The following is an 812,356-nucleotide window of genomic DNA, read 5'->3' as shown; positions in this document are numbered from 1 at the left end:
TCCGCGCGAGGCGCGCGAGGCCGTGCTCGGCGCCTTCCGTGACCATGCCGCCGGCCGCAACCGGAGCCTGCCCAAGACTGCATTGTCACTCGGACCCGGCCACGCCTTCCAGGCGATGACGGCAGCCTCGCAAGCGCAAGCGATCGCCACGGTGAAGTGGGTCGCCTCCGCTCCGACACAGGCGGGCAGCACCGTACCGAGCGTGAGCGCTCTGATCTGCGTCAGCGACTATGCCACCGGCGCGCCGCTCGCCGTCCTCGACGGCGACGAGATCACGCTGGTGCGGACCGCGGCGATGTCGGCAGCCACCGCCTCGCTGCTCGCGCCGCCGGATGCACGCACGATCGGCTTCGTCGGCTGCGGCCTGCAGGCCCATGCCCATCTCGCCGCCTTCCACGATCTCTTTCCCAGCCTCGACAACGCCCTGATGCTGAGCCGCAGCCGGAGCTCGGCCGAACGCCTGGCGGAAGCTGCCGCAGCGCGGGGCCTCGCCACAGAGATCGTCGACGATGCCGACATGCTGCTCGCCCGCAGCGACATCGTCATCTCCATGATTCCGGCGACGCCGGGCCTGCGCGCCTTCCTCGATCCCAGGCGGATGAAGCCTGCTTCCTTTGCTGCGGCGGTCGACACAGGCCGCAGTTGGCTGCCCGAGGCGCTGCCTGCCTTCGACATCCTGGCAACCGACAGCCTCGCCCAATCGCAGGCGCCCTATGATGTCGAGGGGCAGCCGGTGACGAGCGTCCGCTTCGGCCATGACCTTGCCGGACTCTCGCAGACACCGTTGGCCGATGCCGGGACTAAGCGCTCGCTGTTCTGCTTCCGCGGTTTTGCACTGGCCGATCTCGCGCTCGCGCATCTCGTCCTGGAGAAGGCGCGCGCCGCCGGTATCGGAACCTCCCTGCCCAGATAGCAACCCTGCCATGCGCCGGCTTTCCCTTCGCCTGCAGGAAGCCTACCTTTCCGGGCATCGAGGCGTTCCGGATAGGCGATGGCAATGACGAAGGGTTCCGATCTCCTGGTGGCCGCGCTCGAGAACGAGGGCGTCGACCGCATCTTCGGCGTTCCCGGTGAGGAAAACCTCGACGTGGTCGAGTCGCTCCGGACCTCGAAGATTGAGCTCGTCCTGACCCGGCACGAGCAGGCCGCCGCCTTCATGGCGGCGACGCATGGCCGGCTGACCGGGCGTCCCGGCGTCTGCATCGCGACGCTCGGCCCCGGCGCGCTCAATTTCTCGACCGGTGCGGCCTATGCCCATCTTGGCGCCATGCCGATGATCCTGATCACCGGACAGAAGGCGATCATGAGCGCCAAGCAGGCGCGCTTCCAGATCGTCGACGTCGTCGCCTCGATGAAGCCCCTGACCAAGATGACCCGGCAGATCGTCAGCGCCGCCAGCATCCCGTCGGTGGTGCGTGACGCCTTCCGCGTCGCGATGGAGGAGCGGCCCGGCCCGGTCCATCTCGAACTGCCGGAGGACATCGCCGGCGAGGAGGTCGCCGACGTGCCGATCATCCCGGTGCATCCGCTGGAGCTGCCGGTGGCGGATCCGAGGGCGATCGCACGCGCCGCCGAGATGATCCTCGCCGCCAAGCGGCCGCTGATCATGATCGGCGCCGCCGGCAACCGGCCGCGGCTGGTCGAGCCGCTCTCCGATTTCGTGCGGCGGGTGAAGCTGCCCTTCTTCAACACCCAGATGGGCAAGGGCGCCGTCACCGGCGGCTCCAACCTCTACGTCGGCACGGCCGCCCTGTCAGAGGGCGACTATGTCCACCAGGCGGTCGACCGGGCCGACCTGATCATCGCGATCGGCCACGACACGATCGAGAAGCCGCCCTTCCTGATGAAGAGCGCCGGCGGGCCGAAAGTGATCCATGTCGCCTACCAGTCGGCGACAGTCGAGCAGGTCTACCACCCCGATGCCGAGGTCATCGGCGATATCGGCGCGACCGTCACGGCGCTGGCGGAGCTGTTAGGCGGCCGGGTCGAAGCCGATCCGGTCATGCTGGAGCTGCGCCAGAAGATCCTCGCGCATCTCAACGACCGCTCGGAAGAAGACCGCTTCCCGATCACGCCGCAGCGCATCGTCCACGACATCCGCGCGGTGATGCCGGAGGACGGCATGGTCTGTCTCGACAACGGCATGTACAAGATCTGGTTCGCGCGGAACTACCGCACCCATGTCGCCAACACGCTGCTGCTCGACAATGCGCTGGCGACGATGGGCGCCGGCCTGCCCTCGGCGATGATGGCGGCGATGCTGCATCCCAAGCGCCGGGTCATGGCGGTCTGCGGCGATGGCGGCTTCATGATGAACAGCCAGGAGATGGAGACCGCCGTCCGCCTCGGCCTCAACCTCGTCGTCGTCGTCCTCAACGACAGCGCCTATGGCATGATCCGCTGGAAGCAGGCGGTCGACGGTTTCCAGGATTACGGCATGAGCTTCGGCAATCCCGATTTCGTCGCCTATGCCAAGGCCTATGGCGCCAAGGGCTCGCGCGTCGGTTCGGCGGCCGAGCTGGTGCCGACGCTGGAAACTGCGTTCAAGGGCGGCGGCGTCCATCTCGTCGAGGTTCCCATCGACTATTCGGAGAACACGCGCGTGCTCGTCGAGGAGCTGCGCAACAAGACGCCGGATATCGAGCTGGCCTGACCCCGAGACCCGTTACACTCAGCCGGACAGACCCTGTCATCCCGGACGGAGCGAAGCGAAGATCCGGGATCCATTCCGGAGCCTTTCCGATAGAGGTTCCGGAATGGGTCCCGGGTCTCCCTCCGGTCGCCCGGGACGACTCGCGCTCATGTTTCGCGGCGAACGCCCTCATCCAAGCCGTTAGTAAGAAAACCGCCAAGGAGACCAAGATGCTGACAGTGGTCCAGGCCTATGATCGCGCGCCGATCGAGGAGATCGCCACCGACGATGCGGCGGCGCTCGAAGCCAAACTGCAGGCGGCCGACAAGGTCTTCCGCGACCGCGGCAACTGGCTCAAAACCCATGAGCGGATTGCGATCCTGCGCAGGCTCGCCGGCCTGCTCGACGCCAAGCGCGACCATTTCGCCCGGCTGATCGCGCGCGAGGGCGGCAAGCCGCTGCCCGACGCCATCGTCGAGGCGACGCGCGCCGTCGACGGCATCTACAATGCCGCCGACGAACTCCGGAATTTCGGCGGGCGCGAGATCCCGATGGGATTGACGCCGGCGGCCGTGAACCGCTGGGCCTTCACCACCAAGGAGCCGATCGGCATCGTCGCGGCGATCTCGGCCTTCAACCACCCGCTCAACCTGATCGTCCACCAGGTCGCGCCGGCGATCGCGGTCGGCTGTCCGGTCATCATCAAGCCGGCGAGCACGACGCCGCTGTGCTGCCGCGACTTCGTCGCGCTGGTGCACGAGGCCGGCCTGCCGGAAGCCTGGTGCCAGACCTTCCTGCCGGAGACCAACGAGCTCGCCGAGGCGCTCGCCACCGACCGGCGCGTCGCCTTCCTCAGCTTCATCGGCTCGGCCAAGGTCGGCTGGTACCTGCATTCCAAGCTGGCGCACGGCGCGCGCTCGGCGCTGGAGCATGGCGGGGCGGCGCCGGCGATCGTCGACCGCAGCGCCGATCTCGACCGGATCATCGAGCCTGTCGTCAAGGGCGGCTTCTACCATGCCGGCCAGGTCTGCGTGTCGACGCAGCGCATCTATGTGCATGAAGAGATCGCCGACGCCTTCACCGAGCGGCTGGTGGCGCGTGTCGCCAAATTGCGCACCGGCGATCCCACGCTGAAGGAGACCGAGGTCGGCCCGCTGATCCTGCCCAAGGAAGCGGATAGGGTGGCAAGCTGGATCGACGAAGCCGTGAAGGGCGGGGCCAAGCTCGCGCTCGGCGGCAAGCGGCTGTCGGAGACGACGCTGGAGCCGGCTGTGCTGCTCGACCCCGCCGTCGACGCCAAGGTCTCGCAGCTCGAGGTCTTCGGCCCACTGGTCTGCGTCTACCGCTACAGCAAGCTCGACGAGGCCATCGCCCGGGCCAATTCGCTCAACGTCGCCTTCCAGGGCAGCGTTTTTGCGCAGGACATCGACGTTGCCCTGCACGTCGCCGAGCGGCTCGATGCCTCGGCGGTGATGGTCAACGACCCCACCGCCTTCCGCACCGACTGGATGCCCTTCGCCGGCCGCAAGGAATCCGGCTACGGCACCGGCGGCATCCCCTACACCATGCGCGACATGACGCAGGAGAAGATGATCCTGATGAACCGGCGCTGAGGCGATCTTAGCTTCGGAACCTCGCCGTCATTCCGGGGCGCTGCACAGCAGCGAGCCCGGAAACCAGAGCCGATGCCGGCTCAGGATTGGCTCCCTCATCTTCGCGCCTTCACAATAAAGCGCATCGGTTCTGGGTTCCGGGCTCTTCGCTCCGCGAAGCCCCGGAAAGACAGTGCTCAGCGCTTCAGCAGCAGCTTGACCTTCGCCAGCGCCGAGTCCTGCTCCTCGTGATAGTCGATCAGGCTGCGGAAGCGACCCTCCGCGTCCATCAGATAGACCGAGGCGGTGTGGTCCATGGTGTAGCCGTCCTGCGTCGGGATGCGCTTGGCATAGGCCTTGAAGGCCTTCAGCGCCGCGTCGAGCTCGGCCTGCGTGCCGGAGAGCCCGACAATGCGCGGATCGAAGGATTGCAGGTAGAGCGCAAGCTGCGCCGGCGTGTCGCGCTCGGGATCGACGGAGACGAAGAGCACGTTGAGCTTGTCGGCCTCGGGGCCGAGCTTGCCGAGCAGGGTGGTGAGCTCGAACAGCGTGGTCGGGCAGACCTCCGGGCAATGGGTGAAGCCGAAGAAAACCAGCGTCGGCTTGCCGAGATAATCGGCCTGCGAGACCTTGCGGCCGGTATGGTCGGTCGAGGTGAACGGACCGCCGACATCGGCCAGCGGCGTCGATACGGCCACGCCCGAGCTCGGCCGGCCGGGTCCGTCGACGCGCCACCAGCCGAGCGTGATCGCGGCGGCGGCGAAGGCGACGAGGACAACGGCAGCCCAGGCGCCGTAACGGATGATCTTGAGGATCGGCATGCGCTTTTGTCTGGCGGCCGGCTTGCCCGGCGTCAACGCGACAAGATCGACCCGGTCGCCGATGCCTGCTGCGGCTCATCGTCGCCGCCGGCGCCATAGGGGTCGGCCAGAGCCGCCTGCGGCTGGCTGATCTCGACCTTGCCGGCGACCATGGTCTGCATCCGCTCCGGCCCGATATTGCGCAGGATCTTGCGGAAGCTCTGGTGCATGCCGCCATCCATCAGCGCATAGCTCATCGCCGGCGTACTGCCGGAGAGCTCGGCGAGCCGCGCATCGTCGCGGGCGCTGCGCGCGGAGACCAGCGAGGCGACCTCCGGATCGGTCTCATAGGCCGGGCACGGCGCGCCAGGAACGAAAGCCGAGGCATCGCCGGCCGGGTTGAAGACATAGCGGCCGCCGCAGGTCGCCAGCTTCGGCGGCTGGCGGGTCGCCTCGAAATGATCCGAGCCTTCCTTGAGATTGCGCCAGAAGGCGATGTTCGGATTGCTGCGATGGCGCGCCATGTTCTCGGGCGTCATCCGGAAGGGGAAGGCCTGGACCTGGAAGCTGCGCTGACCGCCCGCGAACGCCTCGCGCGCCAGCCCGTAGATCTCGGTGACGCCGTCATCGGTCATCGCATAGCAGCCGGCCGAGGTGCAGGCGCCATGGATCATCAGAGCCGAGCCGGTATAACCCTGCGCCTTCTCCAGCGCATTGGGATAGCCGAGATTATAGGAGAGGTAGAACTGCGACCTCGGATTCATCAGCTCCGGCGTCACCGTATAGAAGCCCTCCGGCGCTTGCCGGTCGCCCTCGCGCTTCTTGGGACCGAGCTGGCCGGACCAGCGGCACATCGGATAGGTCTTGAGCAGGGCGTATTGGCCGGAGCGGTCGCGCTTCCAGACCTCGAGCTCGCTCTCCTTCTTGTAGAGGCGCACGACGATCGGGTCGGCCTGGCTCATGCCCTTGTTCGACATCTGCGAGACGAGCGCAGCCGGCAAAGGCTGGTTGCCCCGGCCGTCGCCCTCCATCCCGACACAGGACGACAGGGCAACGGCGGCGACGCCGAGCAGAGCGAAGCGCCGGAGACGCTGGAAGAGAGAGCGATCGGACATGGCTAAAATTATCGGCGTCTGGCGCTAACGACTCGTGAACGGGTTTGAACCCGCGCGACCCTGCAACCTCAGGCCGGTCGAGGTTCAATTGACGTTTTCGTGAACAACGCCTGCCGCCGCCCCGATGCTCAGTACTTGAAGCTCTAGTGGCTTCAGGTCGCAGAACGGCGGCGAAAGGGGAATCACGCCATGCTCGACCGCCGCCTCATTTTGCAGTCCCTCGCCTTCGGCCTTGCCGGCTCGCTCTCCTTGCCCGCGCTCGCCCAGGCACCAACCGCCCTGCTCGACCCCGGACCGCTGCCGGAAAAGGTCTTCGGTGCGGCGGAGGCGCCGGTGACGGTGATCGAATACGCCTCGCTCACCTGCCATCACTGCATGAATTTCCACATGAAGACCTGGCCGGAGTTCAAGGGGAAGTATGTCGACAGCGGCAAGGTGCGCTTCATCATCCGCGAATTCCCGCTCGATCCGCTGGCGATGGCCGGGTTCATGCTCGCCCGCTGCGCCGGCGAGGATAAATGGTACCCGGTCGTCGACATGCTCTACCGCACGCAGGAAAGCTGGGCCCACTCCGACAATCCGCTGGACGGGCTGACCCAGGCGATGCGCCAGACCGGCATGGGCAAGGACGGCGTCGAGGCCTGCCTGAAGCGCGAGGACATCTATCAGGGCATCAAGCAGGTCTCCGAGCGCGGCAAGGGCTTCGGCGTCGAGTCGACACCGACCTTCTTCGTCAACGGCAAGAAGGAGGTCGGCGCACTCTCGCTCGAGCAGTTCGACGCGATCCTGGCGCCGCTGCTAGCCGGGCGCTGACCTCGCCATGGTGAGGTCAAGAAACCTTGCGCTCGCGGCATCACTGACGGCGCTGGCGATCCTGTTCTACGCTGTCACCGTCGTGCGGATGCGCGAGACCGAGGATCGGCGGCACTTGAATGATCCCCAGGCGCACGCGGTACCGACAGAACCGGCCAGTCCCAGGCCCTGAGACATCAGGCCGAGCGGCCAATGGCGCGCTTGGCGGTCTCGACAGCGCCGGCGCATTGCGGCGCGATCTCGACGAGCACGGCGTCCGGGGTCGCCGCCCCCGTCCAGAAGCGGACGACCTGGACCACCGCCCAGCCCGGATTCTCGCCAACACGTGTCACGATCGTCGGCGCCGCAGCGCGGGCGCACGTCGCGACCTTCTCGGCGCGGTCGCGCGGAATCCCGAGGGCCGAGAGCTGGCTGGTGATGGCGCCCTGGATCGGATTGAGGATCAGGAGCGAGACCAAGGCGGCGATGAACGATTCCATGGTGCGGCTTTCAGCTTTGCCTGTGTCGGAATTGCGGTGTTCAATCTTGAAGTCAGAGACGGATTCACCGATCAGATTGATCCAATCCGATCGGACCCGGCTCTAGAGGCGCTGCTCGTGACCATCGGTCCGGCGGATCGCCTCGTCCTCGATCTGGATGGTGGTGTGCCTGAGCCCGAACTCCTCGGCGAGGAGCCGATTGGCCTGAACGAGCGTCTCACGCCCCTGCGCCATGTCGGCGACGACGATATGCGCGCTCATCGCATCGAGGCCCGAGGTCAGCGTCCAGACGTGCAGGTCGTGGACGGCGGCGACGCCCGGCAACGCCAGCAGCGACTTTTCCAAGAAGGCGATATCGACCTCCGGCGGCGTGCCTTCCATCAGGATGTGGACCGCCTGCTTCAGCAGGATCCAGGTTCGCGGCACGATGAACAGGCCGATGCCGGCGCCGACGATCGGGTCGGCGAGCGTCCAGCCGGTCGCCATCACGATCACGGCCGCGATGATGACGCCGAGCGAGCCGAGCATGTCGCTCAGCACCTCGAAATAGGCTCCCTTGACGTTGAGGCTTTCGGAGGAGCCGCCGGCGAGCAGCTTCATGCTGATCAGATTGACGATCAGCCCGACCACCGCGACGGCGAGCATCGGCCCGCCGAGGATCGGCGGCGGATCAAGGAAGCGCTGATAGGCCTCGTAGAGGATGTAGACCGTCAGCAGCAGCAGGACGACGGCGTTGGCGAGCGCCGACAGGATCTCCATCCGGACATAGCCATAGGTCCGCTGCGGCGTCGCCGGCTTCTCGGCGAAGCGGATCGCGACCAGCGCCAGGGCAAGCCCGCCGGCATCGGTCAGCATATGCGCGGCATCGGCCAGCAGCGCGAGGCTGCCGGTCCACAGGCCGCCGATCACCTCGGCGAGCATGAAGGAGAAGGTCAGGCCGAAGGCCATGGCGAGCCGCGACTTGTGCCGCCCCGCCGCCGTGCCGGCGCTGCCGCCATGCGAATGTCCGGCTCCCATCAGGATGCTCCGTTCGTGCGCTGGGCCGGCGCCCGGTTCATCACCGGCAGCGCGGCCAGCAGCATCAGCGCTACGCCGCAGCTCAGTGCGATGTCGGCGCCGTTGAAGGTCGGCCAGTGCCAGTCGCCCCAATGCAGGTCGAGGAAATCGGTGACCGCGCCCTGGCGCCAACGGTCGATCGCATTGCCGAAGGCCCCGCCCGCCATCAGCGCCAAGCCGATGCGTTCGAGCCGGTGCCCTGCGAACGCCGCCCAGGCCAGCAGGCCGAGGCCGGCCGCGAACTTGAACAGCCCGAGCAGGCCGGGCCAGGCTTCGAGCGTGTCGCGGAACAGGCCGAAGCTGACGCCGGTGTTGAACCCGAGGCGCAAATTGAGGAAGGGCGTGAGCTCGATCAGCTCGGGCGGGTTCAGCACGATCTCCAGCATCAGCCATTTGCTGGCCTGATCGAGACCGGCGGCCGCGAGCGCGACGGCAACGGCAAAGCTTAGCCTGCGCGACCAGCTCATGCGGCCTCTCCCGCAGTGCCGCCACTGACGCCGAGCCAACGCCGGACGCGGGCCTTGTAGACGAGATAGGGCTGACCGAGCGAAGCGCTGAGCACGCGCTCCTCGATCGCCACCTGCAGCCTGATCGCGATCAGCAGCGCCAGAGTCAGCGCCGCCTGGACGAGGCTCGGCAGAACGATGAAGAGGCCGATGAACAGCAGGGCCTGACCGACGAAGACCGGGTTGCGCGAGATCGCGAAGGGGCCGCTGTCGACGATCGCGCCCTGCTCGCCCTCGGCCGCACCGATACGCCAGGAGGAGCCCATGGCGCGTTGCGACAACAGCGCGACACCGGCGCCGATGACGACGAGGAGATGGCCGAGCACGTCGAACCAGGGCCCGTCCAGCGCCGCCGCCAGCGGATCGTCCTTTACCGGATTGCCGAAGGCGGCGAGCCAGAGCGGCCAAAGCACGGCACCGGCGAAGGCGAGGCGGAAAAGCAGCGCCGGCAGCGTCTGCTTCTCCTTGCCCCTGCCGAAGAGCCAGACCGGGCGACCGGCCTCCTCCGCCAGTAGCGTCGACAGGACGAAGAAGCTGATGACGTAGACGACGGCCATCAGATAGCTGGCGATCTCCATGCCGGACATCGGCCGCCTCCTCAGCCGGCCTTGCCGGCGTTGAAGCGCAGCAGGCGCAGCGCGTTGGCGGTGACCAGCACGGTCGCGCCGGTATCGGCGAGGATCGCGACCCAGAGGCCGGTATAGCCGAGCACGCTGGTGACCAGGAACACCGCCTTCAGGCCAAGCGCGAGCGCGATATTGGTGCGGATATTGCCCATCGCCGCCCGTGCCAGCCGGATCATGGCGGCGATATCGCGCACCCGGCTCTTCAGCACGGCGCCATCGGCGGTCTCGAGCGCGACATCGGTGCCGGAGCCCATGGCGACGCCGATATTGGCGGCGGCCAGCGCCGGGGCGTCGTTGATGCCGTCACCGACCATCATCACCGGCGCCTCGCGCGACAGAGCCTTGATCGCCGTGACCTTGTCGTCCGGCATCAATTCGGCCTTGTGCTCCAGGCCAAGCGAGCCGGCGATGGCCGCGCCGGTGCGGGCATTGTCGCCGGTCAGCATCACCGAGCGGATGCCGAGCGCCTTGAGCTCGGCGATGGCGGCGGCAGCGTCCTCGCGCGGCTCGTCGCGCAGGGCGATCAGGCCGGCGAGCTGGCCGTCGGCGATGACGGCGGCGACGGTCTTGCCGGCCGTTTCGAGCCGCTCGACCGCTTCCAGTGCACTTGCGTCGAAGCTGGCGCGATCCTTGGCGTGGCGCGGCGCGCCAACGAAGATGGCGACGCCGTCGAGCTCGCCGGTGACGCCCTTGCCGGCGATCGCGGCCGCATTGGCAGCGGCACGCACCGGGACACCATCCGCCTTGGCGCGAGCGAGGATGGCGAGCGCCAGCGGATGGCTGGAACCGGTCTCGACCGCAGCGGCGAGCTCGATGAGCTTGCGCTCGTCATGGCCGAGCGCAACGATTTCGGTGACGCGTGGCTCGCCCGCGGTCAGCGTTCCCGTCTTATCGAAGGCGACGACGCCGGTGCGCGCCGCAGCCTCGATCACCACGCCGCCCTTGAGCAGCAGGCCCTGGCGCGCGCCGGTCGAGAGCGCCGCCGCGATCGAGGCCGGCACCGAGATGACCAGCGCACAGGGGCAGCCGATCAGCAGCAGCGCCAGCGCCCGGTAGATCCAGACCGACCACTCGCCGCCGAAGGCGAGCGGCGGCACCAGCGCGACCAGGATGGCGAGCCCTACGATCGCCGGCATGTAGATGCGCGAGAAGCGGTCGATGAAGCGTTCGGTCGGTGCCCTCGCCTCCTGGGCTTCCTCGACCAGGCGGATGATGCGGGCGATGGTGTTGTCCTCAGCCGCCTTCTCGACGCGCACGCGCAGCGCCGCCTCGCGATTGACCGAGCCGGCATAGACCTGTTCGCCGATGCCCTTGGTCTTCGGCACGGATTCGCCAGTGACCGGGCTCTCGTCGATGCCGGAGACGCCGTCGGTAATCGCACCATCGGCCGGGATGCGGTCGCCCGGGCGCACCAGCACGATCTGGCCGACCCTCAGCCCGGCAGCGTCGACCTGGCGAGTCTCGCCGTTCTCCTCGACAATTGCTGTCTTGGGCACGAGATCGCCCAGCGCCCGGATCGAGGCGCGGGCACGGTCGGCGGCGACACCTTCCAGTACCTCGCCGACGGCGAAGAGGAAGACGACCAACGCCGCCTCCTCGGCCGCACCGATGACGAGCGCGCCGGTCGCGGCGATCGTCATCAGCATCTCGATGGTGAATGGCTGGCCGACCGCCGCCGCCGCAAAAGCGCGCCGGGCCACCGGCACGACGCCGATCACGCAGGCGACGACGAAGGCCCAATAGGCGGCGGTCTCGGAGATCGTGAATTTGGCGAGCCAGGCGCCGGCGAGCAGCGCGCCGGTCAGGAGGACGAGCCTGCCCTTGCCGGTCTGGTACCAGGAGACGCCGTCCGGCGTCGGCTCGTGGACATGGCCGGGCAGGCTGTGGCCATGGTCGGCACCCTTGCCGTGGGCATGGTCATGGCCGTGATCGTGCTTGTGGTCGTGCTTGTGCGCGTGGCCCTGCGCCTTCTCTGCCGGGCCGTGGTCATGGCCGCAGCCACAAGCCGCGCTCGGCTCGGAGGCGGCCACGCGCGGCGCACTCGCCGGCGTCGTCTTGTAGCCGAGGCTGGCGACGCGCTTCTCGATGACGTCGCGCCGGGTCCGGCTCTCGTCGAGGGCGAGCGTCAGTGTCTCGGACATCACCGAGAGACGCACATCGGAAACGCCGGGCAAGCGCTCGACCGCGCCGCGAATCTTCGCCGCGCAGCTGGCGCAATCCATGCCGCCGACCTTCCAGGACAGCGTTTCCGTTTCGGTTTTTGCGGCGGTGGCCATGCTCTCGTCTCCGCTTGACAGCGTTGCGGGACCACCTACCTACAACCTGTAGCCACTACAGCTTCAAGAGGGAAAATCATGCAGCCAGCGAAATCTCTCGAGCGCGTGGTGCCGATCGGGACGCTGGCCGAGCGGACCGGGGTCAAGGTCGAGACGATCCGCTATTACGAGCAGGTCGGCCTGCTGCCGGAGCCGGAGCGCTCCGAGGGCAACCAGCGCCGCTACGGCCGTGCCCATGTCGAGCGGCTCGCCTTCATCAAGCATGCGCGCGATCTCGGCTTCGCGGTCGAGAGCATCCGCACCCTGCTGCGGCTTTCGGACACACCCGGCATGGCCTGCGACGAAGCGCATGCGATCGCGGCCGAGCATCTCGAGGAAGTGCGCGACAAGATCGCGCGTTTGCGCTCGCTCGAAGCCGAACTTGCCCGGATCGCAACGGTTTGCTCGGGCGGGGTCGCCGCCAGCGACTGCGCCGTGATCGAAGCGCTGGCCGACCACAGCCGTTGCGAGCACCACGGCCACTGAGACATCAACGCAAATTGACCCTGCCGGCAGCCATGCTATCGAAATCGCAGGAGGGTTGGTTTTGTCCGCAGGGCGCAGCAAGACAGGGATGAGACGCTGGGTTGCGCTGGTCGCGGCCTATCTCGTCGTGCTGCAGGCGATCTTCGCGGGCCTTGCCTCCGGCGCCAATGCGGCAAGCTTCAGCCTCGACCGTTCGCTGGCGATGACGCTCTGCGCCGGCGGCGATCAGCCGATGAGCCAAGGCGACGGCGCTGCGGCGCATGAGCTGATGAGCTGCTGCATGCTCGGCTGCGCCTTCACCGGCGCCGGCGCACCAGCCGCCCCGACCAACTCGCTACCGGTTGTGCATCGCGCCGTCGACCTCGTCGCCTTCCAGCGCCGGCTCGACCTGCCATCCGGCTTCGTCGCCGGCCGCTCCCCGGCCAATCCACGCGCACCGCCCGCCGGCCTCTGAACAGGACAGGCCTGCGCGCAAGGTCGCGCCGCCTCCCCTTGCTGACGGTCGCCAACGGCCTTTCCTCGCCCCATTCGCTCGCGACGGCACCCTGCCGACTCGCGCGCTCCTTCCAAATTCATGCCGCCGAACGCGGCTGCGCCGGCCGTGCCGGCGTCCTTTCCGCAGGGATTCCTGACGATGAAATCGCTTTCGCTCGCCGCCCTCGTCGCGGCTTTCACTGCCGGCCCGGCCTTCGCCCATGTCACGCTGGAAACCCAGCAGGCCCCGGTCGGCTCGACCTACAAGGCGGTGCTGCGCGTGCCGCATGGTTGCAAGGGCGCGGCCACGACCAAGGTCCGCGTCCGCATTCCCGAGGGCGTCATCGCGGTCAAGCCGATGCCCAAGCCCGGCTGGACGCTGGAGACGACCAAGGGCAAGTACGAGAAGTCCTACGATTATTACGGCACACCGACGGCTGAGGGCGTCACCGAGGTCAGCTGGAGCGGCGGCAAGCTGCTCGACGAGCATTATGACGAGTTCGTCCTGCGCGCTTATCTCGCCGCCGACCTCAAGCCGGAGACGACGCTCTACGTACCAGTGGTACAGGAATGCGAGGGCGGTGCGGTCGAGCGCTGGATCGAGATCCCGGCGGCCGGCAAGTCGGCTGACGATTACAAGTTCCCGGCGCCCGGCGTGAAGCTGACGCCGAAGAAGTGAGCGAGCGCGGCCGGGTTTTCCGCCCGGCCGCCTTCCCGCCATGACCCGGCAACTTCACCTCCTTCTCATCCTGCTCGGCCTCGCCGTCGCCTCGCTCGCGACGGCGGGACAGGCGATGGCGCATGCCGCCTTGACGAAGACTGTTCCGGCCGACGGCTCGGTCGTCGCCAGCGCGCCCGCCGAGTTCAGCCTGAGCTTCAGCGAGCCGGTCTCGCCGCTGGTGCTGAAGCTGATCGGCCCGGACGGGACGAGCCGCGCGCTGACGCGCTTCACGCTCACGGATCGGACGCTCGCGATCACGGCACCGTCCGATCTCGCCACTGGCACGCATGTGCTGAGTTGGCGTGTCGTTTCCGAGGACGGCCATCCCGTCGGTGGCTCGGTGCTGTTCTCGGTGGGTGCACCGAGCGCAGCGCCTGCCATCACCGCAAGCCAGACCGAGCCGGCCGTCCGCATCGCGCTCTGGCTCGGCAAGTTCGGGCTCTATCTCGGGCTCGCTTTCGGCATCGGCGGCGTGGCCTTCATGGCCTGGGCCGCCCCCCTGCCCGCACCCGTGCGCCGGCCGATAGCGGGCTTCCTCGCGCTCGGGCTGCTGTCGCTGCCGATCGCCTTCGCGGCACAGGGGCTCGACGCTCTGACACTGCCGCTTTCCGGTGCGCTTCAGCCAGCGGCCTGGCAGGCGGCCGCCGCGAGCAGTTTCGGCCGCACCGCGTTGATCGCGACGCTCGGTTTGCTCGTCGCACTGATCGCGCTCGGCGTGCCCGGTCGGAGTGGACGCTTGCTCGCAATCATTGCCTGGCTCGGCACCGGCGCGGCGCTTGCCGCCAGCGGCCACGCCAGCGCCGCTGAACCGCAATTCCTGACCCGCCCGGCCGTGTTCCTGCACGCGATCGGCATGGCCGGCTGGGCCGGCGCGCTGCTGCCTCTCGCTCTCGCCTTGCGACAGCCCGACGGGGCGCAGACGCTGCAGCGTTTCTCGCGACGCATTCCGGTGCTGCTGCTCTTCATCCTGCTCAGCGGCCTCGCTCTGGCCATCGTCCAAGTCGAGCGCCCGCAGGCGTTGCTGACCACTCCCTACGGCCTCGTACTCACCGGCAAGCTCGCGCTGGTCGCGGCGCTGATCGGCCTCGGCGCTTTCAACCGCTACCGGCTGACGGACGCGGCCGTATCCGGGCGGGCGAACACCCGCTCGCGGCTGACCCGGATCATCGCGGCTGAGATCGCGATCATCGTCGCCATCCTCGCCGTCGTCGCGCTCTGGCGTTTTACGCCGCCGCCGCGCGCCCTCTTCGCTGCGGCTGCCCAGCCAGCCAGCGTCCATATCCATACCGAAAAGGCGATGGCCGACATCAGCCTGACACCTGGCCGCGCTGGCCCGGTGACGATCACCGTCTCGCTGCTCGACGGCGAGTTCGGCCCGCTTGCGGCGAAGGAATTGCGGCTTGCCTTGTCACGGCCGGAAGCCGGCATCGAGCCGATCGAGCGGCAGGCCACCAAGCAAGCAGACGGCAGCTGGCGAGTCGGCGATCTGACGCTTCCCGTCGCCGGACGCTGGACCATCGAGCTCGAGATCCTGGTCTCGGATTTCGAGATGACCCGTCTCAAGGAGACCGTGGAGATCAGGCCATGACAGGTGACATGACACGACGCGACTGGACGGGCCTGGCAGCGGCCGGCGCGCTCTCCGGATTGCTCGCCGGGCTGCCGCAAGCCGCGCTGGCCCAGCCTGCCGGCGCGAGCACACCGCGGATCGCGATGCTGGTGCACCCCGATATGGTCATGCTCGACCTGGTCGGTCCGCTGACCGTGTTCTCACTGCTGCGGGCGGAGCTGCACCTGGTCTGGAAGGACCGGCAGCCGGTCGCGAATGATCTTAGCCTGCCGGTCACGCCGACGACGAGCTATGCCGACTGCCCGGCCGATCTCGATGTCCTGTTCATCCCCGGCGGGCTGAAGGGGAGCGTCGCGCTGATGGAGGATGCGCAGACACTCGCTTTCCTCGCCGATCGCGGCGCCCGGGCCCGCTATGTCACCGCGGTCTGCACAGGCTCGCTGCTGCTCGGCGCCGCCGGACTGCTGAAGGGCTATCGCGCCACTGGCCACTGGTACATTCGCGACCTTCTGGCAGCGATGGGAGCGAGCGTCGAGCACAGCCGCGTCGTCACCGACCGCAACCGCATCACCGGCGGTGGCGTCACGGCCGGAATCGATTTCGGCCTGACGGTCGCCGCCAAATTGCGTGATGAGGAGACGGCGCGCCTGATCCAGCTCGTGCTGGAATATGATCCGCAACCGCCTTTCGACGCCGGCTCGCCCGAGCGCGCCGGTGCCAAGCTCACCGGCGATGTGCTGGCGCGGCGCAAGCCCCTGATCGATGCCGCCCGGCGCAATGCCGACCTCGCCAAGTCCCGACTCTCGCTTTGATCACCCAAGGAGCCTCAAGATGACCAAGTTCCGCTTCGCCCTCGCCGCCACAGCCCTCGCGCTGAACTGCGGCACCGCCCTCGCGCAGGACTACACGGCCGGCCCGCTCAAGATCGAGCAGCCCTGGACGCGCGCCACCCCCGGTGGCGCCAAGGTCGCTGGCGGCTATGTCGCGGTCACCAACACCGGCAGTGCCCCCGACCGCCTGCTCGGCGGCAGCAGCGAGATCGCCGGCAAGGTCGAGATCCACGAGATGTCGATGAACAACGGCGTGATGACCATGCGCGGCCTGCCCGAGGGCGTCGAGCTCAAGCCCGGCGCCAAGCTCGAGCTGAAGCCCGGCGGCTACCACATCATGTTCATGGATCTGAAGCGCCAGCTCAAGGAAGGCGAGACGATCAAGGGCACCCTGACCTTCGAGAAGGCCGGAGCGGTCCCGGTCGAGTTCTCCGTGCAGTCGGTCGGCGCCCGTGCCCCGGCCGAAGCGCACAAGCACTGACCGTCGCCAAAGGCTGCGAAATCGCGGAGGCCGCCGGGTGCAAGCCCGGCGGCTTTTTTCATGCGCGCTTGACCATTCCTGCCCTGAGAAGTACGGTCCATATTAGAAAACAAATGATCCACAATATGGATCAATAGGAGGAACGCAGTGCTGCAGGGCATGCTCCCGGTGTTGCCGACGCCGTTCACCGAGGCTGGAGCCGTCGATCCCGAGGCGATGGCGGGGATCGTCGACTTCGCCGTCGCCAGCGGCGTCGACGGCGTCGTGTTCCCGGGCTTCGCCAGCGAGGTCGACGAGCTCACTGCGGCCGAACGGACGACACTGCTGAAGGTGGTGGTCACCGGGGTCGGCGGACGCTTGCCGATCGTCGCCGGCGCGAGCGCTCCGACCGCCCTCGAGGCCATCTCGCATTGCCGCGAGGCCCTCGCCAACGGCATCCGCCATGCGATGATCCAGGCGCCGAAGAGCGTCGGCACCACGACAGAGGCCGTCTCGGCCTTCTATGGCGAGATTGCTGCGGCAGTGCCCGGCATCGAGATCGTGCTGCAGAACGCGCCGGCGCCGCGCGGCTCCGACCTCAAGCCCGAGGCGATCCTCCAAATCGTCCGCGACAATCCGGCGATCACCTATGTCAAGGAGGAGACGCTGCCGTCCGGCCTCGCCATCTCGGCGATCGCGGCCGGCATGCCGGCGCATCTGAAGGGCGTGATCGGCGGCGGCGGGGCGCGCTACCTGATCGACGAATACAATCGCGGTGCCTGCGGCGCGATGCCGGCGGTCGAGCTCGCCGATGTCCATGTCGCGATGGACCGGGCCTATCGCAGTGGCGACATCGAGCGCGCGCGCGAACTCTATATGCGCACGCTGCCGCTGCTGGTGATTCAGTTCAATTTCCGCATGGCCTTCACCAAGCATGTGCTGACGCGGCGCGGCGTGCTGACCAACCAGGTCGTGCGGGCCAAGGTGCCGCCGATGGATGCGCTTGATGTCGCCGAGATCGACGCCTGGCTCGACGCCTGCGCCGACCTCATGACGGTCGAGCCGCGCGAGCCCAAGCTCGGCGGAGGCGCGTGATGGCCGAGCGTGTCGCCCGCGTCGAGGTGTTCTCGATCACCATCCCGCGCGAGACGCCCTATCTCGGCGCCCTGCGCGAGGGCGAGCGCATCAACGATCACGGCTATATCGTCCGCAAGGGCAACCGCACGGTTTATCCGACGGTCGACCGTACCGTGGTCGTCCGGATCGAGACGGCAAGCGGCGCGGTCGGCTGGGGCGAGACCTATGGCATCGTCGCGCCCGGCGCGGCGATGGCGATCATTGACGACCTGCTCGGCCCTTTCGTCGTCGGGCGCGATCCGCGCGACGTCAGCGTCATCCATGACGATCTCTACGATCTGATGCGGGTGCGCGGCTATACCGGCGGCTTCTATCTCGACGCGCTCGCCGCGATCGACATCGCGCTGTGGGACCTGTGCGGCAAGCTCTCCGGCCTGCCTTTGGTCAAGCTGCTCGGCGGGCAAAAGTATGAGCGTTTGCCGGCTTACATCTCCGGCCTGCCGAAGCCGACGCTGGTGGAACGGGCCGAGTTCGCGGCGGAATGGCAGGCAAAGGGCTTCGACAGCTTCAAGTTCGCCGCCCCCGTCGCCGATGACGGCAATGTCGCGGAAATCAGGACGCTGCGCGAGCGGCTCGGGCCGCAGGCGCGCATCGCCTGCGACCTGCACTGGGTCCATACCGGCGAAGAAGCCGTCGCGGCGATCCGAGCGATGGAGCCGCACGGTCTTTGGTTCGCCGAGGCGCCGGTGAAACCGGAGGATCTCGACGGCCTCGCCCATGTCGCTGCGAAGGTCTCGACGCCGGTCGCGGCCGGCGAGGAATGGCGCACCGTCTATGATCTCGTGCCGCGCGCCGCCCGGCGTGCCTGCGCGATCGTGCAGCCGGAAATGGGCCATAAGGGCGTGACCGAGTTCATGCGCATCGGCCTCTATGCCCAGGCGCATCACCTCCGGGTCATCCCGCACGCCACCATCGGCATCGGCCTGTTCCTGGCGGCGAGCCTGCATGCGTCCTCGGCGCTTGCGGCGGTCGAGTGCCACGAGTTCCAGCATTCGATCTTCGAGCCTAACCGGCGGCTGCTCCAGGGCGACATGGATTGCAGCGAAGGCTTCTACCGTTTGCCGAGCGGGCCCGGCCTCGGCGTCGAGCCGTCGAAGGAAGCGCTCAAGCTGCTGAAACGGCTTTAGCAACGACAACAAAGGAAGGAGGAGACCATGACGAGGACAAGGCTTGCATTCTCCGCGGCTGCGCTCGCGCTCGCCGCCGGCTTTCTCCCCGGCGCCGCGCTGGCGCAGGGCAAGGTGCTGAAATTCGTCTCCTGGCAGAAGGACGAGCGCGGCGTCGGTGACTGGTGGGGCTCGGTGATCAAGGAGTTCGAGGCGACCCATCCCGGCGTCAAGATCGAATGGACCAAGGTCGAGCGCGGTGCCTATGCCGACACGATGACGACCCTGTTCGCCGGCGGCAAGCCGCCGGATATCGTCCACCTCGCCTCCTTCGAGTTCCAGAAATTCGCCGATAATGGCTGGCTGGAGCCGCTCGACGCTTACATCAAGGAGTCGAAACTCGACCTCAAGGGCTGGGCCGGGCAGGACACCTGCAGCTGGAACAAGCAGACCGTCTGCACGATGATGCTCTATTTCGGCTACATCTTCGCTTACAATGAAGAGTTGCTGAAGAAGGAAGGTCTTTCCGTCCCCAAGACCTATGCCGAGTTCCTCGCCGCCGCGCAGAAACTGACCAAGGACCTCAACGGCGACGGCATCACCGACCAGTTCGGCACCGGCCACGAGACCAAGGGCGGCGGCGGCCAGTACATGAGCGAGATGATGAACTACACGCTCGATGCCGGCGGGCGCTGGACCAATGATGCCGGCAAGGTGACGATCAACACGCCCGAGATGATCGAGGGCCTGTCGCGCTGGAAGACCATCGTCAAGAACAGCCTGACCCCGCGCGATCTGGCGGCCGGCGAGGTCCGCCAGATGTTCGCCGACGGCAAGATCGCGATGAAGACGGACGGGCCCTGGCTCTACCCGATCATCCAGAAGGGCAAGGCCAAGGACCAGATCAAGCTCGGCATGGTGCCGTTCAAGCCGCCGGTCGGCGGCTCCTCCAACGTGCTCGGCATCGCCGCCGATGCGCCGAAGGAGAACAAGAAGCTGGTCTGGGACTTCATCGCGATCGCGACCTCGGACAAGTTCCAGTCGAGCTATGCGACGCTCGGCGCCTCGCCGCCGCCCAGCCCACGCGCCGACACCTCGGCCGCGACCAAGGACACGCCGCATTTCGACCTCTTGGTGCAGGCGACCAAGGCGGCGGCCGAGGCCAAGGTCGACCGCATCCCGAAGGGACTTGAGCTGCAGTTCAACGAGTTCGCCAAGATGGTCATGGAAGAGTCGCAGCGCATGATCATCCAGGACCTCGACCCGAAGACCGTCGCGGCGACGATGCAGGCCAAGGCCGAGGCACTGCAGAAGCAGTGACCGGAGTGCCGTCATGGCCGGGCTTGACCCGGCCATCTCGGAAACCAGCGCTCTCTCGTCATGAGATTCTCGGGTCTGCGCTTCGCTCCGCCCGAGAATGACGAGCTTCGGCCAGGAGGCACCATGCCCCGATCAGCCTTCCTCGACCTCGCCCGCCCGAGCCGGCGGCACTGGCTCGGCTATCTCCTGCTGGCGCCGGCGGTGCTGCTGATCGCGCTGATCATCGTCTATCCGCTGTTCGTCTCGGTCGATCTCTCCTTCCAGAACGTCAACATCGCCCGGCTGGACCAGCCGCGCCGGCCGTTCACGACCGCCAATTACGAGCGGCTCTTCGCCTCCGAGGATTTCTGGAACGCCTGCTGGGTGACGTTCAAGCTCGTCACCATCGTCTCCTTCTTCTGCTTCCTGCTCGGCCTCGGCACGGCGCTGCTGGTCAACAACCGCTTCAAGGGCCAGGCGCTGGCGCGGCTGCTGGTCGCCCTGCCCTGGGCGATCCCGGAAGTGATCGCGGTCGTGATCTTCGCCTGGCTGTTCGATTCCTCCTTCGGCCTGATGAACTGGCTCTTCATCAAGCTCGGCCTCGTCGACCAGACGATCAACTGGTTCTCCTCGCCCGATGCCGCCTTCGCCGTGGTCTGCACGGTGATGGTCTGGAAGGGCTATCCCTTCGTCTCGATCATGATGCTGGCCGGTTTGCAGTCGATCCCCGAGGACTTCTACAACGCCGCCAAGGTCGACGGCGCCCGCGCCTGGCAGCGGCTCCTCCACATCACCATCCCCTCGTTGATGCCGGTGATCGGCGTCACGCTGGTGCTGGTGATGCTCTGGGTCTTCCGCGACTTCTCGATCATCTACGTGCTGACCGGCGGCGGGCCGCTGAAGGCGACGCAATCGCTCTCGATCATGACCTACGAGCAGGCCTTCGGCTTCTTCAAGATGGGCTACGCCTCGGCCATCGGCGTCATCACCCTGATCGTCTGCGTGATCGCGAGCCGGCTGATGATCGCCCGCGCGCCGGACAATATCTGAGGAGGCGGCGATGAGACGGAAAACCCCGCAGCGCGTCCTGCTCTATGCCGGCGTTGCCCTGACCTGCGCCATCCTGGTCTTCCCGATCTACTGGCTCGTCGTCACCGCGCTCTCCGAGCCGAGCCTGCTCAGGCAATTGCCGCCGAGCTTCTGGCCGAGCGAGCCGCGCTGGGGCGTGTTCGGCCAGATCATGGCGGAGAAGCCGATCCTGCTCTGGCTCGGCAACTCGGCGCTGGCGGCGATCGGGGCGGTCAGCCTGTCCATGGTCGTCTCGGTGCTCGCCGGCTACAGCCTGTCACGCTTTCGCGTGCGTGGCGGCCAGTCGCTCGGGCTCTTCATCCTGACCGCCAAGATGCTGCCGGCGACGCTGCTGGTGATCCCGCTCTTCGGCATCTTCCGCAATCTCGAACTGATCGGCAGCCTGTGGTCGATCATCCTCGCCCACGCCACGCTGATCATCCCGTTCACCACCTGGATGCTGAAGGGCTATTTCGACACGATCCCGCGCGAGCTCGAACAGGCGGCGATGGTCGATGGCTGCTCGCCGCTCGGCGCCATGGTCCGGGTGATCCTGCCGGTCTCGGCGCCGGGACTGGCGGCAACCGCGCTCTACGGCTTCGTCCTGTCCTGGTCGGACTATGCCTATGCCCGCACCTTCCTGACCAACGCCCAGGGCAACTGGACCGCCAATCTCGGCATTACCACGATGAAGGGCGAGTACATCTCGAACTGGAGCGACATCTCCGCCGCATCCATCCTCGTCGCCCTGCCCATCCTCGCGATCTACCTCTTCCTCGAACGTTATCTCGTCGGCGGCCTGACGGCCGGGGCCGAGAAGTAGAGAGTCTCATGGCCGGAATCCGCATCGACAGCGTCACCAAATCCTATGGCGGGCTCACCGTCCTCAAGGCGTTCTCGCTCGACATCGCCGATGGCGAGTTCGTCGTCCTCGTCGGCCCGTCAGGCTGCGGCAAGTCGACGATGCTGAAGATCCTCGCCGGGCTGGAGGAAGCCTCCTCCGGCACGATCAGCATCGGCGAGCGAGATGTCACCGACCTCGCCCCCGGCGATCGCGACATCGCCATGGTCTTCCAGAACTACGCGCTCTACCCGCATCTCACGGTCGCCAAGAACATGGGCTTCGGCCTGAAGATGCGCGGCACCGACGCGGCCGAGATCGAGCGGCGGGTCGCCGAGGCCGCAAAAATCCTCGGCATCGACCATCTCCTCGAACGCCGGCCGCGCGCCCTCTCCGGCGGCCAGCGCCAGCGCGTCGCGCTCGGCCGGGCGATCGTGCGCGAGCCGCAGGCCTTCCTGATGGACGAGCCGCTCTCCAACCTCGACGCCAAGCTGCGTGTCCACACACGGGCCGAGATCAGCGCCCTGCACAAGAGGCTGCGGGTGACGACGATCTACGTCACCCACGACCAGACCGAGGCGATGACGATGGCCGACCGTATCGTCATCATGAAGGACGGCGTCATCCAGCAGATCGCCTCGCCCGATGTGATGTTCCGCGAGCCGGCCAATCTCTTCGTCGCCGGCTTCATCGGCTCGCCCGGCATGAACTTCCTCAAGGCAAAGGCCGAAGCCAAAGGCGGCGGCGTGACAGCGAACCTGTTCGGTCACGCCGTGACGCTGCCGGTCCCGAACGCCGCTGCGCTCGCCGGCAAGGAGATCGTCGTCGGGCTCAGGCCTGAGCACATCGCCGCGGGACCAGGGCAGGTCTCCTTCGCGGTCAGCCCGCGGCTGATCGAGAGCCTCGGCAGCGAGCAATATGTCTATGTCGATCTGCCCGACGAGCACCGTCGCGAGGCGAGTTCCGGCGGCGAGGACGAGGCACGGCGGACTTCGCTGATCGCACGCCTGATCAATCCCGATCCAAGGCCGCCGGAGGCGACATTGACGCTTTCGTTCGACCCGGCGCGACTGCATGTCTTCGATGCCGCCAGCGGCGAGGCGATCCGATGAGCACGATCCTGGTCACCGGCAGCGCCGGGCGTGTCGGCTCGCGCGTTGCCCGCCAATTGCTCGAAGCGGGCCACCGCGTCACGGGATTCGATCTGCGCGCCAGCGGGATCGATCATGCGGCCTATCGCGAAGTGCTCGGCGGCTTCGATGATCGCGCCGCCGCAAGGGAGGCCGTGCGCGATAGCGCCGCGATCCTGCATCTCGGCGCCTTCATGTCCTGGCTGCCGGCCGATCGCGACAGGCTGTTCTCCGCCAATGTCGAGGGCACGCGCGTGCTGCTCGAAGAAGCGGCGGCTGTGAAGCCAAAGCGCCTCGTCTTCGCCTCCTCTGGCGAGGTCTACCCGGAGAACGTGCCGGATTACCAACCGATCGACGAGGATCACCCGCTGAAGCCGCGCTCGCCCTACGGACTGAGTAAGCTTCTCGGCGAAGAGATCGTGCGCTTCTTCGAGCGGACCAGCGGCGTCCCTGCGACGATCCTGCGCTTCTCGCATACGCAGGATGCCAGCGAATTGCTCGATCCCGGCAGCTTCTTCTCCGGCCCGCGCTTCTTCCTGCAGCCGAAGATCCGCCAGCAGGAAGGTTTCGGAAATGCGGCGGCTGTCGCAGCGCTGCGGGCCATCGACGATGGGCGCGAGGCGCTGGTGCTGTCACGCAGCGAAGCCGGCCGGCCCTTCCGCATGCACATCACTGACACGCGCGACATGGTCGCCGGCATCCTGCTCGCGCTCACCGACGAGCGCGCCGCCGGGCGCACCTATAATCTCGGCGCGACCGAGCCGGTCGACTTCGCCGCCGCACTGTCGATGATGGCGGAGTTGACGGGACTGCCGTTGAAGACCATCGACCTGCCGGGCGCCGGCGTCTTCTACGAGACGTCGAACGCCAGGATCCGGACCGAACTGGGATTTGAGCCGCAATGGACCTTCGAGCGCATGATCGGCGAGGCGGCGCAGGCGCGGGTGAAGCGCGCGTCCTGACGCCGGACGAGCGCGATGTCCCGACCGGCGCAGCCGCCCTCGCCAAGGGCCTCTATCTGCTCGACGTGATCGGCGAGGCGCCGGCACCGCCGCGCTTCCGCGACCTGCAGGCCGCGACCGGCCTGCCCAAGGGCACGCTGGCGCGCATGCTCAACACGCTCCTGACCTTCCGCCTGATCCGGCACGAGGAGAGCGACAACACCTACCGGCTCGGCCACCGCCTGTTCGAGCTCGCCCACCGCGTCTGGGAATCCTTCGACCTGCGCGGCGCCGGCGCGCCGGCGCTCGACCGGCTCGCCGAGGAGACGCGCGAGACCGCCGCCCTTTGCGCCATCGACAATGGCGAGGTGCTCTATATCGACCAGCGCAGCCGCGGCGGCCCTTATGGCTTCCGCATCGAGATCGGCCGGCGCGCACCGCTGCACTGCACCGCCGGCGGCAAGGCCCTGCTCGCCTTCGTCCAGCCGCATGAGCAGCGCGCCCTCGTCGACCGGCTGAAGTTCGAGCGCTTCACCGAGACGACGATCACCGAAGAGGAAGCGCTCGCGGCCGACCTCGCTCTGACCCGGGCCCGCGGCTATGCCGTCTCGCAGGAGGAGCATGTCGCCGGCGTCGCCTCGGTCGCAGCGCCGATCTTCGACCATACCGGCCGGGCCGTCGCCGCGATCGGCGTGTTCGGCCCGTCCTCGCGCCTGACGCGCGAGCGCCTGCACACCACCGGCCGCGACCTGATGGCGGCTGCCAGGCAGATCTCCGGCAATGTCGGCGCGACGCAGATGAACATCAGCCCAGCGCCGCGCTCGGCGCGTCCCGTCGATCCCAACGTCCAATGCGTGCTGCCCTGGGGCGCGCATCTCGCCGAGGGACCCTATTGGTCGGCCGGCGAGCAGCGGCTCTACTGGGTCGACATCCTCGCGCCCTCGGTCAACCGCTTCGATCCGGCGACCGGGAACAATGAGGAGGTGACGCTGCCGCGCCTGGTCAGCGCCGTGCTCGGCCGCCGCGGCGGTGGGCTCGTCGTGCTGACGCAGGAAGGGCTGGAGGCCTTCGATTTCGCCAGCGGCCGGCTGACGCCGCTCGCCGACCCCGAGGCCGACATCCCTGACAACCGCTTCAACGATGGCAAATGCGACCGGCAGGGCCGGCTCTGGGCCGGCACGATGCGGCTCGACGCCAGCCGCGCCTCAGGCGCGCTCTACGCGATCGCACCGGACCTCTCCTGGCAGCGCCAGGAGAGCGGACTGACCGTCGCCAACGGCCTCGACTGGAGTCCCGATGGCCGTATGTTCTACTTCGTCGATTCCGCTCATAGCCGCATCTATGCCTACGAGTTCGAGGCCAAGGCCGGGACGCTCGCCAATCGCCGCGTCTTCGCCGAGGTCGCCGGCCGCCCCGACGGGCTCGCGGTCGATGCCGAGGGCTTCGTCTGGTGCGCGATCTGGGATGGCTGGTGCTTGCACCGCTATGCGCCGGACGGCAGGCTGGATCGTGAGGTCTGGCTGCCGGTGCCACGCCCGACCAGCCTCGCCTTCGGCGGACCCGACCTGAAGACGCTGTTCATTACCACGGCGCGCATCCGCTTGCCCTCGCGGGTGCTGGCCGAGGCGCCGTTCTCGGGCGGGCTCTTCACCTTGCCGGTCGACGTGCCCGGATTGCCGGCAGCGGAGTTCGGCGGGTGAGGATCGAAGCCAGCTATCCCGATCTCGCCGGCAAGGCGGCCCTCGTCACCGGCGGCGCCGACGGCATCGGCCGCGCCATCGTCGAGGCACTGGTGCGGCAGGGCGCCAAGGTCGCCTTCCTCGACATCGATGCCGAGCGCGGCGAGCGCTTGACCGCCGAGCTCACGGCTGCCGGTCGCAGGGTCTCGTTCCACCACACCGATCTGCGCGACGTCCGGGCCACACAAGCGGCTATCGCAGCGGCGCGGGCCATTCACGGCCCTTTCGCCATCGGCGTCAACAATGCCGGCCATGACGAGCGGCATGATTTCGAGGCGGTGACGGAGGCCTATTGGGACGATCGCCTCGCCGTGAACCTCAGGCCGATGATGTTCGTGGCGCAGGCGCTGACGTCGGATATGCGCGACCTCGGCGGCGGGGCGCTGGTCAATCTGTCCTCGACCTCGTGGATGAAGGGCTCGCCGCATATGATCGCCTACACCACGGCGAAATCGGCGGTGATCGGCTTCACCCGCTCGCTGGCGCGGGCGCTGGGGCCTGATGGCATCAGGGTCAACTGCGTCACGCCGGGCTGGGTGATGACCGAGCGCCAGCGCAGCCATTGGTGGACGCCGGAGAAGGGCGCGGCCAACCAGGCTGCGCAGGCGCTGAAGGGCGAGATCCTGCCGGAGGACATCGCGCAGATGGTGCTGTTCCTCTGCTCCGACGTCTCGCGCATGTGCGCCGGCCAGAACTTCATCGTCGACGCCGGCACGGTCTAGCGCGATGAGCCCACTCGACGACCTGCGCACCGCGCTCGACCCGGCCGCCATCGTCACGGATCCGCAGGCGATGGCGCCGCATCTCAGCGACTGGCGCGGCAAGCATCGCGGTGCGGCGCTCGCCCTGCTCCGCCCGCGCAGCGTCGAGGAGGTCTCGGCTATCCTACGCTGGGCGAGTGCGACACGCACGCCGGTCGTGCCGCAGGGCGGTAACACCGGCCTGTCGGGCGGGGCGACGCCGGACGGCTCCGGCGAAGCCGTCGTCCTCTCACTGGCGCGCCTCAATCGGATCAGGGCAATCGACCTAGAAGGCGACACGCTCACCGCCGAGGCCGGCTGCATCCTCGCCGATGTCCAGCAGGCGGCCGCGGGGGAGGAGCGGCTCTTCCCGCTCAGCCTCGGCAGCGAAGGCTCGTGCCAGATCGGCGGGGTGGTTTCGACCAATGCCGGCGGCATCAACGTCATCCGTTACGGCACGGTGCGTGATCTCGTGCTCGGCCTCGAATACGTTCGCGCCGATGGCGCCGTGATCCACGGCCTCAAACCACTGCGGAAAGATAATGCCGGCTATGCGCTCAAGGAGCTGGTGATCGGCTCGGAAGGCACGCTCGCGATCGTGACCGCGGCGACCTTCAGGCTGTTTCCAAGGCCGCGGGCGAGCGTGACGGCGCTGTGCGGCCTGGCGAGTCCGGTAGATGCATTGCGGCTGCTCGCCCTGCTGAGGCAGAGCGCAGGCGAGCGCATCTCCAGCTTCGAGCTGATGTGCGACGGCGAGATGGGCCTCACCCTCGACCTCGTGCCCGGAACGACCCTGCCGCTCGACGGACGCCATGCCTGGTACGTCTTCGTCGAGCTCGGGGACAGCGATCCGAGCAGCCCCATCGGCGAGATGCTGACGCAAGTTCTCGCCATAGCGCTGGAACAGGGGATGCTCCAGGACGCAACCATCGCGCAAAGCGAGGCGCAGGCCAGGGCGATCTGGCATCTGCGCTTCGCCGTCGCGGAAGCGAACCGCCGCGCAGGCCCGATCGTCTCGCACGACACCAGCGTCGCGGTCGCCGATGTCCCGGCCTTCATCTCGGCAATCGAAGCGATGGCTGCCGAGCGCTTCCCCGAAGCGCGCCCCCTCTTCGTCGGCCATGTCGGCGACGGCAACATCCATGTCATCCTGCTCCTTCCCGGACAGACGCCGGCGGAGCAGCTTGCGGATATCGGCCATGCCGTGAATGCAGAGGTCTTCGCGATCGTCGGGGATTTCGGCGGCAGCATCACCGCCGAACATGGCATCGGGCGTAGCCTAGTCGGCATGCTGGCAGGGCATGCACAGCCGGAGGCGCTGGAGCTGATGAGAGCGGTCAAACAGGCCTTCGACCCGCTCGACATCCTCAATCCCGGCACGGTCCTCGCGCAGAGGTGACCACGCTCGCGGCCGAGCGAAGCACCCGGAATACTTGAACTGTTCCGGACCAAGAGCAGCGGGCGCGTTACTTTAGAATACGTGTAAACTATTGTATTTGCTAACCAATTCGCTCTGGTTTAACTGCTGGGGACGATCGCGCAGACGATGTGCTCAGCCAGCCTCGTCGTGCGGTCGACCGGAGCTGCTTCAGCGGACGTGGCTCTGGTCGGAAAGCGCTCCCGTCAAGGAGGAGCGCCGCAAGACCACGGACCCAATTCGATGCAGCGTTTGATCGGCACAGTTCTGCTCGCGACAGCCATCGTCGCCACGCCCGTGGCAAGCTTCGTCGCCCTGGCCCAGACCGCCCCGGCCGAGACCGCGCCGGCGCAGCAGCAGAGCCCATCCGGCGCCCATGGCGGCGGGCTGCCGGCTCCCGCAACCTCGAACCCCGCGCCAGCAGCCGGGGCGCCGACTGGCCAGGTCGCGCCGGCTCCCGCGCCGGGAGCCTCGCAGGCTGCCGTGCCTGCGCCGACCCCCGCCCCCCTCCCGGCCCNCTCTTCAGGCCGCCGAACTCCTTGCGCCAACGGTAATATGTGAACGCCGTCACACTGATGGCCCGGATCGCCTCCGCGACCGGGCGCCCCTGGGACAACAGCACGTCGACCTGGCGCAGCTTCGCGACGATCTCTTCAGGCTTGTGCTTCTTCTGCGGCATCGCGGCATCCTCCAAAGGCTCAAAAAGCCTACTTCAGCGAGGGCCACTTTTCAGGGGGCAGGCCAGTTCTGCATCATCGTTCACATGCTCCCGCAATTGATCTATGGTGACCCTAATGCCTGTAGTAACTACAGGGTCAAGCGGGAAAGTTTCACGGTGTTGTGCGAGCTATGTGATGAAACAGGCTGATGAATTTTCGATCGGCGTCCTGTCCGAACGCAGCGGCGTCAACATCGAGACGATTCGCTATTACGAGAAGATCGGCGTCATGCCGAAACCAGCGCGCAGCGCGGGCGGGTATCGCGTCTACGGCAACGATCACGCAAGGCGGTTGCATTTCGTGCGGCGCGGCCGTGAGCTCGGCTTCAGCCTCGACGAACTGCGTGGACTGCTTCGCCTGGTCGACGGGCATAGCTACACCTGCCGTGAGGTTCATGACCTCACCATCGAACACCTGAAAGATATCCGTCAGAAAATCGCCGATCTACGACGTCTGGAGCGGGCAATGTCGGATATGGCCGCGCAATGCACCGGCAACCAGGTTCCGGAATGCCCGATCATTGATGCTCTATTCGAGATGCGCCCAGTGGGCCGTTCCCGCTCCGTTCGACCTTAGCGCAGGATTTTGAACTGCTCTTGTTCCGACCCCTTGTTCGATCACGCAATCAGCGGCCGGATCTCGTGGAAGATCGACTACTACAATGCCGATCTGACGGGAGGCAGTCCCAATCCGGCGGACCCCACTGTGACCTGCCGCAGCCTGACGATTATGCTCGCACAGGAATACTCAGAACGCGGCGAGCCGGGTGTTCCGGCTCGCCGCCAACTGACAAACCCGCACACGTCCGATCGTTCAACTCGCATTCGCTGTAAGGACGACGATCGACTTTTGAAGCGCCTTCACCGGATAAAACAGAATGATGACGTTGCGCGTCGTGTCGAAGGCTTCGCCGACGCATTCATGCGCATCGCCATTCCTATCTGTCAGCGAGAAGCCAGTCGGGCGCGTCATTTTGCGGCCGATAGGCAGGATCGGTCCCAGAAAATGATCTGGCGTTACCACGGTGCATGTGGGTTGGCCGAACTGCGTCACAAACGATGGGGAAGGTTCGATGCGGCGAACCATCGCTCGGGCTCCAGCACCAGCGACGTACTCGATCGGCTCCAGGACATAGACGGCGCAGGCGCGGTGATTGGTTCGGGCGAACTCTCTGGCCGACGCATAGACTGACGCGCCAAAATGCGTGGCCAGTTTCATCGGCGTTTTGATGCTGAAGGCGTTGTCGGCGGCGTGCTTGGCGTATGCGTCGCCCTTGAACAGAAGGAAGCGCGCGAAATTATTGGCTTCGCGCTCGAACTGGTCGGATATGTCCGGCGCCAGCGTCTTTTCGCAATCCTGGAAGAAGCGAAACATCTTGCGATGCACCGGCAGATCGTGGTGCGCCGTTTCGTGCAGCGTCAGGAAAGTCTGCTTCGGCTTTCCGACGGTGCTGTCGACATGGATCAGGCTTTCGGCCGAGTCATAGATGCCAAACACCTTGGCGATCGCCGACTTGATTGTCAGGCCCACTTCGGTCGCCTTGCCCTTGAGATAGGCAAGGATAGCGGCGGGATCGAAAGCGCTGGTCGGCGCAAGCTTAACTTTCGCGGCGGACAGAATATCGTCGAGGGGGACGGGAAATCGATTCCATCCGCCAGCGCGATCCATTAGCTGTCGCGCGCGCTCCTCGACGATGCGAAGGTCCGCCGGCGTTAACGTGCTATCGTCAGGTTTTGTCACCCGGCTTTTTCCTGTTTCTCATAAATTGAAGGTACTGCAGCATCTCGGTTTCTTCATCAGCAGTTAAATTATGCTCAGCAAATGTCGCGACACGGCCGTGCCTTTCAGTGTCCGATCGTCCAGACGTACCCATTAAATATCCAGCCATCTCCATCAAATTCTCAAAGCTTATCGCATATAGCTCTGCAAGAGCATGCAATATATTTGGCGACGGCTGCTGAATCTTATCGTTCTCGATCTGACTTAGGTAGGCATTTGAAACTTGTTTGTTGGTGGCCTCCTCCACTGCACGCAGACTCATCTTCCGGTCCAGACGGATGCCCGCGAGATACTGACCCAGCGTCCTTTTGGTCGTTGCGCGTTCGTCATGGGAAGTGTGCATGGCAGCTACCCTCCTGCAAGCTGTTGTTTCTGCTTCGATTCTAACGCGTTTTGCTAAGTCGATCAAGCGCGCATTCGATATGCTTGATATTCTTAGCGCGCTATGCCATATTGGATTTGTGGCGGGGCGCTGGTGCTCCAAGACGTGAAAGCGGAGCACGCAATGACTGACAATTTTGATGAGAAGGGCGCCGGTCCCGGCGTCGAAGAGATCTACGACGGTATCGTGGATCTGGAAGAATACGCCAAGGCGGGCAAGCGACCGCCGCTTTCCAAAGGCTACCGCATCCGTGTCAACGGCGACCCGTTCGTCGTGGACGAGCCCACGCCGACCGGTCGCGCGATCCTGACACTTGCGGGCCTGCTCCCTGCGGAAAACTACACGCTGCGGGTCAAGATGGCCGGGGAAAGGCCGAAGAAGGTTGGCCTTGACGAAAGGGTCGATCTCCGCAGCGCGGGCGTCGAAAAGTTCAAGGCGCTGCCGCGCGATCAGACGGAGGGCTAAGGCCGTGAATCTGCGCCGCCAGTTCGACCTGCTGCCGATGGATCACGAGTTCCTCGAGGAGTTCGGGTTGCCTTGGGAAACGATCGTGGATGGTTCCCAATGGGTTCTCATCCACGATTTCCCGATGCCGCGCGGCTACAACCACGCGACAGCAACGGCGGCGATCCGCATCGAAACCGGCTATCCCAATACCGGTCTCGACATGGTGTATTTCTCGCCCTTCCTGACGCGCAGCGATGGCAAGCCGATCGGCTGTGCCAACGTGCTACAGCCGCTTGATGGCAAAAACTACCAGCGCTGGTCGCGGCACCGGACCGGGGAAAACCCCTGGAAGATCGGTCGCGATCATATCGGCACGCATGTCATCCTGATCGAGGATTGGCTGGACAGGGAGTTTGAGAAATGCCCCTCCCTGTAACGCTGGCCATGTCTGGCGATCAGCATGAACACCTGAAAAGCTTCCTGTTTCCCGGCGACGGCAACGAGGCCGTCGCTTTCCTGCTCTGCACGCGTCGCGATGGCGATCGACGCCATCGTCTGGTCGTGCGCGAAATCCACGGCGTGCCGTACGAAGACTGCGAGGTGCGTTCCCCCGTCCGCGTCACATGGTCGACCGACTACATCGCGCCGATTTTGGATCGGGCGGCGGCAGAAGGCCTTTCAGTCGTAAAGGTCCATAGCCACCCCGGCGGCTTGGCTGCCTTCTCGATGACCGACGACAAAAGCGATCAGCAGCTGCTGCCCATGATCCGCGGTTGGGTTGAAGCGGATGTCCCGCACGGCAGCGTCGTCATGCTGCCCGGCGGTCAGATGTTCGGCCGCTTCCTGAATGCCGCGAAAGAGCTTGTTCCGATCGACTGCATCAGCGTTGCGGCGGATGACCTTCATTTCTGGTATGCGGACGCAGGCAGCAAGGCGCTCCCCAGCTTTGTTGCGTCGCATGCCCAGGCTTTCGACAAAGGCACGATCGAACGCTTTGGGCGATTGTCCTTCGCCGTGGTCGGCGCGTCGGGCACCGGCAGCCCAACGATCGAACAGCTTGTTCGCCTCGGCGCAGCGGAGATCGTAGTCGTTGACGACGACCATATCGAAGATCGCAACGTCAATCGTATCATCAACTCCACAATGGACGACGCCGCTCAGGGCCGCGCCAAGGTCGATGTGATCGGCGACGCTATCGAACGCATGGGGCTCGGCACCCGCGTGATACGCGTGGCCAGGAACCTGTGGGATGCCGAAACGATCCGGCAGGTCGCGCAATGCGATGTCATTTTTGGCTGCATGGACACCGTCGATGGTCGCTATCTGCTGAACGCGATCGCGACCTACTATTGCATTCCTTATTTCGATATAGGCGTTCGGCTTGATGCTGTTCCCAACCCGCACGGTGCTGCGCGCATTCGCGAAGTCTGCGGCACAGTCAATTATCTGCGGCCTGGCCGGTCCAGCCTAGTCAGCCGGGAGCTGTTCTCGATGAAGGACGTCGCCGCCGCAGGACTGCGCCGCAACGACCCTGCAACACATGACCGTCAGGTCGAGGATGGCTATATTCGCGGCGTTGTCGGACACCGTCCGGCGGTGATCAGCGTCAACATGTACGCCTCTGCCCTTGCGGTGAATGAGCTACTGGCCCGCTTGCATCCCTTTCGGGAACAGCCAAACAGCGCTTACGCCGCCGTCACGTTCAGTCTCGCCAGCATGGAGTTGATCTACGATCCCGATGAGGGGATTTGCGACATTCTGGGCGGCAAGGTCGGGCATGGCGACACGAAGCCGCTGCTTGGATTGATGGAACTTGCCGAGAGGCACTTCGCATGAATTGGCTGCGCAAGTTTCTTCGCGGGACGTATCAGCGCGTCCATGACTGGCTGGTTCCGCCTTACTCGACCGTCATCGTGCAGGACACCTTGCCCAAGACACTGAAGCGCAAGGTACTCTATATTGTGCAGGAGGACGGCTTCGAGGAGCAGGCCGCGATGATCTGCCCTTGCGGGTGCAAAGCGACCCTGCAGATGAACTTGCTGACCGATGAGCGTCCATGCTGGCGGGTCGCGCGGCATGATGACGAGACGGCGAGTCTTCATCCCTCAGTCTGGCGGAAAAAAGACTGCAAATCGCATTTCTGGTTCAGGCGAGGGCGAGTGGTGTGGTGCCGGTGATCTGTCAAGATACGTGGCTTATCTGCGAAACGATCAGACTCGGCTATTATATACCGCAATCCAAGAGTGATGTTCTGCTTTGAGGTTTTCGACGAGCTCATTTACGAGCTCGTCGTTGATGGCCTGCGGTTTTCCATGAGAAAATTCATTTCTGCACTTATGGGTCTTTTCAAGTAGATTTGCGATTTCATGAAACCCCTGGTTGCGTAGGTCATCGAAATAGCTGACACCGAAGAATATTTTGTAGAGTTCATAGAGGCGACTGTGAATTCCTTGGTGACGCCGAAGCGCATCATCCAAAACGCGCTGTGGAAGCGCGCGCATCGCTGTTCGGTGAAGCCGTTCGATACGGGTCTCGAAGTAACTCCAGAATAGCAGCACCAAAGCTACCCGTGCTGAAGGACGTTTCGCATCGGCAAAATGCGAGAAGCGCTGAAACTCAACGGCCGGACGTTCCCATTCGCGCTGGAGCATCTCAAGATAGACGTAGTCTTCATAACGCCCCTCAGCGCCAGGGAAAGCGCGACCGATCACCATCGTCCTGCCGTCGATGGTCATGGTCTCGGGCGAAGTATCAAAGGGGTCAGCACCGCACGCCGGACATGACGCATCAATCTCGCGAATGCCGTGGCAGACTCCGGTGCACAAGACGTAACCCGACCACAGGCTTCCCCACGATTTGCCGGGTACTTGGTCGAACCACATCAGGCGCCCTTGTCTCTCGTTCGTAAGACTAGAGGGCAGAGCCGCCCGCGGCCAGCACAAGTTCCCGGCTCCAACCGGCAAATCCGGTTCCGAAAACTTATTCTTGTAACATTGAATCCGAAAACGTAGGGTAGTGAACGTTTTTAGGATTCTCATGTTCATCGGATATGCTCGCGTTTCGACGCTCGACCAGGACCCCGCGCTTCAGCTCGATGCGCTGAAGAAGGCCGGGTGCGAACGGCTATTCGTCGAAAATGCCTCCGGCGCGCAGCGCGATCGGCCTGAGCTGACAGCGGCAACAACGATCCTGCGCGACGGCGACACGCTCGTCGTCTGGAAGCTCGACCGCCTGGCCCGTTCACTGCATCAACTTGTCGAGACCGTCGAACTGCTGAGCGAAAAGGGCATCGGGTTGCGCTCGCTTACGGAGGCCATCGACACCACGACAGCCGGCGGGAAACTGGTATTCCATATTTTCGGCGCCATGGCGGAATTCGAGCGCTCCATCATCCGAGAGCGGACCTGCGCAGGCCTGGCGGCCGCGCGCGCACGCGGTCGGCGTGGCGGTCGGCCGAAGGCGCTGAAGGACGAAGATCGCCTCGTTGCGGCAGCGCTTTTGCGCGATCCGAGCATTTCTATCAAAGAAGTGGCGAGCCGTGTCGGCTGTTCGCCCTCGACGCTCTATCAGCATTTTCCTGGTGGTCGTTCTGCAATGGCAGAGGCATCAGGATGAAAGGTAATAGTGACATTTTACGTGCATTTCCGTGCATGTTCCTGTTATGTTCTCGTAGCGCGGAAAAATGCCCCGCACAAAGGTCGGTGTAATGGTGCAGCTATCCCTAACCCCCACGGATTTTGCGAGTCGCGCCATCTCGCCCTTCGTCGAACTCGGTGCATACGAGGCGATGTGGGATCGCGAGAACGCGAGTTTCAAGACGATCGCAGAGCAGTTCGCGAAGCTGCCCGAAGCGGTGCCGTCATATTTTGTCGATCGCAAGACCGCCGATCGCTATGCCTCTGACGTGCACCGGCTACTGCGCGACGCTGGCGTGAAGCAATACGGCGTGCGCGTGCACGGTGCTGGAGAATATCCCGATCGCCTGCGCGATGCCGAGTACCCCATCGAACTTCTCTATTATCAGGGGTGGTGGGAGCTGGTGAATTCGCCGCGCTCGATCGCCGTCGTCGGAACGCGCAACCCCTCCGAAGAAGGCCTGCGCCGCACACGCAAGCTCGTGCGCTCCCTGCTCGATGACGATTTCACAATTGTCTCTGGGCTTGCGAAGGGCGTCGATGCGGAAGCGCATCGCACCGCCATAAAGGAGGGCGGCTACACGATAGGCATCCTCGGCACACCGCTGTCGCACAACTATCCGAAAGAGAATGCCTCGCTGCAAAAGGAGATTGCCGAGAAGCACCTGCTCATCAGTCAGGTGCCGGTGAAACGCTACGGGCAGACGCCGAATCCGACGGCGAACCGACACTTCTTCCCCGAGCGCAACGTGACCATGTCGGCACTCACCGATGCGACGGTCATCATTGAAGCCGGCGATACTTCGGGCACGCTTGTGCAGGCTCGCGCAGCGCTGAAACAAGGCCGCAAGCTCTTCATTCTGGAGAGCTGCTTCCATAATCCGCGTCTCACTTGGCCGAAAAAATACGAGGAGCAGGGCGCCATCCGGGTCAGGGAATACGATGACATCCGCAAGCACCTCATTCCCGCGACTGCTCACTGAAATCGACGAGCTGACGCGGCCCGATCATTCGTTCCTGACGAACGAGGTCCGCTGCTTTTTCATGGGCGAGTACACGGCACGGGCAGGCTTCAGCCACAGCCCGACGAACAATCTCATCCAGAATTTCAAGAAGCCGATGGATCGGCGCGGCACAGCACAGTGGCGCTGGAAGGAAAAGGCTGTTCAGGACGCATCAGCGGCACTCAATGCCGCGTTTGGCAATGCCTCGCTTGCCGGCATGACGTTCGTTCCGATTCCGCCGTCGAAGGTGAAGACGGACCCGATGTATGATGATCGTATGGCCCGGATGCTGCGCGGGGTGCGGCAAGGCCTCGACATCAGAGAACTGGTCGTCCAGCGCGCGAACCGTGCGGCCGCTCACGACACCGAAGACCGACCACGGCCGGAAACCATGGCGGCGCAATACATGATCGACGAAGCGTTGACGGCGCCAGCCCCAGCAACGATCCTCGTCTGCGACGACATGCTGACGACGGGCTGCCAGTTCATGGCAATGCGCTCGGTACTGAGCGCACGCTTCCCGCAGGCACAGATCTTCGGCGTGTTCCTCGCGCGGCGAGCACCGCAAGCCATCGAATTCGACGATCTCGATATCGATCTGTAGCACTTGGTGAACGCTCACGCCGGCTCCGGGCAAGAAACCTTGCGTCGCTGGTGAATCCAAGCGACTCGCCGAACCGAGCGTTCGGCATGGGTCAATGTTTTTCCCGAATCGGGTGTTCTGGCTCTCGAAACCGCTCGAACGGCTCGCCGAGCTCGAAAATGCAGCCATCCAATCCATAGGGAACGGCACCATCGCCAGCTCGATGATCGCGTCCTTGGAAGGGGCGAGGCCCGTCGTTTCGACGTCCACGAAGAGTGCTGTTCGCGTGGCGCTTCCATCCGCGACTAAGAAGGTACGCCGGGGCTCGAGGCGACGCTGCACGCGATAGCGACCACTTGCTCTCAAGATCTCAGCCATCGCCGCGAGATCGGGCTCGCCGCTCATCGCCTCCATATCTGGGGAGCCGGACGTCGCGGAGAGCGGGATGTCACTCATGGCCGATCGATGATCCAGATCCGGTGTCTATGACAATATTCCCGCTATCGCTTGGCGTTGCTCGGCGTGCTTCACGGGGTTCTGCTCCTTCAACTTCGTGAGATTGAGCAGCTTCCAGCGAACCGCCGGCAGATCTGCCGCTTGCGGCAATCCGATTACCTCGAAGTCAGGTTCAGCATCATGCAGCGAAAGCAGGAAGCGCATCGCCCTGTCATCGAGCCGTGCGAGCAGGTCTTTCGTCAGCCGCGCGCGCGCGTCCTTCAACTCACTCAGGCTCACAGGCCGGACCGTCATACCCTCGAACTCCTTGGCAAAGGCGTCGTCGATCTCGGAAAGGGACGGCTTGATAAGCTCATGCGGCGGCCGGCCAGAACTTGCAACATAGATCAGGAAGGTCCGAAACAGCGCGTCGGTCAGCCCCTCATTCTCATAGAGAAGCTTCACATCGAACAGATCGCGCGGGTGCTGGCGATCGACCGCCGCATGGAGCTTGCCGCCGAACAGATCCTCGAAGGCGACGACCTGCAGCTCGGCAAAGCCGAATGTGTCGGCGACCGCGTCGGTGACCGGCCGCAGTTCTGGAGGATGCACCGTCCCGCGCGCGACTGGTGAAGTCTCGATCTTGACCTCGGTACTTCCCTGGCGGACCAGCACGCGTGTGTCATTGTTGCCGCCGCCGGCGATCCGCTGGACCGTCACGCCCCGGAGGTTTCGCAAAAGGTCCTCGCGGATGCGATCAAGCGCCGCGTCGATGCCGGCAAGTGTCGCGTCACGACCCTCGACCGGAAGATAGGTGAGGTCGATGTCGACCGAGAGTCGGGGCATGTCGCGGTAGAAGAGATTAATGGCGGTGCCGCCCTTGAGCGCGAACACGTCCTGGCGCGCTATGAAGGGCAGTGTCCGGACCAGGAGTTCGACCTGCCGCATATATTGCTCACGCGCCACGGGCAGCCTCCTTCGGCAAGAGGTCGGCCGGCACGGTGATCCGATAGGTCGGGTGCAGCCGCCCGCGTGCTGCGAGAGCTCGATCGCCTCGCCCCATGTCGATTCCCGACGTGTCTATATGCTTGCGCCAGGCGTGAGCGTGTTTGTCGGCATAGACGAAGAACAGGCGTTTGACCTTCACGCTCTGGCATTGGGCGAGCAGCATCGTCAGCAATTTCGGGCGCAGATTGACCAAGCTCTCAAACGCCATGTCCAGGGTGTGAAAGCTCTCGTTGTTTGGCAGTTCATCAAGTGCCTCGAGGATCGCTCGCTCCGCCGACGACATCCGTATCGGCCAACGCCAGGGACTGAGGGTAAGCTCCGCATCCGGGCCGTCGGACAGGCTGAATTCGCCATCTTCAACACCGGTCGGCTGCTCACCGAACAGCGCATCGTTTCGCCGGACGAACCGTGCATCGGTTTGCAGCTCGACCAGCCATGTCGGTATGTCCGAGCCGTAGAGATAGATCCCTGCGTCACCGCCCAGCTGCAGATAGTGCGAGTGACCGTGAAGGCTGAGGGCGCTCGTCCCTCCGACATGGAAGCGATGTCCCATGATCCATTGCGCGGAGAGCAATGGGATTTTCCATCCCGTCGCGGCTTCTCGACTTGCGCCGGTGGTAAAGGGGCGGCGGTAGAGGCCTTGTCTCAGCCGCTCCAGCCAGCCTTGCTTCACATAGCCGGAAACCGACTGTCGCGAGATGGCGTGGCGCGTCATCCAGGCCATATCCACCAGAAACCCCGGCGGGATGGTCTGGAGGAGTTGCTTCAGCTTCGACGCGCCTTGTCCATCCATGATGGACATTATGGCATACATTCAAAGTGATGGCGAGAACCGCTTTTGGCCATCGCCCTGATGTCAAACCAAAATTGACAAACAGATTCACTTTTAAAGTAGGCGGGCGGCTTCCCGCTGAATTGAGTAGCTCACCAGGCGTCTCCCTGCGGGCCGGGCTGTCGGCGAAGCTGAAGCCCCTGCGGGTCTTCACCCATCCGGGCGTCCATCCCTGACGCAGGGTGGAGCCATCGCCGGACCATCGAACGAACAGCGCGGTGAATCGCGCACTCGGACTATGGTCTGAGCGGCGGCGCGCTACGTGAATCTGGCGAGCGTCCAGGCGATCGTCCACAACGAACTGCGACGCCCCACGGCAAGCAGTAGGCGGCGCTTGCTGAGGCGAACCGCGTCACCCCGACCAACAGCACGCGGCCGGGTTGTTCTCGCCGAAATGCGTCGTTGCCATGAAGCCAGGTCCATCGAGAGCAGCGCAATCCCGCTCTGATGCGATGGCGTTCTGGTCCGGTTCCGGATCTTCCACGATCAACCCGCAAGGGGTCGGCTACGCGAGCGTGCCGCCGCTGCGGCTTTGCCTTCGCGGTGATCGCGACCGGCCCCGGCCCTTCGAGGAGCCATCGAGCGGGAATTCCCCCGCTCCCGGTTGGAGCCTCACAATGTCGAACGATCTTGTCCTTGCCCAGAGCCACGCCTTCGCGCTCGCCCGCACGCTGATGGTACCGGTGACGGTCTTCCAGATCGACGGCGCTTTTGGGGTGCTGCCGAGCGACGAGATCGACGCTGCCGACGAGCTCCGCGTCATCCATGAGTTCGACCCTCATGATTGCCGGCCGCCTCATTGAGCTGACCTCGTGTGCCGCTGGCGAGCAGTCGCCCGCAAGGGAGGCTGCGCCGCGGACGATCGATCTCATCTTCCGTCGACGGTCGATCCGCGCCCTTGCAGGCGCCGCTCTTCGCGGTGGTTGGGCTTGGACCCGCGAGATATGCGGGAGGGACAACGCAGTAGGAAAGGCCGGACGTAAAGCGCCCGGAGAGATGATGGAGCAACGAGAACTCGAAGAACTGAAGCGGCGCGTGCTGTGCGCGGCGGTGCTGGAGAAAGCCGGCTTTGCCATCGATCTGAAGGAGAGCACGCGCCGCGCCGTCAAGCACCGGCGCGGCAGCGACATCATCATCGTGATCCACGAAGGCCGGGGCTGGTTCGATCCGCTGTCGGACGCCAAGGGCGATGTCTTTTCGCTGATCCAGCATCTGGACGGCGTCGCCTTCACCGAAGTGCTTGTGCGTGCGGCCGGAATGGTCGGGTTCCGACCGGCGGAACTTGCGTGGCAGACACCGCGCGCGCAGAGGCCGGATGTCTCTCTTGCCGAACGCTGGCGCGCCCGGCGAGCCCTTCGACCGGGCTCCCCCACCTGGCGCTACCTGCGTCACGAACGCCATCTGCCTGAAAGCGTGCTGCGCGCCGCGATCCGTCAGGCACGGCTGCGAGAGGGCCCGCATGGCAGCGTGTGGGCCGCCCATGTCGACGACGGCGGCACTGTCAGCGGATGGGAAGAGCGCGGTCCGCAATGGCGTGGGTTTTCGACCGGCGGGGCAAAGATGCTGTTCCGGCTCGGCGCGCACGACGCCTTGAGGCTTTGCATCACCGAGGCGGCGATCGACGCAATGAGCCTTGCAGCGCTCGAGGGGCTGCGGGATGGCAGCCTCTACCTCAGCACCGGCGGCGGCTGGTCGCCTGCGACAGATACGGCGGTGCGAACGCTGGCCGCCCGTCCCGGCGCCCAGCTCGTCGCGGCGACGGACGCCAACAGTCAGGGCGAGGCGTTTGCCGGAAGGTTGCGCGAGATCGCCGAGACGACGGACTGCGACTGGATCCGCCTGACGCCGCCAGCCGACGATTGGAACGACGCTTTGAAGGAGAAGGCGGGGGCGGAGAGGGAAAGGAGGAATGGGAGGAGACATCTGCCGCATGCCCGCCGGCCGCATCAAGGGTGACGCTTCGCCCGGCTGCGCCGGCCCTTGACCCGGCCGGACGGCGAGGCGGCCGCGGGGGAGGGGTCAGGAAGAGCCGGATTGATGATGGCGATGTCGCGAGGATGAGCCGCGCTCCGGTCTGACGACACCTCGAAGGAGTGAGCCAATGACCGTCTCCCCGATCCGCAAAGTGTTTCAGGGTATCGCCGACCGGCGGCAGATGTTTGCGATGTTCGACCGCCATGCGCAGAGGCCCGATCGCCGACCGGACGACGGCAGCTCGCTCTATGCCGGCGAATGGTTCGAGATCGGCCAGGCGGCGCACGACTATATGTTCGAGGCCCTGCCGCCAGTCATCTTGGCGGTCGATATGTTCGCGCTGCGCGAGTTTCTGACCGGTTCGATCACCAGCGTCTTCTTCAGATTGTGGATCGACGGCCGGGCTCGGTACTTTCACGGTTACTGCGATCTCGCCGATATCGGTTACGGCAGGCGCATGCGCGAGGCGATTGTCGAGCGCGAAACCCGGCCCGTGCGGGCGATGACGCGGCAGGAGCGTCTCGAGCACATCTGGTCGAGCACCCATGACAACTATCGCGGCTATGCCGGCGAGCGCTGGCCCGCCCCCGACCGGGGCAAGCGCACGATTACCGTCTATGGCGGCCGGCATGGGACGACGTTGAAGCTGCTTGACGACCTCACGGACTCGGAAGTCAGCGAAAAGCTCCCCGTACATCTGCGCTATCTGCCCGACGCGATCGCGGCGTGATGGGCGCCGGTGATTTTCAGCTTTTCCGTCACGGATGTCCGCGCCGTCATCACGCGCGGACGGATCGACGCCGTCCTCTACGGCGGCTTTCGCAATCCCCATGGCCTCACCCCCGGCCAGAACGAGCGGCCCGGACTCTGGCTGGTCGGCGATGAGGGCGTGTACATCATGTCCAACGGCAAGCTCGCCGAGGATCAGCGTCCGCTCGTCGTCTACGCGCAGGAGTGCGATCCCAAGACCAATCCCGACTACTGGCACTACAAGCGCCAACACTTTGGCGGCGATGACGGCGTCGAGTTTCTCGATGCCATCATGCTCGGGAAGCTGATCGCCGCCGCGCCGACCGCGACGCATCTCACCATCGCGATGACCGACAACGCCCTGTCGCTCGCCCTCGTCCGGCGCTGATCCGCCGGGCTGACCAAGCCGTCCCATCCAACGTCTCGCGACCATCGCAACTCTCGTCGGACCTGATCTGGCGGGAGCGACGGCGCGCGCCCGAACTCAGGAGAATTCGCCATGGCGCAAGATCACCGCCTGAATCTCGATCCCTTCACCATCGACCTCTTCAACGACACGGCTCTGTTATCGGGCCTGAGCCTCGGCGTGACGGCCTTCGCCGGCGATGTCGCAGCCAATGATGACGATGACCCGGAGCCCACCCCGCCGTCGCCGGCGCCGCGGATCACTCCGTCAGCGCCGCGTCCCTCAACGCTTGGTCGGAGCGTCAATTTCGGCCTCGACGGCGACCGCGGCCTCGCCGCGAGCTGGAAAAATCGTGCCCGCGACAGCATCGCCGCGATCCGGCTCGCCGAAAAGATTGAAGCCGAAGAGCGGCCGGCGACGCTGGACGAGCAGCGCAGGCTGATCCGCTTCACCGGCTTCGGCGCATCCGACCTCGCCAATGGCGTCTTCCTGCGGCCGGGCGAGACGGTGTTCCGAAAAGGCTGGGAGACGATCGGCGGCGCGCTGCAGGACGCGGTCAGCGACGCCGACTACGCCTCGCTGGCGCGCTGCACGCAGTACGCTCATTTCACGCCGGAGTTCATCGTTCGTGCGATCTGGGCCGGACTACAGCGGCTCGGCTGGCGCGGCGGCCGCGTGCTCGAACCCGGTATCGGCACCGGGCTGTTCGCAGCGCTCATGCCGGAAGCATACCGCGATCATGTGCATGTCACCGGCGTCGAGCTCGATCCGACCACGGCGCGAATCGCCCGGTTGCTGCAGCCGAGCGCCCGCATCCTCACCGGCGACTTTGCGCGCACGGAGCTGCCTGCGAGCTTCGACCTCGCCATCGGCAACCCGCCGTTTTCCGATCGCATCGTCCGCTCCGACCGCGCCTATCGTTCGCTGGGCTTGCGGCTGCACGACTACTTCATCGCGCGCGCGATCGACCTGTTGAAGCCTGGCGGGCTCGCAGCCTTCGTCACCTCGCATGGCACGATGGACAAGGCGGACGCCGCGGCGCGCGAGCACATCGCCTGTTCGGCCGATCTGATCGCCGCCATCCGCCTGCCGGCAGGCAGCTTCCGCGCAGATGCCGGCACGGACGTCGGCGTCGACATCCTGTTCTTCCGGAAGCGGAAGCCGGGCGAGCCGCAAGGAGATCTGGCCTGGCTCGATCTCGATGAGCTACGAGCCGCGACAGCCGACGAGAGTTCGATCCGCGTCAATCGCTGGTTCGTGCGCAATCCCGGCTTCGTGCTCGGCACGCATGCCCTCACCTCAGGTCCGTTCGGCGAAACCTACACCTGCCTGCCGCACGCTGACGTCGCTCTCGATGCCGCGTTGGACACCGCCATCCGCCTCCTCCCGGAAATCCTCTATGACGGCGAGCCGGAAGCGGTCGATCTTGACGACGGCGAAGCGTCGGACGCGAATATTTTGCTCTCCCCGGAGACGCGTATCCGCGAGGGCAGCTACTTCGTCGATACGCGTCGCGGGCTGATGCAGCTCATCGACGGCCAGCCGGTCGCAGTGAAGGTTCGGAAAGGGCGGAGCGCCGAGGGCGTCCCGGAAAAGCACGTCCGGATCATCCAGAAGCTGATCCCGATCCGCGACGCCGTGCGCGAGGTCCTCAGCTGCCAGGAACAGGACCGACCATGGAAGGACGCGCAGGTTCGCATGCGAATCGCCTGGTCGAGTTTTTTGCGCGAATTCGGCCCGATCAATCATACGACGGTCTCGATCTCGGATGATGAGACGACCGGCGAGGTCCGCGAATCTCACCGCCGGCCAAACCTGCAGCCATTCCTTGACGATCCCGATTGCTGGCTCGTCGCCTCGATCGAGGACTACGATCTCGACACCGACACGGCGAAGCCCGGTCCTCTCTTCAGCGAGCGCGTCATTGCGCCGCCTGCAGCGCCGGTCATCACTTGCGCCACGGACGCCCTTGCCGTCGTCCTGAACGAGCGCGGCCGGGTCGATCGCGAGCACATCGCCGAGCTGCTGCATCGGGATGTCATCGACGCCGTCGCCGAGCTGGGCGACGCGATCTTCCAGAACCCAGCCGACGGCGCTTGGCTGATGGCGGACGCCTATCTGTCGGGGGCAGTGCGCGACAAGCTGAAGGTTGCCGAAGCCGCGGCAGAGCTCGACCCGGTCTTTGAGCGAAATGTCCGGGCGCTGGCCGCAGTCCAGCCGGCCGATCTCGGGCCGTCCGACATCACCGCGCGTCTCGGCGCGCCCTGGATACCGGCAGCCGACGTCGTCGCCTTCGTCAAGGAGACGATGGGCGCCGAGATCACGATCCGCCACATGCCGGAGCTGGCGTCGTGGACAGTGGATGCGCGCCAGCTCGCCTGGCTGGCGGCGGGAACATCCGACTGGGGCACGGGCCGCCGCCATGCCGGCGAATTGCTGACCGACGCGCTGAACAGCCGCATCCCGCAAATCTTTGACACGGTGAAGGAGGGCGGCAGCGAGCGGCGCGTGCTCAACGTCGTCGATACCGAAGCCGCCAAGGAGAAGCTGCACAAGATCAAGACCGCGTTCCAGAATTGGATCTGGTCCGACCCCGACCGCACCGACCGGCTGGCGCGGATCTACAATGACCGCTTCAACAACATCGCGCCGCGCGCTTTTGATGGCTCGCATCTGAAGCTGCCCGGCGCGAGCGGCGCTTTCACCCTCTACCCCCATCAGAAGCGTGGCATCTGGCGGATCATCGCGACTGGGTCGACCTATCTCGCCCACGCGGTCGGCGCCGGAAAGACCATGACCTTTGCTGCCGCCGTGATGGAGCAGCGCCGTCTCGGGCTGATCGCCAAGGCGATGCTAGTCGTGCCGGGCCATTGCCTGGCGCAGGCCGCGCGGGAATTCCTAGCGCTCTACCCGAACGCCCGCATCCTCGTCGCCGACGAGAGCAATTTCACGAAGGAGAAGCGCCACCGCTTTCTGTCGCGCGCTGCGACCGCGACCTGGGACGCGATCATCATTACCCATTCGGCGTTCCGCTTCATCGACGTGCCGTCCGCCTTCGAGCAGCAGATGATTCAGGAGGAACTCGAACTCTATGAAAACCTGCTGACCAAGGTCGAGACCGACGACCGCGTCTCGCGCAAGCGCCTCGAACGCCTGAAGGAGGGGTTGAAGGAGCGGCTGGAAGCGCTCTCGACCCGCAAGGACGATCTTCTGACCATCTCCGAGCTCGGCATCGATCAGATCATTGTCGACGAGGCGCAGGAGTTCCGGAAGTTGTCCTTCGCCACCAACATGTCGACACTGAAGGGCGTCGACCCCAACGGCTCGCAGCGCGCCTGGGATCTCTATGTGAAGTCGCGCTTCGTCGAGACGAAGAACCCGGGCCGGGCGCTCGTGCTCGCCTCGGGCACGCCGATCACCAACACGCTCGGCGAGATGTTTTCGGTGCAGCGCCTGATGGATCATTCCGCGCTTCGGCAGCGCGGACTGCACGAGTTCGACGCCTGGGCCTCGACTTTTGGCGACACCACGACCGAACTCGAGCTGCAGCCATCGGGCAAATACAAGCCGGTCTCGCGCTTCGCCAGCTTCGTCAATGTGCCCGAGCTGATCGCCATGTTCCGCTCCTTCGCGGATGTCGTGCTTCCCGACGATTTGCGGCGTTATGTGAAGGTGCCGGCGATCTCGACCGGCCGCCGTCAGATACTGACCGCTAAACCGACGTCGGACTTCAAGTCGTATCAGCGCCTGCTTGACGAACGCATCAAGGCGATCGAGATGCGCGACCGGCCGCCGGAGCCCGGCGACGACATCCTGCTCTCGGTCATCACCGATGGCCGCCATGCCGCGATCGATCTGCGCTTGGTCGATCCCGACAACGACAACGAGGCGGAGAACAAGCTCAACCTCCTGATCGGGAACGCGCTACGCATCTGGCGGGAAACCACGGACGCAACCTATGTCCGGCCCGATGGCAAGCCCTTCGAGGCGACGGGCGCCGCGCAGATGATTTTCTCCGATCTCGGCACGATCAGCGTCGAAAAGAGCCGGGGCTTCTCGGCCTATCGCTGGATCCGCGACGAGTTGGTCCGGCGCGGCGTGCCGGCCTCCGAGATCGCCTTCATGCAGGATTTCAAGAAGTCGGAGGCCAAACAGCGGCTGTTCGGCGATGTCCGGGCCGGCCGGGTGCGCTTTCTGATCGGCTCGTCGGAGACGATGGGCACCGGCGTCAACGCCCAACTCCGCCTGAAAGCGTTGCATCATCTTGACGTGCCGTGGCTGCCCTCGCAGATCGAGCAGCGAGAGGGGAGGATCGTGCGGCAGGGCAACCAGCATGACGAGGTCGACATCTTCGCCTATGCGACGCAAGGCTCGCTCGACGCCACGATGTGGCAGAACAATGAGCGCAAGGCCCGCTTCATCGCGGCGGCACTCTCAGGCGACACCTCGATCCGCCGTTTGGAGGATCTGGGCGAGGGGCAGGCCAACCAGTTCGCGATGGCGAAAGCGATCGCGTCGGGCGATCAGCAGCTGATGCAAAAGGCCGGGTTGGAGGCTGAAGTTGCCCGGCTCGAGCGCCTGCGCGCCGCCCATCAGGACGATCAGTTCGCCGTGCGTCGGCAGCTCCGCGATGCCGAACGGGATAGCGCGGTCTCGACCCGTCGAATCGACGAGATCGGAAGCGACATCGAGCGCCGCGTCCCGACCGCCGGGGACGCCTTTGCAATGACCGTGACGGGGAAGGCTTATGTGGAGCGCAAGGAGGCCGGCCGTGCCTTGCTCAAGGAAATCCTGACCCTCGTGCAGATGCGCCATGAGGGGGAGGTGGTGATCGCCATGATCGGCGGGTTTGAGCTGGAGTTCAGCGGCGATCGCGGGGGCCGCGATGGCTATCGCTATGAGACGATGCTGCTTCGCACCGGCGACGGGCACGAGATCGATCTGCAGGTCACGGTGACGCCGCTTGGCGCGGTGTCGCGGCTCGAACACGCGCTCGGGGATTTTGAGGGCGAGCGGGAGCGGTATCGTCAGCGTCTCGCTGAGGCCCAGCGCCGGCTCGCATCGTATCGGTCGCGCGAGGGTGGCGAGTTCGCCTTTGGCGAGGAGCTTGCGGAGAAGCGCCGACAGTTGATTGAGATCGAGACAGCGCTGGCGAGCGATACGGACGGACCTGATGCGATGTCGGCTGTCGCGGCTTGATCTGAGCAGAAGGGTGGAAGGCGGGGCGAGCGAGAAAAAATGAACCTTGCTCGCCGACCGGCCATTCCGGTGACGCTGACGCTCAACCGCCGCCGTCGCGATCCCGGTCCGTTGTCCCGCGCAGGGCTTTGCCCCGCTTGGCCATCCGGACCGAGATGCTCGGCTGCAGTTGCACCGGCCTGTCCGCTCCGCGGGCTGGAAATGGTCTTCGGGAAGAAGACTGAACCGGACAGGTCGAGGCCTTGCGTCCGGCATCCTCGGATAGGAGCACTCACATGCATCTCATGAAAGTCGATCCGCGCGCGCTGAAGGAGAATTCAGATCGTTCGCGCCAGACCAAATCCTCACCCCAGGCCGATGCGTTGCTGCTGGCGACGATCAAGGCGGTCGGCCTCGTCCAGCCGCCGGTGATCGCGCCGGAGACCGATGGCGGCAATGGATACAACATCGATTCCGGGCATCGCCGCGTGAAGCAGGCGATCGCGGCCGGGCTGGAGGAAATCGACGTCCTGGTCGTCGATGCCGCTAATGATAACGGCGCGATGCGCAGCATCGTCGAGAACATTGCCCGGGAGCCGCTGAACCCGGTCGATCAGTGGCGGGCGATCGAGCGTCTCGTCGCGCTCGGCTGGACAGAAGAAGCGATCGGCATCGCGCTCGCCTTGCCGGTGCGCCAGATCAGGAAACTCAGGTTGCTGGCGAATGTGCTGCCTGCGATGCTGGACCACATGGCGAAGGGCGATATGCCGGGCGAGCAGCAACTGCGCGCGATCGCGGCCGCCAATCTCGACGAACAGCGCGAGGTCTGGAAGGCGCAGAAGCCGAAGAAGGGCGACCCGCAGGTGTCCTGGTGGAGCGTGGCGAACGCTCTGTCGAAGAAGCGCATGTACGCGCGCGACGCGAGTTTTGGCGACGATCTGGCCCAGGCCTATGGGATCGCATGGGTCGAGGATCTCTTCGCGCCGGCCGACGAGGACAGCCGCTACACCACCAATGTCGAGGCGTTCCTCGGCGCCCAGCAGGAATGGATGACCATCCACCTGCCCAAGCGCGGCGTCATCACCGACGTCAGCAATTTTGGCCAAGTCGTGCTGCCGCCCAAGGCCGAACGTGTCTACGGAAAGCCGGGCAAAAGCGATCGGACGGCGATGTATCTCGACCGTGAGGGCAAGGTGCAGACGGCTCACTTCCGCCTGCCGGAGCCGAAGAAGGCCAAGGGCGCCGACGACGCTGAGGGCGGCGACGACACGATCGTGATGGCCAAGCCACGACCCGACGTGACGCGCAAGGGCGTCGAGATGATCGGCGACCTGCGCACCGATGCGCTGCACGAGGCACTGGCGCGGGCGCCGATCGAGGACGACACGCTGATGGCGCTGCTCGTGCTGGCGCTCGCCGGTCGCAACATCTCGGTCCAGTCCGGCGCGTCCGGCGATGTCTACGGGTTTGCCCGGATGGAGCGGCATGCCGTTGGCCTCGTCGGCGAGGACGGCAAGCTCACCTTCGACATGGACACGCTGCGGGTCGCAGCGCGCTCGGCCCTAATCGACGTCCTCTCGGCCCGCGAAAACCGGACCAACAGCGGCATCGTCGCGCGCCTTGCCGGCGACGCGATCGGCGCGGACGGTTTTCTGCCGACCATGGGCACGGACGAGTTCCTGTCGTGCCTGTCACGCCAGGCGCTGGAGTGCTCCTGCAAGGACACGTCGGTGCTTCCACGCGCCCGGGTGAAGGACACGCGCGCCGCGCTCGTCGAGCATTTTGGGGAGACGCGCTTCGTTCATCCGTTGGCGTTGTTCGCGCCGGCGACGGCTGAGGTCGCGACCTGGCGCTCGAAGATCGCGGTCGTCGCCGATGAGGACGAGGACTCCACCGCAGACGCCGCCGATAGCGAGTCTGGCGATGCAGATGCGCTCGCCGACGTCGATCTCGACGCCATCGACGAGGCTTACCGGGTCGCGGCGGAATAGCTCCGACCTCCTGACTCATGTCCGATCGCGATCCCGCCGCTGGCCTCGTGCCGGCGGCGGTTTCGTTTTCCATACAACGGCATCACGGAGGACAATATGTCCGCGCACGCAATATTCGATCATGCACCCATCGGCTCGATCATCGCCTGGTCGGACGGAACGCCGCGGCCACTGGCGCGCTTCACCAAGAAACTCGCGGCCTGGCTGACCAGCAATGGCAAGGGCCGCCTGATCCGGAAGCAGCCCAGCAGGAGCATGGGCACTCTCAGCCTGTCCGCCAGCTTCACCCTGCATGAGGCCGATTTTGGCACTGGGGGGGTCGTCGCGATCCGGGTCCATCGCATTTTTTCCCTGGGCTCGAGCCTGCACTTCAGCGTAGTCGAGCGCCCGGCGATCGGGTCGGTGCGTGTCTTCGATCGGCCCGGCGAGGATGCCGAGCTTGTCCATCTCGCGTCAAACCTCGTGGCGGCGGAGGAATGGCTCTCTCGTCATGGCTATCCGCGCGCCGTGCTCCAGGAGGTCACGGCCGATGAGTTCGGGGCCACTGTCGTCGAGGGGAGGGCGGCATGACAAGCGCATTGGCTTGCGACCCCGCGACCGGCGCGGATCCCGAAGCGTTGGAGGTCGAGTTCGGGCGATCAACCGAGCGGTTTCCGGTCGCCCGGGTCGGCGACAGTGCCTTCGCCATGCTGCCGACGCGCGATGGGCGTCATTATCTCGCGACGGGCTCGAAGATCGCGCGGCCACTCGCGACATGGCGTCGATCCGACTTTTACGGCCATTCCGGCAGCCTGGAGAATGAAGCCGCGTTCCGCGCCAAGGTGCTGGAGCATGCTGAGCATCTTCGCGAGAAGCGGGCTCTTGGTCGAATGGAGATCAGCAGCAGGTCGCAGACGCCATGGGGCCTCTCTCAGGGCGCGACAGCCTACGCCGAGGGCGTCGAATCGCATTCCACCGCCGGCCATGGCGGCTTCAAACTCTCGGCTGAGCGCAATCGCAGGGTTCATCCCCTGCTGCGCGCGAAGGGCGGCTGGTACGAGGAGGACTGCGCCTGGGCGATCGTCGCCATCAGCTTCCCCGAGCTTTTCACCAGCTTCGAGCGGCGCTGCGCTGAGCGCTCGACCAAGGATAGCTGGCCAGATGCGTGGGAGGCGATCTTCGGGACCGTTCTTAGACCGGGTGAATCTCATGAGAAGGACCGGCGGGCTTTTCATGAGGCGCATGCCGGCGACTGGATCGTGGTCTCGGCCATTGCGTCCGGTCATCGGAAGGGTTTTGTCGAATGCGTCGCCACGCCAGGCGGCCAACGCGGGGCCGGAACCGAGGAGCGCCGTTTTCTCGTTCCAGCGGACGAGTATGCCGTCGGCCGGTTCGGATTCGTCATCGATCCATCCCGTCACGCTGTCTACGCCGGGCCCTCCAGCTTCATCGGCTGGCAGCGCGGGACGTCGTCATGACGATCGCCCCCGAGACGTTGGCGCAGCTTTCCCGCATGGAGGAAGCGCGCCGGCAGATCCAGCGCCAACTCAAGCTGATCGACCGGCAGATCACGCGCCGCGCGACCGCGCTGGTCCCGCGAACGCGGCAGAGGCGGCAAGCTGATCGGCGAGGCGACGCGCCCGGCGGACGCTTGGTTTTGGAGCGCTATCGCTCGATGCTTACTGCACTGACGGCCGAACGTCAGCCGGAGATCGACGCACTCTCTCGCAAGCTCGCGCGGCAGGACCGGGCCATCGCCGCCCATTGCGAGCGGCATCGGACACCGTCTTCGCGCGCGGCGTGACCGGGAGACGCGATCTGTCGTCTTGCTAGGTCCTCAAACCTAACCAGTCAGCTGCGTGACGGCGTGGCCTGGGCTGTCCGTTTCGGTGGCGTGACTGAGGCTAGGCCGGGCTGGCCCTCGTCCTCTCGGGTTTGCTGCGGTCTGAACCGTCGGCCAGGCGCTTCAAGGCCGCGTGCCGCGCCGCGTGGCGGCCGGCCTTCACCGATCTCGCAGACGAAACTCGCGTCCGGCGCGAGGGCTTAAGCCCTGCTTGGCCGCAAGCCTCGTCCGCTCGCCTGGCATAGGCCGGACCTGTGAAGCGCCAGGGCTTTCGACGGTTCGGGTCGACCGCACCCGAGGGGACGACGGCCAAGCGCCGATCCGGCTCCGAGGGCGCAACCGAAGAAAGGACCATCCCATGGCCAAGACCGCACATTCACCCCGCGAGAGCGCCCGCGTCGTCCCGCTCCGCAAGGGCACGACCATCGAAATGACCCGGCTCGCCTGTCCCGACCAGCAACAGGCGCTCCTCATCGCCGAGAGCTTCGGGCTCCCGGTCCTCGACGGCGACGGTATCCGCGACATGCACGAGCGGCTGATCGTGGAGACGGCGGCCAGCCTGCAGGACGGGCTCGGCGAGCGGGCGATGCAGATCCACCTGCAGCGCATCGTCGGCGCTTATGTCGGCTCGGCCCATGGCGCCGGGCAGTTCTACTCCCGCGCGGTCACCGAGGCGCGCGACGCCACGGCCAAGTCGGCCTGTGATGCGCGCGACGAGGATGTCGATGGTCCGGTCGGCTTTGACGGTCCAGCCCAGCGCAAGCGAGAATTCGCAGCCGACATGGGCCTCCAGGCGCATGCACTGCTGATGGCGGCGGAGGGCGCTGTGACAGCTTACGAGCAAGTCATCGGCGAGCGGTGGAAGCCCTTTGAGCGAGCCGTCGAGACCACAGGTCCATCCGTCGATCGCAAGGCGGCGGCAGCTCAGATGGCGGCGTTCGGCTGAGCCTCGGCGAGCGGGGCGCCAGCCCCGCTCGTAATCTCCACCGTCCGTGAGATCGGACCACCATTCACCGCAATCTTTTTCCGGCAGGCCGAACCCGAAACCGTTCCGGATCATCAGTCCACGGATCGAACACCACCGCGCCGGTCGCGCCGACATCCCTGGTGTTGCGAGTCACGAGATAGAGATCGTGCTCGATCGCGGTCGCCGCCAGCATCGTGTCGATCACCGGCGGTGGATGTCCGCTTGCCCGCCTGCTCTCCCCCGACATCCGCCCCCAGGCCAGCACGACCGGGTTGCTGACGCCGAGCATTCGATCCTGGAATCGTTGCGCCAGGGCGTCGCGGGCGGCCTTGTATCTCGGCCGGTCGGGATGATCGGGCGCTAGGTTGAAAATCCCCTTGTCGTATTCGGCCAGCGTCAGGATGCTGATGAAGAAGCTGTCCTCGCGCTGGTCGCGCGCCCATCCCTTGACGGACGGCGCACCATTGGGATTGATCAGCGCGGCGACGACGTTGGTGTCGAGAAGCCAGCCTTTCAAAGTTCGACGTCCCGCCCGAAATCCGCTTCGCGGGCTAAGTCGAGCCCGTCCAGATGCAGGCTCTCCATGAACTCGACGAAGGGCGCCTGCTGCTCTTGCGGAACCAGACGCTCGAATTCCTCGACGCTCATGACGACAACCGCATCATGACCGCGGACGCTGACGCGCTGGGGACCTTCGGTCCGCGCGTGACGCACGACTTCGCTGAAGCGCGCTTTTGCGTCTTCGAGCTTCCATCGTCCTTGAGGTATTGCCTTGGCCATTCACGCAGCTCTTTTCGTCATGATATTCGAGCTAGTCAGCTAGTCAGAAGATAGCGGCTCTCGGCCGTCGGCGCCAGCCCCGTCGAAGTGCGATTATTGTGAGCGGTTGGCAGGCGCTTCGATCGCGACCCGTCCCGATCCACGGTCTTAGCCGGGACGGCAGGCTGCAACGGCTTTGCCGTCTTCCACTTCGTTCCAGCCCTTCAGGTGCAGCCATCGCCTGGGCTCCCGGCTTTTCGACCTTTCGTGACGGGGTCGCGATCGGCGCGACCTCCCGATGGAGGTTGGATCATGAGCAAGTCAGAAGAAAAACCGCGCGCGGACATCTATGCGCGGATCACCGACAGGATCGTCGCGGAACTTGAAAGGGGCGTGCGTCCCTGGATGCAGCCGTGGCGTTTAGGCAGTGGCAACGGAAGCGTGACACGGCCGCTGCGGCATAACGGGTTGCCCTATAGCGGGATGAACGTGCTCTTGCTCTGGTCTGAGGCTGCGGCGCGCGGCTTTTCCTCCCCGGTCTGGATGACATTCAAGCAGGCGCTTGAACTCGGCGGCGCGGTCCGCAAGGGCGAGAGCGGATCGATGGTTGTCTTCGCCAGCCGCTTCAAGAAAACCGAAACCGATGCCGCTGGCGACGCGATCGATCGCGAAATTCCATTCCTCAAATCCTACACGGTCTTCAACGCCGAGCAGATCGACGGCGTGCCCGCCAACGATCGCGATCAATCCGAACCGACTTGCGATCCGATCGAGCGGATCGATCATGCCGATCGCTTCTTCGCCCAAACCGGCGCCGTCATCCGACATGGTGGCGAACGTGCGTACTATTCGCCGCTGACCGACCACATTCAGATGCCGCCCTTTGCAACCTTTCGCGATGGAGCGTCGTATGTCGCGACGCTGAGTCATGAGGCGGCGCATTGGACGGCGGCCCCGCATCGCGCCAATCGCGATCTCAGCCGCTATGGCAAGGACCGCAGCGAGCGGGCGCGCGAGGAGTTGATCGCGGAACTCGGAAGCTGCTTCCTCTGCGCCGATCTTGGCATCGTACCGGAGCTGGAGCCGCGTCCAGATCACGCCAGCTATCTCGCCTCCTGGCTCGAGGTTCTGTCCAGCGACAAGCGCTTCATCTTTGGAGCCGCGGCGCATGCACAGCGGGCCGTTGCTTATCTTCACAGGCTTCAGCCGCAGGCTGGCTCGATCGCGAAGGCTGCATGAGTGGTTGAGCTCGATGATGCCGGAGCTAGTTCGAAATCATTGATGGGCGCTACCACCATGTGTTCCTCAGCTGTTTCCAAGGGCCGTGCGTCCCACTGCGTCCTCGATGGGCATGTCTGACCGAATGCCGTCGTCGCTGGCGCGCCGTCTCGCTCTCACACCTGCAACGGCCAGGAGCGGCTTTCTTCCCCTGGGCCCTGCGGTCCCATTCCTCGCGGGACAAGAAAGCCGTCCCCGGCCGTCCTTCACTGCGTTGCGGTCCCTTCGGGATGCAGGTCGAGCGCCTCCGGTCTTTCGACTGCCATCGAGGCCGCGATGGGCGATAGCCTCGAGCAACCAGAAGGAATTACGACATGGCGATCATCGGCAGCTTCACTTCGAACGGCGACGGCTTCAACGGCACGATCAAGACCCTCAACCTCAACGTCAAAGCCAAGATGGTGCGTCCGGAGCGGTCGTCTGAGAAGGGTCCGGCCTTCCGAATCCTCGCGGGCAACGTAGAGTTCGGCGCGGCATGGCAGAAGACCTCGACCGAAGGCCGGGACTATCTCTCGGTCAAGCTCGACGATCCGAGCTTCCCGGCCGCCATCTACGCCACATTGATTGAGGTCGAGGGCAGCGACGGCCTCCAGCTCATCTGGTCCCGGCCAACCCGCGACTGAGCCTCCAGTCCAAGATGGCCCCGCCGTGAGGCGGGGCCAATCCTCGAGCCCCCCGGCCGGGCCGGCGAAACCACCTCGCCTTTTCCCTCGTCAGTCCTCTTGTTGGTTCAAACCAAAGCCGACACCTAGGAGCCGTCAGCGCACGGATGGTTTGAACCGCATCCGACTCGCTGAAACTGCGATCCGGTGATTTGTGGTTCAAACCATATCTCGGCATTTGTTGGTTCAAACCACACATGGTTCATCGTGCGATCTTCGCCGTGTCAGCGGCCCTGGTGCTTCCCGCGTGAACTGGAGGGGCTCTCTGGTCGTGCCATGGTACGGCCGGCGGAGCCCGCCTCAAGGACGCGAGGTACCCCCAAAATGCTTCGCATTTCGGCTCCCCCACGCGCCGCCTCCGGCGGTCGGCTTCGCCGATCCTTGACCCGGTCTCCACCGACGCGTGGCGCGCCTTCGTCCATTCGAGACGAAGGAGGTTCTCATGACCATGCCGATCGATCAGCAGATTGCCGAACTCAAGGCGGAACTGGCCAATGCCTGCCTTACGCCGCGCGAGCGGCGCGAAGCGCAGCGGGAGCTGGAATTCCTGACCGAGCAGGACCGCAGCGATGCGGAGACGGTGTACTTCACAGAGGTCGAAGGCTGGGCTGCTGCGGTCCACGCCGCCGAGCTTGCCGCACTGCCATTCTGAGCATCACTATCCGAGACGGCAGGTCTGACGCCACGCGCGTCGGGCCGGCTTTTCGCATGTCGCATGCGCCTGCGCTTGCTTCGCTGCGCGCAGGCGCGAGTTGTCCATCGCGCCTCGCCCGCGATGTGGTTTGAACCACACCGTCACGTCATCGCCGCGATCGGCCGTCAGAAGGCGTCCCGCATCGGAGTTGTCGGGACCAGCGTCATGTCGCGTTCGCCATGAAGACCATCGTGATCAACAACCAGAAGGGCGGCGTGGGCAAGACGACGCTCGCCGTCCACCTTGCATGGCACCTCGCCGAGACCGGCGGTCGCGTGCTGCTGATCGACGCGGATGCCCAGGGCAACGCCACCGACACGATGAAGCGGCATCGCGGCGACGTCACCGCCGCCGAGCTGTTTCGACAGGGTAGGTCGCCAGTCATTGGTGGACTAGACGGGATCACGCTTGCAGCCTCGGACAGCTCCCTCACCGATGTCGATCGCGGCGACGCCGCCGGCATCCAGCAATTCCGCGACAACCTCCGCTCGGTGAGCGCGGTGTTCGATGTCTGCGTCATCGACACGCCGCCATCGCTGGGCTTGCGCAGCGTGGCCGCGCTGGTGTCCGCGAGCCATGTGCTGTCGCCGATCTACCTCGAGGACTATTCGGTGAAGGGTGTGAAGGGGCTACTCCAGACCGTGATCGGCGTGCAGCAGCGCTATGGTCGCTCCGATATGAAATTCCTGGGTCTGCTGCCGTCGAACTTCAACACGAAGTCGCCGCGCCAGCGGGCGCATCTCGATCAGCTCCTTCGCGATGCCGGCAAGTATGTCTTTCCAGGCCATATCGTCGCGCGCGACGGCTATGCGGAGGCGGTGGCGGAGGGGGTGCCGGTCTGGACATTGAAGAAGCGCTCGGCGCAGGAGGCCGGCCGCGAAATCCGCACCGTGCTGTCGCGCATCGTCGAGCAGATGGGGTGATTGCATGGCGCTGGATCTGAGCTTCAAGGATCTTGCGGACGTTGCTGTCGGCAATGCGTCCGACGGTCGGCCGCTCAAGGTCGCGCTGGATCTGATCGACGAGGATCCTGATCAGCCGCGGCGCGAGTTTCCCGAGGAAGAGCTTCAGAATCTGGCGGCCTCGATCCGGATCGAGGGCATTCTCCAGCCGATCGTGGTCCGGCGCGCGCAACAGGCCGGGCGCTTCATCATCGTGATGGGAGCGCGGAGATACCGGGCGGCAAAGCTCGCCAAGCTCGATGAGGCAGCCATCTTTATTCAGGATGCGGATGAAGCGAAACCCTACGCCCAGATGGTTGAGAACATTCAGCGTGATGATCTGAAGGCAAACGAGATCGCACGCTTCATTACGGCGCGGATTGAGGCCGGCGAGAAGCAGACGGAGATTGCTCGGCGTCTGGGCAAACCACGCGACTGGGTTTCACGCTATGGCGCGGTGCCGAAGATGCCGCCCTTCCTGCAGGAGATGCTGGCGACGAGTTCGATACGCGCCGTCTACGAACTCTATCAGGCCTGGCGACAGGAGCCGGGAGAGGTCGAGCGCGCGGTCGAGCACGGCACGGCGTTCAACGATGCCCAAGCGAGAGAGTTTGCGGCGACGGTCCGATCATCCGGCACGCCGCCAGCAGCGATCGATGCGAGGGCTGAGGAGCCGGTTGGATTGAACGAGAGCACCGAGCCCAGTCGTCGATCTGACCGGAGTGCGCGCGCTTCTGTAGCGATGGCACCGCGGTCGCGCCCGGCGGCAAAGGGCTTGGCTGTCGTGCGAGTCCGTGTCGGCAAGCGACACGGTGCTTTGGTGCTCGATGACACGACGGCGAGCAGCCAAGGGTTCGCGCGCGTCTCGTTCGATGACGGGTCGGTCGAGGATGCTGTCGTGACCGCGCTTCGGATCGAAGCGGTTCTCATCGGCTGACGCTGCAAGCACAGCGCTTCGCCCAGAGTGTGGTTTGAACCACGCTGCGTCGTTTCAAGGGCGGTCTCATTTCCTGAATCAGCGTCAGCATCGTCAGTTTCCTTTGGGCTGCCATCGGCGCTGCTGAATCGCTCTTCACGAATCGTTAACCGAGGTGGATGGTTGAGAGTCTTGTGGTGCGTTCTAGTGCAGGATAGGCTTGCCGCCAGCAAATTATTACGCCAGTTTGGCGTGGCCGCGCGCTTCGGCGCGTCGGTGGTTCTCGTTGCGGTGAGAGGGCGCCCTGATGCCGACGCTGACGTTGCGGGTTTCGGACGAGTTGGCGCTTCAGTTCGCCGCGCTGGCGGCGACGGAAGGCGGGAAGTCTGCACTCATCCGCCGGCTGATCGAGGGCGCTGTCGGCGCACCGGAATCAAAGCGCGCACCCATTGGAGTCGGCGCGCCGCAGAAGGTGACGGTGCGCTTTCGGGAGAGCGAGCTGCGTCAGCTTGGCGAGCTGGCGTCGACGCGCGGGATGACGCGGACGCAGTGGATCGCGTCGCTGGTCCGGTCCCGTCTTGGCGCGCCGGCGCAGCAATCTGACGGCGAGCGGGAGGCGCTGCGGGCGATCGCGCGCGAGCTCAATCGGATCGGCGGCAACATCAACCAGATCGCGCGGGCTGCGAACGCTGGTGAGGGAGGCTCGGCGGAAGGGGCCAAATCCGGTCTCGACGACGCACGCGCCGCGTTGGAAGCGCTGCAGGGCGAGTTGAAATCCGTCCTCGAACGGACCAGCACCTACTGGGAGGGCCGCTGATGAGCGGGAAGGGCGCCAAGGAGCTTCTCGATGACCTGCCGCCCATCTCCTATGTCTGGCGGACGCCGGTGCGACGGCCGCGCGTGTCCGAGGCCGACATTCCCGATCCTGTCGCTCCGCAGCGTGTCACGCCTGCAATGCGGGCGCGGCTGGAGCGGATCGTGGGCCGTGCGCCGGAGGTGATGGTCAAGATCACCGGGCGCACGAAAGATGCCGGGCATCTCAAATCCCATCTCGAATACATCATGCGCAATGGCGAGCTGACGGCGGAGACTGAGCAGGGTTCGCTCATGCAGGGCAGAGAGGGTCTCAAGGATCTTCAGTCGCGCTGGACCGATGATACTGTGCTCGACGACAAGCGCCGGCGCGACGGCAGCGTGTCGGTCAACATCATCCTGTCGATGCCGCCTGGCACCGATCCGATCGCGGTGAAGGATGCCGTGCGCGCGTTCGCGATCGAGACCTTTGGACCGAACCACGACTATGTCTTCGTCCAGCATCTCGATGACAAGCACCCGCATGTCCATCTAACGGTTCGTTCGCAGGGCTACAATGGAAAGCGTCTCAACCCGCGGAAGGCCGATCTGGCAGCCTGGCGCGAGCGGTTTGCCGGCGAGCTTCGCTTGCGAGGCGTCGCGGCCGAAGCAACGCCGCGGCGGACGCGGGGGAAGGTGCGGAAGTACGACAAGGGCACGGTGGTGGCGCTGCGTCGACGTGGAGTCGTTCCGGACACCGACAAGGGGGCTCGGCACGATGTCGTTCGAGCGGCAAAGGCGGGAGTTGTTGGTGCGCGTCCCTGGGAGCAAAAGGCTCGCGACCGGCAGGTCAAGATACGGGCTCAGTATCTGGCTCATGCCAAGGAGCTTGAGCGGACCGGGAAGGGGAGCGATCGGGCTCTCGCGATGAAGGTCCGGGAATTCGTGGCGAAGATGCCGGACCCGGAAACGAGGCGCGAGCAGTTGGTGCGGGAACTAGCCTCCGCAGCTCAGCGCACTCGACCTGTTAGGGACCAAGCTCCTGATCGCAAAGGCCGGGATACAGATAGGCAAGAACGATGAGATCAGTTTGGCGAAATTTAGTCTACAATTCGCGTACGAATTTTGTGACGAGAACGCGCCATCTATTTTGAGACGCGACCCACGATCGCATGGGCGCGCGCACTATAAATAACGCGCCCTTGAGCATCCGCAGGCAGGCGCAGACGCACGCGCTCCTTGAGGAGTTCTGCGTCGATGTTAGTCAAGCTTGCGATTTGCTCGCCAATGCTGGCGCCGGTTAACCCTATCGTCCAGAATTCTTCGAAACTGGCGAACTCTCGTTGCACGACGATTTCTCGAGAATCGAGCTGCTCAAGTCCTGCACTTTCCCAAAGCTCAAGCAGGGCATCCATCCGAGAGACCTCAGGATGTGGTGGGCGCATAGGAACGATCCCGAAAGGCAGCATCTCGTCCTGGATAGCTGCCAGCGGAAAGCCGCGGCCGGGGATGTCCCAGGCATATGCCGAGACCCAGCCGCCAGGGCGCACGACGCGCACCATTTCCGCGACACCTTTGGCCGGCTCGGGAACGAAGAATATCACTAGCGCCATCACGGCGGCATCAAACCGATCATCATCGAAAGGCAACGCCATCGCGTCGCCTTGCTGAAATTTTGCCAGCCGCGCCGCAGATCGCTTACGCGCAAAAACAAGCTGTCCAGAAGAGGGGTCGACCCCTTGAACCTCAGCTGGCGCAGATCGATCAACGACGAGTTGAGTAAAGGCGCCATTGCCGCAGCCGACGTCGATCCAGCGCAGACCGCTTGGCAGCGATAGCCAATCCAGCGATAGCCAATCCAGGAAAACGTCACCAACAAGCTGGCTCCATTTTCCCATCAATAGCTCGTACGCAGCCCCGTCGTCGAAGCTGATTTTTTGTTCGGCCATCGTCGGGCGCTTTCTGACCATCGACGCCGTTGCATGACGTGAGGCGCGGGATGCCCTGACCAGCAAGGTGAAATCGCCGGGCGTCAATCCTCGCTCTGTTACAGATTGTTGCAAGCCGAGGATGTGGCGATGGAAAGCGCCGACATCAGCGGCAATGGCGGAATGAAGTGGGCGATTGGCGGCGTCGCCATCTTCCTCCTCGCTGCGTTGTTGCTCGGGTTGAGCACTCTGGTGAAGACCGTGTTCCTTCACTGCCCGGCGATCACCCGCCAGTGTACTTGCTCACGTTTACCGGGCCTTCGCCTGTAGATCGGCGATCAGCTGCTTCATCTCCGCGATTTCCCTGACCTGGGCAGCGATGATATCGTCCGCCAGCTTGCGCACGCGCGGATCGACGATACGGGCTCGGCCACTGGTCATGATCGCGATGGAGTGGTGCGGGATCATCGCCTTCATGTATGAGACGTCATCGACCGTCGTCTGGCTGCGCACTAGCCAGAGCGACACGGCGAAGACCGCGACGCTCCCTGCGAAGATCGCGATATTGGCCGCCTTGTTCGCGTACATTTTCAGCATGAATCCAAGCATCAGAACGGCCATCGTCGCGCCCATGAGCAGCGCCATCCAGGCTCGGGTCTGGCTGAAGAAAACGTGATCGAGTTCGAAGGTGTTGAGATACATCAGGCCAAACATGACGATGGTCGACACGGCAATCATAACGCCGAAGCGGGCGTAGCTCATCGGGAACCTCCTTGGTTGAGTGATAGCGCGGCAGAGCCGCCAGGTTGTCAGCGGGCCAGCATCCAGATCGCCATGGCAACCATCATCAGGTTCTCGGTCAGCGATACAAAGCCGAGGGGAACCTTGCTGTCGCCGCCGACGCAGGCGCATTTGATCTCGCGCTTGTCGATGTAGACCGCCTTGACGACGGAGACCGCGCCGACGAGGCCGATCACGAGCGCGACCGGGATCGCGAGCCAGAGCAGCGCTCCGGCGATCATCAGGACGCCGGCCAGCGCCTCGGCGAACGGATAGAAATAGGCGTAGCGCACGACGCGCTGCGCAAGCAGGTCGTAGCCCAGGAACATGTTGGAGAACCGCTCGACATCCTGCAGCTTCAGGAGCGCCAGGATGCACATGCTGAAGGCGGTGAACCATTCGACCGTGCGGACGGAAACGATGGTCCCCGACGAGGCCCAATTGGCGGCGACCGCCATTAGCGCGGCCATGACGAAGACGGCCACGACCGGCCTGTAGCTCACCTGTTCAGGGTCCGCGACCGGCTTGCCGAGATGCCTGCGCAGATCGTCATACCCGCCGATCCGCTCGCCTGCGATGAAGGTCTGCGGCGTGGTCTTCACATCATGCTCGGCCTTAAAGGCATCGATCTCCGGCCGCGACCTCAGAAGATGATCGTCGACCGCGAAGCCTTCCCGGGAAAGCAGATCGAGCGACTTCAGTCCGAACGGACAGATGTGCTCATTGGTCACCATGCGATAGAGCGTTGCATGTTCTCCTCTTGCCTGCACCATCTGACGTCCCCGATCTCAAACGGGCAGGTAATTGAGTGCCTGCCTCTGGGACGAACGTCGTTGAGTAGCAGAAGTTCAGCGGTGTTACAGATTGTAACATTTCCCGCGAGATGGCGCCGGATCGCGATGAATTCCGCAACGTGGCCCTTTGAACTCCGGGAAGCAGATCGTTTTAGAGCAAAGTTGCCCGGGGAGAGTTGCCGTATCAGCAACTGGCGCGCGGCTCAGGACCAATTGAGCCCCCTCCCCGGCGCATCCAAACCGGCGGCTCGGCTGTACCCGATTCATCCAGCGACGTAAGTCCGCCCTTGGACAACCAGAGAACTACGGGAGACTGTTATGCAAAAGACCCTTATCGCCGCGGCCGGTATGGCCATCGCCGTCACGGTCTTCAGCGTCGCCGCCAAGGCCGATCATCTCAACATCGACGTCAAGGCCGCCTCGGTGAAGGACGGAGCGATTATGTTCCCCTCAGTCCGCATCGACAAGGACGGCTACGTCGTCATCCATGCGGTCGCGGACGGCAAGCCGGTCCTGCCGGAATCGATCGGCCACACCGCCGTCAAGACCGGGACGACCAGCAACGTCACCGTCAAGGTTCCCGGCGCCAATGCGGGCACCGACTACGTCGCGATGATCCATTACGAAACCAATGGCAACGCGACCTACGACTTCGGCAAGGCATCGACGACAGTAGACACTCCCGGCATGAAGCCCGACAACACCCCCTACGCCCTGAGCTTCAAGGCTAACTGATCCGCGAATCATCAATCCGAGGTCGCGCTCCGTGCGGCCTCGGACAAAGCAGCACGCGGCCGCGTCCAGATGGTTGCGTCGCCCAACATAGCTGCAGCCAATCCTCGACAGAACTCGACTTCGAGGCCTTTCCAGTTACCCTGATTGTCCAACGTCGAAATCCCCGTCGAGACGCCGGTCGAGACGCCACATAGCAGTTCGCCGCGCGCCTTGATGGCCTTGACGGTGTCGCCATCGGCGGCGCGGGCGGTGGAATTGGCCGCGCCTGCCAGAGCAAGCGCAGCCAGAATAATCGCCGTCTTCGTCATGATAGATCCCCTCTGTTGCCCGAACGAGCGATCTTTCGGGAACAGGTCTCGCCTGCCCCGTGCCGCCTTCGCCCGCGTGAAAGTCGCTTATGCGGATGCAGGCGCGGCGCTCGGCTTATAGCCGGCGCCGATCACGATCGACTTGATCGCGGCGTAGTCGCCAAACCCCTGCACAGTGACGAGCTTCGAGGCAGGATCGGCATTCACGGTCGTGCCCGGCAAGGTGGTTTCGATCGCCTTCTTGATCGTGCCGGCGCAGTGGCCGCAGGTCATGTCGTCGACCCGGAAATTCAGGCCGGATTGCGGCTCAACAGTAGTCGTCTCGGCTGAAGAATTGGAATGCTGCTGGCACGAGCACATGGCTGCGGCCTCCTGTTCGGTTGATGGTGAGCGGAGGCTGCGGCTTTCCACAGTGGTAAGGTCAAGCCCTTTTTTCTTGATCGCGTAGATGGTCCGTGAGCCGGCTTCATCCGCCGCAATTTTTCCGGCGAATCGAGACGAAAGCCCTTGACCTTACCATTATGGGAAGGACCATATCCTATGCCATCAATGTTCGGAGAGACATCATGTCGACTGCAACGATGGCAAGACGCACCGCGTCGCCTGCAAGCCAATTCGATATTCCAATAGCCGGAATGAGCTGCGCATCCTGCGTGGGACGCGTCGAACGCGCCGTCGCGACGGTCGAGGGAGTCGATGCCGTCGCAGTCAATCTGGCAACTGAGCGCGCCGTAGTCACCGTCCCGTCGGGAAAGGTCGACGCCGGCGCCATAGCCGCCGCGATCCGCAAGGCCGGTTATGAGCCAGCCGAGAGTACGATCGAATTGAACGTCGCCGGCATGACCTGCGCGTCCTGCGTCGGCCGGGTTGAACGCGCCCTAAAGACAGTGCCTGGCGTACTCGGTGCAAACGTCAATCTGGCGACGCAGCGGGCCACGGTGCGGGTGTTGGGCGGCGCGGAGGCGGCGTCACGCCTTGTCGCAGCCGTGGTCGGCGTCGGCTACGAGGCCGAGTTCGTTCACGATGGGGTCGATACGACCGATCGTGAGAGGCAGGCCCGCGAGGAGGAGCAGGCCAGCCTACGCCAGGCCGTGATCATCGCGGCGATCGCGACCGCGCCGCTGCTCGTCTTCGAAATGGGCATGCACATGTCGGAGACGCTGCACCATTTCCTCGCCGGCCGCATCGGCGAGTTTAACATCAAGCTGCTCTCGTTCCTGCTCGCAGGCTTCGTCATGCTCGTGCCCGGCATGCGCTTCATCCAGAAAGGCTGGCCAGCACTGCTACGCGGCGCGCCCGACATGAACTCTCTTGTGGTTCTCGGCACCAGCGCCGCCTTTCTCTACTCGACCGTCGCGACATTCGCGCCCTCCGTGCTTCCGGAGGGGACGGACTACACCTATTTCGAGGCCGGCGCGGTCATCATCACACTGATCCTGCTCGGACGTTGGTTCGAGGCCCGCGCCAAGGGCAGCACGAGCGAGGCCATCCGCCGGCTGATGTCGCTGCAGGCCAAGTCGGCGCGCGTTCTGCGTGACGGCATCGAAGTCGATGTCGGCATCGCGACCGTGATTCCCGGCGACATCGTCATCATGCGCCCTGGTGAGCGCATTCCCGTCGATGGCGAGGTTGTCGACGGTGTCTCCTACGTCGACGAGGCGATGATCACGGGTGAGCCCATCCCCGCACGCAAGGAGCCGGGCTCAGGCGTCACCGGCGGCACGATCAACGGCACGGGCGCCTTCCGCTTCACGGTGCAAAAGGTCGGCGCCGACACGTTGCTCGCGCAGATCGTGCGCACGGTTGAGGCGGCGCAAGGCTCGAAATTGCCGATCCAGGCGCTCGTCGACAAGGTCACCATGTGGTTCGTGCCGGTCGTGATCGGACTCGCGCTACTGACCTTCGCCGCTTGGCTCGCCTTCGGCCCGAGCCCCGCGCTCTCCTACGCACTGGTCAATGCGGTCGCGGTCCTGATCATCGCCTGCCCCTGCGCCATGGGGCTGGCGACGCCGACCTCGATCATGGTCGGAACCGGCAAGGGGGCTGAACTCGGCATCCTGTTCCGGAAGGGCGAGGCGCTTCAGTCGTTGAAAGATGCGAAGACGGTGGCGCTGGACAAGACCGGCACCCTGACCAAGGGCCGGCCCGAACTGACCGACATCGCGGTCGCTGCCGGATTTGCGGAAGCAGACGTGCTGCAGCTGGTCGCCTCCGTCGAGACGCGCTCCGAGCATCCCGTCGCCGAAGCCATCGTCGCGGCGGCGCGCCAGCGCGGTCTGGCGCTTGTCGAGCCCGCGGACTTCGCAGGCGAGCCAGGCTTCGGCGTCAAGGCCATGGTCGAAGGCCGGCTTATCGAGGTCGGCGCGGACCGGCTGATGGTGCGTCTAGGGCTCGATCTCTCAGCCTTCGCCGAGCAGGCCGCGCAACTCGGCGACGCCGGCAAGACGCCGCTCTACGCCGCGATCGACGGCAAGCTCGCCGCCATCATTGCCGTCGCGGATCCGATCAAGGAGACGACGCCCGCAGCCATCGCTGCCCTGCATGGGCTGGGACTGCGCGTCGTCATGATCACCGGCGACAACAGGCGCACGGCCGACGCCATCGCAAGGCGGCTCGGCATCGATGAGGTCGTAGCCGAGGTGCTGCCGACCGGCAAGGCCGAGGTCGTCAAGTCGCTGCAGGCCGGCGGCGTCAAGGTCGCCTTCGTCGGCGACGGTATTAATGACGCACCTGCTCTGGCTCAAGCGGATGTCGGTATCGCTATCGGCACCGGCACTGACATCGCGATCGAGAGCGCCGATGTCGTCCTGATGTCGGGCGATCTCGAAGGCGTCGCCAAGGCCATCGCCCTCTCGAAGGCTACGATCGCCAACATCCGCCAGAATCTGGTCTGGGCCTTCGGCTACAATGTCGTGCTGATCCCGGTCGCGGCGGGCGCGCTCTATCCAGCGTTCGGCATCCTGATGTCGCCGATGTTCGCGGGCCTTGCCATGGCACTCTCCAGCGTCAGCGTGCTGGCCAACGCGCTGCGCCTGAAGCGCTTCGGCGGCTCGGCTCGCATGACGCAAGGGTTACATCCACGAGCGCGCCTCGCAGCGGCTGAATGAATCGACGCTCGAGCCGCAAGGAGACATCCATGAACATCGGGCAAGCTGCCACCGCCTCGGGCGTCAGCGCAAAGATGATCCGTTACTATGAGAGCATCGGCCTGATCGAACCCCCTGTTCGCACCGAGGCCGGATATCGGATCTACACGGCGGAAGAGATCCACGAGCTGCGCTTCATCAAGCGGGCTCGCACGCTCGGATTCTCGATCGAAGAGGCACGCGAACTTCTTGCTCTCTGGCGTGACAAGAGCCGGGCCAGCGCCGACGTGAAGACGTTCGCCATGAAACATGTCCGCGATCTCGAAACCAAGATCGCCGAACTCGAGGCGATGTCGCGCACGCTCAGGCATCTGGCTCAGACCTGTCATGGCGACGCGCGGCCCGATTGCCCGATCCTCGCAGACTTGGCCGACGTCGACGCGGCGCGCGCGCCGACGGCCAGCAGGCGGCCCCGCAAGAAGCAGGCGCACGCGGACTGCACCTGCGATGACGCGGATGCTGCCCCGACCGGTCGCCATTGAGGAACAGGTCGATGCCAGATGCACCGACGATCCAGCCGCTCGACGTCGAGGCCCTGCGCGCAGACACGCCAGGCACCGCTCATCGCATCCATCTCAACAACGCGGGGGCTGCCCTGATGCCCTTGCCGGTCATCGCCGCCATGAAACATCATCTTGATCGCGAGGCGATGATGGGCGGCTATGAGGCAGCGGATGCCTCGCACGAGGCGGTCTCAGCGGTCTATCGATCGGTTGCCCGGTTGATCAATGCCGACGTCGACGAGATCGCCTTGACCGAAAATGCCACTGTCGCCTGGCAGATGGCATTCTACGCCCAGAGCTTCCGGCCGGGCGACCGCATCCTGACCGCGCGAGCGGAGTATGCGGCCAACTATGTGGCCTTCCTCCAGATGGCACGACGGACAGGCGTCGTCATCGAGGTCATTCCGGACGACGCGACTGGAGCATTGGACCCTGTAGCCCTCGATGCGATGATTGATGAACGGGTGAAACTCATCGCCATCACCTGGATCCCGACCAATGGGGGCCTGATCAACCCCGCAGCCGCCGTCGGCAAGATCGCGCGCCGCCATGGCGTGACCTACCTTCTCGACGCTTGCCAGGCTATTGGGCAGATGCCAATCGACGTCGCTGAACTTGGGTGCGACCTGCTGGCTGCAACGGGGCGGAAATTCCTGCGCGGCCCCCGTGGCACGGGCTTCCTGTATGTCCGGCGCGCGCTCCTCGATCAGCTCGAACCTGCCATGATCGACCATTTCGGCGCCCCTTGAGTCGCGCCTGATCGCTATGCGCTACGGCCGGACGCGCGCCGTTTCGAAACCTGGGAGAATAACTATGCTTCGAGGCTCGGACTGGGAGCGGCCATCGACTATGCTCTCGATCTCGGGGTGGTACGGATCGAGGCTCGCTGCCGCCTTCTGGCAGATCGCCTTCGCGCCGAACTCGGAACCATTTCGCGCGTGACGCTCCACGATCTCGGCCGAGACCGCGCAGCGATCGTCAGCTTCTCGGTTCACGATCTCAACGCCGAAGGCATTCGATCGGAGCTGGCAAGCAAGGCGATCAATATCAGCGTTTCTCGTCCGAGCAGCACTCTCCTGGATGCCAGCGCAAGAAGCCTTCCGACCGTCATTCGCGTCTCGCCGCACTATTACAATTCTGAGGACAAACTGGATCGGTTTGTTGGGGCTGTCCATGATCTGATTGGTAGTCAACGAGCACCCAGACGCCGCTCAATAGGTCCGCAGGCCTGCCGTTATCTGCTAATCGCATTGCGGTTCTCACCGCTGGCGGGCCTTATGCTTGGATCATAATAAATTCTTTAGGCGAACGCTTTGGCCCTATTGATACCATTGTCGAAGAAGGCGTGAATCGGGTCACCTTCTTAAAGCGCCGTGCCCGAAAAATAGGTTGGCTACTTACGGATGGTCAGTTGGCGACCATGGTCTTCCTGCGCCTCTGGAAGACGATCGCAGCTTCGCGATCGAAGGAGATTGTTAACCAATACCGCGTGCGCCCAAATCCCGATGCGCATCACCGGACTTTGAGAATTTCATCAATTAATTCGTGCGAATGCCATGAACTGCTCGGCCGCCTGCAGCCGAAGGTGGTCCTACTTGTGGGCTGCAGGCTTCTCACCAAGCAAACCCTCGCTACGATCTCTTGCCCGGTGATGAACTACCATGCTGGCATTACGCCAACATATCGCGGCATGAATGGGGGTTACTTCGCACTCGCGTCGGGCGATATCGGAAATTTTGGCGCCACGGTTCACCTCGTCGATGACGGCGTCGATACTGGCGCAGTACTTTATCAAGTACGGACCGAGCCCAACGCGACCGACAACATCTCAACCTACCCGATGTTGTTGGCGGCGGTGTCACGTGAGATTTGCATCGCTGCGGTTGGCGACGCCTTGAACCAATGCCTGCGTCCCGTCACCGTCGATCTACCCTCTCGGCAATGGTTCCATCCGCCAATTTGGAGTTAACTCTGGGTCGGCCTGACGAGGAGGGTTTGGTGAGTTGGCAGCGAAATCGTTGCGGCAAATCTTGGGCGACTCAGTGTTTGTCGTGGTCGCCGGAAGGCGTTTTCACTGGAGCGCCGGCATAGCCACGCATGAGATCGTATTGAACAATCTGTTCAGTAAATAGCACGGTGGCTGTCTCCAGATGCGCGGCGAGATGGACCGCCCTCAGCGCTCCATTCTGGATCCCGATCCGCTCCGTCAGCGCCTTTACGCGCTGGGTGTCGATCATTCTCGTGGCGAAGCCTGCGTCCAACTCACGCTCGAGTCCGAGAACCTCGGCGCCGACCGCCTTCGCCTCGGCGCTCATCCGCGTCATGATCGCCTTAAGCGCCTCCCGCTGCTGTTTTGAGAGCTTGAGCGATTCCGCCAGTTCGAGGCCGTTCATCGGTCCAGGATAGCGGTTGAGTTCGGCCGCCTTCGCCAGGCTCATGCCTCGCCCCTGCGCCAAATCGAAGATCTCCTTGGCCGACCGCGCTTTGATCTCGCGAGTCTGCTCGCCGGCATAGGGACTGGGAGCCTGCGCTTCCGCCATGCCGGTCGGCGCTATCGCAGTCGAGATCAGGACCAATGCGGCTGAAAATGACATGCGGTTCATCGATGGCTTTCCTTCACGGCGACCATGCCCGGATGGGAGGCGGATCAGGATCACGCCAGGACGATGCGGCTTGCCTCCCGCCTGCGCCTCGGGCGAGAGCCGATCGCGCTGGCGATCTCCCGCCGCAGTCCGTCGAGGACGATCGTGCTGCCGTCGTCGCCGGCTTGCGCAATAAGGAAGGCAAGCACCCGCTCGCGCGCGGAGCGGATGTAGTGCAGCGTCAAGCTCGCGCGAAACGTCATCACCTGTCGGGCGAGATCGGTTGTCAGGCCGAGCCGAGCCGACGCATCGGCGTTCAGCCGGGCGAGGCATGCGGCCTTGGGAAAGCACGCGACCACCGTGTCGCTGAGAGCGATGGCGTCACAATGGTAGCGCCCGGCGAAAAGCGAGGCCTCGGCGAGACGCTCGCGGTGTTTTGGCCGCGTCTGAATCAGTTCAGGATGAGCGTTTTCATGAAATGATCGCCGGCTTAGTATTTATCAGTGACGATACAAAACTGCGAAATATTAAGGCCACCTTGGCACAAACGCAGCAAAAAATTTGGGTATGACGCAACGGGCTCCGTCCAAGGATGTATATTCAGTGGCGATGATTTTGACTTTGGCTGTGGTCTGCCAGCTGGCGCATCTGCTTCCTCACCATTTCAGCATGAGCAAAGCCAAACGCTGAATCGGAGAAAGTAGTCAACTCACCCGAAATCGCGACGCGTAACGTTATTGACGCGGCACGCGGCCCGAAATACGCGACGGTTGATTCGGAACGAATCCGGGCTGATGTCGGACGTCGAAAGGGCTTAACCTGCGATTGCGAGAAGTCTCGGACATGCAATGGGTCCGCAGGGGTCGCAAGCCGCGAGATAGCTTGAATGGACGTCCCGTCTTATTCTTTTGGCCCAAATGTTGAGTCGCTGGATCATATCGCGTTTGCAGCCTAGCTAGTGGATTGAGGTTGACGGAAGAGTCCCGATAGGGATTCCGCTGGGCCTGTAGGCGTGCGAGTCTGGGCGATGCGTCCAGGGATCATCATCACGGTTACCGCCGCGGACCGCGCCCGGCTTGACCCGGCCCCTGTCCCCGTCGCAGGGCAGGCCACGCTGCCGCACGACCTGTCGCCCTGGGGCATGTTCATGGCCGCCGACATCGTCGTGAAGGCGGTGATGCTCGGCCTTGCCTTCGCCTCGCTGGTGACCTGGACGATCTGGCTGGCCAAGGCGCTCGAGCTCGCCGCCGCCAAGACGCGCGCACAGCGGGCGGTGCGCCGACTAGAAGAGGCTATCAGCCTCGACGAAGCCGCGCGCGCGATCGCCGGCCGCAAGGGTCAGGCGCGGGGCACGGTCGCGGAGCTGGTCGGCGCCGCCCAGAGCGAGCGCCAGCGCTCCGACGATCTCGGCGAGGACGGCATCAAGGAGCGTGCCGCGATCGCGCTGTCGCGGATCGAGGCGAGGGCCGGCCGCTCGATGGCGCGCGGCGCCGGCCTGCTCGCCACCATCGGCTCGACCGCCCCCTTTGTCGGCCTGTTCGGCACGGTCTGGGGCATCATGAATTCCTTCATTGGCATCAGCCAGTCGAAGACGACCAATCTCGCCGTCGTCGCCCCCGGCATCGCCGAGGCATTGCTGGCGACTGCGATCGGTCTCGTCGCGGCTATTCCCGCCGTGATCATCTACAATGTCTTCGCCCGCGCCATTTCCGGCTACCGCGCCACCCTCGCGGACGCCTCGGGCGAAGTTCTGCGCCATCTCTCGCGCGATCTCGAGCGGGCGCGCCGGCTGGCGACGCAGCAGGTCCGCGCCAATCTGCATGCGGTTTCACCCCAGCCGGCCGCCATGCCGCGCGTCCCGGCGGAGTGAGCCATGGCGGTTTCGCTCAAGGAGTCCCAAGACGGCGATCTCGGCGAGGTCAGCGAGATCAACGTCACGCCGTTCATCGACGTGATCCTGGTGCTGCTGATCATCTTCATGGTCGCAGCCCCGCTCTCGACCGTCGACGTCGCGGTTGACCTGCCGGTCTCGAACGCCCAGCCGCAACCGCGGCCCGACAAGCCGGTGTTCCTGACCGTGAAGCAGGACCTCTCGCTCGCGCTTGGCAATGACACCGTGCCGCGCGAACTGCTGCAGGCCACGCTCGACCGCCAGACCAACAATGACCGCGAGCAGCGCGTTTTCCTGCGCGCCGACGGGGCAGTGGCCTATCGCGAGCTGATGGAGGTCATGAACCGGCTGCGCCAGGCGGGCTATCTCAAGATCGCGCTGGTCGGGCTGGAGGATACCGGTCAGGCCGCTGCGCCAGGGGCGGGCAAGCCATGATAGTCTCCGCGCCGGATCGCCGCTGGCTCGCCGCGCTGCGCTGGGGCGCTGCGGCGCTGACTGTCGCCGCGGTCCATGGCGGCGCAGCCTGGGTCGGGGTGAACTGGCGCCCGACGGAAGCGGCAGCCGGCGCTCCCGAACCGGCAGTGATGATCGAGCTCGCCGCGCTGTCGGTCGCGCCCGAGGCACCGCCGGAGGACCTGCCGGTCGCGGAACAGCGAGCCGAGCCGGAACCGCCGCCGCCCGAGCCGGTCAAGGAGACGCCGCCCCCGGAGCCCGAACCGGAGCCGCTCCCCGAGCCGACGCCGGTCGAGCAACCGGAGATCAAGCTGCCGGAGCTGCCGCAGATCCCGAAGCTCGACGCCGTGCTGCTGCCGCCTCCGCCCGAACTGAAGCCGGTGGAGAAGAAGCCCGAGCCTAAGCCCAAGATCGTCGAGAAGAAGGAAAAGCCGAAGCCGAAGCCCAAGGTCGTCGAGCGCAAGCCGGTCGAGCAGCGGGCCAAGGAGGCGGTGGCACCGAAGCCCTCCGAGCAGCGCGCCGCCGCCCCGAGCAGCGCCGCTCAAGGCACCGCCAGCCAGCCGACGGTCTCGACGGCGTCATGGCGCGGCTCGCTGATCGCCCATCTCAACCGCTACAAGCGCTTCCCGGGCGGCGCGAGCCCCGGCACGGTCCAGGTCGCCTTCGCGATCGACCGCAGCGGTAATGTTTTGTCCTCGCGCGTCGTCGGCTCTTCCGGCGATTCCGCACTGGATGCCGAGGCGGCGGCGATGATCCGCCGCGCCAGCCCGGTTCCGGCTCCGCCTGCGGGCGTCGGTGGTGGCGGGGCGATCTCGCTCTCGGTGCCGGTGCGCTTCAACCGGTAAGGCTTCGGCTCAGCGCAGGGCGCCTGGATTCTGGATGGGCGTGGTCACGGTATCACCCACCGCCGCACCGGTGTCCTGAATATTGTTCCCGAGATGCTCGAACCTGTCGCCGAGATTGCGACGAGCCTGTGAATCGATCACCGCGACCGGGGCGGAGACGACGATGCCGGCGGCGGTACCGACCGCCGCGGCCGCACTGCCGGTCACCTCGATCAGCCGGTCGCCGAGCCCGATGCGGGAATCGGTGATGGGCTGGCCGTCGACGAGGCGCGTGCCGATCAGCTTCACCACTTCCGGGCTCTCGGCGAACTTGCCGTGGTTGAGCTTGTCGCCGGTGCGCAGCTTGGTCAGGTTCAGGACCGTGATCTTGTCCTGCTCGAACTCGGTCTTGTAGGGCTCGACATCGGGGTCGACGGCGCCGAGGCGATCCTTGCCACCCCAGACCCGACGCGAGACCGCGAGCGCGCGATCGTCCTGCGAGACGAAGAGGGTGAATTTTGGCCGCCGCCCCGTCATTTCCGCGATCTGCGTGCGGAAGACGTCGGCATCGACATCGGGCGAGGCGAGCATGACATTGGCGATCTTCGGCGGAATGCCGCGATTGCGCACAGCCATCTGTGTCAGTGATTCCAGCGCGACCCAGTTGCCCATGGAGTGGGCGAGCAGCGAGACCTCGCCGACGGCCGGATCTCGTGCGAGGTTCTGCAGCAGGCTCTCGAGCGCGTTACGCGAATAGGTCGCGCTCTCGCGATCATAGCCATAGGCAAAGAGCGAGCCGCGCGAAGGCCAGGTGAACAGCACCGGCACGACATCAGCGTCGGAATCGTGGACGATCTGGGCGAAGCGGTAGACTGCATCCTCGAAGCGGTTGTTGAAGCCGTGGACGAAGACCATCACCCGGCGCTTCGGCACGCGCGAGACACGCTCGTGCAGGCGCGCCAGGCCGGTCCTGGCGTCGAGCTTGTCGACCTTGAGGGTGACGAAATCGGTCTCGGGATTGCCAGGCAGCCGGCTCGGCCACTGCACTTCACCGACCTTGCGGCGACTGTCGGGCGGCAGCGAGATCGTCATCTCGACATAAGACGGCTTGCCGCGTTCGCCGGAGAACAACACCCCGGCATCCGGATCGGCCGCGCGCGTGGTCGCAACCAGCATGGTGACCTTGCTGGTGCCGGGCACGGTCGAGGCGACCGGTGTCAGCACGCCCTTCACGTCGCCGGCGCAGCCGGCGAGGAAAACTGTCGCGGCTGCAGCCATGAAGACCCGCCCGGCGGCCGGCATCGGCAGGTCCTTGCGGCGGATCGGCATCATCGACTACCCAGCTTCAGAGCGGCGCCCAGACCATGCTGGCGCGCCACCCGTGACGTCAAGGACGCCGAAGCCACAGTGACGATCAGACCATGTACTGGCCGCCATTGACCTCGATGGTCTGGCCGGTGATGTAGCCGCTCATCGCCGGACTGGCGAGGAAGAGGAAGACGCCGACATTGTCCTGCGGCGTGCCGACACGCTCCATCGGCACGGTCTTGCGCATCGCCTCGATCTGCTCGGCCGTCGAATAGCGCTCGTGGAACGGCGTCATGATCACGCCGGGCGAAACGCCGTTGACGCGGATGCCGAAGGGCACGAACTCCTTGGCCATGCCGCGGGTCAGGTTGAGCACGAAGGCTTTCGAGCTGGCATAGAGCGAGGAGCCGGGCCCGCCGCCATTGCGTGCCGCGATCGAGCTCAGGTTGATCACGCTCGCCCTGCCGCCGGACTTCTTCAGGTAGGGCAGCGCCGCCTTCGAGGCCATCACCACCGAGCGGACATTCAGATCGACGACGCTGTCGAAGAACTCATCCTCGATCTCGGCGATCGGCGTACGCTTAACCAGAGCTCCGGCATTGTTGACCAGCACGTCGAGCCCACCGAGCTTGTCGGCTGCCTTGTTGACGAGATCGACCGCCTGGGCGCTGTCGGCGACATCGGCCTGCAGCACATGCGCCTCGCCGCCCGCCGCTCTGATCTGCGCCGCCACAGCGTTCGCTTCGGCCTCGCTCGACTTGTAGTGCACCACGACGCGCATGCCGTTGGCGGCATAGGCCTTGGCGACGGCAGCCCCGATGCCGGTGCTGGAGCCGGTGACCAGGGCACGCAGCCCCTTGAGATCGTCGAGCATCATTCCTCCCTTGGGATGCAACTTAAATCGTTTCAGGAACGATCTTGCGCGAGCCGGCGCCGAACCGCCAGCGCCGCTTCGGCAACCCGGCCATTCCCGAACGGCCGTTCAAAGGAACTTGGTCATCGCCTTGAACTCGGCGAGCAGCCCGCGCGCCTCATCCGGAAGGCTGCCAGCCGCTTCCTCCAGGCAATGGCCAATATGCTCCTGGATCAGGATCTTGCGGGCATTGGCGATCGCGCCTTCGACAGCCTGCAATTGCTGGGCGATCTCCAGGCAGGAGCGGACATTGGCGACCATCTCGATGGTCGAGCGCAGATGCCCCTCCGCCCGCTTCAGCCGCGTGATGATCTCCGGATGCCGATGATGGTGGATCCGGGCATGCTCTTCGTCCTGCATTCCCTACCCTTCCGTCTTGATCCTATCCTCCCGGGGAGGTTATAGGTCGACGCATCCGCTGAGCAAGCGGCACCCGATCAGGCAGGCGCCGGCGCGAGACCGGGCGCATCCCGATGATCGGGCGGGCGAGGACGAGACGGGCGCCCCCGACCAGTTCCGGCAAGGCCGGACGGCACGGCAGCGCCCGGCCCGTTCCGGATCCGGAGCACCATGTCGTGCCGAGCTTCACCGAATTGCTGGCGCAGGGCGCCGGCCATGCCTGGCTGTTCATTCCGAGCGCGATCCTGCTCGGCGCGCTGCATGGGCTCGAACCCGGCCATTCCAAGACGATGATGGCGGCCTTCATCGTCGCCATCCGCGGCTCGGTGCTGCAGGCGCTGCTGCTTGGCCTCGCCGCGACGCTCTCGCACACGCTCGTCGTCTGGGGGGTGGTCCTCGGCGGCCTCTATCTGACGCGCGACTTCAATGCCGAGGCGACCGAGCCCTGGTTCCAGCTCGCCTCGGGCCTCATGATCATCGCGATCGCGCTCTGGATGCTATGGCGGACATGGGCGGAGCAGCGTGCGCTGCACCCGGCCAGCCGTGGTCTCGAGCATAGTCACGGCCACTCTCACGGTCATGGCCACAGCCACGGACATTCCCACGGGCAGAGCCACGCTCACGACAGGACGGCCGACGACGAGCCGATGGACGCACATCAGCGCGCCCATGCGCAGGACATCCGCAAGCGCTTCGCCGACCGGCCGGTGACGACCGGACAGATCGTCCTGTTCGGGCTGACCGGTGGGCTGATCCCCTGTCCGGCTGCGATCACCGTGCTGCTGATCTGCATGCAGCTGCGCGAGATCGCACTCGGCGCCGTGCTCGTGCTGTGCTTCTCGATCGGCCTCGCGATCACGCTGGTCGCGGTCGGCGTCGCCGCCTCGCTCAGCCTGCGTGCCGCCGAGAAGCGTTCGAGCTGGTTCTCGACCGCCGCGGCGCGAGTGCCATATTTTTCCGGCGCGCTGATCGTCCTCGTCGGGCTCTACACGGTCTGGCACGGCTGGAGCGGGCTGCAGGCGATAAGCCCGCATGCCGCGGCAATGCTGGTCAGCCCATCGCCTGGTTGACCAGCGCAAAACGATGCGCCGGCCCGGGTGCGACCGGCGCAGCCCCGCGCTCCATCACCACGCCGGAGGCGACGAGCGGCAGGCCGCATTCGCCCAGCCAGGCACCGAGGCCGGTCCGAGCCGGCACGTCGATGCGGACGAAATCGCCACGGCGCGCGGCCAGCAGCGCCGCGATCAGATTGCAAGCGGCGGCGTCATCGACCGCGGCGATCGGGCCGATCAGCCAGCCGCGGCCATGCCGGCGCAGGAAGCCAAAGCCGGCCGGAGCGCCGCCGCGCTCGATCAGGATGGCATGGCCGCGCGCCAGCAGAGCCTCGAGGACGGACGCGCGCGGCAGGCCCGTCGCCTCCCCATCGAGCTGTGCCAGCAGCGGCAGGTCTGATGCGGCGGCCGGGCGCATGATCTCGTTCGCCGCGAGAACAGGCGCTGCCAGTTCCGGCCAGTCGCCCTGATGCTGGCGAACCTCGTCGATAGCGATGAAGCCATAGCGGGCATAGAGCGGCTCGCCCTGCGGGGTGGCGACGAGGCCGAGCGTGCGCCCTTCCGTCGCTGCGATCAGCCGCTCGGTCAGCAGCTTGCCGATGCCCTGTCCCTGGCGATCCGGCGCAACGATGATGGTGCCGAGCGTGGCGTGGGTTGCGCCAAAGCCCCACCAGAGCCCGACAGCGACGACCTCGTCCTCGATCGACAAAATGAAGCCCTGGCCGAGCGACAGCGCGAACTCCCAATCCTCGCGGCGATGCGGCCAGCCGATCGCGGCCGAGAGCTTTTGGCAAGCATCGGCATCGGAAAGGCCTGCCGGGCGGAGCGTCAGCTGGAGCGGCTGCATCGGCCGGCCCTCAGCGGCAGAATTCGGCGCAGCCGGACTGCCAGAACGGCGCCTGCCCATCGAGCGCCGGCACCGAGGGGCGTGGCTCGGCGCCGCGCAGGTCCGCGGGCACCGGCACGACCAGCTCCCACCAGCGATGGGCGCATTGCGAGCGGAAGGCCATCTGGTCGCTGATCGACGTGCTCTCGCGTGCCAGCACCGCATCGAGCGCATCACAGGCGCGGCGGAGCGCCGCGTCGTTCGCATCGCCGGGCTCGTTCGCATAGTCATGGAAGGCGGCGGTAAAAGCCTCCATCTCGCGGGCGATATGCGGCCAGTCCTGGCGGCCGAGATTCCAGGCGTCCATCCACTCGCGCACCACAGTCTCGACCGCCTCGGCCTTGGGCTTGCCGGCGACCTTGCGGGCGGTGGTCAGCATATGACGCATCAGTTCGGCGCGGGCATGGAGCTGGCGGGCGGCGAGCGCAGCCGTCTGCATCGCCAGAATTGCGCGCTCGGCCTCGAGCTGCAGCTCCTCGACGAAATGGGCCATCGCTTCCTCCGTAAAATTCTTCGGAGCGGGATTACTGCGAAAAACCGGTTCCCACTTTTCGCATCCCGCTCAAGGCAACGTCGCGAGCCGGTCGAACAGGCGCTGAAACAGCGCCTCCGCCTCGACGCTCGCGACGACATGGGCATTGGCCGGTCGTTTGAGCCGGCCGTTCCAGTCGATCGTGGTGCGGCCCCGCAAGGGGCCGTCGCCGGTCTCGACCTCGACACAACAGTCACGCCCCGAAAAGAGTTCCGGCCAGAGCAGGAAGGCGATCACACAGGGGTCGTGCATGGGATGACCGCCGGTGCCGAGCCCGCCGGGACGCGGACGAGTCAGCATGCCATGCACCGCCCGGCCTGCCGCATTGCCGAAGGTGAGAAGGCGCGCGACCTGCTCGTGCGAGGCGATCGCCTGATGGGTGACGCCGAGCCCGAACATCACGATCGGCCGGCCGCAACCGAAGACGATCGCGGCGGCATGCGGATCGACATGGACGTTGAACTCGGCCGCAGGCGTGATGTTGCCGAGCGCCAGTGCCCCGCCCATCAGCACGATGCGTTTCACTTTCGGCAGCACGTCCGGAGCCAGCCGGAACGCCAGTGCGAGATTGGTCAGCGGCCCGAGCGGGCAGAGCGTGACGCTGTCGTCCGGCGCAGCACGCAGCATGACGATCAGTGCCTCGACCGCGTGAGCAAGCGAAGGCTTACCTCGAGCCGGCGGCAGGTCGGCGCCGGCGAGGCCATCGGGCCCGCAGACGAATTCGGCGGTCGAGAGCGGGAAGAGCAAGGGCCGGTCGGCGCCGGCATGGACGGGCACGTCCTCGCGTCCGGCGAGCTCGCGGATGCGCAGCGCGTTGGCAGTGGTCAGAGCCAGCGGGACATTGCCGGCAACCGTGGTGATCGCCTTGAGGTCGAGTTCCGGGCTGGCGAAAGCGAGCAGCAGGGCGACGGCGTCGTCCTGACCGGGATCGGTGTCGATGACGATGGTTTCGCTGGTCATCTCAGGCCGCCCTGGCGTTGCCGGCCATGATCATGTGGCTGAGATCGTCGGCGCTGAGATCGCCGAGCGGCTGGTCGACGTATTTGCGGCCGGCGCCCATGATGACGACGCGATCGGCGAGCGCGACCACGTCGCGCATATTGTGGCTGATCAGCAGCACCGTCCTGCCGTCGGCCTTGAGCTTACGGATCAGGTCGAGCACGAGAGCGGTCTCCTTGACGCCAAGCGCCGCCGTCGGCTCGTCCATGATGATGATCTCGGCCTTCCAGCGCAGCGCCCGCGAGATCGCCACCGCCTGGCGCTGGCCACCCGAGAGCCGCTCGACCGGCCGGTCCATGTCCTCGACCGTCACCGAGAGCTGCTTGAGGAAGCCGCGCGCCTCCAGCGCCATCCGCTTCTTGTCGAGCACGCGCAGGAAGGGCAGCAGCAACGGTCGCGTCAGCTCCGAGCCCATGAAGACGTTCTGAGCGATCGAGAGCCGCGGAGCTAGGGCTAGATCCTGGTAAATCGTCGCGACGCCATGGCTGAGCGCATCATGCGGCGAGGCGAAGATGACCTCCTTGCCGCGCATCTGAAGCGTGCCCGAGGTCGCCTCCTCGGCGCCGGAAATCACCTTGATCAGGCTCGACTTGCCGGCGCCGTTGTCACCACAGATGGCGACGACTTCGCCGGAATAAATGTCGAGATCGACCTCGCGCACCGCCACGACCGGGCCGTAAGCCTTGCCGATGCCGCGGAGCGACAGGAGGGGTGTGGCGGTCATCGCAGCTGGCTCCGGAAGCACTGCCCGTCATGCTCGCCCTTGTGGCGAGCATCCACGTCTTGAACACGGCCTTCGACCAACGAAGACGTGGATGGTCGGGACAAGCCCGACCATGACGCAACGGTGGCCGGTTCGCCCCTCACTTCAGGAACTGCTGGACGTTATTCTTGTCGACCAGCACGGCATCGGTGAAGAGATAGGGACCGGAGGTGATCGTCTCCTTCGGCTTCTTGTCAACGACGATCGTCTGGATCGCGTCGACCGCCTGCTTGCCCATCTCCTCGAACGGGATCGAGACGGTGGCGGTGAAGGTCGAGGCCGGGTCGGCGATACGGGCATAGGTCTCCTTGCCGCCATCGACCGAGACCAGCGGGATCTGACCCTTCTTCACACCCTGAGCCTGCAGCAGGTCGTCGATGATGTAGGCCTGGCCGTCGAACGAGGCCCAGATGCCGTTGATCTTGCCCTGGTTCTGCAGCAGCAGCGCCTGCATGCCGGCGCGGACATCGTCGCGCCAGCTCTGGGTGCGGGCCATCGAGAACTTGCCGAGCTCCTTCACCGCCTGGTTCTCGGAGAGCACATTGTCGAGCAGCTTGCCGCGGATACGCGAGGCGACGTTGAGGTCGAAGCGGGCGGTGACGATATTGCCCTGATAGCCGAGCTGGCCGAGCAGATAGAGCGCGGCCTCGGCGCCGACCTTGTACTCATTGGTCTGGATGTCGAAGAGCGCGTGCGGGCTCGCACCCGACTGCACGGTGATCACCGGGATCTTGGCGTCCTTGGCAGCCTTGAACTGGGCGTCGGCCTCGACCGGCTTGCCCATGGCGATGATGATCGCATCGACCTTCTTGGCGATCAGCGCGTCGAACTGCTCGGCATGCTTGGGCAGCGCCCCTTCCGAGTTCAGCAGCGTTACGTTCCAGCCTTTGGCCTTGGCCGCCGCGGCGGCGGCGTTGGCGACGCGGGCATGCGTCTCTGACGAGAACTGGAAGCCGATGACGCCGAGCTCGAAGGCCTGCGCCCCCTGAGCCATCGCGACGACGGCGGCGGCCGCCAGCAGAACCTTCCTCAAACCGACCATGACGACCTCTCCCCTCGTTGTCGTTGTGAACTGTCAGACCTTGAACGCCGCCTTCTTCAACGCGCTGGCCGAGAAGGCGACCGAGCCGATGATGATGACGCCGAGAACGATGTCCTGAACGTAATAGGCTGCGCCCATCAGCACCAAGCCGTTGCCAAGCACCTTCAGGACCAGCGCGGCGAAGACGGTGCCGGGGATATTGGGCTTGCCGGGCTCGAACATGGTCATCCCCAGCAGCACGGCAGCGATGGCATAGAGCAGGTAGTCGCCCGCCATGTTCGGCGCTGCCGAGGACAGGTTGGCGGCGAGCAGCACGGCGGCGATGCCGGCACAGAGCCCGGTCAGCAACAGGCCGATGCGCTTCATCCTGCTGGTGGCGATGCCGGAGAGCCGAGCCGCCTCGTCGGCCTCGCCGGTCGCGACCATATGGGCGCCGGTGCGGGTCCATTTGATCAGGCCATAGGTCACGAGCGTGACGGCGGTGAGCCAGAGCACGAGATTGGGGATGTCGAAGCTCGTGCCACGCGCAAGCCCGGTGAACGAGACCGGCCAGCGCCCGACGAAGGCGACGCCCTGCGTGATCATGAACGCGAAGCCCCGCGCTATCGCGGCCGTGCCGAGCGTCATGATCAGCGAAGGCACGCGCAGCACCGTGACGCCATAACCATTGGCCGCGCCGCAGAGGAGGCCGACCAGCAGCCCTGCAGTGACAGCGAGCGCCGGGTGCTGCTGGCCCTGGATCAGCCAGCCGGTGACGACGGCCGACAGGCTCGCGACCTCGGCGATCGAGAGGTCAAGCTCGGAGACGATCAGGGCGAGCGTGAAGCCGAGCGCCAGGATGGCGAGAAAGCTGGTATCCTTCAGCACGTTGACGATGTTCATCGTCGTCGCGAAATTCGGCGCGAAGGCGACGAAGAAGGCGATCAGGACGAGGCCGGCGAGCGCGGTGCCGTAGCGGCCGATGATCTCGCGCATCGTCAGGCAGTTCCCTTGGCGATCGCCGAGATCGGCGAGAGGATCTCGATGCCGCCGGTGACCGGGAGCAGCGCGCCGGTGACGAAGGCGGCAGCCGGCGAGAGCAGGAAGGCGATGACCCCCGCGACATCCTCGGGACGGCCGAGGCGACCGAGCGGAGTGCGCAGCGAGGCGCCCTCGACCAGCGCGTTGAACTGACTGGCGAAGCCGCCACGCACCATCGGCGTGTCGATGATCCCCGGCGCGACCGCGTTGACGCGGATGGCATGACGCCCGAGCTGCTGGGCCATGCCATAGGTCAGCGTCGCGACGCCACCCTTCGCCGAGCCATAGGCGAGGTTCGCCCCGCCATTGCTATGGGCGATCGAGGAAATGTGGACGATGGCGCCGCCCTCGCTTTGCTCGATCATCCGCCTGGCGGCGGCCTTGGAGACGCGGAAGACAGCCGAGAGGTTGATGTCGACGAGCTTGTCCCACTCCTCGTCCTCCATCTCGACCATCGGCACCGGGCGCGAAGCCCCGGCACCTGTGACCAGATTGTCGAGGCGACCGAAGCGCTCCACGGCCAGCTCGACCAGCGCGCCGGCAAGGTCGCGGTCGCGGACATCGCCGGTCATGGCGGCGACATCGGCACCATCAGCTTGCAAGCGGTCCGCGAGTTCGAGCAGCGGGCCTCCCTCCAGCCCGGAGAGAACGAGCCTATGCGCCGGGGCCAGCGTCATCGCGAGCGCGCCGCCGATGCCGCCGGAAGCACCGGTGATGAGGGTGACGGGCTTCGGCATCAGCCGGCCCTGCCGACGACCGGAGAGAAACGAAACGCTACAGCGCGACAGGGACGCGGCATGGACCTCTCTCTGGAGATTGGTTCCATCTGGGTAAGGCGCAAGCTCCTCAGCCGCAACGTCAATCGGCGTGCAGGCTCGTGGCCGCAGACGCATGGCGCGCGAGATCGGCAAGCGCCCCGCTCTCATGAGCGCCAGCGACGAGATCGCGCGAGATCGGCGCCAGCGCAGCCTCGGCCCGGCGAAACAAGGAGAAGAGCACGTCATAGACCGGTTTGCGCGCGGGATCGGGCTCGAAGCGGCGGGCAACGGTGACGAGCGCCTGCTGCGCGTCGGCAAGGGAGGCGAAACGGCCGAGCCCCGCGAAGGCAATGATCGCCGCACCGAGCAGGCCCGGCTCCCGGGAGGCCGCGACGACGACGGGCCGGCCGCAGAGATCGGCCTTGATCTGGCTCCAGACCGGATTGGCCGCTGCCCCGCCGCCGAAGCGGATCTCGCTCGCTTCCCGCCCGAGCGCGGTTTCGGCCCGCTCCAGTACGATCCGGTTGAGGCAGGCGACGCCCTCCAGCACGGCATAGGCGAGATCGGTCGGCTCATGCCGACGGTTCAGGCCGATGAGGGCACCACGCAAGGACGGGTCCCAATAGGGCACGCGCTCGCCCTGGAGATAGGGCAGGAAGAGCAGCGGCTGCGAGTCGCGTTGCCGCGAAAGCAGGGCATCGATCTCCTGCCCCACCGCCGCCCCATCGCGCCCGAGCAGCGCCAGCAGCCAGGAGACGGTGTCAGCGCCGGTCTGGCTGGGGCCGCCGAGCTGGAACAGGCCGCGCCAATCGACGGTGAGCAGGCCTTCCGCCCGTGCCGGTTCGCGGCCGACCACACCGAGCACCTCGGTGGTGCCGGAAATGTTGTAGGCGAAACCCTCGCGCATCGCGCCGAGGCCGACAACCGCCGCCCAGGTATCGTTAGAGGCGCAGAACACCGGTTTGCCGGCGAGGCGACCAAGCGGCGCAGGCAGGCCGGACTCGACCGGGGCAACCTCATCCCAAGGCTCCAGCATCTCCGGCAGGATCGAAGCGGGAATGCCGGCTGCCGCCAGCAGACCGCGGCCGTCATGCGAGGCGGCCGCAGCCAGCAAGCGCGCCATCGAGACGGGATCGCTGGCCCGTCGGCCAGTCAGGCGGAAATTCAGATAGTCCTTCGGCTCGAGCAGGCAGGCGAGCTTGCCAAAAGCCTCCTGCTCTTGCTCGCGCAGCCAGGCGAGGCGGGCGAGTGGATGGAAGGCATTCACCGCGGCGTTCTCGGGATGGGCAGGATCGAGCCGCTCGCGCAGACGCACCGCGAGCGCGTCGGCACGCGTATCCTTCCAGGTCATCGTCGGGCGCAGCGACCGGCCATCCCCGCCGAGGAAAACTTGCGTGCGGGTGACGCCGCAGATCGCGACGGCCTCGATTGCATCGAACAGTGCCGGTGCCTCGGCTGCCAGTCTGGCACAAGCCTCGACCAGCAGGGTCCACCAGGCATCCGGCTCGATCTCGGAAGCACCCAAGCGATCGTCACGGCTCACCGGCCCGGCAATGGCGTGCTGGGCGCGGATGGCGCCGGTGTCATCGACAAGGGCAGCGCGGAAGGAGGTGCCGCCGAGATCGCAGGCGAGGACGATGCTCATGCCCTCGCCGTGCGTCAGGAACAGGCGCCGGTCAAGCGGCGCGGTCCTTCATGCCGCCATCGGTCAGGCGGTACCAGGCGATGATGGCGGAGACATAGAGCTCGTTCAGCGCGTGCAGCGGCAGCGGCGTGATCGACGTCACCGGGAAAGGCAGGCTCGCTCTGTCGCCGGTCGAGATATACTGCGCCATCGCTCTGCCCATCGCGGTCTGCAGGCCGACGCCGCGGCCCATGCAGCCGATGTCGACAAGCAGGCCGGGTTCCGGCTCGTGCAGATGCGGCAGGAAATCGCGGGTGAGCGCGACGCGGCCGCACCAGCGATACTCGAAGCGCAGCCCCTTCGCCTGCGGGTACATCTTGCCGACGACCCGCTCGAGATGGGCCCAGTCGGCGACGCCCTGCGGCTCGCGGAAGGGCCCGCGCCCACCCATCAGCAGGCGATTGGTGTGGTCCTTGCGGAAATAGAGCAACAACTGGCGGGTGTCGGAGGTGACCTGCCCCTCCGGCAGGATCGTGCCGGCGAGATTGTCGGAGAGCGGCTCGGTCGCGACGATGAAGGAGTTCGGCCGGATCACCGTCTGGCGCAGCTTCGGGATCAGGTCGCCGGTATAGCCGTTGGTCGCGATCACCACGCGCGGTGCGGTGACGCTGCCCCCCTGGGCGGTGCGCACGACCCAGTTGCCGCCATCGCGACGAAGGCCGGTCACCGGGCTCTGGCCGTGGATCACAGCGCCCGCCTTCTGCGCGGCGCGGGCAATGCCGCGGGCATAGGCGAGCGGCTGGACGCCGCCGCCGCGCGGGTCGAGCCAGCCACCGAGATAGCGGTCCGTGCCGAGGAGGCGGCCGACGTCATCGGCATCGAGGAAGCGGGCCGCGACGCCGCGCATCGTCCACTGCTCGGCCCGGCGCTTGACCGTCTCGACCATGGCGGGCGTATGGGCGCCCTGGATCCAGCCGGCGCGGCGATACGGCACGTCCATGCCGTGCTTCTCGATCAGCCCGAAGACGAGATCGGCGGTCGAGCCGACGAAGGAGACCAGCGCAGCGCCCGCTTCGGCCCCGAATTTGGAGACGATCTCGCTGGGATCATATTTGATGCCGGGGATGACCTGACCGCCATTGCGGCCCGACGCGCCCCAGCCCGGTTCGCGCGCTTCCAGCACGACGACCGAGACGCCGGCCTCGGCGAGATGCAGCGCGGTCGAGAGGCCGGCATAGCCGGCACCGACGATGCAGACATCGGCCCGAGCATCCGCATCGAGCGGCGGTGTCAGCGGCGCGGCCGGAGCGGTCGCGTGCCAGAGCGCGGGCTGCAGCGGGAAAGGCTCTGCCATCTCGATATCCTTCAGATCGGCTTGAGCACGCGACGCAGGAAGTCCTGCGTGCGCGGATTGCGTGGCGCGCTCAGCACCTCGCGGGCTGCGCCTTCCTCGACGATGACGCCACCATCGAGGAAGAGCACGCGGTCGGCGACCTCGCGCGCGAAGCCCATCTCATGGGTCACGACCAGCATGGTCATGCCCTCCTCGGCAAGGCTCTTCATCACGCCGAGCACCTCGCCGACCAGCTCGGGATCAAGCGCCGAGGTCGGCTCGTCGAACAGGATCGCCTTGGGCTGCATGGCGAGCGCGCGGGCGATGGCGACGCGCTGCATCTGGCCACCGGAAAGCTGGGCCGGATAGGCACCGAACTTGTCCGCGAGGCCGACGCGGGCGAGCAGGTCGCGCCCACGCTCCAGGGCCTGCGCGGCCGGCTCCTTCTTCACATGGATCGGCCCCTCGACGACGTTCTCGAGCGCGGTCCGGTGCGGGAACAGGTTGAAGCGCTGGAACACCATCGCCATGGCGGTGCGGATGCCGACGATCGAGCGATCGGCGCGGTCGACCTTCGCTCCATCGACCGTGATCGAGCCGCCATCATAGGATTCAAGCCCGTTGATGCAGCGCAGGATAGTCGACTTGCCCGAGCCGGAGGGGCCGATCAGGCAGACGACCTCGCCACGCTGGACGCTACCGGTGATGCCCTTCAGCACCTGATGGGTGCCGAAGCTCTTGGTGACGCTGGAGAGCTCGATCATCGCCTGGCTCCCTTGCCGAAGCGGCGTTCGAGCCAGCCGACGAAGGCGATCAGCGGCAGGCTCATCGAGAGATAGAGCAGCGCGACCAGCGTGTAGACCGTCATGTTCTTGAAGGTCGAGGACGCCAGCAGCGAACCCTGCAGCGTCAGCTCCGCGACAGTGATGGTCGAGGCCTGCGAGGAATCCTTCAGCATCATGATCATGATGTTGCCATAGGGCGGCAGCACGACCTTGACCGCCTGCGGCAGGATCACCCGGCGCATCATCAGGAACCAGCCCATGCCGATCGACTGGGCCGCTTCGACCTGGCCATGGTCGATCGCCTCGATGCCGGCGCGGAAATTCTCGGATTGATAGGCGGAATAGGCGATGCCGAGGCCCAGGATCGCCGCCTGCAGCGCGGTCAGCGCAAGACCGAACTCCGGGAAGACGAAGTAGATGTAGAAGAGCTGCACCAGGATCGGGATGCCGCGCAGCGTGTTGACGACGAGCTTGGCGACCAGCACCAGCGGCGCCACGCCCGAGACGCGCATCAGCGCCCAGACCAGGCCGAGCACGGTGGAGAGCGCCAGCGAGCCGAGCGTCACGAGGATGGTGAACTTCAGCCCCTGCAGCAGCAGCGGCAGGAACTGGGCGGCATCGCGCAGAAAGGATTGCATCGGAGGTCGGTTTCGACGGTGTGATCGCGGAAGCGCCGCCGGCCTCGCCTCGTCGATCAGACCGCGAGGCGAAGCCGGAATGCCACGGGAGCGCTTATTCCAGGCCCCATTTCGCCAGGATCTTGTCGAGCGTGCCGTCGGCCTTGACCTTGGCGAGACCGGCATTGACCTTCTTCAGCAGTTCGCCGTCGCTCTTGCGCACGCCGATGCCGACCGACCCGGTGATGATCGGCTTGTAGGACTTGACGAGCCGGACGTTCGGAAACTGTCCCTGCTTCAACGTGTAGGCCATGATCGGCGCGTCGGCGAAAGCGGCCTGGACGCGGCCGGCGTTGACGTCTGCAAGGATGTCCGGCGAGGTCTTGTAGAGCTTCACCTCAGGGAAGAGCCCGGTCTTCTGCAGCGCCTCGACATAGGCGGTGCCGATCTGAGCGCCGACCGTGTAGCCCTTCATGTCGGCGAGCTCGACATAGTCCTTCTTGTCGGAGGCGGGGACCAGCAGGCCCTCGCCATAGGTGTAGATCGGGTCGGAGAAGTCGATCACCTCCTTGCGGGCCGGGGTGATGTACATCGCCGCCGAGATCAGATCGATCTTGTTCGCGGTGAGCGAGGCGACCAGCGTCGAGAACTGCATGCCCTCGACCTCGACCTTGAGGTCCGAGGCCGCGGCGATCGCCTTGACCAGGTCGACCATCACGCCTTCGATCGTGTTCGTCTTGGTGTCGAGAAAAGTGAACGGCATGCCGGTCGGCGTCGAGCCGACCTTGAGGACGGACTGGGCTGCGGCCGGCGATACGGACGCAGCGACGGCGCCTCCGGCCAGCAGGGTCAGGAAGGTCCGGCGTTCCATGGCAATGTCCCCTCATTTGTCCGTACGCCCGGTGAGGCGTCGGCTCATATTTTCATGAGTATGAAGATACGAGCATAGGACGATCTTGCCGGCAAGCGATTTTCATGCACATGAAATAGGCCAAGAAGGAATCGCGATGAGCCTGCCTGCCGCCGACCTGCCGCATCTGCATGTCGATCGTGAGATCGGGGCGCGGCTGCGCCAGCTCCGGCGTGCGCGCCGGCTGTCGCTGGAAGAGCTTGCGAGCCGCACCGGACTGTCGATCGGCTTCCTCAGCCAGATCGAGCGCGGCCTGTCCTCGCCGACGCTGCGCGTGCTCGCCGCTGTCGCCGACGCGCTCGGCACCGCAATCTCCGAGCTCTTCCCGACCGATCAGCGGCAGGTCGACCCGACCGCCACCATCGTGCGCCAGTCGGACCGCGGCGAATTGCAGCTCTGGCGCTCCGGCATCCGCAAGCAGCTGCTGACCCCGCAAGCGGAAGGCGCCAAGCTCAACCTCTTCATCGTCGAGATGGAGCCTGGTGCCAGCACCGGCGACGAGCACTACATCCATCATGGCGAGGAAGCCGGCCTCGTGCTCAGCGGCGCCATGCTGCTCAATGTCGAGAACGAGAACTGGGTCATGCGCGAGGGCGACAGCTTCCGCTTCCTCTCCTCGCGGCCGCATCGCTTCGCCAATCAGCACGACGGCATCACCCGCGTGCTCTGGGTCAACTGCCTGTAGCCCGCACCGCCATGCACATGGCGCATAACAACGCTCTTTTCCAATAGGCCGATCTGCGTCTAAGCCAATGCTGCCATGAACAAAGGCGGCTGGACAACACCGCCTCAGCGGCACGATCAGTCGCATGGGGAAACGCAAGGGAGGTCGGCATGGCAGGGCAAGCCGCCAGCAGGACCGTCCCGTTCGGCACCGTATCCGGGCCGCAGCGGCGGACGACATCGATGATCCAGATCAAGGCGCCGTTTGCATGCGCGCCGAATGATCCCGCTTTCATCCCCCGACAATCAGCCAGCCTTCCGGCAGCCGGCCTTCCCGCGCAAGAGGACAGATAGCCATGACACCAGCGCGACGGCACCAGAACGATCCTTCCAATGCGGCTCCGACCAACGCAGCCGATGGAGTCGCGGTCAGCGGCGAATTCAAGGTGAGGCTGCCTGATGGCGCCGTGCTGCGTGCGTTGTCGCAGGGCCAGGGCCGCCCCGTACTGCTGGTCAGCGGGCTCGCTGGTAGCGCCGCGTTCTGGGACGACAATGCAGCGACGCTCGCGCGCTCCTTCCAGGTCGTGCGCTTCGATCAGCGTGGCATCGGCGCCAGCGATCGCGGCAGCGCGCCCTGCACGATTGACCAACTGGCGAGAGATTGCCTCGCCGTGCTCGATGCGGCCGGCGTCGAACGCGCCACCGTGCTCGGACACTCGACCGGTGGCTGTATCGGCCTTGCGCTGGCGCATCAGGCGCCGGAGCGGCTCGACGGGCTGATCCTCAGCGGCAGCTGGCTGAAGCAGAACCGCTACATGACCGCGCTGTTCGAGACCCGCCTTGCCATCCTCGATCAGCACCCGCGCGCCTATGCGGCGACCGCAGCGCTAATGGCCTATCCGCCGACATGGCTCGAGGCGCATTGGAGCGTCTATGAGGCCGCCGTCGCGACCGCGCCCGACACCCCCGAAGCGAAGCAGGTGGTGCGCGAACGCATCGACGCGCTGCGTGCCTTCGACGCCTCGGCCTGGGCCGGGGAGCTTGCCCCGCCGACCCTGATCCTCGGCACGCGCGACGACATGATCGTGCCCGCCTTCCTGCAGGAGGAGCTCGCCGCCGCCATGCCCGGAGCGCGCAAGACGCTGCTCGATACCGGCGGACACTTCTTCCCGATCTCCCGCCCCGACGCCTTCACTGCCAACGTCGCCGAGTGGATCGGGGCGCTGTAGCGCCACCGCGACGAACTGCCCCTGTATCCAAAGGAGCGGGCTGCGCTATCTCAGAAGGAGTCTAAGCTAGGAGAGACGCCCGATGAGACTGATTGCCAGCGCTACCCTGCTCGCCCTTGCCGCGATGGCTGCCTCCCCCGCCCGGGCGCAGGACGTCTCGGCCGGCGAGCGTTCGTGGAACAAGTGCCGGGCCTGCCACCAGATCGGCGAAGGCGCCAAGAACCTGGTCGGCCCGCAGCTCAACGGGCTGTTCGGGCGCCATACCGGCGAGGTCGAGGGCTACAGCTATTCGACCGCCAACAAAGGCGCCAACATCACCTGGGACGAGGCGGTCTTCGCCGAATACATCAAGGATCCGAAGGCCAAGATCCCCGGCACCAAGATGATCTTCGCCGGCATCAAGAACGACAAGGAAATCGCCGATCTCACCGCCTTCCTCAAGCAGTTCGGCAAGGACGGCAAGAAGCTCTGAGAGACCATCAAGGCCCGCCGCTCCGGTTTGTGATGGGCGGTGCCGGCTCAAGGACGCCGGCGCCGCCCGTTATGGCGCCGGTATCACCGCTTCCAGGACAGGAAAATGCCGGCCCGGAAGAAGCCTCCGCACCGGCTCGCTGCCGGCGAGGCATGCTCGAAAGCATTGCCGGCTACAAATTTGACTGGCGAGCAGCCCCCCGAATCACCATATGGTGCCGCCGGAGGGCGCATGGGGAAGTCGGCAAGGACAGCGAAGGCGACCGTCGGAAAGAAGGCGGGCGAGCCAAAAGTTCAGATCGGCGCGATACCGTATCGGCACCGGCCGGACGGTGCTGTCGAGATCATGCTGGTGACGACGCGCGAGACGCAGCGCTGGATCGTGCCGAAAGGCTGGCCGATCCGCGGGCTGAAAGGCTATGAAGCCGCCGCGCGCGAAGCCATGGAAGAAGCCGGGCTCCTCGGCGAAGTCGGCAAGAAGCCCGTCGGCCGTTATACCTACTGGAAGCGGCGCACCCGCGATTTCGTATTGTGCAAGGTCAGGCTTTATCTGCTCGCGGTGAAGGAGCAGCTTCCGACCTGGCCCGAGCAGGACCAGCGTCGCTGCCAATGGTTCACCCAGGCCGATGCGGCCGATCTCGTCGACGAACCTGCGCTCGGCGCGATCCTCCGCGATCTGAGATTCACGGCGCCCTGACCGCCTGGTTCAGCGCGCATCGTGGAAGATCAGCCCGGTCGTATAGCGCTCGCCCGAGCGCACCCGGCTGACGCCGTGGCGCAGATTGACGCGATAAGTTCCGCGCGTTCCCTGCACCGGCCGGTGCTGCACGGCAAAGATCGCAGCCTCGCCCTGCCGCAGCGGCACCACCTCGGGCCGGGACTGCATGCGCGGGCGCTGCTCGACCAGAGTGAACTCTCCACCGGCGAAATCCTTCCCCGGCTCGGAGAGCAGGATCACCATCTGGAAGGGGAAGAACAGGTCGCCATAAAGGTCCTGGTGCAGGCAGTTGTAGTCACCCGCGCCATATTTCAGCAGCAGCGGCGTCGGCCGCTGCTGGCCTTGCGCATGACAGAGCGCGAGGAAGTCGTCGAGCGCGTCCGGATAGCGCTGGGCGATGCCCAGCGCCGCATTCCAGCGATTGGCGATCGGTGCGAGGCGGGCATAGATCAACGGGCGCAGCGCCGCGATCACATCGGGAAGCGGGTGGGCGAAGTACTGATATTCGCCGCGACCGAAGCCATGGCGGGCCATGACGATACGGCTGCGGAAATGGCTGGGCTCATCATAGAGCGCGCGTAGCGCAGCGCAGGCGCCGGCGTCGAGCAGCGGCCCGGTCAGGCCGACACCGTGCTCGTCGAGCTCGCTCCCGATCCGCGGCCAGTCGAGCGCCGCCACGCGCCCGTCCATCGTCTGCATTCTCGAGCCCGAAGCCGCCGTCGCCGCCATGATCTACGTCCTTCGCTGGCCTTGTCGACGGCGATGGAACGCGCAAGCCTCGGCTCGCGACACCCGGTTTCTGCCTCGCGGGCCGCCGATCGAACCAGGACGGGCACCTAAAAAACAACCGCTTGACCTTCCCATGATGGGAAGGTGTAGCCATCTTCCAACGAGACAAGGAAGGTGATGCGTCATGACGATGCATGTGAAGCATGAAGGGCCCGAGACCGGGCATAGCGTGATCGATATCCCGGTCGACGGGATGACCTGCGCGTCCTGTGTCGGGCGCGTGGAAAAGGCGATCTCAGCCGTTCCCGGCGTGAACGGAGCCGCGGTCAACCTTGCGACCGGCAAGGCTCGGGTGACGCTGGCCGGCGGCAGCGCCGAAGCGGTGGCCGATGCGATCCGCGGCGCAGGCTACGAGCCGGGCGCAACGACGATCGCACTGGCGATCACCGGCATGACCTGCGCCTCCTGCGTCGGCCGGGTCGAGAAGGCCTTGCACACGGTGCCGGGCGTCTTGAGCGCCGAGGTCAATCTCGCGACCGAACGGGCGACCGTCCGGGCCGCAGATGCCGGCATTGTGCCGGCGCTCGTCGCCGCCGTCGCGGCCGCGGGCTACGAGGCCAAGCCCCTCGACGAGGGACGCAGCGACGAGAGCGATGCCGCCGCCCGCCGCGAGGCCGAGCAGACCGCCCTCTTCCGCGCCGTCGTCGTCGCGGCACTGGGGACGCTGCCGCTACTGGTGCTCGAGATGGGGCCGCATCTGAGCGAGGTCTTCCATCACTGGCTCTATGCCCGCATCGACGCCTTCGTGCTGAAACTGATCGCCTTCGGCCTCACCACCATCGTGCTGTTCGGGCCGGGCCTGCGCTTCTTCCTGAAGGGCTGGCCGGCTCTGCTGCGCGGCGCCCCCGACATGAACGCGCTGGTCATGCTCGGCGCCGGCGCGGCCTATGCCTATTCGGTCGTCGCGACCTTCACGCCGGACTGGCTGCCAGCGGGCACGGACTACACCTATTTCGAGACGGGAGCGGTGATCGTCACCCTGATCCTGCTCGGGCGCTGGTTCGAGGCCCGCGCCAAGGGCCGGACCAGTGAGGCCATCAAGCGGCTGGTGCAATTGCAGGCGCGTTCGGCCCGCGTGCTGCGCGACGGCGTCGAGAGCGAGATCGCGATCGAGCATGTCCGGGTCGGCGACCTCGTGCTGGTGCGACCTGGCGAGAAGATCCCGGTCGACGGCGAGGTCGTCGAAGGCGCGTCCTATGTCGACGAAGCCATGGTGACCGGCGAACCCGCCCCCGCCCACAAGAGCGTCGGCGCCAGCGTGATCGGCGGCACCATCAACCGCAACGGCGCGCTGCGCTTCCGGGCGGAGAAAGTCGGCGCGGACACCCTGCTCGCCCAGATCCTGCGCATGGTCGAGCAGGCGCAGGGCGCCAAGCTGCCGATCCAGGCGTTGGTCGACCGCGTCACCAACTGGTTCGTGCCGGCGGTGATCGCCGTCGCCTTGCTGACCTTCGCGGCCTGGCTCGTCTTCGGCCCCTCGCCCGCTTTGACCTATGCCCTGGTCAACGCCGTCGCAGTGCTGATCGTCGCCTGCCCCTGCGCCATGGGCCTGGCGACGCCAACCTCGATCATGGTCGGCACCGGCCGCGCCGCCGAGCTCGGCATCCTGTTCCGCCAGGGCGCAGCGCTGCAGGGTCTGAGCGAGGTTTCGACCATCGCCTTCGACAAGACGGGAACATTGACCAAGGGCCGGCCCGAGGTGACGCGCTTCGTCGCGGCCGAAGGCTTGGCCGAGGAGGATGCCCTGCGCCTCGCCGCATCGGCGGAAAGCGCCTCCGAGCACCCCTCCGCCGAGGCGATCGTCGCCGAGGCGAAGCGGCGCGGCCTCAAGCTCGCCCCGGCCGTCGACTTCACGGCCGAGCCCGGTCTCGGTATCTCGGCCCGGGTCGAGGGGCACGAGGTCCTGGTCGGCTCGGCCCGGCTGATGGCGGAGCGCGGCGTCCCCACAGGGATTTTCGCAGAGAAGGCTGCGGCCTCGGCTCGCGACGGCGAAAGCCCGCTTTATGTTGCGGTCGACGGCAGCATCGCCGGCCTTGTCGCCGTGGCCGATCAGGTCAAGCCGGGGAGTTCGGCCGCGATCGCCGCCCTGAAGGCGCTCGGCCTGCGCATCGTCATGGTGACCGGCGACAACCGCGCCACCGCCGAGGCGATCGCAGCCCGGCTCGGCATCGACGCGGTCGAGGCCGAGGTGCTGCCGACCGACAAGGCGGCGATCGTTGGGCGGCTTCAAGGCGGCGGCAACAAGGTCGCCTTCGTCGGCGACGGCATCAACGACGCGCCGGCCCTGGCCCAGGCCGATATCGGCATCGCCATGGGCGCCGGCACCGACATCGCCATCGAGAGCGCCGACATCGTTCTGATCTCGGGCGATCTGCGTCACGTGCCGGAAGCGATCAGCCTGTCCAAGGCGACGATGACCAATATCCGCCAGAACCTCGGCTGGGCCTTCGGCTATAATGTGCTGCTGATCCCGGTCGCGGCCGGCGCGCTCTATCCGCTCTGGGGCGTATTGATGTCGCCGGTCTTCGCCAGCTTCGCCATGGCCTTCTCCAGCGTCAGCGTGCTGGCAAATGCATTAAGGCTGCGCCGCTTTGCGGCGCGGCAGGACATCACCACGGCGCCGAACTCGGCCCCGGCCTTCGGGAGGATGGGATGAACATCGGACAAGCAGCCGAAGCCTCCGGCGTCAGCGCCAAGATGATCCGCTATTACGAGCAGATCGGACTGATCGAGCCGCCGGCGCGCTCGCAATCAGGCTACCGGGTCTATGCCGAGCCGAACATCCATACGCTGCGCTTCGTGCGCCGCGCCCGCAGCCTCGGCTTCTCGGTCGAGGAGACCGGGGCGCTGCTAGCGCTCTGGCGCGACCGCTCGCGCGCCAGCGCCGACGTCAAGACGCTGGCGCTGAAGCATGTCGCGGAGCTGGAAGAGAAGGCCGCGGCGCTGCAGGCGATGGCGGCTACGCTGCGCCATCTCGCCAGCCATTGCCATGGCGACAAGCGGCCGGACTGCCCGATCCTCGACAAGATCGGCTCGCCGAACTGAGACGCCGCAAAGCAAAATGCCGGAGGCCTTTCCAGGCCCCCGGCATTCGCCGATACGAAAAGAATGTGTCGTCGGCAGCGCCGTTCAGCGCCGCATCGCCTCGGCGAGGCGCGGCGAGAAGGTGCGGGTCGGTCGGCGGACGACCACGACGGACCGGTTCGGCGTCATCACCGTGGTGCGATGCGCGGCCTTGCGGATCAGCGGCACGACCTCGGCGACGGTAACGCCCATCAGCTGGGCGGCGAGCTCGGCCTGCTGCTCCGGCGAATCGCTCATGCACTGCGCCGCCGTCACCGCCTCTTCGAGGGTCGGCAGCTCTTTGCGCGGGCGCAGGATCCGCGGCGGGGGATTCTTGTATTCGGGCATCTCGATGGCTCCTTGGATGCCTAAAATAGCACTTATTGTGCACTGCACAAGATTGCCTGGATTATTCTCTGCAATGCAACAATTGCAGATCGGACTGGCACGGGGCTTGCGCCTTTGGAAAGCCTGAAACCGGCAGGAGATTGTCTGCCTCAGAGCCGGTTCCGACCGGCCGGCTCTCATCGTCTCCATAAGGAGAGATCTCATGAGCGCAGCGGATGCGGCCATGCCGGCCGCGCAGACCCGTCGACGCCGCCCGCCCGCCCCCGTGCCGGAAGAACGCGAGTTCGGCCGGCTCGAATTGCTGCTGCGCCTGCGCCGCAACCCGCTGACGATCTGGCGCACCCGCCATTTCCGCGAGCCTATCGTCGCCGGCGAGGGCCTCTTCGGCTATGGCGTCGTCGTCTCCGACCCGGATGCCGTCCGGCATGTCCTGGTCGAGAACGCGGCGAATTACCGCAAGGACGACCTGCAGCGCACCGTCCTCGCGCCTGGTCTCGGCGAAGGCCTGCTGACGGCAGAGGGCGAGGCCTGGAAGCGGGTGCGGCGGACGCTGGCGCCGCTGTTCACACCGCGCAGGGTCGCGGCGCTCGCCGAGCGCATGACGGCTCCGACCGAACGGACCGTCATGCGCATGGCGCGCCGGCGCAGCGGGCGCATCGTCGACATATCGGCCGACATGACCCGCGTGACCTACGACATCCTGGCCGAGACGATGTTCTCGAACGCGATCGCCGGCGGCGCCGAGGCCTTCGGCAAGGCCCTGACCCGCTATTTCGAGACGCAAGGGCGGATCGACCCGCTCGACGTACTCGGCGCGCCCTCATGGCTGCCGCGGATCGGCCGCTGGATGGCGCGCCCGGCGATCTCGTTCTTCGAGGCGCAGGTCAAGGCGATCATCGCGGAACGGCAGGCGCTGCATGCCGGCGGGACCTGGCATCCGGAGAAGCCCGACCTCCTCGACGCCCTCCTCGCCGCACGCGATCCCGAGACCGGGACGGGCCTCAGCGACGCAGAAGTCGGAGCCAACATCGTCACCTTCATCGGCGCCGGCCATGAGACGACCGCCAACGCCCTGACCTGGTCGCTCTATCTCACATCGCTCGCGCCGGATGTGCGCGATGCAGTGGAGGCCGAGATCGACGCCGCCGGCGAGGATCTCGCCGCTGCCGCCCTGTCGGGCGAGCGCCTGGCGCTCACCCGCGCCGTGATCGAGGAGGCGATGCGGCTCTATCCACCGGTGCCGTCACTGTCGCGCACGGCACTCGCCGACGACATGGCGGGCGCGTGCGTTATCCCCAAGGGTGCGCTGGTGGTGATCTCGCCCTATCTGCTGCACCGACACGAGACGCTCTGGCAGGCACCGGAGCAGTTCCGGCCAGAGCGCTTCCTGCCCGGCGCCCGCGAAGCCATCTCGCGCTATGCCTATCTGCCTTTCGGGGCCGGCCCGAGAATCTGCATCGGCCAGCAATTCGCCATGGTCGAGGCGGTGATCGTTCTGGCCTCGCTGCTGCGGCGGCTGCGCTTCGACTATGCTGGCGAAGAGGCGCCGATGCCGGTCCAGCGCATCACGCTGCGCCCAGGGCGCGGCATGCCGATGCGCATCACCATGCGGCAGACAGAACAACCGCCGCAGCCGACCGCGGCGAATTAACCACAGGCGCCGGAAAAGCGTTAAAGATGAACCCGATGTTTTTAAAGATATCGCGGCGGTGGTGTTCGGTGCGGCGCAACAGCCGCAACGCGAAGCACCGCGGAGCCCTGTCGTTCTTGGCTCTTCGACCCATGATTGGGTCGCGAACAATTTAAAACTTGGCAGAATCGTGACAAAGGCCGGCGGCTCTTGCCCAAAAAAGGCCAATATGGAACAGATGCCAGGTGTGGTGCTGTGTGGTCCTGCCCGGTTCTGCGAAACCGGCTCTGCCGGGGGCAAGGGCTACCAGATTGCTGGCACCATCAATTTTGGAAGCAACTTTTTACTGGGGTGACGTTATGCATGCCAAGACCTTGAAGGCCGGAACCATCCTCGTCGCGGGCGCGCTCGCGCTCGGCGGCTGCACGGGATCCCAGGAACGCGTCGCGACCGGTGGCGCTCTCGGCGCCGGCGCCGGCGCCCTGATCGGCGGCGCGGCCGGTGGCTGGCGCGGCGCCGCGATCGGCGCCCTGATCGGCGGTGTCGCCGGTCTCGTCATCGCCGACGCGATCGAGAAGGAGCGTGCCCGCGAGGCCGCCTATATCGCTGCGCGCTCGGGCGGCTCGAACACCCAGAGCTTCCGCAACTCGAGCGGCCAGGCCGTGACGGTCCGCGCCCGCACCGTGCGCACCTACAACAACAGCCAGGGCCAGCGCATCCGCGTCGTCGAGCGCAGCGTGACCCGCGAGGGCAAGGCCGCCGGCACCGACCAGGTCGAGGTCAATCTGGCGACGAACGAAGCGTCCGGCATCTGAGCCGCGGCGAAACGAGAACCGGTCCTCCCTCGCTTGCGAGGGGGGACCCCATGAGTATCGAACCGAGATGACTGCGCGAGCGCTGACGAAACGAGCCCTTTGCCTGACGGTTGCCTGCCTCATGGCGGCACCGCCGATGGGGGCTACGGCGCAGACGCAGATGATGGCGGGCTTCGATCCGTACAACCCGTTCGGCTCGGCCGCCCAGATCCTCTGGCAGCGCATCCAGCAGCAATGCCCGCAGCTCAAGCTGCCGGTCACCATAGGTATCGCCTCGCGTCCCGCGACGCGCGATGCTTTCACGACCGACCAGGGCAACAACATCATGCAGCAGATCCGGGCTGCATTCTCGAACATCCCCGGCATCACGATGGCGCCCTGGCTCGACATCGATCCGATCAAGGGCATCGTCGATACCGGCGTCCTCGACAATCCGCTGGCCGGCGACAACAAGGAACAGCTCAGCAAGATACAGCTCGAGGTCCGGGCTTCCGGCTACAAGGCCGGCGCGGCGACGCGCTTCAACCTGTCGGCGCATGGCTGGAACGGCTATGAGAGCTGCTCGCCGAGCCTCGACCCGTTCCCGGTCTCCCAGGATTTCATCGGCGAGGAATACAGCTCGACCGACGAGCTCTTCAACAAGGTCGCCGCCGGTGTCTGGGCGGCCTCGGTCGACACCGGCAATCCGATGACCTTGTCGGTCAGGATGCTGAGTGGGCTGCCGGTCAGCCCCGGCTGGCAGGAATTCTTCTCCGACAAGCTGCGGCGCGCGCTGAGCAAGCAGAACGCCGAGGAGAAGGAGACCAAGATCCGGGCCGAGCGCCATGTCCAGCTGGTCATCGCACACGACCCCGCAAGTGCAGAGGACAAGCGCTGGGACGGCATGGTCACCGTCGATCCGCGCCCGCTCGGCTATCGCATCTCGGTCAGCGTCAACCGCCGGAACACGACACCGGTCTCGGAAGACGGCCTGGTCACGCTCGACGAGTTGCCGACGATGCAGCAATGGGCGGCGCTCGGTCCGGAGGCCCATACGCCCCGGCTCGACCAGACGCCGATGCGGATCAATGCGCGGATCGAGGGCGGCCGGGCCCTGCAGCAATATCCCTTCCTGGTCGCGCAGGAATCCTATGTCGAGGTCGACATCCCGACCGCCAGCGTCCGCGGCCCGCACCCGGCCGTACCCGTCGACGTGCTTGGCCGCAACAACGCCCAGATGAAGACGATCCACATCGTCAATCCGAGCCGGCCGAACCTGCGGCGCTACAAGCTCGGTCCCGGCGAATACACGATCCGCGTCGCCAGCGCCGGCCCGGTCGCGCAGGACTTCCAGCTGCGGGCGCGCGCCGTCGACACCAAGGACATGCTGATGCCGGAGGCGCCGGGCCGGCTGCTGCGCCGCTTCCAGGACTGGTATGCCAGCGTCTCCGAGGATCCGCGCACCGGACAGCGCACCTGCTATGCCTATACCGCGGCGCAGGAAGCCGGGCCGCGCTACTGGCGCGAGCAGGCGCCGTTCATCCTGCTGCAGGCGAGCAGCGCCGGCGTCGGAAACGGCGACCTCCAGCACCTGATCGAAGACAAGCGCTACTACAAGCCCAATACGCCCTTCGAGGCCGTGATCCGCGAAGGCGGCGGCATGGTGCGCCGGCTCAACGCGGCGCCGACCGCCGCGGGCAATTTCATCCGCCCGACGAAGCAGGGCTCGAACGGCCAGCCTATCCTCGATATGGATGCCGTCGCCGGCTACAACAGGGGCACCACGCTTGAGATCCAGGGTACGGCGACCGATGGCCGGCCGGCCCATGTGATCTACTCGCTGCAGGGCTACCGCGCCGCCGTCAACGCCATGTCGCTGGAATGCGGCCGCCGCGACCTCGCCAACGCGCTGGTCTGGAAGTAGTCGCCAGCCTATGCGCTCAGGCCAGCGCCAGCGCGGCCCGCGCCGGTCCCGCATCCTGCGCCGGCTCAAACCGGATCAGGCCACGACGGACATTGGCGGCCCTGTCGAGCACCGCCGGGAGCGAGCGCGCGGACCGCTCGAGCACACCGAGCATGGCCGGTACAAGCCGGGGATCGTTCCAGACCTCCTGCGCCCGGCGACCGAACGGCGCCAGGAAAGGCTCAACCCCGCTCCAGGCCAGGATGATCTCGCGCGGGCGCGCCGCCGCAGCCTCCAGCCCCGACAGGATGCGCTCGATGATCGGGGCCCAGACACCGTCGTCATAACGCCCCACCGGCAGGAGGACGACCAGCCGCGCGGCATCCAGCAGGGTCGCCTGGGCCTGCGAAGCCACTTGGCCCGGATCGCGGAACAGGCGCGGCAGCAGGCGCGGCGCCAGGAAGCTCGCATCGACCTCGCGCGCGTCCACGCCGGACGCGTCGGAGAGCGCCAGGCGACGCTGCGTGACGTCCTCGCCGGCACTCGCTTGAGCGAGCGCAGCCGGCAGCGCGGCGGGCAAGGCGGCGAAGCAAACCGATTCTGCCGTCATCACATCCCGCTCCGCCTCGGCTCCCGACCGACCTGCGCCGAGAGCCCGGCGCGGCAGGTTTCCGCAAGTGCAGCCAGCCGGCCGCAAGATCAGGCCCGCACCGACAAGGTCGAGCCGAGCGCATGTCTTGCAAGACGGCGGGCCATCGCGCAAGGTCCGCTCACGTTGCCCCGCCCAATTCGTCTTCCCCGGAGCCTGTTTCCGTGACTCTTTCCGTGGCGCCGGTCGCCATCATCTGGGACGGCTCACGTCATGTCGCCGCGATCTGGCGGGACAGCGCACCGGCCCGTTTCCTCGCAGCCGAAGAGGCGAGCGGCCGTATCAGCCTGATCGCCGCCGCCGATGCCGGGACGGCGCCGCTGTTCGCGACCCTGCCTCCCGGCAGCCATGTGCTCCATGCCGTGACTGTCGAGCCCGATGGCAGGCTGACCGCGATCCCGGTGCAGCTCGACGACAAGCTGTCCTTGGCCGAGGCCGATCGAAGCGCCGCCGGCCTGGCACTGGTGCAGGCCTATCTCGACGATGAAGGCCGGCTGGCCCAGCAGACTGGCCCCGCCGGCTCGGTCCCACCGGCGCTGGCGGCAATGCTGGCCTCCGGGCTCAACCGGGCCAGCGGCTCGGACAGCGAGGGTTATCGGCTGCTGGCCGGCCCCTTCCTGCATCCGGACGACGAACGCGCCGCCACGACCATGCTTACAGCAAGCCGCGGTGAGACCGGCGGCTTGACGCTCGCCTTCGCCGGCGACGAGGCCGAAACCGCGGCAGAAGGGCTGCTGGTGGCGCATCTGCCGGCAGCGATGCGCGAGGCGCGGCAGAGCCTGGCGCAAATCGACCAGGACCTGCGGCTCGCCATCGAGGCCGAGCTCGACACGCTGGCAGCTTCGCCGGCCGATCAGCGCGACGTTGATGCGACCGGCCTCGGCCGCGTCGCTGCACTACGCCGTGGCTTTCGCCTGCTCCGGCCCCACGCCGAGGCCGGAGGTGGCGTGCTCCCGCTCCCCGACTGGGTCGAGGCGGACGAGATCATCGTCTTCGCCGAACCGCGGCGCCAGCTCGTCTGGGCGGGCGATGGCGAAGCAGTCAGCGGCAGCCCGTTGACGCTGCGCTGGCAGGAGGGCGCCTTTGCGGTGCTCTCGCCTGGCGCGCGCTACGCGGCCTCGGCCGCAACCGGACTGACGCTCGGCCAGGGCGGCGGCAACGCGCTCGTCGTCGCGGCCGCGGGAGGCAGTGCGCCTTTGCACGACGACCTCGCCCTCGCGGCAGCACGACTGGCCGAAGGGCTGTGGCGCGCGACGAACGCCGCCAGGCCGGCACGCCTCGGCACCATCCTCGGCGAGATCGCGCTGCGCCTCGCCCGGACGCCGAGCGGCGCCCTCGCCCTGCTCGATGCGCGCAGCAAGGCTCCCGCGACCCCGGTCAGCCTGCTGGAGGCGCTGGTCACGACGACCGGGATCGACCCGGACCGGATCGAAGAACTCGGCGAGCGCACGCTTACCGAGCAGGTCGCCATGCTCCAGCGTGCATTGACGCAGCCGCAGTTCGCAGCGCGTGCCTGTGCCGCGCGCCTCATCCTGCCCTTGCCAGGATCGACACAGGACGAAGCTGGGCTGGAGCAATTGCTCGCCTGGTACGAGGATCCCAATCTCCCGCAGGCGCTCGCCCGCGAGGCGATGGCGCTGGCCGGGCAGGATCGGCGCGCCATGCGGCTGCTGCACGATGTCGCCGCCAGCGTCCATCAGAGCTGGATCGAGACCGGGCTCGCCATCGAGGTCGAGCAGGCGATGGCTGCGGCCGCTACGCAACGTGGGCAGCGCCGGCTCTCCCCGCTCGATGCCCTGCTGCTGGAATTGCGCCGGCAGCCGCAGCGGCAGCCGACACCAGGCCTCGAGGCGATCGCCCGCATGCGCAGCGAGCTCGCCGAGGCCGCCCGGCAGGCGAGCCAGCCGGCTGCGATCACGGACGAACTCGGGCGGCGGCTCGGCGAATTGACCCCGGGCGAGATCGTCCTGCTGCACGGTCATTTCGCGTCCCTGCGACGCGAGGTCGAGCAGGCGGCGGCGGCGGCCGAGCTCATCCGCAGCTGGGAAGAGGTGGCCGGCTGTCCCGGCCTCGCCGCTCGTGCACATCGATCAGGCGATCCCGTGCGCGGTGCGCAGCGGCTCGCGGCAGCCAGCCGCAATTTCGCCGGCTCGCTGTCGCGGATCGAAAGCCTCGCCCCGGCCCTGGCCGAACTCGCGGGCGCGATCGACGGGCTGCTCGGCCCCGCCGGCGAAGGCACGGCGCGCAACAAGGCCTTGCGCGAGACGCTCGACGGCTATGGACGCCTTTTGCTGGCGCAGCTGGTACGGCACGAGGCCGATGCCGCCTTCGCCACCGTGCCCTTTGCCGGAAAAGCGCTCGCCGACCCGCAGGATACCGGCTTCGGCGCCGCCTATCGCAGGCTGAGAGCCGGGAGCGGCGACATGCTGCCGCGCTATCTCGCCGCCGCCGCCGCGCTGACCGGGCTCGATCATCACTGGGGAAGCACGCTTGGCGGCAACTCCGGGTCCGCCGCTTCGAGGCAGGACGCATGACCACTCTGCCCTGCTACAATCTCGAAACCCGGCTCGGCAGCTTCGCGGCGACCATCGCGCTCGACCGCAGCGGCGAGCTGATCGACCTCCTTGCCTTCGAGGCGCCCGAGGACATGGTCAAGGCGGTGACGGTCTCGCTGGTCTCGCATGCGCCGAGCCTTGCGAGCGGCATCGATATCGGCTGGCTGCAGGGCAATGCCCTGCTCGACAAGGCCGCAGTCCGGGCCGGCGAGCGGCTCGTGCTGGGACTCAAGCGCGAAGCGGTGATGCGCGCGGTGGCGAACCATCGCGCCCAGGCCGATGTCGACAGCGACGCCAGCCTCGAAATCGCCTTCTCCACCATCGTCGAAACCGCGGGCGGCACCCGTGCCTCGCCACGGCGCCTGCTCAAGATCGCCGCGCTCGCCGGCGCGTCCCAACCTGAATGGCGGATCGAGCCGGTCGAAATCGACCTGGACTCGCTGCAGGCCGGCAAGCAGCTGGCGATCGGCCAGATCGCGATCGACATCCCCAGGGACATCGTGCTCGAAGGCCGGCGCGGGCTGACCATCGAGGCGAGCTGCTTCGGCATCAAGGCGCAGCATCTTTCGCTCGGCGTCGCCGCGCCGATGGATCATTCGGTCTCGCTCAGGCGCTTCCCGGACGCCGGCACATCGACCAGCCGGCACCTGATCTGGCTCGCCGACGCGCCAGCGCTGGCCGGCCAGGAGGTGCGCCTCGACGTGACGCTGACGCGCGATGCCGTGCTCGACTTCGTCGACGAGACCAGCCAGGCCAATCCAAGGGCGCCGCTGCAGGTCAGGCTCACCGCCAAGCTCGGCGGCTGGGTCGGCCAGGACGGCGCCGGCCATGATCCGGACGGTCCGGCCAAGCCCTGGTCGAGCGCGCTCGAATCCCGCTCGGTGCCGATCCTTAGCCAGAACCGCGGCGAGGTCGCGCTGACCATCGCCGGGCAGCATTTCACCTGCCCGCTCGGGGGAACCGCCCAGTTCGAGATCACGGGCGGGCTCAATGCCGAGGTCGACCCGGACGACGAGACCTCGATCGTGCGCTGCGACGGGCTGGTGATCGACCTGCGCCGCTGGCCGCTGACCCGGACCGCGCCGCTGACCGTCGAAGTCAGCAGCAGGATGGGCGAGAGCGAGATCGCCGAGCCGCCGACGCCGTTCCCGCTCGAAATCGTGCGCGAGGGCGATTTCGGCCGGCGCGGCCGCGCCGTCGTGCCGATGCAGAACCTGACGACGACGCTGTCGCGCGCCGTGCGCACCAGCGGCGCCAATGTGCTGCGCGGCGAGATCACGATCTCGCTGGCGATCAAGGCCGGCGACGAGGGCGGCCGGGCCTTTGCGCAGGCGAGCCTGCCGCTGCGCTATAGCCGCCGCGTCCACCGCCTGCCGATCTGCATCGACCTCGGGGCGTCCGCGACCTCGATCTGGTCTGGCGCACCACGCGCCGCCGGCCGGGCGACCGAGATCAAGCCGCTGGCGCTCGGCACCTGGCTTTCCGCCCATGTCGACCCGCGCCATGGCGAGGCAGCCCTGCAGGATGCCGGCGCCGCGCCGCTGATCCCGAGCCATGTCGGCCTCGATTCCAGCAATAATCTGCGCGCCGATCATGCACCGCACAGCCTGCCCGACCTCGCCTTGATCGGCTCCGACCGCGCCAGCGTGGCGCGCCGTCTCAAGGCGTTCGCGCGACGCTACGATGTTTCGGCCCCCGCCCCGCCGCCACAGTCAGGCCTGCCCGAAAGCGGCCGGCGGATCGACTCGCTCAAGCACGCACTGACCTCCGGCGCGGTATCGCTGACGCTGAACGAGCAGGTGCATCGCTACGACGCCGCCACCGACCGCGTCGTCGCCACCAACACCGTCGAGATCGCTCCGCTGGTCGCCGACGTGCTCGACGAACTCGTCGATCTCTATGTGTTGCGGCTCGGCGAGGACCGACTGCGCGTCGAGGACCATGCCCCGCCACCGGTGGTGCCGCGCATCCTGGTCTCCTGCCCGAGCGGCATCGGCGACGAGATCGCCTCGCGCTATCGCGCTGCGCTCGAACTCTTCGCCCAGCGTCTTGAACGCCTCTTCCCCGGCGCAACCAGCTTCCCGGATGCAGCCGTCACCGTGCCCGAAGCGGTCGCCGCGGCGCGCTATGTCGCCAGCCTGCCGGAGGTGCGCGCCGCCGTGCCGGATCAGAGCGAGGCCCTGCTGGTCACGCTCGACATCGGCGGCGGCACCAGCGACGTCGCGCTCGCCTCGCTGCGGCGCGACGGCGACCGGCTGAACCATCAGACGCTCGCCACCTTCGGTCTGCCCGTCGGCGGCGACCTGATCGACGAGGCGCTGACCGGCATCGCCGCGACGCTGGTCGACCGGGCGATGGACGGCCAGGACGCGCATTGGCAGCCGGCCTTCGCCGAAGCCTCGCTCGCCCGCGCCATTCAGCGCGAGGACGCGGCCGCGCTGGCGGCGCGCAGCTGGCTGCGCAACGCGGTAAAGCAGGCCAAGGCCGGTCTCGCCACCCGCCTCAGCGAAAAGGCCCAAGGTTCCGGCACGCGCTATCGCTGGGATGCGGACGCTGCCGACGAGACCTTCGACATCGTCCTTGCCGAGCTGAAGCCGGATGCCGATCCGACTGGCCTCTATGTCGCTCAGAACGAGCCGGCATTGGCGGACACGACGCGGCGGCCTGGCCTGCAGCTCGCCGTCGACGGGCCCGACAAGGCCGGGACGCGCCGGCTGGTGCTGAAGCTCTCGCGTGGTGCCCTGGAGAAAGGCGCAGGCGAGGGCTCGCAGCACCTTGCCGAGATCGGTGCTGTGCTTGGCGGCCTGCTGCCACGCCTCGCTCGCGCCGCCGGGCCCAATCCGGTCAAGCGCCCCACCGTGATCATGGTTCCGACCGGGCGCGCCGCGCTCTGGCCGCCGATCTTCGAGGCGATCGCGGCCGAAGCCGACGCCAGCCGCGCCGCCTTCCCGTTCCAGCGTCCGTTCTCGCCGGCGGCGATGAAGAAGGCGGTGATCGCGGGGGCTGCCATCCTCGGCATCGAAGGCGACATGGCCGGGAGCGCGGTGCAGCACAAGAACCCGCTCGGCATCGCCGCCATGGCGGTGCAGATGCGCGATCTCGGCGCCACCGGCCTGCGCACCGAGTTCGCGGCCGAGCGCATCCATTATCTCGGCTACGACATCGGCTCGGGTGCGCGCGTCCATGCCGAGCATGACGAGGCGGCGCCGAGCCTCGGCGGGCGCGCCAATCTCGGCCGCCGCTTCCAGTTCGTGCGCACGATCCCGGGCCTCGACCCGCAGGGCAAGTCTCTCGCGCGCCTGCGTCCGCTGCTCGACGGCCAGGATCCGATGGTGCTGCTCGAGGGCGATTCGATCGTCGAGGCCCATCGCGAAGGGCTCGACGGCTTCGGTGTCTGCGAGATCATCAGCGAGGTGCTGTCGCCGACGAGCCGCAAGGTCACGGTCGTCGCCGCCAATGAAGGCTGGGAAGCCTGCTGGCGGATCGAGCACGACCGCGTCTCGCGCATCTACTAGGGATCGCAGGATCGTCATGGCCCGCACGCGAAAACGGCTCTGGCGTTCACAAGGGCGGCCTTGGCCCGCGCCGCCGCGACCGCAATCCCATCACCCCGCCTTCTCCGCCCAAGTGAGCTGACGCCATGGCCCTGCCCGATCTCATGGACCTGGTGATGCACGACCCGCGGCGGCTGACCAGCCTGCGCGCCGTCGCCGGCGAGCCGGGCGAGGCCATGCCCGGCATCGAGAACCTCTGGCGCAAGCCCGTCTTCAGCCTGACCGCCGGCGGCCAGCCGACCAAGGACGGCAAGGCCTCGCTGGAGGACCTGATCGACCGCTATCGCAGCATCGCGCTCACCGATGGCGGCAGCGGCCCGCAGCCGATCGACGTGCCCTTCACCTCGCTGGTGGTGCTGACCGCCGAGGCATTGCCCGGCGCGCAGGAGCTCGGCCGTTTTCTCGCGGACCGGATTGAGCAGCGCTATCGCGACGTGATCGACCCCGATATCGGCGTCACCGTCCATGTCGAGCAGAGCCTGCATGCGACCGCACCGGTCGCGGTCTATCTCGGTCATGGCGTCTACGCCCCGCCGGCAGACAACCGGCTGCCGCATGGCGAGGTGGTGATCCGGCAGGATGCGCAGACCGCGATCGGCCAGCCGATCATCGGCGTCAACACGCCGGGCGGGCTCTATTCCGGCCAGGCGCGCTTTTCCTTCTCGCGCAGCGAGATGCTGACACCGGCGGTGCATCCCGATCTGCCGGGCGGCACGATCTTCTTCCTCGGCCGCTATCCGGTCGACGCCTCCGCCCGCGATGCCGGCGGCCTGCCATTGCTCACCGCCCTGCCGCAGACGCCGGAGGCGCGCGCCCAGGCGATCCAGGTCGAGACGCTGGCTTTGCCCGGCGGCAATGTCGATGCCCGCTTCGAGATACTCGGCGTGCGCCCGCAGGTCGGACGGGTATCGCTCGGGCTCGTCGACGTCACGCTCGACCGCAGGCCCAGCCGCCTGCAGGCGCAGCCACCCAAGGGTCCGCATCTTGCCGTCACCGGCCTCGCCATCCCCGAGAATTTCGGCGGCCGGCGCATGGCGCGCTATTGGGTCGAGCGCAGCTATGGCGGGCGTTTGATGTCCTCGGCGATGCTGGCCCAGCGCGACAGCATCGTCGTGCAGGGCCGCGACGCCCGCCGCTACGACCGGCGCGAATTGCGCTACAGCCGGGTCGGCGGCGAATTCCGCGCCGAGAGCATGAGCTTCGACGGCCGCCGCCGTTCGCTGCTGATGCTGGAGGATGGCGAGTTCGGCTATATCGGCCTGCCGCGCGAGCAGACCGCGATCGCCTTCGGCCCGGACCAGTCCTCGCGCGGCTACGGCACCTTCGATTGGCTCGGCGAAGCCGTGCGCATCCAGTTCGGCTCAGGCATCGTCGAGCGGCTCGACGATCTCTATGATCACAACCCAGTCGGCTTCATCGCGGCCGCGCAAGGCGGTGTCGCGGTGCAGTCGGCCGGCGACATCTGGCTCCTCGGCGGGCGCAAGCCGCAGGCGGCCGGAACCTGCACCATCCCGCCGAACGGCCCCTTCGTGCTCGGGCCGCTGGTGGTCGAGCTCCGGGAGGCGACGCCATGAGCCATCCGCTCTTCCGCGGCCTGAAGCGCAGCGTCACCGCCGTCACGGTCGGCGCCGTCACCATCGCCGGCTTCCTCTGGCTTTCGGGCGGGCTGATCGGCGAGCTCGCCGCCAGCCGCGCCTGGATCAAACAACCCGACTTCACCGAGACCAGCCGTTCGAACGAGGAGCTGTTCGAGCAGGGCGTCGCGACCGGGCTGATCTGGCTCGATGCCGCCGGCCCGGTCATCCGCTCGCAGCCTTGCGAAGCGCTCTACGACGCCTCGCTGACCGTGCCGACGCCGCAGGGCACCAAGGAGTTCTCGCGGACCCTGCTCGACCGGCTCTGCAACCTGCCAGCCGGCGCGCAGATCCGCTCGGAGATGCTGGCCTGGAACAACTCGTTCCTGATCGCCGGCGCCCGCGATGACCGCGCCCCCGACCGGCGCTGCGCCGACGGCACGCCGCTGACGCTGCCGGTGGTGCCGGCCGGCTGCCGCCCGGCGAGCTGGACCGCGCGCGTCGCCCAGACCACCGACCTCGCCGCGCCGCTCAACGTGATGCCGAATGCGGTGCCGCCGCCGCGCGACTTCGCCGACTTCGCCAAGCGCCGCGGCAACCAGCTCTCGGACTGGGCCCTGTTCGGCCCCTTGCGCGCGCCGGAGGACAGGCTCGTGCTCTCGACGCGGCTGCCCGCCGGCAATCGCCGCGTCACCGTCGACATGATCCTCGAGCCGGCGCGCATCGTCGTCGGCAATGAGCGGGTCAACCTCGACCCCAAGCGTGACGAGCAGACCGTGCGCCTCGCCGGCCTCGCCATCGCGGCCGAGCGCGTCTGTTCCGACAGCGACGAGTTCGCCAGCTGCACCGAAGAAGCGCAGCAGGGCCTGCCGCATGGCTGGCGCTTCACCATCACCGGCGCGCGCCGGCGCGATGTCGAGATCGGCTTCGAAGGCCAGCCGGTCCGGGCCGTGCCGCCCCGCGCCCGCGAGATCCTCGGCGGCTCCGGCATCCAGAGCGAGGATGGCAAGGTCAAGCTCTGGCGCTCCTCGCATATCGAGGCCGATTGCGAGCGGGCCAAGACCAAGCTGGTCTGCGAACTCGGCTGGCGCGGCGCGGTCACGCAGCGGCGCAGCGGCGCGGCGCGCGCACTCTACTTCTCCGACGGCACGCCGGCGCTCGACAACAGCGGCATCCCCTTGCCGATCGTCGACGAGCTCGGCCTGACCGCGATGATCGGCTATGGCGCCGGCGATGTCGGTTCGCTCTCGGCCGCGCTCGGCCGGGCCCGCACCCGCGAGAACCTGACGCTCACCATCGAGCCGCGCCTGCAGAAGCTGGTGCAGGAAGCGGTCTACGGCCATATGGGCGAGCGTCTCGGCCGCGGCAAGCGCCCGCGCAAGCCGGGTCCGCTGCCGGTCAACCTCACCCCCGAGCAGGAGCCGCCGGACCAGGGCGACGGCCGCGCCGTCGTGCTGCTGATGGATGCCGGCGACGAGCCGGGCTCGCTGCTCGCTTTGGCGAGCTGGCCCGATTTCGTGCCAGGCATGCACAGCTGGGACATCCAGGCGCTCTCGACCGGGCGCGACAGCGACTCGCCGCTCGCCGGACATGGCTGGCGCGCCGGCGACGTCCACACCATGCCGGGCTCGACCTTCAAGCTGGTGACGGGCCTCGCCAGCATCCTCGGCATCCGCGAGCAGCCTCGCTTCCCCGACATGATCCTCGGCCGCACCCCGCCGGGCAGCCAAGCGCAGATCTTCGGCATCGGCGGGGGCGGCGGCCTCAATGTCGATGGCGTCGGCATCGCCAACTATGGCGGTGCCGGCTTCAACTACGGCATCCTGTCTCCGGCACAGAGCGGCTGCCCCGATGCCGGCCGCGGTGCGCAGATCGGCTTCTGCGAGGCGTTGATCAAGTCGTCGAACCTGTGGTTCGCCGGCATGGCGCTGACCATGGACGGGCGCAAGGTCGGCGGAAAACCGACGACGGTGCCCGGCCGCACCGGCACGATCCTGGCGGAGCTGACCGAGCACCTCTACCCGATCACCCAGCCGGGAGCGCTCGCCCAGCCTGGCGTCGACCTGACCCGCGGCATCGTGCCGGGCGCACAGCGCCTGACCGGCGAGGCGCTCGACCTCGCGGTCGAGGACAAGCGCAACGCCCGCCGCATCGACCTCGCCACCAACTCCTACGGCCAGGGTGTGCGCGCGACGCCGATCGCGATGGCTTCGATCTACGGCTCGGTCGGCGCCCGCAAGGTGATCCGCCCGCGCGTGCTGAAGCCCGTCTCCGACGTCGCCGAGACGCCGCAGCCGAACGAGGGCAAGCCGGTCATCCCCGGCATGGACCCGCGCCAGGCCGAGCCCTTCCTCGACGGCGCCCAGCGCGGTCTCCACGGCGTCGTCAACTCGCCGGGCGGCACTGCGGCCGGCGTGATGGCCTCGCTGCCGCCGGATATCCGCAAGCGCATCTTCGGCAAGACCGGCACGGCCGATACCACCGACGGCATGAACTCGGCCTGGTTCACCGGCTGGATGGACAATGTCGCGGGCAGGAAACGCGTCGCCTTCAGCTGCCTGGTCTCGCATACGCGGGAAACCGGCGGACGCGCCTGTGGCCGGCTGATGGCCGGCCTGCTCGGCAAGGTCGCCGCGCTCGGAGACAAGAAGTGAACGAGACCACCGCGCTGCGCCAGCTGATGGGGCGCTGGCTGACCTTGCGGCCGTTCCGCCTGCCGCGCATCCGCATCGGCGGCGCCGGCGGGGCCGTGACCGGCCTCGTCCTGCTGGCGCTCTGCCTCGGCGTGCTCGGCTTCTGGTGGCACAACACCACCCATCTGATCGAGAGCGCCCGGCCCGTGGTCAGCCTGGAGCGGCTCGACCTTGCCCTCGCCCGCGGCGAGACCGTGACGATCGGCCGGCGCGAGCTCCTGCAGCCGCAGCGCTTCGACGCGGCCGAAACGCGCCATGTCACCTTCACCCGCCAGCCGGATGGCCGCGTCACCATCCGCAACGTCGCCAATAACCGCCGGCTCTGGCTCGACTATCTCAACGGCGCCGGCAGCTTCTCGGCGCGCTGGCGCTTCCAGCCCGGCGACCGCATCGCCGCCGGAGCCCTGTCGATCGCGGTCGACGAGGCCAGGCCTGGGCGGCTCGCGCTCTCCCTGACAGAAGCCGGCAAGCAGGGCGCTCGCAAGCTCACCATCGACCAGGCCGGCCCGCTCTCGACGCTCAGGCTCGACGGCAACACGCTACCGATCTGTCAGCCGCGCAAGGCCACCGACCGCGTGCGCGAGGTCGTCACCGGCATGATCGCCGCGGACGAACGCGGCGAGGACCGCATCGTCTCGATCGGCGGCCGCCTGACCTGCTCGGTCAGGGAGGAAGCGCATGTCGCGGCAACCGCTCTGCCCTTCAAGGCGCTCAGCATCATGGCCCGCGGCGGCAGCTATTTCCTGGCGCCGGGCGACGCCGTCGATGCGCCGCGCCCGCCGGTCGTGTTCGCGCGCGGCAACCAGCGCATCACCGACTTCACCGACATCGCCTGGGAGCTCGATCCCGAAGGGCCGTCGCGGCTGAGCCACATGATCATCGGCCGCACGCGCTATGCCGTCGACATCGGCGCCGAATCCAATGGCCGCCTGCCGCTGCGGCTGACGCCGCTGAGCAAGACCCACCGCTTCGCTCCCGACGAAGCCGAGGCGCTGCGCGCCAGCGCGACGACCGAGAGCGTCCGGCCCGTGGTGACGCCGCCGCGCCAGCCGATGTCGGCCGCCGAGATCGGCAACCCGCTTTCTTCGCTCAACGGCGCCGAGCGCGCCGTGCGGCTGGTGCTGACACTGGCCATCGCCGGCTTCGGCGTGCTCTCGGCCATGCATCACGCCACCTTGTTCCGGCGCAGCGCCATTCTGGTCAGGCTGGCCGGCGCGCTCGGTTCCACCGCCCTGATCGGCGCGACGACGATGCTGGCGCTGTCCCCGGAGCTGTCGCGGCTCGGCGGCGCCTCGATCTCCTATGAGTCGGCGCTGCACGCCACCATCCTCGGCTATGCGATCGCCTGCGTCGCGATCATGATCGGGCCGCGCTTCACCACGCCGTTCAGGCTGACCTGGCTCGGCCTCGTCATGCTCTGCTGCCTGGGCAGCCTGACCCTGCTCGCGCTCGGCGTCGATGCGGAGAAGACCGACTTCACCATCCATGCCGAGAAGAACAAGCTGCTGTTCTTCGACCTCGTGCCGGTCGTCGCGGTGATGATCGCCTGCCAGCCGCAACGGGCGATCGCGGCGCTGCCGCGCTCCTTCTTCATGGGCGTCGGCTTCAAGGACCAGTTGCTGCGTGCCGTGCCGGCGATCGTGATCCTGACCGGCTTCGTCGTCTGGGCCGTGATCGGCACCGAGACCGGCGTTGCCGGCTTCCAGCCGGTCGAGGTCGGCAAGATCGCGCTCGTCCTGGTGCTGGCGCACATCTTCCTCGGCTTCTCGCGGATCGATTACTTCTACAACCAGCGCCACTACGTCTCCTGGCTGAGCGTCAGCCTCGCGACCGTCTTCGTCTTCATCCTGTTCCAGACCGCGGTGCCGTTCCTGAAGAGCGACTATTCGCCGGTGCTGATCATGATGGCGACCACCGTGGTGCTCGCCTTCGCCTTCCTGCTGCCGAGCACGCTGAAGCGCCTGGTCGCGATCATGCGCGTCTTCTTGCGCCGGGCCGATGCGCCGCAGCGCAAGGTTCGTCGGCTCGGCTGGCCGCGTGGCGGCGTGCTGGCGCTCGTCCTCGTCACCCTGCTCGGCATCAACGCGGCGCTGATCTACATCTTCCCGCATCTCGTCAGCTATGGGATCTCCGGCCTCTGGACCCTGCCCAAGGACCGGCTCGCGGCGATCGAGGTGCTCGAGAAGGCACGCGCCGGCTCGCTGAACAAGCCGGCCGAGCGCCTGATCACTTGGTATGACCTCGACCACGCCAACAAGCGCACCGCCCAGGCGAACGCGCAGGAGCACGGCCCGGACGTGATCCATCGCGATCTCGGCTTCCAGCTGCTGCAGTCCAAGGTCGCTCTCGCCGAGATGCCGTGCACGCTGGCCAGGCTCGACCTCGGCCTCGACAAGACGCCGGTCGAGATCCGCCGCGCGCTCGACGAGCTGCCGCCCTCCCCGGTCTCGCTCTGCGCGATGATGCCGGGGGCGCGGACGACGCCGATCGCCGAGCGCAAGAGCGAGGTCGCGGACGATGCGGTGAGCCGCTTCACCGTCAGCGACCTGGTGCGCCTGCCGGTGGTGCAGAACGACTTCATCGCCACTTTCCTGGCGGTGCGCTTCGGCCTACCGGCCGTGCTGGCACTGCTCGCCGCCGAGGTGATCACCATCTTCGGCCTGCTTTGCCTCGCGGTCAGCCTGTTGCGCGAGCGCGCCATGGGCTCGGCCCAGGAAGGCGCCAACAAGGGCACGGCGATCATCCTCGTCGGCATCGCGACGATCTTCTCGCTGCACTGGAGCATTTCCTGGGGCAATGCGATCGGCCTCTTGCCGGTGATGGGCCAGCCGATGACCTTCATCGCCGCCGCGACCTCGCATCACATGCTGATGGCGCTGCCCTCGATCGCGATCGCCCTGATCGCCGGCCGGCTCGCGGCGATCCGCCAGCTCTCCCCGACCAGCGACCCGCCGCCCTGGGGCCTGTGGCGCGGGCTGACGCGCGGGGGGCTGTGAACGATCAGCCCACTGTCATTCTCGGCCGGAGCGAAGCGCAGAGCCGAGAATGACATGACGAGAAGGCGCTGACCGGCGCGTCATCCGGCCTGAGTGCTCGGGTCAAGCCCGAGCCTGACGGCTTGCAACCGGCTCAGCGCCGCTTGATCTCGACCGAGAGCGCCCTCGGCTCCTCGAACTGGATCACCGGGAAGGCGGCGATGCCGCCGCGGGTTGCCGTCGGATTGAAGACCAGGCGGGTCGGCGTCGATTTCGAGGCGACGACTGCAGGCCCGGTACCGCCCTGGAACTTGACCTTGGCGGACGCGACCGGATCGAGCGCCATTCCGCAGATGTCCTGGCCATCGATCAGGACATTCGGCGCCTCGCCGACATCGACCGAGGCTTCGCTGTAGCGAGGGCGCACCTCGTAGACCTGCGCCTCGCAGCTGCTGCCCGCTGGCGCCGACAACAGCACCAGCCGGGCAAGGCCGGAGCCGGACGCGACCGCAGCCCCGCTTTGGGGCGTAGCGCCCTGCTGTTCGAGGGACGGTGCGGGCTTGCCCTGCTGGGTTCCTGCCGATGGCTGCGTCGTCGTCGGGCCGGGGCCGGACAGGGTCAGCGTCGGCGGCGCCTGATAGGGATCCTCGGTCGCGGTGCCCCGGGTCAGGTACCAGCCCGCTCCCGCCGCACCGGCGACGAGCACCAGGCCCGCAGCCGCGATCAACGGGAGGCGTGACGAGGAAGAGGTCGATGCCGGCTTGTCACCCAGGACCTGGCGACGTGAGCGCGAGGCCTGGGGGCTCTTCAGCACGTCGGCGATCGAGGGTTCATCCCCGGCAGGACGCGGCTGGACGAGGGTATGCTCCGGCTGCGCTGCTGCCGTTTGCGCGGGCTGCTCGGCGCTCCTGGATTCGAACGGTCTCAGGGCCATCGAAGACGATCCCGGTGCTGCCGGCCGTTCCGGCGCGGACGCCACGGCCTGCGGTTCGAAAGCACCGCTGCGGAGGAAGAGGTCGATCGGCGCAGCGATGTCCGCGAGAGAAGAGACCACCACGATATGATGCGGCTGGCCACCGAGAATCTTGCCGAGGATCGCGACGGCGCGCTCGGCCTCCTCCCCACGCGGCACCAGCGCCAGCACCGGGGTGGCGCCATGCTCGGCATCGGCGAAGAGATGGCGGCAGCGGTCGATCTTGGTGGTGAGGTGATATTCCTGCTGGGTGACACGCGCCTCGCCCGCCGTATCGGCGACCGAGAGGTCGATCGCGCCGGTGCCCCAGATCACGAGCTTGGCCTCGGAGGCCTTGTGCGTCACCGCCTCGCCATGTGTGAGCGCGCAATGGGCGGCGAGCGTCGGCACCATCCAGCTCTTGCCCTGGTCGATCGAGCCAGAGGCGGCGAGACGATAGCTGCCGCCTTCGGGCAGGCCGAGTATCTGGCGCAAGGGTTCGCCGGGGCGCAACAGGTTGCTGTACTGCGTGCTCCAGGGCTCGCAAACCTCGGAACTCTCGGTCGCAAGCACGACGCGCGAGACCGGCACGCGGGCCGACCAGGCGAGCTTCTTCAGGATGATCGGCTGGTCGGTCGTCGGCACGACGACGAAGATGCCGGAGCGTCTGACGTTCTGATCTGCCGCCATCATCCTCTCTCGCAGGCCCTGCCGTTCCCTTGCGCCAGTAAAGCGCTGCTTGTGGCAGCGCTTCCGGCGTTACAGCAGATAAACGCCTGCGAGCGGGTTGGCGAGCATCAATCGCAGCAGATCGCGCTCGGCGTCCTGACGCGGCAGGTCGATGACGATGTGCTTGTCGACCGGCGCCGGCAGCGGCAGACGAACCACGCCCTCGATCGAGACGACCTCGATCATGGTCGGGGCGGGGTCGGTCTCCGACAGGCACTGGATGACCAGGGCCGGCGGCGCATCGTCCTCCTCGATCACGTCGAGCTCGAAGGAGCCGATGCGGCGGTGGGTCGCGCTGCTGTCATAGGCCGCGGCAGCGAGTTCGCTACGCGCCACCGCCTGGAAGGAAAGCAAGCGACGGTAGAGCCGTGCAGCCTCCGGGTCGGTGCGGATCGCACGCTCGGCGGCGAAGTTGACGGGCTCGCCACGGACGCGGCGGGCATGCGCCCAAAGATCGGCGCGGCTGATGCTCGTGGCGACGACCTCTTCCGGCTCGGTGCTCGCAAGCGCCGCCAGAACCAGCCTGGCCGTGGCGCGGCCGGCGCGGAGGTCGTCTTCGAGCGGACCCTGGTTGAGGAAGTCTGTCATGGCCGTTTCGATCGCCCTTGATAGCGCTGCGAGAAGACGTCGGTGAACCGCGCCTCGTCGCTGGCGGCCTGGGCGACCAGGTCCGTCGTTTCTCCGAAGCGCTTTTGTTGCCTGTTGATCCGGTGCAGGGCTGCTGCGACCGTTCTCAGTGCTCCCCCATGCCTTGCGAAGGTCAGCGCCAGTTTCGCATCGTCGATCCGGAAGCTCGCACGATCATGGCGCCAGCGCCGCAGAAGCTTCTGCCCCTCGGCCGTCGCTGCTTCACTTTCCGGCCCCTCGATCGCCTCGAGCGCAGTGCCGATCAGCAGCAATTCGTCGAGCCGCCTGCCCAGGACGGCGAGACTCGCGGCGATGCCGGCATAATCGAACGGCTCCGGGCTCTGGTCGACCTGGCCACGATTGGAACCGGCGATGCGGCGGCTGGCCTCGACCAGCCGATTCTCCCAGGGCGCGACAGCGCGCGAGCGCGCCAGCGTCAGCGGCTGCTCATGGGCGAGCGGCAGGATGGCGAGCGCCCGGCCGATCGCCTCGCGCTCCTCCTTGTTGAGGAATTTCGGCTCGGCCGGCAGGCGCATCAGCGCGGCGTAGACGCGCTCGCGCACGACGCCGTCCTCATCCTCCTCTTCCGGCTCGTCATCCTCGTCCGGTTCGTCGACCTCGAGCTCGCCGAGGATCGCCTGATGGTCGAGCCAGGCGATCAGCGCCTCCTCGGGATTCTCCGAAGGCTGGCGCGCCATCAGCGTCTCCATCGAGGCCGGTGCCATGAAGTCGCGGCGGCCGACGCTGGAACGCTCCTCGCGCATCAGGGCACTGAAACGCTCGGCGAAGCGGGCGAAGCTCCAGGTCTCGCCATGCAGCAAAGCGAAGCTCCAGAGCGCGATCAGATCGTCCGGATCGAATTCGCGCTGGCGCTCACGCCGGCCGGAGGCGTTGAGGAAGGCCTCGCGCTGGCGGATCAGATCGGCGAAGGCGAGCAGCGGCAGATGGCGCCGGCGCCAGGCCCGCATGAAACGGGCCGGCTCCTGCACCGCACGCTTCATGCCGTCCTCGTCGAAAGAGGACAGCGCGAAGACGGCGTCGAGCGCGGTGCGCAGCGCGACGAGCCCACCTTCCGAGCGCTCATCGGCTTCGGCGGCGAAGAGAAAGTCGGCGAGGCCGAGGGCGCGCCTGATCCGGCTCCAGGAGAAGGAGCGGGTCTTCGCTTCGCCCTTGTCGCCATAGGAGAGCACGATCTCGGCCGCGGAGGCTTCGATCGTCGCCCCGGCGAAGCTCGTTCGCACCGGCCCGTCCTGGCGCAGCGGCCGCAACAGGATGCCGCTCTCGTCGAGCATGCAGCCGATGGCGGCGTCACGGGCCGGCATGCGCGGATTTGCGGTCAGCGCTCCCAGCGAGAACAAGACCTGCAGCATGTCCCAGAGCGGCAGGTCGGCATTCTCCGAACCGCCGCCCGTGATCGCGAGAACGAACTTCTCGGTGTCCCGGGCGGAAAACCGCCGCGAAGACGCGATCGTGCTGATCTCCGCGACCCGTGCCGGGTCAATACCCCAATCCATGTGTCAAATATCCGCATCGTACACCGGCTCGGTCACGACGAGCGGAACCCCTCCCTGCCCCGCTCGCGCCCAGCCGGCACATATTGCTGCCATAATTAAAGTAACAAGCCGCCCGGTCGATGTCGACCGGGCGGCATTTTTGCAAGAACGGGCTGAGGTTTATGGTTACCCGCAAGCCCTCTCGGTCAGCGGGTTGCGACCTTGCTGACCACCAGCCGGTTGCCGGAGAAGGTGACCTGACCGTTCAGACCGACCAGTTCCAGCATCAGGCGGAAGTTGCGGGTCAGGCGGGCCGAGTCGGCCGAGGTCGAGTAGAAGAAGTCGGCCGAGGTCGAGGTCATCTGCGTGGCGCGGTGAGCGCGGTAGCAACCCCAGCGAACGAACTCGCTCTCGACCCGGTCGACTTCCGTGGCGGTGAAGTCGCGCAGCTGGATCACGAAGTCGGTCGGCAGGCTGTTGCAGCCGTCGCCGCCGGCCGCGACCGGAGCAGCACCGCCGCCAGCAGCTCCACCGCCGAGGACGATGCCGTCCTTGCCGACAGCGGCTGCACCACCGCTCGGGCGGGCAAAGCCTTCGAGCTTCTGGGCGATCGCGGCGCCGAGATCGGCGGCGAGAAGCCGCGACTGGGTGCCGACGGTCTCGAGCAGACACTCGGCGCTGCAGGGGTTCGGCAGGGCCGGCAGCTGGAAGCCGCCGACCTCGAAGGCCGCGATGAACTGGCCGGAGCGGACATTGAGCACACGGCCGGCGATGCGGATCTCGGGGAAGCGGATGTCGGCAGCGACGGCGCGGCGCGCCGAGGCGTAGATCTGGTAGACGACCATGGCGTCGACCGGGGTCGAGACGGCACGGGCGATCTCGATCAGCTCGGCGTCACGGCGGCGGACCCGGGCGGTCTGGGTGATGCCCAGCGCCAGGCTGGTCTCGTCATAGACCTGGAAGCCGCGGGTGTTGAGATACTCCGAAAGCTGGAGCTGAACCCGGTTGAAGATGCGGTTGTTGCGCGGAACCGTGTCCGGATCGGCGTCGTCCGACATCACCAGGAGGTTGATGCGGGAATTCGGCGATTGGGCGCTGGCAACGACGCTGAAGGACATCAGCAGCGCGAGACCGAGCATGAGGCGCTTGAACAAAGCCATGACGATGCCCCCTGAGGCAAATGGTTGTTTCGGGAAGACGGTAGAAAACTCAGCCGGTGATGGCGATGACTTCAACGCGGCGATTGACGGGTGAATAGGGGCTGCGCGGATTGCGCAGCATATCAGGGCCGAAGCCGTGGGCGACGAGGCGGCCAGGGCTGATCTCGCCATAGGAGACCAGCCAGTCGCGGACCGCGGCAGCCCGCTCCTGCGAGAGCTCGACATTGTAGTCGTAGCCGCCTTCGGCGCTGGTGTGGCCGGCGATCAGGAAGCGCTGATCGAGCAGGATCGGATCGCGCAGCGCCAATGCAAGCCGCATCAGCGTGGCTTCCGCGCCGCGGCGTAGCGTCGCCGAGTCGTTGTCGAAGAAGACGGTGACTTCGACGCGGCGGGTCAGATCGATCACGACATCCGAACCGTAACCGCGCGGATGGACCCGGCGGGGCACTGGCGCGACGCGGCGCACCACGACCCTGCCGCCACCACTTGCGCCACCACCTGAGCGACCCGGCACGCGATCATGCGGCGCCAGCGAGCGCAGGATATTGGTCGCACCCTGGTCGGTCTGTGCCAGCGCAGGAAGAGCGCTCAGCAGCGGCAGCGAAAGGACGAATCCACCGAGCGCACGGCGGGACATCATCTGGGGAAGCTCGACGTTGTCCTTGCGCTCATCTGCGTTCTTCATAGCCAAACCCCCTGTTTATCCTCTCTTCGCATAGTCCTGTAGCCTCGACAATGCGACGGCCGGCTCGACCGAGGCGGGACGCGGCAATGGCGTTGTCCGAGCTTTGCCACTGTTTGCCGCTTTTTCGCTGCGAACTGGATTTTTTCCTGAACAGCCGATGAACGTGCCCACTTGGGCGCGGCCCTTACGCGCGCGCGTTCATCATTCAGGCCTCACCTTTGCGCCGGCGTTCGCGAAACCGGCTCAGGGATCGCCAAGGGTCTGGCAACGTGCCCAGCGCACACCCGTTCATGAGGAGACCCGCCATGGGCTTCCAGCTCGACCAGACCGCCCGCCTGCGCACCAGCCGCCTGCGCCTCGCCGTCACCGCCCTCGCCGTCATCGTCTCGGCCGGCGCCGGTTTCGCGCAGGCCGAAGGTGGTAACCCGGATGCACCCAAGGTCGCCGAGCGGCCACAGTCGCTGAAGCTGGAATTCTCCTCGCGCACCGTCTCGCTCGGCGTCGCCCAGTCGGCCCGCGAGATCATGACGACGCGCCAGATCGCCTTCGCGCCCGGCAGCTGGGAGGTCTCCTCCGATGCGCGCCGCGCCATCACCCAGTTGCGCGACATCTTCCGCGGCAATGCCCCCAAGGGCGCGCCCTTCGCCATCCTGGTCTCGGGCGGCGACGAGGTCGTCAATTACCGCCGGGCCCGCGCGCTCCGAACCCAGCTGATCGAGATGCAGCTCGAGGATGCCGGCAAGGTGGTGATCGCCGCCCGCGCCACCGGCGAAGGCCAGGCCACTGACGACGGCAAGGCGCGCGTCGATCTCGTCCCGCTCGACCCGGCCCGTTGCGGCGGCTGCGGCGATGCTCCCTTCCGCACGCTCGTCCTCGACACCGGCGTCCAGAAGCTGGTGCGCGCCAGCGCCGAGGACATGGTCGTTCCGGCCTCGCAGGTCGCCGGCAAGGACGGCAAGGACACCGACGTCGCCGCAGCGCCGCTGCCGCCTGTGCGCCAGCAGGCCACCGAGAAGACGGCCGAACGCACCCAGGCTCCGCGCCCGGCCCCGAAATTGGCGACCGCCCGGCAGGCGGAGCCGCGCTATGACGGCCGCACCGTCATGGTCGAGCCCGATGATTACGGGCAGCAGCGCCGCCGCATCAGCCGCAGCACCAACCGCGGCTGCGCCATGCCGGACATCGTCATCGACGACTACTATCCGGGTGGCCCGCTCGTCGGCTGCGACGGCAGCTACGGCCCGCGCCCGCGCTGGTGAGTTCGGACCGGACCAGAGCCTCCCAGGCGAGCGCAGCTTCGCCGGGGAGGCTTTGTCTTTTTGGTTCCGCGCAACTGCGGAGGCAAAGCCGCTTAGCACGCGTGCTGGCGCTGCTCAGACGATCTGGTTCTGGAGCGTGGCCTCGCCGCGCTCCAGCGCGCCGAGATTGTCGAGCAGGATGTCGATGACGTTGCTCTCATAGGCGCGGGTCTCGCCGGCGCTGTGTGGCGTCAGCAGCACCTGCGGCATCGCCCAGAGCGGCGAAGTCGCCGGCAAAGGCTCCTCATAGACGCAATCGATGCCGGCGCCGGCGATACGGCCGGCTTCGAGCGCCGCGATCAAAGCCGGCTCCTCGACCACCCGGCCGCGCGCGACATTGATCAGATAGGCCGACGGCTTCATCGCCGCGAGCGCGGCGGCATCAATCAGCCCCTCCGTCTCCGGCGTCAGCGGACAGGTCAGCGCGACGAAGTCGGCCTGCACCAGCGCCGCATGCAGCTCCGCCGGCGGCACGATTTTCTCGACATTCGGCTCCGAACCCGGCCGGCGGCGCACGCCGATGATACGCATGCCGAAAGCCGAGGCGATCGCCGCAAGCCTGAGGCCAATGCGGCCGAGGCCGACGATCACCAGCGTGCGGCCACCGAGCTCGTCCTCGCGGCGAGAGCGATCGCCGATCATCGGCCGCCAGAACTGCTTCGCCTGGTTGTCGCGGGCAAGATGAAGCTGGCGCGCCAGCGCCAGGATCAGCGAGATCGCGTGCTCGGCGACGGCTCGCTCATTGCCGCCCTGGGCGCTGGCGAGGCGGACACCGGCTGCCGCCAGCTTCGGCTTGTCGAACTGGTCGGTGCCGGCACTGATCGACTGGATGAAGCGCAGCTTGCCGAGGCCCTCCAGCATGTCGTTGCGCCAGAGACCGGAGACGACCAGCACATCGGCTTCCGGCGCGCGCGCCCTGAGATCGTCGAGGCTGCGGACCTCGAAGCTCGTCGCCTGGCCATTGCGGGCGAGATATTCGTCGCGCATCTGATAGGCCGGATGGGCGAAGCCGATGGTGAGGGCGGACTGCTTCGGCCAAGGCTGCATTGCGTATTATCTCCGGATCGCTGGAATCACCTGACGATAGCGTCGAGGCGCAGCTTCGTCCCACTCTCACCCGCATGCGCCGGCTGCGATGACCGCACAGCGAGGCTCAAGCCGGCGTGAGCGCCTGCGCCAGACGCGACCAGCCCGCTTCATCCCCCGGCAGGCCGAAGCGCAGGCGCGAGGGATTGTGCTGGAAGCGGCGGACATAGATGCCGGCGCGGCCGAGGCGGTCGAACAGGGCCGGCGCCTGCAGCGTCTCGAGCAGGCGATAGAGCACGGTACCGCCGACGACCCGGCCTAGCGGCGCAAGCAGCGCATCGAGCCGCCTGCTGTCGGCATCTCGCGCTTCGCCCGCGGCGGACAGCCACTCCGCATCGCCAAGCGCGACGGCTCCGACATGCAGCGCCGGCCCGGCCACCGCCCAGGGGCCGAGCATCGCCTGAAGGGCGTCGGTGAAGCGCACTTCGCCAGCGGCGAAGCCGAGTCTCAGACCGGCAAGCCCGTAGGCCTTGCCGAAGGAGCGCAGAACGAGAGCCCCCTCCGGCAGGATCGGCAACAGGCTCATCGCGGGTGCAAAGTCGGCAAAGGCCTCGTCGACCACCAGCAGGCCGCCTCGCGCGCCGAGCAATCCGGCCAGCGCGACCAGCCTCTCCTGGGCGACGACGCGCCCGTCCGGATTGTTCGGATTGACCAGCACGACGACATTGGCATCGCCGGCTTCGGCGAGATCGGCGATCTCGCGCACCGTCGCTCCCGCCTTGCGCCAGGCCGACGCATGCTCGCCATAGGTCGGGCCGAGCACGGCGACAGTCGCGGCCGGGACCAGGCGCGGCAGCAATTCGATCAGGATCTGCGTGCCGGGGGCGGCGACGAGGCCGCTTTGCGGACGAATGCGGTAGGCCTTGCGGGCTGCGGCGAGCAGCCTCGCCTCGTCCGCCTTGCCTGGCAGGCGGTGCCACAGGCTTAACGGCAGCTCCGGAAGCGGATAGGGGATCGGGTTGATACCGGTCGAGAGATCGATCCAGGGTTCTGGCACCTGTGGAAACAGCGCCTTAACCGTGGCGAGGTCGCCGCCATGCCAGATCGTCTCCTTCATCTCCCCGGCCGCCATGTCGCTCTCCACAAGCCTGCCGCTCCTCCTCGCCGCCCTCCTGATCGAGGCGGCGATCGGCTATCCGGCGCGCCTGTTCGCATGGATCGGCCATCCCGTCACCTGGATCGGCGCGCTGATCGGCTGGCTGGATCGCCACCTCAATCGCGAGACCATGAGTTTCGCGATGCGGCGAGTGGCCGGCGTCGTTGCGCTCGTGATCCTGCTTGGGGTGGCGCTCGTCGTCTCATTTGTCCTTGCCGCACTCTGCCGTCTTGCCGGGCCGCTCGCTCTGCTGCCGCTAGCGCTGCTGGCCTCGAGCCTGCTGGCACAGCGCAGCCTGCATGAGCATGTCGCCCGCGTCGCCGAGGGGTTGGAGCAGGGCGGGCTCATCGGGGGACGCAAGGCTGTCTCGATGATCGTCGGTCGCGATCCGGAGAGCCTCGATGAAGCCGGTGTCGCACGCGCCGCGATCGAGAGTCTCTCCGAGAATTTTTCCGATGGCATCGTCGCGCCAGCCTTCTGGCTCGGTGTGGGCGGCCTGCCGGGCGGGGTGCTCTACAAGGCGATCAACACCGCCGATTCGATGATCGGCCACAAATCGCCACGCCATCTCGCCTTCGGCTGGGCGGCGGCCCGGCTCGACGATCTCGTCAACCTGCCGGCTTCGCGGCTGACCGCGCTGCTGCTGACCGTCGCCGCGGCGCTCGACCGGCAGGCCGATGCCGGCGCCGCCTGGCGCGCCGTGCGCCGCGATGCCCGCCGCCACCGCTCGCCCAATGCCGGCTGGCCGGAGGCTGCAATGGCAGGTGCGCTCGGGCTCCGCCTGGCCGGCCCGCGCGTCTATGGCGCGGTCAGGGTCGAGGATGGCTGGATGGGCGATGGAAGGGCGGAGGCAACGGCTGCGGATATCCGGCGGGCTCTTGCCCTCTATCGCCGCGCCTGCCTGCTGCTCTGGGGGTTGGCGGGAATTGGAATTCTGTTCGCGCTAGCCCTCTAGAACTCGATCCCCTCCTGTGCCTTTACCCCGGCGGCGAAGTGGTGCTTCACCAGCGTCATTTCCGTCACGAGGTCAGCCGCTTCGATCAGCTCCGGCTTGGCATTGCGGCCGGTGACGACGACGTGGAGATCAGGGCGGCGCGCCTGCAGCACCGCCACGACCTCGGGGAGCGGCAGGTAGTCGTAGCGCAGGGCGATATTGAGCTCGTCGAGCACCAGCAGCCGGATGCCTTCGTCGGCCATCAACTCCCTGGCTTTCTCGAAGGCGCGCGTCGCGGCAGCGATGTCGCGGGCCTTGTCCTGCGTCTCCCAGGTGAAGCCCTCGCCCATCGAATGCCAGGAGACCTGGTCGCCGAAAGCCTCCAGCGCCTTGCGCTCGCCGGTCGACCAGGCGCCCTTGATGAACTGGACGACGCCGATGCGCCAGCCATGGCCGAGCGCGCGCAGGATCAGGCCGAAAGCGGCAGTCGACTTGCCCTTGCCCGGGCCGGTATTGACGATCAGCAGGCCCTTCTCCAGCGTCTTGCCAGCGACCTCGGCGTCCTGCACCGCCTTGCGCTTTTCCATCTTCGCCTTATGGCGGGCAGCGTCCTCGACCTCGTTCGTCATCTCGTCACTTCGCTCTACGACTTCACCTGCATCGGCAATCCGGCGACCATGAAGACCACGCGCCCGGCCTGCGCCGCAAGCCGCTGATGCAGGCGGCCGGCCTCGTCGCGGAAGCGGCGGGCGAGCGCATTGTCCGGCACGATGCCGAGGCCGACCTCGTTCGAGACCAGCACCACCGGCGCGCTCGCCTCGCGGCAAGCTGCCACGAGCTCACCGGTGGCGATCGCGATGTCGCGCTCGGCGAGCAGCAGATTGGTCAACCAGAGCGTCAGGCAGTCGACGAGGATCGGTTGCCCGGGCCTGGCGTTGCGAATCGCCTCGGGCAGAGCCACCGGCGCATCGACCGTCTGCCAATCGCGCGAGCGCCTGGCGCGATGCTCGGCGATGCGGGCGCGCATCTCGTCGTCATAGGCCTGGGCAGTCGCAATATAGGTCCAAGGCGCCGGCAGCGCCTCGATCAGCGCCTCGGCGTGACGGCTCTTGCCGGAGCGGGCGCCGCCAAGGACGAGGGTGAGCGGAGGAAGGGTCATATCTGGCATTCGTTTCCAAGGATACGTCGTGCATTGCACAGCACCGCGCCTGTGGCTAATGATCATCCGTGACGGTGCCTCGACGACGAGGTGAAAAGGGAACGCGGTGAAGGACCGCGGCTGCCCCCGCAACTGTAAGCGGCGCGTCCTGCGCCATCGGCCACTGGGTTTCCCGGGAAGGCGGAGCAGGACACCAAGCCGTGAGCCAGGAGACCTGCCGTCTTTCGATGTCGTCCAGCAGGCTGCCGGTGGGGTGGCCAAGGAGAACCAGATGAATACGGCTACCGTCACCAGCCAGGCCAGCGTTTCGGAACGGGCGAAAGCCGTCGCCGCCGCGCTGATCCTCGGCTTCGTGCTGATCTACACCGTCGGCTTCGCCGCCTCGTCCACTGTCCACAACGCGGCGCACGACACCCGTCACGGCCTCGCTTTTCCCTGTCATTGAGGGGAAGCACATGGTCACGCGTGTTCTCACGGTCAGCATCCTGGCCGGGCTTTTGGCTGGGCTGCTGATCTCGGCGCTCCAGCACGTCACCACCACCCCGCTGATCCTCAAGGCCGAGACTTATGAGGCGGCGTTGCGCGCGCAGGGCGCACCGATGCAAGCCGCCTTCTCTGACGGTGCCCGCATCGTTCTCGCCCATAACGACCCGAAAGCCGGCGCCGAGCACACCGGCGAGCATGAATGGAAGCCGCAGGACGGCTTGCAGCGCACCGCCTTCACCAGCCTGGTGACGATCGGCACCGCGATCGGCTTCGCCGCATTGTTGCTCGGCGGGATGATCGCCGCGAACGAACAGATCGACCAGCGCCGGGCGCTCGCCTGGGCCGTCTGCGGCTTCCTTGCCTTCGGCCTTGCTCCAGCCATGGGGCTGGCGCCGGAATTGCCGGGCTCCGCGGCGGCCGAGCTGCAGCAGCGACAGCTCTGGTGGCTGCTGACGGCCGTGGTCACCGCCGGCGCGCTCTTCGTCTTCCTGCGCGTCGAGGCTTCCTGGGCTCGGGCACTCGCCGTACTCGCCTTGCTGCTGCCGCATCTGATCGGTGCGCCGCATCCGGCCGCGCCGGAAAGCAAGGTGCCGGCCGAGATCGCCGCGCATTTCGCCGCGCTTTCGCTCGCCATCCAGGCCGCGCTCTGGCTCGTCACCGGCTTCGCCGTCGGCGTGCTCTGGCCCTGGCTCGCGCGCCGCAGCGCCGTGACCGCGGTCGCCTGACGCCTCGCGCGGCCGGCGACGGCCACGCCAATCCAAGGAGGCGTTTCGATGCTCGGAGGCGATCTCGCCCTCGCGACGGAAGCCCGGCTGGAGCTGGGCTGCACCATCCATGTTTGCACCGTCTGCCGGCGCCAGCGCGAAGACCTGCCGGAGGGCTATGACCAGCCCGGCATTGGCCTCGCGGCGGCGCTTTCCGAACGCATGGCCGGCAGCGGCATCGCCGTCATCCCGGTCGAATGCCTTTCCGTCTGCAAGCGGCCCTGCACGATCGCGCTCGCGGCCGAGGGCAAGTGGACCTATCTGATCGGCGATCTCGACGCCGGTCTTCATCTCGACGAGATCGTCAGCGGGGCGGAAAAATTCGCCGCCAGCGCCAACGGCATCGTTCCCTGGAAGGAAAGACCCGCCTCGTTCCGCAAGGGCGTGGTCGCGCGCGTGCCCCCTCTGCCGCGCCAGCAAGGATCTGATCAATGAACGCTCCGCAGAACCCCGTGCTCGGCAAGGTGCCGTGCACGATCATCACCGGCTTCCTCGGCGCCGGTAAGACCACCCTCGTCCGCCATCTGCTTGAGAATGCCGGCGGCAAGCGCCTCGCCGTTCTCGTCAACGAATTCGGCGATCTCGGCTTCGACGGCTCCTTCATCGCCGGCTGCGGGATCGAGGGCTGCACGCAGGACGACATCGTCGAACTGCCGAATGGCTGCATCTGCTGCACGGTCGCCGACGATTTCGTGCCGGCGCTGGAAAAGCTGCTGAACCGGGAAACCCCGCCGCAGCACATCCTGATCGAGACCTCGGGCCTGGCTCTGCCGAAGCCGCTGGTCAAGGCCTTTAACTGGCCGGCGATCCGTTCGCGCGTCACCGTCGACGGCGTCATCGCCGTGGTCGACGGGCCGGCGGTGGCCGAAGGCCAGTTCGCCGACGATCCCGAGGCTCTGAAGGCGCAGGCCGCACAGGACCAGGCTGTCGACCACGACAACCCGCTGGAGGAGGTGTTCGAGGATCAGATCCTCTGCGCCGACCTGATCCTGCTCAACAAGAGCGATATCCTCGATGCCGCCGGGCGCGAACGGGTCAAGGCCGAGATCGCCCAGCATCTGCCCAAGGCGATCAAGGTGGTCGAGACCGCCCATGGCAAGGTCGAGCCGGCCCTGATCATCGGGCTCGGTGCCGCCGCCGAGACCGACCTCGCCGCCCGTCCCTCGCATCATGGCGAGGGCGAGGATCATGACCATGACGACTTCGACAGCGTTGCGCTGCCATTGCCGCAGGCCGGCTCACCGGAAGAGCTCGTCGCCCGCGTCGCCAGGGCGGCCGAGGCCGAGGGCGTGCTGCGCCTCAAGGGCTTTGCCGGCATCCCCGGTAAGCCGATGCGGCTCGTCGTGCAGGGCGTCGGCCGGCGCGTCGGCCACCATTACGACCGGGCCTGGGGGGCGGATGAGGCTCGCGACGGCCGGCTCGTGGTGATCGGTCTCAAGGGCTTCGACCGCGCCGCTGTGGAAGCAGCGCTCGCCGGCTGATGCGATGCATCTTCTCTCGACCAGCGAGGTGAGGCTCGACGACGGCGAAGACGCCGTCGACCTTGCTCTGCCGCCGGGAGACCTCGTCGTCCTCTCCTTCAGCGACAGTGACCTGTCGGCGCTGGCGGCTGCCGCGCCCGATAGCGGGCTTGACCTGCGTTTGGTCCCACTCCGGCGCTTCAAGCATCCGCTCTCGATCGACCTGCTGATCGAGAAGACGCTCGCCGGCTCACGCTTCGTCCTGCTGCGCTGCCTCGGCGGGCTCGACTATCTCCGCTACGGCGTCGAGCAGATCGCCGCCGCCTGCCGGCAGAATGGCATCGCTCTGGCGGTTTTGCCGGGCGATGACCGTGAGGATGAGCGGCTCGCCGGATACGGCACGGTGCCGCCGGAGTTCGCGGCGGAGCTGCTGGGCTATTTCCATGCAGGTGGCGGTGCCGAGAACATGCGGCGGTTGCTGGCGCGCATCGATGACTATCTCGCTGCGCTGCCCTCATCCGACCCGGCTTCGCCGGGCCACCTTCTCCCCCGAGGGGAGAAGGGTCAGCTAACGAAAAGCGCGACAACCCTGGCAGCTTCCTTCTCCCCTCGGGGGAGAAGGTCCCGGCAGGGGGATGAGGGCCGGCGCGACCTTGCCCCTATCCCGCTTCCCACGCTCTTCGGTCTCGGCCCGAACGCGGCTCCCCTCCCCTGGCGCGAAGCCCTAGCGATCCTGCCGGCGAACGCCCCGCTCATTCCCATTCTCGTCTACCGCTCCGGCGTCGCCGCCGGCGATACGGCGATGGTCGAGGCGATTGCGGCGGCTCTCGCCGGGCGCGGCCTCGCGGCGCTCCCACTTGCCCTGACCAGCCTCAAGGACGCGAGCGTCACCAGCGAACTTGCCGCGCTGATCGCTACCCGCAAGCCGGCGCTGATCGTCACCACCACCGCCTTCTCCGCCCGCGACGGCGAAGGCTTCGTACTCGACGCCGCCGATTGCCCGATCCTGCAGGCCGTGCCGGTCGGCAGCGCCCGCGAAGCCTGGGAGGCCTCGCCACGCGGGCTCTCCGCCGCCGACCTCGCGATGCAGGCGGCGCTGCCGGAGTTCGACGGACGACTCGGTGCCATGCCCGTCGCCTTCAAGCAGGAGATCAACGACCCGGCGACCGGCCTGACATTGCGGCGGCTCACACCAGATGCCGACGGCATCGCCGACCTCGCCGACCTCGCGGCGAACTGGGTCGCTCTCGGCCGCAAGCCGCGTAGCGAACGGCAAGTCGCGCTGGTGATGTCGGACTATCCCGCCCGCGGCGGCCGCGCCGGCTTCGCTGTCGGACTGGATACGCCGGCGAGTGCGCTGGCGATCCGGGAGTTGCTGAATGAGGCCGGATATGAGGTCGGGCCAGCTCCGTCCGACACGGGCGGCGCGGACCTCATGCAGGCCCTCACTGAGGGCCCAGTCGACTTCGCCGTCCCGCTCGCCGCCTATCGCTCTTGGGTCGCGACCATCCCGGCCGCCGCGCGCGAAACCCTGCTCGCCAGCCACGGCTCGCCAGAAACCAACCCAGCCTGCGACGGCGCGTCCTTCCGCTTCCGGCTCGTCCGCTTCGGTAAGCTCGCCATCGCCTTGCAGCCCCCGCGCGACGCCTCGCCCGACCGCAAGGTGCGCTATCACGACCCCGATGCGCCGCCGGGCCACGCCTATCTCGCTTTCTATCTCGGCCTGCGCGAGATCCTCGGCACCGACGCGCTGATCCATCTCGGCACCCATGGCACGACCGAGTGGCTGCCCGGCAAGGCCGTGGCGCTGTCGGCCGCCTGCTGGCCGCGGCTCGCGGTCGGCGCCCTGCCGGTGATCTACCCCTATGTCGTCGACGATCCCGGCGAGGCGGCGCCGGCCAAGCGCCGGCTGTCGGCACTGACGCTCGGCCATCTGCCACCGCCTCTGGCAGCGCACGACACGGCCGGCGAAGCGGCACTGCTGCGCGATCTCGTCGAGGAGTATTCGCAGGCGCAGGTGCTCGATCCGCGCCGGGCCGAGCTGGTCGCGCGCGAGATCCTCGACCGGGCCAAGCACTCCGGCCTCGCCGCGGCGAGCGGCGTAACGCCCGATCAGGACATGCCGAGCGCGCTCGCGGCGCTCGACGCCCATCTCTGCGATCTCGCCGAGACTGCCTTCCGCGACGGCCTGCATGTCTTCGGTTCTTCGGACGCCGATCCAGCCTCCGCCGGCAACGAGCGCCGCAACCTGCTGAAGGCGCTCGATGCCGGCTTCGTGCCGCCCGGCCCGGCCGGCGCGCCGCATCGCGGCCGGCCCGACGTGCTGCCGAGCGGGCGCAACCTCTCGACACTCGACCCGCGCGCCCTGCCGACCCGCTCGGCCGCCAGGCTCGGCGCCAGAGCGGCCGAGGCCGTCATCGCTAGGCATCTCCAGGACGAAGGCGACTATCCGCGCCGGATCGTCATGGACCTCTGGGCCTCGCCGACCTTGCGCTCAGGCGGCGAGGACATCGCCCATGCCTTGCACCTGATGGGGGTCGAACCGCTCTGGGACCATGGCTCGACCCGCGTCACCGGCTTCTCGATCATCCCGCAAGCCAAGTTCGCCGCGCCCCGTGCCGATGTCACCATTCGCATCTCCGGCGCCTTCCGCGACACCTTTCCGGCGCAGATCGCGTTGCTCGACGCGGCAGCGCGTGCCGTCGCCGCGCTCGACGAGCCGGATGAGTGGAACGAGCCCGCGGCCGCCCACCGCCGCGGCAAGGCAGGCGCGCGCATCTTCGGCGCCGCGCCCGGTCGCTATGGGGCCGCCATGGCCGACCGGGCGCTCGACGGCGACTGGCAGGCGCGGGGCGAGCTCGGCGAGGCCTATCTTGCTGCCACCAGCCATGCCTATGGCGGGCCGGACGGCGCCGCTGCGGCCGATGCCGGCTTCGCGAACCGGGTCGCCGAGGCGCAGGCCTTCGTCCATGTCAGCGACACGGCCGGGCGCGACATCCTGGAAGCGACCAGCGCCGCCGACGTGATCGGCGGCTTCGTCGCCGCGATGCAGGCGCAAGGCGGCAAGGCCGCGCTTTACAGCCTCGACACCTCCGATCCTGACAAGCCCAAGGCGAGAACGCTGGCCGAGGACGTCTCGCGCATCGTTCATGGCCGCCTCTGCCATCCCCGCTGGATCGCGAGCCATCTCGCCCATGGCTGGCGCGGTGCGGCCGAGCTCGCGGAAGCCGTCGATGCGCTCTTCGTCTATGCGGCTGCGACAGATGCCGTCTCGGACGGCCTGTTCGATGCGGTGTTCCAGGCCTACTGCGGCGATCCCGCCATCTGGCAGGCGCTGGAGCGGGCGAATGCGCCGGCCGCGGCCTCGATCCGCGCGCGCCTCGCCGAGGCGCAGGAGCGTGGGCTCTGGACAAGCCGATCGAACTCGGCGGCGATGCTCTCAGGCCGGGAGGCGGCGGAATGAGCGCCCCCGCCCGCGAGACGATGCGGCGCGGCTGGTGCCCCGGCACCTTGCGGCCGATGCTGACCGGCGATGGCTTGCTGGTACGCCTGCATCCGCCGCGCAATGTCCTGACGCCGGACCAGCTCGCTTATGTCGCCGAGTTGGCGAGCCGGCACGGCAATGGCCAGATCGAGATTTCCGGGCGTGGCAATCTGCAGCTACGCGGCATTCGCGAGGAGGCGCATCCGGCGCTGGTCGACGACCTGCTGACAGCGGGCCTCGTCGACGAAGCCGAGGGCGATGGCCCGAGCCGGCTGGTGCTGACCTCGCCGCTCGCCGGCCGGGCGGCTGGCGAACTGCTCGACGCGGCCGCGCTGGCGGAGGCGGTCGAGCGTGCCGGGCGCGGCATCGTCGGCCTGACGGCGAAATTCTCGATCGTCGTGGATGGCGGCGGTGCGCTGGCACTCGATGGTTTTGCCGCCGATCTCAGGCTGCTTGCGATCTCGGGAGGCGTGGTCACGCTGGGTCTGCCGGGTGAGCTCTGGTTCGGCCCGGTTGCGCCGCATGAAGCGGCGGCGTTGGCGGTTCACTTGCTCGACGGCTTCGTTGCCGCGAGCAGGGCGAGCTTCGGAAAGGTCCGCCGCATGCGCGATCTTTCGTCTGATGACCTGACACTGCTGGCGACATCGTCCGGGCTCGGATCGATGCCTGCCCCGGCCTCCCGACCGAGGCCAGCATGCGCCGGCCTCGTCGCCGAGCGGGACAATAGGGTCGCCATACTCGCGGGATTGCCCTTCGGCCGAACGGGTGCCGCTGGCTTGCGCCATCTGAGCAAACTCGCCGGTGATGCCGGCATTCATGAAATCAGAGTGTCGCCTTGGCGTGGTTTCGCCTTCTGCGGCCTCTCGGCTGATGGAGCGAACTCCCTAACCGGAGCGCTTCGGAACGAAGGCCTTATCATCGAAGCGGACGATCCGCGCCTTGCGGTCTCGGCCTGCACCGGGGCCCCTGCTTGCGCGCGCGGCGAAGTGCCGACGCTGGCCGATGCTATGTTGCTAGCAAGCACGCTTTCCCCACTTCTTGCCGATGGCCTCAGCCTCCACGTCTCCGGCTGCGCCAAGTCCTGTGCCCACCCCGGTCGCGCCGATCTCACTCTGGTCGGCCGCGACGGGCGCTATGACGTGATCATCGATGGCGGCACCAGCGACACCGCCATCGCCCATCTTTCGCTGACGGAACTTGTGCGCCGGCTCGAACCGGGTCAGGACATCCGCGCGCGCCTGGAAACGGTGCGCCATCAGAAACAGGTCTTTTGAGTTTGAGCACGCGTCACGCCTATATCCGCGACGGGGCCGCGATCTACGAGCGCTCCTTCGCCATCATCCGGGTCGAATCCGACCTGTCGCGCTTTTCCGGCACGGCCGAGCGCGTTGTCGTCCGCATGATCCATGCCTGCGGCATGACCGACCTGCCCAAAGACGTGGCGATGTCGCCTGATTTCGCCGAGGCCGCCGAGACGGCGTTGGCGAAGGGCGCGCCGATCCTCTGCGACGCCCGCATGGTCGCCGACGGCGTCACCCGTGCGCGCCTGCCCGCGAAGAACGAAGTGATCTGCACGCTGCCTGACGCTTCCGTGCCGAAGCTCGCTGAGGAGATGGGCACGACGCGCTCGGCCGCGGCGATGGAGCTGTGGCGTCCGCATCTCGAAGGCTCCGTCGTCGTCATCGGCAACGCGCCGACCTCGCTGTTCCGCCTGCTCGACATGCTCGACGAAGGCGCACCGATGCCGGCGGCGGTGATCGGCATCCCCGTCGGCTTCGTCGGCGCGGCGGAATCGAAGGAAGCGCTGGCGCAGGACGGGCGCGTCCCCTTCCTCGTCGTGCACGGCCGGCGTGGCGGCTCGGCCATGGCGGCGGCGGCCGTCAACGCGCTGGCGCAGGTGAAGGAATGAGCGGCGTGAGCGTTGAGGCACCCCGCACTCTGCTCTACGGCGTCGGCCTCGGCCCCGGCGACCCCGACTACATGACGGTGCGCGCCCGCGACATCATCCTGAAGGCCGACCGGCTCGTGCACTTCTGCAAGCGCGGCCGGCGCGGCAATGCCCGCATCACCGCCGATGCCATCATCGCACCGGATCCGGCCCGCGAGATCGAGCTCGCCTTCCCGGTGACGATCGAGGTGCCGGTCGAGGACGAGGGTTATATCGGCCCGATCGCCGCCTTCTATGACGAGGCGGCCGAGCAGCTTGCCGGCGAGATGGCTGAAGGCCGCAGCATCGCCGTGCTCTGCGATGGCGACCCGTTCTTCTACGGCTCCTTCATGCATCTGTGGCGCCGCCTCGCCCAGCGCTTCCCGACCGAGGTCGTGCCGGGCGTCACCGGCATGGCCGGGGCCTGGGCTCGCGCCGACGCCCCGATCAGCTGGGGCGACGATGTGATGACGGTGGTGCCGGGCACGCTCGCCGAGGGCGAACTGACGCGCCGCCTCGCCGACACCGACGCGGCCGTGATCATGAAGCTCGGCCGCAACCTGCCCAAGGTGCGCCGCGCACTCCAGGCAGCCGGGCTGATCAACCGCGCCATCTATGTCGAGCGCGCCACCATGGCCGGGCAGGTGGTGACGCGGCTCACCGAGAAGCCTGACGACGAGGCGCCCTATTTCTCGATGATCCTCGTTCCCGGCGAGGGGCGGCGGCTGTGAGCGGTTCGCTCGCCATCATCGGCCTTGGCCCGGGCGAGGCGCGCTATCTCACGCCGTCGGCGCTGGCCGCGCTCGAGGCTGCCAGCGATCTCGTCGGCTACGGCCCCTATCTCGACCGTGTGCCGGCTCACGCCGGCCAGACCAAGCACGCCTCGGACAATCGCGTCGAGGTCGAGCGCGCCCGGCACGCGCTGATGCTGGCCGCCGAGGGCAAGGCCGTCGCGGTCGTCTCCGGCGGCGATCCCGGCGTCTTCGCCATGGCCGCGGCGGTGTTCGAGGCTCTGGAAGCGGGCGAGCCGGACTGGCGCAAACTTCAGATCAATGTCGAGCCGGGAATCACCGCCATGCTTGCCGCAGCGGCCAAGGCCGGTGCACCGCTCGGCGGCGATTTCTGCGCGATCTCGCTCTCCGACAACCTCAAGCCCTGGGACGTCGTCACGGCGCGGCTCACCGCGGCGCTATCGGCTGATTTCGTGATCTGCCTCTACAATCCGATCTCGAAGGCGCGGCCCTGGCAGCTCGGCAAGGCGCTGGAGCTGGCGGCGACGATCCGCGCGGCCGAGACGCCGGTGATCTTCGCCCGGGCTGTCGGGCGGCCAGACGAGAGCTTGCGCATCCTGACGCTGGCAGGGGCCATTGCGGCAGCAGAGACCGCGGACATGGCGACCTTGGTGATGATCGGCGCCAGCGCGACGCGGCTGATCGCCCGCGAAGGCGAGAGCCCGATCGTCTATACGCCGCGCTCGGTGACGAAGAGCCCTTGCGTCACCAGCCAGGGCAGGACCTGATCGATATGCTCGACGGTCTCGACATCGGGCTTGGGCGGCCGCTCGACCATCACCACCGGAAGTCCGAGCCGTCGCGCCGCGACAAGCTTGCCGAGGGTCATCGGCCCGCCAGCATTCTTGCTGACGAGGATCTCGATGCCCTCTTCCCGCATCAGTCTCTCCTCGGCCTCCGCCTCGAAGGGCCCGCGCTGCTGCAGCACCTTGGCGTGCGGCAACGGCAGGTCGCTGACGGGCTCGATCACGCGGATCAGGTAATGGTGCTGCGGGGCGGCGAAGACATGCGGCAATTCGAGCCGGCCGATGGTCAGGAAGACCCGGCGCGGCTCGTCGCCGAGCGCCTCGACGGCAGCATCGATGTCGGGCACGCACTTCCAGCGATCGCCGTCCTGCGGCTTCCAGCTTTCACGCCGGATCGCCAGCAGTGGCACGCCTTCCGCCTTGCAGGCAGCTTGCGCATGATAGGGCATGATCGCGGCGAAGGGGTGGGTCGCGTCGATGACGGCGACGACGCCCTCGTCGAGGAGATATTGCCGGAGGCCGGCAATGCCACCGAAACCGCCGGTGCGGGTTGGCAAGGACAGAGGGCGCGGGTCGGAGGTATGGCCTGCGAGCGAGATCACGGCGCGAATTTCGGGTGCCTGTTCAGCCAGGAGCTGATCGAGCGCAGCCGCTTCGCTGGTGCCGCCGAGGATGAGGACCGTCATGGAACAGTTTTCGCCTGAAACCGCCACGCTGTCGAGCACGCCGCCCGGCCCCTGGCTTTCGCTGGTCGGGCTCGGCGAGGATGGCCGCGCCGGCCTCTGCGCCGAGGCGCTGGCTGCGCTGGAGAGCGCCGAGATCGTCTTCGGCGGCGAGCGACATCTCAAATTGATCGGCGACGTGCCCGGTGAAGCCAGGCCCTGGCCGCAGCCTTTCCGCAATGCGCTGCCGGCGATTCTGGCCGAAAAGGGCCGCAATGTCTGCGTGCTCGCGACCAGCGATCCGTTCCATTACGGCATCGGCGCCGGGCTGACCAAGGCGGTGCCGGCGGCGGAGATGCGCGTCATTCCGCAGCTCTCCTCCTTCTCGATGGCCTGCACGCGCATGCGCTGGCCGCAGGAGGAATGCGGGCTGGTCTCGCTGCATGGCCGTGCCCTTCAGAGGATCATCCCTTTTCTCCAGCCGGGCGCGCGGGTTCTGGCGCTGTCCTGGGACGATTCGACGCCGCTCGCCGTGGCCCAATTGATGAGCGCCCGCGGCTTCGGCGAAAGCACGATCACCGTACTGGAAACGATCGGCGGCCCGAACGAGCGTATCCGTGAGACCCGCGCCGACAGCTTCGCGCTCGACGGCATCGTGCCGCTCAATTTGCTGGCGATCGAGGTGGTCGCCAGCCGTGACGCCCGCATATTGCCGCTGGCGACGGGGCTCTCGGACGACTGGTTCGAGCATGACGGCCAGCTCACCAAGGCCGATATCCGGGCGATCACGCTGTCGGCGCTGGCACCGCGCGCCGGCGAATTGCTCTGGGATATCGGCGCCGGCTCGGGCTCGATCGGCATCGAATGGAGCCTGCGCCACCGCCACAACCGCGCCATCGCCTTCGAGGAGCGGCCGGAGCGCGCCGCCCGCATCGCCCGCAACCGGCTCGCCCTCGGCGCGCCGCCGCTCGAGGTGGTCGAGGGCAAGGCGCCCGAGAGCTTCGCCGGAAAAGCCTCGCCGGACGCCGTCTTCATCGGCGGTGGGCTGACCGATCCCGGCGTCTTCGAAGCCGCCTTCGCGGCGCTGAAGCCGCGCGGGCGGCTGGTGGCGAACGCGGTGACGATCGAAGGCGAAGCCAGGCTCGCCGCGCTGTTCTCGGTCCATGGTGGGAATCTGCGCCGCATCGGCGTTTCGCATCTCGACCCGATCGGGACGATGCATGGCTGGCGCGCCGCGATGGCGGTGACGCAATGGCGCGTGGTGAAGCCGTGAGCGGCATCACCGCCGGCATTGGCCTGCGCCCCGGAACATCGGAGGCTGATATCGAGGCCTGCCTGACGCAGACGCTGGCCGCAGCCAACCTGCCAGTGGATGCGATCAAGCGCCTCGCCACCCTTGCCTCGCGCCACGACGAGCCGGGGCTAACCGCCGTCGCGCAGGCGCACAACCTCACGCTCATCGCCATCCCGGACGAAGCGCTCGCCGGCTTCGAAGCCGCTTGCGCCACGCGCTCGACCCGGATTTCCGGGCTCTACGGCGTTGGCTCGGTGGCGGAGGCCGCCGCGCTGGCCGCAGCCGGCCCCGGCGCCATCCTGATCCAGCCGCGCATCGCCACCGCCCGCGTCACCTGCGCGCTCGCCAGGAGCGCCGCGTGACCGTCCATTTCATCGGTGCCGGGCCCGGCGCGGTCGATCTCATCACCTTGCGCGGACGCAACTTGATCGGCGCCTGCCCGGTCTGCCTCTATGCGGGCTCGCTGATCCCCAGGGCGATGCTCGGCTGGTGCCCGCCCGGCGCGCGCATCGTCGACACCGCTCCGCTCGACCTCGACGCGATCATTGCGGAAATCGAGGCGGCCCATGCCGAGGGCAAGGACATTGCCCGGCTGCATTCCGGCGACATCTCGATCTGGAGCGCGACCGGCGAGCAGATGCGCCGGCTCGAAGCACTCGGCATCCCCTACGAGATCACACCAGGCGTGCCGGCCTTCGCCGCTGCTGCCGCCGCGCTCAAGCGGGAACTGACCCTGCCCGGCGTCGCACAGTCGCTGGTGCTGACGCGGACCTCCGGCCGCGCCTCGGCCATGCCGGACACCGAGAAGCTCGCGACTTTCGCGGCATCAGGTGCGACGCTCGCCATCCATCTCTCGATCCACGTGATCGAGCAGGTGGTGGACGAGCTGACGCCCTTCTATGGCGCGGACTGCCCGGTCGCGATCGTCTTCCGCGCCTCCTGGCCCGAGGAACGCATCCTGCGCGGGCGGCTTGCCGATATCGCTGGTCAGGTCAGGGCGGCGGAACTCGAGCGCACCGCGCTGATCCTGGTCGGCCCGGCGCTGGCGGCCGAGGATTTTTCCGAGAGCGCGCTCTATTCCACCGGCTATGATCGCCGCTTCCGGCCGCGTGGAGGCCAGGAATGACGGCCAAGGGCCTGCTCATCGCCGCGCCACGTTCCGGCTCCGGCAAGACCACGATCACGCTCGGCCTGCAGCGGGCACTGTCCCAGCGCGGCCTCAAGGTGCGTGGGCTGAAATGCGGGCCGGATTATATCGATCCCGCCTTCCACGCCGCCGCGACCGGCGCTCCCAGCGCCAATCTCGACAGCTATGCGATGCCGAATGCGCTGCTCGGCCAGATCGCCAATGAGGCGGCCGGAGCGGCAGACATTATTGTCGCCGAAGGCTCGATGGGGCTGTTCGACGGCGTGCCCGGCCCCGATGGCCATACCGGCACGGGCGCCGACATCGCAGCGTTGCTCGGCTGGCCGGTGGTGCTGGTCATCGACGTCTCCGGCCAGGCGCAATCGGCGGGAGCGGTCGCGCTCGGCTGCATGCTCTACGACAAGCGCATCCGGGTCGCCGGCGTGATCCTCAACAAGGTCGCGAGCGAGCGCCATCGGCGGCTTGCCGCTGCCGGCATGGAGAAGATCGGCCTGCCTGTGTTCGGCGCGCTGCCGCGCGAGGCGAGCCTGATCCTGCCCGAGCGCCATCTCGGCCTCGTCCAGGCCGGTGAGACCGAGGACCTGCGCCAGCGGCTCGATGCGCTCGCCGAGGCCGTCGCGGCAGCTGTCGATCTCGACGCAGTCATCGCTGTTGCCGGCGCGACCGCTTTGCCGGCTTCCACGCGTCATACCGCGCCATTGCCGGCACCGGCCAAGCGCCTCGCCATCGCCCGCGACCCCGCCTTCAGCTTCGTCTACCCGCATGTCGAGGCCGGCTGGCGCTCGCAAGGAACCGAGCTCATTCCCTTCTCACCGCTCGCGAACGAGCCGCCACCGGAAGGTTGCGACGCCTGCTGGCTGCCGGGCGGCTATCCCGAGCTGCATGCCGGCCGGCTCGCTGGCGCCTCGCGCTTTCTCGACGGCTTACGCGATTTCGCCCGCACCCGCCCGGTCCATGGCGAGTGCGGCGGCTACATGGTGCTGGGCAAGAGCCTGATCGACGCCGATGGGGTCAGCCACGCCATGGCCGGTCTGCTCTCGGTCGAGACCAGCTTCGCCAGGCGCAAGATGAATCTCGGCTATCGCAATGCGGTGCTCGCCACTAACGGGCCGCTCGGCCGCGCCGGCGATCGCCTCAGCGGCCACGAATTCCACTATGCGACCGTGATCTCGCAAGGCGAGGACCCGGCCTTCGCGGTGGTCACCGACCCACATGGCTCGCCGCCAGCACCCGCCGGCAGCCGTCGCGGCCTCGTCTCGGGCTCCTTCTTCCACGCCATCGCGGTGCGGGAGGGGGCGTGAGTTCGCCGCCCGTCTTCGATGACGACTTCCGCGACAAGCTCGGCGAGCTCATCGCCTGGCGCCGCGATATCAGGCGCTTCCGGCGCGAGCCGGTGTCGGAGGAGCTGCTGGCGAAGCTGCTCGATCTGATGCAGCTCGCGCCCTCAGTCGGCCATTCGCAGCCCTGGCGCTGGCTGCGGGTGGACGATCCCGAGCAGCGCGCCGCGGTCCAGGCGAGCTTTTCCCGCTGCAATGCCGATGCGCTGGCCGAGTATGAGGGCGAGCGCGCAGCGCTCTATGCCCGCCTCAAGCTCGAAGGCCTGCGCGAGGCGCCGGTGCAGTTCGCGGTATTCTGCGACCATGGCACCGCGCAGGGTCATGGCCTCGGCCGCCGGACCATGCCGGAGATGCTGGATTATTCGGTTGTAGCGGCGATCACGCAGTTCTGGCTCGCCGCCCGCGCCCATGGGCTCGGCCTCGGCTGGGTCTCGATCCTCGCTCCCGCCGAGATCACCGCCATCACCGGCGCCCCGCCGGAGTGGAAACTGATCGGCTATCTCTGCCTCGGTTACCCCGAGGAGGAGAACGACGTGCCGGAGCTCGTCCGCGCCGGCTGGGAACGCGACCAGCGACTCACGGAACGCGATTAGACCTTCCGCCCAGGCGCACCGCGCAGGCCGAGCGCGGTCAGGATGGCGATCACGGCCGCACCGCCGACGAGCCCGGCCGCCGAAGGCCAACCGAACGCTTCGATGACGCTACCGATGGCGACGGGCCCGACAACCTGGCCAAGATTGCTCCCCTGCATCAGCAGGCCGATGACGACAGGCGTCAACCCGGCCGCCGGCGCCAGCACCGGCGCAGACGACAGCAGGGTCGCAGGAATGATCCCGCCGACCATCGAAAACAGGACGCAAAGCAGGAAGGTGGCGGAATCCGGCAAGAGGCCGAGGAAGATGCCGATGGCCGACAGCCCCATGACGAGGCTCGCGGACACGATCAGGCCGACGCGCGAGGCGCCGCGCGCGAGCAACAGGCCCGCAGTGAGATTGCCGATGATGTTCACCGCACTGGCGAGGGCGCCGAGCAGGCCGGCCGTCGCGAGCGAGACCTCCATGCGCTGCATCAGCAGCACCGGCAGGAAATTGAACAGGGCGAAGAACATCAGCGCGTAGAGCGCGAAGGTAAAGCCCAGCAGCACTGGCCCGCGCGCGCTCAGGACCGCGCAGGCATCGCCGGCAAGAGCCGCCCAGGATGGCCGCGTACCGCCGCTGGTGTTCGGCACCGTCAGCACGGTCAGGACGATCGCGACGACCGCGAGCGCACCGGTGACCTGCCAGATCATGCGCCAGTCGCTGAGCCAGAGGCCCGCGAGCATGGCGAGCGCGATGCCGGTCGGCATGAAGCAGCTCCACAGCGCCATGACGATATCGCGCTGGGCGGGGCTGGCGACCCGCTGGAGGATTGCCGGGGCGGCAATGGTGATCAGCAGGAAGCCGAGCCCCTCGACGACGCGCGAGGCGAGCAGCATCGGGAAGCGCGGCACCGCCGCACCCAGAAGCGCGCCGGCAGCCACCGCCAGCAGGCCGAGCAGCAGAACGCGCCGCGCGCCGAGGGCGATGGCGAGCGTGCCGACGGGGATGCCGCCGACCATGCCGAGCACAGCGAAGATCGAGGCGAGCCAGCCGAGCGTGCCGAGATCGAGCCCGAACTCGGCACGCACCAGCGGCATCGCGATCGCCGCCTTGCCGACCTGCAGCGCCGCGACGATACCGCTGGCGACCACGACCGTTACAGCGAGCCAGTCGGTCCTGCTCGCGGGCGTTGCGACGGCGGCCGTCATGAGCGCGACCTCGCGACGATGATCTCAGCGGGATGGTCGGCCATGCTCTGTTCCTTGGGCGGCGCTACGGCGTCGCCCGGAGATGCGGTTTCCCGTCGATCTCGAAAAGTGAGATAATTGGCATCGAGTCGATCAAGGAAATCGATCATGCTCGATGCGCTCACCCTCGACCAGATGCGGACCTTCGTTACCGTCGCCGAAGCCGGCAGCTTCCGCTCGGCAGCGACGCGGCTATCGCGGGCCCAGTCCGCCATCAGCCATGCCATCGCCAATCTGGAGGGGCAGCTCGGCCTCCAGCTGTTCGACCGCTCGGGCCATCGCCCGGCCCTGACGGCGGAAGGCAAGGCTTTGCTCGCCGACATCAGAGAGGTGTTGCTGCGGGTCGGCGCCTTGAAGGCCCGCGCCCATGGCCTGAGCCGGGGCGTCGAGATCGAGCTGTCGCTGACGATCGACGTGCTGTTTCCCTCCCCGCTGATCGGCGCGGCGCTCGCCGACCTGCGCGAGCGCTACCCGTCTGTCTCGATCCGGCTCGCCATCGAGCCGCTGGGCGGACCGATCGCGGCGCTATTGGAGCGGCGCAGTGCCCTCGCTATCACGGTCGGCGAGAATTTCCGTGATTCACGCATCGCGATCGAGGCCCTGACGAGCATCGAGGCCATTGCGGTCGTCGCGGCGACACATCCGCTCGCCCGGGCAGGTGACGGGCGCGTCCTGTCGCGCTCCGAACTCGCCGGACATCTCCAGATCGTGCAGATCGACCCGACGCCGATCTCGGGCGCGCAGGATTTCGGCGTGCTCTCGCCGCAGACCTGCCGCGTCACCGGGCAGGACACCAAGCATGCGATGATCCTGGCCGGGCTCGGCTGGGGCCGGCTGCCGAACTGGCTGATCGCGCGCGATCTCGCCGAGGGCAGGCTGGTCAGGGTCGCGACGAGGGCGCTCGGCCGGAACGCGCAGCTCCCGGCCGAAGCCTATCTCGCCCACCGCCTCGACGAGGCGATGGGCCCGGCCGCCCGCGCCTTCGCGGAGACGCTGGCGCGGCTCTGCGAGGTCAGAGCGCGACCTTGAAGGGCGCTTCGGTCTTGGCCTTGATCTCGTCGAGGGAAACGCCCTCGGCGAGCTCGAGCAAGGTCATGCCGCCGCCATTCTCGTCGATGGAGAAGACACCGAGGTCGGTGATCACCATGTCGACAACGCCGGCGCCGGTCAGCGGCAGGTCGCAGGCCTTGAGCAGCTTCGGCGATTCCGAGCCGTCCTTGTTCTTGGCGACGTGCTCCATCACCACGACGACCTTCTTGACTCCGGCGACGAGGTCCATGGCGCCGCCCATGCCCTTCACCATCTTGCCGGGGATCATCCAGTTGGCGAGGTCGCCATTCTCGGCGACCTGCATGGCGCCAAGGATGGAGAGATCGATATGGCCGCCGCGGATCATGCCGAAGGAGTCAGATGACGAGAAATAGCTCGTCGTCGGCAGTTCGGTGATGGTCTGCTTGCCGGCATTGATCAGGTCCGGATCCTCCTCGCCCTCATAGGGGAAGGGGCCCATGCCGAGCATGCCGTTCTCCGACTGGAGCTGCACGCTCATGCCGTCGGGGATGTAGTTCGAGACGAGCGTCGGGATGCCGATGCCGAGATTGACGTAGAAGCCGTCCTTGAGCTCCTTGGCGGCGCGAGCGGCGATCTGTTCACGGGTCCAGGCCATGTGCGTGATCTCCTCTTCAGGCCGTTTCGCGCTTGCGCACGGTGCGCTGCTCGATGCGCTTCACCGGATTGGCGACGTGCACGATGCGCTTCACAAAGATGCCGGGCGTGTGCATGTGATCGGGATCGATCTCGCCGGCCGGGACGAGATGCTCGACCTGGGCGATCGTCATGCGCGAGGCCGAGGCCATCATCGGATTGAAGTTGCGCGCCGTCTTCCGGTAGACGAGGTTACCCTCGGTATCGCCCTTCCAGGCGTGGACGATCGAGATATCGGCGAAGAGGCCGCGCTCCATGATGTAGCGCTCGCCGTCGAACTCGCGCTCTTCCTTGCCCTCGGCGATCAGCGTGCCGACACCGGTCTTGGTGAAGAAGGCCGGGATGCCGGCGCCGCCGGCGCGGATGCGCTCGGCCAGCGTGCCCTGCGGGTTGAATTCGAGCTCGAGCTGGCCGGAGAGGTACTGCTCGGCGAAGAGCTTGTTCTCACCGACGTAAGAACTGATCATCTTCTTGATCTGCTTGGTCTCGAGCAGGATGCCGAGGCCGGCGCCGTCAACGCCGGCATTGTTGGAGATGAAGGTCAGGTTTTTGGCACCGGAGTCGCGGATCGCCTCGATCAGCGTATCGGGAATGCCGCAGAGGCCGAAACCGCCGGCCATGATGGTCATGCCGTCCTTGACGACGCCGGCGAGCGCCGCCTTGGCGTCAGGAAAAACCTTCTTCATCGGGATGCCTTCGTCGCTGGGTGATCGTAAGGGAGCCTTGAAAACAACTAGCCGAGCGCATGGTGCGGTTGCAACATCAGTCGCTGACGCGCCCGTCGTGTGACGATGCGCAGCCACGGGCCTCGAATGGCGAGACATGACAGCCCGGCCCGGCCGATGCTACCAAACGGCGCGCCCTGCCTTCCGGAGCCACGCCCTTGTCCGCTTCCCGCTCCATCCTGCTGATCATCGGCGGCGGCATCGCCGCCTATAAGTGCCTCGAGCTGATCCGGCGCCTGAAGGATCACGGCATCGCCTGTCGCTGCATCCTGACCAAGGCCGGCGAGCAGTTCGTCACGCCACTCGCGGTCTCCTCGCTCGCGGGCGAAAAGTGTTTCACCGACCTGTTCTCGCTGACGGACGAGGCCGATATCGGGCATATCGCCCTGTCGCGCTCGACCGACCTCCTGGTCGTTGCGCCCGCCACCGCCGACCTGATCGCCAAGATGGCGAACGGCCATGCCGACGACCTCGCGTCCACCGCGTTGCTTGCAACGGATAAACGCATCCTGATCGCCCCGGCGATGAATCCGCGGATGTGGGAACATCCGGCGACGCGTCGCAACATGGCGACGCTGCAGAAGGACGGCGTCCTCGTCGTCGGCCCCAATTCCGGCGCCATGGCCGAGCGCGGCGAGAGCGGTCCCGGCCGCATGGCCGAGCCGCATGAGCTGCTGGCGGCGATCGAACTGGCCCTCGCCGGCGATAACAGGCAGACGCCCTCGATCGGCTTTCTCGGCCGCCTGCCCGGCGGCGCGCCTTCGGGGCCGAAGCCGCTCGCGGGGAAACGTGTGCTCGTCACCTCCGGTCCGACCCATGAGCCGATCGACCCGGTGCGCTACATCGCCAATCGCTCCTCGGGCAAGCAGGGCCATGCCATCGCCGCAGCCGCAGCCGCAGCAGGCGCTCAGGTGACACTGATCTCGGGGCCGGTGACCATCGCCGACCCCGCCGGCGTCAATACCGTCCATGTCGAAAGCGCCCGCGACATGCTGGAAGCGACGGAGGCGGCGCTGCCGGCCGATATCGCGATCTTCGCCGCCGCCGTCGCCGACTGGCGCACCGCCGGTGCCGCCGGCCAGAAGATGAAGAAAGACGGCAAGGCTCCGCCCAGCCTCGCTCTGGTCGAGAACCCCGACATCCTCGCCACCATCGCGGCGCGCGAGATCGACCGGCCTGCCCTCGTCGTCGGCTTTGCGGCGGAGACGCAGAACGTCGTCGATTATGCCCGCGCCAAGCTGGCAAAGAAGGGCTGCGACCTGATCGTGGCCAATGATGTCGGCGGCACCGGCGTGATGGGAGGCGACGTCAACACCGTCCACCTCGTCACCGCCGACAGTGTCGAGACCTGGCCGACCTTGCCCAAGGCGGATGTGGCGACGCGTCTCGTCGCGCATTTCGCCGATCTGCTGGCGCAGAAGGGCTGAGATCGATGGCGACGCTCTGCATCCAGCGCCTGCCGCACGCCCATGACCTGCCGCTGCCGGCCTATGAGACGGCCGGTGCCGCCGGGCTCGACCTGCGCGCCGCCTTGCCGGGCGGGCCGCTGAGGCTAGAGCCGGGCGCGCGGCTGCTCGTGCCGACGGGGCTCGTGCTCGAATTGCCCGTGGGGACGGAGGGGCAGGTCCGGCCGCGCTCGGGTCTCGCGCTGCGCCATGGCGTCACCCTGCTCAACACGCCCGGCACGATCGACGCGGACTATCGCGGCGAGGTCGGGGTCATCCTGATCAATCACGGCGGGGAGGCCTTCACCATCAGGCATGGCGACCGCATCGCCCAGCTTGTCGTTGCGGCCGTGCTGCAGGCGGGAATCGTCGAGGTCGAGGAGCTCTCCAAGACCACGCGCGGCGCAGGCGGCTTCGGCTCGACCGGGGTGAGCAATGCTACGCCGCGGCAGGCAGGCGGAGACAAGGCATGATCCAGCTCTCGCGTCGTAGCCTGCTCGCCGTCACCGCAGTGGTCGACATCGCCCTGCACGCCCGCCCGACCCCGGTCGCGGCCAAGGCGCTGGCGGCCCGGCACGAACTGCCGCCGCGCCATCTCGAGACCGTGCTGCAGGCGCTGGTCAGGGTCGGCATCCTCAAGGGCGTGCGCGGCCCGCGCGGCGGCTATGAGCTCGCCAAGGAGCGCCGCCGCATCACCGCCGGCGAGATCGTGCGCGCCGCCATGCAGGCCAATGCCGACGAAACCCTGCCTCCGCTGCCACAATCCGCGCTGGTGGATGTGGTAATCGACCCGATGATGCAGCAGGCGATGGAGGCCTGGCTCGCCAGGCTCGACGCCGTCTCCGTCGCCGATCTCTGCCGCGAGGCGGAAGAGCACGCAGCGACGGGTAAATCGGCGATCGACACAGATTTCACGATCTGATTTGTTTAATTTGTCATTCCTCGACAGATTCTGTGATTTGATGCTAGCGTGAGACCCGGTTCATACGCTCAAACAGCCAAGCCCAGACCAGCAAGGAGGCCGCCATGGCCGATTCAGCGCAGAAGCCCGCCCACGTCCCCGGCCGCGGCCGCGTCTACGAGTCGATCACCGACACGATCGGCGATACCCCGCTGGTGCGCCTGAACCGCCTGCCGGCCGAGCGCGGCGTCAAGGCGACGATCCTGGCCAAGCTCGAATTCTTCAACCCGATCTCCAGCGTCAAGGACCGCATCGGCGTCGCCATGATCGACGCGCTGGAGGCCTCGGGTGCGCTCAAGCCCGGCGGCACGCTGATCGAGCCGACCTCCGGCAACACCGGCATCGCGCTCGCCTTCGCCGCCGCCGCGCGCGGCTACCGCCTGATCCTGGTGATGCCCGAGACGATGTCGCTGGAGCGCCGCAAGATGCTGGCCTTCCTCGGCGCCGAGCTGGTGCTGACCCCCGGTCCCGGCGGCATGCGCGGCGCGATCGCCAAGGCCGAGGAGCTCAAGAACGAGATTCCCGGTGCGATCATCCCGCAGCAGTTCGAGAACCCGGCCAATCCGGCGATTCACCGCAAGACCACGGCCGAGGAGATCTGGAACGACACCAATGGCGCGGTCGACATCGTCATCTCCGGCGTCGGCACCGGCGGCACCATCACCGGCGTCGGCCAGGTGCTGAAGGCCAGGAAGCCTTCGGTGAAGATGGTCGCGGTCGAGCCGGAGGATTCACCGGTCCTGTCGGGCGGCCAGGCCGGCCCGCACAAGATCCAGGGCATCGGCGCCGGCTTCGTGCCGGGCATCCTCGATCGCAGTGTCATCGACGAGGTCGTCACCGTCGGCAACCAGACGTCGTTCGAGACCTCGCGGGCGCTCGCCAAGGCCGAGGGCATCCCGGCCGGCATCTCTTCGGGCGCGGCCGTCGCGGCGGCGCTGGAGGTCGGCGCCCGGCCGGAGAACGCCGGCAAGACGATCGTGGTGATCATCCCGTCCTTCGCCGAGCGCTACATCTCCAGCGCGCTGTTCGAGGGCCTGTGATCCCAGCAAGCTTGCAGATCGTCCGGGTCGGCGATGCGCTGCCGGACGACCTGCCTGCCTTGCAGGACGAGGCGGCGGCGGAAGGCTACCGCTTCGTCGAGGGCATCCTGGAGGAATGGGATGCCGGCCGCTACGCAGGCGAAGACGAGCGCAACACGCTGCTCGTGGTCTATCGCGAGGGCGTTCTGGCGGCGATCGGCGCGGTGACGCCAGATCCCTATGACCCGGCGCCCGACCTCCTGCGCCTGCGCCATGTCTACGTCCGGCCGAGGAACCGGCGCGAGGGCGTCGGCCGTGTCCTCGCAAGCGCCTTGATCCAGCAGGGCTTCGCGCTGGCGCCGCGGCTTTCGCTCAACGCCGCCGATGCCGGCGCCTCCGCCTTCTGGGAGGCGATGGGCTTTCGGCCCGATGCCGGCGGGACGCGCCGGACCCATCTACTGACGCGCTGAGTCTCTCACGGCCGGAGCGTGATCCGGTTACCCCAGGGATCGACGACCGAGCCATCATCGCCACCAGCGGCCGCCATGCGCCGGCCCAGCGCGGCATGAGTTTCCGCATCGCGCGCGACCAGCTCGAAGCTCGACAAGCCCGCCTCGTTGTCCCGGCGAGGGCCGGCGCCGCGGCTGTGCCAGGTATTGGTCGCGATGTGGTGGTGATAGCCGCCCGTCGCCATGAAGCTCGCGCCCGGATAGTGCACCATCACCTCGAAGCCGAGCGCATCGCGATAGAAGCCCTCGGCCTGCTCGACATCGCCGACACGCAGATGGATATGGCCCATCACCGTGCCCTCAGGCATGCCGGCATAGGCGCGCCCATCGGCGTCACGCAGCAACGCGTCGAGATCGAGCCGCTCGGTCGCCATCTTGATCCGGCCGCCATCGAGCCGCGGCCATTCGGAGCGGCCCCGGTCGCGATAGATCTCGATGCCATTGCCTTCGGGATCGGACAGATAGAGCGCCTCGCTGACGAGATGGTTCGAGGCGCCTTCCAGCCCGGTGCGCGTCTCAGCGGCATGCTGCAGCCAGTTGCCGAGATCGCGGCGCGACGGCAGCAGGATCGCCATATGGAACAGGCCGGCAGCCGAGGAGGGATGCTGCGCGCCCGCTTCCAGCTTCACCAGCGGCTCGCCGCCGGCACCGAGCACGGCGTGCTCCGCATCCTGCTCGAGGACCGAAAGCCCGATCGTATCGCGATAGAACGCCGTCAGCCCGGCGAGATCGCGCACGCGCAAGCTCACCGCGCCGATATGGACGGGCGCGTCGAGTGCCTCGTTGCGGGGCTGGGCCAGAGTGTCAGTGGCTGCGGACATGAGATCGCTCCGAACTTGCTGGCGGCAACGCCGCCTCGCCACAAGATGGGGCTTTCAGCCCTGCTTGTCGCCCCTGGGGAGGGCAAGTCCGAGATTGCATCTGCGCAATAAGCACGCGGTCAGAAACGATGTGAAACGGCTTTCGCGACCGGCTGGGTCAGCGCTGCTGCCTGAGCGCATCAACGAACTCCGCCACCGGATGGACGCTCGGAGTCTCCGCCGCCAAGGCATTGAGCGCAGTGGCGATATCCGTGCAGTCCACCGGCGTGAGCGCGCGCAAATTGGACGACACCTTTTTGTAGGAGGCCGTTCCACGGCTTGCGATCGAGCGGTTGATCACAAAGATCTCGACCATTCCGTCCGAGCGCTCGACGAACAGGGCGAGCGAGCCGCCATCGGCCGCCGCGGCGCTGTCTGACACCGCCTTGAACATATCGCCTTCCGGGAATCGCAGCGTGCTACGCCCGCTCCGCCAGCGCCCGTGCGATCGCCGCCCGGAACTCGGGGATGCCGAGTCCCTTTTCGCTGGAGGTCAGCAGCACCTCGGGAAAGGCGGCTGGGCGGCGCTTGATCTCGTCATAGGTCGCCTCGGCCATGAAGGTCTGGTCGGCCTGCTTCAACGCATCGCCCTTGGTCAGCACGACCTGATAGCTGACGGCTGCCTTGTCGAGCGTCTCCAGCACGGCGCCATCGACATCCTTGATGCCGTGACGGGCGTCGATCAGCACATAGACCCGCATCAGATTGGCGCGGCCGCGCAGATAATCATGGATCAGCCGCGTCCAGGCCGCGACCTTCTCCTTGCCGACCGCGGCGTAGCCATAGCCCGGCATGTCGACGATGGTCAGGCGCTCGTCATGACCGACCTGCCGGAAGAAATTGAGCTGCTGGGTGCGGCCCGGCGTATGCGAGGTGCGCGCCAGGGCGTTGCGGCGGGTCAGCGCGTTGATCAGGCTCGACTTGCCGACATTGGAGCGGCCGGCGAAGGCGATCTCCTGCCCGACCATGGGCGGCAGGTCGTCGATCTTGGTCGAGGCCCAGACGAAGTCCCAAGGCCCCTCGAACAATTTCCGGGCGGATTCGAGCTCGTCGGCGGTGAAGGGCGTGGTCTGATCTGAGGTCATAGCCCCTGCCTACACGGCAGAGCGCAGCGCGTCGATGTCCGCGCCGGCGATCAATGGCAGGTTGCGCGCGATCTTTTCCGGCTCCCAATCCCACCAGCAGATCTCGAGCAGCGCCGCGACCACCTCCGGCGAAAAGCGATGCTTCACGACGCGGCCGGGATTGCCGACCACGACGGCGTAGGGTGGTACGTCGCGGGAGACCTGGGCACGCGTGCCGATGATCGCACCGTCGCCGACCGTGACGCCTGGCATCACCACCGCCTCGCGGCCGATCCAGACATCGTTGCCGATTACGGTGTCGCCTCGCAGGCCAAGCCCGTCGCGGGTGAAGTCGGGCACGTTCTCGAAGCCGAACATGCCGAACGGATAGGTCGAGAAGCCGCCCATCGGGTGGTTGGCGCCGTTCATGATGAACTGCGCTGCCTGGGCGATCGCGACGAATTTGCCGATGATCAGCCGGTCGCCGATGAAGTCGAAATGATAGCGCACGCAGCGGGCGAGGAAATGCTCGGGCCCGCGCGAGTCGTCGTAATAGGAGTAGTCGCCGACCTCGACGAGCGGATGATCGACGATCGCCTTGAGGAAGGCGGTGCCCTTCCAGCCGGCGATCGGGTGGCGGGTTTTCGGATCGGGCAGAGGCATGGCGCGGCACTAAGCACATCGCCATCATCGGGGACAAGCCGCGAAGCGGCGCAAAAAGAAAAACGCCGGAGCCCCAGGAGGCGTCCGGCGTTCGATGTCTCTCACGGGCGAGGCTCTCGCCCCGCTACTTCACTTCTTGTTGCTGTTTGCCGGCTTGCCGGGAGCGGGCACAGCCGGGGTCGCAGTCGCGGCAGCCGGCTTCTTGCCGAACATGCCCTTGATGTTGTCCCAAAGCTCGATCTTCACGCCGTGCTTCCTCATGATGAAGCCTTGCTGCGTCACCGAGAGCAGGTTGTTCCAGGTCCAGTAGATCACCAGGCCGGCCGGGAACGAGCCGAGCAGGAAGGTGAAGAACACCGGCATCCAGGTGAACATCATCTTCTGGACCGGATCCGGCGGCTCCGGATTCATCTTCATCTGCACGAACATCGTCACGCCCATCAGAATCGGCCAGATGCCGAGATGCAGCATCGCCGGCGGCGTGAACGGCAGGGCGCCGAACAGGTTGAAGAGATTGGTCGGATCGGGCGCGGCGAGGTCCCTGATCCAGCCATAGAACGGCGCGTGCCGCATCTCGATGGTGATGAACAGGATCTTGTAGAGCGCGAAGAAGACCGGGATCTGCACCAGCACCGGCCAGCAGCCGGCGAGCGGATTGATCTTCTGCGTCTTGTACAGCTCCATCAGCGCCTGCTGCTGCTTCATCTTGTCGTCAGCATAGCGCTCGCGGATCGCCACCATCTCGGGCTGAACCGCCTTCATCTTCGCCATCGAGGCGTAGGACTTGCTGGCGAGCGGGAAGAACAGGCCCTTCAGCAGAACGGTCACGACCAGGATGGCGATGCCGAAATTGCCGACATGCTTGTAGACCCAGTCCATCACGTAGAACATCGGCTTCGTGATGAAATAGAACCAGCCCCAGTCGATCATCAGCTCGAAGCGCTTGATGCCGAGGTTCTTCTCGTAGCCATCGACCGCAGCGACTTCCTTGGCGCCGGCGAACAGGCGCGAGGAGGCGCTGGCCGAGGCACCGGGCGCGACATTGACGACCTCGCCGAGGAAGTCGGCCTGGTAGGTTCGCACCGAACCGGTCTGCACCGAGGAGTAGCGGCCCTCGTATTTCTTGCCCTGGTCCGGGATCGCGGCCGCAGCCCAGTACTTGTCGGTGATGCCGACGAAGCCGCCGAGCACGTCCTTCCAGGCCTTGCCATGCGTCGCCGAGCCGAGCGCCGGCTCCTTGTCGATCGCGTCGTAGGTGAACTCCTGCAGGCCCTGCTCGCCGAGCGAGCCGATCATACCCTCGTGCAGCACGTAGTAGCCGAGCGTATGCGGCTTGCCGACGCGCACGACCTGGCCATAGGGGTAGAGCGAGACCGCGTTCGCACCCTTGTTCTCGACCTCGTCGCGGATCGAGAACATCGCGTTGTCGTCGACCGAGACGGTGCGCTTGAACAGCAGGCCCTGGCCGTTGTCCCAGGTCAGCGTCACCGGCTTGGCCGAGGTCAGGACCTGGCTGTCGGCGCTCCAGACCGTATTTGCGTTGGGCAGCGGGACATTGGCACCAGGCCCGGCGACCCAGCCGAAATCGGAATAATAGGCGTCCGGCCCACCGGCCGGCGAGAGCAGCACGATGATCGGGCTCTTCGGGTCGACCGTCTCGTGATAGGCCTTGAGCGAGACGTCGTCGATGCGCGCGCCGGTCAGCGAGAGCGAGCCGGCGATCTTCCCGGTGTCGATCCTGAGGCGCGGGCCGGCGGCGAGCGCCGCCTCGCGGGTCGCGGCAGGAGCGGCCGTGACCGGAGCCTGACCGGGCTGCGCCGGGGCGCTACCCTGGGCCGGAGCCGGAGCAGTGCCGGAGGCGGTCGGCGCACCGGAAGGCTGCGTCGCCGGCTGGCTCTGCGTCTGCTGGTTCTGCTGGGCGATCTGCTTCTGCTTCTCGGCCTGCGGCAGGCCGTAGAAATATTGCCAGCCGAGCAGCACGACCACTGAGAGCGTGATCGCCAGCAACAGATTGCGGTTGTCTTCTTTCATCATCCGTCTCGGAGGCAGTCTCGCGGGCCCTGAGGGGCCCTAAGAGGCTTTGCGGGGGGCGGAGCGGCGCTTGCCGCCACTGGCTGGGCGGGCGCGGTCGAACGCGACCGAAAGGTCGGCGATCATCGCGGTAAAATCGGCCTGGACGGTCTCGGGCCGGGCGACGATCACGAGATCGCAGGGCTTGCCGGCCTGCTCGGCCAGAGCGAGCGCTGCAGCAGCGCGCAGGCGGCGGCGGATGCGGTTACGCACCACGGCGTTGCCGGTCTTGCGTGAAGCGGTCAACCCGAGACGCAGATCGTCCTGGCCCGGCTTGTCGAGCACCTGCACGGTGAAGGCGGACGAACGAAAACGGCGGCCATGCTCGGCCGCCGCGAGAAAGTCCTTGCGTTGCGTCAGACGGGCGAGGCGCATGGCGGTTGGCCAGTCTTCCGGAACAGACGCGCCTGCAACGCGCGCCTCTAGATCACGCTGCATTTGGATGGCCCCATCCAAATGCAGGAAACGTGATCGACTCTAAGATAGAGCATGTTTTCAGCGAAAAACCGGTTCCCACTTTTTCGCAGCATGCTCTAGGCTCATCAGGCCGACAGGCGCTTGCGGCCGTGGGCGCGACGAGCGGCAATGACCTTGCGGCCACCCGTGGTCGCCATGCGGGCGCGGTAGCCGTGACGGCGCTTACGCACCAGCTTGCTGGGTTGATAGGTTCTCTTCACGGTCCGTCTCCGGGGCCTTGTTCGGCAGGGCAAGCGCAGCTTTCATGGGAAAGCCGATGCCCGCCAGGCCTGTCATGCAAAAAGGGCCGCGCCGCCCGGTAGGCAGCGCAGGTCGCGGGCTTATGGCGGATGGGGGGACCTGAGTCAATGCCGAAGACGCATCCCGCGACGAAGCCGCGCGCTCGCCGTGCGAGATCCGGACCGAGCGCTCAGCGCTCGCGCGCCCGCAGCGCGCTCGCCACCAGGACCGCGATGCAGCCGACCAGCAGAACGGCGCCTGTCACGAGCGTCGGCAGCACCAACCAGAAAGCCAAGAGCGCCGCGAGACCGACGACGCCGAGCACGGCGAGCGCCAGAAACTCGTCATCGACGAAGAGGCCGACGACTTCACGGCAGATCGATTGGACCAGGTTCATCTGGCGGGCTCCATGACGAGGCGGCGCAGCAGCGCGGCGGTGGTGATCCCGACGGCGAGGAACAACGCGACGAAGGCCAGGATGGCGAGGTCGTGCCCCGGCCACGGCACACCGAGCCCTTCGCCCGTCCAATAGACGCCGAAGGCCGAGAGCATGACCCCGACACCGAATTTCAGCGTGTTCTCCGGTACCCGCGCGAGCGGCTTGTGGACGACGACGCCGATCGCGAGCACGAGCAAGCAGGCGGCGAGCGCCCCCAAGCTCGCCGGCCAGACGAGGCCGCGACCGGCACCGACCGCGATGACGATGAACACGACCTCGATGCCCTCCAGCACCACTGCCTTGAACGCGGTCAGCCCGGCGATCCAGTCATGGTGCCGGCCCGACGGCCCGGTCCGGGCGAGTGCGGTGGCCTGCTTCGAGAAGGCCGCGTCCTCGTCATGCAGCGGGACGATTCCAGCCGACCGCAGGATTGCCTTGCGCAGCCAGCGCAATCCGAACAACAGCAGCAACACCCCGATGACCAGTTGCAACGCCTGCAGGGGAACCCGTTCGAGAAGCGGGCCGAGGCCAAGCACCAGCGCAGCCAGCACCGCAAGCGCCGCCGCCGCTCCGGTCAGAGCCGGCCGCCAGCCGCGCACCGTCCCGACCGCAAGCACGATAGTGAAGGCTTCGACTACCTCGACCAAGGACGCAAGGAAAGCGGCGGAGATCGCGGGAAAGGCTGTAGCCCATGTCATGTCGATTGCCTCCCGAGGCAGCGGGAGGCTGGTCAACAGCTCCCATAACCGTCACAATGGAACCTAGGAAACATAACGGCCAGTCACATATCTGTGTAACTATCGTAACATTCATTAGGTTCACTCATGCCCTTGGAATGGTTTCTCCTCACCTACAAGCTCCCTGCCGAGCCGGCGCGGCGGCGTGTCTCGGTCTGGCGCAAGCTGAAGGGCATGGGCGCGATCTACCTGCAGGGCGGCGTCTGCCTGCTGCCGAAGACCGACGACCATCTGCGCCGCCTCAAGGTGCTGGAGAACGAGATCACCGAGGCGGAGGGGGAGGCCCTGCTGCTCGCGACCACCGGGCTCGACCAGAAGCAGCAGGAGAAGATAATCGCCCGCTTCAACGCCGACCGCAACGACGAGTACAAGGAGTTCATCGAGAAATGCATCGCCTTCGAGGCTGAGATCGCCGAGGAAACCCGCGTCCGGCACTTCACCTTCGCGGAACTGGGGGAGAACGAGCAGGAACTGCTCAAGTTCAAGACCTGGATCGAGAAGATCCGGAAGCTCGATTTCTACAAGGCGCCGCGCGGCGGCGAGGCCACCGAACGGCTGGCGCGCTCGGAGACGATTCTCGACGCCTACGCCCAGAACGTCTTCGCGGCCCAGGAGGAGAATCGCCCGGCCGGACACCCCGCGCAGGATTGAAGCGCAGAGCCGGGTTGCGCTGCGGCTCGACATGCACGATATAGCGCCCGGGAGGTTGGCGAGGGACGTCTCACTCGCCAACCCGGTCAGATCCGGAAGGAAGCAGCCGTAACGAGACCGAACGGGTCTTCGTCCAACCTCCTACTTTCGCGCAAGTCCTTCAGCGCAAATCTTGTCGCGCGCGGATGCGCGGGCCTTGGCTTCCCTCACATTCCTGACGCGTTCGCGCCCTCCTATGACAGAGCGGCGTTGACCGGGGCGCCGCGATTGGCGAAAGCAGGGGTATGACCGACGAGACCGTCCCCGCCGACGAGCCGGGTTTCCCCGGCATGGCCCCGGTGCCAGCCCCGGCCGCCGCAACGCCGGCGGGCTATCGCGTTCTGGCGCGCAAGTACCGGCCGGCGCATTTCGGCGACCTGATCGGCCAGGACGCCATGGTCCGGACGCTGACCAACGCCTTCGCCGCGGGCCGCATCCCGCAGGCCTGGATGCTGACCGGCGTGCGCGGCGTTGGCAAGACCACGACGGCGCGCATCCTGGCGCGCGCCCTGAACTACCAGAACGCCGATGGCAGCGGCGCCCCGACCACCGACCTCTCGCAGTTCGGCGTGCATTGCCAGGCGATCGTCGAGGGCCGGCATATCGACGTGATGGAGATCGACGCCGCCTCGAACAACGGCGTCGACAATGTCCGCCAGATCAACGACGCGGTGCGCTACGCCCCGGTCTCGGCGCGCTACAAGGTCTACATCATCGACGAGGTCCACATGCTCTCGGGAGGCGCCTTCAACGCCTTCCTGAAGACGCTGGAGGAGCCGCCGCCGCACGCAAAATTCATCTTCGCCACCACCGAGATCCGGAAGGTTCCGGTGACGGTGCTGTCGCGCTGCCAGCGCTTCGACCTGCGCCGCGTCGATGCGGCGCTCCTCGTCGGGCACCTCGACAAGATCTGCCGGGCGGAGGGCACCGAGGCTGAAGAAGAGGCGCTCGCCGCCGTGGCACGCGCCGCCGAAGGCTCGGTGCGTGATTCGCTCTCGATCCTCGACCAGGCGATCGCCCATGCCGGCGGCAAGATCACGCTGGAGGAGGTCCGCAGCATGCTCGGCCTCTCCGACCGGGCACGCGTCATCGACCTGTTCGAACTGGTGATGAAGGGCGACATCGCCGGCGCCCTGACCGAGCTCAGGGCACAATACGACGCCGGCGCCGATCCGGCGGTGGTGCTCTCCGACCTCGCCGAGTTCAGCCATCTCGTCACCCGCCTCAAGCTCGTGCCGGAGGCGGCCAAGGACAACAGCCTGTCCCAGGCCGAGCGGGTGCGCGGCGCCGATTTCGCCCAGCGCCTGTCGATCCGCGTGCTGGCGCGGGCCTGGCAGATGCTGCTGAAGGCCGTCAGCGAGGTCCGCCAGGCCGACCGCCCGGTGATGGCCGCCGAGATGGCGCTGGTGCGCCTCGCCCATGCCGCCGACCTGCCGACGCCGGACGAAGCGCTGAGAATGCTGCGTGACGGCAGCGGAGCCGTCGGCGGCAACGGCGCGCCCGCTCCGCGCCCTCCTTCCGGCGGCGGCGCGACCGCGCTCGCGGCCCGGCCGGTGCTGGCCAGCGCCAATCCGATGCCCGCCGCGGCGCCGGTGGCCCAAATACGGGCCAGCGCCCTGCCGCAACCGCAGAGCTTCGAGGAGGTCGTCGCGCTCGCCTCGCGCCATCGCGACATCACCATGAAGCTGGCGCTGGAGCGCGATGTCCGCCTGGTGCGCTTCGAGCAAGGGCGGATCGAGTTCGCACTGGCCGAGCACGGCAACCGCCTGCTCGCCAACGATCTGTCGAAGCGGCTGAAGGAATGGACCGGCCAAACCTGGCTGGTCGCCATCGTCAATGCCGAGGGCTCGGCGACCATGCGCGAGCAGGCGGTCGCTGCCCGCGACAAGCGCGAGAGCGACGCGGCGAGCCATCCTGCCGTCCGCGCCGTGATGGAGCGCTTCCCGGGCGCACGTATCGTCGATGTCCGCGATCCCCGTGCGGCTGAAGCCGAGGCGTCCGCCACCGCCACGGGCGGCGACGAGGACCTGCCCGAATTCGAGCCGCTCTTCGACGACAGCGAGCCCGATTTCGACGGGGTCGAATTCTTGACCGACAACTGACCACAAAGGGAGCGCCGCCATGCGCGACATGATGGGCCTGATGAAGCAGGCGCAGGACATGCAGAAGAAGATGGCCGAGATGCAGGCCCAGCTCGACACCCTCGAATTCGAGGGTTCGGCCGGCGGCGGCCTGGTCAAACTGGTGATGACCGCCAAAAACGTGCTGAAATCGGTAAAGATCGACCCGAGCCTGATGGTGCAGGGCGAAGAGGAGATCCTGGAGGATCTCGTCATCTCCGCCAGCAACGACGCCCGCAACAAGGCCGAGCGGGCCGTGCAGGAGCGGATGGCCGAGATGACCAAAGGCCTGCCGCTTCCCCCCGGCATGCCTAAGCTGTTCTGAAGCAGGCTCAGCGTCATGCTCGGGCTTGGCCCGAGCATCTCTCGCAGAAGAGCCCTCCTGTCCTGAGATGGTCGGCTCAAGGCCGACCATGCCGCCTTAGAGACCCATGTCCCGCACCATCGCCGGCCCCGAGATCGAGCGTCTGATCCAGCTCCTGGCCAAGCTGCCGGGCTTGGGCCCCCGCTCGGCCCGGCGCGCGGCGCTTCACCTCGTCAAGAAGCGCGAGCAATTGCTCGGCCCGCTCTCGGAGGCGATGGCGGTGGCGCGCGAGCGCATCGTCGTCTGCTCGCGCTGCGGCAATGTCGACACCAGCGATCCCTGCGGGCTCTGCCGCGATCCGCGCCGCGACGACAGTCTGATCGTCGTCGTCGCCGATATCGCCGATCTCTGGGCGCTGGAGCGCTCGGGTGCGGTCGGCGGGCGCTATCATGTGCTCGGCGGCGTGCTCTCGGCGCTCGACGGCATTCGGCCCGAGAACCTCTCGCTCGACGCGCTGGTGGCACGCGCCTCGGAACCTGCGGTGAAGGAAGTGATCCTGGCGCTCAACGCCACGGTCGAGGGCCAGACCACGGCGCATTTCATCACCGACCTCCTGGCACACCTCGAGATCAAGGTGACCAAGCTCGCCCATGGCGTGCCGGTCGGAGGCGAACTCGACTATCTCGATGACGGCACCCTGGCGGCAGCGATCCGCCAGCGCACCGGCTTCTGAGGTTGCCTCAATCGTCCCAGGGCGAGGCGTTCTTGCAGCGGTAGCCAACAAAGCATTGCGGCGTATCGCGAGCGGGTACCCAAGCCGGATAGGTGATCTCGTCGAACTGACAGAAGCTGCGGTCGCGCACGAAGCGATCATAGGTATAGCCGCCGGTGCCGAGCACGATCGCGCCATTGGCGAGGACGCTCTGGCGGTTGGCAGCGCAACTCAGCGTCGGCGATTGCGGCCGGCCCTGCGCCTGCACCGCACCAGCGAGACCGAAGACGAAAAGAGCAATCAGGATCCGGGTCATCGTTCGACTCCGCCGCGTTAAGCCTGTTCGCATTGTAACATGGATGGCCTGCCCGCAATCCCGCTTTGCCTTGACGGCGCCGCGGGCTTCCGCCATCGCTCACCCCGTCAAGCTCGGGTCCGTCCCGAGCCGCCACGTCTTCCCCTTTTCATCCACGTCCACAAGGCGTGGATGGTCGGCACGAGGCCGACCATGACGAGAGAGAGCCGCTCCATGTCCCTGACCGATCTCGCCGCCACCATCGACGCCGCCTGGGAGAACCGGGCCGAGATCGGCCTCGGCACCAAGGGCGCCGTGCGCGAGGCGGTCGAACAAGCAATCGAGCTGCTCGATTCCGGCCAGGCACGCGTTGCCGAGAAGGTCGGCGGCGACTGGGTCACGAATCAGTGGCTGAAGAAGGCGGTGCTGCTGTCCTTCCGCCTCGCCGACAACGAGATCATGGCGCATGGCCCGGGCGAGGGCGTGTTCTGGGACAAGGTGCCCTCGAAGTTCGCCGGCTGGGGCGAGAACCGTTTCCGCGCCGCGGGCTTCCGCGTCGTGCCGCCAGCGGCGGCACGCAAGGGCTCCTATCTTGCGCCCAACGTCATCCTGATGCCGTCCTTCGTTAACATCGGCGCCTATGTCGATTCCGGCACCATGGTCGATACCTGGGCGACCGTCGGCTCCTGCGCCCAGATCGGCAAGAACGTCCACCTCTCGGGCGGTGTCGGCATCGGCGGCGTGCTCGAGCCGCTGCAGGCCAACCCGACGATCATCGAGGACAACTGCTTCATCGGCGCCCGTTCCGAGGTGGTCGAGGGCGTGGTGGTCGGCGAGGGTTCGGTGCTGGCCATGGGCGTCTTCATCTCGGCGACGACCAAGATCGTCGATCGCGCCACCGGCCAGGTCCATGTCGGCAAGGTGCCGCCCTATTCGGTCGTGGTCGCCGGCTCGCTGCCGGGCAAGCCTCTGAACGACGGCACGCCCGGTCCCTCGCTCTACTGCGCCGTAATCGTCAAGACGGTCGACGCCCAGACCCGCGCCAAGACCGGTATCAACGAACTGCTGCGCGACTGAGGATAGCGGAGGCGGAGCCGATGAAGACGCTTCTGAGCGCCGCTTTCCTCTCCCTGTTCTCCCTGGCGTCGACGACGGTGCAGGCCGAACCGGTCGCGCTGACCCTGAAGCTCGTCGACGAAGCCGGCAAGCCGCTGGCCGGCCGAGATGTCCGGGTCGCGATCGGCTCGGATGCCGAGATCAGCGCGCCCGGCACCGGGCAGCAGCTCTCCACCGATGCAGGCGGCGTCATCCGCATGCAGGGCGAGGCGACGATCGATCGCCGCAGCGTCTCCTCGACCAGCATCTACACGCGTCACCCGGCCGAGCATCTCGTCATCGGGGTCGAGCTCGACCTGATCGGCCGGCGCGCGCTCTACCGGGTCAGGCTCGACCAGACCAAGGCCGGCACGGTCGGCCAGATCAATGCCTTCCTGGCCGGTGCCGGCGGCCGCTTCGACCAGCCGCTCGCCTTCCATGCCGACACGCAGAGCTGGAGCCTGCCCGACGAGCCCGCAGGCCTGCGCCTCACCGGCATCGGCGCCGAACTCGTGGCTCAGAGCATGACAGGCACGGCCGAGACTGGCCGCACCATCATCCTCACCATCGCCAAGCAGAGCTTCAAACGGCGGTAGCGGAAGCCAAACTTCGACTTAGGCGCCGGGGATCGGATTGGGCGTCGGCTCCACCGAGGCCGGCACTGGCTCCTGCCGCTGTGCGGCCGGCGAAGCCGCGAGCGCGTCGCGCAGCGCCTGCTCCTGCGAATGATCGAGCGAGGTCTTCAGCACGACGCCGCCGGTGCCCTTGATCGCCTCGAGTACCTTGTCGCCCGTCATCTTCTGGATCAGCACGAAGAGCGCGGCATTGCCGGGCTGCAGATTGGCGGCGAGCTCCTTCATGAAGCCGTCGTTCACGCCATAATCCGTCAGTGCACCGCCGAGCGCGCCCGAGGCCGCGCCGATCGCCGCGCCGAAGACCGGCATCAGGAAGATCGCACCGATCAGCAAGCCCCAGAAGCCACCCGACGCCGCACCGAGCGCGGTGGTGTTGAGCAACTGGTTGAGCTTGACCTTGCCGTCCTCGTGCATCACCGCGATTGCGGCGTCGCTGATCTGGATCAGGTATTCCTTCTGCAGGCCGAAGAGCTTCTGCCGCATTTCCTCGGCCCGGGCTTCGGTCGGATAGACGATGACGACGAGATCGGACATGGCGTACTCCTCTGACGCGACAACTCAAGCTGCAACCGCTCTGTGACGGGCTAGCGGCAAACGCGCGACGAAGCGGCACGTTCCGCTAGTCTCCAGCCACCTCTTTCGCAGCCGCGAGAGCCGAACCGCGCAGCGGCAGCTCCTTCATGCGTAGCAGGAAGAGCAGCGCCAAGGCGAATCCCGCGAAGCTTGCAGCGAAGACATGGCGGAACAGCCCGACCATGGTGGCGCGATCGACGCCGCCGGCCTTGAGGGTCTCGGCCGAGAGCCCGGCGCCGCTGGCGCCGAGGCCGCCGAGCACGATCGCACCGAAGATGGCGACGATCAGCGCCCCGCCGATCTGGCGGAAGAAGTTGGCCGTGCCGGTGACCGTGCCGAGCTGGTGCATCGGCACGGCGTTCTGGATCGAGACGGTCGCGACCGGCAGGAGCATGCCGAAGCCGACGCTGATCAGAGCCAGGACGAGCCCGAAGGCCCAGAGCGGCAGCTGGTCGCCATAAGCGATCAGCACGGCCGTGCCGACGAGCGCGAGACTCAACCCCGCGACCGGCACGCGCTTGTAATGCGTCAGCTTGCCCATCGCCCGGCCCGAGGAGGTCGCGCCGAAAACGGTGCCGCAGGTCAGCGGGATCAGGCCGAGCCCGGAATTGGCGGCGGACAGACCCGCCACGGTCTCGAAATAGAGCGGTAGGTAGATGGTGAGGCCGATGAACGTGCCCATGCCGAAGCCGGCGGCGACGGTGGCGTTGCGGACCACCGGATTGGCCAGGACCGTCAGCGGGATCAGAGGCTCGGCCGCCGTGCGAAGGCGCCAGGCGAAGCAGAGCCAGAGCAGGACCGAACCAGCGACCAGCCCGAGGATCTGCGGCGAGCCCCAGGGATAATGCGTGCCGCCCCAGGACAGCGCCAGCAGCAGCGTCATGGTCGCGCCGGTCATCAGCAGCGCGCCGAGCACGTCGAGCTTGTGCGGCCGCTCATGCCGCGGCAGGCGCTGCAGGGCCTTGTCGGTCATCCAATAGGCGCCGAGCCCGAGCGGCAGGTTGATCCAGAAGATCACCGACCAGTGCAGCGCCTCGGCGATCATGCCGCCAAGCACCGGCCCGAGCAGCGAGGAGGTGAAGAAGACGCTGGCGAAATAGACCTGGTACTTGCCGCGCTCCTTGGGCGGGACCATGTCGCCGACGATGGTCTGCGCCATGGCCATCAAGCCGCCGCCGCCGAGCCCCTGCACGAAGCGGGCGGCGACCAGCAGCCAGAGCGACGGCGCCAGCGCGCAGGCGACCGAACCGATCACGAAGATCACGATGCCGCCGAGCATGGTGACGCGCCGGCCATGGATGTCGGCGAACTTGCCGTAGAGCGGGGTCACCGCGGTCGCGGCGAGCAGATAGGCGGTGACGACCCAGGGCAGGTGGGCGACGTCGCCGAGTTCGCGGCCGATCGTCGGCATCGCGGTCGCGACGATGGTCTGGTCGAGCGCCGCCAGGAACATGGCGAGCATGGTCCCGATCAGGATCGACCGGATATCGGCATGGGAAAGCGCCGCCTGCGCCGGCGGCGTCTCAACCCGCTTGTCCATCGGCACCTGTCCGTCCTGTGCTTGGGGAATAGCGGAGGATAGAGCCCGGGCCCGCCATGCGCCAGAGTCAGGGATGCAAGGCCGCCGCGAAGTGGGTGCAGCCCTGGATTCGCGCGAGCCGCACGCCGCGGCTAGCATGATGCATTCTGCTGCGAGGAATCATGCGCGCGCATCTGCTACTTGCCCTGCTGCCGATGATGCCGATCGCCGCCGAGGCGCTCGAGCTGACCGGCCGCTATGGCTATGCCGGCGAATGGGCGGTGACGGCGACACTCGCCGAGGCGGAGCCTGCCGCCTCCAAGCGCAAGCGCGATTTCGCCGGACCGGTGACCTTGAAGCATCTCGCCTTGTGCGGGCCGGGCGAGGTCGCCGAGAAATCCGGCACGCTCAACCTGCGGCGCGACGGGCAGCGCTATGCCGCGATGCTGGTGGTCGGTGAGGAGAGCTGCGCGGTGACCGGCACCCTGGCCGAGGACGGCGTCGCCTTCGCCGATTGCGGCAAGGCTGGAAAGATCCCGCTCAGACTCTGGCTGAAATGACGAAGCTGCGCTGCCTGGCTGCACTCGTAGCCGCCCTTGTCTGCAACACCGCATCGGCCGACACGCGTCCCTCGCTGTGCGGGGCCGGGGAGGCAGCGATCTTTTCCTGTGCGATCGGCGGCAAGACAGCCTCGCTCTGCGCCTCCCGCGATATCGGTCCAGGCCAGGGCAGCCTGAGCTATCGCTTCGGCCGCAAGGACGCGATCGAGCTGACCCATCCGGACAAGCCCGTGCCGCCGGACCAGGCTTTCAGCACTGCCGTCGTCGGCGATGCCGGCTTCGCCGGCGACATCGTCCGCTTCAGCCGCGGCGAGACCCGCTACACGCTGTACTCGATCATCGTGCGAGGACAGGGTGAGCGCGACGGCATTCGCATCGCCCGAGGCGGCCGCCGGATCGCCGACCTCAGATGCAAGGATTTCGCGCTCGGCAGCGATGCCTGGAAGCTGCTCTATCGCGCCAAGCTGCCAAAAGCCGAGCCGGCCTCCCTCGACTAGCGCTGCTTCTCCGACTCCGGAACCTTCAGGATCATCGCGCCCTCGGCATCGATCGGGCGGCCATCCTCGGTCTGCACGATCAACGTGACCTTGCGGCCGCTTTCGCGCTCGATCAGCGAGGAATGCTGCTCGCCTGGCCCGAACAGGTGCTGCTCGCCCCATTGCCTGAGCGCCACCATCACCGGGAAAAGATCACGGCCTTTGGCGGTCAGCCGATATTCCTGCCTGGCGCTACCGGCCGCTGCCGGGACGGCTTCGAGGATGCCGCGCGCGGTCAGCGTGCGCAGCCGCTCGGAGAGGATGTTGCGGGCGATGCCGAGGCTCTTCTGGAACTCGCTGAAGCGGGTCATGCCGTCGAAGGCGTCGCGCACGATCAGCATCGACCACCAGTCGCCGATCGCGTCGAGCGCGCGGGCGCTCGGGCAATAATCGCTAACCAGGCTGCGGCGTTTCACCATCGCTGCGGCGTTCTCCTCAAGGCTCCGTGATCGCTCTTCGGTTGCAAGATAAAACTGACATCGCTACACCGCAATGAGTTTCATTATGAAACTTATCTAGCGGAGACTCTTCCATGCGACTGGACATCGAGGCGGCGCCAGCCGGCGCCGCGAGCGCCGACGCACGCCCATCACCTTCTCCGACAGTGCGGCTCTCGGCCGGCATGATCCTGCTCTTCGCGGTGGCGAGCGGGCTCGCCGTCGCCAACGCCTATTTCGCCCACCCGCTGCTCGACATCATCGCCGACGATCTCAAGCTCTCGCGCGCCACGGTCGGCCTCGTCGTCGGCGCGACGCAGATCGGCTACGGGCTCGGGCTGATCCTGCTGGTGCCGCTCGGCGACCTCGTCGATCGTCGCAAGCTCGTCGTGCTGCAATCGCTGCTCTCGGTGGCGGCGCTGGTCTGCGTCGCCTTTTCCGTTTCGGGAGCGATGCTGCTCGCGGCGATGGCGGCGATGGGTTTCCTCGCCGTGGTGACGCAGGCCTTCGTCGCCTATGCCGCGAGCCTCGCAAAGCCGGAGGAGCGCGGGCAGGTCGTCGGCTCGGTCACGAGCGGGATCGTGCTCGGCATCCTGCTCGCCCGCGCCATCGCCGGCGCGATGGCCGATCTCTCGGGCTGGCGCGCGGTCTATCTGCTCTCGGCAGGAGCGACACTCATCATCGCCATTGTCCTGTTCAAGGCCTTGCCAGCGGAGCGAAAGGCGCCGGCGCGGCTCTCCTATCCGCAACTCATCGGCTCGCTCTTCACCCTGTTCCGCGACGAGAAGGTGCTGCGTATCCGGGCGGTGATCGCCATGCTGATCTTCGCCGACGTCACCACGCTGCTGACGCCGCTGGTGCTGCCGCTCGCCGCCCCGCCCTTCTCGCTGTCGCATACGGCGATCGGGCTGTTCGGCCTCGCTGGCGCAGCGGGCGCGCTCGGTGCGGCGCGGGCCGGGGCCTGGACCGATCGCGGCCACGGCCAGCGCCTCACCGGCATCGCGCTGGCGCTGATGCTGTTCGCCTGGCTGCCGATCGGACTCCTGCCGCAGTCGATCCTCTTCCTGATCGCCGGCGTGCTGATCCTCGATTTCGGTCTGCAGGCCGTGCACGTCACCAATCAGGCGATGATCTACCGCGTCCGGCCGGAGGCGCAGAGCCGGCTGACGGCCGGATACATGGTGTTCTATTCGATCGGCAGCGCGCTGGGCTCGTCGAGTTCGACGCTGGTCTATGCGCAAGCCGGCTGGACCGGCGTCCGCCTGCTCGGTGCGGCGATCGCCGCGATCGCGCTGGTGTTCTGGGCGGCGACGCTGAAGGCGATGCCCAATGAGGCGACGCGCGCCATGACAGCGAAGCCTGCTCCCTAACACGATCAGGGCCGCTGCCTTGCGGCAACGGCCCTGACGCCCCCCTCACTGAAGACCGGTCACTTCAGCTTGGCGGCGATCGCCTGCAGGCCGGCATTGGCGCATTCTTCGTCGAGGTGGCCGCCCGGAGCGCCGCCGACGCCGACCGCGGCGATGACCTCGTCACCGACCTTCACCGGTACGCCGCCGCCGAGCAGCAGGAAGCCGGGGATGTAGACGAGGTTGCGGGCGCCGGCATTGTTGGCGGCAGCCTCGGCCATGGCACCGGTGTTGTTCTTGGCGGACACCGAAGTGAAGGCCTTGGCGCGGCTGGCGTCGATGGTGTGCGGGCCGGCACGATCGGCGCGGATGGTGGCGAGCACGATGCCGCCACGGTCGACCACGGTCGCCGCGACGTTGAAGTTCTTGGCGGAGCAGGCGGCGACGGTCGCCTGGGCGAGCTCGACGGCGAGCGCCGTCGGCAAAGCGCGAATCTGCGCGACCTGGGCCTGGGCGAGCGTCGGCAGGGCGATGGCGGCAGACATGATGGCGAGACGGGCGAACGACATGACGATCCCTCTGGTGACCACCGTTTTGGTGTGAGGGGACAATGCCGAAGCCGGCGTCGCGCTTGCATCCGGGCGATAAGCGCAAAGCCTACGTAGTTCTACCGACGAGATGCAGCCGGACCATCTCGGCGACCGAGGTCGTCTCCAGCTTCTCGGCGAGATGGGCGCGGTGCGTGTCGACAGTCCGCGGCGAGATCGACAGCGCCCGCGCGATCTCCTTGGTCGAGCGTCCCTCGGCGATCAGGGCGAGAATCTCGGCCTCGCGCTGCGACAGGCGGCCGAGCCTCTCCCGCGACGAAGCGCTGCCGCTCTCGGCCGCGAGCATGCCGTCGAGCGTCGCCAGCGCCGCCTGGACGGTGTCGATCAATACCTGCTCGTCGACCGGCTTGGTCAGGAAATCGGCGGCGCCGTTGCGGAAGGCGGCGCGGCAGGCCTCGACATCGCCATGGCCGGTGATGACGACGACCGGCCAGCGGCAGCGCGCGGCGGCGAGCCGCTCCTGCAGCTTCAGCCCGGTCAGGCGCGGCATGCGGATATCGGTGACGATGCAACCCGGCCGCAGACCGGGCAGCGCCTCCAGGAAGGCGGCGCCGTCGGCATGCGGCTGGACCTCGAGCCCGACGGTCCGCAGCAGGAAGCTCAGCGCCTCGCGCACCTCCCAGTCATCGTCGATCAGATGGACGAGCTGCCGGCTCATTCAGTCGCCTCCCGCGAAGCCTCGCTCGCGACGCGCGGCAGGCGGACGCTGAAGACCGCACCGCCCTCGGCGGCATTCTCCGCGGCGAGTGTTCCGTCGAAGCGCTCGACGAGCCGGACGCAGAGGGCAAGACCGAGACCCAGGCCCGCCGGCTTGGTCGTGAAGAACGGCTCGAACAGGCGCGCCTGCGCTTCCGATGACAGGCCTGGACCGCTGTCGTGGACCGCGAGCACCGCCTCGCCCCCTTGCGTGCCGACCTCGATCGTCACGCGACGCTCGCCATCGAGCCCCTCCACCGCCTCCAGCCCGTTGCGGGCAAGGTTGAAGACGACCTGTTCGAGTTGGACCCGGTCGGCGCGCACCAGCGGCCGGCTGCCATCACCGGTGACGCACAGCGTTGCGCCCACGGCCTGCGCGTTGGCCGCGAGGAGATCGACGACCTCGCCGGCCAGCTCGGTCAGGTCGACGCTCTCGACCTGGGGCTCGGATTTGCTGATCCAGGCGCGCAAACGCCCGAGGATGTCGCCGGCACGGCGGGCATTGCGCGCGATCGCCTCGAAGGCGCCCGCCAGCACCGCCTGATCCGCATCGGGCTGAGCCAGCAGGCGTCGGCCGGCCTGGGCCTGGCCGAGGATCGCGGTCAGAGGCTGGGTCAGCTCATGAGCGATACCGGAAGCAAGCTCGCCCATGGCGTTGACCCGCCCGGCATGGGCGAGGCGGGCATCTTGCTCGGCGATTACGGCCTTTCGCGCCGCCTCGCGCGCGGCGCTGCGTGCTTCGAGCAAGCGGTCGACCAGGAAGGTGGCGAGGCCGATGAGGAGGCCGGCCAGCATCAGGACGGCCGGAGGCGGCAGCGGCCAGCCCGGCGCGCTCGTCGTCAGCGTCAGACGTAAGGGCTGGGTCCGGCTGGCGATATCGGCACTGAAGGCGCCTGCCGGCTCGTCGAGCGCACGACCTTGCTCGATCAGTTGCAACTGGACCCGTGTCCCCTCCGGCAGCGGCGTATCGCTGGCAGAAAGCCTGTTCATGTCGATAATGAGGGCGAGTGCGTAGTGGCCGACGCCGTCGGTGAGCGCCCGCTTGACGATGAGCAGCTTGTCGCCGCCGAGAGCGCGCAGCCGCAGGCTCGACCCGATTGCTTGCCGCGCCTCCTCCGCAACAACAGCGGGATCGGCGGCGTCGAGCAGCGAGCGCGGCGGAGTCAGCGCGAGATCGACGACATCGATGCCGACGATGCGCGGATAGAAGCGGACGATGCTGGCCGCGACCTGCTCGACGGTCGCGACCGGCGCCGGTTCGGCCGCCTGCACCAGGGCCGACAGGCTGGTCAGATGGGCATCGTGCTGGTCGACCCGCTGCGAGATCAGGCGATGCAGGGTGCGCCCGGCTTCCTCCAGCGCGGCGGCGTCATGGCTGCGCCGGTTCAGCGAATAGGCGGCGCAGGCGAGCCCGAACGCGACGAGGCCCGCGATGAGGATGGCGGCGCGGCGCGACCTCCTCAGCATCAGCGTGGCGACCTCCTGCCGGAACCTGCCGGCAAGACTAGCCGGTTTCGCGCCGCCATACAGTGGGCGACGATCGGCGGCTAGCCCTCGGCCAGCGCCGCGGTCGGCGCGTCGAGCGAAAGCGCGATGCCCTCAGGCGCAAAATCGATCTTCGCGGTGCCGCCGAGATAGCTGCCGAGCACTTTCTCGATCATCTGCGAGCCGAAGCCGCGCCGCTGCGGCGCCGTCACATGCGGCCCGCCGCTTTCCCGCCAGTGGAAGTGGAACGCGCCGCCCTCGTTGCGCCAGGAAACGTCGACATGGCCGCCATCTTGTGAGAGTGCGCCGTATTTCACCGCGTTGGTCCCAAGCTCGTGCAGAGCGAGCGCCATCGCCAGCGCGCATTTCGAGGAGAGCGTCACCGAGGGACCGTCGACGGTGAGGCGCTCGGCGGAGCGGTGCGGCGACAACACGACCTCGACCAGTTGCCTGAGATCAGCGCCGTGGCGGCTCGCCATCATCAGCACATCCTGCGCCGCGGCCAGTGCCTGCAAGCGGTCGGACAGACGGCGCTTGACCATATCGAGCGGCTCGTTGGAGCTGCGCAGCGACTGGTTGACGATGCCGGAGACCATGGCGAGCAGATTCTTGATGCGATGGTTCAATTCGCCGGCGAGCAGGCGGTAGCGCTCCTCGCCGGCATGCATCTGCGTGATGTCGCGCGAGACCGAGAGGATCGCCTCGGGCTTGCCGTCCGAAGCGACGATCGGCGAAACCTGCACATCCCAATAGCGCGGATTGCCAGCGGCAGTGTCGGCCTGGCCTTGGAATCGGTAGCTGTGACCAGCCCGCGCCGCCGCGAGCGCGGCCTCGACCTCGGCCTTCCCCTGCCCCTCCCAGAACTGCGTCCAGGGACAGCCGCGGATCGCCTCGAAATCGGCGACCTCCATCACGCGCTGACCGCCCTCGCTCATGAACTCGAGCGAACCGTCGAGGCCGATCACCTTGATGCAGTCGTCCGACGCCGCCAGCACGGCGCGCAGGAAACGAGCATCCTTGTCGAGCTGTGTCGGCACAGGTGGGCCTTCGAGTCGGGGTGAAGACGATACAGTTCGACCGCTAGCGCAGTGTCTGTCAAACGCGCATGTCTTTTGACAGGGTTGCGCATCGCGAGTGCGTTCGGCAGCTCCCGCGATCGTTAGCCGCCGAACTTGACACGGTTGACGCTGCCAGCCGGCGCGGTCAGCTTGGCGCCACGTCACGAGGAGCCGGACATGGAGAGCATCACGCCACGCCAGCGCGAGATCGTGGCGCTGGCCAGGGCGCAGGGACGCGTCAATGTCGAGGATCTCGCGGCGCGCTACGAGGTCAGCGCCCAGACCATCCGCAAGGACCTGAACCAGCTCTGCGACCAGCGCATCATGTCGCGCGTGCATGGCGGTGCCGTGGTCGCGTCCGGGGTCGAGAACCTAGCCTATGAGGCGCGCCGCTTCATCGCCCGCGACGAGAAGGCGGCGATTGGCCGGGCGGCGGCTGCGCTGATCCCCAACGACGCCTCGCTCTTCATCAATATCGGCACCACCACAGAAGAGGTGGCGCGCGCGCTGTCGGACCATCACGGCCTGCTGGTCATCACCAACAACCTGCATGTCGCGACGCTGCTTTACCCGCATCAGAATATCGAGGTGATCGTCGCCGGCGGGCCAGTTCGACGCTCCGATGGCGGCGTAATCGGCGCTGCCGCCGTCGACCTGATCCGCCAGTTCAAGGTCGACTATGCCGTGATCGGCACCTCCGCCATCGACGAGGAGGGGGCGCTGCTCGATTTCGACTATCGCGAGGTGCGCGTCTCGCAGGCGATCATCGAGAATGCCCGGCAATGCCTGCTCGTCGCCGACAGCACCAAGTTCGAGCGCTCCGCCCCTGTGCGCATTGGCCATCTGCGCGATGTCGACGTCTTCGTCACCGATCGGCTCGGCCCGCCGCCCTTGCGCGAGCTCTGCCGCAGCGAGGGCATCAGCGTGGTCGAAACCGAAACGCTGGCTGAGTCGGCCCTATACACCGAAAGTGAAAGCTAGAATTTTCGCTTTCACTTTCGTTTTCCCGTTGCACGCAAGAAAATCACGCTCTACCGTGCGTTGAAGAGGCACTCGCAGGAGTGCCTGCGGGAGGGATCGCGTGACGGCTCCGGTGTTCGACATCGCCATCATCGGCGGCGGCGTGAACGGCTGCGGCATCGCACGCGACGCGGCGGGGCGCGGAGCCTCGGTCGTGCTGTTCGAGCAAGGCGATCTTGCCAGCGCGACCTCCTCGGCTTCGACCAAGCTGATCCATGGCGGCTTGCGCTATCTCGAGCACTACGAGTTCCGGCTGGTGCGCGAGGCGCTGACCGAGCGTGAGGTGATGTGGCGCGCCGCGCCGCACATCATCCGGCCCCTGCGCTTCGTGCTGCCGCATCATGCGGGCCTCAGGCCCTGGTGGATGCTGCGGCTCGGCCTCTTCCTCTACGACCATCTCGGCGGCCGCAAGCTGCTGCCGGCGACGCGCTCGCTCGATCTCAAGCGCGACGCGGCCGGCGAGCCGCTGCAGCCGCGCTTCGGCCGCGCCTTCGAATATTCCGATTGCTGGGTCGAGGATGCCCGCCTCGTCGTGCTCAATGCTCGCGATGCGGCCGAGCACGGCGCCCGAATCCTGCCGCGGACCAAGGTGATCGGGGCCCGGCGCCAGGGCGATCTCTGGGTGGTCACGACCGAAGGCCCCGACGGCGTCCGGGCCGAGACCAGCGCCCGCGTGCTCGTCAACGCCGCCGGTCCCTGGGTCGCGGATGTGCTGAACGGCATCGTCGCCAGCAACCGTCCGGCCTCGGTGCGGCTGGTCCAGGGCAGCCATATCGTGGTGCCGCGCCTGTTCGAGCACGATCGCTGCTACATCTTCCAGAACGCCGATGGTCGCATCATCTTCGCCATCCCCTATGAGGGCGACCTGACCCTGATCGGCACCACCGACAAGGACTATGACGGTGATCCGGCCAAGGTCGCCGCCAGCGAGGACGAGATCGCCTATCTCTGCGCCGCGGCGAGCGAGTATTTCCGCAAGCCGATCAAGCGCGAGGACGTGGTCTGGACCTATTCCGGCGTGCGCCCGCTCTATGACGACGGCGCCAGCAAGGCGCAGGAAGCGACCCGCGACTATGTGCTGACGCTGGACGAGCCCGCCGGCTCGGCACCGCTTCTCTCGGTCTTCGGCGGCAAGATCACCACGGCGCGCCGGCTGGCGGAAGCGGCGGTCGAGAAGCTGTCGGCCGCCGTGCCGGCCCTGCGGGCGCCGACCTGGACGGCAAAGGCGCATCTGCCCGGCGGCGACTTCCCGGTCGAGGGCTTCGAAGGGCTGGTCGAGCGCATCTCTGCCCCCCGCCCCTGGCTCGACCGCAAGCTGGCGCGCCGGCTCGCCCGCGCCTACGGCACTCGCGCGGAAACCCTGCTCGAAGGCGCCAAGGCGATGGCCGATCTCGGCCGCGTCTTCGGCGCCGACCTGACCGAGCGCGAGGTCGCCTGGCTGATGAGCCAGGAATGGGCCGTGAGCGCCGACGACATCCTGTTCCGGCGCAGCAAGCTCGGCCTGCGCTTCTCGCCCGAGCAGCGCCGCGCGCTCGACGACTACATGGCGGCAAAGGCTTCGCCACCCGCTTCCGCCAAGGTGGAGGCGCGAGGATGAGCCTGACCCTCGACCGTCTCAGCCTGACCCGTGGCGCGCAAACCCTGCTCGCCGACATCTCGCTGACACTGGAGAGGGGATCGCTCAACGTGCTGCTCGGCGCCACGCTCGCCGGCAAGACCTCGCTGATGCGCCTGATGGCCGGGCTCGACGCACCGAGCAGCGGTAAGGTCCTGGTCGAGGGCCGCGACGTCACCGGACTGCCGGTGCAGAAGCGCAATGTCGCGATGGTCTACCAGCAATTCATCAACTACCCCGCGCTCTCGGTCTACGAGAACATCGCCTCGCCCTTGCGCGTCGCCGGCCTGCCGGCGAGCGAGATTGACGCCCGGGTGAAGAGCGCGGCGGCGCTATTGCGGCTCGAACCCTATCTCCAGCGCAAGCCGCTCGAACTCTCCGGCGGCCAACAGCAGCGCACCGCGATCGCCCGCGCGCTGGTGAAGCGGGCCGAGCTGGTGCTGCTCGACGAGCCGCTCGCCAATCTCGATTACAAATTGCGCGAGGAACTGCGCGAGGAATTGCCGCGCATCTTCGCCGAATCCGGCGCGATCTTCGTCTATGCCACCACCGAGCCGAGCGAGGCGCTGCTGCTCGGCGGCAATACCGCGACGCTGTTCCAGGGACGGGTGACGCAGTTCGGGCCGACCGCGCAGGTCTATCGCCAGCCTGACGATCTCGTCACCGCGCAGGTCTTCTCCGACCCGCCGCTCAACACGCTGTCCGGAACCAGGCAGGGCGGCGAGGTCAGGCTTTCGACCGGCCAGAGCATTCCTGCCACTGGCGCCTTCGCCAGCGTCCCCGATGGCGCCTACACGATCGGCTTCCGCGCCCATCATCTCGCGCTTGACGCGCTGCCGGCCCCGGCGATCGAGCTGCCGGCGACCGTCTCCGTCTCCGAGATCACCGGCTCGGAATCCTACGTCCATCTCGATGTCGGCGAGCATCGCCTGGTCGCGCTAGTGCCGGGCGTGCGCCGCCTGGAGCCAGGTGCCGCCGTCACGGCCTGGCTCGATCCCACCCGCATCTTCCTGTTCGACGCTGCCGGCAGGCTGACGGCGGCAGCTCCGGCAAAGGCGGCGTGACATGGCCAGGATCACGCTCGACAAGCTGGCCCATTCCTACAAGCCCGATCCGCAGGGGCCGCAGGACTATGCCCTGCGTGAGGTCGACCATGTCTGGCGCCAGGGCGGCGCCTATGCCCTGCTCGGCCCCTCAGGCTGCGGCAAGACCACGCTGCTCAACATCATCTCCGGCCTGGTGGTGCCGACGCGCGGGCGCATCCTGTTCGACGACAAGGACGTGACGCAATTGCCGACCGAGGCGCGCAACATCGCCCAGGTCTTCCAGTTCCCGGTCGTCTACGACACGATGACGGTGCGCGAAAACCTCGCCTTCCCCCTGAAGAATCGCGGCGTCGCGCGAGCGGAGATCGAGGCCCGTGTCGCCGAGATCGCCGGCCTGCTCGATCTGACCGCGGCGCTCGATCGCAAGGCGAGCCGGCTCGGGGCCGACGCCAAGCAAAAGATCTCGCTCGGGCGCGGGCTGGTGCGGCCCGACGTCGCCGCGATCCTGTTCGACGAGCCGCTGACCGTCATCGACCCGCACCTGAAATGGCAATTGCGCTCGATGCTGAAGGAGCTGCACCGCAAGCTCGATCTCACCATGATCTACGTTACCCACGACCAGACGGAGGCGCTGACCTTCGCCGATACGGTGGTGGTGATGCATGATGGCGGCGTGGTGCAGACCGGCACGCCGGAGGAGCTGTTCCAGCACCCGGCCCACACCTTCGTCGGCCATTTCATCGGCTCGCCCGGCATGAACGTGCTGCCCTGCAAGATCGAGGGCGCGCAGGCGAGCCTCGCCGGTCAGGAGATCGCGCTGACCAGGCACTATCCAGCACTCACCGGCAAGGTCGAGCTCGGCATCCGGCCGGAATACGCGACGCTCGCTCCGCGCGGCGCCGGGCTGCCGGTCAGGATCGCCAGGATCGACGACATCGGTCGCGCCCGCATCGCCCGCGTCGAACTCGATGGACTCAAGCTCGCCGCAAGCGTGCCGGAGGGCGCGAGCTTCGATAGCGATCTGGCCGCGCTCTCGCTGCAGAGCGGCCAGATCCACATCTACAGCGACGGCCATCTGGTCAAAGGCGAAGCGCTCGCGGGAGGCCAGCCATGAAGCCGGTCAACCAGAAAGCCTGGCTGCTCGTCCTGCCGGTGCTGCTGATCGTCGCCTTCTCGGCGGTGATCCCGCTGATGACGGTGGTGAACTACTCCGTCCAGGATTCCTTCGGCAACAACCAGTTCTTCTGGAACGGCGTCGGCTGGTTCACCGAACTGCTCGATCCCAAGAGCGATCTCGGCTCGCGCTTCTACGACTCGCTCTGGCGCAACCTCGCCTTCTCGGGAATCATCCTCGCCATCGAGATTCCGCTCGGCATCCTCGTCGCACTGTCGATGCCGCGCGAGGGCTGGACGGTCTCGGCGACGCTTGTCCTGATGGCGCTGCCGCTGCTGATCCCGTGGAACGTCGTCGGCACGATCTGGCAGATCTTCGCGCGCGGCGACATCGGCCTGTTCGGGGCCGCGATCAACGGGCTCGGCATCCGCTACAACTACGTCTCCGACCCGGTGGCGGCCTGGATCACCATCGTCGTGATGGATGTCTGGCACTGGACCTCGCTGGTCGCGCTGCTCTGCTATGCCGGCCTGAAATCGATCCCGGACGCCTATTACCAGGCGGCGCGCATCGACGGCGCCTCGCGCTGGGCCGTGTTCCGCACCATTCAATTGCCGAAGATGAGCCGCGTGCTGCTGATCGCCGTGCTGCTGCGCTTCATGGACTCGTTCATGATCTACACCGAGCCCTTCGTCGTCACCGGCGGTGGCCCCGGCAATTCGACGACCTTCCTGTCGATCGAATTGGTGAAACTCGCGCTCGGCCAGTTCGACCTCGGCAAGGCGGCGGCGCTCTCGATCGTCTACAACCTGATCATCCTCGCGGTCTGCTGGGTGTTCTACACGGTGATGACCGCGGCCGATGCGCGGGCCGATTCCGAAGCGGGGAGGGGCTGATGCGCGGCGGCCGGCTGATCCTTGCCCTCTACCTGATCGCGCTGATGTTGCCGATCTACTGGCTCGTCAACATGAGCTTCAAGACCAACACCGAGATCACCAACGCGCTGACGCTCTGGCCGCGGGCCTTCACCTTCGACAACTACACCAAGATTTTCACCGACCCGAGCTGGTACAACGGCTACATCAACTCGCTGCAATATGTGGCGCTGAACACCCTGCTCTCGCTCGCCTTCGCGCTGCCGGCGGCCTACGCCTTCTCGCGCTACCGCTTCCTCGGCGACAAGCATTTGTTCTTCTGGCTGCTCTCGAACCGGATGGCGCCGCCCGCGGTGTTCGCGCTGCCCTTCTTCAACCTCTATTCGGCGATCGGGCTGTTCGACACGCCGCTCGCCGTCGCCCTCGCCCACTGCCTGTTCAATGTGCCGCTGGCGGTCTGGATCCTCGAAGGCTTCATGTCGGGCGTGCCGCGCGAGATCGACGAGACCGCGGCCATCGATGGCTATTCCTTCCCGCGCTTCTTTACGAAGATCTTCATGCCGCTGATCGCGTCCGGCATCGGCGTCGCCGCCTTCTTCTGCTTCATGTTCTCCTGGGTCGAACTGCTCTTGGCGCGCACGCTGACCAGCGTCAGTGCCAAGCCGATCGCGGCGACCATGACCCGCACCGTCTCGGCCGCAGGCATGGACTGGGGGGTGCTCGCAGCGGCGGGCGTACTGACGCTGATCCCCGGCGCGCTCGTGATCTGGTTCGTCCGCAACTACATCGCCAAGGGCTTTGCCCTGGGGAGGGTGTGATGGAACTCAACTGGATGGCATGGACCTGGCAGACCGGCCTCTTCTTCGCCGGGATCGCCAGCCTGCTCCTGATCCTGACCCTGCTCGCGGTGTTCCGGCCCGAGACCGAGCGGGTCGGCGTGCTCGGCATCGCCACCACGCGCGGCGACCGGCTCTTCATCTCGCTGCTCGGCAGCGCCTTCATTCACCTCGCCTGGCTCGGGATCGTCGGCCAGCCGCTGTGGTGGGCATCCGGCCTCGCGCTCCTCTATGCCGCAGCGGTGTTCCGCTTCGTCTGAAGAGCCAGAGCAGGACGCGAAAAAGTGGGAACCGGTTTTTCGCATCGGCTCCTGCTCTGACTTCTAGGTGGGAGACGGATTCAGCTTTCAGGAAAAATCGCAGAGCGATCTTTCCTGAAAGCATCCGGCTCCGGCCCAAGAACAAGAAACGACCGGCCCGGAAGAACGGGCGGCACCCCAAGGGAAACGTCGGAGGACAACGATGACGACGCTCAGCAGGACCCTTATCAGCCTTTCCGGTGCGAGCTTGTTCGCGCTTGCGCTCGCCGCCGGACCGGCTCTCGCCGGCCCCGAGGAGGCGCGCAAATGGATCGACAGCGAGTTCCAGCCCTCGACGCTCTCCAAGGAGGAGCAGCAGAAGGAGATGGAATGGTTCATCAATGCGGCGAAGCCCTTCGCCGGCATGGAGATCAACATCGTCTCGGAGACGATCACCACGCATGAATACGAGTCCAAGGTTCTGGCCAAGGCCTTCACCGAGATCACCGGCATCAAGCTGACGCACGACATCATCCAGGAAGGTGACGTCGTCGAGAAGATCCAGACGCAGATGCAGTCCGGCAAGAACATCTACGATGGCTGGATCAACGATTCCGACCTGATCGGCACGCATTTCCGTTACAAGCAGGCGACCAACCTGACCGACTGGATGGCGGGCCCGGGCAAGGACGTCACCAACCCCGGTCTCGACGTCGACGACTTCATCGGCAAGTCCTTCGGCACTGGGCCGGACGGCAAGCTCTACCAGCTGCCGGTGCAGCAGTTCGCGAACCTCTACTGGTTCCGCTACGACTGGTTCCAGCGCGCCGACCTGAAGGAGAAGTTCAAGGCCAAATACGGCTACGATCTCGGCGTGCCCGTGAACTGGTCGGCCTATGAGGACATCGCCGAGTTCTTCACCAACGACGTCAAGGAAATCGACGGCACCAAGGTCTTCGGCCATATGGACTATGGCAAGAAGGATCCCTCGCTCGGCTGGCGCTTCACCGACGCCTGGCTTTCAATGGCGGGGAATGGCGACAAGGGTATCCCGAACGGCCTGCCGGTCGACGAATGGGGCATCCGCATGGAAGGCTGCCGCCCGGTCGGCTCCTCGGTTGAGCGCGGCGGCGACACCAACGGCCCGGCGGCGGTCTACTCGATCGTGAAATATGTCGACTGGCTGAAGAAATATGCCCCGCCGCAGGCGCAGGGCATGACCTTTGGCGAGTCCGGCCCGGTGCCGGCGCAGGGCACCATCGCCCAGCAGATCTTCTGGTACACCGCCTTCACCGCCGACATGGTCAAGCCCGGCCTGCCGGTGATGAACTCGGACGGCAAGCCGAAATGGCGCATGGCTCCCTCACCCAAGGGTGCCTACTGGAAGGACGGGATGAAGCTCGGCTACCAGGACGCCGGCTCCGCCACGCTGCTCAACTCGACCCCGGTCGACCGGCGCAAGGCGGCCTGGCTCTATCTGCAGTTCATCGTCTCCAAGTCGGTCAGCCTGAAGAAGAGCCATGTCGGCCTGACCTTCATCCGCGAGAGCGACATCTGGGACAAGAGCTTCACCGAGCGCGCCCCGCAGCTCGGCGGGCTGATCGAGTTCTACCGCTCGCCGGCGCGTGTGCAGTGGACCCCGACCGGCAACAACGTCCCGGACTATCCACGCCTCGCCCAGCTCTGGTGGCAGAACATCGGCGACGCCTCCTCGGGCGCCAAGACGCCGCAGGCGGCGATGGATGCCCTCGCCGCGGCCCAGGATTCGGTGATGGAGCGCCTGGAGCGCTCCGGCGTGCAGGGCGATTGCGGACCGAAGCTCAACCCGAAGACCTCGGCCGAGGAGTGGTTCGCCAAGGCGGAAAAGGCCGGCACGATCGCGCCGCAGCGCAAGCTCGCCAACGAGAAGCCGAAGGGCGAGACGATCGACTACGACACGCTGATCAAGAGCTGGCCAGCGTCTCCCCCCAAGCGCGGCTGAGCCCCCTCCTCCCGGCTCGGATGCGCAAAAGGGGCGCGGCAGCAATGCCGCGCCCCCGATTTTTGATACCTTCGGCAACAGGCAGAAGAACAACTCGTATTTGATTCATATTCCTAGCACGACCTTCTATCTAAATTAAGCTTTAATAATAATTTCGATATTATCAACTGAAATTCCAAGCGAATTGGCTAGAGCGATTTTTGCTTCTGGTATTGTTATTCTCCTTGAGCCAAAATCTTCAGTATCTCCAATCTCATAAAGCTCAATTGCATCATCTTCTGCTTCAGAAATTGGGTTCTTTGTCTCTTCGATATTCGAAGATTCTCCGGCCGCAGCCTGCCCAAGGCTAATGCAACTATAAAACCAGCAAAATCGAGATTTTTGACCGCGGCGACCGACAATAAATTCTCCACATTTTGTGCCTTCTAGACGGCGGGCAAGTGCAACGGCATCTCCACGCGAAATTCCGAGCTGTTTGCAGATTCGATTGATACTCGTCGACGCTGCATCTCTCTCGCGCTGTGCAGTCCAGTCGAACAAGGCTTCCGCCGCCTCGTCCGATTGATAGAGGCTGCGGATCGCATCAATAATCTCCTGCGTAAAATCCTTCGTCATAATCATTATCTCCTTTAATATCATTAAATAGCGGCTTATCGCAAGACGCACGGTCATTATGGACCTTATAAGGCCATATGTCAATATATAAAGTCATAAACCTTATTTAAGAATTATAACGACCGCCAGACACATTGATCTCCCTCGCAATGCCGCCCCCGGCCCCATTTTCGATCTGGCAGGAGAGAGCAGTATGCCGATCTGGCCTATTGCGCAGCGCTCGGATCCATCCACATCACGCCCCAGGCGTGGCCGTCGAGATCCAGAAAGCTGTGGTCGTACATGAAGCCGTAATCCGTCGGCTCGTCGGTGGTCGTCCCGCCGGCGGCAAGCGCCGCCGCGACGATCGCGTCGACCGCCTCGCGACTGTCGCGCGAGAGCGTGAGCAGGACCTGCAGAGCCTGGCTGGTGTCGGCGATCGGCTTCGGCGAGAAGCTTTTGAACTTCTCATGGGTCAGCAGCATCACGAAGATGGTGTCGCTGATCACCATGCAGGCGGCGGTCTCGTCTGTGAATTGCAGGTTGAAGGAAAAGCCGAGCGCCGCGAAGAAGGCCCTCGACCTATCGAGGTCCTTCACCGGCAGGTTGACGAAAATCATCTGTGGCATCTGGTGCTCCTCGGGTCGGTACTGCCCTGGTGGATGCAATGGCCGGTGGGCCGGGGCGATGCGGCGGCGCTATGACATGGCCTGAAGCGCCTGCCTGAGCTTGGCCGGTTCGAAGTCGCCGAGACGGGCATCGACCTCATCATGCGTGCGCTGCCAGATCGGCAGGGCGCGCGCGAGCAGGGCAACTCCCTCCGGCGTAATTGCCAGGAGCCGGCTGCGGCGGTCCTTCTCGCCGGCGGTCACGACGACGAGACCGCGGCGCTCCAGCGGCTTCAGCGCCGCGGTCAGCGTCGTCCGATCCATGCCGAGCAGGTTCGCCACCGGGCCGATCGGCGGGGGTTCCGGCCGGTTCAGCGACATCAGGAGGGAGAATTGCTGATTGGTCAGGTCGACCGGGCGCAGCGCCTCGTCGAACAATCGCGCCAGCGTCCGCGCCGCGCGCTGGACGTGCAGGCACAGGCAATGGTCGCGCACATGCAGCGTCGTGGCGAAGGGGACGAGGGATTCGAGGGGTGCTTCCAGTGATTTTGACATCGTTCAGATATGTTGATATCAACGCATCAAGAATAGGCTGAAGGGCTGGGTGCTGCAAGGAGGCGATAATGGAGCATCAGGTGGTTTCCCGTTCCGACTGGCTGGATGCGCGCAAGGCCCTGCTCGCCCGCGAGAAGGAGTTCACCCGGCTGCGCGACGAGATCAATGCGGAGCGGCTGGCCCTGCCCTGGGTCAAGGTCGACAAGACTTACGTGTTCGATACGCCTGCGGGCAAGAAGACACTGGCCGAGCTGTTCGACGGCCGCAGCCAGCTGGTGGTCTACCACTTCATGTTCGGGTCGGACTGGGAGGCGGGCTGCCCCGGCTGCTCCTTCATAGCCGATCATCTCGGCGGCACGCTGGCGCATCTCAACAACCATGACGTTACGCTCACCATGGTCTCGCGAGCGCCGCTCGCCAAGATCGAGGGCTACAAGGCGCGGATGGGCTGGAGCGTGCCCTGGGTCTCGTCCTTCGGCAGCGACTTCAACTTCGACCACCACGTCTCCTTTAGCCCGGAGGAGCTGGCTGAGGGTGCGGTGCTCTACAACTTCACGCGCACGCCGTCGGAGCAGGCCCATGACGAATTGCCCGGGCTCAGCTCCTTTATCTGCAACGAGGCGGGCGAAGTGTTCCACACCTACTCGTCCTACGCCCGCGGCGGCGAGGAGATGCTGACGACGCTGATGATCCTCGACCGCGCACCGAAGGGCCGCAACGAGACCTCGACGCTGAGCTTCGTCAAGCGCCACGACGAATACGAGGACGGGCCAAAAGCTCACGCCTGCTGCGCCGCCTGAGGGCACAGCGAGCCAGACCACGCGCATAGGGTCGGTGGGATGCCCGCTTCCGCGAGGAGCCGGGCTTGGGGCGCGTGTTTTTCGATGATCGCTGCGGGCGGCGTACGAGCTGCCGGCCCGCAGCGAGGGGCTTCAACCAGCGCCGAGCCGCTCGCCGCGATAGACGCCAGAGCGGATCCGGCCCCACCACTCGCGGTTCTCCAGATACCAGGCGACCGTCTTGCGCAGGCCGCTCTCGAAGCTCTCCCGCGGCCGCCAGCCGAGCTCGCGCTCGATCTTGGACGCGTCGATCGCATAGCGCTGGTCGTGGCCCGGCCGATCGGCGACGAAGCGGATCAGGTTTTCGCGCGAGCCGAGCGCGGCATCGGGCGCCAGTTCGTCCATCAGCACGCAGATCGCCTTGACCACCTCGAGGTTGCTGCGCTCGGCCGAGCCGCCGACATTGTAGCTCTCGCCGACCCGCCCGCTTTCGGCGATCAAAGCGAGCGCGCGAGCGTGGTCCTCGACATGCAGCCAGTCTCTGATCTGGGCGCCGGAGCCGTAGACCGGCAGGTCCTTGACCTCGAGTGCGTTGAGGATCATCAGCGGGATCAGCTTCTCGGGGAAGTGATAGGGCCCGTAATTGTTCGAGCAGTTCGAGAGCACCACCGGCAGGCCGTAGGTGTGGTGCCAGGCGCGCACCAGATGGTCGGATGCCGCCTTCGAGGCCGAATAGGGCGAGTTCGGCTGATAGGGCGAGGTCTCGCTGAACAGCCCGTCCTGGCCGAGCGAGCCGAAGACCTCGTCGGTCGAGATCTGATGGAAGCGGAAGCCGGCCTGCTCGGCCGGCGGCAGCGCGCGCCAGTGCCGCAGCGCCTCCTGCAGCAGCACGAAGGAGCCGACGATATTGGTCTCGATGAAGGCGGCCGGCCCATCGATCGAGCGGTCGACATGGCTCTCGGCGGCCAGGTGCATGACGATGTCGGGGCGGAACTCGGCAAAGGCCTGCCGCATCGCCGCCACGTCGCCGATATCGGCCTGGAGGAACGCCAGTCGCGGATCGTTCGAGACGGAGCTGAGATTGTCGCGGTTACCGGCATAGGTCAGCTTGTCGACGACCAGCACCTGATGCGGCGTCTGCCGGATCAGGTGGCGCACCACGGCCGAGCCAATGAAGCCGGCCCCGCCGGTGACGAGATAGCGCTTCATGGCTGGGCCTCGTAGCGGAACGGGCTGGCGAAACCGGCAAAGCCGGGCAGGACGGCATCCTTGCCGGAGAGCTGCGCCTCGGCGGCTGCGACCGGCCAGTCGATCGCAAGCTCAGGGTCGTTCCAGGCGATGCCGCCCTCGGTCTCCGGCGCATAGGGTCCATCGACCTTGTAGACGACCTCGGTATCGGCCTCGAGCGTGCAGAAACCATGGGCGAAGCCACGCGGCACGAAGAGCTGCTCGGCGCCCTCGGCAGTGAGCGTCGTCGCGCACCATCTGCCATAGCTCGGCGATCCCACGCGGATATCGACAGTGACGTCGAAGATCGCGCCCTTCAGCACCCGGATCAGCTTGGCCTGCGCCGCTGGTGGTCCCTGGAAATGCAGGCCACGTACCACGCCGCGCGTTGCCGAGAGCGACTGATTGTCCTGGACGAAGGCGGCATCGATGCCGGCGGCCGCGAAGGCCTCGGCGCTATAGGTTTCCATGAAGTAGCCGCGTGCATCGCCGAATTTCTTCGGCTTGATCAGCACGACGGCCGGAATGGCGAGGGGCTCGAAGACGAACTTGCTCATGCCGCCCTTGAACCCTCGCCGGCGCGCGACGTCAACGCCCGCCACGGATTCACCGATCAGATTGATCCAATCTGATCGGATCCAGCTCTCGCGATCCGCCCGCCCGTCATCGGCTCGGCAACGCCGGTGGTGAGCGGGAAGGAGATCGGCAGGCCGGCCTTGCGACGCATGGCCAAGAAGGCGAAGCACTCCGCCTCGATCGCATCGCCGCGCCAGCCGACCGCCTCGGCCGGAACCGCCTCAGTGCCCGTGCGGGCATTGAGCGCCGCCATGATCGCCGGGTTGCGTCGCCCGCCGCCGCAGACGATCAGCCTCCGTGGTCTGACCGGCAGCAGGTCGAGCCCGCGCCCGACAGCACCGGCGGTGAAGGCGGTCAGCGTCGCCGCTCCGTCCTCGAAGGAGAGTCCGTCTGCCATGGCCGCCGTGAAATCGTAGCGGTCGAGCGATTTCGGATAGGGCGCGAAGAGATAGCGGTGCTCGAGCAGGCGCGCGAGCCTGGCTTCGTCGACAGTGCCCGCGAGCGAGAAGGCGCCGTCGCGGTCCATCTCGCCCTTGCCGTGCTGCTTGATCCAGTCGTTGAGCGGCGCATTGCCCGGGCCAGTGTCGAAGGCAAGGACACGCTCAGCATCGGCGAAGGCGCTGAGATTGCCGACGCCACCGAGATTGAGCACCGCGGTCTCCTGCCCGGCCCCGATGCTGCGCAACAGCGCGGCGTGATAGCTTGCGACCAGCGGCGCACCCTGACCACCGGCGCGGACATCGGCGGTGCGGAAATCGTAGACGACGTCGATACCGAGCTGCCACGCCATGAGCGCCCCGTCGCCGAGCTGGCGTGTGTCGCCCTTGCGCTCTTTGGTCGGGGCGCGGTGCAGCACGGTCTGACCATGGAAGCCGATGGCCGCGACTTCGCTCGAAGCGATGCCCTCGGCCGCGAGGAACTCGGCGACCGCTTCGCTCTGCGCCAATGTCAAAGCGCGCTCGGCCTGCGCAAAGATCGCCGGCTCCGGCCCCTCGAAACGCCAGGCCAGCGCCGCCTGAACCGCTTCAGCCAGAAGATCACGGACCTCCTGGCGATAGGGCGAAAGCCGCCACGGCCCGAACTCGGCGACAGCAGTGCCATCGGTGCGGATCGCGGCGATGTCGATATTGCCGTCGAGGACCGTTCCGGTCATCAGGCCGATCGCCCAGGCAGGCTGCATGCGCCGCATCTCCATCTCGTCCCGCCATCTCACGCTATTCCGGACGCAAAACCGCTGCGCACTTTTGCTGGAATAGCTGTGGCGATGCCTGTCACAGGCCAGCTTCGCCCGCAATCCCGTCCAGATTCCGACCCAATCGCTGCTTACGCAAGGCAAGCCTCTTCTGGAGATCGGCTATGCTGACCCGTCGCTTCGTCCTCACCGCCTGCCTCGGCCTCGTTCCGACGGGATCGGTCATGGCTCAGGCCCTGAGTGGCGGCCTGAGCGCACCACCGGGAGCCGCTCCCCCGCCTGTCCCCCTGCCCGCTCCGGCGCCCAATATCGCTCCGCCGCCACCGCGCGCGCCCAGGCCGCCGGCCCCGGCCTATGAGGAAGACGATCGGGACTACGGCATCAGCCAGCGTGAAGCAGTGCGCATCGCCCGCCGCCGCGGCGTGGTCGATGTCGAGAACGTCAGCCGCCGTCGCGGCGTCTGGATCGTCACGGGCACCGACGACGAAGGCGACGACATCCGCGTCGTCGTCAACGACGAGGGCTATGTCGTCGACGTCAGGCGAAACTGAGTTCAGCCGGCCTGCAGCGCCGCGTCGAAGGCATCCTGCAGCATCTGCCGGCATTGCCGCGCCTGCTCGCGGCTCGGCTCATGCAGGATATGCGGGGTGATGTCGGCGAGGTCGCGCAAGGCGAAGTCGATCGCCGACATCAGGTCGAGCGCATCGCCATCGCCTATGACGGCGGGCGGCTTCAAGCGGAACTGCAAAACCTGACCCATCAGGACCTGACCCATTACGCGTCTCACGAGACTAAGAAGGCGAATCGTTCTCCCGAGTCTCGCCCGCAATCGGTCAGGAACCGGTTAACGCCGCGGCAGCCTCATTTCTTCTCGATATTCCAGAACAGCATGACCGGAGCCGCCAGCACACCCGAAACGTTGATGCGCCTGGCATAAGGCTGGTCGAACTGGCCGAGCACGCGATAGGGCTGCATCTCGGCCAGGCGCTTGTGCAGGGCCTCGACCGCCGCCTTGCGAGCGGCATCATCTGGCGCGTCGACCACGGCGCCCCGAAGCTTTTCGGCTTCGGCGTCGCAGGGCCAGCCGGCCCAGGCCTTCTCGCAGGCCATGTTGGTGCCGATATTGGTCATCGGCGACTGCATGGTCGCGCCCGAGGCATAGGTGACGAACAGGTTCCAACCGCCCTGATCCGGCGGGCTCTTGTTCTGCTGGCGGGTGGTGACGGTGCCCCAGTCCGAGAACTGGACGTCGACGGTGACGCCGACCTTCTTGAGCTGGGAGGCGGCGACCTCGGCCATCCGGCCGATCGCGGCGATGTCGTTGCTGGTGGTCAGCACCAGCTTCTCGCCCTTGTAGCCGGCCTCCGCCAGCAACCGCTTCGCCTTCTCCAGATCGGGCTTGGCATAGCCTTCCGTACCTGCCTGCGTGCCGTTGGGCGCACCGCAGATGAAGTAGGCGGCGCAGCGCTTCCACCATTCCTCGTCACCGAAGCCGCCGGCCAAGAACTCAGCCTGGTCGGTGGCATAGGCCAAAGCGAGCCGCGCCTTCGGGTTGTCGAAGGGCGGATGCAGGCTGTTCGGCCGCAGCATCACCTGGTTGGCGAGGTTGGAATAGCGCTCGACCTTGACGTCCTTGGCCGTGGCGACCACCGGGATCAGGTCCTGGCTCGGCTGCTCCCAGATGTCGATCTCGCCGGTCTGCAGGGCGGCGGCAGCGGTCGCCGCATCCGGCATGATCAGCCATTCTACGCGATCGACCTTGACGACGCGCCCGCCAGCGAGCCCGTCGGCCGGCTCCGGGCGCGGCACATAGTCGGGATTCCTGTCGTAGACGACCTTGGCGCCGCTGCGCCATTCCGCCCGGTTGAACCTGAACGGGCCCGAGCCGATCGTCTCGGCCACCGGCTTCATCGGGTCGGTCGCGGCATCAGCCTCGCGCATGATCACCGGGATCTGGCCGACAGCCGAGCCGAGCGCGAACGGGACCAGCGCCATCGGCTTCTTCAGCTTGAGCACGAAAGTCCTGTCGTCCTTTGCCTCCATGCCCTCGGTGTACTCGCCGAGCTTGCCGCCAATCGTGTCGCGCTTCATCCAGCGCGCCAGCGAGGCGATGACGTCGCGCGTGGTCACAGGCTGGCCGTCGTGGAATTTGAGGCCCGACCGCAGGGTGAAGGTCCAGCTCAGCTTGTCGTCCGCGGTCGAGAAGCTCTCGACCATCTGCGGCCTGGGCTGGAGGTTGGCGTCCCAGGCGAACAGGGTCTCGTAGATCATCAGCCCGTGCATGCGGGTGATGACGATCGAGGCGGCGACGGGATCAAGCGTCTTGAGATCGGCATGCGGCGCGACACGCAGCACGTTCTTCGGCGCCGGCTGTGCCTGCACACCAGCGGCGAGCAGCAGCGCGGTCGTGCCGAACAGAGCGGCGACAAGGCGGGATCGGATCATGGCTGGCCTCCCTCGATATTATTGAAATGCAGGGTATACGGCGCCGAGGGCGCCCTCATTGCTTCTCGATGTTCCAGAACAGCATGACCGGCGCGGCGAGCACGCCGGCGACATTGGCGCGCCGAGCATAGGGCTGAACGAACTGGCCGAGCACGCGATAGGGCTGAACCTCGGCAAGGTGCCTGTGCAAGGTCTCGACCGCCGCCTTGCGGCCGGCTTCGTCGGGCGCATCGACGACAGCGCCGCGCAGCGTCTCGGTCTGCGCATCGCAGGCCCAGCCGGCCCAGGCCTTCTCGCAAGCCATGTTGGTGCCGACATTGGTCAGCGGCGACTGCATGGTCGCGCCGGGAATGGTGGTGACGAAGAGGTTCCAGCCGGCGCGTCCGGGCGCGCTGCGGTTCTGCTGGCGCGTCGCCACCGTGCCCCAATCGGAGAACTGCAGATCGATGTTGAATCCTGCCTTGCGCAGGCTGTCGGCCGCGACCTCGGCCATGCGGCCGATCGAGGGGATGTCCATGCTCGACATCAGCGCCAGCGGCTCGCCCTTGTAGCCGCTCTCGGCTAGCAGCTGCTTGGCCTTAGCGAGGTCGGGCTTGGCGAAGCCCTCGGCGCCGGCTTCCGTGCCGTTCGGCCCACCGCAGATGAAATAGGAATTGCAGCGCTGCCACCACTCCTCGTCGCCGAAGCCGCCGGCCAAAAATTCGGCCTGGTCGGTGGCATAGGCGAGAGCGAGCCGCGCCTTCGGGTTGTCGAAGGGCGGGTAGAGATGATTGGGCCGCAGCAGCGCCTGGTCCGGCAGGCTGGCATAGCGCTCGACCTTGATCTCCTTCGTCGCCGCGATCATCGGCACGAGGTCCTGGCTCGGCTGCTCCCAGATGTCGATCTCACCGGTCTGCAGCGCGGCTGCGGCCGTCGCCGGATCGGGCATGATCAGCCACTCGACCCGGTCGACCTTGACGATGCGCCCGCCGGCGAGACCGTCGGGCGGCTCGGAGCGTGGCACATAATCGGGGTTCCTGTCGTAGACGACCTTGGCACCGCTGCGCCATTCTGCGCGGTTGAACCTGAACGGGCCGGAGCCGACCGCCTCGGTGATCGGCTTCAGCGGATCGCTCGCCGCATCGGCCTCGCGCATGATCGCCGGGATGTTGCCGACCGCCGAGCCAAGCGCGAACGGCACCAGCGCCATCGGCTTCTTCAGCTTGAGCAGGAAGGTCCGGTCATCGACCACCGTCATGCCCTCGGTGTACTCGCCGAGCTTGCCGCCGATCGTGTCGCGCGCCATCCAGCGCTTCAGCGAGGCGATGACGTCGCGCGTCGTCACCGGCTGGCCGTCATGGAATTTGAGGCCCGGCCGCAGCGTGAAGCTCCAGCTGAGCTTGTCGTCCGAGGTCGAGAAGCTCTCGACCATCTGCGGCCTAGGCTGGAGCTTGGCATCCCAGGCGAACAAGGTCTCATAGATCATCAGCCCGTGCATACGGGTGATCAGCACCGAGGCGGCGACGGGATCGAGCGTCTTGAGGTCGGCGTGCGGAGCGACACGCAACACGTTTTTCGGTGCGGACTGCGCCTGCGCCCCAGTGGCAAGGGCGAGGCCGGCCGCTGCGATGAGTGCGGCAGCGAGGCGGGAGCGGATCATGGCCGGCGTTCCTGGTCGATGCGGGTGAAATGCAGGATGCGCGAACGATGGCTTGCAAGGCGCAGGCTCCCGTCCGCCTGCAGCCACAAGCAAGGCCGGTGCCGCCAGGGGCCATGCTTCAGATCGGCCAGCGCCCGCCCACCGGGAAGTGGCGTCAGCGGGGTTGTGAGGCCGATCGTCCCGGCCCAGGGCCAGGATGCCGTGCCATCGGCCCGGATCGTGATCTCGACGCCGAGCCGCTCGTCGCGCCAGCGCCCGACGAGGCGCTCGTCCAGCGTCGTCTCAGCCGGCACCGGCAGCAGCCGGCGCGACACGCCGCCGATCCGGCCGCTGAAGGCGCCGTCGGTTTCGGCCTTCAGGGCGATGTCGAGATAGGCCGGCAGGCTGCGCAGCCCGCCATCGCCATCCGAGACCAGTTTCTCATAGCCACCCATGACGCTGATGGCGCCGCCCGCGAACTCGGCCCAGAACGGTCCGTCCTCGGCCGCATAGAGCCCAGTCGGAACACTCACCGGATCATCAGGCAAGGCTTCGCCGGTAAGCACCGCCAGCACGCGCAAAGCAGGCCAGAGCGCATCCTCCTCGCGATTGGTCAGCACGACGACGCCGGCGCCCTGCTCCGGCGCCATCAGCATGTGGTTGCGGTAGCCGGTCAGCGAGCCGCCATGGCCAATGACCTTGACGCCGCCGAGCCGGCTCGCGACCAGGCCGAGGCGATAGCCGCTCTCGCTGCCATCGGCGAACTGGCGCGGGGCGGCGAGTTGGTCGAGCAGCCCGGCCTGAGAACCACGCCCGGCGATCAGGCCCGCCGCCCAGCGCGCCAAGCCCGCAGCGCTGCCGGCCATGCCACCCGAAGCCGAGAAGTTGAAGCCGTAGAAGCCGCGGCGCCAAGCCTGGCCGTCATGCCAGTAGCCGGTGGCGAGGCCGGGAACGACCTCGCTCTCGTCGGAAACGAAGCGGATCGGCAGCGCAGCCGGTGCCATCATCTCCTCGACCAGTTGCGCAGCGCCCTTGCCGGTTCGACGTTCGAGGACCGCCTGCGCCAGGCGCCAGCCGGTGTTCGAGTAGGCCATCTCGCTGCCGGGCTCGCCATTGAGTCCGGGCAGGCGGCAGGCGGCGGCGAAGATTTCGCCAGCGGAAAGGCTCGCGGTGAACGGCGTGCCCTGCTGCCAGAGCGCTTCCATCATGTCCGGCAGCCCGCCGGTCATGTCGAGCGCCCGGCCGAGCGGCACCGCGCCCAGCGCCCCCGGTAGTTCGGGGATGAAGCTGCCGAGCGTCGCGTCGAGCGATACGCCCTCGCGCAACAGCAGGGCGGCGCAGATGTGCTTGCTGATCGAGGCCAGCCGGTTCTGCGTATCGGGGGTGAAGGGCAGGCGATGCTCGATCACGGCGAAGCCGCCACTGGCGCTCTCGCGCACGCCGTCACGATCGAACAGCACGATAGCGCCACCCGGTCCGCCTTGCCGCGTCCAGAGCTCGGCGAGCGCCTGCGCCTCGCTGCGTCCCTTCGTCCAGTCGACCATGCGCTCTTCTTCTCCGCCGTTCCGTCCCGGATGGAACTGTCGCGGATATCCGGGGGGCTAGGCAATCCTTCCGGCCATGCGCCAGCGTCTGACCTGCTCGTCATGAAAGCGGCACAATCACTGGTCGATCCTGCCGCCGCGCGCGGCGGCGCGCTGGACCGCGGCCCGGCCTTGCTGGAGACTGCGGATTTGATGAAGGCATATTGAGGAGGCGGATTGGGATGAGACGCGTATTCTTCGTGGCCGGGGCGATCGGTCTCGCCGGTATCACGGCTGGTTGTTCGCAGCCGCAGCGCTTCGGCGCCCCGCCTCCCGGCCTGGCGCCCAGCCCCGCGCCGGGCCCCACCGCGATGACCAAGCGTATTGTCAGTGATGGCGCCGGTGGCCTGCAATTGCCTGATGGAACGCGTGTTCAGACCGACCAGAGCGGCGGCTTCAGCCTGCCCAATGGCGCCTATGTCCGGCGTGACCGCTCCGGCGCGCTCAACCTGCCGAACGGCGCGCGCTGCGTGCCCGACAATCAGGGTGGCTTCGTCTGCCCGTAAGATGAGGCCGGCTCAAGCCGTCTCGGCGACACGGTTGAAGAAGTCGGGCGTGCCCATCTGGCCGCCCTTCAGCACGATATCGAGGCCATCCAGCCCGGCATCATCGCTATGGGCGCGGCAGAGCGGCGCGCCCGGCGTACAGGGCGAGCGATAGGACAGGCCCCACAGATCAAGCGAGCGGATCGCCAGCGTGGAGGTATCCCCACCGGCGACGACCAGCCGCGCGATCCGCGCCTCGGCCATGATTGCGCGCAGCAAAGCACCGGTCGCAGCGGCGACCTTGCCGGTCTCGGCCGGCGCACCAGCCGGCTTGTCGGTGATCAGCATGACATTGCGCTTCGTCAGGCGAGCGAGCGTCTCGCGGCGTAGCGCTTCGAGGTAGGCAGGCTCGCCGGTCAGCCGCGCCGGATCGATGGCGATCGTCCCATAACCCTGGGCGAGCTCGACCTGCGCGCGGGTCACAGGCGACAGGCTGCCGACCAGAGCAAGCAGGTTGCCACCCGACTCGCTGCGCGCGAGCTTCGGCATCGCGGGTTGGGCAGCCTTCGGGAAACCGGCGAAAGCCTGCGCCACCGAGCTCGCGCCGATCGCGATCATCGGGCCCGCGCTCATCTGCTCGCGCAGCAAGGCGCCGATCGCTGTGAGATCGGAGGGGCGCGAGACGTCGAAGAGCACGGCATCGGGCTGCGACGCCAGCGCGATATCGAGGGCCTGTCCGGCTTCGGCGACCTCATGGCTGCGGTAATCGACGAGCGCGACGCGCTCCAGCCCCTGCGCCTGGAGATGCCGCCGCAAATCCGCCTCGCCCATCGGCGTGACCGGATGGACGCTCATGGTCGGATGGCGGTCGATGCGGTGAACCGTACCGCCCGCTCCGGCCGCGGCAAAGAGATTGCCGAATACGCAGTAGCGCCCGAGATTGGGCTGGCCGCCGATCACCGGCAGCAATGGATTGCGGAAATGCGGCCGCAAGGCACGCGCCGCCGCGCCAAGGCTGCCGACCTCGGGCGCGCTGTCGAAAGTCGAGCAGCATTTGTAGTGCAGCAGGCCGATACCAAGCGCGGCGAAGAAGCGTCCTGCCCCGTCCAGCTCCTGCGCCATGGCGTCAGGTGCCATCGCCCGCGTCGCCCCGGCGATGCCGACCGCGTCCAGCGCTCCGGCACTGGCGAATTGCTCAGGCGTCGGGATGCGCAGGAAGAGCAGAGCGCGCTGTCCGGCTTCCGCCAGCGCGGCGAGCGTGTCGGTGGCGCCAGTGAAGTCGTCGCCATACCAGCCGTAGCGCGGGCCTGCCTCAGCCATGCTCAGCCGCCGCCCTTGCCGAAGAAGGCGAGCGCCTGCGCGAGCTCGTTATGGCTCTTCGCCGCTTCGCTCAGCGGTATGCCGGCCGCGACTGCCTGCCAGGCCTGGCGGATGCTGGCGACGCCGGCTGCCGGTCCGGCGGGATGGGCGAGGATGCCGCCACCGGCCATGAACAAGAGGTCGTCATGGCCAATCGCATCCCAGGTCGGTTGCGCCGTGCCGGCCCATTGCCCGGAGGAGAAGGCCGGCAGCACGCGGTCGTCGATGCCCTCGGTCAGCGGCGTAACGCAGTCCTTGGCCGAGGTCACGACCTCCTCGTCCTCCTGCGCGAATTTGCCCTGCAAGCCATGCACATGCATGTGGTCGACGCCGGTGAGTCGCCACAGCGTCTGGTAGGCCTGGAAGCCGATGCCGAGCAGCGGGTGGCGCGAGAGCGCGCCGAAGCCGTTGCGATGGCCATGGAGAGCGAGGCTGGTCGAGCGGCGCAGGGTCTCGACCGCCGAGAAGCCGCACCAGTTCAGGCTGACCATAACGCAGGTGCCGCCCTCGCGCTCGACCAACTCGGCATGGCGGCGCATCTGGTCGGTTTCGGCGGTGATGTTGAAGGCGACCATCACCGCCTTGCCGGTACGGTCCTGATGGCGGCGCACCGCGGCCATCACCGCAGGGACGCGCTGGGCCAGCGGCGCATGCACCGGATCGGCCGAGATCTCGTCATCCTTGATGAAGTCGAGGCCGGCGGCGCAGAGCTTGCCGACCAATTCTGCGGTCTCATAGGGGCGCAGGCCGACATTGGGCTTGATGATCGAGCCGATCATCGGACCATCCATGACACCGGTCGCCCGGCGGGTGCCGGCGATGCCGCGCGTCGGCAACGGGAAGAGCCGGCGATAGGCAGCCGGCAGGGCCATGCTCTCCAGCCTGAGGCCCGTGACCTCGCCGAGATCGAACAGGTTGCCGGCGACGATCGAGGCCAGCGTCGGCAGGTTGGCGCCGACATTGTCGACCGGGAAGGACAGCGTGATCCGGGCACGGCGCCATGGGCCGCTGACACCCTTCCGTGCCAGCCAGGCATTGGGCAGGCTCGGCTCGGCTGCGCTATCGAGCTCCTCGACCGCGATGACGACGGCGCGGGTGCGGTCACGCAGTTCGTCGGTCTCGCCGGCGACGCGGGTGAAGGTGCCGCTCGACTGCTCGCCGGCCATGACGTCCGCGACTTTGCGGGGATCGAGCGGCGTCTCGATCAGATAGGTGGCCGTGAAACGCTCGGTCGCCATGATCGCTCAGAGCTTGCTGAGATCGGGGAAGGGACGGACCGGGGCCTTGCCGTCCCAGCTCTCGCCCGCCTCGCGGATCAGCCGGAACATCTCGCCCTTGGGACCGGCAACCTCGGAGAGTTCGATCACCGTGCCCGGATGATAGTGCGTGTCGAAATAGATGAAGCGGCCGCGCTCGCCAACCTCGCCCGACATCACCGGCTTGAAGCCCTCGGCCAACAGCCGCGCCAGGTCGGCATCGTAGTCCGAGGTCCAGTAGGCGACATGCTGCAGGCCGCTATGGCCGGCGTCGGTGAAGTCCTTGTACATGGAGGGCACCGCGTTGCGGCACTGGATCAATTCGATCTGCAGCGGCCCGGAATTGGCGAGCGCCACCGAGTTATGCGGCTCATAGGCTTCGCCCCTGTAGCGGTAGTTCCTGATCGGGACTTTTGGATTGTAGAAGAACGGCCCGACGCCGAGCACCCGGCTCCAATAGTCCATCGCCGCCTCGATATCGGGGACGACATAGCCGGCCTGACGGATCTGGCCAAAATGACGGCTCATGGCGGGTGCTTTCCTGCGAAGATGTCTAGAGGAAGCCGATGGAGAACCACGGCACGGCGGCTACGATGACGAGGCCGACCAAAAGGGCTGCGACATAGGCCCAGATGTATTTCAGCCCCTCGTCGGGATTGATCTTCGAGATCGCGCAGGCACCGTAATAGCCGACGCCGAAGGGCGGGGCGAAAAGCCCGATGCCCATCGCGAAGATCACGACCATCGAATAGTGCACCTCGTGCACGCCGATCTGCTTGGCGATCGGGAAGAGCAGCGGGCCGAACAGCACGATCGCCGGGATGCCCTCGAGCACGCTGCCGAGGATGACGAAGGCGATGATCGAGATGGCGAGGAAGCCCCAGGTTCCGCCGGGCACCGCGGCCATGACCTTGGCGAGGTCCTGCGAGAAGCCCGACTGCGTCAGCCCCCAGGCCATGGCGGTGGCGCAGCCGATGATGAAGATGATCGCGCCGGTGAGCGACGCCGTGTCGACCAGCATGCGCTTGAGCCGGCGCCAGTCGAACTGGCGATAGATCAAGATGCCGGCCAGCACCGCATAGGCGATGCCGATCGTCGAGACCTCGGTCGCGGTGGCGACGCCCTCGACGACGGCGGCGCGGATGACGAAGGGCAGCGCGATCGCCGGCGCTGCGATCAGGCAGAGTTTGCCGATCTCACGCTTCGAATACTTCGTGACGTGGCTGAGGTCCTCGCCCCGGTTGCGCCACCAGACGACGAAGCAGAGGGCGATGCCGAGCACGACCGCCGGCAGCATGCCGCCGGTGAACAGCGCCGCGATCGAGACGCCGGTAACCGAGCCGATGGTGATCAGCACGATCGAAGGCGGAATCGTCTCGGTCTGCGCGCCCGTCGCCGAAAGCAGCGCGACGAGGTCGCCGGGCTTGGCGCCGCGCTTTTGCATCTCCGGGAACAACACCGGCGCGATCGCGGCCATGTCGGCGATCTTCGAGCCGGAGATGCCGGAGACCAGATACATCGCGCCGACCAGCACATAGGACAGGCCGCCGCGGACATGGCCGAGCAGCGAGGCCAGGAACTGGATCATGGCGCGCGCCATGCCGGTCATCTCGATCAGCGCGCCGAGGAAGATGAACAATGGCACGGCGAGCAGGATGAGATGGCTCATGCCCTCGTCGAGCCGGCCGACCATCACGACCATCGGCGTCGAGGTCGTCAGCGAGAGATAGCCGAAGGTGGCGAGCGCGAAGGAAAAGGCGATCGGTACCCCGGCGAAGACGTTCGCCGCGACGACGCCGACGAAGAAGATCACCAAATTGAGCTTGCCGAGCGGCTTCAGCACCGGCCCGGCGACATAGAACAGCGCGATCAGCCCCACGGTGACTGCGACCGCGAGCACGACGGTCTTCCACGAGCCGAAGCGCAGCAGCCGGCAAAAGGCGGCGAACAGCATCAGCACGATGCCGATCGGCAGTGCCGCCGCGCGCCAGGAATTGGCGATCTCCAGCGCCGGCGTGACGATGAAGCGCTCATCCTCGGCATAATCCAGCGCATCCGGCAGGATCATCACCAGGAAGGCGATCGCCGCGGTGATGGCGAGCGCTTCGAGCAGGAGGCGCGCCTGCGGGCCGACGCGAGTGACGAGCCCGGTCATGCGCATATGCTCGCCGCGGCGCAGCGCCACCACCGCTCCGAGCATGGAAAGCCAGAGGAACAGGATCGAGGCGAGCTCGTCCGACCAGACCAGCGGCGCATGGAAGGCGTAGCGGGCGGTGACGCCCGCACCCAGGATGACGATCTCGGCGAGGACGAGCACGGCTGCGACAAGCTCGACCACCGTGCCGACGGCGCGGTCGAGCCTGTCCGCGAGGCGACCTAAACCGGTCGCCGGCGCGGCCGGCGGCGGCAAAGTGGCGGCGTGAGCGTCCATGGCGTTTCCCCGAGATGTCGGTCCCGGCAAGCCTCAGGCGAGCTTGCCGACCGCTCCCTCGAGCAGGCTCCAGGCCTCGGCGCCGAAGCGCTCCTGCCATTCCTTGTAGAACCCGCCGTCGCGGAGCTTGGCCCGGAAGCTGTCGGGGTTGGTCTTGTTGAAGGCAAGCCCCTTCGACTGCAGATCAGCCTGCACGGTATCGTTGAGGCTCTTGATGTCGCCGCGCTGGGCAACGCCGGCATCGTTGATGGCCGACGCCACGATCTTCTGGATGTCCGCCGGCAGGCCCTTCCAGGCGCGGCCATTGGCGATGAACCAGAAGCCGTCCCAGATATGGTTCGAGACCGCGCAGCTCTTCTGGACTTCGTAGAGCTTGGCGACCTGGATGATCGGCAGCGGGTTCTCCTGGGCATCGACCACCTTGGTCTGCAGGGCCGAATAGACCTCGGAGAACTGCAGGCTGGCGGGGGCGGCGCCGAGCGCCTTGAACATCGAGATCGAGAGCGGCGAGACCGGCACGCGAATCTTGAGCGAGGCCATGTCGGCCGCCTGCTCGATCGCCTTGCCCGAGGTGGTCATCTGGCGGAAGCCATTGTCCCACATCTTCTCGAAGGCGTAGAGATTGACCTTCTCGATGGCGGCGCGGACATGCGCGCCGACCGGCCCGTCCATCGCCTTCCAGACCTGGTCGTAATCGGCGAAGGCGAAGCCGACCGCGTTGATCGCCGCGACCGGCACCAGGGTCGCGATCACCAGCGCCGACGGAGTGAAGAAGGTGATGCCGCCATTGCGGACCTGGCTCAGCATGTCGGTGTCGCCGCCGAGCTGATTGTTCGGGAAGATCTTGATCTCGACCCGCCCGTTGGTCTCCTTGGCGACGCGCTCGGCCGCCTGCTGGGCGCGGATGTTGAGCGGGTGGCTGAGCGGCAGGTTGTTGCCGTATTTCAGCTCGATCTCGGCGGCCCGCGCGATCATCGGCATGCCGATCAGCGATGCGGCGGGGGCGGCGGCGAGGCCCTTGATGAGCGTGCGGCGGCTCGGTCCGGTCATGATGTCCTCCCTGGACGTGCTGATGCGATTTGATCGCTCTTGAGTGCTTGACGCTCAGCATAGAAATCGCGTCTGATGGTCTTCAAGCTCATTTTCTGATGGTTTTTGATTGAATGAACGCGCCGATCCCCAAGCTTGCCGAGGAGTCCGAGCCGTCCGGGCCACGCCGCCGCCAGATGGCGCGGGTCGAGGACGTCGCGCGCCTCGCTGGCGTCTCGACCGCGACGGTCGACCGGGTGCTGAACCAGCGCCCGGGCGTCCGGCCGGCGACGGTGCAGCGCGTGCTGAAAGCGGCGGGCGAACTCGGCTATGTCATGGAGGGTGCGCTGCCGGCGAGCGCGCTTCGCCCCTTGCGCCTCGGCTTCCTGCTGCCGGCCGGGAACAATCGCTTCCTCGGCCTGCTCGGCCGGCTGATCGCCGGATCGCAGGATCAGCTCGCTTCCTTCAACATGCGCGCCCGGGTCGAGCATATCGAGAGCTTCAAGCCGGAGCTGCTGGCCCATGAGCTCCGGCGCATCGGCCGCGAGGTCGATGGCATCGCCTTCATGGCGCTGGAGCATCCGACGGTGCGCGAGGCGGTCGACGCCCTCGCCGAGCGCGGCGTGCCGAGCGTGACGCTGATCTCCGACATCGCCAACACCGCCCGCGCCGCCTATGTCGGCCTCGACAACCGTGCTGCCGGGCGCACCGCCGGCCAGCTCATCGCCCGCTTCATCGGGCCGCGCCGGGCCAAAGTCGCCAAAGTGGCGATGATCGCCGGCAGCCTGAGCTACCGCGCCCATGAGGAGCGCGAGATGGGCTTCCTGCACCTGTTCGAGGAGCTCTATCCGGACATCAAGGTCGTCGGCCTGCGCGAGGGTCATGACGACGAGGCCAAGAACTATCGCCAGACCAAGACCCTGCTGGGCCAGCATCCGGACCTCGCCGGCATCTACAATATCGGCGGCGGGCCGGAGGGTATCGCCCGGGCGCTGAAGGAGGCCGGGCGGCAGGACGTCGTCTTCGTCGGCCACGGCCTGACGCCGGAGACGCGCGGCCTCCTCGTCGACGGCACAATGGACGCGGTCATCACCCAGCAGCCTCTGGCGACGCTGATGAGCTGCGTCGCGATCTTCGCCAATCTGCGCGCCGGCCGGCCGGCGGCCGAGGGCACGGCGCGGCCCGGCATCGAGATCGTGCTGCGCGAGAACCTGCCTTGAGGGCGCGCGGCCGGCCTCAGCCTTGCGCCACAGTCGCACGCCGCACGATCCCCGCCAGCTCCGGCGACGGATCGAGTGTGCCGAAGACATAGCCCCAGTCGGCGTCGAGCCGCGAGCGGCAGAAGCTCTCGAACACCGCCTCGTCGGCATGCTTCCTCAACTCCGAAGCCTGCAGCGCATAGGCCATCAGATTAGCGAGACGGCGGCCATGGCCGTCATCGTTGCGGGGTTTGGCAGCCTCGTCGCCGAGCCGGTCGAGCCAGCGGTCGAGGGCGCGATTGGCGCCGCGCGCCGCGCCGACCTCGATCATGAAGGCTTCCTTGGTGCGCGGCTCGCGATTGAAGGCGCGCAGCACGTCCATGCACATCATGTTCGAGGTGCCCTCCCAGATCGCGTTGAGCGGTGCCTCGCGATAGAGCCGCGCCATCGGGTTCTCCTCGATGAAGCCGTTGCCGCCATGACACTCCAGCGCCTCGACGACGAAGGCGGCGGCGCGCTTGCAGTTCCAGAACTTCGCGAGCGGGGTGGTGACGCGGGCGAGATGACGCTCCTGCTCGGTCGTCTCCATCGCATCGGTCGCGGCGGCGACACGGAAGGCCATCAAGGTCGAGGCTTCCGAGTCGATCGCGAGATCGGCGAGAATATTGGTCATCATCGGCTGCTCGGCGAGCGAAGAGCCAAAGCCCCGGCGGGACTGGGTGTGGTTCAATGCCAGCGTCAGCGCCTGCCGCATCAGACCGGCCGAGCCGACGGCGAAGTCGAGCCGCGTCAGATGGGCATGGCTGAGGATTTCCTTGATGCCCGCGCCTTCCTCGCCGACGAGCCAGCCGAGGCACTCGCGGAACTCGACCTCGGAAGAGGCATTGGAGCGGTTGCCGGCCTTGTCCTTGAGGCGCTGGATTTGCAGGCGGTTGCGGCTGCCATCGGGCAGGAAGCCTGGGCAGAACAGGCAGGAGACGCCACTTTGCGTCTGCGCCAGGGTGAAGAACCCGTCGGATTGCGGCACCGAGAAGAACCATTTGTGCCCGGTGATCAGATAGACCCTGCCCTCCGGCGTATCTTCGAGGAAGCGGGCCGTGGTCTGGGTCTGGCGCAGGTCGGAACCGCCCTGCTTCTCGGTCATCGCATAGCCGATGCTGGCGCCCTCTTTAAGCGCCACCGGCAGCGGGCGCTTGTCATAGCGGCCCGAGGTGATCTTCTGCCGCCAGAGCGCAAATTCCGGCTGGGCGAGGCCGGGAAAGGCGGCATAGGTCATGCCGGTCGGGCACCCCGTCCCGTGCTCGACCTGGTTCCAGAGATAGGACAGCACGGCGCGGCCGAGATGGCCGTTCGGCTCCGTCGTCGTCCAGGCGAGCGAAGGCACCTCATGAGCAAAGGCTAGCGCCATCAGCTCGTGCCAGGCCGGGTGGAACTCGATCCAGTCGATGCGGTTGCCGTAGCGGTCATGGCTCCGAAGCTCGGGCCCATGGCGGTTGGCGAGGCGGGCGAGCTCCTGCACGTCGGTATCGCCGGCCTGGGCGCCGAGCGCCGCAGCCTTCTCGGCAACCCAAGGTGCACCGCGTGCGACAATGCCCTGCAGCACCGCATCGCCGGAAAAGGCGTTCCAGCCGGTCGCGGGACGAGCCTGGTTGAGGACCTGATGGGTGGCGTGAGCGTGCATGGTCATTCCGCCGCCTCCGGTGTCGTCATGCGCTCGGGCACCTCGCAGCCGGTGACGCAGCAGCGGCCGGGCTGCTTCGAGACGCGCGAGCCGTCAGCGAGCACGCCGCGATCGAGCAGGCTCTCGACCAGCGCGACCTTCTCCATGACCGGGTAATTGCGCCAGATCTCGCGCTTCATCGCCTCGGGCGAGCCGCCGCCATGCAGCGAGATCACCGAATACCAGCCGGCCTCCTTGGACACCGTGAGGTCCTCGATGAAGCGGGCAACCTCGGCGCGCTGCTCATAGGGGATGTCCGGCCGCCCGGTCAGCACGGCCGAGAGCGAGGCGGAGGTCTCAGGGTTGTGGTCCTCGTCCGGGCCGGGCAGCGCCACGATCAAGCCTCCCGAAACATAATGGGCAATCCTGTGCATGTCGTAGATCTTGGTAGCGAGCAGCAGCTTGCCGATATTGGCGAAAACTGCGTCGGGCATCGCCACGCTAGAGCCGTCCTTGCTGCAATAGACCGAGGCCGCGACGCCGCAGGCGAAGAAGCTCTCGGTGATGGTGATCAGCTCGACCAATTGCTCGCGGACATGGGAATGCCTGTCGGCATCGAGCCCGTTGGCTTCGACCATCAGCGCGCCGGCGCCGATCAGGAGGTCACCGAAGCCGGCCCGGGCGGCGATGCAGCTATGGCGGTGATGGGTGGCGTAGCTGGTGGTGAGATAGCCGGCCTCCTCGATCTCGCCAGCCATGAACACACGCTCCCACGGCACGAAGACGTCGTCGAACATCACCGCGCCGGTCGACTGGCCGTATTTCGCCGAGAATTTCGCTGCCGGATCGCCCGGCCGCCCGGCCGGGCGCGCCACGATGGTGATGCCCTCCGCATCGCAGGGCACGGCGCAGCACACCGCGAAATCCTCGTCACCCTTGGCGTGAGTGCGGCAAGGCATAACCAGGAATTCGTGGACATAGGGCGCGCCGGTGACGATCGCCTTGGTGCCGCGGATGACGATGCCATCCACCCGGCGTTCCTTGATGTGAACGTAGGAATCGCGATTGGCCTGCAGGCCCGGCCGCAACGAGCGGTCGCCCTTGGCGTCGGTCATGGCGACGCCGCAGGTCAGGTCCTCGTCCTGGATGCGGTGCATATAGGCGAAGAAGCGCTCGGTGTAGTCGGTGTCGTGATTGGCGTCGGCCCTGACCGTCGCCTGCAGGATGCCGTTGAAGGCGTCATGCGTCAGATAGCGCTGGGCGCAGCCGGAGATCTTGCAGACGAGGCGGACCGCTTCGAGCTTGGCGAGAAGATCGCTGGACGAGGCGTCGATATGGAGCATGCGGTTGACGGTCTTGCCGGAAGCCCCCTGCACCACGGTCATGATCGGCCGGCAGGCCGCGTCATGAGCAAGGTCGTAGGTGACACCGATGCCGTTGATCCCCGGCAGCAGTAATTTCTCGTCGGCGACGCTCTCGACCCGCTGCCCTCCGACGAAGACGCGCGGGTGATAAGCACGCAGGGATTCGCGATAGCCGGCGGCATCCATCAGCATGCTAGCCTCCTCCCGAAAGGTTGTTGCCGTTAAAATTGAACGGCGTTAGATTTTCGTCAAGAGGGTTGAAGGCGTTCCAGGGTGAGTGAAGAAGCAGCGGGCCGGAAGCGCGGTCGCTATGCCGCGACAGACGCAAAGCGCGAGGGCATCGTCGCCGCCGCGCGCGCCGTGTTCGAGCGCGAGGGACTGGACGGCGCCTCGCTGCGGGCGATCGCCGCCGAGGCCGGCTATACGCCGGCAGCGCTCTACTTCCATTTCGACTCGAAGGAAGCGCTCTATGCCGAGGTGCTCGGCCGTTCGATCGCGACCCTGCAGGCCGCCGTCGATGCGGCAGTCGCAGTCGCCGAGACGCCCGCAGACCATTTCCGCACCGCCGCCCTCGCCTTCTTCGACTTCTATGCGGAGAATCCGCGCGATCTCGACCTCGGCTTCTACCTGTTCCGTGGCGGCATGCGCCCGCACGGCCTCGGCCGCGAGCGTGACCGGGCGCTGAACGAGGCGCTGGAAGCGACCCTCGCGCCGATCCGCGAGGCGGCGCTCGTGCTCGGTGCCGATGCCGCGCAGGCCGACTTGATCATGACCGACGCCTTCGCCCATGCTTCCGGCGTGCTGCTCCTGGCGCATACACGGCGCATCCGCATGTTCGGCGCATCGCCGCGCAGGCTGATGGAACGCCATGTCGAAACCGAGCTCGACCGGCTCCTGCGGAGATGACGCCGATGCACCTGATGAGCGCCAAGCGATCCCGCCTCGTCATCATCGATTTCCAGGCACGCCTGATGCCGGTGATCCATGACGGGCCGCGCCTCGTCGCCAATGCGACAAGGCTGGTGGCTGCGGCGAGGCTGCTGGAGGTGCCTATCGTGATGACCGAGCAGAACCCGGCCGGACTCGGCGCGACAGTGCCGGAGCTGGCGGAGGCCGCACCCGCGATCGCCAAGATGAGCTTCGATTCGTGCGGCGCGCCTGAGTTCATCGACGCCATCGCCGGCGACGAGGACCTGATCCTCTGTGGCTGCGAGGCGCATGTCTGCGTCGGCCAGACCGCGCTCTCGCTGCTGGAGAACAAGCGCCGCGTCTTCGTGGTGCAGGATGCCGTCGGCTCGCGCGTCCCGGAGAGCAAGGAGGTGGCGCTGCGGCGGCTGGAGCGGAACGGCGCCGAGATCGTCATCACCGAGATGGTAGTGTTCGAATGGCTGCGCACGGCCGAGCACCCGCAATTCCGCGCCGGCGCCAAGCTGATCAAGTGAGCCTGCCTATGCCTCAGCCCGCCCTCTGGTATTTCGACATCATCTCGCCCTTCGCGCATCTGGCGCTTACGCGGCTGGGTGCGATCCGGGCGCACCGGCCGGTCGTGCTGAAGCCGATCGTCTTCGGCGGCGTGCTCAAGGCCTGGGGCCAGCTCGGGCCGGCGGAGGTCGCGCCCAAGCGCGTCCATACCTACCGGCTCTCGACGCATCTGGCGCAGGCGATGGGCGTGCCATTCCGCTTCCCGCCGGCCCACCCCTTCAATCCGCTGGCCATGCTGCGTCTTCTGACCGCGCTCGACGGCAACGAGGCAGCGGTCACGGCCGCCTTCCGCCTCGTCTGGGGAGAAGGGCGTGACGCCAATGACGCGCAGGTGTTGCAGGAGGTCGCCGATGCCGCCGGCCACCCCGAAGCGCTGGCGCAGATCGGCGAGCAGGAGGTCAAGGATCGCTTGCGCCAGACCACGGAGGGCGCCGTCGCCGCCGGGATCTTCGGCGTGCCCAGCCTGGTGATCGATGGCGAGGTCTTCTGGGGCGTCGATGCCATGCCGATGGCGCTGGATTATCTTGCCGATCCCGCAAGCCTCCGTAGCGGCGAGATGGCGCGCGTCTCGACGCTGCCGGAAGGCATCCAGCGTCAACGCTGAACACGAGCGAAGGGAACCACCCGGCCACAGCCACAGTTTCACGATGTTGTCGGTTTACGCTTCTCGCCGGGAGGCGGATGATCCGCCGCCGACGACGAAAGGAGACGCCGATGCTGCGCCGTTCGTTCCTGAAATTCGGTATCGCCGGCCTCGCCGCGCCGAACCTGATCCTGCGCAGCGCCGAGGCGACCGGACAGCCTCAGCCCGGTAGCCCGTTCATCGTCACCTATTTCGAGGTGCCGGAGATCAAGGGCTCGCGTGACGTCACCGATGCCGGCGACGGCACGATCTGGGTCTGCGGCCAGCGCAACGGCGTGCTCGGCCGCTTCGATCCGCGCACCAGCCAGACCAGAGTGATCCCACTCGGCGACGGCGCCGCCCCGCATGGCGTGGTGCGCGGGCCGGACGGCGCCGCCTGGGTCACCGAGGGCGGCCAGAACGCCATCGCCCGCATCGACGACAAGACCCACAAGGTCGACCTGTTCAAGCTGCCGGCCGGGCGCGAGCGCGCCAATCTCAATACGCCGGTCTTCGACAAGGCCGGCATGCTCTGGTTCAGCGGCCAGAACGGCATCGTTGGCCGATTCGATCCGAAATCGAGCAAGATGGACATTTTCGACGCCCCGCGCGGCGCCGGCCCCTATGGCATGACGCGCACGCCCTCGGGCGAGATCTGGTTCGCCTCGCTCGCCGGCAACTACATCGCCCGGATCAACACCCAGAGCGGCAGCTTCACCGTGGTCGACCCGCCGACCGAAGGCCAGGGCGCACGCCGAGTCTGGTCGGATTCGAAGAACCGGATCTGGGTCAGCGAGTGGAATTCGGGCCAGGTCTCGGCCTACGACACTGAGAGCGGCAGCTGGAAGGGCTGGAAGCTGCCCGGCCACAAGCCGCGGACCTACTCGGTCTATGTCGATGACGCCGACAAGGTCTGGCTCACCGACTTCGCCCTCAACAGCATCGTCCGCTTCGACCCGCTGACCGAGGAGTTCAACAGCTTCCCGAGCGACAAGCCCGGCGCCAATGTCCGCCAGATGGACGGGCGCAGCGGCGAGGCCTGGGGCGGCGAGAGCGGCACCAACCGGCTGGTGCGCATCCAGACGGTGAAGCCGGCGTGAGGGCGGCCTCCGCTGCGCTCATCGCGTTCGGACTGATCGCCGGCGGTGCGGTGCGGGCGCAAGAGCCAGCTGGAGCCGCCATCTTCAAGGCCTGTCAGTCCTGCCACAGCCTCGACCCCGCCAAGACCGGCATGGCGGGGCCGCATCTTGCCGGGTTGAACGGGCGGGTGCTCGGCTCGGCCGAAGAATTCGACTATTCGCCAGCGTTCAAGGCCGCCAAGGCGCAAGGCCTCAAGTGGGATCGTGAGCGGCTGCTCGGCTATCTCGCCGATCCCGATGCGGTGGTGCAAGGCGGCTGGATGAGCCCGCCCGCCGGCCTCAGCACGGCGGATCGGGCGGCGGTTGCGGATTACCTGCTCAAGCAGTAGCCGCGCTCACAGCGGCTTCTTGATCCATTTGGCGATGACGCCGACGATGCCTTCGCGGAAGAGCAGGACACAGGCGACGAAGATCACGCCCTGGACGACGAGCACCCAGGAGCCGAGGCCGGCGAGATAGTTCTGCATTGCGACGATGACGGCCGCGCCGACGATGGGTCCGAAGACGGTGCCGAGGCCGCCGACCAGCGTCATCAGCACCACTTCGCCGGACATCGTCCAGTAGACGTCGGTGAGCGATGCCAGCTGGAAGACGATCGCCTTGGTCGCGCCGGCAAGGCCCGCGAGTCCGGCCGAGAGCACGAAGACGGCGAGCTTGTACTGGCTGGCGCGGTAGCCGAGCGAGATGGCGCGCGGCTCGTTGTCACGGATCGCCTTGCAGACCTGGCCAAAGGGCGAGTGGATGATCCGGTAGATCAGCAGGAGCCCACCCATGAAGATCGCGGCAACCAGCCAATAGAGCGCGCGGTCGTCAGCGAGGCTGACGAGGCCGAAGAGCTTGCCGCGCGGTACCGCTTGGATGCCGTCCTCGCCGCCGGTGAAGCGCGGCGTCTGCAGCGAGAAGAAGAAGGCCATCTGCGCCAGCGCCAGGGTGATCATGGCGAAATAGATGCCCTGACGGCGGATGGCGAGCGCCCCGAAGACGAGGCCGAGCAAGGCGGCAACGGCGGTGCCGAGCAGGATCGCCAGCTCCGGCGTCAGGCCCCAGTGCTTGGCCGTATAGGCACTGACATAGCTCGCCATGCCGAAATAGGCGGCGTGGCCGAAGGAAAGCAGGCCGCCATAGCCGAGCAGGAGATTGAAGGCGAGCGCGAACAGCGCAAAGCACAGCACCTTCATCACGAAGACGGGATAGGCGACGAAGGGCGCGATCGCGAGCAAGACGGCGATCGCGACGAAGAGGTTGCGATGCAGGCGCGCGGCGCTGTCGTCGGTCTCGGCGACGACGGCGGCGGTGGGAGTATCGCTGGAGGCAAGGTCGGTCATGTCTTTGGTCCTTGCATCCTCAGGCGGTGCGGCCGAACAGGCCGGCGGGCTTCACCAGCAGCACCAGCACCATGATGATGAAGATCACGGTCGAGGACGCCTCGGGGTAGAACACCTTGGTCAGGCCCTCGATCAGGCCCAGCGAGAAACCGGTGACGATCGCACCCATGATCGAGCCCATGCCGCCGATGACGACGACGGCGAAGACGACGATGATCAGGTCGGCGCCCATGTTCGGGTTGACCGCGTAGATCGGGGCGGCGAGCACGCCGGCGAAGGCGGCGAGCGCGACGCCGAAGCCATAGGTTAGCGTCACTAGGAGCGGCACGTTGATGCCAAAAGCCTGGGTCAGGGTCGGATTCTCGGTGGCCGCCCGCAGATAGGCGCCGAGCTTGGTCTTCTCGATCATGAACCAGGTGGCGAGGCAGATCACCAGCGAGGCGACGACGACCCAGCCGCGATAGGTCGGCAGGAACATGAAGCCGAGATTCTGGCCGCCGGTCAGCTGCGGCGGGATGCCGTAGGGCAGGCCGGAGGAGCCGTAATAATTGCGGAACAGGCCCTGGATGATCAGCGCCAGGCCGAAGGTCAGCAGCAGCCCGTAGAGATGGTCGTACTTGGCGATGCGGGCGAGGAAGACCCGCTCGATGACGATACCGGTGGCGCCGACCACGATCGGCGCGATCAGCAGCGCGGCCCAATAGTTCAGGCCGAGATAGTTCAGGCACATCCAGGCGACGAAGGCGCCCATCATGTACTGCGCCCCATGGGCGAAGTTGATGATGTTGAGCAGGCCGAAGATCACCGCCAGCCCGAGCGACAGGATCGCGTAGAACGAGCCGTTGATCAGACCCAGAAGGACCTGGCCGAACAGCGCCTGCGGCGGTACGCCTAGAAGTTCGAACATCGGATCGACCGTTTCGTGAAAACTGGTCCGGGGCCGGCTTCGGCCCCGGAAAGAGACGTCGTGCGGACCTTGTCAGCCCGTCATCACTTGACGAGCGAGCAGCCGGTCTCGGCGAGCGGCTGGAAGGCTTCCTCGGCCGGGATCACCGCGATCTGCTTGTAGTAGTCCCACGGGCCCTTCGACTCCGAGGGCTTCTTGACCTCGTAGAGATACATCGGGTGCATCTTGCGGCCGTTGACGCGGATCGAGCCCTTGCCGAACAGCGGATCGTCGGTCGGCATCTCCTTCATCTTGGCCATGACCACGGCAGCGTCCTTGCTCTTGGCCGCCTCGACCGCCTTCAGATAGTGCAGCAGGCCGGAATAGACGCCCGCCTGCACCATGGTCGGCTTCTTGCCGCCATTGAGCTTGGCGAAGCGCTCCGACCAGGCGCGGGTGCCGTCATCGCGATCCCAGTAGAAGGATTCGGTCAGCACCAGGCCCTGCGCCGCCTGCAGACCGAGCGCATGCACGTCGCTGGCGAAGGTCAAGAGGCCGGCGAGCTTCTGGCCGCCCTGGGTTATGCCGAACTCGCTCGCCTGCTTGACCGAGTTGGTCAGGTCGCCGCCGGCATTGGCGAGGCCGATGACCTTGGCCTTGGAGGCCTGCGCCTGCAGCAGGAAGGACGAGAAGTCCGTGCCCGGGAACGGGGTGCGCACCGCGCCCACGACCTTGCCGCCAGCCTTGGTGACGACGGCCGTGGCGTCGCGCTCCAGCGCATGACCGAAGGCGTAGTCGGCGGTGAGGAAGAACCAGCTGTCGCCACCGGCCTTCACCATCGCGCCGCCGGTGCCCTGGGCGAGGGCATAGGTGTCATAGGTCCAGTGGACGGTATTCGGCGAGCAGGCTTTGCCGGTGAGGTCCGAGGTGCCGGCGCCGGAATTGATGTGGATCTTGTTCTTGTCCTTGGTGATCTGGCTCACCGCCAGCGCCACCGAGGACGTCGGCACGTCGAGGATCAGGTCGACGCCGTCCTGGTCGTACCATTGCCGGGCGATGGTCGAGCCGACGTCGGGCTTGTTCTGGTGGTCGGCCGAGACGATGTCGACTTTGATGCCCTTCTCGGCCGCCTTGAAGTCCTCGACCGCCAGGCGCGCGGCGATCACCGAGCCCTCGCCGGAGAGGTCGGCATAGATGCCGGAGCGGTCGTTGAGCACGCCGGCCTTGACGGTGATCTGCTGCGCGAGCGCCGGCGCGGCCATCAGCGCGCCGAGCGCCGTGGCCGCAAGCAATGTCTTGAGGTTCATGTTGGTCTCCCTGGGGATGTCTGAATTGCGACGGTTCTTGTTGGACGCCCTGCGTCAGACTCCGAGATAGCTGTGGAGCTTGTCGATATTGGCGTCGAGTTCTGCATTCGGGATCATGTCGATGACCTTGCCCTGCTCGACGACGTAGTGGCGGTCGGCGACGGTCTGGGCGAAGCGGAAGTTCTGCTCGACCAGGACGATGGTGAAACCCTGGCTCTTGAGCATGCGGATGGTGGCGCCGATCTGGTCGATGATGACAGGCGCCAACCCTTCGGTCGGCTCGTCGAGCAGCAGCAGGTTGGCGCCGGTGCGCAGGATGCGCCCGATCGCCAGCATCTGCTGCTCGCCGCCCGAGAGCTTGGTGCCCTGGCTCTTCAGCCGCTCCTTGAGGTTGGGGAAGAGCGTGAAGATCTGCTCGACCGGCAGGCCGCCCGGCTTCACCTGCGGCGGCAGCATCAGGTTCTCCTCGACCGAGAGGGTCGAGTAGATGCCGCGTTCCTCCGGGACATAGCCGATGCCGAGCCGGGCGATGGCGCGCGAGGGCAGCCCGATCGTCTCCTGCCCGGCGAAGGTGACCGAACCCTTGCGCTTGCCGATCACGCCCATGATCGACTTCAGCGTCGTGGTCTTGCCGGCGCCGTTGCGGCCGAGCAGCGTCACCACCTCGCCCTCGCCGACGTCGAGCTCGACACCATGCAGGACATGGCTCTCGCCATACCAGGCCTCGAGCCCGCGCACGGCGAGCAAGGGCTTGCCGCCGGCCACCGCCGGGCGCTCCCGCACGGCTTCAGTGACCATGGCCGACCCCCGATCCGATATAGGCTTCGACCACGCGCGGATCCTTCGAGACGGATGCATAATCGCCCTCGGCCAAAACCTGGCCACGGGCGAGCACGGTGATGCGGTCGCAGAGCGCGGCGACAACCGAGAGATTGTGCTCGACCATCAGAATGGTGCGATTGGCCGAGACCTTGCGGATCAGCGCCTCGATCCGGTCGATGTCCTCGCGGCCCATGCCGGCCATCGGCTCGTCGAGCAGCAGCATCTCGGGATCGAGCGCCAATGTCGTCGCGATCTCCAGCGCGCGCTTGCGGCCATAGGAGAGCTCTCCCGCCGGCAGCTCGGCGAAGGCCGAGAGTCCGACCGCGTCGACCAGGCGCAGCGCCTCCGCATCGAGCGGGGACAGCGCCCGCTCGGAGCGCCAGAAGTCGAAATTGTCGCCGCGCTTGCGCTGCAAGGCGACGCGGACATTGGTCTTGACCGAGAGCTGCGGGAACACCGCCGAAATCTGGAAGGAGCGCACCAGCCCGAGCCTGGCGATCTCCGCCGGCTTCTCGCGAGTGATATCGCGGCCGTTATAGACGATCTGCCCGCGCGTCGGCGGCAGGAACTTGGTCAACAGGTTGAAGCAAGTGGTCTTGCCTGCCCCGTTCGGTCCGATCAAAGCGTGAATCGAGCCACGACGAACCTTCAGATCAACGCCGTTGACAGCTGTGAAGCCGGCAAATTCTTTCGTCAGGCCTGAGGTCGAGAGAATAGTATCCTCAGACATCCCTGGATAACCTTGCCCATTGTTCGATTGTTCGTTTCCCGGGCGGCATGCTGCACCGCGCATATCGCCCATGTCAACGGCGCGGGCGTGCGCAGAACCCCATACAGAGCCCGCGAAGCAACCGCCGCTAGACGAAAGGCTTAAGCACAAGAGCCGGCTTGCGCTGCAATCAGCTTCGTGCCGGCGCGTCCAGCGCAACCGCAGCCGCAAACACCGCCGCGACCTCGCGCAGCCGGACGAGATAATGCTCGCAGGAAGGCTGCTCGCCATATTTCGCACCGGCGGCGGCGCGGACCAGCGTGGCGATCAAGGTCTCCAGTGGAAGGCCGCTGCGCGCGATCGCGATCTCGCCGCGGGCCGCCGCATCCTCGAAGAGCTGCCGGGCGAAGCTGACGAAGATCGTCTCGAAGGCGGCGAGCTCGGCTCCGGCGATGGCGAGCATCACCGCCTTGAGCTCGCCGAGATGCTCGCCGGCGCTGAAGGCACTGAAGGCGGTCCCGTGATGAGCTTCCATCAGCGCAGCCAGCCGATGGGCGAACGGGCCGGGCGTCGCCAGGGCCTCGCGGCAACGTGTCTCGACACGGCCGCCGAGGCCCGCGAGCATGGCCCGGAAGACGTCGTCCTTGCCCTTGAAGTGGAGGTAGAGCGTGGCGCGGGCGACCCCGGTCTCGCGCGCGATGTCGTCCATCGAGGTGCGCTTGTAGCCATAGCGGGCGAACAGGCGCAGCGCCGCCTCCGCGATCTGCTCGATGCGGCCCTTGCCGTCCTCTGCGGACGCTACGGAACTTTCGCTGCGGTCGCTCATTTGCAGTCTTGACAGAATCCAAACTGTCGGCGACCATTCTAGTTAGACGCAAAACGTCTAACTCGTCTAGTCGCGCGACCCAGACGACGGATCACCGCCCGCCTTCTGATATGTCAGAACGGGCCTTCGAGCGAGCCTCGATCCGGCAGCCCTGGTGCCGCGCTGTGTCATGCCCAGCGAGCCAGAGAGGCAGCCATGGCCCATACCATCACAGTCAACGGAACGCGCCACAGCGTCGATGTCGACGACGACACCCCATTGCTCTGGGTGCTGCGCGACACTCTGCAGCTGACCGGCACCAAGTTTGGCTGCGGCGTCGCGCAATGCGGCGCCTGCACCGTCTATATGGACGGCCAACCGCTGCGCTCCTGCTCCATGCCCGTCTCCGCCATCGGCGAAGCGAAGATCACCACGATCGAAGCGCTTTCCGGCAAGGAGGCAGAAGCCGTGCAGGCCGCCTGGGTCAAGCACGACGTGCCGCAATGCGGCTACTGCCAGTCCGGCCAGGTGATGAGTGCGATCGCGCTGCTCAAGGAGATCCGCAAGCCGACCGACCGCGACATCGACCTCGCGATGAACGGCAATCTCTGCCGCTGCGCGACCTATGTCCGCATCCGCGCCGCGATCCACGACGCCGCGCGCACGCTGGAGGGCTGACCATGACCGTGCACGACATCTCCCTTTCGCGCCGCAACCTCCTGAAGGGCGCCGGCGCGCTCGTCATCGGCATGAGCCTGCCGCAGGCCGGCCGGGCGCAATCGGGCGCGGCCCAGGTGTTCAAGCCGGGCGGCACGGCTGCCTTCGCGCCGAACGCCTTCGTCCGCATCGCTGCCGACGACACCGTGACGGTGCTGGTCAAGCATATCGAGTTCGGCCAGGGCCCGTTCACCGGCCTCGCCACGCTCGTCGCCGAGGAGCTCGACGCCGACTGGGCCCAGATGCGGGCCGAGCACGCGGTCTCCGATCCCAAGCTCTATGCCAACCTCGCCTTCGGCATCCAGGGCACCGGCGGCTCGACCGCGATCGCCAATTCCTATGAGCAGATGCGCAAGGCCGGCGCGACCGCCCGCGCCATGCTGGTGCAGGCGGCAGCAGAGGCCTGGAAGGTCCCTGCGGCCGAGATCAGCGTCGAGAAGGGCGTGCTGAAGCATGCCTCCGGCAAGCAAGGGCGCTTCGGCGAATTCGCCGAGGCGGCGTCGAAGCTGCAGGCGCCCGCCGAGGTCAAGCTCAAGGATCCCGCGCAGTTCAGGCTGATCGGCAAGGAGGGCGCGACGCCTCGTCTCGACAGCAAGGGCAAGTCGACCGGCACGGCGCAGTTCACCATCGACATCCATACGCCGGAGATGCTGACGGTCGTCGTCGCCAGGCCGCCGCGCTTCGGCGGCAAGGTCGCGTCCTTCGACGCGACCGAGGCCAAGAAGGTCAAGGGCGTCGTCGACATCAAGCAGATTCCGTCGGGCGTCGCCGTCTATGCGACCGGGACCTGGCCGGCGCTGAAGGGGCGCGAGGCGCTGAAGGTCACCTGGGACGAAAGCGGCGCCGAGAAGCGCGGCAGCCGCGAGCTCTTCGCCGAATATCGCAAGCTCGCGCGGACGGAAGGGACCATCGCCGGCAAGCACGGCGATGCCGAAGCGGTGCTCGCCAAGGCCGAGAAGGTGATCGAGGCGGAATACGCCTTCCCCTATCTGGCGCATGCGCCGATGGAGCCGCTCGACGGTTATCTCGAATGGAATGCGCAAGGAGCGCTCGCCCGCCTCGGCAGCCAACTCCAGACCATCGACCATCAGGTCATCGCCAAGGTGCTCGGCCTCGGACCGGAGAAGGTCACGGTCGAGACCATGCTGGGCGGCGGCAGCTTCGGCCGGCGCGCGCAGCCGAGTTCCGAGCTTGCGGTCGAACTTGCCGAAGTCGCCAAGGCGATCGGCCCGAACCGGCCGGTCAAGCTGGTACGCACCCGCGAGGACGATCTCTCCGGCGGCTATTACCGCCCGCTCTTCCTGCATCGCCTGCGCGGCGCGGTGAAGGACGGCAAGATCACCGCCTGGAGCGCCTCGCTCGTCGGCCAGTCCTTCCTGAAGGGCTCGCCTTTCGAGGCGATGATCAAGGACGGCATCGACCCGGTGATGGTCGAGGGCGCCAACGAGCTGCCCTATGAGATCGCCGATTTCCGCTGCGGCCTGCACACCGTCGATGTCGGCGTGCCGACCCTGTGGTGGCGCTCGGTCGGCCACACCCATACCGGCTATGCGGTCGAATGCTTCATCGATCAGTTGTTGCAGGCGGCGGGTCAGGACCCGGTCGCCGGGCGGCTCGCCCTGATGGGCAAGCAGCAGCGCCTCGCCAATGTGCTGAAAGCCGTCGCTGACCTCGCCAAATGGAACGGACCCGGCCCGGTCAACGGACGCGCCCGCGGCGTCGGCGTGGTCGAGAGCTTCGGATCCTATGTGGCGCAGATCGCCGAGGTCTCGCTCGGCGAGGGCGGCGAGCCCCGGGTGCACAAGGTCTGGTGCGCGGTCGATTGCGGCGTCGCGGTCAATCCCGACATCATCCGCGCCCAGATGGAGGGCGGCATCGGCTTCGGCCTCGGCCATGCCCTCTATGGCGAGCTGACGCTCGACCAGGGCAAGCCGGTCCAGGGCAATTTCGACAGCTACCGCTCGCTGCGGATCAACGAGATGCCGGAGGTCGAGGTCAGGATCGTGCCCTCGACCGAGAAGCCGACCGGCGTCGGCGAGCCCGGCGTGCCGCCGATCGGCCCTGCTGTCGCCAATGCGCTGGCGCGGCTCGGGCGCGAGCGGCCGCTGTCGCTGCCGATGGTCGGAGGGACCGTGTGATGCGATCGATCGCTCTCGCCACGGCGGCTGCCGCCGTCACCCTGCTGCTCGGCAGCGCCTTGACGCTGGCGCAGACCGCGCCGGCACCGGGTGGGGCGGCCTTACGCCCCGCCGCCAGCTTCGCTGGCGTCGCCAATCAGCGCGACCGCTCGGTCGCGCTGTTCACCGAGATCGGCAAGGTGCTGCAGCATCCGCGCTGCATGAACTGCCATCCGGCGACGGAGCGGCCGCGCCAGAGCGATGCGAGGCGGCTGCACCAGCCGATGGTGGTGCGCGGCAAGGACGGGCATGGCGCGCCCGGCCTCGCCTGCACCACCTGCCACGGCAAGCAGAACTTCGACCCGGCCGGCATCCCCGGCGATGGCCATTGGGCGCTGGCTCCGGCCTCGATGGCCTGGGAAGGCAAGACGCTCGGCCAGATCTGCGAGCAGCTCAAGGACCAGAACCGCAATGGCAGCCGCGACCTCGCCGCGATCGTCAAGCACGTCACCTCGGACACGCTGGTGCTCTGGGCCTGGAACCCCGGCAAGGGCCGCCAGCCGGCTCCGGGGACCAATGCGCAGTTCGGCGAATTGATGCAGGCCTGGGCCGATAGCGGAGCGGCCTGCCCGGCGGGGTAGGCTCCTAGCGGAACGGCGGCTCGTCGAAGCTCCTGAGCTTGCGCGAATGGATCGACGAGCCGGCTTTCTTGAGCTTCTCGAGCGCGGCGAGGCCGATCTTGAGGTGCTCGCCGACGGCGCGCTCGTAGAAGGCGTTGGCGGCGCCGGGCAGCTTGATCTCACCGTGCAGCGGCTTGTCGGAGACGCAGAGCAAGGTGCCGTAGGGCACGCGCAGGCGATAGCCCTGTGCCGCGATCGTGCCGGACTCCATGTCAACCGCAATGGCGCGCGACAGGTTGATGCGCTTGCGCTCCTTGCTCCAGCGCAGCTCCCAATTGCGATCGTCCTGCGTCACGACGGTGCCGGTGCGCAGGCGCTGCTTCAGCCGGTCGCCCTTCTCACCGGTGACTTCGGCCGCCGCCTCTTGCAACGCAACCTGGACCTCCGCCAGCGCCGGGACCGGCACATCGGGCGGCACCAACTCGTCCAGAATGCCGTCCTGGCGGAGATAGGCGTGGGCGAGGACGTAATCGCCGATGATCTGCGTCTGGCGCAGGCCACCGCAATGGCCGACCATCAGCCAGCAATTGGGCCTGAGCACCGCGAGATGGTCAGTGATATTCTTGGCATTGGAGGGGCCGACGCCGATATTGACCAAAGTGACGCCCTCGCCGCTCGAACGGATCAGGTGATAGGCCGGCATCTGGAAGCGGTGCCAGGGCGCCGACATCACCCGTTCGGCGGCGCTGACGTCGATACCGTCGCGATCGATGCGGATACCGCCCGGCGCGACGAGCGCCTCTGCGGTCCCCGCCTCGATCTCGGCCAGGGCCAGCCGGACGAACTGGTCGACATAGCGATGGTAGTTGGTCAGCAGCACCCAGGGCTGCACGGCGCGCCAGTCGGTGCCGGTGTAGTGAACCAGCCGGCGCAGTGAGTAATCCACCCGGACCGCATCGAAGAGCGAGAGCGGGCGCGGCTCGCCCTCGACGATCTCGAAGGTGCCGTCGGCGATCTCGTCGCCGACCAACGCCAGCAGCGGCGTCGGGAAGTGCCGGGCGAGCTCAGCGGCCGTGACCGTGCCGCGGCCGAGCTCGTCGCCGCCGTCGAGCGCGTAGGGGTAGGGAATCTCCTGGCTGCTGATTCCGGTCTCGATTGTCGCTCCGTACTCGTCGACCAGCGGCTGGAGCTGATCGAGCAGATAGGCGCGGAACTCGGCGGGCTGCGTCACCGTCGTCGAATAGATGCCCGGCGTGGCGAATTTCGCATAACCGCGCCGCGTCGCCGCCGGCAGCTTCGAGGGCTCGTAGGTGACGCGCAGCATCGGGTAGCGATAGAGCGCCCGCTCATCCGGCGTCGGCGGCTCGGCGGTGGTGAAGAAGCGCTGCAAATCGTCGCGCAGCGCCGTCCGGGCCTGCTCGTAGAGCAGCTCCAGCCGGTCGACGGCCTCCTGCGGGGTGGCGGCGATCTCGAATGTCATGCCCGAACGATCCTCTCGTTCGGGGTGCTTGTAACTGCGCCAGTGAGCCTCTGACAACAGCGCCGAAACGGGGCGCTTGCGGTCATGCAAGTTTTGGATACAATTATCCTATGATAACCTCCCAACTCGCCGCTGCCACGACCGCATCCGCCTTGGCCCAGCGCCTGCGCGAGGCGATCGATGCCGGCCGGTGGCGGCCGGGCGAACTGTTGCGGCAGGAGCAGATCGCAGCCGAATACGGCGTCAGCCGCATACCGGTGCGCGAAGCGTTGGCGCAGTTGCAGAGCGAGGGCCTGCTCGAGATCGCACATTATCGCGGCGCCCGCGTGAGCCGGCCGCAAGCACAGGAGATCGACGAACTGTTCGATCTCAGGCTGCTGGTCGAGGGCGACCTCCTGGCGCGGGCGCTCGGCCGGCACGACCAGCGCTCGCTGCGTGAACTGACGCGGCTGCAGGACAGGCTTGAGGACGCCGAGGACCGGCTTGGCTGGATTTCCGGCGACATCGCTTTCCACGAGGCGCTCTATGCGCCGGCCGAGCGCCCGCGCAGCCTTGCCCTGTTCCGGCAGCTGCGCGCGCCGATCGACCGCTTCAGCGCACAGGCGCTCGGCCCCGGGGCGCGCAAGCAGGGCTGGGCCGACGAACATCGCCGGCTGATCGCCGCGGTCGCGGCGGGCGATGCGGCCGCCGCCCAGACGATCCTCGAACAGCATTTGCAGGGGACGCGGGCGGTCGTGCTCGCGGCCTGCTCCGGAGAAGGAGAGAGTTGATGGCGACGCATGGCGCGACGATCACCTGGCAGCGCGGCGATGAGGCCTTTCTCGACAACCGCTACAGCCGCGCCCATCTCTGGCGCTTCGATGGCGGGCTGGAAGTGCCGGCTTCGAGCTCGCCGCATGTGGTGCGCGTGCCCTTCTCCAACCCGGCCAATGTCGATCCGGAGGAGGCCTACGTCGCGGCCCTATCGAGCTGCCACATGCTCTGGTTCCTCAATCTGGCGGCCCTGCGCGGCTACCGGGTGGACAGCTATGCCGATGCCGCCGAAGGCAAGATGCTGAAGAATGCCGACGGCAAGGAGTGGGTCGCAACGGTGACGCTGAAGCCGCATATCGTCTTCAGCGGACAGAAGGTGCCGGACGAGGCCGCCGTCGAAGCGCTGCATCACGACGCCCATGCCAACTGCTTCCTGGCCAATTCGGTACGCTCGGCTTTGGAGACGCATGGCAGCTGGGCCTATCAGAGCGCAGCCTGAGATCGGCACTGCATAGAAGGGATCGGCCATGTCGATCGAGGCGATCATCGACCGTTATTGCGAAGCCTGGTCCGATCCTGAGCCGGCAGCGCGCGCCGCCGCGCTAGCTGAAGTCTGGGCTGACGGCGGACGCTACACCGACCCGAGGGCCGATGCCCACGGCGCCGAGGCCCTGCTCGAACACATCGCCGGGGTGCTGGCGCAGCGCCCTGGCGCCCGCGTGGTCAGGACCAGCGCGGTCCAGCATCATCATGGCTTTGCCCGCTTCGCCTGGCGGGCGATCGAGGCCGACGGCACGACGCTGCCGGAAGGGCTCGACATCGCCGTTATCGGGGATGATGGCCGGATCACCCAGATCATCGGCTTCTTCGGACCATTGCCGTTGGACACGTCCACCGCCGGCTGAGCCAGCCGGCTACTGCGCCGCCAAGAGGTCGTCTTCGGCGACCAGCCGGCCGATGAAGCCGAGCTGGCGATCGACGCAAGCCTCGCGCTCATAGCGCGCAATCACCGTCTGGCGCGCCGCAGCGCGCAGCGGTGCGAGCTCGGCCTGCCTGTCGAGCACAGCGATGACTGTCTTCGCCAATCGCGCCTCGTCGAAGAAGGGGGCGAGCAGGCCGTTGGCGCCGTGGCGGATCACCTCCTGCACCGGCGGCGTCGCCGAGCCGACGACCAGCGCACCGCAGGCCATCGCTTCCAGCATCGACCAGGACAGCACGAAGGGGACGCTCAGATAGACATGGGCGGCCGAGACCTGGAACAGCCTGATCAGGTCGGCATGGGCAAGCCAGGGAATATGGACGATGCGATCGCCGAGGCCGGTCTCCTCCAGCATGACCTCGCGCCAGAGCTGCCCGTCCGGGCGCGGCCGGCCATAGCCCGGCCCGTCGCCGCCGACCGCGACGAAGACCACCTCGGGCCGTTCCTGCGCGATCCGGGCCGCGGCGCGCATGAATTGCGGATAGCCCCGATAGGGGTCGAGGTCGCGAGCGGCGAAGGTGACAACGGGATCGCCGGGACGAAGCACGCGCCCATCGGGCAGGGTGAACGCCGCCTGCGCGTCAGGCCGACAAAAATGGATGTCGATGCCGTCATGGCAGACGGCGATGCGCTGCTGCAGAGCCCGCGGGTATTGCAGCTGCTGCCAGCGCGTCGGCGCATAAGCGAAGTCGAGCGCCTGCAGCGTCACCAGCTGGGCGGCGTTGCGCATGCGGATGCGTCGCCGCTCGGCGTCCGGCACGGGGATGCCTATGTCGAAGTCGAGGTCGGAGCCGGCCGCGTTGTAGAAATACTCGCAATAGCCGATCAGCGGCACGCCCGGCATCGCGTCCTTGGCGAAGAGCATGCCACCCCAGCCGACATGGCCGAGGATCGCATCCGGCCGGTCGTGCCGGTGCAATCTGCTCAACTCGGCGGCAACCGCCTCGCCAGTGCGCACATGGTAGTCGGTGGCGGCCAGCGTCGCATGCGCGGTCGCCGGCTCGCCGACGGAATAAGCGATCTGCCTCACGCCCGGGCGATCCGGTTCAGGCTTCTCCGTCACCAGCGTGACCTCGCCACCCTCGGCGACGAGGCGCTGGATCAGGTGAGCGAACTGACCAGATCCTGAACGATGAACGAATAGGACGTGCATGAAGCCAGCAGGATCCCGCCATAACGCAGCGCATCGCCCCACCATTGTTCGAGGCGGCGCAGCGTATCGTGAGTGGTCTGGAGGTCGCCCTCGGTGTCGATATCCTGGCCCTGGCCGAACTGGCTGGTCTCATCGAGGAGCTTCAACCGCTCGACGAGAAGTTGCCCTTTCGGCGAGAGCGAGATCCGGGCGAGACGGCGGTCGCGCGGCGAGGCCCCCCGCTCCAGATAGCCGCTCTCGACCAGCTGCTTGAGGTTGTAGGAGGCGTTCGAGCCGACATAGTGGCCGCGGTCGAGCAGATCGCGCACCGCGATCTCGCCGGAGCCGATGGTGAACAGCACCATCACCTGCGAGGGCGAGATGTCGTCGACGCCGAGCTTGGTCAGCTCGAGCCTGAGATAGTCGAGGAAACGCCGGCTGACCCGCTCGACCATGCGGGCGAGGTCGAGCTGCGACACCGGCGCCCGCGCCGGTGCTGATTCGGCTTCGAGACGGCGGATGCCGTCGGGGGGATCTCCGTTGAAACCATTGCCTAGGAATCGAGCGCCATCATGGGGTTTTAGATGCATTCCCTACTCCGCCTGATCTCGAAATGAGCAGTCAGCCCTCCGAGCCCCTTCGGCTGACGAATAGCCTATACGCAAAGCACATGCCACCCCGAACCGAATGAGATTAAGATTTTATCGAACTGAACATAGTCATGAACTGTTTCAAAATTTGAAATTTAGCACGCTTCTGCCATATTCTCGGTAAATGCCGTTATTTCACAAGGCCTCATCTGTCATATTATAGACATGACTTATGTGGCACGCTTTTATAACGTTCAGAACCTGCCGTATCGGCATAGGCGTCGACGGCGCCATCTGATGGCCAGCCCCATTCGGAGACCTGCATGAAGGTTGCGACCCAGCCTGCCGACGTCCTGATTCGTGGTCTGCAGCGCGGCTTTGCCGGGGGGCTGGCCTATGCCGCCTTCCTCAGCTTCTGCGTCAACATCCTGCTGCTGACCGTGCCGATGTTCATGCTGCAGGTTCAGGACCGTGTCATCGTCAGCCGCAGCTATGACACGCTGACCATGCTGCTGGTGATCGCGGCCGGGGCGCTGGCGCTCTACGGTACGATCGAGTTCATCCGCTCGCTGACCTTCCAGGCGATGGCAAGCATCCTCGCCCGCCGGCTCAACCTGCCGGCGCTGCAGGCCGCCGTCTCGACCTCGCTGGAGAAGGGCTCCGGCCAGGCGACGCAGGCGATCCGCGATCTCAACGAGCTCCGCTACTTCATCGCGAGCTCGGCGATCGCGACGCCGCTGGAGGCGATGTGGTCGCCGATCTTCCTCGCCGTGCTCTTCGCCTTCCACTGGATCTACGGCCTCGTCGGTCTCGCCTCGCTGCTGATCCTGCTGCTGCTCGGCGTCGTCTCGGACATGCTGACGCGGCGGGCGCTGAAGGAGGCGAACGAGGAGGGCGTCGCCTCGATCAACGAGATCAGCGCCACCTTGCGCCATGCCGAGACGATCGAGGCGATGGGCATGCTGCCGGCCCTGTCCAGCCGCTGGCGGGCCAAGCAGATCGCCATGCTGGAGCATCTCGATCTCGGCACGCGCCGCGGCAAGTTCATCGCCGCCATCACCCGCGCCAGCCGCATGACCATGCAGCTCGCGATCTACGCGACCGGCGCCGTGCTGATCATCCGGCACGAGGTCACCGCCGGCACGCTGATGGCCGGCAGCATCCTGCTCGGCCGCCTGCTGGCACCGTTCGACTCGATGATCACCGACTGGCGGCAATGGGTGCTCGCCGCCGCGGCCTGGAAGCGCGTGCGCGACCTTCTGCAGTCGCAGAGTTCGCAGCGCCAGAGCGTGCCGACCCCGGCGACGCAGGGCGACCTCGTCATCGACCGGCTGGTCTACGCGCCCAGGGGCGGCGAGCAGACGGTGATCAAGGGCGTCTCCTTCACGCTCGAGCCGGGCGAGGTGCTCGGCCTGGTCGGGCCATCGGGAGCCGGCAAATCGACGCTGGCGCGCCTGATCGTCGGCGTGCTCAAGCCGAATGTCGGCGGCGTCTATCTCGACGGCCACAACACCTATCTGTGGGAGCGCGGCTCCTTCGGCGACATGGTCGGCTATCTCCCGCAATCGGTCTCGCTGCTCGACGGCACCATCGCCGAGAACATCGCCCGCATGCGCAAACCCGATCCGCATGCCATCCTGGAGGCGGCGCGGATCGCCGGCGTGCACGAGCTGATCGGCCGCCTGCCGCTCGGCTACGACACCAATGTCGCCGACAGCGATTTCAAATTGTCCGGCGGCCAGCGCCAGCGCATCGGCCTGGCGCGGGCGCTCTACGGCATGCCGCGCCTCGTCGTGCTCGACGAGCCCAACGCCAATCTCGACACCGAGGGCGAGCAGAGCCTGATCCGGGCGATCAACGCCGCCCGCGAGAGCGGCGCGATCGTGATCCTGATCGCGCACCGCCCCTCGGTGATGCAGATCGTCGACAAGATCCTGGTGCTGCGCGAGGGCCGCGTCGCCCAGTTCGGCCCACGCTCGGCGATCTCCGGCATGATCACGCCCGGCGGCGTGGTCGAGATCGAACAGGCAAAACCGGTCCCCACCCGCGAGGTGAGCGCATGAGCGAGCTTCCGATGCTGCGCCGGCCAGACCGTGCGCTCGTGCCGATGAAGATCGAGGCGGAGCCCGAGGAGCGCATGCCCTCGCTGCGCAACCTCGTCCTTGCCGGCGTCGCCGCGGTGGCGATCGGCTTCGGCGGCTTCGGCGCCTGGGCGGTGACGGCGCGGCTCGACAATGCCGCTGTCGCGCAGGCGACCGTGATCGTCGACAGCCGGCGCAAGACTGTCAGCCATCTCGAAGGCGGCATCCTCAAGACCCTGCTCAAGGCGGAAGGCGAGCGCGTCTCGCAGAATGAGCCGCTGCTCAGGCTGGAGGACGCCCGTGCCCGCGCCGAGCTGCAGCAGCTCGAAGGCAAGCGCGTCGGCCTCGACGCCAGGCTCGCCCGTCTGCGCGCCGAGCAGAGCGATGCGACGCAGATCGACTTCCCGGATGACATCGAGAATGCGCGGACGCCGATCGCACGCGAGGTGGTCAATGCCGAGCGCGCTCTCTTCCGCGCCCGCGCCCAAGTCTACGACGGCAAGACCCGCATCCAGCAGCGCGTGATCGAGCAGCACCAGGCCGAATCCGAGGCGCTGCAAGCGCAGATCGACGCCGTGCGCAACCAGCGCACGCTGATCGACGACGAGGTGAAGACGATCGCCGAGCTCTATGAGAAGCGCTATGCCAAGCGCTCCCAGCTCGTCGAGCTGCAGACCCGGCAGAGCGAGCTCACCGGCCGCGCCGGCGAGATGAAGGCACGCAAGGCCAAGGCCGAGCAGGCCGTCGCCGGCGCCGAGCTCGAGATCAAGGCGATCAGCCTCGATCGCCAGAGCGAGATCGCCAAGGATTTGCAGGACAGCCAGCTCCAGCTCTCGGAGGTGGTCGAGCGTATCGTCCAGGCGCAGGACGTGCTGCGCCGGCTGGTGGTGACCGCGCCGCAGGAAGGCATCGTCGCCAATATCCGTATGCGCACGGCCGGCAGCGTCGTCGCCGCGGGCGAGGCTATCCTCGACATCGTGCCCGAGCAGGAGCCGCTGGTCGTCGAGGCCAAGGTCGATCCGCGCGACATCGATTCGGTCCGGGTCGGCGCCGACACGCAGGTCAGACTCACCGCCTTCAACGCCCGGATCATGCCCCCGCTTCTGGCGAAGGTCAGCTATGTCGCAGCCGACCAGCTGATCGACGACAAGACCGGCAATGCCTTCTTCATCGTCCGCGCCGAGATCACGCCGCAGAGCCTGAAGGAGAACAAGGTGACGCTGCATGCCGGCATGGCGGCCGAGGTGCTGATCGTCAACGGCCGGCGTTTTGCGGCCGATTACCTGCTCTCGCCCATCCGCGACAGCTTCAACCGCGCCTTCAGGGAGGATTGAGCCCGGCCTGTCTGGCCGCCGGGATCGGACCGCATCGCCGGTCGATTCCAACTCGAAACAATATACTTCGAAATCCGTATCAAGTTCTTAGTATAATGCTCGTTTGAACAATATATAAAATGACATAAACTTTGCTGCATCGCAAAAAGGTCATAATATATTGCTTGATACGACACTCTTCTTGGCTACTCTCGCGAGCGTCGTACGATGGCGAACCTTTGGGTCGCCGTCGAAATCGCACCGTGACCCAGAACGAGCGGCGGACGTTCTCCGCATATCTGGTGGTGCTCTCTGATCACCGAGGAGGTGACGAATGGCCACGATCGAAGGCAGTGCATTCGATGATTTCTTGATTGGGACACGCTTCAGTGACGTGATCCTCGCCGGCGCCGGGGACGACATCGTCCATGGTGGCAACCAGGTGGACTCTCTCTTCGGCGAAGAGGGCGACGACCTGCTCTATGGCGACGGCGGCAACGACTTCCTGTCCGGCGGCGAGGGCAATGATGCGCTCTTCGGCGGCCAGGGTGACGACGTGCTCACCGGCGGCGAAGGCAATGACAGCCTGTTCGGCGGCGAGGGCGAGGACGTTCTCGACGGCGGCGCCGGCGACGACATCCTGCGCGGCAATGCCGGCGACGACGTGCTGCGTGGCGGCGACGGCGACGATCTGCTCCAGGGCGGGCCGGGCGACGACATCCTGCTCGGCGGCACGGGCAACGACGTCCTGCAGGGCGGCGCCGGCAGCGACGTGCTCGAAGGCGGCGCCGGCAACGACGTCCTTCAGGGCGGCGCGGGCGACGATCTGCTCTTCGCCGGCGCGGGTGACGACATCCTCTCCGGCGGCGCCGGCGACGACATCTTCATCTTCAATGGCGGCGGCGGCAACGACGTCGTGCTCGACTTCGATGCCGGCCACGACCTGCTGCAGATCTCGAGCGGCATCAACGGCACCGACATCGGCTCGGCCGAGGACGTGGCGGCGCGCGCCACCACCGTCGGCGGCAACGCCGTCATCGATCTCGGCAATGGCGACACCGTGACCATCGTCGGCGTCTCCGCCGAAGACATCCAGGCCGATCCGAACTCCTACTTCTCGGTCGCCTGACGAAAGCTGGCGCCGGCCGGATCACGGTCCGGCCGGCGCCTCCCCCTGCCCTTCCGGAACAGGTTCCTCATGCTCTCTCTTGCGCCCGCGCCGGCCACGGACGGCCTGAGCCCACAGCTGCATCTCTCCAGGCTGAGCGGCTCGGTTTTCCTGCTGAGCTGGACCATCGACGCTCCCGTGCTGTCGCGGCCGCGCATCGCGCTCGCTGCAGGGGAGAAGCGCCTCGCCTCGGGCTCGGTCGTCCTGCCTCTCGGCGATGGACGCCTGCGCGTCGTCGTCGTCTTCCGCCATGGCGGATCCGGTGAAGTCGTCGCGGCTCTGTCCGACGATCATCCGGGCGGCGACACCACTGCGCGTTTCGATCCCGATCTCGTCCATGGCATGGCCGATGCGGAGGATCTCGTCCGCGACGCGACGCCCGATGCGCGTCGCATGCTCGCCAACGCCCTGGTCGGCCATTGGCCGACGCTGTTCGGGCTCAGCCAGGCTGCCGGCTATCTCGGCTTCCTGCGCCAGTTCCTGCTGATCCTCGCCCGCAAGCCGTTAGCGGCGTCCCCGGTCGCCCGGCTCACCGAAGGCAAGGTCCTGCTGGAAACGACGGTTCCCGGCCGGCTCTCCGGCGTCCGCACCGCCTATCGACTTGATTCAGGTGGCCTCTCCCGCTTGCCCGGCCGGCCGCGGCTCGGCCGCGCCGATCGCGCCGGCAACCGGCCGCTGCACCTGATCATCGATGAATTCCCGCCGCAGGCCGGCGGCCTCCTGATCCTGCAGGCCGAATCCGGCCTGATCGTTCGGACCGTCGCCGCCCGCCAGGACATCCCTTCGCTCGGACGCTGGTGGGCCGGCAAGGCCAGCCAGCGCGACGGGTTGCGCAGCTGGCTCGTCGAGCAGCTTTCCGGCCTCTCCGAGCAGGGCCGCCTGCTGGCGATCGAGATGCAGAGGCGGCTGCCACTCGCGGCCCAGACCGTGCGCCGCAATGACGACCTGCCTTCGGCCGAGCTCGACCTCGCCGTCACCACCCCGGCCGGTTTGTTGCTGGGTGGCTGGTATCGCGATGCCGAGGGGCTGCTCGACGAGGTGCTGCTGCATCGCTCCGAGGGTGAGCCGACGCCGGTGCTCGAACGGCTGGACCATTTCCCCGCGCTGCTGCCCGCTGGCACCAATGGCGACGTCAAGCGCGCCATCGGCTTTGCAGCCCTGATCCCCGGCTATGCCGGTGGCGCGCCGGTGCTGCAGCCACGGGTCGAGCTCAAGCTGAAATCCGGCACCGTTCTGTCGCTGCGCCCCAATGCGCAGCCGGCAGACACCCTCGCCATCCGCGCCCGGGCGCTGGCCGCGATCCCGCCGCAGCATCTCACCGCGCAGATGCTGGAGCGGACGATCGCGCCGGTGCTGGCCGACTGCCAGGCGGCCTTGCGCCAGAGCCTGCCGGAGCCCCGCATCAAGAGCTTCGGCAAGGGGCCGGCGAGCCCGGCCGTCTCGGTGGTGATCCCGCTCTACCGCGTCTACGATTTCCTGCGCATTCAGGTCTGCGCCTTCGCCGCCGATCGCTGGTTCGTCGAGAAGGCCGAGCTGATCTATGTGCTCGATTCACCCGAGCATGAGGGCGAGGTCGCCCACCTCCTCGGCGGGCTCTTCCTCGCCTATGGGCTGCCGATGCAGCTCGTGGTGATGGGCCGCAATGGCGGCTTCTCGGCCGCCTGCAATGCCGGTGCGGCTGCCTCGCGCGGACAGGCTCTGGCGCTCGTCAATTCCGATGTCATCCCCGACAGCGAGGGCTGGCTGCCGGCGCTGTTGCAGCGGCTCGAGCCGCACCGGCGCACCGGCGCGGTCGGCCCCAAGCTGCTCTATGACGATGGCTCGCTGCAGCATGCCGGGCTCTACTTCAAGCGCGACAGTAAAGGCACCTGGCTCAACCATCATTACTTCAAGGGCATGCCGAGCGGCTATGCGCCGGCCAATGTCGAGCGGTCTGTGCCCGGCGTCACCGGCGCCTGCATCGTCATGACGCGGGCGCTGTTCATGGAGGTCGGCGGCTTCGACGACGCTTACGTGATCGGCGACTACGAGGACAGTGATCTCTGCCTCAAGATCGCCCGGGCCGGGCTCGGCATCGTCTATGTCCCGAGCGTGTCGCTCTATCACCTCGAGCGCCAGTCGATCTCGAAGAGCCTCGACTACACCCGCGGCGTCGCCTCGCAGCATAATTCCTGGCTCCAGACCAAGCGCTGGGACGGTGAGATCGGGGCGCTGATGGCGGCGATCGACAAGCCGGCGCCCCAGCAGCAATCCGCGCCGGCGCCGTCCTTGAGCCTCGATCCGGAATTCCTCCTCTCCCGCGCCAACCTCAGAAGGGCGACTGCGGCATGACGGCGACCCTCGCCCTGCGACAGACCACTTCAGAAGCAGCGCCCGCGATCTTGCCGGCGACGCCCGAACTCGCCTGGCTGTTGGCGCATGTCCAGACGAACCGGTTCCTGCCGCATCCGCCGCCGGATTCGATCTTCGTCGGCGACGGCGACTATCGCGCCATCGGCGCCGAGTTCCTCGGCCATTTCGTCCGGATCGGCCGGCTGCAGCCGCATGAGCGCGTCTTCGACATCGGTTGCGGCATCGGCCGCATGGCGGTGCCGCTGACGCAATATCTCGACCCCGAGCGCGGCAGCTATGACGGCGTCGATCCGGTGATGGACGGCATCCTCTGGTGCGCCCAGACGATCTCTCCGGCTTATCCGCGCTTCCGCTTCCAGCGCCTCGACATCGCCCACCCGCTCTACAACCCGCAGGGCTCGCTGCCGGGCAACGAGGTGCGCTTCGGCTTCGCCAACCAGAGCTTCGACTTCATCACCATGACCTCGGTGGCGACGCACCTGCCGCCGGACGAGCTGGTGGTCTACCTCAACGAAGTCGCGCGCCTGCTCGCCCCGGGCGGGCGGCTCTTCCTCACCGCCTTCGCGCTCGACGGCCAGAGCACCGGCCAGGAGCGCCTGAAGTTCCGGCGCTGGGGTGAGGGTCCCGGCTGGTATGCGATCGAGGAGGCGCCGCTGGCCGCCGCCGGCATCGACGCCGGCTTCCTGCTCGAACACGCGACGCAGGCCGGCCTCGCCGTCGAGCGGCTCGACCCCGGCCATTGGCGCGGCCACAGCGCGGCCCACTACCAGGATCTGCTGGTCGCGGTGAAATCGGGGGTTCAGCGATGAGCCGGCGCATCCTCGTCGTCGCCCATAACCACCCGGACCTGCATCCGGGCGGCACCGAGATCTTCGCGCATGACCTGGCGAGCGCCTATCGCGGCGAGGGCTGCGAGGTGCTCTTCCTCGGCGCGACCAATGCGATCCACCGCCAGCCGCATCCCGGCACCGCCTTCCAGGCAACCGGCCCGGATGGCGACCTGTTGCTGTGGAGCGGGCATTTCGATCGCTTCCATCTCAGCCAGATCGACCATTACGGCACCTTGCAGGATCTCGGTTCGCTGCTGATCGAATTCCGGCCGGACGTGATCCACATCCATCATCTCGTGCTGATCGGCGCCGAGTTCCTGGCGCTGGCGCGACGTCTGCTGCCGCAGGCGTCGATCGTGATGACGCTGCACGACTATTATTCGATCTGCCACCATGACGGGCTGATGGTGCGCACCGGCGACAAGCAGCGCTGCACCGGAGCTTCGCCAGCAAAATGCCATGGCTGTTTCCCGGAGATCGGCCCCGACCGCTTCCTGCTGCGCGAGCGCTTCCTGAAGACGCATCTCTCTGCCGTCGATCGCTTCGTTTCGCCGAGCCGCTTCCTGCGCCAGCGCTACATCGACTGGGGCCTGCCAAGCGAGAAGATCGAGGTGATCGCCAATGCGCGGCCGGCGCAGATGCCGGTGCCGCACCGGCACACCCATGGGGCGCGCAATCGTTTCGGCTATTTCGGCAATCTCAACCCGTGGAAAGGCGCGCTGCCGTTGCTGCAAGCGGCCAAGCTTCTGCGCGACGAGGGCGTTGACGGCTTCGAACTGCGCATCCATGGCGACGCGCCGTTCCAGAGCGAGGTCTTCACCACCGCACTCGACAAGGCGCTCGCAGAGGCAGGCGCCGAGGTCGTGCATTGCGGCCCCTATCGCCGCGACGAGATGTCAGCGCTGATGGCCGAGGTCGACTGGGTGGTGATGCCCTCGATCTGGTACGAGAACGCGCCCCTCGTCATCCAGGAAGCTTTCCAGCATCTGCGGCCCGTGATCGCCAGCAGTATCGGCGGCATGGCCGAGATGGTGCGCGACGGCATCGACGGGCTGCACGCCCGCCCGGGCGATCCGCGCCAGCTCGCGCAGGTCATGGCGCGCGCCGCGAGCGAGGATGGGCTCTGGCACCGCCTCGTCGACCGCATCGCGCCGCAACCCGGCATGGACGACTGCGCGCAGGCGCACCTTGCCCTGTTCGATCAACTCAAACTGGCGGAGGCGGCATGACCAGCATGACGACGATGCACAGTCCGGACAGTACCGTGAGCGAAGCGAGCGCGACCCCGGCAAAGCTCAACGGGCGCGTCGACGCGCTCGACGGCAACCGGCTGCATGGCTGGATCTGGGACGAGGCCCGTCCCGAGGAGCGGCTGACCGTGCGCCTGATGCGCAATGGCCTCAAGGTGCAGGAGGCTGTCGCCGACCAGGGCCGCATCGACCTGCGCCGCAACGGCATCGGCGACGGCCGGCACGCTTTCGCCATGGAGCTCGACGACCGCACCGCGGCGGCGCGCGAGGCGCTGACCATCGTCGGTATCTCACCGAGCACCGGCGCCGAGCTCGAATTGCGCCTGCCGCCGCCGGCGGAGCTCGCGGCGGAGGCGGCGATCGCCGTGCCGCTCGCCCGCTTCTTCGACCGGGTCGAGGCGCTGATCGCGCTGCAGCGACGCTCGCAGCTGGCCCAGAAGGAACTGCTCGACAAGGTCGGCGAGCTCGGCGTGCAGCTGGCGCAGCATCGCCAGCGCGAGGCCGAGGTGAGGCAATCCGAAGAGGTCGAGGGCAATGGTGCGATCGCGTCCCGTCTCGGCGAGATCGACGTCTTCCAGATGCGCTTCGACCAGACGCTGCGTGCCTTCGACGACCGGCTGGTCGCGATCCGCAAAGAGGCGAAAGCGCCGCTCCGGCAGGTCACCGTCGTGCTCGGCTTCCTCTCGGGGCTATCGGCAGTGCTCTCCTTCGTCACCCTCACCGTCATGCTGATGGGCAGGTGACGCGATGAACGAGGTCATCATCCCCGAGCGGACCATGATCAGCCCGGCGCCGACCGTGGCCTGGACCCCGCTCGGCGAGAACGCGATCCTGGTGATGAGCGCCTGCGATGCGCTGCCCGGCAAGGTGCCGGTCGCGGTCGACGGCAATCCGCGCAACCGGGTCGAGACGATGGCGCTGACCTGGCGCCGGCCGCAGGCCGATGCCGCACACGCCACCGGTTTCCTCTGCCTCGCCCCGGCCCCGTCGCCGGACCGTGCCGGCTCCGGCGCGATCCTGCTCGGCCGGCCCGGCCGGCCCTTGCGCCTGATCCTGGCTCCGAAGCCGATGCCGTTGCAGGCCTTCCTCGCGGCGCTCGCCGACGAGGCCGGCCAGGCCTTTCCGACCGTGGTCGACGGGCTCCTCGAAGTGCTGCTCGCCGGCAAGTCGAACCCGCGCCGCCTGCGCGCCGTCGGCATGCTGCTGCAATCGGTCGCCAAGCCCGGCGGCTTCGTCGAAGTGATGGGCCCGCTCGAAGAGGGCATCTTCCTGCAGGGCTGGACCGCGAACTTCGCGGCCGGCCGGACCAAACTGCTGATCGCGCATGGCGGGCTGTCACCGGCCGTGCTGGAGGCAGGAACCTTCGAGCGTGACGACCTCGGCGAGGGCGCCTGCGGTTTCTTCGGCCTACTGGAGGAGTGCGCGATCCGCCATCCCAGCGAGATCGAGCGACTGTTCTTCCGCGCCAATGACGGCTGGCGGGCGCTCGAAGTCTACGATCGCCACGTCCTGCTCGAGCAGATCACGGTGCCCGGCCATCTGCGCGACGGGCTGCAGCGCGGTACCGCGCCCCCGGCGACGACCGAGAAGCTGAAGCAGGCCTCACAGCGCTTCGACGGGCGCGACACCATCTCCTTCCTTGAACAGCCGGTGCGCGCCGGCATCGACGATGCCACCATCGTCGAGGGCACCGGCGTGCTGATCATCGGCTGGCTGTTCGATCCCGAACGCCTGACCGGCAACGTCACGCTGCGCAGCGGCACGCAGTCCTGCGCCATCGACAAGAGCTGGACGCGAGCGGTACGGCCGGACGTCACCGCCGCCTTCGCCGAGGATCCGCGCTTCGGCCCGGCCATGGCGAGCCGGCGCAACAGCCACGGCTTCATCGTCTTCGCGCCAAAACTGCTGCCGGAGCCCGGCCAGCAGCTCTATCTCGAATTCGAGGTCGAGGGTCACGGCCCGGCCTTCCTGCCGCTGGCGCCGGGACGCAACCCGGCGCGGCGCGCGCTGGAGCGGGTCTTCGGCTTGCTCGATCCGCGGTCCTCCACTGCAACCGCCGTGGTCGAGAAGCAGATCGCGCCCGCTTTGCAGGCCGCCGAGATCCAGCCGCCCAAGGCGATCGAGACGCATGATATCGGCCGCTTCAATGCCGATGCGGCACTCGGCCTGGTGATCGGTCTCGACCAGCGCCAGCGCGAGCTTTCCAGCCTGTTCGCCTTGCTCGCGATCGACCCCGAGGTCAGGCCGCTGCCGATCGTCGTCGCCGCCCCCGGCGAGAGCTTCGACCGGCTCGGCGCCGAGGCGCGCCGGCTGGCCAAGTTCTACGGGCTCCAGGTCCGGCTCGTCCTGGTCGAGGGCGTCGAGGACAGCTGCGACGCGCTGGAGGCGGGCGTGCGCGCCTGCCGCTTCCAGACGGTGGCGTTGCTCTCCGGCGCGGCCCAGATCCGCATGCCGGGCTGGCTCGGACGGCTGGAGCGCGCCTATCGCGGCCGCGGCGGCCAGTGCGTGGCGAGCCCGACCCTGCTGTTCGAGGACAATTCGATCCGTTGGGCCGGCGCCTGGCTCGAAGGCGAAGGCGCCAACCGGCGCGTCTACAACCGCTTCGTCGGCTATCCCCTGGATGCGATCGGCAGCCTCGGCCCGATGGAGGTCGCCGCCGGTGCGACCGAATGCTGCGTGATGTCGCGCAACGCCTTCCTCGAGGCAGACGGCTTCTCGCGCAGCTACTTCACGCCCAGTGAGAAGGGCCTCGATCTCTGCCTGAAGCTCCGGATGAACGGGGTTCCGTCGCTCTGGGTGCCGGAGGTCGAGATCTATGTCGTCGAGGACGCCGAGACCCGCCCGCATGTCGGCGCGCTGATCAATCTCGCCGACCGCACCAGTTTCGACCGGCGCTGGGCGCTGGCCATTTCCAACATGAGAGGATGAGCATGCGTATCCTCGTCGTCTCGCACGGCCACCCTTCCTTCTCGCTCGGCGGCGCCGAAGTCGCCTCCTACAACCTGCACAAGGGCTTCCAGGCCAATAGCGAGGTGGACACCCACTATCTCGCCAGGGTCGGCGCGCCGACACCGCGCCATGCCGGCACGGCGCTGATGAGCCTGCGCCAACGCGGCGGCGAACTGCTCTACTATGCCGAGGAATACGACCACTTCCTGCTGTCGAACCGCGCCACCGACGAGATCGAGCGCGACTTCGTCCGCGTCTTGCGCGACCTGAAGCCCGATGTGGTGCATTTCCACCATTTCATCGGCCTCGGCCTCGAATGCATCTTCGCAGTGCGCGACACGCTGCCGGATGCGCTGATCGTGGTGACCTTCCACGAATATCTCTCGATCTGCCACCATCACGGCCAGATGGTGAAGACCGGCGCCTTCAAGCTCTGCTACCGGTCTTCGCCGAGCGACTGCAACGCCTGCTTCCCGGACATCTCGCCGTCGCGCTTCCTGGCGCGCGAGACCTTCATTAAGGGCATCCTCAACCTCGCCGACCATTTCATCTCGCCGAGCCGGTTCCTGGCCGAGCGCTACCAGCAATGGGGCCTGTCGGCCGAGCGCTTCTCGGTGATCGAGAACGGCATCGACGTCGCCGAGGTCGCGCCGCCGCGGCCGGGACCTGAAGCCAACGGCCGGCGCTCGCGCTTTGCCTATTTCGGCCAGCTCACACCCTATAAGGGCGCCGACGTGCTGATCGACGCCGTCACCCGCATCCCGGAACAGGTCTGGGGCGAAGACAGCGTGCTGCTCGTCTATGGCGGCAATCTCGACCGGCAGCCCGAGGCCTACAAGAAGAAGTTCACCGACCTGGTCGAGGCGGCCGGGCGGCGCGTGCGCTTCTGCGGCCCCTTCCAGAACCACGAGATGCCGAACCTGATGCGTTCGGTCGACTGGGTGGTGATGCCCTCGGTCTGGTGGGAGAACTCGCCGATCGTGATCCAGGAGGCCTTCTTCCACGGCCGCCCGATCCTCTCCAGCAATCTCGGCGGCATGGCCGAGAAGATCACCGACGAGGTCGACGGTTTGCACTTCCGCTCCGGCAGCCCGGAGGACCTCGTCGATTGCATGACCCGGGCGCTGAGCGAGCCCGGGCTATGGGAGCGCCTGCGCGCAGGCATCAAGAAGCCGCTCAGCCATGTCGACTGCGCCGAACAGCATCTGGCGCTCTACCAGCGCCTGATCGCCGAGCGGGGCGTGACGACCCCGGCCAATCGCGCCGCCGCGCCGATGATCGCGTGAGCTGCGCGGACACAAGAAGGGAGAACGCAACCATGGCCCGCATCCTCGTGATCAGCCCATCGGGCGAAGTCTACGACCACGACAATGTCCGCTGGTACCGCCATGCCGACCTTCAGAGCCACATCAACCACTACCATAATATCGGCGACGCCTTCGTCTTCGATTCCTCGCTGAAGCTGCTCAACTTCGAGAAGCTCGAGGAATTGCCGATCACCAGCATCGATCCCGCCCAGATCGACCGGTTCAATGCCGAGTTCGACTATGTCTTCCTGCGCGGCTCGAACTATGTCCACGCCGGCATGAACTGGAGCCGCACCGCCGAGGTGCTGCGCCGGCTGAAGCTGCCCGTGCTCGCCTTCGGCATCGGCGCTCAGGCCCCGGTCAGCGGCAAGCTCGAGCTCAGCGAGGACAGCAAGACCGTTCTCAAGCTGATCTCGGATTCGACCACCTCGGTCGGCGTACGCGGCACCTACTCGGCCGAGGTGATGCACGAGCTCGGCATCAAGAATGCCCGGATCATCGGCTGCCCGACCGCCTTCCGCAACAACCGGCCGGACCTCGCCATCCGCCTGCCGGCGCTCGACTCGGTGAAGCAGGTCGGAGTCACGCTGCGCCGCGAGGTCTCCAAGCATTACGCCAAGGACATCAAGCGCTACCTGACCTTCCATCGCGACCTGGTGAAGGCGATGGCGGACCGCTTCGAGGTCACGCTGATGTCCCAGGGCGAGGTCGAGGAGAAGAAGCTCGCTCTCGGTACGCCAGAGCAGAAGCAGGAGGGCATGGCGGCCCTGCGCGAGAATGGCTGGGCGACCCAATGGTATCTCGATGAGCAGATGGAAGCGCTCTACCGCGACCGGATGTTCTATTCGGATGTCGTCGCCGGCTACGAGCAGCTCGTCCGCAAGCTCGATCTCGTCCTCGGCTACCGGCTGCACGGCAATCTGATGGCGCTCGCCAACGGCACGCCCTCGATCTACTTCACCTATGACAGCCGCACCGTCGAGTTCGCCGAGACCTTCCAGATCCCGAGCGTCGACGTCTTCGGCGACAAGCCGTTCAGGCTGGAAGAGTACTGGGACCAGGCGCGCTTCGATCGCTTCAACGCAGCCTATGCCCGGACCTATGGCGCGATGAGCGCCTTCCTCAGCGAGAACAAGGTCGACCACAAGATGGCAGGGCTCGCTGCGGCCGCCCCATCCGCGCCGCCGGCTCCCGAGCCGGAAAGGAAGGTGGCATGAGGAGCCTTCGCAGCGCCTTCGTCTGGCTGCCAGCGGTATTGCTGGCAGCCGCCGCTCCCGTTGCCGGTCTCGCTCAGCAGGCACCCGCCCCAAAGGGGCCGGGTTACCGGCTCGAGATCGCACCCGACGCGAAGGAGGAGACGGTCGTCTCCTGGGCACGCGAGCGCTGCGAGGAATGGGACCTGCCGGATGCGCCCTTGCGCGCCTTCCGCGACAACAAGGGCGAGGTCGTCGCCTTCGCCAGCCATTACCGCAGCCGGCCGTTGATCGGCGGCAATCTCGGCGCGATCCGCAAGAGCTGCGCCGTCTCCTTCGAGGCGAAGAGCAGCGCCGACCCCAGCCAGTTCAGCGACAAGAGCTGGATAGCGGCGACCTGGACCGGTGATGGCCGCAATGTCGAGGCGCTCGTGCACGCCGAGTACCATGCCGACAAGCATCCCGGCGCCTGCCGCTTCAAGGATGCGATGAGCTGCTGGTACAATGTCGTCACCGCCGCCCATTCCGCTGATGGCGGCCTGAGCTTCAAGACCGACGAACCGCGCCCGCTGGTGGCTGCGCCGGGCTTTCCCCAGGAGGTCGGCCAGGGCCGCCACCGCGGCTTCTTCAACCCCTCGAACATCGTCCAGAAGGACGGCGCCTGGTACGCGCTGATCATGACGACCGGGGGCGAGGGCCAGAAGAACGGCGTCTGCCTGTTCCGCTCGACCAACATCAAGGACCCGACCTCCTGGCGCGCCTTCGATGGGCAGGACTTCACCATCCGCGCCGTCGATCCCTATCGCGACGATCTCAGCCAGGCGCGGCCGTGCCAGACGCTCAAGCCGCTGCCGACCACCGTAGGATCCCTGACCCGGCACGAGCCGAGCGGGAAATGGCTCGCGCTCCTGCATCTCGGCCCCGACCCGAGCCAGAACATCGCCGGCGGGCGGGTCGCCTATAGCTGGTCCGACGACCTGATCCGCTGGTCGCCGCTGCAGACGCTGATGGTGCAGCCGACGATGTGGAGCAAGAACTGCAGCGACCGGCTGCGCTACGGCTATGGCGCCCTCGCCGACCCCGCTTCGCGCTCGCGCAATTTCGAGACGACCGGCGACGAGGCCTACCTCTTCATGACCAGGATGAAGGTCGCCGACTGCAAGCTCGGTCCTGACCGGGATCTGGTCCGCCTCAAGGTTCAGTTCGTCAAGGAGGGGCCATGAACGCGCCCGTGCTCAATCTCGGCTCCGTCGTCTCGGCCGAGAACGCCATCAAGATCCTGCGCACCACCACCGGCGAGGTCGTCGTCGCGATCGGGCGCCGGCCCGACCGGAGCTGGCCGGCGCTCAAGCTGATGCTCGACGGGCAGGACTACGCCACCATCCATCCCGGCGCGATCGTCACCGGTGACGCCGATGTCGCGGAATTGACGATCCCGCTGCCAAGTATGCCCAATGGGCGCCCCCACTCGGTCGCGATCGCCGACGCAGCCACAGGCACGCTCGCCCCGGGCTCGAATCTGCGTCCGATCGCGACCGAGACCAAATTGCGCGCGCTGGTGATCTATCCGGCCGGCGAGGTCCATGAGCACGACAAGGTGCGCTGGTACCGCGCGCCGATGGAGAAGCTGCTCAGCGACTATTTCAACATCGGCGACATGATCGTCTACGATTCGACGCTGAAGCTCCTGCGCTATGCGCATCTGGAGCCGATGAAGATCATGTCGCCGACCGAAGCCGACATCGAGCGCTATGCCAGCGAATTCGACTTCGTCTTCGTGCGCGGCTCGAACTTCATCCACGAGAACATGGAGTGGTTCCGCGCCGTCGAGGTGCTGGAGCGGGTGAAGCTGCCGGTCTACGCCATCGGCGTCGGTGCGCAGGCGAGCCAGAACCGCAGGATCGAGCTGCCCGAGCCTTCGAAGCGCTTCTGGTCGATCGTCGCCGAGCGCTGCGCCTCGATCGGCGTCCGCGGCGCCTTCAGCGCCGAGACCCTGCGCCAGAACGGCATTCGCAATGTCGAGGTCGTCGGCTGCCCCTCGATCTTCCGGACCCGCAATCGTGACCTCAAGATCCGCATCCCCGACCAGCGCGAGATCCGCAAGGTCGCCTTCAGCCTGCGGCGCGAAGCCGACAAGAGCTACACCGCCGACCCCGAGGCCTATCTGCGCAATCAGAAGGCCGCCCTCCTCAAGGTCGACGCCCAGAGCGAGATGGTGATGTCCTCGCATGGCGAGCAGGAGGAGAAGGCGTTCTTCCTGCGCGATGGCGCCGCGAAGGAGAAGGCCGTCGCCGAGTTCGTTCGGACCAAGTGGTGGGACGGCCCGGACGATGCGCCGATGCGGCGCATCTACGAGAAGCAGCTGTTCTCCTTCTTCGACGTCGAGCGCTATGACGAGTTCGCAAGGTCGATCGACCTCGCCGTCGGCTATCGCGTCCACGGCGTGCTGCCGGCCGTCGCGCATGGCGTGCCCGGCGTGCTCGTCGCCTATGACACGCGCAGCCAGGAACTGGCCGAGACCCTGAAGATCCCGGTCGTGTCTGAGGCTGCACTGGCCGAAGGCGGCTGGCGCGCCGTCTACCAGGAGGCGGCGCTGAACAATCTCGCAAAGAGCTATGCCGCGTCCTACGACCGGATGCGCGGCTTCCTCGACCGCAACGGCATTCCCCACCGCATGTGAACAGACCCGGCGCGGCGAAGACCGCGCCGGTTGGAGGAAACGCCCGGAGGTCACCGGGCCATCTGCAAACGCCCGGTGCTTACGAGACTTCCTGAAGTCCGCAGCGTCGAGCCGAGAGGTTTGCACGAACCAGGAGACGATCGATGAAGATCGAATACGATGCCGGCACGGCCCTTTCCATCATGCGCGGCAATCCCGTGCGTGGCTGGACCTCGGGCAAGCCCGAGAAGATGGCCAAGGAGCGGCTGACGACGGGCAACTACCTCGCCGTCCAGCACAAGCCGAAATTCAAGATCGACCCGGCCTGGCCGATCTTCACCATGGGCTCGTGCTTCGCGCGCGAGGTCGAGAACATCCTGATGATGCGCGGCCTGCCGCTGCTGCTGCGCGGCCACGGCGTGCCGGCCGAGCATTTCGAGAGTTGGGACGAGGAGACGGGCCGCGGCGGCGGCGCCGATCGCGGCCAGCTCAGCCGCGGCGCGCTCAACAAGTACTCGGTCCGCTCGATGACGCATGAGCTCAAGCGCGTGCTGCGCGGCGAGGACTACCCCAATGACGGGCTGATCGAGCTTGCGCCCGGGCAATGGTTCGATCCGCATGCCAGCGGACTCAAGCTGCTCGACCGCGAGACCGCCTTCGCCAACCGCAAGCGCCTCACCGAGGCGACGGCGACGATCAAGCAGGCGCGCATCTGCTTCTTCACGCTCGGCCTGACCGAGACGTGGCTGGATGCCGAGACCGGGATCGCGATGAATGCCCATCCCGGGCCGAGCTGGCTGCAGCGTATGCCGGAGCGCTTCCGTTTCGTCGACTACGGCTACGATGCGACGCTGGCCGACATGCTCGACATCATCGGTTTGATCCGCGAGCACTGCAATCCGGAGATGCGCTTCGTCGTCACCGTATCGCCGGTGCCGTTCGGTGCAACCTTCAAGGATGCCGACGTGATCGTCGCCAACAGCGCCTCGAAATCGCTGCTGCGCGCCGTCGCCGAGGAGCTGTTCCGGCGCTTCGACTATATCGACTACTTCCCGAGCTACGAGATCGTGCTCAACTCGCCGCGGGCGATCGCCTTCGAGGACGACCAGCTCCACATCGCCCGCGAGATGGTCGCGCATGTGATGACGACCTTCCAGGGCGCCTATCTGCCGCCGGTCGAGCAGCCGCAGGCAGCCTGATCACAAGCCGGTCGCCCTGACCGGCTTGTCATGCCAAGATGCGCCGGGCGCCGATGAACGGCCCCCGGCGCAGGCTTGTCCGGTGGCCGTCCGACCGCCCGATCAGAATCGGGAGGACGAGATGAACGTCGCCAATCTTCAGCTCGAAGGCATGCTGCTGGCCTTCACCGCCGTGTTGCGCTCGCTGGTGACGTCCGGCGCCCTGAGCGAAGCCGAGCTCAAGGCCGCACTGGCTCAGGCCGAGCAGACCGGACTCGGCGACCGGCAACGCTGCGACCAGCTCAGCCCGAGCCAGCGCGACTCGCTCGCCTTCGCCGCCCGCTTCCTGTCGATCGCAACGCGGGCGGACAGCGGCATGCGCCCCTTCTCGGAGGTCGCGCGCGAGGTCGGGCGCACCACCTGACCCTGCGACCTCGCGCCGCCCTCACCCGCTTGTCATTGGCTTTTCGCGGCAGAAGCGGGCATCTGATTGGCATGATCGCGACGAGCCTCCCGCGCCGGACCGTATTCCGGCTGTTGCAGCGCGCCACCATGGCGCTCGCTTTGCTCGCGCCTGCACCTGTGCTCGCCGCCGAATCCGCCGCCGTGACCTCGCAGCGCGTCACCGCCACCTTGCTGTCGAGCCGCGATGCCGTCGCACCGGGCGAGCGTTTCCAGGTCGCCCTCACCCAGAAGCTCGCTCCGGGCTGGCACAGCTATTGGCAGAATCCCGGCGATTCAGGCGAAGCGACGAAGATCGACTGGACGTTGCCGGAGGGCGTGAGCGCCGGCGCGATCCAATGGCCGGCGCCGAAGGCGATCCGGGTCGAGCCTCTCGTCAATTTCGGCTTCGAGGACCATGTCCTGCTGCCGGTCGAGATCTCGGTCCCGGCGAACGCCAAGCCGGGCGAGAGGCTGACGCTCTCGGCCAAGGCGACCTGGCTGGTCTGCGAGAAGATCTGCATTCCCGAAGAAGGCGCCTTCACCCTCGATTTGCCCATCGCGGCCGCCGGCATTGTCGACACTGCTGCCGAGACCCGGATCGATGAGGCGCGCGCCGCCCTGCCGAAGCCAGCCGGCTTCACCAGCAAGCTGACGGCGAAGGGCGATGACAAGCTTGCGCTCGCTTTGCCCGGCCTCCCGGCCGGCGCCAGCGATGTCCGCTTCTTCCCGATCCTTGATACGCTGATCGAGCATGCGGCCGAGCAGCCGCTCGCGAACGGCGCACTCACCCTCACCCGCTCGACCGCCTTCAAGGTGGGCACACCGACGACCGATGGCGTGGTCACCTTCGAGGAGGGCGGCGCCAGGCGGGCCATCACGCTGAGTGCCGAGGTCGCGCCGGCCCTGTTGCAGGCTGCGGCGGCACCGGCGCAGGCACCGGCGAAGGTGGTTCTGCCGCCGCCTCCGGCCGAGGACCTGACGCTCCTTCTGGCGCTGGCCTTCGCCTTTGCCGGCGGCCTGATCCTCAACCTGATGCCCTGCGTTTTGCCGGTGCTGTTCATCAAGGCGCTCGGCTTCGCGCAGCTGGCACAGGCGAGCCGCGGCGAGGTCCGCCAGCAGGGCCTGCTCTTCCTTGCCGGCGTGCTCGCGACCTTCTTCGCGCTGGCCTCGGCCGTGATCGCGCTCGGCGCTGGCTGGGGCTTCCAATTGCAATCGCCACCGCTCGTCATCCTGCTCGCCGTGCTGATGACGCTGATCGGCTTCAACCTGATCGGCGCCTTCGAGATCGGCGGCAAGCTGCAGGGTGTCGGCGACGGGCTCGCCAGCCGCAGCGGGCCGGTCGGCGCCTTCATGACCGGTGCGCTCGCGGTGGTGGTGGCGACGCCCTGCACCGCCCCGTTCATGGGCGCGGCGATGGGCTATGCGCTGACGCAGCCACCAGCCGCGGCGATCGCGATCTTCATGGCGCTGGCGCTCGGCTTCGCCGCGCCCGTCGTCGCGCTCTCCTTCGCCCCCGGCCTGCTGCGCCTGCTGCCCAAGCCCGGCCGCTGGATGCTCATCCTGAAGCAGGCCTTCGCCTTCCCGATGTTCGCGACCGCGATCTGGCTGGTCTGGGTCGCGACCATGCAGGCCGGTGCCGATGGCGCCCTCGCCGCGCTCGTCGCGATCCTCGTCGCCGGTTTTGCACTCTGGCTGATCGGCGTGACGCGTGGCAGCGGCCGTGCCTTACGCACCGTCGCGGCTGCGGTGGCCATTCTGCTCGTCGGTGCAGCCTCGGCCTTCGTGCTCGAAAGCGCGACGCCCTCGGCTCAGCCGACAGCCCAGGCTGGTACCGATGCCCCCGGAGTGTGGTCGCCGGCGCGGGTCGCGGAATTGCAGGCGCAGGGCAAGCCGGTCTTCGTCAACTTCACCGCGGCCTGGTGCATTACCTGCCTCGCCAATGACCGGGTGGCGCTGTCGCGGCAGGAGGTGAAGGACGCCTTCGCCAAGCTTGGCGTCGCCTATCTCAAGGCCGACTGGACCAATCGCGACGCGGTGATCGCCGCGACGCTGGCCGAGTACGGCCGTGCCGGCGTGCCGCTCTACCTGTTTTATCCCGGCACCAAAGGCGCGCAGGCGGAGGTGCTGCCGCAATTGCTGACGCCCGAGACGGTGGTGAGCGCTGCACAGCGCGCTGCCGGCCGCGAGGTGAAGACGGCTACCGCACGATAACATCGCCCACGCCAACGCATCTGCCACCAACCTATGGAGACAGACATGACAGACGTGACCAGACAGAATTTCATCGCCGGCCTTGCCGCAATCGCGCTGGGCCTCGGCTCAAGCGTCGCCTTCGCCCAGAGCGCGGCGAAGCCCGGCGCCAAGGCGCCCGATTTCTCGGTCGTCGATGTCGACGGCAAGCTGCAGAAGCTCTCCGACTATGCCGGCAAGACGGTGATCCTGGAATGGACCAACCACGACTGCCCCTATGTCCGGAAGCACTATAACAGCGCGACCATGCAGACCCTGCAGAAGGACATGGCCAAGGACGGCATCGTCTGGCTCTCGGTGATCTCCTCGCCCGCCGGCGAGCAGGGCCATGTCGACGCGGCCAAGGCCAAGGAACTGAGCAAGACACGCGACGCCGCCCCGGCCTCGATCCTGCTCGACCCGAAGAGCCAGCTGGCCCGGGCCTATGGCGCCCAGACGACGCCGCACATGTACATCATCGATCCCAAGGGCACGCTCGCCTATGCCGGCGCGATCGACGACAAGCCTTCGTCGAGCGCCTCCAGCCTCACCGGCGCCAAGAGCTATGTCCGCCGGGCGGTGGCAGAGCTCGAGGCCGGCAAGGCGGTCTCGGAGCCCGCGACCAAGGCCTATGGCTGCGTGGTGAAGTACGCGCCGGTGAGTTGAACGAAGTACGCGTCATTCTCGGGCGAAGCGAAGCGTAGACCCGAGAATCTCTGGACGAGAGGGCGCCAGCCGGCACCCCATCCTGGCTGAGATGCTCGGGTCAAGCCCGAGCATGACGCTTGATCTCAAGCCCGCCCCAGCCTGACGCCGCTCTCGGCGTCGAAGACGTGGACCTTGTCGGGATCGACCGAGATCCAGAGCCGCCCGGGCTGCGCCGTGACCTCGCCGGTCGCCGCCTGCATGACGAAGGGCTTGCCCGCAAGCTGGCCGTGGAAGAGCTGGGTCGCACCGAGTTCCTCGATGAACTCGACATCGAAGGGCAGCGAGCCGGCGGCGCCTTCCGAGGCGATCTCGATGTCCTCGGGCCGCAGGCCCACCTCAACCGCAGTGCCTACGGCTAAGTCCTCGCGCAGATCGCGCGCCTGCAGCAGGGCATCGCCGAGCGCGATGATGCCGTGCCCGTCGACCTTCGCCGGCAGCAGGTTCATCGGCGGCGAGCCGATGAAGGTGGCGACGAAGCGGCTCGCCGGCTTGCGATAGACCTCGGCCGGCACGCCGATCTGCTCGACCTGGCCGCCATTCATCACCACCAGCTTGTCGGAGAGCGTCATCGCCTCGACCTGGTCGTGGGTGACGTAGATCGCGGTGACGCCGAGGGCGCGCTGCAGCTTCTTGATCTCGACGCGCATCTGCACGCGGAGCTTGGCGTCCAGATTGGAGAGCGGCTCGTCGAAGAGGAAGACCTGCGGCTTGCGGACGATCGCGCGGCCCATGGCAACGCGCTGGCGCTGGCCGCCGGAGAGCTGGCGCGGCCGGCGCTGCAGGAAGGGCTCGATCGCGAGGATGCGGGCGGCCTCGGCGACGCGCTTCTCGATCTCGTCCTTGGGCGTGCCGCGATTGCGCAGGCCATAGGCCATGTTGTCGTAGACGCTCATATGCGGATAGAGCGCGTAGTTCTGGAAGACCATGGCGATGTCGCGATCGGCCGGCTCGACCTGATTGACGACGCGGCTGCCGATCGCGACCTCGCCGGCCGAGATCGTCTCGAGCCCGGCGACCATGCGCAGCAAGGTCGACTTGCCGCAGCCGGAGGGGCCGACGAGGACGCAGAAGCCGCCATCAGGGATGTCGAAGGAGACGCCCTTCACCGCCTCGACGCCGCCGGCATAGATCTTCTTGACGTTGTTGAGCGTGACCTGAGCCATTGGCGGGCTACTTCTCTGTCTCGACGAGGCCCTTCACGAAGAGCCTCTGCATGGCGATGACGACGAGGACCGGGGGCAGCATGGCGAGCATGGCGGTGGCCATGGCGAGCTGCCATTCGGTCAGGGCGTCGGAGGTGGTGATCATCTTGCGGATGCCGATCACGATGGTCTGCATCGAGTCCTTGGTCGTGATCAGCAGCGGCCAGAGATACTGGTTCCAGCCATAGATGAACTGGATGACGAACAGCGCCGCGATCGTCGTCAGCGAGAGCGGCAGCACCGTATCCTTGAAGAACTTGAACGGGCCGGCGCCGTCGATCTTCGACGCCTCGAGCAATTCGTCCGGGATGGTCATGAAGAACTGCCGGAACAGCAGCGTGCCGGTGGCCGAAGCGATCAGCGGCACGGCCAGGCCCTGATAGCTGTCGAGCATGCCGAGATCGGAAACGACCTTGAAGGTCGGGAAGATGCGGACCTCGACCGGGAGCATCAGCGTGACGAAGATGATCCAGAACGCCGCCATCCGGAACGGGAAGCGGTAATAGACGATGGCGTAGGCCGAGAGCACCGAGATGAAGATCTTGCCCAGCGCGATCGTCATCGCCATGATGAACGAGTTCAGCATCATGCTCGCCACCGGCTCGCGGGTGGAGCCCGAAGTGCCGACGAACAGGATGCGGTAGTAGTTGTCGAAGAAGTGCGGCCCCGGATAGAGCGGCAACTGTCCGTTAATGATGGTAGCGTTGTCCCAGGTCGAGGCGACGAAGGTCAGCCAGACCGGAAAGGCGCAGATCAGCACCCCGATCGTCAGGATGATATAGGCGATCGCATCGCCCAGGCGGCGGTCCTCGACCATCAGCCCTGCCCTCCGCGCTCACTTAGAAGCTTCGCCAACGCATCTGCCGAAGCGTCGAGGAAGGCCTTGCCCTTTTCCGGCGTGGCCTTGCGGGCATCGCCGATCACACCAGTCCCGGTCATCTCGCGGAAAGGTCGATACTGGCCGACGGTCGGGCGGGTCAGCGCGGTCAGGTCAGCACCCAGCATGCCGAACGCTTCCGGGAGCCGGTCGTGTCTCACCGTCTCCGGCGCCAGCACCATCATCATCGAGGTCTCGACCTCGCAGGCATGGAGCACGCTGACCTGATCGTCCATGAAGGGCGCCATCGCCTCCTGCGCCAGCAGGAAATAGGTGGTGGCCCGGATCTGGAGCGAGGTCTCGCGGGCGAAATCCGGCAGGAAGGCGGCGAGCGCGGCGATGTTGCCGCCATGGCCGTTGACGATGACGACGCGGTGGAAGCCGTGGCGCTCCAGGCTCTTCAGCAGCGCGAGCAGCACGGCGCGATAGGTCGGAATGTCGAAGGTGAAGGTGCCGCCGAAGGCCATGTGATGCTCGGCCATGCCGCACCAGAGCGTCGGAGCGACGACGACTTCGACATCGCCGGCACGCTCTGCCGCGAGCTTGCAGACGCCGCTGCACAGGATGGTGTCGACGCCAACCGGCAGATGCGGGCCGTGCTGCTCCATCGAGGCGACCGGCAGCACGACGACGGCATCCCTGGCCGCCTTCTCGCGCAACTCCTCGGCGGTGAGCTCCTGCCAGAGTACGGACGCCATCAGAACGCGCCTCCGCCCGTCCAACCGTCATGCTCGCCCTTGTGGCGAGCATCCACGTCTTGAGCACCGCCTTGCCCGAAGGAAGACGTGGATGGTCGGGACAAGCCCGACCATGACGGAAAGGTGAGCACCGCGCCCATCAGTAGTTCACCTTCCGCTCGATGAAGCGGAACTGGAAGGCGGTCATGCCGATGACCATGATCAGCAGGATCACCGATTGCGCCGCCGAGCCGCCGAGATTGGTGCCGCCTTTGCCGTCGGAATAGACCTTGTAGACCAGCGTCTCGGTTGCACCCGACGGACCGCCGCCGCTGATGGTGTCGATGATGCCGAAGGTGTCGAAGAAGACGTAGACGAGGTTGACGACGAGCAGGAAGAAGGTAGTCGGCGAGAGCAATGGGAAGACGATGGTCCAGAAGCGCCGCATCGGCCGGGCACCGTCGATCACCGCTGCCTCGATCACGCTCTTCGGGATCGACTGCAGGCCGGCGAGGAAGAACAGGAAGTTGTAGGAGATCTGCTTCCAGGTCGCGGCCAGGATGACCAGCGTCATCGCATCATTGCCGTTGAGGCGCGGATTCCAGGCGACGCCAAGGTTCTGCAGCCCCCGCGCCAACATGCCGAGCGAGGGATCGAACATGAAGATCCAGAGCACGCCGGCGATGGCCGGCGCGACGGCATAGGGCCAGATCAGCAGCGTCTTGTAGATCTCGGCGCCGCGGATCTGCCGGTCCGCCATCACCGCGAAGAGCAGCGCCAGCGAGAGCGAGAGCAGCGCGACGAAGACCGAGAAGATGCCGGTGTTGATCAGTGCCTTGTAGTATTCGGGCTTGGCGAACAGGTCGCGATAGTTCTCGAACCAGACGAACTCGGTCGAGATGCCGAAGGCGTCCTGCAGCAGAAAGCTCTGCCAGACGGCCTGGCTCGCCGGCCAGTAGAAGAAGACGACCGTGATCGCGAGCTGCGGCAGGAGCAGCAGCAGCGGGATCGTCAGCCCCTTGAAGTGAGCATATTTCTGCATCGGCCAGCCTGGCGGCAAGGAAGGCCGGGATTATGGTCCCGGCCTTCGAACATTCTTGTTTTACTTGGCGGTGCGCTCGAACTGCCGCAGCGCCTGGTTGCCGCGCTCATTGGCCGCGTCGAGAGCCGCCTTCGGCGTCTTCTGGCCGTTCAGGGCCGCCTCGATCTCCTCCGACCAGATGTCGCGGATCTGGACCAGGCCACCGAAACGGACACCGCGCGAGTTGTCGGTCGGCTCCTTGTTGTTGAGCTCGAGCAGCGGGGTCTCGAGATAGGGGTTCTGCTTGTAGAAGCCCGATGCCTTGACCTTCTCATAGGCCGCCTTGGTGATCGGCAGATAGCCGGACTCGGTGTGCAGCTTCACCTGCCGGTCTACGTCCGAGAGGAAGGTGAAGAACTTGGCGACACCCTTGTACTCGTCGGCCTTCTTGCCGCCCATGACCCAGAGCGAAGCGCCGCCGATGATCGAGTTCTGCGGGGCGCCGGCGACATCCGGATAATACGGCATCGGCGCGTTCGACCAGTCGAACTTGGCGTTGGCCTTGACGTTGCCGAAGAAGGCCGAGGAAGTCAGGAAGAGCGGGCATTCGCCGGAGGTGAAGCGGCCCTCGCCGGTGTTGGTACGGCCGGAATAGGAGAACACGCCTTCCTTCTGCAGGTTGGCGAGATTGGTCAGGTGCTTGACGAAGAGGTCGCCGTTGATGCGGAACTCGGTGTCGAAGCCGTCGAAGCCGTTGGCCTTGGTGCCGACCGGCACGTTGTGCCAGGCGCCGAGCTGCTCAATATTGGCCCAGGTCGTCCACGCCGTGGAAATGCCGCACTTGTCCCAGCCGGCGGCCTTCAATTTCCTGGCGGCTTCGAACGCTTCCGGCCAGGTCTTCGGCGGCGCTTCCGGCAGGCCGGCCTTCTTCAGCGCGTCCTTGTTGTACCACATCACCATAGAGGACGAGTTGAACGGGAAGGAGAGCATCTCGCCCTTCGTCGTCGAATAGTAGCCGGTGATCGCCGGCAGGTAGCTCTTGGGATCGAACTTCTCGCCGGCGTCCTTCATCACATCGGCGACAGGCTTGATCGCGCCCTTGGCCGACATCATCGTCGCGGTGCCGACTTCGAAGACCTGCATGATGTGCGGCGCGTTGCCGGCACGGAAGGCGGCGATGCCGGCGTTCAGCGTGTCGGGATAAGAGCCTTTGTAAGCGACGACGACCTTGTAGTCCTTCTGCGAGGCGTTGAACTCCTCGGCCAGCTTGACGACGACGTCGTTGTTGGCGCCGGTCATGGCGTGCCACCACTGGATTTCGGTCTGCGCCATAGCCGGCGAAGCGGCGGCCAGCGCGAACGCGCCGACGGCGGTCAGGGTCTTCAATTTGAAGGTCATGATCAGCTCCCTCTCAGCCCCCGGTACGCGCGGGCGTTCTTGTCGTTGGTGCGCAAGCTAGCATGAAGCCGGGGCGACAGTTCAATGACAAAACGATGACATTTCCGCCCCGCTGTGGACGCGCATCCCTGCACTTGCGATTTCCCGCGGAAGCGGCTGTTCTTCACGCCCATCTTGTACACTGCACACAACCTGGATCAGCCATGCCCTCGCTTTCGCTCACGCCCGCCAACACCTTGCCGGCCGATGCCGACCGCGCCGCGCTGGCCGGCCGGGTCTGGCGCCCGGACCTCGCAGGACCGTCGGTGGTCAGGCTCCAGGGCGATACGGTGATCGACGTCACCGCGACCTTCCCGACCATGCGCGACCTCTGCGAAACCGCCGATCCGGCAGTGGCGCTGCGCGCCGCCGGTGGCGAGAGCCTGGGCTCGCTCGCCGATCTCCTCGCCAACAGCTCGGCCGCCACCCGCAATGACGGCAAGCCCTGGCTGCTCGCCCCGGTCGACCTGCAGGTAGTCAAGGCCGCCGGCGTCACCTTCGCGGTCTCGATGCTGGAACGCGTCATCGAGGAGAAGGCGCGCGGCAACCCGGCCGCCGCTGCCGCAATCCGCACCGAGATCGGCAAACTGATCGGCGACGACCTTTCCAAGCTGAAGCCCGGCTCGCCCGAGGCGATGAAACTGAAGGAGGTGCTGATCGCCCAGAACAGCTGGAGCCAGTATCTTGAGGTCGGCATCGGGCCGGATGCCGAGATCTTCACCAAGGCGCCGCCGATGTCGGCGGTCGGCACCGGCGCCGATGCCGGCCTGCACCCGGCCTCGAGCTGGAACAATCCGGAACCCGAGATCGTGCTGGTCGTCGCCTCGGACGGCCGCATCGTCGGCGCCAGCCTCGGCAACGACGTCAACCTGCGCGATGTCGAAGGGCGCTCGGCACTGCTGCTCGGCAAGGCCAAGGACAACAATGCGGCCGCTGCGATCGGTCCGTTCATCCGCTTCTTCGATGGTGATTTCTCGCTCGACCATGTCCGCCGGACGACCGTGAGCCTGACCGTCGCGGGCGAGGACGGCTTCACGCTGGAAGGCTCGTCCTCGATCGCCAAGATCAGCCGCGACCCGGCCGACCTCGCAGCCCAGATGATCGGCCCGCACCACCAGTATCCGGACGGGGCGGTGCTCTATCTCGGCACCATGTTCGCGCCGATCAAGGATCGCGACGCGCCGGGCGGCGGCTTCACCCACAAATACGGCGACGTCGTCACCATCTCGGCGCCCGAGCTCGGCGCGTTGGTCAACCGGATGCGCCGCACCGACGAATGCGAGCCCTGGCGCTTCGGCACCTCACATCTGATGCGCAATCTCGCGAAGCGCGGCCTGTTGTGACCCGGCTCTCCTATATCGACTACCACACCTGCGGCGAGCCGGTGCGCATCGTCACGTCAGGCTACCCGCAACTCACCGGCGCTGGCATCCTCGACAAGCGCCGGCAGGCCCGGGAGCAGCATGATCACCTGCGCCGCGCGATGATGCTGGAGCCGCGCGGGCATGACGGCATGTACGGCGTCATCCCGGTCAAGCCGAGCCATCCCGAAGCGGCCTTCGGCGTGCTGTTCACGCATAATGAGGGCTATTCAACCATGTGCGGCCACGCGACCATCGCGCTCGGCCGCTATGCGATCGAACAGGGGCTGGTGAAGGCGAGCGAGCCGATCACCCGCTTTGCCATCGAGGCGCCCTGCGGGCTTCTCCGCCTCGCCTGCGAGGTCGAGGGCAATAAGGTCGGCAGCGTCAGCTTCGAGAGCGTACCGGCCTTCGTCGAAGCGCGTGATCTAGTCGTCCGCGTGCCGGGCTATGGCGATATCGTCACCGACATCGCCTATGGCGGCGCGTATTACTGCATCCTGCCGGCCTCGCGCTTCGGGCTCGACCTGATGCAAACGCCGGTCGAGGAGATCGTCGCGGCCGCCGGCGCACTGACCGACCAGGTCCGGGCGAGCCGCAGGATCACGCATCCGACCGAGCCCGATCTTGGCTTCCTCTATGGCACGATCGTCACCGACGAGGCCGGACCGGGCGAGGACAGCTTCAATCTCTGCGTCTTCGCCGAACGCCAGATCGACCGCTCGCCGACCGGCTCAGGGGTCACCGCCCGGTTGGCGCTCGACCATGCCAAGGAGCTGATCCCGATCGGCCGGATCCGCAGGATCCGCAGCATCACCGGCGGCACCTTCACCGGCAAGGTGATCGGCCCGGTCGATTTCCCCGCAGCCGGCGCCGTTACGGTCGAGGTGGGCGGGCGCGGCCATCTCGCCGGCGAAGGCAGCTTCGTCATCGAGGCGGACGATCCGCTCGGCCATGGCTTTGCCTTGCCGAAGCGCTTCGCAGAGATCACCGATTAAGTCAGGCGCTCGCGGCCATCCGCTCCGACAGGGCGGTCTCAACCGCGAGCCGGAGGTCGCGCGCCGCCTCGCGGACGTCGTCGCCGCCGAAGAGCGCACCGATCACCGCGACGCCATCGGCGCCCGCAGCGATCACCGAGCCGGCATTGGCTGCGGTGATGCCGGCGATTGCGCTGACCGGCAGCGCGCCGAGCGCACGCGCCGCCGCCTGGCGCAAGGCGGCGAGCCCGTCGACGCCGAGCGCCGCGCCGGCATTGTCCTTGTGCGCGGTCGGGAAGACGCCGCCGATGCAGGCATAGTCGATCTTCGCGGAGGCCAGCTCGGGCAGCTCGCTTTCGTGCTTCAGCGTCGCGCCGATGATGGCGCGCGGGCCGAGCAGGCGGCGGGCATCGACCAGCTTCATGTCGTCGGCCCCGAGGTGGACGCCATCGGCGCCAGAGGCGAGCGCGACGTCGACGCGATCGTTGATCAGCAGCGGCACATTGGTGCCGTGCAGGGCCGAGCGGATGGCGCGGGCCTCGCGCACCATCTCGCGCGTCGTCTCGGTCTTGGCGCGGAGCTGGATCAGCGTCGCGCCGCCCTCGACCGCAGCGCGTGCCATGTCGGCCATGGAGCGGCCATTGGCGATCTGCGGATCGACGATGCCGTAAAGGGTGATGTCAACGATCACGGGCGCGTTTCCATTCTGGCGGCGAGCGTCGCCGCGTCCATCGCCGCGACCGCATCGATCAGCTCGACCTCGAAGCTGCCCGGGCCGCGGCATCGCTCGGCGGCGATTTCGCCGGCAATACCATAGGCGGTCAAGGCCGCAGCCGCGGCGAGCGCCTTGTTTGCCTCGACGGCACAGCAGGCCGCAATCAGCGCGCCAGCAGCGCAGCCGATGCCGGTGACCCTCGTCATCAGCGGATGGCCATGCGCGACGGTGAAGCCCGCCGCCTCGCTCTCGATCCGGTCGATCTTGCCGGTGGTGACGCGGACGACGCCCTCGGCCGCTGCGAGATCGAAGGACAGCGCCGCCATCTCGGTGGCGTTGCCACGCACCAGCACGTTCGGCAGGCGCAGTACCTGCCCGGCGATGTGCCGGCGCAGCGGCGAGAGCTCGACGAAGACGGGATCGAAGACCAGGGGCTTGCCGCGATCGCGCGCCACCTCCAGCAGCTTGGGGATGGCGAGCTCGCTTTCGGCATTGATCGTGCCGATATTGATCAGGATCGCGCCGGCGCCCTCCGCCATCGCCACGACCTCGTCGACATGGATCGCCATGGACGGGATCGCGCCGAAGGCGAGCAGCATATTGGCGGTGATGTTCTGCGCCACCGTATTGGTCAGACATTGCACACGCGGGCGAACCTCCGCCACGCGCGCGAGGACGGAGGCGACCTCCTGCGGCTGCAGGGTCCGCGCCAGCGTTATCTCGGTGGTGTCGCTCGTCATCTCGTCTCCATCGGGCTCGCCAAGGGATATGGGGAAGAATCTAGCCCAGCGCCATCAGGGCCAGATCGCCGGCGCCCCGAGTGGCAAGCCTGCCGGCGGCACGCGCCGCCCTGATGCCACTTCGGCAGCAAAGCACCACACGCCGGCCGTCAGCTTCATCCAGCGACAGCCGGTCGATCTCATCGACCGTCAGCCTGATCGCGCCCGGAGCAGCCGGAACAGGCGCCTCCTCGACCCCGCGCAGCTCGACCACGATATCGCTGGCAGAGAGCTGCGAGGGCGCGATGAAGGGGAAGGAACCGGCGACGGGCTCCGGCGCCCCGGCGAAGGAGAAGCCGCCGAAGCCGAGGCGACGGGCGTCGAAGCTGATCACCCGGCCGAGCGGCGATGGCTCCAGGCCAAGCGCCAGCAACAGGGCCATCTGCGCCTGCAGCAGGCCGAGGGTTGCGACCGCCGGCCCCAGCACACCGGCCGTCGCGCAATCGGCAGCGCGGGCCGGCATTTCCGGGAAGACAGCGCGATAGCTCGGCCCACCGCCACAGAAGGCGCCGACATAGCCGGCAAGGCCGACGATCGAGGCGCTGACCAACGACTTGCCGGCGTCATAGCAGGCATCGCTCAGAACATAGGTCGCGGCGAAACTGTCGGCAGCGTCGACGACGATATCGGCCTGCGCAACCAACTCCGCGACATTGTCGGGCGCGAGCCTGAGCGCCAGTGCCTCGATCTCCACGCCAGGATTATACGCGGCGAGCGCCTCGCGCGCCGCCTCGACCTTCGGCCGTCCGACTTCGCTCATCCGGTAGAGCGGCTGGCGGTGCAGATTGCTCTCCTCGACCCGGTCGGGATCGACCAGCAGCAATCGGCCGATCCCGGCTCCAGCAAGGTATTGCAGCACAGGGCAGCCGAGCCCTCCGGCTCCGACGACGAGGACGCTGGCGCGTGCCAGCCGTGCCTGCCCCTCGGGGCCGATTTCCGGCATGACGATCTGGCGGGCGTAACGATCGGTCATTGCTCCCTCCTTGTCAGCCGAGCAGGGCCCGGCCGAGCACCGGTGTCGAGGGTGCTGCCATGTCGCGCGGCTCCATTGGGCCGGCTTCGAAGGCGAGGCGTCCGGCCTCGACGGCGCGGGCGAAGGCTGCCGCCATCGCGGCGGGATCGCCAGCTTTGGCCACGGCGGTGTTGAGCAGCACCGCGTCGTAGCCGAGCTCCATCGCCGCAGCTGCATGCGAGGGCAGGCCGATGCCGGCGTCGACCACCAGCCGGATCTCCGGGAAATGCGCCCGCAGCGCCCGCAGCGCATAGGGGTTGTTCAGCCCCTTGCCGGTGCCGATCGGCGCGCCCCATGGCATCAGCACTCGGCAACCGGCCTCGACCAGCCGCTCGGCTACGACGAGATCCTCAGTCATATAGGGGAAGACCTCGAAACCCTCGGCGCAGAGGATGCGCGCCGCCTCGACCAGACCAAACACATTCGGCTGGAGCGTATCGGCCTCGCCGATCACCTCCAGCTTGATCCAGGGCGTGCCGAAGACCTCGCGCGCCATCTGCGCCGTCGTCACAGCTTCCTTGACCGAGTGGCAGCCGGCGGTGTTGGGCAGCACCCTGACGCCGAGGTCGCGGATCAGCGCCCAGAAATCCTGGCCGCCGCCGAGCCGGCCGGCCTCGCGGCGCAGCGAGACGGTGACGACGTCGACGCCAGCCGCTTCGACCGCTCGCTGCAGCACGGCCGGCGAGGGATATTGCGCTGTGCCGAGGAAGAGGCGCGAGCGCGGGGTGAAGCCGTAGAACTCCATCGCCTCAGCCTCCCTGCATCGGTGCGAGGATTTCGAGCCGGTCGCCGTCCGCAAGGACCATCTGCGCACGTGCGCCGGCGGGCACGAAAGCCTCGTTCAGGGCCGTGGCGACGACGGCGCCGGCATAGCCCAGCTCGGCCAGCGCCTCGGCCAGAACGCGGGCAGCGATCTCATGCGTGTCGCCGTTGACAATGATGCGCATCGGACAACTCCCTGGATGCGAGGAGACGATCAGCCACCTGCCCGGCCAAGGCCGGCGAGAGCAGGAAGCCGTGGCGGAACAGGCCGTTGAAGCGCAGGACCCGGCCATCCTCGACGATACGCGGCAGGTTGTCGGGAAAGGCCGGGCGGACATCGGCGCGCAATTCGACGATCTCGGCCTCACCGAAGGCCGGATGCAGCGCATAGGCGGCGCTGAGCAATTCGATCGCCGAACGGGCACTGACACGGCGACGATCATCGCTCTCGATCATCGTCGCGCCGATCATGAAATGCCCGTCGGCGCGCGGCACGACATAGAGCGGAATGCGCGGATGCAGGAGACGGACCGGACGGCTCAGCCTGATCTCATCGGTGCGCAGCACCAGCATCTCGCCACGCACGCCGCGCAACCCGTCGATCCGGTCGCGAGCGGAAAGACCACGGCAATCGACGATGCGGTCGGCATCGAGCGCCGTCTCGTCGACTGCGACGCCGTAATGGATCGGCACGCCCGCTGCCTGCAGCGCCTCGGCCAGCGACGCCATGGCCAAGCGCGGGTCGAGATGAGCCTCCTGCGCGAAGAACAGCCCCTGCCGGAAGCGGCCGGCGAGATCGGGCTCCAGAGCGGCGACGCCGTCGCCATCGAGCCGTTCGTATCCGGACGTTCGCGCCGCGAAACGCGTCAGTTCGCCGGCATCGCGCGCCGGGGCAAGCACGAGCGTACCATGCGTGACCGTTCCGGGATAATGGCGCGGCCACCAGTCGAGCGCCTGCCGGCCCAGTGTGACGACCGCCTCTTCGGCGCTCTCGCGCTCGCACCAGGGCGCCAGCATGCCGCCGGCCGCCCAGGAACAGGCCTGCTCGCCAAGGGCGGCGCTGCGTTCGAACAGTTCGACCACGACGCCCCGCTCGGCCAGCTCGAGCGCCGTCACGAGGCCGGCGACGCCGGCCCCGATCACAGCGACGCGCATGGTCCCTACTCCGCCGCCGGCAGATAGAGGTTGCCGCCCTTCTTCAGGAACTCCTCCGACTTCTCAGCCATGCCCTGTGAGGCCATCGCTTCGAGGGCTGCCCGCTCATTGTCGCCCATTGCCAGCACCTCGGCGCGCAGGTCCTGGGTGATCTTCATCGAGCAGAATTTGGGACCGCACATCGAACAGAAATGCGCGACCTTGTGGGCGTCCTTCGGCAAGGTCTCGTCGTGGAAGGCGCGCGCTGTATCGGGATCAAGCGCCAGGTTGAACTGGTCCTCCCAGCGGAAATCGAACCTTGCCCGCGAGACCGCGTCGTCGCGGATCTTCGCGGCCGGATGACCCTTGGCGAGGTCGGCGGCATGGGCGGCGATCCGGTAGGTGATGACGCCGGTCTTGACGTCGTCGCGATCAGGCAGGCCGAGATGCTCCTTCGGCGTGACGTAGCAGAGCATGGCGCAACCGAACCAGCCGATCATCGCCGCGCCGATGCCGGAGGTGATGTGGTCATAGCCCGGCGCGATATCGGTGGTCAGCGGTCCGAGCGTGTAGAACGGGGCTTCGCCGCATTCGCGCAGCTGCTTGTCCATGTTCTCCTTGATCTTGTGCATCGGCACGTGGCCGGGGCCCTCGATCATCACCTGGCAGCCCTTGTCCCAGGCGACCTTGGTCAGCTCGCCCAGCGTCTCCAGCTCAGCGAACTGGGCTCGGTCATTGGCGTCGGCGATCGAGCCCGGACGCAGGCCGTCGCCGAGCGAGAAGGAGACGTCGTAGCGCCGCATGATCTCGCAGATCTCGTCGAAGCGCTCGTAGAGGAAGCTCTCCTTGTGATGCGCAAGGCACCAGCGCGCCATGATCGAGCCGCCGCGCGAGACGATGCCGGTGACCCGGCTGGCGGTCAGTGGCACGTAGGGAAGACGCACGCCGGCATGGATGGTGAAATAGTCGACGCCCTGCTCGGCCTGCTCGATCAGCGTATCCTTGAACACCTCCCAATCGAGCTTGATCGGATCGCCGCCGACCTTCTCCAGCGCCTGGTAGATCGGCACCGTGCCGATCGGCACTGGCGAGTTGCGCAGGATCCAGGAGCGGATGTTGTGGATGTTGCGGCCGGTCGAGAGGTCCATCACCGTGTCGGCGCCCCAGCGGATCGCCCAGACCAGCTTCTCGACTTCCTCGGCGGCGCCGGAGGTCACGGCCGAATTGCCGATATTGGCGTTGATCTTGACCAGGAAATTGCGGCCGATCGCCATCGGCTCGAGTTCGGGATGGTTGATGTTCGCGGGGATGATGGCGCGGCCGCGGGCGATCTCGTCGCGGACAAATTCGGGGGTGACGAACTCGGGAACCGAGGCGCCGAAGCTCTCGCCGTCGGCATGGCGCTCCCTGGCGCCTTCCAGCATGGCGGCGCGGCCGAGATTCTCGCGATGGGCGACATAGATCATCTCGGGCGTGATGATGCCGGCCTTGGCGAACTCGTACTGGGTCGCCATCTGGCCGGACCCGGCCTCAAGGATCGGGCGCTCAGCCGGGCAGGCGGGAACGAGCTGCGCTTCGCTGATATGGCCGTTGTCGGCGGCGGTGACGGCACGTCCCGCAACCGTGTCGAAGCCGCGGGCATCGAGCCAGGCACGGCGCGGCTGCACCAGGCCGGCGTTGAGATCGATCTTCGCGTCAGTCTCGGTATAGGGCCCGGATGGATCGTAGATGCGAACTGGCGGCTCGGCGTCGGTGGTCAGCACGACCTCGCGGAAGGGCACGCGCATGTCGGGATGCTCGGGCGCGGCGACATAGATCTTGCGCGAGCCGATGATCGGGCCGGTGGTCACCGTCTGCGGTGCGGCCTTGACGCTGTTCTTCTGCGGCTTGGTATGGGCGTTCATCTTAGGATCTCCTCCCTCTCAGGTTCAGGAGATCCGGGGCGCCTGACGGTCCAGTCGCTGTCTGCGGAATGCACTTGTGGCGCAGCCGCGTTCCAGTCCCTCCGCCGGTATGACCCGGATCAGGTTCGATGGGTTCGGCCGTCTGGCCATCTCAGCTCTTATCGAGCACCCCTCGGAACGAGGCGGAGGTTAGAACCGTCGTGATCTGCGCGCAACTGGCAAAGGACCACGGCTTTGCGCTGCGCGGCCATGCGCGGCGAGCATTACACGCGGAGACGTCGGAAAATCAGGCGGTGATGTCGAGGTTGCCGCCCTGGCCGGCGGGAAGCGTGGCCTGCTGCTGCTCGGACGCCTGCTGCAGCATGGCAACCAGCGCCTGATCGGAATCGGCGTTCTGCTTGACCATTTCCAGCTGCAGCGCCTGCTGCGTTGCAGCCGACTTCATGCTGATCAGGCTCTGGGCGATCGCGACCGACATCTCGCTCATGACATGACTCCTCGCCGCCACCATAGGTAGCGAGCCTTACTCGAATCTAAACCCGAAGCGGCGGGCTCTAACGAGTCGGCGCGATGATCGACGGCACCGGCTTCGGCATCGGTATCTTGCGGTTCGGCTCAGGCGGACCGGAGCGGTCACGAGCCAGCTGCTCGCGCTCGCGCCGCGCCTCGACGCGATCGGAGCGCGGCTCGAGCTTCTGCACCTCACCCGCATTCGGCGTCATCGGCACACCAGGTGCACGCTGCTGGCGTGGTGTTTGCGGCGAATCGGACTGAGCAGCAGCAGCTTCCGCCGCCAGCAACCCTATGGCGATCAATCCGAGCAGGACCCATGAGTTTTTGCGCATGGCATTCCTCCAGTCAGGCAGGCGCAAGGCAAGCCTCCCCGCTAGAAGAACAGGGGCGGCCGGCGATTGTTCCGGCCGCCCCTCGATAAAGGTGCGAAGCAGCCCGCGAGCTGCTTCGGTTGATGTCACTGCTGGTTCTGGCCGGTGAGCAGCGGCGTGATCCGGCGCAGCGTCACGCGCCGGTTCTCACGCGAATCGCCCTGGGTCTGAACCTTGAGGTACTGCTCGCCATAGCCCTGCGTCGTCAGGTTCTCGGCCGGGATGCCGAAATCGCGGGTCAGGATTTCCGCGACCGACTGCGCCCGCCGATCGGACAGCGAGATGTTGTCGACATCGGCGCCGACCGCGTCGGTATGGCCCTCGACCATGAAGACCTCGTTCGGCGCGCGCTCGACCGCCTGGCGCACTGCCTGTGCGATCACCCTGAGGCGCCCCGCCTGGTCGGGTGTGACCGTCCAGGAGCCGGAGTCGAAGTTGATCGTGTCGATGTCGACGCTGCGCATATGGGCGCGCAGATCAGGCGAGTAGCGGACCTCGTCGAGCGTATAGCGGCGCGGCACCGGGGCGACCGGCGGCGCGGTGATCGTCTCGTAGATCAGCCGCTCGTCGGCACGCTCGGCGTCGACGATATAGCGCTCGCGCGGGATGCGCAGCGGCGGCGGCGGCAACTCGACCACCTCCTCGGCGAAGCGGGCCTGCGGCCCGTCGCGGCGGACATTGTCGATGATGACGAATTCGCCACCGTCGCGCTCGCGCCGCGAGCGGCGGATCAGCCGGCCCTCGGCATCGGTCACCGTGACGATCTGCGTACCGTCTGGACGATCATAGACCGTGACCGTCTCCTCGCCGCGGCGCTCGCTGCGGGTATCGAGGCCGAGATCGCGGAAGCGCTGGGTCTCGTCGCGCCGGATGATCACGCGGTCGTCGTCACCGCGGATGATCGTCCGCCCCGGCTCCCGGATGATGGTGACGTCGCCCTCGCGGCGCTCCTCGCGCCGGCTGCGGATGTCGTCGAGCCGGCTCGCGCCCTGCGTCGCCATGATGCCGCCGATCGCTGCAGCGCCGAGACCGATCGCGGCCGCGCCACCAAGGCCGATGCCGCCGCGGCGACCCTGGCGGTCAGGCGCGGGCTGACCCGGCACGCCGGGCTGCGGCTGAGCCTGTCCGGGCGCGACGCCCGGCTGCGACAGAGCTCCGGGCTGCTGACCGGGGACCGGCGCGGTTTGCGACGGCGCGGTACCGGGTTGCGACAGGGCGCCCGGCGCGCGGCCGGCGTTCGGAGCGGGAGCAGGCTGGCCGGTCGCAGGCTGACCGGCGCCGAGAGCACCTTGGCCGGGTGCGGGCTGCGCGGGCGCAGGCTGCGTGGGCGCCGCCTGTCCCGGTGCGGTCTGGCCGGGCTGGCGGCTGAGACCGGAGGGTTGCTGCGGCTGGGCCGGCGCCGGCTGCGATGGAGCCGTGCCGGGTTGCGACAAGGCTCCGGGCGCGCGCCCGGCGTTCGGTGCTGTCGCCGGCTGGCCGGGTGCGGGCTGGCTCGGCGCCGCCTGCCCTGGCTGACGGCTCAAGCCCGGCTGCTGTTGCGACGGAGCCGGCTGGGACGGAGGCGTGCCCGGCTGCGACAGTGCGCCCGGCGCGCGGCCCGCCGGCGGGGCGGCGGAAGGCTGACCGTTCAAGCTCGGCCGCTGCTGCGATGGCGTCGGCTGGGACGGCGCCGTACCAGGCTGCGATAGGGCACCCGGTGCGCGACCACCGCCCGGCGGTGTGGAGGGTTGGCCGGGCTGCGTTTGGCCGCTGCTGCCCGGAGCGGCCTGCCCCGGCGCGGGGCGGGACGGCGATGAAGGAGCGGTGGCGGGCGGCTGTCCCGGTGCCGTCTGCGCAGGCGCCTGACGGCGCTGGCCGGTGTCGCCAGATGGCGCTCCCGAAGCATTGGGCTGGACCGGCGGCGCACTCGGCCGAGCGGGCGAGGCTGGCGGGGCGATCTGGCCTGGAGCCGGACGATGCGGCTCGCTCGGCGCTGCGGACGGAGCACGCGGCGCCCCTTGCGGCGCGGAAGGCGCGATCTGTCCCGGCGCGGCGCCGGCAGGCGGCGCCGGACGGCGCGGCTGCTCTGGCTCGGCCCGATTGGCGGGAGGCGCGGCCTGCGGTGCGGAGGGTGGGCGCGGTGCGCTCGGGGCCGCTCCGGCCGGACGCTCGGGGGCGGCTGGGCGAGCAGCTGGGGGCTGGCCCGGTGCAGGGCGGGCGCCGGGACGTTCCTGGCCACCTGGAGCAGGGCGCTCCTGCCCGCCCGGCCGCTGGCGGCGCGGATCGGGCTTGTCGTCGTCACCCGACTGCGCCTGCGCAAGCTGGAGCGATGGAGCGGCGAAACTGCCCTGCGACAAGACGATGGCGGGGATGAGGGTGCCGATCAGGAGCAGGTTTTTCGTGCGCGTCATGACATCCGTTTCCAGTTGTTCTTCCGGAGATGAACGCCCCCGCGCCCTGAATTCCGAATGAACCGAAAACGGCCGAAATCGGGCACGGTTCCCGAAGAGCCGGATCCGATCAGGTTGAATCAACCTGATCGGATCCGGCTCTCGCTTGGAGTCAGAGACCGTTTTGCCGATCGGCTTGCTGTGCTAGCCCAGCGGCACCCGGCCGATATTTTGCGTATGTCAGAGCCCAGCCTGCGCCTTCACATAGGCCGCGATCTCGGCATGCGTGGCGAACCAGACATCGCCCTTGGCCTTGGCGTGGCGCACCAGCTCCTCGAGGAGCCAGAAGCGCGAACGGTAGGTGATGATGTGCGGGTGCATGGTCAGAAGGAAGAGCCCGCCTTCGGCGTAAGCACCGTCGAATTCGCGCTTGAAGATGTCGAACACCACCTCGGGTGAGGTGTAGGGCCGCAGCGCCTGGAAGCGGTTCATGTTGAAATAGACCGCGTCGTCGCGAATCCACTCGACCGGGAGCTCGACCATGCCGGTCGGCTCACCCTTCTCGACCAGCTCGTAGGGATCGTCATCGGCGAAGAGCGACGAATCGTAGATCAGTCCGAGCTCGCGCTCGATGGCGAGCGTCACCTCGGAGAAATCCCAGGACGGCGTGCGCATGCCGACCGGCCTGACTCCGGTGATCTTCTCCAGCGTATCGGCCGAGCGCAGGTGCAGCTCGCGCTCCGCCTCGGGCGGCACAGCGGTATTGACCTCGTGGATCCAGCCATGGAGGCCGATCTCATGGCCTTCCGCGATGACGCGGCGCTGTTCGTCGGGATAGAGCAGCGCCGTCACTGCTGGCACGAAGAAGCTCGCCTTGATCTCCTCGCGCGCCAGCATGGAGAGGATGCGCGGCATGCCGGCGCGATTGCCGTACTGGCCCCACGAGAGCCGGCCGACCGATTTGCCGCCATCGCGCAGTTCGTTGGTCTCGTGGTCGACGTCGAAGGAGAGCGCCACGGCGCAACGGGCTCCGCCGGGCCAGCTCTTCGGCTTGAGGTTGCGACCGGCTCTCACCTGCTCGACCTTGCCGCGCCAAATCTCCTCCGGCCATTGCCAGGGCTTCAGTTCGGTCATGGCGTTCCTCCTAACCTCACGCTGCCGCTTCGGGCAGCACCGGTACGGCCGCGAGCAGCCGCTTGGTGTAGTCGTGCTGCGGGTTGTCGTAGACCTCGCCCGCCGGCCCCTCCTCGACGATGCGGCCGCGATACATCACCGCGACCCGGTCGCAGAGATGCCGGACCACCGAGAGGTCGTGCGAGATGAAGATCAGGGTCAGACCGAGCTCGGCGCGCAGGCGCATGAGCAGGTTGATGATCTGCGCCTGGATCGAGACGTCGAGCGAGGCGACCGGCTCGTCGCAGACGACGAGGTCAGGCTGCATGGCCAGCGCGCGGGCAATGGCCACGCGCTGGCGCTGGCCGCCTGAGAACTGGTGCGGATAGCGATCGGCGAAGGCCGGATCGAGCCCGACCGCGGCGAGCCAGTCGCGGACATAGGTTGCACTGTCGGCCTTGCCGACCAGCCCATGGGCGAGCGGACCCTCGGCGATGCCCTGGCCGATGCGCATGCGGGGATTAAGCGAGGCGAACGGGTCCTGGAAGATGGTCTGGATGCGGGTGGTGAGCTTCTTCGGCTCGGCCCCCTCGCTCATCACCGGCCGGCCCTCAAGGCGAACGGTGCCCGAGGACGGCGCATAAATGCCCGCCGCCATGCGCCCGAGCGTCGACTTGCCCGAGCCGGATTCGCCGACCAGCCCTAGCGCTTCGCCACGCGGCACGGTCAAGCTAACCTCGTCGACCGCCATCACGGTGGGAGGCGACTGCAGCAGGCCGAGCTTCTGGCCGAGGCCACGCAGGGCGCCAGGCCGCGTCTCGAAGCGCTTGCTGACGCGATCGGCGACAAAATAGGGCGCGCCGGGTACCGGCGCGGCAGCGGCTGCCGCCGGCTTGCGGGCAGGCGGGGCGGCATCGGGGACGCCACCGCCACGCAGCAGCAGTTCGCCTGGCCTGGCGCGCGAAGGCAGCGAGTCAAGGAGGGCACGGGTATAGGCGTGCTGCGGGCGCGTCAGCACGTCCAGCGTCGGGCCGGCCTCGACGATCTTGCCGAGCCGCATCACCGCGACGTGCTGGGCGATCGACGCGACGGTGGCGAGGTCATGGCTGATCCAGATCAGCGCCGTGCCGAGCTCGGCGACGAGTTCCTTCATCTCGGCCAGGATCTCGGCCTGGATGGAGACGTCGAGCGCCGTCGTCGGCTCGTCGCAGATGATCAGCTTCGGCCGGTGCAGCAGCGCGATCGCGATGGCGACGCGCTGGCGCATGCCGCCGGAGAGCTGGTGCGGATAGAAATCGACCGTCGCCTCGGGGCGCGGGATACGAACCTGGGCGAGGCCGGCGATGGCGCGCCGGCGTGCCTCGGCGGCCGAGACCTTCTCATGCGCCTCCAGCGCCAGCCGGATCTGTTCGCCGATGGTCAGGACCGGGTTCAGCGTCATCAGCGGGTCCTGGAAGACCATCGAGACGATGCGGCCGCGCAGCTTGCGCAACTCATCCGGCGGAAGGCCGACCAGTTCGCGGCCATCGAGCTTCACCGAACCGCCGGCGACGCGGCCAGGTGGATCGATCAGGCCGATGATCGAGAAGCCAGTGACGCTTTTTCCCGAACCGGATTCGCCGACGAGGCCCATCACCTCGCCGCGACGCAGCGAGAAGGAGACGCCGTCGACCGCCTTGACCACGCCGGCGCGGGTGAAGAACTGCGTGGTGAGGTCGGTGACTTCGAGGAGCGGGGCGCCGGCGCTCATCGCTTCAGCCTCGGATTGACCTGGTCGCGGATCTGGTCGCCGACCAGGTTGATCGCGACGATCAGCAGGATCAGGGCAAGGCCGGGATAGATCGAGATCCAGTAGCGGCCGGACAGCATGTACTGGAAGCCGTTGGCGATCAGCGAGCCGAGCGAAGGCTCGGTCACTGGCAGGCCGACGCCGAGGAAGGAGAGCGTCGCCTCCAGCGCGATGGCATTGGCGACCTGCACGGTCGCGACCACGATCAAGGGCGGCAGGCAGTTCGGCAGGATGTGGCGCCAGATCACCTGCCGGGCCGGCAGCGGCGTCGAGAGCGCCGCCTCGACATAGTCCTTGCCACGCTCGGCCGAGGCGGCGCCATGGGCAGTGCGGGCGAAATAGGCGTATTGCGCGGCGACCAGCGCGGCGATCAGCTGCGCCTTGCCCTGGCCGAGCAATGCCGAGATCACCAGCGCCAGCAGGATCGCCGGGAAGGCGAGCTGCAGGTCGATCACGCGCATGATGAAGGCCTCGCGCCGTCCGCCGAGATAGGCGGCGGCGATGCCGAGCGTGACGCCGATGGCGAAGGCGAAGGTCCCGGCGACCAGCCCCATCTGCAGGGAGATGCGCAGGCCATAGAGGATGGCCGAGAGCAGGTCGCGCCCCTGCGCGTCGGTGCCGAGCCAATGGGTATAGCCGCTGGAGCCGACATAGCCGGGGGGCCGGCGCGCATCGGACAGGACGAGATTGGCGAGGTCGTAGGGGTTCTGCGGCGCGATCAGCGGCGCGAGCACGGCGACGCCGATCATCAGGACGACGACGACGAGCGCCGCGACAGCAATGCGGCTCTCCCTGAACTCGCTCCAGAAGCGGGCGATGGGCGTTTCGGTCTTCATCCCGTCCGGCCCTTCCGCAAGCGCGGATCGAGCGCGAAATAGGTCATGTCGACCAGGAAGTTGATCATGATGAAGACGAAGGCGACCAGCATCAGATAGGCGACCATCACCGGCCGATCGAGCGACTGGATGGAGTCGATGATCAGCTTGCCGATGCCGGGCCAGGAGAAGATCGTCTCGGTCACCACCGCGAAGGCGAGCGTCGAGGCGAATTCGAGGCCAAAGACAGTGACGAGCGGGATCGAGATCAGGCGCAGCACGTGCCGGCGCAGGATGACGCCCTCCGGGATGCCGGCGGCACGGGCGAATTTCACCGTGTCGGTCAGCATGACCTCGCGGGTGCCGGCCCGCGCCAGGCGCGTCATCAGCGCGAGCTTGAAGAAGGCGAGGTTCAGCGCCGGCAGCAGGAGATGCGAGAGGCCGTTCAGCGTCAGGAAGCTCCATTCGACGCCGAAGAGCTGGGCGGTTTCGCCACGCCCGCCGGCCGGCAGCCATTGCAGCTCGACGGCGAAGGCCATGATCAGGACGAGGCCGATCCAGAAGGTCGGCACCGAGAAACCGAGGATGGACAGCGCCATGATCCCTTTGGAAAGCGGGCTGTCGGGCCGATAGCCGGCATAGATGCCGGCGGGAATGCCGATCAGCGCAGCCCCAAGGACGGCCGCCAGCGTCAACTCCAGCGTCGCCGGCAGGCGCGACAGGATGAGCTGGAGCACCGGCATGCCGAAGACGAAGGAGCGGCCGAAATCGCCGTGCAGGACACGATCGAGAAAGGTGAAATACTGTTCCCAGAGCGGCTTATCGAGCCCATAGCGGGCGATGGTGTCGAGCCTGATGTCCTGGCTGACATCGGGGCCGATCAGCACGTCGATAGGGTTGCCGATGGCGTAGACGCCGACAAAGACCAGCGCCGACATGACCAGCATGACGGCCAGCGCCTGCAGGACGCGCTCGATGACGTGGGTCAGCATCGGATGGACATTCGCCGCCGCTGCTTCGCAACCTCCATGCCAAGGAGAGGGGATTCGGTGCCGCTCTCCTGGATCGAGACAGCGGCGGTACAGGTCATCACGGCCAGCTCTCGACCATCACTGCGCGCGTTTCCTCGACGCCTACGGCCCAGAGCGCCAGCATCTCCTCGTCCGGCCGCTGGTAACGGCCGTAGAAATTGCCGTCGCCGAGAATCTCGCGTTTCCGCTGCGGACTGGCGGCCTGGTAGAGCGCGGCATCGAAGGGCGGCTTCACCCCATCGGGCAAGCTCACGCCTTCGAGACGGGTCCAGGGGAAGTTCTCCATCCACGAGGCATGTGAGGCGGCCGGGTCGACTGCCTTGACTGCCTCCTGGAAGCGGGAACCCGCCCACCAATTGTGCATCTTGACGCTGGCGTCGGGCCGCTTGCCCATCCACTCGGTCACCGCCGTCATCACCGGCGCATTGCCGCCATGGCCGTTGACCAGCACGATGCGGCGGAAACCGGAACGGTAGACGCCCTCGAGCAGATCCTCGAGCAGCGCGACATAAGTGGTCATCCGCAGCGAGATCGTGCCGGGATAGGCGGCGAAACCCGGCGTCATGCCATAGGCCTGCACCGGGAAGACCGGGATGCCGAGCGGCTCTGCCGCCTCGGCGGCGACACGCTCCGACAGGATCGCGTCGGTGGCGAGGCTCAAATAGGCGTGTTGTTCGACGCAGCCGAGCGGCAGCACGCAGCGATCGTCGCGCTTCGCCTGTTCCTCGATCTGCATCCAGTTCATCCGGGCGACGAGCACGGCCTGATCCTTGCGTTTCGGCGAAACCGCGTCATCCTTGACAGCGGTATACGGGACCGTCAAGTTCCATATGGAACTAAATTGGATGTCCGCGATGGCACGCGCCCCGACTTCCTTGTCCAAGCTCGATCGCGACCGCGAGGCGGCGCTGCGCGCGCTCGACCCGCTGACCGTCACCAAGCTCTGGGACAATCCCTGCTGGCTGTCGTTCAGGCTCAATTTCATTGCCTTCCGCTTCAACGACCCGGTCTATCGCTGGATCGAGACACGCTACGGCCTGGTGCGGCCGGAATTCGTCGCGCTTTACGCCGTCGGACTCAAGGGCGGCGTCGCGGCCAAGAACATCGTCGCCTCCGCCGGCCTGCCGAAGAACACGCTCTCGCGCGCGATCCAGAAGCTGCTGCAGCGGCGCCTGCTCAAGCGCGAGACCGATCCGGCCGATCTGCGCAGCTATGTTCTAGCGCTGACGCCGGCCGGGCGCGCCATCTTCGACGAGACCATGCCGATGATGGTGGGACAGCAGACTGCGATGCTCGCGGTGCTGACCGAAGCCGAGCAGAAGCAGCTCTGCGAATTGATGGACAAGATGGTGATCGCCTCCCCGGCGTGGCCTGCCGATCTCGAACCCGAAGGGACCTCAACATGACCAAGCCTTTGCCGCACCGGTCCCCGCGCTGGCGGATCGCCGCCCTCGCCGCCCTGATCGGGTTGCCGCTGTCCGGCGCCGCCATGGCGCAGACGCTGACGATCGGCGTGCGGGCCGGACCTGAATCGATCGACCCGCATTTCACCGCGACCGGCACCCATGCCGAAGCGCTGAAGCATGTCTTCGACACCCTGACCTGGTCGGGCGATAAGCTCCAGATCGAACCGCGCCTCGCCTTGAGCTGGAAGGCGATCGAGCCCGCCGTCTGGGAGTTCAAGCTGCGTCCCGGCGTCAAGTTCCATGACGGCTCCGACTTCACCGCCGAGGACGTCAAGTTCTCGATCGAGCGCATTCCCGTCGTCGCCGGCCCGAACCCGACGACGATCTACGTCCGGCGCGTCAAGGAGGTGAAGATCGTCGATCCGCTCACCGTCCACATCGTCACCGACGGGCCGGCGCCGAACCTGCCGAACGATTTCATCCGCCTGTTCATCGTCTCGCACAAGGCCGCGGCCGGGCTGACCAAGGACAATGCCAACGACGCCTTCAACACCGGCAAGGCGGCGATCGGCACCGGCCCCTACAAGTTCGTGTCCTGGACGCCGAAGGACCAGCTCGTGCTCGAGCGCTTCGACGGCTACTGGGGCGAGAAGGAGCCGTGGCAGCGCGTGCTGCGCAAGGAACTGCCGAACGACGCCGCCCGCGTCGCCCAGCTCAAGGCCGGCCAGGTCGACATCATCGTGCGCGCCCCGGCTTCCGACGTCCCGACGCTGAAGCGCGACGCCAAGCTCACGGTCGCTACGATCGACACGGTCTATGTCTTCAACATGGAACTCGACATGCGGGACAAGTCCCCGCAGGTCAGCGCCAAGGACGGCTCGGCCCTGCCCAAGAACCCGCTGCAGGACGCCAAGGTGCGCGAGGCGATCGACCTTGCCATCGACCGGCCGGCGCTGGCCGAGATCGCGATGGAGGGCCTGGGCGCCCCGGTCAACCAGCTGGTGACGCCCGATATCGCTGGCTACAACAAGAGCCTGCCGCCGCTGAAGCCGGATCTCGCCAAGGCGAAGAAGTTGATGGAGGAGGCCGGCTACCCGAACGGCTTCAAGGTCTCGTTCTCCTTCACCAATGACCGTCTGCCGGGCGACCGCCAGGTTGGCACCTCGATCGCGCAGATGCTGGCGCGCATCGGCATCGAGGTGAACGCCAACGCCCAGCCCGGCGCCGTCTTCTTCCCGGCGCGCCTGCGCGGCGAGTTCTCGATGTCGATGTCGGGCTGGGGCACGCTGACGGGCGAGGCGAACTACACGCTGTCCTCGGTGGTACACTCGAACGACCCAGCCAAGAAGCTCGGCGCCTTCAACGTGCTCGCCTACAAGAATGCCGAGCTCGACAAGCTGATCGAGGATGCCGCCGTCGAGATGGACGAGGCCAAGCGCAACGACCTGCTCTCGCAGGCCAACGCGATCGTCGCCAAGGACCGGCCGCGCCTGCCGATCCTCGCCGTTGGCTCGGCCTGGGCGATGCAGAAGGCCAAGGTGACGATCCGCCCGCGCGTCGACGAGGACACGCTGGCGATGGACATCAAGCCGGCGAAGTGAGGCTCCTTTGCCTTCTCCCCTCGGGGGAGAAGGTGTCTGCGAAGCAGACGGATGAGGGCAGTGCGACCGGGTGAGGCGGCAGCCGACTTGCCTGTCCTTCCCTCATCCGTCAGCGCTGCGCGCTGCCACCTTCTCCCCCGAGGGGAGAAGGGATTGCACCTGAGGATTTCATCATGACCATCGCTCTCGCCATCCATGGCGGCTGCGGCACCTTGCCCAAGGCCGAGATGACCGACGCCGAATGGGCGGAGGCCAAGGCCCATCTCGCCAAATCGCTGCGTGCCGGCTGGGCGGTCCTCGCCAAGGGCGGAAGCGCAGTCGACGCGGTCGAGGCCTCCGTGCTGGTGATGGAGGATTCCGTTCATTTCAACGCCGGCCATGGCGCTGCCTTCAATGCCGATGGCGAGCACGAGCTCGACGCCTCGATCATGGATGGCTCGACGCTGGCCGCCGGCGCGCTCTGCGCGGTCAAGCGCATCCGCAACCCGGTCAGCGCCGCCAAGGCGCTGATGCATCGCGGCGATCCGCTCTTGCTGAGCGGCCCGGCCGGCGACGCCTTCGCCCAGACCGAGGGTCTCGACATGGTCGAGAACGAGTATTTCTCGACGGAGCGGCGGCGCAAGAACCTCGCTTCGATGAAGATCCGCGAGCTCGTCGGCACTGCCGACGAAGCGAGCGAGGCCGAGAAGCACGGCACGGTCGGCGCGGTCGCGTGCGACTCCCATGGCCACCTCGCCGCCGCGACCTCGACCGGCGGCTACACCAACAAGCCTCCGGGCCGCGTCGGCGATTCCCCGATCATCGGCGCCGGCACCTATGCCCGCGATGGGCGCTGCGCAGTTTCGGGCACCGGCAAGGGCGAGTTCTTCATCCGCTATTGCGTCGGCCACGAGATCGCGTCGCTGGTCGGCTATGCCGGCCTCTCGCTGAAGGATGCGGCCGACCGCGCCATCGCCGAGCTCACCGCACACAAGATCGGAGCTGGACTCGTCGCCGTCGGCGCCGATGGAACCATCGTCGCGCCCTATAATTCCGAGGGCATGTATCGCGGCTGGGTGACGCCGGACGGGCTCGTCCATGTCGCAACCCATGCCGATGTCGAGGTGATGGGGCAGGCATGAGCAGCGAACCCATCCTGATCTGGGGCGCCGGCGCGATCGGCGGCACGCTCGGCGCCTATTGGGCAAGGGCCGGCGTACCGGTGCTGCTGGTCGACATCGTCGCGAAGCATGTCGAGGCCTGCCGAACGTCGGGGCTATCGATCACCGGTCCGGTCGAGGAGTTCCGGCAGATCGTGCCGGCGGTGACGCCGCAGGAATTGACCGGAACCTATTCGCGCATCGTGCTGGCGGTGAAGGCTGGCGCCACCGAGGCTGCGCTTGCCGCCCTGAAGCCGCATCTCGCCGCCGGCGGCTTCGTGCTCTCGGCCCAGAACGGGCTCAACGAGATCACCATCGCCAAGGCGGTCGGCGAAGAGCGGACCATGGGTTGCTTCGTCAATTTCGGCGCCGACTGGCATGGGCCGGGAGAGATCCTCTACGGCAATCGCGGCGCAGTGGTCGTCGGCGAGCTCGATGGAGCGATGACGGAGCGGGTGCGCGAGATGCACAGGCTGCTCGCGCTGTTCGAGCCGGACGCCATCCTGACCGACAACATCTACGGCTATCTCTGGGGCAAGCTCGCCTATGGCGCGATGCTGTTCGGGACAGCCCTGACCAATGATTCGATGTCGGCGAACTTCGCCGATCCGCAGCGGTTGCCGGTCTGGCTGGTGCTCGGGCGCGAGGTCGGCGCGGTCGCGGCGGCGCGCGGCGTCACCTCGCTCGGCTTCGGCGCATTCGACCCCGCCGTGTTCGCGCCGGGCGCGCCGGAAGGTCCGCAGGTCGAAACGATCGCCTGGCTCGCCGACTACACCTCGAAGACGGCCAAGACCCATTCCGGAATCTGGCGCGATCTTGCCGTGCGCAAGCGCAAGACCGAAGGCCAGGCGCAGATCGGCATCATCTCGCGGCTCGGCCGCGAGGTCGGCGTGGCCACGCCGGCCCTGGAACTGTTGGTATCCCTGATTCAGGACATCGAGGAGGGCCGCCGCCCGATGTCCCCGGACACGCTGAAGGTCCTGATCGAGCAATGCAGATCCGCTTCGACAACCGCGTAGCCCTCGTTACCGGCGCAGCCCAGGGCATCGGCCGCGCCATCGCCGCCGCGCTGGCCGAGGCCGGCGCGAAGGTCCACCTCGCCGATCTCGATGCCGACGGCGTCGCCGCCAGCGCAGAAGCGCTCGGCGCAAGCGCCCATGTCGCCGATCTCGGCAGCCCGGAGGCGACGAAGGAGCTGGTGGGCAAGCTGCTTGCTAGCGAGGGCCGGCTCGACCTGCTGGTCAATGCAGCCGGCGGCGTGCGCGGCCAGGTCGGCCGGCCGATCGAGGAGATCTCCGAGAGCGACTGGCGCGCCGTCTTCGCCGCCAATGTCGACGCCGCCTTCTTCCTCTCGCAAGCCGTCGCCCCGGCGATGAAGCAGGCCGGATATGGCCGCATCGTCAACATTTCCTCCGGCGCCGGCCTGCGCCCGAGCCTGACCGGCATCCAGGCTTATGCCAGCGCCAAGCACGCGCTGGTCGGGCTGACCAGGCAGCTCGCCTGGGAATTCGGCCCACACGGTATCACCGTGAACTCGGTCGCACCCGGCTTCGTGCGTTCCAACCCGGCGACCGAACGGCAATGGGAATCCTATGGCCCGGACGGCCAGAAGCGGCTGATCGAGAGCATCCACACTCGCCGGCTCGGCACATCCGAGGATATCGCCCATGCCAGCCTGTTCTTCCTGTCCGAGCAGGCAAGCTGGGTGACCGGCCAGATTCTCTCGGTCGATGGCGGGCGATCCTGAGCCGTCGCGGCCTGCCTACCCAAGAGGCACGCCGGTCCAGTTTTGAATGATTGACAAACCAAAATCCCCGGTCGAGAATTCATACGCATACAAACGAATTTCCACCCTGGCTTGTTGCAGTGCGTTGCACTGGCCTAGGGTAGGAAATCGCGCAGCGAGGGGCTGTGGATGCGTAAGACGAGCGATCAACGGGAGAGCCACCGAATGGACCGTCGCCAATTCGTCAGCGGAGCTGCGCTCGGCGCCGTCGCGCTGGCCACGCCGTCTCTGCTGCGCGCCCAAGGCGCGCCGATCAAGATCGGCGAGATCAACAGCTACACCTCGCAGCCGGCCTTCCTGAAGCCCTATCGCCAGGGCTGGGAACTGGCACTGGAGCAGGTCAACGCCGCCGGCGGGGTGCTCGGCCGCAAGGTCGAGACGCTGTTCCGCGACGATGCCGGCAAGCCCGAAGATTCGGTGCGGCTCGCCGGCGAGCTGATCAACGCCGAGAAGGTCGACCTGCTCTCGGGCGGCTTCCTCTCCAATGTCGGCCTCGCCATCGCCGACTACGCCCTGCAGAACAAGCGGCTCTACGTCGCCTCCGAGCCGCTCTCGGACGCGATCGTCTGGGCCAAGGGCAACCGCTACACCTTCCGCCTGCGGCCCTCGACCTACATGCAGGCGGCGATGCTGGTCGAGGAAGCGGCCAAGCTCCCGGCGAAGAAGTGGGCGCTCGTGGCGCCCAACTACGAATACGGCCAGTCGGCGGTGAAGTGGTTCAAGGAACTGCTGAAGAAGGCCAAGCCCGACGTCGAGTTCGTCGCCGAGCAATTCCCGGCGCTCGGCCGCATCGATGCCGGCGCGACCGTGCAGGCGCTCGAAGCCGCCAAGCCCGATGCGATCTTCAACGTCACCTTTGCGGCCGATCTCTCGAACTTCGTGCGCCAGGGCAATACCCGCGGCCTGTTCGAAGGCCGTACGGTCGTCTCGATGCTGACCGGCGAGCCGGAATATCTCGATCCGCTCGGCGCCGAGACGCCGGTCGGCTGGATCGTCACCGGCTATCCGCACGCCGACATCCAGACGCCGGACCACGTCAAGTTCCGCGATGCCTACAAGGCGAAGTACAACGACTATCCCCGGCTCGGCTCGGTGGTCGGCTTCGACACCATGAACGCCATCGCTGCCGGCATCGCCAAGGCGGGCACGACCGACAACGAGAAGCTCATCGACGCCATGAAGGGGCTGAAGTTCACCTCGGCCTTCGGCCCGGTGGAGTTCCGCGCCTCCGACCATCAGTCGACGCTCGGCGCCTATGTCGGCAAGACCGCGGTCAAGGATGGCAAGGGCGTCATGGTCGACTGGCGCTATGCCGACGGCGCCAAGTACCTGCCTTCGGATGCAGAGGTGAAGACGCTTCGCCCGGCGGGCTGAAGCGCCGGAGTTCGACCTGATCTAGACTAGGATACCCGGCCGCAGCGCCCCGCTGCGGCCGCGGGAGGATTGTGCCCTTTTTCGGTTATTTCGACGGGACCTCGCATGATCGATCTGATCTTCGCGCAGACGCTCAACGGCCTGGCCTCGGCCTCGTCGCTCTTCCTCGTCGCCTGCGGGCTGTCGATCATCTTCGGCGTGACGCGGATCGTGAACTTCGCGCATGGCTCCTTCTACATGCTGGGCGCCTATCTCGCCTTCACGCTGGTGACGCGCTTCGGGCCGGCCGATGCGCTCGGCTTCTGGGGCGGGGTGCTGCTGGCGGCGCTGATCGTCGCGGCGCTCGGCGCCATCGTCGAGATCGTCATCTTGCGCCGGATCTACCAGGCGCCGGAGCTGTTCCAGCTGCTCGCGACCTTCGGCCTCGTGCTGATGGTGCAGGACATTGCGCTCGGCATCTGGGGGCCGGAGGACAAGCTCGGCCCGCGCGCGCCCGGCTTCAAGAGCTTCGTCGTGCTGATGGACAGCCGCTTCCCGAGCTACGAGCTCTTCCTGATCGTGGTCGGGCCGATCATGCTCGGCCTGCTCTGGTTCCTGTTCCAGAAGACGCGCTGGGGCACTTTGGTACGGGCCGCGACGCAGGACCGCGAGATGGTCGGCGCGCTCGGCGTCAACCAGCGCCTGCTCTTCACCTCGGTCTTCGCCTTCGGCGCCGGCCTTGCTGCGCTCGGCGGCGCACTGCAGTTGCCGCGCGAGGCGGTGAACCTGCACATGGACCTCTCGATGATCTCGGAGGCCTTCGTCGTCGTGGTCGTCGGCGGGCTCGGCAGCGTCACCGGCGCCTATCTCGCCGCGGTGCTGATCGGCATCATCCACGCCTTCGGCATCCTGATCTTCCCGAAGATCACGCTGGTGCTGGTCTTCCTGGTGATGGCCGTCGTGCTGGTGATCAAGCCCTATGGGCTGATGGGCAAGCGCCCGGTCGGCAGTGCCCATGCGCATGGCCCGGTCGAGCCGCTGCTGCTGCCCGCCAGTGCCAACGTCAAGCTGATCGGGCTGGCCGCGCTTGCCGTGCTGCTGCTCGCGCCCTTCATCGTCGCCGACCACTGGCTGCTGACACTGACCGAGCTCTCGATCTTCGCGCTGTTCGCCGCGTCGCTGCACTTCATGATGGGCCCGGGCGGCATGGCCTCCTTCGGCCACGCCGCCTATTTCGGCCTAGGGGCCTATGGCGCGGCGCTGGCGGTGAAATGGCTGGGCATGCCGATGGTGCCGGCGCTCGCCTTCGCACCCTTCCTCGCCGGCATCGCCGGCGTCGTCTTCGGCTGGTTCTGCGTGCGGCTATCGGGCGTCTACTTGGCCATGCTGACGCTCGCCTTCGCCCAGATCGCCTGGGCGACCGCCTTCCAATGGGTCGACCTCACCGGCGGCGACAACGGCATCCTGGGTGTCTGGCCGGCGGCCTGGGCGAGCTCGAAGCTGGTCTATTATTATCTCGCGCTGGCGATCTGCGTCGCCGCGATCCTCTGCCTTCGCGTCGTCGTCTTCGCGCCCTTCGGCTATGCCTTGCGAGCCGGGCGCGACAGCCCGCTGCGGGCCGAAGCGATCGGCCTGCCGGTGATGCGGATCCAGTGGCTCGCCTTCATCATAGCCGCGATCGCGGCCGGCATCGCCGGCGCCCTCTTCGCCTTCTTCAAAGGCTCGGTCTTCCCGACCTATATGGCGATCCCGCGTTCGGTCGATGGACTCCTGATGGTGCTGCTCGGCGGTGTCCAGACCGTCTCGGGCCCGATCGTCGGCGCCTTCGCCTATATGGGCCTGCAGGAGCAGCTGATGAAGGCGACGATGTACTGGCGCTTCGTCTTGGGCGCCTCGATCGTGCTGCTCGTCATCCTGTTCCCGCGCGGCCTCGTCGGCACGGCGCTGGCCTTCGCGGAAAGGCGCCGCGAGGCCGAGCCCGCTCCGCCTGTCGCCGCCACGCCGGAGCCCGCCCGATGAGCCCGGTCCTCGAAGTCCGCAATCTCGGCAAGTCCTTCGGCGGTGTGCGCGCCGTCGACGATGTCAGCTTCTCGGTCGAAGCCGGCAAGCTCTTGGCGCTGATCGGCCCGAACGGCGCCGGCAAGACCACCTGCTTCAACATGCTGAACGGCCAGCTCCCGTCCGACCGCGGCGAGGTGATCTTCGACGGCAGGAAGATCACCGGCCTGAAGCCGCGCGAAGTCTGGCGGCTCGGCGTCGGCCGCACCTTCCAGATCACCGCGACCTTCGCCTCGATGAGCGTGCGCGAGAACGTGCAGATGGCGCTGATCTCGCATGCCGGCGAGACCTGGACGCTGTTCGGCCGCGCCAGGGACCGCCATGTCGCCGAGGCCGACGCGCTGCTGAAGCAGGTCGGCATGCTCGACCAGGCCGAGCGCGCCTGCGGCGTGCTCGCCTATGGCGATTTGAAGCGGGTCGAGCTCGCGGTTGCGATCGCCAACAAGCCGAAGCTCCTGCTGATGGATGAGCCGACCGCCGGCATGGCGCCGCGCGAGCGCATCGCCCTGATGGCGCTGACTGCCGAGATCGCCCGGGAACGCGGCATCGCCGTGCTCTTCACCGAGCACGACATGGACGTGGTCTTCGCCCATTCCGACGCGATCCTGGTGCTCGACCGCGGCAAGCTGATCGCCAAGGGCCGGGCCGAGGAGGTCCGCAACGATCCGGCCGTGCGCGCGGTCTATCTCGGCTCCGGCGCGACCTCGGGAGGCCACTGATGCTCGAGATCGAAGGGCTCAACGCCTATTACGGCCGCGCCCATATCCTGCACGGTGTCGGCTTCTCGATGGGCCGCGGCGAAGTGCTGGCCTTGATGGGCCGCAACGGCGCCGGCAAGTCGACCACCATGAAGGCGGTGATGGGGCTGGTGCCGCCCCAGGCAGGCCGCGTCGTCTTCGAGGGACACACGATCGTCGGGCGCGAGCCGTTCGAGATCGCCCGCCTCGGCATCGGCTATGTCCCGGAGGAGCGCCGCGTCTTTTCCGAGCTCAGCGTGATGGAGAACCTCTCCGTCGCGCAGCGGCCCAAGCGCGAGGGCGCGCCGCACTGGACGCCGGAACGCCTGTTCCAGCTCTTCCCCAATCTCGGGCGCATGCGCGACCGGCCAGGCGGAGCGATGTCGGGCGGCGAACAGCAGATGCTGACGATCGCCCGCACGCTGATGGGCAATCCCAAGCTCGTCCTGCTCGACGAGCCCTCGGAAGGCCTCGCGCCTGTCATCGTCGAGGAGATGGCCAAGACCATCCTGGCGCTGAAGGGCGAAGGGCTCTCGGTGCTGATCTCCGAGCAGAACCTGCACTTCGCCGGCTCGGTCGCCGACCGCGCCACCATCATCGAGAAGGGGCTGATCCGCTTCACCGGGACGATGGACGAGCTCAAGGCCGACGAGGCGGTAAGGGCGCAGTACCTGTCGGTGTGACGCCAACGAAAAACCCCGGAAGCTTGCGCTTCCGGGGCAGGTGCCCGGCCGTGACCACGGCCGGGGGAGGAGCCTTACCAGCCGGCGAGGACCGAGCCCTTGAAGCGCTCGGCGACGAAGGCCTTGATCTCGGGGGTGTGATAGGAGGCGAGCAGCGCCTTGACCCAGGGCTTGTCCTTGTCGGCCTCGCGCACCGCGATCAGGTTGACATAGGGGCCCTTCGGGTCCTCGCGCAGGATCGCCGAGGTCGGCTCGATCTTGGCGTCGACGGCGTAATTGGTGTTGATCGCGGCGGCGGCGACGTCGGCCAGCGAACGCGGCGTCTGGGCGGCCTCGATCTCGATGATCTTCAGCTTCTTCGGGTTGCTGACGATGTCGGCGACGGTCGGCTTGAATCCGACGCCGTCCTTGAGCTTGATCGCGCCCTTGTCCTGCAGCAGCAGCAGCGAGCGGCCGCCATTGGTCGGGTCGTTCTGGATCGCGACGGTGGCGCCATCCGGCACCTCGGCCCAGCTCTTGTACTTCGACGAGTAGATGCCGAGCGGGAAGTTCACGGTGAGGCCGACGCTGACCAGCTTGAAGCCGCGATCCTTCACCTGGTTGTCGAGATAGGGCTGGTTCTGGAAGGAGTTCGCCTCGAGCTCGCCGGCGGCCAGCGCCTGGTTCGGCACGACATAATCGGAGAACTCGATGATCTTGAGGTCGAGCCCATTCTTGGCGGCGATCGGCTTCACCTTCTCGAGGATCTCGGCATGCGGACCGGGCGAGGCGCCGATGCGAACGACCTGGTTCTGCTGAGCGAGCGCCGGGGCGGTGAAGGCGACGGCGGCAAGTGCGGTCGCGAGGATGATCCTGCGGGTGGTCATGGGAGAGGCTCCGTTACGAAGAGGGAATTCGGGAAAAGCAGGGCTTCACCAGCTCGGAAGGATCGAGCCCTTGAAGCGGTCGGCGACGAAGGTCTTGATCTCGGGCGAGCGATAGCTCTCGACCAGCGCCTGGACGAAAGGCTTGTCCTTGTCGGCGGCGCGCACCGCGATCAGGTTGGTATAAGGGCCCTTCGGTTCCTCGCGCAGGATCGCCGAATTCGGGTCGATCTTGGCGTCGACGGCATAGCTCGTATTGATCGCAGCGGCCGCGACATCGGCGAGCGAGCGCACGGTCTGCCCGGCCTCGATCTCGATGATCTTCAGCTTTTTGGGGTTCTCGGTGATGTCGAGAACGGTCGGCTTGAAGCCGGTGCCCGGCTTCAACTTGATCACGCCGTTGTCCTGCAACAGCAGGAGCGCGCGTCCGCCATTGGTCGGATCGTTCTGGATCGAGACGGTCACGCCGTCGGGCAACTCGGCCCAGCTTTTGTACTTCTGGGAGTAGATGCCCATCGGGAAGTTCACGGTGGTCGCAGCGCTGAAGATCTTGAAGCCGCGATCCTTCACCTGGTTGTCGAGATAGGGCTGGTGCTGGAAGGCATTGGCCTCGAGGTCACCGGTGTCGAGCGCCTGGTTCGGGATGACGAAATCCGAGAATTCGAAGATCTTGAGATCGTAGCCCTTCTTGGCGAGGAGTGGCTTGATCTGCTCGGCGATCTCGGCGTGCGGGCCGGGCGTGACGCCGATGCGGATTACCTGGTTCTGCTGGGCGAAGGCGCCGCCGGCAGACAAGGAGAGGGCGGCGGCCGCAGCGAGCAGGCTGCGACGGGAGAGGAACTTGGGCATCTTCTGCTTCCAGTAGTCGGTCGTTGAGTAAGCGGTTGCTCAGGCGTGGCGCAGGCGCTTGTTGAGGCGGCGCGAGAGACGGTCGCCGACGCTCTGCACGGTCTGGACGAGGACGATCAGCACGGCGACGACGATCGCCATCACATCCGGCATGAAGCGCTGATAGCCGTAGCGGATACCGAGATCGCCCAAGCCTCCACCGCCGACGGCGCCAACCATAGCCGAGAAGCCGAGCAGGCTGACCAGCGCCAGTGTCAGGCCGAGCACGATCGCCGGCAGCGCCTCGGGCACCAGCACCTTGCGGACGATCTGCAGCGGGGTCGCGCCCATCGAGCGGGCCGCCTCGACCAGGCCCTGGTCGACCTCGCGGATGGCGCCCTCGATCAGGCGGGCGATGAAAGGGGTCGCCGCCACGGTCAGCGGCACGGTCGCGGCGAAGGTGCCGATCGAGGTGCCGGCGATCAGCCGGGTGAACGGGATGATCGCGACGACCAGGATGATGAAGGGCGTCGAACGCGTCGCGTTGACCAGCGCGCCGAGCACGGCGTTCACCGCAGGCGCGGCGAAAAGCTCGCCCTTCTTGCTGGTCGCCAGGAAGACACCGAGCGGCAGGCCGAGCGCGGTGCCGAGCCCGGCGGCGATCGCGACCATCAGCAAGGTATCGCCGGTCGCTTCGATGATCAGCCGGATGAGTTCAGGAGACATGGCCGACCAGCTCCGCCTTGAGATCGAGGGATTTCAGCGCGCCGAAGACGGCGGCGAGTTCGGGCTCGCTCGCCGGCACCGAGACCAGCAGGCTGCCGAAGGGCTTTTCACCGATCGCGTCGATGCGGCCGGCGAGGATGTTGACGTCGACGCCGATCACGGCGCTGAGACGGCTGATCACCGGCGTCGTCGCGTTCTCGCCGGTGAAGGCGATGCGCAGCACGGCGCTGTCGCCGGCGAGCGCCTGCTTATGGATGCGGCCGGCGAGGTATTCGGGCACCTCGACGCCGGTTACCGCCTCGACGAAGCTCGCCGTGGTCGGATGGCGCGGCCTTGTCATCACCTCGAAGGTCTCGCCCTCCTCGACGATGTGGCCGCCCTCGATCACCGCGACGCGGTCGCAGATCTCCTTGATCACCGGGATCTCGTGGGTGATCAGAAGGATGGTGATGCCGAGCTCGCGATTGACCTGCTTGAGCAGCGCCAGGATCGCGCGGGTCGTCTCGGGATCGAGCGCCGAGGTCGCCTCGTCGCAGAGGAGCACCTTAGGCTCGGTCGCCAAGGCGCGGGCGATGCCGACACGCTGCTTCTGGCCGCCTGAAAGCTCGGCCGGGTAGCGCTCGCGCTTGTCGGCGAGCCCGACCAGAGCGAGCAGGCGGCTGACCTGCGCCTCGATCTTCGCCTTGGGCACGCCGGCGATCTCGAGCGGCAGCGCGACATTGCCGAACACCGTACGCGACGACAGCAGGTTGAAATGCTGGAAGATCATGCCGGTGGCACGGCGGCGCTCGCGCCAGCCGGCCTCGGTCAGATTGGTGACGTCCTCACCCTCGATCAGGATGCGGCCGGAGGTGGCGCGCTCCAGCCCGTTGACGAGGCGGATCAGCGTCGACTTGCCGGCGCCGGAGCGGCCGATCACGCCGACGATGCTGCCGCGCGGCACGGCGAGGTCGATGCCGGCGAGAGCCGTCACCGGCTCCTGGCTGTCACGGCCGGCGAAGGTCTTGCCGACCGCCTCGAAGCGAATGATCGCGTCGGAGGGTGGCGCTGGAAGGATGTCCTCGACGCGAAAGGCGCCGGGCTTAACGGGGGCGTTCATCATGTCCTCAGAAATGCGTGTGGCACGACCAGTGCGCAATGCCCAATTGCTCGAGCGTGACCTCGCGGATCGAGCGGCGGCGCTCCTCGGCGCCGAGCTCGGCGAGGGAGCGCTCCAGCCAGCGCGGCTCGCTCGGTTCGGCGGGCACGGCCCGCTCGAACCAGGCGGCGAATGCCGCGCGCAGTGTCTCGAACAGCGTCACCGACGTGCTCCTCAGGCCGCCAAGCGCAGGCCGGGACGCGAACGGACGAGCTGGCGCGCTGCCAGTTCGGCCGCGACCGGCGTCGCGAAGCGCTGGCCTTCGAGCCGATCGAAGGCGGCCGAGGCGGAGATGAAGGTGAAGAAGCGCTCATCGGCGCCGCGGGCGACGAGGCCCGCCTGGGTTTCGCCGATCTCGATGACATAAGCCTGACGGGCCGGCGGGCTGGGAATGACCTGGGACTGGAACGACATGATAATTTTCGCCGCGTTGCGGCGCCCTATATTGCGGTGATGTCGGAGGTGATGCCGCAGAACGGCGTCAGCGCTGGATCAGCGACGACAACAACACATCATCGAACGGACGAGCGGTTCGACAGGGCGGAGAACGGAGCCGGTCATGTTCATCTCCTCAAGCTGGGGAGCCCACGACCACGTCGTGGCGCTTTAGCGTTTGGTGACGCGGCGCAAGCTGCTCGCTCAAATCTCCGCGGCCATCGGTGACCCGACGACGTCCGCAATCTAGGCGACCTCGTTCTGCATGTCAATCCAAACGTTCTTTTAAAGGTACGCTCCGATCAGGAAGAGCCTTTCGCCGAACGGGCGGAGAAGGAAATTTTCTTTTCCGGCGCGGGCCATTCCTCCCTCGGCGTAGAACAACATGCCATTCTGGCTTCGCGAGGCCGACCTGCTATCGTCCGCACCGACTCACGGCGGGGATGCGATGAACGATAGGACGGACGGCGCCAGCATCGTGGACGGACGGATGACGCTGCCGGGCGCGGCCGGTGCCTTCGTGCAGGACGTCGCCAGGCCGCTCGCCTTCGCGGCGGATGGACTCGTCGCGATCTCCGGGCACGAATGGCGCGATGGCGTGCTGCACGACGCTGCCCGGATCGAAGGCCATGTCCGGCCGGATGGCGCGACGCTCGCCCGCATCGACCAGGCCGGACCGGCGCAGGACTTGTCCCTGACCATCCGCTCATTCCCAGGCGACAGCGCGCCATTGCTGCGGCTGAGCTTTCCCGTGGGGGCACAAGGCGATCTCGACGCCCGGCTCGCCGCCGAACTCTTCCTGCCGCAACCCTTGTTCGCAGGACTGCGGCAGGACCTCGCCGAGGGCCGCGCCAGCAGCCTCTCCCTGACCGCGACGACCAATCTCTGGCTGCGCGAGGGCGCCGGCGACGAGGAGCCGCCGGTCTTCCATTTCGCACCGGAGACCGATGGCCGCCCCGCGCAGGCGCATGGCCGGGTGCAGAGCATCAGCTGGCGGCCTGCGGAGCCAACTGCCGAGGGTTTCCTCGCGCCCGGCCAATCAGATCAGGATAGCGAAGAGCCGGAAGACCTGGTCGCCGAGCAGCTCCGGCGGATCAACTGGAGCCTGAAGCAGGTCCTGATCATCCTCGTCTTCCTGATGCTGATCGTCGCGTTGAAATAAGGCTCACTCGCCCTGCGAGCGCTGGTTTCCTTGCGTCTCGTAGACCTGCTCGTTCTCGATCCATTTGCCGTCGAGGCCGCGGCCGCGGTTGAGCTGCGTCTTGTCGCGATTGGAGAGCACCTTGTGATCCTGAAGCGAGGCCGGCCGCGTGCTCGTCGCGCCGGTGCCGTCGCCCTTGCCCTTGATGCTCGGACCGAGCTTGCCGCCTGCATTGGCCATCATCGTCTCCTTTGCGTGCGTCTGCCCCCCAGCCTGAAGCCAACGCCTCGGCCCGGCGATGGTTCGCCTGCGAACTTCGCCGGCAGCCCTGCGTTGTCCCTGACGCAGACCAGGAGGCACCCGTGCTCCAGATTCTTCCCGCCGCCGACCATGTCGCGGCCTTCCGCGTCACCGGCACGCTCGACGAGCCGGATTTCGACCGGCTGATCGCCGAGATCGAGAGCAAGCTCAAGCGGCATGAAAAGCTCGGCATCCTCGCCGACCTCAGCGGCTTCGAGGACATGACCTTCCGCGCCGGCCTCAGGGATGCCCGCTACGGCTTCGGCAAGATCCTGCAATGGCATCGCTTCCCGCGCGAGGCCGTGGTCACCGACAAGGGCTGGATCGAGACGCTGGTCGCGATCGCCGGGCCGCTCGTGCCCTTCGTCGAGGTCAGGAGCTTCAAGCCCGACGCCTTCGATGCGGCTTTGGCCTGGGCCAGCGAGATCGAGGGCGGGCCGAACGCCTGACGTCCCGGGGCGCTGCGGGAGCACAACGAAGATGAACGCCAGCGAACTATTCCGTTCAGGCGGAGTTCTGGACAGACCCGCTTTTATCGCGGCAACCAAAGGAGATGCCCCATGCGACACCTTCTCATCGCCGCGGCGATAGCACTCGGCGCCGCCGTGACCCCGGCCGCCGCCAGCGAAACCTTCAGCGGCGCAGCCGCGCTCGACAAGGTCGAGGCGACCTATGTCCGGCACAACCGCGAGCACCGGATGTGGGAGATCCAGCGCAATATGGAGCGCCAGCAGCGCTATGGCCGCCACCATCGCGGCTATGACCGCGGCTATGGCTACGGCCATCGCCGCGGCGGCCCGCCGCCCTGGGCCCCGGCCCATGGCCGCCGCCATCACGACCGTTACGACCGCTTCTAGGCGGCCGTGCCCCGCGCCCTTCGCCTCCCTGTCCCCCCAAGGGCGAAGGGCGCGGGAGTTTTTCAGCCTCCTTCTCCCCTCGGGGGAGAAGGTCCGGCAGGGGATGAGGGCGGAACGACCGGATGAGACGCTTTCAAGCACAGCACCTCACTTCCCTCATCCGTCAGCGCTTCGCGCTGCCACCTTCTCCCCCGAGGGGAGAAGGAAGATCGCGCCCAAGCTTTTCCCCGCCCGCAGGCTCATCCTGCGGGCGTTGTCGCATGTGAGGGGCAGCGGAGCGCCGCGAGGCGCTGGTTTGTGATCCGCTTCCGTGAGCTACGGACGCGGCGCGGATGGATTGAGCCACCATCCGCACGCCCCGTGGCGCTCCGCCAGGCGGCGATTTGAAAGCTCCGGGCCGCGCTTCTGTCGCGCCGGTGTGAGCCGGCGCGGTCTAGCGAGCTCCTCGCGCAGGGGCCGTAGTACCCCCAGGTCGGTTCCCGAAGCCTCCCGGGAGCGAGGCGCAACCCTCGCCCGCAGGCACCGCGCCCACCCCGCCAAACGACATGCCTCCGGTCGGCCGCCCCTCGGGGATGGGTGCAAGGATTATACGGGAGGTTCGGAGGGCGGGGATAAGCGCAACGGCCCTGATCGTCCGTTCCGGCATTTATGCCGATACGCTTTACGGAACGGGTGAGCATTGGCGCCGCACTCAGCAACCCGCACTAGCTACCTTCGGTTGATCGATACGAGTTGCCCTTAATCCGCATCTTGGATTTGATGCAGAATCAACGCATGCATTAAGCGAAACACTCGTCAGAACCTAAACTAGCGACTTCCACTATGATTTCCGATGCTGAGTATGAGACGGAATTGGGCGACCGCCCCCTTAGGCAGGGCGACATGTTTTGCTGGGAAGGTCCAAGCTATACAAGGCCTTGGAAGACATACTCGCTCGTAATCACAGCAGACTGCGATCTAGAAAGAAAGAAAACTAGAGGAATAATTTCCTATATTCCAGCCTTAATAACAGAAGATTATATTTGGCATTTCTGGAAGGACAGCAAATTTGAATCAACAATTGAAAAAACAATAAAGAAATTTGTTAAGAAAATAAACTCTATACTTATGGAAAAAGAAAAAATTAGAACTGAAATTTCAGAACTCGCTGCTATTTCCTGGCTGGAGCGGGTGGGAATCGATCAATTAATCGATGAACTGAATATTGCAGATAATGGACAGCGCCTTTCTTTGAAAGCGTTGACCCAATCTGTACTAGAACTTAGAGAACTCTCCACTAAAATGGAACCTGATATTAATCTGCTTAGAAAATGTTACCCGCTTAAAAATGCCAAGGCCACGTCAGAAACAGATAGCGAACTAGCATTAGAATTCCAGTCAAGCGTTTCGAGCTTGCCGGGTGATGTTTTTCATATACCGCATGTCGAATCAGAGCCTGATGACGGAATATTCTTGATGCTTCGTCATATTTCTCAATGTAATATCAGCGATATAGCATTGAAGCCAAGCGATCTTCAAAGCGGAGAGGCAAAAGCTCGCCGGGTTGGAAGAATTGCCGCACCTTACAAATTTGCGATTATGCAAAATTTGGCGCGAGTGTTTACTGATATTGGTCTACCAAATTCCTATCAAGATCGCTGCAAGAGCACTTCTACAAGATTTTTTGAAAGGATTGCGTAAAATGATACCTATTGTTGTTACGGAGAATGCGCTACATATCCTTTCGTCGTCAGCATTGGCACCGGATTGGCTCGTCAACTTTGATGACCTTATCTCATTGAGAGATATATTTATTATTGCACGTCCTGAGGCGATATATATAGCTACTCACAGCTGCAGCCCGGACACCAGAATCCTAATAATACAGAGGCAAAAGCAAGGGCTGTTTGAGGGAATAGATTCTAGAGATAGAAGATCGGTGTTTGACCGCTGCGCGCGCATAGCGTTTCGCTATTTTGACAGCGCCGTGAGCCTAAACCCTCGCTGGATGCCGTTTCATGCGGGGAATAAGATTTCCATATTTGCGTTCGGATATGGACGTTCCGATCGGATAGCGGCGGAGCAAGGCCCCCTTGGTTCAGCCGACGTCTACGTGTATGGGTTTGGGACAGATCCTAAGATGCAGGATTTGGCAACCTACCAACCTGATTTAGATGTATATAAGCGCGCGAGAGAAGGACTCCCGCTCGCACTGTCAGCTGTTCCGCTCAGCAAAAAGGATTTTTCAGAGGGCAGCATAGACCTGAGCGACGTTGAGCCGAGCAGCATATCTCAGGGATTCACCTATTCTGACTGGTATCCACTACATCTCTCTAAAGATCAACTTCGCTTTGTGGACAACCCCTTATCGGGACCTCTGAGACTGAGAGGCAGCGCCGGCACTGGCAAAACTCTCGCCATGATTATAAAAGCACTGAAGACAAAATATGATGCCGATGAATCTGGAGACCCGAAGCGAATTCTATTTGTTACCCATAGCTGGGCGATGGCTGAGAACGTCGACAGATTGATAAGCAAGATGGATATTTTTCCAGATTCAATTTCAGATATATCAGTAATACCACTTCTGTATTTAGCAAATAATCGTGATTATTCTCGAATCGATCGAGAGCCACTTGGCATTGATAGCGAGGACGGAAAGCGCCTTGCTCTTCGCGAAATCTCCAGTGTTATCGATGAGTTTGTAGCCGGGGATTGGATCGCCTATCGCAGTGGTTGTACCGAGGATTTTGTTGGACTCGTGGAAGCGGCACCCGGCTCAACGGCGCGAAAGCTATTCAGTTGGGACCTCTTGGTAGAATTCGGCTGCGTACTTGCTGCTCAGGGCATTCTCACCCATGCTGCCGATCGGGAGCGATACCTTCGCGTTAGGCGCTTGCGCTGGATGATGCCGCTAGACAACGCGGCTGAAAAATCTGCCGTTTTCGCTCTTTGGGCGATGTTTATGAGCGCTCTGCGCGAGAAGCGCTGGATTTCCTCAGATCAAATTATTAGCGACTATCTGAATGATTTATCAACATTCTTCTGGGAAGCCGCACGTCAAAAGAACGGATACGATGTAGTCTTTGTTGATGAGATGCACCTTTTCAATGCGCAGGAGAGATTGATATTCCATAATCTTTTGAGAAACGCTGAGAATCCACCCACGGTGATAATGGCTCTCGATCCGAAACAATCACCGCGAGAGACATTTACGAATATTAGTGATGAGCGTGACAATGGCTCTGAAGGGATACTTGAGCGCGCGCGCCTACCTAACTCTGAAAAAATCGATCTCTTACAAGTGTACAGATACACCCCGGAGATAGGACGCGTAATCCGCTCGGTCCACGATGCCGCGCCTGGCCTTGACTTTCCTGAAGATTGGGATGTTCCGCAAGGCTCTAGCTCAACGGAGAGCGGGGACATCCCTGAGTTCCGCACCGTTGATGGAAAACTTCAGGTTTATAAACTTGCGATAACGTCCGCCCTCGACCTTGGGAAGCAAGCCCAACAGAGAAAGGGGCGAGTTGCAATTCTTTGTATGGATTCAGATAGATTTGGGGAATATCTAGCAGCGACGGTTACTCAATATCCAGAAATTGTGACTATATCTTCGAGGGATGACACCGAGAAACTGCGTTACTCAGGAAAGCGTTCCATTCTGAGTACCCCAGAATACGTGGCCGGCCTTCAATTTGATACCGTCATACTGATAGACGCAAATGAAGATCAGGTTCCGGAAGGAAAATATAGAAGTTACCATTTCAGGCGATTCTTATCTGAATTGTATCTTGGGCTTAGTCGAGCTGAAAGAAAATTGTTAATAATTGCCTCGAAAGACGCAGGTGGAATCACCAAAACTCTCAAGCCTGCCATTGATGCTGGTCAATTAAAGGAGGTCAAGTGAACATAACTGGTCCGAAAATTGGATAGAGGGTGCATTATCTCCCCCTCCTTCTCCTTCTCTCCCCCGCCCCCTTCGGCCGCGCCTCCGGCACCGGGCCCATCTCGTCCAGCGTAGGCTTCCTCGGCCGTGCGACGCTCGCCTTCGGCTTCCCCTCCCCGCCGCCCCAGTTGTGCGGGCCCATGTCGGCGTCGGTCGGCTTGCGGGCGCGGGTCGGCAGATTGGCCGAGGCGCCGTAGCTGCGCTCGCCCCGGTATTTGCCGGCGGAGGATTCGACATCGCTTTGGCGGGCGAGCGGGTCGTCGGCGATGGCGAGTTCGGTCGCCTGCAGGCGCTTGATCTCGTCGCGCAGGCGGGCGGCGGTCTCGAATTCGAGGTCGGCAGCGGCCTCGCGCATGCGCTTCTCGAGATCGGCGATCGCGGCCTTGAGGTTGTGGCCGCTGGTCGGGCCTTCGACCAGGCCCTTGTCGACGGTGACATGGTCGCGCTCATAGACCGAGCCGAGGATGTCGCCGATGGCGCGCTTGATCGTCTGCGGCGTGATGCCGTGCTGGGCGTTGTAGGCCTCCTGCTTCTCGCGGCGGCGATTGGTCTCGGCCATCGCGCGCTCCATCGAGCCGGTGACATGGTCGGCATAGAGCACGACCTTGCCGTCGACATTGCGGGCGGCGCGGCCGATGGTCTGGATCAATGAGGTCTCGGAGCGCAGAAAACCCTCCTTGTCGGCGTCGAGAATGGCGACGAAGCCGCATTCGGGGATGTCGAGGCCCTCGCGTAGCAGGTTGATGCCGACCAGCACGTCGAAGGCGCCGAGGCGCAGATCGCGCAGGATCTCGATGCGCTCGATCGTGTCGATGTCGGAGTGCATGTAGCGCACGCGCACGCCGTTCTCGTGCAGGTACTCGGTCAGGTCCTCGGCCATGCGCTTGGTCAGCACGGTGACGAGGGTGCGGTAGCCCTTGGCCGCGACCTCCTTGACCTCGTCCAAGAGGTCGGCGACCTGGTGCTTGGCCGGGCGGATCTCGACCGGCGGGTCGATCAGCCCGGTCGGGCGGATGACCTGCTCGGTGAAGACGCCGCCGGTCTGGTCCATCTCCCAGCCGCCGGGCGTCGCCGAGACATGGACCGAGGACGGGCGCATCGCATCCCATTCCTCGAAGCGCAGCGGCCGGTTGTCCATGCAGGAGGGCAGGCGGAAGCCGTATTCGGCCAAAGTCGCCTTGCGGCGGAAGTCGCCTTTATACATCGCGCCGATCTGCGGCACCGTGACGTGGCTCTCGTCGGTGAAGACGAGGGCGTTGTCGGGCAGGTACTCAAACAGGGTCGGCGGCGGCTCGCCCGGCTTGCGGCCGGTGAGGTAGCGCGAATAGTTCTCGATGCCGTTGCAGGAGCCAGTCGCCTCGATCATCTCGATGTCGAAGGTGCAGCGCTGGTCGAGCCGCTGCGCCTCCAAATAGCGGCCCATGCGGTTGAGCTCGTCGAGCCGGCCCTTGAGCTCCTCCTTGATCGACTTGACCGCCTGGTTCAGCGTCGGGCGCGGCGTGGTGTAGTGCGAATTGCCGTAGACCTTGATGAATTCGAGCTCGCCGGTCTTCTGCCCGGTCAGCGGATCGAATTCCGAGATCGACTCGACCTCGTCGCCGAACAGGCCGATGCGCCAGGCGCGGTCCTCATAGTGGGCCGGGAAGAGCTCGACCGTGTCGCCCCTCACTCGGAACGAACCGCGGGCGAAGTCATGCTGGGTGCGCTTGTATTGCAGCGCCACGAGGTCGGCGATCAGCTGGCGCTGCTCGATGCGCTCGCCGAGCTTCAGCGAGAAGGTCATCGCCGTGTAGGTCTCGACCGAGCCGATACCGTAGATGCAGGAGACCGAGGCGACGATGATGACGTCGTCGCGCTCCAGCAGCGAGCGCGTCGCCGAATGGCGCATGCGGTCGATCTGCTCGTTGATCGAGGATTCCTTCTCGATATAGGTGTCCGAGCGCGGGACGTAGGCCTCCGGCTGGTAATAGTCGTAATAGGAGACGAAGTACTCGACCGCGTTGTCGGGGAAGAAGCTCTTGAACTCGCCATAGAGCTGGGCCGCCAGCGTCTTGTTCGGCGCCAGGATCAGCGCCGGGCGCTGCGTCTTCTCGATCACCTGCGCCATGGTGAAGGTCTTGCCCGAGCCGGTGACGCCGAGCAGCACCTGGTCGCGCTCCTGCCGGCGGACGCCGTCGACGAGATCGGCGATCGCGGTCGGCTGGTCGCCGGCCGGCTCAAAATCCGACTTCATCTGGAAGCGGACGCCGCCCTCCGACTTCTCGGGACGATCGGGCCGGTGCGGCGTCCAGGGCTTGCCGGGCTCGATGAAGGGGCTGCCGGTCTCGAGCAGCGCCTGCAGCGACTTCGCCGTCAGCGAGGCCGCGCTGTCGCTGTCAGGATCGAAGGCGGCATCGGCTTTTTTGGAGAGTTTTCGCGGCTTGCTCTCGCCCGGCGCGCTCGGCCGCGCCTCGTAACCGGCCTGCGGTGTGTCGCTGAAGCCTGACGCGCCGCCCGGCACCGCCTTGCCGCGGTTGATCGCCGGGTTGAGCAGGTCGGCGAGATAGCCGTCGAGCGGCTTGAGCTCGGGCTTGCTCGCCTTCGAGTTCGGCGTGCGAGTCGCGGCGGATTTCTTCGCGGCCTTTGCCTTGCTGGGGGCAGTGTCGGTGGTGTTGTCGGTGCTCTTGGGCATGGCCGGAATATGGGCGCGATTTGCGGCGGATGCGAGAGGGCGCGGCGCTGGCGTGAGCGCATTGGTGACAGGAGTTGACAGGAGAAATGATTTCAACTTTAACGTGAGCTTACCATAAAATACACTCGAAAGAAGTGGGCATGGTGGGGGACGGGAGCTCGCCCGATGCGACGGAGGTCGAGGCCTTCATCGTACGCTGGCGCATGTCGGAAGGGGCGGAACGAGCATCGTTCCCATCCTTCATCAGCGAGTTCTGCGAGCTGCTGCGGACGGAGCGCCCGCAGCCTCCGACGAGCGATGCCGAAGCGGTCGCCTAGCTGACCATGCGCTCGACCGTCTCGGCGCTCAGCCGGCGGCGGTTGCTGAGATCGCGCGCCCGGGCGACGCCGATCACGGTGCCGCCGCGGTTGAACTCACGGCGCAGGCGCAGGCGCAGGCCCATCCCGGCATTCTCGGCGACGCGATGCTTCGGGGTCAGGTCGACATGGGCGATGCTCATCTGTCTTCCTCGAGTTCGCTGTGCGACTTCAGCGCGTAGCCGCCGCGCGGCTGCGTCACCAGATAGGCCGGGTTTTCCGGCGAGGCGTTGCGTCGGACTTCAATGCCCTTGATCGTGCGGGTCACCGGTTCGGTGAAGACCTGTTCGACGCGGCCTCTGGCCGTGTGGGCGCCCCAGCGCCAGGTCACCTTGGTGTCCGTCTTGAATGTCGTCGTCACGTTGCAGCTCCGTGCTCTGCTGGTGGAAACGTCGGGGCCGTGCTTTGGTTTCGGCTGGCGGCAGGGAGGATGGGATGCGCGGTTCTGTCGGCGGCGTGCTGGCGCTGTTTCTCTCGCTCGGGACGGCGCAGGCGGTCGGCCCCGACTGGACCCATCTCGACGAGGACGCCGATTACCGTCAGGCACGGCGCTGGATCGAGGAGAAGAACTACGCCCCGGCGGTCGAAAAGCTGATGACCCTGCTGAAGCATCAGCCGGATTCGCCGGTGCTGCTGAACTGGATCGCCTTCTCGCAGCGCAAGCTGAAGAACTACCCGGTCTCGAAGCAGTTCTACGACGCCGCGCTGGTGCGCGATCCGACCTATCTGCCAGCGCTGGAATACCAGGGCGAATGGTTCATCGAGACCGGCGACATGGCCTCGGCCAAGGCCAATCTCGACAAGCTCGCCAGGCTCTGCGGCCGCTGCCATGAGTGGCAGGATCTCGATGAGGCTATCCGCAAGGCGGAAGGCAGATAGCGCCGTCACGCAAGCGTCACGGCGCTGTCGCGCCTCTGCAAACTCCGGACGCGAAGCGGGGCCGTCCCGCTTTTCCTGAACCCGGAGTGTTCCATGCGTCTGCGCCTCGCCGCCGCCCTGCTTCTGTCGTCCACCATGCTCGCCGGCGCGCAGGATGCGCCCAAGGAGTTCCCGGCCAAGCTGGTCGGCCATGCCCTGCTGCCGGCCAACACCATCATCCCGGCTCCGGCCGATGCGCCGGCCGATCTCAAGGTTTCCGGCAAGTTCACCACCCCGGGCAAGCGCGTCGAGCAGGTCGGCGCGGTAATGGGCACCTCGGGCGGCCGTCCGACCGGCCTCTCCACCCCCTTCGCCGGCCAGCCGGTGCAGGGCTTCTCCGGCATCCGCTCGCTGGGCAATGGCGAGTTCCTGGTGCTGACCGACAACGGCTTCGGCGCCAAGGCGAACTCGCCGGACGCGATGCTGTTCTTCCATAAGCTCAAGGCCGATTTCGAGGGCGGCAAGATCGAGCGCACCGCGACCACCTTCCTGCACGATCCCGACAAGAAGGTGCCGTTCCGCATCGTCCATGAAGGCACCGAGAAGCGCTATCTGACCGGCGCGGATTTCGATCCGGAATCGATCCAGCCGATCGGCGGCAAGTACTGGATCGGCGAGGAGTTCGGCCCCTACCTGATCCGCGTCGACGCCAACGGCAAGGTCGAGGCGGTGTTCGAAACCACCGTCGACGGCAAGCCGGCCCGCTCGCCCGACCATTACGCCGTGACCACGCCGGCTGCGCCGAACCTGCCGGTCGAGTTCAATGTCCGCCGCTCCAAGGGCTATGAGGGCATGGCGCAGTCCCCGGACGGCCGCTTCCTCTATCCGCTGCTGGAAGGCCCGCTCTGGAACGCCGAGACCAAGGGCAATGAAGAGGTCGACGGCAAGGAAGTGCTGCGCATCCTCGAATTCGACGTGCAGAACGAGAAGTGGACCGGCCGCTCCTGGTTCTTCCCGCTGGAGCAGAAAGGCCTCGCCATCGGCGATTTCAACATGATCGACGCCACCACCGCGCTGATCATCGAGCGCGATAACGGCGAGGGCACCGCCGACCGCGCTTGCGCTGCCGGCCAGAAGGGCCCGGACTGCTTCCACGACCTCGCCAAGTTCAAGCGGATCGTGAAGATCGAGATGACCGACGCCAATGTCGGCAAGCCCGTGCGCAAGGTCGGCTATATCGACCTGATGAAGATCGCCGATCCCGACAAGAAGGCGAAGCAGGGCGCGATCGACGGCGTGCTGCCCTTCCCGTTCTTCACCATCGAGAACGTCGACGTGGTCGATCTCGCCAACGGCATCATCGTCGTCGGCAACGACAACAATCTGCCGTTCTCGTCGTCGCGCGATCCGAAGAAGGCGGATGACAACGAGCTGGTGCTGCTGCAGGTCAAGGAACTGCTCACGGCCAAATGAGCCGCGCGGCTCGCCAAGTCACGGCGAAGTCGAATACTACCTGCACAAAGTCGTCAGGCGTCTCATGGCCGGCTCTCGCCGGCCATGTCCGTTTATCGCCCAGTCCTTGAGCTGCTTCTATCTTAGGCGTATAATGATCGCGACCAAGCGCCTCGTGCGTGAGGCGCCGTGGTTGGATGATCTTCACCGATGGAGGTGATCATGTTAACCGCGAATATGAGTGGAAAACGGCCGCAGGACTGGCTCAACCTGATCCTCGGCGCACTCCTGTTCATCTCGCCCTGGATGATGGGTTTCCTGGCCGACACCATGCCGACCCGCAATGCCTGGCTCGTCGGGGCCGTGCTCGCCCTGATCGCGATCGCGGCGCTCACCGCCTTCGCGGAATGGGAGGAATGGGTGAACCTGGCGCTCGGCCTCTGGCTGATCGCCGCGCCCTGGGTGCTCGGCTTCACCGGCAATACCGGCGCGTTCCGGACGCATCTGATCCTCGGCCTGCTCACGGCGCTCGTCTCGGCCTGGGCGGTCTGGGACTACCGGCACGAGCCGCACGCCACGGCCTGAACGATCGGCCGGGCTCGCTCGACCAGCGGGCCCGGTTTCCGCCGTCCGGAATCGCAAGAGTGGCCCGAACCTGCGCGCTCAGTGCGCCGCCTTGCGTGCCCGGGCAATCGTACCCTCGACATCGCTCCAGGCCGGCTTCTCCGGCGCAAAGCGCCCGCGCAGATAGGCCGCCAACTCGGCAAGCTGCCGATCGTCGAGCGCGGTCGCGAAGGACGGCATCGAGCCGATGCCGTGCTGGCCGCCTTCGAGCAGCATGTTGACGAGGTTGGTCGGCGTCGCGGCATGCAGCTTGGATGAGAGGCCCAGCATCGGGCCGGCATTGAGCAGAGGCGCGGCGCGGCCGGTCTCGTGGCAGGCGGCGCAGGCGCCGTCATAGAGGCGCGCAACCGGCGAGGTCGCGGGATTGTTGACCCGCGCCGTCTGCTGCTCGATCCGCGCCGCCAGCGCTTCGGCTTCGGCTGCGGGTAGAGGTTCGTTCAAGGAAGCCAGATAGGTCGCCATCGCTCGGATATCGGCGTCGGGCAGCTCTTTCAGCTCGGCGATGACAGGCGCCATCGGGCCCGAGGCTGCGCCGTGCTGCTGCGAGGTGCCGGTTTTCAGATAGGCGTAGAGTTCGGCTTCGCTCCACGGGATCGGCCCGGCCGAGAGCTTTGTCAGCGCCGGCGCCACCCAGCCCTCGGCTTCGCCGCCAGCGAGATAGGCGCTGCCGCCCTTCTCGGCACCGAGCGCGTTGCGCGGCGTGTGACAGGCGCCGCAATGGCCGAGGCCGTCGACGAGATAGCGCCCGCGATTCCATTCGGCGGAGCGGGCGGGATCGGATTTCAGCTCGCCGCCGCGATTGAACAGCAGGTTCCAGCCGGCCAGCAATGGGCGCAGGTTGAAGGGAAAGGTGAGCTTGCTCGGCTCGTTCTCCTGCCGCACCGCCGGCTGCGACATCAGGAAGGCGTAGAGCGCCTGCAGATCGGCCTCGCTCGCTTTCGCGAAGCTCGGATAGGGGAAGGCCGGATAGAGCTGGCGGCCGTCGCGATGCAGGCCGGCGCGCATCGCCCGCTCGAAGGCGGCATAGGACCAGGTGCCGATGCCGGTCTCGACATCGGGCGTGATGTTGGTGGTCATCACCGTGCCGAAGGGCGTCGGCAGTGCGAAGCCGCCAGCATAAGGCACGCCGTCCTTGCCGGTATGGCAGACGGCGCAGGCGCCGAGCGCCGCGAGCTGGCGGCCGCGCTCGATCGTCGCCGCCGACCAGGTCGAAGGGTCCGGCCGGGCGATCGGGGCGATCGACGGGGCGAAGGCGAGCGAGACCGCGGCGAAGGTCGCTGCTCCCGCGACCGCGGCGCCGAGCTTGCTCCACCAGGGCTGGCGTTTTGCCGGCTCGCGCGGCGGGGCTTTCAGCAGCATCGAGCCGTTGAGGCCGGCGAGCACGCGCTCCGGCGTCAGCGGCAACTCGCGAAAGCGCACCCCGGTCGCATCATAGACCGCGTTGACGATCGCCGCCGCGCTCGGGACCGAGGCCGACTCGCCCGCGCCCATCGGCGGCAGATGCTGCCGGTCCATCAGCATGACGTCGATCGCCGGCAGCTCCGGGAAGGTCAGCACCGGATAGGAGCCCCAGTCGCGGCTGGCGACGGCCGTGGTCTGCGAGAACGTCACCTCCTCGCGCAGCACCCGGCTGGTCGATTGCAAGACATTGCCGTGGATCTGGTGCGTCACCCCGGCGGGGTTGACCATCATGCCGGTGTCCTGGCCGACGGTGACGCGATTGACCGTGACCTCGCCGGTCGTCCGATTGACCGCGACATCGGCGACCCAGGCGGCCCAGGCGGCGCCGACTCCCGGCCAGCTGCCATGGACATAGCGCGCCTGGGCGAAGCCGCGCCCGCGCAGCACCTCGCCGTCGGCTTGCATGCGCGGGCCGACATGCGGCTGCCAGTTCGCCCGCTCGGCCGTCGCCCGCGTCAGCTCGGCGGCGCGCTCGTCATTGATGTGGCGCAGGCGGAAGTCGACGGGGTCGACGCCGGCCTCATGCGCGAGCTCGTCGATATAGCTCTCATGGGCGAAGACGTTCGGCATGGCCGAGACGCCGCGCAGCCAGGACGCCCTAATGATCGGCGGCATGTCATAAGCCGTCAGCCGCATGTTCTCGTAGTTGTAGGACGGCACCGCCGTGCGATCGCCCATCCGCAGCGTCGCCGGCTGGTTCGGGATCCGCCCGGTCAGCAGCAGCGCCAGGGTCGGCGCGGCATTGGACGGGTACCAGGTGTGGAAGTCGTAGGCTTTCAGCGAGCCGCCGGGGCCGAGCCCGCCCTTGATGTCGATCAGCTGGGCCGCGCCCTTCGGCTCCCAGAGATGCTCCTGCTCGCGAGTGAGCTGGACCCGCACCGGAGCGCCGACCGCCCGCGACAGCAGCACCGCATCGGCGACGACGTCGTCGGCGCAGTTGCGGCCATAGCAGCCGGCGGCCTCGAAGCGGATGACGTCGATCCGCTCCTTCGGCAGGCCGGTGAGCACGGCAAGGTCGTTCTGCAGCGGATAGGGGTTCTGGCTGCCGGTCCAGACAGTGATCCCGCCCTCGCGCACATCGGCGACGGCACAGGACGGGCCGATCGAGCCGTGCATGTGGTAGGGCCAGACGTAAGATCGGTCGAGCCGGGTCTCGAGGCCCTCCAGCGCCGTCTCGACATCGCCCTCCTCGGCGAGCAGGCGCGGCGTCGAGGGATGGGCGCGCAGCGCCTGGCCGAGATCGGAGAGGTCGGGCGGGGTGAAGTCGCGCCATTGCGCCTTCAGCTTCAGCGCCGCTTCCGCCGCCTGCTCCTCGCGCTCGGCGACGATACCAATGAAATCGCCCTCGACCACCACGGCGCGGATGCCGGGCACGTCGGCAATCGAGTCGCGATCGACCGAGATCAGGCTCCAGCCGACGAAATCGCCGGCATCCATGCCGGCATAGGGCGGGCGCACCACCCGGCCATGCAGCATGCCGGCGACGCGGACGTCATGGACGTAAGCGAAGCTGCCGGTGACCTTGGCGGGGATGTCGACGCGGGCGACCGAGCGGCCGACCAGCTTGTGCTGGTCGACCTGCTTGAACTCAGCGCTCTCGGCCAGCGGCAGCAGGATGCGCTCATTGGCGAGCAGCGCATCGAGCGCGATGGCGGGGACCGTCTCACCCTTGCGCGAGATCACGCCCTCGCTCAGCGCGATCTCGTCCTCGCCGCAACTGAGCGCAGCAGCCGCGAGCGTGATCAATCTGGCGCGAATCTGGGTCGCCGCGATCCGTATCGCGACCGAGGTGACCTGGATCGTCTCGCTGGCGATGGTCGGGCCCTGATCGGGCGTCGCGGTGGTGTCGCCGAGCACCATCTCGACGGCCGCAAGCGGGAAATCGAGCTCCTCCGCCACCATCTGGGCCAGCGCCGTGCGGATGCCGGTACCGAGGTCGACATGGCCGTTGAAAGCGAGGACGCGGCCTTCCGCCGTCAGGCAGACATGCAGGTCAAGCCCGTCCTCCGGCGCGGCGTCCGCGGCTGCGCCCTTGCGCGGCGCCACAACGCCGATCACGCCGGCGCGCTTCAACAGCGCCTTGCGGGAGATGGGTTCGCTCATGACGCCGCCGCATCCTGCCGGCTGTGCTCGGCGGCGAGCATCACCGCCCTGACGATCTCGACATGGGTGCCGCAGCGACAGAGATTATGGCGCAGTGCCTCGCGCACCTCCGCCTCGCTCGGATTGGGCTGCACGTCGAGGAAGGCTTTCGCCGTCATCACCATGCCGGCGATGCAATAGCCGCATTGCGCCGCCTGCGCATCGATGAAGGCCTGCTGGATTAGGTGCGGCGCTTCCACGCTGCCGAGCCCTTCGAGCGTGACGATCTCGCGCTCCGCCGCCAACCTGACCGGCAGGGCACAGGCGCGCGCCGCCTGACCGTCGATCAGCACCGTGCAGGCGCCACATTCGCCAAGGCCGCAGCCGAATTTCGGACTGTTGAGGCAGAGGTCGTTGCGCAGGAAGAACAGCAGCGGCGTCCGGGCTTCGCCCTCGACCTCATGGCTCGCGCCGTTGACGCGAAGCGTGAAGCGCTGCGTCGCCCTCATGGCTCGCCCGAGCGGGGCGAGGCGCGCCTGATCGTCCTGATCGTCACGGCCACCGAGATCGTTCGTATACGAATGAGAATAATGACAAATCGAAGCGCGCCGCAAGCGGGATTTACCGCGCACTGTCTTTCCGGGGCAGGCCGAAGGCCTGAGCCCGGAACCCATGACCATGCCGCCGGTCCATAAGGCCCCTGAGAGCGCCGAGTGCTACGTCGGAACGTCGTGTTCATGGGTTCCGGGTTCGCCGCGACGCGGCGCCCCGGAATGACCGTGGAGCCTGCGAACGGCCGCTCAGTGCCCCACCGACGGGATCTTCTCCGCCGGCGGGGTGTTGCGGCTGATGCCGCTGCGGACGATGCCGTCGATCACGATCATGCCGATGCCAGGCAGGTCGCCGAGCTGGATCGAATCGAGGAAGTTCCTGCCGGCCGAGTGCTGGGCCTTGTCCATGAAGACGAAATCGGCAGTGCGGCCGACTTCGATCAGCCCGCAATCGAGGCTGCGCATCCGGGCGGTGTTGCCGGTAGCGAAGCAGAACGCGACTTCGGCCGGGACATCGCCGAGCGAGGACAGCATTGAAACCATGCGGACAATGCCGAGCGGCTGCACGCCGGAACCGGCCGGCCCGTCGGTGCCGAGAATGACACGCTTGAGATCGCCCATTTCGCGAGCGACACGCAGCGTATAGAGCGCGGCGCGCTCATTACCGTTATGGACCAGTTCGAGGCCGCGCTTGCAGCCCTCGCAGATGCAGCGGATCTCCTTGTCCGGCAAAGCGGTATGGCCGCCATTGATGTGGCCGACCACGTCGGTATCGGCTTCCAGCACGACGTCGGCACCGATCAGTCCGGAGCCGGGGATCGAGGGGCCGCCGGTGTGGATCGTCGACTGGATGCCGTATTTGCGGGCCCAGGCCACCATCTCCCTGGCGCGCGCGCCGTCCTTGACGCCGCCTAGCCCGACCTCGCCGAGCAGCTTCACGCCGGCATCGGCCAGGTCCTTGAAGTCCTGCTCGACCATGCCGGGCTCGATCACCGGCGCGCCGGCATGGACCTTGACGCCGCCGGGGCGGAAGGCGGTGAAGGCGCGCTGCGCGTAGATCGCCATGGCTTTCAGGCCAACGATGTCCTTGGGTCGGCCGGGCGTATGCACCTCGCCGGCCGAGATCATGGTGGTGACGCCGCCGTGCATGGTTGAATCGATCCAGCCGAGCTGGTTCTGACGCGGCGTCCAGTCGCCGGCGACCGGGTGGACATGGCTGTCGATCAGCCCGGGCGAGAGCACGGTGCCGTTGGCGTCGATGACGGTGTCTGCCCCCTCTGTATCGAGATCCTTGAAGCGACCGACCGCGGCGATCCGGCCGCCGATGGCAATGAGCGTATCGGCTTCGAGGATCGGACGCTCGATGTCGCCGGAGAGCATCAGGCCGATATTCTTCACCACCAGCTTGTGGGTGCTGCTGACCGTCGTCGCCTGCTGTTCAGCCATCGTATCCGCCCTGTCGTCCGTTGCCAGAAATCCGCCGCCATCCTCATCGCCACGAGCCCGGTTGACAAGCACGGTGGGGCGCGACATATTGTTTGTATACGAATGAATTTCTGCCCCGTCCGGCCCCGGCTGTCAAGCAGCAAGGATCGCGCATGCCTTACGCCGTCACCAGCGCCTGCATCCGTTGCAAGTACATGGATTGCGTCGAGGTCTGTCCGGTCGACTGCTTCTATGAGGGCGAGAACATGCTCGTCATCCACCCGGACGAATGCATCGACTGCGGCGTCTGCGAGCCGGAATGCCCGGCCGAGGCGATCGTCGCCGACAGCGCCGACGGAGCCGAGCAATGGCTGACCTTGAATGCCCGGCTGGCGCCGCTCTGGCCGAACATCACGCAGAAGAGCGAGCCGCCGGCTGATGCCGACGACTGGAAGGGAATACCGGACAAGATCGACCTGCTTTCCGAACGCCCAGCAGTATGATATTGGGTGGCCTGTATCCGATAATCTGCTAAATCGCTAGACTATCTGAGGATCGACGAGATGAGCAATTTCTACGAGGAGCGCGTCCTCTCCGTCCATCACTGGACCGATACGCTCTTCAGCTTCACGACGACCCGCGACACGACCTTCCGCTTCAAGAACGGCCAGTTCACGATGATTGGGCTCAAGGTCGGCGAGAAGCCGCTGCTGCGCGCCTACAGCGTCGCCAGCACCAATTACGACGAGAACCTCGAGTTCTTCTCGATCAAGGTGCCGGATGGCCCGCTGACCTCACGCCTGCAGAACCTGCAGGTCGGCGACCCCATCATCATCGGCAAGAAGGCGACGGGCACGCTGGTGCTCGACAACCTCAAGGACGGCAAGCGGCTGTTCCTGCTCGGCACCGGCACGGGCCTCGCACCGTTCCTGTCGCTGATCCGCGATCCCGAGACCTACGAGCGCTACGAGAAGGTCGTGCTCATGCATGGCTGCCGCCAGGTCTCGGAACTCGCCTATGGCGAGCGCATCCAGAAGGAACTGCCGAACGACGAGTTTTTGGGCGAGATGATCCGCGAGCAGCTGATCTACTACCCGACCGTGACGCGCGAGCCCTTCCGGAACCGCGGCCGCATCACCGACCTCATCACCTCCGGCCAGCTCTTCAGCGATACCGGCCTGGGCCCGTTCGATCCGGCCGGCGACCGCTTCATGCTCTGCGGCAGCCCGCAGATGCTGGTCGACCTCAAGCAGATCTTCGAGGAGCGCGGCCTCGAGGAAGGCAATCACGGCGAGGCCGGCGACTACGTCATCGAGAAGGCCTTCGCCGAACGCTGAGATCCGGCATAGATCATTCAGAACGGCCGGCCTTTACCTTCAGGCCGGCCGTTCTGCATTCGCGGTCCGCCTTGCACTTTTGCCGAACGCGCCATGGCCTGCTACCTGTCCGGCAAATCACCTCTGCAGACGAGTAGCGCCATGACCGACACCCTTCCCGACCGGCTGTCCTCCAACCCCAACAGCCCCTTCTACAACGAAGAGCTGCTGGCACGGGATATCGGCGTCCGCTTCAAGGGCGTCGAGAAGACCAATGTCGAGGAATACTGCATCAGCGAGGGCTGGGTCCGCCTCACCGCCGGCAATGCCAAGGACCGCCACGGCAACCCGATGACGGTGAAGCTCAAAGGCGCGGTCGAGCCCTATTTCCGCAGCGCGGAATGAGGCTTGCCGCGGGCGATCGCCAGCGCGAAAGCGGCGGTCGCCAGCACCGATAGTCCGGCACGCACGGCGTGGAGCGATCCCCAGCGCTCGATCAATGCCCGGCTCGCCGCTCCCGCCTGCTCGGCTCCGAGTACTAGCAGTGCATTGTTCACCGGCGCGATCACGATCAGCGTGAACGGCAGGTTGGCGAATATCAGCGCCGAGCCGACCAGCCAGAGCGGGTTCCGCATCCGCCAGAAGGCGAGCGCGCCTGCAAGGCTCGCCAGCACCGCGAGCCCGGCCTGCATCCGCGCCGCGCGCGGGTAGCTTTCCTGCCAGTGCAGCAGCAGCGGAGCATCGGTGAGCGCGAGCCGCGCCGGCTGCTCGGCGATGAGGATGTAGATCGCCGCGCCAGCGAACAGCGTCGCCAGGATCAGCGCGACGAGGCCCGTGGCGGAAGCACCGCTTTTCTGCGCGGTCGCATCGAGACTGGAGTCAGGCATGGCCATCTCCTCGAAATGAATAGCATGCTATATATTATTGCATAGCATGCTGTTCAACTGCAAGCTTTCCGGATCGAGCCCTGCATGACCAGCTTCAAGACCAGCTCCGCCGGCTATCTCGCCAATCATGTCGCCCGCCTGTTCGCGCGCGAGCTCGCCGAGGCGGTGCGCCCGCTCGGCCTCGCGCCGGCGCAGTTCATGGTGCTGCTCGAGCTCTGGCGCGAGGACAGGTTGACGCAGAAGGACCTGGTCGGCCGGCTCGATGTCGAGCAGGCGACCATGGCGGCAACGCTCGCCCGAATGGAGCGCGACGGGTTGATCGAGCGCCGCCCCGATCAGGCCGATGCCCGCGCCCGCCGCATCCAGCTCACTGCGCGAGCACGGGCGCTGCAGGCGCCGGCCCTTGCGGCGGCCAAGGGCGTCAATACGCGCGCTTTGGCCGGTTTTTCCGAAGCAGAACGCGAAGTGCTGCTGTCAGGCTTGCGCCGGATCGTCGGATTATTGTCGCGCAGCGCCGAGCTCGGTTAGCCCAACTGTTTGTAGAAGAAGGTCGAGCCGCAATCGCGCCCATCAGGCATCAACGCATAGCGCGGGATGGTGCCGACCTCCGTCCAGCCCAGCCGGTTGTAAAGCCGGCGTGCGGCTCCGGCCTCGTCGGTATCAAGCACCAGCAGGTCGCGCCCAAGCGCCAGCGCGGTGGCCTCCGCCGCCAGCATCAGCGCCTCGCCGATGCCGCGGCGACGCGCCCGCGAATGCACCAGCACCTTGGCGATCTCGGCGCGATGCGGCTGGTTGGGCTTCCCGACCGGGTGAAGCTGGGCCGTGCCGACGATGCCGCTGCCGTCACGCGCAACGAAGAGCTGGATGCGGCCAGCGGCGACCTCCACCGCAATGCCACGCCAGAAGCTCTCGAAATCGGCAGATGTGTTCCAGTCCATGAAGCCAACCGAGGCGCCGTTCGCCACGGAATCGCGCAGGATCTCCGCCAAGGCCGGCACAGCGGCCTGCGTTGCATCCCCATCGAACTGCTCGATGATCATCATGTCCGGCACCGTCATGATCCCTCTCCTCGCACCGCCAATCAGCGGCACAATCCATTATGCAAGATTAATTCCAACATAATGGATGAAGTCAGGGCAAGATCGCTGCAGCTCGCCGTCAACCCGGATTTTACGACGTTCGGCGAATTCCGGTCTCCCCTGCCCAAATCAGCCAGGTGATTTCCGAAAAAGTCACGGGCTCGCGGTTTACTCGGAGCCGGAAGACGCCGGAAACGGCGCCGGCGCAAGGGGAGGCGTCGATGAACAGGGGACTGGACTTCATCGGCCGGTCGGTGGTCCGCTTCATCACGCGCGGCAAGCCGCAGGCAGCTCCGGTCGACGCGAAGGCGCTGGCCCGGCTCAAGGCGGCGCTGCGGCCGGGCGATGTGCTGCTGGTCGAAGGGCACATGAAAGTCTCGGCCGCGATCAAGTACCTGACGCAGTCCACCTGGTCGCATGCCGCGCTCTATGTCGGCGAAACCGGGCAGTTCAGCCCCGAGGGCGAGCCGCTGGTGCTGGCCGAGGTCGAGATGGATGTCGGCTGCGTGCTCTCGCCGCTGTCGAAATACGGCGCCTTCGGCACCCGCATCTGCCGGCCGCAGGCGCTCGACCGCGAAGGCCGTCAGAGCGCCGTCGATTACGTCCTCGCCCGGCTCGGCACGCAATACGACCTCAAGAACATCCTCGACCTGGCGCGCTGGCTGGTCCCGATCCCATGGGCGCCGGCGAGCTGGCGCCGGCGCATGATCGCGCTCGGCTCCGGCGATCCGACGCGGGCGATCTGCTCGACGCTGATCGCCCAGGCCTTCGAGGCGGCGCGCTATCCGGTGCTGCCGACCGTCGAGTATGCGCAGGCGATGGGCGCGGAGGAACTCCGTGAAGTCTTGCACATCCGGCATCATTCGCTCTACATGCCGCGCGATTTCGACATCTCGCCCTATTTCGCCGTGGTCAAGCCGACGCTGGAAGCGGGCTTCGACTATCGGGCGCTCAACTGGGCGCAGGAGCGCCAACTCGCGGCAGAATAGCGCGGCGGCGCAGCAAACCAGTGGTGTGACCCTTGGCGCAACCCGCGCACACTGCTATGGCGCGCGCATGAGCACCCGCAGTTTCGACAACATCCGCAATTTCTCGATCGTGGCGCATATCGACCACGGCAAGTCGACCCTCGCCGACCGGCTGATCCAGCAGACCGGCACGGTGGCGGCGCGCGACATGAGCGAGCAGATCCTCGACTCGATGGATATCGAGAAGGAACGCGGCATCACCATCAAGGCGCAGACCGTCCGCCTCGACTACAAGGCCGAGGATGGCAAGGATTACATCCTGAACCTGATGGACACGCCCGGCCACGTCGACTTCGCCTATGAGGTCTCGCGTTCGCTGGCGGCTTGCGAAGGCTCGCTCCTCGTCGTCGACGCCTCGCAGGGGGTGGAGGCGCAGACGCTGGCCAATGTCTACCAGGCGCTCGACGCCAACCACGAGATCGTCACGGTCCTCAACAAGATCGACCTGCCGGCCGCCGAGCCGGAGCGGATCAAGCAGCAGATCGAGGATGTGATCGGGCTCGACGCCTCCGAGGCGGTGCCGATCTCGGCCAAGACCGGCCTCAACATCGAGGGCGTGCTCGAAGCCATCGTCAAGAAGCTGCCGGCGCCCAAAGGCGATCTCGAAGCCCCGCTCAAGGCTCTGCTGGTCGACAGCTGGTACGACGCCTATCTCGGCGTCGTCGTGCTCGTGCGCATCATCGACGGCGTGCTCAAGAAGGGCATGACCATCCGGATGATGCGCGCCAACGCCAGCTACGGCGTCGACCGCGTCGGCGTGTTCAAGCCGAAGATGCTCGAAGTGAAGGAGCTCGGCCCGGGCGAGGTCGGCTTCTTCACCGCCTCGATCAAGGAAGTGGCCGACACCGCCGTCGGCGACACCATCACCGACGACAAGAAGCCGATCGCCGAGCCGCTGCCGGGCTTCAAGCCGGTGCAGCCGGTGGTGTTCTGCGGCATCTTCCCGGTCGACGCCGCCGATTTCGAGGTGCTGCGCAGCGCCATGTCGCGGCTGCGGCTGAACGATGCCAGCTTCTCCTATGAGATGGAGACGAGCGCCGCGCTCGGCTTCGGCTTCCGCTGCGGCTTCCTCGGGCTGCTGCATCTGGAGATCATCCAGGAGCGGCTCGAGCGCGAGTTCAACCTCAACCTGATCTCGACGGCGCCTTCGGTCGTCTACCATCTCAAGCTGCGCGACGGCACGACGCTCGAACTGCACAACCCGGCCGACATGCCGGACGTGATGAAGATCGAGTTCATCGAGGAGCCCTGGATCCGCGCCACTATCTTCACGCCGGACGAGTATCTCGGCTCGGTGCTGAAACTCTGCCAGGACCGGCGCGGCCTGCAGATCGACCTCAACTATGTCGGCTCGCGCGCCAAGGTCGTCTACGACCTGCCGCTGAACGAGGTGGTGTTCGACTTCTACGACCGGCTGAAGTCGATCTCGAAGGGCTATGCCTCCTTCGACTACAACATCACCGACTATCGCGAGGGCGACCTCGTGCGCATGTCGATCCTGGTCAATGCCGAGCCGGTCGACGCGCTCTCCATGCTAGTCCACCGCTCGCGCGCCGACGCCCGCGGCCGCGCGATGTGCGAGAAGCTCAAGGATCTGATCCCGCCGCACATGTTCCAGATTCCTGTCCAGGCCGCCATCGGGGGCAAGATCATCGCCCGCGAGACCATCCGCGCGCTGCGCAAGGACGTGACCGCCAAGTGCTATGGCGGCGACGCCTCGCGCAAGCGCAAGCTCCTGGACAAGCAGAAGGAAGGCAAGAAGAAGATGCGGCAGTTCGGCCGCGTCGAAATCCCGCAGGAAGCCTTCATCGCCGCGCTGAAGATGGACGACTGAGCCGCGAGGCTCGGCCGAAGCGTCCACAGGTCGGGAACCATTTCCCCCGGCACGATGTTGATCCTCCAGCCTTCAACCGAAGGGAGGACAGCATCATGGACAGACGCTCATTCCTCGTGAGCCTGATCGGCGGCCTGGCAGCGGCCGGCAGTCTTGGCACGGCGGTGCTCGCGGCACCGCAGCCGAAATCGGCAGTAGAGCCGCCCCTGCCGGAGCCTGCGCCGCAGGTTGATGCGGAAGCGCTCGACAAGGCCGACGCCGACTACGCCCGGTATTATTATCGCCGTCGGCGGCGCTGGCGCAGGCGTTACTGGCGCCGCCGCCGCTACTACTATCGGCCGCGTTACTACTACCGCCGCCGCTATTACCGGCCGCGCTATTATTATCGCCGCCGCTACTGGTAGCGTTCCAGCGTGACCATCCTGCACAGTTCGGCTGCGCAGGATGGAAAGCACGGGTCAGAGATTGGCGCCGAGCCCGCGCAACTCGGCCCTGAGGTCGATCGGCTCGACGAAATGCACCGCCTGCATCCCGACCGAGCGGGCCGCCTCGACATTCTTGGCGCTATCGTCGACGAAGATGCACTCGCCGGCATCAAGCCCATAACGCTCCAGCAGGACGTTGTAGATCGCCGGGTCAGGCTTGAGCAGCCGCTCATGCGCCGAGACGATGACGCCGTCGAAACTCTGCAGGAACGGGAAGCGGATCAGGCACTCCGCCCATTTCTCGCGCGAGAAATTGGTGATGGCATAGACCTGTTCGCCCTTCGCCTTGAGCGCGGCAAGCGTCGCGACGCTGGCTTCGATCGTCGAGGGCACCGTCTCATGCCAGCGCTCGTCATAGGCCTTGATCTCGGCTTCCCATTCCGGATGCTCGGCGACCAGCAGCCCGACTGCTTCGGACCAGGGCCGACCGCGATCCTGCTCGATATTCCAGGCGGCGGTGCAGACATTCCTGAGGAACCAGTCGCGCTTGGCATCATCCGGGATCAAGCTGCGGTAGAGATGGAACGGATCCCAGCGCAGCAGGACATTGCCGACGTCGAACACGACCTTGCGATTGGCAGGCATGGATAGGCTTCTCCACTCCGTTTGCGGCGACGGGGTCGACGCGACTCACGCCCTTGTGTGCGGGCTGGCGTAACCTTCACACCGATTCTGGCGTATTCGCGTTGAGGCTCGGCAACAAGGCACAGTTCATGGATTCAGTGGGAACAGGCAGCTATTGGCCATGGAATGACCGGCAGGGGCGCTTCTCCGCTCTGCGCGCCGCCTGCTTCGCGCTCGTGCTCGTCCCGGCGCTGATCCTCGCCTTCCAGGCCTGGACGCACCAGCTCGGCTCGAAGCCGTGGACGCAGGCCGTGCACGACACCGGCACCTGGGCGCTGCGCATCCTCGTCATCACGCTCGCGATCACGCCGCTGCGCCGCATTCTCGACTGGAACAAGCTGATCGGCATCCGCCGCATGCTCGGCTTGTCGGCCATGGCTTATGCACTCGGCCATCTCGCGCTCTATTGCATCGACCTCGCCTTCGACTGGGGGCTTATCCTCTCCGAGATCGTCAAGCGCTTCTATCTCGTCGTCGGCATCACCGCCCTGATCGGCCTTGTGGCGCTCGGCGTCACCTCGACCGACGGGATGATCCGCCGGCTCGGCTCGGGCCGCTGGCAGCGCCTGCACAACATCGTCTACGTGATCGCCTGCCTCGGCCTGTTCCATTTCGCGCTGCAGTCGAAGATCGACGTCACCCAGCCGGTGCTGCTGACCGGGCTGTTCGCGTTGCTGATCGCTTGCCGCGGCCTCAACCGGTTCAAAATTCCGTTGAGCTTCACCTCGCTGGCGCTGACGGGCCTCGCGACCGGTCTTGCCACCGCACTAGCCGAGACGGCTTGGTATGCCTTCGCCACGGGCGCCTCGGCCTGGCTGATCTTCCAGGCCAATGCCGACATCGTCGTCTACCAGGACTGGGCGGCACTGCGGCCCGGCCACTGGATCGCGCTCACCGGGCTCGCGCTGGCGGTCCTGCACCTCTTCCGCAAACCGGCACCGAAGCCTGAGCGGCGCCAACGCCGGCCCGCGATGGCCTCAGAAGCCGCCGGCGGCTGAGGTTCAGCCCTCGCGCCGCGCCAGTTCCAGGATCGTCTCGATCAGGACGCGGATGGCGATGCCGGCATCGAGCTCGGTCATGTTCTCCAGCGGCGAATGGCTGATGCCCTTCTCGCAGCGCACGAACAGCATGGCCGAGGGGCAGAGCCGTGCCATCGCCATGGCGTCGTGGCCCGCGCCGGAGGGCAGGCGGCGGGCCGAGAGATTCGAGCCGGTGCGGGCGATGCCGGTGGCGAGCGCCTCCTGCAGCTCGGCCGCCATCGGCGTCGCATCCTCGCGCGAATAGGGTGTGATGGTCAGGCCGACGCCGCGCCGGGCCGCGATCTCGCCGAAACGCTGCTGGATCTGCCGTTCCATGGCGGCGACGGTCGCGCCAATGGGCGCGCGATAGTCGATGGTGAAGTCGACCGCGCCGGGCACGACGTTCGTGGCCCCCGGATCCGGCCGGAAGACGCCGACCGTGCCGACCGCCTGATCATGGCTGCCTGCGATCTCCTCCAGCGCCAGCGCCATCTCGGCGGCGGCGGTCAGCGCATCCTTGCGGAGCTTCATGGGAACGGTGCCGGCATGGCCGGCCTCGCCGTTGACGCGCACGGCAGCGCGGCTCTGGGCATTGATCGCGGTGACGATGCCGACCGCCTCGTTCTCGACCTCGAGCACCGGGCCCTGCTCGATATGGACCTCGAGATAGGCCTTGACCGAGCCCGGCTTGCGGGCGAGCGCCGCGATCCCCGCGGGATCGCCGCCGAAGGCGACGAGGGCGTCACGCAGCACGACGCCCTCGGCATCGCGTGAATCGAGCCAGGCCGGATCGTAATGGCCGATCAGCGCCGAGGAGGTCGAGAGCGAGGTCGGGAAGCGCACCGTCTCCTCGTCGCCGAAGGCGATCACTTCGAGCGCGAAGGGCAGGATGATGCCGGCGTCGCGGATTGCCTGCGCCGCCAGGATACCGGCGACGACGCCGAGATTGCCGTCGAAGCGGCCGCCATCGCGGACCGTGTCGATATGCGAGCCGATCAGAACCGCCGGCAGACCGAGGCTCGCGCCTTCGCGCCGCCCCTGCACCGAGCCGGCCGCGTCGATGAAGGTGGTCAGCCCCGCAACCTCCATCGCGCCCTTGACGTATTCCGCGCCCTGCCGGTGAGAGGGCGAGAGGTAAAGCCGGGTCAGCTTGCCTGGTTCGTCGCTGAAGCGGTTGAGGCCGGCGAGCGTAGCGAAGGCACGGGCGCCAAGGACGGCGGGAGAAGGCAGGGTCGTGGTCATGGCTTCAATCTAACGGGCCGGCCGTGGACGTGGCCAGCCCGCTTTAGCGCGACAGGATCGATTGGCGAACTAGTGTCGTGATTTCGAAGTTCGCTCTCGGTCGATATCAGGTGCGGAGCGAACTTCGAAATCAAAGAACGACACTAGAAATCAAAGAGTTGCTAGTGTCCCTGATGATTCTGAAATTCGCTCCGCACTTGATATCGGGCAGTGGCGAATTTCAGAATCGGGACACTAGTAAGTCGCGCGCCCGCCCGAGAGGTCGAAGACCGCCCCCGTCGTGAAGCTGTTCTCGGCCGAGGCCAGGAAGGCGACCATCGAGGCGACCTCGTCGGGCTGCAGGAAGCGCCCGCGCGGGATCTTGGCCAGCATGTAGCCGATATGCTCTTCGCTCATCTGGTCGAAGATGCGGGTGCGGGCGGCGGCCGGGGTGATGCAGTTCACCGCGATGTCCTGCTGGGCCAGTTCCTTGCCGAGCGATTTGGTCAGGGCGATCACCGCCGCCTTCGAGGCCGAATAGGCCGAGGCGTTGGGGTTGCCCTCCTTGCCGGCGATCGAGGCGACCAGCACCAGCCGGCCGTAATTGCGCTTGATCATACCGGGGATCACCGCCTGGCAGCAATGCAGGGTGCCGTCGACATTGAGGCGCATGATCTTGGCCCATTCGTCGAGCGGGTATTCCCAGGTCTTCAGGTTCGGCCCGGCGATGCCGGCGCTGGTGACGAGGATGTCGACGCTGCCATGGCGCTGTTCGAGCTCGGCAGCGGCCGCATTCACGGCCTTGGCGTCGGTCACGTCGATGGCAAGGCCGCTCGCAGCCGGGCCGATCGCGGCGGCGGCCTCATTGGCGAGCTTGCCGTCGAGATCCCAGATCGCGACCTTGGCGCCGCTGGCGGCGAGACGTTCGGCAACGGCCCGGCCGATCCCCTGCGCCCCGCCGGTGATGATGGCGACCCGGCCCTTTAAATCGATTTGGTTCATTGAAAGAATGCCCCTTGTGACGTCGGGAGAAGCCTAACCGAAAGGGCGCGCTGACGAACATCCCATTTCACATGAGAGGGTTGCATTCGCCCGGCGTCTCGATCGTATCAAGGCTCGTCAGAGCGGCTCCATCCCGTTATTCTGCCGAGCATGCTCCTGAATGTGGAGGCGGCCGTCATGCGCGCCGTGTTCTACGAAGCCAATGGGCCTGCTCGGGACGTGCTGCGGATCGGCGAGATGCCGACGCCTGATCCTGGCCCCGGTGAGGTGCGAGTGCGCCTGCGGACCTCGGGCGTCAATCCCTCGGACGTGAAGAGCCGCGGCCATCGCAAATCGGCCTTTCCCAGGGTGATCCCGCATAGCGACGGCGCCGGCCAGATCGAGGCGGTCGGTGCGGGCGTCCCGCAATCGCGTATCGGCGAGCGCGTCTGGATCTGGAACGGGCAATGGCAGCGCCCGTTCGGAACAGCCGCCGAGCAGATCGCGCTGCCTGCCCGGCAGGCGGTGCGCCTGCCTGACGATATCGGCTTTGCGGAAGGGGCTACGCTCGGGATACCCGCGCTGACCGGCTTCCATGCCGTCGAGCTGGCCAGAGCCGAGAACGGCGCGACCGTGCTCGTATCGGGCGGCGCGGGCTGCGTGAGCCAATACGCCATCCAGTTCGCCAAAGCGCGGGGCGCGAGCGTCGTCACGACGATATCCTCGCCGGACAAGGCTGTGGCCGCACGCGAAGCCGGCGCCGATCATTGCATCGACTACAGGCGCGAGGATGTCGGTGCGCGCGTCGCCGAGATCACCGCCGGGCACGGCGTCGATGCGATCATCGAGATGAACCTGGCGGCCAATGCCGGCCTGATATCCGCGACATTGCGGCCGAAGGGCCGCGTGATCGTCTACGGCACCGATGCGGAGGCGACGATCCCGGCCTTCGCCTGCCTGGTCAACTCCGTCACGCTGCGCTTCTTCCTGATCTACCAGCTCGACGCGGAGCAGCGCGATCGCGCCATCGCCGGCGTCACCCGCGCGCTCGAGCAAGGGTGGTTGGTCAGCCGCATCGGGCCGAGCTTTCCGCTTGCCGAAACTGCCGCAGCGCATGAAGCGGTGGAACAGGGGACGATCGGCAACGTCGTCGTGACCATTCCCTAGATCGCCGCGCCCGAATGGACGCGGCAACCGTGATCTACCTATTTGCTTGTCGTATCGGACTTACGGCGTCGGAATCCCTCAGCGGGCGTTGCGGAAGGCGCGCGGGCTGAACGCAGTGCGCAGCAGGATGCCGATGTCGAGCCAGAACGACCAGTTGTCGATGTACCAGTGATCATAGGCGATACGGCGGGCCATCTTGTCGTCGGTGTCGGTCTCGCCGCGCAGGCCGTTGACCTGGGCCCAGCCGGTGATGCCGGGCTTGACATTGTGGCGCCTGGCATAGAGCGCGATCTTGCGCTGGAACTCGCGGTCATGGGCGAGCGCATGCGGTCGCGGGCCGACAAGCGACATCTGTCCGGCGATCACGTTCAGGAGCTGCGGCAGCTCGTCGAGATTGTAGCGCCGCAAGAAACCGCCGATCCTTGTGATGCGCGGATCGTTGCGCGTCGCCTGCTTGACCACCTCGCCATCGTCCGTCGTCGTCATCGTGCGGAACTTGAAGATCCGGAACGGCTCCTGGTTGAAGCCGTAGCGGCGCTGCAGGAACAGCACCGGCCCTTGCGAGTCGAGCTTGATCGCGATCGCGACCAGCAGCAGCACCGGCAGGCTGGCCAGCAGGATGGCGCTCGCGGCGAAGACGTCGAAGACGCGCTTGAACATGATCTGGGCGAAGGACAGGGCCGGCCGCGTCAGCCTGAGCGAGGCGAGCGAGCCGATCCGCACGATATGGGGATTGTCGAAACGGTCCATGACGCGCTCCGGCGTCAGGTGGATCGCGACCGGCAGGTTCATGAAGGCGTCGATGCAGGCGTCGATCGTCTCCTGGTCCGACCAGGGCAGGGCGATGAAGACGGCATCCGGCTTGAGGTCGCGGGCACGGGCCGAAGCGGTGACAAGGTCGGCGGCGAGCGCCGCCTGCGGATCGTTGATGCGGCGCGGATCGTTGCTGCGCAGGAAGGCGACGTCGACGATCGAGAAGCCGATGTTCCAGGGCTGGTGCCGCGAGACGAAGGACATCACCTCGCTCTCGCGGCCGATCAGGAAGACCCGCTCTGAGGTGATGCGGCCGGTCTTGGAGGCCATCGAGATGGTGCGCACGATCGCCGACCGAGCAAGCGCGATCAGCGGGGCGCCGGCGAGATAGGTGGCGAGCACGACCGCACGCGAATACTGGTCGTTGATCTTGGCCATGAAGACGATGGCGACGAAGGCGATCATCGTCAGGTTCCAGACCGCGAAGGCGGAGGCGATCTGACCCTTGGTCGAGAGGTAATTTTCCAGCCGATAGCGGCCGCGCATCATATTGGTGAAGACGAAGATCGCGGCGATCATCGAGGCGAGCTCGACCGTGACCTTGTCGTTGCCGAGATGGCGATAGGCGACGAAGTGATAGACGATCGAAGTGCTGGCGACCACGGTCGCCACAGTCGCCGCGTCGACCAAAGCGGTGATCAACCCGATCCAATGCCGCAGCGCGTTGGCGCGCTGGTCGGCTGCTGTTGCGACTTCATAGTCCAGGTCGTTGACGCTCATCATGCCGCGCTCACTCGGTCACAGGCAGTCCGGATTCGGCACAGGAGATGCGCCGGAGGCCGCCTTGCCAGTCGAAGTGGCAAGGGCGATGCCGCAGCGGCATTGCGGCGATTTCTGCGAAAACGCAGGGGAATCTAGCTCGTCCGGCCAATGTCGAGCGAGGCATGACGACAAGGCGTGCCATAACGGGACAACCGCCGAGACAAGGCGCCGCCGAGGCGGCGAGATCGGCTATGAGATCCGGGAAAGGCCGCGTTCATCCTATGGCGGGGTTCCGCTTGACCCCGGCCGGAAACGCAACGAAGACAAAGGCCTACGCCGTCAGCATGGCGATGCGTGCGCCAGCAGCGATCGAGATGAACGTCGTTCTCTTCAAACCTTCGCAGCGCCCGGCTGCCCTCGCCGCCCCGCTCGAACCGCCGCGCCGCGACATCGCCAGCGTCCCGGTCGCGGCGCTGACGCGCGACGAAGCGCTCGCGCTGATCGGCCACGCCTTCGACGGCGGCGGCCATCTCCACCTGGCCTATTGCAACGCCAACCTCGTCAACATCGCCGCACGCGATGCCGCCTTGCGCGAGCGTCTCGCCGATTTCCTGATCCTGCCCGACGGAATCGGCGTCGACATCGCCTCGCGCCTGCTCTACGGCGCCCCCTTCCCCGCCAATCTCAACGGCACCGACTTCACGCCCGCCATCCTCTCCGCCCGCAAGCAGCCGCTGCGCGTGATGCTGCTGGGCGGCCGGCCTGATGTCGCAGAGCGCGCGGCGGCAAGGCTGCGTGCGGACCATCCGCAGCATCGCTTCTCGGTGCTGAGCCACGGCTATTTCGGAGCGGACGAGGAGGCGGCCCTGCTGGCGCGGCTCGCGCATGAGCGGCCCGACCTGCTGCTGGTCGCCTTCGGCAACCCGCGGCAGGAGCGGTGGATCGCCGACCATATCGATGCCCGCCATTGCGCCGTCGCGGCCGGCATCGGCGCGCTGTTCGATTTCCTCGCCGGCGAGGTGGCGCGGGCGCCGGAAACCTTCCGCGTCCTCAGAATCGAGTGGACCTACCGCCTCTGGCTGGAACCGCGCCGGCTCTGGCGGCGCTATGTCGTCGGCAACCCCGCCTTCCTCCTGCGCGTGCTGCGCCAGAAGCTGGCGCGGCGCGGCGCCTGAGGGCGATCAGACCTTTCAGTGACGCGTCGGATTGCCCCGAAAAGCGGATTCCACTTTTCGGTCCGACGCTAGAGCAGTTCCGTAATTCTCCGAATCACGGAACTGTTCTAGGTCTTTGTTTTATCGCATTTTCTTCACGCGAACCGGTGTCCACTTCGCTCGAAAATGCTCTAAGGCTTCTTCCCGACGATGAAGCCGAAGAACGGGCCGGCACCGATCATCACCAGGAAGACCCGGATGATGTGGTGGGCCGCGACGAAGGCGACCTCGGTATGCAGCGCCAGCGCGATCAGGCTCATCTCGGCGAGTCCCCCCGGCGAATAGGCCAGGATCAGCGGCACCGGCTTGTAGCTCGAGACATGCGCCACCAGGAAGGCGAAGATCAGCGTCAGCACCACCAGGATCACGGTCGAGCCGACCGAGATCAGCAGGATGCGCAGGATCGCCTGCGGCGGCGTGCCGACGAAACGGCAGCCGATGGTGACGCCGAGAATGAGCTGGGCGACGTTGACGATCTCGTAGGGTGGCACGGAATCGCTGAAGCCGACGAGATGCACGATGGCCGAGACCAGCATCGGCCCGAGCAATTGCTTTGCCGGCAGGCGCAGCGCATGGGCGAGCATCACGCCGGCAATCGCGCTGGCGACCAGCCAGAACCAGCCCAGCGCCGTCGTCTGGAACATCGACGGGCCCTGGTTGCGGTTGATGCCGAGCGAGACGCCTTCAAGCCATTGCACGATGAAGGGCAGCGTCATCACCACCAGCAGGATGCGGGCTGAGTGGATCAGCGCGATGGTGCGGGCATCGCCGCCCTTCTCCTCGCCGGTGATCACCATCTCGACGAGGCCGCCCGGCATGCCGGAGAAGAAGGCGGTCACGGGGTCGTAGCCGGCGACGCGGCGAAAATAAGTGACGCAGCACAGGCCGCAGGCGGCCATGAACAGCACGAGACCGCCGATGGTCGGCAGCCAGTTCGGCATCTGCGCGATGATCTCCGGCTTGAAGCCGGAGCCCAGCATCACCCCGATCACTGCCGACATGGGCGGGCGGATCACCGAGGGCGCCGCCACCGGCGCACGGGCAATTGCGGCTACGGTGCAGAACACCATCGAGCCGAGCATCCAGGGCAATGGCAGGCGGTAATAGGCAAAGAGCCAGCCGCCGATCGTGCCGAGCGCGAGGGCGAACAGGAAACGGCGCCAGGGAAATCGTCGCGACGACAATTCGCGGATGCCATCGACCGCGTCCCTCAGCAGATCCCGCATCGCCCCGATCATCTCCCTGAGACGCATGTCCATGGCAGCGCCACGGCGTTGCTATACGCCATCCGCATAGCGATGACAGGGCTTTGTCGGCATGTCGCCTCTGCCCTCGCGGCGGAGCGAATGGACGTGACGGCAGCCGTGACGGGCAACCCTGCCATGCCCGCAAGCCACTGACGAACGGGCAAAAAATCGGCGACAGTCGAATCCTGCAGGATATCTGACAGGCCGTCGGCGTCGTCCGCCCGGCTCGGGGCAGCGATGAGCGAAGACCGCCTTTCGGACACGACCGGTCGCGGCAGCGAGGCCATCGGCTTGGCCGAAGCGCGGCCCACTGCCACGGACGAGGACAGCACTCCGCCGGAACCTCCGGAATCGTGTCCGTCCGACCGGCCGTTGCCGCCGGTTCTGTCCGCCCCCTCCCGCGAGAGCTGGCTCGCCGCGCGCCGCAATCGCACGCGCCTCTGGTGGCGCGGGGCGAGCCCCAATCTGCGCGGCACCGTCTACATGATCACGGCGCTGCTGGTTTACGCGGTGATGGTCGGCGCCTTCAAACATCTGGGCACGGCGATTCCGCTGATCGAGACGTTGATGATCCGCCAGATCATCATGAGCGCGGTGGTCTTCGTCATCGCTGGTCGCAGCCTGCCTCTGGCGTTCAAGACCGACCGGCCGGGCCTGCAGATCTTCCGCGGCCTGATCACGCTGGCCTCGATGCTGTGCGGCTTCAGCGCCCTCGTCCACATCCCGCTCGCCCAGGCGACCGCGATCAGCTTCAGCCAGGTGCTGTTCGTCACCGTCGCCGCCGTGCTGATCCTGAAGGAGCGCGTCGACGCGGCGCGCTGGATCGCGACCGGCCTCGGCTTCGTCGGCGTGCTGATCATGCTCAACCCTTCGGGCGAGGGGCTGAATGTCTGGGCGCTGATGTCGGTCGGCGGGGCGCTGTTCGGGGCCGGCATCACCATCAGCGTGCGCATCCTCGGCACCAGCGAGCGCACCGAGACGATCCTGATCTATCAAGGCCTCGTTCTGATGGTCGTGCTCGCCTGGCCGGCCTGGGCGCTTTGGGTCTGGCCTACGCCTGAGCAATGGTTCTGGCTGGTGCTGCTCAGCCTGTTCGGCACCGCCGGGCAATGGCTGATCACCAAGGCCTATCAGGTCGGCGAGGCCGCCGCCTTGGCGCCGCTCGATTTCAGCCGTCTGATCCTGGCCGGCTTCACCGGCTTCGTCTTCTTCGCCGAGGTGCCATCGCTGACGACGCTCGCCGGCGCCGCCATCGTCATCGGTGCGACACTCTACACGATGCGCCGCAACGCCCGCGGCCGCCCCGGCTCCGACCTTTCTTCCCCGCCCTGACCGACAAACGAGACCCGACCATGGCGCATCATCAGCTCGACGCTTCCCTTGCCACCTGCCATTGGGGCTATTTCGACGCCGGGTTGAAGCCGGTTCTGGAGATCGAGAGCGGCGACAGCGTCACCATCCGCACCGTCACCGGCGGCTCCGCCCATCTTCCCGAGGGCAATGCGACGATTCCGCCGGAGATCCATGAGATTCACGAAAAGGCCGAGCGGATGGTGCCCGGCCATATCCTGACCGGCCCGATCGCGGTGAAGGGCGCCAGGCCCGGCCAGGTGCTGGAGGTGCAGATCAGGAGCGTGAAGCCGCGCACCGATTTCGGCTACACCATGTTCCGCCCGCTCGGCGGCACGCTGCCGGACGAGTTCGATTATCACGCCTTCCGCTACATCCATCTCGACCGCGAGCGGAACATCGCGAACCTGCCCTGGGGCATGGAGCTGCCGCTTTCGCCGTTCTTCGGGGTGATGGGCACGGCGCCGCCGGCGCATTGGGGCCGGGTGACCTCGCTGATCCCGCGCGCCTTCGGTGGCAATATCGACAACAAGGAGCTCGGCGCCGGGGCGACGCTCTATCTGCCCGTCTTCGTCGAGGGCGCGCTGTTCTCCTGCGGCGACGGCCATGGCGCGCAAGGCGACGGCGAGGTCTGCATCACCGCGATCGAGACGGCGCTGGAGGGCACCTTCGAATTCCATCTGCGCGAGGATCTCTCCTTCGCGATGCCGCGGGGCGAGACCAAGACCCACCACATCACCATGGGCATCGATCCCGATCTCGACATCTGCGCCCAGAATGCGCTGCGGGAGATGATCGACCTGATCATCTCGCGGACGAAGCTGACGCGGGACGAGGCCTATATGCTGTGCAGCCTCGCCGCCGATCTCAGGGTGACCCAGACGGTCAACGGCTCCAAGGGCATCCACTGCATGCTGCCGAAGAGCCTGGTGGCATAGCGGTACCGCTTTGGGCAATGCTACGGAGGCGGGCCGGATTTCGCGCCGGTAGCCAGCGATGAAAGGATAGGCGCATGAGCGTCCGCATCGTCCGTCTCGGCAGCGCGCGCGAGCCCGGTGAGGGCACGCGCATCGGCACGGTCCGGCGCGTGCCGCGCGGCGTGCCGAAGGAGCGCTATGCCAGCGAGAACTGGTTCGACGTCTGGTTCCCGGTGCTGTCGCCGACGCCCGAATTGATGGCGCAAGCCAAGGCCGCCGAGAGCGAGAAGGACTGGGCCGGCTTCACCCGCGCCTTCAAGGCCGAGATGGCAGAGCCGGCACCGCGCCACGCGCTCGACCTGCTGGCGACCCTGTCGCATGGCAGCGACTTCTCGGTCGGCTGCTATTGCGAGAACGAGGCGCATTGCCATCGCTCGGTGCTGCGGACGCTGCTGACCGAGCGCGGCGCCAGCATCGCCTGATCCCGCAAGAACCCGCGCCCTCTCGCCAGCCGGGCGCGGCCATGCTAACCGCTCCGGCATGACCGAGACTGGACAAGCCCGCATCCAAGCCCGCTTTGCCGCCTGCGCCGCGGCGGGCCGCGCCGCGCTGGTGACTTATGTCACCGCCGGTGATCCCGATTTCGACACCGGCAGCGCGATCCTGAACGCCTTGCCGGCGGCCGGCGCCGACATCATCGAGCTCGGCGTGCCCTTCACCGATCCGATGGCCGATGGCATCCCGGTGCAGCTCGCCGGCCAGCGCGCCCTCAAGGCCGGACAGACCCTGCGCAAGACGCTCGCCATGGTCACGGCCTTCCGCAAGGCCGGCCACGACACGCCGATCGTGCTGATGGGCTATTACAACCCGATCTGGGCCTATGGCGTCGACGCCTTCCTCAAGGATGCCCGCGCTGCCGGGATCGATGGGCTGATCGTCGTCGACCTGCCGCCCGAGGAAGACGAGGAGCTCTGCCTGCCGGCACTGGCCGCGGGCGTCAGCTTCATCCGCCTGGCGACGCCGACCACCGACGACAAGCGCCTGCCGCGCGTGCTGCAGAACACCTCCGGCTTCGTCTACTACGTCTCGATGACCGGCGTGACCGGTGGCGCTATCGCCAATTACGACGCGGTCGGCGCGGCAGTCGCCCGGATCAAGCAGCACACCACGCTGCCGGTCGCGGTCGGCTTCGGCGTCAAGACGCCGGAGGATGCGATCGCGATTGCCAAGGGCGCCGACGGCGTCGTCGTCGGCTCGGCGCTGGTCGACCGCGTCCGCCTCTCGCTCGACGCCGATGGCAAGGCCACGGAAAAGACGGTTTCGGCTGTCACCTCGCTGGTCGCCGAGCTCGCGGCCGGCGTCCGCTCGGTCGCCAAGGCGGCGTGAGTCGCCAGACTGGAAAGAGAGACGGATTCACCGGTCGCTTCGAAGCGATCTCATCGGATCCGGCTCCAGCGTAATTCAAGGATGATCCGATGAACTGGATTTCCGAAGTCGTCCGTCCGCGCATCAAGACGCTGTTCAAGCGCGAGACCCCGGAGAATCTCTGGATCAAATGCCCGGATTCCGGGCAGATGGTCTTCCACAAGGATGTCGAGGCCAATGGCTTCGTCATCCCCGGCTCCGACCACCATATGCGCGTCACCGCGCAGGACCGGCTGCGGCTGACCTTCGACGAAGGCAAGTGGATCGACGTCGCCCTCCCCGAGACCGTGGCCGATCCGCTCAAGTTCCGCGACGAGAAGCGCTATACCGACCGGATCAAGGACGCCCGCACCAAGACCGGCGCAGCGGACTCCATCAAGGTCGGCTATGGCCGCGTCCAGGGCCTGCCCATGACGGTCGCCGTCCAGGACTTCCACTTCATGGCCGGCTCGCTCGGCATGTCCGCCGGCGAGGCCTTCATCAAGGCCGCCGAGACGGCGCTGGAGAAGAAGACGCCTCTGGTCGTGTTCGCCTGCGGCGGCGGGATGCGCATGCAGGAGGGTATCCTGTCCCTGATGCAGATGCCGCGCACGACCGTGGCCGTGCGGCGCCTCAAGGCAGCCAAGCTGCCGTATTTCGTGGTGCTCACCGATCCGACGACCGGCGGCATCACGGCGTCCTACGCCATGCTGGGCGATGTCCACATCGCCGAGCCGGGCGCCCTCATCGGCTTCGCCGGACCGCGCGTGATCGAGCAGACGATCCGCGAAAAACTGCCTGATGGCTTCCAGCGCGCCGAATATCTGAAAGAGCACGGCATGGTCGACATGGTCGTCCACCGCCACGAGATTCCGGCAACGCTGGCGCGGCTCGGCCGCTTTTTCACGAAGCAGCCGCTGCCGGCCGTCAACGCCCCTGAACCCGAGCCGCTGCCGGCCAGCGCCGCCTGATCGCTTTCACCCCCGGCCGGGAGGCCGGTGTCCGCATGAGCACATCCGACCTCTTGCTGGCGCGCTTCCTCGCGCTGCATCCCAAGCTGATCGACCTCTCGCTCGGGCGCATCCTGCGCCTGCTGGAGCGGTTGGGCGATCCGCAGAAGAAGCTGCCGCCGGTGATCCATGTCGCCGGCACCAACGGCAAGGGCTCGACCATCGCCTTCATGCGGGCGATCCTCGAAGCGGCGGGCCTCTGCGTCCATGTCTATACCTCGCCGCATCTGGTGCGCTTCCACGAGCGCATCCGGCTCGGCCAACCGGGCGGCGGGCGCTTCGTTGACGAAGCGCTGCTGGTCGATGCGCTGGAGCGCTGCGAGAAGGCCAATGCCGGCGATCCCATCACCTTCTTCGAGATCACCAACGCCGCCGCTTTCCTGCTCTTCTCAGAGCACAAGGCCGACGTCGTGCTGCTCGAAGTCGGGCTCGGCGGACGCTTCGACGCGACCAACGTCATCGACCACCCCGCCTGCACGGTGGTGACGTCGGTCTCGCTCGACCATGCCGAATATCTCGGCGACACCGTCACCAAGATCGCCGGCGAGAAGGCCGGCATCTTCAAGCGCGGCGCCCCGGCAGTGATCGCGCCGCAGGAGCCGGAACCAACCGCGGTGCTGGAAGCCGCGGCCGAGCGCGTCGGCGCCTCGAAGCTGCTGGTCGGCATGCAGGATTTCAACGTCCACGAGGATGGCGGCCGGCTGGTCTATGAGGATGCAGACGGCCTGCTCGACCTGCCCTTGCCGCGCCTCGCCGGGCGCCACCAGCACATCAATGCCGGCACCGCGATCGCGGCCCTGCGCGCCGCCGGCTATGGCGGCCTGCCGGCCTCCGCCTTCGAGCGCGGCATGACCGAGGCCGAATGGCCGGCGCGCCTCCAGAGGCTGGCGCGCGGCAAGCTCGCCGAGCTCGCACCTGTGGGCGCCGAGCTCTGGCTCGACGGCGGCCACAATCCCGATGGCGGGCGCGTGCTCGCCCAGGCGATGGCCGATCTCGAGGAGAAGAACCCGGCCCCGCTCGTGATGATCGCCGGCCTGCTCGCGACCAAGGATGCGCGCGCCACGCTCGGCCATTTCAAGGGGCTGGCGCAGGTCCTGTTCGCCGTGTCCATGCAGAACCAGCTCGCGGCGCGCACGGCCGAAGAGGTCGCGACCCTGGCACGCGAAGCGGGCCTGAAGGCCGAGGTCGCCGGCTCGGTGGAACAGGCGCTGCGGGAGATCGCGTCGCGGAACTGGCCGGCACCGCCGCGCATCCTGATCTGCGGCTCGCTCTACCTCGCCGGCGAGGTGCTGGCGGCCAACGGCACACCGCCGGTTTGACCCACCCGCGACGAGGAGCGCCATGCCGATCTCCGAATTGACGACGCTCGGCCTCATCCTGCTCTGCGGGGCGCTCGGCGGCTGCGTGACCTCGGGCGACAAGGGCGCTGACGGCGTCGACCGCGCGGCTGCCGGCGAGCCGACCTTCATGCAGCAGACCTACATGACCATGGACACGCGTTGCCGGCAGGTGAAGCGGCCGACCGCCGTGCTGACCCAGAAGCCGCAGCATGGCAGCGTGCGGATGCTGACGCGCAAGGCCACAGCCGTCTACGGCCCCGGCGCCTACCAGCACTGCGACGGCAAGGTCGGCAAGGCACTCGCCTTCGAATACACCTCCGCTCCCGACTATCGCGGCCGGGACGCTTTCGAGGTGCGCGTGCGCTATTCCGATGGCGAGATCCGCCATGGCCGCTATGAGGTGGATGTCCGTTGAAGCCGGCCGTCAGCGCCGGCCGGTGAAGCCGATCGTCGCCAGGAAGCCGTCCACCTTGCCCTGCCACTGGCCGATCGCGCGGATATAGCGATGCCCGTCCTCGCCGAAGGGCGGCGCTGCGACGAATTCCGCCCTGCCTCCCGCCTCCTGGAAGGCGCGGTGGAGCCGGCCGGCGATCTCGGGTCCGAAGAAGCGGTCATTGCTGCTGTAAAGCCAGAGCTGCGGCACGCGTGAGCCGCTGCCATAGCGCGCTGCGGCCGAGACCAGCGCATCCGGGGAGCAGACCTCGCCGGCCTTCAGCGAGCCGCGGCCGCCCGCGAAATTGACGACACCGAGAAGGCCGGGAACGGATTGCGAGGCGGCCGCGAGCGAGCCCCAGCCGCCGGCCGACACGCCCATCAGCACGACGCGGCGGCCGTCGGCATCCGGCCGCGACAGCACCGCATCGAGCGCCGCGCGAATGTCGCGCGCGCTGTTCAAACCGGCGCGATGGAACTCGGCCCGGTCGCAGGCGCCATAGCCTTCGGCCCAGCCGCCGCCTTCCGCGCCATAGCCGCGCCGGATCGGCACCGCGACCATCACGCCGCGCGCCGTGAAATGGCGCGCCACCGCAGCGAGCGTGCCCTTGCCGAACTCTGCCCGGCCCGCCGCATCGCGCGGGCTGCCATGCGACAACACCAGAACCGGGAAAGGACCGGATCCCGCCGGCCTGTGGACATAGACGGCGATCTGCCGATCATCGACGCGCGCCTGCAGGGCCTCGACCGTTTCAGCCGCCGCGGCAGCAGCGAGCATAAGGACCACTCCGGCCGAAGCCAGTGCTGCAACGATCCTGCGCATTATCAGCTCCCCAGCCGCGACATCTCCAATGGATTGCAGCTTCCGCGGGTGACGACAAGGACGCCCCCGCCATGGCCTTGCCCGAACAGGATCGCTAGGATCATGCGCATGACGACAGCAGCATTCGGCAAAGGCGGCCCCGCGGTCTCACGGATCGGCCAGGGCACCTGGAACATCGAACGTGCCCCGCGCAGCGAGGCGATCGCGGCGCTGCGGCGCGGGCTCGACCTCGGCCTCTCCCATATCGACACCGCCGAGATGTATGGCGATGGTCGCGCCGAGGAGATCACCGGCGAAGCGCTCGCCGGACTACGCGACGAGGTCTTCCTTGTCTCGAAGGTACTGCCGCACAGCGCCTCGAGAACCGGCACGCGCAAGGCCTGTGAGCAGTCGCTGCGCCGGCTCAGGACCGACCGGCTCGACTGCTACCTGCTGCACTGGCGCGGCTCCTATCCGTTGGCCGAGACCTTCGCGGCGTTCGAGGAGCTCAAGGCCGAGGGCAAGATCCTGTCCTGGGGCGTCAGCAATTTCGACGTCGCCGATCTCGACGAGGCCCTGCGGGCCGCCGGCCTAGGCAAGATCGCCTGCAACCAGGTGCTCTACCATCTGCGCGAGCGGGCGATCGAACACGCCGTGATCCCCTGGTGCGAGCGCAATGGCGTCGCGGTCACCGCCTACAGCCCGTTCGGGCAAGATGATTTTCCGGAGGGAGGCTCGGCGCAAGGCAAGGTCTTGGCCGAAATCGCCGCCGCGCATGGCGCGAGCCCACGGCAAGTGGCTCTCGCCTTCCTGACGCGCAATCCCAGCATCTTCGCGATCCCGAAAGCCGCGAAAGCAAGCCATGCCGAAGACAATGCCGGTGCGCTGAAGCTTGAACTTAGTGCCGAGGACATCGCCCGGCTCGATGCCGCCTTCCCGCGCGGTCCGAAACCGCGCGGGCTGCCGATGCTATAGCGGTTACTTCTCGATCCGCCAGACCGTGCGCAGCGCGGCGCTGACGGTGACCTCGCCCGGCTCGACCTGCACCGGCGCGGCGCCGGCGGCCATGCGATAGGCGCGTGTATCGCCCATCGGCCGCATCGGCGGCTCGGCTTCCGCCTCGACGATCGAGACGAGCTCGCCGACCTTGACGCCGAGACGCTTGGCATAGATCTCGGCCCGGGTGCGCGCCGCTTCAGCCGCCTTGTCGCGGGCCTGGTCCTTGGCCTTGTCCTCGTCGGCAAGGCCGAAGCTGATGCCCGACATGTCGTTGGCCCCGGCGGCGACCAGCGCATCGATCAGCGGGCCGGCCTTGGCGAGATCGCGCACAATCACGGTGATGCCGGTGCGCGCCTCATAGCCGTCTATCTTCGGCGCGCGCGCCTGCGGCGAGGACGAGGCCGAAGGCTGCGTCATGCGCGGCGTCAGTGCGATCTGCGAGGTCGAGAGGTCGCCCTGGACGACGCCGGCGGCCTTGACCGCCTCGATCAGCCTGGCCAGCGCCGGGGTGTTCTTCGACAACGCTTCCGCGGCGGTCTTGCCCTCGCTGACCACGCCGGCATGGACGGTGGCAAGATCGGGCCTCACCCTGATTTCGCCGGTGGTCTGGATCACGATGCCTTCCGCCGGCGCCAGTGGCCCAGCGGTCTGGGCGTGCACGGGAGCGGCGAGCGCCGCGAGCGCGGCGATGAGCAGGGCCTTCTTGGTCTTCGTCATGATCGTCCTTCGCTGAGGATTAGTCCGCAGAAGCGGATACCGCTTCCACGGCGCGACCATGCGCAACCTATTGGGGCAACATCACGACGCTGCGCGTCACCGCCCCGCCAGAATCTCCGCCACCTGCGGGATGTCCTTGTCGCCGCGGCCGGAGAGGTTGACGACCATCAGATGGTCCTTCGGCTTCTTCGGGGCGAGCTCGGCGACGCGGGCGAGCGCATGCGCCGATTCCAGCGCCGGGATGATGCCTTCAAGCTTCGAGATCAGCTGGAACGCCTCGAGCGCCTCCTCGTCCGTCGCCGAGAGATAGGTGGCGCGGCCGATATCGTGCAGCCAGGAATGCTCCGGGCCGATGCCGGGATAGTCGAGCCCGGCCGAGATCGAATGGGCGTCGTTGATCTGCCCGTCCTCGTTCATCAAGAGGTAGGTGCGGTTGCCGTGCAGCACGCCGGGGCGCCCGCCGGTCAGCGAAGCCGCGTGCAGGCCCGACGGGATGCCGTGGCCGGCGGCCTCGACGCCGTAGATCTCGACACTCGGATCGTCGAGGAAGGGATGGAACAGGCCCATTGCATTGGAGCCGCCGCCGATGCAGGCGATCAGCGAATCCGGCAGGCGGCCTTCCATCTCCTGCATCTGCTCGCGCGTCTCCTTGCCGATGATCGACTGGAAATCGCGCACCATCGCCGGATAGGGATGGGGACCGGCGACGGTGCCGATGCAGTAGAAGGTCGACGCGACATTGGTCACCCAGTCGCGCAGCGCCTCGTTCATCGCGTCCTTCAGCGTCTTGGTGCCGGATTCGACCGGCACCACCGTCGCACCCAGCATCTGCATGCGGAAGACATTCGGCGCCTGCCGGGCGACGTCGACCGCACCCATGTAGACGATGCATTCCAGGCCATAGCGGGCGCAGAGCGTCGCGGTGGCGACGCCGTGCTGGCCGGCGCCGGTCTCGGCAATGATCCTTTTCTTGCCCATGCGCCGGGCGAGCAGGATCTGGCCGAGCACGTTGTTCACCTTGTGCGAGCCGGTGTGGTTCAGCTCCTCACGCTTCAGGTAGACCTTGGCGCCGCCGAAATGCTCGGTCAGACGCTCGGCGAGATAGAGCGGCGAGGGCCGGCCGACATAGTGCTTCAGCCCGCTCGTCATCTCGGCCTGATAGGCGGGGTCGGCCTTGGCGGCGTTGTAGGCCTGCTCCAGCTCGAGGATCAGCGGCATCAGCGTCTCGGCGACGAAGCGGCCGCCGAACTGGCCGAAGCGGCCATTCTCGTCCGGGCCGTTCCGGAAGCTGTTCGGTGCGTGCGGCGCGTTCATGCCTGGCCTGCCTTCTTCAACTGTGCAGCCGCCGAACGGGCAGCCCTGACGAATTCCGCGATCTTCCTGGCATCCTTGATGCCGGGCGCGCTTTCGACCCCGGAGGAGACGTCGACGCCGGCCGGTCGTGTGGCACGGATGGCCTCCGCGACATTCGCCGGATCGAGCCCGCCCGATAGCATGAAGCGGAAAGCCGGGTCGAGGCCGGCGAGCAGGCCCCAGTCGAAGGGCCGGCCGTGCCCGCCGGGATAGGCGGCGTCCTTCGGCGGCTTGGCGTCGAGCAGGATATGGTCGGCGATGCCGTGATAGCGCGCGACATGCTCCAGGTCGGCAGCGCTGGCGACGCCCAGCGCCTTCATCACCGGCAGACCTGTCGCGACCTTGATCGCGGCGACCAGCTCCGGCGCCTCCTTGCCGTGCAATTGCATCCAGTCCGGCCGGACGATCCGCGCGAGCTCGGCCGCCTGCTGAAGTGTGTAGTCGACGACCAGCGCGACGATCCCGGTCCGGCCGCGTGCCTGGTCGGCCAGCTCCGCAGCGCGCTGCGGCGTGACATAGCGCGGGCTCTTCGGATGGAAGTTGAGGCCGATCATGTCGGCGCCGGCAGCGAGCGCGGCCTCCAGCGTCTCCGGAGTCGAGAGGCCGCAGATCTTGATCGAAAAGGCGTCGCCATGTGTCATTCGGGCGCTCTAGCACATAGCCCTCCCCGCCGCACTCGTGACATGATGCCGGTCGAAACCGAAGCACGGGGGCGAGAGCGGGCGACGAATGGGGCGGCGTTTCTTTGCAGGTCTGGCGGCGCTCCTGCTGATGGCTGGTCTCGTTGCGCTCGGCATCTACATGTGGAGCCAGCCCCGGACGCTGAAGCTCGCGGTCGGCCCGCTCGGCTCCGACGATGCCAGGCTCGCCGCCGCCCTCGTCCAGGGCCTCAGCCGCGAGAAGAAGCCGGTGCGCCTGCGGCTCGTCCTGACCGAGGGCTCGGCCGAGAGCGCCAGGAAGATCGATGCCGGCAAGGTCGACCTCGCCATCGTCCGCCCCGATGTCGCGCTGCCGGCCAAGGCCGATACCGCGCTGATCACCCGCCGTTCCTTCCCGTTCTTCATCGGCTCCAAGGATCTCGGCACTGACCGGATTTCGGGCTTGCGCGGCAAGCGGATCGGCGTGGTGCGGGCGCCATCCGGCAATCTCGACCTCCTGAAGCTCGTGCTCTCGCAATACGAGGTCTCGCCGGAAGCGGTGACGATCGTTCCGCTCGGACCCGAGGATGTCTCTGCCGCCATCGCCGATGGCCATATCGACGTGCTCTTCGCCGTCAACGTGCTGAATGCCCGCGTCGTCACCGAGGTCGGCACGCGCCTGCACCGGGCGTTCGGCGAGAGCCCGACCATCATCCCGATCCGCGAGGCCGACGCGCTCGCCGCCCGCAACCGCGCCATCGAGAGCGGCGAGATCGTCCGCGGCGCGCTCGGCGGCGATCCGCCTGTGCCGGCCGAGAACCTGCCGAGCATCTCGATCACCTCGCGCCTGATGGCGGCGCAATCGCTCGACGACGCCAGGGTCGGCGAGCTCGTCAGCGCGATCCTGTCGCTGCGCGTCACGCTCGCCACCGACCTGCCGGCGATCCAGGGGCTGGAGACGCCGGAGACCGACAAGGACGCGCCGCTCGCCGTGCATACCGGCGCTGCCGCCTTCATCGATGGCGAGCAGGAAACCTTCTTCGAGCGCTATGGCGACTGGTTCTATCTCGGCGTGATGGCCCTCTCGCTGGTCGGCTCCGGCGCGGCCGGCCTGCTCGGCTACGACAGCTCGACGCGCCGCAAGCGCGCGATGGCGGACCTCAGCCGTCTCGTCGTCCTGCTCGCGGCGATGCGGACCGCCGAGGACGAGCCGGATCTGGCGGCGATGGAGCGCGAGGCCGATGCCATCCTCGCCGGCGTGCTGGCGAATTATGCGCGTGGCGATATCGATTCCGGCGGTATCGGAGCCTATCGCTTCGCGATGGACCAGCTCGGCCGCGCGGCGACCGAGAGGCGCATCGTCCTGGCCGAAGCGGAAGCCGAGTGATCAGCTTTATTCCTGCCGCAAAGCGCGTTCATGCGGGTGGCGCGACCGCACCGACAGCTTCGAGACTTCCTCATGACTTCCGCCTTCGCCTCTCTTGCCCTCGGGACGCTGCTGGCGCTCTCCGCTACCGTGCCGCTCCACGCTCAGGTCCCGGAGAACTGGCCGCAGGTGAAATGCGAGCGCTGGCGCAGCGCCTATGACGAGGCGCTCAAGCGCTTCGGCAGGAAGGGGCTCGGGCAGGAATTCATCGCCGGCAACGACGCCTTCATCGCCTCCGGCTGTCAGAGCCCGCTCGACGTCTGCCCGCGCAGCGCCGAGGAGCTCAACTTCGCCAATGTCATGGTGATGGCGGGCATGAATGCGAGGCTCTCCTCGACCTTCATGCCCTACGCTTGCCGGAAGTCGTGACCCGGCGCTAGAGCAGGGACATGTGCAGGCCGGTCCCGGCGACGACACCGTCGGCGACCGCAAGCGCGACGCTGTGCCGGGCCGTTGCGGCATCGCCCGCCGCGTAGACGCCGGCAATGCTCGTCTGCTTCATCCCATCGACGCGCAGCAGCGGACCGAAGGGGCCGTCATCGAAAGCGCAGCCGAGCTCTTCCGCCAGCGGGCTCGCCGGGCAGATGCCGGCGGCCACGAACAGCGCCTTGACCGGTGCCAACCGGCCATCGGCGAGGCGCAGGCCCGCCATCGCCGTCCCGTCGCCCTCGGCTGCCACGATCCGAGCACGCTCGACAGCAACGCCGCGCCGCTCCAGCAGGGCGGCCGCCTCGGCGTCCGGCTCGGCCTCACCGTTGAGGAACAGCGTGACGTCGCCCCAATCGGCGACGAGCGCCGCCTTCAGGGCAGAGAAGGAGCCGCTCGCCAGCACGCCGAGCTTGCCGCCCCCGAGTTCGTAGCCGTCGCAATAGGGACAGTGCAGCACGCTCTTGCCCCAGCGTTCCCTCAGGCCGGGGATCGCGGGCAGCTCGTCGCGCACGCCGGTCGCGAGCAGGAGGCGGCGCGCCTGGTGCTGATGACCACCGGAATCCGCGACCGCAAAACCGTCTTCTTTGATCTCGGCATTGTTCGCCCTGGCGTCCCGCCACGCAACAGTCGGATAGGCGAGGAGCTGCGCCTTCGCCTCTGCGACGATCGCCGCCGGCTCGCGCCCATCCTGGCCGAGGAAGCCATGCGAATGGCTGGAGAAGCGGTTGCGCCGCTGGCCTTCGTCGATCACCAGGATGCGGCGGCGCGCCCGCGCCAGCTGCAAACTGGCCGAGAGGCCGGCGAAGCTGCCGCCGACGATGATGGCGTCATAGGGCGTGGTCGCGTTTGGCATGGGCTTGTCTCCGTTCATCGAAGCGGCGGCTGAAATCCGCCGCGAGATCGGACAGCCGGACCCGGTCGAAATGGCCGGCGAGCAGCGCCTCGGCTTCCGCGAACGCTTCACCCAGCGCCGCGTTGACCGCCTGCTCGACTAGGCATTGCGGTTGCTCGCTGCGATGGCCGAGTGCGATCAAAGCGGGCTCGCCCAGCGCGCGGTGGACGTCACCAAGCGTGATCGCATCGAGCGCACGCGCCAGCGTCCAGCCGCCGCCATGGCCTTTTTCGGAGCGAACCAGCCCGGTTTCCCTGAGGCCCGCCATGGTGCGGCGGATCACGACCGGATTGGTGCCGAGGCAAGCCGCGAGCTCCTCCGAGGTCATCGGGGCGCCGCGATCGGCCATGTGCAGCAGCACGTGCAGGGTGGCTGAGAGCCGGCTGTCCTGTTTCATGTAACTTTCAATGTTACATGATTATGACCCTGTCAAGCGCCCCGTGAAGTACGGGCATCGCGCGGTTGCGGTTGCCCAAACGGCGTCAAGCGTTTATGTGCAGCGCAACGAATTCCAGATTCACGCAACGCACAGGCTGCGCCGGCCGGGTTTTCCCTGCCGGCTCGCGGTCTTGAACCAAGGCCGCTTCTCGCATGTCCATGCGCAACATCGCCATCATCGCCCACGTCGACCACGGCAAAACCACGCTCGTCGACAAGCTGCTGCAGCAGTCCGGCGCCTTCCGCGAGAACCAGCGCGTCGCCGAGCGGGTGATGGATTCCAACGACCTCGAGAAGGAGCGCGGCATCACCATCCTGGCCAAGGCCACCTCGGTGGTCTGGAAGGATACGCGCATCAACATCGTCGACACCCCCGGCCACGCCGATTTCGGCGGCGAGGTCGAGCGCATCCTCAACATGGTCGATAGCGCGATCGTGCTGGTCGACGCTGCCGAGGGCCCGATGCCGCAGACCAAATTCGTGGTCTCCAAGGCGCTGAAGCTCGGCCTTCGCCCGATCGTCGCGATCAACAAGGTCGACAAGCCCGACGCCCGCGTCACCGAGGTGATCAACGAGGTCTTCGACCTCTTCGCCGCGCTCGACGCCACCGACGAGCAGCTCGACTTCCCGATCCTCTACGGTTCGGGCAAGCAGGGCTGGATGGCGCCCTCGCCGGAAGGTCCGCAGGACCAGGGCCTGGCGCCGATGTACGACCTGATCCTGAAGCATGTGCCGGAGCCGCGCATCGAGGAGGGGCCGTTCCGGATGATCGGCACGCTGCTCGAGGCCAACCCCTATCTCGGCCGCATCATCACCGGCCGCGTCGTCTCGGGCACGGCCAAGCCGAACCAGACCGTCAAGGTTCTCTCGGGTGACGGCTCGACCGTCGAGACCGGCCGCATCACCAAGATCCTCGCCTTCCGCGGGCTCGAGCGCACGCCGATCGAGGAAGCGATCCCGGGCGACATCGTCTCGATCGCCGGCCTGGTCAAGGGCTCGGTCGCCGACACCTTCTGCGACCCCTCGGTCGAGACCCCGATCAAGGCCCAGCCGATCGATCCGCCGACGGTGTCGATGACCTTCATGGTCAACGATTCCCCGCTCGCCGGCACCGAAGGCGACAAGGTCACCACCCGCGTCATCCGCGACCGCCTGTTCAAGGAGGCCGAGGGCAATGTTGCGCTGAAGATCGAGGAAGCTTCCGACAAGGACAGCTACATCGTCTCCGGCCGCGGCGAATTGCAGCTCGCCATCCTGATCGAGCAGATGCGCCGCGAGGGCTTCGAGCTCGGCGTCTCGCGTCCGCGCGTCGTGCTGAAGCGCGACGAGGCCGGCCAGCTGCTGGAGCCGATCGAGGAGGTCGTCATCGACGTCGACGAGGAGCATTCCGGCGTCGTCGTGCAGAAGATGTCCGAGCGCAAGGCCGACATGCTGGAGATGCGTCCGTCGGGCGGCAATCGCCTGCGCCTCGTCTTCCACGCCCCGACCCGCGGCCTGATCGGCTATCAGGGCGAACTGCTGACCGACACGCGCGGCACCGCGATCATGAACCGGCTGTTCCACGACTACCTGCCCTATAAGGGCGAGATCGGCGGGCGCCGCAACGGCGTGCTGATCGCGATGGAGACCGGCGAGGCCGTCGCCTACGCGCTCTGGAACCTCGAAGACCGCGGCCCGATGATGATCGAGCCCGGCTGGAAGGTCTATCAGGGCATGATCGTCGGCGAGCACACCCGCGAGAACGATCTCGAGGTGAACGTGCTCAAGGGCAAGAAGCTCACCAACATCCGCACGACGTCGAAGGACGAGGCCGTCCGCCTCACGCCGCCGATCCGGATGACCCTGGAGCGCTCGCTCGCCTGGATCGACGATGACGAGCTGGTCGAGGTCACCCCGAAGTCGATCCGCCTGCGCAAGGGCATCCTCGACCCCAACGAGCGCAAGCGCTCGCAGAAGATCAAGGCGGAAGTCGCCTGAGCCTGGCCGCTGCCAACGCTCCCGTCGAGATCCTGCTGATCACCGGCCCGGCCGGGGTCGGCAAGTCGACCCTGTGCTGGGAGATGGGGGATGTGCTGGCTGAGGCCGGCATCGCCCATGTCGCGATCGAGAGCGACGAACTCGATCGCGTCTTCCCCAAGCCCGGTGCGGAGGAACTCGCTCCCCTTGCGCCCGGCGCCCGCGACCTCAGCCAGCTCAATCTCGCCGCTCTCTGGGGCACCTATCGCGCGCTCGGCCATACCCGCTTGATCATGTCGGGCGTGATGCTGCATGTCGGTTTCGACAAAAGCTGGATCCTCGCCGCCATTCCCGACGCCCGCATCACCGTGGTGCGGCTGCGCGCCGGCGACGAGGCGTTGCTCGAGCGTCTCGACCGCCGGGAGACGGGCGCGGGGCGTGAGGCCCAGATCGAACGCTCGTTGCGGCAGGCCAGCCGGATGGCAGGCGAGGCGCCGGACGGTTTCGTCATAATCGATACCGACGGCCGCACTCCGCCCGAGCTGGCCCGTGACGTGCTCAGCAAGGCCGGTTGGCTGTAAAGCTTGGGCTAACGAGGTCGGGCTGCTCAGCCATTGCGGGCCTGCCTTGCAACAGGTGCGATTGTCTCCCGCTTTCAGCTCTGCTCCCTTGCGCTCCGCTCAAAGGGGAAGGATGTCACCATGCAGTTCCGCAATCTCGGCCGCTCCGGCCTGCGCGTCTCGCTCGTCGGCCTCGGCTGCAACAATTTCGGCGGCCGGATCGACCTCGAGGCGGCGCGCAAGGTGGTCGACGCCGCGATCGAGCAGGGCATCACCCTGTTCGACACCGCCGACATGTACGGCAATCGCGGCGGTTCGGAGCTGGCGCTCGGCGAACTGCTCGGCGCCCGCCGCAAGGACATCGTGCTCGCCAGCAAGTTCGGCATGAACATGGACGAGGAGGGCGTGAAGAAGGGCGGCTCGCGGCGCTACATCATCGAGGCGGTCGAGGCCTCGCTGAAGCGGATGAAGACCGACTGGATCGATCTCTACCAGTTGCACCGGCCCGACCCGCTGACTCCGATCGAGGAAACGCTGCGCGCCCTCGACGACCTGATCCGCCAGGGCAAGGTCCGCTATATCGGCTGCTCGAACTTGCCGTCCTGGCAGGTCGCCGACGCACATTGGACGGCCAAGACGCTCGGCCTTGAAGGCTTCGCTTCGGCCCAGGACGAGTACAGCCTGCTGGTGCGCGGCGCCGAGAAGGAGCTGATCCCGGCCATCAGCCATTTCGGCATGGGGCTTCTGCCCTATTTCCCGCTCGCCAACGGCCTGCTCACCGGCAAGTACCAGCGCGGCGCCCCGATGCCGGTGGGTGCGCGCATGACCCGCGAGGCGCAGCGCGCCGGCGAGGTGCTGACCGAAACGAACTGGGCCAGGACCGAGAAGCTCGCCGCCTTCTGCGACGCACGCGGAAAAACGCTGCTGGAGCTCGCCTTCTCCTGGCTCGCGGCTCAGCCAGTCGTCTCCAGCGTCATCGCCGGTGCGACGAAGCCGGAGCAGGTTGCAGCCAACGTCAAGGCGGCGGACTGGGTGCTGACCCCGGAGGAGCTCGCCGAGATCGACGCGATCACGCGCTGAAATCGGCCGCGAGAGCGCCTCAAAGAAGCCCAACCGCCAAGCGAAAGCGTTTACGCTGTCTCACTGTCCATGCGACGGGGCAGGGAGACTGTTGTCAAATCCCCGCGCCTGGGTTTCCCTTGCGCAATTGCAGTTGAGGCCGCCGACTCCGTGATGCGCATCGCCCGTCTCCTGGCGTTCGCCCTGTGCCTAGCCGCCTTGCCGGCTGTGGCGCAGGACAAGCCTGCTGCGGCACCTCCGCCGGAGCCGATGCGCATCGTGCTGACGCGCAGCGCCGAGCCCTGCGAACCCGATTGCCGCGAATGGCTCGCCGCCCAGGGCGCGATCGGCAAGGACACGCTCGCCGAACTGCGCCGGGCGCTCGCCGAGCTGAACGGGCGCAAGCTGCCGCTGCTGGTCTACTCGACCGGCGGCACGGTCGAGACGGCGATCGCCATGGGCGAGCTCGTCCGCAAGAGCGGCCTCGACATCGCCGTCGCCCGCACCGTCTTCAGCCAGCGCGACCCGGCGCTCGGCACGATCGACGAGCGCAGTCCGCTCTGCGCCTCGGCCTGCACGCTTCTCCTTGCCGGAGGGCAACGCCGGATCATCCCGCCGCAATCGCGCATCGGCGTGCACCAGCAGACCATCGTCGAGACCGAAACCACGACGGTGCGCGACTACAAGATCGTGCGCGGGCGCAAGGAACTGGTCGACGAGAGAACGGAAACACGGACGGTCAAGCAGGAGCAGGCGACCGGCGAAATCGACGCCAAGATGAGGCGCTATCTCGAAGCGATGGGGCTCGACCGCTCCTTCCTCGAGGTGACCGTGTCCACGCCCGCCGACACGATGCGCTACCTCAAGCCCGACGAGATGCAGGCGACCACGATCGCGACGGAAGTCGGGCCGGCTTCGCTCGCCTTCTCGACCTCCAGGTCCCTGCGAGGCTCGACCGGACCTGCCAACCTAGGCGCGGCACCAGTGCTGCCGGCAACGCTGGTCGCGCCGGCTACCCCGATCGGCTCGGTCGAGCTCGGCCCGCATCGCGGCAGCATCCTGCGATTGGCGCTGTCGGTCGGAGAGGGTCGGTACCAGCAGACGGCCGCCCTGCAGTTTCAGCTCTTCATCGGCCAGGCAGCGCTTCCGACACGCTTGCGGACCGTCACGATAACCCTGCCTGGGAGCCCGCTGATCGTCGCGTCGAACGAGGACGGCTCTGCACCCGAGGGGCCGATGACGGCCGAGATTCAGCGCGAGTTCATTTGCCGACTTACTGATCGGAGCGCCGTCTTCCTGCGTGTCGACCCACCGGCCGAGGACAGCAGCCCTGCCAGCTGGCAGCGCACCGGGACTGCCGCTGAGGTGCTGCGCCTGCCGAACCTGCGTGCCACGCTCTGTCGCTAGCCCCCTTGGGTCTTGCCGGCGAATGACGCCACGTGCCGTCACATGAAATCCCATCCGGAACCAATCGCTCGTCCGCAGGCGAAATCGATTACATGCGCGTCCTGCGTGCAATCGACACTGCCTTCAATGTGAGCTTGACGGGTCCGGGCTGATCAGATCACCTTCCCTCCAATCCGACGCGCCGCACGAAAGCGCGCGGCCGCAAACGAGGGAGAAACGCCGTGTTGAGACGCCATTTTCTCGCCGCGGGCTTCGCGCTCGCGGCCTTCGGCAGCGCATTCCCCGCTTTCGCCCAGAGCAAGGGCCCGGTGATCGGGGTCAGCTGGTCGAACTTCCAGGAGGAGCGCTGGAAGACCGACGAGGCGGCAATCAAGGCCGCGATCGAGAAGGTCGGCGGCACCTATCTCTCGGCCGACGCCCAATCCTCGCCGGCCAAGCAGCTCACCGATGTCGAGAGCCTGATCGCCCGCGGCGCCAAGGCGATCATCGTGCTGGCGCAGGATGCGCAGGCGATCCGCCCGGCGGTGCAGAAGGCGGTCGACGAGGGCATTCCGGTGGTCGGGTACGACCGGCTGATCGAGATCCCGCAGGCTTTCTACCTGACCTTCGACAATGTCGAAGTCGGCCGGATGATGGCGCGCGAGATCCTGAAGGCGAAGCCAGAGGGCAACTACGCCTTCATCAAGGGCTCGAGCGCCGATCCCAACGCCGCCTTCTTTTTCAATGGTTCGATCGAAATCCTGAAGCCCGCCATCGACGCAGGCAAGATCAAGAACATCGGCGAGGCCTTCACCGACAACTGGCTGCCGGCGAATGCCCAGCGCAATATGGAGCAGATCCTGACGCGCAACGCCAACAAGGTCGATGTCGTCGTTGCCGCCAATGACGGGACGGCCGGTGGCGCGATCGCGGCATTGACCGCCCAGGGGCTCGCCGGCTCGGTCCCGGTCACCGGCCAGGATGCCGACCGCGCCGCGTTGAACCGTATCGCACTCGGCACTCAGACAGTGACGATCTGGAAGGATGCGCGCGAGCTCGGGCGCAATGCCGGCGAGATCGCAATCAAACTCGCCGGCGGCGCCAAGCTGACCGATATCGCCGGCACGACCAGCTGGGACCAGGGCCCGAGCAAGGCCAAGATGACCGCGCTGTTCCTGAAGCCGGTTCCGGTGACCAAGGACAATCTCGGCGTGGTGATCGACGCCGGCTGGGCGCCGAAGGCCGCCGTCTGCCAGGGCGTCGCCGCCGGCAAGGTCAAGGCCTGTGACTGAAGCTGCACCCGCGCCGGCAGCGCCGTCGCAGGATGTGAAGACGTTCGCCGATCATCTGCGCGCGATCGAGTTCGACGCGCGGATGGTCGGCATGATCGCCGCGCTGGCAGCCATCTGGCTCGGCTTCAACTGGCTCTCGGGCGGCGCCTTCCTGACGCCGCGCAATCTCTGGAACCTTTCGGTCCAGACCGCTTCGGTTGCGGTGATGGCCTGCGGCATGGTTCTGGTCATCGTCACCCGCAATATCGACCTCTCAGTCGGCTCGATGCTCGGCTTCGTCGGCATGGTCACCGGCCTCATCCAGGCCCGCTTGCTGCCCGATCTGATCGGCTTCGAGCATCCGGCGACCTGGCTGATCTCGATCGCGGCGGCGGTCGCGCTCGGCGGGCTGATCGGCCTGTTCCAGGGCGCGCTGATCGCCTATCTCGCCATCCCCTCCTTCATCGTCACGCTCGGTGGGCTCCTGGTCTGGCGCGGCGGCGCCTGGTGGGTGACGCAGGGCCAGACCATCGCGCCGATGGATTCGCGCTTCCGCCCGCTCGGCGGCGGCATCGAGGGGGCGATCGGCACCACCGCCTCCTGGGCGATCGGCCTCGTCATCTGCGCCCTGATCGTTGCCGGCATCGGCTTCGCGCGGCGCCGGCGCAAGCGTTATGGCTTCGCCCTGCGCCCGCTCTGGGCCGAGATCGTGCTCGCCGCGCTCGCCTGCGGCACGGTGATCGGCGCGGTCGCGATCGCCAATGCCTATGCCCTGCCGGCCGGTGTCGCCCGCCGCCTCGTCGAGGCGAAGGGCGGAAGCTGGCCCGAGGGCGGGCTCGTGATCGGCCATGGCCTTGCCGTGCCGGTGCTGCTGGCGCTCGCGGTCGGCGTCGCCATGAGCTTCCTGGCGCGGCGCCTGCGCTTCGGCCGCTATGTCTTCTCGATCGGCGGCAATCCCGAGGCAGCCCAGCTCTCCGGCGTCAATACGCGCAAAGTGCTGATGCTGGTCTACGGGCTGATGGGCATGCTGGTCGGCATCGCCGCCTGCATCTCGACCGCCCGCCTCAATGCCGCGACCAATTCGGCCGGCCAGCTCGACGAGCTCTATGTCATCGCCGCGGCGGTGATCGGCGGCACCTCGCTCGCCGGCGGCGTCGGCACCATCGCCGGCGCGATGCTGGGCGCCCTGGTGATGCAGTCGCTGCAGTCGGGCATGGTGCTGATCGGCGTCGACACTCCGCTGCAGAACATCGTCGTCGGCATCGTGCTCGTCCTCGCCGTCTGGCTCGACGGGCTCTATCGCAAGCGGCTGGGCTGAAGGAGGGCGCCATGGACGCAACTACGCCCCTCGTCGAGATGCGCGAGATCTCGATCGCCTTCGGCGGCATCAAGGCCGTCGACCATGCGAGCGTCGATCTCCATGCCGGCGAGGTCGTCGGCCTGCTCGGCCATAACGGCGCCGGCAAGTCGACGCTGATCAAGATCCTGTCGGGGGCCTATCGCGCCGATGCCGGCGAGATCAGGATCGCCGGCGAGCCTGTCGCGATCTCCAGCCCACGCGACGCCAAGCGCCACGGCATCGAGACGATCTACCAGACGCTCGCTCTGGCGGATAATGTCGACGCCGCTGCTAACATCTTCCTCGGTCGCGAGCTCCTGACCTCCTGGGGCACGCTCGACGACAGCGCGATGGAGGCCGAGACCCGCAAGGTGATGGGCCGGCTCAACCCGCATTTCCGCCGCTTCAAGGAGCCGGTGAAGGCGCTTTCCGGCGGCCAGCGCCAGTCGGTCGCGATCGCCCGCGCGATCTATTTCGACGCGCGGGTGCTGATCATGGACGAGCCGACCGCAGCGCTCGGCCCGGCCGAGACCAAGCAGGTCGCCGACCTCATCCTCGAGCTGAAGAAGCAGGGCATCGGCATCTTCCTGATCAGCCATGATTTGCACGATGTCTTCGACCTCGCCGACCGCGTCAGCGTGATGAAGAACGGCAAGGTCGTCGGCACCGCCCATGTCCGCGACGTCACGCAGGACGAAGTGCTGGGCATGATTATTTCCGGCAAATGCCCGCCCGGCGCTGTGGCCGGGCCGGGCGCGCTACGCAGCTAGCGCTGTTCGCGAAAGCGCGCGTTGCCTTATTCGGCGAGCTCCCGGATAAGAACTGCCCAATCCTCGTCTGCCACGTCGGTTGCTTGAAATGCAAACTGGCCTTGAACGAGAAAAAGACTTTCGAACCGCTTGCCGGATAACGACAGCAAAATCTCTCGCGCGCGATCTCGGGACAATTGCCGACGCGGCGTGCCCAACGGTTTAATTAAAAACGGAAGAACCCAAGACTTCGACCATACCTGCGACTCGGTTCGTTCAGGGTCGGCTTTGGAGTAAACGACGAATGGAACGGTAAGGCTACGAGTCTCATTACAATAGAGAATGCCAAAAGCGCCAATTGGCATACGATCAGCCTTCGTTATACGCCCTTTGACAAACGTCGAATCGTCGCTCTCCCCAACTGCCCATAGCCCAGCACCTATTCCTGCCCAGATATTCGTCAGGTTATCGGAGGCGAACGAATAGAGCTTCATGGCTCAGCCCATGCACAAGATTGAGCCATGATGAATGCAGGCTCCTCGCCTTCAGCTTCGCCGCCTTTCGTGCTATTCGCAAGACGCTCCGAGAAGAAGGAAGTGAACTACCGCAAACCGTCCTCGCCCTTCGCCTCGGCATGGGTGAGCCCGCCGACGCGCGGCAAGGGCCGGCCGCCGCTAGTCAGGGCGACCGCGACGACGATCTCGCCGGCGCGCGGCGCGTCGGGAATGCGCACTTCCATGCCGTCGAAATGACTGCGGACATAGGCCGCGGCCTTGTGGCCGAGCGGCACGTCGAGGACGACACCGAGCGAGCCTCGCTTCTTCGAGGACGGGATCAGGGCCGGCGCCTTGCCGAGCAGCTTGCGCAGGGGCGCGCCGAGCTTGGGATGCAGGATCGCGGCGGCATGCTCCAGTTCGCCGTCCTCGCCGACGGCGGCGGCCTTGCCATAGCCCTGGACCGCCTCGCCCTCGATGCCGAGCGCCGCCAGCGCATGGCGGCCGAGCAGGTCGCCGAGCTCCTCGCCGATATCGATCAGCTCGGAGAGGTCATCCTGATAGGTGCCGGCGAAGGGATTGGCGATCACCGCGACGGCGGCAGCGCGCTTGATCGGCGGCGAGACGGCACGGCCAAGCTCGCTATGGGTCTCGTCGAGGACGGTGACGATCTTGCGGATCCTGGCTTTCATCGCAGGCCGTCCTCGCCCTTGATCTCGCTCGCCTTGAGCCCGCCGACGCGGGCGTGGATGCGCGGCCCGGTCGTCATCACCAGCGCAAACAGCAGTTCGTCGGCGCGGGGAGCGTCGGTGATGCCGATCTCGAAGGAGTCGAAATGGCTGCGGACATAGGACGCGTTGACGTGGGTGACGGGGATGTCGAGGCGCGTGCCGGGGCCGCCGACCTTCTTGGTCGAAGGCACGATCGCCTTGGCATCGCCCAGCAGTTCGCGCATGGCGTAGCCGCCCGGTACATGCCAGAGCGCGCCGTGCTCGAGCTCGCCGGCGGCGCCGACGATGGCGCCCTTGCCATAGCCCTGGATCGCCTTGGCATCGCCGCCCATCGCGGCGAGCAGGCGCTGCGCCATGGCGAGACCGAAGGGTTTCAGATCATCCATGAAGCCCTGGATGTCCTCGACATAGCGGCCGGCGTAGGGGTTGGCGATCACGGCCAGCGCCGCGCCGCGCTTCAGCGGAACCGCAGCGGCCGGGCCGCCCTCGTGATGGATCTCCTCGACGGTCACGGCGTATTTGCGGACGGCGATCTCAGGCACGGGCAAGTCTCCTCTCGGGGTCTTCTTGAACGATCATAGGCGTGGGAAGCGTGCGGCTCACGCCCTGAAGATGCATGGCGGCCGAGACGATCAGGCCTGTGGCGCGCAGGCGCTCCGCCTCAGCGACGCCGGCGGCGAGCGCGGTCTCGATCTCGCCGGTGGCAAGCGGGCCGACATGGCGGGTGACTAGTCGCTCGCCAAGGTCGCTGTCGCTCTGGATGGAACTGGCTGGCTGGCGCTCGACTGCGGCATGGCCCGGTAAATCGATCGCATTGGCGATCACTGTCGCGGCGGCATCGGCCATGGCCGCGGTGGGCGCCAGCACGGTCACCGCCTCGGCGATCCCCAATGAGAAGCTGCGGCCGGGATAGCCGGATGTGGCGATGCCGGCGACGCCGTCCTCGGGCCGGATCGTCGCGGTGGCGAAGAACTCCGGCCGATCGGGCCGCTTCACCAGCCCGATACGGAACTGCTCGCCGGAAGCGAGATAGAGGGCGATATCGCCGCCATTGTTGACATAGGCGCGGGAGAGCGGCGCGGCCTGGCACATCACGCCGAGGATTTCCTGCGCGACCGAGGCGGCGACGGCCGCCATCGGCGTGATGAAGCCGGTCTCAGCGAAGGGAGCTACCGCCGCATGCATGCGCCTGGCGACTGGGCCGAGCGGCAGCGGGCTCGTCCTGCTGACGGCGGTGCGCAGCAGCTTCAACTCGTCGCAGAGTTCGGCAAGCAGACCGTCGAAGCGCAGGATGGCCGCCTCATGCGCGGCCTTGACCGCGCTTTGCTCGCCAACCGCCTCGATAACGAGATCGATCGGCCCCTGCTGCAGGAGCAGGCGCCTGCCATCCGGCAGAATCCGCGCGGAGGGCTTCTCCCACATCGGCCTAGCCGAGCGAGCGGCGCGGCTGCTCCGGCGCCAACGGCCAGGGATTGTCCGGGCGCTGCGGCAAGCGCAGGCGGCTGCCGCCCTTGAGCGAAGCCAGCGGCTGGATCGCGTCCATATGGCCGCCAAGCGCCTCGTAATCGGTCAGGCTCATGGTGAATTCGAGCGGCGCGACCAGCGCCGGCGTCGGCACATAGCCGAAGGCGTTCTCGGGCAGGCGGGTGACGTCGACCATGAAGGTGATGCCGCCGCCCGGCCAGATATAGACCGGCGCGCCGCCGCAGGTGACATAGGTCAGCGCATCCTTGACCGAGCGGGTCAGGCGGACCGGATTCTCGGTGACGCCGGCACGCAGCGAGCCGCCGGCGCCGCCGATGAACAGCACGGTCGAGAGCGCCGGCTCGCAATTCTCGGCGATGCGCTCGACCGGTTCGACCAGCGGCTGCGGCATCTGCGTCTCGACGGGCTGAAGGTTCTCGTCGAGCTCGTAATAGGCGGCGTGCTCGCCGGTGGTCGAGACCATCAGCAGACGCAGGCCGGGATAGGCGACCTTGGGATCGAACGGACCGAGAATGGTCAGCGGATCGCTGATATTGGTGCCGCCCCAGCCGGTGCCGGGCTGCGCCACCTGGAAATAGCGGCCGGGCGTCGAGCGACGGCCCTTCATCTTGATGCCGGTGCCGGCCATGCCGAGCAGCTTGCCGGCCTGATGCTCGGAGAGCACGCCGGTGATGTGGTCGTCGACGACGACGACCTCGTCGACCTTGCCATGCCATTGCTTGGCGAAGATGCCGATCGTCGCCGAGCCGCAGCCGACGCGCATCCGGCTCTCCTGGATGCCGTTGACGATCGGCGGCTTGCCGGCCTGCACGATGACAGTCTCGCCCTCGTCGATGGTGAGCTCGACCGCCTTGCCGTTGCTGAGCTGGAGCAGCGCGTCGCAGGTGACGCGGCCCTCCTTCTTCGAGCCGCCGGTGAGGTGGTGGACGCCGCCGAGCGAAAGCATCTGCGAGCCGTATTCGCCGGTGGTGACGTGGCCGATCGCCTCACCCTCGACGCGCACCGTCGCCTGTTCCGGGCCGAGGAAGCGGTCGGTGTCGATCTTCACCTTGACGCCGCAATAGCTGAAGATGCCCTCGGTCACGACGGTGACCATGTCGACGCCGTCAACCTGCGAGGAGACGATGAACGGGGCCGGCTTGTAGTCGGGATAGGTTGTGCCGGCGCCGATCGCGGTGATGAAGGTACCCTGCTGGTGCACGATCTCGCCGTCCCACTCGCGCGATCCGGCGAAGGGAACGATTTCGCCGCCATGCTCCAGCGTGCGCTCGAGCACGATATGCGGCTCCATCCGCACCAGCTCGCCGTCGACATTGCCGTAGCGGTCGCAGGCGCCGACGGCGCCCGGCTTGATGAAGCACATCACCGGGCAGGCATCGCAGCGGATCTTGTCGTCCGCGACCGGGCTCGCTTCGTCCAGCGCCATGCTTGATCCTCCCGCAGAGCGGGTCTTAAGGATTTTGTTTGTGTACAAACGATACTGGCGCGCCTCTTAGACCAAGTCAAGACAGCGGCGAGGCGTGAGACAGCGCCCACTCTACGCCCGATTCCGGGATTGGCCCACGACCTCAGCCGCCTGGGCCGCGCTCGCGCTGATTCGTCGGCAAAGAGGAGGTACGGCCGCCCAATCTTGCATACAAGATTATTTGTGGCGCCATCAGGCAGGATTTCTACCCGGCGGAGATGACCTCTGGATGACGTGATTGCTGGTTGCACGCACGGCATCAATGGCGCATTGACAGCCAAATTTTCCCGCTGCTATTGTTTGCATACAAACATGTTTGGAGCGGCATCGCCGCGGGAGAGAGGGCCCTGCCATGTATGACGTCTTCGCCACGGACCGCCTGATCGACCACTGGCTTGTCGAGGATATCGGCGCCTGCGACCTCACCGTCCAGGTGATGATCGAGCCGAATGAGACCGGCAAGTTCCACATGAACGCCCGCGAGCCGATGATCGTCGCCGGCGTCGAGGTCGCGGCCCGCGTGTTCAAGCGCTACGACCCCGAGCTCAAGGTGACCCTGCGCGTCAAGGACGGCGACAAGGTCGAGAAGGGCGCGATCCTGGTCGAGATCGAGGGCTCTGCCCGCAGCGTGCTCACTGCCGAGCGCACCGCGCTCAACATCGCCCAGCGCCTTTCCGGCATCGCCAACGAGACCGCCCGCTACGCCGCCGCCATGGCCGGCAGCAAGGCGCGCCTGATCGACACCCGCAAGACCACGCCCGGCTTGCGCATGATGGAGAAGCACGCCGTGACCTGCGGCGGCGGCCTCAACCACCGCCTCGGCCTCGACAATGGCGTGATGATCAAAGACAACCACATCGCCGTCTGCGGCAGCATCACCGCCGCCGTCGAACGCGCCCGCAAGAAGCTGCCGGTGCTGACCAAGCTCGAGGTCGAGTGCGATCGGCTGGAGCAGGTCGAAGAGGCCGCCAAGGCCGGCGCCGACGTGATCATGCTCGACAACATGTCGGTCGCCGACATGACCAAGGCGGTCGAACTGATCGCCGGCCGCGCCAAGGTCGAGGCCTCCGGCGGCATCAACATCGACACGATCGGCCCGATCTCCAGGACCGGTGTCGACTACATCTCGACCAGCAAGATCACCCAGTCGGCGCCGGCGGTGGATATCGGCCTCGACGAAGCCTGAGCAAAGATGCGGCCCGGTACCTTCTTCCTGATCGTCGGCCCGAGCGGGGCCGGCAAGGACTCGCTGATCGACGGCGCCCGCGCCCTGCTGGAGCCGACCGGTCGCTATGTCTTCGCGCGCCGTGTCGTCACCCGCCCGGCCGGATCGCCGGGGGAGGACCATGAGGCGGCGACGGACGAGGCCTTCGACGCACGCGAGGCCAAGGGCGATTTCCTGATCACCTGGGGCGCCCACGGCCTGCGCTACGGCTTGCCGGCCGAGCTGAAACGCCTGGTCGAGGCCGGTCGCAACGTCATCGCCAATGGCTCGCGTGCCACGATCGCGGCGCTCGCTGGCCGCCTGCCGCGTTTCGTCGTGGTCGAGGTGACGGCGCCGCCCGAAGTGCTCGCAGCCCGCATCGCCGGGCGCGGACGCGAGAGCGGCGAGGCGATCGAGAAGCGATTGTCGCGCACGGTCGAGCCGCGCCCGGAAGGCATCCGGGCGGCGACGATCTGCAACGACCAGAGCGTCGAGATCGGCATCGAGCGCTTCATCGCCGCGGTCGAGGCCGCGGCCAACACGATGCGCCTGCGCCGGCTGCCGCTCTTCGCGGGACGGGCGCACTGCGCCTACCTCCCGGCCAAGGGCGAGATCGTCAACGGCTTCGACTATCTCGGACCAGGCCGGGTGGAGATTTCGGGAGCCACAGCCAGCACCCGCTCGGATGTGCAGGTGATCGACCTGCCCTCGCTGCTCGCCGGCGACGAGATCGGCCTGTCGGCCGAGGCTTTCGACGAGCTCGGCCTGCCAGAAGGCAGCGAGGTCACGCTCCGGCGTACGCCCTCGCCCGAGAGCCGGGCAGCGCTGACCCGCAAGATCCAGGGTGGCGAGCTCACCGAAGAGCAATACCACACGCTGATCCGCGACATCGTCGAAGCCCGCTATCCCGATGGCGAGGTCGCGGCCTTCCTGGTCGCGGCAACGCAGAAGCTCACGGACGACGAGGTCGTCGCGCTGGCGCGGGTGCGCAGCCGCTTCGCCCAGACAATCACCTGGCCGGACAGGATTGTCGTCGACAAGCATTCGATGGGCGGCATTCCCGGCAGCCGGATCACGCTGATCGTTGTGCCGATCGTCGCGGCGCATGGCGCCTTCCTGATGCCCAAGACCTCGTCGCGCGCCATCACCTCGGCGGCGGGCACGGCAGACGCGATGGAGGCGCTCGCCCGCGTCGAGCTCAACCCGGCCGAGTTGCGCGCCTGCGTGGAGAAGGCGCGCGGCTGCATCGCCTGGAACGGGCGACTCAACCATTCCGTCGTCGACGACGTGATGAACGCGATCACGCGGCCGCTCGGCATCGATTCGAACCGCTGGTCGGTCGCCTCGATCCTGTCGAAGAAGCTCACGGCCGGCTCGACCCATGTCATCGTCGACCTGCCCTATGGCCCGCGCGCCAAGCTGAAGAGCGAAGCGGAAGCCGCCGAGCTGGCGCAGTTGTTCGAGACGGTCGGCGCCGGGCTCGGCCTCGTCGTCAACGCCTTTCCGACCGATGGGAGCCGCCCGATCGGGCGCGGCATCGGCCCTGCACTCGAATGCCGCGATGTCGGCTGGGTGCTCGACAACGACCCGCAGGCGCCGGCCGACCTGGTCGAGAAGGCGCTGTTCTTCGCCAGCCGCATCCTCGCCTGGGATCCGGCGCTCGGCTCGGCCGCGGCCGGGCGAGAGCGGGCTGAAGGATTGCTGCGCTCCGGCGCGGCGCGCGCCGCCTTCGAGCGGATCATCGATGCGCAGGGGCGGCGCGAGCCGCCGGTGGCGCCAGGGCTGCTGGTCCATACCGTACGCTCGCCCACCGCCGGCACGGTCACGGAGATCGACGGCTGGGCGGTCGCCGGTATTGCAAGGCGCGCCGGAGCGCCCTTCGACAAGGCGGCGGGCATCGATTTGCGCCGCCATGTCGGCGATGCAGTTGCCGTGGGCGATCCGCTTTTCGCGATCCACGCCAGCGCCTCGAGCGATCTCGATGAAGCGAAGGCGATGGCTGAGAGTTGCGACTGCTACGTGATCGGCTAGCCGCGTCGCGAAAATCGAAACGCGAGTCATCCCGGTCAAGCCGCGCAGCGGCGCAGAGCCGGGATCCATGCCTGAACTTTATCGGAAAGGCTCAGGCATGGATCCCGGGTCTCCCTTCGGTCGCCCGGGATGACCAGCGTTTGTGTGGATTGACCTGAAGAGGTTCAGCGCAGCTGCTTCAGCAAGGCGATCAGCGTCGCCCGCTGGTTGGTCGCGAGCGGGGCGAGCGTGACCTTGGTCACCGTCTCCGCCTTGGGCAGCAATTCGCGGGTATAGTCGACGCCGGCCGGGCTGAGCTCGACGATGAGCCGGCGGCCATCCTCCGGGTCGGGCTTGGTCTGGACCAGCTTGCGCTTGAGAAGACGGTCGACCACGCCCTTGATCGTGGCAGCGTCCATCGCGGTCTGGCGTCCGAGCAGGTTCTGCGAGGAGCCGCCATCCTGATAGAGCCGCGCCAGCACTGCCCATTGCGTCGGCGTCAGGTCGCTGCCCATGATCTCGTTGAAGATCGAGACATGGCGCTGCGCCGCCTGGCGCATTATGAAGCCGACCTGCTCGGCGAGATCATAGCTCTCGTCGGCGGGTTCGGGCGTCTCGGCCGCACTGCTCGGTCGCGCCATCGCTGATCCTCGTTCGTATACGAACGATATTTCTAGAGCATGTCCGGCAAAAGTGGGAACCACTTTTGCGATCAGGACCTGTTCCAGCCAAGCAGCTCCTCAGACTGTCGTCCAGCGCCCATCGCGGAAACTCCTCGCTGCCGCCTCGACCGTGCGCTCGATGCGCAGGCCGGCCTCGAAGTCGAGGAGATGCGCGGGCTCGCCGGCGATGGCGCGCAGCAATTCGCGGCATTCGATGATCTTGAGCTCGTTGAAGCCGAGGCCATGGCCGGGCGCCGGAATGAAGCGGCCATAGGGCTCGTGCGCCGGGGCGGTGAGGATGCGGCGGAAGCCCTGGACGTCAGCTTTCCCCTCGGCGGTGTAAAGCTCGATCTCGTTCATCCGCTCCTGATCATAGGCGATCGTACCCTTCGCGCCGAAGACCTGCAGCGCGATCCGGCCTTTGCGGCCCCAGGCCGAACGGTTGAGCGCGACGAGCCCGGACGCGCCGGACGACAGGCGCAACAGCAGCGTGGCGATATCGTGGGTCTCGACCGCACGCTGGCCGCCGGCGGCGAGCGGCCGCTCGGCATAAGGCTTTGCCATATCGGCCATGACGGACTCGACCTCGCCGATCAGCACCTTGATCAGCGAGAAGGCATGGACGCCGAAATCGTCGAGCGCGCCATGGCCCGACGCTGCCTCGCTCTTCCAGGAGAACAGCGCGCCGGCATCGGCCATGAAATCCTCGTCCATCTCGATGCGGACATGGTTGACCGGCCCGATCGCACCATCGGCGATCAGGCGCTGCGCCAGCCGGATCGCCGGGTTCTGAATGTAGTTGTAGCCGAGGGCGGCAACCGTGCCGGCCGCCTTCGCCGCTGCCAGCATCGCCTCGGCATCGGCGAGGCTGGTCGCCATCGGCTTCTCGCACCAGACATGCTTGCCGGCTTTCAACGCCGCGATCGCCATCTCAGCATGGAAGGTGTTCGGCGTGGTGATCGAGACGACGTCGACATCGGGATGGGCGATGAGCGCCTTCCAGTCGGCGGTCGACTCACTGAAGCCGAACTCGCCCGCCCGCTGGGCTGCCAGCACTTCGTCGACCTCGCAGAGCACCGCGAGCTTGGGTCGCGACACGTCGCCGAAGACCGGCGCGACCGCATTCCAGGCCAGGGCATGGCACTTGCCCATATAGCCGGTGCCGATCAGGCCGACGCCGAGCGCGCGCATGAGCAATCTCCGTAGCGAAGAGGAAGGAAGGACCGGATGATCGCCAGCCGTCAGACAGTGCCGCCGAGCTCCTCGGAGACCGCCTGCAACTCCTTGCCGCCGGCCATCAGGTTCTGCAGCTCGTCCATGGCGATCCCGGACTTGGCGTAGGTGCCGAGCGTCTTGCCGCGGTTGAGCACGGTGAAGCGGTCGCCAACGGCATAGGCGTGGCGGACGTTGTGGGTGATGAAGATCACGCCCAGCCCCTTGGCGCGCACGAGGTTGATGTATTTCAGCACCATCGAGGTCTGGGCGACGCCGAGCGCCGAGGTCGGCTCGTCCAGGATCAGCACCTTGGCGCCGAAATAGACGGCGCGGGCGATGGCGACGCATTGGCGCTCGCCACCCGAGAGCGTGCCGACCGCCTGGTGCGGGTCACGGATATCGATGCCGATCCTGTGCATCTCGTCACGCGTCACCGCATGGGCGAGATCGAAATCGATCCATTTCAGCGGGCCAAAGCCGCGGATAGGCTCGCGCCCCATGAAGAAGTTCCGCGTGATCGACATCAGCGGGATCATCGCCAGATCCTGGTAGACGGTGGCGATGCCGGCATCGAGCGCGTCGCGCGGGCTGGAGAAGGCGACCGGCCGGCCCTCGACCAGGAACTCGCCCGAGCTCGGCTTATGACAGCCCGAGAGCGTCTTGATCAGCGTCGACTTGCCGGCGCCGTTGTCGCCGAGCAGGCAGAGCACCTCGCCGGCGGAGACCTTGAGCGAGACGCCCGAGAGCGCGATCACCGAGCCGAAATGCTTGACGATGTCGCGGACTTCGATGAGGGGCGTCTGTTCCGGAGCTGTCGTCATGGTCAGCGCTCCCCTGTCGCCTTGCGGCGGATGAAGTTGTTGAACAGCACGGCGAGCAGCAGCATCCCGCCGAGGAAGACCTGGAACCAGTCGCTGTCGAAGCTGGTGTAGGTCAGGCCGATCGAGACCATGCCGAAGATGATCGCGCCGAAGAAGGCGCCGATCGCCGAGCCGTAGCCGCCGGTGAGCAGGCAGCCGCCGATCACCGCGGCGATGATCGCCTCGAACTCCTTCTGGAAGCCGCGGCGGGCATCGGTCGAGCCGGCGTCGAGCACGGTCAGGATGGCGACGAGCGTGGCGGCGCAGGCGGTCAGCACGAACAGGGTCGTCTTGACCATGTTCACCGGCACGCCGGAATTGCGAGCCGCATTGGGATCGCCGCCGGCAGCGAAGATCCAGTTGCCGAAGCGGGTGCGCAGCAGGACATAGGTCGCGAGCGCCGCGATGGCGAGGAACCAGAGGACCCCGACGGGGACGCCGGTCACGGTCGGTGTGCCGTTCGGGAACTTGGCGATCCAGTTGGCCTGCGCCAGCCAGGCGAACAGCCCCTCCAGCGCCTGGCCGGAGAACAGCTCGCGCACGATGCCTGCGCCCGCCTTGTCACCGATCCCGCGCAACTGGGTCGAGCCACCGGTCGCCCATTTCAGCCCGACCAGCGAGAGCCCGCGCAGGATGAAGAGGAAGGCGAGCGTGACGATGAAGGAGGGCAGCCGGGTGCGGATGACGATCTGCCCGTTCACCGCGCCCATCAACCCGGCAAAGACGAAGGTCGCGACGATCGCCGCCAGCAGCGGCAGGTCGCCGACGACGATCAGCGCGCCGAAGACGAGGCCGGAAAAGGCGATCATCGAGCCGATCGAGAGGTCGAACTCGCCGCCAATCATCAGCAGCGCCGCCGCGATGGCGAGGATGCCGAGCTGCGATGCCGGCGAGAGCACGGTCATCAACCCGGCGAGCGTGAACATGGCCGGGTTGGCGGTCAGGCCGAAGAAGAGGGTGACCAGGACGAGGCCGGCGACCGCGCCAAGCTCAGGCCGGCGCATCAATCGGGCGATCAGCGAGACGCGGCGCAAGCGCTCGTCGCGGGCCTCTGCGGCCGGGTCGGTGGAACGGGGCGGGCCCGCGGCGAGATCGGCGGTCGATGTGGCCATGGCGCGCCTCGTTGGTTTCTGAACCGTCCGGGAAGGACAGGCGGCGCCGGACGGACCGGCGCCGCCTTGCGCTTCAGCGGATGCCCTTGGCCGAGAGGTCGACGACCTGGGCCGCCTTCTCCTTGGTGACGAGGTTGGGACCGGAGGGGACATTGCCGCCGGGGACGAGGCCGTATTCGGCGTTCAGCGCCAGGAAGGCGACCGGCAGGTAGCCCTGCAGGAACTGCTGCTGGTCGATGCCGAAGGCGGCTTCGCCCGCCGCGATCGCCTTGAGGAAGTTGGCCGAGAGATCGAAGGTGGCGACGCGGACGCTGGCGATCTTGCCGGCTTCCTTGACGCCCGCCAGGGTCGGCTCGCCGCCGAGCGAGGCGCTCAGCGCCATCACCGTATCGACGCTGGCGTCGGAGAGCGCCGCCTTGACCTTGGAGCGGATCTCGGAGGGATCGTTCGAGACCGGCAGCACCGTGACCTTGCCCTTGAAGCCCTCGGCGAAGCCCTTGCAGCGCAGGTCGAGCGCGACATTACCGACCTCGTGGTTGACGCAGACGCCGACCTTGCCGCCCATGCTGGCGAGCTTCTCGCCGGCGGCCTTGCCGGCGTCGAACTCGTCCTGGCCGACATGCAAGAGGGCGCCGAGCTTCTTCGAGACATCGGAGCCGGAATTCATCGAGATCACCGGGATGCCGGCGGCGACCGCCTTCTGGATCGACGGGCCGAGCGCCGAGGCGTCGGGGATCGAGACGACGAGGCCGGCCGGCTTCTGGTTCACCGCGGCGTCGATCAATTGGCTCATCGCCACCATGTCGAAGGTCTCGGGTGCGCGATAATCGACGGCGACCTTAAGATCGGCCGCCGCCTTGGCGACGCCGTTCTTGACCACCGACCAGAACGGGTCCGCGGCCTGGCCATGGCTGACGACGATGATCCTGGTCTGCTGCGCGATGCTCGGCGTCGCTCCTGCGACCGCGATGGCGGCGGCAGCAATCATCCCTGCGAGAAAACGCTTCATCTCATCCTCCCTTGCGGGGATGTCCCCCGCTTTCGTTATCGGTCCGATCGGGCGCGATCGGCCGGTTTTCGGGCGATTTGGCGGGCCGCGAAGCGTCGCGGACAGCCTGGGATGGCGAAGATGGGAGGGCGCGCCAGGCGCGACCGCCGACTCTGCGCTTCATTCAAAACGAAACAAAAAAACCGTTTTCAATATTCAATGGAACAATCATTCCATCGCTCATGCGCAGCTGTCAAGCGCCTTCTGCGCCGATGACATACCGGAGCGTGTGCCTGCCCGCTCCACCCGGACCGGAGAAACCCATCACCAATATCGATTTGCCAGGAGTGGGCCGGCGCCTCGATTGTTGGCACTTGAAGCGGCGCGCTCAGCGCCCGGGATCGGGGGAATTTCATGGGCCTGCCAGCGACCGCGCGCATCGATATCGGGCGCTTCTGGACGACGATCGAGCGCTCGGCCGAGATCGGGGTCGGCCGGCCGGGCGGACTGTCGCGGCTGGCGCTCGGCGATGCCGACCGGGAGGTGCGCGACGTCTTCATCGCCTGGTGCCGGGAGGCGGGCCTCGCCGTCCGCATCGACGGCATCGGCAACATCTTCGCGCGCCGGGCCGGTGAGGACGACAGCCTGCCGCCGGTGGTGATGGGCAGCCATCTCGACACGCAGGTGAATGGCGGGCGCTTCGACGGCATCGCCGGCGTTCTCGGCGGACTGGAGGTCTGCCGGACGCTCGACCAGCTCGGCCATCGCACGAAGCGGCCGATCGAGGTCGTCAACTGGACCAATGAGGAGGGCGGGCGCTTCTCGCCGCCCATGGTCGGCTCGGGCTGCTTCACCGGCGCCTATACGCTCGACTGGGCGCTGGGCCGGCGCGACGACGACGGCCGAACGATCGGCGAGGAGCTCGACCGGATCGGCTATCGCGGTGAGATGGAGGCGGCGCCCCACCCCTTCGACGCCTATGTCGAGTTCCATATCGAGCAAGGGCCGATCCTCGACCGCGAGGGCATGCAGGTCGGCGTCGTGACCGGCGGCTATGCCAGCACCGGGATGCTGGTCGAATTCACAGGCGAGACCGCCCATACCGGCCCCTGGCCGATGGAGCGGCGCAAGAACGCGCTGATCGCCGGCGCGCGCCTCCTGGTCGCGGTCGACGATCTCGGCTGGGAGCATGCCGGCAGCGGCGGCAAGGCGACGGCCTCCAGGCTGGTGGCCTGGCCGAACAAGCCGGGCATCCTCTCCGACTGGGCGCAGGCGACCTGCGATGTCCGCCATGCCGACCCGGAAACCGCAGCCGTGATGGCCGAGCGCGTGCGCCGCGCGGTGTACGAAGCGGCGGCGCGGGCCGATTGCACCGCCGAGATCCTCGATATCTGGAATTGGGGCGGCAAGGTCTTCGCCGACGAATTGATCGAGCAGGTCCGGGCGACCTCGCAAGCCCTCGGCTACCGCACGCGCGATATCCTGAGCCAGGCCGGCCACGATGCCTATTTCGTCGCCCGCCACGCCCCGACGACGATGATCTTTTCGCCCTGCAAGGGCGGCATCACCCACAACAACCAGGAACTCTGCACGCCGGATGATCTCGAGCCCGGCCTCAACGTGCTGCTGCACACGGTGGTGGCGCGAGCCGATCGCTGAATCAGCGGTTGCTCCCCGAGGCGACCATCCATCACCGGTGGAAGCACGGCTGACCCGCATCACCGGAAGGTGAGCCAGCCTTGACCCTGCGGCCGCCCGTTCATAGCTTTGACGGTGAATAGCGGCGTTGTTGCCGCAAGCGAATCGAAAGGCGATGAGCCATGGCGACGATCAAAGTGACCGATGCGAGCTTCGAGGCCGACGTGCTGAAGTCGAGCGAGCCGGTGGTGGTGGATTTCTGGGCCGAGTGGTGCGGCCCCTGCCGGATGATCGGCCCGGCGCTCGAGGAGATCGCCGGCGAGCTCGACGGCAAGGTCAAGATCGTCAAGATGAACGTCGACGAGAACCAGCAGATTCCGGCTCAGTTCGGCATCCGCTCGATTCCGACGCTGATGCTGTTCAAGGACGGCAAGCTGGCCTCGCAGAAGGTCGGCGCCGCTCCCAAGAGCGACCTGTCGCGCTGGATCTCGGCTGCGGTCTGATCCTTCGGGAAGCCCGTGACATTAAGGAAGGCCCGCCCTCATCGAGGGCGGGCCTTCCTCGTTTCAGCCTATCGTCCTTGTCACTTCGCGCGGTTGTCGAGCGCGAAGGAGCCGGGGCCGGCGAAGAACAGATAGAAGAAGATGAAGCAGAACAGTAGCGCCGGCTCGCCGCCGTTCAGGAGCGGATAGAAGCCCTTCGGCGCGTGCCCGATCCAATAGGCGAAAGCCATCAGCCCCGAAAGGATGAAGGCGACCGGCCGGCTCAGGAGGCCGATGGCGAGCAGGGCGCCGCCGACGACTTCGAGGATGGCGGCATACCAGGTCAGTGCGAAGGCGGCCGGCATGCCCCAGGATGGCGGTTGCGGAAAGCCGAACAGCTTCTGGGTGCCGTGCGTCAGCAAGGTCAGCGCCGTGACGATGCGCAGCAATGCGAGCGCATGGGGCGCGTAGCGATTCAAGGAGTTGAGAGCCTGCATGGGCGGGTTGCCTTCCGTCCGGTTTCAAATTGGACTAATTTGCTAAGTGATTGGGTTTGCTGGCGAAGAAGTCTTCCTCACCGCCTCGCGCTTGTCCCCATGCAAAGAAGATCGATCAAGTCACGTTTTCGTTTGCAGTGCAGCAAAATCACCGAGCGGCAAATCCGCAACAGCGGCGGCTTCGTTCACCATTGCGGAAACTTCGCCGAAATCGGGCTTAACCACCCCTTAAAAGCGCCATGTTTGAATCCTGTCTGGAAAATGCCGAGCTGCGGATCGCAGCACGGTGGTGGGGCCTGAACGGGGCGGGATGAACGATCGGTCGAAACGAGGCGGTGAGCGGCGCGAGCCGTCCTTCGAGCGTGCGCGCGACGATTACGAGCGCGACGACGGCGATCTGCGCCTGTCGGCCGAGGACCGCCCCTATCGCGGAGGAAAGAATTCGGTGGCACCGCGCCAGCAACCGCGCCGCCCGCAGAACGAGCGCAGCAAGGGCGGCCGCAAACCGCGCCGCAAGCGCGGCTCCTTCCTTGGCCGCATCTTCTATTGGGGCGTCGTCATGGGGCTCTGGGCGGTGCTCGCCGTCGGTGGCGTCGTCGCCTATCACGCCGCGCAATTGCCGCCGATCGACCAGCTCACCGTGCCGAAGCGGCCGCCGAACATCGCGATCCTCGCGGCCGATGGCACGCTGCTCGCCAATCGCGGCGAGACCGGCGGGCGCACCATCACGATCGGAGAAGTCCCGCCCTATCTGCCGAAGGCCTTCGTCGCGATCGAGGACCGGCGCTTCTACGACCATTTCGGCATCGACCCGATCGGGCTCGGCCGCGCCATCGTCAACAACCTGACCAAGCGCGGCGGCGTCCAGGGCGGCTCGACCCTGACCCAGCAGCTCGCCAAGAACCTGTTCCTGACCCAGGAACGCACGGCGGCGCGCAAGATCCAGGAAGCGATCCTCTCGCTCTGGCTGGAGCGGACCTACACCAAGGACCAGATCCTCGAGCTCTATCTCAACCGCGTCTATTTCGGCTCGGGCGCCTATGGCGTCGAGGCGGCGGCGCAGCGCTATTTCAACAAGTCGGCGCGTTCGGTCTCGGTTGCCGAAGCCGCGATGCTCGCCGGCCTCGTCCAGGCACCCTCACGCCTCGCGCCAAACCGCAACCCGGAAGCCGCCGAGAAGCGCGCCCAGCTGGTGATTTCGGCGATGGCCGAGCAGGGGCTGATCTCGCAGGCCTCAGCCAAGACCGCGCTCGGCGCGCCGGCCGAGGTGCCAGAGCGCGTCGGCGCCGGCTCGGTCAACTACGCCGCCGACTATGTCATGGACGTACTCGACGACTTCATCGGCGCGATCGAAGGTGACGTCACCGTGCTGACCACGGTCGACACCAAGCTGCAGAGCTCTGCCGAGACGATCCTGGTCGAGGCGCTTTCGGCGCAGGGCGCCAAGCTCAACGCCTCGCAGGGCGCGGTGGTCTCGCTGGCGCCGGACGGGGCGATCCGCGCCCTGATCGGCGGGCGCGACTACACCAAGAGCCAGTTCAACCGCGCCACAGCCGCCCATCGCCAGCCGGGCTCGTCCTTCAAGCCCTTCGTCTACCTCACCGCGCTCGAGAAGGGCATGACGCCGGATACGATCCGCGACGATTCCCCGGTCTCGATCAAGGGCTGGGAGCCGGAGAACTACTCGCGCACCTTCCGCGGCCCGGTGACGCTGCAGACCGCCTTCGCCCATTCGCTGAACACGGTCGTGGCGCGCCTGATCCAGGAGGTGACGCCGCGCGAGGTCGTGCGCACGGCCCAGCGCCTCGGCATCAACTCGTCCCTGCAGGCCAATCCGTCGCTGTCGCTCGGCACCTCGGAGGTGACGCCGCTGGAGATGACCGCCGCCTATGCCAGCTTCGCCAATGGCGGCCAGTCGGTGCTTCCCTATGTGATCCGTGAGGTCAAATCGACCAGCGGCAAGGTCGTCTACGCTCGCAAAGCCAATAATTTCGGCCCGGTGATCCAGCCGCAGACGCTCTCGATGATGAATTCGATGTTCCACGCGGTGATGACGGGCGGCACCGGCAGCAAGGTCAACATTCCCGGCTGGGAAGTCGGCGGCAAGTCGGGCACGACGCAGGATTATCGCGACGCCTGGTTCGTCGGCTTCACTGGCCGCCTCGTCACGGCCGTCTGGGTCGGCAATGACGACAACTCGACGATGAAGCGCGTCACCGGCGCCGGCCTGCCGGCCGAGATCTGGGGCAAGTACATGAAGACGGCCCATGCCGGCCAGCAACCGATACAGCTGCCGGGCGGGCTCTGGCAGTCGGCGCCGAAGTCGATCTTCGATGGCGGCGAGCCGGTCGCTGGCGTCGCGCCCTCGCCGCGGACGCAGCCTGCCGCTTCGAGCGATCGTGCCTGGACGCCGCCGGCTCCGCAGGAGAAGAACTTCCTCGAGCGCCTGTTCGGCGGCTGACGCCTTACGTCCCGCGCGGCTTGGCCCGCGTCGTCGGCGCGGCCGCTGCGGGATCGTCCGGCCAGGGATGGCGCGGATAGCGACCTTTCATCTCGCTCTTCACTGCAGCCCAGGAGCCGCGCCAGAAGCCCGGCAGGTCGCGGGTGATCTGGATCGGCCGGTGTCCGGGTGAGAGCAGCTCCAGCACCAGCGGAACCCGCCCGCCGGCGAGCGAAGGATGCTGTGCCAGCCCATAGAGCTCCTGCACCCGGACCGAGATCGTCGGCCCGGCCTCGGCGCCATAGTCGACCGCGAGCTGCGAGCCGGTCGGCGCGGCAAAATGCGTCGGCGCCTCGGCGTCGAGCCGCCGCTTCAGCTCCCAGGGCAGGAGGGTCGACAGCGCGGCATCGAGATCGCCCGGGGTGATCGCGGACAGCGAGCTCCGACCGACGATATGGGGCGCGAGCCAGTCCGCGGCCGGCCCGGCGAGGCCGGCATAGGACAGATCAGGCCAGCCGGCATCCTCTCCTTCCGCCGCGCGCAAAAAAACGACGCGCTCGCGCAATTGCGCCTGCGCCTTGCTCCAGGGCAGCGTCTCGATGCCGATGGTGGCGATACCCTTTGCCAGCACCTCGGCATTCTCCGGCGAGGCTTCGACCGGCAAGGGCCGCTCGGCCAGCACCAACGAACCGTATTTGCGGGCGGCTCGGGCCCGCAACGCCCGCGCCTGCCGGTCGAACACCGTCTCGTTGCGCTCCGACAATCCGATCCGGATCAAGCCGGAGGCGGCGAGCGCGGCGATCTCGGCCTCGCTGATCGCGACGGCGCTGAGGATGCGGGCCTGCTGCGCCGAGCCGGTCATCTCGCCGACGACGAGATAAGGCTCGCGCGCCAGCCTCTTGCCGGGTTCGAGCGCCGCACCCCGGCCATTGGCGAGCAGATATTGCCCGGAGCCGGGCTGGCGTGCCTTGGCGACGCGGTCGGGGAAGGCGAGACCGAGCAGGAAACCGGGCGAGAGCGGCTGCTCTGCGCCCGCCGTCACCTTGCCCGCCGCCTGCCTGGCCCAGCCCTCGGCGAGGCGGCGCATATCGGCGGCGCGGCCGCCACGCTCGCGGCCGAAGCGCTCCAGCCGCTCGCTGAGGTCGATCGCATCGCCGCCTAGCCCGCGCTCGACCAGAAGGGCCGCCAGCAAGGCGGCCGGTTCGGCCTGACGATGATGCGCGGCACCGACGACCATATGCGCCAACCTCGGTGGCAGCGGCAGGCTCTGCAGCGCCTTGCCGTCATCGGTGATGCGTCCGTCCGGATCCAACGCGTCGAGGTCGTTGAGGAGCGTCCGCGCTTCCTTCAGCGCCGGCGCCGGCGGCGGATCGAGGAAGGAAAGCGTGGTCGGATCGGAGACGCCCCAGGCGGCGCAGTCGAGCAGGAGCGGCGCGAGATCGGCCGAGAGGACTTCGGGGCGAGCGAAGGCTTCGAGCGCGCCGTTGCCCGCCTCCTCCCAGAGCCGGTAGCAGATGCCGGGCTCGGTGCGGCCGGCGCGGCCGCGGCGCTGGTCGCAGGCTGCCCGGCTGGCGCGCTGGGTGACGAGGCGGGTGACGCCGATATCGGGCTCATAGAGCGGCACGCGGGCGAGGCCGGAATCGATCACGACCCGCACGCCCTCGATCGTCAGCGAGGTCTCGGCGATCGATGTCGCGAGCACGACCTTGCGTCTGCCCTTCGGCGCCGGCAGTACGGCCCGGTCCTGCTCGGACTGGTCGAGTGCGCCATAGAGCGGTGCGATCTCGATAGCGGGATCGCGGATTTTCTCGCGCAGCCGCTCCTCGACGCGCCGGATCTCACCCTGGCCGGGCAGGAAGACGAGCAGCGAACCGCTCTGCTCGTTCAGCGCCTGCAGCACGGCCTCGGTGACCTGATCCTCGATCCGCTTCAGCGGGTCGCGGCCGAGATAGCGCGTCTCGACCGGATAGGCGCGGCCTTCGCTCTCGACCACCGCGGCATCGCCGAGCAGTTTGGCGACCCGCGCGCCGTCCAGCGTCGCCGACATCACAAGGATACGCAGGTCCTCGCGCAAACCGGTCTGCGCATCGAGCGCCAGCGCCAGCCCGAAATCGGCGTCGAGCGAGCGCTCGTGGAATTCGTCGAACAGCACGGCCGCGATGCCGTCGAGCGCCGGATCGTCGAGGATCATCCGGGCGAAGACGCCTTCGGTGACAACCTCGATCCGCGTCTTCGGGCCGATCTTCGAGCCGAGCCGGACGCGCAGACCGACCGTCTCGCCGACGCGCTCGCCAAGCGTCTGCGCCATGCGATTGGCCGCGCCGCGCGCCGCCAGCCGCCGCGGCTCCAGCACAATCAGCTTGCCGCCTTTGCTGCCCTCTTGCGCCCAGGGCTCGTCGAGCAGCGCGAGCGGCACGCGCGTCGTCTTGCCGGCGCCGGGCGGGGCGACGAGCACGGCGTTCGGCTTCTCGCGCAGCGAAGCGGCGAGAGCGCCGAGAACCGCGTCGATCGGGAGGGCTGTGTCGAAGGCGCGCATGCGCCTGCGATGTGGCGCAGGCGGAGCGGCTGCGCAAGCCGACTCAGGCTGCCTGCCGCAATCCGACCTCGAACGGCGTCATGCTGACCGCGCCGGCCTTCACCGAGACCAGCGTGTTGCAGGGTAGCGCCTGCCAGCAGTCGCGGGCGGCATCGACCGGCTCGGAGGCGATCACCACAGCGTCGCCGCGATCGCAAAGATAGAGCGTCGGCGGCTTCGGATCGGACGACCAGCGTACGGCATGGATCGTCTCGCCATCGGCGAGCGCGGCGGCGCAGCGCAATGGCTCGCGCACGCCGGCCTCCTGCATCAGCGCGAGCGCATCGCCGAGCGCGCCCGCCAAGGCATCGCCGGGCGCCGCACCTTCGGCAATGCGGGCCAGTGCCAGCAGGAACAGCGCCTCGGAATCGGTCGTACCGACACGCGCGCCGTAGAGCCCATCGGGGATCAGGCTCTCGAGCCTGCGCCTGATCAGGGCGTAGCCGCCGATCTGGCCATTATGCATGAACAGATGCCGGCCATGGACGAAGGGGTGGCAGTTCGCCCGCGTCGTCGCCGTGCCGGTCGCGGCACGCACATGGGCGAAGAACAGATGCGAGCGCACCAGCCGTGCGATCGAGAGCAGGTTCTCATCCGACCAGGCCGGCCTGATCTCGCGATACTGGCCGGGCTCGGCCCGCTCGCCATACCAGCCGACGCCGAAGCCGTCGCCATTGGTGCCGGTCTTGGCCTCCTCGGCATGCAGCGACTGGTGGATCAGCGAATGGCAGGGCGAGGCGATGAAGTCCTCGAGGAAGACCGGGGCGCCGGCATAGGCGAGGAAACGGCACATGGTGGTCCCGAATCAGGTGCGGGCGGGACGCCGCAGGAGAAGATTATTCCACGAGAATGAACGCCGGCATAATGAATCATCTCCATGCCAGGTTCAAAGCCTGACTTAAGATCAAGCGCCAAAGACGAGCGCGACCTACAAGGGTCAAGAACCCATACTCGAAATCGCGCGCGCCGATGTTGGCCTGCGACCGCGCCACTCGAGAGTGCGACGATAATGGCTCTATCGCAGCGTGTTCCTTGTCGGACAAATAGCTTGTTCGGCACTCGCGCGATCGGCTGGCCAGCGGTCGCGAAGACTGCATTGATGGAGCTTCCAGCATGGGCTCGGATCGCAAACCGCAGGTCCTTCGGACGCCGCCGCCATCGGAAAGTGTCGTTGCGAGCTGGTATGAGAAAGCCAATTTGCTCGATAGCTACAGCATCGACTTGAGCGCATCGGAGCAGGCGAGCATACGCGAGCTGGCGACGCGGGCGCTCGTCAATCCACCCGCTTGGCAAAAGGCATTGATCGCGCTGCGCGACGCCATGGTTACACCCTTTGGCATCAAGACCTCCGATACGGTCAGGACGTCCCAGGACAGCCTTGATCGGGTGGATTTCTTTCCGGTGCACTGGGAGGGCAAGGACGAGATCGTGCTCGGTACGGACGACCGGCACCTCGACTTCCGGCTGTCGCTGCTTCGGCGTCATTCTCCGACAGGCGCGTCGCTCATCGCGACAACCGTCGTGCGGACCCATAATGCTTTGGGCTTCACCTATCTCAACCTGATCAGGCCTTTTCATCATCTTGTGGTCAGAGCCAACCTGGCACGCTGCGCCTGAACACGATTGCAGCAGAGCTGCTGGCCTCTCGGGCTCGCCCGTCAGGCAGGCACGCGACCCGCCGATTGCGAGCCGTCTAGCCTTGATATAACCGTCGCAGCGATGGGGTGACGACGACGTCCCGCGGCAAGCGGGCGGGGGAAGGGCCGTTTCTGATGCTGACGAAGCTTGCCGGCGCGGCGCTCCTGTTCGCCCTTTTTCCTGAAGCTGCCTTCGCTGCCGGCGATATCGGCGGCGCCACCATGGGCGTCGCCTGGGCCCTGCCCTTCGCCGGCATGCTGCTCTCGATCGCGCTCGGGCCCGTGCTGTTCCCGCATCTCTGGGAGTTGAACTACGGCAAGTTTGCTGCCTTCTGGGCTGTGCTTGTGGTGGTGCCGCTCGTCCTGTTCCGCGGCGTCGACCCGGCGCTCGGCGCAATCCTGCACACTGCGCTGCTCGACTACATCCCCTTCATCATCCTGCTCTTTGCGCTGTTCACCATCGCCGGCGGCATCCTGATTACCGGCAACCTGCACGGCACACCGGCGACCAACACAGCCCTGCTCGCGATCGGCACGCTGCTGGCGAGCTTCGTCGGCACCACCGGCGCCTCGATCATCATGATCCGTCCGGTGCTGCGAGCGAACGACGACCGGCGCTTCAACGTCCATGTCGTCGTCTTCTTCATCTTCCTGGTCTCCAATATCGGGGGATCATTGACGCCGCTCGGCGACCCGCCGCTCTTCCTCGGCTTCCTGCGCGGCGTCTCCTTCTTCTGGACGACGACGCATCTGCTGCCGGAGACCGTGTTCGCGGTCGTCGTCCTGCTCGCTCTGTTCTACGCGCTCGACAGCTGGTTCTTCCGCAAGGAGGAGAATTTCCCGCCGCTGCGCGACCCGACGCCGGACCGCGCCATCAAGCTGTTCGGCAAAATCAACATCCTGCTTCTCGGCGGCGTCATCCTCGCCATCCTGATGTCGGCGAGCTGGAAGCCGGGCGTCGCCTTCACCATCCACGGCGTCGCCGTCGAATGGCAGAATCTGGCGCGCGACCTCATCCTGCTGGTGCTGGCAGGCCTCTCGCTGGCATTGACACCGAAGCCGGTGCGGGCCGGTAACGAATTCAGCTGGGGACCGATCAAGGAGGTCGCCAAGCTCTTTGCCGGCATCTTCGCCTGCATCATCCCGGTGCTGGCGATGCTGCAGGCAGGCCGCAACGGCGCCTTCGCGCCGCTCGTCGCCCTCGTCAGCAATGCCGATGGCAGCGCCAACAACACCGCCTATTTCTGGCTGACCGGCGCGCTTTCTTCGTTCCTCGACAACGCTCCGACCTATCTCGTCTTCTTCGAGCTCGCCGGCGGCGATCCCAAGGTGCTGATGACGACCGGGGCGCTGACGCTGACCGCGATCTCGGCCGGCGCGGTCTTCATGGGCGCCAACTCCTATATCGGCAACGCCCCCAACTTCATGGTCTATGCCATCGCCAAGGACCGGAAGGTCGCGATGCCGAGCTTCTTCGGCTACATGCTCTGGTCGGGCGCGATCCTGATCCCGCTCTTCGTGCTGCAGACGCTGATCTTCTTCCGCTAGAAGACGCTCTGATCGAGCACCACGCCTGATCAACCGCTCGAGGACGGGTTCCTCAGCGCGCCTGCCAGGCGCTTCTGCCAGCGGGCCGCCTCGTCGGTGTCTGCGAAGTTCGTCATCTCCAACCGACGCCTCTCGCCGGGCAATGCGAGGCCGAGCACCGGATAGGGGCCGTCCTCAGCCTCGCGCATCTCGAGGGAGGGCTCACCTAACGCGGCGAACGCATATTCGGCGCGGCCGCGGGCAAGCGGTCCGCGGGTCGAGACCACCAGCACACGCTTGGCAAGGCCGAACTCCAGCGTCCTCACGCTGCCGAGGGCGGCGGCCAAGGCGAACACGCCGAACGTCAGCAGCGCGAGCCCGATGAAAACCGTCAGGACGAAGGACAGGCTCCATTGCGGCACTGCGATGGAGATCATGGCGGCCGGGCCGAGCACCGCCAGGACAGCGCCGAGCAGGCCAATGAAGATCCGGGCTCCAAGGGAGAGATGCTCGCGATAGACGATGACGCCGGCAGCTTCCGAAATCGCCATTCGTCCGTTCCCGTGCCCGATGTCGTCGGCCGAGATTAGCGAGTGCGGAGCGCCGCCGGCAATCGCCACTCGCTTTCGCCTCGCATTTCCGCTCGTGGCAGGCCGGCCTGATTGCGATCGCCTCGACAGTTTCACCCGGCCGGCCTAAACCCGCCTCGCCAAAGGATAACCGCCCTACCATGCCCCTGCGCCCCGACACGCTGGCGATGACCGCCGTCCTCGCCATGCTGACGGCGCTCGGCCCGCTCTCGACCGATTTCTATCTGCCCTCGCTCCCCGAGATCGCGCGGGTGATGGGCACGGATTTCGCCGGTGCGCAGGCGACGCTCTCGGCCTTCCTGTTCGGCTATGCCGCCGGCCAGATCATCTGGGGGCCGCTCTCGGACCGGCTCGGCCGCCGGCCGGTGCTGATGATCGGCCTCGGCCTCTTCATCGCCACCACGCTCGCCTGCGCCTTCGCACCCTCGATCGAGGCACTGATCGGCGCCCGCTTCGCCCAGGCGGTCGGGGCCTCCGGTCCGATCGTGCTCGGCCGCGCCATGGTCCGCGATCTCTACGAGGGACCCAGGGCCGGCCGCGAGCTCGCCCGGATGGGCATGATCATGGGCCTCGTCCCGGCGATCGCTCCCGTGCTCGGCGGCTTGCTGCAGAACGCCTTCGGCTGGCGCTCGACCTTCCTGGCCTCGCTCGTCTTCGCACTCACCATGCTCGCCATCATCGTGACGATCATGCCGGAGACGCTGCGCCGGCGCTCGCCCGACGGCCTGTCGCTACCGGCGATCTTCCGCGGTTACAGGCTGCTGCTGGGCAACCCGGCCTACCGGGTCTATGTCGCCCTGACCTCGCTGGCCTATGCCGGCCTCTTCGCCTTCATCTCCGGCTCGTCCTATGTGCTGATGGGAGTCTACGGACTGACGGCGCCCGCCTATGGCCTGTCCTTCGGCTGCGCCGTGCTCGGCTTCATCCTGGGCACGATCATCGCGCAGCGCCTGGTCGGCCGCCGCGGCCTCGACGGCGTGATCGGGCTCGGCGTCGTCTGCCTCGCCGCCGGCGGGCTCGCGATGCTGGCCGGCGTCGCCACCGGCTTCGGCGGGCCGTTCGGGGTCGTCGCGCCGATGGCGCTCTATGCCTGCGGCGTCGGCCTCGTCATGCCGCAGGCGCAGGCATCGGCGATGATGCCATTCCCGGACCGGGCCGGCGCGGCCTCCTCGCTGACCGGCCTCTGCCAGATGCTGCTCGCAGCCTGCGTCGGCCTGCTCGTCGGCCATCTGCTCAAGGGCAGCGCGCTGCCGATGCCTGCCGTGATGTCGGTGATCGGGGTGGCGACGCTGATCGTCTTCCGCGCCAGTGCCGCGACCCGCAAGGGCAAGACCTGAGCGTCAGTTCCCCATCCGGTCGCGCCATTGCCGCTCGCCCTGCATGCAGGAGATGCGCGGCGGCTTGGCCTGCGCCTTCTGGATCAGCGCGTCGGGCCCCGAGGCCGGCAGCTCGGCGATCTCGCGCACCAGCTTGGTCCGCGTCGCATCGACGAACTGGTGGCGCTCGCGAATCGGGATGACGAAGGCGCCGACGCCGGTGACGACGCAGTCCTCGTAGTAGACGTCGAGATTGTCGATGTCGAAATAGCTCGCCTGCTTCAGCATCACCGGCAGGCCGTTGATGGAGATGCCCTTGTCGCGCGCGGCGTCGCGGGCCGCGGTCACGGGGCGCCCGTCATTGTTGGCGCCGTCGCCGGAGATGTCGATGACGCGGCGCAGCGGCGTGACATTGCTCTTCTCGAGCAGGGATACGGCGAGATCGATCGCGCCGGAGATCGAGGTGCGCCGGCCGCGCCGGGTCGGCGCCTCGCCGAGCTCCTCGGCGAAGGCGATCGCCGATTGCGGGGTCTCGATGACCGTCCAGGGCCTGACGATGTGCTGGAAGTCGCCGCCCGCCCATTCGAAATAGGTGACGGCGATCTTGCCGATCGCCCCCTTCGCGATGGCCTCGTGCAACAACTTCGAGCGAAAGGCCTCGATATAGCCGTTGCGCTGCAGAGCGAGTTCGTCGAGGTCCATGGAATAGGAGACGTCGACTGCCAGGACGAGAGCGACATCGACCTCCTCGGGCGGCGTGCTCGCCTGCTGCGCATCGGGCGCCGATGCGGGCCAGGCTCCGGCGGCGGCGAGACAAAAGAGACCGAACAGCCAACGCCGCATCGAAACCTCCGTCATCTGTCGTCGAAGCGTGACGCCGAAAGAAGGACGGGTTTCGGGCGAAGGCAGGCTTCAAACGAATGTCGTCGAAGTCTGCGCTTGGTTTCGATTCGCGCAAAGCACGAAAACGCGAGTGCAAGCCGGAAAAATGAGCATCGGCCTGCACAAACCGACACCCTGAAAGGATTATCCGCGCCGGCGATCCTCGACGATGGCGAGCGCCGCCTGGAAGGCCTCCTCGACGCCGAGCGCCGAGGTGTCGAGCTGCACCGCATCCTCCGCCGCCTTCAGCGGCGCGTCGCCCCGGCCTGAATCCCTGGCATCGCGCCGGCGGATATCAGCCAGGATGCCGTCGAGCGTAGCGGCCTCGCCCCGCCCCGCCAGTTCCTTGTGCCGGCGCGCGGCACGGACCTCGGGGGTCGCGGTGACGAAGAGCTTCACCGTCGCCTCAGGGCAGATCACCGTGCCGATATCGCGCCCGTCGAGCACGGCCCCGGAAGCGGCCGCGGCAAAGCGGCGCTGCCGGTCGATCAGCGCATGCCGGACAGCGGGGATCGCCGCCACCACCGAGGCGGCCTCGCCGATCTCGCGGCCACGCAGCCGCGATTCGTCGATCGTCGCATCGTCGAAGCCCAGGGCGCTCGCCGCTGCGGCCTGCGCATCGTCGAGCGGCTCGCCGGCATCGAGCATGGTGCGGGCGACCATGCGGTAGAGCAGGCCGGTGTCGAGATAGGGCAGGCCGTAATGAGTGGCGAGCCGGCGCGCCAAGGTGCCCTTGCCGGAGGCTGCCGGCCCATCGACGGCGATGACCAGCCGGTCGGCCTGCTGGATCGGAGAGGCGGAGGGCTGGGTCGCGGGCACGATTCCTATCTTTCGTCAGTGCTCTAATGAAGGCAGAGTTCTAAAGCACGGGGCGCGCCGATGCGAAGCGGTTTTGCGCCGGGCTTCACCGGCTTGCGCCGCAGCCAAATCAATATTTGACAGAGACGCTTTGCCCGACTAACGGACGCCCCTGCTTTTTACGAACCCTGTACGAACTTGAAGGTCCGACGCCGTGGCGAAACCGGAACTTGGTACCAAGCGCGTTTGCCCGGTCACGGGCCGCAAATTCTACGATCTCGACAAGGATCCGATCGTCTCGCCCTATACCGGCCAGTCCTATCCGCGCTCGCTGTTCGAGCCACAGGCCAAGGCGGCGGCAGCGGTTCCGGCGGCCAAGCCGGCGGACGACGAGGATGAGACGGAGGCCGCCGACGGCGCGGTCGAGCTCGTCTCGCTCGACGACGCCGATGCCGAGGCTGCCGAGAAGGAGCCAGTGGTCACCAGCGACGACGACATCGAGATCGAGGATGACGCCGACGCCAGCGACGACGACGACACCTTCCTGGAAGAGGACGAGGAAGGCGACGACGACGTCTCCGACCTGATCGATGGCGACATCGAAGGCGACGAAGACGCCTGATCAGCGCCAGGATCGCGTCAAATCGCGCTCCGGAAAAAAGCGCGACGATAACGTGACATCAGTGCTTGTGTCTTGGCGCAAGCTTGCCTATAGAGCGCTTCGTCGCTGCGGCGACGAACGCGGACCGCCTCGAAAGAGCCCTCGGTCAGCGACGATTTCCCGGCCTTTCCCCAAGAAGGCCGGCAAAGTGGGGCCATAGCTCAGTTGGGAGAGCGCTTGAATGGCATTCAAGAGGTCGGCGGTTCGATTCCGCCTGGCTCCACCAAATCTCTCCTAACCGACATTTGCGGACGACCGGAGCCGGCTCTGACTGAGGCCGGCTTTCTGTTTTGTCATTGCGCCGACCTGCGCCTGGCTCGATCGTCATGAAGCTCTCGGAGGAGGGCGTGGCGCTCATCCAGGCTGGCAACATCCTTCACCGAGGCGGTCGGCACAGGTGCACCTGCGGCTCAGCGACACAAGACGCTCTGCCCGCGCATGGCACAGGTCGAGACAGGACGCTCGTCGGCTGACGGCGCGTAGGTCGCCGCGACATCCGCCGGCACATAGGTCGTTCCATCGCTTTGCATCGGATCGATGCCCACGGACATGCCGGTAGCGGTGCAACCGGCCAGCAACAGGCAGCACGCGGCCGCGAAGAGCTTTGTCATCGAGAACTCCTTACCGGCGCGATCCTGCCGGGATGCTCGCGCGAAGTCACGTGCTGCGACGCGACTTTGCCCTGATGGCGTCGATCAACGGGTTCGGTGAGGAACTGCGCAGGACTGGAAACCGTATCGTGGTTCCGAGGAGGCCGCCGAGCTCGGGGCACGCATGCCTCGCGCGGCGGCACGAGCACTATCCATCTCCTCGGACAGCCGGCAGGCCGGACCGCGTGCGCCCTGCGTTCAGGACGCGTGCAGGCTCGAAATGGGAAGATCCTTTTGAATCTTGAGCGTAACGAACGATAATAATCCCAAAAACAGGGTGGAATTCAGCCTATTTATTTCAATAATCCCATTGATCCGCTAGAATGATGTGACTTCAGTCGAGTAATAATCTCCCGAACAAACCGTTCTTTTTAAAAAACACTTCTCTTGACCAGCCGCTCTGCTGGCCGTCATCGTAAATGACAGGGGCGCAAGCTTCGTATCCCGTCAGACCATTTGCTTCATGCGAGGTGCGCGATGTCCAATGCCGGCCGCCAACTCACGCTCAACCTGTTCATCTATCCCGGCGGCCACCATGAGGCGGCCTGGCGCTACAAGGATTCCGCGCCGGAGCGCGTGCTCGACATCCGCTACTATCAGGAGCTGGCGCAGAAGGCGGAGGCCGCGAAGTTCGACGCGATCTTCTTCGCCGACGGGCCGTCGCTGCCGGAGAATGTGCGCTACTCCTCGCGCGTTCGCTTCGAGCCGATCACCTGGCTGACCGCGATCGCCGCGGCCACCGAGAAGATCGGCCTGATCGGCACGGCCTCGACGACCTATAACGAGCCTTACAATCTCGCACGCCTGTTCGCCTCGCTCGACCATATCAGCGGCGGCCGCGCCGGCTGGAACATCGTCACCACCAGCGATGCCGGGGCCGCTCATAATTTCGGGCTGCCGGAGCATCCGCCACATGGCGAGCGCTACGAAATGGCCCGCGAGTTCCTGAATGTCGTCACCAGGCTCTGGGATAGCTGGGAGGACGACGCCCTCGTCGCCGATCCGCAGAGCGGCGTCTTTGCGGATGCCGACAAGGTCCATCGCATCGACCATGTCGGCAAGCATTACCGCGTCCGCGGGCCGCTCAACGTCTCGCGCTCGCCGCAGGGTCGGCCGGTCTATGTCCAGGCCGGCTCTTCAGAAGATGGCCGCTCCTTCGCGGCCCAGTTCGCCGAGGCGATCTTCACCGCTCACCAGACGCTTGCCAGCGCGCAGGAGTTCTATTCCGACATCAAGACCCGTGCGGTGGCGCTCGGACGCCGGCCGGATCACCTGCGCGTCCTGCCGGGGATCAGCCCGTTCCTCGGCTCGACGCAGGCCGAGGCGAAGCGGCTGGAGGAGGAGATCGACGATCTGATCCAGCCGGCCGCCTCGCTCGACCAGCTCAAGCGCATGATCGGCGTCGACCTCGGCGGCTATGATCTCGACGGGCCCGTGCCGCGCCACATCATCGACACCAGCGGGCCGAAGGGGCTGGCGAGCCGCTTCCAGCTCGTCGTCGACATCGTCGACCGCGAGAATCCGACGATCCGCCAGCTGATCCGGCGCCTTGCCGGCGCGCGCGGCCATCGTGTCGTCGTCGGCACGCCCGAGCATGTCGCGAACGAGATTCAGACCTGGTTCGAGCAGGGCGCGGCCGACGGCTTCAACGTCATGCCGCCTTGGCTGACCGGCGGCTTCGACAGCTTCGTCTCCGAGGTCGTGCCGATCCTGCGCAAGCGCGGCCTGTTCAGGCAGGAATACTCCGGCACGACGCTGCGCGACCATTACGGGCTGCCGCGGCCGGAGAGCCTCTTCGCTACGGAGCAGCGCCAGAGCGCCTGAGGCGCCCTGCGGCGCCAACCACCCTTCCCCATGCGTGACGTCGTGCGGGTGCTTCCCGCCGGGCGATGACGCATGCCTATCGAGGACATCAAATGAAGCTGACTTACCTCCTGCCCCTTGCAGCCGCGCTGTTGGCCAGCCCCGCTATCGCCCAACCCTTGGCGGAGACCGCCCCCATTCCCGAGCGCGTCCCTCCGGGGACGACCCTGGTGATCGGCGATCCGCAAACCAGGGTCGCGCTCACTCTGTCGGGCGAACTCGCCAAGCTGCCCTTCAAGGTCGAGTGGGCCAACATCTCCGGCGGCCCGCAGACGATCGAGGCCTTCCGGGCCAAGGCGCTGGACATCGGCTCGGTCGCGGACATCCCGCCGATTCATGCGCAATGGACCGGGCTTGAAGTCAGGATCGTCGGCGCCAAGTTCCGACGCGATCCGGTCGGGCATCCGATCTATGTGATCGCCACGGCGCCGGGCTCGGGCATTGCGAAGCTCGAGGACATCAAGGGCCGCAAGATCGCCTTCAGCCCCGGCCAGGCCCAAGGCGCGCTGGTGTTGCGCGTGCTGAAGAAGCTGAACCTCCGACATGACGAGGTCCAGCTCGTCGAACTGCCGAGCGTCGGCGACGCCTATGTCAACGCACTCGCCAGCAAGCTCGTCGACGCCGCGCCGATCGCGGAAGCGAACAAGCAGCGCTTCGTCCAGAATTATGCGCGGGACGGCGCCAAGGCGCTGCCGCACGGCCTGCGCGACGATCCGGCCTATCTCTATGTGGTGAAGAGCTCGCTGGAGGATCCCGGCAAGGCGGCGGCGATCCGCGCCTATGTCCAGGCCTGGGGCCGTGCCGCAAAATGGATCGAGACCCATCCCGAGGAGTGGATTAAGGGCTATTACGTTAGGGATCAGGGCCTGAAGGCCGATTCCGGCCGCTTCCTGGTCGAATCCAACGGCGATCCCGATGTTCCGCTCGACTGGAACGGGGCGATCGAGCGCCAGCAGGAAACCATCGACCTCCTCGCCGCCGAACTGAAGAAGCCCGTGCTCAAGGCGGCGACGCTGTTCGACCGGCGCTTCGAACAGGTCGCCGGCGCGGCCTATCAGGGAGAATGAGCATGGCCGATCTCTCGCTCACCGGCGGACAGAGCGCCGTCGATCCCGTCTGGCTCAAGCTCGCCCGCAGCCAGCCTGCTACCACCGTCGAAACGCCGCGCCGCCGGCGCAAGCTCGGCCCGGGCCGGCCGATTCCCTATGGCGCAGCGCTCGGGCCTGCCCTGCTGCTGATCCTCTGGAGCATCGGCTCGGCGACCGGCTTCATCGACGACCGCATCCTCTCGGCGCCCTGGACGGTGGCGACCACCGGCTGGGAGCTGATACAGGACGGGCGCCTGCAGGAGAACCTCTGGACCTCGTTCCAGCGCTCCTTCTGGGGGCTGTTCTGGGGCATCGTCGCCGGCGCCTCGCTCGGCGTCATCGCGGGCCTCAGCCGTATCGGCGAATACCTCGTCGACGGCCCGATCCAGATCAAGCGCGCCATCCCCGCCCTGGCGCTGATCCCGCTGCTGATGCTCTGGTTCGGCATTGGCGAGGGCATGAAGGTGCTGACCATCGCGCTGATCACCTTCGCACCGATCTACATCCAGACCCATGACGGGCTGCGCTCGACCGATGCCCGCTTCATCGAATTGGCCGAGACGCTCGATCTCTCCAACGGCCAGTTCCTGCGCCATGTCGTGCTGCCGGCGGCGCTTCCCGGCTTCCTGCTCGGCTTGCGCTTCGGCGTCACCTATTCCTGGCTCGCCCTCGTCGTGGTCGAGCAGGTCAATGCCACCTCCGGCCTCGGCTACATGATCAACCTCGCCCGCACCTATGGCCAGACCGAGGTCATCATCCTGTGCCTTGCCGTCTATGCCGCGCTCGGCCTGAGCTCGGACTGGCTCGTCCGCTTCATCACCCGAAAGGCTTTGCCATGGCGCAAGATTCTGGCCGACTGACCCAGCCGCCCGTCGTCGCGGTGCGCGGCCTCACCCGCCGCTATGGCGAGCGCACCATCATCGACGGTGTCGATCTCGACATCGGCCGCGGCGAGTTCGTCGCTTTGCTCGGCCGCTCCGGCTCCGGCAAGAGCACCTTCCTGCGGGCGCTGGCCGGGCTCGACCATGGCGTGCCCGGCTCCGGCCGGCTCGGCACGCCGGACGCGGTCTCGGTCGTCTTCCAGGATGCGCGGCTGCTGCCCTGGAAGACGGTCGTCGACAATGTCTCGCTCGGACTGAAGGGGCAGACGCCGCGCGAGCGCGCCCTGCATGCGCTCGCCGAGGTCGAGCTGACGGCGCGGGCGCGGGCCTGGCCGATGCAGCTCTCAGGCGGCGAGCAGCAGCGCGCAGCGCTGGCCCGTTCGCTGGTGCGCGAGCCCGAACTCCTGCTGCTCGACGAGCCCTTCGGCGCGCTCGATGCGCTGACCCGCCTGCGCATGCAGGCGCTTCTGCTCGATCTCTGCGCCCGCCATCGCCCGGCCGTGCTGCTCGTCACCCATGACGTCGACGAGGCGATCCATCTCGCCCAGCGCGTGCTGGTGCTCGATCAGGGCCGCTTCGTCGTCGACCTCAAGGTCGACCTGCCTTCCGAGGCGGGACCGCGGCAGCGGCGCTTCGCCGAGGTCCGCAGCGAGCTGCTGAGCAGCCTCGGCGTGACCCAGGAGGAGCTGCGCCGCGTCGCCTGAAGCGCGCGGCTACTTCTTGATCGCCGGGCAGGCGCTCTGGGCGAGCGGGCGGAAGGCCTGATCGCCGGGGATGGTGGCGACGAGGTCGTAGAGGTCCCATTCGCCCTTCGACTCCGCCGGCTTCTTGACCTGGAAGACGTAGAAGTCGTGGACCATGCGCCCGTCCTCACGCAGTTTGGCGTTGCGCACGACCTCGTCCTCGATCGGCAGCTCGCGCATCTTGGCGATCACCGTCTTGGCCTCGTCCGACTTCGCCGCGACGACCGCCTTGAGATAGTGCCGGACCGAGGAATAGACGCCGGCCTGGATCGCCGAGGGCACCGCGCCATGCGCCGCCTTGAAGCGTTCGGAGAAGGCGCGGGTGCGCTCGTCGATATCCCAGTAGAAGCCCTCGGTCAGGATCGTGCCCTGCGCCGAGGCGAGGCCCACGCTCTTGACGTCCATCGCAGTCAGGAAGAAGGCGACCAGCTTCTGCTTGTCCTGGCCGATGCCGAAATCGCGCGCCGTCTTGATCCCGGCGACGGTGTCGCCGCCGGCATTGGCGAGCGCGATCAGGTCGGCGCCCGAGCCCTGCGCCGTCAAAAGCTGCGAGGAGAGATCGACCGCCGGGAAGGCGTGCCGGACCGAGCCGACATAGGTGCCGCCCTTGGCGGTGACGAGGGTCTTGGCGTCGGCTTCGAGCTGGTGGCCGAGCGCGTAGTCGGCGGTGACCAGGTACCATTTGGTGCCAGGCTTGGTCAGGTGGTTGGCGATCCCTGCGACCTGGACATAGGTGTCCCACATCCACTGGACGACATGGTCGGGCTGGCAGGCGTCGCCGGTCAGGCGCGCGGTGCCACCGGGGAACAGGCCGACCCGGTTCTTGTCCTTCAGCAGCGGCGGGATGGCGAGCTGCAGCGAGGCGTTCGACATGTCGGCGAGGACGTCGACGCCCTGCCGGTCGATCCATTCGCGGGTGATCGCCGAGCCGACATCGGCCTTGTTCTGGTGGTCGGCCGAAACGACCTCGATCTTCATGCCCTGGCATTCGGCCTTCAGGCAGTCCTCGACCGCCATGCGGGCAGCGGTGATCGAGCCCTTACCGGTGATGTCGGAATAGACGCCGGACATGTCGGTCAGCACGCCGATCTTGACGGCGCCGTCCGAGATCTCGGCTGCGGCGGGCAGGGCGCCGAGCAATGCGGTGGTAAGAGCGAGCGCCGAGGCCAGACCCTTCATGTTAATTCCTCCCATGGTGTTTTTCATCGTTGCTAGCGGTCGTGCCAGTGCGCCATCGGCAGGCCGGCGACCGGTGATCTGAATGAGGGGATGCGGCTGCCGCGCAGGCTGCCGATATAGGCGGTACGAAGGTCAGGCCCGCCGAAGGTGATGCTGGCGAACCAGGGGGCGATCGTGCCGCCGCAAGCGAGCATCAGCTCGGGCGTCGCCTCGTCGCGGGCGAAAGCGGCCATCAGCGCCTTGCCCGCCGCGCTCCCGTGGTCGTCGTCGAGCAGGATGCGCAACTCGCCTTCCGGCGTGATCGCGAAGATCCGGTCGAGCATCACATGCGTGCCCCAGAGATTGCCATGGGCGTCGAAGGCGATGCCGTCGATGAAAGCGCCGTGGTCGCTCGGGCCGAAAATCTCGCGATCGGTCAGGCTGCCATCGGCCCCAACCCGTAAACGCGTCACCCGGCAAGCGCAGGTCTCGGCGACGTAGAGCCATTCCTCATTGGCATCGAGCCGGATCTCGTTGGTGAAGGCGAAGCCGTCGGCGACGATGCGCAGGCGCCCGCCATCATACAGCGCGACATAGCCGTCGCGAACATTGGGGCTCATCGCCCGCATCCAGTTTGTCGTCCGCGTCGAGATCGTCAGCCAGATCCGGTCCTTGCTGTCGCGCAGCACGAAATTGACCTTGCCGATCGCCTGCCCGTCGATGCTGTCGACCAGCACGCGCGTCTCGCCCGAGCGCGTCATCACCTCCAGCCGGTCGGTGCCGAAATTCGAGATCAGCACGTCGCCGTTGCGGGCGAAGGCGAGGCCGTTCGGCAAGGTGCCGGAGACGAAGCGCGCCTCCTCGTCGGCCGCCTCGGCGAAGCCGCGGCTCGCGGTCTGCGTGATCAGCGCTTGCGAGCCGTCCGGCCGGATATGGACGACGCCGCCGCGCGCATCGGCGCTCCAGAGCGAGCCGTCGCGCTCGGCGAGGATGCATTCCGGCCGCTGCAGGCCCTCGCCGACATAGGTGATCGCCGCGGGATCGATGACGAAGCCGTCGAGTGGGTTGGGGCGGGGCGACATGGCGGCCCCTAGAAGTTCACGCGGTCGCCGCCCTTGAGGCCGAGCGTGGCGCGGGCCTCCTCGGGCGTCGCGACCTCGTAGCCGAGTTCCTCGACGATGCGGCGGATTTTGGCGACCTGCTCGGCATTGGAGGTGGCGAGCTTGCCCCTGCCGATGAACAGGCTGTCCTCCAGCCCGACACGGACATTGCCGCCCAGCATCGCGGCCTGCGTGCAGAAAGCCATCTGATGGCGCCCGGCGGCGAGCACGGACCAGTGGTAGTCCTTGCCGAAGAGCTTGTCGGCGGTGCGCTTCATGAACATCAGGTTGTCGAGATCGGCGCCGATGCCGCCCAGGATGCCGAAGATCAATTGCAGGAAGACCGGCGGCCGGAACCAGCCGCGATCGAGGCAATGGGCGAGATTGTAGAGGTGGCCGACATCGTAGCATTCGTGCTCGAACTTGGTGCCGTGGCCTTCGCCGAGCAGCTTGTAGATGCGCTCGATGTCGCCGAAGGTGTTGCGGAAAATGAAGTCCTTGGTGTTGGCGAGGTAAGGCTGCTCCCAGGGATGCTTCCAGTCGCTGTACTTCTCCGCCAGCGGGTGCAGCGCGAAATTCATCGAGCCCATATTGAGCGAGCACATCTCCGGCGCGGCCTTGAGCGGCGCGGCGAGGCGCTCCTCGACCGTCATGGTCAGGCCACCGCCGGTGGTGATGTTCACGACGGCATCGGTCGCCTGCTTGATCCGCGGCAGGAACTCCATAAACACGGCCGGGTCCGGCGTCGGGCGGCCGTCCCGGGGATCGCGGGCATGCAGATGCAGGATCGCCGCGCCGGCTTCTGCCGCCGCGATCGCCTGGCTGGCGATCTCGTCCGGCGTGATCGGCAGATGGTCCGACATGGTCGGGGTATGGATGCCGCCGGTGACGGCGCAGGTGATGATGACCTTGCTCATCGCATTCTCCTTCGTCGTTCCGGCAACTTTTTGATTTGCCGCATTTTCTTCACGCGAACCGGTGTCCACTTCGCTTGAAAATGCTCTAGTCCGGCAGGATCGCCACGGCGCGGGTCCAGCCGGCCGAGCCGTTGCGGACCTTCACTGGCAGGCAGCTGATCGTGAAGCCGGTCGCCGGCAGCGCTTCGAGATTGTGCAGCTTCTCGATCTGGCAGTAGCCCGCCTCGCGCCCGGCCTTATGGCCCTCCCAGATCAGCGAGGCGTCGCCGGTCTCGGCGAAACGGCGGGCAGTGTGGCTGAACGGCGCATCCCAGCTCCAGCCATCGGTGCCGACCACCTTGATGCCCTGCCGGACCAGATGCAGCGTCGCCTCGCGGCCGAAACCGCAGCCGGAATCGACATAATCGGCCTGGCCATAGCGGGCGCCAGCCCGCGTATTGGCGATGACGATCTCCAGCGGGCTGAGCTTATGGTCGATCCGCGCCAGTTCGGCGTCGATCTCGTCGGGGGTGACGACATGCCCATCCGGCAGATGGCGGAAGTCGAGCTTCACGCCGGGTTGCAGGAACCAGTCGAGCGGACATTCGTCGATCCGGAGCGCCGGCGCGCCGCCATCCTGCGTCGGGTGGTAATGCCAGGGCGCGTCGACATGGGTGCCGTTATGGGTCGAGATCGTCGCGAGCTCGACCGCCCAGCCCATGCCGTCCGGAAGCTGCTCGGGCCTGAGACCCGGAAAGGCCGCGGCGATGTCGTTCGCCGTCGCCGCATGCGTGCGGTAGTCGATTCTGACCTTCTGGAAGGGCGGATCGGCAGGAACGTCGTTCTCGAGCGGAATCGACAGATCGACGAGGCGGCCTGGCAGCATGCCGGTATGTCCTCCCTGGAGGCTGTGTTCTCTGTGGTTCGAATTTGGACGAACGTCCGACCTATAGCAGGACGTCACGTTTCTGGTAAGAGGGGAATCGCTGGATTCTGGAGGGGCCCGATGTCCGCGATGCCGACGCGCGACCGCATTCTCGACGCTGCCGAGCGGCTCTTTGCCGAGCGCGGCGGCGCCGACGGCGCCTCGATGCGCGACCTTGCAGCCGCGGCCGGCGTGCGGCTCTCGCAGCTCAGCTATCATTTCGGCTCGAAGGAGGCGCTCTATCGCGCCGTCTTCGCCCGCCGGGCCCACGCTCTGGCGCTGGCGCGCGCGCAGGCGCTGGGCGAGGCCATGGCCCGGCCGGCGCTCGATGTCGGCGAGGTCGTCGCCGCCTTGATCGGCCCCTCGGTGCGCCAGCGCTTCAGCGAAGGCGTGCAGGGCGCGGCCTTCGCCGTGATGACCGCCCGCGAAGCGGTCGACCCGCGCGAGGCGGCGCGCGGCGTCGTCGCCGAGCATTTCGATCCAACCGCACGGCAGTTCGTCGCGGCGCTGGGCAAGGCCTATCCGCAGGCACCGGAGGGCGCCCTGGTCGACGCCTACCTCTTCATGGTCGGCGCGCTCGTCATGACCATGGCCGCGGGCGACCGCGCGGCGCGGCTCGACCAGCCGCGCGAGGCTGTCCCGGTCGTGGAGAATGCCGAGCAATTGCTGCAGCGCCTGACCGACTTCTGCGCCGCCGGCATCGACGGCCTGCTGCGGGGCCGCTGAGCCGGCTTATCCAAGGAAAAGTGGATCACATCATGCGCCGCGAGATCATCGAAGTCCCCGTCATCTCCGAGGCGATCCGCCGGCTCGGCGCGCCGACCTCGGCGCTGGCGCGCGCCGGCGACCTGCTCTTCACCTGCGGCATGCCGCCAATCGACGTCACCACCGGCGAGATCGTCAGCGGCGATATCGAGACGCAGACCCGTGCCGCGATGGAAGCGCTGGCCATGACCCTCCGCCATGGCGGCGCCTCGCTCGACGCGGTCATCAAGGCAACGATCTTCGTCACCGATCCCGCGCTGATGGCCGGGGTCAATGCGGTCTACCGGACCTATTTCACTGACGGCTTCCCGGCCCGGACCAGTGCGGCGATCCGGCCCTGGCCCCTGCCCTTCGACATCGAGATCGAATGCGTCGCCGCGATCGGCTGATCCGTCAGTGCGGGGAGGGAGACGTCATCTTCGCCAGGGCCGCATCGAGCAGCTCGGCTGATGGCTCCAGCGGCTTCAGGCTCGCCGTGTAGATCGCGACCGCCCGGACGCGCCGGCCCGGATAGATCTCGCCGACCAGCCGGCGATAGACCGCGAGCTGCGCCAGCGTCGAGACCGGCAGAGCGGCGGCATCCTGCGGCGCCCGAGCAGCCGTCTTGAAATCCGCGATCAGCACCTCGTCGTCGCCGACCGCGAGCCGGTCGATCCGGCCCTGTACCGGCCTTTTGTCGCCGTCGGACAGGATGATCTCCCCGGCGAGCGGCACCTCGGCGAGGCTGCCCGAGCCGAACAGCCCACCGAATTCCGGCGCAGCGATCAGCGCGAGCGTATCCTCGACGATCTTGCTGCGACGTTCCTCGGCGAGCGAACCGCCACGTGCCTCCGCCAGTGCGCGAGCCGTGCTGGCGCGGCGCTCCGGCGGTACTTCAGGAAGGACCTGCAACAAGAGATGCGCCAGCCGGCCGGCCGCGGCGGCATTGGCGAGGAAGGGCCCGTCATGCGGGCGCTCCTGCGCATCGGCGGCAGACAGCGCACTCGACGGCCGCAAGGGCGGCGCCGGCTCGGCCTCGGCAGGGGCTGCGCGCGTCAGCCAATCCGGCGGCGGCGCCGCAACCCGTGCTGCAACGCCTTCTTCGACTGCCCCCTCTCCCGGCTGCGAGACCATGAAGCGGCGGACCTCGCCGTCGCCATCGGGCGCCGACACATCGCGCAGCCAGGGCTCGGAGCCGGCGAGACCGAGCGCGGCCATGGCGTACCAGGAACCTTCCGGCGCCTCGCCTTTGGCCTGCACGCCGCAGAGGATCAAGCGCTCCTCGGCCCGCGTCAGCGCGACATAGAGCAGGCGGTGATGCTCCTCGACCATCTGCGCGACGATGGCATCCTTGGCGCGCCGCATCGCGGCTGGATCGTCGGCGCGCCTGCTCGGCCAGACCGGCACCTGCGCGCCGCGCGGCGGCTCGACCGCCATCAGCTTCGGCAGGCGCCGTTCGCCCGGCGCGATGCCGAGATCGGCGAGGATGACGACCGGCGCCTCCAGCCCCTTCGAGCCGTGCACAGTCATGACCCGGACCTCGCCGGCGCTGGCCGAGAGATCGCGCTTCACCTGCGTCGCCACCGCGCCGATATGGTGCAGGAAGCCGGCGAGTGAGGGGCCGTAGCGCCGCTCGTGATCAAGCGCGGCGCTGAGGAAGGCGTCGAGTGCATCGCCCGCTTCGGGGCCGAGCCGGGCGAGGGCAAGATTGCGGCCACCGCCGGGACCGAGCAGGCCGGCGAAGAAGCGGAACGGGCCATGACGCGCAGCCTCCTCGGCGAGATCGACTAATCGCGCCTCGATCGCAGCGTAGCGCGGTTCGGTCTGCGCCGCCGCGCGGAAAGCTTCGCGCAGCGAGCCCTTCCGCTCCGGCGCCAGGCGCATCAGGTCGTCGTCGTCGAGGCCGAAGAGCGGCGTCTTCAGCGTGATCGCCAGCGAGAGGTCGTCCTGCGGCAACAGGATCGCGCGCCCGAGCGCGACGAGATCCTCGACCGCCGGATGATCGGCGAGCGTCAGGCGATCGCGACCGGCGACGGGGACGCCGCGATCCTTCAGCGCCTTGACGATCGCCTCGAACAGCGCACCGCGCTGGCGCAACAGGATCATCACGTCGCCCGGCTTGAACGGCCGGCCGATATCGTCGCGGCCGGCCTCGCTCCAGCGCTTCAGCACATCGGCGATGCGGGCCGCGAGCTTGACCAGGCCAGAGCGCCGCTCGGGCGCATCGACCGGTGTGGTCCAGGCATCGGGCTTGTCGCCGGCATCATCGGCCGAGACCGGCCAGAGATCGACCGCGCCGACCGAAGCGCGCCTGACCGTATCGTGACGCTCGGGCCCGGCGCCGCCGTCGAAGACGAGGCCGCGCCAATGCTCCTTCGGCGCGAACACCGCATCGACGGCGCGCATGATGTCGGGGGCCGAGCGGAACGAGGTGGTGAGGCTGATCGGCTCGAAGCGCTGGCCGGCCTCCTCGAGGCGCCGGCCGAGCAAACGCCGCTCCTCGCTGAAATGGGCGGGCGCCGCGCCCTGAAAGCCGTAGATCGACTGCTTCTCGTCGCCAACCACGAAGACGGTGCGCGGCCGGACCAGTTCGCGCGCGCCTTCGCCGGCCGAGAACTCCTCGGCGAGGCGGCGCAGGATCGCCCATTGCGCCTCGCTGGTGTCCTGGGCTTCGTCGAGCAGGATGTGGTCGATGCCGGCGTCGAGCTTGTAGAGCGCCCAGGCCGGATCGACCCGGTCGAGCAGCGAGCGCGCCTTGGCGATCAGGTCGTCATAGTCGAGCAGGGAGCGCTGCGCCTTCAAGCGGCGATAGGCGGCGAGGATATACGTCACCAGCACGGCGAGCGCCGCGCTGCGCCCGCGCACGGCGATGGCGTTAAGCTGCTCGATCGCTCCGGTCAGGCAGGCGGCGAGCGCATCGAGCGCCGTGTCGAGATCAGCCGGCAGGGCGCTGTTGCCCTTGCCGCGGACATGCTGGGCGACATTGCCTTCGGCGGTCAGCAGCCCGGCTCGGCAGGCGGCGACCGGATCGGTGCCGGGCGTGTCCGAGAGGGCAAGCCGAATCGCAGCCGCCGCCTTGGCGCGCGTCGCGCTGCCGGCCTCGAAGGCGGCGACGAGCCGCTCGAGATCGGGCACGGCGGTCAATTCGCGCTGGAAGCGCTCGCGTACGGTCTCCGCCGTCAGCTCCGGCGCGATGCCGAGGAAGGCGCTGAGTCCTGTGACGATCTCCTCCGGCTTGCGCGCCCGCCCTTCCACATCGCTGAACACGGCGCGCTGGTGCAACGCCTCGCGCATGATCTGGTCGAAGGTGTCCTGCGCCGCATGCTCGGCCATGAAGCGCAGCGCCCTGGCCTGTGGCCCCTCAGGATCGGCTTGGGCGGCCGCGAGCAGATCGCGCCGCGCGTCGCGCATCAATTCGTCCTGGGCGAGGTCGTCGGCGACCTCGAAGCGCGGCGGGACATTGGCCTCGAAGGGCGCGCTCTGCAGCACGCGGGTGCAGAAGGCGTGGATCGTCTCGATCTTGAGCCCGCCCGGCGTCTCCAGCGCCTGCGCGAACAGGCGCCGCGCCCGGCTGATGTCGCTCGCCGCCGGCAGCCGGCCGGTCAGCGCCGACAAGGCCGCCCAAAGCACCGAGTCGGACGCCACCGCCCAGACCGAGAGCGCCCGGAACACCCGGTTCGACATGTTGGCAGCAGCGGCCTTGGTATAGGTGATGCAGAGCATCCGGCCGGGCGCGACGCCGTCGAGCAGCAGCCTGAGCACGCGGTTGACCAGCACATGCGTCTTGCCCGAGCCGGCATTGGCCGAAACCCAGGCGCTGAGATCGGGCTCGGCCGCCAACGCCTGATTGCGGCGCGTCTGCTCGGGAATGGTCCAGCCGGCGGGGGTCATGCCTCGTCTCCGGCATCGCCGCCGAGATCGGGCGCCGCCGACCATTCCTTGACCCGGGCGAGCTGGTCATAGGGGCTGGCATATTTGATGTAGGCCGGCGCACGGCGGGAGAGCCAGGGCTCGCGGCCGGCACGCAGCGACGCAAGATGGTCAAGCAATTGGATGAGATGGCGGGCGGTGACGTCGGCCTGCGCCTCGTCCTTGAACGATAGCTTCTTGTCCTTCTCCCAGCTCTTGGGATCGTGGTTGAGGCGGAGATAGAGCAGCGCCTCGACCGGCCCGGGCAGGATGTCGGGCGAAAAACCGTGGCGCAAAGCGAGCTCGGCCTCCAGCGTCAATTGCGGGGCGAAGCCGAGGCGGACCTGCTCGTCGCTCGGCGGCGCTCCGGTCTTGAAGTCGATGATGCGCAGGGTGCCCTCGCGCGTGATCTCGACGCGGTCGGCCCGGCCGGTCAGCAGGATCGAGGAGCCATCCGCCAGCGGAAATTCGCCTTGCGTATCGCGCTCGACCGCGATGCGGGCGAGGCCAGGCCGGCGCCGTTCCTCCCAGCCGAGGAAGTTCTGCGCTATCAGCAGGAAGCGCGGCCACCAGAAGGCGCGCACCTCGGGCGTCTCCTCATAAGCGCGGAAGAAGCGCTCGCCGATCTCGATCAGGCTGCCAAGCGCGCCGGCAGGAATGTGCTCCGGATAGGTTTCGGCGAAGCTGCCGACGATGTCGTGCAGCAGCGAGCCGCGATCGGTCGCGCCGGGATCCTCGACCAGCTCAGGAAGTGCGTCGAGCCTGAGGATCTTGCGGGCATAGACCGCATAGGGATCGCGATAGAGCGTCTCGACCTCGGTGACGCTGAACCGCTTCGGCTGCAGATGCGGCGCGGGATAGGGTTTTGGCCGCGGCACCGGCAGGAGATCGGCGGGCTTGCCGAGCAACCCGGCCCAGGCCACCAGCTCGCGTCCGTGTGCTTCGGCCGCTGCCCAGGCTTCAGCCGGCGCCACCGCCTTGAGCCGCTGCCAGAAGCGCGAGGGAATGGTCTCGGCCTCGCCGGCCTTGCGGGCGCGGGTCAGCGTCACCTTGCCGGCGAGCGCGGCCGCGACGAAGTCATGCGCGGTCTGGCCGATGCGGCGCTCCGGTGGCGAGAGTCCGAGCTCGGCCCGCATCGGCCGGTTGATGAAGGAATCGGTCTCGGTCGCCGGCGGCCAGACGCTCTCGATCAAGCCGCCCAGCACGATGTGCTCCGCTTCGAGCAGTCGGGCTTCGAGCAAGCCCCAGATCTTGACGCGGGGATGGCCGGGGTCGCGGCGCTGCACGACGCGCTCGCCAATCAGGCCGTCGAGAATGGCGATCCAATCGCGGGCGCGGCCTTCGCCGGGCGCCTCTTCCAAGGCGGCGTCGAGATCGTCGAAGAGCGCGGCGAGCGCCTCGCCATCCGGGCCGCGCCATGCGAGGACCGCGCCGGCCTCGTCGCCGCTCAGCTTTTCGACGGCGCGGCGGGCCTGCGCCGCGATCTCGCGCAGTTCGGGTGCGGGGCCGGCCAAGGCGGCGACGAGCGGGACGAGCGCATCTTCCAGCGCCGTCAGTACCTCTTCGGCCGCGCCGGTATCGTCGTCGGTGAGTTTGCGGCGCGGGCGTGGCGCATAGGTCGCCTTGCGCAACTCCGGCATCGCCTCGAAGGCGCGGCGCAGGCCCGGGAAACCCGGGCCGATCGCTTCGCCGCGCCAGCAGCCGATCTCCAGCGCCGCCGCGCCCTGGCGCAGGCGGGCTTCCGTCAAACCGAGTCGGCAAAGCGGATGCGCCAGCAGCGCCACGAGGCTCGCCGGCGAAAGCTCGCCCTCGACCGCATCGAGCGCCAGCCGGAGCAAAGCGCCAGCCGGCCAGCGCCCGAGCTGCATTCCGGCGGAATCATCGGCCTCGACGCCCCAGCGCCTGAGTTCGACCGCGACGCGCTCGGCGAGGCCACGATCCGGCGTGATAAGCGCGACCCGGGTTCCGGGCTGCTCCAACGCTTCGCGCAAGGCCAAGGCTGCGACCAGCGCCTCCTCGCGCTCATCGGCAGCTTCGACAATGCGCAGGCCGTCGAGCGCCCCGGGTGCAAGGGGGGCAGCGCCGGCCCAGTCATCGGTGATCGAGGCCGGCAGCAAAGCGCGGCGCAGCAAGTCGCGGCGCGCTTCCAGCCCCGACAGCGGCTCGACGAGCGTGATGACCTCGTCCCGGCTCGCGCCGATCTCGTCGAGCAGGCGATGCAGCGCCGCCTGCGGATGCGAGGGCGCCGGTTCCTGGACAATGGCGCGCCAGCCCTGCTCCGACAGCGCCTCGTCGAGATCGGGCAGCACGACGGCGCCGTTCGGAGCGCGGGCGAGCGCGGCGAGCAAGCGCGCCGTAGCCGGCACCGTGCCGGTCGAGCCCGCCGCGATCACCGGCCCGTGGAAATCGCCGGCGAGCAGGCGCTCGCGCTCGGCCGCCAGCATGCGGTTGCGGAACTCGGCCGGATCGCACTCGCCGCGCTGCTCAAGAAGCGCCGGCCAGGCTTCGGCGATGATGTCGAGGAAGCGGGCGTTGAACTGCCAGATCTCGTCGAAGCGGGCGGCGTCGAGCCCCTTCAACCGCGCCGGCGAGACGCCTTCGGTCTGCAGCTGGTCGAGGAGATGGGCGAGGTCGCCGGCGAGGCCCCAGGCCTCGGCCAATGTTGCCGGCATCAGCGAGGGCTCGGCCGGATCGAGCTTGAGATGCTGCCGGTTGGCGGTGCGGCCCCAGGCCGAGATCAGCGTCGTCAGGATGAAGCGACGGCGGAGCGGATCGATCGGCGCGACCCGCCCAAGCGCCAGCGCATCGCCCGCGCCGGCGATCAGCGCCGTCTCGGCTTCATCGACATCACCGAGCGGGACGATGCGCGGCAGGAGCAATGGCCGGCCGCCGAGTTTTTCCGACAGGATCGTGCCGAAGGCCCGCGCCGCGCGCTGCGTCGGCAGATAGAGCGTGGTGCGTGAGAGGGCGGCAGGATCGCCGGGGTCGAACGCCCGGCCGAAGCGGCCTGCGATCAGCGCCTGCGCCAACACGGAGAGGAAGGGCGCGCCGGCCGGGATGCTGAACAGGTTGAGCCCGGCCATCGCGGCCTCAACTCGCCTGATGGGCGGCGTAGGCCTGCTCCGCCAGCGGGATCGCCTCGGGCGTGCCGACATGCAGCCAGCGCCCGTCGAGCAGATGGCCGAAAAGGGTGCCTGCGGCGATGCAGCGGTCGAACAGCAGGTTCAGCGAGAACGGCCCCTCCGGCGTATCGGCGAAGAGCTCCGGCTTGATGATCGCGACGCCGGCATAGACGTAAGGGGCGTTTGCGGCCTGTCCGCGCCGTGCCAGTCGGCCGGCCTCGTCCCGGAAGAAATCGCCGGCGCCGTCGAAGCCGACGCTGCTCTGCCGCTCGGCGAGCAGGAGCAGCATGTCCATGCGCTCCGCATCCCAGGCGGCGGCCATGGCGGAAATGTTCGATGCTCCGCGCTCGCTCCAGAGCGAATCGGAGTTGATGTGGAAGAACGGCTCACCGCCGAGCAGCGGCAGCGCCTTCTTCACGCCACCGCCGGTTTCGAGCAGCAGGTCGCGCTCGTCGGAGATGGCGATTTTCGGGCTGGAGCGGCCGGCGACGCGCGCCTCGATCTGCTCGGCGAGGTAATGGACATTCACGACCGCGTCCGCGATGCCGGCCTCGGCGAGGCGATCGAGCGCATGATCGAGCATGGTCTTGCCGGCGATCGCGACCAGCGGCTTCGGCATGGTGTCGGTGATCGGGCGCATGCGCTTGCCGAGCCCGGCGGCGAGCACCATGGCCCGGCGGATCGGCGACGAACCGGTCTGCATGATCTCAGCGAATCTCCTGCCGGCCAAGACTGCTACATCAGCCATGGCCGGCGCGATTGCTCAAGAGCGGCGGGCAGATCAGAGGAAGCTGGCGATCTCCTCCAGCGGCTTCTTGCCGATCGCCGGCACGACGCAACCCTCGGCGGGATAGCCGACCACCAGCAGGATCAGCGCCTTCTCATTGTCCGGCCGGCCGCAGAGCTCGTTGAGGAAATTCATCGGCGCCGGCGTATGCGTCAGCGTGGCGAGGCCCGCCTGATGCAGCGAGGCGATCAGGAAGCCGGCGGCAATGCCGACCGACTCCGGCACGTAATAGTGCTTCACCTTGCGGCCATCAGCATCATAACCCCAGCGCTGGGCGAAGATGGCGATCAGCCAGGGCGCCGTGTCGAGGAAGGGCTTGTGCTCGTCGGTGCCGAGATGCTCGAGCGCATCGAGCCATTCCTCGCCGGCGCGGCCGGCATAGAAGGCACGCTCCTCTTCCTCGGCGCCCTCGCGGATTTTCATTTTGATCTCGGGATCGGAAATGCAGACGAAGGTCCAGGGCTGCTGGTTGGCACCGGACGGAGCGGTGCCGGCCGTCGCGACAGCCGCCTCGATGATCTCGCGCGGCACCGGCCGGTCGGAATAGTCGCGCACCGTGCGGCGCCTGCGCATCGTCTCCATGAACTTGAGCGCCTGCGCCTTCATCTCCTCCTCGGGCAGCCCCTGGAAGGCGAGCGACATGGTGACATAGGCGTTCATCGATTTCCTCCTGACAGCTTCTTGCGGGCACTGCTGCTTGCACAATAGACCATCCCGGCGCGCAGCCCTATGGTCCCGGCCATGACGAACGACAGCTCCCAGCTCAAGCCCGGCGACCACCTCTTCCTGGTCGATGGCTCGAACTTCATCTTCCGCGCCTATTTCCAGTCGATCAACCAGGACCGGAAATACAATGCCCGCTCCGACGGGCTGCCCTCCGGCGCGGTTCGCTTGTTCGCGACAAAGCTGTTCCAGTTCGTGCGCGAGGGCGTGCTCGGGGTTAAGCCGACCCATCTCGCCATCGTCTTCGACAAGAGCGAGAACTCCTTCCGCAAGGAGATCTACCCGGCCTACAAGGGCAACCGCTCCGATCCGCCGCCGGACCTGATCCCGCAATTCCCGCTGATGCGCGATGCCGTGCGCGCCTTCGGCCTGATCCCGGTTGAGCAGGACGTCTACGAGGCCGACGACCTGATCGCGACCTACGCCAAGCAGGCGCGCGAGGCCGGCGCCGACGTGCTGATCGTCTCGGCCGACAAGGATCTGATGCAGCTGGTGCGGCCGGGCGTCGCCATGTACGACCCTGCCTCCGGCGACGCCAAGAAGGGCGCGGGGTTCAGGCCGGAGCGGCGTATCGGCGAGCCCGAGGTGGTCGAATATTTCGGCGTCACGCCCGACAAGGTCACCGACGTCCAGGCGCTGGCCGGCGACGCGACCGACAATGTCCCGGGCGCGCCCGGCATCGGCATCAAGACCGCCGCGCAGTTGATCGGCGAGTATGGCGACCTGGAAACGCTCTTGAAGCGCGCCGGCGAGATCAAGCAGCCCAAGCGCCGGGAGACGCTGACCAATCCCGAGGTGATCGAGAAGGTCCGAATCTCGCACAAGCTCGTCACCCTGGTCGACGACGTGAAGGTCGAGACGCCGCTCGGCGACCTCACCTTGAACCAGCCCGATCCGGCAAAACTCATCGCCTTCCTCAAGGCGATGGAATTCACCACCATCACCAAGCGCGCTGCCGAGGCCTATGAGGCCGATGTCGGCGCGATCGACGCGGATCCCGATCTCGCGCCGGGCGGTGCCCGCGCCGCCGCGCTCAAGGCGCTCTATGCCGAGACCGACCTGCCGGCCGTGGGAGCGGCCGTCGCGGTCGCGAGCGATGGCGAGACGACGGTGGTCGCCGCCGCGGTGGTGGAAGGCAAGGCTGCGCCTGCCGCCGATGGCTGGCTGCGGCCGGCCGATCTTGCCGCCGCGCGCAAGGACGCGGCGATCGCGGTCAAGATCGACCACGCAGCCTACGAATGCGTGCGCACCATCGCCGATCTCTCGCGCTGGATCGGCTGGGCCTATGAGGCCGGCCAGATCGCGCTCGACACCGAGACCAACTCGCTCGACGTGATGCAGGCCGACCTGATCGGCATCTCGCTCGCGGTCGCGCCGGGCAAGGCCTGCTATATCCCGCTGCAGCACCGCGCCGGTGACGGGCTGTTCGATTCAGGCCTGCTCGAGGGCCAGATCCCGCTCGACCAGGCGCTGGCCGAACTGAAGCCGCTGCTCGCCGATCCCGGCGTGCTGAAGATCGGCCAGAACCTCAAATACGACATCGCCGTATTCAACCGGCACGGCGTCGAGGTCGGCCCGATCGACGACACCATGCTGATCTCCTACGCCCTCGATGCCGGCAATGGCGGACAGGGCATGGACCGGCTCTCGGAAATCCATCTCGGCCACAAGCCGATCCCCTATTCGGAGGTCGCCGGCACCGGCAAGAGCCAGGTCACCTTCGACAAGGTGCCGCTCGACAAGGCGACCGCCTATGCCGCCGAGGACGCCGATGTCACGCTCCGGCTCTGGCTGGCGCTGAAGCCGCGGCTCGTGCCGGAGCGCAAGACCACGGTCTACGAGACGATGGAGCGCCCGCTCGTGCCGGTTCTGGTGCGGATGGAGCGGCGCGGCATCTCGATCGACCGGCAGATCCTGTCACGCCTCTCGGGCGAGTTCGCCCAGTCGCTGGCGCGGCTGGAGGACGAGATCCACACGCTCGCCGGCGAGAAGTTCACGATCGGCAGCCCCAAGCAGCTCGGCGACATCCTGTTCGGCAAGATGGGCCTGCCCGGCGCCAAGAAGACCGCGACCGGGCAATGGGCGACCGGCGCCGGCGTGCTCGAGGACCTCGCCGAGCAGGGCAATGAGCTGCCGGCGCGCATCCTCGACTGGCGCCAGCTCGCCAAGCTGAAATCGACCTATACCGACTCGCTGCCGACCTATGTGAACCCGCAGACGCACCGGGTCCATACGTCCTACGCCTTGGCTGCGACCACCACCGGCCGGCTCTCCTCCTCCGAGCCGAACCTGCAGAACATTCCGATCCGCACCGAGGCCGGCCGCAAGATCAGGACCGCCTTCGTCGCCGAGAAGGGCCACAAGCTGGTCTCGGCCGACTACAGCCAGATCGAACTGCGCATCCTCGCCCATATCGCCGAGATCCCGCAGCTCAGGCAGGCCTTCGCCGATGGTGTCGACATCCATGCGATGACGGCGTCCGAGATGTTCGGCGTGCCGGTCGAAGGCATGCCGAGCGAGGTGCGCCGGCGCGCCAAGGCGATCAATTTCGGCATCATCTACGGCATCTCGGCCTTCGGCCTCGCCAACCAGCTCGGCATTTCCCGCGAGGAGGCCAGCGCCTATATCCGCAAATACTTCGAGCGCTTCCCCGGCATCCGCGACTACATGGACCAGGCCCGCACCACCGTGCGCGCCAAGGGCGCGGTCGAGACGATCTTCGGCCGCGTCTGCCATTTCCCGGCGGTCGCCTCGAAGAACCCGTCCGAGCGGGCCTTCGTCGAGCGCCAGGCGATCAACGCGCCGATCCAAGGCTCGGCCTCCGACATCATCCGCCGCGCCATGATCCGCATGGAGGACGCGCTCGCCGCGGCCAAGCTCGATGCGCGCATGCTGCTGCAGGTGCATGACGAACTCGTCTTCGAAGTGCCGGAGGGTCAGGTCGAGGCGGCGTTGCCGGTGATCCGCAAGGTCATGGTCGAGGCACCGCAGCCAGCGGTCGCGCTCAAGGTACCGCTCGTTGTCGACGCGCGCGCCGCCGACAACTGGGACGAGGCGCACTAACCTTACGGTCGGGAACCGTCCCATTGCTGAGGCGTTGAGCTTTGCGCCATGCGTTCCGCATGGCATCGTTCATTGCCGGCACCCAGGAGGCGTTTGATGGCCGCAACCAGCTCTACCGCAAAGCGACAGGCCGCGGCCTCGGTCAAACGTGCCAAGGACGAGGTGGCCGATGCCGCCTCGGACACGGCCGAGCGCGCCCGCCGCACCGGCCGCCGCGTCAAGGACGAGGCTGACGAGATCGAGGCCAGCCTGGCGCGCGGCGCCGAGGATCTTGCCGCCACCGTCAGCGAGAAGCTGAGGTCGGTCGGCGTCGATACCGACCGTATGGCCGCGGTCGCGCGCGAACAGGCCGGCGACCTGGAAGAGCTGATCATCCGCGAGATCCGCGAGCGGCCCCTGCGGGCGCTTGGCCTTGCGGCCGCGGTCGGGCTGTTCGTCGGCTTCCTCTCGGCGCGCTGAGCCATGCTTGGGGGGCTGACCGGCCTGGTCACGCGCGAGATCGGCGGCATCGTGCGCCGCAACGTCACGGTCATCGTGCTCTATCTGCTGGCCGGCGTGCTGGCGGCCGGCGCGGTGGGCTACGCGCTCAATGCGCTGCATACGGTGCTGGCGCTGCATTACGGAGCGATCACCGCCAGCCTGTCGATCGCGGGGGGACTGCTGTTTGCGTCGCTGCTGATGCTCGGCATCGCGCTCTATGTGAAAAGCCGGCCGCGGCCGGACCGGCGCCTCGCCGCCGCGGTCGCCGCCGCCCCGATCGCGGCCACGCTGGTCGGCAATCGCAAACTCGGCTGGCGCACCGGGCTGGTCGGCGGCGTCGTGCTGCTCGGGCTCATCCTCGGGCGGCAGTTCGCGCAAGGCGATGACGACGCTGAAAAATAAGACGCAACGACCTTGAATCGACTGCCTTTTCCGCAGCCGGCTTGCGGTGATGTGTCTTTTTACCTTGGGCGATCGGATTTCAGCGTCTATTCAAGGCAGCGATGAATGCCCAGCTGAAGCTCCGTCCACGCTGGCTGTCGCCGGTACTGCCCTTGCTCGGTACGCGCCGCTACACCGCCTCCTCGGCGGCGATCGCGATCGTCGTGGTCGCGGCAGCCGTGCTGATCGCCGGCTGGATCAACATACAGGCCGACGAAGCCTCGAAGCTGGTCTCGCGCTCGATCGACATCCGCGAACGCAGCGAACGCTTCCTCAGCAACGTGCTCGATACCGAGACGGGGCAGCGCGGCTTCCTGCTCACCGGCGACGAGCAGTATCTCGAGCCCTACAACGACAGCCATGCCGAGCTGCTGCCGAGCCTGGGCCAGATCGAGCGCCTCGTCGCCTACAGCCCGACCCAGATCGAGCGCGTGGAGCGCGCCCGCGCCGTCACCACCCGCAAGCTCAGCGAGATGGCCGAGACCGTCGCGCTGATGCGCGCCGGCAAGCGCAGCGAGGCTACCGCCCTGGTGGGCCGTGGCACCGGCAATCGTCTCACCCAGGAGCTGCGCGACATCGTCGGCGCGATCCAGCTGGAGGAAAACCTTCGACTCACCGCCAGCACCCGCCGCGAGGCGCGTCGACGCGTTCTGGCCAGCGCCGGCATCCTGATCGCGCTCGCCGGCCTGTGCCTCGCCGCCTGGCTGCAATTGCGGGTGCGGCATCGACGCGCCGTCACGCTCTCGAGCTCGAATGCCGAGCTCGAACGGAAGGTCGGCGAGCGCACGCTCCAGCTCGAGAATGAGCGTTTGCGCATCGAGGCGCTGCTGCGCGACGTCAACCATCGCGTCGGCAACAATCTGGCGATGGTCTCGGCGCTGCTCAACGTCCAGAGCCGGCAGACGCGCGAGCCGGCAGTCAAGCAGGCGCTGGCCCAGGCGCAATCGCGCATCCAGGCGATCGCCGCCGGCCAGCGCCGCCTGCGGCTCGACATCGAGGCCGACGAGATCGAGGCCCGGCCTTATCTGGAGGACCTGCTGGCCGAGATCGGCAAGGCGGCGGAAGGCAAGCCGATCGAGATCGGGCTGGCGATGGACGCGATCCGCCTGCCCGGCCGCGACGCCGTCTCCTTCGTCGTCGTCATCAACGAGCTTGTGACCAACGCGATCAAGCACGCCTTTACCGACGGCGCCGCCGGCAAGATCACGATCCGGCTGGCGCGCACGCCCGAGGAAAGCCTCGTGCTCTCGGTGGAAGATGACGGCGTCGGGATGCCGGAGGACCAGCAGACCGCCGGGCTCGGCAAGTCGGTGATCAACGCCCTGCTGCGCAGCATGCGGGCGGAAATGGAAGTTGCGCCGCTCTCGCCCGGCGCCGCGCGGCCCGGCACCCGTGTCGCCGTCACTTTCCCGAAACGGGAGCAGCCGGCCGAGGAGGACGCGGCAGCATAGGCCGTTCCTCAGCCCTTGTTCACGGCCTTGGAGACGAAGCGGCCGAGCTCGTCGGCCGAGAAGGGCTTGCGCACGAAGCGCACGTCGCGCAATTCGGGCGGAACCTCGCTCGGGGCGGAGCCGGAGACGAACACCAGCGGGGTGCCCCTGGCGCGCAGGCTGGCGGCGATGGCGAAGGTCTTCCCGCCGACGACGTCGATGTCGAGCAAGGCGCAATCGAGCGGCTGATCGGCTACCCGCCGCGCCTGCGATATCGAGTCGACCACGATCAGCTCGGCGTCGCCGCCGAGCTCCTCGCTCACGGCGCTCTCGATATCCATCGCAATGAAGGGGTCGTCCTCGACGATGAGGACCCGAATACCGGCCATGAGACCCAGATCACCTTCCAACTTCACGACTAAACCCCAAGCTGCTTCCTGCTTGTGAGCTTCATGAACGCCTGCTTGGTCGGCCTTGTTCCGTTCTGAGCCGGATTGTCCGCCTCGAACCCTTCAAATTCAACTCAAATTGGTTGGATATGGTTAGGAAAGCGTAAGTATCGACGCTCAGCGCCGGCGCGGCGCGCGGACGAGATTGAGCTCGAAGGCGGTGACGCCGATGGCGACATTGGCACCGCGCTGGATGGGCAGGGACCGCGGCACCAACCGGACATCGCCATCATGGCTGCCGGTCAGCGCGACCTCGCCCTGCTTGCGGGCATAGGGTCCGTAGAGGACGCCGAGAGGCGCGCGCGCATAGGGGCCGTAGACCCGCCAGGCGAGCAGGCTGCGCCCTACAGTCTTGGCGTCGAGCGCGAAGCCGCGGATCACGCCGGTGTAATTTTGCAGCGGCCCGCGCCGCGGCCGGAAGCGGCATTCGAGCGGCTTCTGCGTGGCGACGGCCTGGGCGAGGCCGGTACCGATCGTGCAGGTCAGGCGCCCGGCTGGCGCGGTGCTCTGCGCCAGGGCCGGAGCTGCGGACAGGCTGGCACCGGCCGCCAAAGCGAGCATTGCGATAAGACGTCTCATTCACCTTCTCCTGCGCCCTACTCCGAATGCACCGCACCGACACGAGGCCAGCTTCGCCGAATCGTCCGCTGCGCCTCGAAACCGCACCAAAGCGCCGCAATCACTCCATAGTTCCCAAATAATCCGGAACCTCAATCCGGTGCTTGCGTTGACGGGAACTGACCAGTGGACGCGCAAATGCCAAAGCAAGGACGGACCAGCCCGGTGCAGATGTTCCCTACTCCCAAACTGGCGCGCGATCTTCCGCCATTCTGGGACCTTGAACAACTTCTGCGCGAGGGTTTTGACCATGATTCGGCGCTGGCCGAGCTTGCTCGTCGGCGCGAGAGCTGGTCGAGCGGAAGGCGTCCGCCGCCGGCCGCGGCGCAGTCCGACACGCCCGACGGCGTCTTCACGATCGCGTCATAGGATTTCGCCGGGATCATTGACAGAAGCGGCTCGAGGCCGCCCGGCGCTGTTGAATATCGACATGAAGATGGTTGGCGTGGGCGGCGTCCGCGCCCGGACCAAGGACGGTCATGAAGGCACCGCAGGCCGATTGGCGCACACCGTCCAGGAAGCGCGTCTGCTCCAGGCCCCTCGGCCGCTCGACCACCACCACCGCTCCGCCCTGTTTCTCCTCGCCCAGCTCGAAAGCGAAGATGTCGAGCGCCTGCCCCGTGGCGTGCTCGCTCAGCGCGCCTGACGCCTGACGATTGCGCCGGCGGCATTCGTGCCCGCCACCAACACGCAACGCCGTCAGCTCGCGACCGAACGCCCCGCGTGCCAGAGGCTGAAGGCCAGTGTCGAGCCAAAGCGAGACCGCCCGTGCCAGCTCACAGCTCACCGTCGGCGGCGGTACCAGCCTGACCTGCCCTGGCCCCGAAGCGGCACGAACCGCCAGCGCCTCGACCACGACCGGATCGACCACGCGGCAGCCCTCCGCCTCCGGCTTCGCGGCCAGCGCGATCGGGCGAACCTTGTTCCCGGGGACACCTGCGAGCATCCGCACACAGGCACTGCCTTCTGTCGCAGAGATCGGCTTGTCCTCCGGCGAGATGATCGCTGGAGCCGAAGCGGGTTTCTGCAGGGAGGCAGGCCGCGGCGGGGGCCGTGGAGCGTTCGTCGGCTTCGCTTCCTGGCCCCAGGCCCAATCGGCCTCGACCAATCCGGCGGCGGCGATGACGACCACCAAGCAACTCCACCAGATGGGCCTGCGCCGACACATGCGGTCAGCCGACGGCCGTGAACAGGACCGTGATCGAGGCCGCAACGATCAGCGCCGCCAGCAGAGCCATGGACATGACCGATCTCCTTCGCATCGCCCGGGCCGGGGCAACGCGAGGGATGGCTGATTTGTTCCCGGTCACCTCGATCGGTGCGTCAGGCCGCCTTGCGGCCGGCGCGGCGATCGAAGAACAGCGCCTGGCTGATCGCGGCCTTCACCGCCTCCGGCTGGAACGGCTTGGTGATCAGGAAGGCCGGCTCCGGGCGGTCGCCGGTGAGCAGACGCTCCGGATAGGCGGTGATGAAGATCACCGGCACCTCGATGGCGGCGAGGATTTCGTTGACCGCCTCGAGGCCGGAGCTGCCGTCGGCCAGTTGGATGTCGGCCAGCACCAGGCCCGGCCGCTTCTTGGCGACGAGCGCGATGGCCTCGCGATGTGTCCGGGCGACGCCGGTGACCTTGTGCCCGAGCTCCTCGACCATGGTCTCAATGTCGAGGGCGATGATCGGCTCGTCCTCGATGATCAGCACGTCGGTGGCGACCTGCTCGGCGATCTCCTGGCCGGCCGTCTGGACGAGGGCTGCGGCGTTGCTTGGGGCGATGTTCATGACCTGCGCGACCTCCTCGATGGAGAAACCTTCGACCGTCCGCAGCAGGAAGGCCTGGCGCGAGCGCGGCGTCAGCGCGTCGAGATTGCGCTCCGCGGCGGAACGCTCCGCCTCCGGCGCCGATGCCTGGGTGTTGAGTCCCACGGACGACCACATCTGCAGGAACAGCCGGTAGAGGCCGACCCGCGCGCCGAGCTCGCGCGGAAAGGTGCCGGGGTCGGCGATCAGCGCTTCCAGCGTCGCAACGACATAGGCGTCGCCGCTGGCCTGCGTTCCGCTCAGCGCCCGGGCGAAGCGGCGCAGATACGGCAAATGCGGCGCGATTTCAGTGGCGATCGACATCTTGCTATCCCCCACGAAGTCCGGCCCGATCGGCTTTCGATGCAAGCTGATCGGGTCGGGAACTATCCAGAATTGAGAGTCGGAATCACCGACCGGACTTCCGACCAAGCGAGATCCGGCTCCAACCAAAGTTGCTGGAGAAGAGCACTCAAGTCCCTGTTATGACAAGAAAATTATTTTTCGTTCGGAATGGAACCTTTTGCTTTCGGCCTCGTTATTGGGCCGAATGAAGGTGCGTTTCGGGGCGGTTGCGCGCAGGCGTGTCGACGAGCGTGCGTGGCGTGGTTGGGTATGATCGGCGGACATGTCGGCATGCCAATGGAGCTAGGGATCATGAATCTGATGAATGCCGATCCGCCCGAAGCGGCCCGAGCCGAGCCGGACGACGAGATGGTGCTCGACCCGCGGGTGCAGGAATCGATCGGCCGATCCCTCAAGGCGCATTATGACGACCTGATCAATGCGCCGGTTCCGGACCGGTTTCTGGTGCTGCTGGCCCAGCTCGAGGACACCGAACGGCGCCTGAAGGCCGAGGGTGGCTCAGATGAGCGCAGCTGACTTCAAGGACGGGCTGATCGCCGAGATTCCGAATCTGCGCGCTTTCGCAGCGTCGCTTTCGGGCTCGATGCAGCTCGCCGACGACCTGGTCCAGGACACGCTGCTCAAGGCCTGGGGCAATGCCGAGAAGTTCCAACCCGGCACCAGCCTGCGGGCCTGGCTCTTCACCATCCTGCGCAACACCTATTACTCGCTCTACCGCAAGCGCGGGCGCGAGGTGCAGGACAGCGAAGGCACCTATGCCGACAGGCTGGCAACCCACGGCAACCAGGAGAGCCATCTCGACCTCGCCGATTTCCGCAAGGCGCTGGCCAAGCTCCCCGAGGAGCAGCGCGAGGTGCTGATCATGGTCGGCGCCACCGGGCTGTCCTATGAGGAGACCGCCGAGATCTGCGGCGTCGCGATCGGCACGATCAAGAGCCGCGTCAACCGGGCACGCGCCAAGCTGGCGGAGCTTTTGTCCATCGGCGGCGTCGACGATCTCGGCCCCGATCGCCGGATCACCGCGGCCGTCCAGCGCGCGGGACCTGAAACCGTCGGCAGCTAGAGCAGGATGCGAAAAAGTGGGAACCGGTTTTTCGCAGAGATCCTGCTCTAAACTCTTAGAATCGATCACGTTTTATGATTTTGGATCGATTCGATCCAAAATCATCGTGATCTGATGGCCCTCTCGCTGTTCAGGACGGTCCGCGGCCGCCTGCTGGCACTGATGGTCGCGATCGTCCTGCCCATCGCCTGCCTGACGGCAGCGGCGGCAGTCGCGACCTACCGGACCGTGTTCGAGGCGATCGAGGCGTCGCAGGCGCGCACAGCGGATGATTTCGCCGTGCGCGCCCGCGTCTGGTATCGCGGCGCACTGCGCTCGCTCGTCGCCAGTTCAACCGCGATCCGGGCGGCAGCGCCGCCCGCAGACAGTTGCGAACGCATCGCCGAGAAGGCAATCGCCGCGGTCTCCGGCTACGAGTCACTGCTGCTGCGGGTCTCCGGCCAGCCGGACTGTATCGGCGGGCTCGACGGCAGCATCCCACGCACCGAGCTCACAGCCGTGGCGAACCAGCTTGCCACGCGCCTTCCCATCAAGCTCTGGGGCGGCACCGAGTTCACCAAGGCCCGCTATGATCAGGTCACGATCGCCGGCCGCTCCTATCTTGCCATCTACAGCGAGTTCGATGGGGGCGATGCGCTCCTGCTCACCAAGCCGGATCCGCTCGACGACACCTTCGACCTCGGCAGCAGCGACAAAGGCATGATGGCGGCGCTGCTCCGACGCGGCGGCGACGTTGTGGTCGCGCGCGGCGGCGCGCAAGCCGACGCATCCTGGCTTCCGAAGGCCGAGACCGTACCCGAGCCGACCGCACATTGGGCTGCTCCGAGCCGGGCCGGACCAAGCCGGACCTACGCCGCCCGCATGGTGGCCGAACCGGATCTCTATGTCGTGGTGAGTTTCGACGGCACGGCAGAGCAAGCCGCGAGGACACAGTTCTACATCCTGCTGCTCGCCCCCCTGCTGACGCTGACTCTACTCGGCCTGGTCTATATGAAGGCTATCGACCAGCATTGCGTGCGCTGGCTGCGCGGCATCGAGGCGACGGCCCGGGCGAGGTCGAGCTCGGCCAGTGCCCGCGTCCCGCTCTCCGACGAGATGCCGCGCGACATCCGCAGCGTCGCCGAGGCCTTCAATGCGATGGTCGACGAGCAGGAGGTGCGCCAGAGCAAGCTCAGGCTCGCGCTCGACGACAACCGCTTCCTGGTCCGCGAGCTGCACCATCGGGTCAAGAACAGCCTCCAGGTGGTGCAGAGCTATATCGGCCTGACCAAGCGCGACCATCGGGGCGAGGCGCGGATGGCGCTCTCGGATGCGGAGTGCCGCGTCCATGTGCTTTCGGCCGCCTATCGCTTCACGCTCGCCGACGGCGAGATGCAGCCGGTGCGCATCGATCTCTTCCTCGACGACGTCGTGGCGATGGTCTCCAGCCTGATCCTCGCCCGCAGTCAGCGGCTGGAGAGCCGCATCGAGACGCAGGCCGCGCTGCCGATCGACCGGATCATCCCGCTCGGCTTCCTGATCGTCGACGTGGTCAGCCGGGTGCTGCGCACAGCTCCGGGCATCGGCCTCGAACTCGCCGTGACCGCGGCCGGCGACGGCATCATCGACATCGCCATCATCGCCGACCGCGACACCATCCAGATCGCGCCGCCGCGCCTGTTCGCGGGATTGCTGATGCAGATCGAAGCCGTCGAGATCAGCCCGCCGCAGGGTCGCAGCCTCGGCATCTGGCGCCTGAGCCACGGCGCTCCGCGCCGAAACGATGCGGCTCAGCCCAGCTTGTCGACCGGCGTGATCTCGACGCCGACGCTGAGTCCGAGGAAGGCGCCGGTCGGCCCGACATAGCTCCCCGACACTGGCGACGCGTCCTGCGGCACCCGCGCGACCGCGACCCGCAGCAATTGCCGGTCAGCGACGAGGTCGTTGGTCGGATCGAACTCGACCCAGCCATCATTGGGGATGAAGACGTCGGCCCAAGCGTGGGTCAACCCGGCCACGGAGGTCATCGCCCCGCCCTGCGGCGAGCGATCATGGATATAGCCGGTGACGAAGCGCGCCGCGAAGCCGAGACGGCGCGCCAGTTCGATGAACAGCCAGGCGAAGTCGCGGCAGGATCCCGCCCCCGCCCGCAGCGTGTCGAGCGGATGCTGGGTCCCCTCGTCGAAGCGCACGGCATAGCTCAGGCCGGCATTGATCTCATGCGCCAGGGCGCGCAGCAGATGGCCGCCGTTGAGCCGGCCCCGGAACGCCTGCAGCCAGGCATCGAGCGCTCCGTCGGGATCGGCGGCGGCGAGGTCGAGATAGGGCTGGAGCACGGCGCGCTCGGCCGGCGTGTAGTTGACCTCGGAGCTCTCTATGTCAGGCTCGACCTTCGAGCGCGGTAGCGCCGAGCCGAAGCGCTGGACGACGAGCTCGCTGACAACCTCGAGCGTGTCCGACGGGCCAGCGAAGCTCGCCATGGCGACCGGGTTGCCATAGGCATCGTGCATCCAGCGCAGCGCGGCCGGCGGCGAGATCGCGATCGCGGTGTCGAGGACGCGCAGATCGAAGGAATCGCGCGGACGCAGCATCAGTCGATGCGGGCCGAAGACGACCGGCTCGGCGTAGCGATAGGTCGTCGCGTGGCGAATGCGCAGATACATCTGATCTCCAGCCGATCCATCATACCTCGCCATCACGGCAAAAAGCCGCCTCGCGGCGGCTTTGCTGGTCAGGCAGGTCAATTACGCGCGAGCGCCGGATCGGTTCCGGGGTTTTAGCGCAGGACGGTGTTGCCCTTGAGGCTGGCCTCGCGCTGCGAGGTCGGGACGACGCGATGAGCGAAATCACGGCGCATCTCGGCCGGATTGACCGCCGCGTACTGGACATCGGCCGGGGCGCCACGCTGCAGCTTGGCCTGGGCCACCGCTTCCGAGCTCTCGCCGAAGCCGTTCTGGTACGAGGCGCCCATGGTCAGGGCGGTCACGACCAGCGCCATGCCGCCGAAGAAGGTGGCAGCGCGCTTGAAGGGGGCAAGGCTGGCAGTGGTCATCTTCGCTCTCCCGGTTCGTGTGGTCGTTCTTGAAAGGCGGAACGGCTTTTCAACCCGTCTGGCAGGGAATTGTTCCGGTTTGCGCGAAAATCGCGGCGATCCCGATTCTTTCTTCAGGCGCGATTCGTTTTTCAGGCGACTGAGCGATCATTGGCGGCTTCGCGCCGGCGGAAGAGCCGCCAGAGCGACCGGGTCAGGCGCCTCGAGGTCAGATGCGCGCCAGCCTCGCGCTTCTCGAAGGTGATCTTGCGCTCGTGGAAATCCTCGAGGCCAGGCCGATGCCCGACGCTGATGATCGTCGCATAGGAGAGCTCGCTATCGATCAGCCCGAGCAGAGAATCCTGGCTGGCCTCGTCGAGCGCCGAGGTCGCCTCGTCCATGATGATGATGTCGGGCTTCTGGATCAGCAGCCGGGCGAAGGCGACGCGCTGACGCTCACCACCGGACAGGGTCTGGTCCCAACGCTCCTCCTCGTCGAGCCGTCGGCCGAGCGAGGCGAGCCCGCAGCGCTTCAGCGCGTCCCTGACCGCTTCGTCGTCGACGCGGCTCTCGGCTTCCGGGTAGAGCAGCACGTCGCGCAGCGTGCCGATCGGCAGATAGGGCTTCTGCGGCACGAAGGCGATGCGCTTGCCCGGCGGCAGCTTGATCGAACCCGAGCCCCAGGGCCAGAGGCCCGCGATCGCACGGATCAAGGTGCTCTTGCCCGTGCCGCTCTCGCCGGCGACCAGGACCTTCTCGCCGGCCGCGATCACGATCGACGCGTCGGCGATGACGATCCGCCCGTTGAGGTGGGCGATCGAAAGATCCGCGATATGGATGCCGCCATCCTCGCTCTCCCCCAGCTCGATCTGGGTCTCGCCCTCCATGATCGTGCCGATGTCGAGCGCCTCCAGCGCTTCAGCCAGCTCGTCGACGCGCCTCACCGAGGCGAACCACTCCGCCAGCCGGACGAAATTGTCGACGAACCAGATCAGGGCGGCCTGTACCGCGCTGAAGGCGGCGACGACCTGCATGACGGCGCCCAAGGAGATCTCGCCCGAGAGGTATTTCGGCGCGATCAGCAGCAGCGGCACGATCGGGAACAACGCGCCATTGGTGTTCAGCACGATGGCGATGACGCCCTGCTGCCGGACCACCTTCAGCCAGGCGGCGACGACGCGGCCATAGTTCTCGCCGACCGAATCGCGCTCGTCGGCGTCCCCCTTGATGAGGGCGATGCTCTCGGCGTTCTCGCGCAACCGCGTCATCTCGGCACGGAACTGCGCCTCGGCCTCGTTCTTGGCGGCGATGCGCGGCACCAAAGGTCGCCCGGCAAAATAGGCCGCGACGGAGGCGACGACCGCATAGACGATCGCGGCGATCGCCATGTAGCTGGGTATGACGATCTCGGACCCGCCGAGCGTGAAATGCACCGAGCCTGCGACCTGCCACAGGATCGCGGCAAAGGTCACCGCGGTCACGAAGGCGCTGAGCAGGCCGATGGCGAACTCGACCAGGGGCTCGATGGACAGGCGGACATCCTCGGCGATGCGGTACTCGGGCGCGCTCTGCTCGCGCGCGACGAATTGCATCCGGTAATAGCGCTGGTCGGCGATCCACCAGCCGGCGAGGCGATGCGTCAGCCATTCCCGCCAGCGCACCTGCAGCAGCATCCGGCTGATCACCAGGCAGGACAACAAGGCAGCCGACGCCGCGACGATCAGCGGCAGCCAGCCGACAGTCGTCCAGATCTTGTCGAGGTCGCGCTTTTCCAGCGCGTCGAAGAACAGCCGGTTCCAGCTGTTGACGCCAACCGCCGCGCCGAGCTGGGCCGCGACGAAGAGCAGCACCGCGAGGGTGAGCCCCCAGGCGCGCAGCCTGGTCTCGCCGCGCCAGAAGCCCGAGGCGACACGAAAGAACTGGCGCAGGCGCGAACGCCGCAGCCCGGAGGCATGTGATTTCATGCGGCGGCCTCCTGAGCCGATCTGCTATGCCGGGACGGGCGCGATTGCTAAGCCACGGCTTTCGCGCCACACAGAAAACGCAAGCATTCGCCGCGGGTTCCGGCGGATGAAGGAGCCGGGCGTGATCGTCGCATCGAGCAATCATCGCAATCACCGCAGCCCGTCCTGCCTCGCCTGTCCGTTGCGGCTGAAACCTGCCTTCAAGGACAAGTCTGACGAGGAGATCCGCTTCATCCAGGAGATGAAGCTTGATCACCGGCAATTGCCGGCCGGCGCCGACATCATCCACCCCGGCCAGGAGGATGCCGAGCTCTACACGCTCTTTTCCGGCTGGGCCTTCCGCTACAAGTCGCTGCCGGACGGACGCCGGCAAATCCTGAACTTCCTGCTACCCGGCGATCTCGTCGGCCTGCAGGCTTCGTTGCTCAGCGCCGCCCAGCACGGCATCGAGGCGCTGACCGAGGTCGAGCTCTGCGTCTTCCCGCGCCGGCGCACCTATGAAATGTTCGGGCGGATGCCGGCGCTCGCCTATGAGCTCGCCTGGCTCGGCTCGCGCGAGGAGAGCCTGATCGACGAGAACCTGACCTCGGTCGGCCAGCGCAATGCGCAGGAGCGGATCGCGGCGCTGGTGATCTCGCTCTATCGCCGGGCCGAAGCGCTCGGCCTGGTCGCCGAGAAGAGCTTCGCCTTCCCGCTGACGCAGCAGCAGCTCGCCGATGCGCTCGGCCTCTCGCTGGTCCACACCAGCAAGACCTGGGCCCGCCTGCGCAAAGCCGGGATGTTCTCGCTCGAGCGCGGCCGCCTCACCATCCACAATCCGCGCCTGACCGAGCGCATGGCGCTGCTGTTCGAGGGCGAGCTTCACCCGCGCCCGCTGATCTGATCGCCGATGCCCGGGCGGCCAGCCAAGAAATCGCTGGATTCGACCCGCTCTTGACCCCATATGACAGCGGCGTAACGTCACGGCATTGTCATGTCGCTCCGGCGCGGGCCTTCCGCCTGGCCGCATCGAGGTTCTGGATGGTCCATTCCGCTTCCGGTCAGCGCCTGCGCGCCACTCGCTTCGGGCGCTCGTCCGTAGCTGCGCGGCTGGAGCACGAGGTGCGGCTGACGGCGGCCGATTTTGCCGACAGCGTCGCAGAGGCCAGGCTTCGGGTCGCCGCCGCGCGCTACAAGGTCGAGGACGAGGTCCGCAACACCGCCGGCAAACTGAAGTCGCATGTGCGTAAAGCGGCCGACGAGGCCAAGGCCCGGTTCAGCGACGATGCTCGCTTCCTCAAGTCCTGGATCGATTCGCCCGGAAGAACCGGCGCGGTCGCGCCGTCGAGCCCGTTCCTGGCCAGGCGCATGGCGTCCTATGTCGATCCGCAGGCGCAAGGGCCGGTGGTCGAGATCGGCCCGGGCACCGGCCCGGTCACCGAAGCGCTGATCGAGCGCGGTATCGACGAAGCCAGGCTGATCCTGGTCGAGTACAGCCCGGAATTCTGCGAGCTGCTGCGCCGCCGCTTTCCGCAGGCCACGGTCATCGAAGGCGATGCCTATGCGCTCTCGACGACACTCGCCGGGCATCTGACCGAGAAGGCGAGCGCGGTGGTGTCTTCGCTGCCGCTGTTCAACAAGCCGCCGGCTGAGCGGACCGAACTGGTGCAGGACGCCTTTGCCAATGTGCTCAATCCCGGCGCACCCTTCATCCAGTTCACCTATGCGGTGATCTCGCCGGTGCCGCGCAAAGGCTCCCACCTCAAGGCTGAGGTTTCCGACTGGGTGCTGCGCAACATCCCGCCGGCGCGCGTCTGGGTCTATCGCCGCGCCAAGCCGTGACGGCACGGGCTTGACTGGACGCCCGCATCGCTCGACATCGCAGAATGAAAAAGCCGGGGCGCTCGCTCGGCTGGAGCAGCCCCGCGTTTCTCCAAATCGCGGGATTGCTCCAAGTTTTTGTTTTGATCGCATTTTCTTCACGCGAACCGGTGCCCGCTTCGCTCGAAAATGCTCCAGTTTGTCGGAGTGACCATGCCCAAAATCCTCGTCTTCGCCGGCTCCTGGCGCCCGGGCTCGATGAACACCCGGCTCGCGACTTTGATCGCGGGGAATCTCCAGGTGGCGGGAGCCGAGGTGACGCAGATCTCGCTCGGCGACTATCCGCTGCCGCTGATCGACGCGCGCGCGTTCGACAACGACCCGCCTGATGAGGCGATGGCGCTGGCGGCGCTGGTCGATGCCCATGACGGGCTTTTCATCGCCAGCCCCGAATACAATTCCGGCTATCCGCCGGCGCTGAAGAACGCGCTCGACTGGATCAGCATCGTCCGCTCCGGCGGCCCCGGCCTGCGCGAGAAGGTGGTTGCGATCGGCGGCGCCTCGGCCGGCAATCTCGGCACCTATCGCTGCCTGACCCAGCTGCGCACCGTGCTCGAACTCGGCTTCGGCGCGCTGCTCGTGCCGGAGATGCTCGCGGTCAACGGCGCCGACAAGGCCTATGGCGAGGATGGCGACTTCACCGACAAGCGCCTCAAGGGCATGCGCGACAAGATGGTGGCCCGGCTGGTGAAGGTCGCGGCGCTGCATCCCTAGAGCGCGGTTACTCCATCCCGCACGGCCCGCTCGCCGGCGACAGGCGCCAGAGCCCGTCATCGGGCCTGGCGGGAATGCGGACGGCGCCGTCGGCGATCTCCTCGGCATCGTAGGGGTTGGGATTAGCGATGATGCTGGCATTGCGGATGTCGAGCGTGCCGTTCGGGCCGCGCTCGATCCGCCAGTTCCCGGCCTCCCATTCCGGTACGCAGCGCAGCCCCTGCCCGGCCGGCTTGCAGATGCCGCCGAGCTGGTAGTCGAAGCCCTGATCGGCCTTCACGCGCTGGCGCAGGTTGACATAGAGCGCGACGTAGAACCCACCTTGCCCGGCTTCGGCCCAGTTCTGCGGCAGATGGACCAGGCGGATCCGCGTGACTTTCTGCTGTGGATGGCTGGCGAGATGGGCGGCATCATAGGTCCGCTCCCAGCAAGCGGCCTTCGCCGGCGGCAGCTCGCGCTCGAGCGGCCGGGCTTGCGCAAAGGCGGCAAGGCAGCAGATGGCGACAGTCAGGGGCAGGCGCATCACGGCTCTCCTTGCCGAGCTGCCGCACCGTGAAGCACACATCACCGCTGATCAAGCCGACTTGCGGGAAGCGGGGATGGTTTCGCCATCGCACTGGCCTTATCAGCCCGAATCCGGCACATCCGGCGGATGTCATCGCCCCGCGAATCAGAAGCCCGCGCGATCCTGAAGTCGGTCTTCGGCTATGACGATTTCCGCCCCGGGCAATGGGAGGTAATCGAGGCCGCGCTCGCTGGCCGCGACGTCTTCGCGGTGATGCCGACCGGCTCGGGCAAGTCGATGTGCTACCAGCTGCCGGCGCTGGTCACCGGCGGGTTGACGCTGGTGGTTTCGCCGCTGATCGCGCTGATGCGCGACCAGGTCGGCCAATTGGTGCGCGCCGGCGTCTCCGCCGCCTCGCTCAACTCGATGAACAGCGAGGCCGAGGCGGCCCAGGCCTGGGACAAGCTCAATTCCGGCGAGCTGCGGCTCCTCTTCGTCTCGCCGGAGCGTCTGGCGGGCGAGGGCCTCGTCGCCCGCCTGCGGCGCCTGGGCGTGACGCGGCTGGCCATAGACGAGGCGCATTGCGTCTCGCAATGGGGCCATGACTTCCGCCCGGAATATCGCCTGCTCTCGAAAGTGCGCGAGGCGCTCGGCGATGTCCCCGTGACGGCGCTCACGGCGACCGCCGACCGCCAGACGCGCGACGACATCGCCCAGCAGCTCTTCCCGGCGCCGCCGCACCTCGTCGTCCATTCCTTCGATCGGCCGAACCTGAAGCTCGCCTTCGCCCCGAAGGATCAGCCGCGCCGGCAGATCGACGACTTCCTGAAGGTCCATCGCGGCGGCTCGGGCATCGTCTACTGCTCCTCGCGCGGCCGCACCGAGCGGCTGGCGCAGGGTCTCAGCGAAAAGGGCTGGAAGGCCTATCCCTACCATGCCGGGCTGGAGCAGACGGAGCGCAACCGCAACCAGGACATCTTCCTGCAGGAGGACGGCGTCGTCGTCTGCGCCACCATCGCCTTCGGCATGGGCATCAACAAGCCGGATGTGCGCTTCGTCGTCCATGCCGACATGCCGGGCTCGATCGAGAGCTATTATCAGGAGATCGGCCGTGCCGGGCGCGACGGGCTGCCGGCTGATACGCTGACCCTCTACGGCGTCGACGACATGGCGCTACGCCGCCGCCAGATCGACGAGAAGCAGATCGACGACGAACGCCGGCGCATCGAGCACAAGCGCCTCAACGCGATGATCGACCTGTGCGAATCGGCGTTGTGCCGACGCTCGGCGCTCTTGTCCTATTTCGGCGAACAGGTGCCGCCCTGCCGGCATGGCCAGGTCAATTCCGACAACGCGCAGTTCCGCTGCGATCTCTGCGGGCCGACCGCGCCCGAGCTCGCCGACGCGACGCTCGATGCGCGAAAATTGCTCTCGGCGGTGATCCGCTCCGGCCAGCGCTACGGCGCCGGCCATCTCGCCGATATCCTGACCGGCACCCAGACGGAGGCGATCCGGCGCCAGAACCATGACGGCCTGAAGACCTTCGGCGTCGGCAACGACAAACCCAAGGGGGCCTGGATGGCGATGGCCCGCAAGCTCTTCGCCGCCGGCGCGCTCGCCGAGGCCAGCACCGAACATGGCGGCTTCTGCCTGACCGAGAAGGGCGAAGACATCCTGTTCGGGCGCGAGCCGATCGCGCTGCGCGTCGACCCGCTCGCGGAACGGCGCTCGCGCCGCGGCCAGCGCGAAGCAGCGCGCGCCGACGGGCTCGACGGCGATACCGCCACCCTGTTCGAGCATCTGCGCCAGCTCAGGCTGAGCCTTGCGCGCGAGGAAGGCGTCGCCGCCTACATCATCTTCACCGACCGCACGCTGATCGCGATGGCGCGCGAGCGGCCGCTCGGCCTCGACGAGATGCGCGCTATCGAAGGCGTCGGCGAACGCAAGCTCGCCCAGTACGGCGAGGTTTTCCTGGATGCGATCGCGACATTCACTGGCTAAATCCGCCACTCCCGCGTACGTACGCGCACGCACGTGAAAAAGCCATCCTGAAGCACTATATTCTCCTGACGAATCAAGATCATCGCGGGCGCCTGCTCGCCCGCCGAAGGACCCCACCATGAGCGATTCTGCCCGCGACCTCGAGGATGCCGCCTATGGCGCCGATTCCATCAAGGTTCTCAAGGGCCTGGACGCGGTGCGCAAGCGCCCCGGCATGTACATCGGCGACACCGATGACGGCTCGGGCCTGCACCATATGGTCTATGAAGTCGTCGACAATGCCATCGACGAGGCACTCGCCGGCCATGCCGACCTCGTCACGGTGACGCTGAACGCCGAGGGCTCGGTCACCGTCACCGACAATGGCCGCGGCATCCCGACCGATATCCACAGCGAGGAAGGCATCTCGGCGGCCGAGGTCATCATGACCCAGCTTCATGCCGGCGGTAAGTTCGACCAGAACTCCTACAAGGTCTCGGGCGGCCTGCACGGCGTCGGCGTCTCGGTCGTCAACGCGCTCTCGATCTCGCTGAAGCTCCGGATCTGGCGCGGCGGCAACGAGCATTTCATGGAGTTCCGCCATGGCGATGCAGTTGCCCCGCTCGCCGTCGTTGGCCCGGCCGGGGACAAGCGCGGCACGGAGGTGACGTTCACGCCCTCCCAAGAAACCTTCACGATGATCGAGTTCGACTACAAGACGCTGGAGCACCGGCTGCGCGAGCTCGCATTCCTGAACTCAGGCGTGCGCATCGTGCTGACCGATGCCCGCCATGCCGAGGTCGTGCGCGAGGAATTGATGTACGAAGGCGGCGTTGAAGCCTTCGTGCGCTACCTCGATCGCGCCAAGACGCCAATCATCTCCAAGCCGGTGATGCTCTCGAACGAGAAGGACGGCATCACCGTCGACGTCGCGCTGTGGTGGAACGACAGCTACCACGAGAACGTGCTCTGCTTCACCAACAACATCCCGCAGCGCGATGGCGGCACCCATCTCGCCGGCTTCCGCGCCGCGCTGACGCGGCAGGTCACCGGCTATGCCGAGACGTCCGGCATTTCGAAGAAAGAGAAGGTCTCGCTGACCGGCGACGATTGCCGCGAGGGCCTGACCGCGATCGTCTCGGTCAAGGTGCCGGATCCGAAGTTCTCCTCGCAGACCAAGGACAAGCTGGTTTCCTCGGAGGTTCGCCCGGTCGTCGAGAACGTCGTCAACCAGGCGCTCTCGACCTGGCTCGAAGAGCATCCGAACGAGGCCAAGACCATCGTCGGCAAGGTGGCCGAGGCCGCCGCCGCCCGCGAGGCCGCCCGCAAGGCGCGCGACCTCACCCGCCGCAAGGGCGCGCTCGATATCGCCTCGCTTCCAGGCAAATTGGCTGATTGCCAAGAGAGGGATCCGGCCAAGTCCGAGATCTTCATCGTCGAGGGCGACTCGGCCGGTGGCTCGGCCAAGCAGGGCCGGGCCCGCGAATACCAGGCCGTCTTGCCGCTGCGTGGCAAGATCCTGAACGTCGAGCGCGCGCGCTTCGACAAGATGCTGTCCTCCGACCAGGTCGGCACGCTGATCACGGCGCTCGGCACCGGCATCGGACGCGACGAGAAGGACTCAAGCGCCTTCAACGTCGAGAAGCTGCGCTACCACAAGATCATCATCATGACCGACGCCGATGTCGACGGCGCCCATATCCGCACCCTGCTGCTGACCTTCTTCTATCGGCAGATGCCGGAGCTGATCGACCGCGGCCACCTCTTCATCGCCCAGCCGCCGCTCTACAAGGCAGCGCGCGGCAAGTCGCAGACCTATCTCAAGGACGAGCGCGCGCTGGAGGATTATCTCGTCGACAGCGCGCTCGACGGCGCCGTCTTCCGCACCGGTGACGGAGCTGAGCGCGGCGGCCCCGATTTGCGCGCCCTGATCGAGGAAGCCCGCAGCATCCGCCACACGCTGTCGCAGCTGCATTCGCGCTATGACCGGCGCGTCGTCGAGCAGATCGCCATCGCCGGCGCGCTGCGTCCACAGGGCGAACGCGGCGAGGCTGAGCTCACCGAGGCCGCCGCCTCTGTCGCGCGCCGGCTCGACGCGATCTCGGACGAGATCGAGCGCGGCTGGGAGGGCAAGGCCGCCGATGGCGGCTTCACCTTCTCGCGGCTGGTGCGCGGCGTGAAGCAGGTCGTCTCGCTCGATTCCGGGCTTCTCGCCAGCGCCGAAGCGCGCAAGCTCGACGCTGCTGCACATTCGCTGCGGGAAGCTTATGCCAAGCCGGGCGTGCTCAGCCGCAAAGGCGACGACCATATCGTCAATGGCCCGAGCGATCTGTTCGACGCAATCAACGCCATCGGCAAGAAGGGCGTGTCGCTGCAGCGCTACAAAGGCCTCGGCGAGATGAATCCCGACCAGCTCTGGGAGACGACGCTGGACCGCGACGTACGTTCGCTGCTGCGCGTCAAGAACGACCAGAACGACGAGGCCGACGACCTCTTCGTCAAGCTGATGGGCGACGTGGTCGAACCGCGCCGCGAATTCATCCAGACCAATGCGCTGAACGCGACGGTCGATACCTGAGCGGCACTGAAGAACGCCTCGCTCCCGCTTCGCCATGCTCGCCCCTGTGGCGAGCATCTGCGTCTTAAGCGCCTCACGCGATCAGTGAGGGAAGACGTTGGATGGCCGGGACAAGCCCGACCATGACGCGAAGGATGCTGTTACGGTCCTCGGAAATCTGGCGACGCGAGGCTTCAGAAGCCCTGCGGGAGCGTGCCACGACCATAAAGTTCGCCTTGCCCAGCCCCGCTGCCGAGGCCGGAGCGGACATAGGCCGGGCCGCCCTCGCGCGCCGGCGGCAGGCCGAGCTGGAGATCGCCGCGATCCGGTGGCGGCGCGTTCCGCACCACCCGCGAGCGCATCACCGGAGCAGGCTCAGAGACGCCGACCGGCTCCTCGCGCGAGACGCAGCCGCCGAGCAAGGTGACGAGGACGGCAGCCGCGCCGAAATGATAGCGGTTCATGGTTTTTCCAATGCGGGAGGCGCGGGCGACCGCAGCCGAACGAGTGCGGCGCAACCTGCATGACCCGCGCGGTCCGCGCAAGCTCCCGCAGCGAGCGTCAGCGGTGCGTCAACCGCCGGTCGAAGCGCATCATCAGCGCGTTGCAGGTCACCGCGAAAACGGTCAGCAGCAGGGCGATCGCCATGATCGTGTCGATCTGGCCGAGGTTGATCGCCCCGGTCAGCAGGAAGCCGAGGCCGCGCTGCGAGGCGAACATCTCGCCGATCAGCACGCCAAGCAGCGTCAGCGAGAAGCCGAGCCGAACGCCCGAGATGATCTCGGGCAGGATCGCCGGCATGATCACGGTGAAGGCGTTCTGCGAGGGCGAGAGCCGCATCACCTGCGACGTCCGGCGGTAGACCGGCTTCATCTGGCGGATCGCGTTCATCGAGAACAGCGTGATCGGGATCAGCCCATGCATCACGCCGAAAGCGATCTTGGCGGAAATACCGAGGCCGAAGCAGAGCAGCACCAGCGGGTACAGCACGACCTTGGGGATCGAGTAGAGCGTCGTCAGGATCGGCTCGGCGACATTGCCGGCGAGCTTGCGCACGCCGAGCACGATGCCGAGCGCGATGCCCCCGAAGAGCGAGATCGCGAAGGCGGCGACGAAGGCCCGCATCGTCTCGGAGACGTTGAGCCAGAACTCGCCGGTCGCAAGCAGGGAAGCGAGCTTCGTGACCGTCGCCGCCGGCGAGGCCAGCGAAGAGGCGCCGACCAGGAGATGCAGGCCCTGCCAGAGCACGAGAAGAGCGAGGAGCACGAGGAACGTGCCGGCGGATCGTGGCATGAGAGCAGTCATGGCGTCACCGCTGCCTGCGCGCCTGGAGGCGCCGGTCGATCACATTGAGGAAGGTGTTGACGACGGTGACGACGATGAGGACGAGCAGCATCAGCGCGTACATGTGCCCGTTCTCGAACAGGTTGTAGGCATAGGCGATGGCATAGCCGACGCCGGCGCCTGACAGGATGAACTCCGAGGCGATCACGCCGATGAAGGAATAGGCGACCGAGAGCTTGACCCCGGTGAAGAGGTAGGGCGTCGCCGCCGGCAATTCGATCAGCAGCGCAGTCTTGACCCGCGACATCCGGTAGATCTGGCCGGTCTTGCGCAGCACGCGCGGGATGCGGTCGAGCCCGTTCAGCGTTGCGGTCACCATCGAGACGATGGCGAGCAGCACCGCGATCGCGATGATCGAGGCCGAGCCGACGCCGAACAGGGTGATGAAGATCGGATAGAAGACGAAGGTCGGGACGGCATAGTAGCTCGCCAGCAGCGGCTCGATCGCGTCGCGCAGGCCCGGCAGCGAGTAGATGATCACGCCGGCTGCGAAGCCGAGCAGGACAGAGAGCACGGTCGAGATCGCGATATTGGTGAAGGTGATCGCGATATCGGCCGAGAACTGCCCGGAGGCGAGGATCTTGCCGAGCTCGACCACCATGTCGGATGGAGCGATCATCACCATGCGCGGGATGATGCCGACGCGGCAGAGCGCCTCGACCAGCAGGATCATCGCGGTGACGACTGCAACGCGCAGCCATTTCTCGGACATGGCTCAGGCCTTTCCGGCCGACATGATCTTCAAGGCCTCGATCCGGAGCTTTTCCCAGAGGCGGGCGGTGATGTCGCCGAAATGCGGGGTCGAGACGACGCGACTGTCGCGGTCCCGCTCCCAGCCGGTTTCGACGAAATCGATGAAGGTACCGGGCCGGGTCGACATCACCCCGACGCGATCCGACAGCATCGCCGCCTCGTCCAGCGCGTGAGTGATCAGGAGCACGGTGGCAGAGGTCTCGCGCCAGAGGCGCAGCAATTCGTCGCCCATCAGCAGGCGGGTCTGCTGGTCGAGCGCGCCGAAGGGCTCGTCGAGCAGGATCAGGCGCGGTTGCATCACCAAAGTGCGGGCGATGCAGACACGCTGGCGCATGCCTCCGGAAAGCTGGGCCGGATAGGAGGCGGCAAAGTCCTTCAGCCCCATGAAGCCGACGGCGTAATCGACGCGTCTGTTGATCTCGGCCGGATCGACCCCGGCCCGGCGCAGGCCGAAGGCGACATTGTCGCGGACATTGAGCCAGGGGAAGGAGGCGTCCTCCTGGAAGACGACGCCGACGCCGTCGGGCACGCCCTGAATGGGCTTGCCTTCGAACTCGGCCGTGCCGGCCTGCGGGGCGCTGAGGCCCGCGAGGATGTCGAGCAAGGTCGACTTGCCGCAGCCGGACGGGCCGACCACCGAGAAGAACTCGCCCTTGGCCAGATCGAGATCGACCGGGCCAAGCGCATGCAGGGTCGATTTCGGGAGGTCGAAGACCCGGGTGACGCCGCGCAGCCTGGCATGGGCCGGGGCGGCGGCAGCCTGCGGCGCGAGCGGCACGATCTTGGCCCCCGATGCCGCGCTCATTGCTTCGCCTGGAGGTCGGCGGGCAGGTAGGACTTGTCGAGCACGGCCGACCAGTCGACGTCGCTCTTGACCTCGCCGATCAGCTTCAGGCCCTCGACCATGCGGTTGAGCTCCTCGACGTTGAACTCGCCCTCGCTCCACATCTTCGGCGGGATCATGTTGTCGACGGCTTCCTTGGCGATCGGCGCGTCGAGCTTGTAGAGCTTCTCGATGATCTTGGCGGTCTCGGCCGGGTCCTTGTAGATCGCCTGCACGCCGGCGCGGCGGCCGGCGATGATCGCCTTGAGCTTCTCGGGATTCTCCTGCGCGAATTTGCGCGTGGTGATGCCGACCGAGGTCGTCATCGGCTTCAGGACGTCGCCGGCCTTGTAGAGCGTGCGGTACTTGTCCTTGCGGATGATCGAGAGCGGCTCGATCAGCACCGAGCCGACCACGGCGTTCTGCTCGAGCATGGTCAGCGCCGGGACATAGCCGCCGGCGGCGACGCGCTGGACCTTCGTCTGGTCGACGCCCTTCTCGCGCAGCACCATCAGCAGCAGCATTTCCGAGACGGACTTGGGCGAGGTGATCGCGACCTTCTTGCCGGCGAGGTCCTCGACGCCCTTGAGGTCGGAGTTCGGCATGACGACCATCGAGGCCTCGGCGACACTGCGCGTGCCGGTGTTGACGATGATCAGGTCGAGCCCCTGCGCCTTGGCAGCGAGCGCGGCCGAGACCGCGACCTCGCCATATGGCGTCGCGCTGGCAAGGATGTTGCGCACCGTGGTGCCGCCGCCGCCGGAGCCGATGATGCCGGTGATGTCGATGCCGGCCTGCTTGAACAGGCCCTTCTCCATCGCCACCGCATAGGGCGCGCCATAGAGGCTCGCACCCCATTGGGTGACCGAGATCTCCTCGGCGCGTGCAGGCGCCTGCAGGGAGAGGACAGCCGCAGCGGCGATGGCCGCGAGACGATTGAACGAAGTCAGGCCAAGCCAAGCGGTCATGTCACTCTCCCATTGTGGCAGGCCGCCGATCGTTATCGTTGCAGCAGGCCGGACTTTCACGTCCAAATTTCATTTGTATGCAAACAACGATCTCAACGGATTTCAAGCTTGTCAAGCGATTTGAGATCGACCACTTGCAAACTGCCTGCGGCAGCCGGGAGCGAGACTATCGCGCGTGATCTCGTTCGCAACTGCGAAGTGAAATGGCACTCGATCTCTGTCGCGCCGCGCAGATTCGACGAGAATTGAAGGAGTTGGGTCGACCACAGGCTCGATCGCAGCTTGGCATCGAGCACAGGCCAGGCCGCTCCCGACTCGCGACATCGTCGGTCGGTCGGTCACTGCTGCGGGAAACGGCAGGCTCGCCTCATTTGTATGCAAATGATCTGGAGTGACTATTTCGCCCCTCCCCAGCGCTGACGGCGCCGCCTTGTCGAAGGGATAACACGCCGGTCTCTCTTGCCCGACTCGACTCTGACGTGTCGTTAAGCAACCATAAGTTGCTGCCGGCTGCGGGAGCGCTCAGCTGCAACCCCGGGGGGATGGGGATGGAGGCTTTAGCTTGGCCGCGCGCCGGCGCCGGCGAGGTGCGTATGCTCGGCCTGCCCGCCGAGATCGCCTTCCTGGCCGACCATGGTGTGCCGCCCGCAGAGTTGCGGGAGGCCACCCGGCTCGCGGAGCGGATCGGCGTGTCGCCGAGCCGTCAGGTCATCGCCTCCGGCCTCGTCACCGAAGAGCAGTTCTACCGGGCGCTGGCTGTGGAGCTCGACCTGCGCTTCCAGCCGCGCGCGCCTCCCTTGCAGCCGGGCGGCGACGTCGCGGCGATCCTGCGCGAAGGCCTGGCCGCGACGCGTGTCCACCCCGAGAGTCCCCTGCGCTTCGCAGCCGCGCCACCGCCGGGCCCGGCCTTGCGACGCTTCCTCTCGGCCGGCGCCCGAGCTCGCGAGGATATCCTGGTGCTGCCTCCCACTGCGCTGGCGGCCGAGCTGCGGCGGACAAACGCCGGACCAATCACGCGCGCAGCGGCTTGGCTGGACGAGGCAGGCCGGCAGCGCTTCAGCGCCCGAACCGGCACAAACTGGCTGCAGAAGACGCTGGCCTTCATCCTGGTCGCCATTCTTTCCGTGGCCGGCACGCTCATGCCAACGCTGACCTTGATCGGCGTGATGCTAACGCTGGGACCGGTCTTCTTCGGTGCGGTGATCCTGCGCCTCGCAGCCCTGATGGAGACGCCAACCATCGATCTCTGGCGAGAGCACCGCTGGCAGATCGACGATAGCCGTCTTCCCGTCTACACCGTCGCTGTCCCGATCTTCGGCGAAGAGGCGGTGCTCGACCAATTGATCGGCGCGCTCGCCGCCATCGACTATCCGCCTGCCAAGCTCGACATCCGCATCCTCGTCGAGGAGGTCGACTGGCGGCTGCGCCGCGCCCTTTCGGCCTATGAACTGCCACCCTTCATGCAGGTCGTGGTCGTGCCGCGCGGCACTCCGCAAACCAAGCCGCGTGCGCTCAACGTCGCGCTCGCAGAAGCGCGTGGGGCCCTGTTCACCATCTTCGATGCCGAGGACATTCCCGAGCCGCGCCAGTTGCGCCTCGCCGCCGCCCGCTTCATGCGCTCGGATGAGGAACTCGTCTGCCTGCAGGCGCATCTCGTCATCGACAACACCGAGGACAGCTGGCTTTCCCGCTGCTTCGCGCTCGAATATGCTGGGCTGTTCGACGTGCTCAACCCCGGCCTGCTGCAATCGGGCCTGCCGATCATGCTCGGCGGCACCTCGAACCATTTCCGGACGCAGGCGCTGCGCGCCATCGGCGGCTGGGATCCCTGGAACGTCACGGAGGATGCCGATATCGGCTTCCGGCTCGTGCGCGCAGGCGGCTACATCGCCGACCTGCCGAGCCACACCCTCGAGGAAGCACCCGTCACGCTGCGCGCCTGGCTCAAGCAGCGCACGCGCTGGCACAAGGGCTACCTGCAGACGCTGGTCAGCCACCTGCTGCAGCCCGGCCGGCTGCTGAAAGAAGCCGGCCTCTTCAGCACGCTGACCTTTCTGGTGTTGGCGCTGGGAACCGTGCTGGGGAGCTTCTTCTATCCCGTGTTCGTCGCGGCAACCGGGACAGCCATGCTAAGCGGCTCGTTGCTGTCGCCGAATGGCCTCCTAGAGCTGCTCTTTTCGTCATTGGCGCTGGTGCTGAGCGTCAGCGGGATCTGCGTGGTCTTCCTGGTGCCGGCGCTCGGCGCCTGGCGACGCGGCGCACCCGGGCTCTGGCGCTGGCTGCCGCTACTGCCCGTCTATCATCTGCTGGCCTCGCTGGCAGCGTGGCTCGCCCTGTACGAATATCTCGACGACCGCTTCGGCTGGAACAAGACGGTGCACGGACTTGCCCGCTCGTCGCGCTATCGCGACCGGGCGCAGCCTACGGCACTCACAGATGACGCAGCCACTCCTGCGCCGCCTCTGCCGGCGGGCGCTCGATATTGAAGGCGCCGACGAAGCCGCCGTTCTTGTCCATCAGGTAGACCAAAGCGGTGTGGTCCATGGTGTAGTCGCCGTCCTTGAGCGGCACCTTGCGGGCATAGGCGCGATAGGCCTTGACCGTGGCGTCAATCGCGGCGCGCTCGCCGGTCAGCCCGACGATGCGCGGGTCGAATGAGCCGAGATAGCTCTTCATCGTCTCCGCGGTGTCGCGCTCGGGATCGACCGTCACGAAGAGCGCCTTGAGCTTCTCGCCCTTCGTCCCCGCCGCGCGCAGAACCTCCGAGATCTCGAACAGCTTGGTTGGGCAGATGTCGGGGCAATGGGTGAAGCCGAAGAAGACCAGGAAGGGCGCGCCGCGCAGGTCCTTGTCGGTCAGGGCCTTGCCCTCGGCGGTGGTGAGAGTGAACGGCCCGCCGACACTGGAAGCCAGGCTCTGCCCGCCCTGGCGGGAGGACGGCGAGAAGGTGATGAAGGCGGCGGCGGCGAGCGCGGCGGCACCGAGCAGGAAGACCAGCAGAGGCAGGAGCAGGCGGCGGTTCACGGGAAGACCCTCGAAGGCGAGTGGAACGCCGCTCAGAAGCAGGCGAGGAGCGCGGCGATCAGCCCGTCGGTGAACAGCCGATCGCCCTCGCGCCACCAGAGCAGCAGGCCGGCCGCCAGCAGGAGCCCGAAGCCACCGGCGACAAGCCAGAGGCCAGGCCGATGCGCCGCGGCGGCATCCTGAGTATCGGTCTGCGGAGCTACGCTCATCGGTACTATTTAGCGCCGCGGGCCACCAACCGGAAGCTGCGTTCATGCCGCAGGGATACTCCGACTTCGCATCTTCGCGACCCCACTTGGCGATCCCGCTCGGCCACCCCACATGACATCATAGGCGCACAGGCTGGCGCCCATCTCTGGCGTGGACGCGAAGAGATGAGTTGAGGACAGTTCGCGTTTGCGTCGGGGGGCAGGGCCCAGATGCCCGGCAGTCATCAAAGCGCCCCCTTATCGGCCAGGAACTTGCAAGTCTGTCTGCGGTTGATTGTTCAGGGGCACTGTCGGCAAAGCCGGCTTGCGCTGGAGGGCTACCACGATGGAACGAGACGGCGAGATCTTTCGCTTATTTTCTGAGGATTATCGAAGCTATTCGCAGGAGGAGATGAGCCTGCAGGAATACCTGCTGGCCTGTCGCGAAGACAAATCGATGTACGCTTCCGCCGCCGAGCGCATGCTCGACGCGATCGGCAAGCCGAAACTGTTCGACACCAGCCAGGACGAGCGCCTCGGCCGGATCTTCTCCAACCGGACGATCAAGATTTACCCCTCCTTCGCCGATTTTTTCGGCATGGAGGATACGATCGAGCGGATCGCCGGCTATTTCCGCTATGCCTCGCAGGGGTTGGAGGAACGCAAGCAGATCCTCTATTTGCTCGGCCCCGTCGGCGGCGGCAAATCCTCGCTGGCCGAGCGGCTGAAGAAGCTGATGGAGGAGCGTCCCTTCTACACGCTCAAGATCGGCGACCGGATCAGCCCGGTGTTCGAATCGCCTTTGGGCCTGTTCCGCCCGGAGCGCATGGGCGATCTCTTCGAGGACAAATACGGCATCGCCCGGCGGCGCCTGACCGGCCTGATCTCGCCCTGGGCGTCAAAGCGGCTCGACGAGCTCTCGGGCGACATCGCCAAGTTCCGCGTCGTCAAGCTGATGCCTTCGCGCCTGCGCCAGATCGGCATCGCCAAGACCGAGCCTGGCGACGAGAACAACCAGGACGTCTCGACCCTCGTCGGCAAGGTCGACATCCGCCAGCTCGAGAACTTCAGCCAGTCGGACCCGGACGCCTATTCCTACAGCGGCGGACTGAACCGGACGACGCAGGGCCTGCTCGAATTCGTCGAGATGTTCAAGGCGCCGATCAAGGTGCTGCACCCGCTGCTCACTGCAACGCAGGAGGGCAGCTACAACGGCACCGAGAACTTCGGCGGCTTTCCGTACCAGGGCATCGTCCTGGCCCATTCCAACGAGTCGGAATGGCTCCAGTTCAAGAACAACAAGAACAACGAGGCCTTCCTCGACCGCATCCTGGTGGTCAAGGTGCCCTATTGCCTGCGCATCACCGAGGAGCGGCAGATCTACGAAAAGCTGCTGCGCGAGAGCGAGCTCGCCGGCAGCCCGTGCGCACCGGAGGTGCTCGACCTGCTCAGCCGCTTCTCGGTCTCGACCCGGCTCAGCGAGTTCGAGAATTCGCCGCTCCACACCAAGATGCGCGTCTATGACGGCGAGAACCTGAAGGAGCTGGAGCCCAAGGCCAAGGCGATCCAGGAGTATCGCGATGCCGCCGGCGTCGACGAGGGCATGACCGGCGTCAGTACGCGCTTCGCCTTCAAGATCCTGTCGCAAACCTTCAACTACGACACCGAGGAGCTCGCCGCCGACCCGGTACACCTGATGTACATCCTCGAAGGGGCGATCAAGCGCGAGCAGTTCCCGAAGGAGACGGAGGCGGCCTATCTCGACTTCATCAAGTCGGAGCTGGCGACGCGCTATGCCGAGTTCATCGGGCACGAGATCCAGAAGGCCTATCTGGAATCCTATGGCGAATACGGCCAGAACCTGTTCGACCGCTACATCGCCTATGCCGACGCCTGGGTCGAGGACCAGGACTACAAGGATCCCGATACCGGCCAGATCCTCAACCGCCAGGTCCTCGACAACGAGCTGTCGCAGATCGAGAAGCCAGCCGGCATCGCCAATCCCAAGGATTTCCGCAACGAGGTGGTGAAGTTCACCTTGCGCGCCAGGGCCAGGAACAACGGCCGCAATCCGTCCTGGACCAGCTACGAGAAACTGCGCGAGGTGATCGAGAAGCGGATGTTCGGCCAGGTCGAGGATCTGCTGCCGGTGATCAGCTTCGGCTCCAAGCAGGACAGCGTGACCGAGAAGCGCCATCACGGCTTCGTGCAGCGCATGGTCGAGCGTGGTTATACCGAGCGCCAGGTCCGGCGCCTGGTCGACTGGTACATGCGCGTCAACAAGGCGGGCTGACCTCGGCGGGAGCCTGCCATGCCGATCTTCATCGACCGCCGCCTGAACCCGAAGGACAAAAGCCTGGGCAACCGCCAGCGCTTTCTGCACCGCGTGCGGGCAGAGCTGAAGCGCAGCGTCCAGGAGCAGATCCGCTCCGGCAAGATCGCCGATGCGGACGGGGAGCATGCCGTCTCGATCCCGGCGAAGGGCACGAGCGAGCCAAGCTTCCGCGACGCCAGGAACAGCGGCCGACGCCAGCATGTCCTGCCGGGGAACAAGCAGTTCTCGCCGGGAGACAAGATGCCGAAGCCGGGCGAGGGCAGCGGAGCGGGATCGTCCCCCGGACTGCAGGATTCCGAGGATGATTTCCGCTTCGTGCTGTCGCGCGAGGAGGTGCTCGACCTGTTCTTCGAGGACCTCGAGCTGCCCGACATGGTCAAGCTCGCCTTGAAGGAGATCCTCGCCTCCAAGCCGCGACGGGCCGGGTTCTCGACGGGCGGCTCGCCGACCAACATCAATGTCTCGCGCACCATGCGCAACAGCTATGGCCGCCGCATCGCCCTGCAGCGGCCCAAGCGCGCGGAGGTCGAGGCCATCCTCGCCGAGCTGGCGAGGATCGAGGCCGAGGGAACGGATACGGCCCGCGCCAAGGTCGCGGCCCTGCGCGCCGAGCTCGACCGGCTGGAGCGCCGGCGCCGGGTGATCGCCTTCGTCGACCCCGTCGACATCCGCTTCAACCGCTTCGAGGCGCAGCCCCAGCCGAATGCGAACGCGGTGATGTTCTGCCTGATGGATGTCTCCGGCTCGATGGGCGAGCGCGAGAAGGACCTGGCCAAGCGCTTCTTCGTGCTGCTGCACCTGTTCCTGAAGCGGCGCTATGACCGCACCGAGATCGTCTTCATCCGCCACACCCATACGGCGCAGGAGGTCGACGAGGACACCTTCTTCCTGAGCACGCAGAGCGGCGGCACTGTCGTCTCGACCGCGCTGGAGGAGATGCAGCGCGTCATCGCGCAGCGCTACCCCAGCAAGAACTGGAACATCTATGTCGCGCAGGCTTCGGACGGCGACAATTTCGCCAGTGATTCCGAGCGCTGCCTGCGCCTGCTCGATGGCGAGATCATGCGCCTGTGCCAGTACTTCGCCTATGTCGAGATCATCGACGAACGCGAGAGCGAGATCTTCGGCTCGACCGACAACGGCACCTCGCTCTGGCGCGCCTATCGCACGGTCAAGGAGCGCTGGCCGAATTTCGACACGACCCGCATCGCCAAGGCTGCCGACATCTACCCGGTTTTCCGCCAGCTCTTCACCCGGCAGCCGGCGCGGCCGCGCAACTGAAGGGAGCGCCGATGCCCAGGCACGCGCACCGATCCGATCTGCTATTCACCGGCTCGGACTGGAATTTCGGAACCTTGTCGCATGCCTACGACGTCATCGAGGCGGTGGCGAAGGAGGAGCTGCGGCTCGACATCTACCCCGTGCAGATGGAGGTGATCTCCTCCGAACAGATGCTCGATGCCTATTCCTCGATCGGCATGCCGCTGATGTATCGCCACTGGTCGTTCGGCAAGCACTTCGTCCATCACGAACTGCACTACCGCAAGGGCGGCCGCGGCCTCGCCTATGAGATCGTCATCAATTCCGACCCCTGCATCGTCTATCTGATGGAAGAGAACACCATGGCCCTGCAGGCGCTGGTGACGGCGCATGCGGCCCTCGGGCACAATCATTTCTTCAAGAACAACTATCTGTTCCGGCAGTGGACCGACGCCGACGCGATCCTGGGCTATCTCGATTTCGCCAAGAGCTACATCACCCGCTGCGAGGAGAAGCACGGCGTCGCGGCCGTGGAGGCCATTCTCGACGCCGCCCACGCGCTGATGGACCAGGGCGTGTTCCGCTATCGCCGCCCGCCCAGACTCTCCTCCGAGAAGCAGCGCGAGGGCTTACGCGAACGGCTGGAATATGAGGAACGCTCCTATAACGACCTCTGGCGGACGCTCCCGCGCCAGGCGGATGGCAGCAAGGCGGCGGCAGCGGACAATGCGGACCTGATCGCCGAGCGGAAGAAGGCGCTCAACCTGCCCGAGGAGAACCTGCTCTATTTCCTGGAGAAGACCAGCCTGATCCTCGAGCCCTGGCAGCGCGAGATCCTCAGGATCGTCCGGGTGATCGCGCAGTATTTCTATCCGCAGCGGCAGACGCAGGTGATGAACGAAGGCTGCGCCACCTTCGTGCATTACACGGTGATGAATGCGCTGTTCGATCGCGGCCGGATCGGCGAAGGCGCCATGCTGGAGATCCTGCGCAACCATTCGAACGTCGTCTTCCAGCCCGGTTTCGACGATCCCCGCTTCTCCGGCATCAATCCCTATGCGCTCGGCCTCGACATGATGCAGGACATCAAGCGCATCGCGACCGAGCCGACCGCGGAGGATCGCGACTGGTTTCCCGAGATCGCGGGAAGCGGCGACTGGCGCACGATCCTGCTCGACGCCTGGGCCAACCACCGCGACGAATCCTTCATCCGCCAATATCTCAGCCCGGCCCTGATCCGGAAATGGCGGCTGTTCCTGCTCTCCGATGCGGCGAACGAGTCGTTCTACAGCGTGGCCTCGATCCACAACGAGCGCGGCTATCAGCAGATCCGCACCGCTTTGGCCCAGAGATACGACATCGGGGCGAACAATACGGACATCCAGGTCGTCGATGTCGACCTGCTCGGCCAGCGGCATTTGCGCCTGCAGCACAAGGTCCGCGACGGCATCGTGCTGGATGGCGGCAGCTGCGACGCGACCCTGCGCCATGTCCACCGGCTCTGGGGCTACGAGGTCAGCCTGCAAGGCATCGACGCGCAGACCGGCGCAACGGTCTATGAGCGCTCCAGCAGTCAGCTGGAGCAGTGATCGGCGGTGAAGGCCGCTATTGCGTCGGCAGGACCCGACCGGTCCGCAAGGCATGGGACCAGTCGGCTCGGCCATTGTCCCGCGCCCGCCTTGCCGCATGCTCCCAGTCATAGGCGACGGCGTAGTGCTCGATCTCGACCGAATCCGCCATCATCACCACGGCGAAGCGGGCATGCGGCGCGCCGCTCTCCGAGACATGGATGCGGGGCTCGTCGGCGTTGTAGGCGGGATTGCCGACGCTGCCGGGGTTGGCCACGACGGTGCCGTCATCGAGCCGCAGCAGGCGCGGCTGATGGCTGTGTCCGCACAGCACCACGGCGGGACGGATCGGCCCGAGCAAGTCTTCGACGGCGCCTGGACTGGCCGCAACCAGGCGTCCGCCTTCGATCGCATCGAGGAGATAAGTGTCGTCGTCCTTCGGGCTGGCATGGACGCAGCGCGCACCGCCGATTTCGAGCTCGAAGGGCAGGCCGGCCAGCCAGTTGCGGGCATCGGCATCGAGATTGCGCCAGGCGAAGCTGTCGGAGGCGCCGAGGCCGTCCGGCGAGGCCGCGCCAAGCGCCCTGTCGTGGTTGCCGCGGACATGGCTCATCGGGGTGGCACGCAGGAGCCGCACGGTCTCCGCCGGCCAGAGCGGGCCCGAGGCGCAGTCGCCGAGATTGACGATGCGATCGACGGAGAGTTCGGCAAGCCTGGCGAGCACGGCTTCAAGCGCCGGCAGGTTGCCGTGCACGTCTGCGATGACACCTAGCCGCATGTCGCAAATCCCGAATCTGCAGCCGGTCTTGCGCCAGCCAACCTTGTGATGACGTGTCCCGGGCCTCGCGCCAAGGCCCCGGACGTCATGGCTTCGACGATACGATCAGCGGATCAGTGCCCTGACGCGGGATGAGACGAGGTCGGCGATCAGGACCATGGCGAGGATGACGAGGATGCAGGTCGCGGTGTCCTGGTACTTGAACAGCTTCATCGAGGAGACGAGCTCGAAGCCGATGCCGCCGGCGCCGACCATGCCGAGCACGGTCGATTGGCGGACATTGGTCTCGAGGCGATAGAAGATCGTCCCGAGCCAGGCCGGCAGGACCTGCGGCAGCACGCCGAAGAAGAAGGTCTTGAACGGGCCGACCCCGGCCGAGCGGAAGGCCTCCAGCGGCCCCTCGTCGATATCCTCCATCGCCTCGGCGAAGAACTTGCCGAGCATGCCGGCGCCATGGATCGCAAGCGCCAGCACGCCGGCGAAGGGGCCGAGCCCGATGGCGGCGACGAAGATCAGCGCCAGGATGATCTCGTTGATGCCGCGCATGCAGTTGAGCAATTGCCGTGTCGCATGGAAGACGACCGGGCTCGGGCTCAGATTGCGTGCCGCGAAGAAGCAGACCGGCAAAGCGATGACGACGCCGAGCAGCGTGCCCCAGACCGCGACCTGCAGGCTTTCCAGAGCCGGTTGCCAGAGCCGCTCGAGGAATTCCGGATTGGGCGGCATCATCCGGACGAGGAAGTCCACCATATAGGGGAGGCCGTTCCAGAGGTTGCTGGCGTTGATCTGGGAGCCGAGCGCGGCCCACCACAGGAAGACCAGCGCGGCGAGCGTGATGGAGCCGACACCCCACCAGCCGAAGCGGCCTTGCGGGGGACGAAGGACGAGTTGCAGCGTTCCGAACGACATGGCTTGCCTCCCCGTCAGGCGGTTGCGGTGGCGATCATCGGCGCCAGCACGGGCTGGCTGGCCGGGCGAGGCTTGAGCACGCGGCTGATGCCGGGGTCCTCCAGACCGGGATAGATCTGGTGGACGATCTCGGAGGTCAGTTGGTCCGGCGTGTCGTCGAAAACCACCCGGCCGCCACTGAGCCCGACGATGCGCTCGCCGAACTCGACGGCGTAGTCGACCTGGTGGAGGTTGCAGATCACCGCGATACCCTCTTCCTTGCAGATCGCCTTGAGGTAGCCGAGCACGATGCGCGAGGTCTTGGGGTCGAGGCTCGCTACCGGCTCGTCGCAGAGGATCACCGCCGGCTGCTGTGCCAGCGCCCGGGCGATGCCGACGCGCTGCTGCTCGCCGCCGGAGAGTTGGTCGCCACGCGAATTCGCCTTCTGGGCGAGCTCGACCCGGGCGAGGCAGTCCATCGCGATCGCGACGTCCTCTCTCGGGAAGAGCTGCAGCATCGAGAGGAAGGACGACAGGCCCGCCATGCGGCCGACTAGCACGTTTTTCAGCACCGACAGGCGCTTCACCAGGTTGTGGTGCTGGAAGATCATCGCCACCGGCCGCTTGCCGGCCGTGCCGCGCCTGAGGTCGAGCACCTTGCCATCGATGACGGTCCGGCCCGCATCGGGCTGGGCGAGCCCGTTGATGCAGCGCAGCAGCGTCGACTTGCCGGCGCCGCTGGGGCCGAGCACGACGAGGAACTCGCCGGCTTTGACGCTGAGGTCGATGCCCTGCAGGACCGGGTGGCCCGCATAGGACTTCTTCAGCCCTTCGATCTTGATCATGCCGCTTCCTCCGCCGGTCGCGTTCCGCGACTACTTCATCTTGGTGAGATCGAGCTTCAGCACCTTCGCGGTCTCGCGAATGATGTCGTAGGCTTGGTCATTGGTCTCGACGAAGCGGTTGAGCTTGCCCTGGTCGGCCCAGGTGATGTCGCGGATGTTCAGGAAGGCCGATTTGATGTTCGCCTTCAGATCCTCCGGCAGGTTCTTGCGCCAGCAGGTCGGCGATTCCGGGATCGGGTCCGACTCCCAGACGACGTGGATGTCGGCGCGATCGACCAGCTTCTTCTGCACGGCCGCATCGAGGATACGGTCGGCGATCGTCGCCGCATCGACCCGCTTGTTGGCGACGGCGAGCGCATTGGCGTCGTGCGAGCCGGTGAAGAGGACCCGGCCGAAATCCTTCTCGGGATCGAAGCCGAGCTTCATCAGTCCGGCCTTGGGGAAGAGGTGGCCCGAGGTCGAGGACGGATCGACGAAGGCGAAGGTGCGCCCTTTCAGGCCCTTCCAGTCGCTGATGCCGCTGTCCTTCCGCGCGATGATCTGGCTGCGATAGTAGCTGCGGCTCGATTTGGCCGTCTCCGCCGTGGCGAAGGCCTCGATCGCCGCGACCGTGGTACCGAGCACATAGGAGAACGGGCCGAGATAGGCGACGTCGACATGGTTCGAGCGCATCGCCTCGATCACGCCGTTATAGTCGGAGGCGACGAAGCCCTGGACGGGGATGCCGAGATTCTTCTGGAGCGCGGCGAGAAGCTGGGCGCTCGATTCCAGCATCGCCCGCGAGTCCTCGGACGGGATCAGCCCGACGCGGACCAGCTTGGTCTGGGCCCGGACCAGGGCCGGCGCCGCCAGCAGAGTTCCCGCAGCGAGCGACCCCTTCAATATCATGCGACGCGTGGTGGTCATGTCATCCTCCCAAGATGATCCGGCGATCTTTTGATCTGCCGGTGAACCGTTGCGGGCGTCGTTGCCCGGTGCGTGCTCTCAGGCGGCCATGGCCGCCTGCCGTCCGATGAAATTGCGGCCACGCTCGCCTTCGAGCGCCTTGCCGACCAGGCGGTTCCATTCACCCGCCGAGACGCCGTAGGCGGCAGGGTCGGTCGCGACGCCGAGATCCCGGAGGAAGGCATCGAGCCGCTCGGCTCCCGCGTCGAGATCGGGGCCGAAGACCCGGCGCAACGCCGCGTCGCATTGCGGCTGCGCGCCCATCGCCCAGCGCATCACCAGCGGCAGCGAGAAGGAGCAGGCAATGCCGTGGATCGTGCCGCTCTTCAACGTGATGTCGTAGGAGATGTTGTGGGCGAGCGCCGTCCTGGTGTTGGAGAAGGCAAGGCCCGCCAGCAGGCTGGCGCGCATCTGCCGGGCCCTGAGCTCCGCATCGTCGAGGCGCTCCAGCAGGCGCGGCAGCGTGTCGATGATCTCCCTGGCAGCCTCGACCGCGTAATTGGCCGAGACCGGATTGCCGTTGACGTTCCAGATGCTCTCCAGCGCATGGGAGAGGGCATCGAGCCCGGTCGCCAAGGTGAGACCGCGCGGCGCGCCGACCGTCAGAGAGGGGTCAAGCACAGCGGTCTCAGGGTAGAGCCGGGGATGGGCGAGCGAGTACTTGCTGCCATTGGCAGAGTCCCAGACCGTCGCCCAGGAGGTGACCTCGGAGCCGGTGCCGGCCGTGGTCGGCACGGCGATGATCGGGATGATCGCGGCCTCAATGAGCGGCGTCTTCTCGGTCAGGTGACGGCGGACGGTCTCGAAATCGCCGTCGCTGGCCGCCAGCACCTTGGCGGCGTCGATCATCGAGCCACCACCGAGCGCGACGATGACCTCGGCCGGCTCGGCCGCGCCGAACTGGCGGCAGGACTCGGCGAGATCGGCGCAGTCCGGATTGGTCTCGATATTGGTGATCGAGACGACCGGCGCGCCGACCACTGCGGTCAACCTGGCGGAGAATTCGCGGAAGAGCGGCTGATCATAGGTGACGAGGGCCCAGCGCCGCCCGCCGATCTGCCCGGCGACCTCATCGAGGAGGCCGCTGCCGAACCGGATCTTCACGGGGTTCCAGTACGCCCAGTTCATGCGGTCCATCCCTCGCAATGCGCCTTGCCGGCGCGTTGGGAAGGATGCTCACAGAGCTCCATTCTTATAACAAATTGATTTTTTGATCCGAATGAATAGAAATTCTCTATGCGTTATACTCAGCTCCGGTCCTTCCACAACGTTGCGAACGCCGGCGGCTTCAACGCGGCGGCCGAGGCCTTCAACATCAGCCAGCCGACGCTGACGGCGCAGGTCGGGGCGCTGGAGGAGGAGTTCGGTGTCGAGCTTTTCGTCAAGCGCGGCCGGCGGCGTGAACTGAGCGAGAGCGGGCGCCAACTGCTTGGCATCACCACCCGGCTCTTCGCCGAGGAGGCCGAGGCGCTCGCCTTCCTGACGGAATCGCGCGAGCTCCGGACAGGCCGGCTCTCGATCGGAGCCGTCGGGCCGTTCCACGTCACCGAAATGCTCGCCGCCTTCAACCAGGCCTATCCGGGGATCGAGCTGGCGGTGAAGATCGGCAACTCCGCCGAGGTGCTTGGCGATCTCGAAAGCTATCGCTGCGACGTCGCGGTGCTCGCCTATATCGACGAGGACGACAGGCTGCTGACCATCCCCTATCGCCGCCACCCTGTCGCAGTCTTCGTGCGGCGCGATCATCGCCTGGCGGACCAGCGCAGCATCCGGCTGCCGGAGCTGGCGGGGGAGCCGATGATCGCGCGCGAACAGGGCTCGACGACACGGCGCGCTTTCGAGAGCGCACTGGCAAAGACTGGCACGAAGCCGCGCCTGGTCATGGAGATCGGCAGCCGCGAAGCGATCCGCGAGGCGGTGATCCGCGGGCTCGGCATCAGCTATGTCTCGGAGGCCGAGTTCGTTCCGGACGAGACGCTGCGGCTGATCCCGATCGAGGGGGCGGAGGTCTACACCTATGCGCATGTGGTCGTGCTGAAGCAGCGGCAGACCAGCCGGATCATCAAGGCCTTCCTCGACGTCGTCCAGCGGACGCGCGACGCTTCTGACGTCGCCGATGCGTAGGGCATCGATATAGCGGCGCGCGCGAACGCAAGGCCCGCGGAATCGGCGGCCAGCGTTGATCTGAGCCCTTAAAACTGGATCGCTTTGGGCTAGAGTTTTCCGTGTCGTTTCCCTTGGGCTGGGAGGAGCGGAAGACGATGAAGGATTCGAAGTTCTCGGACGCCCAGAAGGCGTTCATCCTGATGGAGGCTTGGCTCAGCTACTACAACGAGGATCGGCCGCACGGGGTCATCGGCAACAAGCCACCGATCCTGCTGCAAAATCCCGGCGGGACACCCAGCCCGCCGCCGTGATCAAAGGCCGGAAACTCCAGCCTCCGACGATCCAGAAAATGGGCTCGGATCAATCAGTTCACCGACGAGCGGCGCTTCCGCATCCTCACCGTCGTGGACGACTGCACCCGCGAATGCCTCGCTCTGCTGGCCGACACCTCGCTCTCCGGCTTGCGGGTCGCGCGAGAGCCGGATCGCCTCATGGCTGAGCGGGGCCGGCCTCAGATGATCGTCAGCGATAACGGCAGCGAGTTCACCTCGAATGCCATCCTCACCTGGGCTGATGCGGCTCGGGTCGCATGGCACTACATCGCGCCGGGCAAGCCGATGCAGAATGCCTTCATCGAGAGCTTCAATGGGCGCCTCCGCGATGAACTTCTCAATGAGACGCTGTTCTCGACGCTCGGCCAGGCCAGAGCCGCCCTGAGCGCATGGAGGTCCGACTATAACGGATCCCGGCCTCACTCCGGGCTTGGCTGGCAGACACCGTCTGCCTTCGCCGCCACCTTCCACCCACGACAAGATCTGCCGCTGCGCTATACCAACGGCTCCGCACCAGATCCCGTCATCCACCCCGGCCAACAGGCCACAACTTACTGCCCGAGCGAACTCCGCGCTGGATAAAAACTGGGGACAACGTCACAGCTACCCGCGCTGCGTCGACGGTGCAAAAACGCCTATCAGCTTGTAGCCCAGACCCAGTCGATGTAGCAGCGCTGCGCTTTGGGGGCCATTGTCATCCGGCCACGCGATCTTGCCTTCGGCCGGCCTCAGCCTTCCAACCGCTGAGCTCTTGGCTTCGTCCGAAAACGCAGCGATCCGATCGATCTCACTGACCACAGTTTCGACATGAAGGGTGTCGAACCCGGCCCGGGCCAGCAAGTCTGGCAATGTCATCGGGTTAAAATAGCTCCAGTGTCCCGTGCAGATCACCGAACTGGCTGTGCCTTCAAGTTGAACAAGCAGACTGTCCCAGTTCGGCACTTGCACGAATAACCGTCCACTCGGCAAGAGATGGCGCCTGATCAATTGCAAGAAGGCGATCGGATCGACGAAGTGCTCAAGCACATCCAGAATCGAAATGGCATCGAATAACGGCCGGTCCGCAGGCAGATCTTTGGGAAAATAGCCCTGAATAACAGAGTGACCAGAACCCTCGCCCAACCGTTCACGCGCCACCTCGACAGGAGCGTTGCCCGGTTCCAAGCCCAGCACTTTCCATCCCCGCGCCTTTGCTTCGACCAGAGTGGTCCCTGTCCCGCAGCCAATATCGAGGAGTGTACCGATGCTCGGCGACCATTGCTCCAGGCAATCCAGGTAATACTGGGCGCGCGCGCTTTCCAGCTCGAGATAGGGACCCGAACAACGCAGCCGCATGGACTCTATATCGAGGTCGGAGGCCTGATAGCGCGCCGCGTCTGCGCGTTCATCCATAACTTGCTTAGAATAGGTCAAATCGCATACGCGGCATGTCACGATATCGATTCCGTGGTTGCGCAACACTGCTTCCTCGGGCGCGGTCGCGCCGCAGCAAGGACAGTCACGCACACGATAATCGCCTAGTTGGCCGCCAACCTCCGGCGGTGCCGCCACTGCGATAGCGTGCGCCTGCGCTGTCCGAAACCGGGCGTAGCCGTCCGCCAAGCGTTCCCGCATTCCAGGAATGAGTCCCGCGTCAAAGAGCATGCGGCGATCAATGGATGCCATCTCGCCAACCATTTACTTTCTCTTGTAGCTCGCCACGCCGTTAACCATCGAATTCAGCCTTCCGATAAAGGAACGCTTTGAGCGTACGCACTGGACGGTGCGCTCTATGTCCTCATCCAGCTCGTGCTCAAACGTGCGGATCTCGCTCAAGCGCCGGACAAGTGCCCCAGCCCGCACGGATGCTTTGCCATAGGCCTCATTGTTCTGCAGCAGGTGTACCGCCATGTCCACAAAGCCCTCCCACGTCCTAGCGACCAAAGCAGGGTCACGCTGCAGGTCCATAGCAGGCATTTCCTCGCTGTGGAGCGTTACAACCGGCTTGGACTTCGCCAACATTTCGCGGGCGGCAATGCCGGCGGTCACAGGCCAGGTGTCAAGCATAAGCTCGAGAATATGCCCCCAGACATGACCGGAGACATAACGCTCCTCCACCGTAATTCGCGAACCGGCAGCGCTGTTGGTGATAAACGACCTGATGTGGGCGGCGTCACCCGTTCCGCCCAGGACGAAACCAACATCCGGGCAGCGCAGGAGAATTTTCTCGGCCGCCTCCAGATAAGGTAACGTGATCTTGGAGAAACGGCCATAGCTACCGATGAGCCTCGTACCGCATGGCAAAAGGGCACGCTCTGCTGCAATTTCGGTTTCGGCCACCGCCGGATCAAGTGCCGCACCGTCCCACGGAGCGTTTGTCCGCAGCATTTGGGCATCACCCCAACCAGCCTTCTGCGGATCAAAGCCGAAACTGTTGAACACGGCATCGAGGTGCTGCACCGGCCAAGCCGGCATGCCAGCCTGAAGGAATATCTGGACCGGTGCGAGCCTGCGGGAAAACAGGGCCGTCGGTATGCCATTGTTCATGTCGGAAATAGCGATATCGGGTTGATCCTGCAGCGACCGCGCCTCAATCGCCAAAATCGTTTCCAACGGGGTGGATTGAGCGAGCTCGTGAACGCGAGCGCCCATTGCCTCCAGATTGGAGCGGAATGCGTCATCACAGAAGCGCCACGCGTAGACATCGAGTTGATGACCGGAGGCGAGCAGCGCAGGCGCAATCTGATGCAGTGCCGTGCTCATCGGATTGTCGCTCTGGACATACATGCCGAGCCACGCAACGCGGTATGGCCCTTTGCGCGCCGGCCGCGGTAGATTACGTCGCGGGGCACTCTTGGCGAATTTTGTTGACGCGACGCGTAGAGGCTCAAGCAGGCGTTCACTTTGCCTGATATTGGACTCTTCGGAGCACCAGACAAGAAAGAAGACGAAATCGACCAGCTCACACATTACGTCGATGCTCGGCCCAGCGTCCGCTTCCCAACGAGCGATCGCAGCCGTTGTTACTTTGTAGAGACTTACCGACCGCGGATCCCACTTCCAATAATAATAGGAAAAACCGTGACTAATGGCGGCCTTATACTTATCTATATCATTAATGCTGACTGGATTGACTTCCAAAATTCGGACAAGGCAGCTTGCGAATTCCTCATAGCGGTCACGGACCGCGTCGCCTCCGAGGCTGGTCAGCGTCAGAATATCGGCCTCTAGTGGCTGGGGCATTTATAGTCTCGTCTACAGGAAGGCAGCCAGATCAGTAAAATACTCGGCAATCTAGCACCAGGACCTATCGTAAGCCTGCCGTGAAATCACCGGACAATCAGCTTCGTTGCGGATGGGCGCGAGAGCAGAACGGCCAGGATCCGGTAGTCAAGCTCTGGGGATGGTGAAGAAGGCATAGGGCGCATTTTTCGGGCTGAAGCCGAGGGAAAGCGCAGTTCTCACAGAAGGAATGTTGTTGGTAAAACAGTCCCACACCGGCTCAAGCCTCGACGCGAAGCATGATGCTGCGAAACCGGCGACGGCCTGGTGCGCCAACCCTCGCCGTCGAAAATGAGGATCCGTCACGACGTCGATCTCGGCCTTCTCGCCGCCAATCGCAGCTGCATAACAAACTGCAGCAATTGCTCCTGCCTCGCGGATGACGCAGGCCTGCGAAAAGCGCACGAAGTCATCAGCGGAGCGCCAGAACCGCGCAACGACTCCAAAGCGTGCCTGGATTTCATCGACATCTGCGGCAACGGCGGGTGACGATTTCAACATTTCCAACGGCAGGACACCGCGTGGCGCATCTCGTGCCAGCGTAAATCTCTGGCGTTCTGAGCAGTAAGCTGAGAACGCTGGCGTCCGGAGGAAAGCCGGCGCCTGCGGTCCATACAAACGCACCTTCTCGACAGTGAAATCTCGGCGCTCGGACAAATAGGACTCGAGGCCAGACTCAAACGTCGACACCGGCTCGCCGAATATCTGTGCGAAGCCAAAGGAATGTTCGACATAAACTTGCCGCGGCTTCGCTGGTTCATCCACCCAAACTGCACCGTCCTGGCTACGATTAAGGACAGCCGCGATCAACGGAAAGAAAGCTGTCTCGCTCAGGTATTGTGGCAATACTCGATCAAATTTATCGGCCTCCAAACGTATCATTCTCATATCACCAAGCCGCCGTTGACGTCCAAGATGGTGCCATTGACAAAATCGTTGTCGATCAGGCTCGCGACCGCCCGAGCCACATCCTCCGCCGTGCCCAGCCGGCGCAGCGGCGTATTGGACTCGATGTGTTTGATGTTCGTTGCGGACAGGGCGGCCCGGGTCGAAGGTGTGTCGATGAAGCCTGGCGCCACGGCGTTACACCGGATACCGAAACGCCCGAACTCTTTGGACCAGGTCACCGTCATCGCGTTGACGCCCGCTTTCGCAGCTGAATACGCCGTCTGCCCTTCGTTACCGCGGGCGCTGATGGAACTGATATTTACGATCGAACCACGCAGGCGCCGACGCGCCATATGTTCAACGACGGCAGCGGTCACGATGAAAACGGACTCAAGATTGGCAGAAATACAGCGGCGAAACCGGCCAAGATCGTGCATCATCTGATCAGGGCGCATGATATTGATCATGGGCTCGGAATGAATCGCTCCTGCATTGTTGACCAATACATCGATCCGACCGTGCCGAGTAACAATCCGATCTACCAGCGCATTTACTGCTCTAGAATCAGTAATGTTGACTTCAGCAGGCTCAATACCTTCCGGGAGGGTCGTCAAGGCTTCCTGGTCGACATCGGCAGCAATTACCACCGCACCCCGCGTCAGCAAATGGGAGGCAATGGCAAGCCCCAGTCCTTTGGCGCCGCCGGTGACCAATGCGACCTTGCCTTCAATCTGCAACGTCGATCCCCTTCTCGGTCAGGACCGCCGCGATATTCTTGAGCGAGCTCATACGAACAATATCGTCCAACTCCAGCTCGATGTCATATTCTCGCTCGAGCGACATGATGAGGTCCATCTGCTTGAGTGAGTCCCAACTTGCTATGTCAGCCTTAGACATCTCGAATGAGAGCTCGCTGGCGCGCAGCCCGAGCACCTCCGACAACACCTGCCGCAGTCGCTTATTCATCTCAAACCCCGAAATGCTTGGCGTAGTCTTGTGCGTTGAAACGGATCTGCTCGGCCGAGCGAGCCAGATGAACGGTAGATGGCTTGACGTCCTTGGTGATCAATGCACCGCCGCCTACGATCACATTATCGCCCAGCGTCACAGCGTTGACGATGGTCGCGTTCACGCCAATGAAGCACTGGTCCCCAATTCGGGCCTTTCCTGAAACAACGGCCCCAGAAGCGATCCAAGCATGGTCGCCTACCGTCGCATGATGGGCGAGCGTCACATTACCCCATAATATGGTGTCGATGCCGACGCGGACCTCCGGTTCGACGAGTACGCCCGGCAGCACAACACTTCCCTCGCCAATCGGATGAGAGGTGTGGATCATGGCGCTCGGATGGATGTAGGTCTCGATCGCGTATCCCATGCCTTTCAGACGCTCGAACATCGAGCGCCGATGTGCATTCACGCCACTATAGCCCATAGCCATAACGATGCGATGCTCGCCCGGCGCGAAGCGCCCGGACAGTTCGGAAAGGCCGACAGTCGCTAAGGGAAATGAAGAGCCCTTGTCGACATAGTCGTCGTCGACGGTAAATCCTGCAACGCTGTATCGCGCGTCATTCGCCAAGTAGGAGTAGAGTATCTCAGCGGTTACGGCATTGCCTGCTAGAACGATGCGTCTCATGGCGCCGATGTGCCTCCGATAACTTACGCAGCATCTAGAACAGCAAGGCCGAAGCCGGTCTTGCCATAGCCGTTACCATTGTAAAGCATATAATACTCGCCCTTGTGCTCGAAAACGTAGGGGTAGCAAATCATCTCGCTATCCCATCCCTCGTCCGCAACGTCGATCCCGGAGAGATCGTCGCGCCGATTCCAGGCGAAGCCATCATGCGAATAGGCGAAACCGATGCGATACGTCGCAATATCCTTAGAGGCTCTGTGAGCGAACCACATCGAATAGACCCCACCTTGGCGCATCACCGTGGGGCGCCCGAAGGCGTACTCATATTCATCCTTGAAAGGAAGTACGAGGCCAGGATCGCATGTCCAATCCACGCCATTAGCGGAATGCGCGTGGTGAATGCCGTAGTGATGCAGCCACCCGTTATCTGTCTTGGTCCAGCTGATGCCCGAATTGTACCAAGTGCGCCAGTGGTTACCCTCTACATACATGGCGGTGGCGGCGGCGAAAAGCGGATTGACCTTATCGCGGCCCAGCACCGGACCCACGAACTCCTTCTCACAAGTCAGATGGTCCAAATCCAGTATTGCGCGGCCCGTATCGCATTTCCACAAGCCATCAGGGAGATTCTGCCAGCCTACATAGTAGAGATAGTGCCGTCCGCCGTGTGTGACGATACAAACGCCGATGGCGCCGTCGCAATCGAATCTCGCGGGAGCCCCATGGGTCATAACGAGTTTCGGTGCACCGATCAGCTCCATCTGCCCGTTTGCGAGAGTGGCATAGGACATGAACCCCTGGGAGCGTTGCTCGGCATCGCGACAGGTGAAGAAAATGACGAAACGATCGCCGTCGTAATGCACGGCGCACGGAAGCGAGCCGTGGCTGAATCCTGCAAGATTGGGTTCGAAGATGCGACCAGTCTTCCGCCACCTGTACGGGCGCCCGGTTTCAATAGGCTTCAGTAATGGATGCATTTCTATGTCCTCAGGGCGGCTCGCAGGGCCTTTTCCAGGAAATCAACTCGGCTTTCGCCGACCCGCTCCGCCTCGGCGTACACGGCCTCCTTCAATGCGGGATCGATTCCTTCTAGCCGACCCGCATATCTCTTTCGAATGCTGCCGCCCCTGCGCCCGACATGAGGCACGTCGATGTTGATCGGCAACGGCCCATCACCGACGCTGAACTCGATGACGTAAAAGCAGTTGTGGAGCTCGAAGGACAGCTTCACATCGCGGGCTGTTTCCGGCAACAACGCGATCGGCGCCTGACAGGCGTAAAGCTGGTTATTGGCGACAAGCTGCTTGCCGATCTCGCTGTTCAGCAACCAGGGCGCTAAGCCTTCGTCCGATATTACGATCTTGCCGCCGGGCTTCACAACCCGATTCATCTCGGCAATTCCTTGCCCGATGCTCGAGAACAAATTGATGCCGCCATAGTGATAAGCAGCATCGAAAACTCGATCTCCGTACGGAAGCTGAGTCGCGTCGCAGACCGAGAAGCGGATGTCGATGCCGATGGCGGACAAAGCATCACTATGGCGCGACGCGCCGGCGAGCAGCATCTGACTGGCGATATCTTGGGCGTGAATCGTCCCGCGACCCTCCATCTTTTTGGCGATGTAGGGGAGGTCGTTTCCCGCGCCCGCACCTGTTACGAGCAGCGACTGTCCCGAGACGAGGCCGAGACGCGAGATTAGGTTCTCTCGTAGCGTGTCCTCATCCGTACAGAAGGTCGCGAACAACCACCGAAGAGCGTTGTCGTGAACCTCCGCCGCGTCAACGATCGAGTATTCACTGCTCCCCGCGGGGGCATCGGCAAAAACAGGAATCTTCGTGCCGGGCGCGTAGGAATAGACATGCCCCCTGTCGCAAACCAGACCCGTCCGATCTGCGGTCTCTTGCAAGTTGCCGCATTCGGGGTGCGGGCACCGAAAGGGAATAATCTTATTTGAAGGCACAGGTATGGACCTCTATAGTTTCTGGCAAACGACCCAAAAGAGCTTTTCATGAATCCCAAAGTAGTTACTGCTCGATTGGCCGACGGAAAAATTTTCAAAATTGACTGAGAAGTAGCGCTCCAACTCTTCTCTATTTGAAAATCCGTGTAACCTATACCCGACACGATTGTTATAGTGATCACGCGCGATCCTGAAAGATCCATCCTCCAATTGCTCCGCCGAATCAAAAATAAACGATGAGCTATCTGCAACAGAAGCTATCAGAATCCCGCCTTTTTTTAAAACTCTAGCATACTCATTTAAATTATCGTACATAGAATCGCCCTCATCGCAATAATAGCAGCAAGAGCATGCCAATATTAAATCGAACTCGCCATCATCGAACGGAATATTACTATTCCTCCCAACGCGGAGGTCCGTCTTATGGCCTAGAGATGCCATCCGCGCATGCGTTTGATCAACAATTCCTTGCGTGATCTCTATTCCGCTAACATCAAAACCCTGTTCGCACAAAAATGCAGTGTTGCGGCCATCACCAAATGCAACATCCAGGATTTTTGCGCCCGGTTTCGGTTTGGAGAGATCAAGATTGGGATACTGCGCGAGAAATATCCGCACCACGAACTCTGTCGGATAAACTTTTTGCCCGGAGCGCGCAGAGTAGAACGCCTCATAATTCGTATTGATATCGCTTGCCTCGACCATCGTCATATCACCACAAGTTTGGCTTAGCACAGAGAATCTGGGAGCCGCTCAGATCCAAAAAGCCAATGATACCGATGAACGCTCCGGTCAATCCGCCGACAGGTGGGTTGCGCATCTGCAAGCGGTCCATTCACATGCCCACCAGGAGCGCGGCAAGATTTTGACGGTCAATCTTGCCGTTCGCGCTTTTGGGCAGATTATCAGTGACAATGATGCGGCTCGGCACCATGTAGTCCGGCACGTGATCTGCCAGTTGCCGCCGCAGCACGGCTTCATCCAACGCCTCGCTGGCCGACACAAATCCTATGAGCTTGCCATAGGCAGTTCCGGTCCGCTGATAGATGACTGCAGCCTGGATCACGCCGTGCAGCTTGGCGAGGCCATGCTCAACCTCTTCGAGTTCAATCCTGTATCCCAAATGTTTGATCTGATTATCTTTGCGCCCGATAAAAAAGAGGTTCCCCGCATCCCGTCGGACGAGGTCGCCGGTTCGGTACATGCGCTTCATGAAGCGCTCTGGCTCGGTCAAAGTAATGAATGAGGCCGCGCTACGATCGGGATCGTTGAAATAACCCGAAGCAACATTGGGGCCGATCAGGCAAAGCTCTCCCAGATCAGCAGCGAGGCCGTCATCGTCAAGGATGAGATGGTCGAAATTCGGGTTCAGCCGCCCCAAGGCAGGCAGGCCCGTCAGTTCCACGAAGTCATCGTCGGACAGGTCATAGGCACTGCAGATACAGGTGCATTCGGTCGGGCCGTAGACATTGACCAGCTTAGCCCTTCCTTTGACCATTCGATTGAGCTTGATCAGCTCGATTTTTGGATATCCTTCGCCGCCGAAAACTATGTATCGGATCGTCGAGAGTGAGCTCGCCGTCAATGCCTTCATCGCGATGACATAAATCAGCAATGACGGGACAGAAAACCAGATCGTGCAGGCCATGCTCTCGATATAGGCGACCAGGGCCGCAGGCGCATTGAGCAGCTTGCGGTGAATGGGCGTCAAAGACGCGCCGGAGAACAGGGCAACATAAAAATCGAAAACTGAATTGTCGAAATACATGGGGCTGAGATTTGCGAAATTATCATCGTGGCTAATCTCGAAGCGCTCAATCCCCCAGTGAATGAAATGCATCAGATTCTGATGTGTGACCGCCACTCCCTTCGGCAGACCTGTCGAACCCGATGTGAACATGACGTAGGCTATACAGGCACCGTCGACTTGCTCCATGGCTACGGCCTGTTGGAGGCGATCATGCTCAGTTAAAGGCTCAAGATCGGTTTCGGACAACAGTACCGCCTTGGTGCCGACGGAGGCAGCCAACGCGCGCATCGCCAACAGATGTTCTTCATTGTCGACGAAGATCGTCCGCACAGCGCAGGTTTTTACGATATGCCCATTTCGAACCTGCGGCGAGGCGGTATCAATATTTACATATGCGATGCCAAGGCGCAGGGCGGCCAACATCAACGCGTAGGACAAGGCCGCCTTGTTGTGCGCAATGGCAATGACCTCGCCTCGCACATAACCATTTCGGAGCAGCATAGCTGAGAGCTGATCGACTTGAGCGGCCAAGCGCCTATAGCTGATCGCCCCCGCCTCATAACGCAGTGCGGGCTTGTCGCCCGCAGCCGTCGCGCGCTCAGCGAACAGCGTGCCAAGATTGTAGTGATATAAAGCCATACGCCCTGCTTCGACCGAGCCGATGCGCCAACTGCGCGCGGCTGCCTATAGCATGGATTGTCACGGGAGCACGACCAACTGATGTTCAGGCCACAAGAGGCCGACAATCGCGATTCAGAAATTCCGCTTGCTAGTGGCGAAGCGGAGCAACCCCGGCCCGAATGACAGCTAGACCGGCGACGCGATGGTCAAGGCCCTGATCGAGGAGGCCGGCTTCTCCTATTCCAGCCAGATGCGTCCCGAGAAGAAACACATGGTCGTCTCGCCGACCAACTCGCGCGGGGAGAAGGTCGAGCTTGACGTACATCGCGACGGTTCGATCCGCGGGGAACGTCGCGTGTTCTGAAAAGTCACCCGCTAGCCCATGGCCAGCGAACCAGTCGCACAATTACATGCCAGTAGACCCCAAGACAACCGAACTGCTGCGGAGTGGTCCCTCACTCTGCTGCCGCGGAAACGCCGGCCCACCATCGTCTACGATATCGAATCGCTCCAGTTACGCTACGACAATCGCGCACTGGTTGCGCCGACGCAAGCGAAGGCAAATCGCTCACATGAGCTGAAAGGCTCCGCTGCGCGGTGAAGACCGGGGGCGACGCTAGTCGTCTGACGTTGCCCCCTGTTTGCCCTCGTTCATAACTGGACTCTGCTCTCGCTTTGGTTCGTTCTGGGCCGGGTTGCAAACTCGTTGGGGGTGAGGCCGCCAAGGCTCGTATGCGGCCGGTGAGCGTTGTAGTCCGTCCTCCATTCTTCGATCAGCCGGCGGGCATTCGGCAGGTTCCGGAACATGTGCTCGTTCAGGCATTCGTCGCGGAAGCGGCCGTTCAGGCTCTCGACGAAGCCGTTCTGCATCGACTTGCCCGGTGCGATGCAGTGCCACTCGACCCGGCTGTCCTCCTGCCATTGCAGGATTACCCGCGAGGTCAGTTCGGTGCCGTTGTCGCTGTCCACCATGAGCGGCGGGCCGCGAAAGGCGATGAGTGCATCGAGCTCCCGGCCGACGCGCTGGCCGGAGAGCGAGGTGTCGACCACGAGCGCCAGGCACTCTCGCGTAAAGTCGTCGACGATGACCAGCACGCGGAAGCGGCGGCCGTCGACGAGTTCGTCCGCGACAAAGTCGAGGCTCCAGCGCTGGTTCGGCCTCTGTAGCATGGTCATCGACGCCCGTGTGCCGAGCGCGCGCTTGCGCCCGCCACGCCGGCGCACCGTCAGCCGTTCCTCCCGATAGAGCCGGAACAGCTTCTTGTGGTTCAGCGCGATGCCGTCCTGCCGCAGGAGGATGTGCAGGCGCCGATAGCCGAACCGCCATCGCTGACCCGCAAGGGTCTTCAGCCGCTCCCGGATCTCCACATCGTCTGAGCGCCGCGAGGCATAGCGATAGGTCTTCGGGGCAAGCCCGATCAGACCGCAGGCCCGACGCTGCGAATAGCTCTTCTTCGCGATCGCCCAGTTCACGAACGCTCTCCGCGATCCGGGCTTCAGAAGTTTTTCCCGAGCGCCTCGCGCAGCGTCGCGACGTCCAGCATCGATTCCGCCAGAAGCTTCTTGAGCTTGCGGTTCTCGTCGTCCAACGCCTTCAGCCGACGGGCGTCGGACACTTTCATGCCGCCATAGCGATTGCGCCAGTTAGAGAAGGTCGCGTCGCTGATCCCGTACTTGCGGCAGATGTCCGCCACCGCAATCCCGGCCTGATGCTCCTTCAGCACCGCAATGATCTGCTCTTCGCTGAACCGGCTCTTTTTCATCTCCGTCTCCTTCCGACGGAGCCCAATTCAAACCGAGGGCAAACAGGGGGCAACGTCAATCAGTTGGTCACACGCAAGTTTCCACGACCGCCCGCGACAGCCGCGGCGCGATCGGGAAAAGCCGAGCGGTAGCGATCAAGCGAATCGCTCATCGCAACGGTGAGAACGGGGCCTGAACAGCTTATGGGGAACGCGATAGGGAACGTGGGGAACGCGAGTTCAACGGTAGGCCGTCATAACCTGCTGACGTTCAAAGAGGTTTTTGGAGCGGGCGATCGGGATCGAACCGACGACATTCAGCTTGGGAAGCTGACGTTCTACCACTGAACTACGCCCGCGCTCCTGCCCCTATAGCCGGGCCGGGCTGCCGCCGGCAAGCCGGTCGCCACGAGAATTCCCCGTAGATGCGAAAAACCGCGCCGGACCCCTGTCGCCCGGCGCGGTTGGTTCAGACGCGGTGCGTCTCAGTAGCAGCCGTAGTAGCCGCAGCCATAATAGCCGTAGTGGCGGCGCGACGAGGCGGCGATGACCGCGCCGCCGACCGCACCGGCGACGACGCCGGCCGCGACCGCGTTGCTGGCCTGCGCGTTGGAGCGGCGGAAGCTCTGAAACACCTCGCTGCGGCAGCGCTCGAAGGCACGGGTGCCGGGGCGGTGGCCGGCATCGAGGCAGACCTGGTCCGACTCGGCCGCCGACTGCTCGACGCTCTGGCAGCCGCCGAGAGCGGCGGCGAGAACGCCGGCGATGATGAGGGCGCGCATGAGAAATCCTTTCCCTGTAGACGTTTGGCTACGAAAGCCATGAAGCGGAAGGCGGTCGAAGCCTGCCGCCGGTGACACAAGCATGAACACGCCGCAGGCCAATGGCCGGCAACGCCATCGGCGCTTGCTGCCATCTGACACGGAATCGCCATTTTGTCGCCCCGTAGCTTGCCGCCCGGGCAATCTTCCTGCCTGCGTTGCGGATTCGCAGCTAAGGAAAGGTTGAATCGGCCGCCAATTCGTCGCTCAAGCCGAGCGGAAATGCTTGGAGAGCTTCAGCGCCTGGCCCTGGTAGTTGGAGGTACCGATCGTGCCATAGAGGGCGTCGGGCTCGGCCGCCATGCGCTCGAACGCCAACCGGCCGACCACCTGCCCGTCCTCGAGCAGGAAGGGCACTTCATGGCTGCGGACCTCGAGGACGCCGCGGCTGCCGGGAACGCCGCCGGTGCCGACGCCGAAGCCGGGATCGAAGAAGCCGGCATAGTGGACGCGGAACTCGCCCATGGCCGGGTCGATCGGCGCCATCTCGGCGGCAAAGGCCGGCGGAATGTAGATCCGTTCCTTCGAGGCGAGAATGTAGAACTGATGGGGGTCGAGGATGAGCCGCTTGCGCTTGGCCGGGATCGGCGTCCAGAAATCGTCGATCTCGTAGCCGCCGACCCGGTCGACATCGATGACGTCGGTGAAGCGCTGGGCCTGGTAGCCGACGATCTCGCCCTCGGCGTCGCCGAGATGGATGCTGAACAGGAGACCGTTGCGGATCGTCGCGGGGCCGTCGACCAGAGCGGTGTGGCGATGGACCTCGCGCAGCTCGCGGTCGGAGACGCGAAAGCCCTCCGCCTCCTCCTGGCCAGAGCTCCGGCGGCGGAAGCGCAACTGGTTGAGACGGCTGCCCTTGCGCACCTTGATCGAGAAGCTCGACGGCGAGATCTCGGCATAGAGCTTGCCGGAATAGCCGCCTGCGACGCTGTCGAAGGCTTCGCTGCGGTCGGCGATCAGGCGGGTGAAGACATCGAGCCGGCCTGTCGAACTCTTCGGATTGGCGAAGGCCGAGATCGTCGCCGGCAGTTCGTGCAGCGACTCCATCAGCTCGACGACATAGACGCAGTTCTTCTCGAGGATCGCACCCTCCTCGAGCGAGACTTCGTCCTGGGTCAGGTCGGCGAGCATCTGGGCGACGCTTTTGTTCGGCCCAGGCAGGAAGCTGGCACGGACGCGATAGGCCTTGTGACCGAGACGCAGGTCGAGGCTCGCAGGCTGGTACTGGCTCTCGGCGAAGGCACCGGAGGTCGAGCGCACCATGCCACGATGGACGAGCTTGCGGATGTCCTGGCGCGGCAGCACGCCGGAGGAGCCGGCGAGCGAAGCCGGCCCGGTCGCGATCTCGGCCAGCATGTCGGGCGATGTCGCCATGGCGCTATCAGACCACCTTGTGAAGCGCGGCGCAAAGCCAGCCCGCCGCGAGATTGATCGTTCTTCCTGCCGCACCGGGGAGCCGCTGGCGAGTCCGGCGTGGCGTTGTCCACATGCCGGCGCCACTGCGGCTCATCGGATCTACAGCCGGTTGACAGCATTGACGCTGCGCCGCCGCAAGGCATAACAAGGCCTTCCCGCCGCCCCGGCGAGAGCCGCATGGAGGCGGCACGGAGCCGCGATGATGTACCAGGCCGAAACGCATGGCGTGCGCGTCACCGCCTCGCCCAAGTTCATGGACTCTGAATCCACGCCGGACCAGAGCCGCTATTTCTGGGCCTATACGATCGAGATCGAGAACCTGTCGCCCCGCGCCATGCAGTTGATGACGCGGCACTGGGTCATCACCGACGGACGCGGCGAGGTGCATGAGGTCCGTGGTGACGGCGTGATCGGCCAGCAGCCGGTGCTGCAGCCGGGCGAGCGCTTCAGCTATACCTCCGGCTGCCCGCTGATGACGCCCGATGGCAGCATGCGCGGCGTCTATGCCATGCTCGGCGAGGACGGCGCGCGTTTCGATGTCGAAGTGCCGCTGTTTCCGCTCGACTCGCCCTATGTGAAGAAGGTCCTGCATTGACTACCGCAACACCGACCGGGCAGCGCTACCAGCCGCTCGACATGCTCGCCCGCCTCGTCGCCTTCGACACGGTGAGCCACAAATCCAATCTCGACCTGATCGCCTTCGTCGAGGATTACCTCACCGGCTGGGGCGTAGCCTCCGTGCGCTTCCCGAACGCGACCGGCGACAAGGCGGCGCTGTTCGCCACGATCGGCCCACAGGACAAGGGCGGCGTCGTGCTCTCCGGCCATACCGACGTGGTGCCGGTCGAGGGCCAGGCCTGGTCGCGCGACCCGTTCACCCTGCATGTCGAAGACGGCAAGGCCTATGGCCGCGGCTCGGTCGACATGAAGGGCTTCGTCGCGCTGGCGCTTTCGCTGGTGCCGGATTTCCTCGCCGCGAACCTGAAGACGCCGATCCACCTGTTCTTCTCCTATGACGAGGAGGTCACCTGCCTCGGCGTCGTCGACGGCATCGCCGCGATGGGCAAGAGCCTGCCGCGCCCACGCGCCGTCATCGTCGGTGAGCCGACTTCGCTGGAACTCGCCGACGCGCATAAGGGCATCCGCACCTTCTTCACCGCGATCACCGGCTTTGCCGCGCATTCCTCGAAGCCGCATCTCGGCGCCAGCGCCGTCCATGCCGGCACGCGCCTCGCCGCCGGCCTCGTCGCCATGGCCGATGAGCGCGAAGGCCGGATCGACGAGAGCGGCCGCTTCGATCCGCCCTATGACACCGTCCATATCGGCAAGTTCCATGGCGGCATCGCCCGCAACATCCTGGCCGACCGCGCCGATCTCGCCTGGGAGGTGCGCACGCTTCCGGGCTCCGATCCCGAAGAGGTGCCAGCTCGCTTCGCCCTGCTGTCGGATGAGGTGCTGGCGCGCATGCGCAAGACCGCGCCATCGGCGACGATCGAGACGGTGATGAGCTCGGACGTGCCGGGTCTTGCGCCCGATCCGGGCTCTGAGGCCGAGACGCTGGTGATGCGCCTCGCAGGCCGCAACCGTACCATCGCCGTCGCCTATGCCACCGAGGCCGGGCATTTCCAGCGCGCGGGCCTGCCGACCATCGTCTGCGGCCCCGGCTCGATCGACCAAGCGCACCAGCCGGACGAGTACATCACGCTGGAGCAGTTCTCCGCCGGCGAGGCCTTCATGCGCCGGCTGCTGGCGGAGTGCAGGGCGTAAACAACGCCGTCATTCTCGGGCGAAGCGAAGCGCAGACCCGAGAATCTCCTGACGAGAAGGCACCGACCTGCGCCTTCTCCGGCCTGAGATGCTCGGATCCTGAGATGCTCGGGTCAAGCCCGAGCATGACGTGCGAGATTCACTCCCCCGCCGAGATCTCCGCCTCGACCTCGGCCGGGTCGAAATTGTAGCGGCGCGAGCAGAACTCGCAGGTGACGCCTAGCGTCCCGTCATCGGCGATCATCGCCTTGCGGTCGTCGGCCGAAAAACCCTTGAGCATGCCGAGCACGCGCTCGCGCGAGCAGCGGCAGGCCTCGTGCACCGCAACGGTCTCGAAGACATGGGCGCCGCGCTCATGGAAGAGTCGGTAGAGCAACTGCTCGCTTTCCAGCAGCGGATCGAGCAGTTCGTGATGCTCGATTGTCTCGACCAGCGAGCGCGCCTCGGTCCAGGCGTCGTCGCTAACGCCGTCATCGTCGCCGGCGGCGAGAATCTCATGGCCCTCGGGCGCATCGCCAGGGTGGAGGTCGGCGGCGCGCATGCGCTCGGGCGAGTTCGGCATGAACTGCACGATCAGCCCGCCGGCGCGCCAGGCGAGGCCGGCGCCGGTCAGGACCGAGCCGACGCCGAGGCGGATACGGCTCGGGATCTGCTCGGACTGGCGGAAATACTGGTGGCCAGCTTCTTCCAGGCTCTGCCCGTCGAGCGCAACGACACCCTGATAGCGCGTCGCCTCGCTGCCCTGGTCGACGGTCATGGCGAGGTGGCCCTTGCCAAGCAGGTCGCCGGTCGAGATCGCGTTTGAGTCGATCGCGGCCGCCAGCTGATCGGCATCGTAGCGGGCCATGGCGCGGTAGCAGTCGGGTGCGTTGAAGTCGACGACCAGCATCGACACCGGCCCATCGCTCTTGGTCTGCAGTTGAAAGCGGCCTTCGCCCTTCAGCGTGGTGCCGAGCATGACGGCGAGCGCCGCGGCCTCGGCGAGGACGCGCGCAACGGGCTCGGGATAATGATGCCGCGCGAGGATCCGGTCGAGCGAGGGTCCGAGCCTGACGACCCGGCCGCGCACGTCGAGATCAGGCACGGCGAAGGGCAACACCCGATCGTCGGGCGCGCCCGCGGGCGAACCTTCCGCCATCAGGCCGCCACTCCGCCGAAGCACCAGGCCAGGATGCCCTTCTGGGCATGCAGCCGGTTCTCGGCCTCGTCGAAGACAGCCGATTGCGGGCCGTCCATGACCTGGTCGGTCACTTCCTCGCCGCGCGAAGCCGGCAGGCAGTGCATGAAGATCGCATCCTTCTCGGCACGGCCGAGCAGGCGCTCATCGACCTGGTAGGGCCGCAGCAGGTTGTGGCGCGTGCCTTCCTGGTCGCCCATCGAGACCCAGCAATCGGTGATGACGCAGTCGGCGCCCTCGACCGCAGCTTCGGGTCGGCTGGTCAGTTGCAGCCTGGCGCCCTGGTCGCGGGCCCAGTCGAGCAGCGCCGGCGGGGGTGCGAGCTCTTCGGGCGTCGCGATGGCGAGCTCGAAATCGAGCCGCCCGGCCGCATGGACCCAGGAGGTCAGCACATTGTTGGTGTCGCCGGTCCAGGCGATGCGCTTGCCCTTGATCGAGCCCTTGCGCTCCTCGAAGGTCATGACATCGGCCATGACCTGGCAGGGATGCTGGCGCTTGGTCAGGCCGTTGATCACCGGCACGGTGGCGTATTGCGCCATCTCGACCACGGCGTCGTGGTCGAGCATGCGGATCATGATCGCGTCGACATAGCGCGACAGCACGCGGGCGGTGTCGGCGATGGTCTCGCGCTCGCCAAGCTCGATCTCCTGGCCGGTCACCATCATTGGCGAGCCGCCGAGCTCGCGGATGCCGACGTCGAAGGAGACGCGCGTCCGCAGCGAAGGCTGCTCGAAGATCATGGCAATGACCTTGCCTTCGAGCAGGCGGTCGCCGGCGGCGGCGGGCGTGCGCCGGCGGGCCTTGATGTCCTCGCCGGCCTTGAGGATGGCGCGGAGTTCTCCGGCCGAAAAATCAGAGAGATCGAGAAAGTGACGCGTCGCAGACATCATGCTCACTCCGCCGCCGGCCGGGCGAACTCCGCCTCGACCGCGCCAGCCGCCTTGTCGAGCCGCGCCACCGCCGCGGCCACTTCGCTCTCGCCGATGATCAAGGGCGGCAGCAGGCGCACGACATTGTCGCCGGCGGCGACCACGAGCAGGCCGGCGGCCCGCGCCTGCGCGACGAAATCGGTGTTCGGGGTCTTGAGCTTGAGGCCGAGCATCAGCCCCTCGCCGCGGATCTCCTCGATCACCTGAGGATGCTGATCCTTGAGCTGGGCCAGCGACTGGCGCAGGCGCAAGGCCGTCTTCTGGACATGGTCGAGGAAACCATCAGCCAGGATGACGTCGAGCACGGCATTGCCGACCGCCATGGCGAGCGGATTGCCGCCGAAGGTGGTGCCATGCGTGCCCAGCGTCATGCCCGACGCCGCCTCCTCGGTGGCGAGGCACGCGCCCATCGGGAAGCCGCCGCCAATGCCCTTGGCGATCGACATGATGTCGGGGGCGACACCGTAATGCTCATAGGCGAAGAACTTGCCGGTGCGGCCGACGCCGGTCTGGATCTCGTCGAAGATCAGCATCAGCCCGTGCTCGTCACAGAGCTCGCGGAGCTGCTTGAGGACACGCATCGGCACCGAGCGCAGGCCGCCCTCGCCCTGGATCGGCTCGATCATCAGCGCGGCGGTCTCCGGCCCGATCGCGGCCTTCAGCGCCGCCTCGTCGTCGAACGGCACCTGGTCGAAGCCGTCGACCTTTGGGCCGAAGCCGTCGATGTATTTCTGCTGGCCACCGGCGGCGATGGTCGCGAGCGTGCGGCCATGGAAGGCGCCCTCGAAGGTGACGACCCGGAAGCGCTCGGGATGGCCCTTCGCGGCGTGGTACTTGCGCGCCATCTTGATCGCGCACTCGTTCGCCTCGGCGCCCGAATTGGTGAAGAAAACGCGTTCAGCGAAGGTCGCCTCGCAGAGCCGGCGGGCGAGCTTCTCGCCCTCGGGCATCGTGTAGAGGTTGGAGGTGTGCCAGATGCGCTGCGCCTGCTGGGTCAGCGCCTCGACCAGATGCGGATGGGCGTGGCCGAGCGAATTGACGGCGATGCCGGCGCCGAAATCGAGATAGCGGGTGCCATCGGCGGTGATCGCCCAGGCGCCCTCGCCACGCTCGAGCGCGATCGGGGCGCGGGCATAGGTCGGCAGGAGAACGGAAGAAGCGGAAACGGTGCTCATGGAGCAAAATCCTTGCGGCGAGACAGGAAGGTAGCGCGGAATCTCGGGCCGGGAACGGCAGGGTGGGACGCAAGGCGGCATGATGCCGGCACGATGCGACCCGCCGGCGACATTATCGTCGCTGGCCGCTCCCGCCGTCTCGTCGCGCGTCAAGCCGCATCAAAGGAAAATCCCGATCGCTCAAAAACATAAGCGCCGCCCTTGGGGGCGGCTGCGTCGGGTGACTATGCAAAACCGGCCCGGCCCTGTCAATTCCGGCTGACCTCGCGGCAGCGTTGCCGAATAGACTCACTGTCCGGCCGTCTGCGGCGATTGGCTGGGGAAAAGCCGAATTACGATTCGGCGACTCTTGTGGCCGAGTCAGGCCATCTTGTATGGTCCTCTTCGTCAGATACGACATCTCGTGCGGCGTCTCCTGTATCGTCAGTTCCGGGCGTAACGGCTTCCGTTTTGTAACGGACGCTGCCGGTATCGGATTCCGCCATGATCTCTCCCTATGCCTCGCCGGCCCGCTGGCGAAGCATGACGAAGACAGGTGCAACCCCATGACCGAAGCCGGAGCCTGGACCGACGAACGCGTCGAACTGCTCAAGAAGCTCTGGAATGACGGCCTGAGCGCAAGCCAGATCGCTGCCGAGCTCGGCAGCGTCACGCGCAACGCCGTCATCGGGAAGGTTCACCGTCTCGGCTTGTCCGGCCGGGCCAAGAGCCCCGGCTCGGCCACGCCGCGCCCGCGCAAGCCAGCGGCCCGCCCACCGAGCCACCCGGCCGGCCATCAGAACGGTGGCTCTGGGCTGACTCGCGGCAACACCGCGCTGGCCCCGCAGTTCGCGCCCGAGATCGCGGCCGAAGCACAGGTCGAACGCGCTCCGGCGCCGGCCGAGGACGTGGTCGTGCCGTTCTCCGAGCGGGTCACGATCATGGATCTGCGCGAATATATGTGCCGCTGGCCGATGGGCGACCCGACCACGCCGGAGTTCCGCTTCTGCGGCGGCCGCAGCGCGACCGGCATGCCCTATTGCACCTATCACGCCCGGATCGCCTACCAGCCGGCAGCCGACCGGCGCCGCGACCGCAAGCCCATCCGCGCCTGAGCGCTCGGAACTGAGTGGCACGACCATGAAAGCCGGCCGAAAGGCCGGCTTTTCGTTGTCGAGGCAGTTCCTGTGTCAAAGCAGGAAGTGAAATCCGAAGCCCAGGATGACGAAGCCCGCCGCGACGACCTGCGCCACGAAGAGCGGCTGCAGGCGCGAGGCCTTCTCGGCTTGATCAGCGGCCTTCTCGGCCCGCGACATGTGGTCCCTGGCCTTGAACTGCTCGGGACCGCCATCCCCTTCCAGATCCATCCGCACCGTGATGAACGCGATGACCAGGCCGAGTATGCCGAGACCGAAGAAGCCGACCAGGCGGAGCGCGCCATAGCCGACGCCGATCAACAGCGCGGCGAGAAAGGGAAAGGCGATATAGTCCCATTTGGTGAAGCGCATGAAGGCAATCTGCGGGAACCGCGCATCGTCGTCCAGCCGATGCAACCGAACGCCAAACGGCAAGGAGAGAGCATGGGTCCTGTCGAATATGCCTGCGCGCTGCCGATCCGGGATGGGCAGCTCCTGTTGGGCTTGCGGGCTCCGCACCGCCGGAACCGCCCCTCCTGCTGGGATACGATCGGCGGCCATGTCGAGCCAAGCGAGGCCGTCGAGGCCGCCCTCGTCCGCGAGCTGCAGGAAGAGCTCGGCGTCACGACGACGGTCTTCCGCCGTTTCGAGACGATCGAGACGACCGAGACGGATGGCGTCACGCCCGCACTCTGGCATCTGTTCGCGGTCATCGAATGGACCGGCGGCGAGCCCAGGATCAGCAATGACGAGCATAACGAGATCCGCTGGTTCACCTTCGATCAGGTCCGATCGCTGACCCCGCTGGCATCGGAGGCCTATCGCCCGGTCTTCGCCCGGCTGGCCGCGGCTTTCGGGCCGGAAGCGTAGGCATCAGCATGGCGACATTCGCGACCTACGCAGGCGCGGCGCTGGCGGAGATCGCCGGCTGCTACGCCTTCTGGGCCTGGCTCAAGCTCGGCAAGCCGGTCTGGTGGCTGCTGCCGGGCCTGGGATCGCTCGCGGCTTTCGCCTGGCTGCTGACCCTGCTCGACAATCCAGCCGCCGGGCGCGCCTTCGCCGCCTATGGCGGCGTCTATATTGTGGCGTCGCTGGCCTGGATGGCGCTGGTCGAGAAGATCGCGCCCGACCACTACGACCTGGCCGGCGCCGCGCTCTGCCTCGCCGGCGCGGCGGTGATCGTCGCCGCGCCGCGCTGACAGAAGCGCTCAACTTCGCGCAAAAGTCTCGTCGAAGGCATAGCCGGCGCCGCGCACCGTGCGCAGCGGGTCCTTGGCATTGGCGGGCGTGATCGCCTTGCGCAGGCGCCCGACATGAACGTCGACGGTGCGCTCGTCGATATAGACGTCGCGGCCCCAGACGGCGTCGAGCAATTGCGCCCGGGAATAGACCCGGCCCGGCGCCTGCATCAGGAACTCGAGCAGGCGGAACTCGGTCGGTCCGAGATGCAGCTCGGCCCCGGCACGGCGGACACGGCGGGTGGTGCGGTCGAGTTCGAGATCGCCGGCAGCAAGTAAGCCGGCAACGTGGCCGGGCTTGGCACGGCGCAGCAGCGCCTGGATGCGGGCGATCAGCTCGGGCAGCGAGAAGGGCTTGACGACATAGTCGTCGGCGCCGGTGGCAAGGCCGCGCACGCGCTCGGTCTCCTCGCCGCGGGCCGTCAGCATGATGATCGGCACGCGCTCGGTGTCGCGGCGCGTGCGCAGGCGCCGGCAGAGCTCAATGCCGGAGAGGCCGGGCAGCATCCAGTCGAGCAGGACGAGATCGGGCGTATGGTCGCGCAGATGCAATTCGGCGTCGTCACCGCGCGCCACGCTGTCGACCTCGAAGCCCTCGGCCTCAAGATTGTAGCGCAGCAGCAGGGTGAGCGGCTCCTCGTCCTCGACGATCAGGATGCGTGCGGGCATGTCAGGGTCCGTTCAAGCCCCGCCAGTTCAGCCATTGGCTGCCGGCAGGTCGACGAGGATGTTGGTGGTGTCGAGCTTCGGCCGGGTTTCGTCCATGGACTGGCCGGTGACGAGGTAGTGGATGGTCTCGGCGATGTTGGTGGTGTGATCGCCGATGCGCTCGACATTCTTGGCGCAGAACAGGAGGTGCGTGCAGAAGGTGATGTTGCGCGGATCTTCCATCATATAGGTCAGGAGCTCGCGGAACAGCGAGGTGTAGAGCGCGTCGATCTCGTCGTCGCGGCGCCAGACATCCATCGCCTTCTGCTCGTTGCTAGCGGCATAAGCGTCGAGCACGTCCTTGAGCTGGGCCTGAACCAGGCGGCTCATATGCTCGAGGCCGACCACGGCGCGATGCGGCGGCGAGAACTGGCCGGAGATCGCGACGGCGCGCTTGGCGATGTTCTTGGCGAGGTCGCCGACACGCTCGATGTCGGCGGCGATGCGGATCGCCGAGATCAGCTCGCGCAGGTCGTTCGCCAGCGGCTGGCGGCGGGCGATGGTCAGCACCGCCTTTTCCTCGACCTCGCGCTGGAGATTGTCGAGGCGCTGGTCGGCGCTGATGATCTTCTGGGCGAGCGCGGTGTCGCGGCGCACCAGCGCCACGGTGGAGTCGCCGAGCATGCGCTCGGACATGCCGCCCATCTCGGCGAGGCTGCGGCGCAGCCCTTCGAGATCGGCGTCGTAGGAGCGGACGATATGGTCGGACATGGGGCGTATCCTTGGGGCTTGCCGACGCTTCGGAATGTCAACCGAAACGGCCGGTGACGTAGTCCTGCGTCTGCTTCTTATGCGGGTTCATGAAGATGTTGTTGGTGGCGTCGAACTCGATCACCTCGCCAAGGTACATGAAGGCGGTGTACTGCGAGATGCGCGCCGCCTGCTGCATGTTGTGGGTGACGATGACGATGGTGAAGTCGCTCTTCAGCTGCTCGAGCAGGTCCTCGATCTTGCCGGTCGAGATCGGGTCGAGCGCCGAGGTCGGCTCGTCGAACAGGATGACCTCGGGCTTCTGCGCGATGGTGCGCGCGATGCACAGGCGCTGCTGCTGGCCGCCGGAGAGGCCCATGCCGGAGCTCTTCAGCTTGTCCTTGACCTCGTCCCAGAGGGCGGCACGGCGCAGCGCGCCCTCGACGCGGTCGTCGAGCTCCGACTTCGGCGGCTTCTCGTAGAGGCGGATGCCGAAGGCGACGTTGTCGTAGATCGACATCGGGAACGGCGTCGGCTTCTGGAAGACCATGCCGATGCGCGAGCGCAATTCGTTCACGTCGACATTGTTGGAGATGATGTTGCGGCCGTCGAGCAGGATCTCGCCGGTCGCCTTCTGCTCGGGATAGAGCGAGTAGATGCGGTTGAAGATGCGCAGCAGGGTCGACTTGCCGCAGCCCGACGGGCCGATCAGCGCGGTGACGTGCCGGTCACGGAAGTCGAGGTTGATGTTCTTCAGCGCCTTGTGCTCGCCGTAGTAGAAATCGAGGTTCTTGACGGCGATGCGAACGGGAGCTTCGGCGTCCAGCGTCTGCGGGCTCAGTTCAAGGGTCGAAAGCATCTGCATGGTCCTTCCGATCGGACGCTTATCACTTGCCGCCGCGCACGATGCGCCGGGCGATGATGGAAAGCACGAGGATTGAGACGGTGATGATCAGCGATCCCGCCCAGGCGAGCTGCTGCCAGTTCTCGTAAGGGGCGGAGGCGAACTGATAGATCGTCACCGGCAGGTTGGAGACGCCGCCGACGAGGTTCGGCGAGAACCAGAAATTATTGTTGAGCGCCGTGAAGATCAGCGGCGCAGTCTCGCCGGCGATGCGGGCGAGGGCCAGCAAGATGCCGGTGACCATGCCCGACTTCGCCGCCCGCCAGGTCACCGAGGTGATGACGACGGAGGGCGGGGCGCCGAGCGCAGCGCCCGCCTCGCGCAGGGAGCCGGGAACAAGGCGCAGCATGTCCTCGGTGGTCCGCACGATCACCGGGATCGCGATTATGCCGAGAGCAACGCCGCCAGCCCAGCCGGAATAACCGCGGAACGGCTCGACCATGATCACGTAGACGAACAGGCCGATCAGGATCGAAGGCGCCGAGAGCAGGATGTCGTTGATGAAGCGGATGAGCTCGGCAAGCTTGGAGGCCTTGCCGTATTCGGCCAGGTAGGTGCCGGCGAGCACGCCGATCGGCGTCGCCACGGCAATACCGAGGAAGGTCAGCACGATCGAGCCGACGATGGCGTTGGCGAGGCCGCCACCCTCCGTGCCCGGCCCCGGCGTGATCTGGGTGAAGGTCGAGGCGGAGAGCCCGCCCAATCCTTTCACGATCAGCATGCCGAGGATCCAGAACAGCACGACGATCGCGATCAGGGTGAAGCTCGTCGCGATGATCTTCATCATCCGGTCTGCGGTGCGGCGCGCGGGGCGCACGCGGCCCCATTCGACATGCGGCGCGGTCATGGTCTTGGTGGATGTCGCCATGGTCATGGGTCCAGCTCCGCTCAGTAGCGCTTCACCCGCGCGACCAGGAGGCGCGCGATGACGAGGACGACGAAGGTGACGAAGAACAGGATGCAACCGAGCGCGATCAGCGAGTTGAGCTGCAGGCCGAGCGCCTCGTTGAACTCGTTGGCGATGCGCGAGGCGATGGTCGAGCCGGGATCCAGGATCGAGGGCGAGAGCCGGTTGGCGTTGCCGACGACGAAGGTCACCGCCATGGTCTCGCCGAGCGCGCGGCCGAGGCCGAGCATGACGGCGCCGATGATCGAAACGCCGGCCTGCGGCACCAGGACGTGGCGGACGACCTCCCAGGTCGTCGCGCCGATGCCGTAGGCGCTCTCGCGCAGCACCGACGGGATCTGGTCGAGCATGTCGCGGGTGATCGAGGCGATGAAGGGGATGATCATGAAGGCCAGGATGATCCCGGCGGTCAGGATGCCCAGGCCCGAGGGCGAGCGCGAATACAGAACGGTGCCGATGATCGGCATGCCCTCGACGATGTTCGAGAGCGGGATCTGGACATAGGCCGCGAACAGCGGCGCGAAGACGAACAGCCCCCACATGCCGTAGATGATCGAGGGCACGGCGGCGAGCAACTCGATCGCGGTCGAGACCGGCTGCTTGAACCAGGGCGGCGCCAGCTGGGTCAGGAAGACGGCGATCCCCAGCGAGAGCGGGACGCCGACGACGAGCGCGATCAACGCGGTCGAGAGGGTGCCGACGATGGCGGGCCAGGCACCATATTGGTCGTTCTGGGTGTCCCAGACGCTGGAGGTGATGAAGCCGAAACCGAATTCGCGGAAGGCAGGCCAGCCGCCGATGACCATCGAGAGCATGATGCCGGCGAGCAGCACCAGCACGAACAGCGCCGCCAGCAGGCTGGCATTGCGGAAGATGAGATCGAAGGTCCCCATCGGGGTCTTGCGCACCGGCGCGCTCGGCGCGGCGTACTGGTCGGTCACGGCAGACATCCGTGGTTACTCCGGTCTCGAAAGGCGACTATCGGATCGAAACGAGGCTCTGGTCGTCGTGGAAGCGGGGGCCCTTGTCCGGCCCCCGCCCCCGTATCGTCACGCGGAAGCGATCAGAAGATCGGCTTGCCCGCCGGGTCGGTCACGCCCTTCCAGGCGTTGCGGACCTGGTCCTTGACGTTGGCCGGCAGCGGCACGTAGTCGAGGTCGAGGGCGAGCTGGTCGCCGCTCTTATAGGCCCAGTCGACGAACTTCAGCGCGGCCTGCACCTCTTCCGGCTTCTCGGGCTTGGCGTGCACGAGCAGGAAGGTGGCGGAGGTGATCGGCCAGGCCTGGGCGCCCTTCTGGTTGTTCAGCGAGATGCCGAAGCCGGGAGCCTCGTTCCAGTTGGCATTGGCGGCGGCGGCCTGGAAGGCCTTGTCGTCCGGCGCCGGGAAGTTGCCGTCGGCGTTCTTGACGAGGGCGTGGGCCAGCTTGTTCTGCTTGGCATAAGCGTATTCGACGTAGCCGATCGAGTTGGCGACCTGCTTGACCGAGGCCGAGACGCCCTCATTGCCCTTGCCGCCGATGCCGACCGGCCACTGCACGGCCGTGTTGGTGCCGATCTTCGTCTTCCAGTCGGCCGAGACCTTGGAGAGGTAATCGGTGAAGACGAAAGTCGTGCCCGAGCCGTCCGAACGGTAGACCGGGTTGATGTTGGCGTCGGGCAGCTTCAGGTCGCCGTTCAGCGCGACGATCTTCGGGTCGTTCCACTTCTTGATGTTGCCGAGATAGATCTCGGCGATCAGCTCGCCCGAGAGCTTGAGCTTGCCCGGCTCGACGCCGGCGATGTTGATCGCGGGGACGACGCCGCCCATCACGGTCGGGAACTGGATCAGGCCGTCCTTGGTCAGGTCCTCGCCCTTGAGCGGGGCGTCGGTGGCGCCGAAGGCGACGGTCTTCGCCTTGATCTGGCGGATGCCACCGCCCGAGCCGATCGACTGATAGTTCAGGCCGATGCCGCTCTCCTTCTTATAGGCCTCGGCCCATTTGGAGTAGATCGGGAAGGGGAAGGTCGCGCCGGCGCCGGTGATGTCGGCAGCCTGGGCGAAGCCCGACAGGCCGACGGCGGCGGCCGCGAGAATGAGAAGTTTGCGCATGAGGTGTCCTCTAAAGGTCGCAAGTGCAGCGGCCCTGCTAGAACACCGGCTGTATGACAGCTGGATGACACATCGTCATGAAAGTGAGCCGGCCGTCGTCACAAATCGTTAACGGACTGCATCGGGCAGGCGCGGCAGGATCGCCCGGAAGGTCGCGCCTTGGCCGACCACGCTCTCGATCGTCAGGCGGCCGCGATGGCGCAGGACGATGTGCTTGACGATGGCGAGGCCAAGGCCGGTGCCGCCGGCCTCGCGGCTCGCGGCGGTGTCGACGCGGTAGAAGCGCTCGGTCAGGCGCGGCAGGTGCTCCGGCGCGATGCCGGGACCGTCGTCGCGCACGCTGAGGCTGGCCTCATCGCCGGAGATCGCGACGGTGATGCCGACCTCGCCGCCACGCTGGCCGTATTTGATCGCGTTCTCGACCAGGTTCTCCATCAGCCGCAGCAATTCGTCGCGGTCGCCGGCGACGGTGACGGGCTGCTGCGGAACGTCGAGCTTCAGCGTCACATCGCGCTCACGCGCCATCAGCACGAGCGAGTCGAGGATCTCGCGGGCGATGCTGGAGAAGTCGACCGGCGTCTCCGGCGCGAGATGGGCGCGCAATTCGATGCGCGACAGCGAGAGCAGGTCGTCGACGAGACGGGCCATGCGCAGGCCCTGCTCGCGCATGATCGTCAGGAAGCGGTCGCGCGCCACGGCATCGTTGCGGGCCGGGCCCTGCAGGGTCTCGACGAAGCCGAGCACGGAGGCGAGCGGCGTGCGCAGTTCATGGCTGGCATTGGCGACGAAATCGACGCGCATGCGCTCGGTCATGCGCTGCTCGCTGAGATCTTCGAAAGTGAGGAGCACGGCCCGGCGCCAGCCGCTGCCGGCAAGCGCGGCGATATGGATGCGGAAGGTGCGCTCGACCGGAACGCGCTCGATCAATTCGACCGCACGGCGGCCGCCATGACGCGAGACCTGCTCGATCGCATCGATCAGGTCGGGATCGCGCATCACCAGAGCGAGCGGCTTGCCCTTGGCGAGCGCCGTGACCAGCGCCGGCGCCGTCGGGCTCAGCGCCTGGATCACGCCCTGCGGGTCGAGCAATACGGCGGGAACGCCGATGGCCTCGATCAGCGCCGCCGTGACCGGCGCCTTCGGGTCGACCAAAGCGTGCATGCGGTTCCTGCCTTCCGATGCGTGGCCTGCGGCGAGGCGTCATAGGCCGGAGCGGTGGTGCAGCGCAATTCCCCCCGCGCAGAACGAAGCGCTATTCGCCGGCGATGGGGGCCGACAAGCCGAAACCCGGGCCACCGGGAGACTGAATGCCACCGAGGAGCTGGATCAGCTCGGCCTGGCGGCGCACCCCCGTCTTGGCGAAGACGGATTTGAGCTGGCCCCGCACGGTTTCGGGCCGGATGCCGTGGCTGCTGGCGATGCCGGCGACCGTGCCGCCCGACAGGAGCAACCGCGTGACCTTCGCCTCCGCCGGGCTGAGATCGAACAGCGCTTCGAGGATGGCCGCGGACGGCGCCGCGCCACGTCCGACTTCGGTGAGGTAGAACAGCTGAGCAGCGCCGGAGAAAACGTCGAGCCCGGCCCGCCTGAGCGGAACCAGATGCGCGACGAAGGCGGGCCGCTCGCCGGTCGCCCGGATCGGGAACGACAGCCCGGCGTCCCCTGCCACGTCGAGATGCAGCTGCAGGCGCTCGTTCGCCGCGGGATCGGAGAGACGCACGCGGTCGAAGGCGCCGATCTCGAACGCGCCGCAGGTGGTGATCAGCTCATTGGCAGCAAGCACGCTATGGCGGCCCGTGATGATGGCTGCCGGCAGGCCGATCAGCTCCAGTGCCGCGACGCTGGCACGCGCCCGCTCGAGGCCAAGACGCGCCGCGATGATCGAAGCCCGCGCCAGATGCGGCCGGAACTGGTCGAGCGCGGCGGCCGTCTCGCGCGGAACAGGGCCGTCGGCGTAGAGGCGCTCGATCGAGAAGACGATACTGTCGCCGCTGGTCGAGTGGATCGAGGTGCCGACGCACCAGCCCCAGCCGCGCGGCCTGAGAAAATCGCGATAGAACGGATCCTGCTCCAGCTCCTCGGGCGCAATCGCGTCGAGATCGGTCAGGAAACGCGGTTCGTAGAGCGGGACCAGGCGCTTGCCTCGCAGATTGTCCGCGACGAAGGGCGAAGCGACCCATTCGGCCGCGACGGCGTGGATGGCCTGCGAGGAGGTCCACTGGAACCGGCTCGGAGACGCCGCGAACAGGATCGTGCCGACGCCGCCGGCTCTCGCCGCCAGCCGGTCGAGCACATCAGCCCATCGTTCCGGCACGACGGCGGCCTCGTAGATCTCGTCGATGAGGTTCGTCGCGTCCACCACTTACCCCGAGCCGGCGGCTTCCTCGACACAGGCCCGGCAGAATCGAGGTGGCGTCGACCAGCAGCCGCGTCAAGGACGAGCTTGCCCAATCAGCACAATTGAGGCGGCGTCAGATCTCGTGCCGCCGGATGCGCCGGATCATCTCGTTCAGCGCCAGCAGCACCAGCGCCAGGATGAAGGGCAGGATGTAGTAGATGATGCGGAAAAGCAGCAGCGCGCCGAGCACCTGCTCGAAAGGCAAGCGGCTGAGCGCGATCAGCATTGTCGCCTCGAAGACGCCGAGCCCGCCCGGCGCATGGCTGGCGATGCCGATCAGGCAGGCGAAGATGTAGGCCGCCAGGAAGCTCTCATAGGGCAGGTTGTGTCCGCCCGGCAGCAGCACGTAGAGCACGGCAGCGGCAGCGCAGACCTCGGCAGCGCCCAGCAGCATCTGCGCCAGGGTCACGCCCAGCCCCGGCAGCGGCAGGTTCCAGCCGCTGACCCGCAAGGTGCGCTCGCCGGTCGCGACCCAGAAGAGATAGCCCGCCGTGCCGATCGCAACGGCGGTGCCGACCGCCTGGATCACCAGCGGCGAGGTCCGCGCCAGCACGGCGACCGACTCCGTCGCATAGAACAGGCTGGCGCAGAGGATCATGCCGAGCCCGAGCCAGAAGGTCAGGCCGGCGATCACGGTGAGGCTGGCGACTTCCGAGGCGCGCACGCCCTTGGACGAATAGACCCAGTAGCGCACGGTCCCGCCGGTCACGATCGGGAAGCCCAGCGTGAAGGCGACGGAATAGCTGGTGAAGGAGGCGAGCGCCGTCGTCCGATAGGGGATCGACAGGCCGAGCCGGCGCAGCGCCAGCGCGTCATAGCCGGTGAGCAGCAGATAGCTCAGCGCGGTGAAGCCGAGCGCCAGCAGAAGCTGGCGCTGGCTGGCATTGGCGAAAGCACGGGCGAGCTCGCCGGGCTCGATCTCGCGGACGATGTAATAGAGCACCACCAGCGAGGCGGCGAAGATCACCGAAGAGGCGAGCGGACCGAGCCACCACCAGCGGCTGCGCTTGCGCAACGGCATTCCTGGCTCGTGCGGGCCGAACGACATCAGTGCTCTTGTCGGGTTGCGCACGCACGCAGAACGCGGCGAGCAAGGCGGGTTGCTGGCGGCTGGCCTGGCGGCCGGACCCGAGAAATAGCGCCTTCGCCGCGATGCACAAGACAAGACAGCGCGACGAATGCGCGCCATGAGGCCGGCGCAGGACGCGCCGGCCTCATGGCGACTATGGTAGATGATCAGCCCTCCGCTTCCATCGCCTCCTGGAAGAAGGCCTCGGGATCGTCGACCTCGACCAGCCGACGCTTGTCGATCCGCCAGAAGCGGTTGCCGATGGCCCGGACGAAGCTGCGATCATGCGAGACCAGCAGGCAACTGGTCTCGCCGGCGGTGAGTTCGGCCTCCAGGGCTTCCTGCCCCTCGATGTCGAGATGGTTGGTCGGCTCGTCCAGCAGGTAGAAATTCGGCCTGGCGAGACGCAGCGCCAGCATGGCGAGTCGCGCCCGCTGCCCACCGGAGAGCGCGCCGATCGGCCCGGTCTGGCGATCGATGGCGATGCCGGCACCGGCGAGCAGGCCGCGGGCCGGCTGGTCGCCGACATCGAAGCGCCGGCTGATCAGGTCGTGCGGCGTGTCGGCGTCGGGCAATTCCGCCAGGCTCTGGCTGGCATAACCGAGCACCAGAGAGGGCGTCGTCCTCATACCAGACCGCTCCTCGCCATGAATGGCAGCGTGGAGCATGGCGATGAACAGCGACTTGCCAGCGCCGTTGAGGCCGAGCAGCACGACACGATCACCCGGGCTGATCCAGCGCTTGCCGCTCCTGAACAGCAGCCGCCCGTCTGGCGTCTCGACCGTGACGTCGTCGAGCTCGACCAGCGCCCGCGCATGGGTCGCGCTGCTGGCGAGCCTGATCGCGCCGGCAGAGCGCTCGCGATCAGCCGGACGCGCCGTCGCTTCGAGCTCGTCGGCCCGGCGCTTGAGCTGCTTGGTCTTGCTCAGTAGCAGGTCGCTGCCGGAATTGATGCCGAGATTGTTCAGCTTCGCCGCCTGCCGCCGCATCTGCTGGACGGCCTTGAGGTCGCGTTCGTGCTGGCGCGCCTGCGCCGCATCGGTCTCCTCAAGCGCAGCACGCGCCGGCGAATAGGGCAGCGCGAACAGTTGCGAGCGCTCCTGGCGCAGAAACAGCGTCCGATTGGTCGCCGTGTCCAGAAAGGCGCGGTCATGGCTCGACAGGATCACCGCCATGTCGCGCGGCAGGGCGGCGAGCCAGCTTTCCAGCAGGCCGATGCGCGCGAGGTCTAGATGGTTGGTCGGCTCGTCGAGCAGCAGCAGGTCCGGCTCGGCGATGCCGGCGCGCGCGAGCAGGACGAGCCTTTGCCAGCCGCCGCTCAGCTGCCCGAGCGGGCGCCGGCGCAGTTCGGGCGGCACGGACAGCGTGTCGAGCGCGACCTCGACGCGCCAATGCTCGCTCTCGCGCTGCTCCGCCGGCAGTTGATCGAGCAGCAGCCGATCGACGGGCTGCTCCAGCAACTTCGGCGGCGTGTCCTGCTCGACATGGCCGATGCGCAGGCCGCGCGAGCGGGTGATCTCACCGGCGGACGATTCGAGCGAACCGGCGAGGCAGCGCAGCAAGGTCGACTTGCCGCGGCCATTGGCGGCGACGAGGCCGAGGCGGTCGCCGGCTACAAGGGAAAAAGAGAGGTCGGAGAACAGGGGCGCGCCCAGCGTGACGCCGAGATTGCGCAAGGTGATCAGGGTCATGGTCGGTCTCGGAACTGCCCGAGCCGCGCGTCGCCATTCGGCCGGGGTCCTTGCCCCGGAGCGTCACGAATGCGGAGCGCCTGGCTCGATGAGGGGATGAGGCGCAGCGGAAACGCTACGCCCTCACGAAGGGCAGACCTGGAAGAGACCTAAAAAGGATCGCCTGTACGGTCAGCCCTGCAAGCCGGCTTGCAGGGCCTGAACGGGGCCGCGCTGACGATGGTGACGAAAGAACGTGATCACGCAGCCCTCCTTGGTTTCGAGTGGATCGATTGGCGAGAGCTAGCGCCAATCGCCGGGATGTACAAGCCAGCGCTCCTATTCGCGATAGCCAACGACCAGCGCCGCCAGCCCGAAGACGGCCGCAGCCGCGCAGCTGCCGAGCCAGCCGCTCCAGGCCCAGCTCAGGCCGGCCAGCGCCGAGCCGAGAGCGCCGCCGAGGAAGAAGATGCCGACGAACAGCCCGTTCAGCCGGGCGCGCGCCTCCGGTTGCAATAGGTTGACTGCGCGACGGCCGAGTGTCTGGTCTCCGACGACACCGATATCGAGCAGGATGATGCCGAGCACGAGCCCGGCAAGGGCCACCGGCATGGCGAGATGATCGCTCGTTCCGGCCCAGCCCAGCAACGCGAGCGCCGCCAGCATCAGAAGATGGCTCGTCAGTGTCGCTGGCCGGGTCCAGCCACGATCGCCGAAGCGCCCGAAGAACGGCGTCGCCAGCGCGCCGCCGGCGCCGGCCAAGGCGAACAAGGCGATGCCGCGCTGGCCGAGCAGGAAAGGCGGCTGGACCAGCCGCAGGGCGACGACCGTCCAGATCAGGCTGAAGCTCGCCATCACCAGCGCCGCCGACAGTGCCCGCCGCCGCAGCACCTGCTCCTGCCGCAGGAGATGCCAGAGCGAAGCGAGGAGAGACGGATAGCTCGTCCGCGCCTGCGGCTGGCGGCGCGGCAGATTGCCCGCAAGGACGAGCGTCAACAGCGCCATGGCGCCCGCGCTGACGGCAAAGAAGGCACGCCAACCCCAGGCATCGGCGATGAGGCTGGCGAGCGGCCGCGCCAGCAGAATGCCGGCCATCAGACCGCTCATCACATCGCCGATCACAGCGCCGCGCCGGGCGGGAGACACCATCCCAGCCGCAATCGGCACCAGGATCTGGATGGCGGAACAGGCCGCGCCGAGGGCAGCCATCAGGATGAGCAGCGCCGGCAGACCCGGCGCGAAGGCCACCAGCGCCGCGGTGAGGATCGCGCATGACAGCATGCGCAGGACCAGAGCGCGATTCTCGACGAGATCGGCGAGCGGCACCAGCAGGAGCAAGCCGGCGGCGTAGCCCAGCAGCGGCGCCATCGCGACGAGGCCGCTCGCCGCTTCCGGCAGGCCGAAGCTCGCACCGATCGCTCCGACCAGCGTCTGCGGCGCGAACAGGTTGGTGACGATGACGCCGACCGCGATGGCGAACAGCAAGGTCAGCGCCGCCGAAAGCCCATGTCCGTCTGGCGTCTTCGGCAGGGATGGGCAGAGGGCCTGATCTTGGGCAGACACGATGACAGCTCCGACATAGGGACTCGCATATCGTCGGAGAACTTTATTCGCCTTCAGTATTATGCTACAAATCGATTGTCACGATAATGATTATGCGGGATTGCTATGAATCTGCGCGACCTGGAGGCTTATGTCGCGGTCGTCGAGACCGGCTCGATCATCGGCGCCTCGGCCAGGCTCAACCTGACCCAGCCCGGCGTCACCCGCCGAATCCAGAACCTCGAAGATGGCCTCGGCGCGGTGCTGCTCGATCGGCAATCCAAGCCTCTGCGGCCGACCCGTGCCGGGCGCGAGGCCTATGAGCAGGGCCTGCGCGTGTTGCGCTCGGTCGCCGACCTGAAGGCCGGCGTCGCGCCCGAAGGCCAGCTTCGCGGCGAATTCCGGCTCGGGATCATGCCCTATCTGTCGGAGGCCGCGCTGGCGGTGCCGCTCGACCGGCTGCGCGCCGCCTTTCCGCAACTGACCTTGCGCATCACCATGGGCTGGTCGCCGCAGCTGCTCGAACAGACCCTGCGCAACGAGCTCGATGCGACCGCGCTCTGTCTCGCCGACGGGCTCGCCCCACCGGATGAGCTGGCCTGCGACGATCTCGGCCCGCAGGAGGTGCTGCTGGTCGCGGCGCCGTCGCTGCGGGTGCCACGGCCTGCCGACCTTGCCATGCTGGCTCGCTATGCCTGGGTGATGAATGCCAATGGCTGCGGCTTCCGCGCCTCCATCCGGCAGCAATTCGAGGCCGCGCATCTCCACTTCCAGGTCGGCGTCGAGGCACTCAGCGCCGATCTGCGCCTGTCGCTGGTCGCGCGCGGCCACGGCATCGGCATCGTCACGCCGGCGGCTCTCCAGGACAGCCCGTGGCGCGACGCGGTCGACGTCATCGACGCGCCCGATTTCCGGCCGCGCGTGCGGTCCTGGCTGCTGCACCGGCCGCCGGCCGGCCGGCTGGCGCAGCCGATCGCGCTGTTCCGGCAGGCGCTGCTCGACGGGCTGCGCCCCGGGCTGGGCCTTCTCGCCTGATCAGGCAGTCTTGCGGAAGACGCGCAGCGTCTTGAACTCGCCGATCTCCTCGACCTGCCGCGACTTCGCCCAGTCCGCGATGATCGGCTTGGCACTCTCATAGGCGAAGGAGCCGGTGTAGAACAGGATGTAGCCGCCGGCATCGGTCTGGTCGGTGAAGAGCTGCATCACCTCGAGATCGGTCAGCGCGCCATAGGCGTCGTTCTTCTCGCTGCGGAACTCGCAGGAGTGGAACAGCGTGACGATGTCGAAGCGCGGCAAGAGCCGGGCATTGCTGGTGTAGATGTCGCCGAAATAGGCTGAATAGGTCTTGGTGATCGTCGGATTGTCGATCGCGAGCTTGACGAAGGCCTCGTATTCCTTGGGCGAGGCGGTGATCCCGAGCACGGTGCAGTCCAGCTCGGGCTCGGCGCAGCGGATGCCGACATAGTGATGGCCGCCGGTGCCGAAATGGTAGATGCGCTTGCCGGTCAGGCCCTGCTCCTCCAGCCATTCGACGAAATGCACGTCGCAGGGGCACTGCTCGACCCGCAGGCCCCAATAGACGTCCCAGATGTTCAGCATGCGATGGCTCCGTTTTGAAAGAGGCCGGTCCAGCCGGCGCGGATGGGAAAAGCGTGGACAGGCCCAAGCGTCAGCCGCCGCCGGCTTCGGCCCGTGTGGCCGGGCGCGGCATGTCGGACGAGGCGATGCGGGCGACGCCGCCGGCGCGGCGCATGGTGAGGTGATGATCGGCCGCCTCGGCGAAGCCGGGACTCTGGCCGATCAGCAGCATCACCGCATCAGGCCGCGCCAGCCTGAGCCGGGAGAGCAGTTCGAGCGCCGCCTCGGTTTCGAGCCCGCTCGTCGCCTCGTCGAGCACGAGGATGTCGGGCCTTGCCAATTCGGCGCGTGCCAGAGCGAGACGCTGGCGATCGCCAGTGGTCAGCGCCTTGTCCCAGTCGTGCGCGAGATCGATCTGCGACACCAGGCTGAAGAGGCCGTAATGCCGCAATGCGGCGGCGGCCTCGTCGTCGCTGTGCCCGCCGATCGGGTCGAGCGCGGCGCGCAGGCTGCCTTCGGAGAGATGCAGATGCTGCGGCAGCACGGCGATGCGCGCGCCATCCGGCAGAGCCACGGCGCCGCGCCCCCAGGGCCAGAGGCCCGCCACCGCCTGGATCAGGGCAGCCTTGCCATGGCCGAGCTCGCCGGCGACATGCAGCGTCGCGCCGGCGGGCACGGTAGTCGAGACATCCGCGAGCAAGGTGCGGCCGTCGCGATCGGTCAGGGTCAGCTCGTCTAGCCGCAAGCCCCCGTCTTCGCTGGCGAGGACGGCGATGTCGCTCTCGGCCGCACCGGCTTCGATCGCGCCGAGCGCGACGGCGAGCTCATTGACGCGCCGCGCTGAAGCCAGCCATTCGGCGATGCGCATGAAGTTGTCGAGCACCCAGTTGAAGGCGTTCTGCACGGCGACGAAGGCGGCGGCGACCTGGACGACATCGCCCAGCGACATTTCGCCCGAGAGGTATTTCGGCGCCGCCAGCAGCAGCGGCACCACCGGCACCAAGGCCCCGCTGCCATTGGTGATCCAGGTCAGCCGGCCGCGCTGGCGGATCATGGCGAGCCAGCGGGTCACCAAAGTATCGTAGGTCGCGGCGACGGCGCGGCGCTCACCGGTCTCGGCCCGCGACAGCGCGATCGTCTCGCCATGGTCCCGGATGCGCATCAGCGAGAATCGCAGCCGCGCCTCGCCCTCGTTGCGGGCGGCGATCAGGCGTGGCAGCGGCCGGCCGACCCAGGTGATCAGGCCGGAGACCAGTACGGCGTAGATGATCGCCGCCAGCACCATATAGGCGGGGATCTCGAAGGGAACGCCATGCGCCTCGACGCTGAGCGAGCCGCCGATCGACCAGAGAATGCCGATGAAGGTGATCGCGGTGATCACCGCCGAAAGCAGGCCGATGGCGAAGTCGACCACCGGCTCGGTCGCCCAGCGGACATCGTCGGCGATGCGGTATTCGGGATTGGCCGGCTCGTAGCCAGAGAGGCCAAGGCGATAGAAGCGGCGCTCGCCGATCCAGCCATCGGCCAGCTTGGCGGTGACATAGGCGCGCCAATGGACCTGGAAGGTCTCGCGCGAGATCAGGATGATGACGCCGAGGCCGGCCGCGATCAGCACCAGCACCGGGAAGACGGCCATGGCGATCAGCGCGCTCTCGCCATCCTTCTTCTCAAGCGCGTCGAAGAACCAGCCGTTCCAGCGGTTGACGGTGACGTTGGCAAAGACGGAGAGGATGATCGCGCTCGCCAGCGTCAGCGACCAGAGCCAGGCGCGGCCGGCGGTGCCGCCGCGCCAGAAGCCGCCGGTGAGACGGGCGAAGCTTTTTGTGACCTGCCAGTCGGATGGCGGGCCGGCAGGCACGGTGTTCGGTTCGACGGCCTTCAGCACAGTCGAGTGATCCCCCCGGATCGCGACATCGGAGGCGGCATCCGCCGGGTTTTCCCGGTTCAGATGCCGCCAGCATGCCGGTTAGCGGGCCGGGGATGAACTGTGGCTGAATGGAGTCGGCGCTCCATTCAGCCTGCGTCGCCTCACGCCGCCGTGTTCACCGGCTCGCCGAGCAGCTTCGCCAGCGCCTCGAGCAGCTCGCGCGAGCCCTCCTCACGCTGGACGGGAGCGTCCTTGCCGTCGAGATAGGCGCCCTGCTCGGTGAAGACGAATTTCGTGCCGCTGCCCTCGGGGACGAACTCCATGGTCAGCAACGAGCCCGAGATCGGTGCGCCGTCGATCGTCATTGTGTAGGCGAGGATGATACGCTCGTTCGGTTGGATCACCTGGTAGACGCTGTCATTGGTGATCGGCGGGCCGCCCTGGAAGCGGAAGCGGCTACGCTCATGGCCGCCGACACGGAAATCGACGTCGAACTGCTCGATCTCCCAGCCCTCCCCTTCGGCGAACCAGCGCCGCTTCTGCGCGGGGTCGGCGAAGGCAGCGAAGACGCGTGCCGGGGATGCGGCATAGCTGCGCTCGAGGGTGAAGCTGGCATGGACGACGGGATTGCTGGTCATGGTTGTTGTTTCCTTTGGGTGGTGGTGAGGGTCGAAGCGGATCGGGCTAGCGGAAAAGCTCGGCATCGCCGGGATTGCGCGGGAAGAACTGGAAAAAGGGCTCGGCTTCGGCCAGCACACGGGCGAAGGACGGCCTTGTCCGCAGGCACTCGAAATAGGCGGCAAGGCGCGGATAACCGCCCTGGAACGAGACGCAGCGCTCGGCATAAAACAGGGCCGGCGCGGCCGAGCAGTCGGCCATGCTAAAGCTCTCGCCCGTCGCCCAGGTCCGGCCGTCGAACTCGGCTTCGAGCACGCCATAGGCGCGCTTCAGCATCTGTCTGGCCTCCTCGACGCCGGGCGGGTCCTTGCTGTCCGCAGGGCGGATACGGTCGAGCACGATCTTCTGCATCGGGGTGGTGACATAGAGATCGAAGAAGCGGTCGAGCCGGCGGACATCGAGCGCCGCAACCGGATTCTCCGGCAGCACCGCCTCCGGGCCGGCATGGTGCAGAGCGAGATATTCGATGATCACGCTGCTCTCGGGCACCAGCCGCGCACCGTCTGCCAACAGCGGGAACTTGCCGATCGGCCAGAGTGCGAGAAACTCGGCGCGCTCGCCGGGATCGCCGAGATTGACCAGCTTCGGCGTGAACGGCGTGCCGTTCTCGTAGAGCGCCACCAGCACCTTCTGGCAGTAGCATGACAGTGGATGGAAATAGAGCGTCAAAGACATGACTGGTCCTTCCTGCGGCCGGATCGGCGCGGGTTGAAAGGTCTGAATTGATCGGAATGGTCAGGCGGGCGTGGTTTCCCGCGCCAATTCCGCCGCGAGCCGGTCGAAGCCGATGCCGGTGCCCTGCTCGCGCATTTGCGGGCTGTCATGGCCGTCGAGGAAAACGGACTGCTCGGTGAAGACGAGGCGGGTGCCGGCGCCTTCGCCGCGGAACTCCAGCGTCACCAGCGAGACCGAGATGCGCAGATCGTCGCGGAACATCTCGTAGGAGTAGACGAGGCGCTCACGCGGCACGATCTCATGATAGATCGCCCGCATCGCATAGACGCTGCCCGGTCCGGGCGCACCGCGCATCGTCTCGAAGCCGCCCTCGCGGAAATCGAGGCTGTATTCGCCGAGCCCGCCCTCATCATGGCAGGTCGACCAGCGCCGTTTGGCGACCGGATCGGCAAAGGCGGCAAAGACGCGGGCCGGGCTCGCCGGATAGCGCCGCTCGATGGTGAAATCGGCGTGGATGGCGCTCCGTTCGGTCATTGTCCGTCTCAGTCCTTCAAATCCTGGTCCTGCTCGGCAAGGAAGGCGCCGAGCCGATCGAAGCGTCGCTCCCAGAGGGCGCGGCGCTCGCTGATCCAGCGCTCCGCCGCTCGCAGTGCCTGCGTGTCGAGCTGGCAGGTGCGGACCCGCCCGATCTTCTGCGTACGCACCAGCCCCGCTCCTTCCAGAACGGCGAGATGCTGCACCACCGCCGACAGCGTCATCTGCAAGGGCTGGGCAAGCTCGCTGACGCTCGCCGGCCCCTCGCAGAGCCGTTGCACCATCTGCCGGCGGTTCGGGTCCGCCAGCGCCTGGAACATCAGGTCGAGCTGCTCTGGTTGGTGAAGCATGCGCTTAAGTATCTCCGCTCACGTGCCCTGTCCAGCAGAAACTTTAGAGACTGCTAAAGTTTCTTTTCCCGGGAATTCCAGCTTCGCTCCACGCATTGCTCCTGGGGGTCCGAGCAGCTATGAATCCCGGCACGCTCCCTTTCGCCGCGTGCGCTTTTTCACCGTCTGCGCCAGCCGCCGGAGCTTTGATCATGCGCATCGAGAACGATCCGAAACTCGACTTCCGCGACGTGCTGATCCGTCCGAAGCGCTCGACGCTCGGCAGCCGCGCCGAGGTCGACGTCAACCGGAGCTTCCGCTTCGCGCATACCGGCCGCGAATGGAGCGGCTTTCCGCTGATCGCCGCGAATATGGACGTGGTCGGCACCATGGCGATGGCGCGAGCCCTGTTGAAGCACGGCGCCATGGTCGCCCTGCACAAGCATTACGACGCCGACGAGCTGATCACCTTCTTCAAGGAAGAGGGATCGGCCAACGCCTTCTATTCGCTGGGCACGACCGATTCCGACCATGACAAGCTGAAGGCGGTGCATGCCAAGGCGCCGATCGACAAGATCTGCCTCGACGTCGCCAATGGCTACACCGAGAAGTTCGTCGACACCGTCAAGGCGACGCGCGAGGCCTTCCCGAACGCGGCGATCATGGCCGGCAACGTCGTCACCGGCGACATGACGGAAGCGCTGATCCTGGCCGGCGCCGACATCGTCAAGGTCGGCATCGGCCCGGGTTCGGTCTGCACCACCCGCAAGATGACCGGCGTCGGCTATCCGCAGCTCTCGGCGATCATCGAATGCGCTGACGCCGCCCATGGCCTGAAGGGCCTGGTCTGCGGCGATGGCGGCCTGACCGTGCCGGGCGACGTCGCCAAGGCCTATGGCGGCGGCTCCGATTTCGTGATGATGGGCGGGATGCTCGCCGGCCATGACGAATGCGAGGGCGAAATCCGCTACGAGACTCGCAATGGCGAGAAGGTGCCGGTCGCGATGGTGTTCTACGGCATGTCCTCGGACACGGCGATGAAGCGGTATTCCGGCGGCGTCGCCAAATACCGGGCCTCCGAGGGCAAGACCGTCGAGGTGCCCTATCGTGGCCCGGTCGAGGGCACGATGCAGGAGATCATGGGCGGGGTGCGTTCGGCGATGACCTATATCGGCGCCGTCCGGCTCAAGGAGATGCCGAAGCGCACGACCTTCATCATGGTCGGCAGCCAATTGAACACCGTGTTCGGCAATTGAGCGGACCGGACGTCGCCATCATCGGCGCCGGCCCGGCCGGGCTGATCGCGGCTGAGCAGCTGGCCGGGGCCGGCCACACGGTCGCGATCTACGAACGGATGGCCTCGCCGGCGCGCAAATTCCTGCTGGCTGGGCGCGGCGGGCTCAACCTGACGCATTCCGAACCGCTCGACGCCCTGCTCGGCCGCTATGGCGAAGCCCGCCCTTGGCTTGAGCCGGCGATCCGGGCCTTCCCGCCGCAGGCGCTGCGCGACTGGGCCGACGGGCTCGGCGCGGAGAGCTTCGTCGGTTCGAGTGGGCGCGTCTTTCCCAAGGCGATGAAGGCTTCCCCGCTCTTGCGCGCCTGGCTGGCGCGACTCGATGGGCTCGGCGTCCAGTTGCATGCTGGGCGGCTGTGGACGGGCTGGGACAAGAACGGGGCGCTCCGGTTCTCCGTCCGCGGCGGCGGCGAGGAGATCGTGAAGCCGCGCACGACCCTGCTGGCGCTCGGCGGGGCGAGCTGGCCGCGGCTTGGTGCGGATGGCTCCTGGGTCGAACTTCTGGCGACGAAGGGCGTTGCCATAGCGCCGCTGCGTCCGGCCAACGCCGGGTTCAGCGTGGCGTGGTCGGCATTGATGCGAGATAAATTTGCCGGCTTACCATTGAAGCGGATTGCTCTGGGCTTTGCCGGCCAGCGCGTCCTCGGCGAGGCGATGATCGATGCCCGCGGCATCGAAGGCGGGGCGGTCTATGCCCTGTCCGGTCCGTTGCGCGAAGCGATCGCCCGAGATGGCCTAGCGATCCTGACGATCGATCTGCGCCCCGACCTGACCGAGCCTGACCTTGCAACCCGGCTGGCCAAGCGTCGGCCAGGCGAGACGCTGAGCAACCATCTGCGCAAGGCGGCGGGGCTTTCGCCGGTGGCGGCGGCTGTGTTGCGCGAGGCGGAGACGGGACCGCTGCCTGCTGAACCTGAAGCGCTCGCGCGCCTGATCAAGGCGGCGCCATTGCGTCTCACCGGCATGGCCTCGCTCGCCCGCGCGATCTCGACCGCCGGCGGCGTCGGCACGGGCGAGATCGATCGGCACTTCATGCTGAAGTGCCTGCCCGACACATTCATAGCCGGCGAAATGATCGACTGGGAGGCACCCACCGGCGGCTATCTCCTGCAGGCCTGCTTCGCCACGGGGGTGGCGGCGGCAGAGGGGATCGGGCGTAGGCTTAGTTCAGCCGCTTGAGCTTGTAGAGCGCCTCCAGCGCCTCGCGCGGCGTCATCTCGTCGGGATCGAGCCCGGCGAGCGCCTCGCGCAATTCGTCGGGACCGGTGTCTGGCGTCACTGCCGGCACCGGCTTGCGCATCTGCACCGCGAAGAGCGGGAGATCGTCGACCAAGGCCGCGACCGGCTTTTCGCGCTCGCTCTTCTCCAGCTCGGAGAGGATGGCGCGGGCGCGCTCGACCACGGCCAGCGGCAGGCCGGCAAGCTTGGCGACCTGGATTCCATAGGAGCGATCGGCCGCGCCCGGCACGACCTCGTGCAGGAAGACGACTTCGCCATTCCACTCGGTGACGCGGACGGTGGCGTTGGCGACGCGGTCGAGCCGCTCGGCCAGCGCGGTCAGCTCATGGTAGTGCGTCGCGAACAACGCCCGGCAGCGATTGGCCTCGTGCAGATGCTCGATCGCGGCCCAGGCGATCGAGAGACCGTCGAAGGTCGCGGTGCCCCGGCCGATCTCGTCGAGGATGACCAGCGCCCGCGGTCCGGCCTGGTTGAGGATCGCGGCGGTCTCGACCATCTCGACCATGAAGGTCGAGCGGCCCCGCGCCAGATCGTCAGCGGCGCCGACGCGCGAGAACAGCCGGTCGACAATGCCGATATGGGCATCCTGCGCCGGCACGAAAGAACCCATCTGGGCAAGCACCGCGATCAGCGCGTTCTGGCGCAGGAAGGTCGATTTACCCGCCATGTTCGGGCCGGTGATCAGGCAGATGCGCCCGTCGCGGCTTTTGCCTGACGCGGACAGCTCGCTGTCATTGGCGACGAAGGGCTGGCCCTGGCGCTTGAGCGCCGCCTCGACCACGGGATGACGGCCGGCCTTGACGGTGAAGGCGGCGCTGTCGTCGACCTGAGGCCTCGTCCAGCCACCATCGATGGCAAGTTCGGCCAGGGCGGCCGCGACATCGATCACCGCGAGCGCCTGCGCCGCCGCCTTGATCGGCTCGGCCTGGGCGAGAACCGCCTCGGTCAGGGCGGCGAAGATCGAGAGCTCCAGCTTCAGCGCCCGGTCGGCGGCGGAGGCGATCTTGGCTTCGAGCTCGCCGAGCTCGACCGAGGAGAAGCGCATCGCATCCGACATGGTCTGGCGATGCACGAAGACCGCGCGCCAGGGCTCCCTCAGGAAGGTTTCGCCAACGGCCTGCGGCACCTCGACGAAATAGCCGAGCATGGAATTGTGCTTGATGCGCAGCGTCCGGCAATCGGTCTCGGCGGCATAGCGCGCCTGCAGCTGCGCGATCACCTTGCGCGAATCGACCTGGAGTAGCCGGAGCTCGTCTAGCGCCGGATCGAAGCTTTCACGCACGAAGCGGCCGTCGCGCTTCAGCAGCGGCAATTCGTCCGCGAGCGTGGTGGAGAGGCGCGTCGCCAGATCGGGATCGGTGCGGCCCAGCGCCAGCGCCGCCTCGCGCAACTCGTCGGGCAGATCGCCCTGGCGCAGCAACGCGGCGGCGACGCCGCGTGCAGCCTCCAGCCCGGCGCCGAGCGCCGCGAGATCGCGCGGGCCGCCGCGGTCGAGCGAGAGCCGTGCCAAAGCGCGGGCGATATCGGGCACGCGCGACAGGTCGCGCCGCAGCGCCTCCCGCAGCGAGGGCGTCTCGACCAGCAACGTCACGGCATCGTGCCGCCTGCCGATGGCGGCTGAATCGGTCAATGGCCCGGCTAAACGCTCGGCGAGCAGGCGGCTGCCACCCGGCGTTTCCGTCCGGTCGATGGTGGCGAGCAGGCTGCCGGCGCGCTCTCCCGCGAGGGTACGGGTGAGTTCGAGATTGGCGCGGGTCGCCGCGTCGATCAGCATGGTCGCGCTCATCCCCTCGCGGACGGGCGGCGACAAGGGCGGGCGGGCGCCGAGCTGGGTGCGCTCGACATAGGCGAGCGCAGCCGCGGCGGCGGCGATCTCGGCACGGCTGAAGGCGCCGAAGGCATCGAGCGTGGCGACGCCGAAGAACTCCTTCAGCCGCCGCTCGCCGGAGGCCGGATCGAGCCCCTCGCGCGCCAGCGGCGTCACGGGAGCGGCGACATCGCGCCAGAATTCCTTGAGCTCGGGATCGTCATGGATCGCGTCGGGGCAGACGATCTCGCGCGGCTCCAGGCGGGCGAGCTCGACGGCAAGGCCGCGCTGGTCGGTTTCGAGCACGGCGAAGCGGCCGGTCGAGATGTCCACGGCAGCGATGCCATAGGCATAGACCTCATCCGAGAGCCTGCGCCTGGCGACGGCGACGAGCAGGCTCGCCCGACCGGGGTCGAGCAGGCGCTCCTCGGTGATGGTGCCGGGGGTGACGAGGCGGACGACATCGCGCTTCACCACCGATTTGGCGCCGCGCTTCTTGGCCTCGGCCGGGTCCTCGGTCTGCTCGCAGACGGCGACGCGATGGCCGGCGGCGATCAGCTTCTGCAGATAGTCGTCGGCGCGCTCGACCGGGACGCCGCACATGGCGATGTCCTCGCCCAGATGCTTGCCGCGCTTGGTCAGCACGATGCCGAGGGTGCGCGAGGCGATCTCGGCGTCCCGGAAGAACAATTCGTAGAAATCGCCCATCCGGTAGAACAGCAGGCAGTCCGGATTGTTGGCCTTGATCTCGACGTACTGCGCCATCATCGGCGTGACGCGGCCGGCGTCGGCCGCAGCTGCGGTCTTGGCTTCCGCGATGTCGTCTGGCTTTGTGTGGCGCATGGGGCGCGCACGCTAGCAAATCGTACCGGCAAGGCCATCCGTTAGGACTGCTTTCAACATATTTAAGCAGGGTCGATGGGCTGTTCCCGGCCAAGGCCCGCCATGTCGCTGTTCATAAACCTGATCCAGAGCCTGTCTTTCCTTTTGCTTGCGGCCCTGATCCTGACGGCAGCTGCCAGCTGGATCGACCAGCGCCCGCTGCTGCGCCAGCTCGCAGTCGGTCTTCTGTTCGCCGCCGGTGCCCTCTGCAGCATGGCCAATCCCTTCGTGATTCAGTCCGGGCTGGTGGTCGATTCCCGCAACACCTTCGCGATCCTGGCAGGGCCGATCGGCGGGCCGATCGCGGCGCTGCTGACTGCCGTCCCGCTGGGGGTGGCGCGCTACAATCTCGGCGGCGTCGGCATGCCGACCGGGATCGCCGGGATCGTCCTGCATGCGGTCGCGGGCGTGATCTATGCCGCGTGGCTCGGCCGACAGAAGCGTTCGCTGATGCTGCGCGATCTCGCCTGGCTCAGCCTGATCAGCGCCAGCTGCCTGATCACCTCGAACATCTTCATGCCGAGCTGGGCCGCGGCCGAGCGCTTCCTCACCGAGGCGGTGCCGATCATGATCGTCGTCGGTACGCTCGGCACCGTGCTGGTCGGGCTCGTCCTCAGCAATGACCGCGAGCGGCGCGAGACGGCCTATCGCTACAAGACGCTGCTCGATCATGTTCCCGGCACGCTCTATCAGCGGATCGACCAGCCGGACGGTGAGCGCCGCTACCGCTTCGTCAGCTACCGCCTGGACGAATTGCTCGGCATAGGCCGCGAGGCGATCGAGCGCGATCCCGAGGTTCTCCTGTCGAGAATCCTGCCGGAGGACCGGCAGCGCTGCTCGTCGACGAGCGAGGAGGAGCAGACCAACGAGTTCGGGCACCGCCGAACCGAACTGCGCTACAGTGCAGCCGACGGCGCCGTCGTCTGGCTGCGCAGCGAGGCGACGGGGCGCCGCCTGCCCGATGGCACCACGATCTGGGACGGCATCCTGCTCGACGTGACGACCGAAAAGTCGCTCGCGACCGGCCGGCAGGAGATCGAGACGCTGCGCAAGGCCGCGCTTGAGGAGCTCGCCGTCAATCTCGAAGTGACCGTGGGCAAGGCGCTGCACCGGGTCGGCGAATCCGCCCGCAGCATGCTCGAAGCCGCCCAGGGCATGGCCGCCAATGCCGACCGCACCACCGCCCGCGCCGGGGAAGCGACGGAGCAGGCCGAGCTCGCCTCGCAGCGCGTCGGCAGCGTCGCCCATGCGGCCGAGCGGATTGACGCCTCGATCCGCGAGCTGACCCGCCAGACCGATCTCGCCGCCGAGACCGCCCGGCAGGCGGCCAGGCATGTCCGCTCGACCAGGACCGATGTCGACGGGCTCGCGGTCGCCGCCGACAAGGTCGGCGCCGTGCTCGCCTTCATCGAGGACATCGCGGTGCGCACCAATCTGCTCGCGCTCAACGCGACGATCGAGGCGGCGCGCGCCGGCGTCGCCGGGCGCGGCTTCTCGGTGGTCGCCGGCGAGGTCAAGAATCTCGCCGAGCAGACCCAGCAGGCAACGCAGGACATCGCCGCGACGCTGCAGGAGATCCGTGGCGCCGCAGCGGCAGTCGCCGACGCCGTCGGGCAGATCGAAGGCACGATGGGGACGATCGAGACAACCTCGGACGCGATCGCACAGGTCGTCACCGGTCAGGGCGCGATCGCTTCGGGCATCGCCCTGGACGCCCAGGCCGTCGCCGGCTCGGCCGCCACCGTCACCGAGAACGTCGCCAGCGCCGGAGGCGAAGCCCGCGCCACCGGCGAAGCCGCCGTGCGCGTCGTCGCCGCGGCGCGCCTGGTCAGCGAGCAGGCGGTCGAGCTCGACCGCTATGTCGGCGACAGCGTCGCGCGCATGCGCGCCGGGCTCTAGAACCGGATCCGAGCGCAGGCCGATCCCTGCCGCAGCGGGAAAACTGCTGTCGCGCAATCGCGCTTGTCGAGGAAAGCGGCGCTGCCCTATGGTCGTTTCCCCCTGAGGAAACGCCTGTGAAAAAGAACAAGCGCATGAACGATCGCTCCCCGCCCAAGCGCACCCGCCCGACCTTCACCGACCAGGAGGCGCTGCTCTTCCATTCGCAAGGGCGGCCGGGCAAGCTCGAAATCGTCCCGACCAAGCCGATGGCGACCCAGCGCGACCTGTCGCTGGCCTATTCGCCGGGCGTCGCCGTGCCTGTGCTGGCGATCGCCGAGGATCCAAGCCGCGCCTATGACTACACCACCCGCTCGAACCTGGTCGCGGTGATCACCAACGGCACCGCCATCCTCGGCCTCGGCAATCTCGGCGCGCTCGCCTCCAAACCAGTGATGGAAGGCAAGTCGGTGCTGTTCAAGCGCTTCGCCGACGTCGACTCGATCGATCTCGAGGTCGACACCGAAGACGCCGACAAATTCATCGACGCGGTGCGCTATCTCGGCCCGTCCTTCGGCGGCATCAACCTGGAGGACATCAAGGCGCCGGAATGCTTCATCATCGAGCAGCGCCTGCGCGAATTGATGGACATCCCGGTCTTCCATGACGACCAGCACGGCACCGCGATCATCGCCGCTGCCGGCCTGATCAATGCGCTCGACCTGACCGGCCGCAACATCCAGACGACCCGGCTCGTCGTCAACGGCGCCGGCGCCGCCGCGATCGCCTGCACCGAGCTGCTCAAGGCGATGGGCTTCAAGCCCGACAACGTCATCCTCTGCGACACCAAGGGCGTGATCTATCAGGGCCGCACCGAAGGCATGAACCAGTGGAAGTCGGCCCATGCGGCGGTCACCGACCGGCGTACCCTGGCGCAGGCGCTGGAAGGGGCCGACGCCTTCTTCGGCCTGTCGCAGAAAGGCGCGGTGACGCCGGAGATGGTCGCTTCCATGGCGGAGAACCCGATCATCTTCGCCATGGCCAATCCCGATCCGGAAATCACGCCGGAGGAGGTGCACGCCATTCGCGAGGACGCGATCATGGCGACCGGGCGGTCGGACTATCCGAACCAGGTCAACAACGTGCTCGGCTTCCCCTACATCTTCCGCGGCGCGCTCGACGTGCGCGCCACCACGATCAACATGGAGATGAAGATCGCCGCGGCCGAGGCGCTGGCGCAGCTCGCCCGCGAGGACGTGCCGGACGAGGTCGCCGCCGCCTATCAGGGCGCCCGCCCGCGCTATGGCAAGGATTACATCATCCCGGTGCCGTTCGACCCGCGCCTGATCCATGTCGTGCCGGCCGCAGTCGCCAGGGCAGCGATGGATTCCGGCGTCGCCGGCAAGCCGATCGTCGACATGAACGCCTACAAGGCGCAGCTCTCGGCCAGGCGCGACCCCGTCGCCGGCACGCTCAATCGCATCTTCGAGCGCGTGCGGCGCTATCCCAAGCGCGTCGTCTTCGCCGAGGGCGAGGAGGAGCAGGTCATCCGCGCCGCCGTCTCCTTCGTCAACCAGGAGCTCGGCAGGGCGATCCTGGTCGGCCGTGAGGAGCGCATCAACGAGACCGCCGAGCATCTCGGCGTCGATCTCGCCGCCAAGGGCATCGAGATCCAGAACGCCAGGCTCTCGCACCGCAACTCGGCCTATGCGCAGTACCTCTACGAGCGGCTGCAGCGACACGGCTATCTCTTCCGCGACTGCCAGCGCCTGATCAACCAGGATCGCAACCATTTCGCTGCCGCGATGGTCGCGCTCGGCGATGCCGATTCGATGGTCACCGGCGTCACCCGCAACTACTCGATCGCTCTGGAAGAGGTCCGCCGCGTCATCGACGACCGGCCCGGCCACCGCCTGATCGGCGTCTCGATCGCGATCACGCGCGGGCGGACCGTGCTCATCGCCGACACTGCGATCACCGAGATGCCGACGGCGCAGGAGCTGTCGGAGATCGCCATCGAGGCCGCCGGCGTCGCCCGCCGGCTCGGCTATGAGCCGAAGGTCGCCATGCTCGCCTTCTCGACCTTCGGCCATCCGGCCGGCGAGCGCTCGGAGAAAGTGCGCGAAGCGGTGACGATCCTCGACGGCCAGCGCGTCGATTTCGAGTATGACGGCGAGATGGCGGCCGATGTCGCGCTCAACCGCGACCTGATGGCGCAGTATCCGTTCTGCCGCCTGACCGGACCGGCGAACGTGCTGGTCATGCCGGCGTTCCACTCGGCCTCGATCTCGACCAAGATGCTGCAGGAGCTCGGCGGCGCCACCGTGATCGGCCCGCTGCTGGTCGGCCTCGACAAGCCGGTGCAGATCGTGCCGCTCGGCGCCAAGGATTCCGACATCGTCAACATGGCGGCGCTCGCGGCGTTCAACATCGGCGGGTGAGCAATCACCATGTCTTTCCGGGGCGGGCCGAAGGCCCGAGCCTGGAATCCATGAACACGGCAATCATATAAAAAGGGCGGCCATCGTGCCGCCCTTTTCTGTCGCTTCAGCGGATATGGGTTCCGGGCTCGCGGCTCCGCCGCGCCCCGGAAAGACGCCGAAGCGTCAGTTCGTGCGCGGGCCGAGATCGCGCGGGGCGGCGTTGACAGTGACGATCTGGCCGTTGCGCAGTTCGAGCACGGCAAGGCCGCGCTCGTTCAGCCCGTCGGGACGGAAGCGGAAGACGCCGTCGGCGCCGGCAAAGCCGGACGCATTGGTCAGCACGCTTTCCGAGAAGCGCTGGCTGCCCTGGGTGCGGGCGAGCGCCGCCGCCAGCGAAACAGCGTCATAGGACAGCGTCGCGGTGCGGGTCGGGGCGCTGTTGAAGCGCTTCTGGTAGCGGGCGGCAAAGGCGTTGAAGCCGGCGGTGTCCGGCGAAGCGAACCAGCCGCCCTGGATCGCCGGAACGCGCGCGACATTGGCGTCGTTCCAGACGCCGGTGCCGAGCGGCTTGACCTTGGCCGGGTCGTAGCCGGCCTGCTGCAGGAGCAGGCCGAGCGTCGGCATCGTCGCGGCGTCGGCCGGTACGAACAGCGCGTCCGCCTGCTGCAGCGCCGGCGCCAGCCGCGTGGCGGCGGCACGCATGCTGTTCTGATCGGAGCCAAAGCGCTCGATCACCGCGACGCGGGCGCCGCGATTGGCGACCGCCTGCTGGAAGGCGCCCTCGACGACCTTGCCATAGGCGGTCTCCGGCACCAGCGCCGCGAAGGATTTGCGCCCCTGTGCCGAGGCATAGGCGATGACGCGGTTGACGTCGTTCTCCGGCGGAAAGGAGAGCAGGTAGACGCCGCGCGTGGCGACGTTGCTGTCGCTGGAGAAGGCGATCACCGGCTTGCCGGCACTGCGGGCGACCTGACCGACCGCCTGGACGGACGGCGCGAAGAGTGGGCCGATGATCAATTCGGCGCCTTCGCGCAAGGCTTCCTGCGCTGCCGCCTGCGCGCCATCGGGCGTGCCGCGGTCATCCTTGACCAGAAGCGTGAGGTCGGCGCCGGGGAATTCGGCAAGCGCCATCTCGGCGGCGTTCTTGAGCGAGTTGCCGACGGTCGCGCCGGACCCCTCGGCCGTCAGCGGCAGAATCAGGCCGACCTTGACCGAGCCAGTGCCGATGGTCGGGCCGCTGGGCGGTGCATTGCCACCGGCCTGAGGTGCAGTGGGGCTATCGAAACCGGGGAAGCCGCCGGTTCCGCCGCTGCAGGCGGCTAGCGCGGCGCCGACACCGGACAACAGGATGAGACGGCGGCTGGGCGGAGTGAGGAGCTTGCTCTGACGCGACACGGTTTTCGTCTCCACTCCTCGGCGAGGCGCGAAACGCGCCCACCCCGGCTGAATCTTGTTCCGAACCGTGGACAAGTCCTGCCAGTGAGCAAGGCTATTTTCAAGTTGTTAACTCTAGGTTGCTGTGCCGGCAGTGGCATCTTCCGGGCCGCTGTGGCAGTTTCGCCGCCATGTCCGGCCCTGTATCCGCCCCGCCCGCCCCAGGTCGCGCCCCGAGCTATGCGGCCTTCGGGCTCCGGGCCGAGGCCGAGCCGCTCGCACCGGGCCTGCATATCGTCGCAACGCCGATCGGCAATCTCAAGGACATCTCGTTCCGGGCGCTGTCGACGCTCGCCGCCGCCGACGCCGTGCTGGCCGAGGACACCAGGACCTCGAAGACGCTGCTGGCGCATTACGGTATCGCGACGCCGCTCCTGCCCTATCACGAGCACAATGCCGCGCAGATGCGCCCGAAGATTCTGGAGAAGCTGCGCCAGGGCGGCAAGCTCGCGCTGATCTCGGATGCGGGCACGCCTCTGGTCTCTGATCCCGGCTACAAGCTCGTTGCCGAGGTCGTGGCGGAAGGTTTGCCGGTCACCGGCATACCTGGCCCTTCAGCCGTGCTGGCAGCGCTTGTGCTGGCGGGGCTGCCGACCGACCGCTTCTTCTTCGAGGGTTTTTTACCGCCGAAGAGCGCCGGCCGCAAAGCCCGGCTGACCGAGCTTGCCGCCATTCCCGGCACGCTCGTCTTCTTCGAATCGCCGCGCCGGCTCGCCGAGATGCTGGCCGACGCCGCTGCGGTGCTCGGTGCGCGATCGGGGGCGGTCGCGCGCGAACTGACCAAATATTACGAGAACGTCCGGCGCGGCACCCTGCCCGAGCTTGCGACCCATTATGCCGAGGCCGAGGAGGCGCGCGGCGAGATCGTCGTGGTGATCGGCCCGCCCGATGCCTCCACCCAGGCCGTGCAAGGCGACACGCTCGACGAAGCCTTGCGCGCCGCGCTCGCAAGAGTCTCGCTGAAGGAGGCGGTGGCGCAGGTCGCGGCTGCCAGCGGCCAGCCGCGCCGCGTCGTCTATGCCCGCGCCCTCGAACTGACGCGCACGCCATGAGCGAGGCGCTGCGTAGCCGGCGCGCCCGCCATTCCGGCCTCGCCGGCCGCCGCGGCGAGTGGCTCGCTGTCGCCTTTCTCAGCCTCAAGGGCTATCGCCTGCTGCAGCGCCGCTTCGGCGGCAAGGGCGGCGAGATCGACCTGATCATGGCCCGCGGCGACGATATCGTCTTCGTTGAGGTCAAGGCGCGCGCCGCGCTCGACGACGCCGCCATCGCAATCACGCCGGACAAGCGCCGCCTGATCGAAGCCCGCATCCGGCAATGGCTGGCGCGCAATCCCTGGGCGATGCAGCGCAACCTGCGAGCCGACGCGGTCTTCCTCGCGCCCTGGCGCCTGCCCCGTCATGTTCCCCGCGTGTTCGAGCTCGTGCTCTGACGCAAGGCTAGCCCTCTTGCGCTGCCGCTGGGGCGCAGCCGATATAACGGCCGCAACCGGAGCTTCCGCCATGCCGCTGAACGTCGCCATCCAGATGGACCCGATCGAGAAGGTCCGCATCGCCGGCGACACCGGCTTCGCCCTGATGCTGGAAGCGCAGGCCCGCGGGCACAAGCTCTTCACCTACACGCCCGACAAGCTCACCTTGCGCGACGGCAAGGTCACGGCCGTGATCAGCCCGGTCGAAGTACGCGACGTCGAGGGCGACCATTACACCCTCGGCCAGCCCGAGCGGACCGATCTCTCGACGCTCGACGTGGTGCTGCTGCGCCAGGACCCGCCCTTCGACATGGCCTATGTCTCCTCGACGCATATGCTCGAGCGCATCCATCCGAAGACGCTGGTGGTCAACGATCCCAGCGAAGTCCGCAATGCGCCAGAAAAGCTGTTCGTCACGCATTTCCCCGAGCTGATGCCGCCGACCCTGATCACGCGCGACCGCGCCGAGATCGAGGCCTTCCGCGAGGAGTTCGGCGAGATCGTCATGAAGCCGCTCTACGGCCATGGCGGCGCGACCGTGTTCAAGACCGGCAAGGGCGACCCGAATTTCGGCTCGCTCTACGACCTGTTCGCCAACCTCTTCCGCGAGCCCTGGGTGATCCAGGCCTTCCTCAAGGAGGTCTCGGAGGGCGACAAGCGCATCATCCTGATCGACGGCAAGGCGGCAGGCGCGGTCAACCGTGTGCCGGCGGTCGGCGACCTGCGCGCCAACATGGTGCGCGGCGGCGCGGCCAGACCGACCGACCTGTCGAAGCGCGAGCTTGAGATCTGCGAGCGCATCGGTCCGGCGCTCAGGGAGCGCGGCCTGCTGCTCGTCGGCATCGACGTGATCGGCGGCAAGCTGACCGAGATCAACGTCACGGCCCCGACCGGCGTGCGCGCCATCAAGAAGCTCGGCGGGCCGGACCTCGCGGCGCAGCTCTTCGATGTGATCGAGGCCAAGCGCGCGGCGAAATAGTTCAGGCGGCGACGCCGGCCGCGCCGTTCAGCGGATTGTCCGGGTCCCAGCCGTATTTCATCGTCTCGAAGCGCATCGCCATGGCGTCGACGAGCAGGAGCTTGCCGACGAGGGGCTCGCCGAAGCCGGTGATCGCCCGGATCACTTCCAGCGCCATCAGCGAGCCCATCACGCCGGCAAGCGCGCCGAGCACACCGGCCTCCGCGCAGGGCGCGACCGTGCCGGGCGGCGGCTCATGCGGGAACAGGCAGCGATAGGTCGGATTGGGTTTCCCATCCGATCCCTGCTCATGCGCGCGGATCGTCGTCAAAGAGCCGTCGAAGCGGCCAAGTGCCGCGGTAACCAGCGGCTTCTTTTCGTGGAAGCAGGCATCGGAGACGGCATAGCGCGTCGCGAAATTGTCGGAGCCATCGGCGACGACATCGTAGAAGGCGATGAGCGCGCGGGCATTGTGCGGGTCGATCCGGGTGACGTATTCCTCGATCTCGACCCGCGGGTTGAGCCGCGTGACGAAATTGGCCGCAGCGACAACCTTGCGCGCCCCAATATCCTCCGACCCGAAGATGATCTGCCGCTGCAGGTTCGAGAGCGAGACATGGTCGTCGTCGACGATGCCGATCGTGCCGACGCCAGCCGCCGCGAGATAGGGGATCAATGGCGCGCCTAGCCCGCCGGCGCCGATCACCAGAACCCGGGCGCGCTTGAGCTTCGCCTGGCCGGGGCCGCCGATTTCCGGCAGCACCAGATGGCGGGCATAGCGCTCGATCTCGGCATCGTTCAGCGTCATGGGCGGCAAGCTAGGCTGATCCGGTCCTGCCAGCAATCGGGTGCGATGCGGTGGCAGGAAGCGGGTGTCTGCATGGCCCGCCTGACTGCGATCACCCGTCGCATCGTCTGAACGAAGGAGCGGGACATGACGGCACTCAAGGACAAGGTCGCGATCGTCACCGGCGCGAGCTCGGGCATCGGCCGGGCGGCGGCGAAGCTGTTCGCGGCGGAAGGCGCGAGGCTCGTCGTTACTGCGCGGCGGCAGAGCGAACTCGATATGCTCGTCGGCGAGATCAAGGCGGAAGGCGGCGAAGCGATCGCCGTTGCCGGCGATATCCGAGAGGAGGCGCTGGCGCAGCTGTTGGTCGAGACCGCGACCGAGCAGTTCGGCGGGCTCGACATCGGCTTCAACAATGCCGGCATCATCGGCGAGCTCGGCCCGATCGGGCAGATGTCGAGTGCGAGCTGGCACGAGGTGATCGAGATCAACCTGACCAGCGCCTTCCTCGGCGCAAAGTACCAGGTCCCGGCGCTGGAGGCGCGCGGCGGCGGCTCGCTGATCTTCACGTCGAGCTTCGTCGGCTATACCGCCGGCCTTGCCGGCATGTCGGTCTATGCAGCCAGCAAGGCCGGCCAGATCGGCCTGATGAAGGCGCTCGCGGCCGAGCTCGGCGGCAAGCGCATCCGCGTCAACGCCCTGCTACCGGGTGGCACGGACACGCCGGCGGCGACGACCAATGCGCCGGGCGCCGGCCCGGAAGTGCTCGCCTTCGTCGAGGGCATCCATGCCTTGAAGCGCATGGCGCAGCCGGAGGAGATCGCCCGCGCCGCGCTCTTCCTCGCCTCGGACGCGTCGAGCTTCGTCACCGGCACCGCCTTCCTCGCCGATGGCGGCGTCTCGATCCAGCGCGGCTGAGGCGACTGTTCATATGTGACACATATCGCCAGGCGGGCTTCCAAGCCCGCTTGGCCCCGTCCGCAAGCCGTGCCATCGTGACCGCAGGCAGGAATGGCGCAACCATTCCGCGTGTGACAGGGGAACGGCTCGATGCGTTTGAAATCTCTCGCCCTCGCTCTGGCGGGCGTCGCCCTTTCGGCCATGACGGCCGTCGCCCAGACCGCGATCAAGCCGGCGATCGTCTATGACAAGGGCGGCAAGTTCGACAAATCCTTCAATGAAGGCGTCTTCGTCGGGGCCGAAAAATTCAAGGCCGAGACCGGCGTCGAGTTCCGCGATTTCGAGCCGACCAACGATGCCCAGATCGAGCAGGCGCTGCGCCGCTTCGCCCGCGACGGCCATTCGCCGATCATCGCGGTGGGCTTCTCGCAGGCGACCGCGCTGCAGAAGGTCGCAGCCGAATTCCCGAACCTGAAGTTCACCATCATCGACATGGTCGTCGAGCTGCCGAACGTGCAATCGGTGGTGTTCAAGGAGCATGAGGCCTCCTATCTCGTCGGCCTGCTCGCCAGCCTCGCCTCGAAGACCAACAAGGTCGGCTTCGTCGGCGGCATGGACATCCCGCTGATCCGCAAATTCGCGTGCGGCTACGTCCAGGGCGTCAAGGCCGGCAAGAAGGACGCCGAGATCTTCCAGAACATGACCGGCTCGACCCCGGCCGCCTGGAACGACCCCGTGAAGGGCGGCGAGCTCGCCAAGTCGCAGATCGACCGCGGTGCCGACGTGATCTACCACGCCGCCGGCGGCACCGGCATCGGCGTGCTGCGCGCTGCGGCGGATGCCGGCAAGCTCGGCATCGGCGTCGATTCCAACCAGAACATGCTGCACCCCGGCAAAGTGCTGACCTCGATGCTGAAGCGCGTCGACGTCGCCGCCTACACCTCGTTCAAGGAGGCGCGCGACGGCACCTGGAAGCCGGGCGTCTCGGTGCTCGGGCTGAAGGAGGACGGCGTCGGCTGGGCCCTCGACGACAACAACAAGGCGTTGATCACGCCCGAGATGAAGGCGGCCGCCGACAAGGCCCGCGCCGACATCATCGCCGGCACCGTCAAGGTCCACGACTACATGTCGGATTCCAAGTGCACGATGTGAGCTTGCACCGCCGGTGACGAGCCCGCATCCCGCTATCGAGCTAGTCGGTATCAGCAAGGCGTTCGGCCCGGTCAAGGCCAACAAGGACGTCTCGCTTTCGGTCGCCGCCAGCTCGATCCACGGCATCGTCGGCGAGAACGGCGCCGGAAAATCGACGCTGATGTCGATCCTCTACGGCTTCTACGAGGCCGATTCCGGCGAGATCCGGGTGCGCGGGCAAGCGCGGCGCATCCGCTCTTCCTCTGATGCGATCGCCGCGGGGATCGGCATGGTCCACCAGCACTTCATGCTGGTCGAGCCGCTCAGCGTCGTCGAGAACATCGTGCTCGGCGCCGAAGGCGGGGCGCTGCTCAAGCGCGGCATCGCCAAGGCACGAGCGGAGCTGGAACGGCTTTCCCAGGAATATGGCCTCGCCATCGATCCCGACGCGATCGTGGGGGAGCTCTCGGTCGGCCTGCAGCAGCGCGTCGAGATCCTGAAGGCGCTCTATCGCGGCGCGCAGGTGCTGATCCTCGACGAGCCGACGGCGGTGCTGACCCCGGCCGAAGCCGACCAGCTCTTCGAACTGCTGCGGGCGCTGAAGGCGCAGGGCAAGACGGTGATCCTGATCACCCACAAGCTGCGCGAGATCATGGCGGTGACCGACCGCGTCTCGGTGATGCGACGCGGCGAGATGGTCGCCCATGTCGAGACCGAACGGACCTCGCCGGCCGAGCTCGCCGAGGCGATGGTCGGCCGGCGCGTGCTGCTGCGCGTCGAGAAGGCGCCGCGCCAGCGCGGGGCGCCAGTGCTGGATGCCGCCGGCCTCTCCGTGATCGACGAACGCGGCTGCGAGACCCTGCGCGACGCCAGCCTGACCCTGCACGAAGGCGAGATCGTCGGCATTGCCGGCGTCGCCGGCAATGGCCAGAGCGAACTGCTCGACGTGCTGGCAGGGCTGACCCAGCCTTCGCGCGGCGTGATCCGGCTCGGCGGCCAGATCCTCAACGCCGCCGACCGCAACCCGGCCAATCTGCGCAAGCTCGGCCTGATGCACATCCCCGAGGACCGGCTCAGGACCGGGCTCGTCACCGCCTTCGCCGCGGCCGAGAACGCCATCCTCGGCTATCACGACGACCCGGCCTTCGGGCCCGGCCCCTTCCTGTCGCCGACTCTGGTCGAGCAGCATGCCCGTGCCGGCATGCAGGATTACGACGTCCGGCCAGTCGACCCTAGCCTGAAGACGGCGAAATTTTCCGGCGGCAACCAGCAGAAGATCGTGCTCGCCCGCGAGATCGAGCGGGCGCCGAAGGTGCTGCTGGTCGGCCAGCCGACGCGCGGCGTCGATATCGGCGCGATCGAGTTCATCCATCGCCGGCTGATCGCCCTGCGCGACGCCGGAGTCGCGATCCTGCTCGTCTCGGTCGAGCTTGAGGAGGTGATGGCGCTGTCCGACCGCATTCTCGCGCTCTGCGGCGGCCAGATCACCGGGGAGCGCGAGGCGACCACGACAGACGAGCGGGATCTCGGCCTGCTGATGGCCGGCGTCAGCGAGCGGGCGGCATGAGCGCCGCCCCGATCGACCTCCCCCGCTGGGCCGATACCGCTCTGGTGCCGCTGGTCTCGGTCGCGGCGGCCCTCGTCGTCGCCGGGCTCGTGGTGCTCTCGATCGGTGAAAGCCCGCTGGAGGCGACGGCGCTGCTGCTGAAGGGTTCGCTCGGCAGCCTCGAAGGCCTCGGCTTCACGCTCTACTACACCACTAATTTCATCTTCACCGGCCTTGCTGTCGCGGTCGCCTTCCACGCCGGTTTGTTCAATATCGGCGGCGAGGGCCAGGCGACCATCGCCGGCATCTTCGCCGCGCTCGCCTGTCTCTGGCTCGCGCCGCTGCCGGGCATATTGCTGGTGCCGCTCGCCATCCTCGCAGCCGCAGCGGGCGGGGCGCTCTGGGCTTTCATCCCCGGCTATCTGCAGGCGACCCGCGGCAGCCACGTCGTGATCACCACGATCATGTTCAATTTCATCGCCGCGACGCTGATCGTCTACCTCCTGGTCGAAGTGATGGGGAAAACCGGCTCAATGCAGCCGGAAACCCCGGACTTCCCCAAGCAGGCGGTGCTGACGCCGATCCACGAACTGCTCGGCGCCTTCGGCCTCAAGCTGCCCTCGACGCCGCTCAACACCTCGTTCCTGCTGGCGTTGGCATCCCTCGTCGCAGTCTGGGCGCTGATCTATCGCTCGCGGCTCGGCTATGCGATCCGCACCGTCGGCGCCAATCCCCGCGCCGCGGCCTATGCCGGCATCTCGCCGGCGCGGATCATCATGGTGGCGATGGCGATCTCGGGCGCGCTTGCCGGCGGGCTCGCGGTCAACGAAGCCATGGGCGTGCAGCATCGGCTGGTGCTCGACTTCACCGCCGGCTACGGCTTCGTCGGTATCGCAGTCGCGCTGATGGGGCGCGGCCATCCGGTCGGCGTCGGGCTCGCCGCCCTGCTCTTCGGCGTGCTCTATCAGGGCGGGGCAGAGCTCTCCTTCGACAAGCCAACGATCACCCGCGACATGGTCGTGGTGATCGGCGGCATCGTCATCCTGTTCGCCGGAGCGCTCGACGGGCTGTTCCGACGGCTGGTGGCCAGCGTGCTCAATCTCGGGCGCGGAGGCTAGGCGATGGAGACCGTCCAGACGCTCGCCGTTATCCTGGATTCGACGATCCGCCTGTCGATCCCGCTGCTCTGCGCCGCGCTGGCAGGGCTCTGGTCGGAACGCTCGGGCGTCGTCGACATCGGCCTCGAAGGCAAGATGCTGATCGCCGCCTTCGCCTCGGCAGTGGCCGCCTATCACAGCGGCTCGGCCTGGGCGGGGCTCGGGGCCGGCATGTTCGCCGCGATCGCGCTCTCGCTGGTGCACGGCTTTGCCGCGATCACCTGGCGCGGCAACCAGATCGTCTCCGGCGTCGCGATCAACATGCTGGCGGTCGGGCTCACCGCCATCCTCGGCAATGCCTGGTACGGCCAGGGCGGGCGCACGCCGAATCTCGAAGGCGCGGCGCGTTTTCCCGAGCTCGACCTGCCTTTGGTCGAGACGCTGAAGGGTATCCCGGTCTTCGGCCCGATCTACGACATCGCGATCTCCGGCCATGCCGCGCCGGTCTATCTCGCGGTGCTCGCCCTCGTGCTCACGGCGCTGACGCTGAAGCGCACCCGCTTCGGCCTGCGCCTGCGCGCCGTCGGCGAGAATCCCGCCGCGGTCGACACCGCCGGCGTCTCGGTTGCCGGCCTGCGCTATGCCGCCGTGATCATCTGCGGCGCGCTTTGCGGGCTGGGCGGCACCTATCTCGCCGTCTCGCAATCGGCTGGCTTCCTGCCGCAAATGACCGCCGGCAAGGGCTTCATCGCGCTCGCTGCCGTGATCTTCGCCAACTGGCGGCCCTGGCCGGCGCTGTTCGCCTGCCTGCTCTTCGGCCTGCTCGACGCGGTCGCGATAAGGCTTCAGGGCGTCAGCCTGCCCGGCATAGGCTTGGTGCCGGTTCAGGCGATCCAGGCCCTGCCCTATGTGATGACGGTCGTGCTGCTCGCCGGCTTCATCGGCAAGGCGACGCCGCCCAAGGCGTCGGGCCTGCCCTATGTCAAGGAACGCTGAGTGTCCGCAGAACCCGATCTCGACGCGCTCTTCGCCGCCGCTCTTGCCGCGCAGCGACGAGCTTACGCGCCCTATTCGCGCTTCAAGGTCGGCGCCGCCATCCTGGCCGATGACGGCGCGGTCTATCCCGGCTGCAATGTCGAGAACGCCGCCTATCCCGTCGGCGCCTGCGCCGAAGCCGGCGCGATCTCGGCGATGATCGCCGGCGGGGCGCATGCGATCCGCGCCATCCTCGTCATCGGCGACGGCGCCGAGCTGGTGACCCCCTGCGGCGCCTGCCGCCAGCGCATCCGCGAATTCGCAGCGCCGGAGACGCCGATCCTCATCGCCGGACCCGAGGGCATCCGTGCGCGTTTTTCGCTGACCGAGCTGTTGCCAGCCTCGTTCGGACCAGCCAACTTGCCGAAGTGATTTGCGGGCCCCCTTGAGAGGCCCCGATGAGCGCGGCCAACGCGCCAATGGAGCAACGACATGGCGGCTGATGCGCTTTTCGACCAAGCGGCATCGACACTGATCGATCGTGGCATCGATGGCGGCATCGACTGCGCCATCGTGCTCGGCACCGGGCTCGGCCGGATCGTCGAGGACATGGTCGAGCCGATCTCCGTCCCGTTCGAGGAGATCCCCGGCTTCCCGAAAGGCTCGGTCTCCGGCCATGCCAAGCGGCTGAGCTACGGCGTGCTGCACGGTAAGCGCGTGCTGGTCTTCGAGGGCCGCGCGCATTTCTACGAGACCGGCGACCCCGCCATCATGCGCGTGCCGCTCGGCATGCTCGCCGCCTTCGGCTCGCCGCCCCTGATTCTGACCAACGCCGCCGGCTCGCTCAAGCCGGATCTGCGCCCCGGCGGCCTCGCGCTGATCACCGACCATATCAACTTCAACGGCCCCAACCCGCTGATCGGCGACGCCGGCGACGGCCGCTTCGTGCCGATGGTCGACGCCTACGACCCGCATCTGCGCACCCGCCTGAAAAAGGCCGCAGCGGCCAGCGGCGCCAATCTCGGCGAGGGCGTCTATATGTGGTTCTCCGGGCCGAGCTTCGAGACGCCGGCCGAGATCAAGATGGCCAAGACGCTGGGCGCTGATCTCGTCGGGATGTCGACCGTGCCGGAGGTGATCCTGGCGCGACGCTACGGCCTGCGCGTCGCCGGCATCTCGATCGTCACCAATATGGGCGCCGGCATTTTGGGCGGCGCGCCCAGCCATGGCGAGACGCGCGACGTCGCGGCGACCGCAACCACGGCGCTGCGGCGGGTGCTGCGCGCCTTCCTGGGCGAGCTCTGATCATGTCGGATGCCGATCTCGCCCTGCGCGCGCTACGTCTGCTCGATCTGACGGATCTGTCCGACCAGGCAAGCGAGGCCGGCACGCTGCAGCTCTGCGCCCGCGCCGTTGCGGCACCCGGCCCAGTCGCGGCGATCTGCATCTGGCCGCAACTCCTCAAGCTGGCGCGCCAGACGCTGAAGGCGTCGCCGGTCAGGATCGCCACCGTGATCAACTTCCCGGCAGGAAACAGCAATTGCAATCTGATCGGCAGCGACATCACCGAAGCCATCGCCGATGGCGCCGACGAGATCGACCTCGTGCTGCCCTGGCGCGCTTTTCTTGCCGGCGATGCCGAGATCGCCCGCGAGATGGTCGCCGAAGCACGCGGCAGCTGCGGCGACAGGACGCTCAAGGTCATCCTCGAAACCGGCGAGTATCCGGACCAGGGTGCCGTGCGCGCGGCGTCCGAGCTCGCCATCGCGGCCGGCGCCGACTTCATCAAGACCTCGACCGGCAAGACCAAGACTTCCGCCACGCCGGCGGCCGCCCGCACCATGCTGGAGGCGATCAAGGCCTCGGGCAAGCCGGTCGGCCTGAAGCCTTCCGGCGGCCTGCGCACGCTCGCCGATGCCAGGACCTATCTCGACCTCGCCGAGGAGATCATGGGCTCGAACTGGGCGACGGCGAAGACGTTCCGCTTCGGCGCCAGCGGGCTCTACGGCGTGCTCGCCGACATCATCGCCGGCACGGCCCCGGCCGAACGGACCGACGGAGCCTATTGATGCGCCTGCCGCAGGAGATCATCGCCGCCAAGCGCGACGGCGAGCGGATCAGTGCCAACGACATCCGCCAGATGATCGCTGGCCTGACCGACGGCGCGGTCAGCGAGGGCCAGGCCGCCGCCTTCGCCATGGCGATCTTCTTCCGCGACATGGACGCCGAGGAGCGCGTCGCGCTGACGCTGGCCATGCGCGATTCCGGCACGGTGCTCGACTGGCGCGACCTGCCGGGACCGGCGCTCGACAAGCACTCGACCGGCGGCGTCGGGGACACGGTCTCGCTACCGCTAGCCGCGGCAGTGGCGGCTTGCGGCGGCTATGTCCCGATGATCTCGGGCCGCGGCCTCGGCCACACCGGCGGCACGCTCGACAAGCTCGACGCCGTGCCGGGCTATGTGACCCAGCCGGGCATCGACCTCTTCCGCCATGTCGTGCGCGAGGTCGGCTGCGCCATCATCGGCCAGACCGCCGACCTCGCCCCGGCCGACAAGCGGCTCTATGCGATCCGGGACGTGACCGGCACGGTCGAGTCGATCCCGCTGATCACGGCCTCGATCCTGTCGAAGAAATTGGCCGCCGGCCTCTCCGGCCTCGCCATGGACGTGAAGTTCGGCTCCGGCGCCTTCATGCGCGATTTCGACAAGGCACAAGCGCTGGCGCAGAGCCTGTCGGATGTCGGCAACGGCGCCGGCCTGCCGACGCGAGCGCTGCTGACTGACATGAGCGAGCCGCTCGCCTCAGCCGCCGGCAATGCGCTCGAGGTCGCCTATGCGCTCGACCACCTGACTGGACGGCGACGCGAGCCGCGCTTCCACGAGGTCACGGTCGCGCTCTCCGCCGAGATGCTGCTGCTCGGCCGGCTGGCGGCGACACGCGAAGAAGCCGTCGCGAAGATCGAGGACGCCTTCGCCAGCGGCGCGGCGGCGGAGCGCTTCATCCATATGATCGCAGCGCTCGGCGGCCCGGCCGACCTGCTGGAGCATCCCGAGCGACACTTTCCGCGGGCGCCGATCGTCCGCCCGGTCTTCTCCGATCGGCCCGGCCTGGTCGAGGCGATCGACACGCGCGGCGTCGGCCTCGCCGTTGTCGCACTCGGCGGAGGCCGCACCCGGCCGCAGGACGAGATCGACCATGCCGTGGGGATCACCGAGCTCGCCGGGCTCGGCGATAGGGTCGGGCCGGACAAGCCGCTCGGCGTCATCCATGCCCGCAGCGAGGCCGGCTTCGACGCCGCCCGCATCCGCCTGAAGAGCGCCTATCGCCGCGGCGAGACCGCTGTTACGCGTGGGCCGCTGATCATTCCTGCTTAGGAAGGCATTCGTCCATGAGCCTGCTTCTGGCCATCACCGGCTGGCATGTCGAGAGCTGGCGCGAGCGCTTCGCGGCGCTGCTGCCCGAGCTGCCGATCGTCACGCTCGGCGAGCCCTTCGACCGGCGCGCCGTGCATTATGTCGCGAGCTGGAAGCATCCGGAGGGCAGCCTTGCCGGCCTGCCCAATCTCGCCGCGATCTTCTCGCTCGGCGCCGGCGTCGACCACCTCTTCACCGACAGCCGACTGCCGCAGGCGCCGATCGCCAGGGTGATCGATCCCGACCTGACGACGCGGATGAGCGAATATGTCGTCATGCACTGCCTGATGCAGCTGCGCCAGCAGCGCCGCTACGAGCGCCAGCAGCGCGAAAAGTCATGGGACGACGACCGCCACCAGCCGGCGGCACGCGAGGTCCGCGTCGGCGTCATGGGGCTGGGCGAGCTCGGCCAGGACGCGGCGCGCAAGCTGCAGGTGATCGGCTTCGACGTCGCCGGCTGGAGCCGCTCGCCGAAGACGATTCAAGGGCTCGTCACCTTCTCCGGCGAGGATGGCCTGACAGCCTTCCTCGCCCGCACCGACATACTGGTCGTCCTGCTGCCGCATACGCCGGAGACGGAAGGCATCCTGAACCGCCCACTGCTCGCCAGGCTGGCGCGCGACGGCCGGCTCGGCGGGCCGGCGCTGATCAATGCCGGCCGCGGGAAACTGCAGGTCGAGACGGACATCCTCGCAGCGCTCGACGCCGGCGAGCTCCGGGAGGCGGTGCTCGACGTGTTCGGGACCGAGCCGCTGCCGCAGGACTCGCGGCTCTGGACCCATCCGGCCGTGACGGTGACGCCGCACAACTCCGCCATGTCGGCGCCCGAGACCGTCGCGGACCAGATCGCCGCGCAGATCAGGCGGCTGGAGGCCGGCGGCGAGCTGCAGAACGTCGTCGATCCAAGTCGGGGTTACTGAGCCTTCAACCGCCGAATTGCGGTGATCGGGCCACCATTGCGAGCAAGGATGCGGTCGCGCGCCGGGTGCAGGGGTTCGCTGATCACACTCATCGTATAGGCGGTGGCGTGCAGCAGCGTGTCGGCGTCGGTCATGATGCCGACATGGCCCTTCCAGAAGACGAGGTCGCCGCGGCGCAGGCCCTCCAGGCCGTCGTCGAAGGCGAAGACTTCGCCGAGCCCGCGCTCCTGCATGTCGGAGTCGCGCGGCGCCGCCACGCCGGCGGCCGCCAGCGAGAGCTGGACCAGCGCCGAGCAGTCGAGGCCGAGGCTGGTCTTGCCGCCCCAGAAATAGGGCACGTGCAGGAAACGCTCGGCGACGGCGACGAAATCCGGCTCATGCCGGTCGCGCGGGCACAGATGCTGCTTGAAGATGTGGCCGCTATGGGCAGTGGTGAAGAAGTCGCCACTCTCGCCGGTGACCGCCACCCCGGCATTGAGCGAGAGCGCCTCCAGCGGCGGCAGTTTGATCGAGGGACCGGGATAGACGAAGGTCCTGAGCGCGCAGACGCGATGGGTCGGCATCGGCGCGTCGCCGGCGAGGCAATCCTCCGGCAGGTAGCCGACATAGGAATCGCCGACGAGCTGGCCCCAGGCCCAGCCTTCATGCTGCTCGTAGACCCTGACCGCCTCGCCGGCGAGCGCCTCGGTGTCGAGCGGCGCATCCGGCCGCGGCTCGCGCCGCAGCGGCACTGACGGCGTCACCACCCGCATCGGGATCGGGTCGACGAAGGCGAGCGCCTCGACCTGGCCGTCGAGATGACGGGCGGCGAGGTCCGGGCGGGCGGGGGTGAGGCGGCAGTCGAGATTCGTGCTCATGCCGGCACTGTAACCCTGTCCGGTTAACGGGCGAAGCGTTCAGGCTGACCCCAGTTCGCGCGCTCGCGCGGTGACGAGATCGGCGAGGTGCTCGACCGCCAGCGCGCCCGCGACGGTCCGCTGAATGACCACGTTGCGCTTGTCGAGCTCGTCGCGCTTGCGGCTGACGAGGCCGAGCTTGCCCATGCTGTCGAGGGCGCGGGTAATCACCGGCTTGGTGACGCCGAGCCGCGCCGCGAGGCCGCGCACGGTGTGCGGCGGCAATTCGAGATAGATGGTCAGAAGGATCGCGGTCTGGCGCACCGACAAATCGGCTTGCGTGTCGCGCACCAGATCGAGATGCACCTCGCGCCAGAGCCTGAGCGCCTGCGTCGGCTTGATCTCCAGCACCATGCCGTCCCCGGATCGTTACGGGGCCGTATCATTATCGCAGCGCGAACGGCGCGCAACCGGCATCGCCGAGCAGGCTTAACGCGCGCCGTAGAGCTGCTTCGCCAGCGCGTAGGTCAGCCGCGCCGCCTGGCATTCGCCGCCTTCCGGCCGCCCCGGCCTGGTCGAGGGGTTCCAGCCATAGATGTCGAAATGGGCGTAGGAGCGGCTCTTCTCGACGAAGCGGTTGAGGAAGAGCGCTGCCGTCACCGAGCCGGCGAAGGCGCCGCCGGAGACATTGTTGAGGTCGGCGATCTTGGAATCAAGCATGCCGTCATAGGGCGGCCAGAGCGGCATGCGCCAAACCGGATCGTTCACCGCAGCGCTCAGGCGGGCAATCTCGGCGGCGAGCCCGTCGTCATGGGTGTAGAAGGGCGGCAGATCGGGCCCGAGCGCGACGCGGGCGGCGCCGGTGAGGGTGGCGTAGTCGATCAGCAGTTCCGGCGCCTCCTCGTCGGCGAGCGCCAGCGCGTCGGCGAGGATCAGCCGCCCCTCGGCATCGGTGTTGCCGATCTCGACCGTCAGCCCCTTGCGGCTCTGCAGCACATCGCCGGGGCGGAAGGAGGCGCCGGACACCGCATTCTCCACCGCCGGCACCAGCAGGCGCAGGCGCACCTTCAGCTTCGCCTGCATGATCATGCGTGCCGCCGCGATCGCCGCCGCCGCGCCGCCCATGTCCTTCTTCATCAGGAGCATGCCGGCATCGGTCTTGAGGTTGAGCCCGCCGGTGTCGAAGGCGACGCCCTTGCCGACCAAAGTGAGCTTCGGATCGCCCTCCTGGCCCCAGCGCAGCTCGACCAGCCGCGGCGCCCGGGGCGAAGCCCGTCCAACCGCGTGGATCATCGGAAAATTGGCCGTGAGCAGATCGTCGCCGACGATGCTGGCGACTTCAGCACCATGGGTTTCGCCGAGTGCGCGCACCGCCGCCTCGATCTCGGCCGGGCCGAGATCGGCAGCCGAGGTGTTGACGAGATCGCGCGCCAGCGCGCTCGCCTCAGCGAGATTGCTCAGCTCCTCGCCGTCGATACCGTCGGGCAGGACGAGCCGTGCCGCGGCCGGCTTGGGCTTGCGGTAGCGCTCGAAACGATAGGCGGTGAGCAGCCAGCCGAGTGCGGCGAGGCCGGGATCGCCGATATCGCCCATCAGAGCGTAGTCACCCGCCGGCAAGGTGGCGGCGAGGCGACCGGGCGCAAAGGGATCGCGCCGGCGCGGCCCGGCGGGCTCGACACCGAGCAGTACGGCGGCGAGTGCGCCGGCGGCATCCGGCAGCAGGACATGCTGGCCGGGCCGCGCCTCGAACCCCTGCGCCTGGGCGAAGCTGCGCGCCAGCGGCGCGAGCCCGTCGCGCAGGGCCGGCCAATCGGCCTTGGCGACGCAATGGACGGATATGGCGGGTGTTCCGGCAGGCAGCAGCAACGGGTGCACGATCGACGAACCTCGAATGACGGAATTCCGGGCGCCAGCATGCAGGGCAGGCCCCGATCCGCATGATTAACAGTCCGTTAGGGTTAACGTTTTATCACCGAGGGCAACAGCTTTCCCGTATCGGCGAGGCATTCTGAGCCTATGTCCATCCGCATCCGCGCCCTCCGTTTCGGCCATCTCGCCGCGGCTTCGGCCCTCTGCCTCGCGCTCGGCGCCTGCCAGATGCGCGGCGGCCCCGGCGACGTCACCGGCTCGATCGGCACCCGGCAGACGCAGCCACGCACCGAAGCGCAATGGCGCAGCGAAGAGGCCGATTGGGGCAAGCGCTACGATGCGAACCAGAAGGACCGCAACGCCGCCTTCTTCTATGCCCGCGCGCTGCGCGCGCTCGACAAGAACGCCCAGGCGCTCGCCGTCCTGGAAGGCGCCGTGATCATCCATGCAGACGATCAGGAATTGCTCGGCGCCTATGGCCGCTCGCTCGCCGATAATGGCCGCCTGAAGCAGGCGGACGACGTGCTCGGCCGCGCCCATTCGCCGGAGAAGCCGGATTGGCGCATCCTGTCGGCGCAAGGCACCGTCGCCGACCAGCTCGGCGAGCACGATCGCGCGCAGCAGCTCTACTCGGCGGCATTGAAGCTCGTGCCGAACGAGCCGACGGTGATGTCCAATCTCGGCCTGTCGCTCGCCTTGTCGAAGCGCCTGCCCGACGCCGAGCGCATATTGCGCGAAGCGGCGACGGTGCCGGGCGCTGACGGCAGGGTGCGCCAGAACCTCGTCCTGGTGCTCGGCCTGCAAGGGCGCTTCCAGGAAGCCGAACAGCTCGCCCGCCAGGACATGGGCCCGGCCGAAGCCTCCGCGACGATCGCCTATCTGCGCCGCTCGGTCAGCCAGCCCAACAGCTGGGAGATGCTGCGCGGCAAGGCCAAGCCGGCCGCCCGCACGGCGGCACCCGAAAAGGCGCCCCAGCCGACCGGCTGATCGCCGGTCTTGCTTTGGCTTACGATTGACTTGCGATTGCGTGAGATGGCATCGCCGCCATCGGCCAAACGCCATCTCCGGGCAGGCCTTGCCCCCTTAAAGCTCGTCTTGCTGGACTGAGGCCTCAGGCCCGGTCGCGGCGAGGGGGAACCGTCAGAAGGCCCTGAGGGCCTTCAGCACCGCCGGGGTCATGATCACCACGAAGAGCACCGGCAGGAAGAACATGATCATCGGCACGGTCAGCTTCGGCGGCAGGGCTGCCGCCTTCTTCTCGGCCTCGTTCATCCTCTGATCGCGGCTCTCCTGCGCCAGCGTGCGCAAGGCGGTGCCAAGCGGCGTGCCGTAGCGCTCGGCCTGGATCAGCGCGGTGCAGACCGACTTCACCGATTCCAGACCTGTGCGCACCGCGAGGTTCTCATAGGCCTGCCGACGTTCGGAGAGATAGGAGAGCTCGGCCGTGCAGAGCGCGAACTCCTCGGCCAGCGACACCGATTGGCTGCCGATCTCGGTCGAGACCTTGCGGAAGGCGAGCTCGATCGACATGCCCGATTCCACGCAGATCAGCATCAGGTCGAGCGCATCCGGAAAAGCTTGCCGCATCGACAACTGGCGCTTGGCCATCGTGTTGGACAGGTAGATTTCTGGTGCCTTGATGCCGACATAGGCGGCGCCGATCACGATCCCTGCCCGTACGATAACGGTCTGGCCGAGATCGTTGAGCACGAACAGGTAGAACAGCGCGAACAGGAAGAGGCCGATCGGGGTGACCAGCCTGAAGAAGAGGAAGCCGACCTCGGCCTGCTGACCGCGGAAGCCGGCCATGACGAGCTGCCGCTTGGCGGTCTCGGTCCCCAGCCAATCGCCGAGTTTGAAGCGCTCGACGATATTTCGCATGAACGCCTTCGGCTCCTGGCGGAGCGAGACCTTGTCCACCTGGCGCGCCAGCCGGTCGCGCTCCCGGGCGCGGATCTTGTCGCGTTCGGAGGCGACGGATTTCATGCGCTTGCCGAGGACGTTGCCTTCGAGCAGGGGCGCCGCCACGGTCATGATCGTGACGGCCACGGCCACCCCGCCGACCAGCGCGAGCAGGATCCTCAGGTCGGTGATGTTCTCGATCAGGAGCGCGAGCATGGCGAAGGCTCCTCAGATCTGGAAGTTGATCATCTTGCGCATGACCAGCACGCCGATCAGCATCCAGATGCCACAGCCGACCAGCGCAATACGCCCCGCATTCGTGTAGAAGAGGGCGTCCATGTAGCCAGGGCTCGTCACATAGACGAGGCCGGCGACGGCAGGGGGCAAGGAGCCGATGATCGCGGCGGATGCCTTGGCCTCCATCGACACGGCCTTGATTTTGTCGCGCATCTTGCGGCGCTCGCGGATCACGCGCGACAGGTTGGCCAGGGTCTCGGCGAGATTGCCGCCGGTCTTCTGCTGGATCGCCAGGACGATGCCGAAGAAATTGGCCTCCGCGCAGGGCATGCGCTCATACAGCTTGGTGGCGGCGTCGGTCAGCGACAGGCCGAGCGTCTGCGCCTCGACGATCAGCCGGAACTCGGACTTGACCGGCTCCTGGGCCTCGTTGGCGATGATGCGCAGGCAGTCGTTCAGCGGCAGGCCCGATTTGATGCCGCGCACGATGACATCGAGCGCGTTCGGGAATTCGTTGATGAAGCGCAGCATCCGCTTCTTGCCGAGATGGGTCAGATACCAGCGCGGCAGCCCGAGCAGGCCAACGAGAAAGCCGACCAGCATCATGACCCAGTTGCCCGAGGTGACCAGAAGCACGACGGCCATGACGATGCCCAGGACGACGCCAAGCAGCCAGTACTGCTTGCGCGACCAGGACAGCCCGGCCTGTTCGATCCGGCCTTCGATGGTGACCTTGTGGCGCGCCTTCTCGCGATTCTCGATGTCCTTCAGGCTCTGCGCGACCTGCCCGCGCCGGGCCTGGCTCTGCGCTTCGCGATCGGCCGCAGCCCGGATCGCGGCCGGGGCGGCGAACTCACGACGACGCTGCTCGGCGCGCGCCTGGCCGCTGAGCCTCGGATAGAAGAGGGCATAGGCGATACCGCCCGCCGAGACGGCGGCGAGGATGGCAGCGGCTATCTGGCCATAGTCCATGACGTGCCTTCTTCCTGCTCAGGCGTCGACCCGGCCGTCGGCCTCGAGCTGGTCAAGCGCCGCGGCGAGCCGCTGCTCGTCGCCGAAATAGCGCGCACGCTCCCACAGGCGCGGCCGACCGATGCCGGTCGAGCGATGCCGGCCGATCAACCTGCCGTTCGGGTCCTCACCGATGATGTCGTAGAGCATCAGGTCCTGGGTGATGATCACGTCGCCTTCCATGCCCATCACCTCGGTGATGTGGGTGATGCGGCGCGAACCGTCACGCATGCGCTGCGCCTGGATGATCACGTCGATCGAGGAGCAGATCATCTCGCGCAGGGTCTTCGAGGGCAGGCTGAAGCCGCCCATGGTGATCATCGATTCGATACGGCTCAAGCATTCGCGCGGCGTATTGGCGTGCAGCGTGCCCATCGAGCCGTCATGGCCGGTGTTCATCGCCTGGAGCAGGTCGAAGGCCTCCGGTCCGCGCACCTCGCCGACGATGATGCGCTCCGGCCGCATGCGCAGGCAGTTCTTGACGAGATCGCGCATCGTGATCGCACCCGACCCTTCGAGGTTGGGCGGGCGGGTCTCGAGACGCACCACATGCGGCTGCTGCAACTGGAGCTCCGCGGCGTCCTCGCAGGTGATGACGCGCTCGTCGGGCTCGATATAGTTGGTCAGGCAATTGAGCAGCGTCGTCTTGCCCGAGCCGGTACCGCCCGAGATCACGATGTTGCAGCGGACCCGCCCGATGATCTTCAGGATCTCTGCGCCAGGCGGCGAGATCGCGCCGAAACGCATGAGCTGGTCGAGCGTCAGCTTGTCTTTCTTGAACTTGCGGATGGTGAGGGCAGGCCCGTCGATCGCGAGCGGCGGAGCGATCACGTTGACGCGCGAGCCGTCGGCGAGACGCGCGTCGCAGATCGGCGAGGATTCATCGACACGGCGGCCGACCTGGCTGACGATACGCTGGCAGATATTCATCAGCTGCGCGTTGTCACGAAAGCGGATGCTGGTGAGCTGGATCTTGCCGCCGGTCTCGATGAAGGTCCGGCCGGCGCCATTGACCATGATGTCGGCGATATCGTCGCGCGCCAGCAGCGGCTCCAACGGTCCATAGCCGAGCACGTCGTTGCAGATGTCGTCGAGCAGCTCCTCCTGCTCGGCGATCGAGAGCACGACATTCTTCAACGAGATGATCTCGTTGATGATGTCGCGGATTTCCTCGCGAGCCGACTCGCCGTCGAGCTTGGCCAGCTGCGAAAGATCGATCGCTTCAATGAGAGCACCGAAGATCATGCTCTTCATCTGATAATATTCGTCAGACCTCGGCATTTCTGCCGGCACCGGCGGCGGCGGCGCCCGCCGCGCCTCGACGGCCGCCGGTCGCTGCTCGGCCGCGCGCATCGGCGCTGGCGCCGCGGCGCTCGGCGCGCCTGCCAGAGCCGGGGCTGTCGCCTGTCGCTTGCCGAACATGGGTTAGGCCTTCCGACGCATCAACTTGGCCACCAGTGGCTCGAACAGGCTGCGCTTGCTGCGCTTCTGCTCGCCGCGGCCGGTGAGAATCGTCCCGATCTGCACGAAGGCGTCCGCCACCTTGCTGCCCGGCTGAACCTCGGCGATCATCTGGCCGTTATTGGCCGCGGTGCCGAAGAGCTGGGCATCGAAGGGGATCGACGTCATCACCTCGATCCCGACCGCCTTGGCGAATTCGCTCGCCTCGATCTCCGGCCGCTTGGGCAAGCCGACCTGGTTGAGGATCAGGCGGGGCATGGAATCGTTCGGCCGGGCGGCACGCAACAAGTCCATCAGATTCTTGGCGTTGCGCAGCGAGGCGAGCTCGGGGGCAGCGACGATCGCGACCTCGTCGGCGCCGACCAGCGCCCGCTTGGCCCAGCCTGTCCACAGATGCGGCACGTCGAGCACGATGCAGGGGACGCTGGCCCGAAGCAGGTCGAACACGTGCTCGAACGCGTCCTCGCCGAGATCGACGGTGCGGTCGAGCATCGCCGGAGCTGCGAGCAGGGAGAGATTCTCGCTGCAGCGCGACAGGAGCCGATCGAGCATGTTGGCGTCGAGTCGCTCCGGCGCGAACACGGCGTCGGCGACCCCCTGGGGTGGATCCTGGTTGAAATCCAGCCCGGCGGTGCCGAAGGCGATGTCGAGATCGGCGATCACCGTCGAGGCGTCGAGATTGCGGGCGATCGCCCAGGCGACGTTGTGCGCGACGGTCGAGGAGCCGACACCGCCCTTGGCGCCGACAATGGCGATGGTGCGCCCGAGCGTCGCCGAACCCGACGTCGCATAGAGTTCGGACAGGGTGCGCAGCAGGTCGAGGACCCCGAACGGAGCGACCAGATAGTCGCTGACGCCGCGCCGGATCAGCTCGCGATAAAGCTGGATGTCGTTGACGTGGCCGATGACGACGACCTTGGTGCCGGGGTCGCAGCTCTCGGAAAGCGCGTCGAGATTGGCGACCAGCGCGCCCGGTTCGCTGACGGTCTCGAGCACGATCACATTCGGCGTCGGGGCACCCCGAAACGCCTCGACTGCCGCCGCCGGGCCGCCCATCTGGACGCGCGCCTGGACCTTGTCCATGCGCCGGTCGGCGGTCACCGCCTGCATCGCCGCAGCGACGTCCTGCGTCTCGCAGAAGGCCTGCAAGGTGACGCGCGGCAATGGCGCGATGATCTCGTCGCCGCCAGTCTCCGGCTCGAATCCCGGCATGCTCGCCATCATTTGCCTCCGACGGCGTCGCTGATCTTGGTCTGCTCCTGGCGATACTGCGTCGAGGGATCCTTGCCCTCGCGCAGCTTCTTGATCGCCTCCATGCGCTTTTGCGTATCGAGGCGGCCCTCGCCGCGCGCGCGCACCAGATCCAGCGGATCGGCGATCTGCGCTGCGAGATTGGCCTGGGTGGAGCAGCCGAAATTCCAATAAGGCTCGTTCATCGCATCCGTCTTGTAGCTGGCGACGCCGAGATCGGCCGGCCATTGTCCGCAGGAATGCGGGAGCCCGGCCTGCAAGGAGGCGTAGGTCAGGCGGATCGGCGATGCGAGCTCGGGATCGGCGATGCGATAGGTCCTGACCGAGAGCTGGCCGGGCGAGACGCCGGCCCGGCCGAGCGAGCGGCGGATGCCGGCGAGCGTGTCATGAGTTGCAAGATCGCGCCCGGTCCCCGTCGGGACCTCGGCGACCAACCCGCCCTTGCCGCTGCGGCGATAATCCTCGCCGAAGCGGGCGACGTCGTCGGCCTGGCGCGGGTCCAGCCCGCCGCCAGCCCGCCCGACGAAGACGTCGAGCGAACGCGGCGCATCGCGCAGCACGATCGGATGACGCTCGCGGATGTCGGTGGGGATGCCGGACGTCGAGATATCGCCCTTGGCGCAGGCTCCGAGCAGGAGCGCGGCACCGAGCGCGACGGGCAACGCCGCCTTGTATGTCCGAGAGGGCTTGCTGGTCACGATCGCCATCCTTGTCGCAGCCCCGTCATCAATCGGCGATGAAGCCGACGCGGCCCTTGTAGGCCTGCGGAATTGGCCCGCCGCTCGTCGACCCATAGATCTTGTTCAACCGGCCCATCAGGATCGTCTGGGCATCATGCGCCTCGACGAAGCCGTCATCCGGGCGCTGCAGCCCGCTGGGGCCGACCGGCTTCACGATGAAGGGGGTCACCGCGATCATCAGCTCGGTCTCCTCGCGCTGATAGTCGCGCGAGCGGAACATCGCACCGATGATCGGGATGTTCATCAGAGCCGGCAGCCCGTTGATCGCCTGACGCGAGACGCGCTGGATCAACCCGGCTGTCGCCAGCGTTCCGCCGGACGGCAGCTCGACCGTCGTATCGGACTTGCGGACGCGGAAGCCGGGCGCATTGACCGCGGTGGATTCGGTTGGATTGAGGCGCAGCTGGTTCTCGAAATCGAGCTCGGTGACCTCGGTGGCGATGCGCATCGAGATCTTGCCCTCGGACATCACGATCGGCGTGAAGTTCAGGGAGACGCCGACCGGCTTGTACTCGATGTTGAGAACACAGCGGTTGGTCGTGTCGCAGGAATAGCCTTTCGGGATCGGAATCTCGCCACCCGCGGTGAACTTGGCGCTTTCGCCGGAGATCGCCGTCACGGTGGGCTCGGCCAGCACGCGGGACAGGCCGGCGCGCTCAAGCGCTCGCATCGTGATATTGGTCGAGTTGCCGACGCCGGCGCCGATCGCGGTGGCGGCCAGCTGCTGCGGCTGCAGCGAGAACGGCGTGTCGATCGACGGCGTGATGCTGAACTTGCCGAGTTTCCACTCGCCGGTCGAGTTGATGCCGAGTTGCTTGATCGCCTTTCGCGAGACCTCCGAAACCGTGACCTTGACCATGACCTGGTCGCGGCCGCGAATCGTCAGCGAGTTGATCACCGCGCCCTTGGTCGCGTTCGCGCCTTCGCCGGAGATGCCGACAAAGGCGTTGGCGATGTCCATGGCCTGCGTTGCCTCGGAGGCGTTCGCGACATTGCCGACCAGCAGGATCGAGTTCCCGGCCGGCTTGACCTGGATGTCGGCGCCCGGCATCGCCGTGCGCAGCGTCGTGCGCAGCACGTTGAGATCGCGGCCGACCTCGATCTCCAGCGCCGTGATCTGCCGGCCCTCGGCATCCATCACGAACATCGAGGTCGAGCCATCGGCCATGCCGATGACGAAGAGCTTGCGGGCCGAGCGGACCACGGCATTCGCTACCTTGGGATTGGCGACGAAGACCTCCTTGGCGTCGCGCGGCAGCTCGACGATCAACGAGCGGCCGATCGAGAGATCGAGCCGGCGCGAGACCGCATGTTCGCTGGCACCGACATTCAGAACCGGCGCCGCGCCCTTGCCCTGCGCCAGAACCGGAGCGGTACAAAGCGGCAAGGCCAGCGGCAGGATCGCCAGCGACACGGCGAGGGCACGCTGCGGCCGACGAGACAGCGGATTGGAGTTCAGCATGGAAATCATGGCTTCACCGCCTTGGTGACGACGCCGTAGCGCACGAGCGTGAGGCCGCCGTCATCGATCGGCGTGCTCTTGTCGCCGGCATCCTGCAGGCTGCGCAGCGCCAGCGAGAGGCTGCTGGTCTTCTGTGCCAGCGTCACGGCCTCGACCTGCTTCGGGTCGAGCTCGAGCGTCGCGGTCTCGCCCACGACGACCTTCTCGCCGTTCTTTTCCTGGATGCTCTGGCCGATCGCCAGCACGCGGACATTGGCGATCAGGGTCTCGCTGACCGGCGGCGACGCGTCCTTGGAGTTGCTGTCGTCCCGGCTCGTGCGGATTACATCGACACGGTCATTGGGCAGGACGAAGCCGCCAGCGGTGTTGGCGCCGCGATTGTCGGTGGTGATGGCGACGGCGCGCTTGCCGGACGGCAGAATCGCCGAAAGGAAGCCGGAATCGGCCTTGAGCAGTTTATCGCGGCGGATCGGTTCCGAGCCATAGAGCGGCGCGCGGGCGATCTGGCCGACGAATTCGGCTTCGCCTCCGGGAAGGTCCTGGCGGCGGATCACCTCGGTGGGCAGGCTCGCCAGCGGCCAGGCCAGCCATTTCAGATCGCCAGCCGCGAGCTTGTTGCCGAGCGGGACGTCCGCCGCGGCCACCAGCACCTCGACGGTCGGTGCCGGCTCGTATTTCGTCACCGACGGCGTCGTGACCTTCGGCGGCCGGCCGATCAGGAGCGCTGCGCCGAGTCCGGCGACGACCGCTACGACAAGAATAATGATGCGGGCGGGACTCATGGCACAGGATCCTTGGCCGGCATGCGCCGACCTTCATCAGGATCGTGGCCTTCGAATCGTCAACTTATGGTTAACCGAAGGTATCTTTTTGTGCAGATCGCTGTTTCGCCCGTCGCCAGAGCGGCTCTGGAGCTCTCAGACGCCCGTGGCGGCGCGCCAGATCGCCGTATCGGGAAGAGCGACAAGTGCTGCGGCGGCGAGAGCGATGCCGTAAGGCACACCCTGCTTGACATCGTGCAAGCGCTGCGCCCAGGCCCAGTTGCTGGCCATCGCCGGCAGCGGCGCGGCCCGCAGGAGCATGATCACGCCGGTCAACATGCCGCCACTGAGCGCGGCGACGAAGAGATATGGCAGCAATTGCTCGAAACCGAGCCAGAGAGCCGTGGCCGCGGCAAGCTTGGCATCGCCCCCGCCGATCCAGCCGGCGGCAAACATGCCGAAACAGACGACCAGCACCAGAAGGCCCGCGGCCAGATGCCAGATCGCGGCGCTCAGGCCGAAGCCGATTGTCGCCGCGCACACTCCGAAAGCGACAACCAGGAGCGCGCAAAGCCAGTTCGGGATCGTCATGGTCATGAGATCGCTGGCCGCGGCATAGGCCATCGCAGCGGGAAAGACGATCAGGACGACGATCAACGGCAATGACATGACGACGATCCACATGGCGGGCTCGTGCGAAGATGGGCCAGGCGCATCACCAAAGCCTTACTGCGGACGTGCGTATGGCGTTCTGCATAAAAAAGCGCCCCGGATCGATCCGGGGCGCTCATATCGGCGGGTGACGCCGACGATCCTACTGCAGGCCGGCCAGGACCGCCTGGAACTTGGCGTTCAGCGCCGGACCGATCGCGGTCCAGGTGCTGATGCAGACCACGGCGATCAGGGCGGCGATCAGGCCGTATTCGATAGCGGTGGCGCCCGACTCATCCTTGGCGAAGCGCGCGAACAGGTTCTTCATGGGGTAGCTCCTTTGCACCACGTTTGACTGCTGCCTTCGCTCTAGATGGCTTCGGTCAGCGACAGGAGTGACATTACGGCGCCCATCTTGCCGATCAGTTAAAGAGACCCAATAATTCGCCGAATTTTACAGGTCTTCACTCGATGGTTAATACGCTTTTAGCGCGGCACGTAAGTTAACGAGAGGTATAAACCCTTCGATACTTAAAATAAAACTCGCTCTGCAAATCAGACAAACACCGCATGACGCTTCGTTAGCGTGCGCGCGCCGACACCAAAATGCGTTCTTCATTGCAGGCGATCAGGCTTCCAGGACCGAAGCGGGAGCCGGATTGGCTCGGGAAATCGCCATCTTAGCAATCCATTCATCATTTTCGGCTTACCTCGTCCCGTTCGAAACCTTGAGGCGCGTGCGAGGTCCATTGCGATGCCGGGATCGCGGCTCTCCAAATCCTTCCAGAGGCTGGCCCTTGCCGGGCTCGTAGCGGCTGCCGGCTCGGGCCTTTCGGCCGATATCGTACGCGCACAGGCACGGCTCATCCCTGCACCGACCCCTGAATCTCGGGGCGAAACCGGCGATGCAAGAACCGAAGCGGTCCAGGTGACGGTCGATCACGCCAAGGTGCTGCGACTGCCCGAGAAGGCCCAGACGGTGATCGTCGGCAATCCGGCGATCGCTGACGTCACCGTCCAGCGCAACGGCGTGATGATCGTGACCGGCAAGAGCTACGGCGTCACCAATCTGATCGCGCTCGACGCGACCGGCGCCCTGCTGGCGGAATCGAGCGTGCGCGTCGGCGCAGCCAGCGATTCGATCCTGACAGTGCAGCGCGGCCTCGAGCGCGAGAGCTATTCCTGCACGCCCAACTGCCAGCCGAGCGCCCAGCTCGGCGACTCCAAGGCGTTCTTCGACGGCACCAGCGGCCAGAGCGGGGCTCGCAATGCCGCGGCGACGGGCGCGGAGAAGAAGTAGCTCCCCCGCCCCGCGCGAGAGCGATCAGATCGTCTGGTTGTAGGCGCCGACTTCCGGATTCTCGCGGAGAACGCCGTCGATCGCCTTGAACATCTCGCGCATGCGCGCTTCCGAGACCGGGCTTTCACAAACCACGACCAGCTCGGGCTTGTTCGAGGAAGCGCGGATCAGGCCCCAGGTGCCGTCCTCGTTGACGACACGCACGCCGTTGACGGTGATGACGTCGCGGATCGCCTGGCCAGCAATCTTGTCGCCCGCCGCCTTCATCGCCTCGATCCGCTTGGTGATCTTGTCGCTGACGCCGTACTTGATCTCGTCGGCGCATTTGGCTGCCATGGTCGGCGTGCCCCAGGTCTTCGGCACGGCCGCATAGAGCTCGGCCATCGACTTATCCGGGTTGCGATCGAGCATGTCGATCACGGCGATGGCGGTGACGACACCGTCGTCATAGCCGCGGCCGACCGGCGCGTTGAAGAAGAAGTGGCCGGACTTCTCGAAACCGGCGAGGGCATTGAGGTCGCGGACCCGGCGCTTGATGTAGGAGTGACCGGTCTTCCAGTAATCGGTCTTGACGCCGAGCCTCTGCAATTCCGGATCGGTCGAGAACAGGCCGGTCGACTTGACGTCGACGACGAACTGCGCGCCCGGATTGAGCTTGCCGAGGTCGCGCGCCAGCATCACGCCGATCTTGTCGGCGAAGATCTCCTCGCCATGGTTGTCGACGACGCCGCAGCGGTCGCCGTCGCCGTCGAAGCCGAGCGCGACATCGGCGCCGTGCTGCTTCACGGCATCGGCCATGGCGTGCAGCATCTTCATGTCTTCGGGGTTCGGGTTGTAACGCGGGAAGGTGTGGTCGAGCTCGGCATCCATCGGGATGACCTCGCAGCCGAGCGCTTCAAGGATCTGCGGCGCGAAGGCGCCGGCCGTGCCGTTGCCGCAGGCGGCGATGACCTTGAGCTTGCGCTTGATCTTCGGACGATTGGTCAGGTCGGCGATGTAGCGCGCCGGGAAATCGGGCACGAACTGATAAGAGCCGCCGCCCGGCAGGTCGAAATCGCCAGCGAGCACGATGTCGCGCAGCTGCCCCATCTCGTCGGGGCCGAAGGTGACCGGGCGCTGCGCGCCCATCTTGATGCCGGTCCAGCCATTGTCGTTATGCGAGGCAGTGACCATGGCGACGCAAGGCACGTCGAGCTCGAACTGGGCGAAATAGGCCATGGGCGACATGGCGAGGCCGATATCGTGGACCTTGCAGCCGGCCGCCATCAGGCCGGTGACCAGCGCCATCTTGATCGACGAGGAATAGCTGCGGAAATCATGCGCTGTGACGATCTCGGGCTTGACGCCCATGCGCCTGATCAGCGTGCCCAGGCCCATGCCGACGGCCTGCACGCCCATCAGGTTGAGCTCTTTCCCGAAGAACCAGCGCGCATCGTATTCGCGGAAGCCGGTCGGCTTCACCATCGGCAGCGATTCGTACTCGAAGGTGTTGGGGAAGAGCTCGGGCAGGGGCTTCGGAAACATCGGGCCATCCAGTTTCGAGGACATCGTGCAGCGAGAGGCTGCGGAACGGACAGGCCACAGGCTACATGAATGCAGCCTGAGCATGACGTGGCGGGAACGCAAGGGCGGCATAGCCGATCGGCACGGGGTTGGGAACCGACAGCGCGCTGCTCAGCCGCGCAGAACCATGCGGCCGCCCTGGACCTCGTAGCCGCGCAGCCGGCGCAGGAAGGACGTGCCGAGCAGGCTGACCGACAGGGCGCCGGCGGGCAGCACGACGGCCTCGACATCGCGCACCGAGATATCGCCGAGCCGCACCTCGCGCAGCATCGTCTTCGCACCCCGCACCACGCCGTTGGCGGTGCCGAGACCCACCGAATAGGCGGAGCGGTCCGGCCTGATCCCGAGCGCGCGGGCATCGGCATCGGTCAGCACGATCAGGCTCGCACCGGTATCGACCATCATCTTCACGCGGTAATTGTCGATCGCGGGATGAACGACATAATGGCCGCGATAATCAGCGTTCACCGTCAAGACGCGCTCGGCTTTTGCGGGTGCGGGCGCGCTCGGCGCGGCGCGCGCGGGAGCCGGCTCCCGGCTCACCATCCGGTCGAGATTGCCGGCAGCGTTCAGGGCCGCAAGGCCGGCGACCCCGGCAACGCCCAAGAACCAGACAATCGGCCGCTGGGCCATGATCGATTTCCCCTTCCCGCCTCATCCCTGCGACGCTAGGGGCAAAGGTGCTGACCAAGGGTAAATCGGCGCGCCGAAACCGCCGAAACTGGCGCGTTTGCGCCTTGCGGAGCGCAGCCAGGCTTAATTCGCGCTCAACCGGATCGATCGCGTTCTACGGAAAGCTCGCCCTACAGGAAGCTCCTGCCGACCAGCGCCTCGATTGCCTCCCGCCGCGGCACGCTCGGCTGGGCGCCGGCAATGGTGCAGGCGAGCGAGCCGGCGGCGAGCCCGCGCTGGAGCGCGCCGGAAAAGCCGAAGCCGGCCTGCAGCGCCGCGGCGAAGGCCCCGACGAAGCTGTCGCCGGCCGCGACCGTATCGACGGCATCGACGACCGGCGCCTCGAGCCGGCGCCGGACGCCGCCATGCCAGCCGACCGCGCCTGCACTCCCAAGCGTGACGATGCAGGCGATGCCGCGCTCGCCGTCGATACGCCGGGCGATCGCGTCGGGCTCGGTCTGCGTCCAGCCGAGCGAGCCGGCGAGGATCAACGCCTCGTGCTCGTTGACGATCAGGATGTCGGTCAGCGCCAGCAAGGCCGGGGCCGGCTCCCCGGCCGGCGCGAGGTTGAGGATCACCCGGCCGCCACCCGCGCGCATCGCCTGCGCGGCGCGCAGGCACTCGTTTTCGGGCACCTCGCGCTGGAGCAGCAGCAGATCTCTCTCGCCCGGCTTCAAGGCTTCGACCGCCTCGGCCCTGGCCAGCGCATTGGCGCCGGCCGCGACCACGATCTGGTTGGAGCCAGCCGCATCGACGGCGATGAAGGCCGCACCCGTCGGCGCCTCGACGCGCGCGACATGGGCGAGATCGACGCCATCCTGCGCCAGTAGCCCGAGCGCAATCTCGGCGAAGCCGTCACAACCGACGGCACCGACCAGGATCACCTCAGCGCCAGCGCGGCGGGCCGCCAACGCCTGGTTGGCGCCCTTGCCGCCGGGATGCAGCGCATAGCCCGGGCCGAGCACGGTCTCGCCGGCGCCGGGCAGGCGTTCGACCGGGGTGACCAGATCGACATTGAGCGAACCGAAGACGGTGATCATGCCTGAAGGCCCCGGGCGAGGCGGGTGACGCCGGCGACAAAAGCGTCCTCGGGCGTGGTCAGGCCATGATCGAGGCCGGCAGCGGCGAGCGCCCGGCCGTAGCTGCCAGCCAGCACGCCGTCGGCGACGAGGTGGAGATTGCCGAGGCCGCCGAACAGGGCACGGGCGCCTTCGATCTCCTGCGCCACCAGCAAAGCCGAGAGATAAGGGCCAACCGCGCCGCCTTCCATGCGCCCGCCCAGAATCTCGCTGCGCGCGTGGAAGGCGGCGTTGAGCAAGCCGCCCGGCCGCTGCGCCGCGGCAAGTCCGCGCCGTGCACCCTCAGCCGCATCCTCGCCTTTCGGCTCACTGGCGAGGCGAGACAGGATCGAATGTTCTCGCAGCAAGCCGTAGACCTCGCCGGTCATGAAGCTGGCGAAGCGGGTGATCCGTCCGCCCTTGACCTCGGCCCATTTCGAATGCGTCCCAGGCAGGCAGGCGATGCCGTCGGTCAGCCCGAGGCCGACGATCAGCGTCTCCTCGCCGCGCATCACGTCGAAAGCGCCCTCGTCGCAGGAGAGGCCGGGCAGGATCGTGGCGCGCGTGTCGTCGTCGAGCGTGACGGCAAGGCCGGCGGCGGCGATCTCCTCGGGGCTCGCCGGGCAAGCGACATAGGGCGCCTCGACCCAGCCATTGCGGCTGCCGACCATGCCGGCGAGCAGCACCGAGGCATCGGGCCGCGCCGTCCGGAATTCGCCGGCGATCTCGGCGAAGGCGGCCGGGAAGCCGCCGGCCGGGACCGACTGGATGCCGCGATCGGCGATGCGTTTCGCCAGCACGACGCCATCCTCACCGATGAGGAAAGCGCGGGCGCGCGTCGTGCCCCAGTCGAGCGCGATCAGGGGTTTGGGCATGGCAGGCTCCGGCGGGATTACGTGCCTTGTCCGGCGTTCCGGCCAAGGCGAAGCGAAGAGGCGGAATCTCCCCGGCCGGCACGGCCCGGTCAAGCCCGGCCGGCCCTTGACGATATCGCCTGTGGGCGCAATCGAGGCGAGGGGAGCGAACGCCGCTCCGATTGTCGTGAAGGACACGATCATGCTGACCCTCTCGGCCGGCCGCTACACGGCCCGCATCGCCCCGGACGCCGGCGGCACGATCGCCGCGCTCGACTGGCAGAGGCCGGACGGGACGGTCCTGCCGTTGCTGCATGCGCCGGCCGGGCTTGCGCCGCAGACGGAGACGCCGAACAAGTTTGGCGCCTGGGCGATGCTGCCTTTCGCCAACCGCGCCTTCGACAGCCTGGTCGACGACGGCCATACCCGCTTCAGCGTGCCGTCCAACAACCCTGCCGGCACGATCCATGGTTTCGGCTGGCAGTCCGCCTGGCAGGTCGAGCGGCAGGATACCGGCCATACCACGCTGGTCCACCGCCGTATGGCCGGCCCGGATCCCTATCGCTACCTCGCCAGGCAGGAGATCCAGCTGGACGAGACCGGTATGACCGTCACACTCACCCTGACCAACGAGGCTGACCAGGCCCTACCTTTCGGCATCGGCCTGCATCCCTGGTTCCCCTGCGCCGCCGACACGCGCCTCTCCATGAGCGCGACCGGCGCGCTGATCTTCGGCGACCAGTTCCGCGCCACCGGCACGCAGGCCTTCATTGACGGCGGCCCCTATGCCGGCAATCCGGTCTTCGCCACCAGCACCGAGACCGCCTGGAGCTTCCTCGGCTGGGACGGCATCGCCCGGATCGAGACGCCCTCGACCGGCCTCGCCATCACGCTGAGCGCGAGCGAGAGCCTGCGCTATCCGGTGGTCTGGGCGCCGGCCGGCGTCGATTTCCTTTGCGCCGAGCCGCAGAGCCACGCCGCGGGAGCACCGAGCGAGAAGATCGTGCGCGAAGCCTCGCCGCTCGCCCGGCTGCAACCGGGCGAAACGCTGGAGGGCTGGGTGCGGATCGCCGCCGAGGCGATCTGACCCTTGTTCGGGCATCGGATCTTTCCGAAAAGTGGGGTCCACTTTTCGGCTCGATGCTAGCGCCAGCCCGGCCCCGACATCGGCTGGAAGCCGATCGCGCCGGCCGGGATCGCCGGCCTGAGCAGCATCTGCTCGCGCGCCTCGCCCCAAGCCGGGCCCTGGCGCTGCTGCTTGGCGGTCAGCACGGCCTTCTGCGTCTTGATCTTGGCCTTCGCGATGGTGTGCTTCGAGCCGGTCGAAGCCTTGGCGAAGCGCGAGAGATTGTCGGTCGCGGCGCCGTTCAGCGCGATGCGGGTGCTGCCGGAGCCATGCTTCTTGACCAGCGCGAACAGCTTGGCGGCATTGGCCGGATGCAGGCGGATGCAGCCATGCGAGGCCGGGCGGCCGAGCGCGCCGACGGCAGCGGTGCCATGGATGGCATAGCCGCCGCGGAAAAACACGGCATAGGGCATCGCCCCGCCATATTTGCGCGAATACCAGCTGCGCTCGAGCCGGGTCGGGCGATAGACGCCATTAGGCGAGCGGAAGCCCTTGCGGCCGGACGAGATCGCCCAGTTGTAGGTTTCACCATCGCTGGTGGCGACGCTCATACGCTGGGCGGCGATGTCGACGCGGACATCGACCTTGGCCTCAGCCGCGGCGAGACCGGCGAGCGAGGCGCATAAGAAAGCGAGAATGCCGAGAAGGCGGGACATGACGCGACTCCTGAACGACGCAACCTGAAGAAAACGGCTCTTTGGTCGCTGTCGCTCGGGCGCGTGCGCCATGCGAAGTCAGCCCCGGCCTTGCCCTAAAGGAATCCCGAGGGGCCGGCGCTTGTAAAGCGCAAACCGTTCAAATGGTTTCCAATCGTCCGCCAGCAATGCGAGGCGGTCCGCTAGTCGAAGAACGCGATCCAGGCGAGCAGCGCCGCGATCAGCCAGAGCGCCCAGTTGCCCCAGCGGTTACGCGCCGCTTCCGCGCGGCCGATCGCCTGGATGCTGGCCTCGTCGAGCGAGAAGCCGTGGCGCGACGAATCTTCCAGCTGACCGAGCACGCGCTCGGCCCGGCCGACCGTCTCCGGCAGGTTGGCGAGGCTCCCGACAAGGGTGCGCACGCTGCGGCCAGCATCCTCGATGCGCCCGATCGGCCCGAGATTGCGCGTCAGCCAGTCGCGCACCACCGGCTCCGCCGTGGTCCACATGTCGAGATGGGGATCGAGCGTGCGCGCGACACCCTCGACCACGACCATGGTCTTCTGCAGCATGACGAGCTCGGTGCGTGTCGCCATGTCGAACAGGCCGGTGATCTCGAACAGCAGCGTCAGCACCTTCGCCATCGAGATCTCGTCGGCGCGCCGGTCATGGATCGGCTCGCCGACGGCGCGGATCGCCTGGGCGAAGTCGTCGACCGAGTGGTGCGGCGGCACATAGCCGGCCTCGAAATGCACTTCGGCGACGCGGCGATAGTCGCGGGTGATGAAGCCGAACAGGATCTCGGCGAGGAAACGCCGTTCCTTGTGGCCGAGCCGGCCCATGATACCGCCATCGACCGCGACGAGCCGCCCCTCCGCATCGACGAACAGGTTCCCCGGATGCATGTCGGCATGGAAGAAGCCGTCGCGGATCGCGTGCTTCAGGAAGGACTGGATGACATTGCGGCCGAGCGCCGGCAGATCGTGGCCGGCGGCGCGCAGGGCCTCGACGTCGGAAAGACGGATGCCATCGATCCATTCGTCGATCAGAATCTCGCGGGCGGTGAGCTGCCAATCCGGCACCGGCACGCGGAAATTTGTGTCCTCCTTGGTATTCTCGGCGAATTCGGAGAGGGCAGCCGCCTCCAGGCGCAGGTCCATCTCCATCGCGACCGAGCGTGCCAGCGTCTCGACGATGGCGACGAAGCGCAGGCGACGTGCCTCGGGCGAGCGGCGCTCGGCAAGCTCGGCGCCAAAGCGCATGGCGGCGAGGTCGCGATGGAAACGGTCGCGGATGCCGGGCCTGAGGATCTTGACCGCGACCTCGCTGCCGTCCTTGCGGCGGGCGCGGTGGACCTGAGCGATCGAGGCGGCCGCGACTGGCTCGCCGAATTCGGCGAAGATCGCCTCGACGGACTCGCCATGCGCGGCTTCGATCGCGGCACGGGCCTGCGCCATCGGGAATGGCGCCATTCGGTCCTGCAGCGCCGAAAGGTCCTCGGCGATCTTCATGCCGACGACGTCAGGCCGCGTCGCCAGGAACTGGCCGAACTTGACATAGGACGGGCCGAGGCGGGTCAGCGCCGCGGCAAGCCTCGTCGCAGAAGAGCCTGCGCCGCGCCGCTCGATCAGGCGGCCGAGCGCGATCAGCGCCCGCGCCGCCGGCGGCAGCACGGACGGATCGACCAAGGCGAGCGCGCCCTCGCGCGCCAGCACGAAGCCGACCCGCGCCGAGCGGGCGAGATGGGCAAGCGCGGAGATCATGCCGCGGCAGCGCCCGTCACAGCTTCCAGCCGGAATGCAGCGCCACGACCCCGCCGGTCATCGGCGTGAAGCTGGCGCGACGGAAGCCGGCGTCCGCGATCATGTTGGCGAAGATCTGCGGGCGCGGGAACTTGCGGATCGACTCGACCAGGTACTGATAGGGTTCCGCCTCGCCCGTCACCATCCGGCCCATCGGCGGGATGACGTTGAAGGAATAGGCCTCGTAGACCTTGTCGAGCAGCGGCACGTCGACATGGGAAAATTCAAGGCAGAGGAAGCGGCCGCCGCGCTTCAGCACGCGATAGGCCTCGGCCAGCGCCTTCTCGATGCGCGGCACGTTCCGGATGCCGAAGGCGATCGTATAGGCGTCGAAAGTCGCGTCCGGCAGCGCAAGCTCCTCGGCATTGCCCTGGACGAAGCGGATGCGGTCATCGTCGGGAAAGCGCTTTTGCGCCCGCTCGCGCCCGACGGCGAGCATCTCGGCGTTGATATCGAGCACGGTGACGTCTGTCCGCGGCCCACCCTCCTCCAGCACCTTGAAGGCGACATCGCCGGTGCCGCCGGCGACGTCGAGATGGTGGAAGGCCCGGTCGCGCGGGGGCTTCAGCGCCGTCAGCAGCGCCTCCTTCCAGGCGCGGTGCAGCCCGGCCGACATCAGGTCGTTCATCAGGTCGTAGCGGCCGGCGACCTTGTGAAAGACGTCGTCGACCTTGGCCTGCTTCTCGCCGAGCGGCACGTTCTCGAAGCCGAAATGGGTGGTGTCGGAGGCTGCTGTCACGGTTGGGCCGCTCTTGTGTTCGGGTGAGGCGATGAATAGCGAAAGCATCGGGCCTTGTCGCGGGCCCTCTCGACGCATGCTGAAGAGCCGATGCCATGCCTGAACTTCCCGAGGTCGAAACCGTCCGGCGCGGATTGGAGCCCGCCATGCTCGGCGAGCGCTTCGCGCGCGTCGAACAGAACCGGCCCGATCTGCGCTTTCCGCTGCCCGAGCGCTTCGCCGAGCGCCTGACCGGACGGCGCGTCGAGGCGCTGTCGCGGCGGGCCAAGTACCTGATCGCCGATCTCGACGACGGGCAGGCGCTCGTGATGCATCTGGGCATGAGCGGGCGCTTCATCGTCGAGGCCCCCGGCACGAAGCCGACCGAACCCGGCGCCTATTACAACGAGATCGGCCGGCACCTGATCCACGACCACGTCGTCTTCCATCTCGGCTCGGGCGCGCGCGTCACCTATAACGACGTCCGCCGCTTCGGCTTCATGGACCTCGTTCCGCGCGCCGGACTGGAAACCTCCAAACATTTCGCCGGGATGGGCATCGAGCCGCTGGGCAACGAGCTCTCCGGCGACTTGCTGGCCAAGCTGTTCTCCGGGAAGATCGCCCCGCTCAAGGCGGCGCTGCTCGACCAGCGCCTGATCGCCGGTCTCGGCAACATCTATGTCTGCGAAGCGCTGTTCCGCGCCGGCCTGCATCCGGAGGCCGAAGCCGGCTCGCTGGCGACGCCGACCGGCAAGCCGCGCGAGAAGGCGCATCTGCTGGCGCAGATCATCCGCGATGTGCTGGAGGAGGCGATCGCCGCCGGCGGCTCGACCTTGCGCGACTTCGCCCATGCCGACGGCTCGCTCGGCTATTTCCAGCATCGTTTCAAGGTCTATGACCGCGAGGGCGGCGCTTGCGTCACCCCCGGCTGCGGGCATCTGGTCAAGCGGCTGGTGCAGTCGGGCCGCTCGACCTTCTATTGCGAGAGCTGCCAGAAGCGGGCGTGACAACCACGATGCCCGACGCTCTTCGCCCGCCCGGCAAGATCATCCTGCTCAACGGCGCCTCCAGCAGCGGCAAATCCTCGCTGGCGCGTGCCGTGCAGGCCCGGATCGAGGAACCGTTCTGGCACATCTCGATCGACCATCTGCGCGATTCCGGCGTGCTGCCGACGGCGCGCATCCGCAGCGGCGAATTCCAGTGGTCCGCGATGCGCGACGCCTTCTTCGAGGGCTTCGAGCAGTCGCTGCTGGCCTATGTCCGCTGCGGCAACAATCTGATCGTCGAGCACATCATGGAGAGCCGTGCCTGGCTGCTGCGGCTGGTGCGCCTGCTCGCAGGGCAGGACGTCTTCTTCGTCGGCCTGCATTGCGACCTCGCCGAGCTGGAGCGTCGCGAGATCGCGCGCCGCGACCGGCGCATCGGCGATGCCCGCCGCGACTTCCACCAGATCCACAGCTATTGCCGCTACGATGCCGAACTGGATTCGGCCATCGCGCCCGAGGCCAATGCCGACAGGCTGATCGCTGCCTGGCATGCGCGCACCACGCCCTCGGCCTTCCAGAGCCTGCTCGCCGAGGCGGAGCCGGCCGGTTGATCAGGCGTTTTCGATGAACCTGGCAAGGTTCTCCAGCGTCGAGCGCAAGCCGGCATCGTGATCGGCCTTGCCGATGCCGGCCGGGACGTTCTCGCAGAGGATCGTCACCTCGGTGCCGTCTCGAACCTCCTTGAAGCGCCAGGTCATCGTCATCGTGCCGGCGAAGGCCGGATCGTCCGAGACGAAGCCGACCTCCCAGACGATGCGCTCGCCGGGGTCGAGCGCGATGAAGCGGCCTTCGACGATATCGCTGTCTGCCGTGGCCTTGCCGCGCGCGCGGGCCGGGTCGTCATAGGTCAGGACCATGCGGTAGCTGCCGCCGGGATGCGGCTCGAAGCGCTCGATCTTCGCCCGCATCCCCTTGGGCGGCAGCCATCGCGACAGCACGGCCGGGTCGGCGAAGGCATTGTAGACCGCCCCGGGCGACGCCTTGACGAGGCGCGAGGCGGTATCGGTTCGGGTTTTGCCGGTCATGCGCACCTCCTATTCGGCGGCCATGCCTGATCAACGCGCAAGGCGCCCTCTGGGGACCAACGGCGCAGCTAGCTTCTCACCACGCTCCTGAATGCCGCCGAAAGAGCGGCGAGGGCGTCGCGCGGGCGGCCATCCCTGACCCGCGTGTGCAGCAGGATCGGCAGGCGCGGCAAATCGGGCAGACCGAGCCTTTGCCCGACATCAACCGCGCCGAAGGGCAGCATGCGCGGCGCCAGCGCCGCGACGCCGAGCCCGGCGGTGACGGCGGCCACGACCGCCGTGACGCCGCCGCCGACGAAGGTTTCCGTCCAGGGCAGGCCGGCCTCGTCGAGAAGTCGCCCGGCCATCACGCGTACACCGCAAGGCTCGGCCATGGTGGCGACCGGCAGCGGCTCGCCCGGACGATGCTGCCAGGCCGGCGCGGCGAACCAGCCGAATTTCTCGTCCGCAAGCTGCTCGCCATCGCTGCGCCCGGCATGCAGGCGCACGATCACCGTGTCGAGCTCGCGCCGGTCGAAGCTCTGGAGCAACTCGCCGGAGGTGCCGATCCGGATCTCGATCACCAGCTGCGGGTCCTGCGCGTTCATCCGCGCGATCAGCGCCGGCAGCTCGGGCCCCGCGACGTGATCGCTGATGCCGATGGTCAGGCGCTCCCTGGCCGGGACGAAGGCGGACAGCGCGCGCTCGTGCACCTTGAGGAGCTCGCGGGCACGATCGAGGAAAGCCGCGCCGCGCGCCGACAGCTCGACATGGCGCGGCGTACGCTCGACGAGCCGGCAATCCAGCCGCTGCTCCAGGCGCTTCAGCTTCAGGCTGACCGCAGCCTGGGTCGTTCGCATCGCCTCGGCGGCGCGGGTGAAGCTGCCGAGATCGGCGATATGGACGAAAGCCTGAACGGAATCGAGATCGAGTGGAGACTGTGTCATTTTCATTCGTTATTATAGAAATGAACATTGATATCGTATCAAAATTACTGATCGCTCTCTACCGTCGAATGCGCTGAACGCATCTCGCGCGGCCCTGCGCCGACCGCGAACTTGGCAATGGGAGTTTGCGATGACGACGATGACCAAGGAGCCCGCAATGCAGGATCGTCCCCAGAGGGCAGCAACGGCCAAGCCAGTGGTCGACCACTCCTCCGTGCTGGAATTGACCGAGGCGATCGAGAAGTACTTCGACCTCATGTACGACTGCGACACGTCCCGCTTCGAGCAGACATTCGCGCCGACGGTCCAACTGCACGGCTTTCGCGATGGCAAGATGATGGCGTGGCCGACACAGACCTACCGCGACATCCTCGACAAGCGCCAATCGCCGAAGTCGGTCGATGCCGTGCGCGAGGACGAGATTCTGCTGATCGACTTCGCCTCCACGACCCAGGCGATGACGAAAGTGCGGGTGAGGGTCAACACGATGGTGTTCGTGGACCATCTGACCTGGCACCGGATCGACGGCACCTGGCTGATCACCTCGAAGGGATTTCATGTCGAATCCCAGGATGGCCCGCCGATCTAGCCGCTGCCTTCACGCGCCTGCTGCCGCTCTACGCAAGATCGAGGTTCGCCATGCCACTCCTTCACATCTCGCTGCGCGCCGGAAAATCGGAAGCCTATCGGCAAGCGATCTTCGACAGCCTCTATCGCGCGCTGCGGGAGGCGCTCGACGCGCCCGAGGGTGACCAGTTCATGACGATCAGCGAGCATGATGCCGCGAATTTCCGCTACGGCTCCGCCTTCGGCGTGCTCCGTAGCGAGAATCTCGTCTACATCCGGATCACCCTGTTCGCCTCGCGGCCCCCCGAACAGAAGAAGGCGCTGTTCCGGCGGATTGCGGACCTGCTCGGACAAAGCCCCGGAATTCGCCCCGAGGACGTCTTCATCGTTGTTCACGACGCGGCGAAGGAGAACTGGTCGGTCGGCCATGGCCTGGCGCAGTTCGCCTGAGATCAAGTTACCTGCGCCGAGGCTCGCATCGCGCCGTGCGTCCGCGCGCATGGACCACGGCCCGGGCGGCCGCTATTCGTGGCCAGGACACAGCGCATTGGGAGACCGCCATGGCTTATGAGACCATTCTCGTCGAGGTGAAGGGCAAGGTCGGCGTCATCACGCTGAACCGGCCGCAGGCCCTGAATGCGCTGAACGTCCAGCTCATCGCCGACATCAATGCGGCGCTCGACGGGTTCGAGCGGGACGACAATATCGGCTGCATCGTCATGACCGGCTCGGAGAAGGCCTTCGCCGCCGGCGCCGACATCAAGCAGATGCAGGAGCGCAGCTATCCCGGCACCTATCTCGACGACAAGTTCGCCGACTGGGACCGGATCGGCCAGCGTCGCAAGCCGATCATCGCCGCGGTCGCGGGCTTCGCGCTCGGCGGCGGCTGCGAGCTCGCGATGATGGCCGATTTCATCATCGCTGCCGACAACGCCAAGTTCGGCCAGCCGGAGATCAACCTCGCCGTCATCCCCGGCGCCGGCGGCACCCAGCGCCTGACCCATGCGATCGGCAAGGCCAAGGCGATGGACCTTTGCCTCACCGGCCGCTTCATGGATGTGAACGAAGCCGAGCGCGCCGGGCTGGTCGCCCGTATCGTCCCGCTCGCCGAGCTGATGACGGAGACGCTGAAGGCGGCCGAGCAGATTGCCTCGAAGTCGCTGCCCTCGCTGCTGTCAGCCAAGGAATCGGTCAATCGCGCCTTCGAGACGACGCTGGCCGAAGGCCTGCGCTTCGAGCGCCGCGTCTTCTCGGCGCTGTTCGGCACGCACGACCAGAAGGAAGGCATGGCCGCCTTCATCGAGAAGCGGAAGCCCGAATTCAAGAACTACTGACCTAGAGCAATTCCAGCAAAAGTGCGGAGCGGTTTTGCGTCCGGAATTGCGAGGAAACAAAGAGATAGAGCATTTCCGGTGAATCTGTGTTCGCCGGAAATGCTCTAGGCAAGCCCCGGCCGATCAGCGCCACGCATGGCCGGGGCCAATTTCTTTCACTTGAAAGGCCGGCGGCGCTGCTGGACCATGGCTGCTCACTCTTAAGAGCACGCAGGATTTGCCATGACCGCCGCAGCCCGCTCCCTCACCGACGGCATAGCGCTGCCGAGCTATGCCGATGTCGAAGCGGCGGCGCAGCGCATCGCCGGCGTCGCGCATCGGACGCCGGCGCTGACCTCGCGCACCGCCAATGAGCGCACCGGCGCCAATCTCGTCTTCAAGGCCGAGAACCTGCAGCGCATGGGCGCCTTCAAGTTCCGCGGCGGCTACAATGCCATCGCGGCGCTGACGCCGGAACAGCGCAAGGCCGGCGTCCTGACCTATTCCTCCGGCAACCATGCCCAGGCGATCGCCTATGCCAGCAAGCTGCTCGGTGCGCCGGCGACGATCATCATGCCGCTCGACGCTCCCGCGGCGAAGGTCGCGGCGACCAAGGGCTATGGCGCCGAGGTCGTCACCTATGACCGCTATACCCAGGACCGGCTCCAACTGGGTGATCGACTGGCGGCCGAGCGCGGGCTGACGCTGATCCCGCCCTACGACCACCCCGACGTCATCGCCGGCCAAGGCACAGCGACGAAGGAGCTGATCGAGGAGGCCGGCGAGCTCGACGTGCTGCTGGTCTGCCTCGGCGGTGGCGGGCTCCTCGCCGGCGCGCTGCTGGCGGCGAGAGCGCTCAATCCCGGCTGCAAGGTCTATGGCGTCGAGCCCGAGGCCGGCAATGACGGCCAGCAATCGCTGCGCAAGGGCGAGATCGTCAAGATCGACGTACCCAAGACCATCGCCGACGGCGCCCAGACCGCCTTCCTCGGCAATTACACCTTCCCGATCATTCGCGACCTCGTCGAGGACATCGTCACCGTGCCGGACGCCGCCCTCGTCGCGGCGATGCGCTTCTTCGCCGAGCGGATGAAGCTCGTGGTCGAGCCGACCGGCTGCCTTGCAGCGGCGGCCGCCTTCACCGGCGCAGTGGCGGTCAAGGGCAAGCGCGTCGGCGTCATCCTGAGCGGCGGCAATGTCGACCTCGCCAGCTTCGCCCGTTTCGTCGGTGAGGGCGCGTGAGCGAGATCGAGACGATCCTGTCGCCTGATGTGCCGGCGCCGGCAGGGCATTATGCGCAGGCAGTCGCGTATAAGGATCTGGTCTTCGTCTCCGGCCAACTCGCGCCGCGCCCCGACGGCAGCCATACCGCCGGCGAGCCCTTCGCGGTGCAGGCCCGCCAGGCGCTCGACAATCTCCTGGCGGTGCTCGCCGCCGCCGGTTGCGGCCCGGCCGATGTGCTGAAGGTCACCGCCTATCTGGTCGGCGCTGCGCATTGGCCAGAGTTCAATGCGGTCTACGCCGAGGTCTTCGGGCCGCACAGGCCGGCCCGCACGGTCGTCCCGGTGCCGGAGCTGCACCATGGCTATCTCGTCGAGATCGAGGCCGTGGCGGTCCGCCGCAAGGCGGGTTGAAAGCGTCAGCGATTCCGGCGTTGACGCCAAGCGCGGTAGGAACTATAGGGTCGGGCCTCGCGGCGGTCTTGCTCCGGCAGGACCGTCGCTCGCATTTTCAACTGAAGGTCCGTGGTCGTGCCAGCCGGCGATAGCCAGGCGCTCACCGCGATGAGGACGAGGACAGACCATGGCCAACACGACTTCGGCCAAGAAGGCCGCGCGCAAGATCGTGCGGCGCACCGAAGTAAACAAGGCGCGCCGCAGCCGCGTGCGCACCTTCCTGCGCAAGGTCGAGGAGGCGATCGCCTCCGGCGACAAGAGCGCCGCTGCCGCTGCCCTGCAGGCTGCCCAGCCGGAGCTGATGCGGGCCGCACAGAAGGGCGTGGTTCACAAGAACACCGCTTCACGCAAGGTTTCGCGTCTCGCTCATCGTATCGGCGCGCTGGCTTCCTGATCGCCGTTCATCAGAGCGGATTTGCGAGCAGTTTTCGACCCGGCCGAAAGGCCGGGTTTTTGTTTGCCTGCCCGCCTGCGACAGGCGCCCCGATGTTGCGGCGCAACACCCGCTGTCAACGGCGATTCCGCAATCTTTCCACGACTTTACCGACTTGACTTCAATGCCGATTTGGAGGTCGAAAATCGTCCCGTACGGGACTTTTGACCGCACAAAATTCCTCCATATTTTTCATCATCTTAGTGGGCAAAGCAATTCAGCTGGGTGAATCACTGCTCCCCGGATGGGGCGGGGGACAGGCTTCGAAAAAAAAGATTCGGAGCCGGCGCGAGACCTGCCCGGTAAAGAAAAGCTTAACTTCCCCAACTGATTGCGAGACACCTTCCGGTAGGGCAGACACTGGTCGGAATGCCCCTTCGCCCCGAAGCCGGCTGAGGGGGATATTGCCCCCGTTCGAGGCGGCCCTGTAAGGTCCTTTTCATCGGCGGGCGGACAGCGATGTCCAACCGGCTCTCCAAAGAATTGTTGATGTTTTTGGCTTACAACCAGGCGGGGTTGGAAGAATGAGTTTCTATGTCTTAAAGATTTAAACGCCTTGAATAGACCATAGCCGCGGCCGATCTTTTTAGAGCGTGCGGCTCTACCTCGAAAAGCGTTGGGAAGACCTCGCTTCGCGGCTCTTGGGCCGCCGAAGGCGGGCAGCGTTTTTCTCGATAAACAAACCACTGCATGGCCAACCTCGGAAAACGTGGTGGCAACATGCACGACAATGGAATGGGGCAATTGGAATGTTCGAGCGGATGGAGACTGGCAATCTGGTTGAGACTGCGGCCACCCCTGTGGTGACCAGGCTTGCCCCGACTGGGCCGGCGAGCGTCGCCGGGGCCAAGGACCGTTGGGACAGGGTCCGCCGGCGCCTGCGCGCCGAGCTCGGCGAGGACGTCTTCTCGAGCTGGTTCGCGCGCGTCGAGATCGGCGCGGTCGTCGAGGGCGTCGCCCACCTCACCGTGCCGACCCGCTTCCTGAAGAGCTGGCTCGAAGCCCATTATGCCGAGCGCCTGCGGGCGCACTGCATGGCCGAGCTCGATGCGCCCAACGGCATCGCCCTTTCGGTGCGCCAGGTGGCGCGAGACAGCAGCGAGCCCTGCCAGGACCTCTCGGCACAGCGGGCGCGCCCGGCCCAGGCTCGCCCGGCCACCCCGATGTCGGATGTCGCCCCCGCTTCGGCCGCCACCCCGGCCAGCGATCGCGACCCCATGGACGCCTGCGGCACGCTGCTCGACCGGCGCATGACCTTCCAGAGCTTCGTCGTCGGCAAGTCGAATGCGCTCGCCTTCGCCGCGGCCGAGCGGATCTCGGCGGCCCCCGCCGGCTCGACGCCCTATAACCCGCTCTACCTCCATGCCGGCGTCGGCCTCGGCAAGACGCACCTGATCCAGGCGATCGCCCAGGATGCGCGCCAGCACGGCAAGCGCGTCGCCTATTTCACCGCGGACCGCTTCATGTACGGCTTCGTCGCCGCGCTGAAGTCGCAGACGGCGCTCGCGTTCAAGGAGAAGCTGCGCGGCATCGACCTTTTGATCGTCGACGACGTCCAGTTCATTCAGGGCCGCTCGATCCAGCAGGAGTTCGGCCATACGATCAACGCGCTGATCGATGCCGGCAAGCAGATCGTCGTCGCCGCCGACCGGCTGCCCACCGATCTGGAGGCGCTCGACGAGCGCATCCGCTCCCGGCTCGCCGGCGGCCTCGTCGTCGAGATCGGCGAGCTCGATGAGGCGCTGCGGGTCAAGATCCTGACCACCCGCCTCGATGGGCTGAAGGCCGCCCATCCGAGCTTCCACGTCAATCCGGACGTGATCGCCTATGTCGCCAAGCTCGTCGCCACCAATGGCCGCGATCTCGACGGCGCCGCCAACCGCATCCTGGCGCATGCGACGCTGACCGGCGCCAGCGTGACGATGGAGACGGCGGAAGCGGCGATCCGCGATCTCGTGCGGACGCGCGAGCCGCGCCGGGTCAAGATCGAGGACATCCAGAAGCTGGTCGCGACCCGCTACAATGTCAGCCGCGCCGACATCCTGTCGGAGCGCCGGACTGCGGCCGTGGTCAAGCCGCGGCAGATCGCGATGTATCTCGCCAAGGCGCTGACGCCGCGCTCGCTGCCCGAGATCGGGCGCCGCTTCGGCGGGCGCGACCACACCACCGTGCTGCATGCGGTGCGCAAGATCGAGAAGGCGATCGTCGAGGATCGTCTCCTCCACGACGAGGTCGATCTCCTGAAGCGCATGCTGCAGGAGTGAGGCGCCAGCCTCCCCTTCTGCGTTAACTGTGCAGGCGGGCTCGCGCGCCCTTGCGCGCGGCCCGGCCGTCCGGCAATGTCGCGGGCCACCTTTCTGCCTGCCGGCTCGCCGCGGGCGCCAGCATGCCAGAAGACGCCATGAAGGTTACGGTCGAACGCTCAACTCTCCTGAAGTCGCTCGGGCATGTCCATCGTGTCGTCGAGCGGCGCAACACGATCCCGATCCTGTCGAATCTCCTGCTGCGCGGTAGCGAGGACGGACTGAAGCTGAAGGCGACCGACCTCGACATCGAGGTCGTCGAGACCGTGCCGGCCGACGTGGTCGAGCCCGGCGCGACCACGGTTCCCGCCCACACCCTCTACGACATCGTCCGCAAGCTGCCTGACGGCTCGCAGGTCTCGCTGGAGATCACCGGCGAGACCGGCCAGATGGTGCTGCGCTCGGGCCGCTCGCGCTTCACTTTGCAGACACTGCCGGAAAGCGACTTCCCGGACATCACCGCCGGCGAGATGGCGCATCGCTTCGTGCTGCCGGCCGGCGAGTTCAAGCGCCTGATCGACAAGACCCAGTTCGCGATCTCGACCGAGGAGACGCGCTACTATCTCAACGGCATCTATCTGCACGCGATCGATGTCGACGGGCGCCCGGTGCTGCGCGCCGTCGCGACCGATGGCCATCGCCTCGCCCGCGTCGATACCGCCGCCCCGCAGGGCTCGCTCGGCATGCCCGGCGTGATCGTGCCACGTAAAGCCGTGGCCGAGATCCAGAAGCTGCTGGAGGACGGCGAGAGCGAGGTCCAGATCGAGCTCTCCGCCACCAAGATCCGCGTCGCCACCGCCGAGGTCGTGCTCACCTCCAAGCTGATCGACGGCACCTTCCCCGACTACCAGCGTGTCATCCCGAGCGGCAACGACAAGCTGCTCACCGTCGACAGGGGCGATTTCGCGGCGTCCGTCGACCGCGTCTCGACGATCTCGTCCGAGCGCGGCCGCGCCGTGAAGCTTTCCATGGCCGATGGCCGGATGACGCTCTCGGTCACCAATCCGGATTCCGGCTCGGCGACCGAGGAGATCGAGGTCGACTATGATGCCGGCCCGCTCGATATCGGCTTCAACGCGCGCTATCTGATGGACATCGCTGCCCAGCTCGACGGCGACACCGCGCTGCTCAAGCTCGCCGATCCGGGTTCGCCGACGGTGATCCAGGACCGCGAAGGCGCTTCGGCCCTCTATGTGCTGATGCCGATGCGGGTCTGATCCCGGCAGAGCGTCTTGACCGCGGTCGCCCGCCTCACGCTGCAGAATTTCCGCTCCTATCCGGCCCTCGATCTCATGATCGAGGGCCGGCTCGTTGCGCTGTGCGGCGAGAACGGCGCCGGCAAGACCAATCTGCTCGAGGCGCTCTCGCTGTTCGCGCCCGGCCGCGGCCTCCGGCGCGCCGACCTCTCCGACATGGTCCGCCAGCCCGGCGATGGCGGCTTCGCCGCCTCGATCGGGCTCGCCGATGATGGGGCGCGGCTCGGCATCGGGCTGGAGCCGCCCGATGCCGAGGGTCGGCGAGCACGGATCGCCCGGATCGACGGCGCCCCGGCTGGCTCGGCCCTCGCCTTCAGCGACTATGTCAGGCTGGTCTGGCTGACGCCCGATCTCGACGGGCTGTTCCGTGGCGCCGCCGGCGATCGCCGCCGTTTCCTCGACCGGCTGGTGCTGGCGGTCGATCCCGGCCATGGCACGCGCTCGAACGCACTGGAGAAAGCGCTGCGCTCGCGCAACCGCATCCTCGACGAAAGCCCGCACCAGCAACGCTGGCTCGACGCGGTCGAGCGCGAGATCGCCGAGCTCGGCGTCGCCGTCGCGGCCGCGCGCGCCGAGACCGTCGCGCGGCTCTCGGCCATCATCGCCCAGACCGCGGACGAGGCCTCGCCCTTCCCGCAGGCCGACATCGCCCTGGAGGGCGAGATCGACGCGCTGGTCGCGAGCCTGCCGGCACTCGATGCCGAGGACCGCTATCGCGAGATGCTGCGCGAGATGCGCCCGCGCGACAAGGCGGCCGGGCGCACGCTCACCGGCCCGCAAGCCTCGGATCTCGCCGTGCGCCATGCCGCCAAGGACATCCCCGCCGGACAGGGATCGACCGGCGAGCAGAAGGCGCTGCTGATCGGGCTGGTGCTCGCCCATGCCCGCCTCGTCGCGACGATGAGCGAGCTGCCGCCGCTCGTCCTGCTCGACGAGGTCGCCGCCCATCTCGACCCGCGCCGGCGGGCGGCGCTCTATGCAACGCTGGCCGAGCTCGGCTGCCAGGTCTGGATGACCGGCGCCGACCCAGCCCTGTTCAGCGATCTCCCGTCCGGAGCCCAGCGCTTCCTGGTCACGCCAGGCGAGGTCAGACCCACGTGCTAGATCATCGCGCGTCCGAACGGACGCGATTACGATGATCTATCACATTGTTATCGCATCGGATTTTTCCGAAAAAGTGGATTCCACTTTTCGGTCTGGTGCTATAGCCAAAGCGGGCCACAGCGGCAGCTCCCTGACGTATGAAGGCGGTTAATCATTTCGCGCGACACTTCCGGGTGATGCATCCGTCGCAGCCGTCCTTCACGCAGGCTGAAACCGTGATCGCCAGCCGCCTGCTGACGATCCTGGAGCCGCATTTCGACGCCTCCACCCGCAAGCTCTACGCCAAGACGTTCAAGCGCGATCTCGACCAGCTCGACGTCGCCTCCGACGAGCAGGTGAAATACCGCAAGCTGTTCAGGCTCGAGCTCGACGAGCGCTATCGGCTGGCGAAACTGCGCATCGTCGGCCGCGCCAACAACCGCGACATCCTGCTCGCCGACTATCCGCAGTTCTTCCTCGAGGACTTCTCGAACTTCCTCGCTGTCCTGGTCGCGCGCTGGAAGCGGCGCTGGGGCCCGGTCGACGAGGCGCTGCGCGTGTTCTGCAAGCTCATGCTCACCGACATCTCCTTTTCGCTCGCCTGCTTCGACGACGCGCTCGAAAGCGACGTCAACGATCGTCTCGGCGCGCTCGAACAGGCCTTTCGCGATGGGATCGGCGAGCGCATCTCGGCGATCGAGGCGAGCCTGGGGGATGTCGCCGGCTTCTCTGGCCAGCTCTCGACCCAGGCCGGCGCGACCTTGTCGGCCTTGTCCGGCACGCAGGAGCGGCCCGAGCAGGTCGCCGCCTCCGTGGCCGAGATCGTCGCGGCGACGCGGCAATGCGAGCTCGCCAGCGGGCGCATCTCCCAGGAGACGGCGGGATCGAGCCGCGCGACCCAAGCGGCGAACGCCGAATGCCATGCGATCAGCGACAGCGTCGCGCTACTGAATCAGGCCAGCGACCGGATCGGCAGCCTGGTCGAACTGATCCGGAGTCTCGCCGCCCAGACCAACCTGCTGGCGCTCAACGCGACCATCGAGGCGGCTCGCGCCGGAGAAGCCGGTAAGGGCTTCGCGGTGGTCGCCGCCGAGGTCAAATCGCTCGCCGCGGCCACCAACAACGCAACGCAAACCATCCGCCAGGGCGTCGGCGAGGTCGTCGATGCCGGGCGCGCCATCGGCGAGGCCGTGCGCGGGCTCGGCCAGACCATGCAGACGCTGCAGGACAGTGCCGATGTCGTCGCCGAGTCGGTCGCGGGGCAGGCCAGCCATATCCGGTCGATCGCCGAGCGCGCCGAAAGCTCGTCCTCCGGCGTCGACGCCATCGCGCATCATGCCGCGCTGGTCGAGGGCCTCGCGCGCGAAGCGGCTGCGCTCGCCCGGCAGGTCGACGACCGCGTCCGAGCGACCTCGTCGCAATCGCTGGCGCTAGAGCAATCGATCGGGGATTTCCTTGGCGCGATGGGCAAGGCGCGCGCCGAGAAGCGCGGACGCATCCGCCAGAGCGGCTGATCTCTCCCATCACGCAAGGCGATGGGACACATCCGGCGCAGGCTGCTAATCTGGCCGCTACAAGCCGATATCAGGGAGCAACGCTCGATGGATCTCGCCGGGCTTCTGGTTTTCGCCGGTGTCTACTTCCTGGCCGTCGCCTCGCCGGGGCCGGGCATCGCCGCGATCGTGGCGCGCTCGCTCTCGACCGGGTTCCGGCGGGTGGTGCCCTTCGTGCTTGGCATCGCTGCCGGCGACCTGGTCTGGCTGACCTTCTCGGTCCTCGGCCTGTCCGTGCTGATGCAGAGCTTCCACGGCCTGTTCCTGGCCATCAAATATGCCGGCTGCGCCTATCTGATCTATCTCGCCTGGAAGCTCTGGACCGCCCCGGTGAAGAGCCTGGAGGACCAGCCGCCGATGAGTGGCGAAGGCCTGCGCCTGTTTTTCGGCGGCCTCGCGCTGACGCTCGGCAATCCCAAGGTGATGGTGTTCTTCGTCTCGATCCTGCCGCTGGTCGTCGACCTCAACGCGATCACGCCGTTGGCCTTCGCCGAGATCGTCGCCCTGACCACGCTGATCATCAATACCACCCTGCTCGGCTACGCTTTCCTGGCCGACCGGGCGCGGCGGCTGGTGTCGAGCCCGAAGACCATGCGCCGGATCAACCGTGTCACCGGCGGTGTGATGGCGGGCGCCGCGGCGGCGATTGCGGCGCGCGGCTGAGATGGCCGACGAGCCCGCGCCGCGCGTCATCGCCCGCGAGGACTGGGCTGAGACGCCCGACGAATGGCATGGCGAAGTCCAGCGTTTCGGCGGCGAGGTCTCGCTGATCTTCGTTCGGGCCGAGCCCGGCAAGGGGCCAAGGCTGCACAGCCATCCCTATCCGGAGACCTTCATCGTGCGCGCCGGGCGGGCGCTTTACACGATCGGCGACCGGGAGATCGAGGCCGGACCGGGCGAAATCCTGGTCGTGCCGGCCGGCGTGCCGCACAAGTTCCGCAGCCTCGGGCCGGAGACGCTGGAATCGATCGATATCCACGCCAGCGAGCGCTTCATCACCGACTGGCTGGAATAAAGCTCAGCGCCCGCCGGCCGCCGCGACCAGCGTGGCAACCTCGCTCTGGCCGCGCTTGCGGGCATGCTGGAGTGGGCTGACGCCATCCTTGTCGGCAAGATTGGGGTTGGCGCCGGCATCGAGCACGAGCCTGGCCACCTCTCGATGGCGCGGGCCGCCATCGCCGAGGATCACGATCTCCAGAAGGCAGGTCCAGCCGAGATTGTTGACGTGGTTCACGTCGATGCCTGATGTCAGCAGCAGCTTGGCGGTCTCGACATGGGCGCGCTCGCAGGCCGGGATCAGCGCATTGCCGCCATAGCGGTTGCGGATCGTGAGGTCCGGCTTGAGCGGCAGCATCGCCGCGATGATCTCGGTGCGGCCGCTGGCGCCAGCGAGCAGCCAGGGCGTGTCCTGGTTCACCGCCTGGGCATTGGGGCTCGCACCTGCCGCCAGCAGCGCCTTGGCGACGGCGACATGGTTGCCGGCAACGGCGAGCAGGAGCGGGGTCTGACGCTGGCCATCGCGCTGTTCGAGATCCGCCTTGGCGGCGATCAGGCGGTTCACGGCGGCGAGATCGCCACGGCCGGCGGCTTCGAGCAGGCCAGTCTGTGCTTCGCTCGCTCCGGTCATCAGCAGCACTCCCGCCAGGATCGCGCCGGCCCGCAGCCACCGCCTCATCTGCCACCGTCGAGCAGGCGCCCGACCACCTTGGCGGTGTAATCGACCATCGGCACGATCCGGGCGTAGTTCAGCCGGGTCGGGCCGATGATGCCGACGACGCCGACGATGCGCTGGCCGCCATCGCGGAAGGGCGCGGCGATGATCGAGGAGCCCGACATCGAGAACAGGTTGTTCTCCGAGCCGATGAAGATGCGCACGCCGTCACCCGCCTCGGCGCGCGAGAGCAGGTCGATCAGTTCGGTCTGCGTCTCCAGATCGGCGAAGAGCAGGCGGATGCGCTCCAGGTCCTCCTGTGCCTTCAGATCCTCGAGCAGATTGGCCTGGCCGCGCACGATGAGATGCCGGTCGCTGGAGGGGCCGGAACTCGTGGCGATGCCCGTCTCGACCAGCCGGGCGGTCAATTCGTCGAGCTCACGCTCCATCAGGGTGCGGCTGTCGGCGATCTCGCGGCGAAGCTCGTCGAGCGTTTTGCCGACGATGCGAGCGTTGAGGAAGTTGCCGGCCTCGACCAGCGCCGACGCCGGCAGGCCCGCCGGCAACGCCAGGATGCGGTTCTCGACCGTGCCGTCATCGGCGACGAGCACGGCGAGCGCGCGGCCGGCATCGAGCCGGACGAACTCGATATGGCGCAGGCGGGCGTTGGCCTTGGTGGTGACGACGACGCCGGCGCCGCGCGACAGGCCCGACAGTAAGGCCGAGGCCTCGGTCAGCGTCTGGTCGAGCGAGCGGTTGCTGGCGGCAGCCCTGATCTGCGCCTCGATGCGACCGCGCTCGTCCGAGGTGAGATTGCCGACCTCCATCATGCCGTCGACGAAGAAGCGCAGACCGCGCTCGGTCGGCAGCCGCCCGGCCGAGGTGTGCGGAGCGTAGATCAGCCCGGCGGTCTCCAGATCGGTCATGACATTGCGCACCGTCGCCGGCGACAGCGCGATCGGCAGCAGCCGGGCGATGTTGCGCGAGCCGACCGGCTCGCCGGTGGTCAGGTAACCGTCGACGATCTGGCGAAAGATCTCGCGCGAGCGCTGGTCGATCTCGACCAGGCCGCCGGGTATCTCAGGGCGCGTATGGGCGCTCATTCCGTGGCGAACAACCTCAATTCCATGGCCCATTGTCCCCTTCGCGGGCAGACGGATCAAGTCCCAAGAGGCTCCGAGGCCCGTTCGCCTTGCCGCACTCCGGTTAAGCGCCTACAAGCCGCCGACTCCAAAAGACAGGAAGACACGATGAGACCCTCGAAGCGCGCAGCCGACGAGATGCGGAAGGTCACGCTGGAACGCGGCGTGGTGCGCTATGCCGAAGGCTCGTGCATGGTCACCTTCGGTGAGACCAAGGTGCTCTGCGCCGCCACCGTCGAGGAAAAGGGGCCGCCGTGGCTGCGCGGCACCGGCAAGGGCTGGGTCACCGCCGAATATTCGATGCTGCCGCGCGCCACCCATGAGCGCACCCGCCGCGAGGTCACTTCCGGCAAGCCCTCGGGCCGGACACAGGAGATCCAGCGCCTGGTCGGGCGCAGCTTGCGCGCCGTGGTCGACCTGACCGCGATCGGCGAGCGCCAGATCGTCGTCGACTGCGACGTGCTGCAGGCCGATGGCGGCACCCGCACCGCCTCGATCACCGGCGCCTGGGTCGCGCTGCACGATGCGCTGAAGTGGATGGAAGGGCGCGGGATGCTGAAAGGCGCCAATCCGCTGAAGGATCATGTCGCCGCCGTCTCTTGCGGCATCGTCGCCGGCAATCCCGTGATCGATCTCGACTATGTCGAGGATTCCGGGGCGCAGACCGACGCCAATTTCGTCATCACCGGCGCGGGCGGCCTCGTCGAGGTGCAGGGCACTGCCGAGGGCGCTCCCTTCAGCGAGGACGAGCTGATGGCGCTGCTGAAGCTCGCCAAGGGCGGCATCGGCAAGCTGGTCACGCTGCAGAAGGCGGCGGTGGCCTGACGCCATGACCACCAACCGCCTCCTCACCGGCAAGGTCGTGATCGCGACCCACAACCAGGGCAAGCTGCGCGAAATGCGCGAGCTGATGGCGCCCTATGGGGTCGAGCTGGTCTCGGCCGGCGAGCTTGGCCTGCCCGAGCCGGTGGAGGATGGCCACATGTTCGCCGAGAACGCCGCGATCAAGGCGGTCGCGGCGGCCAATGCGTCCGGCCTGCCGGCGCTGGCGGATGATTCCGGCGTCTGCATCGACGCGCTTGACGGTGCGCCCGGGCTGTTCTCGGCAAACTGGGCCGGGCCGGGCAAGGATTTCGCCCCGGCCCTGGCCAGGGTGCAGATGGAGCTCGGCAAGCGCGGCGCGACCACGCCCGAACAGCGCAAGGCACATTTCGTCTCGGCGCTGGTGATCGCCTGGCCGGACGGGCATCAGGAACTGTTCGAGGGCCGCGTCTTCGGCGAGATCGTCGACGCACCGCGTGGGTTGTCCGGCTTCGGCTACGACCCGATCTTCCAGCCCGCTGGCCACGACAGGACCTTCGGCGAGATGACCTCGGAGCAGAAGCACGGCATCCCGCAGGACGGCTCGCCCGGCCTGTCGCACCGGGCCCGCGCCTTCCATGTGCTGGCCGCCGCCTGCCTGAGGAAGCCCGCTTGAGCCCTCCGGCCGCCTTTGCCGCGCGGCCCGGTGTACCGGCGCATCCGACCGCGGCTGCCGGCTTCGCCGTCTATGTGCATTGGCCGTTCTGCCTGGCCAAATGCCCCTATTGCGACTTCAACTCCCATGTCCGGCATCAGCCACCGGACCAGGCCCGCTATATCGCCGCCTTCCGCCGCGAGATCGCCCAGCGGGCCGAACTGGCGCCTGGGCGCACGGTCTCCTCGATCTTCTTCGGCGGCGGCACGCCCTCGCTGATGGAGGGCGCGACGGTCGGTGCGATCCTCGATGCGATCGGTGAGCACTGGGCCGTCGACCCCAATTGCGAAGTCTCGCTGGAGGCCAATCCGACCAGCGTCGAGGCCGGGCGCTTCCGCGATTTCCGCGCCGCCGGCGTCAACCGCGTCTCGCTCGGCGTCCAGGCGCTGAACGATGCCGACCTCAAGGCGCTCGGGCGGATGCATTCGGCCCAGGAGGCGCTCGATGCGGTCGCGATCGCGCGGCGCTATTTCGAACGCTACTCCTTCGACCTGATCTATGCCCGCTCGCCGCATCAGACGCCGGCGCTGTGGCAGGCCGAGCTGGAGCTGGCGATCAGCCATGCCGCGGAGCATCTCTCGCTCTATCAGCTCACCATCGAACCCGGCACCGCCTTCGAGCAGCTCTACAAGGCCGGCAAGCTCGCCATTCCTGATCCCGATGCGGGCGCGGCGCTCTACGAGGTTACGCAGGAGATCACGGCCAAGCACGGCCTGCCGGTCTACGAGATCTCGAACCACGCCCGGCCGGGCGCGGAATGCCGCCACAACCTGGTCTACTGGCACTATGGCGAATATGCCGGCATCGGGCCGGGCGCCCATGGCCGGCTGGTGACCTCGGATGGCCGCTTCGCGCAGTCGACCGAAAAGCGCCCCGAGACCTGGCTGGAACGGATCGAGGCCAGCGGCGATGCGCTGGTCGAGAACGAGATGCTCTCGGCCGAAGCACAGGGCGACGAATACCTGCTGATGGGCCTGCGGCTCGTCGAAGGCATCGATCTCGACGTGTTCGAAGGGCTCGCCGGCCGCAAGCTCAACGGCAACCGCATCGGCAGCCTGATCGCCGAGGGCTTCCTCACTCGCAAGGCCAATGGCCGCCTCGCGGCGACGCCGGAAGGCGCACTCCTGCTCGACGCGCTGGTCGCCGATCTCGCCGCCTGAGGGCCGGTCGCGGCAGCGGCGCTCGACTCGATATCATTAAACCGATTTAGACCGGTGAGAAGCCCTGTTGAGGCAGGGTTCGTCATGACCGCACGGCTGCCTTCCGCCACGTCACCGCCGCAATCGGCGCTCCCGATGGCCGGGGTAAGAACGGCACAAGTTCAACCCAGGGAGGTCACCGATGCAGCCACGCATGATCGATGAATCACGTCCCGCCTTGTCACGCCGCCGCCTGTTGCAGGTCGCGGGGGCAGGAGCACTCGTAGCAGCCGCCGATACGGCTCTGGCGCAGGCTCCGGCCGCCCGGCCTGGGCCGCCGAGCACGATCACCACGCCGCCACGTGATTTCAGCCGCAACGGCGCGCCGACCACCTATTTCTGGGACCCTGACGTCCTCGCAGTCGATCCCGCCTTCGAGGGGCTGGCCCAACCCAATGCCGCGATCCAGCGGCTCTGGACCGGAGCACTCTGGGCGGAGGGGCCGGCCTGGAACGCGCAGGGGCGCTATCTGGTCTGGAGCGACATCCCCAACAACCGGCAATTGCGCTGGCTGGAGGACGATGGCCGCGTCAGCGTCTTCCGCACGCCGTCGGGCAACAGCAACGGCAACAGCTTCGACTTCCAGGGCAGGCAGCTCTCCTGTGAGCACCTGAACCGCCGCGTCGTGCGCTACGAGCTCGACGGCTCGGTGACGATCCTCGCCGACAAGTTTGACGGCAAGCGGCTGAATTCGCCCAACGACATCGTCCAGCATCCCGACGGCAGCTACTGGTTCACCGACCCACCCTATGGCGGCCAGCTCTATGAGGGCGCGCCGGACGCCGCGGGCGGGCCGAGCAATGCCAGCGGCAAGCTCAATCCGCGCCTCGGCCAGCCGCCCGAAATCGGCTTCTTCAAGCGGGAATTGCCGACGAACTGCTATCGCATCGATCCGAGCGGCCGGATCGACCTCGTCGTCACCGAGCAGCAGGTGCCCGATCCGAACGGCCTGTGCTTCTCGCCGGACTACAAGAAGCTCTACATCGCCTCGACCGGCAAAGGCCCGGGCGACACCGGCCCCGGCGGCAAGGGCGACATCCACGTCTTCGATGTCGGCGCCGACAACAAGCTCTCCAACGGCAAGCTGTTCTCGGACTGCATGGTCGACGGGGTGAAATGCGGGCCGGACGGCCTGCGCTGCGACGTGCAGGGCAATCTCTGGGCCTCCAGCAATGCCGGGCGTGCCGTCGGCTACAACGGCGTGCTCTGCTTCAACCCGGAGGCCAAGCTGATCGGCCGCATCCGCCTGCCGGAGGTCTGCGGCAACATCTGCTTCGGCGGCCCCAAGCGCAACCGCCTGTTCATGGCGGCGAGCCAATCGATCTATGCGGTCTATCTGGGCACGCAGGGCGCCGGACCGGGCTGAGCGCCCGGCTCAGGCCTCGCTCTGCTCGGGCTCGGGCCGGTCCTGTTCCGCGGAATCGGCCTCCGCCTTCGCCTCCACCTTCTCCTGCCCGGCATAGAGCTTGGGCAGATAGGTCTCGTACCAGGCCTTGAGCTCGGCGAGCGCTGGCTGTTCGAGGTTGCGGCGCAGGTAAGCCTCGATCCGCGGCAGGTGCTTGAGATAGCCCGGCTTGCCGTCTCGCCGGTCGAGCCGGGCGAAGATGCCGGCGATCTTGGTGTTGCGCTGGGCGCCGAGGATCGCATAGGCGCGGGCGAACCGCGGGACGTCGAAGCTCGGATCGGTGCCGCGCCGCGCGCCGGCATAGGCCGCGAGCAGGCGCAGTTCCAGCGCCGCCGGCACATCGACGCGGGCGTCCTGGCCGAGCGAGACGAGGTCATAGGCGGGGTGGCCGAGCACCGAGTCCTGGAAGTCGATCAGGCCGAGCCGGGCATGGCCGACGCGATCGGCCAGCCAGAGCAGGTTCGGCGAGTGATAGTCGCGCAAGGTCCAGGTCGCCGGCGTCTCGAAGAGCTCGTCGAAAAGCTTCTCCCAGATGCGGCTGAACTCCGACCGCGTCACTGCCGGCAGGGTGACGCCTGCGATATGCGGGGCATACCAGTCGAGCACCAGCTCGGTCTCGATGGCGAGCGCCTCGCGATCATAGTCCGGCAGGACATGGTCGCGCGCCTCCGCGACCGGCAGGATCGTCGGCAGCGCATGCCGGTGCAGCTCGGCGAGCAGGCGGGCCGCGGCCTCGTAGCGATCGGGGATCGGCCCGTCGGCGCCGACCACCGGCTCATTGCCGAGGTCCTCGATGATCAAGAGGCCGGTGACGAGGTCCTGCGCCAGGACCTCCGGCGCCGAGAGACCGAGCGAGCGCAGGGCCTTGTCCATGGCGACGAAGGCGTCGACGGTCTCGGCGAGATGGGCGATGGCGCTGTAGGGCTTGCCCTGGCGGATCGCCGGCCCATCCGGGCGCGGCGGCGAGATCATCAGGATCGCGGTCTCGCCGGACGGCCTGATCAAGCGCTCATAGGCACGGCTGGAGGCATCGCCGAGCATGAACTCGCGCTTCGCCTCACTCCAGCCGGCTTCGTCGATCAGGCGGCGCGCGCCGATCGCGAGCGCCAGCCGCTGGCGCCAGAGCACGCCGCCCGAGAGCGTCGCGATCCGGCTCTGCTCGGGGTTCTCCGGATCGACCTCCAGCACGATGTCGAGCCTGCGGCCTGCCGGCAAACGCGCGCCGGCACGGTCAGGCCATTCGACGATGGTGATCGCGAGGTCGAGGTCCTCGATCAGGCCGATATCGTCGAGCTCGTCGGGGCTGCGGACGCGGTAGAGATCGGCATGGAGCAGGAGCCCGCGCGGGCTGTCATAGCTCTGCACCAAGGTGAAGGTCGGGCTCGGCGCCTCCAGCGCCGCATCATCGGCGAGGCGGCGCAGCATCGCCCGCGCCAGCAGCGACTTGCCGGCACCAAGATGGCCGGAGAGCGCGACGATGTCGCCGGTCTTCAGGATGTCGGCGATGTCCTGCGCCAGCCGCACCGTCGCGGCCTCGTTCGGCAGGATGACGACATGGGTACCCGCCCGCGCGGCTTCGTCACTCATTCAGCGGCGTCCGAGATGCGCATGCCTTCAGGCGGAAAGACGGCGGTGACGCGCGTGCCCTGGCCCAGGGCCGAATCGAGCTCGACGCGCCCGCCATGCAGTTCGACGATCGAACGGACCATCGACAGGCCGAGCCCGACGCCGCGATGGCGCGACCCCAGCGAATGGCTCTCGAAGCGGTCGAACACCTTTTCCTTGACCTCGTCGGGGATGCCGCGGCCCTCGTCGGCGACGGTGATGCGGATCTCGCCGCCGAAGCGGCCGGCGCTGACGCGGATCGTCTGGCCGGGCTGCGAGAAGCCAATCGCGTTGGACAGCAGGTTGAACAGGATCTGGCGCAGGCGCTTGGGATCGGCGCGCAACGGGCCGGTCTGCGGGGCGATGTCGACCTGCAGCCTGAGCTTGCTGTCGGTGAGGCGGTCCTGCAGCCCGGTCGCGGCCTGGGCGATGCTCTTGGCGACGTCGACCTCCTCGAGATCGAGCGCGAGCGCACCATTGTCGATCGAGGCGAGGTCGAGGATGTCGTTGATGATGGCGAGCAGCGCCCCGGAGGAGCGGACGATGTGGCCGGTATAGTCACGCTGCTTGTCGTTGAGCGCGCCGACCGTCTCCTCGCCGAGCAATTGCGCGAAGCCGATGATGTTGGTCAACGGAGAGCGCAATTCATAGGAGACGTGGTGGACGAACTCCTCGCGCAGCCGCGAGACGCGCTCCAGCGCCTCGTTGCGCTCGGTCAGCGCCCGCTCGACGTTCACGCCGGCGGTGACGTCGGCGAAGGTGATCAACGTCGCGCCATCCGGCAAAGGCGCGGCGGTGCAGTCGAGCACCGTGCCGTCACGGCGCTCCATATGGCAGCGATAATCCTCGCGCGCATCGCGCACGCCGGCGACCGCGCTGCGGATCTCGGTCCAGACGGCATCGTCCGGGAAGAGCGGCCGGCTCAAGGCCACGACCTCGTCGATATGCGGCGCCGCAGCGGCGCGCTCCGGCGAGAGCTTCCAGAGCTGGGCGAAGGCGGGGTTGGAGAGCTTGAGGCGCCCGTCCGACCCGAACACGGCGACGCCTTCGCGCAGCGAGTCCAGCGTCTCGCGCTGGGTGCGCGAGAGCGCGTTGAAGCGCGATTCCAGAGTGAAGCGCTCGGTCTCGTCGTCGAAGAGGTAGGTCACGCCGCCCTGCGGGTTCGGGCTGGCGACGACGTGGACGGTGCGACCGTCGGGCAGATACCACCAATCCTCGCTGGCGCGCGTCGCGGTGTAGGCAGCATGGACCTGGGCCTTCCAGGTGCGGTAGTCGCCGAGCTCGGGCAGGCGCCGCTCGGTACGCAGGCGGTCGAGGATCTCGCCGTCGCCTGGGCTTGAATCGAGGAAACCCGGATCGAGCGACCAGAGAGCCTCATAGCCGCTGTTGCGATAGACCAGGCGCTGCGAGGCATCGAAGACGGCGACGCCGGTCTTCAGCCGGTCGAGCGTGCGCACATGCGCGTCCATCTGGCGCTGCAGGTCGGCGCGGACCGCCTCGAGCTCGCTCATATCGGTGGCGATGCCGGCATAGCCGGAGGGCGTCGGCGTCTCCAGGACGTCGACGATGCGGCGCTGGCCGGCCATCACGACGGGCGCGCGCAGCTGGAAGACACGCCCATCCTTGCGGGCCTTGGCCGCCGCCTCGCGCTCGCTGCGATCGAACAGGTCGAGCCCCGCCGTGACCGCCTGCTGGCTGTCGGCGGCCTCGACGGCGCGGGCATAGGCTGCGTTGACCCAGCTCAAGCGGCCATCGGTCGCGCGCATCCAGACCGGCTGAGGCACACCGGCGAGCAAGGTCGTGAGCGCGGCATGGTCGGTGGCGAGCTTGCCGAGCTCATTCTCCAACGCCAGCGCCCGCGCCCGTTCGCCGCCGACCTCGCGCAGGCGGATCACGGCGCGACCGGCGACGGGCCGGCCTTCCGCATCGACGAAACGCCCCGCCTTGGCCTTGAAGGTGAAGGAGAAGGCCTCGCCGCGCTCCTTGAGGGCCTCGGTCGCCAGCTCGAGGCGCTTAGCCTCCGCCGGCGGCGCCCAGGTTCCGTATGCCAGCGCCGGGGCGGGGCCGCCGATGCCAAGGAAGCCGCTATCGCCCTCGACCATAGGGCTCGCTTTCGGCCCGTCCCAGCTCAGCACGACCTGCCGGTCTGTCGCGAGCAAGGCACTGAGCCGCTCCTGATGGCCGCGCGCCGCTTCCAGCCCGGCGGCGAGCTCGCCTTCCCGGCGGGTCCAGCGCGAGCGCTCGCGGACATAGAGGATCGAGGTGGTGGTGGCGAAGACGACGAGGCCGACGAAAATCAGGGAAAGACCGCCAGTGCTCAACCAGTCCGCCCGCAGGGGCAGCAGCGCCTCGGCCTGTGCGAGAGCCGGAACCGGCGCAGCGCCGGCAAGCCCGGGCAGAAGGAGGCGGACCACTCCGTTCATCTCCCGCCCGACCTGCCTTGCCCGTCTCATTCTCGCATCCGTCCTGTTCCAGGCCAATCTTCCGGCCGTAGCCGGCGGGTCGCCGCCAATGCGACAACCGGCCATGGCCCCCTTCAGGGATCCACACCCGCAACCCGCAAAGCCACCGCTGCACGAAACCGGGCGCCACATGCGAAGCCTGCCGGCAGCCCGAATCAGTGCCACTGTAATCACCGCATGACTCCGGCAGGAAGTGCTTAATCGACGGTAAAGGCCAAATGGCGACGGCCGGGTTCGAGACAGGCAGAAGGGCATCAACACGTTGATACTGGCCGCACTCGTGCATCTATTAGTAGTATGAAAGGCAATGATTGGCCCTGAATGCGAAAAAGCCCGGCGCAAGGCCGGGCTTCTGAAAAATGGGCGCTGGGTCCGGGAAACCGGTTCCCGATGGCGCGATGTCGCTCCGCCCGGCCGGCAGCGGCCGGGCGAAGACGTCAGTAGCGATAGAGCTCAGGCTTGAACGGGCCGGCCTGCGCGACGCCGATATACTTCGCCTGGGCATCGTTGAGCTTGGTCAGCTTGGCGCCGACCTTGGCGAGGTGCAGCGCCGCGACCTTCTCGTCGAGGTGCTTGGGCAGGGTGTAGACCTTGTTCTCGTACTTGCTGTGGTGGTTCCAGAGCTCGATCTGGGCAAGCGTCTGGTTCGAGAACGAGCAGGACATCACGAAGGACGGGTGGCCGGTCGCGTTGCCGAGGTTCACCAGGCGGCCTTCCGAGAGCAGGATGATGCGCTTGCCGTCGGGGAACTCGATCTCATCGACCTGCGGCTTGACGTTGTCCCACTTGAAGTTCTTCAGGCCGGCGACCTGAATCTCCGAGTCGAAGTGGCCGATGTTGCAGACGATGGCGCGGTGCTTCATCGCGCGCATGTGGTCGACGGTGATGACGTCGAGGTTGCCGGTCGCGGTGCAGAAGATGTCGGCGCGCGGCGCGGCGTCTTCCATCGTGACGACCTCATAGCCTTCCATCGCCGCCTGCAGGGCGCAGATCGGGTCGATCTCGGTGACGAGCACGCGGCAGCCGGCCTGGCGCAGCGAGGCAGCCGAGCCCTTGCCGACGTCGCCATAGCCGGCGACGACCGCGACCTTGCCCGACATCATCACGTCGGTGCCGCGGCGGATGGCGTCGACCAGCGACTCGCGGCAGCCATAGAGGTTGTCGAACTTCGACTTGGTGACGCTGTCGTTGACGTTGATCGCCGGGAAGGGCAGGCGACCCGCCTTGGCGAGTTCATAGAGGCGGTGCACGCCGGTGGTCGTCTCCTCGGAGACGCCCTTGATCGCGGCGCGGGTCTTGGTGAACCAGCCCGGATTGGCCTTCAGCTCGCGCTTGATCAGCGCGAAGAAGATCGTCTCTTCCTCATTGCCCGGCTTGTCGAGGAAGGCGGCGTTGCCGGCCTCGGCCTCGGCGCCGAGGATGATCAGCATGGTCAGGTCGCCGCCATCGTCGAGGATCATGTTAGGGGTGCCGCCGTCGCCCCAGGTCGCGGTGCGCAGCACGTACTCCCAGTACTCCTCCAGCGTCTCGCCCTTGATGGCGAAGACCGGGGTGCCGGTGGCGGCGATCGCGGCCGCAGCGTGGTCCTGGGTCGAAAAGATGTTGCAGGAGGACCAGCGCACGTCCGCGCCGAGATCCTTGAGAGTCTCGATCAGCACGGCGGTCTGGATGGTCATGTGCAGGCAGCCGGCGATGCGGGCGCCCTTGAGCGGGGCCTTGCCCTTGTGCTCGGCGCGGATCGCCATCAGGCCCGGCATCTCGTCCTGGGCCATGTTGATTTCCTTGCGGCCGTAATCCGCGAGGCTGATGTCCTTGACGACGTAATCCTGCTTCGACACGGGGAGGCTCCAATCGATCGTTCTTTGAATGACGGCGGCTCTCTAGCAGGGTGCCTGCGAGAAGGCAATCAAAGATATAAAGATGTCTTTATATCCATCGCGGAACGGTAGCCTTCACCACAGCCACCAGCCCTTCTCCCGACCCCTGCGGATCGAGAGGTGGCCGGTCAGAAACATCAGGACAAAGCCGACCAGGGCTGCGAGCGTCACGACGAGATCCACGGAGGCGAGCAGCGCGGAGATCGTCGCCCACATGGCAGGGCCGCCTACTCGCCCTCGCCGAACCTGTCGGCGACGAGCGCGCCCAGCGCCTGCAGTGCGTCCTTGGCGTCGGCGCCCTTGGCGACCACGGTGATGGTCGAGCCGATGCCGGCGCCCAGCGTCAGGATACCCATGATCGAAGTGGCGCCGACCGTCTCGCCGCAGCGGGAGACGGTGATGTCAGCGTCGAACTGACCGGCGCATTGCACGAATTTCGCGGTGGCGCGGGCGTGCAGGCCCTTCTTGTTGACGATCTGGAACTCGCCATAAACGGCGCCGGCCGGAATCTCGACCTCGGTGCAATCGCAATCTTCGTCGCGGATCTCGTCTTCGCGCATGCCTTGCACGCCGAACCTCATTTGCCCGCGAGCACGCGGCTGGCCACCGTGATGTATTTCCGGCCCGCATCCTGCGCGCTGCTGACGGCCTCGTCGAGGGTCTTCTCCTCGCGCACGCTGGCGAGCTTGATCAGCATCGGCAGGTTGATGCCGGCAACGACATCGATCCGGCCCGGCTCCATCACGGAGATGGCGAGATTGGAGGGCGTGCCGCCGAACATGTCGGTGAGGACGATGACGCCCTTGCCGGTCTCGACCTGCTCCACCGCCGCGATGATGTCGCGCCGACGGCCTTCCATATCGTCATCGGGCGCGATGGCGATGGTTGCCAGGTTGGCTTGCGGGCCAACGACATGTTCGAGCGCGGCGCGGAATTCCGTCGCCAGGTGCCCATGCGTAACAAGCACGAGTCCGATCATTCAGTCCCACCGAAGAGCGCCCATCGGCGCCCGGACAAGGTCGCGGTTTATGCGGCAGGTGCGAAAGATAGGCAAGGCGCTTGTCTCGAACTCGTCCAAGACAATTCAATCAGAGCCGGCGAAGAGCGCAAGCGCCGTCAGGATCAGACGTTCGTCGCCGGCCCTCGGCAGCACGGACAGCCGCGGCAAGGTGATGCCGGCGATGGTCTCGACCAGCGCCTCCGGTTCCGGCATGCGCTCGGGCTCGGTGCCGCAATCGATCACCAGCCGGAGCACCGCGACGGCTAGATGCGGCTCCGGCGTCAGGCCGAGGCCGCGGCGCTCGACCAGCCCCTCGATCGGCGGCACCGGCGCAGCGAGGAGGCGGCCGGCCTTGACGGCAATTTCAGTGCGATCGTCGGCGATCAGCCTGGCGAAGCGGCCTTGCGACTGCGCCAGCCCAATTAGCGCCAGCGCCAGGCTGGATTTGCCGGCCCCGGAGGGGCCGCGGATCAGGATGCCGGCTTCGCCGATGACGACGGCGCTGGCATGCAGGCGAAGCGGGGGCGTAGCGCTCATGCCGGCTGCGCCGCTGCCGGCAGCCGCACGATGAAGCGGGCGCCGAGCCGCTTGTCCCCGCCTTCCGACTGCTCGGAGGCGTAGCGGTTCTCGGCCCGGACCGTGCCGCGATGGGCTTCGACGATCTGGCGCGAGATCGACAGGCCGAGGCCGGAATTCTGGCCGAAGCCGCTTTCGGGCCGGTCGGTGTAGAAGCGCTCGAAGATCCGCTCCAACGCATGCGGCGGAATGCCGGGGCCGTCATCCTCGATGGTGATCAGCACGTCGCCGGCGACGCGCGAGAGCTTGACCCTGACCGGCTTGTCGGCCGGCGAGAAGGAGCGGGCATTCTCGATCAGGTTGACGAAAACCTGGCCGAGGCGGGAATCATGGCCGAGCACGCGGAAGGGATCGGCACCGGGGCGCTGGCCGCGCCGATCAACCGCAAGCTCGACGACCGGCTGGCCCTCGCGGCGAATCTGATTCTGGACCGAGACGACCGCCTCGATCAATTGGGCGACGTCGAGTGGAGCCGCATCGTCGCGGGCGAGCTCGGCATCGAGGCGCGAAGCATCGGAGATATCGGTGATCAGCCGATCAAGCCGCTTCACGTCATGGCGAATCACCGCGAGCAGGCGGCTGCGGGAATCCTCGTTCTTCGCCAGCGGCAAGGTCTCGACGGCGCTGCGCAGCGAGGTCAGCGGGTTCTTCAGTTCATGGGCGACGTCGGCGGCGAAGCGCTCGATCGCCTCCATGCGATTGTAGAGCGCCTGGGTCATCTCGCGGAACGAACCGGAGAGATGGCCGATCTCGTCATGGCGGCTGGAGAAGTCCGGGATCTCCTCGCGCGACTTGACGCCGCGGCGGACCCGCTGAGCGGCGTCGGCGAGCTTGCGGATCGGCTCGGCGATGGTGCCGGCGAGCAGCACCGAGAGGATGATCATCACGCCGGCCGCAACCGCGAAGACCTGGAAGATGGCGTAGCGCTCGGAGGCGATGACGGCGTCGATGTCGCCGCCTTGGGTCGACAGCAGCAGCGCGCCGCGCACGGCCCGGAAGCGCTGCACCGGCACCGCCACCGAAACGATGGTCTCGCCGCGGGTGTTGACGCGCACCACGCTCGCCGGCGAGCCGGCCAGCGCCCGTGCGACCTCGGTGTAGGACCTGCCGTTGGCATTGGCGAAATCGTCATAGGCCGGCACGTCGGCGCGGCCGAGTCGGTTGCGCAGCAGGTTCCAGGTCCGTTCGAGCAAGGGCGGCTCGTCGCTCTCGCCGATGCGCGGCAGGTCGAGCCGCAGGATGTCGCCGCGCGAATAGAGATTGCGCGAGTCCAGCGTCAGCATCCCGTCCTTGTCGTAGATGCGGGCGCGCGTCTTGGTCGGCGTCACCAGCCGGCGCAGCAGCGGAGCGACCTTTTCCGGATTGATCGAGAAATCGAGCGGGTCCTCGGCGATGGCGCCGCTCTCGCCGGCCTGCATCTGCAGGAGCTTGTCGGGATCGATCGCGATCGTGTCGGTCTCGACCGTGGCGGAGGCGGCGATGGCGCCGGCAATGATCTCGCCCTGGGTCAGGAGGCTCTGCACCCGCGCCTCGATCAGGCCCTCGCGGAACTGGTTGAGGTAGAGGAAGCCGACGAGCAGCGCGACGAGTCCGGCCAGATTGAGGACGACGATGCGCCGGGTCAGGCTGGACGCGGCCCGCCCCGAGACGGCGCGCAGCATGCGGCGACCGAACAGGGCGGCGCGACGACGCAGCGTCAGCCCCGGCCGCGGCCCGCCAGTACGGGCCCCTTCCTGTTCGATCGTAGCCATGAGCGGCTCTTACCCTGTCCCGGCGCGCGCGCAAGCGTCGTCATGGCCACGCTGGGGTGCTTCTCAGGTCTCCTTGAAGCGGTAGCCGACGCCGTAGAGCGTCTCGATCATGTCGAAATCGACATCGACCTGGTTGAACTTCTTGCGCAGGCGCTTGATGTGGCTGTCGATGGTGCGGTCGTCGACATAGACCTCGTCGTCATAGGCCGCATCCATCAGGGCGTTGCGGCTCTTGACCACGCCCGGGCGCTGCGCCAGCGACTGCAGGATCAGGAACTCGGTGACGGTCAGCGTCACCGGCTCGCCCTTCCAGGTGCAGGTGTGGCGCTCCGGATCCATCCGCAGCAAGCCACGCTCCAGCGCCTTGGCATCCTCGGTGCGAACAACCGCGCTCGCATCCTTGGCGCCGGCCCGGCGCAGGATCGCCTTGACACGCTCGACCAGGAGGCGCTGCGAGAACGGTTTGCGGATGAAATCGTCGGCGCCCATCTTCAAGCCGAAGAGCTCGTCGATCTCCTCGTCCTTCGAGGTCAGGAAGATCACCGGCAGGTCCGACTTCTGACGCAGGCGGCGCAGCAGCTCCATCCCGTCCATGCGCGGCATCTTGATGTCGAAGATGGCGAGGTCGGGCGGATTCTGCTTCAGCCCGTCGAGGGCGGAGGCGCCGTCCGTATAGGTCTGGATGCGATAGCCCTCGGCCTCCAAAGCGATCGAAACCGAGGTCAGGATGTTGCGGTCGTCGTCGACCAGCGCAATGGTTGGCATAAGCTTTTCCGGCTCTTTGTGTGCTGGCGTTACAATCAAAGGGTCCACTCTCGCGCGAGAACGGCCAAAGCATGGCTGCAATCTAGCCAAGCCAAGGCGGTTTCGCTACGTCTCCCCTCGAAAACACTTAAGACTGCGAAAAGTGCCATGGCGACCGATCCGATCAGGCCGACAGATGCCAGCGCGCGCGGATTGGCGCGCGGCCTGCTGCGCAGCGCGCGCTCGGCCTCCCTGGCGACGCTGACACCGGAAGGGCACCCCTTCGCCAGCCTGACCAGCCTCGCGACCGACATCGACGGCACGCCGCTGATCCTGGTGTCCTCGCTCTCCGGCCATACCGGCAATCTGATCGCCGATCCACGCTGCTCATTGCTGATCGCGCCCGGCGGCAAGGGCGACCCGCTCGCTCATGCCCGGATCACGCTGCTGACGAGCGCCGAGAAGATCGAGCGTGACAGCGATTTCGGCCGGCGCGTGCGCCGCCGCTTCCTGGCGCGCCAGCCGAAAGCCTCGCTTTACGTCGATTTTCCCGATTTCTCCTTCTTCGCGCTCAGGCTCCAGCGCGCCAGCCTGAATGGCGGCTTCGGCCGGGCCTATGAGCTCGAGGCAGGCGACGTGCTCAGCGACTGCTCCCAAGCCGGGGCGCTAGTCGAGGCGGAGGAGGGCGCGGTCGACCATATGAACGAGGACCATGCCGACGCGATCGGGCTCTACGCCACCAGGCTGCTCGGCGGCGAGGAGGGCGCATGGCGCCTCTGCGGCGTCGACCCCGATGGCGCCGACCTGATGCTCGGCGACAAGGCGCTGCGCCTGCCCTTCGACGAGCCGGTGACCACGCCCGACGCGCTGCGCACGACCCTCGTCGCCCTCGCCGGCAAGGCCCGCGCGACGGCCTGAGCGCGACGATTCACCACAGCTGAATTTTTTAAACGATTTAGGTCTGCTATGGTCATCCATGAGCCGGCCTCGTGACTTGAGCCGGCGTCGTCATCCGCCTAAAGAGCCCTCCACGTCACCGGTCCATCGGGCCCATAGTGGGGCTCAGCCCCACTCCAATCACGACGCCGGCTTCGCCTGGCGACGGCTACTCGGCAGGAGGAATTGCCAGTGGAGACCATCGGTCACGTCAACCCGAACAGCGGCGCCGACTCATTCGGCTTCCGCGGGCTCAAGGCGGTCTACTGGAACTTCGAGGCAGCGCGCCTCTATGAGGAATCGCTGCGGCGCGGCGAATCCCAGCTCGCCCGCGGCGGTGCGCTTTGCGCCGACACCGGCAGCCATACCGGCCGCTCGCCCAAGGACAAGTTCGTCGTCAAGGACGCGCTGACCGAGAAGAGCGTGTGGTGGGAAAACAACGGCGCGATCTCCTCGGAGCAGTTCGAGACCCTGCTCGGCGACTTCATCAAGCACGCCGAAGGCAAGGAGCTGTTCGCGCAGGACCTCTATGGCGGCGCCGATCCGGCCCACCGCGTCAAGGCGCGGGTCTTCACCGAGCTCGCCTGGCACTCGCTGTTCATCCGCAACCTCTTGATCCGGCCCGAGGCCGGCGAGATCGGAGGTTACGTACCTGAGCTGACGATCGTCGACCTGCCGACCTTCAAGGCTGATCCGAAGCGCCATGGCTGCCGCAGCGAGACGGTCATCGCGATCGACTTCTCTCGCAAGATCGTGCTGATCGGCGGCTCCGCCTATGCCGGCGAGATGAAGAAATCGGTCTTCACCTATCTGAACTACACGCTGCCGGCCAAGGGCGTGGTTCCCATGCACTGCTCGGCCAATGTCGGCTCCAAGGACGATCCGGCGATCTTCTTCGGCCTCTCCGGCACCGGCAAGACCACCCTCTCGGCCGATCCCGACCGCACCCTGATCGGCGATGACGAGCATGGCTGGTCGAAGGACGGCATCTTCAATTTCGAGGGCGGCTGCTACGCCAAGACGATCCGCCTCTCGGCCGAGGCCGAACCGCAGATCTTCGCGGCCTCGCAGCGCTTCGGCACCGTGCTCGAGAACATCGTCATGGACGAGATCTCGCGCGAGGTCGATTTCGACAACGAGACGAAGACCGAGAACACCCGTTCGGCCTATCCGCTCGACTTCATCCCGAACGCCTCGCGCTCGGGCCGCGCCGGCACGCCGAAGAACATCGTGATGCTGACCGCCGACGCCTTCGGCGTGATGCCGCCGATCGCCAAGCTGACCCCGGCCGAGGCGATGTACCACTTCCTCTCCGGCTACACCGCCAAGGTCGCCGGCACCGAGCGCGGGCTCGTCGGCGTCCAGCCGGAGTTCTCGACCTGCTTTGGCTCGCCCTTCCTGCCGCGCCATCCGTCGGAATATGCCAATCTGCTGCGCGATTTCATCGCCAAGCACCATGTCGACTGCTGGCTGGTGAACACCGGCTGGACCGGCGGCGGCTACGGCACCGGCCGGCGCATGCCGATCCGCGTGACGCGCCGCCTGCTGACGGCGGCGCTCGACGGCTCGCTCAACCGCGCCGACTTCCGCCGGGATCCTTATTTCGGTTTCGCCGTTCCCACTTCGGTGCCCGGCGTCGAGCCGCACATCCTCTATCCCGTCAAGACCTGGCAGGATAAGGCCGCCTTCGCCGAGACCGCGAAGAAACTGGTCGGCATGTTCGCCAAGAATTTCGAGAAGTTCGAGGCCCATGTCGACGACGCCGTGAAGGCCGCCGCGCCGACGAGCTCCCTCGCCGCTTGAGCGGAGCGCATTTCAACGTGCTATGAGAGGCGGCGATGAGCCGCCTCTTTTTCGTTCTCCTGCAGCTTCTGCTGACGCTCGTGGTCCTCGGCATGGCCGTCTGGGGCGTCGGGCTCCTGATTTTCCGTCTGCCTGGTGCGATCGGCATCGCCGCCGCGGTCGGCTTCGGCCTCGCCGCGCTCGCCGGCGCGATCGGCATCTGGAGCGGCGCGCCGCGCCTGCCGCTCGCCTTCGCCGTGCTGTTCGTCAGCCTGCTCGGCTGGTGGAGCAGCCTCAAGCCCTCGCATGACCGCGACTGGATTCCCGAACTCGCCCGGCTTCCCGAGATCGCACGCGAGGGCGACCGGCTGACCGTCGCCAATCTGCGCAATTTCCGCTGGCGCACCGAGGCCGACTATGATCAGCGCTGGGAAACGCGCAGCTACGACCTGACGAAGATCGAGGGCGCCGACCTCTTCCTGTCCTACTGGTCGGGCGAGGCGATCGCCCATCTGCTCGTCAGCTTCACCTTCCGCGACTCGCCGCCGCTCACCTTCTCGATCGAGGTGCGGCGTGAAAAGGGCGAGGAATGGTCGTCGCTCGCCGGCTTCTTCCGGGTCTACGAGATGGCCTATGTCGCGACCGACGAGCGCGACGTCGTCGGCCTGCGAACCCATGCGCGCGGCGAGGATGTCCGGATGTTCCGCCTGCGCACCTCGCCCGAGCAGGCGCGAGAGATCCTGCTGGCCTATGTCGCGGATGTGAACCGGCTGGCTGGCCAACCGCGCTGGTACAACACGATCGCCACCAACTGCACGACGGTCGTCTACCGACTCGTGCGCTCGGTGGCACCCGGGTGGAGCTTCACGCCGCCGCTCGATCCGCGTGTCATCCTGTCCGGCTATCTGCCGGGCTATCTCAAGGACATCGGCGCGGTCAGGCAGGACCTGCCGCTCGACGAGCTCGTCCGGCGCGGCCGGATCAGCGAGCGGGCGAGGACGATATCGCTCGACAGCCCCGATTTCTCACGGCTGATCCGCGAGGGCGTGCCGACCGCAAGACCTCAGCCATAGCCGTGCAGGCTCGCGCCATGGCGCTTGAGCCAGGCTTCCGCTTCCTCGGTGCGCGGGCAGAGCTTGTGCGTCAGCGCCCAGAAGCGATGCGAATGGTTCATCTCCTTGAGATGCGCGACCTCATGGGCGGCGAGATAGTCGAGCACCAGCGCCGGGGCGAGGATCAGGCGCCAGGAGAAGCTGAGATGGCCCTTCGAGGAGCATGAGCCCCAGCGGCTGGTGGTATCGCGCAATGTGATCTTGCGGGCGGGGATGCCGAGGACCGCGGTATGGGTGCGCACCGCCTTTTCAAGATCGGCCAAGGCCTCGCGGCGCAGGAAATCGCTGACCCGGCGCGCGACATGGGCCGCCTCGCCGCAGACCGCGATGATCGGCTCGCCCTCGGCCGAGAGCGCCGCGCGGGTCAATCCGCGCACCTTGGTCCAGTGCACGATCCGGTGCGGCACGCCGCGCAACGGCACGACGGCGCCTGGCTCGAAGGCGACACCCTGCGGGCGCTTAGCCATGCGCGCCGCGATCCAGCCGCCATGCTTCTCGGCGAAGACGCGGCCGGTGGTGAAGTCGACGCGCTCGGGCAGGGTCAGGGTGATCTCGCCGGTCGCCTGCGAGACGCGCAGCGTCAGCCGGCGCGCCGTCGCGCGTCGCTTGACGGCGACCGGGTAGAGCGTGCCGGCATGGGCGACCTCGATCCGGTCGGGATCGGGCTGGCGCCTGAACAGGGAGAACCGCATCCCGGCAATTGTGCGGGATTCGCAGCGGGAGCGGAAGAGGGCGGGCTTAACTCAGCCCGCGACCTTCAGCGCCTTGCGCGCCGTCTCCGCGGTCTCGTTGCGGCGCTCCTTGGCCGCCTTCATGTCGAGGGTCAGCATGAAGTCGGCAATGCGCGGGGCGATCTCGGAGCGGAAGCGCGAGCCGTTGAAGACGCCGTAATGGCCGACGCCCTTCTGCAGGTACTCGACCCGCATGTCGTCGGGGATGTTGACGCACAGATCATGCGTCGCCCTGGTCTGGCCGACGCCGGAGATGTCGTCGTTCTCGCCTTCGACCGTCATCAGTGCGACGCTGCGGATCGCCTTGAGGTCGACCGGCTTGCCGCGATGCATCATCTCGCCCTTGGGCAGAGCGTGTTTGACGAAGACGGTGTCGACGGTCTGCAGGTAGAACTCGGCGGTCAGGTCCATCACCGCCATGTACTCGTCATAGAAGTCGCGATGCTTCTCGGCCGAATCGCCGTCACCGGCGATGAGATGCTTGTACATGTCGTAATGCGCGGTGAGATGGCGGTCGAAATTCATCGCCATGAAACCGGAGAGCTGCATGAAGCCGGGATAGACCTCGCGGAAAGCGCCGAGATGCGGGAACGGCACGCGGGTGATGCAATTGCGACGGAACCAGTCGGTGCCGCGCTCCATGGCGAGCTGGTTGACCGCGGTCGGCGAGCAGCGCGTGTCGATCGGCCCGCCCATCAGCGTCATCGAGCGCGGCGACGAGGGATCGCCCTCGGCCTCCATGCGGGCGATCGCGGCGAGCACCGGCACGGAAGGCTGGCAGACGGCCATGACATGGGTGTCGGGGCCGAGCTTGTGCAGCATGGCGATGACGTAATCGACATAGTCGTCGAGATCGAAGCGGCCGGCCGCGAGCGGCACCAGGCGAGCATCGACCCAGTCGGTGATGTAGACCTCGTGATCGGGCAGGAAGGCCTCGACGGTGCCGCGCAGCAGCGTGGCGTAATGGCCCGACATCGGCGCGACCAGCAGCACCTTGGGCTGCGGCTTGCGGCGACCTTCGATCTTGCGGTCGAAATAGATCAGGTTGCAGAAGGGACGCTGCCAGACGACGCGCTCCTCGACCTCAACCTTGACGCCGCCCATCGTGGTGGTGTCGAGCCCGAAGGCCGGCTTGCCGTAGCGGCGCGTGGTGCGCTCGAACAATTCGCAGGAGGCGGCGATCGTGCGGCCGAACGGGGTATAGGTCAGCGGGTTCGCCGGGTTCTTGAAGGCGAGCTGCATGGCGTCGGACATGGCCCGCGCCGGGCTGACCATCATATGAACCGCCTCATAGGCGTGGTAGGCGAACGACATGGCGGCCCTTTCGCTCTTTCGCAGCGCCGCATCCCACGATGCAGTGCAGCAAGGGAATGCAGCCTAAGTAGAATTTATTCTGATTCAATCGTCCAAAGGGCTAAGATTTCCTTGTGATGCCGATTAGCCACAGCTTCCTCCTTCCTGGCCGCTTGCGGCATTGCGAAAATTGCGCGCCGTGACGATCGCCGACCTCGTTCCATCCGCCCCTGGCGGCACACCGCGCCATTTGCGGCTCGACACGCTGGTGCGCCTTCGCTGGCTGGCGATCGCCGGCCAGAGCGTCGCCGTCGCCGGTGTGCATTTCGGGCTCGGCTTCTCGCTGCCCTTCGGCTGGTGCTTCCTCGCCATCGCCGTCTCGGCCTGGCTCAACATCGCCCTGCGCATCCGCTTCCCGCTCAGCCACCGGCTGCGGGAGGGCGCGGCGACGGCGCTGCTCGGCTTCGACATCCTGCAGCTCGCGGCCCTGCTCTATCTCACCGGCGGCCTGCAGAACCCGTTCGCGATCCTGTTCCTGGCGCCAGTGATGATCTCGGCGACGGCGCTGCCGCCGCGACACACGCTGGCCCTCGGACTGCTCGCCGCTGTGCTCGCGACACTGCTCACCATCTTGCACTGGCCGCTGCCCTGGGCCGGGAGCGAGCGCCCGGTGCTGCCGCCGCAATACCAGCTCGGCAACTGGATCGCGCTTTTGCTCGGGCTCGGCTTCACCGGCATCTATGCTTGGCGCGTCGCCAAGGAGGCGCGCGACCTGTCGGAGGCGCTGGCCGCGACCGAGCTCGTGCTGGCACGCGAGCAGCACCTCTCGCAGCTCGACGGCCTCGCCGCCGCCGCCGCGCATGAGCTCGGCACGCCGCTCGCCACGATTGCGCTGGTCGCCCGCGAGCTCTCGCGACTCGCCCCGGCCGAAGGCGAGATGGCGGAGGACATCACCTTGCTGCGCGAGCAGGTCGAGCGTTGCCGCGGCATCCTCGGCAAGCTCGCCTCGCTGCAGGACGACGATGCCGGCCCGCTCGACCAGCTCTCGCTCAGCCTGTTGATCGAGGAAGCCGCCGGGCCGCAGCGGCCCTTCGGCGTGCCGTTCGAGATCGCGCTGATCGGCGAGAAGCCAGAGCCGGTCTGCCGGCGCAATCCCGGCATGAACTACGGGCTCGGCAACATCGTCGACAACGCCGTCGACTTCGCCCGCTCCAAGGTGACGATCACGGCGCAGTGGACCGACGTAGCCGTCATCCTGACCATCGCCGATGACGGGCCGGGCTTCACGCCGGAAGTGCTGCTGCGCGCAGGCGATCCCTATCTTTCGCGCTCGCATGACAAGGAATCGCGCGCCGGCGGCGGCCTCGGCCTCGGCCTGTTCATCGCCAAGACGCTGCTGGAACGCAGCGGCGCGACGCTGGAATTCTCCAATTTGCCATTGCCGGCGACCGGCGCCAGCATCCGGATCACCTGGTTGCGGGCCGTGTTCGAACGCGACGATCGACCCACCGGACCTTCAAACCCGGAGCTTTTGGCCCCATATGCGACAGAATGAGGCGTTGCGGCGTTTCAGCGCGTCGCGCAATCGGTAGAATGGATATTAAGCCGGACAGTTACCCGCCCGGCAGGAGATGATGGCGATGGACACGGCGCCGATGACAGGCGAGCTCACCGATACGGCCGGCAGGGACATGTCTCTTCTGCTCGTCGACGACGACAAGCCGTTCCTGAACCGCCTCGCCCGCGCCATGGAAGGCCGCGGCTATTCGGTGAGGATCGCAGAGTCCGTCCAGGCCGGGCTCGCCGCGGTCGAGGAGGCGGCACCGGCCTATGCGGTGATCGACCTGCGCCTCGGCGACGGCAACGGGCTCGACGTGATCGCCCGTCTCAAGGAGAAGCGCCCGGATGCACGCGGCGTCGTCCTGACCGGCTACGGCAATATCGCGACCGCGGTCAGCGCGGTGAAGCTCGGCGCTTATGACTTTCTCGCCAAGCCCGCTGATGCCGACGAGATCCATTCGGCGCTGGCCGCAGGCCCCAATGCGCGTCCGGTGCCGCCGGAAAACCCGATGTCGGCCGACCGCGTGCGTTGGGAGCACATCCAGCGCGTCTATGAACTGTGCAGCCGCAATGTCTCGGAGACGGCGCGCCGGCTCGGCATGCACCGGCGAACCCTGCAGCGCATCCTCGCCAAGCGCGCCCCGCGATGAGCGGGACGGCGCTGCCGGAGCGCATCAGCGAAGAGCTGATCGCCGAGCTGGTCGACACCTTCTACGGCCGGGTGCGGCTGGACCCGCTGATCGGCCCGATCTTCCTCGAAAAGCTCGGCGACGATTGGGACGCCCATCTCGCCAAGCTGCGTGATTTCTGGTCGTCGGTGACGCTGATGAGCGGGCGCTATCGCGGCAAGCCACAGCAGGTCCACATGCCGCTTCCGCTCGAGATGCAGCATTTCGAGCGCTGGCTCGCGCTGTTCGAATCGACGGTCACCGAGCTCTGCACCGGCCCAGCCAGGTTCCTGTTCATCGACCGCGCCCATCGCATCGCCGACAGCCTGCAGATCAGCCTGAACATCGGCCCGAAGGCGCTCGTCCTGCCGGCGCGCGCGGCGAGCTAGGTTCCCGGATCCTCCAGAAGCGCCAGCCGCCCGGCCGCCAGCCTGGCGAAGGCGATGGCCAGCATTTTCCGGCGCGCCGGTGCCAGCTGATGGCGCGGCGGCTCGCGCAGCAACTCGCCGCCAAAGGCGTCGGCGACGATCAGGCCGACATCCTCGGGCAGGACCTCTAGCGGAAATTCCGGAGCGACCGCGAAGAGGAAACCGTCGCAATAATCGCGGTAATCCGGCCATTTGCCATCGACGCGGTAATCCTCGATCCCCGACTTGACCTCGACCACCAGCAATTCGCCGGATGGCGAGAGCGCGACGATGTCGCCGCGCCGGCCATTGGCGAAGGTCATCTCCTTGACGATGGCATAGCCGCGCTCGCGCAGATGGCGCGAGGCGCCGCGGCAGACGGCACGGGTGATCTCCGGCCGCGCAGGCGGCGGATTGAGGGCGGAATCGGAGAGCGCCATATCTGTTATGTTCTTCTTTTGTGCTCGCCGATGCAAGAGCTGCTTGCGGCAAGCAGCCGGATGGCTATGGTCCGCCCGCCTTGGAACGTTTCGCGCCCCTCCTGCTGATCGCATTCGCCGCCGGCCTGGCCTTCGTGCTGTGCCTGGCCCTGCGGCCTCTGATGATGCGCTATGCGCTGGCGCGGCCGAATGCCCGTTCCAGCCACCGCACGCCGACGCCGCAGGGCGGCGGCATCGCCGTGCTCGCCGGTGCTTTCCTGGCGTTGGGACTCGCGCTCGCCTTCATTCCGATGGATGTGGGCGCCCGGCAAGGCCTCGTCCTGGTCATGGCCGCCTCCGCTTTGCTGGCCGTGGTCGGCGCCTGGGACGACATCAGGCCACTCTCGCCGGCGCTGCGCCTGCCACTGCAATTCCTCTGCGTCGGCATCGTCGTCTTCTACGCCGCGCCCGACGTGCGGCTGCTGCCGGAGACATTGCCGCTCTGGGCCGAGCGCGTCCTTGCCCTGATCGCCGGTGCCTGGTTCGTCAACCTCGTCAATTTCATGGACGGGATCGACTGGATCACCCTCGCGGGGCTGGTGCCGCTCGCCGCCGCGATCGTGCTCGCTGCCGGCCATGGCATCGTCGACCCCGCCACCGGCCTTCTTGCCGCGGCGCTGCTCGGCGGCCTCCTCGGCTTTTCCCCGCTCAACAAGCCGGTGGCGCGCATCTTCCTCGGCGATGTCGGGGCTTTGCCGCTCGGCCTGCTCGGAGCCTATCTGCTCTACCGCCTCGCCGGCACCGGCGCGCTGACCGCAGCGCTGATCCTGCCGCTCTATCACGTGATGGATTCGACGATCACGCTGCTGCGCCGCCTGGTGCGAGGCGAAAAGGTCTGGCAGGCGCACCGTTCGCATTTCTACCAGCAGGCGACCGATAACGGCTTCAGGGTCATCGAGATCGTCGCGCAGATCGGCCTGCTCAATCTTGCCCTGATCGCACTCGCAGCGATCAGCATCGCCGTGCCGGCACTCTGGGCACAGCTCGGCTGCCTGTCGATGGCGCTGGCGCTGACGATCGGCCTGCTGCGCCGCTTCTCGCGCAAGCGGGCGCGGCCATGAGCGAGCGCATCCTGCTCACCGGCGCGAGCGGCTTCGTCGGCCAGCATCTGCTGCGCGACCTCGCCGCGCGCGGCTATCGCGTGCGGACGGCCGGGCGGGCCGCAAAGCCTGCCAGCCCCGATGTCGAGCATGTCGCGATCGGCGATCTCGGCGCGCCGATCGACTGGCAGCCGCTGCTCGACGGCGTCGACCACGTCGTCCACAGCGCCGGATTGGCCCATGCCGACGGCGACATCCCGGAGGACCGCTACCAACAGGTCAACACGCAGGCGACGCTGGCGCTGGCGCGGGCAGCGCAGGCGGCAGGCGTGCGGCGCTTCGTCTTCCTGTCCTCGATCCGGGCGCAGGCCGGGCCGATTGGTAGCAAGCCACTGACCGAGGCCGATACGCCTGCCCCGACCGACGCCTATGGCCGCTCCAAGCTGGCGGCCGAACAGGGGCTCGCCGGGCTCGATCTCGACTGGGTCGCGCTGCGGCCGGTGCTTGTCTACGGGCCGGGGGTGAAGGCCAACATGGCGGCGCTCCTCAAGCTGGCGAAGCTGCCTGTGCTGCTGCCGCTTGGTGCGCTCTCAGCGAAGCGCTCGCTGCTGGCGATCGAGAACCTCACCGATGCGGTTGCCTTCGCGCTGACGGGGGCCTGCCCGGCCAGGCGCAGCTACATCGTCGCCGATCCGGAGCCCCTCTCGGTCGCGCAGATGCTCGCCGCGATGCGCGCCGGCCTCGGACGCGGGCCAGGGCTGATCCCCGTCCCGTCGGCGCTGCTGGCGCTGGCAGCTCGGCTCGCCGGGCGCGCGGGCGCCTATGAGCGATTGGCGAACGGGCTCGTCGCCTCGCCGGCTGCGCTGATCAAGGCTGGCTGGCGGCCGCCTGCGGAGACGAAGGCTGCGCTGGCGCAACTGGCGGCAAGCCGGGCCGACGCCGGCTGAAATCGGGGATCGCCGCTTCGAGCACCGCCTCGGCGCCGAGCCTGTCCTGCGCTGCCAGCGCCCGCTCGAGCTCGTCGAGCCAGCCCTGCATGCGTTCGCGGCCGGCGAAGATCGGCTTGGCCGCCATGACACCGTCGAGCCCGGTCTCGGCCATCGGCTCGTCCTTGGCGAAGAGGATCTCGTTCAGGCGCTCGCCCGGCCGGACGCCGGTCACGGCGATCTCGATGTCGACGCCCGGCTCATAGCCGGCGAGGCGGATCATGCGCTCGGCAAGATCCATTATCTTGAGCGGCTGACCCATCTTCAGCACATAGACGGCGGCGCGCTCGTCCTGCGCCTCGTGCTCGGGCGCATGAGAGGCCGAGGTCAGCACGAGGTCGCAGGCCTCGCGGATGGTCATGAAGTAGCGGATCATCTCCGGGCTGGTGACGGTGACCGGCCCGCCGCGCTCGATCTGCGCCTTGAACTTCGGCACCACCGAGCCGACCGAGCCGAGCACGTTGCCGAAGCGGACCGCGACGAGGCGCGTGCCGCGATTGCCATTGGCGAACTCGGCATCGCGCGCCTGGGCGTACATCTCGGCGAAGCGCTTGGTCGCGCCCAGCATCGAGACCGGCTCGATCGCCTTGTCGGTCGAGATCATCACGAAGATGCCGGCGCCGGCGGCAATCGCCGCCTCGATCGCGACAACCGAGCCGAAGATGTTGGTCTTGATGCCCTCGCCCCAATCGGCCTCAAGGTAGGGCACATGCTTCAGCGCGGCGGCATGGATGACGATGTCGGGCGCGAAGGCCTTGAACAACGGGCCGAGACGGGCCTCGTCGCGGACATCGGCGAGCGCACCGGTGACCCGCATCGGGAGATCCTGGGCGGCCAGCGCCTCGGTGACGTGGAACAGCGCCGGCTCGGAATTCTCGACGACGAGCAGTTCCACCGCGCCGAAGGCAGCGCAGCGCAGGCAGATCTCCGAGCCGATCGAGCCGCCGCCGCCGGTGACGATGACGCGCTTGCCCTTGAGGAAGCCTTCGAGCCGCGCCCGATCGATCTTGACCGAGGGGCGCACCAGGAGGTCCTCGATCTCCAGAGGAGCCAGCTCATTGCCGCGCATGCCCTCGCCGAGCGTATCGAGCCGCGAGATCGGGATGGCGAGTTTGCGGGTGTGGGCGAGCCATTTGTCCGGCTCGGCCTCGGGCGCGAGCGCGCTCGGCGTCGCGACGATACGGCGGAACGGCTCGCCGCGCTCGCTGGCGTCGGTCGCGATCGTGTCAATCTGCGAGAGCAAGCCGAGCACCGGCACGCCACGGATGGACTGCCCGAGATCATCGGGCCTCGGCGAGAGGACGCCGGCCGGCCGCATCTTGCCCATCGCGCCCGATTCCATCGCCCGGATCACGATTTCGATGTCGACGGCGCGGCCGAGCAGCAGGGCCGGCAGGCTGGCCCCGCGCGCGGCCTGGTGCTTGGAGCGGGAATATTTGAAATAGCGATAGGCCAGGCGCGGGCCACCCAGCAGCGCAACCTGCACCAGCCAATAGAGGACAATCGTGATCTTGCCGAAAAAATAATAGCCGTAGAGATTCGGCGCGACGAGCACGTAGTCGACGACCAGCAAGGTCAGGGTCAGGACCGTGACCGCCCGGACGATGTTCGAGAGATCCGGCAGCGAGGCGAACCGCCATTTCGAGCGATAGAGCTGGAAGAACCAGTACACTGCCCCGGCATAGGCGACGAAGAAGGGCAGGATCTTCGGCAATTGCCGCATCCGCTCCTCGAACAGCCAGCCATCGAAGCGCACGGCGAAGACGAAGACGATCGCGAGCGCCGTCATCGCCAGGTCATGGGCGACCACGGCGAGCTTCTTGGCGCTCTGTTTGTTGAGATTCAGCATGCGCGGCGGGGTATCCCGCTCCGCCAGCGCCTTGTCAACGCAGGTCGGAGCTGCCGGTCAGGCAGCGGAGCGGACGGCGCCCAGCCCGGCGAGGATGAAATCGATCATCTCCTCGACGGTCGGGCCGGGAAGCTCGGCACATTGGCCGAGCAGGAGCGGATGACAGAAGCGCAGCATCGCCATGCGTACACAATGGGTCGCGGTAACCGGATCGCGGGCGGTGAACTCGCCCCTGGCGATGCCGTCGGCGACGACGGAGCGCAGGATCGCGTCATAGCGCTCGATATGGCCGCGGATGACGTCCCAGCTCTCCTCCATGGCGCAGGCGACCATTTCATGCAGGCGGTGGTTGTCGAGATAGCGGGCCGCATTGATGCGGCAGGTCGCGGCGAGGATGTCGCGCAGGCGCTCGCTCGCCGGACGCTTCTCGGCGGCGATCGCTGCGACGGTCGCCTCGAGTTCGCTCATCGAGCGCTCGGCAACGGCCTCGTTGATCGCCTTCTTGGAGTCGAAGAAACGATAGACATTCGCCGGACTCATGCGCAGCGACTTGGCGATATCGGCGACAGTGGTCTTCTGATAGCCGATCTGGCGGAAGAACCGCTCGGCGACATCGATGATGTCGTGCCTTGTATCGCGCTCTACTGTGCTCATGCCACAGCAACTTCCCGGTCTGTTGACTTGTTCCCGTAGGCCGTCTGCGGACGCCATCGTTGACTATGACGAATTTCGTCATTCGTCAACAAATTGAACGGCAAAGCTTTATTTGTGTTCTCCTGACAGTTTTTCGCAAAACACCCGTTCGATGTCAGGAGCGCGAACGCGCCAATGCGAGGATGGCGTCGATGTCGAGATGGCGTTCCAGATGCCCGGCCAGGCGGTCGAGCGCCGCTTCCACGGCAGGTTCATAGGCTTCACCCTCCGCCAGCGGCTTTCCCGCCAGATTTTCGAGCCAGGCGCGGCGCAGCGGATCCGAGGTCAGGACGCCATGGAGATAGGTCCCGACCACCCTTCCGTCGGCGCTGCGGGCCCCTTCCGACCGGCCGTCGACGCGGAACGGTGCCCGCGCGCGGTCCGGCCCGTCGCTGACGCCGAGATGGATCTCGTAGGCGCGGCCCGCCGTGCCGCTCTCCGGATGGGCGACCGCGACCTCGCGCACCGTCTTGTCCGGCGTGAGCTCGGTCTCGATATCGAGCAGGCCGAGCCCGGGGGCGGCGCCGGCCGGGCCTTCGAGCCCGAGCGGATCGCGCACGGTCTTGCCGAGCATCTGGTAGCCGCCGCAGAGACCGAGGACATGGCCGCCGCGGCGGCGATGGGCGAGGATGTCGATATCCCAGCCCTCCTCCCGCAGCCTGGCGAGATCGCGCAGGGTCGTCTTCGAGCCTGGCAGGATCACCAGGGCGGCGTCGCCCGGCAATGGCGTGCCGGGGCCAATGAAGACAAGCTCGACGCCGGGCTCGAGCTTGAGCGGATCGAGATCGTCGAAATTGGCGATGCCGGGCAGGACCGGCACGGCGATCTTCAGCGCGCCATCGCGAGCTGGGGCGCCCCGGATCAAGTCGAGCCCGTCCTCGGCCGGCAGACGCGCGGCATCGGCGAACCAGGGCACGACGCCGAGGCTCGGCCAGCCGGTCGCCCTAGTTATCGTGTCGAGCGCAGGCGTGAACAGGCCGACATCGCCACGGAAGCGGTTGATGGCGAAGCCGCGGATCATCGCCCGGTCCTCGGCATCGAGCACGGCATGGCTGCCGACGAGGCTGGCGATGACCCCGCCGCGGTCGATATCGCCGACGAGGATCGCCGGAACGCCGGCAGCACGCGCAAAGCCGAGATTGGCGATGTCGCGGGCGCGCAGATTGGTCTCGGCCGGCGAACCAGCGCCCTCGACCAGGATCAGGTCGGCGCCGTCGCTCAGTCGCTCGAAGCTCTCCAGCACCTTCGGCAGGAAATCGCCGCGGCGGCTGAAATCCCCCGAGGAGAGATGGCCGGCGACACGGCCCTGCAGGATGATCTGACTGCCGCGGTCGCTCTCAGGCTTGAGCAGCACCGGGTTCATGTCGACGTCAGGCGCGATCCGGGCGGCGCGCGCCTGCAGTGCCTGGGCCCGGCCGATCTCGCCCTGTGCGGTCGCAGCGGCATTGTTCGACATGTTCTGCGGCTTGAACGGGCGGACCTTGAGCCCGCGATCGGCGAAGAGGCGGCAGAGGCCGGCGACGAGCAGCGACTTGCCGACATTGGAGCCGGTGCCGAGCAACATCAGGGCAGGGATTCGATGGGAGGGATGCATGGAGCCTGCCTAGCTCGCTTCCTGCCCCAGAAAAAGCTCACCGATCCACGTCAGCGTCCCACGGCTCCAAAGGGGCGAAGAAACCGCAGAAGTGCTGGCGTGAACCGGCTGAGAGGTAGAAAACACTGACTACTGACGAATGTCAATATTCATCACTCCGCATAATCTGCCACTTTTTCGGGACGATGCACACCGGCGTTGCGCGTGCTATGGCGGCATCCGAGCCTTTACGCCCGCCTTCCCGAGTGAAGCCAGCCGCGATGAACCCAATCTTCTCCGCCCTTCCGACGACGATCTTCGAAACCATGTCGCGGCTCGCGCGCGAGCACCAGGCCGTCAATCTCGGCCAGGGCTTCCCCGACGATCCCGGCCCCGAGGATGTCCGCCGCAAGGCGGCGCAGGCCGTGATCGAGGGCTGGAACCAGTACCCGCCGATGATGGGCCTGCCTGAGCTGCGCCAGGCGACGGCGACGCATTTCCGGCATTGGCAGGGTTTGGAGCTCGATCCGGAGGCCGAGGTGATGATCACCTCCGGCGCGACCGAGGCGATCGCCGGGGCGCTGATGGCACTCATCTCGCCCGGCGACGAGGTCGTGCTGTTCGAGCCGATGTACGACGCCTACCTGCCGCTGGTGCGGCGTGCCGGCGGCATTCCCAAATTCGTGACGCTGACGCCGCCGCATTTCGGGCTCAGCGAGGAGGCGCTGGCGAAAGCCTTCTCGCCGAAGACCAAGGTGGTGCTGTTCAACAACCCGCTCAACCCGACCGCGACCAATTTCAGCGAAGCCGATCTCGACCTCCTGGCCTCGTTCTGCGTCCGGCACGATGCGTGCGCGATCTGCGACGACGTCTGGGAGCATGTCGTCTTCGACGGCCACCGCCATCAGCCGTTGATGAGCCGGCCCGGCATGCGCGAGCGTACGGTCAAGATCTCCTCGGCCGGCAAGATCTTCTCGCTGACCGGCTGGAAGGTCGGGATGGTGATGGCGGCGCCCGAGCTGATGCGCGTGCTCGCCAAGGCGCACCAGTACATCACCTTCACCACGCCGCCGAACCTGCAGGCGGCGGTCGCCTATGGCCTCGGCAAGGACGACGCCTATTTCGAAGGGATGCGCGCCGATTTCCAGCGCTCGCGCGATCGCTTCGCCGGCGGCCTCAACGATCTCGGCTTCAGCGTGCTGCCGAGCGCCGGCACCTATTTCCTCAATGTCGACATCAGCCCGCTCGGCGAGAGCGACGACGTCGCCTTCTGCCAGCGACTGGTCGCCGAGCACGGCGTCGCCGCGATCCCGGTCAGCGCCTTCTACGCGGAAGGGGCGGTGCGCAATGTCGTGCGCTTCTGCTTCGCCAAGCACGATGCGACGCTGGACAAGGCGCTGGAGCGGCTCGCTGCCCTGCGCGTCAGGGCCTGATCAGCTTTTCCGAAGGGTCTCGACGAGGACTGCGGCCCGCCGCAACTTCGGCTCACGCCGCTTGGCCTCGGCTGCGAGGCCAAGGCCGCGCAGCGTCTCGATCGCCATGACGAGTTCGGTGGTCGCCTTCTCAGCCTCAACGCGGTCGCGGATGCGCTCAGCCAGCTCCAGCCGCGCCTCGGCCCGGTTGGCGGCGCTTTCGGCCCAGAGCGAGGGCACGATCTCACGGCGCCTGACGTCCAATGCCGCGTCGAAGGCGGCGATCGCTTCCTCCAGCACGACTGGCTCGTTGTAATAGCCGGCGAGGCCGACCAGCGCGGCCCCGATCCGGTCCTGCACCTCGGCCCATTCAAGCGGGGCGCTCTCGCGCGGCCGGTCGTCGAGCACCAGCTTGAAACAGTTCACCGCCGCTTCGAAGGCCGAGACGCCGCTGGCACGAAGGCCGAGCGCGACATGGGCCTTGCCGAGCTCCCATTGCAGCCGGCCCCATTCACGCGGCATGTCGGCGCGCGTCATCCCTGACAGTCCGGCGCGGAAGGCGGCAACTCCATCGTCGAGCAGGCCGGCATCGTCCTCGATCTCGCCGAGCCGGGCCAGCGCCTCGCCGAGCCTGGTCTGCAGCGTGGTCCAGAGGCGCGGCGCCTTGGCGCGCTGCAGATCCTCCAGGGTCGTGCGGTAGATTTCGACCACCTGCCGTAGCAGGGAGCCGCCGCCCTCATAATGCGACAGGCCGGTGAGAGAGCGCGCCAGCCGAAGCTGCGTCTCCGCCCAGGGCACGGTCTGGTCGAAATTGTCGAGCTTGGCGAGCAGGCCACGCAATTGGCCGATCGAAGCGACGAAAGCGGACTTGTCGGAGAAGTCGGCGCCGCGCCGCGCCAATGCATCGGCCTGCATCCAGGCATAGGTGAGCCCGCTGCCAGCTTCAGCGGAATCGGCGATCAGCGCCGCCTCGGCATAGCGCTCGGCGGCTTCGCCATAGGCTTTCGGATTGAGATGCAGCATCGCCACCGCACCACGATCGGCACGCCCGGCAGCGGCGGCGAGCAGGCGGTCGCGGGAGAGCGCATCGGGAGCGGCCGCGCCATCGAGATTGCGCTGCTCGGCCAAGGCGAGCAGGCGGTCGGCTTCGGCGAGCCGGCCCTCGGCCAGCGCCTGGATGGCCAGCGCCTGCAATCTGTCGCGTTCCGGATCGTTGCCGGCCGGCCTGGCGAGCCGGGTCTGCAGGCTGCGGAAATCTCCGGCGCGGCGCGCCAAGTTGTTCTCGATCCGAGTGAAGTCGGGCTTGCCGGAGGCGTCGCCCATCGAGGCGAGCACCCCGAGCAACAGCGCGGGGGGAACACCCTCGCGCTGCGAGACACGGGCCAGGATGGTAGCGAGCTCCGGATTCACGTTTCCCGCCACCCTAGATCACGATGAATTTGGATCGAATCGATCCAAACTCATAAAACGTGATCGATTCTAAGAATTTAGAGCAGGATTCCAGCGAAAAACCGGTTCCCACTTTTTCGCATCCTGCTCTAGTGCGACAGCGATCAGATCGCGGCGATGACCGCGATCTCGACCGTGAACTGCGGTCCGGCGAGCTTGGCCTCGACGGTGGCGCGGCCCGGCGTGTTGCCGGCCGACACCCAGCCGTCCCAGACGGCGTTCATCTCGGCGAAGGTCGACATGTCGGAGAGCCAGATGTTGACCATCAGCAGCTTCGACTTGTCGGTGCCGGCCTCAGCGAGGAGCCCGTCGATGATCGAGAGAATGTCCTTGGTCTGCTCGCCGACGCTCTTGCCGGCAGCCTTGTCGGCGACCTGACCGGCAAGATAGACCGTGTTGCCATGCACGACGGCCTTCGACATGCGCGGGCCGGGGGCGATGCGCTTGATGCTCATGATCTGGTCTCCATCAGAAGGGGCCTCGCTGGTAGCCCGAGACCGGAATCCGCGCAAATGCTTATGCAGCAGCGGCCCAGCCCGCCCAGAGCAAGGCATAGCGTGCCGACTTGCCGATGAACACCAGCAGGATGAAACGTAGCAGCGGATAGTTGAGCGAGCCCGCAACGAAGGTCAGCGGATCGCCGCCGATCGGCAGCCAGGAGAAGAGCAGCGAAGGCCAGCCGAAGCGGGCGAACCAACCCTGCGCCTTGGCGAAGCGCACGGGATCGGGCCGCAATCGCGCCGGCAGGCGCTCGACGCCGCCCGTCGCGATCAGCCGGCCGAGCCACCAGTTGACGACCGAGCCGGCCGTGTTGGCAACCGAGGCGACGATGAAGAGCAGCGTCGGATCGACCGATTTCGCCGCCAGGAGCCCGATGAAGACAGCCTCGGACTGCGCCGGCAGCAGCGTCGCGGCGACGAAGGCAGCGCCGGCCATCAGGCCGAGGGACGCGAAATCGAGCGGCATCAGTCCAGCATCGTGGCGAGCGCTTTGACGGTGTTGGCGTTGCGCAGCGTTCCGATGCCGAGCTTCTTCGTCGTCAGATGCGAGAGCAGCCTGGTCTCGCTCGGCCTGCCACCGAAATCGATCCAGAGGTCGCCGTCGGAGAGGGCCAGCGCAATGCCGGGCGCGGCGAGCCCGCGGAGCATGGAGAGGACGTCAGAGCCGAGCGGCTTTCGCATGACGCGGATACCGATATCGGCGCCATTCCCTTCAGGGAACGGGTTTTGGGCGGCGAGCCGCCGCCAGTCCCCGGCCTTACGCGCGATGATGTCGACATGCTTGCCGAAACGGGCGCGGAAGCCCGCTTCCAGCCGCCCCTCGACCGCCGCGAGAGGCGCATCCTCGCCCTCGAAGATCAGATTGCCGGTGGCGACCCAGCTGCGCACGTCGCCAAAGCCCGCCTCCGCCGCCATGGCCTTGAGGTCCGCCATGACCACGCGCCCGCCGGGGCCGAGCACGATCGAGTGCAGCAGGGCGACATAGATCGTCATCGTGTTCTGGACCCGGCGGCTCGATGCCCGCCCTAGAGCCGCCGCAGCGCGACCTGCTGGATGCGGTGGCTCGCGCCCTTGGTCAGGATCAGGCTGGCGCGCTGGCGGGTCGGCACGATGTTCTCGCGCAGATTGGGCAGGTTGATGCCGGTCCAGAGCTTCTCGGCGATGGAGAGCGCCTCCTCCTCGCCGATCTCGGCGTATTTGCGGAAGAAGGAGCGCGGATCGCGGAAGGCGGTCTGGCGCAGCGTCATGAAGCGGTTGACGTACCAGCGGTGCAGGTCGTTCTCGTCGGCGTCGAGATAGACCGAGAAGTCGAAGAAGTCCGACACGATCGGGGTGACCGTGCCGTCCTTCGGCAGGCGGCTCGCCTGCAGCACGTTGAGCCCCTCGAGGATCAGGATGTCCGGCCGCTCGACTGTGACCTGCTCGCCGGGCACCACGTCGTAGACCAGGTGCGAATAGACGGGGGCGCTGACAGCGCGCTTGCCGGCCTTCACATCCGAGAGGAAACGCAGGATCGCAGCGCTGTCATAGCTTTCCGGGAAGCCCTTGCGCTGCATCAGGCCGCGTCGCTCGAGCTCGGCATTGGGCAGAAGGAAGCCGTCGGTGGTGACGAGCTCGACCTTGGGCGTGTTCGGCCAGCGCGAGAGCAAAGCCTTCAGCACGCGCGCCGTGGTCGACTTGCCGACGGCCACCGAGCCGGCGACGCCGATGACATAGGGGACCTTGACCTCGGCCTCGGCCATCAGGAAGCGCTGCGTCGCCTTGAACAGCCCTTGCGTTGCGGCGACGTAGAGTGAGAGCAGGCGCGAGAGCGGCAGGTAGATCGCGACGATCTCGTCGAGCGAGATCGGGTCGTTGATCGATTGCAATTTGGTCAGATCGTCGACCGAGAGCGTCAGCGGTGCATCGGCCCGCAAATGCGCCCACTCGTCGCGCGAGAAGCTGCGATAGGGCGAGACCAGATCGGGGGCGGATGGCGCCGCGAGCGGACGCTGGTCCATGATACCCCCCGTATTCCAAGCTTCGAGGTTCAACGCGACCGCCTCGACTTTCAAACCTTGGGCACGACCAGGCCCTAACGGGGCCGCGCCGCCTTTTCGGCCAGGCCGGAGCGCGCGGTACGGGCCTCAAGCTGGCTCAAGACGTCCCGCAATGCAACATCGCGGGACTTCAGCACGACCAAAAGATGATAAAGCACATCGGCGCTCTCGGCGATCAGTTCGTCGCGATCACCTTTCACGGCCGCGATGACGGCCTCGACCGCCTCCTCGCCGAATTTCTTGGCGGCGCGCTCGGGCCCGGCGGCGAGGAGCTTGGCCGTCCAGGATTCCTCCGGCGCGGCGCTCGCGCGCTCGGCAACGATGCGTTCGAGATCGGCGAGGGTGAAAGTCGTCATCGCTCAATCCAGCCGCATCGCCAGCCCGGCGGCGGCCATGTGCGCCTTGGCCTGCGGGATGCTGTAGGTGCCGAAATGGAAGATCGAGGCGGCGAGCACGGCCGAGGCATGGCCGTCGCGCACGCCGGCAACGAGGTCGTCGAGGTCGCCGACGCCGCCCGAAGCGATCACCGGCACCGAGACCGCGTCGGCAATGCGCTGGGTCAGGCCGATATCGTAACCCGATTTCGTGCCGTCGCGGTCCATCGAGGTCACCAGCAACTCGCCGGCGCCGAGCGAAACGACCTCGCGCGCAAAGGCGATGGCATCGATGCCGGTGGCGTTGCGCCCACCATGGGTGAAGATCTCCCAGCGACCGGGCGTGACCTGCTTGGCGTCGATGGCGACGACGATGCACTGGTCGCCGAACTTTTCCGCGGCTTCCTTGACGAAGGGGCGGTTGGTCACCGCCGCGGTGTTGATCGCGACCTTGTCGGCGCCGGCCAGCAGCAGTGCGCGGATGTCCTCGACCTTGCGCACGCCGCCGCCGACGGTCAGGGGCATGAAGCAGGCCTCGGCCGTACGGGTGACGACGTCGAGCAAGGTGCCGCGCGCCTCATGGCTCGCGGTGATGTCGAGGAAGCAGAGCTCGTCGGCGCCTGCCGCGTCATAGGCTTTGGCCGCCTCGACGGGATCGCCGGCATCGACGAGATCGACGAACTTGACGCCCTTGACGACACGGCCGTCCTTGACGTCGAGGCAAGGGATGATGCGGGTCTTCAGGGTCATCGGTGGGCCTGCCCGAGCGGGAGCGACAAAAACGGGTCGGCGCATATAGCGCCGCCGCTGCACTGCACGCAAACGCAGCGCGCACCGGCCGGATTGATCGCCGCCACGATCCCTGCTCTCTTGCGCGCCACAAGCAAAATCGAGGGGATTTTCATGACGATCACATCGCCCTTCAAGGGCCTGAAACTGGCTGTGCTGAGCGCCGTGGCCGGGCTCGGTGTGAGCGCCGCCGCGCTGGCACAGGCTCCGGCCAGCCAGCTCGAGACGATCCAGAGCCGCGGTGCCCTGCAGGTCTGCACGACCGGCGACTACAAGCCGTTCACGCTCGCCAAGGACGGCAGCTTCGAGGGCATCGACATCGAGCTCGCGAAATCGCTGGCGAAGGCCATCGGCGTCGAGGCCAAGTTCGTGCAGACGAAATGGGCCGACCTGATGAACGATTTCACCGGCGGCAAATGCGACATCGCCATGGGCGGCATCTCGGTCACGCTCGACCGGCAGAAACGCGCCTTCTTCTCCGCGCCCTATCTGATCAACGGCAAGGCGCCGATCGCGCGCTGCGCCGATGTCTCGAAGTTCCAGACCGTCGCCGACATCGACAAGCCGGAGACGCGCGTCATCGTGAATCCCGGCGGCACCAATGAGCGCTTCGTGCGCGCCAACTTCAAGCAGGCCAAGATCGAGATCTTCCCGGACAATGTCACGATCTGGGACCAGATCCTCGCCGGCAAGGCCGATATCATGGTGGCTGAATCGATCGAGACCAAGGTCCAGGAGAAGATCCGGCCGGGCTTGTGCGCCATCAATCCCGACTCCCCCCTGCAATATGGCGAGATGGGCTATCTGCTGCCGCGCGGCGACACCGTCTTCAAGGCCTTCGTCGACCAGTGGCTGCACCTCGCCAAGGCGACCGGCGAGTTCGGCACGATCTACAACCAGTTCGTCCGCTGATCCTTCAGCCTGGCTGCGCCGCTCCGCTGACAGATCGCGGCGCGGCGCAACCTGAAGCATGTTTCGGCACAGCGGGATGCAACGCCTGCTAGGCGAGCGATGCGTGCCCGGCACGGGCGCCCTCGCCTGCATGGCGGTTGAACCTGCCCCTGCACGCTGCTCTCCTTGCGGCAACGACAAAAGAGGGGACGAGGGCTTTTCATGCTGTCGACGATCATCCGCGGTGCGTTCGCCACCGCCTGCGCAGGCTTGTCCTCGATCGGCACCGTCCAGGCGCAAGCGCCTGCGAGTGCGCTCGATGCGATCCAGAGCGCCGGCACGCTCCGCATCTGCACCACCGGCGACTACAAGCCGTTCACCAATGCCGTCGGCGAGAGCTTCGAGGGCATCGACATCGAGATGGCGAAGTCGCTCGCCAAGGCGATCGGCGTCGAGCCGAAGTTCGTGCGGACGAAATGGGCCGAGTTGATGGCCGATTTCACCGGTGGCAAATGCGACGTCGCCATGGGCGGCATCGGCGTGACGCTGGAACGGCAGAAGCGCGTGTTCTACTCGGAGCCGGCACTGCGGACCGGCAAGATTCCGCTGGCACGCTGCGCCGACAAGGACAAGTTCCAGAGCGTCGCCGACATCGACAAGCCCGGCGTCACCGCGATCGCCAATCCCGGCGGTACCAATGAGCGCTTTGCCAAGAGCAACTTCAAGCAGGCCAAGATCACGCTGCACCAGGACAATGTCGGCATCTTCGACGAGATCCTGGCCGGGCGCGCCGATGTGTTCGTCACCGAGGCGATCGAAGCGACCGTGCAGCAGAAGCTGAAACCGGGCCTCTGCGCGATCAATCCCGACAAGCCGCTGACCTTCATCGAGATCGGCTATCTGCTGCCGCGCGGCGACGTGATCTTCAAGGCCTTCGTCGACCAATGGCTGCACATCGCCAAGGCCACCGGCGAGTACCAGCGCTATTACGAGCAGTATCTGCGCTGAGGTTCCGGCGGTTCCGGGTGGAAGCATCCTGGCCGGTGGTCGAAAGACCGCGAGCCGGCCGGTTCACCCGTCGTTCACGCTCGTGCCAGCCGGATCGATCATTGCACGATTTGCGCTGTCAGTTGCCGTCGGGGAAGCCTAGCATCGGCAGCGCTGACAAAGCACGCGCCGCGCGCTGATCCCGAAGCGTGCCGAAGCGCATCCTACCCATGCGAGGATTGCGACGATGTGCGATCATTGTGTTTCGGCCGCCGGCAAGCTTACGCGTCGCAGACTGTTTGCCGCCGGCGCCGGCTTGGCCCTCGCCAGCGCGCTGCCCATGCCTTTGCTGGCGCAATCGGCCGCGGTCGGCCCCGACGAAGCCCTGAAGCGGCTGGTGGACGGCAATGCCCGCTATGTTTCGGGGAATCTCAGCGAGCGCGACTTCTCGGCCGGGCGGGTAGCGCGCGCCGATTCGCAGGCGCCCTTCGCCTCGATTCTGAGCTGCGCCGATTCGCGCGTCGCGCCGGAACTCGCCTTCGATCAGGGGCCGGGCCAGCTCTTCGTCACCCGCGTCGCCGGCAATTTCGTCAATGCCGACGTGTTGGCGAGCCTCGAATATGGCGCGCAGGTGCTGGGCTCGCAGCTCATCCTGGTGCTCGGCCACAGCAATTGCGGTGCCGTCTCGGCGACCATCGACGTGGTCAAGAACAAGACCAAGCTGCCGGGACGCCTGCCGTCACTGACCAATGCGATCAGGCCGGCTGTGCTCGCGGCGCAGAAGGAGGGGGCGGCCGACCTGCTGAAGGCCGCTACCATCGCCAATGTCAGGCTCAACGTCGCCAAGCTGCAGAAGGCGACGCCGATCCTGTCGCAGCGCCTCGTGCAGAAGCAGCTCAACGTCGTCGGCGGTGTCTACGATTTGGCGACCGGCAAGGTCGAGCTGGTCTAGGCACCCAACACCCTGCCGGTCGGCGGCCTTCTCAGGCCGCCGCCAGCCGCGCCAGCGCCGCCGCCGGGTCGATCCGGCCGTCATAGAGGGCGCGGCCGGTGATCGCGCCTTCGAGGATCGCGGCATCGGGCGCGCAGAGGCGCTCGATATCGGCCATGGAGGCGAGCCCACCAGAGGCGATCACCGGGATCGTCAGCGCATGGGCGAGCGCGATCGTGCCGTCCCAGTTGATGCCCTGGAGCATGCCGTCGCGGGCGATGTCGGTGTAGACGATCGCAGCGACGCCGGCGTCCTCGAAGCGGCGGCCGAGATCGTCGGCAGCAAGCGCCGAGGTCTCGGCCCAGCCTTCGACCGCGACGAAGCCGTCGCGCGCGTCGATGCCGACAGCGACCTTGCCCGGAAACGCCTTGGCCGCCTCGCGAACGAAGCCGGGATCACGCACCGCGGCCGTGCCGATGATGACACGGGCGATGCCCTTTCCGAGCCAGCCCTCGACCGTCTTCATGTCGCGGATGCCGCCGCCGAGCTGCACCGGAAAGCGCACGCGCTTCAGGATCGCTTCGACCGCAGCCGCGTTCATCGGCTTGCCGGCGAAGGCGCCATCGAGATCGACGACATGCAGCCACTCAAATCCCTGGGCCTCGAAGGTCGCGGCCTGGGCGGCGGGATCGTCGTTGAAGATCGTCGCCTGGTCCATGTCGCCCTGCTTCAGGCGGACGCAGCGGCCTTCCTTGAGGTCGATGGCGGGGAAGAGGATCACGGTGCCCACCTCAGGAAATTGCCGATCAGCTTGAGGCCGAGCTTCTGGCTCTTCTCGGGGTGAAACTGTGTGCCGGCGATGTTGTCCCTCGCGACGATAGCGGTGACCGGGCCGCCGTAATCGGTCAGCGCCAGAACCTCCTGCGGCTTCGCGGCCGTCAGCGCATAGGAGTGGACGAAATAGGCGTGCCAGCCGGAAGGGCCGGTCTCGATGCCGGCGAGCAGCGGGTGCTCGTCCTGCGGGTGCAGCGTGTTCCAGCCCATATGCGGGATCTTCAGGGCGTCGTCCTGCGGACGGATCAGCGCGACGTCGCCAGCGATCCAGCCAAGGCCATTCGTGGTGACGTATTCGAGGCCGCGGCTCGCCATCAATTGCATGCCGACGCAGATGCCGAGGAAAGGCCGGCCCTTGCCGCGGACGGTCTCCTCCAGCGCCTCGACCATGCCGGAGACGGCGTCGAGCCCGTGCCGGCAATCGGCGAAGGCCCCGACGCCGGGGAGCACGATGCGGTCGGCAGCGCGAACCTCGGCGGGATCGCTGGTAACGCGGATGGTCGCGGCAATGCCGGCCTCATTGGCGGCGCGCTCGAAGGCTTTTGCGGCCGAGTGCAGATTGCCCGAGCCGTAATCGACGATCGTGACGGTCTGGCTCATCGTCCGTTCGCCTCGGGGAAGAGACCGATCACCGGCGCGGAACTCGGCGCGAAGCGCATGGGAGCCGGCGCCGTTTCGACGATGCGAGGCGACGCGCCAGCCGGCAGGGCCCGCTCGAAGAAGCGGCGCTCGGCGCTGGAGAGGTCCGGCGCCTCGACCACGTCGACCAGCCGCCAGCCTTTCCGCAGCAGCTTGCGCGCAATCAGGTTCTGGCCCTCGAAGCCGAGGAAGACCGCAAGGGCGGTATGCGACAGCATCACCGCGAGAAAGGAGAAGCCGATCTGGCGCTGCAGATAGACCAGCCCGCCCCAGACCAGCGCATAGAGGATGAAGGCGAGCCAGAGCCGTTTGAACAGCAGCCAGAGACCGCCGAAGACCAGCGCCGAAAAGGTGAAGCTCTCGGGCAGGAGCCTGGCCTGCTCGACCTCCTCGCGCAGCCCGCCAGCGCCCGGCGGCGGGATCAGAGCCTGATAGAACGCCATGGCAGCGATCCCTTACAAAGCGCCCTTGGTCGAGGGCACGCGGCCGCCCTCGCGCGGATCGACCTCGAGTGCCTGACGCAGCGCCCGCGCCAGGCCCTTGAAGCAGCTCTCGGCGATATGGTGGGCATTGTCGCCATAGAGCGTCTCGACATGCAGGGTGATGCCCGCATTCATCGCGAAAGCCTGGAAGAACTCGCGCACCAGTTCGGTATCGAAGGTGCCGATCTTCTGCGCCCTGAACTCGGTACGGAAGACCAGGAAGGGCCGGCCGGAGACGTCGACCGCGACGCGGGTCAGCGTCTCGTCCATCGGCAGATGGACGTCGGCATAGCGGCGGATGCCCTTCTTGTCGCCGAGCGCCTGCTTCAGGGCCTCGCCGAGCGCGATGCCGGCATCCTCGACCGAGTGGTGGTCGTCGATATGGGTGTCGCCCTTCACCTTGACGGTGGTGTCGATCAGCGAATGGCGGGCGAACAGGTCGAGCATATGGTCGAAGAAGCCGACCCCGGTCGCAATCTCGGCCTTGCCCGTGCCGTCGAGCACGAGCTTGACCGCGATATCGGTTTCGTTGGTGCGGCGCTTCACTTCGCCCGAACGCATGCTGACCTCTGTGCCCTCGCAAAACCGTGCCCGCTTTAGCAGGCGACCGGCCGGAAGGCCATGGCGTCGAGCGGACACTGGGTTCGACTGCCTGCCGCGTCGCCACAGCGCTGGGTGCACCTGCTGACAGAAGGCGACAGCCGGATCCGCTACCAGCGCCGCGCTAGGCAGGAGAGGGTCGATGACACAGGCCGACAAAGCAGCCGAGTTCGCCGCACTCCATGTCAAAGGCCGACCGCTCGTCCTTTACAATATCTGGGACGCCGGCAGCGCCCGCTCGGCCGCCAAGGCCGGCAGCAAGGCGATCGCCACTGGAAGCTGGTCGATGGCGGCCGCCCATGGCTTCGACGACGGCGAGGCGATCCCGCTCGACCTGATCGAGACGATCGTCGGCCGCATCGCCTCCGCCGTCGCGCTGCCGCTGACCGTCGATTTCGAAGGCGGCTACGCGCAAGACCCCGATGGCGTCGCGAAGAACGCCGCGCGGATCATCACGGCCGGCGCGGTCGGCCTGAACTTCGAGGACCAGGTCGTCGGGACCGGTGCGCTCTATGCCATCGCCGACCAGGTGCAGCGGATCAAGGCGATCCGGAGCGCGGCGGATAATCTCGGCATCCCCGTGTTCATCAACGCCAGGACCGATCTTTTCCTGCTGGAGGCCGACAAGACGCGGCACCCCGGCCTTGTCGATGCGGCGGTTGTGCGGGCGCAGGCTTATCAGCAGGCCGGCTGCAGCGGCTTCTTCATTCCCGGGCTGCTCGACGAGAGCGGCATCGCGGCGATCTGCGATGCGCTGACGCTTCCGGTGAACGTGATGATGATGGGCGGCGCGCCCGACCGCGAGACCCTGATCGGGCTCGGCGTGTCACGCATCAGCTACGGCCCCGGCCCCTATCTGGCGGCGCAGGCCCGCTTCGTCGAGCAATGCGCCGCCAGCCTGGCGGGCGCCTGACGGCGGAGGCCCGAAGCGCGCCAGAAACGCCCGCGCCCGCGGTATCGCATCGTGCAGGAACTGACCGGGCTCGCGCAGCCAGAGGCCGTCATAGGTCTTTGATTTCGCTTCGCTGATCAGCACGTCCTGTGGCAAGGGCACCAACGTCCCGCCCCAGCCCGGCCACCAGAGCCGGCCCTTGGCCCAATGATGGGCGATGAGGGCTTCTTCACAGCGATAGCCGTGGAAATCGAAGGCCGTCTCGCCGTTCGTAACGAAGACGTGGTTACCGGTGAAGCCCTCGGCCGGCCTGATCCAGACGGCGTGGAAACCATGCTCCGGATAGGCTTCCAGGAAGGCGTAGGCGAGGATGTGGCAGGCGCCGCAGGCGAAGAAGACCCGTTCGGACAGATTCCAGCGTTTCACCGGGTCGCTCTTGATACCGGGCTTCAGCCTGAACATGTTGGCGGTTCCCGTTGACCGTTTGCCCGAGACCGAATCGCAATGTCAGAGACTAGCAATGCCCCCGTGATGCACGCGACCACCATCCTGATGGTGCGCAAGGGCGGCCGGGTCGTGATCGGTGGCGATGGCCAGGTCTCACTCGGCCCGACGATCATGAAGGGCAATGCCAAGAAGGTGCGCCGCCTCGCCAAGGGCGCGGTGATCGCGGGCTTCGCCGGCGCGACTGCCGACGCCTTCACCCTGTTCGAGCGGCTGGAAGCCAAGCTGGAGCAATTCCCGACCCAATTGCTGCGCGCCTGTGTCGAGCTCGCCAAGGACTGGCGCACCGACCGCTATCTGCGCCGGCTGGAGGCGATGCTGCTCGTCGCCGACAAGGAGGTCTCGCTGCTGATCTCCGGCACTGGCGACGTGCTCGAGCCGGAAGCTTCCGAGCATGGCTCGGTGATGGCGATCGGGTCGGGCGGCAATTACGCGCTCGCTGCGGCCAGAGCCCTGGTCGACGGCGAGGCCGATGCCGAGACGATCGTGCGCAAGGCGATGAAGATCGCCGGCGACATCTGCGTCTACACCAACCACTCGCTCATCATCGAGAGCCTGGAGACCCCATGAATTTCGTCGCCGACGGCTACGCCTTCGCCCCCGCGACGCCCGATGATTTCCCGATGCTGGCGCGCTGGCTCGAACAGGGCCATGTCCGGCGCTGGTGGGGTGATCCCGACGAGGAGCTCGCCGAGATCGCGCGCATCTTCGGCGATCCCAGCATGGAGGCGCTGATCGTCAGCCATGACGGGCGGCCTTTCGCCCATCAGCAGAGCTGGGATCCCGCGCTCTGGCCCGACTACCCGCTGCAGGACCAGCCCGTGGGTACGCGCGGCATCGACCAGTTCATCGGCGAGGCTGACATGCTCGGCCAGGGCCATGGCACCCGCTTCATCGGCGCCTTCACTCGGCATCTGCTGGCGCAGGGCGCGCCGCGGGTGGTGATCGACCCCGATCCGGAGAACCTCGCCGCGATCCGCGCCTATGAGAAGGCGGGCTTCACGGCCCTAGACATCCGCGAGACCGGCGATGGCCCCGCGCTGATCATGATCCAGGAACCTGTTTGATGACGTCGTTTTCCCCCCGCGAGATCGTCTCCGAGCTCGACCGCTTCATCGTCGGCCAGAAGGATGCCAAGCGCGCCGTCGCGATCGCCTTGCGCAATCGCTGGCGCCGGCAGCAGTTGGAAGGGCCGCTGCGCGAGGAGGTCGCGCCGAAGAACATCCTGATGATCGGGCCGACCGGCTGCGGCAAGACCGAGATCGCCCGCCGCCTCGCCAAGCTGGCGAATGCGCCCTTCCTCAAGGTCGAGGCGACCAAATTCACCGAGGTCGGCTATGTCGGCCGCGACGTCGAATCGATCGTGCGCGACCTGGTCGAGGTCGCGATCGGGCTGGTCCGCGAGAGCCGGCGCAAGGATGTCGAGGCCAAGGCACATGTCGCGGCCGAGGAGCGCGTGCTCGATGCCCTCGTCGGACCGACCGCGAGCGCGACGACGCGCGACAGCTTCCGTCGCAAGCTGCGCAACAATGAACTCGACGACAAGGAGATCGAAGTCGAGATCGCCTCGGCGGCCTCCGGCGCGCCGATGTTCGAGGTGCCCGGCATGCCCGGCGCCTCGATCGGCGCGATCAACCTCTCCGACATGCTCGGCAAGGCCTTCGGGCAACGCGGCAAGCCCAAGCGCGTGCTGGTCAAGGACGCCTATGCACCGCTGCTCGCCGAGGAGAGCGACAAGCTGATCGACCAGGACGCGATCGTCCAGGCGGCGATCCGCGAGGTCGAGAACAACGGCATCGTCTTCCTCGACGAGATCGACAAGATCTGCGCCCGCGAAGGCCGCGGCGGCGCCGATGTCTCGCGCGAGGGCGTGCAGCGCGATCTCCTGCCGCTGATCGAGGGCACCACGGTCGCGACCAAGCACGGGCCGGTGAAGAGCGACCACATCCTGTTCATCGCGTCGGGTGCCTTCCACGTCTCGAAGCCATCGGACCTCTTGCCGGAGCTGCAGGGCCGCCTGCCGATCCGGGTCGAGCTCTCGTCGCTCGACGTCGAGGACTTCAAGCGCATCCTGACCGAGACCGAGGCCAGCCTGATCAAGCAGTCGGTGGCGATGCTGGCGACCGAACAGGTGACGATCGACTTCACGTCGGACGCGGTCGCGGCGATCGCCCGCATCGCGGTCGAGGTGAATTCGACGGTCGAGAACATCGGCGCGCGCCGGCTCCAGACCGTGATCGAGCGCATCCTCGACGAGATCTCCTTCACCGCGACAGATCGCGGCGGGGAGAGCATCACCATCGATGCCGCCTATGTCGAAGCGCGCATCGGCGACCTCGCCAGGAATGCCGATCTCAGCCGATTCATCTTGTAAGACACAAAGCGGCGCGGCTGGCTTTTGTCTTCATCCTTGTTCATATTGAAGACAAGGAGCGAGCCAATGCCGCGCACCACCACTACCATGACTGTCCGGCTCAGCGGCCCCTTGAGCGACTTCGTCGCCAAGAACGTCGGCCCGGACGGCGACTATGAGAATGTCAGCGAATATGTCCGCGACCTGATCCGCCGCGACAAGGAACAGGCCGAGCGCGTGGCCTTCGATCGGCTGAAGGCTGAGTTGCAACGCGCCTTCGCTGCCCCTGATTCTGCCTATCGGCCGCTCACTGCGGCCGAAGTGATCGCGCGCAACGACGCCTGACGGCCCATGGCCGAGGTCCGCATTCAGGAAGCGGCTTCGCACCGCCTCGACGAGATCTACCGCTATACGCGTGAGCGCTGGGGCAAGGAGCAGGCGCAACGCTATATCGAGGGGCTGTTCGAAACGTTCAGCCGAATCGAGACGCATTCGGTGATGTCGCGTCCGGTTCCAGCCGAGTTCGGCGTCGACGGCTTCATGGTCCGCCATGTGCGCCATGTCATCTATTGGCGCCGGCTGGCGAATGGCGACATCGGTATCGTTACGATCCTGCATCAGCGCATGCATCAGATCGACCGCCTTCGTGAGGACCTTGGGCTGTGACCGGGGAAAGGCGATCGTGAGTGATACATCGCCACAGCGAACCTCACGCCTCGCCCGCGATTCCCTGATCGTCGGCGCCGCGACGATCCTGTCGCGCCTGCTCGGCTTTGCCCGTGACGTGCTGATCGCGCGCCTGCTCGGCGCCGGCCCCGTGGCGGACGCCTTCCTGGCGGCCCTGCGCCTGCCCAATCTCGTCCGGCGGGTACTCGGCGAAGGGGGACTGAATGCCCCCTTCGTGCCGCTCTATCTCGCGATCAAGGCCGAGCGCGGCGAGGGCGACGCCAAGCGCTTCGCCGGCGCGGTTGCGAGTCAGCTCGGCCTGCTGCTGCTCGGCTTCGTCGTGCTGGCCGAGCTGTTCGCGCCCTGGGTCGTGCTCGGATTGGCCGGCGGTTTCGCCGATGAACCGCAGACGCTGGCGCTCGCCACCTACTACACGCGGCTGATGCTGCCCTTCGTGCTGCTGACCACGCTCGCGGCACTGCTCGCGGCACTGCTCAATGCCGAGGGTCGCTTCACCGTGGCGGCGCTGGCTCCGGCCCTGATGAACGCGATCCTGCTCTGCGCCCTGCTGTTCGCGCTGTTTCGCGGCGGCGACAGCCATGCCAGCGCGACGCTGCTCGCCGCCTGCCTCAGCCTCACCGGCCTCGCCCATCTCGCCATGATCCTGTGGCGCCTGCGCGGCATCGGCCTGCCGCGCCCCGGCCTGCTCTGGTCACCGGACATGAGCCGGCTGGTCCGGACCGGCGGGGCGACGCTGCTCGCCGCCTCCGCCGCGCAGCTCGTTCTCTTGATCTCGACGCAGGTCGCCTCGACCGAGCCCGGCTCGGTTTCGGCGCTATATTATGCCGACCGCGTCTTCCAGCTGCCGCTCTCCTTCTTCGGCGTCGCGATGGGCACGGTCGTGCTCTCGGCCATGGCCGGCGAACGGTCGCAGGCAGACCACGACGCCCTCCTCGGCCGGGCGCTGGCGCTCGGCCTGGCGCTGGCGATTCCGGCCGCGACGGCCCTGTTCGTCCTGGCCGAGCCGATCGTCTCGGTGCTGTTCGAGAACGGACAATTCAACGCCGCCGACCGCGAGCGCACCGCTTCGGCGCTCGCCGCCTTCGCATGCGGCCTGCCCTTCGCGCTCGCCGCCAAGGTGTTCGGGCAGGTCTATTTCGTGCGCCGGCTGCCGCGCCTGCCGCTGATCGCCGGCTTTGCCGCTGTCGCCGTCGCGGCGATCGCAGGCTACGCCCTGCTCGGCTGGCGTGATGCGGCGATGATCGGCGCTCTGGCGGCGAGCCTCGCCTTCATCGTCCAGGCGGGGCTGCTCGGCCTCCATCTGCTGCGCAGCAGACTATGGCGGCCGCACTGGGCCGATGCCAGGACGATCCTCGCCATCATCATGGCCGCCGTACTCATGATGGCGGCGCTCGAGGCCACGTTCAGGCCGCTCCTCTCGGCGCTGAACCCGGACCAGCCGACCTTGTGGCGCGCCGGTGCGCTGGCGACGCTGTGCTGCACGGGCGCTGCCGTTTACGCCGTTGCCGGCTTCCTGCTCGGCGCCTTCGACATGGTCTTGCCGCCGCGCCTCTTGCGCCTTCGCGCCGCATCCGTCAGAACGCCGCGTTCCTGAGCGGATCGACCCCCGACTCAAGAGCCCGTTCCGATCGGCTTGCAGCCGCAAGCTGATCGGTAAAACGGTCTCTTCCCAGAAGTGAGAGACGGATTCACCGATCAGGTTGGAACAACCTGATCGGATCCGGCTCTAAGATTTTTTCGCCCTGACGACGGAGCGCCCCATGGCCGCTTTCTCTCCCCGCGTCTTCTCCGGCATGCAGCCGACCTCGACGCTCCATCTCGGCAATTATCTCGGCGCGCTGGTGAACTGGGTCGCGATGCAGAAGACCCATGACTGCATCTATTGCGTCGTCGACATGCACGCGATCACGCAAGGGCTCGACGTCTGGGGAGGACCGGCCGAGCTGACCCGCGCCACGCGCGAGGTCGCGGCCGCCTATATCGCCGCCGGCGTCGACCCCAAGCAGAGCATCATCTTCAACCAGAGCCAGGTCTCCGGCCATGCCGAACTCGCCTGGGTGTTCAATACGATCGCGCGCCTCGGCTGGCTCAACCGCATGACGCAGTTCAAGGAGAAGGCCGGCAAGGACCGCGAGAACGCCTCGGTCGGGCTCTACGACTATCCCGTGCTGATGGCGGCCGACATCCTGCTCTACAAGGCGACCCATGTCCCGGTCGGCGAGGACCAGAAGCAGCATCTCGAATTGACCCGCGATATCGCGCAGAAGTTCAACAACGACTTCGCCGAGCGCATCGCCGAGCTCGGTCTCGGCACCGGCGAGCTCGGCTATTTCCCGCTGCCCGAGCCGATGATCCAGGGCCCGGCGCCGCGGGTGATGAGCCTGCGCGACGGCACCAAGAAGATGTCGAAGTCGGACCCGTCGGATTATTCGCGCATCAACCTGACCGACGATGCCGACATGATCGCGCAGAAGATCCGCAAGGCGAAGACCGATCCGGAGGCGCTGCCTTCCGAGGAGAAGGGGCTGGAGGGCCGGCCGGAGGCCGAGAACCTGGTCGGGATCTATGCCGGGCTCTCCGGCGAGACCAGGGCGCAGGTGCTCGGGCAGTTCGGCGGCAGCCAGTTCTCCGGCTTCAAGGCGGCGCTGGTCGAGCTCGCCGTCGGCAAGCTCGCGCCGATCGCCGGCGAAATGCGGCGCCTCCTGGCCGATCCCGGCCATATCGACGCCATCCTCAGCGACGGCGCCGACCGCGCCGCCGCGATCGCCGCGCCGATCATGCGGGATACCAAGGACATCACCGGCTTCGTGCGTCGGCGCTGATCCGGTGGGCGCCGTGAGGGAGGCTTGCGCTGACCTTGCGACGCCTGTCACCATGACATGTCCTGAAATCGGCGGCAGGCGATAGCAATGGTCAAGAGACGGCGGTCCTATGAGACGGGCCATCGCCCGAAATTCCTCGCTGTCGTCGACGACAGCCCGGAATGCTCGAAGGCGGTGCGCTTCGCGGCGCGGCGCTGCGCGCGCCTGGGCGCATCGATCGTGCTGCTCGGCGTGGTCACCCCGCCGCCGGACGAGACCTGGCTCGGCGTCGGCGACATGGTGCAGGCCGATGCCGAGGCCGAGGCGCAGGAGCTGATCGACGCGGCCGCCGCGGCCGTGCGCTCGCTGGCCGGGCTGGAGCCCGAGAAAGTCGTGCGCACCGGCATCAAGGCCGACGAGATGGTCAAGCTGATCGAGGCCGACGAGGACATCTCGCTGCTGGTGCTCGCCGCGGGCACTGGTCGGGACGGGCCCGGCCCATTGGTCGCCGCGCTCGCCGGCAAGGGCGCCGGCAGCTTCCCGATCCCGGTCGCGATCGTGCCCGGACACCTCGCCGACGAGGAAATCGACGCGCTGGCCTGATCAGGGCTCGCTGCTGCTGGAATGATTCCAGCGTCCGGCCTATATCGGGAACAGGAACGGCGGCCTTGACCCGCCGGCGCCGGAGACAAAGCCATGTTCATCCAGACCGAAGCCACGCCCAACCCCGCCACTCTGAAGTTCCTGCCCGGCCGCAGCGTCTCGCCGCAAGGGCCGATCGAATTGCGTGACCCCGCCTTGGCCGAGCGCTCGCCGCTCGCGACACGCCTGTTCGGCGTCAAGGGCGTCTCAGCCGTGTTCTTTGGCTCGGACTTCATCACCGTGACCAAGGCCGAGGGCGAATGGCCGCATCTCAAGCCCGCCATCCTCGGCGCGATCATGGAACACTACATGTCCGGCGCGCCGCTGATGAGCGACGGCGCCCCGATCGACGAAATCGCCGAAAGCGAGGACGAGTTCTTCGCCGAGGAGGACGCTGCGACCGTCGACACGATCAAGGAGCTGCTCGAGACCCGCATCCGCCCGGCCGTCGCCGGCGATGGCGGCGACATCACCTTCCGCGGCTACAAGGACGGCACGGTCTACCTCGTCATGAAGGGCTCCTGCTCGGGCTGCCCGTCCTCGACCGCGACGCTGAAGCACGGCATCCAGAACCTGCTGCGGCATTTCCTGCCGCAGGTGCGCGAGGTCGAGGCGGTTTGATCGCCATCCGCATCGCACCCGACCGGACCTAAGCCCTGATGCGCATCCTCGCGATAGATACCGCGCTCGGCGCCTGTTCGGCCTGCGTGCTCGACACCAGCGACCCGTCCCCCCTCGCGATCGAACAGACCGCGATGGAGCGCGGCCATGCCGAGGCGCTGATGCCGATGATCGAGCGCGTGATGGCCAAGGTCGAGGGCGGCTTCCCCTCACTCGACCGCGTCGCCGTGACCATCGGCCCCGGCAGCTATACCGGCCTGCGCGTCGGCATCAGTGCGGCGAGGGCGATCGCATTTGCCGCCGGCATTCCGGCTATCGGGATCTCGACGCTGGCCGCCAGCGCAGCACCTTTCATCGGCCGCGAGGGCGGGCGCGTCGTCGCGGCCGCGGTCGACGCCAAGCACGGCCAGGTCTGGTTCCAGGCGATGAACGCGCAGGGCAAGCAGCTCGTCTCGGTGCGCCAGGTCAACCATCGCGACGCCGCCCGCGCCATCGGTGCCGGCCCGGTCTCGCTGGTCGGTTCGGCTGCGCTCGCCGTCGCCAACGAAGCCTGGGCGATCGGCCTCGACGCGCTCGTCGTCGACGACGCCAAGGCGCCGGACGTGATCTGGGTGGCGCGCCTCGGCGCGATCGCCGACCCGGAAACCGCCCCGCCGCGCCCGCTCTATCTCAAGGCGCCGGAAACGACGCCGCAGGACCGCGCCCGGCTGCCGCGGCGCTAGAGCAGGATGCGAAGAAGTGGGAACCGGTTTTTCGCAGGAAACCTGCTCCAAACTCTTAGAATCGATCACGTTTCATGGTTTTGGATCGATTCGATCCAAATCATCGTGATCTAGCGCGATGGGCTGGTTCCAATCCCTGCTCAGGCGCCGGCCGAAGACGGGCCGCGCCGGCCCGCTCGACGTCCGCCATGCCCGCCAGGTCGCGGCCCTGCATCACCAGGGCGGCTTCGCGCGACTGTGGGAGCCCGGCGAATGCGCTGCCCTGCTCGCCGACCGGGCGGTCGTGGCCGAGGGCGTGTTCATCGGCAGCGCCAGCGAGCCCTGCGGCTTCGTGATGTCGCGGCTGGCCTCCGACGAGGCGGAGATCCTCAGCATCGTCGTCGCCGGCGGGAGGCGCCGGTCGGGCCTCGGGCAGACGCTGCTCTGCGCTCATCTCGCGCAATTGGCGGCGCGCGGCACAGCACGGCTCTTCCTCGAGGTCGAGGAGGGCAACGCGCCGGCAATCGGGCTTTACCGGCGACTCGGATTCGAGACCGTCGGGCGGCGCGAGGGATACTACCCGAAGCCGGACGGCAACCGCGCCGCCGCGCTGGTGATGCGGCGCGATCTCGCCTGAGTTCTGCTTCGGCTGGCATAGACGGCCGTAGGAGGGCCGATTATAGCCGGGCTCGCAGAAGCGGGGCGCCAACGCAGAGAATGAACGGCTCAGCATGAAAGGCATCCGTCCCGGCGCCATGGTGCGGCTCGCGCTGCTCGTCTTCGGCACGCTCGTCCTGATTCCGCCGCAGCTTGTCGCGATGCGCCTCGGGCGGCCGTTCTATTTCACACGGCTGTTCCAGAAACTGGGCTGCCGCTGCTTCGGCGTGCGCATCACAACGCACGGCGCGCCTCCGCCGGCAGGCCAGGGCGGGCTGATTGTCGCCAACCACACCTCCTGGCTCGACATCCCCGTCATCGGCACGACCGGGCCGCTCTCCTTCGTCGCCAAGGCCGAGGTCGCGACCTGGCCGGTGATCGGCTGGCTCTCGACGCTGCAGCGCACCGTCTTCATCGACCGGATGCGCCGCGGCGCCACCGCCGGCGTCGCCAGCGAGATGGGCAAGCGCCTGCAAAACGGACAGTCGGTGGTACTGTTCGCCGAGGGCACCACCGGCGACGGCACGCGCGTCCTGCCGCTGCGCTCTTCCTTGCTCGGGGCCGCTCACGAAGCCGTGCGCGGGGCGGACGAGGCCGAGACCACGGTCTATCCGCTCTGCGTCACCTATACCGGCTTCCACGGCCTGCGCGGCGGCCGGGCCGAGCGCTCAGCGCTGTCCTGGTATGGCGACACCGAACTCGCGCCGCATTTCCGGGCGATGATCAATTCCGGCGCCATCGACGTCGAGCTCGCCTGGGGCGAGCCGATCCGGATGGGCCGCAAGCTCTCGCGCAAGGAGGCGACGCGCCTCGCCGAGATCGCGATCCGCCGGGCACGGCAGGACGCCGTCACCGGCCGGTCACGCGCCTGAGCCAGATTCGCATCGGCTCAGAGCCTCTAACAAAATCTGAGCAGGTCTGGATGGGTCTTGGAGGAGCCGAATGCCAGGAGGAGCGCGCAGCCGATATCCTTCGATATCGGCAAGTCGGTCCGACGCCGCAGGCGGCCCTCCAAGACCCACCTTCGGCGCCGGCAATTCGCCCGCCCGCGGCGTTGTATCGCTTGCCGATACTAACGGTATCGGCTTCGCGCCGCTCCTGGCGGAACGGGCGAATTGCCGACGTCCAGACTTGCTCAGATTTTGTTAGAGGCTCTCAGACTGTTGCGGCCCGGATATTGCGTGGCGACCAGCGACGGCGATATGATTCCCATGCCCGGGGCGATTGGGATAAGGAGACGCGGTTGAGGCCGGATCAGCGTTGATGAAGAAAGTCCACATCAAGTCCTATGGCTGCCAGATGAACGTCTATGACGGCCAGCGCATGGCCGACGTCCTGGGCCAGGAGGGCTATGTCGAGACTGCGACGCCCGACGACGCCGACCTCATCCTGCTGAATACCTGCCATATCCGCGAGCGCGCGGCGCACAAGGTCTATACCGAGCTCGGCAAGCTGCGCGACCTGAAGCGCGAGCGGAAGGCGCAAGGGCGCGAGACCCAGCTCGTCGTCGCCGGCTGCGTCGCCCAGGCCGAAGGCGCCGAGATCCAGCGCCGCCAGCCGGCCGTCGACCTCGTCATCGGCCCGCAGACCTATCACCGCCTGCCCGAATTGCTGGCGCAGGCGAAAAGCGGCCGCGTCGTCGATACGGAATTGCCGCCGGAGGACAAGTTCGATCACCTGCCGGCGCCGAAGCCGGCGGCGATCGTCGCCCGCGGCGTCTCTGCCTTCGTCACCGTGCAGGAGGGCTGCGACAAGTTCTGCGCCTTCTGCGTCGTGCCCTATACGCGCGGCGCCGAATTCTCGCGCCCGGTCGCCCAGGTGCTCGCCGAAGTCGAGCGGTTGGCGCAAGCCGGCGTGCAGGACGTCTCGCTGCTCGGCCAGAACGTCAACGCCTATCATGGCGATGGCACCGACGGCCGGGTCTGGACGCTGGCGCGATTGATGCGGCGCATCGCCGAGGTGCCGGGCATCGCCCGCATCCGCTATACGACCAGCCATCCGCGCGACATGGACGAGAACCTGATCGCTCTCCATCGCGACCTGCCGCAGGTGATGCCGTTCCTGCACCTGCCGGTGCAGGCCGGTTCCGACCGGATTCTTGCAGCGATGAACCGCAAGCATACCGGCGACGAATACCGCCGGCTGATCGACCGGATCCGCGCAGCGCGGCCCGATATCGCCCTGTCTTCCGACTTCATCGTCGGCTTCCCCGGCGAGAGCGATGCCGATTTCGAGGAGACGCTGCGGCTGATCGCCGATGTGCGCTTCGCCTCGGCCTATTCGTTCAAGTACTCGCCGCGTCCCGGCACGCCCGCGGCCGAGCTTTCCGAGCAGGTGCCGCCCGCCGTGATGGACGAGCGGCTCTACCGGCTGCAGGCTTTGGTCGAGCAGCATCGGCAGGAGTTCAACCACACCATGGTCGGGCGCACCGTCGAGATTCTGATCGAGCGCAACGGGCGGCATCCCGGCCAGCTCGCCGGCAAGACGCCCTATATGCAGGCGGTCCAAATCGAGAGCGCGACGCACCGGATCGGCGATCGCGTCATGGTCCAGATCGAGCGCGCCGGGTCGAACTCGCTGTTTGGCCGCGCGGTGGAACAGCCGGGGTTGGCTGCCTGAGACGGTTCGAGTGCGTAGCGTGCGATGGCGTCGGCGTTGCGGTGATGGTTTTTGACTGCGCCTGTCCGACTCATTCCCACTGGAGACAATGGCATTGGCCCAGGCCGATCAATTCAACCCGAAAGCCGAGCGCGGCGGTCGCCGCGACGAGGCGCTGACCCGCGACGGCCTGCCCGGCGCAGAGGTTGAGCTCACCTTCGACAACAACCAGACCGCTGGCCTGGTCTTCGGGCATTACGACCAGAACCTGGCGCATCTGGAGCGGCGCCTCGGTGTCGTCGTCAGTCCGAACGGCAACCACGTCACCATCAAGGGCCCGCGCGAGACTGCCGAGCAGGCGAGTCGCGTGCTGCGCACGCTCTATGCCCGCGCCAAAACCGGCGCCGCCGTCAATCTCGGCGAGGTCGACGGCGCGATCGAGGAGAGCAACGCACAGCGCTCGCTCTTCCCCTCCGACAATGCCGGCAAGGCCGCCTTCGACGCCGTTGTGACGCGCAAGCGCGGCCCGGTCCGGGCCCGCAACGCCGCGCAGGACGCCTATCTGCGCCAACTCAAGCGCCATGAGCTCGTTCTCGCCGAAGGCCCGGCCGGCACCGGCAAGACCTGGCTCGCCGTCGGCCATGCCGTCTCGCTGATCGAGCAGGGCGTGGTCGAGCGCATGGTGCTGTCGCGCCCGGCGGTCGAGGCCGGCGAGCGCCTCGGCTTCCTGCCCGGCGACATGCGCGAGAAGGTCGATCCGTACCTGCGGCCGATCTACGACGCCCTCAACGACTTCATGGAGGCACGCCATGTCGAGCGCGCCCTGCAGACCGGCATGATCGAGATCGCGCCGCTGGCCTTCATGCGCGGGCGCACGCTGAGCAATGCCGTTGTGCTGCTCGACGAGGCGCAGAACGCGACCTCCGTGCAGATGAAGATGTTTCTCACCCGCCTGGGCGAGGGCTCGCGCATGATCATCACCGGCGACCCTTCGCAGGTCGACCTGCCGCCGGGCCAGCGTTCCGGCCTGGTCGAGGCGGTCAGGCTGCTCTCGGGCGTCGAGGGCGTCGGCCATGCCCGCTTCGAGGAAGGCGACGTCGTCCGCCATGCGCTCGTGCGCCGGATCGTCATGGCCTATGAGGATGCCTCCCGGAAGGAGCGCGACGAGCGCGAGGCGCGGCTTGCCGCCCTGCCCGCACCGGAGGCTCCCGCCGAGGGCGATGCCGACGGGCTGAAGCGGATGCTGTCGCGGGAGCGGCCGCGATGACCGACCGACCTCGTTCGCGGCGCGCTGCGCCGCGAACCGAAGCTACGGAGCCTGCCACAGGCGGGCTCTCGCTCGATATCCGCATGCAGTCTCGCAAATGGCGCGAGATCGGGGATTTGCGTCCGCGGATCCTCGCCGCGGTCGATGCCGGGCTGGCGCTGGCTCCGGTCAAGCCGCTGCCGGGCGCCGAGCTCAGCCTGCTGCTCACCGACGACAAGCGCATCCGCATCGTCAACCGCGACTGGCGCGGCTTCGACAAGGCGACCAATGTTCTCTCCTTCCCGGCCGCGCCGCCCGAGCGGATCGCATCGAGCCCGGTGATCGGCGACATCGTGATCGCCCTGGAGACGGTCGCCCGGGAGGCGAACGCCGAGGAGAAATCCTTCGGCGACCATCTCAGCCATCTCGTGATCCACGGGCTGCTGCACCTGCTCGGCGAAGACCACGAGACGGAAGCCGAGGCCCAGCGCATGGAAGCGCTGGAGACCGCAGCGCTTGCCCGACTCGGCATCGCCGACCCCTATGCCAGCTCCGAGCCGGAACCCATGCAGCCCCGCCCAGCATCCAAGACCAAGAAGCCGCAGCCAGCGTCATGAGCGACGACACCCGATCTTCCTCCTCATCAGAACCAACAGGCCGCGGCCTGTCGCATTGGCTCGGCCAGTTCCTCGACCGGCTCGGCCTGCGCCAGGGCGGCTCGATCCGCGAGGACATCACCGAGGCGCTGGCGCAGGACAGCGGCGGAGTGACCGACCTCTCGCCGCAAGAGCGGGCGATGCTCTCGAACGTGCTGAGCCTGCGCGAGCGCCGCGTTGCCGATGTGATGGTGCCGCGCGCCGACGTCATCGCAGTCTCCTCGGAGGCGACGCTCGGCGACCTCCTGGCCCTGTTCCGCACCGCCGGCCATTCGCGCCTGCCTGTTTATGGGGAATCGCTCGACGACCCCCGGGGAATGATCCACATCCGCGACTTCCTCGACTTCATCGCGGCCCGGGCCAAGCCAGGCCGGAAGCTGCGCGGTGAGGCAGAGGCGCCGGCCGGCCCGAGTCTCGGCGCCATCGATCTCTCGATGACGCTGGCCCAGGCCAAGATCCTGCGGCCGGTGCTCTACGTGCCGCCCTCGATGCCGGCGGTCGACCTTCTGGTCAGAATGCAGGCGACGCGTACCCATATCGCCCTGGTGATCGACGAATATGGCGGCACGGACGGGCTGATCTCGATCGAAGACCTGGTCGAGATCGTCGTCGGCGACATCGAGGACGAGCACGATCTCGACGAAGCTCCCGCGATCGCACCAGCTGGCGAGAACCGCTTCATCGCCGATGCCCGCGCCACCCTCGACGAGTTGAAGGAGGCGACCGGAATCGACCTGTCGAGCGCCGAGGTTGCCGAGGAGGTCGATACGCTCGGCGGGCTGATCGTGACCCTGGCCGGCCGCGTGCCGGTGCGCGGCGAATTGATCAAGGGGCCGGAGGACCTCGAATTCGAGGTGCTTGACGCCGACCCGCGCCGGGTCAAGCGCCTGCGCATCCATCGCCGCGATGCGATCGCGACCGAGGCACCAGCCGCGCCGGACGCCGCATGATCAAGCTGTCAGTGCTGGCCGACCGCGTCATCCTCGCCTGGGGCTGGCCGCGCCGGTTGATCGCGCTCATTTGCGGCGCCTGTGGCGCGCTGGCGCTGGCCCCACTTGATCTCTGGCCGCTGATGGTCGTGCCGATGACCGCCGCGGTCTGGCTGATCGACGGCTCGGTCGCGGAAACCCGGCGCGGGCGCCTCTGGGCGGCTGCGAGCGCCGGTTGGTGGTGGGGCTTTGGCTATCATCTCGCCGGTTTGTGGTGGCTGGGCGCCGCCTTCCTGGTCGAGGCCGACAAGTTCGCCTGGGCGATGCCGCTCGGCGTCGTGGCGCTGCCGGCCTTCCTCGCCATCTTCCCGGCTGCGGGCTTCGCCCTGGCGCGGGCGCTCTGGCCGACGGGTGCCGGCCGCATCCTGGTGCTGGCGGCCGTGCTGGCGCTGAGCGAGTGGCTGCGCGGCCATGTCCTCACCGGCTTTCCCTGGAACGTCTACGGCATGATGCTGGCCGGACCGGCCTGGCTCGCCCAGAGCGCCAGCCTGATCGGGCTTTACGGGTTGACGGCACTGGCCGTCGCGGTCGGGGCCGCGCCGGCCGTGCTCGGTACAGGCGAAGAGGACGAGGGGCGCTGGCGCGCTCCGGCCCTGGCGGGGCTCGTGCTGGCGGCCATGGCTGGATTTGGCGCCTGGCGGATTCCAGCGGAGCCGGTTCCGGCGGTGAGTGGGGTCAAACTCCGGCTGATGCAGCCGAACCTGCCGCAGGATGCCAAGTTCAGCCCGCGCAACAGCGAGATGATCCTGTCGCACTACCTCGCGCTCAGCGACCGGGCGACCGGCCCGGCGACCTCGGGCGTGCAGGACGTGACGCATCTGATCTGGCCGGAGTCGGCCTTCCCCTTCCTGCTCGGGCGCACGCCGCAGGCACTGGCGCGGATCGCCGCGCTGCTGCCGCCGAGCACCACGCTGATCACCGGCGCGGCCCGCGCCGGCGAGATGCTGCCGGGCGAAAGCCGGCCGCCGATCTACAATTCGATCCAGGTCATCAATGACGAGGGCACGATCACCGGCAGCTACGACAAGGTTCATCTCGTCCCGTTCGGCGAGTATCTGCCTGCTGTCCTCGAACGGCTGATCCGGGCGGTCGGCCTGTCCGAATTCGTCTCGGTTCCCGGTGGCTTCGCCTCCGGCAGCCGGCGCACGCCGCTGTCGATCCGCGGCCTGCCGCCGGCGGCTAGCCTGATCTGCTACGAGGTGATCTTCCCCGGTGAGGCGATGCCGAGCGGACCGCGGCCGGGCTTCATCCTCAACCTGACCAATGACGGCTGGTTCGGGCAGACCAGCGGCCCCTACCAGCATCTCGCGCAAGCCCGCTTACGCGCCATCGAGGAAGGCCTGCCGCTGGTGCGCGTCGCCAACACCGGCATCTCGGCGGTAGCAGACCATTACGGGCGCATCCGCGCCGCATTGCCACTCGGCGAGGCCGGCGTCATCGATACCTCGTTGCCCCGCGCTGGTCCGGCGACGCCCTATTCCCGCTTCGGCGACCTTTTCTTTGCAGGTGTAGTTGCCAGCCTAATGCTCGCTGGAGTAATAATGCGGCGACGGTAATCCCATATGGAACTTTCTTTCGGGACCGCCGCCGAATGGCCAACCGGGCCAGGCCTTCAACGGGCCGCCGACTGGCTGAACGGATAAAAAAAGGGGACCGGCTGCCATGTTGAAGAAAGTACCCAACCCGATCGACCGCCATGTCGGCAGCCGCGTCCGGATGCGCCGCATGCTCGCCGGCGTTAGCCAGGAGCGGCTCGGCGAAGCACTGGGCCTGACCTTCCAGCAGGTGCAGAAATACGAGAAGGGCACCAACCGGATCAGCGCCAGCCGGCTGCAGCAGATTTCCAAGATGCTCGGCGTGCCTGTCGCCTTCTTCTTCGACGGCGCTCCCGCCGACGACAGCATCGGGGAGGGCTTCGCCGATGCATCGGCCACGACCTATGTCGCCGATTTCCTCGCGACCAGCGAGGGCGTGCAGCTGACCAAGGCCTTCGTGCGGATCAAGAGCCCGCGCGTGCGCCGGCGTATCGTCGATCTCGTCGAATCGCTCGGCGACTCGCCGATCGAGACCATCGAGCAATAGGTCTTCCGCCTCGGCGCGAGCGGATTCGACCGGCTCGCGCCACGAGGACGGCTGATTTTGCGCTGGCTCTCTGCGCTCAGCTGGTCCCAGCCGAGCGCAGAGAGCTTGGGCAGTTGCTCTATCGTATCTTCTCCGCGCGATCGCGGGCCGCCTCGCTCGGAAACGCCTAGTGCAGGGCCGGGGGTGTATCCTGGGTCAGGACGAGCGTGCTCCGATTGAGTCGCTGCAGTTGCGGGCTGGGATTCACCAGCAGGAAGTCCCTGAGCTTCACCTGGTCCGGCTCCGACATGGACAGGATCTGCACTGCGAGCCAGAGCTCGTCCGGCAAGTCCATGCGGTGGGCGACATCCACCAGTTCCTGATGCACCGGCTGGTTGCGCAGCAGAGTGGTGAGCAGGCCGAGGGCATATTCGATCTTATCGCGGCTGCTGCCGGTGTCATGCTGATTAGCCATGCGAGATCCTCCGCTCGCCCGGGGCCCGCTTCGCGTCGCGACGCGAAAGGATGACCGGCGCTTCGATATCCTTGAAGGCAAGGGTACGGCGATAGGCGTCCTCGCTCACCGTGATGATCGTGCCGACGCAGTTCATGCCATCGATCATGGTCGGCAGGCCGAGCGGCCGGACCTCCCAGCCCAGTTCCAGGAAACGCGGCATCCACCACGTCTCCATCACCACCGTGATCGCCGTGATGTCGTTGGCAAGGCAGTACTCGAACATGCCAGCCAGAACGGTATGCAGGACCTTGCTGTCTGTGCCGCGCCGCTCCGGCACGACGAAGATGCGTGTCCATTCGACGACATCGGTGCCGCGCTGGAGCCCGCGCACATCGGCCAGGAACGGGAAGACGTCGGCCATCAGATGCGGACATGTCGTCGGCACGAGTCGTGTTCCGCCGATGACGCGCCCGTTCTCGATCGCCAGCAGATAGGTCGCATCCGCGTTGTCGAACTGGTCGACCTCGCGACCATCGGACCGCTCGAGCGCCATCCATTTGCGCTCGCCGACATAGATCTGGTGCCGGATCTGGTAGTGCTGCTCGAGTTCGGCCCCGTAGAGGTGCCGGTTCCCGGCATCGATAACGTGGATCATCGCCGCTTCCCTCCCTAGAGGGACGCAAGCTGGCTCCATTCAGGTTTCACGGGTATTCCGGAATTCCGGAAGATGCGGGCGAAATCGACCGGATTCGAACGGTTGTTCCTATCGCAAAAGTAGTCCCGCCCCTACGGAACACGCCTAGATGCTGATCTCGCCACGGCGATAGGCCTCGATCACCGTGCGTGTGCGGCCCCTGACCCCGAGCTTGCGGGCAGCGTTCTCGAAATGGGCCTCCGCCGTGCCGGCGGAAACGCCGAGGCGCTCCGCCACGCCTTCGGTCGTCTTGCCGATCGCGAACCAGGTCAAGACTTCGCGCTCGCGCACCGTCAGGACGTGCTCGCAGCGCGCCGGCCGCAGGCAGTCGGCCGCCTTGCCATGCGCGTAGATCGACATCAGGTGAATCGCCGAACGGGCCTGGCGCGACAGATCCGGCCGATCTCCGGCCATGGTGACCACGGCCTGAAAGCCCGCTTCGCCATGGATCGGCACGCAGAAGCCCTCGATCATGTTGAAGTCGCGAGCCCGGTGCATCACCTCGCGCTGGCGCGGCAGCGCCGCACCCTCCTGGTAGACGTCGTTCCAGGCGAACGGGTCGATCGTCGTCTTGCAATGGGCCGCGATCGGGTCCCAATCCGAGAACGACTTCTCCAGATAGAGCTCGAACCAGCCCGGCGGCCAGCCATTGAGGAGAACGAGCGGATCGATCCGATCGCCGATTTCCGGCAGCCCTGTGATGAGGAAGGCGTGGAAGCCATAGCTGGCAAGCTTATCGCGCAAAGCGGCGACGACCATCGTCGGATCGGTGAGGGTGCTCAGCCGATCGATGAAGTCGAGCGCGTCTCGTCCCGCGTTGAAATGTCGTCCCGACATGTCCCGTCTTTTCCGACCTTAGCAGCTTCAACGCAGAACGGCCAAGAATCAACGCATACCAATGCATACCATCTCATGGCCTTCCAGAGCCGGCGGTAGACGCGCGGCCGGAAGTGCGGTTGAGTGGGCCCCGAGGTGAACGGCCCATGCTGAAGAAACTTCCGAATCCGATCGACCGTCATGTCGGCAGCCGGGTACGCATGCAGCGCATGCTGGCCGGAATCAGCCAGGAAAAGCTGGGCGAGGCGTTGGGCCTGACCTTTCAGCAGGTGCAGAAATACGAGAAGGGCACAAATAGAATCAGTGCCAGCCGCCTGCAGCAGATCGCCAAGATGCTAGGCGTACCCGTCGCCTTCTTCTTCGAGGGCGCCCCGGCCGGTGACGTGGCCACCGGCGGCTTCGCCGACGCGTCGGCGGCGACCTATGTCGCCGACTTCCTCTCCACCAGCGAGGGCGTCCAGCTTTCCAAGGCGTTCGTGCGCATCAAGAACCCGCGTGTACGCCGACGCGTCATCGACCTCGTCGAGGCCCTGGCGGATGAATCCGGAGAAACAGCCTGATTCCACGCCCTATTCGTTCGACTTAACGAACAAAATATCTGTCAAAAGAATTTCCTGCCTTGACGGCGAACCTTTCCGCTGCAAAAGACGCTGCGCATTTTTCATTCGTGCGCAGGTCTCCACCGGCGCCCGCCCCGCAGCTTGGGAAGGATCCCGACCGTGTCCCGTCAGAACTACCTCTTCACCAGCGAGTCCGTTTCCGAAGGCCACCCGGACAAGGTCTGCGACCGGATCTCGGACGAGATCGTCGATCTGTTCTTCAAGGAAGCGATCAAGGCGGGCCATGACCCGGCGCAGGTGCGCGTCGCCGCCGAGACGTTGGCGACCACCAACCGCATCGTCGTCGCCGGCGAGGTCCGCACCCATCTCGACGAGAAGCAGATCAAGTCGAAGGTGAAGTCGGCGGCGCGCAAGGCGGTCCGCGCGATCGGCTACGAGCAGGACGGCTTCCACTGGAAGAAGGCCAAGATCGACGTGCTGCTGCACCCGCAGTCGGCCGACATCGCCCAGGGCGTCGACGAAGGCAGCAACAAGGATGTCGGCGCCGGCGACCAGGGCATCATGTTCGGCTATGCCTGCCGCGAGACGCCGGAGCTGATGGCTGCGCCGATCTACTACGCCCACAAGATCCTCGAGGTCCTCGCCAAGGCCCGCCACGCCGGCGAAGGTGCGGCCGCCAAGCTCGGCCCCGACGCCAAGAGCCAGGTCACGGTCAAGTACGAGAACGGCAAGCCGGTCGGCGTGACCCAGATCGTGCTCTCGACCCAGCATCTCGATGAGACGCTGACCTCGGCCGATGTCCGCAAGATCGTCGAGCCCTATATCCGTGAGACCCTGCCCGATGGCTGGATCTCGAAGGACACCGTCTGGCACGTCAACCCGACCGGCAAGTTCGTGATCGGCGGGCCCGATGGCGACGCCGGCCTGACCGGCCGCAAGATCATCGTCGACACCTATGGTGGCGCGGCGCCCCATGGCGGCGGCGCCTTCTCGGGCAAGGACCCGACCAAGGTCGACCGTTCGGCCGCCTATGCGGCACGCTATCTCGCCAAGAACGTCGTCGCCGCCAAGCTGGCCGACCGCTGCACGATCCAGCTCGCCTACGCCATCGGCGTCGCCAAGCCGCTGTCGATCTATGTCGACCTGCACGGCACCGGCAAGGTCGACGAGGCCAAGCTCGAGAGCGTGCTCGGTGAGGTGATGGACCTGACACCGCGCGGCATCCGCACGCATCTGGGCCTCAACAAGCCGATTTACGCCAAGTCGGCGGCCTATGGCCATTTCGGCCGCAAGGCCGGCCGCGACGGCAGCTTCTCCTGGGAGAAGACCGATCTGGTCGACGCGCTGAAGAAGGCCGTCGCCTGATCCACGTCACCATAGTCTGAATGAAGGCCGGGGTGCTGCCCCGGCCTTTTTCTTTTGCTCGAACCGACATAGAGCAACGCTCATGACAGAGCAGCACGATCCAGACCGGGCCTTCTTCGGCCGCCGCAAGGGCAAGGGCCTGCGCCAGGGCCAGGCCGAGCGCATCGCCGAGACCTTGCCGGCGCTTCGTCTGCCGGAAGGGCCGATCTCCGACCTGAAGGCGCTCTTTCCGATTCCCGTCGAGGCCGTCAGGCTCGAGATCGGCTTCGGCGGCGGCGAGCATCTGCTGGCGCGCATGCGCGAGAGCCCGCAGATCGGCTTCATCGGCGTCGAGCCCTTCATCAATGGCATGGCCAAGTTCCTGGCCGTGATCGAGCAGGAAGGCCTGCGTAATATCCGGCTCTGGGACGGCGATGCCGCGCTGCTCCTGCCGCAACTGCCCGCAGGAAGCATCGACGCGGCCGACCTGCTCTATCCGGACCCATGGCCGAAACGCCGCCAGCGCAAGCGCCGCTTCGTCTCGGAGCGGACGCTCTCCCTGCTCGCCAGGGTGCTGCGGCCGGGCGGTCGCTTCCGCTTCGCCAGCGACATCGACGACTATGTCGGCTGGACGCTGGCGCGGCTCGCCGCCTCGCCTGATTTCGACTGGATCGACGAGCGCGCGGACGATTGGCGCCAGCCCTATCCCGGCTGGGTCCGCACCCGCTACGAGGCGAAAGCGGTCAAGGCCGGACGGGTGCCGAGCTATCTGACTGCGCACCGTCGCGCATCCTGAGGAAGCCGAGCACGCGCTGCGCCGTCATCGGCGTCAGGTTGCGGAAGCTCTGCTTGGCCCGCTCCAGCACCGGGGCGGACTTGCCGTCGCCCTTGCGCAGGCCGATCAGCGCCCTGGTCGTCTCCCAGGACCAGCCCATGCCGCGCGCCACCAGGAGCACCGCATCGCGATCGGGACCGAAGACGATCTGTTCGGTCGCCGGCAAGGTCAGGCGGGCCAGGGCGGCGACACCGCAGATCGCATGCTCGACCGCGCCGGAGGTCGCATATTGCGCCACCACGGATTCGTCGAGCTTGCCGGCTTCGTCCAGGGCCTTGACGTCCACCAGCGCCTTGCCGAAACGACCGAGCTCGTCACCGATGGTCGTCTGGGCCGAGACGGCTTCGGCACCGCGCTCGACAGCGCCGGCGACGGCACCCATCAACGACGGTTCCAACGAAGCTTCAAGCCGGCGGCGGGCGGAGCTCTTGGCGGCCGCCAGCAGCTGCTCGGCGAGATCGGCTGGGATGTCGGCGCGGGTGCCGAGCGTCACCTGCAAGGCGTCGTCCTGGGCGGCGCGCATGACGAGGACGCCCATGCCGTGGCGGGAGAAGCGGGCGCTCTGATTGGCGGCGACGGCATGGGTCACGACGCGCCCGCCGCGCAGGATCAGGAAATCGGTGACCGGCTCGCCGAGATCCGGACGCTCGGTAATGGCGAGCATGTGATCGCGGCCCTTGGCAGCGGCGATGGCGACGAGATCATGGTCGCTGAGACGGGGCGAGGCGACGAGGACCGGCCGCGCCACCGCGATCTCGTCGAGCGCGAGCTGGCGCACGACGCCGCTCGGCGCATTGGGAACGGGAGCGAGCCGCTCGGCCAGTTCGATGCGCGCCTTCATCTCGATCGCGCGAGCGAGGCGGCCGATCACCACGTCGAAGACGCCGACCTGGTCCTCGCCCATCTCGTTGGCCGTGGCCAGGAAGAGGTCGGTCAGGCGCGACAGGATGACGGCGCGCTCGTCGGTCGAGCCGCGCGCCATCGTCGTCTCGAGATCGCGCAGCAACGCGCCGACAGGACTCATCACGCAACCTCACCACTCAACCATCCCCCCATCCTAGCAATGAAGAATGACCAGCGGGTTAGCAGCATCGTCGAAATCGAGGACAGGCTTGCAAGATCGCTGAAACGGGACTAGATAGCGGCCAACAGCTCTGGTTTCGGTGTAAGCCGGCGATCAAGAGCGGGCCCACCGGCCCGCTCTTTTTTATTGGCCGAACCGCCCATGAGTTTTTTTGGAGCCGGCGGGAGACGGGCGAGCCATACGGATGGTCGAGCAGAACAGCCAGGATCAGGAAGAGCGGATCGTCGTGGAGAGCGGCATCGCCGCGCGCGTTGCGGCGATCATCGAGCCGGCGATCATGGATCTCGGCTACCGGCTGGTGCGCGTGCGCATCAGCGCCCAGAACGGTTGCACCGTCCAGATCATGGCCGAGTTGCCCGACGGCACGATGAATGTCGAAGGCTGCGAGGCCGTAAGCCAGGCGGTTTCGCCGGCGCTGGACGTCGACGATCCCGTTCAGACGGCCTATCATCTGGAAGTATCGTCGCCGGGCATCGACCGGCCGCTGGTCAGGCCGAGCGATTTCGAGCGCTGGGCCGGCCACCTGACCAAGATCGAGACCAGCGAGCCCTTTGCCGGGCGCAAGCGCTTCCGCGGCATCCTGCGGGGCGCCAGCGGAACCGACGCCCTGCTGAGCCGCGACGACGCCAAGGCCGACGAGGAGCGCGATGTCGCGATCCCGATGCGCCTGATCGCCGAGGCGCGGCTGGTGCTGACCGATGCGCTGGTCACCGAATCGCTCCGGCGCGGCAAATCGGGCCTGGCGCCGGAAATGCCGCCCGCCGACGAGATCGCCCAGCCCGTACCCGGGCGCGGCAAGTCGCTCGGCCCCCGTGATCCCAAGGCCCGCAAGCCGGGCAAGGGCGCCAAGGGGCCGGTGAAGAACACACAGGAAGAGGAGTGAGCGCCATGGCCGTCAGCGCCAACCGGCTCGAGCTGTTGCAGATCGCCGACGCCGTCGCCCGCGAGAAGTCGATCGACCGGCAGATCGTGATCGACGCGATGCAGGACGCGATCGCCAAGGCGGCGCGCTCGCGCTACGGCGCCGAGACAGACGTGCATGCCGAGATCAACACCAAGTCGGGCGAGCTGCGCCTCGCCCGCCATCTCCAGGTCGTCGACCTCGTCGAGAACGGCGCCGTCGAGATCACCGTCGACGAGGCCAAGCGTCACAACCCGGCCGCCCAGGTCGGCGACGTGATCGCCGATCCGCTGCCGCCCTTCGATTTCGGCCGCATCGCCGCCCAGTCGGCCAAGCAGGTCATCGTGCAGAAGGTGCGCGAGGCCGAGCGCGACCGGCAGTATGACGAGTACAAGGATCGTATCGGCGAGATCGTCAACGGCGCGGTCAAGCGCGTCGAATACGGCAATGTCTTCGTCGATCTCGGCCGTGGCGAGGCGATCATCCGCCGCGACGAGATGATCCCGCGCGAGACCTTCAAGGTCGGCGACCGCGCCCGCGCCTATGTCTACGATGTGCGCCGCGAGCCGCGTGGGCCGCAGATCTTCCTGTCGCGCACCCATCCGCAGTTCATGGCCAAGCTGTTCGGCCAGGAAGTGCCGGAGATCTATGACGGGATCGTCGAGGTCAAGGCCGTCGCCCGCGATCCGGGCTCGCGCGCCAAGATCGCGGTGATCAGCCGTGACTCCTCGATCGATCCAGTCGGCGCCTGCGTCGGCATGCGCGGCTCGCGCGTGCAGGCCGTGGTCGGCGAGCTCCAGGGCGAGAAGATCGACATCATCCCGTGGTCGCCCGATGTCGCGACCTTCGTCGTCAACGCGCTGCAGCCGGCGGAAGTCGCCAAGGTGGTGCTGGACGAGGAAGCGGACAAGATCGAAGTCGTGGTGCCGGACGAGCAGCTCTCGCTCGCGATCGGCCGCCGCGGCCAGAATGTCCGCCTGGCGTCGCAGCTCACCGGCTGGGACATCGACATCCTGACTGAAGCCGAGGAGTCCGAGCGCCGCCAGAAGGAGTTCGTGCAGCGCACCGAGCTGTTCATGAACGCCCTCAATGTCGACGAGACCGTCGGCCAGCTGCTCGCTTCGGAAGGCTTCCGCTCGGTCGAGGAAGTCGCCTACGTCGAGCCGAGCGAATTGTCCTCGATCGAGGGCTTCGACGAGGATACCGCCGCCGAGATCCAGAACCGCGCCCAGGAACACCTGGCCGCGGTCGAGGCCGAGTTCGACGAGAAGCGCAAGGCGCTGGGCGTCGAGGACGAGCTGCGCGATGTCGAGGGCGTTTCCACCGCGATGATGGTCGCGCTCGGCGAGAACGACGTGAAGAGCGTCGAGGACCTCGCCGGCTGCGCCACCGACGACCTGGTCGGCTGGACCGAGCGCAAGGATGGCGAGACCACCCGCCATTCCGGCTATCTCGACGGCTTCGACCTGTCGCGGCAGGATGCCGAGGCGATCGTGATGGCCGCCCGCGTCAAGGCGGGCTGGATCGAGGCGCCGGAGCCGGAAGCCGAGGCGGAGACCGAGGCCGAGGAGTCGCAGGTCTGAACCAGGACAGCGCGAGATGAAGCGGCGCGCCGAACGCGAGGGCCCGGAGCGGACCTGCGTGGTGACGCGCCAGGGCCGGGCGCCGGAAGATCTGATTCGCTTCGTGGTCGGCCCCGGCGAAGTGCTGGTGCCGGACATCAGGCGCAAGCTGCCGGGACGCGGCGTCTGGGTCTCGCTCAGCGCTGCCGCAGTCCGCGAAGCGGTGAAGCGACGCGCGTTCGAGCGCTCGCTGAAGATGAAAGTCACGGTTTCGCCCGAGCTGGCGGCCGAGGTCGATGCGCTGCTGGTCCGGGACGCGATCCAGGCGCTGGCGATGGCGAACAAGGCGGGACTGGTCTCGACCGGCTTCGCCAAGGTCGAGGCCCAGGCTGAAGCAGGGCGCCCTGCCGCGGTGATCGCCGCGAGCGACGGCGCCGAGGACGGAAAGCGTAAGATCGGCCAGGCGCTGCGGCGCGCATCGGGGCCGAAAGAGATACCGGTCGTGGCGATTTTCGCCGCGGCTGAACTGGAACTGGCGCTGGGGCGTGAGCATGTGATACATGCAGCGCTTGCTCCGGGTCCGGCGACTGAGGGTTTCCTCGCGCGCTGGCGTCGGCTCATCCGTTTTCGGATGAACGATGCTGGCGAGACGGCGTTCATCGACCCGGCTGAATCCGACGTACGCGACCAGACGAAGACCGAACCGGCAGGACCGACAGCGGAATGAGTGATACCAAGACCCCCGGCGACAAGACCTTGAGCGTAACGCCTCCCAAGACGTTGTCGCTGAAGCGTCCTGTCGAGCAGAGCACGGTTCGGCAGAGCTTCTCGCATGGGCGCACGAAGCAGGTCGTCGTCGAGGTCAAGCGCCGCGTCAGCGGCCACGAACCCGTGGCCGCGCCGGTTGCCCGTGCCCCGCAGCCGCAGCAGCAGGCTCCGACGCCGCCGCGGCCACAGGCACCGCAGCCCGCGCCACAGGCCAGCCGCCCGGCCAGCAGCATGCTGCTGCGCACGCTCTCGGACGATGAGAAGGATGCGCGTCAGCGCGCCCTCTCCGATGCTCGCGCCACCGAGGCAGAGGCCCGCGCCCGCGCCGAAGAGGAAGCACGCCAGCGCGCTGCCCGGGAATCCCGCGAGCGGGCCGAGCGCGAAGCCGCCCAGGCTCGCCAGCGCGAGGAAGAGGACCGCCGCCGCCAGGAGGATGAGCACAAGCGCCGGGCCGAGAGCGCGGCCCGCCAGCGCATGAGCGAGGAGGCTGCCCCGCCGCGGCCCGCACCGCCGCGTGACGCTGCCCCTTCGGCCGCTCCCTCAGTCCAGCCCTACGCCCAGACGCCGCGCCCTGCTCCGTCGGGTCCCCGGGAGACGCGCGAATTCGGTGGGCCGCGCCCGCCGGCGCGCGATGTCGGCGCCCGCCCGCCGCGCCTGGATTTCCGGCCCCCCCGTCCGGACTCGCCGCGCCCGCCACGCCCCGACGCCAATGCGACGGCCGAGCCGCTCGTCGCGCGGCCCGCTCGGCAGGCGCCCTCTTCAGCAGGTGCTCCCCGCAGCCGTCCCGATGACGGCGAGGCGCGTCCCGCTTTCCGGCGTCCCGGCGGAGCGCCTGGCGCACCCCGCGGCGCCCCGGCTCCGGCACCGAAGACTCCGAAGGTCGGCGAGAAGCCTCGCGGCCGCCTGACGTTGTCGACCGCCACGGGCGGGGACGACGAGCGAACCCGCTCGCTCGCCTCGTTCCGGCGCCGCGTGCAGCGCATGACCGGCCATCGCGCCTCCGATGTCGCGAAGGAACGCGTGATGCGCGAGGTGATCATCCCTGAGACGATCACCATCCAGGAACTCGCCAACCGCATGACCGAGCGGGGCGTCGACGTCATCCGCCTGCTGATGAAGCAGGGCGCGATGCACAAGATCACCGACGTGATCGACGCCGACACCGCCCAGCTCGTGGCCGAGGAAATGGGCCACACCGTCAAGCGTGTCGCCGAATCCGACGTCGAGGAAGGCCTGTTCGACACGCCGGACACGGACGAGACCCTGGTCTCGCGCCCGGCGGTCGTGACCATCATGGGCCATGTCGACCACGGCAAGACCTCGCTGCTCGACGCGATCCGCAAGACCCATGTCGTGTCCGGCGAGGCCGGTGGCATCACCCAGCATATCGGCGCCTATCAGGTGACGACGCCGGCCGGTGCCAAGGTTACCTTCATCGACACGCCCGGCCACGCCGCCTTCACGGCGATGCGCGCCCGCGGCGCCAAGGTGACGGACGTGGTCGTGCTGGTGGTTGCCGCCGATGACGGCGTGATGCCGCAGACGGTCGAGGCCATCAACCACGCCAAGGCGGCGAAGGTGCCGCTGATCGTGGCGATCAACAAGATCGACAAGTCCGACGCCAACCCGGACCGTGTCCGTTCCGAGCTGCTGCAATACGAGATCCAGGTCGAGTCGCTCGGCGGCGAGACGCTGGAAATCGAAGTCTCGGCCAAGACCGGCCAGGGGCTCGACACGCTGCTCGAAGCGATCGCGCTGCAGGCCGAGGTGCTCGACATCAAGGCCAACCCCGAGCGCGCCGCAGAAGGCACGGTGATCGAGGCCAAGCTCGACCGCGGCCGCGGCCCGGTCGCGACCGTCCTCGTCCAGCGCGGCACGCTGCGCACCGGTGACATCGTCGTCGCTGGCGCCGAATGGGGCCGCGTCCGCGCGCTGATCTCCGATACCGGCGCCCAGATCAAGGAAGCGGCGCCGTCGCTTCCGGTCGAGGTGCTCGGCTTCAACGGCACGCCGGAAGCCGGCGACCGCGTCGCGGTCGTCGAGTCGGAGGCCCGTGCCCGCGAGATCACCGACTACCGCGAGCGTCAGAAGCGCGATCGCCTCGCCGCCCGCGGCGCCGGCTCGGGTGCCGGCCGCTCGCTCGCCGAGATGATGCGCGAGCTCAAGGAAGGTGCTGGTCGCAAGGAGTTCCCGCTCGTCGTCAAGGGCGACGTGCAGGGTTCCGTCGAAGCCATCGTCGGCTCGCTCGAGAAGGTCGGCAATGACGAGGTCCGCGCCCGCGTGCTTTCGTCCGGCGTCGGCGCGATCACAGAATCCGACGTCACGCTGGCCCAGGCTTCGGGCGCAGTGGTGATCGGCTTCAACGTCCGCGCCCACAAGGAAGCGCGCGAAGCGGCCGAACGGGCCGGGGTCGAGATCCGTTACTACAGCATCATCTACAACCTGATGGATGATGTGAAGGACGCGATGTCGGGCCTGCTGGCGCCGACCCTGCGCGAGACCATGCTCGGCAACGCGCAGATCCTCGAGATCTTCAACGTCTCGAAGGTCGGCAAGATCGCTGGTTGCCGCGTCACCGACGGCACGATCGAGCGTGGCGCCAATGTCCGCCTGATCCGCGACGGCGTCGTGGTTCACGAGGGCAAGCTCGCCCAGCTCAAGCGCTTCAAGGACGACGCCAAGGAAGTGGTCGCCGGCCAGGAGTGCGGCATGTCCTTCGAGAGCTACCAGGACATGCGCGCAGGCGACGTGATCGAGTGCTTCCGCGTCGAGGAGATCAAGCGCAGCCTCTGACAGGCACGCTTGCTCCCGGATGTTTCCAGATGGCCGGGCTTTCGCCCGGCCATGACGTTTCAAACCCGTCCATCCGGTCCGATCCCGGAGAACGAGAGCCATGGCAAAGAAACCCAACACACAGGGCTCCGGGCCCTCGCAGCGGCAATTGCGTGTCGGCGAACTGATCCGTCACGCCCTGGCGGAGATGCTGGCGCGCGGCGACATCCATGACGATGTGCTGGCGAAGCACGTCATCACCGTGCCCGAGGTCCGGCTCTCGCCCGATCTCAAGCTCGCGACCTGCTACATCATGCCGCTTGGCGGCCAGGACGTCGCGCCGGTTCTGAAGGCGCTGAGCGCCCATACGCGCTATATCCGCGGCGAGATCGCCCATCGCGTGAACCTGAAATACGCGCCGAACGTCCGCTTCCTGCAGGATGAGAGCTTCGCCGAGGCCGAGCGCATCGATGCGCTGCTCTATTCGGACAAGGTGCGCCAGGACATCCTGAAGCAGCCGCTGCGCATCGACCAGGACCAACCGGACCAGCAAGACAAGCACCATGACGACGACTGACGAGAACCGCCCGGCAGAGGCGGATGGCGGCCGGCCGCCGCGCCCGAAGAAGCGCGACGTGCATGGCTGGGTCGTGCTCGACAAGCCGATCGGGATGACCTCGACCCATGCGGTCGCCGTGGTGAAGCGCGCCTATAACGCCAAGAAGGCCGGCCATGCCGGCACGCTCGATCCGCTCGCCTCGGGCCTTCTGCCGATTGCGCTGGGCGAAGCGACCAAGACCGTCCCCTTCGTGATGGACGGGCGCAAGGCCTATGAGTTCACCGTCGCCTGGGGCTCGCAGACCGATACGGACGACACCGAGGGCAAAGTCGTCGCGACCTCCGAACTCCGGCCCGACGAGCCGGCGATCGCGGCCTTGCTGCCGCGCTTCACCGGCACGATCCAGCAGGTGCCGCCAAAGTTCTCAGCGATCAAGATCGCGGGCGAGCGCGCCTACGACCTCGCCCGCGACGGCGAGGAGGTGACGCTGGAGGCCCGTCCGGTCGAGATCACCGCGCTGCGCATCGTCTGCCATGACGGCCCGACCACGACCTTCGAGGCCGAATGCGGCAAGGGCACCTATGTCCGCGCCATTGCCCGCGACCTCGGCCTGGCGCTCGGCTGTCTCGGCCATGTCGCGCATCTGCGCCGCACCCGCGTCGGGCCGTTCGCGGTGGCGGATGCGGCGACGGTCGAGGCGCTGCGCGACGGCGACAGCGATAGCGCCGCGGAGGCACTGCTGCCGGTCTCGGCAGCATTGCAGCTGATCCCGGAGATCGTGGTGCATCGCGATGCCGCGCTCCGGCTCAAGCGCGGCCAGAGCGTGCTCCTGCGCGGCCGCGACGCGCCGCTGGAAGCCGATGCCGTCTACGCGATGAGCGGCGGCGTGCTGATCGCCACCGGCTCGATTGCGCAGGGCGAGTTCGTCCCGCATCGCGTCTTCAACCTGTAGAAGAACGCCCTGCAGAGCACACGCATGTCGCGGTCCATTTGTACTGAATGGAACGAACTCTGCACAAAACAGGGCTGTTTTGGTCGATTTTGACCCCTTTTAAAGCGAAATTTACCAGTTTCGACGGGTTCTTGAGTGCTGGCCGACCTCGGCCGCCTCAAGGAGCCGCCCGTGAAGAAGCTCGCCTCCCTCTGGCTACCCATCTCCAATCGGCTCGCGATCGTCGGCCTCGCCATCTTCGCTGCCGCGATTGCGGCGTCGGTGATCGTCTCGATCCGCGCGGCCGACAGCGCCATGCGCGAGCGGGCTCAAGCCAGCCTGACCGTCAACATCAACCTGCTGCGGGATATTCTCACCGCCAAGGGCGAGCCACGGCTGGAGGGCGACAAGCTCTATTTCGGATCTGAGCTGGTCAACGGCAACTTTGCCGCCGTGGACAAGGTCAAGGCGCTCTCCGGTGGCACCGCGACGGTGTTCATGGGCGACACGCGCGTCTCGACCAACGTCCAGAAGCCGGATGGCGGGCGCGCGGTCGGAACCAAGCTGGCGCAAGGTGCAGCCAACGACGCCGTGTTCAAGGAACGCCGTACCTATTCCGGGGCCGCCGATATCCTTGGTGTCCCCTATTTCACCATCTACGAGCCGATCATCCAGAAATCGGACAATGCGGTGATCGGCATCCTCTATGTCGGCATCAAGCAGTCGGATTTCCTTACCGTCATCGACGAGATGATCCGCAATAACGTCTTGGCCGGTATCGTGATCGCCGCGATCGGCGGGGCGCTGCTGTTCTGGCTGACGCGCCGGACATTGAGACCGCTCGGCCAGCTCAAGGATTCGATGCTGAAGCTGGCAGCCGGCGATCTCGCCAGCGAACCACCGAAGCTGCGCAGCGGCGACGAGGTCTCGGCCATGGCCGATGCGGTCGCCGTCCTGCGCAAGGCAGCGATCGAAAAAGCGCGACTGGAGACTGAAGCGACGGAGCAATCGGAGCGCAGCGATGCCGAACGCCGCAGCAACCAGGCCGAGCGCGAGCGCGCGGCAGAGCAGCAGCGCGACCATGCACAGCAACAGGAAGCGATCGTTCGCGCCCTTGCCGCCGGGCTGGAGCGGCTTGCCCAGGCAGACCTGACCTGCCGGCTCGAAGACGCCTTTCCCGCCGAATACGAGCAGTTGCGCGCCGACTTCAACGAAGCCGTCGATCGGCTCTCCGCCACGGTGTCGACGATCCAGGTGACGGCTTCCGAGGTCGGCATTGCGGCGCGCGAGATCAACACGGGCGCAGACGACCTGTCGAAGCGCACCGAGGAGCAGGCCTCCTCGCTCGAGGAGACGGCGGCGACGACCGAGGAGCTGGCGGCCTCGGTGAAAGCTTCGGCCCAGGGCGCGCGCCAGGCGGCGGCGGTCGCCGAGGAGGCGATGCAGGCGGCGCAGGATGGCGGCGCCATCGCCGGCGAGGCGGTCAGCGCCATGGCGCGGATCGAGGACGCCTCCAAGAAAATCTCCGAGATCGTCTCGGTCATCGACGGCATCGCTTTCCAGACCAATCTGCTGGCCCTCAACGCCGCAGTCGAGGCGGCCAGGGCCGGCGACGCTGGCAAAGGCTTCGCCGTCGTCGCCTCGGAGGTGCGCACGCTCGCCCAGCGCTCGGGGGAAGCCGCCAAGGACATCTCCGGGCTGATATCGTCCTCCAATACCGAGGTCGAGCAGGGCGTCCGGCTGGTGCGCCGGGCGGGTGACTCGCTCGAAAAGATCCTGGCGGCCTCGCAGAAGGTCACTGGCACGATCCAGGAAATCTCGGCGGCTTCCGCCGAACAGGCCCATGGCATCGACGAGATGAGCCAGGCGATCGCCCATCTCGACGAGATGACGCAGGCCAATGCGGCGCTGGCCGAACAGAGCGCCGCCTCGGCCGGGGCGCTGTCGGGCCGGATCGGCGAGCTCAACACGCTGGTGGCGAGCTTCCGCACCGGGAACGCCACGCACGGCGCCATGGCGGCGCCCGCGCCGGCCTTCGCCGGCCCCGGGACGCGCCCGGCTGCCAGATCTGCTGCGATGCCTGCGATGCGCGTGCCCGCACGATCCGCGGGCACCGCACCGCATGCTGCCGGCGCGGCCGATCGCAGCAGCGGCCAGGCGCCCGAGCCGGAGCGGCTGCGCCAACTCGCCGAGGCCGCCTTCGCCCAGAGCAAAGCTGCTGCGCCCCAGCGCGCCCCGACTCAGCCCCGCAAGGCCGCAAACGGGCGCGCAAATGACACAGGATGGGAGGAGTTCTAGGCGGCGTCGGCTGCCGAGGCGCCGCGCAGGCGCGCGACGTCGCGCAGCGGCGGGGCACCGAACAGGCGGCTATATTCCCGGCTGAACTGCGAGGGGCTCTCATAGCCGACCTGGAATCCGGCCGAGGCAGCGTCATGCGCCTTGGCCAGGATCAGCCGGCGCGCTTCCTGCAGGCGCAGTTGCTTCTGGTATTGCAGCGGGCTCATCGCCGTCACCGCCTTGAAATGCTGGTGCAGCGCCGAAGGGCTCATCCGCGCTTCCGCCGCGACGATCTCGACGCTGAAGGGGCTGCGGTAGTTGCGCTTGATCCAGGCGATGGCGCGATTGACCTGCTGCAGCTTGCTCTCCGCCACCGCGATCTGGCGCAGGCGCGCCGCCTGCTCTCCGGTCAGCAGGCGATAGAGGATTTCGCGCTCGACCAGCGGCGCGAGCACCGCAATGTCTGCGGGAGCCTCCAACAAGCCGGTCAGCCTGATCACAGCGTCGCGCAAGGCCGGCGTCATCGGGCCGACTGTCAGGCCCGGACCGGATGACAATTCCCGCTCGGTCAGCGGCGGCGCTTCCAGCATCAGCGCACCGATGGCGGCCGGATCGAGCTCGAGCTTGACGCAGAGATAGGGCTCTTCCGGCGTCGCCTCGATCACCTGGCCGATGACCGGCAGGTCGAGCGAGACGACGAGGCAATGGGCGGCGTCGTAGCGATAGATCTGGTCGCCCAGGATCACCTGCTTGGCGCCCTGGGCGATGATGCAGAGCGCCGGCTCGTGCAGGCCATGCATCGGCTCGCTGGGTTGCGAGAGACGGACGACCTTCAAGCGCGGGATCGCGGTCTGGTGGACGCCGTCGCTCGGCGCAAAGCGCGCGATCAGCCTGGCGAGTTCCTCGACCTGGGACATGTACCGACCTCCATGGCAGGTCGCTGGAAGCCGACCCGGATGCCTGGAGTTCCATATAAGGAAGTAGCAGGGCTTTGCCATGGGTGGGCTGCAACGCTGGAGGATCAGGCAATGATCGCGGCGGATCGGTCTACCGCTCTACGGCCGCACCGGTGCATTGTCCCAGCATACCGGCAGCGTCGTCGACCAACGGACCCAGGAGCGGAATGCCCTGGCGCCCCGAGCCGGTTGCTACTGACATATTCCTGTCAAAGGCGGCGCTATCTGCACCGCCCAACTACCTGAACGAAAGGAGATCATCATGCCCTTCAACCAGGTCTTCCAGTCGCTCGGCGCGATCGCGTCAATCATCGTGCCGGCCAAGCCGTCGGTTCGTCCGCTCGAGATCGATCTCGAGCTTCCGGAGCCGCTGACGAAGGCCGAGCTCGCCGTGCTCGGCCGCTGGGTCAGCGAGGATGGCGCCATCCGGCTCGATCTTCGTCCCAATGGCCGCTTCGGCAAGCAGCGCGATCAGGCGCCGGGTCATGGCGGCCGCTACGAGGTGGATGCGTCGCAGCTCTATTTCGAGAGCGACGCCGGCCATGTCTGGAGCGGCGAATTGCGCCGCGGCCAGCTCGCTTTCGGCGAGAAGCGCTTCCGCCGGACCCTGCAGCTGGACCCGGCCAGACTGATTCAATCTGACCGGTAATCTCAGGCGATGCTGAGACGGGACGCTAGTCCCGTCTCAGTAGCCGACCGTAAAGCGCTGGCGCGTATGCGCCGGCTTCTCCAGTTCATCGACCAAGGCAACGGCATAGTCCTCGGCCGAGATCCGGCTCTGCCCCTTGCCGTCGACCAGGAGCCGGTCCTTGCCGAGCCGGAACTGGCCGGTGCGCACGCCCGGCTCGATCAAGGCGGAGGGCGAGAGGAAGGTCCAGTCGAGGTCGCTCTCGCCCTTCAGCTGATCAAGATAGGCGCCGCCCTTCCTGGCCTCGTCGAGATAGATCGCCGGGAATTCCTTGGTGTCGAACAGCTTCACGCCCGGCGCGACCTCGAGACTACCGGCGCCGCCGACGACGAGATAGCGCTTCACGCCGGACTGCTTCACCGCCGCGAGCAGAACCGCCGGATCGCTGGCGGTATAGTGCACGGCGCTGATCACCGCGTCATGGCCGGCAAGCAGGGCCGCGAGCCCGTCCTTGTCGTAGACATCGCCCTTCTTCGCCACGATACCGGCGCCCTGCGGCACCTTTTCGGGATTGCGGACGATGGCGGTGACCTGGTGGCCGCGGCTGGTCAGCTCGGCGAGCAGGCGCGAGCCGATGAAGCCGGTGGCGCCGATGAGAGCAATCTTCATGGTGACCTTCCCTAGTATCTGTTAGGAACCTACATCCCGATAGACACCAGATGGCAGCCATGCGACTTTCTCTCAAGAAGGCACTTTCACGCCACAAGGTCACCTGCTGGAAACCGCCATGCTCCACCGCCCCGATGCCTTCAACGCGCGCTGCCCGACGCGGCAGGTGCTCGACCGCATCGGCGACAAATGGGCGGTACTGGTGCTGATCCTGCTGGAACAGGAGACTTTGCGCTTCAACGAGTTGCGCCGGCGGATCGACTCCATCTCGCAGAAGATGCTGTCGCAAACGTTGAAGAGCCTGGAACGGGACGGGCTGATCTCGCGCCGGGCCTTCCCGACCGTGCCGGTCACAGTCGAATATTCGCTGACCCCGCTCGGGCGCACGCTCGCCGGCACGGTCGCAGCGCTGACCCAATGGGCGGAGGCTCATATCGGCGAGGTCGAGGCGGCGCAGCGGCGCTATGATCGCGGCGAGATCGCCGCCTGATCAACGCTTCAAGGGCCGCTTCGGCTTGAAGAAGGCGGCCCAGGCATCGTCGGGCGGGCCCTTCTTAGTAACCTCCGGCGCCTTGAAGGCGTCAGGCGCCAGATCCCTCTCCAGCAGCTCCCAGGCGACCGGCATGGCGACCGCAGCGCCGGGACGGACCCGCGTCGAGAACGGCGCGATCGCGGTCGAGCCGCGGCCATTTCTGAGATAATCGATGAAGATTCGGCCCTTGCGCGCCTTCTTCGACAGGGTCGCTGTGTAGAGCTTCGGCTCGGCCTGTTCCATCGCCTTGGCGAAGTCGCGGGCGAAACCTTTGACCTCGTTCCAATCCGCCTTCGGCTGCAGCGGCAGCACGACATGGAAGCCCTTGCCGCCGGAGGTCTTGAGGAAGCTCTCGAAGCCGAGTTCGTCGAGGCGCTGACGCACGGCGAGCGCTGCCTCGCGCACACGCTCCATTGGCACGCCCATGTCGGGATCGAGATCGAAGATGACCTGGTCGGGCATATCGACCGCGTCGACCTTCGCGCCCCAGACATGGACCTCGACCGTGCCGAGCTGGACCAATGCGGCGAGCCCGTCGAAATCGCGGATGAAGAGCAGCTCCTCGCCATCCTTGTCCTTCATCCGCGAGACGGATTTGTGCAGCCCGGCACCGGCATGCTTCTGGAAGAAGACCTGCCCGCCGACACCATCGGGCGCCCGCAGCAGGCTCAAGGGTCGCTCGATAACGAAGGGCGCCATGCGCTCCCAGATGCTGGCGTAATAGTCGAGCAGACCCTGCTTGGTGAAGCCGATATCGGGCCAGAGCGGTTTTTGGGGATTCCTGAGCGTCACGGTGGTCCCCCGAACGGGTGCGCGCTTGCCTGCCGACTTCACCGCTCGGGGCGCCTTCGTTCCAGCCTTGACGGGCTTCTCCTCGATCACCTCCTGCGCCGGCTTGTCCTCTCGCAGGCCCAGGAATGACGAATGCCGCAGGGTTTTCGAGGCCGTCCAGGCGCCGAAGGCGATCTCGGCGACGAGCTCGGGCCTGACCCAGACGATACCACGCTCACGGCCAGCTTCACCTTTGAAGGGCGAGGCTTTCGCGGCGATGGCGTCGAGCTTCTTCTTCAGCGCCGCCGCCAAGTTGCGGGTGAAACCGGTGCCGACGCGGCCGGCTGGCTTCAACTCACGATCCTCGTAGTAGCCGAGAACGAGCGAACCGAGCTGGTTGGGCGAGGCTTTCGACGGGACATAGCCGGCGATGACGAATTCCTGACGCTGCGTGCATTTCGACTTGATCCAGTCGCGTCCTCGCCCGCTGCGATAGGGCGCCTCGGCGCGTTTGGAGATCACGCCTTCCAGCCCCATCCGGCAGGCGTGGCGCAGCATGGTCTGGCCCGGCTCGACGAAGTGCTCGGAATAGCGCAGCGGCGCGTCCTGACCCGCAGCCTTCAGCAACTCCTCCAATCGCTCCTTGCGGGCAAGCAGCGGTTCCGCCCGCAAATCTTCGCCATCGAGATGGAGCAGGTCGAAGGCGAAGAAGACGAGGTTCGCAGTCTCGCCATCCGACAAGGCGGCTTGCAGGGCGGAGAAGGAGGAGATGCCGTTCTCGCCCAATGCCACCACTTCGCCGTCGATCAGCGCGGTCTCACAGGACATTGCTGCGAGGGCATCGGCAATCCTGTCACCGAAGCGCTCGGTCCAGTCGAGTCCGGTGCGGGTGAGCAGCCTGACCTTGCCGGCGGAGATTCGTGCCTGCAGTCGGTAGCCGTCGAACTTGACCTCGTGCAGCCAGGCATCGCCGCCAGGCGGCTTGTCCAGCAAGGTCGCAAGACAGGGCTCGATGAAGCGCGGCAGCCGCTCGCCCTCGGCTTTCGCCGAGTGGGAGGCCAGCGTGGTCTTCGCAGGTTTTGCCTTGGCGGGTTTTGCCTTGGCAGCTTTGGACTTTGCGACCTTGAGCTTACGGCCTTTCGCGGGCTTCTCGTCAGTCGACCAGATATCGCCGCCAGGGTCCTCGCCAACCTCCTCGACGCTGCGGCCGGATTTCACCGAATCCGGCGCGGTCTCGAGAATGTCTTCGTCGTCGCGGGCGAACTCGTCGTCGACCTTGATCAGCAGCCAGTTGTCGCGCTTCTCGCCGCGGCGGGGCTTCAGCCTGACGAGATGCCAGTGGCCACCGAGCTTGTGGCCTTCGAGCGCAAAGGCGAGATGGCCCTTCTCCATGCCGCGAACGGGGTCGCCCTCCGGAATCCACTTGCCTTCGTCCCAGACGATGACGGAGCCCGCGCCATATTCGCCCTCCGGAATCGTGCCTTCGAACGAGCCGTACTCCAGTGGATGGTCCTCGACATGGACGGCGAGGCGCTTCTCGCCGGGATCGAGGCTTGGACCCCGCGTCACCGCCCAGGACCAGAGCACCCCGTCATGCTCCAGCCTGAGATCGTAGTGGAGGCGGCGCGCGGCATGTTTGTGGATCACGAAGGCGCCACGCTGGGCAGCTTTCCGCCGACTGGCAGCACCTTTCGGCTCGCGGGTGCGGGAGAAATCGCGCTTCGAACGATAGAGATCGAGATTGGCCATGGCGTCCTCCGACGCGCGTCAGGCACTCTTCCTGGCCTTGCCGGCGGCGGTTTTTTTCGTCGACTTGCGGGTACCGGACGGCTTCTTGCCGCGAGCGGACGACTTGGAAGGTGAATCGTTTTCTTCTCCGAGGCTCTTCTTCAACGCCTCGAACAGATTGACTACATTGGAAGGGCGCTCTGCTGGCTTCGCGACCGGAGGTTTCTTGCCCTTGCGCTTGGCGGCGATCAGCTCGAGCAGCGCCGCCTCGTAGCGATCCTCGAAGCCGCTGGGATCGAACTTCGCCTCTTTCTTGTCGATGATGTGGGTGGCGAGATCGACCAGCTCCGCGTCGAGCTTGCCTTTGCGCAGGCCGTCAAAGACTTCATCCGGCTGGCGCACAGTCTTGTCGTAGCGCAGCGTGGTCAGCAGCAGGCCTTTGTCAAAGGGCTCGATCATCACCGGCCGCTCGCGGCGATAGAGCACGATGCGGGCGATGCCGGCCTTCTTCTGCTTCGCCATCGCCTCGCGGATCACGGCGAAGGCCTCCTCCGAGACCTCGTCGGAGGGGCTGAGATAATAGGGCTGGTCAAAATAGATCTGCGGGATCGCGGCCCGGTCGACGAACTGCTCGATCGAGAGCGTGTGCGAACTCTCGATCTGGACCGCGTCGATCTCGTCCTCCTCGATCAGCAGATATTCGTCGCCGCCGATCTCATAGCCCTTGACCTCGTCGTCGGAATCGACGGACTTTCCGCTGACGCTGTCGATGTATTGCCGCTGGACGGTATTGCCGGTCTTGCGGTTGATGACGCGGAAGGAAACCTTCTCGCTATGGTCGGTCGCCGAGGTCAATTCGACGGCGCAGGACACCAGCGAGAGCTTGAGATAGCCCTTCCAAGCCGGCCGGGGCGCCATCAGGCCGCCCTCAGCTTGGGCCGAGCGGGGAAGGCAGGTGGCAAGCCGCGTAGCCAGGCTTCGGCCCGGACGATCTCGTCTCGGGTCACGACCGGCACGGGATCGGACAGGATCGCCAGCAGCACCTCGCGGTCGAACTGACCGCTGGCGATCACGTCGGCAAGCGCGTCACGGGTCTCACGCTCGGCTCTGAGCTGGGCGGCGAGCGCGGCGATGAGGCGATCTTTCGGCATGGTACGTATGATGGCACCTGGACTGGATAACTGTTTGGGTTCCAACTGCGGGCCGGGCGACTGGTTCCGCCATCGAACAATCGGTGGACCTTTGCCTCGCGCTGCAGTGCAGCACCCTAGCGTTTCGCCAGATTTCGTGTATATGCCCGGGCAACCGGCCTACCAGCCGGCTGCGCATCCCTTCCGCGATGAGGCGGATGCGGGCTTCGGACCTTGCTGGACGACATCCCGGCCTGGCCCGCCAGATCAACACCCGAACCAAAGGACATGACGATGTCGATCACTGCCGAGCGCAAGACCGCGCTCATCAAGGAACACGCCACCAAGCCGAACGACACCGGCTCGCCGGAAGTCCAGGTCGCGATCCTCACCGAGCGCATCAACAACCTGACCGGCCACTTCAAGTCCCACACCAAGGACAACCATTCGCGTCGCGGCCTGCTCAAGCTGGTCTCGCAGCGCCGCTCCCTGCTCGACTACCTCAGGGGCAAGGAAGAAGCGCGCTACAAGACGCTGATCGAGAAGCTCGGCATCCGCCGCTGATCGAGACGGAAATTCCGCCCGGTGCCTCGCTGCTCCGGGCGGTTCTGCTAGGGGCCGATTGATCGGCCTCACTCCGGGAGCGCCGCAATGACGCGAGCTCCCATTCCAGTGCGGCAACCGCATGGGGCGGCTTCCCGCATGATCCGCCGGCGTCAGCGACGCTCATGGCAGGATCGCCGAGCGCCCGGGCGCGCTTCCTGCAAGCACCTCCCGGACGTTTAGCCGTCTTGCCCATGGGCACGATCGACGCCGGACGGATCGCATCCGACCGAAAGACATATCCATGTTCGATGTTCAAACCGAAGAGCTGATCTGGGGCGGGCGCAAGCTCGTGCTCGAAACCGGCAAGATCGCCCGCCAGGCTGATGCCGCCGTGCTCGCCACCTATGGCGAGACCGTCGTGCTCGCGACTGTCGTCTCCGCCAAATCGCCCAAGGCCGGGATCGACTTCTTCCCGCTGACCGTGAACTACCAGGAAAAGACCTTCGCCGCCGGCCGCATCCCGGGTGGCTATTTCAAGCGCGAGGGACGCCCGACCGAGAAGGAGACGCTGGTTTCGCGCCTGATCGACCGGCCGATCCGCCCGCTCTTCGTCGAAGGCTATCGCAACGAGACGCAGGTCGTCTGCACCGTGCTGCAGCATGACCTCGAGAACGATCCCGACATCGTCGCCATGGTCGCTGCCTCCGCCGCCCTGACCCTGTCCGGCGTGCCGTTCATGGGCCCGGTCGGCGCTGCACGCGTCGGCTACGTCGACGGTGCCTACAAGCTCAACCCGCTGGTCGACGAGATCAAGGAATCGCAGCTCGACCTCGTCGTCGCCGGCACGCCCGACGCCGTCCTGATGGTCGAGTCGGAGGCCAAGCAGCTCTCCGAGGAGATCATGCTCGGCGCCGTGATGTTCGGCCACAAGCACTTCCAGCCGGTGATCGACGCGATCATCCGCCTGGCCGAGAAGGCCGCCAAGGAGCCGCGCGACTACGTGCCGGCCGACAACTCGGTCGTGCTCGACGCCGTGCTCAAGCTGGTCGATGCGGATATCCGCGCTGCCTACAAGATCACTACCAAGGCCGAGCGCTACAAGGCTCTCGACGCCGCCAAGGCCAAGGTTCAGGCGCTCGTCTCCGAGACGCCGGACGGCAAGACCACCTTCACCAAGGAGCAGGTCGGCGGCCAGTTCAAGGAAGCGCAGGCCAAGGTCGTGCGCTGGACCATCCTCGACGACGGCGTCCGCATCGACGGCCGCGACCTGAAGACGGTCCGCAAGATCGTCTCGGAAGCCGGCATCCTGCCGCGCACCCACGGCTCGGCGCTGTTCACCCGCGGCGAGACCCAGGCGCTGGTCGTGACCACGCTCGGCACCGGCGATGACGAGCAGTTCATCGACTCGCTGGAAGGCACCTACAAGGAGACCTTCCTGCTGCACTACAACTTCCCTCCCTATTCGGTGGGTGAAGCCGGCCGCATGGGTTCGCCCGGCCGCCGCGAAATCGGCCATGGCAAGCTCGCCTGGCGCGCCATTCGCCCGATGCTGCCGGCGAAGTCGGAGTTCCCCTACACGATCCGTGTCGTCTCGGAGATCACCGAGTCGAACGGCTCCTCCTCGATGGCCACCGTCTGCGGCACCTCGCTGGCGCTGATGGATGCCGGCGTGCCGCTGAAGGCGCCGGTCGCGGGCATCGCCATGGGCCTGATCCTGGAAGGCGAGCGCTTCGCGGTGCTCTCCGACATCCTCGGTGACGAGGACCATCTCGGCGACATGGACTTCAAGGTCGCCGGCACCGCCGAGGGCATCACCTCGCTGCAGATGGACATCAAGATCGCGGGGATCACCGAGGAGATCATGAAGGTCGCCCTCGACCAGGCCAAGGGCGGTCGTGATCACATCCTCGGCGAGATGAACAAGGCGCTGTCGGCCTCGCGTGGCCAGCTCGGCGAGTATGCGCCGCGCATCGAGACGATGAAGATCCCGGTCGACAAGATCCGCGAAGTCATCGGTTCGGGCGGCAAGGTCATCCGCGAGATCGTCGAGAAGACCGGCGCCAAGGTCAACATCGAGGACGACGGCACCATCAAGATCGCCTCGGCCGACGGCAAGTCGATCGAAGCGGCGATCAAGTGGATCAAGTCGATCGTCTCCGAGGCCGAGCCGGGCATGATCTATGACGGCTCCGTCGTGAAGGTTATGGAGTTCGGCGCCTTCGTGAACTTCTTCGGCGCCAAGGACGGTCTCGTCCACATCTCGGAGCTGGCCCCGCGTCGGGTCCAGAAGGTGCAGGACGTCGTCAAGGAAGGCGACAAGGTCAAGGTCAAGTTCCTCGGCATGGACGAGCGCGGCAAGGTGCGCCTGTCGATGAAGGTGGTCGACCAGACCACCGGTGAGGACATCACCGAGAAGCTGAAGGCGGAGCGCGAGGCTGAGAAGTCCCGCGAGCGCCAGGGCGCGGAAGACTGATCCGCGATCAGCGTTTCACGTGAATCAGACGCTCCGCACCTGACGGTGCGGGGCGTTTTCTTTTGGGGGTCCCTCTGGTGCAACGCAGCGAGAAAGAATAGTCTAGACTTATTGTCTCCGGAGGCTGGCATGACCGCGCATCGCATAACCTCGCCCGAACAGCTCGCCGCGCTCTATCCGAACCCGATCGCGCCGGCCTCGGTGATCAAGGAGATCGATCACATCGACGCCAACTACGGCGCGCTGATCGCGGCCTCGCCGTTTTTCGTGCTCGCGACCAATGGCCCGGATGGCCTGGATTGCTCACCGCGTGGGGATCAGCCGGGCTTTGTCACCGTCAGCGACGCCAAAACGCTGCTGATTCCGGACCGAAGAGGCAATAACCGTCTGGATTCATTGAAGAATCTTCTGTCTGACAATCGAATCGGAATGCTCTTTTTGATCCCCGGTTACGGCGAAACCCTGCGTGTGAACGGCACCGCGGTGCTCTCGACCGATCCCGAGCTGTGCGCGCGCTTCGACATGGCGGGCAAGCTGCCGGCCTGCGTGATCGTCGTCACCGTCGAGGCCACCTACTTTCAGTGCTCGCGGGCGGTGGTGCGCGCCGACCTTTGGAACCCAGCGGCGCAGGTCGACAAGCGCTCCCTGCCGAGCGCGGGCACGATCCTGCGCGACATCTCGGCACGGGCGGCTGCGGAAGCCTTCGACGGCGAGGCCTATGACAAAGCGCTGCCGGAGCGGGTCAGGGCGACGTTGTACTAACTAAGCGCGAGTCGTCCCAGGCGGAGCGAAGCGCAGACCCGGGACCCATGCCTGAACCGTTCCGGAATGGATCCCGGATCAGCGCCGCTTCGCGGCTTGTCCGGGATGACCACATTGTGTGGGTTACTCCAGTCCCCCCACCGCCGCCTCGACCGCCTCGACGATCGCACCGGAGCGGACCAGCGCCGTCGCCTGGTTCATCTCGGCAGCGTACCAGCGGTCACCGTCGAGCGCCGGCGGGATCGTCTCGCGCAGTGCGTCGAGCGCCGCCTGCGTGCCCTTGCCGAGCGGATGGGCCTTGGCGGTTTCGGCGATCAGCGAGAGCGCCTGACAGGCCATCAGGATCTCGGCGGCGATGATCATCTCGACATTCTCGACGACTGTGCGCGCCTTGCGGCCGCACCAGGTCGAGTTCGAGACATGGTCCTCGGCATTGGACTTGCCGGGAATCGAATCGACCGAGCCGGGCGAGGACAGCGTGCGGTTCTCCATCACCAGCGCCGACATCGAGCACTGCACGGTAGCAAAACCGGTATTGAGGCCGCGCTTGCCGGCGAGCAGGTTGCGCGGCAGGCCGTAGCTCATGGTCGGGTCGACCAGTCGGGCGAGGCGGCGCTCGCAGATCGAGCCGAGATCGGTCATGGCGATGGCGAGCAGGTCCATCGCCTGTGCGACGTACTGGCCGTGGAAATGGCCGCCGGATATGACGCGGTAGCCGTCATCCTCGGGGAAGATCAGCGGATTGTCGGTCGCCGAATTGGTCTCGGTCGCGATGATGCGCGAGACATAATCGAGCGCCTCGCGGGCCGGACCATGCACCTGTGGGGCACAGCGCAGCGAATAGACGTCCTGCACACGCGGCGCCGGCGGCTTGCCGGGCGTGCGACCGATCTCGTCGGGATAGATCGTCTCGCGGGCCGAGGCCGAGCAGCGCTTGGACCCTTGCGTGATCTTCAGAAGGTTGCGCGCCACCAGCGCCTGGCCGGGATGCGGGCGCGCGGCATGGACGCGCGGATCGAAGGCGGCGAGCTCCCCGCGCATCGCTTCGAGCGAGAGGGCAAGGCCGATATCGGCGGCCTTGATCAGCCGCTTGGCGTCCTCGGTCGCGAGCACGCCGAGCGCCAGCGACACGGTCGAGCCATTGATCAGGGCGGAGGCATCCTTGGCCCCGAGCTTGAAGTCCGGCTCCAGCCCCGCCTTCGCCAAGGCGTCGCGGGCCTTCATCCGCCTGCCCTTGTAGACGGCTTCACCCTCCTCGAAGCCGCAGACTGCCGCCGACATATGGGCGAGCGGGGCGAGGTCGCCGGAGGCGCCGACCGAGCCCTTCTGCGGGATCACCGGATGGATGCCGGCATTGAGGCAGGCGAGCAGGCGCTCGACCAGCGCGACCTGCGGGCCGGAATAGTTCGAGGCGAAGGCGTTGGCGCGCAGCAGCATGGTGGCGCGCGTCACATCCTCCGCGAAGGGCTCGCCGACACCGGTGGCGTGGGCATAGACGCTCTTGCGCTGATATTCGGTCATCTCCGACATCAGCACGCGCTGGTCCTTGAACAGGCCGACGCCGGTGTTGAAGGAGTACATGAACGGGGCTTCGTCGTTCATGAAATTGGCGTCGATATGGGCGCGCGTCGCCGCGATCGCCTCGCGGGCCGATTTGGCCAGCGTCGCCTTCTCATAGCGGCCGGAGGCGCCGGGCCGGGCCACGCGCAGCACTTGCTTGCCCTTCAGGGTCCGTCCGTCGATCGTTACCGCCATGGCCTGTTCCTCGTCAGCTTTGCCGACGATCTAAAGGCCCGGCGTGCCAAAGGGAAAGGCCCATTCCCTGCCGGAAACGAAAAGCACCTTGCACGATGCGACGCGGCCGGCCCTGGCATCGATCCGCCGCGGCCCTGCTGCGGCGCGACATCGGCGCGCCTTTACCCTGTGGCTGGAATCCCTCAAAGGTGGCGCCAGGAGGCTCCCCAATGGATTTCGAGGCCTTTTTCCGCAGCGAGCTCGACGGCCTCAAGGCCGAGGGGCGCTATCGTGTCTTCGCCGATCTCGAACGCCGCGCCGGCCGCTTTCCGCGCGCCGCCTTCCATGGCCCGAGCGGGCCGCGCGAGGTCACCGTCTGGTGCTCGAACGACTATCTCGGCATGGGCCAGCACCCCGCCGTGCTCGCCGCGATGCGCGAGGCGCTCGATGCCTGCGGCGCCGGCGCTGGCGGCACCCGCAACATCGCCGGGACCAACCACTATCATGTCCTGCTGGAGCGCGAGCTCGCCGACCTGCACGGCAAGGAGGCGGCGCTGCTGTTCAACTCCGGCTACATGTCGAACTGGGCCTCGCTCTCGACGCTGGCCGCACGCATTCCCGGCTGCGTCGTGCTGACCGATGCCGCCAACCATGCCTCGATGATCGAGGGCATCCGGCATTCGCGGGCCGAGAAACTGATCTTCGCCCATAACGACCCGCAGGACCTGCGTCGCAAGCTCGCGAGCATCGACCCGAACCGGCCGAAGCTGATCGCCTTCGAATCGGTCTATTCGATGGATGGCGACATCGCGCCGGTCGCGGAGTTCTGCGATCTCGCCGAAGAATTCGGCGCGTTGACCTATATCGACGAGGTCCATGCCGTCGGGCTCTACGGCCCGCGCGGCGGCGGCGTCAGCGAACGCGATGGCCTCTCGCACCGGCTCGACCTGATCGAGGGTACGCTGGCCAAATCCTTCGGCGTGATGGGCGGCTATGTCACCGGCTCGACGGCGTTGTGCGACTTCATTCGGAGCTTCGCCTCGGGCTTCATCTTCTCGAGCTCGCTACCGCCGTCACTCGCCGCGGGCGCGCTGGCTGCGATCCGGCACCTCAAGACCAGCTCGGTGGAACGCGAGGGCCAGCAGGACCGTGTGCGCAAGCTACGTCAGCAGCTCGACCAGGCCGGCATTCCGCATCTCAGCAATCCCAGCCATATCGTGCCGGTGATGGTCGGCGATGCCGCCCTGTGCAAGCGAATCAGCGACGAGTTGCTGGAGCGCTTTGCGATCTACGTCCAGCCGATCAACTACCCGACCGTGGCGCGCGGCACCGAGCGCCTGCGGATCACGCCGACGCCGTTGCACTCGGACGAGGATATCGCCGCGCTGGTCGGCGCGCTCAGCGAGATCTGGAGCGCCACGGGGCTGAAGCGGGCGGCGTAAACGCCGCCCATTCTCATCAAAGCAAGCCGTTATTGCCGGCGAGCGTCTTCAGGCTGACGTCCGGGCGTGCGCCGACATGGCTGATGACCTCGGCCGCGGCCAGCGCGCCGAGCCGCAGGCAATCACGGGCTTCGCGGCCGGAGGTCAGGCCATGCAGGAAGCCGGCGGCGAAGAGATCGCCGGCGCCGGTGGCATCGACCACGCGCTCAACCGGGAAGACCGGCTCGGCCACGACGCCATCCGGCGTCAACGCCAGCGCGCCATTCTCCGAGCGGGTGATGACGGCAAGGATGTTCTCCGCCCGCATCCCTGCCAGCGCCGTGTCGAAGTCAGCACTCTGGTAGAGGCTCTTCAGCTCGTGCTCGTTGGCGAAGACGAGGTCGACGAGGCCATTGCGGATCAGTCCGAGGAACTCATCACGATAGCGGTCGACGCAAAAGGAATCCGACAGAGTGATGGCGACGCGGCCGCCAGCCTTGTGGGCGAGCTCCGAGGCCTTGCGGAAGGCGTCCTTGGCCGCCGGCGGATCCCAGAGATAGCCTTCGAGATAGACGATGTCGGCGTTCTCGACCGTGGCCGGATCGACATCGGCCGGGGACAGGCCCTGGCAGGCGCCGAGATAGGTGTTCATCGTGCGCTCGCCATCGGGTGTGACGATGATGAAGGAGCGCGCCGTCGCCGCGCCCTCGGTCGCCGCGGCAGTGTCGAAGGCGACGCCGAGCGAGGTCAGGTCGTGACGGTAGAGCTTGCCGAGCTCGTCGGCCTTGACCTTGCCGATGAAGGCGCCCTTGCCGCCGAAGGAGGCGAGGCCGGCGATGGTGTTGGCGGCCGAGCCACCCGAGACCACCTTGCCCGGACCCATCGCGCCATAGAGCAGCTCGGCCCGCGGCTCGTCGATCAGCGCCATCGAGCCTTTGACCAGCTCGTACTTCATCAGGAAGTCTTCCTCCGCCGAAGCGAAGACGTCGACGATGGCATTGCCCAAGGCGAGCACGTCATAGCGCTTGGAGGTCATGAAACGATCCGTAATGGCGGGAGGATGGCGGCGTGTTGCATTGCCGGCAGGTCAGGTCAAGCGCTTCCGCGCCGGCGCGCGGCACTGTCGAGGATCGAGGTCAGTGCTGCCAGGTCCGACGGGCCGAGCCATTGTACCTCATGGGCAAGGCGATTGGCGAACAGGGTTGCCTCGGGTTCGAGGCCGGCGGTGTCGATCACGATGCGCGGATGGGAGAGCTCGGCGAGGCGGATCAATTCGTCGGCCTCGTCCCAGATCACGCCGAGATGATGGATTGCGCTCTGGATCAGGGTGAAGGTCGGCTGGCCGCGCTTGCCGTGCTCCAGCGCCGAAAGATAGGCCGGGGTGACGCCGAGCGCCTGCGCCATCTGCGCCAGTGTTACGCCGCGGGCGGCGCGCAATTCACGGACGCGGCGGCCGAAGGGCGTCATCGGTCGAGCTCCCGGCTGCGGCGCAGGCGGATATAAAGCGCGCCGGTGCCGCCATGGCGCTGCTCAGCCTCGTCGAAGCCGAGCACCAGCGGGCGCAGGTCCGGCAAGCGCAGCCAATGCGGCACGTTGCGGCGCAGGATGCCCCTCTCCTCGCCATAAGGGACGTCGCCGGCGATGCCCTTGCCGGTCACCACCAGCACGAGTTTCGCGCCGCGCTGCTGCTGCAGGCGCAGGAAGCCGCGCAAGGCCGAATGCGCCTCGTCCTGGCGCAGCCCGTGCAGGTCGATCACGGCCTCGACGCCCTGCTGGCCGCGGCGCAATTGCGTGCGCATGCGCCGTTCCAGCGGCACCAGCGGCGGCGGTGCGGGCTTAGCGGGCCGGACCGGTGTCGGCGTTGTTGGGGGCAGAAGGCTTTCCGCAACTGCGGCCGACTTGGCCTGCTCCGCTTCCGGTTCAGGCTCGACCGGCGAGCGGCCGGCAAGCGGCTTGACGGTACGTGCGACCTGGCGCCAGAGCGCGAGTTCCGCTTCGGAGAGGAGCTTGCCGCGCCGGCGCATGGCTCAGCGCGGCCAGAGCACGATGAAATCGACGGGATGCCGGATCAGACCGGCGCGATGGCCCGCTTCCGCCCCGGAGCCGACGAAGAAGTCGATCCGCGCCGGCCCGACGATCGCGGTGCCGGTGTCCTGCGCCAGCATCAGCCGGGCGAGTTTCTCACTACCGCCCTTGCCGTCGGGGATTTCGGTCTCGATCCAGGCCGGCATGCCGTAGGGCCAAAGCGAACGGTCGACCGCGACGCTGCGCAGCGGAGTCAGCGGCAGGCCGGCTCCCCCGATCGGGCCGGACCCGGGCGGCAGATCGTCATTGCGGGCGTAGAAGACGAAGGAGCGATTGAGCCGGATGAGGTCGCGGGCGAAGCCGGCATCGGCCTTCAGCCGGGCGATCAGCTTGTCCATCGTCATCTGCTCGGGCGGGATGTTCTCGCGCCGGCTGAGCTCGCGGCCGAGCGAGGTATAGGGGTGGCCGTTGCGTCCGGAATAGATGAGGCGCGTCACCTTGCCGTCCGGCAGGCGGATGCGGCCCGAGCCCTGGACCTGCAGGACGAAGCGATCGACGGGATCGCGCATCCAGAGGATCTCGAGACCCTGGCCGGCAAGCGCTCCCTCATCGATCGCGGCGCGATCCGGGAAGGGCTCCAGCCCTTGGGCGGTACGGCGCGCCGAGGTCAGCGCCGGGTCGAGCCCGGACCAGTCGTCGCCCGGCATCTTGGTCACCAGGTCGGCCGGGCGACCGTAGAGCGGCGTCGGGAAGGCGTCGGAGCGGGTCAGCGAGCCCTCGAATTCCGGCTCGAAATAGCCGGTCATGAAGCCTCGGTCGGCGCCGGCAGGACGGATGCGCCAGAAGGCGAAATTGTCCGCGAAGAAGCTGCGGGCCACATCCGGGTTCACATCGCCCGCGGCGAGCAGGCCCGCAGCCTTGGTGCATAGCGCCGGCAGGGCCGCAGGCGCAGGCGCGCCCTGTCGCAGCGGCGGATCAGTCTCGCAGCCCTGCGCGAACAGCCGCAACACAGCGAGCTGGTCGTCGGTGCTCCAGCCGGCAAGCGAAGCGGGCGCCACGGGTTCGGCCCGGGCGCCCTGCGGCAGAGATGGGGGAGAAGCGTGTGCGCCGGTCATCGATGGGCCTGCGACCAGGAGCCCCAGAACAAGACCGACGACACGGATCACGCGGCCGATTCGGTGGCGACCAGCAGCCAGTTCGGATCGCGGCTGCCGAGCTGGCGCGCGAAGGTCCAGACGTCGTTGACCTCGGAGACCGCCTCGGCGCTGCCGTCGACGACGTTGCCCTGCGCATCGCGGACCGCGCTGATCAATTGCGAGACGAAGGCGATGGTGACCTGGGCGGCCTTGCCCTTGACGTCGACGGCGACGATCTCGGCCTTGTCGATCGAGACGAAGTTGGACTCGGCCTTCTCGCCGCGCTTCTCCCGCTCGGCGATCGCCTGCTCGAAGCCGTCATAGACTTCCTTGGCGAGCAGGCCCTTCAAGGCCTTGCGGTCGCCGCGGGCGAAGGCGGTGACGATGGTCTCATAGGCCGACTTCGCGCCGATGAGGAAGCCCGGCGCGTCGAAGCGCGGTTCCTGGCGGAGGATGGCGTCGAGGCCGACAGCGATGGCTGAGCCCGGCTCGGCGATGTCCTTCCAGCGCTCGGCGTCGACCACGGGGACAGCCGCTGCGTCGTTGGCGGCGCCCGGCAAGCGGACGACATTGTCGCGTCTCTCGCCATTGCCGGGCTGATCCGGGCGCAGCGGCGGTGTCTCGCGGCGCGCGAACGGATCGGCCGGCGGCTTCTCGTGCCCGGTCTTCTGGCCCAGAACCGAGCGCAGTTTCCAGGCGACGAAAACGGCCAGGGCCAGGAAGACCAGGGTCGTCATATCGAAATTCTGCATCGCCGGCTGATCCGAACCTCGAAAACTCGTTCCCGCGCAGGCGTACTTCGTCGCCCGTCATCGAACGGATATGGTGTGGGAGGCTCGTAACATCCACCCCCGAGGGCGACAAGGGCGCGAAAGCGCGCGTCGCTTGTGCCGGCCCCGCCGCCATGATAGCCGACGCGAGCCCGGCGCCGCCGCTTGCCGGGCAATTCCGGCCACGGCACGGAATTTCCCGATGGTTTTCTAGACAATGATGATGGGACCCATGGCCAACGAAAACGGCAACGGCGCCGCCGCCGACCAGCAGGGGCCCAGCCTCAACACGCTGGTCCAGTACATCAAGGATCTCTCCTTCGAGAACCCCAATGCTCCGCGTTCGCTGACCCAGCAGCAACAGCAGGGCGGGCCGCAGATCGGCCTTCAGGTCAACGTCCACGCCAACGCGCTCGGCGAGAACGACGTCGAGACGATCCTGACGCTCGAAGGCAAGGCAACCCTGAACGACGAGACGCTGTTCGCGTTCGAGCTCAGCTATGCCGGCGTCTTCCGCATCCTTGGCGTGCCGCAAGAGCAGCTGCACGCGGTCGTGATGATCGACTGCCCGCGCCTGCTCTTCCCGTTCGCCCGGGCGATCGTCGCTGAAGCCGTCCGCAATGGCGGCTTCCCGCCGCTCTATATCGATCCGATCGATTTCGCCCAGCTCTACCGCCAGCGCCTCGAAGAGCTGCAGGCGCAGCAGGGCACGCCGAACGCCTGAACTGCGGCCTGAATCAGGAATTCGACAGAAAAGAGCCCTCAGGGGCTCTTTTTTGTTGGTCCGGCTGTTGTAAATCGCCCGGGCGTTTCCATCTCCCGCGGGCCAGAGGCGGCCATTCCGGCGCGCCGTTCCCGCGAGGTACACGACTTCCATGGATTCCCTTATGACGCTCGCCGCCGACCCAGCAGTCTGGGTGGCGCTCGGCGCCCTGATCGCCATGGAGGTCGTCCTCGGTATCGACAACCTCATCTTCATCTCGATCCTGACCAACAAGCTGCCGGAGCATCAGCGCTCGCGCGGCCGGCGGATCGGCATCGGCCTGGCGCTGATCCTGCGCCTCGGCCTGCTCTCGACCGTCGCCTTCATCGTGCAGCTGACCGCGCCGGTGTTCTCGGTCTTCGGCAAGGCCTTCTCCTGGCGCGACATCATCCTGATCGCCGGCGGCCTGTTCCTGGTCTGGAAGGCGACGAAGGAGATCCATCACAAGGTCGATCCGGATCACGGCCCCGACATGTTCGACGGCAGCGCGGCCGCGGCCGTGACCTTTGGCGGCGTGATCTTCCAGATCCTGCTGCTCGACCTCGTCTTCTCGATCGACAGCATCATCACCGCCGTCGGCATGACCGAGCATATCCCGGTCATGGTGATCGCCGTCGTCGTCGCCGTCGCGGTGATGCTGCTCGCCGCCGACCCGCTGGCGCGCTTCATCGACAAGAACCCGACGATCGTGATGCTGGCGCTCGGCTTCCTCCTGATGATCGGCGGCACGCTGATCGGCGAAGGCTTCGGCGCCCATATCCCCAAGGGCTATATCTACGCCGCTATGGCCTTCTCGGCCCTGATCGAGGGGCTGAACATGATGTCGCGCCGGGCAAGCCGGAAACAGGGCGAGTAGCCCAGATTAGCGTCATGCTCGGGCTTGACCCGAGCATCTCGTGCAGGGAAGGCGCTGAACAGCCTTCTCGTCGGGAGATTCTCGGGTCTGCGCTGCGCTTCGCCCGAGAATGACATTCTGTGTCAGGCTTCCTCGGGCACGCCGAGATAACCGCGCCAGAGCGGCCCCTTGAGCTTCATCACGAAGGCCTCATGGGCCGCTCTTTCCTCCGGCGTCAGCCGCGGCGCGAGTGCCCGCTGGCGCACCGGGCGCTCGGTCGCGACCGCAAGCCCGGCACCCGCCTTGCCGGCAACAGCGCCGCCGAAACCGAGGCTCGTCTGCTTGCCGCCGATCAGCTCGATATAGACCTCGGCCAGGATCTCGGAGTCGAGCAGCGCGCCGTGCTTGGTGCGGCGGCTGTTGTCGATGCCGTAGCGCGAGCAGAGCGCGTCCAGGCTGTTGCTGGCGCCGGGATGCTTGCGGCGGGCCATGGCGAGCGTATCGACGACGAGCGCCGGCACGATGGCCGGCAGGCCGAGCCGGCCGAACTCCATGTTGATGAAGCCGACATCGAAGGCGGCGTTGTGGATGACCAGCTTGGCATCCGCGATGAAGGCGGCGAACTCGCTGGCGATCGTGGCGAAGACCGGTTTGTCGGAAAGGAAGGCTGCGGACAGCCCGTGTACCCGGAAGGCGCCATCCGGCATGTCGCGCTCGGGGTTGATGTAGACATGGTAATTGCGGCCGGTCGGGCAATGATTGACCAGCTCGACGCAGCCAATCTCGACGATGCGATCGCCTTTCAGCGGTTCGACGCCGGTGGTTTCCGTGTCGAGAACGATCTCGCGCATGTCAGCCCGCCCTTTCGGTCCGGCCGAAGCGGCCGGCGACGGCATTCAGGATAGAGCGGACCTGGTGCTCGGCGGCCACGAGCCCGCGCGAGGTGTCCACAAGGAAGTGGGCGCGGCGGCGCTTCTCCGCATCCGGCATCTGGCGGGAGAGGATCGCGGCGAGCTTCTCCTCGCTCATGCCGGAGCGGGAGAGGACCCGCTTGCGCTGGACCTCGGCCGGAGCGGTTACGACGACGACGGCATCGCAGCGCCCCTCCCCGCCGGTTTCCAGCAGCAGCGGCACATCGAGCACGGCGACAGTTGCGCTGCTCTTTCGAACGCGTGCCAGGAAGGCCTGCTCCTCCGCCCGCACCAGCGGATGGACGATCGCCTCGAGTTTTGCCAGCGCTTCGGGCCGGCCGAGCACGGCGGCGGAGAGCTTGGCCCGATCGACAACGCCATTTGCCGTCGTTCCCGGAAACGCCGCCTCGATCTCCGGCGCGGCCGCGCCGGCGTAGAGATCGTGCACCGCCTGATCGGCGTCGTGGACGGGTACGCCGGCGGCGCGGAACATCGCCGAGGTCGTCGACTTGCCCATGCCGATCGAACCGGTGAGGCCGAGCAGAAAGGTCATTGCAGCGCCTCCGCCATCGCGCGCTTACACGCGGGGAATGTCGACTTCGAGCTTGGCGCGCAGCTCCGCCGTCACCTGCGGGCGGACACCGAACCAGCGCTCGAAGCCCGGGACCGCCTGGTGCAGCAGCATGCCAAGACCGTCGACCGGGATGCCGCCATGACGGCGGGCCTCGGCGAGCAGCGGCGTCTCCAGCGGGACATAGACGATGTCGTCGACGATCGTGCCAGGGCGCAAGGCGGAGAGGTCGATCTCCAGCGGCGGCTGGCCATGCATGCCGAGCGAGGTGGTGTTGACGATCAGGTCGCTCTCGCCGACGAGCTGGGCGATGTCGTGCCAGCGCCGGGCTTCGACCGTTCGCGGGAACGAAGCTGCCAGCTCGACCGCACGCTCCGGGCTGCGATTCACCAGCAGGATGCGACCGACGCCGCGTTCGACGAGGCCATGGATCACGGCGCGCGCCGCGCCGCCGGCGCCGAGAATGAGCGCCGTACCGCTGCGCCCGGCCCAATCGGGCACGCAGGCGTCGAGATGAGCCAAGAAGCCATAGGCGTCGGTGTTGTCGCCGTGGAGCCTGCCGCCGTCCATCCAAAGTGTGTTGGCCGCGCCCATGGCCCGCGCCGTCTCGCTGGCCACGTCGAGCAGAGGCAGTACGACTTCCTTGTTCGGCACGGTGACATTGCCACCGACGAATTCGCCGGCGCGCAGCCGGGCGATGAAGCCTTGCACCTCGGCCGGCGGGACATCGACGCGCTCATAGCTGCCGGCAAGGCCATGCTCGGCAAGCCAGTGACCATGGATCAGCGGCGAGCGGGAATGCGCGACGGGATGGCCGATGATGAAGCAGCGTCTGGTCATGGCAGTCGTGGAGCTAAGGATCATGCGACGAGGTCAAGCTCGCGAAGCGTGGCGAGCAGACTCAGCATCGGCAGGCCGAGGATGGTCGAATGATCGCCCTCGATCGTCTCGAACAGGTGGATGCCGAGGCCTTCGAGCTGATAGCCACCGACGCTGCTGGTCGCTGCCTCGCCAGCCAGTGCGACGTAATCCCTGATGAAGCCGGAGGTCAGCGGGCGCATGACGAGCACCGCGCTGCTGGCGCCGCGGCCGATGATCTTGCCATCGCGAGCCAGGGCGAAGGCCGAGGTGAGTTCGTGCTTGCGACCGGCGAGCATGGCGATCTGCCGCTCTGCCGCTGCCGTGCCCTCGGGCTTGTGGAACGGACGGCCATCGCAGACCAGCATCTGGTCGGCGGCGAGGACGATCCGGCTAGGATCCTGCGGCGAGACCGACTGGGCTTTGGCATCCGCCAGCGCGGCGGCCACGTCGGCGGGTGGACCGCCCATGGCGAAGAAATCGGCCTCGATGGCACGTTCGTCGACATCCGGCCTGATCACCTCAACCGGAAGCCCTGCCGCTTCGAGTAGCTGCCGCCGCGTCGTGCTCCCGGACGCGAGGATGAGCGGCGCAATGCCGCGCCAGAATGTCGCCTGCCCGGTCACGTCGCGATGAACTTCATGCGGTGGTCGCGCAGCAGATCCAGGATGGCGGCCGCCGTCTCCTCGATCGAGCGGCGCGTGACATCGATCACGGGCCAGCCCCGGCGGGCGCAAAGCCGGCGCGACTGGGTAATCTCATCCGCGACCGCATCCGGATCGACATACGGCGTCTCGTCATCGGCCTTCAGCGACAACAGGCGGTTCTGGCGAATCTGGATGATACGCTCAGCGCTGGCGACGAGGCCGACGATCAGCGGCTTCTTCAAGCCGTCGAGCTCGACCGGGAGCGGCACGTTCGGCACAAGCGGGATGTTGGCGGTCTTGATACCACGATTGGCGAGATAGATGCTGGTCGGCGTCTTCGAGGTCCGGCTGATGCCGACGAGGACGACATCGGCATTCTCGATATCGCCGCCGAGCTGCCCGTCATCATGCATCAGCGTGTAATTCATCGCATCGATGCGGCGGAAATACTCGGCATTGAGCATATGCTGCGCGCCCGGCCGGGGGGCGGAAGCCTGGCCGAGATAGGACTGGAACAGCGACAGCACCGGTTGCAGCACCGACAGGCAGGGGCAGCCGATGTCGCGGCAGAAGCTCTCCAGCCGCTCGGCCCATTCCGGCTCGACCAGCGTATAGAGTACCACGCCGGGAGAGGTTTCGATCTCGGCGAGCACGCGCGACAGCTGGTTCTCTGAGCGGACCAGCGGGTAGACATGTTCGATCGCGGAGACCGCTTCGTATTGTGCCGCAGCAGCGCGGCTGACCGCGATCAGGGTCTCGCCGGTCGCATCGGAGACCAGATGCAGGTGAAAATAGTTGCGCGCCACGGTTTCCGTCGCCCCTGCCGGCCTCTTCTCCGGCTCAGCTCTAGAGCTGTTCCGCCGGCCTGGGAATCCCTTTTCGATCCTGCGGTCACCAGCGGACCGCTGATTCACATAGCTGGGACAACTGGGGATAACCCGGCGCTTCCAGGAAACCGTCTCGACGGCTCGGGATAACCCGGCCAAAGCCTCAACAGGCATTGGCCTGTGGGCGGAATCCGGATGTTTCACGTGAATCATTTTTGAACGCGGCGGCACGCCGCGCCCCGGAGCAAAATCCAATTCGTTAAGAAAGTCTTAAGGGCCGGCCAGCCCGGAATCGGTCAGCCGACTGACTTGCGTGCGGCCTGTGGACCGGTTGTGGACAATCTTGGGGCGGGCTATGTGCCCCCATCCAAGAGTCTAAACAGAAGACTCTCTTATAAAAGAATCTTTTTAGGACGATGGGCGGATAGCCCGATGCGCTTCATGACCCAAAGCCTTTTCCTGCGCGCTCTCTCCGGCGAGACCCTCCCGAAGCCTCCGCTCTGGCTGATGCGGCAGGCTGGCCGATATCTGCCGGAGTATCGCGAGCTTCGCGCCAAAGCCGGTGGCTTCCTCGATCTCTGCTACAATCCGGAATGGGCAGCCGAGGTCACCCTGCAGCCGATCCGGCGTTTCGGTTTCGATGCGGCGATCCTGTTCTCCGATATCCTGGTGATCCCCCATGCGCTCGGCCAGAAGCTCTGGTTCGCACAAGGCGAAGGACCGAGGCTGGAGCCAGTCGCCGATGCGACCCGCTTCGGTGAGATCCGCGAGGAGATCGATCCCGACGTACTGGCACCGGTCTACGAGACTGTCCGGCGCGTGAAGGCAGCGCTTCCCAAGGGAACTGCGCTGATCGGCTTCTGCGGCGCACCCTGGACCGTCGCGACCTATATGGTCGCCGGCCGCGGCACACCTGATCAGGGGCCGGCCAAGGCCCTGTTCCAGCGCGACCCTGCCCTCTTTGCGCGGCTGATCGACCGGCTCGTCGTCAATTCGGCGGCCTATCTCAACGCGCAGATCGATGCCGGTGTCGATGCCGTGCAGATTTTCGACAGCTGGGCGGGTTCGCTTGGCCCAGAGGATTTCAAGCGCTGGTGCATCTCGCCGACCAGGCGGATCGTCGATCTCGTTCGAGCCCGGCACCCCCAGGCGAGGATCATCGGCTTTCCGCGCGGAGCCGGATCTGGCATTCCGGCTTACGTCCGCGAGACCGGCATCGACGCGGTCGGGCTCGAGACCGAGATCGACCGAGGTTTCGTGCGCGAGGCGATCCAGCCGCTTGCGCCGGTGCAGGGTCATCTCGATCCGCAGCTGTTGCGAGCGGGCGGGCCCGAACTCGATCACGAGATCGAAGCGATCCGTGCGGCATTCGGCGGAGGTCCCTTCGTCTTCAATCTGGGGCATGGCATCTTGCCGGACACGCCGATCGCTCATGTCGAGCGGCTGGTCGAACTGGTTCGCGCCTAGAGGACTACCGCCATGGCCTACGAATGGATCAAGGCTTTCCATGTCATGGCGGTGATCGCCTGGATGGCCGGGATGCTCTATCTGCCCCGGCTGATGGTCTATCATGCCGAGGCGCAGGTCGGCTCGATCCAGTCCGAGACCTTCAAGATCATGGAGCGCCGGCTGCTCAAGGGGATCATCAACCCCTCGATGATCATCACCTGGGTGCTCGGGCTCTACCTTGCCTGGAGCGCCTTCGGCTTCAAGGGCGGCTGGCTGCACGGCAAGATCGCGCTGGTCCTTGTCCTCTCGGGCATCCATGGCTATCTCAGCGGCAGGGTCAGAGCCTTTGCCGAAGACCGCAACGACAAGCCGGCGCGCTTCTATCGCATCCTCAACGAGGTACCGGCGCTGCTGATGGCGGCTATCGTCATCCTGGTGATCGTCAAGCCGTTCTGAGATGCCGCGGTTTCCCGCTTGAGCGATTCAGGGAAAGCGGTTATCAAGCCTCTGCGCTTTTCGTACGCGTCCTTCCTTATCGTCGACGGCTCGTGCCGCGGCTGCTTTCTCGGCCGACACGACTTCCTGACAAGTGGGCCTTCAGGCCTTTCGTCCCGTCGATCCCTCCACTGCCGTTCGGCCTGCCTGATCGCGGGCCTGTTACTCCGGGTACCCCATGCGGGAAATCAAACTCCACGAACTCAAGGCGAAGTCGCCGACCGAGCTGCTCACCTTCGCTGAAGGTATGGAGGTCGAGAACGCGAGCACCATGCGCAAGCAGGAGCTCATGTTCGCCATCCTGAAGCAGCTCGCCTCTCAGGAAACCGAAATCCTCGGCGAAGGTGTCGTCGAGGTGCTGCAGGATGGCTTCGGCTTCCTGCGCTCCTCCGATTCGAACTACCTGCCAGGTCCTGACGACATCTACGTCTCGCCCTCGCAGATCCGGAAGTTCGGCCTGCGCACCGGCGACACCGTCGAAGGCCCGATCCGCGGCCCGAAGGATGGCGAGCGCTATTTCGCTCTGCTCAAGGTCAACACGATCAACTTCGAGGATCCGGAGAAGATCAAGCACAAGATCCACTTCGACAACCTGACGCCGCTCTATCCCGACGAGCGGCTCAAGCTCGAGGTGCAGGATCCGACCAAGAAGGATTTCTCGCCGCGCGTCATCGATATCGTCGCGCCGATCGGCAAGGGCCAGCGCGCCTTGATCGTGGCGCCGCCGCGCACCGGCAAGACCGTACTGCTGCAGAATATCGCGCAGTCGATCACGACCAATCACCCCGAGTGCTATCTGATCGTGCTGCTGATCGACGAGCGGCCCGAGGAAGTCACGGACATGCAGCGCTCGGTGAAGGGCGAGGTCGTGTCCTCGACCTTCGACGAGCCGGCGACTCGCCACGTCCAGGTCGCGGAGATGGTGATCGAGAAGGCCAAGCGCCTGGTGGAGCATGGCCGCGACGTCGTCATCCTGCTCGACTCGATCACCCGTCTCGGCCGCGCCTACAACACGGTGGTGCCATCCTCCGGCAAGGTGCTGACCGGCGGTGTCGACGCCAACGCCCTGCAGCGGCCGAAGCGCTTCTTCGGCGCGGCTCGCAATATCGAGGAAGGCGGCTCGCTGACCATCGTCGCGACCGCGCTGATCGACACCGGCAGCCGCATGGACGAAGTGATCTTCGAGGAGTTCAAGGGCACCGGTAACTCGGAAATCATCCTGGACCGCAAGGTGGCCGACAAGCGCATCTTCCCGGCGATCGACATCATCAAGTCCGGCACCCGCAAGGAAGAGCTCATCACGCCGCGTTCGGATCTGCAGAAGACCTATGTGCTGCGCCGCATCCTCAATCCGATGGGCCCGCAGGACGCGATCGAGTTCCTTTTGGACAAGCTGCGCCAGACCAAGCAGAACTCCGAATTCTTCGACTCGATGAACACCTGACGGCGATCATCACCTCAGCGATCTCGAAGGGCCCCGGCGCAATGCCGGGGCCTTTTTTGTTGTCGATATCGGTTGTGGCCCGACGCGCGTTCGCGACCACTTCAGCCAACCGATTCGGATCCGTGACGGGCGGCAGGCAGCATCCGTGCAGGCAGACGAAGGCGGCGCCTCTCCCCACCTGCTTGGCATAGACATGGGCCGCGTGCTCAGGCGGCAGTCCATCCGGATCGGGGCAGTCGACTGGGACCACCGTCAGATGCTGTGCTGTCAGGGCGGTCTGCCTGAAGGATTCTTGAGTCGGACCGGCGAGTACGATTTCCACGCCATTGCGGGCGAGGTCGTAGGTGTTGAGGACCGAGCCATGAGCCTTCGGGGCATGCGCTGCCAGAGCGAGTATGGCCACAAGGAAATGGTCAGCTCGCTCGCGATCCTCAGGCAGGCCGCTGGCATTGGGTACGGCATCGTCATGAGTCGGCCTGGGTACGACCGGCAGCGCGGTGGAGTCGGCCCGAATCTTCCGCTGCGGTCCCGAGTCAGCCTGGCGGTAGTGCCGATCAGTATGCGCGCTTCACCGCCTGGCGAGGCCGAAGTAGTGTTGTTTGCCGGTGCGGTAGGAATGGGCCAGGCCGTCGCTATCCGCCATGGATTCGGCAACGAAACGAAAGGTGTCGACGACCTCGATCTAGTCCTTGCGGCCAAGGATCCCGCCGGCCCGGGCGAGACCGGAGATCATCATGCACTTCCACGCGGCCAAGAGCGTGCAGAGCGCTCGTACGGAGATGGTCGATGTCGGGCCGCTCCTCGCGATCGGTCTTGATGTTCACGAAGACCTCGTTCATCACCGCGGCGGTAGCGGGGTTCTCGAAGCTCTCATGCGCCATGACATGGCACCAATGGCAGGCGGCCTAGCCGACCGAGAGGAGGATTGGGCGATTGCTGGCGCGCGCTTCCGCGACGGCCTCCGCGCCCCACTCCCTCCAGTGGAAGGGGTTGTCCTGGTGCTGCAACAGATAGGGACTGGCGGCGTGCTTCAGGCGGTTCGTCCACGGGGCTCGCGTCTAGGCAGGGTCGAGCCGTGAAAGCCTATCCGACGATTGTGGCGCTGTCCTCCGGTGCCGGGCGCGCCGGCGTCGCCGTGATCCGGGTGTCCGGCGAACACGTCCGATTCGTTATCGAAACGATTGCCGGGTCCGTCCCTGAAGCGCGCAAGGCCGCCTATCGGCCGCTGCGCGATGGCGATGGCGCGATCATCGATCACGGTCTTGTCCTGTTCTTTCCGGCGCCCGCAAGCTTTACCGGCGAAGACGTCGCCGAACTTCATGTCCACGGCTCGCGTGCGGTGCTGTCGCGGCTGCTCTCGGTGCTCGCGGCCCTGCCAGGCTTGCGTCTGGCGGAGGCGGGCGAGTTCACCCGCCGCGCCTTCGAGGCCGGCAAGCTCGATCTCGCGGCGGTGGAGGGCCTCGCCGACCTGATCGATTCGGAGACGGAATGGCAGCGCAGACAAGCGCTGCGGCAGATGGAAGGCGCGCTCGGCCAGGCGGCCGCCGAATGGCGCAGCGCTTTGATCAAGGCGATGACGCTGCTCGAGGCCGAGATCGACTTTTCCGACGAAGGCGATGTCGCTGGGCCATTGATCGCCGAAGCAGTCGCTGGGGCGCAAGGCGTCCTTGGTAGTCTGCGGGTAGCACTCGGTAGTTTCGCGGCCGGAGAGCGGGTGCGCGAAGGCTTTGTCGTGGTGCTCGCAGGGCCACCGAATGCCGGCAAGTCGAGCCTGCTCAATGCGATGGCCCGGAGAGACGTCGCGATCGTCTCGCCGATCGCCGGTACGACCCGGGACGCCATCGAGGTCAGGCTGGATCTGGGCGGCATTCCCGTCGTTCTGGTCGATACCGCCGGCCTGCGCGAGAGTTCCGATGAAATCGAGGCCGAAGGCGTGCGGCGCGCCCGCCAGAGAGCTGACAATGCCGACCTCGTGCTGCGGCTACGGTCGCCTGATTCGGAACCGGAACGAAAAGGCAGTGGCACTACCGAGATCGCCGTCGCAACGAAACTCGATCTTGGCGGTAGTGCTCGACCCGGCGAGGTCGGCGTGTCCGCCACGACCGGGGCAGGACTGCCGGAGTTGGTCGAGCTCATCGCGTCTCACCTGGGGAAGCTCGGTCAGGCGGAGCCCGCCCTCGTCACCCGCGAACGCCAACGTGTCGCGGTGGCGGATGCCGCAGCTGCGATCGAGCGCGCCGCCCTGCTCCCGCAGGAGCAGCCCGAGCTCATCGCGGAGGAGTTGCGCCTCGCTGTCCGGGCGCTGGAGCGCCTGATCGGCAAGGTCGATGTCGAGGACGTGCTAGACAGTCTATTTTCCGGCTTCTGCATCGGCAAATAGGCGGTTTTCATTGACCTCGCGGCTCGGCTTGGCTAGCGAATTGCTTATGTCAAATGCACAGGCGAACCAGCACTACGATGTCGTCGTGGTGGGCGGCGGCCATGCCGGGGCGGAAGCTGCGGCTGCGGCCGCGCGTGCCGGCGCCCACACAGCCCTGATCACCCAGCAGATCGCGACCGTCGGCGTGATGTCGTGCAACCCGGCGATCGGCGGGCTCGGCAAGGGCCACCTCGTCCGCGAGATCGATGCGCTCGACGGGATCATGGCCCGCTGCGCCGATCAGGGCGGCATCCAGTTCCGCATGCTCAACCGGCGCAAGGGGCCGGCGGTGCGCGGGCCTCGCGCCCAGGCTGATCGCAAGCTCTACCGCGAGGCCGTGCAGGCGGCTCTGGCCGCCCAGGATGGTCTTACCCTGATCGAGGGCGAGGCATTCGACCTTGAGATCGTCTCTGGGCAGGTCGCCGGTGTTGTACTTGCGGATGGCCGTCGATTCGCCTGCGGAACGGTTGTGCTGACGACCGGCACCTTCCTGCGTGGCCTGATCCATATTGGCGAGACAAAGATTCCGGCTGGCCGTGTCGGTGAGGCGCCCTCGCTCGGCCTGTCGGCCACGCTGGAGCGCCATGGCTTTCCGCTTGGCCGGCTGAAGACCGGAACGCCGCCGCGGCTCGACGGCCGCACGATCGACTGGTCCAACCTGGAGATGCAGCCGGGTGATGAAACGCCGGAGCCGTTCTCGGCGATGACCGAGGCGATCACCACGCCGCAGATCAGCTGCGGCGTGACGCGGACGACGCTGGCGACGCATGAGCTGATCCGCGCTAATCTCCACCGGGCGCCGATGTTCTCCGGCCAGATCGAAGGGCGCGGACCGCGCTATTGCCCGTCGATCGAGGACAAGGTCGGCCGCTTCGGCGATCGCGACGGCCACCAGATATTCCTGGAGCCCGAAGGTCTCGACGATCCCACCGTCTATCCGAACGGGATCTCGACCTCGTTGCCGGAGGACGTCCAGCTCGGTCTGCTCAAGACGATTCCTGGTCTGGAGCAGGCAGTGATGCTGCGGCCGGGCTATGCGATCGAATACGATTATGTCGATCCACGCGCGCTGAAGCCGACATTGGAGACGCGGGCGGTCTCCGGGCTGTTCCTCGCCGGCCAGATCAATGGGACCACCGGCTATGAGGAAGCGGCGGCGCAGGGCCTGCTGGCAGGCCTCAACGCCGCGCGCCGCGCCGGCGGCGGCGAACCGGTCAGCCTCGATCGGACGCAATCCTATATCGGCGTGATGGTCGACGACCTGGTGACGCGCGGCGTTACGGAGCCGTACCGAATGTTCACCTCGCGCGCCGAATTCCGGCTGTCGCTGCGGGTCGACAACGCCGACGAGCGCCTGACACCGCTGGGCATCGGGCTCGGTGTCGTCGGTCACGCCCGCCAGGAGGGCTTCGAAAGCCGGCAGCTGGAAATCGTTAAGCTTACCGAACTCTTACGCGAACGGTCTCTCTCGCCGAATGAAGCGGCGGCGGCCGGGCTGGAGCTCAATCGCGATGGGATCAGGCGCTCGGCCTTCCAGATCCTGTCCTACCCGACCGTCGATTTCAAGGCCCTGCTCCGGGTCTGGCCCGATCTCGCAGACTTTTCCGAGACGGTGCGGGCGCGTGTCGCCGCAGACGCGACCTATGCGGTTTATCTCGACCGGCAGGCGGCGGAGATCGAATCTTATCAGCGCGACCAGGCGCTGGCGCTGCCCGCCGATCTCGATCTCGACGGCATCTCCGGGCTGTCGAACGAGGTGCGGCTGAAGCTGCGCGCGGCCTGGCCTAGCAATCTGGCGCAGGCCGGCCGGATCGAGGGCATGACGCCGGCGGCCTTGACCTTGCTGGCCGCGCATGCGCGTAAGCATCAGGCCGCACGCATGGCGGTTGCCGAGGCATGACCCTGTGAGTTCTGTTGATAAGGCGGATAACTCCGATAGGCAGCACGCTTTCCGCTTGACGCCTGTTTCACGTGAAACACAGGAGCGCCTCGCCATTCTGGTGGCGGAGCTCAAGCGCTGGCAGCAGGCGAAGAACCTCGTCTCGGGCGCGACGCTGGACGAGGTCTGGACCCGGCACGTCGCCGATTCCCTGCAATTGCTCGACCATGCGCCGCAGGCACGACGCTGGCTCGATCTCGGCTCGGGCGGCGGCTTTCCCGGTCTCGTACTGGGCATCCGGCTCGCCGAGCTCGGCGGGCATATCGACCTGGTCGAGAGCAATGCCCGCAAATGCGCCTTCCTGCGTCATGCGGCGCGCCTGACCGGCTCGCCCGTCACGGTCCACAATGCCCGGATCGAGGATGTCGTCGACGGCTTTGTCGGCAAGGTCGAGGCCGTCACGGCGCGGGCGCTGGCGCCGCTGCCGCTGCTGCTCGACTGGTGCAAAGAGCTGTTGAGAACCGGGGTGACGGGAGTCTTTCCCAAGGGACAACATCTAGATGCGGAATTGACCGCCGCGTCTAAATATTGGAAGATTCAGGCCACAACGTTTCCATCCTTGACGGATTCGGCGGCTGCTATCCTAGTGATAGGCGGCGCCGAGAAACGGGCCGATTGATGACCGATTCTCAGCCTATTTCCATTCCCACGCGTCCGCGCGTGCTGGCGCTCGCCAATCAGAAGGGCGGGGTTGGTAAGACCACGACCGCGATCAATCTTGGCACCGCCCTCGCCGCCATCGGCGAGAAAGTGCTGATCATCGACCTCGATCCGCAGGGCAATGCCTCGACTGGCCTGGGCGTCGACCGCAAGAGCCGAAAGGCCTCGACCTATGACGTGCTCTGTGGCGATATCGGCTTGGGCATGGCAATGCAGGCGACTGCTGTTCCCAATTTGTTCCTGGCGCCGTCGACGCTCGACCTTCTAGGTGTCGAGCTCGAGATCGCCGGAGCCAAGGACCGCGCGTTGCGTTTGAAGAAAGCGATCGACGAGCTGGTTCACGATCAGCGCTGCAGCGATCTGACCTATATCCTGATCGATTGCCCGCCCTCGCTCAGCCTGATCACCATCAACGCGATGACGGCAGCGGACGCGGTACTGGTACCGTTGCAATGCGAATTCTTCGCATTGGAGGGCCTCAGCCAGCTGCTCAAGACGGTCGAGCAGGTGCGTGCCGGCCTCAACCCGCGCCTGATCATCCAGGGCGTGGTGCTGACCATGTACGACCCGCGCAACAACCTCTCCGGCCAAGTCATGGCCGATGTCCGCGATTTTCTTGGCGACAAGGTCTACGAGACCGTGATCCCGCGCAATGTGCGGATCTCGGAGGCGCCGTCCTATGGCAAGCCGGCGCTGCTCTATGATCTGCGCTGCGCGGGTTCGCAGGCCTATCTGAAGCTGGCCTCGGAGGTGATCAAGCGCGAGCGCACGCTGCGCGCCGCCTGATCGATAAGAATAGGTTCAAGAGGAATGGCAATGGTCGAGGAACAGGGACGTTCGCGTCTTGGCCGGGGTTTGGCTGCGTTGATCGGCGATGTCGGCGAGGAGATCGGCGCGCTCGAACGGGCGCGCGGACAGCGCAAGGTTCCCGTCGAATTTCTGCGCCCGAATGCGCGCAATCCGCGCAAGGCCTTCGCGGAAGCCGAGCTCGAGGACCTTGCGGCCTCGGTACGCGAGCGCGGCATCCTGCAGCCAATCATCGTGCGCTCGATCCCGGGCATGATCGATGCCTATGAGATCATTGCCGGCGAGCGGCGCTGGCGGGCGGCGCAGCGGGCCGAACTGCATGACGTCCCCGTCATCCTGGTCGAGGCCAATGATCGCGAGGCGCTCGAAATCGCCATCGTCGAGAACGTCCAGCGTGCCGATCTCAATGCGATGGAAGAAGCGGCCGGCTATGAGCGGCTGATCGCCGAGTTCGACTATACGCAGAACGACCTCGCCAAGGTGATCGGCAAGAGCCGCTCGCATGTGGCGAACACGCTGCGCCTGAGCAAGCTGCCGGAGCCGGTCAAGCGCATGGTCGGCGAAGGCTCGGTCTCGGCCGGCCACGCCCGCGCGCTGCTCGCCGTTTCGGAACCGGAACAGGTCGCGAAACGCATTGTCGAGGAAGGACTTACGGTCCGCGACATCGAGCGGCTCGGCCAGGACGAAGCGCGTAGCGAGAACAAGCCCGTCAGGGCGGCAGCGCCGAAGCCGGAGAAGGATCCGGATACGCGTGCGGTCGAGAAGGCGCTGGAGGAAGCCCTCGGCCTCAGCGTCTCGATCCAGCACCGTGCCAGCGGCGGCGGCGAGATGAGGATCAGCTACAAGACGCTGGAGCAGCTCGATGCGCTCTGCCGGCGGCTGAAGGCCTGATCAGCGGCCTCTGCCGCCCATCCGGCTGAGCGTCCAGAGTGTCCGGGCGGCGATCGGCTTGGCCATGTCGCCGTCGCGGCGCACGGCCAGCATCGCGGTTCCCAGGATCGTCACGGCATCGCGCAGTTTCGCTGTCGGCCAGGCGTTGAGCGCGGCTTCCGCCGTGGCAATGCGCGGATAGGGCAGGCGCATGGCGCTGACCGCCTCGCGCGCCGGCTTGCCGCCTTCAATGGCGAGTTTCGCCTTCAAGAGAGCCAGCGTATGGCGCAGGACTGCGCCGAGCAGCACGCCCTGATCGAGCCCCTCGCCGGTGAGCTTGGCGAGAGCAAGATCGAGGCTGGGCAGCCGGCCAGCGAAGACAGCGTCGACCACGCCCGCCTGCTCGCGCTGGGCGGTATCGCCGACGACGGCCTCGACATGGGCGGCCGTCAGAGCTGCATCGCCGCCGGCATAGAGGATCAGCTTGTCGATCTCCTGGCGCGAGGTCTGGCGATCGCCGCCGAGCAGGCTGGTCAAAAGGTCGCGCGTGCTGCGATCGATGCTCTTGCCGGCTGCCTTTGCCATCTCGTCGACGATCGTGCCGAGATCGCGTGCGGCATCGCCATAGCAGGGCACGGCAAGCGCGGATCTGGCGCGCTCGCAGGCGGTGCGCAGTGGGTTGGACTTCTGCAGGTCGCCGGCTTCGATGATGACGACCGCGTCCTGCGAAGGCGTTGCCAGCAAGGGTTCGACGGCTGCGACGAGCGGGCGCGAGGTCGGCGAGACCCGGATGGCGCGACGCCCACCGAACAGGCCGATGGTGTTGGCCTCGTCGACCAGCTTGAGCGGGTCCGAAGCGATGTCGTCGCCATCCATGCGAATCAGCTGGAAAGCGTCCTGCGGGTCGTCGACGCTGCTGCGTGCAAGTGCGGCAGCCCGTTCGGAGATCAGGCCGGCGTCAGGGCCATAGAACAGAAAGAGGCGCCAGGCGGGGTCGGGACGCGCCAGCGCCCGATCCGCCTCATGCGCCTTGATCATCGCCATCGGCTCAGCCGGCGACGAGCGCAGCGGCGACGCGGGCCTTGATCAGCTGGGCCAGATTCTTGGCGGCGCGAATCTGCGCGTCGCGCGCTGCGCGCAGCGAGGCGAAGCGTTGCTGCGAGCGCTCATAGGGCGCCCGGACGACGCTCTGACCGGAGGCGACGACCTCGTTCGAGCCAACACGCAGGAGCTGCCAATCGACCGTGGCGATCAGCGTTGCTGAATCGGCGCGGCCATTGGCGTAGTCGACCGTGATCACCTCGAGTGATTCCTTGGTCGTCGCTTCGAGCTTTAGGATCTTCTGCCGGTCGGGTGCGCCGCCGCCGTCGAATTCGAAAACGAGTTCATTGCGCAGATAGTGGCCGACTAGGCCCTTGATCTCAGGGACGTCGATGCCGAGCATGGCGTTGCGGACATTGCCGCCGACCTTGCTCACCGTGCCTTCGCCATAGAGCGGCTGGAAGCAGCCGCCGACGAGCGCGGCGAAGCCGAGAGCAGCTGCTAGCGCCAATGGACGGCGGCGCGTCATGGTGCCGGGCTCAGACGACGACATTCACGATCCTCCCCGGCACCACGATCACCTTGCGGATCGGCCGGTTCTCCAGAGCCCTGGCGACAGCCTCGGAGGCGCGTACGATCGCCTCGACCGCCACCGTATCGGCATCGGCGGGCACCGTCACCTCTGCCCGCTTCTTGCCGTTGACCTGCACCGGCAGGATCTTGCTGTCATCCTGTAACAAATCCGTTTCGGTCTGCGGCCAGGACGCTTCGCCGGCGAGGCCCGGAAGCTTCAGCGCCTGCCAGCACTCCTCGGCCAGATGCGGCATCATCGGCGCGACAAGCTGCGTCGCGATCATGGCGGATTCATGCAGCGCGAAAGCCATGTCGGCAGGGACGTCAGCCGATTCGGCGGCGGCGTCCAGCGCTTTGCCGATGGCATTGGTCAGCGTGTAGACATGAGCGATGCAACGGTTGAAGGCGAGCCGCTCGATATCGGCGCCGACAGCGTGCAAAGCGCGGTGGCTCGCCTTGCGCAAGGCGAGGGCCGGCTCCGAGAACGAAGCCGGGCGCGCAGGCTGGCCGCCGACGCGCTCGCCGATCTCGGCGACCAGGCGCCAGAGCCGCTGCACGAAGCGGGCCGCGCCCTGGACGCCTTCATCGCTCCAGATCACGTCGCGATCCGGCGGCGAATCGGAGAGCATGAACCAGCGGGCGGTATCGGCGCCGTAGGAGGCGATGATGTCGTCAGGGTCGACGACATTCTTCTTCGACTTCGACATCTTCTCGATCGAGCCGATCTCGATCGGAGCCCCGCTCTCGACGTCGAAACCGCGGCGCTCGTTGCCGATCGTCTCGATCCGGACATTGCCCGGCTCGACCCAGGCGCCGTCCTCGGCCCGGTAGGTCTCGTGCACGACCATGCCTTGCGTGAACATGCCGGCGAAAGGCTCGTCCAGTCCGGTATGGCCGGTCGCCTTCATCGCGCGGGTGAAGAAGCGCGAATAGAGCAGGTGCAGGATCGCGTGCTCGACGCCGCCGATATACTGGTCGACCGGTAAGAAGCGGTCGACAGCCTTGCGGTCGGTCGGGCTGTCCGTCCGCCAGGGATCGGTGAAGCGGGCGAAGTACCAGGACGAATCGACGAACGTGTCCATGGTGTCGGTTTCGCGCCGCGCAGCCTTGCCGCATTGCGGGCAGGCGACATGCTTCCAGCTCGGATGATGGTCGAGCGGATTGCCGGGCTTGTCGAAGGAGACATCGTCCGGGAGCTTGACCGGCAGATCCTGCTCCGGCACCGGAACGACGCCGCAATCCTGGCAATGCACGATCGGGATCGGGCAACCCCAGTAGCGCTGGCGCGAGATACCCCAGTCGCGCAGGCGGAAATTGACCTTGCGCTGGGCGATCGGGCGGTTGCCGAGCGTCTCGGCCTCCAACCGTCTGGCGACTTCTTCTTTCGCTTCCGGAATGGTCATCCCGTCGAGGAAGCGCGAATTGATCATCCGCCCTTCGCCGTCATAGGCGATGTCGGTGACCACAAAGCTCGCGGGATCGGTGCCCTCGGGGCAGACGACCGGGGTGTTGCCGAGCCCGTATTTGTTGACGAAATCGAGGTCGCGCTGGTCATGCGCCGGGCAGCCGAAGATCGCGCCGGTGCCGTACTCCATCAGGATGAAGTTCGCGACATAGACCGGCAAAGTCCATGTGGGATCAAAGGGGTGGGCAGCGCGCAGGCCGGTGTCGAAACCCTGCTTCTCTGCCTTGTCGATGTTCTCCTGCGCCGTGCCGGTCTTCTTGCACTCGGCGATGAAGTCCTGCAGCGCCGGATTCGTTTCGGCCGCGGCCTTGGCGAGCGGGTGATCGGGCGCAACCGCCAGGAACTTGGCGCCGAACAGCGTGTCCGGCCGGGTCGTATAGACCTCGACTTCGCTCTGGTTCAGCGCATTCGATTCGAGAGCGAAACGAACAAGCAGGCCTTCCGAGCGCCCGATCCAGTTCTTCTGCATCAGCCGGACCTTGTCAGGCCAGCGGGTCAGGCCTTCCAGCGCGTCGTTCAGCTCCTCGCCGAAGGCGGTGATCTTGAAGAACCACTGCGTCAGCTCGCGGAGCTCGACAGGTGCGCCGGAGCGCCAGCCGCGGCCGTCGATGACCTGCTCATTGGCGAGCACGGTCTCGTCGACGGGGTCCCAGTTGACCTTGGCGGTCTTGCGGTCGACCAGCCCGGCCTTCAGGAAGTCGAGGAAGAGCTTCTGCTGGTGCTGGTAGTAGCTGGCGTCACAGGTGGCGAGCTCGCGGCTCCAGTCGAGCGACAGGCCCATCGACTGCAGCTGGCCGCGCATGGTCGCGATATTGGCATAGGTCCAGTCGCGGGGATGGACCTTGTTGGCCTTGGCGGCGTTCTCCGCCGGCAGGCCGAAGGCGTCCCAGCCCATCGGGTGCAGCACCGAGAAGCCCTTGGCGCGCTTGTAGCGCGCGACGACGTCGCCCATCGCATAATTGCGGACATGGCCCATATGGATGCGCCCCGACGGATAGGGGAACATCTCAAGGACGTAATAGGGGGGCCGGGTATCGTCATTGCGGGTCTCGAAGAGCTTGCGCTCATCCCAGACCTTGCGCCATTTCGGCTCGGCTTCCTTCGGATTATAGCGTTCGACGGCCATGCTGATCGTGTCGTTCTTGCGTGAGCGGACTGGGCCGGACTAGGACACCATCGTAGCCCCCGGGTCAATGTTCGGAACGGCTTGGCGGGCGCGCACGAGGCGAGGACGGGCGAAATGTCGGATGTCGTGGCAAGACTTCAGGAAACGCGGAATGCGATCGCCCGCGCCGCGCGCGACTTCGGCCGCAAGCCGGAGGCGGTGACACTGATCGCGGTCTCCAAGACCAAGCCGGCCGAGATGATCGTGCCGGTCCTGGGCGCTGGCCAGATCGATTTCGGCGAGAACTATGTCCAGGAGGCCAAGGAGAAGTGGCCGGCGCTGCGCGAGCGCTTCCCGCAGGCGAAGCTGCACATGATCGGCCCGCTGCAGTCGAACAAGGCGCGCGACGCGGTGGCACTGTTCGACGTGATCCAGTCGCTCGACCGCGAGAGCCTCGCCAAGGAGCTGGCGCGCGAGATCGAGCGCGCCGGCAAGGCGCCGCAGCTGATCGCCCAGGTCAACACCGGCGCCGAGCCGCAGAAGGGCGGCGTGCTGCCCGGCGAGGCCGACGCCTTCCTGGAGCTGTGCCGGACCCGCTATGGCCTGACGATCGCGGGGCTGATGTGCATTCCCCCGGCCGAGGACCCGCCCTCGCCGCATTTCGCCCTGCTCGGCAAGATCGCCGAGCGTAACGGCCTGGCGATCCTGTCGATGGGCATGAGCGCCGATTACGAGGCGGCGATCCAGCTCGGCGCCACCCATGTCCGGGTCGGCAGCGCGATTTTTGGCGCGCGCGGCTGACGGAACCGCTCAGGTGGAGCTTGGTGCAGGAACCGGCTCGGCTTCTGCCAGGACGACCCGGTTGCGGCCGGACGACTTCGCCGCATACAGCGCCTTGTCGGCCCGCTCGATCACATCCTCGATGTCGCGGTCCTGCTCGCGGACGATCGCGGCGCCGACGCTGATGGTGAGATCGATCTGGGCCAGCCCCTGCGTCACCACGGTCGCGCCGACCGATTCGCGGATGCGGTTGGCGAGGTTCTCGGCTCCCTGCGCATCGGTTTCGCGCAGCAGCACGACGAATTCCTCGCCGCCGAAGCGCGCCACCTTGTCGGTCGTGCGGATCTGACCGGCGATGATCTTGGCGACGGCGCGGATGACCTCGTCGCCGGCGGCGTGGCCGAAGCTGTCGTTGATGCGCTTGAAATGGTCGATGTCGAACATCAGCACGCCGAGATTGCGCTGGTAGCGCTTGTAATAGTTCATCGCGTCCTCGGCGAAAGGCAGGAAGGCGCGGCGATTGAGCAGGCTGGTGAGCGGGTCGGTATCGGCAAGTATCTGCAGGGTATGCAGGTCCGAGCCGAGGCGACGGGTCTTCTCCTCGGCGTCGCGCGCCTGCTTGTCGGCCTTGGCCTGGACGTCGCGGATGGTCGCCTCGGCGTCGCGGGCGCCCTTCTCAGCGGTGCCCAACCGGCGCAGCAGCGAACGTAGCGCAGCGGAGAGCTGGAGGATGTCGCGCGAGCCATGCTGGCGCTGGATGCCGGCGGCACCGGGATCGCGGCCGATGAGGTCGACCGAGCGGCAAAGACGCGTCAGCGGGCTTGCGACCGTGCCAGCAAGAAACCAGGCCAAGGCCGCACCGATGACGGCCACAGCCAGGCCGAGCAAGGCGATGACGGCGGTGAGACGGTTGGCGGGCGCGAGTGCGACATCGACCGGACGGCGTGCTGCAATGATCCAGCCCAGCCCCGGATAATCGTCCTGTCCCTTGGTGGCAGCGAATGCTGTCAGCATCGGTTGATCGCCAGAGCGATCGATGAAGGAAACGCCATAGCGCGCGCCCGCGAGCTGCGCGGTGTCGAAAGGCTTGGCATCCTTGGGGCCGAGCAGCACCGTGCCGTCGCGCCCGACCACCCAGAGTTCGGAGGCGAGCGCGGGGTCGTGGTTGCGCAGGACGTTGTCGCGCAGATTGCCGGCCCAGTTCCAGCTCAGATGCGCACCGAGGACGCCGACCTTGGCGCCGGTCGGCCCGAAGACCGGCATGGCGACGTCGACGAAGCGGAAGGGCGCCTCGTCCGGGCTCTTGCGAAGCAGGCCGTCGAGCAGCTTGGCGTCGTGGACGTCTTCCACGGTCGGGCCGGCAAGACCATTGATGAACCAGGGCCGTTGCGCGACCGAGACACCTTCGAGCATGCTGCGGGTCGCGGCGCGGACATTGCCACTGGGCTCGGCGAGGCCGAGCCAGGCATAGTCGCTCAAGCCCTCCTGCAATTGCATGAGCACGGCCCGCGCCCTGGCGGGATTGTCCTGCCAAAGGCCGCGTAGCGGCTCCAGCTTGGCGAGGTTCCTGATCTCGCGATAGCGCTCGAACATGTTCTGGTCGAGCCGGTCCGACATGGTTCGGGCGAGTGCGACCAGCTCGAGATTGGCTTCCTTGACGGCGTCCCGCCGCGCCAGCCAGGCAGCGCCGGCGGCCGATACGGCGACGACGACGACGCAGAGCAGGCCGGCCATGGCCGCGGTCTGCTCCCGCAGCGTCAGGCGGTCGGCGAGACCGGCCAGTGACGGGCGCTTTTGCATGATCCTCTCCGGCAAGACCGCCGGAGAGGATTGTCAGTTTGACCGAACCGTCGGTTAACGGGCGAAAACCGTCGAACGCGAAGGTTTGCGTCGGGTGAATCGCAAAATGCGAATGCGCGTCGTCGTGGCCCGATACCTAGATCGGCTGGCCGACATCGATACGGTTGCCGTCGGGATCCTCGAAGACGAAGGCACGCAGGCCGTAGTCCTGGTCGCGCAGCCCTTTAACGATGCGCAGCCCGTGGCCTCGGCAGAGCTCGTGAAAGGCGTCGACGTCATCGACCATCATATGGGCGATGTTGAAGGGCGCGGCCTCGTGGTCCTTCTGCAGGGTCAGATGGATCTCGGCCTTGCCCTGCTTGAGGATCATGAAGCCGACAGGCTGGCCGTTCTCGAAGGTCTTGGTGAAGCCGAGCACGCCGACATAGAAGGCACAGGCGCGTTCCATGTCCTTGACGGGAAACATCGCGGCAACGCGGCCGAAGCCGATCTCGGTCATGGGCAAATCAGTCATGGCACAGTCTCTTGCTGGGAGCGGGCCTGACTGAGCGGGACGGTGCCCGCTGAAGTCCGGTACTCCTGATATCGATCGGCGAGACGGTGCTCGGCGTCAGTATCCCCGGCCTGCGCTCCGTTGCAAGTGGCTAGCGCACCACGATCGTGCATCGTCGGGCCAGCCTGGGCAGGACCTTGCCGAAAATATCGCCGGTGACGGCGACGCACCCGGCCGTCGGGGTGAAGCCGGGCCGGGCGAGATGCCAGAAAATCGCGCTGCCGCGGCCGCGCTGCACCGGCGCGTCGTTCCAGCCGAGCTCGACGATGACGTCGTAGAGATTGTCGGCGCGGGCGAGCCGCTCCTCGGCCTCGCCAGGCGGACGGTCGATCAGGCGGTTGTAGCGCCGGTCGTTCTGGTCGTCGCACCAGGCGTCGCGCGACGTGATGGCACGGATCGGCAGCAGGCTCGAAGGGCGTGGCAGCCGGTCGGCGCGGTAGAAGACCCGGCGCAGCGGCAGCTTTGCCCGCGGCGTGCCGCCATCGCCCTCGCGCTTGGCGACGAGGATGCCGGAGCGGCCGAGCGCGCAGGGAAAGGCGGCGGAACCGGCGATCAGGAAGCCCTTGCGGCGATCATGCACCGAGCGCACCACCACCAGTTTCGTCAGCCGCCGGCCTGCCGCAGCGCGATCATCACGTCTTTTCACAGCTCATCCATCTTGCGTGATCTGCCGACCGTTTCCGGCCATCCGGCGCTCTTTCCGTTTGACCGGCTTGAGCGGGGCCGTCAGAATCTGCGCTGAACTCAATATGTTGGAGGGCGGGCGTTTCGCAAAGGTGGCTCCCACTTCTGCCGAACATGCTCTAATGTCGCGCCAACGCAAACGGGCTGACTCGCCTTCATGTCTGCAACTCATCATATCCTGCTGGTCGACGACGACCAGATGCTGCGTGACGCGCTCGCCGAGCAGCTCGCGCTCTACGACGAATTCAAGGTCTCGTCCTCGCCGAACGCGACGGCGAGCCTGAAGGCCGTACAGACCGAACGGATCGACCTCGTGGTCATGGATGTCGGCCTGCCCGACATGGATGGCCGCGAGGCGGTGAAGTTGATGCGCAAGAACGGCTTCAAGGGGCCGGTGGTGATGCTGACCGGGCAAGGCTCCGATGCCGACACCGTGCTCGGGCTGGAAGCAGGCGCCAACGACTATGTGGTGAAGCCGTTCAAGTTCGCCGTGCTGCTGGCGCGGATTCGCGCGCATTTGCGCCAGTACGAGGCGAGCGAGGACGCGATCTTTCAGGTCGGGCCGTATACCTTTCACCCGGGTTCCAAGCTGCTGGTCAGCGCCAAGGGCTCGAAGACCAAGCTCACCGAGAAGGAGACGGCGATCCTGCGCTTCCTCTATCGCGCCGGCCGCAAGCCTATTGCGCGCGAGACGCTGCTGCAGGAGGTCTGGGGCTATAACTCGCAGGTCACGACGCATACGCTCGAGACCCATATCTACCGCCTGCGCCAGAAGATCGAGCCGGACCCCGCCAATGCGCGCCTGCTCGTCACCGACGCCGGTGGCTACCGGCTGAATCCGTAGTCCTGAATGTCGCTCAACGACGACATCGCTCTCTTGGCCCGTCAGCCGCTGCTGGGCCTGATGGATCGCGATGCCCTGCGCCTGCTCGCTTTTGCGGCCGAGACTAGGTCGCTGCGAGCCGGAGACGTGCTGTTTCGGCGCGGCGAGGGCTCGGACGGGGCCTTCCTCATCATCTCCGGCGCGGTGGCGCTGAAGCGCGAGGATGATGGCCGGCCGGCGGACGAGGTCGTCGGGCCGGGAGCGCTGATCGGCGAGCTCGCGCTGTTCACGGCTCTGGAGCGGCCTGTGACCGCGATCGCCCGCGAGCCGACCCAGGTGATGCGCCTCGCCCGCAGCGTGATGCGCCGGGTGCTCGGCGAATCGCCGGATTCGGCGCAGGCGATCGCAGCGGCGGTCGCAGAGCGGCTGCATGCGTTCAACAGCGAGCTGGCTGCGGTCGGGACGGCGCTCAGGGCGATCGATCTGCGCTGAGCGCGCTCACAGCTCCAGCTGCACCGTCACCGGAACATGGTCCGAAGGCCGCTCCCAGCCGCGTGCCTCGCTCAGGAAGGTGAGGTCGCGCAATGTCGGCTTCAGCGCATCCGAGAGCCAGATGTGGTCGAGGCGACGGCCGCGATTCGAAGCCTGCCAGTCGGCGGCGCGGTAGCTCCACCAGCTGTAGAGCTTCTCGGGCTCGGGCCGGAGCGTGCGGGCGGCGTCGGTCCAGCCGAGCTCGCTGCGCAGCTTCTCCAGCGTCGTGGTCTCGATCGGCGTGTGGCTGACGACGTCGAGCAGCTGCTTGTGGCTCCAGACATCGTGTTCGTAGGGGGCGATGTTGAGATCGCCGACCAGGATGCTCGGCCGCCCTGCCGGATTGCGGGCGACGCCCCAGGCGCCGATGGCGTCGAGGAATTGCAGCTTGTGGGCGAACTTCGGGTTGGCTTCGGGGTCGGCGATGTCGCCGCCGGCCGGGATATAGAAGTTATGGATGGCGATGCCGGCTGCGGCTCCCGCGCCGGCGTCGAGCACGACGGTCATGTGGCGGGCGTCGTTGCGCTCGCACATTGCCATCGCTTCCTGCTCGGAGAAGGGCAGTTTGGAGACGATGGCAACGCCGTTATAGCCCTTGTTGCCGATGAAGGCCTGGTGGACATAGCCAGCCTCGCTGAATGCCTTGGCCGGGAACTGCTCGTCCGGCGTCTTGGTCTCCTGCAGGCAGAGGATATCGGGCTGGTGGTCCTTGAGGAACTGCGTGACCATCCCGATGCGCAGGCGCACCGAATTAATGTTCCAGGTGGTGACGGAGAGCTGCACGAAAGGAGAAATCCGGCCGGAAAGGGAAGCCGGAAACTGGGTCGTCAGCTCGGGAAAAGCAAGCGCTGCCGTGCAGCTCAGAGCACGCGTTCGTAGTTGATCACGAAGTTCTTCTGGTCGGGCCGGCGTTGCGTGTCGAGATTATAGACGGAGACCGAGGTCTCGTAGCCCTGCGGGTCGATCACCACCCATTGCCGAAGCGCGTTGGCGGCGAGGTCGAAGTTCAGCGTGATCTTCGAGGTACCGCCCAGTGTCGAGCGGTCCTCGAGCTTGAGTGACAGGATGTCGCCCTTGGTGCTGACGCCGGTGACGGTCGAGTCCTTCTCGAGGTTCATCTGTTCCTTGAGCAGGAATTTCAGCGGCGTCTGGCCGATGGAATAGAGATCCTGGGTCGCGAGCTTGCGGTCGCGGATCGCGACCGACGTGCCGTCGGCTACGACTTCCATCGTCACAGGCGGACGGTATTCGAAGCGCATCTTGCCGGGGCGCTGGATATAGAGCTTGCCTTCGAAGCGGCGGCCATCGGCGGCGAACTGGATGAAGTCGCCCTGCAGGGTCGAGAAGCTGTTGAAGTAGGTGTTCAACCGCTCGACAGCTTCAGCTTTGGACAGGGGTGTACTGGGCTTCGACGACTTCGCCGGAGATGCCGCGCGAGGTTCGTTGTTCGCAGTGAGGACAGGTTCTTGCGTCGGGGTTGGCGCTGGCGCGGTCGCGGTGGGCTGTGCCGGAGCGTCGCTGCGCGGCATCCCGAGGCCTGCCGGCCGGATCGGCGGCAAGGGAAATGCCCGCTGGGCGGTGCGCGGCGCCGGCGGCTGAGCCGAGGGCTTGATGTCGAGGGGCTGGGCATAGACCGGACCCGACGCCAGCGCGAGCGCCAGGGCGGCGGCTGCGAGGGCTGGCATGGGCGAGAGACTGGTCATGGAGCTCGGATGTCCGGTTGGCGGCCTTCTGGCGGAATATCGTGCCGCCAAGGCTGGCCGGCAAGGGTTCAACGCGTCAGCAGGCAACGAGGTTGCACCGGGCTGATGGCATTTTCAGGACCGGTTTCGCGCCATTTGGCCGCACCGGCCGCTTTGCTTCCACGCAATTCCGGACGCAAGACCGCTACGCATTCTTGCTGGAACGGCTCTCACTCCTCGTCTTCCCTTGCCCTTCCGGTCTCGACGAGGATTTCGCGTTTTCCGGCGTGGTTGGCGGGGCCGACGATGCCCTCGTTCTCCATCCGCTCCATGATCGAGGCGGCGCGGTTGTAGCCGNCTTGGTGCCCTCGAAATCCTGGGAGGCGAGGAGCTCGCGCAGGAACACCGTCTCGCGCTTGGCGTTGGGCAGCTCGATGCCGATCGCGTTCTTGCCCTGCACCACCGCGACACGCGCCGAGACCGCGCTCATCGAGCGCGCGATGTCGTCGGCGAGAGAGATCACCCGCGACGACTTCGTGCCCGGCGCGGGCTCAAGCTCGTACAGCGTCACAACAGGGCCGGGGCGAACCTGGCTGATCTCGCCGCGCACGCCGAAATCCTCGAGCACGCCTTCCAGCAAGGTGGCGTTCTGCTCCAGAGCGTCGGTGGAGACGGTGTTCGCCGGGACTTTCTTGGGCTCGGCGAGATAGGTCAGCGGCGGCAGCTCGAAGCCCTCGCGGTCGAGCAGCGAAGGCTGCGCCTCGCGCGACAGGCGCTTGCCCGGCTTGGGTGCCCGCACCGGCGCGGCGACGCGCGGCGCATTGAGATCGCGCACGTCCTGCGCCTCGAAGGGCTCGTCATCATCGTCGTAAGCCGGCCGGGCGCTCGGCGCGGCCTTGGCGGCAGCGGGGCGCACGAGCTCGGGGGCGACGACAGGGGACCGGTAGGCCTCCGGATCGCCGGTGAAGTTCGGCTCGCGGCGGACCCGGCCGGCCTGGGCCGGCACGGGCATCGCGCTCGCGGAAGCCGGCTGCGGCGGGCGCGGCAGACGGCGCAGGATCGCGGCCTTCAGTGCCATGGCGCCATGGGCGACCCAGCCGATCAGGATCACCGAGAAGCCGGGCTCGTCGTCGCGACGCTCCTCGCCATCGGCGAAGGGCGCATCATCGTCCTGGTCGAGCTCGGGGTCCTCGTCGGTGACGAAACCGAAGCCGGCGGCGGCGGTGACGGAGAGGATGGCGATGCCGGCGAAAACGAAGGCGACGAGGCCGCCTAGCGCGGTGCCGCCGAGGCCGACGATGTTGCGGGTGCCTTGCAGCAGCGCGTCGCCGATCACGCCGCCCATGCCGGTCGGCAACGGCCAGCGCGGCGTCGCCGGCAGGGCGCTCGCCACCGCGGCGCTCGAGACGATGCCGACGACCCAGAGCACGAGCTTGAGGGCGCTGCGATCGAAGAGGTGGAAGCGAATCAGCCGGAGCGACCAGAGCAGCGGCGGCAGCAGCAGCGCGACGACGCCGAGGCCGAGCAGCTGCATGGCGAGATCGGCGATCATCGCGCCAGGCCGGCCGAGCAGGTTGTGCACGGTGCCGCGCGTGGCGTTGTTGAGGCTGGGATCGTCGACCGACCAGGTCGCGAGGGCGACGGCGACAGCGACCATCAGCGCGAGCATCGCCATGCCGCCGATCTCGGCGGCGCGGCGCGACAGGAACTCGCGCACCGGATCGGGCAGGCGGTCGATCAGCGATGAGGAGCGTCGGATCGTGCGCATCGGGCCGTGTCTGCGGGCATCAGGAAGGCGGCGAAGGCCACCTGTCGAACCGGCAGGTTAGGAAGGTCCGGTTAAGGCCCGCTTAACCTTGCACTGCCGCCGCGGACTGTCAGCAGTCCGAGGAACGATTGGGCTGGCCAAGGCATTTTTCCGAGCAGCAACCGCAAGGAGGGCGAGATGGCCGATGGCGACGACAGGATCGCGAGAATTGCCCGGATCTGGCGCGGTCGCACCGTACCGGAAAAGGCTGATGCCTATGCGGTGTACCTGCTTGAGGTCGGCGTCCGGCCGCTGGCGAAGAAGGCGCTCGGCGCGCAGATGTTCCGCGAGGATCGGGAGACCGAGAGCGAGTTCGTGACGATCTCCTATTGGGAGAGCGTCGAGGCGATGTCCCGCTTCGCCGGGCCCGATCCGCGCAGGATCCATCATCTCGAACGCGATGCCGAGTTTCTGATCGAATTGCCGGAGACGGTGCAGGTGCTCGAGATCGTGCTCGACCGTGCCGAGAGCCGCGACTGAGAGGCGCCAATGAAAAACCCCGGCGGTGTCCCGCCGGGGCGATGATGCGCGAGAGGTAGACCCCTGGCTCAGTCGTGATAGGCGCGCTCGCCATGTTCGGCGATGTCGAGGCCCTCGCGCTCCTGGTCGGCCGGGACGCGCAGGCCGATGACGACGTCGACGATCTTGTAGAGGATCGCCGAGCCGACGCCACTGAAGACGAGCGTGAACAGCACCGCCTTGAGCTGGGCCATGAAGGCCGTGCCGAACTCGTAGGTCGCGGCGACCAGCTCGCCGGGCTTGGTCGAATAGTCGGGGATGCCAGCGCCGCCGAGCGCCTGGTTGACCAGGATGCCCGTGGCCAGCGCGCCGATGATGCCGCCGATGCAGTGGATGCCGAACACGTCGAGCGAGTCGTCGTAGCCGAGCGCATTCTTCACCGTCGAGCAGAAGATGAAGCAGACCGGGCTGACGACGAGGCCGAGCAGGATCGAGCCCATCGGGCCGGCAAAGCCCGCGGCCGGGGTGACGGCGACGAGGCCGGCGACCGCGCCCGAGACCATGCCGAGCATGGAGGGCTTGCCCTTCACCGCCCATTCGACAAACAGCCAGGCGACCGCCGCCGCCGCAGTGGCGACGAAGGTGTTGATCATGGCGAGCGCCGCAGTGCCGTTGGCTTCGAGGTTGGAGCCGGCGTTGAAGCCGAACCAGCCGACCCAGAGCAGAGCGGCGCCGATCAGCGTCATGGTCAGGGAGTGCGGGGCCATCAGCTCACGGCCGAAGCCGATGCGCTTGCCGATCAGCATGCAGCCGACGAGGCCCGCGATACCGGCATTGATGTGCACCACGGTGCCGCCGGCGAAGTCGAGCGCCCCCCATTTGAACAGCATGCCGGCATCGGCATTGACCGCGTCGAGCGCCGCCTGGGCCGCGGCCTTGCCGTCCGTGCCGGCCTCGGCCAGCGCCTTGGCGGCATTGCCGACCGCGTCAGGCCCGCCCCAGTACCAGACCATGTGGGCCATCGGGAAATAGATGAAGCTGACCCAGAGCACGATGAAGAGCAGCAGCGCAGAGAACTTCATCCGCTCGGCGAAGGCGCCGACGATGAGGGCCGGCGTGATGCAGGCGAAGGTCATCTGGAAGGCGATGTAGACATATTCCGGGATGACGACGCCGTTGGAGAAGGTCGCCGCGGTCGAATTGCCGTCGACGCCGCGCAGGAAGGCCTTGGAGAAGCCGCCGACGAAGTCGTTGAGGCCGCCGCCATTGGTGAAGGCGAGCGAGTAGCCGAAGATGATCCACATCAGGCTGACGATGCAGACGATGGCGAAGACCTGAGTCAGCACCGAGAGCATGTTCTTGGACCGGACGAGGCCGCCATAGAACAGGGCCAGGCCGGGCACGGTCATGAGCAGGACGAGGATCGTCGAGCTCATCATGAAGGCGACGTCGCCCTTGTTGGGCACGGGGGCCGGCGGGGCGGCCGGGGTTTGCGCCAGCGCGGCGCCGGCCATCGCGGCGAAGGCCAGCCCGACCAGCCCGGCCCGGTTAAGGGTCTTGTTGTTCATCGAAAAGCTCCTGGGATGGTCGGGGATCAGAGGGCGTCGCCGTCGGTCTCGCCGGTGCGGATGCGCACGGCCTTCTCGATCGACGAGACGAAGATCTTGCCGTCGCCGATCTGGCCGGTGCGGGCGGCCGCGGTGATGGCTTCGATCACCTTGCCGACGAGATCGTCGGTGACCGCGACCTCGATCTTGATCTTCGGCAGGAAGCTCACGGCGTATTCGGCGCCGCGATAGATTTCGGTATGGCCCTTCTGGCGGCCATAGCCCTTCACTTCGGTCACGGTCAGCCCGTGCACGCCGATGGCGGTGAGCGCGTCGCGCACCTCCTCCAGCTTGAACGGCTTGATGACGGCCATCACGATCTTCATGGCTGGGTTATCCCCCGCTTGTGCGCCGCCGGACCGCGATCCGAACGACGTCGTTGCGCCTCTCGCGCCCTTTCGAGCCAGGCGCGTCGGGGTGAGCCCTTCAAAGGCCGTGCCAACCAGGGGATGTGGCGCGCGAGCGGGCAATGCCGCGATTCCGCCATGATCGGGCGGGGGTTCAGCGCACGAAGATGATCAATAATTAGGCAGATGCCGCGAAAGCAGGCGATCGCGCGCTCAGGCGCGATCTGGCCGCGGCCGGATCAGGCCTTCCTGCGCGACCGAGGCGACCAGATGCCCCTGCCGGTCGAAGATCAGCCCGCGCGAGAAGCCGCGCGCACCCGAGGCCGAAGGGCTGTCCTGGGCGTAGAGCAGCCAGTCATCGGCCCGGAAGGGGCGATGGAACCACATGGCATGGTCGAGGCTGGCGCTCTGGACGCGCCGGTCGAAGACGCTGGTGCCGTGGGCGATCAGGCTGGAATCGAGCAGCATCAGGTCCGAGGCATAGGCGAGCACGCTCTGGTGCAGCGCCGGTTCCTCGGGCAGTTTCTGCGACGCCCTGACCCAGACATTGAATTTCGGCTCCCGCGGCCCATCCGCCGCGTAACGGCTCATCTCGACGGGGCGGATTTCGATCGGCCGCTCGCGCCGGTAATAGGCGCGCACCGCCTCAGGCATATGAGGCAGCACGTCGCGTTCCATGCCGTCACGACCGGGAAGCTCCTCCGGCATCGGCACGGCGGGCATCGGCATCTGATGGTCATAGCCGGGTTCGGCGATCTGGAAGGAGACCGACATGGCGAAGATCGCCGCGTCCTTCTGCAGTGCCAGCACGCGCCGTGTCGAGAAGGAGCCGCCATCACGCAGGCGTTCGACCTCGTAGACGATCGGAATCGCCGGATCGCCCGGCAACATGAAATAGGCGTGCAGCGAATGCGGTTGGCGCTCCTCGACGGTCTTGCAGGCGGCATAGAGCGCCTGGCCGATCACCTGGCCGCCAAAAACGCGGGTCCAGCCATTGTCGGGGCTGCGACCCTGGAACCGGTTGTGTCCGAGCGGTTCGAGATCGAAGATCGAGAGCAGGGTGTTGGCGGCTGGTGTCATCGGCAGGAACCGGCACGGCCCGGGCTTGCAGCCCCGGCCGGCTATGGGCAAGACGAGAAAGCATCAGCAACGAGCGACTCGGCCGCGTCAAGCGGCGCGATGCGAGGAAGACGACAGTGCAGAGACCCGAGAATGCGAGCCAACGCATCGTCATCGCCGGCGGCGGCGTCGCCGGGCTGACGCTGGCGGTCGCGCTGAAGCAGGCGCTGGGCGAGAGCTTCGACGTGATCGTCGCCGATCCGACACTGGCGGGCCCGCCGCGCGCCGACGATCGCGCCTATGCGGTCGCGGCGGCGGCGCGCAGCATGCTGGAGGCGCTCGGCATCTGGCGTCTGGCGGAAGCCACCGCGACAGCGATGACCGAGATGGTCATCACCGATAGCCGCACGCCGGATCTGGTGCGGCCGGTCTTCCTGACCTTCGACGGCGAGATCGAACCCGGCCAGCCCTTCGCCCATATGGTCGAGAATGGGGCGCTGATGGCGGCACTGCTCCAGGTCGCGCGCGCCAATGGCGTCGAATTGCGGCCCGAGGGCGTCCGTTCCGGCACGGTGGACGATGACGGGCTGATCGGAGTCGTCTTCACCGGTGGAGAAACCCTTGATGCCGCGCTGCTGGTCGCGGCTGACGGCGCCCGCTCGAAACTGCGCGAGCTGGCTGGCATCGGCTGGGTCGGCTGGTCCTATCCGCAATCGGGTATCGTCGCGACGATCGGCCATGAGCGACCGCATGACGGGCGGGCGGTCGAGCACTTCCTGCCGTCCGGCCCCTTCGCCATCCTGCCTCTGGCCGATGGCGGCAAGCTCGGCCATCGCTCGTCGATCGTCTGGACCGAGCGGAGCGAGAATGTCCCGGCCTTGCTGGCGCTGGACGAGAGCGACTTCCTGCTCGAGGTCGAGCGCCGCTTCGGCCTGGAGCTGGGCGAGATCGGGCTGGAGAGCCACCCGGGCGCCTATCCGCTTTCCTTCGGCGTGGCGCGCCGTTTCGTCGGCGACAGGCTGGCGCTGCTCGGCGACGCCGCCCATGTCATCCACCCGATCGCCGGCCAGGGTCTCAATCTCGGGCTGAAGGACGTCGCGGCCCTGGCCGAGGCGATCGTCGACGCGGCCCGGCTCGGCCTCGATGCCGGTGGTTCCGAGGTGCTCGAAGCCTATGAGAAGGGCCGGCGCTTCGACACGGTCGCCATGGGTGTCGTCACCGACGGCCTCAACCGGCTGTTCTCGAACGATTCGACCCCGTTACGATTGGCGCGCGACCTCGGCCTCGGCCTGGTCGAGCGCATGCCGGGGCTGAAGCGCTTCTTCATCCGCGAGGCGGCCGGACTGGCCGGGCCGACGCCGCGACTACTCAAGGGCGAGATGCTGTAGGCATTACTCGGTCACAAGCGGACTGCGAGCCGGTCATACCGAGTCAGGCCGGCTGCTCCCGACGGATTGGGCCGCAAATATCCAGAGTCTGCCTGAATCTTACCTGAGTCAGCCCGAGTAAGATGCCGAATACCGGCACTACCCCTCCAGCTGGCGCGCCTCTTCCGGCAGCATGATCGGGATGCCGTCGCGGATCGGATAAGCGAGCTTGGCGGCGCGGCTGATCAGTTCCTGGCGCGCAGCGTCGTATTCCAGCGTCGCCTTGGTCACCGGGCAGACGAGGATCTCCAGCAGCTTCGGGTCGATCCGTGTCGCGGCTGCGCTGTCCTCTTCGGGATTCATCGTCACATATTCTCCTGCGGTCGCCGCACGCTTCACGGGCGGCGACCAATGTCCTGATAACCGGCCTCAGCGGCGCGGCAGATCGGCCAGCATGCCGGCCGCCACCATCAGCTTTGGCAGGGAGAGGCCCGACATGGCAATGGCCGAGACGGTGGCGCGGGTGCGTTCGGCATCGGCGCCGCGCTCGGCCAGCCAGTCCTTCAGCGCGTCCGGACCGGACTTGCCGGTGGCGATCTCCTGCGTCAACCCGGCATGGCCATCGGTCAAGGTCTCGACCGCGCGCTGGCGGGCCAGGCGCTCGTAATCGTCGGTGGCTGGCACAGCCGCGGCAGCCGACGTCAGCGTCGAGAAGCCGAAGACCGAATCGGTCCCGAAATGAATCCGGGCGACCTCGACGATGTCGCGCTTGGTCCGGCTGGCGATGTCGACGATGTCCGTCGCCTCGGCAAGCCAGGGCAGGCTGGCGACGCGGGTCGCCAGCGCTTCCGGCACGCCCTCGGCCGTCAGTGCAGCGATGCGGGCATTGCGTGCCTGGGCAGCCGCCTCGGGCAGCAATTCGCCGAGCGCGCCCTCCAGTGCCGCGACGCCCTTGGCATAATGCGCCACGGTCTGCTCGATCGCGCCGGGCTTGGCGACGCCGCGACGCAGGAACCAGCGCATCCGGTCGACGACCAGCTCCTGCGCGGCTGCATAGAGCCCGGTCTGGGTCTTGCCCGGCAGCTTGGCGTCGAGCGCGTCGATGGCGCCGTTCAGCGTGATCAGGTCGAAGGCATCGCGGGCGACGGCATAGGCCGCCGCGATCGCCGGCGCCTCGGCGCGGGTCTGGTCGGCCAGCATCGAGACGATGGCCGGGCCGCCACGGTTGATGATGGCGTTGGCGAGTTGGGTCGCGACGATCTCGCGGCGCAGCCTGTGGCCGGCGATCTCCTTGCCATAGCCCTCGCGCAGCGCCTGCGGGAAGTACCGGACGAGCTCGCTCTTGAGGTAGGGGTCGTCGGGGATCGCCGAATCGAGCAAAGCGTCGTGCAGGGCGAGCTTGGCATAGGCGATGAGCACGGCGAGCTCCGGCCGGGTCAGGCCCTCGCCGCGCTTCTCGCGCTCGATCAGCACCGCGTCGGAGGGCAGGTACTCGACGCCGCGGTCGAGCCGGCCCTCTTCCTCCAGCCGAACCATCAGCCGGCGCAGATGCGGGCTCGCCTGGATGCCCTGCGCCTCGGTCAGCGAGAGCGCCAGCGTCTGCAGGTAGTTGTTGCGCAGGACGAGCAGGCCGACCTCGTCGGTCATCTCAGCGAGCAAAGCGTTGCGCTTCTTCTCGGGCAGGCGGCCGTCGCGAACGGGATCGGCCAGCGCGATCTTGATGTTGACCTCGACGTCGGAGGTGTTGACACCGGCCGAGTTGTCGATCGCATCGGTGTTGAGACGCACGCCGTTGCGGGCTGCCTCGATGCGGCCGCGCTGGGTCGCGCCGAGATTGGCGCCTTCGCCGACCACGCGGGTGCGCAGATCGGAGCCGGTGACGCGGATCGCGTCATTGGCGCGGTCGCCGACCTGGGCGTCGCTCTCGTCGCTGGCGCGGATATAGGTGCCGATGCCGCCGAACCAGAGCAGGTCGACCGGCGCCTTCAGGATCGCGGTCATCAATTCGGCTGGCGTGACCTGCGCCTTGTCGAAGCCGATGGCCTGCCGGATCTCGGGCGAGAGCGCGATACTCTTGGCCTGGCGCGAGAAGATGCCGCCGCCCTTGGAGATCAACGACTTGTCGTAATCGGCCCAGGACGAACGTGGGAGCGCGAAGATGCGCTGGCGCTCGGCCAGGCTCTTGGCCGAATCCGGATCGGGATCGAGGAAAATGTCGCGGTGGTCGAAGGCGGCGATCAGCTTGATCGCCGGCGAGAGCAGCATGCCGTTGCCGAAGACGTCGCCGGACATGTCGCCGACGCCCGCCACGGTGAAGGGGGTGGTCTGGATGTCGACGTCGATCTCGCGGAAATGGCGCTTCACCGCTTCCCAGGCGCCGCGGGCGGTGATGCCCATGCCCTTGTGGTCGTAGCCCTGCGAGCCGCCCGAGGCGAAGGCGTCGCCGAGCCAGTGATGCTTCTCGGCCGAGAGCGCATTGGCCGTGTCGGAGAAGGTCGCGGTGCCCTTGTCGGCGGCGACGACGAGATAGGGATCGTCGCCGTCATGGCGGACGGTGTCGGGCGGCGGCAGGATCTTCTCGCCGTCGAGATTGTCGGTGAGCTCGAGCAGGGTGCGAATGAAGATGCGGTAGCTCTCGGTGCCTTCGGCGAGCCAGGCAGCGCGGTCGGAGGCCGGCGGCAATTGCTTGGGCACGAAGCCGCCCTTGGCGCCGACCGGGACGATGACGGCGTTCTTGACCTGCTGGGCCTTGACCAGCCCGAGCACCTCGGTGCGGAAATCCTGCGGCCGGTCCGACCAGCGCAGGCCGCCGCGGGCGACCTTGCCGAAGCGCATATGAATGCCCTCGACGCGTGGCGAATAGACGAAGATCTCGTAGAGCGGCCGCGGCAACGGCATGCCGTCGACCTGGCCGGAGGCGAGCTTGAACGAGATCGTGCTGCGCGGGTGCCCGTCAGGCCCGATCTGGAAGAAATTGGTGCGCAGCGTCGCGTCGATCAGATTGACGAAGCGGCGCAGGATGCGGTCCTCGTCGAGGCTGGTGACGTCGGCGAGCGCGGCTTCGATGCGCTCGCGCTCGGCCTTCACCTGCTCGGCGCGCTTCTTCTCGGTGAGATGCGGATCGAACTTGGCGACGAATAGCTTCACCAGGCCGGTGGCGATGCCGGAATGGCGGGTCAGCGCGTCGGCGATGTAGTCCTGTGCATAGGGTGCGCCGACCTGGCGCAGATAGCGGCCGAGCGCCCGGAGCAGCGCAGCTTCGCGCCAGGCGAGGCCGGCGGCGAGGACGAGCTGGTCGAAGCGGTCGGATTCGGTGAGGCCGCGGAACTGCGCCATCAGCGCCGCCTCGATCGTCGGATCGAGGTTCTCGATGTCGATCTCGCCGCCGCTGGCGCGCTCCAGCGTCATGTCGTGCAGCCAGACGCGGCTGTCGGCGCTGCCCCCGCCGTTCTGCTGCGGCGTGATGTTGAAGGTGCGCTCGTTGACGACGCGGAAGCCCATGTTCTCCAGCATCGGCACGCGCTCGGAGAGCGAGATCGCGGCGCCGCGCGAGAACAACTTGAGATTGGCTCTGGTTGGCCCGTCGCCGTCGCGGCGATAGAGATTGACGGCGCGCGGGCGCTCATCCGACAGCTTCTGCAGCATGTCGATGTCGACCAGCGCGTCCTCTGCGGAATAACGCTCGCGATAGGCGGCGCCGAAGGCCTCGGCATAGCGCTCGGCGAGGGAACGGGCGGCGGGGCCGGCCTTCTCAGCATCGAGCGCGTCCTTGAGGCCGTCGCTCCAGGTGCGGACGATTGCGGCGATGCCGGCTTCCAGCGTGTTGCGGTCGATCTTGGGCGTGCGGCCCTCGTCGCGGCCGATGATGTAGTGGGTGCGGGCGAGTGGCCCCTCCGGATAGGCCGGATAGCCGGCCGAGACGCGGCCCTGGTAGACGCGGGCGAGGAATTCGCCGACGCGGCGGCGCACCGTGGTGTCGTAGCGGTCCTTCGGGATGAAGACGAGCGCCGAGACGAAGCGGTCGAACTCGTCGGCACGGGCGAGCGCACGGATACGCGGCCGCTCGGTCAATTGCATGATGTCGAGGGCGAAGCGCTCCAGCGTCTCGACGTCGATCTGGAAGAGCTCATCGCGCGGGAAGGCATCGAGCACGTTGTAGAGGGCGCGGCCGGAATAGCTCGATGGGTCGAAGCCGGTGCTCTTGAGCACGCGCGCGACCTTGAGGCGCAGATAGGGGATGGCACGGGCGCTGCCGGTATAGGCGTTCGAGGTGAGCAGGCCGACGATGCGCAATTCGCCGTCGAGCCGACCGTCAGGCGTGAATAATTTCACACCGACATAGTCGAGATGGACGCGGCGATGGACGCGGCTCTTGACGTTGGCCTTGGTGATGATCAGCGCCTGGGGCTTGGCCAGGAAGGCGCGGATCTCCGGCGTCATCACCACCAGCTCGCGATTCTTGCGCAGCACCCGGACATCCGGGTCGCGCAGGATGCCGAGGCCGGAGGAATCGACAGGGTCGGCGGCGGTGTCGCCACCGGCGAAGCGATAGGCGCGCACGCCGAGCAGGGTGAAATTGTCGCTGGCGATCCATTCGAGGAAATTCAGGGCCTCGGCGACCTCGTCCTCGGGCAGCGGCGGCGGATTGGCGCGATAGGACTGGATCACCTCGGTGATTCGCCCGCGCATCGCGGCCCAGTCGTCGACGGCGAGGCCGACATCGACATAGACGCGGGCAAGGCCGGCGGCGAGCCGCTCGCGGGCCTCGGCGGTGTCGATCCGGTCGAGATGGATATGGATCAGGCTCTCGCGGCGCGTGCCCTCGACCGCACGGCCCGAGGCCTCGCCGGCGAGCGACTGGAAGGTGCCGTCATCCTTGCGCACCACGGCGAGGATGGGATGGGCGACGAGCCGAGGCTCGTAGCCCTGCTCGGCGAGCTCGGCGAGGGTCGAATCGAGCAGGAACGGCTTGTTGTCGTTGACGACCTCGAGGATGGTGATCTGGCGCTCGCGCCCATCCTCCTTCACGGCCTCGTCGCGGAAGCGCAGATTGGGCTCGCCGGGCTTGCGGTTGCCGGTCAGGTGAGCGTAGGCGGCGTCGGCGGCGCGAGCCAGGAACTCCGGCGGCAACGCGACGAGATCCTCGGCGACGGTTCGGCCATAGAGCAGCTTGGGGAAGTCCGCGGGCATCGCCGAACCGAGCTCATGGGCAGCTGCCTCGATCGCGGTGACGGCTGCAGCCGTAGCATTCGCTTCGCGCTTGGCCATAGTCTTCTTCCCCCTGCTATTTTGCCGAAGCGATGACATAGCTCACCGGCCGCTGCAACTTTCGTCGGATGCCAGCAGCCAGATTGCACCAATATGGCGCGGACACGGCAGCTTGTGCCCGATCCGCGCGGATATCAGCGTAAGGAATGCAGAGATGACGAAGAAGCATGACAAAGCGATGGTGGGTGAGCAGCCTGCGAAGCAGGACGCGCCGCCTGCCGTGATGGCGCTCTCTCTGCCGCGAGCCGAGCTTTCCGAGCCGATGCAGGCCTATTTCGCCAAATGCGAGGAAAAGCTCGGCTATATCCCGAACGTCCTGGCCGCCTATTCCCATGACGACGCCAAGCTCCAGGCCTTCGCCAGCTTCTACAATGATCTGATGCTGGCCCCGTCCGGCCTATCGAAGCTGGAGCGCGAGATGATCGCGGTCGCAGTCTCCAGCGTGAACCGCTGCTATTACTGCCTGACCGCGCATGGCCAGGCGGTGCGCCAGCTCTCGGGCGACCCCGTGCTCGGCGAGATGATGGTGATGAACTACCGCGCCGCTCAGCTCTCGCGGCGCCACCGCGCCATGCTCGACTTCTCGGTGAAGCTGACGGAAGAGCCGCACAAGATCGAGGAGGAGGATCGGCAGGTCCTGCGCGCCGCCGGCTTCGGCGAGCGCGACATCTGGGACATCGGGGCGGTCGCCGCCTTCTTCAACATGTCGAACCGAATCGCCTCGGCTGTCGATATGCGGCCCAATCCCGACTATCACGGCGCGTCGCGGTAAGGATCCCGGCCAAAAGAAAACGGCCGGCGGAGACCGCCAGCCGTGAGTTGGCTTCGACTCGTTGGCCCGGCCCGCCGCAGCGCCGGAGGGGCTGGGGGGCTGACGTGTCCGGAACCGGACAGGCCGGGCCGCCGAAGCAACGAATCGGAGTTGAGCCCCGCAACGGGGCGCTCGCTTGGCGCAAGCGCGGCAAAATCATGGCAATCGCCCTGGAGCCGGAGAAGGATGCCGGGCCAGTCATCAATCTGTCTTGCGGCGCCCTTGCCAGCGCTGGAGGGCGGGCGCATCATCCCTGGCCGGGTAACGGCCGGCGATGAACAGGAGGCGCGATGAGTGAAAGCGAAACTCCGCCAGGTCAGCGAGTGGGCGCTGTCGTCACCTTTCCGGCTGCTGCCGCGCCCTCCTCTGTGACCTTCGATCGCCGTGAGCTGAACGAGCTGCTCAACCTTTATGGCCGCATGGTCGCGGCTGGCGAGTGGCGCGATTACGCCATCGATTTCCTGCGCAACAAGGCACAGTTCTCGGTTTTTCGCCGCACGGCCGAGGTCCCACTCTACCGGATCGTCAAGGACCCGTCGCTGGCGCGGCGGCAGGGTACCTATTCGGTGGTGACCGCGACCGGGCTGATCCTGAAGCGCGGAGCCGAACTGAGCCGGGTGCTCAAGGTGCTCGACAAGCGGTTGAGCGTGGTGAGCTGAGATCGCCACACATGGGCTTGGCCCCAAAAGAAAAACCCCGGCCTTGCGGCCGGGGTTTCGTGTTTTCAGGCTGTTGCCCTGATCACTCCTGGCGCGAGCCGAAGAGCGAGAGCAGCATCTGGAACATGTTGACGAAGTTCAGGTAGAGCGACAGGGCGCCGTTCACCGAGAGCTTCGCGGCCGACTCGGAGTCCATGTCCGAGTACAGGTACATTTCCTTCAGGCGCTGCGTATCCCAGGCGGTCAGGCCGGCGAAGACCAGCACGCCGATCACCGAGATGGCGAAGGACAGAGCGCTCGAGGCCAGGAAGATGTTGACCACCGAGGCGATCACCAGGCCGATTAGGCCCATGATCAGGAACGAGCCGATGCCCGACAGCGACTTCTTCGTAGTGTAGCCGAACAGGCTGAGGCCAGCGAAGGAGGCCGCGGTGATGAAGAACACCTTGGCGATCGATTCACCGGTGAAGACCACGAAGATCGACGACAGCGAGATGCCCATCACCGCCGCGAAGGCGAAGAACATGGCGCGCGCGGTCGACGAGCTCATGCTCTCGGCCTTGAACGAGAAGAAGAAGATGAAGGCCAGCGGCGCCAGCATCACCACCCACTTCAGCGGGCTGAGGTACAGCGCCTGGCCGAGCGGCGTCAGCGCGGTGACCTTGCCCGAGGGCGAGTAGCCGGCGATCGCCAGCATCGAGATGCCGATCGCCATCAGGCCGGTGATGGCCAGGCCGATGCTCATGTTGTTGTAGACGCCGAGCATGAACGAGCGCAGGCCCTGGTCCATCTCGACGGCGCTGGTCTGCTGGGCGCGGCCGGTGCCCCAGACCTGAGCGTTGCGGTCGAAATCGCTCATGGAGAGAGTTCCCCTTGAAACTTTGCCTGGCGGACATCGCCCTTGCGACACCCACCGCCGCGCACCAACGTGGCGACATCGCGAAATATGAGGGGGATCGTGCAGGCTTACAAGGGGGCCGCATGGTTAGCGGGGCGCTCGGCATAGAAATTCGTCGCCCAGTCGATGCAACATTACGCTCTGTTCATGTTTATGTCCGACCGACTTGAGTCAGACCTCATAAATTCCTCAGATGAGAAGCGGGCGCTTTCGACAGTATCTGCAGCGTTCCGATCAATCCGAACACGACGGTGACCACGATGGCTGCAGTCGCAGCGATAATAGCGCCTGTCGGATCAGGGACGAAATCTATCTTCATCACTTGCGTGACGACCCCCCAGCCCGCGGCGGCACCTGCCAGAAGCCCGAAGAGGGCGGACACGACACCGATGCCTGCGTATTCGAGGATGTACGACGAAAGTATGAAGCGGCGAGTCGCGCCGAGCGTCTTCAGGATCATCGCGTCATAGAGCCGCGCCCTCTGTCCGGCCGCCAGAGCACCGGCCAGCACCAGCAAGCTCGCGCTGATGGCGAGGCCGGAGGCGCCGCGAATCGCACCGGCGAGCTGGCCGACGATGGTGTTGACCGCCTCCAGCGCGTCCTTGACCCGAACCGCCGTCACCGCCGGGAAGGCGATGGCGAGCTGACGCATCAGCGCGGCGTCGCTGGCCGCGGGCGTCGCGCCCTTGTCGGTGACGGTGGCGAGGTTGGTGTGCGGCGCGCCGGCGAAGGTGTTCGGCGAGAACACCATGACGAAGTTGATGCCGAGCGAGCGCCATTCGATGTCGCGGAAATTGGCGATGCGCGCGCTGATGTTGCGGCCGAGCACGTTGACGGTCAGCTTGTCGCCGAGCTTGAGGCCGAGCCCCTCGACGGCGCGGGCATCGAAGGAGACCAGCGGCTCGCCGCGATAGTTCTCCGGCCACCACTCGCCCGAGGCGAGCCTGGAGGCCTCGGGCATGGCGGTCGAATAGGTGATGCCGCGGTCGCCCTCGAGCACCCAGGCCATCTGCTCGCTCGCCTTGATCTGCTCGGCCGGGACGTCGTTCACGCTGACGATGCGGCCGCGCATCATCGGCACGCGCTCGACATGGGCGCCGGGGCGCTGCTCGGCGAGGAAGCGATCGAAGGCGGCGGCCTGGGCGTTGGGGATGTCGAGGAAGAAGAAACTCGGCGCCTTCTGCGGCATGGACTGGGTCAGTTGCCGGCGCAGGCTGACGTCGATGAAGGCGAGCGTCGAGAGCAGGGCGACGCCCAGGCCCAGCGACAGCACCAGCGACTGGGTCAGCGCGCCCGGCCGATAGGTGTTGGCGAGCGCCATGCGCAATGCCGGCCGCTTCGGACGCCCGGCCCGGCGGGCCAGTGCCATCAGGCCCCAGGCGATCAGCCGCAGCAGCAGAAAGATGCCGGCGGCGGCGCCGATATAGATCAGCGCGATGCGCCGATCATAGGCGAAGACGAGCGCGACGCCGACGAGGCCGGCAAGCGCGGCCAGGAAGATCGCCCGATAGAACCAGCGCGGCTGGCGCCGATCGGGTTCGATCTGGTCGCGGAACAGCGCCGAGACAGGAACGTCATGGGCGCGGCCGAGCGGGATGATGGCGAACACCAGCGCCGTCAGCAGCCCGTAGAGCGCGGCGATGGCGAGTTCGACCGGAGCGAGCGTTGGCTCGAATGGCAGCGGCAGGATGTCGGCAAGCATATAGCCAAGCGCGAAAGGCGCGGCAGCGCCGAGCGCGAGCCCAATCGCGATGCCGAAGCCGGCGACGAGCATGACCTCGGTCAGATGGATGGCAACGACCCGGCCGCCGGTGGCGCCGATCGCCTTCAGCGTGGCGAAGTCGAGCCGCTTGGCCTCGACGAAGCGGCGCACCGCATTGGCGACGCCGACACCGCCGACCAGGAGCGCGGTCAGTCCGACCAGGGTCAGGAATTGGGTGAAGCGCTCGATATTGCGTTGGAAATTCGGGGCGGCGTTGGCGCGCGAGCGGACTTCCCAGCCCGCATTCGGCTGTTCGCGCGTCGCGCTGGCGAGGAGGGTCTCGAGCGCGGCATCGGTATTGGCGCCATCGGGCAAGATGGCCCGAGCGGTCCAGCGCACCAGGCTGCCGGGCTGCAGCAGCTCGGACGCCCGCAGCGCGTCCTGCGAGAGGATCAGGCGCGGGCCGAAGCCGACGCCGGCGGCGATCTTGTCGGGCTCGGAGGTCAGGCTGGCACGCAATTGCACCCGCGCCGAGCCGATCAGCACGGTGTCGCCGGGCTTGAGGTCGAGCCGGCCGAACAGGACGGGATCGGCGATGCCGCCATAGGCGCCGTCGCGCAAGGCAAGCAGATCGGCCGCCGGCTGGGCGGGATCGGTGCGTAGTTCGCCGATGCTGGGATAGGAGCCATCGACAGCCTTGAGCTCGACCAGGGCCGCGCCCTTCTCGCCGGCATTGGCCATGCTGCGCAGGGTCGCGATGGTCGAGACCCGGCCATGGCGGGCGAGGAAGGCGTGTTCCTCGGCGGTCGGCTCGCGGTGGATCAGGCTGAAGGCGGCATCGCCGCCGAGTATGCGCCGGCCCTCGCGGCCGAGGCCTTCGCTCAGGCCGCGCGAGGCCGAGGACACCGCGGCGATCGCCATGACGCCGAGCGCCAGGCAGGCGATGAAGACGCCGAAGCCGCGCAGGCCGCCGCGCAGATCGCGCCAGGCGAGGCGCAAGGCGAGCTTCAGGCCGGCCGGGCGGCGCGCTGGAGTAGAGGGGGAAGCTGAGGGTTTGACGGGGGCGTGCATCTTAGAGGCTGTTATGGACTCTGGCGTGGATTTGACGCTGGCGATTTTGCGCGAATGCAAGGAGTTCGAGGACGCAAACCTTCCGGTTTGCTACGAAGAACGACACGGCAGTCGCGCAAAAGCGCCGCGCCCTGCGGGTGAGGTGAAAACGACGGAGCTGCAGCGTCGCATCGCTTGCCGATACGAATGTATCGGCGGCGCAATGCTCCTCCCATCTCCGCCGTTTTGACCTCATCAAATCCACGCCAGAGTCCATAACAGCCTCTAAATCGCCAGCGCCTCGGTGCCGGCCTCGGTCTCGATCCGCCCGGCACGCAGGCGGACGGTGCGGTCGCAGCTGCCGGCGAGCGAGAGATCATGGGTGACCAGCACGAGAGTGGCGCCGCGCTCGCGCCGGAGCGCGAAGATCAGGTCGACGATCGAGCGGCCAGTGCTCTCGTCGAGATTTCCGGTCGGCTCGTCGGCGACGAGGATCGCCGGGTCGGGCGCAACGGCGCGGGCGATGGCGACCCGCTGCTGCTCGCCGCCGGAAAGCTGGGCCGGGTAGTGATCCATGCGCTCGCCGAGGCCGACATTGCGCAGTTCGGCCGCGGCGCGCTCGAAAGCGTCGTCCGCGCCGGCGAGCTCCAGCGGCAGGGCGACGTTCTCGCGGGCGGTCATCGTCGGCACGAGATGGAAGGACTGGAAGACGATGCCGATATGCCGGCCGCGGAAGAGGGCGAGCAAGTCCTCACCGAGCGCGCCGAAATCCTGGCCAGCGACCTTCACCAGCCCGGAATCGGGCCGCTCCAGCCCGGCCATGGTCATCAGCAGCGTCGACTTGCCGGAGCCAGACGGGCCGACGAGGCCGGTGGCCTGCCCTTGCGGAATCGCCAGCGAGACGCCCTTGAGGATATGGACGCGGGCGGCGCCGCGCCCCAGACTGAGCTCGACATCGCGCAGTTCGATCACCGCCGGGGTTCCTTCGCTCACCGCCATGTTTCCGCTTTCATCCCATCCGATGTCGCCGCTTCGACCGCCATTCCGAGCCGAAGGGATCCGAACCGCCATGCGTCGCGCCGCCAACCGATATGGGCGCTTACTGTCACGAATCCAGCTGCCGCCGCGCATTTGGGCGGTGATGCTGCTCGTCTTCGCCAGCCTGGGTTCTTTTTCGATGAACAGCTCCACCTTCGCCCAGACCAAGCCTCTCAAGCTGGTGGCGCTCGGCGACAGTTTGAGCGCCGGCTATAATCTGCCCGGCAGCGCCGCCTTCCCGACGGTGCTGGAGAAGATGCTGCGCGACAAGGGGATTTCGGTCGAGATCGCCAATGCCGGCGTCTCCGGCGACACCTCGCAGGGCGGGCTGGAGCGGCTCGACTGGTCGGTGCCCGACGGGACCGATGGCGTCATCCTCGAGCTCGGCGCCAATGACGCCCTGCGCGGGGTCGATCCGGCGCTGACCGAGAAGTCACTTGACGCGATCGTGACCGGATTGAAGGCGCGTGGCATTCCGGTCCTCCTCGCCGGCATGTATGCGCCGCGCAGCAATGGCCCCGACTACGTCGCCCGCTTCGACGCGATCTATCCGAAGCTTGCCGAAAAACATGGGCTCATCCTCTATCCCTTCTTTCTGGACGGGATCGCCGGGGACCGGGTATTGAACCAGCCCGACATGCTGCATCCGACGGCTGAAGGCGTGCGCGTCATCGCGCAGCGCATCCTGCCGACGGTGGAGCGGTTCCTCGCCTCCCTGCGCCCGCGCTCCTGAGCCAGGGTGCATCCTGCCATCACCCTCGTCATGCGCGGCGCGTTTCCGGTGCGTCCGCCTCCGGAGCCTTTCGCCATGGACCACCGCCGTCTCGGCCGCACCGATCTCAAGGTCTCGGCGATCTGCCTGGGCACGATGACCTTCGGCCAGCAGAACACGCAGGCCGAGGGCCATGCGCAGATGGACTACGCGCTCGACCAGGGCGTGAATTTTTTCGACACGGCCGAACTCTATTCGATTCCGCCGAAGCCGGAGACGCAAGGAGCGACCGAGACGATCATCGGCAGCTGGTTCAAGGCGCGCGGCAATCGCGACAAGGTGATCCTGGCGTCCAAGATCGTTGGCCGCTCCAGCAATGACTGGTTCCGCGACGACAAGGGCCCGACCCGGGTCAACCGCAGGCAGATCGAGGAAGCCGTCGACAAGAGCCTGAAGCGGCTGCAGACCGACTATATCGACCTCTACCAGATTCATTTCCCCGACCGGCCGATGCAATGGGGCTCGAACCCGACGCGCTTCAACCAGGCTGCATTTACGAAAGCCGAGGACGAGACACCGTTCGCCGAGCAGCTCGACGCCTTCACCGCCATGGTCAAGGCCGGCAAGATCCGCCATCTCGGCCTCTCGAATGAGAGCGCCTGGGGCACGATGAGCTTCCTCGCCGCGGCGAAGGATGGCGATCGATCCCGTGTCCAGTCGATCCAGAACGCCTACAATCTCCTGAACCGCACCTTCGAGACGGCGCTGGCCGAGATCGCCATGCGCGAAGAGGTCGGGCTGCTCGCCTATTCGCCGCTCGGCCAGGGCTATCTCACCGGCAAGTACCTGGATGGCGCCCGGCCCGCCGGGGCGCGCTCGACACTGTTCGATCGTGGCCAGCGCTACGAGACCGCCGGCGCAGAAGAGGCGATCAAGGCCTATGTCGGGCTCGCGCGCGAGGCCGGGCTCGACCCGGCCCAGATGGCGCTGGCCTTCGTGACCTCGCGCTGCTTCGTCACCTCGAACATCATCGGGGCGACCAGCATGGAGCAGCTCAGGACGGCGATCGGCTCCGCTTCGGTGACGATCTCACCGGAGCTGGAAGCGAAGATCGACGCGATCCATCAGCGGGTCGGCAACCCCTGTCCATGACGGGAAAGCAGAGCCGACTTGTGAACCGCGGCTGACGATGCGAGGCTGCCGTCTCGCCAGAGTCACAAATGCTTGGCACTGATTCGTCATGCCTAGGCTGTTCACCGCGCTAGAGATTCCCGCCGAGGTCGCCTCGACCCTGACGCTGCATCGCGGCGGATTGGTCGGCGCCCGCTGGATCGAGGCCGCCGACTACCACATCACCTTGCGCTTCCTGGGTGATGTCGATCGGCGCATGGCCCATGACGTCGACAGCTTCCTCAACGATGTCGGCGGCGAGCCGCTGACGATCACGCTCGATCAGCTCGGCAGCTTCGGTGGCGATCGGCCGCGCGCCGTGTTCGCTCGTGTCCAGCCCTCGCCGAAGCTCAATGAGCTGCAGGCAGAGCTGGAGCGATTGATGCGGCGGCTCGGCCTGCCGGCCGAATCACGCAAGTTCACGCCGCATGTGACGCTGGCGCGCTTGCGGGACGTCTCGCCGGCCGACGTCGCGCATTACCTCGCTCTGCATCCGATCGTGCGACCGATCAGCTTCATGGCGCGGCGCCTGGCGCTGATGTCGTCGCGCGATTCGATCGGCGGCGGCCCCTATGTGCTGGAGGCGGCCTATCCGCTCGGCCTGCACTATCCGAACCGCCCACTCGGCGCGCTTTCGCAGCGGAGGTAACATTGGGACATGACCGCCCGAAGCGCCTGAGTCCGGAGGCCCGCAAGGAGGCATTGTCGGTCCTGACCGGCTGGACGCTGGTCGAAGGCCGCGAGGCGATGAGCAAGCGCTTCGTCTTCCGCGACTTCAACGAGGCCTTCGGCTGGATGAGCCGAGTGGCGCTGCTCGCCGAGAAGCTCGATCATCACCCGGAATGGTCGAACGTCTACAAGACCGTCGTGGTGACGCTGTCGACCCATGATGCCGGTGGCCTGACTGAGCTCGACGTCAGGCTGGCGCGCGCCATGGACGCGATGGCGAGCTAGAGCAATTCCGTAATTCTCCGAATCGCGGAGTTGCTCCAGGCCTTTGTTTTATCGCATTTTCTTCACGCGAACCGGTATCCACTTCGCTCGAAAATGCTCTAGCTCCCGGACCCCGCAAAGCGTTGCACCCAGCCTGCCGGCAGGCGCTTGACGATCGCCTTCAACGTCGGCCGCAGCTGCGGCAGCGCGAGGTCGCAGGCGAGCTGCCCGCGCCAGCTCAGGGGCACCGTGAAGTCACGGACCGGCACGGCCCCATCAGCGTGCTCACGCTTGTAAGGGTCGGCGGGCGCCAGGAGATCGAAGATCGCGTTGCCGCGCGCCCTGGCGCTGGCGAAAGCGTGGTGGATCAGCACCCGCCCGAGACCTTCGCGCTCGAAGGCGAGGTCGCTGGCGATGACATGGCCGAAGCTGCGGCCCTTGCAATCGAAGGACAGATCGATTCCGACCGGGCGATCGTCGCAGGTGACGACCGAGAGACGCAGCCCCGTATCCTCGTTCGGTTCGGCGGCCAGGGCTGCGAAGAAGCGCCCGAAGCGCAGGTTCGAGACCGCGGGGGCAACGATGCCATGCTGGGCGAGCGAGTCGCGCTTCATCGCCACCGCCTGCTCGGCCAGCGCTCCCGCCTCGGGACCGGGCTCCTGATGAGCGAAGACGATCTCGCCGCGCTCGGCGAGCCGGCGAAGGCGGCGGCGATAATTCGAGCGGTCGCGCGCCGGGTAGGCGAGGCTCGGTCCGTCCGGCGCAACGCGCAAGGCGAGGTCGGCGAATGGCGCTTCCTGGCTCACCACTGGGGCGACCAGCGCGAGCCGGCCGCAATGGGCAAGTGCCGCGTCGGCACGGACAAGCCGCAATTCGACGAGGTCGATCCCGTGCCGGCGCAGTGCTTCCCAGCCGCGCTCCAGCCAGTGCTCGCGTCGCGGGCCTGGCTCGACGAGGATATCGCCGAACTGGGCCACCGGCGCACCCATCAGGCGCACCAGCTCGAGACCGAGGCGGCGCCGGCGCTCAAGCGGCCAGAGCATGACCAGGCGGTCGGACTCGCGGCCCACGACCAGGCAGAGGCGATCGCCGGCAGGCAGATAGTGATCGCACCAGTGCCGCAGGAAGGCATGGCGCTGGAAGAGCTGCTGCGGCAGGCCGGCGCGGGCGAAAAGCGCGTCCCATTCGGGTTTCAGGGCGAGGAAAGCGTCGCGGCCGGTCAGGATCTCGACGGAGAAGCTCGCCGCCACCGCATCGCCGGGCGAGGGCGATCCTTCCGTGTCCCGGCGCATGGACTTGGCGGGCATGCTCATTCCTGGCCGCGGAGGTGATCGATCAGGCGCTTGGCCCCCGCCAGGCGGAACTTCGCGAGATAGGGGGCGAGCAACAGCGGATGCCGGGCGGCGAAGGGCGCATCGTGCTCGACCATGTGACGGATGGCGAGGACCGGCAGGGGGGCCCGCAAGGGCCGGAAATCGCGGTTCCACAAGCCCGGCGCTTCGGAAGCCTCGTACATGAGCCCGATCATCCGGCCGCGCGCGAGCGAATAGACCTTATGCCGCTTCTGGACGCGCTGCAGCATCGCGACGCCGCGTTCATCGCTGCAGTTCGGGAAGCCGACGATGACCGTGCGGAAATGCACCATGCCGGGCTTGCAGGGGATGGCGTCGAGCGCGCCGAAGCTGCCGTGGATCAAAGCGAAGGCGCGCTCCTCCTCGTCGGGGCCGGCGGTGCAGATGGCGAGCCGCGCCGTGTTGATGCGTGCAGCCTGGCGGGTGAAGGGGCAGACGGCGCCGGTGCGGCCGAGATCGGGATGCTCGCGCATCAGATAGCTCTCGACCCAGCCCAAAAGCGTAGCGAGCGCGGCATTCGCCCCGGCATCAGCCGCGATGTCGGCCCGCGCCTGCGCGAAGGTCAGCAGCGCATCGCGCGCTTCCGCCACTCTCGCCACCTTGTCCAGCATGAAAAGCCCCGCGGTCTCTGCAACCGGGGATAGCAGGAACGCCTTAGAGAATGGTTGACGAGGTCTTGTCGCAAGCCATCGCGGCGTTAGGGTTTAGGAAAGCTTATCGCCGCCAGGCCAGCCGCAGGCCGCGAGCGCCGCGTACATATGCGGTGGCGGCGGGGCGACGATCGTCACCGGATCGCGCTTCGGATTGAGCGGAATCGAGATGCTTTGTGCATGCAGGTGCAGGCCCGGACCGGCATCGCGCGGCGCCGTGCCGTAGATTTCGTCACCGTGGATCGGCCCGAAGCTGGCGGCGCAGTGCACACGCAATTGGTGGGTGCGGCCGGTCAGCGGCTCAAGCGCCAGCCAGGCGATGGCCGTGCCGTCGACATGGCCGCGGCCGAGCACGCGGTAGCGTGTCTGCGAAGGCAGGCCTTCGGGGTCTGGTTTCATCCACCAGCCGCGCTCGGGCGAGCGCTTGCCTAGGGGCAGGTCGATCAACCCCGCATCCTCGGCGGGTTCGCCCTCGACGACCGCCCAGTAGATTTTCTCGATGCGGCCATCGCGGAAGAGCTGGTTGAGCTGCGCCATGGCGCGCGGGTGCCGACCGAGCACGAGGCAGCCGGAAGTGTCCTTGTCGAGCCGGTGCGCCGCCTCGGGCCGGCGTGGCAGGCCAAAGCGCAGGGCGTCGAGATGGTCGGTCAGCACCGGGATGATGCGGCCTTTCGCCGCCGGGCCGCGATGCACCGGAAGTCCCGCCGGCTTGTCGATGACGAGCATCATCGCGTCGCGATGCAGCAACGCGAAGGGCAGGTCGTCCTGCGAAAGGACTGGTCGCTCGGGCGTGGTCATGGCATTGCGCTAAACAAGGCCGCGAGGCCATGCAACCTGAAGCGTTGCCGCGCATCGCGGCAGGACGGGCGATGAGCGAGACCGAACCGAAGAAACGCGGCTTCTTCTCGAAGCTGTTCGGGCTGGACCAACCGGAGCCGTCACGGCCGCCGGAACCGGCGCCCGCTCCCCTGTCCGAGCCGCCGGCCGGGCCCGTGGCCGAGATCGTACCCGAAGCCGAGCCGGCCGCACCGGCTGCGCCAGAAATCCTGCTCAGCGAGGACGCGCCGCTGCCGGTCACGCCACCGGAGCCGCAGCCTCAGCCTGAACCGGTCCAGCCCAAGCGGAGCTGGTGGCGCCGCCTGCGCGACGGCCTGTCGCGGACGTCCTCGGCGCTGACGACCGGGATCAGCGACCTCTTCACCAAGCGCAAGCTCGACGCCGGGACGCTTGAGGACCTGGAAGACATCCTGATCCAGGCCGACCTCGGCCTTGCGACCTCGGCTCGGATCGCCAAGGCGGTCGGCGAAGGTCGCTATGACAAGCAGATCGAGCCGGAGGAGGTGAAGGCGATCCTGGCGCGTGAGGTCGAGGCGATTCTGACCCCGGTCGCCACCCCGCTTGCGATCGACGCCACCAAAAAGCCGTTCGTGATCCTGATGGTCGGGGTCAACGGCTCGGGCAAGACGACGACGATCGGCAAGCTCGCGGCCAAGTTCCGGGCCGAAGGCAAGTCGGTGATGCTGGCGGCGGGCGACACCTTCCGTGCGGCGGCGATCGAACAGCTCAAGGTCTGGGGCGAGCGGACGGGCGCGCAGGTCGTTTCCGGTCAGCAGGGCGCCGATTCGGCCGGACTCGCCTTCGAGGCCCTGCAGAAGGCCAAGGCCGAGGGCACCGACGTGCTGCTGATCGACACGGCCGGGAGGCTGCAGAACAAGACGGGGTTGATGGACGAGCTGGCCAAGGTGGTGCGGGTGATCCGCAAGCTGGATCCGCAGACGCCGCATGCGGCGCTGCTCGTGCTCGACGCCACCGTCGGCCAGAACGCGGTCAGCCAGGTCGAAGCCTTCCGCGAAACCGCCGGCGTCACCGGACTGGTGATGACCAAGCTCGACGGCACGGCGCGCGGCGGCATCCTCGTGGCCTTGGCGGCGCAGTTCGGCCTGCCCGTGCATTTCATCGGCGTCGGCGAGAGTGTCGACGACCTCGAACCATTCTCGGCGCGTGATTTCGCCCGCGCCGTGGCAGGGCTGGGAGAAGCGGCATGAGTGGGACGGCGGCGAGCCCGAGCGCGGCAAAACCGATCAATCCGCTGCTCAAGCTCGCGCTCGAATTCGGGCCGCTGGCGATTTTCTTCTTCGTCAATTCCTATGGCGATCGCTGGTTCGGCGTCGCCGAGGACCGGCGCATCTTCGTCGCGACCGGCGTCTTCATCGCGGCGTCGCTGATCGCGCTGGCGCTGTCGAAGATCGTGATGAACCATCTGCCGCGCATGGCGATCGTCAATGCCGTGGTGGTGACGGTCTTCGGCGGTTTGACGCTGGCGCTCGACGACGCCTTCTTCATCAAGGTCAAGCCGACGATCGTGAACACGTTGTTCGGCTGCATCCTGCTCGGCGGGCTCTATTTCGGCCGCTCGCTGCTGGCGCTGGTGCTCGACAGCGTGCTGCAGCTCGACGAGGAAGGCTGGCGCAAGCTCACCCTGCGCTGGGGCCTGTTCTTCTTCGTGCTGGCGGCGCTGAACGAGGTGGTCTGGCGCACGCAGACGCAGGATTTCTGGGTCGCGTTCAAGGTCTGGGGCGTGATGCCGCTGACCATGATCTTCGCGCTCGCCCAGACGCCATTGATCCTCAAGCACGAGATCAAGCGGCCGGAAAGTGCTGAGTAAAGTGCTTCCGCGCTGTCATTCCGGGTTCACCGCTACGCGGCGCCTCGGAATGACAGCGCGGAGGGGCCTTACTTCGGTGCCAGCCGGATCGCGCCGTCGAGGCGGATCGCGGTGCCGTTCAGCATGTCGTTCTCGACGATGCTCTTGACCAAAGCGGCATATTCCGAGGCCCGGCCGAGGCGCGAGGGGTGCGGCACCGAGACGGCGAGCGAGGCGCGGGCGTCGTCCGGCAGGCCGGCGAACATCGGCGTCTCGAACAGGCCGGGCATGATCGTAACGATGCGGATGCCGACGCCGGCAAGGTCGCGCGCGACCGGCAGGGTCAGGCCGACGACGCCTGCCTTGGAGGCGGCATAGGCGGCCTGGCCGATCTGGCCGTCTTCGGCGGCGACGGACGCCGTGCAGACGAAGACGCCGCGGCTGCCATCCTCGGTGATCGGATCGAGCGCGGCGAGCGCCACCGCCGATTTGGCGATCAGGCGGAAGGTGCCGGTCAGGTTGATCGCGACCGCCTTCTCGAAAGTGGCGAGGTCGTGGGCGACGAGCTCGCCGGTGTCGCGCTTTTTCGAGACGACGCGGCGGCCAGGGGCGATGCCGGCGCAGTTGACGACGATGCGGGCGACGCCATGGGCGGCGCGCGCCTTCTTCAGGGCGGCGTCGACCGATTCTTCGCTGGTGACGTCGCAGGCGCAGAACAGGCCGCCGATCTCCCTGGCGACGTCCTCGCCGCGCTCGGCATTCAGGTCGAACAGCGCGACCTTGACGCCATGGCTGGCGAGCATGCGCGCCGTGCCCTCGCCGAGGCCGGAAGCGCCGCCGGTGACGATGGCGGCGATGGAGGAGTCGAGCTTCATGGCGTCCCTCGCGTCTTTTGACATTGCTGCATGGGGTTTAGAGGCGCGATGCTCGGCATCCAAGAGGGTTCGACGTGCGATTCTGAGTCGGTCCCTTGTGCAGCCCTTCATGCGGGGCCACATTTCTGCGTCGACGGCGGGCTAGAGATCTGGCGCGCCAAGGGAGAGAGGAATGAGCGACAGCTTCGGCTTCGGACAGCGTTTCACCGCGGAAGAAATGGCGTCGATCCGCAAGAGCCTGCGCGACGAGGCACGCTTCGGCTCCGAGTTCATCGGGCGGCTGAAGCGGGTGGTAAAGCGCATCCCCTTCGCCGAGGATCTGCTCGCCGCTTGGGTGTGCACACGCGATCCCTCGACGCCGCGGCGGGTCAAGCTGACGCTGCTGGCGGCGCTCGGCTATTTCGTGCTGCCGCTCGATGCGATCCCCGATGTGATGCCGCTGCTCGGCTTCACCGACGATGCCGCGGTGATCGCGGCGGCTCTCGCCGCCGTCGCCGGCTCGATCACGCAGCAACATCGCGACAAGGCCAGGGAGATGCTGGCCGATCTCTGACGTTTACGGCGTCAGCACGACCTTGCCCTGGACCTTGCGCTCGGCGATCAGCGCGAGCGCTTCCGCCGCCTGCTCGAGCGGATAGGCGCCATGGACATGGGCGCGGATCTTGCCGGCGGCGGCCCAGGCGAGCAGGCGCTCCATATTGGCGCGGTGGCCGGCCGGATCGCGCCGGACGAAGTCGCCCCAGAAGACGCCGCGCAGGTCGCATCCCTTCAGCAGCAAGAGGTTGAGCGGGATCTTCGGGATCTCGCCGCCGGCAAAGCCGACGACGAGATAGCGCCCGCCCCAACCCATCGACCTTAGCGCCGGTTCGGCGAGTTCGCCGCCGACCGTGTCGTAGAGCGCGTCGAGACCATTGGGAACAAGACGCCGCAAGCCAGCCCGGAGGTCGTCGGCGGCATAGTCCAGCCCCTCCTGCGCGCCATGCTCGCGGGCGAGGGCGAGTTTGTCCGGCGAGGAAGCGCAGGCGATCACCTTGGCACCGAGCAGGGCGCCGATCTCGACCGCGGCGAGGCCGGCACCGCCCGCGGCGCCGAGAATGGCGAGCGTCTCGCCCGGCTTGATCTCACCGCGCTGGATCAACCCGTGCATGGCGGTGCCATAGGTGACGAAAAGGCCGGCGGCCTGGTGATCGCTCAGCTTGTCGGGAATCTGGATCGCGGCCTCAGTCGGAACGACGACGATCTCGCGGGCCGCGCCATGGCCGAGCCAGGCGGCGACGCGCTCGCCGACCCGCCAATCCGTGACGCCGTCGCCGACGGCGCTGACCACGCCGGCGCATTCGGCCGAGGGCGAGAAGGGCAGCGGCGGCTTCACCTGGTAGCGGCCCTGGATCACCAGAGTGTCGAAGAAGTTGAGCGCCGCGGCCTTGACCCGGATCGCGATCTCGCCGGGGCCTGGCTCCGGTTCAGGCAGATCGCGGATCACCAGGGTCTCGGCCGGTCCGAGGGCTTCGCAGAGCAGCGCCTTCATCGATCCTTCATCCCGTCCGGCCGTTTCTCTCGCATCTGCACAAGGCTGGCACAGCTCGAAGCCGAACGGAACCGGGTGCGGGCTTACCCTAAACTATTGAAGGAGAAGGCGTCGTCCGGCTGGTGTACCTGCGGCGGGCGTTCGCATTTTCGCCAGGATCGTGACATTCTATCCGTCGCGCTGCGATAGTCCGGATCGCCGATCCCGCGCATTCTCCATTCGGCGTTAACGTTTTTGTTGGTTACTGGCGATCCATGATTCGCATTTCGGCTCCCTCTTCCGCCCGCCGCCCGGCCTTGGCCGCTGCCTTGCTCGGCCTGGCGGCCCTGACCTTTGCGGTCGCCCCGGCACAGGCCCAGCGCGCCGGCAGCAAGCCAGCGCCGGCCAAGACGGCTGCGGCCGGAGGGCAGGGCCAAGCACTGCTGCTCGAAACCGCCGGCAAATGGCAGGCCTTCTCGTCGCAGCAAGGCCGCACGAAGATCTGCTACGCTTTGTCCAAGGCCGAGACCCGCACGCCGGCCAATCTCAAGGACGTCGAAGGTCTGCTGTTCATCTCCAGCCGCCCGGGTGAGGGCGTGCGCAACGAAATCAGCCTGGTGATGAATTTCGACCTCAAGGAAGATGTCGAGCATCAGGCGATCATCGGCGCCGAGCGCTTCGCGCTGGTCGCCAAGGGCCAGAATGTCTGGCTGAAGAATCCGGCCGAGGAAGGCCGCATGCTCGATGCGCTGCGCAAAGGGGCGGGCCTCGAGATCAAGGGCACCTCGAAGCGCGGCAATGCGACCAGCGACAAGTATTCGCTCGCCGGCATCTCGCAGATCGTCAAGCGGGCCGAGGACGCCTGCAAATAGGCCGATTTCGCGATAGGCCGCTCTCGTGCTATGAGGCGGCCAATTCCGGGCGAGATCGCCCGTTGCGAGCCGAGTTCCGATGAATCTCTCTGTTGCTGAAGCCGCCTCTCCGGCGGCCGTACCTGTTATGCGGCCTTCATTGGCTGGGCGCACGCGCGCCGGTCTGGATGCGGCCTTGGCCGAGATCGGCATTTCCGAGAAGGAACGGCGCATGCGCGTCGGCCAGCTCTGGAACTGGATCTACCATTTTGGCGTCCGCGACTTTGCGGAGATGACGACGATCGGCAAGGGTCTGCGCGCCCAGCTCGCCGAGCATTTCACGCTCGACCTGCCGGAGGTCACTGCCGAGCAGGTCTCCAGCGACGGCACCCGCAAATGGCTGCTGCGCATGGCGCCAACCGGCCCGCGCGACCGCGGCGCCGAGATCGAATGCGTCTACATTCCCGAGGTCGACCGCGGTACGCTCTGCGTCTCCAGCCAGGTCGGCTGCACGCTGACCTGCACCTTCTGCCATACCGGCACGCAGCGGCTCGTCCGCAACCTGACGACTGAAGAGATCGTCACGCAGTTGATGGTCGCACGCGACCGGCTCGGCGATTTCCCCAACCGCAGCGCGCCTGACGGCGCCTTCGTTCCCAATGATGGCGGGCGCTTCGTCTCGAACATCGTCTTCATGGGCATGGGTGAGCCGCTCTACAATTTCGATGGCGTGCGCGATGCGATCGGCGTGATCACCGACGATCAGGGCCTGTCGCTCGGCCGCCGGCGCATCACCGTCTCGACTTCGGGCGTGGTGCCGCAGATTGGCCCGCTCGGCGACGAGATGGGCACGATGCTGGCGATCTCACTCCATGCCGTGCGCGACGAGCTGCGCAACGAGCTGGTGCCGCTCAACAAGAAGTATCCGATCAAGGACCTGCTCGACGCCTGCCGGAACTATCCTGGCCTGTCGAACGCCAAGCGGATCACCTTCGAGTACGTCATGCTCAAGGGCGTCAACGACAGCGATGCCGAGGCGCGCGAGCTGGTGCGCCTGCTCAAGGGCATCCCGGCCAAGATCAACCTGATCCCGTTCAACCCCTGGCCCGGCACGAAATACGAGTGCTCGGACTGGGAGCGGATCGAGCGCTTCTCCGAGATCGTGTTCAAGGCAGGCTATGCCTCGCCGGTGCGCACGCCGCGCGGGCGCGACATCCTCGCCGCCTGCGGTCAGCTCAAGAGCGAGACCGAGAAGCTCTCGGCCCGAGCCCGGCTGATGCTGGAGCAAGGCGAAGCCGACGCTGCGACGGCGGCGCATTGATGCTGCGCTGGCTGCTGCTGATCCCGTTCGCGCTGCTGTTTGCGATCGGCTCGGGCCTGGTCGCGCTGATGATCGCCGGCGTCGCCTCGCCAGATCTTGGCCTGCTGATCGGCGGCGGCTTCGATCGCTTGTTGTCGGCGCTGTTCGATCAGGCCGAGCGCGGCTTCGATCCCGGCCCGACAGCCGAGGCGGCGTTCGCGCTGCTCGGCCGGCTCGGCTTCGCCATCCTGGTGCTGCCGGTGGTGCTGGTCGCGATCGGCTCCGAGCTCTTCCGATTCCGCAGCGGGCTGATCCAGAGCGGCCTCACCGGCCTTTTGGCGGCGATCCTGCCGCTCGCCATGCTGGGCATGACCAGGACGCCGAGTGCCGGCGAGATGCAGGTCGTGTCGGCGCTCTTCCTGGTCGGGGCCGCCACTGGCTTCGTCTACTGGCTGATCGCCGGGCGCGGGGCGGGTGGCGAAAAGGCTAACCGCCCCGATCTGCCGCGGCGGGGCTAGCTCAGAGCCCGAGCACCTTGCGCAGCTCGGTGCGGGCGGCGGCGTACTCGGCCCGGAAATCCGGCTGTTCCATGATCCTGATGGCGATGACGCTGCCGGCGATGCGGCCGGCCTCGATGTCGGCGCGGAAATGGATGCCGCCGACGATGCGGTTCTCGCCATAGGCCCAGGCGCGGGCCATGATCTCCGCCCGCTTCTCCGGCACCATGTTCGACAGCACGATACCCATCAGCGTGCCGACCGTGGTGTGGCCGGACGGGTAGGCACCCGAATTCGACAGCTTGACCACCGGCTTGACGAGCGGGCTGTACTGATGCGGGCGCGGGCGCTTCCAGCTGTCCTTGGCGGGGTCGACGACGGCGCCTTCGGTCGCGACGACGCGGTCGAAGAAGGCCGAGAGTGTCGGCAGCGCCTCCGGCTTGAAGGCCGGACCCATCACCTCCGAGAAGCGCCAGACATCCTCGACCACGTCGGCTTGCGCCTGCGCTTCCATCTGCTGGGTGCGGGTGACCTGGATGGTCAGCACCTCGGCGAGCTCGGCCCTGGTCTGGGCGGAGTCATTCGCCGGCGGTGGTTTCAGCAGGGTGAGGAGGTCGATGGTCTCGGCGGTAGCGAAGGGCTTGCCCTCGCCGGCCCAGGCCGGGGCGACGAGAAGAAGCGCTGCGGTCAGCAGGGCGGAGGCGGTGATGCGCATGGCGGCGATCCCTAGGGGTGGGGCCGGCACCCAGCGCCCGTCCTATGACAGGCTGATGAAGCTCAATCGCCGATCGCCACACCCTCACGCCGCCCGTCGGCGCCGCCGAGATAGCCTTCCGGCGTCTTGACGATCGCCTGGATGCCGGAGGTCATGTCGATCAAGCGGACCTCATGGCCTTTGGCCTCAAGCGCAGTTTTCCAGGCTTCGGCTTCGCTGCCTTTTTCCAGCTCGGTCGGGCCGTTGCGGTTGCCGAAATTGGCGAGGTCGACGGCACGCTGCGGATCCATCTTCCAGTCGAGCAAGGCGACCAGCGTCTTGGCGACGTAGCCGACGATCTGGCTGCCGCCGGGCGAGCCGGTGACGGCATAGAGCCGGCCGAAGGCGTCGAAGACGATGGTAGGCGCCATCGAGGAGCGCGGGCGCTTGCCGGGCTCGACCCGGTTGGCGACCGGCTTGCCGTCCTCCGACGGCGCGAAGGAGAAATCGGTCAATTCGTTGTTGAGCAGGAAGCCGCCCTTGGTCATCAGGCGCGAGCCGAAACCGTCCTCGATCGTCGTCGTCATCGAGACCGCGTTGCCGGCGGCATCGATCACCGAGATGTGGCTGGTGCCGTTCTCGACGCCCTCGGATGGTGCGAACAGGAAGGCGCGCTTGTTCGGCGGGGTGCCGGCGCTGGCCTTGCCCATTGCCTTGTCAGGGCTGATCAGCCTGGCCCGCTCGCGGATGTAGTCCTCGTCGATCAGGCCATTGGTCGGGACGCTGACGAAGGCGGGATCGCCGAGATAGAGCGCCCGGTCGGCGAAGGCGAGCTTGCCGGCCTCGGCGAACATATGCGTGGCCTCTGCTCCGGCGCCGAGACGGGCGATGTCCTTGGTCTCCAGCATGCCCAGGATCTGCTGCACGGCGACGGCACCCGAGCTCGGCGGGCCCATGCCGCAGAGCGTATAGGCGCGATAGCGGCCGCAGAGCGGGGCGCGCTCCTCGACCTTGTAGGCGGCAAGGTCGTCTAACGTCATATCGCCGGGATTGCTGGTGTGGCCGGTCACCGTCGCGACGATGTCTTCGGCGATCGCGCCTTCGTAGAAAGCGTCGGCACCGCGGCCGGCGATGGCGCGGAGCGTCGCTGCGAAGGCCGGGTTCTTCAGGATGGTGCCGACCGGCTTGGGTTTGCCGTCGGCCTCGTAGAAATAGGCGGCGGCGCGGGCGTCCTTGCCGAGGTTCATTTCCTGGGCGAGGAGGCCGTTGAGGCGCGGTGAGATGGCAAAGCCCTCATCGGCCAACCTGATCGCCGGGGCGAAGACCTCGGCCCAGGGCAGCTTGCCCCAGCGCTTATGGGCTTCTTCGAGCAGCCGGACCGTGCCGGGCACGCCGACCGAGCGGCCACCGACCACGGCGTCGACGAATTTCATCGGCTTGCCGTCGGCGCCGAGGAAACGCTCCGGCCTTGCCGCCTTCGGTGCGGTCTCGCGGCCATCGAGCGTGGTCATCTGGCGGCCAGCCTCGTCCCAATAGACGAAGAAGGCGCCGCCGCCGATGCCAGAGCTCTGTGGCTCGACCAGGTTGAGCACGAGCTGGATCGCGATCGCGGCATCGGTGGCGCTGCCGCCGGCCCGCAGCATCTCGCGCCCGGCCGCGGCGGCGAGCGGGTTGGCCGCTGCGGCCATATAGCGCTGCGCCGTGCCGAGCGTCTTGGCGGTGCGGCCGGTGGCGGCTTCGGGCGCAGGCGCCATGGTCTGGGCCGGGGCTGCGGTTGCAGCGGCGAGCCAGAGGCCGAGAGCGATGATCGAGTGGGTACCGAATGCGGACGATGTATGCGGCATGGTCCTGTCCTCTTCGATTGCCGTGCAGACTAGCGTGCTTCCCGGTTTGCGCGCCATGCTTGCGGCGCTGGTTTGATCTGCCGGGCGGCGCGGCTATGGTCGGCCTTAGATTTGCTCTGCCTAAGCCGAAGGGGTTCGTTATGGTGCTCACGCAGTTTCCGGCAATTCGCCGTCCCCTCGTCATGCTGCTGATCGGGCTGTTCGGCCTGGTTCTGGCAGGCTGCGGCTACAACAACGTGCCGACGCTCGAGGAGAAGGCCAAGGCGTCCTGGGGCGAGGTGCAGAACCAGTATCAGCGCCGGGCCGACCTGATCTCCAATTTGGTCGAGACGGTGAAGGGCTATGCCCAGCAGGAGCGCGAGGTCCTGACTCAGGTGATCGAGGCGCGCGCCAAGGCGACGCAGGTCAAGGTCGACGCCTCCACGATCACCGACCCCGCCAAGTTCAAGGAATACCAGGACGCGCAGAACCAGCTCAGCGGCGCGCTCGGGCGCCTGATGGTGACGGTCGAGCGCTATCCCGAGCTGAAGTCGAACCAGAACTTCCTGGCATTGCAGTCGCAGCTCGAAGGCACCGAGAACCGCGTCGCGGTCGCCCGGCGCGACTACATCCAGGCGGTGCAGGCCTTCAATACGGAGATCCGGACCTTCCCCGGAGTGATCTGGGCCCGTCTGTTCTGGGGCGCCAAGCCGATGGAGAGCTTCTCGGCGACGGCAGGAGCCGAACGGCCGCCGGCGGTGAAGTTCTGAGCGACCTCCAGCGTGCAGGCACTCTATCTCGAAGAGGCGCGGGGAACCTCTCTCCCGGATGGGAGAAGAGTTCCTCGATGATGTCTCGCCTGCTTTCGTTTAGTGGCGAATCGGCCCGAGGCTGGTCATGACCAAGACGCTCGTCCGCCCGCTCGCGATCCTGTTCGTCTTCCTGCTCTTTCCCCTTCTCGCTGCGGCCGCCGAGCCGAACTATCCGGCGCTGACCGGCCGCATCGTCGACAACTCGAACCTCCTGAATGCCGAGGCCTTCAGCCGGATCGAGCAGAAGCTCAGGGCGCATGAGGAGAAGACCAGCGACCAGGTCGTGGTCGCGACCCTGCCCTCGCTGCAGGGCTATCCGATCGAGGAGTTCGCCAACGGCCTGTTCCGGGCCTGGAAGCTCGGCGACAAGGCGAAGAACAATGGCGTCCTGTTCATCGTCGCGCCGAACGAGCGCAAGGTGCGCATCGAGGTCGGCTATGGGCTGGAAGGGGCGCTGACCGACGCGCTCTCGAAGGTGATCATCACGACCGCGGTCGCGCCCAAGTTCAAGAACGGCGATTTCGCCGGGGGGATCGAGGGCGGCGTCGATGCGATCCTCTCGATCCTGGCCGGCGATGCCGAGGAATGGCAGCGGCGGGCCCAGATCCGCAGCGATGAATCCTCCTGGGTCGAGACCGCCGCGGTGATTTTCGTCATGATCATGGTGTTCATCCTGATCGTGAGCTTCATGCGCGAGCTCGGCCGCTCCTCCGGCGGGGCACGCCGGCACCGGACGCGGGATGGGCGCTGGATCGTCCTGCCGCCCTCCGGCGGCTCAGGCTGGAGCGGCGGGTCCTCCTCGGGCGGCTGGGGCTCGGGTTGGGGAGGTGGCTCGAGCTCGGGCGGTTTCTCTGGCGGCGGCGGCTCGTCCGGCGGTGGCGGGGCTTCGGGGGATTGGTGAGATGCTGAATTCCGATGATCGCGACGCCATCGCCGAAGCGGTGCGCGAAGCCGAGCGGCAGACCTCCGGCGAGATCGTCGTGGTCGTCGACCGGGCTGCCGGCAGCTATGTCGCGGTGCCGCTGGTGCTGGCGCTGGCGCTCTCCCTGTTCGTGCCCTGGCCGTTCCTGCTGCTGACGACGTTGAGCGCGGCGAGCATCTTCCTGACCCAGTTGATCGCCGCGGCGCTGCTGCTCGCGACGCTGCTCTGGTATGGCCGCGGCGGGCGCTTCGTGCCCGGTTTCGTCAAGCGCCGGCAGGCGCATGAGACGGCGCTGCGCGAGTTCACGGCGCGCGGGCTGACGCTGACGCGGGGGCGCACCGGCGTGCTGCTCTATATCGCCGTGCAGGAGCGCTATGCCGAGGTGGTCGCCGATGCCGGTATCTCGGCCAAGGTCGATGGCGAGGCCTGGCAGAAGATCGTAGAGCCCTTGCTGGCGGCCGCGGCGCAAGATGCGTTGCGCGAGGGCCTGATCGCAGCGGTGCGCGATGTCGGCGCCGTGCTCGCGGCCCATGCGCCACCGGCAGCCGACGATGTCGACGAGCTGCCGAACAAAGTGGTGATTCTGTAGCGAATTACTTCGCCGGACCGCGCGCGGCGCCGAGGATCATACTCTGCCGGGCGTAGAGATCGCCCTGGACCAGCACGACGTAAGAATCGGCCTTCGCGGCGGAGCGGACGGTCTCCAGCGGAACGCTCAAGGTCGCAGCCTGCCCATTCCATTCGCCGATCCGGCTGATACCGCGCACGACATTGGCATAGGTCACGGTCTTGCCGCTGTTCTCGCCGCGTTCGATCGGAACACTGGCGGTTCGGCTGACCTGCAGCAGCCAGACCACGGCCGGTTTCTCGCTGGTGAAAGGCGCTTGGCCCAAGCCGACACGCAGTGCGCCATCCGCCTCGGAAAGGTCGACCTTGACCGGGAAGCCGTCCTTGCCCTGCTCCTGGACGAGCTTGTCGATGCCGCCCTTGTCGGAGCCGACGATATGGGCAGCGCCGTTGACCACGGCCTGGGGTGTGTAGATCTGGCCGTCGCCGCGCGCCTTGGCGTAAAGCTTCTGGCGCTTGCTGAAGACCTCCTGGCCGAGCGTGTCCTTCCAGCCGAGATAGTCCCAGTAGGTCACCGGCAGGGTCAGGGTGATCAGCTTGGGGTCCTTGGCGAGCTCGGTGAAGAGCGCGTCCGCCGCGGGGCAGGACGAGCAGCCCTGGCTGGTGAAAAGCTCGACCACCGCCTGCGGTCGCACCGCCGGCTGCTGAGCATGCGCCGGGGCACCTGCGAGGAGCAGGAGAGCAGCGGCAGCAGCGATGTTGCTGATCTGGCGGACCATCATTCGAACTCGACGCCTGTATAGAAGCAGGCGGTTACCAAAAGCGCTACTCTCCACTCAATTGGAAATCACGTTGCCTTGAAAACAGGCTTCTGCGGCGCCTGATCGCGAAAACGTGCCAGGGCCTCAGCGCTGATCAGGTTTGGGCGCCAGCGCCGGTGCATCCAGAGCCACTGCTCAGGATATTCCCGGACCCAGCCATCGACCACGGCGGTCATCATCGCCATGGCGCCGGTGACGTCGATCTCGCCATTGGCATCGCGCGGCAGGTCGAGCGGCGGCGTCAACTCGATGCGGAAGCGCCGGTTCGGCAGGCGGATGACGCGCACGCCGTGGACCGGGCATTCGAAGCGGCGAGCGAACTTGCCGAGGATCGGGTTGGTCAGCGCTGGCCGGCCGAGGAAAGGCACGACCACGCCGCGGGTGAAATGCTGGTCGATCAGCATGCCGAGATGGCCGCCATTCTCGAGCACGCCCTGCATGGCGAAGGCGGCGCCCTGCTTGGCGGCGGCGAGCCCACCCATCGCGCCGGAGCGGATCTCGTGGACAACCGCGGCGATGGCCGGATCGTTCGGCGCACGGAAGACGGCGGTGGTGTCGAGATCGTAGGTCGCCGCGCAGATCGCAGGCAGTTCCCAGTTGGCGAGATGCGTCGAGAAGATCAGGCCTGGCCTGTCGTCGTCCTTCAGCGCGATGAAATGCTCGATGCCGACGACCTCGATCCGGCCGTTCGGATCGGGGTTGTGGTAGTCGTAATCGAACAGCGTCTTGAGATGGGCGTATTCGGCGACAGTGCGGCCGAGATTCTCCCAGCCACCGCGGACGATGCGCCGTGCCTCGGCATCGGCGATACCCGGGAAGGCGGCACGGACATTGGCATAGGCGACGCGGTTGACCGGGATCAGGGGGCTAACGCTGCGCATGAGCCAGCCGCCGAAATCGGAGGCGCGCTCCGGCCCGAGTGCGCGCAGGAAGGCGTAGATCGTGCGGATAAGCCCGATCATCAGCGCAGCGCCGATGCGCGTCGCAAATTGCTTCAGCTGCCTCAAAATCCCAGCCCGGTCCGTCGGCGCAGCATCCGGGAAGGACCTCGCCATTGCGGCGCGACTTGCGGGATTGCGGCCGGCGCGTCAAGTCGCGCCGGCTCAAAGGGTCGCTCAGAGCGTGACGATGACCTTGCCGAAGACCTTGCGGCCTTCGATCCGGGCGAGGCCCTGCTCGAACTGCGCCAGCGGGAAGACCGAATCGATCACCGGCTTCATGCCTGCAGCCATCTTCTCCAGCGATTGCGCGATGTTCTCGATCCGGCAGCCAAAGGAGCCGGTGATGCGGTATTGCTGCTGGAAGAGCTGCATCAGGTTCATCGTCGTCGAGGCGCCCGAGGTCGCGCCGCAGGTGACGAGGCGGCCACCGCGCTTCAGGCAGAGCAGCGAGCCGTTCCAGGTGTCGGCGCCGACATGCTCGAAGACGACGTCGACGCCCTTGCGCTTGGTCAGCTGGCGGACCTCGCCCTCGAAGCGCTCGGTCTTGTAGTTGACGACGAAATCGGCGCCGAGCGCCTTGGCCTTCGCGCCCTTCTCGTCGTCGCCGACGGTGGTGTAGACGGTGCAGCCGATCGCCTTGGCCATCAGGATAGCCGCCGTGCCGATGCCGGAGCCGCCGGCATGGACCAGGACCGACTCGCCCGGCTCCAGCTTCGCATTGTCGAACAGCATGTGCTGGACCGTGCCGAAGCCGATCGGCGCGCAGGCGGCGTCCTCGAAGGAGACGCCTTTCGGTGCCTTGATCACCAGGCGCTCGGGCCGGTTGATCAGCTCGCGGGCAAAGCCGTCGATATGGAAGCCCATGATCCCGGCGACGTTCTCGCAGAGATTGTCGCGGCCCTCGCGGCAGGCCTTGCAATGGCCGCAGGTCTCGGCGCCGTACATCGTCACGGTATCGCCCTCGCGGAAGCGCGAGACGCCCTCGCCGACCGCGACGACCTCGCCGGCCGCCTCGACGCCGGCCGCCTGCGGCATCTTGCGCTTGGCGAAGGCCATGCCGCGGAAACCCCAGAGGTCGAGATAGTTCAGGCCGACGGCGCGAACGCGGATCTGGACCTCGCCGGGAGCAGGCGGTGGCGGCGGTTCGATCTGTTCGAGGCGGAGGTCGCGGTCGCCATGGAGCTGGAGCGAGAGCATGAGGAATTCGAACCTTATCAGAGCTGACCCGGCCATTGCCGGGAGGTGTGAATGACGGCGAGGATTTCGATGGCGTCTCGATGCAAGCGGTACGGCAGGATATAGGCGGTGCCGGTGATCACGAGTTCACGCGTACCGTCGATACGTCCCGGCCGGCCACTCGCAGGATGGTGCAAGAGCTGCTGCGGCGCCGCACGAATGGTCTGCACCATCGCGAGCGCGGCATGCGGATTGAATTGCGTCAGGTATCGCGCCGCATCGCGTAGGTTGCGCTGAGCGCGCGGCGTCCAGACGATCTTCATGGTCGGTCGATCTTCGCCCGGATTTCAGCCTCGATAGCGTCGAGGTCGGCCTCGCTGACGAATTCACCGCGATCGGCTTCCGCCAGACCGGCCTTGATCTGCTCGATCTGCCAAGCGTTGAGCTCGACATAGTTCTCGATCGCCTTGGCGGCGAGCCAGTTGCGCGAGCGGTCGGTGTCCGCCGCCAGCGCATCAAGCTTGGCGAGCGTCTCGTCGTCGAGGCGGATGGTGAAGGCTGCCGTCATGCTGGTTCACTCCGGTTCACAGTGAACATAGGCGGTTCGCAGCGCAGCGCCAAGCGCCGTGCGTTTACCATGTTTCACGTGAAGCGTTGGAGCGCGCCCTTAGCGATGCACGCCGAGATGGGCGGTCAGGCCACCATCGATCGGGAGGACCGTGCCGGTGATGTAGGCGGCCGGCGGGCTCATCAGGAAGGCGGCGAGGCCCGCGACCTCCTCCGGTCTGGCGAAGCGGCCGGCCGGGATCTGGCTTTCCATCTTGTCGCGATAGGCGGCGTAGGGCGCCATCATGTCGGTATCGACGAAGCCCGGCGCGATCACGTTGACGGTGACGCCGCGCTTACCGGTCTCGACCGCGAGCGTCTTGGCATAGGAGATCAGCGCCCCCTTGGACGCGGCATAGGCGGCATTGCCGGGGTTGCCGCGCAGCGCCGCGACAGAGCCGATCGCGACGATGCGGCCGGCCTTGGCGCGGATCATGCCGCGCATCAGGCTCTTGGCGAGGCGTGTGAAGGCCCAGAAATTGACCTGCATCGCCGCCTCGGCCTTGTCCTGAACCAGCATGGCGGCGAGCGTGTCATAAGGCTGGCCGGCATTGTGGACGAGGCCGAACCAGGCCTCGCCCTCGCACTGCTCGCAGAAGGCGTCGAGCGCGGCCTTGTCGGAGAGATCGAGCGACAAGGCGCGCACGCTGCGGCCGGGCGCGGCCTCCGCGATCTCGGCAGCGAGCGCCTGCGCCTGCTCACCCGAGGAGCGATAGGTGAAGTCGACATCGTGGCCATCGGCCACGAGCGCCCGCACGATCGCGGCGCCGACGCCCTTGGCGCCGCCGGTGACGAGAACCCTGGTCATGCTGCGTCCGGTCCCGCCGTCAGGACGAGGCAGGTGTTCTGGCCGCCGAAGCCGAAGGAGTTCGACAGAACGGTCCGGACCTTGGCGTCGCGGGCCTCGTTCGGAATGACGTCGAGCGCGATCGCCGGATCGGGCGTGCTGTAGTTGATCGTCGGCGGTATCCGGCCATTGGCGATGGTCATGAGCGAGATCACCGCCTCGACCGCACCGGCCGCGGTCAGCGTATGGCCGAGCATCGACTTGTTCGAGGAGATCGGGAGATTCGCCATGCGCTCGCCGAAGACGGCGGAGCAGCTCATCGCCTCCATCTTGTCGTTCTCCGGCGTCGAGGTGCCGTGCGCGTTGATGTAGTCGACATCATCAGGGGTGAGTCCGGCGTCGGCCAGGGCATCCTGCATGGCGAGGATCGCCGGTTTGCCGTCCGGGCTCGAGCGGGTGCGGTGGAAGCCGTCACCGCGCTCGCCGCAGCCGGCGACGATGCCGAGGATGGTGGCGCCGCGCGCCAGGGCGTGGTCGTAATCCTCCAGCACCAGCGCGCCGGCGCCCTCGCCCATGACGAAGCCGTCACGGTTCTTGGAAAACGGCTTGGCGGAGGCCTCCGGCGGATCGTTCTGGGTCGAGAGGGCCGAGAGCAGCGAGAAGCGGATCAGCGCCTCGGCATGGACCGAGCCGTCGGTGCCGATGCAGAGCGCGGCCTCGGTCTCGCCTCGACGGATCGCCTCGACGCCCATCTGGATCGCGGTCGCGCCCGAGGAGCAGGCGGTCGAGAGCGAGATCGGCGAACCCTTGGTGCCGAATTTCTCGGCGATGTGCTCGGCGACGCCGCCGAACAGGAAGAGCTCGTGCATCGCCTGGTGCTTGTGGCGGGCGGCGACGCGCAGCAGCGCGTCGTAATCGGGATCGCCCTCGACGGCCTGCGCCAGTTCCTGCTTCTGCGGCCATTCCATCTCGACCGGCGGCACCGCCATGAAGAGTTCGCCGGGGAAATCACCGGCGGCGCCGAGGCCGCTCTGCACCACCGCTTCCTCGGCGGCGAGGGTGGCGAGCTTCTCGGAGAGCTCGGGGGCGGCAAAGGAGCCATCGAACAGGAAGTCGACGGTCGCGGCGATGGTGGTGCGCAGGCCTTCCGTCGGGAAGCGCTCGATCCGGTGGATGCCGGAGCGGCCCGCGGTCAGGGCCTCCCAATTGGCGTCCTTGCCCTGGCCGAGCGAGGTGACGATGCCGAGGCCGGTGACGGCGACGATCGGCCGGCCCTGGCTGTCGCGATGGTTTGCACCCATGACGCCTCTCCTTAAGCCTTGACCAGACGGGCGGCGCCTTCGCCGCGCCAATGCGCGGCGCCGGTGACGATCGCCTCATTCGCCGCGCCGGTCGAGAGCGCGGACGCGGCGAGCGCGACCGAGACCGGGAAGGCGGCTTCGATGGAATGGCCGACGAGGTCGCCGGTGGCGATGCGGCGCGCCTTCGGGGCGGCCTTGGCGATGGCAGCGGCTTCTTCGTCGGTGATTTCGGCGCAGCCGGTCGCAGCTGAGATCGCCAGCACGTTGGCGCCGATCGGGCCGAAGCCGGAGAGCAGTTCGTCTAGTGCCTTGGCGACCGAGCCGGGCTGGCGGCGGCTGCGATGAGCGCCGGCATGGCTGAGGCGCGCATGCGCCCTGGCGCCGCGCGCCGCGGCGCGCTCGGCTGATTCCAGCACGAGGAAGGCGCCGGCGCTGCCGGTGATCATGCCGGGCGCCTCGCTGCGAGCGAAGACCGGTGCGAAATCGGTGGAGCGCAGGAAGCCGCCGAGCTCGAACAGCAGCAGCATGTCGCGGCGCTCGGCATTGTAGGCGCCGCCGACGAGGATAATGTCGGCCTGGCCGGCCGCGATCCGGGCCTGAGCGGTGCGGATCGCGTCGACGCCGGCCTGCTCCTCGCCCATCAGCGTGCGCGAGGCGCCGGTGATGCCGTGGACGATGCCGATATTGCCGGCGAGCAGGTTGGAAAGCTGGGCCAGGAACAAGGTTGGCCTGAGATCACCCATCAGCCGTTCGTTGAGGAAGGCGCCGGGCTGGTTGGCGTTGCGCAGGCCGGCCAGCACGGCGGCGTCGACGGCATGGTCGCGCTCGCCGCCGCCGGCGGCGACGATGACCTGGAGCTGGCTCTTGGCCTCGGTGTCGTCCTTCAACCCGGCATCGTCGAGGGCGAGGCCCGCAGCATAGACGCCGAGGCGCTGCCAGGGCTCCATCTGGCGCTGGTCGGACTTCTTCGGGATCTGCTTGTCGAGCTCGAGCGGCTTCAGCGGATGCAGCGGGTAGGGCGCGAAGCTCTGGGTGTCGACGACGGGAGCGGCATTGGAGGCGAGCGCCTGCGCATGCGCCTCGATGCCCTCGCCGAGGCTGGAGGCAAGGCCGATGCCGGTGATGACGACGTCGCGGGCCATGTCAGGCTGCCTCCGGGGAGAGGCCGATGGCGGTGATGCGGCTTTGCATCAGCGTGCGCATATCGGCGGGGAAGGGCATCAGGCGGAAGCGCAGTTCGGCATCGCAGATCGGCTTGCCGGCAATGGCGATCTTCGCCTTCGTGGCTGCGTAGCCGGAGCCCTCGTGGACGAGTTCGGCGCTGACGTCGAGCACTGCGTTCGGTTCGACGAAAGTGCGGAAGCGCGCCTTGTCGACCATCATCAGGAAAGGCATCTGCGTCAGGCCGTTGAGCCCGAGCAGAAGATAGCCGGAGGCCTGCGCCATGGTTTCGGTGAGCAGGACGCCGGGAACGAGCGGGTGGCCGGGGAAATGGCCCTCGAAGACCGGGCTTGTCGCCGGAACGGTCGAGCGGGTCAGGATCCGCTTGGCCGCCGGATCGAAACTCTCGACCTTGTCGATCATGTCGAAATATTCGAGGCGCATGCGGTTTCAACCCGTCTCGCCGCGATCGGGGTCGGGCCCCGCTTGCGGCGTCTTAACGTCCAGCGATGGCCCTGGCGGGCCGGGATGCGCTCAGGCGGCCTTGGCGGCGACGAGGTCGTCGATGCGCTTGCACAGGTTCTCGAGCACGAAATACTGCTCGGCCGGCGCTTTGCCCTCGTTGACCTCCTGGGTCCACTGCTCCAGCGGCAGCTTGATGCCGAAGGCCTTGTCGATCGCGAAAGCGATGTCGAGGAAGGCGAGGGAGTCGATGCCGAGATCTTCGATCGCGTGGCTTTGGGGCGTGATCTTCTCGCGAGGAATGTCGCAAGTTTCCGAAATGATGCCGGCGACCGTCTCGAACGTGGCGGACATGCGGGTGCTCCCGTCTTGGATGATGATGGCGGATGGCGTCCGGGCGCGTTCGCCCCGCGCCTGCCCCAAGCCCCCCGCCGAGGATGGCTGTGACCGCCCCCTTACACCTGCGTGCAGGATAGGACAACCGTCACGACCAAAGAGAGACGCCCGGCTTTTGGCCGGGCGTCCAGTATTATCGTCGCCGAGCCTTAAGCGGCGATGCCGCGCAGCACGTAATGCAGGATGCCGGCGTTCTTGAAGTAGTCGAGCTCGTCCAGCGTATCGATGCGGCAGAGGATCGGAACCTTCTTCACCTTGCCGTCGGCATAGGTGATCTCGGCTTCGAGCATCTGGCGCGGCTTGACGGTGGCGAGGCCCTTGATCGTCACGCTCTCGTCGCCCTTGAGGCCGAGCGAGGCCCAGCTGGTGCCGTCCTGCAGGGTGAACGGCACCACGCCCATGCCGACCAGGTTCGAGCGGTGGATGCGCTCGAAGCTCTGGGCGATCACGGCCTTGACGCCGAGCAGGTTGGTGCCCTTGGCGGCCCAGTCACGCGAGGAGCCGTTGCCGTATTCGACACCGGCGAAGATCACCAGCGGCACCTTCTCGGCCTGGTAGCGCATCGCCGCATCGTAGATCGGCAGCTCTTCCTTGCTGGGATAGTGGATGGTGTAGCCGCCTTCGCGCCCGTTCGGACCCATCATGTGGTTGCGGATGCGGATATTGGCGAAGGTGCCGCGCATCATCACCTCATGATTGCCGCGGCGCGTGCCGTACTGGTTGAAGTCGGCGACGGCGACGCCATGCTCGGTGAGATAGGCGCCGGCCGGCGAAGCCGCCTTGATCGAACCGGCCGGCGAGATGTGGTCGGTGGTGATCTTGTCGCCGAACAGGCCGAGGATGCGGGCGCCGACGACGTCGGTGACCGGAACCGGCTGCTTGCCCATGCCGCGGAAATAGGGCGGGTTCTGCACATAGGTCGACTTGTCGTCCCAGGCATAGGTCTGGCCGGTCGGCGCCTTGACCTTCTGCCAGTTGGCGTCGCCCTTGAAGACATCCGCATATTTCGCCTTGAAGATCGCCTTGGTGACGTTCTTGGCGATGAAGGCCTGGATCTCCTTGTTGGAGGGCCAGATGTCCTTGAGGTAGACCGGCTTGCCGTCCTTGCCCATGCCGAGCGGCTCGGTGGTCAGGTCGATCTGCACCGAACCTGCCAGCGCATAGGCGACGACCAGCGGCGGCGAGGCCAGGTAGTTCGCCTGCACGTCCGGCGAGACACGGCCCTCGAAGTTACGGTTGCCCGAGATGACGGCGCCGGCGATCAGGCCCTGATCGTTGATCGCCTTCGAGATCGGGCCCGGCAGCGGGCCGGAATTGCCGATGCAGGTGGTGCAGCCGAAGCCGACCAGGTTGAAGCCGAGCTTGTCGAGGTCCTTCTGCAGGCCGGCCTTGGCGAGATACTCGGCCACGACCTGCGAGCCCGGCGCCAGCGAGGTCTTGACCCAGGGCTTGACCTTGAGGCCCTTGGCCACGGCATTGCGGGCGAGCAGGCCGGCGGCCATCAGCACCGAGGGGTTCGAGGTGTTGGTGCAGGAGGTGATGGCGGCGATGACGACGTCGCCATGGCCGAGATCGAACTTCTCACCCTCGACCTTGACGCGGCGGGAAAGCTCGCCGCCCTTCTTGTAGTCGGTATCCATCGCGGCGGCGAAGCCGCTCTTGATCGCGCCGAGATCGGCGCGGCCTTCGGGACGCTTCGGGCCGGCCATCGAGGCCTGGACGGTATTCAGGTCGAGCTCGAGCGTGTCGGTGAAGACCGGATCGGGCGTCGAGCGGGTCGCGAACAACCCCTGGGCCTTCGCATACTTCTCGACCAGGGCGACGCGGGCAGCCTTGCGGCTGGTGGTCTCCAGATAGTTCAGCGTCTCGGCATCGACCGGGAAGAAGCCGCAGGTGGCGCCGTATTCCGGGCCCATATTGGCGATCGTCGCGCGGTCGGCCAGCGTCAGGTTGTAGAGGCCGGGGCCGAAGAACTCGACGAACTTGCCGACGACGCCCTTCTTGCGCAGCATCTGCGTGACCGTCAGCACGAGGTCGGTCGCGGTGATGCCTTCCTTGAGCTTGCCGGTGAGCTTGAAGCCGATCACCTCGGGCAGCAGCATCGACTGCGGCTGGCCGAGCATGGCGGCCTCAGCCTCGATGCCACCGACGCCCCAGCCGAGGACGGCGAGGCCATTGACCATGGTGGTGTGCGAATCGGTGCCGACCACGGTGTCGGGATAGGCGACCTCGACCGTTTCGGTCTTCTTGCCCTTCTTCACCTTCTCCTTCGCCGTCCAGACGGTCTGGGCGAGGTATTCCAGGTTGACCTGGTGGCAGATGCCGGTGCCGGGCGGCACCACGCGGAAATTGTCGAAGGCGCCCTGGCCCCATTTCAGGAAGCGGTAGCGCTCGCCATTGCGCTGGTATTCGAGATCGACGTTCTGCTTGAAGGCCTTGGGCGAGCCGAACTCGTCGACGATGACGGAGTGGTCGATGACGAGGTCGACCGGCACCAGCGGGTTGATCTTCTTGGGGTCGCCGCCGAGCGCAACGACGCCGTCACGCATCGCGGCGAGGTCGACTACCGCCGGCACGCCGGTAAAGTCCTGCATCAGCACGCGGGCTGGGCGGAAGCCGATCTCCTTGCCGGCCTTGCCCTTGTCGTCGAGCCAGCCGACGAAAGCCTCGATATCGGCCTTGGTGACCGAGCGGCCATCCTCGAAGCGCAGCAGGTTCTCGAGCAGCACCTTCATCGAGAAGGGCAGCTTCGAAATGCCGGCGAGGCCGTTTTTCTCGGCAGCCTTGAGAGAGTAATAGACGTATTTCTTCGTGCCGACGGTCAGCGTCTTGCGGCACTTGAATGAATCGAGCGAGGCCATTTTGGCTTACATCCTGATCAAGGGGTTGCGGTCACGAGCCGAATCCCTCCTTGCGGATGAATCCGGTCGAAGGCCTGTTGCGCATGACGCGCACGCCGCCCCGGGAGTGCCCGAGCCCCGCGCCGGATCGGCGTGCGGCGTAGCCACGGGTTCTATAGATCAATTCCAAGAAGCTCGCTACAGGCTCGATATGCGTCGGATGAAGAGCTAATGACGCTTCGGAAGACAGGCTCGGCGTGACGCAGATTCCATTCCAGAGATTCGCCCTGATGGCCGAGGGGCTCGCTTGCCGCCGCGGCGGGCGCGCGATCTTCGATGGTGTCGGATTCCTCCTGGAAAATGGCACGGCGATCGCGCTCACCGGCCGCAATGGCGCCGGTAAGTCGAGCCTGATCGCCATGTTGAGCGGGCGGCTGCGCCCCGAGGCTGGCGCGATCAAGCTCGACGGTCTCGACGATACCCCGTTGGCGGAGGCCGCCCATCTCGTCGGCCACCGCGACGGCCTCAAGACCGCGTTGACGGCGGCGGAGAACCTGCGTTTCGCGCAGGATTTGCTGGGGCAGCCCGGACTCACCCCGACCGAGGCGCTCGCGACGGTCGGCCTGCCGCATGCCGGGCCTCTGCCGGTCGGCTATCTTTCGGCCGGGCAGCGCCGGCGCGTGGCATTGGCGCGCCTCCTGGTGGCGGCGCGGCCGATCTGGCTGCTGGACGAGCCGATGGCAGCGCTCGACACCAGTTCGCAGGCGATGCTGTCACAGCTTATGCAAGCGCATCTGGCGGCGGGCGGCGCGATCCTGGCGGCGACCCACGGCCCGCTCGGCCTCGAGGGCGCGCGCGAACTCAGGATCGGCCCGTGACCGGCGCCTTCCTCGCCATCCTCCGGCGCGATCTCGCCTTGGCTGTCCGGGCTGGCGGTGGCGGCGAGCTCGCGCTCGTCTTCTTCCTCACCGTGGTCGTGCTGATCCCGTTCGCGCTCGGGCCCGACCTCAACCTGTTGTCACGGATCGGGCCGGCCATCCTCTGGCTGGGGGCGCTGCTGGCGACGCTGATCGGGCTCGACCGGCTGTTCCAGGCCGATGAGGAGGACGGTTCGCTCGATTTGATCCGCAGCGCGCCGCTACCGCTGGAACTCGCCGTGTTCGCCAAGGCGCTGGCGCATTGGCTGACGACAGGGCTGCCGCTGACCTTGGCCGCGCCGCTGCTTGGCCTGCTCGTCGCGCTGCCGGCGGAGAGCGTGCTGCCGCTGACGGCGAGCCTCGCGCTCGGCACGCCGGCGCTGAGCTTCATCGGTGCGGCGGCCGCGGCGTTGACGGCCAGTTTGCGCCGCGGCGGGTTGATCCTGCCGATCCTGGTCGCGCCGCTCTGCGTGCCCGTGCTGATCTTCGGTGTTTCGGCTTCCGACGCGGCACGCGGGCCGATGCCACTGCAGAGCCCATTGCTGATACTGGCGGCGCTGTCACTGATGGCCGCGGCAGTGGGTTGCATCGCCGCGGCGGCGGCGCTGCGCCAGCCGGACTGACAACTCCGACCTAAGAGAAGTTACCCCGGTCGAGTTCCAGCGCGCAGCCAGATTGTGCTGCGAGATGCGCGACGACGGCAGCGATATCCTCGAGCGCGACATTGTCGTCGATGAAGCGGAGCTGCACCTCTTCGGCCACGCCGAAGACGTTGACGATCCGCGATTCACCGGCCTTCGAACGCAGCGTCGTTTCGATGGCGCGCCGCATGGGATCGGAAAGCGTGATGAGCATGACAATCCCTCCTGCGCTGAGGGTTAGCCGAAAGCTGTGTGGGAATCAAATAAAAAGTTGAATAACATCAAATAGTTAGCAACTTACGCCGAAAGCGTTTACGTGGCATGACGCTAAGGTACCGCGGGTTACGCCTCCCCTTGCGAATGAGTCGCTTGCGTCTATATCATCACTTACTCATTTTTAGCGCGATGGGGAGCGCGCCATGTCGGATCTGGAACGCGGCGAACGGCTGCAGATCATGCTGAGCGCGGATGAACTCCGCGCCGTCGAGAACTGGCGCTTCGACAAGCGCATGCCGAGCCGTGCGGCTGCGGTGCGCGAGCTGCTGCGCCGAGGCCTGCAGGCTGAGGGGTTTGCCGTCGCCGCCGAAGGCGCGCGTTCCGGTAGTTTTGGCGTTCTCGATGGCGACGAGCGTGAGGCAGAGAGCGCTCCCGAGAAAGACTAGCGCGGCGGGCGGCCTCATCGTCGCAGGGACGGCTCATCGATTGTGAGCCGGGCCGGCGATTGCTACATGCTCTCTGGTCGAAAGAAGAGCAGAGTCGGCCACCACTTCATGGCGAGCCTTACCGAACTGGCCAACCCGGCGCGCTTCATGCGCCTGTCGAGCGTCTTGTTGCCCTGGCTCGCGGGGGCTGCGGCGCTGCTGCTCGCGATCGGCTTCTATCTCGTCTGGTTCGTCGCCCCGTCCGACTACCAGCAGGGTGAGACGATTCGGATCATGTACATCCATGTGCCGGCCGCCTGGCTGGCGCTGATGTTCTATTCGATGATGACGCTGTCGGCGCTTGGCGTCCTGGTCTGGCGCCATCCGCTCGCCGATGTCGCCCAGCAGGCGGCGGCGCCGATCGGCGCCTGCTTCGCGCTGATCTGCCTGCTCACCGGCTCGTTCTGGGGCAAGCCGATGTGGGGTACCTACTGGGTCTGGGATGCGCGCCTGACCTCGATGCTGGTGCTGTTCCTGCTCTATCTCGGCCTGATCGCACTGCGCCGCGCCATCGACGAGCCCTCGCGGGCCGGCCGGGCCGTCGCGATCCTGACGCTGGTCGGCTGCGTCAACATCCCGATCATCAAGTTCTCGGTCGACTGGTGGAGCACCCTGCACCAGCCGGCCTCGGTGCTGCGGCTGGGCGGGCCGACCATCCATTCCTCGATGCTCTGGCCGCTGGTGATCACCGCTGTCGGCTTCACGCTGCTGGCGCTGGCGCTGCATTGCGCCGCGATGCAGGCCGAGATTCTGCGCCGGCGGGTCCGGACGCTGACGATCTTCGAGGCCGAGCGGCTCGACCGGCTCTCGCTCCAGGCGGCGCAATGATGGATCTGCTCGGACCCCATGCCGGCTTCATCCTTGCCGCCTATCTGGCGGCGGCTGTGATCCTCGGCGGTCTCGCGGCAGCGATCCTGCTCGATCGGCGCGCGCAGAGGCGCGCACTCGCGGCGCTGGAAGAGCGCGGCGCCGGCCGTCGTGGCGGAGCGTCGTCATGAGCGAAGCGTCCGTTTCACCGCCGCGACGTTCGCCTTGGCTTTATGCGATGCCGCTGCTGATGTTCGCGGCTTTGGCGGCGGTGTTCGCCAAGGGGCTGTTCTCGGGGGATGCCAGCAAGGTGCCCTCGGCCCTGATCGGCAAGATGGCTCCGGCGGTCACATTGGCGCCGCTCGAAGGCTTGCAGCGCGACGGCCAGCCGGTTCCCAGCTTCGGCATGGCCGATCTGGCGAAAGGCAAGGCGACGATCGTCAACGTCTTCGCCAGCTGGTGCGCGCCCTGCCGGGTCGAGCATCCCTTCCTCGTCGCCATGGCTGATTCGGCCGCGGTGAAGCAGGGCAAGGTCCAGCTTGTCGGCTTCAACTACAAGGACGAGGCCGAGAACGCCCGCCGCTTCCTCGGCGCGCTCGGCAATCCCTATTCTGCTGTCGGTGCCGATCGTGCCGGCCGCGCCGCGATCGACTGGGGCGTCTACGGCGTACCCGAGACCTTCCTGATCGGGCCGGACGGGCGCATTCTCGACAAGCATGTCGGCCCGCTCGACGGGCAGGCGGCGTCACGCATGCTGGCGAAGGCGGCGGCGCTGGTGAAGTGACGCGCATGAGCGCGTCATGGTCGGGTCAGGCCCGACCATCTCAGGAGAAGAGGGCGCCTTTTCCGGGATGAGATTCTCGGGTCTGCGCTTCGCTCCGCCCGAGAATGACGCTCTTTGTCACGCCGCCTTCTTGCCGCCGACCAGGCTTTCGAACATGCCGCGACCGTCGGTGCCGCCGACGAGGCCGTCGATCAGGTTCTCCGGATGCGGCATCAGGCCGAGCACATTGCGGCCGGGCGAATAGATGCCGGCGATGCCGTTGAGGGAGCCGTTCGGATTGGCGGTCGTCGTGACGTTGCCTTCAGCATCGGAGTAACGGAAGGCGACGAGCCCCTCGCCTTCGAGCCGGGCCAGCGTCTCGGGATCGCAGATATAGTTGCCCTCGCCATGGGCGATGCAGACATCGATCGTCTGGCCCTTGGCATAGGCCGAGGTGAAGGCGGTGTCGTTGCGCTCGACCTTGAGGTGCTGGCGCTTGCAGACGAATTTCAGATCGGCGTTGCGGGCCAGCACGCCCGGCAGCAGACCGGCCTCACAGGCGATCTGGAAGCCGTTGCAGATGCCGAGCACGAGGCCGCCGCGCGCCGCATGGGCCCGCGTCGCGTCCATGATGTGGGCGCGCCCGGCGATGGCGCCGCAGCGCAGATAATCGCCATAGGAGAAGCCGCCGGGCAGGACGACGAGGTCGGTCCCGGCCGGCAGCTCATGGTCGCTATGCCAGACATGGTCGACCGTGGCGCCCGCCTGGCGCAGGGCCTTGGCGACGTCGCCGTCGCGATTCGAGCCGGGGAAGGTGATGACGGCGGCGCGCATGGGATGGCCCTTTCCTATCGACGGCTGGCGTTACGGCGCGGACCGCCATCGACGATCTCGACCGCTCTGAGGAACTCGTCGAGATGGCGGCCGGTGGCCGCCTCGTTCTGCGAGACCGACAGGATGTTGAAGGCAAGCGAGCCGGCAAATACCGAGGTCGAGCTGCCGAACTCCGTCTTGCCGTCACGCTGTTTGGTGTAGGCGAAGCTGAAGGAAGGGAAGCCCTTGGTGGTTCCGGTGCGCGGCTGAGCCGTGATGGTTGCGCCCTCCTGTGCCGCCTTGTCGGCAACGCGCTGCGCCAGATCGAGGAGCGCCTGCGGGTCGGGTTTGCGTGTCGGGCTGTTGAGGCGAGCGTATACCACCCATGAGGGGGCCGGGCAGGCCAATGGCCGGCACACGAAGGCGGTGCGTGCCGCGCTCAGTGTGTCGAGGCCGCGGCTCTGCCATTTCTCGCGATCGAAGTTCTGGAGGCGGAGCCGGGTTTCGCCAGCCTTGATCGGTGTGTCGAACTCTCCTTCGGCCAGGCGCCGCGGCTTGGTGGCAGTCGTCTGGCAGGCGCCCAGGGTGAGCGCGAGCAGGGCAGCGAGGCCGATCTTGAGCATGGTCGACGGGTTTCTCGATGGAAGCGGACGGTCAGCCGACCAGCTCGACGCGGTAGTTCTCGATGACGGTGTTGGCGAGGAGCTTCTCGCAGGCGGCTTTGAGGGCGGCCTCGGCTGCGGCCTTGTCGGCGCCGTCGAGCTCGATGTCGAAGACCTTGCCCTGGCGGACCGAGCCGACGCCATCGATACCGAGCGATTTCAGCGCGCCCTCGATCGCCTTGCCCTGCGGGTCGAGCACGCCGGTCTTGAGGGTGACGGTGACGCGGGCTTTCATCGTGATCTCCGGGCGGGATTGTGGGGGTGCCTTAGCGGTGAATCGGCGAGGGCTCAACTCTTTGTCGCGTCGAGCGCGGGTGCGGCAGTGACGCGGCCGTCCAGCAGACCCTGCAGATGGTCGAGCACGGGCTTCGCCAAGTCACCGCCCATCCTGGCATGCGTGATCAGCGGGATGCCGTGCGGGCCGGGCGCATCCAGGGCGGTCGGCATCGCGGCGAGATGGGCGCGAACGAGGTCGAGATGGCCGAGCATCGCCGCTGCGAAGACGTCCATCCGCGCGCCCCGCGCCAGCAGGAACTCGGCGATCTCGCGTCGCCCGGTATGGGCGGCTGCGCCGAGCCCGCTCTCCCAATCGCCGCCGCCCCAGTCCCAGACTGCGTTCACCACGGTCGGATGCTCGGCGACGAGCGCCGTGACCCTGTCGAGATTGCCATGCGCGGCCCTGACGAAATCCTGGACGAGTTGCGGGTCGAGTTGCGGCTTGTCGCCCATCGAGGCCTCCTGCCTGCCGGTCTACCGATGATGTCAGCGGCTTGCCCAGGTAGCGCGGGCGAAGTCCTGTGCGGCCTGCGAATCATCGGTCACGGCGATCGCCATGGATAGCGTGGTGTCCTTGCGCGCGTAGAGGATCGCGGTCGCAGCCAGACGGCCGCCGTCCTTGGCGCGGATCTCGACGAGGATGCCGTCGGTGCCGTCCTGCTTGAAGCGCGAGACAGTGGTTGTGCTCTTCGGCTTCTCGGCCTGCTTCGCCTTCGGGCGCTTGGAGAACTCGCGTGCCAGCCGCGCCGGGTTGAGCGCAAGCGTCCGCGCCATGTCCGCGGCTTCGCTGCCTTCGAAGCTCAAGAGCGCGGCGACGCCCGGCCGTTGGCAGTCCTGCGGCGTGCAGAAGACCATCGCTTTCGGATTGATGCCGTCGTTGACGACCCAGTTCTGGATCGGCAGCGGTTCCCAGCCGCGCCCGGCTGCGAGCTGGACCAGGCCCGGCCCGAAATGATCGGCGCAGCCGGCGATTAGGACAATGCCGAGCGCGAGCGCGCCGAAACGCAAACGGGAGCGTAAGCGCCCCCGTCCGGTCGTCAGAGACTTGGTAGCCGTCACGCTCACAGCACGACGCGCGGCAATTACTGCACCAGCCGGGGGCCCGCCGGGCCCGGCTTTTCGTTCTCGCCGAGAATACCGAGGCGGCGCGCCACTTCGGTATAGGCCTCGATCAACCCACCCAGGTCGCGGCGGAAGCGATCCTTGTCCATCTTGTCTTTCGACCTGATGTCCCAGAGCCGGCAGGAATCGGGGCTGATCTCGTCGGCGACGACGATGCGCATCATGTCGCCTTCCCAGAGCCGGCCGCACTCGATCTTGAAGTCGACGAGACGGATGCCGGCGCCGAGGAAGAGGCCGGAGAGGAAATCATTGACGCGAATGGCAAGCGCCATGATGTCGTCGATCTCCTGCGGCGTTGCCCAACCGAAGGCCGTGATGTGCTCTTCCGAGACCATCGGATCGCCCAACGCGTCGTTCTTGTAATAGAACTCGATGATCGAGCGCGGCAGCTGGGTGCCTTCCTCGATGCCGAGCTTGGTCGAAAGCGAGCCGGCCGCGACATTGCGGACCACGACCTCAAGCGGAATGATCTCGACCTCGCGAATCAGCTGCTCGCGCATGTTCAGCCGGCGGATGAAATGCGTGGGAACGCCGATGTCGTTGAGATTGCTGAAGATGTGCTCGGAGATGCGGTTGTTGAGCACGCCCTTGCCGTCGATCACTTCGTGCTTCTTGGCATTGAAGGCGGTTGCGTCGTCCTTGAAATGCTGGATCAGCGTTCCGGGCTCCGGTCCCTCATAGAGGACCTTCGCCTTGCCTTCGTAAATGCGACGGCGGCGGTTCATCGGGATATACCGTGGCTTGAGGAAATCCAAAGGGTCGGCCTCTCTCTGGTCGCGGTTGCCCGCGGCGGGATCATGGCCCTTTTCAGCACGCTCTCGCGCAATCTCGTTGCTCTGTCGAGTTCGATCCTGGCGCGCCGGTCCGGCTGGTTCATGCGGGCCCTGCTCCCTAGGAGCCGGCCACACGTCGCGCTATATGGGCCTTTCGTGCTGCAAACGCAACAAAGCGCCTGAGGCGGGGTCGCGACGTCGGATTTGACCGTGCGGGATCAAGTTGGACAGCTGGGCCTCAGAGCCCGTTCCGATCAGCTTGGTTCAATCTGACCTGATCCGGCTCTAGCCCGCACCGCTATCACATTGCTATATGGCGAAGCTGATATCGCGCCGCAGCAAGATTGCCGCTCCGAAGAGGATAAGAACCACATGACCACCTTCGACCAGCGCAAGGATGCCTACGAGAACAAGTTCGCGCATGATGAGGAGCTGCGCTTCAAGGCGACGGCCCGGCGCAACAAGCTGCTCGGCCTGTGGGCTGCCGAGAAGCTGGGCAAGAGCAGCGCCGATGCCGATGCCTATGCCAAGTCGGTGGTGCTCGCCGATTTCGAGGAAGCCGGCGACGACGACGTGCTGCGCAAGGTCAAGGCCGATTTCGCCGCGGGCGGCGTCGCGGTCGCGGACGATGAGATCCGTCGGACGATGACCGAGCTCCTGATCAAGGCCGCCGACGAGATCCAGGCCGGCCGCTGAGAGCCCATTTGTAAACTCTACTCCGGCGGCCGTCTGGCGGCGTTTTCTGCGCTTCCGGTGCTCACGGACGAATGTCCGCTGCGCTCCGGTTCTCGAAAACGCCGCCAGCCGACCGGCCGGAGCGACTTTCCAAACGGACTCTGAGGTGGCCATCTCCGCATTGCTCCCTTGAGCATGGTGCATGCCGCATCGTTTGCCTTTCACCGCCGGTTCGGTCCAGGGTCGCCGGACCCGCCAGTGGTGAAGAGCGGGCAACCGGATGAATGCGCTCATGACCGCCGCTAAGCCGACCGTGCTGTCCTCGCTCGCCGATCGTCTCGCCAAGGGCGAGACGCTGCTGTCCGCCTGGTGCGGGCTGCCGGATCCGAGCATCGCCGCGATCCTGGCGCAGGAAAGTTTCGACGCGGTCACGCTCGACATGCAGCACGGCCCGATCACGCTTGCCGAGGTGATCCGGGCGATCCCGCTGATCAACGCTGCCGGCAAGCCGGCGCTGGCGCGCATTCCGGTCGGCGAGTTCCAGAACGTCTCGAAGCTGTTCGATTCCGGCGCCTCCGGCGTGATCGCGCCGATGATCAACACGATCGAGGATGCGCGCCGGCTCGCGGCCTATGCCAAGTATCCGCCGCTCGGCGAGCGCAGCTGGGGCAGCTATGGCGGCCTCGGCGCCTCTGGCCTCGACCAGAACGCTTATCTCAAGCAAGCCAACGATTTCTCGCTGACCTTCGCGATGATCGAGACCCGTGAGGCGATGGCGATCGTCGATGACATCCTCGCGCTCGAGGGGATCGACGCGCTCTTCGTCGGCCCGTCCGATCTCTCGATTGCGCTGTCGGGCGGAGCCTCCGTCAATGCCGGGGCCAAGGAAGTCGATGACGCGCTGCGCCATATCGTGGCCCGGGCGAATGCGGTGAAGAAGCCGGTCGCCTTCTATGCCGCGAGCGCCGAGCGCGCCGCGGAAGGCATCGCGCTCGGTGCGCGGCTGGTCACGGTGATGAGCGATACGGGCTTCCTGCGCAATGCGGCGCAGACGGCGCTGAAGATCGCACGCGGCTGACGCTTCAGGCGTTGATGCCCTCGCGCGATTTCAACATCGCATAATAGGCCCAGAGCAGCCGCGCGGCGACGCCGCGCCAGGGCCGCCATGCCTCGGCCAGAGCGGCCAGCTCGGCAGGTTTCGGCCGTGCCGGCAGATTGAAGGCGACTTTCGCCGCCTCCTGCACCGCAAGGTCGCCGGCGGCGAAGCCGTCGCGATGGCCGAGGCAGAACAGCAGGTAGACATCCGCCGTCCAGGGGCCGATGCCGGAGACGGCGGTCATATGCGCGTGGACGAACTCCGGTGTTGCCGTCTCCAGCGCTGCAAGATCGAGCCGGTTCTCGGCGATCGCCGCGGCGACGGCGCGCAGCGTCTTCTGCTTCGGTCGGGACAGACCCGATAGCCGCATCTCCTCGTCGCTGGCAGCGAGGACGCGTTCCGACGTCAGGGGGGCAAGCACGCTCTCGGCCCTCGCCCAGACGGCGCGGGCGCTCGCCACCGAGAGCTGCTGCGAGACGATGATCGAGGCCAGGCTCAAGAATCCGCTCTCGCGTCGACGCAGCGGTGGGATGCCAGTCCGGGCGATGATCTGTTCCCAGATGGGATCGAGCGTGACGAGGGCAGCCATGCCCTCTTCAAGATCGGCGGTGCTGGTGATCGTGGTCATGCTGATCCGGTCTAGAGCATTTCCGGCGAACAGAAGTTCGCCTCCAGGGCTCTATCTCCTTGTTTTACGCAATTCCGGACGCAAAATCGCTACGCACTTTTGCTGGAATTGCTCTATCGCCGATCGCACGTCCGGGCTGTGTCAGGAGACCGGACTTGGCTGGGGATGCGCAGGACCATAGACAGGAGGCGATGGCTCCGTCTTCTCCGATCTTCCGGTTCGCGCCGAGCCCGAACGGGCGGCTGCATCTGGGCCATGCCTATTCGGCACTGCTCAACGAGCAGCTTGCGGCGTGTTCGGCTGGCGAGCTGCTGCTGCGGATCGAGGATATCGACCTGACGCGCTGCCGGCCCGAATTCGAGCAGGGCATCCGTGACGACCTTGCCTGGCTCGGCGTTTCCTTTGCTCCTGTAGTGCGGCGGCAATCCCGGCATTTCGACGATTATCGCCGGGCGCTGGACAGGCTCGACGCGATGGGGCTGATCTATCCCTGCTTCTGCTCGCGCCAGCGGGTGAAGGGGGCCGTGGGCCGATGCGAAGCCGAGAGCGGAACGCCCTGGCCGCGCGATCCCGATGGCGCGCCGCTCTATCCCGGCACCTGCCGTGACCTAAATGAAGCTGAAGCACGCCGACGCCGGGAGGCCGGCGAGCCGCATGTGCTGCGGCTCGCCATGGACCGCGCCCTGGCGCGGATGGCCGGTGAAGCGCTCGTCTACCGGCTCTTCGACGAAACTGGAGCGCAGCGGGACGTCACCGTCGATCCGGCTGGCTGGGGCGATGTCGTGCTGGCGCGCAAGGACGTGCCGACGAGCTATCATCTCTCGGTGGTCGTCGATGACGCGCTGCAGGACGTCAGCCACGTCGTGCGCGGCATGGATCTGGAGGCTGCGACCGGGATCCATGTGCTGCTACAGCGCCTGCTGGGCCTGCCGACGCCGCATTATCATTTCCACCGGTTGCTCAGCGACGAGACCGGGCAGAAGCTGGCGAAGAGCCGGCTCTCCCGGAGCCTCGCCGATCTGCGGGCGGACGGGGTGACGCCGGAGGCGATCCGGTGCCAGCTCGGTTTCACGTGAATCGCTGCCCGGCGGGCTGCTGCTCCGGCGAGACGCTCAGCCGACGCCCAGAAAAGTCAGCCAACCGATCGTGGTGAAGAGCGATAGGCCGGTCGAGAGTGCGATCGCGCTCGAGGCGTCGGCGACGCCCTGCTTGTAGCGTTCGGCGAAGAGATAGGCGTTGATGCCACAGGGGCAGGCGGCGAAGAGCACGGCGACGCCGGCCCAGGCCACCGGCATGGCGAAGACCTTCGTCGCCAGCAGGAAGACGATCAGCGGGTGCAGGATGAGCTTGAGGAAGCTCAGGATCGCGGGCAGGCCGATGCCGGAGGCCAGGCCGTAGCGCCGCAGCGCGATGCCGAGGCTGACCAGGGCGCAGGGGACGGCGGCGCCGGCGATAAGGTCGACGATCGACCAGAACGGCGCCGGAAGCATGCCCACGAAGGGGCGTACGGCGCTGCCGAGGAGAATGCCGACGACGATCGGGTGGGTGAACAGACGCCTGAGCAGCAGGAGCGGCGAAGTCCCCTTGCCTTCGACGAGAAGTGTCGCAGCCGTCATCGTCACCGGCAGATGCACGGCAAGCAGCAGGCTGAGCGGTACCGCGCCAGCCTCGCCATAGGCTTTCAGGATCATCGGGATGCCGACGAAGACGGTGTTCGACTGCGCTGCGGCGAAGCCGGAGACGACGAGCTCGGGACCTTTGCGGGCGAACAGATGCCGTGCCACGAGCTGGGCGATCACCCAGACGACGGCGAGGCCGGTGAAATAGGAGATCCAGTAGCCCCAGGGCTGGTCCAGCGGGATCGTGGCCGTCGCCAGCGTCTTGAACAGCAGACAGGGGATGGCGAGGACGAAGACGAAGTCCGAGAGGCCCTCGCCGGTCGTCTCTCGCAGAAGCTTCAGCCAGCGCGCGCCATAGCCGATCGCGATCAGGCCGAAGACGGGAAGGACGATGAAGAAGGACGATAGCATCAGGCCCGCCGGGCAGGGGAACGAGGTTCAGCGCAGTTGCGCGGTCTGGCCTCCGGCCTTTTCGATCAGGCCCAGCACTTCGTCGCGCTGGCGCTTGAACTCGACCAGTGCCTTGCCGTCGAGCTCGCGGCCGCGCGGCACCTTGATCTTCATCGGGTTGACGAAGTTGCCGTTGACCAGGACCTCATAGTGCAGATGCGGCCCGGTCGAGAGGCCGGTATTGCCGAGGAAGCCGATCACCTGGCCCTGGCGGACCTTGACGCCCGGCGCGATGCCCTTGGCGAAGGCCGATTGGTGCGAGTAGGCGGTGACGTAGCCGTTGGCGTGCTGGATCTCGATGCGCCGGCCATAGCCGGAATCCCATTCGGCCTTGATGATCGTGCCGTTGCCGGCGGCCAGGATCGGCGTGCCGATCTTGTTGGCCCAGTCGATGCCGGTATGCATCTTCGAATAGCGCATGATCGGATGGTAGCGCATGCCGAAGCCCGAGCGCATCTCGCCGTCGCTGATCGGCTTGCGCAGCAGGAACTTCTTCAGCGAGCGGCCATCGCTGTCGAAATAGTCGATCAGCCCATCCTCGGGCGCCTGATAGCGGAAGACCTGCCGCGTCTCACCATTGACGGTGAGGCTCGCCGAAAGGATCTCGGCGCGCTCGCCGTCGTCGTCGTCGGTGAAGATGACTTCGAGATTGTCGCCGCCGCGCACCCGCTGCTGGAAATCGAGATCATAGGAGAAGATCCGGACGAGCTCGTCGATCAGCGGACGCGGCAGATCGTGGCGCAGCCCGGTCTCGTAGAGGCTCTCGTAGAGACGCGCGCCGGTGCCGCCCTCCTCTTCCTCTTCCTCCTCGTCGTCCTGCGCGCCGACCTGCGATTTCTGCTGCGGCCCGGCAACTTCCGCCCGCGGCAGGGAGACCGGGACGAACAGGCCCTTGTCGTTGATCGCGACGGCGGCGGAGGGACGCCCATTGTCGAGCAGGGCGACGCGAACGATCTGGCGGGGATCGCCGGGGCGCGGGCCGGGCGCGAACAGCGCCTGCAGCACCTGGCCCTCCGGCAGGGCGGCGACCTTCACGCGGCCGTCAAAGGCCTTCATCATCGAGACGATCTGGTCGCGGTTGGCGCCGGCATTGCGCACCACGGTTTCGAAATTCTCGCCACGGCGGGTGATCAGGAGCTTTTCCTCGACCTGTGGCTCGCGCGTGGCCGCCATCGGAGTCTTCGGCGCATTGGTCACGTTCTCCGGGACGACGCGAACCTCGATGCCTGAGAAGGAGGTGTCGGTGGCGGGGGCATAGGACAACAGGCTGCCGGCGGCGCCTGCGGTCTGGTTGCCCTGAGCCAGCGTGCGGCTCAGCATCAGCTGAGGCGGGATCGGCAGGGCGGCGCGGCGGTCGGCAGCGGCCAGGTTGGCGCGTTCTTCTTCCATTTGGTTGACGACATCGGCGTCCGTCAGATTGGCCTTGCCGGGCGTGATCGGCATGTCGGCGAGATCGCGCTTGGTGATCGAGACGTCCGCATCCGGCATCTCGGTGACCGGTTCGGCATAGCGTTCACCGCTGGGAGCGCCCTCGGCGAAGAGCCGCAGCGGATTGAAGGGCGGGATGTTGGCGGCATAGACGCCGCTGGTCAGCGACAGATTGGTCGACAGACGCACGAAGGGGCGCACCCGGATGACCTCGCGATCGCCGATGCGCTGGGACATCGGCGCGCGCACGCTATGCCGCGCCGAGGCGATCGGTTGTTCCGCGACGAGCTTGTCACCCTTACGGGCGCCGCCGCCGGCCGACGTGGTCTGATGCGGGGTGACCGGCTCGGGGCGCTCGGCGAAGCTGGTGTCGCCGCGCACCGCGACCAGGATGGCGCCGCCGAGCAGGGCCGCACCGCAGGAGCCGACGAGCAGGCAGGCGGCGAGCCAGCGCAGCGAGACGCCGCGGCGGTCCATGCCGGCGGGCGTCGTCCCGGCCGGAGTGATCGGCGGTTCGATCCCGAGGTCGACGAGCAGCGCCGTCGCTTCCGGCGTCAGCGGCTCATGCGGCGCTCTGAGATCCGGAGGGGCGTTCATCGGGCGTCTGGCGAATCCATTGAAACGCCCGAGGGCGCTGAGTCGATGCCACGGACGGGCTCGATCCCCGTCTTATATAGAGCAGAGACCATGCCCGCGTCCCGCATGGGAATCAATCTCGGGGTTCGCCCCGCAGACCGTCCCGGCGTTGGCCTCGTGGCTGTGAGGAAAAATTGCGGCTGTTTGCAGGCGAGGCCTCTCAGCCGGCCCAGCCAGGGCGGCCAGACCTGCGCCGAACAGGGGTAAAACCCGCGGAAATCGCGAGCCGGATAAAAAAATGAGCCGCTGTCGAAAAACTTTCAAGAAGCGTGTTGACAGTCTGAGTTGGGTCCCCCTATAAAGCGGCCATCGAGACGGCGCCGCCGCTGGCGGGGCCGCTCTACTGCGCTTCACGGGAACGTTGGGCTTCGCCGGCGGGGTGGAGCAGCCCGGTAGCTCGTCAGGCTCATAACCTGAAGGTCGTCAGTTCAAATCTGGCCCCCGCAACCAATATACCAAAACAAATACCAAAAACCCCGTCGCAAACCGCGGCGGGGTTTTTTGTATTCTTTGCGTAATGGCTGGTTCTCAGACATTCAAGCCAGCTCGGCTTCCTGTTTCCTGATCCTTTTGACCGCGGTTATGCTGGCCTCGCGCCCGGCGGCCGTCGTCAGCATCTCGAACTCGGCCTTCAACTCCCGCCAGGTGGCAATAACAGTCCCAGCAGAATATTTAGCTTGCGGAGTGTCAGAGGCACCGCTTGAGGAGATCGTCAGGATGAGGTGCCGGAGAAAGAATATTACATCAACACCTAATGCGGGTGCCAGAATCTCCAGCTTCCTGAAGTTGATGTGACCTGAGCCTCGCTCATACTTGCTGACGCGTTGCTGGCTTACGTCCAGTATCTTTCCTACTGCGGTTTGGGTCAGGCCGCGTTCCTTACGTGCCCTCCTGAGGGCCATTCCGTTGGCTTGGTCTAGAAGGCCGGGCCGGTCGTCATTCATAATGAACATCCGCATCCGATCACACGGTCTGCAGCTGGCTGACCTGCCTCTATGGCATGTTCGCGCGCCAATCAAATTTGACTGATGTGCTTGATGAAGCAAGCCACGGCCAATGGCACTCGCAGAAGCACGAGCCGAAATGCGGCCTAAAGCGACCTGACCTCTATAGCCTCAAGAATTCCTGTTGCAGCTCGCGGAGGTCGAGCAGCTTCGCCGCGGCTGCTCAGAACTCAGCCTCGGTCGCAACGCCCTTCGCCGCTGCGGACTGGACGATGTCCACGGTCACCGCCAACTCCAGAAGGCCGATACCGGTGCCATCGAGGAGCGTGATCTCCTCGGGCAAGGTCCTGCAGAGATGGGAACCGGCGGTTCTGCCGCAACTCATCAGGACAGCCTAGCCTCAAGGAGAAACGGCACTGACAGGCGAAAGCGACCTCTAGGCGGATTCGGCGTTTCTCTGGGCGATCGCCTCGGTAAAGATCGGTTCCCAGGCCATGACATGGCTGGTCATCAGCGCCTCGGCCTCGTCCTCCAGCCCCTGCCGAATGACCTCGATGATGCGGTAATGCTCCGGCACGGAGGCTCTCTGCCGCTCCAGGCCGTGGGCCGAGCGGATCCCGTAGAGCCGCATCCGGTCGCGTAGGCGCAGCACGATGTCGGCCAGCACTTCGTTACCGGCGAGCGCCAGCAGCTCTGCATGAAAAGCCCGGTCGGCCGCGAGATAGCGCGGCACGTCTCCGGTTTCGACCGATTGGGCGATGGCGTCGGCCTGCGCCTGAAGTTCCGAGAGATCGTCGGCCCCCATCCTGACCAGTTTGCGGAAGGCGGATGCCTCGAGCTGCATGCGGACCTCGAAGATGCCGCGCAGCTCGTCGAGCGAGGGATCGACGACCCGGAAGCCGCGATTGCGCATCGGCTGGAGCAGCCCGTCCGAGGTGAGCTGGAGCAGGGCCTCGCGGATCGGCGTCGTCGAGATACCGAGCGTGCGCGCCAAAGACGGTACCGAGCAGACCGTGCCGGGCGGCATCTCGCCGGAGACGATCGCGATCCGCAGCTGATCGACGACCTGTTCACGCAGATTGGCGTCTCCCGAGACCAGCAGCATCCGTTTCCTACCTTGCGCCGAATAGTTGGTGCTCTCTGCCACGTTCAACCCGGATATGGCGAGTCGCATCTCTGACTTGAAGTAGCGCGTCACGCGTAATACACTACCTTATGTCCGATGTGCGGAATGCCGAAATCAAAGAGGGTTATTGCACCCTGTGTCGCTCCCGCTGCGGCTCACTGAATCATGTGGTGGACGGGCGTCTGGTGGCCGTCGCGCCCAATCCGGCCCATCCGACGGGGGCTGCGCTCTGCGCCAAGGGCCGGGCAGCGCCCGAATTGGTCGACAGCCCATTGCGGCTGACCAAGCCGCTGAAGCGCACGACGCCGCGCGGCGCCGAAACGCCGGACTGGGTCGAGATCGACTGGCCGGAAGCGCTCGATACGATCGCCGAGCGGCTCGGCACCATCCGACGCGAAACCGGGGCTGAGACTGTCGCCTTCGCGGTGACGACGCCGAGCGGCACGCCGATGGTGGACAGTTTCGAATGGGTTGAGCGCTTCATCCGCTGTTTCGGCAGTCCCAATCTGATCTATGCCGTCGAGATCTGCGGCTGGCACAAGGATTTCGCCCAGGCCCTGACCTATGGCCGCGGCATCGGCGCCGCCGATTACGACAATGCCGACGCCATCGTGCTCTGGGGGCACAACCCGACGCGGACCTGGCTGGCGCAGGCGACCCGCATAGCCGAGGCCCGCAAGCGCGGTGCGACCGTCGCGGTGGTCGATCCCAAGCGTGGCGGCGCCGGTGAGAGCGCCGATCTCTGGCTCGGCATCCGCCCGGGCGCCGACGGAGCGCTCGCCATGGGCGCGATCCGCCATCTCCTGGCGAAGCGCAGCTATGACGATGCCTTCGTCCGGCAATGGACGAATGCGCCGATGCTGGTCGATCTTGCCACCGGGCGCCTGCTCCGGTCGCGCGACCTCTGGCTGGACGGCGCGACTGACGCTTTCGTGTTGCTGCGCCCGGATGGTTCGGCTGCGGCCTATGACACATCAGAAGCGCTGGCGCGGCCGCAGGACATCGTCCTCGACGGCGAGGCGACGTTGCAGGGCGCGGATGGCCGAACGATCGCCTGCGCTACCGTGATGCGGCTCTTGGCGCGCGAAGCTGCCGCCTTCGCGCCTGAGCATGTCGCTGGGATCACCGGGCTCGCGATCGATGACCTCGCCCGCTTCTATGGCCTGTTCGAGGGCTCGCCGCGGCTCGCCTATCACTCCTGGACCGGCGTCGGCCAGCATTCCAACGCGACGATGATCGAGCGCGCCATCGGCACGCTCTACGCGCTGACCGGCGCGAGCGACCGCATCGGTGGCAATGTCTGGACGAGCGCGCCGCCCTTCCGCGCCGTGAATGACTATGCCCTGCTGCCGGAAGCCCAGCGCCGCAAGGCGCTCGGCCTCGCCGAGCTGCCATTGGGCCCGCCGGCCAAGGGCTGGATCACCGCCCGCGATTTCTGCCGTTCCGTGCTCGAGGGCGAACCCTATCGCGTCCGCGGACTGATGAGCTTCGGCACCAATTTCGTGGTGTCGCAGGGGGATTCCGGGCGCAACCGCGCGGCGCTGCAGGCGCTCGACTTCCATGTCCATGTCGACATGTTCATGAACCCGACCGCCGAGCAGGCCGACATCGTCCTGCCGGCGAGCATGCCCTGGGAGCGCGAGGCGCTACGGCTCGGCTTCGAGATCACGCAGGAAGCGGTCGAGCACATCCAGCTGCGCCAGGCCATAGTGCCGCCGCGCGGCGATGTCCGGGCCGATTACGACATCGCCTTCGAACTCGCCTGCCGGCTCGGCCATGCCGAGGCCTTCTTCGGCGGTTCGATCGAGGCCGGCTGGAACCACCAGCTCGAACCGCTGGGGCTCAGTGTCGCGCAATTGCGGGAAGCGCCGGGCGGCATCCGCGTGCCGCAGCCCAATCCGGAACGCAAATACGCTGCGGTACGCAAGGAAGGCGGCGTCGCCGGCTTCCCGACCGCGAGCCGCCGGGTCGAGATCTATTCCGAGCAATTGCTGGCGCTTGGCCACCCGGCGCTCCCGTGCCATGTCGAGCCTGCGAGCGCGGCCGGGCGCCCGGCCGACTTGCCGCTGCTGCTTTCGACAGCGAAGTCCGGCTGGTTCGTCCACTCCTCGCACCGCCATGTCGCCTCGCTCAGGCGCAAGGCGCCTGACCCCTCGGTCGAACTCAGCCTGGCGGATGCACAGGCGCGCGGCATCGTCGCCGGCGACTGGGTGATCGTGCGCACGCGCGACGGTGAGGCGAAATTGCGGGCGAAGCTGGAGCCGACGCAGCCGGCCGGGACCGTGATCGCCGAGTTCGGCTGGTGGGAGGCCTGCACGCCGCTCGGGCGTCCGGGGGGATCGGTGACGGGCGCGGCGACGCGCAACATCAACGCGATCCTCTCCGACCGCGACCGCGACCCGATCAGCGGCTCGGTGCCGCTGCGGGCGGTGGCTTGCGAGGTCGTCCGCGACGAGGTCGCTTCGCGTGGCTGGTGGACGGGCGAGCGCGCCTTTCGCGTGAGCTCGCGCCGGCGCGAGGCCGAGGATGTCCTCGCCTTCGGCCTCGCGCCCGTTGATGGCGGATCGCTGCCCGGCTTCCTGCCCGGCCAGCATGTTGAGATCACCGAGCCCGGAACGGGATTGTCGCGCAGCTATTCGCTGACCGGCCCGACCGAGAACCCGGCCGAATACGAGATCGCGGTGCGCCGGATCGCGGCCGGCGGCGAAGGCCTGCCGCCCGGCCGGATGTCGACGCGCCTGCACGAGCTGGAACTGGGCAGCATCGTCACCTTGAAGCCGCCAGCGGGGATATTCACCCCGCCCTTGACCGGCAATCGCCCGGTGATCCTGGTCGCAGCCGGCGTCGGCATCACGCCCTTCGTCGGCTATCTCGCGGCGTTGGCGCGGACCGCGCCGGAGCAGCGCCCGCCTTCCCTCGAGCTCGTCTACATCTGCCGCAACGGCGCCGAGCAGCCCTTCGGCGATTGGCTGCAGACGATCGCCGCCAGAATTCCGGAGCTGCGGCTGATCCGCGCCTTCACCCGGCCGCGGCTGCAGGACCAGCTTGGCCGCGACTATGACCATGCCGGCCGGCCGGATATCGCAAGGCTAGGCCTTGCGCACGGCGCGCGCCGGCCGCTGGCCTATCTCTGCGGGCCCGACGGCTTCGTTACCGATACCAAGGCCGCGCTGGCCGACACTGGCCTGCCGGGCTTCGATGTCTTCAGCGAGGTCTTCGTCTCGCAGATCGAGATACCCTCAAATCTGGCGCCGCGCCGCATCGTCTTGGAGCGCAGCGGGCGATCCTTCGACTGGTCTGCGCAGGCGGGCAGCCTGCTCGACGCCGCTGAGGCGGCAGGACTGTCGCTGCCGAGCGGCTGCCGCAGCGGCCAATGCGAGAGCTGCCGCCTGCGTGTCGTCTCCGGCACGGCCAGCCATCTCTCGCCCTATGACGGCGAGCCTGACGATTGCCTGACCTGCTGCGCGGTGCCGCTCAGCGACCTCGTTCTCGACGCCTGAACCAAACCAACGGCGGCAAACCGCCATAAGAGGGGACAATGACAGATACGATCCTGAATGAACGCGCGGCAGCGCCGCGCGAAGGCGTCCTCGTGCGCCTGTCGCAGGCCATGGTGGCCTTTTCTGAACGCTGGTTCCCGGACGCCTATATCTTCGTCCTGCTGGCGACCGTGGCAGTGGCGCTGGCGGCGATCGCACATGGCGGCTCGCCGGTTGCGGTCAGCACCGCCTTTGGCGAGGGCTTCTGGAGCATCATCCCCTTCACCATGCAGATGGCGCTGGTCGCCATCGGCGGCTACATCGTCGCGCTCTCGCCGCCGGTCGCGGCGCTGATGCGCCGGGCGGCCGCGGTGCCGTCGACCGGTCGCGGCGCCGTCGTCTTCGTCGGCGTGGTCAGCATCCTGCTCTCGCTGGTCAACTGGGGCGTCAGCCTGATCTTCTCCGGCCTGCTGGTGCGCGAGATCGCGCGGCGCCGCGACATCCGCCTCGATTATCGCGCCGCGGGGGCCGCCGGCTATCTCGGGCTCGGCTTCGGCTTCACCCTCGGCATCAGCTCCTCGGCGGCGCAGTTGCAGGCCAACCCGGCGAGCATCCCGCCCTCGCTGATGCCGATCACCGGCGTGATCAGCTTCTACGAGACGATCCTGACCTGGCAGAACCTGCTGGTGATCGTGGTCGGCACGCTGCTCTCGGCCGCGATCTGCTACTACACCACGCCGTCCGACGCGGCGGCCAAGACCGCCGCCGATCTCGGCGTCGACCTGACCGACGTCAAGGCCGAGCAGAAGCCGACCCGGCCGGGTGATTATCTCGAATTCAGCCCGCTCCTGACGATCCTGATCGTCGTGCTGGCGGCCGGCTGGTTCTACGAGACCTTCAAGTCCGGCAATCCGCTGATCACCATGTCGGGCCTCAATACCTACAACTTCGTCTTCCTGCTGGTCGGCGCGCTGCTGCACTGGCGGCCGCGCAGCTTCCTGGTCAGCTTCTCGCAGGCGATGCCGAGCGTCGCCGGCGTGCTGCTGCAATTCCCGTTCTACGGTGGCATCGCCTACATGCTGACGCGGGTGAAGGCCGAGGGCGCCTCGCTCTCCGACACGATCGCGCACTGGTTCGTCAGCCTCGCCAGCGATGCCAGCGTGTTCTCCTTCATCGTCGGCATCTATTCGGCAATCCTTGGCTTCTTCATCCCCTCGGCCGGCGGCAAATGGATCATCGAGGCGCCCTACATCATGAAGGCTGCCAACGAGATCGGTGCACATCTCGGCTGGACCGTGATGGTCTACAACATTGCCGAGACCCTGCCGAACTTCATCAACCCGTTCTGGATGCTGCCGCTGCTCGGCGTACTCAAGCTGAAGTCGAAGGACCTGATCGGCTACACCTCGATGCAGTTCTTCATCCACTTCCCGGTGGTGATGCTGCTCGCGGTTGCCCTGATGCACACCTTCGCTTATCGCGCGCCGGTCATGCCCTGAGCGAGCGGAGCCTCGTCGTCCCTGCCGCTACGCTCACGCGGCAGGGACGCACTCGCCGAAAGCCGCCGATGGAGTTGACGGGCGGCCGGTAGCCGCCGACCTTGCTGCAGCTGGACGAAGCGGTGTCCAGAACCGCGAGCCGGGGCAACGCCATGGCTGACCTCGATTTCATCTTCATGCTGACGCGCCACGACCGGACGGTGCCGGAGGCCGCCGGTCATGTCGCGACCGCGCTCGCAGCCGGCGTCCGCCATATCGGCTTCAAGGACGTCGGGCTGCCGCTCGCTGCACTCAGGGAGCTTGGCCGCCTGATCAAGGCCGGTGGTGCGTCGAGCTATCTCGAAGTCGTCTCGCTCGACCGCGCCAGCGAAATCATGTCGGTACGCGCCGCCATCGATCTCGGCGTCGACCATCTGCTGGGCGGGACGCATGTCGACGATGCCCTGCCGCTGCTGCGTGGCAGCGGCATCCGCTATTACCCTTTCCCCGGCGAGATCGCGGGGCATCCGAGCGTGCTGAACGGCTCGATCGACGAAATCGCTGCCAGCGCCCGCGCCCTTGCGAGCCGGGACGGCGTCGACGGGCTCGACTTGCTCGCCTATCGCTCCGGCGTCGACGTTCCCGCGCTGATGACGGCCATCTGCGGAGCTACCGACAAGCCGGTGATCGTCGCAGGCTCGATCGACCGGCCCGAGCAGATCGAAGCAGTCCGGCGGGCCGGCGCCGCCGGGTTTACCATCGGCACGTCGGCGCTCGAAGGCCGCTTTCCGGCGCGTGCAACCGCGCTGGACGTGCAGCTCGAAGCGATCGCCGCCTGTCTCTGACGGACCAGAGCATTTTCGAGCGAAGTGGGTGCCGGTTCGCGTGAAGAAAATGCGATAGAACAAAAGCTTAGAGCAGTTCTGCGATTCGCAGAAACGCGGAACTGCTCTAGTGGCTCAGGCGAGCTGCGCCTTCTGCCGCAGGGAGCGTGGGGTTTCGTGGAAGGCCGCCTTGAAGTCCCGCGAGAGATGGGCGCTGTCGGCAAAGCCCGCACCCATGGCGATGTCTGTGAGTGAGCGCCTGCTATTCAGGATCAGCCATTTCGCATAGTCGAGCCGCAGCTTGCGCTGGAAGGCCGCCGGGCTCTGGCCCAATGAGGCGCCGAACAGGCGCTCGAGCTGCCGCGGACTGACGCCGACATAGCGCGCGACGGCAGCGATCGGCGGGGGATTGTCGAGCCGCTGCTCGATGAACTGCGCGGCCTGCTGCACCCTGACGTCGAGATTGGGCGCCAGCTCGGCATAGAAATGCGCCTGCGGCATCTCGGCCGGCCGCATGTCCTGCAGCATCATGTGCCGCATCGCCTGCTGGGCCTTGTCGCGGCCGCAATGGCGCGCGACGAGATAGAGGCCGAGATCGATCGCGGCGGTCGAGCCGGCGCAGGTGATCAGGTCGCCCTCGTCGATGAAGAGCCGCTCGACCCCGGCCGAGACCTTGGGGAAGCGCTCCTTGAAGGCGTCGAGCACGTTCCAGTGCACGCAGACCCGGCGCGGTCCGGCAAGGCCGGCCCGGGCGATGGCGAAGGTGCCGGTGCAGATGCCCAGAAGACGCACGCCGGACGCCGCCGCCCGGCGCAGATAGCCGAGCAGGCTCTCGGGCAGGGCGTCGTTGAGGTAGTCGTTGCCGCCGCAGACGGCGATGTAGTCGAAGCCGGCCGGGTCGAGGAGGCCGGCGTTCGGGGTGACCGAGACGCCGCAGCTCGAACGCCGTGGCTCGCCATCGAGGCTCATCACCGTCCAGCTCGCATGCAGCTGGCGGCTGCGCCCGCCATGGTCCGCCGCCAGCCGCAGCACGTCGATCAGCCCGGAGAAGGCGGCGAGCGTGAACTGGTCGAGCAGGAGGAAGCCGATCCGCAGCCGCGAGACTGGCGTTGCCGCGGGCTGTGGCCGATCGCTGGGGGGGTGATGAAGCTGCACGTTGCTCATGTCGTGATTATTCAAATTTTGGGCCGGTGCATTCTAGTGCCTTTTGCACCCTGCGCGCCAACATGTGCTTACAGAAGCGCAAAGACGCTCGGCAGAGGAGAACGACGATGACCCGTACCGTCCGGCTGGCCACGGCCATGCTCGCCACCACCCTGCTCACCACGCCTGCCTTGGCGCAGCAGCCTTCGTCGATCACCGTCGCCTGGTATGGCGGCAACTGGGGCGACGCCTTCAAGGCTTGCGTCGCCGAGCCCTTCACCAAGGCGACCGGCATCGCCGTCAACGCCGAGATCGGCACCTCGACCGTCACCCTCGCAAAGTTGCAGCAACAGAAGGCCGCGCCGACCATCGACGTCGCCTGGATGGATGGTGGCATCAGCGAGCTAGCCCTCGCCGCCGAGGTGACCGACAATCTCGACCCGGCGGCGATCTCCAATCTCGCCAGCACCCTGCCGGAAGCGATCTACAAGAGCGGCGCGACCACCTATGCGGTCGGCACCGGCTATTATTCGCTCGGGCTCACCTACAACACCCAGAAGGTCAAGGCTGTCCCGACCTCCTGGAACGACCTCTGGAAGCCGGAGTTCGAGGACGCCGTCACGATTCCCTCGCCGGCGAATTCCTCCGGCGTGCCCTTCGTGATGTTCCTGTCGAGGATCTGGGGCCATCCGGCCGGCGATCTGTCCCCGACCTTCAAGAAGATCAAGGAACTCAAGGCCGCGCTGTTCTTCGATTCCTCGGGCGCCGCGACCAATGCCTATCAGAGCGGCGAGGCGATCATCGGCGCGCATTTCAACGTCGGCGCCTGGGACCTCGCTGACAAGGGCCTGCCGATCGGCTTCGTCGTGCCGAAGGAAGGCGCCTGGGCGACCGATGCCCGCCTGCATCTGGTCAAGGGCACCTCGAAGAAGGACGCTGCCGCCAAGTTCATCAACCAGGCGCTGACGCCGGACGCTTCCGGCTGCCTCGCCGAGAAGCTCTATCTCGGCCCGTCCGTGAAGAACGTCACGGTCAAGCCCGAGACCGCCCGCAAGCTGCCCTGGGGCGAGACCGGCTCGGTGAAGAACCTGCAATTGTTCGACTGGGCCGAGATCAACGGCCTGCGCTCGCGCGTCGTCGACGAGTGGAACCGGCAGATCGCCCGCAAGTGATCGCACGGCAACGAGCATCGCGAGCCGCAGCATGAGCCCCATCCTCGCCATAGACGGCCTGTCCAAGCATTTCGGCGGACAGCCGGCGCTGACGGCGATCGATCTCGCCGTCGAGCAGGGCGAGTTCATCGCCCTGCTGGGGCCATCGGGCTGCGGCAAGACCACGCTGCTGCGCTGCATCGCCGGTTTCCTGACGCCGGAGGCTGGCACGGTCAGGCTGGCGGGCGAGGATGTGACGCGGCTGCCGCCCTATCGGCGCCCGCTCAACACGGTGTTCCAGAACTACGCGCTCTTCCCGCATATGAGTGTCGCCGAGAACGTCGCCTACGGGCCGCGCCGGCAAGGCACACCGAAGAATGAGGCGGGCAAGCGCGCCGCCGAAGCGCTGGAGCTCGTCGGCCTTTCCGGTTTTGGCGAACGCCTGCCGGCCCAGCTTTCCGGCGGCCAGCAGCAGCGCGTCGCTCTGGCGCGGGCCATCGTCAACCGGCCGCAATTGCTGCTGCTCGATGAGCCCCTGAGCGCGCTCGATCTCAAGCTGCGCAAGAAGGTCCAGAGCGAACTCAAGCAGATCCAGCACCAGCTCGGCATCGCCTTCCTGTTCGTGACACACGACCAGGAGGAGGCGATGACCATGGCCGACCGGATCGTGCTGATGAATCGCGGCCGCATCGAGCAGATCGGCCGCGGCCAGGACATCTATGCCCGACCGGCGACCCGCTTCGCCGCCGACTTCATCGGCGACGCCAACCTGCTCGCGGTCAACAGGCGCGGTGACGGCGGCTTCTCGTTGCTCAATGGTGCGATCACCCTTTCTACCTCCGATGCACCACATGGGGCTCTCACCGGTGTGCTGCGGCCGGAGGATATCCTCGTCACGGCCGAACCCGTCGCCGAGCGCCTCGCTCTGCCGGCCATCGTCTCCGACATCGTCCATGTCGGCAGCCATGCCTCTGTGGCGCTGACCGTCGGCGGCACCACGCTGACCGGCCGGCTCGCCCCGTCCGCTCTGGCCGGCCTGAGCGTCGGCCAGCCGGTCTTCGCCAATATCCGCCTCTCGGACCTGCGTCTCGTGCCGGGGGATGCGTGATGAGCGGAAGGCTGAGCCCGGTCCTGCTGCTCTGCGCCCTGCCAGCGGCCTTCTTCGTCGCCTTCTTCCTGGCGCCGATGGCGGTCGTCCTGATCGCGAGCCTGACGACGGCGGCCGGCCAGCCGACCTTCGCGCATTACGTCCGCATCCTCGCCGACGCCTATCACTGGGATGTGCTCTGGGTGACCTTCCGGATAGGGGCGCTGACCACGCTGGTCTGCGTGCTGATCGGCTACCCGCTCGCCTGGTATCTCGTCCGCATCGTCAAATGGCGGCCCTGGCGCCGGTTCTGCGTGATCCTGCTGGTCGTGCCGCTGTTCACCAGCAACATCGTGCGCTCTTTCGGCTGGATGGTGCTGCTCGGCCGCAATGGCCTCGTCAATGACGGGCTGATCGGTCTCGGCCTGATAGAGCGGCCGATGCGCTTCCTCGGCACCGAGCTCGGCATCCTGATCGGCCTCGTCTACATCCTCCTGCCCTTCATCGTGCTCGCAGTAGGCAATGCGCTCGCCAAGGTCGATCCGGCGCTGGAGCACGCCTCCGCCGATCTCGGCGCGACGCCCGCCGGCACCTTCCGCACCATCATCTTCCCGCTCAGCCTGCCCGGTCTGATGGCCGGGGCCGTCATGGTCTTCATGCTGGCCGTCAGCGCCTATGTCACGCCGGCGCTGCTCAGCGGCGGGCGGATCACCGTCTTCTCGATGCTGATCTTCCAGCAATACAGCTCTGTCTTCGACTTCAACTATGGCGGTGCGCTCAGCATCACCATGCTGGTGCTGACGCTGGCGCTCGTCGCCATCGCCGGACGGCTCAGTGAGCCGAGGAGGGCCTGAGATGGTGTCAGCTCTCGTCCGCATCGTCTCCCTCGCCGCGCTCGCCTATCTCGCTTTGCCGCTCGTCGTCCTCGTCGGGGCCTCGCTGACCACGACCAGCTTCCTCGCCTTCCCGCCGCAGGGGCTCACCCTCGCCTGGTACGGCAAGATGCTGGGCGATCCGTCCTATGTCTCGGCCTTCCTGATCAGCACGCTGCTCGCGGTCGCTGCGACCGTCGTCGCGGTTGTGCTGGCGGTGCCGGCGGCGATCGCGATCGCCCGCTACCGCTTCACCGGTCGCGGCCTGCTTTCGGAAACGCTGATGTCGCCGCTGATCCTGCCGCATGTCGTGCTCGGCGCGGCGCTGCTGCAATACGGTAGCGCGATCGGCCTCGTCCGCAGCTTTCCGGCGCTGCTGGTCGGGCATGTCGTGATCATCATGCCCTTCGTGCTGCGCGCCGTGCTGCCGCAGCTCAGCGAAGACCAGCGCAGCCTAGAAGAGGCGTCGGCCGATCTCGGCGCCCGGCCTCTCACGACGTTCTTTCTGGTGACCTTGCCGCAGATTCGCAGCGGGCTCGTTAGCGGCGCGATCTTCGCCTTCATCGCCTCCTGGATCAATGTCGAGCTCAGCATCTTCAACACGACGGCCGAGCTGACCACGATCCCGGTCAAGCTGTTCAATTACGTCCAGTACACGATCGACCCGACCATCGCCGCGGTCTCCGGCCTGACCATCATCGTCGCCGCCATCGTGATCGTACTGCTCGACCTCACCATCGGCCTCGACGTGCTCTCCGAGAGACGCCGATAGCCCTGTCTACCAACTGTTTTCCCAAGGAGCGGACCATGCGCCAGCAGAATGTCTTCGACGTCGTCTACACGCATACCGAGGGTGAACCCCTCTGCATCATCCATAGCGGGATTCCGTACCCCGCCGGATCGAGCATCCTGGAGAAGCGCCGCTTCCTCGAGGAGAACTACGACTGGCTGCGCTGCGCCCTGATGCGCGAGCCGCGCGGCCACAAGGACATGTTCGGCGTGTTCCTGACGCCGCCGTCGAGCCCGGACTACGATGCCGGCCTGATCTATATCGACGGCACCCAGTACTCCCATATGTGCGGCCACGGCACGATCGCGGTCGGCATGGCGATGGTCGCGCTCGGCCTCGTCCGGCGCGGCGAGAACGGCCGCACCACCATCCGCTTCGAGACCACCGCCGGGCTGGTCACCGCCGAGGTCGCCAATGACGGTCCCGACGTGGTCTGGACCCGCTTCGAGAACGTGCCGGCCTATGTCGCGGCGCAGGACGTGCCGTTCGACCTGCCGGGCGTCGGCTCGCTCAAGGCCGACATCGTCTGGGGCGGCAATTATTTCGGGATCATCGACCTGCGCGGCACCTCGCTCCGGATCTCGCCGGAGAACGGCTCCGAGCTGTCCCGCCTCGGCATCATCGCCCGCGAGCAGCTTCGCCAGAAGGTCGCGATCCAGCACCCGGCCTCGGCGCATATCAACAACTTCAACTTCGTCACCTTCTGGCACGAGCCGACGATCGAGGGCGCCTTCTACAAGAACGTCCATGTCTTCTCGGCCGGCCAGCTCGATCGCTCGCCCGGCGGGACCGGCACCAGCGCGATGATGGCGATGTACGAGGCGCGCGGCCTGATGAAGCTGCACCAGCCGATCCGCTCGGAAGGCCTGCTCGGCTCCGGCACCTTCGAAGGTTGCCTGATCGGCGAAACCAGCCTGAACGGCACGCGCGCCGTGCGCCCCACCGTCAAGGGCACTGCCGGCCTGCTCGGCACCGCACGCTGGACGATCAACCGCGACGATCCGGTCGACGCCGGCTTCCTCGTCGCCTGATCAGGCCTCCTGGCGGGGCGGCGTCAGGCCGCCCTGCTATGGTGCTGCAGCTGCTCGGCGGCCGGCGATCCATGCCGCTGTCGCTTCCAGGCGAGCGCGGTCGATCCCGGTCGCGATGCCCTGGGCCTCGAAATGCGCGACCAGTCGCTCGGTCGCGAGATTGCCGGCCGCCCCGGGTGCATAGGGGCAGCCACCGAGACCGCCAACCGAGCCGTCGAAGACACGCAAGCCCAGCTCCCAGGCCGCCGCGACATTGGCGATGGCCTGGCCGGAGGTGTCGTGGAAATGCCCGGCCAACATGGCAGCCGGCGCCCGTCGCAGCGCCGCCTCGACCATAGTCGCCGTGCGCTCCGGCGTGCCGCGACCGAGCGTGTCTGACAGGGCGATCTCGCTGCAGCCGAGCGCGAGCAGTTCGGCCGTGACCGTTGCCACTGCCTCGGGCGCGATCTTTCCTTCATAGGGGCAGTCGAGCGCGCAGGAGACATAGCCGCGCACGGCCACGCCGGCGCGCTCGGCTAGCGCCATCACCGGCCGGAAGCGCTCGATGCTCTCGGCGATCAAGCAATTGGTGTTCTTCCGGCAGAAGCTCTCCGACGCCGCGGTGAATACGGCGAGCGCCTGCGCGCCGGCGGCGAGCGCGGCCTCGGCGCCTTTCTCATTGGGGACCAGGGCGGAATAGCTCACGCCTTGCCGGCGGCCGACGCCGCGCATCACCGCCTCGTGGTCGGCCATCTGCGGCACCCAGCGCGGCGAGACGAAAGCGGTCGCCTCGATCCGGGAAAGCCCGGCATCGGCGAGCATGCCGATCAGCGCCAGCTTCTCCGCGGTCGCGATCTCGGCCGTCTCGTTCTGCAAGCCATCGCGCGGGCCGACCTCGACGATGGTGACGCTGTCGCCTGCCATCGTCAGGCGCCGAGATAGGCCGAGCGCACGCGCTCGTCGCGCAGCAGCTCGGCACCGGTGCCTTCGAGCGTGATCGTGCCGGTCTCGATGACATAGGCGCGGTCGGCGATGGCGAGCGCCTGATTGGCCATCTGCTCGACCAGCAGGATCGTCATGCCCTCCTCGCGCAGCCGGCGGATCACGGCGAAGACCTCGCGCACGATCAGCGGCGCGAGGCCAAGCGAGGGTTCGTCGAGCAGGAGCAGCTTCGGCCGCGCCATCAGGGCGCGAGCGATCGCCAGCATCTGCTGCTCGCCGCCGGAGAGCGTTCCGGCGAGTTGGTCCTGCCGCTCGGCGAGGCGCGGGAAGACGGCGAAATAGCGCTCAACATCGCTGGCGATGCCATCCTCGTCGCGGCGCGCATAGGCGCCCAGCACAAGATTGTCGCGCACGCTCTGGTCGCCGAAGACCAAGCGCCCCTCCGGTGAGTGACCGATGCCGAGGCGGACGCAGTCGTGGCCCTTGATGCCGGTGATGTCGTTGCCCTCGAAGCGGATCGAGCCGTTGGCGACCTTCACCAACCCACCGATCGCCCGCATCAGCGTCGACTTGCCGGCCCCGTTGCCGCCGATCAGCGTGACGACCTCGCCCTGGCCGACCTGCAGCGAGATGCCCTTCAGCGCCTCGACAGCGCCATAGCGGACTTTCAGACCTTCGATCGCGAGCATGGTCATGCGGCGTCTCCGGTCACGGCGGCATCATCGTCAGCGCCGAGATAGGCGGCGATGACCTTGGGATTCTGCCGGATCGCCTCCGGCCGCCCCTCGGCGATCAGCGCGCCATAGTCGAGCACCAGCACATGCTGCGAGATGCCCATGACGAGGTCCATATGGTGCTCGATCAGCAGCACGGTGACGCCGGCCTGCTGGATGCGGCGGATGACCTCGCCGAGCTCATGCGTCTCCTGTGGGTTCAGGCCGGCCGCTGGCTCGTCGAGCAGCAGCAATTTGGGCTTTGAGGCAAGCGCGCGGGCGATCTCGAGCCGCCGCTGCAGGCCGTAAGGCAGGCTCTTTGCCGGCTCATAGGCGCGCTCGCCGAGGCCAAGATCAGCAAGCAGCGCCAGTGCGTCGGCGCGGGCGGTGGCCTCCGCCTGTCGACTCGACGGCAGACCGAGCAGCGAGGCGGCGAAGCCGGTCTCGATATGGCGATGCGCGCCGAGCAGGACATTGTCGAGCGCCGAAAGCTCGCCGAACAGCTTGAGGTTCTGGAAGGTGCGGGCGATGCCGAGCGAGGCGACGCGATGCGCCGGCCAGCCGGCGATCTCCGGACCCTCGAAGCGGATCGAGCCGCTGCCCGGCGCGACATGGCCGGAGAGCAGGTTGAGCAGCGTCGTCTTGCCGGCGCCGTTCGGGCCGATCAGCGCATGGACCTTGCCGGCGCTGATCGTGAAGGAGACGTTGCGCACCGGCACGATGCCGCCATAGGCCTTGTAGAGGTCCTTGACGACGAGGATCTCGCCGCCGGCCGCCGCTGTGGACGTCGCCGCCAGAGCGCTATGGCCGAGGACCGCTGGCGGAAACACTTTCCCCTGCCGCCAGCGCGCAGCGAGGCCGGAGACCGCCCCGGCGATGCCATTCGGCATCAGATAGAGCGAGAACAGCAGCAGCGCGCCATAGCTGAAGTGCTGCAAGGCCGGCCAACGCGCCAGCCAGGCGTCGAGCAGGGTCAGGATCACCGCTCCGAAGAGCGGCCCGTAGAGCGAGCCCGAGCCGCCGAAAATCACCACGACCAGCAGGAAGATCGACAGGTTGAAGGTGATGAAGTCCGAATTGAAATACTGGTTCTGCTGCGCGACCACGGCGCCGGCGAGGGCGCAGGTCACGGCCGAGATGACGAAGGCCAGTGTCTTGGCCCGCACCACGGAGATGCCGACGGATTGCGCTGCCGGCTCGGCCATCTGCACGCCAAGGAAGGCGCGGCCATAGCGGCCGGCGAGCAGCGAGCGCAGCGTGAGATGGGTGGCGAGGCAGAGCGTGCCGACGAACCAGACCCAGTGCATATTGGTGAAGCTGACACCGGCGAACGAGGGCGCGCTGATGCCGTAGAAGCCGGCCTGGCCCTTGAAGATGTCGGTCCATTCCGTGACGATCTTCTCGACGACGATGCCGAAGCCGATCGTCACCATGGCAAGGCTGGGGCCCGAGACGCGCACCGAAGGCATGGCGATGACCAGGCCGAAGACCGCGCCGAAGCCGCAGGCCAAGAGCAGCGACAGCCAGGGCGAGAGCCCCCATTCGATATTGGCGATCGCCGCCGTATAGGCGCCGACCGCGAAGAGGCCGGCATGGCCCAGCGATTTCTGGCCGGCATAGCCGACGAGCACGTTGAGGCCGGCGGCGGCGAGATAGTTCACTCCGATCGTGAACAGGATCTGCAGGTAGAAATCGTTGAAGCCGAACAGGGGCACGAGCGCGAGGGCCACTGCCAGCGCCGCCACCCCGATGGCATGGGCGAGCGCCGGCATCAGATCTTCTCTACGCTGCGCGCGCCCATCAGCCCGCTCGGGCGGACGACGAGGACGATGATGATCAGCAGGAAGATGGTGATCTCGCGCATCTCGGCGCGCCAGAGCCCGACCAGCGCCTCGACGATCCCGAGCAGGAAGCCGCCGAGCATGCAGCCGCGCGGGCTGGTCAGGCCGCCGACGATCGCGGCCGAGAAGGCCTTCAGCGCGATGCCGAGGCCGATGAAGACGGAGGCCGTGGTGATCGGCGCGATCAGGATGCCGGCGAGCCCGGCCAGTGCCGAGGAGATGACGAAGGCGAGGATCACGATCGTCTCGACATTGATGCCGACGATCGCTGCCGCCTGCGGGTTGAAGGCGACGGCCCGCAGCGCCTTGCCGAAACGCGTCTTGCGCAGGACGATGTCGAGCCCGACCATGACGGCGACCGCGACCACGGCGATCAGCACCTCCTGTGGCCGGATACCGGCGCCGGCGATGCGCCAAACCTCGGAGCCGAGTGGCGAGGGCACTGCGATCGAGGCCGGGCCCCAGATCGCCAGCGCGGTGTTCTGCATGATGATGCCGAAGCCGATCGTGCTCAGCACCCAGTTGAGGCCACCGGCCCCGACGAAGGGCTTGATCGCGCAGTAATAGAGCGCGATGCCGATCGCGCCGACCACGACGACACTGGCGATCGTCGCCAGCACATAAGCCGTCATCGTCATCTCGGCCTGGGTCAGATTGCCGAAATGCGGCTTGCCCGCCGCCAGCAGCAGCAGGGAGACGCCGACCAGGCTGCCCGGCACGAGGAAGGCGCCCTGGCCGAAATTGAAGGTCTTGGTCGTGGCGTAGGTGATGTTGAAGCCGAGCGCGATCAGCCCGTAGATCGCGCCCAGCGCCAAGCCGCTGGCCAGAGCCTGAAGGAATGCCGTCATCGTCTCTCCGCCATGACCAGCCAAAGCCGCTCCGGCCTCGTCATGCTCGCCCTTGTGGCGAGCATCCACGTCTTGAACACCGCGTTCGATCGATCAAGCGAAGACATGGATGGTCGGCACGAGGCCGACCATGACGGGCGGAAGCCCGATGGAGACGTCAGCGCTTCAGATCAGCCGCCGTCAGGCCCTTGACCACGGCGTCGTCGAGCTTGACCACCCGGCCGTCCTTCCACTGCGCGAGGTGGAAGTCGGCGACGCCGAGCGCCTCGTGCTGCTCCTTGCTGAAGGGCTTCTCGTATTTCTTGATGATGCCCTGCACCGCGCCGAGATTCTCCAGCGCCGCCTGCAGCTTCGGGCCGTCGGTGCCCTCAGCCTGCTTGATCGCGGCGGCGATCAGCATCACTGCGTCATAGCCCTGCGCAGCCGAGACGAAGGCCGGCATGTTCGGATGCTTGGCGACGAGGCGCTTGTGCAGCGCTGCGGCCCGGTCGCTGGCATCCTCGGTGGTCGAGGCGGCGAAGACGGTCTTCTCGGCGAGCTTGGGACCGGCGATGTTGACCAGCGGCGTGTTGATCGAGCCCCAGGTCGAGAGCAGGCCGGGATAGTAGTCCATCTTCTCCATGCTCTTCAGCACCTGCGCGGTCGCATCCGCCAGCGAGCCGGTGATGATCATGTCGGCGCCGGCCGCCTTCAGCTTGGCGAGCTGCGAGGTCATGTCGGTGTCCTTCGGCCCGAACTTCTCGATGCCGACCGGCTTGATGCCGTGCAGGGTCAGGATTTCCTGCAGGTCCTTGGTCGCCGCCTGGCCGTAGCCGGTGGTATCGGCGATGATCGCGATGTTCTTGCTCTTCGACGCTTTGACCGCATAGGCGGCGAGCAGGGCAAGCTGCTCGCGATCGACCATCGACACCCGGAAGATGTAGTTCTGCGGCTCCTTGGCATAGCGGGCGGTGATGTCGGTCGCGGTCGCGACATGCGAGATCACCGGCACCTTCTTCTGCTGTGGGATGTGCAGCCAAGCCAGCGCATTGCCCGAGTTGGTCGGGCCGACCACGGCTGCGACCTTCTCGTTGTCGATCAGCTCGTTCATGTTCTGGATCGACTTCGGCGGCGCGCCGGCATCGTCACGGACCACGCCGACGACCTTGCGGCCGAGGACGCCGCCCTGGGCGTTGAGGTCGTCGATCGCGGCCTGGAAGCCGTAGAGGCCGGACAGGCCGAGCTCGGCCGCGCCAGAGGCCGACTGGTCGGCGTTGTAGCCGATCTTGATCTCGTTCTGTGCGTAAGCCGGCAGCGACAGCGCCATGCCGGCCGAGACCAGCAGGGCACCGAGCGTGCGGCGGGTGATGCGATTGTCCATGAACGTTCCTCCGGTTGTCGTCCGCTTGCTGCGGTTCTGTGGTGAATCCTGGAAAAGGTCAGCCCTTGCGCCGCTCGGCGAGAAGCTCGCGCGCCCGGTCGACGCGGACGTCGTGGGTGCGGGCGAGCTCGGCGGCGATCACCTCGATCTCGGCGCCCTCCGCGCCGGCGACGATGGCGATGTTGCGGGCGTGCAGGGCCATATGGCCGCGCTGGATGCCTTCGGTCGCGAGCGCCCTGAGCGCCGCCATGTTCTGGGCGAGGCCGACGGCGACGGTGACCTCGGCCAGCTCCTGCGCGCTGGTGACGCCGAGCAGGCGCAGCGCCCATTGCGCCAGCGGATGGGTCTTGGTCGCGCCGCCGACGAGGCCAAGCGCCATCGGCATCTCGATCGAGCCGACGAGATTGCCGTCGCGATCCTCTTCCCAGGTCGTCAGCGAGGTGTAGCGCCCGCTTCGGGCGGCATAGGCATGGGCCCCGGCCTCGATCGCGCGCCAGTCATTGCCGGTCGCGACCACGACGGGGTCGATGCCGTTCATGATGCCCTTGTTGTGGGTGGTGGCGCGGTAGGGGTCGATCGCGGCGAAGGTATAGGCGTCGAGCATGCCGTCGATCATGCGCCGGCCCGAGAACTCCTTGGTCGCCAGCGCCGCCTCGGGGACGGTGACGCTGGCGCGCGCCAGCCGGAGATCGGCGAGGTTGGACAGGATGCGCAGGCGCACAGTGCCGCCGGTGATGCGCTCGACGATCGGCGCCACCGTCTCGGCCATGGTGTTGACGGTGTTGGCGCCCATCGCATCGCGGACGTCGACGAGCAGGTGCATCACCACGATCGGCCCGCGCGGTGTCTGCGGGAAGACGTGGACCTCGATGCCCTGGCAGCCGCCGCCGAGCGAGACCAGCACCTTGTCCCTGGCATTGGCGGCGGCGACGATCTCGGCCTGCGCCGCCAGCAGCTTGTGGCGCGCGCCCTCGGGATCGCCGACGCCGAGCAGCTGGACCTGCGCCCGCATGATCGGCCGGTCGCTCGAGGTGCGGAAGCCGCCGGAGCCGCGGGCGATCCGGGCCATATAGGAAGCGGCGGCCACCACCGACGGTTCCTCGACGGCCATGGGGATCAGATAGTCCTTGCCGTTGACGGTGAAGTTGGTGGCGATGCCGAGCGGCAGTTCGAAGGTGCCGACGACGTTCTCGATCATGCCGTTGGCGAGGGTGAGCGGCAGTGCGCCGGGCCGCGCCAGCAAGGCGCGATCGGCATCGGACAGCCCGGCCGCCGCGACAGCCTGTTCCAGCCGCTCGGCGCAGCTCAGATTGCGATAGTTCTCGATGCGCGAATTCACCTCGCGCCCGGCGGCGCTGTGCGCCTCGGCCGTCACCATGTCGTGTCCTCCCCAGCCGGGGTTTTTCATGCACCGCGCGATCAGCATCGGCGCTTCTTCGGTTGACAAGCTCGGACAATCGCCGGAGAGCGGCAAGGCACAATTTCCGCAATGTCCCATTCTCTGTACTAGTGAATTGACTGGTACAGATGCGAGGCTTGATGGACGAGCAGGTCGACAGCAACCGTACCGGCGCGATCGTCGCCCGGATCAGCCGGATGATCGACGAGGGGCTGCTGCAGCCCGGCCGGCGCATGGCCTCGCTGCGGCTGGCGGCCGGCGAATACGGCGTCTCCAAGAACACCATGGTCGAGGTCTATGATCGGCTCGTCGCCAGCGGCCGGCTCGAGGCCCGGCGAGGCGCCGGCTTCTATGTCCGCGCGCCGGGGCTGCGGCCGAGCGAGGCGCCGCCGCCGCATATGAGCGAGGCGATCGACATCGTCTCGCTGCTGCGCGAACAGCTCTGTCAGGTCCATCCCGTGCGCGTCGGCGATGGCCGCCCGCCGCGCTCCTGGATGGAGGATTCCGAGCTCGGGCGGCATCTGCGCGTCCGCAGCGGCAAGGGCGACCTGCCGATCGAGCACGGCTATGGTGATCCGGTCGGCTATGCGCCCTTACGCACCCAGATCGGGCTGATGCTGGCCGAGCGCTCGATCCAGGTCTCGCCGGCGCAGATCCTGATGACTTTCGGCGCCAATCACGCGCTCGACCTGATCATCCGCCAGCTGCTGCAGCCCGGCGATACCGTCCTGGTCGACAGCCCCGGCTATTATCCGCTCTTTGGCAAGCTGAAGCTTGCCCGCATCGAGATGGCCGGCGTCCGGCGGCTGCCGGACGGGCCGGACCTCGACGACCTTGCCGCGCAGATCGCGCGGCACCGGCCGAAGGTGTTCTTCACCCAGTCGCTGGCACATAACCCGACTGGCGGCTCGATCGCCCTGCCGATCGCCCATCGCCTGCTGCAGCTCGCCGCCCAGCACGATCTGATCATCGTCGAGGACGATCCCTTCGCCGACGTGATGCCGGCGAGCGCGCCGCGGCTCGCTGCGCTCGATCAATTGGAGCGCGTGATCTATCTCGGCACCTTCTCCAAGACGCTCTCGGCCAGTCTGCGCATCGGCTATGTCGCCGCGAGCCCGGCGCTCGCCCGCTCGCTCGGCGACATGAAGATGCTGACCGTGGTCAACTCCTCGGGCTATCTGGAGCGGCTGGTCAGCGACCTGATCGCCAGCGGCCAGTATCGCCACCACCTCAAGCGCCTGCGGGAGCGGATCGGCAAGGCAACTCGCACTGCCTTCGCCGGCCTGGAGCGCCTCGGCCTGCCAATCTTCTCGCGCCAGGGCGGCGGCTATTATCTCTGGGTCGGCTTGCCGCCGGGCCTCGACGACCTGGCGCTGGCGCGCCGGGCCTCGGAGCAGGGCATCTTCATCGCGCCCGGCACGGTCTTCATGCCGGAGCGGCACCAGCCCGAAGGCGATGAAAAAACGGCCGGCATGCGGGTCAATGTCGCCTACGCCGACGATCCCGCCTTCATGGCCTTCCTCCAGGCCGAGTTGGCAGGCGCTTCCTAGCATAGGCCGCGCCGAACTCAGTCGATGTCGGCTGGCGTCAGGCGGCGGACATGGCGGCGCAGCACGGCTTCGAACGTCGCCAGTGCCGGCGAGACCGAGCGGCCGCCGGGCCTGATCATGACGATGTCCCGCGCGATCGCGGGGTTCGTCAGCGGCCTCGCCAGGATGCGGCGATGCGGCGCCGCCGCACGCGCATAGGTCGGGAGCACGGCGACGCCTAGCCGTGCTTCGACCAAAGCGAGCGCGGTGGTGATCTGCGAGACCTCATAGGCCGGGACGAGCGGGATGCCGACGGTCTCATAGGCGACCTCGACCAGGAGCCGGATGCCGCTGTCGCGCGTCAGCGTGATCAGCGGCTCGCCCTGCAGCTCCCGCCAATCCACCGTTGCTCCAGCAAACCGGCTGCCGGGGCTGCAGAACAGCATCAGCTGGTCGCGCGCCATCGGGATGCGCTCGATGCCGTCCTCGACGGCCGCGAATGTCCCGAGGCCGCAATCGACCCGGTTCGTCCTGACGGCCTCGATGATCGTGTCTGTGCGCGCGTCGAGCACCGCGACCTGCACGCCGGGAAAGCGCTCGCGCATCTCGGCGATCGCCTCGGGCAGGATCGCCGCCGCCAGCAAAGGCGGGGCAGCGACGGTGATCTTGCCGCGCCGGCGCTCGGCGAGGTCGTTGGCGTTCTGGATGGCGAGGTCGAGATCATGGACGATCTTGGCCGAGGCGCCCTGGAACTCCTGGCCACCCTCGGTCAGTTCGACCCGGCGCGTCGTGCGATCGAACAGGCGGATGCCGAGCGCCTGTTCCAGCTCGCGCACCAATTGCGACAGCGCCGGCTGCGCCATGTGCAGCCGCTCCGCCGCCTTGGTGAAGGTGCCGAGTTCGGCAACGGCGAGGAAGGCCTGGATTTGTCGGAGCGTGACCGCCATGGCGGTATTTATAAGCAGATCATCTCAATTCAGACAAATAAGCTGAATTCCATATGGTGATGGCCAAGGCCATCATGCCTCGACATCGCGCCGCTGGCCGCTCCGTTCGAGGCTTTTCATGACCGCCTATCCCGACCTGCAGCTCTATATCGGTGGCGCCTGGCGCAAGACCTCCGACAGCCTGCCGGTGCTCAACCCAGCCGATGAGAGCGTGATCGGCGCGCTTCCTGTTGCCGCTCGTGCCGATCTCGACGATGCGCTGACCGCGGCCAGGGAAGGCTTCAGGGTCTGGAGCCGGATGTCACCGCGCGTCCGTGGCGAGATCATGCTCAAGGCGGCGGCGCTGATGCGCGCCCGCATCGACGAGATCGCCCATTCGATCACGCTCGAGCACGGCAAGCCCTTCGCCCAGGCGCAGCTCGAGGTGATCCGCGGCTGCGAATTCTTCGAATGGGACGCGGCCGAGGGCCAGCGCACCTATGGAAGGGTGATCCCGAGCGAGCCCGGCATCAAATATGTCGTGATGCACCAGCCGATCGGCATGGTCGCGGCCTTCTCGCCCTGGAATTTTCCGATGAGCCAGCCGGCGCGCAAGATCGCCGGGGCGCTGGCGGCGGGCTGCTCGATCATCCTGAAGGCGGCCGAAGAGACACCAGCGGGTGCGCTCCACATCGCCCGCGCCTTGCACGACGCCGGCCTGCCGCCCGGCGTGTTCAACCTCGTCTTCGGCGTGCCGGCCGACATCTCCTCCTATCTGATCCCGCAGGAGCAGACCCGGCTGATCGCCTTCACCGGCTCGACCGCGGTCGGCAAGCATCTGACCCGGATCGCCGCCGACCATATGAAGCCGGTGCTGATGGAGCTCGGCGGCCATGCCCCGGTGATCGTCTGCGACGACGTCGACCCGGTCGCGGCGGCGATGGCCTCGGCGATCCGCAAGTCGCGCAATGCCGGCCAGGTCTGCACCTCGCCGACCCGCTTCTTCGTGCAGGAGCCGATCTACGAGGCTTTCGCCAGGGCCTTCGCCGAGAAGGCCCGCTCGGTGGTGGTCGGCAACGGCCTCGAGGCCGGAACGCAGATGGGCCCGGTCGCCAATCATCGCCGCATCGAGGCGATGGAGACGCTGGTCGCTGACGCCAAGGCCAAGGGTGCGCGCGTTCTCGCCGGCGGCGAGCGCATCGGCAATCGCGGCTATTTCTTCCCGGTGACCGTGCTCGCCGATGTGCCCGATGATGCGAGGATCATGCGCGAGGAGCCGTTCGGGCCGCTCGCGGTGATAAACCCGGTGTCGACGCTGGACGATGCGATCAGCAAGGCGAACGGCCTGCCCTTCGGCCTTGCCGCCTATGCCTTCACCCATTCGGCGAGCAGGGCCGATCGTCTCGCCGACGAGATCGAGGCCGGAAACGTCTCGATCAACACGCTGGAGGCTTCAGTCGCCGAGACGCCGTTCGGCGGCGTCAAGGACAGCGGCTATGGCCGCGAGGGCGGCGCCGAGGGGCTCTCGCACTACACGATCATCAAGACCGTTTCGCACCGCATGGCGATCTGACCGGCGGGCGACAAGGAGGCAGCCCACATGAAATACGCCAGGAAAGACGCGAAGGCTTACACCCGCGCCAATATGAAGGGCATCTGGGCGGCCGGGCTCACGCCCTTCACCCGGTCGCTCGCCATCGACGAGGACGGTTTCCGCGAGAACATCCGGCACTGGACTGATGATCTCGGTATCGACGGCCTGTTCATCGCCGGCAAGCAGGGCGAGTTCTTCTCGATGTCGGTCGAGGAGCGCAAGCGCAGCTTCGAGCTCGCCGTCGAGGCCTCGGCCGGCCGTGGGCAGACGATCATGTCCTGCTCCGACCAGAACATGGACGTCGTGATCGATCTGGCGAAGCACGCCCAGAAGGTCGGCGCCGACTACATCGTCGTGCACGCGCCGCTCTTGCACTTCTTCAAGGCCCAGGACGAGACGCTCTACGAGTACTACCGGACCATCGCCGAGCAGGTCGACATCGGCATCGCGCTGTGGAGCCATCCGGACTCCGGCTATCTGATGAGCCCGCAGCTCTGCAATCGCCTCGCCGACATCGAGAACGTCGTCGCGATCAAGTACAGCGTGCCGCGCGCCATGTATGCCGAGCTGACCCGGCTCGCCGGCGACCGCATCCTGGTCAGCACGGCCTCGGAGGAGGAATGGCTCGACAACATCGTCGAGCTCGGCTGGCAGGTCTATCTCTGCTCCTCGCCGCCCTATCTGATCCAGACGGCGGCCGATCGGCGCATGCGCGACTACACCGACCTCGCCTTTGCCGGCGAGGTCGAGAAGGCCCATGCGGTGCGCGACAGCCTGAACCCGGTGCGCGAAGCACTGCGCACGACGCGGCCGGCCGAGAAGCCGCATGCGCATCAGAAATACTGGCAGGAACTGCTCGGGCAGGTCGGCGGGCGCGTGCGCACGCCGCTGCTGGAGCTGACCGAGGCCGAGAAGGCGGCGACGCGCGCTGCTTTCGAGAACTGTGGGCTGAAGCTCGGGGCGGGCCGGCCCCTGGCGAAGGCTGGTTGAAAAACGGGCAGGACAGCATCAACGGGAGAGGTGAAGCGATGGCGACCGAAGGACGGCTGAAGGCTTTCAACTTCAAGAAGTGGATCGCGGAGAACGAGCACCTGCTGAAGCCGCCGGTCGGCAACAAGAAGGTGTTCGACGACGGCCAGATGACTGTGATGGTCGTCGGCGGGCCGAACCAGCGCGCCGATTACCATGACGACCCGGTGGAGGAGTTCTTCTACCAGCTCAAGGGCGACATGATGCTCAAGCTGGTCGACGACGGGAAGCATTACGACGTCACGATCCGCGAGGGCGACGTCTTCCTGCTGCCGCCGCATGTGCGCCATTCGCCGCAGCGCCCGCAGGAGGGCTCGATCGGGCTCGTTGTCGAGCCGGCGCGCCATGTCGACCAGGTCGACGGCTTCGAATGGTACTGCTTCGAGTGCAACGGCCTGGTGCATCGCATCGAGCTCAAGGTCGGGGATCTCGTGAAGGATCTGCCACCGCTCTACGAAGCCTTCTTCGCCGACGAGAAGGCCCGCACCTGCAAGCAGTGCGGCGCCGTCCACCCTGGCAGGAAGCCGCCGGCCGGCTGGGTCGCGCTCTGAAAGACGGCGAAGGCGTCGGCTCAGCCGGCGCCTTTGCGGCTCTTGCGTGCCGATCCAAAATTGCTTTAAGCTTAAAATAATTTCTGACAATCCGACGCAAATGATCGGAGGAGGGGAACCATGCAGCACCTTAAATCAGTAGGCCTGGGAGTGATGCTGGCTGCCGCCGCCGCCATGCCGGCGCTGGCCCAGCAAGTGCCGGTCAAGATCGGCATGGTCACGACGCTGTCGGGGCCGGGCGGCTATCTTGGCCAGGACATCCGCGACGCCTTCAAGCTGGCCATCGACATGAACGGCGGCAAGCTCGGCGGCGCGCCGGTCGAGCTCGTTGTCGAGGATGATGCGCTGAAGCCCGGCCAAGGCAAGCAGATCGCCGAGAAGATGCTGAAGACCGACGGCATCAAGATCATGACCGGCATCGTCTTCTCGAACGTCGCCGGCGCGACCGTGCCCGATATCGTCGATGCGGGGGCGCTCTATGTCAGCCCCAATGCCGCGCCGTCGAACTTCGCCGGCAAGGAGTGCAACGAGAACTATTTCGTCGTCTCCTGGCAGAACGACAGCCTGCATGAGAGCGCCGGCCAGCACGCCACCAATCTCGGCTACAAGAAGGCCTTCATCCTCGCGCCGAACTACCAGGCCGGCAAGGATGCGCTCGCCGGCTTCAAGCGCCTGTTCAAGGGCGAGATCGCCGGCGAGGTTTATACCCGCCTCGACCAGACCGATTTCGCGCCCGAGATGGCGCAGATCCGCTCGGCCAATCCCGACGTCGTCTTCCAGTTCCATCCTGGCGGGCTCGGCATCGCCTTCCTGCGCCAGTATCAGCAGGCCGGCCTCCTCGGCAAAACCCCGATGGTGCTGGCCGAGCCTTCGCTCGACGCGACCACGCTGAAGGCTGTCGGCGACGCCGCGCTCGGGCTCAGCGTCACCGCGCACTGGAATACCGACTTCGACAATGCCTCGAACAAGGCTTTCGTCGAGGCCTTCACCAAGGCCTATAACCGCGTGCCGACCTATTACGCCAGCCAGGGCTACGACACCGCGCTCGCCATCGCCTCGGCGCTGAAGGCGACCGGCGGCAAAACCGACGTGCCGGCGCTGCGCAAGGCGCTTGCCAAGGCCGATTTCCAGTCGGTGCGCGGCGCCTTCAAGTTCGGCCCGAACCAGCACCCGGTCCAGGACTGGTACGCGCTCAAGGTCGAGAAGGGCGCGGATGGCACGCCGGTCCTGAAGACGTCAGGCAAGGTGCTGAGCAATCACGCCGACGCCTACGCCAAGGATTGTAAGCTCTGAACCACTGACAAGCTCCCGCATCGACGGGATGGGCCGCTTCCAGCCCATCCCGTCGCCAGCCGGACGTGACCAGCGATGACGCTCGTTCTCGAACAATTGCTCAACGGCCTGCAGTTCGGCGTGATGCTGTTCCTGCTCGCCGCCGGACTGACGCTGATCTTCGGCATCATGGGCGTGATCAACCTCGCCCATGGCTCGCTCTACATGGTCGGCGCCTATGCCGCCGCCTTCGCTGCGGCGCAGACTGGCTCGGTCCTGCTCGCCATAGTGGCCGGCCTGGCGGCAGCAGCCCTGGTCGGCATGGCGATGGAGCTCTTCGTGCTGCGCCGGCTTTATGCCCGCGACCATCTCGACCAGGTGCTGGCGACCTTCGCGCTGATCCTGATCTTCAACCAGAGCGTCACCATCCTGTTCGGGCGCCAGCCGCTCTTCGTCTCGGTGCCACCGGCGCTCAACGGCTCCATCGAATTGCTGCCGGGGCTGACCTATCCGATCTATCGCCTGATCATCATCGCCGTCGGCCTTGCCGTTGCGCTCGGGCTCTATCTTCTGATCAACCGCACCCGCATCGGCATGCTGGTCCGCGCCGGCGCGACCCATCGCGAGATGGTCCGGGCACTCGGCGTCGACATCCGCCTGCTCTACACCGCCGTCTTCGGGCTCGGCGCCCTGCTCGCCGGTCTCGCCGGACTGATGGCCGGGCCGATCCTGGCCGTGCAGGTCGGCATGGGCGAGCAGATCCTGATCATGACCTTTGTCGTGGTCGTCATTGGCGGTGTCGGCTCGATCCGCGGCGCCTTCTTCGGTGCGCTGATCGTCGGCCTCGTCGACACCTCCCTGCGCGCCTTCCTGCCCGGCCTGCTGCGGCAGGTCATGACCGGCTCGGAAGCCGATGCGCTCGGCGCTGGCCTGGCCTCGATGGGCATCTACATGCTGATGGCCGTGGTGCTGCTGGTGCGGCCCAAGGGACTCTTCCCCGCCAATGTCTGAGGACGCCATCACACACGCCGGCCCTAACACGCCGAGCACCGGCCGCGCACTGGTGCTGCTTGCACTGGCTCTCGGGCTCGTCGCGCTGCCCTTCATCGTCCAGGCGCTCGGCCAGCCGGCTTTGGTGCCGCTGGCGACCCGCGTGCTGATCTATGCGATCGCCGCAGCCAGCCTCAACCTCGCGCTCGGTTTCGGCGGCATGGTCTCGTTCGGGCACGCCGCCTTCTTCGGGGTCGGCGGCTATGTCGTCGGCATCCTCTATCGCAATTTCGTCGACGATAGCCTCTTCCTCGGCCTGATCCCGGGCACGAGCCAGCTCCTGATCACGCTGCCGGCCGCGATCCTGGTCGGAGGCCTCCTCGCCTTGCTGATCGGCGCGCTCTGCCTGCGCACCAGCGGCGTGCAGTTCATCATGATCACGCTCGCCTTCGCGCAGATGCTGTTCTTCCTGTTCGTCTCGCTCAAGGCCTATGGCGGCGATGACGGCATGACGATCCGCCGCCGCAACGAGCTCTTCGGCCTCAACACTCGCGACGACATCACCTTCTATTTCATCTGCCTCGCGGTCGCGGCGCTGGTGTTCCTGGCGCTCTGGCGCATCGTCGGCTCGCGCTTCGGCATGGTGCTGGCCGGCATCCGCCAGAACGAGCGGCGCATGGCGGCGATCGGCATCGCGCCTTATCGCTACAAGCTCGCCGCTTTCGTCATCTCCGGCATGGGCACCGGCCTCGCCGGCGCGCTGATGGCGAATTATCTGCGCTTCGTCAGCCCCGACATGCTGCACTGGACCAAGTCGGGCGAGCTGATGATCATGGTCATCCTCGGCGGCGTCGGCACCTTGCTCGGCCCGCTCTTCGGCGCCGCCGCCCTCGTCATCCTCGAGACGGTGCTGACCTCCTGGACCGAGCATTGGCAGCTCGTCCTCGGGCCGATCCTGCTGCTTGTCGTCCTGTTCACGCAGGGCGGGCTCAACGGACTGTTCAGCCGGCTCGGCCTCGGCAGGAGCGAGCGATGAGCCAGCCGCTCCTTTCCGTCCGCGGCCTGCGCAAGCGCTTCGGCGGCCTGATCGCCACCGACAGCGTCGACCTCGACGTCGTCGAGGGCGAGATCCACGCTTTGATCGGCCCCAATGGTGCCGGCAAGACCACGCTGCTGACCCAGCTCTTCGGCGAGCTCAGCCATGATGCCGGAGAGATCAGGTTGGAGGGTGAACCGATCGATACCCTCGCCACGCCGCAGCGCGTCCGGCGCGGCCTTGCCCGCACCTTCCAGATCAACCAGCTGCTGCCCGATTTCAGTATGCTCGACAATGTCGCGCTCGCCGTTCAGGCGCGGCAGGGCCACAGCTTCCGTTTTCTGGCCGATGCCCGCCGCGACAAAAGCCTGCGCCAGCGCGCCCGCGAACATCTGACCGCTGCCGGCCTCGCGCACCGCGCCGAGGTCAAGGTCGCCGATCTCTCTCATGGCGAGCAGAAGCAGCTCGAATTCGCCATCGCGCTCGCCTGCGAGCCGCGCCTGCTCCTGCTCGACGAGCCGATGGCGGGCCTCGGCCATGCCGAGAGCGAGCAGATGGTCACGATGCTCTCAGGGCTGAAGGGTCGCGTCACCATGCTCTTGGTCGAGCACGACATGGACGCCGTCTTCGCGCTCGCCGACCGGATCTCGGTGCTGGTCTATGGCCGCATCATCGCGACCGGGACGGCGCAGGAGATCCGCGACAACGCCGATGTGCGCACCGCCTATCTCGGTGAGGGGGACGCCTGATGCTGAGCGTGCGCAACTTGCAATCGGCCTATGGCGCAAGCCAGGTGCTGTTCGATGTCGGCCTCGATATCGGCGAGGGCGAGGTCGTCACGCTGCTCGGCCGCAACGGCATGGGCAAGACCACGACGGTGCGCTCGCTGATGGGGCTGCTGTCGCCCAAGGGCGGCGAGATCAGCTTCGACGGCCGTCCACTCAAGGGCAATACGCCGGAGGCGATCGCCCGCTGCGGCATCGGCCTCGTGCCGGAGGGGCGGCAGGTCTTCCCAACGCTCACCGTGCGCGAGAACCTCGTCGCCACTGCCGCGAACCGGCTCGGGCGCTCGTCGCCCTGGACGCTGGAGCGGGTTTACGCCCTGTTCCCACGCCTTCAGGAGCGCGCTGGCCAGTCGGCCCGCACGCTCTCAGGCGGCGAGCAGCAGATGCTGGCGGTCGGCCGGGCGCTGATGACCAATCCCAAGCTCCTGATCCTCGACGAGGCGACGGAAGGGCTGGCGCCGGTGATCCGCGCCGAGATCTGGCGTTGTCTGGAGGCGCTGAAGGCGCAGGGGCAGTCGATCCTGCTGATCGACAAGAACATCGCCGTGCTGAAGCGCCTCGCCGACCGCCACTACATCATCGAGAAGGGGCGCACGGTCTGGTCCGGCTCTAGCAGCGACCTCGCGGCCAATGCGGAACTGGTGCATCGCTATGTCGGCGTCTGAAACGCAGATCGTCGCGCGCAGCGCTGCGGCCGACCCTGTCGAGGCCTTGCGCGATACGCTGAGCGAGATCCTCGCCGGTCTGGTCGCGGCTGGTTGCGGCCCGCATCACCTGACCGGGATGGACTGGGAGAGCGCCGACCCCGCCGCCTTCCATCTCTCGCGCCATATGGTCGAACTGGCCTATCGCGAGGTTTTTGCCGGCTTCCGCCCGCCGATCCGGCTGCGGCCCGGAAACGAAGCCGGCCTGACGATCCGCGCCCGCCACGCCTCGCCGCAGCCGCTGCCCGACATCGAGGTCGAGGGCTATCCGCTGCGCGAGCTCGGCCGGCAGTACAGCCCACGCCTGCAGGCCGACATGACCGCGCTGTTTCGGCAATGGAGCAGAGACGGCGCCGCCTTCCGCGCCGGCCATGGCGGGCTCGACCTCGCTTATGGCCCCGGCCGCTTCGAGACGCTCGATCTCTATCGCCCGGCCGGTGTGAAGCGCGCGCCGATCTTCGTCTTCATCCATGGCGGCTACTGGCAGGCTTCTGACAAAGTCCAGCACGCGCAGTTCTCGCAGGGGCTGCTCGATGCCGGTTTCGCGATTGCCCAGCCGAATTACGGGCTGGCTCCGGAGACGCCGTTGGAAGCGAGCATCGCCCAGACTGTCGCGGCTCTGAATTTCCTCGTCCGCGAAGCCGATGCGCTCGGCTTCGATCCGACACAGCTGCACATCAGCGGCCATTCCGCCGGCGCCCATCTTGCCGCGATGGCATTGTGCGACCCCGCTGCTCCGCCGGTCGCCTCAGCCCTGCTGCTCTCCGGCCTCTATGATCTGAAACCGCTCGGCCATTTGCCGATCGGGCGCCTGCTCGGCCTCGACGATACCGAGCGCGCGGTGCGCCTCAGCCCGCTCGGGCGACCGCGCCCTGCCGGCACCCGTCTTGCTTTTGCGGTCGGCGAGGGCGAGAGCGAGGCGTTCAAGCGGCAATCGGCGACGCTGGCTGCGGCCTGGCAGGCGCCGGAGCCGCTGCTCTGCGCCGGGCATCACTTCAGCATGCTCGAGGGATTGAATGGCGGCCCGTTGCTCGACCTCACCTTGCAGACGGCAGGGCGATGATGAACCGCCGGCGCAAGCCGCTCCGGATCGCGCTGGTCGGCTGGGGCGCGATCAACCGGCATGTCGTCCGGCTGCTGTCGCGATCGGCGGTCGCTGAGGCCGTCTCGCTCGTCGCCATCGGCGTGCGCTCGCCTGAGCGCGCGCAGGATGTTCCGCCCGGCACGAGCCTTGTGACCGACCCTGGCCAGCTTGCCGGGCTCGATCTCGACATCGTGGCGGAAGCGGCGGGGCAGCCGGCCGTCGCGCTCTGGGGTGAGAGCGCCTTGCGGCAGGCAGGGGCATTCGCGGTGACCTCGGCCGGCGCTCTCGCCGACGCGGCGCTGCTCGAGCGCCTCATCTCGGCCGCCGAAGCTGCCGGCAGCCAGCTCGTCGTCACATCAGGCGCACTCGCCGGCATAGATGCACTTGCGGCCGCCTCGGCGCTGCCGCTCGACGAGGTCGTCCATGCCATCGTCAAGCCGCCGGCAGCCTGGCGGGGCACGCCGGCCGAGGCGCTCCTCGCGCTCGATGCGTTGACCGCGCCGGCCAGCTTCTTCACCGGCTCGGCCCGCGAGGCAGCTCGGCGCTTTCCCCAGAATGCCAATGTCGCGGTGATCTCGGCGCTCGCCGGCATCGGGCTGGACCGGACCCGTGTCGAGCTGATCGCCGATCCCGGGATCACTGCGAACTGCCATCGCCTGAGCGCGCGCGGCGCCTTCGGCCGCCTCAGCGTCACCATCGAGAACAGGCCGCTCGCCGACAATCCGAAATCGTCGGAGATGGCCGCGCTCAGCCTCGTTCGGGTGATCAGCAACAGCGTCAGCCCGCTCTGCCGTTGATCCTGCCGCAGCTCGACCGGGTCATCATGGCCTGCGATGATCTGGAGTCCCGGGTTGCGCCGCTCCGCGGTTCGCCCGGATGACGATGGATGACCCGATCACGATGACATCGACGATGACCTATCGCGCGGCGCTTGATGCGTTTCTGGCCTCGCCGGCTTCAGCCTCCTGGCGCGACCTTTCCGTCTTCCGCGACGGGATGGTGGCGCGTGCCTGCGCCGCCGTCGATGCCGAGCGCGCTACCGGCCAGGTCGTGGCACCCGTGCCGGAGCGCTTCCTGGCGGCGCTCACGCTGACGCCGCTCGATCAGGTGCGGGTCGTCATTCTCGGCCAGGACCCTTACCCGACGCCCGGTCATGCCAACGGGCTCGCCTTCTCCTATGTCGGCCCGCCGCCGTTGCCGCGCTCGCTGGTCAACATCTACAAGGAACGGGCCGAAGATCTGCAACATGCCGCCCCCGCTGGCGGTGACCTCTCGCTCTGGGCGAAGCAAGGCGTGTTGCTGCTGAACACCGCGCTGACGGTGCGCGAGGGCGCGACGCAGGCCGGCTCGCATCTCAAGCTCGGCTGGCGTGCGGTGACGGACGAAATCCTTGCGGCCGTCTCGCAACGGCGGCCGCATGCCGTGTTCATGCTCTGGGGCGCGCCGGCGCAGGCCAAGCGCACCCTGATCGACGAGAGCAGGCATCTCGTCATCGCCAGCGCCCATCCCTCGCCGTTGTCGGCGCGGCGCGGATTCTTCGGCTCGAAGCCGTTCAGCCAGGCGAATGACTGGCTGAAGGCGAAAGGGGAGGAGCCGATCGCGTGGTGAGGGTTATCCCACCGGCCGCTCGTCGGCGATGACCTTGCCGTCGTTCGGGAGCGCGCCGAGCGGCAGCACCTCGACGGAGCCCTTCAGCTTGGTCACCTGCTGCAGGGTCGAGGAGACCGCGTCGATGAAGCCTTTCGGCTCTGCATAGATCTCGGCCTTGAGCGTCATCGTGTCGAGCTCGTTGGCCCGGCCGATGACGAGGCGAAGCTTGGCGATCTCGGCATGCCGGCGGGCGATCTCGGCGACCTGCTCGGGCCGCACGAACATGCCCTTGACCTTGGCCGTCTGGTCGGCGCGGCCGAGCCAGCCCTTGATCCGCTGGTTGGTGCGGCCGCTGGCGCTGGCACCCGGCAGGACCGCGGTGAGGTCGCCGACGGCGAGGCGGATCTGCGGGTGGTGCGGGTCGAGATTGGTGACGATGATCTCGCCGACCTCGCCCTCCGTGACGGGGTCGCCGGTGCCGGGGCGAACGATCTCGACGATCAGGTTCTCGTTCAGCACCATGCCGTCGCGGGCGCCGGTCTCATAGGCGATCAGCCCGATATCGGCGGTAGCGTAGAGCTGGTAGGCGTCGACGCCGCGGTCGCGGACCCAGGCCTGCAGCGATGGCGGGAAGGCTGCCCCCGAGACGATCGCCCGCTTCAGGCAGGAGGTGTCGACGCCGCGGCTGTCGGCGGCCTCGATCAGCAGCTTCAGGAAGTCCGGCGTGCCGAGATAGGCGCTCGGTCGGTAGGCGCCGATCACCTCCATCTGCTGCTCGACATTGCCCGGGCCGGCCGGGATGACCGCGCAGCTGATGGCGCGCGCGGCCGAATCCATGACGAAGCCGCCCGGTGTCAGATGATAGCCGAAGGTGTTGAGCACGACGTCTCCCTTGCGGAAACCGGCGGCGTAAAGGCCGCGTGCCGTGCCCCAGGGATCGATGCCGGCGCCCTCAGGCTCGAAGATTGGGCCGGGCGAGGTGAAGAGCCGGCCGAAGGAGCCGAGCGGCGCACCGACGAAGCCGCCGAAGGGCGGGCTGTCCTTGTGCAGCGCCGGCAGGTCGGCCTTGCGCAGCACCGGCAGTTTGGCGAGCGCGGCGCGGTCGGTGACGCCGATCGGATCGACGCCCTTCAGATGCGCGGCATAGCCCGGTGTCGCCAGCGCAGCGGCGAGCACGGCCGGCAGTTTTGCGAACAGGTCGGCCTCGCGCCGCTCGGGCGGCCGGGTCTCGAGATCGTCGTAGTGCTCGCTCATCGCTCTTGCCCTTGAGGTCGCCTATCGGATGACGCGCAGGATGCGCAGGAAGTCGAGCAGTCCCATCAGCGATGCCGCGACATAGGTCATCGCCGCGGCCCGCAGCACGCCACGCGCCGCGGGCATGTCGTCGGGGTGGAGGTACTTGTCGTAGTCGAGGATCGGCAGTGCCTTGCCGAAACTGGCGTCGAATTCGACCGGCAGCGTCAGCAGGTGCACGACGACGCCGAGGCCGAGCAAAGCGATGACGGCGCCGAACTGGAACAGGCCGATCGCCGGCACCCGTGTGAAGATCATCACGATCGGCACCGCGACCAGCACCACCATCGCGATCTTGTCGACCGTCCCCAGCAGGCGGGCGAGGCGGGTGCGCAGCGCAAAGAGCTGGCTGCCCTGGGCATGCTGGATGGCGTGCGCGACCTCATGTGCGGCGACGGCGACCGCTGTGATCGAGCGGCCGTCATGATTCCTGGGCGAGAGCCGCACAATGCGGGCATCGGGATCGTAGTGGTCGCCGCCATCGGCGGTCGTCTCGACAGCCACCTTGTCCAGCCCGTAGCGATCGAGCAGATGGCGCGCGAGCTCACCCCCGGTTCCGGGCAGATCGGGCCTGTCGGCGGCGTGCCTGTCCATGACGTGGCGGACCCAGAATTGCGGACCGAGGATCAACGCGAGAATGATAAGGGCGACGATGAGGTAGAGCATGGGCTGGACATGCCCTGCCGAAACGGGCCGGACTATGACAGCCAGCGCTTGCGGCGCTTGTAGCTCTTGACCTCGCGGAAGGATTTCTTGTTGCCCTCGGCGACGCCCAGATAGAATTCCTTCACGTCCTCGTTCTCTCGCAGCATCTTCGCCTCGCCGTCCATGACGACGCGGCCGGTCTCCATGATGTAGCCATAGGTGGCGTAGCGCAGCGCCATGTTGGTGTTCTGCTCGGCGACGAGGAAGGAGACGTCCTCCTTGTCGTTGAGCTGGCGAACGATCTCGAAGATTTCCTCGACGATCTGCGGCGCCAGTCCCATGGACGGCTCGTCGAGCAGAATCATCTTGGGCTTGCTCATCATGGCGCGGCCGACAGCGCACATCTGCTGCTCGCCGCCGGAGGTGTAGCCGGCCTGCGAGTTGCGGCGCTGCTTCAACCTGGGGAAGAGCTCGTAGATCTTCTCGAGGTCGCGCCTGATCGCGGCATTGCCGTCGCGGCGGGTGAAGGCGCCGGTCAGGAGATTTTCCTCGATCGAGAGATGGCCGAAGCAGTGCCGGCCTTCCATCACCTGGATGCAGCCGCGGCGCACCAGTTCGTTCGGCGACATCTTGTCGACGCGCTCGCCGTCGAAGACGATCGAGCCCTTGGTGACCTCGCCGCGCTCGGCCTTGAGCAGGTTCGAGATCGCCTTCAGCGTCGTGGTCTTGCCAGCGCCGTTGGCGCCGAGGATCGCGACGATGCCCTTGCGCGGCACGGTCAGCGAGACGCCCTTCAGCACCAGGATGACGTGATCGTAGATCACCTCGATATTGTTCAGCGACAGGATGGTGTCCGTCGCCGCGGCGGTGGTGGGCTTCTCGAGAGTGGCGGTCGACATCTTGCGCGCTCCTTCCTTCTCCCCTCGGGGGAGAAGGTGGCCCGGCGTCAGCCGGGTCGGATGAGGGACGGACGGATGAGGGCGGGTGCTGGACTTCCCTCATCCGTCTGCTTCGCAGACACCTTCTCCCCCGGAGGGGAGAAGGATTGGCGCTCGTCAGATCAGGACGACTTCTCGCAAGGTTCGGTGCGCTTGGGCCAATTGCCGGCCTTCTCGACATAGTCCTTGGCGTTGGCCTCGATCAGCGGCCGGACCTCGTCCTTCATCGGCTCGATCCAGTCGCCCTTCTGGGTCCACTTGGTGCCATCCCATTCGGCGACATAGGCCTTGTGGTGGCCGGAATGGTCGGTGCAGCTGACCTTCACCGGCGAGGCGAAGCCGGCCATGCCGATCTCCTTGAGCCGGGCCTCGTCGATGTTCAGGTTCTCGAGCCCGCGGCGCATGTCCTCGGGGTTGATCACCTTCTTGCCGGTCAGCTTCTGGGCGGTGCGGATCGCCTCGACCACGAGCATCGAGTTGTAGACGCCGCGATTGTAGAGGTTCTCGCCGACCTTCTCCTTCGGAGTCGTGCTCTTCCCCTTGTCCACGACATGCTTGAGGATGTCCTGGATCACCGGGAAGTTCTGGCCGGCCGCGTTGAAGTTCAGCGAGCGATAGCCCTTGGCCTCGGCGCCGCCGGCGCGGGCGTCGTCGTCACCGCCGGCCCACCAGACGCCGACCAGCTTGTTGATCGGGAAGTTGTTCTTGATGGCTTCCTTGACCGCGGTCGGGTTCATCGCACCCCAGCCCTGGTTGTAGAGGAAGTCCGGCCGATCGCGGCGGATCGAGAGCCAGAGCGAGCCCTGGTTCTGCATGTCGGCCGCGGCGACCGGATAGAGCTTGAGCTCGAAGCCGTATTTCTTGGCGAGGTTCTCGAGCACCGGGATCGGCTCCTTGCCGAAGGGCGCGTCGAGATGGATCAGGCCGAGCTTCTTGCCTTTGAGCTTGTCCATGCCGCCGAGCTCGGCGGCCATGTGCTTCACCATCACCGAGGCGCCGTCCCAATAGGTCAGCGGCGGGATGAAGACCCAGGGGAAGTTGGTGCCGTCAGCCGAGGCCGAGAGGCCATAGGCCATCGACAGGATCGGCAGCTTGTCGACATGGGCGCGCGGAATCGCGGCCAGCGTCGCGCCGGTCGACCACGGGCTGTAGACGATGGTCTTCGACTTGACCTGCTCGTAGCACTCGATCGACTTCTTGGTGTCGTAGCCGGTCTCGCACTCCTCATAGATGACCTTGACGCCGTTCACGCCGCCGTCGCGCTCGTTGATCATGTTGATGTAGTCGCGCATGCCGTCGCCGATCGGGATGCCCGAGCCCGAGAACGGGCCGGTGCGATAGGCGTTGTTGGAGAAGTAGATCGTCTCCTGCGCATTGGCCGGGGCGGCGATCGCGCCGGCGGCGAGAAGCGCGCCGAGAGCGACGCTCCTGATGATGCTGCTCTTTGTCATAGGCTTCCTCCGTGGTTGCCGGGTCCGGCCAAGCCGCCCCGTCTTCGCTTGCCCGCCGCTTGAAGACCGCGGCGGGTCGTTGTCCTTGGGTCTCTCTCCCCATTTGATCTTGCGCGAATTCTTGTCGTTCGGCTGGGTCCAGCCGAACGGAAAGCGCGCTGGTCAGTAGGGGAAGGGCCACGTCCGCAATTTCTGCTTTCCGATCTGCCAGAGTCGGGCGAGGCCGTGCGGCTCGACGATCAGGAAGATGATGATCAGTGCGCCGACCAGCATGAAGGTGACGTGCTCGGCCGCCGCGCCGCCGATCGGCACGCCCAGTGCCGGCAGGCCGAACTTCAGCGCCGTCGGCAGGGCCGACAGGAAGGCGGCGCCGAAGAAGGAGCCGATCAGCGAGCCGAGACCGCCGATGATCACCATGAACAGGATGGTGAAGGAGAGGCGGATGGTGAAGACGTCGTTGGCCTCGCCGCCGCCATACCAGAGGAAGATCATCATCGCCCCGGCGACCCCTGCGAAATAGGAGGAGACGGCGAAGGCGGTGAGCTTGGCGTTGAGCAGCTTGATGCCCATCAGCTCGGCGGCGATGTCCATGTCGCGCACCGCCATCCAGGAGCGGCCGAGCTTGCCGTGGACGATGTTCGAAGCGAACCAGGTCAGCACGACGACGAGGCCGAGACAGACGAAATAGCGGGTCTCGGGTGTCGCTGCCGCGCCGGTGATCGGCAGGCCGAACAGCGTGCGTTGCGGCACCTCGATCGCGCCGGAGGCGTTGTAGTTGAACAGCCAGGGCACGCGCACGAAGGCCCATTGCAGGAAGAATTGCGCGGCGAGCGTGGCGACGGCGAGATAGAAGCCCTTGATCCGCAGCGAGGGCAAGCCGAAGAGCACGCCGATCGCGGCCGAGAACAGCCCTGACAAGAGGATCAGGACAATGATGTTCACGCCCGGGAAGAACGTGGTCAACTTGTAGCAGGAATAGGCGCCGACCCCCATGAAGGCAGCGGTGCCGAGCGAGATCAGCCCAGTATAGCCGGTGAGGATGTTGAGCCCGATCGCCGCCAGGGACAAGACCAGGAACGGGATCATCACCGAGGCGATGAAGAAGTCGTTGCCGAGCAACGGAATGCCGATGAAGGCGATGGCCAGGATGACGGCGATGCCGATCCGGTCCTGCCGGAGCGGGAACACGGCCATGTCGGCGGCGTAAGTGGACTTGTATTGGCCGGCTTCGCGGTAGAACACGGGTCAGCCTCTCAGATACGTTCGATGATCTTGTCGCCGAACAGGCCCTGCGGCCGGAACAGCAGGAAGCCCAGCGCGATGAAATAGGCGAGCCAGCTCTCGATGCCGCCGCCGATCAGCGGGCCCCAGTAGAACTCGCCGAGCTTCTCACCGATGCCGATGATCAGCCCGCCGACGATCGCGCCGGGGATCGAGGTGAAGCCGCCGAGGATCAGCACGGGCAGCGCCTTCAGCGCCACGATCTCGAGCGCGAAGGAGACGTCGGAGCGCGCGCCCCACATGATGCCGGTGATCAGCGCGACGATGCCGGCGGTGAACCAGACGATCACCCAGATCTGATTGAGCGAGATGCCGACCGAGAGCGCCGCCTTGTGGCTGTCGGCGACGGCGCGCAGCGCACGGCCGATCCGGGTGTACTGGAAGAACAGCGCCAGCACAGCGATCATCAGCGAGGCGATGATGGCGGCGGCGATGTCGATCTTCTGCAACGAGACGATGCCGCCGAGGATCTTCAGGTCGATCGCGCCCTTGGGCAGATAGAGCTGATCGGCGATCATCTGCTTGGGATTGCCGCCGAAGATGGCCTCGCCAAAGCCGATCAGGAAATAGGTGATCCCGAAGGTCGCCATGAACAGGATGATGTCGGGCTGGTTGACCAGCGGGCGTAGCACTACGCGCTCGATCGTCACGGCGAGGGCGAACATCACGCCGAGCGTCAGGATGACCGCGAGGAAGGCCGGCACGCCCTTTTCATAGAGGCCGACCAGGGTCAGCGCCGCGAACACCACCATGATGCCCTGGGCGAAGTTGAAGACGCCGGACGCCTTGAAGATCAGCACGAAGCCGAGCGCGATCAGCGCGTAGAGCACGCCGGAGACCAGGCCCTCCCAGATCGTCTGGGCGAGCAGGTCCGGCGCCTGGACCATCTGGTTGAACGGGTCGACGAAGATGGCGTGGATCGTGCCGGTCGGATCGATGCGGGCGCCGATGAGTGCTGCGGCGACGAGGCCGACCGCAATCAGGCCGGCCTTGACCCAGCTATTGCCGAGGAGATTGGGCGCGGCCTGCGCGGCGATGTCGCTCATGCGCTCATGTCCTTTGCGCTCTTGTCCTTGCTTGCGGCGGCCATCAGTGCGCCACTCCGAGATAGGCGTCGATCACGCGCTGGTCGGCCTTGACCTCGCTCGGCGTGCCGTCGGCGATCTTGCGGCCGTATTCGAGCACGACGACACGGTCGGAGAGGTCCATGACGACGCCCATGTCGTGCTCGATCAGGGCGATGGTGGTGCCGAACTGGTTGTTCACGTCGAGGATGAAGCGGCACATGTCCTCCTTCTCCTCGAGGTTCATGCCGGCCATCGGTTCGTCGAGCAGCAGGAGCTCGGGCTCCATGGCGAGCGCCCGGCCGAGCTCGACGCGCTTCTGCAGGCCATAGGGCAGCTTGCCGACCGGCAGCTTGCGGATGTGCTGGATCTGCAGGAAGTCGATGATGTCCTCGACCACCTTGCGGTGCTCGATCTCCTCGTTCATCGCCGGCCCGTGGCGCAGCGCCTGCCAGAAGAAGCCCTTGCGCATCTTGAGGGTGCGCCCAGTCATGATGTTGTCGAGCGTCGACATTCCCTTGAACAAGGCGACGTTCTGGAAGGTGCGGGCGATGCCGGCCGCCGCCGCCTGGTGTGGCCTGACCTTGGCGCGGCGCACGCCCTTATAGGTGATGCGGCCTTCCTGCGGATGGTAGAAGCCGTTGATGCAGTTGAGCATCGAGGTCTTGCCGGCGCCGTTCGGGCCGATGATGGCGCGGATCTCGCCCTTGCGGATGTCGAAGGAGACATCGGTGATTGCCTTCACGCCGCCAAAGCGCAGCGAGACGTTCTCGACCGAGAGCAGCACCTCACCCTTGCGGGTGATCGGCTCGCCGGCGACGTCAGTGGAATGCGCGTTCATGCCGCCTCCTTCGTCGCAGAGGTCGCTGCTGGTGCCGTGACCGGATAGATCTTCGCGTCGGCGACCTTGACCGTCGCCGAGATCACGCCCTTGCGGCCGTCCTCGAAGGTCACTTCCGTCGAGATGTCGGCTTGGGTCGAGCCATTGTACAAAGCCTCGACCAGCGGGGCGTAGCGCTCGGCGATGAAGCCGCGCCGGACCTTCTGCGTGCGGGTGAGCTCGCCGTCGTCGGCGTCGAGTTCCTTGTGCAGGATCAGGAAGCGCTTGATCTGGGCGCCGCCCATCATCGGCTCGGCCGCAAGCGAGCGGTTCACCTCGTCGACATGCTTGGCCATCATCTCGTAGACCTGCGGATGGCCGGCGAGCTCCTGATAGGAGGCGTAGACGACATTGTTGCGCTCGGCCCAGTTGCCGACGGCGGTCAGGTCGATGTTGAGCGCGACGGTGGCGTAGTCGCGGCCCTGGCCGAAGGCGACGACCTCCTTGATGTTCGGATAGAATTTCAGCTTGTTCTCGATGTATTTCGGCGGGAACAGCTCGCCGGAGTTGAGCTTGCCGACATCCTTGGCGCGGTCGATGATCTTGAGGTGGCCGCTCTCGTCGAAGAAGCCGGCATCACCGGAGCGGACATAGCCGTCCTCGGTCATCGTCTCGGCGGTCTTCTCCTCGTCCTTGTAGTAGCCGCGGAAGATCGAGGGCGAGCGGTAGAGCACCTCGCCATTGTCGGCGATCCTGATCTCGACCTGCGGCGCCGGCTTGCCGACGGTGTCGGCCTTGATCTCGCCGTCCGGCTGCATGGTGATGTAGACGCCGGCCTCGGTCTGTCCGTAGAGCTGCTTCAGGTTGACGCCGATCGAGCGGTAGAAGCGGAAGAGTTCGGGGCCGATGGCCTCGCCGGCGGTGTAGCCGACCTTGATGTTGGTCAGGCCGAAGCGGTTGCGTAAGGGGGCGTAGATCAGGATGTCGCCGAGCTTGTAGAGCAGCCGGGCGGAGAGCGGCACGGATTCGCCGTTCAGGATCTTCTCGCCGTGCTGCTTGGCCACACCGAGGAAGTAGTTGAAGACCTTCCGCATCAGCGGGCCGGCATCCTCCATGCGCACCATGGTCAGCGTCAGCATGGTCTCGAAGACGCGCGGCGGCGCGAAGGCATAGGTGGTGCCGATCTCGCGGCGGTCGTCGACGACGGTCTCGGGGCCTTCCGGACAGTTGACGCAGAAGCCGGCGATGATCGCCTGCGCATAGGAAAAGACATGGTCGCCGACCCAGGCGATCGGCAGATAGGCGATGATCTCGTCGTTCTCGTTGAGGCCGTCGAAGCCGCAGCCGATCTCGGCGGCAGTGATGACGTTGTAATGCGTCAGCATCACGCCCTTGGGCCGCCCCGTCGTGCCGGAGGTGTAGAGGATGATGGCAAGATCGTCGCTCGCGCCCTGCTCCATCTCGCAGTCATGCGCGGCTGAGACGGCGGCGTCCTTGAGGGCGGCGCGCCCGGCCTCGATCACGTTGCCGATGTCGTGCAGCTTGGCGTGGTCGTAGTCGCGCAGGCCGCGCGGCTCGTCATAGAGCATGTGACGCAGGGCCGGCAGACGCTCGACGACGGAGAGAACCTTGTCGACCTGCTCCTGGTCCTGCACGCAGGCGAAGACCGCCCCGGCATGGTCGAGCACATAGGCCATCTCGTCGGCGACGCTGTCGGCATAAACCGGCACCGGGATCGCGCCGAGCCATTGCGCCGCGGCCATCGACCAATAGAGGCGCGGGCGATTGTAGCCGATGATGGCGACCTTCTCTCCGCGCTTCAGGCCGAGTTGCTCGAAGCCTTTCGCATAGGCGCGGACCTGCTCGGCGACCTCGGCCCAGTTCCAGGACTGCCAGATGCCGAGGTCCTTGTGCCGGAACGCGACGCGTGCGCCGCGCTCCCGCGCATTGCGCAGCACGAGCTTGGGAAAGGTATCCGCCTGGCCGGCGGCTGCGCTTGCCACGATCGTCGTCTCCACCCTGTCGCCCCGTCTGTCGCGGGTTTGCCGGGGCCTTGGGCCCTTTTGCGATCATGCAAGCTTTGCAGGTGGCTCGGCGCTGTGCAAGAAGTCACTTGACAGACAAGACGCATTTGGGGCGCTATTATCCCGCCGAGGTTCGACTTGGTCTTCAGCCCCGCGATCTGCCGGGCGGCATTTCCCGACATCGCAAGGCTTGCAGGCGCCCGGTTTTCACTGGGTTGGCGCAGTGTTTTCGGCTGCGCACGCAGGTCGCTGGCTCGTTGCGAGGACCGGCCGATGCGTGCGCTTGCCTCGATCACGATCGCGATGCTGCTCGCTGTGGGAGCGACGCAGACGCATGCGCATCGAGCGTTCGGCGGCTGGGACTACCCGTTTGAATGCTGCTCGGAGGCGGATTGCGCGCAGATCGATGTCAGCGAGGTGCGGGAGACCCCGGCCGGCTTCGTGGTGACGATCAGGCCGGGGCGGCATCCGATGTGGGCGACCGAGCGCCGCCAAACAGTTGTGCTCGAAATCCCCTATCAGAAGGCCCGCCTCTCGCCCGACGGCTTCTTCCATCTCTGCATGAACGATGCGGGGGAGCTGCTGTGTTTCTTCTCGCCGGGTGGGGGATCGTAGGTCGCTTTCAAAGCGGAACGGCTTGCCTGCCGATAGGGGCAGGCAGGCCACATTTTTCAGGGGACGCCGGCGTGCTGCGTCGAAAGCTCAGTCCTTCGGAAGCGGGCCTACGACCGGCTTGGCATCGCCGAACATCGCAGGATCGATGCTGAGCTTGAACTGCTTGAAGCGCCAGCCGTCCTTGGTTCGCTTGACCAGGCAGTCGCCTCCGGCCGTTGCGATCGCCACCGGCCCCACTGCGACATTGACCTTGTGGATGTAGAATCGATGGCGCGCGCCCTCGTCATGCGCCTCGACGAGGTGATTGGTCAGGAAATGGCGGACGCTGTCTTCCTTGCCGGCGGCGATATGCTTGGCAATGAAATCCTTGACCGCTTCCGGGCCGACAAAGTCGCCATAGGGGGCGACGAACGCACCGTCATCCGCGAAGAAGGAGGCGAAGCCCGGAGCGTCCTTGCCGTCGAGGCAAATATAGATTTGCGACGACAATTCCTGGATTTCGATCTTGTCTGCGGTCGTCAGCGTCATCGTGATGATCTCCCTGCTTTTGGATGGTGTCAGGCGGAGGCGAGGTGTCGCCGCAGCAGCGTGTTGAAAGGCGCGCCGATTTTCTGGACGGCATGCCCGGCGCCCGGGAAACAGTGGCATTCGACCTTCAGCAGATCGGCGAGGCGCTGGCAGATGCCGTCGAAGGCTTCGCTCCAGCCGCCGGTGACGACGAGCTTGGGAAATGGTGCATACGCGACCGCGCCGATCGGTACGTCGACGCGCCAGGGGTGCGCGGTGACGAGATTGACGGCGGCGGCGGCGAGCGGCGGCGGCAATGGGTTGGGCAGCGGCATGTCCATCTCCACAGCGGCGAGGAAGCCGGTGACGAAGCCATGTCGATCGGCAGGGTCGGCGCTGGCCCAATGCGTCTGCATCGCCTGCGAGACCCGCCGCACGGCCGGCAGATCGCTCGCGAGCGCGAAGGCGGGCGGCTCGATCACGGTAAGCGACCGCACGAGGTCGGGGCGCATGCCAGCGGCATTCATGGCGATGACGCCGCCCATCGACGTCCCGACGAGATGTGCGCCGCCGCCAAGCAGGCTGACGACATCGCCGGCGTCCTTATGGATGTCGGACTCGGTGATCGGCGCAGTGTCGCCATAGCCGCGGCGGGTCATGATCGACAGGGCGAAGCTGTCGCTCAGTTCCTTCTGTTCGAGGAAGGCGGCGGCGCCGACCCCGAGGCTGCCATGGACCATGATGATCCGGTCGCCGTGATCTCCCCATTGTTCGACTGCGTAGAGCATGAAGCGGTCCTTTCCGTTCGTGTGGATTTGGTGGGCCTGATCGAATGTCTGCCGGAGCAGGGCGCAGGCGCGATCGCTCGCTCACGGGGTGTCAGGGGCCCCAGAGCCGGTAGTTCAAGGTGGCGAATACGGTGGTGCCCTTGGCGACCGTCGCGCTGTCGACGCCGTACCGCGGCGTTCCGCCGGAGGTCCGGGCCGAGAGTTCCTTGGTCGCCCAGACGCTCAGCGTTGCCGGGCCGAAATTGTAGCCGACCATCGCGCCGGCGGCCCAGATATCGTAGCGATTGAGGTTGATCGCGCCGCCATAGAACGGGCTGGAGCGGTCCTTGCTGACCTGGCCGACATAGTAGGCCACCGGCCCCAGCGTCCAGTTGCCTAGCGTTTTCGTGGCCGTGAACTCGGCATGCAGGACGTCGCCGCTGGTATAGTCGGTGATCGAATTCGCCGTATTGATCTCCTGCGAGATGTTGGCGGTGAAGTTCCAGCCGTCCTTGACATAGGACAGCACGAGATTGGGCTGGAACGTCCACCAGGGCGCGCCGATATTGCCGAGGCCGTTCGCTCCGCCCCGCGTGCCGGTCGGCAGCCAGACGCCGAGGCCCGCTTTGACGTGGAAGCCGCTATCGCCCAGCTTCCAGCTCAGGCCGACCGGGGCGATGAAAGTGTTGTGCAGTCCGCCCGGATTCGTATGGATCGGGGCGCCGACGCCGATTCTCATGGCGGGCTGGAAGATCGTCGCGTCGTAGGTCGCCCCGAACAGCGTCCAGCCGGGAACCCACATGAGCCCCAGCGCGCCGCCGGGAATCTCGACCGAGGTCCGCCCGCCGGCCGCCGTGCTCGGCGCTCCCGGGCCGACGAGAGAGCCCGAATTGTTCAGGACGTTGTTGAACATGTAGAGGCCGGGCGGCGGCGTGGCTGCGGATTGGCCGAGCACGATGCCCGGCTTCTGCGCCGCCCCGATATAGCCGGCCTCGAAGGCGGTCGCCGGCCATGCCAGCGCGGCTGCTCCCGCACTCAGCGCGGCAGAAAATACTCTCCGGAAAACCATGTCCCCTCCCGTTGCGGCTCTGCTCTGGAGCCGCGAGGGCAACGGCAGAGTTCATCCGCCGCATCATGGAGAGGGGTGGCGCCCGGACTATCGGAAGCGCGCAGGGCGCTATCGCCGATGCGAAAATTTCGCGAGCCGGCGCAGTAGATCAGGAGGTTCGTTTGGCGAGGACGGCAGATGGTTTCTGGCCGAACCGGTCCTTGAACTGGGCCGCGAAGTCGCCGAGGTGGACGAAGCCCCATTGCAGGGCGACATCCGTGACGGACACTGTGCCGGGTGGTGCCGAAGCCAGGACGGCATGCACGCGATCGAGCCGCTCCGCCCGCAACCAGCGACTCGGCGATACGCCCAGTTCCCGCTGGAAGCCGGCCTGCAGGCTGCGCAAGCTCAAGCCGCAATGCCGGGCGACCTGGCTCAGGCGCATGGGCTCGCCGATATGCGCGCGCATATGCTCCATGGCCCGGCGCAACTGCGCCGAGCGTGCCGGTTGGGTAGCCGCCGAGATCGCCGCGCTGAAATTGTTCTGTTGCGTGACCAGCAGCGACTCGATGATGAGTTCCTCGAGGCGGATGAACAGCTTGGGATGCGCCAGCCCGTCGCCGAGCAGGGACAGGCTCGCGGCTGCCTCCAGCAATTTGTGCCAGAAGGCCGGCGTGTCGCGCAGGGAAAGGTCGAAGTTGACCGGCGCCGCCTGTTCCATGCCTGCAAGGTCTGCACAGAGACGTTCGACCCGCCGGCGGTCGAGGCGCAGCAGGATCTGGTCGAAGGCGCCATCGATATCGAGCTGGCATTCCTGATAGGGCCCCACGATCGAGCCCCGGCCCGGCTTGAGCTCCGCGGTGGAGGCGCCGTAGCGAAAGCGCGCGCTGCCTCGCAGCGGCAACGTCACCAGGAAATGCCCGCCTTGCGGAATCTCCGGGATGACAGTGACGTCGCTGCCATAGCAGAGCCGGCTCATCGAGAACGAGCCGATCGGAACATGATGGAGGCGCGTCGCGAGCGCCGCGCCCCTTCCGTTCAGGTGAAGCCGATGTGGCCGCAGCGCCTTGCTGCAGCCGTCGATGACCTCGTCGGGGTCATTGCTGGCGAGGATCAGATGCTCGCCGCCGAACAGGCGGTCGGCCACATAGGAGGCGGGCATGGTCATCGCTTCACTCCCGGTCCATTATTTTGCTCAGCAAAATAGCTTTGTATAAAAGCTACTTCAAGCGGACGGCATGCCTGCTCGCTCAGGCTTTCGGGAGCGTGGATTGTCCAGTCTCACGCCTGACAGGAGCATCGTCGTCGGACGCGATCCTCCATTCCTTCGGAAGGAGGATCGCGTCCGACGGAATCATCCAGATGCGGGAGCGGATCGCGTTCAGGATTTCTGGAAGTGGAAAGCCTCGGCGAAGGTCAGTTCGACCATGTCGCCCCGCTTCAGGCGGCGGGCGTCGTTCTGAATCTCGGGATCCGAGACGATACGGGTCCGTGGTCCGGCCGGCCCGACATAGCTGACGATGTTCGTCGCCGGATCATAGCTCTCGAACTTTGCCGTCACCGTCAGCGTCCGCACCACGAATTTTTCCGGCAGGTTCTGGAAGGAGGAGTCGGCCACCATCTCCGTGTAGACGATCCCGGGCTTGGCGCCCTTGCGGGCCCGCTTGGCGCTGAGGACCGCGCCCTCGGCACGCCGAACCACGACCTTGTCGCCCGCCCTGAGGTTCTGCAGGTCTCCGAGCGTCTCCGGCACCGCGACGGGCCAGGTCTGGCGACCCTGCCGGACCACGACGATGTGATCGGCGGGCTGCACGGCGGCGACCTCGACATCGAGCCGCTCGACTTCCACCGGCCCGACACCGGCGACGACGACCGTCTGGCTGGTGACCACAGGTGTGGTCGCGCACCCCGCCAGAGCAAATGACACTGCGGCGATCAGGCTGATTTTCTGCAACATCGGACGTCTCCCCTTTCAGGCGCAATCCCGGCGGCATTCAGCCGCCGGCTTCCGGGTTTCGGTCTGCAAATCGAGAAAATTGCGAATGAATGACTTCGCGGAGCCAAGAATAAAGGCCAACTCCCGCGGCGGCACAATAGGCAGCCGGAAATGTATTCGGGCAAGTATTCTGCCTTACCTACTTTGCCCCAGCCCTCGTCGCGCACAAGGCGCTCCAGATCGAGGATCGTCACCTCGTTGCGGCCGACCTTGAGGAGGCCGGGCTCCTCCTGCGAGATCGTCAGCGTCCGGTGCTGTTGGATCGGCGATCGGGTCGAACAACCGGGTAGAGCCTACCCGATCGGCTGGCTGGCGCCCGGCCCGAGCGATCTCTGCACCATGACGCTGTCGGACCATTTGCCGTGGCGATAGGCGACGCCCGGCAGCAGCCCCACCCGGGCGAAGCTGAAACGCTCGTGCAAGGCGAGCGAAGCGCCGTTCTCGGCATCGATATAGCCGATCATCTGGCGAAAACCGGCGGCAGCGCAGGCGTCGATCAGCGCCTGCATCAGGAGCCGCCCGATGCCGCGGCCGAGATGCTCGTGATGGACGTAGATCGAGTGCTTCACCGTGAAGCGATAGGCCGGCCGCTTTCGGAACAGCACGACATAGGCATAGCCGACGACCTCGCCGCTGCGCGTCGCGACCAGATGCGGCAGCTTGCGGCTGCGCAGGTTCTTGCGCCGGTCCTTCAGGTCGTCGGGCTGCGGCGTCCCTGTGTCCTCGACGCCGGCCTCGATGCCATGGCGGATATGCCGGCGATAGATCGCCAGCATCGGCTCGACATCGTCGTCGCGGGAGGGGCGGATAATGATCGGTAGCTCGGTCTCCATGCGTCGTCGCGATCCTCAGCCTAGATCATCGCGCGTCCGAACAGACGCGATCACGATGATCTATCATATTGTTATCGCATCGGATTTTTCCGAAAAGCGGATTCCACTTTTCGGTCCGATGCTATAGTGCCTGCTCGCTGACGGCATAGGTGTGCAGCCGCACCCGCCCTTCGGCATCGACCTCGCGATAGACGCCCTGGATCTCAACCTCGAAGCCGGGGAAGAGATTGAAGCAGGCCTCAAACATCTTGAGATAGTCGATCATCGGCTGGGCCCGCTCGGTCAGGCGCTCGCCGGGAACGATGGTCGCGATCCCCGGCGGGTAGACGACGAAGGGCGTCGTCGCGATCCGCCCGGCGATGGCGTCGATCGGCAGATAGTCGACATCGTTGCGCGTCAGGCAGCGCGCGGCATCGTGCGGCGACATCGCCATTTCCGGCAAATGCTCCAGCGAGAACTGCCGGTTCTGCAGCCCGCTGACGTCCTGGTCGCGGAAGAAGCGATGCATCTGCCCGCACAGGTCCCGCAGGCGCACGCCGTCATAGCGGCCTGGCCGGCGGCGGTAGAATTCAGGAATGGCGTCTTCCAGCAGGGCGTTGTCGTCGTGCAGCTTCTTGAAGGCGACGAGCCCGCTGATCAGCGTGCCGGCCTTGCTGGCCTCGACGCCCGGCGTCAGCAGAAAAAGCAGCGAGTTGAGGTCGTTCTTCTCGGCGACGATCCGGTTCTCGCGCAGGAACTGGGCGACGATAGGCGCCGGGATGCCATGCTCGGCATAGGCACCGGTCTCGCGATCGAAGCCAGGCGTCAGCAGGGTCAGCTTGTTGGGGTCGGTAATGGCGAAGCCCGGCTCCATCTGCGTGAAGCCATGCCAGCTGGCATCGGGCGCGAGCTGCCAGTAAGCCGGGTTGCTGGCGAGCTGGTCGGTCGCGACCATTTCCCAGGCGACGTCGTGGACGGCGCCCTCGCGCGAAGCGTCGGCGATGCTGACCCGGTCCGGCACGAAGGGCTCGAAGAACCAGCGCCGCTCCGGCCTCGTCTCCTTCTCCTCGAATTCCCGGCGCACGGCCCGGATCTTCTTGCGCAATTCGATGCCGAGCCGGATCGTGTCATCCCAGAGCACCTCGCCGGAACGGCCCTTCATCATCTGCGCGCCGACATCGAGCGAGGCGAACAGTGGATAGAACGGCGAGGTCGAGGCGTACTGCATGAAGCTCTCGTTGAAGCGCCGGTGCTCGACCCGACGCTTCTGGCCCTTGATGTGCCGGTCCTTGATGTGGATCTGCGAGGCCTGGCTGAAGCTCGCGAGCTGCTTGTGGGTCGACTGCGTCGCGATGATGCCGGGCGACTCCGGCCCTAAGCCCGTCAGTCCCATGGCGAAGCGGCCGGCGTAGAGCGGGTGGAACTTCATGAAGCCGGCCCAGGCTTCGTCGAAGAGGATGTACTCGCAGAGATGGCCGATCTTATCGAGAATCATCTGGGCCGAGTGGATCGTGCCGTCATAGGTGCACTGCTCGACCACGGCGACGCGGAACGGGCGCGGCTTTGTCCAGGCCTCGGAATCCTTGACCAGTGGATTGATGCGGATGCGCTCGCGCAGCGCCTCCTCGTCGAAGCTCTCCCAGCGCATCGGGCCGATCAGCCCCCAGGCATTGCGCGCGGTCGGGATGTAGACCGGGATGCCGCCGGCGATCAGCAGCGCGCCGTGATGGGCAGCCTTGTGGTTGTTGCGGTCGAACAGGACGAGGTCGCCATCGGTGACCAGGGCTGCGAGCGCGACCTTGTTCGAGGTCGAGGTGCCGTTGAGGACGAAATAAGTCTTCTCCGCCCCGAAGATCTGCGCCGCTTCCTTCTGTGCCTTAAGGGCAGGACCCTCATGGGTCAGGAGGTCGCCAAGATCGAGCACGGAATTGTCGAGGTCGTCGCGGAAGACCGCCTCGCCGAGATGCTCCATGAAGACACGGCCGATCGGGCTGCGGCTGTAGAACACGCCGCCGTTGTGCCCGGGGCAGGTCCAGAGATGATTGCCTTCCTCGGCATAATCGACGAGCGCGCCGAAGAACGGCGTCTTCAGCGTCTCGGCATATTGCTTGAGGCGGCTGATCAGGCTCTTGGCGATGAAGGGCGGCGTCTCCTCCGAGAGGAAGATGTAGCCGTCGATGAAGTCGAGCACCTCGACCGGCACGTCCTCGAAGCGCTTGCGGCGGATCAGGAGGATGATCGGGAAATCGAGGCCGCGCCGGCGCATCAGGTTGATCAGCGCGGCGGTCTTGCCCTCCAGCCCCTTCTTGCCCCAGTCGACCACCATGCAGCCGATGGCGGCATCGGTCTGGACCGCGATCTCGGCATCCTCGAGCTTGCGCGCCTTGACCACCTCGAAGCCCGACCGCTCGATCTCCTCGATGATCTGGTTGAAGCGGATGCCCTCGAGATCCTCGGCATCGAAGTTCGGCGTCGCGAACAGGAAGGTGAAGCGCCTGAAATAGTCCATGCCGGCTCCGCTGGGCGTGAACCCGAAGCATTGGGCGATTTATGCGACAATTCGGCGACCATGGAGCCGGCTAGGTTCGGACAGCGCCGCTGCTACCCCTCGTAGCGCGCCAGCCGCTCCAGATCGAGGATCGTCACCTCGTTGTGGCCGATCTTGATGAAGCCGAGCTCGGCGAGCTTGGCGAGGCTCTGATTGGCCATCTGCCGGGAGATGCCGGCGAGCAGGCCGAGCTCCTCCTGCGAGATCGTCAGCGTCCGGTCCTTGTTCGGGTAGAGGATCGGGTTGAACAGCCAGGCGAGGTTGCGGGCGAGGCGCCCGGTCGCCCCGAGCATGCGGTCGTACTCCGCGAGCCCGATGAACTGGGCGAGGCGCTCGTTGAACTGGTGCACCAGGAAGCGATTGAAGGCGGCCGAATGCTCGAACAGCCAGAGGAAGGTCTGGCGTCGCATCAGTGCGACCTTGCTCTCGCGCAGAGTGACGAGATCGTAGCGCCGCGCCTCGTTCTTGATGATCGTGCCCTCGCCGAACCAGGCGCCGCCGCGCAGGCCGGCGAGTGTCGCCGATTTGCCGCTGCGCGAGGTCGTGCTCATCTTGAGCAGGCCGTCGGCGACGCCGGTCCAGGATTCGAGCCGATCGCCGACATGACAGACATAGGCGCCCTTGCCATAGGTCTTGGTCGTGATGCCGCGACGCGCCTCCTCGAACTCCTCCGGCGTCAGGTCGTTCGACCAGGCGGCCATGCGGCGCAGCTCGTCCTCGGAAATCAAGATTCGCCTGCCCCTCGATCGTCCGCACGGATGGACAGGCACTATGGGCCGGCAATGGCAGCGAACTCAACCGCGCCTTATGGCGAGGGAAGGAGCGGCATCACCATCTGATCGCGGCGGCGAGCGAGGCGAGCAGCAGTGCCGCGAAGATCAGATTGACGATGCGGTTGCTCCGGGGATCACGGAACAGGCTGGTCAGGCCGGAGCCGGCCAGCAGCCAGGCGATGTTGACGGCGGCGATCACGAGCAGGAGCAGGCCGATCTTGAGGGTCGCATCGAGCGCCGGCTGCTGCGGCAGCAGCGCGAAGCCCGAGAACAAGGCCGCCATCGCCGCATAGCCCTTGGGATTGACCAGCGAGAGCGCAAAGCCGGCAGCGAAGGAGGGCGGGGCCGCATCGCTGTTCGCCTCGGCGAGCGGCGGCGCCGTCGCGATACGGAAGGCGAGATAGAGGAAATAGAGTGCCGCCAGAATCGTGACGATCGGCGCGAGGCCGGGCAACGCCAGGATGACGGCGACGACGCCGCTTGCCGTCAGCGCCATCACCGCGAGCATGCCGAGCGTGATGCCGGCGCCATAGCCGAGGCCGCTGCGGATGCCGAAGGCGGCGCCGGTCGCCGTCAGGCTCAGCGTCGCCGGGCCGGGGCTGCCGGTGAGAGCGACACCGGCCAGCAGGAACCCGGTTAGTCCGTTCATGATCTTTTCTCCGCCCCGGTCGCCTTGCCGCGAGCGCGAAGAAAAGCGGGAGAGCCATCGTGGGTCTTGAACGTTCGTGCGCGCCTTGAGCTCAGGGCTCGCAGACCAGGCGCGACGGCCGATGCCAATGCGAGCAGCGGATCACCGAGCAGAAATTGCCCCGCCTGAATCCGGGATCCTTGTCGGCGAGCACATCGGCCTTGACGTTGCCGAAGGTCGTCTCCGGCTTGTGCTTGATGCCGTCGAAGAAGGCCTGGATGATCTCTTCCTTGAAAGTCTCGTCGCGCGGATGGGCGGCGATGACGGCCTCGCGTTCGGCATCGCCGTATTCGCCATAGGTCAGGCCGAGCACGTCCATCTCGACGCCGGCCGTGACCAGTGCGACGATCGGATGCATGTGCTTGGGGATGCCCGGCGTGGTGTGCAGCGCGATTGCCGTCCAGACCGTGTCGATATCCGCCTGGGCGATGCCGTGCCCGCGCAGGAAATCGCGCGCGGCATTGGCACCATCGACCTCGAAACGCTCATCGGTGCTGCTGTGCTGCGGCATCAGCCCCATGTCGTGGAACATCGCGCCGACATAGAGCAGTTCGCGATCGAAGCTCAGATTGCGCTTCAGCCCGGCCAGCGCACCGAAATAATAGACCCGGCTCGAATGGTGGAACAGCAGCGGCGTCTCGGTATCGCGCACCAGCTCGGTCGCGGCGCGCGCCAGCCTGCTGTCGGGAATGCTCACGCCATGGATCGTCGTCATCAAGGCCTCCTGCGGATGAATTCGGCCGGAGGCTAGCGAGACATGGATCTGTCCTCAATTGAGGTATTACGTCGATTTCTGCCAAAAGCAGATTCATGGAGACATGGAGCGCCGCTATGCCGCCGATCAGGACGATCGCCATCCTCGCCGTACCGGGAGTCCAGTTGCTGGACGTCTCCGGCCCGCTCGACGTCTTCGCCGAAGCGAACCGGCAGGCTGGTGGAGCGCGCTATCGCCTGCTCGTCGTCGCCGGCGTCCCGGGTCCACTCACGAGCTCGTCGGGCGTCAGGCTGCTGCCCGATCTGTCCATCGCCGACGCTGATGCCGGGGATATCGACACGCTGCTCGTCGCCGGCGCGCCGCAGGCGGCGGAGACAACGCCCGCGCTCGATATTCTCGCCTGGCTCCGCGAGCAGGTGCCGCGTACCCGCCGCTATGGCTCGGTCTGCAGTGGAGCCTTCATCCTCGCCGCCGCCGGGCTGCTCGACGGTCATCGCATCACCACGCATTGGGCTGTCGCCGACCAGCTCGCGCGGAGCTATCCGGCGGTGACGGTCGACGCGGACGCGATCCATGTCCGCGATGGCCGCGTGCGGACGGCGGCTGGCGTCACCGCGGGGCTCGATCTGGCTCTGGCGCTGGTCGAGGAGGACCTCGGCCGCGAGATCGCATTGAAGGTCGCAAGCCAGCTGGTGATGTTCTTCAAGCGGCCGGGCGGCCAGCTGCAGTTCAGCCGCAAGGGCGAGGCCGAACCTGCCGGACGCTCGGCCCTGCAGGAGGTTCAACGCTGGGTCGCGGCCAATCCGGCCGAGGGTCACAGCGTCGCCAGTCTGGCGCGCCGCATGGATTTGAGCCCGCGTCATTTCGCCCGACTGTTCCGCAGCGAGGTCGGGCTGACGCCGGCTGCCTGGGTCGAGGCGGCGCGCGTCTCCGCCGCGCGACAGTTGCTGGAAGGCGGGAAGGAGGCGCCCAAGCAGGTCGCCGCCCGCTGCGGCTTCGCCGATGCCGACACGCTGAGGCGGGCTTTTGCCCGTCATGTTGGCGTGACTCCGGCGGAATACCGCAAGCGTCACGCCCGGATCGGCTGAACGCGAGCGGGGGCTACTCTGCCGCCCGCGGCATGGCCAGCGCTGCATCCGAACCGTCGCGCAGGCGCTTGAGCAGCTCGGCTTCTTCGGCCTTGGCGGCGGCGAGATGGCGCTCCTTGACGTGGCCGAAGCCACGGATCTTCTCCGGGATCGCGGCGAGCGCGACGCAGAGCGCGTGGTTCTGCGGCGAGAGCTTGCCCAGGATCTCGGCGGCCAGCGTCTCGTAATCGGCGATCAGCCGGCGCTCGGTCTTGCGCTCCTGGGTGTAGCCGAAGACGTCGAGGGCGGTGCCGCGCAGGCCCTTCAGCTTCGCCAGTAGGCCGAAGGCGCCCAGCATCCACGGTCCGAAGCTCATCTTGCGCGGTAGGCCGGTATTGGGATCGCGCTTTGCCAGCAATGGCGGGGCGAGATGGAATTCGAGGCGCACAGGCTGGCCGGTCGCGCTGTCCTTCTCGAAGGTCGCGGCGAGCTGCTTGCGGAAGGCGCCGTCGCTGTAGAGGCGGGCGACCTCGTACTCGTCCTTGTAGGCCATCAGCTTGAAGAGATAGCGCGCGACGGCTTCCGCCAGAGCACTCTGGCCGGGAAGGATGCTCGCTTCCTTGGCGCGGACCTTTTCGACGAGGCCGCGATAACGCATGGCGTAGGCGGCGTTCTGGTAGCCGGTGAGGAAGTCGACGCGGCGGGCGACGATCTCGTCGAGGCTCTGCGAGATTTGGCGGGCGTCCGTAGGCGCCTTGGCCTCGGCGAGCGCCGCGAGCAGGGCAGCCGGATCATGCGCGGCGCGGCGGCCGAGCTCGAAAGCCTGCCTGTTCATCGCCACGGCTTCACCGTTGAGCTCGATCGCCCGCAGCAGCGAGGCCCGCGAGAGCGGTACGCCGCCATGCTGCCAGGCATAGCCGAGCATGAACATGTTGGCGGCGATGGCATTGCCGAGGAAGGAGACGGCTGCAGCGGTCGCATCGACGAGATGGGTATTGTCGCGGCCGGAGGCCGAGACGATCGCCCGCTTCAGCCGCTCGGTCGGCAGCGAGAAATCGGCATTCCGCGTGAAGTCGCCCGGCAGGCTTTCAGCGGTGTTGACCACCACGGTCGAGCCGGGACGGATCGCGCCCAGCACCTTCTTCGAGCCGGTGACGGTGAGGTCGCAGCCGAGCACGAGGTCGGCCTGGCCGGCCGCGACGCGGATGGCGTGGATTTCGTCCGGCGTCGGGGCGAGGCGGACATGGCTGAAGACCGCGCCGCCCTTCTGGGCGAGGCCGGCCATGTCGATCATGCCGCAGCCCTTGCCTTCCAGATGCGCGGCCATGCCGAGGATCGCGCCGATGGTGACGACGCCGGTGCCGCCGACGCCGGTGACGACGATCGCGAAATTCCGGTCGAGCGCCGGCACCTTGGGATCCGGCAGGTCGCCGGCACCGAGCGTGGAAGCATCCAGCGTACGCGGCTCCGCCTTCTTCGGCCGCGCGCCATGCACGGTGACGAAGGAAGGGCAAAAACCCTTCACGCAGGAGAAGTCCTTGTTGCAGTTCGACTGGTCGATCTGGCGCTTGCGACCGAACTCGGTCTCAAGCGGTTGGACCGAGACGCAGTTGGACTTGACCCCGCAATCGCCGCAGCCCTCGCAGACCAGCTCATTGACGATGATGCGCTTGTCCGGATCGGGATAGGCGCCGCGCTTGCGCCGGCGGCGCTTTTCGGTGGCGCAGGTCTGGTCGTAGAGCAGCAGCGAGACGCCGCTGGCGGTCGCAAGCTCGCGCTGGACGGCGTCGAGATCGTCGCGGTGGTGCAGGGTGGTTCCCAGAGGCCAGAGCGTCCCGGCCGGATACTTGTCCGGATCGTCGGAGACCACCGCGATGCGCGAGACGCCCTCGGCCGCGACCTGGCGGGCCATCTGGTCGGGCGACAGATGCCCTTCGGCCTGCTGGCCGCCGGTCATGGCGACAGCGTCGTTGTAGAGCAGCTTGTAGGTGATGTTGACGCCGCTCGCGACGGCCCAGCGGATCGCGAGCGAGCCGGAATGGGTATAGGTGCCGTCGCCGAGATTCTGGAAGACGTGGCCGCGTTTCGAGAACGGGGCTTCACCGACCCAGTTGGCGCCCTCGCCGCCCATCTGGGTGAAGCCGGTGGTGTCGCGGTCCATCCACTGCACCATGTAATGGCAGCCGATGCCGGCATAGGCGCGCGAACCCTCGGGCACGACAGTCGAGGAGTTGTGCGGGCAGCCCGAGCAGAAATAGGGGGTGCGCTTCGCGACCTCGATCGCCTCAGCGAGCCGGCCTTGCGCCGCGGCGATCTCCTCGAGGCGGGTCCTGAGGGCTGGATCGCCGCGGTACTGGAGCAAGCGGGCACCGAGCGCGATGGCGATGTCGTTCGGATTGAGCGCGCCATGGACGGGGAAGAGCCACTCGCCCTGCTCGTCCTTCTTGCCGATCACCATGGGCTGATGGGCGGTGCCGTAAAGCTCCTCGCGCAACTGCACCTCGATCAACGAGCGCTTCTCCTCGACGACCATCACGAGGTCGAGTCCTCCTGCGAAGTCCTTCAGCTCCTGCGGATCGAGCGGCCAGGGGCAGGCGATCTTGAACAGGCGGATGCCGAGATCATTGGCGCGGACCTCGTCGAGGCCGAGCTCCTCCAGCGCCTGGCGTACGTCGAGATAGGACTTGCCGACGGTGATGATGCCGATGCGCGGCGCCTGGCCGCCGGAGAGGATCGTCTGGTTGAGCTTGTTGGCGCGCAGGTATGCGAGGATCGCGGCGCGCTTGTGCAGGTGCAGCCGCTTCTCCTGGTCGAGGAAATCGAGCTCGCGGCGAATGCTGAGGCCACCCGGCGGCATGACGAAATCATCGGGGATCGCGATGCTGACCCGGTCGATCGAGCCGTCGACCGAGGCGGTCGATTCGATGTTGTCCTTGACGCATTTCAGGCCGACCCAGACGCTGGCGAAGCGCGAGAGCGCAAAGCCGTGCAGGGAATAGTCCATGATCTCCTGGACGCCGGCCGGGTTCAGGATCGGCATCATCCGGTCGACCAGGACGAATTCGGTCTGGTGGGCGTTGGTCGAGGATTCCGCCGTATGGTCGTCGCCGAGCAGGCAGAGCACGCCGCCATGACGGGAGGTGCCGGCCATGTTGCCGTGACGGAAGACGTCGCCGGTGCGGTCGACGCCAGGACCCTTGCCGTACCAGAGCGCGAAGACGCCGTCGTATTTGCCTTCGCCGGAGAGCTCGGCCTGCTGCGTGCCCCAGATCGCGGTCGCGGCGAGGTCCTCGTTGAGGCCCGGCTGGAACACGATGTTGGCGGGCTTGAGCTGTTTGCCGGCGCGGGCGAGCTGCTGGTCGAGCCCACCGAGCGGCGAGCCGCGATAGCCGGAGACGAAGCCGGCGGTGTTCAGGCCCGCTTGCCGATCGCGCTCGTGCTGGACCAGGAGCATGCGGGCGATGGCCTGCGTGCCGGTCAGGAAGATCTGCTGCTTGGAGAGATCGTATTTGTCGTCGAGGGCGACCGCCCTGAGTTCGGGCTCGGCTGCCGCGGCGCCTTGCGAAGTCTGCTGCGTACCGGCCATGGCCGACCTCCCGACGATCGCATATCCATCGACTATGGGACCGATACGGCCGGCCTCCAATCCGATATTATGTCAACAAGGCTGACATAACCGACGTGATATCGTCAAATCACTCTGGGCCAATTCCAGACTGGCCGATAGCGCTGCGCCGCGATTTGGCCGCCTTTGCGGGCGATGCCGGCAGAGCTTCCGGCACGAGATTGCAAGGGTAGGCGCGCCCGGCGCGCTTTTGTATGAAGGCCCGGCCGGATTCGCCGCAGATTCGAGGAAATTGCCGCGTGCTGCGATACTCGACGCTTCTGACGCTCTTGGCCGCCATTTCGGCCTGGCTCGGCCTTGCCTTGCCGGCGCTGGCGCATCCGCACGTCTTCGTGACCTCGCGCACCGAGATCCTCTATGACGCCAGCGGCGCGGTGAAAGCGCTGCGCCATCGCTGGAGCTTCGACGAGGCCTATTCGGCCTATATGGTCCAGGGCCTCGACAAGAACGGCGACGGCAAGATCACCCCGGACGAATTGACCGAGCTCGCCAAGGTCAATATGGAATCGCTTCCGGATGTCGGCTTCTTCACCATCGCCAAGGCGAACGGCAAGGTGCAGGAATTCGGCACGCCGGGCGAAGCCTCGCTCGCCTATGAAAACAAGATTCTGACGCTGACCTATACGCTGCCGCTGAAGACCCCGGCGACGGCCAGTCGCTCGTTCGGCATCGAGGTCGGCGACCCCACCTATTTCGTCGCCTTCGAGATCGGCGAGGAGGCCGATGCGGTGGCGGCCCGCGATGCGCCCAAGGGCTGCATCGTCCGGATCATGCGCCCACCCAAACTCGACGCGGCGACGCAGCAGCGCCTGGCGCAGGAGGACATCACCGCGACGCCGGACATGAGCGCCTATCAGGTCACCACCAGGGCGCTGGTGGCATGTCCCTGAGCGCTCCCGCTGCGCCGGGCCTGCCGCTCTGGCCGCGCCGGCTGCTCGTCGCGCTGCTGGCGCTGGCGCTCGTCGCCGGTGCGCTCGGGCTGATCGCCTGGCTGGCCAGTCTCTATTTCCCGCCACCGCCTCCGCCACCGCGCAACCCGTTCGGCACGGCGCTGCCACGTGAAGCACTGCCGGCGACGACCGGTATCGGCGCGGTCATCCTCGCCTGGCAGTCGAGCTTCTATCGCGAGCTGACGGCGACGCTGAAGGCGATCGCGCAATCGCCGGCGGCGCTGCCCGGCCTGCTCGGGCTCGCCTTCGCCTATGGCGTCTTCCACGCCGCTGGCCCCGGCCACGGCAAGGCAGTGATCTCCGGTTACATCGTCGCCGACAACCGTAGCCTGAAGCGTGGGCTCGCTTTGAGCTTCGCAGCGGCGATCGTGCAGGCGCTGGTCGCGATCGGGCTGGTCGGCGCGCTGACGCTGGCGTTGAACGCGACGGCCAAGACCATGGCTTCGACGACCTGGGTGATTGAGCAGGGCAGTTTCGCGCTGGTCGCGCTGGTCGGGCTCTTTGTGCTTTGGCGCAAGGCCGGCAACCTCGCTGCGCTCGGCGGTGGCGCGGCGCATGATCCCGCAACCTGCGACCATGTCCATATGCCCGGTGCCGAGGAGGTCTCGCGTCTGCGCTCGTTCCGCGAGATGGCCGGCGTCGTGCTGGCGGCGGGCCTGCGCCCCTGCGCGGGCGCGCTGATCATCCTCGTCTTCGCCAATGCGCAGGGCCTGCTCTGGGCTGGCATCGCCGCGACCTTCGCGATGGCACTTGGCACAGCGCTGACCACCGGCGTGCTGGCGGCGCTGGCGGTGTTCTTCAAGTTCGCAGCCCTACGCTTCGCCGGTGGCGGTTCACTCCGGGGAGCCCGGATCATCGCCGGGCTGGAGGTGCTGGCGGCCGCCTTTGTCGCCGTGTTGGGCGCGGCGCTGTTCTTCGGGCTATGGGCCGCGGGGCAGGGGAGTTGACCGCACCGTCATGCTCGCCCTTGTGGCGAGCATCCACGTCTTGAACACGGCGCTCGACGGACGAAGACGTGGATGGTCGGGACAAGCCCGACCATGACGAAGAAGGCGTCCGAACCGGCTCTATTTCGCCGCCGCCTCGTAGACGAACAGCGTCGACTTGTCGTCATCCGGCATGAAATAGGCGCGCACGCCTTCACCCGCTGGTTCGACCCAGAACGGGTTCTGCGTCATCGGCAGGCCGGAGGGCGACCAGAGCTCGACCGGCAGCTGGAAGACCGGGCGATTATCCCGGAGGTCGACGATCTCGAAGCCGCCGAGGCGGAAGACCGGGCCGTCCTTGCTGGCGCGGTAATTGTTGAGGCCGGAGCAGAGCATCCGGCCCATGCCGATATAGTGGCAGTCCTGATAATCGATATAGAGCGCGGGATTGGCGACGCGCAGGCTTTCCGGCGCGACCGTGGCGTTGGTGATCTTGCCGTCGGCGCCGAGCGGCCAGGCGTAGAAGCGGCGCGAGCCCCAGCTGACGCCGTGCAGCGACTTGCCGTCGGTGTTGTGGACGATGCCGCCGACATGGTCCTTGAAGCGGAAGACCTCGGTCGCCTTCAGCGTTGCGGGATCGACCTTGTAGATGATCGACTGGCTGTTCGGCCGGTATTCGGCGACCGGAACCCAGAGATCCTTGCCGTCGAAGTCGATGCCGCCGGGGTGATAGACCGAGCCTTCGCCGAGCGTGATCTCAGCCAGCAGCTTGCCCTGCGCATCGACTTTGAAGAGATGGCCCGTGCCTTCGCCGGTGTCGCGATCATAGCCATCCTTCGGCTCGGTGAAGCGCGTCGTCGGCTTCCTGATCTCGACCGAGGAGATGAAGAAGGCGTCGCCGATCTTGACCATGCCCTGGGGGTGGTGCGTCGGGAACTGCAGCTCGACCGCAGCCTTCTGCGTCCATTGCGTCGACCGCGTCAGCTTCGGCAGCAGCGTGTTGAGCGCGGGATCGGCGGCCTGCGCCATCGTCGCCAGCGCTGCGGCTGCGAGCGCCATCACTGCGGTCTTCATCGCGATCCTCCTCTGCCAGCCCAGTTCATCGGGCGTTGCCGGCATAGTTGCGCTTCGTGACGAGGATGCAAAGTCGCGTTCAGCGCAGCGGGTCGTTCTCCAAGAGGGTCGGCTTGCCATGCGGCGTCGCCTCGGCGGCGCGTTCCCAGGCAGCGGCGCGGGCATCGACGCTCGTCTGCGAGGCGAGACCCTTCTCGATCAGCAGATGCTCGAGCGCCTCGCACCAGCGCTCGTAATAATCGGAACCGTCGCGGCAGCCGCCATTGGCCAGCGCCTCGCGGATCTCGGCGCCGAGTGCCTGCGCCCATTCATCGGCGCTGAAGACGCCGCGGTTCTGCAAGGCGACGACGAGGGCAAAGGCCTGCGCCTGCCAGGGCTCGGCGAAGACCGGCCCCTCGGCATCGCGCGGGATCGGTGTGCCGGCCGCGAGCGCCTCTGCCAGGGCAGCGTCAGGCCGGCTCAAGATAGCTCTCCCAAGCCTCGATGCTGACGCTCGTCGTCGGATCGGCGTCGCGGCCCCAGAGCTCAGGGCCGGTGAAAACGACGGTGTAGAGCCATTGCGCCGTCTCGGGCGCACCATGGGCGCCGGTGTCCGGAAAGACATGGCAGCCGGTGACGAGCTCGATCACGCCCTGCTTGCCGCGGGCATAGCGCGGCAGGCGGGTATGATGCTGCGGATGCATCACGATGGTGCGGACCTTGTCGCCGACCTTGAAGCGGGCCGGCGCAGCCGCCTCGCGCTCATAGGGAAAACCGCGGCGCAGGACGGTCGGAACCTCTTCGCCCTTCAGCACGCGCTTGGGCTCGCGGCGCGTGCTGCCGGCGACGCCGGAGGCCAATTCGTCCTTGCTGAGGAAACCCTGCTCGACCAGCACCTTGTCGAGCGCCGCCAGCCAGATCTGGTAATAGCTCGACGACAGATACTGCGCCGGCGGCAGGCTCTCGCGCGCGTGGCGGATGCCGTCGATCGTCCAGGCGCCCATCGCACCGGCGGCGACATTGATCGCCAGGACCTTCTTCTCCCAGTCGGCATGGAAGATCGGCTCGTCCTTCTCCGGCACGACCGGGCCGAAGCCCATCTGGCCGCCGAGATCGTGGGCGCTGTTCATGGCCTGTCCTCGGGTGAGGGGAGGCCGACACCGATCATCGAATCGCGGCTGACGATCGACGCCAGCTCGTCCTCGCTCCAGCCTTCGGTGCCTTCGGGCCGCATCGGGATGACGATGAAGCGTGTCTCGGCGGTCGAATCCCAGACGCGGATGCGCTGGCCTTCGGGCAGCGTCACGCCGAAATCGGCGAGCGTGCCACGTGGGTCGATCACCGCCTTGGCGCGATAGGGCGGTGATTTGTACCAGACCGGCGGCAGGCCGAGCACCGGCCACGGATAGCAGGAGCACAGGGTGCAGACGATGAGGTTGTGCTCTTCGGGCGTATTGAAGCAGGCGACGATATGCTCGCCGCCGCGCCCGCCATAGCCGAGCTCGGCGACGGCGGCCGTGCCGTCCGCCTTCAGGCGCGCAGCATAGGCCGGATCGCTCCAGGCCTTGGCGACGACACGGGCGCCGTTGCGCGGGCCGATTTTGGTCTCGTAGGTGTCGATGATCGCGTCGAGCGCGCTGGGATCGACATAGCCCTTCTCGACCATCAGCGATTCCAGCGCCTTCACCCGTGCTTCGATCGGGGTGAAATGGTTGTCGTGCTCGTGGTCATGATGATGGTGGTGATGGTCGTGGCCGCTCATCGGACCCTCCTCGTCATGCCAACCTGATTCGTGCCGCCCGCTCGAACCGCACCGCGAAGGCGACGAGCGATTTGTCGGAGCCCTTCGGCCCGATCACCGACAGGCCCAGCGGGGCGTCGTCGCGATGAGCGACGGGGATCGAAATCTGCGGGAAGCCGGACAGGCCCGCAAGGCAGAGCAGACGCAGGGCACGGTTGCGGAAATCCTCGAGCTCGGGCTCACCGGCGCCGATCAACGGTGCGACATCGGGCACTGTCGGCAGCATCAGCACGCCGTCCTTGCCGAGCAGCTTGGCGAGCTTGGTGCGGAACGCCTTGCGCACGCTGTCGCCGCGGGCGACCTCGGCATCGCTGACCGCCTTGCCGAAGGCGAAGCGCTCGGCGACGCCGGGCCCGAGCGGCATGGCGTGGCGCTCGATCATCGCGCCATCCGAAGCCCAGGCCTCGCGGCCCTGGATCCAGCGGAAGGCCCAGTAAAGCGCGTCCATGTCGCTGACCGCACGCACCGTCTCGGGCTGGCCGAGGATCGGAACGATCCGCTGGACGACATTGCGCAGGATGCGCTCGGCCTCCGGCACGGCCTGGGCGAAGAGGTCGTCGGCGAGGAGGAGGCGGGGCGTTTCCGGCAGCGTGAGCCGGTCCTTGCCAAGCACCACATTGGCGGCGCGGGCGAAGACCTCGCCGTCCCGCGCGAAGAAGCCGGCGGTGTCCAGGCTCTCGGCCAGCGGCCAAGCGCGCTTCAGCGAAAGCCGGCCGTGGGTCGGACGGATGCCGAACAGCCCGCCATAGCTGGCCGGCGCCCGGACCGAGCCGCCGGTGTCGGAGCCGAGGCCGATATCGGCGAGCCGCCCGGCGACCGCCGCCATCGAACCGGAGGACGAGCCGCCGGTGATGCGGTCAGGTGCCGCCGGATTCACGGGCGAGCCGAAATGGGCATTCTTGCCGTTGAGCGAGAAGGCAAGCTCGTCGGTATGGGTCTTGCCGACGAAGCGGGCGCCGGCCTCCAGGAAGGCCTTCACGATCGGCGCTGTCTTGGTCTTGATCCCCGACAGCGCCAGCACGGTCGGCGAGCCCGCGCCAGTTGGATAGCCCTTGACGTCGAACAGGTCCTTGACCGCGAGCGTCAGCCCGGCGAGCGGGCCGGACGAGGCATGCTTCACCGGCGCTTGCGGATAAGGCACGAAGCAGCGGAACGGGTCGTTCTCGATCATGTGTTCTCAGATCCCCCCAGATCTCAATCAGATGCCGCGTGCGTCGCCATCCGAGCGCGGATCATGCGTCGCCTCGACATGGCCCTTCTGGTGCTTCACCAGCATGCCGGCATGGCCGAACTGGTCGGAATAGGCCTCGCTGTATTCCTCGACCGGGTGCCCGGCGGCGGTGAGCCTTGCCAGCAGCATCGGGTCGAAGCGGTTCTCCAGCTTGAGCGAGATCGAGCCGGCGCCCCAGGTGCGGCCGAACAGCCAGCGCGGTGCATCGACCGCGTCGGCAACACCCTGGCCGAAGCGATAGCGCGACAGGATCTGCGCCTGGAATTGCGGCTGGCCGTCGCCGCCCATCGCACCGTAGCTGACGATCCGGCCATCGTCGAAGCGGGCGAGCGGCGGATTGAGCGTATGGAAGGGCTTGCGGCCGGGCATCAGCGGGTTGAGCGCCTTCGCATCGAGCGAGAACGAAACACCGCGGTTTTGCCAGTTGACGCCGGTCTTCGGCAGGATGCAGCCCGAGCCGTATTCCCAGTAGAGCGACTGGATATAGGACACCGCGAGGCCGGAGCCGTCGATCGCGCCCATCCAGATCGTGTCGCCCTCGCCGGGCCGGAACGGCCAACTCGCGGCGCGCTTGCGGTCGATCTTCGCGGCTTCGCGTTCCAGAGCGGTGTCGGTCAGGAGGCTTGCCGGATCGATCATCATGAAGGCCGGGTCGGTGACGACCCTGTCGCGGATGGCGAGCGCCCGCTTGACCGCCTCGACCAGCCCGTGATGATGGTCGAAGCTCTCCGGCCGGGTGACGCCGAGCTTCTCGAAGATGCCGAGGATCATCAGGGCGGTGAGGCCCTGGGTCGGCGGCGGGAAATTGTAGACGGTCAGCCCAGGCAGCTTCAGCGACAGCGCCTGGACGGGCCGGGCGCGGAAGGTTTCGAGATCGGCGCGGGTGATCGGCGCGCCGATGCGCCCGAGGTCCTCCGCGAGCTCGCGGCCGATGTCGCCGCGATAGAAATCGTCGAGCCCGGCATGGGAAAGCTGCTCCAGTGTCGCACCGAGAGCTGTGGGCTTGCGGCGGTCGCCGGCCTTGGGCCGTTCGCCGCCCGGCCAGAAGAATTCGCTGAAACCGGGCGCCGCCTTCACAGCATCGACTTCCTGCGGCCAGGTGCGCAGCTCCGACTCCGAGATGTCGTAGCCCTCGGTGCAGTGGCGGATCGCGTCTGTGAGCAAATCCTTCAGCGGCAGCTTGCCGCCGAGGCTGGCGGACAAAGCGAGCGCCGCCTGCCAGCCGCCGATCGCGCCGGCGACGGTGATCGCCGCATCCGGGCCGCGCGCCGGCAGCGTGTCATGGCCCTTCTCGCGATAGCGCTCGATCGTGGCGAGGCTCCCTGCCGGACCGCAGGCCTCGATCGCATGGACCTTGCCGCGGGGCTCGTGCACCAGCCAGAAGCCGTCGCCGCCGATCGCATTCATGTGGGGGTAGACGACCGCGATGGTCGCAGCCATGGCGACCATCGCCTCGATCGCATTGCCGCCCTCGGCGAGGATGGCGCGCCCGGCTTCGGATGCGAGGCGGTGGGGTGCGGCGACGGCGGCCGAATTGAAAACCGGTGAATCGGGCATCAGGTTCTTTTCATTCAGGCAGGCGGGACCATATGCCGGTAGGCGCGATTTTGTTGCATGCCGCCGCCGGCTAGGCTAGGCGGTCCATGCATGGGTTCTGAGGGTAAAAGCATGGCGGCTGGCCGCACCAACTGGCGCAACGTGATCATGGTGGTCTCGCTTGCCATCCTGATCGCGGTCGAGATCTTCGGCGTTGCGCTGGCGTCAGGCTGGGCGCTCGCCGGCCTGTTCGAGCTCGGCCACGTCGTCGCCTATGTGCTGATGGGCCTGTTCTCGGTGCTTGCCGCCTATGGCCTGGTGAATTTCATGCGCCGGGTCGTGAAGATCGAACGCCTGACCCACCGCAGCTGAGTTCAGCCGCAGGGCTTCATCACCACCGGATCGGCTTCAGCCGGCAGCATCTCGTCGAGCGCCCGGCAGCGGCCTTCCACGCAGATTCGCCAGTCGGCGGTGGCGCCGGAACGGCGCATCACCACCTCTGGCAGCGCGGGCAGGTTCGGTTTCCAGCGCCAGAAGCCGTCGACGAGCCTGGCGCCATCAGGCGGATCCATGCCGGCGCCGGAGCCCTTGATGCGGGCCTCAGTCAGGACAAGGCCGTCCGGGCCTTGCCGCCAAAGTTCCTCCCATAGCGACTTCTGCACCGAATGCCGCCAGGACAGGGTGATCTCGCTCGCTCCGAGCGAGATCAGCAATGCGCCGGCGGCAAGGCAGATCATGCGGCGGCTCTGGCCGCCACTTTTGCTCGCCAGAGATGCAGGCCGATCAGCAAGGCCGCGAGGGCAAAGCCGACCTCATCGGTGACGGGCAAGGCAAGCACCAGGCAGGCCGCGGCGGCGGCCGCCAGCGCCCGTTCCCACAATGCCATCTCGCGCTTGAGGAAGCCGATCGTCGCCGCGCCCCAGAGGCAGATCGCCAGCAGTGTCTTGCCGATGATGTAGGCGGCGGCGAAGGCGTAGGCGGTGCCGGTGACGCCCTGGACCGGCTGCAGCATCAGGGCCGGATCATAGACCGCCATGAACGGGATGACGAAGCCCGCCATTGCGATCTTGATCGCCTGGAAGCCGATCTTGAAGCCGGATTCCTTGGCGATCGGCGCTGCCGCGAAGGCCGCCAGCGCGACCGGCGGCGTCAGGTCGGCCATGATGCCGAAATAGAACACGAACATGTGGCTGACGATCAGGGGAACGCCGAGCTTGAGCAGGATCGGTGCCGCCAGCGAGGAAGTGATGATGTAGTTCGGGATGGTCGGGATGCCCATGCCGAGGGTCAGGCTGACGATCATGGTCAGCACCAGCGCCAGGAACAGCGATTCCTTGCCGATCGCGACGACGGCGTTGCCGAAGATCGTGCCGACGCCGGTCAGGGTCATCGTGCCGATGACAATGCCGACCACCGCACAGGCGACGCCGACCGGAATGGCCTGGCGCGCGCCGTCGGCCAGAGCCTCGCGGCAGGCCGCGACAGTCTCGGCCCCGCCCTTGGTGAAGAGGTTGGCGAGGATCAGCGCGACGACGATGCCGACGATGACGAGGATGCCGTACCAGAAGAAGAAGGCGCAGAGCAGGCCGAGGCCGACCCAGAACAGCACCCTGAGCGCGATGGTACCGATGCCAAGGGCGAGCGAGCCGCCAAGGATCAGCACGACGGTGAGCGCCAGGCCGACCGAGCCGGAGAACAGCGGCGTGTAGCCGGCGAAGAGCAGATAGACCAGAACCGCCAGAGGCAGGATCAGGAACCATTTCGTCGCCAGCGCCTTGCCGGCGCTCGGGAGCTCGGATTTCGGCAGGCCGATCAGGCCGCGCTTGCCGGCCTCCAGGTGCACGGCGAGGAAAGCGGCGGCGTAGTAAAGGATCGCCGGCACGATTGCGGCCTGCACCACGGCGGCATAGGGCACGTCGATGGTCTCGGCCATGATGAAGGCGACGGCGCCCATCACAGGTGGCATGATCTGGCCGCCCATCGAGGCCGTGGCCTCGACGCCGCCGGCGAAGGCGGCGCGATAGCCGAAGCGCTTCATCAGCGGAATGGTGAACTGGCCGGTCGAGACGACATTGGCGACGCCGGAACCGGAGATCGTGCCCATCAGCGCCGAGGAGAAGACGGCGACCTTGGCCGGGCCGCCGCGGGCCGAGCCGAACAGGCCCATCGCGATGTCGGTGAAGAGCTGGATCATCCCGGCGCGCTCGAGGAAGGAGCCGAACAGGATGAACAGGAAGATGAAGGTGGCGGAGACGCCGGTCGGCGTGGCGTAGATGCCCTCCGTGCCGAACGACATGTGCTCGATCACCTGATCGAGCGAATAGCCGCGATGGTTGAGCGGCGAGGGCAGGTAGTTGCCGAGCAGGCAATAGGCGAGGAACAGCCCCGAGACGATCGGCAGCGCCGGCCCCATGAAACGCCAGCAGATGATGAAGAGCACGGCGATCGCTGTGATGCCGACGACGAGGTCGGACGGCGTCACCTCGCCGGCGCGGGCGACGAGCTCCTCATAGAGGAACCAGTGATAGAGCCCGACGGCGAAGCCGATGCCGGCCAGGGTCCAGGCGGCGATCGCCTTGATCCGCGTCTCGCTCTTGTGCTGGGCGAGCAGGCCGCCGGCGACGAGGCAGAGAAAGCCGACATGCAGCGCGCGCAGGATCTGGTTCGGCACCGAGCCGCCGAAGCGGGCGAGCAGCTCGACGACCACGAAGAGAGGCAGCCAGGCGAGCAGCATCTCTCCCGCGGGCTTGCCCTGGACCTTGCGCAGCACGATCCAGCCGAGCCAGAGCGCCATGGTGACGCGCAGCAGGTCGATGATCGAGACGCCGACAAAACGGTGGTCGAGCGGGACGTTGAAGGCGGTCGCGATCTGGAACAGCGAGAAGGCGACGGCGATCCAGAACAGCAACCGGCCCTGCCAGCCCGGGCCGAAACCGGCCGGCAAACCGTGCTCGGGATCGACGAACTGCTCGGGCTTGTCCGCCGGGACGCCGGCATTGTCCGGCACGGCCATAGGCCTTTCCGCTGCGCTGCTCATATCAGTTCCCCGTTCCCTGCGCCTTGGCGGCGTCTAAGTGCTTCGATGAGAAAAAGCGAGGCCGGACGGGCCGGCCTCGCTTACCCATTCAGCTGCCGGTCGGCTCAGGAGCCGACCTTCAGGCCCTTTTCCTTGAAGTAGCGCGCTGCGCCGGGGTGCAGTGGCACCGGCATGCCTTCGAGCGCGCTCTCGAGCTTGATCGAGCGGGCGGCGGCATGGGCGGCGGCAAGATCGGGCAGGTTCTCGAAGACGGCCTTGGTCATCTGGTAGACCGTCTCCTCCTTCATGCCCTCATGGGTGACGAGGTAGTTGACGACGGCCGCGGCGGGGACGGCCACAGTCTGGCCGGTATAGGTGTTGGCCGGGATCGAGACCTTGACGAAGGGCGGACCGGCCTTGTCGACCACGGCGGCCGGGACCTCGACCACGGTGATCTCGACGGAAGTCGCGAGATCGCGCAGCGAGGCGACGCCGAGGCCGGCCGATTGCAGGGTGGCGTCGAGCTGGCGGTTCTTCATCAGCTCGACCGATTCGGCGAAGGGCAGGTACTCGATCTTGCCGAGATCCTTGTAGGTCATGCCAGCGGCGGCGAGGATGGCGCGGGCATTGAGCTCGGTGCCCGACTTCGGCGCACCGACCGAGAGACGCTTGCCCTTGAGATCGGCTAGCGTCTTGATGCCACTATCCTTCGAGGCGACGATCTGGACATAGTTCGGATAGATCGCGGTGATGCCGCGCAGCTTCTTCAGCGGGCTCTTGAAGCCGGCTTCCTCATCGCCCTTCCAGGCCGCATCGAGCGAATCGCCGAGCGTGAAGGCGATCTCGCCCTTGCCTTGCTGAAGCAGGACGAGGTTCTCGACCGAGGCCTTGGTCGCCTGCACTGTCGGGCGGGCGTTCGGGATCTTCTCGCCATAGATCTTCGAGAGCGCGACGCCGAGCGGGTAGTAGACGCCGGAGGTGCCGCCGGTCAGCACGTTGATGAAGTCCTGGGCGCGGGCCGCCATCGGCGTGGCGGCGAGCGCGATCGCGGCGATGCCGGCCAGGGCCCGGCGATGAAGCGAAACAGACATGAATCCTCCCGAGTGACTGAAGACCGCATCCCGGCACTCAAGGCCGGCTGCCGTTGTTGTAGGATGCTTGCAGGCAAAAAGGGAAGCCGCGCCAACGGGCTAAGAGGCTCCAACAGCCGGACGCGTCGCCTTTCCGTGCGATTTCCGCCCTGCTGTGGCCAGGAAGCTCAGGAGATTGCCCTCGCCGGCTGGACAGGCTAGCCGGAAACACCATCTTTCGATCTTTCCCCGATGGAGCGCCCCGCCCGATGCAGCCGCGACAGCCGACCATGCCCCTGATCGACCGCCGCACATTGCTCGCGGGTGCCGCCGGTACGGCCGCCCTCGCCGCAGCCGGTTTCTCCGGCTCGGCGCTGGCGCAGCAGGGGCTGAAGCTCGGCACCGCCGACGCCTTCTCCTTCGAAGGCTTGAAGGCGCGGGCCCGCGATCTCGCTGGCAAGCCTTATGAGCCGCCGCCGAACCCCAAGCCCGACGTGCTCGAAAAGATCGACTACGACGCCCATGGCAAGATCAAGTTCAAGCCGGAGCTGGCGCTCTGGGCGAACGGACCCTCGCCCTGGCCGGTGACCTTCTTCCACCTCGGCCGCTACTTCCAGAAGCCCGTGCGCATGCATGTCCTCGACGACGGCAAGGCGCGCGAGATCGTCTACGACGAGAGCTATTTCGAGATGCCGGCCGATTCGCCGGCGAAGCAGTTGCCGCCGGGCGCCGGTTTCGCTGGCTTCCGCTTCCAGGAAAGCCGCTCCGGCCATCCCGGTCGCAAGGGCGAGAAGCTGGACTGGCAGAAGAACGACTGGGTCGCCTTCCTCGGCGCCTCCTATTTCCGCGCCATCGGCGAGCTCTATCAGTATGGCCTCTCGGCCCGCGGCCTCGCCGTCAATCCCGCCGTAGCCGACCAGCCCGAGGAATTCCCCGACTTCACCCATGTCTGGCTGGAGACCCCCGGCGAGGCGGCCGAGCATGTCGTCGTCTACGCTTTGCTCTCGGGTCCCAGCGTCGCCGGCGCCTTCCGCTTCCGCATGCATCGCGGCAAGGGCGTCGACATGGAAATCGAGCAGGAGTTGCACCTGCGCAAGGACGTCGCCCGGCTCGGCATCGCGCCGCTGACCTCGATGTACTGGTATTCCGAGACGGCCAAGACGACCATGGTCGACTGGCGGCCGGAGGTACACGATTCCGACGGGCTCGCGCTCTGGACCGGCAGCGGCGAGCGCGCCTGGCGCCCGCTCAACAATCCGCAGCGTACCGTCGCCTCGTCCTTCGTCGACGATAACCCGCGCGGCTTTGGCCTGATGCAGCGCGACCGCGCCTTCGACCACTATATGGACGGCGTCTACTACGAGCGCCGGCCCAGCCTCTGGATCGAGACGCTCGGCCAATGGGGCAAGGGCGCGGTCCAGCTGATCGAGATCCCGACCGACGACGAGATCCACGACAACATCGTCGCCATGTGGGTGCCGGAAGCCCCGGCCAAGGCCGGCAACTCCTACAATTTCCGCTATCGCCTGCATTGGCTGGCGGACGAGCCCTTCCCGCCGGCGCTTGGCCGCGTCGTCGCGACGAGGATCGGCAATGGCGGCCAGCCCGGCACCACCCGGCCCAAGGGCGTGCGCAAGTTCATGCTGGAGTTCAAGGGACCGGCGCTCGAGGACATCCCGTTCGGGATCAAGCCCGAGGTCGTGCTCTCGGCCTCGCGAGGCTCGTTCTCCTACATTTTCGCCGAAGCTGTGCCGAACGATATCCCCGGCCATTGGCGGGCGCAGTTCGACCTCACCGTCGACGGCGCGGAGCCGGTCGAGATGCGCTGCTTCCTGCGCGGCGGCGACAAGGTGCTGACCGAAACCTGGCTCTACCAGTACTGGCCGGGCTGAAACTCTACTGCGGCGGCCACCTGGCGGCGTTTTCTGCGCTTCCGGTGCTCACGGACCAATGTCCGCTGCGCTCCGGTTCTCGAAACCACCGCCATCTGGCGCGCCGCAGCGAGTTTCGAGATGGGCCAGGAGCGAGGGCCGCTAGCCCTCTATCTGGCGCTTCTGGGCCCGGTCGACCGAGACGAACAAAGTGTTGGCCGCGCCGGGCTCGACGCAGAACACGTCGAAGCTCGGTGCCTGCGGATCGTCGGCCGGCATGTGCAGGGTGGCGGAGCCCTTGCGGCCGGCGAAGGCCATGATCCGGAAGCTCAACCCGTCCGGCAGGCCGATCTCGATCGCATCGGCCTTGATCTCGGTCGCGACGCCATTGCGTATCGCTTTGAAGGTCACCCGCTCGGCGCTCACCGGCCTGCTCCTGTTCGGACATTGTTGACGATGCCGATAACGCAGTGGCGTTGTGCTCGACGCAAGGGTGATCGTGCTTGCTCGTCGGCGAGCGTAACATTATATCATTCCCTATGGCTCATGATCATGCCCACCATCGCCAGCCTGTCGCCGAGGTTCCCGGCTGGTCGTTGCTGCGGCTGTCGGCCGGGCAAAGGCTCGGTCTGGCATCCGGCGTGATCCTGGTGCTCTGGGCGGCGACCCTCGCCGTCATCGTGTGAACAAGAGTATCCCTGTGCCCGCCATCCGCTTCAGCGACCTGACTCTCGGCTATGACCGCCACCCGGCGGTGCATCATCTCTGTGGCGAGATCGCGCCGGGCAGCCTCACCGCCATCGTCGGACCGAACGGCGCCGGCAAGTCGACTTTGCTCAAGGCCATCGCCGGTGCGCTCTCGCCGCTCGATGGCACCGTGACGCTCGCCAGGGGCAAGCGGCTCGCCTATCTCCCCCAATCGGCCGAGCTCGACCGCTCCTTCCCGATCCATGTCTACGATCTCGTCGCCATGGGCCTGTGGGGCGCGGCCGGCATCTTCGGCAAGATCGGCCTCGGTCAACGCAGCAAGGTCGAGGCGGCGATCGCCGCTGTCGGCCTCACCGGCTTCGAGGGCCGCAGCATCGGTACGCTCTCGGGCGGCCAGATGCAGCGGGCGCTGTTTGCCCGGCTCCTGCTGCAGGACGCCGACATCATCCTGCTCGACGAGCCCTTCACCGCGATCGATGCGCGCACCAGCGCCGATCTGCTGGCGCTGGTCCAGCGCTGGCATGGCGAGAACCGGACCGTCGTCGCCGTGCTGCACGACATCGAGACGGTGAAGCGTGCATTCCCGCAGACGCTGCTGCTGGCGCGCGAGGCGATCGCCTGGGGCGAAACCGGCGAGGTGCTGACGGCGAACAACCTGCTCAAGGCGCGGCGCATGGTCGAGGCCTTCGACAGCCATGCCGCGCCCTGTGCGGCGTGAAGCCGCAACGTCCACTTCAGCCCTCATCCTGAGGAGCGATCGTAGATCGCGTCTCGAAGGATGCTCCAGTTGCTTCCTGAGCCTCCTGAAGCATCCTTCGAGACGCCGCTTCGCGGCTCCTCAGGATGAGGGCTGAGAGAATTTTCGAAGGACTCGAGGCCTTTGCTCTACGACCTCCTGATCGGCCCCTTCGCCGAATTCGACTTCATGCGCCGGGCGCTGGTCGGCGTGATCGCGCTCTCGGTCTCGGGCGCTCCCGTCGGTGTCTTCCTGATGCTGCGGCGGATGAGCCTGACCGGCGATGCCATGGCGCATGCGATCCTGCCCGGCGCCGCGCTCGGCTATCTCGTCGCCGGCTTCTCGCTGCCGGCGATGACGCTCGGCGGGCTCGTCGCAGGCTTCACCGTGGCCCTCGCCGCCGGTGCCGTGGCCCGCCTGACCGTGCTCAAGGAAGATGCCTCGCTCGCCGCCTTCTACCTGATCTCGCTGGCGCTCGGCGTCACCCTGGTCTCGCTGCGCGGTTCGGCCGTCGATCTCTTCCATGTGCTGTTCGGCAACGTGCTTGCGCTCGACGACGATGTGCTGGTGCTGCTCTCCGGCGTCGCCAGCCTGACGCTCGGCGTGCTGGCGCTGGTCTATCGGCCGCTGGTGCTCGAATGCGTCGATCCCGGCTTCCTGCGCTCGGTCAGCCGCTCCGGCGGTGTCGTCCACCTGACCTTCCTTGGCCTCGTCGTGATCAACCTCGTCGCCGGCTTCCACGCGCTCGGCACGCTGCTCGCCGTTGGGCTTATGATGCTGCCGGCTGCCGCTGCCCGCTTCTGGACCGCCGACATCACCCGGCTGATCCTGCTCGCCTCCGGCTTCGGCATGGCGTCCGGCTATATCGGCCTCGTCGCCTCCTATGCCGCCGGCAGCAATCTCCCGGCCGGGCCGGCGATCATCCTCTCGGCCGGCGCGCTCTATCTCGGCTCGCTCCTGCTGGGATCGCAGGGCGGCCTTGCGCGACGGCTCTTGCCGAGGGCCCATCTCCAGCGCTAGTTATGTTATAGTGTTTCATTAGCGCGAGAGTCATCATGCTGAACCGCCGCTCCGTCCTCCTCGGCCTTGCTGCCGGCGTTGCCCTGCCATTGCCGGCATTTGCCCAGGAAAAGCTGCCCGTTGTCGCGAGCTTTTCGATCCTCGGCGATTTCGTGCGCGAGATCGGTGGCGACCGGGTCGCAGTGACCACGCTGGTCGGGCCCGACGGCGACGCCCATGTCTATTCGCCGACCCCGGCCGACGCGAAGACGGTGGCAGGGGCAAAGCTCGTCGTCGTGAACGGGCTGAAGTTCGAAGGCTGGCTGACCCGGCTGGTGAAATCGTCGGGCACCAAGGCGACCGTCGCGACTGCGACCACCGGCATCACGCCACTGAAGATGGCCGACGATCACGGCCACGGTCATGGCGGCGAGGATCCGCATGCCTGGCAGAGCGTCGCCAACGCAAAGCTCTATGTCGGCAATGTCCGCGATGCGCTGGTTGCAGCCGACCCGGTCGGCAAGGCGGGCTACGAGGCCAATGCCGCCGCCTATCAGACCAAGCTCGATGCGCTCGAGGCTGAAATCAAGGCCGCGGTCGCGCGCATTCCGGCCGACCGGCGCAAGGCGATCACCTCGCACGACGCCTTCGGCTATTTCGTCAAAGCCTATGGCATCGCGTTCATCGCGCCGCAGGGCGTCTCGACCGAGGCCGAGGCCTCGGCCAAGGATGTCGCTCGCATCATCCGCCAGATCAAGGCGGAGAAGGTACCGGCCGTCTTCCTCGAGAATATCACCAATCCGCGCCTGGCCGAGCAGATCGCCAAGGAGAGCGGCGCGAAGATCGGCGGGCGGCTCTACTCAGACGCGCTTTCGGCCGCGGGCGGTCCGGCCGGGACTTACATCGCGATGATGAAACACAATATAAGCCAGATCGAGAAGGCGCTCGTCGCCGGCCCGGCCTGACCGGACCGCGATCATCGCAGCGCCACCAACCAGGTCGTTTCCCATGTCCGAGAAGATTCCCGTCACGGTGCTCACCGGCTATCTGGGCGCCGGCAAGACCACGCTCCTCAACCGCATCCTCACCGAGGACCACGGCAAGAAATTCGCCGTGATCGTCAACGAGTTCGGCGAGACCGGCATCGATGGCGACCTCGTCGTCGGCGCCGACGAGGAAGTGTTCGAAATGAACAATGGCTGCATCTGCTGCACGGTGCGCGGCGACCTGATCCGCATCCTCGACGGGTTGATGAAGCGCAAGGGCAAGTTCGACGCGATCATCGTCGAGACGACCGGCCTTGCCGATCCCGCCCCGGTCGCCCAGACCTTCTTCGTCGACCAGGATGTCGGCGACGCCACCAAGCTCGACGCGGTCGTGACCGTCACCGATGCGAAATGGCTGCAGGATCGGCTCAAGGATGCGCCGGAGGCGAAGAACCAGATTGCCTTCGCCGATGTGATCATCCTGAACAAGACCGATCTGGTCAGCGCCGAAGGGCTTGCCGAGGTCGAGGCGGCGATCCGCGCGATCAACCCCTACGCCAAGCTGCACAAGACGACGCGCTGCGACCTGCCGATCGCCGAGCTGCTCGACCGCAATGCCTTCGATCTCGACCGCATCCTGGACATCGAGCCGGACTTCCTCGAATCCGGCCACCATCATCACCATTCCGAAGATGTCCGCTCGATGTCCTTCACGCTTCCCGGCGATGTTGACCCGGAAAAGTTCATGCCGTGGATCAATGACATCAGCCAGGTGCAGGGGCCGAACATCCTGCGCTCCAAGGGTATCCTGGCCTTCAAGGATGAGCCGCGCCGCTTCGTCTTCCAGGGCGTGCACATGATCCTCGACGGTGACCTGCAGCGCGACTGGAAGTCCGGCGAGAAGCGGGAATCGCGTCTCGTCTTCATCGGCCGGGATCTCGACGAAGCGGCGCTGCGCAAGGGGTTCATGGCCTGCGCAGCTTGAACGCCTCGACAGTCCCAAGCAGGCCGAGGGCTTAAGCCAGGCGTCGGCCGCTGCGATGGAGAGCCGGCCCCCCCGGTCGCGGGCCTGGCGTCTCGCCCCCGGCATTCAGGGTCCATTCAAGTCGGCAGGCGAGGAATCGCGCCGTCCGACCGCCTGCCCGGGGGCTGCCGGATCCAATCATCCGGGCCAACCAGGGGCCCCGCATGACCCTCTCGCGCTTCTTGTTGCCCTTCGCTGCGTTCGCAATGTTGGGCGGGCAGGTCTTGGCTCAAACTGCAGCGCCGCCCGCAACCGCCGCCAAACCAGCGTCCCCGGTTGTGGCCCCCGCAGCCAAGCCGGCCTCCCCGGCCGCGCAGCCGACCACGATGGCCGCGGAAGCCAGGGCGGCGAAGTCGAAAGCCTGCTCGACCGAGGCCGACAAGCAAGGCCTCCATGGCAAGGCCCGCAAGAAGTTTCGCAGCGATTGCAAGCGGCGTTGACCGTTTGAAACGCCTGTAGAGCAGCGGGTGAAGAGCGCTGCCGCTCGATCCGTCTGCAGCTGGCCAACGGTCGAGCCTGGCCGGAAGCGGCGCTTCCAGCATTGGCATCGGATCGGACATCGCATTCCCGCGAACCGGCCTGGAGCCGCCGCGCCCCGGCGGCGCAAACCTGCACGACAGGAATCGAGCACGGCTCCAGTTTCTGGAGGCCCCTCCGCATTTTCGTGCAATGTTCGCGTTGTATCTCGGCTGCGAAGCGGCGTCGAACCCGCCCAGCCCGCGTGCCGTGACGCCCTGCCGTTCTGGCATGGCCTTTGCCAAGCGTATCGCTGGACGGTCCGAAGCGCCGCCTCATCGGCTTCCGCACTTCGAGGTCTTCGATGCGTTGGAGCACCCACGTTCCGGATATCACCGGTCGCGCGCACCGTCTCGTGCCGCACAGATAGGAGCCGGCATGCAAACCGCCCGCAATCGGGTCTTGATGATCTACCCCGCCTTCAACGCCAACTCTTTCTGGAACTACAAGGCGACATGCGCGCTCGCCGGAGCCCGCCACCCCGCCGCTCCGCTGGGACTGATCACGGTCGCCGCATTGCTGCCGACGACATGGGAGGTCCGCCTTGTCGACCTGAACACTGAGGAGCTCGGCGCACAGGATCTCGACTGGGCCGATCTCGTCATGACCGGAGGCATGCTGCCGCAGCAGGACGGCGCGCTGGCGGTCATCGAGATGTGCCGGTCGCGCGGCAAGCCTGTCGTGGTCGGAGGTCCTGACGCGACCTCCACGCCGGACATCTACGCCGCCGCGGATTTTCAGGTGCTCGGGGAGGCGGAGGAGATCATGGCCGATTTCGTCGCTGCCTGGACGGGCGGCGCCAGAAGCGGTGTTTTCCGCGCCGAAATGGGCAAGACCGACGTCACCAGGAGCCCGACGCCGCGCTTCGATCTTCTGACCTTCAAGAACTATCTGCATGTCGGCGTGCAGTTCTCGCGCGGCTGCCCGTTCAATTGCGAGTTCTGCGACATCATCGAGCTTTACGGACGTGTGCCGCGCACCAAGACCAACGCGCAGGTCATGGCCGAGCTCGATACCCTGCACGCGCTCGGCTATCGCGGCCATGTCGATTTCGTCGACGACAACCTGATCGGCAACAAGAAGGCGCTCAGGCAGTTTCTACCGGCTCTCACGGACTGGATGAGGGAGAAAAACTCCCCGTTCGAATTCTCGACCGAGGCCTCGATCAATCTTGCCGACGATCCTGCCTTGATGGAGGCGATGAGCGAAGCCAATTTCTTCACGATTTTTGTCGGAATCGAGAGTCCGGACGCCGATACGCTGGTCTTGACGCAAAAGAAGCAGAACACCCGCCGCAGCCTGGCGGAGAGCGTTCACAAGATCTATCGGGCGGGGCTCTTCGTGAACGCTGGTTTCATCCTCGGTTTCGACAGCGAAAAAGGCAGCGTCGCACGCGGCATGATCGACTGCATCGAGGATACCGCGATCCCGGTCTGCATGGTCGGCCTGCTCTATGCCCTGCCGAATACGCAGTTGACGCGGCGCCTCGACCGCGAGGGCCGCCTCGTCCTTCCCGACGATGCCGATCGTACGCAAGGGCTCGGCGACCAATGCACCGCCGGCCTCAATTTCGTGACCAGCCGTCCGCGCCGCGCCATTCTGTCGGACTACAAGGCCGTCCTGGAGGCCGTGTATGCGCCCAGCGCCTTCTTCGGCCGCGTTCGACGGGTCGGGCGGATGCTCGACTGCACCCATCGCCGGCTGGAACTGCCCCGGTCGATGGAATGGCAGGAACTGAAATCGTCCTGGCGGCTGTTCTGGCAGATGACGGTCGCGAAAGGCGGCGTTCGGCGCGAGTTCTGGAAGACGGTGCTCGACTGTCTCGTCCATAATCGTCAGGCACTGCCCTATGCGCTCATGATGATGGCGCTCTATCTGCATCTGGGCCCGTTCTCCCGACATGTGATCGCCCAGCTGCAGCGGCAGATCGACAACCTGCCGGACACGCAACCCGCAGCTCTTCCCGCTCGGCTGGAACTGTCGAAGGCTGCTGTCGCCGTACCGGCATAGAAGCGACCCGGGCTGACGACGTCGCGCCCGTCAGCATCGCTTGCGGGCGGGCGCGCTCCCTCCGCCTCGAACCTACTGACGAAACGCAGGCGAAATCAGCATGCCGCGCATGCCTCGATCGCAAAAGTGGGTCCCACTTTTGCCCAACATGCTCTAGACCGGCAGCCATGGATTCGATCGCCAAACCGGTCTCGCTGCGCGAGCATGTCGTTCCCGTCGAAGCCGGCGAGCATGTCGTCGGCGCCGTCTGGCTGAAGCAGACGCTGGCGCTCGCCCTCGCCGACGGGCGGGTGCTGCGTTGGCGCGATGGCGAGACCGAGAGCATCGAGGCGCATGGCGGCGGCGTGCTCTGCGTAGCCTCGGACAGCACGCGTCTGATCACCGGCGGCGATGACGGTCGCGTCGTCGCGATATCGGCCGAGGGCGCGCCTGAAGAGATCGCCCGCGATCCGAAGCGGCGCTGGATCGATGCCGTCACCGTATCGTCTTCCGGCAGCATCGCCTGGAACAGCGGCCGCGATGTCCACGCCCGCGACGACAAGGGCAGGATCCGGTCGATTGAGGTTGCCTCGACGCCGCAGGGTCTTAGCCTGGCGCCGAAGGGCTATCGCCTCGCCATCGCCCAGATGAACGGCGTGCTGCTTTGGTACCCGAACACCGAAGCCAAGCCCGATTTCCTGGAATGGAAGGGCTCGCATCTCGACGTGACCTGGTCGCCTGACGGGCGCTTCGTGGTTACCTCCATGCAGGAGAACGCGCTGCATGGCTGGCGCCTCGGCGAGAAGCCGAGCCATATGCGCATGACCGGCTACCCGGCCAAGCCCCGCTCGCTGTCCTGGTCGCATGACGGGCTCTGGCTCGCGTCCAGCGGCGCGGATGCCGCGATCGTCTGGCCGTTTCAGGGCGAGGGGCCGACCGGCAAGGCGCCGCGCGAATGCGGCGCGCGTCACGCCAAGGTCACCCGCGTCGCCTTCCATCCCAAGGCGCTGGTGCTGGCGGTGGGCTACGATGATGGCTGCGTTCTGATGATCCGCCTGACCGATGCCTCGGAGCTCTTGGTGCGGCCGGCAGAACGCGGCAGCGGCATCACCGCCTTTGCCTGGGACAAGCTCGGCAAGCGCCTCGCCTTCGGCACCGAGGATGGTGTGGCCGGCGTGCTGACCCTGCCGGGCGGCTGAGCGGCGATGCGCTTCGGCCTGTTCGGCAAGGACAAGCGCGAGGCCGGCGGCGCGGATGCCGCGGCGCGGGTCAAGCGGCAGGTGCGCGAGCTGCTCGGCCTGCCTGAGAACGCCGTGATCGCCGTCAACGAGATCCTCTGCGCCGATCCCGCCTGCCCGGGCACCGAGACGGTGATCCTGGTGATGAAGCCCGGCGAGAAGACCCGGGCGTTCAAGGCCCAGATGGGGCTGGCAGAGTTGACGCCGGAGGCGCTGGCGGAGGCGCTGTCGGCAACTGGCTGAATCGACGAAGACCACCGCCATGATATGTCAGCAGATGGCGGCTGCGTGCCTTAACCTTTGGCGATACCGTCGCTAGCTTGCTCTCATGGCGACGCGACCGCGAAAGATCCTGAAGCTCGACAAGGCGGAAGCGCGCCGGATCTGGCTCAAGGCCCAGAAGCTCGACATGCGCGAGCCCTTCGGCGCTGGCCCGGAAGCGGCGACCGCAGCCGTCGCCCATCTTGGCTATGTCCAGATCGACACGATCAACGTGGTCGAGCGCTGCCATCACCACATTCTCTACAGCAGGATCCCCGATTATCGCCGCGACGATCTCGCGCAGGCGCAGTCGCAGGACAAGGCGGTGTTCGAGTACTGGACGCATGCGCTGTCCTATGTGCCGACTGCCGATCTCCGCTATTTCCTGCCGGCGATGAAGGCGCACCGCGCCGAGCCCAAGCGCTGGGCCTCGGTCGGTAGCCGCGAGGAGACGCGCAAGCTGCTGCGTCGTATCCGCAAGGACGGCGCCCTCACCATCCGCGATATCGACACCGACGTGCTGGTCGAGAAGACGCATCTCTGGGCCAGCAAGAAACCGTCGAAAGGCCTGCTCGAGCGCGCCTTCTACGATGGCGAGCTCGCGATCTCCGCCCGCTCCGGCATGCTCAAGACCTATGAGCTGATCGACCGGCATTTCGGCTGGGAAAAGCAGCCGGCGCCGGCGTCCGAACGCCAGGTCGCGGCCTACAAGCTCGACCGGGCGCTGTGCGCTCAAGGCATCGTCAGCCTGGATTCGATCTGCCATCTCGATGCGCCCAGCAAAAAGGCGATCGCCGAGCTGATCGCCGGGCGCATCAGGCGCAAGGAGCTGGTGCCGGTCGCGATCGAGGGCGCGGACAAGACACCACACTGGGCGATGCCGGCGGTGCTGGAACCAGCCGGGCCGGCCGACGACAGCCTGATCCACATCCTCTCGCCCTTCGATCCGCTGATCATCCAACGCAAGCGGCTGAAGCTGTTCTTCGGCTATGACCATCTCTTCGAGGCCTATCTGCCGAAGGAGAAGCGCGTCTTCGGCTATTTCGGCCTGCCGGTGCTGGCGGGCGATCGCATCGTCGCCGTCGCCGACCTCAAGACCGACCGCGCGGCGCGCAAGCTCTTGGTGCAGCAATGGACCTGGCTGGAGCCGCAGCCGTCGCCCGAGCTGAAGCGGCAGGTCGACGAGGAGATGCAGCGCTTCGAGCGCTTTCAGCTGGCTTGAGGTCGTCTCAGTTCGTCCGCGGCCAGCGGAAATCGTCGGCGCGGCCGGGGCGCGGTTCCGGCGCGATGCCCTGGCCGAAGACGCGATCGAGCCCAACTGCGACATCGCCGCGGCCGCGCGCTTCCTGGATCGAGGCGATCAGCGCCGCATCGCCGCCCGGGGAGACCGCCCCGGTCAAGGGCAGGATCGGGCCTGCGAGCGGTCTGGGCGGGACCACCGGCACGAGAGGGAGATCGGTCGGCGCGCCGCTGACCATGCGGTCGATCAGGCGCTCGACATCCATCGGCTGTGGCTGCGGCGGCGGTGCCGGCGTGCCCTCTGCCTCCGGAGGAACAGGCAGGGCGATGACGTTCTGCGTCGGCGTCTTCTCCAGGATACGGCGGATGACGACGTCGACAAAGTGGGCGGCCTTGCGGGCGCCGGCCTTGGTGAAATGGACGCCGTCGCCGAGCCGAAGCCGGGCGACCTGACCGTTCACGTCCGGTCCCATGGCGGCATAACGATTTTCACTGTCGACATAGGCGCCCCAGAGGTCGACGAACTCCCCGCCGGCCGCCTCGGCGCCCTTGCGGAAGAGGTCGTTCAGCGTGGTCAGATCGGCCGAGAGGCGGGCATTCTGCATCGCCGGCGCGCCGACCCAGATCAGCGGCACGCGTTTGGCGCTGAAGGCAGCGGCGACGGCCTCGATCCGTGCCTTGTAGAGCTGGAGCCAGCGTTCGCTCAGCGGCTCATGGGTGATCTCGCCCTCGCGGATCACCTGGCGGTCGTTCGGCCCGAGCACGACGACGCCGACCATGACCTTGGCATCCGCTGCCAGGAGTTCGCCGGCTGCCTTCGGCCAGTCGTAGAAGTCGGTACGCACCAGGCCGCTATCGGCCTTGGCCTTGCTCACCACGGCGACATCGGCTCGGTCCTGCAGGCTGTCTTCCAGCCCTTCGGCGATCTGCCCGGCGAGCGTGTCGCCGATGACCAGGACATGGTGGTTGACGTCGACCTTGGGGATCACGGGATCGTCGCGGACGACCACGCGTGTCGGTGCCCGCCGTTGCTGGACTGGGGCGACACGCTGCCGCTGTAACCGCGGTTGAGCCGTAGGCTTCTCGGGAATCTGCCAGAACATGTTGAACAGGCTGCGGCCCTGCGGCGGTGCCTGCGGTATCCGGCCAGGGGGAACCGGGTTCTGGGCGATCGAAACCGGCCCGCCGGTCACGAGCAGGATGACGGCTGCTGCCAGAACCATAAAGAGCGAACGCGGGCGCATCGTGCTCTCGATCGGCGCCGGTCGGACGTTGGCGCCGAGGGCAATATAGTCGCGATTGCCCGCTTCGTCAGCGGGGCGCCTTCATCCGCGTCAGCAGCGCCGGGGTCGGATAGCCGTCGGCGAGCATGCCGACGCGCAGCTGGTACTGCCTGACAGCCTCGCGTGTACCGGTGCCGATGCGTCCGTCGGCGTCGTGATTGTAGAGGCCTAAGCCCTTCAGCCGGCGCTGGACATCGGTGATCCCCGCCTTGTCGAGGCGCGGCGCCTTGACCGGCCAGTCGCCCTGCAAGGCCGGCCGGCCGACGATCCGGTCGCCGAGATGGCCGACGGCGAGGGCATAGGCGTCGGAGGAATTGTATTTCTTGATGACGTCGAAATTTGCGGTCAGCAGCAAGGCCGGGCCGGTATGGCCGGCCGGGTAGAACAGCCTGGCCTCGCCGGAGGAGGGTAGCGAGCCGCCATCGGCGCGGCGCACCCCGGCCGAGCGGAAGGACGAGAAGCTGGCGCGGTAGAGATTGTGGTCGAAGCCCTCGGGTACCACGACCTCGATGCCCCAGGGCAGGCCGGGGGTCCAGCCATAGCCCTTGAGATAGTTGGCGGTCGAGGCAATGGCGTCGCTGGTCGAGGTCCAGATATCGGCATGGCCGTCGCCGGTCTGGTCGACCGCGTATTTCATGTAGCTCGACGGCATGAACTGGGTGTGGCCCATCGCGCCGGCCCAGGAACCGCGCAGCTCGCTGCGCTCGACATAGCCCTTCTCGATCAGTTCCAGTGCGGTCAGGAGCTCGTCGCGGAAGAAGTCGCCACGATAGCGGATGTTCGCCAGCGTCGCGAGCGAGCGGATCACGTCCTTGTCGCCCTTGAACGAGCCGTAATTGGTTTCCATCCCCCAGATGCCGAGGATGATCTCCCTGGGCACGCCATAGCGGGATTCGGCCTGCGCCAGCACGCTGGCATGGGCGTCGAGCATCTCGCGGCCGCGCGAGATGCGGCCGCCGCCGACGGCGCTGTTGAGATAGCTCCAGATCGGCGCGACGAATTCCGACTGCTTGCGGGTGAGCACGACAATCGAGGGGTCTGGCGTCACGCCCTGGAAGGCGAGGTCGAAGGTCTTGCGCGAGATGCCGCGCGCCTGCGCCATCGGCCAGAGCGTCTTCAGGAAGCCGTCGAGGCCCGGCGCAGCTGGCCGTGTCTCGGGCTTGGGGGTCTGCGCCCGCGCCGGATTGATCGAACCCGTCGTCTGCGCAAGCGCCGGCCCGAGGCCGAGCGCCACGGCGAAGGCGAGAACGGTGACGGGGCGCATGGTGGCTCCTCTGGCTCGGTCGCAGGGTCTTTCCACCACAGCGCCCGATTGAGGTTAACCATGGGTTAACGCCGTGCCAAATCTCCCTGAATCGCCTGATAGGTATTTTATCGGGTCATTCCGGACGGAGCGAAGCGGAGATCCGGGATCCATTCCTGAGCCTTACCGATAAAGGTCCCGGCATGGGTCCCGGGTCTCCCTCCGGTCGCCCGGGACGACGATGAGGAGATCGCGAGCCTCGATCAGGCTAGGAAGCAATCAGCTCGCATTGCGCTTGCGCAGACTGTCTTCCCAGGCCAGCGCCTGGGTGACGATCTCGGAGAGGTCGTCATGTTCGGGCTGCCAGCCGAGCTCGGCGCGGATGCGATCGGCCTTGGCGACGAGCGCAGCCGGGTCGCCAGCGCGGCGCGGCGAGAGCCGGACGGGGAAATCGACGCCCGAGATCTCTTTCACCACCTCGACGACTTCCTTGACCGAGTAGCCGCGGCCATAGCCGCAGTTCAGCGTCAGATTCTCGCCACCGGCGCGCAGATGATCGAGCGCGGCGAGATGGGCGCGGGCGAGATCGGTGACGTGGATGTAGTCGCGCACGCAGGTGCCGTCGGGTGTCGCGTAGTCGGTGCCGAAGATGTCGAGCCCGGCGCGCTGGCCGAGCGCCGCTTGGCTCGCGACCTTGATCAGATGGGTAGCGGTGGCGCTGGACTGGCCGGAGCGGCCCCTGGGATCGGCACCGGCGACGTTGAAATAGCGCAGCGCGACGTAAGTGAGGCCATGGGCGCGGGCGACATCGCCGAGCATCCATTCGCTCATCAGCTTGGAGCGGCCATAGGGGTTGATCGGATTGAGGGCGATCTCTTCCGGCACCGGCGAGACCGGCGGCTCGCCATAGACGGCAGCGGTCGAGGAGAAGATCACATGCTTGACGCCGCCGCGTACGGCGCTCTCCAGCAAAGCGCGCGTCTTGACGGTGTTGTTGTAGTAGTAGCCGAGCGGGTCCGATACGGAGTCCGGCACGACGATCTTCGCGGCGAAATGCGCGATCTCGCTGATGCCATGCTCGGCGATGGTGCGCTCGACCAGGGCCTGGTCGCCCATGTCGCCGCGCACCAGGGTCGCTTCCTGCGGCACAGCCCACCAGAAGCCGGTCGAGAGATCGTCGAGCACGACGACCTTTTCGCCACGGTCCAAAAGCTCGAGGACCATATGGCTGCCGATATAGCCCGCGCCGCCTGAAACCAGAATCGCCATCTTCGTCTCCTCGTCACGTGACCGGCATAATCCGGAATCACGACAGTTCGATCCAGCCTGTCCGGTGCACATGGCTAATCTCGGGCGCCGCTCGGGTGAACCCATGCAAGAATGATGGCCAGGGCGGCAGAACTGCCAGAATGCCGGAAAAGCATTGACGTGTCGGCAAGGCCCGACTGGTATTCGAGAATTGGGCCGGCCCGGCTTTCGCCAGAATCGCGGGCCAGCCTTTAGCAGCCGGCATGAATCGGGCGAAGCCGGCTCTCCCGCAGCCCTCCGACCTCAGCAGGCGCGCGCCGCAGGGCGCGCGAGATGGACGCGCATGATCAAGAAAATCCGCAAAGCGGTCTTTCCCGTCGCTGGTCTCGGCACTCGTTTCCTGCCTGCCACCAAGGCGATCCCGAAGGAGATGCTGACCATCGTCGACCGGCCGGTGGTCCAGCATGTGGTCGACGAGGCGCGTGCAGCCGGGATCGAGCATTTCGTCTTCGTCACAGGCCGCAACAAGGCCGTGATCGAGGACCATTTCGACATGGCCTACGAGCTCGACGATACGCTGGCCAAGCGCGGCAAGGTGAAGGAGCTCGACGCGCTCAAGCACGATCTGCCGGCAGCCGGCACCGCGAGCTTCACCCGCCAGCAGGCGCCGCTCGGCCTCGGTCACGCCGTCTGGTGCGCGCGCGACATCGTCGGCGACGAGCCGTTCGCGCTGCTGCTGCCGGATATGCTGCATCATACCAGCGGCAAGGGCTGTCTCGCCGAGATGATCGCGGCCTATGAGGAGCATGGCGGTAACCACATCGCCGTGGCACCGGTGCCTGATGATCAGACCCATCAATACGGCATCGTCGGCGTCGCCGATGCCAAGGCCAAGGTCTCGCAGATCAGCAAGATGGTCGAGAAGCCGCCGAAGGGCACGGCGCCGTCGAACCTGCACATCACCGGCCGCTACATCCTGCAGCCGACGATCTTCGATCTGCTCGCCAAGCAGGAGAAGGGGGCCGGCAATGAGATCCAGCTCACGGATTCGATGATCGCGCTGGCGCAGCAGGAAAAATTCTTCGCCGTGCGCTTCGACGGCGACATCTACGACACCGGCTCGAAGATCGGCTTCCTCAGCGCCAATGTCGCCTATGCGCTGGAGCGCGGCGACCTCGGCCCGCAATTGCGGGCTGAGATCGAGCGGCTGCTGAAGAAGTAGCAAATGCCGAACGCCATGGTCGGGACGAGCCCGGCCATGGCGAGTTTCTCAATGACGGGGGATCAGACCGACTTGGCCTTTTTGGCCCGCTCGATCGCCTCGACGATCAGCTGCTTGGCCTTGGCGGCGTCGCCCCAGCCGGTGAGCTTCACCCACTTGCCGGGTTCCAGGTCCTTGTAGTGCTCGAAGAAGTGCTGGATCTGGTCGAGCGTGATCTGCGGCAGATCGGTGTAGTTCGTGACGTTCTCGTAGCGCTTGGTCAGCTTGGGAACCGGCACGGCGATGATCTTCTCGTCCCCGCCACCCTCGTCCTCCATCATCATCACGCCGATCGGGCGGACCGCGATGTAAGAGCCCGGCACCAGCGGGCGGGTATTGGCGACGAGCACGTCGCAAGGGTCGCCGTCTTCCGACAGCGTATGCGGGATGAAGCCGTAATTCCCGGGGTAGCGCATCGGCGTATAGAGGAAGCGATCGACGAAGAGCGTGCCGGCTTCCTTGTCCATCTCGTATTTGATCGGTTCGCCGCCGATCGCGACTTCGATGACGACGTTGACTTCGTCCGGGGGATTCTTGCCGATGGCGATGGCGTCGAGCCGCATGTACCTGACCTGTCGATGACAAAACTTCGGCGGTGTTATGCGCGGTTGCGACGCAAAGGCCAAGCCCGGCTTTTAGTCGGAGTTACCGATTTGCGCAGCACGCCTCCCGCTGCTATCGGGCCGGCATGACATGTGCGATCCCATGCTGAACCACTGGCGGCGGCCGGAAGACCGCTATGCGAGGCGCATGGCGCGGATCGCGCGCTGGGACCGTCCCTTGCGCGGCCGGCTCGATCGCGCGCGCGCCTGGGCCAACATGCTGCTGGCCGACCATGGCATCTTCCGGCTCGTCTATCTCAATGCGCACCGCATCACTCCGCAGCTCTGGCGCGCTGCCCAGCCGGCGCCGACCGATATCGCCTGGTTCGCCCGCCAGGGCGTGAAGACGATCGTCAACCTGCGTGGCGGCCGCGAGCACGGCGCCTGGCCGCTGCAGAAGGAGGCCTGCGAGCGCCACGGCATCTCGTTGGTCGAATTCGTCCTGCGTTCGCGCGGCGCGCCGGACCGCGACACCCTTCTTGCTGCCCCCGCCTTCTTCGCCGAACTGCAGATCCCGGCGCTGGTGCACTGCAAATCCGGCGCCGACCGGGCCGGTTTCTTTGCTGCGCTCTATCTGCTGATCCACGAGAAGCGGCCCCTCGCGGAGGCGATGGCCGAGCTCTCGCTGCGCTATGGCCATTTCCGCTTCGCCAAGACCGGCATCCTCGACGCCTTCTTCGAGACCTATGCCCGCGAGGGCGCCAGCAAGGGCACGCCGTTCCTCGACTGGGTGGCGAAGGAGTACGATCCCGAACGGCTCGAACGCGAATTCAAGCCGGGCTTCTTCTCCTCGCTGCTCGCCGACCGGCTGATCCGGCGGGAATAGCCGACGCTAGCTTGCGCTCGCCACCCGCTGGTCGCCGATCGCGGTCCACGTCAGGCGCAAATGCAGCAGCAGGCGCCCCAGCGAGATCAACCCGATCACCGCGAGCAGGGCCGGCGACAGGCTGCCGAACCCCCAGATCACGATCGCCGCGGCGGCCAGCGCCACCGCATTGGCCGTCATCTGGCTATGCGGGCGCGATGAGAAGGCGCCCATTTCCTGCAAGGGGCCGGCGAGCGCGCCGCTGCCATAGAACAGCGCCATGATCGCCATCACCTCGCCGATGCCGTCCCATTTGGTGCCGCTCAGGAGCAATTCGTCGGTGCTTACGGCAACGAAGGCGATCGCAGTGAAGAGCGTCGCCACGATGGCCACCATCCCCAGGGTGACGAGGCGGGCTCGCTTCTGCTGATCGTGGCCGCGATGCCTGCGCAGATTGCTCATCACCAGCGGCGTCGTCACCGCGCCGAACATCTGCGCCGGCATGTCGAGCAGGCGCGTCGCCAAGGCGACATGGGCAGCCAGCACCGGGTTGCTCGACATCGGCAGCGCCAGCAGCGGCGCCGCCGAGAAGCCGAAGGAGAGCAGTGCCGAGGGCAGGAGGAAAGTCGGCGAGCTGCGCCATTGCCAGCCTGCCATGATCAGCTCGGTCAGTGACCAACGCGCGGGGTGCATCAGGCGCAGCAGCGAGCCGCGTCGGCGCCAGGCGAGATAGCAGGCCGCGACGGCGTGGCCGAACGCGTCGGCGGCGAACAGGGCCAGAGATACCGGTCCGAGCGGCCAGATCAGCAGGATCATCATCCCGGGCTGGAGCAGCGCCTGGGCGATATTGGTGTTGCCGATCGTGGCGAAGTCGCCTTCCGCCGTGGCTTCGGCCAGTAGCAGCCTGATCGCCGCCCGGCTCGCCAGCGAGATCAGGAACAGCGCGCCGAAGCCGCGCAGGATCCAGCCCTGCGCCGCCGCTAACAGGACCGCGATCACGGCCCCGGCGAGAAAGATGGTGCCGGTGGCGACTGCAAGGCGGAAGGCCCGGCCGAGCCGCAGCCGGTCGTTGTTCTGGAAGAACACCGCCTCGAACCGCAACAGGACGGCGATCGAAGCCAGGTTCGCCAGGGCCGCGAAGATCGCGAAGTCGGCGAAGACCTTGGGTGGACACAGCGCAGCAGCCAGCAGCAGCCCCCAAACCGACAGGAGGCGCGCCTGCACGAAGCGTAGCGCCAGCATCGCCCCGTTGCGGAAACCCGCGTGCTTGGCGAGCGATGACAGCCCTGCTTTGGGACTGGCTGCGCTCGACGCCGGCCCGATCAGGTCCTTGGCGAGGCTGACCCGTGTCAGGGCGAGCTGTGCCGCCATCGCAGCGTCCTCAGCCGGAGTCTCGGGCAGGCCGTCTGCGCCGGCCGGCCGGCCGTGGCGCTCACCTGTCGGAGGCCGTGCGCGATCAACGGTGTCGATCACGTCACTTTTCTCCGCAGGCAGAAAGCTGCGCTTCTATGGTTAACGCTTGGTAAATTCTCGATCTTTCGCGATATCTCAGGCCCCGCTCACCCGATATGGTGGTGCTTGTGGCGGAAGCGTGGCGATTGACGTCATTTGTCAGTTATGCGCCTGCGGCCATGCGTCCGGGACCTGACAAGAAAGCCTCCGCCGGAGGGCGGAGGCTCTGATGGCTTGGTTGGCCGTCGAAGTCGGTCGATCTCAGGCGAAATCGCGCTTTAGCGCTTCGAAGCGTGCGACTTGGTCGGGCAGAAGCTCGCGCGCCGCATTGCGGCGGACGAAGACCTTGAACATCGCCTCGCCGGCGCCATTGAAGAATTGCACCGAGCAGGAGCGGCGGCCGTGGAACAGCCGGTCGACCAGGTAGATCGCCTGGCAGTTGCCGGCCTTGATATGGCCACCGATCGGGCTGTCGCCATGGATATTGTAGTAGCCATGGCCGAAGGAGCCGACCGGCAGCGAGCCCTCGCATTCGAGCACGATGTCGGGCGTGTGCACGATGAAGAGCACTGTGCCCCAGGTCGACAGTTCCTGCCAGAGCGCCCCGAAGCGCTCCGCCGCAACGAAGCGGCGCTGCTCTTCCGGCGTCGCCTCGAGCACGGCCAGCGTCGAGACGCCGTGCTCGCGTGCGACGGCCTCGATCACCCCGTCCGGCTTGGCGGCGAGCGCTGCCCTGACCTTCTCCATGGCTTCGGCTGGAGCGGCCGGGGTCAATGTCTCAGCGAGCGACATCGTGATCAGCCTCTCACTCGGCCGCCTGGCGCGGCAGATGCGGGTTGTGCTCGGTCAGGATCGTCTCGAAGCCCTCGAATTCGGGGTGGCCGAGATAGAGCGGCGTCGGCCGCGGCTGGCCGGCATTGCGGTGCGACTCGCGGAACTGGTCCGACTTGGTCCAGGTGGTGAAATCGTCCTTCGAGGCCCAGGTGGTGTGCGAGGAGTAGAGGGTGTGGTCCTCCTTCTCCGGGCCCTTGAGCAGATGGAAGGCGATGAAGCCCTGCATCTCGTCGAGGCGGGTCTTGCGCGAGGACCAGACCGTCTCGAAGGCCTCCTCCTCCCCCTTGACGACCTTGAAGCGGTTCATGGCGATGAACATCGGGAAATCCTCGGCGGTTTGGAAAAACGTGATGGTCCGGCAGCTTGCGCCGCTCTTGACCCTCCTTAGTAAAGCTGCATATCACCGTCAATAACGGCTCCAATAATCGTTGTTTTGAATGATTATAAAAGAGCTATTACTTTGTAATGACTTTAGTGTAGCTGGGCGTCGCAGGCGCTTCTGCTGCGCGCGGTCGCATGCACGAGATCGATCATGGGTACGCTGCAAGCGCCTTCATCCGCTCCGCTCGCGGGCCTCAGGGCCAAGCGCCTCGGCCGGGAGATCGCGGCTGCCGCCGTCGTTTCGCTGTTGGCGATGGGCGGCCTCTCCGGGGCGCTGGAGCCGCTGGCCGTCATTGCTCCCGCCCGAGCGCAGACCGCAGAGCGCATCGTTGCGGCGGGCGGCGTCGTCACCGAGGTGCTCTATGCGCTGGGCCAGCAGGACAAGGTCGTCGGGGTCGACACCACCAGCCAGTGGCCGCCGGAAGCGCTGAAGGACAAGAAGAGCGTCGGTTATGTCCGGGCGCTCTCGGCAGAGGGCGTGCTGTCGCTGAAGCCCTCGCAGGTCATCGCGGTCGAAGGCGCCGGCCCACCAGACGCGCTCGCCTTGCTCAAGGAATCCGGCACGCCGATCACCATGATCCCGGAGGCGTTGTCGCCGGAGGCCGTCATCGGCAAGATCGCCGCGATCGGCAAGGCCGCCGGTGTCGCCGAGCCGGCGCAGCAGCTTGCTGCCACGGTGAAAGGACGCTTCGAAGAACTCGAAAAGCTGCGCTCTGGCTTGCCCGGGCAGAAGCGCGTCCTGTTCGTGCTCTCGCTGCAGAACGGGCGCACCATGGTCGGTGGCCGGGCCACCACCGCCGACGCGATCATCGCGCTCGCCGGTGGCGTCAATGCCGCCAGCGCTGTCGACGGCTTCAAGCCGATGACCGACGAGGCGATCATCACCGCGGCACCCGACGTCGTGCTGATGATGCGCCATTCCAGCGCCCACAATGCCGGCCCTGACGAGCTCTTCGCGATGCCCGCCTTCTCGGAGACGCCGGCGGCGAAGCAGAAGGCGCTGATCCGGATGGACGGGCTCTATCTGCTTGGCTTCGGCCCGCGCACCCCGAATGCGGCGCGCGACCTGATGGCCGAGCTCTATCCCGAAGCCAAGGTCGCCCAGCTTTCCGCCGCCAAATGACGCTTGCCGTGAAGCAGACCCCGAGTGCGAGCGCTGCGGCGCTGGCCGTGCTCACGGCCGGCCACCGCCGCAGGGGCGTGATCGCCGTCGCCGCGCTGGTCGGGCTCTGCCTGCTGTTGATGCTGCTTTCGCTCGGGGCAGGGGCCTTCGCTATCGCGCCTGGCCGCGTCGCCGACATCCTGCTGGCGAAGCTCGGCTTCGGTCCCGCCGATCTGCTGGGCAGCCGCGAGGCGCTGGTCGTGCTCAACATCCGGATGCCGCGCCTGTTGCTCGGCGCGCTGGTCGGTGCGGCGCTCGCCATTTCCGGCGCGCTGATGCAGGGCCTGTTCCGTAATCCGCTCGCCGATCCCGGCCTGGTCGGCGTCTCGGCCGGCGCCGGCCTCGCTGCCGCTGCGACCATCGTGCTCGGAGACCGCTTCCTCTCGGCCTTCGCGATGAAGCTGCCCTTCGCGGTGCTGCCTTTCGGCGCCTTCTTCGGTGGCCTCGTCTCGACGCTGGCGCTCTATCTGATCGCGACGCGCCAGGGCCGCACCTCGGTCGCGACCATGCTGCTCGCCGGCGTCGCACTCGGTGCGCTGGCTGGCTCGCTCACCGGCCTGCTCGCCTTCATTTCCGACGACCGGCAATTGCGCGACCTGACCTTCTGGTCGCTCGGCAGCCTCGGCGGCGCGAGCTGGACCAAGCTCTCGACGGTGGCGCCGATCGTGCTGCCGCTGCTCTTCGCCGTGCCGCTGCTGGCCCGGGGGCTGAACGCCCTGATGCTTGGGGAGGCCGAGGCCTATCATCTCGGCGTGCCCGTCCAGCGCATCAAGGCGCTCGCGATCCTGCTGGTCGCCCTCGCCGTCGGCGCCAGCGTCGCCGCGGCCGGCGTGATCGGCTTCGTCGGTATCGTCGTGCCGCATCTGATCCGGCTCTCGATCGGTCCTGATCATCGCCTGCTGTTGCCGCTCTCGGCCATCGGCGGCGCGGCCCTGCTGGTCGGCGCCGACATCATCGCCCGACTGGTCGTCGTGCCGGCCGAACTGCCGATCGGCATCGTCACCGCCTTCATCGGCGCGCCCTTCTTCCTCTGGCTGCTGCTGCGCCGCGGCCGGATCGCGGAGCTCTGAGCATGGCGATCCTCGAAGCGATTGATCTCAGTTACTCCGTGCGCGGCAGCACTCTGGTGCGCGGTGCCTCGCTCGCGCTGGAGGAGGGGGCGACCACCATCGTCGTCGGCCCCAACGGTGCCGGCAAATCGACCCTGCTCAAGCTGCTCACCGGTGAATTGTCGCCATCGCAAGGCACGGTCCGCATGGACGGCGCGACGCTGCCGCAGATTCCGGCCTGGGAACTCGCCTGCCGCCGCGCCGTGATGGTGCAGAACCAGCGCCTTGCCTTCCCGTTCAGCGTCTACGAGGTCGCGCGCCTCGGCCTGGAAGGCGTCGGCCGGGCACAATCGCGTGCCCGCAAGGCTGAGATCATCGCCCAGGCACTGGAGACCGCCGGTGTGATCGGCCTCGCCGGCCGCCAGTATCAGACCCTCTCAGGCGGCGAGCAGCAGCGCGTCCAGTTTGCCAGGGCGCTCTGCCAGCTCGAAGCCGGCCGTAGCGTCGCGCAACGCCAGATCCTGTTCCTCGATGAGCCGATCGCCAGCCTCGACCTTTGCCACCAGCTTTCGCTGCTCGATGCCGCCCGCACCATTGCGGCTGAAGGTGCGGCCGTTCTGGTGGTGCTGCATGATCTCAACCTCGCCGTGACCTATGCTGACCGGCTGGTGGTGATGCATGAGGGAGCGATCGTCGCGCAGGGCGAGCCGGCGACGATCCTCGACGACAATCTGCTGCGCGGCGTCTTCCGCGTCTCGCTTTCCTTCAGCCGCCTACCGCCGGCCGGCCAGCCCTTCCTTTTGCCGCAGCAGCACCTGACGCCGGTCCCGCCCGGCGGTGTCGTGCCGCTGCGCGCCGCGAGCGCCTAACGCGAACCCGGCGCGACAACTTTGCGGTTGTGCGCTGCGACAACAGGTCTATAGCGGGCGCTCCGGCGCCTTCCGCCCGACCAGGCGGGCGGGCGCATCGCTGGACCATCGAGCGCGCCATGAACCTCCCCACCGACCGGCTTTCCTTCCCGAAGGACCGCCTCCGCGTCCTCCTGCTCGAGGGGATCAACGATTCCGCTGTCGCCGCTTTGCAGCAGGCCGGCTACACCAACCTCACCCGCCTGCCGAAGGCGCTCGATGAGGCCCAGCTGATCGAAGCCATCGAGAAGACGCATATCCTCGGCATCCGCTCGCGCACCCAGCTCACCGAGCCGGTCTTCGCCGCAGCCAAGCGCCTCTTCGCCGTCGGCTGCTTCTCGGTCGGCACCAATCAGGTCGATCTCGACGCCGCCCGCCTGCGCGGCGTCCCCGTCTTCAACGCGCCCTTCTCCAACACCCGCAGCGTCGCCGAACTGACTATCGGCGAGATCGTCATGCTGCTGCGCCGGATTCCCGATCGCTCGCGCTCGGCGCATGAGGGCGGCTGGGACAAGTCGGCCAATGGCTCCTTCGAGGTGCGCGGCAAGGTCCTCGGCATTGTCGGCTACGGCAATATTGGCAGCCAGCTCTCCAACATTGCCGAGGCGATGGGCATGCGCGTGATCTACTACGATCACACCGACCGCCTGCGCCATGGCAATACCGAGCCGGTCGAAAGCCTGAAGGCCCTGCTCGCCAACAGCGACGTCGTCTCGCTGCACGTGCCGGAAACGCCGGCCACGCACAACATGATCGGCAAGGCCGAGATCGCGGCGATGAAGCAGGGCGCCTATCTCATCAACAATTCGCGCGGAACGGTCGTCGATCTCGATGCGCTCGCGCAGGCGCTGCGAAGCGGCGCGCTCGCCGGCGCGGCGGTCGACGTCTTTCCGAAGGAGCCGGCCTCGAACAGCGAGCGCTTCGTCACCCCGCTGCAGGGCCTGTCCAACGTCATCCTGACCCCGCATATCGGCGGCTCGACCGAAGAGGCGCAAGAGCGCATAGGCGCCGAGGTGGCGCGCAAGCTGGTCGACTATTCCGATGTCGGCTCGACCGTCGGCGCGGTCAATTTTCCGCAGGTGCAATTGCCGGCGCGCCCGACCGGCACCCGCTTCATCCAGGTCCAGCGCAATGCGCCGGGTATGCTGCGCCGCCTCAACGACGTTTTCGCCAGCCGCAACATCAACATCGCCGCCCAGAATTTCCAGACCGACGGCGAGATCGGCTATGTCGTGATGGAGGCCGATCCGGTCGGTGAGGTCGCGCGCGAGATCATCGAGGAGATCCGGGCGCTGGACGGCACGATCCGTGGCCGCCTGCTCTACGAGCGCGGCTGAGCTGACGACGGTGGACGGGCGCTAATCCCCGAAGGGCTCGACCACCATCTCCATCCGCTCGCCGGCGAAGACGCTGTTGACGATGTGGATCGGCGTCAGGTCGGGCAGCGCGTCGACGGCCAGCGACACCATCACCGCCGCACCGGGCTCGATCCGCAGCAACGCCGCCTCGCGCTCCGTGGCGAGCCGCGCCGTCAACCGGGTCGAGCGGCGCACATAGTCCAGGATGCCATAGGCCTTGAACGCCGCCGTGATCGACGCCTCCGCATCGCGATAGACCTTGTCGAAGCCGGGGAAACGCGCGACGGCGAGCCAATGCGTCCCGGTCCCCATCGGTGTGCCGTCGGCGAGGCTGAGCCCTTCGGACTGCCATAGTGGCGTTCCGGGCTCGAGCGCCAGTGCCTCGCAAATCTCCGGATCACCGGCCACCACCTCTGCCGAGAGCATGCGGCTGGAGCCGATCATGCCGATCCGCCCGAGATTGGCGCGCATGCTGACGCGCCGGCCGAGCGGATAGGGCACGCGCCGGGAGCTGACCTGAGTGCCGCGTCCGCGCGCGACCGTGACCAGCCCCTGTTCCGCGAGATGCCGAAAGGCCTGCCGTACCGTGTGCCGGTGCACGCCGTATTGCTCGGCGAGCACGATCGCCGCCGGCAACGTATCGCCGGCCTCGTATTCGCCCTGCTCGATCGAGGTCGCCAGCGCGTCGGCGATCCGCCGCCAGGCCGTGCCGCCATCGCCGCCCTGATTGTCCGGCAAGCTCGGCGTCATCAAAGTTTCATCCAAAATGTATAGACCTTTTCCAGCGACAGGCTTATTATAGTCTAGACATTGGCGCTTGGCGAGAGGCCGACACGGCATGACGGAAATCGCGACACGCCAGCATTGGATGGCAGTGCTGGCCCGTGCGACGCAAGGCGAGATCGACGCCTTGCTGCAGCAGGCGGGGCCGCTGCCGACGCATGAACTGCTCAAGGCGCCCGAGACCGGCACCGTCATGGTCGAGGGCCGCGCTGGCGGCGCTGGCCGCCGCTTCAACCTCGGTGAGGCCACGGTGACGCGCTGCGTCGTCCGCCTCGAAAGCGGCGCCATGGGCTTCTCCTACGCACTCGGTCGCGATGGTCGCAAGGCGCGGCTGGCGGCGGTCACCGATGCGCTCCTCCAGGGTGAAATCGAGACCGGCCCGCTGCGGCGCGGCGTCTTTGCGCTCGCCCAGAAGCAGCAGGCGGCGCGCGAGCTCGCCTCGCGCAAGGCGGCCGCCACCAAGGTCGATTTCTTCACGCTGGTCAGGGGAGCGTGACGATGCAGGACGACAACCAGATCCATGCCGGCTTCTCCGACCCGGTTTTCCAATCGCAAAGCGCCTTCCGTGCCTTGTTGGCGGCGCTGTCCGAGCCGGGCCTCGCCTGCGACATCGGCGTTTCGGTCGAGGCGCCCGTTGGGCTCGAGCCAGCGACGGCGGTCGCGCTGCTGACGCTCGCCGATTACGAGACGCCGATCTGGCTGCCGGCTGCCTTGCGCGATGGCCCGGCGGGCGCCTGGCTGCGCTTCCATTGCGGCGCGGCGCTTGTCGAGGATCCCGCCCGTGCCGCCTTCGCCGTGATCGATGGCGCCGCGGCCGAGCCGAAGCTCGCCGCCTTCAACGCCGGCGACGACCAGTTTCCCGATCGCTCGACCACAGTGCTCGTCCAGTGTGCTGGATTCGACAGTGGCGAGGCCGTCACCCTCGAAGGCCCCGGAATCGCCGGCCAACGCAGCATCGCTCCGGCGGGACTGCGTCCGGAATTCTGGGCTGAAGTTGAAGGTAACGTCGCGCTCTACCCGCTCGGCATCGACCTTCTGCTGGTCCACGGCGCGCAGGTGCTCGGCCTGCCGCGCTCGTCGCAAATCGTGGAGGCCCGCTGAATGCCCCGCCGGGAGCTTTACTGATGTATGTCGCGGTCAAAGGCGGCGAAGCCGCCATCCTTGCCACTCATGATCTCGTCGCCGAGGCAAGGCGCGGCGACGAGAGCGTGCCGGAATTGGGCGTCGCGCAGATCCGCGAGCAGATGGGCCTCGCCTGCGCTCGCGTCATGAACGAGGGCTCGCTCTACGATCCCGATCTCGCCGCGTTGGCGCTGAAGCAGGCGCAGGGCGATGCGATCGAGGCCGCCTTCCTGATGCGCGCCTATCGCACGACCCTGCCGCGCTTCGGCTCCTCCGAGCCGCTGGATACGGCGAAGATGGCGATCCGCCGCCGCGTCTCGGCGACCTATAAGGATCTGCCGGGCGGTCAGGTGCTCGGCCCGACCTATGACTACACCCACCGGCTCTTCGATTTTGCCCTGATGGATGAGACGGCTCCGGCGGAGAGCCAGGCCCGACCAGCCGCACAGCCGCTCGACGCCTCCATGCCGCGTGTGCCCGATATCCTCGGCGCCGAGGGCCTGATGGAGGAGGAGGCGCCTCCCACAGGCGATCCCCGCCCCTTCGATCTCACCCGCGAGCCCGTCACCTTCCCGGCCGAGCGTGATGTCCGCCTGCAGGCGATGGCGCGCGGCGATGAGGGCTTCATGCTCGGCCTCGGCTATTCCGTGCAGCGCGGCTTCGGCAACAGCCACCCCTTCGTCGGCGAGGTTCGCGTGGGTGAGGTCGCGGTCGAATTCGTGCCGGAAGAGCTCGGCTTCGCCGTCGATCTCGGCGACATCACCCTGACCGAATGCCAGATGGTCAACCAGTTCGCCGGCTCAAAGGATGTGCCGCCGCAATTCACCCGCGGCTACGGGCTCTCCTTCGGCCATAGCGAGCGCAAGGCGATGTCGATGTCCCTGGTCGACCGGGCGCTGAAGGCGCGCGAATTCGGCGAGGCGACGAGCTATCCGGCGCAGCAGGACGAGTTCGTCCTCTATCACTCCGACAATGTCGAGGCGGCCGGCTTCGTCGAGCATCTCAAGTTGCCGCATTACGTCGATTTCCAGGGCGAGCTCGAACTGATCCGCCGCATTCGCCGCGAGCGCGAGCAGCGTCTCGCTGAGCAACAGGAAGCCCTGCCGGAGGCCGCGGAATGACCGTGCACCAGAGCATCAGTGACGAGACCAGGCCGGCCTACAACTACGCCTATCTCGACGAGCAGACCAAAAGGATGATCCGCCGCGCTCTGCTCAAGGCGGTCGCGATTCCCGGCTACCAGGTGCCGTTCGGCTCGCGCGAGATGCCGCTCGCCCGCGGCTGGGGCACCGGCGGCATCCAGGTCACCGCCGCGATCATCGGCCCGGACGATACGCTGAAGGTCATCGACCAGGGCGCCGACGACACCACCAACGCCGTCTCGATCCGCCGCTTCTTCGAGCGCACCGCCGATGCCCGCACGACCGAGGCGACGGATGAGGCGACCATCATCCAGACCCGCCACCGCATTCCCGAGGCGCCGCTGAAGGCCGGCCAGATCATGGTCTACCAGGTGCCGCAGCCCGAGCCGCTCAGGAAGCTCGAGCCGCAGGAGGCCGAGACGCGCAAGATGCACGCCTGGGCCGAATACGGCCTGATGCAGGTCAAGCTCTACGAGAACATCGCCCGCTTCGGCGAGGTGACGACGACCTATGACTACCCGGTCATGGTCAATGGCCGCTATGTCATGGCGCCATCGCCGATCCCGAAATTCGACAATCCGAAGATGCAGATGTCGCCGGCGCTGCAGCTCTTCGGCGCCGGCCGCGAGAAACGCATCTATGCGGTGCCGCCGCATACCAGCGTGCGCAGCCTCGATTTCGACGACCATCCCTTCCGCATCCAGAGCTGGGAGCAGCCCTGCGCGCTTTGCGGCGCGGCCGATTCCTATCTCGACGAGGTGGTGATCGACGACCAGGGCGGACGGATGTTCGTCTGCTCCGACAGCCATCATTGCGAGACGCGGCGGGCCGACGGCCATCGCGGTGCCATGCTCGCCGACGCCTCGGCGCTGCATCTGGTCGAAGACGAGGCCAAGCCATGAACATGCAGGTCAATCCGCAGGAGCTCGGGCTCGATCCGCAGCCGCTGCTCTCGGTCGCCGGCGTCAGCCGCTTCTATGGCGAGCGCATCGGTTGTGCCGATGTCTCCTTCGACCTCTGGCCGGGCGAGGTATTGGGGATCGTCGGCGAATCCGGTTCCGGCAAGTCGACCTTGCTGCGCTGCCTCGCCGGTATCGACAAGCCCGATCAGGGGCAGGTGCTGTTCCGCGGCGGAATCGAACCCCTGGACATCTATTCGGTCGCCGAGCAGGAGCGGCGCCGGCTGATGCGCACCGCCTGGGGCATCGTCCATCAGAACCCGCGCGACGGGCTGCGCATGGACGTCTCGGCCGGCGGCAATGTCGGCGAGCGCCTGATGGACAACGGCGCCCGCCATTACGGCAGGATCCGCGAGACCGCGCTCGACTGGCTGCAGCGCGTCGAGATCGCCGCCGGCCGCATCGACGACCGGCCGCGCCAGTTCTCCGGCGGCATGCAGCAGCGCCTGCAGATCGCCCGCGTGCTGGTCTCCGAGCCGAAGCTCGTCTTCATGGACGAGCCGACCGGCGGCCTCGACGTCTCCGTCCAGGCCCGCTTGCTCGACCTGCTGCGCGTGCTGGTGCGCGATCTCGGCCTCGCCGCGATCATCGTCACCCACGATCTTGCCGTCGCGCGTCTGCTCACCGACCGGCTGATGGTGATGAAGGATGGCCGCGTCGTCGAGCAGGGCCTGACCGACCAGGTCCTCGATGATCCCCAGCACGCCTACACGCAATTGCTCACTTCGGCGGTGCTGACGGTATGAGCGCCGTCACATCCTCGTCACCGCGCCGGCACAAGGCACTGACACCATGACCACGATGATTCACGTCGAGAACGTCGCCAAGGAATTCACCTTGCACAATCAGGGCGGCGTGCGCCTGCCGGTGTTCGACAACGTCAACTTTTCGGTCGCTGCCGGCGAGGCGCTGGTGCTGGCGGGCGCGTCCGGCGCCGGCAAGTCCAGCCTGCTGCGCATCCTCTACGGCAATTACCGGCCGACCTCCGGCACCATCGCCATCACCCATGGCGGCCGGTCGATCGACATCGTCTCGGCCGTGCCGCGCACCGTGCTCGACATCCGCCGCCGCACGCTCGGCTTCGTCTCGCAGTTCCTGCGGGTGATCCCGCGCGTCACGGCGCTCGACATCGTCCGCGACCCGCTGCTCGCCCGCGGCGCCACTCCTGAAGAGGCGAGCGAGCGCGCGAAAGCCATGCTCGCCCGTCTCAACCTGCCGCAGCGCCTCTGGGATCTTGCGCCTGCGACCTTCTCCGGCGGCGAGCAGCAGCGCGTCAACATCGCCCGCTCCTTCGTCGATCCCTCGCCGATCATGCTGATCGACGAGCCGACCGCCTCGCTCGATGCGGGCAACCGCAATGTCGTGGTCAAGCTGATCGCCGAGGCCCGCGAACAGGGCTCCGCCATCGTCGGTATCTTCCATGACGAGGCCGTGCGAGAGGCTGTCGCGACCCGTTATCTCGACATCACCGATTTCCGGAAGGCCGCCTGATGTCCACCATCCTGACCAATGCCCGCCTGATCCTTGAGGACGAGGTCGTCACCGGGACCATCGCCTTCGACGAGAGCGGCATCCGCTCGGTCGACCAGGGCCGTTCCTCCCTGCCGGAGGCGATCGACGTCCAGGGCGACTATGTCGCGCCCGGCCTCGTCGAGATGCACACCGACAACATGGAAAAGCACTTCATGCCGCGCCCGAAGGTCTTCTGGCCGAACGGGCTCGCAGCGGCGCTGGTCCATGACGCGCAGATGGCGGCGGCCGGCGTCACCACCGTCTATGACGCGATCTGCGCCGGCACGCCCTTCTCGGCCAAGGACTATCGCAAGGACATCTTCGCCGATGTGATGGATGCGCTCCGGCTCGGCACCGCCGAGAACGTCTTCCGCATCGACCACCGCATCCATATGCGCTGCGAACTGACCAGCCCGGACCTGCTTGGGGATATCGAGCCCTATCAGGACGATGCCCTGGTGCAGTTGGTCTCGCTGATGGACCACACTCCTGGCCAGCGCCAATGGCGCGACATCGCCCATTTGCGCACCTATGCGCTCGGCAATGGCAAGACCGAATCCGAGTTCGAGGAGGACGTCGTCGTTCGCCAGCGCGAGGGCCAGGCCAATGTCGGCCGCAACTGGAGCGCCGTGGTCGAGATGTTCCAGGCTCGCGGCATCCCGATCGCGACCCATGACGACACCACCATCGAGCATGTCGAGGCCGGCATCGCCTCGGGCGCGGTGATCTCGGAGTTCCCGACCACGGTCGAGGCGGCGGAAGCCGCCAAACAGCGCGGCCTCGCCACCATCGCCGGTGCGCCCAACGTCGTTCGCGGCGGCTCGCATTCCGGCGGCGTCTCGGTAGCCGAGCTCGCCGAAAAGGACCTGCTCGACGGTCTTTCCTCCGACTATGTCCCGGCGAGCCTGCTGCAAGCGGTGCTCAAGCTCAACGACAAGCACGGCATCGCGCTGCCGGCGGCGATGGCCAAGGTCACCTGGAAGGTTGCCGACATCCTCGGCTTGAAGGATCGCGGCCATCTCAAGCCCGGCCTGCGTGCCGACCTGGTGCGCTTCCGAGCGCTGGGTGCGACGCCGGTGATCACCACCGTCTGGTCGCAAGGACGCCGGGCCTTCTGAGCGCAGCATGATCGAGACCGCGCCGCGCTACGCGCTCTACTACGCTCCCGCCGCCGACAGCGCTCTCTGGCGCTTCGGCAGCGGGACGCTGGGCTATGACGCCGTCACCGGTGCGGATATCGACTTTTCCGTCCCGGAGGGCTGCGAAGAGGTCGATTGGTCGGACGTGACCGCCGAGCCGCGCCGCTACGGCTTCCACGCCACGCTGAAGGCGCCGTTCGAGCTCGCCAATGGCCGCAACGAGGGCGCCTTGCGTGCCTTTGCCCGCAATTATGTCGCCGGCCGTGCTCCGGTCCGACTCGCCGGGCTGTCGGTCAACGCGCTCGGCCGCTTCATCGCGCTGACCCCGTCGGAGCCGAGCGAAGAGCTGCAGCGCTTCGCCTTCGACATCGTCCAGGCCTTCGAGCCTTTCCGCGCCCCATTGTCGGACGCCGATCTGGCCCGGCGCCTGCAGAGCCCGCTGACCCCGGCGCACCGGGCCTATCTCGAAGCCTATGGCTACCCCTATGTCGGCGACGCCTTCCGTTTCCACATGACCCTGACCGGCTCGCTGCCGGACGAGCAAGTCAAGCCCGTCGCGGCGCTGCTGGCTTTGGCATACAGGGACGCCGTGCCCGCCCAACCCGTCACGATCGACCGCGTCGGCATCTTCAAGCAGCAGAGCCGCAGCAGCCGCTTCGTGCTGCTCGACAGCTTCCCCCTCGGCTGAGGCCGGGCGCAGCCATATCTCGCGAGGAGCCCTGTCATGGCAGGCAAGAAGCTCGGGCTTGCTCCCGTGATCGACTCGACCGCGAACGTTCGCGACGCCGTGCTCGGCCGCTATACCGAGATCGGCGCCCGCACCGTCTTCGCGGAATCGACGTTGGGCGACTATTCCTATATCGTGAACGATTCCAACATCATCTACACGACGATCGGCAAGTTCTGCTCGATTGCGGCCCATACCCGCATCAACCCCGGCAACCACCCGATGCAGCGGGCGAGCCAGGCGCATTTCACCTATCGCGCCAGCGCCTATTTCGAGGATGCGCAGGACGAGGCCGCCTTCTTCGACTGGCGCCGCTCGACGCCTGTCGCGATCGGCCATGATGTCTGGATCGGCCACGGCGCCATCGTGCTCGCCGGCCGCAGCATCGGCACTGGCGCGGTCGTCGCGGGTGGCGCGGTCGTGACCAAGGACGTGCCCGACTACACCATCGTCGCCGGCAACCCGGCCCGCATCATTCGCCGGCGCTTTCCGGAGGAGATCGCGGAGCGGCTGAAGGCGCTGGCCTGGTGGGATTGGGAGCATGCGCAACTACGCGTCGCGCTCGACGACTTCCGGGCATTGAGCGTCGAGGCGTTCCTGGAGAAGTACGAGGGCTGAGAGCCCGGCGCCGTCAGAACTGCACCCTCAAGCCTACCTGGGCGACATTCGCGGTGTAGTCCGAGCCCTGATTGGTCGAGTTCAGCCGCTCATGGGTGAAGCTGGCGCGGATCGCGAAGGTCCGGGTCAGCTTGTATTCGATCCTGGCGCCGATGGTCGACAGGTTCTCGCGCAGGTCCTGGCCGTCATATTCGGTACGGCTGAAGGTGGTGAAGCCGGTGACGGTCAGGTTGCGGCGGAGCGCATGCGCCACCTCGAGACCGACGCGGCGCGCCGTCGTGCCGCTCGAGCCGGGGATGGTGGTGTCGCCGAGCTCGGCTGAGCCGCGCAGCGTCACCGTGGTCAGCGGCGTCGGTGTCCACAGGATCGCGGCATCGCCGACGAAGCCGCGCAGGTTCCGCAGGCGGCCATCCTCGTATTTGCGGTCCTGATAGCCGCCGGACACCTCGCCGGTGAGCATGCGGCTGATCTCGAAGGTCGAGCCGAGGCGAAGCGTATAGCCGTCGGACGAGCGCATATAGCCGCTGGAATCGACCTTCTCGTCGAACTGCCGGGTGTCGACTTCGCCCTGGACAAAGGGCTTGAAGCCCGGCGTCACCTCATAGGCCGCGCGCAGGCGCAGGCCGTACTGCGTCTGGTTGCGGTCGGCCTGGCTGAGCCTGCGGCCATTGCCGAGCTCGGCGTCCTCGTAGTCCTGCCGGTCGATTGCGCCACGCAAGGTCACCTGCAGGCGGTTGAAATCGTGGGTGACGCCGGCCGCGGCGCCGTAGTTCCAGGTCATCGGCCGGCCCTGCACGGCGGAGGTCAGGTCGGGCGAGCCGGGGCGCTGCGTGTCGAGCCGCAGGCGCGATTCGAGCAGGATGCGAGTGTCGCGCGTCGCGTCGAGGCGCAGCGCCATGTTGCCTTCCGCATCCGGTCGCGAAGCGCTGTCGTTGCGATAATAGCGGCTGTAGCCGCCGCGCAGCATGCCGGTGAGTTCGTGCACGTTCCAGTCGGACTGGATGCCGAGCTCGCCCTCGGTGCGGGTGAACGGCGAGCCCTTGCTCGGCCCGGAAATGCGCTCGGGATTGTTGTCATAGCCGACCGAGCCGGTGATCGCCGGGCGCAGGATGACATTGCCGAGCCGCAGGCCGAGCGGCGCGTAAGGGTCCTCCTCCGGTCGCTTGCGCTTGCGCGGTTCGGGTGCCGGCGGGAGCGCCGGCGGCAGGTTGGACACCGTCCGCGGTGGCGCACGGAACTGGCGCTGGGTGACGCCGCGCAGGCGCGAGGACTGGAGAGGCTGGCTGGCGCGTGCGGGCTGGCCGCGCGAGATCGCGCTGGACCGGCCGCGAGGGGCGGGGGCCGCATCCTCGACGCCATCAGGCAGGGCGGACCCAGTCCCGGGGGCCGGGCTCGGCCTTTGCGCGACATAGTCGGGCGTGCCTGTCCGCAAGGTGGGTGTGCGTGCGCGTGCCGGCATATCGGCCGGCTGCGTCTGCGCTAGAGCCTGCTCCGGCCAGGCCGTCAGCCCGGCGACGCCGCAGCAGCCTGCGACGCCTGCCAGCCAGCAGATCTGGGCGAAACGGGACACGGGCGCGACGATGCTCCGGCGAGGCAAAGACATATCCGCGCCGCGTCGGCGCGCATGGTTAATGGAGTTAGAACGAAGAGGGTTAATGCCGCGTCAATGTGCCGGCGCCGGTGGCCAGGCGGGCCTGCGCCGTGCTAGAGGCGCGCTCCATGACCGCGACCATCAGCGCCTCCGCCCTTCGCACCATCGCCACCGAACGCGCCGGGCTCGACGCCTTGCACGAAGCGATCGGCAACGGCCTCGCCGAACCCTTCATTGCCGCCGTCGAAATGATCCGGGCTGCTTCGGGCCGGGTGATCGTCACCGGCATGGGCAAGTCCGGCCATGTCGGCCGCAAGATCGTGGCGACGCTCGCCTCGACCGGCACGCCCTCCTATTTCGTCCATCCGGCCGAGGCCAGCCATGGCGATCTCGGCATGGTCCAACCCGAGGATGTCGTCATCGCCTTGTCCTGGTCGGGCGAGGCCGCCGAGCTCTCGGCGATCGTCGGTTACACCCGCCGCTTCCGCGTCGGGCTGATCGCGATCACCGCCAATCGCGACAGCGCGCTTGGCCGCGAGGCCGACATCGCGCTCGTCCTGCCCAAGGCGCTGGAGGCCTGTCCGAACGGGCTCGCGCCGACGACCTCGACGACGATGCAGATGGCGCTGGGCGATGCACTCGCCGTCGCCTTGCTGGAGGCGCGCGGCTTCTCGCGCCAGGATTTCTACGTCTACCACCCCGGCGGCAAGCTCGGAGCGCAGCTCAAGACCGTCGCGACCATCATGCATTCCGGCGAGCGCCTGCCCGTCGTCGGCGAGACGGCGGCGATGGCCGATGTCGTTTCGATGATCACGGCCAAGGGCTTCGGCTGCGCCATCGTCATCGATGCCGACGGCAAGCTCACCGGCGTCGTCACCGACGGTGACCTGCGCCGCAAGCACGGCGCCGGCTGGGGCGGGCGTCTGGCGCGCGACGTGATGACCAGGGATCCGCGCAAGATCGCGCCGGACGCGCTGACCGCCGAGGCGCTGGAGATGGTCAACCGTTTGCGCGTCACCGCGCTGATCGTCGCCGATGCGCAGGACAGGCCTGTCGGCCTCGTCCATGTCCACGACCTGCTGGCGCTGGGCGTCGCCTGATCCTTAGCACCTGGCGAGGAGGCCTATGGCCGCGCTCGAATGGGATGATTTGCGCTATGTCCTCGCGGTCGCGGATGCCGGCTCGCTTGCCGGCGCGGCGCGCGAATTGCGCGTCAACCATTCGACCGTGCTCAGGCGCATTGCCGCCTTCGAACAGCAACTGGCCTTACGCCTGTTCGAGCGCCTGCCGACCGGCTATGTGCTGACGGCCGGCGGCGAGGAATTGGTCGCGGCGGCACGCAGCATCTCCGGCACCGTCACTGAGCTCGAACGCCGGATCGCGGGGCAGGATTTGCGCCTCTCCGGTACGCTTCGGATCACCGCGACCGACACGTTGATGGGCTCGATCTTGCCGGAGATCCTGGCCGAGTTCGGCGAGGCCCATCCCGGCATCGCCCTTGAGGTCGCGGTCTCCAATTTGATGTTCAACCTGACCAAGCGCGATGCCGATGTCGCCTTGCGTACCGCCGACAATCCACCAGTGACGCTGATCGGACGCCGGGTCGGCAGGATCGTCTTCGCGATCTACGCCGCGCCTGCCTATCTCGCGCGCCACGATCATGCCGACCTCGCCGAGCATCGCTGGGTCGGGCCGGACGACACGCTCGGCGGCACCTCGGTGGCGCGCTGGATGCAGGCGAAGCTGCCGAAGAGCGAGATCGTGCTCCGGGCCGATTCGCTCCTGGCGATGCAGCAGGCGGCGGTGGCGGGCTTAGGTCTGGTGGCGCTGCCCTGCTATCTCGGCGATAGCGTCCCGGCTCTCGCCTGTGTGCGCCGCCCGATCCCGGAGATGGAGACAGCTCTGTGGATCCTGACCCACGAGGATCTGCGCGCCGCGGCGCGGGTGCGCGCCTTCACCGATTTCGCCTATGGCGCCTTCCGGAAGCGCCGCGCCCTGCTGGAGGGCGAGATCACGCCCTCCGCTTGAGAGGATCAGGCCTCGACCAGCTTGAGGCCGATCACGCCGATCAGGATCAGCGCGAGCAGGCCAAGGCGCATGGGCGAGGCGCTTTCGCCGAGGGCGGCGATGCCGGCGATGGCGACACCGAGCGCGCCGATGCCGACCCAGACCGCATAGGCGGTTCCAACAGGCAATTGCTTCAGTGCCAGCGAGAGCATGACGAAGCTGACGATCGCCGAGACGATGCCAATCAGGCTCGGCCAGAAGCGGGTGAAGCCATCGGCCTGCTTCAGCGCGATCGCCCAGACGATCTCGAGCAGTCCGGCTCCGGTGAGCAGCAACCAGGGCATGAGATGTTTCCTTGGAACGGGGAGGACGGCGCCGGACTGGCGCCGTCAGAGAGCTGAAGGTCAGAAGACCTTGATCGCGGCGACGCCGAGCAGCAGGACTACGACGCCGGCAAAGCGCAGGGCCGAGATCTCGCGCTGGGGCAGGCGGAACCAGCCATGGCGATCGACGAAGAGCGAGACGATCTGCTGGCCGGCGACGGTCAGGCCGACGGTGGCGGCGGTGCCGATGGCGGGGATCGCGACGAACACGGTGGTGACATAGGTCGCGCCGCAGACCGCGCCGATCCAGCCCCACCAGGGCATGGTCCGGAGGCCGCCGAGCTGGGGCTTCGCGCCGCCTGTCAGCAAGGTCAGCAGCAGCACCACGATCATCGAGAGGGTCGCGACCGCGAAGCTGATCGTGCCGACGACGAAGGGCGCGCCGAGATCCTGTCGCAGCAGCCCGTTGATCGCGCCCTGTACCGGCAGAACCGCGCCGGCAACGAGGGCGAGCAGCATCCAGCCGAGCTTGGAGCCGGAGAGTTCCTTGGTCGCGCCCTTCTGGCCGAAGACGATCGCGATCACACCGACGAGCACTGCGGCTGTGCCGATCAGTGTGGCGGGCTTCGGTGCCTGCTGGGGCACGCCGAGCAGGCCGAAGCTGTCGAGCCCGAGCGAGGCCAGCATCTGGCCGGCGATGAACAGGCCGACCGCGACGACGGCGCCAAGCCTCGGGAAGACCAGGATGGTCGAGGCGACATAGAGCGCCGTCGCGACGCCGCCGATCGCATGCCACCAGGGCACGGCTCGCAGTCCGCCGAAAGCGGCGGCCGTGCCGGTCGCGATCGCAACAATCAGCAGGAGGAGGGCGGCGAGGACGACCTGGATCGTCGTCGCGGCGAAGGGGCTGCCGGTCGCTTTCGACAATTGCGCATTGGCGCCGGCCTGCACCGCCAGCAGGCCGCCGGCGGCGAGGGAAAGCGGGATGAAGAGGGTATCCATGACGAAAATCCTGTCGGAAGCGATGCGCTCAGGCGTCGGCGTGCGCGAGCGCCGGCACGGCAAGGCCGCGCCGCACGGCGGGGCGGGCCGCGATCGTCTCGTGCCAGCGCTTGAGGTGAGGGGTCTCGGCGAGGCTCAGGCCGAGCTTGGGCAGGGCGTCGATCCAGGGCCAGACCATGATGTCGGCGATGCCGTAGCTGGCTTCGACCAGATAAGGCCGCAGCGCCAATTCGCCGTCGAGGACGCGCAGGATGCGGGCGGTCTCCCGCTCATAGCGTTCGATCGCGTAGGGCAGCTTCTCCTTGGCGAAGATCTTGAAATGCCAGAGCTGGCCGATCATCGGCCCGACATGCGCCGCCTGGAAGAAACTCCATTGCAGCGTCTTGCTTAGCGCCTGCGGGCCGTTGGGCTGGAGCACGCCGGAGCGCTCGGCGAGATAGAGCAGGATCGCGCCGGACTCGAAGATCGTCCGGTCATGGTCGTGGTCGACGATGACCGGGATCTTGTTGCTCGGGTTGAGCGCCAGGAAGCTCGGCCGGTGCTGCTCGCCCGCCTCGATGTCGATGACAGTGACGGCATATGGCAGCCCGGTTTCCTCGAGCATGATCGAGGCCTTATGGCCGTTCGGGGTCTGGTAGGTGTAGAGGTCGATCGGGGTCATCGGCTTGCTCCAAAGTGTGGATGCCGATGAGATAGCTTGTGCGATGGCGCATCACGATATGTGATGTTGCCTTGAGATTATGCAGAATAGCACAGGTCTCGCCTGAGACTGGTGGTCCCCCCCTTCCTGGCCGGGCCTGTCGCGCCGGCCGGGAAAGAGATGGATCAGATCGCGCGCTTGCCGATGATGGCGAAGCGCAGCTTGCTTGAGAGGAAGTCGATCGCGGTCACCGCCGCCAGGACCAGCAGGATCAGGAACGAGACCTGCTGCCATTCGAGCGTGCGGATGGTCTCGGCGAGATAGAGGCCGATGCCGCCGGCGCCGACGATGCCGATGATGGTCGAGGAGCGGGTGTTCGACTCGATGTAGTAGAGCACCTGACTGGCGATCACCGGCAGCACCTGCGGGATCAGGCCGAAGCGGATCTCGTGGAACTTGCCGCCGCCGACCGAGGTGACGCCCTCGACGGGCTTGCGGTCGGCAGATTCGATCGCCTCGGAGAACAGTTTGCCGAAGGCCCCGAGATCGCTGGTCATGATCGCGAGCATGCCGGCGAAAGGGCCTAGGCCAACGACATTGACCCAGATCAGAGCCCAGATCAGCGCGTCGACGCCGCGCACCGTGTCCATCGAGCGGCGCGCCAGGAAATGCACGACGCGGTTGGCGACGACGTTCTTGGCGGCGAGGAAACCGAGCGGGAAGGCGAGGATCGCCGCCAGGATCGTGCCGAGGAAGGCGATGGCGATGGTCTCGAACAGCGCCTTGATGAAGATGATAGCGCGAGCGAACGAGCCGGGATCGGGCGGCAGCATCAGCACCACGAAGGTGCCGAGATTGGAAAAGCCGCTGAGGATCTTCCAGAGCGAGGTCTCGAGCGTCGTCAGCCCGTAGAGGAAGAGCCCGAGGAGACCGCCGACGACGGCGATCGTGATCAGCTTCGTCTTCAGCGAGCCGTCGATCGCGGTCTTGTGGCGGGCGATCAGCGCGGCGCGGTCGGCAGCGGAGAGGGCGAGCGTCATTTGCCGTGCTCCAGGCTGAGCAGCGCATGGCGCAGGCGCTCGGTTCCGTAGTCGATCAGCATCACCGTGACGATGATCAGCAAGAGGATGGCGCTGACATCGGTGAAGTAGAATTTGCGGATCGCCTCGATCAGGTCCTGCCCGATGCCGCCGGCGCCGACGAAGCCCATGATCGAGGCGCCGCGGACGTTGATCTCGAAGCGCAGCAGCGCGTAGCTGGCGAAGTTCGACAGCACCTGCGGCACCACGGCAAAGCGGATGGTCTGCCACCAGCCGGCGCCTGTGGCGGTCAGACCGTCGACCGGCTTCATGTCGATGTTCTCGACCACCTCGGAGAAGAGCTTGCCCATCGCACCCATGGTGTGGATGGCGATGGCGAGCACGCCCGGCAGCGGACCGAGGCCGAAGGCGATGACGAAGATCAGCGCGAAGACGATCTCGGGGACGGTGCGGCAGAATTCGAGGAAGCGGCGCGTCACCCAGCGCAGCCAGGGCAAGCGGCCGAGATTGCTGGCGGCGGCGAAGCAGAGCAGGAAGCCGCCGATCACGCCGAGCACGGTACCGACATAGGCGATCAGCAAGGTCTGCCAGAGCAGCTTCAGCCAGCCGTTGAGACCCCAGTACCATTCCTTGAGATCAGCCCCGAACGTGGCGAAGCGCAGCGTCGGCATGGTCTCGAGGATGTATTTCGGGAAGCGCCAGGCATTCGCGGCAAACTTCGCGATATCGACCTCGGAGCCGATGCCGGCGAGCACGACGCAGGCGATGAAGACCGCCGCGCCGAGCAAGGTCTGGAGCCGCTTGGCTGCCATTTCGCGCCGGTAGAGATCGGCATGAGCAGCGATGGCGGGATCGTTGCGGTCGATCGCGAGTGTCATGGGAGCGCTTCCACACATGTCGCAGGACCGACCGGAGCCGGTCCTGGACTGGGCGTCATTCTCGGGCGGAGCGAAGCGCAGGCCCGAGAATCTCGATCAGAAGATGCTCGGGTCAGGCCCGAGCATGACGGCTGTCAGAGTTACGACGACTTCTTCTTGCGGAGCGCGTCGACGAACTTGTTCAGCTCGATGATCGGGTCATAGGACTTGTTGTCGACGGCGACGAGCGGGCCCTGCTTGCCTTCATAGATCTTGTCGAAGGCGGCCTTGTCCTTGGTGGCGAGGTTCAGCACCGCGTCGCGGATCGAAGCCTTGAGCGGCTCCGGCAGGTCGGAAAGATAGGCCATCGGCGAGTTCACGATCTGCTCGGACTTGTAGATGATCCGGAAATCGTCCGCCTTGACCATCTTCTTGCGGTCCATGCGCAGCAGGTTCGATTCCTGTTCGTCGTTCCACCAGTTGGCAGCGATGTCGACGGTGCCCTGCTGCAGGGCGATGACCGCGTTCTCGTGGCTGCCGGTGTAGACGACCTTGCCGAAGAAGCTCTCCGGCTCGATCTTCATGCCGTCGAGCGCGAAGCGTGGCACGTTGTTGCCGGAGGTCGAGTTCGGGTCGACCAGGCCGAGATTCTTGCCCTTCAGGTCTTCGATCTTCTGATAGGGCGAGTCCTTCTTCACGTAGAAGACCGAATAATAGCCCTTGGTGCCGTCGATATTGGTCTCGATCGCGAAAGCGTCGACCTTGGCGCCGGTCATCAGGGCGCGGGCGAAGGAAGCCGGGCCGTACATGCCGATATGGATGTTGCCGGCGCGCTGGCCCTCGATGATCGCGGCGTAGTCGTTGGCGATGCGCAGCGTCACCTTGGTGCCGAGTTCCTTCGCGAGATAGTTCACGAACGGGGTGTAGCGCTCGACGACGCCCGAGGCGTTCTCGGAGGGGATGATGGCGAAGACGAGCTCGGGATACTTCGCCTTCCAGTCCTGGGCGAAGGCCGGGGCGGCGAGCGTCGCGGCGAGGCCGGCCGCGGCGAGCGTGAGGGTATGACGACGGGTCAGCATGGTGGTGCTCCTTTGGAAAAGTCGATGGTGAATAGTCAGGCGTAAGGGCAGGCCCGCGGGCACGCCGCCGGCTGTCTCAGGCGGCGTTCTGCTTGGCGCGTTTGGCTTCCTGGCTGGCAATGGCGTCGAGCGCGTCGAGCGCCTCGGCACCGGCGTCCTTGGCCTCGATGCCATAGAGCTCGGCGGCGAGCTCGCTGGTCAGCGCGTGCGGCGGGCCGTCGAACACGACCTTGCCGCCGGCCATGCCGATCAGGCGGTCGCAATACTTCGCGGCGATGTCGAGATGGTGGAGATTGCAGACCACGGTGATGCCGTCCTCGCGATTGATGCGGAACAGCGCGTCCATGACGACCTGGGTGTTGCGCGGGTCGAGCGAGGCGATCGGCTCGTCAGCAAGGATGATCTTCGGCTCCTGCACCAAAGCGCGGGCGATGGCGACGCGCTGCTGCTGGCCGCCGGACAGCGTTTCGGCGCGCTGGGCGAGCAGATGGCCCATGTCGAGCCGCTCGAGCGCGGCGATGGCGCGGACCTTGTCGTCCTGTGAGAAGCTCTTGACCAGCGTCAGCGCGGCGGAGCGATGGTTGAGGCGGCCGAGCAGGACATTGGTCAGCACGTCCAGGCGGCCGACCAGGTTGAACTGCTGGAAGATCATTGCGGTATCGCGTCGCCAGGCCCGCAGGGCCGCGCCGCGCAGGGCGGTGACGTCGCGCTCCTCGCTGAGGATGCGGCCTTCGCTGGCGTCGGCGAGGCGGTTGAGCATGCGCAGCAGCGTCGACTTGCCGGCGCCCGAGCGGCCGATGATGCCGACCATCTCGCCGCGTGGAATCGACAGGTTGACGTTGTCGACGGCGGCTTTACCGCCGAAACGCTTGGTCAGACCCTCGATACGCAGCATCAACACTCTCCCGCGATTGCGGGATGATGCGGTATCGGCGGCAGATGACAGCGCCGTGACAGGAGGCGGAGCATTCCGGGACGGTCAAGGCGGAAGGCCGGTCATCGACCGTCAACCATATCGCCCGCACTCGCAGGCGAAGCTGGAATGTCAGGCCGCGCGCAGCAGCAGGTCGACGCAGGCGGCGACATAAGCCTTGCGCGCCGCATCGGGAACCGGATCGATACCGAGCAGGCCGCGGACCTGATGGAAGCCGCGCAGCATGCCGATGAATTGCTCGGCGAGCCTGTCGGCTTCTTTGCGGGCGAGTGGTCGCGGCAGGCCATCACCCGATCGTGAACGCTGCGCGAGCAGGGCGGAGAGTTCCGTGATCATCCGTCCGGCGCCGGCCTCGTAGGCGGCCTGGCCCAATTCGGGAAAGCGAGAGGCTGCCCCGATGATCAGGCGGTGCAAATCGAGCGAGGCCGGGTGCAGCATCATCGCCAGCGCATCCTCGCCGAGGCGCAGCAGGATGGTGCGCAGATCGCCGGTTTCGCTCGGCGGCCGGCGCAGCGGAATCGTCAGCTTTTCAGTGAGTTCGGAGCAGATCGCCAGGAACAGCGCCTGCTTGTCGGCGAAATGGCTGTAGATGGTCTGCTTGGAGACGCAGGCGCGCTGGGCGATCTGGTCCAGGCTGGCGCGGTCGAAGCCCTCGGCCAGGAACGTTTCCGAAGCGGCCTTGGTGATCGCGTCATGTTTATCCGGCCGCGATTTTTCGGCCGGCATCGGTCTTGCTTCTGCAGCGGTGGCGCTACCGCGTCCGTGCATTGATCATTCCGTCACGCTTCCGCCCTTAAAGGGTGCTTATCAAACTAGACCGTCCAGTCTAGAATATGTCCGTACTCCCGGAGCGTCCAGCCTGATGCAGCGTTTTCTCCTCCTTATCCTGGTCGCCGGGCTGGCGGGCGGCGGATATTACGGCTACCGCAACCACTTCAAGGGCAGCGGCCAGCAGGCGCAGGCGCAAGCGACCGGCCCCGGGCAGGCCGCCGGCGTGCCGGTCGAGGTCGGCGCGATCGAGCTCTCTTCTGTCAATGAAGAGGTCGAGGCGCTCGGCACGCTCGCCGCCGACGAATCCGTGGTGATCGCTCCCGAAATGGCTGGCCGCGTCGTCGCGCTCGGCTTCAAGGAGGGCGAGAAGGTCGCCAGGGACCAGAAGCTGGTCATGCTCGACACCGCCATGCTCGACGCCGAGCTGAAGCAGGCCCAGGCCGATCTCTCGCTCGCCCGCGACACGCATGACCGCAATCGCTCGCTGGTGCAGCGCGGCTCCGGCACGCAGGTCGCGCTGGAGCAGGCGACGGCGCAGCTCGCCTCGCAGGAAGCGAAGATCCAGCTGGTCCAGGCCAAGCTCGCTCTGGCGACGATCAAGGCGCCGTTCACCGGCGTGGTGGGCCTGCGCGCGGTCGGCGTCGGCGATTACGTCTCGGTCGGCAAGCAGTTGATCACGCTGACCAATATCGACCCGATCAAGGTCGATTTCCGCGTGCCCGAGATCTTCCTGACCCAGGTCAAGGTCGGACAGCCGATCCAGCTCAAGGTCGACGCGGTGCCGGACCGGCCCTTCACCGGCCAGGTCTTCGCGATCGATCCCGTCGTTGACGTCAATGGCCGCGCGGTTCGCTTGCGCGCCACCATCCCCAATGCCGACCTCGTGCTGAAGCCCGGCCTGTTCGCTCGCGTCACCGTGGTGGTCGACAAGCGCGACAACGCGCTTCTCGTGCCGGAGACCGCCGTGGTGCCTGACGGCGTCGGCAAGGCGATCTTCGTCATCGAGAACGGCAAGGCGCGGCGCATGCCGGTCGAGCTCGGCAAGCGCCTGCTCGGCAAGGTCGAGATCGTGAAGGGGCTGAAACCCGGCATGCAGATCGTCACCGCCGGACAGATGCGCCTGCGCGACGGCTCGACCGTGGCGATCAAGGAGAAGGCCTCGGTCCAGACAAGCTCACTGCCGGGCGCCGTGCAGCCGGGCGTCGCGCAGCAATGAGCCTGTTCGAGCTCTTCGTCCGCCGGCCGGTCCTCTCGACCGTCCTCAGCCTGCTCGTCGTGCTGATCGGCTTCGTCTCCTATACGCGCCTGACGGTGCGCGAATATCCGAACATCGACGAGCCGATCGTCTCGGTGCAGACCGTCTATCGCGGCGCCAGCGCCGAGATCATCGAGACGCAGGTCACGCAGATCCTGGAGAACTCGATCGCCGGCATCGAAGGCATCGAGATCATCAACTCGACCAGCCGCCAGGAGCGCAGCCAGATCTCGGTGCGCTTCCGCCCGGACGTCGATCCCGACGTCGCGGCTTCCGACGTGCGCGATCGTGTCAGCCGCGTGCGTGGCCGCATGCCCGACGAGATCGACGAGCCGATCATCGCCAAGGTCGAGGCCGACGCCCAGCCGGTGATGTATCTGTCGCTGACCAGCAAGCGGCATTCGCCGCTGGAGCTGACCGACTTCGCCGACCGCTTCATCTCCGACCGGGTCCAGAACATCACCGGCGTCGCCGAGGTCCGCATCCTCGGCCAGCGCCAGTTCGCCATGCGCATCTGGCTCGATCGCGCCCGCATGGCCGCCTATGCCATCACCGTGCAGGAGATCGAGGCGGCGCTGCGCTCCCAGAACGTCGAGATCCCGTCCGGCCGGATCGAGAGCAACGACCGCGAATTCACCGTGCTCTCGCAGACCAGCCTGATCACGCCGGAGCAGTTCCGCGAGATCACGGTCAAGGACGCCAGCGGCTTCCCGGTCAAGCTGCGCGACGTCGCCAAGGTCGAGCTCGGCGCGCGCGAGGAGCGCAACGCCGCCTGGTTCGGTGGCGAGCCCTCGGTGACGATCGGCATCGTCAAGCAGGCGACGGCCAATCCGCTCGACGTCTCCTCGGGCGTCGTCGCGGCGCTGCCGGGCATCCGCGACGACCTGCCCGACGGCATGTCGATCGCGACCTCCTACGACACCTCGATCTTCATCGACCGGTCGATCAAGGCGGTCTACTCGACGATCGGCGAGGCGGTCGTCCTCGTCGTGCTGATCATCTTCCTGTTCCTGCGCTCGATGCGCGCGACGTTGATCCCGCTCGTCACCATTCCCGTCTCGCTGATTGGCGCCTTTTCGCTGATGTATGCGATGGGCTTCACCGTCAACACGCTGACCCTGCTCTCGATGGTGCTCGCCATCGGTCTCGTCGTCGACGACGCCATCGTCGTGCTCGAGAACGTCCACCGCCATATCGAGGACGGGATGGAGCCGACCAAGGCGGCGATCAAAGGCATCAACGAGATCGCCTTCGCCGTCGTCGCGATGACGCTGACGCTGGTCGCGGTCTACGCGCCGATGGCGTTCTCGACCGGGCGCACCGGCAAGCTCTTCGTCGAGTTCGCGCTGACGCTCGCCGGCGCGGTGCTGGTCTCGGGCTTCGTCGCGCTGACGCTGACGCCGATGATGTGCGCCAAGCTGCTGCGCCACGAGAACAAGCACAACTTCCTCTACAACGCCCTGGAGCGGTTCTTCGAGGCGCTCTCGAGCGGCTATCGCCGCTCGCTGCGCTTTGCGCTCAGGGTCCGGCCGGTGATCGTGCTGCTGGCGCTCGGCGTCGCCGGCGGCAGCTATTTCTTCTTCACCAACCTGCGTTCCGAGCTGGCGCCGGTCGAGGACCGCGGCACCATCACCGCGATCGGCGTCGCGCCCGAGGGCGCGACCATGGCCTTCACCGCCGATTACGCCCGGCGGGTCGAGGACTATTTCAGCAAGATCCAGGAGGTCGACAGCTACCTCGTCATCGTCGGCTTCCCCGACGTGACGCGGGCGATCGCCTTCGCGCGCTTGAAGCCCTGGGAAGAGCGCCACCGCAAGCAGCAGGACCTGGTCGCGCAGATCAACAAGGGGCTGTCGCAGATCCCCGGCATCCGGCTGTTCGCGACCAATCCGCCCTCGCTCGGCCAGGGCGGCGCCAACAGCAAGCCGGTCGAGTTCGTGCTGCGCTCTTCCGACAGCTATGCCGAGATCAAGCAGAACGTCGACCGCCTGATCGCCGAGGTGCAGGGCAATCCGGCGCTGACCAACATCGAGAGCAACCTCATCCTCGACAAGCCGCAGATCAAGGTCTCGATCGACCGCCAGCGCGCCGCCGATCTCGGCGTCGGGGTCGATGTGATCGGCCGCACCATGGAGACGCTGCTGGGCGGGCGCCAGGTCACGCGCTTCAACATGAACAGCAAGCAGTACGACGTGATGCTGCAGGTCGCCGGCCAGGATCGCAACACGCCGCAGGCCCTGCAATCGATCTATCTGATCGGCCGTGGCGGCCAGGTCGTGCAGCTCTCCAGCCTGGTCCAGGTCGAGGAGAACGTCGCGCCGAAGGAACTGATCCGCTTCAACCAGCTGCGCTCCGCGACGATCACGGCGGTGCCGGGCGCGGGCTATTCGCTCGGCGATGCGCTGAGCGTCCTGGAGCAAGGGGCCGCCAAGGTGCTGCCGACCTCGTTCCAGACCGACTATTCCGGCCAGAGCCGCGAGTTCAAGCAGTCGGGTTCCTCGATCCTGCTGGTCTTCCTGCTGGCGCTCGGCTTCATCTATCTGGTGCTGGCGGCGCAGTTCGAGAGCTTCGTCGATCCCGTCGTGATCATGGTCTCGGTGCCGCTCTCGCTCACCGGTGCGCTCGCCGCGCTCTATTTCTCCGGCGGCACGCTCAACGTCTACAGCCAGATCGGCCTGATCACGCTGGTCGGGCTGATCACCAAGCACGGCATCCTGATCCTCGAATTCA

802 protein-coding genes, 3 tRNA genes, 1 other RNA gene, 4 pseudogenes and 2 riboswitches (2 of these 812 cut by a window edge) are annotated in these 812,356 nt (G+C 66.8%); of the genes and pseudogenes, 412 read left to right on the top strand and 398 right to left on the bottom strand.

Going from position 1 to position 812,356, the window contains the following annotated elements:
• The 3 genes from GV161_RS13310 to GV161_RS13300 all read left to right on the top strand — a co-directional run.
• On the top strand, positions 1-913 hold the 3' portion of the coding sequence (locus tag GV161_RS13310; protein WP_159650251.1) for an ornithine cyclodeaminase family protein. It extends 56 nt beyond the left edge of the window; the window shows 913 of its 969 coding nt (coding positions 57-969); the start codon falls outside the window, past its left edge; it ends in the stop codon at positions 911-913.
• Between the two features lie 84 nt (positions 914-997).
• Positions 998-2,653: an acetolactate synthase large subunit gene (locus GV161_RS13305; RefSeq protein WP_152015859.1), complete on the top strand. Its 1,656-nt coding sequence runs from the start codon at positions 998-1,000 to the stop codon at positions 2,651-2,653.
• A 209-nt stretch (positions 2,654-2,862) separates the two neighbouring features.
• Entirely contained in the window at positions 2,863-4,245 is a 1,383-nt protein-coding gene (locus tag GV161_RS13300) for an aldehyde dehydrogenase family protein (RefSeq protein ID WP_152015860.1), read from the top strand.
• A gap of 176 nt (positions 4,246-4,421) precedes the next feature.
• Here the strand turns inward: GV161_RS13300 and GV161_RS13295 are convergent, their stop codons facing one another.
• Complete coding sequence (locus tag GV161_RS13295) at positions 4,422-5,045, bottom strand: SCO family protein (protein ID WP_152015861.1); 624 nt, start codon at positions 5,043-5,045, stop codon at positions 4,422-4,424.
• A 32-nt stretch (positions 5,046-5,077) separates the two neighbouring features.
• Positions 5,078-6,139 (bottom strand): murein L,D-transpeptidase family protein, encoded by a 1,062-nt coding sequence (locus GV161_RS13290; protein ID WP_244624173.1) that lies wholly within the window; start codon positions 6,137-6,139, stop codon positions 5,078-5,080.
• A 189-nt stretch (positions 6,140-6,328) separates the two neighbouring features.
• Here GV161_RS13290 and GV161_RS13285 point away from each other — a divergent pair, with 189 nt between their 5' ends.
• Complete coding sequence (locus tag GV161_RS13285; RefSeq protein WP_152015862.1) at positions 6,329-6,952, top strand: DsbA family protein; 624 nt, start codon at positions 6,329-6,331, stop codon at positions 6,950-6,952.
• A gap of 176 nt (positions 6,953-7,128) precedes the next feature.
• Here the strand turns inward: GV161_RS13285 and GV161_RS13280 are convergent, their stop codons facing one another.
• The 5 genes from GV161_RS13280 to GV161_RS13260 all read right to left on the bottom strand — a co-directional run bounded on the left by GV161_RS13280 (position 7,129) and on the right by GV161_RS13260 (position 11,895).
• The gene (locus GV161_RS13280; protein ID WP_152015863.1) at positions 7,129-7,431 is read right to left on the bottom strand and encodes a hypothetical protein; all 303 of its coding nucleotides are present in this window, start codon (positions 7,429-7,431) and stop codon (positions 7,129-7,131) included.
• Positions 7,432-7,533: 102 nt separating this feature from the next.
• On the bottom strand, positions 7,534-8,448 hold the full coding sequence (locus GV161_RS13275; protein WP_152015864.1) for a cation diffusion facilitator family transporter: 915 nt from the start codon (positions 8,446-8,448) through the stop codon (positions 7,534-7,536).
• The gene (gene lspA, locus GV161_RS13270) at positions 8,448-8,954 is read right to left on the bottom strand and encodes a signal peptidase II (protein WP_152015865.1); all 507 of its coding nucleotides are present in this window, start codon (positions 8,952-8,954) and stop codon (positions 8,448-8,450) included. The genes GV161_RS13275 and lspA overlap by 1 nt, the downstream gene beginning before the upstream one ends.
• The gene (locus GV161_RS13265; protein WP_152015866.1) at positions 8,951-9,580 is read right to left on the bottom strand and encodes an isoprenylcysteine carboxylmethyltransferase family protein; all 630 of its coding nucleotides are present in this window, start codon (positions 9,578-9,580) and stop codon (positions 8,951-8,953) included. Before GV161_RS13265 ends, lspA begins: the two co-directional genes overlap by 4 nt.
• Before the next feature lie 11 nt (positions 9,581-9,591).
• Positions 9,592-11,895: a heavy metal translocating P-type ATPase gene (locus GV161_RS13260; protein WP_152015867.1), complete on the bottom strand. Its 2,304-nt coding sequence runs from the start codon at positions 11,893-11,895 to the stop codon at positions 9,592-9,594.
• Positions 11,896-12,000: 105 nt separating this feature from the next.
• Between GV161_RS13260 and GV161_RS13255 the strand changes: the two genes are divergently transcribed.
• The 16 genes from GV161_RS13255 (at position 12,001) to GV161_RS13180 (ending at position 27,875) form a co-directional block, all read left to right on the top strand.
• Positions 12,001-12,420, top strand: coding sequence for a helix-turn-helix domain-containing protein (locus tag GV161_RS13255; RefSeq protein WP_152016254.1), 420 nt, complete (start codon positions 12,001-12,003; stop codon positions 12,418-12,420).
• Between the two features lie 88 nt (positions 12,421-12,508).
• The gene (locus tag GV161_RS13250) at positions 12,509-12,874 is read left to right on the top strand and encodes a hypothetical protein (protein WP_152015868.1); all 366 of its coding nucleotides are present in this window, start codon (positions 12,509-12,511) and stop codon (positions 12,872-12,874) included.
• Positions 12,875-13,054: 180 nt separating this feature from the next.
• A complete protein-coding gene (locus GV161_RS13245; RefSeq protein WP_152015869.1) occupies positions 13,055-13,573 on the top strand; it encodes a YcnI family protein in 519 nt (172 codons plus the stop codon).
• A 40-nt stretch (positions 13,574-13,613) separates the two neighbouring features.
• Positions 13,614-15,203: a copper resistance protein CopC gene (locus GV161_RS13240; RefSeq protein ID WP_152015870.1), complete on the top strand. Its 1,590-nt coding sequence runs from the start codon at positions 13,614-13,616 to the stop codon at positions 15,201-15,203.
• Entirely contained in the window at positions 15,200-15,997 is a 798-nt protein-coding gene (locus GV161_RS13235) for a DJ-1/PfpI family protein (RefSeq protein ID WP_244624174.1), read from the top strand. The genes GV161_RS13240 and GV161_RS13235 overlap by 4 nt, the downstream gene beginning before the upstream one ends.
• A 19-nt stretch (positions 15,998-16,016) precedes the next feature.
• Complete coding sequence (locus tag GV161_RS13230) at positions 16,017-16,496, top strand: copper chaperone PCu(A)C (protein ID WP_152015871.1); 480 nt, start codon at positions 16,017-16,019, stop codon at positions 16,494-16,496.
• Between the two features lie 159 nt (positions 16,497-16,655).
• Positions 16,656-17,570 carry a dihydrodipicolinate synthase family protein gene (locus GV161_RS13225; RefSeq protein WP_152016256.1) on the top strand — a complete coding sequence of 305 codons (915 nt, stop codon included), beginning with the start codon at positions 16,656-16,658 and terminating at the stop codon, positions 17,568-17,570.
• Entirely contained in the window at positions 17,570-18,739 is a 1,170-nt protein-coding gene (locus GV161_RS13220; protein ID WP_152015872.1) for a mandelate racemase/muconate lactonizing enzyme family protein, read from the top strand. The genes GV161_RS13225 and GV161_RS13220 overlap by 1 nt, the downstream gene beginning before the upstream one ends.
• 27 nt (positions 18,740-18,766) lie before the next feature.
• The gene (locus tag GV161_RS13215; protein WP_152015873.1) at positions 18,767-20,038 is read left to right on the top strand and encodes a sugar ABC transporter substrate-binding protein; all 1,272 of its coding nucleotides are present in this window, start codon (positions 18,767-18,769) and stop codon (positions 20,036-20,038) included.
• Between the two features lie 123 nt (positions 20,039-20,161).
• Complete coding sequence (locus GV161_RS13210) at positions 20,162-21,067, top strand: sugar ABC transporter permease (RefSeq protein WP_193219565.1); 906 nt, start codon at positions 20,162-20,164, stop codon at positions 21,065-21,067.
• A 10-nt stretch (positions 21,068-21,077) separates the two neighbouring features.
• Positions 21,078-21,908 (top strand): carbohydrate ABC transporter permease, encoded by an 831-nt coding sequence (locus tag GV161_RS13205; RefSeq protein ID WP_152015875.1) that lies wholly within the window; start codon positions 21,078-21,080, stop codon positions 21,906-21,908.
• Between the two features lie 8 nt (positions 21,909-21,916).
• On the top strand, positions 21,917-23,038 hold the full coding sequence (locus GV161_RS13200) for an ABC transporter ATP-binding protein (protein WP_152015876.1): 1,122 nt from the start codon (positions 21,917-21,919) through the stop codon (positions 23,036-23,038).
• Entirely contained in the window at positions 23,035-24,018 is a 984-nt protein-coding gene (locus tag GV161_RS13195) for an NAD(P)-dependent oxidoreductase (RefSeq protein WP_152015877.1), read from the top strand. The genes GV161_RS13200 and GV161_RS13195 overlap by 4 nt, the downstream gene beginning before the upstream one ends.
• A complete protein-coding gene (locus tag GV161_RS13190; RefSeq protein ID WP_152015878.1) occupies positions 23,958-25,697 on the top strand; it encodes an SMP-30/gluconolactonase/LRE family protein in 1,740 nt (579 codons plus the stop codon). The genes GV161_RS13195 and GV161_RS13190 overlap by 61 nt, the downstream gene beginning before the upstream one ends.
• The gene (locus GV161_RS13185) at positions 25,694-26,458 is read left to right on the top strand and encodes an SDR family oxidoreductase (protein ID WP_348521242.1); all 765 of its coding nucleotides are present in this window, start codon (positions 25,694-25,696) and stop codon (positions 26,456-26,458) included. The genes GV161_RS13190 and GV161_RS13185 overlap by 4 nt, the downstream gene beginning before the upstream one ends.
• A gap of 4 nt (positions 26,459-26,462) precedes the next feature.
• On the top strand, positions 26,463-27,875 hold the full coding sequence (locus GV161_RS13180; RefSeq protein WP_152015879.1) for an FAD-binding oxidoreductase: 1,413 nt from the start codon (positions 26,463-26,465) through the stop codon (positions 27,873-27,875).
• Positions 27,876-28,411: 536 nt separating this feature from the next.
• On the opposite strand, the gene GV161_RS13170 is transcribed toward GV161_RS13180, so the two are convergent.
• The coding region (locus GV161_RS13170; RefSeq protein ID WP_159741853.1) for a transposase at positions 28,412-28,572 on the bottom strand (161 nt) is incomplete at its 3' end.
• Positions 28,573-28,747: 175 nt separating this feature from the next.
• Between GV161_RS13170 and GV161_RS13165 the strand changes: the two genes are divergently transcribed.
• Positions 28,748-29,188, top strand: coding sequence for a helix-turn-helix domain-containing protein (locus GV161_RS13165; RefSeq protein WP_052642677.1), 441 nt, complete (start codon positions 28,748-28,750; stop codon positions 29,186-29,188).
• Positions 29,189-29,254: 66 nt separating this feature from the next.
• Positions 29,255-29,359 (top strand): annotated as a pseudogene (locus tag GV161_RS31145) (DUF3768 domain-containing protein); the annotation flags it as partial.
• Between the two features lie 66 nt (positions 29,360-29,425).
• On the opposite strand, the gene GV161_RS13155 reads toward GV161_RS31145, so the two are convergent.
• Complete coding sequence (locus GV161_RS13155) at positions 29,426-30,352, bottom strand: ImmA/IrrE family metallo-endopeptidase (RefSeq protein WP_152016356.1); 927 nt, start codon at positions 30,350-30,352, stop codon at positions 29,426-29,428.
• Positions 30,339-30,734, bottom strand: coding sequence for a helix-turn-helix transcriptional regulator (locus GV161_RS13150; RefSeq protein WP_152016355.1), 396 nt, complete (start codon positions 30,732-30,734; stop codon positions 30,339-30,341). Before GV161_RS13150 ends, GV161_RS13155 begins: the two co-directional genes overlap by 14 nt.
• On the opposite strand from GV161_RS13150, the gene GV161_RS13145 reads away from it, so the two are divergent.
• From GV161_RS13145 to GV161_RS13125, 5 genes are read left to right on the top strand one after another with little or no spacing between them, the layout of a single operon-like run.
• Positions 30,733-30,882, top strand: coding sequence for a hypothetical protein (locus tag GV161_RS13145; RefSeq protein WP_159650791.1), 150 nt, complete (start codon positions 30,733-30,735; stop codon positions 30,880-30,882). The two genes, GV161_RS13150 and GV161_RS13145, sit on opposite strands and share 2 nt — an antisense overlap.
• A gap of 14 nt (positions 30,883-30,896) precedes the next feature.
• A complete protein-coding gene (locus GV161_RS13140; protein WP_159650793.1) occupies positions 30,897-31,238 on the top strand; it encodes a multiubiquitin domain-containing protein in 342 nt (113 codons plus the stop codon).
• A 4-nt stretch (positions 31,239-31,242) separates the two neighbouring features.
• Positions 31,243-31,656 carry an E2/UBC family protein gene (locus GV161_RS13135; protein ID WP_152016353.1) on the top strand — a complete coding sequence of 138 codons (414 nt, stop codon included), beginning with the start codon at positions 31,243-31,245 and terminating at the stop codon, positions 31,654-31,656.
• Positions 31,641-33,056, top strand: a complete 1,416-nt coding sequence (locus GV161_RS13130) for a ThiF family adenylyltransferase (RefSeq protein ID WP_201303136.1) — start codon at positions 31,641-31,643, stop codon at positions 33,054-33,056. The genes GV161_RS13135 and GV161_RS13130 overlap by 16 nt, the downstream gene beginning before the upstream one ends.
• Positions 33,053-33,397 (top strand): DUF6527 family protein, encoded by a 345-nt coding sequence (locus tag GV161_RS13125; protein WP_152016352.1) that lies wholly within the window; start codon positions 33,053-33,055, stop codon positions 33,395-33,397. Before GV161_RS13130 ends, GV161_RS13125 begins: the two co-directional genes overlap by 4 nt.
• A gap of 33 nt (positions 33,398-33,430) precedes the next feature.
• Here GV161_RS13125 and GV161_RS13120 read toward each other — a convergent pair whose 3' ends face one another.
• Positions 33,431-33,955: a hypothetical protein gene (locus tag GV161_RS13120; protein ID WP_152016351.1), complete on the bottom strand. Its 525-nt coding sequence runs from the start codon at positions 33,953-33,955 to the stop codon at positions 33,431-33,433.
• Between the two features lie 301 nt (positions 33,956-34,256).
• On the opposite strand from GV161_RS13120, the gene GV161_RS13115 reads away from it, so the two are divergent.
• The 3 genes from GV161_RS13115 (at position 34,257) to GV161_RS13105 (ending at position 36,463) form a co-directional block, all read left to right on the top strand.
• On the top strand, positions 34,257-34,835 hold the full coding sequence (locus tag GV161_RS13115) for a recombinase family protein (RefSeq protein ID WP_152016350.1): 579 nt from the start codon (positions 34,257-34,259) through the stop codon (positions 34,833-34,835).
• A gap of 91 nt (positions 34,836-34,926) precedes the next feature.
• Complete coding sequence (locus tag GV161_RS13110) at positions 34,927-35,838, top strand: DNA-processing protein DprA (protein WP_152016349.1); 912 nt, start codon at positions 34,927-34,929, stop codon at positions 35,836-35,838.
• A complete protein-coding gene (locus GV161_RS13105; protein ID WP_152016348.1) occupies positions 35,798-36,463 on the top strand; it encodes a hypothetical protein in 666 nt (221 codons plus the stop codon). Before GV161_RS13110 ends, GV161_RS13105 begins: the two co-directional genes overlap by 41 nt.
• Positions 36,464-36,925: 462 nt before the next feature.
• On the opposite strand, the gene GV161_RS13100 is transcribed toward GV161_RS13105, so the two are convergent.
• The gene (locus GV161_RS13100; RefSeq protein WP_152016347.1) at positions 36,926-37,843 is read right to left on the bottom strand and encodes a nucleotidyl transferase AbiEii/AbiGii toxin family protein; all 918 of its coding nucleotides are present in this window, start codon (positions 37,841-37,843) and stop codon (positions 36,926-36,928) included.
• Positions 37,833-38,687 carry a type IV toxin-antitoxin system AbiEi family antitoxin domain-containing protein gene (locus GV161_RS13095; protein ID WP_348521243.1) on the bottom strand — a complete coding sequence of 285 codons (855 nt, stop codon included), beginning with the start codon at positions 38,685-38,687 and terminating at the stop codon, positions 37,833-37,835. The genes GV161_RS13100 and GV161_RS13095 overlap by 11 nt, the downstream gene beginning before the upstream one ends.
• A 647-nt stretch (positions 38,688-39,334) precedes the next feature.
• Between GV161_RS13095 and GV161_RS13090 the strand changes: the two genes are divergently transcribed.
• The 10 genes from GV161_RS13090 to GV161_RS13045 all read left to right on the top strand — a co-directional run bounded on the left by GV161_RS13090 (position 39,335) and on the right by GV161_RS13045 (position 51,784).
• On the top strand, positions 39,335-39,520 hold the full coding sequence (locus GV161_RS13090; protein WP_152016345.1) for a hypothetical protein: 186 nt from the start codon (positions 39,335-39,337) through the stop codon (positions 39,518-39,520).
• Positions 39,521-39,716: 196 nt separating this feature from the next.
• The gene (locus GV161_RS13085; RefSeq protein WP_152016344.1) at positions 39,717-40,673 is read left to right on the top strand and encodes a DUF3991 and toprim domain-containing protein; all 957 of its coding nucleotides are present in this window, start codon (positions 39,717-39,719) and stop codon (positions 40,671-40,673) included.
• Positions 40,674-40,818: 145 nt separating this feature from the next.
• Positions 40,819-41,421: a DUF1419 domain-containing protein gene (locus tag GV161_RS13080; RefSeq protein WP_152016343.1), complete on the top strand. Its 603-nt coding sequence runs from the start codon at positions 40,819-40,821 to the stop codon at positions 41,419-41,421.
• 12 nt (positions 41,422-41,433) lie between these two features.
• Positions 41,434-41,829: a DUF3085 domain-containing protein gene (locus GV161_RS13075; RefSeq protein ID WP_152017463.1), complete on the top strand. Its 396-nt coding sequence runs from the start codon at positions 41,434-41,436 to the stop codon at positions 41,827-41,829.
• A gap of 111 nt (positions 41,830-41,940) precedes the next feature.
• Positions 41,941-47,046, top strand: a complete 5,106-nt coding sequence (locus GV161_RS13070; protein WP_152016342.1) for an N-6 DNA methylase — start codon at positions 41,941-41,943, stop codon at positions 47,044-47,046.
• A gap of 275 nt (positions 47,047-47,321) precedes the next feature.
• Positions 47,322-49,016: a ParB N-terminal domain-containing protein gene (locus GV161_RS13065; RefSeq protein ID WP_152016341.1), complete on the top strand. Its 1,695-nt coding sequence runs from the start codon at positions 47,322-47,324 to the stop codon at positions 49,014-49,016.
• A gap of 96 nt (positions 49,017-49,112) precedes the next feature.
• Complete coding sequence (locus GV161_RS13060) at positions 49,113-49,586, top strand: hypothetical protein (protein WP_152016340.1); 474 nt, start codon at positions 49,113-49,115, stop codon at positions 49,584-49,586.
• Positions 49,583-50,473 carry a hypothetical protein gene (locus GV161_RS13055; protein ID WP_152016339.1) on the top strand — a complete coding sequence of 297 codons (891 nt, stop codon included), beginning with the start codon at positions 49,583-49,585 and terminating at the stop codon, positions 50,471-50,473. The genes GV161_RS13060 and GV161_RS13055 overlap by 4 nt, the downstream gene beginning before the upstream one ends.
• Positions 50,470-50,799: a hypothetical protein gene (locus GV161_RS13050; protein WP_152016338.1), complete on the top strand. Its 330-nt coding sequence runs from the start codon at positions 50,470-50,472 to the stop codon at positions 50,797-50,799. The genes GV161_RS13055 and GV161_RS13050 overlap by 4 nt, the downstream gene beginning before the upstream one ends.
• Before the next feature lie 397 nt (positions 50,800-51,196).
• Positions 51,197-51,784 (top strand): hypothetical protein, encoded by a 588-nt coding sequence (locus GV161_RS13045; protein WP_152016337.1) that lies wholly within the window; start codon positions 51,197-51,199, stop codon positions 51,782-51,784.
• Positions 51,785-51,848: 64 nt separating this feature from the next.
• Here GV161_RS13045 and GV161_RS13040 read toward each other — a convergent pair whose 3' ends face one another.
• Together GV161_RS13040 and GV161_RS13035 are read right to left on the bottom strand one after the other, a co-directional pair.
• On the bottom strand, positions 51,849-52,322 hold the full coding sequence (locus tag GV161_RS13040) for a type II toxin-antitoxin system VapC family toxin (protein WP_152016336.1): 474 nt from the start codon (positions 52,320-52,322) through the stop codon (positions 51,849-51,851).
• Entirely contained in the window at positions 52,319-52,585 is a 267-nt protein-coding gene (locus GV161_RS13035) for a type II toxin-antitoxin system Phd/YefM family antitoxin (protein WP_152016335.1), read from the bottom strand. The genes GV161_RS13040 and GV161_RS13035 overlap by 4 nt, the downstream gene beginning before the upstream one ends.
• Before the next feature lie 291 nt (positions 52,586-52,876).
• Between GV161_RS13035 and GV161_RS13030 the strand changes: the two genes are divergently transcribed.
• The 7 genes from GV161_RS13030 (at position 52,877) to GV161_RS13000 (ending at position 58,930) form a co-directional block, all read left to right on the top strand.
• A complete protein-coding gene (locus GV161_RS13030; RefSeq protein ID WP_152016334.1) occupies positions 52,877-53,803 on the top strand; it encodes a zincin-like metallopeptidase domain-containing protein in 927 nt (308 codons plus the stop codon).
• Positions 53,804-54,156: 353 nt separating this feature from the next.
• Positions 54,157-54,465, top strand: a complete 309-nt coding sequence (locus GV161_RS13025) for a DUF736 domain-containing protein (RefSeq protein WP_152016333.1) — start codon at positions 54,157-54,159, stop codon at positions 54,463-54,465.
• A 481-nt stretch (positions 54,466-54,946) separates the two neighbouring features.
• Positions 54,947-55,156, top strand: coding sequence for a hypothetical protein (locus GV161_RS13020; protein WP_152016332.1), 210 nt, complete (start codon positions 54,947-54,949; stop codon positions 55,154-55,156).
• 221 nt (positions 55,157-55,377) lie between these two features.
• On the top strand, positions 55,378-56,121 hold the full coding sequence (locus tag GV161_RS13015) for a ParA family protein (RefSeq protein WP_152016331.1): 744 nt from the start codon (positions 55,378-55,380) through the stop codon (positions 56,119-56,121).
• A 4-nt stretch (positions 56,122-56,125) separates the two neighbouring features.
• Positions 56,126-57,076 (top strand): ParB/RepB/Spo0J family partition protein, encoded by a 951-nt coding sequence (locus GV161_RS13010; RefSeq protein ID WP_152016330.1) that lies wholly within the window; start codon positions 56,126-56,128, stop codon positions 57,074-57,076.
• Between the two features lie 286 nt (positions 57,077-57,362).
• Positions 57,363-57,872 (top strand): plasmid mobilization relaxosome protein MobC, encoded by a 510-nt coding sequence (mobC, locus tag GV161_RS13005; RefSeq protein WP_152016329.1) that lies wholly within the window; start codon positions 57,363-57,365, stop codon positions 57,870-57,872.
• Positions 57,872-58,930, top strand: coding sequence for a relaxase/mobilization nuclease domain-containing protein (locus GV161_RS13000; RefSeq protein ID WP_152016328.1), 1,059 nt, complete (start codon positions 57,872-57,874; stop codon positions 58,928-58,930). The genes mobC and GV161_RS13000 overlap by 1 nt, the downstream gene beginning before the upstream one ends.
• A gap of 62 nt (positions 58,931-58,992) precedes the next feature.
• Here the strand turns inward: GV161_RS13000 and GV161_RS12995 are convergent, their stop codons facing one another.
• Genes GV161_RS12995 through GV161_RS12985 form a run of 3 tightly spaced genes read right to left on the bottom strand, consistent with a single transcriptional unit; the run spans position 58,993 to position 61,328 of the window.
• A complete protein-coding gene (locus tag GV161_RS12995; RefSeq protein ID WP_201304311.1) occupies positions 58,993-60,048 on the bottom strand; it encodes a class I SAM-dependent methyltransferase in 1,056 nt (351 codons plus the stop codon).
• Between the two features lie 36 nt (positions 60,049-60,084).
• Entirely contained in the window at positions 60,085-60,537 is a 453-nt protein-coding gene (locus GV161_RS12990; RefSeq protein ID WP_152016327.1) for a DUF305 domain-containing protein, read from the bottom strand.
• 47 nt (positions 60,538-60,584) lie between these two features.
• Entirely contained in the window at positions 60,585-61,328 is a 744-nt protein-coding gene (locus GV161_RS12985; RefSeq protein ID WP_152016326.1) for a glutaredoxin, read from the bottom strand.
• Positions 61,329-61,667: 339 nt separating this feature from the next.
• Here GV161_RS12985 and GV161_RS12980 point away from each other — a divergent pair, with 339 nt between their 5' ends.
• A complete protein-coding gene (locus GV161_RS12980) occupies positions 61,668-62,084 on the top strand; it encodes a hypothetical protein (RefSeq protein ID WP_152016325.1) in 417 nt (138 codons plus the stop codon).
• 11 nt (positions 62,085-62,095) lie between these two features.
• On the opposite strand, the gene GV161_RS12975 is transcribed toward GV161_RS12980, so the two are convergent.
• Positions 62,096-62,392 carry a hypothetical protein gene (locus tag GV161_RS12975; RefSeq protein ID WP_152016324.1) on the bottom strand — a complete coding sequence of 99 codons (297 nt, stop codon included), beginning with the start codon at positions 62,390-62,392 and terminating at the stop codon, positions 62,096-62,098.
• 87 nt (positions 62,393-62,479) lie between these two features.
• Positions 62,480-62,752, bottom strand: coding sequence for a heavy-metal-associated domain-containing protein (locus GV161_RS12970; protein WP_152017461.1), 273 nt, complete (start codon positions 62,750-62,752; stop codon positions 62,480-62,482).
• A gap of 206 nt (positions 62,753-62,958) precedes the next feature.
• Here GV161_RS12970 and GV161_RS12965 point away from each other — a divergent pair, with 206 nt between their 5' ends.
• The 4 genes and pseudogenes from GV161_RS12965 (at position 62,959) to GV161_RS12950 (ending at position 68,010) form a co-directional block, all read left to right on the top strand.
• The gene (locus GV161_RS12965; protein ID WP_201303015.1) at positions 62,959-65,499 is read left to right on the top strand and encodes a heavy metal translocating P-type ATPase; all 2,541 of its coding nucleotides are present in this window, start codon (positions 62,959-62,961) and stop codon (positions 65,497-65,499) included.
• A 29-nt stretch (positions 65,500-65,528) separates the two neighbouring features.
• Entirely contained in the window at positions 65,529-66,020 is a 492-nt protein-coding gene (cueR, locus tag GV161_RS12960) for a Cu(I)-responsive transcriptional regulator (protein ID WP_152016323.1), read from the top strand.
• An 11-nt stretch (positions 66,021-66,031) separates the two neighbouring features.
• A pseudogene (locus GV161_RS12955) lies at positions 66,032-67,213 on the top strand (aminotransferase class V-fold PLP-dependent enzyme); the annotation flags it as partial.
• A gap of 248 nt (positions 67,214-67,461) precedes the next feature.
• On the top strand, positions 67,462-68,010 hold the full coding sequence (locus GV161_RS12950) for a formyl transferase (protein WP_244624285.1): 549 nt from the start codon (positions 67,462-67,464) through the stop codon (positions 68,008-68,010).
• Between the two features lie 70 nt (positions 68,011-68,080).
• Here GV161_RS12950 and GV161_RS12945 read toward each other — a convergent pair whose 3' ends face one another.
• A complete protein-coding gene (locus GV161_RS12945) occupies positions 68,081-68,644 on the bottom strand; it encodes a hypothetical protein (RefSeq protein ID WP_152016321.1) in 564 nt (187 codons plus the stop codon).
• 50 nt (positions 68,645-68,694) lie between these two features.
• A complete protein-coding gene (locus GV161_RS12940) occupies positions 68,695-68,982 on the bottom strand; it encodes a hypothetical protein (protein WP_152016320.1) in 288 nt (95 codons plus the stop codon).
• A 668-nt stretch (positions 68,983-69,650) separates the two neighbouring features.
• Here GV161_RS12940 and exbB point away from each other — a divergent pair.
• From exbB to GV161_RS12925, 3 genes are read left to right on the top strand one after another with little or no spacing between them, the layout of a single operon-like run.
• Positions 69,651-70,493 carry a tonB-system energizer ExbB gene (gene exbB / locus GV161_RS12935; protein ID WP_159741830.1) on the top strand — a complete coding sequence of 281 codons (843 nt, stop codon included), beginning with the start codon at positions 69,651-69,653 and terminating at the stop codon, positions 70,491-70,493.
• Between the two features lie 3 nt (positions 70,494-70,496).
• Positions 70,497-70,949 (top strand): TonB system transport protein ExbD, encoded by a 453-nt coding sequence (gene exbD, locus GV161_RS12930; RefSeq protein ID WP_152015881.1) that lies wholly within the window; start codon positions 70,497-70,499, stop codon positions 70,947-70,949.
• Positions 70,946-71,812 carry a TonB family protein gene (locus tag GV161_RS12925; RefSeq protein WP_152015882.1) on the top strand — a complete coding sequence of 289 codons (867 nt, stop codon included), beginning with the start codon at positions 70,946-70,948 and terminating at the stop codon, positions 71,810-71,812. Before exbD ends, GV161_RS12925 begins: the two co-directional genes overlap by 4 nt.
• A gap of 9 nt (positions 71,813-71,821) precedes the next feature.
• Here GV161_RS12925 and GV161_RS12920 read toward each other — a convergent pair whose 3' ends face one another.
• The 3 genes from GV161_RS12920 to GV161_RS12910 all read right to left on the bottom strand — a co-directional run bounded on the left by GV161_RS12920 (position 71,822) and on the right by GV161_RS12910 (position 74,372).
• Positions 71,822-73,069, bottom strand: a complete 1,248-nt coding sequence (locus GV161_RS12920) for an alpha/beta hydrolase (RefSeq protein WP_244624205.1) — start codon at positions 73,067-73,069, stop codon at positions 71,822-71,824.
• 136 nt (positions 73,070-73,205) lie between these two features.
• The gene (locus GV161_RS12915; RefSeq protein WP_152015883.1) at positions 73,206-73,973 is read right to left on the bottom strand and encodes an SDR family oxidoreductase; all 768 of its coding nucleotides are present in this window, start codon (positions 73,971-73,973) and stop codon (positions 73,206-73,208) included.
• Positions 73,974-74,081: 108 nt separating this feature from the next.
• A complete protein-coding gene (locus GV161_RS12910) occupies positions 74,082-74,372 on the bottom strand; it encodes a metal-sensing transcriptional repressor (RefSeq protein WP_152015884.1) in 291 nt (96 codons plus the stop codon).
• A 215-nt stretch (positions 74,373-74,587) separates the two neighbouring features.
• Here GV161_RS12910 and GV161_RS12905 point away from each other — a divergent pair, with 215 nt between their 5' ends.
• Positions 74,588-75,481 carry a nickel/cobalt efflux transporter gene (locus GV161_RS12905; RefSeq protein ID WP_152015885.1) on the top strand — a complete coding sequence of 298 codons (894 nt, stop codon included), beginning with the start codon at positions 74,588-74,590 and terminating at the stop codon, positions 75,479-75,481.
• On the opposite strand, the gene GV161_RS12900 is transcribed toward GV161_RS12905, so the two are convergent.
• From GV161_RS12900 to GV161_RS12845, 12 genes are all read right to left on the bottom strand, one after another.
• Positions 75,462-76,310 (bottom strand): GNAT family N-acetyltransferase, encoded by an 849-nt coding sequence (locus tag GV161_RS12900; RefSeq protein WP_159650247.1) that lies wholly within the window; start codon positions 76,308-76,310, stop codon positions 75,462-75,464. The two genes, GV161_RS12905 and GV161_RS12900, sit on opposite strands and share 20 nt — an antisense overlap.
• Before the next feature lie 10 nt (positions 76,311-76,320).
• The gene (locus GV161_RS12895) at positions 76,321-76,842 is read right to left on the bottom strand and encodes a hypothetical protein (protein ID WP_159650246.1); all 522 of its coding nucleotides are present in this window, start codon (positions 76,840-76,842) and stop codon (positions 76,321-76,323) included.
• 69 nt (positions 76,843-76,911) lie between these two features.
• The gene (locus tag GV161_RS12890; protein WP_152015887.1) at positions 76,912-77,841 is read right to left on the bottom strand and encodes a nucleoside hydrolase; all 930 of its coding nucleotides are present in this window, start codon (positions 77,839-77,841) and stop codon (positions 76,912-76,914) included.
• A gap of 1 nt (position 77,842) precedes the next feature.
• On the bottom strand, positions 77,843-78,604 hold the full coding sequence (locus GV161_RS12885) for an ATP-binding cassette domain-containing protein (protein WP_152015888.1): 762 nt from the start codon (positions 78,602-78,604) through the stop codon (positions 77,843-77,845).
• A 139-nt stretch (positions 78,605-78,743) separates the two neighbouring features.
• The gene (locus GV161_RS12880; protein ID WP_152015889.1) at positions 78,744-79,685 is read right to left on the bottom strand and encodes a sugar ABC transporter substrate-binding protein; all 942 of its coding nucleotides are present in this window, start codon (positions 79,683-79,685) and stop codon (positions 78,744-78,746) included.
• Positions 79,686-79,718: 33 nt separating this feature from the next.
• Positions 79,719-80,660 (bottom strand): ABC transporter permease, encoded by a 942-nt coding sequence (locus tag GV161_RS12875; protein ID WP_152015890.1) that lies wholly within the window; start codon positions 80,658-80,660, stop codon positions 79,719-79,721.
• 2 nt (positions 80,661-80,662) lie between these two features.
• A complete protein-coding gene (locus GV161_RS12870) occupies positions 80,663-81,442 on the bottom strand; it encodes an SDR family NAD(P)-dependent oxidoreductase (RefSeq protein WP_159650245.1) in 780 nt (259 codons plus the stop codon).
• Positions 81,443-81,563: 121 nt separating this feature from the next.
• Positions 81,564-83,108, bottom strand: a complete 1,545-nt coding sequence (locus tag GV161_RS12865; protein WP_152015892.1) for an FGGY-family carbohydrate kinase — start codon at positions 83,106-83,108, stop codon at positions 81,564-81,566.
• Positions 83,109-83,139: 31 nt separating this feature from the next.
• Complete coding sequence (locus tag GV161_RS12860; RefSeq protein WP_152015893.1) at positions 83,140-84,441, bottom strand: FAD-binding oxidoreductase; 1,302 nt, start codon at positions 84,439-84,441, stop codon at positions 83,140-83,142.
• Positions 84,442-84,452: 11 nt separating this feature from the next.
• Positions 84,453-85,184 (bottom strand): amino acid ABC transporter ATP-binding protein, encoded by a 732-nt coding sequence (locus GV161_RS12855; protein ID WP_152015894.1) that lies wholly within the window; start codon positions 85,182-85,184, stop codon positions 84,453-84,455.
• Positions 85,181-85,843, bottom strand: a complete 663-nt coding sequence (locus GV161_RS12850) for an amino acid ABC transporter permease (protein ID WP_152015895.1) — start codon at positions 85,841-85,843, stop codon at positions 85,181-85,183. Before GV161_RS12850 ends, GV161_RS12855 begins: the two co-directional genes overlap by 4 nt.
• Positions 85,844-85,937: 94 nt before the next feature.
• Positions 85,938-86,693 carry an ABC transporter substrate-binding protein gene (locus tag GV161_RS12845; protein ID WP_110492264.1) on the bottom strand — a complete coding sequence of 252 codons (756 nt, stop codon included), beginning with the start codon at positions 86,691-86,693 and terminating at the stop codon, positions 85,938-85,940.
• A gap of 136 nt (positions 86,694-86,829) precedes the next feature.
• Here GV161_RS12845 and GV161_RS12840 point away from each other — a divergent pair, with 136 nt between their 5' ends.
• The 4 genes from GV161_RS12840 (at position 86,830) to GV161_RS12825 (ending at position 89,792) form a co-directional block, all read left to right on the top strand.
• Positions 86,830-87,417: an XRE family transcriptional regulator gene (locus tag GV161_RS12840; RefSeq protein WP_152015896.1), complete on the top strand. Its 588-nt coding sequence runs from the start codon at positions 86,830-86,832 to the stop codon at positions 87,415-87,417.
• A gap of 334 nt (positions 87,418-87,751) precedes the next feature.
• Complete coding sequence (locus tag GV161_RS12835) at positions 87,752-88,624, top strand: alpha/beta fold hydrolase (protein WP_152015897.1); 873 nt, start codon at positions 87,752-87,754, stop codon at positions 88,622-88,624.
• Positions 88,625-88,706: 82 nt separating this feature from the next.
• Positions 88,707-89,096, top strand: coding sequence for a cytochrome c family protein (locus GV161_RS12830; RefSeq protein ID WP_152015898.1), 390 nt, complete (start codon positions 88,707-88,709; stop codon positions 89,094-89,096).
• Positions 89,097-89,201: 105 nt separating this feature from the next.
• Positions 89,202-89,792, top strand: a complete 591-nt coding sequence (locus tag GV161_RS12825; RefSeq protein ID WP_348521244.1) for an NUDIX hydrolase — start codon at positions 89,202-89,204, stop codon at positions 89,790-89,792.
• A 9-nt stretch (positions 89,793-89,801) separates the two neighbouring features.
• Here GV161_RS12825 and GV161_RS12820 read toward each other — a convergent pair whose 3' ends face one another.
• Positions 89,802-90,542, bottom strand: a complete 741-nt coding sequence (locus GV161_RS12820) for a 2OG-Fe(II) oxygenase (protein WP_152015899.1) — start codon at positions 90,540-90,542, stop codon at positions 89,802-89,804.
• A 184-nt stretch (positions 90,543-90,726) separates the two neighbouring features.
• On the opposite strand from GV161_RS12820, the gene GV161_RS12815 reads away from it, so the two are divergent.
• Positions 90,727-93,258: a heavy metal translocating P-type ATPase gene (locus tag GV161_RS12815; protein ID WP_244624175.1), complete on the top strand. Its 2,532-nt coding sequence runs from the start codon at positions 90,727-90,729 to the stop codon at positions 93,256-93,258.
• On the top strand, positions 93,255-93,647 hold the full coding sequence (gene cueR / locus GV161_RS12810; RefSeq protein WP_152015900.1) for a Cu(I)-responsive transcriptional regulator: 393 nt from the start codon (positions 93,255-93,257) through the stop codon (positions 93,645-93,647). Before GV161_RS12815 ends, cueR (GV161_RS12810) begins: the two co-directional genes overlap by 4 nt.
• A gap of 84 nt (positions 93,648-93,731) precedes the next feature.
• Here cueR (GV161_RS12810) and GV161_RS12805 read toward each other — a convergent pair whose 3' ends face one another.
• Positions 93,732-94,013 (bottom strand): hypothetical protein, encoded by a 282-nt coding sequence (locus tag GV161_RS12805; protein WP_091834565.1) that lies wholly within the window; start codon positions 94,011-94,013, stop codon positions 93,732-93,734.
• 202 nt (positions 94,014-94,215) lie between these two features.
• Here GV161_RS12805 and GV161_RS12800 point away from each other — a divergent pair, with 202 nt between their 5' ends.
• The 4 genes from GV161_RS12800 (at position 94,216) to GV161_RS12785 (ending at position 98,361) form a co-directional block, all read left to right on the top strand.
• Positions 94,216-95,664: a cytochrome P450 gene (locus GV161_RS12800; RefSeq protein WP_152015901.1), complete on the top strand. Its 1,449-nt coding sequence runs from the start codon at positions 94,216-94,218 to the stop codon at positions 95,662-95,664.
• 58 nt (positions 95,665-95,722) lie between these two features.
• On the top strand, positions 95,723-95,998 hold the full coding sequence (locus GV161_RS12795) for a hypothetical protein (protein ID WP_152015902.1): 276 nt from the start codon (positions 95,723-95,725) through the stop codon (positions 95,996-95,998).
• 4 nt (positions 95,999-96,002) lie between these two features.
• On the top strand, positions 96,003-96,458 hold the full coding sequence (locus GV161_RS12790) for a glycine zipper domain-containing protein (protein ID WP_159650244.1): 456 nt from the start codon (positions 96,003-96,005) through the stop codon (positions 96,456-96,458).
• A 121-nt stretch (positions 96,459-96,579) separates the two neighbouring features.
• Positions 96,580-98,361, top strand: a complete 1,782-nt coding sequence (locus GV161_RS12785; protein WP_152015903.1) for a hypothetical protein — start codon at positions 96,580-96,582, stop codon at positions 98,359-98,361.
• 16 nt (positions 98,362-98,377) lie between these two features.
• On the opposite strand, the gene GV161_RS12780 is transcribed toward GV161_RS12785, so the two are convergent.
• Positions 98,378-98,950 carry a hypothetical protein gene (locus GV161_RS12780; protein WP_152015904.1) on the bottom strand — a complete coding sequence of 191 codons (573 nt, stop codon included), beginning with the start codon at positions 98,948-98,950 and terminating at the stop codon, positions 98,378-98,380.
• A gap of 203 nt (positions 98,951-99,153) precedes the next feature.
• Here GV161_RS12780 and GV161_RS12775 point away from each other — a divergent pair, with 203 nt between their 5' ends.
• The 5 genes from GV161_RS12775 to GV161_RS12755 all read left to right on the top strand — a co-directional run bounded on the left by GV161_RS12775 (position 99,154) and on the right by GV161_RS12755 (position 112,361).
• Positions 99,154-101,523, top strand: a complete 2,370-nt coding sequence (locus GV161_RS12775) for a hypothetical protein (RefSeq protein WP_152015905.1) — start codon at positions 99,154-99,156, stop codon at positions 101,521-101,523.
• Positions 101,520-105,059 (top strand): hypothetical protein, encoded by a 3,540-nt coding sequence (locus tag GV161_RS12770; RefSeq protein ID WP_152015906.1) that lies wholly within the window; start codon positions 101,520-101,522, stop codon positions 105,057-105,059. The genes GV161_RS12775 and GV161_RS12770 overlap by 4 nt, the downstream gene beginning before the upstream one ends.
• Positions 105,060-105,184: 125 nt before the next feature.
• A complete protein-coding gene (locus GV161_RS12765; protein WP_152015907.1) occupies positions 105,185-106,672 on the top strand; it encodes a hypothetical protein in 1,488 nt (495 codons plus the stop codon).
• The gene (locus tag GV161_RS12760) at positions 106,669-109,326 is read left to right on the top strand and encodes a penicillin-binding transpeptidase domain-containing protein (protein ID WP_152015908.1); all 2,658 of its coding nucleotides are present in this window, start codon (positions 106,669-106,671) and stop codon (positions 109,324-109,326) included. The genes GV161_RS12765 and GV161_RS12760 overlap by 4 nt, the downstream gene beginning before the upstream one ends.
• Positions 109,323-112,361: a hypothetical protein gene (locus GV161_RS12755; RefSeq protein ID WP_152015909.1), complete on the top strand. Its 3,039-nt coding sequence runs from the start codon at positions 109,323-109,325 to the stop codon at positions 112,359-112,361. Before GV161_RS12760 ends, GV161_RS12755 begins: the two co-directional genes overlap by 4 nt.
• A 133-nt stretch (positions 112,362-112,494) precedes the next feature.
• Here the strand turns inward: GV161_RS12755 and GV161_RS12750 are convergent, their stop codons facing one another.
• The 5 genes from GV161_RS12750 to GV161_RS12730 all read right to left on the bottom strand — a co-directional run bounded on the left by GV161_RS12750 (position 112,495) and on the right by GV161_RS12730 (position 117,986).
• Positions 112,495-113,982: a hypothetical protein gene (locus GV161_RS12750; RefSeq protein WP_152015910.1), complete on the bottom strand. Its 1,488-nt coding sequence runs from the start codon at positions 113,980-113,982 to the stop codon at positions 112,495-112,497.
• A gap of 69 nt (positions 113,983-114,051) precedes the next feature.
• Positions 114,052-114,609, bottom strand: a complete 558-nt coding sequence (locus GV161_RS12745; protein WP_152015911.1) for a hypothetical protein — start codon at positions 114,607-114,609, stop codon at positions 114,052-114,054.
• Positions 114,606-116,162: a hypothetical protein gene (locus tag GV161_RS12740; RefSeq protein ID WP_152015912.1), complete on the bottom strand. Its 1,557-nt coding sequence runs from the start codon at positions 116,160-116,162 to the stop codon at positions 114,606-114,608. Before GV161_RS12740 ends, GV161_RS12745 begins: the two co-directional genes overlap by 4 nt.
• 185 nt (positions 116,163-116,347) lie before the next feature.
• Positions 116,348-117,301: a hypothetical protein gene (locus GV161_RS12735; RefSeq protein ID WP_159650243.1), complete on the bottom strand. Its 954-nt coding sequence runs from the start codon at positions 117,299-117,301 to the stop codon at positions 116,348-116,350.
• 49 nt (positions 117,302-117,350) lie between these two features.
• On the bottom strand, positions 117,351-117,986 hold the full coding sequence (locus GV161_RS12730) for an OmpA family protein (RefSeq protein ID WP_152015913.1): 636 nt from the start codon (positions 117,984-117,986) through the stop codon (positions 117,351-117,353).
• 305 nt (positions 117,987-118,291) lie between these two features.
• On the opposite strand from GV161_RS12730, the gene GV161_RS12725 reads away from it, so the two are divergent.
• The gene (locus tag GV161_RS12725) at positions 118,292-119,245 is read left to right on the top strand and encodes a hypothetical protein (RefSeq protein WP_152015914.1); all 954 of its coding nucleotides are present in this window, start codon (positions 118,292-118,294) and stop codon (positions 119,243-119,245) included.
• A gap of 114 nt (positions 119,246-119,359) precedes the next feature.
• Here the strand turns inward: GV161_RS12725 and GV161_RS12720 are convergent, their stop codons facing one another.
• Together GV161_RS12720 and cobD are read right to left on the bottom strand one after the other, a co-directional pair.
• On the bottom strand, positions 119,360-120,331 hold the full coding sequence (locus GV161_RS12720; RefSeq protein ID WP_152015915.1) for a D-2-hydroxyacid dehydrogenase: 972 nt from the start codon (positions 120,329-120,331) through the stop codon (positions 119,360-119,362).
• A gap of 106 nt (positions 120,332-120,437) precedes the next feature.
• Complete coding sequence (cobD, locus tag GV161_RS12715; RefSeq protein WP_152015916.1) at positions 120,438-121,442, bottom strand: threonine-phosphate decarboxylase CobD; 1,005 nt, start codon at positions 121,440-121,442, stop codon at positions 120,438-120,440.
• Between cobD and cbiB the strand changes: the two genes are divergently transcribed.
• Positions 121,441-122,421: an adenosylcobinamide-phosphate synthase CbiB gene (cbiB, locus tag GV161_RS12710; RefSeq protein WP_152015917.1), complete on the top strand. Its 981-nt coding sequence runs from the start codon at positions 121,441-121,443 to the stop codon at positions 122,419-122,421. The two genes, cobD and cbiB, sit on opposite strands and share 2 nt — an antisense overlap.
• Here the strand turns inward: cbiB and cobO are convergent.
• A complete protein-coding gene (cobO, locus tag GV161_RS12705; RefSeq protein ID WP_152015918.1) occupies positions 122,418-123,029 on the bottom strand; it encodes a cob(I)yrinic acid a,c-diamide adenosyltransferase in 612 nt (203 codons plus the stop codon). The two genes, cbiB and cobO, sit on opposite strands and share 4 nt — an antisense overlap.
• A 14-nt stretch (positions 123,030-123,043) precedes the next feature.
• Complete coding sequence (gene cobU, locus GV161_RS12700; RefSeq protein ID WP_152015919.1) at positions 123,044-123,568, bottom strand: bifunctional adenosylcobinamide kinase/adenosylcobinamide-phosphate guanylyltransferase; 525 nt, start codon at positions 123,566-123,568, stop codon at positions 123,044-123,046.
• A gap of 46 nt (positions 123,569-123,614) precedes the next feature.
• A riboswitch (cobalamin riboswitch) is annotated at positions 123,615-123,796 on the top strand.
• A 34-nt stretch (positions 123,797-123,830) separates the two neighbouring features.
• Between cobU and GV161_RS12695 the strand changes: the two genes are divergently transcribed.
• Genes GV161_RS12695 through cobJ form a run of 9 tightly spaced genes read left to right on the top strand, consistent with a single transcriptional unit; the run spans position 123,831 to position 133,199 of the window.
• Positions 123,831-124,004, top strand: a complete 174-nt coding sequence (locus GV161_RS12695; protein ID WP_082613285.1) for a CbtB domain-containing protein — start codon at positions 123,831-123,833, stop codon at positions 124,002-124,004.
• Positions 124,005-124,014: 10 nt separating this feature from the next.
• Positions 124,015-124,770: a CbtA family protein gene (locus GV161_RS12690; RefSeq protein ID WP_152015920.1), complete on the top strand. Its 756-nt coding sequence runs from the start codon at positions 124,015-124,017 to the stop codon at positions 124,768-124,770.
• A 48-nt stretch (positions 124,771-124,818) separates the two neighbouring features.
• Positions 124,819-125,244: a DUF1636 domain-containing protein gene (locus GV161_RS12685; RefSeq protein WP_152015921.1), complete on the top strand. Its 426-nt coding sequence runs from the start codon at positions 124,819-124,821 to the stop codon at positions 125,242-125,244.
• The gene (gene cobW, locus GV161_RS12680) at positions 125,241-126,290 is read left to right on the top strand and encodes a cobalamin biosynthesis protein CobW (protein ID WP_152015922.1); all 1,050 of its coding nucleotides are present in this window, start codon (positions 125,241-125,243) and stop codon (positions 126,288-126,290) included. The genes GV161_RS12685 and cobW overlap by 4 nt, the downstream gene beginning before the upstream one ends.
• 4 nt (positions 126,291-126,294) lie before the next feature.
• Positions 126,295-129,732 carry a cobaltochelatase subunit CobN gene (gene cobN / locus GV161_RS12675; protein WP_152015923.1) on the top strand — a complete coding sequence of 1,146 codons (3,438 nt, stop codon included), beginning with the start codon at positions 126,295-126,297 and terminating at the stop codon, positions 129,730-129,732.
• Complete coding sequence (gene cobG / locus GV161_RS12670) at positions 129,729-131,027, top strand: precorrin-3B synthase (RefSeq protein ID WP_152015924.1); 1,299 nt, start codon at positions 129,729-129,731, stop codon at positions 131,025-131,027. The genes cobN and cobG overlap by 4 nt, the downstream gene beginning before the upstream one ends.
• A gap of 2 nt (positions 131,028-131,029) precedes the next feature.
• Positions 131,030-131,662, top strand: a complete 633-nt coding sequence (locus GV161_RS12665; RefSeq protein ID WP_152015925.1) for a precorrin-8X methylmutase — start codon at positions 131,030-131,032, stop codon at positions 131,660-131,662.
• 5 nt (positions 131,663-131,667) lie between these two features.
• Positions 131,668-132,411: a precorrin-2 C(20)-methyltransferase gene (locus tag GV161_RS12660; RefSeq protein ID WP_280179057.1), complete on the top strand. Its 744-nt coding sequence runs from the start codon at positions 131,668-131,670 to the stop codon at positions 132,409-132,411.
• Complete coding sequence (gene cobJ / locus GV161_RS12655) at positions 132,408-133,199, top strand: precorrin-3B C(17)-methyltransferase (RefSeq protein ID WP_152015927.1); 792 nt, start codon at positions 132,408-132,410, stop codon at positions 133,197-133,199. Before GV161_RS12660 ends, cobJ begins: the two co-directional genes overlap by 4 nt.
• On the opposite strand, the gene GV161_RS12650 is transcribed toward cobJ, so the two are convergent.
• Positions 133,142-133,903 carry a cobalt-precorrin-6A reductase gene (locus GV161_RS12650; RefSeq protein ID WP_152015928.1) on the bottom strand — a complete coding sequence of 254 codons (762 nt, stop codon included), beginning with the start codon at positions 133,901-133,903 and terminating at the stop codon, positions 133,142-133,144. The genes cobJ and GV161_RS12650 overlap by 58 nt on opposite strands.
• On the opposite strand from GV161_RS12650, the gene cbiE reads away from it, so the two are divergent.
• Genes cbiE through bluB form a run of 5 tightly spaced genes read left to right on the top strand, consistent with a single transcriptional unit; the run spans position 133,902 to position 138,250 of the window.
• Positions 133,902-135,152 carry a precorrin-6y C5,15-methyltransferase (decarboxylating) subunit CbiE gene (gene cbiE / locus GV161_RS12645; RefSeq protein WP_152015929.1) on the top strand — a complete coding sequence of 417 codons (1,251 nt, stop codon included), beginning with the start codon at positions 133,902-133,904 and terminating at the stop codon, positions 135,150-135,152. The genes GV161_RS12650 and cbiE overlap by 2 nt on opposite strands.
• Positions 135,149-135,535 carry a cobalamin biosynthesis protein gene (locus tag GV161_RS12640; protein WP_244624176.1) on the top strand — a complete coding sequence of 129 codons (387 nt, stop codon included), beginning with the start codon at positions 135,149-135,151 and terminating at the stop codon, positions 135,533-135,535. The genes cbiE and GV161_RS12640 overlap by 4 nt, the downstream gene beginning before the upstream one ends.
• Positions 135,532-136,299, top strand: a complete 768-nt coding sequence (cobM, locus tag GV161_RS12635) for a precorrin-4 C(11)-methyltransferase (protein ID WP_152015931.1) — start codon at positions 135,532-135,534, stop codon at positions 136,297-136,299. Before GV161_RS12640 ends, cobM begins: the two co-directional genes overlap by 4 nt.
• On the top strand, positions 136,296-137,621 hold the full coding sequence (locus tag GV161_RS12630) for a cobyrinate a,c-diamide synthase (protein WP_152015932.1): 1,326 nt from the start codon (positions 136,296-136,298) through the stop codon (positions 137,619-137,621). The genes cobM and GV161_RS12630 overlap by 4 nt, the downstream gene beginning before the upstream one ends.
• Entirely contained in the window at positions 137,618-138,250 is a 633-nt protein-coding gene (gene bluB / locus GV161_RS12625; RefSeq protein ID WP_152015933.1) for a 5,6-dimethylbenzimidazole synthase, read from the top strand. The genes GV161_RS12630 and bluB overlap by 4 nt, the downstream gene beginning before the upstream one ends.
• Here the strand turns inward: bluB and GV161_RS12620 are convergent.
• Positions 138,247-139,443 (bottom strand): MFS transporter, encoded by a 1,197-nt coding sequence (locus GV161_RS12620; protein ID WP_152015934.1) that lies wholly within the window; start codon positions 139,441-139,443, stop codon positions 138,247-138,249. The two genes, bluB and GV161_RS12620, sit on opposite strands and share 4 nt — an antisense overlap.
• 147 nt (positions 139,444-139,590) lie before the next feature.
• Between GV161_RS12620 and GV161_RS12615 the strand changes: the two genes are divergently transcribed.
• On the top strand, positions 139,591-140,511 hold the full coding sequence (locus GV161_RS12615) for a LysR family transcriptional regulator (protein ID WP_152015935.1): 921 nt from the start codon (positions 139,591-139,593) through the stop codon (positions 140,509-140,511).
• Here the strand turns inward: GV161_RS12615 and GV161_RS12610 are convergent.
• Together GV161_RS12610 and GV161_RS12605 are read right to left on the bottom strand one after the other, a co-directional pair.
• Complete coding sequence (locus tag GV161_RS12610) at positions 140,495-141,148, bottom strand: CoA transferase subunit B (protein WP_152015936.1); 654 nt, start codon at positions 141,146-141,148, stop codon at positions 140,495-140,497. The genes GV161_RS12615 and GV161_RS12610 overlap by 17 nt on opposite strands.
• 16 nt (positions 141,149-141,164) lie before the next feature.
• The gene (locus GV161_RS12605) at positions 141,165-141,872 is read right to left on the bottom strand and encodes a CoA transferase subunit A (RefSeq protein WP_152015937.1); all 708 of its coding nucleotides are present in this window, start codon (positions 141,870-141,872) and stop codon (positions 141,165-141,167) included.
• A 197-nt stretch (positions 141,873-142,069) separates the two neighbouring features.
• Between GV161_RS12605 and GV161_RS12600 the strand changes: the two genes are divergently transcribed.
• The 5 genes from GV161_RS12600 (at position 142,070) to GV161_RS12580 (ending at position 145,806) form a co-directional block, all read left to right on the top strand.
• A complete protein-coding gene (locus tag GV161_RS12600) occupies positions 142,070-143,338 on the top strand; it encodes a phosphopantothenoylcysteine decarboxylase (protein ID WP_152015938.1) in 1,269 nt (422 codons plus the stop codon).
• A gap of 5 nt (positions 143,339-143,343) precedes the next feature.
• On the top strand, positions 143,344-143,829 hold the full coding sequence (gene dut / locus GV161_RS12595) for a dUTP diphosphatase (RefSeq protein ID WP_152015939.1): 486 nt from the start codon (positions 143,344-143,346) through the stop codon (positions 143,827-143,829).
• Positions 143,826-144,278: an Rrf2 family transcriptional regulator gene (locus tag GV161_RS12590; protein WP_152015940.1), complete on the top strand. Its 453-nt coding sequence runs from the start codon at positions 143,826-143,828 to the stop codon at positions 144,276-144,278. The genes dut and GV161_RS12590 overlap by 4 nt, the downstream gene beginning before the upstream one ends.
• 104 nt (positions 144,279-144,382) lie before the next feature.
• Positions 144,383-145,357 carry a cysteine synthase A gene (cysK, locus tag GV161_RS12585; protein WP_152015941.1) on the top strand — a complete coding sequence of 325 codons (975 nt, stop codon included), beginning with the start codon at positions 144,383-144,385 and terminating at the stop codon, positions 145,355-145,357.
• A complete protein-coding gene (locus GV161_RS12580) occupies positions 145,354-145,806 on the top strand; it encodes a GNAT family N-acetyltransferase (RefSeq protein WP_152015942.1) in 453 nt (150 codons plus the stop codon). The genes cysK and GV161_RS12580 overlap by 4 nt, the downstream gene beginning before the upstream one ends.
• Before the next feature lie 5 nt (positions 145,807-145,811).
• On the opposite strand, the gene GV161_RS12575 is transcribed toward GV161_RS12580, so the two are convergent.
• The 9 genes from GV161_RS12575 to GV161_RS12535 all read right to left on the bottom strand — a co-directional run bounded on the left by GV161_RS12575 (position 145,812) and on the right by GV161_RS12535 (position 152,335).
• Positions 145,812-146,666, bottom strand: coding sequence for a VOC family protein (locus GV161_RS12575; protein ID WP_152015943.1), 855 nt, complete (start codon positions 146,664-146,666; stop codon positions 145,812-145,814).
• 157 nt (positions 146,667-146,823) lie between these two features.
• Positions 146,824-147,099: a hypothetical protein gene (locus GV161_RS12570; protein ID WP_152015944.1), complete on the bottom strand. Its 276-nt coding sequence runs from the start codon at positions 147,097-147,099 to the stop codon at positions 146,824-146,826.
• Between the two features lie 25 nt (positions 147,100-147,124).
• Positions 147,125-147,790 carry a ribosome biogenesis GTP-binding protein YihA/YsxC gene (gene yihA, locus GV161_RS12565; RefSeq protein WP_152015945.1) on the bottom strand — a complete coding sequence of 222 codons (666 nt, stop codon included), beginning with the start codon at positions 147,788-147,790 and terminating at the stop codon, positions 147,125-147,127.
• A 9-nt stretch (positions 147,791-147,799) separates the two neighbouring features.
• On the bottom strand, positions 147,800-148,432 hold the full coding sequence (locus GV161_RS12560; RefSeq protein WP_152015946.1) for a CatB-related O-acetyltransferase: 633 nt from the start codon (positions 148,430-148,432) through the stop codon (positions 147,800-147,802).
• A 129-nt stretch (positions 148,433-148,561) separates the two neighbouring features.
• Complete coding sequence (yidC, locus tag GV161_RS12555) at positions 148,562-150,463, bottom strand: membrane protein insertase YidC (protein ID WP_152015947.1); 1,902 nt, start codon at positions 150,461-150,463, stop codon at positions 148,562-148,564.
• A 39-nt stretch (positions 150,464-150,502) separates the two neighbouring features.
• The gene (rnpA, locus tag GV161_RS12550; RefSeq protein WP_152015948.1) at positions 150,503-150,877 is read right to left on the bottom strand and encodes a ribonuclease P protein component; all 375 of its coding nucleotides are present in this window, start codon (positions 150,875-150,877) and stop codon (positions 150,503-150,505) included.
• Positions 150,878-151,044: 167 nt separating this feature from the next.
• A complete protein-coding gene (rpmH, locus tag GV161_RS12545; RefSeq protein WP_057189143.1) occupies positions 151,045-151,179 on the bottom strand; it encodes a 50S ribosomal protein L34 in 135 nt (44 codons plus the stop codon).
• Between the two features lie 209 nt (positions 151,180-151,388).
• A complete protein-coding gene (locus GV161_RS12540; protein ID WP_152015949.1) occupies positions 151,389-151,595 on the bottom strand; it encodes a hypothetical protein in 207 nt (68 codons plus the stop codon).
• A complete protein-coding gene (locus GV161_RS12535; RefSeq protein ID WP_152015950.1) occupies positions 151,592-152,335 on the bottom strand; it encodes a TMEM165/GDT1 family protein in 744 nt (247 codons plus the stop codon). Before GV161_RS12535 ends, GV161_RS12540 begins: the two co-directional genes overlap by 4 nt.
• Positions 152,336-152,467: 132 nt before the next feature.
• Here GV161_RS12535 and GV161_RS12530 point away from each other — a divergent pair, with 132 nt between their 5' ends.
• From GV161_RS12530 to recR, 5 genes are all read left to right on the top strand, one after another.
• Positions 152,468-153,025, top strand: a complete 558-nt coding sequence (locus GV161_RS12530; protein ID WP_244624177.1) for a Chromate resistance protein ChrB — start codon at positions 152,468-152,470, stop codon at positions 153,023-153,025.
• 49 nt (positions 153,026-153,074) lie between these two features.
• Positions 153,075-153,171, top strand: an RNA gene (ffs, locus tag GV161_RS12525) — signal recognition particle sRNA small type.
• Between the two features lie 138 nt (positions 153,172-153,309).
• Positions 153,310-155,166, top strand: a complete 1,857-nt coding sequence (locus tag GV161_RS12520; RefSeq protein ID WP_152015952.1) for a DNA polymerase III subunit gamma/tau — start codon at positions 153,310-153,312, stop codon at positions 155,164-155,166.
• Positions 155,167-155,185: 19 nt separating this feature from the next.
• The gene (locus tag GV161_RS12515) at positions 155,186-155,509 is read left to right on the top strand and encodes a YbaB/EbfC family nucleoid-associated protein (RefSeq protein ID WP_091834743.1); all 324 of its coding nucleotides are present in this window, start codon (positions 155,186-155,188) and stop codon (positions 155,507-155,509) included.
• Between the two features lie 106 nt (positions 155,510-155,615).
• Complete coding sequence (recR, locus tag GV161_RS12510) at positions 155,616-156,221, top strand: recombination mediator RecR (protein WP_152015953.1); 606 nt, start codon at positions 155,616-155,618, stop codon at positions 156,219-156,221.
• Positions 156,222-156,228: 7 nt separating this feature from the next.
• Here the strand turns inward: recR and GV161_RS12505 are convergent, their stop codons facing one another.
• A complete protein-coding gene (locus GV161_RS12505) occupies positions 156,229-156,516 on the bottom strand; it encodes a hypothetical protein (RefSeq protein ID WP_152015954.1) in 288 nt (95 codons plus the stop codon).
• A 213-nt stretch (positions 156,517-156,729) separates the two neighbouring features.
• Between GV161_RS12505 and dapD the strand changes: the two genes are divergently transcribed.
• Together dapD and GV161_RS12495 are read left to right on the top strand one after the other, a co-directional pair.
• A complete protein-coding gene (gene dapD, locus GV161_RS12500; protein ID WP_152015955.1) occupies positions 156,730-157,572 on the top strand; it encodes a 2,3,4,5-tetrahydropyridine-2,6-dicarboxylate N-succinyltransferase in 843 nt (280 codons plus the stop codon).
• A gap of 20 nt (positions 157,573-157,592) precedes the next feature.
• Positions 157,593-158,186 (top strand): hypothetical protein, encoded by a 594-nt coding sequence (locus GV161_RS12495; RefSeq protein WP_152015956.1) that lies wholly within the window; start codon positions 157,593-157,595, stop codon positions 158,184-158,186.
• Between the two features lie 18 nt (positions 158,187-158,204).
• On the opposite strand, the gene GV161_RS12490 is transcribed toward GV161_RS12495, so the two are convergent.
• Together GV161_RS12490 and GV161_RS12485 are read right to left on the bottom strand one after the other, a co-directional pair.
• Positions 158,205-158,759 carry a DUF1269 domain-containing protein gene (locus tag GV161_RS12490; protein WP_152015957.1) on the bottom strand — a complete coding sequence of 185 codons (555 nt, stop codon included), beginning with the start codon at positions 158,757-158,759 and terminating at the stop codon, positions 158,205-158,207.
• 85 nt (positions 158,760-158,844) lie between these two features.
• Entirely contained in the window at positions 158,845-160,338 is a 1,494-nt protein-coding gene (locus GV161_RS12485) for an MDR family MFS transporter (RefSeq protein ID WP_152015958.1), read from the bottom strand.
• A 161-nt stretch (positions 160,339-160,499) separates the two neighbouring features.
• Between GV161_RS12485 and GV161_RS12480 the strand changes: the two genes are divergently transcribed.
• Entirely contained in the window at positions 160,500-160,877 is a 378-nt protein-coding gene (locus GV161_RS12480) for a hypothetical protein (RefSeq protein ID WP_152015959.1), read from the top strand.
• On the top strand, positions 160,874-161,374 hold the full coding sequence (locus GV161_RS12475; RefSeq protein ID WP_152015960.1) for a hypothetical protein: 501 nt from the start codon (positions 160,874-160,876) through the stop codon (positions 161,372-161,374). Before GV161_RS12480 ends, GV161_RS12475 begins: the two co-directional genes overlap by 4 nt.
• Here GV161_RS12475 and GV161_RS12470 read toward each other — a convergent pair.
• Positions 161,371-161,832: a helix-turn-helix domain-containing protein gene (locus GV161_RS12470; RefSeq protein WP_152015961.1), complete on the bottom strand. Its 462-nt coding sequence runs from the start codon at positions 161,830-161,832 to the stop codon at positions 161,371-161,373. The genes GV161_RS12475 and GV161_RS12470 overlap by 4 nt on opposite strands.
• A gap of 113 nt (positions 161,833-161,945) precedes the next feature.
• Here GV161_RS12470 and GV161_RS12465 point away from each other — a divergent pair, with 113 nt between their 5' ends.
• Complete coding sequence (locus GV161_RS12465; protein ID WP_152015962.1) at positions 161,946-163,220, top strand: MFS transporter; 1,275 nt, start codon at positions 161,946-161,948, stop codon at positions 163,218-163,220.
• Between the two features lie 59 nt (positions 163,221-163,279).
• On the opposite strand, the gene GV161_RS12460 is transcribed toward GV161_RS12465, so the two are convergent.
• From GV161_RS12460 to GV161_RS12445, 4 genes are all read right to left on the bottom strand, one after another.
• Positions 163,280-163,768: a heme-binding protein gene (locus GV161_RS12460; protein ID WP_152015963.1), complete on the bottom strand. Its 489-nt coding sequence runs from the start codon at positions 163,766-163,768 to the stop codon at positions 163,280-163,282.
• 88 nt (positions 163,769-163,856) lie between these two features.
• A complete protein-coding gene (locus GV161_RS12455; RefSeq protein ID WP_152015964.1) occupies positions 163,857-164,465 on the bottom strand; it encodes a response regulator in 609 nt (202 codons plus the stop codon).
• Positions 164,462-165,970, bottom strand: coding sequence for an ATP-binding protein (locus GV161_RS12450; RefSeq protein WP_152015965.1), 1,509 nt, complete (start codon positions 165,968-165,970; stop codon positions 164,462-164,464). Before GV161_RS12450 ends, GV161_RS12455 begins: the two co-directional genes overlap by 4 nt.
• Before the next feature lie 80 nt (positions 165,971-166,050).
• Positions 166,051-167,025 carry a PAS domain-containing sensor histidine kinase gene (locus GV161_RS12445; protein WP_159650242.1) on the bottom strand — a complete coding sequence of 325 codons (975 nt, stop codon included), beginning with the start codon at positions 167,023-167,025 and terminating at the stop codon, positions 166,051-166,053.
• A 198-nt stretch (positions 167,026-167,223) separates the two neighbouring features.
• Here GV161_RS12445 and GV161_RS12440 point away from each other — a divergent pair, with 198 nt between their 5' ends.
• The 8 genes from GV161_RS12440 (at position 167,224) to GV161_RS12405 (ending at position 175,772) form a co-directional block, all read left to right on the top strand.
• Positions 167,224-168,027, top strand: coding sequence for a DeoR/GlpR family DNA-binding transcription regulator (locus tag GV161_RS12440; RefSeq protein ID WP_152015967.1), 804 nt, complete (start codon positions 167,224-167,226; stop codon positions 168,025-168,027).
• A gap of 100 nt (positions 168,028-168,127) precedes the next feature.
• A complete protein-coding gene (gene glpD / locus GV161_RS12435; RefSeq protein ID WP_152015968.1) occupies positions 168,128-169,663 on the top strand; it encodes a glycerol-3-phosphate dehydrogenase in 1,536 nt (511 codons plus the stop codon).
• Positions 169,660-170,745, top strand: coding sequence for an ABC transporter ATP-binding protein (locus GV161_RS12430; RefSeq protein ID WP_152015969.1), 1,086 nt, complete (start codon positions 169,660-169,662; stop codon positions 170,743-170,745). The genes glpD and GV161_RS12430 overlap by 4 nt, the downstream gene beginning before the upstream one ends.
• Position 170,746: 1 nt before the next feature.
• Positions 170,747-171,841: an ABC transporter ATP-binding protein gene (locus tag GV161_RS12425; RefSeq protein WP_152015970.1), complete on the top strand. Its 1,095-nt coding sequence runs from the start codon at positions 170,747-170,749 to the stop codon at positions 171,839-171,841.
• Positions 171,838-172,737, top strand: a complete 900-nt coding sequence (locus tag GV161_RS12420) for a sugar ABC transporter permease (RefSeq protein WP_152015971.1) — start codon at positions 171,838-171,840, stop codon at positions 172,735-172,737. The genes GV161_RS12425 and GV161_RS12420 overlap by 4 nt, the downstream gene beginning before the upstream one ends.
• Positions 172,737-173,534 (top strand): carbohydrate ABC transporter permease, encoded by a 798-nt coding sequence (locus tag GV161_RS12415; RefSeq protein WP_152015972.1) that lies wholly within the window; start codon positions 172,737-172,739, stop codon positions 173,532-173,534. The genes GV161_RS12420 and GV161_RS12415 overlap by 1 nt, the downstream gene beginning before the upstream one ends.
• Complete coding sequence (locus tag GV161_RS12410; RefSeq protein ID WP_244624178.1) at positions 173,531-173,812, top strand: DUF2160 domain-containing protein; 282 nt, start codon at positions 173,531-173,533, stop codon at positions 173,810-173,812. The genes GV161_RS12415 and GV161_RS12410 overlap by 4 nt, the downstream gene beginning before the upstream one ends.
• A 202-nt stretch (positions 173,813-174,014) precedes the next feature.
• On the top strand, positions 174,015-175,772 hold the full coding sequence (locus GV161_RS12405) for an ABC transporter substrate-binding protein (protein WP_152015974.1): 1,758 nt from the start codon (positions 174,015-174,017) through the stop codon (positions 175,770-175,772).
• A 135-nt stretch (positions 175,773-175,907) separates the two neighbouring features.
• Here the strand turns inward: GV161_RS12405 and GV161_RS12400 are convergent, their stop codons facing one another.
• The 3 genes from GV161_RS12400 to GV161_RS12390 form a co-directional block, all read right to left on the bottom strand.
• Positions 175,908-176,444 carry a hypothetical protein gene (locus GV161_RS12400; RefSeq protein WP_152015975.1) on the bottom strand — a complete coding sequence of 179 codons (537 nt, stop codon included), beginning with the start codon at positions 176,442-176,444 and terminating at the stop codon, positions 175,908-175,910.
• 149 nt (positions 176,445-176,593) lie between these two features.
• Entirely contained in the window at positions 176,594-176,995 is a 402-nt protein-coding gene (locus GV161_RS12395; RefSeq protein ID WP_152015976.1) for a VOC family protein, read from the bottom strand.
• Positions 176,996-177,064: 69 nt separating this feature from the next.
• Complete coding sequence (locus GV161_RS12390) at positions 177,065-177,529, bottom strand: MarR family transcriptional regulator (protein WP_152015977.1); 465 nt, start codon at positions 177,527-177,529, stop codon at positions 177,065-177,067.
• Between the two features lie 68 nt (positions 177,530-177,597).
• On the opposite strand from GV161_RS12390, the gene GV161_RS12385 reads away from it, so the two are divergent.
• Positions 177,598-178,329 (top strand): thioredoxin family protein, encoded by a 732-nt coding sequence (locus tag GV161_RS12385; protein WP_152015978.1) that lies wholly within the window; start codon positions 177,598-177,600, stop codon positions 178,327-178,329.
• A gap of 132 nt (positions 178,330-178,461) precedes the next feature.
• Here GV161_RS12385 and rfbB read toward each other — a convergent pair whose 3' ends face one another.
• From rfbB to GV161_RS12370, 3 genes are read right to left on the bottom strand one after another with little or no spacing between them, the layout of a single operon-like run.
• Positions 178,462-179,517 (bottom strand): dTDP-glucose 4,6-dehydratase, encoded by a 1,056-nt coding sequence (gene rfbB / locus GV161_RS12380; RefSeq protein ID WP_152015979.1) that lies wholly within the window; start codon positions 179,515-179,517, stop codon positions 178,462-178,464.
• Complete coding sequence (gene rfbC, locus GV161_RS12375; RefSeq protein WP_152015980.1) at positions 179,514-180,092, bottom strand: dTDP-4-dehydrorhamnose 3,5-epimerase; 579 nt, start codon at positions 180,090-180,092, stop codon at positions 179,514-179,516. Before rfbC ends, rfbB begins: the two co-directional genes overlap by 4 nt.
• A gap of 56 nt (positions 180,093-180,148) precedes the next feature.
• A complete protein-coding gene (locus GV161_RS12370; protein ID WP_152015981.1) occupies positions 180,149-181,291 on the bottom strand; it encodes an anhydro-N-acetylmuramic acid kinase in 1,143 nt (380 codons plus the stop codon).
• 176 nt (positions 181,292-181,467) lie between these two features.
• On the opposite strand from GV161_RS12370, the gene GV161_RS12365 reads away from it, so the two are divergent.
• The gene (locus GV161_RS12365) at positions 181,468-181,854 is read left to right on the top strand and encodes a hypothetical protein (RefSeq protein WP_152015982.1); all 387 of its coding nucleotides are present in this window, start codon (positions 181,468-181,470) and stop codon (positions 181,852-181,854) included.
• 2 nt (positions 181,855-181,856) lie between these two features.
• Here GV161_RS12365 and GV161_RS12360 read toward each other — a convergent pair whose 3' ends face one another.
• The 4 genes from GV161_RS12360 to GV161_RS12345 form a co-directional block, all read right to left on the bottom strand.
• Positions 181,857-182,078: a hypothetical protein gene (locus GV161_RS12360; RefSeq protein ID WP_152015983.1), complete on the bottom strand. Its 222-nt coding sequence runs from the start codon at positions 182,076-182,078 to the stop codon at positions 181,857-181,859.
• A gap of 86 nt (positions 182,079-182,164) precedes the next feature.
• Positions 182,165-183,748, bottom strand: coding sequence for an ABC transporter substrate-binding protein (locus GV161_RS12355; RefSeq protein ID WP_152015984.1), 1,584 nt, complete (start codon positions 183,746-183,748; stop codon positions 182,165-182,167).
• A gap of 55 nt (positions 183,749-183,803) precedes the next feature.
• Positions 183,804-185,387 carry an ABC transporter substrate-binding protein gene (locus GV161_RS12350; RefSeq protein ID WP_152015985.1) on the bottom strand — a complete coding sequence of 528 codons (1,584 nt, stop codon included), beginning with the start codon at positions 185,385-185,387 and terminating at the stop codon, positions 183,804-183,806.
• Positions 185,384-186,910 carry a serine hydrolase domain-containing protein gene (locus GV161_RS12345; RefSeq protein WP_152015986.1) on the bottom strand — a complete coding sequence of 509 codons (1,527 nt, stop codon included), beginning with the start codon at positions 186,908-186,910 and terminating at the stop codon, positions 185,384-185,386. Before GV161_RS12345 ends, GV161_RS12350 begins: the two co-directional genes overlap by 4 nt.
• Before the next feature lie 221 nt (positions 186,911-187,131).
• On the opposite strand from GV161_RS12345, the gene GV161_RS12340 reads away from it, so the two are divergent.
• Positions 187,132-187,455 carry a hypothetical protein gene (locus GV161_RS12340; RefSeq protein WP_152015987.1) on the top strand — a complete coding sequence of 108 codons (324 nt, stop codon included), beginning with the start codon at positions 187,132-187,134 and terminating at the stop codon, positions 187,453-187,455.
• Between the two features lie 12 nt (positions 187,456-187,467).
• On the opposite strand, the gene GV161_RS12335 is transcribed toward GV161_RS12340, so the two are convergent.
• Genes GV161_RS12335 through GV161_RS12315 form a run of 5 tightly spaced genes read right to left on the bottom strand, consistent with a single transcriptional unit; the run spans position 187,468 to position 193,530 of the window.
• Positions 187,468-188,754, bottom strand: coding sequence for a four-carbon acid sugar kinase family protein (locus GV161_RS12335; protein ID WP_152015988.1), 1,287 nt, complete (start codon positions 188,752-188,754; stop codon positions 187,468-187,470).
• 2 nt (positions 188,755-188,756) lie between these two features.
• Positions 188,757-190,031 carry a ribulose-bisphosphate carboxylase large subunit family protein gene (locus tag GV161_RS12330; RefSeq protein ID WP_193219566.1) on the bottom strand — a complete coding sequence of 425 codons (1,275 nt, stop codon included), beginning with the start codon at positions 190,029-190,031 and terminating at the stop codon, positions 188,757-188,759.
• 6 nt (positions 190,032-190,037) lie between these two features.
• Entirely contained in the window at positions 190,038-190,577 is a 540-nt protein-coding gene (locus GV161_RS12325) for a VOC family protein (protein WP_152015990.1), read from the bottom strand.
• Positions 190,578-190,602: 25 nt separating this feature from the next.
• A complete protein-coding gene (locus tag GV161_RS12320; RefSeq protein WP_152015991.1) occupies positions 190,603-192,480 on the bottom strand; it encodes a TRAP transporter large permease subunit in 1,878 nt (625 codons plus the stop codon).
• A gap of 33 nt (positions 192,481-192,513) precedes the next feature.
• The gene (locus tag GV161_RS12315) at positions 192,514-193,530 is read right to left on the bottom strand and encodes a TRAP transporter substrate-binding protein (protein ID WP_137882857.1); all 1,017 of its coding nucleotides are present in this window, start codon (positions 193,528-193,530) and stop codon (positions 192,514-192,516) included.
• A gap of 113 nt (positions 193,531-193,643) precedes the next feature.
• Here GV161_RS12315 and GV161_RS12310 point away from each other — a divergent pair, with 113 nt between their 5' ends.
• Entirely contained in the window at positions 193,644-194,729 is a 1,086-nt protein-coding gene (locus GV161_RS12310) for a LacI family DNA-binding transcriptional regulator (protein WP_152015992.1), read from the top strand.
• 16 nt (positions 194,730-194,745) lie between these two features.
• On the opposite strand, the gene GV161_RS12305 is transcribed toward GV161_RS12310, so the two are convergent.
• Positions 194,746-196,395 carry an acyl-CoA dehydrogenase family protein gene (locus GV161_RS12305; protein ID WP_152015993.1) on the bottom strand — a complete coding sequence of 550 codons (1,650 nt, stop codon included), beginning with the start codon at positions 196,393-196,395 and terminating at the stop codon, positions 194,746-194,748.
• Positions 196,392-197,924 carry a 4-hydroxyphenylacetate 3-hydroxylase N-terminal domain-containing protein gene (locus GV161_RS12300; RefSeq protein ID WP_152015994.1) on the bottom strand — a complete coding sequence of 511 codons (1,533 nt, stop codon included), beginning with the start codon at positions 197,922-197,924 and terminating at the stop codon, positions 196,392-196,394. The genes GV161_RS12305 and GV161_RS12300 overlap by 4 nt, the downstream gene beginning before the upstream one ends.
• Before the next feature lie 81 nt (positions 197,925-198,005).
• Here GV161_RS12300 and GV161_RS12295 point away from each other — a divergent pair, with 81 nt between their 5' ends.
• From GV161_RS12295 to GV161_RS12275, 5 genes are all read left to right on the top strand, one after another.
• On the top strand, positions 198,006-198,638 hold the full coding sequence (locus tag GV161_RS12295; protein ID WP_152015995.1) for a TetR/AcrR family transcriptional regulator: 633 nt from the start codon (positions 198,006-198,008) through the stop codon (positions 198,636-198,638).
• A gap of 5 nt (positions 198,639-198,643) precedes the next feature.
• Entirely contained in the window at positions 198,644-199,174 is a 531-nt protein-coding gene (locus GV161_RS12290; protein ID WP_152015996.1) for a hydrolase, read from the top strand.
• An 8-nt stretch (positions 199,175-199,182) separates the two neighbouring features.
• Entirely contained in the window at positions 199,183-199,818 is a 636-nt protein-coding gene (locus GV161_RS12285; protein ID WP_159650240.1) for a 2-hydroxychromene-2-carboxylate isomerase, read from the top strand.
• A 110-nt stretch (positions 199,819-199,928) separates the two neighbouring features.
• Positions 199,929-200,936 carry a lyase gene (locus GV161_RS12280; RefSeq protein ID WP_152015998.1) on the top strand — a complete coding sequence of 336 codons (1,008 nt, stop codon included), beginning with the start codon at positions 199,929-199,931 and terminating at the stop codon, positions 200,934-200,936.
• Positions 200,933-201,304 carry a c-type cytochrome gene (locus GV161_RS12275; RefSeq protein WP_159650239.1) on the top strand — a complete coding sequence of 124 codons (372 nt, stop codon included), beginning with the start codon at positions 200,933-200,935 and terminating at the stop codon, positions 201,302-201,304. The genes GV161_RS12280 and GV161_RS12275 overlap by 4 nt, the downstream gene beginning before the upstream one ends.
• Positions 201,305-201,310: 6 nt before the next feature.
• Here the strand turns inward: GV161_RS12275 and GV161_RS12270 are convergent, their stop codons facing one another.
• The 6 genes from GV161_RS12270 to GV161_RS12245 form a co-directional block, all read right to left on the bottom strand.
• Entirely contained in the window at positions 201,311-202,300 is a 990-nt protein-coding gene (locus GV161_RS12270; RefSeq protein WP_152016000.1) for a branched-chain amino acid ABC transporter permease, read from the bottom strand.
• 19 nt (positions 202,301-202,319) lie between these two features.
• On the bottom strand, positions 202,320-203,207 hold the full coding sequence (locus tag GV161_RS12265; RefSeq protein WP_152016001.1) for a branched-chain amino acid ABC transporter permease: 888 nt from the start codon (positions 203,205-203,207) through the stop codon (positions 202,320-202,322).
• Between the two features lie 83 nt (positions 203,208-203,290).
• Complete coding sequence (locus tag GV161_RS12260; protein ID WP_152016002.1) at positions 203,291-204,493, bottom strand: ABC transporter substrate-binding protein; 1,203 nt, start codon at positions 204,491-204,493, stop codon at positions 203,291-203,293.
• 54 nt (positions 204,494-204,547) lie between these two features.
• The gene (locus GV161_RS12255) at positions 204,548-205,291 is read right to left on the bottom strand and encodes an ABC transporter ATP-binding protein (RefSeq protein ID WP_152016003.1); all 744 of its coding nucleotides are present in this window, start codon (positions 205,289-205,291) and stop codon (positions 204,548-204,550) included.
• Complete coding sequence (locus GV161_RS12250) at positions 205,281-206,045, bottom strand: ABC transporter ATP-binding protein (RefSeq protein WP_152016004.1); 765 nt, start codon at positions 206,043-206,045, stop codon at positions 205,281-205,283. The genes GV161_RS12255 and GV161_RS12250 overlap by 11 nt, the downstream gene beginning before the upstream one ends.
• Before the next feature lie 169 nt (positions 206,046-206,214).
• Positions 206,215-206,850, bottom strand: coding sequence for a TetR/AcrR family transcriptional regulator (locus tag GV161_RS12245; protein ID WP_152016005.1), 636 nt, complete (start codon positions 206,848-206,850; stop codon positions 206,215-206,217).
• A gap of 195 nt (positions 206,851-207,045) precedes the next feature.
• Between GV161_RS12245 and GV161_RS12240 the strand changes: the two genes are divergently transcribed.
• Genes GV161_RS12240 through GV161_RS12230 form a run of 3 tightly spaced genes read left to right on the top strand, consistent with a single transcriptional unit; the run spans position 207,046 to position 210,304 of the window.
• Positions 207,046-207,507 (top strand): (2Fe-2S)-binding protein, encoded by a 462-nt coding sequence (locus GV161_RS12240; protein ID WP_152016006.1) that lies wholly within the window; start codon positions 207,046-207,048, stop codon positions 207,505-207,507.
• A 2-nt stretch (positions 207,508-207,509) separates the two neighbouring features.
• Positions 207,510-209,684, top strand: coding sequence for a xanthine dehydrogenase family protein molybdopterin-binding subunit (locus GV161_RS12235; RefSeq protein ID WP_152016007.1), 2,175 nt, complete (start codon positions 207,510-207,512; stop codon positions 209,682-209,684).
• Positions 209,684-210,304, top strand: a complete 621-nt coding sequence (locus GV161_RS12230; protein WP_152016008.1) for an Isoquinoline 1-oxidoreductase subunit — start codon at positions 209,684-209,686, stop codon at positions 210,302-210,304. Before GV161_RS12235 ends, GV161_RS12230 begins: the two co-directional genes overlap by 1 nt.
• Positions 210,305-210,308: 4 nt before the next feature.
• Here the strand turns inward: GV161_RS12230 and GV161_RS12225 are convergent, their stop codons facing one another.
• Entirely contained in the window at positions 210,309-211,763 is a 1,455-nt protein-coding gene (locus tag GV161_RS12225) for an AMP nucleosidase (protein ID WP_152016009.1), read from the bottom strand.
• Positions 211,764-211,873: 110 nt separating this feature from the next.
• Between GV161_RS12225 and GV161_RS12220 the strand changes: the two genes are divergently transcribed.
• Genes GV161_RS12220 through GV161_RS12210 form a run of 3 tightly spaced genes read left to right on the top strand, consistent with a single transcriptional unit; the run spans position 211,874 to position 213,421 of the window.
• The gene (locus GV161_RS12220) at positions 211,874-212,533 is read left to right on the top strand and encodes a GntR family transcriptional regulator (protein WP_159650238.1); all 660 of its coding nucleotides are present in this window, start codon (positions 211,874-211,876) and stop codon (positions 212,531-212,533) included.
• Entirely contained in the window at positions 212,533-213,015 is a 483-nt protein-coding gene (locus GV161_RS12215; RefSeq protein ID WP_152016011.1) for an OsmC family protein, read from the top strand. Before GV161_RS12220 ends, GV161_RS12215 begins: the two co-directional genes overlap by 1 nt.
• Before the next feature lie 28 nt (positions 213,016-213,043).
• Entirely contained in the window at positions 213,044-213,421 is a 378-nt protein-coding gene (locus GV161_RS12210; RefSeq protein WP_152016012.1) for a nuclear transport factor 2 family protein, read from the top strand.
• 9 nt (positions 213,422-213,430) lie between these two features.
• Here the strand turns inward: GV161_RS12210 and GV161_RS12205 are convergent, their stop codons facing one another.
• Together GV161_RS12205 and GV161_RS12200 are read right to left on the bottom strand one after the other, a co-directional pair.
• A complete protein-coding gene (locus GV161_RS12205; protein WP_152016013.1) occupies positions 213,431-214,648 on the bottom strand; it encodes a glycosyltransferase in 1,218 nt (405 codons plus the stop codon).
• Positions 214,597-215,106 carry a MarR family transcriptional regulator gene (locus tag GV161_RS12200; RefSeq protein ID WP_244624179.1) on the bottom strand — a complete coding sequence of 170 codons (510 nt, stop codon included), beginning with the start codon at positions 215,104-215,106 and terminating at the stop codon, positions 214,597-214,599. The genes GV161_RS12205 and GV161_RS12200 overlap by 52 nt, the downstream gene beginning before the upstream one ends.
• Before the next feature lie 434 nt (positions 215,107-215,540).
• Between GV161_RS12200 and GV161_RS12195 the strand changes: the two genes are divergently transcribed.
• From GV161_RS12195 to GV161_RS12120, 16 genes are all read left to right on the top strand, one after another.
• Positions 215,541-217,280, top strand: coding sequence for a type I secretion system permease/ATPase (locus GV161_RS12195; protein ID WP_152016015.1), 1,740 nt, complete (start codon positions 215,541-215,543; stop codon positions 217,278-217,280).
• Positions 217,277-218,632 (top strand): HlyD family type I secretion periplasmic adaptor subunit, encoded by a 1,356-nt coding sequence (locus GV161_RS12190; protein ID WP_152016016.1) that lies wholly within the window; start codon positions 217,277-217,279, stop codon positions 218,630-218,632. The genes GV161_RS12195 and GV161_RS12190 overlap by 4 nt, the downstream gene beginning before the upstream one ends.
• A 313-nt stretch (positions 218,633-218,945) precedes the next feature.
• Positions 218,946-219,740: a calcium-binding protein gene (locus tag GV161_RS12185; RefSeq protein WP_152016017.1), complete on the top strand. Its 795-nt coding sequence runs from the start codon at positions 218,946-218,948 to the stop codon at positions 219,738-219,740.
• A gap of 69 nt (positions 219,741-219,809) precedes the next feature.
• Positions 219,810-222,110, top strand: a complete 2,301-nt coding sequence (locus tag GV161_RS12180) for a glycosyltransferase (protein ID WP_152016018.1) — start codon at positions 219,810-219,812, stop codon at positions 222,108-222,110.
• A complete protein-coding gene (locus GV161_RS12175; RefSeq protein WP_152016019.1) occupies positions 222,107-222,940 on the top strand; it encodes a class I SAM-dependent methyltransferase in 834 nt (277 codons plus the stop codon). The genes GV161_RS12180 and GV161_RS12175 overlap by 4 nt, the downstream gene beginning before the upstream one ends.
• Positions 222,937-224,190 carry a glycosyltransferase family 4 protein gene (locus tag GV161_RS12170; RefSeq protein ID WP_152016020.1) on the top strand — a complete coding sequence of 418 codons (1,254 nt, stop codon included), beginning with the start codon at positions 222,937-222,939 and terminating at the stop codon, positions 224,188-224,190. Before GV161_RS12175 ends, GV161_RS12170 begins: the two co-directional genes overlap by 4 nt.
• Complete coding sequence (locus tag GV161_RS12165; RefSeq protein ID WP_152016021.1) at positions 224,187-224,954, top strand: hypothetical protein; 768 nt, start codon at positions 224,187-224,189, stop codon at positions 224,952-224,954. The genes GV161_RS12170 and GV161_RS12165 overlap by 4 nt, the downstream gene beginning before the upstream one ends.
• A gap of 4 nt (positions 224,955-224,958) precedes the next feature.
• Complete coding sequence (locus GV161_RS12160; RefSeq protein WP_152016022.1) at positions 224,959-227,139, top strand: hypothetical protein; 2,181 nt, start codon at positions 224,959-224,961, stop codon at positions 227,137-227,139.
• Entirely contained in the window at positions 227,136-228,446 is a 1,311-nt protein-coding gene (locus tag GV161_RS12155; protein ID WP_152016023.1) for a glycosyltransferase family 4 protein, read from the top strand. The genes GV161_RS12160 and GV161_RS12155 overlap by 4 nt, the downstream gene beginning before the upstream one ends.
• Before the next feature lie 32 nt (positions 228,447-228,478).
• Positions 228,479-229,684, top strand: a complete 1,206-nt coding sequence (locus GV161_RS12150) for a polysaccharide pyruvyl transferase family protein (RefSeq protein ID WP_152016024.1) — start codon at positions 228,479-228,481, stop codon at positions 229,682-229,684.
• A complete protein-coding gene (locus GV161_RS12145) occupies positions 229,681-230,883 on the top strand; it encodes a hypothetical protein (RefSeq protein WP_152016025.1) in 1,203 nt (400 codons plus the stop codon). Before GV161_RS12150 ends, GV161_RS12145 begins: the two co-directional genes overlap by 4 nt.
• On the top strand, positions 230,880-232,340 hold the full coding sequence (locus GV161_RS12140; protein ID WP_152016026.1) for a polysaccharide pyruvyl transferase family protein: 1,461 nt from the start codon (positions 230,880-230,882) through the stop codon (positions 232,338-232,340). Before GV161_RS12145 ends, GV161_RS12140 begins: the two co-directional genes overlap by 4 nt.
• Before the next feature lie 143 nt (positions 232,341-232,483).
• Complete coding sequence (locus tag GV161_RS12135) at positions 232,484-233,518, top strand: GSCFA domain-containing protein (RefSeq protein WP_152016027.1); 1,035 nt, start codon at positions 232,484-232,486, stop codon at positions 233,516-233,518.
• A gap of 121 nt (positions 233,519-233,639) precedes the next feature.
• Positions 233,640-233,921 carry a hypothetical protein gene (locus GV161_RS12130; RefSeq protein WP_152016028.1) on the top strand — a complete coding sequence of 94 codons (282 nt, stop codon included), beginning with the start codon at positions 233,640-233,642 and terminating at the stop codon, positions 233,919-233,921.
• 71 nt (positions 233,922-233,992) lie between these two features.
• Complete coding sequence (locus tag GV161_RS12125; protein ID WP_201303014.1) at positions 233,993-236,152, top strand: protein-disulfide reductase DsbD domain-containing protein; 2,160 nt, start codon at positions 233,993-233,995, stop codon at positions 236,150-236,152.
• 45 nt (positions 236,153-236,197) lie between these two features.
• Positions 236,198-236,836: a thioredoxin family protein gene (locus GV161_RS12120; RefSeq protein WP_152016029.1), complete on the top strand. Its 639-nt coding sequence runs from the start codon at positions 236,198-236,200 to the stop codon at positions 236,834-236,836.
• Positions 236,837-236,961: 125 nt separating this feature from the next.
• Here GV161_RS12120 and GV161_RS12115 read toward each other — a convergent pair whose 3' ends face one another.
• The 5 genes from GV161_RS12115 to ugpB form a co-directional block, all read right to left on the bottom strand.
• Positions 236,962-238,041, bottom strand: a complete 1,080-nt coding sequence (locus tag GV161_RS12115) for a sn-glycerol-3-phosphate import ATP-binding protein UgpC (protein ID WP_152016030.1) — start codon at positions 238,039-238,041, stop codon at positions 236,962-236,964.
• Positions 238,042-238,048: 7 nt separating this feature from the next.
• Complete coding sequence (gene ugpE / locus GV161_RS12110) at positions 238,049-238,897, bottom strand: sn-glycerol-3-phosphate ABC transporter permease UgpE (protein WP_152016031.1); 849 nt, start codon at positions 238,895-238,897, stop codon at positions 238,049-238,051.
• The gene (locus GV161_RS12105) at positions 238,897-239,655 is read right to left on the bottom strand and encodes a creatininase family protein (protein ID WP_152016032.1); all 759 of its coding nucleotides are present in this window, start codon (positions 239,653-239,655) and stop codon (positions 238,897-238,899) included. The genes ugpE and GV161_RS12105 overlap by 1 nt, the downstream gene beginning before the upstream one ends.
• Positions 239,656-239,794: 139 nt before the next feature.
• Entirely contained in the window at positions 239,795-240,676 is an 882-nt protein-coding gene (ugpA, locus tag GV161_RS12100; RefSeq protein ID WP_152016033.1) for a sn-glycerol-3-phosphate ABC transporter permease UgpA, read from the bottom strand.
• A 60-nt stretch (positions 240,677-240,736) separates the two neighbouring features.
• Positions 240,737-242,053: a sn-glycerol-3-phosphate ABC transporter substrate-binding protein UgpB gene (gene ugpB / locus GV161_RS12095; RefSeq protein WP_152016034.1), complete on the bottom strand. Its 1,317-nt coding sequence runs from the start codon at positions 242,051-242,053 to the stop codon at positions 240,737-240,739.
• A 203-nt stretch (positions 242,054-242,256) separates the two neighbouring features.
• On the opposite strand from ugpB, the gene GV161_RS12090 reads away from it, so the two are divergent.
• Together GV161_RS12090 and GV161_RS12085 are read left to right on the top strand one after the other, a co-directional pair.
• Positions 242,257-243,435, top strand: a complete 1,179-nt coding sequence (locus GV161_RS12090) for a fumarylacetoacetate hydrolase family protein (RefSeq protein ID WP_152016035.1) — start codon at positions 242,257-242,259, stop codon at positions 243,433-243,435.
• The gene (locus tag GV161_RS12085; protein ID WP_244624180.1) at positions 243,432-244,451 is read left to right on the top strand and encodes a proline racemase family protein; all 1,020 of its coding nucleotides are present in this window, start codon (positions 243,432-243,434) and stop codon (positions 244,449-244,451) included. The genes GV161_RS12090 and GV161_RS12085 overlap by 4 nt, the downstream gene beginning before the upstream one ends.
• 1 nt (position 244,452) lies before the next feature.
• Here GV161_RS12085 and thiE read toward each other — a convergent pair whose 3' ends face one another.
• From thiE to GV161_RS12010, 15 genes are all read right to left on the bottom strand, one after another.
• On the bottom strand, positions 244,453-245,121 hold the full coding sequence (gene thiE, locus GV161_RS12080; protein WP_244624181.1) for a thiamine phosphate synthase: 669 nt from the start codon (positions 245,119-245,121) through the stop codon (positions 244,453-244,455).
• Positions 245,118-245,885: a hydroxyethylthiazole kinase gene (locus GV161_RS12075; RefSeq protein ID WP_152016038.1), complete on the bottom strand. Its 768-nt coding sequence runs from the start codon at positions 245,883-245,885 to the stop codon at positions 245,118-245,120. Before GV161_RS12075 ends, thiE begins: the two co-directional genes overlap by 4 nt.
• 40 nt (positions 245,886-245,925) lie before the next feature.
• A complete protein-coding gene (locus tag GV161_RS12070) occupies positions 245,926-246,897 on the bottom strand; it encodes a HesA/MoeB/ThiF family protein (RefSeq protein WP_152016039.1) in 972 nt (323 codons plus the stop codon).
• Between the two features lie 13 nt (positions 246,898-246,910).
• Positions 246,911-247,681, bottom strand: coding sequence for a thiazole synthase (locus GV161_RS12065; RefSeq protein WP_152016040.1), 771 nt, complete (start codon positions 247,679-247,681; stop codon positions 246,911-246,913).
• Positions 247,682-247,685: 4 nt separating this feature from the next.
• Entirely contained in the window at positions 247,686-247,883 is a 198-nt protein-coding gene (thiS, locus tag GV161_RS12060; protein WP_152016041.1) for a sulfur carrier protein ThiS, read from the bottom strand.
• Positions 247,852-248,853 (bottom strand): glycine oxidase ThiO, encoded by a 1,002-nt coding sequence (gene thiO, locus GV161_RS12055; protein WP_152016042.1) that lies wholly within the window; start codon positions 248,851-248,853, stop codon positions 247,852-247,854. The genes thiS and thiO overlap by 32 nt, the downstream gene beginning before the upstream one ends.
• Positions 248,854-248,858: 5 nt before the next feature.
• A complete protein-coding gene (thiC, locus tag GV161_RS12050; protein ID WP_152016043.1) occupies positions 248,859-250,736 on the bottom strand; it encodes a phosphomethylpyrimidine synthase ThiC in 1,878 nt (625 codons plus the stop codon).
• Between the two features lie 78 nt (positions 250,737-250,814).
• A riboswitch (TPP riboswitch) is annotated at positions 250,815-250,919 on the bottom strand.
• A 103-nt stretch (positions 250,920-251,022) separates the two neighbouring features.
• A complete protein-coding gene (locus GV161_RS12045) occupies positions 251,023-251,223 on the bottom strand; it encodes a hypothetical protein (protein WP_152016044.1) in 201 nt (66 codons plus the stop codon).
• 67 nt (positions 251,224-251,290) lie between these two features.
• Positions 251,291-251,608 (bottom strand): hypothetical protein, encoded by a 318-nt coding sequence (locus GV161_RS12040; RefSeq protein ID WP_152016045.1) that lies wholly within the window; start codon positions 251,606-251,608, stop codon positions 251,291-251,293.
• 98 nt (positions 251,609-251,706) lie between these two features.
• Positions 251,707-253,143 (bottom strand): OmpA family protein, encoded by a 1,437-nt coding sequence (locus GV161_RS31140; protein ID WP_159650237.1) that lies wholly within the window; start codon positions 253,141-253,143, stop codon positions 251,707-251,709.
• Positions 253,144-254,229: 1,086 nt separating this feature from the next.
• Positions 254,230-255,123, bottom strand: coding sequence for a polysaccharide deacetylase (locus tag GV161_RS12030; protein ID WP_152016047.1), 894 nt, complete (start codon positions 255,121-255,123; stop codon positions 254,230-254,232).
• A gap of 16 nt (positions 255,124-255,139) precedes the next feature.
• Positions 255,140-256,852, bottom strand: a complete 1,713-nt coding sequence (locus GV161_RS12025) for an ABC transporter ATP-binding protein (protein WP_152016048.1) — start codon at positions 256,850-256,852, stop codon at positions 255,140-255,142.
• On the bottom strand, positions 256,849-257,727 hold the full coding sequence (locus GV161_RS12020) for an ABC transporter permease (RefSeq protein WP_152016049.1): 879 nt from the start codon (positions 257,725-257,727) through the stop codon (positions 256,849-256,851). Before GV161_RS12020 ends, GV161_RS12025 begins: the two co-directional genes overlap by 4 nt.
• A complete protein-coding gene (locus tag GV161_RS12015; protein WP_152016050.1) occupies positions 257,724-258,698 on the bottom strand; it encodes an ABC transporter permease in 975 nt (324 codons plus the stop codon). Before GV161_RS12015 ends, GV161_RS12020 begins: the two co-directional genes overlap by 4 nt.
• A gap of 97 nt (positions 258,699-258,795) precedes the next feature.
• Positions 258,796-259,497: a creatininase family protein gene (locus GV161_RS12010; RefSeq protein WP_152016051.1), complete on the bottom strand. Its 702-nt coding sequence runs from the start codon at positions 259,495-259,497 to the stop codon at positions 258,796-258,798.
• A 94-nt stretch (positions 259,498-259,591) separates the two neighbouring features.
• On the opposite strand from GV161_RS12010, the gene GV161_RS12005 reads away from it, so the two are divergent.
• The 9 genes from GV161_RS12005 (at position 259,592) to GV161_RS11965 (ending at position 269,500) form a co-directional block, all read left to right on the top strand.
• Positions 259,592-260,143 (top strand): MarR family winged helix-turn-helix transcriptional regulator, encoded by a 552-nt coding sequence (locus GV161_RS12005; protein ID WP_159650236.1) that lies wholly within the window; start codon positions 259,592-259,594, stop codon positions 260,141-260,143.
• The gene (locus GV161_RS12000) at positions 260,140-261,744 is read left to right on the top strand and encodes an ABC transporter substrate-binding protein (RefSeq protein WP_152016053.1); all 1,605 of its coding nucleotides are present in this window, start codon (positions 260,140-260,142) and stop codon (positions 261,742-261,744) included. The genes GV161_RS12005 and GV161_RS12000 overlap by 4 nt, the downstream gene beginning before the upstream one ends.
• Before the next feature lie 170 nt (positions 261,745-261,914).
• Complete coding sequence (locus GV161_RS11995; protein ID WP_152016054.1) at positions 261,915-262,865, top strand: isoaspartyl peptidase/L-asparaginase; 951 nt, start codon at positions 261,915-261,917, stop codon at positions 262,863-262,865.
• Entirely contained in the window at positions 262,862-263,902 is a 1,041-nt protein-coding gene (locus GV161_RS11990; RefSeq protein WP_152016055.1) for a 2-dehydropantoate 2-reductase N-terminal domain-containing protein, read from the top strand. Before GV161_RS11995 ends, GV161_RS11990 begins: the two co-directional genes overlap by 4 nt.
• Positions 263,875-264,630, top strand: a complete 756-nt coding sequence (locus GV161_RS11985) for a glucose 1-dehydrogenase (protein WP_152016056.1) — start codon at positions 263,875-263,877, stop codon at positions 264,628-264,630. Before GV161_RS11990 ends, GV161_RS11985 begins: the two co-directional genes overlap by 28 nt.
• 204 nt (positions 264,631-264,834) lie before the next feature.
• Positions 264,835-266,043, top strand: a complete 1,209-nt coding sequence (locus GV161_RS11980; protein ID WP_152016057.1) for an ABC transporter substrate-binding protein — start codon at positions 264,835-264,837, stop codon at positions 266,041-266,043.
• Positions 266,044-266,148: 105 nt separating this feature from the next.
• Complete coding sequence (locus tag GV161_RS11975; protein ID WP_152016058.1) at positions 266,149-268,041, top strand: ABC transporter permease; 1,893 nt, start codon at positions 266,149-266,151, stop codon at positions 268,039-268,041.
• Complete coding sequence (locus GV161_RS11970; protein ID WP_152016059.1) at positions 268,038-268,799, top strand: ABC transporter ATP-binding protein; 762 nt, start codon at positions 268,038-268,040, stop codon at positions 268,797-268,799. The genes GV161_RS11975 and GV161_RS11970 overlap by 4 nt, the downstream gene beginning before the upstream one ends.
• On the top strand, positions 268,796-269,500 hold the full coding sequence (locus tag GV161_RS11965) for an ABC transporter ATP-binding protein (RefSeq protein ID WP_201303087.1): 705 nt from the start codon (positions 268,796-268,798) through the stop codon (positions 269,498-269,500). The genes GV161_RS11970 and GV161_RS11965 overlap by 4 nt, the downstream gene beginning before the upstream one ends.
• 74 nt (positions 269,501-269,574) lie before the next feature.
• Here GV161_RS11965 and GV161_RS11960 read toward each other — a convergent pair whose 3' ends face one another.
• From GV161_RS11960 to GV161_RS11935, 6 genes are read right to left on the bottom strand one after another with little or no spacing between them, the layout of a single operon-like run.
• On the bottom strand, positions 269,575-270,366 hold the full coding sequence (locus GV161_RS11960) for a MetQ/NlpA family ABC transporter substrate-binding protein (RefSeq protein ID WP_152016060.1): 792 nt from the start codon (positions 270,364-270,366) through the stop codon (positions 269,575-269,577).
• Between the two features lie 45 nt (positions 270,367-270,411).
• The gene (locus GV161_RS11955) at positions 270,412-271,212 is read right to left on the bottom strand and encodes a MetQ/NlpA family ABC transporter substrate-binding protein (RefSeq protein ID WP_152016061.1); all 801 of its coding nucleotides are present in this window, start codon (positions 271,210-271,212) and stop codon (positions 270,412-270,414) included.
• A gap of 39 nt (positions 271,213-271,251) precedes the next feature.
• Complete coding sequence (locus GV161_RS11950; protein WP_126114307.1) at positions 271,252-271,917, bottom strand: methionine ABC transporter permease; 666 nt, start codon at positions 271,915-271,917, stop codon at positions 271,252-271,254.
• Positions 271,907-273,016 carry a methionine ABC transporter ATP-binding protein gene (locus GV161_RS11945; protein WP_152016062.1) on the bottom strand — a complete coding sequence of 370 codons (1,110 nt, stop codon included), beginning with the start codon at positions 273,014-273,016 and terminating at the stop codon, positions 271,907-271,909. Before GV161_RS11945 ends, GV161_RS11950 begins: the two co-directional genes overlap by 11 nt.
• A gap of 7 nt (positions 273,017-273,023) precedes the next feature.
• Complete coding sequence (locus GV161_RS11940; RefSeq protein WP_152016063.1) at positions 273,024-273,218, bottom strand: hypothetical protein; 195 nt, start codon at positions 273,216-273,218, stop codon at positions 273,024-273,026.
• Between the two features lie 11 nt (positions 273,219-273,229).
• Positions 273,230-273,469: a hypothetical protein gene (locus GV161_RS11935; RefSeq protein ID WP_091835058.1), complete on the bottom strand. Its 240-nt coding sequence runs from the start codon at positions 273,467-273,469 to the stop codon at positions 273,230-273,232.
• A gap of 469 nt (positions 273,470-273,938) precedes the next feature.
• Between GV161_RS11935 and GV161_RS11930 the strand changes: the two genes are divergently transcribed.
• On the top strand, positions 273,939-274,652 hold the full coding sequence (locus tag GV161_RS11930) for a hypothetical protein (protein ID WP_152016064.1): 714 nt from the start codon (positions 273,939-273,941) through the stop codon (positions 274,650-274,652).
• Positions 274,653-274,655: 3 nt separating this feature from the next.
• Here the strand turns inward: GV161_RS11930 and GV161_RS11925 are convergent, their stop codons facing one another.
• Positions 274,656-274,871 carry a hypothetical protein gene (locus GV161_RS11925; protein ID WP_152016065.1) on the bottom strand — a complete coding sequence of 72 codons (216 nt, stop codon included), beginning with the start codon at positions 274,869-274,871 and terminating at the stop codon, positions 274,656-274,658.
• Between the two features lie 122 nt (positions 274,872-274,993).
• On the opposite strand from GV161_RS11925, the gene GV161_RS11920 reads away from it, so the two are divergent.
• The 4 genes from GV161_RS11920 (at position 274,994) to GV161_RS11905 (ending at position 279,677) form a co-directional block, all read left to right on the top strand.
• Complete coding sequence (locus tag GV161_RS11920) at positions 274,994-275,380, top strand: STAS/SEC14 domain-containing protein (protein WP_152016066.1); 387 nt, start codon at positions 274,994-274,996, stop codon at positions 275,378-275,380.
• A gap of 111 nt (positions 275,381-275,491) precedes the next feature.
• Positions 275,492-275,788 (top strand): hypothetical protein, encoded by a 297-nt coding sequence (locus tag GV161_RS11915; RefSeq protein ID WP_152016067.1) that lies wholly within the window; start codon positions 275,492-275,494, stop codon positions 275,786-275,788.
• Positions 275,789-276,610: 822 nt separating this feature from the next.
• Positions 276,611-277,468: a hypothetical protein gene (locus tag GV161_RS11910; RefSeq protein ID WP_152016068.1), complete on the top strand. Its 858-nt coding sequence runs from the start codon at positions 276,611-276,613 to the stop codon at positions 277,466-277,468.
• 439 nt (positions 277,469-277,907) lie between these two features.
• Positions 277,908-279,677 carry a hypothetical protein gene (locus GV161_RS11905; RefSeq protein ID WP_152016069.1) on the top strand — a complete coding sequence of 590 codons (1,770 nt, stop codon included), beginning with the start codon at positions 277,908-277,910 and terminating at the stop codon, positions 279,675-279,677.
• 34 nt (positions 279,678-279,711) lie between these two features.
• Here GV161_RS11905 and uvrB read toward each other — a convergent pair whose 3' ends face one another.
• The gene (gene uvrB, locus GV161_RS11900; RefSeq protein WP_152016070.1) at positions 279,712-282,387 is read right to left on the bottom strand and encodes an excinuclease ABC subunit UvrB; all 2,676 of its coding nucleotides are present in this window, start codon (positions 282,385-282,387) and stop codon (positions 279,712-279,714) included.
• Between the two features lie 140 nt (positions 282,388-282,527).
• On the opposite strand from uvrB, the gene GV161_RS11895 reads away from it, so the two are divergent.
• Positions 282,528-282,704 (top strand): hypothetical protein, encoded by a 177-nt coding sequence (locus tag GV161_RS11895; protein WP_159650235.1) that lies wholly within the window; start codon positions 282,528-282,530, stop codon positions 282,702-282,704.
• On the opposite strand, the gene GV161_RS11890 is transcribed toward GV161_RS11895, so the two are convergent.
• Together GV161_RS11890 and GV161_RS11885 are read right to left on the bottom strand one after the other, a co-directional pair.
• On the bottom strand, positions 282,701-282,886 hold the full coding sequence (locus GV161_RS11890; RefSeq protein WP_152016071.1) for a hypothetical protein: 186 nt from the start codon (positions 282,884-282,886) through the stop codon (positions 282,701-282,703). The two genes, GV161_RS11895 and GV161_RS11890, sit on opposite strands and share 4 nt — an antisense overlap.
• The gene (locus GV161_RS11885) at positions 282,883-283,104 is read right to left on the bottom strand and encodes a DUF2945 domain-containing protein (protein ID WP_152016072.1); all 222 of its coding nucleotides are present in this window, start codon (positions 283,102-283,104) and stop codon (positions 282,883-282,885) included. The genes GV161_RS11890 and GV161_RS11885 overlap by 4 nt, the downstream gene beginning before the upstream one ends.
• 74 nt (positions 283,105-283,178) lie before the next feature.
• Here GV161_RS11885 and GV161_RS11880 point away from each other — a divergent pair, with 74 nt between their 5' ends.
• The 3 genes from GV161_RS11880 (at position 283,179) to GV161_RS11870 (ending at position 285,638) form a co-directional block, all read left to right on the top strand.
• Positions 283,179-283,622 carry a tetratricopeptide repeat protein gene (locus tag GV161_RS11880; protein ID WP_152016073.1) on the top strand — a complete coding sequence of 148 codons (444 nt, stop codon included), beginning with the start codon at positions 283,179-283,181 and terminating at the stop codon, positions 283,620-283,622.
• 93 nt (positions 283,623-283,715) lie between these two features.
• A complete protein-coding gene (locus tag GV161_RS11875; protein ID WP_152016074.1) occupies positions 283,716-285,074 on the top strand; it encodes an esterase-like activity of phytase family protein in 1,359 nt (452 codons plus the stop codon).
• 201 nt (positions 285,075-285,275) lie between these two features.
• Positions 285,276-285,638 carry an SPW repeat protein gene (locus GV161_RS11870; RefSeq protein WP_193219567.1) on the top strand — a complete coding sequence of 121 codons (363 nt, stop codon included), beginning with the start codon at positions 285,276-285,278 and terminating at the stop codon, positions 285,636-285,638.
• Between the two features lie 78 nt (positions 285,639-285,716).
• Here GV161_RS11870 and GV161_RS11865 read toward each other — a convergent pair whose 3' ends face one another.
• The 3 genes from GV161_RS11865 to GV161_RS11855 all read right to left on the bottom strand — a co-directional run bounded on the left by GV161_RS11865 (position 285,717) and on the right by GV161_RS11855 (position 291,217).
• Positions 285,717-289,241, bottom strand: a complete 3,525-nt coding sequence (locus GV161_RS11865) for a molybdopterin cofactor-binding domain-containing protein (RefSeq protein WP_152016075.1) — start codon at positions 289,239-289,241, stop codon at positions 285,717-285,719.
• Positions 289,238-289,729: a (2Fe-2S)-binding protein gene (locus GV161_RS11860; RefSeq protein ID WP_152016076.1), complete on the bottom strand. Its 492-nt coding sequence runs from the start codon at positions 289,727-289,729 to the stop codon at positions 289,238-289,240. Before GV161_RS11860 ends, GV161_RS11865 begins: the two co-directional genes overlap by 4 nt.
• Before the next feature lie 291 nt (positions 289,730-290,020).
• Positions 290,021-291,217 (bottom strand): amidohydrolase family protein, encoded by a 1,197-nt coding sequence (locus GV161_RS11855; RefSeq protein WP_152016077.1) that lies wholly within the window; start codon positions 291,215-291,217, stop codon positions 290,021-290,023.
• A gap of 152 nt (positions 291,218-291,369) precedes the next feature.
• On the opposite strand from GV161_RS11855, the gene fdxA reads away from it, so the two are divergent.
• The 3 genes from fdxA (at position 291,370) to GV161_RS11840 (ending at position 292,917) form a co-directional block, all read left to right on the top strand.
• Positions 291,370-291,699, top strand: coding sequence for a ferredoxin FdxA (fdxA, locus tag GV161_RS11850; protein ID WP_152016078.1), 330 nt, complete (start codon positions 291,370-291,372; stop codon positions 291,697-291,699).
• 60 nt (positions 291,700-291,759) lie between these two features.
• Positions 291,760-292,533 carry a ferredoxin--NADP reductase gene (locus tag GV161_RS11845; RefSeq protein ID WP_152016079.1) on the top strand — a complete coding sequence of 258 codons (774 nt, stop codon included), beginning with the start codon at positions 291,760-291,762 and terminating at the stop codon, positions 292,531-292,533.
• Positions 292,534-292,674: 141 nt separating this feature from the next.
• Positions 292,675-292,917: a DUF3297 family protein gene (locus GV161_RS11840; RefSeq protein ID WP_152016080.1), complete on the top strand. Its 243-nt coding sequence runs from the start codon at positions 292,675-292,677 to the stop codon at positions 292,915-292,917.
• On the opposite strand, the gene GV161_RS11835 is transcribed toward GV161_RS11840, so the two are convergent.
• Positions 292,896-293,399 (bottom strand): DUF1772 domain-containing protein, encoded by a 504-nt coding sequence (locus tag GV161_RS11835; RefSeq protein WP_152016081.1) that lies wholly within the window; start codon positions 293,397-293,399, stop codon positions 292,896-292,898. The genes GV161_RS11840 and GV161_RS11835 overlap by 22 nt on opposite strands.
• Before the next feature lie 84 nt (positions 293,400-293,483).
• Here GV161_RS11835 and GV161_RS11830 point away from each other — a divergent pair, with 84 nt between their 5' ends.
• Positions 293,484-293,927, top strand: a complete 444-nt coding sequence (locus GV161_RS11830; protein WP_152016082.1) for a MarR family transcriptional regulator — start codon at positions 293,484-293,486, stop codon at positions 293,925-293,927.
• Here the strand turns inward: GV161_RS11830 and GV161_RS11825 are convergent.
• On the bottom strand, positions 293,924-294,457 hold the full coding sequence (locus GV161_RS11825) for a GNAT family N-acetyltransferase (RefSeq protein WP_244624182.1): 534 nt from the start codon (positions 294,455-294,457) through the stop codon (positions 293,924-293,926). The genes GV161_RS11830 and GV161_RS11825 overlap by 4 nt on opposite strands.
• Before the next feature lie 242 nt (positions 294,458-294,699).
• Here GV161_RS11825 and GV161_RS11820 point away from each other — a divergent pair, with 242 nt between their 5' ends.
• The 3 genes from GV161_RS11820 (at position 294,700) to GV161_RS11810 (ending at position 297,744) form a co-directional block, all read left to right on the top strand.
• The gene (locus tag GV161_RS11820) at positions 294,700-295,467 is read left to right on the top strand and encodes a YiiX/YebB-like N1pC/P60 family cysteine hydrolase (protein WP_152016083.1); all 768 of its coding nucleotides are present in this window, start codon (positions 294,700-294,702) and stop codon (positions 295,465-295,467) included.
• 67 nt (positions 295,468-295,534) lie between these two features.
• Positions 295,535-297,340 carry a translation elongation factor 4 gene (lepA, locus tag GV161_RS11815; RefSeq protein WP_152016084.1) on the top strand — a complete coding sequence of 602 codons (1,806 nt, stop codon included), beginning with the start codon at positions 295,535-295,537 and terminating at the stop codon, positions 297,338-297,340.
• Between the two features lie 95 nt (positions 297,341-297,435).
• Positions 297,436-297,744, top strand: a complete 309-nt coding sequence (locus tag GV161_RS11810) for a hypothetical protein (protein ID WP_152016085.1) — start codon at positions 297,436-297,438, stop codon at positions 297,742-297,744.
• Between the two features lie 54 nt (positions 297,745-297,798).
• Here GV161_RS11810 and GV161_RS11805 read toward each other — a convergent pair whose 3' ends face one another.
• Complete coding sequence (locus GV161_RS11805; RefSeq protein ID WP_152016086.1) at positions 297,799-298,410, bottom strand: HAD family phosphatase; 612 nt, start codon at positions 298,408-298,410, stop codon at positions 297,799-297,801.
• A 128-nt stretch (positions 298,411-298,538) separates the two neighbouring features.
• Between GV161_RS11805 and GV161_RS11800 the strand changes: the two genes are divergently transcribed.
• On the top strand, positions 298,539-299,447 hold the full coding sequence (locus GV161_RS11800; protein WP_152016087.1) for a protein-methionine-sulfoxide reductase heme-binding subunit MsrQ: 909 nt from the start codon (positions 298,539-298,541) through the stop codon (positions 299,445-299,447).
• A gap of 3 nt (positions 299,448-299,450) precedes the next feature.
• On the opposite strand, the gene GV161_RS11795 is transcribed toward GV161_RS11800, so the two are convergent.
• Both GV161_RS11795 and GV161_RS11790 read right to left on the bottom strand, forming a co-directional pair.
• Positions 299,451-300,710, bottom strand: coding sequence for an allantoate amidohydrolase (locus tag GV161_RS11795; protein WP_152016088.1), 1,260 nt, complete (start codon positions 300,708-300,710; stop codon positions 299,451-299,453).
• Between the two features lie 234 nt (positions 300,711-300,944).
• Positions 300,945-301,691, bottom strand: coding sequence for an SDR family NAD(P)-dependent oxidoreductase (locus tag GV161_RS11790; RefSeq protein WP_152016089.1), 747 nt, complete (start codon positions 301,689-301,691; stop codon positions 300,945-300,947).
• Positions 301,692-301,868: 177 nt separating this feature from the next.
• Here GV161_RS11790 and GV161_RS11785 point away from each other — a divergent pair, with 177 nt between their 5' ends.
• A complete protein-coding gene (locus GV161_RS11785; protein ID WP_152016090.1) occupies positions 301,869-302,837 on the top strand; it encodes an NADPH:quinone reductase in 969 nt (322 codons plus the stop codon).
• 78 nt (positions 302,838-302,915) lie between these two features.
• Here the strand turns inward: GV161_RS11785 and GV161_RS11780 are convergent, their stop codons facing one another.
• The gene (locus GV161_RS11780) at positions 302,916-304,370 is read right to left on the bottom strand and encodes an undecaprenyl-phosphate glucose phosphotransferase (RefSeq protein WP_159650234.1); all 1,455 of its coding nucleotides are present in this window, start codon (positions 304,368-304,370) and stop codon (positions 302,916-302,918) included.
• Positions 304,371-304,726: 356 nt separating this feature from the next.
• Here GV161_RS11780 and GV161_RS11775 point away from each other — a divergent pair, with 356 nt between their 5' ends.
• On the top strand, positions 304,727-305,527 hold the full coding sequence (locus GV161_RS11775; protein ID WP_152016092.1) for a WecB/TagA/CpsF family glycosyltransferase: 801 nt from the start codon (positions 304,727-304,729) through the stop codon (positions 305,525-305,527).
• A 170-nt stretch (positions 305,528-305,697) separates the two neighbouring features.
• On the opposite strand, the gene GV161_RS11770 is transcribed toward GV161_RS11775, so the two are convergent.
• The gene (locus GV161_RS11770; protein WP_244624183.1) at positions 305,698-306,825 is read right to left on the bottom strand and encodes an AbrB family transcriptional regulator; all 1,128 of its coding nucleotides are present in this window, start codon (positions 306,823-306,825) and stop codon (positions 305,698-305,700) included.
• A gap of 360 nt (positions 306,826-307,185) precedes the next feature.
• Between GV161_RS11770 and GV161_RS11765 the strand changes: the two genes are divergently transcribed.
• From GV161_RS11765 to GV161_RS11735, 7 genes are all read left to right on the top strand, one after another.
• A complete protein-coding gene (locus GV161_RS11765) occupies positions 307,186-308,145 on the top strand; it encodes a DMT family transporter (protein WP_159650233.1) in 960 nt (319 codons plus the stop codon).
• A gap of 20 nt (positions 308,146-308,165) precedes the next feature.
• On the top strand, positions 308,166-309,101 hold the full coding sequence (locus tag GV161_RS11760) for an acetamidase/formamidase family protein (RefSeq protein WP_152016094.1): 936 nt from the start codon (positions 308,166-308,168) through the stop codon (positions 309,099-309,101).
• Positions 309,102-309,175: 74 nt separating this feature from the next.
• Positions 309,176-309,562 (top strand): DUF488 family protein, encoded by a 387-nt coding sequence (locus GV161_RS11755; RefSeq protein ID WP_152016095.1) that lies wholly within the window; start codon positions 309,176-309,178, stop codon positions 309,560-309,562.
• Positions 309,563-309,620: 58 nt separating this feature from the next.
• The gene (gene trpA, locus GV161_RS11750) at positions 309,621-310,466 is read left to right on the top strand and encodes a tryptophan synthase subunit alpha (RefSeq protein WP_152016096.1); all 846 of its coding nucleotides are present in this window, start codon (positions 309,621-309,623) and stop codon (positions 310,464-310,466) included.
• 89 nt (positions 310,467-310,555) lie between these two features.
• Complete coding sequence (gene accD / locus GV161_RS11745; RefSeq protein ID WP_152016097.1) at positions 310,556-311,455, top strand: acetyl-CoA carboxylase, carboxyltransferase subunit beta; 900 nt, start codon at positions 310,556-310,558, stop codon at positions 311,453-311,455.
• Between the two features lie 35 nt (positions 311,456-311,490).
• Complete coding sequence (locus GV161_RS11740) at positions 311,491-312,813, top strand: folylpolyglutamate synthase/dihydrofolate synthase family protein (RefSeq protein ID WP_152016098.1); 1,323 nt, start codon at positions 311,491-311,493, stop codon at positions 312,811-312,813.
• Between the two features lie 22 nt (positions 312,814-312,835).
• The gene (locus tag GV161_RS11735) at positions 312,836-313,249 is read left to right on the top strand and encodes a hypothetical protein (RefSeq protein WP_152016099.1); all 414 of its coding nucleotides are present in this window, start codon (positions 312,836-312,838) and stop codon (positions 313,247-313,249) included.
• 9 nt (positions 313,250-313,258) lie between these two features.
• Here the strand turns inward: GV161_RS11735 and GV161_RS11730 are convergent, their stop codons facing one another.
• Complete coding sequence (locus GV161_RS11730) at positions 313,259-314,044, bottom strand: prolyl oligopeptidase family serine peptidase (RefSeq protein WP_159650232.1); 786 nt, start codon at positions 314,042-314,044, stop codon at positions 313,259-313,261.
• 153 nt (positions 314,045-314,197) lie between these two features.
• Between GV161_RS11730 and GV161_RS11725 the strand changes: the two genes are divergently transcribed.
• Complete coding sequence (locus GV161_RS11725; RefSeq protein ID WP_152016101.1) at positions 314,198-315,043, top strand: aldo/keto reductase; 846 nt, start codon at positions 314,198-314,200, stop codon at positions 315,041-315,043.
• Between the two features lie 3 nt (positions 315,044-315,046).
• On the opposite strand, the gene GV161_RS11720 is transcribed toward GV161_RS11725, so the two are convergent.
• The 3 genes from GV161_RS11720 to GV161_RS11710 all read right to left on the bottom strand — a co-directional run bounded on the left by GV161_RS11720 (position 315,047) and on the right by GV161_RS11710 (position 317,778).
• On the bottom strand, positions 315,047-315,784 hold the full coding sequence (locus tag GV161_RS11720) for an SIMPL domain-containing protein (protein ID WP_159650231.1): 738 nt from the start codon (positions 315,782-315,784) through the stop codon (positions 315,047-315,049).
• A 96-nt stretch (positions 315,785-315,880) separates the two neighbouring features.
• The gene (gene trpB / locus GV161_RS11715; protein WP_152016103.1) at positions 315,881-317,098 is read right to left on the bottom strand and encodes a tryptophan synthase subunit beta; all 1,218 of its coding nucleotides are present in this window, start codon (positions 317,096-317,098) and stop codon (positions 315,881-315,883) included.
• Complete coding sequence (locus tag GV161_RS11710; RefSeq protein ID WP_152016104.1) at positions 317,095-317,778, bottom strand: phosphoribosylanthranilate isomerase; 684 nt, start codon at positions 317,776-317,778, stop codon at positions 317,095-317,097. The genes trpB and GV161_RS11710 overlap by 4 nt, the downstream gene beginning before the upstream one ends.
• A 130-nt stretch (positions 317,779-317,908) precedes the next feature.
• On the opposite strand from GV161_RS11710, the gene GV161_RS11705 reads away from it, so the two are divergent.
• Together GV161_RS11705 and GV161_RS11700 are read left to right on the top strand one after the other, a co-directional pair.
• Positions 317,909-319,162 (top strand): TAXI family TRAP transporter solute-binding subunit, encoded by a 1,254-nt coding sequence (locus tag GV161_RS11705; RefSeq protein WP_159650230.1) that lies wholly within the window; start codon positions 317,909-317,911, stop codon positions 319,160-319,162.
• A 72-nt stretch (positions 319,163-319,234) separates the two neighbouring features.
• Positions 319,235-319,570: a hypothetical protein gene (locus tag GV161_RS11700; RefSeq protein WP_152016106.1), complete on the top strand. Its 336-nt coding sequence runs from the start codon at positions 319,235-319,237 to the stop codon at positions 319,568-319,570.
• A 7-nt stretch (positions 319,571-319,577) separates the two neighbouring features.
• Here GV161_RS11700 and GV161_RS11695 read toward each other — a convergent pair whose 3' ends face one another.
• Both GV161_RS11695 and GV161_RS11690 read right to left on the bottom strand, forming a co-directional pair.
• Positions 319,578-320,483, bottom strand: coding sequence for an NAD(P)/FAD-dependent oxidoreductase (locus GV161_RS11695; protein WP_201303013.1), 906 nt, complete (start codon positions 320,481-320,483; stop codon positions 319,578-319,580).
• Entirely contained in the window at positions 320,458-320,919 is a 462-nt protein-coding gene (locus GV161_RS11690) for an Rrf2 family transcriptional regulator (RefSeq protein ID WP_152016108.1), read from the bottom strand. Before GV161_RS11690 ends, GV161_RS11695 begins: the two co-directional genes overlap by 26 nt.
• Positions 320,920-321,113: 194 nt before the next feature.
• Between GV161_RS11690 and typA the strand changes: the two genes are divergently transcribed.
• The 7 genes from typA to GV161_RS11655 all read left to right on the top strand — a co-directional run bounded on the left by typA (position 321,114) and on the right by GV161_RS11655 (position 329,301).
• Positions 321,114-322,937, top strand: a complete 1,824-nt coding sequence (typA, locus tag GV161_RS11685) for a translational GTPase TypA (protein ID WP_152016109.1) — start codon at positions 321,114-321,116, stop codon at positions 322,935-322,937.
• A gap of 92 nt (positions 322,938-323,029) precedes the next feature.
• A complete protein-coding gene (locus GV161_RS11680; RefSeq protein ID WP_244624184.1) occupies positions 323,030-323,497 on the top strand; it encodes a hypothetical protein in 468 nt (155 codons plus the stop codon).
• Between the two features lie 120 nt (positions 323,498-323,617).
• Entirely contained in the window at positions 323,618-324,556 is a 939-nt protein-coding gene (locus tag GV161_RS11675) for an aldo/keto reductase (protein ID WP_152016111.1), read from the top strand.
• 153 nt (positions 324,557-324,709) lie between these two features.
• Entirely contained in the window at positions 324,710-325,942 is a 1,233-nt protein-coding gene (locus GV161_RS11670; RefSeq protein ID WP_152016112.1) for a hypothetical protein, read from the top strand.
• 224 nt (positions 325,943-326,166) lie between these two features.
• A complete protein-coding gene (gene xylF / locus GV161_RS11665) occupies positions 326,167-327,213 on the top strand; it encodes a D-xylose ABC transporter substrate-binding protein (RefSeq protein WP_244624208.1) in 1,047 nt (348 codons plus the stop codon).
• A 34-nt stretch (positions 327,214-327,247) separates the two neighbouring features.
• Positions 327,248-328,510: a sugar ABC transporter permease gene (locus GV161_RS11660; protein ID WP_244624209.1), complete on the top strand. Its 1,263-nt coding sequence runs from the start codon at positions 327,248-327,250 to the stop codon at positions 328,508-328,510.
• An 11-nt stretch (positions 328,511-328,521) separates the two neighbouring features.
• Positions 328,522-329,301 (top strand): ATP-binding cassette domain-containing protein, encoded by a 780-nt coding sequence (locus GV161_RS11655; RefSeq protein ID WP_152016114.1) that lies wholly within the window; start codon positions 328,522-328,524, stop codon positions 329,299-329,301.
• A 26-nt stretch (positions 329,302-329,327) separates the two neighbouring features.
• Here GV161_RS11655 and GV161_RS11650 read toward each other — a convergent pair whose 3' ends face one another.
• The 5 genes from GV161_RS11650 to GV161_RS11630 form a co-directional block, all read right to left on the bottom strand.
• On the bottom strand, positions 329,328-329,774 hold the full coding sequence (locus GV161_RS11650; protein WP_152016115.1) for a hypothetical protein: 447 nt from the start codon (positions 329,772-329,774) through the stop codon (positions 329,328-329,330).
• Between the two features lie 107 nt (positions 329,775-329,881).
• The gene (locus GV161_RS11645; protein ID WP_152016116.1) at positions 329,882-330,466 is read right to left on the bottom strand and encodes an amino acid synthesis family protein; all 585 of its coding nucleotides are present in this window, start codon (positions 330,464-330,466) and stop codon (positions 329,882-329,884) included.
• A complete protein-coding gene (locus tag GV161_RS11640) occupies positions 330,463-331,047 on the bottom strand; it encodes an amino acid synthesis family protein (RefSeq protein ID WP_152016117.1) in 585 nt (194 codons plus the stop codon). Before GV161_RS11640 ends, GV161_RS11645 begins: the two co-directional genes overlap by 4 nt.
• The gene (locus GV161_RS11635) at positions 331,040-331,927 is read right to left on the bottom strand and encodes a UPF0280 family protein (RefSeq protein WP_152016118.1); all 888 of its coding nucleotides are present in this window, start codon (positions 331,925-331,927) and stop codon (positions 331,040-331,042) included. Before GV161_RS11635 ends, GV161_RS11640 begins: the two co-directional genes overlap by 8 nt.
• Positions 331,928-331,931: 4 nt before the next feature.
• Complete coding sequence (locus tag GV161_RS11630; RefSeq protein WP_152016119.1) at positions 331,932-333,416, bottom strand: 6-hydroxynicotinate reductase; 1,485 nt, start codon at positions 333,414-333,416, stop codon at positions 331,932-331,934.
• Positions 333,417-333,807: 391 nt separating this feature from the next.
• Between GV161_RS11630 and nadC the strand changes: the two genes are divergently transcribed.
• Both nadC and phnN read left to right on the top strand, forming a co-directional pair.
• Positions 333,808-334,641: a carboxylating nicotinate-nucleotide diphosphorylase gene (gene nadC / locus GV161_RS11625; protein ID WP_152016120.1), complete on the top strand. Its 834-nt coding sequence runs from the start codon at positions 333,808-333,810 to the stop codon at positions 334,639-334,641.
• Positions 334,642-334,647: 6 nt separating this feature from the next.
• Positions 334,648-336,690: a phosphonate metabolism protein/1,5-bisphosphokinase (PRPP-forming) PhnN gene (phnN, locus tag GV161_RS11620; protein WP_152016121.1), complete on the top strand. Its 2,043-nt coding sequence runs from the start codon at positions 334,648-334,650 to the stop codon at positions 336,688-336,690.
• Positions 336,691-336,854: 164 nt separating this feature from the next.
• Here phnN and GV161_RS11615 read toward each other — a convergent pair whose 3' ends face one another.
• The 5 genes from GV161_RS11615 to GV161_RS11595 all read right to left on the bottom strand — a co-directional run bounded on the left by GV161_RS11615 (position 336,855) and on the right by GV161_RS11595 (position 341,506).
• Positions 336,855-337,310: a MarR family transcriptional regulator gene (locus tag GV161_RS11615; RefSeq protein ID WP_152016122.1), complete on the bottom strand. Its 456-nt coding sequence runs from the start codon at positions 337,308-337,310 to the stop codon at positions 336,855-336,857.
• Positions 337,311-337,409: 99 nt separating this feature from the next.
• Positions 337,410-338,522: a Gfo/Idh/MocA family oxidoreductase gene (locus tag GV161_RS11610; protein WP_152016123.1), complete on the bottom strand. Its 1,113-nt coding sequence runs from the start codon at positions 338,520-338,522 to the stop codon at positions 337,410-337,412.
• 50 nt (positions 338,523-338,572) lie between these two features.
• Positions 338,573-339,367, bottom strand: coding sequence for an ATP-binding cassette domain-containing protein (locus GV161_RS11605; protein ID WP_152016124.1), 795 nt, complete (start codon positions 339,365-339,367; stop codon positions 338,573-338,575).
• 2 nt (positions 339,368-339,369) lie between these two features.
• Positions 339,370-340,518: an ABC transporter permease gene (locus GV161_RS11600; RefSeq protein ID WP_152016125.1), complete on the bottom strand. Its 1,149-nt coding sequence runs from the start codon at positions 340,516-340,518 to the stop codon at positions 339,370-339,372.
• 73 nt (positions 340,519-340,591) lie between these two features.
• A complete protein-coding gene (locus GV161_RS11595) occupies positions 340,592-341,506 on the bottom strand; it encodes a sugar ABC transporter substrate-binding protein (RefSeq protein WP_244624210.1) in 915 nt (304 codons plus the stop codon).
• Positions 341,507-341,920: 414 nt separating this feature from the next.
• Between GV161_RS11595 and GV161_RS11590 the strand changes: the two genes are divergently transcribed.
• On the top strand, positions 341,921-343,165 hold the full coding sequence (locus tag GV161_RS11590; RefSeq protein ID WP_152016127.1) for a Zn-dependent hydrolase: 1,245 nt from the start codon (positions 341,921-341,923) through the stop codon (positions 343,163-343,165).
• A gap of 161 nt (positions 343,166-343,326) precedes the next feature.
• Positions 343,327-343,647 (top strand): thioredoxin, encoded by a 321-nt coding sequence (gene trxA / locus GV161_RS11585; RefSeq protein ID WP_126114465.1) that lies wholly within the window; start codon positions 343,327-343,329, stop codon positions 343,645-343,647.
• Positions 343,648-343,727: 80 nt separating this feature from the next.
• Here trxA and GV161_RS11580 read toward each other — a convergent pair whose 3' ends face one another.
• The gene (locus tag GV161_RS11580) at positions 343,728-344,123 is read right to left on the bottom strand and encodes a DoxX family protein (RefSeq protein WP_152016128.1); all 396 of its coding nucleotides are present in this window, start codon (positions 344,121-344,123) and stop codon (positions 343,728-343,730) included.
• A gap of 310 nt (positions 344,124-344,433) precedes the next feature.
• On the opposite strand from GV161_RS11580, the gene GV161_RS11575 reads away from it, so the two are divergent.
• The gene (locus GV161_RS11575) at positions 344,434-346,584 is read left to right on the top strand and encodes a penicillin-binding protein 1A (RefSeq protein WP_152016129.1); all 2,151 of its coding nucleotides are present in this window, start codon (positions 344,434-344,436) and stop codon (positions 346,582-346,584) included.
• Positions 346,585-346,588: 4 nt separating this feature from the next.
• Here GV161_RS11575 and hrpB read toward each other — a convergent pair whose 3' ends face one another.
• Both hrpB and GV161_RS11565 read right to left on the bottom strand, forming a co-directional pair.
• Positions 346,589-349,099, bottom strand: coding sequence for an ATP-dependent helicase HrpB (gene hrpB / locus GV161_RS11570; protein ID WP_152016130.1), 2,511 nt, complete (start codon positions 349,097-349,099; stop codon positions 346,589-346,591).
• 43 nt (positions 349,100-349,142) lie between these two features.
• The gene (locus GV161_RS11565) at positions 349,143-349,931 is read right to left on the bottom strand and encodes a class II glutamine amidotransferase (RefSeq protein WP_152016131.1); all 789 of its coding nucleotides are present in this window, start codon (positions 349,929-349,931) and stop codon (positions 349,143-349,145) included.
• Positions 349,932-350,251: 320 nt separating this feature from the next.
• Here GV161_RS11565 and GV161_RS11560 point away from each other — a divergent pair, with 320 nt between their 5' ends.
• Positions 350,252-350,755, top strand: coding sequence for a DUF2867 domain-containing protein (locus tag GV161_RS11560; RefSeq protein WP_152016132.1), 504 nt, complete (start codon positions 350,252-350,254; stop codon positions 350,753-350,755).
• A 155-nt stretch (positions 350,756-350,910) separates the two neighbouring features.
• Complete coding sequence (locus GV161_RS11555; protein ID WP_152016133.1) at positions 350,911-352,323, top strand: sodium:proton antiporter; 1,413 nt, start codon at positions 350,911-350,913, stop codon at positions 352,321-352,323.
• 29 nt (positions 352,324-352,352) lie between these two features.
• Here the strand turns inward: GV161_RS11555 and GV161_RS11550 are convergent, their stop codons facing one another.
• Positions 352,353-352,853: a hypothetical protein gene (locus GV161_RS11550; protein ID WP_152016134.1), complete on the bottom strand. Its 501-nt coding sequence runs from the start codon at positions 352,851-352,853 to the stop codon at positions 352,353-352,355.
• A gap of 179 nt (positions 352,854-353,032) precedes the next feature.
• Here GV161_RS11550 and GV161_RS11545 point away from each other — a divergent pair, with 179 nt between their 5' ends.
• Entirely contained in the window at positions 353,033-354,229 is a 1,197-nt protein-coding gene (locus tag GV161_RS11545; RefSeq protein ID WP_152016135.1) for a multidrug effflux MFS transporter, read from the top strand.
• 3 nt (positions 354,230-354,232) lie between these two features.
• Here the strand turns inward: GV161_RS11545 and GV161_RS11540 are convergent, their stop codons facing one another.
• Both GV161_RS11540 and cmk read right to left on the bottom strand, forming a co-directional pair.
• Positions 354,233-355,051: a DUF1194 domain-containing protein gene (locus GV161_RS11540; RefSeq protein ID WP_152016136.1), complete on the bottom strand. Its 819-nt coding sequence runs from the start codon at positions 355,049-355,051 to the stop codon at positions 354,233-354,235.
• 183 nt (positions 355,052-355,234) lie between these two features.
• Positions 355,235-355,861, bottom strand: coding sequence for a (d)CMP kinase (cmk, locus tag GV161_RS11535; protein ID WP_152016266.1), 627 nt, complete (start codon positions 355,859-355,861; stop codon positions 355,235-355,237).
• Between the two features lie 241 nt (positions 355,862-356,102).
• On the opposite strand from cmk, the gene GV161_RS11530 reads away from it, so the two are divergent.
• Together GV161_RS11530 and GV161_RS11525 are read left to right on the top strand one after the other, a co-directional pair.
• Positions 356,103-356,510 carry a TIGR02300 family protein gene (locus GV161_RS11530; RefSeq protein ID WP_152016137.1) on the top strand — a complete coding sequence of 136 codons (408 nt, stop codon included), beginning with the start codon at positions 356,103-356,105 and terminating at the stop codon, positions 356,508-356,510.
• Between the two features lie 189 nt (positions 356,511-356,699).
• Positions 356,700-356,775 (top strand) — tRNA-Ala (locus tag GV161_RS11525).
• Positions 356,776-356,959: 184 nt separating this feature from the next.
• On the opposite strand, the gene GV161_RS11520 is transcribed toward GV161_RS11525, so the two are convergent.
• Positions 356,960-357,160, bottom strand: coding sequence for a hypothetical protein (locus GV161_RS11520; protein WP_152016138.1), 201 nt, complete (start codon positions 357,158-357,160; stop codon positions 356,960-356,962).
• Between the two features lie 516 nt (positions 357,161-357,676).
• Between GV161_RS11520 and GV161_RS11515 the strand changes: the two genes are divergently transcribed.
• The 4 genes from GV161_RS11515 to GV161_RS11500 all read left to right on the top strand — a co-directional run bounded on the left by GV161_RS11515 (position 357,677) and on the right by GV161_RS11500 (position 361,735).
• Positions 357,677-359,023 carry an LLM class flavin-dependent oxidoreductase gene (locus tag GV161_RS11515; RefSeq protein WP_152016139.1) on the top strand — a complete coding sequence of 449 codons (1,347 nt, stop codon included), beginning with the start codon at positions 357,677-357,679 and terminating at the stop codon, positions 359,021-359,023.
• A 92-nt stretch (positions 359,024-359,115) separates the two neighbouring features.
• Entirely contained in the window at positions 359,116-360,129 is a 1,014-nt protein-coding gene (locus GV161_RS11510; protein ID WP_201303012.1) for an ABC transporter substrate-binding protein, read from the top strand.
• Positions 360,130-360,131: 2 nt separating this feature from the next.
• Positions 360,132-361,010 (top strand): ABC transporter permease, encoded by an 879-nt coding sequence (locus GV161_RS11505; protein WP_244624185.1) that lies wholly within the window; start codon positions 360,132-360,134, stop codon positions 361,008-361,010.
• Positions 360,986-361,735, top strand: a complete 750-nt coding sequence (locus GV161_RS11500; protein ID WP_152016142.1) for an ABC transporter ATP-binding protein — start codon at positions 360,986-360,988, stop codon at positions 361,733-361,735. Before GV161_RS11505 ends, GV161_RS11500 begins: the two co-directional genes overlap by 25 nt.
• 9 nt (positions 361,736-361,744) lie before the next feature.
• On the opposite strand, the gene GV161_RS11495 is transcribed toward GV161_RS11500, so the two are convergent.
• The 4 genes from GV161_RS11495 to GV161_RS11480 form a co-directional block, all read right to left on the bottom strand.
• Positions 361,745-362,953, bottom strand: coding sequence for an ABC transporter substrate-binding protein (locus GV161_RS11495; protein ID WP_152016143.1), 1,209 nt, complete (start codon positions 362,951-362,953; stop codon positions 361,745-361,747).
• 32 nt (positions 362,954-362,985) lie between these two features.
• Entirely contained in the window at positions 362,986-364,014 is a 1,029-nt protein-coding gene (locus GV161_RS11490) for an SMP-30/gluconolactonase/LRE family protein (protein ID WP_152016144.1), read from the bottom strand.
• Positions 364,015-364,022: 8 nt separating this feature from the next.
• Positions 364,023-364,949 carry a 3-keto-5-aminohexanoate cleavage protein gene (locus GV161_RS11485; protein ID WP_152016145.1) on the bottom strand — a complete coding sequence of 309 codons (927 nt, stop codon included), beginning with the start codon at positions 364,947-364,949 and terminating at the stop codon, positions 364,023-364,025.
• An 85-nt stretch (positions 364,950-365,034) separates the two neighbouring features.
• On the bottom strand, positions 365,035-365,811 hold the full coding sequence (locus GV161_RS11480; protein ID WP_152016267.1) for a cyclase family protein: 777 nt from the start codon (positions 365,809-365,811) through the stop codon (positions 365,035-365,037).
• 123 nt (positions 365,812-365,934) lie between these two features.
• Here GV161_RS11480 and GV161_RS31330 point away from each other — a divergent pair, with 123 nt between their 5' ends.
• Positions 365,935-366,579, top strand: coding sequence for a TetR/AcrR family transcriptional regulator (locus tag GV161_RS31330; protein WP_152016146.1), 645 nt, complete (start codon positions 365,935-365,937; stop codon positions 366,577-366,579).
• Between the two features lie 32 nt (positions 366,580-366,611).
• Positions 366,612-367,007: a RidA family protein gene (locus GV161_RS11470; protein ID WP_152016147.1), complete on the top strand. Its 396-nt coding sequence runs from the start codon at positions 366,612-366,614 to the stop codon at positions 367,005-367,007.
• Between the two features lie 4 nt (positions 367,008-367,011).
• Here GV161_RS11470 and addA read toward each other — a convergent pair whose 3' ends face one another.
• From addA to GV161_RS11450, 4 genes are all read right to left on the bottom strand, one after another.
• On the bottom strand, positions 367,012-370,488 hold the full coding sequence (gene addA, locus GV161_RS11465) for a double-strand break repair helicase AddA (protein WP_159650229.1): 3,477 nt from the start codon (positions 370,486-370,488) through the stop codon (positions 367,012-367,014).
• A complete protein-coding gene (addB, locus tag GV161_RS11460; RefSeq protein WP_159650228.1) occupies positions 370,485-373,589 on the bottom strand; it encodes a double-strand break repair protein AddB in 3,105 nt (1,034 codons plus the stop codon). Before addB ends, addA begins: the two co-directional genes overlap by 4 nt.
• A gap of 7 nt (positions 373,590-373,596) precedes the next feature.
• Positions 373,597-374,331 carry a nucleotidyltransferase family protein gene (locus tag GV161_RS11455; RefSeq protein WP_152016150.1) on the bottom strand — a complete coding sequence of 245 codons (735 nt, stop codon included), beginning with the start codon at positions 374,329-374,331 and terminating at the stop codon, positions 373,597-373,599.
• 78 nt (positions 374,332-374,409) lie between these two features.
• Entirely contained in the window at positions 374,410-375,075 is a 666-nt protein-coding gene (locus tag GV161_RS11450; protein WP_201303011.1) for a nitroreductase family protein, read from the bottom strand.
• Positions 375,076-375,156: 81 nt separating this feature from the next.
• On the opposite strand from GV161_RS11450, the gene polA reads away from it, so the two are divergent.
• The 4 genes from polA to GV161_RS11430 all read left to right on the top strand — a co-directional run bounded on the left by polA (position 375,157) and on the right by GV161_RS11430 (position 380,573).
• The gene (gene polA, locus GV161_RS11445; RefSeq protein WP_152016151.1) at positions 375,157-378,201 is read left to right on the top strand and encodes a DNA polymerase I; all 3,045 of its coding nucleotides are present in this window, start codon (positions 375,157-375,159) and stop codon (positions 378,199-378,201) included.
• A gap of 96 nt (positions 378,202-378,297) precedes the next feature.
• Positions 378,298-378,660 carry a hypothetical protein gene (locus tag GV161_RS11440; protein ID WP_152016152.1) on the top strand — a complete coding sequence of 121 codons (363 nt, stop codon included), beginning with the start codon at positions 378,298-378,300 and terminating at the stop codon, positions 378,658-378,660.
• A gap of 3 nt (positions 378,661-378,663) precedes the next feature.
• The gene (locus tag GV161_RS11435) at positions 378,664-379,083 is read left to right on the top strand and encodes a hypothetical protein (RefSeq protein WP_152016153.1); all 420 of its coding nucleotides are present in this window, start codon (positions 378,664-378,666) and stop codon (positions 379,081-379,083) included.
• A 101-nt stretch (positions 379,084-379,184) separates the two neighbouring features.
• Complete coding sequence (locus GV161_RS11430) at positions 379,185-380,573, top strand: CHASE3 domain-containing protein (protein WP_152016154.1); 1,389 nt, start codon at positions 379,185-379,187, stop codon at positions 380,571-380,573.
• Positions 380,574-380,581: 8 nt separating this feature from the next.
• On the opposite strand, the gene GV161_RS11425 is transcribed toward GV161_RS11430, so the two are convergent.
• A complete protein-coding gene (locus GV161_RS11425; protein ID WP_152016155.1) occupies positions 380,582-380,941 on the bottom strand; it encodes a response regulator in 360 nt (119 codons plus the stop codon).
• A 177-nt stretch (positions 380,942-381,118) separates the two neighbouring features.
• Positions 381,119-381,580 (bottom strand): DUF992 domain-containing protein, encoded by a 462-nt coding sequence (locus GV161_RS11420; protein WP_152016156.1) that lies wholly within the window; start codon positions 381,578-381,580, stop codon positions 381,119-381,121.
• Positions 381,581-381,745: 165 nt separating this feature from the next.
• Between GV161_RS11420 and GV161_RS11415 the strand changes: the two genes are divergently transcribed.
• Positions 381,746-381,988 carry a hypothetical protein gene (locus GV161_RS11415; protein WP_152016157.1) on the top strand — a complete coding sequence of 81 codons (243 nt, stop codon included), beginning with the start codon at positions 381,746-381,748 and terminating at the stop codon, positions 381,986-381,988.
• Positions 381,989-382,001: 13 nt separating this feature from the next.
• Here GV161_RS11415 and GV161_RS11410 read toward each other — a convergent pair whose 3' ends face one another.
• Positions 382,002-382,751, bottom strand: a complete 750-nt coding sequence (locus GV161_RS11410) for an extensin family protein (RefSeq protein ID WP_159650227.1) — start codon at positions 382,749-382,751, stop codon at positions 382,002-382,004.
• Between the two features lie 191 nt (positions 382,752-382,942).
• The gene (locus GV161_RS11405; RefSeq protein ID WP_152016159.1) at positions 382,943-383,737 is read right to left on the bottom strand and encodes a response regulator; all 795 of its coding nucleotides are present in this window, start codon (positions 383,735-383,737) and stop codon (positions 382,943-382,945) included.
• A 291-nt stretch (positions 383,738-384,028) separates the two neighbouring features.
• On the opposite strand from GV161_RS11405, the gene GV161_RS11400 reads away from it, so the two are divergent.
• From GV161_RS11400 to GV161_RS11390, 3 genes are all read left to right on the top strand, one after another.
• Entirely contained in the window at positions 384,029-384,295 is a 267-nt protein-coding gene (locus GV161_RS11400; protein ID WP_152016160.1) for a NepR family anti-sigma factor, read from the top strand.
• Positions 384,282-384,842, top strand: a complete 561-nt coding sequence (locus GV161_RS11395; protein ID WP_152016161.1) for a sigma-70 family RNA polymerase sigma factor — start codon at positions 384,282-384,284, stop codon at positions 384,840-384,842. The genes GV161_RS11400 and GV161_RS11395 overlap by 14 nt, the downstream gene beginning before the upstream one ends.
• Positions 384,843-384,956: 114 nt before the next feature.
• Positions 384,957-386,687 (top strand): sensor histidine kinase, encoded by a 1,731-nt coding sequence (locus tag GV161_RS11390; RefSeq protein WP_152016162.1) that lies wholly within the window; start codon positions 384,957-384,959, stop codon positions 386,685-386,687.
• On the opposite strand, the gene GV161_RS11385 is transcribed toward GV161_RS11390, so the two are convergent.
• The 3 genes from GV161_RS11385 to GV161_RS11375 all read right to left on the bottom strand — a co-directional run bounded on the left by GV161_RS11385 (position 386,612) and on the right by GV161_RS11375 (position 389,816).
• On the bottom strand, positions 386,612-387,484 hold the full coding sequence (locus GV161_RS11385; protein ID WP_159650225.1) for a transglutaminase family protein: 873 nt from the start codon (positions 387,482-387,484) through the stop codon (positions 386,612-386,614). The two genes, GV161_RS11390 and GV161_RS11385, sit on opposite strands and share 76 nt — an antisense overlap.
• A 113-nt stretch (positions 387,485-387,597) precedes the next feature.
• A complete protein-coding gene (locus GV161_RS11380; RefSeq protein WP_152016164.1) occupies positions 387,598-387,873 on the bottom strand; it encodes a hypothetical protein in 276 nt (91 codons plus the stop codon).
• Between the two features lie 131 nt (positions 387,874-388,004).
• On the bottom strand, positions 388,005-389,816 hold the full coding sequence (locus GV161_RS11375; RefSeq protein ID WP_152016165.1) for an ABC transporter ATP-binding protein/permease: 1,812 nt from the start codon (positions 389,814-389,816) through the stop codon (positions 388,005-388,007).
• Between the two features lie 121 nt (positions 389,817-389,937).
• On the opposite strand from GV161_RS11375, the gene GV161_RS11370 reads away from it, so the two are divergent.
• The 3 genes from GV161_RS11370 (at position 389,938) to GV161_RS11360 (ending at position 392,390) form a co-directional block, all read left to right on the top strand.
• Positions 389,938-390,699 carry a Crp/Fnr family transcriptional regulator gene (locus GV161_RS11370; RefSeq protein ID WP_244624186.1) on the top strand — a complete coding sequence of 254 codons (762 nt, stop codon included), beginning with the start codon at positions 389,938-389,940 and terminating at the stop codon, positions 390,697-390,699.
• Positions 390,700-390,836: 137 nt separating this feature from the next.
• Positions 390,837-391,637: a methyltransferase domain-containing protein gene (locus GV161_RS11365; RefSeq protein WP_152016167.1), complete on the top strand. Its 801-nt coding sequence runs from the start codon at positions 390,837-390,839 to the stop codon at positions 391,635-391,637.
• Between the two features lie 192 nt (positions 391,638-391,829).
• Complete coding sequence (locus tag GV161_RS11360; RefSeq protein WP_159650224.1) at positions 391,830-392,390, top strand: NAD(P)H-dependent oxidoreductase; 561 nt, start codon at positions 391,830-391,832, stop codon at positions 392,388-392,390.
• A 7-nt stretch (positions 392,391-392,397) separates the two neighbouring features.
• Here the strand turns inward: GV161_RS11360 and GV161_RS11355 are convergent, their stop codons facing one another.
• The gene (locus GV161_RS11355) at positions 392,398-392,913 is read right to left on the bottom strand and encodes a hypothetical protein (protein ID WP_152016169.1); all 516 of its coding nucleotides are present in this window, start codon (positions 392,911-392,913) and stop codon (positions 392,398-392,400) included.
• Between the two features lie 129 nt (positions 392,914-393,042).
• Here GV161_RS11355 and recQ point away from each other — a divergent pair, with 129 nt between their 5' ends.
• Complete coding sequence (recQ, locus tag GV161_RS11350) at positions 393,043-394,896, top strand: DNA helicase RecQ (protein ID WP_152016170.1); 1,854 nt, start codon at positions 393,043-393,045, stop codon at positions 394,894-394,896.
• Positions 394,897-395,014: 118 nt separating this feature from the next.
• Positions 395,015-397,453: a DNA topoisomerase (ATP-hydrolyzing) subunit B gene (gyrB, locus tag GV161_RS11345; protein WP_152016171.1), complete on the top strand. Its 2,439-nt coding sequence runs from the start codon at positions 395,015-395,017 to the stop codon at positions 397,451-397,453.
• Positions 397,454-397,626: 173 nt separating this feature from the next.
• Here the strand turns inward: gyrB and GV161_RS11340 are convergent, their stop codons facing one another.
• The 5 genes from GV161_RS11340 to GV161_RS11320 form a co-directional block, all read right to left on the bottom strand.
• The gene (locus GV161_RS11340; protein WP_152016172.1) at positions 397,627-397,896 is read right to left on the bottom strand and encodes a hypothetical protein; all 270 of its coding nucleotides are present in this window, start codon (positions 397,894-397,896) and stop codon (positions 397,627-397,629) included.
• Between the two features lie 97 nt (positions 397,897-397,993).
• Positions 397,994-398,737, bottom strand: coding sequence for an ABC transporter permease subunit (locus GV161_RS11335; RefSeq protein ID WP_201304306.1), 744 nt, complete (start codon positions 398,735-398,737; stop codon positions 397,994-397,996).
• A 4-nt stretch (positions 398,738-398,741) separates the two neighbouring features.
• Positions 398,742-399,488: an ABC transporter permease subunit gene (locus GV161_RS11330; protein ID WP_152016173.1), complete on the bottom strand. Its 747-nt coding sequence runs from the start codon at positions 399,486-399,488 to the stop codon at positions 398,742-398,744.
• A gap of 3 nt (positions 399,489-399,491) precedes the next feature.
• Positions 399,492-400,334 (bottom strand): ABC transporter ATP-binding protein, encoded by an 843-nt coding sequence (locus GV161_RS11325; protein ID WP_152016174.1) that lies wholly within the window; start codon positions 400,332-400,334, stop codon positions 399,492-399,494.
• On the bottom strand, positions 400,331-401,320 hold the full coding sequence (locus GV161_RS11320) for an ABC transporter substrate-binding protein (RefSeq protein WP_152016175.1): 990 nt from the start codon (positions 401,318-401,320) through the stop codon (positions 400,331-400,333). The genes GV161_RS11325 and GV161_RS11320 overlap by 4 nt, the downstream gene beginning before the upstream one ends.
• 548 nt (positions 401,321-401,868) lie before the next feature.
• On the opposite strand from GV161_RS11320, the gene GV161_RS11315 reads away from it, so the two are divergent.
• Positions 401,869-403,806: a glycosyltransferase gene (locus tag GV161_RS11315; protein ID WP_159650223.1), complete on the top strand. Its 1,938-nt coding sequence runs from the start codon at positions 401,869-401,871 to the stop codon at positions 403,804-403,806.
• Here GV161_RS11315 and GV161_RS11310 read toward each other — a convergent pair.
• Complete coding sequence (locus tag GV161_RS11310; protein WP_244624187.1) at positions 403,751-404,344, bottom strand: SCO family protein; 594 nt, start codon at positions 404,342-404,344, stop codon at positions 403,751-403,753. The two genes, GV161_RS11315 and GV161_RS11310, sit on opposite strands and share 56 nt — an antisense overlap.
• 32 nt (positions 404,345-404,376) lie before the next feature.
• Positions 404,377-404,553, bottom strand: a complete 177-nt coding sequence (locus tag GV161_RS31125) for a hypothetical protein (RefSeq protein WP_244624188.1) — start codon at positions 404,551-404,553, stop codon at positions 404,377-404,379.
• Between the two features lie 325 nt (positions 404,554-404,878).
• Here GV161_RS31125 and GV161_RS11305 point away from each other — a divergent pair, with 325 nt between their 5' ends.
• Genes GV161_RS11305 through GV161_RS11295 form a run of 3 tightly spaced genes read left to right on the top strand, consistent with a single transcriptional unit; the run spans position 404,879 to position 409,716 of the window.
• Positions 404,879-406,825, top strand: a complete 1,947-nt coding sequence (locus GV161_RS11305) for a PrkA family serine protein kinase (RefSeq protein ID WP_152016178.1) — start codon at positions 404,879-404,881, stop codon at positions 406,823-406,825.
• An 18-nt stretch (positions 406,826-406,843) separates the two neighbouring features.
• The gene (locus GV161_RS11300) at positions 406,844-408,148 is read left to right on the top strand and encodes a YeaH/YhbH family protein (RefSeq protein ID WP_152016179.1); all 1,305 of its coding nucleotides are present in this window, start codon (positions 406,844-406,846) and stop codon (positions 408,146-408,148) included.
• Between the two features lie 11 nt (positions 408,149-408,159).
• The gene (locus tag GV161_RS11295) at positions 408,160-409,716 is read left to right on the top strand and encodes a SpoVR family protein (RefSeq protein ID WP_152016180.1); all 1,557 of its coding nucleotides are present in this window, start codon (positions 408,160-408,162) and stop codon (positions 409,714-409,716) included.
• A 16-nt stretch (positions 409,717-409,732) separates the two neighbouring features.
• On the opposite strand, the gene GV161_RS11290 is transcribed toward GV161_RS11295, so the two are convergent.
• The 5 genes from GV161_RS11290 to psrA form a co-directional block, all read right to left on the bottom strand.
• Positions 409,733-410,473 carry a metallophosphoesterase family protein gene (locus GV161_RS11290; protein ID WP_152016181.1) on the bottom strand — a complete coding sequence of 247 codons (741 nt, stop codon included), beginning with the start codon at positions 410,471-410,473 and terminating at the stop codon, positions 409,733-409,735.
• Between the two features lie 105 nt (positions 410,474-410,578).
• Positions 410,579-411,382 (bottom strand): phosphonate ABC transporter, permease protein PhnE, encoded by an 804-nt coding sequence (phnE, locus tag GV161_RS11285; RefSeq protein ID WP_152016182.1) that lies wholly within the window; start codon positions 411,380-411,382, stop codon positions 410,579-410,581.
• Between the two features lie 14 nt (positions 411,383-411,396).
• A complete protein-coding gene (gene phnC, locus GV161_RS11280) occupies positions 411,397-412,206 on the bottom strand; it encodes a phosphonate ABC transporter ATP-binding protein (protein ID WP_152016183.1) in 810 nt (269 codons plus the stop codon).
• 30 nt (positions 412,207-412,236) lie between these two features.
• Positions 412,237-413,112, bottom strand: a complete 876-nt coding sequence (phnD, locus tag GV161_RS11275) for a phosphonate ABC transporter substrate-binding protein (RefSeq protein WP_152016184.1) — start codon at positions 413,110-413,112, stop codon at positions 412,237-412,239.
• A gap of 78 nt (positions 413,113-413,190) precedes the next feature.
• Positions 413,191-414,279: an iron-containing alcohol dehydrogenase PsrA gene (gene psrA, locus GV161_RS11270; RefSeq protein WP_152016185.1), complete on the bottom strand. Its 1,089-nt coding sequence runs from the start codon at positions 414,277-414,279 to the stop codon at positions 413,191-413,193.
• Positions 414,280-414,387: 108 nt separating this feature from the next.
• Here psrA and GV161_RS11265 point away from each other — a divergent pair, with 108 nt between their 5' ends.
• From GV161_RS11265 to GV161_RS11255, 3 genes and pseudogenes are all read left to right on the top strand, one after another.
• A complete protein-coding gene (locus GV161_RS11265) occupies positions 414,388-415,275 on the top strand; it encodes a LysR substrate-binding domain-containing protein (RefSeq protein ID WP_152016186.1) in 888 nt (295 codons plus the stop codon).
• Between the two features lie 137 nt (positions 415,276-415,412).
• Positions 415,413-415,568, top strand: coding sequence for an integrase core domain-containing protein (locus GV161_RS11260; RefSeq protein WP_159740944.1), 156 nt, complete (start codon positions 415,413-415,415; stop codon positions 415,566-415,568).
• Positions 415,569-415,619: 51 nt separating this feature from the next.
• Positions 415,620-416,171: pseudogene (locus GV161_RS11255) on the top strand (integrase core domain-containing protein); the annotation flags it as partial.
• A gap of 21 nt (positions 416,172-416,192) precedes the next feature.
• On the opposite strand, the gene GV161_RS11250 reads toward GV161_RS11255, so the two are convergent.
• From GV161_RS11250 to GV161_RS11205, 10 genes are all read right to left on the bottom strand, one after another.
• Positions 416,193-417,266, bottom strand: a complete 1,074-nt coding sequence (locus tag GV161_RS11250; protein ID WP_152013066.1) for a class I SAM-dependent methyltransferase — start codon at positions 417,264-417,266, stop codon at positions 416,193-416,195.
• Positions 417,267-418,811 carry a hypothetical protein gene (locus tag GV161_RS11245; RefSeq protein ID WP_152013067.1) on the bottom strand — a complete coding sequence of 515 codons (1,545 nt, stop codon included), beginning with the start codon at positions 418,809-418,811 and terminating at the stop codon, positions 417,267-417,269.
• 147 nt (positions 418,812-418,958) lie between these two features.
• A complete protein-coding gene (locus GV161_RS11240; RefSeq protein WP_159650222.1) occupies positions 418,959-419,732 on the bottom strand; it encodes a GNAT family N-acetyltransferase in 774 nt (257 codons plus the stop codon).
• 2 nt (positions 419,733-419,734) lie between these two features.
• A complete protein-coding gene (locus tag GV161_RS11235) occupies positions 419,735-420,475 on the bottom strand; it encodes an SDR family NAD(P)-dependent oxidoreductase (RefSeq protein ID WP_152013069.1) in 741 nt (246 codons plus the stop codon).
• Positions 420,465-420,704 carry an acyl carrier protein gene (locus GV161_RS11230; protein ID WP_152013070.1) on the bottom strand — a complete coding sequence of 80 codons (240 nt, stop codon included), beginning with the start codon at positions 420,702-420,704 and terminating at the stop codon, positions 420,465-420,467. The genes GV161_RS11235 and GV161_RS11230 overlap by 11 nt, the downstream gene beginning before the upstream one ends.
• A 1-nt stretch (position 420,705) precedes the next feature.
• Positions 420,706-421,377, bottom strand: coding sequence for an acetyltransferase (locus tag GV161_RS11225; protein WP_152013071.1), 672 nt, complete (start codon positions 421,375-421,377; stop codon positions 420,706-420,708).
• A 23-nt stretch (positions 421,378-421,400) separates the two neighbouring features.
• A complete protein-coding gene (locus GV161_RS11220) occupies positions 421,401-422,354 on the bottom strand; it encodes a hypothetical protein (RefSeq protein ID WP_152013072.1) in 954 nt (317 codons plus the stop codon).
• 2 nt (positions 422,355-422,356) lie between these two features.
• A complete protein-coding gene (locus tag GV161_RS11215) occupies positions 422,357-423,283 on the bottom strand; it encodes a methyltransferase domain-containing protein (RefSeq protein WP_159650221.1) in 927 nt (308 codons plus the stop codon).
• 66 nt (positions 423,284-423,349) lie between these two features.
• Entirely contained in the window at positions 423,350-424,042 is a 693-nt protein-coding gene (locus GV161_RS11210; protein WP_159650220.1) for a class I SAM-dependent methyltransferase, read from the bottom strand.
• A 130-nt stretch (positions 424,043-424,172) separates the two neighbouring features.
• Complete coding sequence (locus GV161_RS11205) at positions 424,173-425,726, bottom strand: amino acid adenylation domain-containing protein (RefSeq protein WP_152013075.1); 1,554 nt, start codon at positions 425,724-425,726, stop codon at positions 424,173-424,175.
• Between the two features lie 184 nt (positions 425,727-425,910).
• On the opposite strand from GV161_RS11205, the gene GV161_RS11200 reads away from it, so the two are divergent.
• Entirely contained in the window at positions 425,911-426,072 is a 162-nt protein-coding gene (locus GV161_RS11200; RefSeq protein ID WP_159650219.1) for a hypothetical protein, read from the top strand.
• 287 nt (positions 426,073-426,359) lie between these two features.
• Here the strand turns inward: GV161_RS11200 and GV161_RS11195 are convergent.
• From GV161_RS11195 to GV161_RS11180, 4 genes are all read right to left on the bottom strand, one after another.
• Positions 426,360-427,471, bottom strand: a protein-coding gene (locus GV161_RS11195) for an IS3 family transposase (protein WP_152013076.1) whose coding sequence is annotated in 2 segments (ribosomal slippage) — positions 426,360-427,216 and positions 427,216-427,471 — 1,113 coding nt in all. Because the reading frame shifts where the segments join, the coding sequence is not laid out codon by codon here.
• A gap of 263 nt (positions 427,472-427,734) precedes the next feature.
• A tRNA-Gly gene (locus tag GV161_RS11190) sits at positions 427,735-427,809 on the bottom strand.
• 126 nt (positions 427,810-427,935) lie between these two features.
• Positions 427,936-428,232: a hypothetical protein gene (locus GV161_RS11185; RefSeq protein WP_091835422.1), complete on the bottom strand. Its 297-nt coding sequence runs from the start codon at positions 428,230-428,232 to the stop codon at positions 427,936-427,938.
• Between the two features lie 246 nt (positions 428,233-428,478).
• Complete coding sequence (locus GV161_RS11180) at positions 428,479-429,645, bottom strand: 2'-deoxycytidine 5'-triphosphate deaminase (protein ID WP_280179025.1); 1,167 nt, start codon at positions 429,643-429,645, stop codon at positions 428,479-428,481.
• A 244-nt stretch (positions 429,646-429,889) separates the two neighbouring features.
• Here GV161_RS11180 and apaG point away from each other — a divergent pair, with 244 nt between their 5' ends.
• Positions 429,890-430,282, top strand: a complete 393-nt coding sequence (gene apaG / locus GV161_RS11175) for a Co2+/Mg2+ efflux protein ApaG (protein ID WP_152013077.1) — start codon at positions 429,890-429,892, stop codon at positions 430,280-430,282.
• Positions 430,279-431,454: an acetylornithine deacetylase gene (argE, locus tag GV161_RS11170; RefSeq protein WP_280179026.1), complete on the top strand. Its 1,176-nt coding sequence runs from the start codon at positions 430,279-430,281 to the stop codon at positions 431,452-431,454. The genes apaG and argE overlap by 4 nt, the downstream gene beginning before the upstream one ends.
• Before the next feature lie 139 nt (positions 431,455-431,593).
• Here the strand turns inward: argE and GV161_RS11165 are convergent, their stop codons facing one another.
• The 3 genes from GV161_RS11165 to GV161_RS11155 are packed head-to-tail and all read right to left on the bottom strand — an operon-like array spanning position 431,594 to position 434,735.
• A complete protein-coding gene (locus tag GV161_RS11165; RefSeq protein WP_152013078.1) occupies positions 431,594-432,592 on the bottom strand; it encodes an Hsp33 family molecular chaperone in 999 nt (332 codons plus the stop codon).
• Complete coding sequence (gene argF, locus GV161_RS11160; RefSeq protein WP_152013079.1) at positions 432,592-433,521, bottom strand: ornithine carbamoyltransferase; 930 nt, start codon at positions 433,519-433,521, stop codon at positions 432,592-432,594. Before argF ends, GV161_RS11165 begins: the two co-directional genes overlap by 1 nt.
• A gap of 2 nt (positions 433,522-433,523) precedes the next feature.
• Positions 433,524-434,735: an aspartate aminotransferase family protein gene (locus tag GV161_RS11155; RefSeq protein ID WP_152013080.1), complete on the bottom strand. Its 1,212-nt coding sequence runs from the start codon at positions 434,733-434,735 to the stop codon at positions 433,524-433,526.
• 545 nt (positions 434,736-435,280) lie between these two features.
• Here GV161_RS11155 and GV161_RS11150 point away from each other — a divergent pair.
• Entirely contained in the window at positions 435,281-435,829 is a 549-nt protein-coding gene (locus tag GV161_RS11150; protein WP_152013081.1) for a GcrA family cell cycle regulator, read from the top strand.
• Between the two features lie 75 nt (positions 435,830-435,904).
• Here the strand turns inward: GV161_RS11150 and GV161_RS11145 are convergent, their stop codons facing one another.
• A complete protein-coding gene (locus tag GV161_RS11145) occupies positions 435,905-436,222 on the bottom strand; it encodes a hypothetical protein (RefSeq protein WP_152013082.1) in 318 nt (105 codons plus the stop codon).
• Positions 436,223-436,294: 72 nt separating this feature from the next.
• Here GV161_RS11145 and GV161_RS11140 point away from each other — a divergent pair, with 72 nt between their 5' ends.
• Entirely contained in the window at positions 436,295-436,720 is a 426-nt protein-coding gene (locus GV161_RS11140) for an NUDIX hydrolase (protein ID WP_201303010.1), read from the top strand.
• Between the two features lie 8 nt (positions 436,721-436,728).
• Complete coding sequence (locus GV161_RS11135; RefSeq protein WP_152013084.1) at positions 436,729-437,049, top strand: YnfA family protein; 321 nt, start codon at positions 436,729-436,731, stop codon at positions 437,047-437,049.
• 9 nt (positions 437,050-437,058) lie between these two features.
• On the opposite strand, the gene phoB is transcribed toward GV161_RS11135, so the two are convergent.
• From phoB to GV161_RS11080, 11 genes are all read right to left on the bottom strand, one after another.
• Positions 437,059-437,757, bottom strand: a complete 699-nt coding sequence (gene phoB / locus GV161_RS11130; RefSeq protein WP_091835441.1) for a phosphate regulon transcriptional regulator PhoB — start codon at positions 437,755-437,757, stop codon at positions 437,059-437,061.
• Between the two features lie 27 nt (positions 437,758-437,784).
• Positions 437,785-438,507, bottom strand: coding sequence for a phosphate signaling complex protein PhoU (gene phoU, locus GV161_RS11125; RefSeq protein ID WP_152013085.1), 723 nt, complete (start codon positions 438,505-438,507; stop codon positions 437,785-437,787).
• Positions 438,508-438,544: 37 nt separating this feature from the next.
• Complete coding sequence (pstB, locus tag GV161_RS11120) at positions 438,545-439,345, bottom strand: phosphate ABC transporter ATP-binding protein PstB (RefSeq protein ID WP_152013086.1); 801 nt, start codon at positions 439,343-439,345, stop codon at positions 438,545-438,547.
• A 28-nt stretch (positions 439,346-439,373) separates the two neighbouring features.
• On the bottom strand, positions 439,374-440,264 hold the full coding sequence (gene pstA / locus GV161_RS11115) for a phosphate ABC transporter permease PstA (RefSeq protein ID WP_244623934.1): 891 nt from the start codon (positions 440,262-440,264) through the stop codon (positions 439,374-439,376).
• A 14-nt stretch (positions 440,265-440,278) separates the two neighbouring features.
• Positions 440,279-441,247 carry a phosphate ABC transporter permease subunit PstC gene (pstC, locus tag GV161_RS11110; protein WP_152013087.1) on the bottom strand — a complete coding sequence of 323 codons (969 nt, stop codon included), beginning with the start codon at positions 441,245-441,247 and terminating at the stop codon, positions 440,279-440,281.
• Between the two features lie 113 nt (positions 441,248-441,360).
• Positions 441,361-442,386, bottom strand: coding sequence for a phosphate ABC transporter substrate-binding protein PstS (gene pstS, locus GV161_RS11105; RefSeq protein WP_152013088.1), 1,026 nt, complete (start codon positions 442,384-442,386; stop codon positions 441,361-441,363).
• A 108-nt stretch (positions 442,387-442,494) separates the two neighbouring features.
• A complete protein-coding gene (locus tag GV161_RS11100; RefSeq protein WP_152013089.1) occupies positions 442,495-443,547 on the bottom strand; it encodes an ATP-binding protein in 1,053 nt (350 codons plus the stop codon).
• 91 nt (positions 443,548-443,638) lie between these two features.
• Complete coding sequence (locus tag GV161_RS11095) at positions 443,639-444,745, bottom strand: helix-turn-helix transcriptional regulator (RefSeq protein ID WP_159650218.1); 1,107 nt, start codon at positions 444,743-444,745, stop codon at positions 443,639-443,641.
• Between the two features lie 112 nt (positions 444,746-444,857).
• Positions 444,858-445,805: a lysylphosphatidylglycerol synthase domain-containing protein gene (locus tag GV161_RS11090; RefSeq protein WP_244623935.1), complete on the bottom strand. Its 948-nt coding sequence runs from the start codon at positions 445,803-445,805 to the stop codon at positions 444,858-444,860.
• 215 nt (positions 445,806-446,020) lie between these two features.
• Positions 446,021-447,544 carry an ABC-F family ATP-binding cassette domain-containing protein gene (locus GV161_RS11085; protein ID WP_152013092.1) on the bottom strand — a complete coding sequence of 508 codons (1,524 nt, stop codon included), beginning with the start codon at positions 447,542-447,544 and terminating at the stop codon, positions 446,021-446,023.
• 318 nt (positions 447,545-447,862) lie between these two features.
• Positions 447,863-449,086, bottom strand: a complete 1,224-nt coding sequence (locus GV161_RS11080) for an MFS transporter (RefSeq protein WP_244623936.1) — start codon at positions 449,084-449,086, stop codon at positions 447,863-447,865.
• Between the two features lie 105 nt (positions 449,087-449,191).
• Here GV161_RS11080 and GV161_RS11075 point away from each other — a divergent pair, with 105 nt between their 5' ends.
• Positions 449,192-450,100, top strand: a complete 909-nt coding sequence (locus GV161_RS11075) for a LysR family transcriptional regulator (RefSeq protein ID WP_152013093.1) — start codon at positions 449,192-449,194, stop codon at positions 450,098-450,100.
• On the opposite strand, the gene GV161_RS11070 is transcribed toward GV161_RS11075, so the two are convergent.
• The 6 genes from GV161_RS11070 to GV161_RS11045 all read right to left on the bottom strand — a co-directional run bounded on the left by GV161_RS11070 (position 450,101) and on the right by GV161_RS11045 (position 454,747).
• Positions 450,101-450,664 carry a hypothetical protein gene (locus GV161_RS11070; RefSeq protein WP_201303009.1) on the bottom strand — a complete coding sequence of 188 codons (564 nt, stop codon included), beginning with the start codon at positions 450,662-450,664 and terminating at the stop codon, positions 450,101-450,103.
• 70 nt (positions 450,665-450,734) lie between these two features.
• On the bottom strand, positions 450,735-452,528 hold the full coding sequence (locus GV161_RS11065; protein WP_152013094.1) for an SbmA/BacA-like family transporter: 1,794 nt from the start codon (positions 452,526-452,528) through the stop codon (positions 450,735-450,737).
• A gap of 143 nt (positions 452,529-452,671) precedes the next feature.
• Positions 452,672-453,148, bottom strand: a complete 477-nt coding sequence (locus tag GV161_RS11060) for an SRPBCC family protein (protein WP_152013095.1) — start codon at positions 453,146-453,148, stop codon at positions 452,672-452,674.
• Between the two features lie 46 nt (positions 453,149-453,194).
• Entirely contained in the window at positions 453,195-453,863 is a 669-nt protein-coding gene (locus GV161_RS11055; protein ID WP_152013096.1) for a glutathione S-transferase family protein, read from the bottom strand.
• A gap of 60 nt (positions 453,864-453,923) precedes the next feature.
• A complete protein-coding gene (locus tag GV161_RS11050; RefSeq protein ID WP_152013097.1) occupies positions 453,924-454,397 on the bottom strand; it encodes an SRPBCC family protein in 474 nt (157 codons plus the stop codon).
• An 8-nt stretch (positions 454,398-454,405) separates the two neighbouring features.
• The gene (locus GV161_RS11045) at positions 454,406-454,747 is read right to left on the bottom strand and encodes a metalloregulator ArsR/SmtB family transcription factor (protein WP_152013098.1); all 342 of its coding nucleotides are present in this window, start codon (positions 454,745-454,747) and stop codon (positions 454,406-454,408) included.
• A gap of 191 nt (positions 454,748-454,938) precedes the next feature.
• On the opposite strand from GV161_RS11045, the gene GV161_RS31120 reads away from it, so the two are divergent.
• Together GV161_RS31120 and GV161_RS11035 are read left to right on the top strand one after the other, a co-directional pair.
• Complete coding sequence (locus tag GV161_RS31120; RefSeq protein ID WP_152013099.1) at positions 454,939-455,982, top strand: GMP reductase; 1,044 nt, start codon at positions 454,939-454,941, stop codon at positions 455,980-455,982.
• Complete coding sequence (locus tag GV161_RS11035) at positions 455,979-457,199, top strand: TIGR03862 family flavoprotein (RefSeq protein WP_152013100.1); 1,221 nt, start codon at positions 455,979-455,981, stop codon at positions 457,197-457,199. Before GV161_RS31120 ends, GV161_RS11035 begins: the two co-directional genes overlap by 4 nt.
• Here the strand turns inward: GV161_RS11035 and mutS are convergent.
• Positions 457,183-459,909 (bottom strand): DNA mismatch repair protein MutS, encoded by a 2,727-nt coding sequence (gene mutS, locus GV161_RS11030; protein WP_152013101.1) that lies wholly within the window; start codon positions 459,907-459,909, stop codon positions 457,183-457,185. The genes GV161_RS11035 and mutS overlap by 17 nt on opposite strands.
• Before the next feature lie 102 nt (positions 459,910-460,011).
• On the opposite strand from mutS, the gene GV161_RS11025 reads away from it, so the two are divergent.
• A complete protein-coding gene (locus GV161_RS11025) occupies positions 460,012-461,847 on the top strand; it encodes a methyl-accepting chemotaxis protein (protein WP_159650217.1) in 1,836 nt (611 codons plus the stop codon).
• A 134-nt stretch (positions 461,848-461,981) separates the two neighbouring features.
• Complete coding sequence (locus GV161_RS11020; RefSeq protein ID WP_152013103.1) at positions 461,982-464,267, top strand: NADP-dependent malic enzyme; 2,286 nt, start codon at positions 461,982-461,984, stop codon at positions 464,265-464,267.
• A 165-nt stretch (positions 464,268-464,432) separates the two neighbouring features.
• Here GV161_RS11020 and GV161_RS11015 read toward each other — a convergent pair whose 3' ends face one another.
• Positions 464,433-465,644 carry a penicillin-binding protein activator gene (locus GV161_RS11015; protein ID WP_152013104.1) on the bottom strand — a complete coding sequence of 404 codons (1,212 nt, stop codon included), beginning with the start codon at positions 465,642-465,644 and terminating at the stop codon, positions 464,433-464,435.
• A 170-nt stretch (positions 465,645-465,814) separates the two neighbouring features.
• Here GV161_RS11015 and rsmI point away from each other — a divergent pair, with 170 nt between their 5' ends.
• From rsmI to gshB, 3 genes are all read left to right on the top strand, one after another.
• Positions 465,815-466,735, top strand: a complete 921-nt coding sequence (gene rsmI, locus GV161_RS11010; RefSeq protein ID WP_152013105.1) for a 16S rRNA (cytidine(1402)-2'-O)-methyltransferase — start codon at positions 465,815-465,817, stop codon at positions 466,733-466,735.
• Positions 466,732-467,112, top strand: coding sequence for a YraN family protein (locus GV161_RS11005; RefSeq protein WP_152013106.1), 381 nt, complete (start codon positions 466,732-466,734; stop codon positions 467,110-467,112). The genes rsmI and GV161_RS11005 overlap by 4 nt, the downstream gene beginning before the upstream one ends.
• A 70-nt stretch (positions 467,113-467,182) precedes the next feature.
• On the top strand, positions 467,183-468,130 hold the full coding sequence (gene gshB, locus GV161_RS11000) for a glutathione synthase (protein WP_152013107.1): 948 nt from the start codon (positions 467,183-467,185) through the stop codon (positions 468,128-468,130).
• Position 468,131: 1 nt separating this feature from the next.
• Here the strand turns inward: gshB and moeB are convergent, their stop codons facing one another.
• The gene (gene moeB / locus GV161_RS10995) at positions 468,132-468,917 is read right to left on the bottom strand and encodes a molybdopterin-synthase adenylyltransferase MoeB (protein ID WP_152013108.1); all 786 of its coding nucleotides are present in this window, start codon (positions 468,915-468,917) and stop codon (positions 468,132-468,134) included.
• Between the two features lie 126 nt (positions 468,918-469,043).
• Here moeB and GV161_RS10990 point away from each other — a divergent pair, with 126 nt between their 5' ends.
• The 10 genes from GV161_RS10990 (at position 469,044) to GV161_RS10945 (ending at position 478,880) form a co-directional block, all read left to right on the top strand.
• Positions 469,044-469,814 carry an SDR family oxidoreductase gene (locus tag GV161_RS10990; RefSeq protein ID WP_152013109.1) on the top strand — a complete coding sequence of 257 codons (771 nt, stop codon included), beginning with the start codon at positions 469,044-469,046 and terminating at the stop codon, positions 469,812-469,814.
• Positions 469,815-469,946: 132 nt separating this feature from the next.
• Positions 469,947-470,948 carry a BMP family ABC transporter substrate-binding protein gene (locus GV161_RS10985; protein ID WP_152013110.1) on the top strand — a complete coding sequence of 334 codons (1,002 nt, stop codon included), beginning with the start codon at positions 469,947-469,949 and terminating at the stop codon, positions 470,946-470,948.
• A gap of 13 nt (positions 470,949-470,961) precedes the next feature.
• Positions 470,962-472,494, top strand: coding sequence for an ABC transporter ATP-binding protein (locus GV161_RS10980; protein WP_152013111.1), 1,533 nt, complete (start codon positions 470,962-470,964; stop codon positions 472,492-472,494).
• Entirely contained in the window at positions 472,491-473,591 is a 1,101-nt protein-coding gene (locus tag GV161_RS10975) for an ABC transporter permease (protein ID WP_152013112.1), read from the top strand. The genes GV161_RS10980 and GV161_RS10975 overlap by 4 nt, the downstream gene beginning before the upstream one ends.
• 3 nt (positions 473,592-473,594) lie before the next feature.
• Positions 473,595-474,566 carry an ABC transporter permease gene (locus tag GV161_RS10970; protein ID WP_152013113.1) on the top strand — a complete coding sequence of 324 codons (972 nt, stop codon included), beginning with the start codon at positions 473,595-473,597 and terminating at the stop codon, positions 474,564-474,566.
• Positions 474,567-474,977 carry a cytidine deaminase gene (locus GV161_RS10965; RefSeq protein ID WP_152013114.1) on the top strand — a complete coding sequence of 137 codons (411 nt, stop codon included), beginning with the start codon at positions 474,567-474,569 and terminating at the stop codon, positions 474,975-474,977.
• A 60-nt stretch (positions 474,978-475,037) separates the two neighbouring features.
• Positions 475,038-475,850, top strand: a complete 813-nt coding sequence (locus GV161_RS10960) for a purine-nucleoside phosphorylase (RefSeq protein WP_152013115.1) — start codon at positions 475,038-475,040, stop codon at positions 475,848-475,850.
• Between the two features lie 2 nt (positions 475,851-475,852).
• Complete coding sequence (gene deoC / locus GV161_RS10955; protein ID WP_152013116.1) at positions 475,853-476,614, top strand: deoxyribose-phosphate aldolase; 762 nt, start codon at positions 475,853-475,855, stop codon at positions 476,612-476,614.
• Positions 476,614-477,921, top strand: coding sequence for a thymidine phosphorylase (deoA, locus tag GV161_RS10950; RefSeq protein WP_152013117.1), 1,308 nt, complete (start codon positions 476,614-476,616; stop codon positions 477,919-477,921). Before deoC ends, deoA begins: the two co-directional genes overlap by 1 nt.
• Positions 477,922-477,935: 14 nt before the next feature.
• Positions 477,936-478,880 carry a glyoxylate/hydroxypyruvate reductase A gene (locus tag GV161_RS10945; RefSeq protein ID WP_152013118.1) on the top strand — a complete coding sequence of 315 codons (945 nt, stop codon included), beginning with the start codon at positions 477,936-477,938 and terminating at the stop codon, positions 478,878-478,880.
• Here GV161_RS10945 and GV161_RS10940 read toward each other — a convergent pair.
• From GV161_RS10940 to GV161_RS10930, 3 genes are all read right to left on the bottom strand, one after another.
• Entirely contained in the window at positions 478,874-479,737 is an 864-nt protein-coding gene (locus GV161_RS10940; RefSeq protein ID WP_152013119.1) for an NlpC/P60 family protein, read from the bottom strand. The genes GV161_RS10945 and GV161_RS10940 overlap by 7 nt on opposite strands.
• Before the next feature lie 39 nt (positions 479,738-479,776).
• Positions 479,777-480,130 (bottom strand): MarR family transcriptional regulator, encoded by a 354-nt coding sequence (locus GV161_RS10935; protein WP_152013120.1) that lies wholly within the window; start codon positions 480,128-480,130, stop codon positions 479,777-479,779.
• Between the two features lie 75 nt (positions 480,131-480,205).
• The gene (locus tag GV161_RS10930) at positions 480,206-481,582 is read right to left on the bottom strand and encodes a leucyl aminopeptidase family protein (protein ID WP_152013574.1); all 1,377 of its coding nucleotides are present in this window, start codon (positions 481,580-481,582) and stop codon (positions 480,206-480,208) included.
• A gap of 150 nt (positions 481,583-481,732) precedes the next feature.
• Between GV161_RS10930 and GV161_RS10925 the strand changes: the two genes are divergently transcribed.
• Positions 481,733-482,572: a tetratricopeptide repeat protein gene (locus GV161_RS10925; protein ID WP_152013121.1), complete on the top strand. Its 840-nt coding sequence runs from the start codon at positions 481,733-481,735 to the stop codon at positions 482,570-482,572.
• Between the two features lie 153 nt (positions 482,573-482,725).
• Here GV161_RS10925 and GV161_RS10920 read toward each other — a convergent pair whose 3' ends face one another.
• From GV161_RS10920 to GV161_RS10880, 9 genes are all read right to left on the bottom strand, one after another.
• Positions 482,726-483,703, bottom strand: coding sequence for a type II secretion system F family protein (locus tag GV161_RS10920; protein ID WP_152013122.1), 978 nt, complete (start codon positions 483,701-483,703; stop codon positions 482,726-482,728).
• 12 nt (positions 483,704-483,715) lie between these two features.
• Positions 483,716-484,696, bottom strand: coding sequence for a type II secretion system F family protein (locus tag GV161_RS10915; protein ID WP_152013123.1), 981 nt, complete (start codon positions 484,694-484,696; stop codon positions 483,716-483,718).
• Between the two features lie 18 nt (positions 484,697-484,714).
• Complete coding sequence (locus GV161_RS10910) at positions 484,715-486,157, bottom strand: CpaF family protein (RefSeq protein ID WP_152013124.1); 1,443 nt, start codon at positions 486,155-486,157, stop codon at positions 484,715-484,717.
• Between the two features lie 3 nt (positions 486,158-486,160).
• Positions 486,161-487,408, bottom strand: coding sequence for a CpaE family protein (locus GV161_RS10905; protein ID WP_152013125.1), 1,248 nt, complete (start codon positions 487,406-487,408; stop codon positions 486,161-486,163).
• Between the two features lie 8 nt (positions 487,409-487,416).
• Positions 487,417-488,145 carry a CpaD family pilus assembly protein gene (locus tag GV161_RS10900; RefSeq protein ID WP_244623937.1) on the bottom strand — a complete coding sequence of 243 codons (729 nt, stop codon included), beginning with the start codon at positions 488,143-488,145 and terminating at the stop codon, positions 487,417-487,419.
• Positions 488,146-488,173: 28 nt separating this feature from the next.
• A complete protein-coding gene (locus tag GV161_RS10895; protein WP_152013127.1) occupies positions 488,174-489,658 on the bottom strand; it encodes a type II and III secretion system protein family protein in 1,485 nt (494 codons plus the stop codon).
• A complete protein-coding gene (cpaB, locus tag GV161_RS10890) occupies positions 489,655-490,431 on the bottom strand; it encodes a Flp pilus assembly protein CpaB (RefSeq protein WP_152013128.1) in 777 nt (258 codons plus the stop codon). The genes GV161_RS10895 and cpaB overlap by 4 nt, the downstream gene beginning before the upstream one ends.
• Before the next feature lie 135 nt (positions 490,432-490,566).
• A complete protein-coding gene (locus GV161_RS10885; RefSeq protein ID WP_244623938.1) occupies positions 490,567-491,094 on the bottom strand; it encodes a prepilin peptidase in 528 nt (175 codons plus the stop codon).
• Between the two features lie 130 nt (positions 491,095-491,224).
• Positions 491,225-491,389: a Flp family type IVb pilin gene (locus GV161_RS10880; RefSeq protein ID WP_152013129.1), complete on the bottom strand. Its 165-nt coding sequence runs from the start codon at positions 491,387-491,389 to the stop codon at positions 491,225-491,227.
• 537 nt (positions 491,390-491,926) lie between these two features.
• Here GV161_RS10880 and GV161_RS10875 point away from each other — a divergent pair.
• Positions 491,927-492,361, top strand: coding sequence for a pilus assembly protein N-terminal domain-containing protein (locus GV161_RS10875; protein ID WP_244623967.1), 435 nt, complete (start codon positions 491,927-491,929; stop codon positions 492,359-492,361).
• 24 nt (positions 492,362-492,385) lie between these two features.
• Here GV161_RS10875 and GV161_RS10870 read toward each other — a convergent pair whose 3' ends face one another.
• The 4 genes from GV161_RS10870 to GV161_RS10855 all read right to left on the bottom strand — a co-directional run bounded on the left by GV161_RS10870 (position 492,386) and on the right by GV161_RS10855 (position 496,529).
• Positions 492,386-493,885, bottom strand: a complete 1,500-nt coding sequence (locus tag GV161_RS10870; protein ID WP_152013131.1) for a phosphomannomutase/phosphoglucomutase — start codon at positions 493,883-493,885, stop codon at positions 492,386-492,388.
• A 150-nt stretch (positions 493,886-494,035) separates the two neighbouring features.
• Complete coding sequence (locus GV161_RS10865) at positions 494,036-494,557, bottom strand: TIGR02281 family clan AA aspartic protease (protein ID WP_152013132.1); 522 nt, start codon at positions 494,555-494,557, stop codon at positions 494,036-494,038.
• Positions 494,558-494,727: 170 nt separating this feature from the next.
• Complete coding sequence (locus GV161_RS10860; RefSeq protein ID WP_152013133.1) at positions 494,728-495,636, bottom strand: ribokinase; 909 nt, start codon at positions 495,634-495,636, stop codon at positions 494,728-494,730.
• Positions 495,633-496,529, bottom strand: coding sequence for a 2-dehydro-3-deoxygalactonokinase (locus tag GV161_RS10855; RefSeq protein ID WP_159650216.1), 897 nt, complete (start codon positions 496,527-496,529; stop codon positions 495,633-495,635). The genes GV161_RS10860 and GV161_RS10855 overlap by 4 nt, the downstream gene beginning before the upstream one ends.
• 181 nt (positions 496,530-496,710) lie before the next feature.
• On the opposite strand from GV161_RS10855, the gene GV161_RS10850 reads away from it, so the two are divergent.
• On the top strand, positions 496,711-497,595 hold the full coding sequence (locus GV161_RS10850; protein ID WP_159650215.1) for a hypothetical protein: 885 nt from the start codon (positions 496,711-496,713) through the stop codon (positions 497,593-497,595).
• A gap of 56 nt (positions 497,596-497,651) precedes the next feature.
• Here GV161_RS10850 and GV161_RS10845 read toward each other — a convergent pair whose 3' ends face one another.
• The 3 genes from GV161_RS10845 to ubiE all read right to left on the bottom strand — a co-directional run bounded on the left by GV161_RS10845 (position 497,652) and on the right by ubiE (position 500,810).
• The gene (locus GV161_RS10845) at positions 497,652-498,290 is read right to left on the bottom strand and encodes a L,D-transpeptidase (protein ID WP_152013136.1); all 639 of its coding nucleotides are present in this window, start codon (positions 498,288-498,290) and stop codon (positions 497,652-497,654) included.
• Between the two features lie 182 nt (positions 498,291-498,472).
• On the bottom strand, positions 498,473-500,032 hold the full coding sequence (gene ubiB, locus GV161_RS10840; protein ID WP_152013137.1) for a 2-polyprenylphenol 6-hydroxylase: 1,560 nt from the start codon (positions 500,030-500,032) through the stop codon (positions 498,473-498,475).
• A 16-nt stretch (positions 500,033-500,048) separates the two neighbouring features.
• Positions 500,049-500,810, bottom strand: a complete 762-nt coding sequence (gene ubiE / locus GV161_RS10835; protein WP_244623939.1) for a bifunctional demethylmenaquinone methyltransferase/2-methoxy-6-polyprenyl-1,4-benzoquinol methylase UbiE — start codon at positions 500,808-500,810, stop codon at positions 500,049-500,051.
• A 95-nt stretch (positions 500,811-500,905) separates the two neighbouring features.
• On the opposite strand from ubiE, the gene mutM reads away from it, so the two are divergent.
• Entirely contained in the window at positions 500,906-501,796 is an 891-nt protein-coding gene (mutM, locus tag GV161_RS10830) for a bifunctional DNA-formamidopyrimidine glycosylase/DNA-(apurinic or apyrimidinic site) lyase (protein WP_152013139.1), read from the top strand.
• A gap of 8 nt (positions 501,797-501,804) precedes the next feature.
• On the top strand, positions 501,805-502,386 hold the full coding sequence (locus GV161_RS10825) for a chloramphenicol phosphotransferase (protein WP_152013140.1): 582 nt from the start codon (positions 501,805-501,807) through the stop codon (positions 502,384-502,386).
• Here GV161_RS10825 and GV161_RS10820 read toward each other — a convergent pair whose 3' ends face one another.
• Both GV161_RS10820 and GV161_RS10815 read right to left on the bottom strand, forming a co-directional pair.
• Positions 502,387-502,860 (bottom strand): SRPBCC family protein, encoded by a 474-nt coding sequence (locus GV161_RS10820; protein ID WP_152013141.1) that lies wholly within the window; start codon positions 502,858-502,860, stop codon positions 502,387-502,389. It abuts the gene before it with no gap.
• Between the two features lie 68 nt (positions 502,861-502,928).
• Positions 502,929-503,786 carry a LysR family transcriptional regulator gene (locus tag GV161_RS10815; RefSeq protein WP_152013142.1) on the bottom strand — a complete coding sequence of 286 codons (858 nt, stop codon included), beginning with the start codon at positions 503,784-503,786 and terminating at the stop codon, positions 502,929-502,931.
• Positions 503,787-503,916: 130 nt separating this feature from the next.
• On the opposite strand from GV161_RS10815, the gene GV161_RS10810 reads away from it, so the two are divergent.
• The 12 genes from GV161_RS10810 (at position 503,917) to GV161_RS10755 (ending at position 514,985) form a co-directional block, all read left to right on the top strand.
• A complete protein-coding gene (locus tag GV161_RS10810; RefSeq protein ID WP_244623940.1) occupies positions 503,917-504,375 on the top strand; it encodes a nuclear transport factor 2 family protein in 459 nt (152 codons plus the stop codon).
• Between the two features lie 50 nt (positions 504,376-504,425).
• Positions 504,426-504,803, top strand: coding sequence for a tautomerase family protein (locus GV161_RS10805; protein ID WP_152013143.1), 378 nt, complete (start codon positions 504,426-504,428; stop codon positions 504,801-504,803).
• A gap of 110 nt (positions 504,804-504,913) precedes the next feature.
• A complete protein-coding gene (locus tag GV161_RS10800) occupies positions 504,914-505,687 on the top strand; it encodes an enoyl-CoA hydratase (protein ID WP_152013144.1) in 774 nt (257 codons plus the stop codon).
• A gap of 222 nt (positions 505,688-505,909) precedes the next feature.
• Positions 505,910-506,908 carry a threo-3-hydroxy-L-aspartate ammonia-lyase gene (locus GV161_RS10795; protein ID WP_193219504.1) on the top strand — a complete coding sequence of 333 codons (999 nt, stop codon included), beginning with the start codon at positions 505,910-505,912 and terminating at the stop codon, positions 506,906-506,908.
• Positions 506,905-507,300, top strand: a complete 396-nt coding sequence (locus GV161_RS10790; protein WP_152013145.1) for a RidA family protein — start codon at positions 506,905-506,907, stop codon at positions 507,298-507,300. The genes GV161_RS10795 and GV161_RS10790 overlap by 4 nt, the downstream gene beginning before the upstream one ends.
• Positions 507,301-507,469: 169 nt before the next feature.
• Positions 507,470-507,736, top strand: a complete 267-nt coding sequence (gene rpsT, locus GV161_RS10785; RefSeq protein ID WP_091835631.1) for a 30S ribosomal protein S20 — start codon at positions 507,470-507,472, stop codon at positions 507,734-507,736.
• A 788-nt stretch (positions 507,737-508,524) separates the two neighbouring features.
• Entirely contained in the window at positions 508,525-510,039 is a 1,515-nt protein-coding gene (gene dnaA, locus GV161_RS10780) for a chromosomal replication initiator protein DnaA (RefSeq protein ID WP_244623941.1), read from the top strand.
• 137 nt (positions 510,040-510,176) lie between these two features.
• A complete protein-coding gene (gene dnaN / locus GV161_RS10775; protein ID WP_152013146.1) occupies positions 510,177-511,295 on the top strand; it encodes a DNA polymerase III subunit beta in 1,119 nt (372 codons plus the stop codon).
• Between the two features lie 15 nt (positions 511,296-511,310).
• Positions 511,311-512,438, top strand: coding sequence for a DNA replication/repair protein RecF (gene recF / locus GV161_RS10770; RefSeq protein WP_152013147.1), 1,128 nt, complete (start codon positions 511,311-511,313; stop codon positions 512,436-512,438).
• Positions 512,439-512,614: 176 nt separating this feature from the next.
• The gene (locus GV161_RS10765) at positions 512,615-513,931 is read left to right on the top strand and encodes a methyl-accepting chemotaxis protein (RefSeq protein ID WP_159650214.1); all 1,317 of its coding nucleotides are present in this window, start codon (positions 512,615-512,617) and stop codon (positions 513,929-513,931) included.
• An 87-nt stretch (positions 513,932-514,018) separates the two neighbouring features.
• Positions 514,019-514,633, top strand: coding sequence for a LysE family translocator (locus GV161_RS10760; RefSeq protein ID WP_152013149.1), 615 nt, complete (start codon positions 514,019-514,021; stop codon positions 514,631-514,633).
• A 1-nt stretch (position 514,634) separates the two neighbouring features.
• The gene (locus GV161_RS10755) at positions 514,635-514,985 is read left to right on the top strand and encodes a cupin domain-containing protein (protein ID WP_152013150.1); all 351 of its coding nucleotides are present in this window, start codon (positions 514,635-514,637) and stop codon (positions 514,983-514,985) included.
• Positions 514,986-514,988: 3 nt separating this feature from the next.
• Here the strand turns inward: GV161_RS10755 and GV161_RS10750 are convergent, their stop codons facing one another.
• Complete coding sequence (locus GV161_RS10750; RefSeq protein WP_152013151.1) at positions 514,989-515,645, bottom strand: ankyrin repeat domain-containing protein; 657 nt, start codon at positions 515,643-515,645, stop codon at positions 514,989-514,991.
• Complete coding sequence (hrcA, locus tag GV161_RS10745; RefSeq protein WP_152013152.1) at positions 515,642-516,724, bottom strand: heat-inducible transcriptional repressor HrcA; 1,083 nt, start codon at positions 516,722-516,724, stop codon at positions 515,642-515,644. Before hrcA ends, GV161_RS10750 begins: the two co-directional genes overlap by 4 nt.
• A 147-nt stretch (positions 516,725-516,871) precedes the next feature.
• Between hrcA and rph the strand changes: the two genes are divergently transcribed.
• From rph to GV161_RS10725, 4 genes are all read left to right on the top strand, one after another.
• Positions 516,872-517,588: a ribonuclease PH gene (gene rph, locus GV161_RS10740; protein WP_152013153.1), complete on the top strand. Its 717-nt coding sequence runs from the start codon at positions 516,872-516,874 to the stop codon at positions 517,586-517,588.
• A gap of 4 nt (positions 517,589-517,592) precedes the next feature.
• Entirely contained in the window at positions 517,593-518,240 is a 648-nt protein-coding gene (gene rdgB / locus GV161_RS10735; protein WP_152013154.1) for an RdgB/HAM1 family non-canonical purine NTP pyrophosphatase, read from the top strand.
• Entirely contained in the window at positions 518,237-519,439 is a 1,203-nt protein-coding gene (gene hemW / locus GV161_RS10730) for a radical SAM family heme chaperone HemW (protein WP_152013155.1), read from the top strand. Before rdgB ends, hemW begins: the two co-directional genes overlap by 4 nt.
• A 181-nt stretch (positions 519,440-519,620) precedes the next feature.
• Positions 519,621-520,844, top strand: a complete 1,224-nt coding sequence (locus GV161_RS10725) for an SMP-30/gluconolactonase/LRE family protein (RefSeq protein WP_152013156.1) — start codon at positions 519,621-519,623, stop codon at positions 520,842-520,844.
• Positions 520,845-520,853: 9 nt separating this feature from the next.
• Here the strand turns inward: GV161_RS10725 and tsaE are convergent, their stop codons facing one another.
• The 9 genes from tsaE to GV161_RS10680 form a co-directional block, all read right to left on the bottom strand.
• Complete coding sequence (tsaE, locus tag GV161_RS10720; protein WP_152013157.1) at positions 520,854-522,470, bottom strand: tRNA (adenosine(37)-N6)-threonylcarbamoyltransferase complex ATPase subunit type 1 TsaE; 1,617 nt, start codon at positions 522,468-522,470, stop codon at positions 520,854-520,856.
• Complete coding sequence (locus GV161_RS10715) at positions 522,467-524,902, bottom strand: PAS domain-containing sensor histidine kinase (protein ID WP_159650213.1); 2,436 nt, start codon at positions 524,900-524,902, stop codon at positions 522,467-522,469. Before GV161_RS10715 ends, tsaE begins: the two co-directional genes overlap by 4 nt.
• Before the next feature lie 485 nt (positions 524,903-525,387).
• Positions 525,388-526,806 (bottom strand): adenosylhomocysteinase, encoded by a 1,419-nt coding sequence (gene ahcY / locus GV161_RS10710; protein ID WP_152013159.1) that lies wholly within the window; start codon positions 526,804-526,806, stop codon positions 525,388-525,390.
• 96 nt (positions 526,807-526,902) lie between these two features.
• The gene (locus GV161_RS10705) at positions 526,903-527,043 is read right to left on the bottom strand and encodes a hypothetical protein (protein WP_159650212.1); all 141 of its coding nucleotides are present in this window, start codon (positions 527,041-527,043) and stop codon (positions 526,903-526,905) included.
• A gap of 11 nt (positions 527,044-527,054) precedes the next feature.
• Complete coding sequence (locus GV161_RS10700; protein ID WP_152013160.1) at positions 527,055-527,387, bottom strand: HPr family phosphocarrier protein; 333 nt, start codon at positions 527,385-527,387, stop codon at positions 527,055-527,057.
• Positions 527,388-527,404: 17 nt separating this feature from the next.
• Positions 527,405-527,806, bottom strand: coding sequence for a PTS sugar transporter subunit IIA (locus tag GV161_RS10695; protein WP_057189350.1), 402 nt, complete (start codon positions 527,804-527,806; stop codon positions 527,405-527,407).
• Between the two features lie 105 nt (positions 527,807-527,911).
• Positions 527,912-528,364, bottom strand: a complete 453-nt coding sequence (locus GV161_RS10690; RefSeq protein WP_152013161.1) for an HPr kinase/phosphatase C-terminal domain-containing protein — start codon at positions 528,362-528,364, stop codon at positions 527,912-527,914.
• Positions 528,361-530,064, bottom strand: a complete 1,704-nt coding sequence (locus tag GV161_RS10685) for a sensor histidine kinase (RefSeq protein ID WP_244623969.1) — start codon at positions 530,062-530,064, stop codon at positions 528,361-528,363. Before GV161_RS10685 ends, GV161_RS10690 begins: the two co-directional genes overlap by 4 nt.
• 153 nt (positions 530,065-530,217) lie before the next feature.
• A complete protein-coding gene (locus GV161_RS10680; protein ID WP_152013163.1) occupies positions 530,218-530,919 on the bottom strand; it encodes a response regulator transcription factor in 702 nt (233 codons plus the stop codon).
• A 147-nt stretch (positions 530,920-531,066) separates the two neighbouring features.
• Here GV161_RS10680 and GV161_RS10675 point away from each other — a divergent pair, with 147 nt between their 5' ends.
• The 3 genes from GV161_RS10675 (at position 531,067) to GV161_RS10665 (ending at position 534,689) form a co-directional block, all read left to right on the top strand.
• Complete coding sequence (locus GV161_RS10675; protein ID WP_152013164.1) at positions 531,067-531,816, top strand: DUF2470 domain-containing protein; 750 nt, start codon at positions 531,067-531,069, stop codon at positions 531,814-531,816.
• 210 nt (positions 531,817-532,026) lie between these two features.
• Entirely contained in the window at positions 532,027-533,637 is a 1,611-nt protein-coding gene (locus GV161_RS10670; RefSeq protein WP_152013165.1) for a phosphoenolpyruvate carboxykinase, read from the top strand.
• A gap of 35 nt (positions 533,638-533,672) precedes the next feature.
• The gene (locus tag GV161_RS10665; protein ID WP_152013166.1) at positions 533,673-534,689 is read left to right on the top strand and encodes a DUF4105 domain-containing protein; all 1,017 of its coding nucleotides are present in this window, start codon (positions 533,673-533,675) and stop codon (positions 534,687-534,689) included.
• Here the strand turns inward: GV161_RS10665 and GV161_RS10660 are convergent.
• Together GV161_RS10660 and phaZ are read right to left on the bottom strand one after the other, a co-directional pair.
• On the bottom strand, positions 534,680-535,420 hold the full coding sequence (locus tag GV161_RS10660; protein ID WP_152013167.1) for a SprT family zinc-dependent metalloprotease: 741 nt from the start codon (positions 535,418-535,420) through the stop codon (positions 534,680-534,682). The two genes, GV161_RS10665 and GV161_RS10660, sit on opposite strands and share 10 nt — an antisense overlap.
• Positions 535,421-535,471: 51 nt before the next feature.
• On the bottom strand, positions 535,472-536,773 hold the full coding sequence (gene phaZ / locus GV161_RS10655) for a polyhydroxyalkanoate depolymerase (protein ID WP_152013168.1): 1,302 nt from the start codon (positions 536,771-536,773) through the stop codon (positions 535,472-535,474).
• Positions 536,774-536,957: 184 nt separating this feature from the next.
• On the opposite strand from phaZ, the gene GV161_RS10650 reads away from it, so the two are divergent.
• The 3 genes from GV161_RS10650 to GV161_RS10640 all read left to right on the top strand — a co-directional run bounded on the left by GV161_RS10650 (position 536,958) and on the right by GV161_RS10640 (position 539,369).
• A complete protein-coding gene (locus GV161_RS10650; protein WP_152013579.1) occupies positions 536,958-538,307 on the top strand; it encodes an ActS/PrrB/RegB family redox-sensitive histidine kinase in 1,350 nt (449 codons plus the stop codon).
• Positions 538,308-538,392: 85 nt separating this feature from the next.
• The gene (locus tag GV161_RS10645; RefSeq protein ID WP_152013169.1) at positions 538,393-538,962 is read left to right on the top strand and encodes an ActR/PrrA/RegA family redox response regulator transcription factor; all 570 of its coding nucleotides are present in this window, start codon (positions 538,393-538,395) and stop codon (positions 538,960-538,962) included.
• Complete coding sequence (locus GV161_RS10640; RefSeq protein ID WP_152013170.1) at positions 538,959-539,369, top strand: group III truncated hemoglobin; 411 nt, start codon at positions 538,959-538,961, stop codon at positions 539,367-539,369. The genes GV161_RS10645 and GV161_RS10640 overlap by 4 nt, the downstream gene beginning before the upstream one ends.
• On the opposite strand, the gene GV161_RS10635 is transcribed toward GV161_RS10640, so the two are convergent.
• Positions 539,366-539,827, bottom strand: coding sequence for an MmcB family DNA repair protein (locus GV161_RS10635; RefSeq protein ID WP_152013171.1), 462 nt, complete (start codon positions 539,825-539,827; stop codon positions 539,366-539,368). The two genes, GV161_RS10640 and GV161_RS10635, sit on opposite strands and share 4 nt — an antisense overlap.
• Positions 539,828-539,907: 80 nt before the next feature.
• Between GV161_RS10635 and GV161_RS10630 the strand changes: the two genes are divergently transcribed.
• On the top strand, positions 539,908-540,927 hold the full coding sequence (locus tag GV161_RS10630) for a glycosyl transferase (RefSeq protein WP_244623942.1): 1,020 nt from the start codon (positions 539,908-539,910) through the stop codon (positions 540,925-540,927).
• Entirely contained in the window at positions 540,924-541,853 is a 930-nt protein-coding gene (locus tag GV161_RS10625) for an NAD-dependent epimerase/dehydratase family protein (RefSeq protein ID WP_152013172.1), read from the top strand. The genes GV161_RS10630 and GV161_RS10625 overlap by 4 nt, the downstream gene beginning before the upstream one ends.
• Here the strand turns inward: GV161_RS10625 and GV161_RS10620 are convergent.
• The 3 genes from GV161_RS10620 to GV161_RS10610 all read right to left on the bottom strand — a co-directional run bounded on the left by GV161_RS10620 (position 541,774) and on the right by GV161_RS10610 (position 546,028).
• Positions 541,774-543,741, bottom strand: a complete 1,968-nt coding sequence (locus GV161_RS10620) for an SDR family NAD(P)-dependent oxidoreductase (protein ID WP_152013173.1) — start codon at positions 543,739-543,741, stop codon at positions 541,774-541,776. The two genes, GV161_RS10625 and GV161_RS10620, sit on opposite strands and share 80 nt — an antisense overlap.
• A 57-nt stretch (positions 543,742-543,798) precedes the next feature.
• A complete protein-coding gene (locus GV161_RS10615) occupies positions 543,799-544,395 on the bottom strand; it encodes a TetR/AcrR family transcriptional regulator (RefSeq protein WP_152013174.1) in 597 nt (198 codons plus the stop codon).
• Between the two features lie 154 nt (positions 544,396-544,549).
• On the bottom strand, positions 544,550-546,028 hold the full coding sequence (locus GV161_RS10610) for a cobyric acid synthase (protein ID WP_152013175.1): 1,479 nt from the start codon (positions 546,026-546,028) through the stop codon (positions 544,550-544,552).
• Between the two features lie 260 nt (positions 546,029-546,288).
• On the opposite strand from GV161_RS10610, the gene GV161_RS10605 reads away from it, so the two are divergent.
• The gene (locus tag GV161_RS10605; RefSeq protein ID WP_152013176.1) at positions 546,289-547,440 is read left to right on the top strand and encodes an aminotransferase; all 1,152 of its coding nucleotides are present in this window, start codon (positions 546,289-546,291) and stop codon (positions 547,438-547,440) included.
• Here GV161_RS10605 and GV161_RS10600 read toward each other — a convergent pair whose 3' ends face one another.
• The 7 genes from GV161_RS10600 to hisF form a co-directional block, all read right to left on the bottom strand.
• Positions 547,441-548,829: a hypothetical protein gene (locus tag GV161_RS10600; protein WP_152013177.1), complete on the bottom strand. Its 1,389-nt coding sequence runs from the start codon at positions 548,827-548,829 to the stop codon at positions 547,441-547,443.
• A 143-nt stretch (positions 548,830-548,972) separates the two neighbouring features.
• Positions 548,973-549,323, bottom strand: coding sequence for a RidA family protein (locus GV161_RS10595; protein WP_152013178.1), 351 nt, complete (start codon positions 549,321-549,323; stop codon positions 548,973-548,975).
• Between the two features lie 61 nt (positions 549,324-549,384).
• The gene (locus GV161_RS10590) at positions 549,385-549,834 is read right to left on the bottom strand and encodes a YqaA family protein (RefSeq protein ID WP_152013179.1); all 450 of its coding nucleotides are present in this window, start codon (positions 549,832-549,834) and stop codon (positions 549,385-549,387) included.
• The gene (locus tag GV161_RS10585) at positions 549,834-550,361 is read right to left on the bottom strand and encodes a DUF1697 domain-containing protein (protein ID WP_152013180.1); all 528 of its coding nucleotides are present in this window, start codon (positions 550,359-550,361) and stop codon (positions 549,834-549,836) included. Before GV161_RS10585 ends, GV161_RS10590 begins: the two co-directional genes overlap by 1 nt.
• A 32-nt stretch (positions 550,362-550,393) precedes the next feature.
• Entirely contained in the window at positions 550,394-551,368 is a 975-nt protein-coding gene (gene coaA / locus GV161_RS10580) for a type I pantothenate kinase (RefSeq protein ID WP_152013181.1), read from the bottom strand.
• A gap of 74 nt (positions 551,369-551,442) precedes the next feature.
• The gene (locus GV161_RS10575; protein ID WP_152013182.1) at positions 551,443-551,763 is read right to left on the bottom strand and encodes a phosphoribosyl-ATP diphosphatase; all 321 of its coding nucleotides are present in this window, start codon (positions 551,761-551,763) and stop codon (positions 551,443-551,445) included.
• Between the two features lie 3 nt (positions 551,764-551,766).
• Complete coding sequence (gene hisF, locus GV161_RS10570; protein WP_092159819.1) at positions 551,767-552,531, bottom strand: imidazole glycerol phosphate synthase subunit HisF; 765 nt, start codon at positions 552,529-552,531, stop codon at positions 551,767-551,769.
• A gap of 153 nt (positions 552,532-552,684) precedes the next feature.
• Between hisF and GV161_RS10565 the strand changes: the two genes are divergently transcribed.
• From GV161_RS10565 to GV161_RS10555, 3 genes are all read left to right on the top strand, one after another.
• Complete coding sequence (locus tag GV161_RS10565; protein ID WP_152013183.1) at positions 552,685-553,482, top strand: transporter substrate-binding domain-containing protein; 798 nt, start codon at positions 552,685-552,687, stop codon at positions 553,480-553,482.
• 201 nt (positions 553,483-553,683) lie between these two features.
• Positions 553,684-554,469 (top strand): transporter substrate-binding domain-containing protein, encoded by a 786-nt coding sequence (locus tag GV161_RS10560; protein ID WP_152013184.1) that lies wholly within the window; start codon positions 553,684-553,686, stop codon positions 554,467-554,469.
• Positions 554,470-554,695: 226 nt separating this feature from the next.
• A complete protein-coding gene (locus tag GV161_RS10555; protein WP_152013185.1) occupies positions 554,696-555,400 on the top strand; it encodes a carbonic anhydrase in 705 nt (234 codons plus the stop codon).
• 31 nt (positions 555,401-555,431) lie between these two features.
• Here GV161_RS10555 and hisA read toward each other — a convergent pair whose 3' ends face one another.
• The 4 genes from hisA to hisB are packed head-to-tail and all read right to left on the bottom strand — an operon-like array spanning position 555,432 to position 557,895.
• Positions 555,432-556,169, bottom strand: coding sequence for a 1-(5-phosphoribosyl)-5-[(5-phosphoribosylamino)methylideneamino]imidazole-4-carboxamide isomerase (gene hisA / locus GV161_RS10550; RefSeq protein WP_152013186.1), 738 nt, complete (start codon positions 556,167-556,169; stop codon positions 555,432-555,434).
• Positions 556,157-556,813, bottom strand: coding sequence for an imidazole glycerol phosphate synthase subunit HisH (gene hisH, locus GV161_RS10545; RefSeq protein WP_152013187.1), 657 nt, complete (start codon positions 556,811-556,813; stop codon positions 556,157-556,159). Before hisH ends, hisA begins: the two co-directional genes overlap by 13 nt.
• Positions 556,810-557,295: a DUF2628 domain-containing protein gene (locus tag GV161_RS10540; RefSeq protein ID WP_152013188.1), complete on the bottom strand. Its 486-nt coding sequence runs from the start codon at positions 557,293-557,295 to the stop codon at positions 556,810-556,812. Before GV161_RS10540 ends, hisH begins: the two co-directional genes overlap by 4 nt.
• A gap of 12 nt (positions 557,296-557,307) precedes the next feature.
• Positions 557,308-557,895: an imidazoleglycerol-phosphate dehydratase HisB gene (hisB, locus tag GV161_RS10535; RefSeq protein WP_152013189.1), complete on the bottom strand. Its 588-nt coding sequence runs from the start codon at positions 557,893-557,895 to the stop codon at positions 557,308-557,310.
• Positions 557,896-558,076: 181 nt separating this feature from the next.
• Between hisB and GV161_RS10530 the strand changes: the two genes are divergently transcribed.
• Positions 558,077-558,847 carry an isocitrate lyase/phosphoenolpyruvate mutase family protein gene (locus GV161_RS10530; protein ID WP_152013190.1) on the top strand — a complete coding sequence of 257 codons (771 nt, stop codon included), beginning with the start codon at positions 558,077-558,079 and terminating at the stop codon, positions 558,845-558,847.
• On the opposite strand, the gene GV161_RS10525 is transcribed toward GV161_RS10530, so the two are convergent.
• Entirely contained in the window at positions 558,761-559,288 is a 528-nt protein-coding gene (locus GV161_RS10525; RefSeq protein WP_193219506.1) for a hypothetical protein, read from the bottom strand. The two genes, GV161_RS10530 and GV161_RS10525, sit on opposite strands and share 87 nt — an antisense overlap.
• Before the next feature lie 42 nt (positions 559,289-559,330).
• Here GV161_RS10525 and hslV point away from each other — a divergent pair, with 42 nt between their 5' ends.
• The 18 genes from hslV to GV161_RS10435 all read left to right on the top strand — a co-directional run bounded on the left by hslV (position 559,331) and on the right by GV161_RS10435 (position 575,363).
• Complete coding sequence (hslV, locus tag GV161_RS10520; RefSeq protein ID WP_193219507.1) at positions 559,331-559,900, top strand: ATP-dependent protease subunit HslV; 570 nt, start codon at positions 559,331-559,333, stop codon at positions 559,898-559,900.
• Complete coding sequence (locus tag GV161_RS10515) at positions 559,897-560,397, top strand: GNAT family N-acetyltransferase (RefSeq protein WP_152013191.1); 501 nt, start codon at positions 559,897-559,899, stop codon at positions 560,395-560,397. The genes hslV and GV161_RS10515 overlap by 4 nt, the downstream gene beginning before the upstream one ends.
• Positions 560,397-561,704: an ATP-dependent protease ATPase subunit HslU gene (gene hslU / locus GV161_RS10510; RefSeq protein WP_152013192.1), complete on the top strand. Its 1,308-nt coding sequence runs from the start codon at positions 560,397-560,399 to the stop codon at positions 561,702-561,704. Before GV161_RS10515 ends, hslU begins: the two co-directional genes overlap by 1 nt.
• 66 nt (positions 561,705-561,770) lie before the next feature.
• Positions 561,771-562,028: an addiction module antitoxin gene (locus GV161_RS10505; RefSeq protein ID WP_152013193.1), complete on the top strand. Its 258-nt coding sequence runs from the start codon at positions 561,771-561,773 to the stop codon at positions 562,026-562,028.
• 6 nt (positions 562,029-562,034) lie between these two features.
• Positions 562,035-562,349: a type II toxin-antitoxin system RelE/ParE family toxin gene (locus GV161_RS10500; RefSeq protein ID WP_152013194.1), complete on the top strand. Its 315-nt coding sequence runs from the start codon at positions 562,035-562,037 to the stop codon at positions 562,347-562,349.
• A 16-nt stretch (positions 562,350-562,365) separates the two neighbouring features.
• Positions 562,366-563,964, top strand: a complete 1,599-nt coding sequence (murJ, locus tag GV161_RS10495) for a murein biosynthesis integral membrane protein MurJ (protein WP_159650211.1) — start codon at positions 562,366-562,368, stop codon at positions 563,962-563,964.
• 166 nt (positions 563,965-564,130) lie between these two features.
• Positions 564,131-565,192, top strand: coding sequence for a tryptophan--tRNA ligase (gene trpS / locus GV161_RS10490; protein ID WP_152013196.1), 1,062 nt, complete (start codon positions 564,131-564,133; stop codon positions 565,190-565,192).
• Positions 565,193-565,279: 87 nt separating this feature from the next.
• Complete coding sequence (locus GV161_RS10485) at positions 565,280-565,774, top strand: universal stress protein (RefSeq protein WP_152013197.1); 495 nt, start codon at positions 565,280-565,282, stop codon at positions 565,772-565,774.
• A 93-nt stretch (positions 565,775-565,867) separates the two neighbouring features.
• Positions 565,868-566,434 (top strand): NifU family protein, encoded by a 567-nt coding sequence (locus tag GV161_RS10480; protein WP_152013198.1) that lies wholly within the window; start codon positions 565,868-565,870, stop codon positions 566,432-566,434.
• Positions 566,435-566,472: 38 nt separating this feature from the next.
• Positions 566,473-567,156 carry a tRNA (adenosine(37)-N6)-threonylcarbamoyltransferase complex dimerization subunit type 1 TsaB gene (gene tsaB, locus GV161_RS10475; protein ID WP_152013199.1) on the top strand — a complete coding sequence of 228 codons (684 nt, stop codon included), beginning with the start codon at positions 566,473-566,475 and terminating at the stop codon, positions 567,154-567,156.
• 118 nt (positions 567,157-567,274) lie between these two features.
• Entirely contained in the window at positions 567,275-567,772 is a 498-nt protein-coding gene (locus GV161_RS10470) for an N-acetyltransferase (protein ID WP_152013200.1), read from the top strand.
• 94 nt (positions 567,773-567,866) lie between these two features.
• Positions 567,867-568,664: a lysophospholipid acyltransferase family protein gene (locus tag GV161_RS10465; protein WP_152013201.1), complete on the top strand. Its 798-nt coding sequence runs from the start codon at positions 567,867-567,869 to the stop codon at positions 568,662-568,664.
• 391 nt (positions 568,665-569,055) lie between these two features.
• Positions 569,056-570,411: a tRNA (N6-isopentenyl adenosine(37)-C2)-methylthiotransferase MiaB gene (gene miaB, locus GV161_RS10460; protein WP_152013202.1), complete on the top strand. Its 1,356-nt coding sequence runs from the start codon at positions 569,056-569,058 to the stop codon at positions 570,409-570,411.
• A gap of 154 nt (positions 570,412-570,565) precedes the next feature.
• A complete protein-coding gene (locus GV161_RS10455; RefSeq protein WP_244623970.1) occupies positions 570,566-571,657 on the top strand; it encodes a PhoH family protein in 1,092 nt (363 codons plus the stop codon).
• An 83-nt stretch (positions 571,658-571,740) separates the two neighbouring features.
• The gene (ybeY, locus tag GV161_RS10450) at positions 571,741-572,253 is read left to right on the top strand and encodes an rRNA maturation RNase YbeY (RefSeq protein WP_193219508.1); all 513 of its coding nucleotides are present in this window, start codon (positions 571,741-571,743) and stop codon (positions 572,251-572,253) included.
• The gene (locus GV161_RS10445) at positions 572,250-573,242 is read left to right on the top strand and encodes a hemolysin family protein (protein ID WP_152013205.1); all 993 of its coding nucleotides are present in this window, start codon (positions 572,250-572,252) and stop codon (positions 573,240-573,242) included. The genes ybeY and GV161_RS10445 overlap by 4 nt, the downstream gene beginning before the upstream one ends.
• Positions 573,239-574,837, top strand: coding sequence for an apolipoprotein N-acyltransferase (lnt, locus tag GV161_RS10440; RefSeq protein WP_152013206.1), 1,599 nt, complete (start codon positions 573,239-573,241; stop codon positions 574,835-574,837). The genes GV161_RS10445 and lnt overlap by 4 nt, the downstream gene beginning before the upstream one ends.
• A gap of 106 nt (positions 574,838-574,943) precedes the next feature.
• Positions 574,944-575,363, top strand: a complete 420-nt coding sequence (locus GV161_RS10435) for a helix-turn-helix transcriptional regulator (protein WP_152013207.1) — start codon at positions 574,944-574,946, stop codon at positions 575,361-575,363.
• A gap of 166 nt (positions 575,364-575,529) precedes the next feature.
• Here the strand turns inward: GV161_RS10435 and GV161_RS10430 are convergent, their stop codons facing one another.
• From GV161_RS10430 to GV161_RS10420, 3 genes are all read right to left on the bottom strand, one after another.
• Entirely contained in the window at positions 575,530-575,817 is a 288-nt protein-coding gene (locus GV161_RS10430) for a hypothetical protein (RefSeq protein WP_152013208.1), read from the bottom strand.
• On the bottom strand, positions 575,810-576,454 hold the full coding sequence (locus GV161_RS10425; RefSeq protein ID WP_159650210.1) for an acyl-homoserine-lactone synthase: 645 nt from the start codon (positions 576,452-576,454) through the stop codon (positions 575,810-575,812). Before GV161_RS10425 ends, GV161_RS10430 begins: the two co-directional genes overlap by 8 nt.
• Before the next feature lie 144 nt (positions 576,455-576,598).
• Complete coding sequence (locus GV161_RS10420) at positions 576,599-577,330, bottom strand: LuxR family transcriptional regulator (RefSeq protein ID WP_152013210.1); 732 nt, start codon at positions 577,328-577,330, stop codon at positions 576,599-576,601.
• 146 nt (positions 577,331-577,476) lie between these two features.
• On the opposite strand from GV161_RS10420, the gene GV161_RS10415 reads away from it, so the two are divergent.
• The 3 genes from GV161_RS10415 (at position 577,477) to GV161_RS10405 (ending at position 580,030) form a co-directional block, all read left to right on the top strand.
• Positions 577,477-577,890, top strand: coding sequence for a helix-turn-helix transcriptional regulator (locus tag GV161_RS10415; RefSeq protein ID WP_152013211.1), 414 nt, complete (start codon positions 577,477-577,479; stop codon positions 577,888-577,890).
• A 159-nt stretch (positions 577,891-578,049) separates the two neighbouring features.
• The gene (gene metK / locus GV161_RS10410) at positions 578,050-579,255 is read left to right on the top strand and encodes a methionine adenosyltransferase (protein ID WP_152013212.1); all 1,206 of its coding nucleotides are present in this window, start codon (positions 578,050-578,052) and stop codon (positions 579,253-579,255) included.
• An 82-nt stretch (positions 579,256-579,337) separates the two neighbouring features.
• The gene (locus GV161_RS10405; protein ID WP_152013213.1) at positions 579,338-580,030 is read left to right on the top strand and encodes a tRNA (guanine(46)-N(7))-methyltransferase TrmB; all 693 of its coding nucleotides are present in this window, start codon (positions 579,338-579,340) and stop codon (positions 580,028-580,030) included.
• On the opposite strand, the gene GV161_RS10400 is transcribed toward GV161_RS10405, so the two are convergent.
• Complete coding sequence (locus GV161_RS10400) at positions 579,978-581,093, bottom strand: DUF2336 domain-containing protein (protein WP_152013214.1); 1,116 nt, start codon at positions 581,091-581,093, stop codon at positions 579,978-579,980. The two genes, GV161_RS10405 and GV161_RS10400, sit on opposite strands and share 53 nt — an antisense overlap.
• 244 nt (positions 581,094-581,337) lie before the next feature.
• Here GV161_RS10400 and rimP point away from each other — a divergent pair, with 244 nt between their 5' ends.
• The 7 genes from rimP (at position 581,338) to GV161_RS10365 (ending at position 590,944) form a co-directional block, all read left to right on the top strand.
• Positions 581,338-582,036 (top strand): ribosome maturation factor RimP, encoded by a 699-nt coding sequence (gene rimP / locus GV161_RS10395; protein ID WP_152013215.1) that lies wholly within the window; start codon positions 581,338-581,340, stop codon positions 582,034-582,036.
• 5 nt (positions 582,037-582,041) lie between these two features.
• Positions 582,042-583,637 carry a transcription termination factor NusA gene (nusA, locus tag GV161_RS10390; protein ID WP_152013216.1) on the top strand — a complete coding sequence of 532 codons (1,596 nt, stop codon included), beginning with the start codon at positions 582,042-582,044 and terminating at the stop codon, positions 583,635-583,637.
• Positions 583,638-583,653: 16 nt separating this feature from the next.
• Positions 583,654-584,343 carry an RNA-binding protein gene (locus tag GV161_RS10385; protein WP_152013217.1) on the top strand — a complete coding sequence of 230 codons (690 nt, stop codon included), beginning with the start codon at positions 583,654-583,656 and terminating at the stop codon, positions 584,341-584,343.
• The gene (infB, locus tag GV161_RS10380; protein ID WP_152013218.1) at positions 584,340-587,177 is read left to right on the top strand and encodes a translation initiation factor IF-2; all 2,838 of its coding nucleotides are present in this window, start codon (positions 584,340-584,342) and stop codon (positions 587,175-587,177) included. Before GV161_RS10385 ends, infB begins: the two co-directional genes overlap by 4 nt.
• Positions 587,178-587,277: 100 nt before the next feature.
• Positions 587,278-587,733, top strand: a complete 456-nt coding sequence (gene rbfA / locus GV161_RS10375) for a 30S ribosome-binding factor RbfA (protein ID WP_152013219.1) — start codon at positions 587,278-587,280, stop codon at positions 587,731-587,733.
• Positions 587,720-588,667: a tRNA pseudouridine(55) synthase TruB gene (gene truB / locus GV161_RS10370; RefSeq protein WP_152013220.1), complete on the top strand. Its 948-nt coding sequence runs from the start codon at positions 587,720-587,722 to the stop codon at positions 588,665-588,667. Before rbfA ends, truB begins: the two co-directional genes overlap by 14 nt.
• Positions 588,668-588,838: 171 nt before the next feature.
• Positions 588,839-590,944 carry a methyl-accepting chemotaxis protein gene (locus GV161_RS10365; RefSeq protein WP_152013221.1) on the top strand — a complete coding sequence of 702 codons (2,106 nt, stop codon included), beginning with the start codon at positions 588,839-588,841 and terminating at the stop codon, positions 590,942-590,944.
• On the opposite strand, the gene GV161_RS10360 is transcribed toward GV161_RS10365, so the two are convergent.
• The gene (locus GV161_RS10360) at positions 590,941-591,840 is read right to left on the bottom strand and encodes an AraC family transcriptional regulator (RefSeq protein ID WP_152013222.1); all 900 of its coding nucleotides are present in this window, start codon (positions 591,838-591,840) and stop codon (positions 590,941-590,943) included. The two genes, GV161_RS10365 and GV161_RS10360, sit on opposite strands and share 4 nt — an antisense overlap.
• A 301-nt stretch (positions 591,841-592,141) precedes the next feature.
• Here GV161_RS10360 and GV161_RS10355 point away from each other — a divergent pair, with 301 nt between their 5' ends.
• Positions 592,142-592,528 (top strand): Atu4866 domain-containing protein, encoded by a 387-nt coding sequence (locus GV161_RS10355; protein ID WP_152013223.1) that lies wholly within the window; start codon positions 592,142-592,144, stop codon positions 592,526-592,528.
• A 36-nt stretch (positions 592,529-592,564) separates the two neighbouring features.
• Here GV161_RS10355 and GV161_RS10350 read toward each other — a convergent pair whose 3' ends face one another.
• A complete protein-coding gene (locus tag GV161_RS10350) occupies positions 592,565-593,176 on the bottom strand; it encodes an NAD(P)-dependent oxidoreductase (RefSeq protein WP_152013224.1) in 612 nt (203 codons plus the stop codon).
• Positions 593,177-593,294: 118 nt separating this feature from the next.
• Here GV161_RS10350 and GV161_RS10345 point away from each other — a divergent pair, with 118 nt between their 5' ends.
• Complete coding sequence (locus tag GV161_RS10345) at positions 593,295-593,666, top strand: helix-turn-helix domain-containing protein (protein ID WP_152013225.1); 372 nt, start codon at positions 593,295-593,297, stop codon at positions 593,664-593,666.
• On the opposite strand, the gene ligD is transcribed toward GV161_RS10345, so the two are convergent.
• From ligD to GV161_RS10330, 3 genes are read right to left on the bottom strand one after another with little or no spacing between them, the layout of a single operon-like run.
• On the bottom strand, positions 593,667-596,228 hold the full coding sequence (ligD, locus tag GV161_RS10340) for a DNA ligase D (RefSeq protein ID WP_152013226.1): 2,562 nt from the start codon (positions 596,226-596,228) through the stop codon (positions 593,667-593,669). It lies immediately after the preceding gene.
• 18 nt (positions 596,229-596,246) lie between these two features.
• Positions 596,247-597,125 carry a Ku protein gene (locus GV161_RS10335; protein WP_152013227.1) on the bottom strand — a complete coding sequence of 293 codons (879 nt, stop codon included), beginning with the start codon at positions 597,123-597,125 and terminating at the stop codon, positions 596,247-596,249.
• Positions 597,125-597,358, bottom strand: a complete 234-nt coding sequence (locus GV161_RS10330) for a hypothetical protein (protein WP_152013228.1) — start codon at positions 597,356-597,358, stop codon at positions 597,125-597,127. Before GV161_RS10330 ends, GV161_RS10335 begins: the two co-directional genes overlap by 1 nt.
• Positions 597,359-597,631: 273 nt before the next feature.
• Between GV161_RS10330 and rpsO the strand changes: the two genes are divergently transcribed.
• The 3 genes from rpsO (at position 597,632) to GV161_RS10315 (ending at position 601,118) form a co-directional block, all read left to right on the top strand.
• On the top strand, positions 597,632-597,901 hold the full coding sequence (gene rpsO, locus GV161_RS10325) for a 30S ribosomal protein S15 (RefSeq protein ID WP_152013229.1): 270 nt from the start codon (positions 597,632-597,634) through the stop codon (positions 597,899-597,901).
• A gap of 283 nt (positions 597,902-598,184) precedes the next feature.
• Positions 598,185-600,356: a polyribonucleotide nucleotidyltransferase gene (gene pnp, locus GV161_RS10320; protein WP_152013230.1), complete on the top strand. Its 2,172-nt coding sequence runs from the start codon at positions 598,185-598,187 to the stop codon at positions 600,354-600,356.
• Between the two features lie 129 nt (positions 600,357-600,485).
• The gene (locus GV161_RS10315) at positions 600,486-601,118 is read left to right on the top strand and encodes a pyridoxamine 5'-phosphate oxidase family protein (RefSeq protein WP_152013231.1); all 633 of its coding nucleotides are present in this window, start codon (positions 600,486-600,488) and stop codon (positions 601,116-601,118) included.
• A gap of 123 nt (positions 601,119-601,241) precedes the next feature.
• On the opposite strand, the gene GV161_RS10310 is transcribed toward GV161_RS10315, so the two are convergent.
• Complete coding sequence (locus GV161_RS10310; RefSeq protein WP_152013232.1) at positions 601,242-602,873, bottom strand: aromatic amino acid ammonia-lyase; 1,632 nt, start codon at positions 602,871-602,873, stop codon at positions 601,242-601,244.
• A gap of 209 nt (positions 602,874-603,082) precedes the next feature.
• On the opposite strand from GV161_RS10310, the gene hemA reads away from it, so the two are divergent.
• Entirely contained in the window at positions 603,083-604,294 is a 1,212-nt protein-coding gene (gene hemA, locus GV161_RS10305) for a 5-aminolevulinate synthase (protein WP_152013233.1), read from the top strand.
• A 16-nt stretch (positions 604,295-604,310) separates the two neighbouring features.
• Here hemA and GV161_RS10300 read toward each other — a convergent pair whose 3' ends face one another.
• Genes GV161_RS10300 through GV161_RS10280 form a run of 5 tightly spaced genes read right to left on the bottom strand, consistent with a single transcriptional unit; the run spans position 604,311 to position 608,186 of the window.
• Entirely contained in the window at positions 604,311-605,309 is a 999-nt protein-coding gene (locus GV161_RS10300; RefSeq protein WP_152013234.1) for an adenosine kinase, read from the bottom strand.
• Positions 605,310-605,365: 56 nt separating this feature from the next.
• The gene (locus tag GV161_RS10295) at positions 605,366-605,740 is read right to left on the bottom strand and encodes a helix-turn-helix domain-containing protein (RefSeq protein ID WP_091835899.1); all 375 of its coding nucleotides are present in this window, start codon (positions 605,738-605,740) and stop codon (positions 605,366-605,368) included.
• On the bottom strand, positions 605,737-606,297 hold the full coding sequence (locus GV161_RS10290; RefSeq protein WP_152013235.1) for a Smr/MutS family protein: 561 nt from the start codon (positions 606,295-606,297) through the stop codon (positions 605,737-605,739). The genes GV161_RS10295 and GV161_RS10290 overlap by 4 nt, the downstream gene beginning before the upstream one ends.
• 3 nt (positions 606,298-606,300) lie before the next feature.
• The gene (locus tag GV161_RS10285) at positions 606,301-607,413 is read right to left on the bottom strand and encodes an MltA domain-containing protein (protein WP_152013236.1); all 1,113 of its coding nucleotides are present in this window, start codon (positions 607,411-607,413) and stop codon (positions 606,301-606,303) included.
• A gap of 47 nt (positions 607,414-607,460) precedes the next feature.
• Positions 607,461-608,186 carry a Tim44/TimA family putative adaptor protein gene (locus tag GV161_RS10280; RefSeq protein WP_152013237.1) on the bottom strand — a complete coding sequence of 242 codons (726 nt, stop codon included), beginning with the start codon at positions 608,184-608,186 and terminating at the stop codon, positions 607,461-607,463.
• Between the two features lie 250 nt (positions 608,187-608,436).
• Between GV161_RS10280 and secB the strand changes: the two genes are divergently transcribed.
• Positions 608,437-608,928: a protein-export chaperone SecB gene (gene secB / locus GV161_RS10275; protein ID WP_100961978.1), complete on the top strand. Its 492-nt coding sequence runs from the start codon at positions 608,437-608,439 to the stop codon at positions 608,926-608,928.
• A 151-nt stretch (positions 608,929-609,079) separates the two neighbouring features.
• Positions 609,080-609,823: a TerC family protein gene (locus tag GV161_RS10270; RefSeq protein ID WP_152013238.1), complete on the top strand. Its 744-nt coding sequence runs from the start codon at positions 609,080-609,082 to the stop codon at positions 609,821-609,823.
• A 122-nt stretch (positions 609,824-609,945) separates the two neighbouring features.
• On the opposite strand, the gene dnaQ is transcribed toward GV161_RS10270, so the two are convergent.
• The 5 genes from dnaQ to GV161_RS10245 are packed head-to-tail and all read right to left on the bottom strand — an operon-like array spanning position 609,946 to position 613,595.
• A complete protein-coding gene (gene dnaQ, locus GV161_RS10265) occupies positions 609,946-610,653 on the bottom strand; it encodes a DNA polymerase III subunit epsilon (protein WP_152013239.1) in 708 nt (235 codons plus the stop codon).
• A 1-nt stretch (position 610,654) separates the two neighbouring features.
• A complete protein-coding gene (gene coaE, locus GV161_RS10260; protein WP_152013240.1) occupies positions 610,655-611,266 on the bottom strand; it encodes a dephospho-CoA kinase in 612 nt (203 codons plus the stop codon).
• Positions 611,267-611,290: 24 nt separating this feature from the next.
• A complete protein-coding gene (locus tag GV161_RS10255; RefSeq protein ID WP_152013241.1) occupies positions 611,291-612,124 on the bottom strand; it encodes a shikimate dehydrogenase in 834 nt (277 codons plus the stop codon).
• 20 nt (positions 612,125-612,144) lie between these two features.
• Positions 612,145-612,768 carry a Maf family protein gene (locus GV161_RS10250; protein WP_152013242.1) on the bottom strand — a complete coding sequence of 208 codons (624 nt, stop codon included), beginning with the start codon at positions 612,766-612,768 and terminating at the stop codon, positions 612,145-612,147.
• On the bottom strand, positions 612,765-613,595 hold the full coding sequence (locus GV161_RS10245) for a pyruvate, water dikinase regulatory protein (RefSeq protein WP_152013243.1): 831 nt from the start codon (positions 613,593-613,595) through the stop codon (positions 612,765-612,767). Before GV161_RS10245 ends, GV161_RS10250 begins: the two co-directional genes overlap by 4 nt.
• A 453-nt stretch (positions 613,596-614,048) precedes the next feature.
• On the opposite strand from GV161_RS10245, the gene hemE reads away from it, so the two are divergent.
• The 3 genes from hemE (at position 614,049) to rho (ending at position 617,004) form a co-directional block, all read left to right on the top strand.
• Positions 614,049-615,083: a uroporphyrinogen decarboxylase gene (gene hemE, locus GV161_RS10240; RefSeq protein WP_244665366.1), complete on the top strand. Its 1,035-nt coding sequence runs from the start codon at positions 614,049-614,051 to the stop codon at positions 615,081-615,083.
• A gap of 12 nt (positions 615,084-615,095) precedes the next feature.
• Positions 615,096-615,521, top strand: coding sequence for a protoporphyrinogen oxidase HemJ (gene hemJ, locus GV161_RS10235; RefSeq protein ID WP_152013245.1), 426 nt, complete (start codon positions 615,096-615,098; stop codon positions 615,519-615,521).
• Between the two features lie 217 nt (positions 615,522-615,738).
• Entirely contained in the window at positions 615,739-617,004 is a 1,266-nt protein-coding gene (rho, locus tag GV161_RS10230) for a transcription termination factor Rho (RefSeq protein WP_126114687.1), read from the top strand.
• A 752-nt stretch (positions 617,005-617,756) separates the two neighbouring features.
• Here the strand turns inward: rho and GV161_RS10225 are convergent.
• Positions 617,757-618,038, bottom strand: a pseudogene (locus GV161_RS10225) (DUF255 domain-containing protein); the annotation flags it as partial.
• Between the two features lie 41 nt (positions 618,039-618,079).
• Between GV161_RS10225 and mnmE the strand changes: the two are divergent.
• From mnmE to GV161_RS10200, 5 genes are read left to right on the top strand one after another with little or no spacing between them, the layout of a single operon-like run.
• Positions 618,080-619,384 carry a tRNA uridine-5-carboxymethylaminomethyl(34) synthesis GTPase MnmE gene (mnmE, locus tag GV161_RS10220; protein ID WP_152013582.1) on the top strand — a complete coding sequence of 435 codons (1,305 nt, stop codon included), beginning with the start codon at positions 618,080-618,082 and terminating at the stop codon, positions 619,382-619,384.
• Between the two features lie 46 nt (positions 619,385-619,430).
• A complete protein-coding gene (mnmG, locus tag GV161_RS10215) occupies positions 619,431-621,323 on the top strand; it encodes a tRNA uridine-5-carboxymethylaminomethyl(34) synthesis enzyme MnmG (RefSeq protein WP_152013246.1) in 1,893 nt (630 codons plus the stop codon).
• Entirely contained in the window at positions 621,277-621,981 is a 705-nt protein-coding gene (gene rsmG, locus GV161_RS10210; protein WP_152013247.1) for a 16S rRNA (guanine(527)-N(7))-methyltransferase RsmG, read from the top strand. The genes mnmG and rsmG overlap by 47 nt, the downstream gene beginning before the upstream one ends.
• Entirely contained in the window at positions 621,981-622,808 is an 828-nt protein-coding gene (locus tag GV161_RS10205) for a ParA family protein (RefSeq protein WP_152013248.1), read from the top strand. The genes rsmG and GV161_RS10205 overlap by 1 nt, the downstream gene beginning before the upstream one ends.
• A 30-nt stretch (positions 622,809-622,838) precedes the next feature.
• Entirely contained in the window at positions 622,839-623,720 is an 882-nt protein-coding gene (locus tag GV161_RS10200) for a ParB/RepB/Spo0J family partition protein (protein WP_152013249.1), read from the top strand.
• Here the strand turns inward: GV161_RS10200 and holA are convergent, their stop codons facing one another.
• Genes holA through leuS form a run of 3 tightly spaced genes read right to left on the bottom strand, consistent with a single transcriptional unit; the run spans position 623,721 to position 627,904 of the window.
• Positions 623,721-624,743, bottom strand: a complete 1,023-nt coding sequence (gene holA, locus GV161_RS10195) for a DNA polymerase III subunit delta (RefSeq protein ID WP_152013250.1) — start codon at positions 624,741-624,743, stop codon at positions 623,721-623,723.
• Positions 624,744-624,747: 4 nt separating this feature from the next.
• Positions 624,748-625,293 carry an LPS assembly lipoprotein LptE gene (gene lptE, locus GV161_RS10190; RefSeq protein ID WP_152013251.1) on the bottom strand — a complete coding sequence of 182 codons (546 nt, stop codon included), beginning with the start codon at positions 625,291-625,293 and terminating at the stop codon, positions 624,748-624,750.
• Positions 625,280-627,904 (bottom strand): leucine--tRNA ligase, encoded by a 2,625-nt coding sequence (leuS, locus tag GV161_RS10185; RefSeq protein ID WP_152013252.1) that lies wholly within the window; start codon positions 627,902-627,904, stop codon positions 625,280-625,282. Before leuS ends, lptE begins: the two co-directional genes overlap by 14 nt.
• Before the next feature lie 114 nt (positions 627,905-628,018).
• Here leuS and GV161_RS10180 point away from each other — a divergent pair, with 114 nt between their 5' ends.
• On the top strand, positions 628,019-628,684 hold the full coding sequence (locus tag GV161_RS10180) for a YggS family pyridoxal phosphate-dependent enzyme (protein WP_152013253.1): 666 nt from the start codon (positions 628,019-628,021) through the stop codon (positions 628,682-628,684).
• Positions 628,685-628,693: 9 nt separating this feature from the next.
• Here GV161_RS10180 and GV161_RS10175 read toward each other — a convergent pair whose 3' ends face one another.
• The 3 genes from GV161_RS10175 to GV161_RS10165 form a co-directional block, all read right to left on the bottom strand.
• Positions 628,694-630,463, bottom strand: coding sequence for a sensor domain-containing diguanylate cyclase (locus GV161_RS10175; RefSeq protein ID WP_244623944.1), 1,770 nt, complete (start codon positions 630,461-630,463; stop codon positions 628,694-628,696).
• Between the two features lie 136 nt (positions 630,464-630,599).
• Entirely contained in the window at positions 630,600-630,977 is a 378-nt protein-coding gene (locus tag GV161_RS10170; protein ID WP_152013254.1) for a glyoxalase superfamily protein, read from the bottom strand.
• Positions 630,978-631,107: 130 nt separating this feature from the next.
• Positions 631,108-631,662, bottom strand: a complete 555-nt coding sequence (locus tag GV161_RS10165; protein WP_152013255.1) for a L,D-transpeptidase family protein — start codon at positions 631,660-631,662, stop codon at positions 631,108-631,110.
• 195 nt (positions 631,663-631,857) lie between these two features.
• Between GV161_RS10165 and GV161_RS10160 the strand changes: the two genes are divergently transcribed.
• Positions 631,858-632,544, top strand: a complete 687-nt coding sequence (locus GV161_RS10160) for a response regulator transcription factor (RefSeq protein ID WP_152013256.1) — start codon at positions 631,858-631,860, stop codon at positions 632,542-632,544.
• Positions 632,545-632,550: 6 nt separating this feature from the next.
• Complete coding sequence (locus GV161_RS10155; RefSeq protein WP_152013257.1) at positions 632,551-633,015, top strand: cyclic nucleotide-binding domain-containing protein; 465 nt, start codon at positions 632,551-632,553, stop codon at positions 633,013-633,015.
• 6 nt (positions 633,016-633,021) lie between these two features.
• On the opposite strand, the gene xth is transcribed toward GV161_RS10155, so the two are convergent.
• From xth to GV161_RS10140, 3 genes are all read right to left on the bottom strand, one after another.
• Positions 633,022-633,837 carry an exodeoxyribonuclease III gene (xth, locus tag GV161_RS10150; RefSeq protein WP_152013258.1) on the bottom strand — a complete coding sequence of 272 codons (816 nt, stop codon included), beginning with the start codon at positions 633,835-633,837 and terminating at the stop codon, positions 633,022-633,024.
• Between the two features lie 77 nt (positions 633,838-633,914).
• Entirely contained in the window at positions 633,915-634,757 is an 843-nt protein-coding gene (locus tag GV161_RS10145; protein WP_152013259.1) for an outer membrane lipoprotein carrier protein LolA, read from the bottom strand.
• 337 nt (positions 634,758-635,094) lie between these two features.
• Positions 635,095-636,504: DNA translocase FtsK 4TM domain-containing protein (locus GV161_RS10140; RefSeq protein WP_210253492.1), on the bottom strand; the 1,410-nt coding region annotated here is incomplete at its 3' end.
• Between the two features lie 177 nt (positions 636,505-636,681).
• Here GV161_RS10140 and GV161_RS10135 point away from each other — a divergent pair.
• Positions 636,682-637,023, top strand: coding sequence for a hypothetical protein (locus GV161_RS10135; RefSeq protein ID WP_152012672.1), 342 nt, complete (start codon positions 636,682-636,684; stop codon positions 637,021-637,023).
• A gap of 68 nt (positions 637,024-637,091) precedes the next feature.
• Here GV161_RS10135 and GV161_RS10130 read toward each other — a convergent pair whose 3' ends face one another.
• The 3 genes from GV161_RS10130 to tesB form a co-directional block, all read right to left on the bottom strand.
• Positions 637,092-638,516 (bottom strand): ammonium transporter, encoded by a 1,425-nt coding sequence (locus tag GV161_RS10130; protein WP_244623920.1) that lies wholly within the window; start codon positions 638,514-638,516, stop codon positions 637,092-637,094.
• 80 nt (positions 638,517-638,596) lie between these two features.
• A complete protein-coding gene (locus GV161_RS10125; protein ID WP_091842997.1) occupies positions 638,597-638,935 on the bottom strand; it encodes a P-II family nitrogen regulator in 339 nt (112 codons plus the stop codon).
• Between the two features lie 234 nt (positions 638,936-639,169).
• Entirely contained in the window at positions 639,170-640,036 is an 867-nt protein-coding gene (gene tesB, locus GV161_RS10120; protein ID WP_152012670.1) for an acyl-CoA thioesterase II, read from the bottom strand.
• 116 nt (positions 640,037-640,152) lie between these two features.
• On the opposite strand from tesB, the gene GV161_RS10115 reads away from it, so the two are divergent.
• Positions 640,153-641,403 carry a ubiquinone biosynthesis hydroxylase gene (locus GV161_RS10115; RefSeq protein ID WP_152012669.1) on the top strand — a complete coding sequence of 417 codons (1,251 nt, stop codon included), beginning with the start codon at positions 640,153-640,155 and terminating at the stop codon, positions 641,401-641,403.
• A gap of 138 nt (positions 641,404-641,541) precedes the next feature.
• On the opposite strand, the gene GV161_RS10110 is transcribed toward GV161_RS10115, so the two are convergent.
• Together GV161_RS10110 and GV161_RS10105 are read right to left on the bottom strand one after the other, a co-directional pair.
• Positions 641,542-641,745 (bottom strand): Trm112 family protein, encoded by a 204-nt coding sequence (locus GV161_RS10110; protein WP_152012679.1) that lies wholly within the window; start codon positions 641,743-641,745, stop codon positions 641,542-641,544.
• A gap of 66 nt (positions 641,746-641,811) precedes the next feature.
• The gene (locus GV161_RS10105) at positions 641,812-646,650 is read right to left on the bottom strand and encodes an NAD-glutamate dehydrogenase (protein WP_152012668.1); all 4,839 of its coding nucleotides are present in this window, start codon (positions 646,648-646,650) and stop codon (positions 641,812-641,814) included.
• 223 nt (positions 646,651-646,873) lie between these two features.
• Here GV161_RS10105 and GV161_RS10100 point away from each other — a divergent pair, with 223 nt between their 5' ends.
• Together GV161_RS10100 and GV161_RS10095 are read left to right on the top strand one after the other, a co-directional pair.
• Complete coding sequence (locus GV161_RS10100) at positions 646,874-647,422, top strand: peroxidase-related enzyme (protein WP_244623919.1); 549 nt, start codon at positions 646,874-646,876, stop codon at positions 647,420-647,422.
• Between the two features lie 329 nt (positions 647,423-647,751).
• Positions 647,752-648,120, top strand: a complete 369-nt coding sequence (locus tag GV161_RS10095; RefSeq protein ID WP_152012667.1) for a DUF2794 domain-containing protein — start codon at positions 647,752-647,754, stop codon at positions 648,118-648,120.
• Between the two features lie 82 nt (positions 648,121-648,202).
• Here GV161_RS10095 and GV161_RS10090 read toward each other — a convergent pair whose 3' ends face one another.
• The 3 genes from GV161_RS10090 to GV161_RS10080 all read right to left on the bottom strand — a co-directional run bounded on the left by GV161_RS10090 (position 648,203) and on the right by GV161_RS10080 (position 652,763).
• On the bottom strand, positions 648,203-648,979 hold the full coding sequence (locus GV161_RS10090; protein ID WP_152012666.1) for a Bax inhibitor-1/YccA family protein: 777 nt from the start codon (positions 648,977-648,979) through the stop codon (positions 648,203-648,205).
• Positions 648,980-649,196: 217 nt separating this feature from the next.
• A complete protein-coding gene (locus GV161_RS10085) occupies positions 649,197-651,791 on the bottom strand; it encodes an FtsX-like permease family protein (protein ID WP_152012665.1) in 2,595 nt (864 codons plus the stop codon).
• Between the two features lie 264 nt (positions 651,792-652,055).
• Entirely contained in the window at positions 652,056-652,763 is a 708-nt protein-coding gene (locus tag GV161_RS10080; protein ID WP_244623917.1) for an ABC transporter ATP-binding protein, read from the bottom strand.
• Between the two features lie 184 nt (positions 652,764-652,947).
• On the opposite strand from GV161_RS10080, the gene GV161_RS10075 reads away from it, so the two are divergent.
• The 4 genes from GV161_RS10075 to GV161_RS10060 all read left to right on the top strand — a co-directional run bounded on the left by GV161_RS10075 (position 652,948) and on the right by GV161_RS10060 (position 655,644).
• On the top strand, positions 652,948-653,541 hold the full coding sequence (locus GV161_RS10075; RefSeq protein WP_244623916.1) for an arylesterase: 594 nt from the start codon (positions 652,948-652,950) through the stop codon (positions 653,539-653,541).
• A gap of 75 nt (positions 653,542-653,616) precedes the next feature.
• Positions 653,617-654,672, top strand: a complete 1,056-nt coding sequence (locus GV161_RS10070) for an aldo/keto reductase (protein ID WP_152012662.1) — start codon at positions 653,617-653,619, stop codon at positions 654,670-654,672.
• An 88-nt stretch (positions 654,673-654,760) separates the two neighbouring features.
• Positions 654,761-655,339 carry an RNA 2',3'-cyclic phosphodiesterase gene (thpR, locus tag GV161_RS10065; RefSeq protein WP_152012661.1) on the top strand — a complete coding sequence of 193 codons (579 nt, stop codon included), beginning with the start codon at positions 654,761-654,763 and terminating at the stop codon, positions 655,337-655,339.
• A gap of 2 nt (positions 655,340-655,341) precedes the next feature.
• A complete protein-coding gene (locus GV161_RS10060; protein ID WP_152012660.1) occupies positions 655,342-655,644 on the top strand; it encodes a 4a-hydroxytetrahydrobiopterin dehydratase in 303 nt (100 codons plus the stop codon).
• Positions 655,645-655,742: 98 nt separating this feature from the next.
• On the opposite strand, the gene GV161_RS10055 is transcribed toward GV161_RS10060, so the two are convergent.
• The 3 genes from GV161_RS10055 to GV161_RS10045 all read right to left on the bottom strand — a co-directional run bounded on the left by GV161_RS10055 (position 655,743) and on the right by GV161_RS10045 (position 658,423).
• Complete coding sequence (locus tag GV161_RS10055) at positions 655,743-656,930, bottom strand: GNAT family N-acetyltransferase (protein ID WP_159650207.1); 1,188 nt, start codon at positions 656,928-656,930, stop codon at positions 655,743-655,745.
• Between the two features lie 2 nt (positions 656,931-656,932).
• The gene (locus GV161_RS10050) at positions 656,933-657,586 is read right to left on the bottom strand and encodes a DUF6875 domain-containing protein (RefSeq protein ID WP_152012658.1); all 654 of its coding nucleotides are present in this window, start codon (positions 657,584-657,586) and stop codon (positions 656,933-656,935) included.
• A gap of 93 nt (positions 657,587-657,679) precedes the next feature.
• The gene (locus GV161_RS10045) at positions 657,680-658,423 is read right to left on the bottom strand and encodes an RNA pseudouridine synthase (RefSeq protein WP_152012657.1); all 744 of its coding nucleotides are present in this window, start codon (positions 658,421-658,423) and stop codon (positions 657,680-657,682) included.
• Positions 658,424-658,494: 71 nt separating this feature from the next.
• Between GV161_RS10045 and ftsY the strand changes: the two genes are divergently transcribed.
• Both ftsY and GV161_RS10035 read left to right on the top strand, forming a co-directional pair.
• On the top strand, positions 658,495-659,670 hold the full coding sequence (ftsY, locus tag GV161_RS10040) for a signal recognition particle-docking protein FtsY (RefSeq protein WP_152012656.1): 1,176 nt from the start codon (positions 658,495-658,497) through the stop codon (positions 659,668-659,670).
• Complete coding sequence (locus tag GV161_RS10035) at positions 659,667-660,290, top strand: septation protein A (RefSeq protein WP_152012655.1); 624 nt, start codon at positions 659,667-659,669, stop codon at positions 660,288-660,290. Before ftsY ends, GV161_RS10035 begins: the two co-directional genes overlap by 4 nt.
• Positions 660,291-660,358: 68 nt before the next feature.
• On the opposite strand, the gene GV161_RS10030 is transcribed toward GV161_RS10035, so the two are convergent.
• A complete protein-coding gene (locus GV161_RS10030; RefSeq protein ID WP_152012654.1) occupies positions 660,359-661,144 on the bottom strand; it encodes an SDR family NAD(P)-dependent oxidoreductase in 786 nt (261 codons plus the stop codon).
• A gap of 217 nt (positions 661,145-661,361) precedes the next feature.
• Between GV161_RS10030 and GV161_RS10025 the strand changes: the two genes are divergently transcribed.
• On the top strand, positions 661,362-661,697 hold the full coding sequence (locus GV161_RS10025; RefSeq protein WP_152012677.1) for a YkvA family protein: 336 nt from the start codon (positions 661,362-661,364) through the stop codon (positions 661,695-661,697).
• Positions 661,698-661,700: 3 nt separating this feature from the next.
• Here the strand turns inward: GV161_RS10025 and GV161_RS10020 are convergent, their stop codons facing one another.
• The gene (locus GV161_RS10020) at positions 661,701-662,672 is read right to left on the bottom strand and encodes an NADPH:quinone oxidoreductase family protein (RefSeq protein ID WP_152012653.1); all 972 of its coding nucleotides are present in this window, start codon (positions 662,670-662,672) and stop codon (positions 661,701-661,703) included.
• Positions 662,673-662,968: 296 nt separating this feature from the next.
• Here GV161_RS10020 and GV161_RS10015 point away from each other — a divergent pair, with 296 nt between their 5' ends.
• The 3 genes from GV161_RS10015 (at position 662,969) to GV161_RS10005 (ending at position 665,320) form a co-directional block, all read left to right on the top strand.
• Positions 662,969-663,523, top strand: a complete 555-nt coding sequence (locus GV161_RS10015; RefSeq protein WP_152012652.1) for a hypothetical protein — start codon at positions 662,969-662,971, stop codon at positions 663,521-663,523.
• 79 nt (positions 663,524-663,602) lie between these two features.
• Positions 663,603-664,823 carry a 23S rRNA (adenine(2503)-C(2))-methyltransferase RlmN gene (gene rlmN / locus GV161_RS10010; RefSeq protein ID WP_152012651.1) on the top strand — a complete coding sequence of 407 codons (1,221 nt, stop codon included), beginning with the start codon at positions 663,603-663,605 and terminating at the stop codon, positions 664,821-664,823.
• Complete coding sequence (locus GV161_RS10005; RefSeq protein WP_152012650.1) at positions 664,823-665,320, top strand: hypothetical protein; 498 nt, start codon at positions 664,823-664,825, stop codon at positions 665,318-665,320. Before rlmN ends, GV161_RS10005 begins: the two co-directional genes overlap by 1 nt.
• 1 nt (position 665,321) lies before the next feature.
• Here GV161_RS10005 and GV161_RS10000 read toward each other — a convergent pair whose 3' ends face one another.
• Together GV161_RS10000 and ggt are read right to left on the bottom strand one after the other, a co-directional pair.
• Positions 665,322-666,014 carry a phosphatase PAP2 family protein gene (locus tag GV161_RS10000; protein ID WP_152012649.1) on the bottom strand — a complete coding sequence of 231 codons (693 nt, stop codon included), beginning with the start codon at positions 666,012-666,014 and terminating at the stop codon, positions 665,322-665,324.
• Positions 666,015-666,076: 62 nt separating this feature from the next.
• Complete coding sequence (gene ggt, locus GV161_RS09995) at positions 666,077-667,837, bottom strand: gamma-glutamyltransferase (RefSeq protein ID WP_152012648.1); 1,761 nt, start codon at positions 667,835-667,837, stop codon at positions 666,077-666,079.
• A 182-nt stretch (positions 667,838-668,019) separates the two neighbouring features.
• Here ggt and GV161_RS09990 point away from each other — a divergent pair, with 182 nt between their 5' ends.
• The 3 genes from GV161_RS09990 to GV161_RS09980 all read left to right on the top strand — a co-directional run bounded on the left by GV161_RS09990 (position 668,020) and on the right by GV161_RS09980 (position 670,139).
• Positions 668,020-668,586: a LemA family protein gene (locus GV161_RS09990; RefSeq protein WP_244623918.1), complete on the top strand. Its 567-nt coding sequence runs from the start codon at positions 668,020-668,022 to the stop codon at positions 668,584-668,586.
• Between the two features lie 127 nt (positions 668,587-668,713).
• On the top strand, positions 668,714-669,529 hold the full coding sequence (locus GV161_RS09985; RefSeq protein WP_152012646.1) for a TPM domain-containing protein: 816 nt from the start codon (positions 668,714-668,716) through the stop codon (positions 669,527-669,529).
• Position 669,530: 1 nt separating this feature from the next.
• On the top strand, positions 669,531-670,139 hold the full coding sequence (locus GV161_RS09980; protein ID WP_152012645.1) for a hypothetical protein: 609 nt from the start codon (positions 669,531-669,533) through the stop codon (positions 670,137-670,139).
• 4 nt (positions 670,140-670,143) lie between these two features.
• On the opposite strand, the gene GV161_RS09975 is transcribed toward GV161_RS09980, so the two are convergent.
• From GV161_RS09975 to acnA, 11 genes are all read right to left on the bottom strand, one after another.
• Entirely contained in the window at positions 670,144-670,896 is a 753-nt protein-coding gene (locus GV161_RS09975; RefSeq protein ID WP_152012644.1) for a DUF1223 domain-containing protein, read from the bottom strand.
• A 68-nt stretch (positions 670,897-670,964) separates the two neighbouring features.
• Positions 670,965-671,948 (bottom strand): lipid A biosynthesis lauroyl acyltransferase, encoded by a 984-nt coding sequence (locus GV161_RS09970; RefSeq protein ID WP_152012676.1) that lies wholly within the window; start codon positions 671,946-671,948, stop codon positions 670,965-670,967.
• A 105-nt stretch (positions 671,949-672,053) separates the two neighbouring features.
• The gene (locus GV161_RS09965) at positions 672,054-673,076 is read right to left on the bottom strand and encodes a zinc-binding dehydrogenase (protein WP_152012643.1); all 1,023 of its coding nucleotides are present in this window, start codon (positions 673,074-673,076) and stop codon (positions 672,054-672,056) included.
• A gap of 17 nt (positions 673,077-673,093) precedes the next feature.
• Positions 673,094-673,378 (bottom strand): type II toxin-antitoxin system RelE/ParE family toxin, encoded by a 285-nt coding sequence (locus tag GV161_RS09960; RefSeq protein WP_152012642.1) that lies wholly within the window; start codon positions 673,376-673,378, stop codon positions 673,094-673,096.
• A complete protein-coding gene (locus GV161_RS09955; RefSeq protein ID WP_152012641.1) occupies positions 673,375-673,623 on the bottom strand; it encodes a ribbon-helix-helix protein, CopG family in 249 nt (82 codons plus the stop codon). Before GV161_RS09955 ends, GV161_RS09960 begins: the two co-directional genes overlap by 4 nt.
• A gap of 99 nt (positions 673,624-673,722) precedes the next feature.
• On the bottom strand, positions 673,723-674,469 hold the full coding sequence (locus tag GV161_RS09950) for an SDR family oxidoreductase (RefSeq protein ID WP_152012640.1): 747 nt from the start codon (positions 674,467-674,469) through the stop codon (positions 673,723-673,725).
• The gene (locus tag GV161_RS09945; protein ID WP_152012639.1) at positions 674,466-675,749 is read right to left on the bottom strand and encodes a beta-ketoacyl-ACP synthase; all 1,284 of its coding nucleotides are present in this window, start codon (positions 675,747-675,749) and stop codon (positions 674,466-674,468) included. The genes GV161_RS09950 and GV161_RS09945 overlap by 4 nt, the downstream gene beginning before the upstream one ends.
• Positions 675,750-675,760: 11 nt before the next feature.
• Positions 675,761-676,891 carry a beta-ketoacyl-ACP synthase gene (locus GV161_RS09940; protein WP_152012638.1) on the bottom strand — a complete coding sequence of 377 codons (1,131 nt, stop codon included), beginning with the start codon at positions 676,889-676,891 and terminating at the stop codon, positions 675,761-675,763.
• A gap of 1 nt (position 676,892) precedes the next feature.
• Positions 676,893-677,354 (bottom strand): 3-hydroxyacyl-ACP dehydratase FabZ family protein, encoded by a 462-nt coding sequence (locus GV161_RS09935; protein WP_152012637.1) that lies wholly within the window; start codon positions 677,352-677,354, stop codon positions 676,893-676,895.
• A 90-nt stretch (positions 677,355-677,444) separates the two neighbouring features.
• The gene (locus tag GV161_RS09930; RefSeq protein ID WP_057191987.1) at positions 677,445-677,726 is read right to left on the bottom strand and encodes an acyl carrier protein; all 282 of its coding nucleotides are present in this window, start codon (positions 677,724-677,726) and stop codon (positions 677,445-677,447) included.
• A gap of 191 nt (positions 677,727-677,917) precedes the next feature.
• On the bottom strand, positions 677,918-680,629 hold the full coding sequence (gene acnA / locus GV161_RS09925; protein ID WP_152012636.1) for an aconitate hydratase AcnA: 2,712 nt from the start codon (positions 680,627-680,629) through the stop codon (positions 677,918-677,920).
• Between the two features lie 269 nt (positions 680,630-680,898).
• Between acnA and ccmA the strand changes: the two genes are divergently transcribed.
• Both ccmA and ccmB read left to right on the top strand, forming a co-directional pair.
• The gene (ccmA, locus tag GV161_RS09920; RefSeq protein ID WP_152012675.1) at positions 680,899-681,486 is read left to right on the top strand and encodes a heme ABC exporter ATP-binding protein CcmA; all 588 of its coding nucleotides are present in this window, start codon (positions 680,899-680,901) and stop codon (positions 681,484-681,486) included.
• Entirely contained in the window at positions 681,483-682,148 is a 666-nt protein-coding gene (gene ccmB / locus GV161_RS09915; protein WP_152012635.1) for a heme exporter protein CcmB, read from the top strand. The genes ccmA and ccmB overlap by 4 nt, the downstream gene beginning before the upstream one ends.
• A gap of 10 nt (positions 682,149-682,158) precedes the next feature.
• On the opposite strand, the gene GV161_RS09910 is transcribed toward ccmB, so the two are convergent.
• Positions 682,159-682,380 (bottom strand): hypothetical protein, encoded by a 222-nt coding sequence (locus GV161_RS09910; protein ID WP_152012634.1) that lies wholly within the window; start codon positions 682,378-682,380, stop codon positions 682,159-682,161.
• Positions 682,381-682,585: 205 nt separating this feature from the next.
• Between GV161_RS09910 and GV161_RS09905 the strand changes: the two genes are divergently transcribed.
• The 4 genes from GV161_RS09905 (at position 682,586) to GV161_RS09890 (ending at position 684,458) form a co-directional block, all read left to right on the top strand.
• Positions 682,586-682,828 (top strand): hypothetical protein, encoded by a 243-nt coding sequence (locus GV161_RS09905; RefSeq protein WP_152012633.1) that lies wholly within the window; start codon positions 682,586-682,588, stop codon positions 682,826-682,828.
• 108 nt (positions 682,829-682,936) lie between these two features.
• Positions 682,937-683,695, top strand: a complete 759-nt coding sequence (locus GV161_RS09900) for a heme ABC transporter permease (protein WP_152012674.1) — start codon at positions 682,937-682,939, stop codon at positions 683,693-683,695.
• Positions 683,695-683,865 (top strand): heme exporter protein CcmD, encoded by a 171-nt coding sequence (gene ccmD, locus GV161_RS09895; protein ID WP_152012632.1) that lies wholly within the window; start codon positions 683,695-683,697, stop codon positions 683,863-683,865. Before GV161_RS09900 ends, ccmD begins: the two co-directional genes overlap by 1 nt.
• Positions 683,862-684,458, top strand: coding sequence for a DsbE family thiol:disulfide interchange protein (locus GV161_RS09890; protein ID WP_152012631.1), 597 nt, complete (start codon positions 683,862-683,864; stop codon positions 684,456-684,458). The genes ccmD and GV161_RS09890 overlap by 4 nt, the downstream gene beginning before the upstream one ends.
• 117 nt (positions 684,459-684,575) lie before the next feature.
• On the opposite strand, the gene purQ is transcribed toward GV161_RS09890, so the two are convergent.
• The 6 genes from purQ to purC are packed head-to-tail and all read right to left on the bottom strand — an operon-like array spanning position 684,576 to position 688,065.
• Positions 684,576-685,271, bottom strand: a complete 696-nt coding sequence (gene purQ / locus GV161_RS09885) for a phosphoribosylformylglycinamidine synthase subunit PurQ (protein ID WP_152012630.1) — start codon at positions 685,269-685,271, stop codon at positions 684,576-684,578.
• A gap of 14 nt (positions 685,272-685,285) precedes the next feature.
• The gene (locus tag GV161_RS09880; RefSeq protein WP_152012629.1) at positions 685,286-685,873 is read right to left on the bottom strand and encodes a hypothetical protein; all 588 of its coding nucleotides are present in this window, start codon (positions 685,871-685,873) and stop codon (positions 685,286-685,288) included.
• A 31-nt stretch (positions 685,874-685,904) separates the two neighbouring features.
• Entirely contained in the window at positions 685,905-686,147 is a 243-nt protein-coding gene (gene purS, locus GV161_RS09875; RefSeq protein ID WP_152012628.1) for a phosphoribosylformylglycinamidine synthase subunit PurS, read from the bottom strand.
• A 53-nt stretch (positions 686,148-686,200) separates the two neighbouring features.
• Positions 686,201-686,641: an ankyrin repeat domain-containing protein gene (locus tag GV161_RS09870; protein ID WP_152012627.1), complete on the bottom strand. Its 441-nt coding sequence runs from the start codon at positions 686,639-686,641 to the stop codon at positions 686,201-686,203.
• Between the two features lie 33 nt (positions 686,642-686,674).
• Positions 686,675-687,247 (bottom strand): hypothetical protein, encoded by a 573-nt coding sequence (locus GV161_RS09865; protein WP_152012626.1) that lies wholly within the window; start codon positions 687,245-687,247, stop codon positions 686,675-686,677.
• A gap of 23 nt (positions 687,248-687,270) precedes the next feature.
• On the bottom strand, positions 687,271-688,065 hold the full coding sequence (gene purC / locus GV161_RS09860; protein ID WP_091843148.1) for a phosphoribosylaminoimidazolesuccinocarboxamide synthase: 795 nt from the start codon (positions 688,063-688,065) through the stop codon (positions 687,271-687,273).
• Positions 688,066-688,455: 390 nt separating this feature from the next.
• Between purC and GV161_RS09855 the strand changes: the two genes are divergently transcribed.
• Both GV161_RS09855 and GV161_RS09850 read left to right on the top strand, forming a co-directional pair.
• Positions 688,456-688,779: a DUF1476 domain-containing protein gene (locus GV161_RS09855; protein ID WP_152012625.1), complete on the top strand. Its 324-nt coding sequence runs from the start codon at positions 688,456-688,458 to the stop codon at positions 688,777-688,779.
• Between the two features lie 271 nt (positions 688,780-689,050).
• The gene (locus tag GV161_RS09850; protein WP_152012624.1) at positions 689,051-689,836 is read left to right on the top strand and encodes an aldolase/citrate lyase family protein; all 786 of its coding nucleotides are present in this window, start codon (positions 689,051-689,053) and stop codon (positions 689,834-689,836) included.
• Positions 689,837-689,840: 4 nt separating this feature from the next.
• Here the strand turns inward: GV161_RS09850 and GV161_RS09845 are convergent, their stop codons facing one another.
• Complete coding sequence (locus tag GV161_RS09845; protein WP_152012623.1) at positions 689,841-690,482, bottom strand: DNA-3-methyladenine glycosylase; 642 nt, start codon at positions 690,480-690,482, stop codon at positions 689,841-689,843.
• 191 nt (positions 690,483-690,673) lie between these two features.
• On the opposite strand from GV161_RS09845, the gene gluQRS reads away from it, so the two are divergent.
• Positions 690,674-691,558 carry a tRNA glutamyl-Q(34) synthetase GluQRS gene (gluQRS, locus tag GV161_RS09840; protein ID WP_152012622.1) on the top strand — a complete coding sequence of 295 codons (885 nt, stop codon included), beginning with the start codon at positions 690,674-690,676 and terminating at the stop codon, positions 691,556-691,558.
• A gap of 36 nt (positions 691,559-691,594) precedes the next feature.
• Here gluQRS and GV161_RS09835 read toward each other — a convergent pair whose 3' ends face one another.
• A complete protein-coding gene (locus GV161_RS09835) occupies positions 691,595-692,512 on the bottom strand; it encodes an AEC family transporter (protein WP_152012621.1) in 918 nt (305 codons plus the stop codon).
• Between the two features lie 27 nt (positions 692,513-692,539).
• The gene (locus GV161_RS09830) at positions 692,540-694,576 is read right to left on the bottom strand and encodes a M23 family metallopeptidase (protein ID WP_244623914.1); all 2,037 of its coding nucleotides are present in this window, start codon (positions 694,574-694,576) and stop codon (positions 692,540-692,542) included.
• Positions 694,577-694,988: 412 nt separating this feature from the next.
• On the opposite strand from GV161_RS09830, the gene GV161_RS09825 reads away from it, so the two are divergent.
• Positions 694,989-695,065: transfer RNA gene (locus GV161_RS09825), tRNA-Met, on the top strand.
• A gap of 86 nt (positions 695,066-695,151) precedes the next feature.
• On the opposite strand, the gene GV161_RS09820 is transcribed toward GV161_RS09825, so the two are convergent.
• The 3 genes from GV161_RS09820 to GV161_RS09810 all read right to left on the bottom strand — a co-directional run bounded on the left by GV161_RS09820 (position 695,152) and on the right by GV161_RS09810 (position 696,664).
• Positions 695,152-695,559 (bottom strand): helix-turn-helix transcriptional regulator, encoded by a 408-nt coding sequence (locus GV161_RS09820; protein WP_159650206.1) that lies wholly within the window; start codon positions 695,557-695,559, stop codon positions 695,152-695,154.
• Positions 695,560-695,782: 223 nt separating this feature from the next.
• A complete protein-coding gene (locus tag GV161_RS09815) occupies positions 695,783-695,944 on the bottom strand; it encodes a hypothetical protein (protein ID WP_159650205.1) in 162 nt (53 codons plus the stop codon).
• Between the two features lie 51 nt (positions 695,945-695,995).
• Positions 695,996-696,664 (bottom strand): GntR family transcriptional regulator, encoded by a 669-nt coding sequence (locus tag GV161_RS09810; protein WP_152013541.1) that lies wholly within the window; start codon positions 696,662-696,664, stop codon positions 695,996-695,998.
• Between the two features lie 110 nt (positions 696,665-696,774).
• Between GV161_RS09810 and GV161_RS09805 the strand changes: the two genes are divergently transcribed.
• The 3 genes from GV161_RS09805 (at position 696,775) to GV161_RS09795 (ending at position 702,487) form a co-directional block, all read left to right on the top strand.
• The gene (locus tag GV161_RS09805; RefSeq protein ID WP_152013540.1) at positions 696,775-700,185 is read left to right on the top strand and encodes a molybdopterin-dependent oxidoreductase; all 3,411 of its coding nucleotides are present in this window, start codon (positions 696,775-696,777) and stop codon (positions 700,183-700,185) included.
• A gap of 38 nt (positions 700,186-700,223) precedes the next feature.
• Positions 700,224-701,663 carry a TIGR00366 family protein gene (locus GV161_RS09800; protein WP_152013539.1) on the top strand — a complete coding sequence of 480 codons (1,440 nt, stop codon included), beginning with the start codon at positions 700,224-700,226 and terminating at the stop codon, positions 701,661-701,663.
• A 152-nt stretch (positions 701,664-701,815) separates the two neighbouring features.
• Positions 701,816-702,487 (top strand): 4-hydroxythreonine-4-phosphate dehydrogenase, encoded by a 672-nt coding sequence (locus GV161_RS09795; protein WP_152013538.1) that lies wholly within the window; start codon positions 701,816-701,818, stop codon positions 702,485-702,487.
• 114 nt (positions 702,488-702,601) lie between these two features.
• Here GV161_RS09795 and GV161_RS09790 read toward each other — a convergent pair whose 3' ends face one another.
• A complete protein-coding gene (locus GV161_RS09790) occupies positions 702,602-703,630 on the bottom strand; it encodes a GlxA family transcriptional regulator (RefSeq protein WP_152013537.1) in 1,029 nt (342 codons plus the stop codon).
• Positions 703,631-703,737: 107 nt separating this feature from the next.
• Here GV161_RS09790 and GV161_RS09785 point away from each other — a divergent pair, with 107 nt between their 5' ends.
• Genes GV161_RS09785 through GV161_RS09765 form a run of 5 tightly spaced genes read left to right on the top strand, consistent with a single transcriptional unit; the run spans position 703,738 to position 708,540 of the window.
• Positions 703,738-704,781: an ABC transporter substrate-binding protein gene (locus GV161_RS09785; RefSeq protein WP_201303006.1), complete on the top strand. Its 1,044-nt coding sequence runs from the start codon at positions 703,738-703,740 to the stop codon at positions 704,779-704,781.
• 31 nt (positions 704,782-704,812) lie between these two features.
• Complete coding sequence (locus GV161_RS09780; RefSeq protein WP_152013536.1) at positions 704,813-705,868, top strand: ABC transporter ATP-binding protein; 1,056 nt, start codon at positions 704,813-704,815, stop codon at positions 705,866-705,868.
• On the top strand, positions 705,868-706,701 hold the full coding sequence (locus GV161_RS09775) for an ABC transporter permease (protein WP_152013535.1): 834 nt from the start codon (positions 705,868-705,870) through the stop codon (positions 706,699-706,701). The genes GV161_RS09780 and GV161_RS09775 overlap by 1 nt, the downstream gene beginning before the upstream one ends.
• 1 nt (position 706,702) lies before the next feature.
• Positions 706,703-707,491 (top strand): ABC transporter permease, encoded by a 789-nt coding sequence (locus GV161_RS09770; protein WP_152013534.1) that lies wholly within the window; start codon positions 706,703-706,705, stop codon positions 707,489-707,491.
• Between the two features lie 35 nt (positions 707,492-707,526).
• Entirely contained in the window at positions 707,527-708,540 is a 1,014-nt protein-coding gene (locus tag GV161_RS09765) for a proline racemase family protein (protein WP_152013533.1), read from the top strand.
• 36 nt (positions 708,541-708,576) lie between these two features.
• Here GV161_RS09765 and GV161_RS09760 read toward each other — a convergent pair whose 3' ends face one another.
• The 6 genes from GV161_RS09760 to GV161_RS09735 form a co-directional block, all read right to left on the bottom strand.
• The gene (locus tag GV161_RS09760) at positions 708,577-709,443 is read right to left on the bottom strand and encodes a hydroxymethylglutaryl-CoA lyase (protein ID WP_152013532.1); all 867 of its coding nucleotides are present in this window, start codon (positions 709,441-709,443) and stop codon (positions 708,577-708,579) included.
• Positions 709,444-709,445: 2 nt separating this feature from the next.
• On the bottom strand, positions 709,446-710,156 hold the full coding sequence (locus tag GV161_RS09755; protein WP_201303005.1) for an ABC transporter ATP-binding protein: 711 nt from the start codon (positions 710,154-710,156) through the stop codon (positions 709,446-709,448).
• Positions 710,153-711,946: a branched-chain amino acid ABC transporter ATP-binding protein/permease gene (locus tag GV161_RS09750; RefSeq protein WP_152013531.1), complete on the bottom strand. Its 1,794-nt coding sequence runs from the start codon at positions 711,944-711,946 to the stop codon at positions 710,153-710,155. The genes GV161_RS09755 and GV161_RS09750 overlap by 4 nt, the downstream gene beginning before the upstream one ends.
• Positions 711,946-712,863 (bottom strand): branched-chain amino acid ABC transporter permease, encoded by a 918-nt coding sequence (locus GV161_RS09745; RefSeq protein ID WP_152013530.1) that lies wholly within the window; start codon positions 712,861-712,863, stop codon positions 711,946-711,948. The genes GV161_RS09750 and GV161_RS09745 overlap by 1 nt, the downstream gene beginning before the upstream one ends.
• Positions 712,864-713,020: 157 nt before the next feature.
• A complete protein-coding gene (locus tag GV161_RS09740) occupies positions 713,021-714,223 on the bottom strand; it encodes an ABC transporter substrate-binding protein (protein WP_152013529.1) in 1,203 nt (400 codons plus the stop codon).
• Positions 714,224-714,281: 58 nt separating this feature from the next.
• Positions 714,282-715,601, bottom strand: coding sequence for a hydroxymethylglutaryl-CoA reductase, degradative (locus GV161_RS09735; RefSeq protein WP_152013528.1), 1,320 nt, complete (start codon positions 715,599-715,601; stop codon positions 714,282-714,284).
• Between the two features lie 161 nt (positions 715,602-715,762).
• Between GV161_RS09735 and GV161_RS09730 the strand changes: the two genes are divergently transcribed.
• Positions 715,763-717,172 carry a PLP-dependent aminotransferase family protein gene (locus GV161_RS09730; protein ID WP_152013527.1) on the top strand — a complete coding sequence of 470 codons (1,410 nt, stop codon included), beginning with the start codon at positions 715,763-715,765 and terminating at the stop codon, positions 717,170-717,172.
• 17 nt (positions 717,173-717,189) lie between these two features.
• Here GV161_RS09730 and GV161_RS09725 read toward each other — a convergent pair whose 3' ends face one another.
• A complete protein-coding gene (locus GV161_RS09725) occupies positions 717,190-718,098 on the bottom strand; it encodes a LysR family transcriptional regulator (RefSeq protein WP_152013526.1) in 909 nt (302 codons plus the stop codon).
• A 118-nt stretch (positions 718,099-718,216) separates the two neighbouring features.
• Between GV161_RS09725 and GV161_RS09720 the strand changes: the two genes are divergently transcribed.
• From GV161_RS09720 to ung, 11 genes are all read left to right on the top strand, one after another.
• Positions 718,217-719,650, top strand: coding sequence for an NAD-dependent succinate-semialdehyde dehydrogenase (locus tag GV161_RS09720; RefSeq protein ID WP_152013525.1), 1,434 nt, complete (start codon positions 718,217-718,219; stop codon positions 719,648-719,650).
• A gap of 27 nt (positions 719,651-719,677) precedes the next feature.
• Positions 719,678-720,661: a dihydrodipicolinate synthase family protein gene (locus GV161_RS09715; protein ID WP_152013524.1), complete on the top strand. Its 984-nt coding sequence runs from the start codon at positions 719,678-719,680 to the stop codon at positions 720,659-720,661.
• 38 nt (positions 720,662-720,699) lie between these two features.
• Positions 720,700-721,251: a 3-hydroxyanthranilate 3,4-dioxygenase gene (locus GV161_RS09710; RefSeq protein WP_152013523.1), complete on the top strand. Its 552-nt coding sequence runs from the start codon at positions 720,700-720,702 to the stop codon at positions 721,249-721,251.
• Between the two features lie 120 nt (positions 721,252-721,371).
• Positions 721,372-722,544: an ABC transporter substrate-binding protein gene (locus tag GV161_RS09705; protein WP_152013522.1), complete on the top strand. Its 1,173-nt coding sequence runs from the start codon at positions 721,372-721,374 to the stop codon at positions 722,542-722,544.
• A 75-nt stretch (positions 722,545-722,619) separates the two neighbouring features.
• Positions 722,620-723,534 (top strand): branched-chain amino acid ABC transporter permease, encoded by a 915-nt coding sequence (locus GV161_RS09700; protein ID WP_152013521.1) that lies wholly within the window; start codon positions 722,620-722,622, stop codon positions 723,532-723,534.
• The gene (locus tag GV161_RS09695) at positions 723,527-724,549 is read left to right on the top strand and encodes a branched-chain amino acid ABC transporter permease (protein ID WP_152013520.1); all 1,023 of its coding nucleotides are present in this window, start codon (positions 723,527-723,529) and stop codon (positions 724,547-724,549) included. Before GV161_RS09700 ends, GV161_RS09695 begins: the two co-directional genes overlap by 8 nt.
• Complete coding sequence (locus tag GV161_RS09690; protein WP_152013519.1) at positions 724,546-725,298, top strand: ABC transporter ATP-binding protein; 753 nt, start codon at positions 724,546-724,548, stop codon at positions 725,296-725,298. Before GV161_RS09695 ends, GV161_RS09690 begins: the two co-directional genes overlap by 4 nt.
• Entirely contained in the window at positions 725,298-725,999 is a 702-nt protein-coding gene (locus GV161_RS09685) for an ABC transporter ATP-binding protein (protein ID WP_152013518.1), read from the top strand. Before GV161_RS09690 ends, GV161_RS09685 begins: the two co-directional genes overlap by 1 nt.
• On the top strand, positions 725,986-727,101 hold the full coding sequence (locus GV161_RS09680; RefSeq protein ID WP_159650204.1) for an alpha/beta hydrolase: 1,116 nt from the start codon (positions 725,986-725,988) through the stop codon (positions 727,099-727,101). The genes GV161_RS09685 and GV161_RS09680 overlap by 14 nt, the downstream gene beginning before the upstream one ends.
• Positions 727,101-727,919 carry an aspartate dehydrogenase gene (locus tag GV161_RS09675; RefSeq protein ID WP_152013516.1) on the top strand — a complete coding sequence of 273 codons (819 nt, stop codon included), beginning with the start codon at positions 727,101-727,103 and terminating at the stop codon, positions 727,917-727,919. The genes GV161_RS09680 and GV161_RS09675 overlap by 1 nt, the downstream gene beginning before the upstream one ends.
• 103 nt (positions 727,920-728,022) lie before the next feature.
• Complete coding sequence (gene ung, locus GV161_RS09670; RefSeq protein ID WP_152013515.1) at positions 728,023-728,730, top strand: uracil-DNA glycosylase; 708 nt, start codon at positions 728,023-728,025, stop codon at positions 728,728-728,730.
• Positions 728,731-728,733: 3 nt separating this feature from the next.
• Here the strand turns inward: ung and GV161_RS09665 are convergent, their stop codons facing one another.
• From GV161_RS09665 to GV161_RS09630, 8 genes are all read right to left on the bottom strand, one after another.
• Positions 728,734-729,966 carry an AMP-binding protein gene (locus GV161_RS09665; RefSeq protein WP_152013514.1) on the bottom strand — a complete coding sequence of 411 codons (1,233 nt, stop codon included), beginning with the start codon at positions 729,964-729,966 and terminating at the stop codon, positions 728,734-728,736.
• Between the two features lie 21 nt (positions 729,967-729,987).
• Entirely contained in the window at positions 729,988-730,671 is a 684-nt protein-coding gene (locus GV161_RS09660; RefSeq protein WP_152013513.1) for a zinc metallopeptidase, read from the bottom strand.
• Between the two features lie 32 nt (positions 730,672-730,703).
• Positions 730,704-731,549 carry an ABC transporter ATP-binding protein gene (locus tag GV161_RS09655; protein ID WP_152013512.1) on the bottom strand — a complete coding sequence of 282 codons (846 nt, stop codon included), beginning with the start codon at positions 731,547-731,549 and terminating at the stop codon, positions 730,704-730,706.
• Between the two features lie 161 nt (positions 731,550-731,710).
• Positions 731,711-733,039, bottom strand: a complete 1,329-nt coding sequence (locus GV161_RS09650) for an ABC transporter substrate-binding protein (protein WP_152013511.1) — start codon at positions 733,037-733,039, stop codon at positions 731,711-731,713.
• Between the two features lie 162 nt (positions 733,040-733,201).
• Positions 733,202-734,281 carry a branched-chain amino acid ABC transporter permease gene (locus tag GV161_RS09645; RefSeq protein ID WP_152013510.1) on the bottom strand — a complete coding sequence of 360 codons (1,080 nt, stop codon included), beginning with the start codon at positions 734,279-734,281 and terminating at the stop codon, positions 733,202-733,204.
• Positions 734,282-734,292: 11 nt separating this feature from the next.
• Positions 734,293-735,207 carry a branched-chain amino acid ABC transporter permease gene (locus GV161_RS09640; RefSeq protein WP_152013608.1) on the bottom strand — a complete coding sequence of 305 codons (915 nt, stop codon included), beginning with the start codon at positions 735,205-735,207 and terminating at the stop codon, positions 734,293-734,295.
• Between the two features lie 202 nt (positions 735,208-735,409).
• Complete coding sequence (locus tag GV161_RS09635) at positions 735,410-736,225, bottom strand: ABC transporter ATP-binding protein (RefSeq protein WP_152013509.1); 816 nt, start codon at positions 736,223-736,225, stop codon at positions 735,410-735,412.
• Positions 736,222-738,207, bottom strand: a complete 1,986-nt coding sequence (locus tag GV161_RS09630; RefSeq protein WP_152013508.1) for an AMP-binding protein — start codon at positions 738,205-738,207, stop codon at positions 736,222-736,224. Before GV161_RS09630 ends, GV161_RS09635 begins: the two co-directional genes overlap by 4 nt.
• A 159-nt stretch (positions 738,208-738,366) precedes the next feature.
• Here GV161_RS09630 and GV161_RS09625 point away from each other — a divergent pair, with 159 nt between their 5' ends.
• Positions 738,367-738,843 (top strand): hypothetical protein, encoded by a 477-nt coding sequence (locus GV161_RS09625; protein WP_152013507.1) that lies wholly within the window; start codon positions 738,367-738,369, stop codon positions 738,841-738,843.
• An 87-nt stretch (positions 738,844-738,930) separates the two neighbouring features.
• Here the strand turns inward: GV161_RS09625 and GV161_RS09620 are convergent, their stop codons facing one another.
• The 10 genes from GV161_RS09620 to GV161_RS09575 all read right to left on the bottom strand — a co-directional run bounded on the left by GV161_RS09620 (position 738,931) and on the right by GV161_RS09575 (position 748,697).
• Entirely contained in the window at positions 738,931-739,371 is a 441-nt protein-coding gene (locus GV161_RS09620) for a nuclear transport factor 2 family protein (RefSeq protein ID WP_159650203.1), read from the bottom strand.
• A 29-nt stretch (positions 739,372-739,400) separates the two neighbouring features.
• Positions 739,401-740,138, bottom strand: a complete 738-nt coding sequence (locus tag GV161_RS09615) for an alpha/beta hydrolase (protein WP_152013505.1) — start codon at positions 740,136-740,138, stop codon at positions 739,401-739,403.
• 91 nt (positions 740,139-740,229) lie between these two features.
• Complete coding sequence (locus tag GV161_RS09610; RefSeq protein WP_152013504.1) at positions 740,230-741,186, bottom strand: transporter; 957 nt, start codon at positions 741,184-741,186, stop codon at positions 740,230-740,232.
• 148 nt (positions 741,187-741,334) lie between these two features.
• A complete protein-coding gene (locus GV161_RS09605; RefSeq protein WP_152013503.1) occupies positions 741,335-742,333 on the bottom strand; it encodes an AraC family transcriptional regulator in 999 nt (332 codons plus the stop codon).
• A gap of 213 nt (positions 742,334-742,546) precedes the next feature.
• On the bottom strand, positions 742,547-743,122 hold the full coding sequence (locus GV161_RS09600; protein ID WP_152013502.1) for a hypothetical protein: 576 nt from the start codon (positions 743,120-743,122) through the stop codon (positions 742,547-742,549).
• A 332-nt stretch (positions 743,123-743,454) separates the two neighbouring features.
• Positions 743,455-743,994 (bottom strand): GNAT family N-acetyltransferase, encoded by a 540-nt coding sequence (locus GV161_RS09595; RefSeq protein ID WP_152013501.1) that lies wholly within the window; start codon positions 743,992-743,994, stop codon positions 743,455-743,457.
• Between the two features lie 121 nt (positions 743,995-744,115).
• The gene (locus GV161_RS09590; protein WP_152013500.1) at positions 744,116-746,482 is read right to left on the bottom strand and encodes an Orn/Lys/Arg decarboxylase N-terminal domain-containing protein; all 2,367 of its coding nucleotides are present in this window, start codon (positions 746,480-746,482) and stop codon (positions 744,116-744,118) included.
• Between the two features lie 92 nt (positions 746,483-746,574).
• Positions 746,575-747,249, bottom strand: coding sequence for a Crp/Fnr family transcriptional regulator (locus tag GV161_RS09585; RefSeq protein WP_152013499.1), 675 nt, complete (start codon positions 747,247-747,249; stop codon positions 746,575-746,577).
• A 100-nt stretch (positions 747,250-747,349) separates the two neighbouring features.
• Positions 747,350-747,943 carry a LysE family transporter gene (locus tag GV161_RS09580; protein WP_152013498.1) on the bottom strand — a complete coding sequence of 198 codons (594 nt, stop codon included), beginning with the start codon at positions 747,941-747,943 and terminating at the stop codon, positions 747,350-747,352.
• 91 nt (positions 747,944-748,034) lie between these two features.
• On the bottom strand, positions 748,035-748,697 hold the full coding sequence (locus GV161_RS09575) for an HD domain-containing protein (RefSeq protein ID WP_201303004.1): 663 nt from the start codon (positions 748,695-748,697) through the stop codon (positions 748,035-748,037).
• Between the two features lie 116 nt (positions 748,698-748,813).
• Here GV161_RS09575 and GV161_RS09570 point away from each other — a divergent pair, with 116 nt between their 5' ends.
• The gene (locus tag GV161_RS09570; RefSeq protein WP_152013496.1) at positions 748,814-749,785 is read left to right on the top strand and encodes a GlxA family transcriptional regulator; all 972 of its coding nucleotides are present in this window, start codon (positions 748,814-748,816) and stop codon (positions 749,783-749,785) included.
• 13 nt (positions 749,786-749,798) lie between these two features.
• Here GV161_RS09570 and GV161_RS09565 read toward each other — a convergent pair whose 3' ends face one another.
• Complete coding sequence (locus tag GV161_RS09565; RefSeq protein WP_152013495.1) at positions 749,799-753,350, bottom strand: indolepyruvate ferredoxin oxidoreductase family protein; 3,552 nt, start codon at positions 753,348-753,350, stop codon at positions 749,799-749,801.
• 278 nt (positions 753,351-753,628) lie between these two features.
• On the opposite strand from GV161_RS09565, the gene GV161_RS09560 reads away from it, so the two are divergent.
• Entirely contained in the window at positions 753,629-754,279 is a 651-nt protein-coding gene (locus GV161_RS09560; protein ID WP_159650202.1) for a DUF1007 family protein, read from the top strand.
• Positions 754,270-755,286 carry a nickel/cobalt transporter gene (locus GV161_RS09555; RefSeq protein ID WP_152013493.1) on the top strand — a complete coding sequence of 339 codons (1,017 nt, stop codon included), beginning with the start codon at positions 754,270-754,272 and terminating at the stop codon, positions 755,284-755,286. Before GV161_RS09560 ends, GV161_RS09555 begins: the two co-directional genes overlap by 10 nt.
• 120 nt (positions 755,287-755,406) lie before the next feature.
• Here GV161_RS09555 and GV161_RS09550 read toward each other — a convergent pair whose 3' ends face one another.
• The 6 genes from GV161_RS09550 to GV161_RS09525 form a co-directional block, all read right to left on the bottom strand.
• The gene (locus GV161_RS09550) at positions 755,407-756,339 is read right to left on the bottom strand and encodes a DUF6454 family protein (RefSeq protein ID WP_201303003.1); all 933 of its coding nucleotides are present in this window, start codon (positions 756,337-756,339) and stop codon (positions 755,407-755,409) included.
• A 79-nt stretch (positions 756,340-756,418) separates the two neighbouring features.
• On the bottom strand, positions 756,419-756,802 hold the full coding sequence (locus tag GV161_RS09545; protein ID WP_193219514.1) for a nitrile hydratase accessory protein: 384 nt from the start codon (positions 756,800-756,802) through the stop codon (positions 756,419-756,421).
• Entirely contained in the window at positions 756,789-757,448 is a 660-nt protein-coding gene (gene nthB, locus GV161_RS09540) for a nitrile hydratase subunit beta (protein WP_152013491.1), read from the bottom strand. The genes GV161_RS09545 and nthB overlap by 14 nt, the downstream gene beginning before the upstream one ends.
• The gene (nthA, locus tag GV161_RS09535; protein ID WP_152013490.1) at positions 757,445-758,080 is read right to left on the bottom strand and encodes a nitrile hydratase subunit alpha; all 636 of its coding nucleotides are present in this window, start codon (positions 758,078-758,080) and stop codon (positions 757,445-757,447) included. The genes nthB and nthA overlap by 4 nt, the downstream gene beginning before the upstream one ends.
• A 13-nt stretch (positions 758,081-758,093) precedes the next feature.
• Positions 758,094-759,290 carry an amidase gene (locus tag GV161_RS09530; protein WP_152013489.1) on the bottom strand — a complete coding sequence of 399 codons (1,197 nt, stop codon included), beginning with the start codon at positions 759,288-759,290 and terminating at the stop codon, positions 758,094-758,096.
• A 27-nt stretch (positions 759,291-759,317) separates the two neighbouring features.
• Positions 759,318-760,907, bottom strand: coding sequence for a gamma-glutamyltransferase (locus tag GV161_RS09525; RefSeq protein WP_152013488.1), 1,590 nt, complete (start codon positions 760,905-760,907; stop codon positions 759,318-759,320).
• A gap of 111 nt (positions 760,908-761,018) precedes the next feature.
• Here GV161_RS09525 and GV161_RS09520 point away from each other — a divergent pair, with 111 nt between their 5' ends.
• On the top strand, positions 761,019-761,258 hold the full coding sequence (locus tag GV161_RS09520) for a hypothetical protein (RefSeq protein WP_100959223.1): 240 nt from the start codon (positions 761,019-761,021) through the stop codon (positions 761,256-761,258).
• 2 nt (positions 761,259-761,260) lie between these two features.
• Here the strand turns inward: GV161_RS09520 and GV161_RS09515 are convergent, their stop codons facing one another.
• From GV161_RS09515 to GV161_RS09505, 3 genes are all read right to left on the bottom strand, one after another.
• Entirely contained in the window at positions 761,261-761,623 is a 363-nt protein-coding gene (locus GV161_RS09515; protein WP_152013487.1) for a DUF1850 domain-containing protein, read from the bottom strand.
• On the bottom strand, positions 761,620-763,620 hold the full coding sequence (locus tag GV161_RS09510; protein WP_244623975.1) for a TRAP transporter fused permease subunit: 2,001 nt from the start codon (positions 763,618-763,620) through the stop codon (positions 761,620-761,622). The genes GV161_RS09515 and GV161_RS09510 overlap by 4 nt, the downstream gene beginning before the upstream one ends.
• A gap of 407 nt (positions 763,621-764,027) precedes the next feature.
• Positions 764,028-764,993, bottom strand: a complete 966-nt coding sequence (locus tag GV161_RS09505) for a TAXI family TRAP transporter solute-binding subunit (RefSeq protein WP_152013485.1) — start codon at positions 764,991-764,993, stop codon at positions 764,028-764,030.
• 269 nt (positions 764,994-765,262) lie between these two features.
• Between GV161_RS09505 and GV161_RS09500 the strand changes: the two genes are divergently transcribed.
• Positions 765,263-766,864 (top strand): glucan biosynthesis protein D, encoded by a 1,602-nt coding sequence (locus GV161_RS09500; protein ID WP_201303002.1) that lies wholly within the window; start codon positions 765,263-765,265, stop codon positions 766,862-766,864.
• Between the two features lie 141 nt (positions 766,865-767,005).
• Here the strand turns inward: GV161_RS09500 and GV161_RS09495 are convergent, their stop codons facing one another.
• Positions 767,006-767,269 (bottom strand): hypothetical protein, encoded by a 264-nt coding sequence (locus GV161_RS09495; protein ID WP_152013484.1) that lies wholly within the window; start codon positions 767,267-767,269, stop codon positions 767,006-767,008.
• A 113-nt stretch (positions 767,270-767,382) separates the two neighbouring features.
• On the opposite strand from GV161_RS09495, the gene GV161_RS09490 reads away from it, so the two are divergent.
• From GV161_RS09490 to GV161_RS09445, 10 genes are all read left to right on the top strand, one after another.
• Positions 767,383-767,529, top strand: coding sequence for a hypothetical protein (locus GV161_RS09490; RefSeq protein ID WP_159650201.1), 147 nt, complete (start codon positions 767,383-767,385; stop codon positions 767,527-767,529).
• A 14-nt stretch (positions 767,530-767,543) separates the two neighbouring features.
• The gene (gene aztA / locus GV161_RS09485; protein ID WP_152013483.1) at positions 767,544-768,269 is read left to right on the top strand and encodes a zinc ABC transporter ATP-binding protein AztA; all 726 of its coding nucleotides are present in this window, start codon (positions 767,544-767,546) and stop codon (positions 768,267-768,269) included.
• A gap of 207 nt (positions 768,270-768,476) precedes the next feature.
• Positions 768,477-769,307: a metal ABC transporter permease gene (locus GV161_RS09480; protein WP_152013605.1), complete on the top strand. Its 831-nt coding sequence runs from the start codon at positions 768,477-768,479 to the stop codon at positions 769,305-769,307.
• Between the two features lie 35 nt (positions 769,308-769,342).
• Entirely contained in the window at positions 769,343-770,251 is a 909-nt protein-coding gene (locus GV161_RS09475; RefSeq protein ID WP_152013482.1) for a metal ABC transporter substrate-binding protein, read from the top strand.
• A 43-nt stretch (positions 770,252-770,294) separates the two neighbouring features.
• Entirely contained in the window at positions 770,295-771,257 is a 963-nt protein-coding gene (locus GV161_RS09470) for a GTP-binding protein (RefSeq protein WP_152013481.1), read from the top strand.
• A gap of 203 nt (positions 771,258-771,460) precedes the next feature.
• The gene (locus GV161_RS09465; RefSeq protein ID WP_152013480.1) at positions 771,461-771,736 is read left to right on the top strand and encodes a PsiF family protein; all 276 of its coding nucleotides are present in this window, start codon (positions 771,461-771,463) and stop codon (positions 771,734-771,736) included.
• A gap of 454 nt (positions 771,737-772,190) precedes the next feature.
• Positions 772,191-773,822 carry a B12-binding domain-containing radical SAM protein gene (locus tag GV161_RS09460; protein ID WP_201303001.1) on the top strand — a complete coding sequence of 544 codons (1,632 nt, stop codon included), beginning with the start codon at positions 772,191-772,193 and terminating at the stop codon, positions 773,820-773,822.
• A 167-nt stretch (positions 773,823-773,989) separates the two neighbouring features.
• Positions 773,990-775,000 (top strand): WD40 repeat domain-containing protein, encoded by a 1,011-nt coding sequence (locus GV161_RS09455; RefSeq protein ID WP_152013479.1) that lies wholly within the window; start codon positions 773,990-773,992, stop codon positions 774,998-775,000.
• A 6-nt stretch (positions 775,001-775,006) separates the two neighbouring features.
• Positions 775,007-775,282 (top strand): hypothetical protein, encoded by a 276-nt coding sequence (locus tag GV161_RS09450; protein ID WP_152013478.1) that lies wholly within the window; start codon positions 775,007-775,009, stop codon positions 775,280-775,282.
• Positions 775,283-775,367: 85 nt separating this feature from the next.
• Complete coding sequence (locus GV161_RS09445) at positions 775,368-776,522, top strand: crosslink repair DNA glycosylase YcaQ family protein (protein ID WP_152013477.1); 1,155 nt, start codon at positions 775,368-775,370, stop codon at positions 776,520-776,522.
• Between the two features lie 7 nt (positions 776,523-776,529).
• On the opposite strand, the gene GV161_RS09440 is transcribed toward GV161_RS09445, so the two are convergent.
• The 3 genes from GV161_RS09440 to galE form a co-directional block, all read right to left on the bottom strand.
• Positions 776,530-777,783, bottom strand: a complete 1,254-nt coding sequence (locus GV161_RS09440) for an SGNH family hydrolase (protein WP_152013476.1) — start codon at positions 777,781-777,783, stop codon at positions 776,530-776,532.
• Positions 777,784-777,850: 67 nt separating this feature from the next.
• Positions 777,851-779,086: a lytic murein transglycosylase gene (locus tag GV161_RS09435; protein ID WP_152013475.1), complete on the bottom strand. Its 1,236-nt coding sequence runs from the start codon at positions 779,084-779,086 to the stop codon at positions 777,851-777,853.
• A 258-nt stretch (positions 779,087-779,344) separates the two neighbouring features.
• Positions 779,345-780,334, bottom strand: coding sequence for a UDP-glucose 4-epimerase GalE (gene galE / locus GV161_RS09430; protein WP_152013474.1), 990 nt, complete (start codon positions 780,332-780,334; stop codon positions 779,345-779,347).
• Positions 780,335-780,656: 322 nt separating this feature from the next.
• Here galE and galU point away from each other — a divergent pair, with 322 nt between their 5' ends.
• The gene (galU, locus tag GV161_RS09425) at positions 780,657-781,535 is read left to right on the top strand and encodes a UTP--glucose-1-phosphate uridylyltransferase GalU (RefSeq protein WP_152013473.1); all 879 of its coding nucleotides are present in this window, start codon (positions 780,657-780,659) and stop codon (positions 781,533-781,535) included.
• A gap of 62 nt (positions 781,536-781,597) precedes the next feature.
• On the opposite strand, the gene ppa is transcribed toward galU, so the two are convergent.
• Positions 781,598-782,137, bottom strand: a complete 540-nt coding sequence (ppa, locus tag GV161_RS09420; protein WP_152013472.1) for an inorganic diphosphatase — start codon at positions 782,135-782,137, stop codon at positions 781,598-781,600.
• A gap of 142 nt (positions 782,138-782,279) precedes the next feature.
• On the opposite strand from ppa, the gene GV161_RS09415 reads away from it, so the two are divergent.
• Positions 782,280-783,002 (top strand): sulfur transferase domain-containing protein, encoded by a 723-nt coding sequence (locus GV161_RS09415; protein WP_152013471.1) that lies wholly within the window; start codon positions 782,280-782,282, stop codon positions 783,000-783,002.
• Positions 783,003-783,008: 6 nt separating this feature from the next.
• Here the strand turns inward: GV161_RS09415 and GV161_RS09410 are convergent, their stop codons facing one another.
• The 3 genes from GV161_RS09410 to GV161_RS09400 form a co-directional block, all read right to left on the bottom strand.
• The gene (locus GV161_RS09410) at positions 783,009-784,454 is read right to left on the bottom strand and encodes a hypothetical protein (RefSeq protein ID WP_152013470.1); all 1,446 of its coding nucleotides are present in this window, start codon (positions 784,452-784,454) and stop codon (positions 783,009-783,011) included.
• A 240-nt stretch (positions 784,455-784,694) separates the two neighbouring features.
• Entirely contained in the window at positions 784,695-785,225 is a 531-nt protein-coding gene (hutX, locus tag GV161_RS09405; protein WP_152013469.1) for a heme utilization cystosolic carrier protein HutX, read from the bottom strand.
• A 13-nt stretch (positions 785,226-785,238) separates the two neighbouring features.
• Positions 785,239-785,586 carry an antibiotic biosynthesis monooxygenase gene (locus tag GV161_RS09400; RefSeq protein WP_152013468.1) on the bottom strand — a complete coding sequence of 116 codons (348 nt, stop codon included), beginning with the start codon at positions 785,584-785,586 and terminating at the stop codon, positions 785,239-785,241.
• A 213-nt stretch (positions 785,587-785,799) separates the two neighbouring features.
• On the opposite strand from GV161_RS09400, the gene GV161_RS09395 reads away from it, so the two are divergent.
• The 4 genes from GV161_RS09395 (at position 785,800) to serA (ending at position 790,104) form a co-directional block, all read left to right on the top strand.
• Positions 785,800-786,771 carry an ABC transporter substrate-binding protein gene (locus GV161_RS09395; RefSeq protein WP_244623960.1) on the top strand — a complete coding sequence of 324 codons (972 nt, stop codon included), beginning with the start codon at positions 785,800-785,802 and terminating at the stop codon, positions 786,769-786,771.
• 8 nt (positions 786,772-786,779) lie between these two features.
• Complete coding sequence (locus GV161_RS09390) at positions 786,780-787,880, top strand: iron chelate uptake ABC transporter family permease subunit (protein ID WP_280179030.1); 1,101 nt, start codon at positions 786,780-786,782, stop codon at positions 787,878-787,880.
• 2 nt (positions 787,881-787,882) lie between these two features.
• Positions 787,883-788,728: a heme ABC transporter ATP-binding protein gene (locus GV161_RS09385; RefSeq protein WP_152013466.1), complete on the top strand. Its 846-nt coding sequence runs from the start codon at positions 787,883-787,885 to the stop codon at positions 788,726-788,728.
• Positions 788,729-788,847: 119 nt separating this feature from the next.
• Positions 788,848-790,104, top strand: a complete 1,257-nt coding sequence (gene serA, locus GV161_RS09380) for a phosphoglycerate dehydrogenase (RefSeq protein WP_152013465.1) — start codon at positions 788,848-788,850, stop codon at positions 790,102-790,104.
• Positions 790,105-790,125: 21 nt separating this feature from the next.
• Here the strand turns inward: serA and phnF are convergent, their stop codons facing one another.
• On the bottom strand, positions 790,126-790,875 hold the full coding sequence (phnF, locus tag GV161_RS09375; protein WP_159650200.1) for a phosphonate metabolism transcriptional regulator PhnF: 750 nt from the start codon (positions 790,873-790,875) through the stop codon (positions 790,126-790,128).
• 88 nt (positions 790,876-790,963) lie between these two features.
• On the opposite strand from phnF, the gene phnG reads away from it, so the two are divergent.
• Genes phnG through GV161_RS09330 form a run of 9 tightly spaced genes read left to right on the top strand, consistent with a single transcriptional unit; the run spans position 790,964 to position 798,127 of the window.
• Positions 790,964-791,404: a phosphonate C-P lyase system protein PhnG gene (gene phnG / locus GV161_RS09370; RefSeq protein ID WP_152013463.1), complete on the top strand. Its 441-nt coding sequence runs from the start codon at positions 790,964-790,966 to the stop codon at positions 791,402-791,404.
• A gap of 2 nt (positions 791,405-791,406) precedes the next feature.
• Positions 791,407-792,009, top strand: a complete 603-nt coding sequence (phnH, locus tag GV161_RS09365) for a phosphonate C-P lyase system protein PhnH (protein WP_152013462.1) — start codon at positions 791,407-791,409, stop codon at positions 792,007-792,009.
• Positions 792,010-792,032: 23 nt separating this feature from the next.
• The gene (locus GV161_RS09360; protein ID WP_152013461.1) at positions 792,033-793,151 is read left to right on the top strand and encodes a carbon-phosphorus lyase complex subunit PhnI; all 1,119 of its coding nucleotides are present in this window, start codon (positions 792,033-792,035) and stop codon (positions 793,149-793,151) included.
• Positions 793,148-794,074, top strand: coding sequence for an alpha-D-ribose 1-methylphosphonate 5-phosphate C-P-lyase PhnJ (locus GV161_RS09355; RefSeq protein WP_152013460.1), 927 nt, complete (start codon positions 793,148-793,150; stop codon positions 794,072-794,074). The genes GV161_RS09360 and GV161_RS09355 overlap by 4 nt, the downstream gene beginning before the upstream one ends.
• Positions 794,071-794,877: a phosphonate C-P lyase system protein PhnK gene (gene phnK, locus GV161_RS09350; RefSeq protein ID WP_244623959.1), complete on the top strand. Its 807-nt coding sequence runs from the start codon at positions 794,071-794,073 to the stop codon at positions 794,875-794,877. The genes GV161_RS09355 and phnK overlap by 4 nt, the downstream gene beginning before the upstream one ends.
• 46 nt (positions 794,878-794,923) lie before the next feature.
• Complete coding sequence (gene phnL / locus GV161_RS09345) at positions 794,924-795,622, top strand: phosphonate C-P lyase system protein PhnL (RefSeq protein ID WP_152013459.1); 699 nt, start codon at positions 794,924-794,926, stop codon at positions 795,620-795,622.
• A complete protein-coding gene (locus GV161_RS09340; protein WP_152013458.1) occupies positions 795,622-796,761 on the top strand; it encodes an alpha-D-ribose 1-methylphosphonate 5-triphosphate diphosphatase in 1,140 nt (379 codons plus the stop codon). The genes phnL and GV161_RS09340 overlap by 1 nt, the downstream gene beginning before the upstream one ends.
• A 7-nt stretch (positions 796,762-796,768) precedes the next feature.
• Complete coding sequence (locus tag GV161_RS09335; protein ID WP_244623958.1) at positions 796,769-797,470, top strand: DUF1045 domain-containing protein; 702 nt, start codon at positions 796,769-796,771, stop codon at positions 797,468-797,470.
• Between the two features lie 36 nt (positions 797,471-797,506).
• On the top strand, positions 797,507-798,127 hold the full coding sequence (locus tag GV161_RS09330) for a chloramphenicol acetyltransferase (protein WP_152013457.1): 621 nt from the start codon (positions 797,507-797,509) through the stop codon (positions 798,125-798,127).
• A gap of 13 nt (positions 798,128-798,140) precedes the next feature.
• On the opposite strand, the gene GV161_RS09325 is transcribed toward GV161_RS09330, so the two are convergent.
• Entirely contained in the window at positions 798,141-799,697 is a 1,557-nt protein-coding gene (locus tag GV161_RS09325; RefSeq protein ID WP_159650199.1) for an outer membrane beta-barrel protein, read from the bottom strand.
• A gap of 149 nt (positions 799,698-799,846) precedes the next feature.
• On the opposite strand from GV161_RS09325, the gene GV161_RS09320 reads away from it, so the two are divergent.
• Both GV161_RS09320 and GV161_RS09315 read left to right on the top strand, forming a co-directional pair.
• A complete protein-coding gene (locus GV161_RS09320; protein WP_152013455.1) occupies positions 799,847-800,818 on the top strand; it encodes a KpsF/GutQ family sugar-phosphate isomerase in 972 nt (323 codons plus the stop codon).
• A 25-nt stretch (positions 800,819-800,843) separates the two neighbouring features.
• Positions 800,844-801,746 (top strand): LysR family transcriptional regulator, encoded by a 903-nt coding sequence (locus tag GV161_RS09315; protein WP_152013454.1) that lies wholly within the window; start codon positions 800,844-800,846, stop codon positions 801,744-801,746.
• Between the two features lie 5 nt (positions 801,747-801,751).
• On the opposite strand, the gene sugE is transcribed toward GV161_RS09315, so the two are convergent.
• From sugE to GV161_RS09275, 8 genes are all read right to left on the bottom strand, one after another.
• Positions 801,752-802,069: a quaternary ammonium compound efflux SMR transporter SugE gene (gene sugE / locus GV161_RS09310; protein ID WP_152013453.1), complete on the bottom strand. Its 318-nt coding sequence runs from the start codon at positions 802,067-802,069 to the stop codon at positions 801,752-801,754.
• A 60-nt stretch (positions 802,070-802,129) separates the two neighbouring features.
• Complete coding sequence (locus GV161_RS09305; protein WP_152013452.1) at positions 802,130-803,050, bottom strand: DMT family transporter; 921 nt, start codon at positions 803,048-803,050, stop codon at positions 802,130-802,132.
• Between the two features lie 28 nt (positions 803,051-803,078).
• Positions 803,079-803,711: a glutathione S-transferase N-terminal domain-containing protein gene (locus GV161_RS09300; RefSeq protein ID WP_152013451.1), complete on the bottom strand. Its 633-nt coding sequence runs from the start codon at positions 803,709-803,711 to the stop codon at positions 803,079-803,081.
• A 164-nt stretch (positions 803,712-803,875) separates the two neighbouring features.
• Positions 803,876-804,730 carry a phosphonate ABC transporter, permease protein PhnE gene (gene phnE / locus GV161_RS09295; protein ID WP_152013450.1) on the bottom strand — a complete coding sequence of 285 codons (855 nt, stop codon included), beginning with the start codon at positions 804,728-804,730 and terminating at the stop codon, positions 803,876-803,878.
• A complete protein-coding gene (gene phnE, locus GV161_RS09290; protein ID WP_152013449.1) occupies positions 804,727-805,608 on the bottom strand; it encodes a phosphonate ABC transporter, permease protein PhnE in 882 nt (293 codons plus the stop codon). Before phnE (GV161_RS09290) ends, phnE (GV161_RS09295) begins: the two co-directional genes overlap by 4 nt.
• A gap of 140 nt (positions 805,609-805,748) precedes the next feature.
• Complete coding sequence (gene phnD / locus GV161_RS09285; protein ID WP_152013448.1) at positions 805,749-806,666, bottom strand: phosphonate ABC transporter substrate-binding protein; 918 nt, start codon at positions 806,664-806,666, stop codon at positions 805,749-805,751.
• Positions 806,667-806,742: 76 nt separating this feature from the next.
• Positions 806,743-807,561 (bottom strand): phosphonate ABC transporter ATP-binding protein, encoded by an 819-nt coding sequence (gene phnC, locus GV161_RS09280; protein WP_152013447.1) that lies wholly within the window; start codon positions 807,559-807,561, stop codon positions 806,743-806,745.
• A gap of 150 nt (positions 807,562-807,711) precedes the next feature.
• Positions 807,712-808,326: a TetR/AcrR family transcriptional regulator gene (locus GV161_RS09275; RefSeq protein WP_159650198.1), complete on the bottom strand. Its 615-nt coding sequence runs from the start codon at positions 808,324-808,326 to the stop codon at positions 807,712-807,714.
• A gap of 136 nt (positions 808,327-808,462) precedes the next feature.
• Between GV161_RS09275 and GV161_RS09270 the strand changes: the two genes are divergently transcribed.
• Both GV161_RS09270 and GV161_RS09265 read left to right on the top strand, forming a co-directional pair.
• Positions 808,463-809,587, top strand: coding sequence for an efflux RND transporter periplasmic adaptor subunit (locus GV161_RS09270; protein ID WP_159650197.1), 1,125 nt, complete (start codon positions 808,463-808,465; stop codon positions 809,585-809,587).
• Positions 809,584-812,356: the 5' portion of an efflux RND transporter permease subunit gene (locus tag GV161_RS09265; RefSeq protein WP_152013444.1), read on the top strand. Its footprint extends 302 nt past the window's final position; 2,773 of the gene's 3,075 nt are visible here — the first part of the coding sequence; its start codon is at positions 809,584-809,586; its stop codon lies off the right edge, out of view. Before GV161_RS09270 ends, GV161_RS09265 begins: the two co-directional genes overlap by 4 nt.

It is taken from the genome of Bosea sp. 29B (assembly GCF_902506165.1).
Lineage (GTDB): Bacteria > Pseudomonadota > Alphaproteobacteria > Rhizobiales > Beijerinckiaceae > Allobosea.
The sequence above is the reverse complement of the archived record's forward strand: the minus strand, read 5'-3'. Positions and strand labels throughout refer to the sequence as shown.

Excerpts from the sequence above, each read along its gene's own strand:
- GV161_RS13305 (WP_152015859.1), top strand. The coding sequence starts at position 998 with ATGACGAAGGGTTCCGATCTCCTGGTGGCCGCGCTCGAGAACGAGGGC.
- GV161_RS13300 (WP_152015860.1), top strand. The coding sequence starts at position 2,863 with ATGCTGACAGTGGTCCAGGCCTATGATCGCGCGCCGATCGAGGAGATC.
- GV161_RS13295 (WP_152015861.1), bottom strand. The coding sequence starts at position 5,045 with ATGCCGATCCTCAAGATCATCCGTTACGGCGCCTGGGCTGCCGTTGTC.
- GV161_RS13290 (WP_244624173.1), bottom strand. The coding sequence starts at position 6,139 with ATGTCCGATCGCTCTCTCTTCCAGCGTCTCCGGCGCTTCGCTCTGCTC.
- GV161_RS13285 (WP_152015862.1), top strand. The coding sequence starts at position 6,329 with ATGCTCGACCGCCGCCTCATTTTGCAGTCCCTCGCCTTCGGCCTTGCC.
- GV161_RS13280 (WP_152015863.1), bottom strand. The coding sequence starts at position 7,431 with ATGGAATCGTTCATCGCCGCCTTGGTCTCGCTCCTGATCCTCAATCCG.
- GV161_RS13275 (WP_152015864.1), bottom strand. The coding sequence starts at position 8,448 with ATGGGAGCCGGACATTCGCATGGCGGCAGCGCCGGCACGGCGGCGGGG.
- lspA (WP_152015865.1), bottom strand. The coding sequence starts at position 8,954 with ATGAGCTGGTCGCGCAGGCTAAGCTTTGCCGTTGCCGTCGCGCTCGCG.
- GV161_RS13265 (WP_152015866.1), bottom strand. The coding sequence starts at position 9,580 with ATGTCCGGCATGGAGATCGCCAGCTATCTGATGGCCGTCGTCTACGTC.
- GV161_RS13260 (WP_152015867.1), bottom strand. The coding sequence starts at position 11,895 with ATGGCCACCGCCGCAAAAACCGAAACGGAAACGCTGTCCTGGAAGGTC.
- GV161_RS13250 (WP_152015868.1), top strand. The coding sequence starts at position 12,509 with ATGAGACGCTGGGTTGCGCTGGTCGCGGCCTATCTCGTCGTGCTGCAG.
- GV161_RS13245 (WP_152015869.1), top strand. The coding sequence starts at position 13,055 with ATGAAATCGCTTTCGCTCGCCGCCCTCGTCGCGGCTTTCACTGCCGGC.
- GV161_RS13240 (WP_152015870.1), top strand. The coding sequence starts at position 13,614 with ATGACCCGGCAACTTCACCTCCTTCTCATCCTGCTCGGCCTCGCCGTC.
- GV161_RS13235 (WP_244624174.1), top strand. The coding sequence starts at position 15,200 with ATGACAGGTGACATGACACGACGCGACTGGACGGGCCTGGCAGCGGCC.
- GV161_RS13230 (WP_152015871.1), top strand. The coding sequence starts at position 16,017 with ATGACCAAGTTCCGCTTCGCCCTCGCCGCCACAGCCCTCGCGCTGAAC.
- GV161_RS13225 (WP_152016256.1), top strand. The coding sequence starts at position 16,656 with ATGCTCCCGGTGTTGCCGACGCCGTTCACCGAGGCTGGAGCCGTCGAT.
- GV161_RS13220 (WP_152015872.1), top strand. The coding sequence starts at position 17,570 with ATGGCCGAGCGTGTCGCCCGCGTCGAGGTGTTCTCGATCACCATCCCG.
- GV161_RS13215 (WP_152015873.1), top strand. The coding sequence starts at position 18,767 with ATGACGAGGACAAGGCTTGCATTCTCCGCGGCTGCGCTCGCGCTCGCC.
- GV161_RS13210 (WP_193219565.1), top strand. The coding sequence starts at position 20,162 with ATGCCCCGATCAGCCTTCCTCGACCTCGCCCGCCCGAGCCGGCGGCAC.
- GV161_RS13205 (WP_152015875.1), top strand. The coding sequence starts at position 21,078 with ATGAGACGGAAAACCCCGCAGCGCGTCCTGCTCTATGCCGGCGTTGCC.
- GV161_RS13200 (WP_152015876.1), top strand. The coding sequence starts at position 21,917 with ATGGCCGGAATCCGCATCGACAGCGTCACCAAATCCTATGGCGGGCTC.
- GV161_RS13195 (WP_152015877.1), top strand. The coding sequence starts at position 23,035 with ATGAGCACGATCCTGGTCACCGGCAGCGCCGGGCGTGTCGGCTCGCGC.
- GV161_RS13190 (WP_152015878.1), top strand. The coding sequence starts at position 23,958 with ATGGACCTTCGAGCGCATGATCGGCGAGGCGGCGCAGGCGCGGGTGAA.
- GV161_RS13180 (WP_152015879.1), top strand. The coding sequence starts at position 26,463 with ATGAGCCCACTCGACGACCTGCGCACCGCGCTCGACCCGGCCGCCATC.
- GV161_RS13165 (WP_052642677.1), top strand. The coding sequence starts at position 28,748 with ATGAAACAGGCTGATGAATTTTCGATCGGCGTCCTGTCCGAACGCAGC.
- GV161_RS13145 (WP_159650791.1), top strand. The coding sequence starts at position 30,733 with ATGGCAGCTACCCTCCTGCAAGCTGTTGTTTCTGCTTCGATTCTAACG.
- GV161_RS13150 (WP_152016355.1), bottom strand. The coding sequence starts at position 30,734 with ATGCACACTTCCCATGACGAACGCGCAACGACCAAAAGGACGCTGGGT.
- GV161_RS13140 (WP_159650793.1), top strand. The coding sequence starts at position 30,897 with ATGACTGACAATTTTGATGAGAAGGGCGCCGGTCCCGGCGTCGAAGAG.
- GV161_RS13130 (WP_201303136.1), top strand. The coding sequence starts at position 31,641 with ATGCCCCTCCCTGTAACGCTGGCCATGTCTGGCGATCAGCATGAACAC.
- GV161_RS13125 (WP_152016352.1), top strand. The coding sequence starts at position 33,053 with ATGAATTGGCTGCGCAAGTTTCTTCGCGGGACGTATCAGCGCGTCCAT.
- GV161_RS13120 (WP_152016351.1), bottom strand. The coding sequence starts at position 33,955 with ATGACCATCGACGGCAGGACGATGGTGATCGGTCGCGCTTTCCCTGGC.
- GV161_RS13115 (WP_152016350.1), top strand. The coding sequence starts at position 34,257 with ATGTTCATCGGATATGCTCGCGTTTCGACGCTCGACCAGGACCCCGCG.
- GV161_RS13110 (WP_152016349.1), top strand. The coding sequence starts at position 34,927 with ATGGTGCAGCTATCCCTAACCCCCACGGATTTTGCGAGTCGCGCCATC.
- GV161_RS13105 (WP_152016348.1), top strand. The coding sequence starts at position 35,798 with ATGACATCCGCAAGCACCTCATTCCCGCGACTGCTCACTGAAATCGAC.
- GV161_RS13095 (WP_348521243.1), bottom strand. The coding sequence starts at position 38,687 with ATGTCCATCATGGATGGACAAGGCGCGTCGAAGCTGAAGCAACTCCTC.
- GV161_RS13090 (WP_152016345.1), top strand. The coding sequence starts at position 39,335 with ATGTCGAACGATCTTGTCCTTGCCCAGAGCCACGCCTTCGCGCTCGCC.
- GV161_RS13085 (WP_152016344.1), top strand. The coding sequence starts at position 39,717 with ATGGAGCAACGAGAACTCGAAGAACTGAAGCGGCGCGTGCTGTGCGCG.
- GV161_RS13080 (WP_152016343.1), top strand. The coding sequence starts at position 40,819 with ATGACCGTCTCCCCGATCCGCAAAGTGTTTCAGGGTATCGCCGACCGG.
- GV161_RS13070 (WP_152016342.1), top strand. The coding sequence starts at position 41,941 with ATGGCGCAAGATCACCGCCTGAATCTCGATCCCTTCACCATCGACCTC.
- GV161_RS13065 (WP_152016341.1), top strand. The coding sequence starts at position 47,322 with ATGCATCTCATGAAAGTCGATCCGCGCGCGCTGAAGGAGAATTCAGAT.
- GV161_RS13060 (WP_152016340.1), top strand. The coding sequence starts at position 49,113 with ATGTCCGCGCACGCAATATTCGATCATGCACCCATCGGCTCGATCATC.
- GV161_RS13055 (WP_152016339.1), top strand. The coding sequence starts at position 49,583 with ATGACAAGCGCATTGGCTTGCGACCCCGCGACCGGCGCGGATCCCGAA.
- GV161_RS13050 (WP_152016338.1), top strand. The coding sequence starts at position 50,470 with ATGACGATCGCCCCCGAGACGTTGGCGCAGCTTTCCCGCATGGAGGAA.
- GV161_RS13045 (WP_152016337.1), top strand. The coding sequence starts at position 51,197 with ATGGCCAAGACCGCACATTCACCCCGCGAGAGCGCCCGCGTCGTCCCG.
- GV161_RS13035 (WP_152016335.1), bottom strand. The coding sequence starts at position 52,585 with ATGGCCAAGGCAATACCTCAAGGACGATGGAAGCTCGAAGACGCAAAA.
- GV161_RS13030 (WP_152016334.1), top strand. The coding sequence starts at position 52,877 with ATGAGCAAGTCAGAAGAAAAACCGCGCGCGGACATCTATGCGCGGATC.
- GV161_RS13025 (WP_152016333.1), top strand. The coding sequence starts at position 54,157 with ATGGCGATCATCGGCAGCTTCACTTCGAACGGCGACGGCTTCAACGGC.
- GV161_RS13020 (WP_152016332.1), top strand. The coding sequence starts at position 54,947 with ATGACCATGCCGATCGATCAGCAGATTGCCGAACTCAAGGCGGAACTG.
- GV161_RS13015 (WP_152016331.1), top strand. The coding sequence starts at position 55,378 with ATGAAGACCATCGTGATCAACAACCAGAAGGGCGGCGTGGGCAAGACG.
- GV161_RS13010 (WP_152016330.1), top strand. The coding sequence starts at position 56,126 with ATGGCGCTGGATCTGAGCTTCAAGGATCTTGCGGACGTTGCTGTCGGC.
- mobC (WP_152016329.1), top strand. The coding sequence starts at position 57,363 with ATGCCGACGCTGACGTTGCGGGTTTCGGACGAGTTGGCGCTTCAGTTC.
- GV161_RS13000 (WP_152016328.1), top strand. The coding sequence starts at position 57,872 with ATGAGCGGGAAGGGCGCCAAGGAGCTTCTCGATGACCTGCCGCCCATC.
- GV161_RS12990 (WP_152016327.1), bottom strand. The coding sequence starts at position 60,537 with ATGAGCTACGCCCGCTTCGGCGTTATGATTGCCGTGTCGACCATCGTC.
- GV161_RS12985 (WP_152016326.1), bottom strand. The coding sequence starts at position 61,328 with ATGGTGCAGGCAAGAGGAGAACATGCAACGCTCTATCGCATGGTGACC.
- GV161_RS12980 (WP_152016325.1), top strand. The coding sequence starts at position 61,668 with ATGCAAAAGACCCTTATCGCCGCGGCCGGTATGGCCATCGCCGTCACG.
- GV161_RS12975 (WP_152016324.1), bottom strand. The coding sequence starts at position 62,392 with ATGACGAAGACGGCGATTATTCTGGCTGCGCTTGCTCTGGCAGGCGCG.
- GV161_RS12970 (WP_152017461.1), bottom strand. The coding sequence starts at position 62,752 with ATGTGCTCGTGCCAGCAGCATTCCAATTCTTCAGCCGAGACGACTACT.
- GV161_RS12965 (WP_201303015.1), top strand. The coding sequence starts at position 62,959 with ATGTCGACTGCAACGATGGCAAGACGCACCGCGTCGCCTGCAAGCCAA.
- cueR (WP_152016323.1), top strand. The coding sequence starts at position 65,529 with ATGAACATCGGGCAAGCTGCCACCGCCTCGGGCGTCAGCGCAAAGATG.
- GV161_RS12950 (WP_244624285.1), top strand. The coding sequence starts at position 67,462 with ATGGTCTTCCTGCGCCTCTGGAAGACGATCGCAGCTTCGCGATCGAAG.
- GV161_RS12945 (WP_152016321.1), bottom strand. The coding sequence starts at position 68,644 with ATGAACCGCATGTCATTTTCAGCCGCATTGGTCCTGATCTCGACTGCG.
- exbB (WP_159741830.1), top strand. The coding sequence starts at position 69,651 with ATGCGTCCAGGGATCATCATCACGGTTACCGCCGCGGACCGCGCCCGG.
- exbD (WP_152015881.1), top strand. The coding sequence starts at position 70,497 with ATGGCGGTTTCGCTCAAGGAGTCCCAAGACGGCGATCTCGGCGAGGTC.
- GV161_RS12925 (WP_152015882.1), top strand. The coding sequence starts at position 70,946 with ATGATAGTCTCCGCGCCGGATCGCCGCTGGCTCGCCGCGCTGCGCTGG.
- GV161_RS12920 (WP_244624205.1), bottom strand. The coding sequence starts at position 73,069 with ATGGCTGCAGCCGCGACAGTTTTCCTCGCCGGCTGCGCCGGCGACGTG.
- GV161_RS12915 (WP_152015883.1), bottom strand. The coding sequence starts at position 73,973 with ATGCTCGACGATCTCAAGGGGCTGCGTGCCCTGGTCACCGGCTCCAGC.
- GV161_RS12910 (WP_152015884.1), bottom strand. The coding sequence starts at position 74,372 with ATGCAGGACGAAGAGCATGCCCGGATCCACCATCATCGGCATCCGGAG.
- GV161_RS12900 (WP_159650247.1), bottom strand. The coding sequence starts at position 76,310 with ATGCAGCCGCTCCAGCTGACGCTCCGCCCGGCAGGCCTTTCCGATGCC.
- GV161_RS12895 (WP_159650246.1), bottom strand. The coding sequence starts at position 76,842 with ATGGCCCATTTCGTCGAGGAGCTGCAGCTCGAGGCCGAGCGCGCAATT.
- GV161_RS12890 (WP_152015887.1), bottom strand. The coding sequence starts at position 77,841 with ATGACCAGCGAAACCATCGTCATCGACACCGATCCCGGTCAGGACGAC.
- GV161_RS12885 (WP_152015888.1), bottom strand. The coding sequence starts at position 78,604 with ATGACCGCCACACCCCTCCTGTCGCTCCGCGGCATCGGCAAGGCTTAC.
- GV161_RS12880 (WP_152015889.1), bottom strand. The coding sequence starts at position 79,685 with ATGGTCGGTTTGAGGAAGGTTCTGCTGGCGGCCGCCGCCGTCGTCGCG.
- GV161_RS12875 (WP_152015890.1), bottom strand. The coding sequence starts at position 80,660 with ATGCGCGAGATCATCGGCCGCTACGGCACCGCGCTCGCCGGCCTCGTC.
- GV161_RS12870 (WP_159650245.1), bottom strand. The coding sequence starts at position 81,442 with ATGCCGAAGCCCGTCACCCTCATCACCGGTGCTTCCGGCGGCATCGGC.
- GV161_RS12865 (WP_152015892.1), bottom strand. The coding sequence starts at position 83,108 with ATGAGCATCGTCCTCGCCTGCGATCTCGGCGGCACCTCCTTCCGCGCT.
- GV161_RS12860 (WP_152015893.1), bottom strand. The coding sequence starts at position 84,441 with ATGGCAGAGCCTTTCCCGCTGCAGCCCGCGCTCTGGCACGCGACCGCT.
- GV161_RS12855 (WP_152015894.1), bottom strand. The coding sequence starts at position 85,184 with ATGATCGAGCTCTCCAGCGTCACCAAGAGCTTCGGCACCCATCAGGTG.
- GV161_RS12850 (WP_152015895.1), bottom strand. The coding sequence starts at position 85,843 with ATGCAATCCTTTCTGCGCGATGCCGCCCAGTTCCTGCCGCTGCTGCTG.
- GV161_RS12845 (WP_110492264.1), bottom strand. The coding sequence starts at position 86,693 with ATGGAACGCCGGACCTTCCTGACCCTGCTGGCCGGAGGCGCCGTCGCT.
- GV161_RS12840 (WP_152015896.1), top strand. The coding sequence starts at position 86,830 with ATGAGCCTGCCTGCCGCCGACCTGCCGCATCTGCATGTCGATCGTGAG.
- GV161_RS12835 (WP_152015897.1), top strand. The coding sequence starts at position 87,752 with ATGACACCAGCGCGACGGCACCAGAACGATCCTTCCAATGCGGCTCCG.
- GV161_RS12830 (WP_152015898.1), top strand. The coding sequence starts at position 88,707 with ATGAGACTGATTGCCAGCGCTACCCTGCTCGCCCTTGCCGCGATGGCT.
- GV161_RS12825 (WP_348521244.1), top strand. The coding sequence starts at position 89,202 with ATGCCGGCCCGGAAGAAGCCTCCGCACCGGCTCGCTGCCGGCGAGGCA.
- GV161_RS12820 (WP_152015899.1), bottom strand. The coding sequence starts at position 90,542 with ATGGCGGCGACGGCGGCTTCGGGCTCGAGAATGCAGACGATGGACGGG.
- GV161_RS12815 (WP_244624175.1), top strand. The coding sequence starts at position 90,727 with ATGACGATGCATGTGAAGCATGAAGGGCCCGAGACCGGGCATAGCGTG.
- cueR (WP_152015900.1), top strand. The coding sequence starts at position 93,255 with ATGAACATCGGACAAGCAGCCGAAGCCTCCGGCGTCAGCGCCAAGATG.
- GV161_RS12805 (WP_091834565.1), bottom strand. The coding sequence starts at position 94,013 with ATGCCCGAATACAAGAATCCCCCGCCGCGGATCCTGCGCCCGCGCAAA.
- GV161_RS12800 (WP_152015901.1), top strand. The coding sequence starts at position 94,216 with ATGAGCGCAGCGGATGCGGCCATGCCGGCCGCGCAGACCCGTCGACGC.
- GV161_RS12790 (WP_159650244.1), top strand. The coding sequence starts at position 96,003 with ATGCATGCCAAGACCTTGAAGGCCGGAACCATCCTCGTCGCGGGCGCG.
- GV161_RS12785 (WP_152015903.1), top strand. The coding sequence starts at position 96,580 with ATGGCGGCACCGCCGATGGGGGCTACGGCGCAGACGCAGATGATGGCG.
- GV161_RS12780 (WP_152015904.1), bottom strand. The coding sequence starts at position 98,950 with ATGACGGCAGAATCGGTTTGCTTCGCCGCCTTGCCCGCCGCGCTGCCG.
- GV161_RS12770 (WP_152015906.1), top strand. The coding sequence starts at position 101,520 with ATGACCACTCTGCCCTGCTACAATCTCGAAACCCGGCTCGGCAGCTTC.
- GV161_RS12765 (WP_152015907.1), top strand. The coding sequence starts at position 105,185 with ATGGCCCTGCCCGATCTCATGGACCTGGTGATGCACGACCCGCGGCGG.
- GV161_RS12760 (WP_152015908.1), top strand. The coding sequence starts at position 106,669 with ATGAGCCATCCGCTCTTCCGCGGCCTGAAGCGCAGCGTCACCGCCGTC.
- GV161_RS12750 (WP_152015910.1), bottom strand. The coding sequence starts at position 113,982 with ATGGCGGCAGATCAGAACGTCAGACGCTCCGGCATCTTCGTCGTCGTG.
- GV161_RS12745 (WP_152015911.1), bottom strand. The coding sequence starts at position 114,609 with ATGACAGACTTCCTCAACCAGGGTCCGCTCGAAGACGACCTCCGCGCC.
- GV161_RS12740 (WP_152015912.1), bottom strand. The coding sequence starts at position 116,162 with ATGGATTGGGGTATTGACCCGGCACGGGTCGCGGAGATCAGCACGATC.
- GV161_RS12735 (WP_159650243.1), bottom strand. The coding sequence starts at position 117,301 with ATGGCTTTGTTCAAGCGCCTCATGCTCGGTCTCGCGCTGCTGATGTCC.
- GV161_RS12730 (WP_152015913.1), bottom strand. The coding sequence starts at position 117,986 with ATGAAGAACGCAGATGAGCGCAAGGACAACGTCGAGCTTCCCCAGATG.
- GV161_RS12725 (WP_152015914.1), top strand. The coding sequence starts at position 118,292 with ATGGGCTTCCAGCTCGACCAGACCGCCCGCCTGCGCACCAGCCGCCTG.
- GV161_RS12720 (WP_152015915.1), bottom strand. The coding sequence starts at position 120,331 with ATGCAGCCTTGGCCGAAGCAGTCCGCCCTCACCATCGGCTTCGCCCAT.
- cbiB (WP_152015917.1), top strand. The coding sequence starts at position 121,441 with ATGTCGCTCTCCACAAGCCTGCCGCTCCTCCTCGCCGCCCTCCTGATC.
- cobD (WP_152015916.1), bottom strand. The coding sequence starts at position 121,442 with ATGGCGGCCGGGGAGATGAAGGAGACGATCTGGCATGGCGGCGACCTC.
- cobO (WP_152015918.1), bottom strand. The coding sequence starts at position 123,029 with ATGACGAACGAGGTCGAGGACGCTGCCCGCCATAAGGCGAAGATGGAA.
- cobU (WP_152015919.1), bottom strand. The coding sequence starts at position 123,568 with ATGCCAGATATGACCCTTCCTCCGCTCACCCTCGTCCTTGGCGGCGCC.
- GV161_RS12695 (WP_082613285.1), top strand. The coding sequence starts at position 123,831 with ATGAATACGGCTACCGTCACCAGCCAGGCCAGCGTTTCGGAACGGGCG.
- GV161_RS12690 (WP_152015920.1), top strand. The coding sequence starts at position 124,015 with ATGGTCACGCGTGTTCTCACGGTCAGCATCCTGGCCGGGCTTTTGGCT.
- GV161_RS12685 (WP_152015921.1), top strand. The coding sequence starts at position 124,819 with ATGCTCGGAGGCGATCTCGCCCTCGCGACGGAAGCCCGGCTGGAGCTG.
- cobW (WP_152015922.1), top strand. The coding sequence starts at position 125,241 with ATGAACGCTCCGCAGAACCCCGTGCTCGGCAAGGTGCCGTGCACGATC.
- cobN (WP_152015923.1), top strand. The coding sequence starts at position 126,295 with ATGCATCTTCTCTCGACCAGCGAGGTGAGGCTCGACGACGGCGAAGAC.
- cobG (WP_152015924.1), top strand. The coding sequence starts at position 129,729 with ATGAGCGCCCCCGCCCGCGAGACGATGCGGCGCGGCTGGTGCCCCGGC.
- cbiE (WP_152015929.1), top strand. The coding sequence starts at position 133,902 with ATGGAACAGTTTTCGCCTGAAACCGCCACGCTGTCGAGCACGCCGCCC.
- GV161_RS12650 (WP_152015928.1), bottom strand. The coding sequence starts at position 133,903 with ATGACGGTCCTCATCCTCGGCGGCACCAGCGAAGCGGCTGCGCTCGAT.
- GV161_RS12630 (WP_152015932.1), top strand. The coding sequence starts at position 136,296 with ATGACGGCCAAGGGCCTGCTCATCGCCGCGCCACGTTCCGGCTCCGGC.
- GV161_RS12620 (WP_152015934.1), bottom strand. The coding sequence starts at position 139,443 with ATGACGGCCGCCGTCGCAACGCCCGCGAGCAGGACCGACTGGCTCGCT.
- GV161_RS12615 (WP_152015935.1), top strand. The coding sequence starts at position 139,591 with ATGCTCGATGCGCTCACCCTCGACCAGATGCGGACCTTCGTTACCGTC.
- GV161_RS12610 (WP_152015936.1), bottom strand. The coding sequence starts at position 141,148 with ATGGCCTGGACCCGTGAACAGATCGCCGCTCGCGCCGCCAAGGAGCTC.
- GV161_RS12605 (WP_152015937.1), bottom strand. The coding sequence starts at position 141,872 with ATGAAGAAGGTTTTTCCTGACGCCAAGGCGGCGCTCGCCGGCGTCGTC.
- dut (WP_152015939.1), top strand. The coding sequence starts at position 143,344 with ATGGCGACGCTCTGCATCCAGCGCCTGCCGCACGCCCATGACCTGCCG.
- GV161_RS12590 (WP_152015940.1), top strand. The coding sequence starts at position 143,826 with ATGATCCAGCTCTCGCGTCGTAGCCTGCTCGCCGTCACCGCAGTGGTC.
- cysK (WP_152015941.1), top strand. The coding sequence starts at position 144,383 with ATGGCCGATTCAGCGCAGAAGCCCGCCCACGTCCCCGGCCGCGGCCGC.
- GV161_RS12575 (WP_152015943.1), bottom strand. The coding sequence starts at position 146,666 with ATGTCCGCAGCCACTGACACTCTGGCCCAGCCCCGCAACGAGGCACTC.
- GV161_RS12570 (WP_152015944.1), bottom strand. The coding sequence starts at position 147,099 with ATGTTCAAGGCGGTGTCAGACAGCGCCGCGGCGGCCGATGGCGGCTCG.
- yihA (WP_152015945.1), bottom strand. The coding sequence starts at position 147,790 with ATGACCTCAGATCAGACCACGCCCTTCACCGCCGACGAGCTCGAATCC.
- GV161_RS12560 (WP_152015946.1), bottom strand. The coding sequence starts at position 148,432 with ATGCCTCTGCCCGATCCGAAAACCCGCCACCCGATCGCCGGCTGGAAG.
- yidC (WP_152015947.1), bottom strand. The coding sequence starts at position 150,463 with ATGAAAGAAGACAACCGCAATCTGTTGCTGGCGATCACGCTCTCAGTG.
- rnpA (WP_152015948.1), bottom strand. The coding sequence starts at position 150,877 with ATGCGCCTCGCCCGTCTGACGCAACGCAAGGACTTTCTCGCGGCGGCC.
- GV161_RS12540 (WP_152015949.1), bottom strand. The coding sequence starts at position 151,595 with ATGAACCTGGTCCAATCGATCTGCCGTGAAGTCGTCGGCCTCTTCGTC.
- GV161_RS12535 (WP_152015950.1), bottom strand. The coding sequence starts at position 152,335 with ATGACATGGGCTACAGCCTTTCCCGCGATCTCCGCCGCTTTCCTTGCG.
- GV161_RS12520 (WP_152015952.1), top strand. The coding sequence starts at position 153,310 with ATGACCGACGAGACCGTCCCCGCCGACGAGCCGGGTTTCCCCGGCATG.
- GV161_RS12515 (WP_091834743.1), top strand. The coding sequence starts at position 155,186 with ATGCGCGACATGATGGGCCTGATGAAGCAGGCGCAGGACATGCAGAAG.
- recR (WP_152015953.1), top strand. The coding sequence starts at position 155,616 with ATGTCCCGCACCATCGCCGGCCCCGAGATCGAGCGTCTGATCCAGCTC.
- GV161_RS12505 (WP_152015954.1), bottom strand. The coding sequence starts at position 156,516 with ATGACCCGGATCCTGATTGCTCTTTTCGTCTTCGGTCTCGCTGGTGCG.
- dapD (WP_152015955.1), top strand. The coding sequence starts at position 156,730 with ATGTCCCTGACCGATCTCGCCGCCACCATCGACGCCGCCTGGGAGAAC.
- GV161_RS12495 (WP_152015956.1), top strand. The coding sequence starts at position 157,593 with ATGAAGACGCTTCTGAGCGCCGCTTTCCTCTCCCTGTTCTCCCTGGCG.
- GV161_RS12490 (WP_152015957.1), bottom strand. The coding sequence starts at position 158,759 with ATGTCCGATCTCGTCGTCATCGTCTATCCGACCGAAGCCCGGGCCGAG.
- GV161_RS12485 (WP_152015958.1), bottom strand. The coding sequence starts at position 160,338 with ATGGACAAGCGGGTTGAGACGCCGCCGGCGCAGGCGGCGCTTTCCCAT.
- GV161_RS12480 (WP_152015959.1), top strand. The coding sequence starts at position 160,500 with ATGCGCGCGCATCTGCTACTTGCCCTGCTGCCGATGATGCCGATCGCC.
- GV161_RS12475 (WP_152015960.1), top strand. The coding sequence starts at position 160,874 with ATGACGAAGCTGCGCTGCCTGGCTGCACTCGTAGCCGCCCTTGTCTGC.
- GV161_RS12470 (WP_152015961.1), bottom strand. The coding sequence starts at position 161,832 with ATGGTGAAACGCCGCAGCCTGGTTAGCGATTATTGCCCGAGCGCCCGC.
- GV161_RS12465 (WP_152015962.1), top strand. The coding sequence starts at position 161,946 with ATGCGACTGGACATCGAGGCGGCGCCAGCCGGCGCCGCGAGCGCCGAC.
- GV161_RS12460 (WP_152015963.1), bottom strand. The coding sequence starts at position 163,768 with ATGTCGTTCGCCCGTCTCGCCATCATGTCTGCCGCCATCGCCCTGCCG.
- GV161_RS12455 (WP_152015964.1), bottom strand. The coding sequence starts at position 164,465 with ATGAGCCGGCAGCTCGTCCATCTGATCGACGATGACTGGGAGGTGCGC.
- GV161_RS12450 (WP_152015965.1), bottom strand. The coding sequence starts at position 165,970 with ATGCTGAGGAGGTCGCGCCGCGCCGCCATCCTCATCGCGGGCCTCGTC.
- GV161_RS12440 (WP_152015967.1), top strand. The coding sequence starts at position 167,224 with ATGGAGAGCATCACGCCACGCCAGCGCGAGATCGTGGCGCTGGCCAGG.
- GV161_RS12430 (WP_152015969.1), top strand. The coding sequence starts at position 169,660 with ATGAGCCTGACCCTCGACCGTCTCAGCCTGACCCGTGGCGCGCAAACC.
- GV161_RS12425 (WP_152015970.1), top strand. The coding sequence starts at position 170,747 with ATGGCCAGGATCACGCTCGACAAGCTGGCCCATTCCTACAAGCCCGAT.
- GV161_RS12420 (WP_152015971.1), top strand. The coding sequence starts at position 171,838 with ATGAAGCCGGTCAACCAGAAAGCCTGGCTGCTCGTCCTGCCGGTGCTG.
- GV161_RS12415 (WP_152015972.1), top strand. The coding sequence starts at position 172,737 with ATGCGCGGCGGCCGGCTGATCCTTGCCCTCTACCTGATCGCGCTGATG.
- GV161_RS12405 (WP_152015974.1), top strand. The coding sequence starts at position 174,015 with ATGACGACGCTCAGCAGGACCCTTATCAGCCTTTCCGGTGCGAGCTTG.
- GV161_RS12400 (WP_152015975.1), bottom strand. The coding sequence starts at position 176,444 with ATGACCGTGCGTCTTGCGATAAGCCGCTATTTAATGATATTAAAGGAG.
- GV161_RS12395 (WP_152015976.1), bottom strand. The coding sequence starts at position 176,995 with ATGCCACAGATGATTTTCGTCAACCTGCCGGTGAAGGACCTCGATAGG.
- GV161_RS12390 (WP_152015977.1), bottom strand. The coding sequence starts at position 177,529 with ATGTCAAAATCACTGGAAGCACCCCTCGAATCCCTCGTCCCCTTCGCC.
- GV161_RS12385 (WP_152015978.1), top strand. The coding sequence starts at position 177,598 with ATGGAGCATCAGGTGGTTTCCCGTTCCGACTGGCTGGATGCGCGCAAG.
- rfbB (WP_152015979.1), bottom strand. The coding sequence starts at position 179,517 with ATGAAGCGCTATCTCGTCACCGGCGGGGCCGGCTTCATTGGCTCGGCC.
- rfbC (WP_152015980.1), bottom strand. The coding sequence starts at position 180,092 with ATGAGCAAGTTCGTCTTCGAGCCCCTCGCCATTCCGGCCGTCGTGCTG.
- GV161_RS12370 (WP_152015981.1), bottom strand. The coding sequence starts at position 181,291 with ATGCAGCCTGCCTGGGCGATCGGCCTGATGACCGGAACGGTCCTCGAC.
- GV161_RS12365 (WP_152015982.1), top strand. The coding sequence starts at position 181,468 with ATGCTGACCCGTCGCTTCGTCCTCACCGCCTGCCTCGGCCTCGTTCCG.
- GV161_RS12360 (WP_152015983.1), bottom strand. The coding sequence starts at position 182,078 with ATGGGTCAGGTCCTGATGGGTCAGGTTTTGCAGTTCCGCTTGAAGCCG.
- GV161_RS12355 (WP_152015984.1), bottom strand. The coding sequence starts at position 183,748 with ATGATCCGATCCCGCCTTGTCGCCGCTCTGTTCGGCACGACCGCGCTG.
- GV161_RS12350 (WP_152015985.1), bottom strand. The coding sequence starts at position 185,387 with ATGATCCGCTCCCGCCTCGCTGCCGCACTCATCGCAGCGGCCGGCCTC.
- GV161_RS12345 (WP_152015986.1), bottom strand. The coding sequence starts at position 186,910 with ATGGTCGACTGGACGAAGGGACGCAGCGAGGCGCAGGCGCTCGCCGAG.
- GV161_RS12340 (WP_152015987.1), top strand. The coding sequence starts at position 187,132 with ATGAGACGCGTATTCTTCGTGGCCGGGGCGATCGGTCTCGCCGGTATC.
- GV161_RS12335 (WP_152015988.1), bottom strand. The coding sequence starts at position 188,754 with ATGGCTGAGGCAGGCCCGCGCTACGGCTGGTATGGCGACGACTTCACT.
- GV161_RS12330 (WP_193219566.1), bottom strand. The coding sequence starts at position 190,031 with ATGGCGACCGAGCGTTTCACGGCCACCTATCTGATCGAGACGCCGCTC.
- GV161_RS12325 (WP_152015990.1), bottom strand. The coding sequence starts at position 190,577 with ATGAGCCGTCATTTTGGCCAGATCCGTCAGGCCGGCTATGTCGTCCCC.
- GV161_RS12320 (WP_152015991.1), bottom strand. The coding sequence starts at position 192,480 with ATGGACGCTCACGCCGCCACTTTGCCGCCGCCGGCCGCGCCGGCGACC.
- GV161_RS12315 (WP_137882857.1), bottom strand. The coding sequence starts at position 193,530 with ATGACCGGACCGAGCCGCCGCACGCTCATCAAGGGCCTCGCCGCCGCC.
- GV161_RS12310 (WP_152015992.1), top strand. The coding sequence starts at position 193,644 with ATGAACGCGCCGATCCCCAAGCTTGCCGAGGAGTCCGAGCCGTCCGGG.
- GV161_RS12305 (WP_152015993.1), bottom strand. The coding sequence starts at position 196,395 with ATGACCATGCACGCTCACGCCACCCATCAGGTCCTCAACCAGGCTCGT.
- GV161_RS12300 (WP_152015994.1), bottom strand. The coding sequence starts at position 197,924 with ATGCTGATGGATGCCGCCGGCTATCGCGAATCCCTGCGTGCTTATCAC.
- GV161_RS12290 (WP_152015996.1), top strand. The coding sequence starts at position 198,644 with ATGCACCTGATGAGCGCCAAGCGATCCCGCCTCGTCATCATCGATTTC.
- GV161_RS12285 (WP_159650240.1), top strand. The coding sequence starts at position 199,183 with ATGCCTCAGCCCGCCCTCTGGTATTTCGACATCATCTCGCCCTTCGCG.
- GV161_RS12280 (WP_152015998.1), top strand. The coding sequence starts at position 199,929 with ATGCTGCGCCGTTCGTTCCTGAAATTCGGTATCGCCGGCCTCGCCGCG.
- GV161_RS12270 (WP_152016000.1), bottom strand. The coding sequence starts at position 202,300 with ATGACCGACCTTGCCTCCAGCGATACTCCCACCGCCGCCGTCGTCGCC.
- GV161_RS12265 (WP_152016001.1), bottom strand. The coding sequence starts at position 203,207 with ATGTTCGAACTTCTAGGCGTACCGCCGCAGGCGCTGTTCGGCCAGGTC.
- GV161_RS12260 (WP_152016002.1), bottom strand. The coding sequence starts at position 204,493 with ATGAACCTCAAGACATTGCTTGCGGCCACGGCGCTCGGCGCGCTGATG.
- GV161_RS12255 (WP_152016003.1), bottom strand. The coding sequence starts at position 205,291 with ATGGTCACTGAAGCCGTGCGGGAGCGCCCGGCGGTGGCCGGCGGCAAG.
- GV161_RS12250 (WP_152016004.1), bottom strand. The coding sequence starts at position 206,045 with ATGTCTGAGGATACTATTCTCTCGACCTCAGGCCTGACGAAAGAATTT.
- GV161_RS12245 (WP_152016005.1), bottom strand. The coding sequence starts at position 206,850 with ATGAGCGACCGCAGCGAAAGTTCCGTAGCGTCCGCAGAGGACGGCAAG.
- GV161_RS12240 (WP_152016006.1), top strand. The coding sequence starts at position 207,046 with ATGGCCCATACCATCACAGTCAACGGAACGCGCCACAGCGTCGATGTC.
- GV161_RS12235 (WP_152016007.1), top strand. The coding sequence starts at position 207,510 with ATGACCGTGCACGACATCTCCCTTTCGCGCCGCAACCTCCTGAAGGGC.
- GV161_RS12230 (WP_152016008.1), top strand. The coding sequence starts at position 209,684 with ATGCGATCGATCGCTCTCGCCACGGCGGCTGCCGCCGTCACCCTGCTG.
- GV161_RS12225 (WP_152016009.1), bottom strand. The coding sequence starts at position 211,763 with ATGACATTCGAGATCGCCGCCACCCCGCAGGAGGCCGTCGACCGGCTG.
- GV161_RS12220 (WP_159650238.1), top strand. The coding sequence starts at position 211,874 with ATGATAACCTCCCAACTCGCCGCTGCCACGACCGCATCCGCCTTGGCC.
- GV161_RS12215 (WP_152016011.1), top strand. The coding sequence starts at position 212,533 with ATGGCGACGCATGGCGCGACGATCACCTGGCAGCGCGGCGATGAGGCC.
- GV161_RS12210 (WP_152016012.1), top strand. The coding sequence starts at position 213,044 with ATGTCGATCGAGGCGATCATCGACCGTTATTGCGAAGCCTGGTCCGAT.
- GV161_RS12205 (WP_152016013.1), bottom strand. The coding sequence starts at position 214,648 with ATGCACGTCCTATTCGTTCATCGTTCAGGATCTGGTCAGTTCGCTCAC.
- GV161_RS12195 (WP_152016015.1), top strand. The coding sequence starts at position 215,541 with ATGAAGGTTGCGACCCAGCCTGCCGACGTCCTGATTCGTGGTCTGCAG.
- GV161_RS12190 (WP_152016016.1), top strand. The coding sequence starts at position 217,277 with ATGAGCGAGCTTCCGATGCTGCGCCGGCCAGACCGTGCGCTCGTGCCG.
- GV161_RS12185 (WP_152016017.1), top strand. The coding sequence starts at position 218,946 with ATGGCCACGATCGAAGGCAGTGCATTCGATGATTTCTTGATTGGGACA.
- GV161_RS12180 (WP_152016018.1), top strand. The coding sequence starts at position 219,810 with ATGCTCTCTCTTGCGCCCGCGCCGGCCACGGACGGCCTGAGCCCACAG.
- GV161_RS12175 (WP_152016019.1), top strand. The coding sequence starts at position 222,107 with ATGACGGCGACCCTCGCCCTGCGACAGACCACTTCAGAAGCAGCGCCC.
- GV161_RS12170 (WP_152016020.1), top strand. The coding sequence starts at position 222,937 with ATGAGCCGGCGCATCCTCGTCGTCGCCCATAACCACCCGGACCTGCAT.
- GV161_RS12165 (WP_152016021.1), top strand. The coding sequence starts at position 224,187 with ATGACCAGCATGACGACGATGCACAGTCCGGACAGTACCGTGAGCGAA.
- GV161_RS12160 (WP_152016022.1), top strand. The coding sequence starts at position 224,959 with ATGAACGAGGTCATCATCCCCGAGCGGACCATGATCAGCCCGGCGCCG.
- GV161_RS12155 (WP_152016023.1), top strand. The coding sequence starts at position 227,136 with ATGAGCATGCGTATCCTCGTCGTCTCGCACGGCCACCCTTCCTTCTCG.
- GV161_RS12150 (WP_152016024.1), top strand. The coding sequence starts at position 228,479 with ATGGCCCGCATCCTCGTGATCAGCCCATCGGGCGAAGTCTACGACCAC.
- GV161_RS12145 (WP_152016025.1), top strand. The coding sequence starts at position 229,681 with ATGAGGAGCCTTCGCAGCGCCTTCGTCTGGCTGCCAGCGGTATTGCTG.
- GV161_RS12140 (WP_152016026.1), top strand. The coding sequence starts at position 230,880 with ATGAACGCGCCCGTGCTCAATCTCGGCTCCGTCGTCTCGGCCGAGAAC.
- GV161_RS12135 (WP_152016027.1), top strand. The coding sequence starts at position 232,484 with ATGAAGATCGAATACGATGCCGGCACGGCCCTTTCCATCATGCGCGGC.
- GV161_RS12130 (WP_152016028.1), top strand. The coding sequence starts at position 233,640 with ATGAACGTCGCCAATCTTCAGCTCGAAGGCATGCTGCTGGCCTTCACC.
- GV161_RS12125 (WP_201303014.1), top strand. The coding sequence starts at position 233,993 with ATGATCGCGACGAGCCTCCCGCGCCGGACCGTATTCCGGCTGTTGCAG.
- GV161_RS12120 (WP_152016029.1), top strand. The coding sequence starts at position 236,198 with ATGACAGACGTGACCAGACAGAATTTCATCGCCGGCCTTGCCGCAATC.
- GV161_RS12115 (WP_152016030.1), bottom strand. The coding sequence starts at position 238,041 with ATGGCTCAGGTCACGCTCAACAACGTCAAGAAGATCTATGCCGGCGGC.
- ugpE (WP_152016031.1), bottom strand. The coding sequence starts at position 238,897 with ATGGTCGAGGACCGCCGCCTGGGCGATGCGATCGCCTATATCATCCTG.
- GV161_RS12105 (WP_152016032.1), bottom strand. The coding sequence starts at position 239,655 with ATGGCGTCCGTACTCTGGCAGGAGCTCACCGCCGAGGAGTTGCGCGAG.
- ugpA (WP_152016033.1), bottom strand. The coding sequence starts at position 240,676 with ATGCAGAAATATGCTCACTTCAAGGGGCTGACGATCCCGCTGCTGCTG.
- ugpB (WP_152016034.1), bottom strand. The coding sequence starts at position 242,053 with ATGACCTTCAAATTGAAGACCCTGACCGCCGTCGGCGCGTTCGCGCTG.
- GV161_RS12090 (WP_152016035.1), top strand. The coding sequence starts at position 242,257 with ATGCCCTCGCTTTCGCTCACGCCCGCCAACACCTTGCCGGCCGATGCC.
- GV161_RS12075 (WP_152016038.1), bottom strand. The coding sequence starts at position 245,885 with ATGACGAGCGACACCACCGAGATAACGCTGGCGCGGACCCTGCAGCCG.
- GV161_RS12070 (WP_152016039.1), bottom strand. The coding sequence starts at position 246,897 with ATGACCGATCGTTACGCCCGCCAGATCGTCATGCCGGAAATCGGCCCC.
- GV161_RS12065 (WP_152016040.1), bottom strand. The coding sequence starts at position 247,681 with ATGGAGTTCTACGGCTTCACCCCGCGCTCGCGCCTCTTCCTCGGCACA.
- thiS (WP_152016041.1), bottom strand. The coding sequence starts at position 247,883 with ATGCGCATCATTGTCAACGGCGACACGCATGAGATCGCTGCCCGCGTT.
- thiO (WP_152016042.1), bottom strand. The coding sequence starts at position 248,853 with ATGCGCGTCGCTGTGATCGGGGCCGGCGTCGCCGGCCTCGTGACGGCG.
- thiC (WP_152016043.1), bottom strand. The coding sequence starts at position 250,736 with ATGAACGCCCATACCAAGCCGCAGAAGAACAGCGTCAAGGCCGCACCG.
- GV161_RS12045 (WP_152016044.1), bottom strand. The coding sequence starts at position 251,223 with ATGAGCGAGATGTCGGTCGCGATCGCCCAGAGCCTGATCAGCATGAAG.
- GV161_RS12030 (WP_152016047.1), bottom strand. The coding sequence starts at position 255,123 with ATGACCGAACTGAAGCCCTGGCAATGGCCGGAGGAGATTTGGCGCGGC.
- GV161_RS12025 (WP_152016048.1), bottom strand. The coding sequence starts at position 256,852 with ATGAGCGCCGGCGCCCCGCTCCTCGAAGTCACCGACCTCACCACGCAG.
- GV161_RS12020 (WP_152016049.1), bottom strand. The coding sequence starts at position 257,727 with ATGAAGACCGAAACGCCCATCGCCCGCTTCTGGAGCGAGTTCAGGGAG.
- GV161_RS12015 (WP_152016050.1), bottom strand. The coding sequence starts at position 258,698 with ATGCTGACCCACGTCATCGAGCGCGTCCTGCAGGCGCTGGCCGTCATG.
- GV161_RS12005 (WP_159650236.1), top strand. The coding sequence starts at position 259,592 with ATGGCACGCGCCCCGACTTCCTTGTCCAAGCTCGATCGCGACCGCGAG.
- GV161_RS12000 (WP_152016053.1), top strand. The coding sequence starts at position 260,140 with ATGACCAAGCCTTTGCCGCACCGGTCCCCGCGCTGGCGGATCGCCGCC.
- GV161_RS11990 (WP_152016055.1), top strand. The coding sequence starts at position 262,862 with ATGAGCAGCGAACCCATCCTGATCTGGGGCGCCGGCGCGATCGGCGGC.
- GV161_RS11985 (WP_152016056.1), top strand. The coding sequence starts at position 263,875 with ATGCAGATCCGCTTCGACAACCGCGTAGCCCTCGTTACCGGCGCAGCC.
- GV161_RS11980 (WP_152016057.1), top strand. The coding sequence starts at position 264,835 with ATGGACCGTCGCCAATTCGTCAGCGGAGCTGCGCTCGGCGCCGTCGCG.
- GV161_RS11975 (WP_152016058.1), top strand. The coding sequence starts at position 266,149 with ATGATCGATCTGATCTTCGCGCAGACGCTCAACGGCCTGGCCTCGGCC.
- GV161_RS11970 (WP_152016059.1), top strand. The coding sequence starts at position 268,038 with ATGAGCCCGGTCCTCGAAGTCCGCAATCTCGGCAAGTCCTTCGGCGGT.
- GV161_RS11960 (WP_152016060.1), bottom strand. The coding sequence starts at position 270,366 with ATGACCACCCGCAGGATCATCCTCGCGACCGCACTTGCCGCCGTCGCC.
- GV161_RS11955 (WP_152016061.1), bottom strand. The coding sequence starts at position 271,212 with ATGCCCAAGTTCCTCTCCCGTCGCAGCCTGCTCGCTGCGGCCGCCGCC.
- GV161_RS11950 (WP_126114307.1), bottom strand. The coding sequence starts at position 271,917 with ATGTCTCCTGAACTCATCCGGCTGATCATCGAAGCGACCGGCGATACC.
- GV161_RS11945 (WP_152016062.1), bottom strand. The coding sequence starts at position 273,016 with ATGAACGCCCCCGTTAAGCCCGGCGCCTTTCGCGTCGAGGACATCCTT.
- GV161_RS11935 (WP_091835058.1), bottom strand. The coding sequence starts at position 273,469 with ATGTCGTTCCAGTCCCAGGTCATTCCCAGCCCGCCGGCCCGTCAGGCT.
- GV161_RS11930 (WP_152016064.1), top strand. The coding sequence starts at position 273,939 with ATGAACGATAGGACGGACGGCGCCAGCATCGTGGACGGACGGATGACG.
- GV161_RS11925 (WP_152016065.1), bottom strand. The coding sequence starts at position 274,871 with ATGGCCAATGCAGGCGGCAAGCTCGGTCCGAGCATCAAGGGCAAGGGC.
- GV161_RS11915 (WP_152016067.1), top strand. The coding sequence starts at position 275,492 with ATGCGACACCTTCTCATCGCCGCGGCGATAGCACTCGGCGCCGCCGTG.
- GV161_RS11910 (WP_152016068.1), top strand. The coding sequence starts at position 276,611 with ATGATTTCCGATGCTGAGTATGAGACGGAATTGGGCGACCGCCCCCTT.
- GV161_RS11905 (WP_152016069.1), top strand. The coding sequence starts at position 277,908 with ATGCAGGATTTGGCAACCTACCAACCTGATTTAGATGTATATAAGCGC.
- uvrB (WP_152016070.1), bottom strand. The coding sequence starts at position 282,387 with ATGCCCAAGAGCACCGACAACACCACCGACACTGCCCCCAGCAAGGCA.
- GV161_RS11895 (WP_159650235.1), top strand. The coding sequence starts at position 282,528 with ATGGTGGGGGACGGGAGCTCGCCCGATGCGACGGAGGTCGAGGCCTTC.
- GV161_RS11890 (WP_152016071.1), bottom strand. The coding sequence starts at position 282,886 with ATGAGCATCGCCCATGTCGACCTGACCCCGAAGCATCGCGTCGCCGAG.
- GV161_RS11880 (WP_152016073.1), top strand. The coding sequence starts at position 283,179 with ATGCGCGGTTCTGTCGGCGGCGTGCTGGCGCTGTTTCTCTCGCTCGGG.
- GV161_RS11875 (WP_152016074.1), top strand. The coding sequence starts at position 283,716 with ATGCGTCTGCGCCTCGCCGCCGCCCTGCTTCTGTCGTCCACCATGCTC.
- GV161_RS11870 (WP_193219567.1), top strand. The coding sequence starts at position 285,276 with ATGTTAACCGCGAATATGAGTGGAAAACGGCCGCAGGACTGGCTCAAC.
- GV161_RS11865 (WP_152016075.1), bottom strand. The coding sequence starts at position 289,241 with ATGAGCGAACCCATCTCCCGCAAGGCGCTGTTGAAGCGCGCCGGCGTG.
- GV161_RS11860 (WP_152016076.1), bottom strand. The coding sequence starts at position 289,729 with ATGAGGGCGACGCAGCGCTTCACGCTTCGCGTCAACGGCGCGAGCCAT.
- GV161_RS11855 (WP_152016077.1), bottom strand. The coding sequence starts at position 291,217 with ATGGCTGAACAGCAGGCGACGACGGTCAGCAGCACCCACAAGCTGGTG.
- fdxA (WP_152016078.1), top strand. The coding sequence starts at position 291,370 with ATGCCTTACGCCGTCACCAGCGCCTGCATCCGTTGCAAGTACATGGAT.
- GV161_RS11845 (WP_152016079.1), top strand. The coding sequence starts at position 291,760 with ATGAGCAATTTCTACGAGGAGCGCGTCCTCTCCGTCCATCACTGGACC.
- GV161_RS11840 (WP_152016080.1), top strand. The coding sequence starts at position 292,675 with ATGACCGACACCCTTCCCGACCGGCTGTCCTCCAACCCCAACAGCCCC.
- GV161_RS11835 (WP_152016081.1), bottom strand. The coding sequence starts at position 293,399 with ATGCCTGACTCCAGTCTCGATGCGACCGCGCAGAAAAGCGGTGCTTCC.
- GV161_RS11830 (WP_152016082.1), top strand. The coding sequence starts at position 293,484 with ATGACCAGCTTCAAGACCAGCTCCGCCGGCTATCTCGCCAATCATGTC.
- GV161_RS11825 (WP_244624182.1), bottom strand. The coding sequence starts at position 294,457 with ATGACGGTGCCGGACATGATGATCATCGAGCAGTTCGATGGGGATGCA.
- GV161_RS11820 (WP_152016083.1), top strand. The coding sequence starts at position 294,700 with ATGAACAGGGGACTGGACTTCATCGGCCGGTCGGTGGTCCGCTTCATC.
- lepA (WP_152016084.1), top strand. The coding sequence starts at position 295,535 with ATGAGCACCCGCAGTTTCGACAACATCCGCAATTTCTCGATCGTGGCG.
- GV161_RS11810 (WP_152016085.1), top strand. The coding sequence starts at position 297,436 with ATGGACAGACGCTCATTCCTCGTGAGCCTGATCGGCGGCCTGGCAGCG.
- GV161_RS11805 (WP_152016086.1), bottom strand. The coding sequence starts at position 298,410 with ATGCCTGCCAATCGCAAGGTCGTGTTCGACGTCGGCAATGTCCTGCTG.
- GV161_RS11800 (WP_152016087.1), top strand. The coding sequence starts at position 298,539 with ATGGATTCAGTGGGAACAGGCAGCTATTGGCCATGGAATGACCGGCAG.
- GV161_RS11795 (WP_152016088.1), bottom strand. The coding sequence starts at position 300,710 with ATGACCACGACCCTGCCTTCTCCCGCCGTCCTTGGCGCCCGTGCCTTC.
- GV161_RS11790 (WP_152016089.1), bottom strand. The coding sequence starts at position 301,691 with ATGAACCAAATCGATTTAAAGGGCCGGGTCGCCATCATCACCGGCGGG.
- GV161_RS11785 (WP_152016090.1), top strand. The coding sequence starts at position 301,869 with ATGCGCGCCGTGTTCTACGAAGCCAATGGGCCTGCTCGGGACGTGCTG.
- GV161_RS11780 (WP_159650234.1), bottom strand. The coding sequence starts at position 304,370 with ATGAGCGTCAACGACCTGGACTATGAAGTCGCAACAGCAGCCGACCAG.
- GV161_RS11775 (WP_152016092.1), top strand. The coding sequence starts at position 304,727 with ATGAACGTCGTTCTCTTCAAACCTTCGCAGCGCCCGGCTGCCCTCGCC.
- GV161_RS11770 (WP_244624183.1), bottom strand. The coding sequence starts at position 306,825 with ATGGACATGCGTCTCAGGGAGATGATCGGGGCGATGCGGGATCTGCTG.
- GV161_RS11760 (WP_152016094.1), top strand. The coding sequence starts at position 308,166 with ATGGCGCATCATCAGCTCGACGCTTCCCTTGCCACCTGCCATTGGGGC.
- GV161_RS11755 (WP_152016095.1), top strand. The coding sequence starts at position 309,176 with ATGAGCGTCCGCATCGTCCGTCTCGGCAGCGCGCGCGAGCCCGGTGAG.
- trpA (WP_152016096.1), top strand. The coding sequence starts at position 309,621 with ATGACCGAGACTGGACAAGCCCGCATCCAAGCCCGCTTTGCCGCCTGC.
- accD (WP_152016097.1), top strand. The coding sequence starts at position 310,556 with ATGAACTGGATTTCCGAAGTCGTCCGTCCGCGCATCAAGACGCTGTTC.
- GV161_RS11740 (WP_152016098.1), top strand. The coding sequence starts at position 311,491 with ATGAGCACATCCGACCTCTTGCTGGCGCGCTTCCTCGCGCTGCATCCC.
- GV161_RS11735 (WP_152016099.1), top strand. The coding sequence starts at position 312,836 with ATGCCGATCTCCGAATTGACGACGCTCGGCCTCATCCTGCTCTGCGGG.
- GV161_RS11730 (WP_159650232.1), bottom strand. The coding sequence starts at position 314,044 with ATGCTCGCTGCTGCCGCGGCGGCTGAAACGGTCGAGGCCCTGCAGGCG.
- GV161_RS11725 (WP_152016101.1), top strand. The coding sequence starts at position 314,198 with ATGACGACAGCAGCATTCGGCAAAGGCGGCCCCGCGGTCTCACGGATC.
- GV161_RS11720 (WP_159650231.1), bottom strand. The coding sequence starts at position 315,784 with ATGACGAAGACCAAGAAGGCCCTGCTCATCGCCGCGCTCGCGGCGCTC.
- trpB (WP_152016103.1), bottom strand. The coding sequence starts at position 317,098 with ATGAACGCGCCGCACGCACCGAACAGCTTCCGGAACGGCCCGGACGAG.
- GV161_RS11710 (WP_152016104.1), bottom strand. The coding sequence starts at position 317,778 with ATGACACATGGCGACGCCTTTTCGATCAAGATCTGCGGCCTCTCGACT.
- GV161_RS11705 (WP_159650230.1), top strand. The coding sequence starts at position 317,909 with ATGGCTGGTCTCGTTGCGCTCGGCATCTACATGTGGAGCCAGCCCCGG.
- GV161_RS11700 (WP_152016106.1), top strand. The coding sequence starts at position 319,235 with ATGACTTCCGCCTTCGCCTCTCTTGCCCTCGGGACGCTGCTGGCGCTC.
- GV161_RS11695 (WP_201303013.1), bottom strand. The coding sequence starts at position 320,483 with ATGCCAAACGCGACCACGCCCTATGACGCCATCATCGTCGGCGGCAGC.
- GV161_RS11690 (WP_152016108.1), bottom strand. The coding sequence starts at position 320,919 with ATGAAACAGGACAGCCGGCTCTCAGCCACCCTGCACGTGCTGCTGCAC.
- typA (WP_152016109.1), top strand. The coding sequence starts at position 321,114 with ATGTCCATGCGCAACATCGCCATCATCGCCCACGTCGACCACGGCAAA.
- GV161_RS11675 (WP_152016111.1), top strand. The coding sequence starts at position 323,618 with ATGCAGTTCCGCAATCTCGGCCGCTCCGGCCTGCGCGTCTCGCTCGTC.
- GV161_RS11670 (WP_152016112.1), top strand. The coding sequence starts at position 324,710 with ATGCGCATCGCCCGTCTCCTGGCGTTCGCCCTGTGCCTAGCCGCCTTG.
- GV161_RS11655 (WP_152016114.1), top strand. The coding sequence starts at position 328,522 with ATGGACGCAACTACGCCCCTCGTCGAGATGCGCGAGATCTCGATCGCC.
- GV161_RS11650 (WP_152016115.1), bottom strand. The coding sequence starts at position 329,774 with ATGAAGCTCTATTCGTTCGCCTCCGATAACCTGACGAATATCTGGGCA.
- GV161_RS11645 (WP_152016116.1), bottom strand. The coding sequence starts at position 330,466 with ATGAAAGCCAGGATCCGCAAGATCGTCACCGTCCTCGACGAGACCCAT.
- GV161_RS11635 (WP_152016118.1), bottom strand. The coding sequence starts at position 331,927 with ATGTGGGAGAAGCCCTCCGCGCGGATTCTGCCGGATGGCAGGCGCCTG.
- GV161_RS11630 (WP_152016119.1), bottom strand. The coding sequence starts at position 333,416 with ATGGCGCTGGACGAAGCGAGCCCGGTCGCGGACGACAAGATCCGCTGC.
- nadC (WP_152016120.1), top strand. The coding sequence starts at position 333,808 with ATGTATGACGTCTTCGCCACGGACCGCCTGATCGACCACTGGCTTGTC.
- phnN (WP_152016121.1), top strand. The coding sequence starts at position 334,648 with ATGCGGCCCGGTACCTTCTTCCTGATCGTCGGCCCGAGCGGGGCCGGC.
- GV161_RS11615 (WP_152016122.1), bottom strand. The coding sequence starts at position 337,310 with ATGGCGCGACCGAGCAGTGCGGCCGAGACGCCCGAACCCGCCGACGAG.
- GV161_RS11610 (WP_152016123.1), bottom strand. The coding sequence starts at position 338,522 with ATGCGCGCGCTCGGCGTCGGCCTGATCGGCACCGGCTATATGGGCAAG.
- GV161_RS11605 (WP_152016124.1), bottom strand. The coding sequence starts at position 339,367 with ATGACGACAGCTCCGGAACAGACGCCCCTCATCGAAGTCCGCGACATC.
- GV161_RS11600 (WP_152016125.1), bottom strand. The coding sequence starts at position 340,518 with ATGGCCACATCGACCGCCGATCTCGCCGCGGGCCCGCCCCGTTCCACC.
- GV161_RS11595 (WP_244624210.1), bottom strand. The coding sequence starts at position 341,506 with ATGATTGCTGCCGCCGCCATCGCGGTCGCAGGAGCGACGCCGAGCATC.
- GV161_RS11590 (WP_152016127.1), top strand. The coding sequence starts at position 341,921 with ATGGGCCTGCCAGCGACCGCGCGCATCGATATCGGGCGCTTCTGGACG.
- trxA (WP_126114465.1), top strand. The coding sequence starts at position 343,327 with ATGGCGACGATCAAAGTGACCGATGCGAGCTTCGAGGCCGACGTGCTG.
- GV161_RS11580 (WP_152016128.1), bottom strand. The coding sequence starts at position 344,123 with ATGCAGGCTCTCAACTCCTTGAATCGCTACGCGCCCCATGCGCTCGCA.
- GV161_RS11575 (WP_152016129.1), top strand. The coding sequence starts at position 344,434 with ATGAACGATCGGTCGAAACGAGGCGGTGAGCGGCGCGAGCCGTCCTTC.
- hrpB (WP_152016130.1), bottom strand. The coding sequence starts at position 349,099 with ATGCGCGCCTTCGACACAGCCCTCCCGATCGACGCGGTTCTCGGCGCT.
- GV161_RS11565 (WP_152016131.1), bottom strand. The coding sequence starts at position 349,931 with ATGTGCCGTTTCCTCGCCTATGCCGGCGCCCCGGTCTTCCTCGAGGAC.
- GV161_RS11560 (WP_152016132.1), top strand. The coding sequence starts at position 350,252 with ATGGGCTCGGATCGCAAACCGCAGGTCCTTCGGACGCCGCCGCCATCG.
- GV161_RS11555 (WP_152016133.1), top strand. The coding sequence starts at position 350,911 with ATGCTGACGAAGCTTGCCGGCGCGGCGCTCCTGTTCGCCCTTTTTCCT.
- GV161_RS11550 (WP_152016134.1), bottom strand. The coding sequence starts at position 352,853 with ATGGCGATTTCGGAAGCTGCCGGCGTCATCGTCTATCGCGAGCATCTC.
- GV161_RS11545 (WP_152016135.1), top strand. The coding sequence starts at position 353,033 with ATGCCCCTGCGCCCCGACACGCTGGCGATGACCGCCGTCCTCGCCATG.
- GV161_RS11540 (WP_152016136.1), bottom strand. The coding sequence starts at position 355,051 with ATGCGGCGTTGGCTGTTCGGTCTCTTTTGTCTCGCCGCCGCCGGAGCC.
- GV161_RS11520 (WP_152016138.1), bottom strand. The coding sequence starts at position 357,160 with ATGACAAAGCTCTTCGCGGCCGCGTGCTGCCTGTTGCTGGCCGGTTGC.
- GV161_RS11515 (WP_152016139.1), top strand. The coding sequence starts at position 357,677 with ATGTCCAATGCCGGCCGCCAACTCACGCTCAACCTGTTCATCTATCCC.
- GV161_RS11510 (WP_201303012.1), top strand. The coding sequence starts at position 359,116 with ATGAAGCTGACTTACCTCCTGCCCCTTGCAGCCGCGCTGTTGGCCAGC.
- GV161_RS11505 (WP_244624185.1), top strand. The coding sequence starts at position 360,132 with ATGGCCGATCTCTCGCTCACCGGCGGACAGAGCGCCGTCGATCCCGTC.
- GV161_RS11500 (WP_152016142.1), top strand. The coding sequence starts at position 360,986 with ATGGCGCAAGATTCTGGCCGACTGACCCAGCCGCCCGTCGTCGCGGTG.
- GV161_RS11495 (WP_152016143.1), bottom strand. The coding sequence starts at position 362,953 with ATGAAGGGTCTGGCCTCGGCGCTCGCTCTTACCACCGCATTGCTCGGC.
- GV161_RS11490 (WP_152016144.1), bottom strand. The coding sequence starts at position 364,014 with ATGTCGCCCCGCCCCAACCCACTCGACGGCTTCGTCATCGATCCCGCG.
- GV161_RS11485 (WP_152016145.1), bottom strand. The coding sequence starts at position 364,949 with ATGAGCAAGGTCATCATCACCTGCGCCGTCACCGGCGGCATCCATACC.
- GV161_RS31330 (WP_152016146.1), top strand. The coding sequence starts at position 365,935 with ATGTCCGCGATGCCGACGCGCGACCGCATTCTCGACGCTGCCGAGCGG.
- GV161_RS11470 (WP_152016147.1), top strand. The coding sequence starts at position 366,612 with ATGCGCCGCGAGATCATCGAAGTCCCCGTCATCTCCGAGGCGATCCGC.
- addA (WP_159650229.1), bottom strand. The coding sequence starts at position 370,488 with ATGACCCCCGCCGGCTGGACCATTCCCGAGCAGACGCGCCGCAATCAG.
- addB (WP_159650228.1), bottom strand. The coding sequence starts at position 373,589 with ATGGCCGGGCTCAACCTGTTCAGCATCCCGGCCGGCGCGCCCTTCCTC.
- GV161_RS11455 (WP_152016150.1), bottom strand. The coding sequence starts at position 374,331 with ATGCAGACCGGTTCGTCGCCGATCCGCCGGGCCATGGTGCTCGCCGCC.
- GV161_RS11450 (WP_201303011.1), bottom strand. The coding sequence starts at position 375,075 with ATGAACGCCTATGTCACCATGTCGCTCGCCTTCCAGGGGCTGCCCGAG.
- polA (WP_152016151.1), top strand. The coding sequence starts at position 375,157 with ATGACGAACGACAGCTCCCAGCTCAAGCCCGGCGACCACCTCTTCCTG.
- GV161_RS11440 (WP_152016152.1), top strand. The coding sequence starts at position 378,298 with ATGGCCGCAACCAGCTCTACCGCAAAGCGACAGGCCGCGGCCTCGGTC.
- GV161_RS11435 (WP_152016153.1), top strand. The coding sequence starts at position 378,664 with ATGCTTGGGGGGCTGACCGGCCTGGTCACGCGCGAGATCGGCGGCATC.
- GV161_RS11430 (WP_152016154.1), top strand. The coding sequence starts at position 379,185 with ATGAATGCCCAGCTGAAGCTCCGTCCACGCTGGCTGTCGCCGGTACTG.
- GV161_RS11425 (WP_152016155.1), bottom strand. The coding sequence starts at position 380,941 with ATGGCCGGTATTCGGGTCCTCATCGTCGAGGACGACCCCTTCATTGCG.
- GV161_RS11420 (WP_152016156.1), bottom strand. The coding sequence starts at position 381,580 with ATGAGACGTCTTATCGCAATGCTCGCTTTGGCGGCCGGTGCCAGCCTG.
- GV161_RS11405 (WP_152016159.1), bottom strand. The coding sequence starts at position 383,737 with ATGTCGATCGCCACTGAAATCGCGCCGCATTTGCCGTATCTGCGCCGC.
- GV161_RS11400 (WP_152016160.1), top strand. The coding sequence starts at position 384,029 with ATGATCGGCGGACATGTCGGCATGCCAATGGAGCTAGGGATCATGAAT.
- GV161_RS11395 (WP_152016161.1), top strand. The coding sequence starts at position 384,282 with ATGAGCGCAGCTGACTTCAAGGACGGGCTGATCGCCGAGATTCCGAAT.
- GV161_RS11390 (WP_152016162.1), top strand. The coding sequence starts at position 384,957 with ATGGCCCTCTCGCTGTTCAGGACGGTCCGCGGCCGCCTGCTGGCACTG.
- GV161_RS11385 (WP_159650225.1), bottom strand. The coding sequence starts at position 387,484 with ATGTATCTGCGCATTCGCCACGCGACGACCTATCGCTACGCCGAGCCG.
- GV161_RS11380 (WP_152016164.1), bottom strand. The coding sequence starts at position 387,873 with ATGACCACTGCCAGCCTTGCCCCCTTCAAGCGCGCTGCCACCTTCTTC.
- GV161_RS11375 (WP_152016165.1), bottom strand. The coding sequence starts at position 389,816 with ATGAAATCACATGCCTCCGGGCTGCGGCGTTCGCGCCTGCGCCAGTTC.
- GV161_RS11365 (WP_152016167.1), top strand. The coding sequence starts at position 390,837 with ATGGTCCATTCCGCTTCCGGTCAGCGCCTGCGCGCCACTCGCTTCGGG.
- GV161_RS11360 (WP_159650224.1), top strand. The coding sequence starts at position 391,830 with ATGCCCAAAATCCTCGTCTTCGCCGGCTCCTGGCGCCCGGGCTCGATG.
- GV161_RS11355 (WP_152016169.1), bottom strand. The coding sequence starts at position 392,913 with ATGCGCCTGCCCCTGACTGTCGCCATCTGCTGCCTTGCCGCCTTTGCG.
- recQ (WP_152016170.1), top strand. The coding sequence starts at position 393,043 with ATGTCATCGCCCCGCGAATCAGAAGCCCGCGCGATCCTGAAGTCGGTC.
- gyrB (WP_152016171.1), top strand. The coding sequence starts at position 395,015 with ATGAGCGATTCTGCCCGCGACCTCGAGGATGCCGCCTATGGCGCCGAT.
- GV161_RS11340 (WP_152016172.1), bottom strand. The coding sequence starts at position 397,896 with ATGAACCGCTATCATTTCGGCGCGGCTGCCGTCCTCGTCACCTTGCTC.
- GV161_RS11335 (WP_201304306.1), bottom strand. The coding sequence starts at position 398,737 with ATGACTGCTCTCATGCCACGATCCGCCGGCACGTTCCTCGTGCTCCTC.
- GV161_RS11330 (WP_152016173.1), bottom strand. The coding sequence starts at position 399,488 with ATGTCCGAGAAATGGCTGCGCGTTGCAGTCGTCACCGCGATGATCCTG.
- GV161_RS11325 (WP_152016174.1), bottom strand. The coding sequence starts at position 400,334 with ATGAGCGCGGCATCGGGGGCCAAGATCGTGCCGCTCGCGCCGCAGGCT.
- GV161_RS11320 (WP_152016175.1), bottom strand. The coding sequence starts at position 401,320 with ATGACCGCTTGGCTTGGCCTGACTTCGTTCAATCGTCTCGCGGCCATC.
- GV161_RS11315 (WP_159650223.1), top strand. The coding sequence starts at position 401,869 with ATGGAGGCTTTAGCTTGGCCGCGCGCCGGCGCCGGCGAGGTGCGTATG.
- GV161_RS31125 (WP_244624188.1), bottom strand. The coding sequence starts at position 404,553 with ATGAGCGTAGCTCCGCAGACCGATACTCAGGATGCCGCCGCGGCGCAT.
- GV161_RS11305 (WP_152016178.1), top strand. The coding sequence starts at position 404,879 with ATGGAACGAGACGGCGAGATCTTTCGCTTATTTTCTGAGGATTATCGA.
- GV161_RS11300 (WP_152016179.1), top strand. The coding sequence starts at position 406,844 with ATGCCGATCTTCATCGACCGCCGCCTGAACCCGAAGGACAAAAGCCTG.
- GV161_RS11295 (WP_152016180.1), top strand. The coding sequence starts at position 408,160 with ATGCCCAGGCACGCGCACCGATCCGATCTGCTATTCACCGGCTCGGAC.
- GV161_RS11290 (WP_152016181.1), bottom strand. The coding sequence starts at position 410,473 with ATGCGGCTAGGTGTCATCGCAGACGTGCACGGCAACCTGCCGGCGCTT.
- phnE (WP_152016182.1), bottom strand. The coding sequence starts at position 411,382 with ATGTCGTTCGGAACGCTGCAACTCGTCCTTCGTCCCCCGCAAGGCCGC.
- phnC (WP_152016183.1), bottom strand. The coding sequence starts at position 412,206 with ATGATCAAGATCGAAGGGCTGAAGAAGTCCTATGCGGGCCACCCGGTC.
- phnD (WP_152016184.1), bottom strand. The coding sequence starts at position 413,112 with ATGACCACCACGCGTCGCATGATATTGAAGGGGTCGCTCGCTGCGGGA.
- psrA (WP_152016185.1), bottom strand. The coding sequence starts at position 414,279 with ATGAACTGGGCGTACTGGAACCCCGTGAAGATCCGGTTCGGCAGCGGC.
- GV161_RS11265 (WP_152016186.1), top strand. The coding sequence starts at position 414,388 with ATGCGTTATACTCAGCTCCGGTCCTTCCACAACGTTGCGAACGCCGGC.
- GV161_RS11260 (WP_159740944.1), top strand. The coding sequence starts at position 415,413 with ATGAAGGATTCGAAGTTCTCGGACGCCCAGAAGGCGTTCATCCTGATG.
- GV161_RS11250 (WP_152013066.1), bottom strand. The coding sequence starts at position 417,266 with ATGGTTGGCGAGATGGCATCCATTGATCGCCGCATGCTCTTTGACGCG.
- GV161_RS11245 (WP_152013067.1), bottom strand. The coding sequence starts at position 418,811 with ATGCCCCAGCCACTAGAGGCCGATATTCTGACGCTGACCAGCCTCGGA.
- GV161_RS11240 (WP_159650222.1), bottom strand. The coding sequence starts at position 419,732 with ATGATACGTTTGGAGGCCGATAAATTTGATCGAGTATTGCCACAATAC.
- GV161_RS11230 (WP_152013070.1), bottom strand. The coding sequence starts at position 420,704 with ATGAATAAGCGACTGCGGCAGGTGTTGTCGGAGGTGCTCGGGCTGCGC.
- GV161_RS11225 (WP_152013071.1), bottom strand. The coding sequence starts at position 421,377 with ATGAGACGCATCGTTCTAGCAGGCAATGCCGTAACCGCTGAGATACTC.
- GV161_RS11220 (WP_152013072.1), bottom strand. The coding sequence starts at position 422,354 with ATGCATCCATTACTGAAGCCTATTGAAACCGGGCGCCCGTACAGGTGG.
- GV161_RS11210 (WP_159650220.1), bottom strand. The coding sequence starts at position 424,042 with ATGGTCGAGGCAAGCGATATCAATACGAATTATGAGGCGTTCTACTCT.
- GV161_RS11205 (WP_152013075.1), bottom strand. The coding sequence starts at position 425,726 with ATGGCTTTATATCACTACAATCTTGGCACGCTGTTCGCTGAGCGCGCG.
- GV161_RS11200 (WP_159650219.1), top strand. The coding sequence starts at position 425,911 with ATGGTCAAGGCCCTGATCGAGGAGGCCGGCTTCTCCTATTCCAGCCAG.
- GV161_RS11185 (WP_091835422.1), bottom strand. The coding sequence starts at position 428,232 with ATGCGCGCCCTCATCATCGCCGGCGTTCTCGCCGCCGCTCTCGGCGGC.
- GV161_RS11180 (WP_280179025.1), bottom strand. The coding sequence starts at position 429,645 with ATGGCGACATCGCCCGACATGCTGGCCGAGATCGCGACCGGGCCGGCT.
- apaG (WP_152013077.1), top strand. The coding sequence starts at position 429,890 with ATGTACCAGGCCGAAACGCATGGCGTGCGCGTCACCGCCTCGCCCAAG.
- GV161_RS11165 (WP_152013078.1), bottom strand. The coding sequence starts at position 432,592 with ATGGCGGAAGGTTCGCCCGCGGGCGCGCCCGACGATCGGGTGTTGCCC.
- argF (WP_152013079.1), bottom strand. The coding sequence starts at position 433,521 with ATGATGTCTGCGACGCGTCACTTTCTCGATCTCTCTGATTTTTCGGCC.
- GV161_RS11155 (WP_152013080.1), bottom strand. The coding sequence starts at position 434,735 with ATGAGCACCGTTTCCGCTTCTTCCGTTCTCCTGCCGACCTATGCCCGC.
- GV161_RS11150 (WP_152013081.1), top strand. The coding sequence starts at position 435,281 with ATGACCGAAGCCGGAGCCTGGACCGACGAACGCGTCGAACTGCTCAAG.
- GV161_RS11145 (WP_152013082.1), bottom strand. The coding sequence starts at position 436,222 with ATGCGCTTCACCAAATGGGACTATATCGCCTTTCCCTTTCTCGCCGCG.
- GV161_RS11140 (WP_201303010.1), top strand. The coding sequence starts at position 436,295 with ATGGGTCCTGTCGAATATGCCTGCGCGCTGCCGATCCGGGATGGGCAG.
- GV161_RS11135 (WP_152013084.1), top strand. The coding sequence starts at position 436,729 with ATGGCGACATTCGCGACCTACGCAGGCGCGGCGCTGGCGGAGATCGCC.
- phoB (WP_091835441.1), bottom strand. The coding sequence starts at position 437,757 with ATGCCCGCACGCATCCTGATCGTCGAGGACGAGGAGCCGCTCACCCTG.
- phoU (WP_152013085.1), bottom strand. The coding sequence starts at position 438,507 with ATGTCCGACCATATCGTCCGCTCCTACGACGCCGATCTCGAAGGGCTG.
- pstB (WP_152013086.1), bottom strand. The coding sequence starts at position 439,345 with ATGCTTTCGACCCTTGAACTGAGCCCGCAGACGCTGGACGCCGAAGCT.
- pstA (WP_244623934.1), bottom strand. The coding sequence starts at position 440,264 with ATGACCATGGCGACATCCACCAAGACCATGACCGCGCCGCATGTCGAA.
- pstC (WP_152013087.1), bottom strand. The coding sequence starts at position 441,247 with ATGTCTGCCGTGACCGACCAGTACGCCGCGCCGAGCGCGCCGGTGCGC.
- pstS (WP_152013088.1), bottom strand. The coding sequence starts at position 442,386 with ATGCGCAAACTTCTCATTCTCGCGGCCGCCGCCGTCGGCCTGTCGGGC.
- GV161_RS11100 (WP_152013089.1), bottom strand. The coding sequence starts at position 443,547 with ATGCACGCTTTGGTCGACCCGAAGGCGCCGGTCACGGCGGCGCTGATC.
- GV161_RS11090 (WP_244623935.1), bottom strand. The coding sequence starts at position 445,805 with ATGCCGTTGCGCAAGCGCAGCCGCTGGTGGTGGCTCGGTCCGCTCGCC.
- GV161_RS11085 (WP_152013092.1), bottom strand. The coding sequence starts at position 447,544 with ATGACCCTGATCACCTTGCGCAATCTCGGCGTCACGCTGGGCGCGCCC.
- GV161_RS11075 (WP_152013093.1), top strand. The coding sequence starts at position 449,192 with ATGAATCTGCGCGACCTGGAGGCTTATGTCGCGGTCGTCGAGACCGGC.
- GV161_RS11070 (WP_201303009.1), bottom strand. The coding sequence starts at position 450,664 with ATGCTGAACATCTGGGACGTCTATTGGGGCCTGCGGGTCGAGCAGTGC.
- GV161_RS11060 (WP_152013095.1), bottom strand. The coding sequence starts at position 453,148 with ATGACCAGCAATCCCGTCGTCCATGCCAGCTTCACCCTCGAGCGCAGC.
- GV161_RS11055 (WP_152013096.1), bottom strand. The coding sequence starts at position 453,863 with ATGTCTTTGACGCTCTATTTCCATCCACTGTCATGCTACTGCCAGAAG.
- GV161_RS11050 (WP_152013097.1), bottom strand. The coding sequence starts at position 454,397 with ATGACCGAACGGAGCGCCATCCACGCCGATTTCACCATCGAGCGGCGC.
- GV161_RS11045 (WP_152013098.1), bottom strand. The coding sequence starts at position 454,747 with ATGCTTCACCAACCAGAGCAGCTCGACCTGATGTTCCAGGCGCTGGCG.
- GV161_RS31120 (WP_152013099.1), top strand. The coding sequence starts at position 454,939 with ATGCGCATCGAGAACGATCCGAAACTCGACTTCCGCGACGTGCTGATC.
- mutS (WP_152013101.1), bottom strand. The coding sequence starts at position 459,909 with ATGCGCCACACAAAGCCAGACGACATCGCGGAAGCCAAGACCGCAGCT.
- GV161_RS11025 (WP_159650217.1), top strand. The coding sequence starts at position 460,012 with ATGTCGCTGTTCATAAACCTGATCCAGAGCCTGTCTTTCCTTTTGCTT.
- GV161_RS11020 (WP_152013103.1), top strand. The coding sequence starts at position 461,982 with ATGAACGATCGCTCCCCGCCCAAGCGCACCCGCCCGACCTTCACCGAC.
- rsmI (WP_152013105.1), top strand. The coding sequence starts at position 465,815 with ATGTCCGGCCCTGTATCCGCCCCGCCCGCCCCAGGTCGCGCCCCGAGC.
- GV161_RS11005 (WP_152013106.1), top strand. The coding sequence starts at position 466,732 with ATGAGCGAGGCGCTGCGTAGCCGGCGCGCCCGCCATTCCGGCCTCGCC.
- gshB (WP_152013107.1), top strand. The coding sequence starts at position 467,183 with ATGCCGCTGAACGTCGCCATCCAGATGGACCCGATCGAGAAGGTCCGC.
- moeB (WP_152013108.1), bottom strand. The coding sequence starts at position 468,917 with ATGACGCTGAACGATGCCGAGATCGAGCGCTATGCCCGCCATCTGGTG.
- GV161_RS10990 (WP_152013109.1), top strand. The coding sequence starts at position 469,044 with ATGACGGCACTCAAGGACAAGGTCGCGATCGTCACCGGCGCGAGCTCG.
- GV161_RS10985 (WP_152013110.1), top strand. The coding sequence starts at position 469,947 with ATGCGTTTGAAATCTCTCGCCCTCGCTCTGGCGGGCGTCGCCCTTTCG.
- GV161_RS10975 (WP_152013112.1), top strand. The coding sequence starts at position 472,491 with ATGAGCGCCGCCCCGATCGACCTCCCCCGCTGGGCCGATACCGCTCTG.
- GV161_RS10970 (WP_152013113.1), top strand. The coding sequence starts at position 473,595 with ATGGAGACCGTCCAGACGCTCGCCGTTATCCTGGATTCGACGATCCGC.
- GV161_RS10960 (WP_152013115.1), top strand. The coding sequence starts at position 475,038 with ATGGCGGCTGATGCGCTTTTCGACCAAGCGGCATCGACACTGATCGAT.
- deoC (WP_152013116.1), top strand. The coding sequence starts at position 475,853 with ATGTCGGATGCCGATCTCGCCCTGCGCGCGCTACGTCTGCTCGATCTG.
- deoA (WP_152013117.1), top strand. The coding sequence starts at position 476,614 with ATGCGCCTGCCGCAGGAGATCATCGCCGCCAAGCGCGACGGCGAGCGG.
- GV161_RS10945 (WP_152013118.1), top strand. The coding sequence starts at position 477,936 with ATGAGCCTGCTTCTGGCCATCACCGGCTGGCATGTCGAGAGCTGGCGC.
- GV161_RS10940 (WP_152013119.1), bottom strand. The coding sequence starts at position 479,737 with ATGAGCACGAATCTCGACTGCCGCCTCACCCCCGCCCGCCCGGACCTC.
- GV161_RS10935 (WP_152013120.1), bottom strand. The coding sequence starts at position 480,130 with ATGGTGCTGGAGATCAAGCCGACGCAGGCGCTCAGGCTCTGGCGCGAG.
- GV161_RS10925 (WP_152013121.1), top strand. The coding sequence starts at position 481,733 with ATGTCCATCCGCATCCGCGCCCTCCGTTTCGGCCATCTCGCCGCGGCT.
- GV161_RS10920 (WP_152013122.1), bottom strand. The coding sequence starts at position 483,703 with ATGCTCGCGCTCCTGATCGAGAACATCACCGACCTGAGGATCCTGCTC.
- GV161_RS10915 (WP_152013123.1), bottom strand. The coding sequence starts at position 484,696 with ATGGACTATGGCCAGATAGCCGCTGCCATCCTCGCCGCCGTCTCGGCG.
- GV161_RS10910 (WP_152013124.1), bottom strand. The coding sequence starts at position 486,157 with ATGTTCGGCAAGCGACAGGCGACAGCCCCGGCTCTGGCAGGCGCGCCG.
- GV161_RS10905 (WP_152013125.1), bottom strand. The coding sequence starts at position 487,408 with ATGCCGGGATTCGAGCCGGAGACTGGCGGCGACGAGATCATCGCGCCA.
- GV161_RS10895 (WP_152013127.1), bottom strand. The coding sequence starts at position 489,658 with ATGATTTCCATGCTGAACTCCAATCCGCTGTCTCGTCGGCCGCAGCGT.
- cpaB (WP_152013128.1), bottom strand. The coding sequence starts at position 490,431 with ATGAGTCCCGCCCGCATCATTATTCTTGTCGTAGCGGTCGTCGCCGGA.
- GV161_RS10885 (WP_244623938.1), bottom strand. The coding sequence starts at position 491,094 with ATGTGGATCGTCGTCATGTCATTGCCGTTGATCGTCGTCCTGATCGTC.
- GV161_RS10880 (WP_152013129.1), bottom strand. The coding sequence starts at position 491,389 with ATGAAGAACCTGTTCGCGCGCTTCGCCAAGGATGAGTCGGGCGCCACC.
- GV161_RS10870 (WP_152013131.1), bottom strand. The coding sequence starts at position 493,885 with ATGTTTCCGAAGCCCCTGCCCGAGCTCTTCCCCAACACCTTCGAGTAC.
- GV161_RS10865 (WP_152013132.1), bottom strand. The coding sequence starts at position 494,557 with ATGGCCCAGCGGCCGATTGTCTGGTTCTTGGGCGTTGCCGGGGTCGCC.
- GV161_RS10860 (WP_152013133.1), bottom strand. The coding sequence starts at position 495,636 with ATGATCACCGTCTTCGGTTCGCTCAATGTCGATCTGGTCACCCCGGTC.
- GV161_RS10855 (WP_159650216.1), bottom strand. The coding sequence starts at position 496,529 with ATGCCCAAACCCCTGATCGCGCTCGACTGGGGCACGACGCGCGCCCGC.
- GV161_RS10850 (WP_159650215.1), top strand. The coding sequence starts at position 496,711 with ATGCTGACCCTCTCGGCCGGCCGCTACACGGCCCGCATCGCCCCGGAC.
- GV161_RS10845 (WP_152013136.1), bottom strand. The coding sequence starts at position 498,290 with ATGTCCCGCCTTCTCGGCATTCTCGCTTTCTTATGCGCCTCGCTCGCC.
- ubiB (WP_152013137.1), bottom strand. The coding sequence starts at position 500,032 with ATGATCTCCGCGCTTGCCCATCTCGCCCGCTCGGCGCGGGTCGGCTTC.
- mutM (WP_152013139.1), top strand. The coding sequence starts at position 500,906 with ATGCCTGAACTTCCCGAGGTCGAAACCGTCCGGCGCGGATTGGAGCCC.
- GV161_RS10825 (WP_152013140.1), top strand. The coding sequence starts at position 501,805 with ATGCCCGACGCTCTTCGCCCGCCCGGCAAGATCATCCTGCTCAACGGC.
- GV161_RS10820 (WP_152013141.1), bottom strand. The coding sequence starts at position 502,860 with ATGACCGGCAAAACCCGAACCGATACCGCCTCGCGCCTCGTCAAGGCG.
- GV161_RS10815 (WP_152013142.1), bottom strand. The coding sequence starts at position 503,786 with ATGACACAGTCTCCACTCGATCTCGATTCCGTTCAGGCTTTCGTCCAT.
- GV161_RS10810 (WP_244623940.1), top strand. The coding sequence starts at position 503,917 with ATGACGACGATGACCAAGGAGCCCGCAATGCAGGATCGTCCCCAGAGG.
- GV161_RS10805 (WP_152013143.1), top strand. The coding sequence starts at position 504,426 with ATGCCACTCCTTCACATCTCGCTGCGCGCCGGAAAATCGGAAGCCTAT.
- GV161_RS10800 (WP_152013144.1), top strand. The coding sequence starts at position 504,914 with ATGGCTTATGAGACCATTCTCGTCGAGGTGAAGGGCAAGGTCGGCGTC.
- GV161_RS10795 (WP_193219504.1), top strand. The coding sequence starts at position 505,910 with ATGACCGCCGCAGCCCGCTCCCTCACCGACGGCATAGCGCTGCCGAGC.
- rpsT (WP_091835631.1), top strand. The coding sequence starts at position 507,470 with ATGGCCAACACGACTTCGGCCAAGAAGGCCGCGCGCAAGATCGTGCGG.
- dnaA (WP_244623941.1), top strand. The coding sequence starts at position 508,525 with ATGTTCGAGCGGATGGAGACTGGCAATCTGGTTGAGACTGCGGCCACC.
- dnaN (WP_152013146.1), top strand. The coding sequence starts at position 510,177 with ATGAAGGTTACGGTCGAACGCTCAACTCTCCTGAAGTCGCTCGGGCAT.
- GV161_RS10765 (WP_159650214.1), top strand. The coding sequence starts at position 512,615 with ATGCATCCGTCGCAGCCGTCCTTCACGCAGGCTGAAACCGTGATCGCC.
- GV161_RS10760 (WP_152013149.1), top strand. The coding sequence starts at position 514,019 with ATGGATCTCGCCGGGCTTCTGGTTTTCGCCGGTGTCTACTTCCTGGCC.
- GV161_RS10755 (WP_152013150.1), top strand. The coding sequence starts at position 514,635 with ATGGCCGACGAGCCCGCGCCGCGCGTCATCGCCCGCGAGGACTGGGCT.
- GV161_RS10750 (WP_152013151.1), bottom strand. The coding sequence starts at position 515,645 with ATGAGGCGGTGGCTGCGGGCCGGCGCGATCCTGGCGGGAGTGCTGCTG.
- hrcA (WP_152013152.1), bottom strand. The coding sequence starts at position 516,724 with ATGAGCGCCCATACGCGCCCTGAGATACCCGGCGGCCTGGTCGAGATC.
- rph (WP_152013153.1), top strand. The coding sequence starts at position 516,872 with ATGAGACCCTCGAAGCGCGCAGCCGACGAGATGCGGAAGGTCACGCTG.
- rdgB (WP_152013154.1), top strand. The coding sequence starts at position 517,593 with ATGACCACCAACCGCCTCCTCACCGGCAAGGTCGTGATCGCGACCCAC.
- GV161_RS10725 (WP_152013156.1), top strand. The coding sequence starts at position 519,621 with ATGCAGCCACGCATGATCGATGAATCACGTCCCGCCTTGTCACGCCGC.
- tsaE (WP_152013157.1), bottom strand. The coding sequence starts at position 522,470 with ATGAGTGACGAAGCCGCGCGGGCGGGTACCCATGTCGTCATCCTGCCG.
- GV161_RS10705 (WP_159650212.1), bottom strand. The coding sequence starts at position 527,043 with ATGTGGGCGACGATCTCCGCGCTGCTCGCCTCCGTGGATCTCGTCGTG.
- GV161_RS10700 (WP_152013160.1), bottom strand. The coding sequence starts at position 527,387 with ATGCGCGAAGACGAGATCCGCGACGAAGATTGCGATTGCACCGAGGTC.
- GV161_RS10695 (WP_057189350.1), bottom strand. The coding sequence starts at position 527,806 with ATGATCGGACTCGTGCTTGTTACGCATGGGCACCTGGCGACGGAATTC.
- GV161_RS10690 (WP_152013161.1), bottom strand. The coding sequence starts at position 528,364 with ATGAGCGCTACGCCCCCGCTTCGCCTGCATGCCAGCGCCGTCGTCATC.
- GV161_RS10685 (WP_244623969.1), bottom strand. The coding sequence starts at position 530,064 with ATGCTGCGCGCCGTCTCGGGGCGGGCCGCGTCCAGCCTGACCCGGCGC.
- GV161_RS10680 (WP_152013163.1), bottom strand. The coding sequence starts at position 530,919 with ATGCCAACCATTGCGCTGGTCGACGACGACCGCAACATCCTGACCTCG.
- GV161_RS10675 (WP_152013164.1), top strand. The coding sequence starts at position 531,067 with ATGGCGACCGATCCGATCAGGCCGACAGATGCCAGCGCGCGCGGATTG.
- GV161_RS10665 (WP_152013166.1), top strand. The coding sequence starts at position 533,673 with ATGAGCCGCCTCTTTTTCGTTCTCCTGCAGCTTCTGCTGACGCTCGTG.
- GV161_RS10660 (WP_152013167.1), bottom strand. The coding sequence starts at position 535,420 with ATGCGGTTCTCCCTGTTCAGGCGCCAGCCCGATCCCGACCGGATCGAG.
- phaZ (WP_152013168.1), bottom strand. The coding sequence starts at position 536,773 with ATGTCGTTCGCCTACCACGCCTATGAGGCGGTTCATATGATGGTCAGC.
- GV161_RS10645 (WP_152013169.1), top strand. The coding sequence starts at position 538,393 with ATGGACACGGCGCCGATGACAGGCGAGCTCACCGATACGGCCGGCAGG.
- GV161_RS10640 (WP_152013170.1), top strand. The coding sequence starts at position 538,959 with ATGAGCGGGACGGCGCTGCCGGAGCGCATCAGCGAAGAGCTGATCGCC.
- GV161_RS10635 (WP_152013171.1), bottom strand. The coding sequence starts at position 539,827 with ATGGCGCTCTCCGATTCCGCCCTCAATCCGCCGCCTGCGCGGCCGGAG.
- GV161_RS10625 (WP_152013172.1), top strand. The coding sequence starts at position 540,924 with ATGAGCGAGCGCATCCTGCTCACCGGCGCGAGCGGCTTCGTCGGCCAG.
- GV161_RS10620 (WP_152013173.1), bottom strand. The coding sequence starts at position 543,741 with ATGCTGAATCTCAACAAACAGAGCGCCAAGAAGCTCGCCGTGGTCGCC.
- GV161_RS10615 (WP_152013174.1), bottom strand. The coding sequence starts at position 544,395 with ATGAGCACAGTAGAGCGCGATACAAGGCACGACATCATCGATGTCGCC.
- GV161_RS10610 (WP_152013175.1), bottom strand. The coding sequence starts at position 546,028 with ATGCATCCCTCCCATCGAATCCCTGCCCTGATGTTGCTCGGCACCGGC.
- GV161_RS10605 (WP_152013176.1), top strand. The coding sequence starts at position 546,289 with ATGAACCCAATCTTCTCCGCCCTTCCGACGACGATCTTCGAAACCATG.
- GV161_RS10595 (WP_152013178.1), bottom strand. The coding sequence starts at position 549,323 with ATGAGCATCAAGCGCATCGCCCCCGGCCCGCGCATGTCGAAGGCCGTC.
- GV161_RS10590 (WP_152013179.1), bottom strand. The coding sequence starts at position 549,834 with ATGCCGCTCGATTTCGCGTCCCTCGGCCTGATGGCCGGCGCTGCCTTC.
- GV161_RS10585 (WP_152013180.1), bottom strand. The coding sequence starts at position 550,361 with ATGACGATCTATGTCGCCCTGCTGCACTCGATCGTGCTCGGCCCCGGC.
- coaA (WP_152013181.1), bottom strand. The coding sequence starts at position 551,368 with ATGGACCAGCGTCCGCTCGCGGCGCCATCCGCCCCCGATCTGGTCTCG.
- GV161_RS10575 (WP_152013182.1), bottom strand. The coding sequence starts at position 551,763 with ATGACGACTTTCACCCTCGCCGATCTCGAACGCATCGTTGCCGAGCGC.
- hisF (WP_092159819.1), bottom strand. The coding sequence starts at position 552,531 with ATGACCCTGAAGACCCGCATCATCCCTTGCCTCGACGTCAAGGACGGC.
- GV161_RS10565 (WP_152013183.1), top strand. The coding sequence starts at position 552,685 with ATGACGATCACATCGCCCTTCAAGGGCCTGAAACTGGCTGTGCTGAGC.
- GV161_RS10560 (WP_152013184.1), top strand. The coding sequence starts at position 553,684 with ATGCTGTCGACGATCATCCGCGGTGCGTTCGCCACCGCCTGCGCAGGC.
- GV161_RS10555 (WP_152013185.1), top strand. The coding sequence starts at position 554,696 with ATGTGCGATCATTGTGTTTCGGCCGCCGGCAAGCTTACGCGTCGCAGA.
- hisH (WP_152013187.1), bottom strand. The coding sequence starts at position 556,813 with ATGAGCCAGACCGTCACGATCGTCGATTACGGCTCGGGCAATCTGCAC.
- GV161_RS10540 (WP_152013188.1), bottom strand. The coding sequence starts at position 557,295 with ATGGCGTTCTATCAGGCTCTGATCCCGCCGCCGGGCGCTGGCGGGCTG.
- hisB (WP_152013189.1), bottom strand. The coding sequence starts at position 557,895 with ATGCGTTCGGGCGAAGTGAAGCGCCGCACCAACGAAACCGATATCGCG.
- GV161_RS10530 (WP_152013190.1), top strand. The coding sequence starts at position 558,077 with ATGACACAGGCCGACAAAGCAGCCGAGTTCGCCGCACTCCATGTCAAA.
- GV161_RS10525 (WP_193219506.1), bottom strand. The coding sequence starts at position 559,288 with ATGTTCAGGCTGAAGCCCGGTATCAAGAGCGACCCGGTGAAACGCTGG.
- hslV (WP_193219507.1), top strand. The coding sequence starts at position 559,331 with ATGTCAGAGACTAGCAATGCCCCCGTGATGCACGCGACCACCATCCTG.
- GV161_RS10515 (WP_152013191.1), top strand. The coding sequence starts at position 559,897 with ATGAATTTCGTCGCCGACGGCTACGCCTTCGCCCCCGCGACGCCCGAT.
- hslU (WP_152013192.1), top strand. The coding sequence starts at position 560,397 with ATGACGTCGTTTTCCCCCCGCGAGATCGTCTCCGAGCTCGACCGCTTC.
- GV161_RS10505 (WP_152013193.1), top strand. The coding sequence starts at position 561,771 with ATGCCGCGCACCACCACTACCATGACTGTCCGGCTCAGCGGCCCCTTG.
- GV161_RS10500 (WP_152013194.1), top strand. The coding sequence starts at position 562,035 with ATGGCCGAGGTCCGCATTCAGGAAGCGGCTTCGCACCGCCTCGACGAG.
- trpS (WP_152013196.1), top strand. The coding sequence starts at position 564,131 with ATGGCCGCTTTCTCTCCCCGCGTCTTCTCCGGCATGCAGCCGACCTCG.
- GV161_RS10485 (WP_152013197.1), top strand. The coding sequence starts at position 565,280 with ATGGTCAAGAGACGGCGGTCCTATGAGACGGGCCATCGCCCGAAATTC.
- GV161_RS10480 (WP_152013198.1), top strand. The coding sequence starts at position 565,868 with ATGTTCATCCAGACCGAAGCCACGCCCAACCCCGCCACTCTGAAGTTC.
- tsaB (WP_152013199.1), top strand. The coding sequence starts at position 566,473 with ATGCGCATCCTCGCGATAGATACCGCGCTCGGCGCCTGTTCGGCCTGC.
- GV161_RS10470 (WP_152013200.1), top strand. The coding sequence starts at position 567,275 with ATGGGCTGGTTCCAATCCCTGCTCAGGCGCCGGCCGAAGACGGGCCGC.
- GV161_RS10465 (WP_152013201.1), top strand. The coding sequence starts at position 567,867 with ATGAAAGGCATCCGTCCCGGCGCCATGGTGCGGCTCGCGCTGCTCGTC.
- miaB (WP_152013202.1), top strand. The coding sequence starts at position 569,056 with ATGAAGAAAGTCCACATCAAGTCCTATGGCTGCCAGATGAACGTCTAT.
- ybeY (WP_193219508.1), top strand. The coding sequence starts at position 571,741 with ATGCAGTCTCGCAAATGGCGCGAGATCGGGGATTTGCGTCCGCGGATC.
- GV161_RS10445 (WP_152013205.1), top strand. The coding sequence starts at position 572,250 with ATGAGCGACGACACCCGATCTTCCTCCTCATCAGAACCAACAGGCCGC.
- lnt (WP_152013206.1), top strand. The coding sequence starts at position 573,239 with ATGATCAAGCTGTCAGTGCTGGCCGACCGCGTCATCCTCGCCTGGGGC.
- GV161_RS10435 (WP_152013207.1), top strand. The coding sequence starts at position 574,944 with ATGTTGAAGAAAGTACCCAACCCGATCGACCGCCATGTCGGCAGCCGC.
- GV161_RS10430 (WP_152013208.1), bottom strand. The coding sequence starts at position 575,817 with ATGGCTAATCAGCATGACACCGGCAGCAGCCGCGATAAGATCGAATAT.
- GV161_RS10425 (WP_159650210.1), bottom strand. The coding sequence starts at position 576,454 with ATGATCCACGTTATCGATGCCGGGAACCGGCACCTCTACGGGGCCGAA.
- GV161_RS10420 (WP_152013210.1), bottom strand. The coding sequence starts at position 577,330 with ATGTCGGGACGACATTTCAACGCGGGACGAGACGCGCTCGACTTCATC.
- GV161_RS10415 (WP_152013211.1), top strand. The coding sequence starts at position 577,477 with ATGCTGAAGAAACTTCCGAATCCGATCGACCGTCATGTCGGCAGCCGG.
- GV161_RS10405 (WP_152013213.1), top strand. The coding sequence starts at position 579,338 with ATGACAGAGCAGCACGATCCAGACCGGGCCTTCTTCGGCCGCCGCAAG.
- GV161_RS10400 (WP_152013214.1), bottom strand. The coding sequence starts at position 581,093 with ATGAGTCCTGTCGGCGCGTTGCTGCGCGATCTCGAGACGACGATGGCG.
- rimP (WP_152013215.1), top strand. The coding sequence starts at position 581,338 with ATGGTCGAGCAGAACAGCCAGGATCAGGAAGAGCGGATCGTCGTGGAG.
- nusA (WP_152013216.1), top strand. The coding sequence starts at position 582,042 with ATGGCCGTCAGCGCCAACCGGCTCGAGCTGTTGCAGATCGCCGACGCC.
- GV161_RS10385 (WP_152013217.1), top strand. The coding sequence starts at position 583,654 with ATGAAGCGGCGCGCCGAACGCGAGGGCCCGGAGCGGACCTGCGTGGTG.
- infB (WP_152013218.1), top strand. The coding sequence starts at position 584,340 with ATGAGTGATACCAAGACCCCCGGCGACAAGACCTTGAGCGTAACGCCT.
- rbfA (WP_152013219.1), top strand. The coding sequence starts at position 587,278 with ATGGCAAAGAAACCCAACACACAGGGCTCCGGGCCCTCGCAGCGGCAA.
- truB (WP_152013220.1), top strand. The coding sequence starts at position 587,720 with ATGACGACGACTGACGAGAACCGCCCGGCAGAGGCGGATGGCGGCCGG.
- GV161_RS10360 (WP_152013222.1), bottom strand. The coding sequence starts at position 591,840 with ATGTCCCAGGTCGAGGAACTCGCCAGGCTGATCGCGCGCTTTGCGCCG.
- GV161_RS10355 (WP_152013223.1), top strand. The coding sequence starts at position 592,142 with ATGCCCTTCAACCAGGTCTTCCAGTCGCTCGGCGCGATCGCGTCAATC.
- GV161_RS10350 (WP_152013224.1), bottom strand. The coding sequence starts at position 593,176 with ATGAAGATTGCTCTCATCGGCGCCACCGGCTTCATCGGCTCGCGCCTG.
- GV161_RS10345 (WP_152013225.1), top strand. The coding sequence starts at position 593,295 with ATGCTCCACCGCCCCGATGCCTTCAACGCGCGCTGCCCGACGCGGCAG.
- ligD (WP_152013226.1), bottom strand. The coding sequence starts at position 596,228 with ATGGCCAATCTCGATCTCTATCGTTCGAAGCGCGATTTCTCCCGCACC.
- GV161_RS10335 (WP_152013227.1), bottom strand. The coding sequence starts at position 597,125 with ATGGCGCCCCGGCCGGCTTGGAAGGGCTATCTCAAGCTCTCGCTGGTG.
- GV161_RS10330 (WP_152013228.1), bottom strand. The coding sequence starts at position 597,358 with ATGCCGAAAGATCGCCTCATCGCCGCGCTCGCCGCCCAGCTCAGAGCC.
- rpsO (WP_152013229.1), top strand. The coding sequence starts at position 597,632 with ATGTCGATCACTGCCGAGCGCAAGACCGCGCTCATCAAGGAACACGCC.
- pnp (WP_152013230.1), top strand. The coding sequence starts at position 598,185 with ATGTTCGATGTTCAAACCGAAGAGCTGATCTGGGGCGGGCGCAAGCTC.
- GV161_RS10315 (WP_152013231.1), top strand. The coding sequence starts at position 600,486 with ATGACCGCGCATCGCATAACCTCGCCCGAACAGCTCGCCGCGCTCTAT.
- GV161_RS10310 (WP_152013232.1), bottom strand. The coding sequence starts at position 602,873 with ATGGCGGTAACGATCGACGGACGGACCCTGAAGGGCAAGCAAGTGCTG.
- hemA (WP_152013233.1), top strand. The coding sequence starts at position 603,083 with ATGGATTTCGAGGCCTTTTTCCGCAGCGAGCTCGACGGCCTCAAGGCC.
- GV161_RS10300 (WP_152013234.1), bottom strand. The coding sequence starts at position 605,309 with ATGACCTCCAAGCGCTATGACGTGCTCGCCTTGGGCAATGCCATCGTC.
- GV161_RS10295 (WP_091835899.1), bottom strand. The coding sequence starts at position 605,740 with ATGACGCCCTTCGGCCGCCGCGTCCGTGAATTGCGCGCCGCCCGCGGC.
- GV161_RS10290 (WP_152013235.1), bottom strand. The coding sequence starts at position 606,297 with ATGCGCCGGCGCGGCAAGCTCCTCTCCGAAGCGGAACTCGCGCTCTGG.
- GV161_RS10285 (WP_152013236.1), bottom strand. The coding sequence starts at position 607,413 with ATGACCGGCGCACACGCTTCTCCCCCATCTCTGCCGCAGGGCGCCCGG.
- GV161_RS10280 (WP_152013237.1), bottom strand. The coding sequence starts at position 608,186 with ATGCAGAATTTCGATATGACGACCCTGGTCTTCCTGGCCCTGGCCGTT.
- secB (WP_100961978.1), top strand. The coding sequence starts at position 608,437 with ATGGCCAACGAAAACGGCAACGGCGCCGCCGCCGACCAGCAGGGGCCC.
- GV161_RS10270 (WP_152013238.1), top strand. The coding sequence starts at position 609,080 with ATGGATTCCCTTATGACGCTCGCCGCCGACCCAGCAGTCTGGGTGGCG.
- dnaQ (WP_152013239.1), bottom strand. The coding sequence starts at position 610,653 with ATGCGCGAGATCGTTCTCGACACGGAAACCACCGGCGTCGAACCGCTG.
- coaE (WP_152013240.1), bottom strand. The coding sequence starts at position 611,266 with ATGACCTTTCTGCTCGGCCTCACCGGTTCGATCGGCATGGGCAAGTCG.
- GV161_RS10255 (WP_152013241.1), bottom strand. The coding sequence starts at position 612,124 with ATGACCAGACGCTGCTTCATCATCGGCCATCCCGTCGCGCATTCCCGC.
- hemE (WP_244665366.1), top strand. The coding sequence starts at position 614,049 with ATGCGCTTCATGACCCAAAGCCTTTTCCTGCGCGCTCTCTCCGGCGAG.
- hemJ (WP_152013245.1), top strand. The coding sequence starts at position 615,096 with ATGGCCTACGAATGGATCAAGGCTTTCCATGTCATGGCGGTGATCGCC.
- rho (WP_126114687.1), top strand. The coding sequence starts at position 615,739 with ATGCGGGAAATCAAACTCCACGAACTCAAGGCGAAGTCGCCGACCGAG.
- mnmG (WP_152013246.1), top strand. The coding sequence starts at position 619,431 with ATGTCAAATGCACAGGCGAACCAGCACTACGATGTCGTCGTGGTGGGC.
- rsmG (WP_152013247.1), top strand. The coding sequence starts at position 621,277 with ATGCGCGTAAGCATCAGGCCGCACGCATGGCGGTTGCCGAGGCATGAC.
- GV161_RS10205 (WP_152013248.1), top strand. The coding sequence starts at position 621,981 with ATGACCGATTCTCAGCCTATTTCCATTCCCACGCGTCCGCGCGTGCTG.
- GV161_RS10200 (WP_152013249.1), top strand. The coding sequence starts at position 622,839 with ATGGTCGAGGAACAGGGACGTTCGCGTCTTGGCCGGGGTTTGGCTGCG.
- holA (WP_152013250.1), bottom strand. The coding sequence starts at position 624,743 with ATGGCGATGATCAAGGCGCATGAGGCGGATCGGGCGCTGGCGCGTCCC.
- lptE (WP_152013251.1), bottom strand. The coding sequence starts at position 625,293 with ATGTCGTCGTCTGAGCCCGGCACCATGACGCGCCGCCGTCCATTGGCG.
- leuS (WP_152013252.1), bottom strand. The coding sequence starts at position 627,904 with ATGGCCGTCGAACGCTATAATCCGAAGGAAGCCGAGCCGAAATGGCGC.
- GV161_RS10180 (WP_152013253.1), top strand. The coding sequence starts at position 628,019 with ATGTCGGATGTCGTGGCAAGACTTCAGGAAACGCGGAATGCGATCGCC.
- GV161_RS10175 (WP_244623944.1), bottom strand. The coding sequence starts at position 630,463 with ATGCAAAAGCGCCCGTCACTGGCCGGTCTCGCCGACCGCCTGACGCTG.
- GV161_RS10170 (WP_152013254.1), bottom strand. The coding sequence starts at position 630,977 with ATGACTGATTTGCCCATGACCGAGATCGGCTTCGGCCGCGTTGCCGCG.
- GV161_RS10160 (WP_152013256.1), top strand. The coding sequence starts at position 631,858 with ATGTCTGCAACTCATCATATCCTGCTGGTCGACGACGACCAGATGCTG.
- GV161_RS10155 (WP_152013257.1), top strand. The coding sequence starts at position 632,551 with ATGTCGCTCAACGACGACATCGCTCTCTTGGCCCGTCAGCCGCTGCTG.
- GV161_RS10145 (WP_152013259.1), bottom strand. The coding sequence starts at position 634,757 with ATGACCAGTCTCTCGCCCATGCCAGCCCTCGCAGCCGCCGCCCTGGCG.
- GV161_RS10135 (WP_152012672.1), top strand. The coding sequence starts at position 636,682 with ATGGCCGATGGCGACGACAGGATCGCGAGAATTGCCCGGATCTGGCGC.
- GV161_RS10130 (WP_244623920.1), bottom strand. The coding sequence starts at position 638,516 with ATGGCCGGCGCCGCGCTGGCGCAAACCCCGGCCGCCCCGCCGGCCCCC.
- GV161_RS10125 (WP_091842997.1), bottom strand. The coding sequence starts at position 638,935 with ATGAAGATCGTGATGGCCGTCATCAAGCCGTTCAAGCTGGAGGAGGTG.
- tesB (WP_152012670.1), bottom strand. The coding sequence starts at position 640,036 with ATGACACCAGCCGCCAACACCCTGCTCTCGATCTTCGATCTCGAACCG.
- GV161_RS10110 (WP_152012679.1), bottom strand. The coding sequence starts at position 641,745 with ATGAATCCCGAAGAGGACAGCGCAGCCGCGACACGGATCGACCCGAAG.
- GV161_RS10105 (WP_152012668.1), bottom strand. The coding sequence starts at position 646,650 with ATGGCCAAGCGCGAAGCGAATGCTACGGCTGCAGCCGTCACCGCGATC.
- GV161_RS10100 (WP_244623919.1), top strand. The coding sequence starts at position 646,874 with ATGGCGCTCTCTCTGCCGCGAGCCGAGCTTTCCGAGCCGATGCAGGCC.
- GV161_RS10095 (WP_152012667.1), top strand. The coding sequence starts at position 647,752 with ATGAGTGAAAGCGAAACTCCGCCAGGTCAGCGAGTGGGCGCTGTCGTC.
- GV161_RS10090 (WP_152012666.1), bottom strand. The coding sequence starts at position 648,979 with ATGAGCGATTTCGACCGCAACGCTCAGGTCTGGGGCACCGGCCGCGCC.
- GV161_RS10085 (WP_152012665.1), bottom strand. The coding sequence starts at position 651,791 with ATGCACGCCCCCGTCAAACCCTCAGCTTCCCCCTCTACTCCAGCGCGC.
- GV161_RS10075 (WP_244623916.1), top strand. The coding sequence starts at position 652,948 with ATGAACAGCTCCACCTTCGCCCAGACCAAGCCTCTCAAGCTGGTGGCG.
- GV161_RS10070 (WP_152012662.1), top strand. The coding sequence starts at position 653,617 with ATGGACCACCGCCGTCTCGGCCGCACCGATCTCAAGGTCTCGGCGATC.
- thpR (WP_152012661.1), top strand. The coding sequence starts at position 654,761 with ATGCCTAGGCTGTTCACCGCGCTAGAGATTCCCGCCGAGGTCGCCTCG.
- GV161_RS10055 (WP_159650207.1), bottom strand. The coding sequence starts at position 656,930 with ATGCCCGCCAAGTCCATGCGCCGGGACACGGAAGGATCGCCCTCGCCC.
- GV161_RS10050 (WP_152012658.1), bottom strand. The coding sequence starts at position 657,586 with ATGCTGGACAAGGTGGCGAGAGTGGCGGAAGCGCGCGATGCGCTGCTG.
- GV161_RS10045 (WP_152012657.1), bottom strand. The coding sequence starts at position 658,423 with ATGACCACGCCCGAGCGACCAGTCCTTTCGCAGGACGACCTGCCCTTC.
- ftsY (WP_152012656.1), top strand. The coding sequence starts at position 658,495 with ATGAGCGAGACCGAACCGAAGAAACGCGGCTTCTTCTCGAAGCTGTTC.
- GV161_RS10035 (WP_152012655.1), top strand. The coding sequence starts at position 659,667 with ATGAGTGGGACGGCGGCGAGCCCGAGCGCGGCAAAACCGATCAATCCG.
- GV161_RS10030 (WP_152012654.1), bottom strand. The coding sequence starts at position 661,144 with ATGAAGCTCGACTCCTCCATCGCCGCCATCGTCACCGGCGGCGCTTCC.
- GV161_RS10025 (WP_152012677.1), top strand. The coding sequence starts at position 661,362 with ATGGCGTCGATCCGCAAGAGCCTGCGCGACGAGGCACGCTTCGGCTCC.
- GV161_RS10020 (WP_152012653.1), bottom strand. The coding sequence starts at position 662,672 with ATGAAGGCGCTGCTCTGCGAAGCCCTCGGACCGGCCGAGACCCTGGTG.
- rlmN (WP_152012651.1), top strand. The coding sequence starts at position 663,603 with ATGAATCTCTCTGTTGCTGAAGCCGCCTCTCCGGCGGCCGTACCTGTT.
- GV161_RS10005 (WP_152012650.1), top strand. The coding sequence starts at position 664,823 with ATGCTGCGCTGGCTGCTGCTGATCCCGTTCGCGCTGCTGTTTGCGATC.
- GV161_RS10000 (WP_152012649.1), bottom strand. The coding sequence starts at position 666,014 with ATGCGCATCACCGCCTCCGCCCTGCTGACCGCAGCGCTTCTTCTCGTC.
- ggt (WP_152012648.1), bottom strand. The coding sequence starts at position 667,837 with ATGCCGCATACATCGTCCGCATTCGGTACCCACTCGATCATCGCTCTC.
- GV161_RS09990 (WP_244623918.1), top strand. The coding sequence starts at position 668,020 with ATGCTGCTGATCGGGCTGTTCGGCCTGGTTCTGGCAGGCTGCGGCTAC.
- GV161_RS09985 (WP_152012646.1), top strand. The coding sequence starts at position 668,714 with ATGACCAAGACGCTCGTCCGCCCGCTCGCGATCCTGTTCGTCTTCCTG.
- GV161_RS09980 (WP_152012645.1), top strand. The coding sequence starts at position 669,531 with ATGCTGAATTCCGATGATCGCGACGCCATCGCCGAAGCGGTGCGCGAA.
- GV161_RS09975 (WP_152012644.1), bottom strand. The coding sequence starts at position 670,896 with ATGGTCCGCCAGATCAGCAACATCGCTGCTGCCGCTGCTCTCCTGCTC.
- GV161_RS09965 (WP_152012643.1), bottom strand. The coding sequence starts at position 673,076 with ATGCTCTCGCTCCAGCTCCATGGCGACCGCGACCTCCGCCTCGAACAG.
- GV161_RS09960 (WP_152012642.1), bottom strand. The coding sequence starts at position 673,378 with ATGAAGATCGTCTGGACGCCGCGCGCTCAGCGCAACCTACGCGATGCG.
- GV161_RS09955 (WP_152012641.1), bottom strand. The coding sequence starts at position 673,623 with ATGACGGCAGCCTTCACCATCCGCCTCGACGACGAGACGCTCGCCAAG.
- GV161_RS09950 (WP_152012640.1), bottom strand. The coding sequence starts at position 674,469 with ATGACCAGGGTTCTCGTCACCGGCGGCGCCAAGGGCGTCGGCGCCGCG.
- GV161_RS09945 (WP_152012639.1), bottom strand. The coding sequence starts at position 675,749 with ATGGGTGCAAACCATCGCGACAGCCAGGGCCGGCCGATCGTCGCCGTC.
- GV161_RS09940 (WP_152012638.1), bottom strand. The coding sequence starts at position 676,891 with ATGGCCCGCGACGTCGTCATCACCGGCATCGGCCTTGCCTCCAGCCTC.
- GV161_RS09935 (WP_152012637.1), bottom strand. The coding sequence starts at position 677,354 with ATGCGCCTCGAATATTTCGACATGATCGACAAGGTCGAGAGTTTCGAT.
- GV161_RS09930 (WP_057191987.1), bottom strand. The coding sequence starts at position 677,726 with ATGTCCGCCACGTTCGAGACGGTCGCCGGCATCATTTCGGAAACTTGC.
- acnA (WP_152012636.1), bottom strand. The coding sequence starts at position 680,629 with ATGGCCTCGCTCGATTCATTCAAGTGCCGCAAGACGCTGACCGTCGGC.
- ccmA (WP_152012675.1), top strand. The coding sequence starts at position 680,899 with ATGGCCGAGGGGCTCGCTTGCCGCCGCGGCGGGCGCGCGATCTTCGAT.
- GV161_RS09910 (WP_152012634.1), bottom strand. The coding sequence starts at position 682,380 with ATGCTCATCACGCTTTCCGATCCCATGCGGCGCGCCATCGAAACGACG.
- GV161_RS09905 (WP_152012633.1), top strand. The coding sequence starts at position 682,586 with ATGTCGGATCTGGAACGCGGCGAACGGCTGCAGATCATGCTGAGCGCG.
- GV161_RS09900 (WP_152012674.1), top strand. The coding sequence starts at position 682,937 with ATGGCGAGCCTTACCGAACTGGCCAACCCGGCGCGCTTCATGCGCCTG.
- ccmD (WP_152012632.1), top strand. The coding sequence starts at position 683,695 with ATGGATCTGCTCGGACCCCATGCCGGCTTCATCCTTGCCGCCTATCTG.
- GV161_RS09890 (WP_152012631.1), top strand. The coding sequence starts at position 683,862 with ATGAGCGAAGCGTCCGTTTCACCGCCGCGACGTTCGCCTTGGCTTTAT.
- purQ (WP_152012630.1), bottom strand. The coding sequence starts at position 685,271 with ATGCGCGCCGCCGTCATCACCTTCCCCGGCTCGAATCGCGACGGCGAC.
- GV161_RS09880 (WP_152012629.1), bottom strand. The coding sequence starts at position 685,873 with ATGCTCAAGATCGGCCTCGCTGCCCTGCTCGCGCTCACCCTGGGCGCC.
- purS (WP_152012628.1), bottom strand. The coding sequence starts at position 686,147 with ATGAAAGCCCGCGTCACCGTCACCCTCAAGACCGGCGTGCTCGACCCG.
- GV161_RS09870 (WP_152012627.1), bottom strand. The coding sequence starts at position 686,641 with ATGGGCGACAAGCCGCAACTCGACCCGCAACTCGTCCAGGATTTCGTC.
- GV161_RS09855 (WP_152012625.1), top strand. The coding sequence starts at position 688,456 with ATGACCACCTTCGACCAGCGCAAGGATGCCTACGAGAACAAGTTCGCG.
- GV161_RS09850 (WP_152012624.1), top strand. The coding sequence starts at position 689,051 with ATGACCGCCGCTAAGCCGACCGTGCTGTCCTCGCTCGCCGATCGTCTC.
- GV161_RS09845 (WP_152012623.1), bottom strand. The coding sequence starts at position 690,482 with ATGACCACGATCACCAGCACCGCCGATCTTGAAGAGGGCATGGCTGCC.
- gluQRS (WP_152012622.1), top strand. The coding sequence starts at position 690,674 with ATGGCTCCGTCTTCTCCGATCTTCCGGTTCGCGCCGAGCCCGAACGGG.
- GV161_RS09835 (WP_152012621.1), bottom strand. The coding sequence starts at position 692,512 with ATGCTATCGTCCTTCTTCATCGTCCTTCCCGTCTTCGGCCTGATCGCG.
- GV161_RS09830 (WP_244623914.1), bottom strand. The coding sequence starts at position 694,576 with ATGAACGCCCCTCCGGATCTCAGAGCGCCGCATGAGCCGCTGACGCCG.
- GV161_RS09820 (WP_159650206.1), bottom strand. The coding sequence starts at position 695,559 with ATGAATGACGACCGGCCCGGCCTTCTAGACCAAGCCAACGGAATGGCC.
- GV161_RS09815 (WP_159650205.1), bottom strand. The coding sequence starts at position 695,944 with ATGAGTTGCGGCAGAACCGCCGGTTCCCATCTCTGCAGGACCTTGCCC.
- GV161_RS09810 (WP_152013541.1), bottom strand. The coding sequence starts at position 696,664 with ATGCTGCTGGTCTCGGGAGACGCCAATCTGCGTGAACAGGTCGTCGAT.
- GV161_RS09805 (WP_152013540.1), top strand. The coding sequence starts at position 696,775 with ATGTCCGATGTGCGGAATGCCGAAATCAAAGAGGGTTATTGCACCCTG.
- GV161_RS09800 (WP_152013539.1), top strand. The coding sequence starts at position 700,224 with ATGACAGATACGATCCTGAATGAACGCGCGGCAGCGCCGCGCGAAGGC.
- GV161_RS09795 (WP_152013538.1), top strand. The coding sequence starts at position 701,816 with ATGGCTGACCTCGATTTCATCTTCATGCTGACGCGCCACGACCGGACG.
- GV161_RS09790 (WP_152013537.1), bottom strand. The coding sequence starts at position 703,630 with ATGAGCAACGTGCAGCTTCATCACCCCCCCAGCGATCGGCCACAGCCC.
- GV161_RS09785 (WP_201303006.1), top strand. The coding sequence starts at position 703,738 with ATGACCCGTACCGTCCGGCTGGCCACGGCCATGCTCGCCACCACCCTG.
- GV161_RS09780 (WP_152013536.1), top strand. The coding sequence starts at position 704,813 with ATGAGCCCCATCCTCGCCATAGACGGCCTGTCCAAGCATTTCGGCGGA.
- GV161_RS09775 (WP_152013535.1), top strand. The coding sequence starts at position 705,868 with ATGAGCGGAAGGCTGAGCCCGGTCCTGCTGCTCTGCGCCCTGCCAGCG.
- GV161_RS09770 (WP_152013534.1), top strand. The coding sequence starts at position 706,703 with ATGGTGTCAGCTCTCGTCCGCATCGTCTCCCTCGCCGCGCTCGCCTAT.
- GV161_RS09765 (WP_152013533.1), top strand. The coding sequence starts at position 707,527 with ATGCGCCAGCAGAATGTCTTCGACGTCGTCTACACGCATACCGAGGGT.
- GV161_RS09760 (WP_152013532.1), bottom strand. The coding sequence starts at position 709,443 with ATGGCAGGCGACAGCGTCACCATCGTCGAGGTCGGCCCGCGCGATGGC.
- GV161_RS09755 (WP_201303005.1), bottom strand. The coding sequence starts at position 710,156 with ATGACCATGCTCGCGATCGAAGGTCTGAAAGTCCGCTATGGCGCTGTC.
- GV161_RS09750 (WP_152013531.1), bottom strand. The coding sequence starts at position 711,946 with ATGCCGGCGCTCGCCCATGCCATCGGGGTGGCGGCGCTGGCAGTGGCC.
- GV161_RS09745 (WP_152013530.1), bottom strand. The coding sequence starts at position 712,863 with ATGACGGCATTCCTTCAGGCTCTGGCCAGCGGCTTGGCGCTGGGCGCG.
- GV161_RS09740 (WP_152013529.1), bottom strand. The coding sequence starts at position 714,223 with ATGGACAATCGCATCACCCGCCGCACGCTCGGTGCCCTGCTGGTCTCG.
- GV161_RS09735 (WP_152013528.1), bottom strand. The coding sequence starts at position 715,601 with ATGGTGACGGCCGAGGCGCACAGCGCCGCCGGGCGCGAGGTGAATTCG.
- GV161_RS09730 (WP_152013527.1), top strand. The coding sequence starts at position 715,763 with ATGGACGAGCAGGTCGACAGCAACCGTACCGGCGCGATCGTCGCCCGG.
- GV161_RS09725 (WP_152013526.1), bottom strand. The coding sequence starts at position 718,098 with ATGGCGGTCACGCTCCGACAAATCCAGGCCTTCCTCGCCGTTGCCGAA.
- GV161_RS09720 (WP_152013525.1), top strand. The coding sequence starts at position 718,217 with ATGACCGCCTATCCCGACCTGCAGCTCTATATCGGTGGCGCCTGGCGC.
- GV161_RS09715 (WP_152013524.1), top strand. The coding sequence starts at position 719,678 with ATGAAATACGCCAGGAAAGACGCGAAGGCTTACACCCGCGCCAATATG.
- GV161_RS09710 (WP_152013523.1), top strand. The coding sequence starts at position 720,700 with ATGGCGACCGAAGGACGGCTGAAGGCTTTCAACTTCAAGAAGTGGATC.
- GV161_RS09705 (WP_152013522.1), top strand. The coding sequence starts at position 721,372 with ATGCAGCACCTTAAATCAGTAGGCCTGGGAGTGATGCTGGCTGCCGCC.
- GV161_RS09700 (WP_152013521.1), top strand. The coding sequence starts at position 722,620 with ATGACGCTCGTTCTCGAACAATTGCTCAACGGCCTGCAGTTCGGCGTG.
- GV161_RS09695 (WP_152013520.1), top strand. The coding sequence starts at position 723,527 with ATGTCTGAGGACGCCATCACACACGCCGGCCCTAACACGCCGAGCACC.
- GV161_RS09690 (WP_152013519.1), top strand. The coding sequence starts at position 724,546 with ATGAGCCAGCCGCTCCTTTCCGTCCGCGGCCTGCGCAAGCGCTTCGGC.
- GV161_RS09685 (WP_152013518.1), top strand. The coding sequence starts at position 725,298 with ATGCTGAGCGTGCGCAACTTGCAATCGGCCTATGGCGCAAGCCAGGTG.
- GV161_RS09680 (WP_159650204.1), top strand. The coding sequence starts at position 725,986 with ATGTCGGCGTCTGAAACGCAGATCGTCGCGCGCAGCGCTGCGGCCGAC.
- GV161_RS09675 (WP_152013516.1), top strand. The coding sequence starts at position 727,101 with ATGAACCGCCGGCGCAAGCCGCTCCGGATCGCGCTGGTCGGCTGGGGC.
- ung (WP_152013515.1), top strand. The coding sequence starts at position 728,023 with ATGACATCGACGATGACCTATCGCGCGGCGCTTGATGCGTTTCTGGCC.
- GV161_RS09665 (WP_152013514.1), bottom strand. The coding sequence starts at position 729,966 with ATGAGCGAGCACTACGACGATCTCGAGACCCGGCCGCCCGAGCGGCGC.
- GV161_RS09660 (WP_152013513.1), bottom strand. The coding sequence starts at position 730,671 with ATGCTCTACCTCATCGTCGCCCTTATCATTCTCGCGTTGATCCTCGGT.
- GV161_RS09655 (WP_152013512.1), bottom strand. The coding sequence starts at position 731,549 with ATGTCGACCGCCACTCTCGAGAAGCCCACCACCGCCGCGGCGACGGAC.
- GV161_RS09650 (WP_152013511.1), bottom strand. The coding sequence starts at position 733,039 with ATGACAAAGAGCAGCATCATCAGGAGCGTCGCTCTCGGCGCGCTTCTC.
- GV161_RS09640 (WP_152013608.1), bottom strand. The coding sequence starts at position 735,207 with ATGGTCCAGGCGCCGGACCTGCTCGCCCAGACGATCTGGGAGGGCCTG.
- GV161_RS09635 (WP_152013509.1), bottom strand. The coding sequence starts at position 736,225 with ATGAACGCGCATTCCACTGACGTCGCCGGCGAGCCGATCACCCGCAAG.
- GV161_RS09620 (WP_159650203.1), bottom strand. The coding sequence starts at position 739,371 with ATGACGCTGACGACCGCAGACAAGATCGAAATCCAGGAATTGTCGTCG.
- GV161_RS09615 (WP_152013505.1), bottom strand. The coding sequence starts at position 740,138 with ATGCTCTACGCAGTCGAACAATGGGGAGATCACGGCGACCGGATCATC.
- GV161_RS09610 (WP_152013504.1), bottom strand. The coding sequence starts at position 741,186 with ATGGTTTTCCGGAGAGTATTTTCTGCCGCGCTGAGTGCGGGAGCAGCC.
- GV161_RS09605 (WP_152013503.1), bottom strand. The coding sequence starts at position 742,333 with ATGACCATGCCCGCCTCCTATGTGGCCGACCGCCTGTTCGGCGGCGAG.
- GV161_RS09600 (WP_152013502.1), bottom strand. The coding sequence starts at position 743,122 with ATGTTGCAGAAAATCAGCCTGATCGCCGCAGTGTCATTTGCTCTGGCG.
- GV161_RS09595 (WP_152013501.1), bottom strand. The coding sequence starts at position 743,994 with ATGGAGACCGAGCTACCGATCATTATCCGCCCCTCCCGCGACGACGAT.
- GV161_RS09590 (WP_152013500.1), bottom strand. The coding sequence starts at position 746,482 with ATGGACTATTTCAGGCGCTTCACCTTCCTGTTCGCGACGCCGAACTTC.
- GV161_RS09580 (WP_152013498.1), bottom strand. The coding sequence starts at position 747,943 with ATGAACGGACTAACCGGGTTCCTGCTGGCCGGTGTCGCTCTCACCGGC.
- GV161_RS09575 (WP_201303004.1), bottom strand. The coding sequence starts at position 748,697 with ATGACGACGATCCATGGCGTGAGCATTCCCGACAGCAGGCTGGCGCGC.
- GV161_RS09570 (WP_152013496.1), top strand. The coding sequence starts at position 748,814 with ATGCCGCCGATCAGGACGATCGCCATCCTCGCCGTACCGGGAGTCCAG.
- GV161_RS09565 (WP_152013495.1), bottom strand. The coding sequence starts at position 753,350 with ATGGCCGGTACGCAGCAGACTTCGCAAGGCGCCGCGGCAGCCGAGCCC.
- GV161_RS09555 (WP_152013493.1), top strand. The coding sequence starts at position 754,270 with ATGTCCCTGAGCGCTCCCGCTGCGCCGGGCCTGCCGCTCTGGCCGCGC.
- GV161_RS09550 (WP_201303003.1), bottom strand. The coding sequence starts at position 756,339 with ATGAAGACCGCAGTGATGGCGCTCGCAGCCGCAGCGCTGGCGACGATG.
- nthB (WP_152013491.1), bottom strand. The coding sequence starts at position 757,448 with ATGAACAGCGCCCACGATCTCGGCGGCCAGATGGGCTTCGGCCCGGTC.
- nthA (WP_152013490.1), bottom strand. The coding sequence starts at position 758,080 with ATGAGCGGCCACGACCATCACCACCATCATCATGACCACGAGCACGAC.
- GV161_RS09530 (WP_152013489.1), bottom strand. The coding sequence starts at position 759,290 with ATGATCGAGAACGACCCGTTCCGCTGCTTCGTGCCTTATCCGCAAGCG.
- GV161_RS09525 (WP_152013488.1), bottom strand. The coding sequence starts at position 760,907 with ATGCCCGATTCACCGGTTTTCAATTCGGCCGCCGTCGCCGCACCCCAC.
- GV161_RS09520 (WP_100959223.1), top strand. The coding sequence starts at position 761,019 with ATGGCGGCTGGCCGCACCAACTGGCGCAACGTGATCATGGTGGTCTCG.
- GV161_RS09515 (WP_152013487.1), bottom strand. The coding sequence starts at position 761,623 with ATGATCTGCCTTGCCGCCGGCGCATTGCTGATCTCGCTCGGAGCGAGC.
- GV161_RS09510 (WP_244623975.1), bottom strand. The coding sequence starts at position 763,620 with ATGCTGCTCGCCTGGCTGCCTCTCTTCGTGGTCGTCGAGCTGCTCGCC.
- GV161_RS09505 (WP_152013485.1), bottom strand. The coding sequence starts at position 764,993 with ATGTCTGTTTCGCTTCATCGCCGGGCCCTGGCCGGCATCGCCGCGATC.
- GV161_RS09500 (WP_201303002.1), top strand. The coding sequence starts at position 765,263 with ATGCCCCTGATCGACCGCCGCACATTGCTCGCGGGTGCCGCCGGTACG.
- GV161_RS09490 (WP_159650201.1), top strand. The coding sequence starts at position 767,383 with ATGGCTCATGATCATGCCCACCATCGCCAGCCTGTCGCCGAGGTTCCC.
- GV161_RS09480 (WP_152013605.1), top strand. The coding sequence starts at position 768,477 with ATGCGCCGGGCGCTGGTCGGCGTGATCGCGCTCTCGGTCTCGGGCGCT.
- GV161_RS09475 (WP_152013482.1), top strand. The coding sequence starts at position 769,343 with ATGCTGAACCGCCGCTCCGTCCTCCTCGGCCTTGCTGCCGGCGTTGCC.
- GV161_RS09470 (WP_152013481.1), top strand. The coding sequence starts at position 770,295 with ATGTCCGAGAAGATTCCCGTCACGGTGCTCACCGGCTATCTGGGCGCC.
- GV161_RS09465 (WP_152013480.1), top strand. The coding sequence starts at position 771,461 with ATGACCCTCTCGCGCTTCTTGTTGCCCTTCGCTGCGTTCGCAATGTTG.
- GV161_RS09460 (WP_201303001.1), top strand. The coding sequence starts at position 772,191 with ATGCAAACCGCCCGCAATCGGGTCTTGATGATCTACCCCGCCTTCAAC.
- GV161_RS09455 (WP_152013479.1), top strand. The coding sequence starts at position 773,990 with ATGGATTCGATCGCCAAACCGGTCTCGCTGCGCGAGCATGTCGTTCCC.
- GV161_RS09450 (WP_152013478.1), top strand. The coding sequence starts at position 775,007 with ATGCGCTTCGGCCTGTTCGGCAAGGACAAGCGCGAGGCCGGCGGCGCG.
- GV161_RS09445 (WP_152013477.1), top strand. The coding sequence starts at position 775,368 with ATGGCGACGCGACCGCGAAAGATCCTGAAGCTCGACAAGGCGGAAGCG.
- GV161_RS09440 (WP_152013476.1), bottom strand. The coding sequence starts at position 777,783 with ATGCGCCCGCGTTCGCTCTTTATGGTTCTGGCAGCAGCCGTCATCCTG.
- GV161_RS09435 (WP_152013475.1), bottom strand. The coding sequence starts at position 779,086 with ATGCGCCCCGTCACCGTTCTCGCCTTCGCCGTGGCGCTCGGCCTCGGG.
- galE (WP_152013474.1), bottom strand. The coding sequence starts at position 780,334 with ATGGCGATTCTGGTTTCAGGCGGCGCGGGCTATATCGGCAGCCATATG.
- galU (WP_152013473.1), top strand. The coding sequence starts at position 780,657 with ATGATCAAGAAAATCCGCAAAGCGGTCTTTCCCGTCGCTGGTCTCGGC.
- ppa (WP_152013472.1), bottom strand. The coding sequence starts at position 782,137 with ATGCGGCTCGACGCCATCGCCATCGGCAAGAATCCCCCGGACGAAGTC.
- GV161_RS09415 (WP_152013471.1), top strand. The coding sequence starts at position 782,280 with ATGCTGAACCACTGGCGGCGGCCGGAAGACCGCTATGCGAGGCGCATG.
- hutX (WP_152013469.1), bottom strand. The coding sequence starts at position 785,225 with ATGTCGCTCGCTGAGACATTGACCCCGGCCGCTCCAGCCGAAGCCATG.
- GV161_RS09400 (WP_152013468.1), bottom strand. The coding sequence starts at position 785,586 with ATGTTCATCGCCATGAACCGCTTCAAGGTCGTCAAGGGGGAGGAGGAG.
- GV161_RS09395 (WP_244623960.1), top strand. The coding sequence starts at position 785,800 with ATGGGTACGCTGCAAGCGCCTTCATCCGCTCCGCTCGCGGGCCTCAGG.
- GV161_RS09385 (WP_152013466.1), top strand. The coding sequence starts at position 787,883 with ATGGCGATCCTCGAAGCGATTGATCTCAGTTACTCCGTGCGCGGCAGC.
- serA (WP_152013465.1), top strand. The coding sequence starts at position 788,848 with ATGAACCTCCCCACCGACCGGCTTTCCTTCCCGAAGGACCGCCTCCGC.
- phnF (WP_159650200.1), bottom strand. The coding sequence starts at position 790,875 with ATGACGCCGAGCTTGCCGGACAATCAGGGCGGCGATGGCGGCACGGCC.
- phnG (WP_152013463.1), top strand. The coding sequence starts at position 790,964 with ATGACGGAAATCGCGACACGCCAGCATTGGATGGCAGTGCTGGCCCGT.
- phnH (WP_152013462.1), top strand. The coding sequence starts at position 791,407 with ATGCAGGACGACAACCAGATCCATGCCGGCTTCTCCGACCCGGTTTTC.
- GV161_RS09360 (WP_152013461.1), top strand. The coding sequence starts at position 792,033 with ATGTATGTCGCGGTCAAAGGCGGCGAAGCCGCCATCCTTGCCACTCAT.
- GV161_RS09355 (WP_152013460.1), top strand. The coding sequence starts at position 793,148 with ATGACCGTGCACCAGAGCATCAGTGACGAGACCAGGCCGGCCTACAAC.
- phnK (WP_244623959.1), top strand. The coding sequence starts at position 794,071 with ATGAACATGCAGGTCAATCCGCAGGAGCTCGGGCTCGATCCGCAGCCG.
- phnL (WP_152013459.1), top strand. The coding sequence starts at position 794,924 with ATGACCACGATGATTCACGTCGAGAACGTCGCCAAGGAATTCACCTTG.
- GV161_RS09340 (WP_152013458.1), top strand. The coding sequence starts at position 795,622 with ATGTCCACCATCCTGACCAATGCCCGCCTGATCCTTGAGGACGAGGTC.
- GV161_RS09335 (WP_244623958.1), top strand. The coding sequence starts at position 796,769 with ATGATCGAGACCGCGCCGCGCTACGCGCTCTACTACGCTCCCGCCGCC.
- GV161_RS09330 (WP_152013457.1), top strand. The coding sequence starts at position 797,507 with ATGGCAGGCAAGAAGCTCGGGCTTGCTCCCGTGATCGACTCGACCGCG.
- GV161_RS09320 (WP_152013455.1), top strand. The coding sequence starts at position 799,847 with ATGACCGCGACCATCAGCGCCTCCGCCCTTCGCACCATCGCCACCGAA.
- GV161_RS09315 (WP_152013454.1), top strand. The coding sequence starts at position 800,844 with ATGGCCGCGCTCGAATGGGATGATTTGCGCTATGTCCTCGCGGTCGCG.
- sugE (WP_152013453.1), bottom strand. The coding sequence starts at position 802,069 with ATGCCCTGGTTGCTGCTCACCGGAGCCGGACTGCTCGAGATCGTCTGG.
- GV161_RS09305 (WP_152013452.1), bottom strand. The coding sequence starts at position 803,050 with ATGGATACCCTCTTCATCCCGCTTTCCCTCGCCGCCGGCGGCCTGCTG.
- GV161_RS09300 (WP_152013451.1), bottom strand. The coding sequence starts at position 803,711 with ATGACCCCGATCGACCTCTACACCTACCAGACCCCGAACGGCCATAAG.
- phnE (WP_152013450.1), bottom strand. The coding sequence starts at position 804,730 with ATGACGCTCGCCCTCTCCGCTGCCGACCGCGCCGCGCTGATCGCCCGC.
- phnE (WP_152013449.1), bottom strand. The coding sequence starts at position 805,608 with ATGACACTCGCGATCGACCGCAACGATCCCGCCATCGCTGCTCATGCC.
- phnD (WP_152013448.1), bottom strand. The coding sequence starts at position 806,666 with ATGCTGACCCGTCGTCATACCCTCACGCTCGCCGCGGCCGGCCTCGCC.
- phnC (WP_152013447.1), bottom strand. The coding sequence starts at position 807,561 with ATGCTGCGTATCGAGGGTCTGACCAAGCGTTTCGGCGGTAAAGCCGCC.
- GV161_RS09275 (WP_159650198.1), bottom strand. The coding sequence starts at position 808,326 with ATGCCGGCCGAAAAATCGCGGCCGGATAAACATGACGCGATCACCAAG.
- GV161_RS09270 (WP_159650197.1), top strand. The coding sequence starts at position 808,463 with ATGCAGCGTTTTCTCCTCCTTATCCTGGTCGCCGGGCTGGCGGGCGGC.